Source organism: Gordonia humi, from assembly GCF_014197435.1.
Lineage (GTDB): Bacteria > Actinomycetota > Actinomycetes > Mycobacteriales > Mycobacteriaceae > Gordonia > Gordonia humi.
In genome coordinates, this window is sequence record NZ_JACIFP010000001.1 from 978853 (window position 1) to 1890225 (window position 911373).

The 911373-nt window shown below is 67.7% G+C and carries 864 protein-coding genes, 11 tRNA genes, 3 rRNA genes, 1 other RNA gene, 8 pseudogenes, 2 CRISPR repeat arrays and 2 riboswitches (2 of these 891 cut by a window edge); of the genes and pseudogenes, 535 read left to right on the forward strand and 352 right to left on the reverse strand.

What is annotated here, in order from left to right:
- The 3 genes in view from BKA16_RS04395 to BKA16_RS04405 are tightly spaced (at most 26 nt apart) and all read right to left on the reverse strand, a layout consistent with a single transcriptional unit that may run on beyond the window.
- Positions 1-940, reverse strand: the 5' portion of a protein-coding gene (locus BKA16_RS04395; RefSeq protein WP_183369526.1) for a CaiB/BaiF CoA transferase family protein. 293 nt of this gene lie to the left of the window's left edge; the window shows 940 of its 1233 coding nt (coding positions 1-940); it begins with the start codon at positions 938-940; the stop codon falls past the left edge of the window.
- Positions 937-2025: an acyl-CoA dehydrogenase family protein gene (locus BKA16_RS04400; RefSeq protein ID WP_183369527.1), complete on the reverse strand. Its 1089-nt coding sequence runs from the start codon at positions 2023-2025 to the stop codon at positions 937-939. The genes BKA16_RS04395 and BKA16_RS04400 overlap by 4 nt, the downstream gene beginning before the upstream one ends.
- Before the next feature lie 26 nt (positions 2026-2051).
- Positions 2052-3200 carry an acyl-CoA dehydrogenase family protein gene (locus BKA16_RS04405; RefSeq protein WP_183369528.1) on the reverse strand — a complete coding sequence of 383 codons (1149 nt, stop codon included), beginning with the start codon at positions 3198-3200 and terminating at the stop codon, positions 2052-2054.
- A gap of 170 nt (positions 3201-3370) precedes the next feature.
- Here BKA16_RS04405 and BKA16_RS04410 point away from each other — a divergent pair, with 170 nt between their 5' ends.
- Both BKA16_RS04410 and BKA16_RS04415 read left to right on the forward strand, forming a co-directional pair.
- Positions 3371-4114, forward strand: coding sequence for a helix-turn-helix domain-containing protein (locus BKA16_RS04410; RefSeq protein WP_343067277.1), 744 nt, complete (start codon positions 3371-3373; stop codon positions 4112-4114).
- 43 nt (positions 4115-4157) lie between these two features.
- Positions 4158-4958 (forward strand): crotonase/enoyl-CoA hydratase family protein, encoded by an 801-nt coding sequence (locus BKA16_RS04415; protein ID WP_183369529.1) that lies wholly within the window; start codon positions 4158-4160, stop codon positions 4956-4958.
- A 3-nt stretch (positions 4959-4961) separates the two neighbouring features.
- Here BKA16_RS04415 and BKA16_RS04420 read toward each other — a convergent pair whose 3' ends face one another.
- Positions 4962-6365 carry a DHA2 family efflux MFS transporter permease subunit gene (locus tag BKA16_RS04420; RefSeq protein WP_183369530.1) on the reverse strand — a complete coding sequence of 468 codons (1404 nt, stop codon included), beginning with the start codon at positions 6363-6365 and terminating at the stop codon, positions 4962-4964.
- On the reverse strand, positions 6362-6958 hold the full coding sequence (locus BKA16_RS04425) for an NADPH-dependent FMN reductase (RefSeq protein ID WP_183369531.1): 597 nt from the start codon (positions 6956-6958) through the stop codon (positions 6362-6364). Before BKA16_RS04425 ends, BKA16_RS04420 begins: the two co-directional genes overlap by 4 nt.
- 67 nt (positions 6959-7025) lie before the next feature.
- Between BKA16_RS04425 and BKA16_RS04430 the strand changes: the two genes are divergently transcribed.
- Positions 7026-7610: a TetR/AcrR family transcriptional regulator gene (locus tag BKA16_RS04430; RefSeq protein ID WP_183369532.1), complete on the forward strand. Its 585-nt coding sequence runs from the start codon at positions 7026-7028 to the stop codon at positions 7608-7610.
- Between the two features lie 52 nt (positions 7611-7662).
- Here BKA16_RS04430 and BKA16_RS04435 read toward each other — a convergent pair whose 3' ends face one another.
- Positions 7663-8451 (reverse strand): IclR family transcriptional regulator, encoded by a 789-nt coding sequence (locus BKA16_RS04435; RefSeq protein WP_343067278.1) that lies wholly within the window; start codon positions 8449-8451, stop codon positions 7663-7665.
- 147 nt (positions 8452-8598) lie between these two features.
- On the opposite strand from BKA16_RS04435, the gene BKA16_RS04440 reads away from it, so the two are divergent.
- The 6 genes from BKA16_RS04440 to BKA16_RS04465 all read left to right on the forward strand — a co-directional run bounded on the left by BKA16_RS04440 (position 8599) and on the right by BKA16_RS04465 (position 15251).
- Positions 8599-9465 carry an isocitrate lyase/PEP mutase family protein gene (locus BKA16_RS04440; RefSeq protein WP_183369534.1) on the forward strand — a complete coding sequence of 289 codons (867 nt, stop codon included), beginning with the start codon at positions 8599-8601 and terminating at the stop codon, positions 9463-9465.
- 2 nt (positions 9466-9467) lie between these two features.
- Complete coding sequence (locus BKA16_RS04445) at positions 9468-10724, forward strand: 3-isopropylmalate dehydratase large subunit (protein WP_183369535.1); 1257 nt, start codon at positions 9468-9470, stop codon at positions 10722-10724.
- Positions 10721-11248, forward strand: a complete 528-nt coding sequence (locus BKA16_RS04450) for a LeuD/DmdB family oxidoreductase small subunit (protein WP_183369536.1) — start codon at positions 10721-10723, stop codon at positions 11246-11248. The genes BKA16_RS04445 and BKA16_RS04450 overlap by 4 nt, the downstream gene beginning before the upstream one ends.
- A gap of 42 nt (positions 11249-11290) precedes the next feature.
- Positions 11291-12628, forward strand: coding sequence for an MFS transporter (locus BKA16_RS04455; protein ID WP_183369537.1), 1338 nt, complete (start codon positions 11291-11293; stop codon positions 12626-12628).
- A gap of 99 nt (positions 12629-12727) precedes the next feature.
- Positions 12728-14335 carry a class I adenylate-forming enzyme family protein gene (locus BKA16_RS04460; RefSeq protein WP_183369538.1) on the forward strand — a complete coding sequence of 536 codons (1608 nt, stop codon included), beginning with the start codon at positions 12728-12730 and terminating at the stop codon, positions 14333-14335.
- Positions 14336-14339: 4 nt separating this feature from the next.
- The gene (locus tag BKA16_RS04465; RefSeq protein ID WP_183369539.1) at positions 14340-15251 is read left to right on the forward strand and encodes a D-isomer specific 2-hydroxyacid dehydrogenase family protein; all 912 of its coding nucleotides are present in this window, start codon (positions 14340-14342) and stop codon (positions 15249-15251) included.
- A gap of 79 nt (positions 15252-15330) precedes the next feature.
- On the opposite strand, the gene BKA16_RS04470 is transcribed toward BKA16_RS04465, so the two are convergent.
- Genes BKA16_RS04470 through BKA16_RS04475 form a run of 3 tightly spaced genes read right to left on the reverse strand, consistent with a single transcriptional unit; the run spans position 15331 to position 16924 of the window.
- Positions 15331-16443, reverse strand: a complete 1113-nt coding sequence (locus BKA16_RS04470; protein ID WP_221246747.1) for an MFS transporter — start codon at positions 16441-16443, stop codon at positions 15331-15333.
- The gene (locus BKA16_RS24045; protein ID WP_221246748.1) at positions 16401-16775 is read right to left on the reverse strand and encodes an MFS transporter; all 375 of its coding nucleotides are present in this window, start codon (positions 16773-16775) and stop codon (positions 16401-16403) included. Before BKA16_RS24045 ends, BKA16_RS04470 begins: the two co-directional genes overlap by 43 nt.
- Positions 16772-16924 (reverse strand): hypothetical protein, encoded by a 153-nt coding sequence (locus BKA16_RS04475; RefSeq protein WP_183369540.1) that lies wholly within the window; start codon positions 16922-16924, stop codon positions 16772-16774. Before BKA16_RS04475 ends, BKA16_RS24045 begins: the two co-directional genes overlap by 4 nt.
- Positions 16925-17012: 88 nt before the next feature.
- Here BKA16_RS04475 and BKA16_RS04480 point away from each other — a divergent pair, with 88 nt between their 5' ends.
- Complete coding sequence (locus BKA16_RS04480; RefSeq protein ID WP_183369541.1) at positions 17013-17591, forward strand: helix-turn-helix domain-containing protein; 579 nt, start codon at positions 17013-17015, stop codon at positions 17589-17591.
- Here BKA16_RS04480 and BKA16_RS04485 read toward each other — a convergent pair.
- The gene (locus tag BKA16_RS04485) at positions 17582-18547 is read right to left on the reverse strand and encodes a GlxA family transcriptional regulator (protein WP_183369542.1); all 966 of its coding nucleotides are present in this window, start codon (positions 18545-18547) and stop codon (positions 17582-17584) included. The two genes, BKA16_RS04480 and BKA16_RS04485, sit on opposite strands and share 10 nt — an antisense overlap.
- Before the next feature lie 72 nt (positions 18548-18619).
- On the opposite strand from BKA16_RS04485, the gene BKA16_RS04490 reads away from it, so the two are divergent.
- The gene (locus BKA16_RS04490) at positions 18620-19879 is read left to right on the forward strand and encodes an MFS transporter (protein ID WP_183369543.1); all 1260 of its coding nucleotides are present in this window, start codon (positions 18620-18622) and stop codon (positions 19877-19879) included.
- Between the two features lie 3 nt (positions 19880-19882).
- On the opposite strand, the gene BKA16_RS04495 is transcribed toward BKA16_RS04490, so the two are convergent.
- The 3 genes from BKA16_RS04495 to BKA16_RS04505 all read right to left on the reverse strand — a co-directional run bounded on the left by BKA16_RS04495 (position 19883) and on the right by BKA16_RS04505 (position 22341).
- Entirely contained in the window at positions 19883-20302 is a 420-nt protein-coding gene (locus BKA16_RS04495) for a nuclear transport factor 2 family protein (protein WP_183369544.1), read from the reverse strand.
- A 63-nt stretch (positions 20303-20365) separates the two neighbouring features.
- Positions 20366-21961: an FUSC family protein gene (locus BKA16_RS04500; RefSeq protein WP_183369545.1), complete on the reverse strand. Its 1596-nt coding sequence runs from the start codon at positions 21959-21961 to the stop codon at positions 20366-20368.
- Positions 21958-22341, reverse strand: coding sequence for a DUF5997 family protein (locus BKA16_RS04505; RefSeq protein ID WP_183372892.1), 384 nt, complete (start codon positions 22339-22341; stop codon positions 21958-21960). The genes BKA16_RS04500 and BKA16_RS04505 overlap by 4 nt, the downstream gene beginning before the upstream one ends.
- A gap of 47 nt (positions 22342-22388) precedes the next feature.
- Between BKA16_RS04505 and BKA16_RS04510 the strand changes: the two genes are divergently transcribed.
- From BKA16_RS04510 to BKA16_RS04520, 3 genes are all read left to right on the forward strand, one after another.
- Positions 22389-23144, forward strand: a complete 756-nt coding sequence (locus BKA16_RS04510) for a LysR substrate-binding domain-containing protein (RefSeq protein ID WP_183369546.1) — start codon at positions 22389-22391, stop codon at positions 23142-23144.
- Between the two features lie 151 nt (positions 23145-23295).
- Entirely contained in the window at positions 23296-23784 is a 489-nt protein-coding gene (gene rraA, locus BKA16_RS04515; protein WP_183369547.1) for a ribonuclease E activity regulator RraA, read from the forward strand.
- Positions 23785-23826: 42 nt separating this feature from the next.
- Positions 23827-25374 (forward strand): succinic semialdehyde dehydrogenase, encoded by a 1548-nt coding sequence (locus BKA16_RS04520; protein ID WP_183369548.1) that lies wholly within the window; start codon positions 23827-23829, stop codon positions 25372-25374.
- 24 nt (positions 25375-25398) lie between these two features.
- On the opposite strand, the gene BKA16_RS04525 is transcribed toward BKA16_RS04520, so the two are convergent.
- The 5 genes from BKA16_RS04525 to BKA16_RS04545 form a co-directional block, all read right to left on the reverse strand.
- A complete protein-coding gene (locus BKA16_RS04525) occupies positions 25399-25953 on the reverse strand; it encodes a hypothetical protein (protein ID WP_183369549.1) in 555 nt (184 codons plus the stop codon).
- Between the two features lie 210 nt (positions 25954-26163).
- Positions 26164-27933: an oleate hydratase gene (locus tag BKA16_RS04530; RefSeq protein ID WP_183369550.1), complete on the reverse strand. Its 1770-nt coding sequence runs from the start codon at positions 27931-27933 to the stop codon at positions 26164-26166.
- A gap of 13 nt (positions 27934-27946) precedes the next feature.
- Positions 27947-28807: a 3-hydroxyacyl-CoA dehydrogenase gene (locus tag BKA16_RS04535; protein ID WP_183369551.1), complete on the reverse strand. Its 861-nt coding sequence runs from the start codon at positions 28805-28807 to the stop codon at positions 27947-27949.
- 130 nt (positions 28808-28937) lie between these two features.
- On the reverse strand, positions 28938-29651 hold the full coding sequence (locus BKA16_RS04540; protein ID WP_183369552.1) for a cutinase family protein: 714 nt from the start codon (positions 29649-29651) through the stop codon (positions 28938-28940).
- A gap of 130 nt (positions 29652-29781) precedes the next feature.
- On the reverse strand, positions 29782-30498 hold the full coding sequence (locus tag BKA16_RS04545; protein WP_183369553.1) for a DUF6474 family protein: 717 nt from the start codon (positions 30496-30498) through the stop codon (positions 29782-29784).
- A gap of 136 nt (positions 30499-30634) precedes the next feature.
- On the opposite strand from BKA16_RS04545, the gene BKA16_RS04550 reads away from it, so the two are divergent.
- The 3 genes from BKA16_RS04550 (at position 30635) to BKA16_RS04560 (ending at position 34087) form a co-directional block, all read left to right on the forward strand.
- Entirely contained in the window at positions 30635-32281 is a 1647-nt protein-coding gene (locus tag BKA16_RS04550) for a TM0106 family RecB-like putative nuclease (protein WP_183369554.1), read from the forward strand.
- Positions 32282-32291: 10 nt separating this feature from the next.
- On the forward strand, positions 32292-33548 hold the full coding sequence (locus BKA16_RS04555) for a L,D-transpeptidase (RefSeq protein ID WP_183369555.1): 1257 nt from the start codon (positions 32292-32294) through the stop codon (positions 33546-33548).
- A 95-nt stretch (positions 33549-33643) separates the two neighbouring features.
- Entirely contained in the window at positions 33644-34087 is a 444-nt protein-coding gene (locus BKA16_RS04560) for an XRE family transcriptional regulator (RefSeq protein ID WP_183369556.1), read from the forward strand.
- A 21-nt stretch (positions 34088-34108) separates the two neighbouring features.
- Here BKA16_RS04560 and BKA16_RS04565 read toward each other — a convergent pair whose 3' ends face one another.
- The gene (locus BKA16_RS04565) at positions 34109-34870 is read right to left on the reverse strand and encodes an SDR family NAD(P)-dependent oxidoreductase (RefSeq protein ID WP_183369557.1); all 762 of its coding nucleotides are present in this window, start codon (positions 34868-34870) and stop codon (positions 34109-34111) included.
- A gap of 55 nt (positions 34871-34925) precedes the next feature.
- Positions 34926-35747 carry a TMEM165/GDT1 family protein gene (locus BKA16_RS04570; protein WP_183369558.1) on the reverse strand — a complete coding sequence of 274 codons (822 nt, stop codon included), beginning with the start codon at positions 35745-35747 and terminating at the stop codon, positions 34926-34928.
- Between the two features lie 159 nt (positions 35748-35906).
- On the opposite strand from BKA16_RS04570, the gene BKA16_RS04575 reads away from it, so the two are divergent.
- From BKA16_RS04575 to BKA16_RS04595, 5 genes are all read left to right on the forward strand, one after another.
- Positions 35907-37928 carry an ATP-binding cassette domain-containing protein gene (locus tag BKA16_RS04575; RefSeq protein ID WP_183369559.1) on the forward strand — a complete coding sequence of 674 codons (2022 nt, stop codon included), beginning with the start codon at positions 35907-35909 and terminating at the stop codon, positions 37926-37928.
- Position 37929: 1 nt separating this feature from the next.
- Complete coding sequence (locus BKA16_RS04580) at positions 37930-38679, forward strand: energy-coupling factor transporter transmembrane component T family protein (protein ID WP_183369560.1); 750 nt, start codon at positions 37930-37932, stop codon at positions 38677-38679.
- Positions 38680-38919: 240 nt separating this feature from the next.
- Positions 38920-39363 (forward strand): ABZJ_00895 family protein, encoded by a 444-nt coding sequence (locus BKA16_RS04585; RefSeq protein ID WP_183369561.1) that lies wholly within the window; start codon positions 38920-38922, stop codon positions 39361-39363.
- A gap of 58 nt (positions 39364-39421) precedes the next feature.
- A complete protein-coding gene (locus BKA16_RS04590; RefSeq protein WP_183369562.1) occupies positions 39422-40348 on the forward strand; it encodes a helix-turn-helix domain-containing protein in 927 nt (308 codons plus the stop codon).
- Complete coding sequence (locus tag BKA16_RS04595; protein ID WP_183369563.1) at positions 40345-40890, forward strand: dihydrofolate reductase family protein; 546 nt, start codon at positions 40345-40347, stop codon at positions 40888-40890. Before BKA16_RS04590 ends, BKA16_RS04595 begins: the two co-directional genes overlap by 4 nt.
- Positions 40891-41032: 142 nt before the next feature.
- Here BKA16_RS04595 and BKA16_RS04600 read toward each other — a convergent pair whose 3' ends face one another.
- The gene (locus BKA16_RS04600) at positions 41033-41662 is read right to left on the reverse strand and encodes a Fe-Mn family superoxide dismutase (RefSeq protein ID WP_183369564.1); all 630 of its coding nucleotides are present in this window, start codon (positions 41660-41662) and stop codon (positions 41033-41035) included.
- A gap of 142 nt (positions 41663-41804) precedes the next feature.
- Here BKA16_RS04600 and msrA point away from each other — a divergent pair, with 142 nt between their 5' ends.
- Together msrA and BKA16_RS04610 are read left to right on the forward strand one after the other, a co-directional pair.
- Positions 41805-42518: a peptide-methionine (S)-S-oxide reductase MsrA gene (gene msrA / locus BKA16_RS04605; protein ID WP_183369565.1), complete on the forward strand. Its 714-nt coding sequence runs from the start codon at positions 41805-41807 to the stop codon at positions 42516-42518.
- On the forward strand, positions 42518-43615 hold the full coding sequence (locus tag BKA16_RS04610) for a winged helix DNA-binding domain-containing protein (RefSeq protein ID WP_183369566.1): 1098 nt from the start codon (positions 42518-42520) through the stop codon (positions 43613-43615). The genes msrA and BKA16_RS04610 overlap by 1 nt, the downstream gene beginning before the upstream one ends.
- Here BKA16_RS04610 and BKA16_RS04615 read toward each other — a convergent pair.
- Entirely contained in the window at positions 43581-44315 is a 735-nt protein-coding gene (locus BKA16_RS04615) for a VOC family protein (protein WP_183369567.1), read from the reverse strand. The genes BKA16_RS04610 and BKA16_RS04615 overlap by 35 nt on opposite strands.
- A 466-nt stretch (positions 44316-44781) precedes the next feature.
- On the opposite strand from BKA16_RS04615, the gene BKA16_RS04620 reads away from it, so the two are divergent.
- The 4 genes from BKA16_RS04620 (at position 44782) to BKA16_RS04635 (ending at position 47976) form a co-directional block, all read left to right on the forward strand.
- On the forward strand, positions 44782-45114 hold the full coding sequence (locus BKA16_RS04620) for a rhodanese-like domain-containing protein (protein WP_183369568.1): 333 nt from the start codon (positions 44782-44784) through the stop codon (positions 45112-45114).
- Entirely contained in the window at positions 45111-46085 is a 975-nt protein-coding gene (locus BKA16_RS24050) for a DUF4328 domain-containing protein (RefSeq protein WP_183369569.1), read from the forward strand. The genes BKA16_RS04620 and BKA16_RS24050 overlap by 4 nt, the downstream gene beginning before the upstream one ends.
- Complete coding sequence (locus BKA16_RS04630) at positions 46082-46867, forward strand: glycerophosphodiester phosphodiesterase family protein (protein ID WP_183369570.1); 786 nt, start codon at positions 46082-46084, stop codon at positions 46865-46867. Before BKA16_RS24050 ends, BKA16_RS04630 begins: the two co-directional genes overlap by 4 nt.
- Before the next feature lie 194 nt (positions 46868-47061).
- Positions 47062-47976: a DUF5926 family protein gene (locus tag BKA16_RS04635; RefSeq protein ID WP_183369571.1), complete on the forward strand. Its 915-nt coding sequence runs from the start codon at positions 47062-47064 to the stop codon at positions 47974-47976.
- Between the two features lie 55 nt (positions 47977-48031).
- Here the strand turns inward: BKA16_RS04635 and BKA16_RS04640 are convergent, their stop codons facing one another.
- Genes BKA16_RS04640 through serS form a run of 3 tightly spaced genes read right to left on the reverse strand, consistent with a single transcriptional unit; the run spans position 48032 to position 51229 of the window.
- Positions 48032-48577 (reverse strand): ferritin, encoded by a 546-nt coding sequence (locus BKA16_RS04640; protein ID WP_183369572.1) that lies wholly within the window; start codon positions 48575-48577, stop codon positions 48032-48034.
- 9 nt (positions 48578-48586) lie between these two features.
- Positions 48587-49933: an LCP family protein gene (locus tag BKA16_RS04645; protein WP_246371650.1), complete on the reverse strand. Its 1347-nt coding sequence runs from the start codon at positions 49931-49933 to the stop codon at positions 48587-48589.
- 39 nt (positions 49934-49972) lie between these two features.
- Positions 49973-51229, reverse strand: coding sequence for a serine--tRNA ligase (gene serS / locus BKA16_RS04650; protein WP_183369573.1), 1257 nt, complete (start codon positions 51227-51229; stop codon positions 49973-49975).
- Positions 51230-51304: 75 nt separating this feature from the next.
- On the opposite strand from serS, the gene BKA16_RS04655 reads away from it, so the two are divergent.
- Together BKA16_RS04655 and BKA16_RS04660 are read left to right on the forward strand one after the other, a co-directional pair.
- Positions 51305-52657 (forward strand): septum formation family protein, encoded by a 1353-nt coding sequence (locus BKA16_RS04655; RefSeq protein ID WP_183369574.1) that lies wholly within the window; start codon positions 51305-51307, stop codon positions 52655-52657.
- A gap of 8 nt (positions 52658-52665) precedes the next feature.
- The gene (locus BKA16_RS04660) at positions 52666-53016 is read left to right on the forward strand and encodes a metallopeptidase family protein (RefSeq protein WP_183369575.1); all 351 of its coding nucleotides are present in this window, start codon (positions 52666-52668) and stop codon (positions 53014-53016) included.
- A 105-nt stretch (positions 53017-53121) separates the two neighbouring features.
- Here BKA16_RS04660 and BKA16_RS04665 read toward each other — a convergent pair whose 3' ends face one another.
- A complete protein-coding gene (locus BKA16_RS04665; protein WP_183369576.1) occupies positions 53122-53694 on the reverse strand; it encodes an HD domain-containing protein in 573 nt (190 codons plus the stop codon).
- A 399-nt stretch (positions 53695-54093) separates the two neighbouring features.
- Here BKA16_RS04665 and BKA16_RS04670 point away from each other — a divergent pair, with 399 nt between their 5' ends.
- Positions 54094-55374 (forward strand): chloride channel protein, encoded by a 1281-nt coding sequence (locus BKA16_RS04670; RefSeq protein ID WP_183372894.1) that lies wholly within the window; start codon positions 54094-54096, stop codon positions 55372-55374.
- Positions 55375-55496: 122 nt separating this feature from the next.
- Positions 55497-57647 carry an acyltransferase family protein gene (locus tag BKA16_RS04675; RefSeq protein ID WP_343067280.1) on the forward strand — a complete coding sequence of 717 codons (2151 nt, stop codon included), beginning with the start codon at positions 55497-55499 and terminating at the stop codon, positions 57645-57647.
- Positions 57648-57882: 235 nt separating this feature from the next.
- On the opposite strand, the gene BKA16_RS04680 is transcribed toward BKA16_RS04675, so the two are convergent.
- On the reverse strand, positions 57883-58734 hold the full coding sequence (locus BKA16_RS04680) for a GDSL-type esterase/lipase family protein (protein WP_343067281.1): 852 nt from the start codon (positions 58732-58734) through the stop codon (positions 57883-57885).
- A 197-nt stretch (positions 58735-58931) separates the two neighbouring features.
- Between BKA16_RS04680 and BKA16_RS04685 the strand changes: the two genes are divergently transcribed.
- From BKA16_RS04685 to BKA16_RS04705, 5 genes are all read left to right on the forward strand, one after another.
- Positions 58932-59750, forward strand: a complete 819-nt coding sequence (locus tag BKA16_RS04685) for a hypothetical protein (RefSeq protein WP_183369577.1) — start codon at positions 58932-58934, stop codon at positions 59748-59750.
- Between the two features lie 4 nt (positions 59751-59754).
- Positions 59755-60771 carry an ABC transporter ATP-binding protein gene (locus tag BKA16_RS04690; RefSeq protein ID WP_183369578.1) on the forward strand — a complete coding sequence of 339 codons (1017 nt, stop codon included), beginning with the start codon at positions 59755-59757 and terminating at the stop codon, positions 60769-60771.
- Between the two features lie 70 nt (positions 60772-60841).
- The gene (locus BKA16_RS04695; RefSeq protein WP_183369579.1) at positions 60842-61888 is read left to right on the forward strand and encodes an extracellular solute-binding protein; all 1047 of its coding nucleotides are present in this window, start codon (positions 60842-60844) and stop codon (positions 61886-61888) included.
- The gene (locus tag BKA16_RS04700; protein ID WP_183369580.1) at positions 61885-63600 is read left to right on the forward strand and encodes an ABC transporter permease subunit; all 1716 of its coding nucleotides are present in this window, start codon (positions 61885-61887) and stop codon (positions 63598-63600) included. The genes BKA16_RS04695 and BKA16_RS04700 overlap by 4 nt, the downstream gene beginning before the upstream one ends.
- A complete protein-coding gene (locus tag BKA16_RS04705) occupies positions 63601-64533 on the forward strand; it encodes a metallophosphoesterase family protein (protein ID WP_183369581.1) in 933 nt (310 codons plus the stop codon).
- A gap of 82 nt (positions 64534-64615) precedes the next feature.
- Here the strand turns inward: BKA16_RS04705 and BKA16_RS04710 are convergent, their stop codons facing one another.
- The 4 genes from BKA16_RS04710 to thpD form a co-directional block, all read right to left on the reverse strand.
- Positions 64616-67933 carry an arabinosyltransferase domain-containing protein gene (locus BKA16_RS04710; protein ID WP_183369582.1) on the reverse strand — a complete coding sequence of 1106 codons (3318 nt, stop codon included), beginning with the start codon at positions 67931-67933 and terminating at the stop codon, positions 64616-64618.
- Complete coding sequence (locus BKA16_RS04715) at positions 67926-71291, reverse strand: arabinosyltransferase domain-containing protein (RefSeq protein ID WP_183369583.1); 3366 nt, start codon at positions 71289-71291, stop codon at positions 67926-67928. Before BKA16_RS04715 ends, BKA16_RS04710 begins: the two co-directional genes overlap by 8 nt.
- A 100-nt stretch (positions 71292-71391) precedes the next feature.
- Positions 71392-74697, reverse strand: a complete 3306-nt coding sequence (locus BKA16_RS04720) for an arabinosyltransferase domain-containing protein (protein WP_183369584.1) — start codon at positions 74695-74697, stop codon at positions 71392-71394.
- A 78-nt stretch (positions 74698-74775) separates the two neighbouring features.
- A complete protein-coding gene (thpD, locus tag BKA16_RS04725; protein WP_246371651.1) occupies positions 74776-75696 on the reverse strand; it encodes an ectoine hydroxylase in 921 nt (306 codons plus the stop codon).
- A gap of 86 nt (positions 75697-75782) precedes the next feature.
- Here thpD and BKA16_RS04730 point away from each other — a divergent pair, with 86 nt between their 5' ends.
- The 3 genes from BKA16_RS04730 to BKA16_RS04740 all read left to right on the forward strand — a co-directional run bounded on the left by BKA16_RS04730 (position 75783) and on the right by BKA16_RS04740 (position 78344).
- Positions 75783-76181 (forward strand): acyl-CoA thioesterase, encoded by a 399-nt coding sequence (locus BKA16_RS04730; protein WP_183372898.1) that lies wholly within the window; start codon positions 75783-75785, stop codon positions 76179-76181.
- 9 nt (positions 76182-76190) lie between these two features.
- Positions 76191-76631, forward strand: a complete 441-nt coding sequence (gene aroQ, locus BKA16_RS04735; protein ID WP_183369585.1) for a type II 3-dehydroquinate dehydratase — start codon at positions 76191-76193, stop codon at positions 76629-76631.
- A gap of 246 nt (positions 76632-76877) precedes the next feature.
- Positions 76878-78344, forward strand: a complete 1467-nt coding sequence (locus tag BKA16_RS04740) for a DEAD/DEAH box helicase (protein ID WP_183369586.1) — start codon at positions 76878-76880, stop codon at positions 78342-78344.
- Between the two features lie 111 nt (positions 78345-78455).
- On the opposite strand, the gene BKA16_RS04745 is transcribed toward BKA16_RS04740, so the two are convergent.
- Positions 78456-79661 carry a M20 family metallopeptidase gene (locus BKA16_RS04745; RefSeq protein WP_183369587.1) on the reverse strand — a complete coding sequence of 402 codons (1206 nt, stop codon included), beginning with the start codon at positions 79659-79661 and terminating at the stop codon, positions 78456-78458.
- 68 nt (positions 79662-79729) lie between these two features.
- Between BKA16_RS04745 and BKA16_RS04750 the strand changes: the two genes are divergently transcribed.
- Genes BKA16_RS04750 through BKA16_RS04760 form a run of 3 tightly spaced genes read left to right on the forward strand, consistent with a single transcriptional unit; the run spans position 79730 to position 81954 of the window.
- Positions 79730-80692: a type III secretion system chaperone family protein gene (locus BKA16_RS04750; protein ID WP_183369588.1), complete on the forward strand. Its 963-nt coding sequence runs from the start codon at positions 79730-79732 to the stop codon at positions 80690-80692.
- 40 nt (positions 80693-80732) lie between these two features.
- Positions 80733-81269, forward strand: a complete 537-nt coding sequence (gene pyrE, locus BKA16_RS04755; protein WP_183369589.1) for an orotate phosphoribosyltransferase — start codon at positions 80733-80735, stop codon at positions 81267-81269.
- A complete protein-coding gene (locus tag BKA16_RS04760) occupies positions 81262-81954 on the forward strand; it encodes a TrmH family RNA methyltransferase (RefSeq protein WP_183369590.1) in 693 nt (230 codons plus the stop codon). Before pyrE ends, BKA16_RS04760 begins: the two co-directional genes overlap by 8 nt.
- 6 nt (positions 81955-81960) lie before the next feature.
- On the opposite strand, the gene BKA16_RS04765 is transcribed toward BKA16_RS04760, so the two are convergent.
- Together BKA16_RS04765 and BKA16_RS04770 are read right to left on the reverse strand one after the other, a co-directional pair.
- A complete protein-coding gene (locus tag BKA16_RS04765; protein WP_382427821.1) occupies positions 81961-82368 on the reverse strand; it encodes a nitroreductase family deazaflavin-dependent oxidoreductase in 408 nt (135 codons plus the stop codon).
- A 210-nt stretch (positions 82369-82578) separates the two neighbouring features.
- Positions 82579-83226: a TetR/AcrR family transcriptional regulator gene (locus BKA16_RS04770; protein ID WP_183369591.1), complete on the reverse strand. Its 648-nt coding sequence runs from the start codon at positions 83224-83226 to the stop codon at positions 82579-82581.
- 77 nt (positions 83227-83303) lie between these two features.
- Between BKA16_RS04770 and BKA16_RS04775 the strand changes: the two genes are divergently transcribed.
- Positions 83304-84884: a GMC oxidoreductase gene (locus BKA16_RS04775; RefSeq protein ID WP_183369592.1), complete on the forward strand. Its 1581-nt coding sequence runs from the start codon at positions 83304-83306 to the stop codon at positions 84882-84884.
- Between the two features lie 9 nt (positions 84885-84893).
- Here BKA16_RS04775 and BKA16_RS04780 read toward each other — a convergent pair whose 3' ends face one another.
- Positions 84894-85139 (reverse strand): hypothetical protein, encoded by a 246-nt coding sequence (locus tag BKA16_RS04780; RefSeq protein WP_246371653.1) that lies wholly within the window; start codon positions 85137-85139, stop codon positions 84894-84896.
- Between the two features lie 116 nt (positions 85140-85255).
- A complete protein-coding gene (locus BKA16_RS04785) occupies positions 85256-85960 on the reverse strand; it encodes a VTT domain-containing protein (protein WP_183369593.1) in 705 nt (234 codons plus the stop codon).
- Positions 85961-86106: 146 nt separating this feature from the next.
- Between BKA16_RS04785 and fbaA the strand changes: the two genes are divergently transcribed.
- On the forward strand, positions 86107-87141 hold the full coding sequence (fbaA, locus tag BKA16_RS04790) for a class II fructose-bisphosphate aldolase (protein ID WP_183369594.1): 1035 nt from the start codon (positions 86107-86109) through the stop codon (positions 87139-87141).
- 123 nt (positions 87142-87264) lie between these two features.
- On the opposite strand, the gene BKA16_RS04795 is transcribed toward fbaA, so the two are convergent.
- Entirely contained in the window at positions 87265-88488 is a 1224-nt protein-coding gene (locus BKA16_RS04795; RefSeq protein WP_183369595.1) for an Rv0361 family membrane protein, read from the reverse strand.
- Positions 88489-88606: 118 nt separating this feature from the next.
- On the opposite strand from BKA16_RS04795, the gene BKA16_RS04800 reads away from it, so the two are divergent.
- The 3 genes from BKA16_RS04800 to BKA16_RS04810 all read left to right on the forward strand — a co-directional run bounded on the left by BKA16_RS04800 (position 88607) and on the right by BKA16_RS04810 (position 91232).
- Entirely contained in the window at positions 88607-89035 is a 429-nt protein-coding gene (locus BKA16_RS04800) for a DUF3151 family protein (protein ID WP_183369596.1), read from the forward strand.
- Positions 89036-89100: 65 nt separating this feature from the next.
- Positions 89101-90204: an FUSC family protein gene (locus tag BKA16_RS04805; RefSeq protein ID WP_183372900.1), complete on the forward strand. Its 1104-nt coding sequence runs from the start codon at positions 89101-89103 to the stop codon at positions 90202-90204.
- 98 nt (positions 90205-90302) lie between these two features.
- On the forward strand, positions 90303-91232 hold the full coding sequence (locus tag BKA16_RS04810) for a cation diffusion facilitator family transporter (protein WP_183369597.1): 930 nt from the start codon (positions 90303-90305) through the stop codon (positions 91230-91232).
- 51 nt (positions 91233-91283) lie between these two features.
- Here the strand turns inward: BKA16_RS04810 and BKA16_RS04815 are convergent, their stop codons facing one another.
- Positions 91284-92063: a site-2 protease family protein gene (locus BKA16_RS04815; protein ID WP_183369598.1), complete on the reverse strand. Its 780-nt coding sequence runs from the start codon at positions 92061-92063 to the stop codon at positions 91284-91286.
- Positions 92060-92701: a hypothetical protein gene (locus BKA16_RS04820; protein ID WP_183369599.1), complete on the reverse strand. Its 642-nt coding sequence runs from the start codon at positions 92699-92701 to the stop codon at positions 92060-92062. Before BKA16_RS04820 ends, BKA16_RS04815 begins: the two co-directional genes overlap by 4 nt.
- Before the next feature lie 104 nt (positions 92702-92805).
- On the opposite strand from BKA16_RS04820, the gene BKA16_RS04825 reads away from it, so the two are divergent.
- The 4 genes from BKA16_RS04825 to BKA16_RS04840 all read left to right on the forward strand — a co-directional run bounded on the left by BKA16_RS04825 (position 92806) and on the right by BKA16_RS04840 (position 97946).
- On the forward strand, positions 92806-94092 hold the full coding sequence (locus BKA16_RS04825) for an adenylosuccinate synthase (protein WP_183369600.1): 1287 nt from the start codon (positions 92806-92808) through the stop codon (positions 94090-94092).
- Positions 94093-94109: 17 nt separating this feature from the next.
- Complete coding sequence (locus tag BKA16_RS04830) at positions 94110-95690, forward strand: adenylate/guanylate cyclase domain-containing protein (protein WP_387995922.1); 1581 nt, start codon at positions 94110-94112, stop codon at positions 95688-95690.
- A gap of 10 nt (positions 95691-95700) precedes the next feature.
- Positions 95701-97158 carry a formate-dependent phosphoribosylglycinamide formyltransferase gene (gene purT / locus BKA16_RS04835; RefSeq protein WP_183369601.1) on the forward strand — a complete coding sequence of 486 codons (1458 nt, stop codon included), beginning with the start codon at positions 95701-95703 and terminating at the stop codon, positions 97156-97158.
- Between the two features lie 197 nt (positions 97159-97355).
- Complete coding sequence (locus BKA16_RS04840) at positions 97356-97946, forward strand: hypothetical protein (RefSeq protein WP_183369602.1); 591 nt, start codon at positions 97356-97358, stop codon at positions 97944-97946.
- Between the two features lie 118 nt (positions 97947-98064).
- Here the strand turns inward: BKA16_RS04840 and BKA16_RS04845 are convergent, their stop codons facing one another.
- Entirely contained in the window at positions 98065-99453 is a 1389-nt protein-coding gene (locus tag BKA16_RS04845) for an FAD-dependent oxidoreductase (RefSeq protein WP_183369603.1), read from the reverse strand.
- A gap of 204 nt (positions 99454-99657) precedes the next feature.
- On the opposite strand from BKA16_RS04845, the gene BKA16_RS04850 reads away from it, so the two are divergent.
- The 4 genes from BKA16_RS04850 (at position 99658) to BKA16_RS04865 (ending at position 103576) form a co-directional block, all read left to right on the forward strand.
- Positions 99658-100152, forward strand: a complete 495-nt coding sequence (locus BKA16_RS04850) for an Rv0361 family membrane protein (protein WP_246371654.1) — start codon at positions 99658-99660, stop codon at positions 100150-100152.
- Positions 100149-100559, forward strand: a complete 411-nt coding sequence (locus BKA16_RS04855) for a rhodanese-like domain-containing protein (protein ID WP_183369604.1) — start codon at positions 100149-100151, stop codon at positions 100557-100559. Before BKA16_RS04850 ends, BKA16_RS04855 begins: the two co-directional genes overlap by 4 nt.
- A gap of 17 nt (positions 100560-100576) precedes the next feature.
- Positions 100577-101776: an O-succinylhomoserine sulfhydrylase gene (locus BKA16_RS04860; protein WP_183369605.1), complete on the forward strand. Its 1200-nt coding sequence runs from the start codon at positions 100577-100579 to the stop codon at positions 101774-101776.
- A 153-nt stretch (positions 101777-101929) separates the two neighbouring features.
- Complete coding sequence (locus BKA16_RS04865; protein ID WP_246371657.1) at positions 101930-103576, forward strand: hypothetical protein; 1647 nt, start codon at positions 101930-101932, stop codon at positions 103574-103576.
- On the opposite strand, the gene BKA16_RS04870 is transcribed toward BKA16_RS04865, so the two are convergent.
- The 5 genes from BKA16_RS04870 to BKA16_RS04890 are packed head-to-tail and all read right to left on the reverse strand — an operon-like array spanning position 103533 to position 108428.
- On the reverse strand, positions 103533-104663 hold the full coding sequence (locus BKA16_RS04870; RefSeq protein WP_343067283.1) for an isochorismate synthase: 1131 nt from the start codon (positions 104661-104663) through the stop codon (positions 103533-103535). The two genes, BKA16_RS04865 and BKA16_RS04870, sit on opposite strands and share 44 nt — an antisense overlap.
- Positions 104664-104672: 9 nt before the next feature.
- Entirely contained in the window at positions 104673-105191 is a 519-nt protein-coding gene (locus BKA16_RS04875; protein ID WP_183369606.1) for a hypothetical protein, read from the reverse strand.
- Positions 105188-106471, reverse strand: a complete 1284-nt coding sequence (locus BKA16_RS04880) for a hypothetical protein (protein WP_183369607.1) — start codon at positions 106469-106471, stop codon at positions 105188-105190. The genes BKA16_RS04875 and BKA16_RS04880 overlap by 4 nt, the downstream gene beginning before the upstream one ends.
- A gap of 7 nt (positions 106472-106478) precedes the next feature.
- A complete protein-coding gene (locus BKA16_RS04885; protein ID WP_183369608.1) occupies positions 106479-107636 on the reverse strand; it encodes an SPFH domain-containing protein in 1158 nt (385 codons plus the stop codon).
- 36 nt (positions 107637-107672) lie between these two features.
- Positions 107673-108428 carry a hypothetical protein gene (locus tag BKA16_RS04890; protein ID WP_183369609.1) on the reverse strand — a complete coding sequence of 252 codons (756 nt, stop codon included), beginning with the start codon at positions 108426-108428 and terminating at the stop codon, positions 107673-107675.
- A 136-nt stretch (positions 108429-108564) separates the two neighbouring features.
- A riboswitch (SAM riboswitch) is annotated at positions 108565-108679 on the forward strand.
- A 16-nt stretch (positions 108680-108695) separates the two neighbouring features.
- On the opposite strand from BKA16_RS04890, the gene BKA16_RS04895 reads away from it, so the two are divergent.
- From BKA16_RS04895 to BKA16_RS04905, 3 genes are all read left to right on the forward strand, one after another.
- Positions 108696-109919, forward strand: a complete 1224-nt coding sequence (locus tag BKA16_RS04895) for an aminotransferase class V-fold PLP-dependent enzyme (protein WP_183369610.1) — start codon at positions 108696-108698, stop codon at positions 109917-109919.
- 326 nt (positions 109920-110245) lie between these two features.
- Positions 110246-110713, forward strand: coding sequence for a MarR family winged helix-turn-helix transcriptional regulator (locus BKA16_RS04900; protein WP_183369611.1), 468 nt, complete (start codon positions 110246-110248; stop codon positions 110711-110713).
- Positions 110710-112410 carry an MDR family MFS transporter gene (locus BKA16_RS04905; RefSeq protein ID WP_183369612.1) on the forward strand — a complete coding sequence of 567 codons (1701 nt, stop codon included), beginning with the start codon at positions 110710-110712 and terminating at the stop codon, positions 112408-112410. Before BKA16_RS04900 ends, BKA16_RS04905 begins: the two co-directional genes overlap by 4 nt.
- Positions 112411-112563: 153 nt before the next feature.
- Here the strand turns inward: BKA16_RS04905 and BKA16_RS04910 are convergent, their stop codons facing one another.
- On the reverse strand, positions 112564-113043 hold the full coding sequence (locus BKA16_RS04910) for an inorganic diphosphatase (RefSeq protein ID WP_183369613.1): 480 nt from the start codon (positions 113041-113043) through the stop codon (positions 112564-112566).
- Between the two features lie 188 nt (positions 113044-113231).
- On the opposite strand from BKA16_RS04910, the gene dacB reads away from it, so the two are divergent.
- The 3 genes from dacB to tilS are packed head-to-tail and all read left to right on the forward strand — an operon-like array spanning position 113232 to position 116656.
- The gene (gene dacB / locus BKA16_RS04915) at positions 113232-114584 is read left to right on the forward strand and encodes a D-alanyl-D-alanine carboxypeptidase/D-alanyl-D-alanine endopeptidase (RefSeq protein ID WP_183372905.1); all 1353 of its coding nucleotides are present in this window, start codon (positions 113232-113234) and stop codon (positions 114582-114584) included.
- 22 nt (positions 114585-114606) lie between these two features.
- Complete coding sequence (locus tag BKA16_RS04920; RefSeq protein ID WP_183369614.1) at positions 114607-115671, forward strand: zinc-dependent metalloprotease; 1065 nt, start codon at positions 114607-114609, stop codon at positions 115669-115671.
- A 43-nt stretch (positions 115672-115714) separates the two neighbouring features.
- Positions 115715-116656: a tRNA lysidine(34) synthetase TilS gene (gene tilS / locus BKA16_RS04925; protein WP_183369615.1), complete on the forward strand. Its 942-nt coding sequence runs from the start codon at positions 115715-115717 to the stop codon at positions 116654-116656.
- Positions 116657-116733: 77 nt separating this feature from the next.
- Here tilS and BKA16_RS04930 read toward each other — a convergent pair whose 3' ends face one another.
- Positions 116734-117402, reverse strand: coding sequence for a DUF8020 domain-containing protein (locus BKA16_RS04930; protein ID WP_183369616.1), 669 nt, complete (start codon positions 117400-117402; stop codon positions 116734-116736).
- Positions 117403-117580: 178 nt separating this feature from the next.
- Between BKA16_RS04930 and hpt the strand changes: the two genes are divergently transcribed.
- The 12 genes from hpt (at position 117581) to BKA16_RS04990 (ending at position 127896) form a co-directional block, all read left to right on the forward strand.
- The gene (gene hpt, locus BKA16_RS04935; protein WP_183369617.1) at positions 117581-118165 is read left to right on the forward strand and encodes a hypoxanthine phosphoribosyltransferase; all 585 of its coding nucleotides are present in this window, start codon (positions 117581-117583) and stop codon (positions 118163-118165) included.
- 150 nt (positions 118166-118315) lie between these two features.
- Positions 118316-120655 carry an ATP-dependent zinc metalloprotease FtsH gene (gene ftsH, locus BKA16_RS04940; protein ID WP_183369618.1) on the forward strand — a complete coding sequence of 780 codons (2340 nt, stop codon included), beginning with the start codon at positions 118316-118318 and terminating at the stop codon, positions 120653-120655.
- Positions 120652-121281, forward strand: a complete 630-nt coding sequence (folE, locus tag BKA16_RS04945) for a GTP cyclohydrolase I FolE (protein ID WP_221246751.1) — start codon at positions 120652-120654, stop codon at positions 121279-121281. Before ftsH ends, folE begins: the two co-directional genes overlap by 4 nt.
- Before the next feature lie 32 nt (positions 121282-121313).
- Positions 121314-122156, forward strand: coding sequence for a dihydropteroate synthase (gene folP, locus BKA16_RS04950; protein ID WP_183372907.1), 843 nt, complete (start codon positions 121314-121316; stop codon positions 122154-122156).
- The gene (gene folB, locus BKA16_RS04955; protein ID WP_183369619.1) at positions 122149-122529 is read left to right on the forward strand and encodes a dihydroneopterin aldolase; all 381 of its coding nucleotides are present in this window, start codon (positions 122149-122151) and stop codon (positions 122527-122529) included. Before folP ends, folB begins: the two co-directional genes overlap by 8 nt.
- Complete coding sequence (gene folK / locus BKA16_RS04960; RefSeq protein WP_183369620.1) at positions 122526-123035, forward strand: 2-amino-4-hydroxy-6-hydroxymethyldihydropteridine diphosphokinase; 510 nt, start codon at positions 122526-122528, stop codon at positions 123033-123035. Before folB ends, folK begins: the two co-directional genes overlap by 4 nt.
- Positions 123032-123562: a DUF3180 domain-containing protein gene (locus BKA16_RS04965; RefSeq protein ID WP_183369621.1), complete on the forward strand. Its 531-nt coding sequence runs from the start codon at positions 123032-123034 to the stop codon at positions 123560-123562. The genes folK and BKA16_RS04965 overlap by 4 nt, the downstream gene beginning before the upstream one ends.
- Before the next feature lie 71 nt (positions 123563-123633).
- Positions 123634-124668 (forward strand): DUF6779 domain-containing protein, encoded by a 1035-nt coding sequence (locus tag BKA16_RS04970; RefSeq protein ID WP_183369622.1) that lies wholly within the window; start codon positions 123634-123636, stop codon positions 124666-124668.
- A gap of 188 nt (positions 124669-124856) precedes the next feature.
- Complete coding sequence (locus tag BKA16_RS04975; RefSeq protein WP_382426472.1) at positions 124857-125768, forward strand: Rossmann-like and DUF2520 domain-containing protein; 912 nt, start codon at positions 124857-124859, stop codon at positions 125766-125768.
- On the forward strand, positions 125765-126661 hold the full coding sequence (gene panC, locus BKA16_RS04980) for a pantoate--beta-alanine ligase (RefSeq protein WP_183369623.1): 897 nt from the start codon (positions 125765-125767) through the stop codon (positions 126659-126661). The genes BKA16_RS04975 and panC overlap by 4 nt, the downstream gene beginning before the upstream one ends.
- A 4-nt stretch (positions 126662-126665) precedes the next feature.
- Positions 126666-127091, forward strand: coding sequence for an aspartate 1-decarboxylase (panD, locus tag BKA16_RS04985; protein WP_183369624.1), 426 nt, complete (start codon positions 126666-126668; stop codon positions 127089-127091).
- A gap of 13 nt (positions 127092-127104) precedes the next feature.
- Positions 127105-127896, forward strand: a complete 792-nt coding sequence (locus BKA16_RS04990; protein WP_183369625.1) for a type III pantothenate kinase — start codon at positions 127105-127107, stop codon at positions 127894-127896.
- Positions 127897-127974: 78 nt separating this feature from the next.
- Here the strand turns inward: BKA16_RS04990 and BKA16_RS23770 are convergent.
- Positions 127975-128139 (reverse strand): annotated as a pseudogene (locus BKA16_RS23770) (hypothetical protein); the annotation flags it as partial.
- 12 nt (positions 128140-128151) lie between these two features.
- Here BKA16_RS23770 and BKA16_RS05000 point away from each other — a divergent pair.
- On the forward strand, positions 128152-128592 hold the full coding sequence (locus BKA16_RS05000; RefSeq protein ID WP_183369626.1) for a MaoC/PaaZ C-terminal domain-containing protein: 441 nt from the start codon (positions 128152-128154) through the stop codon (positions 128590-128592).
- 157 nt (positions 128593-128749) lie between these two features.
- On the opposite strand, the gene BKA16_RS05005 is transcribed toward BKA16_RS05000, so the two are convergent.
- Entirely contained in the window at positions 128750-130414 is a 1665-nt protein-coding gene (locus BKA16_RS05005) for a TIGR03767 family metallophosphoesterase (RefSeq protein ID WP_183369627.1), read from the reverse strand.
- Positions 130415-130696: 282 nt separating this feature from the next.
- Between BKA16_RS05005 and BKA16_RS05010 the strand changes: the two genes are divergently transcribed.
- The gene (locus tag BKA16_RS05010; protein ID WP_183369628.1) at positions 130697-131110 is read left to right on the forward strand and encodes a rhodanese-like domain-containing protein; all 414 of its coding nucleotides are present in this window, start codon (positions 130697-130699) and stop codon (positions 131108-131110) included.
- A gap of 43 nt (positions 131111-131153) precedes the next feature.
- Positions 131154-132677, forward strand: a complete 1524-nt coding sequence (lysS, locus tag BKA16_RS05015; protein ID WP_183369629.1) for a lysine--tRNA ligase — start codon at positions 131154-131156, stop codon at positions 132675-132677.
- 34 nt (positions 132678-132711) lie between these two features.
- Here the strand turns inward: lysS and BKA16_RS05020 are convergent, their stop codons facing one another.
- The 3 genes from BKA16_RS05020 to BKA16_RS05030 form a co-directional block, all read right to left on the reverse strand.
- A complete protein-coding gene (locus BKA16_RS05020) occupies positions 132712-133107 on the reverse strand; it encodes a hypothetical protein (protein WP_183369630.1) in 396 nt (131 codons plus the stop codon).
- A gap of 111 nt (positions 133108-133218) precedes the next feature.
- A complete protein-coding gene (locus tag BKA16_RS05025) occupies positions 133219-133608 on the reverse strand; it encodes a hypothetical protein (protein WP_183372909.1) in 390 nt (129 codons plus the stop codon).
- Between the two features lie 112 nt (positions 133609-133720).
- Positions 133721-134581: a helix-turn-helix transcriptional regulator gene (locus tag BKA16_RS05030; RefSeq protein WP_183369631.1), complete on the reverse strand. Its 861-nt coding sequence runs from the start codon at positions 134579-134581 to the stop codon at positions 133721-133723.
- Positions 134582-134628: 47 nt separating this feature from the next.
- Here BKA16_RS05030 and BKA16_RS05035 point away from each other — a divergent pair, with 47 nt between their 5' ends.
- On the forward strand, positions 134629-136206 hold the full coding sequence (locus BKA16_RS05035) for an AMP-binding protein (protein ID WP_183369632.1): 1578 nt from the start codon (positions 134629-134631) through the stop codon (positions 136204-136206).
- On the opposite strand, the gene BKA16_RS05040 is transcribed toward BKA16_RS05035, so the two are convergent.
- A complete protein-coding gene (locus BKA16_RS05040; protein WP_183369633.1) occupies positions 136190-137728 on the reverse strand; it encodes a FadD3 family acyl-CoA ligase in 1539 nt (512 codons plus the stop codon). The genes BKA16_RS05035 and BKA16_RS05040 overlap by 17 nt on opposite strands.
- A gap of 42 nt (positions 137729-137770) precedes the next feature.
- Between BKA16_RS05040 and BKA16_RS05045 the strand changes: the two genes are divergently transcribed.
- The 6 genes from BKA16_RS05045 to BKA16_RS05070 all read left to right on the forward strand — a co-directional run bounded on the left by BKA16_RS05045 (position 137771) and on the right by BKA16_RS05070 (position 144204).
- Complete coding sequence (locus tag BKA16_RS05045; RefSeq protein ID WP_183369634.1) at positions 137771-139033, forward strand: acyl-CoA dehydrogenase family protein; 1263 nt, start codon at positions 137771-137773, stop codon at positions 139031-139033.
- On the forward strand, positions 139030-139866 hold the full coding sequence (locus BKA16_RS05050; protein WP_183369635.1) for an SDR family oxidoreductase: 837 nt from the start codon (positions 139030-139032) through the stop codon (positions 139864-139866). The genes BKA16_RS05045 and BKA16_RS05050 overlap by 4 nt, the downstream gene beginning before the upstream one ends.
- A gap of 12 nt (positions 139867-139878) precedes the next feature.
- Positions 139879-141033, forward strand: a complete 1155-nt coding sequence (locus BKA16_RS05055; protein ID WP_183369636.1) for an acetyl-CoA C-acetyltransferase — start codon at positions 139879-139881, stop codon at positions 141031-141033.
- A gap of 234 nt (positions 141034-141267) precedes the next feature.
- On the forward strand, positions 141268-142776 hold the full coding sequence (locus tag BKA16_RS05060) for an aldehyde dehydrogenase family protein (protein ID WP_183369637.1): 1509 nt from the start codon (positions 141268-141270) through the stop codon (positions 142774-142776).
- Positions 142777-142935: 159 nt separating this feature from the next.
- Positions 142936-143559 carry a TMEM175 family protein gene (locus tag BKA16_RS05065; RefSeq protein ID WP_183369638.1) on the forward strand — a complete coding sequence of 208 codons (624 nt, stop codon included), beginning with the start codon at positions 142936-142938 and terminating at the stop codon, positions 143557-143559.
- A gap of 45 nt (positions 143560-143604) precedes the next feature.
- Entirely contained in the window at positions 143605-144204 is a 600-nt protein-coding gene (locus BKA16_RS05070) for a TetR-type transcription factor C-terminal domain-containing protein (RefSeq protein WP_183369639.1), read from the forward strand.
- A gap of 135 nt (positions 144205-144339) precedes the next feature.
- Here BKA16_RS05070 and BKA16_RS05075 read toward each other — a convergent pair whose 3' ends face one another.
- On the reverse strand, positions 144340-145446 hold the full coding sequence (locus BKA16_RS05075) for a methyltransferase (RefSeq protein ID WP_183369640.1): 1107 nt from the start codon (positions 145444-145446) through the stop codon (positions 144340-144342).
- A 9-nt stretch (positions 145447-145455) separates the two neighbouring features.
- The gene (locus tag BKA16_RS05080; RefSeq protein WP_183369641.1) at positions 145456-146334 is read right to left on the reverse strand and encodes a LysR family transcriptional regulator; all 879 of its coding nucleotides are present in this window, start codon (positions 146332-146334) and stop codon (positions 145456-145458) included.
- 71 nt (positions 146335-146405) lie between these two features.
- Here BKA16_RS05080 and BKA16_RS05085 point away from each other — a divergent pair, with 71 nt between their 5' ends.
- Positions 146406-146768, forward strand: a complete 363-nt coding sequence (locus BKA16_RS05085; protein ID WP_183369642.1) for a nuclear transport factor 2 family protein — start codon at positions 146406-146408, stop codon at positions 146766-146768.
- Positions 146769-146784: 16 nt separating this feature from the next.
- Entirely contained in the window at positions 146785-147324 is a 540-nt protein-coding gene (locus BKA16_RS05090; RefSeq protein ID WP_183369643.1) for an MOSC domain-containing protein, read from the forward strand.
- A 16-nt stretch (positions 147325-147340) separates the two neighbouring features.
- Here the strand turns inward: BKA16_RS05090 and BKA16_RS05095 are convergent, their stop codons facing one another.
- Positions 147341-147658: an XRE family transcriptional regulator gene (locus BKA16_RS05095; RefSeq protein ID WP_246371660.1), complete on the reverse strand. Its 318-nt coding sequence runs from the start codon at positions 147656-147658 to the stop codon at positions 147341-147343.
- Between the two features lie 119 nt (positions 147659-147777).
- On the opposite strand from BKA16_RS05095, the gene BKA16_RS05100 reads away from it, so the two are divergent.
- The 5 genes from BKA16_RS05100 to rrf all read left to right on the forward strand — a co-directional run bounded on the left by BKA16_RS05100 (position 147778) and on the right by rrf (position 155015).
- Entirely contained in the window at positions 147778-148215 is a 438-nt protein-coding gene (locus BKA16_RS05100) for a VOC family protein (RefSeq protein ID WP_183369644.1), read from the forward strand.
- Position 148216: 1 nt separating this feature from the next.
- Positions 148217-149200: an RNA polymerase subunit sigma-70 gene (locus BKA16_RS05105; RefSeq protein WP_281378451.1), complete on the forward strand. Its 984-nt coding sequence runs from the start codon at positions 148217-148219 to the stop codon at positions 149198-149200.
- Positions 149201-149738: 538 nt separating this feature from the next.
- Positions 149739-151260, forward strand: a 16S ribosomal RNA gene (locus tag BKA16_RS05110).
- A gap of 433 nt (positions 151261-151693) precedes the next feature.
- Positions 151694-154814: ribosomal RNA gene (locus tag BKA16_RS05115) — 23S ribosomal RNA — on the forward strand.
- An 84-nt stretch (positions 154815-154898) separates the two neighbouring features.
- Positions 154899-155015: ribosomal RNA gene (gene rrf / locus BKA16_RS05120) — 5S ribosomal RNA — on the forward strand.
- Together the 16S, 23S and 5S rRNA genes form the textbook arrangement of a ribosomal RNA operon.
- A 213-nt stretch (positions 155016-155228) precedes the next feature.
- On the opposite strand, the gene BKA16_RS05125 is transcribed toward rrf, so the two are convergent.
- Genes BKA16_RS05125 through BKA16_RS05140 form a run of 4 tightly spaced genes read right to left on the reverse strand, consistent with a single transcriptional unit; the run spans position 155229 to position 158754 of the window.
- The gene (locus tag BKA16_RS05125) at positions 155229-156311 is read right to left on the reverse strand and encodes a nitronate monooxygenase (RefSeq protein WP_183369646.1); all 1083 of its coding nucleotides are present in this window, start codon (positions 156309-156311) and stop codon (positions 155229-155231) included.
- Positions 156308-157063 (reverse strand): CoA-transferase, encoded by a 756-nt coding sequence (locus BKA16_RS05130; protein WP_183369647.1) that lies wholly within the window; start codon positions 157061-157063, stop codon positions 156308-156310. The genes BKA16_RS05125 and BKA16_RS05130 overlap by 4 nt, the downstream gene beginning before the upstream one ends.
- Positions 157060-157953, reverse strand: a complete 894-nt coding sequence (locus BKA16_RS05135) for a CoA transferase subunit A (protein WP_183369648.1) — start codon at positions 157951-157953, stop codon at positions 157060-157062. The genes BKA16_RS05130 and BKA16_RS05135 overlap by 4 nt, the downstream gene beginning before the upstream one ends.
- Before the next feature lie 3 nt (positions 157954-157956).
- A complete protein-coding gene (locus BKA16_RS05140) occupies positions 157957-158754 on the reverse strand; it encodes an enoyl-CoA hydratase family protein (protein ID WP_183369649.1) in 798 nt (265 codons plus the stop codon).
- 62 nt (positions 158755-158816) lie between these two features.
- Between BKA16_RS05140 and BKA16_RS05145 the strand changes: the two genes are divergently transcribed.
- Together BKA16_RS05145 and BKA16_RS05150 are read left to right on the forward strand one after the other, a co-directional pair.
- Positions 158817-159605: an SDR family oxidoreductase gene (locus BKA16_RS05145; protein ID WP_183369650.1), complete on the forward strand. Its 789-nt coding sequence runs from the start codon at positions 158817-158819 to the stop codon at positions 159603-159605.
- A gap of 48 nt (positions 159606-159653) precedes the next feature.
- On the forward strand, positions 159654-160598 hold the full coding sequence (locus BKA16_RS05150; protein ID WP_183369651.1) for an SDR family oxidoreductase: 945 nt from the start codon (positions 159654-159656) through the stop codon (positions 160596-160598).
- Positions 160599-160654: 56 nt separating this feature from the next.
- Here the strand turns inward: BKA16_RS05150 and BKA16_RS05155 are convergent, their stop codons facing one another.
- On the reverse strand, positions 160655-161317 hold the full coding sequence (locus BKA16_RS05155; RefSeq protein ID WP_183369652.1) for a GNAT family N-acetyltransferase: 663 nt from the start codon (positions 161315-161317) through the stop codon (positions 160655-160657).
- A gap of 137 nt (positions 161318-161454) precedes the next feature.
- Here BKA16_RS05155 and fadD8 point away from each other — a divergent pair, with 137 nt between their 5' ends.
- Entirely contained in the window at positions 161455-163080 is a 1626-nt protein-coding gene (gene fadD8, locus BKA16_RS05160) for a fatty-acid--CoA ligase FadD8 (protein ID WP_183369653.1), read from the forward strand.
- Positions 163081-163171: 91 nt separating this feature from the next.
- Here the strand turns inward: fadD8 and BKA16_RS05165 are convergent, their stop codons facing one another.
- Positions 163172-163651: a nitroreductase family deazaflavin-dependent oxidoreductase gene (locus BKA16_RS05165; RefSeq protein WP_183369654.1), complete on the reverse strand. Its 480-nt coding sequence runs from the start codon at positions 163649-163651 to the stop codon at positions 163172-163174.
- Between the two features lie 5 nt (positions 163652-163656).
- Positions 163657-164820: a steroid 3-ketoacyl-CoA thiolase gene (locus BKA16_RS05170; RefSeq protein ID WP_183369655.1), complete on the reverse strand. Its 1164-nt coding sequence runs from the start codon at positions 164818-164820 to the stop codon at positions 163657-163659.
- A 217-nt stretch (positions 164821-165037) separates the two neighbouring features.
- On the opposite strand from BKA16_RS05170, the gene BKA16_RS05175 reads away from it, so the two are divergent.
- Together BKA16_RS05175 and BKA16_RS05180 are read left to right on the forward strand one after the other, a co-directional pair.
- Positions 165038-166261 carry a cytochrome P450 gene (locus tag BKA16_RS05175; protein ID WP_183372911.1) on the forward strand — a complete coding sequence of 408 codons (1224 nt, stop codon included), beginning with the start codon at positions 165038-165040 and terminating at the stop codon, positions 166259-166261.
- A 2-nt stretch (positions 166262-166263) separates the two neighbouring features.
- The gene (locus BKA16_RS05180) at positions 166264-166707 is read left to right on the forward strand and encodes a nuclear transport factor 2 family protein (RefSeq protein WP_183369656.1); all 444 of its coding nucleotides are present in this window, start codon (positions 166264-166266) and stop codon (positions 166705-166707) included.
- A gap of 100 nt (positions 166708-166807) precedes the next feature.
- Here the strand turns inward: BKA16_RS05180 and BKA16_RS05185 are convergent, their stop codons facing one another.
- Positions 166808-167227, reverse strand: coding sequence for a DoxX family protein (locus BKA16_RS05185; protein ID WP_183369657.1), 420 nt, complete (start codon positions 167225-167227; stop codon positions 166808-166810).
- Between the two features lie 112 nt (positions 167228-167339).
- On the opposite strand from BKA16_RS05185, the gene BKA16_RS05190 reads away from it, so the two are divergent.
- On the forward strand, positions 167340-167687 hold the full coding sequence (locus BKA16_RS05190; protein WP_343067284.1) for a winged helix-turn-helix transcriptional regulator: 348 nt from the start codon (positions 167340-167342) through the stop codon (positions 167685-167687).
- Between the two features lie 24 nt (positions 167688-167711).
- On the opposite strand, the gene BKA16_RS05195 is transcribed toward BKA16_RS05190, so the two are convergent.
- From BKA16_RS05195 to BKA16_RS05205, 3 genes are read right to left on the reverse strand one after another with little or no spacing between them, the layout of a single operon-like run.
- Complete coding sequence (locus BKA16_RS05195) at positions 167712-168881, reverse strand: thiolase domain-containing protein (protein WP_183369658.1); 1170 nt, start codon at positions 168879-168881, stop codon at positions 167712-167714.
- The gene (locus BKA16_RS05200; RefSeq protein WP_183369659.1) at positions 168881-169915 is read right to left on the reverse strand and encodes a thiolase domain-containing protein; all 1035 of its coding nucleotides are present in this window, start codon (positions 169913-169915) and stop codon (positions 168881-168883) included. The genes BKA16_RS05195 and BKA16_RS05200 overlap by 1 nt, the downstream gene beginning before the upstream one ends.
- Positions 169916-169936: 21 nt before the next feature.
- Positions 169937-170917, reverse strand: a complete 981-nt coding sequence (locus BKA16_RS05205; RefSeq protein WP_183369660.1) for an OB-fold domain-containing protein — start codon at positions 170915-170917, stop codon at positions 169937-169939.
- A gap of 91 nt (positions 170918-171008) precedes the next feature.
- On the opposite strand from BKA16_RS05205, the gene BKA16_RS05210 reads away from it, so the two are divergent.
- Positions 171009-172043, forward strand: coding sequence for an LLM class F420-dependent oxidoreductase (locus BKA16_RS05210; RefSeq protein WP_183369661.1), 1035 nt, complete (start codon positions 171009-171011; stop codon positions 172041-172043).
- 7 nt (positions 172044-172050) lie between these two features.
- On the opposite strand, the gene BKA16_RS05215 is transcribed toward BKA16_RS05210, so the two are convergent.
- The 9 genes from BKA16_RS05215 to BKA16_RS05255 form a co-directional block, all read right to left on the reverse strand.
- Entirely contained in the window at positions 172051-172548 is a 498-nt protein-coding gene (locus tag BKA16_RS05215; RefSeq protein ID WP_183369662.1) for a hypothetical protein, read from the reverse strand.
- Positions 172549-173079: 531 nt separating this feature from the next.
- A CRISPR array of direct repeats spans positions 173080-174023; the repeat unit is 29 nt; unit sequence GGGCCAACCCCCGCGTGCGCGGAGGGGAC.
- Positions 174024-174074: 51 nt separating this feature from the next.
- Positions 174075-177653: a type I-G CRISPR-associated helicase/endonuclease Cas3g gene (gene cas3g / locus BKA16_RS05220; protein ID WP_183369663.1), complete on the reverse strand. Its 3579-nt coding sequence runs from the start codon at positions 177651-177653 to the stop codon at positions 174075-174077.
- A complete protein-coding gene (gene csb2, locus BKA16_RS05225; protein WP_183369664.1) occupies positions 177650-178942 on the reverse strand; it encodes a type I-G CRISPR-associated protein Csb2 in 1293 nt (430 codons plus the stop codon). Before csb2 ends, cas3g begins: the two co-directional genes overlap by 4 nt.
- Before the next feature lie 2 nt (positions 178943-178944).
- A complete protein-coding gene (locus BKA16_RS05230) occupies positions 178945-180261 on the reverse strand; it encodes a type I-G CRISPR-associated protein Cas7 (RefSeq protein ID WP_183369665.1) in 1317 nt (438 codons plus the stop codon).
- Positions 180258-180917, reverse strand: a complete 660-nt coding sequence (locus tag BKA16_RS05235; protein WP_183369666.1) for a type I-E CRISPR-associated protein Cas6/Cse3/CasE — start codon at positions 180915-180917, stop codon at positions 180258-180260. Before BKA16_RS05235 ends, BKA16_RS05230 begins: the two co-directional genes overlap by 4 nt.
- Positions 180918-181392: 475 nt before the next feature.
- Positions 181393-181839 carry an ADP-ribosyltransferase family protein gene (locus BKA16_RS05240; protein ID WP_183369667.1) on the reverse strand — a complete coding sequence of 149 codons (447 nt, stop codon included), beginning with the start codon at positions 181837-181839 and terminating at the stop codon, positions 181393-181395.
- A gap of 589 nt (positions 181840-182428) precedes the next feature.
- Positions 182429-182700: direct repeats of the CRISPR family, unit length 28 nt; unit sequence GGACAACCCCCGCGTGCGCGGGGAAGAC.
- Positions 182701-182863: 163 nt separating this feature from the next.
- Positions 182864-183460 carry a TetR family transcriptional regulator gene (locus tag BKA16_RS05245; RefSeq protein WP_183369668.1) on the reverse strand — a complete coding sequence of 199 codons (597 nt, stop codon included), beginning with the start codon at positions 183458-183460 and terminating at the stop codon, positions 182864-182866.
- A gap of 1 nt (position 183461) precedes the next feature.
- Complete coding sequence (locus tag BKA16_RS05250) at positions 183462-183878, reverse strand: PaaI family thioesterase (RefSeq protein ID WP_183369669.1); 417 nt, start codon at positions 183876-183878, stop codon at positions 183462-183464.
- A gap of 68 nt (positions 183879-183946) precedes the next feature.
- Positions 183947-184756 carry a crotonase/enoyl-CoA hydratase family protein gene (locus BKA16_RS05255; RefSeq protein ID WP_183369670.1) on the reverse strand — a complete coding sequence of 270 codons (810 nt, stop codon included), beginning with the start codon at positions 184754-184756 and terminating at the stop codon, positions 183947-183949.
- Positions 184757-184815: 59 nt separating this feature from the next.
- Here BKA16_RS05255 and BKA16_RS05260 point away from each other — a divergent pair, with 59 nt between their 5' ends.
- Positions 184816-185949, forward strand: coding sequence for an NAD(P)H-dependent flavin oxidoreductase (locus BKA16_RS05260; protein WP_183369671.1), 1134 nt, complete (start codon positions 184816-184818; stop codon positions 185947-185949).
- 62 nt (positions 185950-186011) lie between these two features.
- On the opposite strand, the gene BKA16_RS05265 is transcribed toward BKA16_RS05260, so the two are convergent.
- Entirely contained in the window at positions 186012-186257 is a 246-nt protein-coding gene (locus BKA16_RS05265; RefSeq protein ID WP_183369672.1) for a type B 50S ribosomal protein L31, read from the reverse strand.
- Positions 186254-187612 (reverse strand): ribosome hibernation factor-recruiting GTPase MRF, encoded by a 1359-nt coding sequence (gene mrf / locus BKA16_RS05270; RefSeq protein WP_183369673.1) that lies wholly within the window; start codon positions 187610-187612, stop codon positions 186254-186256. The genes BKA16_RS05265 and mrf overlap by 4 nt, the downstream gene beginning before the upstream one ends.
- 114 nt (positions 187613-187726) lie before the next feature.
- On the opposite strand from mrf, the gene rpmB reads away from it, so the two are divergent.
- Genes rpmB through rpsR form a run of 4 tightly spaced genes read left to right on the forward strand, consistent with a single transcriptional unit; the run spans position 187727 to position 188659 of the window.
- The gene (gene rpmB, locus BKA16_RS05275) at positions 187727-187960 is read left to right on the forward strand and encodes a 50S ribosomal protein L28 (RefSeq protein ID WP_183369674.1); all 234 of its coding nucleotides are present in this window, start codon (positions 187727-187729) and stop codon (positions 187958-187960) included.
- Positions 187960-188127, forward strand: coding sequence for a 50S ribosomal protein L33 (gene rpmG / locus BKA16_RS05280; protein WP_183369675.1), 168 nt, complete (start codon positions 187960-187962; stop codon positions 188125-188127). The genes rpmB and rpmG (BKA16_RS05280) overlap by 1 nt, the downstream gene beginning before the upstream one ends.
- Positions 188127-188432 (forward strand): 30S ribosomal protein S14, encoded by a 306-nt coding sequence (gene rpsN, locus BKA16_RS05285; RefSeq protein WP_183369676.1) that lies wholly within the window; start codon positions 188127-188129, stop codon positions 188430-188432. Before rpmG (BKA16_RS05280) ends, rpsN begins: the two co-directional genes overlap by 1 nt.
- Complete coding sequence (gene rpsR, locus BKA16_RS05290) at positions 188432-188659, forward strand: 30S ribosomal protein S18 (RefSeq protein WP_183369677.1); 228 nt, start codon at positions 188432-188434, stop codon at positions 188657-188659. Before rpsN ends, rpsR begins: the two co-directional genes overlap by 1 nt.
- Positions 188660-188669: 10 nt before the next feature.
- Here rpsR and BKA16_RS05295 read toward each other — a convergent pair whose 3' ends face one another.
- The 3 genes from BKA16_RS05295 to BKA16_RS05305 are packed head-to-tail and all read right to left on the reverse strand — an operon-like array spanning position 188670 to position 192489.
- Positions 188670-190196 (reverse strand): AMP-binding protein, encoded by a 1527-nt coding sequence (locus BKA16_RS05295; RefSeq protein ID WP_343067285.1) that lies wholly within the window; start codon positions 190194-190196, stop codon positions 188670-188672.
- On the reverse strand, positions 190193-191281 hold the full coding sequence (locus BKA16_RS05300; RefSeq protein ID WP_183369678.1) for an acyl-CoA dehydrogenase family protein: 1089 nt from the start codon (positions 191279-191281) through the stop codon (positions 190193-190195). Before BKA16_RS05300 ends, BKA16_RS05295 begins: the two co-directional genes overlap by 4 nt.
- A gap of 23 nt (positions 191282-191304) precedes the next feature.
- Positions 191305-192489: an acyl-CoA dehydrogenase family protein gene (locus tag BKA16_RS05305; RefSeq protein ID WP_183369679.1), complete on the reverse strand. Its 1185-nt coding sequence runs from the start codon at positions 192487-192489 to the stop codon at positions 191305-191307.
- Between the two features lie 123 nt (positions 192490-192612).
- On the opposite strand from BKA16_RS05305, the gene BKA16_RS05310 reads away from it, so the two are divergent.
- The 12 genes from BKA16_RS05310 to BKA16_RS05365 all read left to right on the forward strand — a co-directional run bounded on the left by BKA16_RS05310 (position 192613) and on the right by BKA16_RS05365 (position 204468).
- Positions 192613-192801 (forward strand): ferredoxin, encoded by a 189-nt coding sequence (locus tag BKA16_RS05310; protein ID WP_183369680.1) that lies wholly within the window; start codon positions 192613-192615, stop codon positions 192799-192801.
- Between the two features lie 125 nt (positions 192802-192926).
- Entirely contained in the window at positions 192927-193817 is an 891-nt protein-coding gene (locus BKA16_RS05315; RefSeq protein ID WP_183369681.1) for a 3-oxoacyl-ACP reductase, read from the forward strand.
- Positions 193818-193920: 103 nt separating this feature from the next.
- Complete coding sequence (locus BKA16_RS05320; protein WP_183369682.1) at positions 193921-194685, forward strand: MlaE family ABC transporter permease; 765 nt, start codon at positions 193921-193923, stop codon at positions 194683-194685.
- A 2-nt stretch (positions 194686-194687) separates the two neighbouring features.
- Complete coding sequence (locus BKA16_RS05325; protein WP_183369683.1) at positions 194688-195539, forward strand: MlaE family ABC transporter permease; 852 nt, start codon at positions 194688-194690, stop codon at positions 195537-195539.
- A gap of 7 nt (positions 195540-195546) precedes the next feature.
- Complete coding sequence (locus BKA16_RS05330; protein WP_183369684.1) at positions 195547-196722, forward strand: MCE family protein; 1176 nt, start codon at positions 195547-195549, stop codon at positions 196720-196722.
- Entirely contained in the window at positions 196715-197770 is a 1056-nt protein-coding gene (locus BKA16_RS05335) for an MCE family protein (protein ID WP_183369685.1), read from the forward strand. The genes BKA16_RS05330 and BKA16_RS05335 overlap by 8 nt, the downstream gene beginning before the upstream one ends.
- Entirely contained in the window at positions 197758-198969 is a 1212-nt protein-coding gene (locus BKA16_RS05340) for an MCE family protein (RefSeq protein ID WP_183369686.1), read from the forward strand. The genes BKA16_RS05335 and BKA16_RS05340 overlap by 13 nt, the downstream gene beginning before the upstream one ends.
- Before the next feature lies 1 nt (position 198970).
- Entirely contained in the window at positions 198971-200227 is a 1257-nt protein-coding gene (locus BKA16_RS05345) for an MCE family protein (protein WP_183369687.1), read from the forward strand.
- Positions 200224-201495, forward strand: coding sequence for an MlaD family protein (locus BKA16_RS05350; protein ID WP_183369688.1), 1272 nt, complete (start codon positions 200224-200226; stop codon positions 201493-201495). Before BKA16_RS05345 ends, BKA16_RS05350 begins: the two co-directional genes overlap by 4 nt.
- Positions 201495-202916 carry an MCE family protein gene (locus BKA16_RS05355; RefSeq protein ID WP_183369689.1) on the forward strand — a complete coding sequence of 474 codons (1422 nt, stop codon included), beginning with the start codon at positions 201495-201497 and terminating at the stop codon, positions 202914-202916. Before BKA16_RS05350 ends, BKA16_RS05355 begins: the two co-directional genes overlap by 1 nt.
- Positions 202880-203833 (forward strand): hypothetical protein, encoded by a 954-nt coding sequence (locus tag BKA16_RS05360; RefSeq protein ID WP_183369690.1) that lies wholly within the window; start codon positions 202880-202882, stop codon positions 203831-203833. The genes BKA16_RS05355 and BKA16_RS05360 overlap by 37 nt, the downstream gene beginning before the upstream one ends.
- Positions 203833-204468, forward strand: a complete 636-nt coding sequence (locus tag BKA16_RS05365) for a hypothetical protein (protein WP_183369691.1) — start codon at positions 203833-203835, stop codon at positions 204466-204468. Before BKA16_RS05360 ends, BKA16_RS05365 begins: the two co-directional genes overlap by 1 nt.
- A gap of 81 nt (positions 204469-204549) precedes the next feature.
- Here the strand turns inward: BKA16_RS05365 and BKA16_RS05370 are convergent, their stop codons facing one another.
- Both BKA16_RS05370 and BKA16_RS05375 read right to left on the reverse strand, forming a co-directional pair.
- Entirely contained in the window at positions 204550-206007 is a 1458-nt protein-coding gene (locus BKA16_RS05370) for an aldehyde dehydrogenase (protein WP_183369692.1), read from the reverse strand.
- Between the two features lie 86 nt (positions 206008-206093).
- Positions 206094-206399, reverse strand: coding sequence for an antibiotic biosynthesis monooxygenase family protein (locus tag BKA16_RS05375; RefSeq protein WP_183369693.1), 306 nt, complete (start codon positions 206397-206399; stop codon positions 206094-206096).
- Between the two features lie 49 nt (positions 206400-206448).
- On the opposite strand from BKA16_RS05375, the gene BKA16_RS05380 reads away from it, so the two are divergent.
- Positions 206449-207282 (forward strand): alpha/beta fold hydrolase, encoded by an 834-nt coding sequence (locus BKA16_RS05380; RefSeq protein ID WP_343067286.1) that lies wholly within the window; start codon positions 206449-206451, stop codon positions 207280-207282.
- 17 nt (positions 207283-207299) lie between these two features.
- On the opposite strand, the gene BKA16_RS05385 is transcribed toward BKA16_RS05380, so the two are convergent.
- On the reverse strand, positions 207300-208196 hold the full coding sequence (locus BKA16_RS05385; protein ID WP_183369694.1) for an A/G-specific adenine glycosylase: 897 nt from the start codon (positions 208194-208196) through the stop codon (positions 207300-207302).
- On the opposite strand from BKA16_RS05385, the gene BKA16_RS05390 reads away from it, so the two are divergent.
- Together BKA16_RS05390 and BKA16_RS05395 are read left to right on the forward strand one after the other, a co-directional pair.
- Positions 208195-208824 (forward strand): carbonic anhydrase, encoded by a 630-nt coding sequence (locus BKA16_RS05390; RefSeq protein WP_183369695.1) that lies wholly within the window; start codon positions 208195-208197, stop codon positions 208822-208824. The two genes, BKA16_RS05385 and BKA16_RS05390, sit on opposite strands and share 2 nt — an antisense overlap.
- A gap of 109 nt (positions 208825-208933) precedes the next feature.
- Complete coding sequence (locus BKA16_RS05395; protein ID WP_183369696.1) at positions 208934-209686, forward strand: hypothetical protein; 753 nt, start codon at positions 208934-208936, stop codon at positions 209684-209686.
- Positions 209687-209785: 99 nt separating this feature from the next.
- Here BKA16_RS05395 and disA read toward each other — a convergent pair whose 3' ends face one another.
- A complete protein-coding gene (gene disA, locus BKA16_RS05400; protein ID WP_183369697.1) occupies positions 209786-210883 on the reverse strand; it encodes a DNA integrity scanning diadenylate cyclase DisA in 1098 nt (365 codons plus the stop codon).
- Between the two features lie 68 nt (positions 210884-210951).
- Here disA and BKA16_RS05405 point away from each other — a divergent pair, with 68 nt between their 5' ends.
- Entirely contained in the window at positions 210952-211470 is a 519-nt protein-coding gene (locus tag BKA16_RS05405) for a PaaI family thioesterase (RefSeq protein ID WP_343067287.1), read from the forward strand.
- A gap of 25 nt (positions 211471-211495) precedes the next feature.
- Here BKA16_RS05405 and radA read toward each other — a convergent pair whose 3' ends face one another.
- Together radA and BKA16_RS05415 are read right to left on the reverse strand one after the other, a co-directional pair.
- The gene (gene radA / locus BKA16_RS05410; RefSeq protein ID WP_183369699.1) at positions 211496-212878 is read right to left on the reverse strand and encodes a DNA repair protein RadA; all 1383 of its coding nucleotides are present in this window, start codon (positions 212876-212878) and stop codon (positions 211496-211498) included.
- Between the two features lie 137 nt (positions 212879-213015).
- Entirely contained in the window at positions 213016-213708 is a 693-nt protein-coding gene (locus BKA16_RS05415) for a copper-binding protein (protein WP_183369700.1), read from the reverse strand.
- Positions 213709-213918: 210 nt separating this feature from the next.
- On the opposite strand from BKA16_RS05415, the gene BKA16_RS05420 reads away from it, so the two are divergent.
- Genes BKA16_RS05420 through rlmB form a run of 5 tightly spaced genes read left to right on the forward strand, consistent with a single transcriptional unit; the run spans position 213919 to position 217946 of the window.
- A complete protein-coding gene (locus BKA16_RS05420) occupies positions 213919-214407 on the forward strand; it encodes a CarD family transcriptional regulator (protein WP_183369701.1) in 489 nt (162 codons plus the stop codon).
- Positions 214404-215060 carry a 2-C-methyl-D-erythritol 4-phosphate cytidylyltransferase gene (ispD, locus tag BKA16_RS05425; RefSeq protein WP_183372915.1) on the forward strand — a complete coding sequence of 219 codons (657 nt, stop codon included), beginning with the start codon at positions 214404-214406 and terminating at the stop codon, positions 215058-215060. The genes BKA16_RS05420 and ispD overlap by 4 nt, the downstream gene beginning before the upstream one ends.
- Positions 215061-215105: 45 nt before the next feature.
- On the forward strand, positions 215106-215570 hold the full coding sequence (ispF, locus tag BKA16_RS05430; protein WP_183369702.1) for a 2-C-methyl-D-erythritol 2,4-cyclodiphosphate synthase: 465 nt from the start codon (positions 215106-215108) through the stop codon (positions 215568-215570).
- An 11-nt stretch (positions 215571-215581) separates the two neighbouring features.
- The gene (gene cysS, locus BKA16_RS05435) at positions 215582-216976 is read left to right on the forward strand and encodes a cysteine--tRNA ligase (RefSeq protein WP_183369703.1); all 1395 of its coding nucleotides are present in this window, start codon (positions 215582-215584) and stop codon (positions 216974-216976) included.
- A 10-nt stretch (positions 216977-216986) separates the two neighbouring features.
- Positions 216987-217946, forward strand: a complete 960-nt coding sequence (gene rlmB / locus BKA16_RS05440) for a 23S rRNA (guanosine(2251)-2'-O)-methyltransferase RlmB (protein ID WP_183369704.1) — start codon at positions 216987-216989, stop codon at positions 217944-217946.
- Between the two features lie 52 nt (positions 217947-217998).
- On the opposite strand, the gene BKA16_RS05445 is transcribed toward rlmB, so the two are convergent.
- A complete protein-coding gene (locus BKA16_RS05445) occupies positions 217999-219729 on the reverse strand; it encodes an alpha/beta hydrolase (protein ID WP_183372916.1) in 1731 nt (576 codons plus the stop codon).
- Complete coding sequence (locus tag BKA16_RS05450; protein ID WP_183369705.1) at positions 219720-221108, reverse strand: DUF2252 domain-containing protein; 1389 nt, start codon at positions 221106-221108, stop codon at positions 219720-219722. The genes BKA16_RS05445 and BKA16_RS05450 overlap by 10 nt, the downstream gene beginning before the upstream one ends.
- A 58-nt stretch (positions 221109-221166) precedes the next feature.
- Between BKA16_RS05450 and BKA16_RS05455 the strand changes: the two genes are divergently transcribed.
- On the forward strand, positions 221167-222240 hold the full coding sequence (locus tag BKA16_RS05455; RefSeq protein WP_183369706.1) for a hypothetical protein: 1074 nt from the start codon (positions 221167-221169) through the stop codon (positions 222238-222240).
- A 93-nt stretch (positions 222241-222333) separates the two neighbouring features.
- Positions 222334-223689, forward strand: a complete 1356-nt coding sequence (locus tag BKA16_RS05460; protein ID WP_343067288.1) for a DUF5933 domain-containing protein — start codon at positions 222334-222336, stop codon at positions 223687-223689.
- Positions 223690-223697: 8 nt separating this feature from the next.
- On the opposite strand, the gene rarD is transcribed toward BKA16_RS05460, so the two are convergent.
- Together rarD and BKA16_RS05470 are read right to left on the reverse strand one after the other, a co-directional pair.
- Positions 223698-224603, reverse strand: a complete 906-nt coding sequence (rarD, locus tag BKA16_RS05465; protein ID WP_183369707.1) for an EamA family transporter RarD — start codon at positions 224601-224603, stop codon at positions 223698-223700.
- Complete coding sequence (locus tag BKA16_RS05470; RefSeq protein WP_183369708.1) at positions 224600-225343, reverse strand: LamB/YcsF family protein; 744 nt, start codon at positions 225341-225343, stop codon at positions 224600-224602. The genes rarD and BKA16_RS05470 overlap by 4 nt, the downstream gene beginning before the upstream one ends.
- A gap of 49 nt (positions 225344-225392) precedes the next feature.
- Here BKA16_RS05470 and BKA16_RS05475 point away from each other — a divergent pair, with 49 nt between their 5' ends.
- Together BKA16_RS05475 and BKA16_RS05480 are read left to right on the forward strand one after the other, a co-directional pair.
- Entirely contained in the window at positions 225393-226946 is a 1554-nt protein-coding gene (locus BKA16_RS05475; RefSeq protein WP_183369709.1) for a carboxylesterase/lipase family protein, read from the forward strand.
- Positions 226943-227461, forward strand: a complete 519-nt coding sequence (locus tag BKA16_RS05480; protein ID WP_183369710.1) for a DUF2599 domain-containing protein — start codon at positions 226943-226945, stop codon at positions 227459-227461. The genes BKA16_RS05475 and BKA16_RS05480 overlap by 4 nt, the downstream gene beginning before the upstream one ends.
- 36 nt (positions 227462-227497) lie before the next feature.
- Here BKA16_RS05480 and BKA16_RS05485 read toward each other — a convergent pair whose 3' ends face one another.
- The 3 genes from BKA16_RS05485 to BKA16_RS05495 are packed head-to-tail and all read right to left on the reverse strand — an operon-like array spanning position 227498 to position 230054.
- Positions 227498-228352 (reverse strand): metal ABC transporter permease, encoded by an 855-nt coding sequence (locus BKA16_RS05485; RefSeq protein ID WP_183369711.1) that lies wholly within the window; start codon positions 228350-228352, stop codon positions 227498-227500.
- Positions 228349-229143 carry a metal ABC transporter ATP-binding protein gene (locus tag BKA16_RS05490; RefSeq protein ID WP_183369712.1) on the reverse strand — a complete coding sequence of 265 codons (795 nt, stop codon included), beginning with the start codon at positions 229141-229143 and terminating at the stop codon, positions 228349-228351. Before BKA16_RS05490 ends, BKA16_RS05485 begins: the two co-directional genes overlap by 4 nt.
- Positions 229140-230054 (reverse strand): metal ABC transporter solute-binding protein, Zn/Mn family, encoded by a 915-nt coding sequence (locus tag BKA16_RS05495; RefSeq protein ID WP_183369713.1) that lies wholly within the window; start codon positions 230052-230054, stop codon positions 229140-229142. The genes BKA16_RS05490 and BKA16_RS05495 overlap by 4 nt, the downstream gene beginning before the upstream one ends.
- Positions 230055-230208: 154 nt before the next feature.
- Here BKA16_RS05495 and mshA point away from each other — a divergent pair, with 154 nt between their 5' ends.
- The 3 genes from mshA to BKA16_RS05510 all read left to right on the forward strand — a co-directional run bounded on the left by mshA (position 230209) and on the right by BKA16_RS05510 (position 233804).
- Entirely contained in the window at positions 230209-231528 is a 1320-nt protein-coding gene (gene mshA, locus BKA16_RS05500) for a D-inositol-3-phosphate glycosyltransferase (RefSeq protein WP_183369714.1), read from the forward strand.
- A gap of 5 nt (positions 231529-231533) precedes the next feature.
- On the forward strand, positions 231534-232118 hold the full coding sequence (locus BKA16_RS05505; RefSeq protein WP_183372918.1) for a type III secretion system chaperone family protein: 585 nt from the start codon (positions 231534-231536) through the stop codon (positions 232116-232118).
- Between the two features lie 81 nt (positions 232119-232199).
- Entirely contained in the window at positions 232200-233804 is a 1605-nt protein-coding gene (locus tag BKA16_RS05510; RefSeq protein ID WP_183369715.1) for a 4-coumarate--CoA ligase family protein, read from the forward strand.
- Between the two features lie 25 nt (positions 233805-233829).
- Here BKA16_RS05510 and BKA16_RS05515 read toward each other — a convergent pair whose 3' ends face one another.
- The 4 genes from BKA16_RS05515 to BKA16_RS05530 all read right to left on the reverse strand — a co-directional run bounded on the left by BKA16_RS05515 (position 233830) and on the right by BKA16_RS05530 (position 238227).
- Entirely contained in the window at positions 233830-235125 is a 1296-nt protein-coding gene (locus BKA16_RS05515; RefSeq protein ID WP_343067290.1) for an MFS transporter, read from the reverse strand.
- Positions 235126-235261: 136 nt separating this feature from the next.
- Positions 235262-236140 carry a LysR family transcriptional regulator gene (locus BKA16_RS05520; RefSeq protein ID WP_183369716.1) on the reverse strand — a complete coding sequence of 293 codons (879 nt, stop codon included), beginning with the start codon at positions 236138-236140 and terminating at the stop codon, positions 235262-235264.
- Positions 236141-236149: 9 nt separating this feature from the next.
- A complete protein-coding gene (locus tag BKA16_RS05525; RefSeq protein WP_183369717.1) occupies positions 236150-237211 on the reverse strand; it encodes an FAD-dependent oxidoreductase in 1062 nt (353 codons plus the stop codon).
- Positions 237208-238227: an alcohol dehydrogenase catalytic domain-containing protein gene (locus BKA16_RS05530; protein WP_183369718.1), complete on the reverse strand. Its 1020-nt coding sequence runs from the start codon at positions 238225-238227 to the stop codon at positions 237208-237210. The genes BKA16_RS05525 and BKA16_RS05530 overlap by 4 nt, the downstream gene beginning before the upstream one ends.
- A 265-nt stretch (positions 238228-238492) precedes the next feature.
- On the opposite strand from BKA16_RS05530, the gene BKA16_RS05535 reads away from it, so the two are divergent.
- The 4 genes from BKA16_RS05535 to BKA16_RS05550 all read left to right on the forward strand — a co-directional run bounded on the left by BKA16_RS05535 (position 238493) and on the right by BKA16_RS05550 (position 241696).
- Positions 238493-239239, forward strand: coding sequence for a phosphoglyceromutase (locus tag BKA16_RS05535; protein ID WP_183369719.1), 747 nt, complete (start codon positions 238493-238495; stop codon positions 239237-239239).
- A gap of 159 nt (positions 239240-239398) precedes the next feature.
- The gene (locus BKA16_RS05540; protein ID WP_183369720.1) at positions 239399-239704 is read left to right on the forward strand and encodes a GNAT family N-acetyltransferase; all 306 of its coding nucleotides are present in this window, start codon (positions 239399-239401) and stop codon (positions 239702-239704) included.
- A 127-nt stretch (positions 239705-239831) separates the two neighbouring features.
- On the forward strand, positions 239832-241010 hold the full coding sequence (locus BKA16_RS05545) for a sensor histidine kinase (protein WP_387996633.1): 1179 nt from the start codon (positions 239832-239834) through the stop codon (positions 241008-241010).
- Entirely contained in the window at positions 241007-241696 is a 690-nt protein-coding gene (locus BKA16_RS05550; protein WP_183369722.1) for a response regulator transcription factor, read from the forward strand. The genes BKA16_RS05545 and BKA16_RS05550 overlap by 4 nt, the downstream gene beginning before the upstream one ends.
- Before the next feature lie 70 nt (positions 241697-241766).
- Here BKA16_RS05550 and BKA16_RS05555 read toward each other — a convergent pair whose 3' ends face one another.
- Positions 241767-242639 (reverse strand): DUF3109 family protein, encoded by an 873-nt coding sequence (locus BKA16_RS05555; RefSeq protein ID WP_183369723.1) that lies wholly within the window; start codon positions 242637-242639, stop codon positions 241767-241769.
- A 77-nt stretch (positions 242640-242716) separates the two neighbouring features.
- On the opposite strand from BKA16_RS05555, the gene BKA16_RS05560 reads away from it, so the two are divergent.
- The 9 genes from BKA16_RS05560 to BKA16_RS05600 all read left to right on the forward strand — a co-directional run bounded on the left by BKA16_RS05560 (position 242717) and on the right by BKA16_RS05600 (position 250560).
- Positions 242717-243664 carry a Ppx/GppA phosphatase family protein gene (locus BKA16_RS05560; RefSeq protein WP_183369724.1) on the forward strand — a complete coding sequence of 316 codons (948 nt, stop codon included), beginning with the start codon at positions 242717-242719 and terminating at the stop codon, positions 243662-243664.
- A gap of 25 nt (positions 243665-243689) precedes the next feature.
- Entirely contained in the window at positions 243690-244766 is a 1077-nt protein-coding gene (locus BKA16_RS05565) for a GtrA domain-containing protein (RefSeq protein WP_183369725.1), read from the forward strand.
- Between the two features lie 9 nt (positions 244767-244775).
- Positions 244776-245651, forward strand: a complete 876-nt coding sequence (locus BKA16_RS05570; RefSeq protein ID WP_183369726.1) for a sugar phosphate isomerase/epimerase family protein — start codon at positions 244776-244778, stop codon at positions 245649-245651.
- Entirely contained in the window at positions 245648-246511 is an 864-nt protein-coding gene (locus BKA16_RS05575; RefSeq protein WP_183369727.1) for an acyl-CoA thioesterase domain-containing protein, read from the forward strand. Before BKA16_RS05570 ends, BKA16_RS05575 begins: the two co-directional genes overlap by 4 nt.
- A gap of 76 nt (positions 246512-246587) precedes the next feature.
- Entirely contained in the window at positions 246588-247466 is an 879-nt protein-coding gene (gene proC, locus BKA16_RS05580) for a pyrroline-5-carboxylate reductase (RefSeq protein ID WP_183369728.1), read from the forward strand.
- A 183-nt stretch (positions 247467-247649) separates the two neighbouring features.
- Positions 247650-247892 carry a helix-turn-helix domain-containing protein gene (locus BKA16_RS05585; protein WP_183369729.1) on the forward strand — a complete coding sequence of 81 codons (243 nt, stop codon included), beginning with the start codon at positions 247650-247652 and terminating at the stop codon, positions 247890-247892.
- Positions 247893-248138: 246 nt separating this feature from the next.
- Positions 248139-248240, forward strand: coding sequence for a 30S ribosomal protein bS22 (locus BKA16_RS05590; protein WP_003402602.1), 102 nt, complete (start codon positions 248139-248141; stop codon positions 248238-248240).
- Positions 248241-248364: 124 nt separating this feature from the next.
- Positions 248365-249429, forward strand: a complete 1065-nt coding sequence (locus BKA16_RS05595) for an NAD-dependent epimerase/dehydratase family protein (protein WP_183369730.1) — start codon at positions 248365-248367, stop codon at positions 249427-249429.
- Between the two features lie 57 nt (positions 249430-249486).
- On the forward strand, positions 249487-250560 hold the full coding sequence (locus BKA16_RS05600) for a lysophospholipid acyltransferase family protein (RefSeq protein WP_183369731.1): 1074 nt from the start codon (positions 249487-249489) through the stop codon (positions 250558-250560).
- A gap of 1 nt (position 250561) precedes the next feature.
- Here BKA16_RS05600 and BKA16_RS05605 read toward each other — a convergent pair whose 3' ends face one another.
- Complete coding sequence (locus BKA16_RS05605) at positions 250562-251707, reverse strand: HAD family hydrolase (protein WP_183369732.1); 1146 nt, start codon at positions 251705-251707, stop codon at positions 250562-250564.
- Between the two features lie 116 nt (positions 251708-251823).
- Here BKA16_RS05605 and BKA16_RS05610 point away from each other — a divergent pair, with 116 nt between their 5' ends.
- The 15 genes from BKA16_RS05610 (at position 251824) to ccsB (ending at position 266134) form a co-directional block, all read left to right on the forward strand.
- Positions 251824-252084, forward strand: coding sequence for a glutaredoxin family protein (locus BKA16_RS05610; RefSeq protein WP_183369733.1), 261 nt, complete (start codon positions 251824-251826; stop codon positions 252082-252084).
- Between the two features lie 145 nt (positions 252085-252229).
- Positions 252230-253588 carry a glutamyl-tRNA reductase gene (locus BKA16_RS05615; RefSeq protein WP_183369734.1) on the forward strand — a complete coding sequence of 453 codons (1359 nt, stop codon included), beginning with the start codon at positions 252230-252232 and terminating at the stop codon, positions 253586-253588.
- 86 nt (positions 253589-253674) lie between these two features.
- Complete coding sequence (gene hemC, locus BKA16_RS05620; RefSeq protein ID WP_343067291.1) at positions 253675-254628, forward strand: hydroxymethylbilane synthase; 954 nt, start codon at positions 253675-253677, stop codon at positions 254626-254628.
- Between the two features lie 115 nt (positions 254629-254743).
- Positions 254744-256369: a bifunctional uroporphyrinogen-III C-methyltransferase/uroporphyrinogen-III synthase gene (locus BKA16_RS05625; protein ID WP_183369735.1), complete on the forward strand. Its 1626-nt coding sequence runs from the start codon at positions 254744-254746 to the stop codon at positions 256367-256369.
- Between the two features lie 11 nt (positions 256370-256380).
- Complete coding sequence (hemB, locus tag BKA16_RS05630) at positions 256381-257376, forward strand: porphobilinogen synthase (RefSeq protein ID WP_183369736.1); 996 nt, start codon at positions 256381-256383, stop codon at positions 257374-257376.
- Between the two features lie 18 nt (positions 257377-257394).
- Positions 257395-257937, forward strand: a complete 543-nt coding sequence (locus BKA16_RS05635) for a hypothetical protein (protein WP_183369737.1) — start codon at positions 257395-257397, stop codon at positions 257935-257937.
- Positions 257934-258428, forward strand: coding sequence for a hypothetical protein (locus tag BKA16_RS05640; protein ID WP_183369738.1), 495 nt, complete (start codon positions 257934-257936; stop codon positions 258426-258428). Before BKA16_RS05635 ends, BKA16_RS05640 begins: the two co-directional genes overlap by 4 nt.
- Positions 258425-259078 carry a DUF3093 domain-containing protein gene (locus BKA16_RS05645; protein ID WP_183369739.1) on the forward strand — a complete coding sequence of 218 codons (654 nt, stop codon included), beginning with the start codon at positions 258425-258427 and terminating at the stop codon, positions 259076-259078. Before BKA16_RS05640 ends, BKA16_RS05645 begins: the two co-directional genes overlap by 4 nt.
- Positions 259075-259953 carry a GDSL-type esterase/lipase family protein gene (locus tag BKA16_RS05650; protein WP_183369740.1) on the forward strand — a complete coding sequence of 293 codons (879 nt, stop codon included), beginning with the start codon at positions 259075-259077 and terminating at the stop codon, positions 259951-259953. The genes BKA16_RS05645 and BKA16_RS05650 overlap by 4 nt, the downstream gene beginning before the upstream one ends.
- A 91-nt stretch (positions 259954-260044) precedes the next feature.
- A complete protein-coding gene (gene hemL, locus BKA16_RS05655; RefSeq protein ID WP_183369741.1) occupies positions 260045-261388 on the forward strand; it encodes a glutamate-1-semialdehyde 2,1-aminomutase in 1344 nt (447 codons plus the stop codon).
- A complete protein-coding gene (locus BKA16_RS05660; protein WP_183369742.1) occupies positions 261388-262014 on the forward strand; it encodes a histidine phosphatase family protein in 627 nt (208 codons plus the stop codon). The genes hemL and BKA16_RS05660 overlap by 1 nt, the downstream gene beginning before the upstream one ends.
- A gap of 5 nt (positions 262015-262019) precedes the next feature.
- A complete protein-coding gene (locus BKA16_RS05665; protein ID WP_183369743.1) occupies positions 262020-262634 on the forward strand; it encodes a TlpA family protein disulfide reductase in 615 nt (204 codons plus the stop codon).
- Positions 262631-263440 (forward strand): cytochrome c biogenesis CcdA family protein, encoded by an 810-nt coding sequence (locus BKA16_RS05670; protein ID WP_183369744.1) that lies wholly within the window; start codon positions 262631-262633, stop codon positions 263438-263440. Before BKA16_RS05665 ends, BKA16_RS05670 begins: the two co-directional genes overlap by 4 nt.
- A complete protein-coding gene (gene resB, locus BKA16_RS05675) occupies positions 263437-265095 on the forward strand; it encodes a cytochrome c biogenesis protein ResB (protein WP_183369745.1) in 1659 nt (552 codons plus the stop codon). Before BKA16_RS05670 ends, resB begins: the two co-directional genes overlap by 4 nt.
- Positions 265096-265123: 28 nt before the next feature.
- Positions 265124-266134: a c-type cytochrome biogenesis protein CcsB gene (gene ccsB, locus BKA16_RS05680; RefSeq protein WP_183369746.1), complete on the forward strand. Its 1011-nt coding sequence runs from the start codon at positions 265124-265126 to the stop codon at positions 266132-266134.
- Positions 266135-266169: 35 nt separating this feature from the next.
- Here the strand turns inward: ccsB and BKA16_RS05685 are convergent, their stop codons facing one another.
- Together BKA16_RS05685 and BKA16_RS05690 are read right to left on the reverse strand one after the other, a co-directional pair.
- Complete coding sequence (locus BKA16_RS05685; protein WP_183369747.1) at positions 266170-266343, reverse strand: hypothetical protein; 174 nt, start codon at positions 266341-266343, stop codon at positions 266170-266172.
- A 97-nt stretch (positions 266344-266440) separates the two neighbouring features.
- A complete protein-coding gene (locus BKA16_RS05690) occupies positions 266441-266668 on the reverse strand; it encodes a BldC family transcriptional regulator (protein WP_183369748.1) in 228 nt (75 codons plus the stop codon).
- Positions 266669-266938: 270 nt separating this feature from the next.
- On the opposite strand from BKA16_RS05690, the gene BKA16_RS05695 reads away from it, so the two are divergent.
- From BKA16_RS05695 to BKA16_RS05720, 6 genes are all read left to right on the forward strand, one after another.
- Positions 266939-267271 carry a DUF4229 domain-containing protein gene (locus tag BKA16_RS05695; protein WP_183369749.1) on the forward strand — a complete coding sequence of 111 codons (333 nt, stop codon included), beginning with the start codon at positions 266939-266941 and terminating at the stop codon, positions 267269-267271.
- Complete coding sequence (gene cds1, locus BKA16_RS05700) at positions 267268-268377, forward strand: L-cysteine desulfhydrase Cds1 (RefSeq protein ID WP_183369750.1); 1110 nt, start codon at positions 267268-267270, stop codon at positions 268375-268377. Before BKA16_RS05695 ends, cds1 begins: the two co-directional genes overlap by 4 nt.
- A 67-nt stretch (positions 268378-268444) precedes the next feature.
- On the forward strand, positions 268445-269131 hold the full coding sequence (locus BKA16_RS05705) for an ABC transporter ATP-binding protein (RefSeq protein ID WP_183369751.1): 687 nt from the start codon (positions 268445-268447) through the stop codon (positions 269129-269131).
- A 6-nt stretch (positions 269132-269137) separates the two neighbouring features.
- Entirely contained in the window at positions 269138-271642 is a 2505-nt protein-coding gene (locus BKA16_RS05710; protein WP_183369752.1) for an ABC transporter permease, read from the forward strand.
- Between the two features lie 61 nt (positions 271643-271703).
- A complete protein-coding gene (locus tag BKA16_RS05715; RefSeq protein ID WP_183369753.1) occupies positions 271704-271970 on the forward strand; it encodes a helix-turn-helix domain-containing protein in 267 nt (88 codons plus the stop codon).
- Entirely contained in the window at positions 271963-272727 is a 765-nt protein-coding gene (locus BKA16_RS05720) for a Clp protease N-terminal domain-containing protein (protein WP_183369754.1), read from the forward strand. The genes BKA16_RS05715 and BKA16_RS05720 overlap by 8 nt, the downstream gene beginning before the upstream one ends.
- 30 nt (positions 272728-272757) lie before the next feature.
- Here the strand turns inward: BKA16_RS05720 and BKA16_RS05725 are convergent, their stop codons facing one another.
- Positions 272758-273627, reverse strand: coding sequence for a 1,4-dihydroxy-2-naphthoate polyprenyltransferase (locus tag BKA16_RS05725; protein WP_183369755.1), 870 nt, complete (start codon positions 273625-273627; stop codon positions 272758-272760).
- A gap of 135 nt (positions 273628-273762) precedes the next feature.
- On the opposite strand from BKA16_RS05725, the gene BKA16_RS05730 reads away from it, so the two are divergent.
- The gene (locus BKA16_RS05730) at positions 273763-275106 is read left to right on the forward strand and encodes a PE-PPE domain-containing protein (RefSeq protein ID WP_246371666.1); all 1344 of its coding nucleotides are present in this window, start codon (positions 273763-273765) and stop codon (positions 275104-275106) included.
- Here the strand turns inward: BKA16_RS05730 and menE are convergent.
- Genes menE through BKA16_RS05755 form a run of 5 tightly spaced genes read right to left on the reverse strand, consistent with a single transcriptional unit; the run spans position 275093 to position 278479 of the window.
- Positions 275093-276262 carry an o-succinylbenzoate--CoA ligase gene (menE, locus tag BKA16_RS05735; protein WP_221247088.1) on the reverse strand — a complete coding sequence of 390 codons (1170 nt, stop codon included), beginning with the start codon at positions 276260-276262 and terminating at the stop codon, positions 275093-275095. The two genes, BKA16_RS05730 and menE, sit on opposite strands and share 14 nt — an antisense overlap.
- Positions 276259-276582 (reverse strand): DUF3349 domain-containing protein, encoded by a 324-nt coding sequence (locus BKA16_RS05740; protein ID WP_183369757.1) that lies wholly within the window; start codon positions 276580-276582, stop codon positions 276259-276261. The genes menE and BKA16_RS05740 overlap by 4 nt, the downstream gene beginning before the upstream one ends.
- Positions 276583-276593: 11 nt before the next feature.
- Positions 276594-276905 (reverse strand): DUF3349 domain-containing protein, encoded by a 312-nt coding sequence (locus tag BKA16_RS05745; protein WP_183369758.1) that lies wholly within the window; start codon positions 276903-276905, stop codon positions 276594-276596.
- Positions 276906-276956: 51 nt separating this feature from the next.
- The gene (locus BKA16_RS05750) at positions 276957-277226 is read right to left on the reverse strand and encodes a hypothetical protein (protein ID WP_183369759.1); all 270 of its coding nucleotides are present in this window, start codon (positions 277224-277226) and stop codon (positions 276957-276959) included.
- 29 nt (positions 277227-277255) lie between these two features.
- On the reverse strand, positions 277256-278479 hold the full coding sequence (locus tag BKA16_RS05755; protein ID WP_183369760.1) for an inorganic phosphate transporter: 1224 nt from the start codon (positions 278477-278479) through the stop codon (positions 277256-277258).
- 274 nt (positions 278480-278753) lie between these two features.
- Between BKA16_RS05755 and BKA16_RS05760 the strand changes: the two genes are divergently transcribed.
- Complete coding sequence (locus BKA16_RS05760; RefSeq protein WP_382427831.1) at positions 278754-279806, forward strand: LLM class F420-dependent oxidoreductase; 1053 nt, start codon at positions 278754-278756, stop codon at positions 279804-279806.
- A 37-nt stretch (positions 279807-279843) separates the two neighbouring features.
- Here the strand turns inward: BKA16_RS05760 and BKA16_RS05765 are convergent, their stop codons facing one another.
- The 3 genes from BKA16_RS05765 to BKA16_RS05775 are packed head-to-tail and all read right to left on the reverse strand — an operon-like array spanning position 279844 to position 281481.
- On the reverse strand, positions 279844-280335 hold the full coding sequence (locus tag BKA16_RS05765) for an SRPBCC family protein (protein WP_183369762.1): 492 nt from the start codon (positions 280333-280335) through the stop codon (positions 279844-279846).
- Between the two features lie 22 nt (positions 280336-280357).
- The gene (locus tag BKA16_RS05770; protein WP_183369763.1) at positions 280358-281290 is read right to left on the reverse strand and encodes an LLM class F420-dependent oxidoreductase; all 933 of its coding nucleotides are present in this window, start codon (positions 281288-281290) and stop codon (positions 280358-280360) included.
- 44 nt (positions 281291-281334) lie between these two features.
- Complete coding sequence (locus tag BKA16_RS05775) at positions 281335-281481, reverse strand: hypothetical protein (protein WP_183369764.1); 147 nt, start codon at positions 281479-281481, stop codon at positions 281335-281337.
- A 106-nt stretch (positions 281482-281587) separates the two neighbouring features.
- Here BKA16_RS05775 and BKA16_RS05780 point away from each other — a divergent pair, with 106 nt between their 5' ends.
- The gene (locus tag BKA16_RS05780; RefSeq protein WP_183369765.1) at positions 281588-282013 is read left to right on the forward strand and encodes a fluoride efflux transporter FluC; all 426 of its coding nucleotides are present in this window, start codon (positions 281588-281590) and stop codon (positions 282011-282013) included.
- Positions 282010-282363, forward strand: a complete 354-nt coding sequence (locus BKA16_RS05785) for a fluoride efflux transporter FluC (RefSeq protein ID WP_183369766.1) — start codon at positions 282010-282012, stop codon at positions 282361-282363. Before BKA16_RS05780 ends, BKA16_RS05785 begins: the two co-directional genes overlap by 4 nt.
- Here BKA16_RS05785 and BKA16_RS05790 read toward each other — a convergent pair.
- Entirely contained in the window at positions 282360-283586 is a 1227-nt protein-coding gene (locus tag BKA16_RS05790) for a cytochrome P450 (protein ID WP_183369767.1), read from the reverse strand. The two genes, BKA16_RS05785 and BKA16_RS05790, sit on opposite strands and share 4 nt — an antisense overlap.
- Positions 283587-283746: 160 nt before the next feature.
- On the opposite strand from BKA16_RS05790, the gene BKA16_RS05795 reads away from it, so the two are divergent.
- Positions 283747-286866 (forward strand): AMP-binding protein, encoded by a 3120-nt coding sequence (locus tag BKA16_RS05795; RefSeq protein ID WP_183369768.1) that lies wholly within the window; start codon positions 283747-283749, stop codon positions 286864-286866.
- 61 nt (positions 286867-286927) lie between these two features.
- Here BKA16_RS05795 and BKA16_RS05800 read toward each other — a convergent pair whose 3' ends face one another.
- Together BKA16_RS05800 and BKA16_RS05805 are read right to left on the reverse strand one after the other, a co-directional pair.
- Positions 286928-288649: an ABC transporter ATP-binding protein gene (locus BKA16_RS05800; protein WP_183369769.1), complete on the reverse strand. Its 1722-nt coding sequence runs from the start codon at positions 288647-288649 to the stop codon at positions 286928-286930.
- The gene (locus tag BKA16_RS05805; RefSeq protein ID WP_183369770.1) at positions 288646-290457 is read right to left on the reverse strand and encodes an ABC transporter ATP-binding protein; all 1812 of its coding nucleotides are present in this window, start codon (positions 290455-290457) and stop codon (positions 288646-288648) included. Before BKA16_RS05805 ends, BKA16_RS05800 begins: the two co-directional genes overlap by 4 nt.
- Before the next feature lie 80 nt (positions 290458-290537).
- Between BKA16_RS05805 and BKA16_RS05810 the strand changes: the two genes are divergently transcribed.
- The 3 genes from BKA16_RS05810 to BKA16_RS05820 are packed head-to-tail and all read left to right on the forward strand — an operon-like array spanning position 290538 to position 303768.
- Entirely contained in the window at positions 290538-295610 is a 5073-nt protein-coding gene (locus tag BKA16_RS05810) for a condensation domain-containing protein (protein WP_183369771.1), read from the forward strand.
- Complete coding sequence (locus BKA16_RS05815; RefSeq protein WP_183369772.1) at positions 295607-298666, forward strand: non-ribosomal peptide synthetase; 3060 nt, start codon at positions 295607-295609, stop codon at positions 298664-298666. Before BKA16_RS05810 ends, BKA16_RS05815 begins: the two co-directional genes overlap by 4 nt.
- Positions 298663-303768 carry a non-ribosomal peptide synthetase gene (locus BKA16_RS05820; protein ID WP_183369773.1) on the forward strand — a complete coding sequence of 1702 codons (5106 nt, stop codon included), beginning with the start codon at positions 298663-298665 and terminating at the stop codon, positions 303766-303768. The genes BKA16_RS05815 and BKA16_RS05820 overlap by 4 nt, the downstream gene beginning before the upstream one ends.
- A gap of 81 nt (positions 303769-303849) precedes the next feature.
- On the opposite strand, the gene BKA16_RS05825 is transcribed toward BKA16_RS05820, so the two are convergent.
- Complete coding sequence (locus BKA16_RS05825; protein WP_183369774.1) at positions 303850-304860, reverse strand: ABC transporter substrate-binding protein; 1011 nt, start codon at positions 304858-304860, stop codon at positions 303850-303852.
- Positions 304861-305047: 187 nt separating this feature from the next.
- On the opposite strand from BKA16_RS05825, the gene BKA16_RS05830 reads away from it, so the two are divergent.
- Genes BKA16_RS05830 through BKA16_RS05840 form a run of 3 tightly spaced genes read left to right on the forward strand, consistent with a single transcriptional unit; the run spans position 305048 to position 308039 of the window.
- Positions 305048-306052, forward strand: a complete 1005-nt coding sequence (locus BKA16_RS05830) for an iron chelate uptake ABC transporter family permease subunit (protein ID WP_183369775.1) — start codon at positions 305048-305050, stop codon at positions 306050-306052.
- Positions 306049-307137, forward strand: a complete 1089-nt coding sequence (locus BKA16_RS05835) for a FecCD family ABC transporter permease (RefSeq protein WP_343067292.1) — start codon at positions 306049-306051, stop codon at positions 307135-307137. Before BKA16_RS05830 ends, BKA16_RS05835 begins: the two co-directional genes overlap by 4 nt.
- A gap of 44 nt (positions 307138-307181) precedes the next feature.
- Positions 307182-308039, forward strand: a complete 858-nt coding sequence (locus tag BKA16_RS05840; protein ID WP_183369776.1) for an ABC transporter ATP-binding protein — start codon at positions 307182-307184, stop codon at positions 308037-308039.
- A gap of 258 nt (positions 308040-308297) precedes the next feature.
- On the opposite strand, the gene BKA16_RS05845 is transcribed toward BKA16_RS05840, so the two are convergent.
- The 13 genes from BKA16_RS05845 to BKA16_RS05905 form a co-directional block, all read right to left on the reverse strand.
- On the reverse strand, positions 308298-308693 hold the full coding sequence (locus BKA16_RS05845) for a Fic family protein (RefSeq protein ID WP_183369777.1): 396 nt from the start codon (positions 308691-308693) through the stop codon (positions 308298-308300).
- 291 nt (positions 308694-308984) lie between these two features.
- Positions 308985-309380 carry a hypothetical protein gene (locus tag BKA16_RS05850; protein ID WP_183369778.1) on the reverse strand — a complete coding sequence of 132 codons (396 nt, stop codon included), beginning with the start codon at positions 309378-309380 and terminating at the stop codon, positions 308985-308987.
- A 703-nt stretch (positions 309381-310083) separates the two neighbouring features.
- Positions 310084-311249, reverse strand: a protein-coding gene (locus BKA16_RS05855) for an IS3 family transposase (protein ID WP_183369779.1) whose coding sequence is annotated in 2 segments (ribosomal slippage) — positions 310084-310962 and positions 310965-311249 — 1164 coding nt in all. Because the reading frame shifts where the segments join, the coding sequence is not laid out codon by codon here.
- A gap of 69 nt (positions 311250-311318) precedes the next feature.
- The gene (locus BKA16_RS05860) at positions 311319-311717 is read right to left on the reverse strand and encodes a hypothetical protein (protein WP_183369780.1); all 399 of its coding nucleotides are present in this window, start codon (positions 311715-311717) and stop codon (positions 311319-311321) included.
- A 531-nt stretch (positions 311718-312248) separates the two neighbouring features.
- Entirely contained in the window at positions 312249-312503 is a 255-nt protein-coding gene (locus tag BKA16_RS05865; protein WP_183369781.1) for a hypothetical protein, read from the reverse strand.
- A 426-nt stretch (positions 312504-312929) separates the two neighbouring features.
- Positions 312930-313367: a hypothetical protein gene (locus BKA16_RS05870; protein WP_183369782.1), complete on the reverse strand. Its 438-nt coding sequence runs from the start codon at positions 313365-313367 to the stop codon at positions 312930-312932.
- Positions 313364-313552 (reverse strand): helix-turn-helix domain-containing protein, encoded by a 189-nt coding sequence (locus BKA16_RS05875; RefSeq protein ID WP_183369783.1) that lies wholly within the window; start codon positions 313550-313552, stop codon positions 313364-313366. The genes BKA16_RS05870 and BKA16_RS05875 overlap by 4 nt, the downstream gene beginning before the upstream one ends.
- Positions 313553-313673: 121 nt before the next feature.
- On the reverse strand, positions 313674-313841 hold the full coding sequence (locus BKA16_RS05880) for a hypothetical protein (protein WP_183369784.1): 168 nt from the start codon (positions 313839-313841) through the stop codon (positions 313674-313676).
- On the reverse strand, positions 313838-315817 hold the full coding sequence (locus tag BKA16_RS05885) for an AAA family ATPase (protein ID WP_183369785.1): 1980 nt from the start codon (positions 315815-315817) through the stop codon (positions 313838-313840). The genes BKA16_RS05880 and BKA16_RS05885 overlap by 4 nt, the downstream gene beginning before the upstream one ends.
- A 110-nt stretch (positions 315818-315927) precedes the next feature.
- Positions 315928-316095: a helix-turn-helix domain-containing protein gene (locus BKA16_RS05890; protein ID WP_183369786.1), complete on the reverse strand. Its 168-nt coding sequence runs from the start codon at positions 316093-316095 to the stop codon at positions 315928-315930.
- 172 nt (positions 316096-316267) lie between these two features.
- Positions 316268-316795 carry a hypothetical protein gene (locus BKA16_RS05895; protein ID WP_183369787.1) on the reverse strand — a complete coding sequence of 176 codons (528 nt, stop codon included), beginning with the start codon at positions 316793-316795 and terminating at the stop codon, positions 316268-316270.
- On the reverse strand, positions 316792-317451 hold the full coding sequence (locus BKA16_RS05900) for a hypothetical protein (RefSeq protein ID WP_183369788.1): 660 nt from the start codon (positions 317449-317451) through the stop codon (positions 316792-316794). Before BKA16_RS05900 ends, BKA16_RS05895 begins: the two co-directional genes overlap by 4 nt.
- 30 nt (positions 317452-317481) lie before the next feature.
- On the reverse strand, positions 317482-317676 hold the full coding sequence (locus tag BKA16_RS05905; RefSeq protein WP_183369789.1) for a helix-turn-helix transcriptional regulator: 195 nt from the start codon (positions 317674-317676) through the stop codon (positions 317482-317484).
- Between the two features lie 110 nt (positions 317677-317786).
- On the opposite strand from BKA16_RS05905, the gene BKA16_RS05910 reads away from it, so the two are divergent.
- On the forward strand, positions 317787-318539 hold the full coding sequence (locus BKA16_RS05910; protein WP_183369790.1) for a helix-turn-helix domain-containing protein: 753 nt from the start codon (positions 317787-317789) through the stop codon (positions 318537-318539).
- On the forward strand, positions 318532-319680 hold the full coding sequence (locus BKA16_RS05915) for a tyrosine-type recombinase/integrase (RefSeq protein ID WP_183369791.1): 1149 nt from the start codon (positions 318532-318534) through the stop codon (positions 319678-319680). The genes BKA16_RS05910 and BKA16_RS05915 overlap by 8 nt, the downstream gene beginning before the upstream one ends.
- 68 nt (positions 319681-319748) lie before the next feature.
- On the opposite strand, the gene BKA16_RS05920 is transcribed toward BKA16_RS05915, so the two are convergent.
- The 3 genes from BKA16_RS05920 to BKA16_RS05930 form a co-directional block, all read right to left on the reverse strand.
- Positions 319749-319821: transfer RNA gene (locus tag BKA16_RS05920), tRNA-Thr, on the reverse strand.
- Between the two features lie 75 nt (positions 319822-319896).
- A complete protein-coding gene (locus BKA16_RS05925) occupies positions 319897-320751 on the reverse strand; it encodes an arylamine N-acetyltransferase family protein (RefSeq protein WP_183369792.1) in 855 nt (284 codons plus the stop codon).
- Positions 320752-320879: 128 nt separating this feature from the next.
- Entirely contained in the window at positions 320880-322082 is a 1203-nt protein-coding gene (locus BKA16_RS05930) for a malic enzyme-like NAD(P)-binding protein (protein WP_183369793.1), read from the reverse strand.
- 296 nt (positions 322083-322378) lie between these two features.
- Here BKA16_RS05930 and BKA16_RS05935 point away from each other — a divergent pair, with 296 nt between their 5' ends.
- Complete coding sequence (locus BKA16_RS05935; RefSeq protein WP_183369794.1) at positions 322379-322999, forward strand: GntR family transcriptional regulator; 621 nt, start codon at positions 322379-322381, stop codon at positions 322997-322999.
- Between the two features lie 11 nt (positions 323000-323010).
- Positions 323011-324270: an MFS transporter gene (locus BKA16_RS05940; protein ID WP_382426573.1), complete on the forward strand. Its 1260-nt coding sequence runs from the start codon at positions 323011-323013 to the stop codon at positions 324268-324270.
- A gap of 7 nt (positions 324271-324277) precedes the next feature.
- Here BKA16_RS05940 and galE read toward each other — a convergent pair whose 3' ends face one another.
- Both galE and rfbB read right to left on the reverse strand, forming a co-directional pair.
- Positions 324278-325303: a UDP-glucose 4-epimerase GalE gene (gene galE, locus BKA16_RS05945; RefSeq protein WP_183369795.1), complete on the reverse strand. Its 1026-nt coding sequence runs from the start codon at positions 325301-325303 to the stop codon at positions 324278-324280.
- Complete coding sequence (rfbB, locus tag BKA16_RS05950) at positions 325303-326319, reverse strand: dTDP-glucose 4,6-dehydratase (protein ID WP_183369796.1); 1017 nt, start codon at positions 326317-326319, stop codon at positions 325303-325305. Before rfbB ends, galE begins: the two co-directional genes overlap by 1 nt.
- A gap of 58 nt (positions 326320-326377) precedes the next feature.
- Here rfbB and rfbA point away from each other — a divergent pair, with 58 nt between their 5' ends.
- The 4 genes and pseudogenes from rfbA (at position 326378) to BKA16_RS05970 (ending at position 329735) form a co-directional block, all read left to right on the forward strand.
- On the forward strand, positions 326378-327253 hold the full coding sequence (gene rfbA, locus BKA16_RS05955) for a glucose-1-phosphate thymidylyltransferase RfbA (RefSeq protein WP_183369797.1): 876 nt from the start codon (positions 326378-326380) through the stop codon (positions 327251-327253).
- Complete coding sequence (locus BKA16_RS05960; RefSeq protein ID WP_183369798.1) at positions 327254-327835, forward strand: dTDP-4-dehydrorhamnose 3,5-epimerase family protein; 582 nt, start codon at positions 327254-327256, stop codon at positions 327833-327835.
- A gap of 152 nt (positions 327836-327987) precedes the next feature.
- Positions 327988-328371 carry a hypothetical protein gene (locus tag BKA16_RS05965; protein WP_183369799.1) on the forward strand — a complete coding sequence of 128 codons (384 nt, stop codon included), beginning with the start codon at positions 327988-327990 and terminating at the stop codon, positions 328369-328371.
- A gap of 109 nt (positions 328372-328480) precedes the next feature.
- Positions 328481-329735, forward strand: a pseudogene (locus BKA16_RS05970) (IS256 family transposase).
- A 69-nt stretch (positions 329736-329804) separates the two neighbouring features.
- On the opposite strand, the gene BKA16_RS05975 reads toward BKA16_RS05970, so the two are convergent.
- Positions 329805-331133, reverse strand: coding sequence for a M1 family metallopeptidase (locus BKA16_RS05975; RefSeq protein WP_183372924.1), 1329 nt, complete (start codon positions 331131-331133; stop codon positions 329805-329807).
- Between the two features lie 70 nt (positions 331134-331203).
- Positions 331204-335094: a Pls/PosA family non-ribosomal peptide synthetase gene (locus BKA16_RS05980; protein ID WP_183369800.1), complete on the reverse strand. Its 3891-nt coding sequence runs from the start codon at positions 335092-335094 to the stop codon at positions 331204-331206.
- 205 nt (positions 335095-335299) lie between these two features.
- On the opposite strand from BKA16_RS05980, the gene fgd (BKA16_RS05985) reads away from it, so the two are divergent.
- Positions 335300-336307, forward strand: a complete 1008-nt coding sequence (gene fgd, locus BKA16_RS05985; RefSeq protein WP_183369801.1) for a glucose-6-phosphate dehydrogenase (coenzyme-F420) — start codon at positions 335300-335302, stop codon at positions 336305-336307.
- A gap of 35 nt (positions 336308-336342) precedes the next feature.
- On the opposite strand, the gene BKA16_RS05990 is transcribed toward fgd (BKA16_RS05985), so the two are convergent.
- Positions 336343-336786, reverse strand: coding sequence for a hypothetical protein (locus BKA16_RS05990; RefSeq protein ID WP_183369802.1), 444 nt, complete (start codon positions 336784-336786; stop codon positions 336343-336345).
- 314 nt (positions 336787-337100) lie between these two features.
- Between BKA16_RS05990 and BKA16_RS05995 the strand changes: the two genes are divergently transcribed.
- From BKA16_RS05995 to BKA16_RS06005, 3 genes are all read left to right on the forward strand, one after another.
- Positions 337101-338138 carry a helix-turn-helix domain-containing protein gene (locus BKA16_RS05995; protein WP_343067293.1) on the forward strand — a complete coding sequence of 346 codons (1038 nt, stop codon included), beginning with the start codon at positions 337101-337103 and terminating at the stop codon, positions 338136-338138.
- Positions 338139-338208: 70 nt separating this feature from the next.
- A complete protein-coding gene (locus tag BKA16_RS06000; RefSeq protein ID WP_183369804.1) occupies positions 338209-339513 on the forward strand; it encodes a VWA domain-containing protein in 1305 nt (434 codons plus the stop codon).
- 136 nt (positions 339514-339649) lie between these two features.
- Positions 339650-340165, forward strand: a complete 516-nt coding sequence (locus BKA16_RS06005; RefSeq protein WP_183369805.1) for a glycine cleavage system transcriptional repressor — start codon at positions 339650-339652, stop codon at positions 340163-340165.
- A gap of 7 nt (positions 340166-340172) precedes the next feature.
- Here the strand turns inward: BKA16_RS06005 and BKA16_RS06010 are convergent, their stop codons facing one another.
- Positions 340173-341228 (reverse strand): zinc-dependent alcohol dehydrogenase family protein, encoded by a 1056-nt coding sequence (locus tag BKA16_RS06010; protein ID WP_183369806.1) that lies wholly within the window; start codon positions 341226-341228, stop codon positions 340173-340175.
- A 280-nt stretch (positions 341229-341508) separates the two neighbouring features.
- A complete protein-coding gene (locus tag BKA16_RS06015) occupies positions 341509-342741 on the reverse strand; it encodes an MFS transporter (RefSeq protein WP_343067294.1) in 1233 nt (410 codons plus the stop codon).
- Between the two features lie 109 nt (positions 342742-342850).
- Between BKA16_RS06015 and BKA16_RS06020 the strand changes: the two genes are divergently transcribed.
- Together BKA16_RS06020 and BKA16_RS06025 are read left to right on the forward strand one after the other, a co-directional pair.
- A complete protein-coding gene (locus tag BKA16_RS06020; RefSeq protein ID WP_183369807.1) occupies positions 342851-343141 on the forward strand; it encodes an ArsR/SmtB family transcription factor in 291 nt (96 codons plus the stop codon).
- 125 nt (positions 343142-343266) lie between these two features.
- On the forward strand, positions 343267-344421 hold the full coding sequence (locus BKA16_RS06025; protein ID WP_183369808.1) for a phosphatase PAP2 family protein: 1155 nt from the start codon (positions 343267-343269) through the stop codon (positions 344419-344421).
- 36 nt (positions 344422-344457) lie between these two features.
- On the opposite strand, the gene BKA16_RS06030 is transcribed toward BKA16_RS06025, so the two are convergent.
- The 5 genes from BKA16_RS06030 to BKA16_RS06050 all read right to left on the reverse strand — a co-directional run bounded on the left by BKA16_RS06030 (position 344458) and on the right by BKA16_RS06050 (position 349729).
- Positions 344458-345096 carry a CoA transferase subunit B gene (locus BKA16_RS06030; protein ID WP_183369809.1) on the reverse strand — a complete coding sequence of 213 codons (639 nt, stop codon included), beginning with the start codon at positions 345094-345096 and terminating at the stop codon, positions 344458-344460.
- A gap of 2 nt (positions 345097-345098) precedes the next feature.
- A complete protein-coding gene (locus BKA16_RS06035; RefSeq protein WP_183369810.1) occupies positions 345099-345857 on the reverse strand; it encodes a CoA transferase subunit A in 759 nt (252 codons plus the stop codon).
- 208 nt (positions 345858-346065) lie between these two features.
- Positions 346066-347892: an acyl-CoA dehydrogenase gene (locus BKA16_RS06040; protein ID WP_183369811.1), complete on the reverse strand. Its 1827-nt coding sequence runs from the start codon at positions 347890-347892 to the stop codon at positions 346066-346068.
- A 153-nt stretch (positions 347893-348045) separates the two neighbouring features.
- A complete protein-coding gene (locus tag BKA16_RS06045) occupies positions 348046-348813 on the reverse strand; it encodes a deoxyribonuclease IV (RefSeq protein WP_183369812.1) in 768 nt (255 codons plus the stop codon).
- 91 nt (positions 348814-348904) lie between these two features.
- Positions 348905-349729: an acyl-CoA thioesterase domain-containing protein gene (locus BKA16_RS06050; RefSeq protein ID WP_183369813.1), complete on the reverse strand. Its 825-nt coding sequence runs from the start codon at positions 349727-349729 to the stop codon at positions 348905-348907.
- Positions 349730-349753: 24 nt separating this feature from the next.
- On the opposite strand from BKA16_RS06050, the gene BKA16_RS06055 reads away from it, so the two are divergent.
- Positions 349754-350317: an HdeD family acid-resistance protein gene (locus tag BKA16_RS06055; protein WP_183369814.1), complete on the forward strand. Its 564-nt coding sequence runs from the start codon at positions 349754-349756 to the stop codon at positions 350315-350317.
- A 21-nt stretch (positions 350318-350338) separates the two neighbouring features.
- Here BKA16_RS06055 and BKA16_RS06060 read toward each other — a convergent pair whose 3' ends face one another.
- Positions 350339-350914: a hypothetical protein gene (locus tag BKA16_RS06060; protein WP_183369815.1), complete on the reverse strand. Its 576-nt coding sequence runs from the start codon at positions 350912-350914 to the stop codon at positions 350339-350341.
- The gene (locus BKA16_RS06065; protein ID WP_183369816.1) at positions 350899-351429 is read right to left on the reverse strand and encodes a hypothetical protein; all 531 of its coding nucleotides are present in this window, start codon (positions 351427-351429) and stop codon (positions 350899-350901) included. Before BKA16_RS06065 ends, BKA16_RS06060 begins: the two co-directional genes overlap by 16 nt.
- A gap of 95 nt (positions 351430-351524) precedes the next feature.
- Here BKA16_RS06065 and BKA16_RS06070 point away from each other — a divergent pair, with 95 nt between their 5' ends.
- Genes BKA16_RS06070 through BKA16_RS06090 form a run of 5 tightly spaced genes read left to right on the forward strand, consistent with a single transcriptional unit; the run spans position 351525 to position 356726 of the window.
- On the forward strand, positions 351525-352421 hold the full coding sequence (locus BKA16_RS06070) for a cation diffusion facilitator family transporter (RefSeq protein ID WP_183369817.1): 897 nt from the start codon (positions 351525-351527) through the stop codon (positions 352419-352421).
- Positions 352422-352431: 10 nt separating this feature from the next.
- Positions 352432-352797: a DUF5709 domain-containing protein gene (locus tag BKA16_RS06075; protein ID WP_183369818.1), complete on the forward strand. Its 366-nt coding sequence runs from the start codon at positions 352432-352434 to the stop codon at positions 352795-352797.
- 42 nt (positions 352798-352839) lie between these two features.
- Positions 352840-353388 (forward strand): TetR/AcrR family transcriptional regulator, encoded by a 549-nt coding sequence (locus BKA16_RS06080; protein ID WP_183369819.1) that lies wholly within the window; start codon positions 352840-352842, stop codon positions 353386-353388.
- 27 nt (positions 353389-353415) lie between these two features.
- Positions 353416-355530, forward strand: coding sequence for a phosphate acetyltransferase (gene pta, locus BKA16_RS06085; protein ID WP_183369820.1), 2115 nt, complete (start codon positions 353416-353418; stop codon positions 355528-355530).
- Positions 355527-356726, forward strand: a complete 1200-nt coding sequence (locus BKA16_RS06090) for an acetate kinase (protein WP_183369821.1) — start codon at positions 355527-355529, stop codon at positions 356724-356726. Before pta ends, BKA16_RS06090 begins: the two co-directional genes overlap by 4 nt.
- 9 nt (positions 356727-356735) lie before the next feature.
- On the opposite strand, the gene BKA16_RS06095 is transcribed toward BKA16_RS06090, so the two are convergent.
- Together BKA16_RS06095 and BKA16_RS06100 are read right to left on the reverse strand one after the other, a co-directional pair.
- A complete protein-coding gene (locus BKA16_RS06095; protein WP_183369822.1) occupies positions 356736-358328 on the reverse strand; it encodes an ABC transporter permease in 1593 nt (530 codons plus the stop codon).
- The gene (locus BKA16_RS06100; RefSeq protein WP_183369823.1) at positions 358328-359257 is read right to left on the reverse strand and encodes an ABC transporter ATP-binding protein; all 930 of its coding nucleotides are present in this window, start codon (positions 359255-359257) and stop codon (positions 358328-358330) included. Before BKA16_RS06100 ends, BKA16_RS06095 begins: the two co-directional genes overlap by 1 nt.
- A 101-nt stretch (positions 359258-359358) precedes the next feature.
- Between BKA16_RS06100 and BKA16_RS06105 the strand changes: the two genes are divergently transcribed.
- Positions 359359-359970: a TetR/AcrR family transcriptional regulator gene (locus tag BKA16_RS06105; protein ID WP_183369824.1), complete on the forward strand. Its 612-nt coding sequence runs from the start codon at positions 359359-359361 to the stop codon at positions 359968-359970.
- Here BKA16_RS06105 and BKA16_RS06110 read toward each other — a convergent pair whose 3' ends face one another.
- The gene (locus BKA16_RS06110; protein WP_183369825.1) at positions 359971-360528 is read right to left on the reverse strand and encodes a carboxymuconolactone decarboxylase family protein; all 558 of its coding nucleotides are present in this window, start codon (positions 360526-360528) and stop codon (positions 359971-359973) included.
- Between the two features lie 180 nt (positions 360529-360708).
- Here BKA16_RS06110 and BKA16_RS06115 point away from each other — a divergent pair, with 180 nt between their 5' ends.
- Positions 360709-361887: an AI-2E family transporter gene (locus BKA16_RS06115; protein ID WP_343067296.1), complete on the forward strand. Its 1179-nt coding sequence runs from the start codon at positions 360709-360711 to the stop codon at positions 361885-361887.
- Between the two features lie 54 nt (positions 361888-361941).
- Here the strand turns inward: BKA16_RS06115 and BKA16_RS06120 are convergent, their stop codons facing one another.
- Together BKA16_RS06120 and BKA16_RS06125 are read right to left on the reverse strand one after the other, a co-directional pair.
- Positions 361942-362634 (reverse strand): hypothetical protein, encoded by a 693-nt coding sequence (locus tag BKA16_RS06120; protein WP_183369827.1) that lies wholly within the window; start codon positions 362632-362634, stop codon positions 361942-361944.
- A gap of 151 nt (positions 362635-362785) precedes the next feature.
- A tRNA-Ser gene (locus tag BKA16_RS06125) sits at positions 362786-362874 on the reverse strand.
- Between the two features lie 61 nt (positions 362875-362935).
- Here BKA16_RS06125 and ffs point away from each other — a divergent pair.
- The 4 genes from ffs (at position 362936) to BKA16_RS06145 (ending at position 368199) form a co-directional block, all read left to right on the forward strand.
- Positions 362936-363030, forward strand: an RNA gene (ffs, locus tag BKA16_RS06130) — signal recognition particle sRNA small type.
- A 60-nt stretch (positions 363031-363090) separates the two neighbouring features.
- Entirely contained in the window at positions 363091-364362 is a 1272-nt protein-coding gene (locus BKA16_RS06135) for an aspartate aminotransferase type Ic (protein ID WP_183369828.1), read from the forward strand.
- A 9-nt stretch (positions 364363-364371) separates the two neighbouring features.
- On the forward strand, positions 364372-365649 hold the full coding sequence (locus BKA16_RS06140; protein WP_183369829.1) for a glycosyltransferase 87 family protein: 1278 nt from the start codon (positions 364372-364374) through the stop codon (positions 365647-365649).
- 9 nt (positions 365650-365658) lie between these two features.
- Positions 365659-368199 (forward strand): DNA polymerase III subunit gamma and tau, encoded by a 2541-nt coding sequence (locus BKA16_RS06145; RefSeq protein ID WP_183369830.1) that lies wholly within the window; start codon positions 365659-365661, stop codon positions 368197-368199.
- Positions 368200-368305: 106 nt separating this feature from the next.
- Here the strand turns inward: BKA16_RS06145 and BKA16_RS06150 are convergent, their stop codons facing one another.
- The gene (locus BKA16_RS06150) at positions 368306-369574 is read right to left on the reverse strand and encodes a class I SAM-dependent methyltransferase (protein WP_183369831.1); all 1269 of its coding nucleotides are present in this window, start codon (positions 369572-369574) and stop codon (positions 368306-368308) included.
- Positions 369571-370989 carry an FAD-binding protein gene (locus BKA16_RS06155; RefSeq protein ID WP_343067297.1) on the reverse strand — a complete coding sequence of 473 codons (1419 nt, stop codon included), beginning with the start codon at positions 370987-370989 and terminating at the stop codon, positions 369571-369573. Before BKA16_RS06155 ends, BKA16_RS06150 begins: the two co-directional genes overlap by 4 nt.
- Before the next feature lie 148 nt (positions 370990-371137).
- Between BKA16_RS06155 and BKA16_RS06160 the strand changes: the two genes are divergently transcribed.
- A complete protein-coding gene (locus BKA16_RS06160; protein WP_183369832.1) occupies positions 371138-371575 on the forward strand; it encodes an SRPBCC family protein in 438 nt (145 codons plus the stop codon).
- A gap of 67 nt (positions 371576-371642) precedes the next feature.
- The gene (locus BKA16_RS06165; protein ID WP_183369833.1) at positions 371643-372503 is read left to right on the forward strand and encodes a pseudouridine synthase; all 861 of its coding nucleotides are present in this window, start codon (positions 371643-371645) and stop codon (positions 372501-372503) included.
- A 15-nt stretch (positions 372504-372518) separates the two neighbouring features.
- Here BKA16_RS06165 and BKA16_RS06170 read toward each other — a convergent pair whose 3' ends face one another.
- Entirely contained in the window at positions 372519-373190 is a 672-nt protein-coding gene (locus tag BKA16_RS06170) for an alpha-ketoglutarate-dependent dioxygenase AlkB family protein (protein ID WP_183372927.1), read from the reverse strand.
- A 49-nt stretch (positions 373191-373239) separates the two neighbouring features.
- Here BKA16_RS06170 and BKA16_RS06175 point away from each other — a divergent pair, with 49 nt between their 5' ends.
- The 5 genes from BKA16_RS06175 to BKA16_RS06195 all read left to right on the forward strand — a co-directional run bounded on the left by BKA16_RS06175 (position 373240) and on the right by BKA16_RS06195 (position 376833).
- The gene (locus tag BKA16_RS06175; RefSeq protein WP_183369834.1) at positions 373240-373569 is read left to right on the forward strand and encodes a hypothetical protein; all 330 of its coding nucleotides are present in this window, start codon (positions 373240-373242) and stop codon (positions 373567-373569) included.
- Between the two features lie 23 nt (positions 373570-373592).
- Positions 373593-373946, forward strand: a complete 354-nt coding sequence (locus BKA16_RS06180) for a YbaB/EbfC family nucleoid-associated protein (RefSeq protein ID WP_183369835.1) — start codon at positions 373593-373595, stop codon at positions 373944-373946.
- Position 373947: 1 nt separating this feature from the next.
- Positions 373948-374559, forward strand: a complete 612-nt coding sequence (gene recR / locus BKA16_RS06185) for a recombination mediator RecR (protein WP_183369836.1) — start codon at positions 373948-373950, stop codon at positions 374557-374559.
- Positions 374560-374563: 4 nt separating this feature from the next.
- A complete protein-coding gene (locus BKA16_RS06190) occupies positions 374564-375127 on the forward strand; it encodes a uridine kinase family protein (RefSeq protein ID WP_183369837.1) in 564 nt (187 codons plus the stop codon).
- Between the two features lie 212 nt (positions 375128-375339).
- The gene (locus BKA16_RS06195) at positions 375340-376833 is read left to right on the forward strand and encodes an alpha/beta fold hydrolase (protein WP_343067298.1); all 1494 of its coding nucleotides are present in this window, start codon (positions 375340-375342) and stop codon (positions 376831-376833) included.
- Positions 376834-376914: 81 nt separating this feature from the next.
- Here the strand turns inward: BKA16_RS06195 and BKA16_RS06200 are convergent, their stop codons facing one another.
- Together BKA16_RS06200 and BKA16_RS06205 are read right to left on the reverse strand one after the other, a co-directional pair.
- The gene (locus BKA16_RS06200) at positions 376915-377628 is read right to left on the reverse strand and encodes a type 1 glutamine amidotransferase (RefSeq protein WP_183369838.1); all 714 of its coding nucleotides are present in this window, start codon (positions 377626-377628) and stop codon (positions 376915-376917) included.
- Entirely contained in the window at positions 377628-378884 is a 1257-nt protein-coding gene (locus tag BKA16_RS06205) for a Mur ligase family protein (RefSeq protein WP_183369839.1), read from the reverse strand. The genes BKA16_RS06200 and BKA16_RS06205 overlap by 1 nt, the downstream gene beginning before the upstream one ends.
- A 187-nt stretch (positions 378885-379071) precedes the next feature.
- Here BKA16_RS06205 and BKA16_RS06210 point away from each other — a divergent pair, with 187 nt between their 5' ends.
- Together BKA16_RS06210 and BKA16_RS06215 are read left to right on the forward strand one after the other, a co-directional pair.
- Positions 379072-380526 (forward strand): sugar porter family MFS transporter, encoded by a 1455-nt coding sequence (locus tag BKA16_RS06210; protein ID WP_183369840.1) that lies wholly within the window; start codon positions 379072-379074, stop codon positions 380524-380526.
- Positions 380527-380565: 39 nt separating this feature from the next.
- Positions 380566-381624, forward strand: a complete 1059-nt coding sequence (locus BKA16_RS06215) for an alpha/beta hydrolase fold domain-containing protein (RefSeq protein ID WP_183369841.1) — start codon at positions 380566-380568, stop codon at positions 381622-381624.
- Between the two features lie 5 nt (positions 381625-381629).
- Here the strand turns inward: BKA16_RS06215 and BKA16_RS06220 are convergent, their stop codons facing one another.
- Positions 381630-383054, reverse strand: a complete 1425-nt coding sequence (locus BKA16_RS06220) for an MFS transporter (protein ID WP_183369842.1) — start codon at positions 383052-383054, stop codon at positions 381630-381632.
- A gap of 133 nt (positions 383055-383187) precedes the next feature.
- Between BKA16_RS06220 and BKA16_RS06225 the strand changes: the two genes are divergently transcribed.
- Positions 383188-384165, forward strand: coding sequence for a helix-turn-helix transcriptional regulator (locus BKA16_RS06225; protein WP_183369843.1), 978 nt, complete (start codon positions 383188-383190; stop codon positions 384163-384165).
- A gap of 2 nt (positions 384166-384167) precedes the next feature.
- On the opposite strand, the gene BKA16_RS06230 is transcribed toward BKA16_RS06225, so the two are convergent.
- The 3 genes from BKA16_RS06230 to BKA16_RS06240 form a co-directional block, all read right to left on the reverse strand.
- Positions 384168-384752 carry an ASCH domain-containing protein gene (locus BKA16_RS06230; protein ID WP_183369844.1) on the reverse strand — a complete coding sequence of 195 codons (585 nt, stop codon included), beginning with the start codon at positions 384750-384752 and terminating at the stop codon, positions 384168-384170.
- A 159-nt stretch (positions 384753-384911) separates the two neighbouring features.
- Positions 384912-386759 (reverse strand): 2-isopropylmalate synthase, encoded by a 1848-nt coding sequence (gene leuA, locus BKA16_RS06235; RefSeq protein ID WP_183369845.1) that lies wholly within the window; start codon positions 386757-386759, stop codon positions 384912-384914.
- A 314-nt stretch (positions 386760-387073) separates the two neighbouring features.
- Entirely contained in the window at positions 387074-388225 is a 1152-nt protein-coding gene (locus BKA16_RS06240; protein WP_183369846.1) for a hypothetical protein, read from the reverse strand.
- 154 nt (positions 388226-388379) lie between these two features.
- Here BKA16_RS06240 and BKA16_RS06245 point away from each other — a divergent pair, with 154 nt between their 5' ends.
- From BKA16_RS06245 to BKA16_RS06255, 3 genes are all read left to right on the forward strand, one after another.
- Complete coding sequence (locus BKA16_RS06245) at positions 388380-389645, forward strand: aspartate kinase (RefSeq protein ID WP_183369847.1); 1266 nt, start codon at positions 388380-388382, stop codon at positions 389643-389645.
- Positions 389646-389708: 63 nt separating this feature from the next.
- Positions 389709-390734, forward strand: a complete 1026-nt coding sequence (locus BKA16_RS06250) for an aspartate-semialdehyde dehydrogenase (RefSeq protein ID WP_183369848.1) — start codon at positions 389709-389711, stop codon at positions 390732-390734.
- Between the two features lie 173 nt (positions 390735-390907).
- On the forward strand, positions 390908-392167 hold the full coding sequence (locus BKA16_RS06255) for a lipase family protein (protein ID WP_246371668.1): 1260 nt from the start codon (positions 390908-390910) through the stop codon (positions 392165-392167).
- Between the two features lie 299 nt (positions 392168-392466).
- Here the strand turns inward: BKA16_RS06255 and BKA16_RS06260 are convergent, their stop codons facing one another.
- Entirely contained in the window at positions 392467-393849 is a 1383-nt protein-coding gene (locus BKA16_RS06260; protein WP_246371670.1) for a DUF6924 domain-containing protein, read from the reverse strand.
- 333 nt (positions 393850-394182) lie between these two features.
- On the opposite strand from BKA16_RS06260, the gene BKA16_RS06265 reads away from it, so the two are divergent.
- The 6 genes from BKA16_RS06265 to BKA16_RS06290 all read left to right on the forward strand — a co-directional run bounded on the left by BKA16_RS06265 (position 394183) and on the right by BKA16_RS06290 (position 398870).
- Positions 394183-395586 carry a hypothetical protein gene (locus tag BKA16_RS06265; RefSeq protein ID WP_183369851.1) on the forward strand — a complete coding sequence of 468 codons (1404 nt, stop codon included), beginning with the start codon at positions 394183-394185 and terminating at the stop codon, positions 395584-395586.
- A 40-nt stretch (positions 395587-395626) separates the two neighbouring features.
- Positions 395627-396277, forward strand: coding sequence for a hypothetical protein (locus BKA16_RS06270; RefSeq protein WP_183369852.1), 651 nt, complete (start codon positions 395627-395629; stop codon positions 396275-396277).
- A 67-nt stretch (positions 396278-396344) separates the two neighbouring features.
- The gene (locus BKA16_RS06275) at positions 396345-396776 is read left to right on the forward strand and encodes an organic hydroperoxide resistance protein (protein ID WP_183369853.1); all 432 of its coding nucleotides are present in this window, start codon (positions 396345-396347) and stop codon (positions 396774-396776) included.
- Positions 396777-396818: 42 nt separating this feature from the next.
- Complete coding sequence (locus tag BKA16_RS06280) at positions 396819-397277, forward strand: hypothetical protein (RefSeq protein WP_343067299.1); 459 nt, start codon at positions 396819-396821, stop codon at positions 397275-397277.
- Entirely contained in the window at positions 397274-398719 is a 1446-nt protein-coding gene (locus BKA16_RS06285) for a hypothetical protein (protein WP_183369854.1), read from the forward strand. The genes BKA16_RS06280 and BKA16_RS06285 overlap by 4 nt, the downstream gene beginning before the upstream one ends.
- Positions 398720-398796: 77 nt before the next feature.
- Positions 398797-398870 (forward strand) — tRNA-Pro (locus BKA16_RS06290).
- Between the two features lie 118 nt (positions 398871-398988).
- Here the strand turns inward: BKA16_RS06290 and BKA16_RS06295 are convergent.
- Both BKA16_RS06295 and BKA16_RS06300 read right to left on the reverse strand, forming a co-directional pair.
- Complete coding sequence (locus BKA16_RS06295) at positions 398989-400149, reverse strand: tyrosine-type recombinase/integrase (protein WP_183369855.1); 1161 nt, start codon at positions 400147-400149, stop codon at positions 398989-398991.
- Positions 400146-400610, reverse strand: a complete 465-nt coding sequence (locus BKA16_RS06300) for a helix-turn-helix domain-containing protein (RefSeq protein ID WP_183369856.1) — start codon at positions 400608-400610, stop codon at positions 400146-400148. Before BKA16_RS06300 ends, BKA16_RS06295 begins: the two co-directional genes overlap by 4 nt.
- A gap of 88 nt (positions 400611-400698) precedes the next feature.
- On the opposite strand from BKA16_RS06300, the gene BKA16_RS06305 reads away from it, so the two are divergent.
- The 16 genes from BKA16_RS06305 (at position 400699) to BKA16_RS06380 (ending at position 408246) form a co-directional block, all read left to right on the forward strand.
- A complete protein-coding gene (locus BKA16_RS06305) occupies positions 400699-400911 on the forward strand; it encodes a helix-turn-helix transcriptional regulator (protein WP_183369857.1) in 213 nt (70 codons plus the stop codon).
- Positions 400911-401135: a hypothetical protein gene (locus BKA16_RS06310; RefSeq protein WP_183369858.1), complete on the forward strand. Its 225-nt coding sequence runs from the start codon at positions 400911-400913 to the stop codon at positions 401133-401135. Before BKA16_RS06305 ends, BKA16_RS06310 begins: the two co-directional genes overlap by 1 nt.
- Positions 401132-401302, forward strand: a complete 171-nt coding sequence (locus tag BKA16_RS06315; RefSeq protein ID WP_183369859.1) for a hypothetical protein — start codon at positions 401132-401134, stop codon at positions 401300-401302. Before BKA16_RS06310 ends, BKA16_RS06315 begins: the two co-directional genes overlap by 4 nt.
- Positions 401299-401439 (forward strand): hypothetical protein, encoded by a 141-nt coding sequence (locus tag BKA16_RS06320; protein ID WP_183369860.1) that lies wholly within the window; start codon positions 401299-401301, stop codon positions 401437-401439. Before BKA16_RS06315 ends, BKA16_RS06320 begins: the two co-directional genes overlap by 4 nt.
- A gap of 2 nt (positions 401440-401441) precedes the next feature.
- The gene (locus tag BKA16_RS06325) at positions 401442-402005 is read left to right on the forward strand and encodes a hypothetical protein (protein WP_183369861.1); all 564 of its coding nucleotides are present in this window, start codon (positions 401442-401444) and stop codon (positions 402003-402005) included.
- Positions 402006-402121: 116 nt separating this feature from the next.
- Positions 402122-402328, forward strand: a complete 207-nt coding sequence (locus BKA16_RS06330; protein ID WP_183369862.1) for a DUF6011 domain-containing protein — start codon at positions 402122-402124, stop codon at positions 402326-402328.
- Entirely contained in the window at positions 402321-404711 is a 2391-nt protein-coding gene (locus tag BKA16_RS06335; protein ID WP_183369863.1) for a hypothetical protein, read from the forward strand. Before BKA16_RS06330 ends, BKA16_RS06335 begins: the two co-directional genes overlap by 8 nt.
- A complete protein-coding gene (locus tag BKA16_RS06340; RefSeq protein WP_183369864.1) occupies positions 404708-404890 on the forward strand; it encodes a hypothetical protein in 183 nt (60 codons plus the stop codon). The genes BKA16_RS06335 and BKA16_RS06340 overlap by 4 nt, the downstream gene beginning before the upstream one ends.
- Positions 404887-405327 carry a hypothetical protein gene (locus tag BKA16_RS06345; RefSeq protein ID WP_183369865.1) on the forward strand — a complete coding sequence of 147 codons (441 nt, stop codon included), beginning with the start codon at positions 404887-404889 and terminating at the stop codon, positions 405325-405327. Before BKA16_RS06340 ends, BKA16_RS06345 begins: the two co-directional genes overlap by 4 nt.
- The gene (locus BKA16_RS06350; RefSeq protein WP_183369866.1) at positions 405324-405812 is read left to right on the forward strand and encodes a hypothetical protein; all 489 of its coding nucleotides are present in this window, start codon (positions 405324-405326) and stop codon (positions 405810-405812) included. The genes BKA16_RS06345 and BKA16_RS06350 overlap by 4 nt, the downstream gene beginning before the upstream one ends.
- Positions 405809-406126 (forward strand): hypothetical protein, encoded by a 318-nt coding sequence (locus BKA16_RS06355; protein ID WP_183369867.1) that lies wholly within the window; start codon positions 405809-405811, stop codon positions 406124-406126. Before BKA16_RS06350 ends, BKA16_RS06355 begins: the two co-directional genes overlap by 4 nt.
- Positions 406127-406254: 128 nt before the next feature.
- Entirely contained in the window at positions 406255-406485 is a 231-nt protein-coding gene (locus BKA16_RS06360; protein ID WP_183369868.1) for a hypothetical protein, read from the forward strand.
- Complete coding sequence (locus BKA16_RS06365) at positions 406472-406798, forward strand: MerR family transcriptional regulator (protein WP_183369869.1); 327 nt, start codon at positions 406472-406474, stop codon at positions 406796-406798. The genes BKA16_RS06360 and BKA16_RS06365 overlap by 14 nt, the downstream gene beginning before the upstream one ends.
- Entirely contained in the window at positions 406798-406962 is a 165-nt protein-coding gene (locus BKA16_RS06370; RefSeq protein WP_183369870.1) for a hypothetical protein, read from the forward strand. Before BKA16_RS06365 ends, BKA16_RS06370 begins: the two co-directional genes overlap by 1 nt.
- Positions 406963-406964: 2 nt before the next feature.
- The gene (locus BKA16_RS06375) at positions 406965-407864 is read left to right on the forward strand and encodes a hypothetical protein (protein ID WP_183369871.1); all 900 of its coding nucleotides are present in this window, start codon (positions 406965-406967) and stop codon (positions 407862-407864) included.
- Positions 407865-407946: 82 nt separating this feature from the next.
- Positions 407947-408246: an HNH endonuclease gene (locus tag BKA16_RS06380; RefSeq protein ID WP_183369872.1), complete on the forward strand. Its 300-nt coding sequence runs from the start codon at positions 407947-407949 to the stop codon at positions 408244-408246.
- Between the two features lie 199 nt (positions 408247-408445).
- Here BKA16_RS06380 and BKA16_RS24255 read toward each other — a convergent pair whose 3' ends face one another.
- The 3 genes and pseudogenes from BKA16_RS24255 to BKA16_RS06395 all read right to left on the reverse strand — a co-directional run bounded on the left by BKA16_RS24255 (position 408446) and on the right by BKA16_RS06395 (position 412728).
- On the reverse strand, positions 408446-409180 hold the full coding sequence (locus BKA16_RS24255) for an FRG domain-containing protein (protein ID WP_382427841.1): 735 nt from the start codon (positions 409178-409180) through the stop codon (positions 408446-408448).
- Positions 409108-410157 (reverse strand): IS630 family transposase, encoded by a 1050-nt coding sequence (locus BKA16_RS06390; RefSeq protein WP_183369113.1) that lies wholly within the window; start codon positions 410155-410157, stop codon positions 409108-409110. The genes BKA16_RS24255 and BKA16_RS06390 overlap by 73 nt, the downstream gene beginning before the upstream one ends.
- A 1180-nt stretch (positions 410158-411337) precedes the next feature.
- Positions 411338-412728: pseudogene (locus BKA16_RS06395) on the reverse strand (succinic semialdehyde dehydrogenase).
- 238 nt (positions 412729-412966) lie between these two features.
- On the opposite strand from BKA16_RS06395, the gene BKA16_RS06400 reads away from it, so the two are divergent.
- The 4 genes from BKA16_RS06400 (at position 412967) to BKA16_RS06415 (ending at position 417083) form a co-directional block, all read left to right on the forward strand.
- Positions 412967-413611, forward strand: coding sequence for a TetR/AcrR family transcriptional regulator (locus BKA16_RS06400; RefSeq protein WP_183369874.1), 645 nt, complete (start codon positions 412967-412969; stop codon positions 413609-413611).
- Positions 413612-414097: 486 nt separating this feature from the next.
- Positions 414098-415171, forward strand: coding sequence for a FecCD family ABC transporter permease (locus BKA16_RS06405; protein ID WP_183369875.1), 1074 nt, complete (start codon positions 414098-414100; stop codon positions 415169-415171).
- Positions 415168-416274: a FecCD family ABC transporter permease gene (locus BKA16_RS06410; RefSeq protein WP_343067302.1), complete on the forward strand. Its 1107-nt coding sequence runs from the start codon at positions 415168-415170 to the stop codon at positions 416272-416274. Before BKA16_RS06405 ends, BKA16_RS06410 begins: the two co-directional genes overlap by 4 nt.
- Complete coding sequence (locus BKA16_RS06415; RefSeq protein ID WP_343067303.1) at positions 416271-417083, forward strand: ABC transporter ATP-binding protein; 813 nt, start codon at positions 416271-416273, stop codon at positions 417081-417083. The genes BKA16_RS06410 and BKA16_RS06415 overlap by 4 nt, the downstream gene beginning before the upstream one ends.
- A gap of 123 nt (positions 417084-417206) precedes the next feature.
- Here BKA16_RS06415 and BKA16_RS06420 read toward each other — a convergent pair whose 3' ends face one another.
- Positions 417207-418184 (reverse strand): metallophosphoesterase, encoded by a 978-nt coding sequence (locus tag BKA16_RS06420; protein WP_183369876.1) that lies wholly within the window; start codon positions 418182-418184, stop codon positions 417207-417209.
- Between the two features lie 33 nt (positions 418185-418217).
- Complete coding sequence (locus BKA16_RS06425) at positions 418218-420647, reverse strand: penicillin-binding protein (RefSeq protein ID WP_183372932.1); 2430 nt, start codon at positions 420645-420647, stop codon at positions 418218-418220.
- A gap of 280 nt (positions 420648-420927) precedes the next feature.
- Between BKA16_RS06425 and BKA16_RS06430 the strand changes: the two genes are divergently transcribed.
- Positions 420928-421251: a WhiB family transcriptional regulator gene (locus BKA16_RS06430; RefSeq protein ID WP_183369877.1), complete on the forward strand. Its 324-nt coding sequence runs from the start codon at positions 420928-420930 to the stop codon at positions 421249-421251.
- A 144-nt stretch (positions 421252-421395) separates the two neighbouring features.
- On the opposite strand, the gene bagB is transcribed toward BKA16_RS06430, so the two are convergent.
- Together bagB and bagA are read right to left on the reverse strand one after the other, a co-directional pair.
- Complete coding sequence (bagB, locus tag BKA16_RS06435) at positions 421396-422499, reverse strand: ArsA family ATPase (protein ID WP_183369878.1); 1104 nt, start codon at positions 422497-422499, stop codon at positions 421396-421398.
- On the reverse strand, positions 422499-423518 hold the full coding sequence (gene bagA, locus BKA16_RS06440) for an ATPase BagA (RefSeq protein ID WP_343067304.1): 1020 nt from the start codon (positions 423516-423518) through the stop codon (positions 422499-422501). The genes bagB and bagA overlap by 1 nt, the downstream gene beginning before the upstream one ends.
- Before the next feature lie 59 nt (positions 423519-423577).
- Between bagA and sp36 the strand changes: the two genes are divergently transcribed.
- The 3 genes from sp36 to BKA16_RS06455 are packed head-to-tail and all read left to right on the forward strand — an operon-like array spanning position 423578 to position 425042.
- Positions 423578-423742 carry a Sp36 family protein gene (sp36, locus tag BKA16_RS06445; protein ID WP_183369880.1) on the forward strand — a complete coding sequence of 55 codons (165 nt, stop codon included), beginning with the start codon at positions 423578-423580 and terminating at the stop codon, positions 423740-423742.
- A 4-nt stretch (positions 423743-423746) separates the two neighbouring features.
- A complete protein-coding gene (locus BKA16_RS06450; protein ID WP_183369881.1) occupies positions 423747-424220 on the forward strand; it encodes an Atu1372/SO_1960 family protein in 474 nt (157 codons plus the stop codon).
- 6 nt (positions 424221-424226) lie between these two features.
- Complete coding sequence (locus tag BKA16_RS06455) at positions 424227-425042, forward strand: MBL fold metallo-hydrolase (protein WP_183369882.1); 816 nt, start codon at positions 424227-424229, stop codon at positions 425040-425042.
- Positions 425043-425111: 69 nt separating this feature from the next.
- Here the strand turns inward: BKA16_RS06455 and BKA16_RS06460 are convergent, their stop codons facing one another.
- Positions 425112-425786, reverse strand: a complete 675-nt coding sequence (locus BKA16_RS06460; RefSeq protein ID WP_183369883.1) for a Crp/Fnr family transcriptional regulator — start codon at positions 425784-425786, stop codon at positions 425112-425114.
- 129 nt (positions 425787-425915) lie between these two features.
- A complete protein-coding gene (locus BKA16_RS06465; protein ID WP_183369884.1) occupies positions 425916-426185 on the reverse strand; it encodes a hypothetical protein in 270 nt (89 codons plus the stop codon).
- A 211-nt stretch (positions 426186-426396) separates the two neighbouring features.
- Here BKA16_RS06465 and nth point away from each other — a divergent pair, with 211 nt between their 5' ends.
- From nth to BKA16_RS06485, 4 genes are read left to right on the forward strand one after another with little or no spacing between them, the layout of a single operon-like run.
- Positions 426397-427083, forward strand: a complete 687-nt coding sequence (gene nth / locus BKA16_RS06470; RefSeq protein WP_183372933.1) for an endonuclease III — start codon at positions 426397-426399, stop codon at positions 427081-427083.
- Between the two features lie 5 nt (positions 427084-427088).
- Positions 427089-427793 (forward strand): TlpA disulfide reductase family protein, encoded by a 705-nt coding sequence (locus BKA16_RS06475; protein WP_183372934.1) that lies wholly within the window; start codon positions 427089-427091, stop codon positions 427791-427793.
- A complete protein-coding gene (locus BKA16_RS06480) occupies positions 427790-428566 on the forward strand; it encodes an NUDIX hydrolase (protein ID WP_183369885.1) in 777 nt (258 codons plus the stop codon). Before BKA16_RS06475 ends, BKA16_RS06480 begins: the two co-directional genes overlap by 4 nt.
- On the forward strand, positions 428563-429774 hold the full coding sequence (locus BKA16_RS06485) for a MarP family serine protease (RefSeq protein ID WP_183369886.1): 1212 nt from the start codon (positions 428563-428565) through the stop codon (positions 429772-429774). The genes BKA16_RS06480 and BKA16_RS06485 overlap by 4 nt, the downstream gene beginning before the upstream one ends.
- Positions 429775-429824: 50 nt before the next feature.
- Here the strand turns inward: BKA16_RS06485 and BKA16_RS06490 are convergent, their stop codons facing one another.
- The 3 genes from BKA16_RS06490 to acs form a co-directional block, all read right to left on the reverse strand.
- Positions 429825-430760 carry an alpha/beta fold hydrolase gene (locus tag BKA16_RS06490; protein WP_183369887.1) on the reverse strand — a complete coding sequence of 312 codons (936 nt, stop codon included), beginning with the start codon at positions 430758-430760 and terminating at the stop codon, positions 429825-429827.
- A gap of 25 nt (positions 430761-430785) precedes the next feature.
- A complete protein-coding gene (locus BKA16_RS06495) occupies positions 430786-431313 on the reverse strand; it encodes a phage holin family protein (protein ID WP_343067306.1) in 528 nt (175 codons plus the stop codon).
- A 216-nt stretch (positions 431314-431529) separates the two neighbouring features.
- Positions 431530-433470, reverse strand: a complete 1941-nt coding sequence (gene acs, locus BKA16_RS06500) for an acetate--CoA ligase (RefSeq protein WP_183369889.1) — start codon at positions 433468-433470, stop codon at positions 431530-431532.
- 379 nt (positions 433471-433849) lie between these two features.
- Here acs and BKA16_RS06505 point away from each other — a divergent pair, with 379 nt between their 5' ends.
- On the forward strand, positions 433850-434605 hold the full coding sequence (locus BKA16_RS06505) for a Fic family protein (protein WP_183369890.1): 756 nt from the start codon (positions 433850-433852) through the stop codon (positions 434603-434605).
- 354 nt (positions 434606-434959) lie between these two features.
- Here the strand turns inward: BKA16_RS06505 and BKA16_RS06510 are convergent, their stop codons facing one another.
- A complete protein-coding gene (locus BKA16_RS06510; RefSeq protein WP_183369891.1) occupies positions 434960-435805 on the reverse strand; it encodes an HAD-IB family hydrolase in 846 nt (281 codons plus the stop codon).
- Positions 435806-436088: 283 nt separating this feature from the next.
- Between BKA16_RS06510 and ssd the strand changes: the two genes are divergently transcribed.
- The 14 genes from ssd to BKA16_RS06580 all read left to right on the forward strand — a co-directional run bounded on the left by ssd (position 436089) and on the right by BKA16_RS06580 (position 450848).
- Positions 436089-437138 carry a septum site-determining protein Ssd gene (gene ssd, locus BKA16_RS06515; protein WP_183369892.1) on the forward strand — a complete coding sequence of 350 codons (1050 nt, stop codon included), beginning with the start codon at positions 436089-436091 and terminating at the stop codon, positions 437136-437138.
- Entirely contained in the window at positions 437135-438313 is a 1179-nt protein-coding gene (locus BKA16_RS06520; RefSeq protein ID WP_183369893.1) for a TadA family conjugal transfer-associated ATPase, read from the forward strand. Before ssd ends, BKA16_RS06520 begins: the two co-directional genes overlap by 4 nt.
- Complete coding sequence (locus BKA16_RS06525) at positions 438310-439095, forward strand: type II secretion system F family protein (protein WP_343067307.1); 786 nt, start codon at positions 438310-438312, stop codon at positions 439093-439095. Before BKA16_RS06520 ends, BKA16_RS06525 begins: the two co-directional genes overlap by 4 nt.
- Positions 439092-439673, forward strand: coding sequence for a type II secretion system F family protein (locus tag BKA16_RS06530; protein WP_183369894.1), 582 nt, complete (start codon positions 439092-439094; stop codon positions 439671-439673). The genes BKA16_RS06525 and BKA16_RS06530 overlap by 4 nt, the downstream gene beginning before the upstream one ends.
- 118 nt (positions 439674-439791) lie before the next feature.
- Positions 439792-439905, forward strand: a complete 114-nt coding sequence (locus BKA16_RS06535; protein WP_183369895.1) for a DUF4244 domain-containing protein — start codon at positions 439792-439794, stop codon at positions 439903-439905.
- Positions 439906-439926: 21 nt separating this feature from the next.
- On the forward strand, positions 439927-441633 hold the full coding sequence (locus BKA16_RS06540; RefSeq protein WP_183369896.1) for a recombinase family protein: 1707 nt from the start codon (positions 439927-439929) through the stop codon (positions 441631-441633).
- A gap of 232 nt (positions 441634-441865) precedes the next feature.
- A complete protein-coding gene (locus BKA16_RS06545) occupies positions 441866-442354 on the forward strand; it encodes a hypothetical protein (protein WP_183369897.1) in 489 nt (162 codons plus the stop codon).
- Between the two features lie 122 nt (positions 442355-442476).
- The gene (locus BKA16_RS06550) at positions 442477-442944 is read left to right on the forward strand and encodes a hypothetical protein (RefSeq protein ID WP_183369898.1); all 468 of its coding nucleotides are present in this window, start codon (positions 442477-442479) and stop codon (positions 442942-442944) included.
- A gap of 1 nt (position 442945) precedes the next feature.
- On the forward strand, positions 442946-444193 hold the full coding sequence (locus BKA16_RS06555) for a VapE domain-containing protein (protein ID WP_183369899.1): 1248 nt from the start codon (positions 442946-442948) through the stop codon (positions 444191-444193).
- Positions 444190-446109 carry a DNA polymerase gene (locus BKA16_RS06560; protein ID WP_183369900.1) on the forward strand — a complete coding sequence of 640 codons (1920 nt, stop codon included), beginning with the start codon at positions 444190-444192 and terminating at the stop codon, positions 446107-446109. Before BKA16_RS06555 ends, BKA16_RS06560 begins: the two co-directional genes overlap by 4 nt.
- A 115-nt stretch (positions 446110-446224) precedes the next feature.
- Positions 446225-446785 carry a hypothetical protein gene (locus BKA16_RS06565; protein WP_183369901.1) on the forward strand — a complete coding sequence of 187 codons (561 nt, stop codon included), beginning with the start codon at positions 446225-446227 and terminating at the stop codon, positions 446783-446785.
- A 1636-nt stretch (positions 446786-448421) separates the two neighbouring features.
- Positions 448422-450110: a coiled-coil domain-containing protein gene (locus BKA16_RS06570; RefSeq protein WP_183369902.1), complete on the forward strand. Its 1689-nt coding sequence runs from the start codon at positions 448422-448424 to the stop codon at positions 450108-450110.
- An 18-nt stretch (positions 450111-450128) separates the two neighbouring features.
- Positions 450129-450395, forward strand: coding sequence for a hypothetical protein (locus BKA16_RS06575; protein WP_183369903.1), 267 nt, complete (start codon positions 450129-450131; stop codon positions 450393-450395).
- A 6-nt stretch (positions 450396-450401) separates the two neighbouring features.
- A complete protein-coding gene (locus BKA16_RS06580) occupies positions 450402-450848 on the forward strand; it encodes a hypothetical protein (protein ID WP_183369904.1) in 447 nt (148 codons plus the stop codon).
- A 70-nt stretch (positions 450849-450918) separates the two neighbouring features.
- Here BKA16_RS06580 and BKA16_RS06585 read toward each other — a convergent pair whose 3' ends face one another.
- Together BKA16_RS06585 and BKA16_RS06590 are read right to left on the reverse strand one after the other, a co-directional pair.
- On the reverse strand, positions 450919-452268 hold the full coding sequence (locus BKA16_RS06585; RefSeq protein ID WP_183369905.1) for a type IV secretory system conjugative DNA transfer family protein: 1350 nt from the start codon (positions 452266-452268) through the stop codon (positions 450919-450921).
- A 6-nt stretch (positions 452269-452274) separates the two neighbouring features.
- Entirely contained in the window at positions 452275-452517 is a 243-nt protein-coding gene (locus tag BKA16_RS06590) for a hypothetical protein (protein WP_183369906.1), read from the reverse strand.
- Positions 452518-452648: 131 nt separating this feature from the next.
- Here BKA16_RS06590 and BKA16_RS06595 point away from each other — a divergent pair, with 131 nt between their 5' ends.
- From BKA16_RS06595 to BKA16_RS06620, 6 genes are all read left to right on the forward strand, one after another.
- Complete coding sequence (locus tag BKA16_RS06595; protein ID WP_183369907.1) at positions 452649-452855, forward strand: hypothetical protein; 207 nt, start codon at positions 452649-452651, stop codon at positions 452853-452855.
- On the forward strand, positions 452855-453541 hold the full coding sequence (locus BKA16_RS06600; RefSeq protein ID WP_183369908.1) for a hypothetical protein: 687 nt from the start codon (positions 452855-452857) through the stop codon (positions 453539-453541). Before BKA16_RS06595 ends, BKA16_RS06600 begins: the two co-directional genes overlap by 1 nt.
- Positions 453538-453825: a GNAT family N-acetyltransferase gene (locus tag BKA16_RS06605; protein ID WP_183369909.1), complete on the forward strand. Its 288-nt coding sequence runs from the start codon at positions 453538-453540 to the stop codon at positions 453823-453825. The genes BKA16_RS06600 and BKA16_RS06605 overlap by 4 nt, the downstream gene beginning before the upstream one ends.
- A complete protein-coding gene (locus BKA16_RS06610; protein ID WP_221246764.1) occupies positions 453822-454472 on the forward strand; it encodes a hypothetical protein in 651 nt (216 codons plus the stop codon). Before BKA16_RS06605 ends, BKA16_RS06610 begins: the two co-directional genes overlap by 4 nt.
- Positions 454465-455574, forward strand: coding sequence for a hypothetical protein (locus BKA16_RS06615; protein ID WP_183369910.1), 1110 nt, complete (start codon positions 454465-454467; stop codon positions 455572-455574). Before BKA16_RS06610 ends, BKA16_RS06615 begins: the two co-directional genes overlap by 8 nt.
- Positions 455575-455635: 61 nt before the next feature.
- Positions 455636-455956 (forward strand): hypothetical protein, encoded by a 321-nt coding sequence (locus tag BKA16_RS06620; protein ID WP_183369911.1) that lies wholly within the window; start codon positions 455636-455638, stop codon positions 455954-455956.
- Positions 455957-456016: 60 nt separating this feature from the next.
- Here BKA16_RS06620 and BKA16_RS06625 read toward each other — a convergent pair whose 3' ends face one another.
- Entirely contained in the window at positions 456017-456826 is an 810-nt protein-coding gene (locus BKA16_RS06625) for a BglII/BstYI family type II restriction endonuclease (protein ID WP_183369912.1), read from the reverse strand.
- Positions 456827-456871: 45 nt separating this feature from the next.
- Positions 456872-457813, reverse strand: a complete 942-nt coding sequence (locus BKA16_RS06630) for an MT-A70 family methyltransferase (protein WP_183369913.1) — start codon at positions 457811-457813, stop codon at positions 456872-456874.
- A gap of 371 nt (positions 457814-458184) precedes the next feature.
- On the opposite strand from BKA16_RS06630, the gene BKA16_RS06635 reads away from it, so the two are divergent.
- Genes BKA16_RS06635 through BKA16_RS06645 form a run of 3 tightly spaced genes read left to right on the forward strand, consistent with a single transcriptional unit; the run spans position 458185 to position 460862 of the window.
- Positions 458185-458745 carry a recombinase family protein gene (locus BKA16_RS06635; protein WP_183369914.1) on the forward strand — a complete coding sequence of 187 codons (561 nt, stop codon included), beginning with the start codon at positions 458185-458187 and terminating at the stop codon, positions 458743-458745.
- Positions 458742-459710, forward strand: coding sequence for a DNA adenine methylase (locus tag BKA16_RS06640; protein WP_183369915.1), 969 nt, complete (start codon positions 458742-458744; stop codon positions 459708-459710). Before BKA16_RS06635 ends, BKA16_RS06640 begins: the two co-directional genes overlap by 4 nt.
- Positions 459711-459719: 9 nt before the next feature.
- Positions 459720-460862 (forward strand): hypothetical protein, encoded by a 1143-nt coding sequence (locus BKA16_RS06645; RefSeq protein WP_183369916.1) that lies wholly within the window; start codon positions 459720-459722, stop codon positions 460860-460862.
- A gap of 158 nt (positions 460863-461020) precedes the next feature.
- Here the strand turns inward: BKA16_RS06645 and BKA16_RS06650 are convergent, their stop codons facing one another.
- From BKA16_RS06650 to BKA16_RS06705, 12 genes and pseudogenes are all read right to left on the reverse strand, one after another.
- Positions 461021-461395, reverse strand: a complete 375-nt coding sequence (locus tag BKA16_RS06650; protein ID WP_183369917.1) for a hypothetical protein — start codon at positions 461393-461395, stop codon at positions 461021-461023.
- Between the two features lie 41 nt (positions 461396-461436).
- Positions 461437-462459, reverse strand: a complete 1023-nt coding sequence (locus BKA16_RS06655) for a chymotrypsin family serine protease (RefSeq protein WP_183369918.1) — start codon at positions 462457-462459, stop codon at positions 461437-461439.
- A gap of 58 nt (positions 462460-462517) precedes the next feature.
- Positions 462518-463099: a hypothetical protein gene (locus BKA16_RS06660; protein ID WP_183369919.1), complete on the reverse strand. Its 582-nt coding sequence runs from the start codon at positions 463097-463099 to the stop codon at positions 462518-462520.
- Between the two features lie 40 nt (positions 463100-463139).
- Complete coding sequence (locus tag BKA16_RS06665; RefSeq protein ID WP_183369920.1) at positions 463140-463430, reverse strand: helix-turn-helix domain-containing protein; 291 nt, start codon at positions 463428-463430, stop codon at positions 463140-463142.
- 453 nt (positions 463431-463883) lie between these two features.
- Complete coding sequence (locus BKA16_RS06670; protein WP_183369921.1) at positions 463884-464189, reverse strand: hypothetical protein; 306 nt, start codon at positions 464187-464189, stop codon at positions 463884-463886.
- Positions 464189-464746: an antirestriction protein ArdA gene (locus tag BKA16_RS06675; RefSeq protein ID WP_183369922.1), complete on the reverse strand. Its 558-nt coding sequence runs from the start codon at positions 464744-464746 to the stop codon at positions 464189-464191. Before BKA16_RS06675 ends, BKA16_RS06670 begins: the two co-directional genes overlap by 1 nt.
- Before the next feature lie 11 nt (positions 464747-464757).
- Positions 464758-465132: a hypothetical protein gene (locus BKA16_RS06680; protein ID WP_183369923.1), complete on the reverse strand. Its 375-nt coding sequence runs from the start codon at positions 465130-465132 to the stop codon at positions 464758-464760.
- A gap of 67 nt (positions 465133-465199) precedes the next feature.
- The gene (locus BKA16_RS06685) at positions 465200-465463 is read right to left on the reverse strand and encodes a hypothetical protein (RefSeq protein ID WP_183369924.1); all 264 of its coding nucleotides are present in this window, start codon (positions 465461-465463) and stop codon (positions 465200-465202) included.
- A gap of 106 nt (positions 465464-465569) precedes the next feature.
- Positions 465570-465767: a hypothetical protein gene (locus tag BKA16_RS06690; RefSeq protein ID WP_183369925.1), complete on the reverse strand. Its 198-nt coding sequence runs from the start codon at positions 465765-465767 to the stop codon at positions 465570-465572.
- Between the two features lie 217 nt (positions 465768-465984).
- A pseudogene (locus tag BKA16_RS06695) lies at positions 465985-466149 on the reverse strand (YgaP-like transmembrane domain); the annotation flags it as partial.
- A gap of 267 nt (positions 466150-466416) precedes the next feature.
- The gene (locus BKA16_RS06700; RefSeq protein WP_246371672.1) at positions 466417-466803 is read right to left on the reverse strand and encodes a carboxymuconolactone decarboxylase family protein; all 387 of its coding nucleotides are present in this window, start codon (positions 466801-466803) and stop codon (positions 466417-466419) included.
- Between the two features lie 28 nt (positions 466804-466831).
- Positions 466832-468997, reverse strand: a complete 2166-nt coding sequence (locus BKA16_RS06705; RefSeq protein WP_183369927.1) for an MMPL family transporter — start codon at positions 468995-468997, stop codon at positions 466832-466834.
- Positions 468998-469130: 133 nt separating this feature from the next.
- On the opposite strand from BKA16_RS06705, the gene BKA16_RS06710 reads away from it, so the two are divergent.
- The 5 genes from BKA16_RS06710 (at position 469131) to BKA16_RS06730 (ending at position 470868) form a co-directional block, all read left to right on the forward strand.
- Complete coding sequence (locus BKA16_RS06710; RefSeq protein ID WP_183369928.1) at positions 469131-469535, forward strand: DUF302 domain-containing protein; 405 nt, start codon at positions 469131-469133, stop codon at positions 469533-469535.
- The gene (locus BKA16_RS06715) at positions 469532-469792 is read left to right on the forward strand and encodes a metal-sensing transcriptional repressor (protein ID WP_183369929.1); all 261 of its coding nucleotides are present in this window, start codon (positions 469532-469534) and stop codon (positions 469790-469792) included. Before BKA16_RS06710 ends, BKA16_RS06715 begins: the two co-directional genes overlap by 4 nt.
- A 249-nt stretch (positions 469793-470041) precedes the next feature.
- Positions 470042-470161, forward strand: coding sequence for a DUF4244 domain-containing protein (locus tag BKA16_RS23635; RefSeq protein ID WP_183369930.1), 120 nt, complete (start codon positions 470042-470044; stop codon positions 470159-470161).
- Between the two features lie 4 nt (positions 470162-470165).
- Positions 470166-470522 (forward strand): TadE family type IV pilus minor pilin, encoded by a 357-nt coding sequence (locus tag BKA16_RS06725; RefSeq protein ID WP_246371675.1) that lies wholly within the window; start codon positions 470166-470168, stop codon positions 470520-470522.
- Complete coding sequence (locus BKA16_RS06730) at positions 470497-470868, forward strand: Rv3654c family TadE-like protein (protein ID WP_183369931.1); 372 nt, start codon at positions 470497-470499, stop codon at positions 470866-470868. The genes BKA16_RS06725 and BKA16_RS06730 overlap by 26 nt, the downstream gene beginning before the upstream one ends.
- Before the next feature lie 18 nt (positions 470869-470886).
- Here the strand turns inward: BKA16_RS06730 and BKA16_RS06735 are convergent, their stop codons facing one another.
- Complete coding sequence (locus tag BKA16_RS06735; protein WP_183369932.1) at positions 470887-473220, reverse strand: DEAD/DEAH box helicase; 2334 nt, start codon at positions 473218-473220, stop codon at positions 470887-470889.
- Between the two features lie 292 nt (positions 473221-473512).
- Here BKA16_RS06735 and BKA16_RS06740 point away from each other — a divergent pair, with 292 nt between their 5' ends.
- From BKA16_RS06740 to topA, 3 genes are all read left to right on the forward strand, one after another.
- Positions 473513-473716 carry a cold-shock protein gene (locus BKA16_RS06740; RefSeq protein WP_005171662.1) on the forward strand — a complete coding sequence of 68 codons (204 nt, stop codon included), beginning with the start codon at positions 473513-473515 and terminating at the stop codon, positions 473714-473716.
- A 103-nt stretch (positions 473717-473819) separates the two neighbouring features.
- Positions 473820-474395, forward strand: coding sequence for a hypothetical protein (locus BKA16_RS06745; protein WP_183369933.1), 576 nt, complete (start codon positions 473820-473822; stop codon positions 474393-474395).
- A gap of 116 nt (positions 474396-474511) precedes the next feature.
- Positions 474512-477589 (forward strand): type I DNA topoisomerase, encoded by a 3078-nt coding sequence (gene topA / locus BKA16_RS06750; RefSeq protein WP_183369934.1) that lies wholly within the window; start codon positions 474512-474514, stop codon positions 477587-477589.
- A 120-nt stretch (positions 477590-477709) separates the two neighbouring features.
- Here topA and BKA16_RS06755 read toward each other — a convergent pair whose 3' ends face one another.
- Positions 477710-479305, reverse strand: a complete 1596-nt coding sequence (locus BKA16_RS06755) for an adenylate/guanylate cyclase domain-containing protein (RefSeq protein ID WP_183369935.1) — start codon at positions 479303-479305, stop codon at positions 477710-477712.
- An 83-nt stretch (positions 479306-479388) separates the two neighbouring features.
- Here BKA16_RS06755 and BKA16_RS06760 point away from each other — a divergent pair, with 83 nt between their 5' ends.
- Complete coding sequence (locus BKA16_RS06760; protein ID WP_183369936.1) at positions 479389-480657, forward strand: DNA polymerase III subunit delta'; 1269 nt, start codon at positions 479389-479391, stop codon at positions 480655-480657.
- On the opposite strand, the gene BKA16_RS06765 is transcribed toward BKA16_RS06760, so the two are convergent.
- The 3 genes from BKA16_RS06765 to BKA16_RS06775 form a co-directional block, all read right to left on the reverse strand.
- Positions 480658-480816 (reverse strand): hypothetical protein, encoded by a 159-nt coding sequence (locus tag BKA16_RS06765; protein ID WP_183369937.1) that lies wholly within the window; start codon positions 480814-480816, stop codon positions 480658-480660.
- A 38-nt stretch (positions 480817-480854) separates the two neighbouring features.
- Positions 480855-481220, reverse strand: coding sequence for a DUF2834 domain-containing protein (locus BKA16_RS06770; protein ID WP_183369938.1), 366 nt, complete (start codon positions 481218-481220; stop codon positions 480855-480857).
- Positions 481221-481384: 164 nt separating this feature from the next.
- Positions 481385-482341: a 1,4-dihydroxy-2-naphthoyl-CoA synthase gene (locus BKA16_RS06775; protein WP_183369939.1), complete on the reverse strand. Its 957-nt coding sequence runs from the start codon at positions 482339-482341 to the stop codon at positions 481385-481387.
- A 61-nt stretch (positions 482342-482402) separates the two neighbouring features.
- Here BKA16_RS06775 and BKA16_RS06780 point away from each other — a divergent pair, with 61 nt between their 5' ends.
- Positions 482403-483059, forward strand: a complete 657-nt coding sequence (locus tag BKA16_RS06780; protein ID WP_183369940.1) for a PaaI family thioesterase — start codon at positions 482403-482405, stop codon at positions 483057-483059.
- 69 nt (positions 483060-483128) lie between these two features.
- Here BKA16_RS06780 and BKA16_RS06785 read toward each other — a convergent pair whose 3' ends face one another.
- The 3 genes from BKA16_RS06785 to BKA16_RS06795 are packed head-to-tail and all read right to left on the reverse strand — an operon-like array spanning position 483129 to position 485386.
- Entirely contained in the window at positions 483129-483467 is a 339-nt protein-coding gene (locus BKA16_RS06785) for a DapH/DapD/GlmU-related protein (protein WP_281378394.1), read from the reverse strand.
- The gene (locus tag BKA16_RS06790; RefSeq protein WP_183369941.1) at positions 483467-484717 is read right to left on the reverse strand and encodes a saccharopine dehydrogenase family protein; all 1251 of its coding nucleotides are present in this window, start codon (positions 484715-484717) and stop codon (positions 483467-483469) included. Before BKA16_RS06790 ends, BKA16_RS06785 begins: the two co-directional genes overlap by 1 nt.
- A gap of 57 nt (positions 484718-484774) precedes the next feature.
- Positions 484775-485386: a class I SAM-dependent methyltransferase gene (locus BKA16_RS06795; protein ID WP_183369942.1), complete on the reverse strand. Its 612-nt coding sequence runs from the start codon at positions 485384-485386 to the stop codon at positions 484775-484777.
- A 37-nt stretch (positions 485387-485423) separates the two neighbouring features.
- Here BKA16_RS06795 and menD point away from each other — a divergent pair, with 37 nt between their 5' ends.
- From menD to BKA16_RS06810, 3 genes are read left to right on the forward strand one after another with little or no spacing between them, the layout of a single operon-like run.
- Entirely contained in the window at positions 485424-487100 is a 1677-nt protein-coding gene (gene menD, locus BKA16_RS06800; RefSeq protein WP_183369943.1) for a 2-succinyl-5-enolpyruvyl-6-hydroxy-3-cyclohexene-1-carboxylic-acid synthase, read from the forward strand.
- Positions 487101-487111: 11 nt separating this feature from the next.
- Positions 487112-487552, forward strand: coding sequence for a DUF3592 domain-containing protein (locus tag BKA16_RS06805; protein ID WP_183369944.1), 441 nt, complete (start codon positions 487112-487114; stop codon positions 487550-487552).
- Positions 487549-488244: a demethylmenaquinone methyltransferase gene (locus tag BKA16_RS06810; RefSeq protein ID WP_183369945.1), complete on the forward strand. Its 696-nt coding sequence runs from the start codon at positions 487549-487551 to the stop codon at positions 488242-488244. The genes BKA16_RS06805 and BKA16_RS06810 overlap by 4 nt, the downstream gene beginning before the upstream one ends.
- A 26-nt stretch (positions 488245-488270) precedes the next feature.
- Here the strand turns inward: BKA16_RS06810 and BKA16_RS06815 are convergent, their stop codons facing one another.
- Positions 488271-489542: a geranylgeranyl reductase family protein gene (locus BKA16_RS06815; protein ID WP_183369946.1), complete on the reverse strand. Its 1272-nt coding sequence runs from the start codon at positions 489540-489542 to the stop codon at positions 488271-488273.
- Between the two features lie 100 nt (positions 489543-489642).
- On the opposite strand from BKA16_RS06815, the gene BKA16_RS06820 reads away from it, so the two are divergent.
- Together BKA16_RS06820 and htpX are read left to right on the forward strand one after the other, a co-directional pair.
- Positions 489643-490659 carry a polyprenyl synthetase family protein gene (locus BKA16_RS06820; protein ID WP_183369947.1) on the forward strand — a complete coding sequence of 339 codons (1017 nt, stop codon included), beginning with the start codon at positions 489643-489645 and terminating at the stop codon, positions 490657-490659.
- A 102-nt stretch (positions 490660-490761) separates the two neighbouring features.
- Positions 490762-491631, forward strand: a complete 870-nt coding sequence (gene htpX, locus BKA16_RS06825) for a zinc metalloprotease HtpX (protein WP_183369948.1) — start codon at positions 490762-490764, stop codon at positions 491629-491631.
- A gap of 231 nt (positions 491632-491862) precedes the next feature.
- On the opposite strand, the gene BKA16_RS06830 is transcribed toward htpX, so the two are convergent.
- On the reverse strand, positions 491863-492354 hold the full coding sequence (locus BKA16_RS06830; protein WP_183369949.1) for a YajQ family cyclic di-GMP-binding protein: 492 nt from the start codon (positions 492352-492354) through the stop codon (positions 491863-491865).
- Positions 492355-492447: 93 nt separating this feature from the next.
- Between BKA16_RS06830 and BKA16_RS06835 the strand changes: the two genes are divergently transcribed.
- The 16 genes from BKA16_RS06835 (at position 492448) to BKA16_RS06910 (ending at position 504575) form a co-directional block, all read left to right on the forward strand.
- Positions 492448-492528: transfer RNA gene (locus BKA16_RS06835), tRNA-Tyr, on the forward strand.
- Between the two features lie 121 nt (positions 492529-492649).
- A tRNA-Thr gene (locus tag BKA16_RS06840) sits at positions 492650-492722 on the forward strand.
- Positions 492723-492759: 37 nt separating this feature from the next.
- Positions 492760-492833 (forward strand) — tRNA-Met (locus tag BKA16_RS06845).
- An 87-nt stretch (positions 492834-492920) separates the two neighbouring features.
- On the forward strand, positions 492921-493088 hold the full coding sequence (gene rpmG, locus BKA16_RS06850) for a 50S ribosomal protein L33 (RefSeq protein ID WP_183369950.1): 168 nt from the start codon (positions 492921-492923) through the stop codon (positions 493086-493088).
- Between the two features lie 238 nt (positions 493089-493326).
- On the forward strand, positions 493327-494415 hold the full coding sequence (locus BKA16_RS06855) for a fused (3R)-hydroxyacyl-ACP dehydratase subunits HadA/HadB (protein WP_183369951.1): 1089 nt from the start codon (positions 493327-493329) through the stop codon (positions 494413-494415).
- Between the two features lie 148 nt (positions 494416-494563).
- Positions 494564-494636: transfer RNA gene (locus BKA16_RS06860), tRNA-Trp, on the forward strand.
- A gap of 38 nt (positions 494637-494674) precedes the next feature.
- The gene (gene secE / locus BKA16_RS24060; protein WP_183369952.1) at positions 494675-495049 is read left to right on the forward strand and encodes a preprotein translocase subunit SecE; all 375 of its coding nucleotides are present in this window, start codon (positions 494675-494677) and stop codon (positions 495047-495049) included.
- An 87-nt stretch (positions 495050-495136) separates the two neighbouring features.
- Positions 495137-495880, forward strand: a complete 744-nt coding sequence (gene nusG, locus BKA16_RS06870) for a transcription termination/antitermination protein NusG (protein WP_183369953.1) — start codon at positions 495137-495139, stop codon at positions 495878-495880.
- A gap of 80 nt (positions 495881-495960) precedes the next feature.
- Entirely contained in the window at positions 495961-496395 is a 435-nt protein-coding gene (rplK, locus tag BKA16_RS06875; RefSeq protein ID WP_183369954.1) for a 50S ribosomal protein L11, read from the forward strand.
- A 107-nt stretch (positions 496396-496502) separates the two neighbouring features.
- On the forward strand, positions 496503-497216 hold the full coding sequence (rplA, locus tag BKA16_RS06880) for a 50S ribosomal protein L1 (protein ID WP_183369955.1): 714 nt from the start codon (positions 496503-496505) through the stop codon (positions 497214-497216).
- A gap of 98 nt (positions 497217-497314) precedes the next feature.
- Positions 497315-498190, forward strand: coding sequence for an ABC transporter substrate-binding protein (locus tag BKA16_RS06885; protein ID WP_183369956.1), 876 nt, complete (start codon positions 497315-497317; stop codon positions 498188-498190).
- Positions 498187-499212 (forward strand): FecCD family ABC transporter permease, encoded by a 1026-nt coding sequence (locus BKA16_RS06890; protein ID WP_343067310.1) that lies wholly within the window; start codon positions 498187-498189, stop codon positions 499210-499212. The genes BKA16_RS06885 and BKA16_RS06890 overlap by 4 nt, the downstream gene beginning before the upstream one ends.
- Positions 499209-500012 (forward strand): ABC transporter ATP-binding protein, encoded by an 804-nt coding sequence (locus BKA16_RS06895; RefSeq protein ID WP_183369957.1) that lies wholly within the window; start codon positions 499209-499211, stop codon positions 500010-500012. Before BKA16_RS06890 ends, BKA16_RS06895 begins: the two co-directional genes overlap by 4 nt.
- On the forward strand, positions 500012-501349 hold the full coding sequence (locus BKA16_RS06900; RefSeq protein WP_183369958.1) for a bifunctional adenosylcobinamide kinase/adenosylcobinamide-phosphate guanylyltransferase: 1338 nt from the start codon (positions 500012-500014) through the stop codon (positions 501347-501349). The genes BKA16_RS06895 and BKA16_RS06900 overlap by 1 nt, the downstream gene beginning before the upstream one ends.
- 443 nt (positions 501350-501792) lie before the next feature.
- Positions 501793-503205 (forward strand): condensation domain-containing protein, encoded by a 1413-nt coding sequence (locus BKA16_RS06905; protein ID WP_183369959.1) that lies wholly within the window; start codon positions 501793-501795, stop codon positions 503203-503205.
- Positions 503202-504575 carry a condensation domain-containing protein gene (locus BKA16_RS06910; RefSeq protein ID WP_183369960.1) on the forward strand — a complete coding sequence of 458 codons (1374 nt, stop codon included), beginning with the start codon at positions 503202-503204 and terminating at the stop codon, positions 504573-504575. Before BKA16_RS06905 ends, BKA16_RS06910 begins: the two co-directional genes overlap by 4 nt.
- On the opposite strand, the gene BKA16_RS06915 is transcribed toward BKA16_RS06910, so the two are convergent.
- Positions 504479-505189 carry a hypothetical protein gene (locus BKA16_RS06915; protein ID WP_183369961.1) on the reverse strand — a complete coding sequence of 237 codons (711 nt, stop codon included), beginning with the start codon at positions 505187-505189 and terminating at the stop codon, positions 504479-504481. The genes BKA16_RS06910 and BKA16_RS06915 overlap by 97 nt on opposite strands.
- Here BKA16_RS06915 and BKA16_RS06920 point away from each other — a divergent pair.
- Genes BKA16_RS06920 through BKA16_RS06930 form a run of 3 tightly spaced genes read left to right on the forward strand, consistent with a single transcriptional unit; the run spans position 505161 to position 507234 of the window.
- On the forward strand, positions 505161-505862 hold the full coding sequence (locus BKA16_RS06920) for a hypothetical protein (RefSeq protein WP_183369962.1): 702 nt from the start codon (positions 505161-505163) through the stop codon (positions 505860-505862). The two genes, BKA16_RS06915 and BKA16_RS06920, sit on opposite strands and share 29 nt — an antisense overlap.
- A 56-nt stretch (positions 505863-505918) precedes the next feature.
- Positions 505919-506743 carry a DUF2786 domain-containing protein gene (locus tag BKA16_RS06925; protein ID WP_183369963.1) on the forward strand — a complete coding sequence of 275 codons (825 nt, stop codon included), beginning with the start codon at positions 505919-505921 and terminating at the stop codon, positions 506741-506743.
- Entirely contained in the window at positions 506740-507234 is a 495-nt protein-coding gene (locus tag BKA16_RS06930) for a TIGR04338 family metallohydrolase (RefSeq protein ID WP_183369964.1), read from the forward strand. Before BKA16_RS06925 ends, BKA16_RS06930 begins: the two co-directional genes overlap by 4 nt.
- A 31-nt stretch (positions 507235-507265) precedes the next feature.
- Here BKA16_RS06930 and BKA16_RS06935 read toward each other — a convergent pair whose 3' ends face one another.
- The gene (locus BKA16_RS06935; protein ID WP_343067599.1) at positions 507266-509284 is read right to left on the reverse strand and encodes a CocE/NonD family hydrolase; all 2019 of its coding nucleotides are present in this window, start codon (positions 509282-509284) and stop codon (positions 507266-507268) included.
- Between the two features lie 97 nt (positions 509285-509381).
- A complete protein-coding gene (locus BKA16_RS06940; RefSeq protein ID WP_183369966.1) occupies positions 509382-510554 on the reverse strand; it encodes a glycoside hydrolase family 76 protein in 1173 nt (390 codons plus the stop codon).
- A gap of 314 nt (positions 510555-510868) precedes the next feature.
- Between BKA16_RS06940 and rplJ the strand changes: the two genes are divergently transcribed.
- The 15 genes from rplJ (at position 510869) to BKA16_RS07015 (ending at position 532397) form a co-directional block, all read left to right on the forward strand.
- The gene (gene rplJ / locus BKA16_RS06945) at positions 510869-511399 is read left to right on the forward strand and encodes a 50S ribosomal protein L10 (protein ID WP_183369967.1); all 531 of its coding nucleotides are present in this window, start codon (positions 510869-510871) and stop codon (positions 511397-511399) included.
- Between the two features lie 102 nt (positions 511400-511501).
- Positions 511502-511891: a 50S ribosomal protein L7/L12 gene (gene rplL, locus BKA16_RS06950; protein ID WP_183369968.1), complete on the forward strand. Its 390-nt coding sequence runs from the start codon at positions 511502-511504 to the stop codon at positions 511889-511891.
- Between the two features lie 500 nt (positions 511892-512391).
- The gene (locus BKA16_RS06955; RefSeq protein ID WP_183369969.1) at positions 512392-513681 is read left to right on the forward strand and encodes an ATP-binding cassette domain-containing protein; all 1290 of its coding nucleotides are present in this window, start codon (positions 512392-512394) and stop codon (positions 513679-513681) included.
- Positions 513678-514484: an MlaE family ABC transporter permease gene (locus BKA16_RS06960; RefSeq protein WP_183369970.1), complete on the forward strand. Its 807-nt coding sequence runs from the start codon at positions 513678-513680 to the stop codon at positions 514482-514484. Before BKA16_RS06955 ends, BKA16_RS06960 begins: the two co-directional genes overlap by 4 nt.
- 2 nt (positions 514485-514486) lie before the next feature.
- Entirely contained in the window at positions 514487-515359 is an 873-nt protein-coding gene (locus BKA16_RS06965) for an MlaE family ABC transporter permease (protein WP_183369971.1), read from the forward strand.
- 5 nt (positions 515360-515364) lie between these two features.
- Positions 515365-516681, forward strand: a complete 1317-nt coding sequence (locus BKA16_RS06970; protein WP_183369972.1) for an MCE family protein — start codon at positions 515365-515367, stop codon at positions 516679-516681.
- Positions 516678-517766 (forward strand): MCE family protein, encoded by a 1089-nt coding sequence (locus BKA16_RS06975; protein ID WP_183369973.1) that lies wholly within the window; start codon positions 516678-516680, stop codon positions 517764-517766. Before BKA16_RS06970 ends, BKA16_RS06975 begins: the two co-directional genes overlap by 4 nt.
- A 2-nt stretch (positions 517767-517768) precedes the next feature.
- Positions 517769-518848 (forward strand): MCE family protein, encoded by a 1080-nt coding sequence (locus BKA16_RS06980; RefSeq protein WP_183369974.1) that lies wholly within the window; start codon positions 517769-517771, stop codon positions 518846-518848.
- The gene (locus tag BKA16_RS06985; RefSeq protein ID WP_183369975.1) at positions 518848-520092 is read left to right on the forward strand and encodes an MCE family protein; all 1245 of its coding nucleotides are present in this window, start codon (positions 518848-518850) and stop codon (positions 520090-520092) included. Before BKA16_RS06980 ends, BKA16_RS06985 begins: the two co-directional genes overlap by 1 nt.
- Positions 520092-521456: an MCE family protein gene (locus BKA16_RS06990; RefSeq protein WP_183369976.1), complete on the forward strand. Its 1365-nt coding sequence runs from the start codon at positions 520092-520094 to the stop codon at positions 521454-521456. The genes BKA16_RS06985 and BKA16_RS06990 overlap by 1 nt, the downstream gene beginning before the upstream one ends.
- The gene (locus BKA16_RS06995; RefSeq protein ID WP_183369977.1) at positions 521453-522694 is read left to right on the forward strand and encodes an MCE family protein; all 1242 of its coding nucleotides are present in this window, start codon (positions 521453-521455) and stop codon (positions 522692-522694) included. Before BKA16_RS06990 ends, BKA16_RS06995 begins: the two co-directional genes overlap by 4 nt.
- 147 nt (positions 522695-522841) lie before the next feature.
- Complete coding sequence (locus BKA16_RS07000; protein ID WP_183369978.1) at positions 522842-523690, forward strand: hypothetical protein; 849 nt, start codon at positions 522842-522844, stop codon at positions 523688-523690.
- Complete coding sequence (locus BKA16_RS07005; RefSeq protein ID WP_183369979.1) at positions 523690-524478, forward strand: hypothetical protein; 789 nt, start codon at positions 523690-523692, stop codon at positions 524476-524478. Before BKA16_RS07000 ends, BKA16_RS07005 begins: the two co-directional genes overlap by 1 nt.
- Positions 524479-524819: 341 nt before the next feature.
- Entirely contained in the window at positions 524820-528320 is a 3501-nt protein-coding gene (gene rpoB, locus BKA16_RS07010; protein WP_183369980.1) for a DNA-directed RNA polymerase subunit beta, read from the forward strand.
- Between the two features lie 120 nt (positions 528321-528440).
- On the forward strand, positions 528441-532397 hold the full coding sequence (locus BKA16_RS07015) for a DNA-directed RNA polymerase subunit beta' (RefSeq protein WP_183369981.1): 3957 nt from the start codon (positions 528441-528443) through the stop codon (positions 532395-532397).
- Between the two features lie 93 nt (positions 532398-532490).
- On the opposite strand, the gene BKA16_RS07020 is transcribed toward BKA16_RS07015, so the two are convergent.
- A complete protein-coding gene (locus BKA16_RS07020; RefSeq protein ID WP_183369982.1) occupies positions 532491-532937 on the reverse strand; it encodes an SRPBCC domain-containing protein in 447 nt (148 codons plus the stop codon).
- Between the two features lie 129 nt (positions 532938-533066).
- Positions 533067-534059: an alpha/beta hydrolase gene (locus BKA16_RS07025; RefSeq protein ID WP_183369983.1), complete on the reverse strand. Its 993-nt coding sequence runs from the start codon at positions 534057-534059 to the stop codon at positions 533067-533069.
- 294 nt (positions 534060-534353) lie between these two features.
- Here BKA16_RS07025 and BKA16_RS07030 point away from each other — a divergent pair, with 294 nt between their 5' ends.
- Together BKA16_RS07030 and BKA16_RS07035 are read left to right on the forward strand one after the other, a co-directional pair.
- Positions 534354-536738 carry a hypothetical protein gene (locus BKA16_RS07030; protein WP_183369984.1) on the forward strand — a complete coding sequence of 795 codons (2385 nt, stop codon included), beginning with the start codon at positions 534354-534356 and terminating at the stop codon, positions 536736-536738.
- Between the two features lie 55 nt (positions 536739-536793).
- Complete coding sequence (locus BKA16_RS07035; protein WP_343067312.1) at positions 536794-537918, forward strand: DNA polymerase IV; 1125 nt, start codon at positions 536794-536796, stop codon at positions 537916-537918.
- Between the two features lie 16 nt (positions 537919-537934).
- Here BKA16_RS07035 and BKA16_RS07040 read toward each other — a convergent pair whose 3' ends face one another.
- Genes BKA16_RS07040 through BKA16_RS07050 form a run of 3 tightly spaced genes read right to left on the reverse strand, consistent with a single transcriptional unit; the run spans position 537935 to position 539201 of the window.
- Positions 537935-538456: a nucleoside deaminase gene (locus BKA16_RS07040; RefSeq protein WP_246371678.1), complete on the reverse strand. Its 522-nt coding sequence runs from the start codon at positions 538454-538456 to the stop codon at positions 537935-537937.
- On the reverse strand, positions 538453-538935 hold the full coding sequence (locus BKA16_RS07045; RefSeq protein ID WP_183369985.1) for a SixA phosphatase family protein: 483 nt from the start codon (positions 538933-538935) through the stop codon (positions 538453-538455). Before BKA16_RS07045 ends, BKA16_RS07040 begins: the two co-directional genes overlap by 4 nt.
- Positions 538932-539201, reverse strand: a complete 270-nt coding sequence (locus BKA16_RS07050; protein ID WP_246371680.1) for a hypothetical protein — start codon at positions 539199-539201, stop codon at positions 538932-538934. Before BKA16_RS07050 ends, BKA16_RS07045 begins: the two co-directional genes overlap by 4 nt.
- A 156-nt stretch (positions 539202-539357) precedes the next feature.
- Here BKA16_RS07050 and BKA16_RS07055 point away from each other — a divergent pair, with 156 nt between their 5' ends.
- Positions 539358-539876, forward strand: a complete 519-nt coding sequence (locus tag BKA16_RS07055) for an OsmC family protein (protein ID WP_183372943.1) — start codon at positions 539358-539360, stop codon at positions 539874-539876.
- 49 nt (positions 539877-539925) lie between these two features.
- Positions 539926-540774: a DMT family transporter gene (locus tag BKA16_RS07060; RefSeq protein WP_183369986.1), complete on the forward strand. Its 849-nt coding sequence runs from the start codon at positions 539926-539928 to the stop codon at positions 540772-540774.
- Between the two features lie 9 nt (positions 540775-540783).
- On the opposite strand, the gene BKA16_RS07065 is transcribed toward BKA16_RS07060, so the two are convergent.
- Together BKA16_RS07065 and BKA16_RS07070 are read right to left on the reverse strand one after the other, a co-directional pair.
- Positions 540784-541236, reverse strand: a complete 453-nt coding sequence (locus tag BKA16_RS07065; RefSeq protein WP_183369987.1) for a flavodoxin domain-containing protein — start codon at positions 541234-541236, stop codon at positions 540784-540786.
- A gap of 165 nt (positions 541237-541401) precedes the next feature.
- Positions 541402-541908 carry a DUF4333 domain-containing protein gene (locus tag BKA16_RS07070; protein WP_183369988.1) on the reverse strand — a complete coding sequence of 169 codons (507 nt, stop codon included), beginning with the start codon at positions 541906-541908 and terminating at the stop codon, positions 541402-541404.
- 180 nt (positions 541909-542088) lie between these two features.
- Between BKA16_RS07070 and BKA16_RS07075 the strand changes: the two genes are divergently transcribed.
- From BKA16_RS07075 to BKA16_RS07110, 8 genes are all read left to right on the forward strand, one after another.
- Positions 542089-542478: an SHOCT domain-containing protein gene (locus BKA16_RS07075; RefSeq protein ID WP_183369989.1), complete on the forward strand. Its 390-nt coding sequence runs from the start codon at positions 542089-542091 to the stop codon at positions 542476-542478.
- A 170-nt stretch (positions 542479-542648) separates the two neighbouring features.
- Complete coding sequence (locus tag BKA16_RS07080) at positions 542649-543518, forward strand: DUF3558 family protein (protein WP_183369990.1); 870 nt, start codon at positions 542649-542651, stop codon at positions 543516-543518.
- The gene (locus BKA16_RS07085) at positions 543515-544060 is read left to right on the forward strand and encodes a DUF3558 domain-containing protein (RefSeq protein ID WP_183369991.1); all 546 of its coding nucleotides are present in this window, start codon (positions 543515-543517) and stop codon (positions 544058-544060) included. The genes BKA16_RS07080 and BKA16_RS07085 overlap by 4 nt, the downstream gene beginning before the upstream one ends.
- 249 nt (positions 544061-544309) lie before the next feature.
- The gene (locus BKA16_RS07090) at positions 544310-545974 is read left to right on the forward strand and encodes an FAD-dependent oxidoreductase (protein ID WP_183369992.1); all 1665 of its coding nucleotides are present in this window, start codon (positions 544310-544312) and stop codon (positions 545972-545974) included.
- Positions 545971-547254, forward strand: a complete 1284-nt coding sequence (locus tag BKA16_RS07095) for a glycosyltransferase (RefSeq protein WP_183369993.1) — start codon at positions 545971-545973, stop codon at positions 547252-547254. The genes BKA16_RS07090 and BKA16_RS07095 overlap by 4 nt, the downstream gene beginning before the upstream one ends.
- Positions 547248-547961, forward strand: a complete 714-nt coding sequence (locus BKA16_RS07100; RefSeq protein WP_183369994.1) for a class I SAM-dependent methyltransferase — start codon at positions 547248-547250, stop codon at positions 547959-547961. Before BKA16_RS07095 ends, BKA16_RS07100 begins: the two co-directional genes overlap by 7 nt.
- Positions 547962-547963: 2 nt before the next feature.
- Positions 547964-549004 (forward strand): glycoside hydrolase family 15 protein, encoded by a 1041-nt coding sequence (locus BKA16_RS07105; RefSeq protein WP_183369995.1) that lies wholly within the window; start codon positions 547964-547966, stop codon positions 549002-549004.
- Between the two features lie 115 nt (positions 549005-549119).
- Positions 549120-550094, forward strand: coding sequence for an NADPH:quinone oxidoreductase family protein (locus tag BKA16_RS07110; RefSeq protein ID WP_183369996.1), 975 nt, complete (start codon positions 549120-549122; stop codon positions 550092-550094).
- Positions 550095-550229: 135 nt separating this feature from the next.
- Here the strand turns inward: BKA16_RS07110 and BKA16_RS07115 are convergent, their stop codons facing one another.
- The 3 genes from BKA16_RS07115 to BKA16_RS07125 all read right to left on the reverse strand — a co-directional run bounded on the left by BKA16_RS07115 (position 550230) and on the right by BKA16_RS07125 (position 552607).
- Positions 550230-550871: a hypothetical protein gene (locus BKA16_RS07115; RefSeq protein ID WP_183369997.1), complete on the reverse strand. Its 642-nt coding sequence runs from the start codon at positions 550869-550871 to the stop codon at positions 550230-550232.
- 157 nt (positions 550872-551028) lie between these two features.
- Positions 551029-551937 (reverse strand): amidohydrolase family protein, encoded by a 909-nt coding sequence (locus BKA16_RS07120; protein WP_183369998.1) that lies wholly within the window; start codon positions 551935-551937, stop codon positions 551029-551031.
- Positions 551938-551950: 13 nt separating this feature from the next.
- Positions 551951-552607 carry a PaaI family thioesterase gene (locus BKA16_RS07125; protein WP_183369999.1) on the reverse strand — a complete coding sequence of 219 codons (657 nt, stop codon included), beginning with the start codon at positions 552605-552607 and terminating at the stop codon, positions 551951-551953.
- 151 nt (positions 552608-552758) lie between these two features.
- Here BKA16_RS07125 and BKA16_RS07130 point away from each other — a divergent pair, with 151 nt between their 5' ends.
- The 8 genes from BKA16_RS07130 (at position 552759) to BKA16_RS07165 (ending at position 560444) form a co-directional block, all read left to right on the forward strand.
- Positions 552759-553343 carry a TetR/AcrR family transcriptional regulator gene (locus BKA16_RS07130; RefSeq protein WP_183370000.1) on the forward strand — a complete coding sequence of 195 codons (585 nt, stop codon included), beginning with the start codon at positions 552759-552761 and terminating at the stop codon, positions 553341-553343.
- Entirely contained in the window at positions 553340-554590 is a 1251-nt protein-coding gene (locus tag BKA16_RS07135) for a cytochrome P450 (protein WP_183370001.1), read from the forward strand. The genes BKA16_RS07130 and BKA16_RS07135 overlap by 4 nt, the downstream gene beginning before the upstream one ends.
- A 7-nt stretch (positions 554591-554597) precedes the next feature.
- Positions 554598-555386 (forward strand): SDR family oxidoreductase, encoded by a 789-nt coding sequence (locus BKA16_RS07140; protein WP_183370002.1) that lies wholly within the window; start codon positions 554598-554600, stop codon positions 555384-555386.
- Positions 555387-555400: 14 nt separating this feature from the next.
- Positions 555401-556753 carry a cytochrome P450 gene (locus BKA16_RS07145; protein WP_183370003.1) on the forward strand — a complete coding sequence of 451 codons (1353 nt, stop codon included), beginning with the start codon at positions 555401-555403 and terminating at the stop codon, positions 556751-556753.
- Positions 556753-556944, forward strand: a complete 192-nt coding sequence (locus BKA16_RS07150; protein WP_183370004.1) for a ferredoxin — start codon at positions 556753-556755, stop codon at positions 556942-556944. The genes BKA16_RS07145 and BKA16_RS07150 overlap by 1 nt, the downstream gene beginning before the upstream one ends.
- A 5-nt stretch (positions 556945-556949) precedes the next feature.
- Positions 556950-558197 carry a hypothetical protein gene (locus BKA16_RS07155; RefSeq protein ID WP_183370005.1) on the forward strand — a complete coding sequence of 416 codons (1248 nt, stop codon included), beginning with the start codon at positions 556950-556952 and terminating at the stop codon, positions 558195-558197.
- Positions 558198-558437: 240 nt separating this feature from the next.
- Positions 558438-559430 carry a helix-turn-helix domain-containing protein gene (locus tag BKA16_RS07160; RefSeq protein WP_183370006.1) on the forward strand — a complete coding sequence of 331 codons (993 nt, stop codon included), beginning with the start codon at positions 558438-558440 and terminating at the stop codon, positions 559428-559430.
- Positions 559431-559436: 6 nt separating this feature from the next.
- Positions 559437-560444 carry an AraC family transcriptional regulator gene (locus BKA16_RS07165; RefSeq protein ID WP_183370007.1) on the forward strand — a complete coding sequence of 336 codons (1008 nt, stop codon included), beginning with the start codon at positions 559437-559439 and terminating at the stop codon, positions 560442-560444.
- Between the two features lie 8 nt (positions 560445-560452).
- Here BKA16_RS07165 and BKA16_RS07170 read toward each other — a convergent pair whose 3' ends face one another.
- Positions 560453-561331: a PaaI family thioesterase gene (locus tag BKA16_RS07170; protein ID WP_183370008.1), complete on the reverse strand. Its 879-nt coding sequence runs from the start codon at positions 561329-561331 to the stop codon at positions 560453-560455.
- Between the two features lie 143 nt (positions 561332-561474).
- Here BKA16_RS07170 and BKA16_RS07175 point away from each other — a divergent pair, with 143 nt between their 5' ends.
- The 8 genes from BKA16_RS07175 to BKA16_RS07210 all read left to right on the forward strand — a co-directional run bounded on the left by BKA16_RS07175 (position 561475) and on the right by BKA16_RS07210 (position 571585).
- Positions 561475-562260, forward strand: coding sequence for a TIGR03084 family metal-binding protein (locus BKA16_RS07175; RefSeq protein ID WP_183370009.1), 786 nt, complete (start codon positions 561475-561477; stop codon positions 562258-562260).
- A 2-nt stretch (positions 562261-562262) separates the two neighbouring features.
- The gene (locus BKA16_RS07180; protein ID WP_183370010.1) at positions 562263-563972 is read left to right on the forward strand and encodes an acyclic terpene utilization AtuA family protein; all 1710 of its coding nucleotides are present in this window, start codon (positions 562263-562265) and stop codon (positions 563970-563972) included.
- 49 nt (positions 563973-564021) lie between these two features.
- Positions 564022-565182 carry an acyl-CoA dehydrogenase family protein gene (locus BKA16_RS07185; RefSeq protein WP_183370011.1) on the forward strand — a complete coding sequence of 387 codons (1161 nt, stop codon included), beginning with the start codon at positions 564022-564024 and terminating at the stop codon, positions 565180-565182.
- Between the two features lie 28 nt (positions 565183-565210).
- Positions 565211-566809, forward strand: coding sequence for an acyl-CoA carboxylase subunit beta (locus tag BKA16_RS07190; RefSeq protein ID WP_183370012.1), 1599 nt, complete (start codon positions 565211-565213; stop codon positions 566807-566809).
- Between the two features lie 11 nt (positions 566810-566820).
- A complete protein-coding gene (locus BKA16_RS07195) occupies positions 566821-568902 on the forward strand; it encodes an ATP-binding protein (RefSeq protein WP_183370013.1) in 2082 nt (693 codons plus the stop codon).
- A 76-nt stretch (positions 568903-568978) separates the two neighbouring features.
- The gene (locus tag BKA16_RS07200; RefSeq protein WP_183370014.1) at positions 568979-570136 is read left to right on the forward strand and encodes an acyl-CoA dehydrogenase family protein; all 1158 of its coding nucleotides are present in this window, start codon (positions 568979-568981) and stop codon (positions 570134-570136) included.
- 55 nt (positions 570137-570191) lie between these two features.
- Positions 570192-570986 carry an enoyl-CoA hydratase family protein gene (locus tag BKA16_RS07205; RefSeq protein WP_183370015.1) on the forward strand — a complete coding sequence of 265 codons (795 nt, stop codon included), beginning with the start codon at positions 570192-570194 and terminating at the stop codon, positions 570984-570986.
- Positions 570983-571585 (forward strand): TetR/AcrR family transcriptional regulator, encoded by a 603-nt coding sequence (locus BKA16_RS07210; protein WP_183370016.1) that lies wholly within the window; start codon positions 570983-570985, stop codon positions 571583-571585. The genes BKA16_RS07205 and BKA16_RS07210 overlap by 4 nt, the downstream gene beginning before the upstream one ends.
- A gap of 133 nt (positions 571586-571718) precedes the next feature.
- Here BKA16_RS07210 and BKA16_RS07215 read toward each other — a convergent pair whose 3' ends face one another.
- The gene (locus tag BKA16_RS07215) at positions 571719-573059 is read right to left on the reverse strand and encodes an MFS transporter (protein ID WP_183370017.1); all 1341 of its coding nucleotides are present in this window, start codon (positions 573057-573059) and stop codon (positions 571719-571721) included.
- Between the two features lie 110 nt (positions 573060-573169).
- Here BKA16_RS07215 and BKA16_RS07220 point away from each other — a divergent pair, with 110 nt between their 5' ends.
- Positions 573170-573625 carry a MarR family winged helix-turn-helix transcriptional regulator gene (locus BKA16_RS07220; protein WP_183370018.1) on the forward strand — a complete coding sequence of 152 codons (456 nt, stop codon included), beginning with the start codon at positions 573170-573172 and terminating at the stop codon, positions 573623-573625.
- Between the two features lie 44 nt (positions 573626-573669).
- Here the strand turns inward: BKA16_RS07220 and BKA16_RS07225 are convergent, their stop codons facing one another.
- Positions 573670-574425 (reverse strand): DeoR/GlpR family DNA-binding transcription regulator, encoded by a 756-nt coding sequence (locus BKA16_RS07225; protein WP_183370019.1) that lies wholly within the window; start codon positions 574423-574425, stop codon positions 573670-573672.
- A 146-nt stretch (positions 574426-574571) separates the two neighbouring features.
- Between BKA16_RS07225 and gnd the strand changes: the two genes are divergently transcribed.
- From gnd to pgi, 3 genes are read left to right on the forward strand one after another with little or no spacing between them, the layout of a single operon-like run.
- Entirely contained in the window at positions 574572-575462 is an 891-nt protein-coding gene (gene gnd, locus BKA16_RS07230; protein WP_183370020.1) for a phosphogluconate dehydrogenase (NAD(+)-dependent, decarboxylating), read from the forward strand.
- Between the two features lie 4 nt (positions 575463-575466).
- The gene (gene fgd, locus BKA16_RS07235; protein WP_183370021.1) at positions 575467-576474 is read left to right on the forward strand and encodes a glucose-6-phosphate dehydrogenase (coenzyme-F420); all 1008 of its coding nucleotides are present in this window, start codon (positions 575467-575469) and stop codon (positions 576472-576474) included.
- Positions 576471-578102, forward strand: a complete 1632-nt coding sequence (pgi, locus tag BKA16_RS07240; RefSeq protein WP_183370022.1) for a glucose-6-phosphate isomerase — start codon at positions 576471-576473, stop codon at positions 578100-578102. The genes fgd (BKA16_RS07235) and pgi overlap by 4 nt, the downstream gene beginning before the upstream one ends.
- Before the next feature lie 412 nt (positions 578103-578514).
- Here the strand turns inward: pgi and BKA16_RS07245 are convergent, their stop codons facing one another.
- Genes BKA16_RS07245 through BKA16_RS07255 form a run of 3 tightly spaced genes read right to left on the reverse strand, consistent with a single transcriptional unit; the run spans position 578515 to position 581503 of the window.
- A complete protein-coding gene (locus tag BKA16_RS07245; protein WP_382426702.1) occupies positions 578515-579015 on the reverse strand; it encodes a flavin reductase family protein in 501 nt (166 codons plus the stop codon).
- Between the two features lie 30 nt (positions 579016-579045).
- Positions 579046-580305, reverse strand: coding sequence for a thiolase C-terminal domain-containing protein (locus BKA16_RS07250; protein WP_221246767.1), 1260 nt, complete (start codon positions 580303-580305; stop codon positions 579046-579048).
- A 25-nt stretch (positions 580306-580330) separates the two neighbouring features.
- Complete coding sequence (locus tag BKA16_RS07255; protein ID WP_183370025.1) at positions 580331-581503, reverse strand: CaiB/BaiF CoA transferase family protein; 1173 nt, start codon at positions 581501-581503, stop codon at positions 580331-580333.
- A gap of 141 nt (positions 581504-581644) precedes the next feature.
- Between BKA16_RS07255 and BKA16_RS07260 the strand changes: the two genes are divergently transcribed.
- The gene (locus BKA16_RS07260) at positions 581645-582382 is read left to right on the forward strand and encodes an IclR family transcriptional regulator (protein ID WP_183370027.1); all 738 of its coding nucleotides are present in this window, start codon (positions 581645-581647) and stop codon (positions 582380-582382) included.
- Here BKA16_RS07260 and BKA16_RS07265 read toward each other — a convergent pair.
- On the reverse strand, positions 582348-583190 hold the full coding sequence (locus tag BKA16_RS07265; RefSeq protein WP_183370028.1) for a sugar phosphate isomerase/epimerase family protein: 843 nt from the start codon (positions 583188-583190) through the stop codon (positions 582348-582350). The two genes, BKA16_RS07260 and BKA16_RS07265, sit on opposite strands and share 35 nt — an antisense overlap.
- 141 nt (positions 583191-583331) lie before the next feature.
- Between BKA16_RS07265 and BKA16_RS07270 the strand changes: the two genes are divergently transcribed.
- From BKA16_RS07270 to BKA16_RS07285, 4 genes are read left to right on the forward strand one after another with little or no spacing between them, the layout of a single operon-like run.
- Positions 583332-584708 carry an NtaA/DmoA family FMN-dependent monooxygenase gene (locus BKA16_RS07270; RefSeq protein ID WP_183370031.1) on the forward strand — a complete coding sequence of 459 codons (1377 nt, stop codon included), beginning with the start codon at positions 583332-583334 and terminating at the stop codon, positions 584706-584708.
- 13 nt (positions 584709-584721) lie between these two features.
- Positions 584722-585006, forward strand: a complete 285-nt coding sequence (locus BKA16_RS07275) for a YciI family protein (RefSeq protein ID WP_183370033.1) — start codon at positions 584722-584724, stop codon at positions 585004-585006.
- A gap of 4 nt (positions 585007-585010) precedes the next feature.
- A complete protein-coding gene (locus BKA16_RS07280) occupies positions 585011-586090 on the forward strand; it encodes a YncE family protein (RefSeq protein WP_183370034.1) in 1080 nt (359 codons plus the stop codon).
- A complete protein-coding gene (locus tag BKA16_RS07285; protein WP_183370035.1) occupies positions 586083-586655 on the forward strand; it encodes a carboxymuconolactone decarboxylase family protein in 573 nt (190 codons plus the stop codon). The genes BKA16_RS07280 and BKA16_RS07285 overlap by 8 nt, the downstream gene beginning before the upstream one ends.
- Before the next feature lie 202 nt (positions 586656-586857).
- Here the strand turns inward: BKA16_RS07285 and BKA16_RS07290 are convergent, their stop codons facing one another.
- The 3 genes from BKA16_RS07290 to BKA16_RS07300 all read right to left on the reverse strand — a co-directional run bounded on the left by BKA16_RS07290 (position 586858) and on the right by BKA16_RS07300 (position 591215).
- Complete coding sequence (locus tag BKA16_RS07290; RefSeq protein ID WP_183370036.1) at positions 586858-587970, reverse strand: NDMA-dependent alcohol dehydrogenase; 1113 nt, start codon at positions 587968-587970, stop codon at positions 586858-586860.
- A gap of 29 nt (positions 587971-587999) precedes the next feature.
- On the reverse strand, positions 588000-589493 hold the full coding sequence (locus tag BKA16_RS07295) for an aldehyde dehydrogenase family protein (RefSeq protein WP_183370038.1): 1494 nt from the start codon (positions 589491-589493) through the stop codon (positions 588000-588002).
- Between the two features lie 120 nt (positions 589494-589613).
- On the reverse strand, positions 589614-591215 hold the full coding sequence (locus BKA16_RS07300) for a helix-turn-helix domain-containing protein (protein ID WP_183370039.1): 1602 nt from the start codon (positions 591213-591215) through the stop codon (positions 589614-589616).
- A 107-nt stretch (positions 591216-591322) separates the two neighbouring features.
- Here BKA16_RS07300 and BKA16_RS07305 point away from each other — a divergent pair, with 107 nt between their 5' ends.
- Positions 591323-592207, forward strand: coding sequence for an exodeoxyribonuclease III (locus BKA16_RS07305; protein WP_183370040.1), 885 nt, complete (start codon positions 591323-591325; stop codon positions 592205-592207).
- A 7-nt stretch (positions 592208-592214) separates the two neighbouring features.
- On the opposite strand, the gene BKA16_RS07310 is transcribed toward BKA16_RS07305, so the two are convergent.
- Both BKA16_RS07310 and BKA16_RS23785 read right to left on the reverse strand, forming a co-directional pair.
- Positions 592215-593975 (reverse strand): cytochrome c biogenesis protein DipZ, encoded by a 1761-nt coding sequence (locus BKA16_RS07310; RefSeq protein ID WP_183370042.1) that lies wholly within the window; start codon positions 593973-593975, stop codon positions 592215-592217.
- Between the two features lie 128 nt (positions 593976-594103).
- On the reverse strand, positions 594104-594292 hold the full coding sequence (locus BKA16_RS23785) for a hypothetical protein (protein WP_246372563.1): 189 nt from the start codon (positions 594290-594292) through the stop codon (positions 594104-594106).
- On the opposite strand from BKA16_RS23785, the gene BKA16_RS07315 reads away from it, so the two are divergent.
- The 7 genes from BKA16_RS07315 (at position 594201) to BKA16_RS07345 (ending at position 601174) form a co-directional block, all read left to right on the forward strand.
- Complete coding sequence (locus BKA16_RS07315; RefSeq protein ID WP_246372114.1) at positions 594201-594836, forward strand: fasciclin domain-containing protein; 636 nt, start codon at positions 594201-594203, stop codon at positions 594834-594836. The genes BKA16_RS23785 and BKA16_RS07315 overlap by 92 nt on opposite strands.
- Before the next feature lie 114 nt (positions 594837-594950).
- On the forward strand, positions 594951-596288 hold the full coding sequence (locus tag BKA16_RS07320; protein ID WP_183370045.1) for a TIGR01777 family oxidoreductase: 1338 nt from the start codon (positions 594951-594953) through the stop codon (positions 596286-596288).
- Positions 596289-596355: 67 nt separating this feature from the next.
- A complete protein-coding gene (locus BKA16_RS07325; protein ID WP_343067313.1) occupies positions 596356-597678 on the forward strand; it encodes an NAD(P)/FAD-dependent oxidoreductase in 1323 nt (440 codons plus the stop codon).
- Positions 597675-598421, forward strand: a complete 747-nt coding sequence (locus BKA16_RS07330; protein ID WP_183370047.1) for a DUF1365 domain-containing protein — start codon at positions 597675-597677, stop codon at positions 598419-598421. The genes BKA16_RS07325 and BKA16_RS07330 overlap by 4 nt, the downstream gene beginning before the upstream one ends.
- Positions 598418-599692, forward strand: coding sequence for an SAM-dependent methyltransferase (locus tag BKA16_RS07335; protein WP_183370048.1), 1275 nt, complete (start codon positions 598418-598420; stop codon positions 599690-599692). The genes BKA16_RS07330 and BKA16_RS07335 overlap by 4 nt, the downstream gene beginning before the upstream one ends.
- A 173-nt stretch (positions 599693-599865) precedes the next feature.
- Entirely contained in the window at positions 599866-600429 is a 564-nt protein-coding gene (gene sigK, locus BKA16_RS07340) for an ECF RNA polymerase sigma factor SigK (RefSeq protein WP_343067314.1), read from the forward strand.
- Positions 600422-601174, forward strand: coding sequence for an anti-sigma factor (locus BKA16_RS07345; RefSeq protein ID WP_183370050.1), 753 nt, complete (start codon positions 600422-600424; stop codon positions 601172-601174). Before sigK (BKA16_RS07340) ends, BKA16_RS07345 begins: the two co-directional genes overlap by 8 nt.
- 12 nt (positions 601175-601186) lie before the next feature.
- Here BKA16_RS07345 and BKA16_RS07350 read toward each other — a convergent pair whose 3' ends face one another.
- Complete coding sequence (locus BKA16_RS07350) at positions 601187-602443, reverse strand: CynX/NimT family MFS transporter (RefSeq protein WP_183370051.1); 1257 nt, start codon at positions 602441-602443, stop codon at positions 601187-601189.
- A 444-nt stretch (positions 602444-602887) separates the two neighbouring features.
- Here BKA16_RS07350 and rpsL point away from each other — a divergent pair, with 444 nt between their 5' ends.
- From rpsL to BKA16_RS07380, 6 genes are all read left to right on the forward strand, one after another.
- Complete coding sequence (gene rpsL / locus BKA16_RS07355; protein WP_183370052.1) at positions 602888-603259, forward strand: 30S ribosomal protein S12; 372 nt, start codon at positions 602888-602890, stop codon at positions 603257-603259.
- Between the two features lie 5 nt (positions 603260-603264).
- On the forward strand, positions 603265-603735 hold the full coding sequence (gene rpsG, locus BKA16_RS07360; protein WP_183370053.1) for a 30S ribosomal protein S7: 471 nt from the start codon (positions 603265-603267) through the stop codon (positions 603733-603735).
- A gap of 116 nt (positions 603736-603851) precedes the next feature.
- Positions 603852-605957: an elongation factor G gene (gene fusA / locus BKA16_RS07365; RefSeq protein ID WP_183370054.1), complete on the forward strand. Its 2106-nt coding sequence runs from the start codon at positions 603852-603854 to the stop codon at positions 605955-605957.
- A gap of 185 nt (positions 605958-606142) precedes the next feature.
- The gene (tuf, locus tag BKA16_RS07370) at positions 606143-607333 is read left to right on the forward strand and encodes an elongation factor Tu (protein ID WP_183370055.1); all 1191 of its coding nucleotides are present in this window, start codon (positions 606143-606145) and stop codon (positions 607331-607333) included.
- A 226-nt stretch (positions 607334-607559) separates the two neighbouring features.
- Positions 607560-607778 carry a hypothetical protein gene (locus BKA16_RS07375; protein ID WP_183370056.1) on the forward strand — a complete coding sequence of 73 codons (219 nt, stop codon included), beginning with the start codon at positions 607560-607562 and terminating at the stop codon, positions 607776-607778.
- Positions 607779-607891: 113 nt separating this feature from the next.
- Entirely contained in the window at positions 607892-608641 is a 750-nt protein-coding gene (locus BKA16_RS07380) for an alpha/beta fold hydrolase (RefSeq protein ID WP_343067316.1), read from the forward strand.
- 62 nt (positions 608642-608703) lie between these two features.
- Here BKA16_RS07380 and BKA16_RS07385 read toward each other — a convergent pair whose 3' ends face one another.
- Positions 608704-609111, reverse strand: coding sequence for a VOC family protein (locus BKA16_RS07385; RefSeq protein WP_183370057.1), 408 nt, complete (start codon positions 609109-609111; stop codon positions 608704-608706).
- Positions 609112-609572: 461 nt separating this feature from the next.
- Here BKA16_RS07385 and BKA16_RS07390 point away from each other — a divergent pair, with 461 nt between their 5' ends.
- Both BKA16_RS07390 and BKA16_RS07395 read left to right on the forward strand, forming a co-directional pair.
- A complete protein-coding gene (locus tag BKA16_RS07390) occupies positions 609573-609899 on the forward strand; it encodes an ArsR/SmtB family transcription factor (protein ID WP_183370058.1) in 327 nt (108 codons plus the stop codon).
- A gap of 42 nt (positions 609900-609941) precedes the next feature.
- Positions 609942-610634 carry a nitroreductase gene (locus BKA16_RS07395; RefSeq protein WP_183370059.1) on the forward strand — a complete coding sequence of 231 codons (693 nt, stop codon included), beginning with the start codon at positions 609942-609944 and terminating at the stop codon, positions 610632-610634.
- A gap of 48 nt (positions 610635-610682) precedes the next feature.
- Here the strand turns inward: BKA16_RS07395 and BKA16_RS07400 are convergent, their stop codons facing one another.
- A complete protein-coding gene (locus tag BKA16_RS07400; protein ID WP_183370060.1) occupies positions 610683-611603 on the reverse strand; it encodes an oxygenase MpaB family protein in 921 nt (306 codons plus the stop codon).
- Between the two features lie 94 nt (positions 611604-611697).
- Between BKA16_RS07400 and BKA16_RS07405 the strand changes: the two genes are divergently transcribed.
- The 10 genes from BKA16_RS07405 (at position 611698) to BKA16_RS07450 (ending at position 619720) form a co-directional block, all read left to right on the forward strand.
- A complete protein-coding gene (locus BKA16_RS07405; RefSeq protein WP_183370061.1) occupies positions 611698-612756 on the forward strand; it encodes an o-succinylbenzoate synthase in 1059 nt (352 codons plus the stop codon).
- Between the two features lie 86 nt (positions 612757-612842).
- On the forward strand, positions 612843-614174 hold the full coding sequence (locus BKA16_RS07410) for a cytochrome P450 (protein WP_183370062.1): 1332 nt from the start codon (positions 612843-612845) through the stop codon (positions 614172-614174).
- Positions 614174-614776, forward strand: a complete 603-nt coding sequence (locus tag BKA16_RS07415; RefSeq protein ID WP_183370063.1) for a TetR/AcrR family transcriptional regulator — start codon at positions 614174-614176, stop codon at positions 614774-614776. The genes BKA16_RS07410 and BKA16_RS07415 overlap by 1 nt, the downstream gene beginning before the upstream one ends.
- 17 nt (positions 614777-614793) lie before the next feature.
- A complete protein-coding gene (locus BKA16_RS07420; RefSeq protein ID WP_183370064.1) occupies positions 614794-615678 on the forward strand; it encodes an SDR family NAD(P)-dependent oxidoreductase in 885 nt (294 codons plus the stop codon).
- 10 nt (positions 615679-615688) lie between these two features.
- A complete protein-coding gene (locus tag BKA16_RS07425; RefSeq protein ID WP_221246769.1) occupies positions 615689-616192 on the forward strand; it encodes a hypothetical protein in 504 nt (167 codons plus the stop codon).
- Positions 616189-616686, forward strand: a complete 498-nt coding sequence (locus BKA16_RS07430; protein ID WP_183370065.1) for a hypothetical protein — start codon at positions 616189-616191, stop codon at positions 616684-616686. Before BKA16_RS07425 ends, BKA16_RS07430 begins: the two co-directional genes overlap by 4 nt.
- Positions 616683-617234 (forward strand): hypothetical protein, encoded by a 552-nt coding sequence (locus BKA16_RS07435; RefSeq protein ID WP_183370066.1) that lies wholly within the window; start codon positions 616683-616685, stop codon positions 617232-617234. Before BKA16_RS07430 ends, BKA16_RS07435 begins: the two co-directional genes overlap by 4 nt.
- On the forward strand, positions 617231-617716 hold the full coding sequence (locus BKA16_RS07440; RefSeq protein WP_183370067.1) for a hypothetical protein: 486 nt from the start codon (positions 617231-617233) through the stop codon (positions 617714-617716). The genes BKA16_RS07435 and BKA16_RS07440 overlap by 4 nt, the downstream gene beginning before the upstream one ends.
- Positions 617717-617801: 85 nt before the next feature.
- Entirely contained in the window at positions 617802-618998 is a 1197-nt protein-coding gene (locus BKA16_RS07445; protein WP_183370068.1) for an FAD-dependent oxidoreductase, read from the forward strand.
- Positions 618999-619000: 2 nt separating this feature from the next.
- Positions 619001-619720 (forward strand): DNA alkylation repair protein, encoded by a 720-nt coding sequence (locus BKA16_RS07450; RefSeq protein ID WP_183372947.1) that lies wholly within the window; start codon positions 619001-619003, stop codon positions 619718-619720.
- 4 nt (positions 619721-619724) lie between these two features.
- On the opposite strand, the gene BKA16_RS07455 is transcribed toward BKA16_RS07450, so the two are convergent.
- Complete coding sequence (locus tag BKA16_RS07455) at positions 619725-620123, reverse strand: DoxX family protein (protein WP_183370069.1); 399 nt, start codon at positions 620121-620123, stop codon at positions 619725-619727.
- 27 nt (positions 620124-620150) lie between these two features.
- The gene (locus tag BKA16_RS07460; protein WP_183370070.1) at positions 620151-620921 is read right to left on the reverse strand and encodes a helix-turn-helix domain-containing protein; all 771 of its coding nucleotides are present in this window, start codon (positions 620919-620921) and stop codon (positions 620151-620153) included.
- Positions 620922-621049: 128 nt separating this feature from the next.
- Here BKA16_RS07460 and BKA16_RS07465 point away from each other — a divergent pair, with 128 nt between their 5' ends.
- The 7 genes from BKA16_RS07465 to BKA16_RS07495 all read left to right on the forward strand — a co-directional run bounded on the left by BKA16_RS07465 (position 621050) and on the right by BKA16_RS07495 (position 627511).
- Positions 621050-621499 (forward strand): PaaI family thioesterase, encoded by a 450-nt coding sequence (locus BKA16_RS07465; protein ID WP_183370071.1) that lies wholly within the window; start codon positions 621050-621052, stop codon positions 621497-621499.
- A 134-nt stretch (positions 621500-621633) separates the two neighbouring features.
- Positions 621634-623919, forward strand: a complete 2286-nt coding sequence (purL, locus tag BKA16_RS07470; protein WP_183370072.1) for a phosphoribosylformylglycinamidine synthase subunit PurL — start codon at positions 621634-621636, stop codon at positions 623917-623919.
- A 170-nt stretch (positions 623920-624089) separates the two neighbouring features.
- A complete protein-coding gene (locus BKA16_RS07475; protein ID WP_183370073.1) occupies positions 624090-624794 on the forward strand; it encodes a CD225/dispanin family protein in 705 nt (234 codons plus the stop codon).
- A 27-nt stretch (positions 624795-624821) separates the two neighbouring features.
- Complete coding sequence (locus BKA16_RS07480; RefSeq protein ID WP_183370074.1) at positions 624822-625229, forward strand: CD225/dispanin family protein; 408 nt, start codon at positions 624822-624824, stop codon at positions 625227-625229.
- Position 625230: 1 nt separating this feature from the next.
- The gene (locus BKA16_RS07485) at positions 625231-625689 is read left to right on the forward strand and encodes a DUF2752 domain-containing protein (protein ID WP_183370075.1); all 459 of its coding nucleotides are present in this window, start codon (positions 625231-625233) and stop codon (positions 625687-625689) included.
- A gap of 7 nt (positions 625690-625696) precedes the next feature.
- Positions 625697-626284, forward strand: coding sequence for a CD225/dispanin family protein (locus BKA16_RS07490; protein WP_183370076.1), 588 nt, complete (start codon positions 625697-625699; stop codon positions 626282-626284).
- Between the two features lie 150 nt (positions 626285-626434).
- Positions 626435-627511: an NAD(P)H-dependent amine dehydrogenase family protein gene (locus BKA16_RS07495; protein ID WP_183370077.1), complete on the forward strand. Its 1077-nt coding sequence runs from the start codon at positions 626435-626437 to the stop codon at positions 627509-627511.
- A gap of 45 nt (positions 627512-627556) precedes the next feature.
- On the opposite strand, the gene BKA16_RS07500 is transcribed toward BKA16_RS07495, so the two are convergent.
- Positions 627557-629065 carry a glutamate-cysteine ligase family protein gene (locus BKA16_RS07500; RefSeq protein WP_183370078.1) on the reverse strand — a complete coding sequence of 503 codons (1509 nt, stop codon included), beginning with the start codon at positions 629063-629065 and terminating at the stop codon, positions 627557-627559.
- 125 nt (positions 629066-629190) lie between these two features.
- Between BKA16_RS07500 and BKA16_RS07505 the strand changes: the two genes are divergently transcribed.
- The 4 genes from BKA16_RS07505 to purM all read left to right on the forward strand — a co-directional run bounded on the left by BKA16_RS07505 (position 629191) and on the right by purM (position 633356).
- Complete coding sequence (locus BKA16_RS07505) at positions 629191-630048, forward strand: PHP domain-containing protein (RefSeq protein ID WP_183370079.1); 858 nt, start codon at positions 629191-629193, stop codon at positions 630046-630048.
- A 4-nt stretch (positions 630049-630052) separates the two neighbouring features.
- A complete protein-coding gene (locus tag BKA16_RS07510; protein WP_183370080.1) occupies positions 630053-630451 on the forward strand; it encodes a sterol carrier family protein in 399 nt (132 codons plus the stop codon).
- A 130-nt stretch (positions 630452-630581) separates the two neighbouring features.
- On the forward strand, positions 630582-632144 hold the full coding sequence (purF, locus tag BKA16_RS07515; RefSeq protein WP_183370081.1) for an amidophosphoribosyltransferase: 1563 nt from the start codon (positions 630582-630584) through the stop codon (positions 632142-632144).
- 114 nt (positions 632145-632258) lie between these two features.
- The gene (gene purM / locus BKA16_RS07520) at positions 632259-633356 is read left to right on the forward strand and encodes a phosphoribosylformylglycinamidine cyclo-ligase (RefSeq protein ID WP_183370082.1); all 1098 of its coding nucleotides are present in this window, start codon (positions 632259-632261) and stop codon (positions 633354-633356) included.
- Between the two features lie 230 nt (positions 633357-633586).
- Here the strand turns inward: purM and BKA16_RS07525 are convergent, their stop codons facing one another.
- Together BKA16_RS07525 and ygfZ are read right to left on the reverse strand one after the other, a co-directional pair.
- Entirely contained in the window at positions 633587-633769 is a 183-nt protein-coding gene (locus BKA16_RS07525; protein ID WP_183370083.1) for a DUF3073 domain-containing protein, read from the reverse strand.
- A 167-nt stretch (positions 633770-633936) separates the two neighbouring features.
- Positions 633937-635088, reverse strand: a complete 1152-nt coding sequence (gene ygfZ / locus BKA16_RS07530) for a CAF17-like 4Fe-4S cluster assembly/insertion protein YgfZ (RefSeq protein ID WP_183370084.1) — start codon at positions 635086-635088, stop codon at positions 633937-633939.
- 23 nt (positions 635089-635111) lie between these two features.
- On the opposite strand from ygfZ, the gene BKA16_RS07535 reads away from it, so the two are divergent.
- The 6 genes from BKA16_RS07535 (at position 635112) to BKA16_RS07560 (ending at position 642742) form a co-directional block, all read left to right on the forward strand.
- On the forward strand, positions 635112-635954 hold the full coding sequence (locus tag BKA16_RS07535; protein WP_343067318.1) for an aminodeoxychorismate lyase: 843 nt from the start codon (positions 635112-635114) through the stop codon (positions 635952-635954).
- A gap of 136 nt (positions 635955-636090) precedes the next feature.
- Positions 636091-637650 carry a cytochrome ubiquinol oxidase subunit I gene (locus tag BKA16_RS07540; RefSeq protein ID WP_183370086.1) on the forward strand — a complete coding sequence of 520 codons (1560 nt, stop codon included), beginning with the start codon at positions 636091-636093 and terminating at the stop codon, positions 637648-637650.
- A gap of 10 nt (positions 637651-637660) precedes the next feature.
- Positions 637661-638710: a cytochrome d ubiquinol oxidase subunit II gene (gene cydB, locus BKA16_RS07545; RefSeq protein ID WP_183370087.1), complete on the forward strand. Its 1050-nt coding sequence runs from the start codon at positions 637661-637663 to the stop codon at positions 638708-638710.
- Complete coding sequence (cydD, locus tag BKA16_RS07550) at positions 638707-640389, forward strand: thiol reductant ABC exporter subunit CydD (RefSeq protein ID WP_183370088.1); 1683 nt, start codon at positions 638707-638709, stop codon at positions 640387-640389. Before cydB ends, cydD begins: the two co-directional genes overlap by 4 nt.
- The gene (gene cydC, locus BKA16_RS07555) at positions 640376-642064 is read left to right on the forward strand and encodes a thiol reductant ABC exporter subunit CydC (RefSeq protein ID WP_183370089.1); all 1689 of its coding nucleotides are present in this window, start codon (positions 640376-640378) and stop codon (positions 642062-642064) included. Before cydD ends, cydC begins: the two co-directional genes overlap by 14 nt.
- 183 nt (positions 642065-642247) lie before the next feature.
- Complete coding sequence (locus BKA16_RS07560; protein ID WP_183370090.1) at positions 642248-642742, forward strand: ferritin; 495 nt, start codon at positions 642248-642250, stop codon at positions 642740-642742.
- Between the two features lie 74 nt (positions 642743-642816).
- Here the strand turns inward: BKA16_RS07560 and BKA16_RS07565 are convergent, their stop codons facing one another.
- From BKA16_RS07565 to BKA16_RS07580, 4 genes are all read right to left on the reverse strand, one after another.
- Positions 642817-643434 carry a heme-binding beta-barrel domain-containing protein gene (locus BKA16_RS07565; protein WP_183370091.1) on the reverse strand — a complete coding sequence of 206 codons (618 nt, stop codon included), beginning with the start codon at positions 643432-643434 and terminating at the stop codon, positions 642817-642819.
- 298 nt (positions 643435-643732) lie between these two features.
- Positions 643733-644038, reverse strand: coding sequence for a DUF1416 domain-containing protein (locus tag BKA16_RS07570; protein ID WP_183370092.1), 306 nt, complete (start codon positions 644036-644038; stop codon positions 643733-643735).
- Between the two features lie 30 nt (positions 644039-644068).
- Positions 644069-644896, reverse strand: a complete 828-nt coding sequence (locus BKA16_RS07575) for a sulfurtransferase (RefSeq protein WP_183370093.1) — start codon at positions 644894-644896, stop codon at positions 644069-644071.
- A 106-nt stretch (positions 644897-645002) separates the two neighbouring features.
- A complete protein-coding gene (locus BKA16_RS07580) occupies positions 645003-645893 on the reverse strand; it encodes an LmeA family phospholipid-binding protein (protein ID WP_183370094.1) in 891 nt (296 codons plus the stop codon).
- Positions 645894-645973: 80 nt separating this feature from the next.
- Between BKA16_RS07580 and BKA16_RS07585 the strand changes: the two genes are divergently transcribed.
- The 6 genes from BKA16_RS07585 (at position 645974) to pstB (ending at position 651547) form a co-directional block, all read left to right on the forward strand.
- Positions 645974-646675 (forward strand): winged helix-turn-helix domain-containing protein, encoded by a 702-nt coding sequence (locus BKA16_RS07585; RefSeq protein WP_183370095.1) that lies wholly within the window; start codon positions 645974-645976, stop codon positions 646673-646675.
- A 42-nt stretch (positions 646676-646717) separates the two neighbouring features.
- A complete protein-coding gene (mshD, locus tag BKA16_RS07590; RefSeq protein ID WP_183370096.1) occupies positions 646718-647605 on the forward strand; it encodes a mycothiol synthase in 888 nt (295 codons plus the stop codon).
- A 157-nt stretch (positions 647606-647762) separates the two neighbouring features.
- Positions 647763-648836, forward strand: a complete 1074-nt coding sequence (gene pstS / locus BKA16_RS07595) for a phosphate ABC transporter substrate-binding protein PstS (RefSeq protein ID WP_183370097.1) — start codon at positions 647763-647765, stop codon at positions 648834-648836.
- Between the two features lie 29 nt (positions 648837-648865).
- Entirely contained in the window at positions 648866-649882 is a 1017-nt protein-coding gene (gene pstC, locus BKA16_RS07600) for a phosphate ABC transporter permease subunit PstC (protein WP_382426733.1), read from the forward strand.
- Between the two features lie 2 nt (positions 649883-649884).
- Positions 649885-650769 (forward strand): phosphate ABC transporter permease PstA, encoded by an 885-nt coding sequence (gene pstA / locus BKA16_RS07605; RefSeq protein ID WP_183370099.1) that lies wholly within the window; start codon positions 649885-649887, stop codon positions 650767-650769.
- 1 nt (position 650770) lies between these two features.
- Positions 650771-651547, forward strand: coding sequence for a phosphate ABC transporter ATP-binding protein PstB (gene pstB / locus BKA16_RS07610; protein ID WP_183370100.1), 777 nt, complete (start codon positions 650771-650773; stop codon positions 651545-651547).
- Between the two features lie 123 nt (positions 651548-651670).
- On the opposite strand, the gene BKA16_RS07615 is transcribed toward pstB, so the two are convergent.
- The 7 genes from BKA16_RS07615 to BKA16_RS07645 form a co-directional block, all read right to left on the reverse strand.
- A complete protein-coding gene (locus BKA16_RS07615; protein ID WP_183370101.1) occupies positions 651671-653101 on the reverse strand; it encodes an aldehyde dehydrogenase family protein in 1431 nt (476 codons plus the stop codon).
- 52 nt (positions 653102-653153) lie between these two features.
- On the reverse strand, positions 653154-654113 hold the full coding sequence (locus BKA16_RS07620; protein ID WP_183370102.1) for an oxygenase MpaB family protein: 960 nt from the start codon (positions 654111-654113) through the stop codon (positions 653154-653156).
- Positions 654114-654302: 189 nt separating this feature from the next.
- Positions 654303-654965, reverse strand: coding sequence for a phosphate signaling complex protein PhoU (gene phoU / locus BKA16_RS07625; protein WP_183370103.1), 663 nt, complete (start codon positions 654963-654965; stop codon positions 654303-654305).
- A gap of 75 nt (positions 654966-655040) precedes the next feature.
- Positions 655041-657305 carry an LCP family glycopolymer transferase gene (locus BKA16_RS07630; protein WP_183370104.1) on the reverse strand — a complete coding sequence of 755 codons (2265 nt, stop codon included), beginning with the start codon at positions 657303-657305 and terminating at the stop codon, positions 655041-655043.
- 86 nt (positions 657306-657391) lie between these two features.
- Complete coding sequence (gene dusB / locus BKA16_RS07635) at positions 657392-658543, reverse strand: tRNA dihydrouridine synthase DusB (RefSeq protein WP_281378459.1); 1152 nt, start codon at positions 658541-658543, stop codon at positions 657392-657394.
- Between the two features lie 41 nt (positions 658544-658584).
- Complete coding sequence (locus BKA16_RS07640) at positions 658585-659577, reverse strand: acyl-ACP desaturase (protein ID WP_183370105.1); 993 nt, start codon at positions 659575-659577, stop codon at positions 658585-658587.
- A gap of 256 nt (positions 659578-659833) precedes the next feature.
- Positions 659834-660349 carry a nuclear transport factor 2 family protein gene (locus BKA16_RS07645; RefSeq protein ID WP_183370106.1) on the reverse strand — a complete coding sequence of 172 codons (516 nt, stop codon included), beginning with the start codon at positions 660347-660349 and terminating at the stop codon, positions 659834-659836.
- A 153-nt stretch (positions 660350-660502) separates the two neighbouring features.
- Here BKA16_RS07645 and BKA16_RS07650 point away from each other — a divergent pair, with 153 nt between their 5' ends.
- From BKA16_RS07650 to BKA16_RS07675, 6 genes are all read left to right on the forward strand, one after another.
- On the forward strand, positions 660503-662275 hold the full coding sequence (locus BKA16_RS07650) for a serine/threonine-protein kinase (RefSeq protein ID WP_183370107.1): 1773 nt from the start codon (positions 660503-660505) through the stop codon (positions 662273-662275).
- Positions 662275-663096 carry a hypothetical protein gene (locus tag BKA16_RS07655; protein WP_183370108.1) on the forward strand — a complete coding sequence of 274 codons (822 nt, stop codon included), beginning with the start codon at positions 662275-662277 and terminating at the stop codon, positions 663094-663096. The genes BKA16_RS07650 and BKA16_RS07655 overlap by 1 nt, the downstream gene beginning before the upstream one ends.
- Before the next feature lie 132 nt (positions 663097-663228).
- Positions 663229-664782 carry a hypothetical protein gene (locus BKA16_RS07660; RefSeq protein WP_183370109.1) on the forward strand — a complete coding sequence of 518 codons (1554 nt, stop codon included), beginning with the start codon at positions 663229-663231 and terminating at the stop codon, positions 664780-664782.
- Between the two features lie 83 nt (positions 664783-664865).
- Positions 664866-665813, forward strand: coding sequence for an acyl-ACP desaturase (locus tag BKA16_RS07665; protein WP_183370110.1), 948 nt, complete (start codon positions 664866-664868; stop codon positions 665811-665813).
- Between the two features lie 253 nt (positions 665814-666066).
- Positions 666067-667494 (forward strand): WS/DGAT/MGAT family O-acyltransferase, encoded by a 1428-nt coding sequence (locus BKA16_RS07670; RefSeq protein WP_183370111.1) that lies wholly within the window; start codon positions 666067-666069, stop codon positions 667492-667494.
- On the forward strand, positions 667481-667978 hold the full coding sequence (locus BKA16_RS07675) for a DUF1877 family protein (protein ID WP_183370112.1): 498 nt from the start codon (positions 667481-667483) through the stop codon (positions 667976-667978). Before BKA16_RS07670 ends, BKA16_RS07675 begins: the two co-directional genes overlap by 14 nt.
- A gap of 92 nt (positions 667979-668070) precedes the next feature.
- Here BKA16_RS07675 and BKA16_RS07680 read toward each other — a convergent pair whose 3' ends face one another.
- Positions 668071-670089 carry an NAD(+) synthase gene (locus tag BKA16_RS07680; protein WP_183370113.1) on the reverse strand — a complete coding sequence of 673 codons (2019 nt, stop codon included), beginning with the start codon at positions 670087-670089 and terminating at the stop codon, positions 668071-668073.
- Between the two features lie 164 nt (positions 670090-670253).
- Between BKA16_RS07680 and BKA16_RS07685 the strand changes: the two genes are divergently transcribed.
- The gene (locus BKA16_RS07685) at positions 670254-670796 is read left to right on the forward strand and encodes a copper resistance CopC family protein (RefSeq protein ID WP_183370114.1); all 543 of its coding nucleotides are present in this window, start codon (positions 670254-670256) and stop codon (positions 670794-670796) included.
- Positions 670793-671695, forward strand: coding sequence for a CopD family protein (locus tag BKA16_RS07690; protein ID WP_183370115.1), 903 nt, complete (start codon positions 670793-670795; stop codon positions 671693-671695). Before BKA16_RS07685 ends, BKA16_RS07690 begins: the two co-directional genes overlap by 4 nt.
- Before the next feature lie 13 nt (positions 671696-671708).
- Here BKA16_RS07690 and BKA16_RS07695 read toward each other — a convergent pair whose 3' ends face one another.
- Positions 671709-672611 (reverse strand): alpha/beta fold hydrolase, encoded by a 903-nt coding sequence (locus BKA16_RS07695; protein WP_183370116.1) that lies wholly within the window; start codon positions 672609-672611, stop codon positions 671709-671711.
- A gap of 163 nt (positions 672612-672774) precedes the next feature.
- On the opposite strand from BKA16_RS07695, the gene BKA16_RS07700 reads away from it, so the two are divergent.
- Positions 672775-673635 (forward strand): alpha/beta fold hydrolase, encoded by an 861-nt coding sequence (locus BKA16_RS07700; protein WP_183372949.1) that lies wholly within the window; start codon positions 672775-672777, stop codon positions 673633-673635.
- 60 nt (positions 673636-673695) lie between these two features.
- Here BKA16_RS07700 and BKA16_RS07705 read toward each other — a convergent pair whose 3' ends face one another.
- Positions 673696-676743 (reverse strand): MMPL family transporter, encoded by a 3048-nt coding sequence (locus BKA16_RS07705; protein ID WP_183370117.1) that lies wholly within the window; start codon positions 676741-676743, stop codon positions 673696-673698.
- A 158-nt stretch (positions 676744-676901) separates the two neighbouring features.
- Between BKA16_RS07705 and BKA16_RS07710 the strand changes: the two genes are divergently transcribed.
- The 4 genes from BKA16_RS07710 (at position 676902) to BKA16_RS07725 (ending at position 677627) form a co-directional block, all read left to right on the forward strand.
- Positions 676902-676974 (forward strand) — tRNA-Lys (locus BKA16_RS07710).
- 303 nt (positions 676975-677277) lie between these two features.
- Positions 677278-677350 (forward strand) — tRNA-Glu (locus tag BKA16_RS07715).
- A 97-nt stretch (positions 677351-677447) separates the two neighbouring features.
- Positions 677448-677521 (forward strand) — tRNA-Asp (locus tag BKA16_RS07720).
- 32 nt (positions 677522-677553) lie between these two features.
- A tRNA-Phe gene (locus BKA16_RS07725) sits at positions 677554-677627 on the forward strand.
- Between the two features lie 118 nt (positions 677628-677745).
- Here the strand turns inward: BKA16_RS07725 and BKA16_RS07730 are convergent.
- The 3 genes from BKA16_RS07730 to BKA16_RS07740 all read right to left on the reverse strand — a co-directional run bounded on the left by BKA16_RS07730 (position 677746) and on the right by BKA16_RS07740 (position 680307).
- Positions 677746-678822 carry a tyrosine-type recombinase/integrase gene (locus BKA16_RS07730; protein WP_183370118.1) on the reverse strand — a complete coding sequence of 359 codons (1077 nt, stop codon included), beginning with the start codon at positions 678820-678822 and terminating at the stop codon, positions 677746-677748.
- 71 nt (positions 678823-678893) lie between these two features.
- Positions 678894-679112 carry a helix-turn-helix transcriptional regulator gene (locus BKA16_RS07735; protein ID WP_343067319.1) on the reverse strand — a complete coding sequence of 73 codons (219 nt, stop codon included), beginning with the start codon at positions 679110-679112 and terminating at the stop codon, positions 678894-678896.
- 145 nt (positions 679113-679257) lie between these two features.
- Entirely contained in the window at positions 679258-680307 is a 1050-nt protein-coding gene (locus BKA16_RS07740) for an IS630 family transposase (RefSeq protein ID WP_183369113.1), read from the reverse strand.
- A gap of 71 nt (positions 680308-680378) precedes the next feature.
- Between BKA16_RS07740 and BKA16_RS24065 the strand changes: the two genes are divergently transcribed.
- Both BKA16_RS24065 and BKA16_RS07745 read left to right on the forward strand, forming a co-directional pair.
- Entirely contained in the window at positions 680379-680510 is a 132-nt protein-coding gene (locus tag BKA16_RS24065) for a hypothetical protein (RefSeq protein WP_281378395.1), read from the forward strand.
- Positions 680511-683084: 2574 nt separating this feature from the next.
- Positions 683085-685778 (forward strand): ring-infected erythrocyte surface antigen domain-containing protein, encoded by a 2694-nt coding sequence (locus BKA16_RS07745; protein WP_183370119.1) that lies wholly within the window; start codon positions 683085-683087, stop codon positions 685776-685778.
- A gap of 134 nt (positions 685779-685912) precedes the next feature.
- On the opposite strand, the gene BKA16_RS07750 is transcribed toward BKA16_RS07745, so the two are convergent.
- Positions 685913-686515: an NUDIX hydrolase gene (locus BKA16_RS07750; protein ID WP_183370120.1), complete on the reverse strand. Its 603-nt coding sequence runs from the start codon at positions 686513-686515 to the stop codon at positions 685913-685915.
- A 138-nt stretch (positions 686516-686653) separates the two neighbouring features.
- Here BKA16_RS07750 and BKA16_RS07755 point away from each other — a divergent pair, with 138 nt between their 5' ends.
- The 4 genes from BKA16_RS07755 (at position 686654) to BKA16_RS07770 (ending at position 690593) form a co-directional block, all read left to right on the forward strand.
- On the forward strand, positions 686654-687202 hold the full coding sequence (locus BKA16_RS07755) for a YceI family protein (protein WP_183370121.1): 549 nt from the start codon (positions 686654-686656) through the stop codon (positions 687200-687202).
- Between the two features lie 84 nt (positions 687203-687286).
- On the forward strand, positions 687287-689014 hold the full coding sequence (locus BKA16_RS07760; protein WP_183370122.1) for an adenylate/guanylate cyclase domain-containing protein: 1728 nt from the start codon (positions 687287-687289) through the stop codon (positions 689012-689014).
- Positions 689011-689889, forward strand: a complete 879-nt coding sequence (locus BKA16_RS07765; RefSeq protein ID WP_183370123.1) for an oxidoreductase — start codon at positions 689011-689013, stop codon at positions 689887-689889. The genes BKA16_RS07760 and BKA16_RS07765 overlap by 4 nt, the downstream gene beginning before the upstream one ends.
- A 77-nt stretch (positions 689890-689966) precedes the next feature.
- On the forward strand, positions 689967-690593 hold the full coding sequence (locus BKA16_RS07770) for an alpha-ketoglutarate-dependent dioxygenase AlkB (protein WP_183370124.1): 627 nt from the start codon (positions 689967-689969) through the stop codon (positions 690591-690593).
- Here BKA16_RS07770 and BKA16_RS07775 read toward each other — a convergent pair.
- The 4 genes from BKA16_RS07775 to BKA16_RS07790 form a co-directional block, all read right to left on the reverse strand.
- Positions 690590-691762, reverse strand: a complete 1173-nt coding sequence (locus BKA16_RS07775) for a pyridoxal phosphate-dependent aminotransferase (RefSeq protein ID WP_183370125.1) — start codon at positions 691760-691762, stop codon at positions 690590-690592. The two genes, BKA16_RS07770 and BKA16_RS07775, sit on opposite strands and share 4 nt — an antisense overlap.
- A gap of 60 nt (positions 691763-691822) precedes the next feature.
- Complete coding sequence (locus tag BKA16_RS07780) at positions 691823-693460, reverse strand: DNA repair helicase XPB (RefSeq protein WP_183370126.1); 1638 nt, start codon at positions 693458-693460, stop codon at positions 691823-691825.
- A gap of 105 nt (positions 693461-693565) precedes the next feature.
- Positions 693566-694264, reverse strand: coding sequence for a GAP family protein (locus tag BKA16_RS07785; RefSeq protein ID WP_183370127.1), 699 nt, complete (start codon positions 694262-694264; stop codon positions 693566-693568).
- Positions 694265-694418: 154 nt separating this feature from the next.
- Complete coding sequence (locus BKA16_RS07790) at positions 694419-696740, reverse strand: helicase-associated domain-containing protein (RefSeq protein ID WP_183370128.1); 2322 nt, start codon at positions 696738-696740, stop codon at positions 694419-694421.
- A gap of 69 nt (positions 696741-696809) precedes the next feature.
- Here BKA16_RS07790 and BKA16_RS07795 point away from each other — a divergent pair, with 69 nt between their 5' ends.
- Positions 696810-696998 carry a hypothetical protein gene (locus BKA16_RS07795; protein WP_183370129.1) on the forward strand — a complete coding sequence of 63 codons (189 nt, stop codon included), beginning with the start codon at positions 696810-696812 and terminating at the stop codon, positions 696996-696998.
- A gap of 214 nt (positions 696999-697212) precedes the next feature.
- Here the strand turns inward: BKA16_RS07795 and BKA16_RS07800 are convergent, their stop codons facing one another.
- From BKA16_RS07800 to BKA16_RS07810, 3 genes are all read right to left on the reverse strand, one after another.
- Complete coding sequence (locus BKA16_RS07800) at positions 697213-697836, reverse strand: transglycosylase family protein (protein WP_183370130.1); 624 nt, start codon at positions 697834-697836, stop codon at positions 697213-697215.
- A gap of 4 nt (positions 697837-697840) precedes the next feature.
- A riboswitch (cyclic di-AMP (ydaO/yuaA leader) is annotated at positions 697841-698023 on the reverse strand.
- Between the two features lie 281 nt (positions 698024-698304).
- The gene (locus BKA16_RS07805; RefSeq protein ID WP_183370131.1) at positions 698305-698814 is read right to left on the reverse strand and encodes a flavin reductase family protein; all 510 of its coding nucleotides are present in this window, start codon (positions 698812-698814) and stop codon (positions 698305-698307) included.
- Positions 698811-699020: a hypothetical protein gene (locus tag BKA16_RS07810; RefSeq protein ID WP_183370132.1), complete on the reverse strand. Its 210-nt coding sequence runs from the start codon at positions 699018-699020 to the stop codon at positions 698811-698813. Before BKA16_RS07810 ends, BKA16_RS07805 begins: the two co-directional genes overlap by 4 nt.
- A gap of 116 nt (positions 699021-699136) precedes the next feature.
- Between BKA16_RS07810 and BKA16_RS07815 the strand changes: the two genes are divergently transcribed.
- The gene (locus BKA16_RS07815; RefSeq protein WP_183370133.1) at positions 699137-699559 is read left to right on the forward strand and encodes a cold shock domain-containing protein; all 423 of its coding nucleotides are present in this window, start codon (positions 699137-699139) and stop codon (positions 699557-699559) included.
- 88 nt (positions 699560-699647) lie between these two features.
- Here the strand turns inward: BKA16_RS07815 and BKA16_RS07820 are convergent, their stop codons facing one another.
- Both BKA16_RS07820 and BKA16_RS07825 read right to left on the reverse strand, forming a co-directional pair.
- A complete protein-coding gene (locus tag BKA16_RS07820; RefSeq protein WP_183370134.1) occupies positions 699648-700244 on the reverse strand; it encodes a DUF2771 family protein in 597 nt (198 codons plus the stop codon).
- A 34-nt stretch (positions 700245-700278) separates the two neighbouring features.
- Positions 700279-702174, reverse strand: coding sequence for an MFS transporter (locus tag BKA16_RS07825; protein WP_183370135.1), 1896 nt, complete (start codon positions 702172-702174; stop codon positions 700279-700281).
- An 88-nt stretch (positions 702175-702262) separates the two neighbouring features.
- Between BKA16_RS07825 and BKA16_RS07830 the strand changes: the two genes are divergently transcribed.
- The 3 genes from BKA16_RS07830 to BKA16_RS07840 all read left to right on the forward strand — a co-directional run bounded on the left by BKA16_RS07830 (position 702263) and on the right by BKA16_RS07840 (position 706345).
- A complete protein-coding gene (locus tag BKA16_RS07830) occupies positions 702263-703039 on the forward strand; it encodes a DUF3027 domain-containing protein (RefSeq protein WP_183370136.1) in 777 nt (258 codons plus the stop codon).
- Positions 703020-705689 (forward strand): sacsin N-terminal ATP-binding-like domain-containing protein, encoded by a 2670-nt coding sequence (locus BKA16_RS07835; RefSeq protein WP_183370137.1) that lies wholly within the window; start codon positions 703020-703022, stop codon positions 705687-705689. The genes BKA16_RS07830 and BKA16_RS07835 overlap by 20 nt, the downstream gene beginning before the upstream one ends.
- A 62-nt stretch (positions 705690-705751) precedes the next feature.
- Positions 705752-706345: a phosphatase PAP2 family protein gene (locus BKA16_RS07840; protein ID WP_183370138.1), complete on the forward strand. Its 594-nt coding sequence runs from the start codon at positions 705752-705754 to the stop codon at positions 706343-706345.
- A 117-nt stretch (positions 706346-706462) separates the two neighbouring features.
- Here the strand turns inward: BKA16_RS07840 and BKA16_RS07845 are convergent, their stop codons facing one another.
- Positions 706463-706711 carry a DUF2530 domain-containing protein gene (locus tag BKA16_RS07845; protein ID WP_183370139.1) on the reverse strand — a complete coding sequence of 83 codons (249 nt, stop codon included), beginning with the start codon at positions 706709-706711 and terminating at the stop codon, positions 706463-706465.
- A gap of 79 nt (positions 706712-706790) precedes the next feature.
- Between BKA16_RS07845 and BKA16_RS07850 the strand changes: the two genes are divergently transcribed.
- Positions 706791-708251: an NCS2 family permease gene (locus tag BKA16_RS07850; RefSeq protein ID WP_183370140.1), complete on the forward strand. Its 1461-nt coding sequence runs from the start codon at positions 706791-706793 to the stop codon at positions 708249-708251.
- A 15-nt stretch (positions 708252-708266) separates the two neighbouring features.
- On the opposite strand, the gene BKA16_RS07855 is transcribed toward BKA16_RS07850, so the two are convergent.
- Entirely contained in the window at positions 708267-709478 is a 1212-nt protein-coding gene (locus BKA16_RS07855; RefSeq protein WP_183372951.1) for a GNAT family N-acetyltransferase, read from the reverse strand.
- A 61-nt stretch (positions 709479-709539) separates the two neighbouring features.
- Between BKA16_RS07855 and BKA16_RS07860 the strand changes: the two genes are divergently transcribed.
- Positions 709540-710403 (forward strand): TrmH family RNA methyltransferase, encoded by an 864-nt coding sequence (locus tag BKA16_RS07860; RefSeq protein WP_343067320.1) that lies wholly within the window; start codon positions 709540-709542, stop codon positions 710401-710403.
- A gap of 19 nt (positions 710404-710422) precedes the next feature.
- Here BKA16_RS07860 and BKA16_RS07865 read toward each other — a convergent pair whose 3' ends face one another.
- The 5 genes from BKA16_RS07865 to yczE form a co-directional block, all read right to left on the reverse strand.
- The gene (locus BKA16_RS07865; RefSeq protein ID WP_183370142.1) at positions 710423-711265 is read right to left on the reverse strand and encodes a DUF6928 family protein; all 843 of its coding nucleotides are present in this window, start codon (positions 711263-711265) and stop codon (positions 710423-710425) included.
- Positions 711266-712135, reverse strand: coding sequence for a septation protein SepH (gene sepH, locus BKA16_RS07870; RefSeq protein ID WP_183370143.1), 870 nt, complete (start codon positions 712133-712135; stop codon positions 711266-711268).
- A gap of 132 nt (positions 712136-712267) precedes the next feature.
- Positions 712268-713404: a phosphoserine transaminase gene (serC, locus tag BKA16_RS07875; RefSeq protein WP_183370144.1), complete on the reverse strand. Its 1137-nt coding sequence runs from the start codon at positions 713402-713404 to the stop codon at positions 712268-712270.
- 92 nt (positions 713405-713496) lie between these two features.
- Entirely contained in the window at positions 713497-713871 is a 375-nt protein-coding gene (locus tag BKA16_RS07880; protein ID WP_183370145.1) for a DUF6054 family protein, read from the reverse strand.
- Between the two features lie 22 nt (positions 713872-713893).
- Positions 713894-714535 (reverse strand): membrane protein YczE, encoded by a 642-nt coding sequence (gene yczE, locus BKA16_RS07885; protein ID WP_183370146.1) that lies wholly within the window; start codon positions 714533-714535, stop codon positions 713894-713896.
- 62 nt (positions 714536-714597) lie between these two features.
- Here yczE and yczR point away from each other — a divergent pair, with 62 nt between their 5' ends.
- From yczR to BKA16_RS07900, 3 genes are all read left to right on the forward strand, one after another.
- A complete protein-coding gene (gene yczR / locus BKA16_RS07890) occupies positions 714598-716070 on the forward strand; it encodes a MocR-like transcription factor YczR (RefSeq protein WP_183370147.1) in 1473 nt (490 codons plus the stop codon).
- A gap of 96 nt (positions 716071-716166) precedes the next feature.
- A complete protein-coding gene (gene pdxH, locus BKA16_RS07895) occupies positions 716167-716826 on the forward strand; it encodes a pyridoxamine 5'-phosphate oxidase (RefSeq protein ID WP_183372952.1) in 660 nt (219 codons plus the stop codon).
- Positions 716826-718112: an MFS transporter gene (locus BKA16_RS07900; protein WP_183370148.1), complete on the forward strand. Its 1287-nt coding sequence runs from the start codon at positions 716826-716828 to the stop codon at positions 718110-718112. Before pdxH ends, BKA16_RS07900 begins: the two co-directional genes overlap by 1 nt.
- A 13-nt stretch (positions 718113-718125) precedes the next feature.
- Here BKA16_RS07900 and BKA16_RS07905 read toward each other — a convergent pair whose 3' ends face one another.
- From BKA16_RS07905 to BKA16_RS07915, 3 genes are all read right to left on the reverse strand, one after another.
- On the reverse strand, positions 718126-719130 hold the full coding sequence (locus BKA16_RS07905) for an oxygenase MpaB family protein (RefSeq protein WP_183370149.1): 1005 nt from the start codon (positions 719128-719130) through the stop codon (positions 718126-718128).
- 67 nt (positions 719131-719197) lie between these two features.
- Positions 719198-720082 carry a 5-oxoprolinase subunit C family protein gene (locus BKA16_RS07910; RefSeq protein WP_183370150.1) on the reverse strand — a complete coding sequence of 295 codons (885 nt, stop codon included), beginning with the start codon at positions 720080-720082 and terminating at the stop codon, positions 719198-719200.
- Positions 720079-720759, reverse strand: a complete 681-nt coding sequence (locus BKA16_RS07915) for a 5-oxoprolinase subunit B family protein (RefSeq protein WP_183370151.1) — start codon at positions 720757-720759, stop codon at positions 720079-720081. The genes BKA16_RS07910 and BKA16_RS07915 overlap by 4 nt, the downstream gene beginning before the upstream one ends.
- 171 nt (positions 720760-720930) lie before the next feature.
- Between BKA16_RS07915 and BKA16_RS07920 the strand changes: the two genes are divergently transcribed.
- From BKA16_RS07920 to BKA16_RS07930, 3 genes are all read left to right on the forward strand, one after another.
- The gene (locus BKA16_RS07920) at positions 720931-722241 is read left to right on the forward strand and encodes a citrate synthase (RefSeq protein ID WP_183370152.1); all 1311 of its coding nucleotides are present in this window, start codon (positions 720931-720933) and stop codon (positions 722239-722241) included.
- 4 nt (positions 722242-722245) lie between these two features.
- Positions 722246-722611 carry an FKBP-type peptidyl-prolyl cis-trans isomerase gene (locus BKA16_RS07925; RefSeq protein ID WP_183370153.1) on the forward strand — a complete coding sequence of 122 codons (366 nt, stop codon included), beginning with the start codon at positions 722246-722248 and terminating at the stop codon, positions 722609-722611.
- A 159-nt stretch (positions 722612-722770) separates the two neighbouring features.
- Positions 722771-723502 carry an enoyl-CoA hydratase gene (locus BKA16_RS07930; protein WP_183370154.1) on the forward strand — a complete coding sequence of 244 codons (732 nt, stop codon included), beginning with the start codon at positions 722771-722773 and terminating at the stop codon, positions 723500-723502.
- Between the two features lie 6 nt (positions 723503-723508).
- Here the strand turns inward: BKA16_RS07930 and BKA16_RS07935 are convergent, their stop codons facing one another.
- Together BKA16_RS07935 and BKA16_RS07940 are read right to left on the reverse strand one after the other, a co-directional pair.
- Complete coding sequence (locus BKA16_RS07935) at positions 723509-724825, reverse strand: D-arabinono-1,4-lactone oxidase (RefSeq protein WP_343067321.1); 1317 nt, start codon at positions 724823-724825, stop codon at positions 723509-723511.
- A complete protein-coding gene (locus BKA16_RS07940) occupies positions 724813-726045 on the reverse strand; it encodes an alanine racemase (RefSeq protein WP_183372954.1) in 1233 nt (410 codons plus the stop codon). The genes BKA16_RS07935 and BKA16_RS07940 overlap by 13 nt, the downstream gene beginning before the upstream one ends.
- A gap of 206 nt (positions 726046-726251) precedes the next feature.
- On the opposite strand from BKA16_RS07940, the gene BKA16_RS07945 reads away from it, so the two are divergent.
- The 3 genes from BKA16_RS07945 to BKA16_RS07955 are packed head-to-tail and all read left to right on the forward strand — an operon-like array spanning position 726252 to position 730125.
- On the forward strand, positions 726252-727298 hold the full coding sequence (locus BKA16_RS07945; protein ID WP_183372955.1) for an MBL fold metallo-hydrolase: 1047 nt from the start codon (positions 726252-726254) through the stop codon (positions 727296-727298).
- On the forward strand, positions 727295-729853 hold the full coding sequence (locus tag BKA16_RS07950) for an HAD-IC family P-type ATPase (RefSeq protein ID WP_183370155.1): 2559 nt from the start codon (positions 727295-727297) through the stop codon (positions 729851-729853). The genes BKA16_RS07945 and BKA16_RS07950 overlap by 4 nt, the downstream gene beginning before the upstream one ends.
- 14 nt (positions 729854-729867) lie before the next feature.
- Positions 729868-730125 carry an antitoxin gene (locus tag BKA16_RS07955; protein WP_183370156.1) on the forward strand — a complete coding sequence of 86 codons (258 nt, stop codon included), beginning with the start codon at positions 729868-729870 and terminating at the stop codon, positions 730123-730125.
- 29 nt (positions 730126-730154) lie between these two features.
- On the opposite strand, the gene BKA16_RS07960 is transcribed toward BKA16_RS07955, so the two are convergent.
- Positions 730155-730766 (reverse strand): DNA-3-methyladenine glycosylase, encoded by a 612-nt coding sequence (locus BKA16_RS07960; protein ID WP_183370157.1) that lies wholly within the window; start codon positions 730764-730766, stop codon positions 730155-730157.
- Between BKA16_RS07960 and BKA16_RS07965 the strand changes: the two genes are divergently transcribed.
- The 8 genes from BKA16_RS07965 (at position 730744) to BKA16_RS08000 (ending at position 738419) form a co-directional block, all read left to right on the forward strand.
- Positions 730744-731181, forward strand: a complete 438-nt coding sequence (locus BKA16_RS07965; RefSeq protein ID WP_183370158.1) for a type II toxin-antitoxin system Rv0910 family toxin — start codon at positions 730744-730746, stop codon at positions 731179-731181. The genes BKA16_RS07960 and BKA16_RS07965 overlap by 23 nt on opposite strands.
- A gap of 188 nt (positions 731182-731369) precedes the next feature.
- Positions 731370-732323 (forward strand): ATP-binding cassette domain-containing protein, encoded by a 954-nt coding sequence (locus BKA16_RS07970; RefSeq protein ID WP_183370159.1) that lies wholly within the window; start codon positions 731370-731372, stop codon positions 732321-732323.
- Positions 732320-733120 (forward strand): ABC transporter permease, encoded by an 801-nt coding sequence (locus BKA16_RS07975; protein ID WP_183370160.1) that lies wholly within the window; start codon positions 732320-732322, stop codon positions 733118-733120. Before BKA16_RS07970 ends, BKA16_RS07975 begins: the two co-directional genes overlap by 4 nt.
- Positions 733117-733920, forward strand: a complete 804-nt coding sequence (locus BKA16_RS07980; RefSeq protein WP_183370161.1) for an ABC transporter permease — start codon at positions 733117-733119, stop codon at positions 733918-733920. Before BKA16_RS07975 ends, BKA16_RS07980 begins: the two co-directional genes overlap by 4 nt.
- Before the next feature lie 48 nt (positions 733921-733968).
- Entirely contained in the window at positions 733969-734217 is a 249-nt protein-coding gene (locus BKA16_RS07985; protein ID WP_183370162.1) for an acyl carrier protein, read from the forward strand.
- Positions 734214-735443, forward strand: a complete 1230-nt coding sequence (locus BKA16_RS07990) for a wax ester/triacylglycerol synthase domain-containing protein (RefSeq protein WP_183370163.1) — start codon at positions 734214-734216, stop codon at positions 735441-735443. The genes BKA16_RS07985 and BKA16_RS07990 overlap by 4 nt, the downstream gene beginning before the upstream one ends.
- A 233-nt stretch (positions 735444-735676) precedes the next feature.
- A complete protein-coding gene (locus BKA16_RS07995) occupies positions 735677-736615 on the forward strand; it encodes a carbohydrate kinase family protein (RefSeq protein ID WP_183370164.1) in 939 nt (312 codons plus the stop codon).
- Between the two features lie 196 nt (positions 736616-736811).
- Positions 736812-738419 (forward strand): DUF222 domain-containing protein, encoded by a 1608-nt coding sequence (locus tag BKA16_RS08000; protein ID WP_183370165.1) that lies wholly within the window; start codon positions 736812-736814, stop codon positions 738417-738419.
- A 58-nt stretch (positions 738420-738477) separates the two neighbouring features.
- On the opposite strand, the gene BKA16_RS08005 is transcribed toward BKA16_RS08000, so the two are convergent.
- The 8 genes from BKA16_RS08005 to BKA16_RS08040 form a co-directional block, all read right to left on the reverse strand.
- Complete coding sequence (locus tag BKA16_RS08005; protein ID WP_183370166.1) at positions 738478-739884, reverse strand: condensation domain-containing protein; 1407 nt, start codon at positions 739882-739884, stop codon at positions 738478-738480.
- A complete protein-coding gene (locus BKA16_RS08010) occupies positions 739881-742106 on the reverse strand; it encodes a penicillin acylase family protein (RefSeq protein ID WP_183370167.1) in 2226 nt (741 codons plus the stop codon). Before BKA16_RS08010 ends, BKA16_RS08005 begins: the two co-directional genes overlap by 4 nt.
- 88 nt (positions 742107-742194) lie before the next feature.
- Positions 742195-743589 (reverse strand): condensation domain-containing protein, encoded by a 1395-nt coding sequence (locus tag BKA16_RS08015; protein ID WP_246371684.1) that lies wholly within the window; start codon positions 743587-743589, stop codon positions 742195-742197.
- Positions 743586-746993, reverse strand: a complete 3408-nt coding sequence (locus tag BKA16_RS08020) for a non-ribosomal peptide synthetase (protein WP_183370168.1) — start codon at positions 746991-746993, stop codon at positions 743586-743588. The genes BKA16_RS08015 and BKA16_RS08020 overlap by 4 nt, the downstream gene beginning before the upstream one ends.
- 42 nt (positions 746994-747035) lie before the next feature.
- Positions 747036-748427, reverse strand: coding sequence for a lysine N(6)-hydroxylase/L-ornithine N(5)-oxygenase family protein (locus tag BKA16_RS08025; RefSeq protein WP_183370169.1), 1392 nt, complete (start codon positions 748425-748427; stop codon positions 747036-747038).
- Positions 748420-749931 (reverse strand): pyridoxal phosphate-dependent decarboxylase family protein, encoded by a 1512-nt coding sequence (locus BKA16_RS08030; RefSeq protein WP_343067324.1) that lies wholly within the window; start codon positions 749929-749931, stop codon positions 748420-748422. Before BKA16_RS08030 ends, BKA16_RS08025 begins: the two co-directional genes overlap by 8 nt.
- Positions 749921-751714, reverse strand: coding sequence for an IucA/IucC family protein (locus tag BKA16_RS08035; RefSeq protein WP_183370170.1), 1794 nt, complete (start codon positions 751712-751714; stop codon positions 749921-749923). The genes BKA16_RS08030 and BKA16_RS08035 overlap by 11 nt, the downstream gene beginning before the upstream one ends.
- On the reverse strand, positions 751711-752295 hold the full coding sequence (locus tag BKA16_RS08040; RefSeq protein WP_183370171.1) for a GNAT family N-acetyltransferase: 585 nt from the start codon (positions 752293-752295) through the stop codon (positions 751711-751713). The genes BKA16_RS08035 and BKA16_RS08040 overlap by 4 nt, the downstream gene beginning before the upstream one ends.
- 84 nt (positions 752296-752379) lie before the next feature.
- Between BKA16_RS08040 and BKA16_RS08045 the strand changes: the two genes are divergently transcribed.
- Both BKA16_RS08045 and BKA16_RS08050 read left to right on the forward strand, forming a co-directional pair.
- The gene (locus BKA16_RS08045) at positions 752380-754263 is read left to right on the forward strand and encodes an ABC transporter ATP-binding protein (protein ID WP_183370172.1); all 1884 of its coding nucleotides are present in this window, start codon (positions 752380-752382) and stop codon (positions 754261-754263) included.
- Complete coding sequence (locus BKA16_RS08050) at positions 754260-756023, forward strand: ABC transporter ATP-binding protein (RefSeq protein WP_183370173.1); 1764 nt, start codon at positions 754260-754262, stop codon at positions 756021-756023. Before BKA16_RS08045 ends, BKA16_RS08050 begins: the two co-directional genes overlap by 4 nt.
- A gap of 100 nt (positions 756024-756123) precedes the next feature.
- Here the strand turns inward: BKA16_RS08050 and BKA16_RS08055 are convergent, their stop codons facing one another.
- The 6 genes from BKA16_RS08055 to aztB form a co-directional block, all read right to left on the reverse strand.
- Entirely contained in the window at positions 756124-756999 is an 876-nt protein-coding gene (locus BKA16_RS08055; protein ID WP_183372958.1) for a metal ABC transporter permease, read from the reverse strand.
- On the reverse strand, positions 756999-757796 hold the full coding sequence (locus BKA16_RS08060; RefSeq protein ID WP_183370174.1) for a metal ABC transporter ATP-binding protein: 798 nt from the start codon (positions 757794-757796) through the stop codon (positions 756999-757001). Before BKA16_RS08060 ends, BKA16_RS08055 begins: the two co-directional genes overlap by 1 nt.
- Positions 757786-758715: a metal ABC transporter substrate-binding protein gene (locus BKA16_RS08065; protein ID WP_183370175.1), complete on the reverse strand. Its 930-nt coding sequence runs from the start codon at positions 758713-758715 to the stop codon at positions 757786-757788. Before BKA16_RS08065 ends, BKA16_RS08060 begins: the two co-directional genes overlap by 11 nt.
- A gap of 206 nt (positions 758716-758921) precedes the next feature.
- A complete protein-coding gene (locus BKA16_RS08070) occupies positions 758922-759740 on the reverse strand; it encodes a metal ABC transporter solute-binding protein, Zn/Mn family (RefSeq protein WP_343067326.1) in 819 nt (272 codons plus the stop codon).
- A 152-nt stretch (positions 759741-759892) separates the two neighbouring features.
- Complete coding sequence (locus tag BKA16_RS08075; RefSeq protein ID WP_183370177.1) at positions 759893-761173, reverse strand: ABC transporter; 1281 nt, start codon at positions 761171-761173, stop codon at positions 759893-759895.
- An 88-nt stretch (positions 761174-761261) separates the two neighbouring features.
- Positions 761262-762104, reverse strand: a complete 843-nt coding sequence (gene aztB / locus BKA16_RS08080; RefSeq protein ID WP_183370178.1) for a zinc ABC transporter permease AztB — start codon at positions 762102-762104, stop codon at positions 761262-761264.
- A 19-nt stretch (positions 762105-762123) separates the two neighbouring features.
- Between aztB and aztA the strand changes: the two genes are divergently transcribed.
- Positions 762124-762750 carry a zinc ABC transporter ATP-binding protein AztA gene (aztA, locus tag BKA16_RS08085; protein WP_183370179.1) on the forward strand — a complete coding sequence of 209 codons (627 nt, stop codon included), beginning with the start codon at positions 762124-762126 and terminating at the stop codon, positions 762748-762750.
- A gap of 109 nt (positions 762751-762859) precedes the next feature.
- Here aztA and BKA16_RS08090 read toward each other — a convergent pair whose 3' ends face one another.
- Positions 762860-763558, reverse strand: coding sequence for a siderophore-interacting protein (locus BKA16_RS08090; protein WP_183370180.1), 699 nt, complete (start codon positions 763556-763558; stop codon positions 762860-762862).
- Positions 763559-763680: 122 nt separating this feature from the next.
- On the opposite strand from BKA16_RS08090, the gene BKA16_RS08095 reads away from it, so the two are divergent.
- From BKA16_RS08095 to BKA16_RS08150, 12 genes are all read left to right on the forward strand, one after another.
- Positions 763681-765339 (forward strand): (2,3-dihydroxybenzoyl)adenylate synthase, encoded by a 1659-nt coding sequence (locus BKA16_RS08095; RefSeq protein ID WP_183370181.1) that lies wholly within the window; start codon positions 763681-763683, stop codon positions 765337-765339.
- A 5-nt stretch (positions 765340-765344) separates the two neighbouring features.
- Positions 765345-766868: an AMP-binding protein gene (locus BKA16_RS08100; protein WP_183370182.1), complete on the forward strand. Its 1524-nt coding sequence runs from the start codon at positions 765345-765347 to the stop codon at positions 766866-766868.
- Positions 766865-767146 (forward strand): acyl carrier protein, encoded by a 282-nt coding sequence (locus BKA16_RS08105; RefSeq protein ID WP_183370183.1) that lies wholly within the window; start codon positions 766865-766867, stop codon positions 767144-767146. The genes BKA16_RS08100 and BKA16_RS08105 overlap by 4 nt, the downstream gene beginning before the upstream one ends.
- Positions 767143-768303 (forward strand): acyl-CoA dehydrogenase family protein, encoded by a 1161-nt coding sequence (locus BKA16_RS08110; protein WP_183370184.1) that lies wholly within the window; start codon positions 767143-767145, stop codon positions 768301-768303. Before BKA16_RS08105 ends, BKA16_RS08110 begins: the two co-directional genes overlap by 4 nt.
- Position 768304: 1 nt before the next feature.
- Positions 768305-769498 (forward strand): acyl-CoA dehydrogenase family protein, encoded by a 1194-nt coding sequence (locus tag BKA16_RS08115; protein ID WP_183370185.1) that lies wholly within the window; start codon positions 768305-768307, stop codon positions 769496-769498.
- A gap of 9 nt (positions 769499-769507) precedes the next feature.
- On the forward strand, positions 769508-770269 hold the full coding sequence (locus tag BKA16_RS08120) for an alpha/beta fold hydrolase (RefSeq protein WP_183370186.1): 762 nt from the start codon (positions 769508-769510) through the stop codon (positions 770267-770269).
- A 16-nt stretch (positions 770270-770285) separates the two neighbouring features.
- On the forward strand, positions 770286-771914 hold the full coding sequence (gene mbtM, locus BKA16_RS08125) for a long-chain-fatty acid--ACP ligase MbtM (protein WP_183370187.1): 1629 nt from the start codon (positions 770286-770288) through the stop codon (positions 771912-771914).
- Positions 771911-773065, forward strand: coding sequence for an acyl-CoA dehydrogenase family protein (locus BKA16_RS08130; protein ID WP_183370188.1), 1155 nt, complete (start codon positions 771911-771913; stop codon positions 773063-773065). The genes mbtM and BKA16_RS08130 overlap by 4 nt, the downstream gene beginning before the upstream one ends.
- Positions 773066-773185: 120 nt before the next feature.
- Entirely contained in the window at positions 773186-773992 is an 807-nt protein-coding gene (locus BKA16_RS08135) for an MTB12 C-terminal domain-containing protein (RefSeq protein ID WP_183370189.1), read from the forward strand.
- Between the two features lie 35 nt (positions 773993-774027).
- Positions 774028-774999 carry an ABC transporter substrate-binding protein gene (locus tag BKA16_RS08140; RefSeq protein ID WP_183370190.1) on the forward strand — a complete coding sequence of 324 codons (972 nt, stop codon included), beginning with the start codon at positions 774028-774030 and terminating at the stop codon, positions 774997-774999.
- A 3-nt stretch (positions 775000-775002) separates the two neighbouring features.
- Complete coding sequence (locus BKA16_RS08145; RefSeq protein ID WP_183370191.1) at positions 775003-776004, forward strand: iron chelate uptake ABC transporter family permease subunit; 1002 nt, start codon at positions 775003-775005, stop codon at positions 776002-776004.
- Positions 776004-777095: a FecCD family ABC transporter permease gene (locus BKA16_RS08150; RefSeq protein ID WP_183370192.1), complete on the forward strand. Its 1092-nt coding sequence runs from the start codon at positions 776004-776006 to the stop codon at positions 777093-777095. Before BKA16_RS08145 ends, BKA16_RS08150 begins: the two co-directional genes overlap by 1 nt.
- Positions 777096-777174: 79 nt before the next feature.
- Here BKA16_RS08150 and BKA16_RS08155 read toward each other — a convergent pair whose 3' ends face one another.
- The 3 genes from BKA16_RS08155 to BKA16_RS08165 form a co-directional block, all read right to left on the reverse strand.
- A complete protein-coding gene (locus tag BKA16_RS08155; protein WP_183368662.1) occupies positions 777175-778344 on the reverse strand; it encodes an IS30 family transposase in 1170 nt (389 codons plus the stop codon).
- 295 nt (positions 778345-778639) lie between these two features.
- The gene (locus tag BKA16_RS08160) at positions 778640-780157 is read right to left on the reverse strand and encodes a DHA2 family efflux MFS transporter permease subunit (RefSeq protein ID WP_183370193.1); all 1518 of its coding nucleotides are present in this window, start codon (positions 780155-780157) and stop codon (positions 778640-778642) included.
- Positions 780154-780624, reverse strand: coding sequence for a MarR family winged helix-turn-helix transcriptional regulator (locus tag BKA16_RS08165; protein WP_343067327.1), 471 nt, complete (start codon positions 780622-780624; stop codon positions 780154-780156). The genes BKA16_RS08160 and BKA16_RS08165 overlap by 4 nt, the downstream gene beginning before the upstream one ends.
- Before the next feature lie 80 nt (positions 780625-780704).
- Here BKA16_RS08165 and BKA16_RS08170 point away from each other — a divergent pair, with 80 nt between their 5' ends.
- The 4 genes from BKA16_RS08170 to BKA16_RS08185 all read left to right on the forward strand — a co-directional run bounded on the left by BKA16_RS08170 (position 780705) and on the right by BKA16_RS08185 (position 783475).
- Positions 780705-781193 (forward strand): glutathione peroxidase, encoded by a 489-nt coding sequence (locus BKA16_RS08170; protein ID WP_183370194.1) that lies wholly within the window; start codon positions 780705-780707, stop codon positions 781191-781193.
- 64 nt (positions 781194-781257) lie between these two features.
- The gene (gene purS / locus BKA16_RS08175; protein ID WP_183370195.1) at positions 781258-781497 is read left to right on the forward strand and encodes a phosphoribosylformylglycinamidine synthase subunit PurS; all 240 of its coding nucleotides are present in this window, start codon (positions 781258-781260) and stop codon (positions 781495-781497) included.
- A gap of 8 nt (positions 781498-781505) precedes the next feature.
- On the forward strand, positions 781506-782186 hold the full coding sequence (purQ, locus tag BKA16_RS08180; RefSeq protein ID WP_183370196.1) for a phosphoribosylformylglycinamidine synthase subunit PurQ: 681 nt from the start codon (positions 781506-781508) through the stop codon (positions 782184-782186).
- Positions 782187-782197: 11 nt separating this feature from the next.
- On the forward strand, positions 782198-783475 hold the full coding sequence (locus tag BKA16_RS08185) for a M18 family aminopeptidase (protein WP_183370197.1): 1278 nt from the start codon (positions 782198-782200) through the stop codon (positions 783473-783475).
- 33 nt (positions 783476-783508) lie between these two features.
- On the opposite strand, the gene BKA16_RS08190 is transcribed toward BKA16_RS08185, so the two are convergent.
- Positions 783509-783892: a winged helix-turn-helix transcriptional regulator gene (locus BKA16_RS08190; protein ID WP_183370198.1), complete on the reverse strand. Its 384-nt coding sequence runs from the start codon at positions 783890-783892 to the stop codon at positions 783509-783511.
- A 110-nt stretch (positions 783893-784002) separates the two neighbouring features.
- Between BKA16_RS08190 and BKA16_RS08195 the strand changes: the two genes are divergently transcribed.
- Positions 784003-784863 carry an NAD(P)H-binding protein gene (locus BKA16_RS08195; RefSeq protein WP_183370199.1) on the forward strand — a complete coding sequence of 287 codons (861 nt, stop codon included), beginning with the start codon at positions 784003-784005 and terminating at the stop codon, positions 784861-784863.
- A 73-nt stretch (positions 784864-784936) separates the two neighbouring features.
- On the opposite strand, the gene BKA16_RS08200 is transcribed toward BKA16_RS08195, so the two are convergent.
- Genes BKA16_RS08200 through BKA16_RS08210 form a run of 3 tightly spaced genes read right to left on the reverse strand, consistent with a single transcriptional unit; the run spans position 784937 to position 788449 of the window.
- The gene (locus BKA16_RS08200) at positions 784937-786229 is read right to left on the reverse strand and encodes an outer membrane protein assembly factor BamB family protein (protein WP_183370200.1); all 1293 of its coding nucleotides are present in this window, start codon (positions 786227-786229) and stop codon (positions 784937-784939) included.
- Positions 786230-786242: 13 nt separating this feature from the next.
- Positions 786243-786875, reverse strand: a complete 633-nt coding sequence (locus tag BKA16_RS08205; protein ID WP_183370201.1) for a DUF305 domain-containing protein — start codon at positions 786873-786875, stop codon at positions 786243-786245.
- Positions 786872-788449 (reverse strand): LVIVD repeat-containing protein, encoded by a 1578-nt coding sequence (locus tag BKA16_RS08210; RefSeq protein ID WP_221246777.1) that lies wholly within the window; start codon positions 788447-788449, stop codon positions 786872-786874. The genes BKA16_RS08205 and BKA16_RS08210 overlap by 4 nt, the downstream gene beginning before the upstream one ends.
- Positions 788450-788775: 326 nt before the next feature.
- Between BKA16_RS08210 and BKA16_RS08215 the strand changes: the two genes are divergently transcribed.
- The 4 genes from BKA16_RS08215 to BKA16_RS08230 all read left to right on the forward strand — a co-directional run bounded on the left by BKA16_RS08215 (position 788776) and on the right by BKA16_RS08230 (position 794192).
- Positions 788776-791319, forward strand: coding sequence for an ATP-dependent Clp protease ATP-binding subunit (locus BKA16_RS08215; RefSeq protein ID WP_183370203.1), 2544 nt, complete (start codon positions 788776-788778; stop codon positions 791317-791319).
- 141 nt (positions 791320-791460) lie between these two features.
- The gene (locus BKA16_RS08220) at positions 791461-791988 is read left to right on the forward strand and encodes a hypothetical protein (protein ID WP_183370204.1); all 528 of its coding nucleotides are present in this window, start codon (positions 791461-791463) and stop codon (positions 791986-791988) included.
- 180 nt (positions 791989-792168) lie between these two features.
- Positions 792169-793167: a hypothetical protein gene (locus BKA16_RS08225; RefSeq protein WP_246372564.1), complete on the forward strand. Its 999-nt coding sequence runs from the start codon at positions 792169-792171 to the stop codon at positions 793165-793167.
- Positions 793168-793286: 119 nt separating this feature from the next.
- Positions 793287-794192 carry an SGNH/GDSL hydrolase family protein gene (locus BKA16_RS08230; protein ID WP_183370205.1) on the forward strand — a complete coding sequence of 302 codons (906 nt, stop codon included), beginning with the start codon at positions 793287-793289 and terminating at the stop codon, positions 794190-794192.
- A gap of 80 nt (positions 794193-794272) precedes the next feature.
- On the opposite strand, the gene BKA16_RS08235 is transcribed toward BKA16_RS08230, so the two are convergent.
- A complete protein-coding gene (locus BKA16_RS08235; protein ID WP_183370206.1) occupies positions 794273-795811 on the reverse strand; it encodes an acyltransferase in 1539 nt (512 codons plus the stop codon).
- A 208-nt stretch (positions 795812-796019) separates the two neighbouring features.
- Here BKA16_RS08235 and BKA16_RS08240 point away from each other — a divergent pair, with 208 nt between their 5' ends.
- Positions 796020-797054 (forward strand): alpha/beta hydrolase, encoded by a 1035-nt coding sequence (locus BKA16_RS08240; protein ID WP_183370207.1) that lies wholly within the window; start codon positions 796020-796022, stop codon positions 797052-797054.
- Positions 797055-797193: 139 nt separating this feature from the next.
- Here BKA16_RS08240 and BKA16_RS08245 read toward each other — a convergent pair whose 3' ends face one another.
- From BKA16_RS08245 to BKA16_RS08260, 4 genes are all read right to left on the reverse strand, one after another.
- Positions 797194-798552: a TetR/AcrR family transcriptional regulator gene (locus tag BKA16_RS08245; protein ID WP_183372961.1), complete on the reverse strand. Its 1359-nt coding sequence runs from the start codon at positions 798550-798552 to the stop codon at positions 797194-797196.
- Positions 798553-798772: 220 nt separating this feature from the next.
- On the reverse strand, positions 798773-799192 hold the full coding sequence (locus tag BKA16_RS08250; protein ID WP_183370208.1) for a MaoC/PaaZ C-terminal domain-containing protein: 420 nt from the start codon (positions 799190-799192) through the stop codon (positions 798773-798775).
- The gene (locus tag BKA16_RS08255) at positions 799189-799641 is read right to left on the reverse strand and encodes an FAS1-like dehydratase domain-containing protein (RefSeq protein WP_183370209.1); all 453 of its coding nucleotides are present in this window, start codon (positions 799639-799641) and stop codon (positions 799189-799191) included. Before BKA16_RS08255 ends, BKA16_RS08250 begins: the two co-directional genes overlap by 4 nt.
- Positions 799638-800741, reverse strand: a complete 1104-nt coding sequence (locus tag BKA16_RS08260; protein ID WP_183370210.1) for a phosphotransferase family protein — start codon at positions 800739-800741, stop codon at positions 799638-799640. Before BKA16_RS08260 ends, BKA16_RS08255 begins: the two co-directional genes overlap by 4 nt.
- A gap of 113 nt (positions 800742-800854) precedes the next feature.
- Here BKA16_RS08260 and BKA16_RS08265 point away from each other — a divergent pair, with 113 nt between their 5' ends.
- From BKA16_RS08265 to BKA16_RS08275, 3 genes are all read left to right on the forward strand, one after another.
- The gene (locus tag BKA16_RS08265; RefSeq protein ID WP_183370211.1) at positions 800855-801907 is read left to right on the forward strand and encodes a TIGR03857 family LLM class F420-dependent oxidoreductase; all 1053 of its coding nucleotides are present in this window, start codon (positions 800855-800857) and stop codon (positions 801905-801907) included.
- A gap of 109 nt (positions 801908-802016) precedes the next feature.
- Positions 802017-803453 carry an aldehyde dehydrogenase gene (locus BKA16_RS08270; RefSeq protein WP_183370212.1) on the forward strand — a complete coding sequence of 479 codons (1437 nt, stop codon included), beginning with the start codon at positions 802017-802019 and terminating at the stop codon, positions 803451-803453.
- A gap of 38 nt (positions 803454-803491) precedes the next feature.
- Positions 803492-804625, forward strand: coding sequence for an NDMA-dependent alcohol dehydrogenase (locus BKA16_RS08275; RefSeq protein ID WP_183370213.1), 1134 nt, complete (start codon positions 803492-803494; stop codon positions 804623-804625).
- A gap of 38 nt (positions 804626-804663) precedes the next feature.
- Here the strand turns inward: BKA16_RS08275 and BKA16_RS08280 are convergent, their stop codons facing one another.
- On the reverse strand, positions 804664-805266 hold the full coding sequence (locus BKA16_RS08280; RefSeq protein WP_183370214.1) for a cysteine hydrolase family protein: 603 nt from the start codon (positions 805264-805266) through the stop codon (positions 804664-804666).
- A 146-nt stretch (positions 805267-805412) separates the two neighbouring features.
- On the opposite strand from BKA16_RS08280, the gene BKA16_RS08285 reads away from it, so the two are divergent.
- The 8 genes from BKA16_RS08285 to BKA16_RS08320 all read left to right on the forward strand — a co-directional run bounded on the left by BKA16_RS08285 (position 805413) and on the right by BKA16_RS08320 (position 814920).
- Positions 805413-806678 (forward strand): cytochrome P450, encoded by a 1266-nt coding sequence (locus BKA16_RS08285; protein ID WP_183370215.1) that lies wholly within the window; start codon positions 805413-805415, stop codon positions 806676-806678.
- A complete protein-coding gene (locus tag BKA16_RS08290) occupies positions 806675-807499 on the forward strand; it encodes an enoyl-CoA hydratase/isomerase family protein (protein ID WP_183370216.1) in 825 nt (274 codons plus the stop codon). The genes BKA16_RS08285 and BKA16_RS08290 overlap by 4 nt, the downstream gene beginning before the upstream one ends.
- 1 nt (position 807500) lies before the next feature.
- Positions 807501-807932 (forward strand): Zn-ribbon domain-containing OB-fold protein, encoded by a 432-nt coding sequence (locus tag BKA16_RS08295; RefSeq protein ID WP_183370217.1) that lies wholly within the window; start codon positions 807501-807503, stop codon positions 807930-807932.
- Positions 807933-807982: 50 nt separating this feature from the next.
- A complete protein-coding gene (locus BKA16_RS08300; protein ID WP_183370218.1) occupies positions 807983-808906 on the forward strand; it encodes an SDR family NAD(P)-dependent oxidoreductase in 924 nt (307 codons plus the stop codon).
- A gap of 806 nt (positions 808907-809712) precedes the next feature.
- Positions 809713-812478: a branched-chain amino acid ABC transporter permease/ATP-binding protein gene (locus tag BKA16_RS08305; protein WP_183370219.1), complete on the forward strand. Its 2766-nt coding sequence runs from the start codon at positions 809713-809715 to the stop codon at positions 812476-812478.
- Positions 812471-813232 (forward strand): ABC transporter ATP-binding protein, encoded by a 762-nt coding sequence (locus BKA16_RS08310; protein WP_183370220.1) that lies wholly within the window; start codon positions 812471-812473, stop codon positions 813230-813232. Before BKA16_RS08305 ends, BKA16_RS08310 begins: the two co-directional genes overlap by 8 nt.
- A gap of 44 nt (positions 813233-813276) precedes the next feature.
- Complete coding sequence (locus BKA16_RS08315; RefSeq protein ID WP_183370221.1) at positions 813277-814041, forward strand: SDR family NAD(P)-dependent oxidoreductase; 765 nt, start codon at positions 813277-813279, stop codon at positions 814039-814041.
- Positions 814042-814098: 57 nt separating this feature from the next.
- Entirely contained in the window at positions 814099-814920 is an 822-nt protein-coding gene (locus BKA16_RS08320) for an SDR family NAD(P)-dependent oxidoreductase (protein WP_183370222.1), read from the forward strand.
- Between the two features lie 19 nt (positions 814921-814939).
- Here the strand turns inward: BKA16_RS08320 and BKA16_RS08325 are convergent, their stop codons facing one another.
- The 3 genes from BKA16_RS08325 to BKA16_RS08335 are packed head-to-tail and all read right to left on the reverse strand — an operon-like array spanning position 814940 to position 816944.
- The gene (locus tag BKA16_RS08325) at positions 814940-815986 is read right to left on the reverse strand and encodes an alpha/beta hydrolase (RefSeq protein WP_183370223.1); all 1047 of its coding nucleotides are present in this window, start codon (positions 815984-815986) and stop codon (positions 814940-814942) included.
- Positions 815983-816327, reverse strand: coding sequence for a nuclear transport factor 2 family protein (locus BKA16_RS08330; RefSeq protein WP_183370224.1), 345 nt, complete (start codon positions 816325-816327; stop codon positions 815983-815985). Before BKA16_RS08330 ends, BKA16_RS08325 begins: the two co-directional genes overlap by 4 nt.
- A complete protein-coding gene (locus BKA16_RS08335) occupies positions 816324-816944 on the reverse strand; it encodes a TetR/AcrR family transcriptional regulator (RefSeq protein ID WP_183370225.1) in 621 nt (206 codons plus the stop codon). The genes BKA16_RS08330 and BKA16_RS08335 overlap by 4 nt, the downstream gene beginning before the upstream one ends.
- A gap of 86 nt (positions 816945-817030) precedes the next feature.
- Between BKA16_RS08335 and BKA16_RS08340 the strand changes: the two genes are divergently transcribed.
- Entirely contained in the window at positions 817031-818263 is a 1233-nt protein-coding gene (locus BKA16_RS08340; RefSeq protein ID WP_183370226.1) for an FAD-dependent oxidoreductase, read from the forward strand.
- Here BKA16_RS08340 and BKA16_RS08345 read toward each other — a convergent pair.
- The 5 genes from BKA16_RS08345 to BKA16_RS08365 form a co-directional block, all read right to left on the reverse strand.
- Entirely contained in the window at positions 818191-818631 is a 441-nt protein-coding gene (locus BKA16_RS08345; protein ID WP_183370227.1) for an AMP-binding enzyme, read from the reverse strand. The two genes, BKA16_RS08340 and BKA16_RS08345, sit on opposite strands and share 73 nt — an antisense overlap.
- A 75-nt stretch (positions 818632-818706) precedes the next feature.
- Entirely contained in the window at positions 818707-819018 is a 312-nt protein-coding gene (locus BKA16_RS08350) for an AMP-binding protein (protein ID WP_246371688.1), read from the reverse strand.
- Entirely contained in the window at positions 818918-819559 is a 642-nt protein-coding gene (locus BKA16_RS08355) for an AMP-binding protein (RefSeq protein WP_246372139.1), read from the reverse strand. The genes BKA16_RS08350 and BKA16_RS08355 overlap by 101 nt, the downstream gene beginning before the upstream one ends.
- Before the next feature lie 257 nt (positions 819560-819816).
- Entirely contained in the window at positions 819817-820185 is a 369-nt protein-coding gene (locus tag BKA16_RS08360; RefSeq protein ID WP_183370229.1) for a nuclear transport factor 2 family protein, read from the reverse strand.
- Between the two features lie 266 nt (positions 820186-820451).
- Positions 820452-821708, reverse strand: a complete 1257-nt coding sequence (locus BKA16_RS08365; protein ID WP_183370230.1) for an ABC transporter substrate-binding protein — start codon at positions 821706-821708, stop codon at positions 820452-820454.
- A gap of 687 nt (positions 821709-822395) precedes the next feature.
- On the opposite strand from BKA16_RS08365, the gene BKA16_RS08370 reads away from it, so the two are divergent.
- The 5 genes from BKA16_RS08370 to BKA16_RS08390 all read left to right on the forward strand — a co-directional run bounded on the left by BKA16_RS08370 (position 822396) and on the right by BKA16_RS08390 (position 826181).
- Complete coding sequence (locus BKA16_RS08370; RefSeq protein ID WP_343067330.1) at positions 822396-823628, forward strand: amidohydrolase family protein; 1233 nt, start codon at positions 822396-822398, stop codon at positions 823626-823628.
- A gap of 15 nt (positions 823629-823643) precedes the next feature.
- On the forward strand, positions 823644-823850 hold the full coding sequence (locus tag BKA16_RS08375; RefSeq protein WP_183370232.1) for a hypothetical protein: 207 nt from the start codon (positions 823644-823646) through the stop codon (positions 823848-823850).
- A 17-nt stretch (positions 823851-823867) separates the two neighbouring features.
- Positions 823868-824650 carry an SDR family NAD(P)-dependent oxidoreductase gene (locus tag BKA16_RS08380; protein WP_183370233.1) on the forward strand — a complete coding sequence of 261 codons (783 nt, stop codon included), beginning with the start codon at positions 823868-823870 and terminating at the stop codon, positions 824648-824650.
- A gap of 806 nt (positions 824651-825456) precedes the next feature.
- Positions 825457-825762: a thiolase C-terminal domain-containing protein gene (locus BKA16_RS24260; protein WP_382426844.1), complete on the forward strand. Its 306-nt coding sequence runs from the start codon at positions 825457-825459 to the stop codon at positions 825760-825762.
- Positions 825763-825932: 170 nt separating this feature from the next.
- A complete protein-coding gene (locus BKA16_RS08390) occupies positions 825933-826181 on the forward strand; it encodes a Zn-ribbon domain-containing OB-fold protein (RefSeq protein WP_246371693.1) in 249 nt (82 codons plus the stop codon).
- 74 nt (positions 826182-826255) lie between these two features.
- Here the strand turns inward: BKA16_RS08390 and BKA16_RS08395 are convergent, their stop codons facing one another.
- Complete coding sequence (locus tag BKA16_RS08395; RefSeq protein ID WP_183372963.1) at positions 826256-827458, reverse strand: CaiB/BaiF CoA transferase family protein; 1203 nt, start codon at positions 827456-827458, stop codon at positions 826256-826258.
- A 320-nt stretch (positions 827459-827778) separates the two neighbouring features.
- Between BKA16_RS08395 and BKA16_RS08400 the strand changes: the two genes are divergently transcribed.
- Both BKA16_RS08400 and BKA16_RS08405 read left to right on the forward strand, forming a co-directional pair.
- Positions 827779-828192 (forward strand): Zn-ribbon domain-containing OB-fold protein, encoded by a 414-nt coding sequence (locus BKA16_RS08400; RefSeq protein WP_183370234.1) that lies wholly within the window; start codon positions 827779-827781, stop codon positions 828190-828192.
- Entirely contained in the window at positions 828189-829373 is a 1185-nt protein-coding gene (locus BKA16_RS08405) for a thiolase family protein (RefSeq protein WP_183370235.1), read from the forward strand. The genes BKA16_RS08400 and BKA16_RS08405 overlap by 4 nt, the downstream gene beginning before the upstream one ends.
- Here BKA16_RS08405 and BKA16_RS08410 read toward each other — a convergent pair.
- Positions 829370-830447 (reverse strand): annotated as a pseudogene (locus tag BKA16_RS08410) (IS110 family RNA-guided transposase). The gene BKA16_RS08405 and the pseudogene BKA16_RS08410 sit on opposite strands and share 4 nt — an antisense overlap.
- A gap of 56 nt (positions 830448-830503) precedes the next feature.
- Between BKA16_RS08410 and BKA16_RS08415 the strand changes: the two are divergent.
- From BKA16_RS08415 to BKA16_RS24270, 4 genes are all read left to right on the forward strand, one after another.
- On the forward strand, positions 830504-831553 hold the full coding sequence (locus BKA16_RS08415) for an IS630 family transposase (RefSeq protein WP_183369113.1): 1050 nt from the start codon (positions 830504-830506) through the stop codon (positions 831551-831553).
- Between the two features lie 207 nt (positions 831554-831760).
- Positions 831761-831943, forward strand: a complete 183-nt coding sequence (locus BKA16_RS24265) for a transposase (RefSeq protein WP_382427868.1) — start codon at positions 831761-831763, stop codon at positions 831941-831943.
- Between the two features lie 22 nt (positions 831944-831965).
- Positions 831966-832124: a hypothetical protein gene (locus tag BKA16_RS23645; RefSeq protein ID WP_221247653.1), complete on the forward strand. Its 159-nt coding sequence runs from the start codon at positions 831966-831968 to the stop codon at positions 832122-832124.
- A complete protein-coding gene (locus BKA16_RS24270; protein WP_221246781.1) occupies positions 832072-832626 on the forward strand; it encodes an IS5 family transposase in 555 nt (184 codons plus the stop codon). Before BKA16_RS23645 ends, BKA16_RS24270 begins: the two co-directional genes overlap by 53 nt.
- 46 nt (positions 832627-832672) lie before the next feature.
- Here the strand turns inward: BKA16_RS24270 and BKA16_RS08425 are convergent, their stop codons facing one another.
- The 9 genes from BKA16_RS08425 to BKA16_RS08465 all read right to left on the reverse strand — a co-directional run bounded on the left by BKA16_RS08425 (position 832673) and on the right by BKA16_RS08465 (position 841423).
- Entirely contained in the window at positions 832673-833641 is a 969-nt protein-coding gene (locus BKA16_RS08425) for a zinc-binding dehydrogenase (protein ID WP_183370236.1), read from the reverse strand.
- 8 nt (positions 833642-833649) lie between these two features.
- Positions 833650-834261 carry a TetR/AcrR family transcriptional regulator gene (locus BKA16_RS08430; RefSeq protein ID WP_183370237.1) on the reverse strand — a complete coding sequence of 204 codons (612 nt, stop codon included), beginning with the start codon at positions 834259-834261 and terminating at the stop codon, positions 833650-833652.
- A 51-nt stretch (positions 834262-834312) separates the two neighbouring features.
- Positions 834313-835632: an acyl-CoA dehydrogenase family protein gene (locus BKA16_RS08435; RefSeq protein ID WP_183370238.1), complete on the reverse strand. Its 1320-nt coding sequence runs from the start codon at positions 835630-835632 to the stop codon at positions 834313-834315.
- Between the two features lie 19 nt (positions 835633-835651).
- Positions 835652-836413 (reverse strand): SDR family NAD(P)-dependent oxidoreductase, encoded by a 762-nt coding sequence (locus tag BKA16_RS08440; protein WP_183370239.1) that lies wholly within the window; start codon positions 836411-836413, stop codon positions 835652-835654.
- A 1-nt stretch (position 836414) separates the two neighbouring features.
- Positions 836415-837434 carry a phosphotransferase family protein gene (locus tag BKA16_RS08445; RefSeq protein WP_343067331.1) on the reverse strand — a complete coding sequence of 340 codons (1020 nt, stop codon included), beginning with the start codon at positions 837432-837434 and terminating at the stop codon, positions 836415-836417.
- A gap of 179 nt (positions 837435-837613) precedes the next feature.
- Complete coding sequence (locus BKA16_RS08450) at positions 837614-838402, reverse strand: crotonase/enoyl-CoA hydratase family protein (RefSeq protein WP_183370240.1); 789 nt, start codon at positions 838400-838402, stop codon at positions 837614-837616.
- A complete protein-coding gene (locus BKA16_RS08455) occupies positions 838395-839549 on the reverse strand; it encodes a CaiB/BaiF CoA transferase family protein (protein WP_183372965.1) in 1155 nt (384 codons plus the stop codon). The genes BKA16_RS08450 and BKA16_RS08455 overlap by 8 nt, the downstream gene beginning before the upstream one ends.
- 1 nt (position 839550) lies before the next feature.
- Positions 839551-839856 carry a hypothetical protein gene (locus BKA16_RS08460; protein WP_183370241.1) on the reverse strand — a complete coding sequence of 102 codons (306 nt, stop codon included), beginning with the start codon at positions 839854-839856 and terminating at the stop codon, positions 839551-839553.
- A 67-nt stretch (positions 839857-839923) separates the two neighbouring features.
- Positions 839924-841423 (reverse strand): class I adenylate-forming enzyme family protein, encoded by a 1500-nt coding sequence (locus BKA16_RS08465; RefSeq protein WP_183370242.1) that lies wholly within the window; start codon positions 841421-841423, stop codon positions 839924-839926.
- A 339-nt stretch (positions 841424-841762) separates the two neighbouring features.
- Here BKA16_RS08465 and BKA16_RS08470 point away from each other — a divergent pair, with 339 nt between their 5' ends.
- Both BKA16_RS08470 and BKA16_RS08475 read left to right on the forward strand, forming a co-directional pair.
- The gene (locus BKA16_RS08470) at positions 841763-843907 is read left to right on the forward strand and encodes an acyl-CoA dehydrogenase family protein (protein ID WP_183370243.1); all 2145 of its coding nucleotides are present in this window, start codon (positions 841763-841765) and stop codon (positions 843905-843907) included.
- A gap of 54 nt (positions 843908-843961) precedes the next feature.
- Complete coding sequence (locus BKA16_RS08475; protein ID WP_183370244.1) at positions 843962-844741, forward strand: SDR family oxidoreductase; 780 nt, start codon at positions 843962-843964, stop codon at positions 844739-844741.
- A gap of 88 nt (positions 844742-844829) precedes the next feature.
- Here the strand turns inward: BKA16_RS08475 and BKA16_RS24160 are convergent, their stop codons facing one another.
- Positions 844830-845615: an acyl-CoA thioesterase domain-containing protein gene (locus BKA16_RS24160; RefSeq protein WP_183370245.1), complete on the reverse strand. Its 786-nt coding sequence runs from the start codon at positions 845613-845615 to the stop codon at positions 844830-844832.
- 424 nt (positions 845616-846039) lie between these two features.
- On the opposite strand from BKA16_RS24160, the gene BKA16_RS08485 reads away from it, so the two are divergent.
- Complete coding sequence (locus tag BKA16_RS08485) at positions 846040-848277, forward strand: CoA transferase (RefSeq protein WP_183370246.1); 2238 nt, start codon at positions 846040-846042, stop codon at positions 848275-848277.
- A 10-nt stretch (positions 848278-848287) separates the two neighbouring features.
- Here the strand turns inward: BKA16_RS08485 and BKA16_RS08490 are convergent, their stop codons facing one another.
- Genes BKA16_RS08490 through BKA16_RS08505 form a run of 4 tightly spaced genes read right to left on the reverse strand, consistent with a single transcriptional unit; the run spans position 848288 to position 852109 of the window.
- The gene (locus BKA16_RS08490) at positions 848288-849061 is read right to left on the reverse strand and encodes an enoyl-CoA hydratase (RefSeq protein WP_183370247.1); all 774 of its coding nucleotides are present in this window, start codon (positions 849059-849061) and stop codon (positions 848288-848290) included.
- A complete protein-coding gene (locus tag BKA16_RS08495; protein WP_183370248.1) occupies positions 849058-849735 on the reverse strand; it encodes a FadR/GntR family transcriptional regulator in 678 nt (225 codons plus the stop codon). The genes BKA16_RS08490 and BKA16_RS08495 overlap by 4 nt, the downstream gene beginning before the upstream one ends.
- 20 nt (positions 849736-849755) lie before the next feature.
- Entirely contained in the window at positions 849756-850931 is a 1176-nt protein-coding gene (locus BKA16_RS08500) for an acyl-CoA dehydrogenase family protein (protein ID WP_183370249.1), read from the reverse strand.
- The gene (locus BKA16_RS08505; protein ID WP_183370250.1) at positions 850928-852109 is read right to left on the reverse strand and encodes an acyl-CoA dehydrogenase family protein; all 1182 of its coding nucleotides are present in this window, start codon (positions 852107-852109) and stop codon (positions 850928-850930) included. The genes BKA16_RS08500 and BKA16_RS08505 overlap by 4 nt, the downstream gene beginning before the upstream one ends.
- A gap of 116 nt (positions 852110-852225) precedes the next feature.
- Between BKA16_RS08505 and BKA16_RS08510 the strand changes: the two genes are divergently transcribed.
- Entirely contained in the window at positions 852226-853293 is a 1068-nt protein-coding gene (locus BKA16_RS08510; protein ID WP_183370251.1) for a TIGR03617 family F420-dependent LLM class oxidoreductase, read from the forward strand.
- Here the strand turns inward: BKA16_RS08510 and BKA16_RS08515 are convergent.
- From BKA16_RS08515 to BKA16_RS08550, 8 genes are read right to left on the reverse strand one after another with little or no spacing between them, the layout of a single operon-like run.
- Positions 853274-853468: a ferredoxin gene (locus BKA16_RS08515; protein WP_183370252.1), complete on the reverse strand. Its 195-nt coding sequence runs from the start codon at positions 853466-853468 to the stop codon at positions 853274-853276. The genes BKA16_RS08510 and BKA16_RS08515 overlap by 20 nt on opposite strands.
- Before the next feature lie 45 nt (positions 853469-853513).
- Positions 853514-855064, reverse strand: a complete 1551-nt coding sequence (locus tag BKA16_RS08520) for a class I adenylate-forming enzyme family protein (RefSeq protein WP_183370253.1) — start codon at positions 855062-855064, stop codon at positions 853514-853516.
- Positions 855061-856212 (reverse strand): acetyl-CoA acetyltransferase, encoded by a 1152-nt coding sequence (locus tag BKA16_RS08525; RefSeq protein WP_183370254.1) that lies wholly within the window; start codon positions 856210-856212, stop codon positions 855061-855063. The genes BKA16_RS08520 and BKA16_RS08525 overlap by 4 nt, the downstream gene beginning before the upstream one ends.
- Positions 856209-857237, reverse strand: coding sequence for an acyl-CoA dehydrogenase family protein (locus tag BKA16_RS08530; protein WP_183370255.1), 1029 nt, complete (start codon positions 857235-857237; stop codon positions 856209-856211). Before BKA16_RS08530 ends, BKA16_RS08525 begins: the two co-directional genes overlap by 4 nt.
- Before the next feature lie 16 nt (positions 857238-857253).
- On the reverse strand, positions 857254-858426 hold the full coding sequence (locus BKA16_RS08535) for an acyl-CoA dehydrogenase family protein (RefSeq protein WP_183370256.1): 1173 nt from the start codon (positions 858424-858426) through the stop codon (positions 857254-857256).
- 58 nt (positions 858427-858484) lie between these two features.
- Positions 858485-859297: an aldolase/citrate lyase family protein gene (locus BKA16_RS08540; protein WP_183370257.1), complete on the reverse strand. Its 813-nt coding sequence runs from the start codon at positions 859295-859297 to the stop codon at positions 858485-858487.
- The gene (hpaH, locus tag BKA16_RS08545; RefSeq protein ID WP_183370258.1) at positions 859290-860117 is read right to left on the reverse strand and encodes a 2-oxo-hept-4-ene-1,7-dioate hydratase; all 828 of its coding nucleotides are present in this window, start codon (positions 860115-860117) and stop codon (positions 859290-859292) included. The genes BKA16_RS08540 and hpaH overlap by 8 nt, the downstream gene beginning before the upstream one ends.
- Positions 860114-861010, reverse strand: coding sequence for an alpha/beta fold hydrolase (locus BKA16_RS08550; protein ID WP_183370259.1), 897 nt, complete (start codon positions 861008-861010; stop codon positions 860114-860116). Before BKA16_RS08550 ends, hpaH begins: the two co-directional genes overlap by 4 nt.
- Positions 861011-861248: 238 nt before the next feature.
- Between BKA16_RS08550 and BKA16_RS08555 the strand changes: the two genes are divergently transcribed.
- The 18 genes and pseudogenes from BKA16_RS08555 to BKA16_RS24165 all read left to right on the forward strand — a co-directional run bounded on the left by BKA16_RS08555 (position 861249) and on the right by BKA16_RS24165 (position 878695).
- Positions 861249-861563 carry a hypothetical protein gene (locus BKA16_RS08555; protein ID WP_387995800.1) on the forward strand — a complete coding sequence of 105 codons (315 nt, stop codon included), beginning with the start codon at positions 861249-861251 and terminating at the stop codon, positions 861561-861563.
- Positions 861560-862726, forward strand: coding sequence for a thiolase family protein (locus BKA16_RS08560; protein WP_183370260.1), 1167 nt, complete (start codon positions 861560-861562; stop codon positions 862724-862726). The genes BKA16_RS08555 and BKA16_RS08560 overlap by 4 nt, the downstream gene beginning before the upstream one ends.
- Positions 862723-863175, forward strand: coding sequence for a Zn-ribbon domain-containing OB-fold protein (locus BKA16_RS08565; RefSeq protein ID WP_183370261.1), 453 nt, complete (start codon positions 862723-862725; stop codon positions 863173-863175). The genes BKA16_RS08560 and BKA16_RS08565 overlap by 4 nt, the downstream gene beginning before the upstream one ends.
- Positions 863172-864503, forward strand: a complete 1332-nt coding sequence (locus tag BKA16_RS08570; RefSeq protein ID WP_183370262.1) for an aromatic ring-hydroxylating oxygenase subunit alpha — start codon at positions 863172-863174, stop codon at positions 864501-864503. Before BKA16_RS08565 ends, BKA16_RS08570 begins: the two co-directional genes overlap by 4 nt.
- Complete coding sequence (locus BKA16_RS08575) at positions 864500-865015, forward strand: aromatic-ring-hydroxylating dioxygenase subunit beta (protein ID WP_183370263.1); 516 nt, start codon at positions 864500-864502, stop codon at positions 865013-865015. The genes BKA16_RS08570 and BKA16_RS08575 overlap by 4 nt, the downstream gene beginning before the upstream one ends.
- A gap of 55 nt (positions 865016-865070) precedes the next feature.
- Positions 865071-866615 (forward strand): AMP-binding protein, encoded by a 1545-nt coding sequence (locus tag BKA16_RS08580; protein ID WP_183372967.1) that lies wholly within the window; start codon positions 865071-865073, stop codon positions 866613-866615.
- A 74-nt stretch (positions 866616-866689) separates the two neighbouring features.
- Positions 866690-868051 (forward strand): annotated as a pseudogene (locus tag BKA16_RS23800) (AMP-binding protein); the annotation flags it as partial.
- A gap of 90 nt (positions 868052-868141) precedes the next feature.
- Positions 868142-868954, forward strand: coding sequence for an enoyl-CoA hydratase/isomerase family protein (locus tag BKA16_RS23805; protein WP_343067602.1), 813 nt, complete (start codon positions 868142-868144; stop codon positions 868952-868954).
- Between the two features lie 72 nt (positions 868955-869026).
- Positions 869027-870493 carry an aldehyde dehydrogenase family protein gene (locus BKA16_RS08590; RefSeq protein WP_183372969.1) on the forward strand — a complete coding sequence of 489 codons (1467 nt, stop codon included), beginning with the start codon at positions 869027-869029 and terminating at the stop codon, positions 870491-870493.
- Positions 870494-870530: 37 nt separating this feature from the next.
- Positions 870531-871730 (forward strand): thiolase family protein, encoded by a 1200-nt coding sequence (locus BKA16_RS08595; protein WP_183370264.1) that lies wholly within the window; start codon positions 870531-870533, stop codon positions 871728-871730.
- On the forward strand, positions 871730-872911 hold the full coding sequence (locus BKA16_RS08600; RefSeq protein WP_183370265.1) for an acyl-CoA dehydrogenase family protein: 1182 nt from the start codon (positions 871730-871732) through the stop codon (positions 872909-872911). The genes BKA16_RS08595 and BKA16_RS08600 overlap by 1 nt, the downstream gene beginning before the upstream one ends.
- Positions 872912-872924: 13 nt before the next feature.
- Positions 872925-873836: a TIGR03619 family F420-dependent LLM class oxidoreductase gene (locus BKA16_RS08605; RefSeq protein WP_183370266.1), complete on the forward strand. Its 912-nt coding sequence runs from the start codon at positions 872925-872927 to the stop codon at positions 873834-873836.
- A complete protein-coding gene (locus tag BKA16_RS08610) occupies positions 873833-874450 on the forward strand; it encodes a PaaI family thioesterase (protein ID WP_183370267.1) in 618 nt (205 codons plus the stop codon). The genes BKA16_RS08605 and BKA16_RS08610 overlap by 4 nt, the downstream gene beginning before the upstream one ends.
- Before the next feature lie 15 nt (positions 874451-874465).
- Positions 874466-875218: an SDR family NAD(P)-dependent oxidoreductase gene (locus tag BKA16_RS08615; RefSeq protein ID WP_183370268.1), complete on the forward strand. Its 753-nt coding sequence runs from the start codon at positions 874466-874468 to the stop codon at positions 875216-875218.
- A gap of 3 nt (positions 875219-875221) precedes the next feature.
- The gene (locus tag BKA16_RS08620; protein ID WP_183370269.1) at positions 875222-876136 is read left to right on the forward strand and encodes an acyl-CoA thioesterase domain-containing protein; all 915 of its coding nucleotides are present in this window, start codon (positions 875222-875224) and stop codon (positions 876134-876136) included.
- Entirely contained in the window at positions 876120-877091 is a 972-nt protein-coding gene (locus tag BKA16_RS08625; RefSeq protein WP_183370270.1) for an LLM class flavin-dependent oxidoreductase, read from the forward strand. Before BKA16_RS08620 ends, BKA16_RS08625 begins: the two co-directional genes overlap by 17 nt.
- Complete coding sequence (locus BKA16_RS08630; protein ID WP_183370271.1) at positions 877079-877618, forward strand: DoxX family protein; 540 nt, start codon at positions 877079-877081, stop codon at positions 877616-877618. Before BKA16_RS08625 ends, BKA16_RS08630 begins: the two co-directional genes overlap by 13 nt.
- 12 nt (positions 877619-877630) lie before the next feature.
- Positions 877631-878695 carry a DUF2889 domain-containing protein gene (locus BKA16_RS24165; protein ID WP_183370272.1) on the forward strand — a complete coding sequence of 355 codons (1065 nt, stop codon included), beginning with the start codon at positions 877631-877633 and terminating at the stop codon, positions 878693-878695.
- Here the strand turns inward: BKA16_RS24165 and BKA16_RS08640 are convergent.
- Both BKA16_RS08640 and BKA16_RS08645 read right to left on the reverse strand, forming a co-directional pair.
- Positions 878664-879533 carry a mycofactocin-coupled SDR family oxidoreductase gene (locus BKA16_RS08640; RefSeq protein WP_183370273.1) on the reverse strand — a complete coding sequence of 290 codons (870 nt, stop codon included), beginning with the start codon at positions 879531-879533 and terminating at the stop codon, positions 878664-878666. The two genes, BKA16_RS24165 and BKA16_RS08640, sit on opposite strands and share 32 nt — an antisense overlap.
- Positions 879534-879578: 45 nt before the next feature.
- Positions 879579-881090 carry an aldehyde dehydrogenase family protein gene (locus BKA16_RS08645; RefSeq protein WP_183370274.1) on the reverse strand — a complete coding sequence of 504 codons (1512 nt, stop codon included), beginning with the start codon at positions 881088-881090 and terminating at the stop codon, positions 879579-879581.
- A gap of 108 nt (positions 881091-881198) precedes the next feature.
- Here BKA16_RS08645 and BKA16_RS08650 point away from each other — a divergent pair, with 108 nt between their 5' ends.
- Positions 881199-881795 (forward strand): TetR/AcrR family transcriptional regulator, encoded by a 597-nt coding sequence (locus tag BKA16_RS08650; protein WP_183370275.1) that lies wholly within the window; start codon positions 881199-881201, stop codon positions 881793-881795.
- 25 nt (positions 881796-881820) lie between these two features.
- Here BKA16_RS08650 and BKA16_RS08655 read toward each other — a convergent pair whose 3' ends face one another.
- The 4 genes from BKA16_RS08655 to BKA16_RS08670 all read right to left on the reverse strand — a co-directional run bounded on the left by BKA16_RS08655 (position 881821) and on the right by BKA16_RS08670 (position 884532).
- Entirely contained in the window at positions 881821-882552 is a 732-nt protein-coding gene (locus BKA16_RS08655) for an alpha/beta fold hydrolase (RefSeq protein ID WP_183370276.1), read from the reverse strand.
- A gap of 64 nt (positions 882553-882616) precedes the next feature.
- Complete coding sequence (locus tag BKA16_RS08660) at positions 882617-883201, reverse strand: flavin reductase family protein (protein ID WP_183370277.1); 585 nt, start codon at positions 883199-883201, stop codon at positions 882617-882619.
- Between the two features lie 69 nt (positions 883202-883270).
- Positions 883271-883483 carry a hypothetical protein gene (locus tag BKA16_RS23815; protein WP_246371695.1) on the reverse strand — a complete coding sequence of 71 codons (213 nt, stop codon included), beginning with the start codon at positions 883481-883483 and terminating at the stop codon, positions 883271-883273.
- A gap of 185 nt (positions 883484-883668) precedes the next feature.
- Complete coding sequence (locus BKA16_RS08670; RefSeq protein ID WP_183370278.1) at positions 883669-884532, reverse strand: 3-carboxyethylcatechol 2,3-dioxygenase; 864 nt, start codon at positions 884530-884532, stop codon at positions 883669-883671.
- A 232-nt stretch (positions 884533-884764) separates the two neighbouring features.
- Here BKA16_RS08670 and BKA16_RS08675 point away from each other — a divergent pair, with 232 nt between their 5' ends.
- From BKA16_RS08675 to BKA16_RS08690, 5 genes and pseudogenes are all read left to right on the forward strand, one after another.
- A complete protein-coding gene (locus BKA16_RS08675; protein ID WP_183370279.1) occupies positions 884765-886444 on the forward strand; it encodes an FAD-dependent oxidoreductase in 1680 nt (559 codons plus the stop codon).
- Between the two features lie 165 nt (positions 886445-886609).
- Complete coding sequence (locus tag BKA16_RS08680; RefSeq protein WP_183370280.1) at positions 886610-887815, forward strand: CoA transferase; 1206 nt, start codon at positions 886610-886612, stop codon at positions 887813-887815.
- A gap of 592 nt (positions 887816-888407) precedes the next feature.
- Positions 888408-888580 (forward strand): annotated as a pseudogene (locus BKA16_RS24275) (IS1634 family transposase); the annotation flags it as partial.
- Between the two features lie 84 nt (positions 888581-888664).
- Positions 888665-890011, forward strand: coding sequence for an IS256 family transposase (locus BKA16_RS08685; RefSeq protein ID WP_183372970.1), 1347 nt, complete (start codon positions 888665-888667; stop codon positions 890009-890011).
- Positions 890012-890035: 24 nt separating this feature from the next.
- Positions 890036-890590, forward strand: a pseudogene (locus BKA16_RS08690) (IS1634 family transposase); the annotation flags it as partial.
- 275 nt (positions 890591-890865) lie between these two features.
- On the opposite strand, the gene kstR reads toward BKA16_RS08690, so the two are convergent.
- Positions 890866-891522 carry a cholesterol catabolism transcriptional regulator KstR gene (gene kstR, locus BKA16_RS08695; protein WP_183370282.1) on the reverse strand — a complete coding sequence of 219 codons (657 nt, stop codon included), beginning with the start codon at positions 891520-891522 and terminating at the stop codon, positions 890866-890868.
- Between the two features lie 126 nt (positions 891523-891648).
- On the opposite strand from kstR, the gene BKA16_RS08700 reads away from it, so the two are divergent.
- From BKA16_RS08700 to BKA16_RS08730, 7 genes are all read left to right on the forward strand, one after another.
- Positions 891649-893778, forward strand: a complete 2130-nt coding sequence (locus BKA16_RS08700; protein WP_183370283.1) for an acyl-CoA dehydrogenase family protein — start codon at positions 891649-891651, stop codon at positions 893776-893778.
- 223 nt (positions 893779-894001) lie between these two features.
- A complete protein-coding gene (locus BKA16_RS08705) occupies positions 894002-894994 on the forward strand; it encodes an acyl-CoA dehydrogenase family protein (protein ID WP_183370284.1) in 993 nt (330 codons plus the stop codon).
- Positions 894985-896136, forward strand: a complete 1152-nt coding sequence (locus BKA16_RS08710; protein WP_183370285.1) for an acyl-CoA dehydrogenase family protein — start codon at positions 894985-894987, stop codon at positions 896134-896136. Before BKA16_RS08705 ends, BKA16_RS08710 begins: the two co-directional genes overlap by 10 nt.
- 2 nt (positions 896137-896138) lie before the next feature.
- Complete coding sequence (locus tag BKA16_RS08715; RefSeq protein ID WP_183370286.1) at positions 896139-897149, forward strand: bifunctional MaoC family dehydratase N-terminal/OB-fold nucleic acid binding domain-containing protein; 1011 nt, start codon at positions 896139-896141, stop codon at positions 897147-897149.
- The gene (locus BKA16_RS08720) at positions 897146-897553 is read left to right on the forward strand and encodes a MaoC family dehydratase (protein WP_343067333.1); all 408 of its coding nucleotides are present in this window, start codon (positions 897146-897148) and stop codon (positions 897551-897553) included. The genes BKA16_RS08715 and BKA16_RS08720 overlap by 4 nt, the downstream gene beginning before the upstream one ends.
- Entirely contained in the window at positions 897550-898728 is a 1179-nt protein-coding gene (locus BKA16_RS08725) for a lipid-transfer protein (RefSeq protein WP_183370287.1), read from the forward strand. Before BKA16_RS08720 ends, BKA16_RS08725 begins: the two co-directional genes overlap by 4 nt.
- A gap of 53 nt (positions 898729-898781) precedes the next feature.
- Complete coding sequence (locus tag BKA16_RS08730; protein WP_183370288.1) at positions 898782-900386, forward strand: AMP-binding protein; 1605 nt, start codon at positions 898782-898784, stop codon at positions 900384-900386.
- An 18-nt stretch (positions 900387-900404) separates the two neighbouring features.
- On the opposite strand, the gene BKA16_RS08735 is transcribed toward BKA16_RS08730, so the two are convergent.
- Together BKA16_RS08735 and BKA16_RS08740 are read right to left on the reverse strand one after the other, a co-directional pair.
- The gene (locus BKA16_RS08735) at positions 900405-902018 is read right to left on the reverse strand and encodes an ABC-F family ATP-binding cassette domain-containing protein (protein WP_183370289.1); all 1614 of its coding nucleotides are present in this window, start codon (positions 902016-902018) and stop codon (positions 900405-900407) included.
- 243 nt (positions 902019-902261) lie between these two features.
- Complete coding sequence (locus BKA16_RS08740) at positions 902262-903842, reverse strand: MFS transporter (RefSeq protein WP_183370290.1); 1581 nt, start codon at positions 903840-903842, stop codon at positions 902262-902264.
- Between the two features lie 119 nt (positions 903843-903961).
- On the opposite strand from BKA16_RS08740, the gene BKA16_RS24070 reads away from it, so the two are divergent.
- Entirely contained in the window at positions 903962-904096 is a 135-nt protein-coding gene (locus tag BKA16_RS24070) for a hypothetical protein (protein ID WP_281378398.1), read from the forward strand.
- 67 nt (positions 904097-904163) lie between these two features.
- Here the strand turns inward: BKA16_RS24070 and BKA16_RS08745 are convergent, their stop codons facing one another.
- The 9 genes from BKA16_RS08745 to BKA16_RS08785 form a co-directional block, all read right to left on the reverse strand.
- On the reverse strand, positions 904164-904595 hold the full coding sequence (locus BKA16_RS08745; protein WP_183370291.1) for a DUF6918 family protein: 432 nt from the start codon (positions 904593-904595) through the stop codon (positions 904164-904166).
- Positions 904596-904609: 14 nt separating this feature from the next.
- Complete coding sequence (locus BKA16_RS08750; protein ID WP_183370292.1) at positions 904610-905470, reverse strand: MaoC/PaaZ C-terminal domain-containing protein; 861 nt, start codon at positions 905468-905470, stop codon at positions 904610-904612.
- 3 nt (positions 905471-905473) lie between these two features.
- Positions 905474-907171: a 3-oxosteroid 1-dehydrogenase gene (kstD, locus tag BKA16_RS08755; RefSeq protein WP_183370293.1), complete on the reverse strand. Its 1698-nt coding sequence runs from the start codon at positions 907169-907171 to the stop codon at positions 905474-905476.
- Between the two features lie 158 nt (positions 907172-907329).
- On the reverse strand, positions 907330-908088 hold the full coding sequence (locus BKA16_RS08760; protein ID WP_183370294.1) for an anti-sigma factor: 759 nt from the start codon (positions 908086-908088) through the stop codon (positions 907330-907332).
- A complete protein-coding gene (gene sigK / locus BKA16_RS08765) occupies positions 908085-908657 on the reverse strand; it encodes an ECF RNA polymerase sigma factor SigK (protein WP_183370295.1) in 573 nt (190 codons plus the stop codon). The genes BKA16_RS08760 and sigK (BKA16_RS08765) overlap by 4 nt, the downstream gene beginning before the upstream one ends.
- Before the next feature lie 13 nt (positions 908658-908670).
- On the reverse strand, positions 908671-909453 hold the full coding sequence (locus tag BKA16_RS08770; protein WP_183370296.1) for an ABC transporter permease: 783 nt from the start codon (positions 909451-909453) through the stop codon (positions 908671-908673).
- Entirely contained in the window at positions 909443-910561 is a 1119-nt protein-coding gene (locus BKA16_RS08775; protein ID WP_387996305.1) for an ABC transporter ATP-binding protein, read from the reverse strand. The genes BKA16_RS08770 and BKA16_RS08775 overlap by 11 nt, the downstream gene beginning before the upstream one ends.
- A gap of 10 nt (positions 910562-910571) precedes the next feature.
- Positions 910572-910829 (reverse strand): MbtH family protein, encoded by a 258-nt coding sequence (locus tag BKA16_RS08780; RefSeq protein WP_183370297.1) that lies wholly within the window; start codon positions 910827-910829, stop codon positions 910572-910574.
- A 69-nt stretch (positions 910830-910898) separates the two neighbouring features.
- Positions 910899-911373, reverse strand: partial view of a non-ribosomal peptide synthetase gene (locus tag BKA16_RS08785; protein ID WP_343067335.1) — the 3' portion only. The gene runs 13025 nt beyond the window's last position; the window shows 475 of its 13500 coding nt (coding positions 13026-13500); the start codon falls outside the window, past its right edge; it ends in the stop codon at positions 910899-910901.

Here is a 911373-nt window from a genome sequence, read left to right on the forward strand (position 1 = left end):
CGTGCGGGATGTCGGCGGACGCGAACGCCGCCGACCACTCGGCGGTCGTCCGGGTGGCCATCTCCTCGGCGAGCAGCGCGTACAGATCGTCGACGTGCGCGGTCCGTCCGCGGATGTCGGAGAACCGTGGATCGTCATTCAGTTCGGGGCGTCCGATGAGATCGAAGAACGACGTCCAGTGCTTGTCCGCGTACACCATCACTGCGAGGTGCCCGTCTTTCGTCGCGTACGGGCGTCGGTTGGGCGAGTCGGTGCGGACGTAACCGGTCGGCCCGGTCGGCGGGTCGGGGATCCAGCCGCCCTGGCGGTCGAGCAGCATGAACGAGGCCATGCCCTCGAGCATCGGGACCTCGACGGCGCGTCCGACCCCGGACACGTCGCGGGCGTGCAACGCTGCGCAGGCGGCGGCCGCGCCGTAGAGTCCGATCACCTTGTCCGCGGCCGCGGAACGCCAGTACGCGGGCTCGGCCCCGTTCACCGCCTGGGCCGTCGCGACGCCGCTCGACGCCTGGATGACATCGTCGTAGGCCGGCTGGTCGGCGAGCGGTCCGCCCCGCGCGTACCCGCGGAAGCCGCAGTGCACCAGACGCGGATTGATCGCGTGCAGATCCTCGAAGGTGATGCCGAGGCGAGCGGCGGCAGGCGGCCGGATGTTGTGCACGAACAGGTCCGCCTCCGCGACGAGGCGATGCAGGATCGACGTGGCTTCGGGCTGTTTGAGGTCCAGCGCGATCGAGCGTTTGCCCCGGTTGGCGTTGACGAACACCGGTCCGACTCCCGTGCCGGCGTCATCGGCGATACCGCGGACCTGATCGCCCTTCGGCGACTCGACCTTGATGACGTCGGCGCCCCACTCGGCGAGTACCTGGGTAGCGTACGGGCCCATGAAGACGGTGGAGAGGTCCAGGACGCGGACCCCGTCGAGTGGGAGCGTGCTCATCGGCGTGCCGCCCGCTCCGCCTGACCGATCACGACGGGCCACAGCTGCGTCGGAGCGGCCCGGACCAGCGCCCCGAGTGCTCGGTCCCATGCCCGGGTGGTGCCGAACTCGCTGCGCCAGTCGAGGGCGGCCAGCGTGAACAGGTGCAGCGGATGCTCCTGTGTGGTGCCGATCGCGCCGTGCGCCTGATGGGTGTTCCGGACGACGACCGATGCCGCGTGCCCGGCGCACGACCGGGCGACGGCGATCTTCGTCGCGGCCGCGGGATCGCGCAGCCCCTCGGCCGCCGCCTCCGACACCGCGGCGTCGACGGCGGCTCGGGCCAGCGCCGATTCGGCGGCGGCGTCGGCCACCAACTGCTGAACGGCCTGGAACTTGGCGAGCGGCCGGCCGAACTGGATGCGGACACTCGTGTGCTCGACGGCGAGGTCGACGGCCTTCTGTAGCGCACCCGCGCACTGTGCGGCTCGGGCGAGGGCTCCGCGCAACGCCAGCTCGTCGAGCACGGCGTCGGCGTCGGCGAGTTCGGCTCCGGCGGGCAGCTCGCCGGTCAGCGCGAGGTCGGCGCGCGGCTGGCCGGAGTTCGTCGGCACCGATGCGATGTCGGCGACGGCGCCCAGCGCGCTCGCTTCGACGTCGACGACCGTCGTGGAGCCGCCGCCGCGGCGGACGATGACGACCGACCGTGCGCCGCCGAGCCACGGCACCGCGGCGGCATGACCGCTCTCGTCGAGCACGGCGACGGTGCGCGGCGTCGTCGGGTCGCCGACGGGCAGTCCGGCGGTCGCCAGCAGCCAGTTGGCGAGCAGGTCCGTCTCGATCAGCGGAAGATGCCGTGCGTTCGCGGCGGCCTCGCTGTACAGGGCGGCCGCTTCGAGAAGTCCCGCACCGGAGCCACCGTCCTTCTCCGGCGTCGTCAGCGCGACGAGACCGAGTTCGGCGAGCTGGGTCCACAGCGCCTCGTCGAAGACGACACCGCTCCCCGCGGCGGTGAGCCGATCGGTCACATCACCGTCGAGGACGTCGCGCATCATCTGCACCAGATCGGCGTCGGCGGCGGCGGTCTGCAGAGTCTGATCGTTCATGGGAGTGTCTCCTTCGCTGTTCCGGCTCACCGCATGCCCAGCCCGCGGGCGATGACGCCGCGCAGGATCTCGTTGGTTCCGCCGCGCAGGGTGAATCCGGGACGCTGCGTCACCGCGCGTCGGGTGAGGATCGACACCGCACCGGTGCCCCCCGCGGGCAGAGCAAGGTCGGCGACGTCGGCGATGTCTCCTTCGAGTGACGTGCCGAGCACCTTGACCAGGGCCGCGGGTACGTCGGCGGCCTCGCCCTTCTGCAGGGCGGTCGCCACCGAGAGCGACATCTGGTGCAGTCCGCCGAGCCGTCCGACGATACGACCGAGTTCGGCGTCGTCGATGTCGACCTCGTCGTTCCGGGTGATCTCGTCGACGAGTCCGTACGTGGACAGGAATCGTTCGGGCCCGCTGCGTTCGAAGCTGAGTTCCGAGGTGACCTGCTTCCAGCCGTCGCCGAGTTCGCCGATCACGTGGTCGTCGGCGACGAACACACCGTCGAGGTGGATCTCGTTGAAGTGGTGCAGACCGTTGGCCGAGATCACCGGGCGGATCTCGACGCCCGGATCCTTCAATTTCACGAGCAGCTGACTCAGTCCGGCGTGTCGGTTCGGGCGTCCGCCGGGCACCTCCTCGACCGGGGCGGTCCGCACCAGTGCGATGAAGGCGTCCGCCTCGTGCCCGCCCGAGGTCCACAGCTTGGTGCCGTGCACACGCCATCCGCCGTCGACCTTCTCGGCGCGGGTGCGGACGCTCGCCAGGTCCGACCCGGAGTCGGGTTCGCTCATGCCGATGCCGAAGAACATCTGGCCCGCGGTGATGCGCGGCAGGTACGCCTGCTTGATGGCGTCGCTGCCGTAGCGCAGGATGGTCGGCGCCACCTGGCGGTCGGCGATCCAGTGGGCGGCGACAGGTGCTCCCGCGGCGAGGAGCTCCTCGGTGACGACGAACCGCTCGAGAAAGGTGCGGCCGTGTCCGCCGAATTCGGTGGGGATCGTCATGCCGAGCCAGCCCTGCTCGGCGAGCGCCGTGGTGAAGGCGACGTCCCAGCCGCTCAACCAGGTGTCGACGGTGGGGGTGAACTCGCCCGCGTCGCGTCGGGCGGCGATGAACTCGCGCACACGGCGGCGCAGGTCGATCAGTTCCGGAGTCTCCCGCACGGCGGCGGGCATCAGTGTGGGCATCGGGGTCTCGTCTCCTCGTGACGCTGATCGCCTACGTTTATAAGTGATCCTCTACGTAAATACGTAACTCGTGTAGAGTAGTTCACAGCGGCGGGACGGTCAACGCATCGACTGGGACGATGATCGGGCGCCGCATGCTGGTTCGACATCGATCTACGTGAGGGGCGACCGTGGCAGAACGACCGGCGACGGTGCGCCCTCGTCATCGCATGGTCGACCGTGTATCGGGAATCCTCGAGTTCGTGGCCCGCTCGGAGGGCGTCTCGCTGACCGAGATCTCACGCCACGTCGGGGCCCCGGTCTCGTCCGTCCAGGGCCTGGTGAACGGCCTCGTCGCCACCGGGTATCTCGACGAGCGGGCGCGTGTGTACCGGCTGGGCGTCGCACCGTACTTCTTGAATCTGCTCGCCGGACGAGGCGCGGTGAACCGCATCCTGCACGAGGACCTCGTCGCGCTCCATGAGAAGACGGGCAGCACCAGCGCGGTCCTGTCGGTGGCGGTCGGTTCCGACATCGTCTACATCGACCACGTGTCCGACGATCCGCACACGGCCTACCTGGCCGAACGATTCCTTCGACGGTCACTGATCCGGACGTCGACGGGATGGGTGCTGATGGCCGACTGGGAGTCGCGCGACCTCTGGGCCTACTTGGAGACCCTCGGCGACGACGACCGGCCGCGGGTCCAGAAGCTCCTCGACGAACTCGAGTCCATCCGGACCACCGACATGTCGGTGCTGCCGAACATCGCCGAGGACCCCGATCTCGACGGCATCTCGATCGCGGTCCGCGAACGCGGTCGCGTGGTGGCCGCGGTCGGTGTCGTCGGGCGGCATGACGAACTGGCCCGCAACCGCGAGCGGATCGTCGACGCCCTCCGAGCCCAGGCCCGCGCGTGGGACGCGCGCGGGTGACGACCGATTCACCTCCGACAACCCCCTGGAAAGGAAATCCATCATGAGCGAACCCCTTCTCGTCGAACGCGCCGATCACATCGAGACGTGGACGATCAACCTCCCCGAACAGCGCAACCCGATCTCCCGCGATGACATGATCGAGGCGTTCGTGCACAACACGCGTCGCGTGCAGGGCGACCTCGACGTGCGAGCCATCGTGCTCACCGGCGCGGGCTCGGCGTTCTCGGCCGGCGGCAACGTCAACGACATGCAGACCAAGTCGGGCATGTTCGCCGGTTCGCCGTACGAGATGCGCAACGGCTACCGGGGCGGCATCCAGCGGATCCCGCTCGCGATGAACGACCTGGAGGTTCCGGTGGTGGCCGCGGTGAACGGCCCCGCGGTGGGTGCGGGCTGCGACCTCACGATGATGGCCGACATCCGCATCGCATCGACCAAGGCGTGGTTCGCCGAGTCGTTCGTGCAGTTGGGCATCATTCCGGGCGACGGCGGTGCCTGGCTGCTGAGCCACGCCGTCGGACCGCAGCGCGCCGCACAGATGGCTCTGACCGGCGACCGCGTCGACGCCGAGACCGCGTTGAAGTGGGATCTCGTCGCCGACGTCGTCGAGCCCGAGGAACTGATGCCCGCCGCGCTGAAGCTGGCCGGCCGCATCGCGAAGAACCCACCGCACGCGACGCGGATGGCGAAGCGGCTGCTGAAGGAGTCGCGGACCTCCGACCTGCGTGAGGTGCTCGAACTGTCGGCGACGATGCAGGCGCTCTCGCACCACACGGCCGATCACGAGGAGGCGTTGGACGCGTTCCTGAACAAGCGCGAGCCCGACTTCCAGGGCCGCTGAGCTTCAGCGCCGTCCTGAGCTTCGACACTGACGTCTCGTCGCGTGCGCGATCAGGCCGGCCGCCGCGACGGACCCGGCGGCGCCGACCGTCAGCGCGCCGAACGCGAGACGGAAGGCCGTCGACAGATGGTCTGCGTGTGCGGCGATCAGGACCGCGCACACCGCGCCGCCGAGGGAGCCGCCGATGCGTTGCAGGATGTTGACCTGGGTGATCGCGTCGGGAAGATCGGTGGACGTCACCGCCTTGTACGCGGTGACGCCCGCCGGAATGGACACGAGTCCGACGCCGACGCCGTAGGCGACGAGAAGCGCCTGGACGGCGACGGTCGGCAGAGCGAGCGGCGAGATCGCCAGTGGCAGAGTCGATGTCACGGCGACGATGCCGCCGATCGTGGCTGCCGGTGCCGGTCCGTGTCGGTCGACCCAGCGACCGGCGAGCGGCGCGGTGACGGCCGTCGCCGCAGCGACGCCGATCAGGCTGACGCCCGCTTGCAGCGGACTCTGGCCGTGGCCGAGCTGGAAGTAGAGGGCGTGGACCACGCCGCTGCCGAAGACCAACGCACCGGAGAAGAGCGCCGCCGTCGATCCGGCGCGGAACGCGGGGAGTCGGTACAGGCGCAGACGCAGCAGTGGATGCCGAGTGCGTCGGGAGGCGATGACGAACAGGCCCAGGAGTGCCACCGAGCTCGCCGCCATACCCGCGGTCGCGGCGTCCAGCCGGCCGCCGTCGCCCCACCTGCTCGTCGCCACGACCAGCAGAGCGAGACCGGAGCTGACCGCGACCAGGCCGAACCAGTCGAGCCGAACCGAACCCGTCGGCTCGCCGCGCGGAACGATCCGTCGCCCGAGCGCGATCCCGGCCACACCGATAGGCACGTTCACGGCGAACAGCCAGGGCCACGGCAGGGCGTGCAGGATGAGACCGCCGAGCAGCGGGCCGATCGCGGGTGCGGCGCCGACCGCGATGCCGAGCGCGCCCATCACCCGCCCCAGTCGCGGCGGCCCGACGGCGGTGCCGAGGATCGCCTGACCGCTCGGGATGAGAACACCGCCGGCCAGACCCTGCGCGATGCGGGCCGCGATCAGCGACGCGGCGCTCGGCGCGATTGCGCACAGGACCGAGGCGACGGTGAACGCCGCCAACGCGGCCAGCCACACCCGCCCGGTTCCGAAACGTCGTCCGAGCCATCCGGCGAGGGGCAGTGACACGGCCAGGGCCAGCAGATAACCGCTGACGATCCACTGCGTCGTCGACAACGTCGAACCGAGCTCGGACGTGATGGAGTCGAGTCCGACGTTGACGATGGAGGCGTCGAGTCCGCTGGCGAACGCGCCGAGGACCACCACCCAGCACAGCCTCCAGGTGGCTGCGTCGATGCGATCGGACGTCGGCGCCGTGGTGGTCATGACACGGACTCCGTGCGGAGTGACCGCAGGGCCGTCGCCCAGTCGATGAGCTCGTCGAGCATGCGGTCGCAGATCGCCCGGGCGCGAGGCGAGGGTACAACGGCGTCGCCGTCGAAGTCGCCGGACAGGCTGAGCGGGACGCTGCTGCGCACGCAGGCCACCTTCACTTCCGCGAGCGTCAGGCGTAGATGTTCGACGGCGCGGACTCCGCCGTCGAGGCCGTAGCCGACGAGGCCCGCGGCCTTATCGGTCCACTCGGCGAACAGGAAGTCGATCGCATTCTTCAGCGCGGCGGGCATCGAGTGGTTGTACTCCGGGGTGACGAAGACGAAGGCGTCGAACTCGGCCACCGCATCCGCCCACCGGAGGGTGTGGTCACGCGTGTACTCGCCGACGGCGGCCGCGGTCGGCTCATCGAGCAGGGGCAGGTCGAAGTCGGCGATGTCCAGGAGCGCGACGTCGGCGCGGCCGGCGAGGGCCTCGGCGGCCAGACCGACGAACCACTCGGCGACGCGAAGCGAGCGGCGATTGGGTCGGGTGCTGCCGGTGACGACGGCGACGGACAGGGGATGAGGTGATGTTGTCGTGGTCATATCCACAAAGTACAACGAACATTGCACTTAGTACAATGGTCAATGTACTCAGGAGAGGGGTCGGAACATGCGAGCGGACAAACAACGAGACCTGCTCGACGGGGCCCTGCGGGTGTTCGCCCGCGACGGGTTCTCACGTGCCTCGGTCGGGGCGCTGGCGTCGTCGGCGGGCGTCTCCACCCGTACGATCTACAACCAGTACGGCAACAAGGAGGCGTTGTTCCGTGCGGTGATCCTGGACAGTGCGACAGCCGTCGCCGACCGTCAGATCGACCATGCGGCAACGCTTCTCGGTCGCATCACCGATCCGCGCGAGGATCTGATCTCCTTCGGTGAGGCGTGGTCGACACGGGAGCCGGAGACGGCTCTGCATTTCGCGATGGTGAGGCAGGTCGTCGCCGACCGTGAGCACATCGACCCGGATGTGCTCGACGCCTGGCAGGAGGCGGGGCCGCGGAGGGTGCGCGACGCGATCGCCGGACATCTGCGTCGCCACGCCGATGCCGGGGTCTTCCGGATCGACGACGAACGGATCGCGGCCGTCCAACTCGTGCAGCTGACGGCCGGGTCGGTGGACTCGATCCCGGGAGTCGACGTGAACGGAATGGTTCGAGCGGGTGTGGACGTGTTTCTGGCGGCCTACGGGGTGTGACGCCGACCCGTCGAGAAGGCTCCGGCTGCCCGACCGGTGGATCGGACGTTCCTCACCCTGCCGCCTGCAGCACCGTCGAGATCCTCGCCGCGGCCGCGACGACCCGCGCGATCTTCGTCTGGAGTGCCGCGCCGGTGAAGTGCTCCGCGCGCCCGCCGACGCTGATGGACCCGAGAATTCGGCCTGAGGCGTCCAGGATCGGCGCGGCGACGGCGGCGACGTCGTCGAGGAAGTCCGAGTCGCTCACCGAGTAGCCGACCTCGCGGACTTCGTCCAAGTGTGCTGCCAGGGCTTCCGGTGTGTGCAGGGTGCGGCCGGTGTACTCCGGGAGGTCGTCGCGAATCCACTTGTCGCGCAACGACTGCGAATGGGCGAGTATGACGACCGGGCCTGCCGCCGCGTGGTAGGGCAGTACGGTGCCGATGTTGATCCCGGCGACGACGAGGCTCGCCGTGCCGTCGATCTTGTCGATGCACACCGCGCCCTCGGCGGCCGGGACCATGAGGAACGCGGTGTCGCCGAACTCGGCGGCGAGACTCGCCATGTGCGTCTGCGCCGCAGATCGAATGTCCATGTCGGCCAACGCTGATGAACCGATCTCGAACAGGCGCACGGTGACCCGGTACGAGCCGTCGCCGGTGCGGTCCACCCACCCCGCGTGAATGAGGGTGGCCATCAGCCGGTGAACCGTGGTCTTGTTCATCCCGCTCGCCGCGGTCAGGTCGTTGAGCGTCCACGTCGGCTGGTCGGCGCCGAAGTGGTCCAGGAGGGTGCATGCCTTCAGCAGCGCGCCCACCAGGTCCTTCTTCGGCGGCTCTTCGGGGATCGACGGCGGGGTCACAGGCGGTCTCTGCTTCTCTCGTGAACGGGACGTATCGCCATCGTATGCAGGGGCTTCACAGCGCCCTTGACTTGTGATGCGCGACACCTCTATCTTCATATCGTAATTCGAAATGCATTCCGTATTACGAAATGGAGTTTAGATCATATGAGCGCACCCTCGCTTAAAGACCTCACCGCACAGGGACTCGTCTACGCCCCCGGCGTCTGGGACGGACTCACCGCACGCCTGGCCGACCAGGCCGGATTCAGCGCACTCTGTGCATCCGGGTTCGCCATCTCGGCGGCCCTCGGTCTGCCCGACGCCGAGCTGTACACCATGAGCGAGAACCTCGCCGCCGTCCGCACCATCACCTCGGCGTCCGATCTGCCCGTCGTCGCCGACATCGACACCGGATACGGCAACGCCGTCAATGCCGGACGCACCGCCGAGGCCTTCGTGAAGGCCGGGGTGCAGGGCATGTTCATGGAAGACCAGGTCTCGCCCAAGTCGTGCCCGATCTGCGTCGGCGAGCCCGTCGACCTCATCTCGGTGCCGCAGGCCACCGGCAAGATCCGCGCCGTGCGCGACAGCATCCCCGACGACGTCCTGCTCATCGCGCGCACCGACGCGACCGGTGACGACGCGATCCGCCGTGCACAGGACTACGTCGAGGCCGGTGCCGACATGATCATGCCGGTCACCAAGACCTTCACCACCGTCGAGGAGTGGGAACGCTGCCACGACGAGGTCGGTGTGCCGCTGATGGCGACGCTGACCGCCTCCACATGGACCGAGCGGGAGTTCACCCCGGAGATCCTCGAACAGATCGGCGTCCGCCTCGCGCTCCTGCCGACGCAGGTCCTGATGGCGGCGACCGGCGCCGCGCAGACCGCGCTGCGTCGCCTCGCGTCGGGTGAGCCCGCAGCCGACGTCAGCGCCGACGCCCTGGCACACCACGACTTCGTCGACATGATCGGCTTCGCCGACATCGAGGCCCGCCAGCGCAAGTACCTGCCCGAGCGGGGCGAGTGACCATGGGATTCACCATCGCCGAGAAGATCCTCGGCCGCACCACGGGAGAGCCGCCGGTGCGGGCGGGTGAGAATCACGCGGTCCGCCCCGACCGGATGATCGCCTACGACTTCCCCGGCTACACCGACGTCATGTTCCGCCAGATGCGCGAGGACTTCGGGATCACCGAGCTCGAGGACCCGAGTCGCTACGTCGTCTTCATCGACCACATGCTCACCAAGGACGACGAGCGCGAAGCGCAGGTCCACCAGGTGACCCGCGACTGGTGCGAGTTCTACGGCATCGAACTCCACGAGGCGCAGGGCATCGGCCACCAGCTGACAGCCGAGCTCGGTCTGGCGACCCCCGGAGACTTCCTGGTTCACTTCGACGGCCATATCAGCGGTGTCGGCGCGTTCAACGCGCTCGGTTGGGGTATCCGTAAGGACCTCATCGAGGCCTGGGTGTCCGGACAGGTCTACGTCGACATCCCCGCGACGACCCGCTTCGACCTCGTGGGGGAGTTCCCCGAGGGCGTCGACAGTCGGGATCTGGTCCACACGATCATCGAGCTGGTCGGCGCCGACGGATGCGCCCACCAGGTGATGGAGTTCGGCGGCCCAGGCGCGCGGTCGATGGCCGTCGACCACCGTCAGGGACTGTGCGGGATGGCGATGTTCACCGGCGCGGTCTCGGCGATCTTCGAGCCCGACGACGTCTCCACGGCCTACGCCCGCGACGTCGCCCGCCACGCGTTCGACCCGGTGTACCCCGACGACGACGCGGTGTACGCGGCCCGCCACACCATCGACCTGTCGACGCTGGTCCCGCGCGTGGTCCGCCCCGGGTCGGCACGCGTGGCCAACACCTCGACGGTCGCCGAGATGACCGGTACCCCGATCACCCGGGCGTTCATCGGCTCCTGCGCCAGTGGTCGCATCGAGGACCTGCGCGCCGCGGCACTCGTGCTCGACGGCCAGACGGTGTCCCCGTCCGTCGAACTGAACGTCGTCCCGACGTCGAAGAAGGTGTTCGCTCAGGCCGAAGAGGAGGGCATCCTCGACGTGCTGCGGAACGCGGGTGCCACCATTGCGATGTCGAGCTGTGATTTCTGCTTCGGCTACCAGCAGCCGCTGCAACCCGACGAGAACTGCATCTCGACCGGTGTCCTCAACATCACCGGTCGCATGGGCAGCCCCGACGCCAACATCTTCATGGGCTCGCCGTACACGGTCGCCGCCAGCGCGATCACCGGAACCATCTCGGGAGCGACGAAATGAGCGCGTATCCGCCCCCGCCGGACGTCATCGCCGGCCGCGTCGCCTGGATCTTCGGCGACGACTTCGACATCGACCTCGTCGTCGGCGTCGCGAACATCAAGTCCTACGACCCGGAACACCTTCGGTCCGTGTGCATGAGCGCCTACGATCCCGGGTTCGCGGACCGTGTCCGACCGGGCGACGTCATCGTCGGCGGCCGCAACTTCGGGTACGGTCATCCGCACTATCCGCCGATGGTGGCCCTGCGCAACGCCGGTGTCGCGGCGATCGTCGCCGAATCGTTCTCCCCGGGCTTCTGGCGCGGTGAGACGTTCAACGGCATGCCGCTGATCACCATCGAAGGCATCACGGACGCCGTCAGCGTGCACGACGAGATCACCCTCGACTGGCGTTCCGCGACGCTGCGGACCGCAGACGGAACTCAGATCGTCGGGAATCCGCCGAATCCGCGGACCGTCGCCATCATCGAGGCAGGCGGTTCCTACGAACTGCTCCTGGCCGAGCACGCCCCAGCACACGCATGACCTGACACCGATCACCTCCCCTCCCCCGTAAAGGACAGCCCCATGACCAACGTTCAGCAGCCGTCGGCGCCGCCGACAGGCATCGCGTCCTCGGCCGAGCGAACACCGGACCCGAGGCTCGCACGACGCGCCGCGCTCGCCGGCGGTGTCGGAACCCTCGTCGAGTACTACGACTTCGGCGTCTACGGATTCCTCGCCGTCTTCATCGCGCCGCACTTCTTCCCGTCGGACAACTCCGCGGCGTCGATCCTGTCGACCCTCGCGGTGTTCGGTGTGGCGTATGTGGCCCGACCGATCGGCGGCATCTTCTTCGGCAGGCTCGGCGACCGCATCGGCCGTCGTACCGCGCTGGTCGCGAGCGTCGTCGCCATGGGCGTCGCGAGCGGTGTGCTCGGCGTCCTGCCGACGCACACCGCGGTCGGTGTCCTCGCTCCGATCCTGCTGGTGCTGGTCCGTCTCGCCCAGGGCTTCTCCGCCGGCGGCGAGATCGGTGGGGCCGCGACCTACATCGCGGAGACCGTTCCGGCGCGCAGGCGCGGCTTCTTCGGTTCGTTCACGCCGATCGGCTCGACGCTCGGCTTCGCCGTCGCGGCGACCGTAGTCGGTGTGGTCACGCTGATCGTCGGCGACGACGCGATGGAGTCGTGGGGATGGCGCATCCCGTTCCTGCTCGCGCTTCCGTTGGCCTTCGTCTGCCTGCAGATCCGGCTGAAGCTGGAGGACACCCCGGAGTTCGCGGAGATGGCGGAGAAGGACGAGGTGGTCAAGCACCCGATTCTCGAGGTGATCCGCAACAACCCGCTGTCGGTCCTCAAGGTGGTCGGCATCGCCATCGCGATGAACGGATCGGGCTACATCGCGCTGACGTACTTCAGCGTGTACCTGACCAAGGATCTCGGTTTCGACAAGAACTCGATCTACTGGACGTCGGCCATCGCCATCGCCCTGGCCTGCGCGACCTTCCCGATCAGCGGCAGGCTGACCGACCGCTTCGGACGCAAACCGGTGCTGGTCACAGGCTACGTCGCATACATCGTGATCGCGTTCCCGGCGTTCCTGATCCTCGGCGCCACCGGCAGCGTCGTCGTGGTGGGCCTGGTCTATCTCGTCTACATGATCTTCAACGGTGTGGTGCAGGTTCCGGCGTTCCCACTGTTCACCGAGTTGTTCGGACGCAACGTCCGCTACTCGGGCGTGGCGCTGGGCTTCAACATCGGCACCATCGTCGCCGGTGGCACGGCTCCGTACTTCGCCGCGCAACTCGTCGAGTGGACTGGCAGCGACATCGCACCGGCCTACTGGGTGGTGGCCGTGTGCCTGATCGGCCTGGTCACGATCTCGACCATCAAGGAGACTGGAAAGAAAGCACTGCCGGCCTGACCAGCCGCGCTGCGGCTCTGCCCGACCGGCGACCCCGGTCGGGCAGAACTGTGATCACCCCGAGGCTTCCCGGCGTGCGCCGGAGAAGAGAGGACTCATATGACACCGCGCCCCGCGCTCACCGTGCGCGACGCCTGGGACGCCCGCGTCGCCGCGGCGCCCGACGCCACCGCGCTCGTCTACTTCGACGCCCGCCTCTCGGCCCGCGAGACCGACCGGATCGCGTCGTCGCTCGCCGCGGCCCTGGCCGCCCGGGGCGTCGGCAAGGGCGACCGCGTCGGCATCCACCTGCAGAACACGCCCCAGTTCCCGCTGGTGCTGCTCGCGCTGTGGAAGCTCGGCGCGGCCGGCCTGCTGTTGAACCCGATGTACTTCGGACGCGAGTTGCGGCAGATCGTCGACGACGCCGAGCCGATCGGGATCATCGCGACCGACGTCGATGCGGAGAAGGTGCGGACGAGCGTCGACGGCTCCAGCGCGGGATGGGTGGTCAGCGCGTGCGCGGCGGATCTCCAGTCGCGCGACGATCCCCGAGTGTTCTCCGTCGACCGGGTCGAGCCGTCCCCCGACGGCGACCTCGGCGCGCTGATCAGCGAGTACACCGACTCGTCCGTGCCGTCGACGGAGCTGACCGCCACCGACGTCGCGCTGCTGACCTACACCTCGGGGACCACGGGTCCGCCGAAAGGCGCGATGAACTCGCACGGCAACGTCCTGGCCGTGGCGACGAGCTTCGCCGAGTTCGGCGCGATCACCGCCGCGGACACAGTGTTCAGCCTGGCGCCGCTGTTCCACATCACAGGCGTGGTCCTGCTGGGCGCGTTACCGCTGGTCACAGGTGCGGCCCTGGTGTGCACCGGCCGATTCGCGGTCGACGTCGCACTCGACGCGCTGCGTGAGCACCGGGTCACCTACACGATCGGGTCGATCACCGCGTTCATCGCGATGATGAACTCGCCCGTCGTGACACGCGATCATTTCGCGAGCATCCGTGTCCTGTTCAGCGGTGGCGCACCGGTGTCGCCGAGCACCGTGCAGCGGTTCCAAGAGCTGTCCGGCCACTACATCCACAACGCGTACGGGATGACCGAGACCACCTCGGGCGTCATCGCCGTTCCGCCCGGATCGGCGGCTCCGGTCGACGCGCACGGCACCCTCTCGGTCGGTGTGCCCCTGCCCGGCGTCCACGCGGAGGTCGTCGCCCCCGACGACACCCCGGTCGCGCCGGGCGCCGAAGGCGAACTGGTCCTGTCCGGACCGCAGATCGTCAGCGGCTACTGGCGCAATCCGGAGGCCACCGCGGCGACGATGCCGGAGGGGCGGCTGCACACCGGCGACAGCGCCGTCGTCGACGCCGACGGCTGGGTGTACATCGTCGACCGGATCAAAGATCAGATCAACGTGTCCGGCTACAAGGTGTGGCCGCGCGAGGTGGAGGACGTGCTCTACGAGCATCCCGCGGTGCTGGAGGCCGCCGTGGTCGGCGTCGCCGACGACTATCAGGGCGAGGCCGTCGCGGCGTTCGTCTCGGTCCGCGACGGGCACCGAGTGGACGGCGACGAACTGGTCGCCTTCGCCAGAGAGCGGCTCGCGCCGTACAAGCGACCGAAGACGGTGGCCGTCGTCGACCAGCTGCCGAAGACACAGACCGGCAAGATCCAGCGTCGGGTGCTCCGCGAGCAGTCGACCGCGAAGAAGGGAGAATAGACGCATGAGCACCCTGCGTGTAGCCGTCGAACCCGTTCCCGACGAGCACCTCGTCGGCGCCGTCGCCGAGACCGGCGGCAGCGTCGTCCCCCTCGACCAGGCGCGGGTGCTGGTGTGGGTCGGCGGTCCGGACGGCTTCCCGGATCTGCCCGACACCGTCGAGTGGGTCGCGCTGAGCACGGCGGGCATCGAGGGGTTCGTCGACGCCGGGGTTCTCGACGACACGCGGATCTGGACCAACGCGTCGGGGTTCTACGCGGCCGGCGTCGCCGAGCACGCGCTCGCGATGCTGCTGGGCGGCACCCGGCAGATCGTGCGGTCGGCGAAGACCCGGTGGGCCAAGGACCTCGTCGATCCCGCCGTCCGGACTCTGCGCGGCAGCACTGTCGCGATCATCGGGGCCGGCGGCATCGGTCGCGAACTGACCCCGTTGCTCAAGGCTTGTGGGGCAACCGTTCTGGCGGTCAACCGATCGGGCCGACCCGTCGACGGCGCCGACATCACGATGGCCGCCGACCGGACCGACGAGGCCCTCGCCGCATCGGACCACATCGTGCTCGCCGCCCCGGACACTCCGGAGACCCGGCACATGATCGACGACCGGACCCTCGCGATGCTCAAGCCGCACTCGTGGATCGTCAATGTCGCGCGCGGACCGCTGATCGACGAGGCCGCGCTGTACCGTGCGCTGACCTCGGGCGTGATCGGCGGTGCGGCGTTGGACGTGACCGATCCCGAGCCGCCCGCCGTCGACCATCCGCTGTTCGATCTCGACAACGTCGTGATCACCCCGCACGTCGCCAACCCGGCGGGCCGGCTGACCGCCGAGATGGCACCGCATCTCGCCGAGAACCTGCGGCGATTCACCGCCGGTGAGGAACTGTTGGCCCTGGTCCGGGCGGGGCAGGGGTACTGACCCGCTGCCGCGGACCTCGCACGGCGACGACGACCGCCATCACCGCCGTCGCGGCGACACCGGCCCACATCGCGTGCTGTCATCCGGCGACGAACGACTCGTGCGCGGCCGCGACGATCTGCGCCCCGTGTCGACCCGCCGTACCGGCGACCGCGTCGGCGTTCGCGACACCCTCGCGAGCCACGTCCGCGAACTGAGCGGGCACTCCGGCCAGACGTGGGGACATCGCGTGCTGATAGCCGGCCGCGAGCAGACCGCCGAGGAGCGCGATCCCCAACACCGACCCCAGCTCGCGGGTGAGGTCGTTGAGGGCCGACGCGACACCTTGCTCGTCGCGCGGCAGCGCGGAGGTGATCGACTCGGTCGACGGCGTCATCGCCAGCCCGGCACCCAGGCCCATCGCGGCGAGGCCGGGCAGAACTCGGACGTATCCGCCGTCGACGGACACCAGGGCGGCGAGCAGCGCGAGACCCGCCGTCGCGACGGCGAGGCCGGTCACCATGGCGGCGCGTCGACCGATCCGGTCCGCGAGCTTCGGTGCGATGCCCGAGGCGGCCATCATCAGCAGTGCCATCGGCATCAGTGCGACCGTCGACAGCAGACCACTCCATCCCAGGACTACCTGGAAGTACGGGTACAGAACCAACGCCACCCCGCCCTGGACGCCGAACAGCACCAGCAGCAACGCGGATCCGCTGGAGAGGCCGCGCGTCCGGAAGTGTCGGAGGTTCAGCAGTGGAGCCCGGGTGCGCAGCTCCCATGCGATGAAGACGACGGCCGCGACCACCGCGACGACGAGGACGATGACGATGATCGGGTCCGACCATCCCAGTGTCGGCGCCTCGTGCAGGGCATACGTGGCGGCGACGACGGCGACGATCGAGGTCAGCGCGCCGACGACGTCGAATCGACCGATCACCTCTGCTCGGGAGTCGGGAACGGCCCGTGCACCGACGGTGAGGGCGACGATCACCAGCACGATGGGCAGTGCGAACAGCCACCGCCACGATGCGACGTCGACCAGCAGCGCGGACAGGTACATGCCGATCATTCCGCCGCCGCCCGCGACGGCGGTCCACGTCCCGATCGCCGTCGACCGCTGCTCGTCGGGGAACGACGCGGTGATCACCGACAAGGTGACGGGCATGATCATCGCGGCGCCGACTCCGCTGAACACGCGGGCGGCCAGCATCGCCTGAGGTTCGGTGCGACGGCCGCCGCGACGTTCGCGGCCCCGAACACGACCAGCCCGGTGAGGAACACTGGGCGACGTCCCCATCGGTCGCCCGCCGCGCCCAGCGGAAGCAGGAGGGCGGCGAGGGTGAGCGTGTAACCGTTGACGATCCACAGGACTCCGGTCTGCGACGCCCCGAACGAGTCGGCGAGCTGCGGCTGCGCGACGTTCAGACCGGACACCGATGCGACCACCGCCATGAGCGCGATGCAGACGGCCAGGTGTATCGCGCGCCGTCGCCGCGGATCGTCGACCACGGCCGCTCGGGCCTCGTGCTCGGTCGTCGTCATGCGATGCCTCCGGACCGGGCGGCCCCGGCCGCGCGACGCGGCGCCGGGGCGAGGCGCTCCTCGGCGAGGACGAGTGCGGTGTTCAACCCCGCGGGTCCGCCACCGATCGCGGCGACCTCCCACGTCTTCTCGTTCGGTGCTGTGCTCATGTGAGCCTCCTGTCTCGGGTGTGGAGCACAGCTTCACCCGGACCGTGGCGTATGTGCAATCTTCGTTGCCGAATGGCAAAGTGAAGACATGAGCGATGAGACCGAGTCCACGATCACCGCCGTCGGTCCCCGGCTGAAACACCTTCGACTCCGCCGCGAGGTGACCTTGTCGGCGCTGGCCGAGTCGACCGGGATCTCGACCAGTACGCTGTCCCGGTTGGAATCGGGTCTGCGTCGTCCGACGCTGGAGCAGTTGCTGCCGTTGGCGAGGTACTACGGGGTGACCCTCGACTCCCTCGTCGACGCTCCGCGCAGCGCCGATCCCCGGATCGACCTGCGCCCCGTCTCCTGCGGCGACGGTTCGACGATCATCCCGCTCACCCGTCGACCGGGAGGCGTGCAGGCGTACAAGTTCGTGCTGCCTGCCGGTGCCGACGACGAGGTGCCCGACCTGCGGACACACGAGGGCTACGATTGGGCGTACGTCCTCAACGGGACGTTGCGCCTGGTCCTCGGCGATCGGGATCTGCTTCTCACGGCGGGGGAGGCCGTCGAGTTCGACACCCGTACACCGCACTGGTTCGGCGCGACGAGTTCAGGTCCGGTGGAGTATCTGAGCCTTGTCGGACGGCAGGGTGAGCGGGCGCATGTGCGTGTTCACGAATGAGTGGTCTGCCGGAACACCCGCCGATACGTCGCGGGCGGCATACCGGTGTCTCGTCGCAGATGCGTGCGCAGACTCGCCGCCGATCCGAGGCCCGCACGCGCGGCGACGTCGTCGATCGGTAGATCGCTGCTCTCCAGAAGTTCGCGCGCGTGGTCGAGGCGAAGCCGCTGCACCCAACCGCCGGGGGTCTGCCCGGTCTCCTCGCGGAAGCGTCGGTTGAAGGTGCGAACGCTCATCGCCGACCGTCGCGCCAGATTCTCCACCGACAGATTCGCGGTGGGATTCGCCGTCGCCCACTCGCGGGCGGCGACCGTCGAGCCGTCGCCGCGCGTGGGCACCGGTCGGTCGACGAACTGCGACTGCATGCCCTCGCGGGCAGGGGGGATCACGCAGTACCGGGCCACCCGCGACGCGGCCGCGGTGCCGTGATCCTCGCGGATCAGGTGCAGGCACAGGTCCAGACCGGCCGCCATCCCCGCGGAGGTGTGCACGTCGCCGTCGTCGACGTAGAGGACGTGCTCGACCAGGTCGACGGCCGGATGGAGGCGGACGAGATCGCCGCCCGCCCGCCAGTGAGTCGAGACGCGTCGGCCGTCGAGGAGTCCCGCGGCGGCCAGGACGAACGCGCCCGTGCAGATGCTGACCAGCCGAGTGCCGGGACCCGCCTGTGCGAGCGCCTCGCGCAACGCCTCCGGGAGGGTTCCGGTATGTCGGGCGTCCGGTTGGCGAGTGCCCGGAACGACGATCGTGTCGGCCCGCGCGAGGACGGACGCGTCGGACTCTGGGAGGATCGAGTATCCGCTCGTGGTCCGAACCGGCCCGCCGTCGACGCTGCAGGTCACGACCTCGTACAGCGGAGCGTCGGCGTCGTCGGTCGCCATGCCGAAACAGGTCTGCGCCAGACTGGCGTCGAATCCGACCGCGGGCTCGACGAGGAGTACAGCCACCATGTGCATGGCAGTATTCTTTCATATATTGACAGTCGTGCCACTGTGACATCGGATGCCGATCCGGCATCGTAGATCCCCGTGAAACTCCGTATCCACTACGCCTGGGTCGTCGCGGGCGTCGCGTTCCTCGTCATTCTCGGCGCCGCGGGCTTCCGCTCGGTGCCCGGCGTCATGATGGATCCGCTGCACCACGAGTTCGGGTGGTCGCACTCGATGATCGGTGCGGCGATGAGCGTCAACATGGCCCTGTACGGACTCACCGCGCCGTTCGCGGCCGCCCTCATGGACCGGCTCGGCATCCGCCCGGTCGTCACCGCGGCGCTCGGACTCATCGCCGCGGGCACCGGACTGGCCGTGTTCATGACATCGAGCTGGCAGCTGATCCTGTTGTGGGGTGTTCTCGTCGGACTCGGCACCGGTGCGCTCTCGACGGCGTTCGTCGCGACCGTCGCGACTCGATGGTTCGTGCAACGACGCGGCCTGGTGACCGGCGTGCTGACCGCTGCGTCGGCCACCGGACAGCTCATCTTCCTGCCGATCGTCGCCGGTCTGGCCGACAGTCACGGGTGGCGCGCGGCGACGCTGGTGGTGACCGCGGTGGCCGTCGCGGTGATTCCGGTGGCCGGGCTGCTCATGCGGTCGTGGCCCTTCGAGATGGGGTTGCCGCCGCTCGGCTCGACCGAGCTCGCCGTGCCGCCGACCGAGAACCGCGGTATGGCGCGCGCCGCCCTCGCCGGTCTGGCGATGGGTGCCAGGCGCCCCGTCTTCTGGTTGCTCGCCGGGAGTTTCGCGATCTGCGGCGCCACCACCAACGGGCTGCTGCAGACACATTTCATTCCGGCTGCGGGCGATCACGGCATGCCCGCGACGACGGCCGCGTCGCTCCTCGCGCTGGTCGGCGTCTTCGACGTCGTCGGGACCATCGCGTCCGGCTGGTTCACCGACCGAGTGGATCCGCGGGTCCTGCTGGTGATCTACTACCTCGGCCGGGCGGTGGCCCTGGCCGCGCTGCCGTCGCTGCTGGGCGATTCGGCGACGCCCGGAATCTGGGTGTTCATCCTGTTCTACGGCCTCGACTGGGTGGCCACCGTTCCTCCGACGATGGCGCTGGCCCGCGATCAGTTCGGCGATGCGACCCCCGTCGTGTTCGGTTGGATCTTCGCTGCGCACCAACTCGGCGCCGCCGTCGCCGCATTCGGCGCCGGGGCGATCCGGGACGTGTCGGGCGGCTACGATCCGGCGTTCTACGCCGCGGCCGGACTGTGCGTGGTCGCGGGCGGTCTGTGCTGGGCGGTGCCGCGCATCCGATCGCAGAGCCCGGAGCCCGTGGCGGCGTGAGGTTCACACGATCTGGTCGTAGCACTTCTCCTCGACGCGGCGGCTGATCCGCCAGCCGTCGTCGGTGCGCACGAACTCGTCGAGATACCAGATGCCGCAGTACAGGACCTGTTTCGGCTCCTGCGATAGCACCATCGGATTGAAGCACATGGTGCGCCCGGTCGCAGCGTCGCCGTGGATCGACAGATCGAAGTTGCCGAGGAGGTGGGCGTAGGCGGGGAAGCGGGGGAGGATCTCGGCGAGCCATGCCTTGACCTCGGGGAACCGTCCGGTGGTGCCACCGGTGGCGCGGTAGTCGATGTGCGCGTCCGGGGTGAACACCCGGTCCAGATCGTCGAAGCGGCGGGAGTCGATCGCCGTCGAGTAGTCGATCATCAGTTGTTGGATCTCGAAGCGGTCCGAGATCTCCTGCAGGTCCATCATGGGCGTCGATGCCTCCCGGCGAGTCGGTGTGTGGACTCAGCCTGGCAGTTCCGGCGCCCCGGGTCAGCCGATCCGCTCGGTCAGGTGCGCTCGGGTCTGGGCGTCGATCGGCAGGCCGAGCGGCGTCCGCCAGCACGCGCCGAGGACCTCATATCCGAGGTCACGGACCCGCGCGTGCTCGGGCCAGTAGGCGCGTGCCCAGTCGGGATCGTCGCAGGCGCTGTCGGTGGCGGCGAGCTCGGCCTCCAACAGCTGCCACTGGAGATCGCGCCGATCGACGCGCATCTCGGGGGAATCGACGGGGTTCGCGGCGCCGTCGTCGACGAGGTGTCGTCCGGCGGCGAGTGCTGCCGCGTCGGCGTCACGCAGGGTGCGACGGTGTGCGCGAGGCAGCAGCAGCCACGCCGTGATCAGGGCGACGCCGACACCGAGGACGGTCTCCAGGACACGGTCGCGCACCTGCTCGGCCAACGGTGTGGACGGACCGCCGATGAGCAGGGACAACGGAGTGATTAACATGACGGCGATCGCGTAGTTGGTGCTGATCGTGAGCTCGATCAGCACATTGAGAACGGTGAGGACGGCGAGCAATGCGGCGATCGGGAGGTCCAACGCGTAGAGGCCGGCGAACAGTCCGACGCCGACGACGGTGCCGGCCACTCGATGCACACCGCGGACGGTTCCGTGGACGCGGTCGGGGCCCATCTGCAGCACAAGTGCGGCACCCAGGACTGCCCAGTCGGGTCGGCCGAGACCCGAGACGACGGCGATGGTGCCCGCGATCGCCGCGGCCGAGGAGGCGCGCAGTGCGCTGATCGTCGCATGTGAACCGAGTCGACTCGCGGACTGCAATCGTCGGAGGATGCTCGGTCGCGGCAGCGGTACGACGAACGTGGCGACCTCGGCCCCGTGGATCTTCTGGTGACTGGTCCAGAGTCGTTGTGCCAGTTCGGTGTCGGTTGCCGCGGCGTCGTGCAGAACCGACCACGCCCGCAGCGTCGACAGTGCGACGCCGTGCCGCGCGGCCGGTGCGGCATCCGCGTTCTCGGCGAGATACCTCTCCGCGGCGGTCACCGCGGCGATCGTGGCCGCAGTCTCGGGTCCGTGCGGCCGCCACAGCGCCGCTGCCATGCTCATCGCGAGGGCGACGACGACGCCTGTCGCGACGAACAACGCGAGGTGGTCGATCGGCACGCCGTGTTGACCGACGAGTCCGCCGATCCCGGACACCAGGACGAAGAAGTACGGTCCGGGCGGACCGAGTCGGAGAGCGCTCGTGACGAACACGGTCACGGCGGTGAACACCGTGAGCCCGGCCACCACGCCGATCATCTGCGGTATCGAGGCGAGCGGACCGATGGCCGAGCCCCACAGTCCGAACAGTGCGGCGGCCGCGAGCAGCAGGGATCCGGCCGTCAGGACCGCCTTCCACCGGAACCGGTACGGTCGGCCCTCGCCGTACAGGGCCGCGAACACGCCGAGCGCGGCGAGTAGCGAATCGTGTCCGAATCCGCAGGCCAGAAGAATCGACGACGAGATCGCGAGCGCCGCACCGGCTCTGATCGCCGGAGCCCACCGACCGCGAGTCGACGGTCGGCGCAGCAGCAGACCGCGAGCCGCGGGGCGCGGTGGGGGAGCGGGAGCGTCGGAGTCGGTCACTCGTCGGCTTCGGCTTGTTCCCGGGCGCGACGACGATCCGCGTGCAGCGAACGGATGCGTCGCTGCTCGCGCAGAACCTCGACGTGCTGGGCGCGTTCGGCGACGAGCCACTCGGGCATCTCGTCGAGCAGCGCCTTGATCTCGTCCGTGGTCAGTGCACCGGTGATGCCGTTTCGGGTGAGACCCGAGTTGGAGACGCCGAGCCTGCCCGCGACGAGGTTCCTCGGATGCGGCCCGTTGGCGCGCAGTTCGCGCAACCACTCCGGAGGATCGGCTTGGAGCGCCATGAGTTCTGAGCGAGTGATGAAGTTCTCCCGGAACTCCACCGGGGTCGCCGGCAGGTACACGTCCAACTTCTTTGCTGCGGTAGCCGGCTTCATCGACTGAGAACTCATGGGTCAAGGGTATCGGGCGGTAGCCTCGTTCCGTGAGCACGGGCGAGGACCAGCAACGATTCCGGGTGGCATACGTTCCGGGCGTCACCCCGGCGAAATGGGTCCGGATCTGGACCGACCGCAAGGCGGACGTGCCGCTCGACCTGATTCCGCTCGAGGTCGCGGCGACGGCGGGTGCGATCGGCGGCGGATCGGTCGATATGGCGATCACACGACTGCCCGATGCTCTGTCGCATGCCGACCCCGGTCCTCACCACACGATCGCGCTGTACGAGGAGACGACGGTCGTGGTGGTCCCGAAGGATCATGTGCTGACCGCGGGCGACGAGCTGACACTCGCCGACGTCGCCGACGAGCAGTTCCTGTGGCCGCTCGACGAGCCGCTCGTCGTCGCCGCACGTCCCGGCACCGCGATCGATCACCGACCGGTGAGCACCGGCGACGCGATCGAACTCGTCGCGGCCGGAGTCGGCCTCCTGCTGGTGCCGCAGTCGTTGGCGCGTCTGCACCACCGCAGGGATCTGGTCTATCGGACGGTGACCGACGCGCCGACCAGTTCCGTCGGGCTGCTGTGGCGCGATCCGACGTCGGATCTGGCCGACGACTTCATCGGGATCGTCCGCGGGCGGAAGCCGAACTCGTCGCGCGGCGACTCCGCGCCCGCGCCGAAGCGGTCGGCGAAGGAGAAGGCCGCCGCGAAACGGGCCGCGCGCCAGGCCGCGGGGAAGGTCCCCGGTCGATCGCGCGGCGGTGCCGCGCGCGGAACCCGAGGCAGGCGTTCACGCTGACGTGCCGGGCGCTGAGGATCAGGAGACCCGCTCGAGCCGATATCGCCGAACTCGTCGGACTCTCGAGATCCGCGCCGCATGCCTCTCACCTCCGCGTGATACCCGTAACCGGGGGTTACTCTGGAGTAGGTCGAACGCATAGACTGCGCTCATGACCTCGCTGACCTTCACCCCGACCGCAGACCTCGTCGACGAGATCGGCGCCGACGTCCGCAGCTGCGACACCCAGTTCACCCAGTACGGCGGCAACCGCGAGTTCGTCGGCCGCGTGAGCACCGTCCGCTGCTTCCAGGACAACGCGCTGCTCAAGTCGATCCTGTCCGAGCCGAACGAGGGCGGCGTCCTCGTGATCGACGGCGACGCCTCTGTGCACACCGCGCTGGTCGGCGACATCATCGCCGAACTCGGCCGCTCGAACGGGTGGGTCGGCATCATCGCCAACGGTGCGATCCGCGACGCCAAGACCATCGGCGGCATGGCGATCGGCGTCAAGGCTCTCGGCACCAACCCGCGCAAGTCCACCAAGACGGGGGCGGGCGAGCGGGACGTGCCGATCGACCTCGGCGGCGTCACCTTCAACCCGGGCGATTACGCCTACTCCGACGACGACGGTGTCGTCCTCGTCGCCCCGAACACCTGATCTGCACGCCTGACCTGCACGCCTCAACTTTCAGGAGTAGCCATGCCGAAGCCCTCACCCGCGTATTTCACCCGTCTCGCCGCTCTCGCGGCAGTCGAAGACGGTCGTCCCACCAAATCCGTCCTCGAAGCGTTCAGCGGCGCCGAGATGGCGACGATCCCGGTCGGTACCGCCGACGATCTGACCGCGGCCGTCGCCACGGCGCGGACCGCGCAGACCGACTGGGCCGCGCGTACCCCGGCCCAGCGCGCCAAGGTGATCGCCGCCTTCTCCGAGCTCGTCCACGGAGCGGCCGACGAACTCATGGACATCGCGCAGGCCGAGACCGGCAAGGCGCGGATCTACGCGCAAGAAGAGGTCATCGACGTCGCGCTGACCGCGCGCTACTACTCGCAGCAGGGGCCGGGCATGCTCGCCGAGCACAATGTGCAGGGCATGCTGCCGGGTGCCACGCAGGCGCGGGTGCGCTACCAGCCGAAGGGCGTCGTCGGCGTCATCAGCCCGTGGAACTACCCGCTGACCCTGGCCGTGAGCGATGCCGTCGCCGCGCTCATCGCGGGCAACGCGGTGGTCATCAAGCCCGACTCCAACACGCCGTACTGTGCGCTCGCGCTCGCCGAACTGCTCCACAAGGCGGGTCTGCCGCGTGAGCTGTTCGCAGTGGTTCCGGGGCCGGGATCGGTTGTGGGACAGGCGATCGTGGCGTCGACCGATTACGTCATGTTCACCGGATCGTCGGCGACCGGGGCCACGCTCGCCGCGCAGGCGGGACAGCGGCTCATCGGCTTCTCCGCGGAGCTGGGCGGTAAGAACCCGATGATCGTCACCGACGGGGTGAACATCGACGACGCCGTCTCCGGCGCCGCACGCGCGTGCTTCTCGAACTCGGGACAACTGTGCATCTCGATCGAGCGGATCTACGTCGAGCGATCCATCGCCGAGGAGTTCAGCCGACGCTTCGCCGAGCACGTGACGGACATGAAGCTCTCCTCGTCGTACGATTTCGCCGCCGACATGGGGTCACTCGCGTCCGCACAGCAGATCGACACCGTGCAGGCGCACGTCGACGACGCCGTCGCCAAGGGCGCAACGGTCCTCGCGGGCGGCCGCAGGCGCGCCGACCTCGGCCCGTTCTTCTTCGAGCCGACCGTCCTCACCGGCGTCAGCGACGAGATGACCTGCTACGGCGACGAGACCTTCGGTCCCCTCGTGTCGATCTACCCGGTCGACGACGTCGACGAGGCGATCGAACGCGCCAACGACACCGAGTACGGCCTCAACGCCAGCGTGTTCGCCGGCAGCGACTCGCAGGCGCAGAAGATCGCCGAGCGCCTGCACGCGGGCACCGTCAACATCAACGAGGGGTACGCCGCCGCGTGGGGGTCGACCGCGGCGCCGATGGGCGGTATGGGGATCTCCGGCATGGGGCGCCGCCACGGTCAGGAAGGTCTGCTCAAGTACACCGAGCCGCAGACCATCGCGACTCAGCGCGTCATCGGCCTCGACGGTATCAAGGGCGTCCCGCAGAGCCTGTACCTCAAGCTCACTCCGGCGATCATCAAGTCGCTGAAGTACCTCCCGGGCCGGTAGTACTCGCGCGGCCGAGCCGCTCGCCTACTGCGGCACGTCGAGCGCCGTCGCACCGGGGATCACACTGATCACGGTCGACGGCGCCTTCCACTGCGTTCGCATCACCGAGACGGAGGCGACCACGGGGCCGCCCCCGGTCGTGGCGACCGCGGACGTCGACAGCGTGGCCGGATACGTCGGGTCGTCGGCGCGCAGGGTCTTCGGCAGATCCCAATGCCGCAGACGCACGTGGCCGGTCTTCCCGGTGCGCAGATTGCGCCAGTTCACCGACAGGTACCGGTAGTTGTACTGGTAGTGGTACGGGGCGATGTTCCGCACGTCGAACTCGACGGTCGCGGGCGGAGCCGGATGGATCATCGGGCGGATGCCGGGCCGCGCGGTCACGACGGTCCGCTGGAACGAGCCGCCGGGAACGCCGCCCGGACCGATCTCCAGTCCGCCGACGGCCGGAATGTGGAAGGTCACCGTGCTGGTCGCCGGGGGTGGCGCCGCCTGCGCTGCGGGCGCGAGTCCGGTGCCGACCGCGGCCGCGGTCGCACACGCTGCGACGAGGACTCGTGTTCGGATCGATCGTGTCATGTCGGATGGACGCTCCCTCCGGGCGGTCGACGGGTCCGCTGCCGCGGCGCCTACTGGGACTATCGGCCGCCCGACGCCGATCTGTTAGCCCGTTCGGATGACAGAGTCGCGGGGTCGGTACTGGACGAGCGCGGTCGCTGCGCGGATCGAGCGGAGCCGAGAGAGGGTCTCGACTCCGCTCGACCGGCAGAGGACAGCTCGACGGGCCGTCTACGGCTCCTTGATCAGGTCGTACTCGGCGATGAGCTGACCGACCTCATTGCCCTGGAACTTCTCGTAGATCTTCTTGCGCAGCACGTGCGGTCCGGGGAGCTCGACCTCCGCGCCGTCGCGCAGGCGCGAGGTCGCGTTCAGCAGGTACCGGACGTCGTACGTGGAGCCGAACACCTCGGGGACCGCGCGTTCGATGTCGAGCAGCGTGTACACGGCCTCCATCGGGGTGCGGACCGAGTACTCGGTGGTGAAGATGCAGTCGCGGCTCGGGCTCTCGGAGAACTGGCCGATGAACGCGAAGTTCACCGCGCCCTCGGGCACCACGTCGGGGCGGTCGCCCGCCTGCCGCGGCATGAAGAACGAGGTCACGTACGGCATCATCACCGGCACCGACTTGGCGCCGGTCGCGGCGAGCTCGTCGATCTGGTTGGTCGGAACGCCCATGTGGTACAGCCACTCCCGGCAGATCTCCTCACCGGTGCACTCGGCCATCGTCTTACCGACGTAGTCGCCGACCTTGTCCGGGAACAGGCCGTACACCCACACGACGATCTGGTCGTCGGGCTGCTGCTTGAAGTGCGGCTGTCGGTTCACGGTCCAGCTCATCAGCCAGTTCGAGTCCTTCGCGGTGACGATGCCGCCGGTGACGACCTTCCCGCTGAACGGATCGCGCTTGGTGATCTTCTGGATGTACTCGGGGATCCGCTTGTCGAGGGTCGTGACCGTGCACGACTCCCACTTGGTCTCATCGATGTGATCGGCGAACACACCCGGGCGACCGAACGACGGATCCTTCTCGGCGACTGTCCGCCACAGGTCCCACGCGGGGGCCGGACCGCGGTTCAGCTGCGCCGGCGTGTGCTGATCGCCCTCGTCGGAGTTCTCGGTGAGCGAGCCGATCGTCATGAACACCAGATCGTCCGGACCCAGGTCGACGCCGCCCTCTTCGCCGTCGCGCACCCAACTGATCCGGGTGGCCTGCTTGCGGGTGTCGTCGATGTCGAAGTCGACGTCGGTGACCGTCGTCGAGAAGTGCACGTTGACGCCCTGATCGAGCAGCCACCGGTACAGCGGCAGCACCAGCGACTCGTACTGGTTGTACTTGGTGAACTTGAGCGTCGACAGGTCGGGCAGACCCTTGATGTGATGAATGAAGCGGTGCAGGTACAGCTTCATCTCCAGGGCGCTGTGCCACTCCTCGAAGGCGAACATGGTGCGCCAGTACAGCCAGAACTTGCTGTCCAGGAAGTCCTGGCTCATCACCTCGTTGATCCGCTTGTTCTCCATCTCCTCGCGGGTGGCGAAGAACAACTGGACGAGATCCTTCTGGGATCGGTCGGTGAGGTCGAACCGGTTGTCGGTGTGCGCGTCCTGTCCCTGATTCACGGTGGCGCGCTGCAACGAGAAGTTGGGGTCGTCCTTGTTGAGCCAGTAGAACTCGTCGAGGACACTCGCCCCGTCGATCTCCAGCGACGGGATCGAGCGGAACAGATCCCACAGGCACTCGAAATGGTTCTCCATCTCGCGACCGCCGCGGATGACGAAGCCCTTCTCCGGGGCCTTGATGCCGTCGAGGGCGCCGCCGGGCAGGTCGAGCTCCTCGAAGATGGTGATCTTGTCACCGCTCATCTGGCCGTCGCGGATGAGGAACGCCGCACCGGCGAGCGATGCGAGGCCCGCGCCGACGAACCAGGCGGTCTTGTCGTCCACACCCGCGGGCTTGCGGGGACGAGCGAATGCTTCGTAGTTTCCAGCGTCGTAGTGCATGATCGGTCCCCGCTCAGTTCTCGGTGTAGTCGTAGAAGCCGTGGCCGCTGGCCATGCCCAGCCGACCCTTGTCGATGTAGGTCTCCTTGAGCCATCGGCCCAGGGCCTGCTGTTCCTCGTCGCCGGCCATCATGATGTTGTACGGGGTGTTGAGACCGACGATGTCGTAGATCTGGAACGGGCCCATGGGTGCTCCGGTGGCCACCCGCCAGACGTTGTCGACGTCCTTCGGGTCGGCGTAGTCGCCCGCGGCGAGTTGCGCGGCCGCCGACAGGAACGGCACCAGCAGGGAGTTCAGGACGTAGCCCGCCTTCTCCTTGTGCATCGGGATCGGCACCATGCCGATCTCGCTCGCGCATTCGACGACGGCGTCGAAGCTCGCCTTGCTGGTGTTCGGGGTGCCCATGATCTCGGCGGTGTTGAACTGCCACACGCGGTTCGCGAAGTGCATGGCCAGGAATCGGTCCTCGCGACCGCTCGACGGAGCGATGTCGCTGGGCAGCAGTGTGGACGAGTTCGTGGCGAAGATCGTCTTGGCCGGGGCGACGTCGTTCAACTTCGAGAAGGTGTCCTGCTTGATCGACAGGACCTCGGGAACGGCCTCGATCACCAGGTCGGCGTCGGCGGCGGCCACCGAGAGGTCGGAGGTGAAGGTCAGACGGTCGAGGGCGGCGTCCACTGATGCCTGCGTGGCGCCCGCCACCTCGTTCAGATACGTCTTCGCCAGCCCCTGGGCGCGTTCACGGGCGGTGACGAGGACGTCGTCGTTGATGTCGTAGGCGTGGACGGTTTTACCGCTGTACGCCGATTGGAAGGCGATCTGGGAGCCGAGGACTCCAGTGCCGAGGACCGTTATGCGCGTGATTGCAGACATGGGGCCGACGGTATTCGCGAATTACGCGCAGAGCGTCGAATTTGCACCGGTTGGGGTGTATCGCGCACAGAATTGAGTGCGGACCACGCGCGACCTCGTCCCCGGCGGTCACCGGGGCGAACGAAGTCGCCTAGACGCGGCGCGCGACGTACCCCGCCGCCCGCTCGGTGGAACCGTTCACCGGGTACAGGAGGTGGATCGCGTTCGGTCCCGCCAGCGGTGCGCCGTCGCAGATGTTGTCACCGGGGGCACAGATGCGGAGGGTCTTACCGGCGTACGCCTTTCCGACGTGCATCGTCGGGGCGCCCGCATCCCGCAGGAATCGCGCCGAGGGCGGCGCGAACAGGACGACGGCCTTCACCCGGGCGGCGAGTCCGGCGGGCATCGGCGTCGGCGCGTACTGCCGATAGCGGGTGTACGCGGCCGGGAGGTCGTACGAGTCGGCGACCGCGTACGCGGCGAGCGCGGCTCCCTGCGAGTAGCCGCCGAGCACGATGTCGGTGTTCGGGCACGCCGCGGCGATCTGCCGGACCCGGTCCTGGGTGTGTGCGATGCCGGTGACGACCGTCTCGGCGAACTTCAACTTGTTCCCGAAATCGCTGCTGGCCGCGTACTTCACCGGTTCGACGCGGATCGACTCGCCGTGCACGCGGTTGCGCAGTGCGTTCTCGAACGCGATGCCGGTGACCCCGAGCGGGGGAGCGGTCTCGGCGGTGCCGCGTGCGAAGAGCACGTGGACGTCGGCGCAGCCGGGCGCTGCGGCCGCGATCGCCGTATGCGCCCACGACACGCCGCTGAACGCGAGGAGGACACCGGACATCAGGACGAGAAGTCGCTTCCGCATGAACCTACTTAATCACGAACTCCCCTCGCGGCGGGCGTGGCGAGAGAACCGCGCGAGTTCCCCAAAACGATGGCGCACGACGGTGTCTGACCGACACCGTCGTGCGCCATCGTGTGCGCTGAGCCCCGATTCAGGCCGGGTGAACGTTCAATCGGGCCAGGAGATCGTTGTCGATCGCGGTCAGTTCGTTGTCGATGGCCCGGTGTGCGGACTTGCGCTGGGCGGGCGGCATCGCATCGGCGGCGTCGGCGGCGACCTCGAGGTTGCTCAGGCGCGCCGACATGGCGTCGACGAAGGCCTTGCCCTCGGCGCTGTTCTCGGCCGCGCCGACCTTGGTCGCCGACTCGCGAGAAGTGGCGATCCGCGCGCGCAGCGCCGCACTCGGGCCGCCGTAGCGGGTGAGTACGTCGGCCGGAACACCCGCGCGACGCGCGCGGACCTGTGTCAGCTGAGCGCGTGCGGCCACGGCCCCGCGGTACGCGATCGGCACGAGGACGGGCGCCGCCATGCGGCCGACGGTCAGATAACGCCTCATCTTGGCGGGGGTGAACATCGCTTTCGCGGCGTCGGCCTTCGCCTGTTCGGCGATCGACTTCGCTTCGGCGGCGGCCACCTTCTCCTGTGCCTTGGCCGAGGTCTTGACGGTCTTCCGCTCGGCCTTCTGCCCGCGTTTGTGGAACTTGTGCTCGGTACGCAGCTCCTTCTTACGGAGCTTGCGATCGGCCGCGGACTCGGCTTTGGCCTGCGCCTTGGCGCGGAACTTGATCGCCTTCTCCTCGGCCTTGCGGATCTTCTTGCCCGCCTTGCGATCAGTACGCGTCTTGCGCACGGATGAGAGCAGTCCCATGCCCTGGCCTCTCCATCGGAATCTCGACACCTGCAAATGGCTGTCTCTACCTTTGCATAGTCTCGTGGGGTAGTGAATCACTCGGTCCGGTGTGGGACGAGGTTGCGGTGACGATGACGAAGTGGGGTCCGAGCACGTGAGTTCTGCTGTTCTGGGGGCGCGCAACCTCAGTGGATGCGAACATCGGCTCGCCCTCGACGCCACCGAGCGAGGCGACGCCGCGGCGTCCGATGTGACGCCGGAGGCCCGCCGTCGCATCGACGCCGCTCAAAGTCATCGCGACGCGGTCATCGCGACGCTGCACGGATTCCAGAGCGACAAGCCCGAATGCGCCGTGATCACCGTCGACGACGGTCCGCACCGCGATCGGGTGGCGGCCACCCGCGCCGCGGTCTCCTCCGGTGCCGACTGGATCTTCCGCGCCGCGCTGCCCACCGACGTCGAACGCGGCCGTCGCGGTCACGCCGAAGCGCTGGTCCGGGTGGGCGACGGCTATCTGCCGCTCATCGTCGTCAATCACCGTGTCACGACCCCGGCCAACCCCGACCGCGGGCCGGACGCGCCGCCTGCCACTCTGCGGACCAGCCCGCTGTGGGGGTGGCGTCCGGCCGTCGACGCAGGCCGGTCGGCCCGGTCGCAACGCCGCGACGTGCTCCGGTTGGCGCATTTGACCGCCATGCTCGACGACCTCGGCTGGGGCGCCGTCGCCGACGGTCGCTGGGGCGGTCTCATCGGGCTGGACGCGGACTGCATCGTCGCTGTTCCGCTCGACGCCGCGCTCGTCGAGTACGCGGAGGTGTTCGCTCGTCGCCGTGCGGTCGTCGACGGCGAGGTGGACACCGGCCCGCGTCGCGTCGGCGAGTGCCGTAGTTGTCACTGGTGGTCGCGGTGCGAGGACGAGCTGACGCGGCGACGCGATGTGAGCCTGGTGGTCGGCGGTGGTCAGGCCGGTGTCCTCGTCGACGCCGGGATCACCACCGTCGACGCGCTCGCCGACCATCGCGGCGGTCCGCCGGGGGCCTGGCCGCGTGCGGTCTCGTTCGACGACGCGATCGTCTCGGCCCGCTGCTGGGTGGACGGGCTGCCGTTGGCCCGTCGCAGTGACCGACCGAGCGTCCGGCGCGCCGACGTCGAGGTGGACGTCGACATGGAGAGCTACTCGGAGCGGGGCGCCTACATGTGGGGCACCCTGCTCACCGACACCACGGATCCCGATCGCGAAGTCCGCTATCGGGCGTTCGTGACCTGGGATCCGCTGCCGACACGCGACGAGGGGCGTTCGTTCGCCGAGTTCTGGACCTGGCTGACCGCCGAACGCGCCGCCGCACACGCCGCGGACAAGACCTTCGCGGCCTACTGCTATTCGCAGCAGGCCGAGAATCGATGGCTGCGCGGGAGCGCCGACCGGTTCCACGGCGTCGTCGACGGCGTCCCGTCCCGCGCCGAGGTCGACGCGTTCATCGCGTCCGACGAGTGGGTGGACGTCTTCGAGGCCGTCGGCCGCAACTTCGTGTGCCCGCGGGGCAAGGGACTCAAGAGGATCGCGCCGATCGCCGGATTCGGCTGGCGCGACGACGAGGCCAGTGGTGAGGCGTCCATGGAGTGGTACGCGGCGGCCGTCGCGCTCGACGGCGGTCGCCTCGATCTGTCGCAGCGGGAACGTCTGCTGACCTACAACGAGGACGATGTGCAGGCCACAAAGGTCCTGAGAGAATGGATCTCGTCTGAAAATGTGCTGAATTTACCACTGGCCGATGAGCTGATCGGCCGTCGCGACCGGTAATCTGAGTGGAATGACAACGCAGGACAACACCAGTCGGCGTGCCTTCCTCTCCGCAGTCGGAATCGGCGCGCTCGGATTGGTCGCGGCAGCGTGCGGTACCGACTCCACCGCCGATGACGCTCCGAAGGACCCGGCCGCGCGACTGACCTATGCTCCGGCGGTCGGCGCCGACGGGGTGAGCCCGGTCGACAAGATCTCGGTGACCGTCTCAGACGGCACCCTCGGGCGGGACGTCGCCCTGGTCAACGCCGCGGGCAAGAAGGTCAAGGGCGAGCTCTCCACCGACAAGACGACGTTCATCGTCGGCGAGCCTCTCGGCTACGGCGGCACGTACACGTGGAAGGGCACCGCGATCGGCGACGACGGCCGTCGGGTCCCGCTCGCCGGATCGATCACGACGCTGACGCCCGATCAACAGATCAACGTCGTCGTGAACATCGCCGACGGTCAGGAGGTCGGCATCGCCGCGCCGCTCATCCTGCAGTTCGACGGGACGATCGAGGACAAGGCCGCGGTCGAGAAGGTGCTGACGGTCACCACCACCCCGCACACCGAGGGCTCGTGGGCGTGGCTCGGCGAGGACAACGGTTCGCGGGCGCACTGGCGACCCAAGGAGTACTGGGCTCCGGGCACCAAGGTCCACATGGACGCCAAGCTGTACGGCGTCGCCATGGGTGAGGGCGCGTACGGCGCCGACGACGTCACCAGCGACTTCACGATCGGGCGTTCGCAGATCGTCAAGGCCGACGCGTCGTCGCACCAGATCGTGGTGGTGCGCGACGGCGCCACCCTGATGACTCTTCCGTGCAGCTACGGCGAGGGCGACCTCGACCGGAACGTCACCCGGTCGGGCATCCACGTCGTCAGCGAGAAGTACGAGCAGTTCAACATGACGAATCCGGAAGCGGGATACTTCAACATTCCCGAGCGGTGGGCCGTGCGCATCTCCAACAACGGCGAGTTCATCCACGCCAACCCGGAGACCCTCGGCGTGCAGGGCGCGTCGAACGTCACCAACGGCTGCATCAACCTGTCGCTCGAGGGTGCGCAGCAGTACTTCGAGACCGCCGTCTACGGCGACCCGGTCGAAGTGACCGGCACCCGCATCGAGATGTCGGAGGCCGACGGAGACATCTACGACTGGATCTTCGGTTGGGAGCAGTGGACGTCGATGTCGGCGCTCGGCGGCGAGCCGAAGACCAAAGACGTGCCCGCGACTCCCAAGGGCGCTCCGACTCCGGCGAGCAAGTCCAAGTCGGCGCGTTGAGTTGCATCTGCAACCGTCCTCGCGCTTGAATGACTCTCGATCCGGTTCTCGTCAGGGGACCGGAAGCCGGGGGGCTTGGAGAGGGGCTGTTGTACATGTCGGACGGGGAGGCGGGCGATTTCGCCCTGCGACTGGACGAGCTGTTTAGAAACCTTCCGGGACCGGACGGTCGGCCGTACAGTGCGAAGACCATCGCGCAGCGGGCGGCCGATCGCGGATACCGCATCGGTGAGTCGTATCTGAGCCAGTTGCGCTCAGGAAAGGCGAGGTCGCCGTCGTTCCGGACCGTGGAGGGGCTGGCGGCGGCATTCGACGTGGACATCCGACACTTCCTCACCGATGAGGACTCCCGTCGCACCCGGGACGAGATCGAGCAGTTCCGCGCCATGGCCGATCCGGAGGTCCACCGGGTCGCCAAGCGGCTGGCCGGACTGCCGAAGGAGACGATCGCCGTCGTCGACGAACTCGTCGACGTGCTCCACCGACGACGAGGACCCGCCGCCGCGTCCGACCTTCACCTGGTCGACGACGCGGTCTGACGGGCCCCGGGTGCGTGCGGTCTACCGCGGCGCCATGCGCAGAGCGCCGTCCATCCGGATGGTCTCGCCGTTGAGGTAGTCGTGGGCGACGATCATCGCCGCCAGGTCGGCGTATTCGCTCGGCTCGCCGAGACGCTGCGGGAACGGGATGCCCGCCGACAGGGTCTTCTTGAACTCGTCGGTGACGCCGTCGAGCATCGGCGTGTTGATGGTCCCCGGCGCGATCGTGCAGACGCGGACGCCGGCGCGAGCCAGGTCGCGGGCAGCCGAGATGGTCATGGCGTGCACGCCGCCCTTGGACGCGGTGTACGCGATCTGACCGATCTGACCCTCGAACGCCGCGACCGACGCGGTGTTGATGATGACGCCGCGACCGTTGTCGTCGTTCACCGCCGACTCGGCCTGCATGCGGTTGGCGGCCAGGCGCATCACGTTGAACGTGCCGACGAGGTTGATCTCGATGATCTTGCGGAACAGGTCCAGCGGGTGCGGGCCCTCCTTGCCCAGGATGCGCGAGGCCCAGCCGACGCCCGCACAGTTCACGGCGACGCGCAGCGGCAGACCCGCCTCGACGATCTGATCGATGACCGCCTGCACCTCGTCCTCACTGGTGACGTCGGCGGCGACGAGGTTCACGCCCTCGACCTTCTCTGCCTTGTCGATCGAGGGCTGCAGGTCGATGCCGAAGACGGTGGCGCCTTCGGCGGCGAAACGCTTGGCGGTTGCAGCGCCCAGCCCGGAGGCGGCGCCGGTGACGATGACGGCGGAGCCGGTGACGTCCATGCGATGAGTCCTTCTCTTCTGACGGCGGCCGGATGCGGCCCGGTCAGTGGTGACTCTAACCCACCATGCCCGAGCGATCGATCGGTAGCTCCGTCTGCGGCGTCGGCGGCGTAGCCCCCTGGTCGTTCTTCTCGCTGGTCGCGACGCCTCCGGCGGTCGGGCCCGCCATACCGGTCGCGCCCATCGACTCCGCTCGAGAGAGTCGGAGGCGAGACCGCCGCCGGTTCGTCGCCACGATCCACCAGACGCCGACCGCCACGATCAGAACCACCGCGACGAGGGTCGCGGCCGTGACGAGAGCGGAGGCGCCGATCAGTCCGTCGACGATCAGCCAGATGCCGAAGGCGAAGAACAGCACGGCCGCGCCCAGCGCGATGGTCCGCTCCGGAAGGTGTCGTCCGAGGACCCGTCCGACGACGATCGCGAGGGCGTCGGCGGCCACCATGCCGATCGTCGAACCGATCCAGACGCCGAGCCAGTCGTGATCGGCGGCCAGCGTGATCGTCGCCAGCATCGTCTTGTCGCCGAGTTCGGCGAGCAGGAACGCCGACATGACCGCCAGGAACACCGACCCGCCGATGCGACCCGCCTTCGACGATTCGTCGTCGTCGAGTTCATCGCCCCGGACGGTCCACAGCCCGAACACGATCATCGCCAGCCCGCCGACGATCGCGAGCAGGTCGGTGGGGATCGACAGTCCGAGGAAGTGCCCGAAGAACACCGACGCGGCGTGGACCAGTGTCGTCGCGGTCAGGATCGCCGTCAGCACCACCCACCAGCGGTAGCGGAGTGCGAACGTCATCGCCATCAGCTGGGACTTGTCTCCCAACTCGGCGACGAAGATGACGGCGAAGCTCAACGCCAGTGCAGCGATCATGACCACAGGTTAGGGGGACCTGTGTCCCGGACTCAACACTCGGAGAATCCGCGAAATCGCAGGTGGGGAGGCCGCACGAGACTGTTCGGTCCACCTGAATCCACAGTCCGGGTCACCTCGGCGAACGTCGGTATCGCATATGCCAGGCACAATGGTGCAGTGATCTCCCCTGCTGTCGACGTCCGGAGCGCCCCGACCGGGCCCCTCCGGCCGATCGAGATCGCGTCCATCGCGATCTTCAGCGGCCTCACCGTCGTGCCCGCCGTCATAGTCGCGGTGGTTCCGATGGCGGCCGCTCTCGGATTCCTCGCTCCGGTCCCGATCGCGCTGCTGGCCGCCCGCACGCGGCTGCGCGCCGTGGTCGCCTCGTTCGTGACCACGGTCGCGGTGACCTTCGCCGTGGCCGGGCTCGGCACGGCGGTCGCGGTCGCGGCCACCGCCGTCGTCGGCGGTCTGGTCGGCGAAGTGCGACGGCGCGGCGGGGGAGCCGCCGTGCTCACCGTCGTCGCGGTGATCGCGGCGCCGGTGATCGCGGGCCTCACCGTCGGGCTCATGTGGATTCTCGCTCCGCTACGGCGTCTGGGCCTGGAACTGTTCGACAATGTGCTGACCGGTCTGGCCAAGACGGTCCGCGTGATCCGGCTGGGCGGGGTCGCCGACGCCATCGAGAACTTCTCCGGCAACGTCGTCGACAACTGGTGGCTGTGGATCTGGATCCCCGGCGCCATCGGAACATTCGTGACGATCCTGGTGGCCGGTTGGATGCTCGGCAAGATCCTCGATCGGCTCGCCGAGGTCAAGCTCGACGACACGCTCGAGGCCGCGCACACGATCGACGACGTGACGCCCGGACCGCTTCCCATGCGCGCGGTCGGGGTCGGCTACCGGTATCCGGGCACCGCGCGCGACGTGCTGACCGGAGTCGACCTGGAACTGCACCCGGGCGAGTTCGTCGCGATCGTCGGCGCCAACGGCTCGGGCAAGTCGACGCTCGCGAAGATCCTGGCCGGTGTCGATCCGACGATCGGCGTCGTCGACCGGCCCGGGGCGCCGGGTCTGGGACGTGCGGGCGGCACGGCGCTCGTCCTGCAGCGGCCCGAAGCGCAGATGCTCGGCTCCCGTGTCGCCGACGATCTGGTGTGGGGTCTGCCCGACGACGTCTCGGTCGACATCGACGGACTCCTCGCCGAGGTCGGTCTCGCCGGACTCGGCGACCGTGAGACCTCCGATCTGTCCGGCGGGCAGCAGCAGCGTCTGGCGGTCGCGGCGGCGCTCGCGCGCGGACCGCGTCTGGTGATCGCCGACGAGGTCACCTCGATGGTCGATCCGGCCGGTCGGGAGGATCTGATCGCGATCCTGGCCGAACTGCCGCGCAGGCACGGGATCACCGTCGTCCTCATCACGCACCGCGACTCGGAGGCGCGCGCCGCCGACCGGATCGTCCACCTGTCCGAGGGTCGCGTCGTCGCCCACCATCCCGAGTGGATGCGCCCGGAGAACACGGCGCCCGCGCTGGGATCGACGTCGCTCGGCGGCGAGCCGCTGCTCCAGGTGACCGGTGTCGCGCACACCTATCTGCAGGGCTCCCCCTGGGAGGTCACCGCGCTGCACAGGGTGAACCTGCGGGTCGACCGCGGCGACGGTGTGCTCATCGTCGGCGGCAACGGTTCGGGCAAGTCGACGCTCGCGTGGATCCTCGCCGGACTCACCGCTCCGACCTCCGGCGACGTGCTGCTCGCGGGCGAGCCGGTCCGGGAGAACATCGGCAGCGTCGGACTCGGCTTCCAACACGCGCGACTACAACTGCAGAAGGTCAGCGTCGGCGACGAGATCATGGCCGTGGGCGGCGAGAACGTCGGGACCACGGAGGTCGGGCGCGTGCTCGATCTGGTGTCCCTGCCGCGCGAGTTCGCCGCGAAGCGTGTCGACTCGCTGTCGGGCGGGCAGATGCGCCGCGTCGTCCTCGCCTCGCTCATCGCCTCCGAGCCGGATGTTCTCGTGCTCGACGAGCCGCTGGCCGGTCTGGATCCGCAGGCCCGCGAAGAGGTGCTCAACGTGTTGGCGTCGCTGCGTGTGCGGGGTGCGACGATCGTGATCATCTCGCACGATCTCGAATCGTTGGACCGAGTGTGCAACCGCCGTGTGGAACTGGTCGCCGGCGTGCTGGAAGGCGGTGTGTGACATGCAGATTCCCATGCTTCGTCAGATCCCCGGCGACTCGCCCGTCCACCGTCTGTGGGCCGGGACCAAACTGATCATCGTCCTGCTGCTGGGACTGATGACCTGGATCCTGCCGTCGTGGCCCGCACTCGGCTACGTCGCGGTCTGCATGATCGTGTTCGCGCTGGTCGCGGGCATCCCGGTCGGGGCTCTGCCTCGTCCGCCGTGGTGGTTCTGGGCGCTGATAGCGGTGAGTGTCGCCTGGTCGTGGATCGCGCGCGGGTCCGACGGCGGTCTCACCGCGCTGCGCGCTGCGCTGCTCGGACTGATCGTGCTCGCCATGTCGGTGTTGGTCATCTGGACGACGCCGGTCGCCGAGCTGGCGCCCGCGATCGCCGTTCTGATGCGTCCGCTGCGCTGGTTGCGTCTGCCCGTCGACGAATGGGCGGTCACGATCGCGTTGTCGTTGCGCGGCCTGCCGCTCCTCGTCGAGGAGATGCGGCTGCTGTGGGCGGCGCACAAGCTGCGCCCGAAGTCGAATTCGGCCTCCGGTCATCCGTCTGCCGAGTTGGGGGTCGTCGACATCATCGTCGCCGCGATGTCGTCGGCGATGCGACGTGCCGCCGAGATGTCCGAGGCGATCACCGCGCGCGGTGGAACCGGCCGGTTGACGGCGTACCCGTCGCGACCGGGTCGGATGGACGCTGTCGTGCTGACGGTGTTCGTCATCGTCTCGGCGGGGGCGGCGACGGTCGGTGTCCTGTTCCTGTAGGAGCGGTTCGGAGAGACTCGTGCTGGTCGACGGCGATGCCGCCTGAAATACGGGTCGTCTTGTTCAACGAAAACTCCATTACTCGGTGAGGGGCCGACTGTCGGCGCCATCGAGGCTAAGCGGCGGGGAGGTGTGCGCGCGTCGCCCGAAGCAGGTAAAGACGCAGGTAGGCGTAGTCTGAAGCGATGAATCTGCGCCGTCGACACGGCACAGGTCGCATTCGGTAGGGGAGGACCGGAGATGAACTCGTGGAGATACGTGCGGCAGTACCTGGTCGGCGTCGCGGTGTGCGTGCCGGTCATGGCGGTCGCTACCTGGCTTCTCGACGTCGGCTGGTCGGGGCTGCCGCTGGCCGGGGTGATCGCCGTACAACTCCCGATCAGCGCCTTCGTCACCGACTACGGCCGCGAACCGACGTCGCGGGAGCGTCGTCGACTGATGCTGCCGTGCATGGCGGTGTTCGTCGTACTGGAGGTACTCGCGCTGGGCGTCGGTGAACTGGTCGCACCGGCGTGGACCGGCGCGTTGATCGAGGGCGTCGGCGGCCTGTTCCCGGGTGTCGCGCTGATCATGCTCGGCATGCACCTCGTCATGATGTGGCTCTGGTTCCGATTCATGCCGAAGGTCGTCGTCCAGGTGACGGCGAAGAAGAACGCCGAGCGTGCCCGCCGCCTCGGCGGCTGACCGCAGAGAGCAGGATCGGTCAAGCGTCGGACGGCGTCGACGTTCGATACTTGAACACATGACCGATCCACTCCATCGCCTGCTCGACGCGGTCCTCGACGACTCGCACGACGGCCTCGACGAGATGGCGGCGGGCGCGTACTCGTCGCCGTTCCACTTCGCGCGGTCGGTGCGCGCGGGGACGGGGGAGTCGCCCGTGGCCCTGCGACGACGTGTACGGCTCGAACGTGCGGCGTGGCGACTGCAGCGCGGGGCGTCGGTCACCGACACCGCGTTCGCCGCCGGATACTCCTCGGTCGAGGGCTTCTGTCGGGCCTTCGCTCGCGCCTACGGGCATCCGCCGACCGCGATGCCCGCCCTCGGCCGCGCCGGACACTGGCTGCCCGCACCCAACGGCATCCACTTCCACGGCCCGACGGTGCTGTACGTCGACTCCGGGGAGGACTCCGCCGGCGACGTCCTGACGCTGCAGGTACGGCACGACGTGGCCGACATCGGCGCGCTGCTCGACGCCGCCGCGAGCCTCGACCGCGACGCACTCGGCACGATCCGACTGCCCGGCAGCGCACCGCGGCACTGGGACGGCCCGGATGAGAGTCTCGCGCAGGTGCTCTGGCACCTGGTCGCGAGCAAGCGGCCGTGGCTCGCCACGATCGACGGCGAGTCGATGCCCGATATGACACCCGTGCACGATGTCCGGACGCTGACCGAGATGCACACCGAGACCTCTGCACGCTGGCTGGCGATGGTGCGCGACGTCGATCGACGTCGGGGCTGGGCGGACTGGATCGTCGACGCCCTCTGCGATCCGCCGGAGTCGTTCCGGCTGGCGCAGATCGTGGCGAGCGAGCTGACGTTCTCGGCGCACCGCCGACTGCTCGCGCGGTGGATGCTCGCCGACGCCGGTGTCGACGTGACCTCCGACGACCTCGACCCGGACCCGATCATGTGGCAACGCCGCACCGACGAAGGAGAACAGCCGTGACCGGCTACGTCTACTACACCGCATCGACGCTCGACGGATTCCTCGCCGACGAGAACGACTCCCTCGACTGGCTGCTGACCCAGCCGATCGACGACGACGGACCGTTCAGCATCGCCGATCTCATGGCCTCGACGGGAGCGATCGTCATGGGCGCGACCACGTATCGCTGGGTGGCCGACCACATCGCCGCGAGCGGCGAACCGTGGCCGTACACCGACCATCCGACATTCCTGTTCACCCACCGGGAGGTGGTGCCGATCGATCCGTCGATCACCGTCGTCGCCGGGACACCCGCCGAGTATCGCGGCGCGCTGGAGGACGCCGCCGGATCTAAGAACGTGTGGGTCGTCGGCGGCGGAGATCTCGCCGCGCAGTTCGCCGAATCATCGATGCTCGACGAGATGGTCGTGTCCTTCGCCCCCGCGACCGTCGGATCGGGCCGACCGCTGTTCCCACGCGCCTTCGACTTCGAACTCCTCGAGACCGCGCGGAACAAGGCGTTCGTCATCGGGCGGTATCGGGTGGTGGGTCCTCGGGTATGAGGCGCGCGGCCCGACGACGTGCGTAGCACGGTGCTCGGGACTCTGCCGACTCGTGGATCGTCGCGAGACGACGGCAGCGCAGACACCGACGGCGGCCGCCCAGCAAGGGGCGACCGCCGTCGGCGTCAGTACGAAGGGAAGATCAGGCGGGGACGATGAGTCCGGCGCCCTGGGTCTTCGCGCGGGCGAGGCGCTCGGTGGCGTCCTCCCAGTTCACGATGTTCCACCAGGCCTTGACGTAGTCCGGCTTGACGTTCTGGTAGTCGAGGTAGAAGGCGTGCTCCCACATGTCGAGCATGACGACGGGGATCAGCGCGGCCGAGGTCTGGCCGCTCTGGTCGGTCAGCTGCTCGATGACGAGACGCTGGCCGATGGTGTCCCAGCCGAGGATCGCCCAGCCGCTGCCCTGCAGGGTGGTGGCTGCCGCGGTGAAGTGCGCCTTGAACGGCTCGAAGCCGCCGAAGTCGACGCCGATCTGCTCGGCCAGATCACCGGTGGGCTCACCGCCGCCGTTGGGCGACAGGTTCTTCCAGAAGATCGAGTGGTTGGTGTGGCCACCGAGGTGGAACGCGAGGGTCTTCGACAGGTCGAGAGCCTTGCCCGCGATGGAGCCGTCGGCGCGGGCCTCGGCCATCTTCGCGATCGCGGTGTTGGCACCGGCGACGTAGGTGGCGTGGTGCTTGCTGTGGTGCAGCTCCATGATCTTGCCGGAGATGTGCGGCTCGAGGGCGCCGTAGTCGTAATCGAGATCGGGCAGGGTGTAGTCAGCCACGATGGTCCTCTCTAAGTCTTTGGGAAAGATCCGTACTGGGTCCAGTAACCAGATTTCCCCACAAGGGTGGTTATTGCAACAGATCTGCTCACGCGACTGTTCGGAGCACACGGAGCCGTCGTCGCGTCGTAGCCTGGACGGCATGAGCATCTTCGACCGACTCCTCGCCGCATCCGCAGTCAAGACCGCGATGGTTCCCCGCGACAAGGCTCTCCCCGGTCGAGACACGCCGATGCCGTTGCGCGACAAGCACCTTGTCCTCGGCCACCCGATGCGCGGCGCCGCCGACGCCGACGGCGGGTTCGGCCCGGCGGGGATCGGCGACTGGGGAGACGGGCTGGAGGCCGTCGTGCTCGCCGGCGGATGCTTCTGGGGCGTGGAGGAGATCTTCTGGCAGCAGCCGGGCGTCTACACGACGGCCGTCGGCTACGCGGGCGGCTATACGCCCAACCCGACCTACGAGGAGACGTGCACCGCGCAGACCGGGCACACCGAATCGGTGCTCGTCGTCTTCGACCCGACGCAGACCTCCCTCAAGACGCTCATCGAACTGTTCTTCACCTCCCACGACCCGACGCAGGAGATGCGGCAGGGCAACGACATCGGAACCCAGTACCGGTCGGCCGTCTACGGGCTCGACGACGAGGCCACCCGCCTGGCCGTCGCCACCGCCGAGCGATTCCAGCCCACGCTGACCGCCGCCGGCTACGGGTCGATCAGCACCGAGATCGTCCCCCTCGCCGACGCGGGCGACGGACACTTCTACTACGCCGAGGACGTCCACCAGCAGTATCTGTACAAGAATCCGAACGGCTACCGCTGCCATGTCAGCACCGGGCTCGCGTTCGGAGCCTGATGCCGCGCACCCTGACGTTCGAGCAGTGGAACCGCACCCTGCTCGAACGCCAGCATCTCCTCGAACGGATCGACGACGACGTCGTCGAAGTGGTCGACCGGCTCGTCGGACTCCAGTCGCAGGATCCGCAGGCCGCGTTCTACGGGCTCGCCTGCCGCGTGGAGGGGTTCGATCCGGCCGACCTCGACGATCTGCTCGTCGACCGCGAACTGGTCCGCATCACCCTGCAACGCGGCACCGTCTTCTTGATGGACGGTCTCGACGCACGCTGGATCCGCGAACTGGTCCAGCCGTCCATCGACGCCGCCGCCCGCACCAATCACGGCAAGCGACTCACGGGCGTGACACCGGACGAGGTCGTCGCGCACGCTGCGGAACTCCTGTCCGGTGGCGAACCGGTCCCCGGTGCGTCGCTTCGTGACGGACTCGCCCGCCGGTGGCCCGACGAGCCCGCAGCCGATCTCGCCGCGGTGGCCCGGCTGCGGCTTCCGTTGGTGCAGACGCCGCCGCGCGGACTGTGGCAGCGCTCGGGCGCGCCGTCGTACCGGCTGCTCGACGACTGGATCGGTGCCGGAGAACCCGCCGTGAGCGGCGACGACGCGTGCAAAGACCTGATCCGCATGTATCTGCGCGGCTTCGGTCCGGCCACCGTCCGCGCCGTTCAGACGTGGTCCGGGCTCACCGGACTCGGTCCGATCATGGCGGCCATGGAAGCGGATTGGGAGCTCACCGAACTCACCGGACCGCACGGGGAGAAGCTCTACGACCTGGAAGGCCTGCCGATCGCATCGGGCGACGAACCCGCTCCGGTGCGCTGCGTCGCCCCGTACGACAACCTCCTCGTCGCCAACGCCGACCGCGTCCGCGTCGCCGACCCGGCCCTGTACGCGAAGCTCGCCACACCTAACGGCCGGTTCCCGGGGTTCGTGCTGGTGAACGGACTCCTCGCGGCGACGTGGACGCCGACCCCCGATGGAATCGAACTGGTGGAGCTGCGCGATCTCACCGACGGCGAGCGACGCGACGTCGAACGCGAGATCGCGGCCGTGCGCGAACTGCGCCTCAGGCGCCCGTCCGAGGATTCCGCTGCGAGATGAAGTAGTGGCGGCCGGTCGGGTCGGCCATCATGACCCGATCGACGCAGCGAGCGACGACGGCCGCACCCCAGTCCTCGTGACGTTCGATCTCCTCGGCGAGATCGGTCGCGGCGACCTCCAGGTAGGTGGCCGGCTCGGCGACCTCCGACCGCACGAGCAGCACCTGCAGGGCGAGTGCCGGATTGCGGGTCAGCCCGACGCGGTCGGGATCTCCTCGTCCGGGCATAGGATGCCCGGTGAGTGCCTCCCAGAACGCGACCTCGGCGTCGAACAGACGTGACGGTACGTCGAAGCAGATCTGGTCGATGATGCTGATGGTTCCGCCCGGCCATCGGATGGGACGGGCACGCGTGTGCTCTCCGCCGTCCGGGACCAGACAGAACACGCCGCCGCCCGGCGACCGCAGGACGCAGTGCGTCGCATAGTCGGCGATCAGGGAGGCGCCGAGCGCCACCGCCTCGGCGGATGCGGCCACCGGATCGCCGACGTGGATGTCCAGATGTATGCCGCCCGGGCCGTCGTCGACGCGCTGCACGCGGAGGTGCGCGTCGCCGTTGAACGGTTCGAGGGTCGCGAACTCCTGGTTCTCACCGCGCGGCGGCGAGACCGTGCTACCGGAGATGGCACGCCAGAACGTGACCTCCGACCCGAAATCCGGGGCGGGAAAGTCCAGATATGCGGTCAGCCATTCCACATGCACTTCTCAAGTGTAAGCAGCACCGCCCCGCGCAACGGTGTCCGTAGCACAACTCGCGACCCCTCCTTGAGAGTTTCGCTCGGCGTGTTATCCCCACGTTGTCCACACCTGTGAATGTGGATAACTCGGGTCGATTTCGGGTGTCGAACCGGTGTCGCAGATCTCAACACGGGGCGAATCGGGCGAGAAAATGAGATCCACGGCACATCCTGGAGCCCATCTACCTAGGTCTATCCACATTTCCACAGGGTTATGCACAGCCGAGTGGAAGCTGTGAACGAATCCTCGGGCGGTGGTTTGCTGCACTGGATCGGAGCCTTGTGGATAGAACTATGTCGATATGCATAGTTGCGTTTCGGTGGACTCGGCCGGGTGTGGAAACGGCCGATCGCAGATGCCCGGAGAACGGCCCGTGCGTTCGAGGCAGGCACCTGCCGAGCCAGGGTGTGGAAAACTGGGATGTGTGAGTATGGGCGACATCGAGACCGTGGCGGTCACCGACCTCCCCGACGACTTCACCGACGACGGGGATCGAATTCTGCTCGACGTCCGCGAGGACGACGAATGGGAGTCGGGTCACGTCCGCGGCGCACTGCACATCCCGCTCGCCGAGGTGCCCGCGCGCATCGACGAGATCGATCTCGACCGCGAGCTTCTCGTGGTCTGCCGTACCAGCGGCCGTTCGTACCGGATCATGGAGTACCTCCTGATGCGCGGCATCGACGGCGCCGTCGTGACCGGCGGCATGGTGGCGTGGCAGGGTGCGGGAAAACCCGTCGAGACCGGAGCGGGCGAGCAGTGAACCTCGACGTCTGCCCCGCCTGCCGTATCCAGGCACCGCACCGCGAGGGGCGCACCGTCTGTCCTCGGTGCGGTGGCAGGCTGGTCCAGACCGATGCGCGGGGAGCCGTCGCCGCCTCGCGCGGCCATCAGCAGCCGCCGATGCCGCGACCGCAGCAGCAGCGCCGTCCGATGCCCCGTCCGGCGCTGCGTTGGACGGCGCACCGCCCGGCAGAGGCCGTGCCCGCTCCCCGGCCGCCCCGCGGCCGCGCGCCCGGGCCCACACCGTCGTACGCGACGATCCCCGGCTGGGGGCTGATCGATGCGCCTCGCGCGGCCGAAGTCGACGCCGATCCGGTGCCCGAAGCGACGCAGGCGTTCACCGGAGCCCTGCGCATCGCCGGTCTGTCACTCGCCGCGGCTGCGGTGGTCCATGCCGTGCGCTACATCGTGGCCGTGGTGAACCGCACACGGCCGATCCCGGCGTGGATCGACTGGCTCACCGGCGTCGCGGTCTTCGTCTTCGGTCTGATGGCGCTGGTCGCGGTCGTGATGACGCTGATCGCGTTCGGCCGGTGGGTCCGCAGGCTTCGCGTGCGTCAGTACGCGCACGCGGGTTTCGTAGACCCGCGCAAGGCTCTCTGGGTGTACGTCCTCTCGATCGTCCCCCTGGTCAACGTTGTCGGTGCGCCGTGGCTGCTCCACGAGTCGGCCGCGATCGGCGGCCCGGATCCCCGGTCGCTCCGGGTACGCATGCGGCTGGCGGGCGCGTGGGCGATCGTGAACGCGGTGGCCGTCGTCGCCGTCGCGTATCGGATCGCCGCGTGGACCACGGATTCGCTGCAGGTCGACGCCGACGGGTTGGCGCTCGTCGTCCTCACGTTCGCGGTGTCGGCAGTCTTCGCCCGGTGGTCCATCCGCCGTTTCGAGGTCCTCTCCGGCGTCGACGCCGACGAGGAGACCGCACCGGTACGACGATTGGTTGCAGTATGAGTTCCCCTGAAGTCTCGCGGTCCGGAAAGCCGGCCGTCGTCGCGCATCGGGGCGCTTCCGGCGAGGTCGCCGAGCACACCCTCGGCGCCTACGAACTGGCGTTGGAGCAAGGCGCGGACGGACTGGAGTGCGACATTCGGCTGACTGCCGATCACCAACTGGTCTGCATCCACGATCGGACCATCGAGCGGGTGTCCGACGGGGTCGGCGCTGTCAGCGAGATGACCCTCGCGCAGCTCCGCGAACACGACTTCGGCTCCTGGCACAGCGGGACGCCCGCGCAGGTTCTCACCCTCGACGAACTCCTCACGCTGACTCTCGACTGGCACCGACCGGTCCGGTTGTTCATCGAGACCAAGCATCCGGTCCGCTACGGCAGTCTCGTCGAGACGCAGCTGCTCGAGAAGCTCCACGAGTACGGGGTCGCGACGCCGCCGTCCGCGGACCACAGTCGCGCCGTCGTCATCTCGTTCTCCTCGGCCGGGGTGTGGCGCATCCGACGCAGCACCCCGATGCTGCCGACCATCCTGTTGGGCGACAGTGCGCGCATCATCGGCGGCACCGCGGCCACCGCGGTCGGCGCGACCGGGGTCGGTCCGTCGGTGCAGACCCTGCGCACGCACCCGGAACTCGTCGATCGCGCGGCCGCGTCCGGCCGCGTCACCTACTGCTGGACCGTCGACGACCAGGAGGATGTCCAACTGTGCGCCGACCTCGGCGTCCGCTGGGTCGCGACGAACTATCCCGCGCGTGTGCGCGACTGGCTGGTCACCGCCTACTGATCGAGCCTCCTTCTCCTCTGCTGGCCGAGCCTCCTTCTGTCGGTCGAGCCTCCTTCTGTCGGTCGAGCGGAGTCGAGACCTGTCTGCACGCGACCCTGCGTTGATCTCGACTTCGCTCGATCGGCAGGTGGTGGTCGATCGGCGGGTGGGGGTCTCGACTTCGCTCGACCGGCGGGGAATGAGATATTGGACCCATGGGTAAGAAGAGCAAGCGCGGTACTCCGCGCGAGGGCAGCAACCGTGCCGAACGCGTAGCAGCACGGAAGGCGCGGCAGGCGGCGTCGCTCGCTGCGCCGGTCCGTCCGTTCGAGGGGCTGGCCGCCGAGTGCGACCTGGTCGCCATGCAGACGTTCATCGCGTCGGGCACCGCGCACCTCCCGTTCGCGCCGGGATTCGATGCGAAGCACCCCGTCGACCTGGCGACGGTTCTGGCCGGGGCCGTGTTCGCGGACGTCCGCACCGACACCGACGGAGTGCGCGGATACGCCGCGCTGCAGACCGATCCGCAACCCGAGGACGGTCGCGCGTCGCTGACGTCGGCGATAGCCTGGGCCGCGGCGGGTGCTCCCGGTGACCAGTACGACGCCGAGCCCACCGATCTCGCACTGACCGACGTCATCGATCCCGCAGCGTCGATCGAGATCACCGTCCACGAGAACTTCGACTGGTGGTTCGCGGCGGACCAGACGCCGGATCCGCAGATCAAGGCGATGCTGGAACGTGCGAACGACACGATACTGCCGACCGCGCGACTGACACCCGCGAGTGGCATCGGCGCGCCGTGGTGGGTCGACGCGGGCGAGAAGGCGCATCTGCGCTGGGTGCGTCCGGAAGACGAGGACACGCTGCTGAACGCACTGGCCCGCGTTCACGCCGCCGGATCGCTGACGCTCGGCGCCGGCTCGCGTTTCGCCGGCGTGTTCCGCACCCACGGACTGCTGGTGCCGGTGTTCGACCTCGACGTCGAAGCCCACCACGCCGAGTGGAAGGCCGGTCTGGACACCTTCGACGAGGCGCTCATCGAGGCCCTCGCCGACACCTCCGAGCTCACCGGAGCCGAGCGCGGCTCCAAGGCGGGCATCATCGCCCGCCAGGTGACCATCCGGTAGGAGCGCCGCACCGACGGCCGGGTCGAGCGCCGCTCGACCCGGTCCGGAAAGGCCCCTACAGGTTTCCGCCCGCGGCGGCCGGTTCGGCTGGATCGGTGCCGCCGCCCGCCGCGTTGTTGAGCTCGCGCTCGACGAAGTTCTCCAAGTCGAACAGGTTGCCCTTGGCGCGTTCGGCGATGGTCTGCAGCGTGGTCATGCTGGCGACCTCCTCGACCTGCTCCTTGAGGAACCACTGCATGAACTGCTCGCCGAGGTAGTCGCCGCTGTCGCGGGCCGAACTGGCCAGGGCGACGATCTGCTCGGTGACCTGCTTCTCCTGTGCGAGCGCCAGGGCGATCGGCTCCTGGTAGTCGGCAAACTCGGTGATCGGTGCCTCGGCGGACGGGATCCGGACGTCGATGTCGCGGTCCAGGAAGTACTGGACGATCATCATCGCGTGGTTGCGCTCCTCGACGGCCTGCTCGTAGAAGTGGCGGGCCATCTGGGGCATGTCGTGGGCGTCGTACCAGACGCCGAGGGCGATGTACTGCTGAGACGCCGAGAACTCGTTGCTGATCTGGTCGTGGAGCAGCTCTTGAAACTCGCTTCGCGTGTCCGTCATGGTGAAAGATTAGCCGCCGAGCGGGGAACCGTCCGAACCACTGAGCAGTTCGTCGGGGACCTGCACGCCCTTGCTGACGTACTCGAAGAACTTCTTCGTGGTGTCCCCGGGGATCAACGAATCGCCGTCGTCGGTGATCTCGTCGCCGTCGGCGGGCACCGTCGTCGTGATCGGATCGCGCAACTTGTAGGCCAGCCACGCCAGATTCCACAAGTGGTCTCCGTCGGCGACGGTGACCGCGTCCACTGCGCCGTTTGCGAACGGAACCAGCTTGAACGGGTTCAGCAGCACTCCGGGGCTCGTGGCCTTCGCCATCAGCGCCGACATGAACTTCCGCTGGTTCACGACACGTTCGAGATCGGCGTTCGGGAAGGCTCGGGTGCGGACCAGGCCGAGGGCCTGCGCCCCGTTCAGCGTCTGGCAGCCCTTCTTCAGATTCAGCCCGGCCTTCGGGTCGTGCAGCGCGCGGTTCAGACACATGTCGACGCCGCCGACCGCGTCGACCACCTTGTCGAATCCGCCGAAGCCGATCTCGATGTAATGATCGATATGGACGCCGGAGAACTGCTCGATGGTCTGCACCAGCAGTTGCGGGCCGCCGGTGTTGAACGCCGAATTGACCTTGTGGCTGCCTTGACCGGGAATCGGGAGGTACAGATCGCGCGGGACACTGATCAGCATCGGCTTCCCCGATGTCGGCAGGTGCGCCAGCATGATCGTATCGGTGCGTGCACCGTCGCTGTCGCCGGTCGCGAGCTTGTCCTTGTCCTGCTGACTCAGCCCCTCACGAGAGTCGGTGCCCACGACGAGCCACGTGGTGCCCGGTGTGTCGCCGATGCGTCCGGCGTAATCGGCGAGCGCATCGACCCGGTGCAGTTTGGAGTCGAAATAGAACAGCAGTCCGACGGGGGTGAGGACCAGCAGCAGCAGAATCACGAGCAGGATCCGTCCGATCCGCCGCGGACGCCGCCGACGTCCCGCTTTCGACGCGGGCGGGGGCGTCGGACGCTTCGGCGGAACCGGTCCCGGTGCGGGACGCCCGCGCGGTCGATTCGGCGGTGCGGGCGGTGGCCCGGACGGACGCCGCCGATCCTGCGGCGGGACCGGCTGCGGCTCCTGCCGCGGCGCGTAGCCGGGGCGGCCGCCCTGCGGCGACGACTGTCCCGGGGTCTGCGACCACGCCAACGGCGGCCGGTACGACTGATCACCGGGATCGCGGGAAGTCGGTCCGCCCGACTGCCGAGGCGGCTGACGCCGGGGATCGCGTGGCGCCTCGCCGCGGTGTTCACGTGGCGGCTCGCCGCCCGGACGACGCGGCGGGCGCCGCATCATCGGCGGCTCGGGCTGGTCGTTCATCCCGGCCACCTTACTTTCGGTACCTGAAAGGGAGCTGGGTCAGCGCGGAGTCAGGACGTCCACGCCGACGAAACGCGCCAGCTCCTCGGGCAGCTTCACGGTGCCGTCGGCCTGCTGGTGATTCTCCAGGATCGCCACCAGCCACCGCGTGGTCGCGAGCGTGCCGTTGAGTGTGGCGGCCGTCTGCGCCTTGCCGTTCTCATCGCGGTAGCGCACCTGCAGACGCCGAGCCTGGAACGTGGTGCAGTTCGACGTCGACGTCAGCTCGCGGTAGGCGTTCTGCGTCGGAACCCAGGCCTCGCAGTCGAACTTGCGCGCCGCCGAGCTTCCGAGATCGCCGCCTGCGACGTCGATCACCCGGTAGGGCACGTCGATCGCCGCGAGCATGTCCTTCTCCCAACCCAGGATCTTCTGGTGCTCGGCCTCGGCGTCCTCGGGCCTGCAGTAGATGAAGCCCTCCACCTTGTCGAACTGGTGGACGCGGATGATGCCGCGCGTGTCCTTGCCGTACGAGCCCGCCTCCCGTCGGAAGCAGGTCGACCAGCCCGCGTACCGCTTCGGGCCGTCCGACAGGTCCAGGATCTCGTCGGCGTGATATCCGGCCAGCGGAACCTCCGACGTGCCGACGAGATACATGTCGTCTGCCTCGAGGCGATAGACCTCGTCGGCGTGCGCACCGAGGAAACCGGTGCCCTGCATCACCTCCGGGCGCACCAGCACCGGCGGGATCATCAGGGTGAAACCGTTCGCGGTGGCCTTCGCCGCCGCCATGTTGAGCAGCGCGAGCTGCAACTGGGCGCCCAGGCCCGTCAGGAAGTAGAAACGCGAACCGGACACCTTGGCCCCACGCTCCATGTCGATCAAGCCGAGGTGCTCGCCGATCTCCAGGTGGTCCTTCGGATTCTCGATCTCGCGCGGGGTGCCGACGTGCTCGAGAACGACGTAGTCGTCCTCACCGCCCGACGGGGTCTCGGCCGAGACGATGTTCGAGATCGCCCGCTGGCACGAGGCGGCGGTCTCCTCCGCCTCCTTCTGGCGGGCGACGGCGGCCTTGACCTGATCGGCGAGATCCTTGCCGCGGGTCAGAAGAGCGGTCTTCTCGTCGCCGGAAGCCTTCCCGACCTGCTTGCCGAGCGCCTTCTGCTCGGTGCGGAGGCTGTCGGCGTCGGCGATCGCGGCGCGGCGATCGGCGTCCGCCTGCAGCAGCCGGTCGACGAACTCGGGGTCTTCGCCCCGGGTGCGCTGCGAGGCGCGGACGAGGTCGGGATCTTCGCGCAGGAGCTTCAGGTCGATCACACGAAGAACCCTACCTGGGCGTGTCCGCGCGTCGTGCGACGACATCGATCCGACCGACCAGGCATGATGGATGCGATGACTTCCGACAACGACCATCGGGGCGACGGCGACGAGCCGTCGTTCGATGATGATGCCCAGGCGGCGTCATACGCCACCGGCGATGACGTTGCAGCGGACGCCGACCAGTTCACCGACGTCGACCCCGCGGCCGCCACCGCCGCGCTGCCGTACACCGACGCCGAATACGACGACGATGACGCGGACGACTTCTATCCGGACGAGTTCGACCAGGACGAGTTCGACCAGGACGAGTTCGACCAGGACGAGTTCGACCAGGACGAGGACGAGCCGGGGGACGGGGAGCGCGATCGTCACGGGGGCCCGCGTCATCCGCTGCGCCTGGTGCTGCTGACGGTGCTGATCGGCGCCGTCGCCGCGGGCGGTGTGTTGTGGGCACGAGACGGCTTCGTCGACCACAACGGTGTCGCGACGACGGTGATCGGTGAGGGGAACGCACCGGTGGAGAACGACTTCACACGATCGCAGCCCGGCGACTGCCTGCAGTGGAATGTCGCGCAGGCGTCCGAGCCCGCGCTGATCGACTGCGCGGAGCCCCACCGCTTCGAAGTCGCGGGGGCCCTCGACACCGACACGTTCCCGACCTCCGAGTTCGCCTCGAACGCGCCGTGGCCCGGGCCTGAACGTTTCGCCGCCGTGCGCGACGAGAACTGTCCCGCCATCGTCGGACGCTATCTGGCGGGCGGACTCGACCCGCAGGGCCGCTTCTCCACGGGTCTCATGTTCCCGTCCAAGGTCCAATGGGAGCGCGGCGCCCGCGTACTGCAGTGCGGTATCGAGCAACCGGGCGCCGGTGGTGTCCAAGAGGAGTTCACCGGCAAGGTCGCCGACATCGACCAGTCGTTCAGCTGGCCCGCCGGCACCTGTATCGGCATCGACAAGGACACCCGCAAACCCGCGGGCGAGGTGGTCGACTGCAGCGAGCCGCACGCCTTCCAGACCACCGGCGACATCGACCTGTCCCAGCGGTTCGGCGCCCGGAACTCAGGTAAGCCCTGGCCGAGCGCCCGCGAGCAGAACGACTACCTGTCGACGATCTGTCCGACGCAGACCAACAGGTTCTTCGGCAGCGCCGCGAAGTTCGACGAGACCACGCTCAACGTGCAGTGGTCGGTGATCTCCGAGGTCAGCTGGCTCACCGGAAGCCGTCGTGTGGTCTGCTACGTCGCGCTGCCCAGTCGCGGCGGTTTCGCGACGCTCGTCGGCGACGCGCGCGAACAGGTCCTGATCGACGGCCGCGTTCCGGCGCCCGTCGACCAGGGGCCGCCGGGTCGCTCCACCGGAACAGCGGTACCGCTGCCGCCCGGCTACACCCCCGATGACAGGGAGCTGCCCGCCCCTGCGGGATAGTGTCTTCTATGCCCGTATCGATGTCTAAGCGACGTTTCGAGGAACTCGTCGGCGACGCCCTCGACCTGCTGCCGTCCGAATTGACCGACGCCATGTCGAATGTGGTGATCCTGGTGAACGACCGGGACCCGGACAACCCGAATCTGCTCGGGCTCTACACCGGTGTGTCGCTGACGCGGCGCACCAACGAATACTCGGGATACCTGCCGGACACCATCCAGATCTTCCGTGAACCGCTCATGGCGATGTGCTCGACGGAGGAACAACTGCGCCGAGAGGTGGCGGTCACCGTCCTGCACGAGGTGGGCCACCATTTCGGCATCGACGACCAGTGGCTGCACGACAACGGTTGGGGTTGAGGCGGGCACGGCCCGTCAAGCGGCATCGCACACGGGGTCGGGCCCGCGGTGTCGGGTCAGACCCGCGCGGCGGCACCGCTCCGATGGCGACCACGCATACCGACCTCACCCGAGTGCGGCGATCTCCCGTGCGACGTTGTCCCGCGCCGCGGCCTCCCACAGTTCGTGGCCCTGCGGTGACTGGAACAGTCGGTCACGCGTCAGGAACTCGGCGAGCAGGGCTCGGCGCGCCGGACCGAACACCTCCGACGGCACGGCTCGATACTCCTCCCGAACATCGGCGACGTACTCGTCGTAGCGGTCCGGGGACGAGCCGAGCACCGCGAGATCGGCGTCCGACAGGGCGATTCCATTCCGATCGTCGCCCGCCGCGGCATGCGTCTGCGTCAGTTCGACGAGACGAGCGACCTCGTCGCGATCGGTGTCGTCGGCGAGGAGTCGTCGCGCCAGATCGGCCGAGGCGGCCTCATTGTCGGGACTGAGCGGCTTGTACACGGCGTCGTGGAACCAAGCGGCCAACACCACCGGGCGTTCGGCGAATTCCAGTCCGCCGTCGCGCAGTCTCTGCAGGGAGTCGAGCACCTCGGACAGGTGACGCTGACTGTGGTGGCGCCGATGCGGCTCGTTCCACCGCGGCGCCAGATCCGCGGCGACCTCGTTCGGGATCGTCATGTCCATGCGGGGGAGGGTAACGGGTGTGCCCGGGGCGGTCGTTCACTGAGCCGATCCCGAGCGCGAGGCCGTACCGTGCGACGTCGGCGCGGAGGACGCGGAACGTCTCGAGTCCAGTCCAACAGCTGCTCGACGGCAGCACATCGGGCTACCTCGATTCGGTCGGTGCACGCTTTGTGGACACGATCGATGTTGCTCTGTGCCGACGAACTCTCCGGAGCCGGGGTGGTCCGCGTGCGGGACATAGTGTTGCCGCATGGGGAATCTCGACAGTTCTCGCATGTGCGGCGACTCGACGCGTTCGCGTGCCGACCGGAGCATGACGTACGGAACTCTGCCTGCGACGCCGCCGATCGCCGGTGTCGCGCCGTGAGCGGGACTCGGACACGGTCGCAGCCCGACCCCATGCGCGGCATGCTCCGGCTGGGCGTCGCCGCGATCCTCGCCGGAATCGGCATCGGCTTCGTAGGCGGCGGGTTCCGGTGGTGCCTCGACGGGGCGAACGACCTGCGGGGCGACCTCCTCGACTGGGCGAGCCGACTGCCGGGGCCGGGGTGGCTGATTCCCGTCGTCGTGACCGCTGCCGGAGCCGGTGTCGGCACGCTCATCGTGCGGTTCGTCCCGCTGGCGTCGGGCAGCGGTGTGCAACAGGTGGAGGCCGTCGCGCACGGCCTCGACGATCCGCCGCCGCTGCGCGTGGTGCCTGCGAAGTTCGTCGGCGGACTGCTCGCCCTGGGCGCGGGTCTGACCTTGGGCCGCGAAGGACCGACGGTGCACATGGGTGCGGCGATCGGCGCGTGGGTCGGTCGTGTGCTGCGCGTAGACCCCGACGATGTGCGGCTGCTGACCACGTCGCTCGCCGGCGCGGGACTCGGTGTCGCGTTCAACGCGCCCGTCGGCGGCGGTCTGTTCGCACTCGAGGAGGTAGCCAGATCGTTCCGGATCCGGCTGCTGTTGGCGACGATGCTCGGCGTCGGAGTCGCCGTCGGATGCGCTCGGATCATCATCGGCGATTCACCAGACTTCTCGGTGGGGGACGTCGCGGCCCCGTCGGTGGTGATCCTGCCGATCTTCCTCGTGTTCGGTGCGGTGACCGGGCTCATCGGGGTCGTCTACAACCGGCTGATCCTCACTCTGTTCGACGGGGTGAAGCGTTTCGGATCGGTCCCGCCCGAGATCAGAGCCGCGCTGATCGGCGCGGTGGTCGGCGGGCTGCTCGCCGTCGACGCGGACGCGGCCGGCGGGGGCGACACACTGTCGCAGAACCTCCTCGACGGCGCGCACATCGCCCTGCCGACCATCGCGATCCTGCTCGTCGTCCGATTCGTCGTCGGACCGCTGTCGTACGCAACGGGCACGCCGGGTGGTCTGTTCGCTCCGCTCCTGGCCGTCGGAGCGCTGTGGGGCGTGCTGTTCGCGGCGCTGGTGAATCTCGCCGTCCCCGCGGGTTATGACGACTGGACCGTCGCGCTGATCGTCGTCGGCATGGCGGCGTTCTTCGCGGCGGTGGTTCGCGCCCCGATCACCGGGATCGTCCTGGTCATGGAGCTCACCGCCGTCACGACTGTCACGGTTCCGATGTTGATCGCCACGGCTGCAGCGGTAGCGGTGGCGAACGCCGCCGGGTCGCCGCCGATCTACGACTCCCTGCGCCGGAGAATGCTCGCCGGACGGTCGACATCGTGACGAGATCGTCGTTTCGAGTTGCGGCTGTCGTCCGAATCGAGTAACGGTTTTCGGTCGACTATGCTGCTGCGAGTGTTGAGTATGGCCGACGTCGATTCGCGATCCCGACGCACAGGTGTGCGGTGACCGATACTGTTGCCCCGTCGGTGCGCGTACACCGTGTGCGAGTGACCCCGCGCCGACTCGTCGAGAAGCCGGTCGACCTCACCGGTGACGGGATCGGAGCCGAATCGGTCGAACCGTCGGACCGCGTGGTCCTCGTCGAAGAGCCCGTCGATCTGAGCGGCCCGGCGACCCGAACCGTCGAGCAGAGGCCGCTCGTCGAAGAGCCGGTGGATCTGGGGCCGTCGTCCGACGACGCCGCCGCATCGAGCGACGCCGTACCGGCCGCCGAGACCGAACAGTCGGCGCCCTCCGCGGTACGACCCGGCCGCATCCGACGAGCCCGTGCTCTCGACGGTCTGCGGGGCGTCGCGGTCCTGTCGGTGGTGATCTATCACCTGTTCGGGAACGCGATGCGCGGCGGCTATCTCGGCGTCGACATCTTCTTCGTCCTGTCCGGTTTTCTGATCACCTCGCTGTTGGTGCGGGAGTACGGTGCGACGGGCCGGGTGTCGCTCGGCGGATTCTGGACACGGCGAGCCCGCAGGATCCTGCCCGCGGCGGTCACCGTGCTCGTCACGGCCACCGCTGTCGCCGGACTGATCGGCGGCGACGTCGCGGTGAAGCTGAAGGAGCAGTTCGTCGGCTCGCTGTTCTTCGTCAACAACTGGGTCCAGATCGCGCAGTCGCAGAGCTACTTCGCCGACACGACGCCTCGACCGTTCATGCACTACTGGTCGTTGGCGATAGAAGAGCAGTTCTACGTGGTGTGGCCGCTGGTGTTCCTCGGCGTCATGCTGCTGGCTCGACGTCGGCCCGTGCGTGGGCGCATGCTCGTCGCAGCGGTCGTCGCGACCGTGATCGGTGCGGCGTCGGCCGCCGCGATGGTGCTGTTGTATCGGCCGGACGTCGATCCCAGTCGCGTGTACTTCGGCAGTGACACACACGTCTTCGGACTGCTCGCCGGAGTCGTGCTGGCCTTGGTGATCACCACGCCGGCCGCCGACGCAGCCGACTCGTGGCCGCGCCGAATCGGCGCCCGCACGGCAGCCGTCCTGGGGGCGACGGTGGCACCGATCGCCTTCGTCGGGCTGATCGTGATGTTCTTCGTGCTGCCCGACACGTCGCCGCTCACGTATCGCGGCGGGCTGCTCGTCGCCTGCCTGCTGACCGCGATCCTGGTGCACAACGCCGTCCGCGAGGACGGACCGGTCCCGCGGCTGCTCAGCCTCCGCGGGCTGCGCTGGTTCGGCGAGCGCTCGTTCAGCCTGTACCTGTGGCACTGGCCCGCGTTCATCTTCGCCCGGCAGCTCATCGACGGCGGCGGCAACGAGACGACACACAGCGCGGGCTGGGTGATCGGACTCGTGGCGGCCGTCGTCAGCGTCGTACTGTCGGAGTTGTCGTACCGCTGGATCGAGACGCCGTTCCGACGCCTCGGGTTCCGCGGCGTGCTGCGTTCGCTCGGAGGCAACGCTCGCCGCATGGCGCCGTCTGCCGCGGTCGCGGGTGTGCTCGTCGTGGCGATGCTCGCCGGATCTGCGCTGGGCACGAGCCCGGACAAGTCCGAGCTTGAGCAGCAGCTCGACCGCCTCGCGCAGATGCAGCGTGAGGCCAACGCGGCTCCGCCTCCCGCGGCGCCGCCGCGCCGCGGGCTGCCGGCCGGGGCGGAGATCACCGCCGTCGGCGATTCGGTGATGCTCGCATCGTCGGCAGCCTTGAACCGGCGGTTCCCCGGCATCTACATCGACGCCGCCGTGTCCCGGCACTATTCGGGCGCCGAACCCGTGCTCGCCGATCTGGAGGCGACCGGTCAGCTGCGCGAGTTCGTGGTCCTCGGCCTGGGCACCAACGGGCAGGCGTTCCCCGGTCAGCTCACGCGGATGATCCGCGGCCTCGGCCGGGGACACAAGGTGATCCTCGTGGTTCCGTTCGGGCCGGTCGACGGAATACCGCAGGCCGCGCAGCAGCTCATCGCCTACGTCAAACGCCGCCCCAACGTGTATCTGGCGCCGTGGTGCTCCATCGCCGCCGATCACCAGGCCGACCTCGGTGCCGACGGGGTCCACCCCCTCGGTCCCGGCCTGCGTTTCTACGCCGACGCCGTCGAACAGGGGCTGCGTCAGGCGGTGGACGGCCGAGCGGACCCGAGCATCCGGTGCCCGCTGTAGGGGACCGCGGGCGGTCCCGACGACCACTCGGCACTCGCGAATCGCTGGATCGCCGCGCCGATGAGGCCTCCTGGCGAACTCTCCTCGGACCCGATCTGCCGTATGGGACGTCGTTGCTGCTGAGATCCGTCGGTTGATCGGCCGGCGTGGACTAATAGTCCGAACGGTCGCGTCAGCAGACGGATCTCAGTGGCGAAGGCCATCTGAAATGGTAATCGGAGGTGCTCGCTAGGAACTACCGTGCAATCCAGCGCACCGCCGGGGTGGTTCCCGAGCCGGTCGGATACGCGAGAGCGAGTGCATCGGCGAAGCGGCGGTTGCGTTCGGCGTACCCGGCGGCCGTGTAGTGGACGCCGTCGCCTGCGAACATCTCCGGTCGGGCCGCGGCGGCCCAGTCGTAGACGGCCAGGTTCGGGTAGCGGGTGGTGGCCCGGCGCAGGGCGTCGTTGAACGCCGTCGTCGACGTCTGACCGAAGGCGGCGTTGTCCGGGTTCGATGTGGCGATGGTGGGCCACAGGACTCGGCGACCGTTCAGCTGCCGCATGATCCGATCGATCCGCGCGTCGGCGTTCACCGAGTCGCCGTCGGCGACGGCTCCCGCGTCGTTCACCCCCATCGCGATGACCCAGCAGGCGTCGCCCGCGGCACCGAGACGCTGTGTGACCGCTTGTTCGGCATCGGTGCCGGGACCGCCCACGATCGCACGCCCGGACAGCGCGTCGACGGTCACCCGGGGCGCTCCGACCCGACCGTACTGTGCGGTCGCGGTGTTGTCGGCGCCGCCGAGGGCGGATGCCGAGTCGGCGGTGACCGAGGTGGAGTCGCCGATCTGCACCACCGAGCCGCAACTCGTCCGACCGTCCGCCTTCGGTGCGGGCGGAGTGCCGAGCAGGTCCGGAAGCTGCCGGACGATGTCGGGGAGCTGATCGAGGACGCTCAGATCGCTCGACGAGTTCGAGAACGACGACACGTCGGGCACGGTCGGTGCGGCGTCGGCCGTCGCGGGCATCGCGAGTGCGAGGGCGGCGCCGGCGCCGAGTGTGCTCAGCGTGATGGCTCGGGCGTGGGTGCGGAGAAAGTCAGTCACAATAATCCCACTGAACTACATCAATCACTCTGATAACAAGGTTGCGTTGGTCACGGGTTGGGAACGGTACCCGCCTTCACGAACTCCGTGTCCACTGTTCAGCCGACAGACATCTTCCGGTCGCGATGGCGAAACCCTTGCCGCCGAACGTAGCTCGAGTGACTTCTGCACGGATGAGAACTCTGATCGCTATCGTTGTGGCACTCGCCGGCCTCGTCGCCGGGGCCGTGGTCGGTGCGCCCCGGGCGACCGCTGCGGGCAATGCGGTGCCGAACTACGAGGTGAAACTCAACCTCACCTCCACGGCGCTCGACTCGTCCGGCGGACCCAGCTCGGCGGTCCGCTCGGCGCTCGGCCTCGGTTCGTCGAGTACCGGCTCCACCTACGAGTACTTCGACACCGATTCGCTCGCGCTCAATGGAGAGGGCTGGAGCGTTCGGCTCCGCCACGAGCAGGGCGAAGACCTCGACCTCAACTACAAGCGGCGCTTCGCGGTGACCGGCGGCGACATCGACGCCGCGCTGACCGCGGCCAACAAGGCCGGGTTCGACAAGTCCGACGACAACTACGACGCTCAGGTCGACTGGACCTACGACAAGCAGACCCTGAGCTTCGCCAACAAGAAGGACAGCTCGGCCAAGGGACTGTCGGGTACCTCGTTGCCGTCGGCGTCGGACGCCCTCGACCTCGTGGTCGACAAGATCCCCGGCAAACTCGAGGACACCCGAAGCAAGAACTGGGGCAAGGACACGCTGAAGGACGCGCGTGCGCACGGCCCGGTGACCAGTCGGAACTGGAAGGGGACCTGGCACGGCACGAAGGTCGACGTCGAGGTCCTCCCGGTCCGCGCCGCATCCGGCTCGGGTACCGAGACGATCGTCGAGTTCTCGTTCAAGGCCGACACACTCGCCGAGGCGACCACGCTGCGCACCGCAGCCATCGCCGAGCTCGGCGCCAAGGGCTGGCTGCTCAGTTCGGGTGTACTCAAGACCAGTCTGATCCTGGACCGGTACTGAACCGATGGAGAGCACGAGACGTTCCGGAACCGGAGTCGACGTCGCCGGGCTGACCCGCGTGTTCGGCGACGGAACCGGATTGAAGCCGGTCGACCTGACGCTGTCCCCGGGCGAGTTCGTGTCGGTACTCGGGCCGTCCGGCTGCGGTAAGTCGACCTTCCTGCGCTGCCTGGCCGGACTCGAACAGCCCGACGCCGGCCGTATCGCGTTCGGCGACCACGTCGTCTACGACGGTGCGCACAAGATCGACGTCGCCGTCCGCAAGCGCGGTCTCGGCATGGTGTTCCAGGACCTCGCGCTGTGGCCGCACCTGGACGTCGCGGGCAACGTCGCGTTCCCACTCAAGGTGGCGGGCGTCGGCAAGACGCAGATCCTGCAACGGGTCACCGCGATGCTCGACCGCGTCGACCTCGGCCTGTACTCCGACAAGGCGCCGCACCAACTGTCCGGCGGACAGCAGCAGCGCGTGGCGATCGCGCGGGCCCTCGTCGCCCACCCGGACCTGCTCCTGCTCGACGAGCCGTTCTCGGCGCTCGACGTCGCCCTGCGCGGCAGGCTCCGCGTGCAGTTGCGCGAGCTGACCACGCAGCTGCGGGTCACCTCGGTGTTCGTCACCCACGACCAGACCGAGGCCATGTCGATGTCCGACAGGGTGATCGTCATGAACGCCGGGCGCATCGCGCAGATCGACGCCCCCGAGGCCCTGTACCGCCGACCCGCCGATCGGTTCGTCGCCGAATTCCTCGGCGCCGTCAACGACCTGCCCGGCGGCGGAGCCGTCCGGCCGGAGGCAGTGCGCGTGGCCGAGTACGCGGTGGACGCCGACCTGACCGCCGTCGTCGACCACTCGATGTACGTCGGCGGCGTCTTCGAGACCACCTGCCGCGTGACCGGAGCCGTGCGGCCGTGGCTGGTCCGCACCCGCGACGGCTATGCGAACGGCGAGACGATTCCGCTGCACGTCGACGCCCGCGCCCGGATCCTCGACGACGCGGCTCCGGCCGACCTCGTCCCCCGCTGAGGCGAACCTCCCTCCGGCCCATCACCCGCAGCGCGATTCGCGCTGCTCTCGATAGAGAAGGACACCACTCATGAAACTCCGCTACGCGCTCGTCTCGGCGATCGGCGCCGCAGCCCTCGCGCTGTCGGCGTGCGGCAGTGCCGCCGACAGCGACACCGCGTCCGACGTCTCCGCCGATTGGACGGCCCCCGAAGGACTCTCCGGCGAGCTGACCATGTACTCGGCCAACCCGCAGAAGCTCAACGACGAGCTGACCTCGGCGTTCACCGAGGCCACCGGGGTCAAGGTGAACGTCTTCGGCGGCGAGACCGGCAAGCTGACCGCCAAACTCGATGCCGAGTGGGCCAACCCGCGTGCCGACGTCGTCTACCTCGCCTCGTACGCGCCGGCCGCCAAGTACGCCGCCGCGGGCCGCACGATGCCGCTGGAGCTGTCGGATCCGGGCACCCTCCGCGAGGGCTGGACCGGACCGGACGACCAGTTCGTCGGTCGTGACGGCTCGGCGCTGGCGCTGGTCGTGAACACGAAGGTCGCGCCGTCGACGCCGAAGGACTGGTCCGATCTGGCCGCGCCCGAGTTCAAGGGCAAGGTCCTCATGCCCGATCCGCGGGAGTCGGGCACGGCTCGCGATCTGATCGCGGCGATGGTCGCCGCGAACGGCAAGGACAAGACGTGGGAGCTGTTCGACAAGCTCTTCGCCAACGGGCTCGCCGTGCAGGGTGCCAACGGTCCCGCCCTCGATGATGTGACCGCGGGTTCGCACGCGGTGGTCCTCGGCGGTGTGGACTACTCCGCGTACACGGCGATCGACAAGGGCGAACCGCTCCAGGTGGTGCTGCCGTCATCGGGCACGACGATCACGCCCCGCCCGGTCATGATCCTCAAGTCGACGAAGAACTCGGAGGCGGCCAAGGCGCTCGTCGACTTCATGCTCTCCGAGAAGGGCCAGCAGATCTCGGCCGCGAACAAGATGATCCCGGCGCGCAGCACGGTGCCGGTCGCCAAGGGCGCCCAGCCGTTCGACGACATCAAGCAACTCGACTTCACCTGGGACGAAGTGCAGAAGACCGGTTCGGACATTCTTGACGAGTTCACCGCGCGGTACCTGAAGAAGTGACCACCCTCCAACGGCCCGCTCCGGCCCCGACACCGCAGCCTCGGCGCCGTCGTGTCGGCGGCCGGGGTGTGCTCGCTCTCGCGGTGATCCTCGTGATCGCCGTCGCGGCTCCGCTCGCGGCGGTGCTGGTTCGCGCGGTGATCGGCTATGACGGCAGCCCGTCGGCGCTCGGCGCCCTCGCCGACGCGGACAACCTCCGTGTCATCGGCAACACCGTCCTCCTGGGTGTGCTCGTGGTGGTGATCGCCACGGTCATGGCCGCGCCGCTGGCCTACCTCATGTCGTGGACGCCGATGCGTGATAAGCGGTGGGTCGATGTCGCGGTGATGGTGCCGTTCATGACTCCGCCGTATGTCGCGGCGTTGGCTTGGATGGACTTCACCCGGGTCGACGGTCTCGCCGATCGCTGGCTCGGGACGTGGGTCGGTGACGGGGTCCGTGCGGTCCTGAACACTCCGGTCGGGATGGCGGCGATCATGGCGTGTGAGTTGTTCACGTTCTTGTATCTGTTGTTGCGCAACCGGTTCGATGCGATGCCGGCGTCGAGTGACGAGGCCGCTGAGGTGTCGGGGGCGTCGTGGGGTCAGCGTCTGCGGTGGGTCACGTCGCCGTTGATGACGCCGACGTTCGCGTTGGGTGCGTTGGTGGTGTTTCTGCGGGCGTGTGCTGAGTTCGGTACACCGATCACGTTGGGTAATCGCATCGGTTTTCCGGTGCTGGTGTCGGAGATCTACCGCAACGTCACGATCGATCCGCTCGATTTCCCGCGCGCGTCGGCGTTCGCGTCGGTGTTGCTCGGTATGGGTGTCACGGTGTGGGGTCTGCAGCAGTGGGTCGCGCGCAGGGAGGTGCCGCTCGGTGCGCGGACCGGGCGTCGGGTGTTGGTTCGCGGCGGCCGTTGGCGGCTGGTCGGCTATCCGTGGATCAGCGCGGTGCTGGTGCTGTCGGTGCTCGTGCCGTTCACCTCGGTGGTGCTCGGAGCGATGACCGTTCTGCGATCGGGACCGCTGAGTCTGGACAACCTGACCTTCGACTACTTCGGTCGTGTCCTGCACACGGGACACGGTCTGGAAGCGTTGGAGAACAGCGCGGTCCTGTCCGCCGTCGCGGCGACTGTCGCGACGGTGTTCACATTGGTCTACGTCGCGGTGATGTCGACCGGCAGGCGTAGACCGGCGATGCCCGGGTTGCGTCGTGTCGTGGATCTGTTGGGTGTGGCGCCGGATACGGTGCCGACGATCGTGCTGGTCATCGGCTTCATCTTCCTGTGGAATGCGCCCTGGCTTCCGGTGACCCCGTACAACTCTGTGTGGATGATTGTTCTGGCCTACACGGTGATCATGCTGCCGTTGGTTCTGCAGTCGATCAAGTCGTCGCGTACGTCGTTCGGTGACGGTCTGGTGGAGGCGAGTGCCGCGGCCGGGGCGTCGTCGTGGCAGACGATGCGGCACATCGTGGTGCCTTTGATGGCGCCGGGGATCGTCGCCGGTTGGCTTCTCGGTTTCCTGTTCGGGTTGCGTGAGGTGGTGGCGTCGTCGTTGCTGCGTCCGGCGTCGCTGGAGCTGGTGTCGCCGTGGATTCTTTCTGAGTTCGATCAGGGGAACCGGCCGGAGGCGATGGCGATGACGGTGGTCGGTGTCCTCACCTCCACGGTGGTGCTCGTCGTCCTGGAGTGGTGGCGACGACGCATGCAAGCGGCGAGGAGCGCGTAGATGGTGGTCCTCGCGCATGTCGCCGACGTGCACATCGGCGCTCGCCTGCGCGGTATGCCCGACTATCCGGGATCCCCGGACATCGATCCCGTCGAACTCGCCTATGCGGCGTTCGACGCCCTGGTCGCGAGCGTGCTGCGCGGCGGTTACGACGGTGTGCTGGTGGCCGGCGACCTGTTCGACCGCGGCGTCCCCGACTCGCGTGCGCTCGACGCCGCGAACGCCGCCCTCGCCGCCTTCGACGATGCCGGTCTGCCGGTGGCGATGATTCTCGGCAACCACGACGTCGAGTCGGCGCTGACCCGGCACCTGCGACTGCCGCCCGGAACGTGGCTGGCGCCCGGCGACGGCGCGGGCACCGTGCGCTGGCCCGATGCCGGCGTCGCCGTGCACGGTCGGTCGATCGCCGATCCCGCCGAGCCACACGATCTGACCGAGACCTATCCCGCGCGGGAGACGGGGTTCTGGAACGTCGGACTGCTCCACACGAGTCTGACCGGCGGGTGGAGCAAGCGCGCGCTGGCCCCGACCACCGTCGAGAACCTTGAGCGGACCGGCTACGACTACTGGGCGCTGGGACACGTGCACCACCGGATCGCCGACTCGGCGCGCGTGGCCTATGCGGGCAGCGTGCATCCCTCCCGCCGCCCGGAACTCGGACCGCGCGGGCACCTGCGCGTCGAGTTGGGAGCGGATCGAACGCCGCGGCTCACCCCGGTCGACACGTCGCCGGTGGTCCGTGAACGACTGCTCGCTCAGACCGCCGACGATGCCGCGGCGGTCTTCGCGGAGTACCGGCGCCCCGCGCACGACCCGATCGTGGTCTGGACTCTCGACGGCCCGTCGTCGCTGGTCGAACCGGCCCGCGAACTCGCGGCGCAGTACGACGGCTTCGCCGTCGCCTCGGGGAGAACGGGGACGGAGGAGCCGTGACGGCCCCCGGCTAGGCGTCTACGTCTCGTCACGACTTCGAGCCGCCGCGTCGTATCCGTCGCGCGCCACCCGGGGGGCGACGTCAGTAGCCCTTGGCTCGCATCGGCGCCGGATTGTCCAGACCGCTCACCGTCTGGGAGCCCGTCTGGATCTCGGCGGGCTTCGCGTCGGGCACGATCGGGGCGAATCGTTCCAGTCCGCCCCAGTCTCGGCTCCAGTCGTTCCGGAGGTAGGTCGGGACCAGGGTGTACCGCAACAGCGCCTCGGTGATGCCGAGCGGGCCGCCGTTCACGCCGTCCTGCCAGGTCTGGGTGTTCTGGCGGGTAGCCTCGGCGTCGGGCATGATCCGCCACTGCGGCAGCTCCAACAGTCCGTAGCGCACGCCCATCGGCCGCTGGCACGGGAACACCAGGCCGGGCATCCAGTCGATGAACACCGGGTCCGTGCGGCCGACGACGTCGTTCAGGCTCGCGAGCTTCGGCAGTCTCGGCGGGGTGATCGCGACCCATTCCTGAATCGCCATCGCATCGTCGACGATGTGCAGGCGCACCACGGAGGCGCGCGGCGGAGCGTCGGCGAGCGGAAAGCGCAGCGTCCGCCAGTTCGCCGACGTGGAGAACGCGTCCTGCGGCACCTGCGGTGCGCCGACCGGGATCACGCGTCCGTCCGGTCCCATCCGCCCGTACTCGGCGACGACGCGGCGCCCCGAGGTCACCGCACCCAGGTCGTTCACCGCGGCGATCGACCCGGCGGCGGCCACGGACAGCAGCGGACGGTCGTCGCCCGCCTGCCCGGCGGCCACCCCCATGTCGTACCAGCCGGTGGTCAGTTCGGAGACCTGCTTCGATCCATACGATCCGAGCATCGGGACGGTAGCCGGATCGAGACCGTACGGGAGTTCGGCCTGTGCGGCCGTCGGCGCGGGCTCGCCGGCGTCGTCGATCTCGGTGATCTCGTCGGAGCCGGAATCGTCCTCGACGGTCTGTCCGCCCGCGGTGGGCGGTGTGGTGCCCTCGTCCTCGTCGGCGGCGCTGCGGCGTTGGTCGAGCGGATCGATCAGCACGGTGGACGGCACGCCGTCGGCGGTGAATCCGGTGTTCTGCGCGCCGAGAGCCGCGCGGGTCGACGGCGCCGGACGTCCGTCGACGGCGGCGGGTTTCAGGACTGCGGCGTTCGGGTCGGCCTCGACGAGCACGTCGTTGGCGAGTCCGCACTCGTCGCCCGTCAACGCTCGGGCGTTCGACGACGCCCACGACCAGCTGTCGCGCTGCACCCAGGCGGCCTTCACGAACGAGAACAGCATGAACACGACCACCACACCGGCGATCACCGGGATCGGCGAGAACGTGAACCGCAGCAGCCCGGTCCGCCGGTCGCCGGTGCGGACGTCGTCGTCGGTGAAGTCGTCGCGGAAGTGGAACCACAGGCCGACGGCGGCCACCACGAGAGTGGCGATCAGTGCCACCCAGCTGAGCTTGACGCCCGCGATCTCGATCGGACGGTCCCACCAGGGCACACCGTACGAGCCGACGTACCACCACATGTTGGTGCCCGCGGTCGCGACGGCGGTCACCAGCAGCACGGCCGCGGCGAAGAACGTGCGGTTGCGGCGGGAACGGAGGATCTTCGGCGCCATCATCGCCGCGGTGCCCGCGACCAGGACGGCGCCGATCGCGGCGTAGATGCCGAAGTGGTGCGTCCACTTGGTCGGGGTGAACGACGTGAAGAACATCGTGCCGATCATGACGCCGATCAGACGCCAGAAGGGGCCACGCGAGATCCCGGCCGGATGCCGCGACGACACGAGCCGGAAGATCGCGACCACCAGCGCCAGGATCATCATCAGGATGCCGAAGCGGCGGGGGAACGTGCCGTCACCGGTGTTCAACACCAGCCAGTAGTAGCGGGTCGGTTCGCGCCACCACTCCTCGGTCGGACCGACCTCGGTGGCGACCTTGTTGCCTTCGAGCAGCGGGCCGAGCGCCTGCGAGTAGAAGATCATGAACAGCACCGCGGTGCCCGCCGCCAGCAGCGGTGCGACGAGAGCCACCACACCGTCGCGCCGACGCCGCGACACGATGCCCTTCACCAGCGGTCGCAGACCGGCGATGAGGGCGGCCGCGGCCATCAGACCGCCGGGTGCCAGTGCGAGGGTGAACGCCGCGGCGACGGCGGCCACCGCGTAGGGCAGCAGCCGTCTCGTCGCGATGGCGCGTTCGACGCACACCCAGGTCAGCAGGGCGCCGACGGCCTCGGCGGGCTCGGGACGGATGCCGTTGTTGTACGGCATCCAGATCGCCAGGAACACCGTCGCGCCGGCCCAGACGGCGGCCGTCGAGTTCCGCACGGCGCGTCCCAGGCGAGGGATCGCCTCGCGGCTGATCAGCCACCAGCCGAGCAGTCCGAGCAGCAGCGCGGGCAGGCGCAGCCACGGGGTGGCGACGGAGACGTGCGTCATCCACGCCAGCACCTGGAAGTGCCAGCCGAACGGATCCTGCGGCACACCGAAGTAGCGGAAGTAGTTGTCGGCGTATCCGGCGTCACCGGTGATCCGGGCGACGGTGATGTTGTACCCGTCGTCGGAGGTGTTGCCGCCGATCAGCCACCAGGCGGCGAGCGCGATGAACACGAATACGTCGGGACCGCGGACGGTGAACCAGCCCGCGGGCAGGAATCGGCGATGGCCTCGACCGTCACGCGCATCGAGGACGCCGAGGGCGATCAGCGACGCCAGCGTCATCAGGATGCCGACGACGATCACCGTCAGCTTCACCGGCGTCGGCGAGTTGATGAATCGGGTGTCGATCTTGGCGTCCAGCGCCAGACCGTCGCGCGGAGCATCCGCCGGCAGGTCGGAGAACACGCCGACGATCTGCGGGCGCATGTCCGGGTTGGGGGTCCGGTACGACGTGGTGTCGCTCGCCGGGACACCGGTGATCTGCGCTCGCACGCCGTCGCCGTCGCCGGAGAAGGTGAACGCGCAGCCGGGTGTTCGCTCGGCGGTGGCGCGGTCGACCGAGGTCAGCACGACGTCACGGACCACCAGTGAGATGTCCTGGTCGCTCGCGCGGACGAACAACCCGCGTGCGGTGGCCTGACTGCCGTCGGCCGGAATGGTCGACATGAGGTCGCCGCCCGCGGCGGGCAGCCGCTCGGCCAGCGAGCACGGCACCGATGCGGACATGTGGATCGGCACGAACGACACCATCGGCGCCGTCACATTCGTGATCGCGTCGTTCTGCGGCCACGACAGATCGGCCGTCTTCTGGTCGACGGGAAGGATCGGAGTCACGACCGCCATGAGGAAGCCGAGCAGACCGGCGACGGCGGCGACGATCTTCGCCACGCGGTAGTCGCCGCCGCGCACGTCCGTTGCGGGAGCGTCGTTGAGGTCAGTCATTGTTCGGCTCCAGGCGGATCGATCCGGTTCGGCTCCAGCCCCAGCGGGTCACGGGAGCGGTGTCGACGTGGGCGACGGCGGCGTTCGGCGTCAGCGGGCTCAGCCTCTCGAGTGATCCCCAGTCCTCGAACCAGTCGTCACGGAGATAGGTCGGGACGGTGACCTGCGACGTCGTCGACTCGACGATCGACAACGGACCGCCGCCGTCGGCCGCCATCCACGTGCGCGACTGCGAGTTGGCGGTCACGAAATCGGGAAGGATCCGCCACTGCGGGACCTGCGCGACCCCGTGGACATAGGCCATCGGCCGCTGGCAGGGGAACTGCGCGGCCGCCATGAAGTCGACGAGCGTCGGGTCGGTGGAGCCGACGAGGTCCTGCAGGGTGGTCAGCTGCGGTGCTCGTGGCGGGGTGATCGCCATGAACTGCGCGGGCCCGAGGTTGGTGTCGGCCAGTTCCAGGCGCATCACCGTCGCGCGGGCGGGTGCGGTGTCCATCGGAATGCGCAGGTTGCGCCACGGCAGGTTCGGGGTGATCGGTCCCGGATCGATCGGAACGATCTTGGGGCCGACCGGCTCGAACCGACCGTCGGGTCCGGCGGTGCCGAACTGGGCGACGAGGCGCTGACCGAAGTTCGGATGGCCGTCGCGGTCGAGGGTCGACACGGCGCCAGCCGTCGACACCACGATGATCGGCGACGCGTCGCGTGCGGGCAGCGTGTACCAGTCGGTGGTGAGGAACGCGTTGGCCTGGTAGCCGTAGCTGCCCAGGACCGGGGTGGTCGCCGGATCCAGGCCGAACGGCAGCGCGTGCCGCGAGCCGTTGACCGTCGTCGGACCGCGGCCGCCGGTGGTTCCGGCGCCGAGCCCGCCGAGGATGGTGAACGGTTTGGAGACCGAACCGGCGACGTGCATCTGGCCCGCCCGCGCGCTGGACGGCTTGGGCGTCAGATCGTCGGGCAGTCCGTTCGGGGTGAAGCCGACCGGCGTGTCGCCGGTCAGGGCGGCCGTCGCCGACTGTCCGTTCGCGGGTGCCAGCATCCCCTTGTTCGGATCGGGTTCGGCCAGGACCTGATCGGCCATGCCGCAGGTGTGCCCGCCCAGCGAGTCGATGTTGTTGGAGAACACCGTCATCGCCGGACTGCGCTGCACGACGGCCTTGCCGAACACCCCGAGGATCGCGACCACCATCAGACCGGCGATCAGGGCGAGCGGGGTGTGCGCGAGCATGAGGCGACGGCGGTCGGCCGGGCTGTCCGGTGCGCCGGCGTCGTGGTGGGCCAGACCGCGGTTGCGGACGTAGTCGCTGCGCAGGTGCAGCCACAGGGCCGCGGCGACGGCGACCACCGCGAGGGCGAGCAGCACCGTGGAGACCTGGACGCCGCGGACGGCGGGCGCCATGTCGAACCAGGTGACGCCGTACCGGTACGCGTACGGCCAGGCGTTCTTACCGGCGGAGGCCGCCGCGAGCGCGAACAGCAGTCCGACGGTGAGCACCGCGAGATTCCGTGATGATCGAGCACCGGCCTGGGCGATGGCGAGGCAGGCGATCGCGGCCAGCGCCGCGGCGAACCCTGCGAACACACCGAAGTGGATCGTCCACTTGACGGGGGAGAGGAAGAAGAGGAGCAGCGTGACGCCGAAGGCCCCGATCAGACGCCACGTGGGACTCGACGCCACCCCCGACACACTGCGACGACGCAGCAGGACGGCGGCGGTCACGATGGCGGCGACGAACAGGAGCAGCACCGGGATGCGGCGGGCCAGGGAGCCGTCCGCCGTGGTGACGGTGAGGAAGAAGTAGCGCAGGAACTCCTGGTGCCACGGAATGATCGGACCGGTCTGGTACCGGATCTTGACCGCTTCGAACACCGTCGCGAGGGTCTGGTCGCGGAACACGATCACCGAGACGACCGTCCCCGCGGCGACGATCGGCGCGATGAGTGCGACCAGTCCCTCGCGGCGTCGCGCCAGCAGCACGTGCAGCAGCGGGCGAGCGGCGATCAGCAGGATCGCGACGCCGATCACTCCCTGCGGAGCCGAGGCGAGCATCCCGGCGGCCAGAGTCGCGGCGAAGGCGGCGGGCAGAAGCCGACCGCGGGTTATCGCCGACTCCGTCGCCCACCAGGCGAGCAGCGAGCCGAGAACGATGATCCCCTCGGTGCGCAGCCCAGAGCAGTAGGGGAGCCAGAACGCCAGGAACACCGCGGCCGCGGTGCCCACGGCCCAGGTCGTCGAACCGAGCCGGCCGGTCGGGCCGGCGACGGCCGTGCCGGACAGGAGATGGGGGAGCACCACGCGCGAGAGGACGAACCACGAAGCGAGGCCGGCCACCAGGATCGGCAGGTGCATCCACACGATGGACGTCGACACATGCGACCAGAGGCCCAGGAAGCTGTAGTACCAGTCGAACGGAGCCTCGGCGATGCCGTAGAAGCGGTAGTAGTTCGACATGTAGCCGGAGGCGTCGGCCGCGCGGCCCATGGTGAGTATGTAGCCGTCGTCGGGTGCCGCCGCGCCCAGGAACGTCCAGAGGATCAGCACCACGGTGACCACCGCGTCGGACACTTTCGGTCGAAGGTGCGCGAGGACCGACCGCGAGCGGTCGAGCAGGCGACCGGTTCGCCCGGCGAGCCGGTCGAGGCACCACAGCGCGAAGAGGGCCGCGACGGTCGCGAGCACCGCGATCACCATCACGATGATCTTGACGATCGACGGCGCACTCTCGTACCGGTTGTCGACGTCGATCCGCGCGTGCATGCCCGCATCGGCCATGGCGGCGATCTGATCAGTGGTCAGCGACGAGTAGAAGCCGTCGATCTGCGGACGCTTGCTCGGCTCCAGCGCGGTCGCCGGGCCGAGCCCGACGAACTGCGCGCCGGTCGCCGTCGCGGACGAGAACACGTGCAGCTCACGGCACTTCCCCGACCCGATGTCGCCGCGCCCGGCCGTGGCCGCGACGTTCGCGCGCATCGAGACCGTCACCGCGGTACGCGACGCGGTGATCGTGAGTGCGCGCTGCGAGGCGCCCTTGGCCTTGGTCGACATCGTCGTCAGGACGGTTCCGCCTTCGGGCGGCAGCGCGGCCAACGCGGTGCACGGGATCGTCACGTCGACCGACTGCGCGGTCTGCGCGACGAGCGGTGCGACGACGGATGGATCGTCGGCGCCGAGACGCTGTCCCTGCGGCCAGGTGATCGACGCGGACGTCTGCGATACGGGGAGCAGCGGTACGAGCACCGCCGCGATCACCGCGACCAGTCCGGCGACGACGGCGAGCAGCCGGGCGGTCCTCGCCGTGAGCGGGCTCGATGCGGGCTGCGCCTGCGGGTCGGCGATCTGAGATGTCGGCTCTGGCACGACACCTGACGTTAGCGGACCCGGGCCCGAACTGCCGAAACCGCGGGTACCGGGTACGCGGCGGCAGTCCGCGGTGGACGACGTCGCCGATCCCGACCCCTTACCTTCCGATCGGCGCCGGACTCCACAGACCGCTGCGAGTCACCGTCGAATAGTCGATCTGCGCGGGCTGCGCCGGGTCGTACGGGGTGTAGCGCTCGAGGGCTCCCCAGTCACGGCCGATGTCGCCCTTCAGATAGGTGGCGACGGTGTCGGCGCGCTGGGACACCTGCAGCCAGCCGAGCGGGCCGCCGCCGAGTGCGCCCTGCCACGCGCTGACCGCGGCCGACAGGTCGGCGCCCGGCTTGACCCGCCACTTCGGCGTCTCGACCACACCGGCGTGGAAGTTGTACGGCCGCTGACAGGGGAACGCCAGCCCGGACGTCCAGTCGACGTGCACGGGATCGGTGTCGCCGACGGTCTCCTCCAGGGTCGTCAGCTCCGGCAGGCGCGGCGGAGTCACCACGATGAAGTGGTCCTCCGACAGGTTGTCGTCGTCGGCGACGATCCGCACCGCGGTGGCCTCGGCGGGCAGGGACTTCGTGTCCAGGCGGACGTTGCGCCAACTCGGGCGCGGTCCCGGATCGATCATCTGGCGGCTGCCGTCGGCGGTCAACGCACCGTCGCGCGTGGTATCGGCCACCGGATCGGTCGTGTACTCCAGGCGCAGCTCGGACATGCCGAACATGCCCGCGGCCGAGAACGTGATCAGCTCGCGATCCTGGAAGTCGGTGGGCAGCCGGTACCAGCCGGAGGTCAGGTCGGCCGGGCTCTGATCGGTCTCGGAATAGCTGCCCATCACCGGGGTGCGTGCGGGGTCGAGGCCGAACGGCAGGACGACGTGCGAACCGTTGACACCGACCGTCGACGACACGCCCCCGCCGGTGCCGCCGCTGTTGGCGATCAGCAGGTCGGGGTCGACGCCCGCCCCCCACGCGAGGACGCCGAGCGACCCGGCGGGAGCCAGAGTGTCGAGATCGAGGGACACTCCGTTCGCGGAGAAACCGTGGGTCGCCGTGCGTTCGGCGTCCGCCGGGGCCGTCGTCGGACCGGAGAGGGGATCGGTGAGCGACGAGTCGACGGGGCGGAGCATGAACTCGTTCGGGTCCTCTTCGACCCACACCTTGTCGGCCATCCCGCACTGCTTACCCGCGAACGCCTCGAGGTTCGAGCGGGGCACCGAGAACGAGCCGCTCTGGTGGACGCCGGTCACCGCGGCGGTCACCACGAGGAAGGCCGCGACGATCGAGGCCGCCAGCGCCAACGGCGACGCGGTGAGCGCGCGCATCACGCGACGACGCGGCACGGACCGTTCCTCGTGCGACGGATCGACGCCGGTGAACGGTTCCCGGAAGTGGAACCACAGGGCCAGCAGAAGCAGCAGGAGCGAGGCGTACAACAGGATCTGGCCGAGCTCGACACCGCCGATCGTGACCTGCGAGGTGCCCCACGGCATCCCCCAGGCCGAGTAGTAGTAGAACGAGTTCGGCGCGGTGAACGCCAGACCGGTCGCGAACACGACGAGCGCGGCGAAGATCGTGCGGTTGCGGCGCGAATGCGTCGAACCGGAACTCGCCGCGATCGCGGCCAGCGCGGCCAGCGCCGCGGCGAGTCCGGCGAACACGCCGAAATGGTGGGTCCATTTGGTGGGCGTGAACATCAGGAACAGCAGTGAGCCGAAGGTGATGCCGACGATGCGGCGCGACGGCCCGATCGCCGTCCCGGGGATGCGCGATTTACGGATCAGCATGGCGCCGGCCACCGCCAGCGACAGGAACATGATCACCACGGCGAAGCGTCGCGCGATGGAGCCGTCGGCCGAGAACGCGAACAGCGACGAGTAGCGGTCGATCTCGTTGTACCAGCTCAACGACGGACCGAGCGCGGTCTTCATGGCCGACCCCTCGGTGAACGCGCGCAGCGTCAGCCCGGAGAACACGGCGAACACCACCAGCACCCCGGCCGAACCGATCGGGGCCAGGAGACTCAGATAGGCGCCGAGCGCACCGGATCCGGTCTGCTTGCGGATCTCGCGAGCACGACGCACCATCGCCAGGAACATCGGGCGGGCGCCGGCGACGAGAGCGGCGATCGCGAGCACGCCGGTCGGGCCCGCGGCGATGCTGAACGCACCGGCGGTACAGGCGACGGCGGCCGGCAGCAGTCGCCCGGTCGCGATGGCGCGCTCCACCGAACACCATGTGATCAGGGCGCCGAGCGCGATGATCGGTTCCGGGCGGAGACCGTTGTTGAACGGGAACCAGGCGACGAGGAACACCGCCGCAGCCGTCCATCCGACGGCGGGGCGGGCCAGCGCGGCGCGGCCGATGCGCGGCAGGATCTCGTGGCTGACGATCAGCCAGACGATGATTCCGCACACCAGCGCGGGCAGACGCATCCACGCGCTGGCCACCGACACGTGGCTGAGCCAGCCGAACACCTGGTAGTACCAGCCGAACGGCGCCTCCGGGGCGCCGAACCAGCGGAAGTAGTTCGCGGTGTAGTCACTGTCGGACGCCACTCGCGACATGGTGAGAAGATATCCGTCGTCGGAGGTGTTGGGTCCGATGAAGTGCCACACCAGAAGCAGTCCGACCACGACGTAGTCGCGCGGCGTCAAGCGCCACCAGCGGGCCGGGAAGAAGCGGCGGTGGCGTCGCCCGTCCGTCGCGTCCAGGCGCGCGAGCGCGATCAGCGAGATCAGCGCGGCGACGACGCCCACGATGATCGCCGCCCATTTCAGAAGCGTCGGCGCGGTGCTGTACCGGGAGTCGACGACGACGTGCGCGCTCAGCCCGGGGAAGGCGGCGGCGTCGCCGTCGAGCTGGGTGAACAGGCCGGTCATCTGCGGTCGCTGGTCGCCGGTGGCGGTGCCCTTCCGCGGCTTCCCGTCGTCGCCGGTCAGACCGGTGAACTCGGCGGTCACCGAGTCGGCGGTGGCGTGGACGGTGATCTCGGAGCATTCGCCGGAGCGGACGTCGGTCAACGGCGCCGACACCAACGGCATGTTGCGGTTGACGACTTCGACGCTGCGCGCGGAGTCGGGTCCGGTCGACTCACCGGTGACGCGGATGAACAGACCGCGCTGCTGTGCCTTCTCGGCGGACGGCGACGTCGTCGCCAACAGCACGGACTCGCCTGCCGGGAGCCTGTCGACGGCGGTGCACGGGACGTCGGCGGTCAGATCGATCGGCGCGTACGACATGAGCGGCGCGGCGACCGAGTTCACGGTGCCGTCTTGCGGCCAACTGATCTGCGCGACCGTCTGGTTCACCGGAAGGAGGGGGGTGACCAGAGCCAGAACGATGCCGAGCAGACCGGTGACGATCGCAGTTAGCTGGGCCCGGCGGGTCGTTATGGCTGGCACAGAGGGTCATCCTATCCCCCGCCGCGTGCGGGCCCGGACCGCATGGGTCGGGCCCGCGCACGAATCAGGCGAACACGTCTACGCGAACTCTGTGCTGCGCAACGGGGTCAACGGCGTGGTGTCGCGGTCGGCGATATGCGACGGTCGCGGGGTTCGTCCGCCGAACGGTGCGGCCGGGGCGTTCTCCACGCTGTTGAACACGAGGAACACGTTCGCCCGGGAGAACGGCGTGATGTTGTTGCTCGACGCGTGCATGGAGTTCGCGTCGAAGAACAGCGCGTCGCCGGCCGGACCGGTGAACTGTTCGATGCCGAACTCGAGTCCGAGCTCGGTCACGGCTTCATCGGACGGCACACCGATCGTCTGCTCCTGCAGCGACTCCCGGAAGTTGGCGTCCGGTGTCTCGCCGATGCACGGCACGAACACGCGGTGTGCGCCGGGCATCAACATCAGTCCGCCGTTGAACGGGAAGTTGTCGGTCAGCGCGATCGACAGACTCACCGTGCGCGGCGCGGGCAGGCCGTCCTCCGCGTGCCAGGTCTCGAAATCGGAGTGCCAGCCGAAGCCGGTGCCGACCATGCCGGGCATCGCGTTGATCCGGGACTGATGGATGTACACCTCCGATCCCAGGATCTGCCGGGCGCGATCGAGGATGCGCGGTGTCCGCGCGAGGGCGTCGATCACCGGGCTGTGCCGATGGACGGCGAAGATCGATCGGACGGCGTCGCTGTCGCGCTCGCGGACGACGGCGCCGGACGCGGCGACCTCGCGGTCGGCCGCGAGCCGGGTGAACTCGGTCCAGCACGACTGGACCTGGGCGGGCGTGAGGAGCCCGTCCTGGATGTGGAATCCCTTCGCGTCGTACGCGGCGACCTGTTCGGGCGTGAACGGGCCGTCGGCCTCGCCCCACACCGTCGGATCGGGTCTGCGCATCATCGGGGCGGCTTCGGTCAGTCGCGTCGGATAGCGGTCGTGGACAGTCGTCGTCGCAGTGGTCAAGGAATCCTCCCTTCATGACAGGTGAATGGACCGACGGGCGCCAGTCCACCCTCCACCGCTACCAGACCTGCGTCACAATTGCCGGTATGCACGTACATCGCCACCGCGTCAGATACCACGAAACGGACGCTCAGGGCTTCCTGTTCAATGCGCGCTACCTGGAGATCGCCGACGTCGCGATGACGGAGTTCCTCCGTGCCCTCGGGCACCCGTACCAGGACCTCGCCGCCAAGGGGTTCGACCCGTCGCTGGTCAAGGCCGAACTCGGGTTCACCAGGCCCACTCGCTTCGACGACGTGATCGAGATCGACGTGGCCTGCACGCACGTCGGGAACTCCAGTTTCACCCTCGTGTTCACCATGGCGCGCGACGGCGAGACGGTCTGCACGGTGAACGTGGTCTACGTGAACGTCGACGCGGCCGCCGAGACGTCGACGCCGCTCCCCGACGAGATCGCGACCGTGCTCCGCGCACAGAGCGACTAGGATCCCCTCATGTCCTCCTCACTGCCGATCCTGCTGCTCAACGGCCCCAACCTGAACATGCTCGGCACCCGGCAGCCGGAGGTGTACGGGGCCGACACCCTCGACGACGTCGTGCGACTCGTAGAGCGGACGGCCGCAGAGGTCGGTCTCGGCGTCCGGGCCCTCCAGACCAATCACGAGGGCGAGATGATCGACGCGATCCACTCGGCGCGCGGCGAGATCAGCGGCATCGTCATCAACCCGGGCGGCTGGACGCACACCTCGGTCGCCCTCGCCGACGCCCTGGTGATCCCCGAGGTGCCGATCATCGAGGTCCACATCAGCAATGTGCATGCCCGCGAGGAGTTTCGGCACCACTCGTACATCTCCCCGCTGGCCGCGGGCGTCATCGCAGGCTGCGGGATCGCGGGCTACGACTTCGCGGTGCGACGACTCGCGACCCTGGTGTAGTCCAGACTGTGTCCCGCGTCCCACTCTGGCTCACGATGAGTACTGCAGGGCGTCGCTCGCGTACACTTGAGTCATTCGGCGCCCGGCGCCGTGCGTCGTAGAACGCCCCACGCAGACCCCGACCCGATCGCGGGTGCGTGACATTCATACGGCGAACCGACACGCGGACCCACGCGTGTTCGCCACCCGATTGATTGCATCGGCGCTCTTGTGCTGTGCGAAAGATCCTTGCCAGTAAGGCTTTTCATGACTTCCTTCGCCGATCTCGGCGTGCCCGCACCCATCGTCGACGCGCTTGCGGCCGACGGTAAGGCGTCGGCGTTCCCCATCCAGGAGAAGACTCTCCCCGACACGCTCGCCGGTCGCGACGTCCTCGGCCGCGGCAAGACGGGCTCGGGTAAGACCGTCGCCTTCTCCGTGCCGCTCGTCGTCCGTCTGGCCGAAGCAGGCGTCAAACGGCGTCCCGGACGCCCCACCGGTCTGGTGCTCGCGCCGACCCGCGAGCTCGCCACGCAGATCGCGACCCAGATCGAGCCGCTCGCCGCTGCCGTCGGCCTGCGTGTCACCACCGTCTTCGGTGGTGTGAAGCAGGCTCGCCAAGAGCGTGCGCTCGGCGCGGGCGCCGACATCGTCGTCGCCTGCCCGGGACGTCTCGAGGACCTGATGAAGCAGCGGATCGTGTCGCTCGACGACGTGCAGATCACGGTGCTCGACGAGGCCGACCACATGGCCGACCTGGGATTCCTTCCCGTCGTGACCCGCATCCTCTCGGCCACCCCGGCCGGCGGCATGCGCATGCTGTTCTCGGCGACGCTCGACAACGGTGTGGACCGGCTCGTCAAGCGGTTCCTGAACAAGCCGGTCACCCACGCTCTCGAGGACGCGACGTCGCCGGTCACCCAGATGACCCACCACGTGTTCCGTGTCGGCGGCACCGCGGAGAAGACCGAGCTGGTCCGTGAGCTCGCGTCCGGCACCGGTCGCCGCATCCTGTTCATGCGCACCAAGCATCAGGCGAAGAAGCTCGCCAAGAAGCTGACCGCCGAGGGCATCCCGGCCGTCGACCTGCACGGGAACCTCTCGCAGAACCAGCGCGACCGGAACCTGGCGTCGTTCGCCGACCCGGACGGCGCGAAGGTCCTCGTCGCCACCGACGTGGCCGCCCGCGGTGTGCACGTCGACGGCGTCGAACTGGTCGTCCACGTCGATCCGCCGGCCGAGCACAAGGCCTACCTGCATCGTTCGGGGCGTACGGCGCGCGCCGGCTCGTCGGGCGACGTCGTCACCATCTGCCTTCCCGAGCAGTGGGGCGACCTCCGCAAGATGCTGCAGAAGGCGAACATCAAGGTGCCGGGTCAGCAGGTCACCGCGTCCTCGCCCGAGGTGCGCGACCTCGTCGGCGAGCACGCGCCGCTGCGTCAGGCCCCCGCCGCTCCGGCTCCGGCCCAGCAACGGTCGGGTCAGGGTCGCGGCGGTCAGGGACGTGGTGGCCAAAGCCGCTCCGGCCAGGCCCGCGGCTCGCGCGGCACCGGTCGCGGTCGCGGAGGCGCTCGCCAGGAGAACGCTCGCACCGGCGGATCGCAGGGCACCCGTTCCACGCAGCGCACCGAGCGCTCGACCGGCGGCTCCACCCAGCGCGAGCACGCGCCGAACGCGGGGCAGCGTCGTCGTCGCAGCGCCCGCCGTCCCGCCGGAGCGCCCAGCGCCCGCTGATCCGCACCGTCTGTCCCCGAGGTTCCGCGCGGACCTCGGGGACAGACGTGTCGGGGCGGCCGAGTGAGCGACGCGGTATGCGCGGCAGTCGCCCGCATCGATCCCGGCCCTCTAACCGAGCAACTCCACCGCGGCCCGCACGTAGCTCTGCGCGGCGAACACGAGTTCCGACAGCCTCACCGACTCGTCGGGCTGGTGCGCCTGCGTGTTGATGTCGCCGGGGCCCATCACGACGGTCGGAATGTGCAGGGCGGTGCTGACGAAGCCGCCGTCGCACGCCGCCGTCCAGCCGCCGACCGCTGCGCCGTTCGCGGCGGCGGACGCCGCCTCGACCAGCCGGTGGTCGGCGGACGTCGCGAACCCGGGCAGGAACATGGTGGGCGTCACGGTCACGGATATCCCGTCGACGACGATGCCCGCGGCGTGGATGTCGGCCAGGAGTCGCTCGCCGATCTCGGTGACGTCCTCGCCCGGCATCAACCGACGATCCACGCCGAGCGAACACGACGGCGCGACCACCGAGATGCCCTGTCCGCCCTCGATGGTTCCGACGTTCCAGGTGCCGAATCCGAGCAGCGGATCGGGGTCGGCGGCCAGCCGGTCCTGATCGGCGCGGATCACGTCGATGATCCGTGCGGCGGCGTCGATCGCGCTCACCCCGTCGCTGGGACGGCCCGAGTGCGCGGCGCGGCCGGTCACCTCGATGTCGAAGTACGACGCGCCCCGGCACCCGCGCACCACCTCCATGCGGGTCGGTTCGGCGACGATGCAGCCGACGAGGCCCGCGTCCGGACGGGGATAGCGATCGGGGTTCGCGACCAGGTGTCGCACACCGGTCCCGTGCTCCTCCTCGTCGACGGTCACCACGAGTTGGACCGGTCCGGACAGTTCGATCCCGGAGTCGGCGGCGCGCGCCAGGACCGACATGGCGGCGACCGCCGCGGCGATGCCGCCCTTCATGTCCGACGCTCCGCGACCGATGATCTCGTCGCCGTCGCGGCGGGGCACGAACGGGTCGGCCGTCCACCCCGGCCCGGCGGGCACCACATCCGAGTGCCCGAGGAACATCAGACCGGGACCGTCGCCGCCGGTGGAGGCCGTGGCCACCAGGTTCGGGCGGCCGTCGGCGGCCTCGATCACCTCGACGTCGAATTCCGCGGTTCGGCACGCATCGGCGAGAACAGCCACCGCGGACGCCTCCGCACCTCCCGGATTGACGCTCGGCTCGGCGATCAACGCGCAGGTCAGGGCGTCGATTGCGGCGGCGTCGACCTGGTCGACGAGTCGGCCTGCGCGCTCGTCTCCTGGTGCAGTCATTCGGCGTTCCCTTCACGGCGTTCGAGTCCGGCATGGTGTACGGGGCGTGCGATAGTAGGCTATCGGTGATGACCATTGTCTATTTCGTGATTGCGGCGCTCGCACTGGCCGGTGCGGTGGTACTGCTGTGGCTCGACCGTAACCGGTCCGAGAAGGTCCACCACCAGCGTGCAGTGTGGGGCGAGACGCACTCCTTCAAGTTCCGCGACAGCGACAGCAAGCTGCGCACCGTCTTCAAGCGTGCCGCCATGGACGCGCCGGAGCACGTGGAGGTGCGCGACGTGGCCTACGGCGTCTACGACGGCGCCGAAGCGGTCGTGTTCGATCTGGAGGAGACTGCGACGGTCGTCGCCGTCCGACGTCCGGCCGCGTCGTCGGTCACCGTCGACCTCCGGTACGAGGACGTCCTCGCCCCCGCGGAGGACGATGTCGATCTGCTCGGTGCGATGGGGGCGCGCGTGATGTTCGCGAGCAACCTCGACGCCGCGCGTCGGATCTGCGACCGGCGCATGGTGACGCTCGCGACCGAGACCCCGGCGTACCTCGAGATCCTGTGGAACGAGGGCAACTGGGTCCTCGGCTCCATGCCGGTCACGACCGACGACGAACGGCTCGACGTGGCCCTCGACACGGTGCGGCGTTTCGCCGACCTGCTGCGCGTGCTGCCGCCCGCCGTCGATCCGCAGGACTCGCCCGACCCCCGCGACCCGCACGGCCCGATCCGCGAGGAGTTGGCCGACGAGAAGACCGAGTCGCTGCGCGACAAGGAGCGTCGTCGCCGCGCCGAAGCCGCCGCGGCCGAGCGGTCCGCCCCGCCTCGCCGCGAGTCGCTGCTCGACCAGACTCCGCGCCCGCCGGCCCGTCCGGGACCCTCGTCCGACGAGCCGTCGCGCGTGGAGCCGTTCCGTCGGCCCGCACCGCAGCCCGGTCCGGTGGAGGTCGACCCCACACGGCCCGCACCGCAGCCGCGCACGTCGCGGATCGCGCCGCCGCCGGATCTGCCGCCGCGCACCGACCCGCGCGCCCGCTGACCCCGCCGCGTCGCCACAGTCCGGAAAGAGGAGTTCCACGTTGGACGCCGATCGCACACGCCTGGCCGAACTGGTCACCGAACTCGCCGTGGTCCACGGCCGGGTGACCCTGTCGTCCGGTAAAGAGGCCGACTACTACGTCGACCTGCGCCGTGCCACCCTGCACCACGAGGCGTCCCGCCTGATCGGGAAGCTGATGCGCGAGATGACCGCGGACTGGGATTACGCCTCCGTCGGCGGCCTCACTCTCGGCGCCGACCCCGTCGCCACCTCGATCATGCACACCGACGGCCGACCGATCGACACCTTCGTGGTCCGCAAGGCGGCCAAGACGCACGGTATGCAGCGCCGCATCGAAGGACCCGACATCACCGGCCGCAGAGTCCTCGTCGTGGAGGACACCTCGACCACCGGGGCGTCGCCGTCGCAGGCGGTCGAAGCCGCACGCGAGGCGGGCGCTGAAGTGGTCGGCGTCGCGACGGTCGTCGACCGGGCCACCGGTGCCGACGAGGTCATCGGCGCCCTCGGCGTGCCGTACCGGTCGCTCCTGGGACTCGCCGACCTCGGCCTTGCCTGAGTCGATCACCCCCGAACCGGATCCCGCCGCGGGACCCACCGAATGGATCACCGGTGTGGGACCGACCGTCGGCGTGCGACCGTGGGCCGACGAGCACCCCGATCGGACACCCGACGATCCGAGGCTGGATCCGAACCTCGTCGCCGAGGGCGACCGTCGCAACGTGGTCGACGAGTACCGGTACTTCTCGCGCGAGGCGATCATCGCCGATCTGGACACCCGCCGCCACGACTTCCACGTGGCCATCGAGAACTGGGCGCACGACGCCAACATCGGAACCGTCGTGCGGACCGCCAACGCCTTCCTGGCGGCCGAGGTGCACATCGTCGGGCGACGCCGCTGGAACCGGCGCGGGGCGATGGTCACCGATCGCTATCAGCATCTCCGGCATCATGAGAGCATCGACGACCTGATCGTGTGGGCTCACGAGAACGATCTGGTGGTGGTTGCCGTCGACAACACTCCGGGCGCGTCACGGCTGGAGACGGTCGAGCTTCCGCGTCGCTGCGTCCTGCTCTTCGGTCAGGAGGGACCGGGCGTCAGCGACCAGGCGCAGGAGACGGCGGCGATGACCGTCTCGATCGCCCAGTTCGGTTCCACGCGCAGCATCAACGCGGGCGTCGCCGCCGGAATCGTCATGCACCGATGGATCTCCGACCACGCCGACCTCGATCAGGCGTGGTGAGCAGGCTCAGACCCTCGTCAGCTTCAGGACCGGGATCACCCGGACGCCCTTGGTCTTCTCCTCGTAATCGGCGAATCCGGGGTAGCGACTCGCCTGTTCGGCGTAGATCCGGTCGCGATCGGCGCCGGTCACCTCGGTGACGGCGACGTCGAAGGTCTCCGTGCCGACCTCCACCGTCGCGCGGCCCGCGTCGACCAGGTTGTAGTAGTACGCCGGATTGGTCGGGGCTCCGGCCTTCGATGCGAAGATGTACAGCACCGACGGATCATCGCCGGGGAGATACATGAGCGGGGCGACGGTCTGTTTGCCCGACTTCCGGCCGACGTGGTGGACGAGGATCATGGGTGCGCCCTCGAACGGTCCGCCGACCCGCCCCTCGTTCGCGCGGAACTCCTCGATGATCTGCGTGTTCATATCGCTCACCTCCGCCAGGGTAGTGCCCGGGGCCGCGCGTCGTGCGGAAGTGGCGGATCGTTCGCGCATCTTCGCTCGACCGCGCCAAGTTACCGACCGGTAGTGAGATGAATCACAGAATCTGTTTCAATCTTCCCAACTTAAGTCGGGTGACTGATCATAGGTGAGTGCTGCGGGTCACAGTGGTCGTCGAGCGGGAGGAGGTGGACGTCAAACACGGTCGGACGACGCGGGCGCCAGCCAGAGGCCGAGCAGTCCGTCGACCATGGAGTCCGAGAATCCCTGCCACGACGACGAGTCGGAGGCGCCGAGTTCGTTCCGTCTGCGTTCGAAGTCGGCGTAGGTCGCGATCAGGCTGTTCTGGGACATCAGGTTGCGGACCCGGATCGCCTCCTCGGGGAGCGCGGGCAGCGATCCGTACATCCCGTTCAGCGTCGTCACCAGGGGCTGCGACTTCGCGGCCTCCCGATACAGCAGTTCGGCGGCCGACGGTGCAGTCGCCATCGCCAGCCAGAACTGCCCGAAATAGCACAGGCCCGGTCGGGTGCCGATGTACTCCAACTGCGGCCGGACGAGGCACCGCAGCCAATCGCGCAGCTCCGGCTCGTCGCCGATCTCGTCGACCGTGCGTGCTCTGATCACGTCGAGCGGTTCTTGATGGGACTCCAACAGGGCCGTGAGGAGGTCGGTGCGCGAACCGAAGTGGTATCCGACCGCGTAGTTGTTCGCCTGACCGGCGGCCTCGCTGATCTGCCGGTTCGACACGGCGTCCAGACCGCGCTCGGCGAACAGTCGCTCGGCCGCGGACAGCAACGCGACCCGCGTCTCATCCGATCGATCTCGCCTCACCGACACCATTGTTCCCCATCGTCGTCTGTTCCCCATCGTCGTCTGTTCCCCGTCGTCCTCGACTTCTCCACCGAAAGGTCTCACCCATGACTCTGTCCCGTCGCAGCTTCCTCACCGGAACCCTGATCGCCGGCACCTCGGCGGCCGGTCTGGCTGTCAGCGGTCTCGCCGGTGCCGCCCCGGGTCGCATCCGATCGGAGAGGTCCGAGCACCGGGTGATCGTCGTCGGCTCCGGATTCGGCGGCGCGATCACGGCGCTGCGACTCACGCGGGCGGGTGTGCCGGTGCTGCTGCTCGAACGCGGACGGGAGTGGAAGACGGGGCCGAACGCACACACCTTCCCGAATCCCACCCACCCCGACAAGCGGATCCTCTGGCACAAGAGCGCGCCGCAGATCTTCGGCCGACCGTTCTCGCCCGAGCCGTACGCGGGTCTGGTCGACGCCGTGGTCGGCGACGACATGACCGCGGTGACCGCCGCCGGACTCGGCGGGGGAAGCCTGCTGTACCAGGGCATGTCACTCGAACCGGCCGAGCACGTGTTCAACGAGCACCTGCCCGAGCAACTCGACTGGGCGCGCATGCACCGCGTGTACTACCCGCGAGTGTCCAGAATGCTGCGACTCGAGACCGCGCCCGACCGTCTGATCCAGACACCGCAGTACAGGGCCGCCCGTCTGTTCGCCGCGCGGGTCCGCAAGGCCGGGTTGCCCGTGTCGAAGATCCCGATGCCCATCGACTGGCAGTACGCACTCGACGAGATCGCCGGAAAGATGACACCGTCGTACACCGACGGCTCCGGTGCGCTCGGCGTCAACAACGGCGGCAAGCACAGCGTCGACACCAACTACATCGCGCAGGCGCGGGCCACCGGGCTGCTCACCGTCGCGACCCTGCACGAGGTGACCGACGTCGCGCGTGCTGCCGACGGTCGGTGGCGGCTGCAGGTGACCCAGACCGACGTCGGCGGGACCACCGTCGCACATAAGACCATGACCACGCCGACCCTCGTCATGGCCGCGGGCAGCGTCCACACGACGCGACTGCTGCTGCGGGCGCGAGAGGCCAACGGCGTCGACCTGCCTGACGGCGTCGGCCGCGGGTGGGGGACCAACGCCGACCGGATCTACGTGTGGACCGATCCGACTCTCGACTTCGGAGCGGTACAGGGCGGACCGGTCGTCTACGGCAGCCTCAACTGGGACCGGGCAGACACCGCGCACACCGTGATCCAGGCGGCGATCCCGTCGTTCGGGGTCGACGTCCACAGCACCATGATGGTCGGCTACGGAGTCAGTGACGCACGCGGCGCATTCCGCTACGACGCGTCCAGCGGGGACGCGAAGCTGCACTGGCCGGTCGACGGCGACCGGCGGATCCAGTGGGGTCACATCCACCCGACGGCGACGAGGATCGCCGGAAAGGGAGCGGTGCTCACCGACTCGAATCGATTCCTCAACACCACCTGGCATCCGCTCGGCGGCGCCGCGATGGGCTCGGTGTGCGATCTGGAAGGCCGCGTCCGCGGGCAGAAGGGCCTCTACGTGATCGACGGTGCTCTGCTCCCGGGCACAGCCGCCGCCTGCAACCCGTCCATGACGATCGCGGCCGTGGCCGAGCGGGCGCTCGATCGGATCGTCGCGAACGACGTGGGGTCGATCATCTGATCGTGCGGGTCACCGGCCCCAGCCTGGACTCGACGCGGCCGAGGACAACTGGATGGGGTCGTCGACGTCGGCGACCAGCGCCACCGTGTATCCGGATCGTCGGCCCACCATGAACTCGGTGACGCTGCGATGGTCACCGCCGACGACCGCCATCTTCTGTCCGCGCGTGGACAGTTCGCGGGCGAGGGCGGCGACGTCGTCGTCGCCGAGGATGAGGAGGGGGATGTCTGTCGGGGAGATCGTCGAGTTCTTCATGACTCCACGATGATCGGCGAACCTGGGACGACGGTGCGTCTACGGTGTGCATCGTCTGGACACGGATCGAGCGGAGTCGAGACCTCGACTCCGCTCGATCCGCGGCTCGTGTTCTCTCAGTCGAGAGTGACCGACTCCTCTTTGCCGTTGCGACGGCGGCGCAGCCATTCGAAGACCATCGGCAGCACCGAGACCAGGACGATCACGATGAAGATCGGTTCGATGAGCTTCTGGATGATGTCGAACTGGCCGAGCCAGTAGCCCAGGAGCACGATGCCGGCGCCCCAGACGATCGCGCCGACGATGTTGTAGATCGTGAAGACGGCGAACTTCATCCGGGCGGCACCCGCGACGATCGGCGCGAGGGTGCGCACGATCGGGACGAAGCGCGCCAGGAAGATCGTGACCGGACCGCGCTTCTCGAAGAAGGCGTGCGCCTCGTCCAGATACTTCTGCTTGAGGAAGCGGGCGTCCGGTCTGAACATGGACGTGCCCGCGTACCGGCCGATCCAGTAGCCGATCTGGCCACCGATGATCGCGGCGATCGGCACGGAGATGCAGAGGATCCAGACGTTGAAGTTCGCGTCGGCCACCTTCGCCGCGTGTTCGCCGGATGCGCTGCCCGCCGCGATCAGTCCCGCGACGAACAGCAGTGAATCACCGGGGAGGATCGGGAAGAGGACGCCGGATTCGATGAGAATCACGATCAACAGTCCGGCGAGGGCCCACGTTCCGAAGTACCCGATCAGGTTGAACGGGTCCATGAAGCTTGGCATCAGCGCGACGTTCGTCGTGGTCTCGGCGAGAAGAGTGTCGATCACGGGTACCGACCCTACCGTTGATTCCTTCCAGAATCCTTAAAGCGCCCGGTGGGGGACCGGTCCCGAGTCGAAGCTCACCTGGCAAACTGTGGTGGAACCCGTAATAGAAGTGTGGATACGATCCACCGGCTCGACAGGACGTGAGTATGCCCATCGCAACACCGGAAAAGTATGCCGAGATGCTCGCCAAGGCGAAGTCGGAGGGCTACGCCTTCCCCGCCATCAACTGCACCTCGTCGGAGACGATCAACGCCGCCATCAAGGGCTTCGCCGACGCAGGGAGCGACGGCATCATCCAGTTCTCCACCGGCGGCGCCGAATTCGGCTCGGGCCTGGGTGTCAAGGACATGGTGACCGGCGCCGTGGCGCTCGCCGAGTTCGCCCATGTCGTCGCCGACAAGTACGACGTGACGATCGCCCTCCACACCGACCACTGCCCGAAGGACAAGCTCGACGGCTTCGTCCGTCCGCTCATCGAGATCTCCCGCGAGCGCGTCGAGGCCGGCCAGAACCCGCTGTTCCAGTCGCACATGTGGGACGGCTCGGCCGTGCCGATCGACGAGAACCTCGAGATCGCCAAGGAACTGCTCGCCGCGTCGAAGGCCGCGAAGATCATCCTCGAGGTCGAGATCGGCGTCGTCGGCGGAGAAGAGGACGGCGTCGAGAACGAGATCAACGAGAAGCTGTACACCTCGGTCGAAGACTTCGAGAAGACCGTCGACGCCCTCGGCACCGGCGAGAACGGCCAGTACCTGTTGGCCGCCACCTTCGGCAACGTCCACGGGGTCTACAAGCCGGGCGGGGTCAAGTTGCGCCCGTCCGTCCTGAAGGACGGTCAGGACGCCGCGATCGCCAAGCTCGGTCTCGACGCCGACGCCAAGCCGTTCGACTTCGTCTTCCACGGCGGCTCCGGCTCGGCCAGAAGCGAGATCGAAGAGGCCGTCGGCTACGGCGTCATCAAGATGAACGTCGACACCGACACCCAGTACGCGTTCACGCGCCCCGTCGCCGGCCACATGATGAGCAACTACGACGGCGTCCTCAAGGTCGACGGCGAGGTCGGCAACAAGAAGGTCTACGACCCGCGCAGCTACCTCAAGAAGGCGGAGGCCTCGATGACCGAGCGCGTCGTCGAAGCCTGCAACGACCTCGGTTCGTCCGGCAAGACCATCGGTCGCTGACGCCGGCCGATACGAGACAGCCTGCCGACACGAGACAGCGGGCTGACACGAGACAGCGGGCTGACACGAGACAAATGGGGCGCCCGGACCGTGAGGTCCGGGCGCCCCTTTGTCGACGGTCGATCAGTTCAGCGACTTGCAGACCTTCCAGTCGTCGCCGACCTTCTGCAGAGTGATCTGGGCGGGGACCTTCTTCGACGGGTCGCCCGAGTTGTACAGGTCGACGCCGACACGGGCGGTGTCGCCGTCGATGGCCACCGCGTTCACCTCGTCGAACCGCATGAGTTCGTTGCGATCCTTCTGTGTGGCGTAGGCCTTCGCGAACTCCTCGTCGGAGATCTTCGAGTAGTACGCGTTGTCCGCACCGCACGTCACCTCGCGCAGCGTCGACAGGTCGCCGCCGTTCATCGCCTCCTGGTACGACGTCGCCGCATCGGCGACCTTCGACTCGGGCGAATCGTCGCTGAACATGTAGAACGCCCCGATCACGATCGCGACGACCACCACGAGGACGGCGACGGCCGCGGCGATCACCTTGCCGCGACCCTTCTTCGCCGGTTCGGTGGCGGGCGCGATCACCTGCGGACCGGGCTGGGCCGGAGCGGGGGCGGTCGGCCGCGGAGCGGACGGCTTCTGCGTGCTGATCTTCGCAGTGGTAGCCGCGGCCGCGGCAGCCGCGGCCGCAGCGGGAACCGCGATCTGCTCGGTCGGCGTCGCATCGGCGCTCGACTCGGTCTCCGGCTCCTCGGTCTCCGGCTCCTTGGTCTCCGCGGCGGCCGCGTCGTCCTCGGACGCCGATTCGGCGGCGACGAGATCGACCGACTCCTCCACCACCTCGGGCTTCGGCTGGGAATCGTCGGCGCTCGGTCGGGCGTCGGTCTCCGAGACGTCGGTCTCCGGAGCGTCGGCCGACAGTTCCTCGCCGACCACCGTCTCCTCGACCAACCCGTCCGTCTCCTCGACCAACCCGTCCGATGGTGAGCCGTGGTCGTCCGCGTCGGCCGATGCCGAGGCGTCGGCGTCGGATGTCGCCTCATCGGAGGCCGCGTCATCGGATGTCGCGTCATCGGATGTCGCCTCATCGGATGTCTCGGTGTCGTCGGAGGACTCTCCAGCGGCCGCCGTCACCTGGGCAGGCACCTTGAACGCCCGGGTGGGCGACTCCGAATCGCCGCCCTTGGGCTGGAGAGCGGCGGCCGCACCGTCGAGTTTCACGACAGGGGTCGGCTCGTCGGCGGGCGTCGTCGACTCGTCTGCGGGCTCGTCCTTCGCCTGCTCGCGGCGTGCGCGGAAGGCACCGACGACCTTGTCGATGGCGGCAGACTTGTCGTTGTCCGAATCAGGCATCTCGCTCAATCTCGTGTCGCGTGGAGGTCACCGCGCCTATGGCGCGCTGCCATAGAGTATCGAATCCGTGCGACAACAGCCTCCTCGCGCAGCGCGCCGGAAGTGATTGAATGACACGGTGACCTCATTCGGAGACCTCCTCGGACCACCGCCCACCCTCCTCCCCGGCGACGACGAAGCAGAATCAGACCTGCTCAACGGCGCCGACCCGGCAGCCGTCGCAGCCGCGCACCCGACCGCGTCGATCGCCTGGGCCCACCTCGCCGAAGCCTCGCTCGACGGCGAACCCGACACCGCCCGCATCGTCGCCGCATACGCCTATGCCCGCACCGGCTACCATCGCGGTCTCGACCAGCTCCGTCGCAACGGCTGGAAGGGCTTCGGTCCGGTGCCCTGGAGCCACGAGCAGAACCAGGGTTTCCTGCGCTGCGTCGGCGCCCTCGCCCGCGCCGCGAACGCAGTGGGCGAAGAAGACGAGTACCTCCGCTGCCTCGACCTCCTCAACGACAGCGACCCCAACGCCATCGGCGAACTCGGCCTGGACTGACCCGGTTGCGCCCCGCCCGAGCCATTCGCGACGCCGGTCACGCAGGTGATCAGGCGCTCGTCTCCTTGCGCTCGCGGCTGGCGGCGAAGATACCCGGGTTCCTGCTCGTCCGCCTCCGACGACTCTGGCTCGCCGCAGTACCGATCCTGCAGTGCGCCATCGCCGCCGGACTCGCCTGGTGGATCGCCGCCGACGTGCTCCACCACGAACGGCCGTTCTTCGCGCCGATCGCCGCCGTCGTCTCCCTCGGGCTGTCCCTGGCCAAACGATGGCGGCGCTCGGTGGAACTCATCGGCGGCGTGCTCATCGGAATCATCGTCGGCGACGCCGTCATCTCCTTCCTCGGCGAAGGCGGATGGCAGATCACCGTCGTCGTCGCCATCGCCATGAGCGTCGCCGTCTTCCTCGACAAGGGCGTCATGATCCCGCTGCAGGCGTCGTCGTCGGCGGTCCTCATCGCCACGCTCATCCCACCCGGCGTGAGCAGTTTCGGCCGCGCGATCGACGCGCTCATCGGCGGCGGCGTCGGCATCCTCGTCGTCGCCGTGGTTCCGGTGAACCCCGCGCGACGAGCCCGTCGCGACGCCGCGGGAATCCTCGAGAAGCTCCGCGACCTGTCCGGCGATCTCGCGATGGCACTGCGACTCGAGGACGAGGAAGGACTCGACCAGGTCCTCGCCACCGCCCGCGGCACGCAGGGGGAGATCGACTCCCTGCGCGCCGACGTCACCGCCGGTCAGGAGATCGGCCGCATCTCCCCGCTCCACTGGAGTTCCCGCGAGCGCATCAAACGCATCGCCGCCACCGCCGATCCCATCGACAACGCCGTCCGCAACTTCCGCGTCATCTGCCGTCGCGCGGTCGGAGTCACCCGACGCGGGATCGTCGTCGAACCCGAGATCATCGACATCATCGACGGCCTCCAAGTCGGTTTCGAGACGCTTCGCGCCATGATGATGTCGCAACCGGGGGAGACGCCCGACCAGGCCGACGCCGCTCGCGTCATTCGCACCATCGTCCGCACGGCCCGACTGTCCATCGCCGAACGCGTCGACGATCTGTCCGAAGCGGCCATGCTGGCCGAACTGCGGTCGCTGCTCGTCGACATGCTGATGGTGGCGGGGCTCAAGAAGTCGTCGGCGGTGGCGCAGCTGCATCTGACCGAGTGATGCCTTCCTCCGTGTGACCGCGGTGAATCAGCTGTTGGTACATACGATCAGCCTCACCTAACTCTTGACATATTCGCTGATGCGCATATATTGAGGTCATGGGTAGCGAACACGGACATGAGGGGCACAGCCACGGGCCCAGCGCGGCCGATCTCGCGGCAGGGGCCACGGATCGTCGGCTGTGGCCGATGGCCGTGTCGGTGGTCATCATCGGTGGATTCTTCGTCGTCGAACTGGTCAGCGGACTCGTGTTCGGGTCGCTCGCGCTGGTCGCCGACGCCGGACACATGCTGACCGATGTGGTCGCCCTCGTCATGGGGCTGTCGGCGCTGCTGCTGGCCAGGCACGGAAAGATCACCGACGGACGCAGCTTCGGCTGGTACCGCGCCGAAGTGTTCACCGCCGTCGTCAACGCGGTGCTGCTCATCGGAGTCGGCGTGTTCGTGCTCGTCGAGGCCGTCCGCCGCATCGGAACGGACCCGGAGGTGCCGGGCGGACCGATGATCGTCGTCGCCGTCCTCGGACTGCTCGCCAACCTCGTCGTGATGGGACTCCTGCGCGTCGACGCCAAGGGCTCCATCGCGGTCCGCGGCGCGTACCTGGAGGTTCTCGCCGACGCCGTCGGCAGCGTCGGGGTACTCGTCGCCGGAATCGTCGCCCTGACCACCGGATGGGGCTACGCCGACCTCATCGTCGCCGTCCTCATCGCCCTCTGGGTGGTCCCGCGCGCACTCAGACTGGCGGGCGACGCCCTGCGCATCCTCAACCAGCAGGCGCCGTCGCACGTGGACCTCGCGGCGCTGCGCACCGAACTCGAAGCCCTGCCCGGCGTCGACGACGTCCACGACCTCCACGTCTGGTCGGTCACCACCGGCATGGACGTCGTCACCGTCCACCTGACCAGTTCCGGCGACCACTGCCGCGTGCTCGCCGACGCGCGGGAGCTCCTCGACGCCAAGGGACTCGAACACGCGACGGTTCAGATCGAGGCGGTCGAGTCGCCGTGCGCGGACGAACTGACGTGGTGAGCGCCCACCGCAGGTCGATCGTCGCCGCGGAGCGGCTCCCGCCGCGATCGGCTAGAGCCAGAACGCGAACAGATGCCAGCCGTACCAGATGAAGCCCGTCTCCAGGCCGAACAGGTGCATCACGCCCATCACGAGGCTGAAGAACGCGTCGTTGAGCGGCGGCAGCCACAGCAGCACCAGCAGGATCAGGAAGCCGAACGGCGCGATCTTCGCCGCGGCGCGGCGTACGTCCCACGACAGATACGGCTCGATCGCTCCGTAGCCGTCGAAGCCCGGCACCGGAATCAGATTCAAGATCAACGCGGTGAACTGTAGGAACGCGAGCATCGAGAGCGCGGCCCACAGATTCGCGTTGCCGGCGGAGATCGGCATCGCCACCAGGACGAGGCACAGCACCACACCGAGGACCAGATTCGCGGCCGGCCCGGCCAACGACACCCTGGTGCGCTGCGACCGGGTGAACCCGGCCTGATTCACGTAGACGGCGCCGCCCGGGAAACCGATGCCGCCCAACGCGATGATCAACAGCGGCAACGCGATCGACAGACCCGGATGGGTGTACTTCAACGGATTCAACGTCAGGTAGCCGCGCAGTTCGGTGGAACGGTCGCCGTACCGGAACGCCGTGAACGCGTGTCCGAACTCGTGCAGGCACAGCGAGATCACCCAGCCCGAGAGGACCAGCAGGATCGCGCCGAGCGTCGCTGTCGCCGAGTCCTCGTATCCGGACGAGACGAGGATCGCGACGCCTGCGGCGAAAGCGACGCACAGACCCAGGAACACCGGACCCGGGCGCACCGACTTCAGTGCGGCGACGGCGGGGGTGCTCACGTGCCGACGAGCTTCCAGTCGATGTGATGCCGGTAGAACGTCGATCGCTTCACCGTGCGCTCGGTGACGACGCCCTCGCGCTCCACCACGAGATTGCTGCCCCCGGTCTGCACCGCCCGGCCCTGCTTCCAGCCGCCGGGCAGCCACCGCGCGACACGCCCGCGCACTCCCGGCTCGCTGAGGATCGGCTCGATCTCCACGGCGTCCACCTCACCGTCGAACAGACGCTCCGAGTCGACGTACGTCTCACCGTGCAGCTTGGCGCCCTCGGCGCCGAGATGGCGGGCCCGACCGACCAGCACCGTCGCCGCGTCGTCGCGGATCAACGGCAGGCTCTGCGCCACGCCCGACTCGGCGAGCGCCATCGCGTTGGCTCCGTGCTTGAGGTTGTACACCTTGGTCGCCGGCGTCTCATGCGGTGCGACATAAGCGATCTCGACATCCAGTCGGTCCTGCTTCATGATCGCGGCAACGATCTCCGAGAGGAACACGTCCGGCTGCACCCCGGACTCGTCGGCGGTCGGCGGGGCGACGATCACCCGGGTCAGGTCGGGGTCCTCGAGGGCCTGGGCGACCAGAACCGCGGTAGTCGGCCCGTCCGCGGCGCCGATAGTCGGGGCGAGAAGTGTAGATGACACGGCTACCAGGGTAACGGCGGGCGGACCCCGATCGATGGACTCGGGGTCTGCGGGCCGTGTCCGACCCAGTAGGGTGGACCCGAACTAAGAGGAGCGCGAGGACTATGGCTGCGATTGTGCTGATCGGCGCCCAATGGGGCGACGAAGGCAAGGGGAAAGCGACTGATCTGCTCGGTGGGAAGCTGCAGTGGGTGGTCCGCTACCAGGGCGGAAACAACGCCGGACACACAGTGGTCCTGCCGAACGGCGAGACCTTCGCCCTCCACCTCATCCCGTCCGGAATCCTGACCCCCGGCGTCAACAACGTGATCGGCAACGGCGTCGTCGTCGATCCGAGCGTCCTGCTGAGCGAGGTCGAAGGCCTCGAGGCCCGCGACGTCGACACCGAGCGTCTGCTGATCTCGGCCGACGCGCACCTGCTGATGCCGTACCACGTGGCGATCGACAAGGTGACCGAGCGATTCCTCGGCAACAGCAAGATCGGCACTACCGGGCGCGGCATCGGCCCGTGCTACCAGGACAAGATCGCCCGCGTCGGCGTTCGCGTCGCCGATGTGCTCGACGAGAAGATCCTCACCCAGAAGGTCGAGGCGGCCCTCGAGGTGAAGAACCAGATCCTCACCAAGATCTACAACCGCAAGGGGCTGGATCCGCAGGAGGTCGTCGACGGCACCCTCGAACTCGCCGAAGGCTTCAAGCACCGGATCTCCGACACCCGCCTGCTCCTGAACCAGGCACTCGAACGCGGCGAGACGATCCTGCTGGAAGGCTCGCAGGGCACCCTGCTCGACGTCGACCACGGCACGTACCCGTACGTCACCTCGTCGAACCCGACCGCGGGCGGCGCGGCCGTCGGCGCGGGCATCGGTCCCGGCCGCATCGACACCGTCCTCGGCATCCTCAAGGCGTACACCACGCGCGTCGGCGAGGGCCCGTTCCCGACCGAGCTGTTCGACGAGTGGGGCGAGTACCTGGCCAAGACCGGCGGCGAGGTCGGTGTCACCACCGGCCGCGCGCGGCGCACCGGTTGGTTCGACGCCGTGATCGCTCGCTACGCGACTCGCGTCAACGGCATCACCGACTACTTCCTGACCAAGCTCGACGTCCTGTCCAGCCTGGACACCATTCCGATCTGCGTCGCCTACGAGGTCGACGGCGAGCGCGTCGACGACATGCCGATGACGCAGACCGGCTTCCATCACGCGAAGCCGATCTACGAGGAGATGCCCGGCTGGTGGGAGGACATCTCCGGCTGCCGGACCTTCGAGGAACTTCCCACGAACGCGCAGAACTACATCCTCCGGCTCGAAGAGCTCTCCGGCGCGCACATGTCGTGCATCGGCGTCGGACCCGGCCGCGATCAGACCATCGTGCGGCGCGAGATCGTCTGACCCGGAGACGAAGACAGGTGTGGCGACCGAGCTTCAACCGTGACTACGGTTCGATTCTGCTCGGATCCGCCGACCAGTCGATGCGCGTACAGCGGATCCGGATCCAACTCTGGCTGACATTCGCGGTGGTCACGGCCAACCTCATCGGCATCGTCATCGCGATCAGTCTGGTGCTGTTCGGCATACCTGAGCCGACGTTCCTGCGTGGCGATCTGGTGCTGATCAACTTCGTCGCCGCCCCGCTGTACATCGTCGGGGCGTTGATCCTCGGTGTCAGCGTCGGCACGGCGTCGACGGTCCGTGCGGTGCGCTGGTCGATCGACGACCGGGTTCCGTCCCGCAGGGATGCGCGACGAGCCCGCAAGTCCCAGCGTCGCCTCGTCATGCTGCAGGGTGTGCTGTGGTTCGGCGGGGCCGCGGTCCTCGGGCTGCTGTACGGGCTCGTCGATCCCGAGCTGATTCCCAAAGCCGTCCTCATCACGTTGATGTGCGGCCTCGTCGTGGTGTCGATCGCGAGTCTGTTCACCGAGACCCTCCTGCGTCCGGTGTGGGCCAAGATCATGGAGGCGGGGCTCGACACGCGAGGCACGTCGGTCCGCTCGCGTGCGATCACGAGTTGGCTCATCGGCACCGGAGTCCCTCTACTGGGCATCACGCTCGTGGTGCTGTTCGGCGCGCTGCGCGAGGAGACCAGCAAGTCCGTGATGTTCGTGTCGGTGACGGTCCTCGCCGTCGTCGCGGGCGCCGTCGGTCTGCTGACCACCTTCCTGTTCGTCTGGAGCATCACCGGTCCGCTGCAGAGCGTGCGCACCGGGATGGCGAGCGTCCGGCACGGCGACGTCGGCCGGGACGTCGACCTCGTCGTCTACGACGGCTCCGAGCTCGGCGAACTCCAGCACGGCTTCAACACGATGGTCGCCGGACTGCGGGAACAGGAACGCCTCCGCGACCTGTTCGGTCGCCACGTCGGGCGGGACGTCGCGGCGGCCGCACTGCGGCGCGATCCCGAACTAGGCGGCACCGAACAGGTCGTCGCCGTGATCTTCGTGGACGTCATCGGGTCGACGACTCTCGCCGAGAAACGTTCGCCCACCGAGGTCGTCGCCCTACTCAACCGCTTCTTCGCGGTGATCGTCGACGCCACCGAGCGCAACGGGGGACTGGTCAACAAGTTCGAGGGCGACGCCGTGCTGGCGATCTTCGGAGCCCCGGTGGAACTCGACGAGCCCGCCACCGCGGCGCTGACCGCGGCCCGGGAGATCGCCGACGGGCTCGCCGCCGGCGTTCCCGAGATCGCGGCGGGGATCGGCGTCAGCTACGGCACCGTGGTGGCAGGCAACGTCGGTGCGGTCCAGCGCTTCGAGTACACGGTGATCGGCGACCCGGTGAACGAGGGAGCGCGCCTCTCCGAGGTCGCCAAGGACGATCCGCGTCGGCCCGTCGCCTCCCAGCGTGCGATCGACGCGGCGTCGTCGGACGAGAGCGCGCGATGGACCCACTGGCGCGATGAGACCCTGCGCGGGCGGACCGAGCCGACGCCGGTCTACCGGGTGCTCGACCGACCTGTCTCCGGCCCCGATCGAGACCTCGCCCCGTAAACTCGGCCGCATGGCAACCGTGATCGGAACCCCGCTGTCTCCCAGCGCGGTCAGAGTCCTCCTTCTCGGCTCCGGCGAACTCGGCAAAGAGGTGACGATCGCCCTGCAGCGCTTCGGCGTCGAGGTGATCGCCGTCGACCGGTACGCCGACGCACCCGCGCACCAGGTGGCCCACCACGCCGAGGTCATCGACATGACCGACGCGGCGCAGGTCCGCGCCGTGATCGACAAGCACCGGCCGCACTATGTGCTCCCGGAGATCGAGGCGATCGCCACCGAGGCCCTCGAAGACGTCGAGAAGGAGGGCGTCGCCGAGGTCATCCCCAGCGCGAAGGCCGTGTCGGCCACGCTCGACCGCGAGCGGATCCGGCGCCTCGCCGACGAGGAGCTCGGACTCCCGACGTCGCCGTACCTGTTCGCCGGTTCGCTCGAGGAGATGCGCCGCGCCGTCGAGGCGATCGGCTATCCGTGCGTGGTGAAGCCGGTCATGTCGTCCTCGGGCAAGGGCCAGAGCGTCCTGTACGGGCCGGGCGACGTCGACGCCGCCTGGGAGTCGGCGCGCACCGGAGCCCGGGTCAACAACGACCGCGTGATCATCGAGGGCTTCGTCGACTTCGACTACGAGATCACCCTGCTCACGGTTCGCGCCGTCGACCCCGCGACCGGGGCGCTGGCGACCTACTTCTGCGACCCGATCGGGCACCGGCAGGTGGCCGGCGACTACGTCGAGAGCTGGCAGCCGCAGCCGATGAGCGAGATCGCATACGGCACCGCGCGGTCGGTGGCCGCGCGGATCGCGACGGCGATGGGCAACGGAGGAACCAGCGGGCGCGGCGTGTTCGGCGTCGAACTGTTCGTCAAGGGCGACGAGGTGTACTTCTCCGAGGTGAGTCCCCGCCCGCACGACACCGGCCTGGTCACGATGGCGTCGCAGCGACTCTCCGAGTTCGAGCTGCACGCGCGCGCCGTGCTCGGACTCCCCGTCGACACGAGCGCGGTGTCGCCCGGAGCCTCGGCGGTCGTCTACGGGCGGCACGACGCCGAGGGCATCAAGTTCGCCGGCGTGGCGCAGGCGCTGGCCGACCCCGCCGTCGATCTCCGGCTGTTCGGCAAGCCGGAGAGTTTCGCTCGGCGCCGCATGGGCGTCGTCCTCGCGGTCGGTCCCGACACCGAGACCGCCCGGCAGCGGGCCACCCGTGCCGCCGAACTCGTGCAGCCGCTGCTCGCCGACGCCGAGGAGCCGTCGGCTCCGCCGACCATCGGGCAGGAGACGGTCGCCATACCGCGACCGGACGCTCCGCCGCGTCCCGTGCACCCCGGTCCGCCGCCGCGTCGCCCGCATCCGGGTCCGCCGCAGCCGCCGCCGGGGCGGCCCGGCCCGGGGCGTCCGGGGCCCGCGGGACCGGCCGGACCGCGCCCGTCGGCACCGCCTCCGCCGCCCCCTCCCGGGCCTCGTCCGCCGGCCTGATTCCTGTCGTCCGTTCGTGGGCACTTGTCTCAGTAACCTGTGCATTACCTGAACAGATCGGTAACGCACGTATGTGTTCGGGCCGATAGGCAGGTAAGGGTGGAAGACGTAGATCACGACGTGAACCACCCGGTGCGCTGCGGTTCACACGGTGATTGCAGCCCTACTCGCTACAGGTGAAACGAAAGGTGCTCATCATGAGGAAGACCCTGAAACGCGCAGCGGCGAGCATCGCTGCAGTCGGTGCCATCGGCGCGGGAACGATCGTCGCGATGCCCGAGGCGCACGCGGCCACCCCCGGCGACCTGCAGATGGTCGGCGGCGTGAACTGCGAGTTCAAGAAGTGGGGACCCAACTGGAACTCGGGTCCCATCTGGCAGATGCACCGCCACATGGGCGTCAAGAACATCGGCGGCTCCACCATGACCCATGTGAAGGTCACCGAACTCTTCGGCGCCACCAAGCAGGTGCCCGCCATGAAGAAGGCCGACCTGACCAAGGCCGGCGTCAAGAACGCCCGGGACACCAAGGCCGGCGAACTCCTCCCGGGCCAGACCTTCACCGCGTTCACCAGCACCTGGCAGGGCTGCTGGCCGTCGTCGATCTCCGGCTACGCCATCGGCGACCAGGTCGAGAACATCTTCAACAACGCGGGCTTCTGGTGGAATCTGCGCCAGATCGAGCCGAAGGCTCCGAAGCAGACTCAGCCGACCACGTCCGCGAGCGGCGCACTCGTCGCCTCGAAGGCCGAGGTCCTCACGGCGGTCGCCGAGAGCCCCGTGCGCTGATCTGACGGTCGAGACAGCCGAACGGCGCTGCGGTTCCCACGGAACCGCAGCGCCGTTCGGCGTCGCAGGACCGCCGATCACGCAGTGAGATCGACGGCCTGCGCGGGATGGATCGGGCCTACTTCTGGACCTTGTGCGGCTCGGAGGCCGCGAGCATGTCGTCGCGCTCGACGACCTTGATGCGCTCACGGCCTTCGGCGGCGCCCAGGGCGCGCTCGTGCTCGTCGAGGCGGTACCAGCCGTCCCACGTGGTGAACGGAATGCTGCGCGACTCCAGAAGCGCGACGACGTCGTCCTCACCCGGAGCGGCGGGCTCGTTGAGCGAACCGGCCTTCAGATCCTCGAGGATGCACTCGACGGTCTCGTTCGCATCGCCCTTGGTGTGCCCGATCAGACCGACCGGACCGCGCTTGATCCATCCGGTCGTGTACAGCCCCGTCAGATGCCGGCCGTCGTCGAAGACGCGTCCGGCCTCGTTCGGGATCACCCCGGCCTGGTCGTCGAACGGGATCTCCGGGAGATTGTCCGAGAGGTAGCCGACGGCGCGGTAGATCGCGGTCACGTCCCACTCGCGGAAGGTGCCGGTCGGCTTGACGTTGCCGGTGCCGTCGAGTTCGGTGCGCTCGGTCCGCAGGCCCACGACCTTGCCGTCGGCGCCCAGCACCTCGACGGGGTTCTCGAAGAAGTGCAGGAACAGCTTGTGGATCGCACCCTGCTTCGGCTCGCGGATCGCGTAGTTCTCGATGATCGTGGCGACCTGGTCGGTGATCTTGCTCGAACGGCGCGCGACGGCCGAGCCCTCGTCGTACTCGATGTCCTCGGGGTCGACGATCACCTCGATGTTCGGCGAGTGGTCGAGCTCCTTGAGTTCGAGCGGGGTGAACTTGGCCTGCGCCGGGCCGCGACGCCCGAACACGTGGACCTCGACGGCCTTGTTGGTCTTCAACCCCTCGTACACGTTGGCCGGGATCTCGGTCGGCAGCAGCTCGTCGCCGGTCTTGGCGAGCACGCGCGCCACGTCGAGAGCCACGTTGCCGACGCCGATCACGGCGACCTTCTCCTCCTCCAACGGCCAGGTGCGCGAGAAGTCGGGGTGCCCGTCGTACCAGGCGACGAACTCGCCCGCACCGTAGGAGCGGTCGAGATCGATGCCCGGGATGTGCATCCCGCGGTCGTCGGTGGCGCCGGTGGAGAACACGACGGCGTCGTAGTGGTTCTTCAGATCGGCGAGGGTGATGTCGGTGCCGTAGTCGATGTTGCCGAGCAGGCGGACCTGAGGCTTGTCGAGGACCTTGTGCAGTGCGGTGATGATGCCCTTGATGCGCGGATGATCCGGGGCGACGCCGTAGCGGATCAGACCGAACGGTGCGGGCATCCGCTCGTACAGATCGATGCTCACACCTCGCTCACCGGCGGTGTCGGACTTCATCAGGGCGTCGGCACAGTAGATTCCGGCCGGTCCGGCCCCGACGATCGCGACCCGAAGCGGGCGGTTGGTGTCAGTCATGTCCTGGTGCTTCCTCGGCTGGATGGAGTGCTGTCGCCCTCTACGTTAATTCGTCGGCAGACGTGACCAAAATCTGTTAGTGAGGTGAACCTCAGCTGCATCGAGCGTGACCCAAACTCTTGACGCCGACGCACCGATATGCGGTGCGAACTGGGCGGGACGTGCCGCGAGCCGTCTCAGGATGCGTCGTTAGACTTCGAAGTCATGAGCGCGAAGCGGACCGACGAGACGACGCCCGGCGACTTGCCCGACTCCGGGTCCGGCACCCGGTCGTGGCGGGCGGCGCTGCCGTTCATCATCGCGCTGGGAGCGGCCGTCGTCGTTCTCATCGTCATCGGCGTGTCGCACCTGACACGTCCCGCCGAGGAGCGGGTGAGCGACGACGCGAAGGTCCAGTACGTCGTCAACGACGTCTACAGCGCTCGGAACTCGCTCAACTATGAACTGTTCCGAGACTCCCACTGCGAGAAGGACGTTCGCGCTGCGGGCTTCCCGTCGGCTAAGCAGTTCGCCGATGACAACCGTGCGGACCGCGACCGCGACGGCAAGCTCGTCGTGCCGGAGATGAACGTCGAGGTGACCGGCGATCGCGCCGCGGTGACCGTGCACGAGCACCGCGAGAACACCGAAGACCGTAAGACCACGACGGATCTCACCCTGACCAAGCAGGGCGACGACTGGAAGGTGTGCACCTCGTGAGCTATGCCGGAGACATCACCCCGCGCGAGGCGTGGGATCGACTGCAGACCAACCCCAAGGCAGTCCTCGTCGACTGTCGAACGCATGCGGAGTGGAGCTTCGTCGGAGTTCCCGACGTGAGTTCGCTCGGTAAGCACGCCGTCTTCGTCGAGTGGATCGACTATCCGCACGGCGCGCGCAACCAGCGATTCGTCGAGCAACTACGCGAAGCCGGCGTCTCCGACGACGACGAGGTCCTGTTCCTCTGCCGGTCCGGGCAGCGCTCCATCGGTGCGGCCGAGGCCGCCACCGCGGCGGGCGTCGCGCGGGCGTACAACATTCTCGACGGATTCGAAGGCGGTCTGGACGCCGCCGGTCACCGCGGTTCGGCCGGGTGGCGAGCCGACGACCTTCCCTGGCGACAGTAGAGGAGCGTGTGAACGCAGTGAGCAACGAACTTCCCGAGTGGGCGTCGCCGGAGACCGTCGCGGTGCGCGGCGGCCTGATGCGGTCCGGCTTCTTCGAGACCTCCGAGGCGCTCTATCTGAACAGCGGATACGTGTACGAGTCGGCGGAGGCCGCCGAACGTGCGTTCACCGGTGAGGACGAGCGTTTCGTCTACACGCGGTACGGCAACCCGACCGTCGCGATGTTCCAGGAGCGTCTGCGCCGGATCGAGGGCACCGAGGACTGCTTCGCGACGGCCAGCGGCATGTCCGCGGTGTTCGTCGCGCTCGGCGCGCTGCTGAAGAAGGGGTCGCGTCTGGTCGCCGCCCGCAGCCTGTTCGGTTCGTGCTTCGTGATCTGCAACGAGATCCTCCCGTCGTGGGGTGTGGAGACCGTCTTCGTCGACGGCGAGGATCTGTCCCAGTGGGAGGCCGCGCTGGCCGAGCCGACCGATGCGGTGTTCTTCGAGACGCCGTCGAATCCGATGCAGGCCGTCGTCGACATCCGGAAGGTCGCCGAGATGGCGCACGCGGCCGGTGCGCAGGTGGTGCTGGACAACGTCTTCGCCACGCCGCTTCTGCAGCGCGGCCTCGACATGGGCGCCGATGTGATCGTCTATTCGGGCACCAAGCACATCGACGGCCAGGGACGGGTGATGGGCGGCGCGGTGCTGGGCACCGAGGAGTTCGTCCAGGGGCCGGTCCGCGAACTGATGCGCCACACGGGTCCGGCCCTCAGCCCGTTCAACGCGTGGGTGATGCTCAAGGGGCTCGAGACCATGAAGATCCGGATGGATCAGTCGGTCGCGACCGCGCAGCGGATCGCCGAGTTCCTCGATGCCGACTCCCGTGTCGCGAAGGCGATCTACCCGTTCTTGGCGTCGCATCCGCAATACGAGCTCGCACGGTCGCAGATGTCCGGCGGCGGCACCGTGATCACCTTCGAATTGGCGGGTAAGCCGGGCCAGAGCGGTAAAGAGCGTGCGTTCGAAGTCCTCAACGGGTTGCAGATCGTCGACATCTCCAACAACCTGGGCGACGCGAAGAGCCTGATCACGCATCCGGCCACCACCACGCACCGCGCGATGGGGCCCGAGGGGCGGGCGGCGATCGGCCTCACCGACTCGATGGTGCGCCTGTCCGTCGGACTCGAGGGCGGCGATGATCTGATCCGCGATCTGGACATCGCGCTCGGCTGAGAACTCGCCCCGACCGTCCGTGCCGGATCTTGTTCCGAACCGGCGGAGCGGGCGTCTGCGGCGGATTTCGCCGAACCTGTGATGTGCGTCGCATGCCGCGGCTAGCCTGGGTGGAACTGCACTTGATCGATTGATCTACTCCGGGGGCTGTCGATGGCACACCGCGTCACCAGGCGTCAGTTCATCTCGAGTTCGGCGGCCGCGCTCGCGCTCGGTGTCGGCGCGTCCGGCGTCGCACCGCGAGCCTCGGCCGCGGTGGATCCCGTCGATCTCGGAGTGTTGCGCGCGGGCTCGGGCGGAGCGGCCGGCGGACGCATCGTCGGGCTGATCGACGCGCACGCACATCTGGCCGCGAGCAAGGCGTTCGGCGGCACCATGCGGTGCGGCAGTCCGATCGGACCGATCCAGGAGGCACTCGCCGGATGCGAAGCGCACGCGGGACTCGGGACCGGTGCGTTGCTGGAGGCGATCGTCGGCGGCGGCGACCTCGCCGCCGGGCGCGACGGATGGCCGACGTTCCGAACCTGGCCGACGTACAACAGCGAACTCCACGAACAGGCCTACTATCGGTTCGTCGAACGCGCCTGGCGGGGCGGACTCCGCGTGATCAACGCGCTGTTGGTGAGCAACCGGGTGATCGCCGAACTCTACAGCGGGATGTCCAAGCGGATCGACGAGATGGACGAGGTGCGGGTCCAGCACCGATTCGTCCACCGTATGCAGGACTACATCGACCGCGAATGCGGCGGCCCCGGCAAGGGGTGGTTCCGGATCGCCCGCACCCCCGCGGATGTACGGACCGTCGCCGCCGACGGGAAGCTCGCGGTGGTGCTCGGCGTGGAGAACTCGGAGCTGTTCGGCGGGCGCATCGTCGACGGTCGTCCGCAATGCACCGCGGACGACGTGGATCGCGGTCTCGACGAGATGGTCTCCCTCGGCATCAACAACCTGTTCCCGGTGCACAAGTTCGACAACGCGTTCGGCGGCACCCGCTTCGACCCAGGCGTCACCGGCATCGCGATCAACATCGGCAATCGCCTCTCGACCGGACGGTTCTGGCGGGCCGAGCCCGCGGGCGACGGCCCCGCCGACCACAGCGTCGAATTCGCCGCCGACGACTTCGCCCGACTCCTGCGCAGCGTTCCCGCCCTGCGCGGGGTGGGCGTCCCCGTCTACCCGTCGGGTCCGGTCCGCAACGTCCGCGGACTCACCGACCTCGGACGCCGGGTCGTCGCCGGAATGATGGACCGCGGCATGATCGTCAACATCGACCACATGGGCGTCACGACCGCGACGAGCGTGCTCGAGATGCTGGAGACCCGTTCGTACAGCGGCGTGATGTCGGCGCATTCGTGGGCCGACCGGACGATCCTGCACCGGACCGTCGCACTCAGCGGATTCGCCGCGGGCTACTCACACCCCGCCCATCACTCCGACGACGGCGGCATCGGCTTCCTCGACGAATGGAAGGCGAACCGGTCCGGTCCGAGGGTCGGCGGATACGGATACGGCTCGGATGTGAACGGTCTCGCACCGCTTCCCGAACCCACCGCCGAGACGACTCTGCGGTATCCGTTCACCGCGATCAACGGTGCGCGGATGACGCGCATGAGGGCCGGGACGCGCGTGTACGACCTCAACGACGACGGTGTCCCGCACTACGGTCTGTACCCGGACTGGTGTGCCGATCTCCTCGATCAGGCGGGCGCCGAGGGGCCCGCCCTGCGCGGCGACCTGCTCTCCGGTGCGGAGGCGTTCACGTCGATGTGGGAGCGGGCGCGGGCCGGGAGCGGTCTGTGAGATCGGCGGGATCGACGCCCAACGCTCCGAGCACGGTGCGGAACTTGGCCTCGGTCTCGGCCACCTCCGCGGCCGGATCCGAACCGGCGACGATGCCGCCGCCCGCCCATGTCGTGACTCCGGTGCCCGCCGCATCGAGTTCGAGACAGCGGATCGACACCATCCACCGCCCGTCGCCCGCGGCGTCGCACCACCCGACCGCGCCCGCGTAGAAGTCGCGGGATCCCTCGACCTCGTCGATCAGTCGTGCGGCGGCCGCGCGCGGCGTCCCGCAGACGGCCGGGGTGGGGGACGTGAGCGCGGCCAGGTCGAGCGCGGTGATCGACTCGTCGGTCAGCACTCCGCGAATCGGTGTCGCCAGATGCCAGACGGCGGGCGTCGACTCGATCTGCGGACGGTCGGGCACGTCGAGTTCACGGCACAACGGTGCGAGGACGTCGACGATCTGCTCCACGACGAACGCGTGCTCGCGCAGATCCTTGTCGGATGCCCGCAGAGCCGCGACGGCGCGCCGGTCGGACTCGGCGTCGACGCCCCGCGGAGTGGTGCCGGCGAACGGATGACAGGTGACCGTCCGTCCGGTCTTGGCGATCAGCAGCTCCGGGCTGGCGCCGATCAGCCAATGGTCGGCGCGACCGGGTGCCGGATCGAGCGGCACCGCGAACGCCGTCGTGGTCGCGGCGTCGGGTCCGGGGAGGAAACGGGCGAACACGTCGGCGGGGTCGAGTGGACCGTCGAAGGTCATCTCGAGCGTGCGTGCCAGTACGGCCTTGTCGACGACGCCCTCGTCGATCGCGGCGAGCACGCGGCGGATCCGATCGGTGTGCACATCGGACGGGGTCAGAGCCGAGGACACGACGGCGGGCAGCGGTCGTGATGCGCCACTCCGAGTGCCGCGAGCGAAGCGTTCCGGTGCGATCAGCGCCGCCGTCCCCGAAGGATCGAAACCGAACGCACCGGTCACCGCGGTGACGCCGCCGTCGGCCAGCGCCCGTGAGGCGGTCGCGACGGAGTCGAACTCGTCGGTCCGACCGTCACCGCGCCAGGACTCGGTACCGGACGCGAACAGGGAGCTCGGGACGATCACTCCGTCAGGCTACTCGGCGGTTCCCGACGATCGTCGACGCTGATCGGGTGCGGGATCCGTGATATCCCGCACGGGCGGCATCGCAGGCGGTGACACGTATCCGCCGAGCGCGTCGTCCGACGACGAAGCGACCGCGGCGGCCTCGGATTCGAGGGCGGCGACACCGCTCTCCACCTCGGCGAGCGGTGCCTGTCTGGCCTGGCGAGGCAGCGACCAGATCGCGACCAGACGCTCGTCGAGCTGCTGCGCCGAGACCATCAGCCGGGCACGGACGTCGATCTGGTCGACGCCGGTCATCCCGATGGTGGCGTCGAGCGCGGCCACCGCGTCCCGGATACGACGGTGCAGCCGCGCCTCCGGATCGTGCGAACCGCCCCACTCGGCCGGTACGGCGACGGCGACGCCTGGGATCACCGCGTTCTGGACCATCGTCTTCTTCGACGACCGCGCGAGCGCGAACGCGAAGAGGCCGACGCCGGCGACGACCAGGGCCAGCACCAACAGGATCACGAGGACGAGAACGGTCATTGGCTTCTCCAGATGAAGTAGGCGATCACACCGATCACGATGAGTCCGAGGATCGACGCCGCGGCGATCTTGACCGTGCTCCACGGCCGCTCGCCCTGCACCTCACCGGTGAGACCGTTGACCATCACCTGGAAGGGTCTGCCGTCGTAGTTGACGGTCAGCAGCCACATCGGCAGCAGCAGATACATGAACTGCAGAAGATCGTAGGCCGTCGACCTGCTGCTGATCCGTTGGTGGTCGCCGCCGATGTCACGTCGTATCGACGACTCGATCTGGCTGTCGATCCGCGGCTGAGCGGCGTTGGTGAACACGTTCTGCGGGTCCAGGTCGTACGTCCGCGAGAAATGACCCGCGACGAACTCCGGCGTATACGGCACCGCGGCCTGTATCGGCCACGGCTCCAGGTCGCGGATCCGCTTGGCGTCCATCCCGGTGTTCGCGACCTCGGGAAGATCGCGAACCCGGTCGCGCACCACACCGGACCGCGGGCGCCATCGGATGCGGGTCTCGGTGTGCCGGTTGTCCCCGGACCCCACGGTCACCGTGTACGTGTCGCCGCGCTGCCCGTGATAGCTGGTCGTCGTATCCGCGTCGTACGAGTAGTACGACAGATACACGCTGGTGAACGAGCCGAGCGTCCGATACTTCTTGAACTCGCGCGGAGCGAACCAGCGGCTGTTGATCCAGCTCTCGATCGACTCGCGCGCCTTCGCCTCGCCGATGTGCAGCGGGACGATCGCGTCGAGCGGAAAGCGTGCGGATGAATCCTGCACGTCGTCGCGCTGGATCGGCGTCGCGCAGTACGGGCAGCGCGTGGCGGTGAGGCTGCCGTTGAAGACGGTCGTGCCGCCGCACGACTGACAGACCACCTCGTGCTCGTTCCCGCCCACCGAGGCCAGCCCGACGGCGCCCGCCGCGATCGCCGCCATCGCCGTCCGCAGATCGTGTTTGACGATCCGCGCCTGCGCGTCGAGCTCGATCGGGTACGTCCGACCGCACGACCCGCAGGCCAGATTCTGCTGATCGGGCGCGAAGACCAGCGGCGCCCCGCACGACCCGCACGGATAGGTGCGCGTCTGCTCGGTGACGTGATGCTGGGCTCGGTCGGCCGCGGTGGGCGGTGCGGGAGCGGGCTCCGACGGTACCGGCGGCGGTGTCGGGGGCTGCGGTGTCGAGGACTGGGGTGTCGAGGACTGCGGTGTCGAGGACTGCTGCGTCGCGGGCTGCGGTGTCAGAGGTTGCGGGCGGCCCTGCGGCGGCAGCGGAGGAGGCTGCGTCATCGCTGGACTACTGCTGCTCGGGCGGTGCGGGCGGGCCGGGCGGAGTCTGCGGCGGCAGCGGCGGAGGTCCGGCGGGAGCGAACAACGGCGCCAGCGCGGCGACCTGACCGGCCTGCGTCCACTGGGCCATGCCCTGCGCCCACACGAGTGTGGTCGGTGTGATGGCCCCGCGCAGTTGGTCGACGGTGTACGGACCCGCGGCGGTCCCGTTCTGGTCGATGTGGAAGGCCTGCGCGGTCGGCATCGGCGGCGGACCGGCCTGCGCCTGCTGTTGCGGCTGCTGCTGGCCGAACTGGTTGGCGAACTGGTTCGCCATCGCCATGCCCATCCCCATGCCCATCATGTCGCCCGCGGTGCCTCCGCCCGGATTCTGGGCGGCGGCGAGCATCGCGTCGGCCGACTTGGCCTGCTGGTAGCGGCCGAGGTCGTTCACGTTGTTGAGGAAGCCCTGTTCCTCGACGCCTCGGGCCACACCGCGCGTCATCGCGGCGGTGATCTCGTCGGGCAGCGAGATGTTCATCTGGATCGAGTCGACGTGCAGGCCGAACTCGTCGTCGACGCGGCTCTGCACGTAGTCACGCAGCTTCTCGCTGAGCTCGACCTGCTTGCCCTGCAGGTCGATGGCACCGACTCCGGTCTCCAGGATCATGTCCGAGAAGGCTGTCGAGATCACCCGGCGCAGCAGTTCGGTGATCTCGTCGGCGTTCACCTCGCTGTCGGTGCCGATGATCTCGCGGAGGAAGATCGCCGGATCGGCGACGCGGATCACGCACAGCCCGTTGGCGCGGACCTGCACCATGCCGAAGTCGGGGTCGCGCAGCGTGATCGGGTTGGGCGTGCCCCACCGCAGGTCGGTGACCGGCCTGCGGTTGATGAAGTAGACCTCGCTGCGGAACGGGCTGTTGAATCCGTGCTTCCACCCCTGGATCGTGCTCATGATGGGGAGGTTCTCGGTGGTCAGTTCGTAGTGCCCGGGATCGAACTGGTCGGCGAGTTGCCCGCGGTAGACGAACACGGCCTGCTGGCCTTCGCGCACGATCAGCTGCGCGCCGTTCTTGATCTCGTTGTTGTAGCGCGGAAAGCGCCACGCGAGAGTGGAACGCGAGTCGTCGATCCACTCGATGATGTCGACGAGTTCGCCGCGCATCTTGCCGATGATGCCCATGGTGTCTCCGTTCGAGAAGTCGGTCGGTTCAGTCTGTCAGGCCGCGGTCGCCGCGGTGATCGCATCGTCGTCGATGAGCTGTTGCACCAGATCGGCGCCGTCGGAGCCCAACGTCGACGACGCCGCGCCGTAGTCGACGCCGGTCATACCGAAGCAGTAGGTGCCGTCGACCGCCGTGACGGCGCGGTGCGCGACGAAGCGAGCGTCGCCGCTGGTCTCGTTCTCGGTGTCGTGATCCCATTCGCCCGCGTCGAGGGACGCGAACTGCGATCCGCACGCATCGGTGAATCCGATGACCGCATGCACCTCGTCGGCGAGGCCGCCGTCGTCCATCGTGTCAATGTCGGCGAACACCCGCGCCATGCTCCGGTCCTCGTCGTCCGGAAGGATCATCAGCGCCTCGTCGCCGTCGTACGTCCCGGTCTCGACCCGCCAGCCGGCGGGCACGTCGACGTCGACACCGACGCCGTGCGCGAGCATCACGGTCTCATGGGAGGGCGCCGAACTCCGCTCAGGGGACGACCACGGCGCCAGGATCAGCACGACGACGCCGCCCACCGCGAGCGCGGCGACGACGATCAGCGCGACCACGAGCCCGGCCCGCGATCTGCGCGGTGGCAGAGGCGGATACGCGAGCTGCTGCTGCGGATACGGCGGATACGGTTGTCGATACGGTTGCTGCGGAAAGTGCTGGTAGCCGGGCTGCTGCGGCGGATACGCCGGTGGATTCGGGACGCGTGGAGACCCCGGCTGCGGTGGCTGCGGGCCGCCGGGACCCCACGGATTCGTCACATGGGCGATTCTATCGGTCGCCGGAGGTGGACGGGGGGTGCGCGACGGCCGACCGAATGACCCGGCCGGGGGGCATTGCGCTCGCCGTGGGTTTAAGTCTCGGCTGCCGGTCGACGGTGAGGCATAGTCGACGACGGGTCACGAGTTCCAGCCGACAGCCCCGGCTCGCTGGACAGCAACCCTCCATTTCACGGTGGGGTGCTCCGGGTGACGACCCGGTCCGCGTCGACCGTCGCGGACAAGCGTGGAATTCCAAGGAGTCTCGTCATGACCGCTGTTCTCGATGGCCCCGTGTGCCGTCCGATCATCCGTGCCCTCGCTCCGGTAGCGGGCGCCGAGGCCCTCGTGCCGACCACCGGATCGCCCATCGCCTACGCCAATCTCGACTACGCGGCGTCGGCGCCCGCACTGACCTCGGTGGCCGAGCAGGTGAGCGCGGCGCTCACCGAGTACGCGAGCGTGCACCGCGGCGCCGGGCACCTGTCCCAGGTCACCACCGCCCGCTACGAGCAGGCGCGCGAGACGGTGCGCGGTTTCGTCGGAGCCCGCGCCGACGACACCGTCGTCTTCACCCGCAACACCACCGACTCGATCAATCTCGCGGCATCGATCGTGCCCGGTGACGTGGTGGTCCTCGACATCGAGCATCACGCGAACCTGCTGCCGTGGACCCGCACCGGACGAGCCCGTGTCGTGTCGTCGCGGCCGAGTCTGGAGGACACCCTCGGGGCGCTCGAAGCCGAACTGTCGCGCAGACCCGCCGCACTGCTCGCCGTGACGGCCGCGTCGAACGTCACCGGCGAGGTCCTCCCGATCGGGCGACTGGCCGGGATCGCTCACCGACACGGCGCGCGGATCCTGGTCGACGGCGCACAGCTGGTGCCGCACCGGCCGGTGTCGGTCGCGAGCTTCGGCGTCGACTACCTCGTCTTCTCCGGGCACAAGCTGTACGCGCCGTTCGGTGCGGGTGTCCTGGTGGGCCGCGGCGACTGGCTCGACGCCGCGCAGCCGTATCTGGCGGGCGGCGGCGCCGGTGCCGCCGTCTCGATCGACGACGTCGTCTGGCACACCGGCGCCGCACGGCACGAGGCCGGATCGCCGAACGTGCTCGGCGCGGTGTCGATCGCGGCCGCGGCGCAGACCCTGCGCGACATCGGTTTCGAGCAGATCGGCCGGCACGAGGAACTCCTCGTGGAACGTCTCGACGAGGGGCTGGCCGCCCTGCCGCACGTGCACCCGCTGCGCATCTTCGACGATGCGCCGTCGCGCATCGGGATCGCGAGCTTCGTCGTCGACGGACACACTCCGCGGGAGGTCGCCGAGTACCTGAGCAGTCGCCACGGCATCGGGGTGCGCGACGGCAAGTTCTGCGCGCATCCGCTGCTCGCGAAGATCGGGCGCCCGGGCGGTGCGGTGCGGGCCAGCTTCGGTGTCGGCACGAGTTCGGCCGACGTCGACCGCCTGGTGGAGGCGCTCGCCGAACTGGGCTGATTCCGACAACGACGACGCCGGAGCCGGGCATGTGTCGAACGCGACACGGCCCGGCTCACGTCGTGTTCGCCTCACTGCCACCGATGCGGTGGAGACGGCGAGATTCGGTGCTTCGTTGCTGGTAGATGCCGTTTCTTAGGGTCGGCTCGGTGACGCTCCTGTCGAAGCGGTGTGTCGGATTCGCGGATCGGCGTGACGCTCGCGGCGGCGGTGTCGTATCGGCCGTATCTCGGATATGCCGATTTCCGCCCGGTTGCAGAGGGGCGCCGCCGTCGGCATTCTTGACCGGCAATTAGTTGTAGTGCACAAGTAAGCGAGTGATCGACATGCCGACGCCGGAATCCATCGACGACGTGTTCTCAGCGCTCGGGAAGTTCGTGCGGATCCGCAGCCGCAGTGTCCAGGCGTCTGCGAAGTCGGCGGACGGAGGAGCCGAGACCGCTGCCAAACGAGCGCTGTTCGTCCTGCGCCACGGTCCGATCCGGGCGGGTGAGCTGGCGGCCGCGATGTCCGCCGACCCGTCGACCATGAGTCGTCACGTCGCGCAGCTGGTCGACGACGGACTGGTCCGGCGCGAACCCGACCCCGAGGACGGGCGGGCCTGCCGCCTGGTGCTGACCGACGACGGGTTCGAACGGGTGGCCGTACTCGCGGCCCGGCGTCGCGAGGCGATCGGTGAGTTGGTCGCCGATTGGCCGGACGAGGACTTCGCGACGTTCGCGCATCTTCTCACTCGTTTCGTCGACGCCGTCGAGGCACACAGCATGAACAAGGATTTGAGAGGCGACGCATGACCGAATCGACAGTCGGGGACTTCCCCGGCAAAGGCCTGACCCACAGACAGATCCTGACCGTTCTCGCCGGTCTGATGATCGGTATGTTCCTGGCGGCACTCGACCAGACCATCGTGTCGACGGCGATCCGGACCATCGCCGACGACCTCAACGGCTACGACATGCAGGCGTGGGTCACCACCGCCTACCTCGTGACGTCGACGATCGTCACGCCGCTGTACGGCAAGCTGTCGGACATCTACGGGCGCAAACCGTTCTTCCTGGCCGCTATCACGATCTTCGTCCTCGGTTCGCTCGCCTGCTCCATGGCGACGTCGATGTATGAGCTCGCGGCCTTCCGCGCGCTGCAGGGCATCGGTGCGGGCGGTCTGATGACCCTCGCGCTCACGACCATCGCCGACATCGTGCCGCCGCGTGAGCGCGCCAAGTATCAGGGCTACTTCCTCGCCGTCTTCGGCACGTCGAGCGTTCTCGGCCCGGTGCTCGGCGGACTGTTCGCCGGTGCGGACTCGATCATCGGCATCTCCGGCTGGCGCTGGGTGTTCCTGGTGAACGTCCCGGTCGGCGTCATCGCCCTCGGCGTCGTCTACAAGGTGCTCAACTACCCGCAGCAGAAGCTGAAGGGGCATCGCACCGACTACTGGGGTGCGACCGCCGTCGCCGTCACCGTGGCTCCGCTGCTGATCGTCGCCGAGCAGGGCCGCGAGTGGGGGTGGACGTCGACCGAGTCGATCGTCTGCTACCTGATCGGTCTGGTCGGCCTGATCGCGTTCATCGTCGTCGAGAACAAGATGGGCGACGAGGCGATCATCCCGCTGCGCGTCTTCAAGAACCGGATCTTCACGCAGGGCGTGTTCATCGCGATCGTCGTCGGCGCCGTGATGTTCGGCGGCATCTCGATGCTGCCCCAGTACTTCCAGGTGCTTCGCGGTTCGAGCCCGATGATGGCCGGTCTGCAGATGCTGCCGATGGTGGTCGGCATGATGTCGGCGTCGATTCTGTCCGGGCAGGCGATCTCGCGGACCGGTCACTACAAGATCTTCCCGATCGTCGGTTCGATCCTGATCACCGCGATGGCGTTCCTGCTGCACTTCGTCGGTACCGGGACCCCGATGTACCTGGTGATGCTCGCGGCGTTCGGGCTCGGCGTCGGCCTGGGCTGCCTCATGCAGCCGATGATGCTCGCGATGCAGAACATCCTGCCGATGCGCGATGTCGGCATGGCGACCGGTACGGCGACGTTCTTCCGTCAGATCGGTGGAACGTTGGGCGTCGCCGTGTTCTTCTCGCTGCTGTTCTCCACCATGGGCACCAACATCACCAGCGAGATGACAGAGGCCGCGAGTCACCCGGAGTTCAAGACCGCCGTCGTCGAAGCGGCGCAGAGCGACAACCCGAAGGTCGCGGGCTTCGGCAAGGCACTCGCCGCGGCCGGTCAGGGGCAGGGGCCGGCCGACGCGGCGGACACCAGCAGCGTCATGTCGGACACGACGATCATCGAGCAGCTTCCGGACGCGATCTCGCATCCGATCAAGCAGGGTTTCGCCGACTCGATGGACAAGGTGTTCCTGTCCGTGTCGATCCTGTCGCTGCTGTCGATCATCGGCACCGTCACCTGGACCGAGGTGCCGCTGCGCGGTCGCGGTCCGAAGGCCGACGAGTCGGGCGAGAAGCCGGACGTGCCCGCCGAGGTGTGATGCGGACTCCGCTCGAGCGTGCCGTGGGGATCGATGCGCGGCCGTTGCCGCATCCATGAGCGCAGAGATTCAGGGCGCATACGAGCCTCCGAGGGAAGATCGTCCTCGGGGCTGCGTATGAGCCCTGAATCTCGGTGGATGCGCGGGTACGGCTCAGGCGCTGTAGCGCTCGATCGCGGCCTGCACGACCTTGCTCGCCTCGTCCTTGCCGACCCAGCCGCCCGGCGTCACGGACTTGCCCGGCTCGAGGTCCTTGTACCGCTCGAAGAAGTGAGCGATGGCCTTGAGTTCGAACTCGTTGACGTCGCCGACATCCTGGATGTGATCCCAGCGCGGGTCGCCGGCGGGCACCGCGAGCAGCTTGTCGTCGCCGCCGGCCTCGTCGGTCATCGTGTACATGCCGACGATGCGAGCCTTCACGATGACACCCGGGTACACCGACTCGGGGAGCAGGACCATCGCGTCCAGCGGGTCGCCGTCCTCACCGAGAGTGTGGTCGATGTAGCCGTAGTCGGCCGGGTAGCCCATCGAGGTGTACAGGTAGCGGTCCAGGTAGACCTTCCCGTTCTCGTGGTCGATCTCGTACTTGTTCCGCGATCCCTTGGGGATCTCGACGGTGACCTCGAACTCCATGTTTCGTCTCCTTGTCGTCTGGGACTCGCTCTGCCACGGCGGTCGTGCGCACCGCGCAGAACACGTGCAACGGCACACAACGATACTGTGGTGGCTGTTCCATGCAGTCCCAGACCGGAGGTTCCGTGGCCCAGCCGACACCACCGACGGTGATTCCGCCTGCCCCGCAGCCGCCGAAGAAGCGCCGGATGGGCCTGCGAATCGCCCTCATCGTGGTCCTCGTGATCCTTCTCGCCGGTGGCGGCGTCGCGGGCTGGTGGGTGTACACCCACCGGGCCGACCCGATTCCCGACGGGACTCCGGCGCGGCCCGCGGCAGCCGCGGTGACCTCGGTGATCAAACCGGTGCCGCCCACCGCGCCCGCACCCACCGCGTCGGGGGTCGAGGCTCAGCTGGCCGAGCCGGTCCGGGACAAGGCGCTCGGCGAGTTCACCGGGCAGGTGAGCGATCCGCTGACCGGGCAGACCTTGTGGAGCAGCGGCGCCGCGGATCCGCGGACCCCGGCGTCGAACGCGAAGATCCTCACCGCCGCCGCGGTCCTGCTGACGCTGCCGCTGGACAAGACGATCACCACCCATGTGGTCCTCGGCGACGACGGACAGGCGATCCTCGTCGGGGCGGGCGACCCGACCCTGGCGACCGCGGCCGACGGAACCGAGACCTTCTACACCGATCCGGCGCGCATCAGCGACCTCGCCGAGCAGATCGGCAAGTCCGGAGTCCACGTCACGTCCGTGGCCTATGCGACCCCGGGCTTCGAGGGGCCGTCGATGGACCGCACCTGGGACAAGCGTGACATCGAAGGCGGCGACATCGCGCCGTTGTCGTCACTGATGGCCGACGCCGGACGACGCGATCCACTCGACGAGTACTCGCCTCGGACCGACGATCCGGCCGCCGAAGCCGGTCGCGCCCTGGCCGATGCGCTCGGCGTGCACTCGAAGGTCGAGCAGGTCGACGTGCCGACCGGCGCCGAGACGATCGCCTCGGTGACTTCGGCGCCGCTGTCGGTGCGGGTCGGCGACATGATGCGGTTCAGCGACAACGTGCTCGCGCAGATGCTGTCGGTGGAACTCGCCGAGGCCACCGGACACGAGCCGAGCATCTCCGGCGGTGTCGACGCCGTCCTCGACGCCCTTCGCAAAGCAGGATTCGACATCTCCGACGTCACTCTCCGCGACGCCTCCGGACTCTCGTACGGCGACAAGGTGCCCGCAGCGGTCCTCGATCGGGTGATGTCGGCGACGGTGGCCGGCGACAACTCGGCCAAGCTGCGGTCGCTGCTCGACACACTCCCGGTCGCGGCCGGAACGGGCACGCTCGCCGACCGGTTCGACCCCGACGAGAACGCCGGAGCGGGCTGGGTCCGCGCGAAGACAGGAACACTGACGGGCGTCACGTCGTTGACCGGAATAGTGCAGACCGTCGACGGTCGTGTGCTGTCGTTCGCATTGATGTCCGGCGGCACCTCCCCCGAGGACGCGCGCCCGGCCATCGACCAGGTGGCGGGCGCCCTCCGCGAGTGCGGCTGCCGTGGCTGACCCCGACCGAGTAGGAGCATCGATGGACACCGTGGCGACATCCGACGAGGTCGACGCCCGAGGAGCCCTGCCGGTCGACATCGACTGGTCCGTGGCGGCGTCCGTCGCGAAGAAGGTGGCCCGTCCCGGGCCGCGCGTGACCCGCTACACCAGCGAGCAGGCACGCGAGGAGTTGGCCGAGGCCGCGGTCCGAGCCGAGGGGCCGGTGCGTGAGGTGACCGGACTCGCCGACGGCCTGCGGGTGCCGAGCGCCCGCGTCGTCGACCGCGCCGGCTGGATAGACGCCGCGTCGAACTCGATGCCCGCGATGCTCGCCGACGAGTCGGAACCGGCCACCGGCTGGTCGGCCAAACTGTCGGGTGTGCAGGCCGGCGGGATGCTCGCATTCCTGTCGAGCGCGATCCTCGGCCAGTACGATCCGTTCAGCCTCGACCCGGAGACCGGCGAACCCGGTGTCCTGCTCCTCGTGGCGCCCAACATCATCGGGGTGGAACGCCAGTTGCGGGTGGTGCCCGCGGACTTCCGCTACTGGGTGTGCCTGCACGAGGTGACCCATCGCGTGCAGTTCTCGGCGAACCCGTGGATCACCGGCTACATGCGTGACACGATCGCCGACCTCGCCGCCGGCGACGAGGACTCGGTGGCTCAGATCCTGGCGCGCGTCACCGAGTCGGTGCGCAGCGGCAAGCCCAGGGAGAAGGGCGTCATCGGCTTGATGCAGCTGTTGCAGTCGCCCGAACAGTTCGCCGCGTTCGAGCGGATGCTGATGCTCGGAACGCTGTTGGAGGGGCACGCCGACCACGTCATGGACGCGGTGGGTCCGACGCACGTGCCGACTGTCGAGACGATCCGCAAGGCCTTCGACGCTCGCCGCACCGGACCGCAGAACCCGCTCCAGAAGCTGATCCGCACACTGATCGGCATGGACGCGAAGATCGCCCAGTACGTCCGTGGCAAGGCGTTCGTCGACGAGGTGGTCGAGAAGGTCGGCATGGAACGGTTCAACACGATCTGGACCTCGCCCGAGACGCTGCCCCTGCCCGGCGAGATCGACGACCCGAGCGCATGGATCACGCGCGTGCTGTGACACCGGGGTCGGCTCGGATCAGCGGAACGAGTGAGGCCGGCTCATGCCTGAACGCGCGCTGATCGCCGCCGTCCGAACGTTCGCCGCACACCATCTCGACACGGCCGACGTCTGCGTCGCGCTCTCGGGCGGGGCGGACTCCCTCGCGCTCACCGCGGCGTCGCTGCGCGCCGGACTGACCGTGCACGCGATCGTCGTCGACCACCGACTGCAGGACGGCTCGGCGGATGTCGCCGAGACCGCCGCCGGTCAGGCGCGCGGACTGGGCGCCACCGCGGAGGTCGTCGCCGTGACCGTCGACGGCGACGGCGGGATGGAGGCCGCCGCGCGGGACGCTCGCTACGCGGCGCTCGACGCCGCGCGCCGCGGCCGTCCGGTCCTGCTCGGCCACACGCTCGACGATCAGGCCGAGACAGTCCTCCTCGGCCTCGGTCGGGGCTCCGGCGCACGGTCGCTGTGCGGGATGCGACCGTGGGCCCGGCCGTGGGGTCGGCCGCTCCTGAGCGTCCGTCGCGAACAGACTCGCGCGGCGTGCACGGGTTGGGGCCTGCGGCCGTGGGACGACCCGCACAACGACGATCCGCGCTATACCCGTGTTCGGGTCCGCGGCGAGGTGATGCCGCTCCTGGAGGACGTGCTGGCGGGTGGAGTGGCGCACGCGCTGGCCCGCACGGCGTCGCAGTTGACCGACGATGCGGACGCCTTGGACGCGATCGCCGCGCAGGTGCTGGCCACCGCGTCCGACGACGGTCTGGCAGTCGAGCCGCTGCTGGCGGTGCCCGCCGCGATCCGTACGCGCGTGGTCCGAGCCTGGCTCGTATCGCTGGGCGTGCGGGCTCCGAGTCATCGCGTCGTGAGCGCGGTCGACGCGCTCGTCGCCGACTGGCGCGGCCAGGGGCCGATCGCGGTGGGCGGAGACTCGGCGACCCGCTTCGCGGTGGTCCGCCGACAGGACGGTCTCACCGCTGAATCGTCGCCGAGATGAGTGTTCCCACCTCACCCGTGGTCCGGATGAGGTGGGAACGTCGGAACGGCCCGTCTCGTGACGAGCGGACCCGTGGATCAGATGTTGCAGGTCTTCGGCTTGAACTTGCTGTTGATCGTCCCGAAGTACCGGGCGAAGGTGCCGTTGATGGCGGCCCCGGTGATCCCGCCCGCCGCGCCGACCAAGGCGCCGATCGGGGAGGAGATGATGGCGAGCGGTCCGCCGCTGAGAACGATGCCGAGGATCGCGCCGATGATGACGCCCGCGATGCCGCCGATCGTCGCAGCGGTGCCGAGCTCGGAGTTCAGCTGGTCCAGCGCCTGCTTATCGCGCTGCTTGCGGGTCTCCGGGCCGCAGATGACCTTCTTCGCGGGCTTGCGGCCGGCGTCGAGAACGCTCGTCGGGGTGGTCGTCGACCGCTTGACGTCCGTCGACGGGACCAGCGTCGCGGTCCCGCCGGCGACCTTCGCGTCGATCGGGTAGCTGCGGGCGTCCTCGCCGATGTACGTCAACGGGACGGTCTGCACGGTCTTGCCCGCATCGTTTCGGAAGACCAGGGCGCCGTTCTCGGCGGCCAGCGAGCCGTGGTCGACGCGGACGATGACATCGTCGTCGGTCGAGGTGACCTTCGCCTTGACGGGCGCGGGGGCGGGGGCGGCGTGCGCCGGAGGTGCGAGGAGGGGGAGGGCGACGACGAGGGTGAGGACTGCCGCCGCCAGGGCGCGGACGGACTTTCTGCGAGCCATGTGCTTCTTTCTCTTGGAGGGACTCGCCGGATCGGAGGGAGATGCGGCGATCAGACGTGATGATCCCATGAATTCAACCGTTCAGACGACTAAAGCTGGACTATTCGAATGAATGTTGTCAGGGTTGCGGCCGGAGCCGATGTGTTCTCGCCAGGGGCGGCGTGACAAGCTGTAAGGCGTGGCACGCGACGACAACGCCTTGGGTTCGGAAAGCGGTTACGGCGGAGACATCGAATCCGTCCTGATCAGCCGGGAACAGATACACGCGCGGACGGTGGAGATGGCTCGGGCCGTCGGTGAGCGATACGCCGACGCCGAAGAGGATCTGGTCCTGATCGGCGTCCTCAAGGGTGCGATCATGTTCATGACCGACTTCGCCCGGGCACTGCCGATCCCGTCGCAGATGGAGTTCATGGCGGTCTCGAGCTACGGTTCGTCGACGTCGTCGTCCGGTGTGGTCCGGATCCTCAAGGACCTCGACCGGGACATCACCGGTCGCGACGTGCTGATCGTCGAAGACGTCATCGACTCCGGGCTGACGCTGTCGTGGCTGCTCAAGAACCTGGCGACCCGCTCGCCGCGGTCGCTGGAGGTGGTCACGCTGCTCCGCAAGCCGGACGCGATGCGCGCCGTGATCGACGTCGCCGATGTGGGTTTCGACGTCGGGAACGAGTTCGTCGTCGGCTACGGGCTCGACTACGCCGAGCGGTACCGCGACCTGCCGTACATCGGCACTCTGCATCCGGACGTGTACTCGTCCTGAGCGGGCGACGCCCCCGCCGGGAACATCGACGGCGTCCGGGGCGTTGACCTCCTAGCCTCGTATTCGTCGCCTCGACGGGAAGGACCAGGGTGATATGACCGGGAGCGACCCACTGTCGCACTCGTGCAGACCTCCCTCACGCGTATATCCATGAACCGTAAGAAACTGTTCCGCAATCTGGCCATCGTGGCCGTGATTCTGCTCGCCCTGTGGGGTTGGAGCGTGTTGCGGAACTCCGACCGCGAATACGCGGGTATCGACACCTCGGTGGCGATCACCCAGCTCGAGGACAAGAACGTGGAGTCGGCGCAGATCGACGACCGCGAACAACGTCTTCGGCTGGAGCTGAAGAAGCCGATCAAGGTCGACGACGCCGAACAGACCAAGGTCACCGCGCGCTACCCGTCGGGTGTGATGCCGCGGATCTTCACCGCCGTCCAGGACTCGGGCGCCAAGAACTACCAGACGAACATCAGTGAGGACTCCGGGATCTGGCAGTCGATCCTGATCTTCATCCTGCCGATGATCATCCTGTTCGCCTTGTTCTTCTTCCTGATGAACCGCGTGCAGGGCGGTGGTCGAGGCGGTGTGATGGGCTTCGGCAAATCGAAGGCCAAGCAGCTCACCAAGGACATGCCCAAGACGACGTTCGCCGACGTCGCGGGCGCCGATGAGGCCGTCGAAGAGCTCGACGAGATCCGCGACTTCCTGCAGAATCCGGCTCGCTACCAGGCACTGGGCGCCAAGATCCCCAAGGGCGTGCTGCTCTACGGCCCCCCGGGAACCGGTAAGACGCTGCTGGCGCGCGCCGTCGCCGGTGAGGCCGGAGTGCCGTTCTACGCGATCTCCGGTTCGGACTTCGTCGAGATGTTCGTCGGTGTCGGCGCCTCCCGCGTGCGCGACATGTTCGAGCAGGCCAAGGAGAACAGCCCCTGCATCATCTTCGTCGACGAGATCGACGCCGTCGGCCGCCAGCGCGGCGCGGGCATGGGCGGCGGACACGATGAGCGCGAACAGACGCTCAACCAGTTGCTCGTCGAGATGGACGGCTTCGGCGACCGCTCGGGCGTCATTGTGATGGCGGCGACGAACCGTCCCGACATCCTCGATCCCGCGCTGCTGCGTCCGGGTCGTTTCGACCGGCAGATTCCGGTGTCGAACCCGGACATCGCCGGTCGCAAGGCGATCCTGGCCGTGCACGCCAAGGGCAAGCCGATCGCACCGGACGCCGACCTCGACGGACTCGGCAAGCGCACCCCGGGCATGTCGGGCGCCGATCTGGCGAACGTCATCAACGAGGCCGCGCTGCTCACCGCACGTGAGCACAAGAACGTGATCACCGGCGAGATCCTCGAAGAGGCCGTCGACCGCGTCGTCGGCGGTCCCCGCCGGAAGAGCCGGATCATCAGCGAGCACGAGAAGAAGACCGTCGCCTATCACGAGAGCGGTCACACGCTCGCCGCGTGGGCGATGCCCGATCTCGACCCGATCTACAAGGTCACCATCCTGGCCCGCGGTCGCACCGGCGGTCACGCCCTGGCCGTCCCCGAGCAGGACAAGGAGCTGATGACCCGGTCGGAGATGATCGCTCGACTGGTGATGGCGATGGGCGGCCGCGCAGCCGAGGAGCTGGTCTTCCACGAGCCGACCACCGGCGCGAGTTCAGACATCGATCAGGCGACGAAGATCGCGCGCGCGATGGTCACCGAGTACGGCATGAGCGCCAAGCTCGGCGCCGTCCGCTACGGCCAGGAGCAGGGCGATCCGTTCCTGGGCCGCGGTATGTCGGGCAGCGTGGACTACTCGGTGGGCGTCGCCGCCGAGATCGACGCGGAGGTCCGTGAACTGATCGAGGCCGCGCACACCGAGGCGTGGGCGATCCTGGACGAGTACCGAGACGTCCTCGACGTGCTGGCCGGTGCGCTCCTGGAGAAGGAGACGTTGGTCCGTAAGGATCTCGAGGAGATCCTCTCGAGCGTCGAGAAGCGTCCGCGCATCACCAAGTTCGACGTCTTCGGTGATCGCACGCCGAGCTCCAAGCCGCCGATCAAGACGCCGGGCGAGCTGGCCGTCGAACGCGGCGAGCCGTGGCCTCCGAACCCGGAGCCCGCGAAGCCGGAACCGGCATGGCAGGGCACCGCACCGGGCGACGCGATCGGTGTGCCGCCGCAGTACGGTCACCCGCAGCAGACACCGCAACCGCAGTACGGGCAGCCCGGACAGGCCCCCCAGTACGGTGGTCAGCCCCAGTACGGCCAGCCCCCTCAGTACGGACAGGTTCCGCAGTACGGGCAGCCGCCGCAGTACGGAGGTCAGCCCCAGCCGGGCCAGTCGCCGCAGGGACAGTCCCCGAACGGGCAGCCGCAGACCGGACAGCAGCCCGCACCGGGCTACCAGTACCCGGGCACCCGACCCGACTACGGCGCCCCGCGTGACTGGTCCGCACCGGGCTGGCCGCCCGAAGACCAGTCCGGCGAGGAGAAGCGATGACGAGGACCGACGAAGTACAGACGAGGATCGACGGGATCGATCGCGGCCCGGCCGCGATCGGCGAGTTCGATCAGGAACGCGCTGAGGCCGCCGTCCGCGAACTGCTTCTCGCGCTGGGCGAGGACCCCGATCGCGAGGGGCTCAAGCGGACCCCGCACCGGGTCGCCAACGCGTATCGGGAGATGTTCGCCGGGCTGTACACGGAGCCGGACGAAGTCCTCGCGACCGTCTTCGACGAGGGGCACGACGAGCTGGTCCTGGTCAAGGACATCCCGATGTACTCCACGTGCGAGCACCACCTGGTCTCGTTCCGCGGCGTCGCCCACGTCGGGTACATCCCCGGCGAGTCCGGTCAGGTGACCGGCCTGTCGAAGCTGGCGCGCGTGGTGGACCTGTACGCCAAGCGGCCGCAGGTCCAGGAGCGTCTCACCAGCCAGATCGCCGACGCTCTGGTTCGCCGGCTCGATCCGCGCGGGGTGATCGTGGTGATCGAGGCCGAGCACCTGTGCATGGCGATGCGCGGTATCCGCAAGCCGGGCGCCACCACGACCACCTCGGCCGTGCGCGGCCTGTTCAAGACGAGCGCGGTCTCCCGCGGCGAAGCGCTGGACCTGATCACGCGGTGACCACGGTCGGAGACCCGCAACGCACCCTCGTGATGGGGGTGCTCAACGTGACGGCCGACTCGTTCTCCGACGGCGGACGCTATCTGAACGTCGACGACGCGATCCGACACGGTCTGGCGCTCGCGGAGGCGGGGGCCGACATCGTCGACGTCGGCGGCGAATCGACCCGGCCGGGTGCCGTCCGCGTCGATCCGGGTACCGAGGCGCAGCGCGTGACGCCGGTGATCTCGGCGTTGGCCGCACACGGCGTGCAGGTGTCGGTCGATACGATGCGGGCGTCGGTGGCGGCGGCCGCGCTCGACGCGGGGGCGAGCATCGTCAACGACGTGTCCGGTGGCCGCGCGGACGCGGACATGGGGCGGGTCGTCGCACAGTCGCGGGCGCCGTGGATCCTCATGCACTGGCGACCGGCGGGCGACGCGAGCACCGAGGATCGGCATTTCACCCATCGAGTGCAGGACGCGGGCGGCTACCGGGACGTCGTCGCCGAGGTGTCGGGCGAACTGCTCGGTCAGGTGGACGCGGCCGTCGCCGCGGGCGTCGATCCCGATCTCATCGTGCTCGATCCCGGTCTCGGTTTCGCCAAGAGCAGTGAGCAGAACTGGGCTCTGCTGCACGCCCTGCCGACTCTGGTGGGTCTCGGGTTCCCCGTGCTGATCGGCGCCTCGCGGAAACGTTTCTTGGGCGCGCTGCTGGCGGCGGACGGCGTCGATCGTCCACCTGCCGGACGCGAGGTGGCGACCGCCGCGGTGTCGGCGCTGTCGGCGGCGGGCGGTGCGTGGGGCGTACGAGTGCACGACGTCGCGGCCAGCCGTGATGCGATCGAGGTGGCCGCGGCCTGGCGGTCGGGCGGGCAGAGAGGAACCCATGGCTGATCGGATCGAGCTGCGCGGACTGCGTGTGCGCGGCAATCACGGTGTGTTCGAGCACGAGAAGCGCGACGGTCAGGAGTTCATCGTCGACGTGACCCTGTGGATCGACCTGTCGACGGCCGCGAGCAGTGACGACCTCGCCGACACCGTCGACTACGGTGTCCTCGCGCAGTTGGCCCACGATGTGGTGGCCGGCCCCTCGCGCGACCTGATCGAGGCGGTCGGCGGTGACATCGCCGACACGATCATGGCCGACGACCCGCGGGTCTCGGCGTGCGAGGTGACCGTGCACAAGCCGTCGGCGCCGATCCCGCTGACCTTCGACGACGTCGCCGTCGTCACCCGGCGCTCGCGGAAGCCGCGCGGGGCGCGATGAACTCCCGGGCGGTCCTGTCGGCCGGATCGAATATCGGCGACAGTGTCGGTTTCCTCCGGTCGGTGCTCGACGCGGCCGGGGCCGAGCTCGTCGCGGCCTCGAACGTGTACCGCACCGCCCCGTGGGGCGGGGTGGAGCAGGACGACTTCGTGAACGTGACGCTCATTGTCGCGGGCGATCGCGGCCCCCGCGAGTGGCTGGAGTTCTGCCGTGACTGCGAGCGTGCCGCCGATCGCGTCCGCGACGTGCGCTGGGGGCCGCGCACACTCGACGTCGACGTGATCACCGTGGACGTCGACGGGGTCCCGGTGACCTCCGACGATCCCGAGCTGATCCTCCCGCACCCGCGCGCACATCAGCGCGCTTTCGTGCTGGCCCCGTGGCTCGAGATCGATCCCGACGCGACGCTGACCGTCGACGGTCGCCCGCAGCGGGTGGCCGACCTCCTGGCCGAGCTCGACGCCGACGAGGTCGCCGGGGTACGACGCGGGGGGCCCGTGCGATGACCACGCGTCGACCGGGCGCCGACCCGGACCCCGACGACGAGCGTCTCGGGATGACGAAGGTGCGCGACCTCGTGTTGATCGCCGTCGTCGCGGGCCTGGCGCTGTGGATCCTGATCCGCTACAACTACGGGTCGTTCCCTTCGCTGTCGTGGCCGTCGGGCGCGTTCCTCTATCTCTTGGCGGCGATCGAGGTCGTCACCGGATTCATCGTGAAGGCGCGGGTCGCCGGGCGCGACATCGGTCGGGCCCGCGGACAGCTCCATCCGATCGCCGCGGCCCGGGTCATGGTGCTGGGCAAGGCGTCGGCGATCCTCGGCGCGATCGCGTTCGGCGGTTGGGCGGGCGTCCTGGTGTTCCTGCTCAACAACAACATCCTCGACGCCGCACGGGCCGATCGGCCGGCCGCGGTCGTCGGAGCGATCGGCGGGCTGGCATTGGTCGGCGCCGCACTGTGGCTCGAGCACTCGTGCAGGGCGCCGGACGACCCCGACGCGGACGGCGACGGCGCGGACGCGGCGCCCGCCTGAGCGGGTCGTGTCGGCGACTCTCCGAGGTCCGGTGAGCGGCGCAGACGCGACGCCCCGGTAAGTTGGCGTGCATGACCGATGAGGCGGACAGCGGGAAGACTCGAGGCACGAGCAGCTCGGCAGGCCAGTGGGCGATCGCTCTGCTGGTGGTGTTGGCCCTGGTGGCCAGCCTCCTGATGGTGTTCGGCGGCGACCTGCCGTGGACGGCGACCCTGGCCGTCATCGCGGCGCTGTGGGCCGCGGTGATCGGCGCGGTGATGGTCACCAAATACCGTCGCCAGGTCGACACCGCGGAGAATCGGACGCGGGACCAGCGGCTCGTGTACGAGCTGCAGCTCGAGCGTGAGATCGCGGCGCGTCGTCAGTACGAGTCCGACGTGGAGGCGTCGATCCGTCAGGAGGTGGCCGCCGAGTCGAACCACGAGCTGAATGAGCTCAAGGCCCAGGTCCTCGCACTCCGTTCGAGTCTGGAGCAACTGCTCGGCAAGTCGCTTCCGGAGTCGCAGATCGCGATCGGTCTGGAACGACCCCGCGAACTCGGCTCCGGGCTGGCCGGTGCGTCGTACGTCGGCGTCGCCGACGATCATGCGGCCGCCGAGCGCGACTTCGCAACCACCGCACCGCAAACCGGGGACGGACGCCACGTACCGGGCGAGCCCACCGATTCGGGGCGGATCGAGATGACCGAGATCATTCCGGTGGTGACCGATGATCCTGCGGACGAGGAGCCGGTGGTGCGGCCGCAGCCGGCACCGCAGCAGCGATTCCCGCAGCCCCCGCCGATGCCGCAGCGACCGGCGCCGCGGTTCCCCGCGGGGCCGCCGACCGGCCCGCACCAGCGGGCCGCGTTCGGTGCGGGCGCCTACGAGCCGCCGTCGGGTCCGTTCCGCCAGGCGCCGCCGCGGCCCCCGCAGGGCAGGCCCGAACACGTGGAGCCCCGACCGGTCGAACCCCGACCGGTCGAACCCCAGCAGGCGGATCAGGAACCGATCGACGACGGTGCGCACGCGTCGGGCCGTCCGGCCAGTGAACTGCTGTCCCGGCTGCGCGAGGGCGCCCAGAACCAGGGGTCGTCGACCGGCGGCCACCGTCGCCGCCGCGACTGAGACCGCTACCGCCGGTCGGAACCCGCCCGTGCCGGTCGAGTTCCCATGCTCGCGTAGTCCTCGCGTGAACCCGATCACAGCGTTGTGGCACCGGCCGGGTGCTGCGCCTATCGTGGTCTGCGGACGTCTGGTACCCGGAGCGCGCGAACCGCGCGTGTGAGGGACTGGAACGAACGATGGAGGCAGCGGTGGAATCACCGATGGCACCGGCGCGTCTGCGCGTCGGCATCATCAGTGCTGGACGCGTCGGCACTGCGCTCGGTGAAGCGCTCGCCGCCGTCGGACACCGCGTCGAATCCGTTGTCGCCACGTCGCCGGTCTCCATTACTCGTGCCGCCGAGCGGCTTCCGTTCGCTCAGGTCCGCGGGCTCGCGGACGTCGTCGCCTCGTCCCAGTTGATCGTGATCGCCGTTCCCGACACCGAACTGGCGGCCGTCGCCGCGCGGATCGCCGAGCACGTGGTACCGGGAAGCATCGTCGTGCACACCGCGGGCGCCCACGGCATCGGAGTCCTGGAGCCGATCGCCCGTCGCGGCGCGATCGTCGCGGCCACCCACCCGGCGATGACCTTCGTCGACTCGACCGACGACACCGCGCGGCTGGCGTCGTCGTGCTTCGGTGTGACGGCCGCCGACGAAATCGGCGACGCGATCGCGATGGCCCTGGTCATGGAACTCGGCGCCACGCCGATCCGGATCGCCGAGACGAGCCGCGCCCTCTACCACGCCGCGCTCGCGCACGGCGCCAACAATCTCAACGCCCTCATCACCGACGCGGTGACCGCGCTGCAGGCCGCGATCGGCGGCCCGGCGGGCGACGCCGCTGCCGCCGCCACCGTCGACGGCGGAGGCATCGGACTCGCCGAGCAGTTGCTCGCACCGCTGGTCACCGCATCCCTGGAGAACGTCCTCGCTCAGGGACGCTCCGCTCTGACCGGCCCGGTGGCACGCGGCGACGTCGACGCCGTCGCCCGGCACCTCGACGAACTGTCGCAGGTCCACGAAGGCATCGCACGCGGATATCGCGTGCTGGCCGGCCGTGCTGCGGCCCAGCACGACGCCGGTCCCGACATGCGAGCACTGCTGGAGGTCCGGCCTTGACCGACGCACCCCTGTTCACCCCCGGCGAGCTCACGGTGCACCGTGACCCCGCCGAACTGCACCGCGTCAGCAAGGCGTTGCGCGGTGCGGGCAAGCGTGTGGCGCTGGTCCCCACGATGGGCGCCCTGCACGACGGCCACCTGCAACTGGTCCGCACCGCGCAGCGGTCGGGCAACACCGTCGTGATCGTGTCGATCTTCGTCAACCCGCTGCAGTTCGGGGCGGGCGAGGATCTCGACGCCTATCCGCGCACCTTCGACGACGACCTCGCCAAATTGACGGCCGCCGGCGTCGAGCTGGTGTTCGCGCCGACGGTCTCGCACATGTATCCGAACGGGCCGCGCACCACCGTGAACCCGGGACCGGCGGGCGACATCCTCGACGGCGCCGCACGCCCGGGTCACTTCGCCGGAATGCTCACCGTCGTCGGCAAGCTCCTGAACATCGCGGCACCGAACACCGCCTACTTCGGCGAGAAGGACTACCAGCAACTGGTCCTGATCAACCAGATGGTGAACGACTTCGACATGGACGTCGAGATCGTCGGCGTGCCCACCGTGCGCGAAGCGGACGGACTGGCTCTGTCGTCACGCAACCGGTATCTGTCCGACGACGAGCGGGAGATCGCGACGACGCTGTCGGCCGCACTGCTCGCCGGAACGCACGCCGCCGAAGGCGGACGGGAGGCCATCGTGGCCGCCGCCCGCGCCGTCCTGGACACCCAGCCGCAGATCGAGGTCGACTACCTCGAACTCCGCGGCAGAGGACTCGAGGATCCCCCGGAGATCGGCGACGGCCGCCTCCTGGTGGCCGCACGACTCGGGTCGGCGCGACTCATCGACAACGTCGGCGTCGCGATCGGCACCGGATTCATCGGAAGAGAAGAGGGATAGACCCATGCTCCGCACCATGATGACCTCCAAGATCCACCGCGCGACGGTCACCCAGGCCGACCTGCACTACGTCGGCTCGGTGACCATCGATCAGGACCTGCTCGACGCCGCCGATCTGCTCGAGGGCGAGCAGGTCACGATCGTCGACATCGACAACGGCAACCGTCTCGAGACCTACGCGATCGCCGGGGAACGCGGCAGCGGCGTCATCGGAATCAACGGCGCCGCCGCGCATCTCGTTCACCCGGGCGACCTGGTGATCATCATCGCCTACGGCATGATGGACGAGGCCGAACTCCGCGAGTACTCGCCGAACGTGGTGTTCGTCGACGCCGATAACCGTCCCGTCACTGTCGGCGACGACCCGGCCGACGTCCCCGAGGGCTCGGGACTGAAGGACCCCCGCGTCCTGGCGACCAGCGCGGTCTAGGCGCGTCGCACCCATGCTGCTCACCGTCGACATCGGGAACACGAACATTCACCTCGGGGTGTTCGCGGGATTCGGCGATCATGCGGAGCTGATCCGCGACTGGCGGATCCACACGCAGCCGAACTACACGGCGGACGAGCTCGCGCTGCTCCTTCGCGGTCTGCTCGGATCCGACGTCGAACAGGTCACGGCCGTCGCGACGTTGTCGACCGTGCCGTCGCTGCTGCGTGAGATGCGGGTGACGGCGCCCCGCTACTTCGGCAACGGGCCGCATGTGCTGCTCGAGCCCGGTGTGCGGACCGGTGTTCCGCTACTGGTCGACAACCCGAAGGAGGTCGGTACCGACCGCGTCGCGAACGCGTTGGCGGTGCATGAGAACTTCCCGGACCGACCGTGCATCGTCGTCGCGTGCGGCACGGCGACGGTGGTCGACGCGGTGTCGGCGAAAGGCGAACTGCTCGGCGGTGCGATCGCACCCGGCATCAATCTCGGTGTGGCGGCGCTGTCCGAGCACACCGTCACCGTCCGGAAGGTGGAACTGCGTCCGCCGCGCAGCGTGGTCGGGAAGAACACCGTCGAAGCCCTGCAGTCGGGCATCCTCTACGGCTTCGCCGGCCAGATCGACGGCCTGGTGAACCGGGTGCGACGCGACGTCGCCGGCTTCGACGGGAACGATGTCGCCGTCGTCGCCACCGGCTACCTCGCCCCGCTCATGGTCGGCGAGGCCGCGACGATCACCGACCATCACCCGCACCTGACCCTCGACGGCCTGCGACGGGTGTACGAGCGCTCGAAGAAGCGGTAAGCACACCGGCCTCGTCGTACTCGGGCACTCGAAACGACCGCTGAGGTCGTTTCGAGTGCCCGAGTACGAACAGAACCCGCCGCCGTCGAGCGGCCGGCCGACTGTGAACGGCGGAACATGCGACGTCACGTCGTTCATCCGGCCGAGCAGATACGGATCGACGCCCATGGACTCGTTGCGGACCGGGACCTGTCCGTCGACGGGTTCGGTGCCTCGGCGACGGTGAGAATCCGCGCAGCGGATACGGTTTCGTGCATGGAGAAGCTCTACGGCGACGTTGTGAGATCCGGCGACGTCCACCGTCTCGGGGAGTACGCGGTGACGGCGGAGTCGATCATCGATTTCGCGAAGCAGTGGGATCCGCAGTGGTTCCACGTCGACGAGGCCGCGGCCGACGACGGTCCGTTCGGCGGTCTCATCGCGAGCGGGATCCAGACACTGGCGATCTTTCAGCGGCTGGCCGTTCCCGCCGTGTTCGATCGGCTCCACGTCCTGTGCGGCAAGGAGATCGAGGGCGTCCGCTTCCTTCGGCCGGTCCGCCCCGGCACCGTCGTCACCGGCACCATGACCACCACGACGGTGCGGCCCGAGACCGATAAGCGGCGCGTCCTCGTCGCCTACGACGTCGAGCTGATCGACCAGTACGACGAGGCGGTTCTGGTCGCCGTGATGAGCGTGTACGTGCGTCTGCCGTAGGAGTCGGTCGCAACGGACCCGGCCGCGATGCCGACCGCCGCGATCGACGACGACCCTGCGAAGCTCATCGACCACACGCGGGCCGGATCGACCGCGCTGTGGCGCCCGGGTGCCCGGGCGGTGGCCGGCCGCACGACGCCCGCACGAGCGAATCGCCTCAGCGCAGCGGGTTCGCCAGCAGCAGTTCGCAATTGCGGTCCGCTCCGCTTCCCGCTCGGTCCTCGGCGTGGATGTCGTTCAGCGACATCTCTCGGTAGAGGGCGGCCAGCCCCTTCTGCGACAGATCCGACGGATCGGCCGTGTACGGTCCTTCGGCCTCGATCAGCGGGGTGAAGATGCTGATGGTGCCGTCGCGGTTGTCGGCCACTTCGATGATCCGCGCGAGCTGCGGGAAGTCGATGTGGCTGGCGGTGTTGATCTCCCAGAAGCTGTGTCGGGGCGACGAGCCGCGATGGGGTGTCAACTCGTTGTTGTGAGTGTGGCCGTTGACCCATGCGATCACGTTGGCATGGGTCTTCAGCCGTTCGACGAGGTGCTCGCCGTCGAACTGCGCCTCGCCGGGTGTCTCCGGATTCGGCATGACCGCCGTCATCGTCGACGACGTGTGGTGGCTGAAGACGATCACCAGTTGATCCGAGTGGGCGGAGATCTGCTTCTCGACCCAGCTCAACTGCTTCTGGCTGATCGAGCCGTCGGCGATGCCGAGGCTGTTGGTCGTGTTCATCGCGATACCGAGCACGCCCGGCGCGATCTGGAAGCGGTACCAACTCGGTCCGTCCGGATCGGAGAACCCGTGACCCACCGGTCCGGGCCCGGTGATCGACGGATCGAAGTGGCGCCGGATGAACTCGCGCGGAGTGAACGGCCGTCGTCGTGCGTCCGCGGTGGCCGGCAGCACGGGACCGGTCGACCTGAGCTTCGCGAGCAGCTGCACGACGGCGGCCGGATCGGACGTCAGCGCCCGCGCGATCGCGGCGGCGGTCGGATCGGTGCCCGGCAGATCGAACTTCACGTTCCCGAGGTAGAGCCCGTCGATCACCCCGTTGGGGACGGTGCCGACCATCTGGTCGTCGTGGTTGCCGAACACCGAGTACCAGCGCATGTCCAGACCCGGGCTCGTGTGCGAGCGCATCGCCGCGTGCAGGAGTCCGGGTATCGTCGGAAAGTCCTTGTCCTTGTACATGTCCGTCTTATCGAGTTCGGGACGGTAGTACTCGGCCGAGCCGAGCGACTGAACGCCTTCGAAGCGGGTCGGATGCCCGGTGTTCGGCGTGATGGTGCCGCCGGACAGCAGCCGCTGATACCACTCGAGTTCCACGATCTCGTGGTTGTCGGTGTTGTCGCCGGTCGACACCACGCAGTCGATTCCGCGACCGGTGAACGGTCCGCCCGACAGCGAGTTGATGCGCTTGACCAGTGCGACGGCGCCCTGTGTGCCGAGCGCCTCCTGCGGGCGGTACGCGCTGCCCAGCAGTGGATGCACATACTCGAACCGCGCGGGACTCTGCACGTCGGAGATGTGGATGTCGGTGATCTGCACGAACGAGGCGAGTCCGGTCCGTGCCGAATCGCGCGCGGCCTTCGCCTGCGCCAGCTCCTGGCGGACCACCAGCGGCCAACCCCTGCCCTCGACCAACCGGCGGTATCCCTTCGTGGTCGGTCGGCCCGCGACACCGACCTTCTCCAGCGTCGTCCCGACGGGGTTCGCCGACGCCGTCGCGCCGGGTTCGGCTCGCACCAGCCCCGACGCCACCGACGATGCGACCACGGCTCCGGCCGCGGCAGCGCTGCCGCGCAGGAATGTACGACGAGACAAGCTCATGCGATGACCTCCGGATGTCGTGAGTGTGAACACACAATGAATCAGACTGTAACCGCCCGAACAAGTGGCCCGCACGCGTTCCTGATCGTCTGATCAAATCGTTATCCGGTGCGATTCCGCGCATCCGTGCACAAAACTCTTCCCGGTCGCCGCCCGTTGTGGCATCCTCGGTGTCGTGATCAAGAGCTGTCAGGAGTGTTGTCGCCGCTGACGTCCGCCTCGGTGGACGCCGCGGTACTTCGCACTCCCCGCTCACCATCGATCACATCCGAGGATTCCCCAATGACCGTTGCCGTCGCCGCACCCGTCTCTGCTCCGTTCGTCTCCGTTCCGCTGTCCGTGCAGCCGGGCGAGTTCCGCTCCGTGCTGGCCGCAGGCGGCGTCGCCGTCGACCTGCGCGACGTGGCATCGCACCGCCGATCCGGTGCGCTGTTCGGCGCGGTGGCCGTCGACTCCGACCAGGCGCTCGATCTACTCAGTCCCGACTCGCCGTGGGCGCTCCGCGGAGCCACCGTCGACGCGCAGTGGGTTCTCGTCTCCGACGACGGGTACGACGCGGAATGGCTGGCCTGGCACCTGCAGGCGCGCGGGGTGACCGGTGCGCGATTCGTCGTCGGCGGGTATCGCGCGTTGCGCGCACACGGGGTGACCGGTTCGGTCGGCGACGACGGGGTCCAGTTCTACGATCCGCGCTGAGTTCGATTCGCCCCCGACCATCGCCGACACTTAACCTGTACGGGTGAGTGAGCACCAGAGCGCCGAGCAGGCCAGCGAGGAAGATCAGACCCCCGAGCAGCTGCGGATCCGCCGAGAGAAGCGGGAGCGCATCCTCTCCGAGGGACGTGAGGCGTACCCCGTGGAGCTGGCGCGCACGCATACTCTCGCGGAGATCCGCCTGGCCCACTCGGAACTCGAGGCGGGGGAGGAGACCGGAATCGTCGCGGGCGTCGCGGGCCGCGTGATCTTCATCCGGAACAAGGGCAAGCTCTGCTTCGCCACCCTGCAGGAGGGCGACGGAACCCAGTTGCAGGCGATGCTGTCCCAGGCCAAGGTCGGTGAGGAGTCGCTCGCCGCCTGGAAGGCCGACGTCGACCTCGGCGACATCGTGTTCGTCCACGGCGAGATCGTCTCCTCGCGCACCGGCGAACTGTCGGTCATGGCCGATGCGTGGCAGATGGCCTCGAAGTCGTTGCGCCCGTTGCCCGTCGCTCACAAGGAGATGAACGAGGAGTCGCGCGTCCGCCAGCGGTACGTGGACCTCATCGTCCGTCCGGAGGCCCGCGAGACCGCGCGCACCCGCGTCAAGGCGATGGCCGAACTGCGCAAGTTCCTCACCGAGCGCGACTTCCTCGAGATCGAGACGCCGATGCTGCAGACATTGCACGGTGGCGCCGCGGCCCGCCCGTTCGTGACGCACTCGAACGCCTTCGACATGGACCTGTACCTGCGCATCGCGCCGGAGCTGTTCCTCAAGCGCGCCGTCGTCGGCGGCATCGAACGGGTCTTCGAGGTGAACCGCAACTTCCGCAACGAGGGCGCCGACTCCACCCACTCGCCCGAGTTCGCGATGCTCGAGACCTACCAGGCCTACGGCACCTACGACGATGCCGCGGTCATGACCCGCGAACTGGTACAGGCCGTGGCCCTCGGCGCCGTCGGCACCCTCACGCCGACGATGCCGGACGGTTCCACCTACGATCTGTCGGGCGAGTGGACGTCCGTCTCGATGTACCCGTCGTTGTCGGAGGCGCTCGGTCGCGAGATCGTGCCGCTCGAGACGACTGTCGACGAGCTGCTCGCGATCTGCGACGAGGTGGGCCTGGAGATCCCGAAGGGCAAGGGGTACGGCCACGGCAAGCTCGTCGAAGAGCTGTGGGAGCACACGGTCGGTTCCAAGCTCGACGAGCCGGTGTTCGTCCGCGACTTCCCTGTCGAGACGTCGCCGCTGGTCCGCGCGCACCGCTCTGTTCCGGGCGTCGTCGAGAAGTGGGATCTCTACGTCCGCGGCTTCGAGCTGGCCACCGGCTACTCCGAACTCGTCGATCCGATCATCCAGCGCGAGCGCTTCGTCGACCAGGCTCGTCTGGCCGCGGCGGGCGACGACGAGGCCATGGTCCTCGATGAGGAGTTCCTCGCCGCGATGGAGCACGCCATGCCGCCCACCGCGGGCACCGGCATGGGCATCGATCGCCTGCTGATGGCGATCACCGGTCTCGGCATCCGCGAGACGGTCCTCTTCCCGCTGGTGAAGCCGATCCAGTAGAACCTGGTTCTCTCGATACGGCAGTGGGAGGCCTCTACTCGTACGTGTCGTACGACGTCCACGGCTCATACGAGACGACGCTGCCGTCGGGGGCGTCGATCTCGAGAGCGTCGGGGCGGACGTGGTACTGGTAACCGTTGTTGGCGGCGTGATATCCGCTGCTCGCGTAGCGGGCGGTCGGGATCACGAGCGTCTGCCCGGTGGTCTTGGCCTCACCCATGTACGTGTAGTCGATCGACCCCGGCTCGTTCTGGCAGATCAGGACCTTCGACTTCGCTGACTCCGCCTTCACGAACGCTTTGCGTTCGCAGGAGGGGCCGCCGGGGAAGTCGTCGCCGTAGGCGGACGCCTGGCCGACGCCCATCACCGAGCCTGCGGCGATCAGGGCGGTGGCGGCGGCCAGTCCGGCGGTGCGGATTCGGTTCGTCATATGTCTCTCCTCGTCTCGCGATGTGTCGTGCTTCGTGTGATTCCATCGTGCAGGCGACCGACTCGCGGTGTCATTCGTTCGAACCACACCGCGAGTCCCGCCGGATGGACGTCACCGCTGGTAGTAGTACGTCCACGGCTCATACGACACCGTCGACCCGTCGGGCGCCAGAATCAGGAGATTGTCGCGCAGCACGTGGTAGCTGTATCCGTTGTTGTCGGCGTGGAAGCCCGCGTTGTCGCGGTAGGCGCCGCGGATGTCGATCCAGTTCCCGGTGGTCTTGGCCTTACCGCTGTACTCCCATCCGGTCGGGCCCTGAACCGGGCAGATGACGACCTGGGAGATCGCGGACTCGGCCATCACCTCGGCCGGGCCGTTGCAGTACGGCCCGTTCGGGAATCCGTCGGCGGCCGCGGCGCCGGTACCGGCGAGCGTTGCGCCGACCAGTCCGGCGGCGGCGACGCCGACGGCGGCGATTCGGGTGGCGTGGTGCTTGTGCATGTCGAACACGTCCTCTCGTTCCTCGGGCGGCCGTCTTCCTCGGCCGCTACTCGATACGTCGGAGAGTGGTGGTCGTCACGTTAGGTACGTGTCGTTCAAACGGACGACGGTGCTAGGGGATCAGGCGCACTCGACGCGCGTTGACGACGGCCTCGAACCGGCTGGTCGCATCGAGTTTCGTCAACAGCGATTTCACGTGATCCTTCACCGTGTACAGGCCGATGCCGAGACTCTCGGCGATCGCTCTGTTCGTCATTCCGGCGCCGAGGAGGCCGAGGACGTCCTGTTCGCGTGCGGTCAGCATGACCGACAGATCGTCATCGGGGGCTTCGACGGCCAGGTCGGCGGCGATCTCCAGCATCCGCGCGCGGACCGACACGTCGTCGACGGAGTCGGCGAGTGCCCGCAGCTGTGTGTACGAGTCGGCCACGCGGGTCCGCCAGGCCGCCAGATCGCGCTCCTCGTCGTCGGTGCGCAGCGTGGTCAGGACATCGGCGACGGCGAGCTGCTGCTCCACGCTCCGCGCTTCGTCCACCACCGCGTCGAGGGAGGCGTCGAGTTGTCCCTGAGCGGTGCGACGGGCCGCATATAGAACGCCGATCTGCTTGCGGCCCACGATGATCGGCGCGGCGACGATCGCGCGGAGCGACTCGGCGCGGATGATCTCGTCGTAGGTGTGGGTGATCAGCGGCGAACTGACGTAGTCGCCGATCGCTTCGGGGCGGGCCCGACCGACGACGCGTCCGCCGAGACCGTGGCCGGGGTTGAGGTTCGCGCCACGCAGCGGGCCGCGCACGTCGCCGTCGAAGGAGAACAGTTCGATCCGCGGGGCGTCGCCGGGCAGCACGCGGCCGGCGAACGCCAGACTCGCGCCGGTCCGTTGCCGCAGCCTCGCCAACGGTCCGCGCAGGCGGCGCGCGAGCTCGTCGGCGGGCGCACCCCTCTTCGGAGGGTTGTCGGTGTTCGCGGTCACATCCATGATTGTGTCATCACGTATGCCGAGAGTGGAACAGGACCGATATGAACGACGCAGCGCGCAGTGACGCCGAACGCCAGGTGGCCGACTGGTTGGAGGTGTACGGGGCATCCGACGCCGGCGTGGCGAACCTGCTGTGCGACCGCCACGACGCCGACGCGGTGGCCTTCACGCTGGTGGAGCCCGACCTGTCGTCGACGGGCCTCACCTACGGCGAACTGGCCGACGAGTCGCGGCGTATGGCGACCGTCCTCGCCGCGAAGGGAGTCCGGCGCGGCGATCGTGTTCCGGTGCTGCTCGGCAAGCGGCGCGCACTGGTCGTCACCCTGGTCGCGCTGTGGCGGCTCGGCGCGGTGCACGTCCCGTTGTTCACGGCGTTCGCGACCGGCGCGATCGCGCTCCGGGTGGAGGGCTCGGGGGCGTCGATCGTCGTCACCGACGCGTCACAGCGCGACAAGGTCGATCCGATCGAAGTCGTGACCGTGCTCGACGTCGACGACCTTGTCGCCGAATCCGCCGACGCGCGGCCGCTGGCCGTCGACGTCGCGGTCGGTGGCGACGCGACGTTCGTACAGCTCTATACGAGCGGGACCACGGGCAAGCCGAAAGGCGTCCCGGTTCCGGTGCGTGCGCTCGCATCATTCCAGGCCTATCAGCACTATTCGCTCGACGTCACCGCCGACGACGTGTTCTGGAACGCTGCAGATCCGGGCTGGGCGTACGGCCTCTACTACGCGATCATCGCTCCCCTGGTCGGCGGACGGACCAGCCTGCTGCTGAACTCCGGTTTCACCCCGGACTCGACGGTCGCGGTGCTCACGCAGTTCGGAGTGACCAATTTCGCGGGTGCACCGACCATCTATCGCGCGTTGCGTGCCGGCGCGGACATGTCGGGTGTGAGTCTGCGCCGCGCGTCGTCGGCGGGGGAGCCGCTGACCCCGGACATCGTCGATTTCGGTCGCGAGCACCTGGGCTGCGAGGTCCGCGACCACTACGGACAGACCGAGCTGGGCATGGTGATCGGCAACCACTGGAACGCCGACGTCGCCATGCCGCTGCGAGCCGGATCGATGGGGCAGGCGATGCCCGGATACGTCGCCGGAATCGTCGACGGTCAGATCGCGATCAGCGTCGCCGACAGTCCGGCGCTCTGGTTCACCGGTTACGACGGTGCGCCCGAGAAGACCGCCGAACGGTTCACCGACGACGGCGCCTGGTACCTGACCGCCGACACCGGCAGGGTCGACGACGACGGCTACTTCTCGTTCACCGCGCGCGACGACGACGTGATCCTCGCCGCGGGATACCGCATCGGCCCGTTCGACGTGGAGAGCGTCCTGGTGACGCATGCGTCCGTGGCCGAGGTCGCTGTCGTCGGCCGGCCCGATCCCGAGGGCATCCGCGGTGAAGTCGTGGAGGCGTTCGTGGTGTTGAACGCCGACTTCACGGGCTCGGCGGAACTCGAGAAGGAACTGCAGACTCTGGTGCGTGACGAGTACTCCAAGCACGCGTACCCGCGGACCGTTCACTTCGTCGAGGCGCTGCCGAAGACGCCCAGCGGCAAAGTGCAGCGGTTCATCCTGCGACGAGAGGGCCGCGCCGCTCCTACAACTCCCGCTTGAGCACCTTCCCCGCCGCGTTGCGCGGCAGCGACTCCACGAACTCGACCGATCGCGGCACCTTGAAGTTCGCGAGGTGCTCGCGGGCATGGGCGAGCACCTCGTCGACGGTGACCGTCGTACCGGGTGCGACGGTGACGAAGGCCTTGCCGACCTCGCCCATCCGCTCGTCGGGCACGCCGATCACGGCGACCTCGGTGACGCCGTCGATCCGGGCGAGCACCTGCTCCACCTCGGCCGGGTAGACGTTGAATCCGCCGCAGATGTACATGTCCTTGAGGCGGTCGGTGATCGTCAGATTCCCGCGGTCGTCGAGGACTCCGACATCGCCGGTGTGCAGCCATCCGCCGGCGTCGATCGTCTCGGCGGTGGCCTCCGGATCGTCGAGATAGCCGCGCATCACCATCGCGCCGCGGGCGAGGACCTCGCCCTGTTCGGACAGACGGACCTCCATGCCCTCGTACGCGCGCCCGCACGTGGTCGCGACGGTGACATCGTCGTCGCCCGCGCGGCAGGTGGTGATGAAACCGCTGGTCTCGGTCTGCCCGTAGGCGGTCAGCACGGTGTCGACGCCCAGGTCCGACTGGATGCGTTCGATCAGCACGACGGGCACGATGGTCGCGCCGGTCACCACCAGGCGCAGGCTCGACAGGTCGTGCGCGCCGCGGTCCGGGGCGTCGAGCACGGTCTGGAAGATCGTCGGCGCACCGGGGAACACGGTGACCCGATGCCGCTCGATCAGCCGCATGGCCGCCGACGGCGAGTAGACGGCCAGCGGAATCATGGTGGCCCCGGACAACAGTGCGGGCAGGATCCCGGCCTTGTAGCCGAACGTGTGGAAGTACGGGTTCACCATCAAGTAGGTGTCGTCGTCGGACAGCTGGCCGTTCGACGCCCACGCGTGCGCGCCGGCCAGGGTGTGGCGGTGTTCGGCGAGGACGCCTTTCGGAGCGCCGGTGGTCCCCGAGGTGAACAGGATGTCCGACAGGTCGTCCTCGGCGACGGCGTCCGCGCGCGTCCGCGCGTCCTCGACCGCGGCGTCCGGCACGTCGACGAACGCGTCCCAGGCGACGGCGCCCGGTGCGTCGACGGGTTCGTCCAATCCGATCCCCACCACGGTTCGTCCCTGCGCGATCGGCGACGCCGTCACCTCGGCCAGCCGATCGATCCCGGCGAACGACCCCGACGCCACCACGACCTTCGCGTCCGACCGCGCGATGATGTCCGAGGCCTCACTCACCGTGTACCGGGTGTTGAGCGGAACCAAGACCGCTCCGGCGCAGTGCGTGCCGAGTACGGCGACCGGCCAGTGATGACTGTTCGGCGCCCACACCGCGACGCGGTCGCCGTGCTCCACACCCGCCTCGATCAGTCCCGCGGCGAACCGTCCGGCGCGATCGGCCAACTCTCGCCAGGTGAGTCGGACCGGTTCGCCCCACTGCTCATCGATCACCGCGACGCGATCGGGCCAGAGGATCGCGGCGCGATGCAGTGCGGCCGGCGTGGTCGTCGGTGTCGGAGGCATGATCAAAACCTAGCAAATGCTTGCTAGGTTAAGCTAGACCGCATGACGACGATCAATCTCGCCGATCGGGGCGTCGACCTCGGTGAATGGGCGGCCCGCACACCGAATGCCGATGCGGTCTTCGAACAGGCCGTACGGGATTGGCTCACCGCCAACCTCATCGGCGACTTCGCGAATCTGCGCGGTCGCGGAGGCCCGGGAAGCGAGCACGAGTTCTTCGCCGAGCGTCTCGAATGGGATCGGCACCTGGCCGCGGCCGGATGGACGTGCCTCGGCTGGCCCGTCGAACACGGTGGTCGCGGCGCCACGATCGCGCAGCGCATCATCTTCCATCGCGAGTATGCCCGGGCAGGCGCGCCCGCACGGGTGAATCACCTCGGCGAGGAACTCCTCGGGCCGACGCTCATCGAGTACGGGACCCCCGAGCAGCAGAAACGGTTCCTCCCACACATCGTCGACGTCACCGAACTCTGGGCGCAGGGCTATTCCGAACCCGGCGCGGGCAGCGATCTCGCCGGTGTGGCGACCTCGGCCGCACTCGACGGCGACCACTGGGTGATCAACGGCCAGAAGATCTGGACCTCGCTCGCCCACCTGTCGCAATGGTGCTTCGTCATCGCTCGGACTGAGAAGCAGTCCGCGCGGCATCAGGGCCTCAGCTTCCTCCTCGTTCCACTCGACGCCGACGGCGTCACCATCCGACCCATCCAGCAGATCACCGGGACCAGCGAGTTCAACGAGGTCTTCTTCGACGATGCGAGGACCGACGCCGACCTGATCGTCGGTGCGCCCGGCGACGGATGGAAGGTCGCGATGGGTCTCCTCCAATTCGAGCGGGGAGTCTCCACACTCGGCCAACAGGTCGGCTTCCGGCGTGAGCTCGACGACCTGATCGCACTCGCCACGACCAACGGCACCGTCGACGATCCGGAGATCGCATCGCGGCTGCGGCGCGCCAAGGTCGGCCTCTCCGTCATGGAGGCGAACGCGCGCCGCACACTCGCGGGCGACATCGTCTCCGAAGCGGGCGCCGCCTCGGTGACGAAACTCCTGTGGGCCAACTGGCATCGCGATCTCGGTGAACTGGCCGCCGCCGTCGCGGGTGCGCCGATGCTGATCGGCCCGGCGGCCACCACGGAGGGTCGCGCCAACGACATCGCCGACCCCGAACACGTCGAACTCGACGAATGGCAGCGACTGCTCCTGTTCACCCGCGCCGACACGATCTACGGCGGCTCCAACGAAGTCCAACGCAACATCATCGCCGAGCGCGTGCTCGGCCTTCCCCGAGAGGCACGGCAGTGACATCTCCCCTCGACTCCTCGCCCGGCACGACCCGCCCCGTATCCCCCCTCGCCACTCCACCCGACGAAGTGCCCGGTCACGACCTGCTCGCGGGCAAGAAGGTCGTGGTCACCGCTGCCGCCGGCACCGGCATCGGCTTCGCCGCCGCGCGCCGCGCCCTCCTCGAGGGCGGCGACGTCCTCGTCTCCGACTTCCACGAGCGGCGCCTCGATGAGACCGTCGAGAGGCTCGGCGCCGAGTTCGGCGCCGAGCGAGTCGTCTCCCACGTGTGCGACGTGTCGAGCACCGAGCAGGTCGACGCCTTGATCACCGGTGCCGCGGACAAGCTCGGCCGGATCGACGTCCTGGTCAACAACGCCGGACTCGGCGGGGAGGTCCCCGTCGCCGATATGACCGACGAACAATGGGACCGCGTCGTCGACATCACGCTGACCAGCACATTCCGCTCGACGCGCGCCGCTCTGCGCTACTTTCGCGATGTCGAGCAGGGCGGCGTCATCGTCAACAACGCCTCCGTCCTCGGTTGGCGCGCACAGCGTGGGCAGGCGCACTACGCCGCGGCCAAGGCGGGCGTCATGGCGCTGACCCGATGCTCCGCGGTCGAGGCCGCCGACTACGGCGTACGCATCAACGCCGTCGCACCGTCGATCGCCAAGCATCCGTTCCTGGCGAAAGTCACCACCGACGAACTCCTCGACGAACTCGCCTCCCGGGAAGCCTACGGTCGAGCCGCCGAGGTCTGGGAGATCGCCGCGACCATCGCGATGCTCGCCAGCGACTACACCACCTACCTGACCGGCGAGATCGTGTCGATCTCCAGCCGGCGAGCCTAAGGAGACCCACCCGTGAACGCACCCCAGGCCTACATCGTCGACGCGATCCGCACGCCGGTCGGCAAACGCGGCGGTTCACTCGCCGGCGTCCACCCCGCCGACCTCGGCGCCCACGTCATCAGCGCGATCCTCGACCGCACCGGCATCGACCCCGAGACGGTCGACGATGTGATCTTCGGCTGCGTCGACACGATCGGACCGCAGGCGGGCAACATCGCGCGCACCGCATGGCTCACCGCGGGCATGCCGCTCGGCGTCCCCGGCACCACCGTCGACCGCCAGTGCGGATCCAGCCAGCAGGCCGTTCACTTCGCCGCCCAAGCGGTGATGAGCGGAACGCAGGACGTCGTGCTGGCAGGCGGGCTGCAGAACATGAGCGCCGTTCCGATCAGCCAGGCCATGATCGCCGGGCGCGAACTCGGGTTCACCACGCCGACCGCCGAGTCGCCCGGCTGGCAGAAACGGTTCGGCGACGCCGAGGTGAGCCAGTTCGTCGGCGCCGACATGATGGCCAAGCACTGGGACATCAGCCGGACCGATATGGAGGCGTGGGCGCTGCAGAGCCACGAACGCGCTCGTGCCGCGATCGCCGCGGGGCGTTTCGCTGCCGAGACCGTCCCGCTGGGCGACTGCGTCGTCGACGAGTGCCCGCGCGAGACGTCGCTGGAGAAGATGGCCGCACTGCCGGTCCTCGCCGAGGGCTCCGACCTCACGGCGGCGGTCGCCTCGCAGATCTGTGACGGATCGTCGGCCGCGCTCGTCGTGTCCGAGAAGGCGCTCAAACAGTACGGGCTCACCCCGCGCGCCCGCATCCATCACATGTCGGTGCGCGGCGACGACCCGGTGATGATGTTGTCCGCGCCCATCCCGGCGACGAAGCACGCCCTCGAGAAGGCGGGCATGAGCATCGACGACATCGACGTCGTCGAGATCAACGAGGCGTTCGCACCGGTGGTTCTCGCCTGGCTCAAGGAGACCGGAGCCGATCCGGCGCGGGTCAACCCGAACGGCGGCGGGATCGCACTCGGACATCCGCTCGGTGCGACCGGCGCCAAACTGTTCGCGACTCTGCTGAACGAACTCGAACGCACCGGCGGCCGCTACGGTCTGCAGACCATGTGCGAGGGCGGCGGCACGGCGAACGTGACGATCATCGAGCGCCTGTAGAGGCCGGCACGAATCCCCGTATGTGACACGAGTGATGCTCGTCAGACTCGAGTGCGTTCGCGCTGTCGCACGATGAGGACTCGATGAGGACTCAGGGCGACGGCGATATCTGCGAACAACCGTTCTCACCATGTGTTCACCCCTGTGATTCGTCCCACGAGAACGCTACGATGGGATGAGATCAAGAATTTGTCTCAACCCATGGGCAGATCGTCATGAAGTTGGAGGGTCCGAATGACCAAGCCTGCAGAAGCCGCGGTACGTGCCGGCGACAAGGTGTCGTCCGAGTCGCACAGTCTCACTGAACTGCTCGAGATCCAGAAGGCCGCGTTCCTGCGGGACGGCATCCCCGACGCCTCGACTCGCATTGACCGGATCAACCGTCTCGGTCAGATGCTGCTGGACAACGCCGACGAGATCACCGCCGCTCTCGACGAGGACTTCGGCACTCGCCCCAAGGAGCTCTCGATCGCGGCCGACGTCGCAGGCTGCATGATCGATCTGACTCACCAGCGTCGGTCGGTCGAGAAGTGGATGGCCGAGGACAACGTCTCCAAGCTCCAGGGGCTGATGGGATACAAGCAGCGTCTGCGTCACGACCCGCTCGGCGTCGTCGGCATCATGGGGCCTTGGAACTTCCCGCTCCAGCTGACGATCGTGCCCGCCGGTTCGGCGTTCGCAGCCGGCAACCGCGTTCTGATGCGCCCTTCGTCGATCACCGCGAAGACGACCGACGTGATCGCGCGCGTCGCACCCGACTACTTCTCCATCGAAGAGTTCGCGGTCGTCACCAGCAAGCACGGCGGCGGGTCCGACTTCGCCAAGCTCGACGTCGACCACATGTTCTTCACCGGCTCGCCCGAGGTCGGCAAGTCGGTCGCGCAGGAGGCCGCCAAGAACCTGACGCCGGTCACCCTCGAACTCGGCGGCAAGAACCCCGCGATCGTCGACCCGGTCCAGGACATCACTGAGGCCGCGAACTTCCTCGCCGATGCCCGCATGGTCAACGGCGGCCAGGTCTGCCTGTGCCCGGATTACGTGTTCGTGCCGGAGAGCAAGGTCGGCGAGTTCACCGAGAAGGTCGTCGCCCGGTGGCGGAAGAACTACCCGACCATCCTGAAGAACGGCGAGTACACCTCGACGATCAACGAGAAGAACTACAACCGGATCGTCGGCCTGATCGACGACGCCGTCGGCCTCGGCGCCACCAAGACACAGGTGATCCCGGCAGGCGAGCAGTTGCCCGACGCCGACGCGCGGAAGATCCCGCCGACGGTCCTGACCGGTGTCAAGGCCGGGATGAAGATCGAAGAGGACGAGGTGTTCGGCCCGGTCCTGACCGTCTACCCGTACCGCAACCTGTCGGAGGCGATCGACAAGATCAACTCGGCCGGCCATCCGCTCACCCTGTACTGGGTCGGCGACGACAACGAGAACCTGCAGCGCGTCGCCGACAACACCCGCAGCGGCTCCATCAGCGGCAACGACTTCGCGTTGCACCTGCTCTCGCACGGCCTGCCGTTCGGCGGCGTCGGCCGGTCGGGCATGGGCAACTACCACGGCAAGTTCGGCTTCGACACGTTCAGCCATGCCCGCGCGGTGACCGTCTCGACCATGCCGATCAGCTTTGCGCAGATCATGTCGGCGCCGTTCACCAAGAGTGACAAGCGCCTGACGAACGCGCAGATGAAGATGTGGAACTTCCTGCAGAGCCGCGCCTCACGCAAGTCGGCCAAGGGCTGACGTTCTCCTGTCGGGCGAGAGTCCTTCGACTCCGCTCAGAGAATCGAGTCGAGACCCCGCCGATTCGCCGTTGCGGATCGGCGGGGTCTTCTCGTCGGCGTTACAGTGAGGCTCTCCGCGCGCGCCGCGGGTCGTCGACAATCAGGGGAGTGGGGAGCGATGACCGACAGCAGGGCCCGGGAAGCCGCGTTCAGCACAGAGCGGACGAAGGCGTTCGTCGACGCCGTCGTCGCGATCGCGATGACGTTGTTGATTCTGCCGTTGATGGAGAGCGTCGGAGAGGCGGGCGACGCCACCACGTCGTCGTGGCTGGCCGACCACGACGAGCAGCTTCTCTCATTCGTCATCAGCTTCCTGGTGATCGCGGTCTTCTGGCTCAATCACCATAGGCTGTTCGCCCGCGTCACCTCGATCACCACCGGTCTCATGTGGATGACGGTCGCGTGGATGCTCACCATCGTGTGGCTGCCGGTCGCGACCGCCATCACCGGTCAGATGTCCGACACCGGTGCCGAGGCGATGTACATCGGCACCATGGTCCTCACGCCGACGATCGCGCTCATCTCCCGCCTGTATCTGCGACGCCGGCCCGAGTTGCATGATCTCTCCGACGCGGAGCAGCAGTCGGGGATCATCGAGAACGTGGCGGCGGTCGCGTTGTTCGCCGTTGCGCTGGTCGTCGCCGTGACGCTGCCCGGTGTCGGCTACTACGCGCTGTTCGTCCTGTTCCTCGCCGCGCCAGTCCAACGGATGCTGCGGGCGGCGGTACGACACCGAGGGTGACCAAGCACTTGCTAGGGTGAACCGTACGCAAGCGAAGGAGGCACGGTGGCGGCGAAGTCGACCGCGTCGGGCTCGGCCCGACGAGACGAACTGCTCGGTATCGCGGGAGAACTGTTCGCCGAACGCGGGCTGCGCTCGACCACCGTCCGCGACATCGCCGATACCGCGGGCATCCTGTCGGGGAGCCTCTATCACCACTTCGACTCGAAGGAGTCGATGGTCGACGAGCTTCTGCGGGGGTTCCTCGACGCGCTGTTCGATCGCTACCGCGAGATCGACGCGGCCGGGCTCGACGCCGCGGATACGTTGCGGCAGTTCGTGATCGCCTCCTTCGAATCGATCGACTCGCGACACACCGCCGTGGCGATCTACCAGAACGAAGCCCGTCGTCTGAGCACGCAGGAGCGGTTCGCCTACATCAACGAACGGAACGTCGAGTTCCGCGATCTGTGGGCGTCGGTACTGCAGCGCGGCGTCGACGACGGCGACTTCCGCCCGGACCTCGACGTCGACCTCCTGTACCGATTCCTCCGCGACACCGTATGGGTGGCCGTCCGCTGGTACCGCCCGGGCGGCACCAAGTCGATCGACGAGATCGCCGACCAGTACCTCACCGTGGTCCTCGACGGCGTGCTGCCGCGGTAGCGCATAGACCTTCGTCGACAGACCTCCCGAACGCGGGCCGGGACGTGAGCGGATCCTAACCGCAGGGGCTGCCCGTCGCGCGGGTGGTTTCGACACATCGCCGGTGCTCGCAGCGTCCGATCAGACCTTCGCCGATCAGACCCTCCGGGACGCGGTCACCGTGAACTTGGCGTTCCGCGCGATCTGTCTCGTCGGTCCGACGATGCGCTCCAACGATCCGCGGTAGCGCAGGTGGGAGTTCCAGACGCACCACAGTTCGCCGCCGGAGGCGAGCGCGCGTGCGGCGTCGGTGAACAGGTGGTGGGCGATCCCGGTCGAGAGGGCCGCGTCACTGTGGAACGGCGGATTCAGTGCGATGAGGTCCTGTGATCGGTCCGGGAACGATTCCAGACCGTCGGATCGGTGCACGACGACCCGGTCGGCGACGCCGTTCGCGTCGGCCGTCGCCCGCGCCGACGCGACGGCGGCGGCCGAACGGTCGGTGGCCGTCACTCTGAGGTCCGGGCGGGCCGACGCGAGCACGGCCGCGACCACACCCGTGCCGCACGCGAGGTCGACGGCCGTGGCCGCTGCGGGCACGGCGTCGTAGAGCACGCTCACCAGGAGGCGGGTGCCGACGTCGATCCGCGTCCCGGCGAACACCCCGCCGTGTGCGGCGACCGTGAGACCATCGTGCTGCTCGGTCCTCGGCCACCCGGCCAGGGCGACGGCGGCGGCCTCCCGACGCGGAGCCCGCGCGAACAGGACACGCGACTTCTGGCGTGCGTGACTGACATCGACACGGTCGAACACCTCGCGTAGGACGCGGTTCATCTGCGGGGTCATGTGCTTGATCCGGCCGCCGGCGACCACGACCACGTCAGGATCGGCGTGAGCGGCGATCTGCGCGGCGACCTCGGCGAGACGATCGAGCGATCGCGGCAGCCGCATCAGTACGATGCGGGAACCGTCGACCACGGCCGGTGACAGAGGAAGATGAGTGATGCCGTCGGCGCCCAGACGCTCGGCGTTCGCGGTGAGCGCCCGCTCACCGGTCAACAGATCCTGATGGACGCGGACGTCTTTCGCGCCGGATCCGAGAGTGAGCGCGCCGTACGCGTCGTCGATGACGGAGACGGTCCCCGCAGCGCCCGTCGCGAGCAGCGGTCCCGCCTCGTCGAGGATCAAGCGGTCCGCGGCATCCGATGCCGACAGCCCCGGCCCGTCGACGTCGGGGAAACGCTTCAACTCGTCCAGATCCACCACCGCAGCCTACCGAGGCGCGGTCAGACGCTCGGTGAGCATCGTGACCATCGCTCGAGCAGCCGCCGACGGGGTCGGGCCCACGGCGAGTGACAGCGATGTCTGCACCGATTCTGAGATCGGGATCGAGACGAGGTCACCGTGTCCGGCGGCCATCGTCGCGGTCAATACCCCGACTCCGCTTCCGAGCTCGACCAGTGCGAGAACGGATTCCGGCGAATGCGCAGACACCGCGGGCGTCACCTCGACGCGGGCGGCCGCGCACGTCGCGGTCAACGCGGTCCGGACGCCGGTCCCCGCGGGAAGTGTCAGCACCGTCGCATCGGCGAGGTCGGCACACGCGATGGCGGTCCGTGACGCCCACCCACGGTCGCGTCGGACCACCGCTGCGAGAGGTTCGCGGACGATGGTGTGCCCGGTGACTCCGGCGGGAAGCGGATCGGCGTGCGCAGCGAGAACGACGTCGAGCCGCCCGGCGACGAGGTCGGCGAGCAGTCGATCGGAGTTGTCCTCGACGACCGACACCGAGACGCCGGGGTGAACGCTGCGGAAGTGGGCGAACCCGGCGAGGTAGCCGGGAATCGTGCAGCCGATGACCGTGCCGAGTCGAAGCGAACCGCGCACGAGTCCGGACAACTCGTCGCTCACCGTCGTGATGTTCGCGACCGAGTCGAGGGCGGCGCGCGCGTACGGCAGCACGGCCCTGCCCGCGTCGGTCGGGGCGATCGTCCTGCCCCGCCGATCGAGCAGCCGATGGCCGACCTCGTGCTCGAGCTTCGCGACTTGAGCCGAGACGCCGGACTGACTCACGTGCAGATCGGCGGCGGCCGCGGTGAACGAACCGAGCTCGGCCACCCTGACGAGATAGCGCAGCTGGTGCAGTTCCATAAGCACTGATGCTAGCTGTCAGAAGAATCATCTGTTGGACTGATGGATCGGCGGCGACGAGGCTGATACGCATGACATCGAACAACCGCACCCCGTCACAGATCGCCGAACTCTACTTCTCCTGCTGGTCGCGGAAGGACTTCTCCGACCTCGCCGCCTTCCTCGCACCGGACTGCACGTTCACCGGTGTCTTTGGCACCGCGACCGGACCCGACGAGTTCCTCCGCGGACTCGGCGGAATGGCCGCCGGAACGGACTCGCTCGTCGTCCGCAGACGAGTGGCCGACGACGCCGACGTCATCACCTGGTTCGACCTCGGGATGGGCGGAGCACCGGCGACCGCCGTCGCGAACTGGATGCACGTCGAGGACGGGCTGATCACCGCGGTGGAGGTCACGTTCGACCCGCGCGGGATACTCGCCGCGGCCGGGTAGACCGTACGATCGACGCATGGCCTCCGTCCTCGCCGTCTGCGTCGTCCGCACCCTGCACCCGGACTCCGGGCGATCGGGTGTGACCGCGATCGACAAGGGGCCGGTCGACGGACCGGTACGAGCGAACGACTACGGGCTGTACGCCGACGTCCAGGCCGATCGGAAACACCACGGGGGTCTCGACAAGGCGATCTACGCCTACGCGCAGGAGGACGTCGACTTCTGGGCGTCCGAACTCGGACGAGACATTCCGTACGGGTTCTTCGGAGAGAATCTGCGTACCGAGGGAATCGACGTCAACGGTGCCCGGGTCGGTGAGCGGTGGCGGATCGGCGACGAGGTGATCGTCGAGGTCACCTCGCCGCGTGTCCCGTGTCAGACCTTCGCGCGCTGGATGGGCGACGACTCCGACGGCTGGGTCAAGAGATTCGCCGAGCAGCGACGCCCCGGTCCGTATCTGAGAGTGGTCAAGCGCGGGTCGCTCGCCGCGGGCGATGCGATCACCGTGCTCGACGTGCCCGCCGAGGCGCCGACCATCCGATCACTGGCACGGTGACCGGTTCTCCGGCTTCTTAGACGTCGTCGTCGCCGACCGGCCCGCCTTCGCCCTCCCACGTCTCGATCATCCGCACGCCGGTCCGGCTGAACTTGCGGCGGACGCCGACGCCGCCGAACTCGTCCTCGGGTACGAACCGCGCACCGTAGGCGACCAATGCGTCGGTCAGCCGCTGGATCTGGGCGTCGTCGAAGATGTCCGCACCCTTCTCGTACCGGCGGAGTTCGGCGGGATCGATGTCGGCGGCGCGGCCGATGGTCCGCGCCGAGACCTGGCACAGGTGCCGAGCGGCGCGGGCGAGGGATCCGTCCATGAGGAAACTGATGGTCGTCATGCCTCCATGGTGCCTGGGCCGAGACGATCTTTCCGTCAGACCGATCAGTTTCCGGGTCGACGAGGGTCTATCCGTATGACGGCATCGACCAGCGATGCCGCACACCTGGAGGCTCTGCCATGCACAAGATGATCTTCGTGAATCTGCCCGTCGCCGATCTGACGCGGTCGCGCGCATTCTTCGAATCGATGGGGTACTCGTTCAACGACAAGTTCTGCGACGGCGACGCACTCGCCCTGGAACTCGGCGACACGATCGTCGCGATGCTCCTCGAACGAGGCTTCTACAAGACCTTCATCCATGATCGCGAGGTCGCCGATCCCCGCGCGGTCAGTGGCGCGATCATCTGCCTGAGCGCGGAGAGCAGGGAGGGCGTGGACGAGATCGTCGACAAAGCGATGGCGGCAGGCGCCACCGCGGGAGACACTGAGGAGCACGGGTTCATGTACGGACGGTCGTACTACGACCTCGACGGCCACGCCTGGGAGATCACCTGGATGGATCCGGCCGCAGTCGAGGTCGGGCCCGCCGAGTACGCGTCGCAGAACCAGAACTGACCTGGCGCGACCGGGAAGAGAAGCGATGACCGACGAGCGTTCCTTCGAATCGGAGACGGCCGCTTACCGCGCCGAGCTGCTGGTGCACTGCTACCGCATGCTCGGCTCGGCCACCGACGCCGAAGACGTGCTGCAGGAGGTGTACCTGCGGGCATGGAAGGCGTTTCACCGATTCGAAGGGCGATCGTCGGTGCGCACCTGGTTGTACCGGATCGCGACCAACACCTGCCTGACCGCACTCGACGGCCGAGCCCGGCGGCCGATGCCGACGGGATTGGGCGCGGAGTCGTCGGACCCGCGGATTCCGGTCCTCGCCGAAGAGCGACTCTGGCTGCAGCCCCTACCGGATGCGGCACTGGGCGACCCGTCCGCCGCGGTCGCCGAGCGCGAAGACCTCGATCTCGCGGTGATCGCCGCTCTACAAGATCTTCCCGCGAGTCAACGCGCGGTGCTCATCCTGCGCGACGTCCTCGCGTTCAGCGCGGCCGAGACGGCAGGACTGCTCGAGATGACCGTCGCCGCGGCGAACAGCGCACTGGCTCGAGCACGCAAGACGATGGGGGAGGGCACCCGCCGGGACGGTCGACGTGCCGCGGAACTCACCGAACGCGAACGCCGAGTCTTCGACGACTTCTGCCGAGCCTTCGAGGATCACGACGTAGACGGGGTCGTCGGGGTGCTCGCCGCCGACGCGATCTGGGAGATGCCGCCGTTCCCGGGGTGGTACCGGGGAGCGGCCGAGATCGGCGTGCTCACTTCGACGCAGTGCCCCGCGGCCGTCGCCGGCGATCTCAGGATGGTCCGAACCGTCTGCAACGGAATGCCCGCGGCCGGCATGTACCTGCGCGACGGCGACGTGTGGCGCCCGTTCCAGCTCGACGTCCTCACCATCGTCGACGAGCGGGTCTCGCACGTCCGTGCCTTCTTCGACGACGACCTGTTTCCTCTGGCAGGCCTCCCCGACATCCTCCATGGGCGACGATGAGCATCGGTGTTCCCCCCGTTGACCTGCCGATTTGACCCTTCGTTGGGAAGTGCGTAACTTATGTCGAGTCAGCGCGGCTCCGGCCGCGCCGGCATCGACTACCCCCCATGTCCGCGATTATGACTTCGCGGTCGGGTCGAGTACAGTCGAGAAGCGCCCAAAGCGAACATGAACGTTCTCCCCTGGAAACAGTGAATGAACCTCAGGTTTGCCGAGGGTATTCCAGTCTGGTAGGTTGGAAGAGTTGGCCTGAAACGGCCGATACACAATGAAATATGTTCACTGGAGGTCGACCCGACCATGTCGGGGTGGTGCTGGTGGGTGTGTGTTCTTTGAGAACTCGATAGTGTGTGACAGAAATTTTCTTGTGCCACATAAAGATTATTTTTTGTGGCAGGAAAACTATTTTGTGAACAAACATGACACGGCCGTGTGGTTGTGTCGTGTTGTTTGATGATTGTTATTCTTGTCAGTTTTTTGGATTTGGTCAGGCTTTATGCTTTCTGGCTTGTGTTGAAAACTGTGTTTTCAATATTTTTTGTTGGAGAGTTTGATCCTGGCTCAGGACGAACGCTGGCGGCGTGCTTAACACATGCAAGTCGAACGGAAAGGCCCCTTCGGGGGTACTCGAGTGGCGAACGGGTGAGTAACACGTGGGTGATCTGCCCTGCACTCTGGGATAAGCCTGGGAAACTGGGTCTAATACCGGATATGACCTGATGCTGCATGGTATCGGGTGGAAAGCTTTTGCGGTGTGGGATGGGCCCGCGGCCTATCAGCTTGTTGGTGGGGTAATGGCCTACCAAGGCGACGACGGGTAGCCGACCTGAGAGGGTGATCGGCCACACTGGGACTGAGACACGGCCCAGACTCCTACGGGAGGCAGCAGTGGGGAATATTGCACAATGGGCGCAAGCCTGATGCAGCGACGCCGCGTGAGGGATGACGGCCTTCGGGTTGTAAACCTCTTTCGCTAGGGACGAAGCGCAAGTGACGGTACCTGGAGAAGAAGCACCGGCCAACTACGTGCCAGCAGCCGCGGTAATACGTAGGGTGCGAGCGTTGTCCGGAATTACTGGGCGTAAAGAGCTCGTAGGCGGTTTGTCGCGTCGTCTGTGAAATTCTGCAACTCAATTGCAGGCGTGCAGGCGATACGGGCAGACTTGAGTACTACAGGGGAGACTGGAATTCCTGGTGTAGCGGTGAAATGCGCAGATATCAGGAGGAACACCGGTGGCGAAGGCGGGTCTCTGGGTAGTAACTGACGCTGAGGAGCGAAAGCGTGGGGAGCGAACAGGATTAGATACCCTGGTAGTCCACGCCGTAAACGGTGGGTACTAGGTGTGGGGTCCATTTCACGGATTCCGTGCCGTAGCTAACGCATTAAGTACCCCGCCTGGGGAGTACGGCCGCAAGGCTAAAACTCAAAGGAATTGACGGGGGCCCGCACAAGCGGCGGAGCATGTGGATTAATTCGATGCAACGCGAAGAACCTTACCTGGGTTTGACATACACCAGACGCGCATAGAGATATGTGTTCCCTTGTGGTTGGTGTACAGGTGGTGCATGGCTGTCGTCAGCTCGTGTCGTGAGATGTTGGGTTAAGTCCCGCAACGAGCGCAACCCTTGTCCTGTATTGCCAGCGGGTTATGCCGGGGACTTGCAGGAGACTGCCGGGGTCAACTCGGAGGAAGGTGGGGATGACGTCAAGTCATCATGCCCCTTATGTCCAGGGCTTCACACATGCTACAATGGCGCGTACAGAGGGCTGCGAGACCGTGAGGTGGAGCGAATCCCTTAAAGCGCGTCTCAGTTCGGATTGGGGTCTGCAACTCGACCCCATGAAGTCGGAGTCGCTAGTAATCGCAGATCAGCAACGCTGCGGTGAATACGTTCCCGGGCCTTGTACACACCGCCCGTCACGTCATGAAAGTCGGTAACACCCGAAGCCGGTGGCCTAACCCCTTTGTGGGAGGGAGCTGTCGAAGGTGGGATCGGCGATTGGGACGAAGTCGTAACAAGGTAGCCGTACCGGAAGGTGCGGCTGGATCACCTCCTTTCTAAGGAGCACACAACACTCTCGTGCTGTCCTCGAACGCAGGATGGGCGAGTGTGTGTTCATGGGTGAAACACAAGAAATCCACGCCTGCGGCGGGCACCCTGGTGGTGCCGGTCGTGCTGGTGAGCATCGATGTGGTGCTTGCTGGTGGTGGGGGTGTGTCGGGTGACCGGCATGCTGGGATGTCACACGCTATCGGGGTTCTGAGGGAATACACTGGGTGTGTTTCTTCGTGCTTGCTGGATGTCCGCGCACGTGTTGTGTGGTGGGTCGGGTGGGTGTGTGTTGTTTGAGAAGTAGATAGTGGATGCGAGCATCTTACATGTAAGGTGTGTATTGCAATTTCAATGAAAATGTGATGTCCACATTCGTGTCACAGTCGACTGTTTCCCGCACTTGTGGGGGTGGTGGTTGTGGTGTGTTTGTGGGTGTTGTTGTAAGTGTTTTAGGGCGTTCGGTGGATGCCTTGGTACCAGGAGCCGATGAAGGACGTGGTAGGCCGCGATAGTCCTCGGGGAGTTGTCAAACGAGCTGTGATCCGAGGGTGTCCGAATGGGGAAACCCAGCACGAGTTATGTCGTGTTACCCACTCGTGAATGTATAGCGGGTGTGGAGGGAACGTGGGGAAGTGAAACATCTCAGTACCCATAGGAAGAGAAAACAAGAGTGATTCCGTGAGTAGTGGCGAGCGAAAGCGGATGAGGCTAAACCATGCGTATGTGATACTCGGCAGGGGTTGTGCGTGTGGGGTTGTGAGGGCATTATGTCATCGTCTGCCGGCGGTGGGGTCAGTAAAAAATTGTTGTGTTAGGTGAAGTGGCTTGGAATGGTCTGCCGTAGTGGGTGAGAGTCCCGTAACCGAAAACGCGATGACTGGCTTTAGTGTTTCTCAAGTAGCAGCGGGCTCGTGGAATCTGCTGTGAATCTGCCGGGACCACCCGGTAAGCCTAAATACTTTCTGGTGACCGATAGCGGACTAGTACCGTGAGGGAAAGGTGAAAAGTACCCCGGGAGGGGAGTGAAATAGTACCTGAAACCGGACGCTTACAATCCGTCAGAGCCCTCTATTGTTGTGGGGTGATGGCGTGCCTTTTGAAGAATGAGCCTGCGAGTTAGTGCTCAGTGGCGAGGTTAACCCGTGTGGGGTAGCCGTAGCGAAAGCGAGTCTGAATAGGGCGTGTAGTCGCTGGGTCTAGACCCGAAGCGGAGTGATCTACCCATGGCCAGTGTGAAGCAGCTGTAAGAGGTTGTGGAGGCGCGAACCCACTTCAGTTGAAAATGGAGGGGATGAGTTGTGGGTAGGGGTGAAAGGCCAATCAAACTCCGTGATAGCTGGTTCTCCCCGAAATGCATTTAGGTGCAGCGTCACGTGTTTCTTACTGGAGGTAGAGCTACTGGATGGCCGATGGGCCCTACTAGGTTACTGACGTCAGCCAAACTCCGAATGCCGGTAAGTGAGAGCGTGGCAGTGAGACTGCGGGGGATAAGCTTCGTAGTCGAGAGGGAAACAGCCCAGATCGCCGGCTAAGGCCCCTAAGCGTGTACTAAGTGGAAAAGGATGTGGGGTCGCTTAGACAACCAGGAGGTTGGCTTAGAAGCAGCCATCCTTGAAAGAGTGCGTAATAGCTCACTGGTCAAGTGATCCTGCGCCGACAATGTAGCGGGGCTCAAGTACACCGCCGAAGCCGCGGCACTCACACGAGAACATCGGCAGGTTTTCCTGTCTAGTGGTGTGGGTGGGTAGGGGAGCGTCCTGCATCCGTGGAAGCGCCGGAGTGATCTAGGTGTGGAGGGTGTGGGAGTGAGAATGCAGGCATGAGTAGCGAAAGACAAGTGAGAAACTTGTCCGCCGAATGACCAAGGGTTCCTGGGCCAGGTTAATCCGCCCAGGGTGAGTCGGGACCTAAGGCGAGGCCGACAGGCGTAGTCGATGGACAACGGGTTGATATTCCCGTACCCGTGCACTCGCGACAAGTGGTGAATCATCTGTACTAACCATCCAAAAGCTGCTGTGGCTTTCTTCGGATTGTTGTGGTGGTGGCTGCATGGGACCTTGGGTGTAGTAGTCAAGCGATGGGGTGACGCAGGAAGGTAGCTGGGCCAGTCGTTGGTTGTGCTGGTGTAAGCCTGTAGGACGGGACATAGGTAAATCCGTGTTCTGTGTGTCTGAGAGGTGATGCGTAGCCGTTGTGGTGAATTCAGTGATCCTATGCTGCCGAGAAAAGCCTCTAGTGAGTTGGTGCATGGCCCGTACCCCAAACCGACACAGGTGGTCAGGTAGAGAATACTAAGGCGATCGAGTGAACTGTGGTTAAGGAACTCGGCAAATTGCCCCCGTAACTTCGGGAGAAGGGGGACCATTGCTGGTGAAGGACTTCGCGTCTGGAGTTGGTGGTGGTCGCAGAGACCAGAGAGAAGCGACTGTTTACTAAAAACACAGGTCCGTGCGAAGTCGTAAGACGATGTATACGGACTGACGCCTGCCCGGTGCTGGAAGGTTAAGAGGACCGGTTAACCACTTTGGTGGTGAAGCTGAGAATTTAAGCCCCAGTAAACGGCGGTGGTAACTATAACCATCCTAAGGTAGCGAAATTCCTTGTCGGGTAAGTTCCGACCTGCACGAATGGCGTAACGACTTCTCTGCTGTCTCAACCACAGGCTCGGCGAAATTGCAGTACGAGTAAAGATGCTCGTTTCGCGCGGCAGGACGAAAAGACCCCGGGACCTTCACTATAGCTTGGTATTGGTGTTCGGTACGGTTTGTGTAGGATAGGTGGGAGACTGTGAAGCGTGCACGCTAGTGTGTGTGGAGTCGTTGTTGAAATACCACTCTGATCGTATTGGGCTTCTAACTTCGGACCCTGATCGGGTTCAGGGACAGTGCCTGGTGGGTAGTTTAACTGGGGCGGTTGCCTCCTAAAGTGTAACGGAGGCGCCCAAAGGTTCCCTCAGCCTGGTTGGCAATCAGGTGTTGAGTGTAAGTGCACAAGGGAGCTTGACTGTGAGACGTACGTGTCGAGCAGGGACGAAAGTCGGGACTAGTGATCCGGCACCGGCGTGTGGAAGCGGTGTCGCTCAACGGATAAAAGGTACCCCGGGGATAACAGGCTGATCTTCCCCAAGAGTCCATATCGACGGGATGGTTTGGCACCTCGATGTCGGCTCGTCGCATCCTGGGGCTGGAGTAGGTCCCAAGGGTTGGGCTGTTCGCCCATTAAAGCGGCACGCGAGCTGGGTTTAGAACGTCGTGAGACAGTTCGGTCTCTATCCGCCGCGCGCGTGTAGAAACTTGAGGAATCCTGTCCCTAGTACGAGAGGACCGGGACGGACGGACCTCTGGTGTGCCAGTTGTTCTGCCAAGGGCACGGCTGGTTGGCTACGTTCGGAAGGGATAACCGCTGAAAGCATCTAAGCGGGAAGCCTGTTCCAAGATGAGGTTTCTTACCAACTTTGGTTGGGTAAGGCCCCCTAGAGATGATGGGGTTGATAGGCCAGAATTGTGAGCGCAGTAATGTGTTGAGGTGACTGGTACTAATAGGCCGAGGGCTTACATACAATGCTCACACGTTTTTGTTTGGTTGTTTGCATCCACTATTTGCTTCTGAGGCAACACACGTGTTTGTGTGTGTCTTGTGTTTTTACGGTGGTTTTAGCGGTGGGGGAACGCCCGGTCCCTTTCCGAACCCGGAAGCTAAGCCTGCCAGCGCCGATGGTACTGCACTGTAATGGGTGTGGGAGAGTAGGACACTGCCGTAATTTACTTGGTGGGGCCCCTGATCTGTGACAGGTCAGGGGCCCCACTGCTGTCTGCACCCCGATACGAGATCGGTCGGAACAGCGATCTGATCACTCGACCATCCGTGAGACGACACGGCTGTGAAAGTACGAACATCGGTCGAATCAGTAGAGGCCGCAGGCGGATCGCCTGCGGCCTCTACTGTTTTCGCGACCGAATTCAATGCGCTCGAATCAATGCGACCCGGCTAGCGCGGCAAGACGGTCGTGCGCCTGCACCATGATCGACTGGATCAACTCCTCACACGACGGAAGATCGTCGATCATCCCGACCACCTGGCCCGACGCCAGAACACCCGCTTGGGTGTCTCCCCCGACCAGACCGGCCTTCAACAGCATCGGCGTGTTCCCGGCCATGATGATCTGCTGCCAAGTACGGTCCCCGGACTTGCGCATCGACAGGCCGTCACGGAACATCGTCGCCCACTTCATGCCCGTCATCTGTTTGAACTCATTGGCGTTGCGCGCGGCCGCCGTCAGAGCCCTCGCCCCGGAGCCGCTCTCGAGTGCTTCCACCAACCGGGTGCGCAACACCCGGTGCGGCATCCCGTCGACCTTCGTCGACACGACCGTATCGGTCAACGAACGCTGCAGATACTCCTGCTTCACACTGTCGGGCACCGCGGAATCGGCGGTCAACAGGAATCGGGTTCCCATGGCCACCCCCTCGGCGCCGTACGCCAGAGCCGCGACCAGGCCGCGACCGTCGAAGAATCCGCCGGCGGCCACCACCGGGATCGATGTCCGACCGGCTCCGCCCAGAGCATCGATCACCGACGGCAGCAGCAGGGTGGTCGCGACCGGACCGGTGTGTCCGCCCCCCTCACCACCTTGCACGATCACCGCATCGGCACCCCACGAGGCGACTTTCACCGCGTGCTTCGCCGCACCGATCGACGGGACGACGGCCAGACCGTTGTCTTTGAGCTTCGCGATCAGCTCCTTCTTGGGAGCCAGCGCGAACGACGCGACCTTCACTCCTTCGCGGATCAACAGGTCGACACGCTCGGCCGCATCGGTGGCATCCGCACGGAGGTTCACGCCGAAGGGCTTGTCGGTCAACGACTTCGTCTTCGCGATCGCCGCCTCGAGTTCGGCATAGGTCATCGTCGCCGACGCGAGGATGCCCAGACCACCCGCATTCGCGGTGGCGGCCGTCAACGACGGCCCCGACACCCATCCCATACCGGTCTGCACGATCGGATAGCGGACGCCGACCAGATCGGTGAACCGCGTGCTCAGCGACGGAGCAGTCACGACTTGACCTCGCGATCGCGGGTGCTGCGCGGGTCGACCACCTCGCGGATCAGACGGAGCTGTTCCTCCGACGGAGGAGCGGTGACCGGTGCGGACTCGAGACCCGCTATCTGAAAGCCGGTGTTCTCGGCGACCTCCCCGGCCGCCACACCGGGATGCAGCGAGCGGGCGCGCATGGTGCGGCCCGGTCCGTCGAAGTCGAAGACACCGAGATTGGTGACGACCCGATGGATGTTCAGGTCGTCGAAGGCCGGGTTGGCGGCGTCGACCTTGTCGAATCCCACGCCGCACACGATGTCGACAGCGTCGACGAACACTCGAGTGGAGTGTCGTGCCACCCAATAGCTGGTCGCGTGACCGAGCGTGTTGCCGGGTGCTCCGCGCAGACCGAACATCTGCCGGGTCGGCTGTCGGTGGGAGCCGAACGCGGACAGGTTCTGGTTGCCGTACCGGTCGATCTGATTGGCGCCCATCACGACGTGACGACGGCCGCTGCCGATCACGTCGAACACCTTGCTGAACGGCATCCATCCCTCGGCGGCGCCGGCGGCTCCCACCGCCGGAGTGTCCGACAGGAGGAACGCCTCACCGTCGGTGATCAGCAGATCGGGCTCGGTCGAAAGACGGGCGACGCGGGCGCCGATCAACGCCATCGGCGCCATCGGCGACGCCATGATCTCGCCGGCCCCGGAGAAGATGTCTGCGCACGCGCCGGCGCAGTACTCGGCGCGGGTGATCTCTGCGGTGCTCACTTCTGGTCCTCCTGCTCCGCGTGCCAACGGGTCACTTCTTCCTGATAGACGGCCTCATCGACGTCGAGGAAACGGGCGCGGAACGCGGCCCAGTCCTCATCGTCGGCGGCGGACGAGGCATAGAACCGCTGGAACGCCTCATCGCGGCCGTAGCCTCCGGCGAACGTGAAGTGCGCGCCGTTCGGGGCGTGCACGACGCGGTCGACGTTCATCCGATTCAGCACGAGCCGCTGCGGTCCGAACTCGGCGAACAGTTCGTCGGTCGGCAGAATGCGATCTGCCTCGAGGTACCGGTTCGCGGCCGATCCCATGTACAGGTCGTCGAAGTACGGGTCGACGCCGCTGTAGCCGGCGTTGCCGTGGACGTCGGCGGCATCGAGGTGGACGAACGCCGCGTCGAGGGTGAGGGCGGGCATCGCGACCAGCGTCTGGGTCCGGCCGTCGGTGTCCGGATACGGAGACTCGACGGTCGTGAGCTCGCCTTCCCAGAAGTCGAAGACAGCGGAACCGAGGCCGGCGCGGACAGGCAGGAACGGCAGGCGGGTGGACGCGGCCTGCAGACCGGCCTTGAGCATGCCCTCGTCCATCTCGCGGGATTCGATCGCACCGGACGTCCGTGCCTTCGCGAACCACGGATCGTAGAACGGCGCGGAGTCGAGGGAGACGAAACCGTAGTAGGCCCGCTTCACCTTGCCCGCGGCACACAGCAGACCCAGGTCCGGACCCCCGTAGGTGACGATCGTCAGATCCTTCACATCGCTGCGCGCGAGCGCACGGACCAGCGCCATCGGTTTGCGACGCGAACCCCACCCGCCGATCCCGATCGTCATCCCGTCCCGCAACTCGCCGACGGCCTCGGCAAGGGTGCTTGTCTTGTCTCGGAACGCCATCTCCTACTCTCCTTTCGATTCGCCGGTCTCGGCGGCGGTTGATCCGTCCCGTTCGCTCGCGGCTCCGGCGACGAAGGCATCGCGGTGCTCGTCGGCCACCCCGGCCAGATTCAGCTCGTACGTGTACCGCTGCTCCAACAGATAGCTGCGCTTGACGTCGACGGGATCGATGCCGTTGATTGCGGCTTTCGCCGCACGGATCACCCTCGTGTCCTTGGTGTCGATCATGCGGGCCACCTCGAGTGCGGCATCGAGCAGTTCGTCGCGGGGCACGGCGCGATACACCGATCCGAAGCGCACCAACTGCTCGGCGGTCACATTCTGCGCGGTGTAGTAGAGGGTGCGCATCATGTGCTGAGGAACGAGCCGGGCCAGATGCGTCGCAGCGCCGAGCGCTCCACGATCCACCTCGGGCAGGCCGAACACCGCGTCGTCGGAGGCCACGATCACGTCGGCGTTGCCCACCAGACCGATGCCGCCGCCGACACAGAATCCGTTCACGGCGACGATCACCGGGACGGCGCAGTCGTACACCGCGGAGAACGCCGCCGCGCATCCCTTGTTGGCGCCGATGAGCGCGTCGAACCCGGACGTCGACTGCATCTCCTTGATGTCGACACCCGCGTTGAAGCCCCGTCCCTCGGCACGAAGGATGACGACCGAGGTCTCCGGATCGGCGCCGGCCGTCAGGATCTCATCCGCCAACTGGAACCAGGCGGCGCTCGGCAGGGCGTTGACCGGTGGAAAGTCGACCGTGACGGTGACGATTCCCGATTCGACACGGGAGGTGGTTATCGGCACATCTGCTCCTTCATCTCGCAGTGACCCAAGCAAATGCTTGCTTGTCCGGTAGGGTAGCACCCATGAGTGAAACAGCGCACACGCGTGCCGATCTAGGACTCGCAGGTCGGACGGTCCTGGTGACGGGCGGAGCCCGAGGCGTCGGTGCGGGTGTCTCCGACGTCCTGCAGGCGCACGGCGCGCACGTCGTGGTCTGTGCTCGGCGAGAGCCGGAGTCGTCGGTCGCCGGTCGTGACTTCGTCTCGTGCGATGTCCGCGACTCCGCCGCGGTGGAGTCGATGATCGGCGGCATTGTCGAACGTCACGGGCGGCTCGACGGCGTCGTCAACAACGCGGGCGGGTCGCCGTTCGCGCTGGCCGCCGACGCGTCGGATCGGTTCACGCAGAAGATCCTCGAGTTGAACCTGCTCTCGCCGCTGATCGTCTCGCGTGCTGCCTTCGCCGCGATGCGTGAACAGGACGGTGGGGGAGCCATCGTCAACGTCTCGAGTGTCAGCGGACACCGTCCGTCCCCGGGCACCTCCGCCTACGGCGCGGCCAAGGCCGGACTCGACAACGCGACCACCTCGCTCGCGGTGGAATGGGCGCCCGCGGTGCGTCTCAACTCCGTCGTCTGCGGGCCCGTTCAGACCGAGCTGTCGCAGCTGCACTACGGCGACGAGGACGGGATCGCCGCGGTCGGTCGGACGATTCCCATGGGCAGGCTCGCCCTGCCGTCCGACGTGGGGCAGGCCGTCGCGTTTCTGCTGTCCCCGCTCGCCTCCTACATCACCGGCTCCACGCTGACCGTCCACGGTGGTGGCGAGAAGCCGGCATTTCTCGATGCCGCGAACTCCGGCAACGCGGTGTGAGCAGCGGTGTGCCCGCAGCGCCGAACGACCTGAGAGAAAGAAGTGAACATGACAGGGAACAGTGATCTCGACTCCGCTCGATCGGCGGGAGAGGACGCACGGTCGGGGGAAGGAGGCGCGCGCGTCGTGATAGTGACGGGGGCTGGACAGGGCATCGGCAGGCAGCACGCTCTGGCGTTCGCCGCCGACGGCGCGAAGGTCGTGGTGAACGACTACGCCGCCGACTCGGCCGCGGCGGTCGTCGCCGAGATCGAAGCGGCGGGCGGAGAGGCGGTGGTCGCGGCGGGCGACGTCGCGGACTGGGACACCGGAGCCGCGATCGTGGCGACCGCGGTCAGCGAGTTCGGACACCTCGACGCGCTGGTCAACAATGCCGGATTCCTTCGCGATCGGATGCTGGTCTCGCTCAGCGAGGACGAGTGGGACGCGGTGGTCCGCGTGCACCTCAAAGGGCATTTCGTGATGCTTCGGCATGCGGCCGCTTACTGGCGGGGCGAGGCGAAGGCCGGTCGCACCCGCGCGGCGCGCATCGTCAACACGTCGTCGGGGGCGGGCATCTTCGGCTCGGTCGGACAGGGCAACTATGCGGCGGCGAAGGCCGCGATCGCGGAGCTGACGATTCAGGCCGCAGCCGAGCTCGGCGGTTACGGAATCGCCGTCAACGGCATCGCACCGTCGGCCCGCACGCAGATGACGATGGGTGCGGGCGAGGCGATGGCGGCGCAGATGGCGGCGCCGACCGATGGATCGTTCGACGCGATGGATCCGGCGAACATCTCGCCGCTCGTCGTCTGGCTGGCGTCCGCCGACGCCGACGACGTGACCGGTCGGCTGTTCGAAGTGGAAGGCGGCACGGTGACCGTGCTCGACGGGTGGCAGCGTGCGGCGTCTCAGGACAAGGGCGCGCGCTGGGTGCCGAGCGAACTCGGCGACGTCGTCCGCGGGCTGATCGCGCGTTCGCCGGAGCAGGTTCGAGCGTACGGCGCACGCTGACATTCACCGACGACGACGGCAGGACCGCGAGGCGGTCCTGCCGTCGTCGTCGGTTCTCAGGCGCTTCGGCCCGGCGCGCGCACCACCATCGGAACGCCGGGGAAGTACGCGGCCATCTCGGCGCGTGAACGGCGCAGTGCGGCCACGCCGTAGCCCTGCTTGCGACGCTCGGGACGGATCCAGATGCGAACGTCCACCTCCCCGTCGGAGAGTTCGCCGAACACGATCCCGACCTTCTCCTGGTCTTCGACGGCGACGAGCCAGACCGCGTCCTCGTTGTCGACGCGACCGACTCCGCTGGCGATCTCCTCGCCGATCTCGCCTGCCGGCGCGCCGGACCCGTCGCCCGCGACGCCCTGTTCCGCGGTGCGTTCGGCGAAGAGATCAGCGTCGTCGTTCGCCGAAAACGGCCGCAGATCGATCGTGTCGCCGCTGCTCGCGGGCCGTTCGGCGGAGGTGAAGGTGATCGCGTGGTTCAGGTCGTCGAGCTCGCTCTGGTTCTTGCGGCGTGCGGCCTTGGTGAGCTGGTGGAACGACATGTTCAGAACGGCTTCGGCGCCGACCTTCGATTTGCCGAGGAGGTCGGCGATCGCGGTAGCTGCGGAGTCGCGGTCGTCGGCTTCGACGATCGTGTCCAGAACCTCGTGTCGACGCTCGAGGGCGGTGAGCAGTGCTTCGGTGATGTCACGACGGGTGGTGGTCTGGTCCAAATCTGTCATAGACCGATCGTTGCACGATTTCTCTGTTACCGGCAGGTCTACCCAGAGGTAAGTTCTGCGGGTCGTCTTGCCCCCTGCTGCAACGTGTTTCGGCGAGTCATTTACAGAAATCTAGAACACGTTCTAGTGTGGTTCACATGACTGGAGAACAGGCGACCATCCCCGACGACCGACTGCTGCACACTCCGGTGCATCTGGGCGATCTGATGGTCGCAGCGCTCAAACGCCACGCGAACAGTCCGGTTCTGCAACTCGGCGACACCGAACTGACCGGGCGGGAGATGGCCGACGCCATCAGCCGCTACGTACAGGCATGCGAGGGGCTCGGGGCGGGGACCGGTACGGCGGTCGGGCTCCTCGCATTGAACCGTCCGGAGGTGCTTTTCGTCGTCGGCGCCGGTCAGACGCAAGGGTGGCGACGAACCGCCCTGCACCCACTGGGTTCGGCCGACGACCACGCGTACGTCCTGTCGGACGCCGGAGTCAGCACCCTGATCATCGACCCGGTGCCGATGTTCGTCGACCGTGCCGTCGCGCTGCTGGAGAAGGTCGACTGCCTCACCCAGATCCTGACGCTCGGTCCGGTGCCGCCGGAACTCGCCGACGTCGGCGTCGACCTGATCGCGGCCGCCGACGGCTTCGCCGCCGGCCCGCTGACCGCGAAGGTCCTCGACCCCGAACACGTCGTCTCGATCACCTACACCGGTGGTACCACCGGCAAGCCGAAGGGTGTCATCGGCACGGCCCGCGCGATGTCGACGATGACCCAGATCCAGCTCGCCGAGTGGGAGTGGCCGGAGCGGCCGCGCTTCCTCATGTGCACACCGCTCTCCCACGCGGGTGCGGCGTTCTTCGTGCCGACGCTGATCAAGGGCGGCACCATGCTGGTGCTCGGCAAGTTCGATCCGGCGGAGGTCCTCGAGACGATCGAGCGCGAGCGCATCACGGCGACGATGCTCGTCCCGTCGATGATCTATGCGCTCATGGACCATCCGGACTCGCGCACCCGCGACCTCTCGTCCCTCGAAACGGTCTACTACGGCGCCTCGGCGATCAACCCGGTACGGCTGGCCGAGGCGATCGAGCGGTTCGGGCCGATCTTCGCCCAGTACTACGGCCAGTCCGAATCGCCGATGGTCATCAGCTACCTGCGCAAGGACGAGCACGATCGGGCGCGACTCGGCAGCTGCGGACGCCCGTCGGCATTCCTTCGGACCAAGCTCGCGGGCCCGGACGGCGAGCCCGTCGCACCGGGTGAGCCCGGCGAGATCTGCGTGTCCGGACCGTTGCTCGCCGGCGGCTACCTCGGCCTGCCGGAGCAGACGGCCGAGACCTTCGCCGACGGCTGGCTGCACACCGGCGACGTCGCCCGCGAGGACGAGGACGGCTTCTGGTTCATCGTCGACCGCACCAAGGACATGATCGTGACCGGAGGTTTCAACGTCTTCCCGCGTGAGGTCGAGGACGTCGTCGCCGAGCACCCGGCGGTCGCCCAGGTCGGGGTGATCGGGGTGCCCGACGAGAAGTGGGGAGAGGCGGTCACCGCTGTCGTCGTACTGCGTCCGGGCGCCGACGAGACCGGCGATGACAGAATCAGAATCACCGAGGAGATCCAAGCGGCGGTCAAAGGCCGCAAGGGTGGCGTACAGTCGCCCAAGCGGGTGGTGTTCACCGACGCGCTGCCGTTGACAGCGCTCGGTAAGCCCGACAAGAAGGCTCTGCGCGCTCAGTTCTGGGAGGGTCTCGAGCGCTCAGTGGGATGATCGACGTCGCCGCGCCCACGTTGTGGCCGGCGCGGCGACGGCGATCGCACGAAGGTGTCGGACGGCACTCGCCGTCCGACACCTCTCGCGGTCATCGGGGTTCGCAGACCACCACCGGAATCGTCCGCTCCGTCCACGCCGCGTACGTGTCGAAGTCGGCGTACAGCTCCACCAGCGTCGGCCAGAGTTCGGCGCGCTCGGTCGGATCGGCGATCCGCGCCGTGTACTCGCCGGTGTCCGCTCCGAACTGGATCGTCACCGCCGGATCGGCTTTCAGATTGTGATACCACGCGGGATTGGCGGGCAGTCCGCCCTGGGACGCCACGAGCACGATCTGCTCGCCACGGCTCAGATACAGCAGTGGAACGGTCCGCGTCCGGCCGGACTTGCGGCCGGTCGTCGTCAGCAGACAGACAGGAACGGGCTTGCGCAGGGCCGCACCGACCCGCCACCGTTTTCCGAGACGACCTCCGGTGAGCCGGTACAGACTCGTGTTCAGACGGGACCCGTACTTGACGGCTCGCGCGACGATCGGTGAATCCAACTGCGTCGGACGGTTGTTCGCGTCCATCGGGGTCAGATTCGTTCGAGGATCGTCGCCGTCGAGAGCGCCCCGCCCGCGCACATGGTGACCAGTGCGTGTTGACCGTCGGTGCGTTCCAGTTCGTGCAGGGCAGTGGTGATCAGACGTGAGCCGGTACTGCCGACGGGGTGGCCGAGCGCGATGGCGCCGCCGTTGACGTTGACCTTGTCCATATCGGCGCCGTGTACCTGCGCCCAGCTGAGCACGACCGATGCGAACGCCTCGTTGATCTCGACGACGTCGATGTCGTTCAGGCTCATACCGGTCCGATCGAGCACACGCTGCGTCGACTGCACCGGGCCGTCGAGGTGATAGTACGGTTCGGCGCCGACCAGAGCCTGGCTCTTGATACGCGCGCGGGGAGTCAGACCGAGTTCACGAGCCCTGTCCTCGTCCATGATCAGAACGGCTGCCGCACCGTCGGAGATCTGGGACGACGTCCCCGCGGTGTGGATGCCGCCCTCCATGACCGGCTTCAGCGAGGCGAGCGACTCGCGAGTGGTCTCGCGCAGTCCCTGGTCCTTGACGACCTCGAGGATCTGCCCGGTGAGTTCGCCGTCGCGGGTGCGCTCGGGCGCCTTGACGGCGAGCACCTCGCGATCGAATCGGCCCTCGTCCCAGGCCCGCTTGGCGTTCGCCTGCGATCGAACGCCGAGTTCGTCGACGTCGTCGCGGGTGATGCCGCGTCGTTGTGCGATGCGTTCGGCGGCCTCGAACTGATTCGGCATGTCGATGCTCCACGACTCCGGGCGACGAGGTCCCGCGTCCGTGCCGACGTTCGCACCGAGCGGCACATGCGACATCGATTCGATGCCGCACGCGATGCCGATGTCGATCGCACCGGACGCGATGAGGCCCGCGACGAGATGATTGGCCTGCTGAGCCGATCCGCACTGGCAGTCGATGGTGGTGGCACCGGTCTGCCACGGCAGTCCGGCGTGCAGCCACGCCGTCCGTGTGACGTTGTTGCCCTGCTCGCCGACCTGCATCACCGCGCCGCCGACGACCTGCTCCACCAACGCCGGATCGATGCCTGCACGTGCGATCAATCCGGTCTGCGCGGCGCCGAGCAACTCGGCCGCGTGCAGACCCGACAGCCACCCGTTTCGCTTTCCGATCGGTGTTCGCGCCGCATCGACGATTACCGGTACACCCATGTCACACGTCCTTCCAGAAGATCGATTCCACTAAAACTAGAACAAGTTCTTGTTCGCGTCTATCCAGTGTGGCAGAGTGTGAGCTACAGCAAATTGTAACGGGTTCTCGTTTGAGCGCGAAGCCCGCGACCCTTTGAAATGAGGTGATGACGTGACCCAGGCGCAGAGCATCGAAGCTGCGGGCCCGTCACAGGAGTCCGCAGGTGGGTGCCCGTTCATGCATCAGGAGGGCTGGGATTTCACGAACCCGGACCTGCTGCAGCAGGGGATCCCTGTCAAGGAGTTCGCCGAACTCCGCAAGACCGCCCCCGTCTGGTGGAACGCGCAACTCCCCGGGAAGGGCGGAGGCTTCCATGACGGTGGCTACTGGGTGGTGTCCAAGCTCGACGACATCCGGGAGATCTCCAAGAACGCCGACGACTGGTCCACGAACGCGAACGGCGTCATCATGCGGTTCGAGGACGACATGCCCGCCGATCAGCTCGAAGTCACCAAGGCGCTGCTGATCAACCACGATCCGCCCGAGCACACCCGACTCCGCAAGATCATCTCGCGGGCCTTCACTCCCAAAGCCGTTCACGCTCTGGAGGACAAGCTCGACGAGGCAGCCCGCCGGATCGTCGCCAAGGCCGCGGAGGAGGGCAAGGGCGACTTCGTCGAACAGGTCGCCGTCGACCTGCCGCTCCTGGCCATCGCGGATCTGCTCGGTGTGCCCGAAGTCGATCGCGCCAAGCTGTTCCAGTGGTCCAACGCGATGATGAACGCCGACGATCCCGACTTCGAGCCCGATCCGATGACCGCCAACATGGAGATCCTCGGCTACGGCTACAACATGGCCGAGGAGCGTCGCAAGTGCCCGGCCGACGACATCGTCACCACGCTCATCGAGGCCGACATCGACGGTCATGCTCTCGACGACGCCGAGTTCGGGTTCTTCTTCATCCTGCTCACCGTCGCGGGCAATGAGACCACTCGAAACGCGATCTCGCACGGTATGAACGCGTTCTTGGACAACCCCGACCAGTGGGAACTGTTCAAGAAGGAGCGGCCGGCGACCGCCGTCGACGAGATCGTCCGCTGGGCGACCCCCGTCAACTGCTTCCAACGCACCGCCAAGCGCGACACGACCGTCGGTGGCACCGAGATCAAGCAGGGGCAGCGCGTCGGGCTCTTCTACGGATCGGCCAACTACGACGAGGACGTCTTCGACGATCCGTACACGTTCAACATCATGCGCGACCCCAACCCGCATGTCGGATTCGGCGGCAACGGCACTCACTTCTGCATCGGCGCCAACCTGGCTCGCATGGAGATCAACCTGATGTTCAACGCCATCGCCGACCTCGTACCCGACATCACCAAGCTCGGCGAGCCCAACCGGCTCCGCCACGGCTGGATCAACGGCATCAAGGAACTCCAGGTCGACTACGGAACCGAGTGACCATGGCAGACGAACTCCCGTCCTACCTGAACATCGACCGCGAGAACCATCCGGCAGTACTCGCCGGACGGCGTTCACGGGAAGCCGTGCAAGCGCGCGACAAGGACGCCTGGCTCGCCAACTTCGCCGCCGACGCCGTCGTGGAGGACCCGGTCGGGCCCTCCATGTTCGACGAGAGAGGCGTCGGACACACCGGGGCCGAAGGGCTCGCCAACTTCTGGGACATCACCATCGGCACCACGGAGAAGATCGACTTCGTCTTCGACAAGGAGATCATCTGCGGCAACGAGGTCGCCTACATCGGGAAGATCGTGACCCGGATCGGCGGCCACGTCTCCGAATCGCACGGAGTCTTCACCTACAAGGCGGACGACAACGGCGACCTGGTGGCGTTGCGGGCGTTCTGGGAGGTGGCGGAGACGATGGCCACCCTGCGGCCCGCTTAGCCGAGCTCTACGCGACGAGCCCGACGACCGTCATTCGGTCGTCGGGCTCGCTCTGCTGTTCGTTCCCGCCCGGCTCGCCGGCCGAGCGGAGTCGAGATCCCTACTTCTTCAAACGCTTCAACACGTGGGAGTCGACGGAGGCGAGGCCCTGGTCGGCGATGGCGACGGCGATGAGGCCGGCGATCAAGGCGAGCGGGAGCTCGTAGCCGCCGTCGGAGGACCAGAAACCGTTGTCGATGTGCGTGATGAAGATCGCGCCGATCATGTCGAGGATCAGCAGCAGGGACACCAGCGGGACGGCGATGCCGACGATCAGCAAGATGCCGCCGCCGAACTCGAGAATCGCGGCCACCCATGCCGACAACGTCGGCAGCGGGGCTCCCATCGCGTCGAATCCCGAAGCGGTGGCGTCCATCCCGTTGACGAAGAACTTCTGGCAGCCGTGGGCCAGGAAGATGATGCCGAGAATGACCCGGGCGACGGTGGTCGACAGGCCCTGCGCGTGCTTGAGCGGATTCATGTGTAGCTCCCTGGAAAGGTCGGAGCACTCTCTCCAAGTGCTTCCTGCGAACGGACCACACGATGAAACCACTTACCTTTAGTAAGTTCAAGTGAGGGCGTACATTGACCCTGTGCCCGATGATGAAATGCCACCGTATGACGTGTTCGCGAAGATGTGCCCGTCGCGGGCCGTCTTCGAGCATGTGACCGGAAAATGGGGCGCGCTGGTCCTGGGCAGCCTGAACGAAGGGCCGCACCGATTCGGCGAGATCCGCGATCAGGTGCAGGGCATCAGCGATCGGATGCTGACCCAGACGCTCAAGACATTGTGCGACGACGGGATCGCGGTGCGGACGATGTCGTCCCATTCGCATCCGACGTACGAACTGACCGAGGCCGGAGTCGGGGTGGCGGCCGCGGTGCGGACGCTGATCACGGTGGTGGAGGATGCGATGAGCCGCGGAATCGGCGGGCGATAGCCGCGCCGATCCGTGCGGCGCTCGCTACGGTTTGTCCGCGCCCACGACCCACATCGAGAAGTACTGCGAGCCGCCACCGTAGGCGTGGCCGAGAGCCTTGCGCGCGTCGGGCACCTGGTGGGCACCGCCCTTGCCCATCACCTGGATGGCCGCCTCGGCGCAGCGGATCATGCCGGACGCGCCGATCGGGTTCGATGAGAGCACGCCGCCCGACGCGTTGACCGGCAGTCTGCCGCCGATCGCGGTCTCGCCTGCCTCGGTGAGCTTCCACCCCTCGTATTCGGGCATGAAGCCGAGGTTCTCCAGCCACATCGGCTCGAACCAGGAGAACGGCACGTAGATCTCCGCGGTGTCGATCTCGTCGAGCGGATTCGTGATGCCGGCGGCCTTCCACAGCGCGGCCGATGCGTCGCGGCCGGCCCGCGGGCTCACCACGTTGCGATGCGAGTACGACAGCGGCTCGGTGCGCATCGCCGTCGCATGGATCCACGCGACGGGTCTGCCTTCGGCGATCGCGTCGTCGGCGGCCGCCTCGTCGCCGATCACCACGGCGCAGGCGCCGTCGGAGGACGGGCAGGTCTCGTCGAAGCGGATCGGATCCCACAGCATCTGCGAGGCCAGGACCTTCTCGACGGTGATGTCACCCTGCTGCAGGTGGGCGAGCGGATTGAGCGACCCGTTCTGGCGGTCCTTGGCCGCGACGATCGCGCCGATGTGCGATGGCGCCTTCGCATTGTTGATGTAGGCGCGCACGTGGGGGGCGAAGAATCCGCCGGCGCCCGCACCCACCGGCATGGTGAACGGAACAGGAATCGACAGCGCCCACATGGCGTTCGATTCCGACTGCTTCTCCCACGACAGCGCCAGCACACGGCGGTGCACGCCACTGCTGACCAGTGACGATCCGACGACCGCGGTCGACGCGCCGACCGATCCGGCGGTGTGCACGCGGATCAGGCGCTTGCCGACGGCGCCGATGGCCTCGGCCATCGCGAGTTCGGGCATCATCGATCCCTCGAACAGGTCGGGCGCCTTGCCGATGACGATCGCGTCGATGTCGTCCAGACTCACCTGCGCGTCGTCGAGGGCTCGATCGATGGCCTCCCGGCACAGTCCGGCCATTGTGACGTCATGGCGTTTGGCGACGTACTTGGTCTGCCCCGTGCCCAGCACGGCGGCGCGGTTGCGGGCCATCAGTTCTCGCCTTCCAACGTGAGCACCATGTTCTGTTGCAGCAGTGGACCGCTCGTCGCGTGCGCCACCGCGGTGCGCGCATCGCCCCCGAGGATCGCGTGTGCGGCGTACCCGATGCGCTGCAGACCCGCGGAGAACAGGGCGTTTCCGCCCATCACCCCGCCGGACGGGTTGATCCGGGTGTTCGACCCGAGACCCAGCTCACGACGCACGATCAGCTCCTGATGCGTGTACGGCGCGTGGATCTCGGCGACGTCGACGTCGCGACTGCGATCGCCGAACGCGGTGTCGCCCGCCAGCTTCGTCGACGGCGACCTGGTCAGATCGCGGGCTCCGAAGTTGGGCGTGTCGATCCGGTGATCCCAGCCGGTGACCCACGCCGGATTCTCGACGAGTTCGCGAGCGCGTTCCTCACCGGCCAGCACGACGGCCGCGGCGGCGTCGGCGTACGGAGCGATGTCGTGTGCGCGCAGGGGCTCCCGGACATAGTCGGTCGAGAGCAGATCGTCGACGGTGGGGCCGTCGGTGCGGGCGGCGACCTGCGCCATGTCGGTCTCGGTCCACGCACCGGAGTCGATGCCCGCCCGAGCCTGCAGTCCGGCGAGCGACGGCGCGTCCGGCCACAGCGGCGCAACCGTGTAGGGGTCGGTCTGCAATGCGAGCGTGCGGTCCATGTCGCCGGCCGACGACTTGCCGAAACCGTAGGCCAAGGCCAGATCGACCTCGCCGGTCGCGATCTTCACCCACGCCTCGTAGAGCGCCCAGGCGGCGTCCATCTCGACGTGCGACTCGTTGATCGGGGGAACGGCGCCGACCGCGTCGATCGCCGAGATGAACGAGAACGCGCGTCCGGCGAGGTAATCCGACGATCCGCTGCACCAGAAGTCGATGTCGGTGCGGCTGATCCGCAGGTCGTCGTACAACCTGTTGAAGCAGGGGATGAGCATCTCGACACCGTTGGTGGTGCCGTGGGTGGAGGGAACGTTCGGGCTGTGGGCGAATCCGACCACCGCGATCCGCGGGAAGTCCGTCATGTCAGTCTCCTTTCGCGGAATCTAGAGGTGGTTTCGGTAGGTCTCGAAGTCGGCATCCGGCTCGCCGGTCGGGGCGAAGTGGCTCACGTTCCGCAGCGTGTGATCCCACTCGGCCTGCGGTCGCCAGACCGCTTTGACGCGCATGCCCATGCGGACCTCGTCGGCGGGAACGTCCAGGATCAGGTGCAGGAACGGGATGTCGGCGCCGTCGAGCAGCACATAGGCGGCGACGTACGGCGGTTTGATCTGTTGCCCGAGGAACGGCACGTTGACGATGCAGAACGTCGTGATGGTGCCGGAGTCGGGGAGCGTCACGCGCTCGACGGTCGGGGACCCGTCGGCCGGACTCACCTGGCGCGGTGGGAAGTACACCTCACCGGTCGAGACTCGTCCGCCGATGAACTGTCCGGCCTTGAGTCCTTCGAGGTACCACGACTCCTGCTCGGTGGCGGAGTGCTCGATCGACATGGCGATCGGCGTGGTGATCACGACGTCGCCCGCCTCGTCGGCGATGGGTTCGCCGTCGGAGGGGGCGGCCGCCTCGGCGGAGTCGCCGAGTGCGAAGTGGGCGATGTCGTCGATGCGTCCGGTCCGGGCGCCCCGCCAGACGGCGTGGACCCGCGCCCCGGTGCTCACCTGGTCGGGAGAGTCCGCCGCCACGGCGTGCAGCAGCGACGTGTCGGCGCCGTCGAGGTCGATCAACGCCCAGGCGAACGGTCGGTCGAGAGGCTGACCCTCCGTCGGCGACGGCTGCCACGTCCACGACTGCACGGTGCCGACGGACGCGACTTCGACGATGTCGGCGGTCGCGGACCCGGTCGCCGGATCGAATTCGGCGGGGGGCACCGTGACGCGGCCGTCGGCTCCGCGACTGCCGACGATCCGACCGTCGCGCAGCGCGAGGGCGAACTGTGACAGCACCGGTCCGAGGGATCGCGTGTAGTCGAAGGAATTGGTCAGTTCCGCGGACAGGATGGTCGACTCCGGTGCGGGCACGGACACTTCGGGACTCGAGCGTTCAGCACTAATGGTCACCCTTCAAATAGAACACGTTCTAGTATTGTCGGCAAGGGTTCCGACGAAAGGCGTGCGAGTGAAACTCGGTTTGCAGCTCGGTTATTGGGGAGCGGGTCCCATCCCGAACGCGGCGGAACTCGTTGTCGCGGCGGAAGACGCGGGCTTCGACTCGGTGTTCACGGCCGAGTCGTGGGGCTCGGACTGTTACACGCCGCTCGCCTGGTGGGGATCGCAGACCTCGCGGGTTCGACTGGGCACCGCCGTCGCCCAGCTGTCGGCGCGACCGCCGACCTCACTGGCGATGGCCGCGCTCACGCTCGATCACCTGTCCGGCGGTCGCCACGTGATCGGCCTCGGCGTCTCGGGGCCGCAGGTGGTGGAGGGCTGGTACGGGCAGCCGTTCGGTAAGCCGTTGGCGCGGACCCGGGAGTACGTGCAGGTGGTGAGGAATGTTCTCGCTCGTGAAGCACCCGTGACCAACGACGGCCCGCACTACCGGCTGCCATTGGCGGACGGCGACGGAGTGACCGGGCTCGGGAAGGCGCTGAAGCCGATCACTCATCCGCTGCGTGCCGACATCCCGATCTGGCTCGGTGCCGAAGGGCCGCGCAACGTCGCGCAGACCGCCGAGATCGCCGACGGCTGGCTCGCGGTCTTCTACACCCCGCGATTGGCCGGCATGTTCGACAATTGGCTCGACGAGGGATTCGCGCGTCCGCATGCTCGTCGCACTCGCGCCGACTTCGAGATCGCGGCCAATGCGCAGTGCGTCGTCACCGACGACGTCGGCGCTGCTCTCGAGCGGTACCGCCCGTCCACGGCGCTCTATGTCGGCGGGATGGGCGCCAAGGAGAAGAACTTCCACGCCGATCTGTATCGGCGCATGGGATACGGCGACGTCGTCGACGAGGTGAGCCGCCTGTTCCTGTCCGACCGGAAAGCGGAGGCGGTCGCCGCCGTACCCGATGAGATGGTCCGCGAGACCATGCTCGTCGGCACACGTGACGAGGTGCGCGCGCAGATCGGTCAGTGGGAGGCCGCGGGCGTCACGACATTGATGGTCACCGCCCGCGACGTCGGAACGATCCGGGAACTGGCCGCGCTGGTGTGACCGGCGGCTACGGAGCGACGACGGTTCCGCTGCAGCTGCGCGCCGGAATCGACCACAGCGCGTTCGAGTTCGTCGTGGTCAGCGTGAGCTTCACCTTTCCCGGGCCGAACGTCGTGCGCGGGAGACTGTAGTTGTGCACGCCGGTGTTCGGTGGTCGGACCCTGCTGTGGTCGACCATCGTGCCCGATCTGCCCGTGTTCAGGTTCCGCCAGTCCAGGCGGGCCGTCGAGTCGTATCCGACACCGACCCACAGACTTCCGTAGTCGATCTGGATGTACGTCGTGCCCGCGTACTCGGACACGATCGCCCGGTGCGGCAGATACGGCAGATCGACGATGTTCGGGCTGATGTTGATGCAGTCGCGGAGCGGGTACTCCTTCGCATCGGCCGCATGCGCCTGGCCGCCGCCTACCGCTCCGGCGGTGACCGCCGCCAGTGCACAGGCGGCTGCTGCTCCGGCAGCGCGAAGTCGGATCGGGTGTCGAGCTGTTGATCGGATCGGCATGGCCTGCTCCTCGCGGATCGAGTCTCGTCGAGCTTCTTCCTGGTGGGTATGTCGTCGGATGTTCGGGGGACGTTAGCGAGGGCGACCATCCGTCGGCTCGTGTCGGGCGATTGAACGACCGATCGCGGGAGGCGTGTGTCAGGGGGTAGAGGCGTGGCTGAAGACCGACACCGGATGAGTGGAGCGGACCAGGCACGGTTGTCTAAGCCCTTCTCCGCGACCACGATGGGCCAACCCCCGCGTGCGCGGAGGGAACGGATTCTCGACCGGTGTCGAGACCGCCGTGAACGGCCAACCCCCGCGTGCGCGGAGGGGACGCGACGGACTCCGATCCGATACCGAGCATGATGGGCCAACCCTCGCGTGCGCGGAGGGGACTAGCCGTCGCCGACGTCCTTGCCGTCCTTGATGGGTCAACCCCCGCGTCCGCGGAGGGGACAGCACCGCGAGACGACGCAGTCTGTCCTGCTGAGGTCAACCCCCGCGTGGCGGAGGGGACGGGGGATTTCATCTGGGCGCGTGCTGACGATGGGGCCAACCCCCGCGTGCGCGGAGGGGACCATGCCCGCCGTGCCGCTTCTACTGCTGGATCGGGCCAACCCCCGCGTGCGCGGAGGGGACGTCGCTGCAGACAAGGTCGCCGGAGCGAGTCTGGGCCAACCCCCGCGTGCGCGGAGGGGACGTGCGCGTCATGCCGTCGAAAATGGTGCCGCCGGGCCAACCCCCGCGTGCGCGGAGGGGACGGCGACATCGAGAATCGCCGGGAGAAGGAAGACGGCCAACCCCTGCGTGCGCGGAGGGGACCGCCGCCCGCCGAGCGCCGGCCGCTGGTCGTCCGGCCAACCCCCGCGTGCGCGGAGGGGACCACGCCGACGCGCCCTGCAACGGCAACGTCGACGGCCAACCCCCGCGTGCGCGGAGGGGACTCCATCTGTCTCGTCTCGGCGACGCAGTCGTTGGGCCAACCCCCGCGTGCGCGGAGGGGACTGGGATGTGGCAGTCGGGTTATATGGGCGTCGGGGCCAACCCCCGCGTGCGCGGAGGGGACCCAAACTGAGATTGAAGAGTTGATCTTTGATCGGGCCAACCCCCGCGTGCGCGGAGGGGACGTGCTCACTTTGACCGGCCCGGACGAGGCTCCGGGCCAACCCCCGCGTGCGCGGAGGGGACGTCGCCGTCGACGGTCAACCCGGGTCGATCACGGGCCAACCCCCGCGTGCGCGGAGGGGACGACGAAGCTGTCCGCCGACACCTCTCCGAACTCGGCCAACCCCCGCGTGCGCGGAGGGGACTTCTGTGCGATAGACATTCTCTATCGCGTCATAGGCCAACCCCCGCGTGCGCGGAGGGGACCACGACATCACTGGGGGCAGTCGTCACGTCGAGGGCCAACCCCCGCGTGCGCGGAGGGGACCGTCGAAGTCTCCCGAACCCCACCGTTTCAGGGGGCCAACCCCCGCGTGCGCGGAGGGGACACTTCTTGACCTGCACGTTTCCGTCGGCGCAACCCGATCTACGTTCACTTTCTACGATGAACGCTGCGCGAACGTCGCGTCCCAATGTGCGTCGTACTTGTTCAGCATGGTTTTGGTCGCGACGAGCCGCCAATCGCAGCTGATCGACTTCCAACTCCAGCTGCGGGGAATCCGAATCCCAGCGCTCACCAGGAGGAGTGCGCGGAGTTCGGGTAGGTCGGTGAACCGCGTCGGAAGTGGAAGCGTCAACTGGCGGTCATGGACACCGTGGCCCCCGCGCGGAGGTGCGCCGAGCACAGCGAATCCCTCCATGACAAGCGGTGCCAGCACTCCTCGAGTGCTCCGGCGGCCGTGTTCGCCGATACCGTTGACAAGGGGATTGGAAACTGTGGAGCGGTCGAACCCGCCGTCGCAGTTCGTGTATGTGTAACCGACATCGGGGTCGAGAAGAGCTTTCACGGCCTCTTCTGCCGGCGCCTGCAGCGCTTCCACAGCGACCTTGCCGAACGATGAGTTATTGCTGATCGCAGTCATCGCCAGCTCCATCTTCGGATTCGCCGGGACCGCGTCGTTGATCACCCCTGCGACAAGTGCCGTCGTGTTCTCGTCGCTCTTGAGCAGCAGACTTCGGATCGCGTCGGTCGCCGCGGTCTTCTGGTATTTCGGTACCAATGGGTGCCCGAGGAGACCGGAGGCGAGCTTGTCCGACTGCGTGAAGTCGGTGCCGGTCCACACCTCCTCGACGAGCGCGCTGAGGTCTCCACCGATCCTCAGCACCGGGACCATGGGGCGTGGATCGCTTTCCGACGGGGGCTGCCATCGAACTTTGGCCGTCATACCCAGTTTCTCCGCCGCGCCGAGGAGCCCAGAGACGGCGAACCATCCGGCGGTCGGCGTACTGGTCAAGCCGGTCAGCATTATTTCCGTCGGATGTCCTTCGAACTTCGAATTCGATTCTGACGCAGCAAAATTCGGCATTGTTTCGGGAGCAGAAACATTCGTCGGATGCTCGGACGCCCGCCAGTCCGCCAGCCGGACGACAGCTTCCAAGAATGCAAGCCCCCAAGGCCCATACCGACGGTTCAACGTCTCGAAGTCTCGGGCGTGGCTCGCACCGAATCGTTGCGAATCGACCTCCGTCGCAGTGAGATCGAACCCGTCAGTGTTCACCGGCGGTGCGAACGGCCTGAACCATCCGTGATGCGAAGCGATGAGATGAGCGACGAGTATCGGATCACTGCGTCCGATGCTCATGTGGAAGCTGTGCGCGTCATGGCGCCATCCTGACGGGCAGCTCAGGCTTCGCAGATACGAATCAACGCGACCCGGTGGCAGTTGTCGAACGTATTTCGCAATCGGTTCGTCGACGGACTTGCCTCCGGTCGCTCTACGCTGCCACGTCGGCGCAGCCTTACCATCGTCGTGGTGCAGGGCAGCGGCCGTTATCGCGTCGATGAGCGGGTCGACGAGTCCGACGGACCCGGCGTCAGCGCACGCCCATGTGCCGACTTGTTCGAGGTGAGCGGCGAGGCTCTGCCGGGCCGTCGAGGAACGGCGGTCGACGGTGCTGCGGATCTGCGCGATGAGGCCGCCGGTGGTTCCTTCGACGACTGCGTCGATCGGCGCGGCGACGCCGTCGAGCGACTTGTTCATCGCTGCCAGAACCTCTGCTCGTTGCTCTGGATCGGCGGGATCGGCGTCCGCGATCAGCGCGAGGACGTGTTGCAGATCGTCGGCGGTGAGAACCTGTCGCAACGATGACTCATGGAGAGGGAATGATCTGGCACCCCCGCGCCCACCACGGAGAGAGACCGCCGCGGACATGTCGGCGACCCGCGCTGAACTCTGCGGGTCCCACCCATAGGTGGAGTAGCCGCCGTCTCCGGCATCGATGACGACAACGTCGCCGGGGTAGAGCGGGCCCTTCGGAGCGGCCCACGCGTCGTGCTCGCCTCGTACTAGCGCCTTCGGGCGCGGGCCGGTCGACTGCCCCGGTGAGTCGGCGGGGGCCGATCCGCCAGCGTCCGACATGCCCACAGGGGTGGTCCGTCGACCGTTGAGGAAGTCGCGGAGTGAGGAGATCGGAATGCTGACCAGTTCGTCGGCGAGAGGCGGGCAGTCGATGAGCGACGCGAGGTCTGCCCGCCACGCGATCTGTACGTCGGACACGGGCTCGGCATCCGGGCCTTGAATGTATGCGTCGACGTCCAGGTCTTCGGAGAGTCTCGGGTTCGTCATCGTGAGCTTTGGAATGTTTGCATGGGTCAGCGTCGCGTGGCGTTGCTCAGGAGGCCACAGGGCCGGATCGGAGGTCCGCCAGTCACGTTGAGCCGCAAGGGAAGCGTCGACGTTTCCGTCGACTGACAGATCGTAAAGCAGCTTCATCGTTGCGACGATCGGCTCCGCCCCGTACACAGCGGCCGATCCCGCCCGGGCGATCGGTCCGCTACTCGACTCCGCCGATACGAGGTAGCCGTTGCCGGCTCGCTCGCCGTCTCGGTTGAGACGTCCGATCCGTTGAACCAGTGATGGCATCGGGCAGGCCTCGGTGACCAGGGTGTCGAAGGCGATGTCGACGCCGACTTCTATGCACTGGGTTGCGACGACGATGCTGCCAGGTCGCATCTGAACATCGGCTCGGTCGACGGGGCGAACGCGCGATGTCATGAAGACGACGTCGTCGACCGTCTTGGCTATCGTCTTGGCGACGTCGCGAGCTACGGCAACAGTGTTCACAATGATGCCGACCGAGCCGTGAGGATTCGCCGCGTGAGCGTCCACCGCGTGGCGAACCAGCTGACGGACGAACGTCGCATCGCTCTTGCCCGCGACGACGGAGAGAGTGATGTCGCGACTAGCTTCGACCCGGCGAGCGACTTTGGTGTCGTCGGCCAGGAGGTGCTGTCGGTGTGGCCCCGGGAACACGGTCCGTAGATCGGTTGTGGGCCGTGTCGTCGCACCCAGGGTGACTACGCGAAGACGGGGAACACCCAGGTCAGATGAGCCGCTCTGGAGACGTACGACGTCGGACAGAGTTGTCAGCGACGGCTGGCTGAGATGTGGTTCGTCGAACAGGATCAAGCTGTCGACGCCGATGAGGCCGGCATGGATGGGGCGACTCCCCGCACTGACTCCGAATCCGCGGAACAGGAGTTGGGAGACCATCTGATGTGCGGTCATCGACGTGATCGTGCATCCGAAAGCGCGTAGTCGGGGACCGGAGCGACGTGTACCGCGATATACGGCGTGGGCGACGGCCAGGCCTGGCTCGAACTCGGGAAGGGTCGACCGCAGCGTCTCGCCGACGGTGTACAGCGGTCCTGTGGTCGCTGTGTTCACCGCGTTCGCAACGCGTTCGACGTCGCAGGCGGACTGCTCGACGATGCTGTTCCGATCGATCACGTGAAATATGCGTAGTGGCGCCGATCGTCGACCGCCCACGTGGAGTTGCCGTGCGAGTTCGTAGACAGCCATGGTGACGGTCGACGTCTTACCCAATCCGGTCTGGACGTCGATCGTGTCCGGCCACCCCGATCGCTCAATGTGCTCTGCACACGCGACCTGCCAGTCGTACGGTTCGGTATCGGTGACAGCGGCGAAGAACTCACTGAATGTGGGGAATTCGGTCATTGCGCAGTGTTCGCCTTTCCCGGAATCGGAACGCACAGACCGAAACCCCGCGTCAGCTCCGCCCCGACACGCAGGGGAGCCTCAACGTCGTCGGCCGTCGTGAACTTCACGAACCACTGGCTGAGTCCGTCGGTGAGGTCGAGGTCCGGGAACTTCTGTTGCCAGGCGTCGAGAGGGCGGGTATCGGCCGCGAGTACCTCGACCGGTGCGCCGACTGCGGAAGCGAGGATGTCGGCCAGCGCGAATCGATGTCCGAAGGCCCGGATCGGTGTCGCCGTGACCCACAGCCGGGATGGTCTCATCCGGCTGTACTGTTCGAACAACCGATTGCTCGGTTCCTCGGACGTCAACGAGCCGAGTTCCTCGTGGATACGGTCGGCCGCGGCCAGGCGATCGGTGACGTGTCCGCGGACGGCTACGCCGTAGCACTTGGGGTACCGGACATTGAAGCTGACCAGCGGAAACATCTCAGTGGTGTCGTCGGCCGAGAGACGGCGCAGTATTCGATGGACGTCTGAGGGGCGGATGGTGCGGCTGAACAGGACAGGTGTGAGCTCTGCTTCTGCCGGGGCCGCGGATGCCGGTGATCCGGGTCCGTGAGGTCGATAGCTCAGCGAACGGAACGCACCTGCGTCGCTGGGGAGAGGTCGTCCGGGATTGAGCATGATCGCATCGTGTCGGCGGTCGAACCAGTCGACTGTGCCGGGCGTCCACCCGCGTGTTCGGCCATCGGCGCTGAACTCGGGAATGTAGCGCTCATAGATGCCTCCCTCGATCACAGGAGAATCGACTTCGATGCTGACGACCGCGTGGTCCTGCGATCGACCGAAGTAGCCGACTGATGTCGCCGCCAGGCGCAACCCGGTGATGGTTTCGGTCGGTAGATCTCCGATGTCATAGACGATCATCGGCGCCGAAAGCAGTCGTCCGGTCGTCGGCTTCTGTGTGCGGGACGACGTCGACAATCCGCTGAGCGCGGTGAGGTCTAGGAACGCCTTGAGTTCGTTGGCTGTGATCTTCGATGTCGGCGGCGCAGACTTCTCCGTGTATGTCGAGGGATGATCAAGGGAAACGGAATTCGGTGCACGGATGACCGGTGGTGGTGTCTCGCTGAGGTCCTGGATCGCGGCGACGGCTCGCGTCCGCTCATCGCCGGACTGGAGTTGATGAGCGCCCGACAGTAGGGCGCCGATCAGCCGAACCGGCGACGGCGGCCATTCGGGTGTTCTGTCGGCTCGCAGACCATGGAACATCGAATCGTTCACGAAGTCGATTCTGATGTGCGCCATCGTTAATCGTCGTTCTCGGTCGTCGACTTCGAGACCTCGCGTGCGACGCGTTCGGCGACGATGACGGCCTGAACTCGCGACATCGGGACATGGATAGGGTCGGCGAAGGCGAGACCGACATCGGCGGCGGAGGCGACGGCATCGCGGAGCGCTTCTGCCGCTGTATCGGCGTCGGTCACCTCAAGCGTTTCGATGCTCTCGGGGCCGTTTCCGCTCGACCTCCATCCCCAGCGAGAGGCGCCTCGGACCAGACTGCATTCGGAGCGAAGGAAGGCGTCCTCGGCTGCCAGTTCGTGTGCGGTGATCGCGAGCAGTGTGTATACGGTTGCTGCTGCGCGCGCCTTGCGTTTGTCGTCGTCGTCCGCGTATTGGAAGGAGCGGAAGACCGGCAGCGAGATCGACGATTGTTGGAGGATGAACCCGCACTGGAACAGAGTTTCGCGCGGGGAGGTGGGGATCTGACCGAACCCGAGATCCGACGGTTTGTGCCCCTTGGCATTGATGAGCTCTCCGTCTTTGATGGTGAGTGCAGTGTCTCTGGAAGCGCCGCCAGTGACGTCGAGTTTTGTTGCGGCCCTGCTGATTCCGGTCGCTTCATAGCCGACGATCTCGGAGCTGTATGCGCGTGGAATGCGGTGGCGACGAGACACTCCGGACGACAGCCACATCCCGGCGTAGCCAGAGTTCGGAAAGTGGCGGTACAGCGCATCGCCGTCGTACACACTTGCCGACGTTATGAGGTCACGGAGCACGCCGCCTTGCCAGATCTGCGAGCCGTCGTCGGGGTTCGCCGCGTACTTGATCCATGCGTCGGCCTGACGATGGGCCGCGGTCCAGGTAGATACTTCGAAGTCTTTGAAGGCGGATCGCGCTTCGGCCTCGGCTTGATTGAGTTGTGCTGCCGACGCGCTCTTGGTGCTCTTGCGTGTCTGGGCGATCGCGGCGTCGGCATCGGCTTCGGCCGGCGGGCCGACGATGATGCCCGGGAGCGTGACACCGATTCGCTTCTGCGAGTGCCACAGAGCTTCCTCACCCCGACCTGACTCTGCCGGCACCGAACTGACACAGACTCGGCCGGCACGGACGGGATCTCCGTTGGAATCTCGGCGCAGAGTCGTGTGCCACCCGGTTGTATCAGGTGTCGGAACGTATGCGTCGCCAGTGAACGCGAAGGCAGGCGTTCCCTTCTCTCCCGCATATGTGGGAGGTGCGATCGGGCGGCCGGGGCCGTTCGTGGGCGACTGGTCGGACTCGTGGATCACTGCGACGTACCCGCGATCGGCGACGTGGTCTCGTACGTTCTCGAACAGGGTGGTCACGGCTGTGCTCCTTGGGATGTGAGTGCGGTGGAGGTGCGGATGAGGCCGAGGCCGAAGTTCTTTCCTTTGCCAATGCCGCCTGCGAGCGCTTCACCGAATGCTTCAGCGTCGACCACGGTGCCGGTCGCGGTGACGTCGACGGCCGGTATGCGGCCGCGGCGCCGTGGTCCGAGCTGGGCCGAGTACAGCTTGGAGATCGTCAGACTCTCCTGTTCGATCTCGAACCCGATACGAGACAGACGTCTTGCGATCCAATCGGGGCGATCCGATTTGGGGACGATCACCATCCTCGACCGGTAAGCCTTGCCTTCGGCTTTGATCGCGTCGTGCAGATGCTGGGGGAGCCGAGCCGGCGGCGTCTTCTGACAGTTGATCGAGAGGGCGATCCTCATGCGCTCGGCGATGTCGACGGAGGCGAGCGAGGTCACGACTCCAAGATTCGTCACACCTGCGGGAACGCTGGGATATCTGACCGTGAGGTGTTGCGTTCGCGGATCGATGTGCCATAAGACTCCCGCGGCACTGCGCGGACTCGTTCCCAGACCGGGCGGGAGCGAGGCCATCACGTGGGAGTGTCCGAGTTGGCGGTCGTTGTGCATGGCCGCAGCGATCGGCCCGCTGATCGATACGTGGACGTCTGTGAGCGACTGTGGCATCGGTCCTCCTCGGAGTCGTGACGCCAGGGTAGGTGCTTGAGACAGCGCTATTTGACTTTTTGACCGATTTACTCTGATCAGATGAATGGGTTTTCCATCAGAAACAACTTTAGATACATTCGATTTGGTCGGCGATTCAAGCTGAGTAGTCCTGTATCGACCGTTGTGTCAGATGGACGAGCGGATACTGCGCGCACGCGCGGGATGGAGCTTGACGGACAGCGCGGTCAGGCGGCGTTTATTTTCAACAGGTCTCCGTAGCCGCGACGTCGGATGCTACGTGCCAGCTTCTGAGATGGAGTATGGAGCGAGAGCCACCGCGAGACACCTGCTCGGACGGCGGGCTCAGGCGATGTTGTCAGCTCGAGTTCAGCCAGTAGTTGTCCGAGGCTGTTCGGCAGTCCACGTGTCTCACCGAACGGGACGAAGGTGGAGTCATCGAAGAGTCGCTCATTCGGACTTGCCATGTGATCCCTCACCTCACTTCAGCGGATATGACGGGGAAATCTTCGCCGATCACATCAACGATAACGAGATGTTTGGGGTGGATCAACACTTCACGCTGGTAGGCGAGGTCGGGGTCGCCGAGTTCTGCCACCCATAGATGTCCGAATGCGTATGGAACGCGCACGCGCAGCAATGCCGGGGGCCTACCTGGTGAAGTGAAGTCGATTGCAGCGGTGCGTGACGTGCTCGTGGCCATCAAGCCTTGCGTATCGACGATCCGTCCTTGCAGCGAGGTGATATCCAGGTTCGTGCCAAACACTGTCTCGACGTTGCGAAGGCCACGCCAGACCGTGATGGGACGAGAAAGGGGGCTCCGAGCGATCAACGCATCGAGGACGTCGAGGACCTCTTCCGCTTCCGCGTCGTCGGAGTCCGTACGTTCGACGTTCTGTACGCGTTGGTAGAAGCGATCCATCGCCTGCCACCGACGTATTGCGTGGATCTCAGTCGGTGATGCGGCGAGTGATCGGGCGACAGCGCTGAGATATGAAGTCAGTGCGTCGGAGTCGCGGTCCGCGGGACCATCCTGCGAAATGTCGTTATCGATCGTTTCACTCTAATTGCTGCTGGTGGAGTGCCCGGGTCGATCGGAAGTTTCTTGTGGGCTTGTCTCTGACGCCAACCTGTGGGGGAGCACGGTTGGCGGAGGCCTCCGGGTGGACCCCGGCATGCGCGGGGAAGCGTGGCCTCGAGTATCTCGGCCATCGGCGGGTTGGACCTATCTCGCATGCACGGGGTCGCGGCCAAGCGCACGGTGATCGCTGGTCGCGCGGGCCAGCCCTGGCGTGCGTGGGGAAGACGAGGCTTGAAGCCATCCCGCGCCAGACCCCCGTGTGCGCGGGAAGACGCGACCGGTGCCCGCGGCGGGAAGCTCGTCGCGAGCCAACCCCCGCATGCACGGGGAAGACACGACCCGCAGCACACGCCGTTGCTGCCGGAGAGGCCAACCCCCCCGCGTGCGCGGGGAAGGCGCATCCGAGCCGAACGGGGCCGAGGTCGCCTGGGGACAACCCACGCGTGCGCGGGGAAGACAGGCTCTGAGGTAGGTGCGTTCCCAGCCGAGTGGGACAACCCCCGCGTGCGCGGGGAAGACCCGATCCGACCGGGGAACTCTTCGATCGCTCGGGGACAACCCCCGCGTGCGCGGGGAAGACTTAACCGATTGGTGGACGTGTGTGTGGGTGAGCGGACAACCCCCGCGTGCGCGGGGAAGACCACACGTGGATTCTGACACCGGGCAAGTGGGTGGGACAACCCCCGCGTGCGCGGGGAAGACACTTCTTGACCTGGGGTGATTCGCGCCGAAATGTAGGTTCACATTCACTTTCTCGAGGAATCGGCGAGCCGATAGGCATTGCGGTGTGACGAATTGCCGACATACGGCACGTTACCCACTGACTCGCGCCGGGGTGATCCCACGTTTGATCGCCGACGGCGAATCAGCGGGTAGAGCGCGGCTGCCCGATCGCACGGTGCGCCGACTCGACTACGGCCTCGCGCAGCCAGGCGCGAGGCCGCCCGTCGGGCAGATGTCGACGCACGGCGCCGTAGGGCAGGTCGACGAGGGCCCACACCGCGCGGTCGAAGTGCTCCGTGTCAGTGGAGCCGAAGTGGCGGAGAGTCCAGTCGGCGACGGAGCGGCGGGCCGCGTCGTTGTGATCGCGGAGCTCCTGAGTGACGGCCTCCGGCGCGCGACGGCCGATCTCGCGCTCGTCGAAGGTTAGCAGGAGCCTCGCCTTGCCAGGGTTGGCGTCGCACCAGGAGAAGACGTAGGCGATCGTCGCGTCGGCTGCGGCGAGAGTGTCGTCGCGGGAGAGGGCTTCGACGAAGCCGCTCTGGAACTCGACGATAGTGCGAAGCCAGAGTCGGGCGAGAATCTCGTCGCTGCCGGCGAAGCGGTGATAGACCGACCCCGACGGTGCGCCGCTCGCTTGTGCCACGGCGGAGGCGGTGACGGCGGACGGACCGTCGTCGAGGGCGATCCGCAGGGCGGCGTCGAGCAGGTCGTCGGCGGTGAACTTCGCACGACGCCCCACGTCAGGCGGCTCGGTCGGTCGCCAGCACGGTGCCTTGGGCGACGGCGCAGAGCTTCGCGGCCCCGGCGTCGTCGACCACCTCGATCCGGCAGTGCGCGGTGGCCTTCCGGCGGCTCGAATGGACGAGCTCGGCGGTCGCGCGAAGGGTCGCGCCTTCGCGGACACCGGACACGTAATCGATGGTGAATCCACTGGTCAGAACGCTCGGGCCGAGACCGAGTGCGGCCGCGTACGTGAGGCTGTTGTCGGCGAGGTAGGCGAGCACTCCGCCGTGGATCAGGCCGTACTGCTGACGGAAGCGGTCGTCCACCGGCACCTCCAGAACGGCCTCGCCGTCGCCGAATGCTGCGAGGCGGGCGCCGAGGAGCTCGCTGAACGGCTGGGCGGCCAGTACCTGACGTGCTGTCTCGAAGTCCATATATTAGAGAGTGGTCGCTAATAAATGGCTTGTCAAGCACTATCGGAGCACCGCCGCCCCACGGCGGATCACTCGCCGGTGAAGACCGGCGTCTCCTTGTTCGCGAACGCGCGGGGGCCGATCTTCGCATCCGCCGACTGGAAGACGGCCTTGCCGAGTTCGGCGTCGATCTTGAACGCCTCCTCCTCATGCAGTCCCTCGGAGTCGCGGATGGTCTTGAGGATCGCCTGGACGGCGAGGGGGCCGTTCCCGGCGATCTGATCGGCGATCTCCAGTGCCTTGTCGAGGGCGGTTCCGTCGGGCACGACGTAGCCGACCAGACCGTACCGCTCGGCCTCCGTGGCGGTGATGTGGCGGCCGGTCAGGAGGATGTCGGCGGCGACGGTGTACGGGATCTGGCGCACGAGGCGAACGGCGCTGCCGCCCAATGGGAACAGTCCCCATCTGGCCTCGGAGACACCGAACTTCGCACTCTCGGCGGCGACGCGGATGTCGGTGCCCTGCAGGATCTCGGTGCCGCCGGCGATCGCCGGGCCCTCGACCGCGGCGATCAGTGGTTTCGTCAGACGTCGGTCCTTCAGCAGTGCGGGCAGCCTCGTGAGGTCCCAGCCGCCCTCGGAGAACTTGTCGCCGGGGGCGGTCTTGTTCATCGACTTGAGGTCCGCGCCCGCGCAGAAGTAGCCGCCGGCGCCGGTGAGGATCGCGACGCGGATGTCCGGGTCGGCGTCGACCCGGTCCCACGCCTGCTCCATGATCGTCATCATCTCCGTCGACAGGGCGTTACGTGCCTGCGGGCGGTTCATCGTGACGATCAGAATGTGCCCGCGCTTCTCGACGAGGCACTCCGACGCGACGTCGACTGCGGTCTGTTCGGTCATGGTTCCTCCGGTCTCGCGAATGCCTTGCGAGGAACAGTAACACGTTCTAGTTTTGAGCCATGAAGACTGATCTCAGTGAGAAGTTCGGCGTCGAGTACCCGATCTTCGGGTTCACACCGAGCCAGCACGTGGCGGCCGCGATCAGCCGCGCGGGTGGGATGGGCGTGCTCGGCTGCGTCCGCTTCAACGAGGCCGAAGAACTCGACGAGGTCCTCGAATGGATGCACGAGAACACCGACGGCAAGCCCTTCGGCGTCGACGTCGTGATGCCTGCGAAGATCCCCACCGAGGGGTCGAAGCTCGATCTCGACTCGATGATCCCACCGGAGCATCGGGCCTTCGTGGAACGGACGCTCGACGACCTCGGCGTACCGCCGCTGCCGGACGGCGGCGATCGCGTCAACACCGGTGTTCTCGGTTGGCTGCACTCGGTGGCCCGCTCGCACGTCGACGTCGCGATGGAGCACACACGCAGGTACGGGCAGATCAAGCTGATCGCCAATGCGCTCGGATCACCGCCGGAGGACGTCATTCAGACGGCGCATCAGAACGGCGTGCAGGTCGCGGCGCTCGCCGGAGCAAAGGAGCACGCCCTCAGCCATGTGAACGCGGGCGTCGACATCGTGATCGCGCAGGGATATGAGGGAGGCGGACACACGGGCGAGGTGACCTCGATGATCCTGTGGCCCGAACTCGTCGACGCCCTCGGCGATCGCGCGCCGGTCCTCGCCGCGGGCGGTGTCGGCAGCGGACGGCAGATGGCCGCCGCGATCGCACTCGGGGCTCAAGGCGTGTGGATGGGGACGTACTGGTTGACGGCGGCCGAGTACGACCTCGGGGCCACCGGCGACGGACCGTCGACCGTTCAACAGGCGCTGCTCGCGGCGACCTCGCGAGACACCGTGCGCCGCCGGATCTACTCCGGCAAACCCGCTCGGCTGCTCAAGACCAAGTGGACCGACGCGTGGGACGCCGCCGGAGCTCCCGAACCGTTGCCGATGCCCCTGCAGAACCTGCTGGTCGGCGAGGCGCACGCGCGTATCTCGCTGGCCGACGATCCGGGTGTGGTGGCGATGCCCGCCGGGCAGATCGTCGGTCGATGCAACGAGATCGTCCCCGTCGAGGAGATGATCTCCGGACTGGTGAGCGAGTACAGCCGAGCTGCGGCGCGGATCGCCGCGACGCTGGACTGATGCGGAGACGGGCCGTGCGCGAGAGAGTCCGACAGAGCCCTCTCGCGCACGTTCTCGCTCCGTTACGTCATTCCGTAGCGGCGCTTGAACCTCTCCACGCGGCCCTCCGAGTCCATGACGCGCTGTGCACCGGTCCAGAACGGGTGCGAATCGCTCGTCACGTCGACGGTGATCAGCGGGTAGGTGTTGCCGTCCGACCACTCGACGGTGTTCTCCGAGGTCGCTGTCGACCGCGTGAGGAACTGACTGCCGGTGGCCGCGTCACGGAAGACGACGGGATGGTAGTCGGGGTGGATTCCGGATTTCATCGTTGTTCTCCTTCTGGTCTCGACTCCGCTCGACCGGCGGAGGGGTATTCTGCTCGACCGGCGGAGGGGTACTCCGTCAGGTCGGCGGCGAGGGGCTCCGCCGGGTCGGCGGAGACGTCCATGTCCTCGCACGGATCGCGGTGCGCGTGGCCGAACGGCGACGGCAAGCCGGTCAGGTAGGGCCGACCGCGGGCGAGTTCGTCGTCGGTGACGAGCGCCTCGACAAGGGCTTGCCGGACCTCGTGCGGATCGGCGCGATGGCACAGCACGGTCAGTGCGATGTGTCGGTCGCCGTGCTCGGGATCCCAGCGCAGCGCCGCCATGGCGCGGTGCTCGGCGTCGACGCCCGAGTGGTCGTCGACGCAGGCCAACCACGTTCCGACGTGCAGGATCGACAGGGCGCCCCCGGCGGAGTCGAGCCACATCACGTCGTCCGGGTCGGATGCGAACCACATGCGTCCGCGGGCGGCGACGACGCCCTCGAGCAGCACGTCGAGCCGATCGTGCAGCCGTTCGGGGTGGAACGGTCGGTCGGCCTCGAACGACACCAACTGGACGCCGCAGTCCTCCTCGAGGTCCGGACCGCCGATGAGCAGCGGATCGAACGGCTGGGTGGGGCGGCCATGCGGTGTCCCCGGCGTCATCGACCCGAGTGAGCCTTCGACGATCTCGCGCGTGAGCGCCTGCTGGGAGTTGAGCGTCCGCATCCCGGCGGCGGGCGCGAGCCTGGTCAGGACCGCGTGCAACCGGGCGAGATCGTAGCCGCTCTCCACCCCGTCGGCGCCCTCGATGACGATCGCGTCGGCGAACCGGACCTGGGCGACGGCCAGCTGGGCGAGCGTCCGCTCGTCCTCGAGCGTGGTGACCTCGGCTTCGGTGAGCGTGACGTCGCCGGTCGCATCCTGGAGCCACGATCGCGCGTCCACACCGCACAGTGTCGACGTGATCACCACGTCGACACCCGCGGGTGCGTCCGGTACGTCCGGCGCCTCGACGATGGTTCCGGCCACCTCGACGGCCAGCTGCTCCGGTTCGACGGCCGGATCCAGCAGCACGACGATCCGCTCCACATCGGCGTCGCGATGCAGGACACGGAGCATCGGAAGCAGATCGAGGCGCAGTGTGCACGAGACGCATCCGTGCTCGAGCTCGACGTCGTCGATGGTCAGCGTGTCGACACCGTCGAGCGACATGCGGTGCTCCACTCGCGTCACGCGACCGGACGCGACGTCGCGCAGGTCGTGTGAGACCACGGTGGTACCGGGCTCCAGCAGTGTGTACGCGATACGTGCGCTGATCGTCCGGTTCAGTCCCGCGACCAGCGTCACCGGCGTGCGGCGGGGCGTGTCGGTCATTCGAGGCTCCTTCATCGCTGACGTTCTAATGAACACGATTTCCATTTCATTTGTTCCGACTGTAGCGTGGCGTGAGCACTTAATGCGAATCGTTACCGATAAGAAGGAGCGCATGTGTCCGCCGAATGCCAAGTCACCGGGCGAGTCCCCGGATTCGGGAAGAAGGTCTCGCACTCCCATCGCCGCACATCGCGACAGTGGCGCCCGAACATCCAACGCAAGACGTACTGGGTTCCGTCGCTGGGGCGGAGCGTCACCCTGCGGGTGTCCGCGGCCGGGATCAAGACCATCGATCGCGACGGGATCGATGCCGTGATCGCGCGGGTCAAGGCTGCGGGGCGTCTGTAATGGCGAAGAGCACCGACATCAGGCCCGTTGTGAAACTCAAGTCGACGGCCGGCACCGGATACACGTACGTCACCCGCAAGAACCGTCGCAACGATCCGGACCGCCTGGTGTTGCGCAAGTACGACCCGGTGGTCCGACGCCACGTCGAATTCAAAGAGGAGCGCTGATGGCCAAGAAGAGCAAGATCGTGAAGGAGCAGAGACGACGTGAGACCGTCGCGCGCTATGCGGAGCGTCGCAGCGAGCTGAAGGCGGTCATCGCATCACCGTCGAGCAGCGCGGAGCAGATCGCGGCGGCTCGCGCCGAGCTGGCGCGGCAGCCGCGGGACGCCAGTGCGACGAGGCTGCGCAACCGCGACGCCGTCGACGGTCGTCCGCGCGGGTACATCGGCAAGGTCGGACTCTCCCGAGTCCGCTTCCGTGAGATGGCGCATCGTGGCGAACTGCCCGGGATCACGAAGTCGAGCTGGTGATGGCGAACAAGAAGCGTGCGCCCCGCACGCAGCAGGCGCGCCGCAAGGCCGACCCGAACCTGACCTTCGACTACAAGGACACCGAGGTCCTGCGTCGATTCCTCACCGAGCGGGGGCGGATCCGCGCACGTGCGGTGACCGGACTGTCCCCGCAGCAGCAGCGGCAACTCGCGACCGCGGTCCGGAACGCCCGCGAGATGGCGCTGCTGCCGTTCGGGAGCCGGTAGAGCGCGAGGCTCAGCCGTCGACGGACCAACTCGGCTCGCCCAACGACGCCACCAACGCGGCGCGCGCCGTCTTGAACGTCGCGGTCTCGGGAATCGTGTCCACCACCCACACCAGGGTCGGGCGCTGTTTGCGACCGAGATCGGGCTGTGCGTCGAGGAACTCGTCGAACGCGGTCCGATCCAGCCCGGGTGCGACGAGCACCGCGCCGACGGCGTCGCCGATGTCGGTCGGCACCCCCACGACGATCGCGTCGACGACGGACCGGTGACGCTTCAGCACGGTCTCGATGGGGCGGGTGCCGAGGTTCTCGCCGTCGACGCGCAGCCAGTCGCCGATGCGGCCGGCGAAGTGGATGTATCCGGCGTCGTCGACCCAGCCGAGGTCGCCGGTCCGGTACATGCCGCCGCGCGTGCGTTCGGCGGTCGCGGCCTCGTCGCCGTAGTACCCGTCGAACAGCCCGGAGCCGGACGAGTTCACGATCTCGCCGACCGTCCCGGGCGGCACCGGCTCGGACGTGTCCGGATCGACGACGGCGTTCGGCGCCACGAGCGGGCCGAGCGCGTCGTCGGGCGTGTCCGGGGTGCGCGAGATCGAGACGCCCGACTCGGTGGAGCCGAATCCGTCGACGACCCGTGCGCCGAATCGCCGCGCGAACTCGGCGCGGTCGGTGGCGGACGCCTCGTTTCCGTACATGATGCGCAGTGGCAGGTCGTGATCGTCCGGTCGCTCCGGTGTCGCCAGAATGTAGTGCAGCGGTTTGCCGACGTAGTTCGCATAGGTGACGCCGTAGCGCCGCACGTCGTCGCCGAATCCGCGCGCCGAGAACGTCGGGGCGATCGCGATCGACGCACCGCCCGCGGTCGCCACCGACCACCCCGCGATCATCGCGTTGGAGTGGAACATCGGCATCGACAGGTAGGCGACGTCGTCGGGCCCGATGCCGAACCGGTCGGCCAGCATGGCGCCCGCTGCGGCGAACTTCCGCTGACTGCACCGCACCGCTTTCGGATTCCCGGTGGTGCCCGAGGTGAAGATCAGCATCACCAGGCCGTCGGGGTCAGCGGACACCGGAGCGAAGTCGTCCGGGCTGTTCGCGGCAACCGCCGCCGTCCACCGATCCGAGCCGAGATCCACGATCCGAGCGCCGGGAACGCGCGGAAGCGCTTCGGCGTACTCCGGGGAGACGAGGATCGTCTGGCAGTCGGCGAGGGCGGCGTCCGCCGCCAACGCCTCGCCTCGGCGAGTCGAGTTCAGGCCGACCAGGACGAAGCCGCCGAGCGCGGCGGCCGCGAAGAGTGCGGAGAACTCTCGTGAGTTGGCCGCCAGGATCCCGACGTGCGGCGGCCGGGCCGGATCGAGCATCGTCCGGACGGCGGCTGCGAGCCCGCGTGCGTCGCGCAGGTGGTCGCGCCACGACGTGAAGCCTCCGTCGAACCAGACGCCCCGATCGTCGACGTCGACCAACGGCTCGAGGAGTTGACCGAGCGTGATCGGATCGGTGACCGCGACACTCGGCGGTCCGGGGGACGTCGTCACCGAGCGGCCAGCGCCGCGCCGAGCTCGCCCAGCACCACCGGCGCCGACCCGTAGGTGAACTCGTTCTGCTTGGCGCGCAAGAAGAACCGGTGGACGGGATGCGAGGTGTCCAGGCCGACGCCGCCGTGCACGTGCACGGTCGTGTGGGCGACCCGGTGCCCGGCCTCGGCCGTCCAGAACGCGGCGGTGTCGACGGCGGCCCGCACCTGCGCGTCGTCGGAGCCCTCGGCCAGCAGCCACGCCGCCTGCGCGACCGTCAACGCGAGTCCCTGCCCGTCGATGTATCCGTCGGCCAAGCGCTGCGCGACGGCCTGGAACGAGCCGATCTTGCGGCCGAACTGTTCGCGGTCGCGGGCGTACTCCGCGGTCGCGGCGAGCGCCCCGGCCACCACTCCGGACTGGTCGGCGGCCACCCCGAGCCGCAACAGGTCGCGGGCTCGCGCGGCGGTCCGTGCGCCGCCCTCGAGAACGGTGGCCGGTGCGTCGGCGAAGGTCACCTCGTGGATCGGCGTCAGGCCGGTCGAGGGGGTCTCGACCACCGAAACGTCCGGCCCGGCCTCGACCACCGCGACGACGGGCGCGCCGTCGGATTCGGCGATCACCAGAAACGCGTGCGCGGCGGCGCCGTACGGGACGTTCACCTTGGTTCCGGTGACCCGTCCGCCGGTCAGTGCGGTCGACGGTGCGAGCAGATCGAAGCCCAGATCCTCTTCGACGGCCGCGGTCACGACGGCGTCGCCGCCGACGGCCTTCGCCAGAAGGTCCGCGGCGCCGTCGCCGCCGAACTCGGCGAGCAGGGGGACGGCTGCCACCGCATGCTGCGGATACGGGACACGCGCGAGCGCGCGCCCGAGCGCCGTCGCCACCGCCGTCGTCTCCATCGCGGTGAGATCCGCGCCGTCGACCGACGACGGCGCACCGAGGCCGAGCAGTCCGGCGCCCGCGATCTCGCGCCACAGATCGGCGTCGATCGGTGCGTTCTCGGATTCGAGCCGCGCGACGACCTCGGGGGTCGCCAGCCGCGCGGTGATGTCGGTGGTGAGGCCGGTCAGGTCCGCTGCCGCCTCGGTGGGAGTGAAGTCCATGAGAGTTCTCCTGAGCAGTCGGGTCAGCGTCGGGCGGGAGGCAGGCCGAGCGCGGCCATGCCGATGATGTCGCGTTGGATCTCGTTGGTGCCGCCGCCGAAGGTCAGGATCAGCGACGTCCGGGCGTAGCGCTCCAGTCGACCGCTGAGATGGGCGCCGGGGGAGTTCTGCCGCAGCGTCGCGGTGGGGCCGACGACCTCCATCAACAGGCGGTACGCTTCGGTGGCGAACTCGGTGCCGAACACTTTGGTGGCCGATGCGTCCGCGGGCGACGGCGAACCGCCCTGCGCCGCGATCGACGCGATCTTCCAGTTCACCAGCTTGAGGAACTCCACCTTCGCGTGCACTCGCGCAAGATTGGCCCGCACCCACAGAAGGTCGATCAATCGTTCGCCGCCCCGACTCTGCTCCCGCGCGAACGCGATCGTCTCGTTCAACGCGGTCTGGATCGGGGCCGCGCTGCACAGCGCGACGCGTTCGTGATTGAGCTGGTTGGTGATCAGCGACCAGCCGCCGCCCTCCTGTCCGACGATCGCACTCGTCGGCACCCGCACGTCCTGGTAGTAGGTCGCACTCGTGTCGACGCCGGACATCGTGTGGACCGTCGTATACGAGAATCCCTCGGCCGACGTCGGCATCACCAACATCGAGATCCCCTTGTGCTTCGACTGGTCCGGATCGGTCCGGCACGCCAGCCACACGTAGTCGGCGTACGGGATCAGGCTGGTCCACATCTTCTGCCCGTTGATCACGTACTCGTCGCCGTCGCGGACCGCAGTGGTGCGCAGCGACGCCAGGTCGGTGCCCGCACCCGGCTCGGAGTAGCCGATCGAGAAGTGCAGTTCGCCCGCCGCGATCTTCGGCAGGAAGAACTCCTTCTGCTCGTCGGTTCCGTAGTGCATGATCGTCGGCGCCACCGAGTTGATGGTCAGGAACGGCACCGGAGCACCCGCGATCGCGGCCTCGTCCGTGAAGATCAGCTGGTCCATCATCGATCGGTTCGCGCCGCCGAACTCGGTCGGCCAGCCCAGTGCCAGCCAACCGTCGGATCCCATCTGCCGCACCACGTCCCGATAGGCGTCGCCCTCCCCGAGTTCGCCGTCGCCCCCGGTCAGCGCCGCGCGGCGCTCGGTGGTCATGAGGCCGTCGAAGTAGGCGCGCAACTCGCGTCGCAGCTCCTCCTGCTCGGCTGTGTACGCGATCCGCATGGGTGCTCTCCTGCGATCCTCGGGACGCTGACGCGTCTGCGGGCTTGGCTACTTCTGAAACACGTTCTAACGTGAAGGACGCCGTTCCGTCAACCAGCGGGCGGGGATCTTCAGGAGGATGCTGTGCGAGTGAAATGCGATTTCGATCTGTGCGAGTCGAACGCGGTGTGCGTGGGCATGGCGCCCGACGTCTTCGATCTGGACGACGACGACTACCTGGTGATTCTCGACGAGGATCTGCCTGACTCCCGTGCGGAGGAGATGCGCCAGGTGGTCGCCTCGTGCCCGCGGTCGGCGCTGTCGATCGAATGATTCGACGAGGGTCTCCCAGAACGTCTTTCGCGGAGATGCTCGCGCAACCGACTAGAACATGTTCTAGTGTTAGTCGATCGAACCACCGGGCGCGCAAGCGTGCGCCCCGATGAGAAGGACGACAAGTGGGTGCAACGTTGGACGGCAAGGTGGCCGTCGTCACCGGCGCGAGCAGCGGACTCGGCCGGGCCGAGGCGATCGGACTCGCGGCCGACGGGGCGACGGTGATCGTCAACGATCTCGCGTCGGCGCTGGACGCCGGCGACGTGATCGACGTGATCGCCGCGGCGGGCGGCCGGGCCGTCCCCGTCGCCGGGGACATCTCCGAGGCCGCCACCGCACGGGCCATCATGGCGACCGCCGTCGACGATCTCGGCGGCCTGGACATCGTGATGAGCAATGCCGGGATCACGCGCGACACGATGCTGTTCAACATGTCCGACGACGAGTGGGATCTCGTGGTGAACGTGCACCTGCGCGGGCACTTCCTGTTGAACAGGAACGCGGCCGCGCACTGGCGGGCCGCGTCGAAGGCGGCGGGTGCGCCGGTCTTCGGACGGCTGATCAACACCTCGTCGGAGGCCGGGCTGCTCGGTCCGGCCGGTCAGGCGAACTACGCGGCGGCCAAGGCCGGCATCACCGCGCTGACCCTGTCGGCCTCGCGGGCGTTGGCCCGGTACGGGGTGACCGCCAACGCGATCTGTCCGCGCGCTCGCACCGCCATGACCGCGAACGTCTTCGGAGACGCACCGGACGGTGCCGTCGACCCGCTCGCACCGGAGCACGTCGTCCGACTCGTCCGCTACTTGGCGAGCCCCGCGGCCGCTAAGGTGTCCGGTCAGGTGTTCGTCGTCTACGGCCCGAAAGTGATGCTCATGGCGGCGCCGACCGTCCGCGAGGTGTTCGTCGCCGACGGTGAGGAATGGGACCAGGGCGCAATGTCTGGCACGATCTCAGACTATTTCGCGTCACAGGGTTCGAACGCGACATTTTCCGCGTCCGATTTGATGGACTAATGGGATAGACAGGCCATACCGCAGTGAATCGTCGATGTCGAATTGTGCCGCTGCGGGATCGGGGGACCATGATAGGTTTCGTGCACCGCTGGGAGGAGAAGACTTGCTGACCAAGCTGGCTGCTCCTATGAACGGCGTCGGTGATTTCGTCGCTCTCGGTGTGGAATCGGCCCGAGAGCTGTTCCGCAGACCGTTCCAGTTCCGGGAGACCGTCGAACAGTCGTGGGCCATCGCCCGCGTCTCTCTCGTCCCGACCCTCCTCGTCGCCATCCCCTTCACCGTCCTCGTCAGTTTCACGCTGAACATCCTGCTTCGGGAGATCGGCGCCCAGGACCTGTCCGGAGCGGGTGCGGCGCTGGGCACGATCACGCAAATCGGCCCCATCGTCACCGTGCTCATCGTGGCCGGCGCCGGTGCGACGGCGATCTGCGCCGACCTGGGCGCACGCACGATCCGCGAGGAGATCGACGCGATGCGGGTCCTCGGCATCAATCCGATCCATCGCCTCGTGGTTCCACGCGTCGTCGCATCCACCGGCGTCGCACTGCTGTTGAACTCCTTGGTCTGCACCATCGGCATAGCCGGCGGATTCGTGTTCTCCGTGTACCTGCAGGACGTGAACCCCGGTGCGTTCATCGCGAATCTGACCCTGCTCACCGGCCTCGGCGAGCTGATCATCTCGATGATCAAGGCCGCCCTGTTCGGACTCTTCGCGGGCCTGGTCGGTTGCTATCGCGGACTCAATGTGAAAGGTGGCGCCAAGGGAGTCGGCGACGCGGTGAACGAGACCGTCGTGTACTCGTTCATGGCGCTGTTCGTGGTGAACGTGGTGGTCACCGCGGTCGGACTCAAGGCGACGATGGGCTGATCATGGTACTTCCCGGCACAGTACGACTCCTCACCGCGCGCGTCGCCGTCAAACGGGCGGGCGAGGACTGGAACAAGATCGGCGACCAGGCTCTGTTCTACTGGGACTCGATCGTCGCGATCCCGCGCGCGCTCCGCCTGTACAAGAAGGAGACGCTCCGTCTGATCGCCGAGATCTCGATGGGCACCGGCGCGCTGGCCATGATCGGCGGCACCGTCGTCGTGGTCGGCTTCCTGACCCTGTTCACCGGCGGCACCATCGCCGTCCAGGGATACAGCTCGCTGGCCAACATCGGCGTCGAGGCGCTGACCGGCTTCTTCTCGGCGTTCATCAACGTCCGCATCGCGGTCCCGGTGATCGCGGGCATCGCGCTCGCGGCCACGATCGGTGCGGGTGCCACGGCGCAGCTGGGCGCCATGCGCGTCAGCGAGGAGATCGACGCTCTGGAAGTGATGGCGATCTCGTCCATCCCGTTCCTCGTCAGCACCCGCATCGTCGCGGGTCTGGTCGCGATCATCCCGCTGTACTCACTGGCGGCCCTCGCCTCGTTCATCGCCAGTCGATTCGCGACCGTGATCCTGTACGGGCAGTCGGGCGGCGTCTACGACCACTACTTCTCGACCTTCCTGATCCCGTCCGACATCCTGTGGTCGTTCGTACAGGCCATCTGCATGGCCGTGGCCGTCATGCTCATCCACACCTACTACGGCTTCAACGCGTCGGGCGGACCCGTCGGCGTCGGGGTCGCCGTGGGCAACGCCGTACGCGCGTCGCTGGTCGTGGTCGTCGTCATCACCCTGCTCACGTCGCTGGCCATCTACGGCGCCGACGGCAACTTCAATCTGGCCGGGTGATCGGGACATGGCATACAGGGCACGCGGGAACGGTGTGCGCAAGACCGCGGCGACGATCATGGTCGGCGCGATCGTCGCGGTGATCGTGCTCGCCGCAGGCCAGTTCCTCGGCTGGTTCAAGGACACCACGACGGTGATCCTGCATGCTTCGCGCGCCGGTCTGGTGATGAATCCGGACGCCAAGGTGCAGCTGCGCGGAGTCACCGTCGGTCGCGTCGCCGAGGTCAAGACCGACGGCGACCGGGCCGAACTCGTTCTGCACATCGACTCGGGCCAGATGTCTCGGATTCCCGCGAACATCGGCGCCGACATCAAGTCGAACACCGTGTTCGGAGCCAAGGCCGTGAACCTGGTGGTTCCGGCCGACGGCGGGCACGGCAGCCTCGCCGCGGGCGACGAGATCTCCGCCGACCACGTCGTCGTGGAACTCAACACCGTCTACCAGCAACTCGTGGGACTCCTCGCACAGACCGAACCCGACAAGCTCAACGTGGTTCTCGGCGCCGTCGACGACGCGCTGTCGGGCAAGGGCAAGCAGATCGGCGACGCGGTGGTCCAACTGACCGAGATCCTCGGCAAGACCAACAAGCATCTGCCCGAACTGAACCGTTTGTTCGACGAGGCGGCCGACGCCACGAACGTGTACGCCGACGTGATGCCCGACCTGATGCGCACCGTCGACAACGCGACCGTCGTCGGCAACACGCTCGTGGAGAACTCCGCGAACCTCGACCGGCTGCTCATCAACGTCAGCGGTATGGCGCGCAGCGGCAACGGAGTGCTCAGCACGAGCAAGAAGGACTTGATGAGCACCCTGTCCGATCTCAACCCCGTCATGGACCTTCTCGGTTATCAGTCGCCGGGCCTGCGCTGCTTCATCACCGGTGCCAGCGACGCCGCCGACATCGCCGGACCGCTCCTGGGCGGCCGCAACGGAATGCTGCTCCTCGACGCCGGACTGATCCCCGGCCAGGACCCGTACCGGTACCCGCAGGACCTCCCCGAGGTCGGCGGCGACGGCCCCCCGACCTGCCAGGGCGGACTGTCGGACATCCACTCCACGGAGAAGATCCCGTTCTACGTGATCGACAACGCCGAGCAGCCGTATCAGCCGCGGACCACACCGAAGGTGCAGAGCAACAAGCTCTTCAACCTGCTGTTCGGGGGGACGCCACGTGGATAAGCGCGCTCGCGCGTTCCGCGCGACAGTCATCAAACTCGGTACGTTCGTCGTCGTCATGGTGCTGGTCCTGGTCGGCCTCGTCGTGGTGTTCAGCAAGTACCAGAGCGGCGGCTCCAACACCTACCGCGCGCTGTTCACCAGCGCGTCGTCGATGAAGTCCGGCAGTTCGGTGCAGATCGCGGGCGTCGAGGTCGGCACGGTCAAGAGCATCGACCTGACTAGAGACAACACCGCACGCATCGAGTTCACCGTCAACGAGAACTACCGCCTGCCGAAGTCGGCGCGGGCGCTGGTCCGGTACCAGAACCTGACGGGCGATCGATACCTGGAGCTGCAGCCCGGGGCGGGCGACCTGAACGACACCCTGGCGCCCGGCGACGAGATCGGCATCGATCACACCGAACCGGCCCTCGACCTGGACAAGCTGCTCGGCGGGTTCAAACCGCTGTTCCGCACCATGGACGCCGATGAGGTCAATCAGCTGTCGTCGGCGCTCATCGCGGTGTTCCAGGGACAGGGGCGATCGCTGAACGCGCTGTTGGAGAGCACGTCGTCGTTCACCAACAGCCTCGCCGACCGCGACCAGCTGATCGGCAGCGTGATCGACAATCTGAACACCACGCTGGGTACTCTCGAAGCCGATCACAAGGGCCTCGACCAGAGCGTCGACCGGCTCCAACAACTGATCAGCGGCCTGGCGGAGGACAAGGACGTGATCGGCCGGTCGATCACGCAGAGCGCGTCGGCCACCACCGGGCTCGCCGATCTGATGGGCGTGATCCGCCCCGACACCAAGAAGGCGTTGACCGACCTCGGCACCACGTCGGCCAACGCGCTCAAGTCCGAGGACTTCATCCGCGACCTGCTCGGCCGTCTCCCCGGCGACTTCAAACGACTCTCGAACCTGGGCAGTTACGGCTCGTGGCTGCAGATCTACTTCTGCCGTATCCGTCTGCTGCTGCCGGGCCCCGGTAAGACGCAGTACTACTTCACCGCGATCGACGCGATGGGCGACAAGACGCAGGCCGGCGGGAGGTGCGCACAGTGAGCGACGAACAGACCCCGGACCGGCGTACCGCGCGGTCGAAGGCATCGGTCGGCGTCATCGGCGTGCTGGTCACCGCGATGCTCGTCATCAGCGCCCTGCAGATGGATCGGCTTCCGTTCCTGTCGCAGGTCAGCACCTACGACGTGTACTTCGAAGATGCGGGTGGTCTGGTCCCGGGCGACGTCGTCATCATCGCGGGCATCGAGGTCGGCAAGGTGGAGAAGATCTCGTTGGCGCAGACCGACGACGGAATGCAGGCGCGGATCGGCTTCCGCCTCAACGACACCGTCGAACTCGGCGACCGGACCCGAGCGTCGATCAAGACCGAGACGGTCCTCGGCCGCCGCAACCTGACCTTGACGCCGATCGGCGACGCCCGGATGAAACCGGGCGGCTCGATCCCCGTCGACGCCACCGAGTCGCCGTACTCGCTCTCGGACGCCCTCGACGACGCGACGTCGACCCTGGAGCGGACCGACACCGATCAGCTCAACAAGGCGTTGTCGACGATGACCGACGCATTCGAGAAGACCCCGGACAACGTCCGCGGTGCGGTCGAGGGCGTCGGCAGGGTGTCGAAGGCGATCGCCGATCGCGACAACGCGCTCAACGACCTTCTCAAGCAGGCTCGCGGAGTGAGCGACGTCGTCGCCGAGCGCAGTCAACAGATCCGTCAGATGCTGATCGACGCCAACGCGCTCCTCGGCGAGCTGCAGATGCGGCGCGAGGCGATCCGCCAGTTGATCAGCGGCACCCGTGACGTGGCCGCCGAGATCACCGGCTTCATCCAGGACAACCAGGAGCAACTCCGGCCGGTGCTGGAGAAGTTCAACGGTGTGCTCGACATCCTCAACGACAACGAGGACAACTTCAGCAAGGCCATCGACAACCTCGGTCCGTACGCCAACACGCTCGGTGAGGCCGTCAGCTCCGGCCCCTACTTCTCCTCGCTCGTCGGCCTGCCGACGTTCGGCGACTACATGGGCACCTTCCTGAAGGTGCTGCAGCGCAAGTACCCGGAGGCCGCGAAGTACTTCTACGACTTCTCCGGCTTCCCGCTGCTGCCGAAGAACTGGAATCAGGGGCCCGACTCGGACGCGCCCGATCTGCCCGACGAGCAGCCCAAACGCGCCTACCCGACGCCGATCCCGCAGAAGACGCAGACGCCCGCACCCACGACCTCGAAGGGAGGCCGCTGACATGAGCATCACACGTAAGACGTGGGCGATCGTCGCGGGCCTGGTCGTGCTCGTCCTCATCGCCTGCGGCGTCTTCTTCGGTGTGCAGCGGGCGACGCACCGGACCATCACCGCGTACTTCAAGACCGTCGCGAGCCTGTACGAGGGCGACTCGGTGCGCGTCATCGGCGTCCCGATCGGCACGATCACCTCGATCGAGCCGCGCGAAGGCGACGTCAAGGTCGTCATGCGCATCGACAAGGACACGCCGATCCCCGCCGACGTGCGCGCGGTGATCGTCGCCCAGTCGCTGGTGTCCGGGCGTTTCATCCAGCTGACGCCGGGCTACAGCTCCGGCCCCGAGCTGTCCGACGACGCCGACATCCCGATGGAGCGCACCGCGGTCCCGATGGAGTGGGACGACGTCAAGAAGGAACTGTCCAAGCTCACCGAGGCGATCGGTCCCGACGGCCCCGACAAGGGAGTGGCCGCCCGTGCCGTCGACGTCTTCGATGAGAACCTCGACGGGAACGGCGCGGCGATCGCCGAGTCGATCCGGCAGATGTCGACGGTCATGGGCACACTCGCCGACAACCGCGACGACGTGTTCGCCACGGTCAAGAGTCTGCAGAAGCTGACCGATGAGCTCTCGACCAGCCACGAACAGCTCGTCCAGTTCAACGGGCGCATGGCCTCGGTCTCCAGTGTGATCGCCGACAGCAGTCAGCAGCTCGGCGACGCGATGACCAACCTCAACGAGGCGATCGGCGAACTCGACGGCTTCCTCGGCGAGAACAGCTCCACGGTCACCTCGACCGTCGATAAACTCGCGCAGCTCACCGGAACCCTCCGTAAGAAGGACGAGCAGTTGCGGGGTCTGCTGCACTCGGCGCCCACGCAGCTCGCGAACTTCTTCAACATCTACAACCCGCTGACGGGCTCCCTCGACGGCGTGTTCGGTCTCGGCATGGGAAACAACCTCATCACCATGCTCTGCGGCTCCATGGCCTCGACCAAACGCCCCGGCGACACCGACGCCGACATCGAGCAGTGCGTCGACCTGATCGCGCCGATCATGAAGGACATCGTCGTGAACTACCCGCCGTTCATGGCCAATCCGGTGATCGGCCGCACCGCGATGCCCGACCAGATCACCTATCAGGACGCCAGCGTCCGGGCGCGCGCCCGCCGCGGTGTCATCGAACGCGATCAGGTCAGCCGTGACGCGGCGCCCGATCCGCTCGCCAAGCTCCTCGTGCCGTTCGGAGGTGACCGATGACCGGCCGACGCTTCCGCCTCGCGGCGCTCGCCGTGAGCGCCCTCCTGCTGGTGCCCGTCGCGGCGTGCAGCAACGAGCCGGTGTCGGCGCTGTCGTCGATAGGAGCGCGCGGCACGGGCGACGGCGCCTACACGATCACCGCGCGGGTCCCGTCCGCGGCCGGGCTGGTCCGCAACGCGCCGGTGATGCTCCACGACACGACCGTCGGCAGCGTCGGCGACATCACGATCAAGGACTGGAGCGCCGAACTGACCCTGCGTCTGGAGAAAGGCGTGAAGGTCCCGACCGGGTCGCACGCGATGATCGGCATGACCAGTGTGCTCGGCTCGTCGCACATCGAGATCGTGCCGCCGGAGCACCCGACCGGCTCCTACCTCGCGGCGGGCGGCGGCCTCGCGCTGCCGAACTGCCCCGACCAGCAGAACATCGCCGCACCGGCGGCCAAGCCGGTTCCCGACATCAATGCGGCGCAGCAGGTGGATCCCTGCATGTATCCGACCACGGAACAGGTGCTCAGCTCGCTGTCGGTGGTCCTCAACGGCGGAGGACTCTCCCAGGTCGGCGACGTGGTGCACGAGCTGAGCCAGGTGTTCGGAGGACACGACGACGAACTGCGCACACTGGTACCGAGACTGAACACCCTGGTGTCCGACCTGGACGCGCAGACCGGGAACATCATCTCTGCGATGTCGGGCCTGGACCGACTGACCGCGGCGATCAACGCGCAGACGCCCACCGTCGAACGGGCCCTGCAGTCGGGCCCGGAGATCCTGCAGCTGCTGGTGGACCAGCGCAAGAACCTCACCACCGCGCTCGGCAACGTCGGCGACCTGTCGTCGACGGTCAACGCGGTGCTCGACAAGAACAGCGACGACATCAAGTCGATCGTCCCAGACCTGCGTAAACTCCTCGAACAGCTCTCGCAGACCGGACCCGCGCTGGCGAACTCGCTGCGGATCCTGTTGACGTTCCCGTTCCTCGAAGAGAACATCCCCACCGTCGTCAAGGGCGACTACGTGAACTCCGACCTGGTGCTCGATCTGACCTGGAGTCGACTCAACAAGACGATGGTCGCCTCGGTGACCACGGGACCGGAGGCGGTGTTCGGCAAGCCCGCGGCCGGCGCCAAGCGGGGGACCGATCCGTTCCGGACTCCGCTCGTGCCCGGTCCGACGACGACCGAGAAGAAGGATCCGGCCAACCCCAAGCCGAGCACCAGCGCGCCGGTGCGGCCCGCCACGCCCAGCACGAAGAACGGAGCCAACTGATGAAGATCACCGGCTTCGTCCGCATGCAGCTGATCGTGTTCAGCATCGTCTCGGTGATCTCGCTGATCGCCGTCGCCGTCTTCTACATCCGCGTACCGCAGATGTTCGGGCTCGGTTCGTACACCGTGAACGTCACGATGCCGGTGACCGGCGGCCTGTACAAGAACGCCAACGTCAGCTTCCGCGGTGTGAACGTCGGCAAGGTGTCCGGAGTCCGACTCACCGGCGACGGCGTCGAGGCGCAGCTGAGAATCGACACGGGCACCGACATCCCGGCGAACTCGGCGGCCGCGGTCCGCAGCGTGTCGGCGATCGGTGAGCAGTTCGTCGAGTTCACCCCGCCCGCCGACCCGTCCTCTCAGCTGTTGTCGAACGGTGCCACGGTGTCCACCGACGACGTACCGGTGGAGATCTCGACGATGCTCGATCAGGCGGACGCTCTCCTCGCCGATGTCGGTGACACGAAGCTGCGCGCGGTGATGGACGAGGCGTTCACCGCGTTCAACGGCACCGCCGACGACCTGTCGCGGCTGATGGACTCGATGGTGTTGTTCGTGGGCGCCTTCCACAAGAACGTCGACGCCGCGATCGACCTGGTGACCGAGGCCGGCCCGATCCTCGAGACCCAGAATCGCACGGCCTCGCAGATCCGCAGCTGGACCAAGGACATGACGACCGTGACCGATCAGCTCCGCGCGAGCCGCCCGGACATCACCGACATCCTCGTGAACGGACCAGGCGTGGCGAATCAGGCCAAGGACCTGTTCGACGACATGGGGCCCGGGTTCATCACGGGGATGTCGAACCTGAAGGTGGCGGCGCAGACCCAGCGGATCTATCTGCCGAATCTGCGGCAGACCATCGTGTTGTATCCGCGCGTGCTGTCCGCGCTGATCACCGCGATCAACACCGGTTCCAACCGGCACGGGCCGAACGTGAACTTCACCCTCGGATTCCAGGATCCGCCGACCTGCTCGGTGGGCTTCCTCCCGCCCGACAAGTGGCGGTTCCCGTCGGAGACGGCGCCGCAGGATCTGCCGCCGGGCATGCTGTGTCGTCTCCCGCAGGATGCGCAGACCTCGGTGCGCGGCGCCCGGAACTTCCCGTGCGTGGAGTTCCCCGGCCGTCGCGCGCCGACTCCAGAGGAGTGCCGCACCGGTTTCACACCGTCCCCGCGCGACAACGTCGCGCTGCCGAACGGGTTTCCCGGCACCGACCTGCCCAAACAGCCCGCCGGGTACGTCGTACCCGGTACACCGAGCGACTATGACCCGTCGCCGGCCACCTATGCGACCACGTACGATCCGGAGTCGGGGAAGTTCATCGGCCCGGACGGCAAGATGTACTCGACCGACGCCGGGAAGGACCGCGAGCAGAAGACGAAATGGTACGAGCTGATCACGAAGGCGGCGGACTCCTGAACCCGGAGCCCGACGGCCCACGCAAGAAGTTGGTCGAGAAGTCCAGTCCGCTCTCGCGTCGTCGCAAGACGTCGGCGCGCCGCGGCCGCGAGTCGCCGGACCCGTTCGAGTCCGGTGAGTCGAACGATGCCAGCGCGTCGAGCGATGCCCTCGACTCAAGCGATTCCAGTGAGCTGAGCGATCCCATCGGGTCGAGTGATCCCAGCGAGTTGAGCGACCCCGGCGAGGCGAGCGATGCCAGTGAGTTGAGCGAGTCCGGTGAGGCGAGCGATGCCAGCGGGTCGACCGGAGTCGAGACCCCGGAGACCGACGCGGCAGACGCGGCCGACGACACCGTCGCGGTGTCCGCGGACGACCGGGACCGGGGCGTCTCCTATCGGGCGCGTCGCACCTCGGTGAAGGCGCCGATCGGGACGGGCTCCTCGCGCGGGACGACGCTGGTGGTCGTCTCGTCGGTCCTCGGAGCCCTGCTGCTGGTGGCGGCGATCGCCGCGACGATCGTCTTCAGCGTGCTGTCGGCACGGATCGACGACGATCAGGCGCTGCGTACCGAGTACGACCAGTTCGCGCAGCAGGCGGTGGTCAATCTGACCACGCTCAACCCGGACAACGCCGACGCGATGCTCGAGTTCATGAACAAGCACACGAGCGGTCGGGTGCTGCAGGACATGCGGGAGTCGATGAAGCAGGCCACCGACCTGATCCGCGAAGACGATGTGAAGACCAAGACGACGATCGCGGCGTCGGCGGTCGAGAAGTTCGACGGCGACTCGGCGTCGGTCCTGGTGGTGTTCGCCTGGCACGCGACGTTCCCGGAAGCGCCGGACAAGCCGACCGACACCTCGTTCCGGGCTCGGATCGGCGTCACCCGGATCAATGACGAGCTGAAGATGACCAGCATCGATTGGGTGGACTGATGCGAACGAAGACACGGTGGGTGATCGCAGGCGTCGGAGTGCTCCTGGTGGTCGCGATCGCGGCCGCGGTGGTGACCGGCATCCGATTCTGGGGCAAGCAGGCGGAGGAGGACGCGCGTACGAGCGCTCTCGCCGCGGCCCGGGCCTACACGATCACCCTGTTCGAACGGGATCCGAAGACGGTGTCGGACACCATCAACAAGTCGATGGCCATCCTGACCGGCACCGCCAAGGACGAGTTCCAGAAGAACGTCGTCGACTACGAGATGGCCGAGCTGGTCCGCAAGGACAAGATCGTCGCCACGCCGACGATTCAAGGCGCCGGCGTCATGGAGAACACTCGCGACACCGCCAAGGTCTTGGTGTTCCTGAACCTGTCGGCGTCACGGAACACCGACACGGACAATGTGCAGATCGATCAGAGCCGGATCGTCTACGACATGGTCCGACGCGACGGCCGCTGGTTGATCAGCGTGATGGACATCCTCACCGACGACTCGTTGTCGTCCCGCGTGCAGCAGTCCGACGGTGCGCCGCCGTCGAACGCCGTGCCGATCCCGTCACCGAGCACGCCCGCACCGAGTACACCCGCGCCGAGCACACCCGCGCCGAGCACGCCCGCACCTGCTCCTTGATCGGCGTACAAACGCGTACTCCGCCGGTCGGAATCGAGTACTCGGTTCCAACCGGCGGAGTAAACGCTGTTCGGGCGTGTTCTACGCCGACGTGTAACCCATCGGCATCACGACGGCCTTGTTCTCCAGGTAGCTCTCCAGACCCTCCTTGCCGTTCTCACGGCCGATTCCGGACTTCTTGTATCCGCCGAACGGCGACGCCGGGTCGATCGAGTACCAGTTGATGCCCATGGTTCCGGTGCGGATCTGCTTCGCGACCTCGTAGCCGGCCTCCACGTCCTGTGTCCACACCGAGCCGGCGAGGCCGTAGTCGGAGTCGTTGGCGATGGCGATCGCTTCGTCGACAGTGTCGTAGGCGATGACGCCGATCACCGGGCCGAAGATCTCCTCGCGGGCGATCGTCATGTCGTTGGTGACGCCGGTGAAGATGGTCGGGCCGACGAAATTGCCGGTGCCGACCTTCGGCGCCTCCACCTCGAGGACCGCGGTGGCCCCCTCCTCCTTGCCCTTCGCGATGTAGCCCGTGACCTTCTCGTACTGCTTGTCGTTGATGATCGGACCCACTCTGGTCTCCGGATCGTCGGGGAGTCCGGGGGTGAACGTGGAGGCGACCGCGACCATCGCGTCGACGATCTCGTCATGGCGCGACCGGGGAACCAGGACCCGGGTCTGAGCCACGCACGCCTGCCCGGCGTTGAGGAGACCGGAGAACAGCAGCATCGGAGCACTGGCCTCGATGTCCGCGTCCTCGAGGACGATGGCCGCGGACTTGCCGCCGAGTTCGAGCGAGTAGCGCTTGAGCTGTTCGCCGCAGCGCGAGGCGATCTGCTGGCCCGCGCGTGTCGAGCCGGTGAAGGTGATCTTGTCGACGTCCGGATGCTCGACGAGGGCCCGCCCGGTCTCGACTCCGCCCGGCACGATCGAGATGACGCCCTCGGGAACGCCCGCCTCGGTGAAGATCTCGGCGAGCACGTTCGCGTTCAACGGCGTCTCGGGTGCGGGCTTGAGAACGATCGAACAGCCCGCCGCGAGTGCGGGGCCGAACTTGTTGCAGAAGAGGAACAGCGGAACGTTCCACGCGATGATCGCGCCCACGACTCCCACGGCCTCCTTGAGGACCCTGGTCTCACCGAAGATGCCGGTGCGCGTCTCCTCCCATTCGTACGCGTCGGCGGCGTCCGCGTATGCGCTCAGGCATGCGGTACCCGCGAACTGCTGAATGGTGGCCACATCGCCGGGAGTGGCGCCCATCTCCGCGGACAAGAGCTGTGCGAGCTGCTCGCCGCGCTCATTGATCAACTCCACCGCGCGGCGGATCACCGCAGTTCGCTCGGCTACCGGGGTGTTGCGCCAGACGCCGGAGTCGAACGACTCCCGCGCGGCCTTCACCGCGGCGTCGACGTCGGTCGCATCCGCGTCGGGGACCGACCCGACCTTCGCCCCGGTCGCGGGCGAGAACACGTCGAGGACTTCGCTCGAGTGCGGGGCGACCCACTGTCCGCCGATGTACAGCTTGGTGGTCTCGATCGGGTCGGTCATGCGTGCTCCTGAAGTATCGAGGGGTTTCCCCCGATACTAGAGCACTATGTAGAACACGTTCTAGAAATTGATCGACCGGGTCGCCGTCAGGCGGACGGCGCGACGTCGAGCACGACCTCGAACTCGAGGAGATCGGCGCCGCTCGCCACCGGCTTGCGGTCGCTCTTGTGGGCAGCTCGCGCATCGCCGTTCGCCCACGCGTCGAAGCTCTCCTGGTCCTCCCACTGGGTGACGACGAAGTAGCGGTCGTCGCCGGCCACCGGGCGCAGGAGTTGGAAGCCGAGGAAGCCCTTCGAATCCTCGACGGTGCCCGCACGGGCGGCGAAGCGCTTCTCCAGTTCGGGGCCCGCGCCTTCGGGGACCTTGATCGCGTTGATCTTCACAATTGCCATGGTGCCGAGGCTACGCGGTGCCGGTGACGAGCCGATAGGGTCGTTCGTTGTGAACTCCGACGAGACCGATGCCGTGGCGACCTCCGATGCCGTGGCGACCGCCGACGTCGGGCTGCTCGATCATGGGGGTCGGGACATCGACGAGGGCGGTTTCGGGGCGATCGTTCTCGTCCACGGACTGATGGGGCGCGGTCGCACATGGCGGCGGCAGGTTCCGTGGCTGAGGCGTTACGGCCGCGTGTTCACCTTCGACGCGGCCAACCATCAGGGCGCCGGAGCCGTCGACCGTTCGGACATATCGACCGAACGCTTCGTGACCGATCTGGCGGAGATCATCACCTGGATCGATCGCGGACCGGCCGTCCTCATCGGACACTCGATGGGCGGCCTGCACTCGTGGTGCACGGCGGCCGCCTATCCCGAACTCGTATCGGCCGTCGTCGTCGAAGACATGGCGCCGGACTTCCGCGGGCGGACCACCGGCACCTGGACGCCCTGGTTCGAGTCCTGGCCGGACCGCTTCCCGGACCTGGAGTCGGCCGTGGAGATGTTCGGCGCCGTCGCCGGCCGGTACTTCTACGAGGCCTTCGACGACGGACGTCTCCACGGCTCGATCCCGGTGTGGGCGGACATCGCCGAGGAATGGGGCTCCCGCGCGTTCTGGGGTCAATGGGATGCGGTCGCGGTGCCGACGCTCCTGCTCGAGGCGGGCTACTCGGTGACGCCGGTCGGGCAGATGGCCGAGATGGCCCGCCGTAAGCCGGGCAGTCCGTATCTGCGCGTCGACGGCGCCGGGCATCTGCTGCACGACGACGCCCCCGGTGTGTTCCGCGGTGCGGTCGAGGCGTTCCTCAGCGAGTTCGTCGGCCGCCCCGTCCACTGATTCGGTGCGGGCCCGCCTCAGCCCTCGCCGGCCAGCGCGAACAGGCCGTCGTCGGTCACTTCGATCAGGCCGTCCACCAGCAGGGAGTCCAGGGCCCGCGCCCGCTGGCCGGGATCGCGTTCCCATGCCAGATCGAGCGCGGTGCGTTCGACGGGACCCGAGGTGTTGCGCAGCACGTCGAGGAGCCGCCCGCGGGCCTGTCGGTCGGTGCCTTCGAACTTCTGAACCTTTCGTGCCGGACCCTCGTGGGCGGGTCGGCCGAGCCGCACCCATTCGCATGTCGGCTCCAGTGGGCAGATCTCGCAGCGGGCCTCGCGGGCCGTGCACACCAATGCGCCGAGTTCCATGAGGGCGGCGCTGAACACCGGCGTCTCCGGGGCGGGAGAGCCGTCCGCCGACCGGGGGAACAGGGCCTCGGTCTCGGCGAGGTCGCGCCGCGCCGGATTCCCGGGGTGCTGGCGTCCGTGCACGGCCCGGGCGACGACGCGGCGCACGTTCACGTCCACCACGGGCACCGACTGCCCGTAGGCGAAGCACGCCACGGCCCGCGCCGTGTAGTCGCCGATCCCGGGCAGCGTGAGCATGGTCTCGACGTCGGGCGGGACCACGTCGTCGTACTGCTCCGCGAGGACCTTGGAGCACTCGTGCAGGCGCATCGCGCGCCGTGGATAGCCGAGTTTTCCCCACGCGCGAACCACTTCGCCGACCGATTCGACGGCCATCGCGGAGGGCACCGGCCATCGCTGCACCCACCGGGTCCACGGCTCGACGACCCGCACCACGGGGGTCTGCTGGAGCATGATCTCGCTGATCAGGACATGCCACGCGGAGACGTTCGGCGAACGCCACGGAAGGTCCCTCTTATGGGGCCCGAACCAATCGACGACTGTGGCTGGTGGCACACTGACAGTCATGAAAGATCTCACCCCGGCTCAAGCATGGACAGTTCTCAAGGAAGGCAACCAGCGCTTCGTCGAGAACCGTCCGATTCACCCGAGCCAGGGTATCGCCGACCGCGAGGCGCTCGTCGGCGGGCAGTCGCCGCACGTGGTGCTGTTCGGTTGCGGCGACTCGCGGCTGGCCGCCGAGATCATCTTCGATCAGGGTCTCGGCGACATGTTCGTCGTTCGCACGGCGGGTCACGTCCTCGACGAAGCCGTTCTCGGCACCATCGAATACGGTGCGGACATCCTCAGCGTCCCGCTGATCATCGTCCTCGGACACGACCAGTGCGGCGCGGTGGGCGCCACTCTCGACGCGCTCGACAACCTGAACCTGCCCGGCGGATACGTCCGCAACATCGTCGAGAAGGTCGCGCCCAGCGTCCTGGCCGGCCGCAGTGAAGGACTCACGGAGTACTTCGAGTTCGTCACCCGGCACGTGCAGGAGACCGGTCATCTGCTCATGCAGCGCAGTCGGAAGATCGCCGAGCGCGTCGAGGCCGGCGAGCTGGCGATCGTCGGTCTGTCGTACCGACTCGATGAGGGGCGGGTCCACCTCGTCGAGGTGATCGGCGACATCGGGGAGCAGCCCGCGAGCTGACCCCCGGGGGTCGGGACGACCACAATAGTCGGAAATCGGCGGAAACAAACTTCCGACACGCCGACGGTGGTCGAGGCTATCGGCTGCTCGTCGGCGATACCGTTGCATCGTGATCGAACCACAGGGACCCCTGCCTTCCGAGGTGTATTGGCGACGACGCCTCGTCGCGATCGTCGGCGCCGTCGTGGCTGTGGTCGTGGTGATCGCCCTCATCGTGTGGGCGGGCAGTTCGTCCGACGGCGACTCGAAGCCCGCGAACGCCGCGGCGTCCGATTCGACGTCGAGCACCGCGAAGCCGGCCGCACCCGCGCCGTCGACGCCGTCGACCGACTCACCCGCGCCGAGTAGCAGCGAGGCGCCGAGCGGGGGAGGCGAGCACGGGGAAGGCGGCGACCCGAGCGCGCCCGCGCAGACTCCGGCGAGCAGCGAGGTTCCGGCGGCGCCCGCGATCGAGAACCTGTGTTCGGATCAGAGCCTCTCGGTGGTGCTGTACACCGATAAGCCCACCTACACGCAGGGCGATCAGCCGGTTTTCACGATCGTCACGACGAACGGCGGGCTGTCGGCCTGCAATCGTGACGTCGGCAAGGTCGCACAGAATGTGATCGTCCGTTCGCTCGACGGTGCTCGTACTCTCTGGTCGGCGCAGGACTGCGCTCCCGACAAGGCCGTCAACGTCCAGCTCCTCCAGCCCGGCCAGCAGGTCAGCGACGACATCACCTGGTCGGGCACCACCAGCAGCCCCGGCTGCAAGAAGCCCCGCCAGCAGATTCCGGCGGGCGCCTACCAGGCCATCGGCAAACTCGGCGAGAAGGAGTCGGCGCCGATCACCTTCAACGTGGTGAAGCCGGCCGAGCAGTAGAGCAGCGCCCCGGCCGGGGCACTGCTCGCCCGTGCGGCGGCTGTCGCGAGCTGCCGGCTCGATCCGACAGTGGAGTGGCCTCTCGTCGAGCGACAGGGCCTAGTCGAAGCGTTCGAGGCTGCTCTCGGCGAGTCGCGACAGACCCTCGCGGATGTGTCGGGCCCAGATGCCGCCGATGCCCTCGACGGCCTCCAGATCCGCCGCGCTGGACGCGAGCAGCGACTGCAGAGTGCCGAAGTGGCGCACCAGGCGATCGACGTGCCCGAACTGGAGCCGAGAGATGCGAGACAGCAGACGGTAGCCGCGCGGGCTCATCGACGTGTCCTGCGCCTCCAATGTGGTCGGATAACCGAACGCGCCCGCGAGCATGGTCAGGTCGAGGAGATCGGCGTCCGAGAGTCCTTCGACGGCCTCCAGGATCTGGCGGACCTGTTCCGGTCCGGCGGGTTCCGGGCTCGCGTGGTAGTCGCGCACCAGCAGTTCGCGCATCGTGTCGTTGTCGCTGATGAGTTCTTCGAGCTGCAGCGCCACCTGGCGACCGTTGACGCCCAGCTCGAGCACGTACTCCTCGATCTCCACCGACACGCGGCGGACCATCTCCATGCGCTGGGCGGCACTCATCGCGTCGCGCAGAAGCACGTAGTCTTCGATCTCGGCGCGGGACAGTTGGGCGCTGACCTCGTCGAGTCGTGACTTGTACCGCTCCAGCGTCGACAGGGCGACGTTGGCGCGCGAGAGGATCGCATCCGGGTTCTCCACGATGCGGCGCTGACCGTCGACGTACACCGACACGATCGACATCGACGCGCTCACCGCGATCACCGGGACGCCCATCTGGATCGCGGTGCGCTCCCCCGCGCGGTGCCGGGTACCGGACTCCTCGGTGGGGATCGACGGGTCGGGCACCAGTTGCACGTTGGCGCGGACGATGCGCCGTCCGTCCGCGGACAGGACGACGGCGCCGTCCATCTTCGCCAGTTCGCGCAGGCGAGTGGGGGCGAACTCGACGTCGAGATTGAATCCGCCGTCGCAGATCCGCTCCACGTCGTCGTCGTAGCCGAGAACCACCAGCGCGCCCGTCCCGCCGCGCAGAATACGTTCGAGGCCGTCGCGCAGACTGGTGCCGGGCGCTACGCGCCGCAGCGTCTCGCGGGTCATGTCGGCGCCTCCGGCCGCACTGACCGATGTGTCGTTCATCGCACCTCGTCTGTAGGAAGGACTCGACCGTACCGACTCCCGCCGGATCCCGACTAGCGTATCTGGACGTGAAGCATGCTTTCGTTCCGCCTGCAGACCTGGAGCCGTTGCAGAGGCACCCCAAGGCCGCGGCACCCGGACATCACATCGATCTGCACCACAGCACGTGCTTCGGCTGCGGCGACGACGTTCCGCTCGGCCTGCACTTGAAAGTGATCGCAGGTGACGGCCTGACCGTGAGCGCCGACATGCCGGTCGCGAGCTGGATGCAGGGCGGCCCCGGCGTCATCCACGGCGGTGTCTTGTCCGCGGCGTTCGACGAGGTGATGGGCACCTCGCCGTTGCTGATCGGGTCGGCGGTGGTGACCGCCCACCTCGAGATCGACTTCGCCGAGCCGATTCCGCTCGGTTCCACCCTGCACTTCGACGCGCGGATCCTCGGGCGGCAACGGCGGAAGGTCTACATCGCCTCGGTGGCCCACATCGGCGACCCGGAGCGTCCGGTGGCGAGCGCGCACTCGATCTTCGTCACGATCGATGTGAAGGAGCACTTCGCCGAGCACTACGACAAGCGGGTGATCCTCTAGCGTCTCGTCGGCCGTCGAGCCGAGATCAGAACGGCGCGTCGACGGCCTGGAGGCGGCGCGGTCTCACCGCGTCCAAAGCGTCGGCGAGGTGCGCGACCTTGGTGATCCGAATACCCTTCGGCATCTCCTCGTCGGTGCCCGCGGGGACGATCGCGTGCCGGAATCCGAGACGTTTGGCCTCGGCGACGCGCCGCGCCGTCGACGAGACCCGACGGATCTCGCCCGCGAGTCCGACCTCGCCGATCGCCACGGTCGTCGACGAGATCGGCTGATCGCCCGCGGACGATCCGATGGCCAGGAAGATGGCGAGGTCCGCGGCGGGTTCGGTCACCTTCATCCCGCCGACGGTCGACGCGTACACCTCCTGTCTGCCCGCGGATATCCCGGCGTGCTTCTCGGCGACGGCGAGCATCATCGCGACGCGTGCGGCGTCCAGTCCGGACACCGCGCGACGAGGTGAGGCCATCTCGGTCTTGTTGAGCAACGCCTGGATCTGCCCGACCATCGCCCGGCGGCCGTCCATGGCGACGAGCGCGACGCTGCCCGCCACATCGGTGGGGTGCTCGTGGACGAAGATCCCCGACGGATCGGAGACCTCGTGTATGCCGTCGGACCGCTGTTCGAAGCAGCCGACCTCGTCGGACGGCCCGAATCGGTTCTTGACGCCGCGGACCATGCGCAGCGAGGAGTGGCGGTCGCCCTCGAACGCCAGCACGACGTCCACCAGGTGCTCGAGTGATCGCGGTCCGGCGACGTTGCCGTCCTTGGTGACGTGGCCGACGAGGATCACCGCGACGCCGCTGGTCTTGGCCAGCGACACCAAGGCCGTGGTGACGGCGCGGATCTGGGTGACGCCGCCGGTCACCCCGTCGACGCCGGTCGCCACGAGAGTCTGCACGGAGTCGACGATCAACAGGCTCGGGCGTACCTCGTCGACGTGGCCGAGGACGGTCGCCAGATCGGTCTCGGCGGCCAAGAAGACGTTCTCGTGGACGGCGCCGGTCCGTTCGGCGCGGAGCCGGACCTGGCCCGCGGACTCCTCACCGGTCACGTAGAGCGCGGTGCGGCCCTGCGCGGCCCACTGTTTGACCGTCTCGAGCAGCAGCGTCGACTTGCCGACGCCCGGTTCGCCCGCCAGCAGCACGACCGATCCGGGCACGATGCCGCGGCCGAGGACGCGGTCGAACTCGGCGATGCCGATGGGCGTGGCCGAGGACGTGCCCGCGTCGACGTCGGTGATGCGTCGGGCCGGACTGCGCGGCGCGACCGAGGCCGCGCCCGCGGCGGCCGCTGCCGGAGCCCCTTCCTCGATCGATCCCCACTCGCCGCAGTCGGGGCATCGGCCGACCCATTTGGACACCTGATGCCCGCATGCCGTGCATCGGAAGACTGCCTTCGGTTTCGCCACGAAGCCACCCTATCGGCGACCTGCGACAGTCGAGAGCCGGCGGGCGCCGAGCCGGTGGACGAACTCGGTGCGGACCGATGCGAAGCGCCCCCGACCGGAAGGTCGGGGGCGCTCGTCGTGCAGTGGTCGGGTCGGGCTCAGTGGCCTTCGCCCTGGAGGTCGCGGACGACGTCCACCCGGTCCTTGAGGGTGCCGCCGTCGACCGGGGTCTCGATGGTGACCTGCTTGAGGCCGAGGTCCTTGCCCGCGAGGTCGTACACCTCGAACCGGAAGGTCAGCGGCGCGGTCAGACCGGCACGGACCTTCGTGGCCTGAGTCAGTGTGACGGAGAAGCGCTCGATGTTCGCGGCTTCGGCGGCCGAGGTGTTCACGTCGGCGGGCACGCCCGCGAGCATGTTCTCGCCGGGGCCGAGGAGACGCGGGTCCGACTTGGTTCCGCTGGACTTCGACGGGTTCTCGATCGAGACGGACGAGCCGTCCGGTCCGACGATCTCGACCAGCTTGACCTTGCGGGTCACGCTGTCGTTGGAGGCGAGGAACGCGATGTCGAACGGTCCGCCGTCGGTGAAGGTCTGGTCGGCGTTCGACCGCGGGTACACGATCTGGACGTTGCGGATGGCGATCTCACCGTTGCGCAGCTCGTCGCCGTCGACGATGTCGGGGTCCAAGGTGATGGTTCCCGTCGAGCCGTTGATCGCGGGCTGCTGATCGGCGGACTGGGAGATCTTGCCCGCGCCGCAGGCCGCTGTGCCGATGGCGATCGCGGCGCCGAGCGCGCCGACGGCTACAGCCTTGGCCAGACGGCCGGTGGTCCGATTGAGCACTGACACCTTTTCCTCCGGGTGGTCGTCGCACTGTCCGCCGGATGCGAACGCTCACTACGCAGCGTAGTGGGCGCGGTCGGGAAAAGTTCCCTCGGGTCGGCGGAAAATCGTTGCAATTGTAGCGCGACCGCCGTGAACAGGTGTTGACCTGCGCCGTTGGAAAGGCTGTCGGTGGGTGGGTGTTACACTGGTAACACTCGAAAGGGGCAGGGAACATTGAATTTCAAAGTTGGCGACACCGTTGTGTACCCCCATCACGGTGCTGCTCGGATCGACGACATCGTCGTTCGGACCATCAAGGGTGAAGAAGTCGAATACCTGGTCCTGAAAGTTGCAGACGGCGACATGACGGTCCAGATCCCTTCGAGCAAACTCGATTACGTCGGTGTTCGTGACGTGGTCGGCGAAGAGGGACTCGATGAGGTCTTCCAGGTGCTCCGCGCACCGAACGTGGAAGAGCCCACGAACTGGGCGCGCCGCTTCAAGGCGAACCAGGAGAAGCTGAACTCGGGCGACATCATCAAGGTCGCCGAGATCGTTCGCGACCTGTGGCGTCGCGAACAGGACCGCGGGTTGTCCGCAGGTGAGAAGCGGATGCTGACCCGTGCGCGCCGCGTACTGGTCGACGAGCTCTCGCTCGCTCGGAACACCGACGACGAGAAGGCCGACAGCATCCTCGACGAGATCCTGGCTGCGGCGTCCTGACCTCGCGGCGCGGCCGTGTGGCCGCATTGATTCCAGCCGCAGGCATGGGAACTCGCCTCGGTGAGGACAAGCCGAAGGCCTTCGTGGACGTGGGCGGGGCGACTCTGCTGCAACGCAGTGTCGCCGCCGCCCGCGGCTCCGGGGTGATCGACGAGATCGTCGTCGCCGTCCCGGAGGAACTCATAGACAGCGCGCAACGGCTCGTGCCGGATGCGCGCATCGTCGTGGGCGGGGCACAGCGCAGCGACTCGGTGCGGGCGGCACTCGCCGCGACCGACGCCGACCTGGTGCTGGTGCACGATGCGGCCCGAGCACTGACTCCGCCGTCGCTGTTCGCCGCCGTGGTCGACGCGGTTCGCGCCGGCGCGGAAGCGGTGGTCCCCGGACTCCCGGTGGCCGACACCCTCAAACGTGTCGACGCGTCGGACGTCGTCGTCGAGACGCCCGACCGCAGCGTGCTCCGCGCGGTCCAGACGCCGCAGGGATTCGACGCGGACGTACTCCGTGCCGCGCACGCCGGTGCGGGCGACGCCACCGACGACGCGGGTCTCGTAGAAGCCTCCGGCGTTCCGGTCCGGGTGATCCCCGGCGATGCGATGGCATTCAAGATCACCACCCCGTTCGACCTCGCTCTGGCGCGACTGCTCGCCTGACCCGATCCGACCCGATCCGACCTGACCCGACAAGGAGACGCCACCATGCGCGTGGGCATCGGCACCGACGTCCATCCCATCGAACCCGGCCGCGACTGTTGGATGGTGGGTCTGCGCTTCGATGACGCGGACGGTTGCCGCGGTCACTCCGACGGCGACGTCGGAGTCCACGCGTTGTGTGACGCCTTGCTCTCGGCGGCCGGTCTCGGCGACCTCGGCCTCGTGTTCGGCGTCGACCGCCCCGAGTGGGCGAACGTGACCGGTGCCGCGATGTTGACGCACGTCGTCGCACTCCTCGACGAGGAGGGGCTGACTCCGCTCAACGCGGCGGTGCAGGTCATCGGGAACCGGCCTCGGATCGGACCGAGACGCGAAGAGGCGCAGAATGTGCTGTCCGACCTGCTCGGCGCGCCTGTGTCGGTGTCGGCGACCACCACCGACGGTCTCGGTCTGACGGGTCGAGGCGAAGGAGTCGCGGCGGTGGCGACCGCGCTGCTTCAGGTCAAGTAGAATCGCAGGCCGTGACGCTGAAACTGTACGACACCGCCTCGCGCGAGATCCGCGAATTCGTTCCGCTCACCCCGGGAACGGTCGGCGTGTACCTGTGCGGCGCCACCGTGCAGGGCGTCCCGCACATCGGTCACGTCCGCAGCGGAATCGCCTTCGACGTGTTGCGCCGGTGGCTCGCGCACCGTGGATACGACGTGCGCTTCATCCGCAACGTCACCGACATCGACGACAAGATCCTGCGCAAGGCGGCCGACGCCGGGCGCCCGTGGTGGGAGTGGGCAGCCACCCACGAGCGCGAGTTCACCAAGGCGTACGACGCCCTCGGCGTGCTGCCGCCGTCGGCGGAGCCGCGCGCCACTGGTTTCGTCACACAGATGGTGGAGTACATGCGGCGGCTGATCGACCGCGGGCACGCCTACGTCGCCGACGGCAACGTCTACTTCGATGTGCGGAGCCTGCCCGAGTACGGCAGCCTGTCCGGGCACAAGCTCGACGACGTCCACCAGGGCGAGAGTGCGGGCACCGGCAAACGGGATCCGCGCGACTTCACTCTGTGGAAGGCCGTCAAACCGGGTGAGCCGTCGTGGCCGACGCCGTGGGGCGACGGTCGTCCCGGCTGGCATCTGGAGTGCTCGGCGATGGCTACCTCGCTGCTCGGCGGCGAGTTCGACATCCATTGCGGCGGTATGGATCTGGTGTTTCCGCACCACGAGAACGAGATCGCGCAGTCGCACGGCGCGGGCGACGGGTTCGCCAACTACTGGCTGCACAACGGCTGGGTCACCATGAGCGGTGAGAAGATGAGCAAGTCGCTCGGCAACGTCGTCTCCATCCCGGCGATGCTCGAGAAGGTCCGTCCCGTCGAACTGCGGTACTACCTGGGCAGCGCCCACTACCGGTCGATGCTCGAATACTCCGATGCGGCGCTGCACGAGGCCGCCACCGGGTACCGACGCATCGAGTCGTTCCTGCACCGTGTGGTCGACCGCGTCGGGTCGGTCGAGGTCGGCGACGTGACGGCCGAGTTCGCGGCCGCCCTCGACGACGACCTCGGTGTTCCGGCCGCACTCGCCGCCGTGCACAACGCGGTCCGCGAGGGCAACACCGCGCTCGAGGCGGGCGACGGCGACAAGGCGGTGGCGATCGCCGCGAGCGTCCGCGCGATGACCGCGATCCTCGGCACCGACCCGCTCGACGAGCACTGGGCCGATGCGGGCGCCGACGATGCGGCCACCGCCGCGCTCGACGTGCTCATCCGAGCGGAACTCGACCGTCGCGCCGCGGCCCGCGCCACCAAGGACTGGGCCGTCGCCGACGAGGTCCGGGACCGGCTCGCCGCGGCGGGCATCGACGTGACCGACACCCCCGACGGCGCCCAGTGGGCGCTGAAGACCGCACAACACTAAGGACTTCGACATGGCCGGCAATTCCAACCGCAAGGGCGCTGTCCGGAAGTCGGGCTCCAAGAAGGGGCAGACCGTCGGATCCGGCGGTCAGCGTCGTCGAGGGCTCGAAGCCCGCGGCGCGACCCCGAAGGCCGAGGACCGCGTCTACCACGCCAAGCACAAGAAGGCGAACGCCGCCGCGAAGTCGGCGACCGGACGCCCGCGCAACACCCGCAAGTCCGACGACGGCGGCCCCGAGTACGTGCTCGGCCGCAACCCCGTCGTCGAGTGCCTGCGCGCGGACGTCCCGGCGACCGCCCTCTACGTGCAGACGGGCATCGACGCCGACGACCGCGTCCGCGAGGCCGTGCACACCGCGGGCGACCGCGCGATCACCGTTCTAGAGGTCGGCAAGCCCGAACTCGATCGGATGTCGCCGAACGGCATGCACCAGGGACTGGCTCTGCAGGTCCCGGAGTACAAGTACGCGCACCCCGACGACCTGATGGCCGATGCGCGCGCCTCGGCGCGCCAGCCGCTGCTCGTGGCCCTGGACAACATCACCGATCCGCGCAACCTAGGCGCGGTGATCCGGTCGGTGGCCGCGTTCGGCGGGCACGGAGTCCTGATCCCGCAGCGTCGCAGTGCCGGAGTGACGGCCGTCGCATGGCGGACCAGCGCGGGCGCCGCCGCCCGACTGCCCGTCGCGCAGGCGCCGAACCTGAACCGGACGCTGGTCGAGTGGGCCAAGACGGGGGCACAGATCGTCGGTCTCGATGCGGGCGGCGACGTCACCCTCGACGATTACGACGGCACCGGTCCGGTCGTGGTGGTCGTCGGCTCCGAAGGCAAGGGACTCTCGCGGCTGGTCCGCGAGAACTGCGACTCGATCCTCTCGGTTCCGATGGCCGGCGACGTCGAGAGCCTCAACGCCTCCGTCGCCGCCGGTGTGGTGCTCGCCGAATTCGCCCGACAGCGCCGCCTGGCGTAGGAGCGCAGTCGGCTCCGCCTCTCGAGCGGTGGGAAGGGCGGCGGGGACCGGCTCAGTCCCGCGTCAGCAGCGGTTCCAGCCGCCGCGTCTTCTCCTCGGTCCAGCCGGGCGGCTGCAGGATCTGCGCCCACGCGTAGGGGACGGCGCTGAGGTAGTGGTGCCCGTGGCCGTCGGGGACGTTCACCGCGACCGCCATATCGGCCGAGAGCTGCAGGAACGAGACGATCGGGATCCACCGGGTGGACGGGAGCACGTCGGCTCCTCTCGGCTCGTCGAGCCAGTCGGGTTCGCGCAGCAACAGGTCCGGGTTCCACCAGGTGATCGGATCCGACGCGTGCTGCAGATAGACGATCCGGCCGTTCGACCAGGGCGCGTCCGGACGCTTCAGATCGTCCTCGTCGGCGATGAACCGGACGTACTTGCCGTCGCCGAAGATCGGTTTCACCTCGGGGCTGCCGTCGTCGCGGCCGTCGGTGGTGTCCACCCACAGCTGGTTGTTGAACGTCGGACCGGAGAACAGCGCGCCGTCGGTGCGCGCGGCGATCGTCGGTATCGACCCGAACGCCGCCTCGCCGGAGAACGAGCCGAGGCTCTCCCCGAACACGACCAGTCTGGGCCGCTGCGCCTCCGGGATCTCGCGGACCCGCTCGCTGACGGCCTCGAAGATCGCGATGCCCGCCTGCCGCGCCCGCTCCTTGTCGACGATGAACGAGAGCCAGCTCGGCAGATACGAGTACTGGATCGACACGGTGGCGACGTCGCCGTTGTACATGTACTCGAGAGAGTCGACCATCGCCTTGTTGACCCAGCCGCTGCCGGTGGTTCCACCGACAGCGATCAGCTTCCGCTCGAATGCTCCGGTGCGTTCGAGCTCACGAACCGCGAGTTCGGCGGCGTCATGAACGTTGTCGGCGGAGTCGAGGCCGGCGTATGCGCGGATCGGTTCCACGGCGGGCGCCCCGTTGAACTCGGAGAGCTGTGCGACGGTCGGTCCCTTCGACACGAATACGCGACCCTCTCGACCGAGTGACTCCCACGAGACGAGCGAGTCGGGGCCACCGGACCGCAGCGTGGACGTCGGCGGCTCGCTGTCGGGTTTGGTCTCGTCGTTCGCCGCGGCGAACGTGCTGTTCAGTGCGCGCATTCCGTAGTCGGCGACCACACCGTTGACCACGAGGATCGTCACCAGGACGACGACGAAGCCGCCGACCACCGCAGACACACGAGGCGGCGCGACCCTGTTCAGCTGGCGCACCAGCCATTTCAGGCAGGCCGCCCACGCCTGCCCGAGGCTCATCAGGACGATCAGGACCACGACGGCGACGACCACCACGAGCGGGTACGCCGTCCAGGCGAGGCGCTCGACGCCCATCAGGTCGCGCAACTCGTTCTGCCAGCGGGCGAACCAGTACATCATGAACCCGGTGCCGATGAGAGCGATCACCCCGAGCCCGGTCCACCACCAGCGCGACGGCACCGGCCAGGGGTCCTTCCGGGAGACCATGTACCGCGCCAGCCAGGTGAAGAACGCTCCGACCGCGTAACCGATGGCCGCGGCGCCGCCGCTCACGGCGCCCTGGAAGAACCAGCCGCGGGGGAGAAGCGACGGCGTCGCCGACGCCCACAGGAACAGGACGGCGACCACGAGACCGCCGTACGAGTAGGTGCGGACATGCCCGGACCACCACGTCGCCAGGCGCCGCGCGGTGGATGTGTTCGCGTCAGCGGTCCGGGTGGTCTCGGTCGGCTCCGAGTCGGGACTCGCGGTATCGGTCACGGCCAGCCCTCGGTCGCCGCGACGGTTCCGTCTTCGACGGCCCGCGCGAGTTGTGCATGGTCGGCGTCGTTCTGATCGGCGTAGGCGAAGGCGAACTCCGCCAACGACTCTCCAGCCTTCGCCGACTTGCCGAGGTAGTCGTCGATGGCTTCGGCGTCGCCGCTGCGGGCGTGCGCGCGGGCCAGGACGTGCCCGCACGCGGTGGCGAACTGCGACAGGCGCGGAGCGATCATCTCGCCCTTGGGGATCACCTTTCCGTCGCGGAACTGGCGGACGTAGAAGTCCAGGCGCTGTCCGGTCTCGTCGTCGGCGGCGATCGACGTCCATCCGACGAACATGTCCGTGGCACTCTGAATCATGCGCTGTCCGTGGATGACTCGCGAACCGTGGTTGTCGTACGGGCTGGGGCCGAGGAACTGCTCGTACACCGACGGTCCGGCCTGCTTCATCTGCAGGAAGATCGGATCGCCGGTGCGCCGCTCCTCGCTCAGGGTGAGGAACACGCGCATGCCGACGCTGCCGACGCCGACCACCTGCTGTACCGCGTCCACCAGGTCGAAACGCGACCACAACGACGAGATGTGGTCGGGGATCGACTCCTGGTACTGGCTGATGATCGACTCGAGCTCGTCGTAGTGGTCGGCGAGCGCGTGGGTTCGGTACGGAGGGTCCTCCACGATTCGGCGACTGCCGTCGACGACGTCGGTGAGCTTCTTGAACACACCCCGGTTGGAACGCTTGGCGGCCTGCTTCTCGATGATGGCGTCGAGGCGGTGGTCGTCGTCCGCGGTGGTGTAGTCCACGAGTTGCTCGGTGCTCACCGCGTCGTACCAGATGTCGAGTTCGGGCCATGCCGCGTACTTCGCCATCCACTGCCGGTATCCGGCGTATCCGGCCGCGACCGCGGCCGCCGCGCTGTCGGCGACGCCGTTGTTCCGAGCGAGGATCACCAGGCTCGCGAGGAAGCGTTTGACGTCCCACTCGAACGGGCCCTGCAGGGTCTCGTCGAAGTCGCGCAGATCGAACGCGAGATTGCGTTCGGGAGTGTTCCACAGCCCGAAGTTCAGGACGTGAGCGTCGCCGCAGAGCTGCACCGTGATCCCGGTGTGGGGCGCGGACGCCAGGTCGGCGGCCATGACCGCGGCGGCGCCGCGGTAGTACGTCCACGGTGTCGCCGCCATCCGGCCGTGACGCAGGGGCAGCAGTGCCTGGTCGCGAATCGCGTTCTGCGCCAGGATCGTCGCCAGGGCGTCGTGTCCACGACCGGCGGGGTCCCACCGTCCGAGCGCCCGCCGACCGACCACCTTGCGCTGCGCCGCACCGTCGATCGAGACGACCTTTCCCGGCCGTGCCGGGAACGCAGGCTCACCCTGCCATAGATTCATGGGAACATCATTCCCTGTCGCGGTCCCGATCGCGAGACCCGACTGGAGGATATGGCGAATGAACCGATCCCGGCAGCACGGTCCCGTCGACGAACTGCGGGCGCTCGCCTCGCTGATACGTCGCTTCGACGCCGAGGAACGAGCGGCCTCGGCGCCGACCGCCCTGGTGGACGAGGCTCGTCGCGTGGCGGCCCTGCCGCGGACCGGCGACGACACGGCGTTCGGCGCCGCGCGGTGTGCGCGGATCGCGACCGCGCGTGCGATAGTGCTGGCCGCGGGAGAGGAGACGGACGGCGCCGACCCCGCGTCCGAGACCGTGGGCGCCGGTCACGAGTGGCGGGTCCTGATCGGACTGGTCCTGGCGGGTCTGCGTTCGGCTCCGCGTCGGATCGGCGGGGAGATCAGGCATGTGCTGATCGACCGCCCCCACTCGATCCTCCTCCGTCTGGTGATCACGCTCGGCATCAGCCTCGCGTTCGTCGCGTTCTACGAGTTCAGCGGCTGGTCGAATTACACGGCGGCGCAACTGATGCTCTATCTGTACTCGGGGCTGGTCGGCAGTGTGGTGTGCACCAACGCGTTGTGCTTCGAAGCGGATCGGACGCGGGCGCTGATGGTCGACGGCGAGCCGGCCTGGCGGATCCTGATCACCAAGAACATCGCGATGGCGTCGATGATGCTGGTGACCGGGATTCCGGCGATCGCGATCCTGGTCGCCGGGCCCAGCCAGTTCAGCGTCGTCGCCGTCGTCGATCAGTTCCTGGTGATGATCTTCGTCTGGCTGGGCATCGCGAACGTGCTCTCGGTGGCGTCGCCGCTGCGGCACGAACCGCTGTCGGCTCGACTCCACGACGGCACCTGGCTGCCGTACGTCGTGTCCTTCGCCGTCTCGTACGGTGTCGGACTGACCGTCAACTTGATGATCTTCTGGCAGCTGTGGGCGCGCAACGCGGCCAGCGACAAGGTCGCCGGGGGCGCGCTCACCGCGTTCGTCCTGGTGCTCGTCTCGTCGATCCTGCTGTGGCTTCTGCTCACGGTGCTCGCGGCGACGGCGGCGGAGAACAGGGAACTCCGCCGCGCCTTGGATCGCGAGATGATCGCCTACCGACCGGACCGCCCGCCCCGCTCGTAGACGGGGACCGAAAGCGTCGGTCGGGCGTCGGTCGGGTGAAGTCCGCGTCACAGATTTCAAAGAATTCAGCAGTTGTTCATTAATCTTTAGCCTGTGTTACACCGACCCCCACTGAGCCTGTTCGACCGTGTGCGCATCGCGACGTCGCGACGTGTGGAACTCGGCGTGCGCGGATGGACCGCGGCGGTCGCGCTCCTGGTGGCGTTCACCCTGGTCATAGAGGTCGTCTCGCGTGCGTATCGGATCAAGGGGCCGGTCACCCTGCTCGCGCACGACTTCGTCGGGCGGCCGGGCATCGGTGAGATCAAGATCGCCGGTCTGGTTCTCGCGCTGGTGTGCCTGCCCGCCCGGCTCCGCTGGTGGGTCCTCGGCGGCGTCGGAGTCCTCGAGGGCGTCTGGAATCTGCAGCGCGTGGTCGTCGGCAACCCGGGAACGGTCGGCAACGGCATCCTGTTCGGTCTGGTCGCCACCGGACTGTACGCGCTCTGGCGGTTGAAAGGAGACGAGCGGGCTGCGACGCTCAAGGCCGTCGGCCTCGGCTTGATGATGCCGATCATGGGACGGGTGGGCGACGCCTGGCTCGTGCTGTCGAGCAAGGCGAACCCGAATGTCCTCGACGAGTACGTGGAGGTGGCCGACCGCGCGCTCGGCTCGCCGTCGTGGGTGATCGGCCGGGTGGTGACCGACAGCGCCGTGCTCACCGACGTGCTGCGCACCGTATACGTCTACCTGCCGGTCGGCGCCGCGATCATCGCCTACTTCCAACTCCGCAACGTCGCGCGTGACGGCTTTCCCCGCCACCACATCGTTCGGACGTTCCTGCTGATCGGCATGGTGGGGCCGGTCGTGTACTTCATCTTCCCGGTGGTCGGACCGGCCTTCGCCTTCGGGCACGAGCAGGCGGGCGCCGGATGGACGGACGTGTGGCCGTGGGTCACCCCGGACATCACGCGTCCGGTCGCGGAGTTCTTCGACCAGAGCGTCGCCCGCAACTGCATGCCGAGCCTGCACACCGCGTGGGCGACGTGCATACTGCTGCACGGTCTGCGCGGTTCGACGGCGTCGAAGACGTTCGGCTCGCTGTGGTTCGCCGCCACGATCGGCGCGACCCTCGGCTTCGGCTTCCACTACGCGATCGACGTCCTCGCCGGATTCGTCTTCACCCTCGCCGTCGAGGCGGCGTTGACCCGACCGGAGACGGGATGGACGAGAGTCCGGATGACGGTGGTCGCCTCGGGCGCCCTGGTCTTCACCGGACTGCTGCTGATCACACGGTTCGCGGCGGTGCCGTTGGCGATGAACGGTGCCGGCGGCGCGATCCTCCTGCTGGTGCCGGTGGTGCTGATGATCGCGGGCTTCGTCGCCGTAGAGAAGCCCGAGCTGTTGTCGGTCGGGGAGCCCGGCGGACCGTCGGTGCCGCCGATGCTGGGGGAACGTTCGCGAGTCTGATCGGTGTCTCAGCGGCCGCGCCTGCTCCTGGCCTGCAGCAGACTGTCCGCGGTCAGCAGGATCAGCGCGATCCAGACGATGCCGAAGCCGATCCAGCGTGCGGACGGCAGGTGCTCACCGAGGACGAGGACCGCGCACAGGAGCTGGACGATCGGGGTGATGAACTGGATCAGCCCGACGGTGACCAGCGGAATACGTCGTGCGGCCGCCGCGAACAGCAGTAGTGGGATCGCGGTCGCCACACCCGACAGGCTCAGCAGCACGGCGTGCCACGCACCGTGATCGTCGTAGTCCAGGCCGGCCGACGACGTGGCTCCGACCACGGCGAACATGATCAACGCGGGCGGGGTGAGGATCGCGGTCTCGAGGGTGAGGCTGTGCAGCGCGGGCAGCCGGGCGCCGACCTTGTTCTTCGCGAGTCCGTACCCGGCGAACGAACACGCCAGCGCCAGGGCGGTGAACGGAATCCGGCCGCCGGCGATCGCCAGGTAGAGCCCGGCGATCACGCCGACCGCCACCGCCGTCCACTGCAGTGGACGCAGGCGCTCACCGAGGACGACGACGCCCAGAGCGACGGTGACGAGCGGATTGAGGAAGTACCCGAGCGCGGCGTCGCTGGTGTGCCCGGATGTCACCGCGGCGACGTAGACGACCCAGTTGATCGCGATCAGGAAGGCGGCGACGGTGACACCGGCCAGCAGCTTGCGCTGGCCGCGGAGTTCGGCGATCCAGCGCCAGTCGCGCATGACGAGCAGGACCACGGCGCACAGCAGGAGTGTCCAGACGATGCGGTGCGCCAGGATCTCCCACGGTCCGGTCGGACGCAGGGCGTCGAAGAACAAGGGGAACAGACCCCACGTGCCGTAGGCGGCCAGGCCGAACAGGACTCCGCGCGAGGATTCGGACGAGGTCATCGGGCGCGTACGTCGATTCCGGCCGAGGCCAGGGCGCGGCGCACCGTCCGAGCGTGCGCGAGCGCGCCGGGGGTGTCCCCGTGCAGGCACACCGACACCGCGTCGGAGCGTACGACGCTGCCGTCGACGGCGGTGATCTCGCCGGTCGACGCCAGGGTCACCACGCGCGCGGCGATCTCGTCGGAGTCGTGCAGCAGGGCGCCGGGCTCCGACCGGGGCACGAGCGTCCCCGCGGGCGTGTACCCGCGGTCGGCGAAGGCCTCGGCGATCACCGAGACACCGGCGTCGTCGGCCAGCCGCCGGGCCGCCGATCCGGGCAGGCACATCAGCGGCAGTCCGACAGACCGTGCCGCGTCGACCACCGCCCGGGCCTGGACCTCGTGGTGCACGATCGTGTTGTACAGCGCTCCGTGCGGCTTCACGTATTCGACGGTGCCGCCGACGGATTCGGCCAGCGCGCGCAGGGCGCCGACCTGATACACGACGTCGGCGATCACCTCGTCGCGCGTGGCGTCCATGAACCGTCGACCGAACCCGGAGCGGTCCGGGTAGGACACCTGTGCGCCGATCCGCACACCCGCGTCGACGGCCTCCGCGCACACCTGCCGCAACATGCTCGGATCGCCCGCGTGGAAGCCGCACGCGATGTTCGCGCTGCTGATCAGCGGCATCAGCGCCGCGTCGTCGCCGACCCCCTCCCCGAGATCGGCATTCAGATCGAGGACGGGGTTCGAGCACATCCCTCAAGCGTAGTCCCGCCCGATTCGCGAGCGCTTGTAGTGTGGGCCCATGGCAGTGATGGACACGAAGGTGACGATCGCCGACGGTGTCGTCGACGGTCGGCGTGGGCGGGGCGGACGGCGCGGCTCCGTGGCGTGGAAGGGGATTCCCTTCGCGGCCCCGCCGATCGGCGAGCGACGGTGGCAGGCGCCCGAACCCGTCGCGGCGTGGCCCGGGGTGATGGGCTGCTACGACTACGGCTACGCACCCGTCCAGGAGAAGCTGTTCACCGCGCGCGGTGCGGGCAGGTTCCAGCCGCGCAGCGAGGACTGTCTCACGCTCAACGTGTTCGCCCCCGACTCGGTGTCGACGACGCCGCGTCCGGTGATGGTGTTCAACTACGGCGGAGCCTTCATCCTCGGCAGCACGTCCACCCCGATCTACGACGGCGCGTATCTCGCACGCGACCGCGACGTGATCGTGGTGACCGTCAACTACCGGGTGGGACCGCTCGGCTTCCTCGACCTCAGCGATTACTCGACGCCGGAACGACGGTTCGACACCAACGCGGGCCTGCGCGACATGGTCGCGGGCCTGGAATGGGTGCACCGCAACATCGCGGCGTTCGGCGGCGACCCGGACCGGGTCACCGTGTTCGGGGAGAGCGCAGGCGGCACCGCGTCGCTCACCCTGCTGTCGACGCCCGCGGCCGGGGGACTGTTCGCCGGTGCGATCGCGCAGAGTCCGGCGCCCGATCTCGTGGTGAACAAGGAGAATGCGCAGGTCTACGCCGACGAGTTCGTCCGACTCCTCATCGACCCGACCCGCCGGAGCGGAGGCGAACGCACCGAACAGCCGCTCGACCCGGAGACGGTGGCGCGCGTGGTCGACGGTGCGTCCGCGATGGACCTGGTCGCGACCGGCAACAAGCTGCTCGGCTTCGCGCGGGCGGCGGGCCTCTCGGACCCGATGCCGTTCGCGCCCACCGTCGACGGCGATTATCTGCCGCAGCGCCCCAGCGACGCGGCCCGGGACGGCAACACCCATCCGGTTCCGCTGATGATCGGGCACAACCACGACGAGGGCGAGCTCTTCGCGCGGTTCTGGAACATCCTGCCCGACGGCTCGCGGGCCTTCGTCGGCGTCGACGATCCGGAGATACGCACCGAAGTGGAGATGCTGTACCCGGGCAAGCGCGACGACGTCCGGCTCGCGGCCGATGCGACGTTCTGGATCCCGACGCAGATGTTCGCGGGCAGGCACAGCGCCCACGCGCCGACGTACGTCTACCGCTACGACTACGCGCCGACGGTCTTGAAGGCCAGCGGAATCGGTGCGACGCACGCGACCGAGCTGTTCGCCGTGTTCGGCATCTACCGTGATCCGATCGGCGCCGGGCTGGCCGCTGCCGGCAGTTGGGGATCGACCAAGAAGATCACCGCGACGATGCAGTCGCACTGGGCGTGGTTCGCACGCAAGGGCGCACCGTCGCCGAGCTGGCCGCGCTACGACGTCGACGACCGGAAGGTGATGATCCTCGATGTTCCGTCGCGGGTCGTCGCCGATCCGCAGGGGCGACGTCGCGCCGCGTGGGAACGGGTCCACCTGGCGGTCAGCGGGTGATCGCCAGGCGACCCGCGGTCGTCGCCGCACTCGTGTGCGCGGCGGGGCTGCTGCTGGGAGCATGCGGGTCGGACGACGCCGTGTCGGGCCCGCCGTCGACGGACACGTCGAGCCCCGTCTCGTCGAACACTGACTCGTCGAACACGCCGGAGAGCTCGACCTACATGTCGACATCCCAGCCGCCGACATCCCAGCCGCCGACGCTGCCACCGCCCTACATCGCCGGGGCCGACTGGGTCGACACGCAGGTCGGTCCGAGTCTGCAGATCCGTCCGACGCGCAACGGTCGAGACGTGTCGGGCGACGGCACGGCCGACGAGGCATGGAGTGAGGTCCTCGCCATGGAGTCGGACGCCGACAGTCCCGGCATGCGCGCCCAGTTCGACTGCCACTGGACTTTCGCCCGCCTCGTCGACCCGGACAAGCCCAGCTGGAACCTCGAACCGGACCGCCCCGTCGTCAGCGAGCAGGAGATGATCGCCGCGCGCTGCAACCCCGGTTTCGCCGAGGAATGAGCCGCGCGCCGATCAGTGCGCGCCGACCGTGCGGTCTCAGTCCCGTCGCTTCATGCCGACGACGCGGCAGATCACATAGATGGCGAACGAGATCGTGGTGACGAGCACCGAGACGGGGAGCTCCGGGGCCAGCGAGAGGATCAGACCGCCGACGGCGGCGAGTTCGGCGAACACGATCGAGAGCACGAGCACGACGGTCGGGTTCGCCGACAGCCGGGCCGCGGCGGCCGCGGGCGTGATGAGCAGACTCATCACCAGCAGTGCACCGATGATCTGCACGCCCTGGGCGGCGGCGAGACCGACGAGGACCGCGAAGATCACCGACAGCAGTCGCGTGGGGACGCCCGCGGTCTCGGCGACGCGCGGATCCAGGCTCGCGAACAGCAGCGGCCGGTAGATGATCGCGTAGACCACGACGACCACCGCGGCCGTGACACCGACTGCGATCAGTCCGCCGCTGCCGACACTCACCACCTGGCCGGTCAACAGCGCGAAACCGGTCCCGACGCGGCCCTGCAGGCTCAGGAACAGCACGCCGAGGCCGAGACCGAACGCCATGACCACGCCGATCACCGAATCGCGTTCGCGCGCTCGACGCCCCAGCAGACCGAAGATCGCGGCGGCGACCACTGCGCCGATCACGCCGCCGATGTTCACTCCGACGCCGGCCCAGAGGGCGGCGGCGGCACCGGTGAACGACAGCTCGGACGCGCCGTGCACGGCGAAGCTCATCTGCCGGGCGACGACCATCGGGCCGAGGAGCCCGCCGATCAGCCCGAGCAACCCGATCGCCAGGGTCGCCTGCCAGACGAAACTGTACGAGAGGAGGTGGCCGGTGGTCGAGAAGTTCCAGAACTGGCCGATCTCGGCGGCGAGGACCGTCGTCGTCACGAGGCGGCCTCGTCGGCGTACCCCTGCTCGACGCAGTGGTGCGCGTCCTCGCCGCCGGCCACGATGAGCCTGCTGCCGATGCGGATCACCTCGATCGGGCTGCCGTACAGTTCGGACAGCGTCTCCGAGTTCATCACCTCGTCGACGGTGCCGATGCGGAACCGACCGTCGGTCAGGTACACGACTCGGTCGACGAACGGCAGCACCGGATTCAACTCGTGCGTCACGAACAGGACGGCGGTGTTCGCGGTGCGCCGGCGCGCGTCGAGCAGTTCGACGACGGTGCGCTGGCTGGTGAGGTCGAGGCTGGCGAGCGGTTCGTCGCACAGCAGGATCGCGGGGTCGCGCGTCAAGGCCTGCGCGATCCGGAGACGTTGCTGCTCGCCTCCGGAGAGGAGACCGACCGCGGTCCCGGCGTATCGGGTGGCGTCCACCTCGGCGAGTGCGGCGTCGACCCGGGCGCGGCGAGCGCGGAGTCCGCGCAGCCCGGTGCCCCAGGACGCGCCGTCGGCGCCGAAGCCGACGAGATCGCGTCCCCGCAGCATCATCGTGTCCGAATCGTCGGCGTGCTGCTGCGGGATGTAACCGATACGGCCGTTCACGGTCAGCGTGCCGGCGGTCAACGGCACCTGGCCGAGCACGGTGCGGAGCAGGGTGGTCTTCCCCGAGCCGTTCGGGCCGAGGACGGCGATGAACTCACCCGGGGCGATGTCCAGGTCCAGATCACGCCACAGAGCCCGGGCGTCGAATGACAACCCGGACTCCGTGAAGCTGACGACAGCGTCGGTCATCCGTTGAGCGCCTTCTCCAACTGATCGATCTGACCCGACTGCCAGGTGACGAAGTCGGTGACGCCCTCGGGCAGCGTCTCGGTGTATTTCACCACGGGAACGTTCGCGGTGGTGGCGGTCTTCAGCACGGCCTCCGTCGCCGGATCGACAGCCTGCACGTTGTAGATCAACGCCGACACCTGATGGCTGGACAGCAGATCGTCGAACTTGGCGCGATCGGCGGCGGACGGCGACTGCCCCTCCTCGACGGCCTCGGTGAAGCTCTCCGGTGCGGCGTCGACGATACCGCCGATGGCGAGCATGTTGGTGGCCAGCGGTTCGGTCGCGGCGACCTTCGTGCCGGGGTGCGCCTTGCCGAGCGCCTCCATCCGGCCGACGAGTCCGTCGACCTTCGCCCGGAAGTCCTTCGCGTTCGAGTGGTAGGCGTCGGCGTGCTCGGGTGCGATCTTCGCCAGGGCGTCCGCGATGCCGTCCGCGGTGTCGGAGACGGTGCCGAGTGCGTAGAAGGCGTGCTCGTTGCTGAGTTCGGCGCCGCCGGTCGCGTGTGTCTCATCCGACATCGCCGACACCTTCTCGCCCTTGAACTCGGACGCGATGCGCTCCATGTACTCGTCGTAGCCACCGCCGTTCATGACAAGGACGTCGGCGTCGAGGACCTTCGCGGCATCGGCGTTGGTCGGCTCGAACTCGTGCGGGTCGCCGCCGGGCGTGTCGAACAGTGCGGACACGTCCGCGTCGTCACCCGCCACGGCGCTCGCGACCGACGCCCACACGTCGGTCGAGGCGACGACCACGGGGTGATCGGTGGCGGCGTTCGAGTCGGAATCGTTCGAGCAGGCCGCCAGGCCTGCGGTCAGGGCGACGGTCGCCGCGAGGGATGCGACGAGGCGGAATCGGCGTCGAGAAGACATGCGGTCGGGAACTCCAAGAATCGAGGCTGAGGGTAATGAAAACCGTTACCGAAAGATCGTAGGACGCCGCGTCCTCGTTTGTCGAAGCCATGCGTGAACGTGCATCGGTCACCGTCGCCGATCCGCGTCGACGCCCACTGATTAGGCTGGTGTCATGACGGGACGACCACATCCGCGACGTCTGGCGCTCATCTCGGTGCACACGTCGCCGCTCGCGCAGCCGGGTACCGGGGACGCAGGCGGTCTCAACGTCTATGTGTGGCAGACCGCGACTCGCCTCGCCAGACGCGGTGTGGAAGTCGAGATCTTCACGCGCGCAACCTCATCGGCAGACGAGCCGAGTGTTCAGGCGGCACCTGGGGTCACCGTGAAGCACGTTCCGGCGGGGCCGTTCGACGGCCTGGACAAGCGCGATCTGCCCGCCCAGCTGTGCGCCTTCTCGGCGAACGTGCTGCGTGCCGAGGCGGCGCACGAACCCGGATACTACGACTTGATCCACTCCCACTACTGGCTGTCCGGTCAGGTCGGTTGGCTCGCGCGCGATCGCTGGGGCGTGCCGCTGGTGCACACCGCGCACACGCTCGCCGCGGTCAAGAACGCCTCACTGGCCGTCGGCGACACCGCCGAACCGATGCTCCGGGTGATCGGCGAACAGCAGGTGGTCGACGAGGCCGACCGGCTGATCGTCAACACCCCGACCGAGGCCTCCGAACTGGTCGACCTGTACGGGGCCGACGCATCGCGCGTGGACGTCGTCGTACCCGGTGCGGACCTGGACCGCTATTCGCCGGGGTCCAAGCTCGCCGCCCGCGGGGCCCTCGGGCTCGACGCCGACGACGTGCTCGTCACCTTCGTCGGCCGCATCCAGCCGTTGAAGGCGCCCGACGTCCTGCTGCGCGCGATCGCCCCGCTCATCCACGCGGACACCACCGGACGGCTGCGGCTGCTCGTGGTCGGCGGTCCGTCGGGCAACGGTCTCGGGCTGCCGGACACGCTGATCGGGCTCGCGGCCGAACTCGGTGTCGCCGACCGGGTCACGTTCCTCCCGCCACAGCCCGCGGATCGACTGGCGCAGGTGTACCGTGCCTCCGACCTCGTGTCGGTGCCGAGCTATTCGGAGAGTTTCGGACTGGTGGCCGTCGAAGCGCAGGCCTGCGGCACCCCGGTGCTGGCCGCCGACGTCGGCGGACTCGGTGTCGCGGTCGCCGACGGGGTCACCGGTCGCCTCGTTGCCGGACACGACATCGAGACCTGGACCGGTCACCTCGCGGACCTGCTCGCCGACCCGGACCGGTTGCGTGCCATGGGGACCGCGGCCGGGATCCACGCTCAGAAGTTCTCGTGGGACCACACGACGGACGCATTGCTCGAGAGTTACGACCGGGCCGTCGCGGCGCATCGGCGGGCCGCCGGCAGGTCGACGGGGATCTTCGGACTGCGTCGCCTGCGGCCGCGAACCAGAATCACCGTGTGAGCCGAATGGAGACTCCTGTGACCACCGATTACTCCGCGCGACTTCGCGCGGCCCTCGACGAAGCCGGCATCGACTATGCGCGCAAGTCCTCCGGCGGCGCCAAATCCGAGCACCTGGTGGTGGAACTGCCGGGCGAACGCAAACTGAAGACGACGGTCCTGCTCACCGCGGGCACCCACGGAGTCCGCGTCGAAGCGTTCGTGTGCCGACGCCCGGACGAGGCGTTCGAGGCGGTCTACCGGTACCTGCTCAAACGGAACCGGCGTCTGTACGGCGTCGCGTACACGCTCGACAACGCAGGCGACATCTACCTCGTCGGACGTCTCGCCGCCGAAGCGGTGACCCGTGACGAGGTGGACCGTGTCCTGGGGCAGGTTCTGGAGGCCGCCGACGGCGATTTCAACCAGATCCTCGAGATCGGCTTCCTCACCTCGATCAAACGGGAATGGGCCTGGCGCACCGCCCGCGGCGAGCCGATGAAGAACCTCGAGGCGTTCGCGCACCTCATCGATCCCGACGATCTGCCGGAGATCGCTCCGCTGGCCGAAGGCACCGGTCTGAGCGACGTGGGCGAGCCGCCGACTCCGTAGGCGCGCGTACGCGGATCGGCGAGCGCGGCGACGCCGATTCCAGTAGTTTCGCCGATGAGCATCCACGTCCAAGGAGTCCGCATGAGCTTCGCATCGCCGTTCCCCGACGTCGACATCCCCGACCTGTCCGTGCACGAGTTCCTGTTCGGCGGCCTCGACGACGGTGACCGCGACCGGATCGCGCTCGTCGACGCGATGACGGATGCGACGACGTCGTACGGGCAGCTCGCCGATCAGATCGAGGCGACCGCGGGTGCGCTGGCCGCGCGGGGCATCGGCGTCGGCGACGTGGTGGCGGTCCTCTCGCCCAACACCCCGGTATTCGCGACCGTGTTCCACGGCATCCTGCGCGCGGGTGCGACGGCGACGACCCTCAACGCGTTGTTCACCGCGAACGAGATCGCCAAGCAGCTGCGGGCGGCCGAGGCGCGGATGATCGTCACCGTCTCGATGATGGCGCCGCAGGCACTCGAGGCCGCGCACTCGGTGGGCATCGCCGACGCCGATGTCGTGATCCTCGACGGGGAGGGCTCGGCGGCCTCCGGGCACCCGAGCGGGGCCGAGCTCCTCGGGGCCGGGCATCCCGCTCCGCACGTGTCCTTCGACCCGGCGTCGCACATCGCCGCGCTGCCGTACAGCTCGGGCACCACCGGAAATCCCAAGGGCGTCATGCTCAGCCACCGCAATCTGGTGGCCAACGTGTCGCAGGTCAAGCCGATCCAGGGCTTCGCCGACGACGACGTGGTTCTCGCCGTGCTGCCGTTCTTCCACATCTACGGGATGACCGTGCTGCTCAACGCCGCCCTCGAAGCCCGAGCGAAGCTCGTCGTCATGCCGAGGTTCGACCTCGTCGCATTCCTGGAGAACATCCAGAAGCACAAGGTCACCTACACGTTCATCGCGCCGCCGATCGCCGTCGCCCTGGCCAAGCATCCGATCGTCGACGAGTACGACGTGTCGTCGCTGCACACGATCGTCTCCGGTGCCGCGCCGCTCGACGAGGAACTCGGCAACGCCGTCGCCACGCGTATGAGCCTGCGCATGCTGCAGGGCTTCGGGATGACCGAGCTGTCGCCGGTGAGTCATGTGATCCCGTTCGACGGCGGCGAGAAGACCATGGGGCGCGTCGCGTCGCTCCAATCGTGCGGCTGGCCGATCCCGAACACCGAGAACCGCATCGTCGATCCGGCCACGGGCGAGGACGTCGATCCGCCGAGCGAGGGCGCGTCGGCCCCCGGTGAACTGTGGGTCAGCGGTCCCAACGTGATGCTCGGTTACCTCAACGACCCGGAGGCGACGGCCGCGACCATCGTCGACGGTCACTGGCTGCGCACCGGCGACATGGCGACCGTCGACTACGACGGCTGCGTCACGATCGTCGACCGGCTCAAAGAACTCATCAAGTACAAGGGCTATCAGGTGCCGCCCGCCGAACTCGAGGCACTGCTGCTGACCCATCCGCAGATCGCCGACGCCGCGGTGATCGGAGTGAACGACGCCGACGGTGAGGAGATTCCGAAGGCGTTCGTCGTACTTCAGCCCGGCGCGGAGCTCACGGAGGACGAGGTCATGGCGTTCACCGCGGATCGGGTGGCCCCGTACAAGAAGATCCGCGCCGTCGAGTTCATCACCGAGGTGCCCAAGTCGGCGTCGGGCAAGATCCTGCGGAAGGATCTGAAGAAGTAGCGGCGCAGTCGACGTCCGGTGAGGGCTACGGCGTGCCTCCCATGCGGCGGGCCCGACCGACCGTGAACGCTCCGAGCGGTACCAGCACGACGATCGCGCACAGCGACAGCGTGCCGAAGCTCGACACCGCGAGGAGGGGGCCGGCGGCGAACGCCGCGGCCGCTCCGCACAGGTTCGCCATGGCGTCGATGCCGCCCTGAGCCGTGGCGCGGTCGGTCGCGGTCACCGACAGACTGAACAGCGCCGACCCCGCGACGTTCACCAACGACCATCCGACGCCGAGCAGAATCAACGCGACGATGATCCCCGTCGTGCTACCGGGATCGAGCGCACCGACGACGAGCGAGACGACGAAGACGCCGATTCCCGCGGCGATGGTCGCGCGATGGCCCCATCGGTCTGCCAACCAGCCGACCACCGGTGACAATGCGTACATGCCGAGGATGTGAAGGCTGATGGTGACGCCGACCAGCGTGATCGAATCGCCGTGATGAGTCATGTGGACCGGGGTCATCGTCATGACCGCGACCATGACGATCTGGGCGGTGACGATCGCCAGTGCGGCGTACCGTGCCGTGGGGTTGGTCCGGATCTCGTTCCACGCGCGGCTCAAACGCCCCTTACGACTCGGCGCCGGACCGGGTGCGCCCGCACTCCGCGTCGCCACCAGGTAGGGATCCGGTCGTAGCCAGACGAAGACGACGACACCGGCGAGCGCCAGACAGACCGCGGCGATGAGGAAGGCCCCCGCGTAGACGTTGACACCGAGGAGGTCGCCCACGGCTTCGCCGGGAACACCCAGATTGGGACCGAGGACCGACCCGACCGTCCCGACCCAGACGATGAGGGCGAGTGCGCGGGCCTTGTGGTGCGGATGCGCGAGGTCGGTGGCGGCGAAACGTGCCTGCAGGCTGACCGCTGAACCGGAACCGATCAGGAGGAGTCCGCAGAACAGCAGTGTCACCTGGTTGAACTGTGCGGCGACGACGAGCAGCGCACTGCCCGCGGCGGCAGTCCACCACCCGGAGGCGAGCGCGTGGCGGCGACCGAACCGGGCGGCCAACGCGCCCAGTGGAAGACCGAACAGGGCCGCACCCAACGTGCTCGTGGTGCGGGCCAGACCCGCCCACGTCTCACTGTCGGTGACGACTTCGGCAAGGAGGATGCCGATCGACGGAGCGATGCCGACGCCGACGGTGCCGACGATCTGCATGACGACGAGAACGCGGATGGTGCGGCGCTGTAGGCGACTGGCATCGACGGCGTGGTCGCCGCCGATCCTCTCGGTGTGGTCGGCTGACCGGTTCGGCGGCGTTCTCACACGCACTCCTTCACTGACTGCGGCGGCGAGTGTCACCGACCCGAGCGAACGATAGGGCCCCTGTGCGTGCGGTGGTAGCCGGCCCCGATGTATCGGCATATAGCAAGGCGTTATATTGCCTGATCCGAGGGTGTTCTCACTCCGTGAGCAGGTCGACCACCGAGCGCAACTCCGCGGACTTCGCCGTGCTCGGATCCCAGATCGCCGCGTAGAAGATCTCGACTTCGCCGTTGTCGTCGTGGACGCGCCGTCGCCGCGTGGTCGACGAGGCGAGCTTGGATTCGGGGATCATCGCGCTGCCCAAGCCCAGATTGGCCCATTCCTCCAGGACGCGATACGACGACGCCTCGCCCCGGTACCGGTTCACCGGGAATCCGTGCGAGGTGAACAGGTCCTGGGTGAACGTCGTCAGTCCGCACGTGTCCGGCAACAGGATCAGGCTCTGATCCGTCAGATCGCGGAGGTCGACCGGTCCGTCGTCGGGCGGCGACGATTCGACGACGACCACGGGCTCGGAACCGACGATCCGATGCTCGTAGCCCGGCAACGGGCCGACCGACGGCACGATGAGCAGGTCGAGGTCGCCCGCTCGCAGCGCGACGAGCAGGTCGGCGACATTCGCCTCGTGCAGGACGAGATGCTGGGCGGCATCGCCGACCGTGGACACCGCACCGTGGGTTCGGCCGATCAGATCCGAGCCGATCAGCGGTGACACGCCCAGGCGGATGTCGGCGTCCGTCGGCGCGGCCCAGCGGCGCGTCTCCGCCGTGATGTCGTCGAGCGCGACCAGCGCGGCGTCGACGCGTGGAAGGAGTCGAGCACCGAAGGCGGTGAGTCGTACGCCCCGGGTCGAGCGGTCGAACAGTCGATGCCCGAGGTGATCTTCGAGGCGGGCGACGCCGTTCGACAACGCGGGCTGCGACACTCCGCAGGAGCGAGCGGCCGCACTGAACGAGCCGGTGCGCGCGACCGCCTGGACGTAGCGCAGCGCGTCGCCGCGAAGAGGATCGACCATAACCGGAGGTTATATCATGGAGATCGCTCTCTCGATCCGGTCGACCGCCGCGGCAGCGGCGAGGATCGCGCCCTCGACGTGTCCGGCGAACGCGGTCGCCGTCTCCGTGGCCGCCCAATGCAGTCGACCGTGAACGGGTGCCTGGAACACAGAGTGGCCGTACGACGCGGTTCCCGCTCGCGGCGCCGCGGCCGCCGGCGAGGTGAACCGCTCCCGCCGCCAGTCGGCGGCCACCACGTCGAGTGGTCTGGCCGCGTACTCACCGAAGACTCGCGTCAGCTGGTGGATGAACGCGGAGGGAATGTCGGCGCCGTCACGGAAGGCGGTCGACGGCGCGAAGCCGAACAGGGCGCCGGGGCCGCTCCCGGGCCCGCTGTGGTCGTGGATCTCGCGAAACGGTCCACGATGACTGAACACGGACCCCGCGAGCCCCGCCTGCCGCCAGAACGGTTCGTCGTAGACGGCGACGGCCTTGACCGTCTGTCCCATCCACACGGCGGTGGACGCCGCGACACTCGCCACCGAACGGTCGAGATCGGGAGTGATGGTGATCGTCTCGACAGCGAGCGGGGGCGGCACCGCCACGACCACGTGCTGTGCACCGAACCGTCCCCGGGCCGCGTGCACGGCGACCCGGTCCCCGTCGATCTCGACCCGGTGGACCGGGTTCGCCAGTGACACGACGTCGTCGCCGAGCCGATCGGCCAGGGCGACGGGCACGCTCTGCGCGCCGTCGCCGAATCGGAACGACGGGACGTCGATCGGATTGCCGGACAGTCGCCGCGGCGGAGAATCAGGGGTGTCGAACACGGCGTCTCCGGCGATCGCCTGGTCGAACGCGGTCAACTCGAGCGAGTCGAGCAGAGCGACGACCTGCGGCTCGTTGTGCCAGAACCAGGTGGCACCGAGGTCTATGTGCAGCCCCGACCGGTCGACGCTCCGCATCCGACCACCGACCGCGTTCCGCGCTTCGAGGACGCGCACCGACCTCCCCGCCCGCACGAGAGAGTGCGCGGCCGTCAGGCCCGCGACACCCGCGCCGACGACGACTACGTCATAGTCGCGGCTCACGGGGCGCCCGCCGGTTCGAGGACGATTCGGAACCGCGCCCGGCCCGCGGTGATCCGCTCGACCGCCTGCTCGGCCCGATCGAGCGGCATACGTTCGATCATCGGTGTCACGCCGTTTCGGTGCGCGAACGTCAGGGCGTCTTCGATGTCGCGCGGTCCACCGGGGAGGTTGCCGGTGAGGATCTGCGAGTTCGCGACCAAGCGTGCGGCCGCGACGTCCACGGTTCCGCCGTCGACACCGAGCATGGTCAGCCGTCCGCGCACGGCGAGCCCGCGCAGCAGTTCGGTGACCGGCCCGGTGGTCGGCGCCGATGCGACGATCAGGTCGGCGCCGCCTCGATCACGCAACGCCGCACCGGCTTCGTTCTCATTCACGTCGAGGTAGTCGTCGGCTCCGAGCTCGCGAGCGAGGTCGGCGCGTTCGGGTCCGCGCGCGAGCGCGATCACGCGATGCCCCATCGCCGCCGCGAACCGCACCGCGAGGTGACCGACCCCGCCGATGCCGAGCACTGCCACCGTGCTGCCCGGGCGGAGCCCAGCGTCCCGGACCGCGAGAAATGTCGTGACGCCGGCACAGCCCATCGGCGCAGCATGTGCCAGATCCATGCCGTCGGGGACGGCGGCCACCGAATCCGCGGGAACGGTGACCGTCTCCGCCCAGCCGCCGGCGTGATCCACCCCGGTGAGCCGACGGTGCGCACAATGCGCGACGTCGCCGCGCCGGCACGTATCGCAGCGGCCGCAGCTGCCGCCGAACCAGCCGACCGCCACCCGATCGCCGATCTGTCTGTCGAGCACGCCGCCGCCGACCGCGGTGACGACTCCGGCGATCTCGTGACCGGGGGTGATGGGATGGCCGCCGGTGCCGCGCATCGTCGAGACGTCGGCGAGGCAGACGCCGCATGCGCGGACCTCGACGCGAACCCATCCGGTAGGCGGGTCGTCTACCCGCACCGTCTGACGGGTGAGCGGGCCACCTCGCGCGGTGACCTGCATGGCAGTCGATGCGACGGGCATTCCGAAGCCTTTCGAGACGAAGCCGACGTGGACCGTCGGCGGCGTCGACCTTAAGGCCGATCGAAACCGGCCGGTAGTGGTCGCCGCTGAATCCCCCTATAGCCGACCGTTATCGCCGCTCGTCACCGATCGGCGGCTGCCGCGTCCGGTTCGGCCCTCTGCCGTCGACACGGCGCCGCGGCAGCGAGCGGACGTCGCGGTCACGCGCCCCGGGCGCATCGGAGTCCGAGCACCGCCATCGGGTCGATATGGGAAACTAGCCACCATGAGCAACGGCACCCTGATTCTGATGCGTCACGGCGAGAGCGAATGGAACGCGTCCAACCAGTTCACCGGCTGGGTGGACGTCGCGCTGACCGACAAGGGCCGCGCCGAAGCGGTCCGCGCGGGCGAACTCCTGGTGGAGCACGACCTGCTTCCCGATGTCCTCTACACCTCGCTGCTGCGTCGCGCGATCGTCACCGCGCAGATCGCGCTCGACACCGCGGACCGCCACTGGATCCCGGTGGTCCGCGACTGGCGCCTCAATGAGCGCCACTACGGCGCGCTCCAGGGTCTGAACAAGGCGGAAACCAAGGCCAAGTACGGCGACGAGCAGTTCATGCTCTGGCGTCGCAGCTACGACACCCCGCCGCCGGCCATCGCGGCCGACGCCGAATACAGCCAGGTCGGCGACCCGCGGTACGACGGCATCGACGTGCCGCTCACCGAATGCCTGCTCGACGTGGTCAGGCGGTTCATCCCGTACTACACGGAGACGATCGAGGCCGACCTGCGCGCAGGCAGGACCGTCCTCGTCGCCGCGCACGGCAACTCGCTGCGCGCGCTGGTCAAGCACCTCGACGGCATCTCCGACGAGGACATCGCCGGGCTGAACATCCCGACCGGCAACCCGTTGCGCTACGACCTCGACGAGAACCTGCGCCCGATCACCCCGGGCGGGGTCTATCTCGACCCGGAGGCCGCCGCGGCGGGCGCCGCCGCCGTCGCCGCACAGGGCGAGAAGAAGTAGCGACCGACCGATCCGACGATCGCCCGCAGACCGGGGCCGCCGCAGCAGCCGCCGGACTCGCGGGCGATCGTCGTCTCGTGTCCAGACTGTGATGTATGCGCGGTCGATGTCGCGGATGCAATCGGTGCGTCGATCTGTGACCTCGGCTACATTGGAAGCATGGCTGACGGGACGATTTCGGTGACACATCTGGCCGAGCAGGAGCGCTACCGCGCTGACCTCGCAGATGACGACATGGGTGCGGTCGAGGTCGGGTACATCGACTACACGACCGACGGCGACAACCTCGCCTTGACTCATACGGTCGTGTTCGATCGTTGGGGCGGTAGGGGATTCGCTGCCGAGTTGGTACGACAGGTGCTCGACGACGTGCGCGCGAACGACCGCCGCGTGGTGCCGGTCTGCTCGTACGTCGTGAGCTATCTGGACAAGCATCCGGAGTACTCCGACCTCGTCGCCTCGTGATGTGCGACGCGCCGCCGGTCAACCGGGAGTTCATGTCCGGGTAACCGACATTGACCGGACGTGAATGACGGACGAAGACTGGCTGCCCAAGCTGCGAACTCCAGGCGGTGACCGTAAGATTTCGGCTGTGTCCGAGACCAGCGGTGACCGCTTGATAGATGGTGCCGCGACGAATGGGCGGTTCGGCCCCGCACGCGTCGACGGCGGCTCCCTCGACTCGATGGACGCGTCCGATGTGACGCGCGACCATCTCCTCACGCTGATGGTCGCGAAGGCCGAGACCGGCATCGTCGTCGTCGACGAGTTCCACGCCGTCGTCATGTTCAACGATCGAGCGGTCGAACTCGGCATGGTCCGCGGCGTCCTCGCCGATGCGATCGCCGAGGGCGTCGCGGAGGTGCTGTCGACCGGCGGAGACCGGCGATTCGACTTCGCGCCGCCGCATTCGTCGCTCGGCTTCGTCTCCGCGGGCCGCGCGGTGCCGCGCCCGGTCGACATGGTCAGCTGTGTGGCGAGTCTGGCCGTCCTGCACGGTGAGCGCTACGTACTGGTCTACGGCGACGACGACTCGGCCAATCAGCGGGTGGAGGCGACCCGGCGCGACTTCGCCGCCAACGTCTCCCACGAGCTGAAGACGCCTCTGGGGGCGATCAGTCTGATGGCCGAGGCGATGCTCGAATCGCGCGACGATCCGCGCGCCGTCGAGCACTTCGGTCGCCGAGTGCTCAAAGAGGCCACCCGGATGGGATCGCTCGTCAACGAACTCATCGGGCTGTCGAAGCTGCAGGACGGCAGCGTCGCCGATCTGGTGCCGGTCGACGTCGACGCGCTGATCGACGACGCCGTGGGCGGTGCCGGGGTGTCGGCGGAGGTCTCCGAGATCGACCTGGTCGTCGACGAGCCGAGCGGGCTCGTCGTGCCCGGCGACCGGACCCTGCTGCTGACCGCGCTCAGCAATCTCCTCGTGAACGCGATCAACCATTCGCCCGCGGGCGACGTCGTGTCGGTGAGCCGGAAGAAGGTCGTGATCGACGACCGCCCCATGGTGTGCATCGCGATCACCGATCGCGGCATCGGCATCGCACCGGCCGATCAGCAACGAGTCTTCGAGCGGTTCTACCGTGTCGATAAGGCCAGATCGCGTGCCACCGGTGGCACCGGTCTCGGTCTGGCGATCGTCAAACACGTGGCAGCCAGCCACGGCGGACACATCGGGCTGTGGAGCAAGCCGGGGACCGGCTCCACGTTCAGCCTCTACGTACCTGTCGAACAGGCCCCGGACCAAGCAGAGGAACAGTCGCGTTGACGCATGTATTGATCGTCGAAGACGAAGAATCGCTGGCCGACCCGTTGGCCTTCCTGCTTCGCAAGGAGGGTTTCGAGGCGAGCATCGTCAATGACGGAGCGCAGGCGCTGCCCGCATTCGAGCGCATCAATCCGGACATCGTCCTGCTCGACCTGATGCTGCCCGGAGTCTCCGGCACCGACATCTGCAAGTCGATCCGCGCCAAGTCGGCGACGCCCGTCATCATGGTGACCGCTCGCGACAGTGAGATCGACAAGGTGGTCGGCCTCGAACTGGGCGCCGACGACTACGTGACCAAGCCGTACTCGGCCCGTGAGCTGATCGCGCGCATCCGGGCGGTCCTGCGCCGCGGCGGCGTCGTCGCCGACGACGAGGACGCCGCCATCGGCGTCATCGAGGTCGGACCGGTCCGCATGGACGTCCAGCGCCACACGGTCAGCGTCGGCGGTGACGAGCTGACGTTGCCGCTCAAGGAGTTCGACCTCCTCGAATACCTGCTCCGCAACTCGGGCCGCGTGTTGACCCGCAGCCAGCTCATCGACCGCGTCTGGGGTGCGGACTACGTCGGCGACACCAAGACGCTCGACGTCCACGTGAAGCGTCTGCGCTCCAAGGTGGAGCCCGACTCGTCGTCGCCGCGGCATCTGATCACCGTGCGCGGACTGGGGTACAAGTTCGAGCCGTGATCGGCGGGGACGGCGCTGAACGACGCCGCCGCCGGCAGGGAGGTCCCGACCCGCGGCGCAGTGGCCTCCTTCAGTGGCCTCCCAATGCTCCGGCACCCTGCATCTGTTCGTATTTCAGATCCTTCTCCGCCCGAGACGTCGCCGCCTCGGTCGCCGGGTGCACGGCGATCAGTCCGAGCTCGCTCCGGCGACGGCAGGCGGCGGCCAGGACCTCGTAGGCCGCCTCGCCGATGAGTTCGACCAGTTCGGGGCGGTAGGACTCGAAGACCCGAGTGGCGCCGATGTGGGCGTCGGGGGAGCCCGAGCAGTACCAGTCGAGATCATGGCCGCCCTCGCCCCAACCGCGTCGGTCGAACTCGGTGAGCGTCGTCTTGAGGATCTGGGTGCCGTCCGGGCGGTCGACCCAGTCCTGCTCGCGGCGCATCGGCAGCTGCCAGCACACCTCCGGCTTCACCGTCAGCGGCTCCAATCCCCTGCGCAGGGCCGTCGAATGCAGTGAGCAGCCCTGACCGGCCGGAAACCGCGGACGGTTCAAGAAGATGCACGCGCCGTCGTGCAGCCTGGTCTTCAACGCGGGCTCGCCGTCGAGGTCCTCGTTCTCCTCCAGGTAGCCGCCCGGGCCGAGCGGATCGTCGGCCGAGCCCTCCGGATGGAACTGCCAGTCGTCCGGGGTGAGCATCGCGACACCCGCGGCCAGCCGGTCGCGGTCCTCCTCATCGGTCAGATACGCGCCGTGCGTGCAGCAGCCGTCCGATTCTCGACCCGCGACGATGCCGTGACACGCCGGAGTGCCGAACACACATGTCCAACGCGACAGAAGCCAGGTCAAGTCGGCACTGATCACATGTTCCGGGTCGGTGGGATCGACGAACTCGTACCACTCCCGGGGAAAGTCGAGACCGACCTCTGGGGCGGGGGAGGGCTGCTGGGGCTGTGACGACACGGGGATTCCTCTCGGCGATGCGCGTCCACCGTAGTCGTTGACTCGCGCCGACGTGCACACCCGAGTAGTTTGAACCGGTGCGACTTGGAGTGCTCGACGTGGGCAGTAATACCGTGCACCTGTTGGTTGTCGACGCGCATCGGGGCGGTCACCCCAATCCGATGAGCTCGACCAAGGCGGTGCTGCGCTTGGCGGAGGAGATCGACGACACGGGCCGCATGCTCGACTCCGGCGCGAAGGCGCTCGTCGCCACGACCGAGGAGTTCACTCGGATCGCCAACTCGTCCGGGTGCGAACAGATCATGGCGTTCGCGACCTCCGCCGTCCGCGATGCGACCAACTGCGATGATGTGCTCCGCAAGGTGAAGAACGCATCGGGCCTGGACATCGAGGTGCTGCACGGTATCGACGAGGCGCGACTCACCTCGCTCGCCGTGCGCCGCTGGTACGGCTGGAGCGCGGGCCGCATCCTCGCCCTGGACATCGGCGGCGGCAGCCTGGAGATGTCCAACGGCGTCGACGAGGAGCCCGATGTCGCGCTGTCGCTGCCGCTCGGCGCCGGACGCCTGACCCGCGAGTGGCTCCAGGGCGATCCGCCGAGCCGCCGACGTGTGTCCGTGCTGCGCGACTGGCTCGACGCCGAGCTCAAGGAGCCCGCGAAGCAGTTGCGGGCCGCGGGCAAGGCCGATCTGGCGGTCGGCTCGTCGAAGACCTTCCGGTCGCTTGCGCGGCTGACCGGCGCGGCGCCGTCCGGTGCGGGACCGCGAGTCAAGCGCACGCTCACCGTGAGCGGTCTGCGCCAGCTCACCGCGTTCATCTCGCGGATGACGACCGCCGACCGTGCCGAGCTCGAAGGGGTCAGCGCCGACCGTGCACCGCAGATCGTGGCGGGCGCGCTGATCGCCGAGGCTGCGATGCGCGCGCTCGGTGTGGATACACTCGATATCTGTCCGTGGGCACTGCGGGAGGGGGTCATTCTGCGCCGCCTCGACAACGAGCCCGCAGGCGCGATGACAACCAACTGACGAGACGCACGAACGGAGCCACCCCATGGCGGACGAGTCCGAGCCCGAGTCGAAGCCGATCACCGTGTCCGAGCTGATCGCACGATCCGAAGACGACACGGCGTTTCCGCGATCGGCGTCGATGTCGGTGCGTCGATCCGGCGGCGACGCCCATTCCGCCTCCGGCGCCACCGCCTCCGGAATGCCGGATTACGCCGCGCCGAAGGCGCCGCCCGAGCCGCCGCGTGTGATCGGTGCGAGCGGGATGCCCGGGTACACCCCGCCCGCGGGGCCGGAGGCCAACGTCGTCACCGGGATCATCCCGGTCGTATCCGACGACCCGGATGCCGATACCGGAAGTCTGCGCGCCGTCGACGCCGACGACCTCATCGCCTACGACCTGCCGCCCACCGAATACCGCACGGTGGCCGCCGAGGAGACCACCACCGTCGTCCGATCGGCGACGGCGCCCGAGCCGTCGCCGTTCACCGACACCGCGTCGATACCCGTCGTCGACGAAGCGGCGCCCGCCGCCGAGCCGGACGATGCGGACGCGGAGACATCGACCGCCGCTCTCGCGGGGACCGCGGCGTTCGCCGGTGTCGGCGGCGCGGCGGCCGTCGCGACCGCCGACGACGCCGATGAGGACGAGCCGGAGCTGACCGGTCGGGCCGCGCGCAAAGCGGCCAGGGCCGAGCGCAAAGCGGCGAAGAGAGCCGAGAAGCAGCAGGCCGAAGCCGCTGACGAACAGGCCGAATCGTCGGCCGACGTCGTCGAGGACCGTGCCGAGTCGGCCGAGCAGGCGGACGTATTCGCCGCCGACACCGAGGACGCGGACCACTCCGAGACGGAGTCCGAGCCGTCGGCGGCACTCGGCTGGTTGGCGTTCGTCGGCGAGCTGGTCCTCGGTCTGGCCGTCGGCGCCGGTCTGTTCTGGGGATTCACCGAACTCTGGAAGCGCTATGTGTATCTGGCGCTGATCCTGGCCATCGTGGTGATCTTCGCGATCGTGACGTTCGCGCACCTGCTCCGCAAGCGGGACCTCGCGACCACGCTGCTCGCCCTGGCCGTCGGCATGCTGGTGACCATCGGACCACTGGTCCTCCTCGCGGCGCAACCGTAGAAGCGCGCCTTGTCCCGATTGCGGTTCCCCATCCCGATAGGCCTGTCTACGGCCTCCGTGTACCCGCAGAACACCGAGGCGGCGTTCGGCTACGCGGCGGACCTCGGCTTCGACGGGGTCGAACTCATGGTGTGGGGCGACTCCGTGAGCCAGGACATCGCACATGTGGCGTATCTGTCGCAGCAGTATCAGGTGCCCGTCCTGTCGATCCACGCGCCGTGCCTGCTCATCTCTCAGCGCGTGTGGGGCCGGGACCCGAAGGCCAAACTCGTGCGTTCGGTACAGGCCGCCGAGGATCTCGGCGCGTCGACCGTCGTCGTGCATCCGCCGTTTCGCTGGCAACGTGACTACGTCGCCGCCTTCGACGACCTCGTCGCCGAACTGGAGGCCGGTTCGGATGTCTCGGTGGCCGTGGAGAACATGTTCCCGATGCGCGCGGACCGCCTGTTCGGCGGCGGAGAGACCGCTGCGCAACGCATGCGACGACGCGGCGGCGGGCCGGGCACCAGTGCGTCGGCGTTCGGCAAACCGATCGATCCGACGGTCACGGGTTACGACAACTACACCCTCGACCTGTCGCACGTGGCCACTGCGGGCCACGATGCGCTCGCGATGGCCGCGCGCATGGGAGCGGGCCTTCGACACCTGCACCTGACCGACGGCACCGGCGCGGCCCACGACGAGCACCTCATCCCCGGCGACGGTACGCAGCCCTGCATCGAGGTGTGCAACCGACTCGCCGCGAGCGATTTCGACGGCACGGTGGTGCTCGAGGTGCATACCACATCGGCGCGGACCAAGAACGAGCGGGCGGCGATGCTCGCCCGCTCGCTCGAGTTCGCACGCACCCATCTGCACCGCGACCTTTTGGAGGACCGCTCGTGACCGCCCTCGCCGATCTGCTCGACCTGACGCGCATCGACGCGCCCGACTCGGCGGCGCGATACCGTGCGCACATCGATCCGATCTTCACCATCGGTCCCAAGGTGCACGGCGGCAGCGTGCAGATGATCGCCGCGCACGCGGCCCGCATCGGACTGCGCGATCTGTCCGGGCCCGACACCGACCCGGCGTCGTTGGACGGAGTCACCACGATCGCGATCGCCAGCGACTACCTCGCCGCACCCGATCCGGCCGACGTCGAGGTCGAGGTGTCGATCGTCAAGCGAGGCCGCACAGTGAATCTGGCGCGAGTCGACGTGAGTCAGAACGGTCGTACCGTGGTGGCGTCGACGGCGACGCTCGGCCGGATGGACTCCGGCGAGGTCCGATACCGCCGCCCGGGGCTCCTCGACGACCTGCCCGTGGAACCAGACGAGAACGGAATCGGCGTCGCCGACTCGCCGATCGGCGAGGTCATGCATCTGAGCCCCGCACTCGACGCCGTGCTCGACGGCACGACTTTCGCGGTGGCTCGCGGAGAGAAGGGCGATCCGGTGCTCCGCGGCTGGGTTCGAGCCAAGGATCCGGCCGATCAGCCCGCGACCATGGGGCTGGACTTCCCGGTGCTGGTCTGCGACATCTCGCCCCCGGTGGTGATGAACCTCGGGATGTTCGGCTGGGCGCCCACCGTCCAGCTGACGTCGTACCTGCGGCGCGTGCCGGCACCCGGGTGGCTGCGCTACCAGGCGTCGACGCACGAGGTGGGCGAAGGCATGTTCAACGAGGACCACCTGGTCGTCGATTCGACGGGCGCCGTCGTCGCGCAGTCGCGTCAGCTGGCGCTGATTCCGGCTCGTCGCTGACGGCGACGCGGTCTCCCACACCTGACGTACCCGGGTGATCCGAGTACGAGAGAACGAACGAAAGGCAGTGATCCACATGAGCGAGCGGGTAGCGATCGTCGGCGGCGGAAAGATCGGCGAGGCGCTCCTCGCCGGTCTCATCAACTCCGGTAAGCCGGTGCGCGATCTGGTGGTGGTCGAGCGGGTCGAGAAGCGACAGTCCGAACTGACCTCCGACTACGGCGTGCGCGTGACCGACGACGTCGTCGACGCGGCCGACGGCGCCAGGGTGCTGTTCATCGCGGTGAAGCCGGACGCTGTGGACTCGGTGCTGCAGGCGTTGGGCAAAGCCGACGACCACAGTGACGAGGAGCGGATCACCGTCACACTCGTCGCGGGCATCCCGACGGCGCGCTACGAAGCAGCGCTGCCCGCCGGATCGCCGGTCATCCGCGTGATGCCGAACACCCCGATGCTCGTGAACGAGGCGATGTCGGCGGTCAGCCCGGGACGCTACGCGAACGACGACCAGGTGGCCGTCGCGGTCCGTCTGCTCGAGTCGGTCGGCAAGGTGATGGTGGTGCCGGAGAAGCAACTGGACGCCGTCACCGCGATCTCGGGTTCGGGTCCGGCGTACTTCTTCCTGATGGTCGAGTCGATGATCGACGCGGGCGTCGCACTCGGGCTCACCAGGGCGCAGTCGGCCGAGTTGGCCGTGCAGACGGTCAAGGGTGCGGGCGTCCTGCTGTCCGAATCGGGGCTGACCTCCGTCGACCTGCGCGCCGCGGTCACCTCGCCCGGCGGGACCACCGCCGCGGCGCTGCGCGAGTTCGAGCGGCACGGCCTGCGGCATGCGGTCAACGAGGCGACCGCGGCCTGCGCGGAGGCCAGCGCACGCATGGCACGTCGACCTGACCTTGAGGGTTCGCGACCGGCGTCGCCGTTCACTCCCGATCCGGCGGCCGGCGGTCAGTAAGGGCACTGCCAGCGCAGATGCTGCCCGAACCGGTGGATCGGCGGAGAGTTCGACCAAATGCCGGACCACTTTCGTCGCACTAATCACACGTGTCACGCTAAGCTGCTCGCAGCACGTACGTGTCTGATGTCCGCCGGAGGGGAAGCCGGTGGCCGCGATGCGTGCACCGGAGGTTATATGTTCATGGCTGCAGAAAAGCCTGGAGAACGGAATGATTTCGCAGACCGTGGAGTTGCGGGTGCCTCATCGGCATCGCAGTTCTTCACCGTCGCCGAGGTCGCATCGCAGATGCGCGTCTCCAAGATGACTGTGTACCGACTCATCCACAACGGTGAACTGCCTGCCGTTCAGGTCGGTCGCTCGTACCGCGTGCACGCGAAGGCCGTGCAGGAGTACCTGGAGGCCGCGTACTTCGACGCCGGATAGGCGTTCCGCGGAGACCAGACGCATCGCCGCCCGCCGCACACCTCGTGTGTGCCGGGCGGCTGCGTCGTATCTCGACCGGGTGGTCGGGGAGGCGATTTCGTCTCGTGTTCGTCGGCCGGTAGGATCGGCTGACAGGTCGCTGTCGCCCCGGTATCCGCGAGGATGTCCTGAGTCGGCGACGGCCCCGACAAGCATTGCCGGTCGGCTTCGGCGGCAAGCATCCGTAACGATCGTGAGGAGAGCCCCATGGGTTCGGTTATCAAGAAGCGCCGCAAGCGCATGTCGAAGAAGAAGCACCGCAAGCTGCTCCGCCGCACTCGCGTGCAGCGTCGTAAACTCGGCAAGTGATCGACTGAAGAGACCCGCCCGCTCGTCGGGCGGGTCTCTTTTTGCGCCGAGACCCCTCCCGGTGGCCGAGTGGAGTCGATCTCCCCCGGTGGTCGAGTGGAGTCGAGACCCTTACTCTTGGATCATGGCTCCAGAGAACGACGGCATCGCCCCGACCGCCCTGCGATCGGTTCTGGTGACGGGGGCGTCGACGTTCCTGGGCGGGTACCTCGTCGCACGGTTGGCGGCGAACCCCGACATCGAGCGCGTCGTCGCCGTCGACTCGCGTGTGCCCAGCAAGGATCTGATGCGACGGATGGGTCGCGCGGAGTTCCTCCGCCTCGACATCCGGCGTCCGGCGGTGGCGCGGGCGATCGCCCGGTACGAGGTCGACACGGTGGTTCACAACGCGCCGTCGATCATGGACAGCGTGGAGCACTCGGCCGCCATCAAAGAACTCAACGTGGTCGGGTCGATGCAGATGTGCGCGGCGTGCCAGCGCAGTCCTTCCGTCAAGCGGCTCATCCTGCGGTCGACGTCGATGGTCTACGGAGCCAGCGGCGCGGATCCGGCGTTGTTCGCCGAGGGGACACCGGCGCGGCGGGAGCCGAAGCGGGGTTACGGCCGCGATCTGATCGACGTCGAAGGCTATGTGCGCGGTCTGTCGAGGCGGCGGCAGGACATCGACGTGACGATCCTGCGGTACCAGTCGATGCTCGGTCCGCGGATCAAGACGCGGGTCGGCTCGTATCTCTCGATGCCGTTGGTGCCGACCGCTCTCGGCTATTCGCCGCGCCTGCAGTTCCTGCACGAGGAGGACGCGCTGGCCGCGCTCGAGCACGCGACGCTCGTTCGCCGACCGGGAACCTTCAACATCGCGGCGGACGGTGTCGTGAGTCTTGCTCAGGCCGTCAATCGGGCCGGTCACATCAGGCTGCCGGTCGCGGCGAGTCTGGTGCAGCCGATCATCGGCGTGCTGCGCGACGGTTCGTTGCCGGCGATGCGCGCCGGTCACGAAGGCTATCTGACGTACGGGCGGGTGCTCGACAACACCCGGATGCGCACCGAGTTCGAGTTCGAGCCCAAGTACACCTCGCTCGAGACGCTCGACGACTTCATCGCGCGCGGCCGGACCTCGCCGGTGATCTCCGCGGCGGCCTGGCGCGGTTTCGAGACGCGAGCCGCCATCGCTGCGACGGCCCTGCAGTGACCGCCCGGTCCGTCCGTACTATGTCAGTGAACGACGACGCGGTGAGAGGGGGAGTGCATGGTTGCGGCAGACAAGCCCGCTGATTCGCGAACGGCCAAGGTGATCGCGCTCTACACCGATCCACCGGCGCCCGCCCGGGCACCGCGGGGGCATCCGAACACCGATGGGTTCGCCTCGCCCGCGGCGCCGGTGACACCGCTCCACGACGGTATCGACCTCGACGAGCCGACACCGGTCCCGACCGGTCCCGTCGACAGTTCTCCGTTCTTGAGTCTGGCGGGTCTGCGGGGCGCCGTGGCCGACTCCCTGATCGCGACATCGGGGTTCATTCGCGAACGGATGACCGGTGACTACCGCGTCGACGACTTCGGTTTCGATCCGCACTTCGCCGAGTCGGTGTGGTTTCCGGCGCTGCGGCCGATCTACCAGAGCTGGTTCCGCGTCGAGGTGACCGGTGTGGAGAACCTCCCGACGACGGGCGGTGCGCTGCTCGTCGCCAATCATGCCGGGTCGATCCCGGTCGATGCGGTGATCACCTCGCTCGCCGTCCGCGACAACCACCCGAATGAACGCTATCTGCGAATCCTGGCGGCCGACATGGCGTTCGAGACTCCGGTCGTCTCCGATCTGGCCCGCAAGGTGGGGGCGACCCTCGCCTGCAACAGCGACGCCGAGGCGCTGCTGCGACGAGGCGAGCTGACCGCGGTGTGGCCGGAGGGCTACAAGGGCATAGGCAAGCTCTACAAGGACCGGTACAAGCTGCAGCGGTTCGGTCGCGGCGGCTTCGTGACGACGGCGATCCGCACCGGTGCGCCGATCGTGCCGGTGTCGATCGTCGGCTCCGAAGAGATCTATCCGATGCTGGCCGACCTGAAGCCGCTTGCGCGGACCCTCGGCCTCCCGTACTTCCCGGTGACCCCGTTGTTCCCGTGGTTGGGTCCCCTGGGCGCGATTCCGCTGCCGTCCAAGTGGCACATCCACTTCGGCAAGCCGATCCCCACCGACGGGTACGACGACCAGGCCGCCGACGATCCGATGACCGTCTTCGACGTCACCGACCACGTCCGGGAAGAGATCCAGCAGACCCTGTTCCGCATGCTCTCGCGACGAGGCAGCGTCTACTTCGGCTGACCTACCTCCGTTTGCGGAGTACGCGGGTCGCCGCGGCGGCGGCACCGCCCGCGGCGCCGAGGACCATCGCCGAGCGGGCACCGTACTTGGCGGCCTTGCGGGCGGTGCGGAAGTCGTACTGCTCCCAGCCGCGGATGCGGGCGATCTCGCGGAGGTCGGTGTCCGGGTTGATCGCGACGGCGTTGCCGACCAGCGACAGCATCGGGACGTCGTTGTGCGAGTCGGAGTACGCGGTGCATCGCTTGAGGTCCAGACCTTCGCGGACGGCGATCGAGCGGACCGCATGCGCCTTACCGGTCCCGTGCAGGATGTCGCCGACCAGGCGCCCGGTGAATCGACCGTCGACGCTCTCGGCGACGGTGCCCAGCGCCCCGGTGAGGCCGAGTCGTTTGGCGATCGTCTGCGCCAGTTCCACCGGGGTCGCCGTCACCAGCCAGACCTGCTGGCCGGCGTCCAGGTGTCGCTGCGCGAGAGCCGCGGTGGCGGGCCAGATCTTGTCGGCGATGAACTCGTCGTAGATCTCCTCGCCGAGCGCGACGAGTTCGGAGGTCTCCCGACCAGCGATGAACGAGAGCGCCCGCTCCTTGCCCTGTGTGACGTCGTCCATGTTCTCCTTGCCGGTCACCCGGAACTTGACCTGCTGCCAGGCGACGTTGGCGATGTCGCCGTAGGAGAAGTACTTGCGCTGCGCCAGCCCGCGCGCGAACAGGACGATGGAGGCGCCGTGCACCAGGGTGTTGTCGACGTCGAAGAAGGCGGCTGCCGTCAGGTCGTGGCCCGGACCGTCCACCGGGATCCGACTGCCGAGGGACTCGATCGCGGCCCGCGCGGACGCCTCGCCCGCCAACGTCTGGCGGAGCTCCTCGGCGGTCTGCCGGAACTTGCCCGCCCGCTTGTTGAGCCACGCCGTCATCCGGTGGAACTCGTCGTCGGACGTCGGTCCGTCCCATTCGGCGTCGTCGGCGGGGGCCGGGTCGACCAGCAGGGCGCCGTCGCGGTCGCGGCGCACCTCGTCGCCGTCCGGATCGACGGCGTGGTCGACGTCGAACTGCTCGGCCTCGAGCTCCTGGGCCTCGTGCAGGTCCGCTTCGGCCTCGTCGTGGTCCGGTGTGGTCTCCGGATCGGGGTCGATCGAATCGCGGCTCATGGCCACCTCCCGTTCGGGGCTGGAGCATCGGCTCCACCGTGCACTGGCGTCCAGCCTATCGCGCGCGGCCGACGCGTCGCGGCGGGCCGTGCGCGGCCGGTGGCAGAATCGCCGGTATGAACGCCACCGTCGAACTGATGACACGAGAGGGTTGCCACGCGTGTGCCGCAGCGCAGGAGCAGCTGCGCGGCATCCTCGCCGACTACGGCCTGACGCCGACGATCGTCGACGTCGACGCGGCCGCCGAAGCCGGCGACACGCTGCCGCGCGCCGAGTACGGCGACCGGGTCCCGGTGGTGGTCCTCAACGGTGAGGAGCACGGCTACTGGGAGGTCGACGAACCCCGACTCCGGGCCGATCTCGACAGGCTGAGTTAACCTTCGCGACATCGGATGTCTGCATTGTCACCGATCCTCGGGTGTAATCCGGGCATCAAGTGATCTAGCCTGGAACCACATGTGCCTATCCCGATGGCGCCGCAGGGGTGCCGTCGAGCCGGTGGGTGCGGAAACGGGCGATGCAGTGAGTGTCTTGTTGTTCGGAGTGTCCCATCGGAGCGCTCCGGTGTCGGTCCTCGAGCGACTCACCGTCTCCGAGACCGATAGACCCAAACTCGTCGAGGCATTGGTGCAGTCGCCCGCGGTGTCGGAGGCCATGTTGGTCTCCACCTGCAACCGCGTCGAGGTGTACGCGGTGGTCGAAGCCTTCCACCCGGCGCTCGAAGCCGTCGGCGACGTCTTCGGCGACCACACCGGCATGACCGTGTCCGAACTCACCGGACACGCCTACGTCCGATACTCCGAGGCGGCCGTCGAGCACCTGTTCACCGTCGCCGCCGGTCTGGACTCGATGGTCGTCGGCGAACAGCAGATCCTGGGCCAGATCCGTACCGCGTACACCGAGGCCGACGAGAACAAGTCGGCCGGTCGGACACTGCACGAACTCGCCCAGCAGGCGCTGCGCGTCGGCAAGCGCGTCCACCACGAGACCGGCATCGACCGGGCCGGTGCGTCCGTCGTCTCGGTGGCGCTGCACCGCGCCTCGACCCTGCGGAACCAGACGATCGACCACGGACCGATACGGCGCGCCGTCGTCTTCGGCGCGGGCGCCATGGGATCACTGGCCACCAGCCAGCTCGCCGGCGACGGCGTCGACCACATCACGGTGGTGAACCGCACCACCGATCGCGCTGTCGAAGTGGCGCAGACCATGTCCGAGAAGTACGGGATCACGGCGATCGGCGCTGATCCGGAGACCGTCGCCGAGGCGATGTCGGACGCCGACGTCGTCGTCACCTGCACCGGTTCGGTCAGTTCCGTCATCGGCGTCGCCGAGGTCCACTCCGCCCTCAAACAGCGCACCAACCCGGCGCCGCTGATCATCTGCGACCTCGGCATCCCGCGTGATGTGGAGCCCGCCGTCGTACAGCTGCCCGGCGTGTACGTCGTCGACATCGAAGGCCTCCGCGACGACTCCGCGACCAAGGCCGCGCAGGACGACACCGTCGCGGCCCGGTCGATCGTGGCGAGCGAGCTGTCGGACTATCTGGCCGCGCAGCGGCAGGCCGAAGTGACCCCGACCGTCGCCGCGCTGCGCCACCGCGCGGCGGAGGTGGTGGACGCGGAGATCCTGCGACTGCAGTCGCGTCTGCCCGACCTGGACGCGGCCCAGCGCGACGAGGTCGCCAAGACCGTGCGGCGGGTCGCCGACAAGCTGCTCCACGCGCCGACCGTGCGAGTCAAGCAGTTCGCCTCTTCCGGGCGCGGCGACCACTACGCCGAAGCACTCCGCGAACTCTTCGAACTCAAGCCCGGCGCCGCCGAATCGGTCGCGGCGTCCGAGGCGGGAGCCGCCGCGGCGGGCGAACCCGACGCGCGCTGACCCAGACACCTCCACGACGGCCGGGAGCGCCGTGTCGGCGCATCCGGGCCACGATCTCACGCACCACACGAACAGGACGGCTACACGTGCCCAACGCTGCATCCACCGATCGACCCGTCATCCGCATCGGCACCCGCGGTTCACAGCTCGCGACGACGCAGGCTCAGGGGATCGCCGACCGCCTGACCGCGAACGGTCATCCCGCCGAACTCGTCATCATCACCACCGCGGGTGACACGTCGACCGCGCCAGTGGCCCAGATCGGCGTCGGAGTCTTCACCACCGCCATCCGCACGGCGCTGCGCAACGGCGAGTGCGACGTCGCGATCCACTCGTACAAGGATCTCCCGACCGCACCCGAGGCCGATCTGGCGATGGGCGCCGTCCCGACCCGCGTGGATCCGCGAGATGCGCTGGTCAGCAGGGGTGGCCTGGTCCTCGGTGAGCTTCCCGCTGGATCGACGATCGGCACCTCGTCGCCGCGTCGGGCCGCACAGCTTAAAGCACAGGGTCTCGGTTTGGAAATCCGCCCCCTACGAGGCAACCTTGATTCTCGGTTGGGCAGAGTCGCGAACGGGGAACTGGACGCGGTTGTGGTCGCCCGAGCCGGACTGGTACGCATCGGCCGCGCCGATGAGGTCTCTGAAGCTCTTGACCCCACGGTCATGCTTCCCGCGCCGGCACAGGGGGCCCTCGCCGTCGAGTGTCTCGCCGACGATGCCGAACTGGTGAGAATACTCGCTGAGTTGGACGACCCGTCGACGCGTGCAGCGGTCGACGCCGAACGCGCTGTGCTGGCGACCCTCGAGGCCGGATGCACAGCACCGGTCGGCGCGATCGCCGAAGTGGTCGACTCGATCGACTCCGACGGGCGCATCTTCGCCGAACTCTCGCTCCGCGCGGGAGTGGCGGCCGAGGACGGATCCGATGTGATTCGCGCTTCGGTGGTGGGCCCGGTGGAGAAGGCCGTGCAGCTCGGCAAGGACCTCGCCGCCGAACTGTTGGAGCTCGGCGCAGCCGAATACGTGCCCAAGGCGTAGGACACGGTTCGTCACGCGTCGCACTCCGACAAGAGGACAAGTCGGTGCTCACGACGATGAGCGGGGCACCGAACGGACTGCAGCCCCCTGGGCGGGGGCAGGAGAGTGCGAACGCATGAGCCGTACGAAGAATGCTAAACCCGGCCGGATCCTGTTCGTGGGGTCGGGTCCCGGAAACCCGGACCTGCTCACCGTGCGAGCGCAGAACATACTGGTCAACGCCACGTCCGCGTTCGTCGATCCGGACGTCCCGTCCGGTGTCGTCGCCTTGATCGGATCGGCGCACGCGAAGGCCGAGCCGGTTCCCACACGGGCCGGACGCAAGGCCGCGGAGGCGGCAGCGGCCGAAGCGTCGAAGGACGTCGACGAGCCCGAGGTGATCCGCCCCGCGCTCGGCGAACCGGCCCAGGTCGCCAAGACCCTGGTCGCCGAGGCCAAGACCGGCGTCAACGTGGTGCGCGTCGTCGCGGGAGACCCGATGAGCGCCGACGCGGTGCTCGCCGAGATGAGCGCCGTCGCCCGCACGTCGATCTCGTTCGAGGTGCTGCCCGGAATCCCGCCGGACGCCGTCGTCCCGAGCTTCGCAGGCATGCCGATCGGCTCCGGCCACACAGTGGCCGACGTCCGCGGTGACGTCGACTGGGCGGGACTGGCCGCCGCGCCCGGTCCGCTGGTCCTCAACGCCACCGCCGGGCATCTCGCCGAACTGGCGAGCGCACTCACCGAACACGGCCTCGCGCCGCAGACGCCGGTCGCCATCACCGTCAACGGCACCACCTGTGCTCAGCGCACCATCGAGGCCACCCTCGCGACTGTCAACGATCTCGGCAGCGCCCTCACCGGCCCGCTGGTCCTGACCGTCGGCAAGGTCGTGGCCCAGCGCGGCAAGTTCTCGTGGTGGGAGTCGCGAGCACTGTACGGCTGGACCGTTCTGGTGCCGCGTACCAAGGACCAGGCCGCCGACATGAGCGAACGTCTCACCTCGCACGGCGCCATCCCGCGTGAGGTGCCGACGATCGCCGTCGAGCCGCCGCGCAGCCCGGCCCAGATGGAGCGCGCCGTCAAGGGTCTGGTGGACGGGCGCTACCAGTGGGTCGTGTTCACCTCGACCAACGCCGTCCGCGCCGTGTGGGAGAAGTTCGAAGAGTTCGGCCTCGACGCCCGCGCGTTCTCCGGTGTGAAGATCGCCTGCGTCGGCGAGGCCACCGCGGCCAAGGTCCGCTCGTTCGGCGTCAACCCGGAACTGCTGCCGAGCGGCGAGCAGAGTTCGCTCGGCCTGCTCGAGGACTTCCCGCCGTACGACGAGGTGTTCGATCCGGTGGACCGCATCCTCCTGCCTCGTGCCGACATCGCCACCGAGACCCTGTCGGAGGGGTTGCGCGACCGCGGCTGGGAGATCGACGATGTGACGGCCTACCGCACCGTTCGCGCCGCGCCGCCGCCCGTGGAGACCCGCGAGATGATCAAGACCGGCGGGTTCGACGCGGTCTGCTTCACCTCCAGCTCCACCGTTCGCAACCTCGTCGGCATCGCGGGCAAACCGCATGCGCGCACCATCGTCGCGTGCATCGGCCCGAAGACCGCGGAGACGGCCGTCGAGTTCGGTCTGCGCGTGGACGTGCAGCCGGAGAACGCGTCGATGACCGAACTGGTCGACGCGCTCGCCGCACACGCCGCCGCGCTGCGCGCCGAGGGCGCACTGCCTCCGCCGCGCAAGAAGTCCCGTCGTTCCCGTTCGTGAGAGGTCGGCCCATGACTGCACCGTTCACCCGTCTCCGCCGTCTGCGGACCACCCCGGCGCTGCGCAGGCTGGTCGCCGAGACCCGGCTGCATCCGGCTCAGCTGGTGCTGCCGATGTTCGTCGCCGACGGCATCGACGAACCGCGGCCGATCTCCTCGATGCCGGGCGTCGTCCAGCACACGCTCGAATCGCTGCTCGTCGCCGCACGTGAAGCGGTCGCGGCGGGCGTCGGCGGACTGATGTTGTTCGGCGTCCCCGTGCCGGGCGACAAGGACGGCGTCGGCTCGGGTGCGGACGATCCGGACGGGATCCTCAACCGCGCGCTGGCACTGCTGCGCGAGGAGTTGGGCGATTCCACGGTGATCATGGCCGACACCTGCTTGGACGAGTTCACCGATCACGGACACTGCGGCGTGCTCGACGAGCAGGGGCGCGTCGACAACGATGCGACGCTGCCGCGGTACGAGTCGATGGCGGTGGCCCAGGCGCGCGCCGGTGCGCACGTCGTGGCGCCGAGCGGAATGATGGACGGGCAGGTCGCCGCGATCCGCGCCGCACTCGACGAGGCGGGTTTCGCCGACGTCTCGATTCTGGCCTACACCGCCAAGTACGCCTCGGCGTTCTACGGACCGTTCCGCGAGGCCGTCGGATCGTCGCTGCGGGGGGACCGTCGCACCTACCAGCAGGACACCGCCAACCGGCTCGAGTCCGCGCGCGAACTGCTCGCCGACCTCGACGAGGGCGCGGACATGGTGATGGTCAAACCCGCCATGAGCTATCTGGACATCGTGCGCGATGTGGCCGACCGCACCGACGCGCCCGTCGTCGCCTATCAGATCAGCGGCGAGTACGCGATGATCGCGGGTGCGGGCGCCAACGGGTGGATCGACGCCGACGCGGCCTTCGACGAGGCCGTCCTGTCGATCGCCCGGGCCGGCGCGTCGATCGTCCTGACATACGCGGCGGTCGACGTGGCGCGTCGGCTGTCTGAGCGTCTTCTTGGGTAGACCCTCTACCCTGGAGTCATGACTGCCCCCGTTCCCGGCACAACGGACGCGCCGACTCGACCGGACAGTGTGAAGCTGGCCGTCGAACTGTGGTGCGCCGTGGTCGTCGCCGAATTCATCGCGCTCGTCGCGCGCTATTCGATGGTCCACGACGAGGCACAGAAGATGCTGGACACGATGGCGAAGGACGGGAACGCAGAGGGGCTCCCGAGCGCGCAGGTGTTGGCGATCATCTCGCTGGCCATCGGTGCGGTCGTGCTGACCGCCCTGTCGGTGACCTTCATGAAGTTCACCTGGGACGGACGCAACTGGGCACGGCAGGGACTCGGCGTGCTGAGCGCGTTCATCGCCGTCCAACTGGTGTTCACCGTGATCGTCATGTTCTCCGGCGCCGAGCCGACGGGCGCCTCGGTGCCCGCATGGGCGACGATCTTCGAGATCCTCGGCGGCGTGGCCGCGATCGGTGCTTTGATCGCCTTGATGAACCGGGACACCACGATCTTCTGTCGCGATGCGGGATTGTGGCGCACGAGGAACCGACAGAACGGTGGGATGCGGTGAAACTCGAATTCACGTCCAAGCTGCGTGCACAGAAACCGGATCCGAGCGATCGGCCGTCGCTCGTCGTGTGGGCTCTGCGTCTGTGGATGATCTCGGGAGCGGTCCTCGCCGCACTCGGCATCCTCTGGATCGTGGACCATTCGGTGAACGTCGGCCTCGAGTTCGGGCCGCTGGCGATCGGTGTGCTCATCATCATCGTCGGCGTCGCCTACTTCCTGCTGGGCGCCAAGACCTACCGCGGCGAACTGCAGTGGCGGTCATCGCTGTCGGCGTTGACCTGCGTGGTGGCCGTGATGCTGCTGGCGTTGGCGATCGGCTTCCAGAGCCCCGGACTGGCCGTGGTCCTGGCCGGTGCGGTGATCGGCTTCGCCGGGTCGGTGCTGGCCTACCGGCCGACCTCGGACGCCTGGTTCAACTGCAAGTTGAGCGGTGGAGTCGACTGCGCCCCCGAGGCCACGAGCCCGAAGCCACGTGACGGCGGTGTCGAGTGAGCGAGTCGGCCGACCGGTCCGACGATCCGCCGGGCAGTGATGTCGAGGCCGTCGGCCCCGAACTCGACGACGAGTCCGGTCCGGACGAGCCGGTGAGCGACGGACTCGACGACGACGAGCCGGTGCCCGCGGTTCCACCGGTGCCGCAGGCCGTCGAACGCGGCGAGACGCTCTTCTACGAGGAGGGCGGCAGCAGATGGATCATCCTGATCGGCCCCGTGATGCTCGCGCTGACGTTCGGGTTGGAGATCGCGGGCGGCGGCCGCATCCACTGGGAGGTGCTGCTGATCTTCGGGGTCATCCTCATCGGCTTCTCGATCATGCAGGTGGTGGCCGCGCGTCGACACGTCTCGATGAGACTGACCGATCAGACGCTCCGGCAGGGCACCAAGATCATCGACCTCGACGACATCGTCGTGGTGTATCCCGAGAACAACAGCAGTGAGCACCGGGAGTGGGAGAGCGCGCCGGCGCTCGGCGAACTCCACGCGGTGCCGCGTCGCCGCAAGGGCGTCGGTGTCAAGCTGTCGAACGGACGGCTCGCGCAGGCGTGGGCACGCGACGTCGACCGGTTCCGCACGGAGCTGACCGAGGCGCATCTGGCCGTCAAGATGGGGCTGGGCCCGATGGGCTCCTCGAAGGACGAGTGAGCGGTCGCGGCAAGTGGTTCGGCGTCGCCGCGATCCTCGCGGCGGCGGCCGTGATCGTCGGAGTGATCGTCTGGCCGACCTCCGACGACCCGGAGCCGCCCCCGGCGGCGGCTCCGCACCAGGTACACCTCGGTGACAGTTTCGCCGCCGGTGCGGGCACGTCGCCCCTGGTGGAGGACTCGCCGTTCACCTGCCAGCGGTCATCGGCGAACTTCGGGCAGCTCGTCGCCCACGACAACGGGTATCGGTTGACCGACGTGTCGTGCGCGGGGGCCTGGACCAAGAGTTTCTACGAGAGCCAGTACGAGGGGGTCGGGCCACAACTGGACGCGGTCACCGCCGACACGGATCTGGTGACCCTGATGATCGGCGGGAACGACGCCGCGCTGTACTCGACGCTGGTCGGCGACTGCGCACGCGTGGCCGAGTCCGATCCGCGCGGTGCACCCTGCCGCGCCGAGCTGGGACCCGACCCGCAGCGAGCGGTCGACGACGAGATCGGGCCCGCGGTGACGAAGGCGCTGCGCGACATCGCCGCGCGAGCTCCGCACGCGAAGATCGTGATCGTCGGCTACCCGTGGCTCGTGCCCCGGTCGTCGGCGTGCCGTCCCGCCGTCCGCATCGCCGACGGCGACATCGCCTACGTCCGTCGCGTCCAGACCGGACTCAACGCGGCGATCGCCGACGCCGCCGCGGCGGCGGGCGCCGAGTTCGTCGACCTGTCCGGCGTCTCCGACGGACACGACGCATGCGCCGCCGAGAGCGTCCGCTGGATCGAGCCGATGGTCGGCGGGCGTTCGCCCATCACCATGCACCCCAACGAGGCGGGACAACGGGCCATGGCCGACGCGGTGGAGAAGGCGCTCATGCGCTGACGACGCACGTACTCGGGCCGTGCCGGCGAGAAACCTGAGACGAACCTTTGGCGATTGGGCCCTGCGCGCAGGTTTTGGGACACTGGAAGCCATGGCCGATGCACCGCAGATTCCCTCCGAGAACACCGCGCGCAGCCAGGAGCTGTTCGCGCGCGCCGCACAGGCCGTTCCCGGTGGCGTCAACTCCCCGGTCCGGGCGTTCTCCGCAGTCGGCGGCACCCCCCGATTCATCCGCGAGGCGTCGGGGTACACGCTCACCGACGTCGACGACAACACCTACGTTGACCTGGTGTGTTCGTGGGGGCCGATGATCCTCGGGCACGCGCATCCGGCGATCGTCGATGCGGTCCGCGAAGCTGCCACGGGCGGCGTCTCGTTCGGTGCGCCGACGCTCGGCGAGATCGAACTGGCGGAGGAGATCATCGACCGCGTCGACCCCGTCTCCCGTGTCCGACTCGTCAACTCGGGCACCGAGGCGACGATGTCCGCGGTCCGCCTCGCGCGCGGATTCACCGGCCGCAGCAAGATCGTGAAGTTCTCCGGCTGTTATCACGGTCACGTCGACGCGCTGCTCGCGGACGCCGGATCGGGTGTCGCGACCCTCGGCCTCCCGACGTCGCCCGGCGTGACCGGCGCGTCCGCGCACGACACCCTCGTGCTCCCGTACAACGATCTGTCCGCCGTCGAAGCGGCCTTCGCCGAACACGGCGACGACATCGCCGCGGTGATCACCGAGGCCGCCGCGGGCAACATGGGAGTCGTCGCTCCGCAGCCCGGATTCAACGAGGGTCTGCGTTCGATCACCGCGCGCCACGGCGCGCTCCTGATCATGGACGAGGTGATGACCGGATTCCGCGTCGGCCCGGCCGGTTTCCACGGGCTCGACGGCGTCTCGGGCGACCTGTACACCTTCGGCAAGGTGATGAGCGGCGGTCTGCCCGCGGCGGCGTTCGGCGGTCGCGCCGACATCATGGGACACCTCGCACCGACCGGCCCCGTCTACCAGGCAGGCACCCTGTCCGGGAACCCGGTCGCCGTCGCCGCGGGACTGGCGACTCTGCGGAACGCCACCGCCGAGGTCTACGAACGTCTCGACGCCAACGCGGAACGACTGGCCGGGCTCGTCAGCGACGCCCTCACCGCGGCATCCGTGGCGCACCGGGTGCAGAAGGCGGGCAACCTCGTCAGCTTCGCGTTCACCGACACCGCCGAACCGATCATCGACTACGCGGGCGTCAAGGCCACCGAGACCTGGCGGTTCGCCCCGTTCTTCCACGCTCTCCTCGACGGTGGGGTCTACGCCCCGCCGAGCGCATTCGAGGCGTGGTTCGTGTCCGCGGCGCTCGACGACGACGCGTTCTCGCGTATCGCCGACGCCCTGCCCGCGGCCGCGGCAGCCGCTGCCGCCGCCGTCGCACCCGGAGAGGTGAACTGATGAAGACCATCGTCCACATGATGCGTCACGGCGAGGTCCACAACCCGGAGGGAATCCTCTACGGTCGTCTGCCCGGCTTCCGGCTCGCCGAGAACGGCCGCGATCAGGCCCAGCGGGTGTCCGACGCCCTCGCCGACCACGACATCACCCACGTGTTCGCCTCACCCCTGCAGCGCGCGCAGGAGACCGCGACGCCGATCGCCTCGTCGCACGGTCTGCGGATCGAGACCATCGACAACCTGATCGAGGCGGGCAATCAGTTCGAGGGACTGCGGGTGGCCGTCGGCGACGGCGCCCTCCGTCAGCCCCGGCACTGGCCCAAACTCCGCAACCCCTTCACCCCGTCGTGGGGCGAACCGTACATCAACATCGCGCACCGCATGCTCGGCGCCGCTAACGAGGCGCGCGACGCCGCCCGCGGCCACGAGGCCGTGTGCGTCAGCCACCAACTGCCGGTCTACACGCTGCGCCGATTCCTCGAGGGCCGTCGCCTGTGGCACGATCCGCGGATCCGGCAGTGCTCGCTGGCGTCGCTGACGAGCCTCGTCTACGACGACGACGAGCTCGTCGACATCGTGTACTCCGAGCCCGCGGGCGCATCCGACCCGCGCATCACCGGAGCGTGAGCGCGATGCGCCGCACCCACCGCGCGGCGGCCGCCGCCCTCGCGGCCATCGCCTCGGTCGGACTCGTCACGGCGTGCAGCACCGGCGACGACGCCGTCGCACAGAACCAGTCCAACCAGTTCGTCTCGCCCGGCGGCAAGCTCGACATCGACTACCCCGTCGGCGAGCGCAAAGCCGCGGGCCGGGTGAGCGCCCCCGATCTGCTCACCGGCGAGACGATCGACCTCGACCAGTTCGCGGGCGACGTCGTGGTGATCAACGTGTGGGCGTCCTGGTGCGCGCCGTGCCGCAAGGAGTTCACCGAACTCGAGGCCACGTACCAGGCGACCAAGGACAAGGGCGTGGCGTTCCTCGGCCTCGACTTCCGCGACAGCAAGTCGAACGCGCAGGACTTCTTCGCCGACAACAAGGTCAGTTACCGGTCGATGTTCGACTACGGCGGCGCGACGATCGCCGCGCTCGGTGTGCCGGTCGGCGCGGTCCCGACCACGATCATCCTGGACCGGCAGCACCGTCCGGCCAAGGTCTTCCTCAAGGCGATCACCGAGCAGAGCCTGACCGAGGCGGTGCTCGACGTGGCCGCTGAGGAGCCCGCACCCACCGCGAAGCGGCCCGAATGAACGAGGTCGTCCTGGCCGACGTCGGCCAGTCGTTCGCCACGACCGTCGTCTCGGGGCCGTTGCTGTTGGCCGTCGGCGCCTGTGTGATCACCGGATTCGTCTCGTTCGCGTCGCCGTGCGTGGTACCGCTGGTGCCCGGCTATCTGTCGTATCTGGCGGGGCTCGTCGGCGCCGAGGCGCCCGCCGTCGCGGTCGGCGAGGAACGCAAGAACGGGCGGTGGCGGGTGGTCGGCGCCGCCGGGCTGTTCGTACTCGGCTTCACCGCCGTCTACGTGCTGGCGACCGCGGCGATCTTCGGGGCGACGTCGCTGTTCCTGGACACCGACCGCCTCGAGCTGGTGCAGCGGATCGGCGGTGTGATCACCATCGTGATGGGCCTGGTGTTCCTCGGCATGATCCCGTTTCTGCAGCGAGATCGGAAGATGGCGCCGCGCCGCTACTCGAATGTGATCGGCGCACCGATCCTCGGGGCCGTGTTCGCCGTCGGCTGGATCCCGTGCAGCAGTGCGACGCTCAGCGCCGTACTGTCCATCTCGCTCTCGACAGAGGGGTCGTCGGCGTGGCGGGGCGCACTCATGGTCACGGCGTACTGTCTGGGGCTGGGCATCCCGTTCGTGATCCTGGCCGCGTCGTCGGCCTGGGCCGTCCGGAGCCTCGGATTCATTCGGCGGCACGCGCGCGCCATCCAGGTCATCGGCGGCGTAGCGCTCATCGCGGTCGGTGTCCTGCTGGTCACCGGCGCGTGGAACGACGTCGTCGACTGGTTCCGGATCAGTCTGATGAGCGATGTGGAGTTGCCTGTATGAGTTCGGCGCAGAGTCCGGTGCAACGATTCGTCGTAGTACCGCTTCGTAAGACGTGGCGCGGCCTCACCTCGATGCGGACGGCGCTCGCGCTGCTGTTCCTGCTCGCACTGGCCGCGATCCCGGGGGCCCTGCTTCCGCAACGCGAACTCAACGAGCAGAAGACCCTCGACTACATCAAGGACAAGGGCGCGCTCGGGGAGTGGATGGACCGAGTCCAGTTGTTCGACGTGTTCTCGTCGACGTGGTTCACCGCGATCTACCTCCTGCTGTTCCTGTCCCTGATCGGATGCCTCACCCCGCGCATCTGGGAGCACTACAAGGCCTACCGCACCCCGCCGGTCGCCGCTCCCCGCAACCTGAAGCGCCTGCCTCGCCACATCACCGAGACCGTCGACGGTTCGCCCGAAGAGGTCGCGGAGACCATCTCCGGCAATCTCCGCGGCTGGCGTAAACGCACGCGCGTCGTCGAGCCGTCCGATAGGTTCCCGCACGGCGCCGTGGAGGTGTCCGCCGAGAAGGGCTACCTCCGCGAGCTGGGCAACCTCGTCTTCCACTTCGCCCTGCTGGCCCTGCTCGTGGCGCTCGCCGTCGGCAAGATGCTCGGCTACGAGGGCTCGCGCACGCTCGTCGCGGGCGACGACCAGGTGCTCTGCAACACCTCGACCGCCGTCTACGACACCTTCCGTTCGGGCGCCCTCGTCGACGGCACCGGCCTGGCCCCGTTCTGCATCCGCGTCGACGACTTCTCGGCGACGTTCCTGCCGAACGGCCAACCCGACATGTACGACGCGAAGATGGCCTACACCGACGATGTGGCGAAGGCCCCCGACCAGTGGAGCACCGCATCGGTACGGGTCAACAAGCCGTTGCGCATCGCGGGCGACCGCGTGTACGTCCTCGGCAACGGCTTCGCGCCGACCTTCACGGTGACCTTCCCCAACGGGGACACCAGGACTCAGACCGCGCCGTTCCTCCCTCAGTCGACGCAGACCATGCTGTCCGAGGGGGCGGTGCGCTTCGAGACGCCCGCGGGCATGTACCCCGACCCGGACGTGCGCCGCAAGAATCAGGTCGCCATCCAGGGACTCTTCGCTCCGGATCCGGTGTTCGGTCACGGCGGCCTGCTCAATTCGCAGTCGCCGATCGTGAACAATCCGACGGTGGCGATCCGGGTGTTCCAGGGCGACTCGGGCATCGACTCCGGCAAACCGCAGAACGTCTACTCGCTCGATCAACAGCTCATCGACCAGGGCCGACTGAATCAGAAGGCGTCGGTGAACCTCGAACAGGGGCAGGACACCGTCCTCGAAGACGGCACCCGAGTGTCGTTCGACGGTTACAAGCGCTGGGTGTCGATCCAGGTCTCGCACGATCCGGCCCAGTTGTGGGTGCTGGTGTCGGCCGTCGCGATGGTGCTCGGACTCGTGGTGTCGCTGATGATCCGTCGACGTCGGATCTGGGCGCGTCTGGTGCCCGCACCGTCGGCTGCCGAGGGAAGTGACGGGCCAGACCTTGAAAACGACGAAGTCCGACGTACTGTAGTAGAAGTGGCCGGGCTGGCCCGCACCGATCAGGCGGGCTGGGGCGACGGCTTCGAAGACCAGGCGCGCGGTCTGCTGACCGACGCCGAGAGCCGCAGGCGCCGCACGCTGTGATGCGCGAGTTCGAAGAGAAGGAACACTGATGGAAGAGTCGGGTTACGTCAACGAGACGCTCGGCCAGTACTCCGACTGGTTCTACGCGACGGCGATCACGGTGTACGCGATCGCCATGGTCCTGTTCCTCGCGTCGCTCGCCTCGGCGAGATTCGCCAAGATCGAGAAGCAGCAGCAGGAGCGTGAGCTGGTCGGCGCGGGTGTCGCGGTCTCCGCCGACGACCGTGTACCCGGCCGCGTGGCCGGCCCGGGGCCGAGGCGCCGCGAGGCGGGCGAACGACTGGCGTCCATGGCGTACCCGGTGGTGTGGGTGGGTCTTGCCGCGCATCTGACGTCCATCGTGCTGCGCGGTGTCGCGACCGACCGCGCCCCGTGGGGCAACATGTACGAGTTCATCTCGCTGACGACCATCGCGTGCGTCGTCGCAGGCGTCGTCGTGCTGCGGAGGCGGGAGCAGCGGCCGCTGCTGAGCTTCGTGCTCATCCCGGTGATCCTGCTCATGTTCATCGCGGGCAAGTTCCTCTACACCCAGCCCGCGCCGGTCGTGCCCGCCCTGAAGTCGTACTGGCTCGCGATCCACGTCTCGATCATCTCGATCTCGTCGGGCATTCTGCTGGTCTCGGGCGTGGCCAGCATCCTGTACCTGGTGAAACAGCAGTGGGACGTCGAGGCGGACGAGACCGCGAGTGGAGTCGGCGGCGGCCTCCGGCGGCTGCTCGGGCACCTGCCGTCGACCGAGTCTCTCGACCGACTCGCCTACAAGTGCGTGGTGATCGGCTTCCCGCTGTTCGGTCTGGGTGTCATCTGCGGCGCGATCTGGGCCGAGTCGGCTTGGGGGCGCTTCTGGGGCTGGGACCCCAAGGAGACGGTCTCGTTCATCGCGTGGATCGTCTACGCGGCCTACCTGCACGCCCGTGCGACGGCCGGTTGGCGCAACGCCGCCGCGTGGATCAACGTCGCAGGTTTCGTCTCGCTTCTCTTCAATCTCTTCGCGATCAACCTGGTGGTGTCCGGCCTGCACTCGTACGCGGGCCTGTAAGGGGTTCGACTCCGGATCTCGTGACCGGAGTCGAGTCACTTCAGTGTGCGCAGGAAGTCCGGATCGTCGTCGGGTCCCTTGGGTGCTTCGCGGCGCGGGCGCCGGTCGGGCACCCGCTGCCCGTTCGACGCGGAGTCCTGCAGGCCGGCGAGACGCCAACCGACGAATGCCACCGAGCAGACGAGTACTGCAACGAATATGTAGATCATGACAACGGCCACCTCCTACAGTTCACCGTACCCGGGAACCATGAGGGGTGGCCGTTTTGTCTCACTCGGAGGCCGGCGGCGTCGTCGACGCCGTAGGTCAGGAGCGATTGAGCAGCGCGACGACGTCGGCTTCGCGGAACCGGCGGTGGCCGCCCGGGGTGCGGATCGACTTCAGCACGCCGGACGAGGCCCAGCGGGCGACGGTCTTCGGGTTCACATTGAACATCGCGGCGACCTGGCCGGGGGTCAGGTTGTGCTGCGTGGCGAGTGCGGGGGTGATGATTCCGCCGGTGGTCTGCTCGTCGGTGTCGGCGACTGCGGTCATGGTTCGACCTCCTGATGATTGGTGGGCTTCGTATTCCTTTGTCGCCCGGACGGCTGATTGAGCCGATCGCCCGGTACCTCTCCATCTGTACACGCTCTTGGGGTGGTTGCTCGAACAGTCAGGTGTAAGTAAAGAGACCGTAATGTCCGTTAGGTGGGGGCCGAAGGTCCCGATCGAGCGATGGAATCGGGACATTTCCGCACGTGAACGTGCCATGGACGGACCTCATGCGGTCGGTTCCGAGTAGGGCGGAACAAGTAGTCTGTAGGCATGAGTCAAGACCGTTCCGATTCCGCCACTTCGAGCGATGCCGCTCCCGCCACGATGGGCAGCCTGATCGGAGCCGTCGCCCTCTACACGGCGGCGCGGCTGGTCCTCGTCGTGGTCCTCGCCGCGATCATCTTCTTCGCGGGCAAACTGTTCGGTGTCGACGTCCCGATCCTCGTGGCCGCCGTGTTCGGCGTCCTCATCGCCCTGCCGCTCGGCATGGTCGCGTTCAAGTCGATGCGCCTGCGCGTCAACGACCAGATCGCCCGCATCGACGCCGACCGCGCCGCGCGCCACGCGGACCTCCAGTCCCGCCTGCGGGGCGAGGAGAAGTGAGCCTCGCGCGGGTCGTCGAACATGCGACGGATCGGTCGTGGACGGCCGACGCCGTCCGTCGTATCGAAGCCGACGGTCTACGCAGTGCGGACACGCACCTGCTCAAAGTCGATCTGCCGGCCTGGGCGGAGGCGCCGCGCGGGGTGGAGCTGTATCTGAAGGACGAGTCGACTCATCCGACGGGCTCGTTGAAGCATCGGCTGGCGCGGTCACTGTTCCTGTACGCGCTCTGCAACGGCTGGATCCGGCCAGACACCACGGTGATCGAGGCGTCGTCCGGGTCGACCGCGGTGTCGGAGGCGTATTTCGCGAAGCTGATCGGCGTCCCGTTCGTCGCGGTCATGGTCAAGGGCACCTCGCCGCGTAAGACCGAGCTGATCGAGGCCCAGGGCGGCATGTGCCACTTCGTCGACTCGCCGTCGGAGATCTACAGCGTCGCAGGACAGTTGGAGGTAGAACTCGGCGGCCACTTCATCGATCAGTTCACGATGGCCGAGCGCGCCACCGACTGGCGGGGCAACAACAACATCGCCGAATCGGTGTTCGCGCAGATGGCGCGGGAACCTCACCCGGTGCCGGAATGGATCGTGGTGGGAGCGGGCACCGGCGGTACGTCGGCGACATTCGGTCGCTATCTGCGGTACCAGCAGCACGACACGCGGCTGGCCGTCGTCGACGTGGAGAACTCGGTGTTCCTGCCCGCTTACGAGTCCGGCGACGGCTCGATCGTCTCCGACGGTGCGTCGCGCATCGAGGGCATCGGCCGACCGCGCGTGGAGCCTTCGTTCGTCTCTCAGGTCATCGACGCCATGATCGGCGTGCCCGACGCCGCATCGGTGGCGGCCGCGCGGTTCCTGTCTCACCGGCTGGGACGCCGGGTCGGCGGATCCACCGGCACCAACTTCTGGGGTGCGTGCACCCTGCTGGCCGAGATGGTGGCGGCGGGCCGGTCGGGCAGCGTCGTGACGCTGCTCTGCGACAGCGGCGACCGGTACGACCACACCTACTTCAACGACGACTGGGTGAACGCCCAGGGACTCGACCTGGCACCCGCCACCGAGGTTCTGACGGAGTTCTTCGCCACGGGGGAGTGGCCGAACTCGTAGTGTTGGCAGACGCGAGGGTCCGTCCGAACCCCTCGTGCACATTCTCTGTCACTGCGAGGGAGCACGCATGCCGGTGGTCGAAGCCAGGGATCTGGTTCGGGAGTATCGGATGGGCGCCGAACGCGTCCGCGCGCTCGACGGGGCGTCGTTGACCCTCGACGGAGGACAGTTCGTGTCCGTCGTCGGCCCGTCCGGAGCAGGCAAGTCGACTCTCCTGCACGTGATCGGGGCGCTCGACGCCCCGGACTCGGGAACCATCCGGGTGGACGGCACCGACCTGTCCTCGCTCGACGACGACGCGGCCTCGGAGTTCCGTCGCCACCGCGTCGGCTTCATCTTCCAGTTCTTCAACCTGGTGCCGACGCTGTCGGCGTGGGAGAACGTCGCGCTGCCGAAGCTGCTCGACTCCGCGTCGTTGGCCAAGGCGAAGCCGCGGGCCGTCGAGCTGATGGAACGCGTCGGTCTGGGGGATCGCATCGACCACCGGCCGTCGCAGATGTCCGGCGGTCAGATGCAGCGGGTCGCGATCGCCCGTTCGCTCATCATGGATCCGACGATCATCCTGGCCGACGAGCCGACCGGCAACCTCGACTCGCAGACCGGCGCCGACGTCCTGTCGCTGCTCGCGGACGTCGCGCATGAGAGCGCGGAGCGACTCGTGCTGATGGTGACCCACGACCGCGGTGCCGCGCAGGTCTGCGACCGGGTGGTGACCGTTCGCGACGGGCGGGTCGTCGACCCGGACGCGGACTAGGCAGCGATGCGCGCGTTCCTCACCCGGCTCCGGGTCCTCGGCCTGCGGGACCTCACCGCGCACAAGCTGCGAGTGATCACCTCCCTGGTGGTGGTGCTGGTGTCGTCGGCCCTGTTGGTCGCGGTCCTGTCGGTCTACGGTTCGATCACCGCGTCGGTGCGCGACTTCGCCACGGCGGTGTCGGGCGAGGCGACCCTCGAGGTCGCGGCGATCGCCGACACGGGCGTCGACGGCGAGATCGCGGGCGAACTCCGCCGCGGGGTCCCGCAGGCGAAGGCCGTCGTGCCCGTGGTGCGAGGCACCGTCACCGTCGACGGCGAGCCGACGGTGCTTCTCGGCTCGGACTATCGGGCGTCGTCGTTGTCGCCGCAGTTGGGCGATGCCGTCGCGACCGACGGCGGGCTCACCCTCGACGACCTGCGCGACGGGATCGTCGTCGGCGATGCGACGGGTCTGCACGAGGGACAGCCGGTCCGCATCGGAGACCGCACGGTGCGAGTGATCCGAGTGCTCGACGAGCGCGCCGATCGCCTCAACGGGGGCCGGTTCGTCTTCGCCTATCTGCCGCTCGCGCAGGAGTTGGCCGGACTCGGTGACGCGGTCGACTCGCTGCTCCTGGTGCCGAGACCGGGAGCGGACGAGGCCGATATGCGCGCCGCCGCCGAGAAGGTGGTCGGCAATCGGGCGACGGTCGTCGACCCCGACTTCCGGGTGCGGCAGGCGCAGGTCGCCGGATCGGTGGTCCGCGACTCGACGCTCCTCGTGTCGATGGTCTCGCTGGTGATCGCCGCCTTCCTCGTCTTCAACACCATGAACATGGCGGTCGCCTCGAGGCGACGGAGTCTGGCGATGATTCGGGCGCTGGGAGGGCGCCGCCGCCATCTCGCGACGGATCTGCTCGGCGAGGCCGCGGTGTTCGGGATCGTCGGCGGCGTGCTCGGCGTTCCGGTCGGAATCCTCGCGGGCCGGTGGGCGCTGGGACGCGTGCCGTCCGGCGACGCCGGGATGCAGGTGAGCTTCTCGCTGCCCGCCTACGTCCCGCTGGTGGCGATCGCCGCTGCCGTCGTCGCCTGCGTGGCCGCGACGTCGTTGGCCGCCAAGGCGGTGTTCTCGGTGACGCCCGTCGAGGCGATGGCGCCCGGTCAGATCGCCGACGCCGCCCCGCTGCCCCGGCGTCTGCTCTCCGTGTGCGGTGTGCTGGGCGTCGGCGGCCTCCTCGCATCGTGGCTGATCGTGTGGGCCGTCGACGGTCGACCGGCGATTCTGGCGGGCGCGGTGTACGCGGTCGGCGGGCTGGTGCTCTGCTTCGCGCTGAGTCCGCTGCTGGTGGCCGGGGTGCGGGTGGCGGCCGGGTGGTTCGGCGGTCCGGGCAGGCTGGCGGCGGTGAACGCCGAGCGAGCGCCGCGTCGCGCCTGGGCGACGGTCATGACCGTCGCCGTCGCGGTGGCCGTGGGGATCGGGATCTCCGGAGCGTTGAACAACCTCGTCGGCTCCATCTCGGGCTCGCTCGACGGCCTCGCCGACCCCGACCTGTACGTGTCCTCCCAGAACGCCGAGTCGATTCCGTCCGGGCCGGTGCTGTCGCCCGAGATCGAACGGGAGGTGCGGCGGGTGCCGGGTGTGCGGCGGGTGGTCGGCGGCCAGTGGGCGCGTGTGAATCTGGGTGACGCCCGCGCATTGATCCAGGGTCTGGAACCAGGGTCTGCGGCGCCGTTCCTGCGCAAGACGTCGCCGGAGACCGCGCGTGCGACGCTGGCCGGTGACGGCGTCCTGCTGTCGCACACGCTGGCCCGGGTTCTCGACGTCCACACCGGCGACAGTCTTCGGTTGGCGACGCCGACCGGCCCGCACGAGGTACGGGTGCTCGACACGGTGAACTACGTGTCGATGGATTCGGGGGTCGCGGCGATGTCGGTCGACCTGCTCCGCGAGTGGTTCGAGCGTCCCGGCGACACCTATCTGCAGGTGGATCTGGATCCGGGAGCGGATCCGGGCGCGGTGGCTCGCGCGGTGACCGCCGTCGCCGATGCGCATCCCGGGGCGGGCGGGGCCCCGGTGCACGTCTACACCGGTGCACAGGCGCTCGCCGCCACCCAGAAGGCCGCCGAGCAGTCGGGCGGGTTCACCGTGGCCATCCAGTGGATCGTGTCGGCCGCGGCCGCGATCGCCCTGCTCAACACGCTGCTGCTGTCGGTGCTGGAACGACGCCGCGAGATCGGCGTGCTGCGTTCGATGGGTGCGTCTCGTCGGTTCGTCACCCGCATGGTGCTCGCCGAGGCGGCGGCGATAGCGGGCGTCGGCGCGGTGGTCGGCATCGTGATGGGCACCGGACTGCATCTGCTCGCCGATGCGATTCTCGCCGAGACCACCGCGATCGAGATCGTGTACTCGCCGCTGTGGTCGTCGGCCTGGTACGTGGCGGTGTCCGCCGGGTTGTGCCTGGTCGGAGCGGTCGCGCCGGCGATGCGCGCGGCGCGGCTGAACATCAGCGAATCGGTGTCGTCCGAGTGACGCGGAATATTGACTGTCAATAAATATTGACAACGGGTCGGTGTCAACATAACCTGACAACATGCACGACGATGAGATGACGACGGATACGACCTCGATGGCAGGCGTCGCCGCCAGCGACGACCCGGGCGTGGGCCTGGGGACGGTTCGGGCTCTGCGAACCCTCGCGGATCGATTGGAGGACGTTCACGTCGCCTCGGCTCGCGCCAACGGGTGGAGCTGGCAGGCGATCGCGGATGTTCTCCAGGTCAGTCGTCAGGCCGTGCACCAGAAGCATTCACAACGAGAAGCCGCTTCGGCGGCGAGAAAGGACGGCGACGATGTTTGACCGTTTCTCGCGGGAAGACCGCACACTGTTCATGTTCGCCACGCAGGAGGCCCACGATCTCGGGCACTCCAGCATCGGCAACGACCATTTGATCCTCGGCATGCTGTGCAATGCGCGCAGCCCGATATTCGGTGTCCTCGGCGACCTCGGATTCACCCTCGACGGTGCTCGCAAGGCCGTGTCGGAGTATCACGAAGGTCACGATGAGGACCCGGCGCCGGACGCCGACGGACGCTATGAAGAAGATCGGGAGGCGCTGCGCAGCATCGGGATCGATCTGGATCGCGTGCGTGAGGCGGTCCGATCGAAGTTCGGCGACGATCTCGCCGACGGCTGGGGTGAGCGTTCGGGGCGTGGCCGCGGACGCGGCGGGCGAGGCGGCCGCGGCGAACACCGCGGTCGCGGTCCGCACGGCCACGGCCGCGGCCGTGGCCCGGGATTCGGCCCGGGGTTCGGCCCGGGGCCGGACTTCGGCCGACCCGGCTGGGACGCCGAGGGGCCGTGGGAAGGCGGCCGCGGGCGCCGCGGTCCGCGTGGGCGAGGGCGCGGCCGGATGAACGAGTCGGTGCGTGACGCCCTCCGTTCGGCCGTCACGCTGGCCCGCAGCCGCGGTGACGAGCACATCGGTGTCGCGCACCTCCTGCTCGGCATCCTCGACGCGAACGACGACGCCTCGCGCGCCCTCGTCGAGTCCGTCACCGACGTCTCGTCGGTGCGCGCGGCGGCCGAGCGGCTGCTCGAGCCCGCAGCCGTCTAGCCGCACCCGGGAGGAGCCGGGTGACGCGACTCAGGTCAGTCCGAGTGCCACACCCGTGGCGACCGCCCAGACCAGCATCGCCATGCCGGTGGTGGCCAGCGTCGGGATGAGATCGCGGCCATGAGCGTTCGAGACCACGGGACGGACGGCGATCACCGCGAGCGGTGCGGCGAGGAATCCGGCGAAGGCGGCCGTCGTCGCCGGGACGAGGCCGATCGTGATCGCGAACGGGACGGCGATGAGGATCGCGAACAGTGCGCGGGTGCCCTTGTCGCCGAGTCGGACGGCGAGAGTGATCTTGCCGGACTCCTTGTCGGTCGGGATGTCGCGGAGGTTGTTGGCCACCAGCACCGCGCTGGAGAACGATCCGACGGCCACCGCGCACAGCGCGCCGATCCAGTCGATGCGCCCGACGGTCACGTACTGGGTGCCGAGCACGGCCACCAGGCCGAAGAAGACGAAGACGGCGACCTCGCCGAAGCCCAGGTACCCGTACGGCTTCTTGCCGCCGGTGTAGAACCAGGCGCCGGCGATGCACACCACACCGACGACGATCAGCCAGTACGCGGTGGTGATCGCGATGGCCAGCCCGCAGGCCGCGGCGATGCCGAAGCAGCTGAACGCGGCGGCCTTGACCGCTCCCGGCGTCGCCGCGCGGGAGCCGACCAGCCGCATCGGGCCCACCCGCTCGTCGTCGGTGCCGCGGATGCCGTCGGAGTAGTCGTTGGCGAAGTTCACGCCGATGATCAGGGAGAGTGCGACCACCAGGGCGAGCACGGCATTCCACCAGACGACGTCGCCGATGTGTGCCGCCGCACCGACACCGGCGACGACGGGGGCGATCGCGTTCGGCAGCGTCCGAGGTCGGGCGCCCTGAATCCATTCGTTGACGGTGGCCACGAATAGAGCATGTCACGCGCGAACCGCGCCGTCGGCGCTGGCCGGTGTGGAAAGTGACCGAGATCGTATGCGGGCGCATGACGTTCGTCCGTTTGGGTCACGCCCTTTGTCGGATACGCATGATCTGATCGGTACATGAAGATGAGGACGAAGGTCGCGGCGACCACGGTGGCCGGCGTGATGGCGGCGGGACTGGCCGCACCGGCATGGGCGGCGTCGCCGTTCGAGGCCGTGTTGGACGAGTACTCCGAGCCGGCCGCGGATCCGGGAGAGTTCCGCGACGTCCTCGACCGGTGGGTGAGCGCGGACCAGCTCGACGACGTCCTCGTCGTGGTGACGCCGGGAACCGACGATACGGGTCTCGGTCCCCGGACGGCCGGACTCGTCGCCGATCACGACGCGCGGATCGTGAAGTATCCGGGTTCGTTCTGGCCGGTCTCGTCGGGGAGCACCGGTGCGCTGCTGCCGTTCTTCGCACCGACCTACGACGCGTCGAAGAACGTGGCGGTCGACGCCAACCTCGCGATCATGGCGGCCATGCGGGGGACGGGCCGGGTGGTCGTCTACACCGGGTACTCGCAGGGGTCGGATGCGCTCGGCGACGCCGCCGAGCGCGCCGCCGCGGACGGGCTCCTCGACGGCGACACGTTGGTGCTGCTCGTCTCCGATCCGCGCGGGCCGTGGGGCCTCAAATCAGGTCTGGAGAAGATCCCGTTCCACACGCCGATCATGGCGTTGATCGGAGCGCAGAGCAACGGTGCGCGCGATCCCGGGAAGACGGGTGACGCCGAAGTGGTCCAGGTGATCGTCAAGGGCGATCCGGTGGCGAACTGGCAGTGGAATCCGCTGAGGCCGGTGTCGTCGCTCCTGGTCGACCTCGCGGGATTCATCACCATCCACGGCAGTACGGGCCCGTACACGTACGCGCACTTGGAGAACCTCGAACTGGAGAAGACGCTCTACAGCGCCGAGGGCAACACGCGGTACGAGGTGTACGACACCTACCATCCGTTGGCGCTGCTCAACGCGATGATCGCCGCCGCGTTGGGCATCGAGGTCGACGAGGCGCAACTCGCCGAATGGGACCGGCAGGCCGAGTTCTTCTATCCGATGCAGGACGTCGCTCCCGAGACCGCGGACCCAGGCGTCGGGGTGGTGACCGAGAAGCCCGAAGGCCGTCACACGCTGCACGACGCCGCCGGCAGGGCCGTCGAGAGCGAGCCGTCCGCCGCGGGCGAGTACGAGGGCCGCCACCGTGCCGAGGAGGTCGAGACCGTCGTCGACGTGCCGACACCGTCGACCCCGAATGCGGTCGCACCCGCTGTGCGGCAGGGGGACCCGGTCGGGGGCGCGCCGCGGTCAGAGTCTGCCGCCGACGCGGCGCCCGCCGACGATGCGGGCCCGACCGACGGCGATCCGATCCAGGTCGGCGCGCCGACCGATCAGACCGCTCCCACCGGAGTGGTCACCCCGTCGTAGCCAGAAGGTCGCGCAGCGCGGTGCGATCGATCTTGCCGGGGCCGCGGCGGGGAAGTGTGTCGAGAACGAACACCTCGCGGGGTGCGGCGTACCGGTCCAGACGGTCGACGACGATCTCACGGACCTCGTCGACGCTCGGTGCGGTCGCGTTCGGGGCGAGAACGATCGCGACCACCACGCGTTGTCCGAGGCGGTCGTCGGGGAGCCCGACCACGGCGCAGTCGGCCACCGTCGGGAGTGCGCCGATCGCGGCCTCGACCACCTGCGGAATCACGGTGAGACCACCGGAGGAGATCGCTTCGTCGGCGCGCCCGACGATCGTGAGCACACCGTCGCGCACGGCTCCCAGATCGTCCGTGCGGAACCATCCGGGTTCCGCGAAGGCCGGATGCTCGGGCAGGTTCCGGTAGCCGAGGGCCACCGTCGCACCGCCGAGGATCACTCGGCCGACGCCGTCGTCGTCCGGGTTCTCGATACGGATCTCGGTGCCCCGCAGAGGTATTCCGTCGTAGACGCAACCACCCGCCGTCTCGCTCATCCCGTAGGTCCGCACGATCGTCAATCCCTCGTCGACGGCCCGCCGCGCCAGCGACGCCGGGGTCGCGGCGCCGCCGACGAGGATCGCATCCAGTCCGGCGAGCGCGGCGGTCGCAGCGGGGTCCTCGAGCGCCTTGCGAAGCTGCATCGGCACCAGCGACGTGTAGCGGCGCGGCCCGTCGAGTGCGTCGATCGCCGGGATCAGGGATGCGGGATCGAAGCCTCCGGAGACGTCGACGACGACGGGGTCGTACCCGGCGGCCAGCGACCGCAGCAGCACCTGCAGGCCCGCGATGTGATGCGGCGGCATGGTCAGCAGCCATGCGCCGGGACCGCCGAGGGTCTCGGCGGTGGCGTCCGCGGATGCGCCGAGGGTGTCGCGCGTGTGCACGGCGCCCTTCGGCGACCCCGTGGTGCCGGAGGTGGACACGACCAGCGCGGCGCGCTCGTCGATCGGTTCGCCGACGCCGAGATGCTCGACGAGCCGTCGGGCCTCATTCGACTCCAGATCCGGCAGGGGCAGGTAGGCGGCGTCACCGGCCAGCAGAGCCGACAGATCCCGCCGCGCTGACAGCACGGCGGGATCTGCGGGAAGTACTAGCGACTGAAGTGTTCTCAGGGCTCGTCCTCGGTATCGGTCGGAGGCGGGAACGGGTCGTCGTCGAACGGCCAACAGTTCTCCGCCAGTCTGTCGCGGACGCGTTCGACGTCCTCCTCCCGAGGGAGCTCGTCGGTGACCTTCGTGATCTCGACGCCGATGTCGACCTCGTCGACGGGAGTCTCGGGGATCAGATCGGCGGCGACCTGACGCACTTCGTCATCACTGAGCTGGCGGCGCAGCAACGACAGGAGGGGGACGTAATCGCTCTGCGGGACACCCTGCGGGTATCCCGCGCGCAGCCACGATCGAATCGTGGTGAGCAGCGATGGGCGGTCCACGTCGTGTGTTTCTAATCCGCTGCTGGGACTTCGAGTGCCAGCGGCCATCCGGCGGCCGCCAGGCGTGCCGCGACCTGCCGCTGTTCCTCGACGGACGGCGCTTCAGCGGTGATCGCGTGGATCGCCGCACCGATCTGCTCCGGCGTCGCGGGGTTCTCGGCGCCGTGCTCCACCGCGAGCTTGAGCACGATGTCGGTGATCTCCGACTCCGACAGCACCGGTGTCAGCAGCGCCAGGAGCGGCGGGTAGTCGGAGGCGGGGATCCCCTCCGGGTATCCGGTGCGAATCCAGTTGATGATGTTCTCGAAGATCGAGGGAGCCATGTCTGCTCGGGACCTTTCAGATCAGGAGTAGGCGGGACGCGTCAGCGCGCGTCAGTACGCGAAGTCGGGGAAGATCTTCCAGTCGAAGTAGTAGTTCAGCGTCTGCCGCATGACCCACAGGATGCCGACCACGATGATGACGGCGGTGAGGCCGATCAGCACGAAGCCGAGGTACTTCAGGAACGGGTTGGCGGGCTTGCCCACGATCTCGCCCGCGCCGGTCGCCTCGGCGCGCATGCCGACGGCGAACAGGGCGGGGAGGCCTGCGCCGAGGATGAGCCCGACCGCGAGGACCTTCATGATGTTCTCGAGGATGTCCATGGTGTCGAATGCCTTTCGTGGACCGGGGTTCAGGACTGCGGAGCAGTGGTGGACGGCTCGCCGTCGGCGAGGACGGGTGCGTTCTCGTCCCACTCGGCGTTGACGTTGTTCGCGTCGACCTTCTGCTGCTGGGCGCGCCAGTACATGTAGCCCGACAGCGCGGCGAGGATCGCGAAGATCACGATACCGCCCGCGGCGCCGCCGATCGCGTTCGCCAGCCAGAAGCAGAGTGCGCCGACGATGCCCGCGGCGGGGAGGGTCGTGACCCAGGCGACGACCATGCGGCCGGCGACGCCCCAGCGGACTTCCGCGCCCTTCTTGCCGAGGCCGGTGCCGAGAATCGAACCGGTGGCGACGTGGGTGGTCGACAGGGCCATGCCCGCGGCGGACGAGGTCAGAATGATCGCGGCCGACGAGGCTTCGGCTGCCATGCCCTGCGGTGCGGCGATCTCGACGAGACCCTTGCCGAGGGTGCGGATGATGCGCCAGCCGCCGAGCCAGGTGCCGAGAGCGATCGCGCTCGCACAGGTGACGACGATCCAGATCGGGAGTCCGTGCTTGACCGAGCCGGCGTCGAGGTGACCGGTGGCGATGAGGGCCAGTGCGATGACGCCCATCGTCTTCTGCGCGTCACCGGTGCCGTGTGCCAGCGAGACCAGTGAAGCCGAGGCGATCTGACCGCGACGGAAGCCGTCCTCCTTCTTCTTGGCCGACATGCCGTTGGTGATCGCGTAGATCAGGAGCGTGCCGATCGCGGCGACGATGCAGGCGATGAGCGGTGCGAACAGTGCGGGGAGGATGACCTTGCCGAGGACGCCGTGCCAGTTGATGCCGGAACTGCCGATCGCGGCGAGACCCGCACCGATCAGACCGCCGAACAGTGCGTGCGAGGAACTCGACGGAAGGCCGAACAGCCAGGTGAAGAGGTTCCAGAGGATGGCGCCGATGAGTCCGGCGAAGATGATGATCAACGCCTTGTTGGCGTCGAGTCCGGAGACGAGCGTTCCCGCGTCGTCGCCGTCGGTGTTCTGGATCTTCAGAACGTCCTTGGTGATGGTTGCGGCGACCTCGACGGAGAGGAATGCGCCGACGAGATTGAGGATCGCCGAGAGGCCGACGGCCACCTTCGGCTTGAGTGCGCCGGTCGCGATGGACGTCGCCATGGCGTTGCCGGTGTCGTGAAAGCCGTTGGTGAAGTCGAAGCCCAGGGCTGTGACGATCAACAGCACAAGAATGATCATCTCTGCGGTCATGCGGATAACTATGGGGTCTGAACCATACACCTCGTCAACTCGTGTGGGATAGAAAACATCGCCGTGACCTGCATGTTTCCCATGAAGAGGGGCGTATTCACGAAATGTTCACCACTTCGTCGCGCGGGCGTCACCACGGTGCGGCGTTCAGGGTTTCCCGGGGGCGACGCCCAGGTGTCTCTCAGGTGAACGAGAGTGCCGTATTTCGGACATGACCAGCGACGGAGGCCACAGCCGAGGTGTGTCCTCGGTATGCAACAATCGGCCAATGACGATGAAGCTGGGCATGCCTATCAACTATGCGGGCGATTTTCGCGAGACCATCGACAATCTCAGGGACTTCGAGTCCGCCGGTGTGCGACGAGTCACCGTCGCCGAGGCCTACAGCATCGACGCGGTCAGCCAGCTCGGTTACATCGCCGCACGCACCGAGACCATGGAGCTGCAGACCGGGATCCTGCCCATGTACTCGCGCACGCCGACCAATCTCGCGATGACCGCGGCCGGTATGGACTACATCAGCGGCGGTCGATTCGTGCTCGGCATCGGTGCGTCCGGCCCGCAGGTGATCGAGGGCTTCCACGGCGTCAAGTACGACTTCCCGCTCGGGCGAGCCCGCGAACACGTCGACATCTGCCGTCAGGTGTGGCGTCGCGAGAGGGTCGAGCACCGCGGCCGCTCATACCAGATCCCGCTGACCCAGGACGACGGCGGATCGGGGCTCGGCAAGTCGCTCAAGATCATCAACCACCCGGTCCGTGATCGGATCCCGATGCTGCTCGCCGCGATCGGCCCGAAGAACGTCGAGCTGGCCGCGGAGCTGTTCGAGGAGTTCCAGCCGTTCCTGTTCCACCCCGAATACGTCGACGCGGCGTTCGGCGAGGCGTTGGCGGCGGGCCGAGCCAAGCGTGACCCGTCGCTCGGCGACCTGTCGATCGTGGTGCAGGCCGCGGCCCGGATCACCGAGGACGCCGACGAGATCGAGAACGCGCTCAACGCGGTCCGCCACCACAGCGCGCTCTACATCGGCGGCATGGGCGCCCGCGGCAAGAACTTCTACAACTCGCTGGTGCAGCGGTACGGCTATGTCGAGGAGGCGGCGCTCATCCAGGATCTGTATCTGGACGGTCGCAAGGAGGAGGCGGCCGCAGCCGTACCCGACGAACTGGTGCGCGCGATGAGCCTCATCGGTCCGCGATCGTACGTCGCCGAGCGCGTCGAGGCGTTCCGCGGCGCCGATGTCGGGGTGATCCTCGCCTCGCCGTCGGCGCCGACGCACGCCCAGCGCGTCGAGGACATGCGGATACTCGCCGAGATCATCGGCTGACCCGGGCGGATCGGACCCGCGACGTCCGCGAGTCGGATCAGCCGACCGCGGCCTCGATCGCGTCGAGGTTCGACTCCATGCCCGCGCGCCACACGGCCAGGCGTCCGTCGATGATCCGGGCCTCCTTGTCCGGTGCGGCGGCGATGAAGCCCGCGAAAGGGGACTCGCCGTCGCCGATCCGGGCCCACTGGCGGATGATCGATTCGTTCCGCGCGGGGTCGACCTCGAATCCCCAGAGAGCCCACGGCTCGGCGTCGGCCGGACCCACCGACCACACCCAGCGCCGACCGTCCTCGACTTCGGTGATCGTCGCATCGGTCTGCCACTGCCCGAGCTCGGTGTTCTCGTTGTATCCGCGGAATCGTGCGCCCGATGCGACGGCGTCCGCCCCGTCGAGCCACTCGACGCGCTGCAGTTCGCCGTCGGCGCGAGTCGGGAGTGCGATGTCGGTGACGAGCTCCCACGCCCGCTCGGGAGAGCAGGCGACCCTGCGGGTCACCTCGATGATCGGGTTGTCGCGTAGACGCATCGAATAGACCTTTCGTGTCCGGTCAGCCCAGCTGCGGGGCGACCTTGTCGGCGACCAGGGCGAGGTGGTCCAGGTCGTGCAGGTCGAGTACCTGCAGGTACAGGCGGGTGACGCCGATCTCGCGGTAGGCGGAGATCTTCGCGACGACCTCGTCGACGGTTCCGGCGGCACCGTTGGATCGCAGCTCCGCCGGTTCGCGGCCGATGGCTTCGGCCCGGCGGTTCACCTCGGCGTCGGACTCGCCGCAGCACAGCACCAACGACGCGGAATAGACGAGGTCGTCGCCGTCGCGGCCGATGTCGGCGCATGCGGTACGGACGCGCTCGTACATGGTCGTGACGGTCTCGCGGGGTGAGAACGGAACGTTGAACTCGTCGGCGAAGCGGGCCGCCAGTGCCGGCGTACGACGCGGCCCGTGCCCGCCGATGACGATCGGAGGATGCGGCGCCTGCGCGGGTTTGGCGAGTGCGGGCGAATCGGCGACGGTGAGTTGCTTACCGGAGTAGGAGAACGATTCGCCGACGGGCGTCCCCCACATGCCGGTGACGATCTCGAGGGTGTCCTCCAGACGGTCGAAGCGGTCGCCGAGGCTCGGGAACGGAATGCCGTAGGCGGTGTGCTCCTGGGCGAACCAGCCCGCGCCGACTCCGAAGTCGATGCGGCCGCCGCTCATCTGGTCGACCTGTGCGACCGAGACGGCCAGCGGACCGGGGTACCGGAACGTGGCCGAGGTGACCAACGTGCCGAGCCGGATGCGTGAGGTCTGGACCGCCAGACCGGCGAGAGTGACCCAGGCGTCGGTCGGTCCCGGGCCGCCGTCGCCGTCGCCCATCGCGAGATAGTGATCGGAGCGGAAGAAGGCGTCATAGTCCAGGTCTTCGGCGGCGCGGGCGACGGCGAGCAGGTCGTCGTAGGTCGCGCCCTGCTGGGGTTCGGTGAAGATACGCAGTTCCATGACAACTCATGGTTCCAGAGTCGTCAGGGGACCGCTCGTGAGCGTCAGTCCTCGGCGTCGTCGTCGCCGTCGGTGTCGTGCTCGGCCAGGACGTCGTCCCCGCCCGCGCCTTCCAGGACGGTGAGCTCGTTGTCGATGGCAGCCGAGACTGCTTCTGCCTTGTGCTTGATCTTGTCGATGAACTCGGACATGGCGGGCTCCCGGAGTAGGAACGGACGGTTGCGATTCGATTGTATGTGCGGGGCGCGCGTAATCTGACGCTGCGGTGGAGGAGAGACGAGGTGAGGAGTGCCGACGATGAGCGGTCGTTCGTGGCAGGTGTCCGACCTGGCGCTCGTGTTCGTCGGCGGCGCGGCCGGAACCGCGCTGCGCTGGGCCGCGGAGGAGGCCTGGCCCGCGCATGACGGGCAGTGGCCGATCGGGACCTTCGTCGTCAACATCGTCGGCGCGTTCGTGCTCGGCACGCTTCTGGAGACTCTGGTCCGCCTGGGGGCGGATCAGGGCGGGCGCCGCCGCATCCGGTTGACGGTCGGCACCGGGTTCTGCGGCGCGTTCACCACCTACAGCGCGTTCGCGTTGGAGTTGAGTCTGCTCGGCAAGGGCGGATTCGTGGGCCTGGCCGTCGCGTATGCGCTGGTCAGCGTGGTCGCCGGTGTGCTCGTGGCATGGCTCGGTGTGCTGGTCGCGCGACGCGCGGGTCCCCTGCGGGGCGGTACCGCATGATTCCCGCACTGCTCGTCCTGGCCGGTGCGCTCGGCTCGGTGGCCCGTTTCGTCGTCGACGAGGAGTCCAAGCGGCGCTGGCCCGGTGCGTTCCCCGGCCCGGTCGTCACGATCAACGTGACCGGTTCGCTGCTGATCGGCCTCGTCGCCGGGATCGTCATGTTCCACGGCGCCTCCGCCGACTGGCAGACGGTGATCGGCACCGGATTCTGCGGTGGTTACACGACGTTCTCCACGTCGGTCCTGGAGACGGTCCGCACCGGCGGTCGCCGCGGAGTCCTGTACGCGGCGCTGACCCTTGTCGGGTCGGTCGCCGCGTGCGCGCTCGGCCTGGCTCTGGGCGCGATCTAGAGCATGCACGGAATCGAGGTGGGCCGGCGCACGTAATTGCCTTCGGCCCATTCGATTCCGTCGACGTCGACCTCGAAGTTCGGGCAGCGGGCGAGCAGCTCCTCCAGCGCGACGCGCGCCTGCAGTCGGGCTGCGGCGGCTCCGAGGCAGTGGTGTGCGCCGTGGCTGAACGTGAGGATGTTGCGCGGACGGCGTCGGACGTCGAGCGTGCCCGCCGCGGGACCGTACTCGCGTTCGTCGCGGTTGGCCGACCCGTAGCAGAGCAGCACCTTGCGGTCGGCGGGAATCGTGACGCCGTCGACCTCTACGTCGCGGGTCGTGGTCCGCGCCAGCCCCTGAACGGGCGAGGTGAGCCGGAGGAGTTCTTCGACGGCGTCGGACATGACTGCGGGGTCGTCGAGCAGAATCCGCCGTTGGTCGCGGTGAACGGTGAGGAGTTCGGCGGAGCCTCCGAGCATGCCGGTCGTCGTGTCGTTGCCGCCCGCCACCATGGTGAAGGCGAACGCCAGAATCGACAGCAGTCCGGCCGGGTCGGTCCGCGGATCGTCCGCGACGCCCGCGGCGACCAGGTGCGAGACGGTGTCGTCGCCGGGCTCGGCGCGTCGCCGTTCGATGAGCTCGGCGAAGTAGGCGGTCAGTTCGAGAACCGCATCGGAGGCGGTGGCCATCGCGGCCCCGAGGTCGGCTCCCGGATTCGCGCCGACGATCGCCTCGGTCCAGGCGTCGAACCGTCGACGGTCGTCCTCCGGCACACCGAGATAGTGCGCGACCACCATGCTCGGCAGCGGTTTGAACAGTTCGACCGCGACGTCCCCGCCACCGCGAGCACGGAGGTCCTCGATGCGGTCGACGACGAACGCGCGGACGAGCGGTTCGAGCGTCGTGACCTGTCGCGGGGTGAATCCGCGCGCGACGAGTCTGCGGAAGTCGGTGTGCTGCGGTGGATCCTGCATCACGATCGGAGGATTGTCGGCCAGGCCGATCGCCTTCAGTTCGCCGTAGGTGACGGTGAGCCCCCGTGCCGAGGAGAACGTCTCCCAGTCGGTGGCCGCAGCCATGACGTCGGCGTGTCTGGTCAGCACCCAGTAGTCGTCCGCTGGCGCGTCCGGCGGGACCACGTGATGGACCGGGTGGTGGTCGCGCAGGTTCGCGTACATGTCGAACGGGTCGCGCCAGGATGCGCCCGAGCGCATCGTGAAGGCTTCAGACGTGTCCTGATCCATGTATGGATGGTGCGGCAGAGACCTCCGATCGGTCAACGACTCCTACACGGCGACGATGCGGTCGGCCAGATCCGGTGCGCCATCGTCGGGGGCGTCATCGCGGAGAGGTAGCTTAGGTTAGGCTCACGTACATGTCTGAGTCGACGAGGGTGTGCATTCGATGACCGGTCGGAACGAGCGGGTCGCGCTGACCGCTCTGCAACGCGCATACCTCGCGGGGCGGTCGGCCGAACTGCCGCTCGGCGGGCGGGCCATGCGCGAGTTCCGGGCGTACGACGGCCTGTCCGATGCGTCGCGAGTCCGCGGGGTCGTCGATGCGGTGGTGGCGCGCCACGAGGCGCTGCGTCTGCACATCGATCCCGACCGTGCACAACAATGGGTGGGCGACGCTCCCGCCGTCGCACTCCGGGAGATCGACCTCACGCTGGTCTCGCCGGTGGAGCAGGCACGGCGGCTGCACTCAGTACGGCAGGCGATGCTCGGTCCCGAGACCTCGGATCGCGCCCCGGTCGAGGTCGCGATCGTCGATCGCGGCGACGGCGTCTCCGTCCTTCTCAGTGTCGACTCGTTGATCATCGACGGTGCTGGAGTCAACCGGGTGCTCGCCGACGCGGCCGCGTTGTACGCGGCCGCACCCGGTGCGGAGCCGGACCTCCCGCCGATCGAGTCGGACCTGATCGGTGAACTGCGGAACGTGCCGTCGGAGACGAGCACCGACCGCGAGTACTGGAGTGCGCGGGCCGAGACGCTGGGACCGGTGCCGTCCCTGCCGTGGTCGGCACCGCTCGCGTCCATCGACCGGTCCCCCTACAGCCGGGTCGGGATCACGATCGACGGCTCGACCAGGAATGCGGCCCGCGCGGCCGGATCACAGCGCAAGCTCTTCGAGAACACCGTCGTCTTCGCGGCGGTCACCGAGAGCCTGCGTCGATGGTCCGGGGGCACCGGATTCCGCATCGGTGTCCCCATCGGCAGCACCGGTGCGGCGGGGCGCCCGGTAGGGCCGTTCTCCGACTTCGTCATAGTCGACGTCCCGGACGGTCCGACGTTCGGTGAACGCAGCCGGGGTCTGCAGCGATCGGTGCTCGCGGCGCTCTCGCATCGAACGGTCTCCGGCACGACCGTCGCTCGTCAGGTCCTCGCCGCGGACCGCACGGCCGCCGTGGTGTGTCCGGTGACCTTCACGAACGGCCTCTCCTGGCCGGCGTCGCCGGACCTGCCCGGCGAACGCATCAGGTTGTCGGAGCATCTGACGGCGACCCCCCAGGTGGCCTTGGACCTCAGAGTGTCCGTCGCCGACTCGGGCGGGCTGTACCTGCACGCTGATTTCGCGACCGATGCGATCAGCGAGACCGTGGTGCGCGGAGTGCTGCGGACCGCCGCTGACCTGCTCGAGGCGATGGCGGATGAGGCGACCTGGAGTCGTGGCGAACCCGTCGACATCGATCAGAGCGTGCTGACGAGCCCGGACACTGCGCCGCCTTACCGTGATGAGATTCGGACGATGCTGTGGCGCAACCTTTTCCAGGATCCGCCTGCGGGCGTTGCTATTGTCTGCGGCGGTCGACGCATCGACTACCCGACGCTGGCGCACATGGTGACCGACGCGATGTCGGTGCTGCGGGCGGACGGTGTCCGAGCCGGCGACCGAGTCACCGTGGAAATGGGCAAGGGTGTCGAGCAGATCGTCACCGTGCTCGCGTGCCTGTTGATGCGGGCCGTCTACATACCGCTCGACCCGACGGCGCCGGAGCGGCGGCGGGAGGCGATCGTCGCGGCGGTGCGCCCTCGTCGTCGGGTGACCGAGGGGCTGACCGGCGGCCGCGAAGGCGCACCGACGATCCGATTCGAGCCGAGCGCGGCCGACGACGCACAGTACATCCTGTTCACGTCCGGGTCGACTGGTGCGCCGAAGGGCGTCGTGGTGCGTCGGGACTCGGTGGAGGCGATGATGCGCAGCTCCCTCGATCGCTGGCGAATCGGCGCCGACGACGTCCTGTTCGGGGTCTCGGCGCTGCACCACGACATGTCGGTGGTCGACAGCCTGGCGCCGTTCCAGGTCGGCGCGACGCTGGTGCTTCCCACTCACGAGCAGCGCCGCGATGCGGTGGCGTGGGCGGAGGCCGTCGCTGCCGAACGAGTGACGGTCTGGATCTCGGTTCCAGCGATGATGGACATGCTGCTGCACTGCGCGGCCGCCGGACAGCTCGGCACCCTGCGTCGCGCGGTGCTCGGCGGAGACTGGGTGACCGGAGAACTCGTCGATCGTCTGCGGACGGCCGCGCCCGACTGCGGGATCACGTCGGTCGGCGGACCCACCGAGACCACCGTCTGGAACATCTGGCACGACGTGGTTCCTCAGGGACCGGGACCGGTGCCGTACGGCAGCCCGCTGCCGGGCAACGCATACCAGGTGGTGGACGATCACGGCAGACCGGTGCCGCCCGGCGTCGTCGGCCGCATGCGGTGCACGGGAATCGCGGTGGCGGACGGCTATCTGGTCGCGGGCGACGCGGTCCCACCGGGATTCGGGACGACCGTCGGCGCGGACGGGCTCGCGCAGCGTTCCTTCCTCACCAGCGACATCGGTCGGTACCGACCCGACGGTGTGATCGAGTTCCTCGGGCGCGCCGACGGTTTCGTCAAAGTCCGCGGGGTTCGGATAGAACCGGGCGAGGTCGAGAAGGAACTGCTGTCGCACTCCGCGGTGGCTCGGGCCGTGGTCAGTGCGGTCCGTGCCGACCCGGCCGACTCCTTCGGTGAGACGGCGCTCGGCTGCCTCTACGTGGCGGCGAACGGAAGCGATCCGGCCGAACTCCGCGCACATCTCGAACGTCGGCTGCCGAGCAGTCATGTACCGACCGTCTGGCGCCGAGTCGACGACGTGCCGCTGACACCGAACGGCAAGCCCGATCGCGACTCGGTGGAACATATCCTGCGGACCTCGGTCGAAGGTGCGGACACCGATCCGCTTGTATGGCTGACCGCGGCAGCGCTCAATCGAGTCCGGCCGGACGACGAGGTTCCCGTCGACGCCGCGACCGAGATTCCGATGCACTGGCTCGCGCGCGGTGGGCTCGCCGCGGTGGTGCGGCAGATGTCGGAGCTGACCGGCGGCGTACCGGTGGACCCGGCCGCGCTCGCGGGTGCGGACACGGTGGGTGGGGTGGTCGCCGCGCTGCGCTCCGGCCCGTCGGCATCGGAGTTGGTCGCGGCAGCCGAACTCGCCCGAGAGATCGAGCAGCTGACCGACGACGAGGTGGATGCACGTCTGGGCTGACACCGGAATCCAGGATCACCGGATGCGGGGAACGGGTGACCTCGCGACGCGGTCGAAAGCGTCAGACGATGGACCAGTGCAGTGCACGGCTTCGCTGGTCGTGGAAATCCGCATAGCGAGCGCCGGCCGCGAGAAGTTGATCCGGCGCCCCCTGCTCCACGACCTCACCGTCTTCCAGGAAGATCACGTGGTCGGCTCCCGCGATCGTCTCCAGACGGTGAGCGATTACGACCAACGTGCGGTCGGTGCGCAGACCATCGATCACCTCGTCGACCGCTGACTGATTGTGATTGTCGAGCGCTGAGGTGATCTCGTCCAGAAGCAGGATCGGAGCGTCTTTCACGATGGCCCGAGCTATCGAGACGCGCTGACGCTCGCCGCCGGACAGAAGACGTCCGCCTTCTCCGACGCGGCCGTCCCACCCGTCGGGGAATCGAGCGGCGATCTCGTCCACTCGGGCCGCACCGGCGGCCGCGCGCAACCGAGCCTCGTCGACCGCGGGAGCTCCCAGCCGGATGTTGCGCTCGATCGAGTCGTCGAACAGATAGACGTCCTGGGGTACCACGGCGATCAGCGAGCTCAGCGCCGACCGGGTCAGCTCGCGCACGTCGACGCCGTTGACCGCGACCGACCCGGCACCGGGATCGACGTGCCGCGCGATCAGCTTGAACAGCGTGGACTTGCCCGATCCGGAGGGGCCGACGACAGCGGTCAGACCGCCGACCGGGATCGACAACGAGAGACCGTCGAACACGGGCGCAGTCTCGTCGCCGTAGGTGAAGCGGACACCGCTCATCTCGATCGCCGGACGCGCGCGATCGGTCGGGGCGGCCGTCTGGATCCCGTCCGGAGGGGTCGGTGTGGACAGCATCGCCGCGACCGCGTCGAGCTCGGTGACCGTGTGGCCGCACAGCAGAACCGTGCCGGGTACGGCGGCCGCGATACGGAGGGCGTTGGCGCCGATCACCACGGCGGCGATCGTGGTCGCAACGTCGTCGAGCGGGTGAGCGACCAGGACGAGCATCACGGCGAGGGCGGCTCCGAGCACCAGCGCACCCGCGTTGACGCCGACCAGGGCGTGCCGCAGCGATGCGCGGGAGCGCGCGTGCTGCCGCGCGAACGCGGTCTCCAGCCGACCGACGCCCGCGTCGGGCAGGCCGGACGAGCGGATGGTCCGCTGCTTGGTCGCGAACTCGATGACACGGTCGTCGACGTCGCGGTCGGCCTCGGCTTCGGCGGTCCGCACCCGTGCGCTGCGCGCGGTCATGAATCGGCTGAGACCGATCGACAGCGGAATCCCGATCAGCACGGTCAGTGCCGCGCGCCAGTCGAACCAGAGCAGGGCGACGCCCACCAATACGGGTGGGACAGCGGCCGACACGGCCGTCGCGAACGCGTGACCGGCCACGCTGGCCGCGTCGCCCGCCCGTTTCGCGAGAGCTACCGATGCGGCCGTCGGCTGGGAATCGAACCAGCTCATCGGCAGATCGGGCAGCTTGTCGGCGATCATCCGATGAGTCTGATCGAGCCGATCGCGTGCCGCGACGACCACGCTGTGCGCCGTCCACGCGGACACCGCGACGTACACGATCGCGGCGACGACGGCGCTCACCAGCCACCCGGCCGGACGGCCGGCGGAGAGAACGCTGGACATCAGTCCGGCGACCGTCACCGCAAGAGCGGCTTCACCGACGGCGGTGGTGAGCGAGCCGACGGCGATCAGCGCGGTGCCCCTCCGCTCGGTGGGATACATCGCCCACATGCGACGCAGCAGTGTGATCATCGTCCGGCCTCCCAGAGTCGTGCGTACGCACCGCGCGCGTCGAGCAGGTCTCGATGCGTCCCGTGCTCGGCGATTACGCCGTCATCGAGGACCACGATCTGGTCGGCGTCGACGACCGTGTGCAGTCGGTGCGCCACGACCAGTACGGTGCGATCGCGCGCGAGCTCCGAGAGCGCCTGCTGGACAGCGGCTTCGGACTCAGGATCGGCTGCGGACGTGGCCTCGTCGATGACGACGACGCGCGGATCGGTCAGCAGGATGCGGGCGATCGCGAGCCGCTGTCGCTGACCGGTCGACAATGACGTGGAGGTGAGCGGGGTGTCGTAGCCGTCCGGCAGCGTCGCGATCACCTCGTCGATCCTGACTCGCCGAGCGACGTCGACGATCTCGGCGTGCGAGGCGTCGGGGCGTCCGAGCGCGATGTTCTCGGCGACGGTGGCGTCGAGCAGGTCGATGTCTTGGAACACGAACGCGATTCGACGGTAGAGATCGGTCGGCGACAGTGTCCGGAGGTCGTCGCCCTCGAGCAGGATCCGGCCGTCCTGGGGGTCGTGGAAGCGTGCGATCAGCTCGGCGATCGTCGATTTGCCGCTGCCCGACGGGCCGACGAGCGCGGTCACCGTTCCGGTCGGAAGCGTGAGGCTGAACTCATCGAGCACGCGGTCGCGCCCGTCGTAAGCGAAGCCGACGCGGTCGAGGACGACGGCGGGCGAGTCCGGCTGCGCCGATTCGGTGGCACGGACCACGGACAGCTCCTCCTCGCGGAGAACCGCGTCGATGGCCAGAGCGTGCGCCTGAGCTTCGGTGGTAGCCCGGCCGCGGGTGCGCAGCGAGGTGGTGATGCGCGTGAGCAGGGGTGTGGCCGCCTGTGAGAACGAGCCGGCCAGGAGCCCGAAGCCGATCAACGGAGCCGGACCGATGAGTCCCTGCCAGTACAGCAGCGCACCGACCCCGGCGGCTCCCGCGGTGAGTACCGCCGACGATGAGAGGGTGCGGACCAGCGCGCGCTGCAGTCCGCCGGGGATCGTCGCACCCTCCACGGCGGCGGTCATCGATGCCGCTGCTCGGCGGTATCCCGCGACCGGGCCGACGTCCGATTCTCGGGAAGCGAACGACTTGGCCACGTCGATGCCCCGGACGAGTTCGGTGAGTGCGGCCGCCATCTGCCCCTGTGCGTCGACGAACACCGCGTACTGCGGGGTCATCGCGGTGGTCAGGGCCTGCTGCCACCAGAACAAGGCGGCCACCACGATCACCAGGCCGAGCGCGAACCAGACGTTGAGGTAGGCGAGGTAGCCCGCGGTGGCGATCGTCGCCGCGACCGCACCGACGAGTTCGGGGGTCTTGTGAGCGACTTCGGTGTGCAGCCCCTTGACGGACCCGTCGACCAGCGATGCGACGCGACCGCTCGACGTGCCGTCGAACCATCCGAGAGGCAGCCGTGCGATCGTCGCGGTGAGCGCCGACCGGAGCGAGCGCGCCAGGGACAGGTCCGCCGAGTGGCCTACGGACGCCGAGGCGGCGCGCGAGACGGTCGCCACGACGATCCCGACGACGGCGGCCACCGTCCACATCTGCCAGTGCGTCGGGTCATCCCCGCTCAGTCGGGCGGCGACGGCGACGATGGCGACGATCGGGAGCAGTTCGCCGAGAGCGGCGAGTGCTTCGAGGGCTGCGGCGAGCCGGAGCTGAAATCGCACCGGCGCGATCAAGCGGGCGAGGACGGCGCCGGGTTCGCCGGCTGAGCGGGAGTGCGAGACCGGCGTCGCCGAAGCGTCGCTGCGCGGCGAAACGGAGGTGTCCGACATCGGCCCACCGTATCAACCGAACAGCCTACCCCTTAGGCTAGGGTGACCTAACTGCTGTCGATCGGAAGGCTCGTGTCGAGGTGTCGGAAACTCTAGAGGCGCGCAAGCGGCGATTGCTGGTCAAGCTGATGGCCGAGCGTGGGATCGCCGCGGGGGGAGGGGCGGACGGCGCTGAACCCGCTGGTCAGGCCGTTGGCGGTGACGCCGAGCGGAGACCGGACGAGCCGAGCGCCGAGAGCGGATCGGCACCGCTGTCGCCGTCCGAAGAGCGGATGTGGATGCTCCACCATCGCCACGAATCCGGGAACACAGGTGCGGGTGTGCTTGTCGCCGCATTGACGTTGCGCGGGTCGCTCGATGTGGAGCGTCTACGGTCGGCGCTCGCGCAGACCATCGACGAGTTCCCGTCGCTTCGCACCACATACGCGTTCGCCGCGGACGGCACACTGACCCCGGTGGAGCGCGAGGTCGACGGCCGCCCGCGTGTGGAGACCGTGTCCTCGCGTGATCACGCGGCGCGGCGGGCGATGGAACTGGCCGCCGCCCCATTCGACTTGGCGGTCGACACGGCGCTGCGCGTCACGATCGAGACGGTGGCCCCGGACGATCACGTGATGATCGTGGTCGGCCATCACATCGGTCTGGACGACGCATCGTGGGGGCCGGTGATGTCCCGGGTCTCCGAGCTGTACCGGGAGCCGTCCGCGGCGCCTCCGGCGATCGCCGACTATCGCGAGTACGCGCGACGATGCGATCAGCGCGGTGCGCACGAGGACGACCTCGAGTACTGGGCGTCGGTGTTCGATGCCCCGTTCGTCCCGGTGCCGCTGCCGACGCGGTGGCGGCCCGGTCCGGTGGTCGCGGAACCCGTCGGTCTGGCGAGCGTCGACACGACCGACTCGGTGTACGGTCGCGCGCCCGGCGCCGGTCGATACCGTGTGGAACTCCCGATCGCCGCGGACTACGCCGAATGCGCCAGAAGCCTCGGCGCCAGCGTCTTCCACATGCACGTCGCGCTGACCTCGGCGCTGTTGGCCGCCGTCACCGGGCACCACGACCTGACCGTGGCGACTCCGGTGGTCGACGTGGACCCGACCCAGCCAGGTGCCCTGGTGGGCGCCACCGGCAACCTGATGCCGATCCGGGTCCGCGTGGATCCCGAGGGTGATTTCGCCGACCACGTCGATACGGTGCGGGACTCGATCATGGACGGGCTGGCGCATTCTCAGGTGCCGATCGAGCAGGTGATCTCCCGGATCGGCGGCTCGGGCACCAAGCCGTTCAACGTCATGGTGGTGCAGGCGGGTGACCCCGCAGAGCATCTGCGCCTCGACGATGTCGAGGTGACGTCGATCCCGCTGCCCGCACTCGGTGCCGACGCCGACCTGATCGTCGTCCTCCTCCCGTCCGCGGAGCGGCTCGCGTTGGAGGTGACCCACGGACCCGCCGTGTCCGGGGGCGCCGCTCATCTGCTGTTGGAGCAGCTGGCCGCCGCCACGCAGACGCTGCTCGGGGAGCCGGACGCCTCACTGACGGAACTCGTCGGCAGCTTCCACACTGACGATCCGACGACGGCCGAGCCGGTCACCGAGAGCCGGGGCCGACCGTCGGGGACCGCAGACGAAGCGCTCATCGAGTCGATCCTGGCAGAGTTCAGGACGGCACTCGATGCGGATCGGCTGACCGCGGACGACGACTTCTTCGAGGCGGGCGGACACTCGCTGATGGCCACGCGCATCGTCGGGCGGCTGCGTACGTCCGGTCACACCGTGCGACTGCAGGACGTCTTCGAGGCGCCGACAGCTCGCAGACTGGCCGCAGTCCTGGGGCACTCCGACGATGCGGAGGCGACCGTCGGGGCGAGCGCACCGGCGCCGGAGTCGGATTCTGCTGCCACCGATTCGCTCGACGCCGATTCGTCCGCCGCTGTCTCCGCCGGTCCTCTGTCGTCGGCGCAGCAGCGCCTGTGGTTTCTGGACCGGTTGGCCGGACCGTCGAGCACGTACAACGTGCCCTACACCTTCGACCTGGAGGGGCCGCTCGACGTCGGTGCCGTGGAGACGGCGTTGCTCGATCTCGTGAAGCGGCACGATGTGCTCCGGAGCGTGGTCGAGGAGACGGACGGCGTACCCAGCCGGCGGGTGCTCTCGATGGACGAGGTGCGCGCGGGCGTCGGCGGACCGCTGTTCACGGGTCCGATCGAGGCGACCGGGCAGGAGGTGTCGCGGCGATGCGATGCGGCAGGCGCCCGCCCCTTCGATCTCGCGGCAGACCTCCCGTTGCGGGCCACGCTGCTACGGACGGCGCCCGACCGCCATGTGCTGTCGCTGGTGGTCCACCACCTCGCGTCCGACGAGTGGTCGACCGGCATCCTGGTGCACGACCTCGAGCAGGCGTACTCGGCGCGCCGAAACGGCGAGGCTCCGCGATGGGAACCTGTCGCGTCGTACGCGGAGTACGCCGAACAGGAGCGTTCCGGCGCGGTCACGCACGACGGTTCGGCATGGTGGGCGCAGCGTCTGGCCGGTCTCGACGACACCGGTCCGATGCTGGTGGATCCGCAGACTGATCTCGACCCGGTCGATGCCGCAGACGGCGGCTGGTACGAGTTCGACATCGCACCGGAGCTCACGGAAGGGTTGCGTGATCTGGCACGGGTCGCAGGGGCGAGCGATTTCATGACGGTGACCGCAGCGGTCGCGGTGCTGGCTCACCGGCTCGGCGAGGGCACCGACATCTGTCTGGGCACGCCGGTGGCGGGCCGGGACGATCCTCGTTTCGCGGACACGATGGGCATGTTCGCCAACACTGTGCCGCTCCGCATGGACCTGTCGGGCGATCCTGCCGTCGTCGACGTCGTCCGGCAGGCGCGAACGGTGGTACTGGAGGCCACGGAGCACGCCGACGTCCCGTTCGAGCGAATCGTGGACGCGGCGTCCACCGACCGAGGCGGATCCGCGAGCCCGTTGTTCTCGACCCTGGTCCAGTTGCACAGCACGGACGATATGACGGCGCACTGGGGAACCGGCGAGCACACGGTGACGCTGACCCCGCGGCCGATTCCGCGCGACACCGCGAAGTTCGATTTGACGTTCGAGTTCTTCGACGAGGGCCGCGCCACGGGCGAACCGATGCGATGCGGCATCAGCTTTCGCACCGCCTTGTACCGGCGCACCGACGTGGTTCGCATCGCGGAGTGGCTGCAGACCGTACTCACTGCGTTCGCCGCCGCGGCCGAGCTGAGCCAGGAGCGTGTCGGTCAGATCCGGCTCGCTGAGAATCCAGTGCCGCACGAGACCGACGCCGACCGTTCCGGCCGACCGGAGACAGTGCCCGAGTTCCTCGCCGCCGCCCGCGAGGGCACGATGGCTGCTCCGGCCGTCATCGGCGATCGATTCCTGACGCACGCGGACCTGTGGGCGGAGGCCGGAGCCATCGTCGAACGGCTTGCCGGGGCAGGGGTCGGTCCGGGCGACGTCGTCGGCGTCGCGCTGCCGCGCGGAGCGGACGCCGTGGTCGCCATCGTGGCCGTCGCGGCGACCGGTGCGGCGATCGCGCCGATCGACCCGGGGCCGTCCGGTTCGCTCATCGCTCGCGCGATCGGTCGTCTGAGCGCGCTGATCGTCGACGACCGACCGCCGGAGGTCGTCGACGCACCGACGGCGATCGCGATGACCGACGTGCGGGGTGCGGCGCCGAACGAGTGGCCCGCTCTCGCGACAGTGCGACCGGAGGACGCCGCCTATCGGATCCAGACCTCCGGATCCAGCGGCGAACCGAAATCGGTGATCGGCACCCAACGCGGGCTCGCACACCGCCTCAGCTGGCGGCGCGATGAGATCGAATCGTCCACAGCCGAATCCGGGGCCTGGCTGCTGCTCTCGGCGCCGACCTTCATCGACGGGATCACCACGGTGCTCGGCGCCGTCGGCTCGGGGCGCCCGCTGGCAGTGGCCACCGACGACGAACTCGCCGATCTCGACCGTCTCGTCGAACTCGTCAGGCGCGCACGGCCGAGTAGCGCGACCACCGTGCCGTCGATGCTCACCGCCATCGTCGCCGAACGTCCCGATCTGGTCGGCTCGATAGGGGAGTGGGTGTGCAGCGGCGAGAAGCTGCCGCCCGCCCTCGCGCGATCTGTCGCCGACGCCGGCGGTTCGACGCTCGTCGACTCGTACGGCTGCACCGAATGCGCGGGAGACGATGTGCGCGGCGTCGTCAGCGGCGACGGTGCCGGAGTGGGCGGCTCGGTCCCGGGTATGACGGCACGACTGCTCGACGAGTACCTGCACCCGGTACCCGACGGCTGCGTGGGAGACCTGTACACCGCCGGACCGCAGATGGCACGCGGTTACCACGCGGCGCCCGGCGCCACCGCGGTCCGCTTCGTCGCCGATCCGTCCGATCCCGACGGCGGACTGATGTATCGCACCGGCGACCGCGCCCGGCGCGTCGACCACGGTCGGATCGAGATCGTGGGCCGGGCCGACCGTCAGATCAAGATCCGCGGAATCCGGGTGGATCCGGCGACGGCCGAATGGGCGCTGGAGTCCGTGCCCGGTGTGAACGAGGCCGCCGTGGTCGCCGCGATCGACGACGGCAGAGGCCGATTGGACGGATACCTCGTAGTCGACGCCGACGCGGAAGCCGCAGTCGACGGTGAGACGCTCGACGATCGGATCCGTCGCCTCGTGCCCGCTCACCTGGTGCCGTCGACGCTGACGCGGATCGATGAGGTGCCCAGGACCCATTCGGGCAAGACGGACTACCGGTCGCTGCCCGCGCCGGCCGTCCAGGAGCGCTCCGAGGAGCCGCCGGCCACCGAGACCGAGCAGGCTGTCGCGAGAGCGTATGCGGATCTACTCGGCGTGGACCGGGTGTTCCGGGACGACGGCTTCTTTCATCTCGGCGGCGACAGCATCTCATCGATCGCGCTGGGCAGCAGGCTGTCCCGACAGGGCTTCGTCACGTCGCCGCGGACGGTGTTCGATCATCCCACCGTGCGCGCGCTGGCGGCCGAGCTCGACCGAATGACTGCCGATGCACCGGCATCGGCGGAACCCGTCGACGACGGATCGGCCATGTCGGCCGCCGGGCTGGACGACGCCGCCTTGGCGGCACTCCTCGGCCGATTCGACGGAGAACTCGGGTGAGCGGGGGTCGGGTTCTCGACGTCCTCGCGGCCACCCCGCTCCAACAGGGACTGCTCGCGCTCGCCTCCGCCGACCACGACGGGTACTCGGTGCAGTTGACCTGCGAACTGGTCGGAGGTCTGGACATGGAGCGGCTTCGCCGGGCGGTGCGCGAACTGCTCGGCAGGCACCCCAATCTGGGCGGCCGCTTCGTCGATTCGAACGTGCCGACACCGGTCCACGTGCTGCTCTCCGACGACGACCTGCCCGTCGAGCTGATGCCCGCGGTGAGCGACGCCGCCGCTGCGGACGCGGTCCGGGAAGCACAGCGTCGACGCAGCTTCGACGTCCGGCGCGGCCCACTGCTGCGCTTCGCGGTGGTTCCGATCGCCGCCAGCGATCGTCAGTTGCTGGTGTGCACGGCGCATCACATCGTGCTGGACGGCTGGTCGTTCGTGCAGGCACTGACCGAGTTGTTCGACCTCTATCGGGGTCGAGGTCTGCCGCCGCCCCCGAGCGTGCGCCGCTATCTGCACTGGATCGCGGAACAGGACGACGTGCGGGCGCGCGAGCATTGGGCCGCGCGGTTCGCCGGCATCGACGAACCGACGCTGGTGGCGAGCAGTGCACCAGAGGTGGCGGTCGCCACCGACGGTACGGAGCCGACCGTCGTGCGCCGATCCTTCGGTGCGGCGGCCACCGCTCGACTGACTGAACGGGCCCGTTCGGTCGGAGTCACCGTCAACACCCTGCTGCAGTTCGCGGTCGCATCCGTGATCGCCACGGTCACCGGCCGCTCCGACGTGGTGGTGGGTGCCACCGTGTCGGGCCGCGCGGTACCGGTCCCCGAGGTGGAGCGGCTGGTGGGTCTGTTCATCCAGACCTTCCCGGTGCGCTTCGCCTTCACACCGGCCGAATCCGTCGAGGACTGCTGTCGCCGACTGCAGCGCGAGTTCGCAGCCGACGTGGAGCACGGTCACGTCGGTATGCGCTCGATCCTGGAGGCGGCGGGACGCGGTGCACGATTCGACACGCTGGTGGTGTTCCAGAACGCCGTCAGTCCGATCGAGCCGGAGCCGCTCGCCGACGGACTGTCCGTCGGCGACGTGTCGGCGACGAGCCTGACCCACTACCCGCTGGTGGTCATGCCCTTCGTCGCCGCGGACGACCTGACGGTCGACGTGGAGGCGCGGACCGCCGAACTCGGATCGCTCACCCCGGAGTGGATCTTGGATCAGCTCTTCGGGACGCTGACCGCGATCATCGACACTGATCCGTCCGAGCCGGTCCGATCCATCGCTCCGCCGGATGCGGCCGTCGCCGCGCGTGCCGCCGACGTCGACACTTCGTCGCCCCCGGGCGCGACGACGGTGAGCGCGCGGTTCCGCGAGCACGTCCGCAGTCACCCCGAGCGGATCGCGGTGCGTCACGGGGCGGAGTCGATCACGTACGGCGAGCTGGACCGGCGCGCGCAGGCTCTGGCGTCCGTGCTGCTCCGGCGCGGCGTGGGAGTCGAAGACGCGGTCGCGGTGCAGGTGCCCCGTTCGCCGTTCGTGTTCGTCGCGCAGCTCGCGGCGGCGATGATCGGGGCCATGTCGGTGTACGTCGATCCCGATCTGCCGTCGGCCCGAATCGATGAATTGTCGCGGCAATGTGATTTCGCGGCGGTCGTCGTGCCGTCGGACGAGGCTTCGTCCACATGCTCGTCGGACCGGCTCGACGCTGCGAGCACGGCGCGGGTCTGGCCGGACACGGCGCTCTACGCCGTCTTCACCTCCGGATCGACGGGTACGCCGAAGGGAGTCATCGGCACACATCGCGGGATTCTGGCGTTGCGGGACGACCACGAGAACCGGGTCTACCGGCGGATCACGGATGCCGCCGATCCTCGGCCGCTGCGGATCGGCCACGGGTGGTCGTTCAGCTTCGACGCCGGCTGGCAGCCGACGCTCGCGCTGTTGTCCGGCCACACCGTGGTCCTGCTCGACGCTGAGACGACCCGGGACCCGGAAGCGTTGTCCAAGGCGATCGGCGACCACGAGATCAACATGATCGAGATGTCGCCGTCGATGTTCCAGCACCTGACCGCGGCCGACCACCGCGGAATGGAACGCCTCGCCGTGGTCGGTCTGGGCGGTGAGGCGATCAGCCCGGAGACCTGGGAGCGGCTCCGGTCGCTGACGACTCATCCGATGAACTTCTACGGTCCGACGGAGACCACCGTCGACGCTGTCTCCGCGTCCATCCCGGACAGCGACTCGGTGGTGATCGGGACGCCCGTCGGGCGCATGCGGGCCCATCTCCTGGACCCGTGGCTTCGCCCGGTCCCCGATGGCGCGGTCGGTGAGCTCTATCTGGGCGGTCCGCAGGTCACGCGGGGTTATCTCGGCGACCCGGCCCGCACTGCCGGGCGCTTCGTCGCCGACCCGACGTCGCCGGGGGAACGCGTGTACCGCACCGGGGATCTGGCACGTCGCACGGTCCACGGGTCGATGGAGTACCTCGGACGCAGCGACGACCAGGTGAAGATCCGCGGACATCGGATCGAGCTCGGCGAGGTCACCGCGGCCGTTCAGCAACTGTCGGTGGTGGTCGACGCCGCAGTGCTGCCCTGGCGTCGAGCGGGTGGTGCGGCGCTCCGCGCATTCGTCGTCGCGCACCCGGACGCCGAGGCGCTCGACAGTGAGACGGTCCGCGCCGCACTCGCCTCCGCGTTGCCGACGTACATGGTGCCCGGCCATTACACCTTCGTGGAACGACTGCCGCTGACCGGTAACGGCAAGCTCGACACAGCGGCGTTGATGCGGATCCCGGCGGAGACCTCCCGAGCGCGGTCGCCGCGAGGGCCGGCGGAGCAAGCGCTCGCGGCTGCGGTGGAACAGGTCGTCGGCCTCGCCGTCGATCCCGAGGCAGAACTGCTCGACCACGGACTCGACAGCGTGGCACTGGTCGGGTTCGTCTCGGTGGCCCGTGACGCGGGCATCGATCTGACCATTCGCGACGTGCTTGAAGCGGGCACCGTCGCCGAACTCGCCCGCCGTACGGCGGCCCGGACCCCACAAGAGGCTCTTTCATGACTCGATCGGCTTTGCCGACTGGACATCTCGACCTCGCCGATCGACGCGCCGTCGACGCGGTGAACGCGGCGAGCGCCGACGAGCCGCCGGTTCGCGAGGTGTGGTCCGCGGTGGAGGAGGCGATCGCGCGTCACGCCGATAGAACCGCTGTGGTCACCGCCGCCGAGACCGTGACCTACTCCGAACTCGACACCCGAGTCGCGGCCTTCGCCGCGCGTCTCGCAGAAGCCGGGATCGAACGCGACCTGGTCGCCGTGGCGTTGCCGAAGAGCGTCGATCAGGTGGCCGCGGTGCTGGCGGTGCTCGCTCGGGGCGGCGCCTTTCTCCCCGTCCCGAAGCGCTGGCCCGCAGCTCGCCGCGATGCGGTGTTGCAGAGCGCACAGCCCACGGCGATCGTCGACGAAGACGGACTGCACCGGCTCGCTACGGACACCGAGACCGCAGCCGCACCTGCGCGGCTCCCGGCGGGCACCGCCTACGTGATCTACACATCGGGGTCCACCGGAACGCCGAAGGGCGTGACCGTCTCGTCCACCGGGGCGATGTGCACGGTGGACGCGTCGGTCGCCGAGTACCGGATCGGACCGGACGACCGCATCCTCGGGCTGTCGAGCCTCGCATTCGACTTGTCGGTATGGGATCTGTTCGCCGCGCTGACATCGGGTGCGACGCTGGTCCTGCCCGACGACTCCCGGGAGGGTGCGGAGGACCCGGACGAGCTGCTCGGCATGATGCGACGGCACTCGATCACCGTCACGATGGGTGCGCCCGCGCTCATCGATCTGATCGTCCTGGCGGCGGAGGCCGACAACACCTCGAACCTGCCGGACTGGCGGCTGGTGTTGACCGGCGGTGATTGGATTCCGCTGCAGCTGCCCGGTCGCGCCGCCGCGATCGGTGCGACGGGGATGGAGTTCGTCAGCATCGGCGGCGCCACCGAGTGTTCGCTGTTCTCGGTGGTCCATCGAGTGGACGAGGTGAGCGCGGACTGGTCGTCGATCCCGTACGGCCGCGCGGTCGCCGGGCACACCGCATACGTCCTCGACGACGACGGCGGTGTCTGTCGAATCGGTGAGACCGGCGACATCTGGTACGGGGGCCGCGGGGTGGGGCTCGGCTATTGGCGCGACGCAGATCGCACCGCCGAGGTGTTTCGCGCCCATCCGGTGACAGGCGAGCGGATGTACCGCAGCGGTGACCGGGGCCGCTATGCGAGTGCGGGCCATATCGAGCTGCTGGGCCGCGCCGATCGACAGATCCAGCTGCGCGGTTACCGGATCGAACTCGGCGAAGTGGAGACAGCGCTCCTGAGCGTGCCAGGAGTACAGGCCGCGGTCGTCACGACCCGGGTGCGCCGGACCGGACCGCCGGCCGTGACCGGTGTCGTCGCGCACGCGGTGGCTCCCGATCTCGATCCGCCGCAGATCATGGAGCGGTTGGTCGCGGTGCTGCCGGACTACGCCGTGCCCGCCGCCGTCCTGGTGCACGAGGCCTTTCCACTGACGTCGAACGGCAAATGGGATCGCGACACGCTGGCGGCGATGGCGGAGAACAGCGGTCCCGCTCGTGACGAACTCGGTGATCTCGACGGGGGCGTCGGCGTCGTCGAGGGCGACGCGGACCTGGCGGACGCCGTCGCGGCGATCTGGGAGGCGGAGCTCGGCGGGACTCGCGTCACCGGCTCCGCCGACTTCTTCGCGCTTGGCGGAGACTCCCTGTCCGCTGTCCGAGTGATCTACCGCTTGCGATCCGAACTCGGTCTGCAGGTGCGGATGTCTGCACTGCAGGAGACCCCGATGCTGCGCGATTTCGTCGCAGGCCTGTCGCAGGATGCGGGCGGGCCGCCGGCGGCCGGAGCGGAGCACGTCGCGATCGTCTCGGAGCCGGACCGTCGACATGAGCCGTTCCCGTTGACCGATCAGCAGCAGGCGTACGTGCTCGGTCGCGGTGACGACTTCGCGTCCGGGCGGGTGGCGTGTCACGTGTACGTCGAGTATCGGGCCGTGCCCGGCCGGACCGTCGAGCTCGATCGTCTGAACCGCGCCTGGCAGCAGGTGATCGACCGCCACGATGCGCTCCGGATCGTCATCGATCCGGAGACCATGACCCAGCGGGTGCTCACCGATGTGCCGGAGCTGCAGGTGGAGACCGTGACCGGTGAGCATGCGGCGGCGCAGGTCCGCGAGCGTCTGTCCCACGAGGTCCGCGATCCGGCGGTCTGGCCTCTCTTCGCGGTTGTAGCGGAACTCGACGACGACCGCCGGGTGCGGCGCCTGATGCTCAGCGTCGACGCGCTGATCAGCGATTTCCGTGGTCTGCGGGTGATGCTCGACGATCTTGAGACCTTCTACCGGGGAACGCCCCTCGAACCGCTCGACGTCACCTTCCGCGACTACGTCCTGGCCGCGCGCGCGCTCGACGACGGACCGGCCGGTGTCGCGGGCGCGGCCTACTGGGCCGAGCGTGTGCACGATCTGCCGGACGGACCCCGGTTGCCGATGATCGCCGCAGCCGACGACCTCGCAAAGCCGCGGTTCGTCGCCCGGCACCACAGGTTGTCGGCGGAGCGGTGGGCGGCGGTGCGCGACCGTGCGGCGGCGTGGGGAGTCACATCGACCGCGGTGCTGGTCGGGTGTTACGCCGCGACGTTGGCACGCTGGTCGGAGACCGGTCACTTCACCCTCAACATCCCCAATTTCAACAGGCTCCCGCTGCACGGTCAGGTAGACCATCTGATCGGCGAGTTCGCGACTTTCGTGCTGCTCGAGGTGACTGTGGACCCGGACGAGCCGTTCGCCGACTTCTGTCGCCGGATACAACGGCGGCTCTGGGACGACATGGACGCCGGCCGCCGCAGCGGAGTGTCCGTCCTACGCGACGTCGCGGCCGTTCGCGGCGGACTCGATTCGCCGTTCGCGCCGGTGGTGCTGACGAGCGAGGTGGCGATCGACGGTGGCGAGCACGACGCGGTGCTCGACGGTGCGCTGATCGAGGACTATGCGGTGACGCAGACACCGCAGGTCTGGATGGACATGCGCATCGAGGAACGCGCGGGCGTGCTCCGCGTCAACTGGGACGTGATGGACGAGTTGTTCCCGAGCGGGCTGCCCGACGAGCTGTTCGCGCATTTCACCGGGACACTGGACGCCGTGGCTTCGGGCGCGACACCAGCCGACGTTACCGGCGACGGAGTCGTCGACGCCGAGCTTCACGGTCCGTCGGCACCCGCCGCGGCGCTCGCTCATTCGCGAATCCTCGACGCGATGCGGGCCGATCCGCGGGCGCCGCTGGTGGACGACGGCGATCGGGTCTGGTCGCGCGGCGAGATCGGGATGGCCGCGTGCCGGGTGACGGGTCGGCTGCGGGCCGCCGGAGTGGGTCGGTCGGATCTGGTCGCGGTGATCCTCGATCGCGGTGCGGCGCAGTTCGCCGCGGTCTACGGCGTCCTCGGCGCCGGAGCGACATATGTTCCGGTGGACCCCGACCTCCCGGCGGACCGTATTCGGAGCATCCTCGACGCCGCGGGTCCGGCGGCCGTGCTGCACGATCGGCGCAGTGGGCCGCAGCCCGGCGTCGACTCGATCGCGATCGAGGAGCTGGTCGAGGGTCAGCGTCCGGAGCCCGGCACCCTCGAATCGTGGCTCGACTCGGCGGCCTCGGCGGCGTCGCCGACCGACCGCGCATATGTCCTGTTCACCTCGGGCTCCACCGGGAAACCCAAGGGGGTGATGGTCCGCCACGACGCACTGAGCGCGTGCGTCGACGCGACCATCGGCAGGTTCGGTCTGAACGCAGACACGCGCAGCCTGGCCGTCTCCGCGCTGCACCACGACATGTCGGTGTTCGACTTCTTCGTCGTCCCGGCCGCGGGCGGAGCGGCGGTGACCGTCGATCACGGCCTGCGCCGCGATCCGATTCACTGGGCGGAACGAAGTGCGGAGGGCGGTGCCGGAGCGCTGTGCGCGGTGCCCGCGATGGTCACCATGCTGTGCGACGGGCTCGTCCACGAACCGGTCGCCGCCGCGGGACTGCGCCTGGTCCTGACCGGCGGCGACCGAGTGTCACCCCAACTGGTGACGCGTCTGCGCGCCTCGAGCCCGGAGATCGTCGTCGCATCGATCGGCGGACCGACCGAGACCACCGCTTGGAACATCTGGCATGTGGTGCAGGCCGACGCAGCGGTGCCGGAGCCGGTACCGTACGGCACGCCGATCGCTGGAACCTCGTACCGCATCGTCGACGACCACGGCCGGACACGACCCCGCTGGGTGACCGGTGAGATGGAGGTGTCCGGCGTCAGCGTGGCGGACGGCTACCTGGGGGCCGACGTCCTGACGCGGGCGGTGTTCGCGGAGCGCGACGGTGTCCGGACGTTCCGTACCGGTGACCGGGGGTTCGTGAACGGCGACGGGGAGATCGTCTTCGTCGGTCGCGCCGACGACCAGGTGAAGATCCGCGGCAATCGGATCGAACCGGGCGAGGTCGAGGCTCACCTTCGCGCCGTGCCGGGGGTGGTCGAAGCCGCGGTCGTGGTGTTCGCCGATCCCGACGGACAACCGGGCGGTTTGATCGGCTACGTGACCGGGGAAGTCACCGAACACGCCGTCGCCGACCAGGTGCGGCGGACGCTGCCGGAGACGATGGTGCCGTCACGAGTAGTGGTGCTCGACGCGATACCGCTGTCGCCGAACGGCAAGATCGACCGTCGGGCACTGCCGGAGCCCCGAGCGTTGGGCGGGCGGGGCGAGCCGTCCGCCCGCGACGTCGAGCACAGCGACGCCGAACCCGCCACCGCGCTGGAGGAGATGCTCTGCTTGGTGTGGGGCCGCGAGCTCGGTGCCGACCGGGTGCGACCACACGACAACTTCTTCTCGCTGGGCGGAAACTCGTTGCTCGCCTCGCGGATCATCATGCGACTGCGAGAAGCATTCGCCGACACCGGCATCAGCCTGCGGGTGGTGGTGAACACGAAGGATGTGAGTGCCATGGCCGAGGCGCTGCGCGGTGCCGAACCCCACCCGGGAACTCTGGAGCAGATCGCGCAGATCTATCTGGAGGTCGAGCAGATGGCAGAGGCCGAGGTGGACCAGATCCTCAGCTGATCCACCGTGCCGCCGAGACACAGCAGGTCCCCGCGAGCGATCTCGCGGGGACCTGCTGCACGGTTCGAGGGTCGGAAGAGACTACTGGCCGTCGTTGAGCTTGGTCAGCGCCGGCTTCAGGGAATCGAGGCCGAACGGGATCGAGGTCACCGTCGGGAACGCCAGAGCGGTGTAGGTGAGGCTGTCGGTGCCGAAGTAGGCGCCCGACTTCACCGCGGCGAGCTGCTGGAAGAGCGGCGATCCGGTGATCGACTGCTCGGTGCCCTCGGCGAACCCGAGCGTGAGGAACTGGGCGGCGCCGATCGTGTCGACGAGCTTCTCCATCGACACCTCGGTGGTGCCCGCTCCGACCTTCGAGGAGTCGGACGAGTCGTCGAGCTCGGTCTTGTCGAGCTTGCCGTCGAGCTTCAGCCCGAGCTGGGTGAACAGTCGCCCCATCGGGGTCTGCGAGGTGGACTCGGCCGAGACGACTCCCGGCGCGTAGACGGCACCGGTCGCGTATGTCTTGCCCTTGATGTTCGGGAACTGCTCGGCGGTGTCGGTGATCGCCTTCTCGGTCTCACCGACCAGCTTGTCCGCTTCGGATGCGAGGCCGAGCGCCTGGCCGATCTCCTTGGTGGTGTCGCGCCAGTCCGTGGTCAGAACACCGTCGATGTCGCTCACCACCGGAGCGATCTTCTTGAGCTCGTCGTACTGTGCGTCCACACCGCCGAGGCCGGTCGCCAGAATCACGTCGGGACGCAGCGCGAGGACCTGCTCCACGTTCACCCCCTGAGGGCTGTAGTCGATCTTCTCGACGGATCCGAGCGGCTTCTCCCACGGCCACGATGAGACCTGGACGGCGCCGACGGGCGTCACGCCCAACGCACGAGAGACGTCGAGGTCGGGCACGCCGAGGGTGACGACCCGAGTGGGCTTCTTCTCGATCTGAACCTCGCCCAGTCGGGTTTGGAGCGAGACGGGGAACGCGGAGTCGTCGCCCGATGAGGACGCCGCGTCGTCGCTGGATTCCGAAGAGCAGCCGACGAGCCCGGCGACGACGAGGGCGGCGGAGACGGCGATGACGCCGAGTCGTGTTCGTTGAAATTTCATAAGCGGAGCGTACAGCGTCACACTTAGGCTTGCCTAGCCTGGTTTGTCGGGGATGCGTCGGGCCCCGCTCTGAGGAACGTTACCCCGGCGCAGGCTAGGCTGTCCTGAATCCTGGTGAATCAGGTGACGACCGACCAGAAGGAGAGGCGATCGTGATTCTCGGCAGTAGGGAGTGCGGGCCGTCACGATGGTGAGCCGGAACTCGGCTCGCGCGGCTCTGTGGCTCCTCGGCTGCGGCGTCCTGGCCGTCCTCTCGCTGGTCAGTCTGACCGTAGGTGCCGAGTGGGTGCCGTTGCCCACCGCCTGGGACGCCCTCACCCACTACGACAGCTCGGTCGTCGGACAGGCGATCGTCGTCGACCAGCGGATCCCGCGGACGGTGCTGGCCCTCCTGGTCGGAGTCGCGCTCGCGGTCGCCGGCGCGCTGATGCAGGCGCTGACGCGCAATCCCCTCGCCGATCCGGGCATCCTCGGGGTCAACAACGGTGCCGCGTTAGCGGTGACCATTGCGATCGGCGGTCTCGGGCTGAGCGACGTCAGCGCCTACATCTGGTTCGCGTTCCTCGGCGCCGTTCTCGCCGCCGTGGGTGTCTACCTGCTCGGATCGGTGGGGCGGGGCGGTGGCACGCCGGTGCGGCTCACCCTGGCCGGAGTCGCGCTCAGCGCCGTGCTGATGGGAGTGACCACCGGACTCATGCTGCTCGACCCGGTCGCCTTCAACGGGCTGCGCGCGTGGAACACCGGATCGCTGCTCGGCCGTCCGATCGGAGTCGCGGCGACGGTGGCGCCGTTCATCCTCGCCGGGCTCCTGCTGAGCGCCGTCGTGGCGCGCGCGCTGAACTCGGTGTCGTTGGGCGACGACCTCGCTCGGTCCCTGGGCACCGACGTCGGCCGGACCCGAGCGGTCAGCGTCGTCGCCATCACTCTGCTCTGCGGCGCGGCGGTGGCCGCGGCGGGTCCCATCGCATTCGTCGGGTTGATGGTCCCGCATATCGCGCGATGGATCGTCGGACCGCAGCAGCCGTGGATCATCGCGTTCGCACTGATCGGCGGGCCGCTCCTGGTGCTCTCCGCGGACATGGTCGGGCGGGTCATCATGCCGGGTGAGATGGCGGTCGGGTTGGTCACGGCGTTCGTCGGTGCGCCGGTGCTGATCGCTCTGGTCCGCCGTCGAAAGGTGAGTGGTCTGTGAGCCGGATCGAATCGCTGATCGAGCGTCTGGGGTTCGCGGACAGTCGCATCGACTTCGGACGTCGGGTACTCATCCGACGCGGTCGGGCGGTCTCCGGGCGAGTCGGCATCCGCTCGGTCCTGGTGTGTTCGATGCTGCTGGTGGTCGCGCTCGTGGTGGCGGTGATATCCCTGGGCACGGGCGACTTCGACGTGCCTCCCCTGAAAGTCGTGGAGACGATTCTCGGCGGCGGCACTCCCGCGGACCACCTGGCGATCGTGGAGTGGCGAATGCCCCGAGTCCTGGCGGCGCTCGGGGTGGGCGCGGCGCTCGGTGCGTCCGGTGCTCTCTTCCAGTCGCTCACCCGCAATCCGCTCGGCAGCCCCGACATCATCGGATTCAACGTCGGCGCGTACACCGGTGCGCTCGTGGTGATGGTGGTGAGCGGCGCAGGCTACGCGTGGGCCGCCGCGGGTTCGGTGGTCGGCGGACTGCTCACCGCGCTCGCGGTGTACCTCCTCGCCTACCGACGCGGCGTCCAGGGCTTTCGACTGATCATCGTCGGCATCGCGCTCACCGCGATGCTGCAGTCGGTGAACACCTGGCTCATCTACCGCACCGACCTCGGCGACTCGATGCTCGCCGCCGCGTGGGGAGCGGGAACGTTGAACGGCGTGAAATGGCCGCTCGCCGTGCCGCTGTTGGTCGCATTGGCGGTTCTGGCGGTGCCGACGATCGTGGTGGCTCGTCGAATGCACATCCTGGATCTCGGCGACGATGCGGCGCAGGCGCTGGGGTTGCGGACCGAACGCGTGCGCCTGGCCATGATCGTGGTCGGCGTGGCGCTCAGCGCGGTCGCGGTCGCGCTCGCGGGGCCGATCGCGTTCGTCGCGCTCGCCGCGCCGCAGCTGGCGTCCCGACTGGCTCGAACCGCGGGCGTCAGCGTCGTGCCTGCGGCGGCGATGGGGGCACTCCTGCTGGTGCTCAGCGACTTCATCGCGCAGAACGCGTTCGCGCCGACACAACTGCCGGTCGGCGTCGTGACGGTGTCGATCGGCGGCGTCTATCTCGTCTGGCTGCTCGCCGTGCAGGCCCGACGACAGTGACATCAGCCCAGCGGAAGCAGGCTCGTACGGAAGGAAGCGATGTGATGAGACGACCAGGTCGGACGACCGAGGTCGGAGCCGGTGGACACGCGACCGGTCCGCGGCTTCGGGCCGTCGACGCGACCATCGGGTACGACGGTGCGACCGTCAGTGAGAGCCTGTCGGTCGACATCCCGGACGGACGGTTCACCGTGATCGTCGGCCCGAACGCCTGCGGGAAGTCGACGCTGCTTCGTGCGCTCTCGCGGCTGCTGAAGCCGGAGGCGGGCCAGGTGCTGCTCGACGGGAAGGCGATCGACTCCTACCCCGCCAAACAGGTCGCGCGGACCCTCGGTCTGCTGCCGCAGACGTCGATCGCCCCGGACGGCATCCGCGTGGCGGACCTGGTGGCCCGGGGCCGATATCCGCACCAGCGGCTCATTCAGCAGTGGACGGCCGACGACGAGGAGGCCGTCGCGTCGGCCATGCGCGACACCGGCATCACCGATCTGTCGGCGAAGCTCGTCGATGAGCTGTCCGGCGGACAACGACAACGCGTGTGGGTCGCGATGGTACTGGCGCAGCAGACGCAGATCGTCCTGCTCGACGAGCCGACCACGTTCCTGGACATCGCGCATCAGATCGAACTCCTGGACCTGTGCGCGCGGTTGAATCGCGAGCAGGGGCAGACGATGGTCGCGGTGCTGCACGATCTCAACCATGCGTGCCGGTACGCCGATCACCTCATCGCGATGCGGGCGGGGCGAGTGATCGCCGAAGGTCCGCCGGCCGAGGTGATCACCGCGGAGCTGGTCGGTGAGGTATTCGGACTCTCGTGCCGGATCATCGACGATCCGGAGACGCACACTCCGCTGGTGATCCCGCGGGCGGGCGACTGGGCCGCGCTGCCGGCTCGGAGGTGACCGCGCCCGCGATCCTCCGCACCGGCCGTGGGGACGGAGAAGGGCACTGAGCCGAACGTGCCGTTCGGAGCCGCTTAGGAGAATCGAACTCCTGACCTGTTCACAGGGGGTGGCACATACATGAAATCCTCCGGATGTCAAATATTGTCTATCGTTACTGGTGGAAGCGATATCAGAGTTACTGACAGTTCCATCAGATGCGAATGAGGTCGACTAGTTCTAGCCCACTAAACGCCCATCTCGATCTGGCGAAGGTGGTCACCAGATCGCGTTGACGCGGAACCACTCCGCTGCACGCCGCAGTGTCCGCCCCGGATCATCGGTGGTGTCGAACAGGCTGCGCGACACGGCGAGGACGAACGCCTCCGCTTCAACTGTCATCACGGGTCGCAGTCCAACCCCATTCAGCTCAAGGAACGTCACCGCTGAAATCCACGCCGTCCGCTTGTTCCCGTCGGAGAAGCACTGAGTCGAACTCAACGAGTGAATATAGACACCCGCCTTATCCCAAACGGTCGGGAATGCTTCCTGGCCGAAGGCGGACGTCATTGGGCGTCCTACTGCGCCAGCCAGCATCTCATGATCCCGTAGACCACCGCCGATGCGGGCGTTAATCCCCTCGATGATCGTGCCCGAGAGGTGTTCGATACTCACTCGTCAGCGAGTCGATCCAATAGCGGCTGCCACCGCTTGATCTGAGCGTCGGCCACAGCCAAGGCGCGGTCAGCGTCCGCAAACCTCGCCACGTAGGTAGTGGTGGTCCACTCCTGGCAATCTGCGCTCATCTCGCACCTCCGTTCACGTTCCTGTTGACGTCAATAGTAGCACAGTGTATCGCATGATACATCGGCATCTTGCCTGGTAGAAAGCCTGCTGTGGCTCCTTCGTCCTCAAGCCCCTCCGAGCTTCTAGGTTTCGGAGAGTTGGTCTCCGAGCCTGCGGCCGCTACCGAGACCGGAAGTAGAACGGCCTCGACTCCGCATCAACCACCCCGAACACCGCCCGATGAACAGCGACCTGACCATCCGAGCAATACCAATCCACCACCACATCAGGATCAGCATCCCGATCCATCACCACAATCGGCGGATCAATCTCCGGCACATGCTCCGCATAAAACGCGTCCACCCGTTCTTGAACCGACACCACCGGCCGCCGACGATTCCGCCGCCCCTCAAACTCCATTCGATCCTCATGAAGCAACTTCTCCTTCACGTGCGCTGGGGTTTTGGGGTCTCTCAGCATGTCACTGCGGATCGCCGCCCGTTCGTCCTTACTTAAAGCCAATGATCGGCCCTCATCCCGTTTTGAAAATCGTTTCCATTTATAGATGTCGGCCAATGCCAGCGGTGGCCGCCGAGACCGAAAGGGGCCACCCCCCATCCGTAATCTGTTGTCGCACAGCGTTATTCGCGCCCAGTTGGTCTGTAGTCGAGTGCCTGGCGGAACAGTTCAGTCCACCGTTCACCGAGCGGCCCTGCTTCGACGGTGTTGGTGCTGGCTCCTGAATGGAGTTCCTGTCGCGGGTTGTCGTGTCCTTCGAGGGCGCGGTGTTCGGCCATTGCCTGATCTACGGTGGAGGCTTGCGTGGCGAGTGCCCGCACTGCTGCTGCTACGCCGTGGGCTGTCACTCGTCGTCTTCCGTTTCCGTGGGTGTGTCGGTGGCCGTGGTGGCGTTCGTGTAGACGTGCTCCCACGCCCGCAGGCGGGCGTCGATGTCAGCGACGGTGAACACCGGGTTGACGGTGATGGATGGGTGTCGACCGCCAGCTACTTCAATGACGTCGTGGGCATCGGGCGCTCGGAGCAGCGAGTAGAGAAGGTCGACGTTGTGTTGGACAGTGCGAGCGTGCGCGAGTCGAACGTCTTCAGTGTTAGTGGCGAAGAGTGTGGCCGCGATTGCTCGTTGGCGATCTGCTTTATCTGCGACTGCGATCGGCTTAGCGATTCTGCTTGCGTACTCGATCAACGTGGTTGCGAGGTCGAGACTGTCGGCGAGTGCGTTGCCGTAGGGGGCTGATGCACGGTTAGGTGACACGGTTAGTCACGCGGCCTGAGGGGCCTCGTGGTTGATGATTGTCTCGAATTCGATGGGGGTCAATCTGCCGAGGCGGTCTTGTCGTCTGCGGCGGTGGTAGGTGCGTTCGATCCAGTGCACGATGGCGGCCCGGAGCTCGTCTCTGGTGGCCCAGGATCGGCGGTCGAGGACGTTGTTCTGTAGCAGTGAAAAGAAGCTCTCCATGGCCGCGTTGTCCCCGGCAGCGCCGACCCTTCCCATCGACCCGAGCATGCCGTGCCGGGTGATAGCCTTCTGCATCTTCTTCGAGCGAAATTGAGATCCTCTATCGCTGTGTAGGACGCAGCCTGTGACGTCGCCCCGCCTGGCGACGGCGCTGTTCAGTGCGGCCACGGCCAGGCAGGACTTCATCCTGGAGTCGATCGAATACCCGACGATGCGGCCCGAATAGACGTCCTTGATCGCGCACAGGTACAGCTTTCCCGCCGCCGTCCAGTGCTCGGTGATGTCGGTGAGCCACAGCTCGTTCGGGCCCACGGCGGCGAAGTCTCGCTCGACGAGATCGTCGTGCACGGGTGGGCCGGCCTTGCGATGCTTGCCGCGGCCCTTCTTGCTGATGGCACTGGTCCAGCCACCGGTTGAGCAGATTCGCCAGGCGGTGCGCCGGCACATCTTCTCGCCCGCGGTCTCAGCTTCATCGGCCAGGTAGCGGTAGCCGAATTCCGGATCCTCTCGGTGCGCGTCGAACAGGGCGTTGGCCCGGTACGCCTCGGCGAGTTCGGCATCGGTGACCGGGTTCTTGAGCCATCGGTAGTAGGGCTGACGAGCGATCTTGAGTACCCGGCACGCCACCGTGACGGGGATGCCGTCAGCGGCGAGCTCGCTCACGAGCGGGTACCACCTTTTCCCGGCAGATTCGCCTGGGACAGGTAGGCAGCAGCGCGGCGCAGGACCTCGTTCTCCTGCTCCAGCAGTCGCACACGCCGCTTGGCCTCCCGGAGCTCCTGGGATGCCGCGGCGGTCGTGCCGGGCTTGATCCCGGCCTCCACGTCGGCCTTGCGAATCCACTTCTGCAACGTCATGGGATGGATACCGAAGTCGGCGGCGATCTGCTCGAGCGTCACACCGTCTTCACGATTCTGAGCGACGCGAACAACGTCGTCGCGGAACTCCTGGGGATAGGGCTTGGGCACAACAACATCCTTCCAGGCCGCCCCGGCAGGGCAAGCCAGATCAGATGTCACCAACTCGTGCACCAGCCCCTAGCGTCCGCGTACTGCTCGGTCGAGGTCGGACCATCCTGGTTCGTGGACGGGTAGCTGGGCTGCTACCTCGGCGAGGCGGGTAGCTACTGCCGTGATGGGCTTGGCGCACTGCTTGAGGTAGTGGTCGCCGTTGGTGAGGATTGCGGCGTCTGTGTACTTGTTGACCAGGTCGCGCGATCCGTTGTACATCAGCGCCTCGTGGTGCTGCTTGCGGTTGAGGGCTGCGATAGCCTCGTCGATGCGGCCGGTGGCTGCGAGTTCGGCAGGGTTACCGACAGGCTCCGCCAGCCAGGCGTGGAGGGTGCGGTGGTTGTCGATCGCTGTCTGGACTTCCTTGGGATGCTTGACGTCGATGCCGAGGGCGGCGAGGTTTTCTTCGAGGGGTTTGAGGATCATTAGGTTTCCTGTTCGTTGATGAGGTTGAGGAGTTGTTCCGCGATGTCGCGGGCCTCGTAGCGGTTGATAGTGATGTAGTGGCGGTGGTCGTCTGAGTAGATTCGATACCGGCCTGTCCGCGTCCTATTGACGGTCGGCATGCTCTGTCCAGTCGACGAGCCGGTCTGCGAGCGCGAGTGCGTCGCCTTCGTTGAATAGTTCCGGGCGTGCCATGAGTGCCTCTGCTAGAGCGTTGAGGGCGTCTACGGCACAGTGCTTGTCGAACCGAATCCACGACTCGACGTCAGTGGTGATCTTGAGCCGCCACAGGTGGCCTTCTCCCCTGACTGTGGCGTGGCCGCATGCCGAGAGCGCTTTAGTTCCCACGAGCGTTATCGATCGCGTCGGCGAGAGCGGTCGCTACGTCGAAAGCGTACTGGCGCGGCATCCACAAGTACCTCCTGGTCGGCAGTACGACTTTCCATACGTCGTCTGGCGCTTCTCGGATTTCGACGCCGTTGTGGTTGCAGATCAGGCGGTGTGTCGGGTCGTTCACTGGTGGCCTCCGCTCGCGAACAGTTCCCCGAGTGCTGGGGCGTCGTCGGGGGCATCGGCCAGGATGTCGGGTCGGAGTTCGGCGAGCGCGTTCACAAACTGGATGAGTTCTCCGTCCGTCCACGTGATCCACGAACTCGCCTGGGTCGCTTTGGTATTGCCGTTGGGTAGGTTGCGGAGCGTGATCGTTGGCCGGGATGGATCGTCGCTGTAAATGGTGTGAACGGTCGAGATTTCTCGTTCGATGGTCATAGACTTCTTCTTTCGGGGTGGGTGTTCCAGACCTCGGCGTGCTCATCGGCGGCGTCGGTCAATAGGTCGGAGAGTCGGTAGGCGTCTGCGATGTCGAGCACGCAGATTCCGTATCGGGTTCGGATTCGTACCTGCCCGATCGTGACCGGGGTGACGGCGAGGTACCTCGTCATTCGCTACCCCGCTGGGTGAGCGGCCCGGCTGGTTTACCGCAGTGCCCTCGGCCGGGACCGGCCTTGTAAGGGCGATTGTGGTAGAGGGCTTTTCTGGCCTCCATGACATCGAGGAGCTGGGTGAGGTCGATCTGCCAGCCTCCGGCGTGGAGCGGACCCGTGCGGACGGCGGGGAGTTGTCCAGATAGCACGTAGTCGCGGATCGTCCAAATGGATCGTCCGACCGCCTTAGCCGCGTCCTGAACAGTCATTCTCATGCGGGTTTGCTCCAATCGTTGAGTGCTGCGATGCGTGCGGCGTTGGCGTCGAGTTCGGCGGCTTCGGCTGCCTCTGCGACGTGGCTGAACGCGTGTGGACTGGTGATCGCCGCGTAGCGGAGGTGCCGGCGGATCTGGACGTGGGTGTCGTCGATGGCGGTGAGGTCGTCGATGATCCGGCGGGCGTGTGTCCCTCGTAGGCGTCGCCCGGCGCCGATGATTCGGCCGTCTGGCGCGTGTCTGATGGGTAGGTTCTCGACGGAGATTCCGTGGTCCATTGCGATCAACGCGAGGTTCCTGATGAGCATGTCGACGGCGGTGATCTTTGCGACCGCGTTATCGGGGCGAACTGTGTTCTCTATCTCGGTCTGGAGTTGGCTTACGACGATGGACGCGAGTTGCCCGAGCCGCCATGCCGGGATGTTGTCGATCACGGATGCGCCTGGACGGTTCGTGCCTCGGATACGGCGTAGAGCGGGATGGTGCGTCCGCCGCGTGGAGTCCAGTCCCCGGCGGGGATGAGTCGTCCTCGGTTGATCCAGTTTCGGACGGTTCGTTCGGTGACATCGAGGATCTGCGCGAGTTCGCCGCGTGTGGCGAGGGTCGGGTGGTTCGTCATGGTGGGCCTATCTGAAATTGGAAAATGGGTACCTGAATGTGCAGCTCAGGGGCTTGGCTGAAATGCAGATTGGCCCGTAGACGAGTTAGAAACGTCTACGGGCCTACCGGCCAGAGAAGGGTTATTCGGTCGTCAGATTCGCGATGAGGTCGACGAACTCCTCAACCGGGACGATGGAGAAGTTCGTACCTACCCGGACACGAACACCACGCTCGATCCGCTCACCCTTGTGATTGCGCCACCCCTCGACGAGTTCGAGTCCGACACCACGCGGTTTCGGGTTGCTCATGATGCGATCCCGTTCGTCGGCGCGAGAGACTTGGCTGCCTCGACGCAGTGTCGGTCTGCGGTATGGAAGCCGTCCGCGATGTCGTCGGCGAAGATCAAGTCCTCACTGCACGCAAGGCACTTGTGATCCCAGTCGTGTCCTGACTGTCCTGACTGTCCTGACTGGGCGTGACCTGGGGGAATGCTGTGTCCTGACCGTGCCGCAGTGGGGACACCCAGTCCTGACTGGGATCCAGTGGGGACATCGTGTTTATGCAGGTCATCGCCAGTTGGGACAGTGGGGACAGTTGGGACACGCATGGAGTTGCTGTCCCCACTGTCTGGCAGATTCCAGACCGTGCGCCGGGGGAAGTCGTTCGTGTCCGTGGCCGTCACCCCGAGCTTCTTCGCGGCCCGTTGGATAGCCTTCTGCGAGCAACCCAGTTCCTTTGCTCCCTCACGCTTCACATCTAGCGAGAGGGAGTCAGGATTCAAGCCGAGGTAGTCGTGGACCCACCTCATTGCCTCGGTCCGTTCTTCACGCTCCCCAGAGTCACCGAGTAGATCGGTTGCTGTCGTGTCAGTCTCGCCTCGCCACTCCGCAACGCCGACATCGATACCGTCACCCAAGTCCCTCGTCACCACTTCGACGCTTTCCGACCGCTTCCGCTTCGCCAGATTCGACTTCGTGTTCGTCACCACGAGACGCCCACTGTCCTCGTCGGCCGCGACCGACAGAACCGAACGCGCGACCTGCGACCAAGCAATCGACCCCATCATCAACTTGCCGGAATCCGCAGAGTCCTTCTTCCCGAAGTGGCAGAGGCCCAACATGACGATGTTCTGGCGCGACGCGAGCTGAGCCATAGGTTCGAGAACGGCGCGTATCTTCCGGTCGTTGTTGCCGTCACCGGCCACCGATTGAGACACGACCGACGTTGCCGCGTCGAGGACAACGAGCCGAACTTGATAGTCGACGATCAAGTCCTCCACCGCGTCAAGATCGGCGGGGAACTCGACGACACCGTTGTCAGAGAACTCCGACTTGACCGATAGGAACATCACCCGAGACATGTCAGCCCCTGCAGCTTTGAGCCTCGGGGCGACGACATGCTCGATGGAGTCCTCGGTCGCCAGATAGATCACGCGCTCACCGTGCAGGGTTCGTTCTGCAGCGATCTTGCACGCGATCGTCGACTTGCCGAGACCTTCCCGGCCAGCGAGGAGGGTGAGGAAGCCCCACGGGAGCCAATCGTCCATCATCCACTCGATTGGCTTCATGTCGATCTGGTTTCCGAACGTGACGACCAGCGAACGTCGCTGCGTCGGGCCACACATCTCGACTAGTTCGTCGATGCCGTGGCCGTGCTGGAAGTGGTCCGTGAGATCTTTGCCTTCTGCCGCTCGGACTACGCGAACCGACTTGGCGACGTTTTGTAGCAAGTCGCCGACCTTCGCCGCGAACTTGCGTCCCGCATCGTCATTGTCCGCGACGATCGTGACATCGCGGCCTTTGAGCTTATCCACCTGGTAGCGCGCGGGATCTACGGAGGCGCCCTGCCGAAACGAGACGCCCACATAGTCGGGGAAGTGGTACAGAACGGTATTTGCGTCCTTCTCACCTTCGACCAGCAGGACCGGCTTGTCGCGGTGTCGTTCCAGTTCGTCCTGCCGGAACATTCGCGTCGACTTCGTGTTGCCGGTCTGCGGAAACGACTTGTCGGCCTTGCGATGCACTTGGACGTCCCGGTAGTCGTACGTGGCCTCTCGGTCGAACAGGTCGACGATGGTGAGTCCCACCGCGTCCATGATCGACTTGGGTGTGCAGCCCGCGTGACACGTGATGAGCGCGCGGTCATCGGCGCGGCGGATGGACAGGGAAGGGGTCTTGTCGTCGTGCGCGGGACATTGGGCCTTGCAGCTGTCTCCGTCGCCGTCGACTCGTCGCCCACTGCGGGTTAGGGCATCGACTAATGTGTCGAATGCTGTACTCTGCATGTAGCAGCTCTCTATGAGTGCGACCCCAACCGTTGCAGCGGTCGGGGTTCGCGGGGGAGATTGTGGATTGGTAGAGATTTCGACGGCCCCACCTGTCAGGTGGGGTTTCGTCATTCTGCGACTGGTGTCGGGTGGAGTACGGCGTCGAGTTCGTCGGCGTGGACGTAGACGCGGTGCCCGTGTCGGTACCGGGTGATCTTCCCGCTAGCGATCCAGTTGCGGATCGTCGCCTGGGTGCGGTCTGCTCGGTCGGCGGCTTCGCCTAGTGTCAGGTACATTCTTCTCCTTCCTCTATTAGCTTCTAACGGCTACTTGCAACTATTCTAACAATCTGCTAGAGGGTGACCTTTTGTGTCTGCTGGCAAATCGGACCACGGTCCTTTACGCCTTTAAGGGTTCTTGTGGCAGAATGTTTGCTGAAATGATTGCTGAAGGATTGCTTTGCTTCCCCTAAGGGATGAGGTCGGCGAGCTGGATTCGTAGCGTCTGCGCGGCACTCAGGGCCGAGATGAGGGTGGTGACGTCGTCGTAGTCGTCCGAAAACTCACCATCCAGATCGATCACAGTGTCGGGTGTCGGGTCGTCGCTGGACCAATGGGTCAGTACGCGCACACCACGTCGGGTGTCGATGTCGATGCGCGACCAGGTGACCCGCGTGTAGGAGCCGTCCGTCTCATGCTCCACGGCAGGGCTGATGTTGAGGGCGAGGGCCGCGTCGAGGACCTTCCGGGCTGTACCTGCCGCATGATCGAGGCGGTCGTGAAGTTCGGCCACGGGGGACTTCAGAATCGGGTTGAGTTTCTGGTGGCAGTACACGATGCGCCAGTAGTGGTCGCTGTCGATGCGTGTGGGATCCCAGTTACCTGCGGCCGCATAGATGTCGTCGGCGATGGTGTCGATGTCGTAGTCCTCTTCGAGGCGTCCGAGTGTGTCGCGGATGAACTGGTGGAGCGTTGCTCGGGTTGCGTCAGTTTTCATCGGTCGTCTCCATCCATGAGGTTGATCCGCGCCGGACCCACGAGATTGGCGTTGCAGTCGTTGCAGCACCTGCCGACCTCCTGCGATTCGAGCGGTGCCGGATTATGTCCGCTCCCTGGCAGATAGGATTCGCCGCACAGTACGCATGTCGAGTCTTCGAGAATTGGGCGGATCGTCCGGTTGAACCAGTGGCGCGTGATCGACTGGTGGAGCAGTGTCTCGGGCATCAACGCCCGAATGATTTCGAGATCGAAGAACTCAAGCTTGCCGTCGAAGTCGATGCCCCCTTGCCGGTCGAGCTTGCCGTCTCGGAGGATTGCGCAACCCTTGTCGAGTGCGTCAAGGACTTCGTCGTCGCACCACATGCGGTTGTCGATCAAGTCGCGGAGTTCGGTCGCGTTCTGCGGGTATCCGTCCTGCGGGTGGTTCGGGTAGTCGGGGTTGCCAGGGTAGATGCGCGGTCCACTGCGGGCGAGTTCGTTTTGTGCGACCTGTAGTGCGTAGTCGACTGCTGACCTATCTCGTATGCCAGTTCCGTAGACGTGGACTTCGGTGGTTCGGTCACCGTAGTAGAGCTTCCACTCTCTGTCGTGAATGAGTTGGGGCCACGCATCGCTGTCGAGTGCTTCGGCCTCGTTGGTGAATGTGGTGATCATCTGGGGGTTCTCCTCCATTTTCGTGCGGTGTTAGGCGGTGGCGGTGATGTCGAGCAGTTCGCGAAGTCCAGCGGTCGGGACGATGTACCGGCCTCCGACTTTGAGGATTCGGCAAGGGAAGTTGCCGGACTGGGCGAGGTTGTAGGCCCCTGACTTGCTGATGCCGATGATCTGGGCGGCCTCCTGAAGGCTGACTGCCGCCCGGTCGGTGAGTAGCGCGGTCATGTATGTTCTCCTGTCGAACAAAATACGAACCGTTTGGTTCTGTAACGAACTATAAGCATCGTGATGAACCATTGCAACCCTTGGGGTCAATGTCATGTAGATTTGTCCTCATGGAGAACATGCCTGATCCGAAAGAGTGGGCGGCGGCACGCGCACGCGTAGTAGGCGAAGCGGTAGCGGAGCGGCGTAAGGAACTCGGGATTTCAGCCGCTGAGCTAGCCAGTCGAACGGAGCAACTCGGTTATCCGATGGCGCGAGGCGCGATTGCGAAGATCGAGACCGGGCGGAGGCAGGGGATCGAGGTTGCGGAGTTGACGGTCCTTGCCACCGCCCTCTATATGCCGCCAGTCGCGCTCCTTTACCCGCGACCAGACGGCGCGACCAGGTACCTGCCGTTATCTCGCCCAGTGGGTGAAGATCGGGCGATCCGTTGGTTCACAGGCCAGCAGGACATTGGGTCCGTACGCCCCTGGGATCAGGCTCGGTTCGTTGAGGCTTTGGAAGCGGGGATCGATCCGGAGGAGGCCGGTGAGCCGATCGTGCGAGGCGCGCGACTATTCAATACCGCTGCGGAGCGAATGACGACGTTGGTGTCTTGGGGCGAGGCGATCGACGAGGCAAACAGGCTTACTCGACAAATCGACATCGCGGCCGGGCGGGGCGACGAGACCAAGGGGATGACGGCACAGCTTCGCGATGTCGAGTCCGAACGAACTCGATTGGAATCAGTCTTGTCCGCGCTAGGTGTCCAGCTCCCGAAGGTGACCGTTGTGGATGAGCGACTGGACTGGACCGTTGAACGAAGCCAGTTCTCAATCTCGTCGTGGAGTCCAGCGGACGAGGTAGGCGACGAAGATGCCTAGGCCGCCCCTCGACATCGGCACCTACGGGAAGATCACCCGCACCCAACTCGACGAGACCACGTGGCAAGCCGAAACCCGCTACCGCGACCACGACGGCACCACCCGCAAAGTACGAGCACGCGGCACCACCGGAGCCAAAGCCGAAGCAGCGTTGAAGAAGAAGCTCGTCGACCGCAACCACCAAGCAGGCGGCGACACCCTCACCCTCGACTCCACCATCGGAGACCTCTGCGCCCTCTGGCTACAAGACGTCGACGCCAGCGGCCGAGCGCAAGCCACCAAAGACTATTACAGGCGCATCGTCGACCGAACGATCCTCCCCGGCCTCAATGAGGTGCGACTCCGAGAAGCCACCACCGGCCGCATCGACAGATTCCTCCGCGCGATCCCGAAACCATCCACCGCCCGCGATGCACGCGTTGCACTCAAGCAAGCGTTCGCGCTCGCCGCACGATACGACGCGCCCCCGTCCAACCCTGTCACCGACGCATACCGGCCACCAGCAAGCCGGAAGAAGCCGAAAGCGCTCACCCTCGACGACATTCAGACGCTCCGGCTCCGCACCTTGCAATGGCAGAACGAGCAGCACGCCGGACCCAAACGCGCCTACGACCTCGCAGAGTTTATCGACGTCATGATCGGAACCGGCGCCCGCATCGGCGAAGTCCTCGCACTGAGGTGGGAGGACATCGACTTTGAGAACCGGACGGTCACTATCGCCGGGACGATCACCGCGCAAGGCGACCGACAACCGCACACAAAAACCGACGCCGGACATCGCACCGTAACGGTCCCTGCCTTCACCGTGGACGCGCTAGAACGACAGAAGGCTAGAGGCATCCCCTACGATCTGGTGTTCCCGACACGCAACGGCACACCCCGATGGCCCGCGAACGTACGCACCAACTGGAGAAAGATTCGAGGCGACAACTACGAGTGGGTTACGCCACACACGCTCCGCCGCACCGTCGCAACACTGATCGAACGCGAAGCCGACGCAGACACCGCAGCCAAACAGCTCGGACATACCAGCGCCGACATCACCCGCCGCCACTACATCGAACGCGCCCACCAAGCACCTGACTCCAGTGCGATCCTCGAACGGTTAGCGCCCATCCGCCCTGGTGAAAACGCCCAGTAAACGCCCACCAACGCAAAAATAAGGGCAGGCCGTCTAGTGAAAAACACTAGCTGACCTGCCCTTACCGGAGCCGCCTAGGAGAATCGAACTCCTGACCTATTCATTACGAGTGAATCGCTCTACCGACTGAGCTAAGGCGGCGTGCTGCCTCGCGGCAGCCTCGATGATGTTACCGAGTCGACGTCGGTCAGAGCAAAACGGGGGCCGAAACGATGGTCAACCGGCGGCGATACCTCGTCGTCGCACCTCCGACTCGGCGAGAGCGGCGGCATCGGCGGGCGGCAGCTCGATCGTGAACACCTCCCGCAGCACGGCGTCGAGTTCGTCGACCGGGACCTCCCGCGCGGTCTGTGAGCCGTCGGGCGTGACGCTGGTGAGGGTCGCACCGTCGAGCGTGTGGTGAACGTCGACGAGGAACCGTTGGACGAACGGTCTCGCGGTGAACGGCGAACTCGGTGACGTCGAGACGAAGTGGCTGCCGACGCGGTAGTCGATCGGGAACTGCGGTGCGAGGACGAACGTGTGTCGATCGATCCAGCCGCCGTCGTGCTGCCACAGGATCCAGCGGTCGGTGCCGAACACGTCGCTCGTCGGCTCCGCGGTCAGGCGCAGTCGCCAGCCGCCCTGGTCGATCTCGGCGCCGTCGACCAGTTCGATCGGCTCCAGCGGACCACGGCCGAAACCGACGTCGCACAGGAAGTGTCCCTCGGGCAGTTCGACGACGATCAGCGCGTGCGTGGCGGGTCTCGTCGACCAGTCGCCGCCGAGGGTGACTCGCCCGCACAGTGCGGTGAACCGGAAGCCGATCCGTTCCAAGACGGCGGCGAACAGGGCGGCGTGCTCGAAGCAGTAGCCGCCTCTGGCGGACCGGATCAGCTTGGCCTGCAACGTCTCCAGATCGAGTCGAACGTTCCGCCCGAGCATGATGTCGAGGTTCTCGAACGGAATCGACGTGGTGTGGGAGCGGTGCAGGGCCCGCAGGGTTGTCAGATCGGCGGCCGGCTCGCCGGTGAAGCCGATCTTCGACAGATAGGAGGGGAGATCGAGGTCGGATACGCACCACGTGGACATGACGTCATTGTGGCGGGCGGAGACGAGATCGTCGACCCGATATCCGAGTGGATGTCAGGTCGACGACGGGGGTCTCGACTCGGTTCGACCGGCGGGAAGCGGCTCGGCGGGCGGGAGAGCGGGCCCTCCTACCTGGTGACGCCCTCGGCGCGGGCGGCGTCGGCGACGGCCTCGGCGACGGCTGGAGCAACGCGCGGGTCGAGCGCGCTGGGCACGATGTGGTCGGCGGCCAGATCGTCGCCGACGACACCGAAGATCGCGTCCGCGGCGGCCAGCTTCATTCCCTCGGTGATCCGGCGCGCGTCGGCGTCGAGCGCACCGGCGAACACACCGGGGAAGGCCAGGACGTTGTTGATCTGGTTCGGGAAGTCGCTGCGCCCGGTCGCGACGACGGCGGCGTGGCGCGCGGCGACCTCCGGATGGATCTCCGGATCCGGGTTCGACAGTGCGAAGACGATCGCGTCGTCGTTCATGGAGGCGATCGCCTCCTCCGGAACCGTTCCGGCCGAGACGCCGAGGAACACGTCGGCTCCGGCGAGGGCCTGCGCCGCGCCGCCGGAGAGGCCGCGGGGATTCGACCAGGAGGCGAGGTCGGCCTTGAACTCGTTGAGGTCGTCCAAGTGCTCGCCGATGATGCCCTTCGAATCGAGGATGATGATGTCCGGCACCCCCGCGGCCTGCAGGATCTTGGAACACGCGACGCCCGCGGCTCCCGCACCGGAGACGACCACCTTGAGGCCGGCGATGTCCTTGTCGAGGTGGGTGAGTGCGCCCTTGAGCGCGGCGAGGACGACGATGGCGGTGCCGTGCTGGTCGTCATGCATCACCGGGCAGTCGAGGGCTTCGATGACGCGGCGCTCGATCTCGAAGCAGCGCGGCGCGGAGATGTCCTCCAGATTCACCGCACCGAAGCTCGGACGCAGCCGGATCAGGGTCTCGACGATCTCGTCCGGATCAGTGGTGTCGAGTACCAGCGGAATCGAGTTGAGGCCGGCGAAGGTGCGGAACAACGCCGACTTGCCCTCCATGACCGGCAGCGATGCGCGCGGGCCGATGTCGCCGAGACCGAGGACGGCGGTGCCGTCGGAGACGACGGCCACCAGACGGTCGGTCCAGGTGTACTTGTCGACGAGATCGCACTCTTTCGCGATGGCGCGCGACACCTGCGCGACGCCGGGCGTGTACGCGATCGACAGATCGCGCTGCGTATCGATCGGTGCGCCCAGCTCGACGGACAGCTTGCCGCCCTCGTGGGCGCGGAAGATCTCGTCCTCGGTGATCGGGGCTTCGGCGATCGTCGGCTGATCGGTCTGCGGCGTCGTGTTGGTCACGCTTACTCCTGGATCTCCGGCCACGCCGGGAGTGCTCGGTACGAATATCGATCGGGTTCACGATATGCGGGTTGCGCAGCAGAGTCGGGTCCCAAAGTCGACGTTGTGAGTGACGCGACACGCTACCGGTGAGTACATGTGTCATCGATCACTCTATGCCGTCGGGTGGATCGTGTCCGAAACGCCGAGTGTCCCGATTGTGTCATCGAGAAGCGGTCGTGGTCGTCCCGGGGGTGGGGGCGGTTCGTGCGACTTTCAGGATTCCGGGTCGTGCGACTAGTATGCATCTTGTGTCTATGACGTATTCAGCGGCCGATCGGGTGTTCGACGAGGTCAAGGAACTGATCCTCACCTGCGAGCTTCCCGGTGGCGAGCTGATCAGTGAAGGGGAGATCGCACAGCGCTGCGAGGTCAGTCGGACTCCGGTGCGCGAGGCGTTCCTGCGGCTGTCCGCAGAGGGCTGGATGAAGCTGTATCCCAAGCGTGGAGCGCTCATCGTGCCGATCGGCGAGCAGGAGGCGCGTGACGTCGTCGACGCCCGCGTGGTCGTCGAATCGCACGCGGCGACGTCGGTCGTCGGCAGCTCGGCCGCGCTGGCGGACCTCGTCGACCGGCTCGAGCAGAACCTGGCGGCCCACCGCGCGACCGATCCGGCCGACGCCGCCCAGTTCGCGCGGCTCGACGCGCAGTTCCACCAGCTGATCGTCGGCGCGGGCGACAACGCTCTGCTCGGGGACTTCTACGTCTCGCTCGGCGAGCGGCAGCGTCGGATGACCGCGGCCCGGCTCGGACGCGGCCACAGCGTCGTGGACGTCATCTTCGACGATCACGAGGCGCTCGCGAAGGTGCTCGCCGACGGCGACGCCGACGGGTTCGCGCGGCTGCTCGTCGCGCATCTGCATCGGGTTCACGGATAAGGGGGAGATCGATGAACCACATGATCCGACGCGCGGGATGGCCCGCGGTCTGCCTCGCGGTCTTCGCGGCGGCGTGGGGCGGCAACGAGTTCACGCCGCTCCTGGTCATGTACCGGACCACGACGGACATCTCGCCGGTGATCGTCGACGCACTGCTGTTCACCTACGTCCTCGGCATCGTCCCGGCGCTGCTGATCGGCGGTCCGTTGTCGGACCGATACGGGCGCAGGCCGCTGATGCTGCCGTCACCGATCATCGCGGCGATCGGATCGGCGCTGCTGGCCGCCGGTGCGCACTCGGTGGCGCTGCTGGTGATCGGCCGCGTCTGCAGCGGAGTCGCGTTGGGCCTGGCGATGGCCGTCGGCGGCAGTTGGATCAAGGAGCTCTCCGACGCCGACGGCGCCGGTACCACGGCGGGCGCGCGCCGCGCCGCGCTGAGTCTCACCTCGGGGTTCGGTGTCGGCGCGGGCGTTGCGGCGGTTTTGGCCCAGTGGGCGTTCTGGCCCAGTCAACTGTCGTATCTCATCAACATCGTGCTGGCCGCGGTGTCGTTCGCGGCGGTCCTGCGCGTGCCCGAGTCCCATCGCCCTCGTGACACCGGGCGCACGCTGGGCCAGTCGCTGCGCATCCGATCGGCCAAGCATCCCCGGTTCTGGCTCATGGTGGCGCCGGTCGCACCGTGGGTGTTCGGTGCGTGCGCCGTCGCCTACGCGATCGTCCCGACGTTCATGACGGAGAAGACTTCCAGCTGGTCCATCGCCTTCGCCGGTCTGTGCTGCGTCGTGGGACTCATGGCCGGATTCCTCATCCAGACGTTGGGCAAGCGCCTGGACAAGCCCGGCTCGCCGCGCGCCGGGGTCGTCGCGCTGATCCTGGTCATGGTCGGTCTCGGCCTGGCGATCGTCGCCGCCTCGTCGACGGCGATACCGATGGCGCTGATCGCCGCGACCGTCCTCGGCTGCGGTTACGGGATGGCCCTGATCTCCGGACTTCTCGAAGTGCAGCGGATCGCGCGGCCGGACGAACTCGCCGGCCTGACCGCGGTGTTCTACGGGATCACCTACCTCGGCTTCGCCTCACCCGCGATCATCGTCGCCGTGATGGAGAACTTCCCGAGCGTCGGCTATCCGGAGGCATTCGGTTTCGGCATCGCGATGGCGCTGCTGGCGATCGTCGTGATGGTGGTCGGGAACCGGACGTCGATCGCCGGACCGCACACCATGCGCAGCGCCGTCACCGACGTCCGGCTGCGCGAAGACGAGTCGGTGTAGGGCGGGCCTAGGACTGCTCGTCGGAGAACCCGTTCGGGTTCTTCGACTGCCACCGCCAGGTGTCGACGCACATGTCGTCGATGGTGCGGGTGGCCTTCCAACCGAGCTCGGCATTGGCCTTGGACGGATCGGCCCAGTAGGCGGGGAGGTCGCCGGCACGACGTGGCACCACCTCGTACGGGATCGGCCTGCCGCTGGCGCGCTCGAATGCGGCGATCACCTCGAGGACCGAGATCGCCTGTCCGCTCCCGAGATTCCACACCGACAGGGGCTCGTCGTCGTGCGCGATCTTCTCGAGCGCGGCGAGGTGCCCGGCCGCGAGGTCTTCGACGTGGATGTAGTCGCGGACACCGGTGCCGTCCGGGGTGTCGTAGTCGTCGCCGAACACCGACAGCTTCTCGCGACGTCCCACGGCGACCTGCGACACGAACGGCATCAGGTTGTTCGGCGTACCGTTCGGATCCTCGCCGATCTCTCCGCTGGCATGCGCACCGACCGGATTGAAGTAGCGCAGCAGTGCGATGCGCATCGACGGATCGGCGACGGCCTGGTCGCGCAGCACCTGCTCGATCATCACCTTGGTCCAGCCGTACGGATTGGTGGCCGAGGTCGGCATGTCCTCGGTGCGCTCGCGGACCGTGTTCTCGCCGTACACCGTCGCCGACGACGAGAACACGAAAGTCTTGACCCCGTGCGCCTGCATCGCCGTGAGCACGGAGAACGCGGTGTCGAGGTTGTTGCGGTAGTACGAGAGCGGCTTCGCGACCGACTCGCCGACCGCCTTGAAGCCCGCGAAGTGGATCACCGCGTCGATCTGCTCGTCGGCGAACACTCGATCGGTGGCGACCTCGTCGGTCAGGTCCACGGTGTACACGGTCACGGGTTCGCCGGACAGCGCGACGAGCCGTCCGACGATGCTCGGCTTGGCGTTGCTGAAGTCGTCGGCGATCACCACGTCGTGTCCGGCCGCCTGAAGCTGCAGGACGGTGTGCGAGCCGATGTACCCCGCTCCTCCGGTGACGAGTACACGCATCAGATTCCTTCTCGGTCGAGGACGGTCTGGGTCTTCGCGTACGAGGCTTCCACACCGTCCTTGGCGGGTGCCCACCAGTCGCTGTGAGTCCGGTACCAGTCGATCGTCGCGGCCAGACCCGATGCGAAGTCGGTGTAGTGCGGCGTCCAACCCAGTTCGGTGCGCAGGCGCGTGGAGTCGATCGCGTACCGGCGGTCGTGGCCCGCGCGGTCGGTGACGAAGTCGAACTCGTCGCGCGGACGGCCGAACGCCTCCAGGATCGATTCGACGACGGTCCGATTGTCCACTTCGCCGTCGGCGCCGATCAGATAGGTCTCGCCGGGTTCGCCGCGGTCGACGACGGCCCATACCGCGTCGTTGTGGTCGTCGACGTGGATCCAGTCGCGGACGTTGCGACCGTCGCCGTACAGTTTGGGGCGGATGCCGCTGAGGACGTTGGTGATCTGGCGCGGGATGAACTTCTCCACGTGTTGATACGGACCGTAGTTGTTGCTGCAGTTGGAGATCGTCGCGGTGATCCCGAACGACCGGCCCCACGCGCGGACCAGGAGGTCGCTGCCGGCCTTGGTGGAGCTGTAGGGGCTCGACGGGTTGTAGGCGGTCCGCTCGGTGAAACGGGTGGGATCGTCGAGGTCCAGGTCGCCGTACACCTCGTCGGTGCTCACGTGATGCAGGCGGGCGCCGTATCGTCGGACGGACTCGAGCAGGGTGTAGGTGCCGACCAGGTTGGTCTGCACGAACGACGACGGATCTCTCAGGGAGTTGTCGTTGTGCGATTCGGCCGCGAAGTTCACCACCAGGTCCGACTCGGCGACGAGCGGGTCGACCACCGCGGCGTCGGCGATGTCTCCGCGCACCACGCGCACCCGGTCGGCGACGGGTTCGAGGGTCGCGGGATTGGCGGCGTAGGTGAACTTGTCGAGCACGGTGACCTGTACGCCGGGCCGGGTGTCGAGAGTGCGGAGCACGAAGTTCGCTCCGATGAATCCGGCGCCTCCGGTCACCAGGACTCGCATGCACGGCTCCAGTCTGTCGCTGTCAATACACTGGCGAGCCTACCGATAGGGTTGCCTCATGCGCGGAATCATCCTCGCGGGCGGCACCGGCTCGCGACTGCACCCGATCACCCAGGGGGTGAGCAAGCAACTGCTGCCGGTGTACGACAAGCCGATGATCTACTACCCGCTGTCGACGTTGATGCTGGCGGGCGTGACCGAGATCCTGCTCGTCACCACCCCGCACGACGCCGCGTCGTTCGAGTGTCTCCTCGGTGACGGCTCGCAGTTCGGTGTGTCGATCACCTATGCGGTTCAGGAGCGGCCGGAAGGCCTCGCGCAGGCATTCGTGGTGGGGGCCGACCACATCGGCGACGATTCGGTCGCGCTCGTATTGGGCGACAACATCTTCTACGGTCCCGGGCTCGGCAACCAGCTCCGCGGATTCGCCGACGTCGACGGCGGGGCGATCTTCGCCTACCGGGTCGCCGATCCGACCGCGTACGGCGTCGTCGAGTTCGACGAGGACGGGCAGGCGATCTCCCTGGAGGAGAAGCCCGCCGCGCCGAAGTCGCGCTATGCGGTGCCCGGGCTGTACTTCTACGACAACGACGTCGTCGACATCGCCGCGAATCTGGAGCCGTCGGCGCGCGGGGAGTACGAGATCACCGACGTCAACGCCGAGTACCTGCATCGCGGCCGACTCAAGGTGACCGTGCTGCAGCGCGGCACCGCCTGGCTCGACACCGGAACCTTCGACTCTCTCCTCGACGCGGGCAACTTCGTTCGCACCGTGGAAGAGCGCCAAGGCCTCAAGATCGCCGCGCCGGAGGAGATCGCCTGGCGTCTGGGCTACATCGACGACGCCCGGCTGCGCGACCTGGCGCAGCCCCTCCTGAAATCCGGGTACGGCGCGTACCTGTTCGACCTCCTCGATCGCGGACGGGAGCTGTAGATGCGAGTACGACCGCTGACCATCGACGGAGCGTGGGAGTTCACCCCCGTCCAGCACGGCGACGACCGCGGGGTGTTCCTCGAAGCCTTCAAAGCCGACCTGCTGGCCGAGACCATCGGCCATCGTTTCGACCTCGCGCAGGTCAACACCTCGGTGTCGGCCGCGGGGGTGCTGCGCGGCATCCACTTCGCCGATGTTCCGCCCGGCCAGGCCAAGTACGTGACCTGCACCGTCGGCGCGATCCTCGACGTGATCGTCGACATCCGCGTCGGGTCGCCGACCTTCGGGCAGTGGGACGCCGTCCTCCTCGACGACGGCGACCGCAAGGCGGTGTACCTGTCCGAAGGGCTCGGGCACGGCTTCTGCTCGCTGCAGGACGGCTCGACCGTCACCTACCTGTGCAGCACCGGGTACGACCCGACGGCCGAGCACGGAGTGAATCCGCTCGACGCCGACCTCGCGATCGACTGGCCGCGCGTCGGTCGCGACGGTGGTCCGCTCGAGTACGAGTTGTCGGCCAAGGACACGGCGGCGCCGTCGTTGGCGCAGGCGCGGGCGGACGGGCTGCTGCCGGGCGTCTGACGCTCCGCCGCAGGCGCCGCTCAACGCATTCGGCCCCGCACCGGGTGCCGCTCTCGCTGCCGATAGCCGATTCCGGGCGTCGGGTATCGGGATCGTCGCGTGATCGACGGAGTGGTTCGAACGTCGAGGAACTCCGTCGTTGACTCGGACTCGTGAACAGTGAATCGACGATTCAGGCAAGGTCCGGTACCTACATCGACGGTCGGTGGCTCGACGTCGGCGACGACACGTTCGTCGTCGACGATCCGGCCACCGGCGAGGCGATCGCCGTCGTCGCGCAGTCGAGACCGGCCGACGCGGACGCCGCGCTCGCCGCTGCGGATTCGGCGCGGACTGGGTTGACTCCGTTCGGTGGACATCCTGATCGCCAGTTTTGTGCTGGCAGGAGAGTATGGACCGATGGGTTCGCAACGCAAGAGCTATACGCCGGCGTACAAGAAGGAAGCCGCGCATCTGGTGATCGATACCGGCGCATGATCGCTGAAGTCGCTCGGGAGATCGGCGTCGGTGAAGTAGTGCCCCATAAGGTGGTGTAACTCGGTGGCCGAGTTCGCCTGCGACGCCGCGTCGCTCACGGACGCAGTGCGGCCACCGTGTGATCCTTCGAGTGAACCTCTCACAGCACCCTCGAACGGAGTCATCACGATAACCGCACCCCACATTGTCAACCCTGCCGGCCTGCTTGGCCAAGCCCTGTCCAACGCATCACCGGACCTGATGCGTGAGCTGCTGCAGACCATGATCAACGCGCTGCTCTCCGCCGACGCCGACGCCGTATGCGGCACCGAGTAGAACGCCCGCACCGCCGAACGCACCAACCGGCGCAACGGCTACCGGCACCGCCCGCTCGACACCCGCGTCGGCACCATCGACGTCGCCGTGCCCAAACTCCGGTCGGGCAGCTACTTCCCCGAATGGCTTCTCGAGCGCCGCAAGCGTGGCGAATCAGCGACTGATCACCGTCGTCGCCGATTGCTATCTGGCCGGCGTGTCGACCCGCCGGATGGACAAGCTGGTGAAGACGCTCGGTATCGACTCGCTGTCGAAATCGCAGGTCTCACGCATGGCCGAGGACCTCGACGAGCAGGTCGCCGCATTCCGGCACCGGCGCCTCGACGAGGCCGGCCCGTTCACCTTCGTCACCGCCGATGCCCTGACGATCAAGGTCCGCGAGAACAAGCAGGTCGTCAAGGCCGTCGTCCTGCTCGCCACCGGCGTGAACGGCGACGGGCACCGTGAGGTCCTCGGCATGCAGGTCGCCACCAGCGAGACCAAAGCCTCCTGGAACACCTTCTTCGCCGACCTCGTAGCACGCGGGCTCGGCGGGGTACGGCTGGTGACCTCCGACGCCCACGCCGGGCTCGTCGAGGCGATCGCGGCGAACCTGCCCGGCGCCGTCTGGCAACGCTGCCGCACCCACTACGCGGCGAACCTCATGGCAGTGTGCCCGAAATCGATGTGGCCGGCCGTCAAAGCGATGCTCCACAGCGTCTACGACCAGCCCACCGCCGCCGCGGTGCATGACCAGTTCGATCGGCTCCTCGAGTACACCGAGGACCGCCTGCCCAAGGTCGCCGAGCATCTCGGCGACGCCCGCGAGGACCTGCTCGCGTTCGCCGGTTTCCCGGACGACGTGTGGCGGCAGATCTGGTCGAACAATCCCACCGAACGGCTCGACCGGGAGACCCGCCGCCGCACCGACGTCGTCGGGATCTTCCCGAACCGGGACGCCATCGTGCGCCTCATCGGCGCTGTGCTCGCCGAGCAGACCGACGAGTGGGCCGAAGGTCGCCGCTACCTCGGACTCGAGGCCCTCAGCCGATGCCGCCTGACCGTCGCTACTGACACCGACACGACCACGGAAGTAGGCACAGACCCGTACCTGCAACTACCCGCCTGACCAGCAACGAAGGATCACAAACCAGTTACACCACTGCCCGGGGCTTGACCCCGAACAGTGCGGACCCGCCTAAAGCTCCGGGTATGCGGGCAGCTCCGGTGTGAACAGCCAGCCGCGCCACAGGTCGGCCAACGACTCCGAGGTGAACGTCGACGCCAGCGCGATGAAATCCTCGGTGGTCGCGCTCTGATACCGGTACTTCGCGGTCCAACGCCGCAGCAGGGCGAAGAACTCGCCGTCGCCGAGGCGGAGGCGAAGTGCGTGCAGGGTCAGCGCCCCGCGCTTGTACACCCAGTCGTCGAACATGGTGCGGGTGCCGGGATCGGCCAGCGGTGTGGCGAAGCGCGTCCCGGCGAGCTTCTCGTAGTAGTGGCGGCCCCACTCGTCGGCCGACTTGCCGCCCGAGTGCTGGCTCCACAGCCACTCGGCGTAGCAGGCGAAGCCCTCGTGCAGCCAGATGTCACGCCAGCGCGCGCCGGTCACCGAGTTGCCGAACCACTGGTGCGCCAGCTCGTGGGCGATGAGTCGCTCGTGGTCGAGCGTGCCGTCGCAGTGGTTGGCGCCGAAGGTCGAGAAGCTCTGGGCCTCCAGCGGGATGTCGAGATCGTCCTCGGTGACGACGGCCGTGTACTGCGGGAACGGGTACGGACCGAACATCTCGGTGAACGCGGTGACCATCTGGACCTGCCGCGCGAAGCTCACGTCGAACTCGGCGGACAACGCGGGCGGTACCAGTGCGTACACCGGCACCGGGCGGGAGGCGAGCGTCCGGTGCTGGTACTGGCCGATCTGGATCGATGCGAGATACGTCGACATCGGCTCCACCTGGTCGTAGGTCCAGGTGGTCTGGCCCGCGCGACGCTGTCTGGACGTGAGCCGGCCGTTGGCCAGCGCGTAGTACGGGCTGTCGGTGGTGATCTCGAAGTGGAACGACGCCTTGGCCTCGGGATGGTCGTCGCACGGGAACCACGACGGTGCGCCGTTGGGCTGGTTGGCGCACAGCGCGCCGTTGTCGAGCTCCTCCCATCCCACGTCGCCGAACGGACTGCGTACCGGTCGCGGTGTTCCGCCATACTTGACGACGGCGGTCATCACACCGCCCGGCGGGACCGGCGACGGCGGGGTGATCGACAGCTTCCCCGACCGATGCGAATAGCGGGCGCGGGCGCCGTTGACCGTGACCCGCTCCACGCGCATCGACCCGGCCAGGTCGAGTGCGAAACGCGTCAGCTGCTGGTACGACGTGGCCGTGATGGTCGCCGTGCCCGACAAACGGTTGCTGGAGACGCGATATCCCAGTTCCAGGTCATAGCGCGAGATCCGATACCCGAGGTTGCCGCTGTGCGGCGTGTACGGGTCGAGCTCGTGATGGCCTCCGGGCAACGTCGGCTCCTGCATGTTCGATTTGCTGGGCACTACCTCTCCGTCTGTCGTCTTCTGTACGGGCCAACCCTACCGGCGGGCGTTCTCACGGGTTCCACGGCGCGATCGGGTTGCCCTGCCAGGTGGTGTGGGCCGGGACCACGTCGCCACGCATTACGAGGGACGCGGGGCCCACCGTGGCGGACTCGCCGATCCCGGCGGCCGGCAGCGCCACACAGTGCGGACCCATCGTCGCACCCGCGCCGATGCGCACATGATCGATGGCCATCACACGATCGTGGAACAGGTGCGTCTGCACCACGCAGCCGCGCTGCACGTTGGCGCCGTCGCCGAGTTCGACGAGGTCGGCCTCGGGCAGCCAGTACGACTCGCACCAGACGCCCTTGCCGATCGTGGCGCCCAGCGAACGCAGCCACAGTGTCAGAGCGGGGGTGCCGGTGGCGGCGTTGGCGAACCACGGCGCCGCGACGGTCTCGACGAACGCGTCCGACAGCTCGTTGCGCCACACGAACGAACTCCACAGCGGGTGCTCGGACACCCGGATCGGGCCGACCACCAGCCACTTGGCCACGCAGGCGACGGCGCCCGCGGCCACGCCCGCGGCGAGCAGGATCAGCCCGCTCACCAGAACGGCCACGATCACGCCCCACTTGTCAGCGGCGATCTGCATCGCGAACAGGACGCACACGCCGATGCCGAACGACACCATCACCGCGATCAGACGCAGCGTCTCGACGATCGAGCGGGCGATCTTGACTCCCGCTCCGGGAGCGAAGGTGCGGGACGTGTCGGTCTCGGAAGCGGTGCGACGCAGCCGGACGGGCGGGCTGCCCAGCCAGCTCGACCCGCTCTTGGCCTTCGCTGGTGCCGCGGAGAGCACGGCGACCAGTGCGTTCTTGGGGACCTTGCGGTCGGGGGCGATCATGCCGGAGTTGCCGAGGAAGGCCCGCTTGCCGACCTTCGCCTCGCCGATCCGCATCCAGCCGCCGCCCAGTTCGTAGGAGGCGACCATCGTGTCGTCGGCCAGGAACGAGTCGTCGCCGACCGTGGTGAACTTCGGGATCACCAGGGCCGTCGAGATCTCGGTGCCCTTGCCGATCGTCGCGCCGAGCGCCCGGAACCACCACGGGGTCAGCAGGCTGGCGTACAGCGGGAACAGATAGGTGCGGGCGGCGTCCATCATGCGCTCGGTGGCCCACACCTGCCATCCGGTCCGCGACCGCACCGGGTACGTGCCGGGCCGCAGCACGACGGAGGCCAGGCGCACTCCGATCAGAGTCAGGAGCGCGAAGACCACCATCGCGGCCAGTGCGCCGACCGGAGCCAACGCGAGCATTCGCCACGTCGCCGTCCGCAGCCGATCCGCCGAGATCGCCCAGGAGCCCGCCACACCGAGCCCCACGGCCAACGAGATCAACGGAATCGCCGAGATCACCAGGGCGGTCGCGCCGTACACGCCGACCCACCAGCGGTGTGTCGCCGGCCGCTGCGCCGGCCAGCTCGGCTTGGCCTTGCCCAGTTTGACGGCGGGCGAGCCGCCCCACCGCTGCCTCGCCTTCACCTTGCCGATGACACCCGTACCGGGGTCGACGATCGCGTCCTTTCCGACGACGGCCCCGGGGAACAGCGTCGAGCGGCTGCCGATCGTGGCGCCGGGCTTCACGGTGATCTCGCCGATGATGAGGACGTCGCCGTCGAGCCACCAGCCCGCCAGATCCACTTCGGGTTCGATCGCGGCGCCGTCGCCGATCTTCAGCAGGCCGGTCACCGGCGGCAGGGAGTGGAGGTCGACGCCGTCGCCGATGGTCGCGCCGAGGGCGCGCGCCAACGTCGGCATCCACGGTGCGCCCGACAGGTTGTGTGCGCCGCTGGCGGCCATCAGCCGCTCGGCCAGCCAGAGTCGGATGTGCACGCCGCCACCGCGCGGATACCGTCCCGCGGAGACTCCGGCGAGCAGCAGGCGGGCGCCGACGGCGGCGATCACGAGACGACCCACCGGGGTCACGAACACGAGGAAGGCCACCAGGAGAGCCCACCAGTTCACGTCGATCAGCCAGGGCGCGTCGTACCCCAGCCGGCCCGCGAACCAGTCCGCGACGTTGTTCGTCACGCCGAGCCACGTGATCCACTGCACGCCCGTCAGCGTGGCGAGCGGGATCGACGCGATGGTCTGGGCGAGACCCGTGGTGACCGGCACCGGTTTCACGACGCGAGGCTCCACCGCGGCCGACGGGTCGCGAGCGTCGAGCATCTCGGCCAGCGACCCGAGACGGGGATGGTCGTACAGATCGGCGACGGTGATCTCCGGATACCGGGCGCGCAGCGCCGTGACGAGCTGGGCCGCCGAGAGTGAACCGCCGCCCTCGGCGAAGAAGTCGGCCGTGGCACTGGTGACGGACACTCCGAGCACCTCGGACCACTGCTCGGCGAGCCACGCCTGCGTGCCGGTCAGATCGGAGGCGTCGTCGTCGCCGGTGTCGGTGCCCGGGATCGGCCAGGGGAGTGCGTCGCGGTCGACCTTGCCGGAGGTGCGCGTCGGCAGTTCCTCCATCAGCACCAGTCGCGGCACGAGCGCCGCGGGCAGCTCGTCGCGCAGCGCCGCCTGTGCGGCGACGACATCGAACGACGGATCGGTGGAGGCCAGATAGCCCACCAGGAAGGCGTTGCCCGAAGCCGTCTTGCGGACGGCGACGGCCGCGCCGGACACACCGGGCAGGTTCTGCAGAGCGTTGTCGATCTCGCCGAGCTCGATGCGGCGGCCGCCGATCTTGACCTGGTCGTCGGCGCGGCCGACGAACAGCAGGCCCGCGGTGTCGAGTTTGACGATGTCGCCGCTGCGATAAGCGCGCTCCCAGCCCAGGATCGGTGCGGGCGCGTACTTCTCGGCGTCCTTCTCCGGATCGAGGTAGCGGGCCAGGCCCACGCCGCCGATCACGAGCTCGCCGGACTCGCCCTCGGCCACGGGGTTGCCGTCGGCGTCGACGACGGCCAGATCCCAGCCGATCAGCGGCAGGCCGATGCGGACGGGCTCACCGCGGCGCAACGGTGCGGCACAGGCGACGACGGTGGCCTCGGTGGGGCCGTAGGTGTTCCACACCTCGCGGTCGTCGGTGGCCAGCCGGTCGGCGAGCTCGGGCGGGCAGGCCTCGCCGCCGAAGATCAGCAGACGCACCATCTCCAGCGCCTCCGCGGGCCACATCGAGGCGAGCGTCGGAACCGTCGAGACCACGTTGATGTCCCGCTTGACCAGCCACGGACCCAGATCCATGCCGGAGCGGACCAGAGCGCGCGGGGCCGGCACCAGACAGGCGCCGCTGCGCCAGGCCAGCCACATCTCCTCGCACGAGGCGTCGAAGGCCACCGACAGTCCGGCCAGCACCCGGTCGCCGGGGCCCAGGGGCGCGTCCTGCAGAAACAGCGCGGCTTCGGCGTCGACGAAGGCGGCGGCGTTGCGGTGCGTCACCGCGACGCCCTTGGGCTTACCCGTCGACCCGGAGGTGAAGATGATCCACGCGTCGTCGGCGAGCGTCGCGGGCGACGTCCCGACCGGAGCGGCGGGGCCGTCGAGCTGCTCGGTGGCCGCGCGCGCGGTCTGCGGATGGATGCCGTCGGCGTCGATGATCGCGTCGACGTCCGCCTCGCCGAACACCAGGCGGGCTCGTTCGTCGGGGTCGTCGGCATCCACCGGGACATAGGCGGCACCGACCCACATCGTCGCCAGAATCGCGATGTAGAGGTCGCGGTTGCCCGACGGCATGCGGATGCCGATGCGGTGACCCCGGCCGATGCCGATCGCCGACAGTCGGCCGCCGACCCGGCGCACGAGGGCGATCAGCTCCGAGTAGGTGACCAGCCGGTCGCCGTCGTCGAGCGCGGGGGCATCGGGATGCGTGCGTGCGGTGTCCGCCAGGACATCGCACAGGGTGCGAGCGGTCGGCGCCTGGTCGCCGAGTAGAAACGCCGCGGGTATCGGCACGTGGGGTCGTCCTCCGAGATCAATGCTCTCTAGGAGTCCGCTGCGGAGAGGGGCCTTCTTCAGCAGAGTCCTAGTCCCGCCGTGCGGCGCGACAGAGTAATGATGCCCCAGGTGAGCCGACCTCGCAGCGCAGACGGGGCCTCGATCGCCGTAAGGTGAGATTCGATACTCGTGCAACGGTGATCGAAGACGACGAAGGAGACGCATGACCTCGCTCAAACTCGGATTGAAGGCGTCGGCCGAGCAGTTCGGACCCCGTGAACTCGTCGAGCTCGGCGTGGCGGCCGAAGAGTTCGGCCTGGACTCGGTGACCGTCTCCGACCACTTCCAACCCTGGCGCCACAACGGCGGACACGCGCCGTTCTCCCTCGCGTGGATGGCCGCGGTCGGTGAACGCACCGACCACATCCAGATGGGCACCTCGGTCCTGACCCCGACCTTCCGCTACAACCCCGCCGTCATCGCCCAGGCCTTCGCCACCATGGGCTGCCTCTACCCGGGTCGCGTGATGCTCGGCGTCGGCACCGGCGAAGCGCTCAACGAGTACGCCACCGGCTTCCAGGGCGAATGGCCCGAGTTCAAAGAACGCTTCGCCCGCCTGCGGGAATCGGTGCGGTTGATGCGCGAGTTGTGGACCGGGAACAAAGTCGACTTCGACGGCGACTACTACCACACCCAGGACGCCTACATGTACGACGTCCCCGAACAGCCGATCCCGGTGTACATCGCCGCGGGCGGGCCGGTCGTGGCGCGGTATGCGGGCCGGGCCGGGGACGGTTTCATCTGCACGTCCGGCAAGGGCATGGAGCTGTACACCGAGAAACTCATTCCGGCGGTGAAGGAGGGAGCGGCCAAGGCCGACCGCGACGTCGACGGGATCGATCGGATGATCGAGATCAAGATCTCCTACGATCGAGATCCCGAGCGGGCGCTGGAGCAGACTCGGTTCTGGGCGCCGCTGTCGTTGACGCCGGAGCAGAAGCATTCGGTGAACTCGTCGGTCGAGATGGAGCGGTTGGCCGATGAGCTACCGATCGATCAGGTCGCCAAGCGGTGGATCGTCGCTTCGAACCCGGAGGACGCGCTCGCGCAGATCACGCCGTACCTCGATGCGGGTCTGAACCATCTGGTGTTCCACAATCCGGGTGCGGATCAGCGTCGATTCCTGCAGGCGTTCACCGAGGACGTCGTACCGGTGTTGCGCGGACTGTAGGTCTCAGCGGACACCGAACCGCGACTGCCTCGACGTCATTCGCCGTCGACGGCGCCGCTCGCGGGCTCGCCCTCTCCCGTGTTGGCGGGCGGGTCCGCGGGCTCGGTCGTCGTCCGCCACTGGGTGGTCGTCTCGGTCTCGGTCTCGGTGACCGTTCGCGTCGCAGTCCGGCGTTCGGTCTCGGTCTGCTCGCGTCTCTCGCGGGCCGTCTCGGTCCGGGTGTGCGTGACGGTCGAAGCGTCGCCCGGCTCGGTCGTCGTCTCGGTGACGACGTTGGTGACCGTGCCCGCGGGGGTCGTGGCATCGCTCTTGTTGCCGACGATGAAGAACGCGATGATCACCAGGGCGGCGGCGACGCAGGCGACGGTCGCGATGATCTGCATGCGTCGAGCCGCCGCCGATGCTCCCGCAGCCGCGGTCGCGGCGGCCGGGCCGGAGTAGAGATCGGACGGTATCGCCCCGTAGGGGGTCTGAGTCACGTCACTCTGCGGGGGCGGTCGTCCTCCCGAAGTGTCGGATCCGCCGCTGTCGGGCTCCTCAGGGTAGGGCGGGGACGGCGGTTGAGTCAACGACTGGCTCCTCGTCGGGCTGATTCTCAGGTCTTCGTCAGGGTATGCGCGGGTCACTTTACCGTGTCGACAACTGATCGAATGATCGAGTTTTCCCAAAGGCTATCGAATCACTTGCCGACGCAAGTAATGTTCCACTCGGCACTCGTGCCTCGGCTCCCTCCCCAAGCCGACTTCAGATCGTGACGATTGATCGAGGTCAGATGACGACAATTAACCCGGTTGTGCCCCAGACCGTGCGAGCGTTCGCTCCGCACCGGGAGGCCGCGCCGCTCAGCACACAACTGACACCGCGCGCGGTGGCGGCCTGGGAGGCGCGTCTCGGCGTCGATCGGCAGCGAATGGCGCGACCGACGCATTTCGTCGGTCCGCTGGGGGTGCAGGAGTGGCGGGGCGGCACCGTGATGGTGCCGCGCGACGTCGAGAACTTCCGCGCGGTCCGTTATGACCGCGAATTGTCGCTGACGGGCTCCTTCTGCGCACTGCACTCGCCCGCCCGGATCGAGCGTACGGCGACCCTCGTCGAACACGAACCGCGCGAGACGCTGCTGGTGACCGTCACCTCGCTGCGTGGTCGAACTGTGCTCCGACAGAACGGGCAGGAGTACGACTACTCCGCCGGCGACCTGGTGTTCGTCGCGACGACGAGTCCGTTCGCGCAGGCCACCGCGGCGATCAGCGATCCCGCGGGTCTGGTGATCCCGCTCACCATGCTGGGGAAGCATCGGGCGCTCGCCGAACGCCAGCGCCGTCCGATCAACAAGCGCAGTGCGCTGTCGCGAGCGGCGGCGGGCTTCATACGTCGATTCGCCGCGGACACCGCGGCGGCGGATATGCCGTTGCCGTCCTCGGACACCGAGCTCGCCGCCGTCGACCTGGTGACGGCGGCTCTGGCCGAGCTCACCGTCGACGACGGCTACCGCCTGCAGGACGACGCCCTGTTCAACCATCAGTCGGCGCTGGATCTGATATCCCGGCACCACCGCGACCCCGAGTTCACCCCGGACAGCATCGCCGCGGAGCTGCATTTGTCGCGTCGCCAGCTGTACAGGCTGTTCGAGAACACCGACCAGTCGCTGGCCACCCGGATCGCGGACGCCCGGGTGGAGACCGCACGAGAGATGCTGCTCGCCAACCCCTGGCTGCCGATCGGCAACATCTCCGCGGCGGCGGGATTCCGTTCGGTGGCGACCTTCCGTAACCGATTCAAGGCGAGCCACGGTGTGGGCCCCGTAGAATACCGTCAGCGCGTGATGGGCTGACCGCGAGCGGGCGCCGTCGACACGCGGTGCCGGTACGGTTCGGCGGGCGATCATCCTGGAACGGGGAACGATGACATCACAGCCTCTGGCGCGTGGGCAGAACACGGTGCTGCCGGTCGTCGACGCCGTGACGATCGACGTCGCAGGCGACGGACTCGACATCCTCGCATTCGCGCTGACCGCGTCCGGGAGCGTCCGGTCGGACGACTATTTCGTCTTCTTCAACCAGCCGCGGTCTCCGGAAGGCGCGATCACGTTGACCGGACCAACCAGACTGAGCATCGGTCTGGGTGCCGTCCCCGTCGAGATCGAGCGGATCGCCGTCGCCGTGGCATCGGAGGCCCCGCTCGGCGACCGACCGATGTCGGCCCGGATCGTCGCAGGCGGCGAGGCGATCGACGCTCCCGCGCAAGGACTCTCGACCGAACGCGCCGCGGTCCTGGTCGAGGTCTATCGGCGCGGTGGCCAGTGGAAGGTACGGTGCGAATCAGCAGGGTGGGATGCGGGATTCTCCGCACTCGTCCGGGCGATGGGCGTGACCGTCGACGAGGAGCCCGACGCGCCCGCCCAGCCTGTTCCCGCCCAGCCTGTTCCCGCCCAGCCTGCGATCCGGATGGTCAAGGGCGAGGAGAAGCTGTCGCTGGAGAAGCGCCAGAAGCTCGATCTCCGCAAAGAGGCCGTGCACCGGGTCCTTCTCACGAAGGGAGCCGCGGGGTGCGACGCCCGAGTCATCCTGGTGGTCGACAAGACCCTGTCGATGTCGGCGCTCTACCGCAGCGGCGCCATGGCGCGCGTCGTCGAACGGATGATCCCGGTCGCCACCCAGCTGTACTCCGACGGGAATCTGGAGGCGTATCTGTACGGCAAGAGCTTTGCGAAGCTGCCGGACGTCACCGTCGAGAACTCCGACCGGTGGGTGAGCACGTACATCCACCTCCGCGGTGAGCACGGTGCGCCGATGGGGCCGGTCATCGACTACGACAAGCAGATCGGCGGGGTGAACGCCGAACTCCCGATCATGTCCGCGATTCTCGACGATGTCGCGGGCGGTCAGCCGGTCCTGGTCCTGTTCTTCACCGACGGCGGGTTCCACTCGAAGATCCCCAAGATCGTGCAACTCATCACCGAAGCCGCGCGGAGGCCGGTGTTCTGGCAGTTCATCGGGCTGGGGGACAACAACTTCGGCGTCCTGCGACGCTTGGACGACCTCGGTGGTCGAGTCGTCGACAATGCGGGGTTCTTCGAGGTGCCGGACATCGACAGGCGCACGGACGCCGACCTGTACGCCGATCTGCTCGGCGAGTTCCCCGACTGGCTGCGGGCGGCGACGGCGGCGGGCATCGTCGATCCGCGGTTCACTGCGCCGCCGCGCTGATACCTGCGCATCGTCGCGCAAGTGGTACCTGTGCGCGGTGCGGATGTCAGGAGGAGGTCGGAGCCGCCCAGACGTACCACTTGCGCGAGTCTGGCGTTCGCCGGTTACATCGGTGCCCGGCCGATAGCCTGACGTCATGCGCAATCTCGTACTGTCCGTCATCGGCGACGACCGCCCGGGCCTGGTGTCGGCGTTGGCCGATGCGGTCGCGGCGAACGGCGGCAATTGGGAGCGCGGTCAGCTCGCCCAGTTGGCGGGCAAGTTCGCCGGGATCGTCGTCGTCGCCGTACCCGCGGACCGGGAGGACGCCCTGGTCGCGGCCGTGACCGGACTCGACGGTCTCCTCGAAGTGGCCGTCCACTCGGCGGGCGACCCGGTGCTGCGCGACGAGTCGTGGGCGCCTTTGACGATCAATGTGTTGGGCACCGACCGCGAGGGCATCGTCCACGAGCTGTCGTCGGCGTTGAGCGGCGGCGTGACGATCGAATCCATGACGACCCGTACCCGTGAGGCCCCGATGGCCGGCGGAATGCTGTTCGAGGCGGAACTGCAGGTGCTGGTGCCGCCGACCGTCGAACCGAGCGAGATCCGCGCCGACCTGGAGCGGATCGCCGCCGAACTCCTGGTGGATCTGGAGTTCGACGGCGAGTGATCTGACGCTACGCGGTCAGGACTACTTTCAATGCTTTGGTCTCGGCTGCGTTGCCGAACACCTCGTAGGCGTCCATGATCTCGTCGAGTTTGAACCGGTGGCTGATGAACGGATCCGGATCGAGTTGACGCGAGGCGACCATCTTGACCAGGGTGCCGACGGTGTTCGCGTTCACCAGGCCCATGGAGATGTCGATGTTGCTGATCCACAGGTCCTGCAGCGGGAGCTCCACCGACTTCCCGTGCACGCCCATGTTCGCGATGGTGCCCGCCGGACGGACGATGTCCACGCACATCTGCCAGGTCTGCGGCACGCCGACCGCTTCGATCGCCACGTCGACGCCGAGTCCGTCGGTCATCGCCATGACCTTCTCCTTCCACTCCGGGTCGGAGGCGACGATTCCGTCGGTGGCGCCGAACTTGGACGCTTCGGCGACACGGTTCTCGTCGAGGTCGATCGCGATCACGCGGCTCGGACCGTACAGGTGCGAGGTGATCATCGCACCGAGTCCGACCGGTCCGGCGCCGATGACGGCGACCACGTCGCCCGCCTTCACATGGCCGTACTGCACGCCGATCTCGTGTCCGGTCGGCAGCACGTCCGAGCAGATGACGCCCTGTTCCGGAGTCATGGACTCGGGCAGCTTGTAGACGGAGTTCTCGGCGAACGGGACGCGGACGTACTCCGCCTGCGTCCCGTCGATCAGGTGCCCGAAGATCCAGCCGATCCCGGACTGCCCCTCGTCGGCCTGACAGTGCGAGCTGACACCCTGTTTGCAGTACGCGCACTTGCCGCACGCGCTGACGCACGCCAGAATCACCTGGTCGCCGACGGCGAGCGTGGTCACGGCGTCGCCGATCTCGGTGATGGTGCCGACGCCCTCGTGGCCGAGGATGCGGCCGGGCGTCACCGCGGGGACGTCGCCCTTCAAGATGTGCAGGTCGGTTCCGCAGATGGTGGTGGCGTCCATCTTCACGATGACGTCGGTGGGTTGCCGGATCGTCGGGTCGGGGACCTCGTCCCACGACTTCTGACCCGGACCGTGGTACACGAGTGCTTTCATGATCAGTCTCCGTCCATCGGGGTGCTTGCACCCCAAGCTACGAGTGCGCGATCACGCATGCGTCCTGATGGCACAGACTGAGACGAACGGCGGCACGACAGGTCCCGACGACCCGGGTCGTTCGGCACGTCAGCGCCAGGGCGCATCCGGAGTCATGGAACGGGCACAACCGATGCGGGCGCGAAAGAACTCGCCGACCTGGGCGACGCCGTCCCCGCCCTTGTCGACCGGGTGCACGTGGTGCCGGGACCTCGGTGGCTCGCCGAACTCATCGAACTCGTCAGAGATCGACCGGCGTCTCGGTGACACGCCGACGGGAGCCGGTGAGTCCGAGGACCGCCGCGCCGAGACAGCCGAGTGCGGCGGCGCCGGCGAAGTACGGGAACACCGTCGAGGTGCCGAACGCGGAGGAGAGCGCACCGGCGATCACCGTCGGAATCCCCATCGCGAGATAACCGAACAGGTAATACGCGCTCATCACGCGGCCGCGGGCGTCGGCGGGGGTGACTCGGTTGAGGTGACGGAGCGATCCGCCGAACGCCAGCCCGAACGTCGCACCGAGTGCGATCGCATCGATGATGACGCACACCGTCGACCCGGAGTGCAGCGCCAGCACCGCGCCGATGAGCGAGACGATCAGCCCGATGTGCCCCGCGATGGCCGACGACCGGGGATCGAAGCGTCCGCCCACCCATTGGAAGGCGGCCGACGACGCCGTCATCACCGCGACGACGATGCCGACGAAGATGATCGACTCGTGGCCGGTCGCGTGCTGGGTGAGCGCCGGATACAGGCTCAGGAACACGCCGAGCACCGCCCACGCGCTCATCACGCCGATGCCGGAGAACCAGAAGTCGGCGGTGATGTCCGACGGCACCGACGGACGCTGGATGCGGATGCGGGCACCGGTCCTGGCGGCGTGAGGTTCGGCCAGCGCGAGGACGGCCACCAGCATGATCGCCACGGCCACGGCGACCACGATGTACGGGATCCGCAGCGGATTCGACGCCCACTGCGCCGCAGCGGCCGCGCCGAGGACGGTGACGGCCACGCCGAGGTTCAGCGCGATGCCGCTGAGCATGCCGTTGCGCGCCCCGCCGGCGGGGCGCACATCCAGAAGTGCGGCGCCCGCGGCGACCACGATGGCGCCGATGGCCGCGCCGTGCAGGAGGCGCGCCAGGATCAGTTCCCATTCGGCCGTCGCGATCAGGAACAGGCCGAGCCCCACGAGGATCGCGATCAGCGCGGCCACCAGGACCGGTTTGCGGCCCACCGCGTCGGAGATCGGGCCGACGGTGAGTGCCGATGCGAGTGCGCCGACGGCGTAGACCGCGAAGACCACCGTGATCGAGACCGCCGACAGATGCCATTCCTGCTGGTAGATCGGGTACAGCGGCGACGGGAGTCCGGACACGCCGAACGCGAGCCCCATCAGGACGAGCAGGAGACCGAACGCCCACCGCTGAGGACGCGCGGTCGCGGACTGGTGGTCTTCGACGGCGGCGGTGGCCACGCTGCTCCTGACTCTCGGGCGGATCGAGTATGTTCGACGTCTATCGAACCTTCTGAACGTATCTCACTGGTTTGATGAACATCAAACGACCGTCCGTGGAGGGAAAGTCATGACGCACGTCGCCGATCTGCACACGGTGCTGGCCGCGCTCGCCGAGCCGGTCCGACTCGAGATGACTCGACGGCTCTTCGTCACGGGTGAGGCCGTCGGCTGTGCGGCCCTCTACGACACGGTCACCAAGGCGACGGCGAGCCATCATTTCAAGATCCTGCGCGAGGCGGGGATCGTCGAACGCCACGCTCTCGGGCAGGGCGCGGCCTACACCCTCCGGTTCGAGGAGGTCGAGGCCGCTTACCCGGGTCTGCTTGCCGCGGTGTTGAATGCGGCGCCGACCCGCTGAACCGCCCGCCGTCATCCGATGACCCGACGCTGGTGGCGCGCCTATTGGCGAATGATCGATAAACTCCGATAGCGTGCTAGGTGAATCGCAGGTGAAATGCCGACGATGAGGCAGGGGCCTGTTGGATGAGTACGGATGTGACGCGCGCGACCGGATCGGGTCTCGGCGATCCGTCGGATCCAGACGAGACGGCGGAGATCTCCGTCGACGGGATCGGCGAACCGGTCGTCGTCGAAGAAGAGCGCCTTCGGGACTATACGAAGCTGCGCCGCATCCTACTGGCGGTCTGGGCCGCGTCCGTCGTGATCTTCTTCTGGCAGACCGGCATCGCGGCCGACCGGACCAGTCTGATCTTCATCCTCGCGCTCGGCATGGCCGCGGCGACGGTGGGCCGGCGTCGGGTGATCACCGTGTTGATCGACTGGCTCCCGTTCGTGCTCATCCTGATGCTGTACGACTCGACGCGCAACGTCGCCGTGTGGCTGGGCATGCCGACGCACTGGCACCTCGCGCCGGACGTCGACCACTGGATGTTCGGAGTCAATCCGACGGTGTGGCTGCAGTCGCACATCAAGCACGGTGAGCCGCCCTGGTGGGAGGTGATCGTCAGCGCCGTCTACATGTCGTACTTCGTCGTCCCGTACGCGACCGCCGCGATCCTGTGGGTGCGTGATCGATTCGCCTGGCGACGGTTCGCCGCCTGCTTCATCGCCGTCAGCTTCATCGGCCTGATCGGGTACACGCTGGTCCCGGCCGCGCCGCCGTGGGCGGCCGCCAAATGCACCGCCCAGGAAGTCGCCGACTCTCCGCACGATCCGCCGTGTATGTATCAGGCGGCCGGTGTGGTCGACGGCAATCTGCTCGGGGAGGTGCAACCGGTCAACGACGACGCGAGCCCGTACGTGGAGCGGATCTCCGACCGCGGGTGGGGCGTGCTCGGCCTGGACATGGTGGTCCGGGTGGTGCAGATCGGGAAGTCCCAGTCGAATCTCGTAGCGGCGATACCGTCCTTGCACGCGGGCCTGACGATGATGCTCGCGCTGTTCATGTGGCCGCGATCGAAATGGCTCGGTAAGACGCTCTTCATGGGGTACGCCTTCGCGATGGCGTTCGCCCTGGTCTACACGGGCGAGCACTACGTCTTCGACATCATCCTGGGTTGGCTGCTCGCAGGCGCCGTCTTCACGGTGTACCGCGTCGTGGACGCGAAGTACCTGCTGCCGCGGCGCAGAGCGAAAGAAGCCGAGACGGGAGTGCCGGAGGCTCTGGCGGGGAGCTGAGGTCGCGGTCGTCCCACCGGAGGATCGTTCGCGATGTCAGCCGATCGACACTCGCAACGGTGCGCCGGTGTTCGCGACGATCTCGTCGACGCCGACACCCGGTGCGGTCTCGACCAGGTCGAGTCCGTCGTCGGTGACGTCGATGACGGCGAGGTCGGTGATGATGCGGGAGACGCACCGCTTGCCGGTCAACGGCAGGACGCATTCGGTGAGGATCTTCGGCTCGCCCTTGCGGGTGGTGTGCTCCATCATGACGATCACCCGGCGTGCGCCGTGGACGAGGTCCATGGCGCCGCCCATGCCTTTGACCATGTGGCCGGGCACCATCCAGTTCGCGAGGTCGCCGGTGGCGCTGACCTGCATGGCGCCGAGGACGGCGACGTCGACCTGTCCGCCGCGGATCATGCCGAACGACGTCGCGGAATCGAAGTAGGAGGCGCCGGGCAGGACGGTGATCGTCTCTTTGCCCGCATTGATCACTTCGGGGTCGAGTTCGGCTTCGGTGGGGTACGGCCCCACGCCGAGGACACCGTTCTCCGAGTGCAGGACCACCGCGATGTCGTCGGGGATGTGGTTGGGGACGAGGGTGGGCATGCCGATGCCGAGGTTGACGTACTGGCCGTCGGACAGTTCTCGGGCGACGCGGGCCGCCATCTGGTCGCGGGTCGATGCCATGATCAGTTCTCCTCGTCGGCGCGGACGGTGCGCTGCTCGATGCCGACCGTGACCGGTCCGACTTCGACGATGCGTTGGACTCCGATGCCGGGTGTGTGTATGTGTTCGGGGTCGAGGTCGCCCGGTTCGACGAGGTGTTCGACCTGAGCGATGGTGATACGGCCGGATGCGGCGGCGTTGGGGTTGAAGTTGCGGGCGCTGGCTCGGTACTGGAGGTTGCCGTGTCGGTCGCCCTTCCAGGCGTGGACGAGGGCGTAGTCGGCGACGATGCCGCGTTCGAGGACGTAGGTCACGCCGTCGAACTCCTGCGTCTGCTTGGGCGGGCTGGCGACGGCGATGCCGCCGTTGCCGTCGTAGCGGCGGGGGAGGCCGCCGTCGGCGACCTGGGTGCCGACACCCGCGGGGGTATAGAAGGCGGGGATGCCCGCGCCGCCCGCGCGGAGGCGTTCGGCGAGAGTGCCCTGCGGGGTGAGTTCGACTTCGAGCTCACCGGACAGGTATTGGCGGGCGAACTCCTTGTTCGAGCCGACGTAGCTGGAGATGGTGCGGCGGATGCGGTGGTGTTCCAGGAGCCTGCCGAGGCCGAATCCGTCGGTGCCGCAGTTGTTGCTGATGATCTCCAACTCGGTAGCGCCCTGTTCGAGGAGGGCGTCGATGAGGATCTCGGGGATGCCGACCAGTCCGAAGCCGCCGACGGCGATGCTCGCGCCGTCGGGGATGTCGGCGACGGCGTCGGAGGGAGAAATCGCTGTCTTGTCCATGGGAAGGATCGTACGCTGTTGTTCGTTGAACGTACAGAAGTTCATTATACGAACAGATTCGGTGAGCCGACTCCTGATCGGGGGTCACCACGGAGTCGTTGCCGCGTGGTCCGACACGTTCAAGGGCGTCCATCCGACGAAGAGAGCCCCCGCCGATTGAAACGGCGGGGGCTCTCCTTCAGCTTCTTTCTCGGCTGGTGAGGACCGATCAGAAGGCGGCTTCGTCGAGCTCCATGATGTCGTTGTCGACGTTGTTCTCGACGATGTGGCGGGTCGCGGTCAGCTGCGGCAGCATGTTCTTCGCGAAGAACGTGGCCGTCGCGACCTTGCCCTGGTAGAAGGCGACGTCGTCGCCCGATGCGCCGTTGTCGAGAGCGGCCTGCGCCACGACGGCCTGGCGCAGCAGCAGCCAGCCGATGAGGAGGTCGCCGACGGCGAGCAGGAAGCGGACCGAGGCGGTGCCGATCAAGTACAGCTGCTTCGGGTCTTCCTGAGCGCCCATCAGCCAGCCGGTGAGCTTGGCGGCCATGGCCTGGACGTCTTCGAGCGCGGTCTTGAGCAGAGCGCGCTCGGCGTCGAAGCCCTCGCCGCCGTCGACGAACGACTGGATCTGGCCCGCGACGTGCGCCAGTGCCTGGCCCTTGTCGCGGATGATCTTGCGGAAGAAGAAGTCCTGCGCCTGGATGGCGGTGGTGCCCTCGTACAGCGAGTCGATCTTGGAGTCGCGGATGTACTGCTCGATCGGGTAGTCCTGCAGGAAGCCCGAACCGCCCAGGGTCTGCAGGGACTCGGTGAGCTTCTCGTAGGCGCGCTCGGAGCCGACGCCCTTGACGATCGGCAGCAGCAGATCGTTCACCTTGTGTGCGAGTTCGGCGTCGGCGCCCGACACGATCTGCGCGGCGGCGGCGTCCTGGTGCGACGCGGTGTACAGGTACACCGCGCGCAGGCCCTCGGCGTAGGCCTTCTGGGTCAGAAGTGCGCGGCGCACGTCCGGGTGGTGGGTGATCGTGACGCGCGGGGCGGCCTTGTCGGTCATCTGCGTCAGGTCGGCGCCCTGCACGCGCTCCTTGGCGTACTCGAGCGCGTTCAGGTAGCCGGTCGACAGCGTCGAGATGGCCTTGGTGCCGACCATCATGCGAGCGTGCTCGATGACGTCGAACATCTGAGCGATGCCCGAGTGGACCTCGCCGACGAGCCAGCCCTTGGCCGGGGTTCCGTGCAGGCCGAAGCTGACCTCACAGGTAGCCGAGGCCTTGATGCCCATCTTGTGCTCGACGTTCGTGACGAACGCGCCGTTGCGGTCCTGCAGTTCGCCGGTCTCGTGGTCGAAGTGGAACTTCGGGACGAAGAACAGCGACAGACCCTTGGTGCCCGGACCGGCGCCCTCGGGGCGGGCGAGCACGAGGTGGAAGATGTTCTCGGTCATGTCCTGGTCGGCGGAGGTGATGAAGCGCTTCACGCCCTCGATGTGCCAGGTGCCGTCCTCTTGACGGATCGCCTTCGTGGTGCCGGCGCCCACATCCGAGCCCGCGTCCGGCTCGGTGAGGACCATGGTGGCGCCCCAGCCTCGCTCGGAGCAGATGGCAGCCCACTTCTTCTGCTCATCGGTGCCGTTGTCGAAGAAGATGTTCGCGAAGCCCGAACCGGCCGCGTACATGAACACCGGCGGGTTGGCTCCGAGGATCATCTCACCCATCGCCCAGTACAGCGAACGCGGAGCGGGCATGCCGCCGAGCCCCTCGTCGACACCGACCTTGTCCCAACCGCCTTCGACGACGGCGTTGTAGCTCTTCTTGAAGCTCTCGGGGATGGTGACGCTGTGCTCATTCGGGTCGAAGACCGGCGGGTTCCGGTCGGCGTCGGCGAACGAATCGGCGATCACGCCTTCCGAGAGCGAGCGGACCTCGCGGAGGATGTCGACCGCGGTGTCGTGATCGAGGTCGCCGAACTCTCCGGTCGCGAGAACCTTGTCGAGCTCGTACATCTCGAAGAGGTTGAAGTGCAGATCGCGGAGGTTGGACTTGTAATGGCCCATGACGAAGATTCCTAACCGGTAAGTGAGAGGCTGACCGGCTATGTTACTTGCCGGTAACTACTGAACAGGTTATCGCTCGGTGCTTGCTCTAGCAACTGCAGCGGGGTGTGGTTCCGCTAACAATTGCAAGCGGATGTTGTCGGTGTCCGCCGGTCAGCGGCTGCGGAGGTAGGCGAGGTCGTCGGCCACTCCGTCCGACGGGGTCTCGAGGACGCCCGGTGCGTCCGCTGTCTTCATCAATTCCACCAGCACATCCGGTGCGATGTGTCCGCTTTCGATGTTCGCGTGCCGGTCGCGGCCCGAATCGAATTCGTCGCGCGAGTTGTTGAGGTGGATCAGGTCGATGCGTCCGGTGATCGCTTTGACGCGTTCGACCAGGCCGACGAGGTCCTCGCCGCCGGCCCAGGCATGACAGGTGTCGAGGCAGAATCCCGCCTCGTCGAAATCGCCGACCGCGTCCCACAGTCGTTCGATGGACTCCAGGGTGCGCGCCATTGCATGCGATCCGCCCGCGGTGTTCTCGATGAGGATCGGCACCCCGAAGCCGCCCTTGTCGGCCTGCCGCTCGAACAGCTTGCGCCAGTTGGCGAAGCCCTCGGCGGCCTCCTCGCCGTCGCGCAGATGCCCGCCGTGCACGACGAGGCCGATGGCTCCGAGGTCCTTCGCCGCGGCCGCCTGCTCCTGGACGGCCTTGCGCGAGGGCATCCGCAGTCGATTGTTCAGACTGGCGACATTGATCTGGTAGCTCGAGTGCACGACGACGTCGATCGGTGCGTCGCGGATCTGGGCGGCGTGCGGATGAGCTTCCGGCTTCTTCCACTTCTGCGGGTCGGTCACGAACATCTGGAAGATGTCGATGCCCAGCTCGTTCGCGGTGGCGACGGGGTTCTCGTCCTGACGAAGGTGTGCTCCGATGCGCATGGGTCCAGGGTATGGGCCTGGGCCCGGCTCGACCAGCCGATGGCGACGTCCAGCGGGCAGGGCGCTCGCCGGGGCGTCGTGTCGGCCGGCGTCACGCCTCGGCGGACGGGCGGGTCACCTTGGTGAAGTCGATCATGGCGCGAGTGTTGTCGACGGCCGTCACCATGCCGATGCCGTACTGGCCTTCGACGTCGAAGAGGTTCGCCGTGCCCGCCGAGACGCCGTCGTTCTCGAGATGGTTGTCGGCCTCGACGCCCACCCGCTCGCCGACGGGCAGCCGAGTCAGGACCATCGTCAGGTCGCAGTTGATGAAGCCGATGCCGCCCTCGCCCCAATTCGTGACGAGACTGGTGCTCTCGGCCGAGATCGCGGCGCGAGTGAACGCGGTGAGCTCCTCGTCGGGCAGCACGCGGATGGGCCGACTCCAGATGCGACGGCGATTGCCGTTCTGGAACTCGGCCATCTCGTGGCTCCAGTCGTGCTCGTCGTCCTGCATCCACGGCAGGGCATCGTCGGGATCGTCCGCGGGCAGATCGATCCCGCTGTCCGGACGAGCCCACCGAGCACCCGGCGGATTCGAGCCCTGCCGCAGAAAGACGACGTTGCCCTGGGCCACCAGGTTCTCCTCGTCGCCGTCGAATTGGACGATGTCGACCTGAATCACCGCGATCCGTCGACCGTCGCGCAGCACCCGGGTGCGCGTGTCGGTCGGCAGCCGGCGCGCCGACTTGAACAGTTCGAGAGTGAACCGGGACGCGAGCCAGCCGTCACGGCCGTGCTCGCATTCGGCGGCCCGCGCGGCGAGTGCGCAGAGGGACGGGCCGTTCAGGGAGTCCGGACCCCAGAGACTGTAGGCGTACGGCGTCGGGACGACGCGACCGGAATCACCCGGGGTGAAGAATGACTTCTGCGGCATGTGCTCCGACGTTACGCTTGCGGTATGACCGTGAACTCAGTCCCGTCCGCTCTGCCCGACGCGGCCGTCAACGCCGTCCGCTCGTTCCTGATCGCGACGTCGATCGTCGGCATCGCGATCGGCGTCGTGGCGCTGGTGTGGCCGGGTGCGACACTGTTGGTGTTGGCCGTCCTGTTCGGGATCTCCCTGGTCGTCATGGGTCTGGTCCGACTCTTCGTCGCCTTCGCGTCGACGGCGGCGTCGTTCGGCTCCCGCATGCTGATCGCGATCTTCGGGATCATCGTTCTGGCCGCCGGCGTCATCTCGATTCTCAACCCCGCCCAGTCGCTGACGCTGCTGGCGATCTTCATCGGTGTCGGCTGGATCTTCGCAGGCTTCCAGGACCTGCTCGGCTCGCGGATGAGCACCTACCTGATGCCGCGCTGGCTGGTGATCGTCTCCGGCGTGATCTCGGTGCTCGCCGGTATCGCGATGATCGTCCTCCCGGCGTTCGCGACCCTGGGCACCGTCATCTGGATCTCCGCGATCATGCTGATCGCGGTCAGCGTCGTGACCCTGCTGACGCTTCCGAAGAAGCGCGTCGGTTGAGAAGCCGTCGACTCGCCTCGCTCACGCGGCCACGCGACGCGGCGCGAGCGAATCGGCGGTCACCGAGGTACGTGCGCCGTCGTCATCGGTCAAGACCCGGTTCCATCGGTTGATCGCCGTCACCAGATCGGCCGCGTGACGCAGCACGACGCCGTCGACCGCCCCCGTCTCGGCGACCTCCGCGGACCGCGACGACTGCGCCGCCGCGGCGCCGAGAAGCAGATTCGCGCCCGCCGGATCGGTCTCCCACATGGCGTCGGCCGTCGTGATGCACAGGAACGCCGCCTGGCCGGCCTGATCCAGGTGGACCATCGCCCAACTCCAGTGCCGCGCGACGTCGACGGTGTCGTCGCCGCCCCGGCCATGCGTGCGGACGTACTTCGCATGCAGCTCGCTGCACAGCAAGTTCGAATCCGACCAGAGATTCAGCTCCGACATGCACCGGACGCAGTCGTGCAGGGCCGCAAGATATTTCACCGAGTACGGCCCTTCGCGGCGGGAACGGATCTCGCGGAGCACCGAGTAGTCGGCGAGTGCGTGAGAGAACTCGCCTGCGTCGTACAGGTCGTGGGCCTGGGAATTCAACTCGTCGAGCATGACTCCATGGTGCCCCGTCGTCGCGACATTCGTGTGGGATTGGTCACTAATTCGGAGGCGCGTGCCGCGGTGACGGCCCGTCGGCGGCACACCAGCGCGCCGACAGCGGTGGCGGCGGCACCGCTCGCGGCGAACGCCAGACCATGGGTCGGACGCATGCCGTCCGGGGCCGCCAACACGTCGAAGACCACGCCGCCCGCGGCCACCGCGGCGATCACCGTCGCCGGGCGACGGCACGCCGGTCTGATCCGTCCGGACAGCCGGTAGGCCCCGAGCACGAGCCCGCCGATCGCGGCCGCGGCGATCATCCAGTTGAGTCGGCCCGAGTGCACCGCGTGCCCCGGATCGCTGACCTGACCGAGCCCGGTGACCGACAGGGTCGGACGGTCGACGTCCACGTACCAGGGCAGGACGTACGATCCGACGGCGGCGATCGCGCCGACGAGCAGTAGGACGGCGTCGACCGGGCACACCGGTGATCCGAACGTCGGTCGTCTCGTCTGCATCGCGATCATGTCCGCCTCCCCGGATGTCGTCGCCGAGCCGACGGTAACGCGTCCGAACTCGCGGGTACCGCGCGTGAACGACGGCGCGATGCCAGGATGAACGCATGTCCGAGCGCACTGATCTGAGCAAGTGGGCGCTGCTGAGCATCGGTGCGGCGGTGCTGACGATCGCGCTCAAGACACTCGCCTGGTGGCTTACCGGATCGGTCGGTCTGCTCTCGGACGCCGCCGAATCGGTGGTCAACCTGGTGGCCGCGATCGGCGCGTTCATCGCGCTGCGGATCGCCGCGAAGCCGTCCGATGACGACCACAACTTCGGGCACGCCAAGAGCGAGTACTTCTCGGCCGTCGTCGAAGGCGCGATGATCGTCGTCGCCGCGGGATTCATCCTGTTCAGTTCGATCGAGCGACTCCTCCATCCACGGGAGATCGAGTCGGTCGGCATCGGTCTGGGCATCTCGGTGCTCGCCAGCATCGTCAACGGACTCGTCGCGTGGAAGCTGATGTCCGTCGGAAGGCGGTTTCGGTCCGCTGCGCTCGAAGCCGACGGCAAACACCTGCTGACCGACGTCTGGACGACCGCCGGCGTCATCGTCGGTGTCGCGCTCGTCGCACTTACCGGGTGGGGGCCGCTCGACTCGATCGTCGCCATCGCCGTGGCGATCAACATCGTCGTCGTCGGCTGGCATCTGGTGCGCGACTCCACGATGGGTCTCATGGACACCGTGATCCCCGACGCCGAGCGTGCCGCCGTCGACCGGGTACTCGACCGGTTCCGCGCCGACGGGGTCGACTTCCATGACGTGCGCACCCGCGAGTCCGGACACGTCCGTTTCGTTCAGTTTCACATGCTGGTGCCCGGCGACTGGACGGTGCGCCGCGGCCACGATCTCGCCGAAGACGTCGAGGCCGCGCTTCGTGCCGATGTCGAGGACCTGCACTGTGCCGTTCACCTGGAGCCGATCGACGATCCGCGCAGTTACGAGCCGTGGCGGCGCTAATGTTCATTCCATGAGCTCATGGGACGACGGCGAATACGACACCGACGACACTGATCAGTTGCAGCCCGAGGACACGCTGATCGACACCGAGGCCGGGGACGTCCTCGACCGCGGCTACTCGCCGCCCGACTACGCGCCCGCCACCCATGAGCACGAGACGCTCGACGCGCGGCTCGCCGAGGAGGAGCCCGACGTCGACGCGTCGCCGGACGATCGCGACCCCGACTTCCCCGAGCGCGCGACGTCGGGCGGCGCCCGCGCCGGGCGACTCGTCGCATCCCAGAACGAGTCCGACTCGGACGTGTTCGCCTCCGACGCGGGCATCGACGGCGCCGGTGCGAGCGCCGAAGAGGCCGCGATCCACGTCATCGAGTAATCCGCTCACGGCGGGACTCGGCCGGTCGGTTACCTTCTTCTCATGGATCGTGACCGGATGCTCGAAGTCGGAGTGGGCCTGGTGTCGCGTTTCGGCGCCCGGGCGCTCAGCCTGACGTCCGTCGCCCGCCACGCCGGAGTCGCACGCGCGACGGCCTACCGCATGTTCGGCGGACGGGACGCGCTCGTCGAGGCGATCGTCGCCAACGAACTCGATCAGCTGCGCGTCCGCCTGGCGGAGTGGGTCGACGGCGAGGACGATCCGGCCCAGCGACTGCGGATCCGGATCACCCGTTCCCTCGAGTACATCCGCGGACACGAGGCGCTGCAGTACGTTCTGCGCCGCGAACCCGAGGAGATCGTCCACGCGATCATCAGCACCGGCGACGACGACGGGCTCAGCCTCGTCGAACGCGTCGTGGACGTCACGATGCAGGATGTGACCGAGGCCGAATCGGTGGTCCTGCAGCCGAATCCGCGTGCTGCGACGGAGTTTCTGGTGCGCGTCGTCTACTCCTGCATGCTGGTGCCCCACAGTGCGATGACCGACGACGAGGTGGCCGACCTCGTGGTGCGCGCCGTCGTACGCTGACCGGCGCCGACCGATAGTCTGGAAGCCATGACCGGCTCTGGCGCCCGCAGCATATACATCGCCTCCGCGGAGGGGGACACCGGAAAGTCGACCGTCGCGCTCGGAGTGCTCGCGCTCCTCGCCGCGACCGGCGGGCGGGTCGGAGTGTTCCGTCCGATCTCCCGCGCGGGGGCGGGGGAACGCGACTACATCCTCGATCTGCTGCTGCAGTTCACCTCCGTCGAGATCGCCTATGAGGACTGCATCGGCGTCACCTACGACGACGTGCACACCGACCCGGACGGCGCCATCGCCGACATCGTGGCCCGCTTCCACACCGTCGCCGACCAGTGCGACAACGTCCTGGTGATCGGTTCGGACTACACCGACATCGCGTCGCCGTCGGAGTTGAGCTACAACGCCCGCATCGCCGCGAATCTGTCCGCGCCGATCATCCTGGTGGTCAAGGCTCTCGACCGCGAGCCCGCCGAGGTGCGCGCGGTGGCCGAGATGCTGATGAACGACATCAAGGGCTCGCACGCGTCGACGGTCGGGATCGTCGCCAATCGATGCGCGCCGAGTGCTCTCACCGGCGTCGTGAACGCCTTGCGCGACACCGGCGTCCGCGCGTGGGCGCTGCCCGAGGAACCGCTGTTGACGGCGCCGACGATGGCCGAACTGCAGCGAGCTCTCGGGGCCACGCTCTACAGCGGCGACAAGGACCTGCTCGACCGGGAGGCGCTCGACGTGATGGTCGGCGGCATGACCGTCGAGCACATTCTGGAGCGGTTGAGCGAGTCGATGGTCGTGATCGCACCCGCCGACCGGTCGGACGTCCTGCTGTCGCTGGTGAACGCGAATGCGGCCGAAGGCTTCCCGCGCCTCTCCGGGATCATCATGAACGGCGGACTGCATCCGCATCCGATGATCGACGCGCTCGTCAAGGGATTGCGACCCACGTTGCCGATCCTGACCAGCGAGCATGGAACGTATGAGACGGCGCGGACCGCGGCCAACACGCGCGGCCGCATGAGCGCGGGCTCGGCACGCAAGATCGACGCCGCGCTGGCGTTGATGGAGCGCCACGTGTCGGCCACCGAACTGGTCGACGAGCTGAATCTGCACGTCCCCGAGGTGGTGACGCCACAGATGTTCGAGTACCAGCTGATGGCGCAGGCGCAGTCGGATGTGAAGCACATCGTTCTGCCCGAGGGCGGCGACGACCGCATCCTGCGGGCGACGGATCGTCTGCTGCGACGCCGTGTCGCGAAGCTGACGCTGCTCGGCCATCCCGAGTCGGTGCGTCGTCGCGCCAACGAGCTCGGCATCGACCTGTCCGAGGTGGACGTGATCGATCCGGCGACGTCGGAACTGGTCGACGAGTTCGCCGACGTGTACACGGAGCTTCGCAGACACAAGGGGATGACCCGCGACGAGGCGCTCGAGCGGGTGCGCGACGAGTCGTACTTCGGAACGTTGATGCTGCACACCGGACGCGTGGACGGCATGGTCTCGGGTGCGGTGCACACCACCGCGCAGACCATCCGACCGGCCTTCGAGATCATCAAGACCGTGCCCGGCGTGTCGACGGTGTCGAGCGTGTTCTTCATGTGCCTGGCCGACAAGGTCCTCACCTACGGCGACTGCGCCGTCGTCCCGGATCCCACCGCCGAGGAACTCGCCGACATCGCGATCTCGTCGGCGAGTACCGCGTCGGCGTTCGGAATCGATGCGCGCGTGGCGATGCTCTCGTATTCGACGGGCGGTTCCGGATCGGGTAAGGACGTCGAGAAGGTGGCGGCCGCGACTGAACTCGTCCGTGATCGCGCACCGGAGCTGCTCGTGGAGGGGCCGATCCAGTACGACGCGGCGATCGAGCCGAGCGTCGCGGTGACGAAGATGCCCGACTCGCCGGTCGCCGGTCGGGCGACGGTCCTGATCTTCCCGGACCTCAACACCGGCAACAACACGTACAAGGCCGTGCAGCGCAGTGCGGGCGCCATCGCGATCGGTCCCGTTCTGCAGGGCTTGAACAAGCCCATGAACGACCTCTCGCGCGGGGCGCTCGTCTCCGACATCGTGAACACGGTGGCGATCACCGCGATCCAGGCCCAGCAGAATATGCTTGTCGAGCGAAGTCGAGACGACGGGGGACAGGCATGACGATCGAAGGCTCCGTGCTGGTGGTGAACGCCGGCTCGTCGTCGCTCAAGTACCAGGTGCTCGATCCGGCCACCGACGAGGTGATCGCCGACGGTCTCGCCGAGCGGATCGGCGAGGCGACGTCGTCGATCAAGCACTGGTACCGGGGCTCCGAGGTGCGTCGCGAGGTGTCGCTGCCCGATCATCGCGCGGCGATCGCACTGGTCGTCGACCTGTTCGCCGCCGACGGAGTGGACGTCGCCGACTCGGGCCTATCGGCGGTCGGGCACCGCGTGGTGCACGGCGGGCGCAGCTTCTTCGCGCCGACCCTCATCACCGACGAGGTGCACTCGGAGATCGAGCGCATCTCCTCGCTCGCACCGCTGCACAATCCGGCGAATCTCATCGGTATCGACGCCGTCACCGCGCTGCTGCCGGACGTGCCCGCGGTGGCCGTGTTCGACACCGCGTTCTTCAGCGATCTGCCCGACGAGGCCGCGCTGTACGCCCTCGACTCCGCGGTGGCCGACGAGTACGCGATCCGCCGCTACGGGTTTCACGGAACCAGTCACGAGTACGTGTCGGCCCGGGCCGCCGAGTTCCTGGGGCGCGACCTCGCCGAGGTCAACCAGATCGTCCTGCACCTGGGCAACGGCGCATCGGCGTCGGCCGTGCGCGGTGGTGTGCCGGTCGACACGACGATGGGGATGACTCCGCTCGAAGGCCTGGTGATGGGCACGCGCACCGGCGACATCGACGCGGGCATCGTCTTCCAGCTGGCGCGGGTCGCCGACATGTCGATCCAGGACATCGACACTCTGTTCAACAAGCGTTCCGGGCTCAAGGGGCTGTGCGGGGAGAACGACTTCCGGGCGATCCTCGAACGCGTCGACGCCGGGGACGAGGCCGCCGACCGTGCGTATCGCGTGTACCTGCATCGTCTGCGTCGCTACATCGGCGCCTACATGATCGAGCTGGGACGCGTCGACGCGATCGTGTTCACCGCGGGCGTCGGTGAGAACGCCGTGCCGGTGCGCGCCGATTCGCTTGCCGGACTGGAGAACTACGGAATCCGCATCGACGCCGAACGGAACGCCGTCCGCTCCGACGAACCCCGGGTGATCTCCACGGACGACTCGGCGGTCACAGTGCTCGTGGTGCCGACCAACGAGGAACTGGCGATCGCGCGGGCGGCAGTGGCGGTCGCGGGGATGTGACCCCACACCCTACGGGGTGTCGCGGCGGCGGAAACCGACCACGCCGACGGCGAGGAAGCCGACGGTGAACAGACTGACCCACAGGAGCCCGAGACCACTCGCCGACGAGACGGCGACGTTCGGGACATGCCAGAAGGGGCTGAACCCGAGCGCCCAGTCGGGAAGTTTGAAGCTCGGGCCGAGCAGCGTCAGGACGAAGGACAGCAGGACACCGGCCCAGCTCGCGATGCGGACCGCGGGGCGCGCGCCGATGACGGCCACGGACAGGCCGATGACCGTCCACGCTGCGGGAACCGTCGCTGATGCCTGCCGGACGCCGTCGCCGAAGGTCAGCCCGAGATCGTTGAACGACAAGAAGATCCCCATGACCACGCCGGCGACGAGGATGCATACGGCCGGGACGGCGAAGGCGATCAACGCGTTGCTCCGCAGGTACTGAATGCGGCCGACTGCGGTGGCGAGCACGGGCTCGGCGCGATCCTCGAGTTCCTCGGTACGCAGCCGGTTCATAGTCTGCACGCCGCAGATCGATGCGATGATGCCGGCCAGGCTGAGGATCGTCACAACGAATGAGCTCGACAGCTCGTCGGGCGACGTCGCACCTGCGGCGAAGACTTCGGTGAGAGCCGGGTTGGACGCGAAGATGTCCTTCACCGATCCGGTGAAGTAGCCGAAGACCACGCCGAGCCCGATGAACGCGATCGACCAGGAGAGCGCCGGCGACCGGTTCAACCGCATGGCGAGTGCGAGCGGACTGCGCATGGATCCGCGTGACGGACCGGGGCGAGCCGCGATGAGACCCTGACCGAAGTCACGCGAGGTCTGCAACGCGAACGCGACCGCGACGAGGACGACGGTGAGGACGACCGGATAGATCAGCGGCAGCCAATGGTCGCCGCTGGCCGGCCGCGTCTCGGTGACCCAGCCGAGCGGATTGATCCACGTCGTCCACGACGGGGCCTCGATCGAGTACAGGAAGCCGCGGAGGACGAACAGGATGCCGAGCACGGCGACGGCGATGGAACTGGCGGTGCGGGCGTCGGCGCCGACCTGCGAGGTCACGGCGGCGACCCCGGCGAACATCGCGCCCATCGCGGTGAACCCGATGCCGAGGATCATCGAGGCGCCCCAGCCGCCGCCGCACAACGCGGTGATCACCCCGGTGATCACCACGGAGACGGTCGACATGAGGATGCCCATCACCACCGCGGTGACCAGGCGAGACTGGCGTCCGAGCACGCCCGAGGCGAGAAGCTCCGCTTGTCCGGAGTCCTCCTGGCCGCGGCTGGCACCGGTCACGATGAAGATCGCGCCCAGGGCGACGGCGAATCCGCCGAGCGCCAAGGACCGCCACGCGTTGAAGCCGTCGGTGGTCGTCAGATCGAACGCGGGCCCGAAGATCAGGCCGAGCGCGGGATTGGAACCGATCGTCGCGCCGAAGGACTGACGTTCGGCCAGATCGGGGAACAGCAGCGGGTAGACGATCACCGAGGACACCGACAGTGCGATCGGAATGAGGATCCACGGCGCGAACGAGCGCACGTTGTGGCGAACCGACGCTCGCAGGAGCGGTCCGGCACCGGCGATCTCGGCGGAGGCCATCACCGGGTTCCCCGCGCTCGCGTGTCGGCAGTGGCGTCGTCGGCCTCGTCGTAGAGCCGCAGGAACAGGCTCTCGAGTGACGGCGGGGCGACGTCGAGAGCGGTGAAGCCGTACGGCGACAGCGAAGCCATGGCCTCGTCGATCCGGTCGGTGTCGACGGTTGCGGTGAGTCGGTTGCCGTCGATTCTCGCCTCGTGGAGGACGGCGAGGCGCTCCGGATCGGGTGCGGTGCGCAGGGTGGCGTGGATAGTCGTGCGGGCGTGCCCGCGCAGTTCGTCGAGCGTTCCGGTCTCGACGATCTCGCCGGCCCGGATGATGCTGAGCTTGTCGGCGAGCGTCTCGACTTCGCTCATGATGTGACTGGAGAGCAGGACACTGGCTCCACGGGCGACGGCTTCGCCGACTGCCTCCTGAAAGACGTTCTCCATCAACGGATCCAGACCGCTGGTCGGCTCGTCGAGGATCAGCAGCTCGACGTCGGAGGCGAGGGCGGCGACGATGGCGACCTTCTGTCGGTTGCCCTTCGAGTACTGTCGGCCGCGCTTGGTCGGGTCGAGTTCGAAGCGCTCGACGAGGTCCGTGCGGCGGTTCTCGTCGAGTCCGCCGCGCAGCGATCCGAGGAGGTCGATCGCCTCCCCGCCGGACATGCTCGGCCAGAGTGCGACGTCGCCGGGCACGTAGGCGAGCCGGGAGTGCAGGGCGACGACGTCGGTCCAGGGGTCTCCGCCGAGTAGGCGTATCTCGCCGGCGTTCGCCTTGAGGAGTCCGAGGAGCACGCGGATCGTCGTCGACTTTCCCGCGCCGTTGGGCCCGAGGAAGCCGTGGACTTCGCCACGGGGGATCGAGAGGTCGACACCTCGCAGCGCCTCGAACCTCCCGAACGACTTGCGGAGTCCCTTGATGTCGATGACCAGGTCGTTGTCGGTCATTTCGCATCCAGAGTAGGGGTCACCCTCGAGACTATTCCACGACCGTTGAAATAAATCAACAGATGAAGAATTATTCGTCGAGTATCGGTATGGTCGAGAGCATGTCCGAATCCTCATCGAATCCCCGTAAGCGTGCGCCCGGTCGTCCGAGCGGTGACGGGGGCACACGTGAGGCGATTCTCGACGCTGCTCGGTCGCTGTTCGGCGAGCGAGGTTTCGAAGGTGCGAGTCTACGAGCGATCGCCGGTGAGGCCGGAGTGGATCCGGCGATGATCCGACACTTCTTCGACGACAAGGAAGGCCTGTTCGCGGCGACGATCGCCGACCGCACCGCTATTCCGGAGCGGATGTTCGCGGCGTTCCTCGGTCCTCGTGACGATGTCGGGCGCCGCCTCGCGAACGCGTACCTCGACGTGTGGGAGGACGACGAGACCGGACCGATGGTGAAGGCCATGGTCCGCACGGCGCTCACCTCGCCGAAGTCGGCCGACCTCGTCCGCGAGTTGATACAGGGCAAGGTGGCCGAATCGGTGGGCGAAGACACCGATCCGGAACTGCCGCTGCGGATCGCGCTCGTGGGGACGCATCTGCTCGGGCTTGCCACGGCTCGCTATCTGATCGGCATCGAGCCGGTGACGCGCATCGAGCGCGATGACCTCGTGGAGGTCATCGCGCCCGTGTTGAAGCGGTACCTGACGGAGCCGCTGGGGTGATCAGGTCTCCGGCCACCCCGGCAGGTGCTCCTCCGGCGTCACCCGTGCCGCGTTGAGGAACCCGGCCAGCATCCGATAGAGGCCGACGAGCATGGTGAGTTCGATGATCTCGTCCCGGTCGAGGAACTCGGCGACGGCGTTCCACGTCGTCTCGGAGACGTCGACGTCGGCGAGAAGCTCGTCGGTGAACGTCAACAGTCGGGCGTCCCGGTTCGACCAGCCGTTCACGGGGGCTGTGGCCAGCCGTGCGATCTCGTCGTCGGTGACGCCCGCTTCCCGGCCGATCAGCACGTGCTGACCCCACTCGTACACCGAGTCGGTGCGCCATGCGGTCCGCAGGATGACGATCTCGCGGTCGCGTTCCGGCAGCAGCCCGTGAGCGAGGAACATTCCGCCGAGCACGTTGAAACGCTTGAGCAGTCTCGGGTGGTTCGCCAATGTGCGGAAGACGGCGAACGCCTGTCCGTCGGGACCGACGAGCGTCTTCGCAAGGGTCTCGGCGACCTCGGGGGACGGATCGGTGACCGCCGGAATTCGTTGTGATGCGGTGTCGGACATCGGTTCTCCAGTCGAATAGGTCGAAGACGGGTGCCACCGCAGGGTACGGGCAGTGTGCGCACCACGGTGTCGTTCGGCGGCGGCGTCGATCTCCCGATTGATGCCGTATCCGGCACAATATCGCGCTTGGCTGTCGGTCGCGGCGGCTGATCTCGGCGGTTCACCGATATGCTCAGCGTCGTGCCTGGAGAATCCGAACATTCCGACGAGCCGCGTCGACTGACCCTGCGCGAAGAAGACGATGCGAAAGTCTCGCCGGGCGTTCGCGCAACCGCCGCGTGGACCTGGCGTCTGCTCGTCATCGGATTCGGCGTGGTGGTGCTGGGACGGCTGTTCCTGCACTTCGAGGACGTGCTGTTCCCGGTCATGTTGTCTCTCCTGTTCACCGCGATGCTGCGCCCGCCGACGGAGTGGGCCATCGCCCGCGGCGTACCGCGCGTCGTCGCCGTTCTGACCTCGGTCCTCGCCGTGATCGTGGTGGTCGTCGGCCTCCTCGCATTCGCCGTGCAGCAGGGAGTCGCATCCGGCCCCGAACTCGTATCCGAGTTCACCGACACGGTCAACGACGCTCGGCAGTGGCTGACCGACAGCGGACTGCCGATCAGCGAGGACACCATCAGTACGGTGTCCACCGACTTGATCAACTGGGCCAAGAGCAATGAGGCCGCGCTCGCGAACAGGGCGCTCGGCACCGCCGAGTTCGGTGCGAAGCTCGGCACCGGCGTCCTGCTGACCCTGTTCCTGCTGATCTTCTTCCTGTACGACGGCCACCGCCTGTGGCGGTACGTGACCAGACTCGTCCCGGAGGGAAGTCGCGATCGCGTTCGCGGAGCCTCCGCGGCGGGATTCAGGACCCTCGAGGCCTATGTCCGGGCGACGGTCATCGTCGCCGCCATCGACGCCGCGGTGATCGGAGTGGGGCTCTGGATCCTCGGCGTTCCACTCGCGTTGCCGCTGGTCCTGGTGATCTTCTTCGGATCGTTCATTCCGATCGTGGGCTCGTTCGTGTCCGGGACCCTCGCTGTCGTCGTCACCCTGACGACGCAGGGCCTGCTCCACGCCGTCATCGTGCTGGCGATCCTGGTGTTCGTGATGGCCTTCGAAGGACACGTGCTGCAGCCGTTCGTCCTCGGGCATTCGGTGAAACTTCATCCCGTCGCGGTGATCGTGGCGATCGCGCTGGGCATCTCCGTGGCGGGCATCGTCGGCGGTCTGCTCGCCGTCCCGGTCGTCGCCTTCCTCGACACGGCGTTCACCTGGTACCCGGGCAAGGCCGCGCCGCCGGCCAAGGAGAGTCGATTCACGAAGTGGATGCGCGGGTGGCTGGGGCTGCGTCACCGGGTCCCGTCGTCGGAGTGATGTGGCACTCGCGGCATCGTGCTCGGTTCTGACGGGCTGCGCGCGAGCGCACCGTCATGGTGCCCGATTGGGCGGAATGTGCGGCGGTGCCGACGTCGCGCGGGAACGCAACGCGATCCCGCGCGCGACGGCCAGTGCCGCCGATACCACGATCAGCACGACGATGATCGTCGCCGTCCACGTGGACTCCGTCGTCGTGAAGCCGAGACACCAGGCGGTGCCCGTCCCGGCGGCGGTCGCCAGCGCACCCCCGACGACCAGCATCCATGCCGACGCGAGGACGGTCGGGCGGATCAGATCGTCGTCGGAGGCGCGCAGCACGGCGGCGACCATCGCCAACGACAGGAGATAGGCGAGGAGTCCGCATCCGGCGTACATGGCCAGTACCACCGTAGTGCCCGGAACGTCGTCGAACACGCCGCCGAATGCGACGCCGACGCCCAGGCCGACGCCGACCGCCGCGCCGACCAGACCGGCGGCGACGACCCTCGTGATCCGGTTCTGAGGCGGTCCGGCGGTCACCACGCCTGCGAGTCGCAGGGCCGCACCGACCATGCCGCCGACCACGACCCCGATCAGCGCGGTGTTCAGCACCGGCCGCTCGAGGCCGAGGCCGGCCGAGTCCACCACCCGCGAGGTCATCGGGGTGTACGCCGTCCAGCCCAGCGAAGATCCGCCGTCTACGACGGCTGTCGCCAGGACCGCCAGTAGTCCGCCGAACAGGGCGAAACCGAGAGTCTGCTTCATGCAGGACATCCTGGCATTCCGCCGAACGGAGTATCGGGGAATGGGCATGTGGCGGGTGGACCAACCCCGTGCTTCGCTCCCCCGGAGAATCCGCTGTGCTCGATACTGACTGAGCCCCATCCCTCGTTCATCGGGATGGGGCTCAGTCAGGTGGCGGAGGATAGGGGATTCGAACCCCTGAGGGCTGTTAACCCAACCCGCGTTCCAGGCGAGCGCCATAGGCCACTAGGCGAATCCTCCAACACGAAGAATGCTAACCGGTCCCGGCTACCGATCACAAAACGGGACCGCTACACTGGTCTACGGATCCCGCGCGGCGTGCATCCTGTGAACTCCCCCAGGGCCGGAAGGCAGCAAGGGTCAACGGGCTCTCTCGGGTGCGCGGGATCCTCTTTTCTTGCCAGGCGTATACAAGCTGCAGCCGGCACGCGCCGGAGCTGCGCGAGAGGTTCCACGTTGAACTTTCACTCGATGAGTGTCGAAGAACTCCGCACCATCCGTACCGATCTGCAGAAGCGTTACGACGCGCTGTGTGCAGCAGGCCTGAAGCTCGACCTCACCCGCGGCAAGCCCGGCGCAGACCAGCTCGACCTGTCCGCGCCCATGCTGTCCCTCCCCGGCGACGATTACATCAGCCCGAGCGGCACGGACTGCCGCAACTACGGCGGAGTCACCGGTCTGCCCGAACTCCGCGCGATCTTCGGTGAGATGTTCGCCACCGGAGCCGAGCGCACCATCGCCCTCGGCAACGCCAGCCTCCAGGTGATGCACGACATCATCGTGTTCTCTCTCCTGCACGGCAACGTCGACTCCGAGAAGCCTTGGGGCGCACAGCCGATCAAGTTCCTGTGCCCGGTCCCCGGATACGACCGGCACTTCGGGATCACCGAGAAGTACGGCATCGAGATGATCAACATCGCGATGAACCCCAACGGCCCCGATGTCGACGCCTGCGCGCAGCTGCTGGCCGACGATCCGAGCATCAAGGGCATGTGGCTGGTCCCCACCTACTCCAACCCGACCGGGTACACCGTCACCGACGACGTCGCGCGCCGCCTGCTCGCGCTCGACGCCGCTGCCGACTTCCGCGTCTTCTGGGACAACGCCTACGCCGTTCACACCCTCGTCGACGCCGCGCCGGCACCGCTGCCGATCCTCGACATGGCCGAGGAGGCCGGTCACCAGAACCGCGTGTACGTGTTCGGATCCACCAGCAAGATCACCTTCGCCGGAGCAGGCGTCGCAGCGCTGGCCTCGTCGCAGGCCAACCTCGACTGGTTCACTCGCAACATCTCCGCCGCCACCATCGGCCCCGACAAGATCAATCAGTTGCGCCACGTGCAGTTCCTGCGCGACGCCGACGGCGTCCGTGCCCACATGGCGCGTCACCGCGAGATCATCGCCCCCAAATTCCAGCTCGTCCTCGACATCCTCGAAGACCGCATGGGCGACGCGAAGATCGCGTCGTGGACGAGCCCCGAAGGCGGCTACTTCATCAGCCTCGACGTGGTCGACGGAACCGCGGCGCGCACCATCGCACTCGCCAAGGACGCTGGAATCGCGCTCACCGCGGCCGGTTCGGCGTTCCCGTACAAGACCGACCCGCACGACCGGAACATCCGTATCGCACCGACCTTCCCCACGACCGATGAACTGCGCACCGCGATGGACGGTGTCGCGACCTGTGCGCTGCTGAGCGCGACCGAGGTCCTGCTCGACGCGCAGTAGGCAGGCTATGTGAAGCTCGAGCGCTCCACCCCGGCGGTCGTCGGGTTCCTCATCGCTGCCGCGTTGTCGCTGTGGCTGCAGAACATCGTCATTCCGTACTCGACGCCGTACTGGGGACTGTTCGACAATTTCCTCGACCTCGACGTGTACCGGGCCGGGGCGCGAGTGGTGCTCGACGGCGGCAGCCTGTACGACGCGAAGCTTCTCGGCCAGATGGACTTCACCTACGCGCCGTTCTCGATGGTGCTGTTCATCCCGTTCGCGCTCATGTCCGCGCCGATCGCGCACATCGTGTGGACGGCCGGGATCTTCGTCGCCCTCTACTTCGTGATAGTCCTCGCTTTCCGCAGCCTCGGTCACGAGACGACGTGGCGGCTCCGGGTCGTCGCGGCGTCGCTCGTGGCCGCGTCGACGCTGCTCGAACCGGTCCGGTCGACGATCTGGTTCGGGCAGATCAACGTGTTCCTGATGCTGCTGATCATCGCCGACCTCCTGCGTCCGGAAGGCAGTCGCCTGCGCGGTGTCGGTGCGGGCATCGCCGCGGGCATCAAGCTGACGCCGATGCTGTTCGCCGTCTACTACGCGGCCGTCCGCCAGTGGAAGACCGCCGTCGGCGTCGTCGCGGGCTTCGTCGCGTCCATCGTTCTGTTCTTCGTCCTCATGCCGGGATCGTCGTGGACGTTCTGGACCGACACGCTCTTCCAGTCCGACCGGGTGTCGTCGCCCAGGACCGTCGGAAACCAGTCGATCCGTGGCGCCATCGCCAACATCGCCGGGACCGAGAATCCCAGTTCGCTCCTGTGGCTCGTGCTCGCGGCAGCCGTCCTGATCCTGACCCTCGCCGCCGCCGTCGTCGCGCATCGACGAGACCAGGAACTCCTCGCGCTCTCCCTCGTGGGCATGGCCTCCTGCGCGGTGTCGCCGGTCGCGTGGGGACATCACTGGGTGTGGGTCGTTCCGCTGTTCGTCGTGGCCGTCCACCACGTGATCGAGGGGGCGTCGGTGTGGCGGCGCGGCCTGATCGGAGTGCTCGCCGTGATCGGGTTCCTGGCGACGGCGGCGTGGACGACGCACCTGGCCTATCCGCTCTGGTACGCCAACCGCACCGTCGAAGAGGGATACTTCACCGGTCTGTTCTTCAAGGCCGGACCGTCGGTCCTCGGATGGTTCGCGGTGCAGCCGTACAACCTGCTCCTCGTGGTCGCGGCGGTCGTCACACTCGTACTCTGTCGCCGCCGCCCCGAGACCACCGGTCCGCCCTCCGCGGCTGTCGGTGACCGCCGGTAGTGTGCACGTGTGGCCCTCTATCGCACGTACCGACCGGCGACCTTCGCCGAAGTCGTCGGCCAGGAACATGTCACCGATCCGCTGAGCCGTGCCCTCGACTCCGGGCGCATCAACCACGCCTACCTGTTCTCCGGTCCGCGCGGCTGCGGTAAGACGTCGTCGGCACGCATCCTGGCCCGGTCGCTCAACTGCGAGCACGGGCCGACGTCCACCCCGTGCGGGACGTGCGCGTCGTGCGTCGCGCTCGCGCCCGGCGGACCGGGCAACCTCGACGTCGTCGAACTCGACGCCGCCAGCCACGGCGGCGTCGACGACACCCGCGACCTGCGCGACCGCGCGTTCTACGCACCGGCCGAATCGCGCTACCGCGTGTTCATCATCGACGAGGCGCACATGGTGTCCTCGGCCGGCTTCAACGCGCTCCTGAAGATCGTCGAAGAGCCGCCCGAGCACCTGATCTTCATCTTCGCGACCACCGAGCCGGAGAAGGTGCTCACCACCATCCGCTCGCGTACCCACCACTACCCGTTCCGGCTGCTCGCGCCGCCGGTGATGCGCGGACTCCTGGAAGGGATCTGCGCGCGCGAGGGCGTCGCCGTCGCACCCGAGGTGTACCCGCTGGTGATCCGCGCGGGCGGTGGTTCGCCGCGCGACTCGCTGAGCATCCTCGACCAGCTCCTCGCTGGAGCGGGCGACGACGGCGTGACGTACGATCGCGCGCTCAGCCTCCTCGGCGTCACCGATTCGGCGCTCATCGACGCCGCGGTGGACGCACTCGCCGCCGGCGACGGCTCCGCGCTGTTCGGAGTCGTCGAGAGGGTCGTCGACGCCGGCCACGATCCGCGCCGGTTCGCCATCGACCTGCTTGACCGGTTCCGCGACCTGATCCTCCTGCAGGCGGTTCCCGACGCTGCCGAACGCGGCCTCGTCGAAGCCCCCGACGACCAGCTCACCCGTATGAAGGCCGTCGTCGAGTATCTCGGCGCAGGCACGCTGACCAGGTACGCGGAGGTCGCGCACGCCTCACTCGGCGAGATGCGCGGCACCACGTCGCCGCGGCTGCTTCTGGAAGTGATGTGCTCGCGGATGCTGCTTCCCGGGGTGTCGGCCGACGAGGCCGCGCTCCTGCAGCGCATCGAGACCCTCGAACGACGCCCAGCGGGCGCCGCACCCGCACCGTCCGCGTCGGCCGCGGCTCCGGCGACGGGTCCGTCCGGTCCGGCGGCCGCGCCTGCCGCCGAGCCCGAGGGACGGTTCGTCCGACCCTCGCAGCGTCGAGCCGCTGAGCAGGCCAAGGAAGTCCTCGCACAAGCGCAAGGCAAGGCGGAGCCGACACCCGAACCGGTGTCCGCCGCGGAACCGGACCAGGCGCGGACGCCCACTCCGGAGCCGACGTCCACTCCTGAACCGAGGCCCGAAGCCGAACCCGCACCTGTAGCGCTGTCGGCGGAGCCCGTCCCGGCAGACGAGCCGGAGCCCGCCGCGGCCCCGGAACCGGACTCCACGCAGATCCCTGACGAGGCGCCTGAGTCGGCTCCGTCCTCGGAGGCCGAACCCGCGTCGATCGCCGAGGCGGAGCCGACGCTGATTCCGGAACCTGAACCGGAACAGGAATCCGCGCCGTCGCCGGAGCCGCTCGCTGAGTCGGAGTCCGCGCCGAGCGCCGAATCGGCTCCCGCGCCGACACCCGAGCCCGCTCCGACCATGCGTCCGCCGGAGCCGACGGCGCCCGAGCCTCCGCGGCAGGCCCCGGCACCGCGGGAGGCGTCGCCGCAGGGCCGGGACGAGCCGCAGCGTCAGCCCGAGCTGCAGCGTCAGCCTGAGCCGCAGCGTCAGCCCGAGCTGCAGCGTCGGCCTGAGGCGTCGAAAGATCCGTACGACGACATCCCGTTGCCCGACGAGCCTCCGATGGACGATGTGCCGCCGGAGCCGTACGACGCGCCGCGTCGTGCGCCGCAGCCGACGCCGGAACCCGAACCGGAGCCGGAGCCGGTCGCGGCAGGGCTGACCGCCGATGCGGTGACCACCCGCTGGCCCGACCTGCGTGCCGCCGTCCGCGCGCAGAGCACGGTGCTCGAGGCGATGCTGTCCGCGGCGGCGGTGTACGACGTTGCGGGCACGGAGATCATCCTCGGCCATCCGCACCAGGCTCTGGTCGGACGCCTCTCCGATGATCGTGGCATCCGGGCACTCACGGCGGCCGTCGTGGATGTCTTCGGTCCGGGGCACACCGTCCGCGTGGTGCACGCGTCACCGGACACCCCGCCGCCCGCGGCGAAGAAGGCCCCCGCGCCGGCCGCGGCCGCGGAGCCGGCGAAGCGGCAGACGTTCACTCGCCCGAGTCGGCCGCAGGCCGAGCGCGCCCCCGAACCGGAGCCCGAGCCGGAACCGGAACCTGAGCCGCTCACCGCTGACGAGGACCTGACCGACGCGGAACGCGACGAGATGGTCGCGCAGGCCCACGACGCGACGCCCGATCCTCGCCTGGACCCGCACCAGGTGGCCGTCGAGCTGATGAAGTCCGAGCTGGGTGCGCGCCCGCTGGAGTAGGCGGGGTCGGCCAGGACTGAGACGACGAGACGCCTGAGGCGTCTGCTCCCGCACCACGTCAGACGTGGAGCGCGAACAGACGCCTCAGGCGTCTCGCGTCAGTGTCCTACGGCTGCCACCACGGGCGCAGAGGAAGCAGGTCCTCCTGGCCGTCGGGCAGCTTGGTCGCCAGGACGTGGTGCAGCTGCACGATGTTGCGATCGAAGCCGATGCGGCAGCCCGCCATGTACAGACCCCACAGGCGCGCGGTGCCCTCGCCGACCTCGGCGACGGCCTCGTCCCAGTTCGCCACGAGGTTCTTGTTCCAGTCGCGCAGCGTCATCGCGTAGTGGCTGCGGAAGTTCTCTTCGTGCAGGACCTCGAGGTTCTTGACGTTCTGCATCTTGGAGATGATCGTGCCGCTGCCGGTGAGCTCGCCGTCGGGGAACACGTAGCGGTCGATGAACGGTCCGGCCTTGCTGCGGGTGCTGTTCTCCGGGCGGGTGATCGAGTGGTTGAGGATCATGCCGCCGTCGCGCACCTTGTCGCGCATGAACGTGAAGTAGTCCGGGTAGTTGGCGACGCCGATGTGCTCGGTGAGGCCGATCGACGACACCGCGTCGAATCCCGACTCCTTCACGTCCCGGTAGTCGCTGTGCCGGACCTCGCCGAACTCGGTGAGTCCCTGATCGACGACGGCTTGCTGGGCCCACTCGGCCTGCTCCTTCGACAAGGTGACGCCGAGTGCGTGCACGCCGCGCTTGGCGGCGTAGCGGACCATGCCGCCCCAGCCGCAGCCGATGTCGAGGAGACGGTCGCCCGGCTTCAGCCGCAGCTTGTCGAAGATCAGCCGGTACTTGTTCTCCTGCGCCTCCTCGAGGGTGGCCTCCAGGTTCGGGTAGACGGCGCACGTGTACGTCATCGACTCGCCCAGCACCAGCTCGTAGAACCGGTTCGAGACGTCGTAGTGGTAGCTGATGACCTCGGCGTCGCGGTCCTTGCTGTGCCGGAAGCCCTCGGCGAACCGACGCCACCGGGGGAGGGACTCCTGCGGGGGCGGCGCGATCGGCTTGAAGTGTTCGACGCCGACGTCGCGGACGAGCTGAGCCATCTCCAGGGGGCTCGGCCTGGTGAATTTCAGATCGCCCGCCAGAGCCTGCAGTGTCTCGTAGGGGTCGCCGGGATGGTTTCCGATGAGCTCCAGATCGCCGGCCACGTAGGCACGTGCCAGACCGAGGTCGCCGGGCGCGGTCACCAGGTAGGTGGTGCCGCGCGGGGTCTTCAGATTGAGGCCGTACCTGGCGTCCTCGGGGCCCGCGGAGCTCCCGTCGTACGCGGTGATCCGGATCTGGAGATCACCGCCGACCAGCTTCTCGAATACGTTAGCCAACTTCATTTCTGTTTCACCGTCTTCTCGTACAAACCGAGGAGCCGTCCCTTCGGGTCGTATCGCGACTTCAACTCGCGGTACGCGGCGCCTCCGTACATTTCATAGAATTCGTCTTCGGGATAGAACGACTCGGAGTAGAGGGACTTGTGTCCCCCCAGCTCGGCGACCTTCTTCTCGATCCGCCGATTGGTGTGTCCCGGGCTGCCGGGAGTGACTGGCACGGCGGACCAGAACCCGAAGTTGACGTAGGTGCGGCCGCGTTCGAGCGGATACAGCGGCCACGGCTGCTTGCTGCCGGTCGTGTCCGGCGACGGCTCGGCGAGCCGCAGCGGGCACATCCAGATCGGTTCGATCGGGACCTCGTCGAGGAACCACTCGGCGAAGTCCGCGGTCCGGTCCAGGGGGACCTCGATGTCCTGCACGACGCGCTCGTTGGCAGGCAGACCCTTGCGGGCGTTGATCTTGTCGCCGATGTTCCAGCGGTGGTCGTAGCCGATGAGTTTCCAGTAGAAGCTGCTGCGCAGATACTTCTTGGGCCAGAACCGGCGAATCCGGGGATCCTGTGCGCCGAACGCCCGCGAGCACCAGAACCAGTCGGTGTCCCAGCGCCACAGGTAGTCGCGGATGGTCAATCGGTCGCGCTTGGGGGTCTCGGTGTCGTCGTGCTGGATGGAGCGGTAGAAGATGTTCTCGTCGGTGTAGTCGCTGACCTGTCCGCGCTCATCGGTCTGTCGACCCAGGACGAGGTAGCTCTCGTCGGCGCCGAATACGACGCCGTCCAGATAATCGACGGGCTCGCCCTGATACTCGCGGGATTCGGAGATCGCGGTCATCGTGTCCTGCATGGCACGCAGATCGGTGAATCGGACGTGGCGCAGTTCCACGAACGGCTTGACTTCTTCCAGGGTGATCTTCAGTCGCACCGAGTAGCCGAGCGTGCCGTACGAGTTCGGGAATCCGTAGTACAGGTCGCGGTACTCGTTGTCGGGGCGTGCGACGACGAGTTCGCCCGCCCCGGTGAGGATCTCGATCTCCTGCACGGCCTCGTGGGGGAGGCCGCTGCGGAACGAGGTGCTCTCGATGCCCATTCCGGTCACCGCGCCGCCCAGAGTGATGGTCTTGAGCTGCGGGACGACGGTCGGCGCCAGGCCGTACCGCAGCGTCGCGTCGACGAGGGTCTCGTAGGTGCACATGCCCGCGACCTGAGCGGTGCGGGTGACCGGGTCCACCGAGATCACCTTGTCCAGACCCGACACGTCCAGTCCGGGCACGTCGACGTCGGCGCGCTTGCGGAACAGGTTCGAGGTCTTCTTCGCCAGGCGGACCGTCGCACCCTCGGGAATCGCGGCATAGCTTGCGACGAGTCGCTTCACTCCTTCGGTGAAATCGGATCCGACGTATTCCAGGCGATTGGCAACCACAGGAACAGGCTAGCCGCCGAGTCCGGGCGGCGAAATCCACCCGTGGTTTTGCCGGGTCACGCGGCGGGCCAAGTACCGTGGACGGGGTACGCAGCTCGCCGTCGCAGACGTGCCGGAGAGCCACACTGTCATGAAGGAGTCACCCACCGTGGCACAGGTCACCGCAACCACCACCGCCTCGATCGCCGCACCCGCGAACGAGGTCTTCGCTGCTCTCGCCGATTACGAGAAGGTCCGTCCGGAGATCCTGCCGGCCAATTTCCGCGATTACCGCGTCGACGCGGGAGGCCAGGGTGCGGGCACCGTCGTGCACTGGGTCCTGCAGGCCACCGAGAAGCGGTCGCGCGACGTTCTGGCCGACATCACCGTCGCGGGCGACCGGATCACCGAGACGGACAAGAACTCGACGATGGTCACCACCTACACCGTCACCTCGGTCGGCGACAGTGCGCAGGTGGAGGTCGTCACCACCTGGAAGGGTGCGGGCGGCATCGGCGGCTTCTTCGAGAAGACGTTCGCGCCGAAGGGCCTGGACCGGATCTACACCGAGGTGCTGAACAACCTGCGCGCCCGTCTCGAGAAGTGATCTGAGCAGACGAGGACGCAGACGCGTCAAACCTCTGGCCACCCGGGACGGCGTCGACGCCACCCGGGTGGTTCTGCGTGTCGGCGACGAACCGCTCACCGTCGCGCAGACGTTGCTTCGGGCGCCGGTCCTCGACGGCTGGACCCTCGACGATCTGCGCCGTCGCGACGCCGCCGGTGAGATCGTCGACGCCGACGGCGACCCGGTGGACCTCGCCGCGCCCGTCGTCCGACCCGTGCCGGTGTACCTGCACCGTGATCTGCCCGACGAGGTCCCGGTGCCGTTCGGCATGCCGGTCCTGCACGTCGACGACCGGTTGATCGTCGTCGACAAACCTCATTTCCTGGCCACCATGCCGCGCGGCGCGCACGTGACACAGACTGCCCTGGTCCGTCTGCGCCGCGAGTTCGGCGACGACGTCGCGCCGGTGCATCGCCTGGATCGACTCACGGCCGGGGTGCTGATCTTCACGCGACGGCCGGACGTGCGTGCGGCGTACCAGGACCTGTTCGCCCAGCGTCGTGTCGTCAAGGAGTACCGGGCGCTGGCCCCCGCCGATCCGTCGCTGCGCCGGGGCGTCCGCGTGGAGAACCGCATCGAGAAGGACGCGGGTGACCTGCGTGCGCGACTCGTCGACGGTGCGGTCAATGCGGTCAGCGAGATCTCTCTGGAATCGGTGCGCGACGACGGGCTCGGCGTCTACCGACTGCGACCGTCCACCGGCCGTACGCACCAGCTCCGCCTGCACATGGCCGGTCTCGGCGTGCCGATCGTCGACGATCCGCTGTATCCGGACGTGGATCGGGCACGAGTCGCCGCGACCGTCGACGACTTCGCCCGACCGCTGAAGCTTCTGGCGTACTCCGCCGAGTTCGACGATCCGTTCGCCGGGGAGCGGCGCCGGTTCGTCAGCCGACTGGAGTTGTGAGGAGTCCGGCCGCGTTCAGTCCTCCCGCGCGTTGAACCCGGTGGTGCGCATGGTGATGTTGATCCGGCCGCTGTCGAGTCCGCACTCGGGCGGGGCGGTGTGCGGGTGTACGCGGGTGACACCGTGGAACGCGAGCCGGGCGGGCCCGCCGAAGACGAAGAGGTCGCCCGAGTGCAGCGGGATGTCGGTGTACGGCCGAGACCGGTTCTCGGTGTTGCCGAACCGGAAGGTGCAGGCGTCACCGATCGACAGGGAGACGACGGGCGCGAGTGATCGTTCGTCCTTGTCCTGGTGCATGCCCATACGGGCCGCGGCGTCGTAGAGGTTCACCAGTGCGACGTCGGGCGTGTAGGCCTCGACCTGAGCGGGTCGGTACCCGGCATCGGTGAGGGCGCGGCGACCCAGGCGCACCATCCAGTCGGGAAACGGCAGCACCGGGGCGTTGTTCACATCGGTCGCCCGGCGTGTGTAACGGTACGGCCGCCAGTGCCAGCCGAGGCACACCGTCCGCACCGACATCGCGTGCCCACGCACCGTCGCCGCGCGGATCGGCACCGGTCCGCGCGTCCACGCGGTGAACTGTTCGACGATCCACCGCTGCTGGTCCGACGTGAGCCAGTTCGGCACGTGCGTCGCTCCGGGACCGAGGTCGGCGGGCTCGCCGCCGAGGTCGAACAGCGTCATCATCGCGCCCCTTTCGTCTGCGTCGTCGACGGTCATTCTCTACCCTGCCCTCATGGCGATCTTCGGCTCCTATGAACGGCACGTCGACCTCGGTTGCGAGGCCGTGGTCTTCCTCGACTCCGAGTCGGACGCCTGTGTGCAGATCCAACGCGATCTGCCGGGCGGACCGCGCGCGGACGAGTACTGTCTGACGACCGGGGCGAGCGCGCCCGTCTACGACGCGGTGACCCAGTGGCGTCGGGTCGGCGACCGGTTCGAGTTCGCGCTGATCGGCAGGGCCGCACGGCTGTTCGGCGACGAGGTCATCTCCTTCGAGGTCGTCACCGACGGCGAGGTGAGTGTGGACGAACTCGCCGAGCATGTCGAGCGGCTGCTCCGCTGAGCGGCGACGGTATCCTGGAGCACGTGACTGACGCATTCGATCCCAGCGCCCTCCTCGGTGGCGGCGACGGCGACAACCCGATGGCCGGGCTCCTCTCGCAGGTGCAGGAGATGCAGGCCAAGGTGATCGCCGCACAAGACGAGATCGCGAACACCGAGGTGACCGGGCAGGCGGGCAATGGTCTGGTGACGGTGACCGGCAACGGCATCGGCGAGGTGACCGGCATCGAGATCGCGCGCGACGTCGTCGACCCCGAGGACGTCGAGACCTTGCAGGACCTGATCGTCGGGGCCCTCGCCGATCTCGCGCGCAACCGCGATGCGGTGACCCAGGACAAGATGGGACCGCTCGCAGGCGGACTGCCCGGACTCGGCTGACATGTACGAAGGACCGATCCAGGACCTCATCGACCAGCTCGCGAAGCTCCCCGGGCTGGGGCCGAAAGGCGCCCAGCGCATCGCCTTCCACCTGCTGGCCGGTGAGAACACCGAGATCGACAGGTTGACGGCAGCGCTGATCAAGGTGCGCGACGACGTCACCTTCTGCGAGGAGTGCGGCAACATCGCCGCCGAACGGCTGTGCCGTCTCTGCGCCGATCCGCGCCGTGACGCCACCAAGATCTGCGTCGTCGAAGAGCCCAAGGACATCTACGCGATCGAGAAGACACGCGAGTTCGACGGCCGCTATCACGTTCTCGGCGGTGCACTCGACCCGCTGTCGGGCATCGGTCCCGACCAGCTGCGCATCCGGGAACTGCTCAAACGCCTCGCCGAACAGACCGACGGAACGGTGGTCAGCGAGATCATCGTCGCCACCGACCCGAACACCGAGGGCGAGGCGACGGCGACCTACCTGCTGCGCATGCTCCGTGACTTCCCCGGTCTCTCCGTGACCCGGCTGGCGTCCGGACTGCCGATGGGCGGCGACCTCGAGTTCGCCGACGAACTGACCCTGGGACGCGCGTTCTCCGGTCGACGCGCCCTGGTCTGAGTCGATGCCCGACAGCTGGCAGTTGGGCTGGTCCCGTCTGGCCGACGAGATCGCGGTCCGCGACGGACTCACCGAGGGGATCGTCGCCATCGACGGCCACTCCGGTTCGGGTAAGAGCACGTTCGCGACCGAACTCGTTCGGGCACTGGGCGACCGCGGCCGCCGATGCGTGCTGATCGGGACCGACGAGTTCGCGACGTGGGACGACCCGGCGTCCTGGTGGCCCGAGTTGGAGGAGGACGTGATCGGGGCGTTCGAGCGACGCCACGATTTCGTGTACCGCCCGCGCATCTGGGTCAACGGCGTGCCCGAGGTCGGTCCGCCCGCGTGGATCCGCTGGCAGCCGTTGCTGATCGTCGAGGGCGTCACGTCGGCGCGCCGCACCGTCGCCGACCGCTTGACCGCGGCCTACTGGATCGACGGGCCGTCGGCCCCGGAGCGGTTGGAACGGGCCGTCGCGCGTGACGGCGAGGCCTCCCGGCGACACCTCGCCGCCTGGCAGGACTTCGAGACCGGCTGGTTCGCCGTCGACGGCACCCGTGACCGGTGCCGGGTGCTGGCGGTGTAGGGGGCCGTCTCGTCACCACCGTCGCGAGCGTTGCGGAGACCGTCCGTGGCCCGCGTCGCTTTTCCTCGGCGATGACATGTGCCGCGTCACCGTGTGCGGTATATGTAGTCCGAACAGATTAATACGCCGCCTCGCGAGGAGTGATTCCCGTCTTACGTTCCATTCGCCGTGCACCCCTCGTCGTCGGCGCCGTCGCGATCGGCTCCTCGTTGGTGGCAGCGCCTCCCGCGGACGCCGCGCCGCAGGCTCTGAACTGGGGCGCCTGCGATCGGATCCACCACGCGTCGCCGGACACGCAGTGCGCGACGGTGCAGGTGCCGCGCGACTACGCGAAGCCGAACGGCCCGACCATCTCGGTCACGGTCAGCAAGCTCCCGGCCACCGGAGCCAGACGCGGCACGCTGTTCGGCAATCCGGGCGGTCCCGGCGGTGACGGGATCGGCATGTTCACCGCGCTCGAACCCGCCGACCAGATCCGACAGGAGTGGGATCTCGTCGCCGTGCAGCCGCGCGGGCTGATCGGTGCGACGCCGGTGAGATGCGATCCGCTGTCCAAGGCGTCCGGGGGCGAGAACGGCGCCGGTGCACTCAACCGCGAACGGTGCGAGAAGAACACGCCCGGCTACACCAAGACGCTCACCACCGAGACCACCGCGCGCGACATCGAACAGGTGCGACGCGCCATGGGTCTGGACAAGATCAGCCTGTACGGGATCTCGTACGGAACATGGCTGATGGGCACGTACGCCACGCTCTTCCCGTCGCACACCGATCGACTGGTCCTCGACTCAGCGATGGACCCGCGACGCGCGTGGGGACAGATGCTCGACGACCAGACCGCCGGATACCGGGCGCGGGCCCACGCGATGATGGCCTGGATCGCCTCGCACGACGACGTCTACCATCTCGGGACCACCCCGTTGGCCGTCTATCAGCGGTGGAGTCGGGCGGTCGAGAAGGAGGCGGGCGTGCCGCCGTCGTTGTCGGCTCCGCCCGCGCGGGTCGGCGACGTGCCGCCCGGTCTGAAGGCGGTGGCCCAGCAGTACCTCGCGGGTGTGAACATGACCGCGGATGCGCGGGCCCGCATCGAGAACCTGGTCGCGACGCTCGCCACGGGCGGGTCGCAGGCGAGTTCGTCGCTGTTCGTGCTGACTCGGGCGTACGCGCCGAGCCGTGACCTGTGGCCCGCGATCGCGCTGCAGACGGCGGGCCGGTCGACGCCGCCCAAGCCGTCGGCGGAGGAACTCAAGGCCGCGACCAACGCGCAGGACATGCAGTCGGTCATCATCTGCAACGAGGACAGGTCGCCGCGTGATCCGACGCTGACGCCGGCCGCCGTGCTCGCAAACCTCGTGACCGGTGACGTCTTCGACTCCCCGGGGCTGACGTACCGGTCGGGTCTGGGCTGCGCGGGTGCCGCGCCGGTCACCACGCCGATTCCACTGCGCAACAAGCTGGCCGTCCAGCCGCTGCAGATCCAGAGCGTCGGCGACCCGCAGACGCCCTACCGGCAGTCGTTGGCGACGCACAAGAGCATGAATACGCATCTCATCACCGTCGGCGGCGGCGACCACGGACAGTTCGGTCGGTCGAACAAGCCGCTCGACGCGGCGGTCGTGGAGTACCTGCGCACCGGTCACACCGATGTGACCAGGACACCGCAGGCTCCGGTCACCGCGTCGCTGACGAAGGCCCCGGGGGCGTAGGGGAAAGATGTAGGGGATTCTCTCGCACAGCGACAGGATCCCCTACATCTTCGTTGCGGCTACCGCACATCTTCGTTGCGGCTACCGCCCGACGGCGAGTCGTTCGCGACGCAGACGGTCCACCTGCGGAAGATCGAGGGGAGCGAGGTCGGCGCCGGTCGCCTGGGCGAGCAGATAGTCGGCGAACTCGGGATTGCGGGCCAGCAGCGGCCCGTGCATGTAGGTGCCCAGGACACTGCCCTGCACGACACCCTCCACGGCCTCCGAGCCTCCGTTGCCGACGCCGTGGCGGACCCGCCCGAGAGGGGTCGCGGCGGAGCCGAGGATCGTCGCTCCACGATGGTTCTCGAAGCCCGACAGCGGCTGGGTCAGCCCGGCGAGGAGCGGATCGGTGATCAACTCGCCGATGGCGCGCGTCTGTCGCGGAGACGTGGTCACGTCGAACATGCTGATGCCCGACACGCGTTCGCCCGCCGACGTCTCGTACCAGTGGCCGAGCACTTGGATGGCGGCGCAGATCGCCAGGACGGGGGTGCCCTTCTCGGCCGCGCGTTGCAGACCCGGATGATCGGTCAGATGCCGGGTCGCCAGACGCTGCGCCGCGTCCTCGGCACCGCCGAGCGTGTACACGTCGAGGGAGTCCGGGACGTCGCCGTCCAATGTCAGTTCGACGATCTCTGCGTCCATACCGCGCATACGGGCACGCTGTCGCAGGATCAGTGCGTTGCCGCCGTCGCCGTACGTGCCCATCACATCGGGCAGGACCAGGCCGATCCGCAGAGTCGACTCGCTCATCACCGATCTCCCTTCGCGCGGTCCATGGCGATCGCGAGGTCGCGGAACGCCGTGTAGTTGGCCAGGACCTCGACGCGCCCCGCCGGACACGATCTGATCGCGGTCAGGGGATCGTCGACGACCGTGTGCTCGGCCCCCGCGTACAGCAGACGCACGGACAGGTCGGCGGCGCGCTCGCCGGCGGCGATCACCTCGGTGTTCTCGAACTCCTCGAAACGCACGTCCCACAGCCAGGACAGGTCCTCACCGTCGGGCACCTGTCCGTTCACCGCGATCACCAGGCTGTCGGCGGCGGGGTCGATCATCGACAGCGCCTCCTGCCAACCGGCCGGATTCTTCGCCAGCAGCGTGCGGACGCGGTGGTCGCCGAGCTGTTGCACTCCGTATCGGCCCGCGACCTCGCCGACCGTGCCGACCGCCCGCGCGGCCGCCGCGGGATCCGCACCCATCGCGACGGCGGTGGCGATCGCCTGCGTCGCGTTGCCACGGTTGGCCCGTCCCGGAACGTTCAATGTCAGGGGAGCGACGAATCCGTCCGGACCGTAGACGTTCTCGTCGTCGAACCACCACGCGGGCGCGGGGCGACGGAACGAGGCGTCGCCGCTGGAGTACCAGTCGTCGCCGGTGCGGACGATGGCCTCTCCGGACCGGGGGTCGCCCACCGAGTCGCCGACCCAGGCCGCACCCGCGGCGACCCAGACGACGTTGCGCGAGTCGAACGCGGCCGAGGTGACCAGCACGTCGTCGCAGTTGGCGACGATCACGCTGTCGCGGTGCGCGGCGACGGCGGCGCGGAGTCGACGCTCGATCACATTGATCTCGCCGACTCGGTCGAGCTGATCGCGCGAGAGATTCAACATCGTGATGACCCGCGGCGACGTGTTGTCGGCGACGTGCGGCACGTGGAGCTCGTCGACCTCGAGAGCGCACAGCGCGGCGTTCTGGTGGAGGCTGAGCGTCGCGATGATCCCCGCGTCCATGTTCGCGCCGTCGTCCTGGGTCGCGACCTCACCGATCGTGGCGAGGGCGGCCGCGGTCATCCGCGTCGTGGTCGACTTGCCGTTGGTCCCGGTGATCAGCGCCGTCGTCTTGCCCGCGGCCAGACGCGTCATGATCTTCGGATCGATCTTCTCGGCGACGAGTCCGCCGATCATCGAGCCCTTGCCGCGGCCCGCCGTGCGCGAGGCCCAGCGGGCCGACGCCGCGGCGGCGAGCGCGGCACGAGTGCGGAGCGGTAGACGCGATCCTGAAGGCATTCCACGAGTTTCCCATATGCGGGCGTGCGGATCGTCGATCAGCGGGTGTGACCCGTGCCAGAACCGGCGACATGGACAGAACGCTACGCCCGATCGGCAGCGGCCCGCGCGCTGGCGTTTCTCCCGCGGCGGCTGGTCCGAACGATTTACGCTGATTCGACAGTCCATCGACGAATCGGGGAAGAGCATGGCTGAGGGCGGATCCGGCGACGTCGAGTCGATCTACGGCGACGACGACGGCGCGGGCAGGGGAGTCGTGCGGATCGCGTCCGTCGCGGCCCTCGGCGGTCTGCTGTTCGGATACGACAGCGCCGTGATCAACGGAGCGGTCAGCTCCATCAAGGACCACTTCGGCGTCGGCGACCTGTACCTCGGATTCGCCGTCGCCTCGGCGCTGCTCGGCGCCGCTGCGGGCGCGATGCTGGCCGGGCGCATCGCCGACCGGATCGGACGGCTGCGCGTCATGAAGATCGCTGCCGTGTTCTTCTTCGTCAGCGCGTTCGGCGCAGGCCTCGGCGACCTCGTCGTCGACAATCTGTGGACGCTCGTCTTCTTCCGCGTGATCGGCGGAATCGGCGTGGGCATCGCTTCGGTGATCGCGCCCGCCTACATCGCCGAGACGTCGCCGGCGCGGGTCCGTGGCCGACTCGGATCGCTGCAGCAGCTCGCGATCGTCCTCGGCATCTTCGCCTCGCTGCTGGTCGACTGGCTGCTCGCGCGCATCGCGGGCGGCGCGAGTGAAGAGCTCTGGCTGGGTTGGGAGGCATGGCGGTGGATGTTCCTCACCATGGCGATCCCCGCCGTCGTGTACGGCGTACTGGCCAACACGATCCCCGAGTCGCCCCGCTATCTCATCGCCAAGCACAAGATTCCCGAGGCCCGGAAGGTGCTGGGCGCGCTCCTGGGCGAACGGAACCTGGAGATCACGATCGAGCGGATCCAGACCAGCATGGCGAGCGAGAAGCAGTCGTCGTGGCGTGATCTGATCCGTCCCACCGGCGGCGTCTATCCGATCGTGTGGATCGGACTGGTGCTGTCGATGCTCCAGCAGGCGGTCGGCATCAACGTGATCTTCTACTACTCGAACATCCTGTGGGAGGCGGTCGGCTTCAAGGAGAGCCAGTCGTTCGTCATCAGCGTCGTCACCTCGGTGGTGAACGTGCTGGTGACCATCGTGGCGATCGCGCTGGTCGACAGGATCGGCCGCAAGCCGCTGCTCCTGATCGGCTCGTCGGGGATGGTGGTCTCGCTCGGCGCGATGGCGATCTGCTTCGCGACGGCCGACATCGTCGACGGCGCCCCGGTTCTCGGCGACGTCGCCGGTCCGATCGCGCTGGTCGCCGCGAACCTCTTCGTGATCTTCTTCGGCGTCAGCTGGGGCCCGGTGGTCTGGGTGCTGCTCGGCGAGATGTTCCCGAACCGCATCAGGGCCGCGGCGCTGAGTCTGGCGGCCGCCGGTCAGTGGGCCGCGAACTGGGCGGTCACCGTCTCGTTCCCCGGACTCAAATCGTTCAACCTCGGGTTCGCGTACGGGCTCTACACGCTGTTCGCGTTCGTGTCGTTGCTGTTCGTCGCCCGGTTCGTTCGCGAGACGAAGGGCAAGACCCTCGAAGACATGGACGAGATGGCCGGAATCGACTGACCGGAAACCATGCCATCGATCGGTGGTATGTTCGGCGATGTGAGTCGTGCGACATCGATCAAGCTGTCCCTGCAGTCCCGCGTCCAGCGGCCGGCGATGAAGGGTCTGGCCGCGCTGCCCCTCGGCGTCTTCAAACGCGGCACCCGAATCAACGCCGACGGCGAACGTCTGGCCCCCGAGATGGCGGTGATCGCATTCGCCTCGCGGCATCTGCCCGGAGCGTCGTTGATGAACGGCGACGTTCGGCAGTCGCGTGAACTTCTGGACCAGACCTCCGCGGCGATGGCGCAGACCTTCCCGCCGTTCGCCGTCGAAGAGGATCTGACCATCCCGTCCGACGGCGGACCGATCCCGGCCACGCGTTACCGCGTCGACGAGAAGGGCGCCCGCGGCCTGATCGTCTTCCTGCACGGTGGCGGATTCGTCGTCGGAAGCCGGGCCAGCCACGACTCCCTCGCCCGGGAGCTGGCCGTCGCATCGGGAGCGGACGTGCTGTCGGTCGACTACCGAATGGCGCCCGAACACGTCTTCCCGGCCGCCGTGGACGACTCCGTCGCCGCGTTCCGCTATGCCGTGGAGAAGGCGTCGGACTGGGGTCTGGATCCGCGCCGGATCGTCGTCGCGGGCGACTCCGCCGGCGGCAACCTCAGCGCCGTGGTCGCGCAACAGGTGCGCGACGACGCCGTCGTCCCGTGTTTTCAGCTGCTGATCTATCCGGTGGTCGACGTGTCGGTCACGCGCGGGTCGGTCCGCGAGTTCGCCGAGGGTCTGTTCCTGACCGCTGCCGACATGGACTTCTTCATGGACACCTATCTGCCGTCGCCGGACCTCGTCGAGGATCCCCGGGTGTCTCCGCTCAAGGGCGAGCTCGCCGGGCTGCCGCCCGCGCACGTCGTGGTCGCGGGTTTCGATCCGCTGCGGGACGAGGGGATCGAATACGCCAAGGCCCTGGAGAAGGCAGGCGTCGAGGTGACCCTCGAACGGGCGAGCGGCATGATCCACGGTTTCGCCAACATGGGTCTGATCAGCCCGACCGCCCGCGCGGTGGTCGGCCGGATGGCCGAGGCCGCCGCGCGGGCGATGGACGCGGTCGGCTGACCTGGCTACTCCTTCACCCGCGGCATGCCCTGCGCGATCGCCGCGCCGAGTGCCAGCAGGCCGATCATGACCAGCATCGAGGCCCGGTAGGCGTCGTCGAAGCCCGACGACGCCGACACCGAGGAGTACACGGTTCCGATGACCGCGGCGCCGATCGCGACGGCCAGCGCCTGCACCGTGTTGAACACGCCGGACGCCGCGCCGGCTTGAGCGACGGGGACGTCGTTGAGGACCAGAAGGCCCGCACCGCCGACGATCAACCCGAATCCGAGCCCGGCGATCGTGAGCGCGACGGCGAACCAGATGCCGGGGTGCGCCGATCCGTCCGCGGTGATCATCGACGTGATGCCGATGATCAGCACCGCCGCTCCCGCCTGTAGGACGTGCTTGCCGAATCGTCGGGCCAGAACGGTGGCCGACAATCCGGCGGCGATCGGGACCGCGATCGAGAACGGGATCCACATCAGCCCGGTGTGCAATACCGACCACCCGTGCGCGAGCTGCATGTGCAGTGACTGGACCAGGAAATAGCCGCCGGTCGGGACGAACAACGCCGCGAAGGCGAGGACGCCGACCCGGAACGATCGGGTCGCGAACACCGAAGGCGGAACCATGGGGACCGAGCCGCTGCGCTCGACGATCAGCTGTCGGCGAGCGAACACACCCAATCCGGCGAGGCCCGCGGCGATCAGGACGAAGCCCCAGACCGGCCAGTCGTTCTCGGGGCCGAGCGTGATCGGCGCCATGACCGCGGCCAGTGATCCGCCGAGGAGGACGACCGAGCCGAGCGTGATCGGTGCGGGGCGGTCGGCGGTGGTCTCCGGGATGAACACACGTGCTGCGATCACGGCGACGACGGCGATCGGGACGTTGATCAGGAACACCGGCCGCCACGACAGACCGAACCAGTCGCCGTCGGAGATCACCGCGCCGAGCACGGGGCCGACCACGGCGGCGATGCCGATGATCGAGGTGAACAGACCCATCGCGCGGCCGCGCTCGGCCGGCGGATACAGCACCTGGATGTTGGTGAGCACCTGCGGCACCATCAATGCGGCGGCAGCTCCCTGGATCAACCGGAACACGACGAGCTGGTCCGTCGTCGCCGCCAGTCCACAGGCGAGGGATGCGGCACCGAACGCGATGAGCCCGAGGACGAAGAGGCGGCGTCGGCCGAAGCGGTCGCCGAGCCGGGCGCCGAGGACTAGACCGATGGCATAGGCGAGCGGGTAGCCTGCGACGATCCACTGCAGGGCAGTGCTCGACGCACCGAGGTCGTCGGCGATGGTGTGCAGGGCGACGTTGACCACGGTCGCGTCCATGAGTTCCATGAACGACGCCGCGAGCAGGCAGATCAGGGCGATGGTGCGGGCGCGCCCGCCGATCGGGGCGGCGTGCGGTGGTGATTCGAGGTCGGCGGTGATGGTCATCTTCGGGCTCCTGACGCTGAGGCGATCGGTGATTCGTCGATGACGCTACGAACACATGTGGTCAGGAACCGTCCGCAATCAGTGTTTGAGAATCAGGTCAGTATCTGTCCGCTGTATGCGGCATGATCGGCTCATGGCCGATACGACGACGAGGACGCTCAAGCTGCTGGCGCTGCTGCAGGCGCACCGTCTGTGGGCGGCAGCCGATCTCGCCGCACGGTTGGACACGACCGAGCGGACGGTGCGCCGGGACGTCGAACGGCTCCGGGACCTGGGGTATCCCGTGGAGTCGGTGCGCGGGGCGGGCGGCGGTTACCAACTCGCACCGGGTGGGTCGATGCCACCGTTGGTGGTCGACGAGGAGGAGGCCGTCGCGATCGTGACCGCGCTGCGAAGTGCGGCGTCGGGACCGGCGGCCGGGCTTGCCGAGGCTTCCGTGCGCGCATTGGCCAAGGTGACACAGGTACTGCCGCCCAAGCTGCGCCGTCGCGCGGACGCGCTGCGGGCGATGAGCGTGACCGTCGGCGACGGGGACGAGGCGCCCGCCGTGGATGCGGAGGCGTTGACGACCGCGGCCCTCGCGTGTCGCGATGCGACCGAGCTGACCTTCCACTACGCGCCGGCGGCGCGGGCGCAGAGCGCGCCCGGGCGGCGCCGCGTCGAACCGCTTCGGCTGGTCCCGGTCGGTCGCCGCTGGTATCTGCTCGCCTACGATCTCGATCGCCACGACTGGCGTACCTTCCGCCTGGACCGCCTCCGCGACGCCCGCCCGGAGAAGCGACGTTTCAATCCGCGAACCGTGCCCGGCGGCGATGCGGCGGCATACGTTCGGAACAGTCTTCGTGCCGGTCGTGAACAGCACGCCGTCGTCGTTCTGATACACGCCGACGCGGAGCTGGTCCGACAGCGGATCGGGCGGCATGCGGAGGTGGCCGACCATCCGGACGGCGCACTCGTCACCATGCAGATCGACGACGCCCGGTGGATCGGAGTCGCGGTGGGCAGCCTCGACGCCGACTACGAGTTCGTCGACGTTCCGTCGGAGGTGCTGCACGAACTGCGTGGGCGGAACGCGCGCGAGGCGCGGGCGCTGTACCTGGCCGGATCGTAGGGTCAGCGTCCTGACCACTGCAGATACGCCGCGCCGCGCGGGGACAGTTCGTACCCTACGTCGTGGCTGATGGTCAGCCCGAGTGCCTTGAGCTTGCGGATGTCGGTCTTCATCGGCTGGAGTTCGACGCCGCGCAGGGCAGCGAGCTCCTTCGAGACCACGCGAGGGTTGTCGCGGATCCATTCGAGGATGTCGAGGGTCCACGGACCGGTGTCGCGTCGGTCGAGCCGTTCCAGACGTGCGGCGATCGCGATGAGGTCGTCGGCGTCCGGGACGGTCTCTCGAAGTGCGATCCGCGGATCCTCACCCGCCCATTCGACGGTGATCCGGTACACGCCCGCGTCGCGTCGCGGACTGGACGCCAACGCTTTTCGAAGCGCGGCGGCGTCTTTCACACCCGCGGCGCGGGCCGAGCGGTCGGAGATCCGGTCGACGTCGGACACGCGCGCGACCCGTGTGAAGCGGATCAGTCCGGAGGGGGTCAGCTGGGTGCCGCCGACCTTGACGCGCGGTACGTCCCATCGGCGGAACTGACAGGTGATCCTGCCTTCTCGGATGCCTTGAGCGACGGCCTTGGAGATCAGCACGGATCCAGTGTGCCCCGGATACGGATCGTGTGGTCGCCGTACGCGGATCGGGCCCTGTACGTCGATCGAGCCCTGTACGCGGATCGAGCCCTGTACGCAGGTCGAGCGGAGCCGAGATCTCGACTCCGCTCGATCAGCGTGGGATTCGACCAGGTGCGATTACGGCGCGTACGTACGCGCGCCCTCGGCCGCGGCCTCGTCGGCGGCGACCACGCGGTTGGCGCGGTTCACGGCCGAGATCACCGCACGCAGGCTGGCGTTGGTGATCGACGGTGCGATGCCGACGCCCCACACGGTCTCGCCGTTGATCTCGGTCTCCACATACGACGCGGCGCTCGCGTCGTCGCCCGCCGTCATCGCGTGCTCGTGGTAGTCCAGGACACGGATGTCGTAGCCGATGGTGCCGAGAGCGGTGACGAAGGCGGCCAACGGGCCGTTGCCGGTGCCGGTGATCTCCTTCTCCACACCGTCGACCTTCACGACGGCGTCGATCCGGTCGTCGCCGGTGTCGCCCTCGGCAGTCTGCAGGTTCTTGCGGACGCCCTCGAGCGGAGTCGTCGGCTGCAGGTACTCCTGGGCAAAGACGTCCCACATCTCCTTCGGGTTCACCTCGCCGCCCTCGCCGTCGGTGATCTTCTGAATCTCCCGGCTGAACTCGATCTGCAGGCGACGCGGCAGGTCCAGCCCGTGGTCGGCCTTCATGATGTAGGTGACCCCGCCCTTGCCGGACTGGCTGTTCACCCGGATGACGGCCTCGTAGTTGCGGCCGACGTCCTTCGGGTCGATCGGCAGGTAGGGAACCTGCCACAGCAGATCGTCGACGTCGGAGTCGGCGGCGTCCGCGTCGACCTTCATCTGGTCCAGGCCCTTGTTGATGGCGTCCTGATGGCTGCCGGAGAACGCGGTGTAGACCAGGTCGCCGCCGTACGGGTGGCGTTCGGCGACGTTCAGCTGGTTGCAGTACTCCACGGTGCGGCGGATCTCGTCGATGTCGGCGAAGTTGATCTGCGGGTCGACGCCGCGGCTGAACATGTTCATGCCCAGGGTCACCAGGCATACGTTGCCGGTCCGCTCGCCGTTGCCGAACAAACAGCCCTCGATGCGGTCCGCACCTGCCATGTAGCCCAACTCGGCGGCCGCGACACCTTCGCCGCGGTCGTTGTGCGGGTGCAGGCTCAGGATGATCGAGTCGCGACGCGCCAGATTGCGATGCATCCATTCGATCGAGTCGGCGTACACGTTCGGTGTGGCCATCTCGACGGTCGCGGGCAGGTTGATGATCATCGGCTTGTCCGGAGTCGGCGCGATGATCTCGGTGACCGCGTCGCAGACCTCCTTGGCGTAACTCAGCTCGGTGCCGGTGTAGCTCTCGGGCGAGTACTCGTAGCGCCAGTTGGTGTCCGGGTACTGCTTCTCGGTCTCCAGGCACAGCTTCGCGGCATCGGTGGCGATCTTGGTGATCGCCTCTTTGTCGGCGCGGAACACGACGCGACGCTGCAGCACCGACGTCGAGTTGTAGAAGTGCACGATCACGTTCGACGCGCCCTCGCACGCCTCGTAGGTGCGCTTGATCAGCTCGGGACGCGACTGGGTCAGCACCTGGATGGTGACGTCCTCGGGAATCGCGCCGTCCTCGATGATCTCGCGGACGAAGTCGAAGTCGGTCTGGCTTGCCGACGGGAATCCGACCTCGATCTCCTTGTAGCCCATGCGGACCAGCAGATCGAACATGCGGCGTTTGCGGGCCGGGCTCATCGGATCGATCAGCGCCTGGTTGCCGTCGCGCAGGTCGACGGCGCACCACGCGGGCGCCCGGTCGATGACCTTCTCGGGCCAGGTGCGGTCGGGCAGCGAGATCGTCTCGACCTCGTCGGCGAACGAACGGTAGCGGTGGACGGGCATCGCCGAATTGCGCTGGGTGTTCCAGGCCGGCTGGCCGCCGGGGATGGGGCCGGAGGGCTCGGTGATACGGCTCGGTCCGGATGCGAATGCGTCAGATGGTGCCATGGTGGTCAATCTCCTGATCAGAAAGATGATGGGGTTGACCGGCGCGTACTTCAAGCCCCGCGACGGAGGGCCGGTCGGATCAGACCCCGCCGCGGCAGCCGAGAAGAAGGAGCGCGCGCATACATAGAACTGTAGCACCGCCGACGCGGTGGGGAGCGGCGGCATCGGTCGCTCCCGGTCGGCAGGAGATCGCCCGGGTGCACAGAAGCGCGGCGCTCCGGACGACGATCACGCCTCGAACCCGGAGGCCACGCGTCCCCGTCCCTTACCGGGGCGTCCGCCTGCGTCTTTACGTGAGCCGTCCGGTGCGCAGGTCAGATCGCGAAGTCGAACACCGTCAACATGAATGCGCCGAACCAGGCCGACGCGAGCGCGACGGCGACCGCCGCCGAGATCGCCGCGGGACGCGAACTGCGCGCCAGCCGGATCGCGACGGGCAGCAGCACGACGAAGGCGGGCAGCAGCAGGCGCGGGCGTGACGGCATCAGCCCGCTGGAGAGCAGGACGGACGCGTACACCAGGGCGGCGTAGGCCAGCACGGGCCACGGGACCCGGTCGATCGCCGACCACACGAGCAGCACCACCGCGGCGATGATCACCAGGGAGGCCAACACGGACACCGCGTCGGAGGAGTCGGTCAGCGACGTGAAGACGAACTCGCCGACGGCCTTCCCGCCGTCGAACGAGGTGTCCCACCCCTGTGTCTGGATGTGGAACCAGCCGGACGGGCTGCCCGTCCGCGCCCACACCACGCACATGTACGCCACATAGCCGAGCGGCGCGAGGACGCCGCCGATCCAGGCCCGCGAGCCGTTGTGGCGCGTGAGCGCGGCGGCGAGCATCACGACGACGATCACCGCGATTCCGGTCGGTCGGACTAGACCGACGGCGCACGCGGACAGCCCGGCCAGGATCCACCGGTGTTCGAGGACACCCACCAGAGCCCAGGCGGCGAGTGCGCAGAACATGGCCTCGGTGTACGTCATCGACAGCACGACGCTCATCGGGGTCGCGGCGAACAGCACCACGAGCATCAACCCGGTGTTGCGTGCGGTGGCCTCCGAGGCGTCCGGCCGCATCTGCCGCGCGCACAGCGAGCCGAGTCGGGCGACACCGACCGCGCCGACCGCGCCGAACACCACGTTCAACACGATTCCCGCGCCGAACGGGCTGATCAACGGGAGCGCCGCCAACGCGCCGACGAGGAGAGGGTAGCCGGGGAAGAAGGCGTACGCCGTCGTATCCGTATGCACGCCTTGGGCATCGGTGCCGGAGGTGGGCACGCCGTCGTATCCGTAGCGGGCGATGTCGAGCATCCACTTGCCGTCCCACCGAGTCAGGAGTGCGTCGAGCGGGACGTGGTGAACGATGGCGAACACCGCGAGAACACAGACGCCGACGAGTCGTACGGCCAGGTACGCGGCGACGGCGGTGGCAGCAGGATTCCATCGGAGTGGGGGAGTCATCTCGGGAGATCCTACGTGCCACCCGCGGAGTAGCCGAGGTCACACGTGGTCTGCTGTGCATGCGACTGTGTCTATGCGCCCGGTAGGATCAGCCCCTGACCGAATGTACGTAGTACCGAGTAAGTCTGAGAACAAATAAGGAAGGGTGCACGACGTGGCACTGGTGGTCCAGAAGTACGGCGGCTCCTCTGTTGCGGATGCCGAGCGCATTCGTCGCGTCGCCGAACGGATCGTGGAGACCAAGCGTGCGGGCAACGACGTCGTCGTCGTCGCGTCGGCGATGGGTGACACCACCGACGAACTCCTCGACCTCGCCGAACAGGTCAACTCGAATCCGCCGCAGCGCGAGATGGACATGCTGTTGACCTCCGGTGAGCGCATCTCGAACGCACTGCTGGCCATGGCCATCGAGGGACTCGGCGAGACGGCGCAGTCGTTCACCGGCTCGCAGGCCGGCGTCATCACGACCTCGAGCCACGGCAAGGCCAAGATCATCGACGTCACGCCGGGCCGTGTCCGCAGCGCGCTCGACGAGGGCAAGATAGTCATGGTCGCCGGATTCCAAGGCGTCTCCCAGGACACGAAGGACGTGACGACCCTCGGCCGAGGCGGTTCGGACACGACCGCCGTCGCCCTGGCCGCGGCACTGGGGGCCGACGTCTGCGAGATCTACACCGATGTCGACGGCATCTACACCTCGGATCCGCGCATCGTCCCCGACGCGCGTCGCCTGGACAACATCTCCTTCGAGGAGATGCTCGAGATGGCCGCGTGCGGTGCGAAGGTCCTGATGCTCCGGTGCGTGGAATACGCACGCGCCTACAACGTTCCCGTTCATGTGCGCTCGTCGTACTCGACCAAGCCGGGCACGCTCGTGTCCGGATCGATGGAGGACATTCCCGTGGAAGAAGCGATTCTCACCGGCGTTGCACACGACCGCAGCGAAGCCCAGGTGACCGTGGTCGGCATCGAGGACAAGCCGGGATTCGCCGCCAAGGTGTTCCGGGCCGTCGCCGACGCCGAGATCAACATCGACATGGTGCTGCAGGGCGTGTCGAAGATCGACACCGGCAAGACCGACATCACCTTCACACTGCCGACCGAGACCGGCGAACTCGCCGTCACCGAGCTCGGCAAGCTCAAGGACGAGTTGGGATTCGCCGAGATCCTGCTCGACGAGAAGATCGGCAAGGTGTCGCTGGTCGGCGCGGGTATGAAGAGCAACCCGGGCGTCACCGCGACCTTCTGCGAGGCGCTCAGCGACGCGGGGATCAACATCGAGCTGATCTCGACCTCGGAGATCCGCATCTCGGTCCTCGTCTCCGACGGAGATCTCGACCGCGCCGTGCAGGTGCTGCACAAGGCGTTCGACCTCGGCGGCGACGAAGAGGCCGTCGTCTACGCGGGAACGGGGCGGTAGACGCATGGGCGAGCGAAGCGACGGGGTGGTCGATACAGGCGAGCGAAGCGACGGAGGTCTGTGATGGGTGTGAAACTCGGAGTGGTGGGCGCCACCGGTCAGGTCGGCGGCGTCATGCGGCAGATCCTGGCCGATCGGAGCTTCCCGGTCGACGAGATCCGGTTCTTCGCGTCGTCGCGGTCGGCGGGCAAGAAGCTGCAGTGGGGCGATCAGGAGATCGTCATCGAGGATGCGACGACGGCCGATCCGACGGGTCTGGACATCGCGCTGTTCTCGGCGGGTGGCACCATGTCGAAGGTGCAGGCCCCGCGTTTCGCGGCGGCCGGTGTCACCGTCATCGACAACTCGTCGGCGTGGCGCAAGGACCCGGACGTGCCGTTGATCGTCGCCGAGGTGAACGGGGAGCTCGCGAAGAACCCGCCCAAGGGCATCATCGCGAATCCGAACTGCACGACGATGGCCGCGATGCCGGTCCTCAAGCCGTTGCACGACGCGAAGGGTCTGCGGCGTCTGGTCGTCTCCAGCTATCAGGCGGTTTCGGGTAGCGGACTGGCCGGTGTCGCCGAACTCGCCGGACAGGTCCGCAAGGGTGCGGACGAAGCCGAGAAGCTGGTCCATGACGGACACTCGGTCGACCTGGGCGAGCCGGTCAAGTACGTCGCGCCGATCGCGTTCAACGTCGTCGCCCTCGCGGGCGACTATGTCGACGACGGCTCGGGGGAGACCGACGAGGACCAGAAGCTGCGCAACGAATCACGCAAGATCCTCGGCCTGCCCGAGCTCCTGGTCAGCGGGACCTGCGTGCGCGTTCCGGTGTTCACCGGGCATTCGCTGTCGATCAACGCCGAATTCGACGAGGCCGTCACCCCCGACGAGGCGCGCGCGATTCTGGCCGAGGCCGCGGGTGTGCGGGTCGTCGACGTGCCGACCCCGCTCGATGCCGCGGGCGGAGACCTGTCGCTGGTCGGCCGCATCCGTCAGGACCCGGGTGCGCCGGACGGCACGGGCCTGGCGCTGTTCATCTCCAACGACAACCTGCGCAAGGGCGCCGCGCTCAACACGATCCAGATCGCGGAGTTGCTGGTGTAGAACCGCTTCGCGCAGAACGGCCCGTTCGGACGTCGAGTCCGGGCGGGCCGTTGTGCGTTTCTAGGGCGCGAAACGGTGTTTATCGCCGTACGAGTGTCTGGTGTTACAGGCTTTGGGTAATCGTGCGCTACATTGCAGCAATGAGAAATTACTCGGGAGTAGTCTCACGGTCGATGAAGGCGTCGCGCCGTGTCGTCACAGCGTCTCTGGTGGCCGTCGTCGCCGCGGCGGGTCTCGTCTCGGTCGGTTCGGCGGGGACCGCCGGCGCCGCGCGAAACTTCTACACGCCGCCGTCGACGTACGACACGACACCGGGCTCGGTGATTCGCACCGAGCACAGCGACCTGCTTCTGCAGATCCCCGGGGTGAAGGGCCAGTGGCCCGGCACCGCGACGCGTCTGATGTACACCTCGACGCTGCAGAACGGGAAGCCGACCGCGGTGACCGGCACCGTCGTCGAGCCGACGGCGAAATGGACCGGCAAGGGCGAACGCCCGACCGTCGTGATCGGACCGGGCACGGTCGGCCAGGGTGATCAGTGCGCCGGGTCGAAGATGATGAGCTTCCCGATGACGATCGATCTCGCCAAGCCCAGCATCGGCGTCAACTACACCGCGCTCGACATGTACCTGATGCTGCTCAACGGCGTCCGCGTCGTCATCACCGACTACGTCGGACTCGGCACCCCGGGCATCCACACGTACGTGAACCGTCTCGAGTCCGGGCGGGCCATGCTCGACGCCGCACGAGCCGGGCTCGCGGTCGCGAAGGCGTCGCCGGACGCGCCGGTGGCGTTCAGCGGCTACTCGCAGGGCGGCGGCGCGGCGGCGTCGGCGGCCGAACTCGCGCAGACGTACTCGCCGGATCTGAACGTGAAGGCCACCTACGCCGGTGCACCGCCCGCCGACCTGTCGAAGGTGATCTCCAAGATCGACGGCACGCTCATCGCCGGCGCGATCGGATTCGCGATCAACGGACTCGACGCCCGGTACCCCGAACTCGGACCGATCCTGCAGAAGGAGACGAACGCCGCGGGCAAGCGCGTCCTGAAGAACGTCGCCACCGAGTGCATCGGTGACATCATCCTCGAGGCGGGCATGCAGCGGACCAACCAGTGGACTCGCACCGGCGAGTCTCTCGGCTCGGTCGTCAAGCGCTACCCGCAGCTGCAGAAGATGATCGATGACCAGCGCATCGGCACGCTCAAGCCGAACGCGCCCGTCCTGATCTCCACCGGCATCAACGACGACGTGATCCCGACCGGACAGGTCGTCACCCTGTACAACGACTGGCGTAAGCAGGGCGCCGACGTGAAGCTCACGCGCGACTACACGCCGCCGATCTTCCCCGGCCTCGTCGTCAATCACGCGGTCCCGATGCTGTTCAAACTGCTTCCGGCCACGAACTTCATCCTGACCGAGCTCAACCGCTAGCGGTGATCTCGTGAATCGCGAGTGATCTGCTCCTGGGCGAAGTCCTCCTGTGGCAAGAAGTGGAGCTGTCTAGAAACCGCCCACGCAGCACAGGAGGTCTTCGCGTCCAACGCTAACGCCGCTTTGCCCCTCGCGCTCGACTGCAGCTGGCGAAACCGGCCATTCTGATCCTCGGCGTCACCTTCGCGGCTGTCCGCGTGATCGGATTGCGTCAGCACCAAGCCGGGTGACAAGACCACGCCTCGACTCGAAACACGTTGTCGCGGCACATGACTGCGTTGTGCGGCGGGGGACGGTGGCTAGCCGCGGAAGACCCCGTCCGGGTCTACGGCGTTGGCGAAGTCACGAAAGTCCACATTGGCGATCGACAGGTTGTTCTCGACGGACCACATCTGTTCGGGGACGACGCGGAACGTTTGGCCGGGCTCGTGGCCGAAATCAGAGCGGCCGCAGTCGATCACCAGGATCGCCGCCTCGGGGTGACTCATGGTGGTCGAGTCGGCGATGAACGCGTAGTCGGGAGGATTCTCCTCGCCGATACGGGCGACCAGATCATCGGCGGTCAAGCCATCGTTGTCTCGCTGGTCGATGCAGGTGAGGTCCGCTTGGAAAGTCGAATCGTCGCCCATGCCGCTGGGTACGGGTTCCATCGCCGCCAGCGCGACCTCGCGCCAACGTACATCGTCGCTGAAGTCTGTGCGTACGAGCAGCGACGCGCCGCTGTGGGAATGGAGATAGTCGTCGAGTTTGCGGCCTGTGCCCAGGGCGTCGAGGGTCTCGGCTTCGTCGACAGCCTCCTGACGGGCTGTCGTCGCAGCTCGAATGTCGCTGACGTCTCCGGGCGGGTCGGGCAGCATCAACTGTGCGAGGACTCGTTCGGCGTCGCCGGTGGATACCTCATTATAGGAACGCAGTTCGACCGTCCACGGCCCGATTGTGGCGCGTCCTCGAGGTACGTAGCTTTCCATCGGGAACCTCGCTCTGGGTTCGCCTAGCTCGGTCAACCAACGGCGAATACCGAACTGAGTCGGCGTCGTAGCGGACACCGTCACATCCAGGGCCCCCGACAACGGGTCGCCATCGGTAGGTGAGGCGCTGACGTCCATGGGCAGCCAGCCGACCTGGGTCGGTGGCATGTCACCGATCTCCCGCATCTTCTGATCATGGTCGAGCTGCTCACGTGATTCGAGGTGCTCCTCGAACTCGATGGTTGCACCGTCCCAGGAGAACAGCGCGGGGTCGAAGTCTTCGTCGAGCACCGGCGATTCCATCTGTACCCACTGCTCGCCTTGAGTCCACGACAGAACTACGCCGAGTTCGGCGTCGATCACCACGCGAATCCGCGGTCCGCCGGAGAGGGCATCGAATTCCATCTCCCAGCCCGGCCGTCCCCGGACCAGGGTCTCGGCGATGCCCCTCGGTTCACTGACCTGCGACCGCCCCGTGATCTCTGTCGGAGCCCACATCCGGTAGGCGGTGAACAACACCGTCGGAGACACACCCATCGCCGCCACAATTCGGTTCGGGGACTTCGCGGTGTGTACAGCGACGCCATCCTCGCCGAAAACGTACTCGTCGGTGGCATTCTCGATGTAGGCAGGAGAACCATCCGAGTTCTCAATCCTCCATGACGTGGGCGGAGCGAACCATACGAAACTGGCGGTTTCGCTACTGGAATACACGCTGGCTCGGACTGATCGACCCATGGTGCTGAAGGACAAACCCCGAATCTGCGGCCAAGACGTCATACCCACCAACCTAACCGCCGATCACTCGTCGGCGGGCGCTTGCGACACTTCTCCTGCCGTAGAGTGCTGGCGTTCCGCATCGAGATGCGCAGGGACCACTCCGCGGTCGACGGCGCTCGGTCGGTGGACTCGACAACCTATCTGAACCGCTAGCGGCCTCTTCGCCGGTCGAGTGGCCCATCGATGTTCCGCCGGTTAGGACCTGCATCTGGCCCTAACCGGCGGAACAGGTGTTTTCGCCCGCCGTCTCGTGGTGGACTCGACTGCGTGAGACGTCTCCTCTCGATCTTCGCCGTCCTCCTGACCGTCGCGGTGTGCCTGGCGGCTCCGGCACATGCCGCGCCGCCGGTCGGTTCACCGCCCGGCGTCGCGACCGCATGGACCTCGCTCATGCACGGCGACGCGGCGTCGACCGACAGCACCGATCTGCCCGGTCCGGGCCGAACGGCGCGTGTGGCCGCGTCGAGCGTCCCGGGCGGGGTGTGTGCTGCGACCTTCGTCGGGACCGACGGATACCCGGTCTCGCTGTGCACGGCGTACGTCGACGGTGCTCCGCCGCAGGTGGCGACGCCGGTCGTGACGCTCTTCGATCCGGCGACGGCGCAGGTGTTGGCGAAGCTGCCGCTGACCAAGGGCGGGCTGCTCGGCGGCGTCTACGGCTACCTCGATGAGCGGAACCGCGTGGTCGTCGCCGACGGCAGCGGTGCGATACTCCACGTCGGGCACCGTCGGACGGCTCACGGCTGGACGCTCACCGTGGACCGGCGCGACGACATCTCGAAGCAGATCGGTGGCGACTCGGTGACCGGTCTGGCGCCCGACTTCGACGGCCGCACGTGGTTCGTGACGACGAGGGGAGTGGTCGGCACGGTCGACGCTGCGGGCCGCGTCGCCGCGATGCACCTGCCGAAGGGCGAGCGACTCGGCAACGGGCTCACCGTGCGGCCGACCGGCGTCTCGGTCCTGACCACGCACGCACTCTATGAGATGCGGGCGGGCGACGACGGCGTCCCTCGCACCGTGTGGCGCCATGCCTACGACCGCGGTCCGGCGCGCAAGCCCGGCCAACTGACCTGGGGTTCGGGGACCACGCCGACCTACTTCGGTCCGGGCGGCGACGCATGGGTCGCGATCGTCGACAGCGCGCGCATCCCGCGTCTCCACGTTCTCGACGCCGACACCGGTGCGCCGATCTGCTCGATCCGGGCGTTCACGAGTGCTCGGCAGGGCACCGAGAACTCGCCGATGGCATGGGGGAACAGTCTCGTCATTCCGAGTACCTACGGATTCCAGTATCCGCCGATGGCGGTCACCGGACCCAGCCGCCCCGCGACGGCACCGTTCACCGGCGGCATGACGCGCATCGACGTCGTCGACGGGACGTGCACGCGCGTCTGGGAGAACCACCGCGACCGAATGGCGACGTTGCCGCGGCTGTCGCGGGCCGACGGACTGATCCACGGTCTGGCGTACGGACCATACCGTCCCGGGCCGCAGCAAGTCGGGCCGGTGAACTATGTGGGCGTCGACTTCGCGACGGGAGAGCGCATCGTCACGAAGAAGGTCGGCGACGCGCCGTTCGACGAGCCGATGCAGCTGACCGGGATGATCGGCCCCGGTGGCGTGCTCTGGCAGGGGACCGTGACCCGGATGCTCAAGATCGCGGGGTGAGCCGCGGTTCGCGACGCGGGGGATGTGCAAGTATCGACCCATGACGTTCCCCGACGACGACCCGGATCGCATCCCGACCCAGGCCGAACTCGACGCCGAAGACATGGCCGAGATCGCGCGCCGGTCCGCCGACGCGGAGCACCGTGATCGCTACCCGGCGCGCCCGGTCGATCCGGGTCCGCCGCCGACCGTCCTCACACGCGGCGCTCGCATCGCGTGGCTGGCGTCCGCCGTCGCGGGTCTGATCTGGGTCGTGTACGGATTCGTGAACCTGTCGGCGACGACGACGCGCCTGGCGGACCGTCTCGAACCGGGCCTGGAGGAACTGTCGGACGTGGATTCGGCGGCCAAGGCGCAGTCGCTCGCCGAGTTCTGGCCGCTGGCATTCCTGATCGGCATCCCGGTCGTGGTGGCACTGAGCTGGCCGATGCTGGTCGGCGTCGCGCGCACGCACAGCCGAAACCTGAGGAACGTGTATCTGTCGACGGTGGTCGTGATCTGCCTGTTCGTGCCGGTCTGCGCCGACCTCCTGTTCAACTATCCGGACGCGCCGAGATGGGTGTGGGCGATGGCGTGGGTGCAGTTCGGGTTGCTCATCGTGTCGGCGATTCTGACCTTGAGTCGCGCCGTCGGACAGTGGCTGCCGCCGTCGATGCGGGTCAAACCGTTCCGTGTGATGCGTGGGCAATAGGGCGAGTAGGTTGGAAATCGCGCGCCGCGACCCTGCCGGCGACGACACGCGAACTTAGGAGAAACTCATGGCTGTGACCCCCGTGTACCGAGTCTCGTCGACCTCCCGCGGCGGCGGCCGTGACGGTGAAGTGGTGTCCGAGACCGGACGCATCGACCTGACGCTCGCGCCGCCGGTCGAGATGGGCGGCAACGGAGAAGGCAGCAACCCCGAAGAGTTGTTCTCGGCCGGTTGGGCCGCCTGCTTCATGGGCGCGCTCCGCATGGTGTCGAAGAACGCGGGCGTCACCGTTCCCGAGGGCACCGAGGTGACGGTGAACGTCGGCATCGGCAAGGACGACGCCGACGGCGGCTTCGGTCTGGTCGCCGACATCTCGGTCTACCTGCCGGGTCTGGAGACTGCTCAGGCCAACGAACTTGCGGTCGGCGCCCACGGGTTCTGCCCGTACTCGAAGGCGACCCGCGGCAACATCGCCAGCAGCGTCACCTCGCGCGTCTGACACACGTTTCAATTGTGAGCTCCGGCCGGTAGGTTGTCCCTCGTGAACAGTTGGGGTTTCGCAACAGGCATCGGCCTTCTGGCCGCCACTCTCGCGACGATCGCTTTCGTCGCGTACCGCCGGTGGGAGTCGGCGTCGCTGCAACGCGACGCCGACCTCGCGCGGACTCTTCGCGACCTCGCCGACGGCGACGCGGTGCGTCTCGCCGCGGTCGACGAATTCGAGTCGACCGTCTACCGGCGGTTGTTCTACTCATCGGTGATCGGACCTCGCCTGCGCAGCGTCGCCTGGGCCCTGCTGGGGGCCGTTCTGGCCGGTGCGGGCGCTCTCGCTCTCGACCAGCTCGACGGCGTCGTCGCGATGGTGCTGTGGGGCGTACTGCTCGCCGCCACCGTCGTCTTCGCTCTCGCCGCACTCGGCTTCGCCGCTGCAGCGGCGTTCCAGGCCGCGACCACCCCGCGGGTCGATCTCTCCGATGCCGACACCGACGACGAGGAATGACGGACACTCGCACTCGTCCGGTCCTCGTCGTCGCCGTCCTCGTCGTCGTCGGCGCGCTGACCGCGTCGTCGATGGCGGTCGGCGACTCGGCGAGTTCTCATCGCACCGCCGTCGCGTTGTCGCCGGTGACGGTCGTCAACGACGCCGGTGTCCCTGACTCGGTACTGGTGAGTCGCACTCTGTTCGAGTCCGCATCCTCCGCCGTGGTGGTCTCCGCGGACGCCGCACCGCAGCAGCGGAGTCGAGCCGCCGAGGTCGCGACCGAGCACCACGTCCCCGTCTTCGAGGTTGGCGACGATGTCGGCGCCGTCCGCGACGAACTCGATCGGCTGCATGCGCGAAGCGTTCTTACGGTCGGCGATGCTCCAGACGTCGGTGTGCCGACGTCCGATGACGATCCCGAACCCGCCGTCGTGTCGTCGACCGCAGAGCAGGACGCTCTCGTGCTGGTGGCCGGCGGTGCCGACGCGATGGCAACAGCGGAGTCGGCGGGGGTGGACGCGATCGCGCTGCCCGCCGCGGACCCCAGATCGACCGGACGCTCGGTCGCCGCGCTGAAGCACGACGTCGACCGTCCGGTGCTCGCGATCGGCCGCTTCGGCGACGAGGCAGCCGTGAGTTCGCAGATCGATGCGGCACGGACCGTTCCCGAACTGCCCGGCGGCGGACAACTGGTGTTCCCGGGACGGCGCATGGTGTCGCTCTACGGGTCGCCGGGCACCGCCGACCTGGGACCGCTCGGCGCACAGGGGATCGATGCGTCTATCCGCCGCGTGCGGCGCATGGCGAGGCAGTACGAGAAGATCTCGGACGCGCCGGTCGTGCCCGCCTTCGAGATCATCGCGACCGTCGCGTCGGCCGCGCCGGGCTACCGGGGCGCGTACACCGACCCGATCGATCCGGCGGTGCTGAAGCCGTGGATCGACGCGGCGGAGAAGGCGGGTGTCTACGTCACGCTCGACCTGCAGCCGGGGCGCATGGACTTTCTGACCCAGGCCAAGATGTATCGCGACCTGCTGCGTCGTCCAAACGTCGGTCTGGCACTCGACCCGGAGTGGCGACTCAAACCCGATCAGAAGCATCTGACGCAGATCGGCGCCGTCGATCCCGCCGAGGTGAACCGCACCGCCGACTGGCTGGCGGGGATCGTCCGCGAGGGGAGCCTGCCGCAGAAGGCGTTCGTGCTGCATCAGTTCGACAAGGACATGCTCGGCGACCGCAGCCGTCTGGACACGTCGCATCCCGAACTGGCGACGGTCATCCACGCCGACGGTCACGGGATCCCGTCGGTCAAGATGCTCACGTGGCGGCGCATCGTCGCGGGCCTGCCCCCGAACACGTGGCTGGGATGGAAGAACTTTTACACGGAGGACAAGCCGATGTTCTCCCCGCGCCGCACGCTGCGCGTGACTCCGGAACCGTGGTTCATCTCGTATCAGTGACACTCGTGGAATATCGCTCTGACCATACGATTTAATAGTTTCACCTTCCGCGTTGTAGGCTGTATCAGGTCGCAACACGGGGTATGGCGCAGCTTGGTAGCGCGCTTCGTTCGGGACGAAGAGGTCGTGGGTTCGAATCCCGCTACCCCGACGCTAGGTTGAGATAGCAGAAGAGGCCCTGGCCTGCGGAGACGCAAGCCAGGGCCTCCTCGTATGTCGGGGACTGCCGAGCATTCCAGAGTGATAGTCCGCAGTGAGTCCGCAGTGGTTCAAGCGAGGGCCGCTGCTGCGGCCTTGTCGAGAGCGTTGGCGACCGCTTCCAGATCATCGGGGAACAGGTCTGCGTACGTATCCAACGTGAGTGCAGCGGACTTGTGCCCCAGCATTGTCTGCACGGCCTTCACGTTCGCGCCGGCACTGATCGCCAGCGACGCAGCGGTGTGCCGTAGATCGTGCAGTGTCGGCCGTGGCCAGTCCGTCGTCGGCTCAGGATGATCAGCGTCGATGCCACGCAGCCGCTCGATCGTCGGGTTGAACACCCGCGTGCGGAACGTTGCGATCCGCAGGACACCGCCGTTTGGTGCCTGGAAGACAAGATCCTCTCGCCCCTTATCCTCCATCAGGGAGGCGAGCCCCGTGGACAGCAGCTTGGGGAACGGCACGGATCGGCGTTCGTGGCCCTTCGGCGTCGACCACGTCAGCTTCCCCTTTACCTCAGTCACCGAGCGGCGGACATTCACCCGACGACGCAGCATGTCGACATCCTGCACCTGTAGGGCCGCCATCTCCCCGTAGCGCAGCCCGGTATAGGCGAGGAACAGGACGGCGAGACCATCGCGCGGCATCGCTTCGGCGAGCTCGTGCACCTGCTGGTGGGTGAGGTACGCGCGTGCCTGGTGTTCGCGCCGCGGGGCCTTCACGCCATCACACGGGTTTCGGGGAATACGACGGTCCTCGACCCCGACCTGGCAGACCATCCGCAGTACTCCGAGAGCGTTCTCAATCGTGGCGGGAGACGACTCTTCGCTCATTTCTGCGACCCATGACCGGACGGCTGACGTCTGTACATCGGCGAGTTGCACTCGCGCCCACCGATCTCGTACATGTGCCGACCATCCCGACTCGCGGGCTGCTTTGGTCGATGCCTTCACGTGGCCCTGCATCGTGAGCCACTGCTCGTGCATTTGTTCAACAGTGACCGTCCCAGCACCTGGGGCGATGTAGGTTCCGGTGACGATGGTCGACGTAATGTCGTCGAGCCAGCGTTGCGCGTCGACCTTCCGGCTGAACGCTTTCGAGTGTTCCCGGCTGTCGCTGTCGACGTATCGTGCGCGCCACCGCATCCCCTTGCCGTCATTAGCTGAGGGAGTCCCGTCGGCCTTGCGCCAGCGGTCCTCGACGCCGGCGCGACGGTTACGGCGCTGAGTCATGGTTCCGGAGTCTCGCTGCGTTGCATGTCGAAATAGATCTCGCGTTCGCGATTCGTGAGGCCCGACAGAAGGCTAGGATGGTTCGCCACCAGGTCGGAGGCCTGAGTCGGTACACCGGTCATCCGTATTTCTGCGGCAGCGATTCTTGCCCTGTTGACCGACCAATCCTCGATCAGCCGCTTGAGCGCCAGGAGGTCGTCCGAGTTCTCGTCCAGCAATTGCTCGACGTCAACAGAGAAGATTCTCGCCAAGGCTTCTAAGTCCGCCACCGTGATCGGACGTCTGCCTGATTCCATTCGCGTGATCGTTGTCGGATCAATCTTCGGCCTGCCTAGTTCGACTGCAAGACGATCAGCAAGTTCCGCCTGCGAAATCCCTAGTGCCTGCTTGCGAAGCACGAACACGTTCCGGCCGACCCTCGCGTTCAACTCGCTTTCCGTTTCCTGCATAAGGGTCAGCATGTCACTGGTTGACGATCAGGACAAGTTGTGATTGTGTTGTCTGCGTCAGGTTCAGGTTGTTCCTGATCTAGAGTCAGATTGAGGAGTCATGGACAAGCAGAAGTTCGCCGACGTGATGAACACGAAGCAGGTGTGCGCCTACTGGCCGTTCCTGAACCAGAACACGATGCGGTACATGCGGCATGCAGGAACCGGGCCCGCATCGTTCGTGATCAACGGCAAGGTCTTCTACCGGCGCGCTGAGGTCGAGCGCTGGTTGGCCGAGCAGGAGGCCGCGACGACTCGGGGCGGTGTCGCCTGATGGCCGCGAAGGCTGTGCGTTGCACACGGTGCGGCCGCCGCGCTCGCAAGCAGATCGAGGCGTGGAACGTCGAAACCCGTAGCGGGCGCATCGTCGCGGTGATCTGCCCAACGTGCCAGACGCCGGAAGACAACGCCGAAGCCGAGATCAACGAGGCAACCATCGAGTACATCGGCGTCACCCCAGACGGCCGAATCTACGGGCGACCGAAAGCAGTCCTATGAGCCGCCCACAGGAGCAGGCCGAGTTCGACAAGATCGAGAGGGCCGCCCTCTGCTCCGAGGTCGTGAGCCTTCTCAACGCTCGTCAGGTCGCGGACGGAAGCACCGCTCAACTGCGGCTGCTGGCACTCGTCCTCGACACGTTCCCCGAGCACGGAGCCGCCTCGTGAGCCGCCCGCAAGAAGATCACGCCGACCTCGGCCTGATCGAAGACGACAACACCCCGGATATGCGAAAGACCCCGGTGCATCCCGCCAAGAACGTCACCGAGGTCTCCGAATCCAACAACCACCAGGAAGTGAACTAGCCATGACTGTATCCACCTTCGACCTTGACCGCCAGACCGAGCCGCTCGTCCTCACATGTGAGAAGTGCGATACCTCGGTCCAGCTGCTCGGTGATCAGACCGCGGTCGACACCGACATGATTAAGGCCGATTGGGAGGCCGAGCATCGGCACTGCGGTGACAGCCCTGAACTCAAGCACTGGGATGCGATGAGTCAGGCGATCCCCCATACCCAGTTCGGACTCGAGCAACAGATCGGGCCGCGACCATCGTGGTCGGATCCGAGCAACGACAAGGTGGGGGGACTGATCCCGTCCTACGGATCTTCCACCGCTCGCACCCACTTGAGCCTGCACAACGGACTGCCGACCGGCGACACGTACACCCCGGCCTACGTGAGCGTGTGCGCTCGACTGCGGAGCACGGTAAACGGCGGCCCCGTCGTCGGAATGACCACGCACAAGTACTACGACGGCGAATGGCTTCGTCGCGGCACCGCACTCACACCGGACGAAGCGCGCCACCACGCGGCACTTCTCGTTGCTGCAGCCGACCTCGCCGAATCAGAGATCGGAGGTTCCTGCTAGCAGTTCTTCCCCCGGGTGCGCCGCCCCGCGGCGTCAGGCTCCTGACCACTCCGCCCTGAAACCCAGCGTCCCGCCCCTCGCATCCGAGGGGCGGGACAGGAAGAGAACACCCAGACATGTTCAACACGCAGTCTATCCGACCACGGTCGGAAGCGGAGCAACCCGACGACCGGGTCATCCGCGAGCACATCGAAGCGCTCGCCGAGCACGGCTACGTCGTCGGCGTCCGCTGCCGCAACTGTGGGGCGATCCTGACCGCCCGCCGCTCCGTCGACCTGCACGTCGGTCCCGTCTGCCGGGGGCGGGTGGACACCAGTGCCTAGTCCCGCATACGACCGCATCATCGATGCTTTGCACGCCGCTGGCTGCCGCGTCTTCGAGAAGTCGAACGGCACCGCGACAGCACAAGCACCCGGACACTCGTCTGCCGATCGCTCGATCACCCTCGCCCCGGCCGACACGTACGCCGGCATCGTCATCGCCTCACACGCTGATCCGATCGAGAACGTCCTCAACGCGCTCGGCTTGACGTTCGCCGACCTACACGACGAACCGCGCGGCCACGGTCGACGACCCGAACCGACACCTCCGACGCCCGACCAGATCGAACGCATCCGCAAACGAGACGAGATGAAGCAAGTGCACGAGCAGGAGCGCCGCCGCGAACTCGACGAGGCAACACGGATCGCGGCCGCAGCTCAGCTCGGTGACGACGCGACACCGGAGCAGGTCGGTGCTCTCGCCTCCGTGATCGCGACAGCATCCGATCCGGTCGCAGACACACCGCCGATCGCAGACGAGCCGCCAGCAGACCCCGAACCTCCCGCCGACGACCAGCGGCAGAAGTCTGTGGCAACGCGCCTGGTCGAACTCGCCCTCGACGACTACCAGCTCGGCCTGTCCGACGACGAGGAACCGTTCGGCACCTCGAAGACCACACCCCATATTGCGATGATGCTGCGCGGCGGGCGCACCGGGCTGCGCGCTGAACTGGCCCGCAAGTTCTTCGCGCTCAACGGATCAGCAGCGCCCGCACAGGCCCTGGCCGACTCCCTCACCGTCCTGGAAGGAATGGCCGCCCTGGAGGACCCGACCCGCCTGTACCTGCGTGTGGCCGAAACCGACGACGCGGTCTACATTGACTGCGGCGACGTCGACGGCACCGTGATCCGTATCGCCGACGGTGCATGGGAACTGATCGACCACGCCCCGGTCACGTTCACCCGCACGAAGCTGACCGCCATGTACCCGCGGCCCGAGCGTGGTGGCGACCTCGCCGAACTGTGGGACTTCATCCCGATCGCCGAACAGGATCGTCCGGTACTGCTCGCGGTTCTGGTGCAAGCGCTCACTCAGGTCGACGTCGCACACCCTGTGTTGGCGTACCTCGCCGAGCAGGGATCAGCGAAGTCCTCGACCACGCGCATCACCGTCGACCTCCTCGATCCATCGCCGGTCCCATTGCGCCAAGCCCCGCGCGACGCCGACTCCTGGGTGACCGCCGCGGCCGGATCGTGGGTCGTGGCCCTGGACAATCTGTCCGGTCTCCCCGCGTGGCTCTCCGACAGCTTGTGCCGCGCATCGACCGGCGACGGCAACGTCAAACGTGCGCTCTACTCCGACTCCGGTCTGTCCGTGGTCAAGTTCCGGCGCTGCGTCATCATCAACGGCATCGACCTCGGTGCCCTGCGCGGTGACCTCGGCGAACGCCTCGCGCTCGTCGACCTACCGCGTATCCCGAAGAACAAGCGCCGCAACGAGAAAGAACTCAATCTCGCGTGGTCTGATGCACGCCCCAGGATCCACGGTGCACTGCTCGACCTTGCCGCCCGCGTCCATCAGACCCTTCCCACGATCGACCTCGACGAGGCCCCGCGCATGGCCGACTTCGCTCGCGTCCTCGCCGCGGTAGACCAGGTCCTCTGCACCGAGGGCCTGACCCGGTACAGCGACCGCGCCGAACGCATCGCCGAAGACTCCCTGTCTGCCGACGATTTCATCGGCCGCATCCGGTCGAGCCACTACGAGGCCGACGGCCGCACCAGCGCTGAAGTCCTCGCCGACATTCGCGGCACGTTCGGTGACGAGAAGCCGCCGCGTGACTGGCCGAAGAACTCGCGGGCGGTCACCACCCTGTTGCGTCGGCACGCGCCAGCACTGCGCGCGATCGGCTGGATCATCGACGACGACGGCGGCCGCAACCACCGCAAGATCACCGAGTGGACCATCACTCCCCCGCCACCAGAGAGTAGAGGGAAATCAGACCCGCGTGCCCCGCAAGACCCGCAAACCGCATCTGACCTGCGAGGACATGGCGAAAACCCTGCGGGGCAGACGCGGGTCAGCGACAACGCGGTAACCCGCACTGACCCGCACCGCGGGTTACGCGGGTCACGCGGAAATCCTTCCCCCGCGCCTGACCCGCACCAAAAAATCAGCGAACCAGCAGGTCAGGCCCGGTTTGCGGGTCACGCGGGTCACGCGGGTCACGAATACGCCTCTGCTCCAACTACGACCCCCGGCGGTCTGACACCCGATTCGCCCGGGCAGACCGACCGCGTCGCACGCGCGCTCGCCAACGCCCGCCAGAGCGTCGACTGCCGACACTGCGGCGAACCGATCCCCGAATACGCACCGACCGACCGCGCCGCCGGATATCACTCCGACCGCGCCGCCTGCATCCAAGCCGAAAAGAGAACAGCATGATCCCCGCATTCGTCCCCTTGTGGGACCGCAAAGGGCGTCTCGTCGTCGCCTACGACACCACCGACTACCGCGCCCTGGTCATCAACGAAGACACCGCCAAGGTCGAGGACGCCGCACCACCGCTCTACCGCCACAGCCCGCCGCCTGCACCGTCTACACCCATGGAGGCCACCCGATGATCTCTCCCAACCCCGCCACCGACCATCTGATCCGCGCCGCCCGCGTAGCCCTCGGAGCCGCCGAATGGCTACTCGAGTCAGCCTCCGACCACGGCCATGCGGACGGGTGCTGCGACGCCCAGAGCGAGAACTTGTCCACAGCGCTGCTCGACATGCCAAGGCTGCTCGCCCAGTTCGACTACTACAGCGACGGCCGACCGATCCTGTCGTTCGTGTCGATCGACGGCGACTCGATTATCGCCTCCCAGCTGTGGCCGGCCGACCCGGCCGACCACCCGACCTCACCGTTCGACTCGCCCAAGTATTCGCTGCCGCCAGACCGCGAACCCGGCGACCGAGGCTACGCGGTCGTCACCTGGGACCCGAGCGACTTCACCGGGACCGTCCGATACATCGAACCGCTGACTGTCGTTCGGTCGCTGGAGGTCGTCCGGTGAGCTACGCCGACCAGGTAGCCGAACTGGCGGAGGCATTCCACCATGACCCCGGATTCTGGCGATTCTGGTACTTCGATGGAGACCTTCTGCGCTCGCCGTTCGTAGGGCGCGTCCTTGACCAGAATGGACGCGAGCTCCGATTGTGGACAAGCCGGTTCAATACCGCCCAGGGCGACACCGGCTACCACTACGTCGAGGGCACTGACCGCTTCATCAACGCCATCCGGCCTGCAATGGGCCGGTTCCTCAGCGGCGCAGAGTCTCGCGACAATGCGGCTCTCGTGATCGGCAAAGTAGAGCCCGAGAACATCCTCGGGCCCGACGAAGACGTCGCCCCGATGACCGGCGCCATGCGTGCACAGAGCCTCACGATCACAGAACTGTTCGTGATCCACCAGGGACGCCACGACGACGCTGCCGAGCGGCTCCACCGCAGATATCGGGTGCCCGTCTCAGTGCGAAGCGTTTGGGAGACGTGGCCATGAGGGGACGAAATCTCGACCCGGCAGCGTGCGAACGACTGATGCACCGCATGCTGTGGCTCGCACCGAAACTCACCGACGCCGCATGCACACGCAACCCGCAACTGTTCGACAGCAAAGCTCTCGACGAGTCCGTCGACGCCGCCGCAGACCGTCACGAGCAGGCCGCTGCGATCTGCTGGCGGTGCCCCGCACTCAGGGCGTGCCGTGACTACATGGACAGCGTCGGCCGGGACCGGAGAGTCGACGGAGTGATCGCAGCCCGCATCCCAGCACCATCTGCCGGTGTCGGCAGGCCACGCAAGGCGGCGTCGTGACGCCGTTCGTCTGCCGCAGTTGTTCCGGTCCATGCCCACGGTTCGCAGGCCCATTCGGTTGGCTCTGCGACACCTGCATTGCGTTCACCGCCGTCATCGACGACACCACAATTCCAGGAGACCTTGATATGTCCAAGAGCCGACCCATGGCCTACTGCACTGCCGACGGCTGCGGCCGCCGCACACGCGCCGCCTCGAAACAGTGCAGCCAACACCGGACCAGCGCTGTCCCCGTCATCACCGTCAACGATGCCGGTTTCCTCGACATCCACGGCATCATGCACAGCCCGACAGAGGCCCTCGAACTCGCCAACAAGATCGCCGACGTCCTCGCCGGAGGCCGCCGTGGACGTCACTGACGACCAAGCACGACTGATCACCTACGTCACCGCCGAGTTCGTCCGCCGTCGACAACTCACCGGCCAACCGATCCCCAACCAAGTGCGGCGACTACTGAGTGAGGTGTCCGCGCACGGAACCTCCGAGCGTGAGCCGGAACCAGACTCAGAACCAGATCTGATCGACACCACCGAAGCCGCGGCAATCCTGCACTGCACGACTCGCAACATCCGCAGGATTGCCGCAGACCTCGACGGTGAGCAGATCGCAGGCAGGTGGATCTTCCACCGCGCCGATGTCATCGAATACGCACACCTCAAGGAGGCCTCGTAATGGCTAACACAGATCCGCTCGTCGCCGGAGCCAAGCAGTACCTCGCTGAACTCTCGGACGACGAGTTCGACACGCTCGTCGCCGAAGTCCGCGAACCCGACAGCGAACCGAAGGCCAGCACCGTCGCCGACGGCCGCGAACGCTTCCAGAACGGACGCCGCTAATCATGCCCAAGAACGCCACCAAGACCCTGCCGATCCGCGCACGGATCGAAGCAGCCAACACCGATCTACAGGCCGCCAAGAGTCTGAAAGACCAGCTAAATCAGTACTCTCAGGCAACCGAACGGCACGACGTCGACGAAGAGTTCCGGCAACGCATCCGCGACGGTGCCACCCCCGCAGACCTCGTCGACGAGTACGTCGCCGCCAAGAATCGCGAAACAGCCCTCCACCTGTTCGGCACCAACGTCATCAGGACCACCCTAGAATCGGTGACCCTGCCGACCCGACTCGAGACAGCATTCGTCGACACCGCCCTCGACATGTGCCGCGATGAACTCGAGACAATCATGGGCCGCGTCGACGAGCACCGTGACCTCATCGCGCGGCATCCCGACAGCGCGGAGGCTGCGCTCGCAACCGGCGAACTCGAGGCATGGGAGACCGTCGAGCAGATCCTCGGCGACTACGACCAGCTGCTCGCCGAATACCGACGTCAGATACGCCTCGCCAACGACGGTCTCGGCGGACCGCTCATCGGCAGTGTGCAGTGCCGAGACTTCCTCGACGTGAGCAGCTACTGGCAGCACCAACGGCGCACCACGTCGATCCTCGAGGGCTATCCCGACCAGACGATCCGCGCGTGGTTCCGGCCCGCCGACACCCGCGGACGCAGCCGAGCCGAGCATCTCCTCGCCGTCGCAGACAGCGGACCATGGATGCCCGACGCCCGCGACCTCGCCGCCGCCACCGGTATCGCCGAGCAACTCTGCCGACACCGCTGGAACACCGGCACTCTCGGCGCAGACAGGCAGTTCTTCGCCCGCCAGATCGCCAACCTACGGCGCATCACACACGACGAACCACTACCCGAGCAGAAGCCCGCAGCTCGGCGACTCGCATAACCCCACAGCACCACGATGACCCCGACCAGACACCCACGCGGTGTTCGGTCGGGGTCATCACCATCTACCCCAGGAGACATCGATGGCATGGACCAACGGCGACAGCAGAACATCCTCGACCGCATGGCGTGCGATCCGCAAGCAGGCCATCGCACGCGACGGCAACCGATGCACCGACTGCGGCGTTCACGGCGATGACATGCGCCTCGAGTGCGACCACATCGTGCCCGTCGCCGAAGGAGGCACCGACACCCTCGAGAACGCGCGCATGCTGTGCATCACCTGCCACGCCGTCAAGACCCGAGCCGAAAGCAACCGAGGACGCGCACGGCGAGCAGCACGAGGACACCGGCCACCTGAGAAACACCCCGGACTGCTCTGAACCTACCCAGGGGGCACCCCCGCCAGACCCAACCAGCCGACCACGTAGGGCATAGGCGTTCTGTTTGCGTACGGGTCTGGGGATTCTGGCGTTCGACGTGCGCATGACCACCCCAGGGGGAGGGGCCCTCCACCCATGCCGCCCCGCACCTCAGGGCACCCCCGGGGCACTGAAGGCGATGCCGGTCTGCGAGACGCGGTTAGGAACGTCTGGCCTCCTTGTTCGAATAGTGGAGGCCGAGACCCGCGAAGTCAGGAAATATCGTCGTCGCGTTGAAGCCGAAACTCTTCTCTAGTTCATCGAGGAGGCGATCCTTAGCGAGCGACGGGACGACGACTCCAAGCGCTGCAGGAAACCGAATCTGAGTTCGACCTCGTTCGTTTACGCGCCCGCTTGGGCCGCAAATCTTCTCGAGCTGTTGCCGAGAGTTCCTGCGCCATCGCTCAGACGGAGGCACGAGTCTGAACAGTTCCGATTCTGGCGATTCGACCTGGCTTAGTGGATTGGTATGGAGCAGGAACAGGCCGCGCTGTGCTGCTATCCGCGGATCGATCGGTGGGATCTTGTAGCGCAGCGCGGCTGGGCTCTTACCAGTATTGAGCATCTTCGCGTACGAATCTGGCTTCCAAGGGCTACGAATCTCCTTAAACTCATCTCGGCGGATAGCAAGCAGTACTCCGTCGCGATCCCTGCTCTCGTCATTTGAGCACAGGAACCACAGTGCGATGAACGGATCGGTGGTGCAGTCAACAAGTCTGGTCAACGCACCGTGATGCCGCAAACGCGCCAGGATCTCGTAGTCGCCGAGGTGCTGTGCACCATCGATCCCAAGTCTCCTAGTGTCGCGTGTCGTTAGATAGTTTATGGTTGTGCTTTCTTCAGGATTTCGTCGGCGGTCGTGGTCCAGACGAAGGGGTGTTTGCGGTCGTTCCAGCCGTTGATAAAGGCGCGGATTTTGGCGTTGAGGTCTTTGACTGAGGTGAAGACGCCGCGGCGGATGGCTTGGCGGTCGATGATGCCGAACCAGACTTCGACGAGGTTGAGCCAGGAGCCGGAGGTCGGGGTGAAGTGGATGTGAATGTTCGGGTGCTGCTCGAGCCAGTCGCGGACTTCAGCCTTTTTATGGGTGGCGTAGTTGTCCATCACCAGGTGTAGTTCCCGGTTGCCGTAGGCGCGGTCGATCTGCCGCAGGAACGCCAGGAACTCCTGGTGGCGATGTCGTGGCTTGACGGCTGCGGTGACTTGTCCGGTCGCGATCTCCAACGCGGCGAACAGTGTGGTGGTGCCGTGTCGTTTGTAGTCGTGGGTGCGGCGTTCGATCTGTCCCGGCTGCATCGGGAGCATCGGTGCGGTCCGATCCAGGGCCTGGATCTGGGATTTCTCGTCCACGCACAGTACGATCGCGTTCTCCGGTGGCTCCAGGTACAGGCCGACGACGTCGGTGACCTTGGCGACCAGTTCGGGATCGGTGGAGAACTTGAAGGTTCCCGACCGCCACGGCTGAACCCCGTATTCGCGCCAGGCACGGGCAACGGTGGCGTTCCCGATCCCCAAATGGCCGGCCAACAGGCGTGAGGACCAGTGCGTGACGCCGTACTTCTTCGGCGGTGGCATCAACGTAGCCGAAACGACCTCGGCATGATCGAGATGCCGCGGACGGCCCGGTCGGTCAGCATCGAGGAGGCCGTCCAGGCCGCCATGAAGATAGCGGTCACGCCATTTGAGGACCGTCGGCACCGACGTCCCGACCACCTCGCTGATCCGCGTGTTCGCCACACCCGCAGCCGCCAGCGACACGATCCGCGCACGCCGCACCAGGCCCGCCGACGTCGAGGTCGACCGCAACAGCCGGTCCAGTTCAGCAGCATCGCCCTCACGCAATTGCAGCGCCGGGGCCGGAGAATTCGCCATATCCCATTATCGCAAGCCGCAAACCATCAACTCATTAACGACACGCGACACTAGCGTGAGCGATCGCGGCCGCTTCATGGTCTGCGATGTCGTCAGGAGACATCCCGGCCCTAGTCGCCGTCGAATCTAGTCTCCAGGAGATATCGCCCTGGCCGCGCCAGTAGACCCCCTCTGGCGGGCCAGCCACTGAGATTCCCATCGCGGCACGGAGCACCTGCCCGACTACGTCCTGCACTGCATTCCTACGACCCGCCTTAAACTGAGATTCTTCAGTCCCGGGCGGTCGGTACAGCATCCACTCTGGCCAGTTCACAGCGACCATTCTCGCTTGGGGTTTCGAGTCCGCGCACGGTAGGGCAGTGAAGTGGCTATCATCAGGGACGATTCTTCTTGATCTGGAATGCTGGATCAGGCCAACAAGCGAGATCAGGACGATCGACCGGGGGATGCCCCTGGGTCCTCAGCCCTGCCGAACGAGTTCACCAGTCCGCAGTCAGTCCGCAGTAGCTCCAACACGGTGCATCTCCAACAAACGCAAGCAACGCTTTGACCTGGTAAGAGTCGGTTCAGCCATCCATGTCAACAATTATAAACGCCCAGGACGTCGAGTTCGGGACGAAGAGGTCGTGGGTTCGAATCCCGCTACCCCGACGCTAGGTTGAGATAGCAGAAGAGGCCCTCGGCCCGCAGAGATGCGGACCGGGGGCCTCCTCGTCTCTCCCTACTCGATCACCGCGCCGAAGCCGGGTTAGCCAGTCAGCTTCCGTTGATCAGCGACATCAACGCGAACGGTGCGGCGGCGATGGTCGTGACGACGACCGCGACGACGATGCCGATGGCCAACAACGGATCTGCGTCTCCACCCATGACGGACCTCCTCTGTAGTGCGAATGGACTACAAGGTAGATCGGTGCGGTCCGGCTCTCTGTTACCTCGATCACGGCGCCGTTCGGGCCCGTGCAGGTCTCCACTCCGATGCTCGACCCCGCGCTGCCGCACCACGGTGCGCAACTCGCAGGTGATCGGAAGAGAAGGGCTGGGCGTCGACGGTCCTCGATGATTCGGCCGGGCAGCGTCGAAGACGACGTCGATCGGCGAGCCCGGTGTGGTGAATCCGTCCGAACCCCGCACACCGCTCGTCCGGCGGTCCCCCGTCGGGAGCGCTCGTCCAGGCGAATGCTCATCGCAATCCGAGAGTCTTGAAGGCGTTGAGCGATCGGATGAGGATCGCGGCCCAGCGTTCTGCCGAGGTGTCGGCCGGCGGTTGCAGAGAACGGAGCCGCTGTTGGGCGACGTTCTGGGCGTCGGTGTATTTCAGGAGGCCTCCGGCGCCGTGTCGCCTCCCGAGGCCGGAGTCGCCCATGCCTCCCATCGGGGCGTCGACGCTGCCCCAGGCGGCGGCGAAGGCTTCGTTGACGTTGACCGTGCCCGCGCGCAGCCGAGTCGCCAGGGCTCGAGCGTCGGCTCCGTCGCGACTCCACACGCTGGCGTTGAGGCCATAGGGTGTGGCGTTGGCTAGAGCGACGGCGTCGTCGATGTCGGTGTAGCGATAGAGTGCCACCACGGGCCCGAAGGTCTCCTGGGCGAACAGTGTCATCTCGGGGTGACGTCGGTCAGGATCGTCGGCTCGAAGAACAGAGGTCCGAGATCGGGTCGGGCCCGTCCGCCGGCCAGGATCGTCGCGCCCTTGCCGACGGCATCGGTGACGTGGGCACTGACACTGTCGAGTTGCGCACTGTTGGTCAGGCTGCCGACGTCCATACTGTAGTCGTACGCGGGCCCGAGTCGAAGCGCTCTCGTTCGTTCAGTGAACTCCGAGACGAACAGGTCGAAGATCTCGTCGGCGAGGTAGATCCGCTCGATGGACACGCAGAGTTGCCCACTCGAAGGGAAGCAGCCCGAGACGGCGCCCGCGACGGCCCTGTCGACGTCTGCATCGGGCAGCACGATCATCGGGTTCTTCCCGCCGAGTTCGAGCGATGCACCGACTAGGCGTTGGCCTGCTCTCATCGCGATCCTGCGGCCGCCCGCGGTCGAGCCGGTGAACATGACGTAGTCACCGTTGTCGAGAAGAGGATCTCCGACGGTGTCGACGTCGCCGACGACCAGCTGCCACACGTCCTCGGGCAGGCCCGCTTCGCGGAGCAGATCGAGGGCCCACAGGGCGGTGAGAGCGGTCTGGGTGTCGGGTTTCTGGACCACGGCGTTGCCTGCGAGCAGCGCTGGGATGGTGTCGCCTGCGGCGAGTGCGAGGGGGTAGTTCCAGGGAGAGATGACCGTGACAAGGTGGTGGTGTTCGGTGGTGTGAGTGAGCATCGGGATCGCGCCCCTGCGCCGCTTCGGACGGAGCCGTCGCTCGACGCTGCGAGCGTAGTAGCGGGCGGTGTTCGCGATGTCGATGATCTCCATGACCGCGTCGCGTCGGGTCTTGCCGTTGTCGGCCTGGATGAGGTCGAGCCCCTCGTCATGGCGTTCGAGTAGGAGGTCATGGAAACGGAGGATGATCTGCTTGCGATCTCGGGCGGGAGTCTTCGACCAACTGGTCTGGGCAGTGCGCGCACGCGAGAACACGTCGTCCCCTCCTCGGTCACCCGTTCCCGTATGTGTCGAGGCGGGTGCGTATGCTCCTTCTGCCGTTCACTGCGCACGCGGTCGGCGACGGCTTGATCGCTGCCCGGATACGGGGAGCTGATGTATCGGACTATGTACAGCGTGCTCAGTGCGTGTCTCAGGCTCGGCAAGGCTGTTCTCCATTCCGGGTGTGTCCACGTGCGGCTCGGACGTGGATACAGCATGTAGTTTGTTGTCCATGTCGCGACCCACCGCTCCGGACTCGTCGCCTCGGCGACGGTTGACAGCGCAGCAGCGTCAGTCGCAGTTGCTCGACATCGCGGAACGTCTGTTCACCGAGCACGGCTACGAGGGTGTGACGATGGAGGACATCGCTCGGGAGGCCGGCATCACCAGACCGATCGTGTACCGCCATCTCGAGAGCAGAGAAGACGCCTTCCTCTCGTGCGTGCGTCGAGCACGTCGGCAGTTCGAGCAGTCGATCTTGGACTCGGCGACCCTCCCGCTGGACGATCTGACGGCCAGAATCACTGCGGCGGGCAGGTCCTACCTCGACATGATCGAGGTCGATCCCCAACGATGGCGCTTGTTGTTCGCCACGTCGTCGGGCATCGACGGCTACCTCGTCGATCAGCTGGCCGCGATGCGGGCGCAGACTGTCGAGGTCATCGCGACCGCCATCCGGCCGTATGCATCCGGTGCGGCCGAGGAGTCCGTCGAGGCCTTCGCGTACATGGTGTCGGGTATCGGGGAACAACTCGGCCGGTGGTGGCTGGTCCGCCCAGAGGTCTCGCGGGACAGAGTGCTGGCGTACTACGTCGCCGCGATCGGTGGCGCCGCACAGGCGACGCTGGAGTTGCCGCCTCCGCCGAGTACATCCTGATCGCAGCTCTCCTCCGCTCACGCAGATGCCTTGAAAGCGTCGGCGATGAGCGACGCGGTGTACTGCCTGCCCGCGAGGGTGGGGTGCACGGGGATCCCGTAGTCGACGATTGCGACGGGCATGTCTTTGACGGTCTTGGACGGATTCCCACATGACCCACATGTAGAGCGCGGCGAAAGCCAGCGGTACGACGACCAGCACGGCCAACAGTCGCGCGATCCGCGACCGTTGAACTCGGGTGGACCTGTCGGTGTCGTCGGATGTCATCGAACCCCCTTGTGTTCTCGCGCCGACCACTGCGTCGGTGCGACCTGAATCACATGGAGCATAAAGTTACATTGCGTAAGTTACAAGTCGTAGCAGTGGTCTCGGTGGTGCGGGTGTGTCCGGACGGCGGTGCGGGACACGGTCCGGTTCGTGGCTGCCCGGACGGCCTGCCAGTACATGCTCGCCTCGAGAAAAGAGCTAAGGCTAGCATTACTACCAATGTCTACGACTATGGCCGTCGCGCCGGAACGGGCCTCGGGTTTCAGTGTGCGACGTAAACGGCTCATCGGCCTCGCGGTGCTGTGCGCCGCGATCGTCGTGGCTGTCGTCGCGTCGCTGCTGATCGGCGCGAACACCCTCTCGCCGTCGCTGGTCTGGCACGGGCTGTGGCATCGGTACATCGGCGAGGGGACCGCACCCGATCCGCAGTTGAACGAGGCCGCGATCGTGGTGCAGACCCAGCGGGTGCCGCGCACGATTCTCGCGTTGATCGTCGGTTCGGCGCTCGGTGTCGGCGGTGCGCTGATGCAAGGGCACACGCGCAATCCGATCGCCGATCCCGGCCTGCTCGGCATCACCCAGGGTGCCGCACTCGCAGTGGTCATCGCGATCTTCCTCGGCGGCGTCACCGCGCCGATCCAGTTCATCTGGTTCGCGTTCATCGGCGCGGCGATCGCCTCGGTCGTCGTGTTCGGACTGTCGAGTCTCGGCGGCACGGCGGCGTCGCCGCTCACGCTGATCCTGGCGGGCACCGGTGTCACGTTCTTCCTCAGTGCCATGACGTCCGCGGTCGCACTCGCCGACAGCCAGTCGCTCGACGCGCTGCGCTTCTGGAACGCGGGTGCGGTCAAGGGCGACAGCTACGACATCATTCTGACGACGACACCGTTCATCCTCGTCGGACTCGTCCTGGCGTTCGCCAACGCACCCGCTCTCAACCTGTTGAACCTCGGCGACGACGTCGCGCGGGGCCTCGGTCAGAACGTCACGGCGGCGCGCGTTCTGGGGCTGCTCGCCGTGACGCTTCTGGCCGGAGCGGGTACGGCGGCCTGCGGCAGCATCGCCTTCCTCGGACTGGTGGTGCCGCATGTGGCCCGCTACCTCACCGGACCCGATCACCGGTGGCTGCTCCCGTACTCGGCACTGGCCGGTGGGCTCCTCCTCCTGGTCGCCGACATCGTCGGCCGCATGGTGGCCAGGCCGGGCGAGCTGGAGGCGGGCATCGTCGTCGCGCTGGTCGGCGCACCGTGCTTCGTGTTCCTGGTCTGGTGGCGACGGGCGGTCAGGCTGTGATCGACACGACCCAGGCGACATCGGGCGCCGACGATCGAGCGCGGCCCACACCGCTTCCACCGCTGCGCCCCGGACTGCGTCTTGGCGGAGTCGTCAGCTTCGTCTGGCGGCCGCGCCCGGTGATCGTGACCCTCGTCGCGGCGCTCGGAGCATTCCTCTTCTTCTGCCTGAGCATCCGGCTCGGCGACTATCCGCTCTCGTTCACCCAGGTGCTCGAGACCCTCGTCGGCAGGGGCGATCCGCTGGCCCGGTTCCTGGTGACGGACGGTCGCCTGCCGCGTGCGTTGATGGCGGTGATCGTCGGCGCGGCGCTGGCGATGTCGGGCGCCATCGTGCAGTCCATCTCGCACAACCCGCTGGCCAGCCCCGACATCCTCGGCATCAGTTCGGGTGCAGGCGTGCTGGCGGTCTTCATCCTCACCACCGGCGGGGTCGCCTCGAACATCACGCGGTACGGCACGCCTGCCATGGCGCTGATCGGCGGCCTGGTCACCGGGGCCATCGTCTACGCCCTCGCGGCGCGCGGCGGCATGGACGGTTTCCGACTCATCCTCATCGGTGTGGCCGTGAACGCGCTCATGCACGCGCTGATCACCTGGATGATGGTCCGCTCGGACATCACCCAGGCGGGCCAGGCGCAGACCTGGCTGGTCGGCTCGCTGGCCGACCGCACGTGGGACCAGGTGACCGGGACGGGGGTGCTGGCGGCGATCGCGGCGATCGTCGCCCTCGGCGCCGCGTTCTCTCTGCGAGCCGTACAGCTCGGCGACGACGTGGCCCAGGGCCTCGGTGTCGGCCTCGGTCGCACGCGGGCGGTCCTCCTCATCGCCGCGGTGGTGCTGGCCGCGGCCTCGGTGGCCGGCGCCGGACCGATCGCGTTCGTGGCCTTCGTGTCCCCGCAGGTGACGATGCGGCTGGCGGGCGTCTCGGCTCCGCCGTTGATCACCTCGGCGTGCGTCGGCGCATTCCTGCTCTCCGGCGCCGATCTCATCGCGCGAACCCTGCTGCCGGTCTCGCTGCCGGTCGGCATCGTGACCGCGGCGGTCGGCGGACCGTTCCTCGTCTATCTACTCGTCCGACAGAACCTCAGGAGTTCCCGGTGACCGATCTGTATATCGATGAACCACGTCTGCAAGCCCAGTCGATCGCGGCCGGTTACGGCGGCAAGCCGATCATCGGCGATCTCGACCTCGACATCCCCACCGGAGCCGTCACGACGATCATCGGTCCCAACGGCTGCGGCAAGTCGACACTGCTGCGTACCCTGGCGCGACTGATCAAGCCGACCGCCGGCTCGGTGGTGCTCGACGGCAAGGACATCGGCGAGTACCGCACCAAGGAGGTCGCGACCAAACTCGGTCTGTTGCCGCAGTCGCCGATCGCGCCGGAGGGACTGACCGTCGCCGACCTCGTCGCACGCGGACGGCACCCGCATCAGAGCTGGATCCGACAGTGGTCGTCGACCGACGAGGACATCGTCGACGCGGTGCTCACGCAGACCGGCATCCGCGACCTCGCCGACCGGACCGTCGACTCGCTCTCGGGCGGTCAGCGTCAGCGCGTGTGGATCTCCATGACGCTCGCGCAGGGGACGGACCTCCTCCTGCTCGACGAGCCGACCACCTTCCTGGACCTCTCGCACGCCCTCGACGTCCTCGACCTCGTGAACGATCTGCACGAGGAGGGCCGCACCGTGCTCATGGTGCTGCACGATCTGAACCTCGCGGTCCGCTACAGCGACAACCTCGTCGCCATGAAGGAGGGCGCCGTGATCGCCCAGGGCCCGCCGTCGAAGGTCATCACCGAAGAGCTGCTCCTCGAGGTGTTCGGACTGCGTTCCAAGGTGGTGGCGGATCCGGTCAGCGACCGCCCGATGATCGTGCCGATCGGCCGGAGCAACACGACCATGTGAGCGGGTTGCCGCCGTCGACGGTTCGTCTCGCTCCGCTCCGCACTGGTTCGTCAGTTCGCCTCGCTGCGCTCGCTCACATGCTCGTCGTTCCGCCCTCGCTCACGCTGCGTAAGGGAAGGCCGGCTACACCGGCACGCTCTGCAGGCTGGGGAGACGGAGGTCTACGTCGGCGTCGTCTCCACCGCCGGCAACGGGGGTCAGAGTCAGCAGCGTCGCCTCGGGGCGGCAGCTGAAGCGTGCGGGGGCGTACGGCGACGTGCCCAGACCCGCGCTCACGTGCAGCGCCATGTCGGCGCCCCACTGCGACAGTCCCTTCACTCGGGAGCGATCGATGTGGCAATTGGTCACGATCGCACCGTAGCCGGGCACGCAGAGTTGCCCGCCGTGCGTGTGACCGGCCATCACCAGGTCGTAGCCGTCGTCGGCGAACGCGTCGAGAACGCGCGGTTCGGGGGAGTGCGTCAGACCGAGACGCAGCTGAGCGAGCGGGTTGGGGCGACCGGCGACGCTCTCGTAGCGATCGCGTTCGATGTGCGGATCGTCGACACCCGCGGCCGCGATCCGGACACCGGCCACCTCGATCTCGCGGATCGCGTGCGTGGCGTCGAGCCAGCCCCGTTCGGTGAACGCCGCGCGCAGATCCTGCCAGGGCAGCGGCTCGCCGTGGGTGCGCTTGTGGTCCTTCTTGAAGTACTTGAACGGGTTCTTCGGCTTGGGGCCGAAGTAGTCGTTCGAACCGAACACGAACAGGCCGGGCCGGGACAGCAGGCCGCCGAGCGCCTGGACGACGGCGGGCACCGCGCTCGGATGCGCCAGGTTGTCGCCGGTGTTCACCACCAGATCGGGTTCGAGGGAGTCCAACTCGGAGATCCACGCCTGCTTGAGGTGTTGGTGCGGCGTCATGTGGATGTCGCTGATGTGCAGCACCCGCAGGGGCGACGACCCCGCCTCGAGCAACGGTGCCACCACATGGCGGAGCGCGAACGCATTCCGCTCGATCACTGTCGAATAGATCAGGCCCGCCGCCGCGGCACCGGCCGCTCCCGCGGACAGACGCGCCAACTGTGACGCCGAGACACTCGTGCCGGAACCAGAATCCATGCGTTCCACGATAGCCCGAGGATCAGCCCGGCATCACTCGTCTGGGACTTCGATCACCACCGGACCGACGCCGGGCACCTCGACGGTCTTCTCGGTGGAGCCGCCGCCTCCGTCGCCCCCGTCGTCGCCGTTCTTGGGGCCGCGACCGTTGCTGACGTAGATCGCCACCACGCTGCCGGGCATCGCGCTGTCGGACGGTGCGGTGAACACGACCGTGCCCTTCGGGCGGCCGCTGTCGACCTCGAGCTCGTTGACCTTGAAACCGCGCTCCTGCAGACGCGAGGTGGCCTGGCTGGCGGGCAGCCCGGCGACGTTGGGGATGCGTCCCCGGTCGCTGCCCGCCACGTACGACGGATCGGTCGGCGGCATCGCCACCGGACCGAACTTGGTCGCGACCGGCTTCACCGCGTTGAACCAGGTGCGGGCGGGCTCGAAGCCGCCGTACACGTCGCCGTCGTAGCACTGGCGCAGCGGCGCCGTGCAGATGCCCGACGGGGTGGGGCCGTCGTTGTAGATGTACGACGCGGCGGCCAACTGGTTGGTGAACCCGAGGAACGCCGCCGAGCGGTGGGCCTCGGTGGTGCCGGTCTTACCCGAGAGCGGCAGCGTCCACCCGGTGGCGCCGGCCGCGGCCGCCGACGTGCCGCCGCCCTTGTCGTCCTCGCTCATCGCGTTGGCGAGTGTGTTGGCCAGCCCCTCGTCGACGACCTTCTCGCAGGCGGGCGGGGTGAACGGGACCGGAACCATGACGGGTTTGCCGTCGGCGCCCATCACCTGGTTGCCGTACTGGTCCCGTTTGAACTGCTGGATCGACTGGATCGGGTTGGGCGGGCACCAGACGCCGCCGGAGGCCAGTGTCGCCGCGACGTTGGAGAGTTCGAGTGCGTTCACCGCGAACGGGCCGAGCGTGAACGAGCCGAAGTTGCCCTTCTTGACGTACTCGGCCAGGCTCTGGTCACCGTGCCCGGACGTGCCCGGCGAGTTGTACGAGCGCAGTCCCAGTCGGACCGCCATGTCGACGGCGGGCTTGACTCCGACCTGCTGCAGCAGTTGGACGAAAGTCGTGTTCGGCGAGGTCGCGAGCGCCTGGGTCACCGACGCCGCGGGCGGGTACACACCGGCGTTCTTCACGCAGTAGGCGTTCGGCGGGCAGCCGAAGCTGCCGTTGCTGTCGCCCATGCCGTACACGGCGACGTTCGCCGGGATCGGCAGAACCGTGTTCGTGCCCATGCCCTTCTCCATCGCGGCGGCGGTGGTGAAGAGCTTGAAGATCGAACCGGCGCCGTCGCCGACCATGGAGAACGGCTGCGGCTGGACCGTCTGGTCCTTCTTCGCGTCGAGTCCGTAGTCGCGGCTGGACACCATCGACACCACGTCGTGCGACTGCTTGCCCGGTCGGACGAGGCTCATCACGTTCGCGATGCCGTCGATGTGCGGATTCGCCTGCGCCTTGGCCGAGCGCAGCGCCGAGTCCTGGACCTGCGGGTCCAGCGTGGTGCGGATGACGTAGCCGCCGCGCATCGCGGTCTGACGCGAGATGCCGTTGTCGGCGAGGTACTGGAGCACGTAGTCGCAGAAGAAGCCGTCGTTGTCGGCGCCGATGCAGCCCTGGACCGGGGTGCGGGGTTCGGGCAGCACGCCCAGCGGCTTGGTCTTGGCGTCCTCCAACTCGGCTCTGCGCTCCGGGAAGTTCGAGATCATCGTGTCCAGGACGCGGTTGCGGCTGTCGGTGGTCGCCTCGGGGTCGGTGTACGGGTTCAGCGCCGAACTCGACTCGACGATGCCCGCGAGCATCGCCGACTCCTCCAGGTTGAGCTCCTTCGCGGAGTGCCCGAAGTAGGTCTGGGCCGCGGCCTCGATGCCGTACGCGTTGTTGCCGAACGGCACGATGTTCAGATAGCGGGTGACGATCTGCTTCTTCGCATCCTGTTTGGCCGCCGCGTCGTCGAGCCCGCGTTCACGTTTGGCCTGGTCGGTCAACGACTGCTCGAGTGTCAACGCCATTCGGATCTCGCGGAGCTTGCGCGCGTTCGTCGTCTCGACGGCCGCCTGTCGCTCGGCCTCGGTCCGGGCCAGGACCAGCAATTGGTAGTTCTTGATGTACTGCTGGTCGAGCGTCGACGCGCCCTGCTGAACCTCGCCCGACGACGAGTTCTTCACGGCCGCGCGGATCGTGCCGCGCCAGTCCACACCGTCGTGCTCGAGGAAGCGCCGGTCCTCTTTGGAGATGATCGCGCGGATCATGTCCTGCGAGATGTCGTTGTAGCCCACCTGATAGCGGTACTGGTCGAACAGCTTGGCGATGGGCTTCCCGTCGGCGTCGGTGACGGTCGTGACCTCGGGAACGACGCCGCCGAGGAGTTCGGACGAACTGTCCTCCATCGTGGCCGCCGCGCGGTTGGTGAGCACGCCGAGACCACCGGCGATGGGGAAGAGCAGTCCTGCCACCAGGACGCCCGCCATCACGCAGGCCAGGGCCAGACCGGCAATGTTCGTTGTCTTCCGCACGGTCGCCAGGATACGTGTGATGGAGCGGTCGCAGTGGTAGCGACCTGGCCGATCGGCGGATCGACGGCGGGGGTGTGACCGGCTCGACTTGATTTGCGATTGGTGTCTCAATAGTGTGAAGGACGTGAGGTGGCCCACAAAGTTGTGAATTGTAGGGTGGTTTCACGAAAGAGATCTTATGCGCGTGCCGAACTCCGGTTCGTGTCGATGGGTTTGTGAAAGGTGGGATCGCGCAATGACTCTCGCACCGTTGTCGTCCGGGGAAACGGACACACGCCTGACCTGGGTCTCGCAAGCGCGCTGTCGCGGCGGGAATCCGGATGATCTTTTCGTTAGAGGGGCCGCGCAGCGGAAGGCCGCGACGATCTGCAGGCATTGCCCGGTGCAGATGGAGTGCGGGGCGGACGCGCTCGACAACCGAGTGGAGTTCGGCGTGTGGGGCGGAATGACCGAGCGTCAACGTCGCGCACTACTGCGACAGCACCCGGAAGTCACCTCGTGGGCCGCCTTCTTCGAGGCGCAGCGACGCCGCCAGCGGATCGGCGCCGTCCCCGACTAGAACCTCAGAGCCCGGCGCCGACGCGCCGGGCTCTTCTGTTCGAATCCGTTCGTGCCGTGTCCGATGGTGCGGTCGGTCCGGCTTCGCCGAGTGCGGCGCGAGTTCGGGCCGTCCGGCGGTGCGCCGACTCGAAGCGTTCCGGGGTCAGCCCCGTCCGACGATCTCCTCGGCCACGGCGCGGAGGGCGTCGGAGTCGGCGACCTCGAACGGCAGGGCGGGAACGCCCACCATCGGAACGCTCGGGTGCGACGAGGTGAAGCGCTGCAGCAGATGGAGTTCGCGCTTGGCCGTGGCTGCCCGGTCCACGTGCACCTTCAGGACGCCGCGCGTCAGCTCGTCATCGACGGATTCGATCGCCGCCTCGGCGACCGGCGTCGAGATCGACGTGAGATCGGGGTGCGTCCGGTTCACGACGAGACCCGCCAGCGGCATGGTGTCCTTCGAGAGACGGTCGACGAAGAACGACGCCTCGCGCAGTGCGTCTGCCTCCGGAGCGGCCACCACCACGAACTGGGTGCCCGGACGTTTGAGCAACTGGTAGGTCCGTTCCGCGCGCTCGGAGAATCCACCGAACATCGAGTCCAACGACTGCACGAAGGTCGCCACGTCGCGCAGGATCTCGCCGCCGACGATCGTGGAGACGCCGCGCATCGCCAGGCCCATCGCGCCGGTCACGACTCGGCCGACACCGCGGCCGCCGCCGACGAGCATCTTCATCAGGCGCCCGGACAGAAACGACCCGAGCCGTTGCGGCGCGTCGAGGAAGTCCAGTGCGTTCCGCGACGGGGGAGTGTCCACGACGATCAGATCCCACCGGTTCTCGTCGAGCAGACGCCCCAGCTTCTCCATCGCCATGTACTCCTGCGTCCCGGAGAACGACGACGCCACCGTCTGATAGAACGCATTGCTCATGATCGCCTCGGCGCGTTCGGGAGTGGAGTGCTCCACGACCATGTCGTCGAAGGTCCGCCGCATGTCGAGCATCATCGCGTCCAGTGAGCCGCCGCCGGCGGAGGCGCTCGAGATCGGCACCGGCTGCGGTTCGTTGGTCAGTTCGGACACTCCGAGCGACTGCGCGAGTCGCCGTGCGGGATCGATCGTCAGCACGGCCACCGTGCGGCCGTTCTCGGCCGCGTGCAGGGCCATCGCCGCGGCCGTCGTCGTCTTTCCGACGCCGCCGGAGCCGCAGCAGATCACCACGCGGGTGTTCGGATCGGCGAGCACGGCGCCCATCTTCAGGTCGGGCATCAGACTCCAGCCTCTTTCAGCACGTCGACGAGTTGGTACAGCCCGCCGAGATCCATACCCTGGTCGACGGTCGGCAACTCCAGTTGCGGAGCGTCGACGTCGTCCAGTTCGGCCCGCGCGATCTGCTGGGCCTGCAGCCGTGCGGCGTAGTCGACGGCCTCGGTCAGCAGACCCGCGAAGTCCTTGTCGGACAGGTCGATCCCGCTCGCGGTGAGCGAGGAGCGGATGCGGTCGGCGTCGACGGAGCCCTCGGCGATGTCGTCGAGCTGATCCTCCGGCAGATACGTGGGATCGACACGGTTCACGAAGATCGACCCGACGGACAGCCCCTTGCCGCGCAGTTCGTCGACGGCTTCGATCGTCTCCTGAATCGGCATGGCCTCCAGAAGCGTGCACAGATGCACTGCGGTGTCCGGCGAGTGCAGCAGCGTCACCACGCCTTCGCTCTGCTTCCGGATCGGGCCGGTCTTGGCGAGATCACGCATCGCCGAGGTCACGTCCAGGAAGTTGCCGATGCGGCCGGTCGGCGGCGCGTCGACGACGATCGCGTCGTAGAGGCGATGCCCCTTGTCGTCGAGGGCGATGACGCGTTCCTTGATCTTGCCGGTGATCACCACGTCGCGCAGTCCGGGGGCGACGGTGGTCACGAAGTCGATGGCGCCGACCCGTTTGATGGCGCGGCCGGCGAAACCGAGGTTGTAGAACATGTCGAGGTACTCGAGCAGCGCGTGCTCGATCTGCAGGGCGAGTGCCCACACCGACCCGCCGCCCTCGAAGGACGCGACCTGCGTGTCGGTGGGCGGAAGCGGATGCGTGTCGAAGAGCTGGGCGATGCCCTGCCGTTCCTCGCATTCGACGAGCAGCACGCGCCGACCGTGCGAGGCCAGCGTCAACGCGAGCGTCGCGGCGACCGTCGTCTTACCGGTGCCGCCCTTGCCTGATACGAAATGCAGGCGTGCGCCCGCAGCCTCGGAGGGCCATCGCCCGGTGGGACCGCCCGTCACATCTTTCTCGACCACGCCGTTCACCTTAACGGCCGCAGCGACGGCACCGGTCGTTAACCGATAAGGTGAGCGGTATGAGCGCACTCACTTCTTGGGAATACGCGACCGTTCCGCTGCTCACGCATGCGACCAAACAGATTCTGGACCAGTGGGGTTCGGACGGCTGGGAGCTCGTCACCGTGCTGCCCGGACCGACCGGCGAACAGCACGTGGCCTACCTGAAGCGGCCGAAGGGCTGATGTCGTGAGTGGTCAGTGGAGTGCGCGTCTGACGGAACTGGGCATCACGCTGCCCGAGGTGGTCGCGCCGGTCGGGAGTTACACCCCGGCCCTGCGAGTCGGCGACCTGGTCTACACCTCCGGTCAGCTGCCGGTGGTCGACGGAGTGCTCGGTGTCGTCGGCAAGGTCTCCGAAGGCGCCGAGGGCGTAGTCCGCCCCGAACAGGCGAACGCGGCGGCCCGCCAGTGCGCGCTGAACGCGTTGGCCGCCGTGCACGCGGAGGTCGGCATCGACTCGGTGGTCCGCGTGGTCAAGGTGGTCGGCTTCGTCGCGTCGGCGAACGGATTCACCGGGCAGCCGGGTGTGATCAACGGGGCGTCGGATGTGATCGGTGAGATCTTCGGCGACGCCGGGGTGCACGCCCGGTCGGCGGTGGGTGTGGCCGAGCTGCCGCTCGGCGCGCCCGTCGAGGTCGAGATCGTCGTCGAGGTCAAGTGATTCGACATGGCCGACGCTGAACTCGCCCATCCCGCCTACGGTGTCGCACGGCGGGTGACGCCGTTCGCGTCGGTCGTTCTCTGCGACAACCCGGGGATGATGACCCTCGACGGCACCAACACGTGGATCCTCCGGGCACCGGGACATCCGAGCGCCGTGGTCGTCGATCCGGGGCCGAAGAAGGAGCGCAAGCATCTTCGGGCCGTTCTCGACGAGGCGGGCGAGGTGGAGCTGACGCTGTTCACCCACCGCCACGACGATCACGTCGGATCACTGAAGCGATTCCGGAAGATGACCGGCGCGCCCACGCGGGCGTATTCGACGGAGTTCTCCACGGGTGCGTCGCGGTTGCAGGACCGCGAGGTGATCGAGGCCGCGGGCCTGACGATCACCGTGGTCCACACGCCGGGGCACACGTACGATTCGACGAGCCTGCTCGTGGAGTGGGACGGGCAGCGGGCGATCCTCACCGGCGACACGGTCCTCGGATCGGGGACCACCGTCCTGGACCCGCAGGACGGTTCGCTCGGCGACTACTTCCATTCGTTGAACCGTCTGATCGTCGACGCCTCCGACGTCCCGATGCTGCCGGGGCACGGTCCCGATCATCCCGAACTGGGCCCGATCGCACGGTTCTACAAGCAGCATCGCGAGGTGCGGCTGCAACAGATCCGCGACGCGCTGGTCGAACTCGGTAAGACTCCGCACGAGGCCAAGCCGATGAAGGTGGTCAGGAGCGTCTACTCCGACGTCGACGAGAAGCTGTGGCCCGCGGCCAAGATGAGCGTCAAGACGCAGTTGGAGTACCTGCGCACGCTGTGAGAAGCAGCCGGTCCGCCCGATCTCGACCGGATGGTCGAGATCGGGCGGACCGACTGTACGAGCGGGTGCTCAGCGAGCCCGGCGCGCGAGACGCTCGGAGTCAGCGATGAGGACGCTCTTACCCTCCAGACGCAGCCAACCGCGCTGAGCGAAGTCGGCGAGCGCTTTGTTGACGGTCTCGCGAGACGCACCGACGAGCTGTGCGATCTCCTCTTGCGTGAGGTCGTGAGTGACGCGCAGTGCGCCGCCCTCCTGCGTGCCGAAGCGCTGCGCCAGCTGGAGCAGCTGCTTGGCCACACGACCCGGGACGTCGGTGAAGATGAGGTCCGCGAGGTTGTTGTTGGTCCGACGGAGACGACGCGCGAGAACACGGAGCAGCTGCTCGGCGATCTCGGGACGGTCCTTGATCCACTTCTTGAGGGCGTCGCGGTCCATGGTGACGGCACGGACCTCGGTCACCGTGGTGGCCGACGACGTGCGCGGCCCCGGATCGAAGATCGACAGTTCACCGAACATGTCGGACGGACCCATGATCGTCAACAGGTTCTCCCGACCGTCCGGCGAGCGTCGTCCCAGCTTGACCTTGCCCGAGAGGATGATGAACAGGCGATCGCCCGGCTCCCCCTCGTGAAAGATCACATGGCCGCGAGGAAACTCGACCGGCTGCAACTCCTTTGCGAGTGCAGCGACAGCCGTGGGCTCAACCCCCTGGAAAATGCCTGCCCTGGCGAGTACTTCTTCCACCTAAAGAACCTCTCTTGTTCCGAACGCGCGTTCAGTGATCAACACTACTTGGAAAAATCATAGTTGTTGAATAGATCACTTGTGTGGCAGGCATGGCCAACCGTGTGCAATGTCCGAATTCCGGCGCCGTCAACTGGCACGATTCCGGGCATCCGGGTCGGCCGGGATCACCGGCTCGCCCGACTCGTCGTTGCTTCGTCGTTGTCGGAGCTCGTCCAGCGCGGCCGGAAGACCGTCCTTGGCGAGATTGCCGACGTCGGTCTCGTCGGCGGTGTCCAGGAACTCCTCGACGTGCGCACGCCCGACGGACAGGCGGTCCAACCCGGTCTGCACCTTCTCCATGGCGAGCGCGAACAGCATCAGCACCGGGGGGAACAGAAGTACGGCCAGTCCTTGCATGGTTTCCCAGTCAACACGATTGTGCGGCAGGGGTGAAACGAGAACGCCGGTCGTCACCGAGTTGTGACCACATCGCCGCCTGCGGAGGGGGCTGTGACGCGTGCGGGACACCGCCGGTGAGGCCGGGCGGCCGCGATGACCGCTAACCTGGTCAGTTGTGAGCAGTAGGAAACCGGAGACCCGACTGGGCCTGGTCCGACGAGCGCGGCGGATGAACAGGACCCTCCAGGAGGCGTTTCCGCACGTGTACTGCGAACTCGACTTCACCACGCCGCTGGAACTGTCGGTGGCGACGATCCTGTCGGCCCAGTGCACCGATGTCCGCGTGAACCAGGTGACGCCCGCATTGTTCGCCCGATACCCCGATGCCTTCTCCTACGCCAGCGCCGACCGCACCGAACTCGAGGAGATGATCCGGTCGACCGGCTTCTACCGGAACAAGGCCAACTCGATCATCGGGCTGGGGCAGGCGCTCGTCGAACGCTTCGACGGCGAGGTGCCCGGCACGCTGCGCGAACTCGTCACACTGCCCGGATTCGGTCGGAAGACGGCGAACGTGGTTCTCGGCAACGCGTTCGGCGTCCCCGGCCTCACGGTCGACACGCACTTCAGTCGTCTCGTGCGACGGTGGGGCTGGACCGTCGAGACCGATCCCGTGAAGGTGGAGAAGGAGATCGGCGAACTGTTTCCCCGCAAGGAGTGGACCGACCTGTCACACCGGATCATCTTTCACGGACGACGCGTCTGTCATGCGCGCACCCCCGCGTGCGGCGTGTGCCTGCTCGCGAAGGACTGTCCGTCACGCGGTGAAGGCCAGATCGATCCGATGAAGGCGGCCGCACTGGTCAAGGGGCCGGAGACCGAGCATCTGCTGGAGCTGGCGGGGGTGACGCCGTGAGCGGCATGGACACCGCGAAGAAGGCGTTCGCCCAACCCGGCATGCGGGCGATGATCGCCTTCGTCGTCGTCGTGATCGCGCTGGTCGCCGCCCTGTGGCCGCGGGGTGGCGACGACGGGCACGACGCCGCGCCGACGGCACCGCCCGCGGCGTCTGCGGACACCTCCGGGGTCACCGACGCCGATGCGTCGCCGGATGAGATCGCGCAGGCGCGTGCCGCCGCGGCTCTGACGCCCTGTCCGATCGGCTCCGGGCCGGCCGAGGGCGTGCTGGCGGGCGTGAGCGCACCGTGCATGGCCGACGGTGCCACGATCGATCTCGGCGCCGTCACGGCGGGCCGACCTCTGGTCATCAACATGTGGGCGGTCTGGTGCCTGCCGTGTCGCCGCGAGCTGCCGGAGTTCGATCGCCTCGCCCGGGAGGCGGGCGACCGACTGAACGTGCTCGCCGTCCACGCCAAGGAGGGGGCGGAGAAGGAGTTCTTCGTCCTCAAGTACATGCAGGAGGTCGGCGCGCATCTGCCCGTCGTCACCGATCCCCGGGGCGACATCGCCAAGGCGGTGAACGCGCCGCGGATCTTTCCGTCGACGGTGATGATCCGCGCCGACGGGACCGTCGCGGCCGTGCTGCCCCGAGTGTTCGACACGTACGAGGAGTTGACCGCCGCCGTTCGCGAGAACCTCGGTGTCGACGTGGGAGGAACCGCATGATCCGCCGGGAGTCGGGACTGCTCGTGCCCCGGGACGAGGTCCCGGAGTGGCTTCGTCCGGTGACCGACGACGTCGAGGTCGTCAACGAGAAGGTCTTGAACCGAGGGGGCGACCGCGTTCGGATGGCGAGAGACTTCGTCGCGACCCGCACCGCCGCCGTGCTGGTCCTGTTCGGCGGATCGTTCGACGCCGCGCCCGACCATCCCGGCGGAGTGCCCGCCGACGCCGACGTCCTCCTCACCGAGCGGGCGACCACCCTGCGCACGCACGGCGGGCAGATCGCCTTTCCCGGCGGCGCCCGCGATCCGGGCGACGAGTACCCGGTGGGCACCGCGATGCGGGAGGCGTGGGAGGAGACCGGGCTCGCGGCCGACGGGGTCGACGTCCTCGCCAGCCTCCCGGAGTTCCCCGTCCCGTCGGGTTTCGCGGTGGCCCCGGTGCTCGCGCACTGGTCGCGTCCGTCCCAGGTCCGCGTCGTCGACAAGGGGGAGACGGCGCGCGTGGCGCGCGTGAACCTGCGCGAGTTGCTCAGCGCCGAGCATCGGTTCCAGGTGAGTCGGGAGATTCCCGGACGCGGCGAGTTCCGCGGTCCGGCGTTCATGTACGACGGCATGCTCGTCTGGGGGTTCACCGGCGGTCTGATCGCCGCGATCTCCGAGGCCGCGGGCTGGGACGTGCCGTGGGACACCGACGACGTCCGCCCGTTGGAGGAGATGATCGAACTGGCCGGCGGTCGACAGGTGTCCGGATTCGCCGCGGAGCCGCCTCGGTGAACGGGTCGGTCTGGGTCGACCTCGTCATCGTCGCCGTTGCGCTGCTGGCCGCCTTCAGCGGCTATCGACAGGGTGCGGCGGCGTCCGCGCTGGCCTTCGTCGGCGTCGTGATCGGCGCCGTCGCCGGAGTCCTCGTCGCACCGCTCGTGATCGAGCAGTTCGACGACCAGCGTCTTCGTCTGGTGGTCGGCGTGATGATCATCGTCGTGCTGATCGTGATCGGTGAGCTGGCGGGCATGGTCCTGGGCCGCGCGGCCCGCAGCAGCATCCACTCTCCGTCGCTGCGCCGTGTCGACAGCACCGTGGGCTCCGTTCTGCAGGTGGTCGCGATCCTGGCCGCGGCGTGGCTGCTGTCGTTCCCGCTCCGCAGCTCCGAGCAGGTCCGCATCTCCGACGCCGTCGCCGATTCGAAGGTGGTCGGGGCCGTCGACGCGGTGGCGCCGCAGTGGATGCGGAACCTGCCGAACGAGCTGACCGACCTCATCGACTCGTCGGGCATCAAGGAGGTCATCGGACCGTTCGGGCAGACGCGGGTCGCCAACGTGGACGAGCCGGACGGCTCGCTGGCCGGTCTGCCGGTGGTGAATCAGGTACGACGCAGCGTGCTGAAGATCACCGGCCTCGCGCACAGCTGCGGACAGTCGTTGGAGGGTTCCGGATTCGTGGTCTCGCCCGAACGGGTCATGACCAATGCGCACGTCGTCGCGGGCACCGACGAGGTCAGTGTGGAGACCATCGACGGCCGTCATCTCGACGCGACCGTCGTCTGGTTCAACTCGCGCAACGACGTCGCCGTGCTCGACGTGCCGGGCCTGAAGGCTCCCGCACTCGACTTCGCGTCCCAGTCCGGTGACACGGGGACCGATGCCATCGTGCTCGGCTACCCGGAGAACGGCCCGTACACGGTGACTCCCGTCCGTATCCGGAACGTGGTGCAGCTCAACGGTCCCGACATCTACCAGCGGGCCGGGCAGGTGTCGCGCGAGGTGTACACGGTGCGCGGCACGATCCGTTCGGGCAACTCGGGCGGACCGATGATCGATCGCGACGGCAGCGTGTTCGGGATGGTGTTCGGCGCCTCGGAGAATCCGGCCGACGACACGGGATTCGTCCTCACCGCGGACCAGATCCAGCGCGACCTCGCCCAGTCGGAGAAGCGTTCGGGGTCGGCTGCCGTCGACACCGAGAAGTGCGTGCCGGTCGGATAGACGCGTCGGCTCGCATAGCCGCCCGCGAACCGCTCATCCGATCGGTCGCGTCAGCGCCCCAGGTGCCCCAGGATGGCCTCGTTGACCGCGTCCGGCTCCTCCTCGTGCAGGAAGTGCCCGGCGTCGGGAATCGTGCGGTAGGTGAAGTCGCGGCCCCAGTGTGCGCTGTCGGCCATCAGAGAGTCGAGGATGTACTCGTCGTCGTGACCGCGCAGGCCGAGGAACGGGTGGTCCAGGCGCTTGTCCATCAGTTCCATGAACCGCCAGCCGTCCGGCCGGAACTGGGAACGGAACGCCCAGCGGCGATACTCCAGGCTGCAGTGGGCGACGCCGGGAATCTGAATCGCCATCCGGTTGCGTTCGAGCGCCTCGGCGAAGTCGTCCGTCCGCTGCCAGGCCGGACCCGACCGGGTGCGGAAGTACTCCTCGACGAAGGCCCCGTCGTGGCGGGTGAGACGACGTTCGCCGATCCGCGGGAGCTGGTTGTGAATGAACGGGCCGAGGAACGACGAACGCTCCTCCGCGTTGAACAGCACGGCCTGCCGCAGCGCGCGCGGATGGGGCGACGAGAGGACGACGACCCGGTCCACCGCGCGCGGGTGCAGGGTGGCCGTCGCCCAGCAGACGAGGCCGCCGTCGGCGTGCCCGACGAGCGAGGCCGACGAATGCCCGAGCGCCCTGATGAGCGCATGCGTGTCACCGGCCAGCGTCCAGCCGTCGTAGCCGCGCGGCGGCTTATCGGAGTCGCCGTATCCGCGCAGGTCCACCGCGACGGCGCGGTAGCCCGCGGCGTTCAGGGCGGGCAGTTGATTGCGCCAGGTCCACCAGAACTCGCCGAACCCGTGCAAGAGGAGCACGAGCGGCCGGTCGGCGATCGACCGGCAGCTCTCGACGGCATGGAAACGGAGGCCGCCGGCGCGCACGTCGAAGTGCTGCCAGGGGCCGTCGAACCGGACCTGGGTGGGATCCGGCGGTGTCGTGTTCAACCTCGTCGTTCCCGGAGTGCGGCGGTCAGCGGCTCATGGGATCCCGCGCGGGCGGGATCTGCGGGTGTGCGACGCCGCCGGTGGGCGACTTGTCGCGTCCCGGAACCACCGAGCTGATCTCCTGCAGGGACTCGATCGTCTTCTCCGGCTTGCGCAGCTTCCGGAACAGCAGGTAGCCGACGAGGATCAAGACGATCGACACGAACAGCAGGATGAGGAAGACGATGCCGAACGCGGCCCACGCGGGCAGCCACAGGTCGAGCAGCACGCCGAGGAAGACGAAGAAGAACAGGCTCGCGTACAGGAGCAGGACGGCCGCACCGATGATCAGGCCGGTGCCGGCTCCGGCCTTCTTGGCCTCGGCGATGAGTTCGGACTTGGCGAGTGCGACTTCGGCGCGGACCAGCGTCGACACATTGGCCGTGGCGTCCTTGACGAGATTGCCGATCGTGGGTTCGCCGTCTTTGCCGAGGTTGGCGTCCGACATCGGAATCGACGGGACGCGCGGAGCGTCGGCGGGCTGCGGAGGCCAGGTGTCCTGATTGCCGCTCACGAATTCTCCCTTGAAATAGCGATGGTCGGACTTCATGTTGCCATGCCGTCGGTTCTCCGATCGCCCCCACACGCGGATCGTCGCGGATCGGGCGTTCACCGGCCCGCTGGTCGAGCGGCGTACACGTGGATCGCGCGGGTCCTCATGCGGATCGAGCGGAGTCGAGATCCCTCGGCGGGGTCTCGACTCCGCTCGGCCGGCGGGACGGTGCGTCCGTCAGTTCTTCTTGGCCCGGATGGCTTCGAAGACGGTCGGGTCCACCAGGGTCGAGGTGTCACCGAGTTCGCGTCCTTCGGCGATGTCCTTCAGGAGGCGACGCATGATCTTGCCCGAGCGGGTCTTCGGGAGCTCCGGCACGATGTTGATCTCCCGCGGCTTGGCGATCGGCGAGATGTCGACCGACACCTGCTGGCGCAGTTCGGCGACGAGTTCGTCGCCCGGCGTCGCGTGCTCCATCAGGATCACGAACGCGACGATGCCCTGTCCGGTGGTCTCGTCGGCGGCACCCACCACGGCGGCCTCGGCCACCGCGGCGTGTGCGACGAGTGCGGACTCGACTTCGGAGGTGGAGATGCGGTGGCCCGAGACGTTCATGACGTCGTCGACGCGGCCGAGGACCCACAGGGCTCCGTCCTCGTCATAGCGGGCTCCGTCGCCGGCGAAGTACCAGCCCTGTTCGGCGAACCGTGACCAGTAGGTCTCCTTGAAGCGTTCCGGGTCGCCCCAGATGCCGCGGAGCATGCCCGGCCAGGGCCGGTCCAGGACCAGGTAGCCCTGTTCGCCGTCGGGCACCGAGTTGCCCTTGTCGTCGACGATGGAGGCGCTGATGCCCGGCAGCGGTCGCATGGCCGAGCCGGGTTTGGTGGCGATCGCGCCGGGCAGCGGGGCGATCATGTGGCCGCCGGTCTCGGTCTGCCACCAGGTGTCCACGATCGGGCATCGGTTCGCGCCGATCACGTCGTAGTACCAGCGCCAGGCCTCGGGGTTGATCGGCTCACCGACCGAGCCGAGCAGACGCAGCGAGCTCAGGTCGTGGGCGTCGGGGATCTCCCGGCCCCACTTCATGAACGTGCGGATCATCGTCGGCGCGGTGTAGTAGGTGGTGACACCGTACTTCTCGATGATCTGGAAGTGGCGGTGCTCGTCGGGTGAGTTCGGGGTGCCCTCGTAGATCACCTGCGTCGCGCCGTTGGCGAGCGGAGCGTAGGTGATGTAGGTGTGCCCGGTGACCCAGCCGATGTCGGCGGTGCACCAGAAGACGTCGCGGCCCTCCTTGTGGTCGAACACATTGTGGAAGGTGTAGGCGGCTTGGGTGAGGTAGCCGCCCGAGGAGTGCACGATGCCCTTGGGCTTACCGGTGGTGCCGGAGGTGTACAGCAGGAACAGCGGGTGCTCGGCGTCGAAGGCTTCGGGGGTGTGCTCGGGCGACTGCTCGGCGACGGTGTCCTCCCACCACACGTCGCGACCGTGGACCCAGTTCAGGTTCGCGTCGTGGTTGGTGCGGCGCACGACGATGACCTTCTCGACCGACGGCGCGGCGTCGTCGCCGGTGCCCAACGCTTCGTCGACGGCCTCCTTGAGGGGCGCGGGCTTGCCGCGGCGGAACTGGCCGTCGGTGGTGATGACGACCTTGGCCTCGGCGTCGTCGACGCGCGAGCGCAGTGCGGCCGCGGAGAAGCCGGCGAAGACCACGGAGTGGGTCAGACCCAGGCGGGCACAGGCCAGCATCGCGATGACCGCTTCGGGGACCATCGGCATGTAGATCGCGACGCGGTCGCCCGCGACCAGGCCGATCGAGGCCAGATAGTTCGCGGCGCGCGAGACCTCGTCCTTGAGTTGGCTGTAGGTGATGTCGCGGGTGTCGTCGATCGGTTCGCCGATCCAGTGGATGGCGACGCGGTCGCCCTTGCCCGCGGCGACGTGGCGGTCGACGCAGTTGACCGCCACGTTCAGCTCGCCGCCGACGAACCATTTCGCGAACGGGGCGTTCGACCAGTCCAGGACCTGCTCGAACGGCTTCGCCCAGTCGAGACGACGCGCCTGCTCCGCCCAGAACTCGTCCGGATCCGCCTCGGCCCGCTGGTACATCTCGATGGTCGCGTTGGCGTTGTCGGCGAACTCCTTCGAGGGCGGGTACACCTTACTGGCTTCGGTCATTCGTGGTCTGCCTTTCTGTCTCGAACTGCCGCGCTGGGTCGGTCGTGGACGTGCGCCGTCGTCGCCACCGCTCGATCGGAGGGTGTCGTCCGGAGCGCGTTCCACTCACCTTGTGAGCGTAGTCACCGCACGTTGCATCCGCGTAGCGGGGAGCGTTCGCGCGGGGTGCCGATGCGGTGAGCGGTCGCCGACATACGACGGGTGGATCGTCCGCCGACGCGTGACGGGTGGGACCGGCGACTCGGCGGACGAGCCGCCGCGAGAGGTCGCGAGGCCAGGCGCGCACGCCCCGGGCCCGGGATCTGGCAGGCGAGTCGTGGGCGTCGTCGTCGACCGGTCGCCGCGGTGTGACGGGCGACGCGCGACTATCGTGACCGGGGTGAGTGCTGATCCGCTGGCCCCGTTGCTCGACCTCCCCGACGTCCGTGCCGCCGCCGAGGCCGCGCGGGACGCACTCGGGGTGGTGCACCGCCATCGCACCAACCTGCGCGGGTGGGACAAGACGTCGCGCGAGGCGTCCTGGCGCGCCGGTCGGTCGTCGGCCGCGATCGAGGGCGGCAGCGTGGAACTGCAGCGCGACGCGCAGTTCGACGATCCGATCACCGAAGGCGCGATACGTGTGGCACAGGCCCTCGACACGGACGGGGTCGACCAGCTCGTCGCGGTGTTCCGGCGCGCGCCGGCGCAGGCGCTCGCCCGACTGCACACCCTCGCGGCCGCGGGTCTGGTGGACGATCCGGAACTGCTGGGCAGACCGAGGTCGGAACCGCACATCGCGCAGCGTCTGGACTTCCTCGGCCAGATCATCACCGGCGGCACCCGGGTCCCGGCACCGGTGCTCGCGGCGATCGTGCACGGTGAGCTGTCGTCGTTGGCGCCGTTCACCGAGGGCAACGGTGTCGTCGCGCGCGGTGCGTCGCGGCTGGTGTCGGCGGCCACCGGACTCGACCCGCACCTGCTCGGCGTCCCGGAGGTGACCTGGCTCAAGCGGATCGGGGAGTACCGCGAACTCTCGGCGACGTTCGGCACCGGCGATCCGTCGGCGATCGGAGCCTGGATCGTGCTGTGCTGTGAGGCGATGGAGGCAGGTGCCGTCGAGGCGAAGTCGATCGCCGACGCGGCGGCGGGGCAGTGACTCCACACACGATTGCGGGCGGCACCGGAGGCCGATTGTCATCTCGACCGCGGTACCGCCCGCGAGCACGAACGAAAGTTACCAGGCGTGCTGGGTGGGTTGTGGGGATCGCCTCGGCGTCGCCTCGTTCACCTGGACGTGTACTCGAAAGACAGTGACCTTTCCCTGTGTGAGTTCACGTATAGTGCCCGGGGTTTCGCAGGCGCACAACACTTTTGCCAATGCGGCGTGCTCCGCGTGGGTGCTTGCCGTCCGTGCTGGGAATCTCGGTGTCCGGGGGTTCAGGCCTTCTCTGCCGGTCTGAACTTGGCCGCCCCTTGATTCCGTGATCCCATTTCTACCCTGTGACGACGGTCACTGCAAGGGTTTGATGGAATTCGTCGAAACCAAGCGTTCGTGCAGGTGGTGGACATGATTTCGGCGGTACAGCACGGCGGCCGCGGCGAGTGCGCCGATACCTGTGGCGCACAGAGCTGTTCGCCCGACGGTCGCCGGGCTCGGACGATGCGACGCCGCGGCGGGGGCGTCGAAGTCGAGCACGTCCCAGCCCGCGTCGACGGCGTGTCGCCGCAGAGCCTTGTCCGGGTTGACCACGGCCGGGTTGCCGACCGCCTCGAGCATCGGCAGATCGGTCACCGAGTCGGAGTAGGCGAAACAGCGTTCCAGATCGTAGCCGCGCTCGGCGGCGAGCTGCTCGACGACGGAGGCCTTCTCCTCGCCGTAACAGTAGAAGTCGAGGTCGCCGGAGTACCGCCCGTCGACGATGCGCATGACGCTGGCGCGCACGGTGTCGATGCCGAGCAGGTCGCCGATCGGCTCGACCATCTCGATGCCCGACGCCGAGATCAGTACGAGGTCGTGGTCGGCGTCTCGGTGCCGGCGGATCAGGTCGAGTGCTTCGGGGAAGACGACCGGAGACACCACCTCGTCGAGTGTCTCGGCGACGATGCTGCGCACTTGTTCCGCGTCCCAGCCGGTGGACATGTCGGTCACATGCTTGCGGAGCCTGTCGACGTGATTCGCCTCGGCCGACGTCAGCAGGAACTGAAGTTGCGCGATCGCCGAACGGAGCATGGTGCGGCGCGACAGCAGTCCTCCCTCGTAGAACGGTCGTGTGAACGCCAGGACGCTCGATCTGGCGATCACCGTCTTGTCCAGATCGAAGAAGGCGGCGACCCGCGTGGGCTTTGCCGTGGTCACGTTGGCATAGTACGACGATCGAATGATCGAGAAGTGTGATCTAGGGAACAGGGATTCGTGGATAGTTGGACTTGCAATCTTCGATCGGCCGCGTGTAGTTTTAATTTTGTCCGGCAATGCCGGAAGCTTTCAGCCCGACCCCCCGGGGCTGAAACGCTGATGACCCCGGCCTCCTCCCCCCTGGCCGGGGTCATCTTCTGTCTCCGGGCCTTCTACCTGCGCGGATGCCGACCTGTGGATAACCTGCTTCCCAGAATACGGCAACGGTTCCATGATCGGGGACATGACCGATGTGCTGCTCGTCCTCGCCGCCGAACCGATTCACGCCGACCTCGCCCGATGCGCGGCGGCGGCCGGATACGCGATGGTGGTCGGCGACGCCGCGTCGTGCCGACACGACTGGCTGCGGGCGACGGCGGTCGCCGTGGACGCCGGTGCCGTCGACGTCCTCGCCGCGCTGCATCCGCCGCGCCGCGGCGCCGTGGTGGTGGTCGGTGCGCGCGAGGACGATCCGCGCGCCTGGCAGACCGCGTTGTCGCTCGGCGCGCAGGGCGGTTTCGTGCTGCCCGACGAGGAGTCCGGACTCGTCGGTGCGCTCTCGGAGTTCCGGCGGCCGGTCCGCAGCCCGGCCGGCGTCGTCGCCGTGGTCGGCGGGCACGGTGGGGCGGGCGCGTCGTCGATGACGGCGGCCGTGGCACTCGTGGCCTCCGGGGCGGGGCAACGGGTCCTGCTCGTCGATGCGGATCGTTCCGGTGCGGGTGCCGACCTGATATTGGGCGTGGAGGATGAACCGGGCCTGCGATGGCCGGACGTGACGGGCGAGACCGGTGCGATCGCGGGACCGGCACTGCGCGCCGCGTTGCCCGGCACCGGACGCATCAGTGTCATCACCTCCGGCCGTGACGACGCCGAACCCCTGCGTCCGGACACCGTGCTCGCCGTCGTGGACGCCGGGCGCTCGGCGGGCGACGTCGTGGTAGCCGATGTGGGCCGGGAGCCCGGACCGGTGGCGGCCGGACTCCTCGACAGTGCCGATGTCGCGGTCCTGGTGACGACGGCGTCGGTGCACGGTGTGGCGGCGAGCCGTCGGACGGCGGCTCGGCTGGTCGGCGACCGTGAGGCGCTGCTGGTGGTGCGTGGCCCGTCGCCGGGCGGGCTGCGGGCGCGGGACGTCGCCGACGCCGTCGGTCTTCCGCTCCTCGGCGGCTATCGTCCGGAGCGGGGGCTGGACCGGCGGTGCGAGGCCACCGGGCTGCGGCTGCGGCGGCGAGGACCGCTCACCAGGGCCGCGCAGGACGTGTACCGGCGGCTGCGTGCAGGAGCTCCGCGATGACCGCCACTGGGCGTGCCGACCTGCTCGAACGGGTTCGAGACCGCCTCGCGACGACGACAGCGGATCCCGAGCCGGGCGTGATCGCCGATGCGATCCGGGCCGAATCGGGCGGACTGCTCGGCGACACCGACCTGCTCGACGTCCTGCGCTATCTGCAGACCGAGATGGTGGGTGCCGGGCGCCTGGAAGGGCTCCTGGCCGACCCCGACGTGAGCGACGTCCTCGTGGTCGGCCCGGACAAGGTGTGGGCCGACCGCGGCGACGGACTGGAGCTGACCGGGGTGCGGTTCGACGACGAGGCCGCGGTGCGCCGCCTCGCCGGCCGCCTGGCTCTGGGCGCGGGCCGACGACTCGACGATGCGCAGCCGTGGGTGGACGGGCAGCTGTCGGGCGTCGGACGGCGGGACGCGGTGGTCCGCCTGCACGCGGTGATCCCGCCGCTCGCCGTCGACGGCACCTGCATCTCGCTGCGGGTGCTGCACAACGCGGCCCAGACGTTCGACACCCTCGTCCGATCGGGCGCGGTGCCCGGGGAAGCGGCCGAACTGCTGCGCGAGGCGGTCCGCGCACGCTTGGCGTTCCTGATCATCGGCGGGACCGGGACCGGGAAGACCACCCTCTTGAACGCCCTTCTCGGCCAGGTGGACCCGACCGAACGCGTGGTGACAGTGGAGGACGCGTCCGAGCTGGCGCCCCGGCATCCGCATGTGGTCCGGTTGGTCGCGCGCAACGCGAACGTCGAAGGCATCGGCGATGTGCCGGTCCGCGACCTGGTCCGGCAGGCTCTGCGGATGCGGCCGGACCGGATCGTCGTCGGCGAGGTCCGCGGCGCCGAGGTGATCGACCTGTTGATCGCGCTGAACACCGGGCACGACGGCTGCGCGGGCACGCTCCATGCGAACTCGACGTCGGAGGTGCCGGCTCGGATGGAGGCGCTCGCCGCACTCGGTGGAATGGATCGTGCGGCGCTGCACAGTCAGCTGGCCGCCGCGATCCAACTGGTGCTGGGGCTGGGGCGTGATCGCGACGGCCATCGCGGCCTCACCGAGATCGGGGTGCTGACACGGTCGGACGACGGGTTGATTCGGATCGAGACCGCGTGGTCTCGACGCAGCGGTTTCACCGACGTCCGCGCCCGGATCGATGCGCTCGTCGCCGACCGGACGCCGGCGTGACCGTGGCGCCGCTGCTGGCGGCAGCGGGTGGAGTGATCCTGCTGTGGCCGCGCCCCGCCGTGTGGCGGAGGTTGCCGGCCCGGGCCGTCGACCGGGATCGACGCGTGGTCGACACGATGTGGGCCGCGGCGGCGGCCCCGCTCGTCGTCGCCCTGCTCGTCGGGGCGGCCGCCGGTGTCGCGATCGCGATTGCGACCGCCACCGTGATGGGGCTGCGTCGTCGTGCGGCGCGGCGCGCGGACCGGGAGCGACGGCGCGACGAGCTGAGGAGGGGTGTCTCGGTGATGATCGCTGAGATGTCCGTCGGCGCGCCGTTGAGCGCGGCGTGTGCGAGCGCGGCGGAGGAACTGTCGCGGGACGGACCGTCGGAGGTTGCCGCCGAGCTCGCGCAGATGGCGGCGCGAGTCGAACTCGGCGGCGACCCGGCGGACGTCGTCGTGCGTGGCGATCGCGGCGTGGACCGACTGGCGGCGGCGTGGGCGGCGTCGGCGAGGTGGGGACTGCCGATGATCGATCTCCTTCAGATGCTGCGGTCGGATCTGTCGGCCCGCGCCGAGCACGTCGCGCGCACGCGAGCCGGGCTCGCGGGGCCCCGTGCGACGGCGATGGTTCTCGCGGGGTTGCCGATGCTGGGGATCGGTCTCGGACAGCTGGTGGGCGCTCACCCGCTCACCGTGCTTCTCGGTCCGGGGATCGGGGGGATCGTTCTGATCGTCGGCACCTCGCTCGCCTCGGCCGGGGTGTGGTGGACCGATGCGATCACGGCGAAGGTCGTGCGGTGATCGCCGTCGCCGCGTTCGCTGCCGCGCTCGCCCTCTGGATCTGGCCGGGGCCGGAATGGTCGCTGTTCCGGATCGTTCCGCGACCGCGGCCCGACCGTGCACCCCGCTGGCTGGGCGCGGGCGAGGCTGCGCCGGATCCGTTCGACGTCGCCGCCGCCTACGACCTGTTCGCGGTCTGCCTGCGGGCCGGGCTGCCGGTGTCCGCGGCCGCAGAGGTCACCGCGGCGCGGGCCCCGGACACGATCGCGGGGCCGCTCGAGCGTGCCGCCGATCTATTGGCTCTCGGCGCGGACGCGGAGATCGCATGGGCTGGGGGTGCGACGGTCGACCCGCTGTTCGCCGAACTCGCGACACTGGCCCGCCGTGCTTCGCGGGCGGGTGCGTCGCTGGCCGACGGCGTCGCCGATCTGGCCGTCGCCACGCGGCGGCGGGCCGCCGATCGCGCGGTGGAGGCCGCGGAGAAGGCAGGTGTCAAGGTGAGCGGTCCGCTCGGGCTGTGCTTTCTGCCGGCATTCGTGTGCCTGGGGATCGTGCCGGTCGTGATCGGTCTGGCGTCGGGCATGCTCGGCGGGCTCTGACCGATACCGGTCCGCGTCGCCGGGGCCTGTGGAATTCGACGGAACCGGATCGGCGGTCGGTGCGTCTGACCTTGTGACGGGATCGCATCGGGCGGACCGCGGATCGAGGAGGGCCGAGATGGGGATCGACGAATGGATGCGCTGGTGGGTGGAGACCAGGACGCTGACCGGGCGACTGATGGCCGATGAGGACGGCATGTCCACGGTCGAATACTCCATTAATCTCAATTAATACCTATGTATGATCCCTGACATGGGAAAACGCGCTCTGATCGTCATCCGGCTGTCCCGGGTCACCGATGCGACCACCTCGCCGGAACGGCAGTTGGCGGCGTGTCGGGAACTGTGCGAGCAGCGCGATTATGACGTAGTCGACGTAGTCGAGGATCTCGACGTGAGCGCCGGTGCGACAACGCCTTTCACCCGGCCAAAGCTCGGCCCGTGGCTGAACAGCCGGCACCAGGAGTTCGATGTGCTGGTCTTCTACCGTGTCGACCGGATCGCACGTCGACTCTTCGACCTCTCGGAGCTGATCCAGTGGTCGCAGCGCCACGACGTAACCCTCGTGTCGGCCACGGAGTCACACTTCGATCTGTCGAACGACTTCGGCGACATCATCGCGCTACTCATCGCGAAAGTGGCCGAGATGGAGTTGGCCGCAATCAGCGCCCGCAATGCGTCGGCGTCGCACCACAACATCCGCAGCGGAAAGTGGAGGGGTGGGATCGCGCCCTGGGGTTATGTGCCGGAGAGGGGTGACGACAAGGTCTGGCGACTCGTCCAGGACCCGGTGCAGGTTGAGGTGATCCACGAAGTCGTCGAGCGGGTGTTGGCTGGGGAACCGCTGCGGCCGATCGCAGCCGACCTCACGGCCCGCGGGGTACTGACGCCGAAGGACCGCATCAACCAGCTCAAAGGGCGGGAGATCAAGCACTACGCCTGGGCCAGTGGTCGGATGAAAGAGCAGCTGACCAGCCGAACGCTGTTGGGTCAGATCGTCACTCGTGACCCGGTGGTCGATGCCAAGGGTCAAGTTCAGCGAGACGCCAGGGGCCACAGGATCTTAGGGCCAGAGTTCGTCGTCACCGGAGATGATGGCCGGCCGGTGGTACGGGCGGAGCCGATCTTGACGCGGGAGATCTTCGACCGGGTCGGCGCGGCGCTGCGAGCCCGCGGGGTCGATCGCACGGCGACGACGACGTCGGGGTTACTGCTCAAGGTGCTGTTCTGCGGCCAGTGCGGGCGCCCGGCATACAGGCTCAAGGGCGGCCCGGGCCGCAAGCCGCGGTACCGGTGCGCCTATGCCCAGGACAAGAAGGGTGCGGCCGGCATCAAGGGGCCGTGCGACAACCGGAGCGTGCCGCTGGAGTGGGCTGACGCCGAGGTCGAGCGATACGTGCTCGACCGGGTCGGGCCGATGGAACGGATGGTGCGGACCTGGTTCAGCGGGAGCGATAGTCGCGGAGAGCTGGCCGAGATCGACGAGCTGCTCGGCGACCTAGTCGACCAGCTGGGCACGGGGGCATTCAAGCGCGGAACGCCGCAGCGAAAGCGGTTGGACGCCCGCATAGCGGCGCTGACTGAGCGACAGGACGAACTACGTGGCCAGCCGATCGAGCAGCCGTCATGGCGTTACGAGGGCACCGGCGAGTCGGTGTCGGAGTGGTGGAGCCGGGCCGACTCGGCGACCCGAACGGCGTGGTTACGGGAGTCGGGTGTGCGGGTTACGTGGCGTTCGCACACCGAGAGCGGCCGCACGAAGCTCGACAAGTTCGAGATCACGATGGGCCACGGTCCGGGCCTGGATGGTGGCGCGCTGCCGGGGCCGATGGCGGGCGCGGCTGAGGCCGTAAGTGCGTTCCGGTCACACGAACCGGCCGTGGCCGAGGTGATGGCCGGGATGGCGTCGACGTGGTGGCGCGAGGGCGATCTTCTGCAGGAAGTGGCAGACGAGGAGTAGAACCACGCCCCGACGGGGGCCGGCACCGGCTTGTGTGTAGCCGTGTAGCCAAAAAAGTGGCTCGCCGTAACTTCCCCCCATAGAGACCCCCTTTCCGGGAAAAGGTTATAGGGGGAGTTGGCTACATTGGCTACACACGGTATGACCTGCGGTTTCATGGATCATCCATGTAGCTTTTTGTAGCTTTTTTGAGCGAAAAAGCTACAACTGGCGGAGATGTCATGGATTATCCATGTCTGATGTAGCCAAAACGAGAAAAAAGCTACAACTGGCTACACCGGTAGCTACAACCACCCGGAAATGTGATCCTCATAACATTGATCTCCGCTGTCTGGTCTGGGCTCTATTTCTGAGAGTAAAACTCGCCGATAGCTGTGACCAGTCGCGTTGCCACTTCGCTAGCAGTTTTTCCATTACTCCACTTCCATTGTCGCCTCCGAATAGGCCTGTCTATCAGCGCTTTTCATCCTCGATCACCTTCGTCATGATGGGTGCAGGCCCAGCGGAAACGCCGCTCGGCGAACGGGAAGGAGGGGTGACGATGACGGCACCTGTGCTGACCGGCCCGGCCGTCATATGGATGGCGCCGGCTGAGTACGCCGAATATCGCCGGCTCGGTATTGCCACTGTGTACCGACGGCTCAAGGCGGGGCGGATTCCCGGCGCAGAGCAGGCCGCAGAGCGCCATACATGGCGCATCCCGGTGCATACCGGGGTCTGACGGCGAACCAGCTGTAGAAACAAAGAACACCGGCCACGAGGGCCGGTGTTCTCTCAAGATTCTGTTATTCCCTACTCACGCGACGTGGCTGCAACCGTGTCGCGCTACAAGGAGATTTTATCATGTCTACCCCTGACATCGCACGTGCTGCGGGATCAATTGACGGTTTGAGCGACGCATACCTCGTCGCTGTCCATGTCCAGCGCGAGACTCAAGTCCTGACATTCATGGCCGCTGCGCGAGCGCGCATCGAGGCCAAGCTCGGAGCTGGCCGCCAGCTCACCGCGTGGGAAGAGACGAACCGGGCCCGCGCATTGGGTACGCCCCTGGATGAAACACAGCCTGCGGTGGCCTTGTCGGCACTGGTGGCTGCCACCCAGGTGGATTTCAATCAATCAATCATCACCGCATACGCCGAGCTGGTGTTCCCTGGAAAAGGCATCGTGGCCGCGCTGACAGGTGATCACGACGCATATCGCGTCGGCCGGTTCGCCCGGGCGCACAACGGCCAATTTGCACCGTGGAGCTTCATCGACTCCCGGGGTCAGGACGCTGCGGATCTGCTGGCGTATGCGCGGGAGGTGCTGTGAAATGGCTTTCAACCCCGCGAAGATCACGATCAAGCGCGCCCGCGCTGAGGCTGTGTACAACCCGGACGCGGTCACGGCCGCGGGGCTCCGGGTCTCCGGTGCCGAGATCAAGCCGACCATCCATGCGGTCGCAAAGCTGCTCGATGCGCTGTACCCCCGTGACGATCTCTTCTACGACATCGACCTGGAGCATATCCAGTTCGGCGACATGGTCGGCCTGGAAGCGACCACCGCGCTGACCAGTGAACTGGAGGTGATCACCGGCAAGGCCGGGTGGTACGAGAAGAGGGCGCTGGTCTACGACGTGATCGAGTCCACTCGTCGTCGGTCGCCGCACGCGGCGATGCTGCTGGCGGTCCCGAAAGATCTTCCGGTGGCTGACCTCGCGCCGTGGACGAGCCGATTCGTCGATCCGGAGTTCGCCGACGAGGCGATCCGTCTGATGGTGCACGGCTACGTGCTGCGAGGGTTGGAGCCGGGGTCGAAGTTCGACTATGCCGGAATCCTCGTCGGCCCCCAGGGCACGGGCAAGACCACGTTGTGGGAGCGCCTGGTCCGTGGCCGGGAGATCGCGTACGACGCCGACGACCGCCGACCGATGGAGACCTCCGCGACGTGCGAGCGGATCGTGCTGGAGGAAGCCAGCTCGGAGCTGTTCAAGCATGAGCGCTTCAACGCCTTTAAGGACCGGGTCACCATGACCTCGCGTGGTGAGGATGTGAAATACATTCGCGGAAAAGGCCAGCTCAAGGCTCGCGCCGTGCTGGTGGGGACTAGTAACGACATCTTCCTCCTGCACCCGAATCTGGAAGGAACGCGACGGTTTCTGATGTTGGTGATGGACCGGTCGGACGCATCCCTCATGCCGTATCTCACCGATGAGGTGTGGGAGCGTTTGGTGTCTGAGGCCCTGCGCAGGATCGATGACGAGGCAGTGCCAGTGCTCTCGCCCTCGTGCGAGGAGCGTCAGCGGGCCGCGCTGGCCATGGTGACACGGCCGGACGACGATCTCGACATCCTGAAGTTCGTTCTGGACGAGCGCATCCGTGCCGTCGGCTATTTCCAGAAGGGTGATCTGCGTGAGGAAGTCGCCGACATTGATCCGGATCTCGCCCGCGGGCCCGCATTTGGTCGGGCGTGGCGCAAGGTGCAGCACGAGTACACCCAGGTATCAATGCGTGTGGGCAGCCGCGTGACGAAAGTATTTGTCCCCGCATCGGCGCCTACCGTGACGGTGGTTGCGCCATGAGCATCGATTCGATTTATCTCGACTACGAGACCCGCCTCCGCGGGGGCGACGACCGGTATCTCCAGGACCATGGTCCGTATCTCTACACCGAGCGTCCCGACTTCGAGGTCACGCTGCTGGCCTGCAGGGTCGGGGCTGGTGCCACGCACGTGGTGGAGGGCGCTGACGCCATCCGTCGCGTGACGTGGTTCCTGATCGACTACGCCGCCCGCACAGGCCGAAAACTGGTCGCGCACAACGCGAGCTTCGACCGGTTGGTGGCATCGCGGGTACTGGGCATGCCAACGGGTGAGTACCTCGACCCAGCTGGCTGGGACGACACGCTGCCACGGGCCAGGCTGGCCAGCCTTCCGGGCAGCCTGGCCGGTCTGGCTGAAGCGTTCGGCGCGCCGGCCAAGCTAGATGAGGGTAAGGATCTGATTCGGATGTTCGGCTCGGCCGACACTCCGCTAGAGGAGATCATCGCTGCGCATCCGGTGGAGTGGGCGCGGTTCATCGAATATGCCCGCCGCGACGTCGACGCGCTGGCGCACATCGACGCGCAGTTGTTCTGGCCACGGCCGGAAGAACGTCGTATGTGGGTGCTCGACCAGCAGATCAACGACCGGGGTATCGAGGTGGATCGCGACTACTGCCGCGCAGCAGATACCACCGCTCGGTCAGCGCAGCAGCGCGATCGTGATCGGCTGATCGAGATCACCGGTGTGGACAATCCGAACTCGGTCCCGCAAGTGAAGGTGTGGTTTGAGTCGCGGGGTTTCCGCCCACCAAATCTCCAGCGGGAGACGCTGGCCAGACATCTGCCTGCGGACCTGGAGCAGGCCGAATGGCTCAAGGGGCACAAGGACCGCAAAGACCTTCCTGACGACGTGCTGGAGGTGATCCGTATCAAGACCGCTGGCGGAGTCGTCGGTCGGTGGAAGAAGCTGCTCGACTGGACGTGTTCGGACGGCCGGATTCGGGGCGCATACGTGTTCGCCACGGCGCACACCGGTCGGTGGTCGAGCCGTGGTGCGCAGCTGCACAACATGTCCCGGGATTCCGTCGGCGACACCGACGCTGAGGTCGAGGCATTTGTGCAGCGGATCGTCGACGATCCGGACGGCGTCGAGTTGTCGCTGCGGGATATGCGGGGTGGGCTGCGGCCTGCCCTGGTCGGACCATTCACCGTCGTGGATTTCAGCGCGATCGAGGCTCGCGTACTCGCCTGGTTGACCGGCGAGGATGACATTTGTGAGCTATTCGAAGCAGGTGAGGACGTCTACGTGGACGCCGCCCGCAAGATCGGGCTCGATGTGCCGGACAAGGCCGGGGACCCGGCTGGCTACAAGGCTGTCCGCGGGCAGGGCAAAGTGATGACGCTGGCCGCCGGGTACGGCGGCGGGCCGGCAACGCTGCGGGCTCAGGGTGCCGTCGGCACCGATGCGGAGATCAAGGCTCTGGCCAAGGCCTGGAAGCAGGCGCGTCGTCCCGTAACCCGGCTATGGCGGGATCTCGAACGAGGGCTGAGCTGCCGGGTCCGGCGGCTGCGTGGGGTGGCGATGGTGCGCGGGGATGCCCGCTCCCGGGAGTTGGTGCTACCAAGCGGTCGCACACTGCGCTATGCCCGGGTCCGGGAGACGGGCACGGGCGACTACATCTACGACAAGCCACACGGCGGGATCGGGAAACTGTGGGGCGGAACGCTCACCAACAACCTGTGTCAGGCGGTCGCCCGCGATCTCCTGGTCGAAGCGCTGCTGCGGCTCGATGATGCGGGTTACACGGTCGTTGGCCATGTGCACGACGAGGTCATTCTCGAAGGCCACCACGACGTCGACCTCATCGTCAAGACCATGTGCCAACTACCCCGGTGGGCAGCCGGACTGCCGCTCGCGGCCGAGGGATACCACTGCAACCGCTACCGAAAGGACTGAAGTCATGAATGCCGTATTTGACGATGTGGACGAACCTGCGCGGGCTGCCCTGATAGCAGCCGTGCGACGGGCTTCCGACGATCTCCCCTGGGAAGTGGCCCGCCGACAATGGGACGTGGTCGACACCGACTACGACGAAGATTGCGCTGGCGTGTGCGTGTGCGGCCAGACCGGCTTGGGGTGGTTGTACACGATCACGAACCGAGAGACCGAGCGGACGCTGTACCCCATTGGTTCAGATTGCATCGCGCATTTCGAGGTGGACGTGATGGTGGAGGCGGCGCGAGATCTCGCCGAACTTGAGCGGGTTCGGATGTGGGTCGCCGACGGCGCCCACCTCGATCTCAAAGCGCACCTCTCACGGCGCCGGCTGCGGGTCATGTTGGAGCGTGGGCTTATCAGCCGCGAGGGCTACGAGGTGCTACGAGCGCTCTACAACCGCCGTCGGCCACTCACCGTCGATGAACACGTGAGCGCGGAGCGGCTCCTGCGCGAGATCGTCGCCCCCGCGCTGGGTGGTGATTCCGAGGCCGAGATCGTCGACGACCCGGCGTACGTGAACGGACACCGCGACGCATACGTGCGCGGTGTGATGACGGCGCCTAGCGGGTCGACGTCGGCGTATGTGATCGGCCACTACGACGGGGTCCGCTTGGCGGACGATGCCGTGGCATAAGACCCTGTACACCAGCACACAACACCCCCGCACACGCTGTGCGGGGGTGTTTTCTGCTGTCCGACAGACGATTTAGCGTCCCTACCTAGAGGCATCAACGCCTCCGGGTAGAGGCCCTGACTGCTCGTGGGGCGCAACGTGGTGGCTTTCCAGAGGCGATGCGTGGCTCTTCGGCGGGCGTCATAGCCGCCTGCGTGCGTCCCTGTGCAATCTATGGCGCCAGTCGCGTCTTTCGTTGCGGCGCAATCGCCTTCGTGGAGCCCCCACTTTGCGTCGTAGACGCCTCATGGCTCTGTATCACGCGGCCTACGACGCAAGCCGGAGGCGTTGTGAAGGCGTTGTCGGGGCACTGTGGCCGCTGATCTGGGGCGTCATGGGCGCAAGCTGGTGACACAGCCTCCAGCGGGAGGCGTGTAAGACGCTTCGTAGCGCCGATACTTGGCTCTCGTAGACGCTAGTAGACGGCCTCAGCGACGCACGGTTGCGTCGCTGGGACCACGAGTTTTGGTGTGGAGTAGTGATTTTCACTCCCGACTTCTCTTCTGGCGTCGTCTCGCCCTCGATCAGAACCCCGTCCAGACGGTCCGCCGAGGACCGCAGGGGCCCACGCTCTGGACCGGTATCGGACCACGGTCCGCTACCGGGTCTATCCTCTCTCCGCGGCTGGCCGGCTCCCGCGCCAGCGTGGGCCTGCCGGTCCGCGGATCTCGTGCAGGCGCACCGGGTGGATCGACTGTGATCGGCTCTCCGGAACACCGCCGCGCTGGCCCGCCTAGCCTCCGCCGCCAGGCGGCGGTGCAGCCGAGGGGCAGGTTCGCCCGCTTGCGGGCGGGCACGCCCGGGCTAGCGATGATCCCGAACCACCGGCGATCGACCTCCTGGCTACCGCCGGGACCGCTCCCGGGCGGGCGGCCGACCGTCGGCAGTGCCCCGAGTGGGTATCAGCGGGGGTATCGAGGGCGGGTAGGGAGTACACGCAGCGACCTGGGCTTTTGTCGGGGGTGTACGCCTGGGGGTGGACACTTCCGGTCGTCGCAGGTCACAGCGTTGCGGCGAGTGTACTCACTCGCGCTGACCTGGGCGTTCACGACCGGCCCTCGACCGGTCGAGGAGTTTGTGGCGTGTATATGGGTAAACGCCGCGCACCCGACGGCGGTCCAGCACTGCCGCAGGTCCGACGCGAGCGAGCGAGTGTTGGGCCGTAGGCGGGATCAGGTCCACGGCGCGCCGTTGACCTGGGGTGTTTGTATTTCTTGGCTTGCCTCCGGCAGGACGACAGGGACACCCGAGCGCAGCGAGCAGGGAGGGAGGGCGAAGCCCGACCGACCGGGTGTCCAATGGCGCCTTGGACACCCGGACCGAGGCTTGATACCCATAGGGGGTAGGGGTATGATCGGTGGGGACAGGGGCCCCGACGATCATGGACCTGCCTGGGTATCGACCTCGGGCCGGGTGGCCCGTCCCGCTTCACGGCGGTGTGGGCAGGCCGGTGAGCGCAAGCGAGCCCGGCCAGGGCCCCACGGCGACGGGGAGCGGGTCCCGCCGCAGGCGGGGATCTTCATTCCAATCGGCCGACGGAGGAGGGCGAGTCGTGAGCGAAGCGAGCACCGGTGCGACGCGCAAGGGTCGTGCGTCGATGGACATCGACGGTCACCGGTCGGCGGACGGCACCCGTCGGGGGCACTCGCGCTCGCGCAAGAACATCAGCACCGAGGCTCAGCGCAAGACCGCTGGGCCGGAAGCGGTGGCGTGGTACGCCGCGCAGAACCCGGCGGTGAATATCGAGAAGACGTATTTGAACGTCGACCGCGTGAACGATGGTGATGGCGGGTTCCGCGAGACCGGGTCGATCGCCGAGGTGGTCGCCTACGGTGACGCCCGCGAGGAGCGGGTGCGCAAGGGCATCAAGACCGGGGAGCGGTTCGCGGTCACGCAGGTGCACCACCTGCCGTGGTCCTATGTCGAGGAAGACGGCACGTTCTATCAGCCTCGGCACCGCGACGGGACGCCCCGTGTGGACGCGGCCGGGCTGCCCGTGATGCTGCCGCGATACCGGGTCATCCCGGGCATGGAGGAAGAAGCGCAGAAGTACTTCGAGGACTGCCTGGAGTTCGACGCCGCGCTCCTGCCCGATGGGCAGAAGGGCATCCACGGGTACAGCATCCAGTTCGACGAGCACCGCCCGCATCTGCAGGTTCTCATGGACGCGTACTACGAGGCTCCGACGAAGAAGGACGCCGAGAAGATGGAGAACGGCTACAGCCGGGCGTTCGGGAGCCACCGCACCGATCGGCTGGTGCCGGCGGCCACGGACGAGGGCAAGGCCATCTTCAATGCGGACGGCACCCAGAAGATGGTCCGTGAGGGCAACAAGCGGAAATTTTCCCGCTATCACCGAGAGTTCAAGAGCTTCATGGTCGAGCGCGGTCACCAGGTGGAGTTGGAGCGGGACGAGCTGCGGCACGACCGCAAGCTCGAACACGAGGATTTCAAGGACTGGGCGAACGAGATGTTGATCTTGACGCAGGAGACGGTCGAGGTCGAGGTCGACCGCGATCAGGTCGCCCAGCACAGACTGGTCGTCGATGACGTCGCGATCGCGGCCATCGCCACGGCCGAGCGCACGGAGCTTGAGGCCGAGCTGGTGGCCACCGCGACCGTGCAGCAGGCCGAGGAGGTCGCGGCCAGCGCCGAGGATCGGGGCTACCGGCGAGGTTTGTCGAAGGGACGTTCCGAAGGTCGGGCCACTGGTCGCCGTGAGGGTGAGGAGATTACCGCCCGGGCGGAGAAGTCCGCTGAGCACATCCGGAAGGAGGCTGACCGCGTTCGTCGGTTGGCCATCCTTGAGACCCAGCGCCAGGATGCCGAGCACGCCGAGCGCATGGAGGCACTCGACGAAAAGCTTGCGGCGGCGCGTCGGTGGGAGGAGCGGGCGTTCGAGGAGGAGCAGCGCCAGGTCGATCTCAGCGAGGCGGCGCGTCGGACGCTGGGCGAAGCGCAGGTGGCCAAGGACGCGTACGAGGGTGCCGTCGAGCAGATCGAGATCAACAAGTCTGACCTTCCTCATCTGCGCGAGGAGGTCCTGGAGGAGACAAGGATCAAGACGAAGGACGGCGGGCAGAAGAGCCTCGCTGAGATCGCCGACCGAGGCGCGAAGAACAAACTGCTGCGCAAGTACGGTCCGTCGGCTGACGCCTCCATCCTGCTCACCACTCGTGGCCAGGCCGAGCGGAACCGGGCCCGGGCCGCGGAGAAGGTCAAGGGCGTCATGCCCGCTCAGGGCCAGCAGCGCGATCAGCGGTCCTCTCAGGGACAGAAACAGTGACAGGGAGGTGATGGACGCATGGGTATGGGATCTCTGATGACCGGCGGTGGCATAGGCCCGTCGCCGAGCGAGCGGGCGATGGCCGAGCGCTTCGATCGGATCGACGAGCTGCGTGCCGAGGCGCTCGACCTAGAACGGCAAGCCGTCGCCGACCGGCACCCGCCCCTGCGGACGGCTGGTTCGTACTTGCAGATGCTGACCGAGGCCGAAGCAGATGATCTTGAGCGGCGAGCGCTCAGGCTGCGGCGACGCGCCGCAGAGTTGGAATGGGAACTAGGAAAGTGAGATCTGATGAGTGAAGAGGAACAGCGGCACCTCGACCAGCGCCGTACGCGGCGTCTGGAAGCTGCGATGGCCGCCGGTGACGAGCAGGCGATCCAACGTGCCGGTGGCGCGGGCACTGCGGAAGCCAAGGAAGCGCGCCGCAGAGTGCAGGTGCGCCGTGCGGCCCGTGAGGGGCGCCAGAAGCGCGCCGAGCAGATCAAGGCCGAGCAGGCCCAGCGCGAGCAGAAGAAGGCCCAGACGGGCGCTCAGGCGCAGTCGGGCTCTACTGCTCAGGCTGGCCACCGTCCGGCCACCGGTGCCGACCGGCGCCAGCAGGTCGCAGCTCGGGCCGATCAGGCTCGGTCGGCACCGGTGGAGCGCCGGGTGCAGGAGGTCAAGGACATGAACCGTAGGGCCGCTCAGTCGGCCCGTGAGCGCGCCGAGCGGTCGCAGAAAGCGGGTCAGCGAATGTGAGTATCCGTCATCTGGTCGAGACAGAAAACACCCCGTAGAGATGATCTACGGGGTGTTCTTGTATCTGCACTCAGTCGAGCAGGTTGGTCGCCGCGATGTCGACGAGCCGAGCCAGGTGCCCGGCACGGTGTCGCACGAGTAGTCGTCCGTGTCCCTCGGGCGGGACCAGGTCGGCCCGTTCGATTGTGGCCGTCTTGTCCCGGGCGTGTGAGACGTTCCCCGCCGCATCGAGGGACGCGGTCACCCGCTCGGTGGTGGGCGTCATCCAGAGCGCGGCGTCGTACAACTCCGGCTCGGGGGTGTCCGGCAGGATCAACGCGGCGGGGAAAAGGTCGCGCAAGACCTTCAGGCCGACCGCGCCCCACCGCTCCTCGAACTGCGATGTCGCCTGTACGGCCGCGACGATGCGGATGCCCAGACCGCGAGCCTCGCCCACCCAGTTGGACAGTCGCGGCAGGTACGCCGTGGAGGGCAGCTCGTCGATGACCATGAGCAAGGTGTCGATCCGCCCGACGCGCCTGCGCCAGTGATTGACCAGGCTCGTCAGGGTCGCGGTGGCGGCGGGCATGGCGTCGCCGGACAGCGGGGACACAACGTACAAGGTGGCGCCGGGCTGTTCGAGCATCGACGGATGGAAGGGCACCGGACGCTGGCCGGCCACTGGCTCGCGAACCTCGTCGCGGGCCCATGTGCCCAGTGCCACGCCGATGTTGATGCGGATCGAGTCGCGCTGGGCGGCGTCCATCTCCAGTGCGGCGGTCAGCGCTCGGCCGTGCTTGGAGCCGCTGACGGTGCACCGGCGGGCAGCGGTCATCCACGAGGGGGTGTCGTAGTCGGGCTCGGCCCCGCCGTCGGTGGACTCACCGAGGCTGTCTGCGGCTTCGAGGGCCCAAGCGATGCCGCCACCAGGTCGGTCGTGCTCGGTGTCGGGGTCGGAGTAACTGGCCGCAGCGCGCAGGATCGCGGCCAGCGGGCGACGGGCGAGCGACTTCCAGAACGCATCGTTACCGCCGGACCCGCCGGACCCACCGCCGATCGAGCCCACTTCCAGCAACAGGTTCGCCAGGTCGAGGGCGCTGTCGTCGCTGTGCACGAGCCCGGTCGGGTCGCTGGCCACGCGGGTGATCTGCGCGCCGATCTCCTCGTCGCGGACCTCGCCGGACAGGTCCATGAGGTAGCAGGGGCCGCGGGATGCGCGCTTGGCGGCAGTGAGCTCGGCCAAGTCGGCCTTGCTCGACACGGCAACGACCGGGCGCGTGCCCCACATGATGATGTTCGGCCCCAGGCAGGTGCGGCTTTTGCCCGTGCCGGTCGACCCGCTCACCAGAAGGTGCGGTTGCTTGTGGTCGATCGGCCGGTTGCGACTGTCTAGTCCCGCGTATGGGGCGTCCATCACTGGGCGGGTGGTCTTCTTGGCCATGACTCCTCACTTCCCCCAGCGATGTGCGACGGCCTCACGGGCACCGGCACTGAGCCGGTCGGCAGCTTCGTCCTTGGCGACCGCAACAATATCGGCAATCTCGGCACCGGTGAGATTCTCCATTGCGTGCAGTAATAGGGCTCGACCGAGCAGTCCGGCCGTAATTTCTTGGGTATTGGAAATGGTCTGAAGCCTTTTCAATTCATCGCTGGTCAGCGGCACTGTTTGGCGGGTGTTGAGTTTTTGCATTTGGTATCCATCCTTACATCGTTGCAGGTCAAGCCTGGTGTACTCGTTGACTACGATACCCCCCAGGGGTATTGTCGAGTCAATCGAAGCGATGCCCCGGTGGGGCACGGAATGGACCAGGAGGCCGGGATATGGCACGAGAAGGAAAACGTGGATTCGTCAGCGCACGGACGATAGGAATGGTTCTGATTGCGATTGTTTTCATCGGGATCGGTGTATTTGTTGGGATCGAGATCGGTGGATCTCAGGCGTCCGATCAGCGTGACCAGATCGAGAGTTGCTTGCCTATCTCGTCGAGCGCTCAGCTCGCCTACTGCCTGGACGGTGGCGGGAACTGATGACATCTCGATGGGAGCGCGAGCGCAGCGCGTGGGTGCTGGCGCACAGTCGTGCGGGCACCAGCGCCCGCCGCCGAGCCGAGCTTCTGGCTCGTGCGGATCGCAGGGGCCAGCGCGACCAGCACGGCCTGGCTGCCGCCGTCGCACAGGATGAGACGACCGCGCCGCTATGGCGGCGCGTGGCCCTCGGTGAAGGTCGGAGCCCGATCAAGGCGATCACCTACGCGGGAGCCTGCCTCGTCGGCGGGATCGTCGGCGGTGTGGGCGCGGGTATCGGATACGGCGCCTACCGGGGCCTGTGGCAGACCTCGCCGAAGATCGGCCGGCTATGGACCTGGCCGTGGGCTGCGGCGGCGGGCATCGGTGCAGTGAGCCTGCTGGCGCTGGACGTGCCGCTGGGAGTGAGCGTCCAGTTCACCAGGCGCTTCCCGCTCGACCTGGTGCAGATCGGCCCGTGGTGGAGCTGGGCGGGGTGGCAACTAGTGATCGCGCTGGCCACGGTGGCCTGGCTGATCCGGGCATGGGGCTGGGCCGGGGTGCCGAAGAACGCGGCGGTTCGAGATCCGCGCAAGAAGGACGGGAGCTTCAAGGCGACCCCGGACCACGCGAAGGTGGCGCTCGACCCCGAGGACGACATGGACGTGTGGGACCGCATCAAGAAGTGGGCGACAGAGGAGGGGAAATGACCAGCGATCGACCAATCATCACCCGCCTGCACGGTGAGCCGGTATTGCCGACCACGGCTTCCGATTCGGTCGAGCCGGTCTCGGCTCGACACGGAGCGCTCCTCGGCCTGGCCATCGCGGCCGGAGTGCTCGCGGGTATCGCGCTCATCGTCCTGGGCGTCGTTTACGGCGGTCCGTGGCGGTGGGCGGCAGGGGCGGCAACGCTCGCCCTCATCGCGCTGATCGTGGCGCCGGGATTCGTAAAAGACAAGCAGGACAACAACGTTGAAGGAGAGAAGAAATGAGTGAACAGAAGATCGACATCCATGTGCAATCGGGCACGGGCGAGATCTTGCGCATCGTGAGCACGTTGCTGCTTTTCGGCGGTGCTGGCGGTCTCGCGTGGACAGTGGCACAGGGCCCGAATGCGGAAATGGCCGCGTCGGGCTTCTCGATGATGATCGTGATGATGATTCGGTTGGCGTACGGGGCCGGTCGGATCAGCGTGCCCGCTCGGGGACAGAGCACCGACGACTTCGCGGTCACCAAGGGCGTAGTGGCCCAGATGATCGCCGAGTACCAGCGGGCCTTGGCCAAGGCCAACCTGCCGGTCATGACGCTGATTGCTGCGGCGTACGCGATCGCCTTCCTGGTGTTGCGAGCTGGCGTGAGCGCCGCGTTGGGGATATTCAGCAACCTCTACATTGCGGGATTCTCGGCGGCGATGGTCGGTGCGGTCGTCGTGTTCCCGTCGCTGTTGCCGTCGATTCTCGCCTCGCTTAAGCGCAAGGGGGTGGTGACCGATGTGCCGCAGGCACCCGTCGCCTCGGCGACGCCTGCACCCGTGCAGCAGGCCCCGGTCTCTGCGCCGGTTGCGCCCGCGCCGGAGCCCGTCCAACCCACCAAGCGCGTCGTCCGTCGCGTCGTGAAGAAGGAGACTCCCAATGTCTGAGTACGAATTTGTCGATGAAGACGGCAATCCGATCGATCCGAGTGAACTGGGTGACGGGTACGAGATCGTCGACGACGTCGAGCCCGAGCAGGTCGAAGCGGTCGACTACCTCGACGAGATCCTCCTCGACCACGATGCCGATGATGAGGTCCCAGAGCTGGGACTCGACGGTGGCGAGCAGTCGGTCACGGTCGTCGCTGACGATGAACCGGAGACGGTCGAGATCGTCGAAGAGGTCGACGACGAGCCTGCACCGGCCGCTCCATCGCTGGACAAGGCTGTCGAACCGCAGGAGGACTCTCCCATCACGCTGAACCGGCGCGCCAAACTGATGCTGGTCGGTGGCGCTGCTGCGGCAGTCCTGCTGGTCGGCGGCGGCATCGCCTTCGCGCTCAACGGTGTCGGCAACCAGAACACAGCGGCAGACGTCAAGGCAGGAGCGTCGAGCAAGTACGCGCAGGCGAGTGAGAAGGTCGTCTCGAAGTCGTCCGAGGTGCGTGGCGAGGCGGCGTCCGTGGCCATTGATACTTGCCGGGTCGGAAAGCTCGGCGGCGGTGGCGGTCTCGGCGACGCGATGGCCGACGGCGGTGCAGAAGCGCCGAAGCTACGTCTCGACGTCATCAGCGCCTCCCCGCTACCCGGCTCGTTCATCGCCGCACGGACCAACGCAGACGGCAAGGCAGGCACACCGTCGCTGCTCCAGCTCACGAAGTCGGGTTGGGCGGCGTACACGACCGTCCCGCTGACCAAGGCCGAGACAAAGGCCGAGGTCTCGCGCCCCGGTTTCCACAAGGTCGACGTCACCGTCACCGATGACAAGATCGCCGTGACCAGCGACAAGGTCTGGGCCGGTGGGGACACCGGAGGCGCGGGGTCCTGCGAGCCGGGCGAACCCGGAGTCTACGCAGCGTCGGGCAAGGTTCCGGCCGATGCAGCGGGCCTGGTCGATGGACAGGCCAGCGTCGATGCGATCCAAGGCATCGCCGGTGAGCCGGATCGTGCGGTAGCGATCATGGGCAACTCGGTTGCCCTGGTTCGCCTGGTCGAGAACGTCGACGGAGGGGGTGATGCGGCGTCGAGTAGCAGCAAGCCGTCGAAGTAGTTCACCATCCGCCCCGTCTTCTGGTCGAGACACCAACCCAACATCGAAAGAAGGAAATATCATGAAGCGCAACATCATTCGCACCACCATCGTTGGCTCGATCGCAGGGGCGGGCCTGCTCCTCGGAGCCGGCCTCGCCTCGGCCGATACCGCCGAGCCGACGCTGGCCGATGGGACCTACACGCTCGACATCGCGGCACCGGTCAGCTTGGGCCTGCCCTCGACTGTCGGCTCGGTCCCGGCCACGGTCGAGGACGGCAAGCTCCTCGTCAACGGTGTGGCTGTACCGGCGACGCTCGACGCCATCGACAAGGACGGCGACGGCGCGGCGGACGGCGCGATCGTCATCGTGAACGGCTCCACTTGGGGTCAGCTCCGGTAGGGCCGCACAGTAGAACAAGACCCCCAACACCGTGTGGTGTTGGGGGTCTTGTGCGTTGCTCTATTCGTCGCCAAGTTCGGTGGCGGAGATCCCGTCTTGTAGAGCCACGGCCAGACGAAACACTTCTTCGGCGACCGTGCGCGGAGGAGGGACATAGCATCGCTCGGTAATGGCCACGGCCAGGATCGGGCAGCCACGACCATCTCCCCGCTCAAGTCGGGGGACGAGCTTGCCGAAGTTCGATGTGGTCGACGTTCCGAGTGGGTCGTCCGCCAGCTTTCTCATGCGTTCGTGCCACACGGTGTACTCGGTCGGTACGTTGACGGCCTTGACTTCGGCAATCAGGTCACGGACGAAGTGTCGCAAGGTGTCGCCGCTGCGCGTGAGGATGACGCCCATGTCGATGACGCCGCCCTCGTGCAGTGAGACATAGTTCCCGAAGTCGCGGTCGAGATTGCCGTCCTTCGGGTTCCATTCAACGTCGAGAACAGCACGGTCGAGCACGTTGTCGATCTTGTGCCCGCCGTATTCATTGCGGGTCTGAACAACCCTCTGACTCTCGTGGCTGGGCGCGGAGGTCCATGGGAAGATCGTCAGCTTGGTGATGAGATCCTGGTCGAATCGTGCCTCGCGCCATCCGCGAACGCGGAAACTTTCGTCGAGTTCCCTGGCGACGACGGTTTTGCTGCCGCCCGGTGTGGTGAGCTTGTCCACGGTGAGGTGAAATCCGTCGAGCACCTCGATCATGTCCGCGAATGCCTGCGGAGTGGTGATTTGCATGACCGCACTGGCATTGCGCGTCTCGCGTACGTCGTATCGGTCGAGCACGTCAGAGGGGAACGTCGTTGCCCATGAGTCGGTGAGCTGCATGGGTCTATCCTGCCGCACCCGCGTGTACGGGTGCGGCAGGATAGGTCAATTACTGCGCTTGGTGGTCGCCTTGCGTGGTGCTGCCTTCTTGGCCGGTTGCTTCTTCACCGCGACCTTCTTCACGGGTGCTGACTCGGCGGTGGCCTTCTTGGGCCGTCCCCGTCCACGCAGTGTGACTCCGCCTGCTTCGAGGAGGCTGCGCACGCGCTGGATCGAGTAGCCGGATTCATTGGCGAGCTGGTCGATTGATGCTCCGGCCTCGTACTCCTCGACGAGGATCCGGGCGAGGCGGTCCGAGAGCCAGGGGCTGAGCCGTTCGTTGGGCTCCAGACTTGGGAAGGTCTCGATGGCACCGCCAGCGTAGCCGCGGTGCGAACGGCCCTTGGGCTCAACCTCGGCGTCGGACTCGTTGCCCCAGGCTGTCCAGCCGGGACGGGCGTAGCGGGCGAACATCTCCAGATACGGTCCGGGCGAGCAGCTCTCGATGAGGTCGTATTGCTCGTCGGGCTTGCGGGAGTGCTCGCGCTTGCGGGTCTCGATCATGTTGACCGTCGAGCGCGCCGGGGCCAGCGTGCGCATCGATCCCTTGACGCCGAACAGGATCGGCTCGGTGACGTTGCGGAAGTAGAAGCCCACGCCGCGGCCGTCGGGCCCGCCGTCCTTGCGGCGTTTGGCCCAGATCACGTTGGACACGTAGCGGAATCCCCACGCCTGCAAGACATCTATTCCCTCTAGAAGCAGTGCGTTGGGCACCCAGAGGTAGAGGTGGGCGTTCTTGGCAGTGACGTCCCCAACGGGCAGTGCCTTGATCTCCTCGAGGTCCATCGTGCCGTAGCGGTCCAGGCGCCGATGCTCGGGTGCGACCTTGCCAGTGCGGTTGGCGAAGCGCCAGGGTGGATCTGCAAGAACCGTCTGGAACCCGCCGTCAATGGTTGGTAGCGGCGCGATGTCGGCGGTCTGTGGCAGTGTGTCGATGGTCGGCGTCATGGAAAAGATCCTATCAGCAAAAGATCTATTACCGGTATTGGATCTTTGTTCGTGTCGCCGGGAATCAGGCCGAGATGGAGTTCTTCCTGCGTGTGGGTTTGACGCACCGGGACCTGGACTCAGTTCCGTCGCCTACGAGCTGCTTGGCAGCCTTGCGGCTGAACGTCGTCGGGACCGGATCGCCCTGCTGGGCGCGATACTGCCGGTAGGTCCCACACGCGGACGAAGGATGAACTCCCGGACGGTGGACGCGTCGTCCGCTGCCACCGCGATTGCTGCGAGGTGTAACGGAACCTTTGGATTCCATTACAGGGCGAAATCGGTGTCGTTTCCCCACGTCGACATGTAACGAAACCGTGTAATATTAAGGCATGTCCAAGAACGTCGGCTACGCCCGCGTGAGCACGAAGAAGCAGACGACCGAGCAGCAGATCGCCGCGTTGGAGAAGTCGGGGTGCGCGCCGATCTTCGCCGAGAAGATGAGCGGCAAGCGCAACGACCGTCCGGAGCTGACCAAGGCATTGGCCGAGCTGGAGGCAGGTGACGTGCTGACGGTGTGGAAGATCGACCGGCTGGGCCGCGACGCCCTGCAGATGCTCTCGACGATCAAGGAGCTGAAGGAGCGGGGCATCGTGGTGCGGTCGCTGACCGAAGGGCTGGACTCGGGCACTGACACCGGGCAGATGGTGATCGGCATCCTGTCGCTGGTGGCCGAGTACGAGGTGTCGCTCAAGGCCGAGCGCGCCGAGGCCAAGCGAGCGCTGATCCGTAAGCGGGGCGGGAATCTGGGCGGTGCGCCCAAGAAGTTCGACGCCGAGCAGACTGCGGCGATCCGCCGGGCGCACGCCAGCGGCGAGACGGTGGCGGGGTTGGCCAGAGTGCACGGGGTATCGCGACCGACGATCTACCGGATGCTGGAGGGGCAGAAATGACGGCACTGGCGGCGCCCATCCACTACTACGGGTCGAAGGCGCGGATCGCTGAGCAGATAGTTGCTGCGATGCCTGAGCATCGCCGGTACGTCGAGCCGTTCGCGGGCGGACTGTCGGTCCTGCTGGCTAAGCCACGGTCGCGGCACGAAGTCGTCAACGACCTCGACGGCAACTTAATGGTGTTCTGGCGGGTGCTGCGGGACCAGCCCGAGGAATTGGCACGGGCGTGCGCGCTGACGCCGCACAGTCGCGAGGAAAGGGCGCTGGCACTCGACTTCGATGGTGAACTGCCTGACCTCGAACGGGCCCGTCGCGTGTGGTCAGCGCTGGTGCAGGGCAGGCACGGCACGTTGAAAGGTACTGGTTGGCGTTGGGACAAGAAGTCGGATGCGCATCCGATGCCGCGCCGTATGTCCGCGATGGTCGACCGGATGGATGCGGTGGCCACGCGGCTGCGAGGTGTGAGCCTGGAGAATCGCGACGCGCTGGAGGTTATCGCCGATTATGGGAATGACCCGGCGACCCTGCTGTACGTCGATCCGCCGTACCTGGCTCGCACACGTGTGAGCAATTACAAGAACGAGATGGGTTCGGTGTCCGCGCATCGTGAGCTGGCCACCGCGCTGGTCGGGTGCAGATCGACCGTCGTCATGTCGGGCTACGCGGACGACCTTTACGACGAGGTCTTCAGCGGGTGGCATCGGCTCGAAGTCGACGCTGTGACGACGCAAGGCGTGGGCAACTCCGACCGAGTCGAGGTGCTGTGGAGCAACCGCGAATTTCGTAACATTGAAGGTGATCTGGACTACAGAAGTAACGAAATAGACCGTTGTGGTCGGTGCAATCGGGTCCTGCCGGCGGCCACCGGTCGGGGTCGCCGCGCAGTCTATTGCAGCGCAGCGTGCCGGGTTGCCGCGCATCGCCAGCGTGCGAAATCGAGGGTGGAAGCAGTCACGGTCATCTAGGTTTATTCGATGACTGGTGTTCGACACGACTGGATGCCTGATCGGCACCTGGGCGCTGCAGCTGCCCTCGCTCACGCCGACGAGATCATCGGACAGATCAGCGACGTACTCTTCGACTACCAGACGGTGCCCGACGGGCTCATCGGACTCAAGTCCGTGGTCGACGGCGACGTCGTGCGAGCGGTGGTCGAGAGCGTCAAGCCCATCCCACGGAAGCTCCCGCTGCTCGTTGCTGATGCGCTCGTCGTCTTGCGCAACGCCGTCGAGCACACGCTGTTCACCGAGGTCGAGTTCCGGGACGGGCGATTGAGTAACGCGCTGGCCAGACAGGTCGAGATGCCGGCAGCGAAGAGTCGTGAGGACTTCGACAACTGGGTGGCGGCAAAGGGCAGAAAGCGGCCTGATTCATTGCACGCGGGCAGCGACCTTGTTGACCGAATCGATCGATTGCAGCCGTTCCACATGGGCGAAGATCACCCGCTGCATCCTCTGGCAAGACTGGTGCTGCACACCAACCATGCCAAGCACCGGGAGCCCGCCGTCACGGCGGTCAGGATCGCTGCGTCGTACGCCGATGACAGCAGACCGCAGTCGATCGACGACGTGGAGAAGGGTCCAGAAGTACCGCTGCTCGTCGGCGACGTCATAGGAGACCCGACCCCGGTCGGGGAGCTGGCCCCTATCACGATGTTCCCGAACATCGGGATCAACCGGCCGCTGACCGACGACTGGCCAGAACTGCTAACAGAACTGAGGGAGATCTTCGACTGGGTTCGGTGCGAGGCGTTACCGGTCCTCATCACTGGCGGTGACGCCGCGGAGCCGGACTTGCCGTGCCGCTACGAGATCTCATTGGGACACACCGATGAGCGGGCCGCGATCATCGAGGGGTCGGACGTCTCCGCGGTGACTCGGCACTCACGACGGCTAGTCGCGGCAAACCTGAGAATCGATTTGGCCGAGCTGATCACTCAGATCGACAGGATCATCGGGCCTGAGCAGGTTACCAGGTGGTTCGATCACCTGTCAGATGATGCAGTGATCGAGTGGTCTGACCTGTTGGCGGCACGAGCCCACCTCGACCCAGCAACCAGAGAACGGTACATCCGGCGGACGCTGCTCAAGATGCGAGACGCGGCGCTCGAGTTCTAGGGGTACCTCGCCGACACAACTTGGCGTGCGGGGCATACGAACACCTATCGGTGCAGGCGACTGCGATGGTGGTCGGGCGTCCGGTCAACGACCGGCTTGCGGACAGGCAAAGAGAAGATCCCCGGCACCGTAGTGCCGGGGATCTTGTGGTGGGCGGGTCAGTGGCGCTTGCGCAGTTCGATTGTGCCTGTCTGGATGGGCCCGACCATGATCTTGCCGCTGTAGAGCCGACCGTTGCGCTTGGTGAAGGTATAGCGCGTGATGCCCTGGTCGGCGTAGGCGCCGCGGGGCGTCGGGTGCAGGCGCAGCCGCGTCGTTCCGGCCCCGCTGTAGGTCGTCAGGACGTTGCCGCGTACGACGGCCTTGCCAGGCAGTGACGTGATCCCGACGTTAGTCGAGCGGATCGTGTAGATGCCCGAGTCGATCTTCGCCTGGGCCGGTGCTGCGGTCAGGGCTCCGACGCCGACGGTGCCGGCGAGGCCTGCGGCGGCGATCGCTGCGGTGGACACGGTTCGCTTGAGTGCGGTCTTCATGGGTTTTCCTTTGTGGGTAGTTGGTGTTAGCGCGGGTGAGTTCAGTCGCGGAGGAGTTGCAGGCCTAGTGCTTCGATGACGGTGTCGATGGTCTTGCCGTTCGTGCTGGCTGCGTCTTCGCTGAACTCGACCCAGCTGACGATGCCTGAGGCCGCGATTTGTGTGGGGTCGTCGGCCTCGAACGACCAGATCACGCCGCCGCTGTCGCCGTGATCGGTGATGCCGTTGAAGACGAGGTTCGTCTCGGTTGTCATTTTCTGGAAAGGTCCGCAGCTCAGGCCGCTGCGGAAGCCGAGGTGGCAGGTGTAGGGCTTCCACTTTGCAAGGTCCGCGCCGGTGGCCACGCCGACAACTTGGAGCTTCTGTCCTGACAGCGTCGAGATGTCAGGGGTTGCACTGATGTACTCGTTGACGGCGGGGTCGAACGCGATCAGTGCGTAGTCGTTGCCAGTCTTGATCGTCTCCTCGCCGGCGTAGTCCTGGGCGATGAACGTGCCGATCTGGACGAATCCGCTCGGGTCCTCCTTGCCGCTGGGGTCGAGGTACACGACGTCCCCGGGCTTGCCGCAATGGCCTGCGGTGAGGTTGTAGATCTGATTCGGTTCGGTGGGTTCGCGCACCATCCAGCCGAAGGAGCAGAAGGACAGACTGTCGCCGCTGGACACGACGTATTTGGCGCCGGGCATGATGCGCTGGGGCGTGGAGAGGTGCTTGAAGTTGGTGGAGTCGCGCATGACTTCACCGCTGCCGACCTTGTCGGTGTCGATCTCGACCTGACTGGGTTCGGCGCCGAGACTCGGCGTCGCTCCTGTGCCTGTGTCTTCGGTCTCGTCGCTGTCGGCGCCGAGGATGAAGGCGGCGATGACCAGGACCAGCAGGAGCACGCCGACGATGGCGAGGGCGATCTTGAGCCACAGGTACTTCTTCTTCGGCGTCGGTGGCTGCATGTAGGAGTTCTGCGGCTGTCCGCCGTAGGGATTCTGCGGCTGATGAGGTGCCGGATAGTGCTGTTGCGGACGTGGTGGCTGCTGGTCGGGAGGCGGAAACTGCGGATAGTTGGTCATGGTGATGTCCTGTGTTCATGCCGCAAGAAGCGGCCGGTTGAGCGGGTGGAATGTGGAGTCAGGAACCGAACGCTCCGCCGATCAGTCCGCCGGTGAACCAGCCTTCGTTGCTGGACTCACCGGCCTTGTGGCGTTTGCGTGCTGAGCGGCCGTTGCCGTGAGCGGTGAGCATGAGCGTGGCTCCGTTGTCCTGGACTTCGACGGTCCACTGGTCGGCCCACATTTCTTGCTTCGGCATGATCCCGGCGGGAACAACGACGATCCTCGTCACGACGGGCTGCTGGGCCGGGTGTGGCTGCGAGACGGGCTGGGCCCGGGGCGTGGTCGGGTACTGCTGCGGAACAGGTGCCCAGTGCTGCTGCTGACTGACCGGGGGCAGTGTAGGCGCGCTTGAGGTACCGCTGGCGATCGAGGCGAGTACCTGCTCGTCGATGTGGGCTGCGGGGTCGGCGAGCAGGCTGTTGTACACCGCTCGACGCTGTTGGTCGCCGAGTATGCGTCGCGCCGTCTCCACGCGGCCGCGATTCACCGTGTCGTACTGATCGATGGCTTCGAGCTGGGCGGCGAGAAGTTGTGCGAGTTCATCGCAGCTCGCGGCGGCGTCGAGGCTGTGTGCTGCGTATAGGTCTATGTGTGGCATGGTGTCCCCTCTGTGGTGTGAGGAGACATGCAGGTAGGCGCTAGTCGAGCGTTTGAGCTGCGGCTTCGTCGGCCTCAGCTGCGGCGTAGATCTGACTTGGACGCATACCAAGCGCCTTTGCGAGATCCCATAAGCGGTCGCTACTGATGGATGCGTCGCCCCGTTCGAGCCTGACGATCGCCGACCTCGACAGGCCGCTGGCCGCAGCCAGTTGGCTTTGGTTCAGTCCGGCCTGCTGGCGTGCCTCGACGAGCGCCCGCGCCAGCGCGGTTCTACGCACGACGCGTTCCCGCAGTTGCCGCGGCGTGAAGCGCTGGTCGGGTGCTGGCACCCGACCATCGTCCCACGGACCGTGTCGTGCTTCCCTGCATGTCTTCCTCGGTGGTGGTGATAGTGACGTGGTGTGTCCCTAGAGACACAATCATGGATTATCCAGTACCGCACAAGTGGGTCGGCCAAATAGACGACATGGCGGCGGCGTGGATGAGAATCGGATACCTCCTGCGAAAGTCCGAGCGGCCCATGACGTGCACGAATGGGCCGAAACCTGTGGTGTCGGACTGTTTCTAACAGGGATATGCGACGGCGGAGAAGCGCTGCGAGAGAGGGGAATCGGCGGTGCTCGGCCGATGCGGCACCTCGTGCAGATATGATTCGCCGCATACCCTATCACACGATGGCAATATGTGTGATGCAATTCACTGGTGGGTCGGTTGACTGAATGAGGTGACCCCGCCAGCCATCGGCCGGCGGGGTCTTGGGGGTGCACTGGCCAGCGCACCGGTCAGGGGGTTCGGACGAGGTAGACCGGCGTGATTCCCAGCTCATCGAGCAGGTCTGGCCAGCCGACGCCGTTGTACTCGGGGAACACCTCATCGAGCTGCTGGCCCTGCGACAGCTCCTGCCAGTCCATGTCGTCCTCGCGGGCCGCGAAGTGCCGTCGGACTCGCTCGATGGTGACGGTTCGCAGGTCACTGCGTGCGATCGCGTAGGACACATCGCAGCCCTGACCGGCTGCGTCGTCGGCGATATCACCTGCCCATGCTTCGGGCAGTAGGTCGAGGGCGTCACTCAGGCTCGGGTGGGTCATCACAGGCTCCTGAACACGTAGACGCCGCCGGTCTCGCAGGTCTCGACGCTGTAGTCAAAGGCGAGGTCCCTCGCCCACGCGCCGCGCAGGTCGAAGTACCCGCGCAGTTCCTCCGGTACTGCCTCCAGCAGGCCGCAGCCCTCAGCCAGGTCTTCGGCGTAGTCGGCGAAGCTGTCCCAGGTGCCGCAGTACGCCTCCTCGAAGTCGGAGACGGACGGGTAGTCGGTGTCGCCCTCCGCGATGTACGAGCCGGAGCGCACCCAGGCGCACAGGGCCGGCCACTGCTCGTCGCCGACCTCTTCGTAGATCTCGCCCCAGCGGGCAGCTTCTTCCAGCGACGGCTCGCCGGTCGTGGGCAGGCCGTCAGTGTCCATGCAGACGAACTCCTCGCAGCCCTCGGCGGCGGGGTCCACACCGGAGCCGGCGTGGATCTGTTCGGCGGTGAGATCCGCGGCGTACACGGCGTCGACCCACACGCCGACGAGGCGGCCGTTCGAGTAGCAGCTTTCACATCCGGCCCAGATACGAGGGGTGTTGGTGGTGACGGTGGTGGTCATGGTCAGTCCTCTCAGTCCCACGGCAGGGCGTTCAGTAGGGCGTCGGCGCTGATGGCCTCGCCGGTGGCCAGTCGGTGCTCCTCGACCGCGGCCTCGATCTGGCCGAGGTTGGCCCGGTAGGCGTTGCCGCACTGGCCAGCCACGCGGTCGGTCAGGACGATGCGGGTGCCCGACGGCAGGTCGAAGCCGACCATCGACAGCGCTGCGAGCGCGGCTCGCTGGGCCTGGCCAGGGCTGTACAGGTAGTCGTGGTCGGTGGGGGTGAGCGCGTTGGCGGCGTTGTGCTGGTCAGCGGCCTCGGTGCGGCTCATGCCGCGGGCGCCGGGAGCCAGTCGACCGGCGGTGATCTGGCGCTCGATCCAGGGGTCGGTGAGCGTAGCGGTCATGAGCGGTCCCTCCCTTGAAAGCTGATGTTCAAGGGTTGATTCGTGGGCGGCTCTGCCGCCTGGTTGGCTATCCCATCGCGGAGACGGCCAGACCTAGGATGTGGTCGAATTCGACTGGGGCGTCGATGATCTGGACCGAATAGATGGCGTCCATGTCGGCATAGTCAGACCCCTCGCCCGTGTAGGGGAAGAGGACGGACATCATCCAACCGGTGATGTCCTCGCCGACGGCGGGGACGGGCACGTCGACGTGGAGCAGGTGGCAGAAACTCGGGCCGTGGGCGTAGTCGTTGTCGACGCGGATGGTCAGCGGGACGGTGGTGGTAGGCATGGGTCCTCCTCGGTGATGGGTGTTCACGAGGGGTAGACCTGTCGGCGGCTGCGCCGACCGTGCCCTCATATATAAGAACGCCAAAAGGTTGCGTATGCGCAACTATTTACCCGTCGAGGACGTCGCGCAGGATCTGATCCAATCTCGCTTTGACGTTGGGCGGCAGCTCGTCCACCGCGGCCACCGCGTCCTCGGCCTGGGCGAGGACATTGATCGCATGCCCGATGTGCGAGGTGCGCTCGAACTCGGCGTCAACCTCGGAGTCGGTGAGGTCGTTGTCATCGTCCATAGGGTCAGTAGACATCGGCTTTCCATTACTCGCAGGGAAAGTGAAGATCCGGCCGAGTAGAACGAACGTGCTGGTCAGCAAGCTGTGGGAGCGGTATTAATTATAGTTAGTGGAGTACGCACGGCTGCTACTGCCTGGCCTCGAAGGCCGTCTGATTAACGGTGGATAATCCTCCCCCCTTTGGGGCTACCAGTCATGTTCCTTCATATCGCTTGCCATTTTGAGGCTTGCTCTAGAACGCTGGCCGCGACTGTATTCCGAGTCGTTTGAAGAGCTCGGCTGCGGGACGGAATCCTGTGATGCTTGATTGGATCAGATTCACGGAGACAAAAGCCGATAGTAAGGCCCACCACCCAGAGACGGTAACGCTGAGGGTGACTCCGACGAGGTTCATTGCTCCGGCGAGGAGTAGGACGGCTTTGCCGGATGGTGAGCGCTTTCATGTGAGCGTTATCTCGTGTGTTGTCTGTGAAGGTTTCTTGAGAGTCAGAACCAGCGCCGTTTGTGGCGAACACCAGCGTCGTCGGGGTGTCCTGGGCACCAGTTTTCGGGTGCGACGGTACGTTGGACTGCTTCTACGTGGCGGCCGCATCCTGACCAGGTGGTTTTTCCGCAGGTGAGGCATCGGGTGGCGTGACACATTGCTTGACGCGCTCCTTGGCTGTTATTGATCGGTGTTGGTGAATCCGCGGAAGACTTCGTAGGCGCGGGCGCCGTGGATAGTTGCGGGCCCGCCATGCATGAGGAATGTCACGCCGATTGCTTCGGCTGCTTCCTGGTTCGTTGCGCCAGCGTGTGCTGCGGCTTGGCCGTGGGAGGCGATGCAGCCGTCGCATCCTTCGACGACTCCAATAGCGAAGGCGATGAGTTCTTTTGTTTTGCGGTCTAGCGCACCGTCAGTAAAGGCTGCTGTACCTAGTGCTCCGAAGCCTGCGTAGACCTCCGGGATCGCTTTGCGGAGGTCACGGTGTTGTGGCTGCAACTGTCGAAGGGTTGCGGCTCCAGATTCTGTGGGGCGGTTGCGCAGCGTGGTCTCGGGCTTATCGGTCATCTTGATGCTCCTTCGTGTGGGTTGTTGTCTAGTCGTGGGCGAAGCTAATGTTCGGCAGTATCTTGCTGAGCCACGCAGGACAGGCCCAGGCAGCGCGTCCTGCAAGGCGTAGTGCGACGGGGAGCAGGACTAGTCGGACGAGGAAGGTGTCGAGGAGGACCGCGACACCGAGGATGACGCCCATCTCTTTCGGAGGAAGCGGTCCGGACAAGGCGAAGGTAAAGAACACTGCGACCATCACACCCCCGGCGGCGAAGATGACGCGGCCCGAATGCGCGACAGCTCCGATCATCGCTTCTTTCGGATCCCCAGAACGTTCCCAGTGTTCCTTGGCTGATGAGAGTAGGAAAACGGTGTAATCCATGGCGATGGCAAAGATCATGGCGAAGAAGAAGACTGGCGCCCACGCGTCGAGGAATCCCTGCGACTCGAACCCGAATAGGTTTGCGCCGATACCGTCCTGGAAAACCAGGCGGGCGACGCCGAACGCAGCCGCAGTGGACAGCAGGCTCACCACTGTGCCGATCAGAGCGATTAGGGGTGCGCGAAGAGCGACCAGTAATAGCGCGAATCCTAGGAGTAGCACGACCGTGATCACGATCGGTGTGGATGTGTCCAACTGCGTCTTAAGGTCAAGGTTCTCCACTGCTGCGCCGCCGACCAACGTGCCGTCGGGCAACTGGGTGCGGAGCCGGTCGATGGTGCTCGCCAGGCTCGGATCGGAGGGATCAACTGTCGGTACCGACGAGATGAGTGACAGCCCGCTCTCGTCGGTTGCTGCGATGGGCGGCATCGCCCCGGCAATCCCGGGATCCGCGTCAAGTACCTGGTGTGTCTGTGCTGCGGACGAGGAAGGGGTGATGACTTGTAGCGTTCCGGGTGCGCCGGGACCGAAGGCATCCTTGACCTGGTCGTAGCCGACCCGAGCGTGAGCGTCGGAGGGCAGCACAGTGATTGACGGCATCGCCGTCTTCAGTCCCGCCAGCGGGACTGACAGTGCAATCAGGATCGCCAGCGCGACAGCGCCCCACGCATACGGACGCTTCCACAGTCGCTGGCCCCAACGTTCGAAGGCCGGCGAGTGGTGTTGTCCGGTCCGGGCCCACGGTAACGCGATCGCATTGATCCGCTTGTCAAGCTTGACCAACACTAGCGGCAGCAAAGTTAGCGTTGCCGCGAGGACGAATACCACCGACAGCATGATTCCGCCGGCCATCGAACGAAACGACGGCGAGGGAACCAACATTACTGCAGATAACGAGATCAATACGGTCGCTGCAGATAGCAACACCGCTTTACCGGCAGTGTTCATAGTCTGCGTGATCGCTTCTTTTGGCGATGCCCCTTGTCCGAACCGTGCGGCTCGATACCGGACCACCAGGAACAGCGCGTAGTCGATGCCCAAGGCCAGCGAGAACATCATCGCGAAATTCATTGCCCATATCGAGACCGGCACGACCTCATTGATGAGCACGAGCGCTCCGGCTGAGGCTATTAGCCCCGCTAGCGTCAGCAGCAAGGGTAGGCCGGCGGCGACCAGGGTTCCGAATGCGATCACCAGGATCGCCAGCGTGATAGGCCACGACAGCATCTCCGAGGTGAGCATTGCCTTGAGGTTGGCCGCGTTGAAGTCCGACCACAGAACCGAAGAGCCGGTCGGGTTCACCGACACGCTGTCGGTGGACAACGCGCTCAATGGGCCCTTGAGGTCGTTTGCGGCACGGACCATCTCATTAGTGTCTGCGCCTGCGCCAGCAAGGATGATCGCGGTCTTGCCGTCTGAGCTCAGTGTCGCCCCCGGCTGCGCAGCGATGACCTCAGCGATCCTCGGGTCATCCTCCAGGGTGGAAGTCACCCGGGCAAGGACCTGCGGACCCTGGCCTTCGGTCAATGGCCCCGTATCGTCGTGTACGACCACCTGAATCGCATGACTAGCGTTGCCGCCAAAGTGCTTCTGCGCCAACTCCCGCACCTGTACCGATTGCGAACCGTCGGCCTGCCACCCCGCACCGGAGAGATTCTTCTCTACGAACGGCGCGAAAGAACCGAGGCCGATAACCAACAGCACCCACACAGCGATGACGACCCGGCCATGTCCACTGACCCAGACGCCCAGGCGCCCCAGCAGGCCCGTCAGCGGCGCCCGTGTCCTCCCGTCCCTCAGTTCCGATGTACCCCTTGCCGTCTCTGGCATGTCGTCACTCGCTCCTTGAACTAACCCTCAAACGAACCCCCCATGGGGATGCTTCCGCCCTGAAGCTAACATCCCCCTATGGGGTTATGCAATACTGGTTCCATCGAGTTCCGACAATGTGAGGAAGTAGGCTATGAACGATTTCACGATGGTTCGCACGCTGCGGACGCCCTATGCGCAAGCTGTGGCCGATGTGCGGGCAGGATTGACACGAGCAGGTTTTGGGGTCCTGACCGAGATCGATATCGCGGCAACGCTCAAATCGAAACTCGGTGTAGACACCGAGCCGAAATTGATCCTCGGAGCGTGCCGACCACAACTGGCGTATCAAGCACTGCAGGCAGATCCGCGAGTGGCCGCGCTGCTGCCGTGCAATGTCGTCATTACCGCCCACGACGCTGGTTCGCTTGTCGAGATCATGAACCCCGACGTGATGCCCGAATTCACCGGCACCGCGGCACTAGCAGCCACCGCTACCGAGGCTCGGCAACTGCTCACAGCGATGCTTGACGAACTCCCCGACGGCGGTGCCCTGTGAAGATTCCAGAGCAGGCCGCCAAACCGATCGTCACCAGGCTCAAACGTGCACACGGGCACCTAGCCACCGTCATCAAGATGCTCGAAGACGGTCAAGAATGTGAAGACGTCCTTACCCAGCTTGCTGCCGTCAACAAAGCTCTCGCACGCAGCGGCTACGCCCTCGTCGCCACCGGACTGCAATACTGCATCGCCACAGAAGGCCCCGAAAACGTCGACCAACAGAAGCTAGAGAAGCTCTTCCTGGCTCTCGCGTAACCACACGGGACTGTCTGAACAACAGCTGTTTGGGCCTGCCAGGTTGGCAGTGGACCCTGTCCGCCGAGACCTGCGAATGCCGGGCGCACTCTCCGTAGGCCAAGATCGACGGCAGTGTCGCGAGGGCATGCAGGCCGCGAACGCACTTGATGTGCGGTCAATGGCGGACCAGAGGTCCGTAATCACCAGCTTGATCATGTGTTGGGGGCGCAGTGAGCATGGTATGAATACGAATTCGTCGAGTACGCGGTGGGGACGGTCGCCGCCGCGGCGTTCGGCGCGCTGCTCTACACGATCATCAGCGGAGACAACATCCTGTCGGCGCTGACCGGGATCATCACCCGGGCGCTCAACACCGTCACCCGGTGACGTGATGAGCCGGCTGCTGCGGGACGAGCGGGGAATGGTGACCGTCGAGGCGGCGTTCGCGCTCGCCGCGATCACTATGTTCCTCGTCGTCGGCATCGGTGCGGTGACGGGGGTGATCACTCAGATCCGGTGCACGGACGCGGCACGCGAGGTGGCCCGTCTCGCAGCGGCGGGCGACTCGTCGGCCTCGGAGATCGGCCGGTCGGTGGCGCCGGGTGGAGCGCGGATCACGGTGACGACAGGAGGGGAGTCGATCACCGTGACCGTGTCCGCGGAGGTACCCATGGTGCCGATGCTGACCGTGTCGGCGAGGGCCGTCGCCGCTGCCGAACCGAATGGTGTGTCCGGTGAGACTCCGTGATGATCGCGGTTTCGCGACGGTCGCCGGTGCGGCTGTCATCGCGGCGCTGGCGACCGTCCTCGTCGCCGTTCTGTATGTCGGGGCGGCCGTCGTCGCCCGCCATCGAGCGCAGAGCGCGGCCGATCTCGCGGCCCTGGCCGCCGCCTCCGTGCACGTGTCGGTGGCCGGAGACGCGTGCGCCGCGGCACGCGAGCGCGTCGCCTCGCAGGACGGAGCACCGTCGATCGTCGACTGCCGGATCGACGGGCAGGACGTCGTCGTGCAGGTGGCGGTGCGTGTTCGGTTGGGCGGGCTCGGTGTCCGTGATGCGACGGGTGTTGCGCGGGCCGGGCCGATCGGACCGTGAACACCGGGACGTGCCCCGTCATGCGTCGTAGTGTCGCCCGATCAGCCGGAGCAGGGTGATCGCGTGCTCCTTGTCGAGCGGCTCGTTGCCGTTGCCGCACTTGGGCGACTGCACGCACGACGGGCAGCCGCTGCTGCAGGCGCACGACGAGACGGCCTCGTCGGTGGCGGCGATCCAGTCGGCGAACGCCTCGTGGCCGCGTTCGGCGAAGCCCGCACCGCCGGGGAATCCGTCGTAGACGAACACGGTCGGCAGCGACGTCTGCGGATGCATGTCGGTGGACAGCCCGCCGATGTCCCACCGATCGCAGGTGGCGACCAACCCGAGCATGCCGATCGCGGCGTGTTCCGCGGCGTGCAGGGCGCCCGGGAACTTGTCGGGGGCGATCCCGGCGTCCACCATCGCGTCGGGGTCCACCGTGTACATCACAGCGCGCGTGGACAACTGCTCTTCGGGGAGGTCGAGGGGGACCTGGTCGAGGATCTCGCCGGAGAGGGCCTTGCGGAGGAATCCGACCACCTGACTGGTGACGGTCACCTCGGCGAACCCGACGGTCAGCGGGCCGAACGTGCGCTGGGCGACGACCCGGTCGATGACCACTTCGCTGACCTCGCGCGGTGACGTGGTCCAGTCCGGCTCCTCCGGGTGCGCGAGGGCCAGTCCCTGGTCCAGGTCGAGTTCGTCGACCACGTAGCTCACACCCTGGTGCAGATGGACGGCGCCCGGGAACACCGACGTCATCGCGCGAGAGGTGTCCACGGTGCCCAACAACTGCGACGTCGTGGTGTCCACGATCAGGACCTGTCCGCCGATGCCGCCGCGGATGTCGATGTCGCCGTGGGGGTCCAGGCCCGGCGCCGGGTACCAGCCGGCCCGGCGTCGTTTGAGATGCCCGTCGGCCACCAGCTCGCCGATCACGTCGACGGCCCGCCAGGCGTGTGCCTCGTCGTCGGAGATCGGGAACTCGGTGGCCGCGCACAGCAGATGCGGTCCGAGGACGTACGGGTTCGCCGGATCGGTGACGGTCGCCTCGACGGGGCGTTCCAGCAGCGACGCGGGATGATGCACCAGATAGGTGTCGAGCGGATCGTCGCGGGCCACCATCACCACCAGCGAGCCCTCGCCGCGTCGGCCGGCCCGGCCCGCCTGCTGCCAGAACGAGGCGACGGTCCCCGGATATCCGGCCACGACGACGGCGTCCAGGCCGCTGATGTCGACGCCGAGTTCGAGGGCGTTGGTGGTCGCGACACCGAGCAGTTCGCCGTCGGAGAGGGCGCGTTCGAGCTTGCGACGATCGTCGGCCAGATAACCGGCGCGGTAGGCGGCGACGCGGTCGACCAGTTCGGGCGCCGACTCGGCCAGCAGTTGCTTTGCCTTGACCGCGGTCACTTCGACGCCGCGCCGCGACCGCACGAAGCACAGGGTGCGGGCGCCCTCGATCACGAAGTCGGCGAGCAGTCGTGCGGCCTCGGCTCCCGCGGCGCGTCGGACGGGTGCGCCGTTCTCACCGTGTTCGCCCTCGTCGGCGCCGCCGTCGACGAAGCCGGGCTCCCACATGGCGACGGTGCGCTCGCCGTGCGGCGACGTGTCGTCGGTGACGGCGACGACGTCGTCGCCGATCAATCGTGACAGCGCCTGCGCGGGATTGGACACGGTCGCGCTCGCGCCGATGACGACCGGGTCGGCGCCGTAGCGTCGTGCGATCCGCAGCGTCCGTTGCAGGACGAGCGCGGTGTGCGAGCCGAACACGCCGCGATAGTGGTGGCACTCGTCGACGACGATGTACTTCAGCCTGGCGAAGAACTGGCGCCATTTGGCGTGCGACGAGCAGATCCCGACGTGCAGCATGTCCGGGTTGGTGAAGATCCATCGCGAATGCATCCGGGCCCACCGACGGAGCTCGGTGTCGGTGTCGCCGTCGTACGCGCTCGGCTGCAGATGTCGCAGTGACGGGATGTCGGCGACGATCTGCGCGGCGGCGCGGAGCTGATCGGCGCCGAGCGCCTTGGTGGGGGACAGGTACAGGGCGGTCGCATTCGGATCCTGGGCGAACGTGGTGAGGATCGGGAGTTGGTACGCGAGTGACTTTCCCGACGCGGTGCCCGTGCATACGCACACGTGGCGTCCGGCGTACGCGTGATCGGCTGCCTCCACCTGGTGCCGCCACGGCGCGGCGAGCCCGCGCTCCCGAAAGGCGTCGCGCACCCGCGGATCGACCCACGCCGGCCAATCGGCGAACTCGGCTGTGCGCGTGGGGATCACAGCCATATGGGTGAGTGGGGAAGTCTCGTCGGCGTCGGTTCCGGCGAGGGTTCTGCCGAGCAGTTCGCTGCCGTAGGTGGCATGCTGCATCGGCGTCGCTCCAGGGTGTTCGGGATGAGTAAGTCAGCTTACCCTCGTTGCGATCGGGTGGCCGATTGCAACGAATTGGATTCGTGAGTGCCTAAAAGTATCGCCACGGCCGGAAACATGGTTAGCTGAACACGGTCGCACACTCCGTTTCAAGGACGGAGTTCGTTGCGAGCGTGGTACTGCAGTCGGTTCCACCGCCATCCGGCGGGGTCTAGTTGAGGTATAGCGGTCGGAACAGACCCCCGTCGAGGACGCTCCACGGCGGGAGAATGAAAAGTTAGGAATGCAGTAAATGGCACAGGGCACTGTGAAGTGGTTCAACGCGGAGAAGGGCTTCGGCTTCATCGCGCCTGACGAGGGTAACGACGACGTGTTCGTCCACTACTCGGAGATTCAGGGCAACGGCTTCCGCACCCTCGAAGAGAACCAGCGCGTGGAGTTCGAGGTCGGCCAGGGCACCAAGGGCCCGCAGGCCACCGGCGTCCGCGCAGTCTGATTTCGCACGTCCTGCACAGGACGTCACAGACTTCTAGAGAACACTCCCGGTCCCGCTTCGGCGGGGCCGGGAGTGTCGCGTTGTGGCACAGTAAGATCGACGTGTGAGCCAGATGTCGTTGTTCTCCGCGGACACCGAAGACCCCGTGATCGATGATCTCGCGGGTCTCCTCGCCGCGCAGGGCCAGTCGGTTCACACGAGCCTGGGCGCACGGGTGTCCGTCGTGGTGAGCGCGCAGTGGCGCGCCGACGAGATCGCCGCCGACATCCGGACCACCGGACTCGACGCGGAGACCCTCGCATCAGACGAGGGGTCGCCCATCGCCCGAACCGAAGCGAATCCGCGGATCACCGCGCTGCACCGTCGGTGGTCGACCGGTGCGGTGAAATCGGTCCCCGACGGCTGGACCCCGAGTGCCCGTGCGTTGCGGCTCTGGGTGCTCGCCGCCGGTCACTGCGACGGTCCGCACTATCTGCTCAGACTGGACCCGAGCGCCCCCGAGACCCATGCGCCACTGGCGACCGCGTTGATGCGCGTCGGTGTCGCCCCCACTCTGATCGGCGCGCGCGGCAGTCATCCGGCGCTGCGCGTGTCCGGCCGCAAACGTCTGACTCGACTGGCCGAGACCATCGGTGCGGCGCCGGACGCGGCCCCCGACCGGGTGTGGCCCGGTCCCTGACTCGCTCGGGAACAACCGGAGCGTTCGGTCCGTTAGCCGGGGTGGAGTGCAAACGACACCGTATATAAGGTACAACGGCATCCAACACCAGAACACCGGACCGAAGGGCTCGCTACGTGGCCGCCACTGACAGTGCTAACCCCGCTATCCGTCGACTCGTCATCGTCGAGTCGCCGACTAAAGCGCGCAAGATCGCGGGGTACCTCGGCGCGAACTACGTCGTCGAATCGTCACGTGGACACATTCGGGACCTTCCGCGCGGAGCCGCTGACGTGCCCGCCAAGTACAAGGGGCAGCCGTGGGCCCGCCTCGGTGTGAACGTCGACGACGGCTTCGAACCGCTGTACGTGGTGTCCGCGGACAAGAAGTCGACGGTCTCGGAACTGCGCGCGCTGATGCGCGACGTGGACGAGCTCTACCTCGCGACGGACGGTGACCGCGAGGGTGAGGCCATCGCCTGGCATCTCCTGGAGACCTTGAAGCCGAAGATCCCGGTCAAGCGCATGGTGTTCCACGAGATCACCGAACCCGCGATCATCGCCGCCGCCGAGAACCCGCGCGACCTCGACATCGACCTGGTGGACGCCCAGGAGACCCGACGCATCCTCGACCGCCTGTACGGCTACGAGGTGTCGCCGGTCCTGTGGAAGAAGGTCATGCCGAAGCTGTCGGCGGGCCGTGTCCAGTCGGTCGCCACGCGCGTCATCGTCGAGCGTGAACGTGAGCGGATGGCGTTCGTGTCCGCCGACTACTGGGACATCGCCGCGACGATGGACGCGGGCGCCGACGCCAGACCGCGCACCTTCTCATCGCGTCTGGTGAGTGTGAACGACGACCGAGTCGCCACCGGCCGCGACTTCGGTTCCGACGGCAGGCTCAAGAAGGGCGCGGGTGTCACCGTCCTCGACAGCGCCCGTGCCACCGCGCTCGCGGCGGGGCTCGAAGGCGCCGCACTCACCGTCACCTCGGTCGAGGAGAAGCCGTACACGCGTCGCCCGTATGCGCCGTTCATGACCTCGACGCTGCAGCAGGAGGCCGGTCGCAAACTGCGTTTCACCTCCGATCGCACCATGCGGATCGCGCAGCGCCTGTACGAGAACGGCTACATCACCTATATGCGAACCGACTCGACGACGCTGTCGGAGTCGGCCATCAACGCCGCTCGCGCACAGGCTCGAGACCTGTACGGCGACAAGTTCGTTCACGCGACGCCGCGTCAGTACAACCGCAAGGTGAAGAACGCGCAGGAGGCCCACGAGGCGATCCGCCCCGCGGGCGAGACCTTCCGCACCCCCGGTCAGGTCGCCTCCGCGCTCGACACCGACGAGTTCCGCCTGTACGAGCTGATCTGGCAGCGCACGGTCGCCTCGCAGATGGCCGACGCCCGCGGCACCACGATGAGCTTGAAGATCGGCGGCCGGGCGGCGACCGGCGAAGAGGTCACGTTCTCCTCGTCCGGCCGCACCATCACCTTTCCCGGCTTCCTGTCGGCGTACGTCGAGACCGTCGACGACCTCGCCGGAGGTCAGGCCGACGACGCCGAGAGTCGTCTGCCGAACCTGGTCGAGGGCCAGTCGCTGACCGCCGAGTCCCTCGTCGCCGACGGGCATTCGACCAATCCGCCGGCCCGGTACACCGAGGCGTCGCTGGTCAAGGTCCTCGAAGAGCTCGGCATCGGCCGGCCGTCGACGTACGCGTCGATCATCGGCACCATCCAGGACCGCGGATACGTCATCAAGAAGGGCAATGCGCTGGTCCCGTCGTGGATCGCGTTCGCCGTCGTCGGTCTGTTGGAGGGCTACTTCAACAGCCTCGTCGACTACGACTTCACCGCATCCCTGGAAGACGACCTCGACCAGATCGCCAACGGCAACCAGAATCGGGTCAGTTGGCTCACCGAGTTCTACTTCGGCGACGACGCCGAGACCGCCCCTGAGACGACCGACAAGGACGCGGCGGGCGCCATCGCGCGGGCTGGCGGACTCAAGAAGCTCGTCGGCGTCAATCTGGAGGGCATCGACGCCCGCGAGGTGAACTCGATCAAGCTGTTCGACGACTCGCAGGGGCGACCCATCGTCGTGCGTGTCGGACGGTACGGCCCGTATCTCGAGCGCAACGTCGCCGGACCCGATGCCGAACCCGACCTCAAGCGCGCGAATCTGCCGTCGGACATGACCCCCGACGAGCTGACCCTCGAAGTGGCCGAGAAGCTCTTCGAGACCCCGCAGGAGGGCCGCGAGCTCGGTGTGGATCCGGTGACCGGTCACCGCATCGTCGCCAAAGAAGGACGATTCGGTCCGTACGTCACCGAGATCCTTCCGGAGGAACCCGACGACGACGGCGACGGCGCACCCGTGCCGACGATTCCGGCGGGGCCCACCCCGCGCGACGGCGGGGAGCTTCCCACCGGTGGTGTCGTCTCGCTCGACGACGTGCCGTCCGGCGGTGTCGCCACGGCGACCTCGACCGAGACCGCCAAGAAGACCGTGAAGAAGACGGCCAAGAAGGCTGCGAAGAAGGCGGGCCCGAAGCCGCGCACCGGTTCGCTGTTCAAGTCGATGGACATCTCGACCGTCACCCTCGACGATGCGCTCAAGCTCCTGTCGCTGCCGCGCGTGGTGGGGGTGGACCCGGCGTCGAACGAGGAGATCACCGCTCAGAACGGCCGATACGGGCCGTACCTGAAGAAGGGGACCGATTCGCGCTCGCTGACCTCCGAGGACCAGTTGTTCTCGGTGACGCTCGACGAGGCGCTCAAGATCTACTCCGAGCCGAAGCGTCGCGGTCGTGCGGCCGCCGCGCCGCCGCTGCGCGAGCTCGGGAAGAACGATGACGTCAGCGGCGGCGCCATGGTCATCAAGGACGGCCGTTTCGGCCCGTATGTGACCGACGGCGAGACCAACGCCAGCCTGCGCAAGGGCGACGAGGTCGCGTCGATCACGCCGGAGCGTGCGATGGAGCTGCTCGCCGACCGTCGTGCTCGCGGGCCGGCCAAGAAGGCTGCGAAGAAGACCGCCAAGAAGACCACGGCGAAGAAGACGGCAGCCACGACCACGGCGGCGAAGAAGACCACGGCAGCCAAGAAGACCACCGCGAAGAAGACCACCGCGGCGAAGAAGAGTACGGCGGCCAAGAAGACCACCGCGGCCAAGAAGACCACCGCGAAGAAGGCCGCGCCGAAGAAGACCGACTGACCTGGCGACCGACGCGCTGTCGAGCGTGATCTGCTCCCGCCTCGCGTTACACGCGGAGCGGGAGCAGATCTGCGTCGTGGAACAGCGACATCGATCCGCGCGACGATGCGAGGGCCGAGCTCAGTCCTCGGACTCGGGGCGCACGATCACCGGGAGCGGCGACGTCGACGTCGGCGAGTTCACGTCGATGTCGGGGCGAGCCAGGAGGGTCTCGATGCCCCGGCCGCGGAGTTCGACGCCTTCGCCGATCGCCCAGTGCGCGGCCTCGGCGTCGCTCGCGAGGAAGGTCGCCCGTGCCGACCCGAGGACGCGAGTGGCCTCGTCCTTCGCGAGTTCGGTGAGGCGGGCGGCCTCGTTCACCGGGTCGCCGATCACCGTGTACTCCAGCCGCTGCTGCGCACCGATGTGCCCGGCGACGGCCTTGCCCGCGGACACTCCGATGCCCATGTCCACATCGCCGAGGCGTCGATCGAGTTCCACGCGCAGTTCGCGTGCGGCGGCGAGGGCGGCCCCGGCGAAGTCCTCCTGGTCGAGCGGAGCGCCGAAGATCGCCAGCGCCGCGTCGCCCTGGAACTTGTTGACGAAGCCGCCGTGCCGTCCCACCACCTCGACGACGATCTGGAAGAACTCGTTGAGCAGCCCCACCACTTCGCGCGGCGGTCGGTTCACGGCCAGCCGGGTGGACCCGACGATGTCCACGAACAGCACGCCGACATAGCGTTCCTCGCCGCCGAGTTCGGTGCCGGTCTCGATGGCACGGCGAGCCACGTCCTCGCCGACGTAACGGCCGAACAGGTTCCGCAGTTCCTGCCGTTCTCGGACATCGGAGACCATGTCGTTGAACCCGGCCTGCAGTGCGCCGAGATCGTTGCCGTCGTACACCTTCACGGCCACATTCAAGTTGCCCGCCCGAACCTGGGCCAGGGCCAGCCGGAGCTGCTTGATCGGGTCGGTGATCGAACCGACCAGCCTCGTGATCGCCAACAACCCGAATACGAGCGACGCCGACGCCATCCACAAGATGGGACGCTGCAGCCCCTCGGCGTCGGTGTCGATGAACTCCAGCCGCTGCAGGGTGATCAGGGCGATGATCACCAGCATGGGAACGGCCACCGTCACACCCCAGAACGAGCTGATCCGGGTCGTGATGCCCGGCGCGTGGACGCTGTCGGGATCGTTCGCCATGGCTGCGACGGTGATCGGGCGCAGCACGCGTTCGGACTGCATGAACGAGAGCACACCGGTGACCAGTGCGCCGACCAGGCTGGCGAGAGCGACGAGGATGGCGTCCTTGCCGGAGGTCGTCACCCAGTTGATCAACGACAGGAGGACGCCGCCGACCGTCCACAACGCGAGATTGACGATGCTCAGGAGCGTAGGCAGCTGGAGGGCGCGGCGTCGTGCGGCGGCGTCGTCGGCCCGGGATCTGCGTCGGTGCCAGATCAGGACCGGAAGGCTGAGCCGGGTCACGACGTACATTCCGACGAGTACGGCGATCACGAGGTACACGCCGAAGGCGAGCTGGTTGTAGGCGTCCGCGTCGCTGATGGAGAACGAGTCGGCCGGAGGCATACCCCACCGGAGGAATGCGAACGTGAACAACGCGCCGATCAAGTTGGCGCGCAACAGGTCGAGGGCAAGGATCGGCCACGGAGTGTGCGACAGCCAGCGCAGGGTATGCGCCAGTCTGGCGAGCCCGAACCGTCTTGCTACCACGAGTCCACGGTAGCCGCCTGCTTGCAATTGTTAAACGGGTTGCCGATGGGCGATCGTCTGAACAGGGGCTTAGGCTGGCGGATGTGACTAATGTCTTCGACCGGATGATCGGGCAGGAGCTGCTGGCCGGTGAGTTGCGCGACGCTGCGCGTTCGGCGCGGGCCGTTGCGGCGCGGATCGACGAGGCGGACGACGGCGCCGTCTCGATGTTCGCCGACGACCCGGTGGACGAGCTGCCGGTCGGCGTGCGCGAGTCGATGACCCATGCCTGGTTGTTCACCGGCCCGCCGGGCAGCGGCCGATCGGTCGCGGCGACGGCGTTCGCGGCCGCGCTGGAATGCACCTCGCCCGAGGAGGTCGGGTGCGGGGAGTGCCGCGCCTGCACGACGGTGATGGGCGGTACGCACGGCGACGTCCGACACATCCAGCCGGAGGGACTGTCGATCTCGGTGCGTCAGATCCGCGACATCGTCTCGCTCGCGGCACGGAGGCCGACCACCGGCCGGTGGCAGATCGTCATCGTCGAGGACGCCGACCGGCTCACGGAGAACGGTGCCAACGCCCTCCTGAAATCGGTCGAGGAACCGCCGGAGCGGACCCTGTTCCTACTGTGCGCACCGTCGGTGGCACCGGAGGACATCGCGATCACCCTGAGGTCCCGCTGCCGCCATGTGGCGTTGACCGCGCCGTCGAGCGAGCAGATCGCGCAGGTGCTGATCGAGCGGGACGGCATCGACCCCGAACCGGCGCGGTGGGCGGCATCGGTGTCAGGCGGTCACGTCGGACGCGCCAAGCGTCTGGCGACCGATCCGCAGTCGCGGCAGCAGCGGGAGCAGGCGCTGAGTCTGGCGCGGGCGGCGACCCGCGAGTCGACCGCGTTCGCGGCCGCGGACACGCTCGTGAAGACCGCGACCGAGACCGCCACCGCGATCAGTGCCGAGATCGACGCGGCCGAGACCGAGGAGCTGATGACGGCTCTGGGCGCGGGCGGCACCGGCAAGGGCACCGCCCGCCCGCCGCGCGGTACGGCCGGCGCGGTGAAAGAACTCGAGAAACAGCAGAAGTCGCGCCGTACGCGCATGATGCGCGATGTCCTCGACCGCGCTCTCGTCGATCTCGCCGCCCTGTTCCGGGACGCGCTGTCGCGTTCGCTGGGAGCTCGCGTGACGCTCATGCACCCGGACAAGGAGGACGATCTCATCGACGGCATGGCGCGCTACGCCTCGCCGGAGAAGCTCCTCGCGTGCATCGAGGCGGTCCTCGAGTGCCGGGAGTCGCTCGACATGAACGTCAAACCGAAATTCGCGGTCGGCGCGATGGTCGTCTCGCTCGGTGACCAGCTCCGCCAGTAGTCACAGCAGTAGCAGTAACAGCAGTAGCAGTGCGGGAACGACGACCCGGGCGTTCACGGTCGCTGCTCGCGTGTGACGGGTCGAGTCCAGCCAGGTCACAACGTCGCAGGCGTCGGCGGGCGACGGCGGGTCGTGGAGCTGCCGCGGACTGACTGCCACGTCCCACATCTTCCGTCGCGTGCGTGCGTGCGACGGCACTACGCGGTGACGGCGGCCTCGGTGCTCTGCCGTTCGACCGCTGCCTCGCGGGCCAGCAGGAAGAACGGGGTGGCTGTAGCGATCCCGACCGCGAACGTCAGGACGACACTTGCGAGCCACCAGCGGACCATGCCCAGCCGCCGAGCCTCGCCCAGCGCCCACACATGGAATCCGATCACGACGAACGTCAGGTCGACCATCGCGAACTTGCCCGGGACCGTCTTCCACACGTCGCCGACGAAGAAGTCGGCCGTCGAACGCCAGCCGTTCCGCGCCACATAGGGCAGGCCGATCGCGTTCTGTGTGAATAACGATGCCAAGAACACGTAGAACAGTGGCTTGCGGGCGATCTGTGTCGGAGTCATGGGGTCCTGCCTTAGTCGAGGAAGCGAGGTGTTCCTCGACCCTACTCAGCGGTAGCCGTCGAGTGTGAGCGGACGGACCGATGGAGGCCGTCGCCGAGCCGCAGCGGACTCGCCGCGGACCGACGAGGCCGACAACGCCGGAAAACACAGGTGGGAGCGGTATATCAGTAGTAGTACGGGTAGTCGTCCCAGTTCGGGTCGCGTTTGCCCAGGAACGCGTCGCGACCCTCGACGGCCTCATCGGTCATGTACGCCAGGCGCGTCGCCTCGCCCGCGAACACCTGCTGCCCCATCAGACCGTCGTCGGTCAGGTTGAATGCGAACTTCAACATGCGCTGGGCGGTCGGCGACTTCGAGTTGATCTTGCGGCCCCACTCGATCGCCGTGTTCTCCAGCTCGGAGTGATCGACCACTCGATTCACCGCACCCATCCGGTGCATGGTCTCGGCGTCGTACGCCTCGCCGAGGAAGAAGATCTCCCGCGCGAACTTCTGCCCGACCTGCTTGGCCAGGTAGGCGCTGCCGTAACCGGCGTCGAAGCTGCCCACGTCGGCGTCGGTCTGCTTGAATCGCGCGTGTTCGCGTGAGGCGAGGGTCAGGTCGGCGACGGCGTGCAGCGAATGCCCGCCGCCCGCGGCCCAGCCGTTGACGACGGCGATGACGACCTTCGGCATGGTGCGGATCAGACGCTGCACCTCCAGGATGTGCAGGCGACCGCCCTCGGCCTTGACACGCGCGGTGTCGACGCTGTCGACCGTGGCCGCCTCGACGTCGGAGTCGTGGCTGGTCGCGTACTGGTACCCGCTGCGGCCGCGGATGCGCTGGTCGCCGCCGCTGCAGAACGCCCAACCGCCGTCCTTGGGCGACGGTCCGTTGCCGGTCAGCAGGACGGTTCCGACATCGGGGGAGCGACGCGCGTGGTCGAGGGTGCGGTACAGCTCGTCGACGGTGTGCGGCCGGAACGCGTTGCGCACCTCGGGGCGGTCGAAGGCGATCCGGACGATCCCGTCGGCGCGGCTCTGCCCGACGTGCCGGTGATAGGTGATGTCGGTGAGATCGTCGAAGCCGGGCACCGACTTCCACTGCGTCGGATCGAACGGGGCGGTATTCGGATCTGTCATGTCCACGAGCCTATCGCCGGGTCACCGGTCTGCGGATTCGCGCTGCGGATACGGTGGGACGATGACGGAGACCTCCAAGCACGAGTGGGACATCCCGGCGACCGATGACTCGCCGCACGAGGGAGGCTTCCGCGCAGACCTGGCGATCACCACCGAGCGGGGCGGACCGAGCTACGGCGCGATGATCGAACAGGTTCGGGCGTTCATGGGCAAGGTGCGGTACGCGTCGCCGACTCCGGAGCTGGCCGACGAGGTCATCGAGGATCTGCGCAAACTCAACGCCAAGCTCGACACGATGCTCGTCGACGAGTGGACCAGCCCGTCGGGAACGCGTATCGATCTGCCGTCGCGCGGGAACATCACCCTGCCGCCGTATGTGATCACCACGGGCGGTCCGGACGGCGTCGAAGCCGAGGTGACCTTCGGCGACTTCCATCTGGGCGGCAACGGCGTGACCCACGGCGGTCACGTCGCGGTCGCGTTCGACGACCTGGGCGGCATGGCGTCCGCGCTCAAGACGGGCGGCGTCGCGCGCACCGCGTACCTGACGGTGAACTACCGGTCGCTGACCCCGCTCAACAAGCCGCTGACGATCCGGACCTGGGTCGACGTGCAGGACGACCGCAAACTGTACGTCAAAGGCACCCTGCACGACGGCGACCGGCTGTGCGCCGACCTCGACTCGCTGTTCATCAAGCTGAAGCCCGGTCAGCCGTAGAAGCCCGGTCAGCCGCGGAAGAGTGTGGCGCACGCCGAGGACGATGCTCGCCCGGTCCGCGGCGCCGCTTCAGCTCTCGACCGGGAGCTCCCGGATCGGCGTCGCAGGCACTCCCACCGCCACCACATGATCGGGCAGATCGCGCACCACGACGCTGCCCGCGCCGACGACGGTGTTCCGCCCGATCGTGACGCCGGCACCGACTGTGACGTTCGAGCCCAGCCAGCAGTTGTCGCCGATGACTATCGGGGCGGTGCGCTCGGCGCCTTCCCGGCGGAGTCGATGGTCGTCGATCGGGTGCAGTGCCGTCGCGAGATTCGCCGACGGACCGATGCGGACGTGATCGCCGAGGACGATGGGGCCGTCGACGTACCAGTCGCCGGAGAGCAGTGCCTCGACGTCGGTCATCAGTCGACGAGTTCGTGCGCTTCGACGACGAAGCCCGCGGCGCGGAGACGGTCGACGAGGACGTCGCCCATCGCAACGGACGGGGTCAGGACGCCGGACCGCTCGGGGAGCCGGTCGCGGTCGAGGGCCAACGCCAGCGCGCTCTCGCCGAGCATCACCGCCGTCGCCTTGTATCCGGGGTCGCCGTGCGCACGCATCTGCGACCGATAGCGTCGGCCGGTCGTGGTGCGGGTGAACGTCTGCGTGACGAAATGCCCTGCTTCCCGTGACTTCTCGGTGGGTCCCTGACCGGGCTTGGGAAGAATCAGATCGAGCGCCTTGCGCGTCGGACGCATGCTCATGGCACCGAGGAAGAGTCCGGTACCGACCGATACGGCGCCGGCCAGCACCGCCGACAGCCCGGGCACGCCGCCGACGGCCATGGTCTCCTGATACCGGAAGGCATCGCCATAGGCGCCGTCGCGCAGCGCGTTGGAGCGACGGACGATCCGCGTGTTGTACGACGCCATGAAGAACGGCGCCAGTGTGCCGCGCAGCGACGGATCCACTTTGCGCGCGTCGACGGGAGAGATGTCGCTCGGTTCGGAGTTGATGCCCGCGCGAGGCGTCTCGCCCGCGCCGCCCGACAGGGCCTGCGGGTTCAGCAACAGGCGGCGGGTCTGCGCGTCCTTGGCCTGGTCGGCGATCACTCGCACCGAGTCGACGGTGCCGCCCGAGGCTCCGCCGCGCATCGACGTCAGCACCATGGTGGTGTCGGTCATCTCGCCCGCGCCGTCGTCGCTGATCTGCTTGTGCAGCAGGTAGGCGCCGAGGTCGGAGGGCACCGAGTCGAACCCGCACGAGTGGACGATGCGAGCGCCGGTTCCGCGGGCGGTGTCGTCTGCCTTGTCGATGGAGTACCGCACGAACGGGACCTCGCCGGTCAGGTCGACGTAGTCGGTGCCCGCCGTCGCCGCCGCGACCACGAGGTTCTCGCCGTAGCGCAGATACGGTCCGACGGTCGTGCACACCACCCGCGTCCGTGCGCACATCGCGTCGAGGGACGCCGGAGAGTCCGAGTCGGCGACGATCAACGGCCATCCGGCGGCGTTCTCGCCGAGGCGGCGCCGCACCGCGGCCAGCTTGGTCTCCGACCGCCCCGCCAGCGCGATCCGGGTGCCTTCCGGCGCGTGCCGAGCGAGATAGTCGGCGGTCAGTTCACCGACGAAACCCGTTGCTCCGTAAACGACGACGTCGAATTCGCGACTCATGACCCCGAGCCTAGTCGGGATGGCCGCCCGCGCGGGAGAGGTGAACGGCCTCGTATGTCAGACGGCTCGGCCGATCACGAACGCTCCCATCGTCTTGGGCGCCTGGTCGGCGTAGAAGGCGTCGACCTCGACCAGACGCCATCCGGCGGCTGTGATCTCGGCCGGGACGGCGCGTGTCAGGTGACATCCGCCGCCGAGGCGTTTCTGGAGGGGTTCGAGGCGCCGCTGCCACCGGCGCACGTCGGCGTCGGGCGCACTCCCGTGTTCGAGGAACGCGAACACCCCGCCGGGCCGCACCACGCGCCGCAACTCGGCGAGGGCCGCGGGCAGATCGGGGATCGTGCACAGCGTGAACGTCGACAGCGCGGAGTCGAAGGAGTCGTCGTCGAACGGGAGCCGCCGGCCGTCGAGTCCGGACCGCTCGATGGGCACCGCGGATCCGGCGACTCGTCCGGCACCCAGCCTCCACCCCGCATCGCTCGGTTCCACCGCCGCGACTTCCGTCACCGCGTCCGGGTACTGACCGACGTTGAAACCCGATCCGAAGCCGATCTCCACGACCCGTCCCGTCAACGGCCCGCAGGCCCGGCGCCGCAGCGGGTTCATCGCGGGCATCCCGCAGGTCTTGGCGATGATCCTCGGCAGCACCTTCTCGGAGTACAAGCTCATGAACCGACGGTATAGCGCGCGGCATAGTGTGTCAGCCATGAATCCGTCCACCCTGCAGGCCCGCGTGATCGTCGACGAGATGATCCGCTGCGGTGTCCGCGACGCCGTCCTGTGCCCGGGATCCCGCAACGCTCCGCTCGCCTTCGCGCTGCACGCCGCCCATCAGCAGGGTCGACTCCGCCTGCACGTCCGCATCGACGAGCGTTCGGCTGGATTCCTCGCACTCGGCCTCGCCGTGGCCTCGGCCACGCCCGTCCCCATCGTGATGACCAGCGGAACCGCCGTCGCGAACATGAGCCCGGCCGTCTTCGAAGCCAACTACGCGCGAGTCCCCCTCGTCGTCGTCAGCGCCAACCGACCGTACGAGCTGCTCGGGTCAGGCGCGAACCAGACCGTCGAACAGTTCGGCATCTTCGGCACCCAGGTCCGTGCCACCATCAGCCTCGGCCTCGCCGAACGCGATCTCGACACCAACTCGCAGTGGCGCTCGGCGGTCGGCCGCGTGCTCGCCTCCGCGCGCGGGGCCCGCACCGGCAACGCCGGTCCCGTCCAGTTCGACATCCCGCTCCGCGAACCCCTCGTCCCTGATGCGAACGACGATCCGTACACCGACCTCGCGGACGTCGCCGACGGCCGGTTCGCGGGACGGCCCGACGGCGCGCCGTGGACGTACGCGCCCGTCGGCCGCCTCGACATCGGCCTGGACATCGATCTGTCCCGCGACACCGTCGTGGTCTCCGGACACGGTGCGGGCGTCCACCCGGCGCTCGCCGACCTGCCGACCGTCGCCGAGCCCACGGCTCCGCATCCGAAGACCCCGCTGCACCCGCTGGCGCTGCGAGATCTGAAGCCGCAGCAGGCGATCATCTGTGGTCGGCCGACGCTGCACCGCTCGGTCTCGCGGCTTCTCGCCGACCCGACCGTCGACGTGTACGCCCTCACCACTGGGCCGCGCTGGCCGGACGTGTCCGGCAACGTGCGTGCCACCGGCACCCGCGCGGAGCCGACCGCACCGCCGCGACCGGAGTGGCTCGCCGAGGCCGCCGCCGCCGACGCGCGGGTCGTCGCCGCGGTCGACGCCGAACTCGACGCCACCGACGTCACCACCGGACTCCACGTCGCGCGCACCGTCGCCTCCGCCACGGCACTGGGCGACCGGCTCGTGGTCGGAGCCTCCAATCCGGTCCGTGACGTGGCCCTGGCCGGACGCCTCGTCGACGGTGTCCACGTCATGTCCAACCGGGGGGTCGCGGGCATCGACGGCACCAACGCCACCGCGATCGGGGCCGCCCTGGACGCCGCGCCCGACCAGCGGACCATCGCGTTCATGGGCGACCTCACCTTCGTCCACGACGCCACCGGCCTCCTCATCGGTCCGGCCGAACCCCGCCCGCACAATCTGCGGATCGTCGTGGCGAACGACGACGGAGGCGGTATCTTCAGCCTCCTCGAACAGGGCGATCCCCGCTTCGACACCGGCGACTACACCGGCGTGTACGAGCGCGTCTTCGGCACACCGCACCGCACCGACCTCGCGGCGCTCTGCGCGGGCTTCCACATCGGACACCGTCGCGCGAGCCTCGACGAACTGCCCGCCGTCCTCGCCGAGCCGGCACCGGACGGTGGCATCGAGGTCGTTGAGGTGGCGACCAGCCGCGACGGACTCCGCCCCATTCACGACCGGATCTCCGCTCGCCTCGCTACGGACCGGTAACCTCACATCTCATGACGACCACCGTGCAACGCCGAGTGCAGCTCACCATCGCCGCACTCGGCGTCGTCGTCACCCTCATCGGGGCGGTCATCATCGCGGGCGCCTACCGCAACGACGCCAAGATCGACGCCAACAGGGCCACGGCCGTCGCCGAGGTCATCGCCGCCGACCGACTCCATGCCGCCGTCAACTTCGTCACGCCCGACGGCGTGCTCCGCAATCCGAAACTCGGACTGCTCTATCCGACGCAGCTGTCCACCGGACAGCGCATTCTCGTCGACTACGACGCCTCCGACCCCGACACCCTCGCGCGCCCCGCGGGTCGCGGCGCGTCCCTGTCGGTCGCGCCGGCGCTCTCGGTGATCGGCGCCGGCTGGATCATCGTGATCGTGCTCATGGTCGGCGTAGCCGAAATCGGCAGGCGTTCTCGCCGGTCTAAGCTCGACGCATGAGCAGGGGAGACCGCGCCGGTCTGGACAAGCAGCCGTCCGAAGTCGCCGAGATGTTCGACGGCGTCGCCAAACGCTACGACATCACCAACACGGTTCTGTCGTTCGGCCAGGACCGCCGATGGCGCCGCAACACCCGCAGGGCCCTCGCGCTCCGCCCCCGCGACGTCGTGCTCGATCTCGCGGCGGGCACGGCCGTGTCCACCGAGGAGCTCCGCGCGTCCGGAGCCACCTGCATAGCGGCCGACTTCTCCCTCGGCATGCTGCGGGCGGGCGCTGCGCGCGAGGTCCCCAAGGTGGCCGCGGACGCCCTGCACCTGCCGTTCGCCGACGAGTCGTTCGACGCCGCGACCATCTCCTTCGGACTCCGCAACGTCAACGACGTCGATCATGCGCTCGGTGAGCTCCGCCGCGTCCTCAAGCCGGGTGGACGCCTGGTGATCTGCGAGTTCTCCACCCCGACGTGGCGACCGTTCCGCACCGTCTACATGGAGTACCTGATGAAGGCGCTTCCCGCGGTGGCCACCAAGGTGTCGTCGAACCCGGCCGCCTACGTCTACCTCGCCGAGTCGATTCGCGAATGGCCGCACCAGGAGGGGCTCGCCGGGAGGATCTCGGCGGCCGGCTTCACCGATGTCGGGTGGGTGAATCAGACCGGCGGGATCGCGGCGATCCATCACGGGGTTCGCGCATAGTCCGCGCCCCGTTCGACGGTGCGCGCTCAGGTGAAGGGCGGACGCGACTCGACGGTCGATGCGACGCGACCGGCCGTGCGCCAGGCGCGCGCGATGAGGTCCGTGTCGTCCGGGGTCATCAGATTGCCCATCACACGGACGACGGTGTTCATCAGCGTCGCCGACGTGATGCCGGGTCGGCCGAGCAACGGCACGGTCCGGGGGAGCGTCAGCAGACCCGCCGCCCGGCGGGCCGCGGCGAACACCGCACCGTACTCGCGGCGCAGATGCGCGGGCCACGCCGCGGAGAAGTCGTTCTCGGCGTCGAGCATCGCGATCGCGGCCTCCGCGGTCTCCAACGCGTAGTCGATGCCCTCGCCGTTCAGCGGGTTCACACAGGCCGCCGCGTCGCCGATCAACATCCAGTTCGCACCGGCGACCCCGGTCACCGCACCGCCCATCGGCAGCAGCGCGGACGTGATGCGCTCCGGGGCGCCGGCGAGCCGCCACTCGTCGCCGACCATGCGCGCATAGTGTTCGAGTACCGGGCGCAAGGCCATCGACGCCGGTCGCTTCGCGGTCGCTAGCGCGCCGACTCCGACGTTCACCAGACCGTCGCCGAGTGGAAACACCCAGCCGTAGCCGGGCAGCAGTTCGCCGTCCGGACCCCGCAGCTCCAGATGCGAGCCCATCCACTCGGCGTCCGAGCGGTCCGACGCGGCATACGAGCGGGCCGCCACTCCGTACGCGGTGTCCCGATGCCACTGACGCCCGAGCGACTTGCCCAGACCCGATCGCACACCGTCCGCGACGATCACGTCGCGCACCGCGATCCGCGCGCGGATCCCGTCGCGCACGACGGTCACCGACTCGATGCGCCCGCCGGTCACCTGGACGCCGATCGCCTTGGCGCCGGAGACCATGCGTGCCCCCTGGGCGACGGCGAACCGTCGTATCGCATCGTCGAGCTCGGTCCGGGACACCGCGCTGCCGACCGACCCGAACGGCGACGTCGGCCACGGAACCCGTTGGCGGGAGCCCCAGCCGTTGAGCTCGAGACCGCGGATACGGGGGCGGTCGGCCAGGAACTCGCCCATCCCGAGTGACACCATCGCCGATCGAGCGCGCGGTGTCAGACCGTCACCGCACGTCTTGTCCCGGGGAAACACCGCGGCATCCAGAAGGACGACGTCGCGACCGTCTCGCGCGGCGTGCGCGGCCGCGGCGGCACCCGCCGGACCCGCTCCGACCACGAGGAGATCGGCGTCGTCGGGGACAGGGGGATGCGGATTGCCGTCGGCAGGCGTTACGGTCGTCACCCGACCAGTATGTCGCCCGCACTCAGCGGTTAGGCTGCTGGTGTGCAGTGCTGCCGGACCTGCGGCAGCCGATCGGAGACGAGATGGGGCTCGAACACCAGTGAAGTCAACATTCGCCGGACTGGACCTCGGGGCAGACGCATTCGCCGAACAGGTCAGGACTTCGCTGGGCGCCGTCGAAGAACTCCTCTTGAGCGAACTCTCATCGGGCGACGAGATCCTCACCGAGGCCGCGACGCATCTGGCCAAGGCGGGCGGAAAGCGCTTCCGGCCGATGTTCGCGATCCTGTCGTCGCACTTCGGGCCGCAGCCGGAGAACCGCGACGTCATCACATCGGCGACGGTTCTCGAGATGACGCACCTCGCCACGCTCTACCACGACGACGTGATGGACGAGGCCCCGCTGCGACGCGGAGCCCAGTCGGCCAACGCGCGCTGGTCCAACTCGGTGGCGATCCTCGCGGGCGACTTCCTGTTCGCCCGCGCCTCGCATCTCGTGTCGACGCTCGGACCCGACGCGGTCCGCATCATCGCCGACACCTTCGCCGAACTCGTGACCGGGCAGATGCGCGAGACCGTCGGCGCGCGCGGCGCCGACCCCGTCGAGCACTACTTGAAGGTCGTCTGGGAGAAGACCGGCTCACTGATCGCCGCGGCCGGACGTTTCGGCGCGATGTCGGCGGGTGCGGACGAGACCACCACGCAGACTCTCACTCGGCTCGGCGACATCATCGGAACCGCCTTCCAGGTGTCGGACGACATCATCGACATCGCCTCGGTCGCCGGCGACTCCGGCAAGACCCCGGGCACCGACCTCCGTGAGGGCGTCCACACCCTGCCGGTCATCTACGCCCTCGACGGCGACGGTGCCGACTCCGTCCGACTCCGCGAACTCCTCGTCGATCCGACGACCGGGGCGGCGCGTGCCGTGACCGACGACGCCGAGGTCGACGAGGCGTTGCATCTGCTCGTCGACTCCGCGGGTATGACCGCGGCCCGCGCGAAGCTGCAGGAGATGGCCGACGAGGCCGCCCGACTCCTGGCGACCCTTCCCGCGGGCGACGCGAACGACGCGTTCACCTCACTCGTGCGCTACACGGTGGACCGCATCGGCTGATTCGGAGTGTGAGATGCGATCGATCCTCTCCGTGAGGAACTGATCGAGCCCTCCGTGCGTTGAGAAGACAGACACGTTCCGAACGCTCTTTCAGGAGGCACGGTGCATTTCAACGGGCTCAAGACGGCTGCGTTGATGGGCGCCATGTCGGCGATCATCGTCGGCATCGGCGCCGCATTCGGCAATCGCACGATCCTCGTCGTCTCGATCCTGCTCGCGGTGGGAACCAACGCGTACGCCTACTTCAACAGCGCGAAGCTGTCGTTGAAGGCGATGCACGCGCAGCCCGTGACCGAGGTCCAGGCGCCCGCGCTGTACCGCATCGTGCGGGAGCTCGCGACCGATGCCCACCAGCCGATGCCTGCGCTCTACATCAGCCCGACGGAGTCGCCGAACGCATTCGCCACCGGCCGCAACCCGAAGAACGCGGCCGTCTGTTGCACCTCGGGGATCATGGATCTGCTCACCGAGCGGGAACTCCGCGCCGTCCTCGGACACGAACTGTCGCACGTCTACAACCGCGACATCCTGATCAGTTCGATCGCCGGTGCGATGGCCGCGGTGATCACCGGTCTGGCGAACATGGCGATGTGGATGGGCATGTTCGGCGGCGGCAACCGGGAGAACGGTCCGGGTCCGCTCGCGATGATCCTGGTCTCGTTGCTCGGTCCGATCGCCGCGACCGTCATCCAGATGTCGGTGTCGCGGTCTCGTGAGTTCCAGGCGGATCAGTCGGGCGCCGAACTCACCAACGATCCCCTCGCTCTCGCCTCGGCCCTGAACAAGATCTCCGGCGGCATCCAAGCCGCCCCGTTGCCGCCGACCCCCGATCTGACGACGCAGTCGCACATGATGATCGAAAGCCCCTTCCGCGCGGGCGAGAAGATGTCCAAGCTCTTCTCGACGCACCCCCCGACCCCCGAACGGATCGAGCGTCTGAACGAGATGGCCCGCAAGATGGGGCAGCTGTAACTCCTGACGTGAACCGCTCCGCCACGGCGCGGCGTGGACGCCTCTCGCTGTAGGCGTTCGGCTCGCGCCGTCGCCGCACGGGGACCGGCGCAACGCGGGCGACCACGAGACCGCATGGCCAGCGCCCGTCGAAGCCCCCGAACAAGGCGCACGCAGCCGTGAACGCGCGGACGACGAAGGTGTGGCGGGCGCGATGTCCACCCGCCCGCCACACCGGGCAGAAGAATAACCTCAGCGATAGTTCACGAACTGCAGAGCGATGCCGAAGTCCTCACCTTTGAGGAGTGCGATCACCGCCTGCAGATCGTCGCGCTTCTTCGACGAGACGCGCAGTTCGTCGCCCTGGATCTGCGCCTTGACGCCCTTGGGGCCTTCGTCACGGATCTTCTTGGAGATCTTCTTGGCGTGGTCGGAGTCGATGCCCTGGACGAGGTCCCCGGAGATCTTGTAGGTCTTGCCCGAGCCGACGGGGTCGCCCGCGTCGAACGCCTTGAGCGAGATGTCGCGGCGGATCAGCTTCTCCTTGAACACCTCGAGGCCGGCGAGGGCGCGCTCCTCGGAGTCGGAGGTGAGGACGATCTTCTCCTCGCCCGACCAGTCGATGGTGGTGTTGGTGCCGCGGAAGTCGTAGCGCTGTGACAGCTCTTTCCCGGCCTGGTTGAGTGCGTTGTCGACTTCTTGACGGTCGACCTTGCTCACGATGTCGAATGAGGAATCAGCCATGCATCGCACACTACACCGTGTCTGAGCAGCAGATTTGCATGGATGTACGGGGTTCGTTGTATTCTAATCCGCGTTGCCTTCACGGGCGACGACGGCAGATTGCCCGAGCGGCCAAAGGGAGCGGATTGTAAATCCGTCGCGCAAGCTACATAGGTTCGAATCCTATATCTGCCACTGACGGGAGAACCCCCGCGAATACCGAGTGACCAGCCGTTTTGGTTTCTGGGTGTCCGTGTGTGTAACCTCGTTGAGGCTCTTGAAGAACGACGGTGCGCACCGTCGTGGTTCGAGGCACGCCCCCTTAGCTCAGTCGGCAGAGCGTTTCCATGGTAAGGAAAAGGTCGACGGTTCGATTCCGTCAGGGGGCTCGCTGGTTTCGAGGCTGAGAGGCACCGAGGCCGACAGGGCGGTGTAGCTCAGCTGGTTAGAGCGCACGACTCATAATCGTGAGGTCGGGGGATCGAGTCCCCCCACCGCTACACATCGATCACCCGGTTCACGCCCCGGCTCCTCGCGGGGTCGCGAAACGGGCCCGATAACTGCAAGAGCGGAAAGTAGGCAACAAAGTGGCTTCCTCAACCGATGTGCGGCCGAAGATCACCTTGGCGTGCGAGGTGTGCAAGCACCGCAACTACATCACCAAGAAGAACCGTCGTAACAACCCGGATCGTCTGGAACTGAAGAAGTTCTGCCCGAACTGCGGTACGCACCAGGCGCATAAGGAATCGCGCTGATCAGCGTCACGCTTTGAGTGTGCGGTAGACACAGAAGACTTTCGACAGCGGGCCACCTCACGCGAGGTGGCCCGCTTCGTGTCGTGCGATCGGATGTTCTGACGATGATGTGTAACGATCGGGTATCGATCAGTTATATGTGACAGCAAGCAACAGGGAACAAGTCGACCAGACGGGGCAGCCCACCGTCCGGTGTGGAGAGCGGCCTGCAGTCGGCCGTGTGAGGAGCGTGCCGCCGATGACCGAGCAGATCGACGATCCGGAGATCCAGGCGCGGATCGCGAAACTCAAGTCCGGGGAGAAGCTGACCCCCGAGCAGATCGCCGAGCACACGAAGGCCATGGTCGGCTACAACTACACGGTCGACGACTACTACGAGGTGGGTCGTGAGGAACTGCGCAAACATGCGCGGGCCGTCCAGTCCGACCACCCGGCCCACTGGAATGAGGCCGTCGCCGCGGAGCTCGGACACGACACGCTGATCGCGGCGCCGACGTTCATCTCTGTTCTCGGAATCATCGCCCAGCGTCGCCTGTTCGAGGACGTCGTCACCGGCTACGACGTGTGGCAGGTGATGCAGAGCGATCAGCGCTTGATCTTCCATCAGCCGGTCAAGCTCGGCGACCGACTCATCTGCGACGTCTCCCTCGAATCGTTCCGCCAGTCGATGGGCACCGACATGATGGTGACCAAGAACATCGTGTGGAATCAGCACGACGAGCCGGTGATGACGACGTTCACCTCGCTGGTCGCGCGGCCGGCGGTGGAGGTCGATCCGGATGTGCTCGACAAGCTCGAGCACGTGATGATGACGATCGACCGTGAGCCGCAGAGCGCGCAGACGGTGTTCGGTCCGTTCGACCGGTACGGCGACCCGGACCCCGTCGTGTCGCCGCGCCCGTACGGGGCCGTCGACTTCGACACGCTGGAGGTGGGGCAGGAGTTGCCCGCGGTCACCAAGAGGCTGACGCTGGGCAACCTCGTCAACTTCGCCGGAGTCGTCGGCGATCCGAATCCGATCCACTTCTCGCCGGAGGTGGCGCGATCGGCGGGTCTGGACGGCATGGTCGCGCACGGGATGCAGACGATGGGCCTCGGCGCGAGTGTGATCAGCGACTTCGTCGGCGATCCCGCCGCGATCTACGAGTACAACGTGCGTTTCACCAGCCCCGTGTACGTTCCGCCGGTCGGTCACGCGTCCGTCGACTTCACCGGCAAGATCAAGTCTCTCGATTCGCAGACTCGACGAGGTGTGGTCGCACTCGTCGCGAAACAGGGAGACCGCAAGATCTTCGGACGGGCTCAGGCGCACGTGCAGTTCGCCTGACGTGCGGCAGGAGGGGCTGAGTTGGGCGTGGACCGGCTTTGCTCTACACTGGTTCGAGTCTGATGCTCTACGACTTGCGCGCTGCCCTGAGGGTGGCGCGTTGGTTCTGTTGAGCGATGGACGGGTATCGGATGAGAATCCGGTACAAAGGGGCGTAGCTCAACTGGCAGAGCAGCGGTCTCCAAAACCGCAGGTTGCAGGTTCAAGTCCTGTCGCCCCTGCCCTCGGGCAGAATGCATACGAAGGGATCGGTGAGAAGGTGGCCAAGCGGGATCGCAAGGCCGACGACGTCGACGAATCGATCGAGATCGACGACGTCCGGGCCGACGACGAACTGCGGCCGAGCGGCAAACGTTCGGCGCGTGGCCGCCGGACCGAAGGCGCCGCCGGCACCGCTGTCGCGACCAAGTCGCGCACCGCGGAAGCAGGCGCGTCGACCGCCCGTAATCCGTTCGTCCGCATCTGGACGTTCCTCAAGCAGGTCGTCAGCGAGATGCGCAAGGTCGTCTGGCCGACGCGCAGCGAGATGGTCAACTACTCGATCGCCGTCCTCGCCTTCCTGGTTCTGGTCACCGCGATCATCGCCGGGCTGGACATCGGCTTCGCGAAGCTGATGCTGGTGGTGTTCGGCTAGCGACGTCGAGCCACACGCTGCGGGGTGGATCTCCCGGAGAACTAGCGGACCGTACGGTCCGGTTGAGCAATGAAGGAGTTGGGCGCAGTGAGCACCCCGGAGAACGAAATCGAATCGCCGGAGGCCGGTGACGCGACGCCCGACGATTCAGTGCAGGCAGTCGACGAGCAGGAGACCGCAGAGGTCCCCGAAGCCGAGGTCGACCCGGTCGCCGAGTTGAAGGCGGAGCTGCGTCGTGCACCCGGCGAGTGGTACGTCATCCACTCGTACGCGGGCTATGAGAACAAGGTGAAGACCAACCTCGAGACTCGCGTTCAGAACCTCGACGTCGGCGACTACATCTTCCAGGTCGAGGTTCCGACCGAAGAGGTCACCGAGATCAAGAACGGCCAGCAGAAGAAGGTCAACCGCAAGGTGCTGCCGGGCTACATCCTGGTGCGCATGGAACTCAACGACGAGTCGTGGAGCGCGGTGCGCAACACGCCCGGCGTCACCGGGTTCGTCGGTATGACCTCCCGCCCGTCGCCCCTCTCGCTCAAGGAGGTCCTCCAGTTCCTGATGCCGCGCGCGGAGGCGCGCAAGGCTCAGGCCGCGAGGGCCGCCGCCGAAGCGGGCGAGAGCGTCGAGGCGGCCGCACAGGCGGCGTCGAACCTCGTCGAGGTCGACTTCGAGGTCGGCGAGTCGGTGACCGTCATGGACGGACCGTTCGCGACCCTCCCGGCCTCCATCAGCGAGGTCAACACCGAACAGCGCAAGGTGAAGGTCCTGGTGTCGATCTTCGGCCGCGAGACACCGGTCGAGCTCGGCTTCAACCAGGTCGAGAAGATCTAGCAGGTCTTCGCACCGACTGCGATGAAGAGACTTCCGCGTATCCAGCGTGCGCGGATCTGTAGGAAAAAGGACTAGAGGATATGCCTCCCAAGAAGAAGAAGATCTCCGGGATCATCAAGCTCCAGATCCAGGCGGGCCAGGCCAACCCGGCTCCGCCCGTGGGTCCGGCGCTCGGCCAGCACGGCGTCAACATCATGGAGTTCTGCAAGGCGTACAACGCCGCGACCGAGAACCAGCGCGGAAACGTCGTTCCGGTCGAGATCTTCGTGTACGAAGACCGCTCGTTCGACTTCAAGCTGAAGACGCCGCCCGCGGCGAAGCTGCTTCTGAAGGCCGCAGGTCTGCAGAAGGGTTCGGGTGTTCCGCACACGAACAAGGTCGGCAAGGTCACCATGGACCAGGTCAAGGAGATCGCCAAGACCAAGGCCGAGGATCTGAACGCCAACGACATCGACGCAGCAGCGAAGATCATCGCGGGCACCGCGCGTTCGATGGGCATCACCGTCGAAGGCTGATCGCCCCTCCGCTTGATCGAGCGGCGTCGAAATCACCCCGTGGGAGGGCCGCGCTCGGCCCAACTAACCACTAACTCCCGCCTGGCGGCGGGGAGAAGGAACAGAGCATGAGCAAGAAGAGCAAGGCCTACCAGGCCGCCGCTGAGAAGGTCGACCGCGACAAGCTGTACAGCCCGCTGGAGGCTGTGGAGCTCGCGAAGGAGACCTCCTCGAAGAACACCGACTCGACCGTCGAGGTCGCTGTGCGCCTGGGCGTCGACCCGCGCAAGGCCGACCAGATGGTGCGCGGCACCGTCAACCTGCCGAACGGCACCGGTAAGACCGCTCGCGTCATCGTCTTCGCCGCGGGCGACAAGGCCAACGAGGCCGCTGCCGCCGGTGCGGACGAGGTCGGCGCCGAGGACCTGATCGAGAAGATCCAGGGCGGCTGGCTCGACTTCGACGCCGCGATCGCGACGCCGGATCAGATGGCCAAGGTCGGCCGCATCGCACGTGTCCTCGGACCGCGCGGCCTGATGCCGAACCCGAAGACCGGTACCGTCACCACCGACGTGACCAAGGCCGTCAACGACATCAAGGGCGGCAAGATCAGCTTCCGCGTCGACAAGGCCGCGAACCTGCACTTCGTCATCGGCAAGGCCTCGTTCGACGCCGCCAAGCTGGCCGAGAACTACGGCGCCGCATACGACGAGATCATGCGTGCGAAGCCGTCGGCGGCCAAGGGCCGCTACGTCAAGAAGGTCACCGTCTCGACCAACGCGGGCCCGGGCATCCCGGTCGACCCGGCCGTCACCCGCAACTTCGCGGGCGAAGAGGCCTGATCGAATCGCGACAGCGAACATGTGCGAGGGGCCCGACATCGACTGTCGGGCCCCTCGTGCATTCCTGCCCTGATCCCTGAATCGGAGAGGTCGGTCCCATGGACAAGAATCGCGTGCGCGCGGTCGTATCGATCGTCGTCGCGCTGCTGACCGCGCTCGTCGCCTGCGGCAGTCCCGAACCGGCCGCCGACACGGGCACCGGCGGCGGACGGTCGATAGTCTCGTTGAGCCCGACGGCCACGGAGATGTTGTACGCGGTCGGTGCGGGCCCGCAGGTCGTCGCCGTCGACGACCAGTCGGACTATCCGGCCGACGCCCCGCGGACCGACCTGTCGGGATACACTCCGAATCTGGAGGCGATCCTCGCTCACGATCCCGATCTCGTCGTGCTCTCGGACGACGACAACAACGTCGTCGCGGGCCTGAAACGCGTCGGTGTCGAGGTGCTGCAGGTGCCCGCCGCGAAGAACCTCGACGAGACTTATGCGGAGATCCAGAAGGTCGGAGACGCGACCGGGCACGCCGATCAGGCACGCAGACTGACCGCGTCGATGCGTACCGACATCGATGCGATCGTGGCGGACACCGGTCCGGCGACGCCCGGCCTGAGCTACTACCTCGAACTCGACAACACCTTCTACAGCGTCACCGACGCCACCTACGTCGGACAGATCCTGGCGATGTTCGGTCTGCGATCGATCGCGACCGGTGCGAACGACTATCCGCAGCTATCCGCCGAGTACATCATCGAACAGGACCCCGATCTGATCCTGCTCACGGATGCGAAGTGCTGCTCCGTCACGAAGGAGTCCGTCGCGCGGCGCGCGGGGTGGGGCGACCTCCGCGCGGTGACACAGGAGCGGGTGTTCGCCCTCGACGACGACGTCGCCAGCCGGTGGGGCCCACGCGTCGTCGACCTCGTGCGTCGTGTCGCCGAGATCGTGACCGGAGTGCGCGACCAGCGGGCACCGTGACCCTCCGCCGCTCCCTCTGGGTGCTCGGCGTCGCGGTCGTCGTTCTGCTGGGCGCGTGTCTGACCGCCGTGCTGGTGGGACCGGCGGGGCTCACCGTGCACGGCGTCGTCGCCGATCTCGTGAACCGGCTGCCCGGTGTGCACGTCGATTCCGGACTGACCACCCGTCAGCACGCGATCCTGTGGGAGGTCCGCATGCCGCGGATGGTCCTCGGGGCGGTCGTCGGCGCGACCCTCGCGATCGCCGGCGCCGCGTATCAGGGGGTGTTCCGCAATCCGCTCGCCGACCCGTACCTGCTGGGAGTGTCGAGCGGCGCAGGCCTCGGGGCGACGGTCGTGATCGTCGTCGGCGGCACGATCGGTTCGTTCGGTCTGCCCGCAGCGGCGTTCGCGGGCGGTCTGATCGCGGTGGCCGCGACGTATGCGCTCGGTCGGTCGGTCGGCGGCGGGCGGTCCGAGGTCGTCATCATCCTCGCCGGCGTCGCCGTCGCCGCATTCGGCAACGCGATCCAGACGTTCCTCATGCAGCGTCGCGATGACACGCTCCGCCAGGTGTACGGCTGGATGCTCGGTCGACTCGCCACCGACGGCTGGTCGGACGTCGTCACGGTCGTGCCGTACGCGGTGGTCTGCATCGCCGTCATCATCGTGTTCGGCCGCACGCTCGACGTGATGGCGGTCGGCGACGCGGAGGCGTCCAGCCTGGGGATCCGACCCGAGCGGGTCCGGCTGATCCTGGTGTGCGTCGCGACCCTCGGCACCGCGGCCGTCGTGTCGGTGAGCGGGCTCATCGGCTTCGTCGGCATCGTCATCCCGCATGCGGTGCGTCTGCTGATCGGGCCGGGGCATCGACTGCTTCTGCCGGTCTCGGTGGTCGTCGGCGCCGCGTTCCTGGTACTGGCGGACGTGGTGGCCCGCACCGTGATGGCGCCCGCGGAGCTGCCGATCGGCGTGGTGACGGCGGCGATCGGCGCTCCGTTCTTCCTGGTGGTGTTGCGACGGAGTCGGGGAGCGACGGTATGACGGAGTCGGAAGGTCCCGCGGCCGTCGTCTGCCGCGGTCTCGGGGCCTCGCGCGGGGGGATACCCGTGCTGTACGACGTCGACCTGGTGGTGCCCGCCGGATCGTGGGTGTCGCTGGTCGGGCCGAACGGGTCCGGCAAGACGACGTTGCTGTACGCGCTCGCCGGACTGGTCGAGGCGAGCGGGCGCCTCGACGTGATGGGCGTGCGGCCGCGGAGCTCACGTCGTCGGGAGATCGCGCGGACCGTGGCCCTGATGCCGCAGCGACCGGTGGTGCCCGAGGGGACCACCGTGCGCGCCCTCGTCGAGCTCGGCCGCACCCCGCATCTCTCCCGGTTCGGAACTCCGACCGCGCGCGACCGCACCGTGGTCGACGAGGTGATCGTGCGCCTGGACCTCGAAGATCTGGCGTATCGGGCGGCATCGGCGCTCTCCGGCGGCGAACTGCAGCGCGTCGTACTCGCCCGCGCACTCGCGCAGGAGCCTCGGGTGCTCCTCCTCGACGAGCCGACGAGTGCTCTCGACATCGGACATCAACAGCAGGTGCTCGACCTCGTCGACGATCTGCGCGGTGACCGGGAGCTCACGGTGATCGCGGCGATGCACGATCTGACGTCGGCCGCGCAGTACGGGCAGCGACTGGTTCTGCTCGATCGCGGCCGCATCGTCGCCGACGGGGCGCCGGCCGAGGTGCTGACCGTCGATCGTCTGCGCGAGGTGTACGGTGCGCGCGTGGAGATACTCGAACGGTCAGACGGTCCGGCGGTTCTGCCGTTGCGATCGACCGGAGAGAAGGCCTGATGGAGGTCGTGCTCCTCGGCTCCGGCGCGGCGGACGGTTGGCCGAACCCGTTCTGCGACTGCGGTTCGTGCGGCGACGCACGAACGTCGGGGACCTCGCGCGGACAGACGGCCGCACTCGTCGACGACCGGCTGCTCCTGGACTGCGGCCCCGAAGTCGCCGGGGCGGCCGGACGCGCGGGTCGTTCGCTGGCCGGGCTCCGATACGTCCTCATCACGCACGCCCATCCCGACCATCTCGGCCCGCAACTGCTGCTCTGGCGGTCGTGGATCGACGATCTCGACGAACTGTGCGTCGTCGGCCCCGCGACCGCGCTCGAGGCATGTCGAGACTGGACTGGCCCCGACGACGCCGTCCGCTTCATTCCGGTCGCCGCCGGGGAGCGGATCCGACTCGGCCCCTACGATGTGCGGGTCCTGCCCGCGCAGCACCGGGTCCTCGTCGACGGTGACGCGGTCCTCTACGACGTGACCGACGCGCACGGCGAGAGGCTGCTGTGGGCCACCGACACCGGACCGTGGCCGCGGGACCGGTTCGCCGCTGTCGCCCACGCACGGTACGACGCGGTGTTCCTCGAAGAGACCTTCGGCGACCGGGACGGACTGTCCGCGGGACACCTCGGGTTCGCCGGTTTCGGTGACATGATCGCGACCATGCGTGAGGTCGAAGCAGTCACGGATCGAACCGACGTGGTGGCCGTGCACCTCGGTCATCACAATCCGCCGAACGCCGAACTGTCCCGTCGACTCGAGATGGTCGGTGCGCGGCCCGGCCGTGACGGCGAAGTCGTCGTACTCGGCGGGGCGGCGACGCGGCCGCACCGTGTGTTCGTCACCGGCGGGGCGCGATCGGGGAAGTCGTGTCACGCCGAGGCGATGCTCGCCGACGTCGTGGACGTCGTGTACATCGCCGCGGGCGGACCGCGAGACGACGATCCCGACTGGGCGCGGCGAGTGGCCGCGCACCGGGCCCGTCGCCCGTCGACGTGGACGACCCTGGAGACCACCGACCTCGCCGCGACACTGCGGGCGACGACGGCGCCGGTGCTGATCGACTGCCTCGGCACCTGGCTCGCCGCGCGCTGCGACCATCACGGTGTGTGGACCGGCGGCGACCTCGCCGGGGTGCGTGCAGAGGCGGCCGATCTCGTCGCCGCCTGGCGGACGCGGGCGGCGGCGACCGTCGCGGTGAGCAACGAGGTGGGCAGCGGCGTCGTGCCGGGCACTCCTGCCGGACGCCTGTTCCGTGATGAGCTCGGGCGCCTCAACGCGGCGGTCGCGGCAGCGTCCGACCGCGTGGTGCTGATGGTCGCGGGCTGTCCGCTCTCCGTCCGCTGACATCGGACGGTACGGCGATCGACCGCTCGCGCACGCGACGTCCGGAAGAAGACTTGGTTACCGAGAGGTGACGGCACGGGCCGCCCACCGGTGCGCGGCCGCGGCACGCCGTCGACGAAGAAGCCGTGCCGCGCGGAATCGTCGGCCGCGTCGACAGATCCCGGATCCGCCTCGCGTGGGCCCTGACATGCGGGTTCGGGTTGTGCTCAAGCTGCGAGAAACCTACGAGAAGCTGTGCGCTGCAAGGGTTCCCGATAGATCACAGTGATCGGTCGCGGGTGTCCCGAGAGGCTGTCGGCGGTGCTGAATGATGCGCGACACAGGCATTGATCGGGCCGTACGCGAGGAGCTATTGATGGGGTGCGGGCCGCCGCCGTCGACATGTCGTCGACGGCATCGGTTCGGATCAGGAATCGCGGCCGACCGCCCGAGGGGGAGATCTGATGGAGTACACCGAACTCGCCGACTATCCGATGCACGAGGGACACGTTCTGGGCTGGGTGCCGAACGCCGGTCCCGGTTCGTGGCGCGATGACGAGCGACGCCTGTCGACCGACCACGAGTCGCATGTCGGCCGCGCGCACGCCGATCCGGACCGACATCGCGGTTCGTGGATCGGAGGGGCCTTCCGGATCGCCGGTCCGCTCCTGCGGGACGTCTTCGCCGCTGCGCTGGCGGACTGGCTCGGTCGCCACGAGGCGTATCGGACGACGGCTGTGGCGACCGACACCGGGTGGCGTCGGCGCACGGTCGCACCCGAATCCGTCGAGGTCGCGGTGCGACCGGTGCCCGAACCGTGCGGCGGCTCGGACGCCTGCGCACGTCTCGAAGAGTTCTTCGCCGAGGTCGTGTCGTCGGTGCGCTGGCCGCACCTGGCCGTGGTGACTGTGGAGCCGGACTCCGCGTGCCGCGACGAGGCGGCGTTCTTCACAGTCGTGTTCGCCGCCGACCACACGGTGATGGACGCCTACACGCAGGCTTTCACGATCGGTGAGTTCACCGAGCTGTACCGGGCGCGTCTCGCCGCGGCCGGGTCCGAGCTGCCGCCGTGCGGCTCGTATGTGGACTTCAGCGCCGCCGAGAGAGCCGTCGACGACGCCCTCGACGCGACGCATCCGGCGGTGCGGAGGTGGGGTGCACTGATCGACACCGGCTTCCCCGGGTTCCCACTGCCGCTGGGACCGGGCGGCGTCGACGGCGGCGGTCAGCAGGCGAGCCTGTCCCGGTGGCTGCTCGACGCGCCGGCCACCGAATCGTTCGTCGCGGCCGCGAAGCGGTTCGGCGGCTCGCAGACCAGTGGTTTCGTCGCGGCGGTGAAGTCCGCGCTGGGCAGGTTGGGCGCCGACGGTCTGCGGTTCGTCATGCCGATGCACACCAGGTACACACCGGAACTGGCGACGGCCGCCGGGTGGTTCGTCGGTGTGATGCCGGTCGACGACCGGATGGACGGAGCCGGCTCGTTCGGCGAGGCCGTCCCGGGCACCGCCGTAGCACTTCGGGCGAACCGCGACGTGGTGCCGTTCTCATTGAGCCGGATCACCGACCTGCTCGGTGTCGGGGAGGCCCCGCAGTTCGTGGTGTCCTACATCGACGGTCGAGCGGTGCCCGGTGCGAATCGCTGGTCCGCGCACGATCGCGTGCTGCGCAGTCGAGTGCGCAGCGACTCGGAAGTGTACCTGTGGATCAATCGGGCGGCCGGCGGACTCAACCTGTCGATGCGGTATCCGAACAACGACGTCGCGACGGCGTCGGTGCATGCCTTCGTCGCCGAGTTCGCCGCCGTGCTGACCGAGGTCGCGTCGCACGGCGACGCCTCGATCGGACAGAGCGCCGCGGTCGACGGGAGCACGCGATGAGGATAGCGGCGGCCCGCGACTGGCGCCCGGGTCCCGGCACCGTCGTCGACTGGTCGGCGACCGCGGCGACGACGGCCGCGGCCCGTCGGGCGCCGGCGCATCCCGTGGGGCCGTCGTTCCTGCAGCGCGATCACATTCTGGCGGTGCGCGCGCAGCGGGACGCGGGCGTCGAGCACCGGGCGTTCACGTGTGCGTGCGTGTCGGTGCCGGGCGTCCTCGACGTCGACCGGATGACCGCGGTGCTCGCCGACTTCCTGCGCGATCACGACGGCTGGCGGTCGACGTTCCGCGCCGACGGCGACGACGTGGTCCGCGGCTTGGTCGACGCCTCCGACATCGAACTCGACGCGCACACCTGCCCGGCGGGCACCGATCCCGTCGAGCACGTGGCCGAGCGACTGCCCGCGACCGCGGTGTTCGACGTGTTTCCGGCGGCGGCGTTCGGGGCGGTGGCGCACACCGAGTCGTTCGACTTCTACTTCGCGATCGACCACGCGTACGGCGACGCGGCGTCGCAGGCGATCGGACTCGCCGAGATCCTCGGCCGTTACCGGGACGAACCGGGCCGTCCTCGCGCGGTCGCAGGCTCGAGCCACATCGAGTACACAGCGGCCGAAGCCGGCCGCGCGGCGTCGCTGACGTCGTCGTCGCCGTCGGTGCGCCGCTGGCGAGAGCTTCTGGTGGACGGGCCCTCGCCCAGGCGTCCGGACTTTCCACTCGACCTCGGGATCGTCGACGGACGACCGCAGCGGGTGCGGATCGATCAGGTCCCGATCGCGGACGCGGCTCGCACCGATCGGCTGGGGGAGTGGGCCCGCACCGCGAACGTCGGGCTGTCGACACTGGTCTTCGCGGCGCTCGGGGTCACCGAACGGCGGCTGGCGGGTCGGGACCGCTACGTCACGACCACCGTGTTGAGCACTCGGCGGGGTGATCACCTCGCCTCGCAGGGCTGGTACATCAACTTCGTGCCGGTCGCGTTCGCGGTGCGCGGCGACGCGGTCGCCGACGTGGTGCGCGATGCGGCGGACGCCCTCGCCGTCGCCCGCGAGATGGCGGCGGACCCGGTGCACGGAGCACTCGGCGTGCTGATCGGAGAGGGCGTCCTCGACCCCTCGGTCATCACGAACCCGCAGATGGTGTCGTATATCGACTTCCGATGGTTTCCAGCGGCGGAGGCCCTGCGCGACGCGGTGATATTCACCGGTGAAGGCGTGACCGATCACGCGTCCATCTGGGTGAGCCGCACCGACGACGGATTGTTCGCCGCCGCTCAGCGCCCGGACAATCCGATCGCGGAGGCGTCGGTGGCGCGATACTTCGACACGGTGGCGCAGGTCCTCGCCGACCTGGACGGAGCCGACCGGTGAGAATCGGGTCGGCCGCGGACGACAGGCTCACCGCGGACGACAATCTGTTCGTCGTCATGGAACGGGTGCTGAACCTTCCCGTCGTCAATCAGGTGGTGTGGCGAGTCGGCGACGACGTCGACGAGGCGGCGGTCCGACGCCTGGGCGACGGACTGCGCGCGGGACGCCTGTCGCGACTGGTGGTCCGGACCCGCGGGCTCGGCCGCGACCGATGGCTGTTCACCCCGGCCGCCGGCGCGGTGACCGGCACCGCGGAACCGGTGCCGGTCGGCGGCGACGGGGCATGGGCGCGTGAGCGTCTGGCGGACGGCGTCGACAGCGTCGCCGGACCGTCGTGGCGTCTGACGACCGCGCCGACCGCGGACGGCGGACGGCTGGTCTCCCTGGTGTTCTCCCACGTGATCGCCGACGGCGGCGCGGTGATCGCCGCCGTCGACGAGGCCGTCCGAGGAGATCCCCACCGACCCGATCCGGTTCGCGGGCCGCGCGCGGTTCGCGCTCTCGTGGACGCGGCGTCGTTGGGAGGGGCGGCCGCCCGTGCCGCGGTCACGGCGGCCCGCGGCGTCCGTCCACCGGTCCGGTCCGGTGACGGCGGTCGAGGACGCACCGTTCACCGGCCCGAGCATCGCGGTCACCGTGGACGTCGACAATTTCGACCGGGTCGCCGTGCGGGCTGGCGGCACTCCGAACTCGCTGTTCGTCGCGTTGGTCGTCGGCGTGCTCGCGGCGAGCGGCCGCGTCGTCGACGGCGAGGACGTGCCGGTGGAACTGCCGGTGTCGCTGCGAGGCACGGACGACCTCCGGGCCAATGCGACCGCTGCCGCGAGTGCCGTGACGCCCGCGGGACGCTACGACGATCTGTCCGAACTGCGCCGGGCATGTCGGGAGGCGTATGTCCGCCGCGAGCGCACCACGAGTCCGATGGCGGCGACCGTCGTGGTCGCCCAGGCGCTCCCCGACCGTCTCATCGCACGGATCGCCGACGGCGTCGGCGCGCCCCTGTGCCTGGCCTCCGGACTCGGCGCGCTGCCGGACACGGTCGCCTCGCTCGGCGGGGCCGCGGCGGGACCGGTCATGATGCGAGCGGCGACGGTCGGGGCGTCCGCGGCTCGGATCGCCGGGCTGGGCGGCGGAGTCAGCGGATGGTGCACACGCGGCCCGGCGGTGGTGACGATCTGCCTCGGTTCCCTGGACCCGGTCGCGGTCCCCGACCGCTCGAGGCTCGCCGAACTGTTCGGCGACGAGTTGGCGAAGTGGGACCTGTCGGCATCGGTCTGGCTGGAGTGACGAGCCTGTGGACAACCGGATCGACGGATTCTCGTTGCGCCGATAACCTGACCGGCATGCGCGACGACAAGCTCCTCACCCGCATCGCGGGGCTGCTGCGGCAGGCCGAAGGCACCGACAACGAGCACGAGGCCGAGGCGTTCATGGCGGCCGCCCAACGACTCGCGACGGCGTCGTCGATCGACCTCGCGCTGGCCCGCGCCCACGACCGCGGTGTCCGCGACACCGCGACACCGGTCACCCGACAGGTGACCATCGGCGAGAAGGGCAAGCGCGGTCTGAAGACCTATGTGCAGCTCTTCGTGCAGATCGGTCGGGCCAACGATCTGACGGTCGACGTCGCGTCGAACTCGACATTCGTCATCGCCTACGGATTCGAGTCGGATCTGGACACGACGGAGGCGCTGTACACCTCGCTCGTGATCCAGATGGTCGCCGCCAGTGACGCGTACCTGAAGTCGGGCGCCTACAAGGGACAGACGGCCCGGCAGGTCGTCACCGTCGGCGACGGGTACTTTCGCCGTCGCGCCGTCACGGAGAAGCCGTTGTCGCCGATCACCGCGCGCTTGAACTTCCAGTCGGCGTTCGCCGAGCGAATCGGCAGGCGTCTGCAGGAGGCGCGCGACGAGCAGCGTGCCGAAGCCGTGGCGGCCGAGGCCCCGCAGTCGGGCGGATCCACCGCGATCGCACTGCGTGACAAGGAGATCGAGGTGCGCGACTTCTATCGGCGGGCGTCGTCGGCCCGCGGTACGTGGCGGCCGTCGTCGGCGCGTTCGGGGTATTCGACGGCGGCGCGCCGAGCGGGAGACCGGGCCGGGAGTCGGGCGCGTATCGGTGGAGACCGAGAACTGCCGGGCGCTCGCGGAGCCATCGAGGAGTGACGCGCGATGAGCGCCGCTCCCGCGTCTACGACGCCGAGCGGCTCGTGCACCGGATGTTCGAGCGCGCCGGGAGCGCCCGCACCGTGCAGATCGCGGCCGCAGAGCTCACGTTGCCGCCCGAGGGCAGGTTCTCATCGGTCGAGTCGGTGCAGCGGTACGTCGACCGGGTGCTCGGCCTGCCTTCGGTGCGGGAGGGCTTTCCGCGTGCGGCGCGGTCGGTCACCGTGCGGCATCGCCGCGGCGATCGGGCCGCACACTACGAACGCGAGAACGCGGTGATCGCCGTCCCCGATGCGACCGACGGCTCCTGGGCCCTGCGCGAGCTGGTCGTCCTCCACGAGATCGCGCATCACCTCGACGAGCGACCGCCCGGATCCGCGCCGCACGGGTCGTCGTTCGTCGACACACTCATCGACCTCGTCGGCCTGGTCCTCGGACCGGAGACCGCGCTGATCTACCGTGTGGTGTTCGGCGACAGCGGAGTGCGGTGACCCGTGCGCGGGCCGTGGACGGGCGGCCCGGTCAATCGACCGGCGCCACGCTCACCACCGGCACCGGATCGACGCCGAGGTCGCCGTCGGCCTGGAAGGTCAGATAGCTCGGCTTGTTCGGATCGAGCACCAGCTGCTGACGACGCCGACGCGCCTTGATCAGGTCGGGGACGATCGTCAGATACCGCGGCAGGCTCGCGGCGTACACGTCGACCCGGAGACGATGTCCGACGGCCAGGACCGCGTCGGTCGGGACCAGGTCGACGTCGATGCGCACGGGTTCGTCGGCGGGCACCGGCAGTCGGCGCTCCCGCGACAGATAGTGGACGGCGTCGAGCAGCACACCGTCGTCGGTGTAGGTCGACCGCGACGGATCCAGCGCGCGATTCGACGAGGTCAACGCGCCGTTGGTGAGAACCGTCGAGGTGCCGTCGGGTGCGACGTCGTTGACGGTCACCGCCCAGATGCCCTCGTGCGCGGTGGTCGAGACGTTCAGCCGAAGGTTCATCTGTCCGGAGATCTGGGTGGGGACGCCGACCGGTTCACTGGTGAACGTCAGTCCGCCGACCTCCTGGAACCGGGCGTCGGTCGAGAAGTCCTTCCCGAGCACGATCGCGGCACCCGCCGTGACCTGAGCGGCGTCGCGCGAGACGAAGCCGCGAAGATCCGGAGTGATTCGCAGCGACCGTCGACGGGCCGCCGGACCGTCGCGCAGACTCCCGTCGTGCCGGGTGTGGCCCGCGGTCCCGGACGGAGCCTCTGCGAGGAACAGCCGCCGCGGCCGGACGTCCGCCCGCGGATACTCCGAGCTGCACGACCACTGCCCGCCCTGCTGTTGCATCACGATCGGTCCGTATTCGTCGACGCCGTTGTCCAGCCCCTTGAGCCACTTGTCGAACCAGGCGCGTTCGAGCACGTCGAGCCGCGGCGGCCGACCCGGGGATCCGTGATCGCATCCGGGATCGAAGTGGTATCCGTCGGCCACCAGCATCTGCTTGCGGCCGGGCGCCATGCGCAGTGTCGAGTAGACGCGCGTGGCGCTCCGCCCGAACAGGTCGTGCCAGCCGCCGACGGTGAACGTCGGACACTCGATGTCCTCGATCCGCGGATTGCGCTCGTCGAAGTACGGGTCGTCGAAGATCCGGTCGTCGCGCGCCGTGAGGAAACCCCACAGCAGCGACGGCATCTCGGAGGCCGGTGAAGAGAGTCGGTCGCGCAGCCACCGGTAGGCGTCGCCGCGGAGGACGTCCGCGACGGCCGTCGCCGGGTTCGGCAGCCATTTGAGCCCGTTCACCAGTGTCAGCCACAGTGGAATGAACGCCGAGGGCATGCCGCCGGTCAGATAGACGTCGCGGACCATGTCGGCGCCGCCCTCGACCGCGAACACCGCCTTGAGCGCGGCCGGTCGGTGCCCGGCGGCCTGTAGCGAGTTGATCGCCGAATACGACCACCCCGCCATGCCGACGTTCCCGTCGCACCAGGGCTGCTCGCTGATCCACTCGATGACCTCGACCGAGTCCCGTTGCTCGCGGGGCGACAGGATCTCCCAGCGGCCCTGGGAGGCGCCGGTGCCGCGCACGTCGACGATCACCTGCGTGTACCCCGACCGCACCAGGTTCCGATTGACGCCGAACACGTCCCACAGTCCGGTGCCGAACGTGCGGCCGATGCGTGAGGCGCCGTCGCCGAGGGGGATCGCGGCACTCGCCGAACGGACCGCCGAACCGATGACCGGAGCGTGCAGCGCATGGTCGATGCCGTCGATCACCGCACGGTTGTACGGATTCACGTTGAGGACGGTCGGCAGTGCGGTCTTGACGGGTTGACCGAGAACATTCGCCGGGCGCACGAGGGTCGCTCGCAGCCGGGTCCCGTCGTCCATCGTGATCGTGATGCTGCGGTCGATGTGCACGCGCGGGTACGGCTGCCGACCGTCCACGGCCTCGGCCCATCCGCGAGCCGGCGTCCCGCCGTCGGCGCCGGACTGCGACGGCCGGACGGCCCCGCGCGGCCGATCGGCGAACTCTCCATAGTCGAGTTGCAGTGTCACGATTCGCACACCGCCCTTCCGTTCAACATCGACGCCGTGTGTCATGGGTCACGGTCGTGCTGTGTGAACCAATGTAAAACGGCACCGTTCCAGATCCCTAATCGATAGAGGAAACGATGTGCTCCGGTGACCCGATCGTGACCGCGACCGCGGCCTCGGCGAGCATCGTCGCACCGATCTGAACGGACAGATCGCGTTCGGGAACGGCCGACGATCTCACCGCGCCACCGGAGAAGTGCGCGGCGTCGCCGCCGTCGTCCGGTACGACGGCCGGACGGGTCCAGTCCGCCGAGAACACCGGCAGCCCGTCGTGTTCGGCGCGCCCCGCCCACGCGGCGTCGGCGCTCGCGGTGACGATCCGCCCCGCCCGGTCGCGGATGGACGCGGTGCGGGCGTCGTCGCCGGGCAGATCGGTCGCGACCAGCGCGAGGTACCGGGCCAGGACGCCGCCGAACAGCCCACCGTCGCCGCCGCCCGCCCCGACGATCACGCCGGCGGGGGCCAGGCGTTCCGCGGTCGCCGACAGGAGCGCGTCGATCCGATCGAGTCGATGTGCTTCCCGAGTCCGTCGATACACCTCGAGCTCGGCGCCGAGCGCCACACCCTGGCAGTAGGTATACACCGAGTCGACGCGGTCGATCCGTCCGTCGGCGCGCAGCCAGAAGCCGTCGGCTATCAGCCCGGACGGCAGAAGCAGCCGCTCGTGCAGCCAGTCGGTCATCGCCGCCGCCCGAGCCGCGTCGCCGGTGCGTGCCAGGAGGATCGCGGCGGGGCCGTTCGCCGGAGTGTTGAAGAAGGTGTCCGTGGTGCGCCACGGGATTCCGCCGCCGAGCTCCGGTGACCACGCCCGATGCATGCGTGCGGCCAGCAGTCGGGCGACCGGTGAGCGGTCGGGTCGAGTGCGGGTGCGCCGGGCCGTCCGCTCGGCCGCCAGGCCCAGCCACGCCATGTCGTCGTAGTACGCGTTGGTCCACCGACCGAGATTGCGTATCCGTATCCCGCGGAACAACTGCCCGAGACGGTCTGCCGCGACCCGGTCGTCGCGATGAATCACGGCGTCGACGAGCGCGTCCGCCAGATGCGCCTGCCACCAGTAGTTCCACGACATGGTCAATCGTTCTCGGGACAGCGGACGTCCCGGCATCGGCCAGGCGGGTCGGCCGATCCGCGTGCACGGCACCCGTCCGCCGAGCGGTGTCAGGTGGCGCGCGTGCAGCGCCGACTGGGCGGCCGCCGCCCGTCGCTGCGCCGATTCGACTTCTGCGGTCATGACGGTTACTGTATTCGTCGGTGCATCGGGCTGGTCTCGATGCTCTAGTTCAACCAGAGACCGTTGGTCGTCGGGAACGAAGGTTTCCGGTCGAAGGTCCGGCGAGAGTCGGCGGCCCACGCAGGATGAACGTGGATCACCCCTCGGCAGTGCCGAGTTCTCGTGCGCCCCGTGCCTCCTGCGCCGGGGCGTCATCTCTTTCTCCGCCGGAACCGCATTCGATCGGTTCCGACCTCCTCGCGATACGACGGCCTGGGTCCGATCCGATCCGCTCGCGCGGATCGGGAGTGAAGTGACACGAGAGGAGGCGAAGTATGGCTAACGCCGAAAAGGTTTCTGCAGTCGCAGAGATCGCTGAGCAGTTCAAGGGCTCGGACGCGGCAGTCATCACGGAATACCGTGGTCTGTCCGTTCCCCAGCTGGGAGAGCTCCGTCGCGCGCTCGGTGAAGGTGCAACCTACTCCGTCGCCAAGAACACCCTCGTCAAGCGTGCCGCCGCAGAGGCGGGCGTCGAGGGCCTCGACGAGCTGTTCACCGGTCCGACCGCGATCGCATTCGTCACCGGCGAGCTTCCCGAAGCCGCCAAGGCGATGAAGACGTTCGCCAAGGACAACAAGAACCTTGTCATCAAGGGCGGATACATGGACGGCCGTGCGCTGTCCGTGTCCGAGGTCGAGCGGATCGCCGACCTGGAGTCCCGCGAGGTTCTGCTGGCAAAGCTCGCCGGTGCCATGAAGGGCAACTTGGCAAAGGCTGCAGGGCTGTTCAACCAGCCTGCGTCGCAGGTCGCGCGTCTCGCCGCGGCTCTGCAGGAGAAGCAGGAGGCCTCGGGCGAAGCCGCCTGAGCATCTGCGGATCCACCCGATCGGTTCGCCGATCACACCCCATGATCGAGCCTGCACTGCAGGCGCCCCCGCACCGGCGGGGAACTACGGAAGGACGCCACCATGGCGAAGCTCACCGCTGACGAGCTCATCGAGCAGTTCAAGGAACTGACCCTGCTGGAGCTCAGCGATTTCGTGAAGAAGTTCGAAGAGGTCTTCGAGGTCACCGCTGCTGCGCCGGTCGCCGTCGCCGCTGCGGGCGCCCCGGCCGCCGGTGGCGCCGAGGCCGCTGCCGAGCAGGACGAGTTCGACGTCGTCCTCGAGGGCGCCGGCGACAAGAAGATCCAGGTCATCAAGGTAGTCCGCGAGGTCGTCTCGGGTCTGGGTCTGAAGGAGGCCAAGGACCTCGTCGAGGGTGCGCCGAAGGCTCTCCTGGAGAAGGTCAGCAAGGAAGACGCCGAGGCTGCCAAGGCCAAGCTCGAAGAGGCCGGCGCCGCCGTCTCGCTCAAGTGAGCCGACGCGCCCTTGCGGCGCACGAGCGTCACGCGCGAGTGGCGTGAGATCCACGACGAGACCCGCAGGGCATGCCCTGCGGGTCTCGTCGTGTCTGGTCCCGTAGAGGGTGAGTGCTGCGGTGTCGCGGACGTCGCCGGCGAGCGGCCGAGCGATCGGTCGGGACGCAGGCAGGAGGGGTGAACTGCGGTGAAAGTCCAGGTTCACATGCGATTTGCGGATTCGCCGTGGCGTCGGTCTCAGCTCCCGGGGTCCAGGAGGCGCCGATCACTTGGTGAACCGGAGTTCTTCGCGTATTCTCAGACCACCGAGAAGTTACCGCTCAGTAAGTGCTTGGCGCGGCGGCCGAAACCCGATGGTCCGCAGGTGTCGGCAGCTACGGGGGTGGGTTAGAGTGACCGCAGCCACAAACGGCACGCCGGGCGAGCGGGGACGCTTGAAAACCGCGACACAGATGGTTGCGGTGACTGATCCGGTGGAGACATGTCTGGAGGGACGCAGTGGGAGTAGAGGTCACGGTCGAGGGGCTCACGAAGTCGTTCGGTTCGCAGAACATCTGGAGGGACGTCAGTCTCACTCTCCCCGCAGGTGAGGTCAACGCCCTGCTGGGTCCGTCCGGTACCGGTAAATCGGTGTTCTTGAAGACCCTGATCGGCCTTCTCCACCCCGAGCAGGGCTCGGTGGTCATCGACGGCACCGACATCACCCAGTGCTCGGCCAAGGAGCTCTACGAGATCCGCAAGCTGTTCGGCGTCCTGTTCCAGGACGGCGCCCTGTTCGGCTCGATGAGCCTGTACGACAACATCGCCTTCCCGCTTCGTGAGCACACGAAGAAGAAGGAGGACGAGATCCGCAAGATCGTCCTGGACAAGGTCGAGCTGGTCGGTCTGGCCGGTGCCGAGGACAAGCTTCCCGGCGAGATCTCCGGCGGTATGCGCAAGCGCGCCGGTCTGGCGCGTGCGCTGGTCCTCGATCCGCAGATCATCCTGTGCGACGAGCCGGACTCGGGTCTGGACCCGGTGCGCACCGCGTACATCTCGCAGTTGTTGATCGACATCAACGCGGAGATCGACGCGACGATCCTGATCGTCACGCACAACATCAACATCGCCCGGACGATCCCGGACAACATCGGCATGCTGTTCCGTAAGGAACTGGTGATGTTCGGTCCGCGTGAGCAGTTGTTGACCTCGGAGCAGCCGGTGGTCAAGCAGTTCCTCTCGGGTGATCGTTTCGGTCCGATCGGCATGTCGGAGGAGAAGGACGAGTCGGTCGCCGCGGCCGAGGCCGCGATGCAGGCCGCGGGTATCGCCGGTGGCGGTACCCAGGACGACTTCTCCGAGATCATCCCGCAGGTGCAGCCCAACCCGGGCATGCCGGTCCGCAAGGCCGCGATCCGCCACCGGGCGAACGTCTTGAACATGATGCACGACCTGCCTCCCAACGCTCAGGAGGCGATCCGCAACTCGATGGCCGAAGAGGACCGTCGCGCGGCGCAGTCGCCGGAGACCTCGACCACCCTGGTCGCGCTCGCCGCCACCGATTTCAGTGATCCCAACGCGGTCAACACCGGGCTGCCCGGTGGACCGGAGGGCGTCTACGTCGAGCCGACACACGTGCACGACGTCGTCGCCAATGCCGAGACCGATGTCGTCACCCGACCCGATCTGGCCAAGACCGCCGCTGCGCAACCGGCAGGCGACGACGCGTTCACCCAGCCGATCGACACCTCGGCGATCGAGACCGCCATCAATGACCAGTCCAACGGACAGGGGAGTACCCAGGCATGACGAGTGCCACCACGCGTGGCGTCGACAGAGTCGCGAAAGCCGGTGAGGGCGCACTCGCCCAGACCGGCAACATCGTCCAACTGTTCGTCGACGTCGCACGCCAGCTCTTCGTGCGACCGTTTCAGTTGCGCGAGTTCATTCAGCAGGCCTGGTTCATCGCCAGCGTCACGATTCTGCCGACGGCTCTCATCGCGATCCCGTTCGGCGCCATCGTCTCGCTGCAGACCGGCTCGCTGATCAAGCAGCTCGGCGCGGAGTCGTACACCGGCGCGGCCAGCGTTCTGGTGGTCGTCCAGCAGGGCTCACCGCTGGTCACCTCGCTGCTGGTGGCGGGGGCCGCCGGTTCGGCCGTCGCGGCGGACCTCGGCTCGCGCACGATCCGCGAAGAGATCGACGCGATGGAGGTGCTGGGCATCAATCCGGTCCAGCGTCTCGTCGTGCCACGCGTGTTGGCAATGGTGCTCGTCGCCGTCCTCCTCAACGGCCTCGTCGCCGTCGTCGGCATCGCCGGCGGCTACTTCTTCAACGTCGTCGTCCAGGGCGGAACCCCCGGTGCGTACCTGGCGTCGTTCGGCGCCCTCGCTCAACTGCCGGACCTCTACATCTCGACGCTCAAGGCAGCGATCTTCGGTGTGCTCGCCGGTGTCGTCGCCGCCTACAAGGGACTCAATCCGAAGGGCGGCCCGAAGGGCGTCGGCGACGCGGTGAACCAGAGCGTCGTGGTGACGTTCCTGCTCCTGTTCTTCGCGAACCTGATCATCACCGCCGTGTTCCTGCAGATCGTTCCGCCGAAGGTAGGTTAGTGATGACACGTGGTGTGACGATCGCCAAGAGCCGCCCGGAGTACTACCTCTACGAGGCGCGCAAGCAACTCGGCCGGCCGCTCAAGTTCCTCGACGGCGCGGGCGAGCAGATGTCCTTCTACGGACGCACCCTGGCCTGGATCCCCAAGACCCTCGTGCACTACACGCGCGAAGTGATGCGGTTGCTGGCCGAGGTCGCCTTCGGCTCGGGCGGTCTCGCCGTCATCGGCGGAACCGTCGGCGTCATGATCCTGATGTCCGGCTTCACCGGTGTCGTCGTCGGCCTGCAGGGCTACGCTGCCCTCGACCAGATCGGCTCGCAGGCGCTGACCGGCTTCCTCTCCGCCTACGTCAACACCCGTGAGGTGGCACCGCTGGTCGCCGGTCTCGCGCTGTCGGCGACGGTGGGCTGCGGATTCACCGCACAGCTCGGCGCCATGCGCATCTCGGAGGAGATCGACGCACTCGAGGTCATGGCCGTCCCGTCGATCCCGTTCCTCGTCTCCACGCGCGTGATCGCGGGCTTCATCGCCGTCATCCCGCTGTACGTCCTCGGACTGATGGCCGCGTATCTCGCGTCCCGTGTGGTCAACACCGTGTTCAACGGGCAGTCGACCGGATCGTACGACCACTACTTCAACCTGTTCCTGCCACCAGCAGACGTCTTATGGTCGTTCGGCAAGGTGCTGGTGTTCGCATTCGTGATCATCCTGGTGCACTGCTACTACGGCTACTACGCCAGTGGCGGCCCCGCCGGAGTCGGCGTGGCGGTCGGACACGCGGTGCGCGCCGCACTCGTCCTGATCGCCGTGATGGACTTCTTCCTGGGCCTGGCGATCTGGGGAACCACCACGTCGATCCGAGTCGGAGGTTAGGAAACGTGGCGACTGCAAAACGCAGGTTGCTCGGCCTGCTCTTCTTCGTCGTGGTCATCGGGCTGCTCGCGACTTCGATTCTGAAGTTCCGCGGCGCGTTCGACGACTACACGACGGTCACCCTCGACACCACCGACGCGGGTAACGCGTTGGCGGTCAACGCCGACGTCAAGTCGCGCGGTGTCATCATCGGCACCGTTCGACACGTCGACGTGCAGCCGGGGGGCAAAGTCGAAGTGGAGCTCGGACTGCAGCCCGACAAGGCCAAGCAATTGCCGATCGGCACCACCGGGCGAGTGCTCCCGAAGACGCTCTTCGGGGAGCGGTTCGTGTCCCTGACGATCCCCGAGAACGGACACGGTTCGCTCGCGAACGGCGACGTCATCAACACCGATCCGCGCGGCAGCTCCGCCGAGGTGGAGGATCTCTTCGACGCGTTGATGCCGGTCTTGAAGGCCATCCCGCCGCAGGACCTCAACGTGACGCTGACCTCGATCTCGCAGGCGATCGGCGGCAAGGGCAAGGACCTGGCCAAGACCATCGACCGCCTCGACACGATCTTCACCCGGGTCAACGCCAACATGGACGACCTGCAGGGCACCCTGCGCGGGCTGGCCACCTTCTCCGACACCTATTCGGAGGCGTTGCCCGATGTGATCGACGCTCTCGACTCGCTGCGGATCACCGGCAACACCGTCGTCGAGCACCAGGGCGATCTGCGCTCGCTGATCTCGACGCTCGGCGACGCGGCGACCGATACTACGGCTTTCCTGAAGACCAACAAGCGGGATCTGCTCGATCTGACGATCGACTCCGAGCCGTTCCTCAAGTCGATCGCTCGACAGTCCCCGACGTTCGGCTGCATGTTCAAGAACTTCGCCGACCTGATTCCGAAGATCGGGCCGATCGTCGGCAATGGCACCGACAATCCCGGCGTCCGCGTCAACGTGCAGTTCGTGAACCCGCGCGGTCGCTACCTGCCGAACCAGGACGAGCCCCGCATGCTGTGGCGCGATCCGCCGGCCCGTTGCTACTCGAAGCCGAACCCGAACCGCCCGTTCCCGCAGTACCCGGGTGGCGGGGTTCCGGACGGCTCCTACCAGCCGCCGTCGCGCAACGCCGGTCCCAGTGACTGGCCGGAGCTGCCGCAGCCGCAGTTCAGCGGTGCGCCCGCCGGAAAGATCTACGACGATGAGGACTACGCGGACCAGATGAGGATCGTGTACGGCGCCTCGACCGGCGTCGACCCGACGAATGTCCCGACCTGGATCACCTACATCGGTGGCGGCGCAGTGCAAGGAGCGGAGGTGACGATCAAGTGAGGGGACTTCTGGCTCCGCTGATCAAGCTGATCGTCTTCGCGGTGGTCACCGCGATCGCGACGGCGATGCTCGGTTTGACGATCGCCAACGCGGGCGGTGGCGGCCGGACCGGCTTCAAAGCCGTGTTCTCCGATGCCGCCATGCTCAACCCCGGTGACGACGTCCGCATCGCGGGTGTGCGAGTCGGCCAGGTCGAGAGCGTCGAGATCACCGATCGGAACAAGGCACTCGTCACCTTCAACGTCGATCGGGACGGTCTGCCGCGCAGCACCAACGTCTACATCCGTTATCGGAACCTCACGGGTCTGCGCTATGTGGCCCTGGAGAAGGGGCCGGGCGACGCGCGCGACTCGGTCGGGCAGGACTACACGTTCGGCGCCGACCCGAAGGTGCAGAACACGCACCCGGCGGTCAACCTCACCGAGCTGTTCAACGGCTTCAAGCCGTTGTTCAAGCAGATCGAACCGCAGGACATCGACAAGCTCGCCGAGACGATCATCAAGGTCTTCCAGGGCGATATGGACACGACGATCAGCCAGCTGATCTCCCAGACGTCCGAGCTGACGAATGCGCTCGCCGACAAGGACCAGGTGATCGGTGACATGATCACCAACCTGACCAAGGTCCTCGACACGGTGAACCGCAACGACGACGAGTTCTCGAGTCTCCTCGTCAACACGTCGAAGCTGGTCTCCGGTCTGGCCGCACAGCGCGGGTCGATCGGCTCGGCGGTCAGCTCGGTGTCGAACCTGACGACCGTCACCGGCTCGATCCTGAGCAAGACGCGACCGGCGATCCAGGGCGACATCGCGGGCATCAAATCCTTGTCGGATCAGCTGAACTCGCGCACCGACGACATCTCGAAGGCGTTGACCAACCTGCCGGTCAAACTGCAGAAGATCGGCCGTGCCGCGACCTTCGGCTCGTGGTTCCAGTTCTATCTCTGCGGCATCGACGTGGTCGCGGGCAACGGCAAGTCGTCGTTGCTGACGCAGCCCGCCGTCGGTCTGCCCGACATCAACCACGTTCTGTACACCAGCGCCGCCACCCGGTGCTGGAAAGACAACAAGCGACCGGGGGAGTGACGATGGCGCAAGAACCCAACACCCCCGCGGCCGACGGGCAGAAGCCGCCCGCACCGAAGAAGAGCAGGCGGTTCGCCGGTCGCCGGAGCGCGATCAGCATCGGATCGATCGGTCTGCTCGTGCTGATCATGGTGTCGGTCTCGTCCTTCTACCTGAAGGACCTGCCGCTGCTGGGCGCCGGACCCAAGTACACCGCGGTGTTCAGCGAGGCCGCCGGGCTCAAATCCGGCAACGAGGTCCGCATCGCGGGCGTCAAAGTCGGAGAGGTCACGAAGGTCTCCCTCAACGGCGACAGAGTGGACGTCGACTTCCGCGCCGACAACGCGTGGATCGGCGACCAGACTCAGGCGTCCATCCAGATCAAGACCGTTCTGGGACAGAAGTACCTCGCCCTGAATCCTCGGGGGAGCGAGCTCGCCGATCCGGACGAGCCGATCACCGACACGGTGTCGCCGTACGACGTGATCGAGGCCTTCGGCGACGCCGCCGACCAGATCCAGAACATCGACACCGACAACGTCGCCAAGTCGCTGCGCGCCCTGTCGAACGCGTTCTCGGGGACGGCGGGCGACATCGGACCGTCGCTCGACGGCATCTCGCGGCTGTCGAACACGATCGCCAGTCGCGACCAGGAGGTTCAGCGGCTGCTGAAGGCGACCAAGGACTCGTCGAAGATCCTCGCCGACCGCAATGAGGAGTTCACTCGGCTGATCGCCGGCGCGGGCACCCTCCTGCAGGAGCTCAACAAGCGACAGGACGACATCTCGGCGCTCCTGGCGAGCACGACGACCCTGAGCAAGGCGCTCACCGGGATCGTCCGCGACAACGAGCAGCAGCTGGCTCCGGCCCTGCAGTCGCTCAAGGGAGTCACCGACCTGTTGACCGACCAGAACAAGAACATCCGAGACACGATCACCTATATGGCGCCGTTCTACCGCCTGTACGCGAACGTGCTCGGCAACGGCCGCTGGTTCGAGGCGAACGTCACGAACCTGCTTCCGCCCGCACTTCCGCAGCAGAACACGACGAGACCGCCCAACATGCAGAAGCAGCTGAACATCGGCGGAACGGAGGCCGGCTGATGTCCGAGGCTGACCAGAACACCGGCTTGTTCAACAAGCGGAACATCGTGTACGGGGCGCTCGGCCTCGTCCTGGTGCTGATCGTCGCCGCCGCCGGATGGTGGGGCTCCACGCTCATCGGCACCACCAAGGTCAAGGCCACGTTCACCAGCGCCGTCGGCATCTACAAGGGAAGCAACGTGACCGTGCTCGGCGTCGACGTCGGCAAGGTCACCAAAGTGACTCCCCGCGGCGAGGTCGTCGACGTCGAGATGCGCGTCAACCGCGGCGTCGACCTGCCACAGGACGTCAAGGCCACGCAGATCATCCCGTCGATCGTCGCCGACCGATACGTCCAGCTGGCGCCCGCCTACTCGGGCGGACCGAAGGCGGGCAGCGAGGTCACGCTCAGCACCGACGACACGTACGTTCCGGTCGAGATCGACTCGATCTACAAGAACCTGCAGAAACTGTCGAAATCGCTCGGTCCGGAAGGCGCCAACAAGCGCGGCGCCGTGACCGATCTGGTCGAGACCGCGGCGGACAACCTCGACGGCAACGGAGCCAGACTCGGCAAGGCGATCACGAATCTGTCGAAGGCCGCCACCACGCTGTCGGACGGACGCGGCGACCTCGCGTCGACCATCAAGAACCTGGACGTGTTCGTCGGAGCCCTCCGAGAGAACGACTCCCAGGTGCGCCAGTTCAACAAGCAGATGGCCTCGTTCAACACGTTCCTCGCCGGTGAGCGCGACCAGCTCGGGAAGGCTCTCGACTCGCTGTCGTACGCGCTGGGCGACGTCGCGACGTTCGTCGCCGACAACAACGACCGCATCGGCGATGCGATCCGCGACCTGCAGCCGACCGGGCAGGCGTTGCTGGACAACAAGGATCACCTGCTGGAGATCTTCACCGTTCTGCCGGTCACGGTCTCGAACCTGATCAACGCTTACGACGCCGAGTCGGGAACCCTCGCGATGCGGGTGAACCTGCCCGATCTGCAGGACCCGTTGGCCGCCGGTTGCCGGTTCCTCGATCTGAAGAACCTGATGCCGGGCAACCCGCTCGCCATCGACTTCAGCAAGAAGATGGCACCGCTGATCGACAACTGCCGCAAGGTCGGCAAGCAGGTCACCGACGGTGTCCTCGAGCCGATGCTGCCGATCCTGCCGTTCGCCATCATGAGCGGCAAGAAGCTGCAGAAGGACCCGACCCCGGGCTCCAGCCCGGGCAACCCGGATCCGCGACTTCCCGGAGGCAAGTGATGAAGGTGACGCTCAGCAAGCGTGCCCGCGCAGCCGCGGTCGGCGCGGTGATGACGGCCGTCGTCGCTCTCTCGTCGGCGTGTTCGGGAATCCAGTCGATACCGCTTCCGGGCGGCGTCGACGTGGGCGATCACCCTCGCGAGTACAAGATCGAGTTCGCCGACATCCTCGACCTGGTGCCCCAGTCCATGGTCAAGATGGACGGCATCCCGGTCGGGCAGATCACCAAGGTGGAGGTGCCCGAGGACTCGTGGAACGCGCTGGTCACGGTCAAGGTCCGCGACAGCGTCGACCTGTCCGATCAGGTGCACGCCTCGATTCAGCAGACCAACCTCCTCGGTGAGAAGTTCGTGTCGCTCAGTGAGCCGGACGATGTGACCGCGTCCACTCCGCGTCAGCCGGAGAGCCAGGTCATCAAGACCTCTCGGACGTCGACGACGACCGACATCGAGCAACTCCTCGGTGCGCTGTCGATGCTGCTCAACGGCGGGGGCATCAATCAGCTCGAACCGATCATCACGGCGATCAACGAGTCGATCGGCAGCGATCCCAGCCGGTTCCGCTCGCTGTTGACGCAGACCGAGAAGCTGATCTCCGGGCTCAACGCACAGCGCGACGACATCATCCGTGCCATCGACGGCGTCGACCGGTTGTCCCAGCGCGCCAATGCGCAGACCGATCAGATCGAGCGGATCCTCGACGAACTGCCCGCCGGGGTCCAGGTCTTGGAGGAGCAGCGTCCGCAGTTCGTCGACCTGCTCACCAAACTCGACGACCTCGGCGACGTCGGCACCGACATCCTGGGCAAGGCCCACGACGAGATCATCACCGATCTGAAGGCGCTGCGCCCGATCCTGACCGAGCTGTCGAAGTCGGCTCAGGACGCGGTCACCGCGCTGCCGTTGATGCTCACGCATCCGTTCCCGGACGATCTGCTTCCCGCCGTGCAGGGCGACTCGACCAACCTGTTCCTCACCCTGGACCTGCGGCTGCTCAACCAGCTGGAGGCCCTCGGCGTCGGACAGGGCACACCGAAGTACAGCCCGCCGAAGGTGAGCCCGCCGAAGGTGGATCCGGGCAACCCGTACATCAACGGGAACGGACCGCGGTGGGGTTGGCCGACGATCTCTCTGCTGCCTCCGCCGCTGAACTCCAAGCGTGGACCGAACACGCCGCCGTCCGGTGGCACCTATCCGATGAACCCGACGTCGTCGTCGGCCGAGAAGAAGAAGTCGGACTCGTCGAAGACGAAGAAGCCTGCGAGCACCACGAGCCGTAACCAGTACGCACCGCTGCCGTCCCAAGGCGACGGTTCGGGCTTCATGGACGGCACTCTCGCAATGCTGAAGGGCGGCCTGAAATGACGACGCGTCTGGTGAAGGTCCAGCTGATCGTCTTCGCAGTCATCGGTATCGCCGCGATCGTGATCGCCGGTGCGAAGTACGCGCGGTTGGACAAGCTGACCGGACTGACCACCTACCGCGTCACCGTCGAAGCCGACGACGCGGGCGGCGTCTTCCCGAACGCCGAGGTCACCTATCGCGGTGTCCCGGTGGGGCTGGTCGGCGACATGGAGCTCACGACCGACGGCATGTTGATCCATCTCGACATGAACAAGGGCGCACCGAAGGTACCGGCCTCGGCGAAGGCCGTCGTCGCGAACCGCTCGGCGATCGGCGAGCAGTTCATCGATCTGCAGCCGCCGAACGACGACGGTCCGTACCTCCACGACGGCTCGGTGATCACGAACTACTCGCTGCCGCCGAAGCTGCAGGACGTCATCTCCGATGCGATCGACCTGACCAAGACGGTCCCCGTCGACGATCTGCACACCGTCGTCAGCGAACTCGGCAAGGCGTTCAACGGCCAGGGCGAGAACCTCACCAGGCTGATCGACTCGCTCGACAAACTGTCGAAGACCGGCGTGGACAATCTCGACGAGACGATCTCGCTGATCAAGAACGCCGACGTCGTCCTGACGACTCAGGCCGAGCAGTCGGACGACATCCTGGCGTGGTCGGAGAACATCGACAAGGTCGCAGCGACCCTCGCCGGCCATGACCCGGCACTGGTCCGGATCCTCAAGGACGGCCCGCGGGCGTCGTCGGCACTGGAGCACTTCCTCGACACGAACGGCGACGACACGACCAAACTGGTCCACCAGCTCGGGCAGACCGTCCACGCGGTGGAACCCGCTTCCTTCGCGACGGGCGCCCTGTTCGCCATGCTGTCGGCGCTCGGCGCGGGCAGCCACTCTCCGGCGCCGGGCGACGGCCAGATCCACTTCGGCATCGTCCTCGAGACCGAGAACCCGCCCGGCTGCACCGTCGGCTACGAGAGCACGCAGAAGATCATCGACGAGATGAAGAAGCGCAACCCCGACTTCGACATCAACTACGACGACTTCCCGTTCAACACCGAAGCCAATTGCGACGTGGCGGTCGGCAACCCGACCTCGGTGCGCGGCGCCAACCGTGCCGCGCTGGCGAGCCCCGACTTCGTCCAGCCGTGGGACAACACCCCGAAGAAGGACCCCGACAAGCTGAACCTCAACCCGATCGCCACACAGATGGCCGGGCTGATGGGGGTCCGCGCCAAGTGACTCGGCGACGGCCGGGCAGGTGCGTCAGGTGCGTGTGTGCCCGGTCTGCGGTCAGTGGAACGTGCGAGGTGAGTCGCCGTCCGGTGAACCACGCCGCACTTCATACACACAGCTCACCGTTATATTCGATAGGTACAGTGGCGCTCGATGAATTCTGATGACACCCGCGACCCGGACTCGTTCGACGAACCGGTGAGCGACGAGCCCGACGCGTTCGTGGAGGTCGAGAAGACCTCCGACGTCGAGAAGACCGCAGCGGAGGCGGACTCTGTCGAGGACGCCGACTCCGCGCCCTCGGACGAGGCGCCCGAAGGCGAGTCCGCCGACGAGAGCTCCGCATCGCAGACGGACGAGTCCGGAGACGCAGGCGAGCCGGGGGAGACCGAGAAGGCCGGGTCCGAGGCGATCGGCGACGGAGAGCACCGCCACTGGAGGGCGTCGATGGTTCTGGCCGTCGCGGTCGCCGCCCTGGTGGGCGCCGTGGTGTGCCTGGGCTACTTCGGTTACACGGGAATCCGCGCGTACACCGTCGATGCGGACCGGGAGCAGGCCCGTGCGGCGTCTGTCGACGCCGCCGAGCAGGCCGTCATCAACACGTTCACCGTCGACGGCAAGAGCGTCGAGGAATGGCAGCGTCGGATGCGCTCGTCACTGACGGGCGATGCCCTCAAGCAGGCGATCGACGAGACGAGTTCGGGTACGGTGCAGCAGATCCAGGCCGCCAAGGCCCAGGGACTGACGATCACCACGAAGGTGGTCCGGAGCGCGGCGACCGAACTCGACGGTGATCACGCGACGGTCCTCGTGATGACTCTGGCGACGAGCTCGGCGGCGCCCGACAAACCCCAGCCGCAGTCGAACCTTCTGTCGATGGACAAGGTCGACGGCTCATGGAAGGCGTCGAAGATCGTGCCGCTCACTCCGATCGAGTACTACGAGGACTCGACCGGCGCTCAACAGGAACAGTCCGGCGACCAGCAGGGAGGCGGCAACTGATGGCCGAACGTCCGAACAAGCGGCGTACCCCGAAGGTCGCCGGACGATCGACCTCGCGCGTCGAGATCTCCCGTCAGGCTCAGGACCGCAGAGAGTCGACGGCCGACGCCGCGGTCGACACGACGGTCGTCCCGGAGTCGACCGACACGCCGGAGACGCCGCGGCGCGGCGTCGGGCTGCGGAAGCCGACCGGCGAGTCCGGCGTGGAGCGCAAGCGTCGCGCCGCCGAACAGGAGCGCAGTGACGCGGCCGCCGAGCGCGAGCGGGCCGACGTCGAACCGGGTGCGCACGATACCGGGGGCACTTACCGGATGGCCGCGATCGTCGGCGCCGTCGCCGTGCTGCTCGGCGTGGTCGCCACGGTCCTCGCCGTCCATCCCGGTGCGTCCACGTCGGCGAACAAGGCGTTCGTCGACAAGGGGGAGAGCGAGAAGGTGCTTGCGCAGGCGCGCGACTCGCTCTGCGCACCGTTCCAGTTCAAGTACGGTGAGCTCGACAAATGGCTCGGCAACGTGGAGAGCAAGCTGACCGGGCAGGCGCGCCGCGAGTTCCTCGCCAACGTCGACTCGTCGCGGTCGCTCGTCGAACAGACGAAGGCGTCGCAGGACTGCCGCGTGGACGCCGTCGGCCTGCTCGACCTGTCCCACGACCGGGCCGAGGTCCTGACCAACCTGGTGGTCTCGACGACGCGGGAGGGGTCGATCGCGGCCTCCGACATGCCCCAACTGCGGGTCGTGATGACGCGCGAGGACGGTGTCTGGCGGCCGAGCGAGATCCTCGAGCCCTGACCGTCGGAGCGGCGGGTGGGACCGGTCTCGTAGCGAAATTCTCTGCTCGATCCGCGCGTTCTCTTGACGAACAGGCGTCTCGGGGGCCACTCTTGTCAGCAACCGATTCGCTCAGGTGGCAGCCCGACGAACTTCGGTTCTACTCGGGGTTGACATAACCCCGCTGTCTTCTGATACAGTTGGACGTTGCGCTGGCTGCCTCCTGTTCGCTGTTAGATTTCCTTCCGGTCACCTCGGTGTCCGCCGTGGAATCGCCGCCTCAGGTGACACGCCTCGCAGCGGCCCCACGGCCAACGGCTATATGCCATGCACCGAGAAACTTCGTGTTGGAAGGACGCATCTTGGCTCTCGACCGCCAGTCCACCTCAACCACTGCGGGTATCATCCCGGGAGCGCCGCACCGCGCTTCATTCGCCAAGATCGATGAGCCCTTGGAGGTTCCGGGTCTGCTGGACGTCCAGCTCGACTCGTTCGACTGGCTCGTCGGCACGCCGGAGTGGCGCGCCAAGGCGATCGCCCGTGGTGAAGAGAACCCGGTCGGCGGACTCGAGGAAGTCCTCCGCGAGCTGTCACCGATCGAGGACTTCTCGTCCTCGATGTCCCTCTCCTTCTCCGAACCGCACTTCGACGAGGTCAAGGCCTCGGTCGACGAGTGCAAGGACAAGGACATGACGTACGCGGCTCCGCTGTTCGTCACCGCCGAGTTCATCAACAACAACACCGGCGAGATCAAGTCGCAGACCGTCTTCATGGGCGACTTCCCGATCATGACCGACAAGGGCAGCTTCATCATCAACGGCACCGAGCGTGTCGTGGTGAGCCAGCTCGTCCGCAGCCCCGGCGTGTACTTCGACGCGAGCATCGACAAGGGCACCGAGAAGACCCTCCACTCGGTCAAGGTGATCCCGGGCCGCGGCGCCTGGCTCGAGTTCGACGTCGACAAGCGCGACACCGTCGGTGTCCGCATCGACCGCAAGCGCCGCCAGCCGGTCACCGTGCTGCTGCAGGCGCTCGGCCTCACGCGCGAGGAGATCACCGAGCGTTTCGGCTTCTCCGAGATTCTGATGTCGACCCTCGAGAAGGATTCGACCAGCAACCAGGACGAGGCGCTCCTCGAGGTCTACCGCAAGCTTCGTCCGGGCGAGCCCCCGACGAAGGAGTCGGCCGAGAGTCTTCTGGAGAACCTGTTCTTCAAGGAGAAGCGTTACGACCTGGCCCGCGTCGGTCGCTACAAGATCAACAAGAAGCTCGGCCTCACCGCGAACCCGATGTTCGGCGAGTCGGTGCTGACCCGCGAGGACATCGTCGCGACCGTCGAGTACCTGGTGCGCCTGCACGAGGCCGATCCGAACGTCACCACCAAGATGACCGTTCCGAACGGCGTCGAGGTTCCCGTCGAGGTCGACGACATCGACCACTTCGGCAACCGTCGTCTGCGCACCGTCGGTGAGCTGATCCAGAACCAGATCCGCGTCGGCCTCTCGCGCATGGAGCGCGTCGTCCGCGAGCGCATGACCACGCAGGACGCCGAGGCGATCACCCCGCAGACCCTGATCAACATCCGTCCCGTCGTGGCGGCGATCAAGGAGTTCTTCGGAACCAGCCAGCTGTCGCAGTTCATGGACCAGAACAACCCGCTCTCGGGCCTGACCCACAAGCGTCGTCTCTCGGCGCTGGGCCCCGGCGGTCTGTCGCGTGAGCGCGCCGGCCTGGAGGTCCGCGACGTCCACCCGTCGCACTACGGCCGCATGTGCCCGATCGAGACGCCGGAAGGCCCGAACATCGGCCTCATCGGTTCGCTGTCGGTGTACGCCCGCGTCAACCCGTTCGGCTTCATCGAGACGCCGTACCGCAAGGTGATCGACGGCCGGGTCTCCGACGTCGTCGAGTACATGACCGCCGACGAGGAGGACCGCTACCTCATCGGTCAGGCGAACACGAACTACGACGCCGACGGTCACATCACCGATGAGCGCGTCCTGGTCCGCATCAAGGGCGCCGAGGTCGAGTTCGTCCAGGCCTCCCAGGTCGAGTACCTCGACGTCTCGCCGCGCCAGATGGTGTCGGTCGCGACGGCGATGATTCCGTTCCTCGAGCACGACGACGCCAACCGCGCCCTGATGGGTGCGAACATGCAGCGTCAGGCCGTGCCGCTGGTGCAGAGCGAGTCGCCGCTGGTGGGCACCGGTATGGAGCTGCGTGCCGCCGTCGACGCCGGCGACGTGATCGTCACCGGCAAGACCGGTGTGGTGGAGGAGGTCTCGGCCGACTTCATCACCGTGATGGCCGACGACGGCACCCGCGACAGCTACCGCCTGCGCAAGTTCGAGCGTTCCAACCACGGCACCTGCGCCAACCAGGTCCCGATCGTGGACGAGGGGCAGCGCGTCGAGGCCGGTCAGGTCCTCGCCGACGGCCCCTGCACCGATCAGGGTGAGATGGCGCTGGGCAAGAACCTGCTCGTGGCGATCATGCCGTGGGAGGGTCACAACTACGAGGACGCGATCATCCTGAGCCAGCGCCTCGTCGAAGAGGACACGCTCACCTCGATCCACATCGAGGAGCACGAGATCGACGCCCGCGACACCAAGCTCGGTGCCGAGGAGATCACCCGGGACATCCCGAACGTCTCCGACGAGGTCCTCGCCGACCTCGACGAGCGCGGCATCGTTCGCATCGGCGCCGAGGTCCGCGACGGCGACGTCCTGGTCGGCAAGGTGACCCCGAAGGGCGAGACCGAGCTGACCCCGGAGGAGCGTCTGCTCCGCGCGATCTTCGGTGAGAAGGCGCGCGAGGTGCGCGACACGTCGCTGAAGGTGCCCCACGGCGAGACCGGCAAGGTGATCGGCGTCCGCGTGTTCTCGCGCGAGGACGACGACGATCTGGCCCCGGGCGTCAACGAGCTGGTCCGCGTCTACGTCGCCCAGAAGCGCAAGATTCAGGACGGCGACAAGCTCGCTGGCCGCCACGGCAACAAGGGCGTCATCGGCAAGATCCTCCCGCAGGAGGACATGCCGTTCCTGCCCGACGGCACCCCGGTCGACATCATCCTGAACACCCACGGTGTGCCGCGTCGTATGAACATCGGTCAGATCCTGGAGACCCACCTCGGTTGGGTCGCCAAGGCCGGATGGAACGTCGACACCGCCAAGCTGGAGGAGGAGTGGGCCAAGCGCCTGCCCGAGCACATGCATTCGGCGGAGCCGAACACGAACACCGCCACCCCGGTGTTCGACGGCGCCAAGGACGACGAGCTCGCCGGTCTGCTCGGCTCCACCCTGCCCAACCGTGACGGCGACGTGATGGTCGGCGCGGACGGCAAGGCGACACTGCTCGACGGCCGTTCCGGCGAGCCGTTCCCGTACCCGGTGTCGGTCGGCTACATGTACATCATCAAGCTGCATCACCTCGTCGACGACAAGATCCACGCGCGGTCGACCGGTCCGTACTCGATGATCACCCAGCAGCCGCTCGGCGGTAAGGCGCAGTTCGGTGGTCAGCGCTTCGGTGAGATGGAGTGCTGGGCCATGCAGGCGTACGGCGCCGCCTACACCCTGCAGGAGCTCTTGACCATCAAGTCCGACGACGTCGTCGGTCGAGTCAAGGTGTACGAGGCGATCGTCAAGGGCGAGAACATCCCGGAACCGGGCATCCCCGAGTCGTTCAAGGTCCTCCTCAAGGAGCTTCAGTCGCTCTGCCTCAACGTGGAGGTGCTGTCGAGCGACGGTGCGGCCATCGAGATGGCCGACACCGACGACGAAGACCTCGAGCGCGCGGCGGCGAACCTGGGCATCAACCTGTCCCGGAACGAGAACGCCACCGTCGACGACCTGGCCAACTGATGGCATGGGGAGCTCCGTCGGAGCGGACCTGCGGTTCGCTCCGACGGAGTCGCCCCCGACGACACGACTTAGACTTCGACGCCTTTAGAGCTGCTCAGCTTTTCCAGGAAGGGCAATAGATTGCTCGACGTAAACTTTTTCGACGAACTGAAGATCGGCCTGGCCACCTCCGACGACATCCACACGTGGTCGTACGGTGAGGTCAAGAAGCCGGAGACCATCAACTACCGCACCCTGAAGCCGGAGAAGGACGGGCTCTTCTGCGAGAAGATCTTCGGACCGACCCGCGACTGGGAGTGCTACTGCGGCAAGTACAAGCGCGTGCGCTTCAAGGGCATCATCTGCGAACGCTGCGGCGTCGAGGTGACCAAGGCCAAGGTGCGCCGTGAGCGCATGGGCCACATCGAGCTGGCCGCACCGGTCACGCACATCTGGTACTTCAAGGGTGTCCCGAGCCGTCTGGGTTACCTGCTCGACCTGGCTCCGAAGGATCTCGAGAAGATCATCTACTTCGCCGCCTATGTGATCACGTCGGTCGACGACGAACTGCGCCACGCCGAGCTCTCGACCCGCGAGGCCGAGATCGGTGTCGAGCGCAAGGCGATCATGGACGACCTCGAGGCCGCCCTGGCCGAGCGCCAGACCAAGCTCGAGGCCGACCTGGCCGAGCTGGAGGCAGAGGGCGCCAAGGCCGACGCACGCCGCAAGGTGCGCGACGCCGGTGAGCGCGAACTCAAGCGCATGCGCGATCACGCGAACCGCGAGGTCGAGGCTCTCGACGAGATCTGGGACAAGTTCACCAAGCTCGCTCCGGGCGAGCTCATCGTCGACGAGCGCCTGTACCGCGAGCTCGAGGACCGCTTCGGCGAGTACTTCCAGGGTTCGATGGGTGCCGAGGCCATCAAGAAGCTCCTCGAGACCTTCGACATCGACGCCGAGGCCGAGTCGCTGCGCGAGACGATCCGCTCGGGCAAGGGCCAGAAGAAGCTGCGTGCGCTCAAGCGACTGAAGGTCGTCGCAGCCTTCCAGCGCTCGGGCAACGAGCCCAAGGGCATGGTTCTGGAGGCCGTTCCGGTGATCCCGCCGGAGCTGCGCCCGATGGTTCAGCTCGACGGCGGCCGCTTCGCCACGAGCGACCTGAACGATCTGTACCGTCGCGTGATCAACCGCAACAACCGTCTCAAGAGGCTGATCGATCTGGGCGCACCCGAGATCATCGTCAACAACGAGAAGCGGATGCTGCAGGAGTCGGTCGACGCCCTGTTCGACAACGGCCGTCGCGGCCGTCCGGTCACCGGACCGGGCAACCGCCCGCTCAAGTCGCTGTCCGATCTGCTCAAGGGCAAGCAGGGACGTTTCCGTCAGAACCTCCTCGGCAAGCGCGTCGACTACTCGGGCCGCTCGGTCATCGTCGTCGGTCCTCAGCTCAAGCTGCACCAGTGCGGTCTGCCGAAGCTGATGGCTCTCGAGCTGTTCAAGCCGTTCGTGATGAAGCGCCTGGTGGATCTGAACCAGGCGCAGAACATCAAGTCGGCCAAGCGCATGGTGGAGCGTCAGCGCCCCGCCGTGTGGGACGTCCTCGAAGAGGTCATCGCCGAGCACCCGGTGCTGCTGAACCGTGCACCGACGCTGCACCGTCTGGGCATCCAGGCGTTCGAGCCGCAGCTCGTCGAGGGCAAGGCCATCCAGCTGCACCCGCTCGTCTGTGAAGCGTTCAACGCCGACTTCGACGGTGACCAGATGGCCGTGCACCTCCCGCTGTCCTCGGAGGCGCAGGCCGAGGCCCGCATCCTGATGCTGTCCTCGAACAACATCCTGTCGCCCGCGTCGGGTCGCCCGCTGGCCATGCCCCGTCTGGACATGGTGACCGGTCTGTACTACCTGACCACCCAGAAGCCGGGTGAGAAGGGCGAGTACACCCCCGCGTCCGCCGACGACGTCGAGCGCGGCGTCTACTCGACCCCGGCCGAGGCGCAGATGGCCGTCGACCTGGGCGAGTTGACCATCCAGGCGTCGATCAAGGTGCGTCTGACCGATCAGCGTCCGCCGGCGGACGTCGAGGCCGAGCAGTTCCCCGACGGCTGGCGCCGCGGTATGGCATGGGAGACCATGACCACGCTGGGGCGTGTGCTGTTCAACGAACTGCTGCCGCGGGACTACCCGTTCATCGACGAGCAGATGCCGAAGAAGCGTCAGGCCGTGATCATCAACGATCTCGCCGAGCGCTACCCGATGATCGTCGTCGCGCAGACCGTCGACAAGATGAAGGACGTCGGCTTCTACTGGGCCACCCGTTCGGGTGTCACCGTGTCGATGTCGGACGTTCTGGTGCCGCCGGCCAAGGTCGAGATCCTCGAGCGTTACGAGGAGCGTGCCGACGGCCTGGAGCGCAAGTACCAGCGCGGTGGTCTGACCCCGGACGAGCGTCGCGACGCTCTGGTGGAGATTTGGAAGCAGGCCACCGAAGAGGTCGGTCAGGCTCTGGAGGACTACTACCCGGACGACAACCCGATCACGATGATCCCGAAGTCGGGCGCCACCGGCAACATGACGCAGGTTCGCAACCTGTCGGGTATGAAGGGCCTGGTGACGAACCCGAAGGGCGAGTTCATCCCGCGTCCGATCAAGTCCTCGTTCCGCGAGGGCCTGACCGTCGCCGAGTACTTCATCAACACGCACGGTGCTCGTAAGGGTCTGGCCGACACGGCTCTGCGCACCGCCGACTCGGGGTACCTGACCCGTCGTCTGGTGGACGTGAGCCAGGACGTCATCGTCCGCGAGGACGACTGCGGCACCGAGCGCGGCATCCTCGTTCCGCTCGCCGAGAAGGCCGCCGACGGCTCGCTGATCCGCGATCCGCACGTGGAGACCGCGGCGTACGCTCGTACGCTCGCCGTCGACGCGCTCGACGCGGCGGGCAACGTCGTCGTCGAGAAGGGCCACGACCTGGGCGACCCGGCGATCGAGGCGCTCCTCGCCGCGGGTGTCACCGAGGTCAAGGTCCGGTCGGTCCTGACCTGCGCCACCGGAACCGGTGTCTGCGCCCACTGCTACGGCCGATCGATGGCCACCGGCAAGCTCGTCGACATCGGTGAGGCCGTCGGCATCATCGCCGCTCAGTCGATCGGTGAGCCCGGTACCCAGCTGACGATGCGTACGTTCCACCAGGGCGGTGTCGGTGACGACATCACCGGCGGTCTGCCGCGTGTCACCGAGCTGTTCGAGGCCCGTGTCCCGAAGGGCAAGGCGCCGATCGCCGAGGTGTCCGGTCGGGTCAGCATCGAGGACGACGATCGTTTCTACAAGATCACCATCGTCCCGGACGACGGCAGCGACGAGGTCGTGTACGACAAGATCTCGAAGCGTCAGCGCATGCGTGTGTTCAAGCACGACGACGGCACCGAGCGTCTGCTCGCCGACGGCGACCACGTCGAGGTCGGCCAGCAGCTCATGGAGGGCGCAGCCGATCCGCACGAGGTCCTCCGCGTGATGGGTCCCCGTCAGGTGCAGATCCACCTGGTCAACGAGGTCCAGGAGGTGTACCGGAGCCAGGGTGTGTCGATCCACGACAAGCACGTCGAGACCATCGTCCGCCAGATGCTGCGTCGCGTGACGATCATCGACTCCGGCGCGACCGAGTTCCTGCCGGGCTCGCTGACCGAGCGTGCCGAGTTCGAGGCGGCCAACCGCGCGGTGGTCGCCGAGGGCGGGGAACCGGCTTCCGGTCGCCCGGTCCTGATGGGCATCACCAAGGCGTCGCTGGCCACCGACTCGTGGCTGTCGGCGGCGTCGTTCCAGGAGACCACCCGAGTCCTGACCGATGCGGCGATCAACAGCCGCAGCGACAAGCTCGTGGGCCTCAAGGAGAACGTGATCATCGGTAAGCTGATCCCGGCCGGTACCGGTATCGACCGTTACCGCAACATCCAGGTTCAGCCGACCGAGGAGGCGCGTGCCGCCGCGTACGCGCTCCCGACGTACGACGACACGTACTACAGCCCGGACAGCCCGTTCGGCGCACCGTCCGGTGCGGCCGTCCCGCTGGACGACTACGGTTTCGGCAGCGACTTCCGCTGATCGGAGTCTGACGAAGGCCCTCGCCTCGCGGCGGGGGCCTTCGTGCATCCGGCTCCCCGTGGCCTTCCCGTCGGTCGAGCGGAGTCGAGACCCCTATCGGCCGTCTGCTTCGGCCCGCACCTTCACCGCCGCCGCGACCGCCGCGAACTTCGCGGTGAGCCGCCTGCCGAGAAGCGCATCGACGAGCGGCGACAGCGGTCCGTTGATCTCGAAGTGCGACTCGTAGCGCGACCGGCCGTCGCCCAGGTCGACCACACTCTGCCGTCGCACGCTGTGGAGCAGCCGCATCGGCGCGGGCCGCATCCGATACGTGAACCATCGTCCGGCGACGTCGACCTCGTCGATGTACTCGGTCTGGCGCATCGGCCCGCCCGGACCGAGGGCGACGAGCATCCGAATCGGCGCCCCGGGCGTCAGCTCCGCTGAGCACTCCCGTTGGAACGGATTCCACTCGTGGTAAGCCGCGAAGTCGGTGATCACATTCCACACCCGGTCGGCCGGGGCCGTTACGACGACGCTGTCGTCCACTCGCACTCCCATGCCGCCACGGTAGCCGTGCTTGCCGCGGCCGTGGGAGACGTTCGACGATCCCGAATCCGCGGAGTCACGAGGAGGTCGAATCCGGCGTGACGAAGTCAGACGCCGGAAGACCGTACTACCCTGTGAGTCTCACGCGCCGATGGCGCGGGCGATCATCGGCCAGGAGTTGCCGAGGTCGGCGCGGAAGAGGCCCCAGGTGTGGACGCCGTCGGGACGATGGACGAAGCGGTGGGGGATGCGCAGCGAGTTCAGCCGGTTCGACATATTCGTCGTGCAGCTCAGGGCGACACGCTCCATGACGTTGCCGCCGATGAAGCCGCTGCCGTTCCGCAGGACGCTGCCGTCGACGGGACCCGCCACCCCCGAACCGGCGGACAGGTAGATCGCCTTGCCGCGCAGCTTGTCCGCATTGAGGACCGCATCGTGTCGCCGCCACTGCGGGCCGCCCGGTGCACCCCACATGTTGGCGACATTGCCGCCGCCGCGGGTCACGATGGCGGTGTTCGCGACCAGACCGAGCGGGTCGGACGCGCCCGGACACCCCGAGTAGGCGGCGACGGCCCGCCACTGCGACGGCGACTGTTCGACGAGATCGAGCGCGGGTCCCGCCGTCATCGAGACGCCGGAGAGCGCTTTGGCGCCGCTCGTGGAGTACGCGGCGTCGATCACCGGTGGAAGTTCCCGGTTGATGTAGGTCTGCCATCTGTTGCGTCCGAGGACCGGATCGGGCACGTTCCAGTCGGTCCACATCGAGAACTTGCCGCCGATCGGCAGCACGACGTTGACGCGTTTGCCCGCGAAGAACTGGCGGGCGCCACCGTTGTTGAACCAGGAGATGCCGTCCTCGGCACCGCCGGCCCCGGGCAGCATGTAGAACGATCCGAGCCCGGACGGCGCGCCCGCCGGGTGCAGAACGTGATTGCGCACGACGCGACGCATCGACGGCGAGTACACCGACACCAGATCGACCTGCGCACTGATTCGCTTGACGCCGACGATTCGTGCCGCCGCGTCGGCGGGGGAGAGGCCGGGAGCGAGAGTCGCGATCAGCGCGACGACAATGGTGACAAGGGTTGTCCGCCAATAGATTCGACGACGATGTCGGTGCGGGTCGGAGTGCATCACTCCACGATAGGGTGCCGCGGTCGCGGTACGACGACGTCGTTACGGGTCTGTTGTTCGTTTGATGCGCCGTCGAGCCGTGTCGTCCGTAGGGGTGAATCTGGCACAGATACGATTCTCGGCCGTCAATTGTGTGACGCAGTGACTGCGCGGTGCGGGACCTCCGGCGAAGATTCGTCGAGAGTCGGTACAACCACGCATAAGGAGACAATGTTGTCTGCTTCACCTATCAGACAAGAGCGACGACGACGCGACAGGGCGGGTCGCCGAGCTCGAAAAGGCCTGAAGAAGTCCGTGATCGGTGTACTCGCCGCGGCGACCCTGGGTGCCGGACTGCTGGTCAGTCCGAGCCCCGCCAATGCGGGACCGTTGGACGGGTTCGGCGGTCAGGGCGGCCTCGACCTCGGAGCGCTCACCGAAATGCTCGACGATCCGATGATCAGCCAGTTCATCGAGTCGTGCAGAACCGGCGGGCTGGCGGGTCCGATCGACCCGGACGCAGACCCGATCGGTGAGGTCGCACTCGACCCGGGCGCTCCCGCGCCAGTGGCGATCGCCGACTGCACGCGGTCGGACGGCACCGGTATCGCGCTCGTTCTGCCGGAGTCGATCGAGGTCGGCCGGGCCGCCGAGAACATGGTCATGGACCTCGGCCCCGACATCAACATCGTCCTCACCAGATTCACCATGGGTGAACGGAACCTCATCGAGATCCTGGGCGGAGTGGTGCTCGGCAGCGACCTGATCAAGGGGCTGGCCGACGCCGTCATGGGCGCTCCGGTCGATCCGAACGGCTTCAACGAGTACAAGACCTACGCGGGGATTCAGAACGACGCGGCGCTGCCGGTCGTGATGGAGCGATACTGCGATGGGGTGACGATACTCGGCAGGTGCCTCGGAACGATGAGGGACCGTGACAAGAATCTCGAGAAGCGCACCAAGGCGTTGAAGATGGCCGAGTACCTCACCGGCCACAAGTACGACTACAGCAAGCCCGTCATGCTCCCCGACGCACCGGGCCCGCGCGGCTCGGCCACGATCATCGGCTCCGGCATCAACATCGCCCTCGCCATGCGCGGAGGCACCGCGATCGCGGAGACCGGCAACGACCTCGCGCTCGCCCTCGCCGGAGCCGACCACGGCAACACCTCGAGTGCGTTCGCGAATCTCGGCATCGGCGTCGCCGTCGACATGGACACCGACGATGTGAGGATCACCTGGTTCGGCGAGGAGCTCGACATGACGAAGCTCCTCGCGTCGGGTCTTCTCGACGCCGACATGGTCAAGGACGCCATGGGCGAGGACGCGAGCATGCTCGACATGCTCGACCTGGTCCAGGGCATCAACGGCCAGATCCCGGGTCTGCACGAGGTCGCCTGCATGGGTTTGCAGGTCAACGCCTATGCGCAGGGGCTGGGTGAATGCGCCAACTATCTCGGCACCTTCGACTACTACAAGGATCTGCGTCCGATCGCCGATGGTGAGCATCGGCAGACGCAGTACGGTCTGACCGACGTCACATCGCTGTTCATGGGCAACGACGCCCTCCTGAAGCAGCTCGGACCCGTCCTCGGCGGCGACACGTCCGGACTCATGGACTCGCCGTTCATGACCGATCTGCTGATCGCGCTCGTCTCGGCCGAAGACCGCCTCAAGCTGACCAAGGACTTCGTCCGCTACACCAAGGACATCCGCACCGACCTCGTCAAGGTCCAGGCGACGGACCCGGAGACCGGCGAGCTCCTCTTCGACGAGGAGACCGGTCAGCCGATCATGGTCGCCAAGACGGAACCGCGGATGGTGCCGGTCATGGTCCAGAAGACGGAGCAGAAGCTCGATGCGGACGGCGAACCGGTCTTCGAGGACGGCGAACCCGTCATGGAACCGGTCGTCGACGCGAATGACGAGCCGGTGATGGTCCAGGCCACCGACTCCGACGGCAATCCGCTCTTCGAGCAGGCGAAGGACGCCGACGGTGAACCGATCTTCGATCCGGTGTACACGTCGGTCACCGCGCACTGGCTGACCTCCGACTACGGCCTGCGCGAGCCGCTGACCATCGACTGGCTGGGACACCAGATCGTGTTCTTCCCACCGGTCGAGGTGAACGGCACCACGCGCCCGAACCTGATCGGTCTGCCGCAGATCACGAAGATCACCGGTGACGCGAAGGCGGGGCTGCTGCCGAAGATCGGTCTGATCCGGTGGGACAACCCGTTCGGCCTCGGCACACTCGACCTGTCGAATCCGTTCGACCCGATCGGCACCCTGCGCAACTTCTTCGACTCGATGACCATCGTCGACGATCTGAAGGGTGTCGGGGAGCTGGTCGGTCCGATGCTCGGCGGCGGAAGCGACGAGCACGCTCTGGTCGACGGCGACGATGACGCCTCTGCTCCGGAGGACGGGGACGCCGACACCGCCGACGCCGCACCGCGGACGGTCGCGACGACCGCCGGTCAGACCACGAAGGCTCCGGCCGAGGAGATCGAGTTCGCCGAACAGACCGAGGCTCCCGCAGTCGAGACGACGGTCGAACAGGCTCCCGGGTCGAAGGAGGCCACGGAGTCCGCCGATCCGATCGAGACGGTCGAATCGGAGGCTCCGACATCCCCGACCGACGACGGGGCGGACGACACCGAGGTCGCCGATGCGCCCGAAGCGGTCGCCGTAGAATAGCGTCGCCCACTCGGATCGCTGAACGCGTCGGCCACGACCTCCTACAGTGGAGGTCGTGGCCGATCGCATTGCCGGGACACCAGAGCCGACGCGGTTCCGCCTGCTGCTGCACATCGATCTCGATCAGTTCCAGGTCGCCGCCGAGCGTCTCCGCCGCCCCGATCTCGCGGAGCAGGCGGTGATCGTCGGCGGCGACGGCGATCCGTCACACGGCAGACAAGTGGTCACCTGTGCGTCCTACGAGGCTCGTGCCGGCGGCGCCCGCGCGGGACTGCCGTTGCCCGCGGCCAAGAAGAAGTGCCCGGACGCGGTGTTCCTGCCCCTCGACATGGCGTACTACACGCAGGTGTCGAACCAGGTCATGGACCTCCTGCGCGGACTCGGTCACCCCGTCGAGGTGTGGGGGTTCGACGAGGCGTACCTCGGCGTGGACCCGCGGGACGAACCGGCCACGATGAGCCGCCAGGACGGCGTCGACCTCGCCCACCGGATCAGGCGGTCGGTGTTCGACGAGACCGGCCTCGAATGCTGCCTCGGCGTCTCCGACAACAAGCAGCGGGCCAAGATGGCCGCGGGATTCGCCAAAGCGGCCGTCCGGGCGCCGCAGACGTCCCCGTCCGATCGGGTCTTCGTGCTCGACGACGAGAACTGGAACGAACTCATGGGCCCCAGGCCGTGTCGCGACCTGTGGAGCGTCGGACCGAAGACGGCGAACAAGCTCGCCGATCGGGGCGTCGACACTGTCGATGCGCTCTGTGAAGTCCCGCGCGACGATCTCGTCGCCGTGTTCGGTCCCAGCCAGGGCAACTGGCTGTACGTACTCTGCCGCGGAGGGGGAGACGACTTGATCGCGACGACGCCGACGATCGCCAAATCACATTCGCGATCGCGGACCTACCCCGCGGACCTCACCGGCCGCGAACAGATCCGGGACGCCGCGACCGTGTTGGCGCGTGATGTGCGGGAGCAGGCGATCGCCGAAGGACGCGTCCCGTTCCGCGTGGGTCTGACGGTACGGACTTCGACGTTCTACACGCGCACCAAGATGCGCAAGATGGTCGAACCGAGCACCGACCTCGCCGACATCCTGCCGGTGTTGAACACGCTGGTCGACGCCTTCGAGCTCGATCGGCCGGTACGACTGCTCGCGGTGCGGTTGGAACTGCTGGACCCCGAATGAGACGTCGGCGGGCCGACTACGGAGCCACACCCGCCGACCGCGCGTGCAGAGCGCGAAGCTCCTCGGTGAACTCCGGAGCCGGACCGGACACCGGGACGTCCGGCGCCACCTCGTTGATCGGCAACGGGCTCACCGGCGGCGGCGCGGCGCCCCATTCGGTGCGCCACCGCGCCAACTGCGCACTGCTGCACGCGTAGACGATGCGGCCGAGGCCGACCCACGCGTGGGCGGCCGAGCACATCGCACAATGCTCGCCGGAGGTGTACGTGACCGAATCGGCGCGCTGCTGCGCCGACAGATTCCGGACCGCCCACATCACGATCGCGAGCTCGGGGTGTCGGGTGTCGTCGCCGTCGGACACCCGGTTCCGATCGGCGAAGAGCACTTCGCCGGTGTGGTCGACCAGCAGCGAACCGAACGGCTCGTCGCCTGCGTCGACGGCCTCGCGGGCGAGATCGACGCAGCGGCGGAGGTGAGCGAGATCCTCGGGGGACAGATCGGAGTCGTCGGGCTCCGAGCGCATGGTCGGTGGCGTCATCGGGGAATCCTCAGTGCGACCAGTCGTGCGTCGGGGTCGACGTCGAGCCCGATCCGGTCCCAGGCGACGCCGACCCGGACCACCGCGTACGCCGACGTCGGGAACCGGTCGATCGAGCCGTCCGGGTCGAGTGTCAGCGCGGTCTCCGGCATACCGGGGAAATGCCCGACCATCAGGATCGTGGCCGCATCGGCGGGAGCGTGGATCCGCAACACTTCGAGGAGTTCGTCCGGTGTGCCGCCGTAGACGTCGTCGACGAACTCGACGGGCGCGTCGATCCCGGTCCGCTCGAGAGTCTGCCGGGTCCGGGTCGCCGTCGAGCACAGGACGGCGTCCACGTCGAGCCCGTCGTCACGGATCCAGTCGCCCGCCAGTGCTGCCTGGCGTCGCCCGCGGTCGTTGAGCGGCCGATCGTGATCGGGCACGCCGAGCGGATAAGCGCTCTTGCCGTGACGGAGCAGGACGAGGGTGCGGGTCATGCGGCGCCCTGTTCGCCTGCCCGCGTCCGATCGCGCGTCATGGTGCGTAGGACCTGCGCCGTCGCGCGCCACGCCGCGGCCTCCTGCGCGTAGAAGCTGTGACGGTCGACGTCGCACTGTGCGGCGGCGTCGTCCGCCAACTCCGACAACTCGAGGTTCTCGTCGGCGCATCGAGTGATCAGAGACGACAGGCGATCGCCGCGGCACGCGGCCTCGATCTCGTCGGAGGCCAGGGTCATCAGGCGTTCCAGTTCGCTGCGGTACATGAGTCAACGGTAGATCCGGCCACCGACAATTCCGATCAGGCGCGCCCCGCCCCGACAGTCAAGGGTTTACCGGGCCGCCGCGCAGAATCCTTTCCCCGGGAGATCGGCGGACCTACCGTCGACGCCATGACCACAGCACAGACTCTCGCCCACCAGATTCCGGACTCCGGCACCGCCCTCAACACGATCGCCGCGCAGACCGCCCGGGCCGTCGAGGCGAAGCCGGCCAACGCCGCCGTCGTGTTCACGGCATCGGCCACCGGGGGAGAGGGCGTGTCGAGTGCGATCGATCTGCGTTCGTTCAGCGTGAACGTCGATGAGCCGCCGACACTCGGCGGCGGCGACAGCGCGCCGAACCCGGTCGAGTACTACCTCGCGGCGCTGCTCTCGTGCCAGGTCGTCACGTACCGGTTCTGGGCCGAGCGTCTCGGCCTCGAGATCACCAAGCTCTCACTGACCGGCGAGGGAGACCTCGACGTACGCGGCTTCTTCGGGCTCGACGACGGTGTGCGCGCCGGATTCACCGAGGTCCGGGTGACCGTCGACATCGAGGGACCCGAGTCGCCCGAGCGTTACCGCGAACTCCAGGAGGTAGTCGACGCGCACTGCCCCGTCCATGATCTGACGACCAACCCGACACCTGTTGTGACGAGTCTGCAGGTCGCCGGGGCCTGACTGGCCGGTTCATCGCGGAAGGCGATGCGCGCCCGATATTCTGAACGGGATGCACACCTGGGTTCCCACGCTGATCGCCATTGCCGCAGCGCTGCTGATCGCGGTCGGCACGGTCCTGCGCCAGCGATCGTCGGCCGCCAACGGCGCCATCACGGCCGGGTGGTGGTTCGGAGCGGTCGTCGCGATCGCGGGCTTCGGCCTGCAGGCGACCGCGCTGGGACTCGGTTCGATCCTGTTGGTGCAGCCCCTCGTCGTGCTCGCGGTCCTGTTCGTGCTGCCCATGGAGGCCTGGGCCGACCACCGGCGCCCGAAACGCTCGGAATGGGTGTGGGGTGCGATCCTGGTGGTCTGCGTCGTCGGGTTCCTGCTCGTCGCCCGGCCGGTGACCACCGACCGCAGGCCCGACATGCTCCTGATGGGCACGACTGTCGGCGCCGTCGTCATCGGTCTGGTCTTACTCGTCGTCTTCGCCGAGAAGTGCGACCGCGGACATCACAAGTCACTCCTGTACGGACTGACGTCCGGCGCGCTGTTCGGCGTGTCGTCCCTGCTCATCAAGGCCGTGGCGATCCGGATCGTCGACGAGCCGCTGTCGCTGTTCGTGCACTTCGAGGTGTACCTGCTGGTCCCGGTGGCCATCCTCGCGGTGATCGCCCAGCAGCGGGCGTTCGGCGCCGGCGACCTGCAGACCTCGTTCCCGGCGATGAACGTCATGGAGCCCGTGGTCGCGATGGCACTGGGCGTGGCTCTGCTGGGGGAGAGCATCTCGGCGGGCGTCCGAGCCACCGGACTGCTGGCCGTCATCGCCGCATTGTCGGTGATCTCGGTCGCGAAACTGGCCAAACATGCAGTGATCCGCGAGAACCAGGTGGCGGTTCCCGCGGATCGACAGATGTGAGAAGGCGGCTCAGGCCTCGTCGATGACGGGCTTGAGGCGCTCGGCCCACGCCTCGGCGGCCTTCGCGGGCTTCTCCGCGCTCGACGCATCGTGACGGTAGTGCTCGCCGACCTCGACGGCGCCGAGTGCGGTCAGCTTCTCGGCCATGATCTCGCCGCCACGGTTGAACGTATCGTCGTAGACGGTGTCGCCCATGCCGAACACCGAGAAGCGCATGCCGGTCAGGTCCGGCTTCTCCTCGTCCAGTTCGTCGGCGAAGGGCAGCGCGCTCGACGGCAGTTCGCCTTCGCCGTACGTGGAGCAGACGACGACGAGGAAGTCGTCGGTGTCGAGGTCCTCGGCCGCGTACTCGGCCATGTCGTAGATCGACGGGTCGTAGTCGGCGGCCAGCACGTCGGCGATGGCGTCTGCAACGAGTTCACCGGTACCGGTCTCGGTACCGTAGAGGATGACGGCTGCCATGGTTGGCGTCTCCTGGAGTGATTCGGGGTCAACGACGACGATTACGGTATCGTAACCACCCCGCTGCGTCGAACTCCGACCAGGGACTTTCGGGTATGTCACGCAACCCGCGCTGCGGCGGCGTCGAGGTGGGCGACACCCGGGCGGAAATCGTGAACGGTGGAGTCAGTCGAGTTCCCAGCGGTCCTGGTCGCCGTCGACGACCGTGAAGGTGAGACCTCGGCTGGCACCCTGTCCGTCGGACACCGTGCACGCGAAGGTCTCGCCTCGTTTCAACGCCTTGACCCCGTCGCCGCAGTCGACGGTGACCGCGACTCCGGTCTGCTGCGACACGGACGGTTCGAGCTTGCTCGCGGCGAACGCCATGTCGTACAACATGTCGACGGTCTCATAGGTGACGTCCAAGTCGTCGCTCGTGGTGGTGACGTCGATGTGCACCTTGGCTCCGTCGACGTCCGCGATGCATTCGAAGGTGGTGCCGACCGCCGGGTCCTTTCCCGGATCGTCGCACGCTATCGAGGACACCTGTCTGTCGAACTTCGAGTACTCGCTGTTCAGCTTGTCGGTGATCTCCTTGCCGAGCTTGTCCTGATCGATGGTCGTGCCGCACGCGGCGAGGAGTGGAAGGGCGGCGAGAGCGGCGCCCGCGGAAAGGATTCGTGAGAGTCTCATAGCAGATGACGATATGACGAACTCATCCGGGGTGGCAGCGGTATACCGCATCTGTCATTCGGGCGAATTACGACGTCACGCCGAATTGGTGGCATTCGTCGCATCGGCCCGCAAACGCGGCGGCGACGGTCGGGTAGCGCTACGCTTGCCTTCCCTGAAGTCCTTGGAAAGGCGAATGAAGTGGACTGGAGTTCGTTCTGGGGTGTGCTGTGGTACACCATCTTGATCTTTGCGTTCATCGCGTACCTGATCGTGCTGTTCATGGTCCTCACCGACCTGTTCCGCGATCACAAGTTGAATGCGGGCTGGAAGGTCGTGTGGATCATCGCATTGGTGATCTTCCCGTATCTGACGGCATTCGTGTACATCGTCGCCCGCGGTCCGGGCATGAGCGAGCGGAGCCGTGCGGCGGCCGCCGCCGCGCAGCGTTCGCAGGAGGAGTACATCCAACAGGCCGCGGGGCAGACTTCCCCCGCCCATCAGATCCAGACCGCCAAGGCGCTGCTCGACGCCGGGGTCGTCTCCCCCGAGGAGTTCGAGAACCTGAAGGCCAAGGCCCTCGCGAACTGATTCGGACGTTCGGCACGACGACGGGCGCGGCAGTGTTCACTGCCGCGCCCGTCGCCGTATCCGGAGGCGGGAAACCCGTCTCGTAGACCGAGTGAACGTCGTGAGCGGTGGTGACCGGTCCGGCCCGATACTGTGGACAGCGGAATGCGACGGGACGAGAGGGGCGGCACATGGCGACGCGCATCGACAGCTGGATCTGGGCGATCCGACTGACGAAGACCCGCTCCGCCGCCGGTGCGGCCTGTCGCGCCGGGCATGTTCAGCTCAACGGTGTCACGGTCAAACCGTCCGCGCAGGTCGCGATCGGCGACCGCGTCACCGTGCGTCAGGGTTCGCGGGACCGCATCGTCGAGGTGACCGGGCTGATCGGCAAGAGGGTCTCCGCTCCGGTCGCCGCCGAGAACTACATCGATCACAGTCCGCCCCCGCCTCCGCGCGAGGTCCTCGCGTCGATTCCGCGGCGCGATCGCGGCGCCGGCCGTCCGACGAAACGCGAACGACGTGAACTCGACCGATTCCGGTCCGGCGCGCTGCTCGTCCTGGCGGCCGTCGCAGTCCTCGGTCTGTCCGCCTGCGGCGGCGACGGCACCGCGGACTCGGTGAACGAGACCTACGAGCCGCGCACCGGTACCGGACCGGACTTCGAGCGCTGCGGCGGGCTCACCGCCGACGAGGTCGTCAAGGCGACGGGCGTCCCCGGGTTCGAACTCGCCGTCGACAATCCGTCGACGTGCGAGTGGCGACTGAACGCCGACCGCAACCCGTCGGTGTCCTTCAACTGGTATCGCGGATCGCCGATCGGACGCGAACGGGGCACCGAGCAACTCTCCCGGGACATGACCGAGGACTATGAGATCGACGGCCAACCCGGGTTCATCGCCCACACCGGTCCGATCTGCGAGATCGGCGTCGCGTGGGACGCCGACTTCATCGAGATCTCGGTGCATCTGGCGACGAGCACCGAGCAACTCAAGAGCACCGACGAGATCTGTCAGTCCGCGAAACGGCTCACCGAGACAGTTGTGAAGGGGGCGTCATGACGAGGCGCTGGAGTGCGGCGGCGGCGGTGACGGCGGCCGTGGCAGTTCTCGGGCTCGGCGCGTGCACCGTCGACGGCACGCCGGTGCGCCAGGGGCGATCGGTGGGCACCGACACCGGGGCGGTCGACACCGACAAGTTCGAGCGGCTCCTCGCCGAGTGCGAGGTCCTCCCCGCGTCCAAGATCGGCGAGGCCGTGGGCGGTCGTACCGCGGCGCCGGGCTTCTTCGGCGCCAACTGTCGGTGGATCGTCCAGACTCCCGCCACGGTGGACGTGATGTTCAACTGGTTCGAGTGGGGCTCGTACAACCACGAGAAGGACACCGCCAAACGCTTGGGCTTCACCACGGAGAACGTCCAGGTCGGCAGCCAGGCCGGCTTCACCGCGCGGGACCCGAAGCGTCCCGCCGTGTGCGGTGTCACGGCCAAGGCTCCCGGCGGGGGTGTCTACACCTGGTGGGTCGAGCCGTCGGAGGCGCCGAACGGTGACGCCTGCGCAGCTCCGATCAAACTGATGGAGATGATCCTGACCGGGGCCTTCTGACCGGTGACCGCACCGGTGCCTGAGATCGCGGCTCGTCGCCTCTGACGCCGGGCGTGGGCAGGCGTCCGTCGAGCGGTGTGTGCTCATCGGAACCGGTCACGGTGTGACTCGTCGCGCAATGAGCGCCGAATGTGTCGTGTCACCGGGTCCAGTCGGCTGTGCCGCAACGTCTTTTGCTATCCTCATGGGCAAAACTAGAACACGTTCACCTTGTGGATAGCCGGAGCCCCGGCGCGGAGGAATGACCAGATGGCGCACGTTATCACCCGCCCCTGCTGTAACGATGGATCCTGTGTGGCCGTGTGTCCGGTGAACTGCATTCACCCCACGCCGGACGAGCCGGACTTCTTCACCGCGGAGATGCTCTACATCGACCCGGAGACGTGCATCGACTGCGGCGCCTGCATCGACGAGTGCCCGGTCGAGGCGATCGTGCCCGACGACCAACTGGAGGAACGGGACGAGCCGTACCTGCAGATCAATGCTGACTACTTCCGGGACCACGACGCCGACGGCGGGTTGGTCAAGCACCCGAAGCCGCCGCAGCTGCCCGAGGGACAGGAGTTGCGGGTGGCGATCGTCGGTGCGGGTCCGGCCGCCTTCTACGCTGCCGAAGAGCTGGTGAAGAAGCGTCAGGTCCAGGTGCACATGTTCGACCGGCTGCCCACACCGTACGGACTGGTCCGCGCGGGTGTCGCACCCGACCACGCCGAGACGAAAGGGGTGGAGAAGACCTTCGCCGGAGTGGAGCGCAGGGCCAATTTCACCTATCACCTGAACGTCGAGGTCGGCACGCACATCACCGGCGACGAACTGCGCGAACGGTTCGGCGCCGTACTGTACGCCGTCGGCGCCGCACACGACCGTCGCCTCGGAATCGACGGTGAGGACCTGCCGGGTTCGATCGCCGCCACCGACTTCGTCGCCTGGTACAACGGGCATCCCGATCACGCCGACCGGACCTTCGACCTGTCGGCCGAGCGCGTGGTGATCGTCGGCAACGGCAATGTGGCGCTCGACGTGGCGCGCATCCTGGTGTCCGACCCGGACGATCTGGCTCGCACCGACATCGCCGACCACGCACTCGAAGCGCTGCGCGCCTCCGCCGTCCGCGAGGTGGTCGTGATGGGTCGCCGCGGCATCGAGCACGGCGCGTTCACCAACAGCGAGTTCCTGTCGCTCAGCGAGCTGCACGGTGTCGACATCGTGATGCCCGACGACCTGGTGCGCTCGGCGGAGACCGCCGCCGCCGAGGCGGACGGCTCCATCGATTCGGTCGTGGCGACCAAGCTCCGACTCGCCCGCGAGTTCGCCGCGAAGCCGGTCGGCGACGCGGACCGCCGGATCGTCTTCGAGTTCCTCACCTCGCCCACCGCGATCATCGGAGCCGACGGCGTCGAGAAGGTGCGGTACGTTCGCAACAGGTACGTCGCGGGCGGCCGGATCGAACCGACCGACGAGACCGGGGAGATCGAGGCGGGCGCCGTCGTCAGATCGGTCGGTTATCGCGGCCAGGCCGTCGACGGGTTGCCGTTCGACGAACTGCGGGCCGTGGTTCCCAGCGAGGACGCGCGTGTACTCGACGGTCCCGGCGGTGCGGTGATTCCGGGGCTCTTCGTCGCCGGGTGGATCCGACGCGGTCCCACCGGGGGCATCGGGCGGAACCGGTACTGCGGTGAGGAGGCGGCGAAGGCCGTACTCGCCGATTTCGCCGCGGGTACGCTGCCCGAGACGACAGTCGATGCCGCGGACGTCGCCGATCTGGTGGCCTCTCGCGGAGCCAACCGCGTCGACCTGGCCGGGTGGAAGGCCATCGACGCCGTCGAGAGAGCGGCAGGCAAGGGATCGGGGAGACGACGAGTGAAACTGGTGTCGGTGACCGCGCTGGAGCAGGCCGCCCGGGAGGGTCAGTGAGCGCCGCTGAGGATCGGCTTCGTATCGCGCTCCTGTCGTATCGGAGCAAGCCGCACTGCGGCGGTCAAGGAGTGTACGTCCGTCATCTGGCGCGTGAGATCGCTCTTCTCGGACACGATGTGGAGATCTTCTCCGGTCAGCCGTATCCCGACCTCGACGACTCCGCTCTCGAGGCCGGTGTCACGCTCACCAAGGTCCCGAGCCTGGACCTGTTCGGCGAGCCGGACCCGTTCCGCACGCCCAAGCTGCGGGAGTTCCGCGATTGGATCGACGTCGTCGAGGTGGTCCAGATGTGGACCGCCGCGTTCGGTGAGCCGCTGACCTTCAGCCTGCGCGTGTCCCGATTGCTCAATGGACGGCGCGAGGACTTCGACGTCGTGCACGACAACCAGTGCCTGGGATACGGTCTGCTGTCGGTCAAGCGCGCCGGCTTCCCGCTCGTCGCGACCATCCACCACCCGATCACCCGAGACCGCTCGCTCGCGGTGCGGGCGGCCAAGGGGCTGAAGAAGATCAGCGCGTGGCGATGGCATTCGTTTCTGGCGATGCAGGGTCGCGTCGCCCGGCGCATCCCGTCCCTGCTGACCGTCTCGCGCAGCAGCGAGGAGGACATCCGCAGTGCGTTCAAGGTGAGCGAGGACTCGCTGGCCACCATTCCACTCGGTGTCGACACCGAGGTGTTCGCACCGCGCGGCGAACGGGTGCCCGGGCGGATCGTCTGTGTGGCGAGCGCCGATGCGCCGCTCAAGGGCGTCTCGTACCTTTTGGAGGCGGTCGCCAAAGTCGCGGCCGAACAACACGTCGAACTGACGTTGGTGTCCAGACTCGACCCCGGGGGGCCGTCGGCCGCGCTGATCGACGAACTGTCGATCGCCGACAGGGTGTCGGTGGTGTCCGGAATCGACGACGACGAACTCGCAGCGCTTCTCGCCGGCGCGGAGATCGCGTGCGTCCCCTCGCTCTACGAGGGCTTCTCATTGCCCGCCGTGGAGGCGATGAGCTGTGGGACGCCGCTGGTCGCCACCCGTGCGGGAGCGATCCCCGAGGTGGTCGGCGAGAACGAGGAGGCGGCCGTGCTCGTCGACGCGGGCGATGCGGGGCAACTCGCGCAGGCGTTCCTCCGGCTGTTCGACGATGCGGACCTGCGTGCGCGGCTCGGTGCCGGAGGACGCGAGCGCGTACTCGAGAAGTACAGCTGGTCCGCAGTCGCGGCAGCCACCGTCGAGCGGTATCGCGCGGCGATCGAATCAACCCCTGGACGAAAGAGAGCAGCATGCTGACCGTCGACTTCGATCGACTGGGTGTCGGACCGGGCGTTCGCGCCATCGACATCGGGGCCGGACAGGGGCGCCACTCGTACGAGATGCTGCGGCGCGGCGCCGAGGTCACCGCATTCGACATGAGCGCCGCCGACATGGCCGACGTCTCCGAGATGTTCGGCGCACTCGTCGCCGCCGGCGAGGTCCCCGAGTCCGGAAACGCGGACGCCCGCGTCGGCGACGCACTGGGACTGCCGTACGAGGACGACTCGTTCGACGTCGTGCTGATGTCGGAGATCCTCGAGCACATCCCCGACGACGAATCGGCGATCGCCGAGATGGCCCGCATCCTGAAGCCGGGCGGTCTCGCCGCGGTGACGGTGCCGCGGTACTGGCCGGAGAAGATCTGCTGGGCGTTGTCGGACGAGTACCACGAGGTTGAGGGTGGACACGTCCGGATCTACCGGGCGTCCGAACTCGCGGACAAGTTGAGGGCGGCCGGGCTGGAGGTGACCGGCACCGACCACGCGCACGCTCTGCACGCTCCGTACTGGTGGCTCAAGTGCGCCGTCGGGGTGGAGAACAACGACAATGCGCTGGTCAAGGGTTATCACAAGATGCTCGTCTGGGACATGATGAGCAAGCCGTGGCTCACTCGGGTCGGCGAGCAGGTCCTCAATCCCGTTGTCGGCAAGTCGGTGGCCATCTACCTGCGTAAACCCGAATAGACATGGCTGTCCCGCACATCGACGGCGTGCTGACTCCGGCGCAGATCCGGGCGACGGGGCAGGCGATCTCGGCGATGCAGGAGCCCTCCGGCGCGCTCCCGTGGTTCCCCGGCGGCAAGACGGATCCGTGGGATCACGTCGAGTCCGCGATGGCGTTGGCCGCCTGCGGACTCCGCCGTCAGGCCGACGCGGCCTACGAGTGGTCGCGACGCACCCAGCGTCCGGACGGGTCGTGGCCGTTGGAACTGCGCGAGGGCGTCGTCGTCGATCACGGCGTCGACAGCAATTTCTGCGCGTACATCGCGGTCGGCGTGTGGCACCACTTCCTGGTGTTCGACGACGCCGGTTTCCTGCGACGCATGTGGCCGACGGTGAAGGCCGCGATCGGCCGGACCCTGAGCTTCGCACGCGCCGACGGCGCGTTCCGTTGGGCCGCGGACTACCGCACCGGCGACATGTTCCCGAACGTGTTGATCACCGGGAACGCGAGCATCTACTCGGCGCTGTACTGCGCCGCGTCGATCGCCGAGATCCTCGACGAGCCCGCCGACGAGTGGTCTGCCGCGGCGCGTCGTCTCGGCGCGGTGTTCGACGTCTGGACCGGCGATCGCACGGTGATGGACCCGGCGTCGAACCATTCGATGGACTGGTACTACCCGGTGCTCGGCGGTGCGGTCCGCGGTGACGCGGGACGTGAACTGATCGATGCGCGATGGGACGACTTCGTCGTCTCCGGTCTCGGAGCGCGCTGCGTCGACGATCACCCGTGGGTCACCGGCGCCGAGACGTGCGAGCTGGCGATGGCCGTCGACGCGATCGGCGACGCCGACCGGGCCGTGACCCTCGTCGAGTCGATCCAGCACCTGCGCGATCCGGACGGTTCGTACTGGACCGGTCTGGTGTTCTCCGACGGCAAACGCTGGCCGGTGGAGCAGAGCTGTTGGACATCGGCGACCGTCGTGCTCGCCGCCGACGCGATCAGCGGTGCGACGCCGGGCGGCGGCGTCTTCCGGGACATCGCAAGCAGTCGGATCGCGAGCTGACGGGCCCCGCCGGTCGAGACCCTTCCGTCGGCCGAGTCCCGCCGGTTCGGCTCAGTGGACGTCCAGCCCCCGTGAACCCGAGACCTGCCCTACGCCAACGCGTTACGGTGAGACGATGAAGGCTCAAGTGCTCGTCAGCGAGACCGGTCCGGCCGGTCTCGAACTCCAGGACGTCCCCGCTCCCACCGCAGGCGACGGCCAGTACCTCGTCGACGTCCGCTCCTGCGGGGTCTGCTTCCCCGACGTGTTGATGTCGAAGGGGGAGTACCAGCTGCGTCCGCCGCTGCCGTTCACCCCGGGCACCGAGGTGGCGGGCGTCGTCGCGCAGGCCCCGGACGGCGGCGCGTACCGGATCGGCGACCGCGTACTGGTGACGTCGATGACCGGTGGATTCTCCGAGCGGATCGCCTCGACCGAGCAGCAGATTCTGCCGATGCCGCCCGAGCTGACCTTCGACGAGGGCGCCGCGATGGGCATCAACTTTCAGACCGCGCTGTTCGCGTTGAAGCATCGGGCGCAGACGGCGCCCGGCGAGGTCGTCGGCGTCCTCGGTTCGGCGGGCGGGGTGGGGGTCGCCTCGATCCTGGTCGCGAAGGCCATGGGGTGCAAGGTGATCGCCGTGGTTCATCGCACCGGGCAGGAGGAGATGCTCCGCGCCCTGGGCGCCGACGAGGTGGTGCAGCTGACCGACGGCTGGAAGGATCGCGTTCTCGAACTGTCCGACGGCGGCGTCGACGTGCTGCTCGATCCGATCGGCGGCGACGCGTTCGACGAGGCGCTGCGCACCGTCGCGCCGGACGGTCGGTACGTGGTGATCGGATTCGCGGCGGGCGGCATCCCGTCGGCCAAGCTCAACCGCGTTCTGTTCCGCAACATCTCGATCGTCGGCGCCGCGTGGGGTGAGTACATCCGCTCGGCGGACCAGAACCTCCCGGCGCTGCTGCACGACGACCTCACCGAGATGATCGCCGCCGGCCTGCGCCCGCCGGTGAGCACGGCCTACGAACTCGCCGACCTGCCTCAGGCCCTGGCCGATCTCGCGGAGGGGAAGGTCATGGGCAAAGCCGTGGTGCACGTGAGCGCCGGCTGACCGGGCCGGTGTCTCCGGCCGCACCCGGCCGTTCCGACTGCTCGGCCTGACTGATCACCGGAGCCGCGGCGGCGAGCCGTACGGCGCCGCCGATGCCGATGGGGCCCTGCAGTGGATCCGGGTGGAATCCGGTGATCAGAACTCGATCCGCTCCCAGTGATGGCCGCGGTACGACGAGTCGTCGCCGGTCAGCCATCCGCGGACGGCGGCGGCCACCTGCTCGGCCGTCGACACCGTGGTCCCGAAGTGCCGGTCCGGCGAGCCGTCCCGGTACTCGAGGAGGTACTCGTCGTCGGCCACTCTCTTGGTCTGGATGTAGACGTTCTCGCCGGTCTCGGCGATGACGAAGTCCTCCACTCGCATCGCTGGCACACACAGATCGATGAGCGACGGCGTGATCGTCGGGAACGGGTCGTCGCTCGAATAGACGAATGTGCCCGCGACGGCGTCGCGCGGGTCCAGCAGGACGCCGTGCTGCGGGTCGTAGACGGCGAAGCCCGCCCCGAACGCGAGGGGGATCACCGTCGCTCGTGCGAGTTCGACGGCGGGGAACCGCGACGGGACGAAGACGCAGTCGCCGGTCGCCTCGAGCGGGAAGACGGACAGGAAACCGGAGGCGTCCTCGATCGGGCCGTGCGCTCGGGTGATCGCGTCCGCGAGCGCGGCCGCCTCGGGGGCGGCCGGTGCGTCGGACTCGTCCTGCTCCACGGCGTGGCGCGACGCGGTCTCGGGATCGTCCGCGAACCGGACGGGAATCAGCCATTGGTCGTAGCTCACGCCGTCGACAGTAACGGTCGGTGGACGATCCGTAGGTCGTTCGGCCGACCGCTCGCGGGGAACGGGCACGTCGGCGGGCAGTTCCGGATCCGCCGGGCCGGTGTGTCTAGTCCGGCGCGATCGGTGGGCGGTCGTGGGCCCGTAGCGGCGGAGGAGGTCAGTCGATCGCGAACAGTTGTGCGGCGTTGTGGTGCAGCACGCGTCGCAGCCACTCGTCGCCGAGGTCGAGCCGGACCAGCGCGTCGAGGGCGTGCGGATAACCGTAGGGGATGTTCGGGAAGTCGGTGCCGAGAAGGATCTTGTGCCCGAGGTCGGCGACACGGCCCATCAGTTCGCGCGGATAGGGGGCGTCCTCCTCGGAGAAGTCGGTGAACGACATCGTCGTGTCGAGGCGGACGTTCTCGAAACGCTCGGCGAGGGAGAGGAACTCGGCGTACTCCGGGGTGCCCATGTGCGCGATGATCAACGGCAGCCTCGGGTACCGACGCATCAGGGCCTCGATCGGTTCGGGACCGGTGAACGTGCCCGGAGCCGGACCGGAGCCGCAGTGGATCACCACCGGGACCTGCGCGTCGTCGATCACGCCCCAGACGTCGTCGAGCAGCGGATCGAGCGGGGAGTACTCGCCGACCTGGATGTGTGATTTGAACACGCGGGTGCCCGCCTCGATCGCGGCGCGCGTGTACTCGCCCGCACCCGGCTCGGGGTAGAACGTCGACGTGTGCAGGCAGTCGGGGTGGGCGGCGGCGAAATCGGCCGCCCAGGAGTTGAGCCACTGCGCCATCTCCGCCTTGTGCGGGTACAGCATCGACGAGTACGCCAGCACACCGAACGACCGGAGGGCTTCGACGCGTCGCTCCTCCTCGGCCTTGTAGGCGATCGGCCACTCGCGGCCGATCAGCGGGCCCGCCGAGTCGAAGTACGCCCACACCTTGTCGAGCACGCGGGACGGCATGAAATGTGTGTGGACGTCGATGATCCCGGTGAGACCGAGGCGTTGCCAGACGCCGCGGACGGCCTCGGCCTCTTCGAGTGAGAACGGCTGCGGGGAGTGGTCGTCGCACATGAGGCCCACATTACTAGGGCGTCCTAGCGATGGCGGCCAACACCTCGTCGCGGCCCGGGAAATCCTTGGGGCGGATCATGATCGCCTCGCCGTCGGCGGTCACGCCCTCGCGGTCGCGGACTTCGACGTGAACGAACGTCTTGCGATCCTGTGTGCCGGTCACCTCGGCGCGCAGGTCGACGCGGCCGAGCTTCGTGGGCCGCAGGTAGCGAACCGTGAGGGTTCCGGTGAAGTGCGGCATGTTGACGATCGTGCTCGCGCATTCGCCGACCAACTGGTCCATCAGGAGCGCCAGGACGCCGCCGTGCACCAGTCCGCCGGGGCCCTCGTAGGCCGCGCCGAGGTGCACCGAACCCGTCGACACCCCGGCGCCGTGCTCGGGTCGCAGCGGCGGTGCGATCGGATTGCGCAGGCCGGTGGCCGCATTGCCCCACGGCATGCCCCGCAGATCACGGGTGAACGGCGTGCCGTATCCGCCGGGCTTCTGGTGCACGCGGAGCTCGGCGGTGATCTCGTCGATGCGCGCGCGGGCCCGATCGAGCACGGCGTCGTCGACCTCGGAACGGATCACCGCGTCGATGAGGCCGCGCACCGAGTCGGTCAGCGGTTCGACGACCGCGAGGCGTCGCTCGATCTCGTCGGGGTCGATGTCTTCGAGTCGGAATTCCATGTCGCACCTCGTCGCTGCCGATGATGGGATCAGGCACTGGTGCCTCTCCAACGTCATACCAGAGAAGTGGAACACGTTTCAGTCGGCCCTCCGGAACTTGTTCTGGACAGGTGTCTGGACTTAGGTTCGGCCGTGGAGTAGCGTCACTCCCATGACCACTCCCCTGGAAACCGAGTCCACCCGTCGCCGCCTCACTCCGCAGCAGGCGGAGAAGATCGCGAAGATGACCGACGCCGCGGTGGAGATCGTGCTCGCCGACGGATTCGACAAGCTGTCGGTCCGCGACGTAGCCAAGCGCGCCGGTGTCGCGCCGGCGACCGCGTACACCTACTTCAGCTCCAAGGGGCATCTGGTCGCCGAGGTCTTCTGGCGGCGCCTCGCGGTCGGTGTGCCCGAGCCGGATTCGTCCCTGCCGGTGTTCGAGCGGGTCGCGCAGGTCCTGCGCGGGGTGTCGATGGTCGTCGCAGGCGAGGGTCAGCTCGGTGGGGCGGTGACCGTCGCACTGCTGTCCGACGATCCCGAGTCGCAGCACCTGCGTCTGCGCATCGGCGGATTCATCCACGACCGGCTCGCGGGCGCCGTCGGCGACGACGTCGACGATCCGCAGGGGCTGATCGACGCGCTCCAGATGCTCTATGCCGGCGGACTGGTGACCGCGGGCATGGGGCACCTCACCTATGAGGCCACCTCTGAGCGGCTCGTCGCCGCTGCCAAGCTACTGATGGGACAGCCATGACCGTCACCGACTCCGATATGCAGCAGAGCATTCCGTTCGATCCCTACGACTACGGCTTCCACGAGGATCCGTATCCGACGTACGCGAGACTGCGGGCGCAGGAGCCGGTCCACCACAACGTCGACGGCGACTTCTGGGCGTTGTCGCGGCACCAGGACGTCGCCGACGCCTTCCGCGACAACGTACGCCTGTCCAACAGCTGGGGCGTCTCCCTCGACCCGGCGGCCTACAACGAGAACGCCGAGTTCTCGATGAGCTTCCTGGCGATGGACGATCCACGCCACCTGCGCCTGCGGAAGCTGGTGTCGAAGGGCTTCACACCCCGCCGCGTCGGCGAGTTGGCGCCGCGCATCGCCGAACTGACCGCGCGGCATTGGGATCGATGCCTTCAGCTGGGCGACTTCGACTTCGTTCACGACTTCGCCGGACTCCTTCCGATGGATGTGGTCTCCGAACTGCTCGGAGTCGGCGAATCCGACCGCGCGCACCTGCGCACCCAGTCGGATCTGCTGATCCACCGCGAAGAGGGCGTCACGGACGTCCCCGAGGCGGCGATCCACGCCTACCTCGATCTCCACGGCTTCTACTCGTCGCTGCTGGCCGAACGACGCGCGAGTCCCGGCGACGACCTGATCTCGGCACTGACCACGGCTGAACTCGTCGACGGCGGGGAGCGCACCGCGCTCAGTGACGACGAGATCATCGGTTTCATGATGCTGATGGTGGTCGCGGGGAACGAGACGACCACCAAACTACTGGCGAACTCGGTGTACTGGGGGGCCCGGAGCGCCGACCAGATCGCGCCGATCATCGCCGCGTCGACCGACGCCGACACCGCGGTCGAGGCGGTGACGCCGTGGGTGCAGGAGACCCTGCGCTACGACACGTCGACGCAGATGCTGGTCCGCAGGGTCGTCGACGACGTCGAGTACGGCGGATTCACCATTCCGGCGGGAGATCGTGTGCTTCTGCTGATCGGCTCGGCCAACCGCGACGAGGAGGTGTTCGGCCATGACGCCGATCGGTATCGGATCGGCCGCGACAGCGACCGCACCATCATGAGCTTCGGGCTGGGCACTCACTTCTGCCTCGGCGCGCACCTGGCCAGACTGGAGACCGAGATCGGCCTCGCCCAGATCGCCCGCACGGTGCGTTCCTTCGACGTGGACGTGGCCGGCAGCAATCGCGTCCACTCGGTGAACGTCCGAGGCTTCGCCGATCTGCCGATGACCGTGAAGGCGCGGTGAGGAGGGCATGCCTCGATTCCAACCGCACCCCGAGCGACGACCGGTCCTGGTGGCGGGTGCGTCGTCGGGTATCGGAGAAGCCACGGCTCGCCGTCTGGCCGCGCTCGGCCACCCGGTGGCGCTCGGCGCGCGTCGCGTCGAGAAGCTGACGGTACTCGCCGACGAGATCGTCGCCGCGGGCGGCGAAGCCGTTCCGGTGGAACTGGACGTCACCTCCGACGAGTCGGTGATCTCGGCGGTCGCCGCCGCGCAGGCCGAACTCGGCCCGTTGGAAGTCGTCGTCTCCGGTGCGGGCGACCTGCAGATCGGTCGTGCACACGAGATGCCGGTGAGCGAGTGGGCAGCCCAGATCGACGTGCACCTGGTCGGCGCGTATCGGCTCTACCGCGCGGTGGTCCCCGACATGATCGAGCGGCGACGCGGCGATGTCGTCTTCATCGGCTCGGACGTCGTCTCTCATCCGCGGCCCTGGTCGTCGGCGTACGTCGCCGCGAAGTACGGGGTCGAAGGGCTCGTGGCGACCGTCCACATGGAGCTCGAGGGCACGGGTGTGCGCGCGGGCGTCGTCCGCCCCGGTCAGACGCTCACCGGCATGGGCATGAACCTCGACCAGCAGGCCACCGAGGGAATGCTCAACGATTGGATCGCATTCGGCCTCGCTCGCCACGGACACTTTCTCAAGCCCGACGACCTGGCACACGCGGTGGAGGCCATGATCAGTCTTCCCCCGGGCGCTCACATGAAAGCCGTCGACGTCGAAGCCGAAGGCAGACTGACCTCTCAGACACAGTCCTGAATCAGGAGAATCCCATGACTGCTGTGACCTCGAAACGAGTCTCCGGCGGGACCGGAGAACACGGCCATCTCGACGAGATGGCGACCGATCCCATCGGCCTGTTCCAACGCGTCCGCGACGAGTGCGGCGACGTCGGCGCTTTCCAGCTCGCTGATCGGGAAGTGGTCCTGGTCAGCGGTGCCGCGGCGAACGAAGAGTTCTTCCGTGCCCCCGACGAGGTGCTCGACCAGGCCGCGGCCTACCCGTTCATGACGCCGGTGTTCGGTGAGGGCGTCGTGTTCGACACCAGCCCGGAGCGTCGCAGCGAGATGCTGCACAACCAGGCGCTCAAAGGCGCGCACATGAAGCAGCACGCGATCACCATTCCGAACGAGGTGGAGCGCATCATCGCCGACTGGGGCGACGAGGGCGAGATCGATCTGTTGGAGTTCTTCGCCGAGTTGACGATGTACACGTCGTCGTCGTGCCTGATCGGCGGGAAGTTCCGCGAGGAGCTCGACGGTCATGTGGCGCACCTGTTCCACGATCTGGAGAAGGGCACCGATCCGATCGCCTACGTCGACATGCACGCCGACATCGAGAGCTTCCGGCGACGTGATGCCGCGCGGGCGGAGTTGGTGGAGTTCATCGGGAAGATCATGGACGGGCGGGTGGCGAATCCGCCGGAGAGCAAGGATGATCGCGATCTCGTCGACGTCCTGGTCTCGTTGATGAACGACGACGGTTCGCCGATGTTCGACGCGAACACTGTCACGGGCATCTTCATCTCGATGATGTTCGCCGGGCACCACACGACGTCGGGCACGGCCGCATGGACGCTGATCGAGTTGCTGAAGAATCCGGACTGTCTTGCCCAGGTCACCGACGAACTCGACGGCATCTACGCCGACGGCATCGAGTACTCGTTCGCCGCGATGCGGCAGATCCCGAAACTCGAGGGCGCGCTCAAGGAGGCGTTGCGGCTGCATCCGCCGTTGATCATTCTGATGCGTGTGGTGCAGGAGTCGTTCGAGGTCGGCGGCGTCACCGTCGAGGAGGGGCAGTCGATCGCGGTGTCGCCGGCTGTCTCCAATCGTCTGCCGGAGGACTTTCCCGATCCGGACTCGTTCGATCCGGGACGGTATGCCGAGGGGCGTCAGGAAGACCTGGTGAATCGGTGGACGTGGATTCCGTTCGGGGCGGGACGGCACCGGTGTGTCGGCGCCCAGTTCGCGATGATGCAGCTCAAGGCCATCTTCTCGGTGCTGTTGCGCAACTACGAGTTCGAGTTGACGCAGGATCCGGACAGCTATCGCAACGACCACTCGAAGATGGTCGTGCAGTTGCAGCAGCCGTGTCGAGTGGCGTACCGGCGTCGGAGCGTGTGATGCGTGTCGTCGTCGATCTGGATCTGTGTCAGGGGCACGGAATGTGCGAGATGGAGGCGCCGGAGGTGTTCGAGGCTGGCCGCGACAGTGTCGCGGTTCTCGACCAGGCGCCGGGCGAGGCTCGGCGTGGTGAGGTCGAGGCCGCCGTGCGGTACTGCCCGACGCAGGCTCTGAAGATCGTGGAGGACTGACCGACGTGAGCATCGATGATCTGACCACGCCGCAGCTCGCGGCGTTGGTTCCCGAGCTCCTGCTGACCGGACAGCTGATCGACCGCAGCGGGATGGCACACCTGATCTCGGCGTTCGGCCGCGACGGAATGGCGCAGGTGGCGATCGAGGAGTGGATGGCGGCCAGCCCGGTCTACACCGGTCGAATGCGGGCCGCACTGGGCATCGACGGCGAGGGCGTCGTCGACATGTTCAAGTGTCTGCAGCTCGACATCGGGGCGCCGCCGCAGTTCATGGACTTCCGGTATCGGGTCGACGACGAGAACCACGGGGCGTTCGTTCTGGACCACTGCGGCGCCCTTCTCGATGTGGAGCCGATGGGCGAGGACTATGTGACGGCCATGTGCCACACCATCGAGGACCCGACCTTCGATGCGACGGCCATCGCGACGAACCGCCGTGCGCGGATCCGCCCGGTGCACCGTCCTCCGCGAGTGCCGGCCGATCGCACACCGCACTGCGAGTGGACGGTCACGATCGAGCCAGACCGGGACGAGCTGCCGCTGCCGGAGGTCACCGAGCCGATGCTGCTCCGTCGCGCGGCGACGGTCGAACTCAGTCCGATCGATCCGGCCGCGCCGGACGGCCTCGTCGACTATCGCGGACCGCTGGTCGAGGACGTGAACTACACCGAGTGGTCCGGGTCCGCGCTGCGCCGGATCGTCGAAGAGGTGATGCTGCAGCACCAGTTGCTGTCCCTCGGCTTCCTCGACGCGGTGCGTCGTCGGACCGACGACGCCACGGCCGACGACATCTTCGACAAGCAACTCGTCGGCATCGCAGGCATCGCATCGGAGCGGATCGCGGCCGCGGTGCTCGACGGGCGGTCGGACGCCGCGGCGCTCGCCGCGGTGCTGAATCTCAATCCGGTGTTCGGACCGCGCCAGTACACGGGCTTTCACGCCGTCGCCGTCGACGACGAGCGGGTCGAGGTCCACATCGCCCGCGACAGCGACGTGCTCGTCGACGGCGGTTGGCTGCGTCTGCTCGACGGCGGCCGACTCGGCGCGTTGGCATCCGCGGCGTTCGGCGTGGACCCGACGTGGGTGGTCGGCGAGGCGTCTCATCGGTCGGACGAGACGGTGATCGGCATCGTGCGCGGGGAGCCGCAGAGGGAGTCGGGCGAGGTCGCGATCGTCCGGTTCTCGGCGGGACCGGAGTTCGAGTTCGTCGATCGAGGTCCGTCGCGTGCCATTCCCCTGACCGTCGTGTGACCAGAGGCGAAAGATCGTGTCAGATGGGCTTCTTAAAGTGACTCATCGCGGCGAGCGACGACTCATTTCTCGACGCCACGCAAGCAACGGACTGCGTATTGCGGTCGCACGCTCTATCTTGGGTCAGAGAGCGGCGATTTCCGCCGAAAGTCCTGTTCAAGATGAGTGAGGTTTGCGATGCCGCGGTCTCTTCGTTCAGTTGGTCCGACGTTGGAGCGGCGCTCTGCCGACGACGTCAGGTTGACGCCGGCGATCGTCACGGCATGGGAAGCGCGTCTAGGCGTCGAGCGCGAGCGCATGGTGGAGCCGTGCACCGCGTGGCCGTCGACCAAGCCGTACGAGATATACGACGGGATCGTGCTCAGTTCGTCGACCGATGAACCGCTTCGATCCGTGCAGTACAGCCGGCGGCTGTCGATGATGTCGTCGTTCTGCGTCCTGGTGTCGCCGGTCCGGATCGAACGCGCGAACGTCGCCGGTGACGCCGATGAGCGAGATCGGCTGATCGTGAGCGTCTCCGGTTTTCGCGGCGACTCGGTGGTCGCGCAGAACGGGCGTGAGAACAGGTACGGATCGGGCGATCTCGCGGTCGTGTCGACGCAGGCGCCGTTCGTGCACACCACGTCGGCGATCCGGGACGCCGCGGGCCTCGTCATACCGTTCACCGCGCTGGGCCGGTTCCGCTACCTCGCCGAGCGACCACGCCGTGAGATGGGCGGCCGGACGCCGCTGGCGCGCGCCGCCGCCGGGTTCGTTCGACGATTCGCCATCGACTCCGCGGTCGCGGGCGCCCGTGTGTCCTCGGACGCCGAGCTCGCGGTGATCGACCTGCTCGCTGCGGCGCTCGCCGAGCTGACTCTCGACGGACGCTACAGTCTGCAGGACGACCGGCTGTTCAACCGGCAGGCGGCGTCGGACCTGATCGCACGCCGGTACCGGGATCCGTCGTTCACCACAGACATGATCGCCGAGGAGTTGCACATGTCGCGGCGGCACGTGTACCGGCTCTTCGAGGACTTCGGGTCCTCGCCCGCGGAGCTGATCGCCGAGGCGCGGGTCGAGGCCGGACGCAAGATGCTCGACGAGAATCCGTGGATGCAGATCGGGGACATCGCGACGGCGTCCGGTTTCCGGTCCCTCGCGACGTTCCGGAACCAGTTCAAGACCAGGTACGGGGTCAGTCCGCTGGAGTACCGCGAACGGATCGCGGGCCCAGTGCGCGAGCGATGCTGACCGGGGATGAGTGGCAAGAACGTGCCGTTCGTCCCCACGGAACGGTTCGCGTCGACCCTGACTCCGGCGATCATCGCGGCGTGGCAGAAGCGTCTCGGTGTCGACGCCGCGACGATCGTCGACCCGATGCGGTTGGGCGACACGGTGGCGCGCGTGTCGTTCTCCTCGAACCGGACCGAAGGGCTGGGCACACTGCGGTACGGGCACATGCTCTCCCAGTCGGCCGTCTACTGCTCGCTGCAGACGCCTGTGCGCATCGAGTGCACGGCCGAATCGATCCGTGAGGACCCTCGTGAAGTGCTCATCGCCAGCGTGTCGCCGATCCGGGGAGAGTCGACCCTCTGGCAGCGAGGGCAGGAGTATCGGTATGCGCCGCGCGACCTGATCCTGGTCCCGACGCTGTATCCGTTCGTCCGCGCGACGACGACGATCCACGAGTCGGCGGGCCTGTTCATCCGTCTCTCCGCCCTCGGCGCCCACCGGTATCTCGCCGAACGCTCGCGCCGGGCGTCGGGGACGGACACGCCCCTGGCCAGGGCCACGGCCACCTTCCTCCGTCGGTTCGCCGTCGACACGGCGGTGACCGGCGCCCAGGTGCCCGCTGACACGGAACTGGCCGTCATCGACCTGGTCACCGCGGCTCTGGCCGAACTGACCCTGGACGACCGCTACCGCCTGCAGGACGATCGACTGTATGTCCGGCAGACGGTGATCGACCTGGTCGCCCGCCGCTACCGGGATCCGTCCTTCGGGACGGATGCGATCGCCGACGAACTGCACATCTCGCGGCGACACCTGTATCGGCTGTTCTCCGAACTCGACACATCGCCCGCGGAGCTCATCGCCGACAAGCGGGTCGAGGCCGGGCGCGAGATGCTCGAGGAGAGGCCGTGGACGCGGATCGGCGACATCGCGACGGCCGTCGGCTTCCGCTCACTGGCGACGTTCCGCAACCAGTTCAAGGCGCGGCACGGGATCAGCCCGTTGGAGTTCCGCGAGCGGATCCGCGGTTGAACACGAACTCACACGTCGAAGCGCACATCGGCGGTGGCGTGTGCGAGCAGGGTCCCGTCGTCGTCGCGTAGGTCGGCGTCGAACACCGACAGCCGACGGCCCAGCTTCACCGGGGTCACTCGGACGTGGACGCCGCGTCCGTCGACGGCGGGGGAGCGGAGGAAGGCGACGGTGAAGTCGACCATCTGATACCTCTGACCCGGGCCGGTGAACGACTGCGCGCCCAGCGAGCAGCCCTGGGCGACGATCGCGCCGATGACGCCGCCGTGCATGGTGCCCATCACGTTGCCCATCCACGGTGCGGTCTCGGCGGTGAAGGTGAGGGCGGTGTCGTCGACAGCGGTGATCGAGCCGCCGAGCAGGCGGGCGAGTGGGCCGATCGGAGCGCCGTCACGGATGGCCGAGACGATCTCGCGGCCGGTCAGATCGACGGGCGGTGCGGTGACGGCGGGATGTGCGTTCGGTGATTCGGGAACCGAGAGGTGCAGGCCGGGTCTGGCGTCGGTGACCCGCCCCACCCGCACGTTGCGCGCGAGCCCGGTGCACAGGAGACGGTCGCCGTCGCCGACGATGTCGACCGACGTGGTGCCATAGGTGTGCGACGACATGCGCAGATCGGCGGTCGCGGTCAGATACTCGTCGACGGCGGGCCGTTCGAGCATCGACATGGTCAGCCGGGCCTGCAGTGACGACACGGACGGCTCGGCGAGGTAGAAGCGGAGTCCGCCGAGGTCGTCGAAGAGCACGGTGAGCGCGGGCATCTCGATGAGTCCGCGGTGATCGGTCAGCGAGGTGCCGAGCGCCTGGTTCATCGTCCATTCGTCGCCGTCGGAGGTGCGGCCGATGGCGAAGGCGTCGATGGGATCGGTGGGCGCGGTGACGAGCATGGCTCATGTGTATCAGCAACACCGGTGTGAGCTGCGGCTCGTCGAGGCGACCTCGGTGAGAACGACGTGCTCGCACGGCTCGAGCCGACATGAAACAATCATTCATGCTTGATTAATTCTCGAACCTGTGTGACCCTCGACGCATGGCGATCGCGGACGACCTCCGGGCCGAGTACGAGTCCCTCGATGCACTGGTGGCGGATCTGTCCGACACGCAGTGGGCGACGGCCACACCCGCCGACGGGTGGGACGTCGCACATCAGGTCGGACACATCCTGTGGACCGACCGAGTGTCGTTGGTGGCGGTGACCGATCCGGAGCGGTTCGCGTCGGAACTCCTGGCCGAAGCGGGTGAAGACCCTCTCGGCTTCGTCGACGCGGCGGCCGACGAGGAGGCGCTGCGCCCGCCCGCCGAACTGCTCGCCGACTGGCGCGAGACGCGCGGCAGGCTCGTCGACGCTCTCGAGGCCGTACCGGACGGAACGAGACTGCCGTGGTTCGGTCCACCGATGTCGGCGACGTCGATGATGACCGCCCGCATCATGGAGACCTGGGCGCACGGACTCGACGTCGCCGACGCGTTCGGCGTGCGGGTCGAGCCGACCGACCGGATCCGCAACGTCGCCCACATCGGCGTCCGCACCCGAGACTTCGCGTACCTGGTGAACGAGAAGACCCCGCCCGCCGAACCGTTCCGCGTGGAACTGACCGGCCCGAACGGGGACGTCTGGACGTGGGGTCCGGACGACGCGTCGAACATCGTCCGCGGACCGGCGATCGACTTCGCCGAACTCGTCACACAGCGGCGGGCACTGGCCGATCTGGACCTCGAGATCATCGGCGACGACGCCGCCGAATGGGCATCGATCGCTCAATGCTTCGCCGGCCCGCCCGGATCGGGCCGCACTCCCAGCACGGAAGGACACTGAACATGGCTCCCGCATCGGTCCGTATCGGCAATGCGTCCGGTTTCTACGGCGACCGGATCACCGCCGTCCACGAGATGCTCGAGGGTGGACGACTCGACTACCTGACCGGCGACTACCTCGCCGAACTGACCATGCTCATCCTCGGCAAGGACCGGATGAAGGATCAGTCGCTGGGCTACGCCAAGACGTTCCTGCGGCAGATGGAGACGGGCCTCGGTCTCGCCGTCGACAAGGGGGTGAAGGTAGTCGTCAACGCGGGTGGTCTCAATCCGCACGGACTGGCCGTCGCGTTGCGTCAGCTCGCCGCGAAGGTGAGCGTCGACGCGCAGATCGCCTTCGTCAACGGCGACGACATCGCTCCGCGCGCAGCGGAACTCGGCCTCGGCACCCCGATCACCGCCAACGCCTACCTCGGCGGATTCGGTATCAAGGCCGCACTCGACCGTGGGGCCGACGTCGTCGTCACCGGGCGTGTGACCGACGCTTCGTTGACCGTCGGCGCGGCGGCGTCGGCGTTCGGCTGGGGCTACGACGACCTCGACGCCGTCGCGGGTGCGATCGTCGCCGGACACGTCATCGAGTGCGGCACCCAGGCCACCGGCGGCAACTACTCGTTCTTCCGCGAGGTGCCGATGGATCGCCCGCTCGGCTTCCCCGTCGCCGAGGTGGCCGCCGACGGGACGTCGGTCATCACCAAGCACGACGGCACCGGGGGAGCGGTCACCGTCGGCACCGTGACCGCGCAGTTGTTGTACGAGATCCAGGGGCCGCGCTACTACAACCCGGACGCCACGGCGCTCTTGGACACCGTCGAACTGGCCCAGGTCGGCGACGATCGCGTCGCGATCACCGGGGTTCGCGGGGAGGCTCCGCCGAAGGATCTGAAGGTCTCGCTCAACCACTTGGCGGGCGTCCGCAACGAGGTCGACGTGGTGATCACCGGCCTCGACGTCGACGCCAAAGCTGAACTGTTCCGCGCACAGTTCGAGGCGGCCCTGCCGAGTGCGCCCGCCGAGTTGACCTGGGAACTGTCCCGCATCGATCGCGCCGACGCCGACACACAGGAGAAGGCGAGCGCGGTGCTGCGCTGCGTCGCCCGCGACCCCGATCCGAAGGTCGTCGGCCGACCGTTCAGCGCCACCGCCGTCGAACTCGCGCTCGCGAGCTTCCCCGGTTTCACCTTGACCTCGCCTCCCGGCAACGGATCGCCGTACGGGGTGTTCGAACCCGGATACGTCGACGCCGGACTCGTCGAGCATCTAGTGAATCAGCCCGACGGAGTGTCGGTGGTGATCGAGCCGTCGCCGTTGCGCACCGAACCGATCCGCGACGTGTCCGTTCCCGATTCGGGGCCCGTCGCCGACCGCGGTGCGACGCGCCGCGCACCGATCGGCGAGGTCGTCGGCGCGCGCAGCGGTGACAAGGGAGGCAGCGCGAACATCGGCGTCTGGGCGCGCGGCGACGACGAGTACGCCTGGCTCGACGAGACGCTCAGCGTCGCCAAGCTCAAAGAACTGCTTCCCGAGACGGCCGATCTGACTGTCCACCGCTATCGCCTGCCGAAGATGAAAGCGCTCAACTTCGTCATCGAAGGCGTTCTCGGGCGCGGTGTGGCCGAGAACGTCCGCTTCGACCCCCAGGCCAAGGGGCTGGGGGAATGGTTGCGGTCGCGGGTCGTGGACGTGCCCGTGAGATTCGGCTCGCCCGACTAGCCCGGGTGGGCCGGCGGGGTATCTCGACAATCGCGAAGAAGGAGAACACATGCCCATCCCCAGCTCGATCTGGGACAGTCCGGAACGACTCGCGCTGCGTGAGACCGTAGCCGGATTCCTGGCGCGCCATGTCGTCGGCGCACAGGACGAATGGGAGCGCACCGGGCTGATCCCGCGTGATCTCCATCTGGCGGCGGCCGAGCTCGGGCTCTTCGGCCTCGGCGTGCCCGAGGAGGTCGGCGGATCCGGCGGCGACCTGGTCGATTCGACGATCCTCGGTGAGGAGTTCCACTACCGCGGCGGTGCGGGCGGCGTGTTCGCATCGTTGTTCACACACGGCATCGCGCTGCCGCATCTCATCGCGGCGGGCGATCCCGCTCAGATCGAGAAGTGGGTGCGACCGACGCTCGAAGGGCGGATGATCGGCTCGCTGGCGATCACCGAGCCGAGCGGCGGCAGCGACGTCGGACATCTGCGGACCTCCGCGGTGCGCGAGGGTGACCACTATGTGGTCAACGGCGCCAAGACCTTCATCACGTCCGCGGTCCGCGCCGACTTCGTGGTGACCGCGGTCCGCACGGGCGGCCCGGGCGCCGCGGGCGTCTCCCTGCTCGTCATCGAGAAGGGCACGCCGGGATTCGAGGTGGCGCGCAAGCTCGACAAGATGGGCTGGCTCGCGTCCGATACGGCGGAGCTGTCGTTCGTCGACGCCCGGGTGCCGGTGGAGAACCTGGTGGGAGCGGAGAATTCGGGATTCGCGCAGATCGCGCAGGCCTTCGTCACCGAGCGCGCCGGTCTGGCCGTCCAGGCGTACGCGAGTGCGCAGCGCTGCCTGGACTTGACCCTCGACTGGGTCCGCGACCGCGAGACGTTCGGCCGTCCGCTGATATCGCGCCAGTCCGTGCAGGACACCGTCACCGAGATGGCTCGTCGTATCGACATCGCGCGCACGTACACGCGTGCCGTCGTCGAACGGAAGGTGGACTCCGACGACGATCTGATCGCCGAGATCTGCTTCGCCAAGAACACGGCCGTCGAGACCGGCGAGTGGGTGGCGAACAAGGCCGTCCAACTGTTCGGCGGCATGGGCTACATGCGCGAGTCGGAAGTGGAACGCCAGTACCGGGACATGCGCATTCTGGGCATCGGCGGCGGCACCAACGAGATCCTCACCGGTCTGGCCGCGAAACGATTGGGGTACCAGGCATGACGGAACGAGCGAAGCGAGAGGGAATCTGATGACCGTGTTGAAGTCACGGATCGACACGAACTCCGATGAGTTCGTCGCGAACGTCGAGGAGATGAACGCCAAACTCGCCGACCTCGACCTCGAGTTCCGCAAGGTGCTCGCCGGGGGCGGCGAGAAGTACGTCGAGCGGCACCGCAGACGCGGCAAGATGACCGCCCGCGAACGCATCGAACTGCTTGTCGACGAGGACTCGCCGTTCCTCGAGCTGTGCCCGCTGGCGGCGCACGGATCGCAGTTCACCGTCGGGGCGTCCGTAGTGACCGGCATCGGCGTCGTCGAAGGCGTCGAATGCCTCATCACGGCCAACGACCCGACCGTCAAGGGCGGCACGTCGAACCCGTGGACGTTGCGGAAGATCCTGCGTGCCAACGATATCGCTCTGGCGAACCGGCTCCCGGTGATCTCGATGGTCGAGTCCGGCGGCGCCGATCTGCCGACGCAGAAGGAAGTCTTCATTCCGGGCGGACGCATGTTCCGCGATCTGACGAGACTGTCCGCCGCCGGGATCCCGACCATCGCCCTCGTATTCGGCAACTCGACCGCGGGCGGCGCGTACGTGCCGGGAATGAGCGACCACGTCGTGATGATCGACGGCGCGTCGAAGGTCTTCCTCGGCGGGCCGCCGCTGGTCAAGATGGCCACCGGCGAGGTCGCCGACGACGAGGAACTCGGCGGGGCCGCGATGCACGCCCGGGTCTCCGGGCTGGGCGACTACCTGGCCGTCGACGAACAGGACGCCGTCCGCCTCGGGCGACGGATCGTCGCACGACTCAACTGGCGCAAGGACGGTCCCGACCCCGTCGCCGACGTCGTCGAGCCGCTCTACGACGCGGAGGACCTCCTCGGCATCGTGCCGAGCGACCTCAAGGTGCCGTTCGATCCGCGCGAGGTGATCGCGCGCGTCGTCGACGGCAGCGACTTCGACGAGTTCAAACCCGAGTACGGGTCGTCGCTGGTCTGCGGATGGGCCCAGGTCCACGGCTACCCGGTCGGGATCCTGGCGAATGCCCAGGGCGTGCTGTTCTCCGCGGAGTCGCAGAAGGCCACGCAGTTCGTCCAGCTCGCCAACCGTGCCGACACCCCGCTGATCTTCTTGCACAACACCACCGGATACATGGTGGGCACCGAGTACGAGCGCGGCGGCATGATCAAGCACGGCTCGATGATGATCAACGCCGTCTCGAACTCGACGGTCCCGCACATCTCGATCCTGATGGGCGCCAGCTACGGCGCCGGGCACTACGGCATGTGCGGGCGCGCCTACGATCCGCGGTTCCTGTTCGCGTGGCCGAGTGCCAAGAGCGCGGTGATGGGGGCGGCGCAGCTCGCGGGCGTCATCTCGATCGTGTCCCGCGCGGCCACCGAGGCCCGCGGCGGCGTCGTCGACGAGGAGGCCGACGCGGGCATGCGCGCCATGATCGAAGCGCAGATCGAAGCCGAGTCGGTCCCGACGTTCCTGTCGGGAATGCTCTACGACGACGGCGTGATCGACCCGCGCGACACGCGCACGATCCTCGGGCAGACGCTCTCGGCGATCGCATCGGCGCCGATCGAGGGCACCAGCAACTTCGGCGTCTTCCGGATGTGAGGAGAGAACACATGAGCAACGCCATCACGTCCGTCCTCGTCGCGAACCGCGGCGAGATCGCCTGCCGCGTGTTCACCACGTGCAAGAAGATGGGACTGCGCACCGTCGCCGTCTACTCCGATCCCGACGCCGACGCTCCGCACGTGCGGATGGCCGATTCGGCTGTGGCACTTCCGGGTTCGACGTCGGCCGAGACTTATCTGCGGCCGGAGAAGATCATCGCCGCCGCGCGTTCCGCCGGGGCCGACGCCATCCATCCCGGCTACGGATTCCTGTCGGAGAACGCCGAGTTCGCCGAGGCCGTCGCGGCCGCGGGGCTGGTGTGGATCGGTCCGCCCGCCGCCGCGATCACCGCGATGGGCTCGAAGGTCAACGCCAAGGAGCTGATGGCGTCCGCCGGTGTCCCGGTGCTGACCGACATCGATCCCGACTCCGTGACCGAAGCAGATCTGCCGCTGCTCATCAAGGCCTCCGCCGGTGGCGGCGGCCGCGGTATGCGGATCGTGCGTGAACTCGGTGAGCTGGCCGACGCCGTCGCCGCGGCGCGGAGGGAAGCCGAGTCGGCGTTCGGCGATCCGACGGTGTTCTGCGAGCCGTACATCGAGCGCGGTCATCACATCGAGGTGCAGGTGATGGCGGACGAGCACGGCACCGTGTGGGCGGTCGGCGAGCGCGAATGCTCGATTCAGCGTCGACACCAGAAGGTGATCGAGGAGGCTCCCGCCCCGCTCGTGGAGCGGGTCGGCGGCGACATGCGCGAGCGGCTGTTCGCGGCCGCGCGAGCGGCCGTCGAGTCGATCGGCTACCGCGGCGCGGGAACGGTTGAGTTCTTGGCGGACGCCGGGAGCGGAGCGAGCGGGTCCGATGATGTGGCGGACGCTGGGAGCGCAGCGAGCGGGTCCGATGATGACCGTCGGGACGGCAAGTTCTTCTTCCTGGAGACGAACACCCGTCTGCAGGTGGAGCATCCGGTCACCGAGCTGACCACCGGGATCGATCTCGTCGAATGGCAGATCCGCGTCGCCGAGGGCGAGGCGCTGCCCGCCGAGGAGCCGGCCACGAACGGCCACGCGATCGAGGTCCGACTGTACGCGGAGGATCCGGCTCACGACTGGCAGCCGCAGTCGGGCACGGTCACCACGATCGATCTTCCCGCGTCGGCACGTTTCGAACAGCTCGATCGGCCGGGGGTGCGCGTCGACTCGGGCATCGCCGACGGCAGTGAGATCTCCACGTACTACGACCCGATGCTCGCCAAGGTGATCTCGTGGGCGCCGACCCGGGCGCGTGCGGCCGCGATGCTCGCCCGGTCGCTCGCGGATGCGAAGATCCACGGCCTGGTGACCAACCGGGACATGCTGGTCAACACGTTGCGCGACGAGACGTTCGCCTCCGGTGACACCGACACCGCCTACCTCGACACCGTCGGTCTCGACGTCCTGTCGGCACCGCTGGCGTCCGACGACGACGTTCGCGTGGCCGCCGTCGCCGCGGCGCTGGCGCAGTCGGCGGCCAACCGGGGAGGTGCTCGTGTCCTCGGTTCGCTGCCGTCGGGGTGGCGCAACATCGCCTCCGACTACCAGTCGAAGAGATATGTGACGGCGTCCGGCGAGGAGGTCGACGCCCGATACCGGATCGGTCGCCGCGGTGTCGATCTGCCGGATCTGGCCGACAGCGTCGTCGAATCGATCGCCGCCGATGTCGTCACGATCTCGACGGCGGGTGTCACCCGACGGTACGAGGTGTCGGTGGTCGGTGCCGCCGGGGCGAGCGGAGCGATGGGTGATGCGAGTGTGAACGTCGACTGGCCGGGCGCGTCGGTCGCGCTGACCCGAGTGCCGCGGTACACCGATCCGTCGGCGCAGGAACGTCCCGGTTCCCTGCTCGCACCGATGCCCGGATCGGTGATCCGCGTCGCCGTCGCCGAGGGCGACACGGTCACGGCCGGCCAGCCGCTCCTGTGGCTCGAGGCGATGAAGATGGAGCACACGATCGCCGCGCCGTCGGATGGTGTGGTGTCGGTGCTCGCCGTCGAAGAGGGTCGGCAGCTCTCCGTGGGAGACGTACTGGCCGTGATCACGGAAGCCGAGTGACTCCTCCCGCTGGTCGAGCGAAGCGAGTCGAGACCAATGACATACGAAGAACACACCAACCCCTGAAGGAACCCATATGAGCTTCATCGAATCCGACGAGCGCAAGGCACTCCGCGAAGCCGTCCGCGGTCTGGCCACCAAGTACGGTCAGCAGTACTTCCTCGACTGCGCGAACACCGATCGCAAGACCGACGAGATGTGGGAAGAGGCGGGCGAACTCGGCTTCATCGGCGTCAATCTGCCGGAGGAGTACGGCGGCGGCGGTGCCGGAATGTATGAGCTGGCGATCGTCATGGAGGAGATCGCCGCGGCCGGAACCGGTCTGCTGATGCTCGTCGTGTCGCCGGCGATCTGCGGCAACATCATCGCCAAGTTCGGCACCGACGAGCAGAAGCAGCGGTGGATCCCCGGTCTGGCCGACGGATCGATCACGATGGCGTTCGGTATCACCGAGCCCGACGCGGGATCGAACTCGCACAACATCACCACCACTGCTCGCCGTGACGGCGACGAGTGGATCCTGTCGGGTCAGAAGGTGTTCATCTCCGGTGTCGATCAGGCGCAGGCGGTGCTGATCGTCTCCCGCACCGAGGACGCCAAGACCGGCAAGCTCAAACCCGCACTGTTCATCGTGCCGACGGATGCTCCCGGGTTCAGCTCCACCATGATCGACATGGATCTGAAGAATCCGGAGAAGCAGTTCACCCTGTTCCTCGACGACGTTCGACTCCCGGCAGACGCCCTGATCGGTTCCGAGGACGCGGCGCTGAGCCAGCTGTTCGCGGGGCTGAACCCGGAGCGCATCATGGCGTCCGCGTCGGCCGTCGGCATGGGACGCTTCGCGTTGGAGAAGGCCGTCTCCTACGCCAACGATCGCACCGTGTGGAAGGCGCCGATCGGTTCGCACCAGGCCATCGCGCATCCGTTGGCGCAGTGCAAGATCGAGCTCGAGGCCGCCAAGCTGCTCATGCAGAAGGCAGCCACCCTGTACGACGCGGGCGACGACTGGGGTGCCGCCGAACCGGCCAACATGGCGAAGTACCTCGCCGGTGAGGCGTGCGTGAAGACCGTCGACCAGGCCGTGCAGACTCTCGGCGGTAACGGGCTCACCGTCGAATACGGTGTGGCCGCGATGGTTCCGCTCTCGCGTCTGACCCGTATCGCTCCGGTCAGCCGCGAGATGATCCTCAACTTCGTCGCCTCGGCCAGCCTGGGTCTGCCGAAGTCGTACTGAGGCCGATCCCCCGCCCCGCTGGTTGAGCCCCCATCACTCCACCCAAGGAACTCCCATGACCGACACGCTCGTCCGCGCCGAGACCACCGCGGCGATCACCACGATCACGCTCGACTCGCCTGCCAACCGGAACGCCTTGAGCTCGAGTCTGGTGTCGCAGTTGCGGGCCGCGCTCGCCGCGGCCGCCGACGCCGACGCCGTGCGCGGCGTGGTGCTGACCCACACCGGCGGAACCTTCTGTGCGGGAGGCGATCTGAAGGAGGCGTTGGGTCGGGGGCTGTCACCGGAGGAGGCGACGGCCGAGGGGACTCGGGCGATGATCGACCTGATGCGGGCGATGCTGGAGATGCCGAAGCCGGTGATCGTCGTCGCTGACGGGCATGTACGGGCGGGCGGTTTCGGTCTGTTGGGGGCGGCGGACATCGCGATCGCCGGACCGAACGCGACGTTCGCGTTGACCGAGTCGCGTCTGGGCCTCGCACCGTCGATGATCTCCATCGTGTTGCTGCCCAAGATGTCGGCGCGAGCGGCCGGACGCTACTTCCTCACGGGGGAGACGTTCACGCCGGCGACGGCCGCCGAGATCGGTCTCCTCACCCAGGCGTGCGCGTCGTCCGACGAGATCGAGGCGACGTTGACCTCGATCAGCGAGGGCATTCGCAAGGCGTCTCCGCAGGGGCTCGCGGCATCGAAGAAGTTGACGACCGCCGCGCTGATCACCGAGTTCGAGGCGAACGCCGAGATACGAGCGCAGGAATCGGCCGCGTTGTTCGCCTCCGACGACGCCCGCGAGGGCATGACGGCCTTCCTGTCCAAGCGCGCGCCCGCGTGGGACGCGAGTTCGTCATGACCGGTTCGCCGCGTGAACCGCAGCAGGATCGGTCGCGTCTGACGCGCGAGAGGCTGTTGACGTCGACGATCGACATCCTTTCCGGCCAGGGATGGGCGGCCGCGACGGTGGCGCGTGTCGCGGAGGAGGCCGGCGTCTCGCGTGGGGCCGCACAGCACCACTTCCCTACGCGGGAGGTGTTGATCACGGCGGCGCTCGAGCAGATGTTCACCGATCTGACCGCATCGGCCGCGCAGGACGTGGCCGATCTGCCTGCCGGTCCGGAGCGCATCGGCATCGTCGTCGCACGTGCGGTGGAGATCTATGTGGGACGCAACTTCCGCGCGGCGCTGCAGGTCTGGGCCGCCGCCGCCTCCGACGAGGTCCTTCGCGAGCAGATCCTGCCGCTGGAGGCGAAGTTCGCGCGGGCCGCCCACGAGATGACGCTCGCCGGGCTCGACCCGGACGGTCGGAATCCGAATGCGTACCGGCTAGCGCAGGCGACGCTCGACCTGGCTCGTGGACTCGGGCTGGCCGCCACGTTGTCGGACGATTCGCGCCGTCGTGCGCAGGTGGTGGCGACGTGGGTGGAGCAGGTGGAGCTGGGATTGGGCGGGTGAGGCCGCAGACCTGCCCGCTCCTCGCTGTCGGGACGAGTCGCGGTTGCAGAGATCAGTGCTGTGGTCGGGAGTAGCGCAGACGCATCGCCCTGAGTGGACGTCACAGCACTGATCTCCAACGGCATGCGCGGGATCAGCGGTGCCCGTCGTGCTCCGCGGCGATCACGCGATCCTCGTGGTACGCCGACTCGGCGAGGATCGCCTCCTCTTCGACGGCGGGGAACTCGCGGGCCGCGTCTTCGGCGTCACGTCGTTCGGTCGACACCTGCTGCGACGACTCGGCGTCCGCGGCGTCGAGGTCCTTGCGGAGAGTCGTGAGGAGGAGTCCGCCGAGGAGTACGGCGACGGCGCCGATGATGAAGGGGAGCCGGTAGTCGGCGGGCGCCGGATGGGAACTGTCGGTGAACTGTTCGGCGATCTTCGTGGCGGCGAACGGTGCGAGGCCGCCGCCGATGAATCGGACGAATCCGTAGGTGGCCGACGCGGTGGGGCGCGGGACCGGCGCGATGCTCATGACGGCCGAGGTGACCAGCGTGTTGTTGAGGCCGACGAAGATCCCGGAGGCGACCACCGCGATGATCACGGCGATCTTGGTCTCCGCCCAGATTCCGATCACCAGAGACACGACCACCATGCCGCCGAGAGCGACGTAGAGGGCCCGGCCGGTGCCGATGCGCGCCTTCATCCACGGTGCGCCGAAGACGGCGAACAGGGCGACGAGGATGCCCCACCCGAAGAACACCCCGCCCATCGGAATCGGCTTGAACTCGATGAGGAACGGTGACACCGCGAGGATCGTGAAGAAGCCCCAGTTGTAGAGCAGACCGACGACGCTCGTCGTCGCCAGGGTCCGGTGCCTGAGCGCCTTCAACGGTTCCAGGACCGACTGCTTCTCGGGCGGTTTCGGCATCGGCTCCACCAGGACGACGGTCGCGACCAGGGCGATCAGCATGAGGACCGAGACGCCGAAGAACGGTCCGCGCCAGCTCACTTCGCCGAGGAGTCCGCCGATCAGCGGTCCGGTCGCGATGCCGACCCCGAGTGCCGTCTCGTACAGGACGATGGCGCCCTCGAAGCCGCCGCTCGCCGCGCCGACGATCACCGCCAGCGAGGTGGCGATGAACAGTGCGTTGCCGACGCCCCAGCCCGCGCGGAAACCGATGATCTCGCCGATCGATCCACTCGCTCCGGCGGCCGCGGCGAAGACGACGATCAACACGAGGCCCACGATGAGTGTGTTCTTCGCGCCGATGCGGGAGGACACCCACCCGGTGATGAGCATCGCGACCGCGGTCACGACGAGGTAGCTGGTGAACAACATCGTCGTCTGCGAATCGGATGCCCCGAGATCGCCCTTGAGCGAGTTGAGGATCGGATCGACCAGTCCGATGCCCATGAACGAGACGACGCAGGCGAACGCTACCGCCCATACCGCCTTCGGCTGTTTGAAGGGGCTCGCTGAAGCTTGTGTCATATTTACATAGATAGTCTATATAGATTATCTATGCAATAGTTGGGTGAAAGTTCCCCGATAGACTTGTGAACTGTCCGAGACGCACCACGGTGCCGATATGGAGGAAGCCGATGGTGGAGTCGACGATCCCGGTAGGCGGCGGACCGAATGCCGAGCCGCACGACTTGGTGGAGGCCTTGTATGCGCTGTACGCGCAGGTTCACCGGCAGACTCCGCGGGAGATGAGCCTGACGGCGTCGGCCACGCTGACGAGGCTGAACGACTTCGGTCCCGCGCGCGTCACGGCGCTGGCCGAGTTGCAGGGGGTCACACAGCCCTCGATGACGTCGCTGGTGTCGAGTCTGGAGGGGTCGGGTCTGGTGACTCGTCGTCGGGATCCGGCGGACGGGCGGGCGGCGCTGGTGGAACTGACCGAGGCGGGGCGGATCGCGGTCTCTCGCCGGCGGCACGCGCAAGCCGAGCGGTTCGCGGCGGGTATCGCTCGACTTCCGGACGAGGAACGGGAACGACTGGCGGCCGCGGTGCCCGCGTTGCGATTGCTGGACGAGATTCTACGAGGAGAGTAGCGGGCGGAGCTGATTCGCCGGTCCGCCGCCCGGTGGATCGGCTGTCACTCCGCGAATGACAGCCGATCCCCGTACGCCTCCACGTCCTCGATCTCGCTGACCCGATCGGTGATGATCTTGCTGACCTCGTCGATCGCCGCGACCTTCGCCAACGCCCGGTTGCCGAACTTGGAACTGTCGGCGACGACGACCGCCCGCTCGGCCGATCGGATCATCGCTCGCTTGATCGGTATCTCCAACGTGTTCGTGTTGGTGATGCCGGCGATCGGGTCGAGGGCGTCGGCGCCCATGAACGCCCAGTCGGCGGAGTAGTCGCCCATGAAGTCGACGGCGCGTTCGCCCACGAGCGTGTACACCGATCCGAGGAGTTCGCCACCGGTCACGAGCAGGCGCGCGCTGGGCAGTGTGGCCGCGTACTTCCCGATTCGCAGATCGTTCGTGATGATCGTCAGTCCCTGCTTGTGCCGGAGTTCGAGAGCGATCTGGTACGTCGTGGATCCGCTGTCGAGGACGACGGTCTGTCCGTCCCGTACGTCGGCGGTCGCGGTCCGGGCGATCGCGACCTTCTCGCGTCGTCGTTCGCCCTCCTTGACCGCGTACGGGATGTCTGTCGGGGCTCCGGCCGGCGGCCGCGCGCCGCCGTGGGTGCGCTCGGCCCGCCCCGATCGGTCGAGCGCATCGAGGTCGCGGCGGATCGTCGATGCGTCCACTCCGAGGTCCTTCGACAGCGCGGTCGCCTCGACGTACCCGTCGATCTGCAGCCTGCGGAGGATCTCCTGCCGCCGGTCGTCAGCAGACATCGAGCATCTCGCGGTGGGGTGTTACAGAAACGGCCATGCGTGAATCTTGACACATCACTTCACTGTATGCATGATTACGTGCATTACATGCTTGATTTCGAGCAAACGAGCACGCGGTCCGTGCGCGATCTTGGAGGAGTCGCTTGATGGAGATCGGCTTGATCGGCCTCGGCCGGATGGGTGCGAACATGCGTGATCGGCTGCGGGCCGACGGTCATACCGTCGTCGGGTACGACGCGGCGCCGGGAATCGGTGACGTCGACTCGCTGGCCGAGATGGTCGCCCGGCTGCCCGGCCCGCGCACCGTGTGGACCATGGTCCCGGCCGGTGAGATCACCCGCGGAGTCATCGACGAACTCGCCGGGCTCCTCGAAGAGGGCGACCTGCTGATCGAGGGCGGCAACTCGCGCTTCGACGACGACGACCGCCACGCCGAGGTGCTCGCTGCTCGCGGCGTCGCGTATCTCGACTGCGGGGTGTCGGGCGGAGTCTGGGGACGCACGGAGGGCTATGGACTCATGGTCGGCGGCGCGGAGAGCGACGTCGCACGTGCGATGCCGATCTTCGATTCGCTGCGGCCCGCGGGGCCGCGCGAGAACGGTTTCGTCCACGCCGGCCCGACCGGCGCCGGCCACTACGCCAAGATGGTGCACAACGGCATCGAGTACGGACTCATGCAGGCGTACGCCGAAGGATACGAACTGCTCGCCGCAGAATCGCGAATCGCGGCGCCCGACAAGGTGATGACGGCCTGGCAGTCGGGTACGGTCGTTCGCTCCTGGCTGTTGGAACTGCTCGTCGCGGCGCTGGGCGAGGATCCCGCGTTCGCGGCGATCACCGACTATGTCGAGGACTCGGGCGAGGGGCGGTGGACGATCGAGGAGGCGATCGACCACGCGGTTCCCACCCCCGTCATCGCGGCCGCGCTCTTCGCGCGGTTCTCGTCACGGCAGGACCAGTCGCCGGCCATGAAGGCCGTGGCGGCGCTACGACAGCAATTCGGGGGACATCACGTACACGCGAGCTCGGAGGACTGACGACATGATCAAACTCGGATACAAGGCGTCGGCGGAGCAGTTCGCGCCGCGTGAACTCGTCGAACTCGCCGTCCTGGCCGAACAACACGGCATGGACTCGGCGAGTGTCTCGGACCATTTCCAGCCGTGGCGGCACAACGGCGGCCACGCGCCGTTCTCGATCTCCTGGATGACTGCGGTCGGCGAACGCACGAGCCGCATCCAGCTCGGCACCTCGGTGATGACGCCGACGTTCCGCTACAACCCGGCCGTCGTCGCACAGGCCTTCGCCACCATGGGCTGCCTGTACCCGGACCGCATCATGCTCGGCGTCGGCACCGGTGAGGCGTTGAACGAGATCGCCACCGGATTCGACGGCGAGTGGCCCGCCTTCAAGGAACGATTCGCACGGCTGCGCGAATCCGTGCGGCTGATGCGCGAACTCTGGCGGGGCGGTCGCGTGGACTTCGAGGGCGAGTACTACAAGACCAAGGGCGCCTCGATCTACGACGTGCCCGAGTCGGGAACGATCCCGGTCTACATCGCGGCGGGCGGCCCCGTCGTCGCACGCTACGCCGGTCGCGCGGGCGACGGCTTCATCTGCACTTCGGGCAAGGGCATGGACCTGTACACCGAGAAGCTGATCCCGGCCGTCAAGGAGGGCGTCGAGAAGGCGGACCGTTCGTTCGAGGATGTCGATCGGATGATCGAGATCAAGCTGTCCTACGACACCGATCCCGAAGCCGCGCTGAACAACACGCGATTCTGGGCGCCGCTCTCGCTGACGCCCGAACAGAAGCACAGCATCGAGGATCCGATCGAGATGGAAGCCGCCGCCGACGCGCTGCCGATCGAGCAGATCGCCAAACGCTGGATCGTCGCGTCCGACCCGGCCGACGCCGTCGCACAGATCAAGCCGTATGTCGACGCCGGTCTCAATCACCTGGTGTTCCATGCTCCGGGCCATGATCAACGACGGTTTCTCGACCTGTTCGAGCGTGATCTCGCGCCGCGCCTCCGGGAACTGTCATGAGCGTCGCGGACACCTCCGCGTGGGGTGCGCTGACCGAGCACGCCGACTCCATCGCGACCCGCAGCATCCGGGAGCTCTTCGCCGCCGACTCGGGCCGGGGCGCCGCGATGTCGGTGCGCGCGGGCGATCTGTACATCGACTACAGCAAGCACCGGATCAACGGTGAGACGCTGCGCCTGCTCCATCTGCTGGCTCGCGAGACACACCTGTTCGAGCAACGTGACGCCATGCTGCGAGGAGACCGGATCAACGTCTCGGAGAACCGGTCGGTGCTGCACACGGCGCTGCGCAGACGCCGCGACGAGAAGCTGTTCCTGGACGGTCACGACGTGGTGCAGGACGTGCACGCGGTTCTCGATGCGATGGGCGATTTCACCGACCGCGTGCGTGACGGTTCGTGGACCGGCGCCGACGGCGGCGCGATCACCACGGTGGTCAACATAGGCATCGGCGGATCCGATCTCGGGCCGGTGATGGTGCACCGTGCGTTGCGCGAGTACTGCGACGGCCCCGACGTGCGATTCGTCTCGAACGTCGACCCCTCCGACCTGCTGTCCACACTGGCCGATCTGGATCCTGCGACGACGCTGTTCGTCGTCGTGTCCAAGACGTTCTCCACGTTCGAGACGATGGCCAACGCGCATGCGGCGCGCCGGTGGCTGGTGGACGAGCTCGGCGAGGACGCGGTCGGCAAACACTTCGTCGCGGTGTCGACCAATGCCGATCTCGTCGCCGAGTTCGGCATCGAACCGTCGAACGTGTTCGGATTCTGGGACTGGGTGGGCGGCCGGTACTCCGTCGGATCGGCTGTCGGACTGTCGGTGATGGCCGCGATCGGTCGTGAGCGCTTCGCCGAGTTCCTCGAGGGATTCCGGATCGTCGACGAGCATTTCGCCACCGCGCCTATCCAGTCGAACGCGCCGGTCATCCTGGGTCTGCTGAGCGTCTGGTATGCGAGCGTGCTCGACGCGGATGCGCGTGCGGTACTGCCGTACGCCAACGATCTCGCGCGTCTTCCCGCGTATCTGCAGCAGCTCGCGATGGAGTCGAACGGCAAGTCGGTGCGCGGCGACGGGAAACCGGTCGGTGTGCCGACGGGCGAGGTGATCTGGGGTGAGGCCGGAACCAACGGCCAGCACGCGTTTCATCAGCTTCTGCACCAGGGCACGCGGCTGGTGCCCGCGGACTTCATCGGATTCGCGCGTGCCGGACAGGACGTCGCCTCGTCGGACGGTGGGACCGCGATGCACGAGGTCCTGACGGCGAACATGTTCGCGCAGTCGCGGGTGTTGGCATTCGGTAAGACCAGAGTCGAGGTGATCGCCGACGGTGTGGATCCCAACCTGGCCCCGCACAAGGTGATGCCGGGTGATCGGCCCTCGACGACGATCCTCGCGCCGGAGTTGTCGCCGTCGACGTTGGGGCAGATCATCGCGCTCTACGAACACCAGGTGTTCGTGCAGGGGGCCGTGTGGGGCATCGACTCGTTCGACCAGTGGGGTGTGGAACTCGGCAAGGCGTCTGCCGTGGAGCTGGCACCCGCGCTCGCGAGCGGCGGTGGGCCGTCGGATGCGATGGACAGTTCGACCCGAGAGCTCGTGGCCGCGTTCTGGAAGGAACGGGCGTAGCCGCGTAGGAGAAGCGCCTAGGGCGTTCACCGGTAGTGCACAATCCGTCCGTGTGCTGCAGGTGAGCGCCCTAGGCGTCTGGCGATGCATCGGCGTCGCGGTCGCCTTGCCTGTCTGGACAGGCAGAGTCACAGATAGAAGACCCCGGCCCACGAGGGGCCGGGGCGTTGACGTCGGGCCCCTTACCCTCGTGGGCCCACACGGACACTATGAATTGGGCATCGCGCACGTCTGCACCGGCCGCGTCCACGGGTAATACAGGGTGTAGCCGTCGATGTACGCGCCGACTCGTAGTGTCGGCGGTACAGCGGAGGACATTCCATTCCTTCTGTCGATCGCACTTGGTAGTGAGTGGTCAGCCGAATCGGGAGGTGACGCCGGTGTGCGGACGGTCAGGCGAACAACGCCTGTCTCACGGCGCGATATCTGCCGCCACGTGCGTTCCGAACGCCCGAGCGTGATAGGTGAGCGGCTCGGCGGTCGCGTGATCGGCGTCGACGATGTCGCCGAAAACGACGACGTGGTCGCCGCCGTCGACGAATGACGCCGCGCGGCAGGCGACCCACCCTGAGGATTCGGTGAGCCGTGGGACGCCCGACGTCGTGGTCCACTCGATGCCTTCGAACTCGTCGTCGCCTTTGCGTGCGAACCGCAGGGCCTCGGCGTCCTGGTGGTGCGCGAGCACATTCACGCCGAATCCGCCCGTCCGGCGGATGATGGCCAGTAGGTCGGAAGCGCGGTCGAGTGACACCATCATCATGGGCGGGTTCATCGACAGGGACGAGAAGGCGCTCACCGTCGTGCCATGCGCGCGGTCGCCGTCGATCGCGGTGATGACGGCGACTGGCGTGCACACGTGAGCCATGACTTCCCGAAACGCCTGCACCATCGAACTGTCAGCTGAATTGTTCACGGTCTCTCCCAGTGAGTTCGTGGCTCGGTATCAGTTTTCGGCGTGCAGAATCGTGACTGCGCATGCGGCCTCCTCGAGTCCCATGATTCCGCCGCCGTTCTCGATGAGGCCGACTCTCGCGCCGGGGACCTGGCGAGGGCCCGCTTCGCCCCGGAGCTGCTCGGTGACCTCCGTGATCATCGACAGACCGCTGGCACCGACCGGATGGCCTTTGGACAGCAGCCCGCCGGACGTGTTGATCGGAATCGTGCCGCCGGGGCCGGTCTCGCCGGACTCGACGAACTGACCTCCCTCGCCGCGGGCGCAGAATCCCATCATCTCGGTCTGAAAGATCTCGCTGTACGCGGTCGCGTCGTGGACCTCGGCGACATCGATGTCGCCGGGGCCGAAGCCGGAGCGACGGTAAGCGTCGCGAGCTGCGTAATGACTCAACCCCGGTTCGTCGGCTCGTCGGTGTGTCCCACTCGTCAGTGTGGATGCCGCGATGCGTACCGCGCGTCGCCGCACGGCGGCGGGGAGCCGCCGGAGCAGGTCCCCGGATGCGACGAGGACCGCAGCGGCGCCGTCACCGACCGGCGCGCACATCGACCGTGTGAGGGGGTCGGTGACGAGGCGGTCGGCCAGGACTTCGTCGACGGTCATCGGGAACCGGTACTGGGCTCGCGCATTGTTCACCGCATAGTTGTGATTCTTGGCGGCCACCGCGGCGAACTGCTTGCGTGTGGTCCCGTATCGCGCCATGTGATCGAGTGCCTGTGCGGCGTAGGTGTCCATGAACATGGTGCGGTCGGGCCCGGTCTCGAATCGGCGGCCGAGCCCGGCCATCAGGGCGTCGTAGTCGGCGAGCGTTCGACTCGGATCCATCGAGTTATCGGCTCCCCGGTACATGTCGAAGACCGCAGACGGAGGTGCGTCAGGTCGAACGATCTTCTCGACGCCGATCGCCAGTGACAGCGCGTGTTCGCCGCTGCGGACGTCTTTGACCGCGCCTTGGAGTGCCATCGAGCCGGTCGCGCACGCGCCCTCGACGTTGGTGATGCCGACGCCCCCGGGGAGCGCTCCCGCATCCATCAGCGGTAGCAATGTGAAGTGTCCGCGCGAACTCCGCTGACCCCAGTGGTCCATCATCATGTTGCCGAACCAGACACTGCCCGGTCCGTCGGTCGTATTCGGTCGGTCGGCGTCGCGCAGAGCACCGCGCACGGCCTGATCGGCCAAGTCGGTGAACGACTGGTCGGGATGCTTGCCGAACGGCGTCGAGTACGCGCCGATCACATAGGCGTCGATCACAGTGAGCTCCTTTCTCGTCGAGTGCTCACGACACGATCCGTCGCCGGCGAAGGTCGGCGATCTCATCGGCGGACAGGCCTGCGGCGTCGCGCAGGACCTCGTCGGTCTGGTGACCGAGCGGTGCGCCCGCCCACCGGACCTCGCCCGGTGTGTCGGCCAGTCTTGGAATCACGTTCGGCATCGGGATCTGCGTACCCGTCGCATCGGCGACGGTGACGAGGTTCTCGCGCGCGGCGATATGCGGGTCGGCGACGATGTCGGTGGACGTGTGGACCGGCCCGACCACGACGTCGAACTCGCGGAGACGTTCCATGGCCTCGGTCTGGCTCCGCGCGGCGACCCAGTCCCGCAGGGCAGGAGCCATCTCCTGAGGCGATGCCCCAGGGTCGGTGATCACGCCGTCGGTCAGCAGGAGGCTGCGGACCGCGTCGAGCGACTTCGAGGTCGCGGCGGAGATCACGATGTTGTGGCCGTCGCGCGTGCGGCAGATGTCGGTGAGGAACGCGTCCTCGAACGGGAACTGGTTGCCGGTGCGACTGACCTCCCAGCCCTGCAACTCACGCAGGGGCACTTGCCATTCGATCATCCGCATCAGGGACTCGTACAACGCCAGGTCGATGTGCTGCCCCTGACCGGTGGTCTCCCGAGCATGCACCGCGACCATCACGCCGTACGCGCCCATCAATCCGGTGGTCGCGTCGCCGAGCGAGTACCCGGGATGGACCGGAGTCGCGTCGGCCGCACCGGTGAGATGAGTGGCGCCACTGAACGCCTCGGCGATCTTGCCGAATCCCGGACGGCTGCTGTTGGGGCCCTGGTGTCCGTATCCCGAGATGCTGAGGTAGATCAGACCGGGGTTCAAGGCGTGCAATTCCTCCCAACCGAGCCCGGATCGGTCGAGGACTCCGGGACGAAAGTTCTCGACGAGGATGTCGGCCTCGGCGATCAGTCGATGCACGACGGCGAGTCCGTCCGGATCTTTGAAGTCGATGCAGATCGACCGCTTGTTGCGGCCGGTGACCGACCACCACACACTCGAATGCTCCAGGTGCGGGCCCATTCGGCGGAGGCTGTCGCCGACCTCGGGCTGTTCGATCTTGATGATGTCGGCACCGAAGTCGCCGAGAAGCGATCCAGCGAACGGTGCGGCGAGGGCATGCCCCAGTTCGACGACGCGGAGGTCTGACAGCGGACTCATTCGAGCTCCAAATCGATAGGTGAGAGTTGAGAATTGTTAGGTGAGGGTTGCCGGCCGATCGGAGTCCGTATGTCAGACTGGCTCGCACACGCGACTGTCGGGGATGCGACGTGCAGCAGTCGTGTCGCGGAGGAGGGTGTGATGCAAGCGCTGAAGCGGTTGTTGGCGATTCTGGACATTGTGGCGGCTACCGGGGCTGCGAGCCCGGCGGAGATCGCCGCACAGATGGACCTGCCGTTCTCAACGGTCGCCCGGCTGACACGCCAGTTGGCCGAAGAAGGCCTCCTGGTTCGCGGCGGCGAGTCCAGTCGGTACGAGATCGGTTGGCGGATCTTCGATCTCGCAGCTGCGGGGCAGGGCTCATTCGATCTCGGCGCCGCAGCGGTGCCGGTGATGACCGGCCTCCGGGATCGCTGTGCCGAGACCGTGTCGCTCCACGTTCGCAGTGGAGACCAGCGGGTCTGCGTCGCCGCCGTCCAGAGCGAGGCCGAACTGCGACGGGTCGTCGATCCGGGGTCCGTCCAGGGGCTGGTCGACACAACGGGAGGTGAGGTCCTTCTGGCGGGCGAGGTCGATGGTGAGGCGTCGGCGGCCGTCGGTCGTCTCGACCTCTCGCCCGACGACGTCGACGCGCTGGCTGTGCGGCTGGCCTCGATCCGTGCCCGCGGGTATTCGGTCGGTGTCAACGAGAAGTTGGGGATCACCGCGATCTCGGTGCCGGTGGAGCACGCGGGGCGGACCGCGGCGGTACTCAGCGTGTCGGGGCCGATGTTTCGCTTCTCGTCGAACGCGGCCGAGGGGCTCGCCGCCGACATGATCGACGTCGCCGCACACATCGCGCGACTCATTCCGGGCGGACCTGGGCACGCGGCGCCGTAGCGCCGGCGTCGGTCGTGAGGTCGCCGAGGGACTTCCACAGCTCCGATGCGGCCGTGGCAGGCGTCGGTCGACCCGCACCGTAGGACAGCACTTCGGCACTCAACGGACCGGTGAAGCCGATTGCGGCGATCGCGCGTGTCATGTCCGACAATGGGTGGTCTCCATCGCCGGGGCATCGGCGGCCGAGTCGGCTGCGATCGGCGAAATCGACTGTGCTTCGGGCGAATCCGACGCCGTCGGCGACCTGAACGAGCCCGATCTGCGCAGGGGTCAGACTGTGTACGAGTGCGATGAGCGACGCGTGGTCGTCGGTGCTGTGCAGCAGGTGCCAGCTGTCCAGAAGCAGTCGACACCGCTCCCAGCCGACCCGGTCGACGATGTCCATCGCGGCGTCGAGTCTGGGCAGCGGCCCGTACGCCATGAATTCCAAGCACAGGTACGAACCCGCATCGGCGATCAGATCAGCGCACGCCTTCAGCTCGTCGACGACGCTGTCGTCGACCGGATCTTCGATCACCGCATTGCAGACCGGGGCGTCGTCGAACCGGCCGATGAGGTCGGCCAGTGTCTCCGCGTCCTGACGGCCACGACCGGAACCGACTCGTAGAACGCCGATGTCGGTGCAGGTCATGCCCAGATTCTCGGATGATTCGACGAGCCGTGCGCGGCCTGCCACGGAGGTGATGTCGGACGCGATCGTCAGGGTGTCCCACCCGATGTGTGTGCATCCGACTGCCGTCGCTGCCTCCAGGAAACCGCTGGAGTCGATTGCGCTGTACGGAGGGCTCGTCGGGGAATCGAAGGTCATCCAGTTGATGGATGAAAGCGATGGTTGCACGCGTCTCTCCTCAGCGTTGACATGTCCCGCATGGCATGGTGTGATCTGTACGACAACCATACAATGATAGATGGCTATCACTCAACGATCGTCTCAGTGGGAGAGAGTGTTATGACCGACAGCACGCCGGGGCAGGCGAAAGAGATCCGGCTGAACATGCTGGAGCAGTGCAATCCGAGTTTCCAGGCATTCGGTCTGTGGACGCACCCGCGGGACGTCTCGACCGGTTACACCTCCATCGACTATTGGGTCGAGTACGCGAAGATGCTTGAACGCGGTCTGTTCGACAACTTCTTCCTGGCCGACGTGTACGGCATCCCGGACGTATTCGAGGGGCGCGCCGACGGGGCGCTGAAGAACGGCTGCCAGGGTCCGAGTCTGGATCCGACGGTGCTGCTGCCCGCCATGGCCTACGCGACGACGAACCTCTGCTTCACCGTCACCGGCAGCGTCACTTACGAGCAGCCGTATCAGTTCGCGCGTCGGTTCTCCACCCTCGATCACATGCTCGACGGTCGACTAGGCTGGAACATCGTCACCAGTTATCTGACCAGCGGTGCCATCGCGATGGGCCGCGACGGACTCGAGACGCACGATACGCGCTACGACATCGCCGACGAGTTCCTCGACGGCGTCTACTCGTTATGGGAGGGGTCGTGGGACGCGGGCGCCGTCGTCCGGGACAAGAGTGCACCCCTGTACGTGGATCCGGCCAAGGTGCGACCGGTCTCATTGGACGGCGAACACTACCGGTTCACCGCGATCGCTGCCACCGAGACGTCGCCGCAGCGCACGCCGGTCCTCTTCCAGGCCGGGACATCGAGTCGGGGCAAGGCCTTCGCGGCCGCCCATGCGGAAGGCGTGTACATCAACGGCACGTCGAAGGAGGTCGTGGCCGGGCATATCGCCGACTTCCGCAAGGTCGCAGCCGATTCCGGGCGTGACCCGCGAGCGCTCAAATTCTTCATGGGCATCTCAGTGTTCGTCGATGACACCGAACAGGCGGCGAAGGATCGACACGCCGAATATCTGCAGTACTCCAGCACCGAGGGATTGATGGCGATGCTGTCGGGTGCGATGGGGATCGACCTGTCGCAGTACCCGCTCGACGAGCGCATCGAGTTCCAGGAGAACGACAGCAATCGGTCGGTCATGGAGGCGATGACGCGAAACAACGAACTCACTCTGCGTCAAGCACTCGAAGCGCGAGCCTTGAACGGCACGAACCTGGCGCTCGTCGGATCGGCCGAGCAGGTCGCCGACGAACTCATCAGCTGGATGGACGAGACCGACATCGACGGATTCAACATCGCGCGCATCGTCAACCATGAGACGACGCAGAACTTCATCGACAAGGTGATCCCGATTCTGCAGGAGCGTGGCCGGTACAAGGCGGCGTACGGCGAGGGCACGTTCCGCGAGCGGCTGTTCGGTGACGGGCCGCATCTGCCCGAGGACCATCCGGCGGCACAGAAGCGGCAGTACTGAGAGGTCGGGCGACGTGATTCTCGTACTGGGGAAGTACCACACGGACATCGACAAGTCGGGCGAGCTCTTCGCGGCGCACAAGGCCTATTTGGGATCGCTCGTCGATCGTCGCGCCGTACTCGCGTCGGGACCGCGCGACGGCGGCTCGGTCATCCTGGTCTACGGCGAGGATCAGCAGCAGGCTCGGGGGTTGATGGAGGCGGACCCGTTCCATGCGGCGGGGGTGGTGTCGTTCGAGTACACCTCGTTCCACGTCGGGCTCGTCGACCCGGCCAGCGGTCTCGCGGAAGGATGTTGAGCAAATGACGACCGAACGCTGTGAACTCGTGGTCTCGAACACAATGTGGCAGCACCTGGAGTTCTACGACACGGAGACGTTCGAGGAGGTCGCGCGTATCGATGACCTGATCGCGCAGCCGCATGAGATGGCCTTCGACCACAAGCGCCGTCTGCTCTACCTGACGCACACGTACCGTGCCGGCGGATACGGGGAGAAGGGGCAGGAGCACGCCCACGAACTGTCGGTGATCGATGTCGACGCCAGGAAGGTCGTCGACGTCATCGACCTGCGTCCGTACTACGGGCCGCACGACGTCGAGTTCGACGTCGAACGAGATCTGATCTACACCGGCGTCGAACGCGTCGATGGACGGAACGGCGTCGTCGTGGTGGATCCAGAGACGCGCACCGTGGTCGACTCGATTCCGTTGGAGCCGAACAACTCCCATTGGCTCGGACTGACACCGGACGCGTCGAGGCTGTTCGTGGCTCATAAGGAGGGCGTTCAGGTCTCCGTGGTCGATCTGGCCGCGCGGGAGGTGGTCGGCGCGATCCCGGTACCGCACGGCACCGAGGAGGTCGACTGCTCGCCCGACGGCCGGTTCGCCTACGTGGCCACGCCGATCATGAAGGTCCTCAACAACGTCAGCCAGGGCGCGATGAACCGGCTCCCCGCAGCGGAGGGCGATCCGCCGACCCAACTCCTCAAGATCGATGCGGCCACCCACGAGATCGTCGGCTCGATCGACTTCGAGGGCATCGTCTGCGCGGTACGCGTGGCGCCGGACGGTTCGGTGATGGTCAGCGAGATGCTGTTCCCGGAGCCCGACGAGGAGGATCCCGGTGAGGTTCCCGGTCAGGTGCACCTGATCGACGCCGACACGATGACGCGGCGTTTCCAGGTCCAGGCGGGCGAACTCCCGTTCACCATCCGCTTCTCACCGGATGGTGCGACGGCGTACGTCGCCAACCTCAAGAGCGGTACCGTCACCGTCGTCGACGTCCCGGCCCGCGCCGTCGTCCACACCATCGAGCAGCACGTCGGAGCCAAGATGGGGGGCTCCCACGGGATGGCCGTCGTCCCGGTGTCACCGCATGGGTGAGCCACTGATTCGCCCGGTCGGCGAACCCACCACTGAGCAGGCCGCATTGCTTGCGAAGGCGCCGACGCTGCCGGACGGAACGATCCGCAATCTGTTCCTGACACTCGCGTGGCATCCGACGCTGTTGAAGCGCTTCAACGCCATGATGGGCGTGTTCATGCGCTTCAACGAGGTCCCTGATCACGACCGCGAGGTCTGCATCCTCCGCGTCGCGGCCCGCGTCGGATCGCGATACGAACTGGCGCAGCACATTCCGATCGCGCAGACCTGCGGTGTCGACGACGACCTGATCGAGGCGGTCGTCGCACTCGGCGATCCCTCAGCGCTTCCCGAACGCGCGGCGTTGCTGTGCGCGGTCGCCGACCAGATCCTCGAGTCGGGTCGGATCTCCGACGACCTCTGGACACGGGTCCGAGAGGTCTTCGCCGACGAGTCGGCGGCGCTGGAACTGGTGATGCTCATCTGCCTGTACCGGGCGGCCGGCGACTTCATGAACATCGTCGGCGTGGCGCCGGAGCCGGACATGGAAGAGCTGCTGCGTTCGAGGGCGGTCGACGGCGCGTAATCGAGATCGCCGGCACGACAGGCTGGAGGCACAACGGCGGTGCGGATCTTTACCCGTATCCGGTAAAGATCCGCACCGCTGTTGAGTTTGACCGTCGATGACGATTCGCACAGCGAGCTCGTGGCCTCGTTCTGCGGAAGTGGAATCCGCGGCCCCGTCGGGCGGAGAGCGCCGGACGGGGCCGCGGAGTCTTTGGGCGGTCCTACACCGCGTGGTCGATCACACCACGGACGTTCAACCCGTTCCGCAGGTCCTCATACCCCTGGTTCACGTCCTCCAGCGAGTATCGCTTGGTGATCAGTTCGTCGAGCTTGAGTTCGCCCGCGTCGTACATGCGGAGCAGCTTGACGATGTCGTACTGCGGGTTCATCGAACCGAACAGCGTGCCCATGATCGTCTTCTGATTGAGCGTCAGGTCGGTGCCGGACACCTGGACGGTGAGCTTGGTCGGGTCGGCCAGTCCGGTGATGACCACCTTGCCGCCCTTGCCGATCACGGCGGTGGCGGCCTGCACCACGGGCACGTCGACGGTGCCGACCAGAATGAGCGCGGCGTCGGCGCCCTGGCCCCAGGTCAGTTCGGTGACCTTCTCCTGCGCCTCCTCCGCGGTGGCGAAGGCGTGGGTGGCGCCGAACTTGAGGGCCTCGTTGCGCTTCATCTCGATCGGGTCCACGACGACGACGTACTTGCAGCCCGCGGAGACCGCGCCCTGTACGGCGTTGATGCCGAGGCCGCCGATGCCGTAGATGACGGCGGTGTCGCCCGCGCGGAGGTTGCCCGCGTTGACGGCGGTGCCCCAACCCGAGGGCACGCCGCAGCCCACGAGGACCGCGGTCTCCAACGGCAGCCAGTCGTCGACCTTGACCACCGAGTGCTGCGAGATGGTCGCGTACTCGGAGAACGTGCCGAGCATGCACATCGCGCCGAAGTCCTGCCCGTCGCCGTGGAAGCGGAACGAGCCGTCGGGCATGGAGCCCTCGAGGATCGTCGCACCCATGTCACACAGGTTCTGACGGCCGGTGGAGCAGTAGCGACAGGTGCCGCAGTTCGGGATGAAGCTGCACACCACGTGGTCGCCCGGCTTCACCTTGGTGACGCCCGGCCCGACCTCCTGGATGATGCCGGAGCCCTCGTGACCGCCGACGATGGGGTAGCGGGGCGGCAGGTCGCCGTCGGTCAGGTGCAGGTCCGAGTGGCACAGGCCGGCGGCCGTGTACTTGATGAGCACCTCGCCCGCACCGGGGCCGTCGAGCTCGAGTTCCATGATCTCGAACGGCCTGCCTGCTTCGAGGAGGACTGCTGCTTTGGTCTTCATAGAATGTCTCCTTGTGTCGTACGGGTGGGTCAGAGCGCGATGTTGACGGACTTGGTCTGGGTGTAGTGGTCGATGGCGGAGTCGCCGAGTTCGCGGCCCCAGCCGGACTGCTTGAACCCACCGAACGGCAGGGCGGTGTCGAACCCGTTGTACTGGTTGACCCACACCGATCCGGCTTGGACGGCGGCCGCGGTGCGGTGCGCCTTGGAGAGGTCCTTGGTCCAGATGCCCGCGGCCAGACCGTAGATGGAGTTGTTCGCGGCGCGCGCGACGTCGTCCTCGTCGTCGAACGGCAGCGCGGCGACGACGGGGCCGAAGATCTCCTCCTCGACGATCGAGAACTCGGGCTTGACGTCGACGAACACCGTCGGCTCGATGAAGTAGCCCTCGTCGCCCCACCTCTTGCCGCCGGTCAGTGCGCGGGCGCCGTCGGCCAGACCCTGCTGGATGTAGCCGTTGACGCGATCGAACTGCTCCTGCGAGACGAGGGGTCCGAGCTCGGTGGTCGGGTCGAGTCCCGGCCCGATCTTCGACGCGGCGGCGGCGTCGGCGACGGCCTGGGTGAACTCGTCGAAGATGTCGCGCTGGACGAACATCCGGGTACCGGCCACACAGCACTGGCCGTGGTTGAACATCCACGCGGCCACCGAACCGGCGACCGCGGCTTCGATGTCGGCGTCGTTGTAGACGATGTTGGGGCTCTTGCCGCCGAGTTCGAGGGTGACCTTCTTCAAGTTGCCGGTCGATGCCTGCACGATCTTCTTGCCGACCTCGGTGGACCCGGTGAACGCGACCTTGTCGACGTCCATGTGCGCCGACAGAGCGGCACCCGCGTCACCGAAGCCCGGAACGATGTTCACCACACCGGGCGGGAAGCCGGCTTCTTCGAAGACCTCGCCGAGCATCAGGGCGCTCAACGGAGTCTGCTCGGCCGGCTTGAGGACGACCGTGTTGCCCGCGGCCAACGCCGGTGCGAGCTTCCACGTGGCCATCAGGATCGGGAAGTTCCACGGAACGATCTGGCCGCACACGCCGATCGACTCGCGGCGGGTGTACGCGTGGAACTGCGCGTCCGGTGCGAACGGCATCGACGGGGTGATCGACGAGCCCTTGATCTTGGTCGCCAGCCCCGCGTTGTACCGCCACACGTCCGCGGACCAGCCGACGTCGACGGCGGTCGCGATGGCCACGGACTTGCCGTTGTCGAGAGCTTCGAGCTGTCCGAAGATCTCGGCGCGCTCGCTCAGGATGTCGCCGACTCGCCAGATGAGGCGTTCGCGCTCATTCGGCTTCATCCGGGACCACGGGCCCTCGTATGCGGCGCGGGCCGCGGCGACGGCGCGATCGATGTCGGCGGCCTCGCCGTGGGCGACGTTGGTGATCACCTGACCGGTCGCCGGGTCCTGGGTGGCGAACGTGCGGCCCGATGCGGCGTCGACCCACTGTCCGCCGATCAGCATCTTGCGGTCCGTCGAGACGAAGTCGGCGACTGCGGGGAGCAGAGCCGGAGCAATGGTGGTCATCTACAGCTTCCTAACGCGAGAGAGTTGTGAGGTGCGCCACGTCTGGCGTATGTCATTTCTCCCACAGCGCGCAGAGCGCCGCGTGTACGGAAACTGAACAGTGCGGTTGTACAGGCCTGCTCAGATGCCGAGCGCCCGGATCCGCGCGTACAGCGTCGTGCGGCTGATGCCGAGCGACTTCGCCGCGTGCGACTTGTTGCCGTCGGCGTGTTCGAGCGCCTCCAGGATCGCCTGCCGTTCGGCCTGCTCCATGCCCATCAGCTTCGATGCGCGCGTCGAGCCTCGATACTCCTCGGGCAGATCGACGACGCCGACCGCCCGGGACCCGCGGTGCATGGCCGACTCGGCCGCCCGGCCGAGCACGATCGTGAGTTCGGTGAGGTTGCCCGGCCATTCCTGACACACCAGCGCATCGGCGGCGTCGGAATGCAGCTCGAGACGAGAGTCGATGCGCTGCAGCACTTCCTGGCCGATCGACGCGAGCTCGGTGGTGCGCTGCCGCAGTGGTTGCAGGGTGATCCGACGTCGACAGCAGGCGGCGAGCGCGGCGACGGGGCTCGACAACGAGTCGGCCGGGCCGGTCACCACGACGATCGGCGGATCGGTGGCGCCGCGTACGGCGACGGCGGCGTGCAGCAGGCGGAGCGCGCGTTCGTCGAGGAGGTCGGCGCCGTCGATCACCACGCCGCGTCCGGACAGCCGGGATCCGCGCAGGACCGCGGCGACGTCGACGGGTGAACCGTCCAGGATCGTGGCGGCGACGTCGATGACGACCGCGTCGTCGGGTCCCGTGATCGTCGCGGCGTGTGCGGTGCGTCCGGTCCCGGACTCGCCGCAGATCGCGACGGTCGTCGCGGTGGAGGTCGGGGACGTCAGCGAGGTGCTCGGCGGGGCGTCCTGCCGCGGCCTCAGTCGGAACACCGCGGCGTGCCGGACGCCCGGCACGTGATCGACCAGGATGTCGGCGGTCACCCCGGACACGAGAGTGATCGTCGACGGTGCCCGCCGCTCCTCGACCAGCAGCCGCAGCGTCCCGAAGTCGCCGGGGGCCAGCACCTGCGCGGCGAGGGCGTTGGTGAGCTGCAGATCGTCGCCCACCGCGGCGACGGCGACGTCCCGGCGCGCCGACGCGTGCTCGAAGGCGGCGACCACCGCGCGGTGTTCGGCGTGCGAGCGGCTCAGCAGACGGTCGGCGATGTCGTCGACGAGTCCGCGGATCAACGGGACCGACAGCGGGTTGATCCGTTCGGCGACCTCGGTCATGCAGATGATGCCAGCGAGGCGGCGAGTCGCCGGGTGGACGATCGGCCGGCCGAAGCAGCTCAGCGAGCGGAACTGCTCCAGATAGTGCTCGGCGCTGTTGATCACGACGTCGCCGCGTACCTCGGCGGTGGTCCCGAGTGCGGTGGTGCCCATCGAGTTCTCACCGAATGCGGCGCCGTCGACGGCGCCCGCCTCCTCGAGCCGGCGTTCGAGTGTCGCGTCCGCCGACACCCGCGCCACCATCCGGCTGTCGCTGTCCACCAGGAGCAGTGCGGTCTCGGTGCCGTTCAACGTCTCGGCGGCTCGCGCCAGCACCGGACGCGCCGCATCCAGGAGGGGATCGGACGATGCGATGTCGGAGAGCACGGGCGTCGGGCGGTCGTCGTGCTGCAGCCCCGACGACGCCACGCGCCGCCACGATGCGGCGATCACGTCGCGGTGAGGCAGTCGGGTGGTCACGCTCCCACTGTGGCATGGATTACACGAGCCGGGTAGGGGTTGCCGTCCGTTGCGCGAGTGTCCGCCCTCTTCGTGAGACCCGCCCGCCCCCCGATACCGTTGATCTCATGCGTGTAGCGACCTGGAACGTCAACTCGGTGAGACAGCGTGTGCCCCGCCTCCTGCCGTGGCTCGACGAGCGTGAGCCCGACGTGGTGTGCCTGCAGGAGACCAAGGTGTCCGACGAGGTGTTCGCGGCCGAACTCGGCGACGAACTCGCGTCGCGCGGATACGAGTTCGCGCACGCGGGACAGGGACAGTGGAACGGCGTCGCGCTGCTCAGTCGAGTGGGGCTCGACGACGTCCGCATCGCATTCCCCGGTGCTCCCGGGTTCCCGGACGCCGACGGCGTCCCCGAGGGGCGCGCGATCTCCGCGGTCTGCGACGGCGTGCGTGTCCACTCGCTGTACGTGCCGAACGGCCGCGAGGTCGGGGCCGATCACTACCACTACAAGCTCGCCTGGCTCGAGGCGCTGCGCACATCGGTCGTCGACGAGGCCGATGCGACGATGCTCTGCGGCGACTTCAACATCATCCCGACCGATCAGGACTGCTTCGATCCGGCCGCGTTCGTCGGACACACGCACGTCACCGAGCCCGAGCGGAACGCGCTCGCCGCGCTCGAAGCTCTCGGCCTGCGGGACACCATGCGGGCGCAGTGGCCGAACGAACGCGTCTTCTCGTACTGGGACTACCGTGCGGGGATGTTCCACAAGGACCTCGGCATGCGAATCGATCTGATCCTCGCCGGCGGACCGGTGGCCGACCGCGTATGTGCGTCGTGGGTGGACCGCAAGGCGCGCAAGGGAACCAAGCCGAGCGATCACGCGCCGGTCTTCGTCGATCTCGACACCGCACCCGACGGGAACGTCGGCCCGGTGGTCCCGCCGCCGTCGCGGCCGGCCGAGGTCGCGGCCGGATCGGTGAAGCTGCCGCACACCGTCGCCGACTGAGGTCTTCTCACCCGTAGGTGAAGGAGAACACCTGCAGTCCCGGAGTCGGCGACACCTCGACACGTCCTCGGCCGCCGTCGTCCTTGTCGACGATCCTGTGCAGCGTGGGCGGCCCGCTGATCGGCACCGTCGTCGTCGTACCGTCGCGTTCGACGGTGAGGCTGCCGGTGCCGCCGACGACGATGTACACGTCCTTCGCGTGGAAGTCGAGGCCGATGGACGCGCCGTCCCGCGCCGTCGCCCCCTGATAGTCGAGGTCCCAGCGCCCGTCGAGCGCGAACGTGTCGGGCCGTTGATCGGCGGGGTAGCTGAAGTCGCCGGTCCCTGACACGTACGGGGTGGGGCCGTCGTAGTTGATCACCTTCCCGACTCCGAGGTACGTCTCGGGTGTCGTCGATTCGGTCGGCGTCGTATCGTTCCGTTCGGTGGGCGCGGGCAGTGTGGCGCCGGGCCGGGCCTGGGTGAGCAACTCGCGGATCAGTCGTTCGGAGTTCGCGTACCCGCCCTCGCCGAACTCGATGTGTCGGACCGTTCCCGACGCGTCGATGAGGTACTGCGCGGGCCAGTAGCTGTTGCGGTACGCGGTCCAGGTCGAGAACGCCGGATCGAGGGCGACGGGGTATGTGATGCGCAGGTCTTCGGCGGCCTTCTGCACGTTCGACGGCACCTTCTCGAAGGCGTACTCGGGAGTGTGCACGCCGATCACCTCGAGCCCACTGGCACGGTACCGGTCATACCAGTCGACGACGTGCGGAATGCTGCGTTGACAGTTGATGCACGAGTACGCCCAGAAATCGATGAGCACCACCCTGCCGTGCAGCTGAGACAGTTCCAGCGGGGCTCGGCCCGGGGTGTTGAACCATTCGCTGATGCCGCTCAGGCGGGGAGCCGTGCCGCAACTCTGCAACCGGTCGGCGCCGTCGGTGCACTTGGACAGCTCTCGATTCTCATCGGTGACGATACCGCCGAGGTCGAGTTCGGAGGTCAAGTCGTCCGTGCCACCGACCGAGTTCTGCAGGGCCCCGGTGTAGTCCGGGATCGCCCGCTGCAGTGCCGCGGGCACGTTGAACACCAGACCCACGGCGAGTGCGATCATCACCACGCCCCCCGCGATACGGATCGTGCGCTGATGCCTGCGGAACCCCGCGACCCGCTCGGCGACCCGTCGCCCGGCGAGTGCGAAGACCAACAGGGGCAGGGCGGCGCCGACGGCGAACGACAACGTAAGCGCCACGGTGTCGATCCCGATCGAACCGGTGGCGCCCGCCACCACGATCGCCGCGAGTACGGGGCCGGCGCACGGCACGTAGAGGACGCCGAGTGCCAGACCGAGGGTGAAACCGGACTTGCCGGTACCGACTGAGCGGGTGGGCAGCCGCGAGAACGGCTTCTCCAGCAGATGCTCCACCGCGGGAAAGATGAGTCCGACACCGATGACGGTGAGAACGATCAGGCCGGCCCACCGAAATGTGTCCTGCGGCAGCTTCAGCAGTGACAGCAGGCTCGAACCGACCAGCGTCACGGTGGCGAAACTGACGACGAGGCCGCCGATCACCCGGTACGGACGGCTCCCTTCCACCAGACGTCGCCGTCGCCGCTGCCTGTCGGATTCTTCGACGGGGGACTCCGTGTCGCCGGGATCGGTGGAGGCCCCGTCCCGGGTGTTCTGTGCGCCGGAGAAGAACACGACGGGGAGCACCGGGAGGATGCACGGAGAGATACCGGTTATCAGACCGCCGACGAAGCCGATGAGCACGATGGTGTACATGCCGGGCATTCGGCGCGGACGCTGCCGCGGATGGGTCCGGTCGGCCGGGGAGCGCCAGGTCGACGGCCCGTGAAGAAATTTTCGAAACCGCACCCATCCGATTCGAGACCGGTTCCGAATGGCTCATGTCACAGCAGAAGATCCCCTGGCGCCCGCCCGGAGATCCACGACGAGGGAGACCGACCGATGAGAATCACGAAGACCACCGGGATGAAGATGACGGCGATGACCTTCGCCATCGCGGCGGCGGCGACCATGACCGCCTGCTCGAGCGACGACTCGTCAGACGGCTCGGCCAGCGCGTCGAACACCGCCATGACGAGCACCAGCGCGATGTCGTCGACGGGTGCCGCCGATCCGGCAGCGGACCTGGTCGGACCGGGGTGTGCCGACTACGCGAAGCAGGTGCCGACCGGACCGGGTTCGGTCACCGGGATGTCCACCGAGCCGGTGGCGGTCGCCGCGTCGAACAACCCACTCCTGACCACGCTCACTTCGGCGCTGTCGGGCAAGCTCAACCCGGACGTCAACCTCGTCGACACGCTCAACGGCGGCGAGTTCACCGTGTTCGCTCCGGTCGACGATGCCTTCGCGAAGGTTCCGGCCGCGACGCTCGACATGCTCAAGACCGACGCACCGGCTCTGAAGTCGCTGCTCACCTACCACGTGGTGCCCGGCCAGATCGCCCCCGACAAGATCGCGGGCGAGCACAAGACCGTGCAGGGCGACACGGTGAAGGTGACCGGCAGCGGAAACGACCTCCAGGTGAACGATGCAAGCGTGATCTGCGGCGGCGTCCGGACCGCGAACGCGACGGTCTACTTGATCGACGAGGTGTTGATGCCTCCGGCCGCCGAGTAGTCGCCGAAGAAGACAACCGACGAGCAGGACGCTGTGTCCAGGCGGCCGACTCCCAGCACGGGAGCGGCCGCCTCGACGGTGGCGCGGAACCCGGAAGGACGGCAGGCTTGCGATATGGGCATTGAATTCACGAGTATCGTCGACGCTCCGATCGACGAGGTCTTCGGCTGGTTCGCCCGGCCGGGAGCACTGCGTCGACTGTTGCCGCCCTGGCAGCCGATGCGTGCGATCACCGAGGCCGACTCCCTGGCACAGGGCCGCGCCGTGCTCGGCCTCCCCGGTGGCCTCCGTTGGCAGGCCCGACACGTGGCGGCCGACTATTCGCCGCCGTACCGATTCGTCGACGAGCGCGTCGTCGCCGGCCCGGCAAGCGTCCCCACGGCGCTCGCGGGTCCGTGGCGACACGTGCACGAGTTCCGCGAGATGCCCGGCGAGCGCACCGAGGTGATCGACCGCGTGCACACCGCGGTGCCCGCGAGCCTGCTGCGGTCCACCTTCGAGTTCCGGCATCGGCAGACGGCCGACGATCTGGCCGCCCACCGCACCGCGCGTGCCGGTGGGCTCGAGTCCTCGGTGATCGCCGTGTCCGGCGCGTCCGGGATGGTCGGCTCCGCCTTGTGCGCGCTGCTCACCACCGGCGGACACCGGGTGATCCGTCTCGTGCGTCACAGCGCAGACCGCGACGACGAGCGGACGTGGGATCCGGCGTCGCCGGCCGAGGACCTGTTCGACGGCGTCGACGCCGTCGTGCATCTGGCGGGTGCGCCGATCGCGGGCCGCTTCACCGACGATCACTGCGCGGCGATCCGCGACTCCCGCGTCGAGCCGACCCGGCGGCTGGCCGAACTGGCGGCGTCCACCCCGGACGTCCGCGTCTTCATCAGCGCGTCGGCGATCGGGTTCTACGGCTACGACCGGTCGCACGAGACGCTCACCGAATCGTCGTCGAAGGGGCGCGGCTTCCTCGCCGGTGTCGTCGACGACTGGGAACGGGCTGCGCAGGTGTCCGGTGTGCGGACCGTTCAGGTTCGAACCGGCATCGTGCAGAGTCCGCTCGGGGGCACGCTGCGCCTGCAACGGCCGATCTACACGGCGGGTCTCGGCGGCCGGCTGGGCAGCGGCCGACAGTGGTTGTCGTGGATCGACCTCGACGATCTGCTCGACGTCTACCTGCGCGCGCTGTTCGACGACCGCCTCGACGGTCCGGTCAACGCCGTCGCACCCGAACCGGCCACCGCCGCGGACTACGCGACGACGCTCGGGCGGGTGCTCCACCGTCCCGCCGTTCTGCCGGTGCCGGAGTTCGGGCCCGCGCTGCTGCTGGGCCGGCAGGGCGCGCGGGAACTCGCGACCGCCGACCAACGGGTCGACTGCCGCGTCCTGAGCGACCTCGGCCACACCTTCCGGCACCCGACGTTGAACGCGTCGCTGCGGCACCAGCTCGGCCGCTGACGCCAGTGACCGCGGCCGGGGGCGCATGGCGACCCATCCGATTCACGTGCGGCTCCGAACGCCTTATGTGAGTACCCCGAAAGCACTGTCACCAGGTTCTTCCATCGCCGTCGTCGGCAGCGGTGTGGCCGGTCTGACCGCCGCGCACCTGCTGTCGCATGAGCACGACGTCACCGTCCTCGAGGCCGATGCCCGCCTCGGCGGCCACGCGCACACCCAGCTGCTGCCGACGTCGGACGGACGCGTACTCAAGGTCGACACCGGCTTCATCGTCCACAACGACCGAACGTATCCGACGCTGCTGCGACTCTTCGCCGAACTGGGCGTGCCGACGCAGGAGACCGACATGTCGATGTCGGTCTCGTCGATGGTCACCGGACTGGAGTACGCGGGGGCGCTCGGTGTGCGCGGGCTGTTCCCCAGCCCGCGCAACGTGGTCAGCGTCCGCCACCTCCGACTGCTCGCGCAGGTGCGTCGGTTCCACCGACTGGCCCGGAGAGTCCTCGACGAACCCGCCGACGATGTGCCGCTGAGCCGGTTCGTCGCGACAGCCGGACTGTCGTCGTATTTCGTGGACAACTTCCTGTTGCCGCTCGTCGCCGCGGTGTGGTCGTGCGACGCCGCGACCGCGGCCGACTATCCGGCGCGCTACCTGTTCGCCTTCCTCGACCACCACGGGATGCTCACCGTGTTCGGGTCGCCCGCCTGGCGGACCGTCACCGGTGGCTCGGACACGTACGTGCAGGCGATCGCGCGCGGAGTCGTCGCCTCCGGCGGAGCGGTACGGACCTCGTCCGAGGTGCTCGATCTGCGGGAGACCGCCGACGGCGTCGTCGTCCGCAGCTCGGCCGCTACGGAGGTCTACGACGCGGTGGTCGTCGCGACGCACCCCCACCAGGCGCTCGCGATGCTCGACCGGCCCACCGTCGCCCAGCGGACCGTGCTGGGGGCCATCGGCTACTCGCCGAAACACGCAGTCCTGCACACCGACGAGTCGCTGCTCCCGCGTGCGCGGCGGGCCCGCGCATCGTGGAACTACCAGATCCGGACCGACGGTGACGGTGTCGCGGTGACCTACGACCTCACCCGACTGATGCGGTTGCCCGACTCCGGTGAGCGGGCCCTGGTCACCATGGGCCGGACCGATCTGGTGGACCCGCGGACGATCGTCGCCGAGATGAGTTACGAGCATCCCGTGTACGACGTGGAGTCCGTGGCCGCGCAGCGTCGACTCGCCGAGATCGATACGGCGCGGATGTCGTTCGCCGGCGCGTACCACGGGTGGGGGTTCCACGAGGACGGTGCGGCCGCGGGCGCCGCCGCGGCACGTCGGTTCGGCGGACGGTGGGGGCGGACCGATGACGACCTGCTCGCCGAGGCGTTCTCATGAACACCTCCGCTCGGATCGTCCCGGTCCGGATCTCGCATGTCCGACGCGCCCCCGTCGACCATCGGTTCGCCTATCGCGGACTGATGTGGCTCGTCGACGTCGACGACCTGCCGCTCCTGCCGACCGGACTGCGCGGCCTGGCCCGATTCGTTCCCGCCGACCATTTCACCGCAGCCGCTCGCACCGGGCAGTCGATCCGCGAACGCCTGCACGACGCCGTCCGCGCTCAGGGCGTCGACGCGCCGACCGGGCGGATCCTCGCGCTGACCTCGCCGCGAGTGTGCGGCTACACGTTCAACCCGTTGACGGTGTTCTGGTGCCATGACCGGTCCGGGGCGCTCGACTACGTCGTCGCCGAAGTCCACAACACCTACGGCGGCCGGCACTGCTACGTGGTGCACACCGACCAGGACGGTCGAGCGACGGCGGACAAGGCGTTCTACGTGTCCCCGTTCAACGACGTCAACGGCGAGTACCGACTCCGACTGCCCGCGCCGTCACCCGACGGCGCGGTGTCGCTCGCGGTGGTCCTCGAGCGCGACGGCCACCCGCCTTTCACCGCGACGCTGTCGGGTGTCGCGCGCCCGGCGACCGTTCCCTCGGTGCTGCGCGCTCAACTGTCCGCTCCGCTCGCCCCCTGGCTGGTGGCGCTTCGCATCCGTATCCAGGGAATCCGACTGTGGGCACGAGGCCTGCCGATCGTTCCCCGACACCGAGACTCCGACCGAGAGGCCGCCCGATGACCGTAGACCGAGACGACCGACCGTCCACCGCCCCGTCCGACCGCACCCGACGTCCCGGCGTCGCGCCCGCGCCGACGTCGACGGTGGCAGCCGTCCGAGGAGCCGCCGCGCGCGCACTGTTCCGCCGTGCCGTCCGCGGCCTCCCCGTCCACGTCGAGGGCGCCGGCGTGTCGTCCACGCGCCCCGACCGGCCCCGAATGACCATCGTCCACGCGGACGCGTTCTTTCGCCGCATCGGGACGTCCGGCCTGATCGGCCTGGGGGAGTCGTTCATGGCGGGCGAGTGGACCTCCGACGACCCCGTCGGCGTGCTGGTCCCGTTCGCAGAACGGATCGGAACGCTCATCCCATCCGTGCTGCAGCGACTCCGTCCGCTGGTCCTGCCTGCGCATCCGATCGACGAGGCCAACTCCGTCGACAACACGAGGTCGAACATCTCACGGCACTACGACCTGTCCAACGAGTTGTTCGCGTCGTTCCTCGATGAAACGCTCACCTACTCGAGTGCGCACTTCGGATCGACCGCCGATCTCGCCCGCGCCGACCTGAACGGTCTCGCCGACGCACAACGAGCCAAGATCGACCGGCTGCTCGACCACGCCGATGTCGGACCGGGCACGCGGCTGCTGGAGATCGGCACCGGCTGGGGCGAACTGGCCCTGCGAGCCGCCCGACGCGGTGCGACGGTGCGATCCATCACCCTCTCACAGGAACAGCGGTCCCACGCGCGGCGTCGAGCCCGGGAAGCCGGACTCGACGACCGGATCCGGGTGGACCTGCTCGACTACCGGGCCGTGGACGGCGAGTACGACGCGGTGGTGTCGGTGGAGATGATCGAAGCGGTCGGCATGGAGTACTGGCCGGTGTACTTCGCGACGGTCGAACGACTGCTGGCGCCCGGCGGACGGGCCGCGATCCAAGCGATCACGATGCCGCACAAGCGAATGCTGGCGTCCGCGCGAACCTACACCTGGGTGCACAAGTACATCTTCCCCGGCGGCCAGATCCCGTCGTACGAGGCGATGCGCGACGCCGCGGCGGACGCCGGGCTCCGCGTCGACGAGACCGATGCGTTCGGAGCGCACTATGCGCGAACCCTCCGGCTCTGGCGGGAACGCTTCGAGACCAACTGGGACGCGATCGCCGAGTTGGGCTTCGACGAGACGTTCCGGCGGATGTGGACGTTCTACCTCGCGTACTCCGAAGCGGGCTTCGCGTCCGGTTACCTCGACGTGGTGCAGCTCCGATTCGTGAAGGCCGCGCGCCCATGATCGGGGCGGGCGGCGGCCTCCGCCCCGCGGATCGGAGCCGCACGTTCTCCGGACCGCGGCCGCTGCGTCGGACCCGGTGCCGGAACAGGTGATCGAGCATGTGTGCGCCGGGGATCGAGAAACCGTACCCGCCCGAGGCTATTCTGTTCGTTGATGACATCTGGAGAGTCCCCGTGACGCGGGCCGAGACCGACACCGAGATCCTCGCGGATCTGTTGGCTCGATCCGCCGCGGGCGACACCGCGGCGTTCGCCGAGTTCTACGACCGGACCAGCGCCCGGGTACACGGCATGGTGCTGCGGGTGTTACGAGACCCCGGGTACTCCGAGGAGACCACCCAGGAGGTGTACCTGCAGGTGTGGCGCGGAGCCGTCTCCTACCGCTCCGCCGAGGGCACGCCGATCGCCTGGTTGCTCTCCATCGCTCATCGTCGGGCGGTGGACCGGGTCCGCTCGGAGTCGTCGGCATCGCGCCGAGACTCCGACTACGGCGCACGGGAACTGGTCGACATCGGTGACGCGGTGGGTGACGAGGTCCAGGCGCGTGATGCGGGCCGCCGAGTGCGCAAATGTCTCGGCACGCTCAGCGCGTTACAGGCCGAAGCCGTCGGCCTCGCGTACTACGGCGGCCTCTCCTACAGCGAGGTGGCCGACCGGTTGACCGTGGGTCTGCCGGCGATCAAGAGTCGGATCAGAGACGGATTGAAGCGCCTGAGGGGGTGTCTGGAGAATGGCTGAAACACCCGAGTCGAACGACATCGACGACCTGCTCGACATGGCCGCTCCGATGGCACTCGACGCGCTCACCGACATCGAGCGCGCCCGGGTACGCGCCCGGCTCAAAACCGCTGACCGGTCCGTCCGAGACGCGTTCGAGGCCGAGGTGGCCGGGCTCCGCGGGGTGCTGGCAGACCTGAGCGAGACGACGTCGCAGGCTCCGCCCGCCGAGCTCCGCGCCGAACTGCTCGACCAGATCCGTGCTCAGCCGCCCGGTGCCGACGCACCCGGGGCGGACGGCCCGCGCGGGTCGGAGCCCGCGCATCGTCTCCGGTGGATAGCGGCTGCGGCCGCGGTATTGGTGATCGGCGTCGGCGGCGGAGCGGTAGGTTATGCGATGTCGCGCACCGACGAACCGACTCGGACGACGGCCGAGCGGGTCTTCGACTCGACGGATGTGCGCACGGTGACCGGTCCGCTCGCGACGGGTCGGGCCTCGGTGACGTACTCGCCCTCGACGGGTGCGGGCGTCCTGGTCATGAACGACGTCCCGCCGCCGGACCCGGGCAAGGTCTACCAACTCTGGCTCGTCGGGCCCGGCGGTGCTCGTCTGGGCGGGGTCATGACACCGGAGGACGTCGCTCCCTCGACCACCGCCGTGCTAGATGATCTGGGCGACGCGACATCGATGGCGTTCACCGTCGGCGACGCCGCGAGCCCCGACCGTCGGATCGCCGACCCGGTCGCCGAGATCTCGCTCGGCTGACCGGGTGGGCGGTCAGCCGATCTGGTCCTCCAGGTACCGGGGCTTGCAGATGACCCATGCGCCGCACAGCATGGCGAGCGTCATCCCCACGGTCAACAGGAACGGCGCACCCCAGCCGCCGGTCACGTCGTGGAGCACACCGAACAGCATCGGTCCGGCGCAGGCGAGCAGGTAGCCGACGCCCTGCGCGAATCCGGAGAGGGCGGCGGACGCCTCGCTCGTTCGCGTCCGGACGTTGATCAGCGTCAACGCCATCGGGAACGTGGTCGGGCCGAGGCCGCACAGGAGCGCCCACAGCCAGGGCGCCGACAACGGCGCCCACATCAGCCCGGCGAAGCCGGCGAACCAGCTGGCCGCGAACACGATGGTGAACGCGAACGGGTTCGCGAACCGAGTCGACAACGACGGTGCGACGAACGTCGCGGCGAGACCGACGCCGGAGAAGATCGCGACCGAGGTGCCGCCGAGCGACTCGCTGCCTCCCGCGTCGGTGAAGATCTTCGGCATCCAGGTGAACATCGCATACGTGCCCGCCGACGTCATGCCGAACATGAGGGTCATGCCCCACGCCATCGGGCTACGCCACATCGCGATGCGTGCGGTCGCCGGTGTCGGCGACTGCTCGACCGGGACGGGTGTCTCCGCGCGGGCGGCGATCCGACGTTCCCGCACCACCCACAGCCACGGTCCGAGCGCGGCCAACGGCACCAGCGCCCACACCCCGAGCGAGATCCGCCAGTTCGTGGCGTCGGCCAGGGGAATCGCGACGGCGGCGGGGATCACGGTGCCGGCCTGGACGAACACGATGTAGGCCGTGCTGATCGGCGCGATCCGGTCCGCGAAGTAGCGCTTCACCAACGGCGGGATGAGGATGTTGCCGACACCCATGCCGAACAGGGCCACACACGACAGGACGATCAGCACACCGACGTTCTGGCTGAACGAACGCGCGGCGATGCCAACGCCGGTGATCACGACCGCGGCCAGTGTCACCTGCTCGATTCCGAATCGGCGACCCAGACGTGGGGACACCAGCCCGGCCACGCCGAACGCCAGCGTCGGCAGCATGCCGAGGAGTCCTTTGATCGTGTCGCCGAAACCGATGTCGACGGACACCCGCTCGAGCAGCGGGGTGAAGGAGGTGACCGCGGTCCGCAGTGAGAAGGCGAAGACCACGATGGCCACCAGGACGATGACTCGACCGCGGAGGCCGCCCGATCCGTAGCGTTCGAACCTTCGTTGCGGCGTCGTGGTGGTCACTGGAACCATGGTGTCAGCAGGCGTCGTGGCGAAGCCAGTTCGACTGCGGTGTGAACGGTCACACGGCCGACTCGACAGGCGCGATCCGGCCGGTGGGTTCATGCACCGTTCGAACCGTGTTCAACCTCGCATGTCAATGATTTTGACCCCGGTAAATCCGGGCGGTAAAGTATTGCGTCGGCACCTGCCCTCGGTAGATGCTGCCCACTCGCCGAGTCGGAGACGGTTCGAGCGGGACGGGCTTCGCTGCTCGGAGACGGCGTGCATGACACGCCCGACCTCGGGGTGACGATATCACAGTTGACCGGCGTGAATGCGTCGGTGGGGCGAGTTGCGGACATCGCTTCGACCTGCTTCGGGCTAGCCCGTTTCGAGTCGAGGGACGTGCCCGGAGCACCAACCGTGACCACAGACGGACCGACGGGAGTCGGCCCACAAGGAGAAAAGAACTCAGTGCCAACTATCAATCAGCTGGTCCGCAAGGGCCGCAAGGACAAGGCGTCGATCAAGAAGACCGCCGCCCTGAAGGGGAGCCCGCAGCGTCGTGGCGTGTGCACCCGCGTGTACACCACCACCCCGAAGAAGCCGAACTCCGCTCTCCGGAAGGTCGCCCGCGTGCGCCTGACGAGTGGCGTCGAGGTCACCGCCTACATCCCGGGTGAGGGCCACAACCTGCAGGAGCACTCGATGGTGCTCGTCCGCGGCGGTCGTGTGAAGGACCTCCCGGGTGTTCGCTACCGCATCATCCGCGGCTCGCTCGACACCCAGGGTGTCAAGGACCGCAAGCAGGCTCGCAGCCGTTACGGCGCCAAGAAGGGGAACTGATCTAAATGCCACGTAAAGGACCCGCTCCCAAGCGCCCGCTGATCAACGACCCCGTCTACGGTTCGCCGCTGGTCACGCAGCTCGTCAACAAGATCCTGCTGGACGGCAAGAAGTCGACCGCCGAGCGGATCGTCTACCAGGCCCTCGAGCAGGCTCGCGAGAAGACCGGCACCGACCCCGTCGTCACGCTCAAGCGCGCGCTCGACAACGTCAAGCCGACCCTCGAGGTCAAGAGCCGCCGCGTCGGTGGCGCCACCTACCAGGTTCCGATCGAGGTCAAGCCGAATCGCGCCAACACCCTCGCGCTGCGTTGGCTGGTCACCTTCAGCCGCCAGCGTCGTGAGAAGACGATGGTCGAGCGTCTGGCCAATGAGCTGCTGGACGCCTCGAACGGTCTGGGCGCCTCGGTGAAGCGTCGCGAGGACACCCACAAGATGGCTGAAGCCAACCGGGCGTTCGCGCACTACCGCTGGTGACAACCGCCGGACGCGGATCGGGTCGTCCCCGATCCGCGTCCATCGGCCTTTTGCCCTCGGGCGGATGGTCGTCGAAGTTTTCATTCCAACCTCTAGCGAAAATGCGAGGCGAATAAGTGGCACAGGAAGTGCTGAACGACCTGACCAAGGTCCGCAACATCGGCATCATGGCGCACATCGATGCCGGCAAGACCACCACCACCGAGCGCATCCTCTTCTACACCGGTGTGAACTACAAGATCGGTGAGACCCACGACGGTGCATCGACCACCGACTGGATGGAGCAGGAGAAGGAGCGTGGTATCACCATCACCTCCGCTGCTGTCACCTGCTTCTGGAACGACAACCAGATCAACGTCATCGACACCCCCGGCCACGTCGACTTCACGGTCGAGGTCGAGCGCGCCCTCCGCGTGCTCGACGGCGCCGTCGCCGTCTTCGACGGCAAGGAGGGCGTCGAGCCCCAGTCCGAGCAGGTCTGGCGTCAGGCCACCAAGTACGACGTTCCCCGCATCTGCTTCGTCAACAAGATGGACAAGCTGGGCGCGGACTTCTACTTCACCGTGCAGACGATCATCGACCGCCTCGGCGCCAAGCCGCTGGTCATGCAGATCCCGATCGGTGCCGAGGACGAGTTCGACGGCGTCGTCGACCTCCTCGAGATGAAGGCCATCACCTGGCGCGGAACCGTCGAGATCGGCGCCGAGCCGACCTTCGAGGAGATCCCCGCCGACCTGGTGGAGAAGGCCAACGAGTGGCGCGAGAAGCTGCTCGAGACGGTCGCGGAGTCCGATGAGGCGCTTCTGGAGAAGTACTTCGGCGGCGAAGAGCTGACGATCGACGAGATCAAGGCCGCCATTCGCAAGATGACGATCAACTCCGAGATCTACCCGGTCCTGTGCGGCTCGGCGTTCAAGAACAAGGGTGTTCAGCCCATGCTCGACGCCGTCATCGACTACCTGCCGAACCCGATGGACATCGGTGAGATCGAAGGCCACGCCGTCGGCAACGAGGAGGAAGTCCTCACTCGTAAGCCGTCGCGCGACGAGCCGTTCTCGGCACTCGCGTTCAAGATCGCCGCTCACCCGTTCTTCGGCAAGCTGACGTTCGTTCGCGTGTACTCGGGCAAGGTCGAGCCGGGCACCCAGGTCCTGAATGCCACCAAGGGCAAGAAGGAGCGCATCGGCAAGCTCTTCCAGATGCACGCCAACAAGGAGAACCCGGTCGACGACGCCGTGGCGGGCCACATCTACGCGATGATCGGCCTCAAGGACACGACGACCGGCGACACCCTGTGCGCGCAGGACGCTCCGATCGTCCTCGAGTCGATGAGCTTCCCGGACCCGGTCATCGAGGTCTCGATCGAGCCGAAGACCAAGTCCGACCAGGAGAAGCTGGGCACCGCGATCCAGAAGCTCGCCGAAGAGGACCCGACCTTCACGGTGAAGCTCGACGACGAGACCGGCCAGACCGTCATCGGCGGTATGGGCGAGCTCCACCTCGACATCCTCGTGGACCGCATGAAGCGCGAGTTCAAGGTCGAGGCGAACGTCGGCAAGCCGCAGGTGGCCTACCGCGAGACGATCCGCAAGACCGTCGAGAAGCACGAGTTCACCCACAAGAAGCAGACCGGTGGCTCGGGTCAGTTCGCGAAGGTCATCATCAAGCTCGAACCGCTGGTCGACGCCGAGGACGGCGCCACCTACGAGTTCGCGAACGCCGTCACCGGCGGTCGCGTCCCGCGTGAGTACATCCCTTCGGTGGATGCCGGTGCGCAGGATGCGATGCAGTACGGTGTGCTGGCCGGCTACCCGCTGGTCAACCTGAAGGTCACCCTCCTCGACGGTCAGTACCACGACGTCGACTCGTCGGAGATGGCCTTCAAGATCGCCGGTTCGCAGGCCCTCAAGGAGTCCGCGAAGATGGCTCAGCCGGTCATCCTGGAGCCGCTCATGGCCGTCGAGGTCACGACTCCGGAAGAGTACATGGGCGACGTCATCGGCGACCTGAACTCCCGCCGTGGTCAGATCCAGGCCATGGAGGAGCGCAGCGGTGCTCGAGTCGTGAAGGCTCAGGTCCCGCTGTCGGAGATGTTCGGCTACATCGGCGACCTTCGGTCGAAGACTCAGGGCCGTGCGAACTACTCCATGGTCTTCGACTCGTACGCCGAAGTTCCGGCGAACGTGTCGAAGGAGATCATCGCGAAGGCGACGGGCGAGTAGTACTCTCGTCTGCCAGTCTTGGCGGAACCATTGGCGGACCACCCCAGCGTGGACAAGCCAATACCCCGGTCGGCGGCTCCCGCCGCCGATCGGGGACCATGTAAAAGCCTCTCCGCATAACGTGGAGAACCCAATCGTCGACCGGGAACCACCCGGTGGCGCAGAGAAGTCCAGGAGGACATCAAGTGGCGAAGGCGAAGTTCGAGCGGACCAAGCCGCACGTGAACATCGGCACCATCGGTCACGTCGACCACGGCAAGACCACCACGACGGCTGCCATCACCAAGGTGCTGGCCGACCAGTACCCGGACCTGAACGAGAGCTTCGCTTTCGATCAGATCGACAAGGCGCCTGAGGAGAAGGCTCGTGGTATCACGATCAACATCTCCCACGTCGAGTACCAGACGGAGAAGCGTCACTACGCTCACGTCGACGCTCCGGGCCACGCCGACTACATCAAGAACATGATCACCGGCGCCGCTCAGATGGACGGTGCGATCCTGGTCGTGGCCGCCACCGACGGCCCGATGCCGCAGACCCGCGAGCACGTCCTCCTGGCCCGCCAGGTCGGCGTCCCCTACATCCTCGTCGCACTGAACAAGGCCGACATGGTCGACGACGAGGAGATCATGGAGCTCGTCGAGATGGAGGTCCGCGAACTGCTGGCCTCGCAGGAGTTCGACGAAGACGCTCCGGTCGTCCCGATCTCGGCGCTGAAGGCGCTCGAGGGCGACGAGAAGTGGGTCAAGTCGGTTCAGGACCTGATGGCCGCTGTCGACGAGTCGATCCCGGATCCCGTCCGCGAGACCGACAAGCCGTTCCTGATGCCCGTCGAGGACGTCTTCACGATCACCGGTCGTGGCACCGTCGTCACCGGTCGCGTCGAGCGCGGTGAGGTCAACGTCAACGCCGAGGTCGAGATCGTCGGTATCCGCGAGAAGTCGCAGAAGACCACCGTCACCGGCATCGAGATGTTCCACAAGCTCCTCGACTCGGCACAGGCGGGCGACAACGCCGGTCTGCTGCTCCGTGGTCTGAAGCGCGAGGACGTCGAGCGCGGCCAGGTCATCGTCGCCCCGGGCACGACGACCCCGCACACCGACTTCGAGGGCCAGGCGTACATCCTGTCGAAGGACGAGGGCGGCCGTCACACCCCGTTCTTCAACAACTACCGTCCGCAGTTCTACTTCCGTACCACGGACGTGACCGGCGTCGTGACCCTCCCCGAGGGCACCGAGATGGTCATGCCGGGCGACAACACCGAGATGACTGTCAAGCTCATCCAGCCGGTCGCCATGGACGAGGGCCTGCGCTTCGCGATCCGCGAGGGTGGCCGCACCGTCGGTGCCGGCCGCGTCACCAAGATCATCGCCTGATCTTCGTTGAACGGCTGACCGTCTAGGTCGATGAGAGCCCCGCTCCGATTCGTCGGAGCGGGGCTCTTGCGCTGTCGCGACCATCCGGCAGTGCCCTGCGACCGTCCTCTCCGGCGACCTCGCCCCGACGGGCCGATCGGCGCAGGTCGGCGTCGGTCCCGGTCGGATCGCTGATCGTCGTCGTATCCGAGTGGACCGCATCCGGCTCGCTGAATAGTCTGAACGGGTGAACGCCGCAGACGTCATGAAGACCTTCGGGCGGACACTGGGCTTCATGCTCGTCGCGGGCGCGGTCGGGCCGATCTTCCTGATCCTGTATTTCGTGGCGGGTGAGGGCGTGTCGTGGCTGCTGTGGACCGGACTGGCTGTGATCGTTCTCGACGTCGTCGGCGCCGTCGGTCTCACTGTGACGTCGGTCCGGGGGCGTCCGCGTCGAACCGGCTGACGGCCGCGCGAGTGCGAGCGGGTCAGCGGCGACGAGTATTCGTCCCTCGGCGCCCGGCCCGCAGTGTGCACCGCGTCGTCACCGGACGAGGCGATACGCCCTACTCTGGACAAGTGGCTGTGGAACGTCGAAGCGTGTCTCGCGCGGGTCTGTCTCTGTCGATAGCGGTCTCCGGCGCCGGTCGGTCCCAGGTCCCGGTGGTCCTCGTGCACGGGATGGGCGGGGATCACACCACGTGGGGGCCGCTCGCTCGTCGACTCCGGCGCGGTGGGCGGACAGTGATCAGCGTCGATCTGCGCGGCCACGGCAGGACCGGGCCCGCGGAGTCGTACCTTCTCGACGACTTCCGCGACGACCTCGCAGCCGTCGTCGCCGATCTGGATGTCGATTCGATCGATCTCGTCGGCCACTCACTCGGTGCGCACACCGCGCTGCGATACGCGATCGCCGCCCCGGACCGCATCAGACGCCTCGTCCTGGAGGAGATTCCGCCGATGCCGCGCGATCACGCCGATCTCGCCGAGGACATCGCCCCGTCGTCGACGTTGGGCGAGCGCATCCGCGGCATCGGTGCGGTGGTGCTCAATCCGATCCCTTTCCTGCGTTTCGACCGTGCACTCGCCGACCCGGTCCTGACCGCGTTCACCGTCGCCGATCCGGAGTGGTGGCGCAGCCTGCGGAGAGTGAGTGCCCCGACGCTGGTGGTCTCCGGCGGTTCACGCAGCTTTCTGCCGCCGAAGCACCTGCGGGATCTGGCGTCGGCGCTCCCCGCGGGCGACTTCGTCACGATCGACGCCGGGCACAGCGTTCATCGGGATCGCCCCGTCGAATTCGCCGATGCCGTGTGCACGCACCTGCGTTGACACACTGAACGTGCACGAACGACCCCGGTGACCGTCGTTCGTACACGTTCGGTGTCAGAGCCTCACACCTCGCTCGCGACCATCCACGCGATGCCGAAGCGATCGGTGAACATGCCGAACCAGGCACCCCACGGGGCCTGTGCGAACGGCACGGCGACGGTGCCGCCGTCGGAGAGTCCGTCCCAGATGCGGCGCAGTTCGTCGACGTCGGAACCGCTGTAGGACACCGAGATGCCGGTGGGCGGCGCGTAGGGCATCGTGCTCGGCGTGTCCGACCCCATCAGGACCAGTCCGTCGTCGGTGGTGAGCTGCGAGTGCATCACCAGCTCGCGCTCCGCCGGGTCGGGCACCATGTCGGGAAAGTCGGCGAACGTCGTGATAATGAGGTCGCCGCCCAGCACGGTGCGGTAGAACTCCATCGCGTCGCGGGCGTTGTTCTTGAACGATATGTACGGGTTGAGATTGGCCATCGTCAGCTCCCTGCCGAGAAGGATCATGGCCGCACGTCACAGCCACGAGAGGAACGATAGACCTCATGGCGCTGTCGAACAGGTCGTCCGTGACTGCGGAACGGGTGAAACGGTCGCACGGACGATCAGTTCGATTCGCGGGCGTGATTCGAATCGATTGATCGGTGGTGATCGAGGCGGTCGTGTACTCGATCGCCGATCGCTGGTCATGGTGTTAACGACGGAATTGCTGACCGATGGACGAATCCCCCGCGGGGGTTGTCCGTATGATCCGCGCCACAGGTCGATTCGACAGCCGAAACCGTGTGTCGAGTTGGATGTACATGCAGGTTGATGCCTACGTAACGGGGCATGTCCACCGTATCGACGGGAGGGGGGATGCAGGTGTATCGCGAACTTCACGACTCGCGTGATCGACCGAGGAAGCGGATGCACGCGTTTGCTCGACTATGGTGGGGATCATGTCCGACATCTATCGCGCCATAGCCGACCCGACGAGGAGGCGGATACTGGACGATCTTCTGGCGCGAGATGACGTGACCCTGTCGGAGATATGCAACGGGCTGGTTGCGAATGGGATCGTGGTGTCCCGACAGGCGGTCTCCCAGCATCTCGCGGTGTTGGAGAGCGCCGGTCTCGTCCAGTCGAGGAGGGTCGGGCGGACGAAACGTCACACCGTTCACACCGAGCCGCTCGCTCGGATCGCATGGCGATGGCCGCCGACGGGCGCTGTCGACGCTCCCGGCGGTCGCTCCGCCGACGAGCGCTTCGGCGGAGATCGGTCGTGACCCGCGCGGTACGGCGCGGCGGTGCGATGTAAGAGTGTCGATATGACGAATGCCGACCACGAAGTCATCGCGCGAGTGCTGTCCGATCGGTACAGCTGCCGCGCATTCCTGCCGGACCGCGTGCCCGCGGAGACACTGCGCACATTGTTCTCCGGCGCGCAGCGCACGGCGTCGTGGTGCAATTCTCAGGCGTGGCAGGTCACGCTCGTCAGCGGCGATGAGGCGGTGTCCTTCGGAGAGGATCTCACCGCGTGGGTCGCCGCGGGCAACCCCGTGGTCCTCGACATCGATGCTCCGTATCGATACGAGGGCGTCTATGCGCAGCGTCGCCGAGGAGCGGGATTCGGTCTGTACGAGGCCGTGGGGATCGCACGGGACGATGTGGAGGGACGAGCCCGGCAGATGCTGAAGAACTTCTCGTTCTTCGGAGCGCCGCATGTCGCGGTCATCACCTCGCCGAAGTCCTTGGGGCCCTACGGTGCCGTCGACTGCGGCGCCTACGTGTCGACTCTGCTGACCGTCGCGCAGAGCCTCGGACTGGCGACCGTGGCGCAGGCGTCGATCGCGATGCATTCGGATTTCGTGCGCCGACGCCTCGACGTCGCCGCCGACCGCGACGTCATCTGCGCGGTCTCCCTCGGATATCCGGACACGGCCGATCCGGTGAACGGGTTCCGGACCGACCGGGCCGACATCGACGACGTCGTGGACGGCCTCCCGCCTCTCGACCGGTGACGCACTCGGCTCTGCCGGGGTGTGACGGCTCGGGCGTGACGGCTGGGGTCAGCCGTTGTGCAGCGGGCGGGGATCGATGCCTTCGCGCGCCCAGGCCTGCGCCGCCCACGGCACATAGAGTGCGGTGATCGGAAGCCTGTTGATCAGCGGGTTGATCCGGCGCATGAACCCCGCGAAGCGGTCGAACCTGCGCTGATCTCGAGCGGACCAGTCCAGGTCGCACACCTCGCGCATCTGTGGCGGGAGCGTGCCGACGATGACGATGTGCAACGCGGCGTTCAGTGGCGTCGACGCGATGCGCCACAGCGGCTTCGGCATCCACGCCGGGCCCGGCACGCCCTTGCGGAGATAGCCGGTGGCGTAGGTGATCGTCCGGGTCGGAGCGAATCGTTCGAGCATCGAGTCCCAGTACTCGCGGAACTCCTCGTACGTCTGGGGCTGGCTGCGCGCCGAGACGCCGTACAACTGGTACCAGATCTTGCTCTCTTCGAAGATCTGCACCTTCTCCTCGTAGGAGAGGCGGCGGATGAACGTGTCGGTGATGAACAGAACCTGATCGACGAAGGTCGCGTGCGCCCAGTAGAACAGCTCCGGGTTCAGCGCGTGGTAGCGCGATCCGTCGCTGATGGTGCCCTTGATGTCGCGATGGAAGTCGCGGACCCGATGGCCCCAGGTGTGCGGACTGTCCGAGTACACGGTCCGCATGATCGGCGGGCCGGACCGCCGGGCGCGCCCGAGGAAGTCGCTGAAGATCACGGAGTGGTCTTCGACGCCCTGTGCGAGCTGTTCGATGCAGTTCTCGGTTCCGGCGAGGCGCTGAAAGCCGAGGAGGCCTCGGCTGTCGCCGTAGAACTTCCAGATCAACGAGTCCGCGCCGAGTCGCAGGTCCAACGAGTCGATGTCGGCGTCGTCGACGACGGCGGCCTCCGCCTCGCGGATGTTGGTGTCGAAGTCGGTGGTTGAGGTCATGGCATCAGCGTAACCCCACTTTGGAACAGAATAAAGAGTTTGTTCCAAAGTTTGCGGCGAACGCGTCCGGCGCGCGGCGAACTAGTCTGGCGGCATGGTGTTCTCGCAGCCGACAGGGAAGAACAAGCAATCGCCGTTCGGCACGTCCGACGATCGACGCGATCCGAAGACGACGTTCCGGCTCAGGCCGAAGGACGCTCCGCCTCCGTCGATGCCGACGGCCGACGACCTGATCGCGTCCTCGCGCGTGGTGTCGTTGCCGATGCGCACCGCGTTCCGCGGAATCACCGTCCGCGAGGCGATGATCTTCGCCGGCCCGGCCGGATGGGGTGAGTTCGCGCCGTTCACCGAGTACGACGACGCCGAGTCGCGCATCTGGCTCGCCGCGGGCATCGAGGCGGCGTTCCTCGGTGCGCCCGAGCCGCTGCGGGACGAGGTCGATGTGAACGCGACCGTGCCCGCGGTGGCGGCCGCCGACGTGGCCGAGATCATCGCTCGTTATCCGGGGGCGACGACCGCGAAGGTGAAGGTGGCCGAGTCCGGTCAGACTCTGGCCGACGACGTCGCTCGCGTGGAGGCGGTGCGTGATCTCGTGCCGACGGTCCGGGTGGATGCGAACGGCAACTGGTCCGTCGCCGAGGCGATCGAGGCCATCGCGGCGTTGGGCGACCTCGAATACGTCGAGCAGCCGTGCCGGACCGTCGATGAGCTCGCCGAGGTTCGGCGTGCGGTGTCCACCCCGATCGCCGCCGACGAGTCGATTCGGCGATCCACCGATCCGATGCGGGTCGCCAAGGCCGGCGCCGCCGACGTCGCGGTGCTCAAAGTCGCGCCGCTCGGCGGTATGCGCGCCCTGCTCGCGACGGCTGCCAAGCTGCCGATGGACGTCGTGGTCTCCAGTGCGCTCGACACCGCAGTCGGCATGTCCGCCGGAGTCGCCGCCGCGGCGGCGCTCCCGAATCTGCATCGTGCGTGCGGACTGGGCACGGGGGCCATGTTCGTCCGTGACGTGGCGGAGCCGTTCGCGATGGTCGACGGCGCGGTGACCGTCCGCGACGTGGCGCCCACCGCCGACCTTCCGTTGGCCTCCGCCGAGCGGACGCAGTGGTGGCACGACCGACTTCGCCGGTGTCATGCGCTTCTGGTGGGCTGACGTCGCGCACTAGAAACAAAATAGAAAATCTGTTCCAATATCCCTGTGGCGTCATCGCGGACGCCACCGAGAGATGGGATGCAGCGATGACGGAGACGCTCGACAGGGCCGAGGGCGACCTGCGGCCGGTGCCGATGAGTGAGCGCAACGGGGTGCTCGAGGTGATGAGCATGCGCCGGGATCCATTCGCTTTCGCCGACGAGAAGCTGACCCGCTACGGCAAGGTGATGGGGCTCAACGCGCTCGGCATCCGGATGGTGACGGCGGCGGGTCCTGAGGCGGCTCACGAGATACTGATGAACAAAGAGAAGGCGTTCGCCAACGCGCCCGCCTGGAGCTACTTCATCGGCCCGTTCTTCAACCGCGGTGTCATGCTCCTCGACTTCGAGGAGCATCGTCACCACCGCCACATCCTGCAGGCCGCATTCACTCCCAAGGCGCTCAAGGGCTACATGGACGAGATGGAGCCCATGATCGCCGCGCGGATGCGGCAGTTCCCGACCGGTGACGTCCGGATGTTCACCGAACTCAAGCAGCTGACGCTCGACGTCGCGCTGGAGGTGTTCCTCGGTCTGGAACTGCCGAAGGCGGAGGCCGACCGCATCAACCGGGCGTTCATCGACACGGTCCGGGCGGGTGTCGCCTACGTGCGCAAGCCGGTACCGGGCGGGCGCTGGTGGAAGGGACTCCGCGGCCGCAAGGTGCTCGAAGAGTTCTTCTACAAGCATATTCCGGCCAAACGCGCCGCGGTCACACCCGACCTGTTCTCGGTCCTGTGCCACGCCGAGAGCGATGACGGCCACACGTTCACCGACGACGACGTCGTCAACCACATGATCTTCGTGCTGATGGCCGCGCACGACACGTCGACCATCACCATGACGCAGATGGCCTACCACTTCGCCAAGAATCCCCGGTGGCAGGACCGCGCGCGGCAGGAGTCGCTGGCGGTCGAGCAGCCGCTCGCCTATGACGACCTCGCCGGCCTCGAGGCGATCGATCTCGTGATGCGCGAATCGCTCCGGCTGTGCCCGCCGGTGCCGGCACAGCCGCGCATGGCGATCAAGGACACACAGGTGCAGGGGTTCTTCATCCCCGAGGGCACGATGGTCGTCGTTCCGCAGATGTCGAACCACCGGGATGCGGAGATCTATACGCACCCGGATATGTTCGATCCGGAACGATTCCTGCCCGACCGCGCCGAAGACAAGGCCCATCGCATGGCGTGGATGCCGTTCGGAGGCGGCGTCCACAAGTGCATCGGTCTGTACTTCGGGCAGATGGAGATCAAGACGATCATGCATCACCTGCTCCGTGACTACGAGTGGTCGGTGCCCGCCGACTACGAGATGCCGATGGACTACAGCTCGCTGCCCGTGCCCAAGGACAAGCTCCCCGTCCAGATCCGGCGACGCTGATGGTCGGCCGGACCACCGAGCGCAAGGCGCGGGTCACCTCGTCGCCGTCCGACCAGGAGGCCGCCATCCTGGCGGCCGCGGCCGCCGAGTTCGCCGCCGTCGGTGCGCGTCGCGCCAACATCGACGAGGTCGCCAAGGCCGCGGGCGTCAGCCGGTCGACTCTCTACCGTCGTTTCCCGAACAAGGAGGTGCTGCTGCTCGCCGTCGCCAACGAGGCCTACGAGAACGGCCTGCGTCGACTGGTGGCCGCCGTCGACGGGCTCGGTCCCGCCGACGCGGTGGTCGAAGCGTTCGCGACCGGTGCCGAGCTCGTGCACACCGACCCGTTGCTGCGTCGGATGGTCCTCGAGGACGTCGAACTGCGCAACCTCACCGCATCCACGATGAGCGGCCTGTTCATCGAGATGGTCACCGAGCGCGTCGCCGAGACCCTGCGCCACGCGGGGGCGACGATGCCGCACGACGATCTGCTGCAAGCAGTGGAACTGCATGTGCGGCTGGTCATCTCGTTCCTCGAAGTACCCAGCCCCGAACCGGGGCGCCAGACCGTCGAGTTCGCCCGCCACCTCGCCGCGACCTATCTCGCGCCGATGATCTATTGAGACCGTCAAGGAGCATCGTGTCCGCACTCAAACGATTCGCAACCGACCGCGCCGACCGCCGCCTGGCACAGGTTCGCGCCGGCGTGGCGGGAAAGGTCGTCGCGATCACCGGCGGCGCCCGAGGCATCGGCTTCGAGATCGCCGAACAGATCCTCGCCGTGGGCGGGCGCGTTGCGATCGGCGACATCGACGGCGACGCCGTCGGCAAGTCCGCCGCCGACCTCGGGATCGAGGGCGTCGAGCTCGACGTCACCGACTCCGCGTCGTTCGAGGACTTCCTCGACGCCGTGGAGGAACGGGTCGGCCCCGTCGACGTGCTGATCAACAACGCGGGCATCATGCCCGTCGGTTCGTTCCTCGACTACGACGAGGCGCTGATCCGCCGCACCGTGGAGATCGATCTCGTCGGAGTCGTCCTCGGCACGCGCGCCGCGGCTCGTCGGATGGTCGGGCGCGGCGGCGGTCAGATCATCAACATCGCCTCGGTCGCCGGGCGTCTCGCGGCCCCCGGCCTCTCGGTGTACAACGGCGCGAAGGCCGGTGTCATCGAGTTCTCCGAGACGCTCGACTTCGAGCTGGAACGTCAGGGAGTGCGGGTGTCGGCGGTCCTGCCGTCGTTCACGAACACGGCGTTGGTGACCGGCATCAACACCAATTCGATCGTCAAGACCGTCGACACCGACGTCGTCGGACGACAGGTCCTGTCGACGATCGCGACCGGTCGCACCCGCACGACGGCACCGGCGTCGATGCGCTGGGTCGACGCGATGCCGGTGACACCTCTGCGCCTCAAACGACGCCTGGCCAGGATCGCCGGAACCGATCGGATGTTCCTGGACACCGACGCGTCCGCGCGGGCCGCCTACAGCAAGCGCATCGGTCAGGGGCCGGACGCCGGATAGGGTGGCGGGCGTGCCCGAAGACCGAGCCGACGCGCCCGCGCCGCAGACGGACCGACCGGCGACGAGGATCGTCACGGTCGCCGTGATCGCGGTGATTCTCGCGTGCGTCGCGGTCTGGCAGTTCGCCGTGCGCCCGCATCACTACTCCGACGCCGAGTTCGTCGCCGCGACCACCGAACGGGTCGGACTGCTCGTCGAGGCCGACAGCGACGACCACCACCGCGCCGACCGGATCCTGGCGGGGTCGACGGGCGACTTCCACGACGCGTTCGCGCAGTCGGCGGATGCGTACACCAGGTTCGTGACGTCGGCGCACACCCGCGGGGACGGCGGCGTCGACGGCGTCGCCCTCGCCAGACGGGACGGCGACGCCGCGCTCATGCTGGTCGCCGCGAGCGTCCGCGTGACCACGGCCGACGGCGCGGACGCATCGCTGACGCCGTTCCGCCTGCGAGTGCTGATGGCGCCGGACGACGGCGAGCTGAAGATCTCCGCCGTCGAGGTGCTGCAATGATCTCCCGGCTCGAGCGTCCGCTGACCGGACGGACGTGGATCGCCCTCGGGATCGCCGGGGTCCTGCTGATCGCCGCGCTCGCGGTGTGCGTCGTCGGACTCGATCATCGAGCGGTGCAGCGTCGTGCCGCCGCCGATCGGACCGCGGTGTCGCAGCAGGCGGGGGAGGCCGTCGCCGCGGTGTTCTCGGTATCGGCCCGCACGTGGCGGGAGGATCGCCGGGCGGCCCGCGAACACCTCGCTCCGCCGCTGTCGACGACCCTGCGCGAGGCGCTGAACAGCGGACCGCCGACCGGAGTCGACTCCGTCGCATGGGAGCCGCTGCGGCGAGCGACGGTCGACGTCGACGGCGACGCGGCGACCGCGCTCGTGGTGGCCCGAGTCAGCGTGACTCCGTCCGGGGCGCCGGAACAGGTGGTCGAACGGACCGTGCAGGCGAGCCTCGTCCGGGTCGACGGTCGGTGGCTGCTGGCCGGATTGGACGAACTGCGATGACTGACGCGGAGACGGTCGACACGGGGATGATCGACCGGACGACGACCGACCGGGCGACGACCGCCCGGGGAGGGTGCCGCCGCGCCGCCGCGGTGCGACTGGCCGTCGTCGCGATGGCGGCGGTCGCCGTGATCACGGCGTGCATCGGCGCGTGGGGACTGGCGTCCGGCGGCGACGACGCCGACGGCGCGGTCGCCGACGTGTCGGCCGCTCTCACGGTGATGCTCACCCCCGATCCGGCCGATGCGCGCGGCTACGTCGAGCAGGTGCTCGACGCCAGCGCGGGCGCACAGCGCAGACGCATCGAGAGCGGGCGCGCCGCACTCACCGAGTACGTCGCCGCGTTGTCGGTCCGACCGGCCGGACGCATCGTGTCCGCCGGCCTCGAAGACGCCGACGGCGATTCGGCCACCGTGCTGGCGGTGGCGCAGGCCACCGATCCGACGTTGATCGGCGGCACCTCGGACGACGATCGAGTGACGGTCCGCATCACCGCCGTCCGTGAGGCCGATCGCTGGCTGATCACCGACACGGAGGCGTCGGCGTGAGCAGACGATCGGCCGCGTCGGCCGTCGCCGCGTGCGCGGTGATCGTGGCCGTGGTGTTCGGGGCGCTCGCGGGCCTGGCCCACCGTTCTCCAGACGAGCCGCGCCGCGAGCCCGCGCAGGCGGCGGCCGCCGCGGTGACGGCGTTGATGACGTTCGCCCCGGGCGACTCGGACGAGAGCCGCCGCGGAGTCGAAGGACATCTGACCGGAGTGCTCGCCGCCGACTACGCCCGCCGGGGACCCGACGTCGTCTTCCCGTCGGCGGTGGCGTCGAAGGTGACGATGACCGTCGACGTCACCGACGCGGGCGTCGTCGACGAACAGGAGCGGTCTGCGCGTGTGCTGGTGTTCGCCGATCAGACCGTCGTCGTCGGCGAACACCGGGATGTGCCGTCGCACACAGGTATTGCGCGCTGGGCGTGGATGACTAGAGTCGAAGGTCACTGGTTGATGGCACGGCTCACTCCCGTGTCGCCCCAGTGACGTCGACCATTCTCCTCTCCGCTCCGCGCGGAGTCGAGTGAGGCTTCGCCGGTCGAGCGGAGTCGAGACCCGATAAGGACTGCATGTGAACGAACCGATTGTGATCGTCGGCGCCGGCTTGGGCGGCGTGCGGATCGCCGACAACTTGCGCAGCGGCGGCTATGAAGGCGAGATCGTGCTGCTCGGGCAGGAGTCGCATCCGCCGTACGACAGGCCGCCGTTGTCGAAGGCGGTGGTGACCGGTGACGCCGACCGTCCCGATCTCAAGCCCGCCGAGTTCTATGTCGACAACCGCATTGATCTGCGGACCTCCAGTCGCGTCGTCGCCGTGGACCCGCTCGCGCACACGGTGACCGTCGAATCGGGCGGTGCGACCTCCGAGGTCGCGTACGGGACCCTCGTCCTGGCGACGGGTCTGGTGGCTCGCCGATTCCCGGGCGTCGACGACGATGTGACAGGCGTCCATGTGATCCGCACGATCGACGATGCACTCGCAGTGCGTAAGGCGGCGTCGCGGGCGACGAGTGCGGCCGTCGTCGGTGCGGGCTTCATCGGCAGCGAGGTCGCGGCGAGCCTGCACGCCCTCGGTGTTCCGGTCACCTTGATCGAACCCGCACCGACTCCGCTCGCGGTGGCGATCGGGGAGCGGATGGGCCAGATGGTGACCCGACTGCATCGCGAGGCCGTCGACCTGCGGACCGGTGTCGGCGTCGACGAGATCGTCGCGCGCGACGGCGCGGTGTCGTCGGTGCGTCTGTCCGACGGATCCACGGTCGAGGCCGACCTCGTCGTCGTGGGGATCGGTGGATACCCGGATCTGGATTATCTGGAGGGCTCCGGCATCGAACTCGCGCCCCGCGAATCCGGCGGCGGCATCGCGTGCAACGGGGTCGGACTCACCAGCGCCCCGGATGTGTACGCGCTCGGCGACGCGGCGAACTGGACCGACGCCCACGGTGATCACCACCGCGTCGAACACTGGAACCACGTCGTCGATCAGGCGGCTCTGTTGGCCGCGGAACTGTTGGGGCACACCATCACCCATCAGGCGGTCCCGTACTTCTGGAGTGACCAGTACGGACTCAAGATCCAGATGCTCGGCGCTCCGCACCCGGACGACGAGGTCCACGTGGCACAGGACGACGGGCGGAAGTTCCTCGCCTACTACAGTCGTGACGGGCTGCTGACCGGGGTGATCGGTGCCGGGCTGGTGGGCAAGCTGATGAAGACGAGGCCGTACCTGCAGACCCCGACGCCGGTGTCGGCGCTGCTCGGACAGTGACGATCGGTCCGGACTCGTCCGCGGCGGAGATCGTCGACGCCCTGGTGGCACTGGGCGATCCGGACCGGGCGGCGGGATCGCGCCGCTTCTTCAAGACCGCACCGGGCGAGTACGGCGAGGGCGACGAGTTCGTCGGGATCCGGGTGCCGGTGCTGCGCGCGCTGGCCAAGCGGCTGCGGGGTCTGTCGGCGCCGACGATCGTCGAGGTGCTCGAGAGCCCGATCCACGAGGCGCGGCAGCTGGCACTGTTCGTGCTGACCGCGAACATCGGTGCGCGCGACTCCGATCGGGCCGCATGGGTGCAGGTGTACCGCGATGCGGTCCGCGCAGGCCGGGTGAACAACTGGGACCTCGTCGACTGCTCGGCCGACCCGGTGCTCGGCGCCTGGCTGCTGGCCGCCGACGACTACGCGGAGCTGATCGAATGGGCGTCCTCGGAAGACCTCTGGGAACGCCGGGTGGGGATCATCGGCACCTTCGCGTTCATCCGTGCGGGGCGAGCCGACGCCGTCCTCGCGGTGGCGCCGATCGTCGTCGCCGATCGGCGCGACCTGATCCAGAAGGCGTTCGGATGGATGCTTCGCGAGGTCGGCAAACGAATCGATCGGGCGCTGCTGATCGACTATCTGGACGCTCACGCGGCCGAGATGGGGCGGACGGCGCTCTCGTACGCGGTGGAGCACCTGCCCGCCGAGGAGCGAGCCCGCTATCGGGCGATGTGACGTGTTACGCGGCCGGGGCCTGCTCCACCTCGGGCTTCGGCGCGCCGCGGCGGACGAGTAGAGCCAACGCGACCATCGGGATCTGCATGGGGAGACGAGCCCACGCGATCGCCTTGAGGAGCGGGCTCTTGTCCACCCAGAGGCGGATCATGTTCACGTTGGCCGGGAACACCGCGATGAACAGGGCGGCGGCCAGCCCGGCCGCCGTGCGGCGGGTGCTCGGCACGAGGACCGCGGCGCCCACGCCGATCTCGGCGGCGCCCGACGCGTAGGTCCAGAATCGCTTCGAGCCGGGGACCTCGTCGGGGACGATCGAGTCGAACGGCTTCGGGGCCACGAAGTGCAGCACTCCGGGGACCAGGAGGATGCCGGACAGGATGCGCGTGAGGCGGTCGTGAAGCATGGGGTCCACCCTACCTGTGACGTCGCGTCACGTGAGGATGCCGCGAGTGGTCTCGTCGGCAGGGAGGAAGGTCTCCAGGTGCAGACCTTCGAGGGTCGTGTCGGTCGCGGTGTCCAGGCGCGCGGACACGCTGAAGAATCTGGCGGGCGTCCCGTCGACGTCGATCTCGAGGGTGAGGACCGGTCCCGCGGCCGGTGGTTCGCCGAGGCCGTCGAGGTATCCCGACATCTCGACGGCGAGGGCCTCGTGACGGGCGTCGTGCGTGTGCTCGGCGCGCGAGCGCAGTCTGCGCAGCAGATGAGCGCCCCACTGCTCGAGGTCGCCGATGCGGGGAGCGAGACCGTCGGGGTGCAGGCAGAGTTGGAGGACGTTCACCGGCGGCTCCAGCAGCCGCGCGGCGCACCCGGCGATGAGGACGTCGACGGCCGCATTGCGATCGACGATGTCCCAATGATCGTCGAGCAGAAGAGCCGGATAGGGCAGATGCGCGTCGAGAAGTGCTCGCAGACCGTCCATCACGACGGCCACGCCCGCGTCGTCGAGTGCGTGCTCGGCGAACCGGGGAGCGAATCCCGCCGCGAGGAGCAGCCGATTCCGATCGGCGAGCGGAACATCGAGGTGGTCGGCCAGGTGCAGGACCATCTCCGAGGTCGGGTGCGCCCGCCCGGTCTCGACCCTGCTCAGGTGGCGGGTCGACACCGTCGACAGATCCGACAACTCCTGCTGACTGAATCGCCGCCGTCGTCGCCAGAGGCGCAGCAGCGTGCCGACGTCGGGATCGGATGCGGTGACCGGCATCCTCCGACCCTATGTCCGAACGGCGTGATGTCCATGACCTCGGAGGTCATGGACACCATGTCGCGGCGGACCGACGATGTGTCGTATCCGATCGGGAGACGACTCCGATCGGCAGACGACAAGGAGTCATGATGGTCACCGATGTCCGCGGACGTGAGACGCCGACCGCGCTCGCTCGGCGTCTGATCGACGAGGTGGTGCTCGGATCGCCCGTCGCGACCGCGCTGGCACTGGCCCTGGATCGAGTGGACGTCGACGACGTCGCGCTGACCATGGCGATGTCCGACGAGCTGACGACTGTGCCCGGCGTGATCCACGGCGGGGCGGTGGCCACGCTGATCGACACCGCGGGCGCGGCGGCGTGCGCGTCCGGCGTCGACGGCGACGACGTGACCGGCGGCGCCACCACGCACCTGCAGATCGCCTATCTCGGTCGGGCGTGCACCGATCTGCGTGCGGCGGCGACGGTCGTGCACCGCACCCGCGCGACGACCCACACCGACGTCGTCGTCAGTGGGACCGACGGACGTGTCGTCGCGCGAGGTCAGGTGACGAGTCGGATCTTCTACCGGCGATGACGAGTCGGGAAACCGACACGTGTGCGCCCGATCCGCAGTCCGGACAGGGGCGATCGGGGCGAACGCGCGGTGCGGACCCGGGAGCCACCGGGGGAGGCGTCTCGCGGCGCGTCGTCTCGCATAGACTGGCATGCGTGAGCGCCCAGGTAGATACCGTTTCCCACGCCGTCGATACGCCCGATACGCCGCAGCCGTATGCAGAGCTGGGTCTGAAGGACGACGAGTACGCCCGGATCCGCGAGATCCTGGGTCGTCGTCCGACCGACGCCGAACTCGCGATGTACTCGGTGATGTGGTCCGAGCACTGCAGCTACAAATCGTCGAAGAAGCATCTGCGCTACTTCGGGGAGACCACCACCGACGAGATGCGCGCGGGCATGCTCGCGGGCATCGGTGAGAACGCGGGCGTGGTGGATGTGGGTGACGGTTGGGCGGTGACCTTCAAGGTCGAGTCGCACAATCACCCGAGCTACGTCGAGCCCTACCAGGGGGCGGCGACCGGTGTCGGCGGCATCGTCCGGGACATCATGGCGATGGGCGCCCGTCCGATCGCGGTGATGGATCAGCTACGCTTCGGCGCGGCCGACCACCCCGATACGCGCCGCGTGGTGGACGGCGTGGTCCGCGGTGTCGGCGGCTACGGTAATTCGCTCGGCCTGCCGAACATCGGTGGTGAGACCGTGTTCGACCCCAGCTACCAGGGCAATCCGCTGGTCAACGCGCTGTGCGCCGGTGTGCTCCGCGCCGAGGACCTGCACCTGGCATTCGCTTCGGGCGCGGGCAACAAGATCATCCTGTTCGGCGCCCGCACCGGTCTGGACGGCATCGGCGGCGTGTCGGTGCTCGCTTCGGAGACCTTCGACGACACCGCCGAAGACGGGCCCAACCGCAAGAAGCTGCCGAGCGTTCAGGTCGGCGACCCGTTCACCGAGAAGGTTCTCATCGAGTGCTGCCTCGACCTGTACCGCGAGGGTCTGGTCGTCGGGATCCAGGACCTCGGCGGAGCCGGACTGTCGTGTGCGACGAGTGAACTCGCCGCGGCGGGCGACGGCGGCATGCGCATCGACCTCGAGCAGGTCCCGACGCGCGCTGACGGCATGACCCCGGCCGAGGTGCTCTCCAGCGAGTCGCAGGAGCGGATGTGCGCCGTCGTCGCTCCGGAGAACGTCGACCGCTTCATGGAGGTGTGCCGCAAGTGGGATGCGTTGGCCACCGTGATCGGCGAGGTCACCGACGGTGAGCGCCTCGAGATCATGTGGAACGGCGAATGCGTCGTCGACGTGCCGCCGCGGACCGTCGCCCTCGAGGGCCCCGTCTACGACCGCCCTCTGGCCCGTCCGGACTGGCAGGACGACGTCGTCGCCTCCACGACCGCGGGTCTGACGCGTCCGGAGACCGGCGACGAGCTCCGCGCGACGTTCCTGAAGATGCTGGCCAGCCCCGCGCTGTGCAGCCGCAAGTTCATCACCGAGCAGTACGACCGGTACGTCCGCGGCAACACCGTCCTGGCCGAGCACGCGGACTCCGGCATGATCCGCATCGACGAGCACACCGGTCGCGGCATCGCGATCTCGACCGACGCCTCCGGCCGGTACACCTACCTCGATCCGTACAACGGTGCGCGGCTCGCACTCGCCGAGGCGTTCCGCAACGTCGCCGTGTCGGGTGCCAGACCCGGCGCGGTGAGCAACTGCCTGAACTTCGGCTCACCCGAGGACCCGGCGGTCATGTGGCAGTTCAGCGAGGCCGTCCGCGGTCTCGCCGACGGCTGCGCAGAACTCGGAATCCCGGTGACCGGCGGCAACGTCAGCTTCTACAACCAGACCGGATCCACCGCGATCCTGCCGACCCCGGTGGTCGCGGTGCTCGGCGTCATCGACGACGTCCGCCGCCGCATCCCCAACGGAATCGGCACCGAGCCGGGCGAGACCCTGATCCTGATGGGCGAGACCCTCGACGAGTTCGACGGCTCCATCTGGTCGCAGGTCGAACACGACCACCTCGGCGGCGTGCCGCCGAAGGTCGACCTTCAGCGCGAGCGGCTGCTCAGCGACATCCTCATCGCAGCCTCGCGCGACGGACTCGTCTCGGCCGCGCACGACCTCTCCGAGGGAGGCCTGATCCAGGCCGTCGCCGAAGCCGCGCTCGCCGGTGAGACCGGCTGCCGCATCCTCCTCCCCGAGGGCGCGGACCCGTTCGTCACTCTGTTCTCCGAGTCGACCGGCCGCGTCCTCGTCGCCGTTCCGCGGACCGAGGAGTCGCGATTCACCGGCATGCTCACCGCACGCCAGATGCCGTGGACCCGGATCGGCGTCGTGGACCAGGGCAGCGACAGCCTCGAAGTCCAGGACCAGTTCTCGGTGACGCTCGACGAACTGCGCAAGACCCACGAGGGCACCCTGCCGAAGCTGTTCGGCTGATCGAGCGTTCCGACGAGGGCCGTGCCGGTGCATCCCGGCGCGGCCCTCGTCGGTTGTTCGGCGTCGACATGTCGCCCGATTGAACGCTCCGTTCTGGATGGATCGGGGCTATGCCGGTTACGATCAGTCGACTCGCCTGCACACCAGGGCAACTTCTACGAGGGGAAGACATGACGAATCCGCCCGGAAACAACGGCGACTCCGCCGATCAGCCGGACCCGTTCGCCGAGACTCAGTTCGGGCAGCCACGTCCCGACGCTCCGCAGCCGCCGCAGGGCGGTGACAACCCGGCTCCGACGCCCAACCCGTTCGGCGAGAACCCGTTCGCCAAAGACGCGCCGCAGTTCGGTGAGCAGCCTCCCCAGTACGGCCAGCCGCAGAGCGGGTCCGATTACGGCCAGCCGCAGGGCCAGCCCGACTACGGCCAGCCGCAGGGCGGGGCGCCGCAGTACGGCCAGCAGCCGCCCACATACGGCCAGCCCCAGCCGGACCAGCCCCAGTACGGTCAGCAGCCGTTCGGCGCCGTGCCCCAGTACCCGGCCAACCCGTACGCCGGTGCCGCGGCCGGACCGGCGCCGTCGAACAGCATGGCCTCGGCGATCATCGTCACCGTGCTCGGTTTCATCGGCGCCTGGTTCACCTGCCTGACCCTGGTGGCGGGCATCATCGGCATCGTCGCGATCGTGAAGGCCAACGGCGTCAACGGGCTGTGGACCGCGGGCGACGCGGCCGGATCTCAGCGTGCGGCCGCGGATGCGAAGAAGTGGTCGAACATCGCCTGGATCGCCTTCGGTGTCGCCATCGCCCTCTGGATCATCCTGATCGTCATCCTCTTCGCGGTGGGCGGCTCGGCCGGCTACTACCACTTCGACTGACGTCGTCGACGACGCCGAGGAATCGAGATGACGTCTCCGCACGAGCCCGGCGGTTTCGGGCAGGATCCGTACCACCGGGACCCGTATGCCGGCCCGAACCAGTACGGCCAGCCCCAGTACGGTCAGAATCCGTACGGGCGACCGCCGGTCGGCCCGAACCCGTACGGGCGCCTGGAACCGGAGAACAACCTGGTCTGGGGAATTCTGGCAACGATCTTCTGCTGCCTGCCGCTGGGTGTCGTGTCGATAGTGAAGGCGGCGTCGGTGAGCCGCTTATGGGCCGTCGGCGACTTCGCCGGAGCGCAGCAGGCCGCCGATGACGCCAAGAAGTTCGCGATCTGGAGCGCGGTGGCCGCTGTCGCGGTGTGGGTCGTCCTGGTGATCGTCTACGTGCTGTTCTTCGTGGTGCTCGTGGCCAGCACCTCCCACACCTGACATGAGTGTCTCCGTCGGCACCACCGACCGGATGCTGGGCGTCGTGACAGCCGTCGCCCGGCACCGCGTCGCGGGCCCCGCAGTGATCCTCGCAGGCGCGGCGGCCGCCGGGGCGCTCGTGTGGTTCGCCGATCCGATGACCCCCGGCGGGATCATTCCGCCGTGTCCGACGAACGCGCTGCTGCACATCGACTGTCCCGGCTGCGGCGTCTCGCGAGCCGTGTACTGCCTGTTGCACGGCGATGTCGCGGGCGCACTGCGATTCAACGCCGTCGCCGTCGTCGGACTCGTCCTGATGGCGGTGGCGTTCGTGACCTACACGGTGGGACTCTGGCGCGGCCGCCGGGTACGCAGCTGGCAGCATTGGCGGTACACGCCGACCGCGGTGATGGTCGTGATCGGCGTCTGGACCGTGATCCGCAACATTCCGATCGCCCCTTTCGACAGCCTGAAGGTCTGACAACTCCGTGAGCAATCCGTTCGACCCGCACACCCCCGGCGCCGACTCCGGCGACGAGCAGTGGACCGCCTATGAGCCGACGCAGTTCGCGCAGCGTCCCGATCTGCGCAAACACGACGATGTTCCTCCGCCCGTGCCTGGTCCGCCGACGGCCCAGCCCGAGTTCGGCATGCCGCTCCCGCAGGCGGCACCGCCGATGTACGGTTCGCCCTACCCGTACACCGGTCAGCCGTTCGCGCCCGGAGCCGCCGGACCCGCGCCACAGACCGGACAGGTCTCGTCGATCGTGGCCCTGTGTCTCGGCGGCCTGCTGACCGTCAGTTGCTACGGAACTCTCATCGGCATCGCACCCCTGGTGCTCGGCATCGTCGGGCTCACCAAGTCGAACTCGGTGAGTCGCCTGTGGTTCGCCGGACAGTACGACGCGGCGACGGCCGCGGCCGCGTCGTCGAAGAGGCTCGCGATGTGGGCGTGGATCTCGCTCGGCATCGGAGTGGCGCTGGCGATCATCGCCGTGATCGTGTTCGTGGTGTGGGCGGTCAACGTCGATCCGTCACCGCCGACTTATACGCCGTACCGGCCGTACGACACGTAGACCGCGCGCTGGTTCCATTCGCGACGGTGACGGCCGCGTCCTGCGGTAGCGACGTCTCCGCCGGAGCCGCACACGCATCTGTGCCGGTGTTCGGACACCTGTCCAGCAATTCGGCTACGAATGACGGCGAACACCTTTAGCGTGTGAGGAATGACTCTGCGCGTAGTTGAATGGTCCACCGGAACCGTCGGACGGCATGCGATCGCCGGAATCGACGCCCACCCAGATCTCGAACTCGTCGGAGTGTGGGTGTCCGACCCCGCCAAGGTCGGCAAGGACGCGGGGCGTCTGGCCGGGCTCGACCGCGACCTCGGTGTCCTCGCCACCGACGACCGCGAGGCGTTGTTCGCGCTGAAACCGGATGCGATCGTGCACACGGCGATGACCGACGATCGCATCATGGAGGCGATCGCCGACCTCACCGAGTTCGTCTCGCGCGGGATCGACGTGGTCTCCTCCGGGCCCGTCCTGCTCCAGTACCCGTACGGGCTGGTGCCCGACGACATGATCACGCCGATCGTGGACGCAGCCCGCTCCGGCGGCGCCAGCCTGCACGTGAACGGCATCGACCCGGGGTTCGCCAACGACGTGCTGCCGCTGTCGATGACGAGCCTGTCGCAGCAGATCGACAAGGTCGTCTGCATGGAGATCGCCGACTACTCGACGTACTATCAGCCCGTCGTGATGGGCGAGCTGTTCGGTTTCGGCAAGCCGATGGATCACCAGTCGATGATCTTCACCCCCGGTGTGCTGTCGATGGCGTGGGGCAGCGTCGTCCGACAGATCGCCAAGGGCCTGGACGTCGCTCTCGACGAGCCGCTCGTCGAACGCGTCGAGAAGGTCCCGGCCGATCGGGACGTCGACACGGTGTCCGTGGCGATCGCCGAGGGCACGCTCGCCGCCGCGCACTTCGAAGTGGTCGGCCAGGTGAACGGCGAGGACCGGATCGTCCTGGCGCACTACACGCGGACCAGTCCCGAGCAGTGCCCCGAGTGGCCCACACCCGACTCCGGCGACGGCTCGTATCGCATCGAGATCCACGGTGAGCCGTTCCTGCGGGTGGAGATGAGTCACCACGCCCGCACCGGCGACCACAACGTGTCCGGGATGATCGTCACCGCGCAGCGACTGGTGAACGCGGTGCCCGCCGTCGTCGCCGCCGAACCGGGCCTGGTGACCGCTCTCGACCTGCCGCTGGTCACCGGTCGGGGGCTCGTGGCGACGTAGACGGCCCTTCGCATCGGGACGGGCGCGCATGATCCAGGCGGCGCGCTACAGCGACCAGTTGTGCACGGGCTCGCCCTCGTGCATCAGTGTGCGGTAGTCGCCGACCATGCCGCGCAGCGCCCGCTCCCTGGTCTCACCCGCGTCTTCGCGAGCCTTGACCGCGCGTCGTTGCCACACCGACCCCGTCTGCCGGGTGACGCACCGGCCCTCGATCACGCCGAGGTAGCGGCGCTTGGCCTTCTCGGAGACGCCGAACGAGTCGAGACCCTTCTCGGCCAACGGCAGCAGGCGACGCAGCGTCAGCTCGCCGGGGCTCACCCAACCGATGTCCGGCCAGTACATCTGCGAGTCGAGCCCCCACCGGGCCCCGGCGGCGAGGTTCTCGTGCGCCGCGTCGAACGACATCTGCGACCACAGCGGACGGTCGGCCTCGACGAGGCCCCGGACCACCCCGTAATAGAACGCGGCGTTGGCCATGATGTCGACGACCGTCGGGCCCGCCGGAAGCACACGGTTCTCCACGCGAAGATGCGCGTGGCCGTCGACGACGTCGTACACCGGTCGGTTCCACCGGTAGACGGTGCCGTTGTGCAGGCGCAGTTCCTCCAGCTCGGGAATGCGTCCGGCGTCCAGCTCGGCCACCGGGTCGGCATCGGACGAGACCGGCAGCAGGGCGGGGAAGTAGCGGGTGTTCTCCTCGAACAGATCGAAGATCGTGGTGATCCACCGTTCGCCGAACCACACGCGCGGTCGGACGCCCTGATTGCGCAGCTCCAACGGTCGGGTGTCGGTGGCTTGTTCGAACACGGGGATACGGGTCTCGTGCCAGAGAGCCTTGCCCGCGAGGAACGGGGAGTTGCCGGCCAACGCCACCTGGACACCCGCGACGGCTTGCGCCGCATTCCAGTGCGCGGCGAAGTCCTCCGGCGCCACTCGCAGATGCAGTTGCAGGGACGTGCACGCCGCTTCGGGCAGGATCGAGTCCGTCGTCGTGTGCAGCCGGTCGGGCGACGTCCGCCCGGACAGCGGGACCCCGGCGATGTCGATCTCCATGTCCTCCCCGCGCGCGGCGAAGATCTGCTCGTTGAGCAGTGCGTAACGCGGGTTGGTCGATATCCACTGCCGCGCGAAGTGCTCGTGTCGCAGGGTCGGCAGCATGCCGACCATCAGCAGGTGGTTGCCTGTCGACGCCGCCCGCGACTCGGCGCGGTTCAGGGAGGTGCGCAGCATCTGTTCGAGGCTGACGGTGTCGCCACCGACGAACGGTCGCGGCGACACGTTGATCTCGATGTTGAACTGGCCGAGTTCGGTCTGGAAGTCCGGATCGGCGACGGCCTCGAGAACCTCGGCGTTGGCCATCGACGGTTCGCCGGCCTCGTCGACCAGGTTGAGCTCGACCTCCATGCCCAGCAACGGTTCCGGCGTCCGGCCTTGATCGGTGAAGAGCCCCTCCGACAGCATCCGGGCGATCGCCTCGGTGCCCCGTGAGACCTGCGATCGAAATCGAACTCGGTCTGCTCCGCTGAACTTCTGCTGGCTCACTTCGGCGCCCATCACCCCATCGTGCCGTACGAGGCGGACGGCGGCCGAGGATCGGGATGAACACGCGGGGGACTCGCCGGGTCGAGATCGGCGGTTCGGGCGGGGAGCCGGCGGTCACGCCTGCCTATGATCGAGGAATGCTCACCGCCGATCTGCACACCCATACCCGGTATTCGGACGGGACCGACACTCCACAGGAGTTGTTGGCCGCGGCGCGGGCGGCGGGGCTGACCACGGTCGGGCTCACCGACCACGACACGGCCGACGGTTGGGCCGAGACCGCCGAACACGTGCCGGCCGGCATGCGGGTGATACCCGGAGCCGAGTTCTCCACGAAGCATCCGCGCGAGGACGGCTCGCTCGTCTCCGTGCACCTGCTCGGCTATCTGTTCCGCCCGGACGATGCGGCGATCGTCGCCGAATGGCACCGCATCGTCGACGAACGGACTCGGCGCGGAGAACGGATCGTCGAGAGCCTCGTCGCGGCCGGTTATCCGGTGACCGTCGAGCGGGTCCAGGAGATCGCCGGACGCAGCAACATCGGCCGCCCGCACATCGCACGAGCACTCATCGACGCGGGCGTGATCGGCAGCGTCGCGGCGGCGTTCGACGGAATCCTCGAAGACGGCGGACCGCACCATGTGACTCTGCGGTCCACGACGCTCGTCGACGGCATCGCGATGATCGCCGCGGCCGGGGGAGTGCCGGTCATCGCGCATCCGCGCGCCCGAACGGCGGCCGATCTGCTCACAGCCGACGTCCTCGCCTCTCTCGTCCCGCTCGGCCTGGTCGGGCTGGAGGTGCGCCACCCCGACCACGACGACGCCTCGCGTGCCGAACTCGCGGGCATCGCAACCGATCTCGGACTGCTGCAGACCGGGTCGAGCGACTATCACGGCGCCAACAAGACTCTCCGCATCGGCCAGGAACGCACCGACGACGCCGTCGTCGAGGAGATCGTCGAGCGCGGCGCCGTCGCACCGTTCGTCGGTTAGTCCCGTGGCCCCGAAAGACAGGATCGACCCCGCCCAGACGCGTGCGGCGGTGCTCGCCGTGCAGGACTGGCTGCGCGACGAGACCCTCCCGAACCCGCCGCGACCGGCGTTGGCCGCGGCGGTCCGCGCCACCGCCCGCAGCATCGGACAGGACGCGCCCGGCAACTCGGTGGAACTGCGCGTGCCGCCCTTCGTCGCGGTCCAGTGCATCGAGGGCGTCCGACACACCCGCGGCACCCCGCCCAACGTGGTCGAGACCACCCCGCGCCAATGGCTGCTGCTGGCCACCGGACTCGAGTCCTTCGACGACGCGGTCGCCGACCACCGCGTCAGCGTCTCTGGGCATCGGGCGGGCGATGTGGCCGCTTTTCTCCCCGTGGTGCCGCTGCAGACCTCACCGTGACGAGGATGCCGTCGATCACACGCTGAGCGTTAGTCTCCACACTCGGGGCGCCCGGAGTTTCCCCTCGGCCGGGCCCGGACAGTACCCTTGGGGTACGCCCGCCCAGCCCACGACATCGGAGCGTCGCCTCGTGACTGATCTGTCGATCAACTCCCGCAATCTGCTCACCTCCCAGGAGCCCGACGAAGTAGAGAACGAGCCGCGCGAGGAGTGCGGTGTCTTCGGAGTGTGGGCGCCCGGCGAGGACGTCGCCAAGCTCACGTACTACGGGCTCTACGCGCTGCAGCACCGCGGCCAGGAGGCCGCGGGCATCGCCGTCGGCGACGGAGCCCAGGTCCTGGTGTTCAAGGATCTCGGTCTGGTCAGCCAGGTGTTCGACGAGCAGACGCTCGCGTCGATGATCGGTCATGTCGCCGTCGGACACTGCCGTTATTCGACCACGGGGTCGACGACGTGGGAGAACTCCCAGCCGATCTTCCGGCACACCGATGCGGGCAGCGGAGTGGCGCTCGGTCACAACGGCAACCTCGTCAACACCTCCGAACTCGCCACCCGCGCTCGTGAACTCGGGCTGTACGGTCCGCACGCCACGGCGACCTCCGACTCCGACGTCGTCGGTGCACTCCTGGCGCACGGCGCCGCGGACAAGACGCTCGAACAGGCCGCCATCGAGCTCCTCCCGACCCTCAAAGGCGCGTTCTGCCTCACCTTCCAGGACGAGGACACCCTGTACGCCGCGCGTGACCCGCACGGCATCCGCCCGCTCTCGCTCGGCCGCCTCGACCGCGGCTGGGTCGTCGCCTCGGAGACCGCGGCCTTCGACATCGTCGGCGCGTCGTTCGTCCGCGACATCGAGCCCGGTGAGCTGCTCGCCATCGACAGCAACGGCGTCCGCAGCAGCCGGTTCGCGGAGCCGACGCCCAGGCTGTGCATCTTCGAGCACGTCTATCTCGCTCGCCCGGACAGCGTCATCCACGGTCGTTCGGTCCACTCTGCGCGCGTCGACATCGGCCGCCGCCTGGCCCGCGAGCAGCCCGCCGAGGGTGATCTGGTGATCCCGGTCCCCGAGTCGGGCACCCCGGCCGCCGTCGGCTACGCGCAGGAGTCGGGCATCGCCTACGGGCAGGGCCTGATGAAGAACGCCTACGTCGGCCGCACCTTCATCCAGCCGTCGCAGACCATCCGTCAACTCGGCATCCGACTCAAGCTGAATCCGCTGCGCGAGGTGATCCGCGGCCGCAGACTGATCGTGGTCGACGACTCGATCGTCCGCGGCAACACCCAGCGTGCCCTGATCCGCATGCTCCGCGAGGCCGGGGCCGCCGAGGTCCACGTGCGCATCGCATCGTCGCCGGTCCGGTGGCCGTGCTTCTACGGGATCGACTTCGCCTCGCCCGCCGAACTCATCGCCAACGGCATGGAGTCCGAAGAGCACATGGTCGACGGCGTGCGCCAGGCCATCGGCGCGGACTCCCTCGGCTACGTCAGCGTGGACGCCATGGTCGAGGCCACCGGTGAGGAGCGGTCGCGGCTGTGCGCCGCGTGCTTCGACGGAAACTACCCGATCGAGCTGCCCACCGAGACCGCGATGGGCAAGGCCGTGTTGGAGACCATGATGTCGACTTCGACGGGGTCGGCGCCGGACCCGCTGATGGCGCAGAACGACAACGTCAGCGCCGTGATGCGCCCCTGAGTCGTCCGCGACGAGGAGATTTCACCCCCGCACTCAGGTAGCGTGAGTGCGTTGACCACGGCGACGGTCGGTGCTCGACCACGCCTTGAACGAGTGTGTAGGAGAAGCACCATAATGACCGACGGGGCTGCCGACCAGGCATCCGACAATGCAACGGGCGGCGCGTCGTACGCGGCCGCCGGCGTGGACATCGATGCGGGTGAGCGCGCAGTCGAGCTGTTCGCGCCGCACGCCAAGCGGGCGACGCGCCCCGAGGTCATGGGCGGTCTCGGCGGTTTCGCCGGACTGTTCGCGCTGAAGGGCGACTACCGCGAGCCGGTGCTCGCCGCGTCGAGTGACGGCGTCGGCACCAAGCTCGCCGTCGCGCAGGCGATGGGCGTCCACGACACCGTCGGTCGCGACCTGGTCGCCATGGTCGTCGACGACCTCGTGGTCTGCGGTGCGCAGCCGCTGTTCCTGCAGGACTACATCGCCGTCGGCAAGGTGATCCCCGAGATGGTGGCCGACATTGTCAAGGGCATCGCGGACGGCTGTGTCGATGCGGGCTGCGCCCTTCTCGGCGGCGAGACAGCGGAGCATCCGGGCGTCATGGAGGACACCCATTACGACCTCTCGGCGACGGGCGTCGGCGTCGTCGAAGCCGATGAGATCCTCGGCCCGGACCGCGTCCGCCCGGGTGACGTCGTGATCGCGATGGGTTCGTCGGGTCTGCACTCGAACGGCTACTCGCTCGCCCGCAAGGTCCTCCTCGAGTGGGGTCACCTCGACCTCGGCGGCCATGTCGAGGAGTTCGGCCGCACCCTCGGCGAGGAACTGCTGGAGCCGACCCGGATCTACGCCAAGGACTGTCTGGCGCTCGCCGCCGAAGCCGAAGTCCGCACCTTCGCGCACGTCACCGGCGGGGGACTCGCCGACAACCTCGGCCGCGTCCTCCCGCCCGGCCTCGAGGCGGTCCTGGAGCGCAACTCGTGGACGCCCGCGCCGGTTTTCTCACTGATCGCGCAGCGCGGCCGCGTCGAGCGTGCCGAGATGGAACGCACCTTCAACATGGGCGTCGGCATGGTCGCCATCGTCGCACCGGAGGACACCGACCGCGCCCAGGCGGTGCTGACCGCACGTCACGTCGACAACTGGGTCCTCGGCTCGATCAGACGTGGTGCCGGTGGCGCCGCGGGTTCGGCCGCACTCGTCGGAGACCACGCCCGCTTCTGAGCCACGGCTGAAACGCCTGATCCGCCGGGTGGAACCAGTTCTCTGGTTCCACCCGGCGGATCAGTGATGTCGCGAGGTCTCCGATGTGCGCCACTCGATCGGGATGCCTACGCGGATCGAAATGCGCTCAGCCCGCCGAACCGTGCCACGGGTCGCCGGACTGAGAGACTCTGAGCACACTCGATCAGCGGAGTGTCGCTGGTCGAGAGTGGAAGTCGGGTGGCGACGCGTCAGCGTCGCCAGTCGTCTTCGGAGTTCCGGCTGTCGTCCTCCGACCATGGGTCGGCGTACGGCGGTTCGCCGCCACCGCCCGACAACTCGCGCTGCAAGCTGTCGAAGTCGGTGTTCTGGGTGGAGTACTTCAGCTGACGTGCAACCTTCGTCTGCTTTGCCTTAGCCCGGCCGCGGCCCATATGGGACCCCCTCGCACAATGACGGGGCGGCCATCGGTGTGGCGGCCCCGTTCTATTCGTTAGTAGTTCTCGTGCTGACCAGTCTAGCGCGCGGACGCAATTAAGTCTCATCGCCTGGTCATCCGTGTGGCGCGAGAGTAGTCACATGACGGAGATCACATGGTCGGTCACCGGCCGCGCAGGCGCTCCTGGGCGGCTCGGCCTGCGGGAACGGTGTCGTCGGGCGTGTAGAGGTCGGAGTCGATTCGTGCCGCGGCGCCTGTCTCGGAATCGCCCGTCACGAGCTCGGCGTCGACCGGCACCGACCGTTTCACCAAGGCGAGTGCGATCGGGCCGAGCTCGAAGTGATCGACGACGCTGCCGACCCGTCCGACGCTGCGACCGCCCGCCGACACCGGGTCGCCGGTCGCCGGTCGCGCATCCGAGCTGCCGTCGAGGTGCAGCAGCACCAGGCGACGCGGCGGCCGACCGATGTTCGCGACCCGAGACACCGTCTCCTGTCCGCGGTAGCAGCCCTTGTCCAGATGAACGGCGCCGTGCTCGGTGGGCCCGCCGATCCAGTCGGCCTCGTGCGGAATGGTGCGCTCGTCGGTGTCCACGTGCAGACGGGCCCGTCCGGCGGCCACCCGCAGGGCGTCGAACGCCCACATGCCCGCGGGCGCGGCGCCGGCGCCGGTCAGTGCGGACCACCACCGGGTCAGCTCGTCGCGCGCGATCACCACATCGACGACGGGCAGCGTGCGGCCCTCGCCGATCGGCGGCATCACCCGCCAGAAACCGTGCGCGTCGGGGATCGAACCCGCGGCGTACACGTCCGCGTCGGACGGGACGCCCAGCAGTTCGGCGATCGCTCCGGTCCGGGCCCGGGGGCCGACGAGAGTCAGCACCGCGGTGTCCGCGCGCGGGGCGGGTGTCACCTGTGCCCAGAACACCATCTTGGTGAGGAACTGGGCGAGTGGAGCGCCGCGGTCCGCCTCGGTGTCGAGCCAGGTGACCTCGTCGATGTCGGTGAGGACGAAGTGGTCCTCCACGCGGCCGTTGAGGTCGAGTGAGAGGTTCTCGGCGCTGTGACGGTCGGCCAGGCCCGCGACATGCTGCGAGGAGATCGTGTGCAGCCAGGTGAGGCGCTCGGGTCCGACGAGCTCGATCACCGCGCGGTCGCTGCGGTCCACCACGGCGACGCCGCGCGCGGCGGCTCGCTGTTCGCCGAGCGGGTCCCCGTAGTGCCAGGCGACGCCGGGACTCGGATCGCCGTCGGGCGTGGCGACAGCACCTGCGGTCGCGGAGAGGATGGGCGAACGAACGGTATCCGCAGACATGCCGCCAGTCTACGGTGGACACCGTGATCGTTGTCGACGGTGATGGCCTGCGCAGTGACCCCGGTCGCCCCCTCCTGCACGCGGACGATCTCGGCGTGCTGCACGGCGACGGCGTCTTCGAGACGATGCTGGTTCGCGACGGGCGGGCCCGGCTCGTGCGGCGGCATCTGGCTCGGCTGGTCGACGGCGCCGCCCGCCTCGACCTCCCGGAACCCGATGTCGAACGCATCGCGCGGGCGGTCGAGACCGCGCAGGACGCCTGGAGCGGCACCGGCGACGGCGCCCTCCGGATCGTCTACACCCGCGGTCGCGAATCGGACCCGGGATCGCCGACGTGGTTCGTCACGGTGTCGCCGGTGCCGGAGCGGGCGGCGATCGCCCGCCGGGACGGCGTCACGGTACTGCTGCTGACGCGCGCGCAGGATCCCGACGCCGTCGCGCCGTGGGAACTCGCGGGCGCCAAGGCGCTCAGCTACGCCCGCAACACCGCGGCCCTGCGGCATGCCCGCGCGCAGGGGTTCGACGACGCGATCTACCTGTCGTCGACCGGAACTGTGCTCGAGTCGCCGCGGGCCAACGTCGTCGCCCTGTTCGACGGGGTGCTGACCGCGACGCCGGCGGCCGACGGGATCCTCGCCGGAACCACGCAGGAGGCGCTCTACGCGGCCGCCGATCGGGCCGGGGTTCCGACCCGTGAGGCCCGCATGACTCCCGAGGATCTGCGAGGTGCCGACGGCGTGTGGCTCCTGTCGTCGCTCACGCTCGCCGCCCGTGTGCGTCGGATGGGCGATTTCGTTCTCGCCGAGACGCCGAATCGCGCCGGACTCGTCCCAAAACTCGTAACCGAAGCGATTACCCGACCATGATGTGACTGCGGACACGAGGACGGCGGCCCGATGTGAGCGGGTCTTTGGTCTTCTGTGTCACGAAGGGCTTGTATTCCCGCCCATCGCTACTACGCTGCGTAGTACGCGCTGAGGAACCGACGAATGTGAGGCGAGCGTGGATGTCGTTGACATATCCCGGTGGCAATTCGGAATAACCACTGTCTACCACTTCATTCTGGTGCCGTTGACCATCGGTCTGGCACCCCTGATCGCGGTCATGCAGACCGTCTGGCACGTGACTGGAAAAGAGCAGTGGCTGCGCGCCACCAAGTTCTTCTCCAAGCTCTTCCTGATCAACTTCGCGCTCGGTGTGGCCACCGGAATCGTCCAGGAGTTCCAGTTCGGTATGAACTGGAGCGAGTACAGCCGGTACGTCGCCGACGTCTTCGGCGCGCCGCTCGCCATGGAGGGCCTGGTGGCCTTCTTCATGGAGTCGACCTTCATCGGACTCTGGATCTTCGGCTGGGGCAGACTTCCCAGACGCGTGCATCTGGCGTGCATCTGGATCGTCGCGATCGGCGTCAACGCCTCCGCGTACTTCATCATCGCCGCCAACTCGTTCATGCAGCACCCGGTGGGCGTCGTCTGGGACGAGGCGCGCGAGCGGCCCCGCATGAACAACTTCCTGGCCGTCATCACCAACAACACCACCCTGGTCGCGTTCCCGCATGTCATCGCGGGCGCCTTCCTCACCGCATCGACGTTCGTGGCCGTGATCGGCCTGTGGTGGATGGCGCGCAACACCGTCCGCGCGAACAAGCTCGAAGCCGCACTGGTCTCCGGCGACGATTCGCAGATCCCCGAGACCAGTTCGCCCAGCCAGATCGGTGCGAGTCCGACCAAGCTGCGCGAGGACAACGCGAAGATGTGGAGACCGGTCACCCTGCTGGGCCTCTGGGTGATCATCGCGAGCGGCATCGCACTGTTCATCACCGGTGACCAACAGGCGCGACTCATGTTCGAGCAGCAGCCGATGAAGATGGCCGCAGCCGAATCGCTGTGCGAGACCGAGACCGGGGCATCGTTCTCCGTGCTGAGCATCGGCACGCAGAACAACTGCGACAACATCACCCACGTCATACAGATTCCCAACATGCTGTCGTTCCTGTCCGATCACAGCTTCGACAGCACCGTGCAGGGCGTCAACGAACTCCAGGAGCAGTACCAGGAGGCGCTGAACATGCCGGGCCAGAACTTCGCGCCCAACCTGTTCGTCACCTACTGGGGCTTCCGGGCGATGATCACCTGGGCGCTCGGCTCGGTCGTCGTGGCCGTCGGCGGTCTGTGGTTCCTCCGACGAGGCCGCAGTGAGATACCGAGGAAGGTCGGCACCCTCATGCTGTGGATGGCACCGACTCCGTTCCTGGCCAACGCATCCGGGTGGATCTTCACCGAGATGGGACGTCAGCCGTGGGTCGTCGCTCCCAACTGGGCCGACGCCGACGGTGATCCGCTGCAGATCCACATGCTGGTGCAGGACGGTGTCTCCAACCACACATCGCCCATCGTCTGGACCACCCTGATCGGGTTCACGCTCCTCTACGGCGCGCTCGGCCTGGTCTGGTTCTTCCTGCAACGTCGCTATGTGATCGACGGTCCCCACGACACTGACGGCGTCGCCCCGGACGTGGGCGCCGACGACGACGTCGACAAACCACTCTCGTTCTCGTATTAGGAGCCTGTCGATGAGTCTGGAAACTTTCTGGTTCGCGCTCGTCGCGGTCCTGTTCGTCATGTACTTCGTGCTGGAGGGCTTCGACTTCGGCGTTGGAATGCTGCTGCCGTTCCTCGGCCGTCGCTCCGAGCCAGACGGCGACAAGCGCCGTCGACTGCTCCTGACCACGATCGGCCCGGTGTGGGACGGCAACGAGGTGTGGCTGATCACCGGCGGCGGTGCGCTGTTCGCCGCGTTCGGCGGCTGGTACGCCACCATGTTCTCGGCCTTCTATCTGCCGCTGTTCCTCATCCTGATCGGCCTGATCGTGCGCGTGGTCGCCATCGAATGGCGCGGAAAGATCAACGATCCGCGGTGGCGGGCGTGGTGCGACGTCGGTATCGGCCTCGGCTCGTGGCTGCCCGCGATCCTGTGGGGAGTGGCGTTCGCGAACGTCGTGCGCGGCATCCCGATCGACGCCGAACACCAGTACACCGGCGGCTTCTTCAACCTGCTGAACCCGTACGCGCTGCTCGGCGGACTGACCACCGTCCTGTGCTTCATCACGCACGGTGCCGTGTTCATCGCGCTCAAGAGCCACGGCGCCGTCCGCGACGATGCGCAGACCGTGGCCTGGCGCCTGGCGATCCCCACGGCGGCGGTCGCGGCGGGCTTCCTGCTGTGGACCCAGTTCGCCTACGGCAAGGGCTGGACGTGGACGCTGGTGGCGATCGCCGCCGTCGCCGCCGTCGTCATGGTGATCGGCGCCTACCTGCGTCGGGAGGGCATCGCCTTCGCCGCCACGTGCATCGCGATCGCGGCCACCGTGGGACTGCTGTTCGCCGTGTTGTTCCCGAACGTGCTGCCCTCGCTGACCGACTCGGCGTACGACCTGACGGTGGCGAACACCTCGTCGAGCCATTACACCCTGGTCGTCATGACCTGGGCCGCGGGCATCATGACCCCGGTCGTCCTGCTCTACCAGGGCTGGACCTACTGGGTGTTCCGGCAGCGGCTCACCATCGATCGGATCCCCGAGGCGGGCGGACTGCCGCTGCGCGAGGAGGTGCCCGTCAAGTGAGCGCCGCCCCGCCGCTCGACCCGCGTCTGCTGAAGTATTCGCGGTCGGCGCGGCGGTACGCGGTCGCCGTCGCGGGGTTCTCCGTCGCCTCGGTGGTCGCCGTGATCGCGGGCGCCGTCGCGATCGCCGGACTGCTCGGCGAACTCGTCACCGATCCGGCCGCACGCACTTTCGGAGCGCAATCGGTGCATCTGACGGTGATCGCGGTGGCCTTCGCGGCCCGCGCGGTGAGTTCGTACCTGCAGGACCGGTACGCGCACCGCGCGGCGCTGGCGACCATCGGCGAACTGCGGGCGCGTGCCGTCGACGCGCTCACCGATTCGACGCGCACGTCGCCGCACCGGCTGGCCGCCGAACGAGACCGCTCGTCGACGGTGCTGCTGCGCGGACTCGACGCACTGGTCGACTACTTCGCCGACTACCTGCCCGCGCTGCTGTCGACGGCGATCATCACCCCGCTGGTCGTCGTCGTGATCGCCTGGGCCGACTGGCCGTCGGCGATCATCATCCTGGTCACCATTCCGCTGATCCCGCTGTTCATGGTGCTGATAGGTCTGCTCACCCGCGATCGCACCCGGCGCAAACTCGACGCGATGAGCCGTCAGAGCAGTCGACTCCTGGATCTGCTCACCGGACTGCCGACCCTGCGCGGCATCGGCCGCGCCGTCGGACCGGTACGACGCGTCGACGATCTCGGTCGAGAGTTCCACCGCACGACGATGTCGTCGCTGCGGATCGCGTTCCTGTCCGGTGCCGCACTGGAGATGCTCGCGACGCTCAGCGTGGCGCTCGTGGCCGTCGGCATCGGCCTGCGCCTGGTGTTCGGCGACATGAGCCTCTACGCCGGGGTGCTCGCGCTGGTCCTCGCGCCCGAGGCGTACCTCCCGCTACGTCGGATCGGTGCGGCGTTCCACGCGTCCCAGGACGGCCTCGAGGCCTCCCGCGAGGTCCTCGACGTGTGCGATCGCGCCGCCCGGAGCACCGGATCCAGGCGGATCGGCGTCGACGGCGAGGCCGTGGTCGTCGACGGTCTGGGCGTGCGCACCCGCGACGGGTGGACCCCGCGCGGTCTGAACCTGCGCTGCGAACCGGGGACGGTGACCGTCGTCTCCGGTCGAAACGGAGTCGGGAAGTCGACGCTGCTCGCGGCGATCCTCGGCCTCGAGAGGCCCGACGAGGGCTCGGTGCGGATCGGCGGCGTCGACGTCACCGATCTGGAGCCGACGGCATTCCACGAGCAGGTCGCCTGGCTGCCGCAGCATCCGATGACGACGCCGGGCACCGTCGCCGAGAACCTCGCCCTGCTCGACGAGCTCGACCCGGCGCGGGTCGCCGACCTCTCCCGCGTGTTCGGCCTCGCCGAGATCGACGCCGCCACGATGATCGGCGCCGACGGATCCGGACTGTCGGCCGGACAACGCCAACGGCTCGCCCTGGTGCGGACCCTCGCCTCCGACGCCCCGCTGATCCTCCTCGACGAGCCCACGGCCCATCTCGACGCCGAGACCGCGGCGCGGGTACTCGACGTCGTCGCCGCGCGCGCCGCGGACGGGGCCACCGTCGTGCTGGTCTCGCATCGCCCGGAGTCGCGGTCCGTGGCCGACGTCGTCGTCGAGGTGGAGAGCGACGTGCAGAGTGCGACGGCGACGATCGACGGGAGCGTCGATGCGCGCCTCTGACCCCTTGATCCGAGCGCTCGAGTTCGCCGGCCTGCGCCGCACCACACCGCTCGTGGCGATCCTGCTCGGTGCGGGCGGTGCGCTCTCGGCGCTCGGACTGGCCGCGCTGTCGGCTTGGCTGATCACCCGGGCCTGGCAGATGCCGCCGGTGTTGTACCTGTCGGTCGCGGTGACCGCGGTCCGCGCGCTCGGCATCTCCCGCGCGTTGTTCCGGTACCTGGAGCGTCTGGCCACCCACGACGTCGCTCTGCGGGCGATGGGCACGGCCCGCGCCCGCATCTACCGGGTGCTCGCGACCGGTGCTCCGGAGGCCGCGGTCCGTGCCGACCGCGGGGCACTCCTGGCACGCACCGCCGACGACGTCGACGAGATCGGCGACGCCGTGGTCCGCGGTCTGGTGCCGATGGCCGTCGGCGGGGTCACCGGGATCGCGGCCGTGGCGATCATGGCCGTCGTCTCACCGCTGTCGGCGATCGTCCTCGCGGTGGCGTTGCTGATCAGCGGGGTGCTCGCGCCGCGCCTGGGGGCTCGCGCATCCGTGCGGGCCGTCGTCGACGGAGCACGGGCGCGCGAATCGGTCGGCACCTCGGTCACCGGACTGCTGTGGCACGGCGCCGAGTTGGCGGTGGCTGGCCGCCGCCGGAGCGCGCTGGCCGCCCTGCGCTCGGCCGATGTCGATCACGCGCGCGCGGTCGACGACGCGGCCGCACGGCAGGCCGGAGCCGCGTCGCTGACGCCGTTCGCCCTGCTGGTGAGCGTCGTGGCCGCGGCCGTGATCGCCGTCGATCTCGCGTCGGGGGCGCCCGGTTCGCTGATGGAGGCGACCTCGTCCGACGGCGTGCTGACGCCGATGCTGCTCGGCGTCCTGATCCTGTTGCCGCTCTCGTCGTTTGAAGAGACCGGTGCGCTGACCGATGCCGCGATCGCGTGGGAGCGCGGACGTCGGAGTGCGGCTCGTGTGATGGCCCTGGTCGATGCGGCCGGCCCCGAGCGGACCGTCGCCGATCCCGTGTTCGATCCGCGACCGGCGACCCTGACCGTCGCTGCGCTGCAGTGGGGACACGAGCGGCCGCTCGGTCCCGCCGACGGCCTCGATCTGCGGCTGCGGCCGGGCGATCGGCTCGCGGTGACCGGTCCGAGCGGGGCGGGCAAGTCGACGCTCGGGCTCACCCTCGCCGGGCTTCTCGAACCGCTGTCCGGCAGTGTCGTCACCGAACCGGGGGAGCTGTCGACGTGCGCCGCGTACTTTCCCGAGGAGGGGCACCTGTTCTCCACGACGCTCCGCGAGAACCTGCGCGTGGCGCGCGGCGACGTGACCGACGACGAGATCGTCGACGCCCTGCGCGAGGTGGGTCTCGGCCGCTGGATCGACGCGCTGCCCGATGGACTCGACACCGAGCTCGCCGGAGCGGCCGCGGTGAGCGGCGGTCAGCGGCGCCGAATCCTGTTGGCACGAGCCCTGGTCCATGACGCGCGCATCGTCGTCCTCGACGAACCCACCGAACACCTCGATGCCGACGACGCAACCGAGCTGCTGGGGCGGATCTGCGCACGAGAGGGCATGTTCGGTTCGGATCGCGTAGTGGTGGTCATCACGCACCAGGCGATCGACGAATTGAATGTCCCGTCGCTGTTCGTCCCGCTATCCAGGCAAGACAGTATTTCTCTGAACTGAGCCTTGCCTCATTATATGAAGGAGAGGCTTGTTTTAAATGCGGCGGAAATGCCTCTGAACTGCAGTTAAGGTATGCCGTACCTGGCTAGACGATTGAGAAATTCCGATTACTCTTGACTGTGTTCGAAACAATTCCCGCGTCTTTCCGATACGAATTCGCGGTCGAGAGTCAGGTGTATTCCTATGAAGATGAGTGAAGGCCTCGAAGTCGCTTTCGTCAAGCAGATCACCCGTGAGTACGAGTCGTCGTTCCTCTACCGTCAGCTCGCCATCGAGGTGGAGCTGCGCGATCTGCCGGGTATGGCGTCGTGGCTGCGCGCCCAGGCCGCCGAAGAGCTCACCCACGCCGAGAAGCTGATCACCCACCTCACCGACCGGGACAACCACCCGGTGATCGGTGACATCTCGATCCCGTCGATCAAGGTCGAGGAGATCGCCGACGTCTTCGAGACCGCGCTCGAGGCCGAGCGGGCGGTGTCCGCGGGCATCCGTGAGCTGTACCGCCAGGCGGAGGAGGAGCACGATCTCGACTCGCGTCCCACCATCGACTGGTTCATCTCCGAGCAGGTCGAGGAGGAGGCCACGGTCTCGGAGATCCTCGGCCGACTCCGCATGGTCGCGGGCGACGGTTCGGGCCTGCTGCGCATCGACGCCGAGCTGGCCTCCAGCGGCGTCTGAGCCATTCCCACGCCAAGCGAATCGCCCCGTCCTTCTCACGAAGGGCGGGGCGATTCGCTCAGTGCGTTGCGATGTCAGCCGATGACGCGTTTGAGTTTCGCGGACAGCCTCGGCGTGAGTTCGCCGTCGGCGTCGACGCGTTCTTCGACGTACGCGAGGTCGCCGTCGGGGACCAGGCCGTAGAGCCGCTTGGCGCCACCGGTGTGGACGCCGGTCTCGGTGCGGATCGTGACATCGGTCGTCAGATTCCAGGACGTCTGATTCAGCGGGCGCCCGTAGAACAGTTCGACGACGCCTTCGGCGTGCGTCAGGAGCAACTCGATGTCGTCGCTCTCGCTGATCCGCCAGAAACCGGATTCGCGGAGATCGGGCCGCACGTAGGCGCCCTCCTCGTCGAGGACCCATGAGCGCGACTGCCAGACGAGGTAGTCGCCGCCGTCATGGGAGACGACGATCTGCTGGCCGAACTGGTAGTCGTCGCCGGTGATCGGGTTGTGGCCTTCGCCTTCGCCTTCCCAGACACCGACCAGTGGCAGCAGCGCGAGAAGCGCGGAACTCAGGTCCGGGCCCTCGCGGAGGTTGGCCGTGTCGATCGGCAGCGGAAGATCACCGATCGCCGGCACGTTCTTGCCGGCGGTCTCCTGAGCTCGGAGCTCAGCGTCGGAGATCGCCTCGTTGCCGGAACGAGTCATGACTCGTCGTTCACCAGGCGGTAGACGGTGTACAGGGCGAACCACACGATGAGCACGGTCGCCAGGCCAAGGAGGATTTCGAAGAAGAGGACCACGGAAGCGATTCTACCGCCCGACGGTGTCATCGCATGACCCCGGTCCGCGACTGCCGGATATGTCACATCCCGTCGACACCTGCGCGGTATCGGATCGGTTCGATCGGGGAGTCGGTGGCGAATGCGTGTCGGAAGGATTCCGGGAAGGCCGATGCCCCGGTCCGCTCGAGCGGACCGGGGCATCGGCTATGTCTGCGATGGACCTACTTCGCGACGGTGACGTCCTGGTTGTGGACGCCGGGGCCCTCGGGCGAGACGGTGACGTCGCCGTTGCCCTGCGAGCTGAGTGCGCGGAGCGTCCAGGTGCCGGGAGCGGCGAAGAAGCGGAAGTCGCCGGTCGCCGACGCGACGACTTCGGCGGTGAACTCGCCGGTGCCGTCGAGCAGACGGACGAAGGCGCCCGCGACGGGGTTTCCCGAACCGTCGACGACTTGACCGGTCAGGACGGTCTCCTTCTCCACGTCGACGCCGGACGGGAGGTTCTGACCCTGCTTGGGTGCTGCACACATGTGTCCATTCCTCTCAGATGAAGTCGACGACTAGATCTCGACCGGGGCGCCGACCAGCGAGCCGTACTCGACCCAGCTGCCGTCGTAGTTCTTCACGTTCTTCTTGCCCAGCAGTTCCTGCAGAACGAACCACGTGTGGCTCGAACGCTCGCCGATGCGGCAGTAGGCGATGGTCTCCTTGGCGTCGTCGAAGCCCTTGTCCGCGTACAGTGCGGTGAGGTCGTCGTCGGACTTGAAGGTGCCGTCCTCGTTGGCGGTCGACGACCACGGGATGTTGATCGCGCCCGGAACGTGACCGCGCTGCTGAGCCTGCTCCTGCGGGAGGTGCGCCGGCGCGGCGATCTTGCCGGAGAACTCGTCGGGGCTGCGGACGTCCACCAGGTTCTTGGAGCCGATCGAGTCGATGACCTCGTCGCGGAAGGCGCGGATCGAGGTGTCGGCGGCCTGCGCGACGTAGTCGGTGGCCTCGCGGGTCACGGCGTCGCTGCTGAGCTCGCGGCCGTCGAGCTCCCACTTCTTGCGGCCGCCGTCGAGCAGACGGACATCCTGGTGACCGTAGATCTTGAAGTACCAGTAGGCGTACGCGGCGAACCAGTTGTTGTTGCCGCCGTACAGGACCACGGTGTCGTCGTTGGCGACGCCGCGCTCGGACAGCAGCTTCGAGAAGCCCTCGGCGTCCAGGAAGTCGCGGCGGACGCCGTCCTGCAGGTCCTTGCGCCAGTCCAGGCGGATGGCGCCCGGGATGTGGTTCAGGTCGTAGATGGAGGTGTCTTCGTCGACCTCGACGAACACGACCTTGTCGGTGTTCAGATTCTGCTCAGCCCAATCGGCGCTGACCAGGACGTCGGAGCGTGCCATGTGTGTTCCTTTCGCTGCAGGTGTGCGTGCTCGCCCGCCGGGCGGTCGCAGGACCGGGTTGGATTCGGGGACGAATCTACAACAGCGAATGCCGAGCGGACGGGCGTCAGCGGCCGTGAAAATCTCGGGGCTTGACAATCCGCGACTTCGTGTTCCCGGCGACGATGAGATCGCTTCCCCTGCTCAGGGCCTTGTCGGCGGCGACGTTCCAGGCCATCGGGAGCACCGGAAGGACGGCGGAGAAGCGGTCGAGAACATGTGCGTAAAACTCCGCCGGGACATCGTCGGAGTAGTGCATCTCGGGGCCGTCGTACAGCTTGGTCGCCTCGATGTGAACACGACCGTCGTCGCCGACGAATACTTTTGCGCTCACGCTGACCTTGGCCTTGGCCGCGGTGTACTCGACTGCCGACGGCGGATACTGCCCTTGCCGCTCGGGAGATCCGGGGAACGGAACGGTGCCGCTGAGCATGATGCCGTCGGTGCGCTCCACCAGACCGTCGCCCGGGCCGCCCGCTCCGGCCTTGTCCTCCGGGCCCGGAGTGTTGATGTAGAGGTCGGTGATCCCCATGAGTCGGCCGAGATTCACCGAGTCGATGCGGGTCTCCGCATCGACGGAGCCCGCGGCGATCTCCGTGTCGGCGTCGACCTCCCAGATGCTGCCGGTCGCGGCGTCACCGAGCCTGGCGTCCATCGTCACCGTGCATTCTCCGCGGTCGCCGCAGCCGCCGACGCGGACTCCGCGGGCGCTGACCAGGATCGATGGGAACGGCCCGGACGTGTCGGTCAGGAACGGAAACCCGCCGATCGTGACCTCCGGCTCGAACCGCACGCCCGCCGACTGCTCCACGGCCGCCGCCAGTCGATGTTCGGCGCGCGAGGCCGCGACGTTGTCGGCGAGGAAACCGATGACCACGACGATCACCACGACGACCACGGTCGCCGCGGCGACCTGTGCCGCGCGTCGCGCGGGTCGGATTCGGGGCGTGGCGGTCATCGGGTCTATTCTGTCATCACATCTTCTAGGAGCTGCGACCAGCGTCGATCGCACTCAGGCCACGACGAGTGGAGTGGTGAGTGGACCTGTTGCTGTTGACTGCGGAGTCGTCGCCCGACGCCGTACTCGAATCTCTGACATTGCTGCCGCATGAGGTGAGCACCGCGGCGGCGGACACGTCGTCGCTGGTGAACGCGGCCGACGCCGACCTCGTACTGGTGGACGCCCGTACCGATCTGACCACGGCTCGCGGTCTGTGTCGCCTGCTCGAGGCGACCGGTTCCCGCGTGGTCGCGGTGGTCGGGGAGGGCTCCCTGGTGGCGGTGAGCGCCGATTGGGGCATCGACGACTTCCTCCTGCCCGGCACCGGACCGGCGGAACTCGACGCACGGCTTCGTCTGGCGTTGGCGCGAGGAACGTCGCCGGAGCCCGAGCAGTCCGACAAGGTGACCCTCGGTGAGCTCGTCATCGACGAGAGCACCTACACCGCTCGGCTGCGTGGGCGTCCGATCGACCTCACCTACAAGGAGTTCGAACTCCTCAAGTATCTCGCGCAGAACGCCGGCCGCGTGTTCACGCGCGCGCAGCTCCTGCACGAGGTGTGGGGGTACGACTTCTTCGGCGGCACCCGCACCGTCGACGTGCACGTCCGTCGTCTGCGCGCGAAACTCGGCTCCGACCACGAGTCGCTGATCGGCACCGTCCGCAACGTGGGGTACAAGGCGGTGAAGCCCGCCTCGAGCAGATCGTCGGACGAGTCGAACTCGGGCGAGCCCGACTGACCCGGCCGGTCGAGCCCACCCGGTCGCACTACCCTCGAACCCATGAGCAACTCCTTCCCGACCAGAATCGTGCGCGGTGCGTTGACCGCGGCAGACGTCGACACCGCACTGGCGATGATCGCCACGGCCGAGGCGGTGGACGGGGTCGAACCGCTGAGCGAACAGCATCGGCTGGCGATCCGCGACGGGGGAGCGCTGCACGTGCTCACCGAGCACGGCTACGGCAACGTCCTCGCGCCGCGCGAGGGAGAAGCTCCGATGGCCGAAGCCGTGGTTCATCCCGATCACCGGGACGGCGGCCGGGGCCGCGCACTGATCGCGGCGGTCCTCGACGCGGCGACCGAATTCGGCGAGCGACCCCAGGTGTGGGCCCACGGGGACCTGCCCGCCGCCAAGAGGGTCGCGGCCGTGCTCGGTCTGGAACGTCACCGTGAACTCCTGCAGCTGCGCCGTCGCGTGGCCGAGCCGCTGCCGGAGCCGTCCGCGCGCGAGGATCTCGTCGTCCGCACGTACCGTCCGGGCGACGACGCCGAGATCATCCGGGTGAACAACGCGGCCTTCGACTGGCACCCCGAACAAGGGGGCTGGACTCGGCGCGACGTCGATGAGCGGACCGGTTCGGAGTGGTTCGATCCGGCGGGCGTCTTCCTCGCCTTCGACGCCGCCGACCCCGATCGGCTCCTCGGATTCCACTGGACGAAGGTCGACAAGCCCGGGTTGGGCGAGGTGTACATCGTCGGCGTCGACCCGGCGGCACAGGGTCGCGGACTCGGGCGGCTGCTCACCCTCGCTGGGTTGAACTATCTGGCCGATCGCGACCTCGACGAAGTGGAACTGTACGTCGAAGGCGACAACACGGCCGCTCTTCACACCTACCGCAAACTGGGTTTCACCACGTACCGCGGCGACATCACCTATCGAAAGCCGTGACGGCCATCAGGTGATTCGCTCGCGCGTCATCTTCTGTTCGCCTAGTCGACCGCATTGTTATGCGGTCGGACATCTATGCGTCGCCTCCGGCTAACCGGGCGTGGATAGGTTCGCTTCGAACATGCCCCGAAGCAGACCCGAAAGGCCAACGACTCCCATGAGCGTCAACCCCAAGCTCGTTCGCAGCGCCGGAGCCGCCGCCGCCACCGCCGTGGCGGCAACCCTCGTCCTGTCCGCCTGCAGTGGCGGCGACTCCTCCGACGGTGGATCGGTCACCGGCGAGGGCTCGACGGCCCAGCAGAAGGCGATGGAGCACTTCGCCGACGTCCTGACGCAGGAGGGTGGCGTCAACCTCGACTACACCGGCTCCGGTTCCGGTGACGGCATCAAGAAGTTCATCGCGGGCGACGTCGACTTCGCCGGTTCCGACTCGGCCCTGAAGGACGACGAGGCGGCCAAGGCCAAGACCCGCTGCGGAGGCAACGACGCCTGGCACATCCCGCTGGTCGCGGGCCCGGTCGCGGTCGCCTTCAACCTCGACGGCGTGGAGAAGCTGACGCTGAACCCGGCGACCCTCGCGAAGATCTTCGACTCGAAGATCACCAAGTGGAACGATCCGGCCATCGCCGCCCTGAACCCGGGCGTCAAGCTGCCGAGCACCGACATCATCCCGGTGCACCGCAGCGACAGCTCCGGCACCACGGAGAACTTCACCAAGTTCCTCAACGCGAACGCCGCGTCCGACTGGCCGTACGAGCCGAGCAAGGAATGGGCGGGCCACGGCGGCAGCGCCGCCGCGAAGTCGACCGGTGTCGGCGACACCGTGAAGAAGACCCCGGGCTCGATCGCCTACGTCGAGTGGGGATTCGCGACCGAGAACGACGTCCCGGTCTCGCAGATCGACTTCGGTGCCGGTCCCGTCGCGCTGACCTCGGAGACCGCGGGCAAGGCGCTCGACGCCGCGAAGTTCAAGACCCCCGGCAGCAAGGACCTGGCCGTCGACAGCGATGCGCTGTTCACGATGAAGGAGCCGGGCGCGTACCCGCTGATCCTGACGACCTACGAGATCGTCTGCTCCACCGGCTACGACGACTCGTCGGTCTCGGACAACCTGAAGTCGGCGTTCACCACCATTCTCGACAAGGGGCAGGACGGTCTCTCTGACCTCGGATACGTTCCCCTCCCCGACGCGTTCAAGCAGACTCTCCGTGGCACGATCGACGCGCTGTGAGCAGTCCAGACATCACTGTCGGGGCCTCCGTGAGTAGCGGAGCGTCGGCAGAACCCGAGGCGGAGCAGGCTTTCGAGCCTGCTCCGCCTTCGGGCCGTGGAACCCCCTCGCGCTCGACGGGTTCGACCGTCTCCCGGGCCGGGGACCGCGTGATGCGGACCCTGTCGACCGGGTCCGGTCTGCTCGTCTCCGTCGTCATCGGACTGATCGCGATCTTCCTGCTGATCCAGGCGGTGCCGGCCCTCGCTCAGAACACCGAGAACTTCTTCACCTATCAGGGCGCGTGGTCGACGTCGGGCGATCTGAAGTTCGGCATCCCGCGCCAGTTCTACGCGACCGTCCTCGTATCGGTGATCGCGTTGATCATCGCGATGCCGGTCGCATTGGGCATCGCCCTGTTCGTCACCGAGTACGCGCCCAAGAGACTCGCCGGCCCGATCGCCTACACGGTGGATCTGTTGGCGGCCATCCCGTCGATCGTCTACGGCCTGTGGGGCATCCTCGTCCTCGGCCCGGCGATGGTCGGCATCAACGGCTGGCTGGTCGACAACCTCGGCTGGCTGCCGTTCTTCGCCGCGCCGGAGAACGCGGCCAACATGTCGACCGGCGGCACGATGCTCACCGCGGGCATCGTGCTCGCGGTGATGATCCTGCCGGTCATCACGGCCGTCACTCGCGAAGTGTTCTCGCAGACGCCGCACGGGCACCGCGAAGCTGCCCTCGCCCTCGGCGCCAGCCAGTGGGAGGTGGTCCGGTACGCCGTGCTGCCGTTCGGCTTCTCCGGCTACATCTCCGGTTCGATGCTCGGTCTCGGCCGCGCGCTCGGTGAGACGATGGCGCTGATGCTGATCATCTCGACCGCCGGACCGATCAACTTCAACCTGATGGAGAGCGGAGAGACGTTCGCGACGATCATCGCCAACAACGCCGCCGAGTTCGACAATCCGCTGAAGACCGGCGCCTACATCTCGGCCGGTCTGGTGCTGTTCGCCCTCACCTTCATCGTCAACGCGGCCGCTCGTGCCGTGATCTCCAGGAAGGCGTGAGCATGACGACCGCTGATCTGAAACCACGCACCGGTCTCACGTCGATGTCGGGTCGCCGCAGGCTGACCGACAACACCGCGCGTGTGGCCGTCACCCTCGCCGTGCTCCTGGCGGTGCTGCCGCTCGGCTGGCTGGTGTGGACGCTGGTGGCTCGCGGCATCGGCCCGATCCTCGACGTCGACTGGTGGACGTCGTCGGAACGCTACGGGGGCGCGGCGAACGCGATCGTCGGCACCCTGATCCAGACGGCGATCGCCGCCGTCGTCGCAGTGCCTCTCGGCGTGCTCGTCGCGATCTACCTCGTCGAGTACGGGTCCCGTAAGAGCATGCTGACGCGCGTCACGACGTTCATGGTGGACGTCCTCTCGGGTGTTCCGTCGATCGTCGCGGCCCTGTTCGTGTACGCCGTGTGGCGCACGACGCTCGGCCTGCCCCGATCGGGACTGGTCGTGGCTCTGGCGCTGGTGCTGCTGATGGTGCCGCTGGTGGTTCGAGCCACCGAGGAGATGCTCAAGATCGTCTCGCAGGATCTGCGCGAGGCCGCATACGCGTTGGGCGTCCCGAAGTGGAAGACCATTCTGCGGGTGGTGTTGCCGACCGCGATGTCGGGCATCATCACGGGCATCATGCTCGCCGTCGCACGTGTGATGGGCGAGTCCGCGCCGGTGCTGATCCTGGTGGGTGCGACCCGCGCGATGAACCTCAACCCCTTCGAGGGGAACCAACAGTCCCTGCCGCTGATGATGCTGCAGGAGTACAACAAGGGCCCGAGTGGTTTCGACACGGTGTGGGGCGCCGCGCTGACCCTGGTGATCGCGGTCGCGATCGTCTACGTCATCGCCCGTCTGCTCTCCCGGTTCACCGGCCCGATGAAGCAAGGACGCTGACATGGCCAAGAGCCTGACCATTGAAGACCTGAACGTCTACTACGGCGACTTCCACGCCGTCCAGGACGTCTCGTTGAAGATTCGCCCGAAGTCGGTGACCGCGTTCATCGGCCCGTCGGGCTGCGGAAAGTCGACGGTGCTCCGAACGCTGAACCGCATGCACGAGGTGACGCCGGGTGCGTACACCACCGGGTCGGTGAAGCTCGACGACCTCGACCTGTACGGGAAGAACGTCGATCCGGTCGGTGTCCGTACCACGGTCGGCATGGTGTTCCAGCGGGCGAACCCGTTCCCGACCATGTCGATCCGCGACAACGTCGTCGCCGGACTGAAGCTCGGCGGGGTCCGCGACAAGGCCAAGCTCGACGAGGTGGCCGAGGCGAGCCTGCGCGGCGCCAACCTGTGGAACGAGGTCAAGGACCGTCTCGACAAGCCGGGCGGCGGACTGTCCGGCGGTCAGCAGCAGCGTCTGTGCATCGCCCGTGCGATCGCCGTGTCGCCGCAGGTGCTGCTGATGGACGAGCCGTGCTCGGCGCTCGATCCGATCTCGACGCTGGCCATCGAGGACCTGATCGCGGAGCTGAAGAACGAGTACACGATCGTCATCGTCACCCACAACATGCAGCAGGCCGCGCGCGTGAGCGACCAGACCGCGTTCTTCAACCTCGAGGCCACCGGTCGCCCGGGCCGTCTCGTCGAGGTGGACGAGACCGAGACGATGTTCACCAATCCCGGCCGCAAGGAGACCGAGGACTACATCTCGGGTCGCTTCGGATAACCGCGAGACCCGCCACGTACGACGAGCCCTGGTGATCATCACCGGGGCTCGTCGCATCCGTTCGACCGGCCCCCGTCTGGCCGTGCCCGGTCGTCTTCTTCTCGCCGGTCGGGCGTCGAGGCCCTACGCGGACGCGAAGCCGAGCATCGACTTCACTTCGAGGAACTCGTCGAAGGCGTAGTCGCTCCATTCGCGGCCGTTGCCGCTGCGCTTGTAGCCGCCGAACGGCGCCGTCGGGTCGAGCGCGGCGGAGTTCAGCGTGATCGAGCCGGCGCGCAGACGGGAGCCGATGCGGCGGACCTCGTCCAGATCCTCGCCCGACACATAGCCGGCCAGACCGTACTCGGTGTCGTTGCCGATGGCGATCGCCTCGTCGACGTCGTCGTAGGCGATGACCACCAGGACCGGGCCGAACACCTCGGTGCGGGCGATCTCCATGTCGTTGGTGACGCCGGTGAACACGGTCGGCCGCACGTAGTAGCCGGTGTCCAGGCCGTCGGGGCGGCCGGGACCGCCGACGACGGGGGTCGCGCCGTCGGCGACGGCCCGTTCGATCAGCCCCTGGATCTTGTCGAACTGCGGTTCCGAGACTACCGGGCCGAGCTGGACGCCGCTGTTCGGATCGCCGACGGTGATCGCGGAGGCGGTGGCTTTGATGGTCTCGGTGACCTCGTCGAGGCGGCCCGCGGGAACCAGCATCCGACTCGGCGCGTTGCACGACTGTCCCGAGTTCATCATCATCGTGCCGATGCCCGCGGCGACGTTCGCGGCGAGCGATGCGTCGTCGAGGAGGATGTTCGGGCTCTTGCCGCCGAGTTCTTGGGCGACGCGCTTGACACTCGGCGCGGCGTTCCTGGCCACCTCGATCCCGGCGCGTGTGGAGCCGGTGAACGAGATCATGTCGATGTCCGGGTGGGCGGCGAGCGCGGTGCCGACGCCGGGGCCGTCGCCGTTGACGAGATTGAACACCCCGGCGGGGACTCCGGCGGCGTCGAAGACCTCGGCGACGATCGCCGCGGAGAACGGGGCCACCTCGCTCGGCTTGAGGACCATGGTGCAGCCGGTCGCGAGAGCGGGTGCGACCTTGCAGAACACCTGGTTGAGCGGCCAGTTCCACGGGGTGATGAACCCGCAGACGCCGATCGGCTCCTTGACGATGCGCGAGGATCCGCGGTCCTCGGCGAACGAGAACGTCTTGAGCGATTCGGCGGCGGTCGCCAGATGCGCCAGACCCATCGGGACGTGCGCGGCCGCGGCGAGCCCGGCCGGTGCGCCCATCTCCACGGTGACGGCCGCCGCGAGGTCGTCGGCCCGCTTCTGATACTCGGTGATCACCGCGCCGATGACGGCGAGTCGTTCGTCGACGCTGGTCTGCGACCACGTCTCGAAGGCTCGTCGTGCGGCGGCGACGGCCGCGTCGACGTCGGCCGGACCGCCGAGCGCGACGGTGCCGGCGACCTGTTCGGTGGCCGGATCGACGACGTCGAGAGTGCCCGCTCCGTCGACCGGAGCCACCCACCGGCCGTCGATGTAGAACTGGTTGAGATCGGTCATGTGTCCGCCGTTCTGTGCTGGAGAGTGATGCCTGTGTCGATTACAGCTGGTTTCAGGTCGTTTCGGGCCGGACTCGGTAAGCCCACGACGACTCCTCCCGTTTCTTCATCGCTTCGATCGCCTCGTGGTGTCTGCGGGCGTGATACGCGAGCGGGAAGTAGGTGAGTCGTTCGGGCAGCACCCGGTACGCGGTGCGGATCAGCGCGTAGACGCGTTCGAGTCGGCGTTGTTCCTTCATGGTCCATTCGACGCCGATCATGGCGCGCAGGCGTGGATCGAGGAGCCCGACGATCGACAGATAGACGAAGTTCAGCGGCCCGCGGGCCGCGGCCCTGCACAGCGGTACCGCGAACTTCGGGATCCTCGAATCGATGTCGGCCGGGCCGTTCCGCATCGTCTCGATGATCTCGAACGAGCGGTCGCTGGGGGTCAGGACGTCGGAGATCATGCGGTCGAAGTAGTCGTGGAACTCGGCGTCCGAGGCCGGGTATCCCTTCATCGGCACGTGCAGCAGACGTGCCAGACGACGGTTGTCGCGGAGGAGCTCGACGCGCTCGTCGTAGGTGAAGTCGCGTCCGACGAGCAGCGGTCCGGCTTTGACCGTCGTGATGTACGCGGTCGCGATGACCCACTGATACGGCTCGGGGTTCAGTGCGCTGATGTGCTTGCCGCTGCTCGGGCTGCGCATGGTGAGCGGCTCGTGCAGGGAGCGCACGCGGTCGCCCTCCGGGGCCGCTTCGAGCCCGCCGTAGGTCCAGCGCAGCACCGAGTCGACCGAGCGGATCGCCCGACCGCCCGGATCGGTGTACGCCGCCGAATGGCGTTCGACGATCTCGGCGATGCTCGGGTGCATGCCCTGCATGAAGAACGCGGCGCCCTCGAGAACGAGATACGTCCAGTGCCCGACCATCTCCGCGGTGAGCGAGTCGGGCGGCACGATCACCTCGGTGTCGTCCGCGATCTCCGGCTCGACGTGGTACTCGATCGTCTCGTCCGTGTGTGCAATCGGCATGCCGCCACCCTCCATATCTGAGAACGAACGTTATCAGACATGGGTGAGGTGAGACACGTTTTGCGATGGTCGGTCCCGCCGTCGAGCCGATCGGCACATCCGCGGCGCTCGACGACAGTCGCGGCAGTCCCGAATGCCGCTGATGTCGCCGGCGGCCGCGGATATCGCAGAGCGCCGAACGCGGAGGCTTTACGAGGCGTCGAGCAACTGCTCGGGAGTCTTACCCGTGGCCTGGAAGACGACGCGGCGCGCGATGAGGACGGCGTGGTCGGCGTAGCGCTCGTAGTAGCGGCCGAGGAGGGTGACGTCGACGGCGGCGGAGACGCCGTGCTCCCACTCGCGGTCCATCATCACGGTGAACAGGTGGCGATGAAGATCGTCCATCGCGTCGTCGTCGTCCATGAGGGTGAGGGCGTCCTGGTAGTCCTGCGTCTCGAGGATGCGTCGCGCATTGCCTGCGAGCTCGACGGCGAGACGGCCCATCTCCTCGAAGTAGCCCGCTACTTCGTCGGGGAGGACCTTGGCGGGATGGCGCCGTCGCGCGACCTTGGCGACATGGAGGGCCAGTGCCCCCATGCGATCGATCTCGGAGACGAGCTGGAAACCGGAGACGATCGATCGGAGATCGCCCGCGACCGGCGCCTGGAGCGCCATGAGTTGGAAGGCGAGGTCCTCGGCTTCGACCGATCGTTCGGTGACCGTGTCGTGGTCGGAGATGACTTTTTCGGCGAGTTCGAGGTCGGCTTCGAGGAGGGCGCGGGTGGCGAGTTCCATCTCGCGCCCGACCTCGGCGACCATCTCGCCGAGTACGGAGTTCAGGGCAGTCATCTGCTCCTGGTAGGCGTCACGCATATGCCGAGTGTACTGATCGTCGGGGAACGTGCAGCGCAGGCCGGAGTGAATCGCGAGTGAACTCTGTGAGGCGGGTCAGCTGCACGTGGTGTCGCCGGCGTTGGTGACGGCGAGGTCGTTGGGGAGGTCGCCGTGGTCGGTGTTCTCGGGGAGCTGCCCCACGGTGAGCGTCGATCCGGCTGCCGGGACGGCGCCGATGGTGCCGACTCCGCCGAAGCTGGAGCCGATGATCACCTGGACTCCGGTCTTGACCGTCTTGTCGAGTTGGATCTTGGCGCCGGGGAACATGGCGGCGATGGTGGCCGCCGAATCCTGCTCGCCGGAACCGTAGCGGACGACGGTGTCGGTCTGCTCGACGGAGGCGTCGCCGATGCCTGACGACACGTCGATGTCCTGCCGGAGGAGCTCGTTCATGACGTCGTTGGCCGCACCCGGCACACCGGATCCGTTGAGGACTCGCACCGTCAGGTTGCCCGTGTGCTGCGCGGTCATCTCGCCGCGGTCCGCGGGGGCGGGTGTCGCCGTGGTGGCGGGCGCGTCCTTCTTCTCCTCCTCCTTCTTCGCCTTCTTCTCGCCGGGCAGCGGCTGATCGTCGATGATCGCGTTGAAGATGGCGTCGATGTCCTCGGTGCGCGGGATCTCGTTGTTCTGTCCGTCGGTGGAGGTGCCCGATGTGGGAATCGTCAGGAAGGTGACCCGACCGGCGTCCATGCCCTGCATCGACTGGGCGAGATCGATCAGCGAGTTGGTGTCGACCTGGTCCACGAAGCTGTACTTGGTGAACGTGTCGACGATGTCGTTGAGCTTGCGCGGATTGGTGATCACATCGCTGGAGAGGGTGGAACGCAGCAGCGACGACAGGAACAGCTGCTGGCGTTTGATGCGGCCGTAGTCGCCGTTGCCCTCGACGGCGATGTGCCGCGCCCGCACGTAGTTCAGGGCCTGCTTCGGGGTCAGCGTGATGTTCTTGCCGGTGGTCTTGACGATGTAGCCGATCTGATCGTCGAACAGCGGCACCGTGGAGCACACCTGCACCCCGCCGATGGCGCGGACGACGTGCTCGAAACCGGCGAAGTCCATCGCGATGAAATGGTTGATGTTCAGGCCACTCATCTGGGTGATGGTCTGGACCAGGCACTTCGGCCCGCCGTCGGCGAACACACCGTTGATCTTGACGTCGTTCTCCGCGGGGAGGACACCGCTGTACGTCTTGGTGCCGTAATCCCAGTTCTGGCATTCGGGACGGTCGACGGCGAGGTCGCGCGGCCACGACACGGCGACCACGCGGCTGCGGTCGGCCGGGATGTTCACCAGCAGGATGGTGTCGGCGCGCGCGCCTTCGACGGTGTCCGCCTCGCCCGCGCCGACGTCGCCGTTCTGGCCGCTGCGGGTGTCGGTGCCGACGATCAGATACGTCTCGTCGCCGTACTGGCCCTCGATGTTGCGGATGTTCTTGTCACTCGGGTCGAGTGCGTTGACGACGTTCCACGCTCCGTCGATGGTGCGCGTCATGTTCCAGACGTATCCGGTGCCGACGAGCGCGAGGATGCACGCGAGTGCGACGAGGACACGGCCGGTGTTGGTCGCGGTCTTGCGGGCACGGTCGCGGCCGGTCGCCTCCGGTCTGGCGGGTCGGACGCGGGCGATGACATCGGTGAGGTCGGGCGTCGGCTGCAGCGGCCGACGACGCGGTCGTTCGATCGGCTCGTCCATCGGCTCGGCGTCGTCGGTCGACGCTGCCGCGGCCGGTTCGGCGCGGGGCGGCACCTGAGCGCGGGACTCGTCGGTGGCCCGAGCCGCCGTCGCCTCGTCCGACAGGTCGACGGCTTCCCACTCGTAGCCGGCGATCGGCGGAATCGACTGTGTCGGCTCGGGTTCGGGCTCGACAGGCGTCGGCGGCTGCTCGGCGTGAGGCGGCGTCGCCGGCGGCGCGGGCTGCTGCGGCGGTCGAGGACGTCGGGACTCCGGAGCCGGACGCTGCGCGGTGGGACGCTGCCGCGGTGGAGGCGGGGGCTGCGGGGTGTGCCGCCGCGGCCGCTGATCGGCGGGTCGGTCGGCCGCGGCGTCCTCGACGCCCATCTGCTCCATGAGCTGACGGACGGTCAGTCGTCCCTGCGGTCGCGAATACTGCTGACGGGACGGTTCGCGGAGACGGCCGCCCTCGCTCCGCTCACCCGAACCGCTCGGCTCGGCCGTCGGATCGACGCGCGGGATGGACCCGGTGTCGCCGAAACGGTCGCGGAACTCGTACGAGTCAGACGACCGACCGGCGCGACGGGACCGCCTGGGCGGCGTCGACTGGGCGTCCGGCTGGTCGTCGCCGGGGCGGTCTGAACTCACAGGTGAACCTCACTGGTCAAGGGCTTCGGACATTCTAAAGGCCCGACCTGAAAGTTTGATGATGGACGAGCTCGCGACGAGGTCCGTCAGCCGCCCGAATGCATGATCTCGGCGCCTTCGGGCACGATGTCCTCTTCCGGGTCGTCGAGCCATCCGTCGGGCAGAGCCACCGACGACGGCGATCCCTGGCGTCCGCGCGGGCCGTGCCCGTCGGCCGGGAACGGGACGTCGGCGTCGAGTCCGTCGATCAATCCGCGCAGGTCGTCGAGGGTTTTCACGAGCGAGAGCTGCGAACGCAGATCCGAGCCCGCGGGGAATCCGCGTAGATACCAGGCGATGTGCTTGCGGATCTCGCGCATGCCCTTGTCCTCGCCGTGGTGTGCGGCCAGCAGGCTGCCGTGTCGGAGCATGATCTGTCCCACTTCGCCGAGGTTCGGGGGCGTTGGCGCCTCGACGCCGCGCAGCCGGGCGGACAGTTCGGCGAACAGCCAGGGACGACCGAGGCAGCCGCGACCGATCACGACGCCGTCGCACCCGGTCTGCTCCATCATGGCGACGGCGTCGTCGGCCTCGAAGATGTCGCCGTTGCCCAGGACGGGCACGGAGGTCACATGCTCTTTGAGGCGGGCGATCTCGTCCCACACGGCGGTGCCCGAGTACCGCTGCGATGCGGTGCGCGCATGCAGTGCGACGGCCTGCGCGCCCTCGTCGGCGGCGATGCGTCCAGCGTCGAGGTGCGTGTGATGCTCGTCGTCGATACCGATGCGGAACTTGACGGTCACCGGGACGTCGGTGCCCTCGGTGGCCTTGACCGCGGCCGCGACGATGTTGCGGAACAGTCGGCGCTTATAGGGGATGGCCGAGCCGCCGCCGCGTCGTGTCACCTTGGGGACGGGACAGCCGAAGTTCATGTCGATGTGGTCGGCGAGGTTCTCGTCGACGATCATCTTCGCGGCCTTGTACGTGTACTCGGGATCCACCGTGTACAGCTGCATGGACCGCGGTGTCTCCGACGGGTCGAAGGTCGTCATGTGCATGGTGACGGGATGGCGTTCGACCAGGGCGCGGGCGGTCACCATCTCGCATACGTACAGACCGGACACGGTGCCGGTCCGCTCGGCTTCGAGTTCGCGGCACAGGACGCGGAACGCGACGTTGGTGACGCCGGCCATCGGTGCGAGGACGACCGGGCTGGACAGTTCGAACGGGCCGATACGCAACGGATCCCGACCGGTCAACACATCCGGTCGGGATTCGGCGGCGGCGAGGGTCGCGGTGCTCAGGACGCCTTCTTCTCGCGCTTGGCGGCCTCGCGTGCCAGGGCTCGGTCGCGCATCTCCTCGAAGCGCGTCGCGTCCTTCTCGAGCTGTTCGAGGAAGGCGGCCAGATCGTCGCGGGTCTTCTCGCCGTCCGGGGTGAAGTCGGTGCGGTCGAAGATGTTCCACTTGCGCAGGACGGGTGCGATCACCTCGTCGAGGTGCTGGCGCAGATCGTAGATGCCGTGCTTGGCCATGAGGACGCCGTGGCGGCGGAAGTTCGGCATGCCGGCACCGGGCATCTGGAAGTTGGTCACGATGTCGGTGACGGCCCGCAGGGTCTGGTCGGGGGCGATGTCCATACCCGCGCCGCAGATGTTGCGGTAGAAGATCATGTGCAGGTTCTCGTCGGCGGCGATGCGCTGGAGCATCTTGTCGGCGATCGGGTCGTTGCAGGCCTTACCGGTGTTGCGGTGGCTGACACGGGTCGCGAGCTCCTGGAAGGTCACGTACGCGACCGAGTGCAGCAGCCCGACCTCCTCGCCGTTCGCCTTCATCTCGTCGGCGCGGTCGGCGGCGGCGAGCATCGGGTCGTAGCCGTTGGTCATGTGGATCATGCGCGCCTGCTCGAGCGCGTTCGGGTCGACGCCGCGGGTCACCACGAGGTAGTCGCGCATCGCGATGCCGTGGCGGTTCTCCTCGGCGGTCCAGCGGCCGACCCAGTGGCCCCACGCGGAGTCCATCGAGAAGTTCTCGGCGATCACCCGGTGGTACGACGGGAGGTTGTCCTCGGTGAGGAGATTGGTGATCATCGCGGCCTTGGCGACCTCGTCGAGCTTGGACTGCTCGGGGTCGTAGTCGACCCCGCCGAGCGCGGCGAAGTTCTGGCCCTCGTCCCACGGCACGTAGTCGTGGGGGTTCCAGTCGCGGGCGGTCTTGAGGTGGCGGTTGACGTTGTTCTCGGCGACCGATTCGAGTTCCCGGAGGAGCTCGAGCTGTGTCAGTTCGCGTGCCATCGGTGGAATCCTCCGGTCGGTTCGGCGGTCGTGGTCGGGCGTGCGTCGGCCCGGGTCGCGGTCGACGTGCACTTATCCCTCCAGGCTACGTCAGTCGCCGACGCGCCCCAAGTTCATCGCCCACTGGTTTGTCTCACGTCACGGCGTCGATGTTACGGAACAGTAGGGTGGATCACGTCGGCGATGAGCGACGACTCGCCCGCGGCGTCGGCATCCACCGCGCGATCGCAGGTGCGGTGCTCACCCGATCACCGCGTCACCTCGTCCGCCCGAACATGGCCCCGGTGGTCTCCATCCATCGGCGGGCGGCGTCGTCGAGGGTGCCGAGTTCGGCAGCGCGGTCGCACCACTGCCGCGCCATGAGCCCGAACTTCATGGGGTTGTAGACGTCCTCTTCGCAGCTCCAGAGGCCGTCGCCGCCATAGGTGAGGATCGTGATGTTGGTGGCGGTGAACTGTGACCCGTCTCCGGGGTCGCGCATGGGATTGTCGACCTCGCAGATCACCCGGCCGGTCGACGGGTCGGTCACGTGCCACAGCGAGGGGTAGCCGGTCATGTGGCTGCCGGGGAAGGCGGTCATCGTCTTGTTGATCCAGGTGCGGATCTCGTCGCGGCCGTGCATCGTGCCGTAGGCGTGCTCGATGTAGTCGGCGTTCTCGGTGAACTGGTCTGCCCACACGTCCCAGTCGCGGTGGTCGGCGACCTCGGCGACGGTCTTCTGGAACTGGGCGAACGCGGCGTCGAGCTCCGCGGCGGTGAACGAGTCGGTCATACGGGCCGATCGTAGGGGACCGGCCGCGTGGGCGTCACGAGATCGGGCAGACGGGCCGGACTCGTCCGAGTCGTCGAACGGCGCGCGCCGAGTCATTCATCCGACCTGCACCGAATCGCCTGGTCGTCGTCTTCTACCGGTAGCATGCGGCGCATGTTCGAAGTGGGTGACGAGATCGCGGGGTACCGCGTCGAAGCCGTGCTCGGGGCGGGCGGAATGGGCGAGGTGTACCGCGCGGTGCATCCGCGTCTGCCGCGCAGCGACGCGCTCAAGGTCCTGCGGTCGGCGCACACCGGCGATCCGGTGGTGCGGGCGCGCTTCGAACGGGAGGCGGATCTCGTGGCTCCGCTCGTCCATCCCAACCTGGTGCGCGTGTACGACCGCGGCGTCCTCGACGACGTCCTGTGGATCGCCATGGAGTTGGTGCCCGGCACGGACGCGTCCAAGATCATCAAGCAGTCTCCCGGGGGACTCGACGCGCGTCTCGTCGCCAACATCGTCGACGGCGTGGCGGCGGCCCTCGACGTCGCGCATCGGCACGGTGTCCTCCACCGCGACATCAAGCCGGCGAACATCCTGATCACCCCCGGACAGGACCCGATCCGACCGGACGCGGTCAAGGTGACCGACTTCGGCATCGCCCAGGCTCTGGGGGATGCGGCGAGCGCACTGACCAGCACCGGTACGGCCGTCGGCACCATGCGCTACTGCTCGCCCGAGCAGATCGACGGGCGCGCGGTCGACGGTCGAGCCGATCTCTACTCCCTCGCGGCGACGGCGTTCGAACTGCTGACCGGCAGCTCCCCGTACGACGCGACGAGCCTGCAGGGCCTGATGACCGCGCACATGTTCGCCGAGCCGCCGCGCGCCAGCGAACGCAATCGCGGACTGTCGCCCGCGGTGGACGCGGTGATCGCGGCCGGGCTGGCGAAGGATCCCGCGCATCGGCCGCCCTCCTGTCTGGCCTTCGCGCAGGCGCTGCGGTCCGCGTTGTTCACCGGACGCGCACCGGCGGTGCCGCCGTCGTTCGCGAACACGCCGGGCGCGCCGGTGCACAACCCGACGCCGGGCGGATACGCGCCGCCCACCGGTGCCATGCGGCAGCCTCCCGAGCAGCCTGCCGCGACGACCCCCTGGTATCGCCGCGTGCCGGTGATCGCGGCCGCGGCCGTCGTCGTCGCCGCGGGCGTCGGGATCGGTGGCGGGTTCGCGTGGGCCGCGGGCGGTGGGCTGTCGACCCCGTCGCATCTCGAATCGACGGCGACGCCGAAGGGCGTCGAACTGTCCTGGGACGCCGTGCCCGACGCCGCCGAATACGTCGTGAAAGAGGACGACCAGGTGATCCGCACGACCAGCGACACCTCGTTCGTCGTCACCGACCCGTTCCCCGGGAGGCACACCTACGCGGTGGCGGCGCGGAGCACGACGAAGAAGGGCTCCGACTTCGCGTCGTCGGACCCGATCGATGTGAGTCTCACGTGGGGTGTGCTGTCGGACGTCGCGGCGCTGTACCCGGAACTGCTGCCCGCGACCCCGGTGAGCACCGGCGGATTCGACGGAATGAAGTGCGCCGGGGAGGCGACGATGGCGTCGGACAGCTATCCGGGGAAGATCATCACCTGCCAGAAGACGGACGGCGACACCACGGAGTTCTCGGTTCGGATCGGTGTGTTCGGCGATATGAGCACGGCGCAGAAGGCGGCCAACCGGCGAGTGCCGTTCACCAGCGACGGCGAGTACAACGAACTGTCGGCGCAGCACCGGAAGGGCATGATCTTCACCGGAGTGCAGGACGGCCAGTCGCGAGCGGTCTTCGAGTACACCGCCGAGGGCGAACCCCGCAGTCGCACATACGTCGAAGTCGCCTATCCCGGTACGACGAGTAAGAGACAGGCGCGCGAGACGCTCGGAAGGCTGCCGTTCTGATGACCGCACACTTCGCCGGGAACTCCCCGACACCCCGGACCGGCACGAATCGTCGCACGCTCGCGATCATCGCCGTCGCCGCGGTGGCGGTGCTGCTCGCCTGCCTGTTCGGCGTCCGTTTCGGCGTCGGAGGCGGCGGCTCGGTGGACGCTCCCACCGGTCTGACCACCTCGGCGTCGGACGACGGCGTCGCCGCCGCCTGGACGGGTGTCGGCGGAGCCGACGGCTATCAGCTCGTGCGCGACGACTCCGTCGTCGTCTACCAGGGCGCTGCGACGACGTATACGGACACCGAGGCGACGCCCGGCAAGCACCGGTACGCGGTGCGTGCGGTCGCCGACGACGTGCTGTCCGCGCCGAGCCCGACGAACGAGGCGACGGTCGGATCGAGCTGGGGCCGCTACACGCCGTTCGTCGCGCAGTTCCCGGACCTGCTTCCTCGGACGCTCGCGACCACGGGCTGGCGTGACATCGAGTGCGCATGGGTCCTGAACGGATTCGAGGAGGAGACGGGCGAGGCCGCGGACGGCAGCGGGAAGATCCTGGGCAAGGCGAGGATCGGCTGCAACGGCCCGGAGGTGGCCGTCGCGGTCGGATGGCTCCAGTCGAAGGCGGCCACCGACGCGGTGTTCGCCTCCGCATCGCGCAAGCCGGGTGCCGAAGCGATCAAATGGCGCTACGGGACCGGCTACTACGACGGCGCCAATCATGTGATGCATCTGCGGCCCGACACCCGTGACGACATCTGGATGGTCATCAACGCGAACGACGCGTCGAAGGACGAGTTGCTGACCTTCGCCAACGACATGCCGTTGGAATGAGGATCTCCGCGTGGGAGTCGCGCAGCGGGCACGTCGGCTCTCCGAATGAGGAGAACGGGCCGACCGTCGCCTCGTCGTGGGAGGATCGTCGCCGAAGCCGACCGCATCGCCGACGAGGTGGGGAGATCTGACGTGCGTAAGAACCTTCTGGCCGTGGGCGGCGGTGTCGCCGCGATCGCCGTCGTCCTGGGCGTCACCCTGTCCGGGGTGCTGACCCCGTCAGTCGACGGAACGGCTGTCCCGGATGAGCCGACTCGCGTGCTCAGCGACGTCGGCGCAGCGGGCCGCTCGCTGGCGAAAGCACCGTCCGCCGTCTTCAACGGCACCGTGACCATCGGCGATCGGGACACGTTGAGACTCGAGAACCTGACCGTCACGGCGACCGGCGAGACGACCGGAACCGTGATCCCGAAGCAGGGGCGCGCCGAACTCCTGCAGGTCGGCGACTCGACGTTCGTCAAGGCCGACGACGAGTTCTGGAAGGCGCAGCCGACGGTCCTGCCCGGCAGCGTGACCGACGTGACCGAAACGGCGGGCAAGTGGACGGCGGTTCCCCGAGACGTGTTCGGCATCGATCTGGGCGCCGTGCTTCTCCCGACCAGGCTCGGCCTCTCCGTCGATCAACAGGACGTCCGATACGGCGACGCGTACATCGGGGAGGAGTCGTCCGACGATCCGAATCAGCGGAACTCGCCGTCGCAGGACCCGGTCGGCGTCATGCGGCTCGACGTGGGTGAGGACGATGGCGGAGTGACCGGTGACCGTCGGTATCAGGCGGGCGAGATGACGATCGGCGTCGACTCCGACGGAGATCTGGTCAGCGTGCGCGGCCCCCTCGCCGCGAGCACTCGGGCAGTGGCGGCGGCGTCCGGCGACCTCACCGTCGCCATCAAGAACGCCGACGACACCCGCTCGACGTACGACGCCATGACGAGCACCGTCGGCGATCTGCGGGACGTTCCGCTCGGATTCATCGCGGTCACCGACCCGAAGGGCGACCTGAACTGCGCGTTCGGCGGCGACTGCGTGCTCGACTACACGATGGCCAACACGGTGCGCGGCGCCCTCTCCGGCGAGATCGCGGTGACGATCACATCCGAGTTCAAGGTCGACGGAGCGCCCCTGGGCACCTGCCGCGGAACCGGTCGGATGCCCGCAGGCGGTCGCGGCACGGTCACCTGCCGGATCGCCACCCGCGGGCGAGAGGGCAGCGTCGACTCGACGGCGAGGTTCACCGTCAGCGGCCGCGCCGACGTCGACACCGGCGCCCTCTCGACCGCGGTGCGCGCTCGCGCAGCCGCTGTGCGGGACTCGCTCGGCTGGGAGTCGACGACGCCGAAGGCCTCCGCTGCCGCGCGCCGCTACGACGCCCAGATCACCCGTGCCCCGTCCGGCTACGTCCTCCGGGTCGGCGACGTCGCATTCGACGGCCGGGAGTCCGACGGCACCCTGCTGTTGGTGTACGGCCCGGGATACGGGGAGCGCGTGCTCCCCGACGGCGGGTTCGCCGCATCGTGGTCCGGGACCGGGAAGCTGCTGGCCCAGGCGCGCGATGCGCGGGCGGCCGCCGCCGACGAGCCGGTCCGCATGGTGTTCGCCGAGCAGCCGGCCGCCGACGCCGCGCGGCGGCTCCTCGCCGAGAACGGCGTCGAGGGCGTCGACGTGGTCGACGTTCCCGCCGTCTGACGACGTGCGGGGGCGCTCGTCATTGCATCGAGCACTCAACTGTCCTAGTGTGCGGACCACCACACCATAGGAGGCGTCAGCCCGTGTCCGACCTCACACAAGTCCAACTCCTGACCGAACTCGAGCCCGCCGCAGAGAAAGAGCTCAACCGCCACCTGTCGCTCGCGCGCGACTGGCATCCTCACGACTACGTCCCCTGGGACGAGGGTCGCAACTTCGCGGCGATGGGCGGCGACGACTGGGATCCCGAGCAGTCGCGGCTCGATCCCGTCGCGAAGGCGGCGATGACGTTGAATCTCCTGACCGAGGACAACCTGCCGTCGTATCACCGTGAGATCACCGAGTACTTCTCACCCGACGGCGCGTGGGGCACCTGGGTCGGCCGGTGGACCGCGGAGGAGAACCGCCACGCCATCGTCATGCGCGACTACCTGGTCGTGACTCGCGGCGTCGACCCCGTGGCCCTTGAGAACGACCGCATGACCAATATGACCAAGGGGGCCCACTCCGACGATCTGAGCGGGCTGCTCCGCGGCGTCGCCTATGTCGCGGTGCAGGAGCTCGGCACCCGGGTGAGCCACAAGAACACCGGCAAGGCGTGCAACGATCCGGTCGCCGACAAGATGCTCCAGCGCATCGCCGCCGACGAGAACCTGCACATGATCTTCTACCGCAACATCTGCGCGGCAGCTCTCGATCTGGCGCCCGATCAGGCGGTCGAGGCGATCACCGGCGTCGTCACCAACTTCGACATGCCCGGCATCGGCATGCCGAACTTCCGCAAGATGAGTCTGATGATGGCCAAACACGGCATCTACGACGCCCGGCAGCATCTCGACGACGTCGTCTGGCCGGTGCTGCGCAAGTGGAGGATCTTCGAGCGCGACGATTTCACCGGCCGTGGTGAGAAGGCGCGCGACGAGCTCGCCGCATGGCTCGAGCAGGCCGAACTCGATGCTCGCCGGTTCGAAGAGCAGCGCGACCGATTCCTGGCGCGCGAGGCCGCGAAACGGGAGAAGGCGAGCGCCTGACGCGCAGTCGCACAGGCCTGGACCGAGCGGAGCCGCACGCGGATCGAGCGTGGGGCTCCGCTCGGTTCGTATCGACACCCGGTTCCGTGCCGAGCCGCGTGACCGCCCGCCGCGTCGTGGGCCGACAGGACTACTCTGAGAAAGTGTGTCGCGGGTCTCGGCTCCGGTTCTCCTGAGCCGAGTCGACGTGCTCGACCAGAGCGGTTCCGGTCGCGGCGCACCACGTGGTCGGTGTGAGTACGAAGGGGTCGGTATGGAGAGGTTGAGCGGGCTCGACGCGTCGTTCCTGTACTTGGAGACGCCGTCGCAGATGATGAACGTCGCCGCCATTCTGCAGTTGGATCCGTCGACCGTCCCCGGGGGATACACCTTCGACACGATGCGCGCGGAGATGGCGCGACGTGTATCGGCCATCCCCTCGCTGCGCCGTAAACTCACCGACTCGCTCACCAACTTCGATCACCCCGTCTGGATCGAGGACGAGGACTTCCGGATCGAACGCCACGTGCACCGGATCGCCGTGCCGTCGCCCGGCGGGGTGCACGAGATGGCCCAGATGTGCAGCCATCTGATCGGTCAGATGCTCGACCGCAAGAAGCCGCTGTGGGACATGTGGATTCTCGAGGGCATGCAGGACGGTCGCATCGCGGTCATGTTCCGCATGCACCACGCGTGCGTCGACGGCGCGACCGTGGCCGACATACTCGGTGAACTGGCGACCGACTCGCCCGAGTCGCCCGAGCTGGATCCGGAGAAGGTCACCGCGTCGGCGGGGGAGGCCAAGCGGGTCGATCTCGCGGTGGGCGGTGTCGTGAACGTGTTCCTGCAGCGTCCGTTGGCCGCACTGAAGCTGATCCCGAAGACGGTGCCGGTCCCGTTCGAATGGTTCAAACGCGTGCGCAGCGGCCAGGGCATGCCCGCGCCGTTCCTGGCGCCGCAGACCCGGTTCAACGCTCCGCTCACCGCGCGGCGCTCCATCGCGTTGACACAGCTGCCGCTCGCGGACGTCAAACGCGTCAAGGAACATTTCGGCGTCAAGGTGAACGACGTCGTCCTCGCCATGGCGGGCGGTGCGCTGCGCGAGTATCTCGAGTCGCACGACGAACTGCCCGACGATCCGACGGTCGGCCTCGTACCGGTCTCGGTGCGCGGCGCCGAGGAGAAGGACCTGGTCAAATCGGGGACCAACAAGGTGACCGGCATGTTCACCCGGCTGCCGTCGAACGTCGCCGACCCGGTGGACCGGCTGCGGGTGGCCCGCGAGTACGCCAACCTGTCGAAGGCGCACCTGCACGAGATCGACGACAACATGCTCCGGGCGTTCGCCGAGTTCGCCCCCGGCAACTCGCTGGCGCTTCTCATGCGTCTGTACGGCGATCGTCGTGTGGCGGCCCTGCATCCGCCGATCTTCAACGCGGTGGTCTCGAACGTCGCCGGTCCGGCCGGCGACATGTACCTGCTCGGCGGCCGCGTGGAATCGGTGTACCCGTTGGCTCCGATCTTCCACGGGCTGGGACTGAACATGACGGTGTTCTCGGCCGCGGGCGAACTCAATGTGGGCCTGTTGACCTGCAACGACCTCGCCAACGACATCTGGAGTCTGGCGGACGCCTTCCACGACCAGCTCGATCTGCTCGTGGCCGCGGTCGAGCGTGGCGAGACGCTCGATGCGGGCGCCTGACGTGGGCGTGATCGCCGTCTACGCGGCCGTCCCCGCGGGTGTCGCGGGTCGGCTCGGCGATGTCGATCCCGACGAGGTCGGTGACTACATCGACCGGGTCCTGGGGGAGGGCGCGCCGTCGGTCGACATAGACGAGACGTGGGACGGACTGCACTTCCTGCTCGCCGGTCGACCGGCGACGGACCCCGTCGAGGACGACGCGCTCAGCGAGGCCGTCGTCGGCGTGTACGAGTTCGACAGCGACGTCATCGTCGGCGTGACTCCGGTCGCGGAGCTGGCACGGATCGTCGACGCGCTCGAGGCGGTGGACCTCGACGGACTGCTCGGCGACGTCGACTGGTCCGCGTTCGCGGCCGCCGACGTCTATCCGGGCGGGTGGAACCCCGACGCGGTCGGCACGCTGCGCGACGTCTTCGCCGACGTGCTGAACATCCATCGGCTCTGCCTGGCCGACGGACTGGACCTCATGGTCGCGATCAGCTGAGACGACGCGCCGCGGGAGTGCCGAGCGCACCGCGGGCTCACGTGTCCGGTTCTCACCGGCGGGCGGCGTCTCGGCCGTGTCGGAGCAGCGGCCTACTCGCCGTGGAGTTCGCGCAGCCAGGCGGTCGACGGCGCGTCAGAGGGCGAACGCCAGTCGCCCCGCGGCGAGAGGGAGCCGCCGGAGCCGATCTTCGGGCCGTTGGGCATCGCGGTCCGTTTGAACTGGTTGGACATGAATCGCTTGAGGAACACCTCGAGCCAGCGGGTGATGGTCTCGTCGTCGTACTGATTGCGCTGCTCCTGCGTCATCATGTCCGACCACTCACCGCGTGTCCTGTCGCCCCACGCCTGCCGGGCGAGGTAGGCGACCTTCGACGGCCGGTATCCGAATCGCGTCAGGTAGTAGAGGAAGAAGTCGTGCAGCTCGTACGGGCCGACGGTGTCCTCGGTGCTCTGGACGTTGCCGTCGGCGTCCGCGGGCACCAGTTCCGGAGAGATGACGTCGTCGACGATCTCGGCCAAGGCGTCGATCGTCTCGGTCGGGTAGCCGCCGGTGGCGATCTTCCAGCGGATCAGATGCTGGATCAGGGTCTTGGGCACCGAACCGTTGACGTTGTAATGCGACATCTGGTCGCCGACGCCGTATGTGCACCAGCCGAGTGCGAGTTCGGACAGGTCGCCGGTGCCGAGGACGATGCCGCCCAGGTGGTTCGCGAGGCGGAACAGGTGCGAGGTGCGTTCGCCGGCCTGCACGTTCTCGAACGTCACGTCGTAGACGGGCTCGCCGTCGGAGAAGGGGTGCCCGAGATCCTTCAGCATCTGGATGCACGACGGCCGGATGTCGAGTTCGTTCCCGGTCACCCCGAGCGAGTCCATCAGGACGTGGCTGCGGGCGAGCGTCGCGTCGCCGGTGGCGAACCCGGGCATCGTGTACGCGTGGATGTCGCTGCGGGGCAGGCCGAGGAGGTCGAAGGCCGCTACCGCGACGAGGAGGGCGAGCGTCGAGTCGAGCCCGCCGGACACACCGATGACGATCTTGCGGATGCCGGTCGCGTTGAGGCGTCCGACGAGACCCTGCACCTGGATGTCGAGGACCTCGCGGCAGCGTTGATCGCGGTCGGCGACACCGGTCGGAACGAACGGGAAGCGCGCCACGGTGCGCCGCAGATCGTCGACGTCGTCCGGCTCCGCCTCGAACGGGATGCGCCGCAGTTCGCGCGCGCGGTCGGCGAAGTCGCCGACCTGATCGCGCATGGAGATCATCCTCGATCGTTCCTGGCGGATGCGGTCGAGGTCGATGTCGGCGACGATCAGCTGCGGGCCCATCGCGAACGTCTCAGATCGCGCGAGGATCGTGCCGTTCTCGGCGATCAGCGCGTCGCCGTCCCAGGCGAGGTCGGTGGTCGACTCGCCGAATCCGGACGCCACGTACAGGTGAGCCGCGACATTGCGTGCGGAATGGCTCGCGGCGAGCGTCCGGCGGTACTCCTCCTTGCCGATCGTGACGGGGCTGCCCGACAGATTGATCAGCAGCGACGCGCCGGCCAGCGCGGCCCACGTCGACGGCGGGATCGGCACCCAGCCGTCCTCGCACACCTCGGCGTGAAAACGCAGTCCGGGGACGTCGACGGCCTCGAAGATCAGATCGGCGCCGAACGGGACCTCGTGGTCGCCGAGCGTGACGGTGTCGACGACGGCGTCGCGAGCCGCCGCGAAGTACCGCTGCTCGTAGAACTCTCGGTAGTTCGGCAGATACGACTTCGGTGCGACGCCCAGCACCTGTCCGTCGTGGATCACGACCGCGCAGTTGTAGAGGGCGTCGTCGATGCGCAGCGGTGCACCGACCAGCACGACGGGGCTGTGCCGCCGCGTTGCCTCGACGACCTGCATGAGCGCGTCCATCACGTCGTCGAGCAGGGCGTCCTGCTGGACGAGGTCGTCGACGCTGTACCCGCAGAGACCGAGTTCGGGGAACGCGACGAGCGCGGCGCCCTGCTCGTGCGCACGGGCGATCAGTTCGACGGTGCGCGAGGCGTTCTCGATCGGATCGGCGAGAGCGACGGGAGGGACGGCGGCCGCGATGCGGGCGAAACCATGTGAGTAGACCGACACAGGTACAGGGTAGTGGGAGGCCGCGCTGTCCGGGGATGCGCGCCGCCGGGTCCGGCGGCGGGTTCGTGGCCGTGGTCCGATTCGTGGTCGCTGTGACGGGGCTCGCTCCCGATCGCGTGCGACGATGGAGAGGATTCCGCATTCGCCTCGAGCAGGGAGTTCTGATGTCCGGTTTGTTCAAGCGGTCGGTCCTCGTGGCCGTGATGGTCGCCGTCGTGGCGCTGATCGGCGGCCTCGTCGCCGGTCCGGCGTCGGCGCATTCGGCGCGCGTGGGGGAGTCGCCGAAGAACGGTGCGTCGATCTCGACGGCGCCCGACCGGGTCACCCTCACCTTCAACGAGGATCTGCAGGAGGCGTACGCCACGCTCAAGGTGGTCGGCCCGGACGGCAACTTCTGGCAGAAGGGCGAGCCGGTCATCGACGGCCGCGACATCTGGGTCGGGATCGACGGACTCGGACCGACAGGCGAGTACAAGGTGAACTACCGGGTCACCTCGGCCGACGGTCACCCGGTTCAAGGACAGACGACGTTCACTCTGACCACGGCGGGCCAGGGCACGCCCGGCGCGGCCGTGCCGGCCGACTATCAGGCGCCCGAGGAGTCGAGCGGAGGCTTCCCGGTGTGGGCGATCGTGCTGATCGTCGTGGTGGTCCTGCTCGTTCTCGGCGGCGTCGTCGCATTCACGGTGACCAGACGCCGCAAGTGATCCGCGCCCGCGTCGCCGTCGGCAGCGCGGCCGTCGTCGCGGTGATCGCCGGTGTGACGCTCACCTGGCTCCTCGCCCGCCCCGACGGACCGCAGATGTCGGCGTGGGCCGACGGCCTCGCGCTCGCGGCGGTCAGCCTGCTGTTCGGCCTGGGCATGTCGACGGTGGTCGATGTGGAGCCGTCGCCCGGCGTCATCGCGGTGGTCGCCGCTCTGTGGGGAGCGTTGTCGCTGATCGCGGCGTGGCTGCAGGTGGCCCAGCGCGCGGGCATCGGCGCGTTCGACGTCGGACTCGGGGACTTCACCACCGGCGTCGACTCCGGGCTGCCCGTCCTGGTCTGCGTGCTCGGCGCGCTGATCGTTCTCGGCTGGGCGTGGTGGACGACGCGTAGCTCCGCGTCGGACAACACCTACGTCGTCGCCGCGATCGCCGCCGTCGGCATCCTCATCGTGTCCATCACGGGGCATGCCGGACAGTCGGCGTGGGTGCCGCTCGTCGTCGCCGTACACGCTCTCGCCGCGGCGTGGTGGGTCGGCACCATCGGCGCCCTGATCGCGACGGTCCGGGGCCGTGGAGGTTGGGCGCGTTCGCTGCCGGAGTTCTCCCGGCGCGCGCTGCCCGTCGTCGCGGTGCTCACCGTGACCGGCGTCGTCGCGGCTCTCGCCGAGATCGGTGTCGGCGCGCAGTGGTGGGACACCGGTTACGGGCGGATTCTGGTCGCCAAACTCGTCGCGTTGGCCGTGGCCGTCGCGCTGGCGAGGTGGCATCGGAGCAGGTGGCTGGCCAAGGCCGCCCGACACGGTGTGGACGAGACGACGTCGATCCGCAACGCAGGCGTGGAGCTCGCGCTGCTGACCGTCGTGATCGGTCTGGCCGCGGGGCTGGCCACCACGGGGTAGGGACGGCGTTCGATCAGTCCCAGGCCGTCAACAGTGTGTCGATGATCTCGACGGCGTAGTTGAGGCCGCTCAGATGACTCTGGGCGGGCAGCGTGTGCAGCGTCGCGTTCGGCAGGAGGGCCGCCATGTGGGCGCCGTGCTCGTACGGAACGATGTTGTCGGCGTCGCCGTGCCACCAGTCGATCGGCGCCTCGACGTCGCCGATGCGGAAGCCCCAGTCCCGGACGAACAACCGCAGGTCGGCGAACGGCGCGTCCATGCGGCGGCTGCCACCGTGCAGGAGATCGTCGAGGAACATGGCGCGGAACTCGGGGCGTCCCAGCAGTTCTCGGTCGGCCTCGGGCGACAGTCGGGCGTACAGGCTGATCGCCGGATCGGCGATCGGGCGGGCGACCGACAGGATGCTGCTCAGCGCCTTGCCGATCGGATGACCGGCCACGTCGATCAGCGGCACCGCGTGCCGGGCGATGCCCATCGCCCCGCCCTCGATCGCGTCGGGACCGGTGACCGGGGCGACGCCGCCCACGATCCCGGTCGAGACCACCCGGTCGGCGAGCACATGCGACACCGCCAGCGAGTACGGTCCGCCGCCGGACAGACCGATCACCGAGAACCGGTCGACGCCGAGTGTGTCGAGGACGAGTTGGAAGTCGTGGGCGAAGTCGGCGATGCACGAGTACGAATGAACGGTCGACGAACCGACGCCGGGGCGGTCGAGGCCGATCAGGCGGAAGCCGCGTCGTTCGGCGTATTCGCGCGCCTCCGTGGGGATCTGCCGACGAGCGCCGGGCGTTCCGTGCAGCCAGACGATGGTCGGTCCGCCGGGTGCGCCGAACTCGGAGAAGCCCATGCGGCGTCGTCGTTTGTCGCCGACGGCGATGGAGCCCTCGAGTTTCGGCCGATCGATGGGGATCACGACGGCTGAGTATGTCAGAAGAACGAGCCGATTGATACGGATTCACAGAATCGTCCAAGGTGTTCGGGGTAGTTTCGGTCGCATGATCGAATCCAGGATTTCGGGGGACGGCGATTCGCGCACAGGCGGCGTTCGGGCGGCGGCCGCCGGTCACTTCGGCACGATGAAACGTGCGGTTCGTCATGCGGTGAAGCCGTATCCGATCCGCGACCTGCCGGACGGGCGTCGTCTCGAGCTCCCCGGGCGCGGCACCACCTACATCACCGAGTCCGGGCCGGCCGACGCGCCGACGGTGTTCCTGCTCCACGGAGTGAGCACCTCGGGGATCCTCGGCTGGTACCCGGCGATTCCCGCTCTGAACAGTGATTTCCACGTCGTCACCATCGACCAGCGCTGGCACGGGCGCGGCATCCGCTCGTCGGAGTTCACGCTCGTCGACTGCGCGGACGACGTGGCCGCCGTCGCCGATCGACTCGGGGTGGACCAGTTCACCGCGGCGGGGTTCTCGATGGGCGGCGGCATCGCTCAGTTGGCCTGGCAACGTCATCGCGACCGGGTGGCCGGCCTGGTGCTGTGCTCCACCGGCCCGTACTTCTCCAGCATCGACCCCGACCGGCTGGCGTCCGAACAACGGATCAGCAAGGCGCTCAAGGTGATCGACAAGATGATGCCGACTCCGTCGGACGCTACGCTGGACGACTGGCAGGGCAACCACCTCAAGTGGGGGATCGCGCAGATGACGTCCACCCGGCTCGGTGATCAGGGAACGTTCGCGACCGCGATGTCGCACTTCGACTCGCGGCCGTGGCTGGCGGAGATCGACGTGCCGACCGCCGTCGTCGTGTCCACCCGCGACAAGGTGGTTCAACCCGAACGGCAGCAGTTGCTCGTCGACGGCATCCCGGGAGCGCAGCGGTTCGACGTCGACGGCGGTCATGCCTGCTGCGTGCTCGGTGCGGAGGCCTTCGTTCCCGAGTTGTCCAAGGCGGTGCACGCAGTGGCGTCGTTGAAATCGGTGAGTTGACGCCCCTGCCGACGGCGATCCGTCATCGGCGCGCGAGCACAGCACTGATCCCGGTGCTGCTCACGCCTTGCGACGCGGCCACCACATGGTGTCGCCGAGCAGCACCATCGTCGCCGGAACCAGATACGACCGGACCACGAGGATGTCGAGCAACAGTCCGAGCCCGATGGTGAAACCGATCTGCACCAGATTGAGGGTGGTCCCGCTCATCAGGGCGAACATGGTCAGCGCGAACACGATTCCGGCCGTGGTGATGACGCTGCCGGTGCTGCCGAAGCCGCGGATCATCCCGGAGGTCATACCGCGCCCGGCGGCCTCCTCGGCGATTCGGGATGCGAACAGCATGCTGTAGTCGGCGCCGACCGCGATCAACGCCATGAACGAGACCGGGGCGACCGACCAGTCGAGGGGGATCCCGATGATGTGCTGCCAGACCAGGGTGCTCAGGCCCAGGACCGCCGCGAACGAGACGATCACCGTCCCGACCAGCACCAGCGGTGCGACGACACTGCGCAACAACACCGCGAGCACCACGGTCACAGCGATGACCGCGACGAGACCGAACACCAGGAGGTCGCGGTCGAGCTGGTCGTTCATGTCCGCGGACAGCGACGCCAGACCGGTGTTGGACACCTCGGCGTCTTTCAGACCGGTCTCGGCCAGTGCCTTGCGTGCGGCGGGCGCGAGATCTCTGCTGCGAGCGAGCGCCTCGGAACCGTACGGGTTGACGTCCCAGGTCACGAGCATGCGTGCGGAGCGGCCGTCGGGTGAGATGAGCAGTCGAGCGCCTTCGACGAATCGTGCGTCCTTCATCGCCTCGGGCGGCAGATAGAACCCGCGGCCCGCCCCGGACGAGGTCGCCGCGCTCATCGTCGACAGGTAGTCGGTGGCCAGATCCAGACCCTCGTGCAGTCGATCGGTCAGAGCGGTGATCTGATCGGTGCCGTCCTGGACCTGGTGCAGACCGTCGGACAGCTGTGTCATCCCGGCCGACAGTTCGCCGACGCCCGCGGTGAGCCGGGCGAGATCGGCGCGGATCTGGTCGGGGGTGCGGCCGTCGAGTCGCCCGAGAAGCGACTGGAGTCGGCCGAGCAGGTCTTTCAACGGGGCGATCGACTGCTGGACGCGACGCGACGTCTCGGCGGGTACCGACGCCGCGCCGCGGAGCTGTGTCAGCGTGCGACGGGCCTGGCCGCCCGTGGCCTCGTCGAACCGGTCGAATGCCGCTCGGGCCGCGGCGCAGGCTGGATCGGCCGAGCACGACGCCGGGCTGCGGGATTCGATCAGCGGCCCGAACAGGTCGTCGAAGCCGTCGAGGGCGGGCTGTGCCGCCGCTGCGGCTCGTCGCAGTTGAGCGACGGCGGGTGCGATCCGGTCGAGGCCGGTCCGCAGCTCGTCGGCGGCGGCGGTCAGATCCTGGCGTCCGTCGGTCGCGGCGTCGACCACGCGCTGCGCGGACTCCATCGCGTCCAGGACGCCGCCGGCCATGGTCACCACCTGGTCTGTGCCGTCGACGAGTTCGGGCATGCGGGCCTTCGCCTCGTCGGCCCCGGCTGTGAGCTGTCGGACGCCGGACGCCAGTCGCAGCAGATCGGGCCGGGCCTCACCGAGTTGCTTCGATGCGTCGTCGAGTCGGTCACCGACCTGGCCGGGCACGTAGCCCGCCGCCGACTCGGCGAGCGGCTTCCCGTCGGGTCGGGTGATGGAACGGACCGTTGCGACGCCGTCCACGCGTGAGACGGCGTCGGCGGCCAGCTCCATGGCGGCGAGGTCGGCGGTGTTGCGGAGATCGTGATCGGATCGTATGAGCACGTACTCGGGTGCGATCGCGTTGACGCCGAAGTGCTTGTACACCGCGTCGTAGCCGCGGGTCGATTCGTTCGCGTGGACGAACATCGACGACTCGTCCCAGTTGCGTTGCTGGGTCAGCAGGATCGCCGCGCACGATACGAGCAGGACGAGGGAGGCCAGCGCGTAGACGCCCGCGTGCCGGATGATCCGGGCGCCGCGGCGGCGCCACCGCTTCTCCGACGACGGGCCGGGCTCGGCCAGACCTCGTCGCCCGGCCAGCGACAGGAGCGCCGGTGGCAGGGTGAGCGCGATGAGAAGAGCGATGACGACGGCGATCGCCGTGGGCGGTCCGGCGGTGCGGAACATGCCGATGCTGGTGAACGCCATCGACGTGCACGCGGCCGCGATCGTCAGGGCGGAGGCGATGAGGATCGGAGCCGTGCGCCCGCTCGCCGCGGCCACCGCGTCGCCGACGGGCAGGCAGCGGCGTCGTGCCTCGTGGTACGACGACAGGGTGAAGATCGCGTAGTCGGTCACCGCGCCGAGGACGAGCGCCGTCATGATCGCGATGGTGAAGTTCGACATCGGGAGCCAGCCGTGGCCGCCGAGGAACGAGACGATCGGACGGGTCACCGCCAGTCCGACGCCGAGTGTGATCAACGGGATCGCGGCCGTCGCGAACCGGCGGTAGACGAGGAACAGGATCAGCGTGATCAGCGCGACGGACACTCCGGTGATGATCAGCAGCGACACATCGATCGCCGAGAACAGGTCGGCGAGCGTCGCGGTGGGGCCGGTGTAGTACGTCTGCAGTCCCGCGGGTTTGTCGGCGGCCGCCATCTCGGCCCGAATCCCTTGCGCCGCATGGTGAGCGCGCGTGGACCCGACGGACCCCTCGGCTGCGACGAACAGGGTGAGCGCTTTGCCGTCGGGGCTGGCGGCGGCCTCGCGCGTCACCGGATGCCCGGCGAAGTCGACGAGATAGGCGACGTCGGAGCTGTCGGTCAGACGGGTCACCAGACGTCGGTAGTAGGCCTCGTCGTCGGGGCCGAGGCCGTCGTCGTTCACCAGGACGATGCTGCTGACGGCGTTCGAGGGCGGTGCGTCGAAGTCGCGCGACATCTGTTCCAGATTCTTGTTCGCGGGCAGCGACCGGGGCAGGAAGTCGGCGGAGGTCTGCGAGACCGTGGTCTCCAACTGCGGGACCGTCACGTTCAATGCTGCGGCGAGCAGCACCCAGAAGGCGAGCACGATCCATGCGTGACGGTGGACGAACGCGCCGACGCGGGTGAACGTACGGCTGGAACCGTGGGCCATGCGGACTCCTGAGGTCAGGACTGATGAGTTAAATGAAACCGTAAGTTACAGAGACTGAATGTTCTACTGTGTCGGTCGTCACGGAGTGGTTTTCGGGTCGGGGTGTGCGGGTCGAGTCGGCCGGGTATGTAAAGTGAAACCGCTGCATCACGCGGCATGCCCCTATAGCTCAGTTGGTAGAGCTACGGACTTTTAATCCGCAGGTCGTAGGTTCGAGCCCTACTGGGGGCACGGTGCGATGCCGGGTCGGAGATGGTTTCTCCGACCCGGCATTGCATGTTTCGGGGTGCGGACGCCCTCCCGTCGTCCTATTGCTCGCGTCTTGTCCCAGCTGCTCGTGTCGAGGGCGCCGCCGGGGTCGACGCCTCTGGTTTCGAGTGCCGCCGTGTCTCGAACTGCTTGCGGCGCTTGCCGAATCCGGTGCGGCCCGAGCTGTCCGAATCGGGCCGGAAACAATCCCCGACCTCGCGATTTGTGTTTTTTGAAGTGCGTGCCATAAAGTTGTCATCGCTCCCAGCGGGAACAGCAACACCGGCCCCCTTCGTCTAGCGGCCTAGGACGCCGCCCTTTCAAGGCGGTAGCGCGGGTTCGAATCCCGTAGGGGGTACGCAGATCGATCTCGGATCGAGAAGCTCCACCGAATACCGATTCGGTGAAACGGAGTGGATCGGCTAAGCTCGAAAAGCAACAAAAGAAGTGAATATGGCCCTGTGGCGCAGTTGGTTAGCGCGCCGCCCTGTCACGGCGGAGGTCGCGGGTTCGAGTCCCGTCAGGGTCGCTTGAGGTTCGGTTTTCAGCCGACCCTCCACTGGCCAGGTAGCTCAGTTGGTACGAGCGTCCGCCTGAAAAGCGGAAGGTCGTCGGTTCGATCCCGACTCTGGCCACTTAGGGTCCCCTAACTTGCGTTTATGCAGGTTAGGGGATCTTTTGTATCTTCTGCTCAGCCTGTCCCGGCTAGTGTTCTTCATACTCTGATGGGGCCATTATGGGGCCACCACCAGATTACTCCTCCGCTGTAGGATCGATCAGCTTGTCGAGAGCCGTACCGATCCTGTCGAGCTCATCGTCGTAAAGGTCCGCATACGTATGCGCAGTCACCGTGATCGATGCATGGCCCATCGCGACCTGGAGTAGTCGTAAATCCGCGCCCGCTGATCGGGCCAGGGAGGCGTATGTGTGACGGAGATCATGAATTCTCAGATTTGGATAGCCGATCTCGGCCGTTCGCTCCCGCCAGCCTACCGCCCTCACCCAGTTCTCGCGGCTCAGACGCGCTCCACGCGGCGACATCACCACAGGCGCACTCCGAGGCCGCCCCGCCGTCAAATCGCGCAGCAGAGGCACCAGGGCACCCGGAATCGGCACCGTGCGCCTCCCTGCCCTCGACTTCGTCGCTCCCGCCGTCAGCTTCCCCCCGACCTGAGTCATCGACCGCCGAACCGCAATCCTTCTACGCGCCAGATTTACGTCACCGACGTTCAGGCCCGTCAGCTCACCCCATCGCAAGCCGGTGTAGGCGAGGATCGTCACCACATAGCCTTGGTCACCGCACACCGCAGCGAGGCCCTCCACCTCGTCAGCGGTCAGGTAGACGTGATCGGCTTCCACCAGTTTGGGAAGCACAGCGAGCCGTGCAACGTTCCGGACAGCGAGACCTTCCGCGATCGCATGGTCGAGGACCTGTGCGAGAACCGAATGCCTCCACCGGATTGTCCGTGGAGCCGCGTCCATACCGTTGATCCACTCCTGCACGGCCCGTCGATCCACTCGGGATACCGGCCACGACCCAAAAGCCGGTTCGACGTGGAGCCGCCAATTGTCTTCGAAACCCCTCTTGACCTTAGCCGTTACATCCTGGCGCGTCGCAATCCAGTCGTCGTACACCGACCGGAGCTCCACATCATCGCCCCTACGGGGATCGATAAATCGTCCCTGGTGCTTGGCCGTCGTCAGTTCCGCCTCGAACGCTCGCGCCGCACGCTCAGATGTGAAACTTCGCCGCCGTTTCCGACGATCCGGCAGCCGCCACTCGACCCGCCACCTCGGGCCCTGCTTCGTCTCATACTTTTCGATCGTCACCGAGATTCCCGTCTCTAGATAGAAAATTCGGGGGGCCAAAGCTGGCCCCCCGAACCGTTCATTCGCCGATCTCAGCCATGCCGCCCCGGCACTTCGACCCGCCGCGACTCCAGCCACTTCTCGACGTCGGAGCGTCGCCAGTAGCGACGGCGACCGAGGTTGTAGTGCACGGGACCTTTCGCAGCAGCACCGTGTTCAGCCGCCTGCGCCCACTCGTGCAAAATCGATCTCGATTGCCGCGTCAGCGACGCCACCTCTTCCACAGTCAAAAAGTCGTCATCATTCGTCACTGCGCATCACCTCCTTTCGCTCTCCATGTCCACGACCTCGGCAAACTTTTTGACGAGTCGACTTTCTAGGGCTGCCGCGCGACCGCTTCGCGCTCGCTTGCCATCGATCATCTCGACCCCCTAGTGTCGCGTGTCGTTAGATAGTTTATGGTTGTGCTTTCTTCAGGATTTCGTCGGCGGTCGTGGTCCAGACGAAGGGGTGTTTGCGGTCGTTCCAGCCGTTGATAAAGGCGCGGATTTTGGCGTTGAGGTCTTTGACTGAGGTGAAGACGCCGCGGCGGATGGCTTGGCGGTCGATGATGCCGAACCAGACTTCGACGAGGTTGAGCCAGGAGCCGGAGGTCGGGGTGAAGTGGATGTGAATGTTCGGGTGCTGCTCGAGCCAGTCGCGGACTTCAGCCTTTTTATGGGTGGCGTAGTTGTCCATCACCAGGTGTAGTTCCCGGTTGCCGTAGGCGCGGTCGATCTGCCGCAGGAACGCCAGGAACTCCTGGTGGCGATGTCGTGGCTTGACGGCTGCGGTGACTTGTCCGGTCGCGATCTCCAACGCGGCGAACAGTGTGGTGGTGCCGTGTCGTTTGTAGTCGTGGGTGCGGCGTTCGATCTGTCCCGGCTGCATCGGGAGCATCGGTGCGGTCCGATCCAGGGCCTGGATCTGGGATTTCTCGTCCACGCACAGTACGATCGCGTTCTCCGGTGGCTCCAGGTACAGGCCGACGACGTCGGTGACCTTGGCGACCAGTTCGGGATCGGTGGAGAACTTGAAGGTTCCCGACCGCCACGGCTGAACCCCGTATTCGCGCCAGGCACGGGCAACGGTGGCGTTCCCGATCCCCAAATGGCCGGCCAACAGGCGTGAGGACCAGTGCGTGACGCCGTACTTCTTCGGCGGTGGCATCAACGTAGCCGAAACGACCTCGGCATGATCGAGATGCCGCGGACGGCCCGGTCGGTCAGCATCGAGGAGGCCGTCCAGGCCGCCATGAAGATAGCGGTCACGCCATTTGAGGACCGTCGGCACCGACGTCCCGACCACCTCGCTGATCCGCGTGTTCGCCACACCCGCAGCCGCCAGCGACACGATCCGCGCACGCCGCACCAGGCCCGCCGACGTCGAGGTCGACCGCAACAGCCGGTCCAGTTCAGCAGCATCGCCCTCACGCAATTGCAGCGCCGGGGCCGGAGAATTCGCCATATCCCATTATCGCAAGCCGCAAACCATCAACTCATTAACGACACGCGACACTAGACGGGCTCGAACGAGCGATGAACGAGGCAGGGGAGAAGGCGGACGAGCTGCATGAACTCTCGCCGCTGCCAATGCTGCTGGACGAGAACGAGCGACGACAAGCGACCCGTGACGCGATCGCACAAGAGCAGCGCGACCGCCGTCGGTGACCCGCCTAGCCTCGCCATATAGCGACCGCCCGGTAGGCAGATGTCATGTATAACGAAGAGTGCTGGTGGGGAGATGGTCAAAGCCTTGTAAAAATCTCCCCGCCAGCGCATGACGTCAGCACGACACGAGTCGATAGCACGCAGCGGTCACCACAGGGCGACCGCCCGCGCGACCGATACGCCGAAATCGGGACCCGAATTCACGCACGCGAAGCCGCCGACCATGCCGCCGCCCCCGAGTAGTGTTCGACGGGAACGACATCGGCGGGTGCGCCGTGAACCGTCCGCCCGAGGTCGCCCCCGTTCGCGCCGTCGCACAACGACATTCGGGTGAACCGCAGCCGGGTATACCGCGCCCGGCGGGTAGACGGCCCGCGACCGCGACCACCGCCTCATCACCCGCTTAGCGCGAATGAAATCGACCGTCGAAAGGGTCACCGAGGACGCGACCCGCGACAAACCCCAATAACCCCAAAACCTACCTGGGCCGTCGCCGCGTCCTCGCCACGCCTCCGGCACAAAGTGCTGATACTCCTTGCCGGATGATTCCGAATCGCCCTGCGCCGCACCATGCTTCGCGAAGTACACTGCTAGCCGCTTCGGGTCCGACGCACGAAGGCCTTCCACAACACTCACCGACCGACGCAAGACCTCACGATGACGGCGACGATGCTCGCGGTCGGGGTGGCCGACAACCTCCGACCACGCCGCCGCCAACCACTCCGAAAAGCCACCCGGCGTCTCCGCCACGACCTCATCAACCCACACAGGGGCTCGATGGGTCGCGAAAAATTCGTCCGCCGCTGCCTCTGTCGTAAACGACCGCTGACGGGCGACCGTCCCCTGATCTCGATCGGTCGTAGACGTCGCTTGACGCCATGACACGCGGAACAGCCCGGAAGCGGAGCGCGCCAACCTGGTCGACGACGCACTCGCGATCGGGCGCTCCACGCACGCCCAACCGTTCCGCTCAGTCGGCATCGCCAACCACACATGAAAATGCGGTGCTCGGCCGTCATCCCGTCCCCGATACGGCACCGGGTCGCAGCCCTCACACCCACAACGGGCCGAACGCCGACCCTGGAACTCGAGCTTCCACACAGCCGAAATCGCGCCGTATCGGCGCTCGAAACGATGCCGGAACGCATCCAAATGCTTCTTAACAGTCGGACCATCCGGCGCAACCCGCAACCAGCACCCCGGGTACGTCAGCGTCACCATGCACGGGATGCCGCTCGCCCCGATGATCGGCGAATAGTCGAGCTCTGCAAGCGCTTTCACCATGCTCGCGCGCGACTTTCGGCTCCACTCGGTGATTTCGCGGGTGGATTCACCGCGCTCTGACAGGTGTACTGCGCCCGCCGCCGACGCTGCCGCCCGCATCAACCCGCGCTGCGTCTCCGCCGTGAGCACGTCCCACCACAACGACACCGAACGACCGCCTAACGCCGGGAACTCCGACCTCCGCACGCCTCCGATCACACCTGACGGCCCGCCCTCTATCCAAGCTCGCAGCACCGACGCCACTTGGTCCGAAGACCGCGAATCCGCAATCGACACCTGAGCGGCACGCTCCGCAGCCGCCGCAGCCCGAACCGGACTCACTGCCGCAAGCGATACCGCACCCGTACTAATGCGCAGCGAGAACGAAAGCGACTCAACCTCGGTGGTCCGACGCGCCGACTCCGCGACGACCACACCCTTGAACCGACCCCCCAACGAACGAGGAGCCTGATCCGATACCGCGAACGCCGCCGCAACGGAACCCGGATCAACACCCGGCCGACCCGATCCGCGCTGAGCAGCCCGCTCCAATGCCGGAGTACCGCCGAGCATCGAGGATGCAGCTAGTCCGGCGTCCGCGACGTCCCGACCGTCAGGGAACTGAAACCCGAGGTCAAACGCGGTTTCCGGGGTATCGGGGACCGCCACAGTCGGAGAGCTTGCGTTTTCGCGACGAGTTTTGGGATATATAACAAGCGGGTCGCGCTCGACGTCGACGTCTGCCTCCGCGCTGCGCGCGGCCTCCGCTGCGCTACGGCCGTGCTCACGCGGGGCGCCGTCGACGTCTGTAGCGCGCGGCTTGCGCTCATCCAAGCCGAGTGAGATTGATCTCCCCGCTAGAGCTGTAGCGCCGTCCCCGGTCTCCCCGCTACGCTCGGTAGCGGAGACCTCATTGACCAGCATCCGTGTGCCTCCCACGCCCCGACCGGCTGCAACCGGGTCGGGGCATTTCTCATGGGAAGGACAAGCAGAAAATCAAGGGGCCAGAATGGGGCCAACGCACCGAACGCCCCGCGTCCACGTGGTCCGCACCCGTCCACTCAGAACGCTTTCAACCAGCACCGCCATGCGGTCCACCTGCTGCGTCCAACTGAAAAGCGGAAGGTCGTCGGTTCGATCCCGACTCTGGCCACGTCGAAACCCCCTGCATATGCAGGGGGTTTTTGCGTTGCCGAGGGGGTCGCAACATATCCTGATAAGTACGACAGCCGCGCCGCGTGGCGTGCTGTGGGAAGCTGGCCGCTGTGGAACCGTGGACCGCAGAGGCGAAACCCGTGTCGAGGAGAGAAGATGGCTGAAGGCGACGACAAGGACATGACGGATCCGCAGGTGGATGTCGTCGACAATGTCGTCGAGCGGGGGTACACCGTCGAGCGGCTCGTCGAGCAGCCGGTCGAGACCGTCGTCGACAAGCCCATCACCCTGGAGCGCATCGTCGAACGACTCGTCGTCGACACCGTCGACGTGGTCATCGACAAACCGGCGACCGTCTCGCGTCTGGTCGAGAAGCCCGTCGTCACCGTCGTCGACGAGGTCACGGACAAGCCCGTCGACGTGACCCGGATCGTCGAACGGCCGGTCGTCACCGTCGAAGACGACGTGACCGACAAGCCCGTCACCGTCTCGCGTCTGGTGGAGAAGCCTGTCGTCAGCATCGTCGACGATGTGGTCGAGCGCCCCGTCGACGTGGAACGCGTGGTCGAGCATCCCATCGTCACCATCGTCGACAACGCGGTCGACAAGGCCGTCGCCGTCCCGCGCATGGTGGAGTATCCACAGGTGACCATCACCGACGAGATCGTCGACAAGCCCGTCGAACTCATGCGTCGCGTCGAGAAGCTCATCGTCGACGTGGCCGACGAGATCGTCGATAAGCCGGTCGAACTCTCGCGCACCGTGGAGAAGCCGATCGTGACCGTGGTCGACGAGATCGTCGAGGTCCCGGTCGAGCTTCCGCGACGGGTGGAGAAACCGGCCGTCACCGTGGTCGACGAGATCGTCGGCAAGCCGGTCGAGGTCCCCCGCCTGGTGGAGAAGCCCGCCGTCACCATCGTCGACGACATCCGCGAGACGCAGATCGAGATCGAGCGTCTGGTCGAGAAGCCCATCGTCTCGATCCTCGACCAGATCGCCGACAAGCCCGTCGAGATCCGGCGCGCGGTGGAACGACTCATCGTGACCGTCGTCGACGAGGTCATCGAGCGTCCCGCGGAAGTCGAACGCGTCATCGAGAAGCTGATCGTCGACATCACCGACAAGGTCGTCGACAAGCCGGTCACCGTCGAGCGCATGGTCGAGAAGCCGATCGTGACCCTCGTCGACAAGATCGTCGAGGTCCCGGTGGAGTCCATCGTCGAGAAGGTCATCGAGGTCCCGGTCGAGAAGGTCATCGAGGTGACTGTCGAGAAGCCGGTCGAGAAGATCATCGAGCACGTCATCGAGGTCCCGGTCGAGAAGAACGTCTATACGACCGTCGAGAAGGAGATCGAGGTCCCCGTCGAAGAGGTGATCTACAAGACCGTCGAGAAGCCGGTCGAGAAGGTCATCGAGGTCGTCGTCGAGAAGCCGGTTGTGAAGGTCGTCGAGGTACCGCGCGACGTCGTCGTCGAGCGGCTCGTCGACAAGCCGATCGAGAAGTCCGTCGACCACGTGATCGAGCGGATCGTCGAGAAGCCCAACGTGATCGAGAAGGTCATCGAACAGCCGGTCGACAAGGTCGTCGAGCGCATCGTCGAGACCCCCAACGTCGTGGAGAAGGTCGTCGAGAAGCCCGTCGACCACGTCCTCGAGCGGATCGTTGAGGCCCCCAATGTCATCGAGGAAGTGGTGGAGAGGCCGGTCGACCGCGTGGTCGAGCGGATCGTCGAGGTCCCGAACGTCATCGAGAAGGTCGTCCAGACCCCGGTCGACCGCGAGGTGGAGCGGATCGTCGAGGTCCCGAACGTGATCGAGAAGATCGTCGAGACCCCGGTCGACCACGTCGTCGAGCGGATCGTCGAGAAGCCCGAAGTGATCGAGAAGGTCACCGAACAGCCCGTCGACCATGTCGTCGAGCGCATCGTCGAGAAGCCCAATGTGATCGAGAAGGTCATCGAGACCGACGTCGACCACGAGGTGGAGCGGATCGTCGAGGTCCCGAACGTGGTCGAGAAGGTCGTGGAGAAGCCCGTCGATCACGTGGTCGAGAAGGTCGTCGAGGTGCCGAACGTCGTCGAACAGGTCGTCGACAAACCGGTGGAACACATCGTCGACAAGGTCGTCGAGGTTCCCGAGGTGATCGAGCAGGTCATCGAGAAGCCCGTCGAGCGGATCGTCGAGAAGATCGTCGAGAAGCCGAACGTGGTCGAGAAGGTCGTGGAGAAGCCGGTCGACCACGTGATCGAGCGGATCGTCGAGAAGCCCAACGTGATCGAGAAGGTCGTCGACAAAGAGGTCGAGCACGTCGTCGAGAAGATCGTCGAACGGCCCGAGATCGTCGAGAAGGTCATCGACAAGCCCGTCCACCGCGAATTCGAGAAGCACGTGCAGACGCCCGTACTGGTCGAGAAGGTCATCGAGAAGCAGATCAACGTCGTCACCGAGCGGATCGTCGAGAAGCCTGTCGAGCACATCGTGGAGAAGGTCGTGGAGAAGCCGGTCTACCGCGAGGTGGAGAAGATCATCGAGAAGCCGATCGAGAAGGTCGTCGAAGTGGTCGTCGAGAAACCGGTCATCGTCCGCAAGGTGGTGGAGCGGGAAGTGGAACGTGTGCTCGAAGAGGGCACCGAGACACGGACCGTGACGCACGACGTGACCGAGGTGCCCGCGATCGAGGCGCAGTACCTCGACCCGACGACGACCGGCGACGCGAACTGGATCGAGGCAGGCACCGGGCAGCATCCCGAGAACCACGCCCCGGGCTTCGTGACGCCCGAGACCACTCCGCGGGACCGCATCGAGCCGCTGTATCAGACACGACGGGCCAAGCACCGGTCCGAGGACTGATCCTCGCGAACGGAGACGGTGCGCGAACGGAGACGGTGCGCGACCGGGCGATGTACAGTCCGGTTCGCGCGCCGTTTCTGTCTCGACTCCGCTCGGCAGGCGGGCAGGCGGGCAGGCGGGTAGGCGGGTAGCCGTCACCGCCAGGCGAACAGGGGCTGTTCGTAGTCGGCGACGCGGACGGGGTCGTCACGCAGGGCCACCCGCGCGAACTGGTACAGGACCGCGGCGGTCGGCGCGTGGATGCGCCTGCCGATCAGCGGTAGCGACATGACCGGGCGGTCGGACTGGGGGATCGTCTCGAAAACGGGCTCGGCAGCGGCCAGTTCGTCCAGATCGATCAGATAGACGTGCTCCACCTCGTCGGGGTTCGGTGCGGGCGTGATCTCGTCGTCGATCCAGGCGACGGTCGGCGACATGACATACCCGGAACGAGTCGTGAAGTCGTCCAGATCGCCGAGTACGGCGTCGTCGCCCAAGACGATGCCCATCTCCTCGTGCAGTTCGCGCAGGCCCGCCTGGTGGCGGGTCTCGCCGTCGTCCAGACGCCCACCGGGAAGCGCGAACTGGGCGGCATGACGGTTCATCCGTGCGGGCCGCCGGGTGAGCCATACACCGCGTCGTGCTCCCTGTCGAGCGACGACGATCATCACCGACGCCGCGCGCAGCCCCTCGACGACGGGAGTGCGGTGAACCTCGAATGTGTCGAGGCGGGCGTGGATGTCGTCGCGAGTAACCATGCGTATCATGTTATCCCGATCACACCGGGAGTAAATCGGACCGCGGTCCGGTTATTCTCAGTGCAGGCGGTCGAACACGACGGCCGCACCACAGGACAGATTGACGGCGACAGTGCCGCCACACGAACGGAGACTCGCATGAGCATCACCCCCGCAGAGCTGACCGCAGGCACCTGGACCATCGACCCGGTCCACTCCCAGGTCGGTTTCACCGTCCGCCACCTAATGGTCTCGAAGGTGCGCGGCACCTTCGGCGGCTTCGCCGGCACGATCGAGATCGCCGAGGACGGCGCACCCTCGGTGAACGCCGAGATCGACGTCACGTCGATCGACACCGGTAACGACCAGCGTGACCAGCACATCCGCTCGGCAGACTTCTTCGATGCCGACAACCACCCGACCGCGACGTTCGCGTCGACCTCTGTCGAGGCCGACGGCGACGACTACCTCGTCCACGGCGATCTCACCCTTCGCGGCGTCACTAAGCCGGTCACCCTGACCATGGAGTTCAACGGTGTGAATCCGGGTATGGGACACGGGCCGGTCGCCGGGTTCGACGCCAAGACCGTCATCAACCGCAAGGACTTCGACATCGACATCGAGATGCCGCTCGAGACCGGCGGCACCGTCGTCGGCGACAAGATCACGATCACCCTCGAGATCGAGGCCGGCAAGCCCGCCGCCTGATCGTCCAGGCACGGACGTTCCGTCCGATCACCTCCCGGTTCCCGGTACTCTCAGTGAGATTCATCGGACCGGGAGGTGACCTGCATGATCAGACGGCAACGTGCCGCTGCTCATCGCATCGCCGACTGGATCGACGAGAACGCCACGGCCTCCGCCGTCATGGGACTGAGCGCCGAAGGGCGCCGCGGCGACGCCGAGATCCTCGAGCTCGACGCCGCGACTCGCCGCATGTTCGCTCGCCGCGGCGTCGTCATCGGCGGGCTGATCGTCGCAGGCGCCAAGATACTCATCGGCATCGAGACCTTCGTCGCCGTTCTGCTGGCCTTCAACGGCGGGCGGTTGGATCTGAGCACCGACGCCGACTATCCGCCGCTCATGGGCGAGGTCCTCGTCGCACTGGTCCTCGGCACCCTGGTCAGTGTCATCGCGTCGTTCATCCTGCTCATTCCGCAGTTCCGCTGGTTCATCAGCGTCGAGTCCGCCGAACCGGCCGACGAGGCGCGTCGCGACCAGGTCCGGGCGATCCCGCGGCGTCTCGTACTGGCCGATCTGCTCGGCTGGGTGGTCGCGTCGGGCGTGTACGCGATCCTGGCCGACATCGCCGTCGTCTTCCTTCTCGCGGTGGCCGGCGCGTTCGGCCTGGCCGCGGTGACCTCGGGCTGCCTCACCTATCTGTTCGCCGAGAGTGCGGCTCGGCCCCTGTCCACTCTCGCGCTGCGCGGCAGCTCGATCGACGGCGTGATGCACGGCGTCCGCGAACGCATGGTCGTGGTGTGGGTCGTCTCGTCGGCGGTGCCGATGGTCGGTCTGATCCTGATGAACGTCGGTCGCGGGCTCGGCTGGGTTCCGCCGGTCGCTGACCGCGTCGACTGGGCGACCGTGCTGCTCGCCGTCGTCGCGCTCACATCCGGCGCCCGGGTGGTCGGCTTGGTGAACCGCGCCATCGCCGATCCGCTCAACGATATGCGCGAGGTGGTCGAGGCCGCCCGCAGCGGCGACCTGACCCGTCGCGTGGCCGTGTACGACGCGTCCGAGCTGGGTGTTCTGCAGGCCGGTCTCAACTCGATGCTCGACGGGCTGTCCGAGCGAGAACGCATGCGCGACATCTTCTCCCGCCACGTGGGGCACGGGGTGGCCCAGCTCGCGCTGGAGCACGACGGCGAGCTCGTCGGCGCCAACACCGACGTCGCGGTGATCTTCGTCGACATCACCGGCTCGACGGCGTTCGCCGCCGACCGTGATCCGCGGGAGACGGCCGCCGTCCTCAACGCGTTCTTCTCGATCGTCGCCGATGCCGTGCACCGCAGCGGCGGCTTCATCAACAAGTTCGAGGGCGACGCCGCGCTGGCGGTCTTCGGCGCGCCCGCTCCGCTCGACGACCCGGCGCGTGCCGCGTTGACGGCCGCCCGCGAACTCGGCGTGGAATTGAGTGAGAAACTGCCGCTCGAATGGGGGATGGGCGTCTCGTTCGGTCGGGTGTTCGCCGGGAACATCGGCGCGCGCACCCGCTACGAGTACACGGTGATCGGCGATCCGGTGAACGAGTCGGCACGGTTGTCCGACCTCGCCAAGCTCGGCTTCTCGCCGGTGTACGCCAGCCGCGGCGCGGTCGAGGCCGCGCACGAGGACGAGGCGGCGAGCTGGAAACGCGTGGACCGGCAGGTGCTGCGCGGCCGGACACACGTCACAGAGATCCACGCGCCCGTCGACCTGTTGAGTCGTCCGGAGCCGCCGTCGCTCGGCAGTGTGCTGGCCGACCTCGTGAAATTCGCGATGCCGCACGACCACATCCATGGCAAGGAGAAGAAGTGAGCAAGTGGACGCGGGCCGACATCCCCGCGCAGGAGGGACGTCGGTTCATCGTCACCGGCGCCAACAGCGGACTCGGCGAGGCCACTGCGGTCGCATTGGCCGCCGCGGGCGCCCGCGTCACCCTGGCCTGCCGGAATCAGTCGACGGCCCGCATCGTCGCCGAGCGCATCGGACCGGCGGCCACCGTCGCATCCCTCGATCTCGCCGACCTCGCCTCGGTCCGAGCCTTCGCCGACACCGTCGACGAGGCGGACGTCCTGGTCAACAACGCCGGACTGATGGCGACGCCGCTGCGCCGGACCGTCGACGGTTTCGAGATGCAGATGGGCACCAACCACCTCGGGCACTTCGCCCTGACGGCGCTGCTGCTACCGAAGATCACCGAACGCGTGGTGACCGTGTCGTCGTTGATGCAGTACGGCTCGCGTAAGCGTTTCGACGATCTGAACTGGGAGGATCGGACCTACAACCGATGGGTGGCGTACGGCGACTCCAAGCTGGCCGACATGACCTTCGCGCTCGAGCTGGCGCGACGGTTCGAGGTGAGCGGCTCGTCGACGATGTCGGTGGCCGCGCATCCCGGATATGCGGCCACCGGTCTGACCGGTAAGTCGCAGACGCCCGTCGACCTCATCATGAATCTCGGGAGCGCACTGCATCTGGGGCAGCCGGCGTCGCAGGGCGCGTTGCCGACGCTGTACGCGGCGACCTCCGCCGATGCGGTCAACGGCGGATACTACGGACCCGATCGGCTGGGCGGTCTCCGTGGGCATCCGACGACGGCACGCCCGCGTCGCGCCGCGACGGATCAGGCGCTGCGGGATCTGCTGTGGGCCGAGTCGGAGCGGCTGACCGGGATCGCGTTCGAGGTGTAGGGGGTCGCTCGGCGACCGGCGGGACGAGGCATCGCTCGACTGACGGCCGGAAATCGAACAGGTGTACGATCGACGTCATGGCCGCAGGACTCCAAGCGTCGCTCTTCGACACCGACACCGGGCCGGTGCTGACGTCGATGCAGGCGGGTGTGCGGCGCATCGAACTGTCCGACGGCGCCTGGGTCGACCTGCGTCCGGGCTGGCTGCAGGGGTCGGTCGAGGTGTTCGACGCCCTGCACGGGAGCGTCCCGTGGCGGGCCGAGGAGCGTCGGATGTACGACTCCACCGTCGCCGTGCCGCGACTGCTCGCCATGTATCCGCGTGAGGAGCGCTGGCCGCACCCGATCCTCGAGGCGGCACGCGACGAGCTGACCGCGCACTATCGAGCGACGCTGCCCGCCGGCTTCGCGACCGCCGGACTGTGCCTGTACCGCGACGGAGCCGACAGCGTCGCCTGGCACGGCGACCGGGTCGGACGCGGACGCACGCACGACACGCTCGTGGCGATCCTGTCGCTCGGCGCGCCGCGTCCGCTGCTCCTGCGACCGCGCGGCGGCGGAGCCTCGCGCCGAGCGGTCCTCGGCTCCGGCGATCTCCTCGTGATGGGCGGCAGCTGTCAGAGGACGTGGGAGCACGCGATTCCCAAGATCTCCGGCGTCGGCCCACGGATCAGTGTCCAGTTCCGTCCGCAGGGGGTGTTCTAGGAGCGCCGGTCGATCGAGAGCCGTGTCAAGCGCCGAGCGGCCTCGTCGATGACGTCGTCGTCCTTGGCGAAGGCGAAACGGATCAGGTGGCGCCAGGGGTCGGCGTCGTCGACGAAGGCGCTGACCGGGACCGCGGCGACACCGATCCGCCCGGGCAGATCGCGGCAGAAGGCATCACCGTCGGTCACGCCGAGCGGACGCGGATCGGCACACACGAAATACGTGCCCTCGCTGCGGTGGACCTCGAATCCCGCATCGGCGAGGGATTCGGACAGTCGGGTCCGCTTGCGGCCGAGCGCCTCTGCGTCGTCGCGCACCCAGTCCATCTCGGTGCGCAGAGCGTGCGCGACGGCGGGCTGGAACGGCCCGCTGCCGACGAATGTCAGGAACTGTTTCGCCGCCCGTGCGCCCCGCACCAGGTCGGCGGGACCGCTGAGCCAACCGACCTTCCATCCGGTGACGTGAAAGGTCTTGGCGGCGCCCGAGATCCGGACGGTCCGCTCGGCCATGCCGGGAAACGATGCGAGCGGCCGGTGCACTGCGCCGTCGAAGACGAGGTGCTCGTACACCTCGTCGGCGATCGCGATGACGTCGTGTTCGACGCAGAGGCGGGCGATCTCGGCGAGGTCGGCGTCGGTCAGGACGGTACCCGTCGGATTGTGCGGAGTGTTCACGATGACGGCGGCCGTGTTCGGGCCGAAGGCCGCGGCCAGTGCATCGCGGTCGAGCGCGAACCCGTCGCCGTCGGGCACCAGCGACACGGTTCGTCGCACGGCGCCCGCGAGTGCGACGGACGCCGCATACGCGTCGTAGAAGGGCTCGATCAGCACCACTTCCCGCCCGGGCTCCACCAGGCCGAGGACGGCGCCGGCGATCGCCTCGGTGGCGCCGACCGTCACCAGCACCTGGGTGTCCGGATCGTAGACGAGGCCGTAGTCGTCGAGCTGTTGCGCGGCGATCGCCTCGCGCAGCTCGGGGATGCCGGGGCCGGGCGGGTACTGGTTCGCTCCGCGAGCGATCGCGTCCTGTGCGGCGCGGAGCATGGACTCGGGACCGTCGGCGTCCGGGAATCCCTGACCGAGGTTCACCGCGTCGTGCTCGACGGCGAGTGCCGACATCTCCGCGAAGATCGTCGACGTGAACGGGCGCATCCGCTTGACCAAAGCCATGCGTCCCACGCTGCCACACTCCGACGACGGGGGTGGTATCGCCCGAGGTCTGGTGCGGCGCTACAGCAGATCGGCCGCGTCGACGATCCGGTACGCGTATCCCTGCTCGGCGAGGAACCGCTGTCGGTGGGCGGCGTAGTCGGCGTCGAGGGAGTCGCGCGAGACCACCGAGTAGAAGTGGGCCTGACCGCCGTCGGCCTTGGGGCGGAGCAGTCGGCCGAGACGCTGGGCCTCCTCCTGCCGCGATCCGAACGTGCCGGACACCTGGACGGCCACCGATGCCTCCGGCAGGTCGATGGAGAAGTTCGCGACCTTCGACACGACGAGGGTCGAGAGCTCACCGCGGCGGAACGCGTCGAACAGCTTCTCGCGCTCGGCGTTGCGGGTGGCTCCCTGGATCACCGGGCAGTCGAGTTCGCGGCCGAGTTCCTCGAGCTGATCGATGTACGCGCCGATGACCAGAGTCTGCGAACCCCGATGCCTGGACAGGATGTTCTTCACGACGTTGATCTTCGAGTGGGCGGTGGAGCAGAGCTTGTACTTCTCCTCCTGCTCGGCGACGGCGTACTGCAGCCGCTCCTCGTCGGTCATGGTGACCCGGACCTCGACGCAGTCGGCGGGGGCGATCCAGCCCTGCGCCTCGATGTCCTTCCACGGGGCGTCGTACCGCTTGGGGCCGATGAGGCTGAACACGTCGCCCTCGCGCCCGTCCTCGCGCACCAGCGTCGCGGTGAGGCCGAGGCGACGGCGCGACTGCAGATCGGCGGTCATCCGGAACACCGGTGCGGGCAGCAGATGCACCTCGTCGTAGACGATCAGGCCCCAGTCGCGCGAATCGAACAGGTCGAGATTCTTGTACTCGCCCTTCGATTTACGCGTGATGACCTGGTATGTGGCGATGGTGACCGGGCGGATCTCCTTGCGCTCGCCCGAGTACTCGCCGATCTCGTCCTCGGTCAGCGACGTGCGCGCGATCAGCTCCCGCTTCCACTGCCGACCGGCGACCGTGTTGGTCACCAGGATCAGTGTGGTCGCGGCGGCCTTGGCCATCGCCGCCGCGCCGACCATCGTCTTACCCGCGCCGCAGGGCAGGACCACGACGCCGGAGCCGCCCGCCCAGAACGAGTCGGCGGCCAACTCCTGGTAGTCGCGCAGCGACCAGTCGTCCTCCACCAGGTCGATCGGATGCGCCTCGCCGTCGACGTAGCCCGCGAGGTCCTCGGCCGGCCAGCCGACCTTGAGCAGCACCTGCTTGAGACGGCCCCGTTCGGACGGGTGGACGATCACCGTGTCGTCGTCGATGCGGGCGCCGAGCATCGGCGCGACCTTCTTGTTGCGCAGGATCTCCTCGAGCACGGCTCTGTCGAAGGAGACCAGCGTGAGACCGTGCGCGGGATTCTTGACCAGCTGCAGACGGCCGAACCTGCCCATCGTGTCGACGATGTCGACCAGCAACGGCTGGGGTACGGGGAAGCGGGAGAAGTTGACCAGGGCGTCGACGACCTGCTCGGCGTCGTGTCCGGCGGCCCGTGCGTTCCACAACGCCAACGGCGTGACCCGATAGGTGTGGATGTGCTCGGGGGCGCGCTCGAGTTCGGCGAACGGGGCGATCGCCGCCCGCGCTTCGGCGGCGTCGGGGTGATCGACCTCCAAGAGCAGGGTCTTGTCCGATTGCACGATGAGCGGTCCGTCAGTCACCCGTCCATTGTCCAGACAACGCGGGTGGGCGGCCACCGTAGGGTCGTTTCGGCGACCCGCCCGGTCGGATCAGTCGGCCCGGTCGGATCAGTCGGCCCCGTCGGATCAGTCGGCGAGGTCGAGACCCTCGCCGAGGAAGATGAAGCCGACGACGACGAGCACGACCAGGGTGATGGCGGTCATGTGCTTCTCGATCCAGGCCCGCGCGTCGTACAGCGGGCGCTCGACTCGGTCACCGCCGACGATGCTCGCGACCAGCGGAATGACGACCGTCGTGGACGAGAGGGCCGCGAACAGCACCACCGTGACGACCAGGTGTGTGCTCGACAGTCCGGCGGAGCCGAGTCGGGTGCCCGCGCTGATCGCCAACGGGAGGTTCTTGATGATCACCACGCCTTCGCCGAAACCGATTGCGAGACAGGTCCAGACGCCGAAGTCGTCCAGTCGGGACAAGACGCCGCGCTTCGGCTCCGCCCCGTCGGTGCGGTCGTCCGCGGGGCGGTCGGAGGCGGGACGCTTGGTCCAGGTGACCACGGCCAACACCAGGAACAGCGCGCCGAAGGCGAGGTGGAGGATGTCGATGCCTTCGTCGGTTCCGACCGGATCGCTCTCGTCCACGTCGTCGGTGATCCATGCGGGGATCACCGTGATCACGAACATCGCGGCGAACCAGCCGACGGCGAACATCGTGGCGCGGAGTCGGCCGCGCGGGGCGAGCAGAAGAATCAGCGCGGTCGTGATCGCGATCGGGCTGAGCGCCAAGCCCATCGCGACGGCGAACGTGTCACCCAGCGCACCCCACATGTCTCACGCCTTCCGTCTCACCCGGCGGCGCCCGGTCCGGGCGCGTTTCACCGACCAGTCAGATTAGGACGGCTCGTCGGCTTCGGCGCATGTGCGCCGCGCTGATCGGCCGCTTTCTGGCGTGGACATGCGTGTCGATGGCACGGAAAGCGCGTCAGAGGAGCTCGACTCGCGTGACGCGGTGCAGAGCGAACCGCAGATCGTCCTCGCCGCCCTCCTCATCGGCGACGAGTTGCCCGGCCGCCAGCGATCGGGCCTTGACGACGTGCCGACTGGCCCCGCCCTGCGCGTCCACGTAGCCGATCCGCAGGCGACGTCCGGTCTGCAGCGCGAGGTGGATCAACGCGGACGTGCTCTCACCGGACCCGCTCGACGACGAGGTCGCCGAGACCGGGCCGTCGGCGCGGTCGGCGGTCCGCATCCGGGTGACGACGGTGGCGGCCTGTCCGGGACCGATCCGGGCGCGGTGCGCGCGGCGGTGCGTGTTCTTCGACCGAGTCGGGACCCGCACGCCGCGGCTGCGGAGGTCGATGAGGCCGCCGGAGGAGTCCTCGCCGGCGGGTGCGAAGCCTGCCGCGCGCAATCGTTCGATCACATCGCGCAGCGGTGCGCCCGACACCGCGACGGTCGGCGCCAGACCGCGCAGCGACAACTCGGCCGCGGCATCGCTGCGCAACACGGCGGTGAGCGTGGCGGCGTCGTCGCACCGGATGAACGACGACGCGATCCCCACCCGCAGCTGTCCGTGTTTGCGTGCGACGTCGTCGATCAGGTAGGTCAGCGACTGCGGTACCGGTGTCTTGGAGTGCTCGGTGAACAGCGCCGCGATCTCGGCGGAGGTGAGACCGGTGTCGAGGGCGCGGCGGATGCCGTCCTCGGTGATCCGGTACACCGATGCCGCGCCGCCGGACTCGAGGTCGGCGACGACGGCGAGCCGCTGAGCCAGCGCGAGATCGAGGGGGCCGGGCACGGTGACGGTGAAGTCGGCCTGCACCAGGAAGTAGTCGATCGGCTCGGGCAGGGCCCGCGTCATCGCGGCGAGGAGGTCGGGATGGTCGTCGGCGTCGGGGTCGCGAGCCAGGAGAGCGCGTCCGACCGAGGTCAGCGAACCGTGTGCGACGAGTCCGAGTTCGGTGGCCTCCCGGACGGTCTCGCCGACGACCCGGGTGGTGAGGCGGCGCAGCTGTCGCGGGTGCCGCCAGCCGAGGAGGCCGGTGAGCGCGCCGACGGTCACCGGCACCGCGGGGGCCGCCTCGGTGAGCGGCGCGAGGATCGTCCGGCGCACGACGGGGGCGTTCGCGTCGAACGACTCGGCCGCCAGCGCTCCGATGATCGATCCCTCGCGGTCGGTCTCGCCGACCTGCCAGGGGCGGCGCGGCAGGTCGAGCCACGCCAGCGTGAGATCGGCCCAACGCCGCGGCGCGTCGTAGTGGGTCCAGGCGTCCGACGACGAGGTCGGCGCGAACACCTCGTCGCCGCCGAGGAGATCCACCGAGTCGGGGATTCCGGCGTCGATGAGGCGGACCGCCGCGGTCAACTCCACCAGGAGTCCGACCCGTGGCACCGACAGACCGGTGGTCTTGGCCAGGCGCCGCAGCTCCCGCACCCCCATCCCTCCGGCGCGCAGGACGGCGGCGGGCGCCTCGCCGAGCGCATCGAGCAGATCACCGGTGTGCCGCAGGAGTTCGAGCGCCTCGCCCGCTCCGGCCGCATCGACGGCTGCCGCGTCGAACCGGGAGGGTTCGCCGTCGAGCGACGGCGCGCGCAGGTTCGCGGTGAGCAGCGGGGGTTCGGCACGTAGGATCTGGCCGACCTGCGGTGGGAGTTCGACGGTCTGCTCGTCCACCCGGGCCAGCAGATCGGCGGCGAGCAACCGCGGCACCGGGGCGGCGGGGTCGGCGTCGGGCGCCGCGTCGCGAGAACGGCCGAGGGCCGGACCCCGCGAGAGAGTGGTGATCAGTTCGCGGGGCCGTTCGTCGAGTGCTTCGATGCGCGCGGAGACGTCCTCGGGCTGGAGCAGTGCGATCGGTGCGACGAGGTGTGCCGCCCGCCAGGGGAGTGCGGCCGGAAGGTGGATGCCCGCGACCCAGGCGGCGGCCTTCTTCTCGGTGGAGGCGGGCCAGATCAGTGCGCGATCGGACAGCAGAGCCAGTCGGGCGTCGACGTCGCCACGCAGCGCCCGGCGGCCGAGCCGCGCGACGATGTCGTCTCGGCTCACCGGGCCGAGCAGATCGTGATGCACCGAATCGGCGGCCGCGTCGAGGAACGCCTCGACGACCGCGACGGCGAGCAGATCCAGGTGCTCGCCGGCCAGAGCGATCGACGCCGCCGACATCGAGCGCTGAGCGAGGACGCCGGTGCCGCGCGGCGGCGGCGACGCGAGATCGGGGCGTCGAACCAGGAGTTCGACGAGTCGCTCGTCGCTGCGGCTCGCCAATTCGTCGGCACAACTGCGCAGCGGATGGTCCGGACTCATTCGATCCATGCTACCGACCGGTGTCGGAAGTGCCGGGTGCGTAGGTGTTCCGTCCGTGGTCATGGCAGAATGAGCCACGTGGCTAAGAAGAATGGATACGTGGACAACGGCTGGCCCGCAGAGACCGGTGACGACCACGCAGTGACCGAGTTCCTCGCGCACCTGTCGGGTGCCCTCTCGCCGTTCGGCGACACGCAGTTCCCGCTGCCGACAGACGAGCTTCCGTACGTGCACGCGAAGACCGCCGTCAACCGCTGATCCGCTTCTAGCGAATACCTACGAAGACCCCCGCTCGCGGAGCGGGGGTCTTCGTCATGCGGGTACACGCCGCAGGCGTCGGTTCACGCTCTTCGTCGGACGCGGGGCGCGAGCAGACGCCTCGGGCGTGCCCGTCCTGCCCGTGACGCGCCCGGTGTCGAGATGCGTATGAGGCCCCCGCTCGCGAGCGGGGGCCTCATACGTGACGGTCAGATCAGAACGGGAGCAGGTGCTTGTTCTGGTTGTACAGCTTCACCTGGTCCGGGGTGAGCTCGTAGCCGCTGTCCTTGGCGGCCTTCCATGCCTGGCGGACCTCGGGGCTGATGTTCGAGTCCTCGAGACGCTCGTCGACGTCCTTCTTGACGTCGGCGGTGTTCTTGGCGTCGCCGACCGACTGGTCCTGCTTCTGCTGCGGGGCAGCGGGAGCGGCCTTCGGCGGGGTGGCCGGAGCGGTGCGCTGCGTCGGGCCCGAGAGGACGCCGCCGCACACCGGCCATGCGCCGGCGCCCTGCGAGGCGAGGACGCGCTCGCCGATGGCGATCTGCTGCTCACGGGTGGCCTGGTCGGCGCTCGGAGCGTACTGGGTGCCGCCGTTCGCGGCCCAGGTGCTCGGGCTGAACTGCAGGCCGCCCTGGTAGCCGTTGCCGGTGTTGATGGCCCAGTTGCCGCCCGACTCGCACTGAGCGACCTGGTTCCACTCGGCGTCGGTGGCTGCGGAGGCCTGGCCCGCGCCGAGGAGCGCGGCGCCGCCGCCGATGCCGCCGAGGACGACGGAGGTCGCGGCGATCTTGGCGAAAGTCTTGGTGCTGGTCGTCTGCTTGGCGTGACGTCCGGACATGTATCGTTCCTCTCTCCACGCGCCTACGAGGTGAGCTGTCGGGTTCGGGCGAGAGGTGCCCGGTCTCCGGTCCGGCTGGTGGCCGACTTCCGGGGACTTAACCCCAAGGCGATCGAGTCTCCTCGTCCGCCGGGTCTCACGGGGAGATGGTGGGTCCCCCGTCCTCGCTCCTGAACTTTCTCTTCATGCGGTCCCATGCGGCGGAGCGAGGCTTGGCGCGGCCGATAGGGGCTATTCGTTTCGGGTGTCGATCACCTGGTGGATGACCGCCCTGAACAATACGGTGCGGTCGGGGGAGAATTCACGGCCTTGTCGATGCGGGTTTCGAGGGGGCGAACAAGGCGTATCGGACACGGTCCGGTGTTGCCGCAGTTCACACGGCTGACACCCGGTCTGTAGCCGGTTCGTTATACGACTGTTATGTGATAAGGATCACGGTCAGATTGAGGCGGTGGCCACCCGAATCCGTCACGATCGCGCGCGTCGAGCCTCCAGGGCTCGGAAAGTCGACGCGTGGAAGACGAGCGGTTCGACGTTCGGGTCGCTGCTGAGCGCGTGGATGCGCAGCAGTACCACCCGATGGTCGCCGGCGGGGACCTCCTGCAGCACCGAGCACTCGAGGTGGGCCGCGGCTCCGGCCAGGAAGAGCGCGCCGGAGGGGGTCGCCGAACGGTGCACGTCCTCGAACCGAGACTTGGTCGGGCCGGCGAGCCGACGGCACTCGTCGCCCTGATGCGCGGCGAACACGCTGACGCCGAGACGGTCCGCGGACCGCAGCAGCGGCCAGGTCGACGATTCGTCACGTACGCACACCGATACCAGGGCAGGTTCGAGTGAGACCGTCGCGAACGAGCTGGCCGACATGCCGACGTCCCCCTCGCCCGTGCGACGGCAGACGGCGACCACGCCGGTCGGGAAGCAGCTGTACGCGCGCTTGAGGGCGGCTTCGTCGGACACCGGCGTCAGGTCGGGCGTCATCGGCTGCGTCGCCCCGACAGCAACGCGAACACGAGCCCGAGGACGAAACCGAGCGGAGCGCACAACGCCAGCAGGTACAGCGTGGTGACGATCGCCGTATTGCTGTCGCGGACCACCGGCAGCAGAAGTGCGAGCGCGGCGACCATTCCGATACCGAACAGGATCACCGCAGCGGCCAGTAGGCGGGGGGACTTCTGGGTCTGCATGCAGTCCACGGTAATCCAGGCGGTAGAATCGGACACGATGCGCCTGCCTCGCACTGCCAGCGACGGCGAGGCGCTTACGTGTTATTCAGGCAGAGAAACCAATGAGGGTGAGTGCTGTGCCAAGCGGCCGAGTGAAGTGGTACGACGCCGACAAGGGCTTCGGATTCCTGTCGCAGGACGACGGTGAGGACGTGTACGTCCGAGCGTCGGCGATCAGCGACGACGCGTCCGAGCTGAAGGCCGGACAACGAGTCGAGTTCGACATGGCGGCCGGTCGACGCGGTCCGCAGGCGCTGCGAGTCACCGTCCTCGAACCCGCACCGAGCGTGGTCAAGAACAACCGCGAAGCGCGACGCGAGAAGCGTCCGGAGACCAAGCGGATGAGCCCGGACGAGCTTCACGGCCTCGTCGCCGACCTCATCACGCTGCTCGAGGGCACCGTGCAGCCGGGACTGCGCAACGGCCGATACCCGGACCGCAAGACGGCACAGCGGATCTCCGAGGTGGTGCGCGGCGTGACCCGCGAACTCGACCGCTGACGCGCGATCGCGTGGACGGAGACGGAGCGCGAACGGCCGATGTGTCGCCGCCGGTGCGCCGGTCTCCGTCCCGACTCCGCCGGATACTCTACCGGCGCACGTCGGGCAGTTCGGTGGTGTTTCCCACGGTGAATCCGTCCGGGACGGTGTCGATGGTGAACGTGCCGCGCATCAGGATCTCGCCGTCGACCGACTCCACGCCCTGCGGAGCGTCCTGGAACACCGTGGACGGCGACCAGATCTCGATGCCCAGGAGCACCGCGTCGGGCTCGCTGAGGAACTTCTTGGTGTACAGGGTGTCACTCGGGGAGAACTCGACCACGCGTTGTACGCCGCGCGGCGTCGCGTACTGGGCCACCGACCACCACGGGCCGTCGGCCACCTCAGGAGGCACGGTCACCCGGACCGGGTCACCGATCGGCGCCGCGATGTGGACGATGTTCTGCGGCAACTGCTGGACCGAGCGCGGATCGACCGGATCGCAGTCGGTCAGATCCACCGAACACCAGTAGCCGGGGGCGACGCGTTCGAGGCTGTCGCCCGCCTGCACCGACACGGTCGGCATCGCGTCGCCGTCGTCGTCGGTGAGAACGAGGACGGTGGTGAGCGCGGCGATCGCCACGACCACCACCGCGACGGCCGCGGCCAGGATCGTCAACGGCTTCTTGTCTCCGGGGTGCAACACGAGGATTCCTTAGCGGGCGAGGGGACGGGGCTGGTCAGTGTTCGGTGCGGCGAGTGGGTGCGCCGCTGGGCGGGGGCTGTGCGGCGAACGGGACGGTCGGTTCGGCCTGGTCGGGGCGACGTCCGCCGAATCCTGGGACCATCGTGGACCCGCGGCTCGACAGGAACGTCTGGACGAAGCCGATGCCGACGAGGACGGCGACCACGGTGAACCCGATCCAGATGTCGGTCGGCAGCACCACGCCGAGCGACGCCCCGAGCACCCAGCAGAGCTGCAGGACGGTCTCCGAGCGGCCGAACGCCGAGGCGCGCGACTCGTCGGGCAGATCGTCTTGGATCGACGAGTCCATGCAGACCTTGGCGATCGCCGACGTCGCCGAACCGGTGAAACCGGCGACCACCACCAGCAGCAGCAAACCGAAGATCGCCGCCAGCACACAGGCGACGAAGGTCGCGGCGGTCGCCAACACCACGATGCGCGTGGGGTTCTTGAGCTCGAGTCGGGTGCCGAGCCCGTTGCCGATGAAGTTGCCGACGCCGGCGGCCGCACCGACCGCGCCCAGCATCAACATCTGCTGCCATCCCGACGTGTCGGGCTGAGCCTTCGCATAGAACGCGATGTACAGCGTGAGGAACCCGGTGAGGATGCGGATGGTGCCGTTGCCCCAGAGACCGACGATCACCGTGCGGCCCAGCGGCTGGCGCATCTTGGCGGCGAGCTCCTTGGAGAAACTCGGCGACTTGCCCGCCGCGGTGTCGGAGGACGGTTCGCCGTGATAGGTCAGGGTGGTCGGGACCTCGCCCTCGGTCACTTCGACCCACGCCGGGATCTTCATGCAGAAGTACGCGCCGGCCGCGGCCACCAGGCACAGCCAGATCATCGCACCCGGCAGATGGAACGGCAGCGCCTTCGCCACGAACTCGAGAGCACCGGCGATCGCGCCGCCGACCATGGTGCCCGCCACCAGACCGAACACGGTGAGGCGCGAGTTGACGCGCACCAGGTCGATCGACGGTGGAAGCACACGGGGGGCGACGGCCGACTTGAGCACGCCGAACGACTTCGACAGCACCATCAGCCCGAGCGCGCACGGATAGAGCACCCAGGGTTTGTACTCGAGCTGCTGTTTCACCGGATCCCATGACGAGTTCACGATGATCAGCAGGCCGAGCACGACGCGGAGTCCGAACGTGGTCGCCATCGCGATCCGTCTACCGTGCTGGAGCCGGTCCAGGATGGGGCCGATGAGCGGGGCGATGAACGCGAACGGAGCGATCGTGATCGCCAGGTACAGACCGACACTGACCTTCGAGTCGCCGGTCGCGGCGGCGAAGAACAGCGTGTTCGCCAGGGCGATGGCCATCGCCGCGTCGACTGCCGTGTTCGCGATCACCGGCAGAGTCAGTGCGGTGAGACCGGATCGGTCGGCGCCGTCCGCGGTCGCCGCGCGGTGCACCATCTTGGCGCCGAGCTCGGTGAAGTACTTGGACCGGCGCGCCATCACACGCATCACGGTGACCTTCTCCGGCGGGACGTACTCGGCGTCTCCGGACAGCCGTCCACGCCCGCGTCGACGGCCCGAGTCGTCGATCGCCTCGGTACGGGCGTCGTCCTCATGCGGGGACAGCGGCGGAAGGTGGGGGTTGTGCGTGCGCGGCGGGAGATAGGCCCCGCTGGCGGGGCGGGTCTCGTCGTTCGGATGCTGGTCGTTCGGACGGTGGCCGGGATTCGCCTGCTGCGGCGCGTCGAATCGCCGCGTGGGCGTGCGCGGCTGACGACGAGGACCGTCGGCGGGGTAGTTCGCCTGACCGGGGTGCGGGGCAGGGCGACGCGGACGTCGGGCCTGCTGGTCTGCTCCAGGGGGCGTCCCCTGTGGGGGACGCGGGCGACCGCCGGGCCCGCGGTCGCCACGAGATCCACGGGTGTTCACCCCTACGATTGTTCCTTATCGGCCCGACATCGCCGCGCATGCCGTGCCTGACGTGCGTCGAGGGGCCCGACTATTGCACACTGGACAGGTGAGTGTTGCTATCTCTTCCTCCCGACTCGTCGACGCCGTCGACGTCGCCCGTGCCGCCCTCCTCGCCGAGGGCGAGACTCCGGGTGCTCACATCGGAGTCTCCGCCGAGGGCGACTACGCGGCCACGCACTACTTCGATGCGCAGCTGCCCGGTTACCGAGGCTGGCAGTGGTGCGTCGTCGTGGCCGGTGCGCCGGATTCGTCGGAGATCACGGTCAGCGAGGTCGCACTGCTGCCCGCCGCCGACGCGCTGCTCGCTCCCGACTGGGTGCCGTGGGTGCAGCGGGTGGCCCCGGGAGATCTCGGCCCCGGCGATCTGCTGGCCGCTCCGGCCGACGATCCGCGGCTCGTGCCGAACCAGATCGACACCCAGGACGTCAGCCTGATCGACCAGGACGAGATCGGTCAGGTCGACACCGAGATCGGTCTCGGCCGCAAGCGGCTGCTGTCGATCGACGGGCGTGCCGAGGCCGCCCAGCGCTGGTACGACGGCGACTACGGCCCGGCGTCGCCGATGGCCCGCAACGCTCGCCACTCGTGCGGCACCTGTGGCTTCTTTCTGCCGATCGCCGGTGCGCTGCATTCGGGATTCGGCGTGTGCGCCAACGAGTTCGCCGCCGACGGTCGCGCCGTGTCCGCCGAGTACGGCTGCGGTGCGCACTCGGACGTTCCGGCCCCCGCGGGCAACGGCAGCCCCGCCTACGACGCCTACGACGACGGCGCCGTGGAAGTCGTGGCGCTGCCCGCCGGATCCGATGGCTCCGGCGACGCCTGATCCGTTCGGCACCGCTGAGCTGCGGGCGGCCACGCTCGCCGGTTGGCGTGCCTCGCCCACTCGGATGGCCGAGGACGCGGCCGCCGAACGCGAGCTCTCCGACATCGGTTACCGCGGCCGGATCCTGACCGAGCTCGCCGCCAACGCCGCGGACGCCGCCGTCGACGACGGACATCTGGCGATCCGCCTCGACGGTGACGCGATCGGCTTCGCCAACACCGGCGTCCCGCTGACCCGCGACGGTGTGGAATCCCTCACCGCGTTGCGGGTGTCGCCGAAATCGCACGCCGGAGCACAGACCGTCGGGCGGTTCGGGGTGGGCTTCCGCTCCACCGCGTTCGCCGACCGGGTCGTGATCGCATCCGTGGACGGATCCATCGAGTTCGACCGCGCGCGCAGCGTCGCCGAGGTCGGATCGGCCGATGTCCCCGCGCAGCGCCTGGCGTGGCCGTCGGACGTGCGGCCGCCCGCCGGGTTCGCGACCGAGGTGATCGTGCACGCCGGACACGGGGCCGCCGAACTCTTCGCGACCTTCGCCGATCAGGTTCCGGATCTGCTGCTGGAGCTGCCGGCGCTCGGCCGCATCGATGTCGGTGCGAGCACGTTCGTCCGCACCGACGACGGCGACGAGATCGTGATCACCCGCGACGACGAGCCGGCCGCGCGGTGGCTCGTCGCGCGCGGGGAGCAGACGATGTGGATGGCTCGGCTCGAGGTCGCACCCGAGTCCCGGTCCGTCGTTCCCCTCACCGACGACGTCCTGCGCAGCCCGACCGCGACCGGCGTGCATCTCGGGCTGCCCGCCCGCGTCGTCGCACGTCTTCCGCTCACCCCGGATCGGCGGGCGATTCACCCCGACGCCGACATCGCGGCCGCGGCGGCCGGATACGCCGACCTCGTCGCGCTGGCCCCAGACGCGCAGAAGCACCTGCTGATCCCACGGCCGACGCTGGCGGCCGAGCCGGCCGCGGCGCGACTGCACGAGGCGATCCTCGCCGACCTCGCCGCGGCCCGCTGGGTGCCGACGTGCGGCGGCGACGTCGTCGCTCCCGATCGGGCGTGGGTGCTGCCCGGGCTGCCCGACGAACTCGGCGAGGTCCTCGCCGACGTCCTCGACCCGCTCGCACATCCGGACGTCTCCGATCGGGTGTCGGCGTCCGCGCTGGTCCGACTCGGCGGCCGCGAACTCGGTCTCGCCGACCTCGCCGACGAGTTGGGGGCGGTGTCGCGCCCGCCGCCGTGGTGGGGCCGGCTGTACACGGCCCTCGCCGCACTGGTCCACACCGGCGACGACGCCGCTGAACTCGGTGCGCTGCCGATCCCACGCACGGATGGACGCACCCATGTGGGAGCCCGCGGGCTGTTCGTGCTCGACGGCTTCGACGGTTCGGACGCCGCGCCCGACTGGCTGCCGCTCGTCGACCCGGACGCCTACGACCCGCTTCTGGACCGACTCGGGCTGGAGCACCGCGACATCGCCGAAGCGCTCGCCGATCCCGCGCTCCAGGCGGCCGTCGACGCCGCGGACTCGCACGCCGATCTCGCGGCCACCGTCCTGGGGCTGGCGGTCCTCGGCGACCTCGAGACGGTCCCCGGACTCGGCCGACTGGAGTTGCGCGCCGACGACGGCGACGATTGGCCCGCCGACGAGCTCCTGCTTCCGGACGCACCGCTGCTCCCGGTCCTGGACGATTCGCCGTTCGGCACCGTCGACGCCGCTCTCGTCCGCCGGTACGGCGGAAAGGCGCTGCGCGCGATCGGCGTCGGCTGGGGGTTCGCCGTCGTGCACGACGACCTGCCCACCGGACCGGACCACGACCTGCCCGACGAAGCGCAGTGGTGGGACGGTTTCGACGTGCCGCCGGAGACGCTCGACGCGGTGCGCGACCTCGACCTCGTCGACCCGGAACGGTGGCGCGACGCCCTCGCACTGCTCGTCGAGGAGCCCCGCACCGCGGGACTGGTCGAATCGGGATACACACGGTGGTGGCTGCGGCGGTACGCCGAGATCGACGCGGTGTCGTTGCGACACCTGCGCTCGCCCGACGACGAACGGTTCACCGGCCTCTTCGACGCGCTGCCCGGCGTCCCCGCCGCGCTGCTCGTCGGCGACGGGCCCGACGACGCCGACGACGCACAGGTCTGGCTCGACCGGCTCGGTTCGGATCGTGCCGTGCCTGCGGGCGTCGCCGCCCGCGCGCACGCAGCGCTCGTCGCGGCGGTCCGAGACGGTCGCGTGCGAGTCGACGACCTGGCGTCGGTCGACGGTGTGCGCACCCTCGCGGGCACGGTCACGGACGCGCCGATCGTCGTCGACCGTCCGTGGTGGACCACCGTCGTCCCGGCCGACCGAGCGGTGCTGCCGGGCCCCGTCGTGGACGCCGCCGACGCCGCGATCCTCGCCGACGTCCTCGACGCCGACCTCGCCTCGCAGGTGTGTCGCGCGGTGGTCGTCGGCGACGGGGAGACGGTCGACGCCGACTGTCCGGAAGCGGTCGCGCTCACCGCACGGTGGGGCAGACAGGTCGTCGGCCGCGTCGTCGTGCACGCCGATCTGACTGTCGCGGTGGACGTCGACGGCGTCGAACGCGAGGTCGGTGTCCCCTATTGGGAGGACAGCGGCGGCACGGTGCACCTCCGATCGGATTGACGCTACCGTGGGTACGGACAATCCCGAGTACGAAAGAGTGAAGCCATGCCGGTGGACCGCCGATGAAGCCGTTCGGCATAGACCACAGGGTCACCGACGCGGTGGTCTCCGGGCGGTCGGAGCCGTGGACCTCACTCCTGCAGTTCATCACCGTGTGGGGAGACACCCTGACGTTGTCGCTGGTGGTGATCGGCGTCGTGGTGCTCGCGTGGATGGCCGGCCGCATCGACTTCGCGGTGCTCATCGTCGTCGGATCCCTGTCGGGGTGGGCGATGATGGTGTTGCTGAAGGCGATCTTCGTGCGGGACCGGCCGCCGGTCGGCGACCGGCTCATCGATATCGGCGGACACTCGTTCCCGTCCGGGCACGCGATGCTCAGTGTGATCGTCTACGGGCTCACCGTGCTGATTCTGCACCGGCTGTATCCGGCGGTGCGAGCACATCCGTGGTGGCTCCTGATCGGTCCGATCCTCGTGGCGCTCATCGGATTCAGCCGCATCTATCTGGGCGTTCACTGGCTCAGCGACGTCCTGTTCGGCTGGCTGTTCGGCGTCGTCTGGGTGTCGTTGTGCGTCGCCGCGCACATTCAGGGCTCCCGGCGCCGACAGGCTGCCCGGGCGGCCCGCCGTGCGGCGATGTCGAGCGGTCAGACCTGATCCTTCGCGCAGGCGGTACCTGTGCGCGGGGCCGACCCGCTATAGACGTCGGCGTCGCGCACACGTACGGTCTGCGCGACGGCGCCTACTCGAGCCCCTGCCTACTCGAGCCCCTGCCTACTCGAGGCCCTCCTGGGCGCCGCGTGAGCCGCGTCGTACCGCCGCCTTCTGAATGAACACGATCGACGTGCCGAGGGCGCCGACGGCCAGACCCACCCAGCAGATCGGGAGAGCGCGGTCGCCGCCGAGGTCGGCGGCCCAGACGACGATCGTGGCGATCAGCCAGGCGAGCATTCCGGCGACGATGACCGGTTCCGGTGCGCGCAGCGAAGCGGGAAGCTCCGGGATCGGTGTCTCATCGGTCATGACTTCAGGGTAGCTTTTTCCCAGTGGTGCGCAGAACCGTGCACCGAACAGTCCCGCATCGCATGTGAAGGGTTGCCCGATGACCGAACCCGCTGGGAAGCCGACCGGTGGCGTGATCGACCGCTATTTCAAGATCTCCGAACGCGGTTCGACGATCACTCGCGAGCTACGAGGCGGCCTCGTCACGTTCTTCGCGATGGCCTACATCATCGTCTTGAACCCGATCATCATCGGCGGCAACGCCGAGACCAAGACCAACATCGACGCGTTCGGACACGCGCTCGATCCGAACCAGGTGACCGCGGTGACCGCGCTGGTCGCGGGCGTCATGTCGGTCCTGTTCGGCGTGGTGGCCAACTTCCCGTTCGCCTTCGCCGCCGGACTGGGCATCAACAGCCTGCTCGCGGTGACGATCGCCCCGCAGATGAGCTGGCCGGCGGCGATGGGACTGGTGGTGATCGACGGCATCATCATCGTGCTGCTCGGTCTGACCGGTGTGCGCACGGCGGTGTTCAACGCGGTGCCCAACGAGCTCAAGGCGGCGATCGCGGCGGGCATCGGTGCGTTCATCGCCCTCGTGGGCCTGGCCAACGCGGGCTTCGTCACACACGGTCCGGAACACGGTCCGCCCGTCCAGCTGGGTGTCGACGGCTCCATCGCCACGGTTCCCACCTTGATCTTCTGCATCGGCGTGCTCGTGATGGGCGTCCTCGTGGTCCGCAGGGTTCCCGGCGGACTTCTCCTGGGCATCGTGCTGATGACCGTCGTGTCGATCATCGCCCAGGCGTTCCTCGATCTGAAGCCCGGTGAGAAGGGCGGATGGGCCATGAACGTGCCGGGTCTGCCCGACGGCGTCGGCGGGCTGCCCAATCTGTCGCTGGTCGGCGACGTTGACCTCTTCGGCGCGTTCACCGGAGCTTTCGAACACGTCAGCATCCTGATCGCATGCGTGTTCGTGTTCACCCTCGTGCTGTCGAACTTCTTCGACGCGATGGGCACCATGACCGGTCTGGGCAAAGAGGCGGGACTCACCGACAAGGAGGGCAATCTGCCCGGCATCGGCAAGGCGCTGGCCGTCGAAGGTGTCGGCGCGGTGGTCGGCGGTGCGGCGTCGGCGTCGTCGAACACGGTCTTCGTCGAATCGTCCTCCGGCATCGCCGAAGGCGCCCGCACAGGTTTGGCCAACGTCGTGACCGGTGTGCTGTTCCTGGCCGCCATGTTCTTCACGCCGCTGTACAAGATCGTGCCGATGGAGGCCGTCGCACCGGCGCTGATCGTCGTCGGAGCGTTGATGATGGCGCAGATCCGCGAGATCGACTTCAGCCGCTTCGACTATGCGCTCCCGGCGTTCCTGACCATCGTCGTCATGCCGTTCACGTACTCGATCGCCAACGGTCTCGGCGTCGGCTTCATCGCGTGGGTCGTGGCCCAGACCGCACGCGGTGACATCAAGAAGGTGCATCCGCTGCTGTGGATCGTCGCAGCCCTGTTCATCGTCTACTTCGCTCGCGGGCCGATCGAGAACCTGATCAACTCGTAGAGCGGCGACACCGGATCAGAAGAACGTTCCCGCGAACGGGGCGTGCTCTACGTCGAACAGCCGGGCCAGCCGGGTGAGCGAGGCGGGGGAGTCGACGTCGATGCGGCGGGCCTCGGCGAACTCGCGGGCGGCGATCCCGCCGAGGTACAGGCTCGACAGCACGGCGATGTCCATGCTCGCATTCGGGGCGTCGTCGGTGGGGGTGACGCTCGCGCGGCCGTCGACGACCTGCAGGCGATAGCGGCCGGCCCGGTCGGAGTAGTCGTCGCCGACCTCCAGCACCAGCGTGCCGTCGTCGGAGTAGGTGCGCAGTTCCAGTGCGGCGGCGACGTCCAGGATCGACACCCACAGGGTGTCCGGTCGGTCGACGACGCCGACTGCGCGCGCGTCGGTCAACAGGTGCGGGAGGGCGTCGTCGACCGGGATCGATGCGTGGACCGACGAGATCAGGTCCAGGCTCGTCAGCACACGCCACAGATCGTCGTGCGCCTGCGGGGTGACGGCGACGAAGTCCTCGATCAACGCGGTCCGGTCGCGCGCGTCGATCCGGTACGCGGCGTATCCGTCCGGGTGCAGCAGGTAGTGCAGTCCCGAGGTCTGCGAGTTGCGGCGGAAGCTGCGGTCGGCCAGCAGCGACGGCCACCAGGGGGCGGGTCGTCCGATCGCGCCGTTGCGAGCGGCCGCCCAGCGCGCGTGGACGACCGGCACATGCGCGGCCACCTCGTCGGGGGTGCCGTAGCGGACGTGCGAGTCGGGCGGAGCAGGGGAGCGGAACGTCGATGCGGCCGGCGCGATGTGCACTCGATGCGCGAATGCCGCCGGACCGAATCCGAACCGTTCGTAGATGGTGCCCTCGGAGGCGGTGAGGATCGCGAGCGGGTGTCCGCGCGCTCGCCAGTCGGCGTACTGGGCGTCGATCATGCGCCGCAGCATGCCGCGGCGACGATGTGTCGCCGACACCGAGACCCACGACAGGGCGGCCGCGTCGACGACGGCGCCGCCGGGCACCGTCAACGGCAGGTCGTAGTAGAGCGAGAAGGCGACGATCGTCGACGACCCGGGGACGGTTCCGACATCGCGGATCAGATAGGTGGCCTCGTCGGGGACCTTGGCGCGGAACTCGGTGATCTCGTCGCGGGGCAGCGGGCTCGGCAGGGCGAACGCGCGGGCGTCGAGTTCGATGATCTCCGGCCAGTCGGCGTCGCTCGCGTGCTTGATCGTCAACATGTCCACGCGTTCCACTCTGCCATTTTGGGGATCGCGGTCGGCGTGTGCCACCGTATTCCGAGTGAGCGAACGTCTAACCGTCGAGGTCATCGACATCACCGACCCGTCCGATCCGAGGGTCGACGACTTCCGCGACCTCAACTCGGTCGACCGTCGACCGGATCTGCCCGCGTTGCCGGGCGGCGCCGTCGGCAAGGCGCTGGTGATCGCGGAGGGGGTTCTCGTGGTGCAGCGGATGATCGCGTCGCGATTCGCCCCGCATGCCCTGTTCGGCGTCGACCGTCGCCTCGAGGAGTTGTCGGGCGACTTCGTCGAGGGCGCCGACGGCGTCCCGTTCTACCGGGCGTCGAAAGAGGTGATGGCACAGGTCATCGGCTTTCACCTGAATCGAGGCGTCCTCGCCGCGGCGCGTCGACCGACGATGCTCGGTGTCGCCGATGTGATCGCCGGTGCGCGGACCGTCGCGGTGCTCGAAGGCGTCAACGACCACGAGAACATCGGCAGCGTCTTCCGTAACGCCGCAGGTCTGGACGTCGACGCGGTGATCTTCGGGACCGGCTGCGCCGATCCGCTGTACCGGCGTTGTGTCCGTGTCTCGATGGGCCACGCGCTGCTCGTTCCGTTCGCCAAGTCGGAGAACTGGCCGGGCGATCTGGAGCTGTTGCGGGAGAACGGATTCCGGACCGTCGCGATGACTCCGGGGGAGGGCAGCGTCCCGTTGCGGGAGGCGATCGCGCCGACCCGCGGGGGCGATGCGACGGGGACCAAGCTGGCCTTCCTCGTCGGTGCGGAGGGACCCGGGCTCGTCGAGCACACGATGCGACAGTGCGATGTGCGCGCTCACATCCCGATGAGCCGCGGTACCGATTCGCTCAATGTCGCGACCGCCGCCGCCGTCGCGTTCTACGAGGCCTTGAGTCGGTAGGACGGGCCTCGGGCGTGTCCTACAGCCGCCCGCGGAAACCGAAGTAGCGGGAGATCGGCCCGGGAGCGCGCGGTGTCGGCTCCGGGGCCGATTCGCTCGCTCGTGCCAGCGGCGTCGTCACTTCCGCGTCGTCGAGATCGTCGGCCGGTCGGGACGGTCCGGCCGCCGCGGCCTCGGCAGGAGGCGGCGCGACGGGTTCCGCGTCGGCGGCGGGCACCGACTCCGAGCCCGCGGAGAGAATCCGATACGAGTACACCGGAATGCTCGTGAGAGCGGTGTCGTCGTCGCCGGGCGGCGGGGTGAAGCGGAATCCGAGCCACTGCCGGTTCGACTCCTCGGCGAGTTCGGCGGGATGGAACGGCAGATCGAGCGGATTCGGTTCCACACCGGGCAGATACTGCAGGGGCCGCTCGCCCGCCCAGAAGCCGTTCTCGAAGGGGAACGGGACGCCGTGATCGGCGCGGATCGTATCCGGCGACGCCGCGAACGCCCGCTGCAGGCGGCCGTTTTCCCAGCGTGCGAACACGCCGGTGGAGGCGACCGGGTCCAACGACAGGAGCAGGACCGTCTGTCCGAAGCCGAGACCGGTCACGAACTCGGTCAGTTCATCGGGGGCGACGGTCGACAACGACTTGCCGGCGAGCACGGCGAGATCGCCGAAGTGAGCGGCGAACACCACGTCGTCGGCGGCGTCCGACAGTGCGGACAGGTCGGTCAGCGCACTCGCGGACGGGACGTCGTCGGCGTAGGCGGTCGCGATGAACGCGTCGGTGCGGTCGGGGTCGGCGACCGGCCCGCGCCGAAGCTGTTCGGCGGGATCGGGGCAGTCGACGAACCACAAGGCGGTGGTGTGGGCGAACACTTACTCTCCGGGGTGACTCCGGACGCCCAACAGGACGTCCTCCCAGGCGGGGACGGTCGGCGTCGCACGCTTGCCGCTGCGATGCCTCGGACCCTGCCCTTGCTGCGGTGACTCCTGACCGCGTTGCCCCCCGCCGTCGGAATCGTCGTCGAACTCGAGCTCGAGCGCTCCGGACTGGCGCTGTGTGATGGAGTCGGCGTCGACGGTCACCTGCTCGTGTCCGTCGGGCAACACCTCACGCTGCGGCGGCTCGGGCGGATGCGGGACCACTGAGAACGTCGACCGCCGCGATGCGCGGGCCAGTTCGGGTTCGGTCAGTTCGACCGCGAAATCGTCCAGGGGCTCGGTGGTGCCGCCGTGTGAGCCCGGGGTGAACCGCCAGTGCGCGTAGTCGCGCTGGTCCTGAGGGCCCCAGCCGATCTGAACCACCCAGCGGCCGTCCTCCGGGCGCCATGCGTCCCATATCGTTTCGGCTGTCGAATTACCGCGAAGGGCAAGGCATTCGGCGACGAGCTCGCCGAGTGTGTTGTCGCTGGGGCCGTCGATGCCTGCCGGATGCGAGGCCCGCGCGAGTTCGGCGGCGCGGGTTCGCTCCAACAGGACCGGGTGGGCGAATCGGTAGATCTTCTCGCTGCGTTCCCCGGTGACCTCGGCGAGTTCGTCCACGGTGGCGCCCGCACGGACTCTGGCCTGGATCTCGCGGGGACTCAGCATGATTCCCGGTTCTACGGGGGCGGGTGGAGACGGGGTCGGCGAGATCGCTTCGCGCAGGGTGTCGTCGACGGTGAGGGAGAACTCCTCGCCGGACTCGACGTCGACGCAGATCACCCCGCCGTCAGGATCGGCGTGTTGCGCCTTCAGCTTCCGCACTCGACCCCTCCTCTGCGTCCCCTCGTTCGCGATATCACTCTCCAGCGTAAGACACCGAGCCGGTGAGACAAGTGATGGACACGCAGCGAACGGGGAGTCCGCGGCGTGTCCATCTACTCGAATGGGGTGAAGTCAGAGCTTTCCGACGACGTAGTCGATGCACTCGGTGAGCTTCTGGACGTCGGCCGGGTCGATCGCCGGGAACATGCCGATCCGCAGCTGGTTGCGGCCCAGCTTGCGGTACGGCTCGGTGTCGACGACGCCGTTGGCGCGCAGCGTCTTGGCGACGGCGGCCGCGTCGACCGAGTCGGCGAAGTCGATGGTGCCGACCACCTGGCTGCGGTGCGCCTCATCGGCGAACGGCGACGCGAAATCGCTCTTCTCGGCCCACGAGTACAGGATGCCGCTCGACTCGGCGGTGCGTCCGGTGCAGAAGTCCAGACCGCCGTTGGCGTTCATCCACTCGATCTGGTTCTTCAGCAGCAGCAGCGACCCGACGGCCGGCGTGTTGTACGTCTGATCCTTCGGGCTGTTCTCCACGGCGGTCGGCAGCGACAGGAAGTCCGGGCACCAGCGACCCGACTCCTTGATCTCCGCGACCCGCGCGAGCGCGGCCGGACTCATGATCGCGATCCACAGACCGCCGTCCGAGGCGAACGACTTCTGCGGTGCGAAGTAGTACACGTCGGTCTGCGAGACGTCGACGGGCAGACCGCCGGCGGCCGACGTGGCGTCGATCGCGACGAGCGCGTCGCCCGCCGCTTCGGGACGCAGGACGGGCACGGCGACACCGGTCGACGTCTCGTTCTGCGCCCAGCCGATCAGGTCGACGCCCTCGACGTCGGCGGCGGTGATCGCCGCCGGGTCCGGCGCGGTGCCCGGGTCGGTCGAGATGACCTTCGGGTCGGCCAGGAACGGCGCCTTCTTGGTGACGGTCGCGAACTTCGACGAGAACTCGCCGTAGGTCAGATTGAGTGCGCGCTCGCGGACCAGGCCGAACGCCGCGGCGTCCCAGAACGCGGTGGTGCCGCCGTTGGAGAGGACGACCTCGTAGCCGTCGGGCAGCGAGAACAGATCGGCCAGACCGCTGCGGATGGCGCCGACGACGTTCTTGACCGGTGCCTGGCGGTGGCTGGTGCCGAACACCGACGCGCCGGTGTCGACCAGCGACTGCAACTGCTCGGGGCGGACCTTCGACGGTCCGCAGCCGAAGCGGCCGTCGGCGGGCAGGAGATCGGCGGGGATGGTGATCGCGGCGTTGTCGGTCATGCTGTGCATGGTAGAACGCGGACGAGACGTAGAGCGATTCGGTGCGATGAGCATCCGGTCGGCGAACTATGAACAGAACAGATGGACTCCGATCACGGGGCGGGGACGTCATCGTCCGGTGCGGCCTTCGCCATGGGTTCGACGATGTCGGTCAGCGTCCGCAGGAAGTCCTCCTCACCCAGGGTGTTGACCTTCCACACCACGGCCCGACTGCCGCCCGCGGTGATCGCGGAGACGAAGACGCGGTCGCCGACTCCCACGATCGTCACGTTCATCGCGACCCGGTTGCCGCCGAACGCGCTGTACCGCTCGAACACGCGGACCGCGCAGCGGACGTCGACGCCGCGCGGTTCGATGTTCGACCCGTCCTCGTAGGACGCCGACATGCTCGCGGACAGGACGCCGTCGTGTACGCGGCCGACGACGGCGTCGAAGTCTCCCCGGAAGATCCTCTCGTACTTCGCCATGGCGTCAGTATCGCAGCGCGTTTCAGACCGGGTCGGTCACCCGATCGGGTGCGGTGTCGTCGCCGGACACGGCCGCCGTCACGTGCAGGACGCGAGCGAACCACTGGATCAACGGACCGACGCCGACCGCGTACAGCACGGTGCCGATCCCGAAGGTGCCGCCGAGTGCGACGCCGATCACCACGACGGTCACCTCCAGCACGGTGCGGATCAGGCGGACCGACCATCCGGTGCGTGCGACGAGGCCGGTCATCAGACCGTCCCGCGGCCCGGGGCCGAGGCGCGCGCCGATGTAGAGGACGGTCGCGAACGCGTTGAGCACGATGCCACCGAGCATCATCGGGACGGCGAGTCGCCATCCGGGCGCCGCCGGGAGGTGCGGGGCCACCGCGTCGAAGGCGAGACCGACGACGATCACATTGGAGACGGTGCCCAGCCCGGGCATCTGCCTCAGCGGAATCCAGGCGAGCAGGGCGACGGCGCCGAGGACGATCGACACCACGCCGATCGACAGGTGCACGTGTTCGGCGACGCCCTCGTGCAGCACGTCCCACGGGATGTTGCCCAGCCCGGCGCGCAGCACCACAGCCATCGACGCGCCGTAGAGGAACAGCCCGATGTACAGGCTCGACAGGCGTCCGGTCCACGACAGCGCAGTGCTCATGACACCTATGGTTCCTCCGTACTGGCCTTGGAATCCATAGCCAGTTGCGCAACACTGGACCCATGGTCACTCCGACTGGTGCGATCGGCGCACACGCCCTGGCGCGACGTCTCGGCGCCTGGCGGCCGACCGGGCCGCGACCGTTGTACCTCGCACTGGCCGACGGGCTGCGTGTGCTGCTGCTCGACGGCCGGGTCCCGGTCGGAACGGCGGTGCCAAGCGAGCGGGCGCTCGCCGACGCCCTCGAGGTCAGTCGGACCACGGTCGCCGGTGCGTACGCCGTTCTGCGGGACGGGGGCCACCTTCAGTCGCGTCAGGGCGCGCGGAGTGTGCTGGTGCTGCCCGTCGACGTCCCGGCCGAGCCGTTCGACAACGGCAGTGAGGCGGATCGACACCGACTCAACATCGCCGCGCCGTCCGCACCCGATCAGGTGGTGCACGAGGCCTACCGGTACGCGCTCGACGCCGCCCCCGCCTACCTGACCGGTCCGGGTGTGTATCCGCAAGGGCTGCGCGGACTCGCCGAGACCGTCGCCCGGCGATACGTCGACCGGGGTCTGCCGACGCGACCCGAACAGATCCTGGTGACCGCGGGCGCCCAACACGGGCTGCGCGTGGTCCTCGACACCCTGGTCGCGGCGGGGGAGCGGGTTGTCGTCGAGTCGCCGACGTATTCGGGGACGCTGCAAGCGATCTCGCGTGCGCGGGCACGCGCGGTGGCATTGCCGCTCGACGCCGAGCACGGGTGGGACCTGGACCATCTCGAATCCATCCTCCGGCTGCAGCGGCCCCGGCTGGTGTGCCTGATCGTCGACTTCCACAATCCCACCGGGCTGCTGCTCGACATCGCCGGTCGGATCCGGCTCGGCGAACTGTCGGCACGCTACGGTGTGCCGATCGTGATCGACGAGACGCTCGTCGAACTCGGTCTCGACCGCGACGCGCCGCCGCCGGTCGCCTCGTTCGCGCCGCCGGGCGCCCAGATCATCACTCTCGGCTCGACCAGCAAGACCGTCTGGAGCGGGCTGCGCGTCGGCTGGATCCGCACGGCGACGCCGCCCGACGCGTTCGCCGTCGCCCGGTACGACCTCGGCGTGTCCGGCGCGGTGATGGATCAGTTGGCGGCGGCGTACGCGCTGGAGCGCCTCGGTGAGTTCCTGCCCGACCGGCTGGCCTCGTTGCGCACCTCGCGCGCCGTCGCCCGGGAGGCGATCGACGACGCGCTGCCGGGTGCGACGACGATCCCCGGGGTGGGCGGACTGTGTCTGTGGGTGCGGCTGCCGCGACCCGCGGCGACGGCGACCGCGGCCGCCGCGGCCGACCTCGGTGTGCGGTTGACGCCCGGCAGCGGTTTCACCGTCGTCGGAGGCCTCGATCGCTTCATCCGGATCCCGTACACGCTGCCCGTCGTCGAGCTGCGCGCGGCTGTCGACCTCGTCGGGCAGGCGTATCGTCGTGTGGTCGGCGACGCCGGGACATCGAGCCGTGCGGGGTCCGAGGTCCCGGACGGGCTCGCGACCCGCCTCGTCGTCTGACCCGAGTGCCGGGTCGTACGGCGGCGCTGACCGGCGACGGCGGCCGTAGGCGGCATACCATCTACTCTCGTGAACGGGCAGGTCGAATTGCACAGCATGCGGGTCGGATACGGCGCCTCCGATGGGACGGGGCGCGACGGCGTCGCGGCGAATCTCGATGTCGATTGGCTCACCGGTGATCCGCCGTGGCGCGCGCTGTTCGGCGACTGGTTGGCCGCCGCGATCGGCGCGGGAGTGGCCGAGCCCAACGCCATGATCGTCGGCACCGTCGACGCCGACGGCCGACCGGCCACCCGCACGGTCCTGTGCAAGGGCGTCAGCGACGAGGGCATCGTCTTCTTCACCGGATACGACTCCGACAAGGGGCGGGCGCTGGCCGCGAATCCGTACGCGTCGGCGACGTTCCCGTGGATCGCGATGGAGAGGCAGATCCATGTGCGCGGTCGCGTGGTCAAGGTGTCGGGCGACGAGACGCAGGCGTACTGGAACTCGCGGCCGCGCGGGTCGCAGGTGTCGGCCAGCGCCTCCGACCAGTCGCGGCCGATAGCCTCACGGGAGGCGTTGGAGGCCAAGGCCGCCGACGTGGCCCGTCGACTGGGCGAGGACGCTCCGGTCCCGGTGCCGGAGAACTGGGGCGGTTACCGGATCGAGCCGGACGTCGTCGAGTTCTGGCAGGGTCGTGCCGATCGGTTGCACAACCGGGTGCGCGCCGTGCGCGACGGCGACGCCTGGCGTGTGGAACGGCTGCAGCCCTAGTGCCCAAGATCCTCGCCGACACCACACCGCTGAAGAACAGGAACTTCTCCCGGCTGTGGTGGGCCAACATCGTCACGGTCATCGGCGCGCAGCTGACCGTCGTCGCCGTACCCGCGCAGATCTACGCGATCACCGGCAGTTCGGCATACGTCGGCCTGACCGGAGTGTTCGGCCTGGTTCCGCTCATCGTGTTCGGGTTGTGGGGCGGGGCGCTGGCCGACACGTTCGACCGGCGGCGGATCCTGTCGGTCACGACTCTGGGCCTGATCGGGACGGCGGTGCTGTTCTGGGCGCAGGCCGCATTCGGCTGGAACAACGTGTGGATCCTCCTCGCGGTGTTCTCGCTCCAGCAGGCGTTCTTCGCGGTGAATCAGCCGACGCGCACGGCGATACTGCCGCGCATCCTCGACGAGCGTGAACTGCCCGCGGCGAATTCGTTGAACTTCACCGTCACACAGGCCGGAGCGATCGCCGGTCCGCTCGTCGGCGGCGCGCTGATCCCGATCCTCGGCTTCTCGCTCCTCTATCTGGTGGACGCGGTCTGTCTGTTCGCGACGCTGTGGGCCGTCGTCCGACTGCCCGCGCTGCCGCCGCTGCTGCCCGAGGGCGTCAAGCCGACGACGCCGGGCGTGCGATCGGTGATCGACGGACTGCTGTATCTGAAGACGCAGCCGGTGCTGTTGATGTCCTTCGTCGTGGATCTGATCGCGATGATCTTCGGTATGCCGCGCGCACTGTTCCCCCAGATGGCGCACGAGGACTTCGGCGGTCCGACCGACGGCGGCATCGCATTCGCCCTGCTGTTCATCGCCATTCCGGCGGGCGCCGTCGTCGGCGGCGTGCTGTCGGGCTGGGTGTCGCGGGTGACGCGACAGGGGCGTGCCGTGGTGATCTGCATCCTGATCTGGGGCGGCTCGGTCGCCGTCGCGGGCGTGCTGCTGCTGTTCGCGAACGGGTCCCCGCTGCCGGTCCTGCCGCTCGTGGTCCTGGTGCTCATGGTGGGCGGAGCCGCGGACATGATCTCCGGTGCGTTCCGGCAGACGATGCTGCTGTCGGCCGCCAACGACGAGGTCCGAGGCCGCATTCAGGGGGTGTTCATGGTCGTGGTCGCGGGTGGTCCGCGTATCGCCGACGTCCTGCACGGCGGCGCCGCGGCGGTGGCGGGCACCGCGATCACCGTGGCGGGCGGCGGCGTCCTCACCGTGGTCGGCACCGTGCTCGCGGTGCTCGCAGTCCCGGTGTTCTGGCGCTACCGGGTCGCGATGCGGGAGAAGACGGTGGATTAGGCGGAACGGCGACTCAGTCGTTCACCTCGTCGCGCTGCCACGGAAGGTTCGCGCGACGACTCGTGTGAACCGGGCAGTAGTGGATCGGGTTGTCGCGTTCGGCGCCCGACGGCAGATTCCGAGTCGGCGTCTCGAGAAGGGGAGCGTCGACGGCGACGCGACCGGTGAGACGGTCGTCGGCGTCGCGGGCCCGCGGGTGACGACGGTACCGCGGAGGAAGCAGTCCGATCGCGGCGTTCACCGCCCGCCCGAACAGGCGGAACCGTCGCTGGTCCTTCGCGGTCCAGGTCAGGCCCATCATCTCCCGGACCGGCTCGTCGTACAGACCGGTGGTGATCCACTGGAACACCCGTTGGATCACCACGACCTGTCGACGCCACAACCAGTTCGGCAGCCAGGCCCGCGCCCACGGCGGGGCGGGCAGAGAGGTGATGTCCAGGACGGTGCGGACGGCGTCGTGGTCGCGCAGCACCCGAGTGCACATGTGCTCCCAGTACTCGAGAAACTCCTCGTAGGTGTCCGGGCAGGGTCGCATCGAGATGCCGTAGGCGGCGTACCAGTTCTTCGACTCGTCGAAGAGGGCCCGCTTGTCGGCCTCGGAGATCGGTGGCCCGAACGCCTCCGCGCAGCGGATGTTGCCGTACCAGAAGGTGGCGTGCGCCCAGTAGAAGACGTCCGGGTCGAGCGCGTGGTAGCGGCCGCCGTCGTCCATCGTGCCCTTGATCGTCAGGTGATAGTCGCGCACCTGCCTCCCCGTTTCGGGCGTCTGATCGAAGACGACGCCCGAGATCGGATACAGCGACCGCATCAACCGCTCCCACCGCTCGCCGAAGAAGTCGGAGTGGTCCCACACGCCTGCCGCGAGCTTCGGGTGCATGTTCTGCATCGATCCCGACCACAGGCCCATCAGCATGCCGCGCCAGTCACCGAAGAAGCGCCAGGTGACCGAGTCCGGGCCGAGCGGCGGCAACGCGGGCGACTCGGTGTCGGGTGCGTGATCGGGCAACAGCTCTGTCATGAGACGAAATTCTAGATACGTCTCATTGGGAATGCAACGGATCCGATGTCCGGCCGGCGGGCGGGTGTCAGCCGGTGACGAAGCGGACGCGGTCGCCGGCGACGAGCTGTGCCGCTCGCGGGAGAGACGTCGGCGTCACGACGGCGACCACCGGATAGCCGCCGGTCACCGGATGGTCGGCGAGGAAGACGACGGGCTGCCCGCTCGGCGGAATCTGGACGCCGCCCAGCGGTACGCCCTCGGACGCCGATTCGGCTTGACCGAGATGCACGGGCCGACGGTCGTCGTGGCCCTCGGGTCGGTCCAGTCGGACGCCGATCCGATTGCTCGCCGGGTTCACCACCCAGACTCCCTCGGCGAGGACGCCCGGATCGACGAGCCGATAGGCCCGCGGGCCGTATCGGACGGTCAGCGCGATCGACGGCGCCGTCGGACACGGCGCCGGCGGTGCGAGCATCACGGCAGGCCAGCCCGACGACAGGCGTCCGACGGGCAGTTCGTCTCCCACGGCGAGCGGAGCGGGTCCGAGTCCGGACAGCGTGTCGGTCGACCGGGAGTCGAGCTCGGGGACGACGTCGAAGCCGCCTCGGACGGCCACGTAGTTACGGCACCCGTGGCGCGGCGCCGTCACCGACAGGCGTCGGCCGTTCTCCAGGGGAATCGCCGCATGGCTGCCGACCTCTCGGCCGTCCACTCGGACGACGGTCGACGGACCCGTGACGGCGACGAGTGCGGTGCCGTGCACCGTCGCCGAGAACCCGCCGAGCGTCACCTCGACGCAGGCGGCCTCCTCCCGGTTGCCGACGAGCCGGTTGGCGAGCCCGAACGACTCGAGGTCCGCGGCACCCGAGCGGGGCACGCCCAGGTGGGCCAGTCCGGGGCGGCCCAGATCTTGAATCGTCGACAGCGGACCGGTCGAGGCGACGACGAACTCGGCGTGCGGGCCCGTCATGACGCCTCGCCGTCGACGAAGCGGACGGCGGTCCCGGCGGCGAGCAGGGCGGGCGGGTTGGCCGCGGAGTTCCACATCTGCAGTGCGGTGCGCCCCAGCAACTGCCATCCGCCCGGGCTCTCGCGGGGATAGACGGCGCTGTATCCCGCCGCCACGGCCACCGATCCGGCCGGAACCGCGGGGCGAGACTGGTCGTGTCGACCGATCGCGGCCAGCGTCCGGATGTCGATTATGTCACTTGTGACATCGGGTACCAGATAACCGAATCCGGGCGCGAAACCCATGAACTGCACGCGCCAGAGGACCGCGGTGTGGGCGCGCACCAGCTCGTCGGTCGAGCACCCCGCGGCGGTCGCGGCGTCGGTCAGGTCGGGTCCGTCGTAGACCGTGGAGACGACGATCGGCGCTGTCGACGAGGCGTCGTCGGATGCTCCTCGATCATCGGAGGCCAGCACGTCATGGACTGCTCGACGTACTCCGAGTTCGTTGATACCCGTGCCGGGAAGCGCCTCCACCAGCACGGTTTCCGCGGCCGCGATCACATCTGCCACCGAGAGTGACCCGGCAGCCGCGGCGGCTCGCAGGGCGTCCGCCACACGGGCGGCGGTGCGGGGCGGATCGTCGCGCCCGCTGAAGTCGAGGAGGAGGCCGTCGTCGCCCGCCGGGTACTCTCGCATGCAGTCACCGTACCGAGGTGTGCGTAAGCTGAGCGTGCGACGAGAAAAGTCGTCGGCTGCACATGTGAGGATCCCGTCGTCAACCCGGGGACCCTCGTTGGGCAGTCGAGTCGAAAGCCGACTAAGTTGTTACCGAACAACTTGCTCACCCGCGATTGCTAAGGGGTTTGTGTGTCCGTGGAGAATGGCGCCGCCGATCAGCAGACCGGTACTTTCACCTACCCCGGTGGAAAGATCGATCTTCCTATTCTGAAGGCTTCGGAGGGCAGCGACTCGGTCGCACTGGGCTCGTTCCTGTCGCAGACCGGCCTCACGACGTTCGACGGTGGTTTCGTCAACACCGCGTCGACCAAGTCGTCGATCACCTACATCGACGGTGACGCGGGCATCCTGCGCTACCGCGGAATCCCGATCGACCAGCTCGCCGAGAAGTCGACCTTCATCGAGGTCAGCTATCTGCTGATCTACGGGGAGCTCCCGACGCAGGCGCAGCTCGACGACTTCACCACGCGCATCCAGCGCCACACGCTGCTGCACGAGGACCTCAAGCGGTTCTTCGACGGCTTCCCGCGCAACGCGCACCCGATGCCGGTCGTCTCCAGCGCGGTCAACGCGCTGAGCGCCTACTACCAGGACTCGCTGGATCCGAAGGATCCCGAGCAGGTCGAGCTCGCGACCATCCGTCTGCTCGCCAAGCTGCCGACCATCGCGGCCTACGCGTACAAGAAGTCGCAGGGCCAGCCGTTCCTGTACCCGGACAACTCGCTGAGCCTGGTCGAGAACTTCCTGCGCATGACGTTCGGCTTCCCGGCCGAGCCCTACGAGGTGAACCCCGAGGTGGCCAAGGCCCTCGACATGCTGTTCATCCTGCACGCCGACCACGAGCAGAACTGTTCCACGTCGACCGTCCGCCTCGTCGGTTCGTCGCAGGCCAACCTGTTCACGTCCATCTCGGGCGGTATCAACGCGCTCTGGGGCCCGCTGCACGGCGGCGCCAACCAGGCCGTGTTGGAGATGCTCGACGAGATCCGCGAATCCGGCGGCGACACCAAGGCCTTCATGACCAAGGTGAAGAACAAGGAAGACGGTGTGAAGCTGATGGGCTTCGGTCACCGCGTCTACAAGAACTACGATCCGCGCGCCGCGATCGTGAAGAAGACCGCCGACCAGATCCTGACCTCGCTGGGCGTGGAGGACGAACTCCTCGACATCGCGAAGGGCCTGGAGGAGGTCGCGCTGCACGACGACTACTTCGTCGAGCGCAAGCTGTACCCGAACGTCGACTTCTACACCGGCGTCATCTACCGCGCGATGGGATTCCCGACGCGTATGTTCACCGTGCTCTTCGCGCTGGGACGTCTTCCCGGCTGGATCGCGCACTGGCGCGAGATGCACGCCGACCCGACCACCAAGATCGGCCGTCCGCGTCAGCTGTACACCGGCTACACCGAGCGCGACTTCGTCGGAATGGGAGACCGGTAGAACCATGGCTGAGAACACCAAGCCCGAAGTCGAGTTCCCGGAGGGCCCTGCCCCCACCGAACTCGAAGTCACCGACATCATCATCGGCGACGGCGCGCAGGCACAGCCCGGCGGCATGGTCGACGTGCACTACGTGGGCGTCGAATTCGAGACCGGCGAGCAGTTCGACTCGTCGTGGGACCGCGGTCAGAGCGCCAACTTCCCGCTCGAAGCCCTCATCCCCGGCTGGCAGAAGGGCATCCCCGGTATGAAGGTCGGCGGCCGCCGTCGCCTCGTCGTGCCGCCCGAGCTGGCCTACGGTCCCGAAGGCGCGGGTCACCGGCTCTCCGGTAAGACGCTGATCTTCGTGATCGACCTGCTCGGCGCCTGAGATCCTCTCGACCAGACCGCCCTGCCCGTCCGGCAGGGCGGTCTGTTCGTGTTTCCACCACGTGCTGGGCACGGCATCGCCCAGCGGACCCGCCGTCGGTTCGTACGCGGCATCGACCCGACACGAGCGCCCGCGGACGACGATGGGTACTCTCCCTCCATGATCGTGAGTACGACTGACGGCCCCGTGACCACCATCGAGCTGGCCCGCGAGGCCAAGCGCAACGCACTCGACTACGACATGCTGCGGGATCTGTCGCAGGCGTTCACCGACGCGGTGGACGCCGGAGCGCGCGTCATCGTACTGACCGGCCGCGGCACCGTGTTCAGCGCCGGCGCCGACCTGTCCGGGCCGGTGTACGATCCGGAGTTCCCCGAGCGACTCGTCGCCGTGATCGAGCAGATCGAGAAGACGCCGGTCCCGGTGATCGCCGCGGTCAACGGTCCGGCGCTCGGCGGCGGTCTGCAACTCGCGATGGCCGCCGATCTCCGAGTCATGGCTCCCGAGGCGATCGCCGGGATCCCGGCGGCCAAGATCGGCGTGGCACTGGATGAATGGACCATCCGCCGTCTCGTCTCACTGGTCGGCGGCGGTCCGGCGCGCGGCATCCTGATCGGCTGCGAGCCGATCTCGGCCGACCGCGCCTACGATCTCGGGTTCGCCAACAAGATCGGCGACCTCGCCGACGCCGCGCACTGGGCGTCGACCATCGCAGGGTTCGCCCCGCTCACGCTGCGCCACTACAAGATGGTCCTCACCGGCGACGGCGCGCGCGACGAGGCGCCCGCGGACCGCCACGACGCGATGATCGCGGCGTGGACGAGCGACGACGCCAAGGAGGCGCGGCGGGCCCGCGAGGAGAAGCGGTTCCCGGTGTTCACCGGCAAGTAGCGGGCGTCAGCTCCCCAGCACCGTGTCCAGATACGGATTCGCGAACACGCGCTGCGGGTCGAAACGGTCGCGGACCGCGCGGAACTCGTCGAAGCGCGGGTAGAGCGCGCGGAGGCTCTCGGCGTCGCGGGTGTGCATCTTGCCCCAGTGGGGTCGGCCGCCGCGGCCCACCATGATCTCCTCGACGTCGCGGAAATACGCCCGCGACGCCGCGGGATCGTCGCGGTGGAAGCGGTGCACGGCGATGTAGCCCGAAGCTCGTCCGCTCGCGGTGGACAGCATGAGGTCGTCGGCTGCGGCCGTGCGCACCTCGATCGGGAAACTGACGTTGTGACGTCGGCGCTCGATCATCGCCCGCACTTCGCGCAGCGCGTCGGGAACATCCGCCAACGGCAGCGCGTACTCCATCTCGCGGAACCGGACGTCGCGGTCGGAGATGAAGATCTTGTCCGACCGGTCGGTGTACGTGCGCGCCGACAGAGCGCGCCCGACCACCTGGTTGATCGACCGGACCGTGCGGGGAGCGCGCGCGCCCGCCTCGCACAAGAGGCCGAGGAGTCGGTTGGCGAGCAGTTCGTCGTCGATGTATCGGCGCAGGGAGCTCGGCCCGCGGCGCGGCGTGTCGGCGGGCAGCCGGGTGTTGGCCTTCGTGATCGTCGCGGTCGTGTGCGGGAACCAGTAGAACTCGTAGTGGTCGTACCGGGCGGCGTTGTCGGCGAATCCGTCGATCACGTCGTCGACGTGGCCGGTGCCCTCGTCGGCACGGACGGCGAACGCGTCGACGCACTGCAGGGTGATCTCGGTGAGCACGCCGAGGGCTCCGAGCCCCAGCGCTGCGGCCTTCAGATCGGGATCGTCCTCGCCGACTCGGATCACCTCGCCCGAGCCGTCGACCAGCTGCACCTCCCGGATCTGGGTGGATATGCCGCCGAAGCGCGCGCCGGTGCCGTGGGTGCCGGTCGACGTGGCGCCGGCGAGCGTCTGCCGGTCGATGTCGCCGAGGTTCTCCATCGCCAGCCCCAACGGCTCCAGGATCGCAGGCACCTCGTGCAGGTGGGTGCCCGCGGCGAGAGTGACGCGCTTGCGGTCGAGGTCCACCGAGCGCACACCGCGCAGCCGGGACAGGTTCACCTGGATCCCGGGTGCGACCGCGATCTCGGTGAAGCTGTGGCCCGCGCCGACCGGCTTGACCGGTGTGCCGTTCTCGGCGGCCTTGCGCACGTGAGCCGCGAGTTCGTCGACGCTGTTCGGCGTGACGACCTCGGCCGGGGTGCAGGAGGCGGTTCCGCCCCAGTTGGTCCAGACGCCGGTCACAGGAAGCACTTCCCTTCGCCTCGATAGGTGGGGACCACGTCGACCACGTTCTTCGCCCCGGACGCGTCGTGCGCGATCAGGGCGACGCGGTCGGCACGTTCACAGACCTCGCCGGACTTGGTGTGGCGGAACCACACGCGGTCGCCGATCGACAGATCGCGGGCGGCGTCGCCCGACAGCGGGGTCTGCACCTCGCCCGCCGACTCGGTGCCGACGTACTCCAGACCCTCGGGCCATACCGGTCTCGGGAGTCGGTCCGGTCCGGGCGGACCGGACGCGATCCATCCGCCGCCGCCGCAGGTGACGAAGCCGTCGGCGGGACGACGCAGCACGTCGAGCCCGAATCCCATCGCGGGCGCCGGCCGGAAGCGGCGGTAGTTGTCGAACAAGTGGCCGCCGAACAGGCCGGAGCCCGCCGCGATGTCGGTGACCGACGCGTCCTTGGCCGTCTCCTCGAGGGAGCCGGTGCCGCCCGCGTTGACCAACTCCAGATCGGTGATGTGACGCAGGGCGGCGATCACCCGGCCGCGTCGGCGACGGATCTCGCGCATCGACAGTGACTGCATGGCGGTGACCGCCGCGTTCATCGCGTGCTTGCCGATCACCGCGTTGCCGACACCCGCGACCTGCGCTTCGTACGACATCACGCCGACGAGATCGAAGCCGGGCCGGGCGACGATGACGCGCGCGAGCGCCGTCGCCTGGGCGACGGTGTGGATCGGGGAGCGGCGCACCCCCACGTGCACGCGGCCGCCCGCGACGCGCAGGGAGGCGTCGAGGTCGATGGCGACGCGGACGGTCGGGCGCCTGTCCGGGGTGACGACCGAGTCGATCAGGTCGAGCTGGGCCTCGTCGTCGACGAGCAGTGTGACGCGCCGGCAGGCGAGATCGTCGGCGAGCAGAGCGGTGAGCGCCTCGCGTCGGCAGGTCGGATATCCGAGGAGGACGTCGGCCACGCCCGACTGCGTCGCGAGCCAGTGCGCTTCGGCGACGTCGTAGGCCAGCACGCCCGCGTAGCCGTCTTCGGCGAGCACCTTCTCGATCATCGATCGCACCCGCAACGACTTCGAGGCGACGCGGATCGGTCGACCCGCCGCGCGGCGTCGCAGGTCGGCGATATTGTGGTCGAGCGCGTCGAGATCGAGGGCTAGAACGGGCGAGTCCAGGCCCGCACGCCGCACCGCGTCGTCGATGCCGGCCCAGTCGGGCCGATACTCGCCGCCTGTCATCAGTTCGTACCTCTCGTCGGCTTGAATGGATCGATCGATCAACTTCAGATAGATCATGACACAGGCCCCCGTTCGCTGTCGCCCGTTTGGACCTCACGCCCCCGCATCGATCGTGCCCGTCGGCGTCTGCGCCCGGTGCGGGCGAGCGTCCGGGCGCCTCGGCTAGCCTGGCAGTCGTGACCTTGATCCCTGGACCGTTGCGCGCCATGGGTGCGTCGTCGGATGCGATCGCCGCCGCCACCGCGGACTCGCCTAATCTCTCCGGCGGCGTGTTCGCCAATCGGGAGGCCGCGGCCGTCGTCGACGGCGGGCCGGGTCCCGGCGCGCTCATCGACATGATCCGGCGTCCGGGCAGCCCGTCCGGGGTGATTCCGGTGCTGCGTCCCGTCGCTCCCGCGGCGCCCGCGGAACTGTCGATCACCTGGCTCGGGCACGCCAGCGAGATCGTCGACGTCGACGGAGTGCGCGTGCTGTGCGATCCCGTGCTGAGTGCGCGGTGCTCGCCGTCGCAGATCGTCGGACCCAAGCGGATGCACGGCGCGCCGGTGCGCGCGCGTGAGTTGCCGCCCGTCGACGTCGTGCTGATCAGCCACGACCACTACGACCACCTCGACACCGGTACCGTCACCGCGATCGCGAAGACGCAGCCGAATGCGGTGTTCGTCGCCCCGCTCGGAGTGGATGCGCACCTGGTGTCGTGGGGTGTGGACGCGGCGCGGATCCGCACGGCCGACTGGCACGGCGACGTCGCGCTCGAGGTTCGGGGCACGACGATCACCTTCGGCGCCGTTCCGGCGCGACACTTCTCAGGGCGCGGTTTCACGAGAAACCAGACATTGTGGGTGAGCTGGACGATCACCGGACCGTCGCACTCGGTGTTCTTCTCCGGCGACACCGGATTCACCGAGTCGTACCGCGAGGTGGGGGAGAGTCACGGGCCGTTCGACGTCACGCTCATCGCGATCGGCGCCTACGACGACCTGTGGCCGGACATCCATCTGAACCCCGAAGAGGCTGTGACCGTGCACGATCTCGTGAACGGGGGCGGCCGCGGATCGCTCATGATCCCGATCCATTGGGGTACTTTCAACCTTGCGCGGCATTCGTGGGGCGACCCCGTCCAGCGTCTGCTGCCGGCGGCCGAATCGGCTGGGATCGACGTGTGCGTCCCCCGCCCCGGTTCCACCCTCGACGTGATCGACCGCGCCGGGACCGCCTTCGACGATCCGACCTGGTGGGAGCGACACGTATGAGCACGACGACCGACCGGCTGCCCGGTCTCACTTCGGCCGAGGTCGCCGAGCGCAAGGCCGCCGGGCAGGCCAACGTCACCCCCGACAAGTCGGGTCGCAGCGTCGCCGACATCGTCAAGGCGAACGTCTTCACCCGCATCAACGCGATCCTCGGTGTGCTGTTCGCGATCGTCGCATTCACCGGTTCGTTCATCAACGGTCTGTTCGGTCTGCTGATCATCGCGAACAGCGGCATCGGCATCATCCAGGAGGTCCGCGCCAAGAAGACGCTCGACCGCCTGGCGATCGTCGGCCAGGCGCGTCCGATGGTGCGGCGCGACGGCGTCGCGCAGGAGGTGCCGTCCGCCGAGGTGGTGCTCGGCGACATCATCGAGCTCGGGCCCGGCGACCAGATCGTCGTCGACGGCGAGACCGTCGAGTCCGAGGCCCTCGACATCGACGAGTCGCTGCTGACCGGCGAGGCCGACGCCGTCGACAAGGACCTGGGCGACGAGATCATGTCCGGCAGCTTCGTGGTGTCCGGATCGGGTGCGTACCGGGCCACCAAGGTCGGCGCCGACGCCTATGCGGCCAAGCTCGCCGCCGAGGCCAGCAAGTTCACGATGGTCTCGTCCGAACTCCGGTCGGGCATCGACAAGATCCTCAAGGTCATCACGTGGCTGCTGATCCCGGCCGGTGTACTGACCATCGTCAATCAGCTCTTCATCAGTGAGAACGGCCTCAAGACCGCGTTGCTCGGCATGGTGGCGGCGCTTGTGCCGATGGTGCCCGAGGGTCTGGTCCTGATGACCTCGATCGCCTTCGCGGTCGGCGTCATCCGGCTCGGCCAACGCCAGTGTCTGGTCAACGAGCTGCCCGCGATCGAGGGGCTGGCCCGCGTCGACGTGGTGTGCACCGACAAGACCGGAACGCTCACCGAGAACGGTATGCGTCTCTCGGAGATCCGCGTGGTCGACGACTCCGTCGACCCCGCCCTCGTACAGACGGCGATGGCCGCGGTGGCCGCCGCCGACCCGCGCCCGAACGCCAGCATCCAGGCCGTCGCCGAGGCGTACCCGGACGCGCCGGGATGGTCGACGTCCGCGGTGCTGCCGTTCAGCTCGGCCAACAAGTTCTCCGGCATCTCGTTCGTCGACGCCGACGGCGCCGACCGGGGCAACTGGCTGATCGGCGCACCCGACGTCCTCCTCGACCCCGAGTCGCGGATCGCCGAGCTCGCACAGGAACTCGGCTCGACCGGCCTGCGCATCCTGCTCGTGGCCACCTGTGACGTCCTCGTCGACACGGAACCGTCCCGTACCGATGGCGCCGGTCGACCCGGCTCAGGGGCGTCGGAGTCGAGATCCAACCTGCCGGGCGAGATCACCCCCGTCGGGCTGATCGTCTTGGAACAGCGGGTGCGTCCGGACGCCCGCGACACCATCGAATACTTCGAATCGCAGAACGTCGAGGTCAAGGTGATCTCCGGCGACAACGCGCTCTCGGTGGGGGCGGTCGCGTCGTCGCTCGGCCTCGGCGATCCGGAGCACGCCGTCGACGCCCGCAAACTGCCGACCGAGCAGGAGGAGCTCGCCCGGGTGGTGGAGGGAGCCGAGGCGTTCGGGCGAGTCCGTCCGGACCAGAAGCGCGCCATGGTCACCGCGCTGCAGGGGGAGGGCCACACCGTCGCGATGACCGGCGACGGTGTGAACGACGTCCTCGCGCTCAAAGACGCCGACATCGGTGTCGCGATGGGGTCCGGATCGTCGGCAGCCCGTTCGGTGGCCCAGATCGTCTTGCTGGACAACAAGTTCGCCACCCTGCCGTACGTGGTGGGCGAGGGACGACGCGTCATCGGAAACATCGAGCGCGTCTCCAATCTGTTCCTGACCAAGACCGTGTACGCGGTGCTGCTCGCCCTGCTCGTCGGCGTCGGCGGCCTCGTCGTGAAGGCACTCGACCTCGCGCCGATCAGCTACCCGTTCCAGCCGATCCACGTCACGATCTCCGCGTGGTTCACGATCGGCGTGCCCGCGTTCATCCTGTCGCTGGCACCGAACAACGAACGCGCGAAGGAAGGTTTCGTCCGCCGCGTCCTGACCCAGGCGATACCGAACGGGCTGATCATCGGTCTGGCCACCTTCATCTGCTTCATGTTCGTCAACCGGGACTACTCGGCGGCCGTCGCGAGCTACACCGGCGACGTCCTGCTCGCGCCGTCGGACACCTCCGCCGCGATCATCGGCGCGTCGCAGGCGATCGGCGCGCAGCAGACGCAGGCGGCCACGGCGACCCTCGCGGTGATGATCGCGTGCGCGGTGTACGTGCTGGCCGTGGTCGCCCGTCCGTACACATGGTGGAAGTACCTGCTGATCGCCGTCTCGGTGCTCGCCTACGTGCTGATCTTCACGGTTCCGTTCAGCCAGCGCATGTTCCACCTCGACTCGTCGAACGGTGGGATGATGCTCGTCGCGCTCGTCTGCGCGGCGGTCGGCTGTGCTGCCATCGAGATCTCGAGCCGGGTGCTCGGCCGGGTGCTCGAGCGTCGTCGGGCGGCGGACCTGCAGGACGCGTGACTATACTTCGCCGCATGGACCTCAAAGGAATCGTTGACAAGGCCAAGAACGCGCTGAAATCGAACCCGGACCTGATCGAGAAGGGCGGCGACGCCGTCGACAAGGCCACCGGCGGAAAGTTCGCTTCGCAGGTCGACAAGGCGCAGGACGCCGCTCGCAAGGCGGTCGGCGCCGAGAACAAGGACGCCGCGAAGGGCGGCGACCCGAAGGTCGGCGACCCCAAGGGCGAGGCCCCCAAGAACGACGGCGTGAACAAGAACGACCAGAACTGAGCGACCGACCCCGGACCGGGCCCGTCGACTCAGTCGGCGGGCCCGGTCCGCGTCGTTCCGGCCTTCGGATGCCGTCGATACACCGACACCGACGGCTCGCCGTCGATCCAGAAGCGCCACGGTTCGTCGGCGAACAGTCGGACGCCCACGCGCGGGCCCGAGCAGATCGTCGTCGGGTGTTCCAGATGCGGGCCGAGGTGCACGCCGTCGTCGACGGTGAGATCGGTGCCCAGATCGGCCTTGGTGATGCCCAGCGCCTTGGCGAGGTTGCCGGGGCCGCGACCGAGCAGATCGTCGTCCACCATCGCCTGACGCCGTTGATGCGCGAGGTCGACTCCGTCGACGATCCGGCCGGCGCGGATCAGCACCGCCGATCCCTCGCCTTCGGGACTGGTGACCACGTTCGCGCAGTGATGACCGTGGATCTGGTAGACGTACAACCGCATCTCGGGTCCGTAGATCGTCGCCGACCTGGGCGTTCTGGTGTAGGCGTGCGACGCCGGGTCTCGCGGCCCGTCGTACGCCTCCACTTCGGTGATCATCGCCGACACGCCGTGTGAACGTAGGACGCGACCGAGTAGCAGGCGCGCGTCGCCGCAGACGCTAGGCTCTGTTCCCATGGCCAAGACGAGTGACTCCATTCATGTCGATCTGTCGCCCGAGGATACCTTCGCGGCGGCCGCCGACCTGTCCCGCTACGAGGAGTGGCTGGTGCTGCACGACGGTTGGCGCAGCCCCCTCCCGGCCGCCGATCAGATCGGCAGAGGACTCACGGTGTCGTCGGTGGTCAAGGCGAAGGGCACCCGGGTGCGGTTCGCGTGGGAGATCGAGAAGTTCGACCGTCCGCGCGAAGTGGTGCTGAAGGGCGCGGGCAAGGGCGGGGTGAAGGCCAAGATCGATCTGACGATCAAGCCCGACGGTGACGGCTCGCAGATCGGATTCCTCATCGACCTCGGTGGACTGCCCCTCATGGGGCCGGTCGGAAAGGCCGCGGCGATGGCGGTGAAGGGCGACATCCACACCTCGCTGGAGAAGTTCGCCGCACTCTTCGCCTGAGCGCAGACCTCGCCTCACGCACAGACGGGGTCTGTGCGGCGCCCGATCGAAATCGCGACGACGACCGCGTCGAGACACCGTGTGTCTCAGCGGATCCGCCTCTAGCCAACCCTGACACTATTGGTTAGGCTCACCTATATTAGTGTTACCTGCTGTTGGTGAATGTCGTCTATTGAAGGGACTGCGGGATGCCTGCGCCCATCGCGATCTCTGTCGAGAATCTGACCAAGACGTACGGCAGCGTCACCGCGCTGGACGGGGTCTCGTTCGAGGTCCCGCAGGGAGAGATCCTCGGACTGCTCGGGCCGAACGGCAGCGGGAAGACGACGACGGTCACGCTTCTGTCGACACTGCAGCGTCCGAGCGCGGGCAGCGCACGGATCTCCGGGCACGACGTGGTCGCCGAGGCGGCGAAGGTCCGCGAGCTGATCTCCCTGACCGGACAGTACGCATCGATGGACGAGAGTCTCACCGCGGCGGAGAACCTGTCGGTGTTCGGACGTCTCACCGGACTGCGCGGCGGCGCCCTGCGGAGCCGCATCGACGATCTCGTCGACCAATTCGATCTCGCCGATGTGCGCTCCCGCCGTGTCGGAGCGCTCTCGGGCGGCATGCGACGCCGTGTCGACATCGCGAGCGCCCTCATCACGCGTCCGGAGGTCCTGTTCCTCGACGAACCGACCACCGGGCTCGACCCCCGCAGCCGCGCCGCGGTGTGGGACACCGTCGCGGGACTGCGCGCCGACGGCATCACCGTGCTGCTCACCACCCAGTACCTGGAGGAGGCCGACCGTCTCGCCGACACCATCGTCATGCTCAACTCGGGCGCGATCGTCGCATCGGGGACTCCCGGCGAATTGAAGCGCCAGGCCGGGGCGGCGGTGTGCGAGATGAGCCTGGTTCGACGTGACGATCTCCCGCGCACGCTCGACGCACTGAGCCGAGTGGACGTCATCGAGTCCGACGATCCGTCGACCGTCACACATCCCCGGGTCGTCGTGCGCGCACCCGACGGCAAGTCGACGGTGCTCGACGTGATCGCCGCACTCGACGCCGCGCAGATCGACGTCGTCGACATCGGTCTGCGCCAACCGTCGCTCGACGAAGTGTTCCTGCAACTCACCGGGGTCGGTGCGCCGTGACGGCGACTCTCGTCGCGGCGCAGACTCAGACGCCGCGACGCTCGGTCGGACTGGTCTCGGCGACGGCGACTCTGGCCGGACAGAAGATCTCGGCGGCGGTCCGCGGCGGCGACGCGGTGTTCGCGATGTTGAGTCCCATCGTGTTCTTCCTCTGCTTCTACGTCCCGCTGCACCGGCGATTCGAGGTGGCGGGCGGTGACTACGCGCAATTCCTCATGCCGATCATCTTTCTGCAGACCGGGATCTTCACGGCGATCACCGCGACAGAAGTGGCCGGGGCCGATGCGCGCGCCGGCGTCAGAGAACGCTTGATGAGTCTGCCGATTCCGCGGATCGCACCGATCCTCGGCCGGATGGTGTGGATCGTCGCGCGCATGTGCCTGGCGATCTGCGGCGGGCTGATCGTCGGGTTCTCCCTCGGTTTCCGCTTCCACGGCTCGGCGGGGGAGACGATCGGATTCCTGCTGTTGGTCGTCGTGTTCGGACTGGCCCTCAGTCTGCTCACCGATGCCGCGGGCACGGTCGCCGCGAGTTCGCTCGCCGTCGCGAGCCTACTGATGATCCCGCAGCTCATCCTCATCATGGCCTCCACCGGCCTGGTGCCGGCCGCGAGCTTCCCCGGCTGGATCCAGCCGTTCGTCCGGAACCAGCCGCTGTCGGTGTTCGCCGACGCGTTGCGCGCCCTGTCGACCGGAGCCGACCTCGATCCGACCGCGGTGATCTGCTGGGCGGTCGGACTCCTCGTGGCGGGCGGGATCGCCGCCATCGCCGTCGCACGGAAGCAGGCCACCCGATGACCGCAGTGGACCAGACCTGGCAGGCGCGACGGACCGTCGGACCTCTCGTCCAGACCGTCGTGCACACCGCGACGCTTCTACGATCGTGGAGCCGTGACCCGGGCATCGTCGTGCAGTCCGTGGCCTTCCCGGCGTTCATGCTGTTGATGTTCCAGCTGGTGTTCGGAAAGTCGGTCACCGCACTGGGCTCCGGCGAGAGCGTCTACGGCAACACCGGGCTGGTCGCGTTGGTCGGGGCGCTGTACGGCACCATCGCCACGGCCATGACCCTCATCGCCGAACGCGACAGCGGACTGTTGTCGCGGATGTGGACGCTCCCGGTGTCCCGCTGGGGCTTCATCGCGGGCCGGCTCACCGCGGAGGCCGTCCGCACCGGGCTGGCGACGATCATCTTGTTCGCCGTCGCGGCGACCATGGGCTTCCGCTTCGAACAGGGCGTCGCCTCGGCGTTCGGCGCGTGGATCGTCCCGATGATCTTCGCTGTCGGCGTCGCCGCACCCGTGATCGCGCTGGCGACCGTGGCATCGGGCATCCAGTCGGTGCAGTTGCTCGGCGGCGTCTTCCTGTTCCTACTGTTCTTCAACAGCGGCTTCGCGCCGGTGTCGGAGTACCCGGGCTGGTTGCAGCCCGTGGTCCGCAACCAGCCGATGAGTCCGGCGATCGATGCGATCCGAGGCCTCACCGAGGGCGGGGCCGTCGCCGGTCCGCTGGTGGCGACGATCGTGTGGACCATCGGTCTGCTCGCCGTTTTCGGGCCCTTGGCCGTGCGCGGATACCGTCGCGCGTCGCAGGGCTCCTGATCCTCTGCCGCTGACCCCTCAGCGCTGACCCTCAACAAGGAGTAATCGATGTCCGACACCGTGCGCGAGTCCCTACAGCAGATCCTCGACGAGGACCTCGACCTACCCGTCGACGGGATCACCGAGGAGTCTCGCCTCGTCGACGACCTCGGCATGGACTCGGTGGCGTTCGCCATCGGTGTCGTCGCCATCGAGGAGAAGCTCGGTGTGAAGCTCGCCGAGCGCGAGATCTTCGACGCGAAGACCGTCGGTGACCTCGAAGAGGTCGTCCGCGCGAAACTGGCTCTCACGCCGTGACCGCTCCCGGAGTCGCCGAGTTCGGGCCGACGGACTTCACCTTCCTGCACACCGACGGGCCGGGCGCGCCGAGTCACTGGGGCATGCTGCTGGAACTGGGCGACGGAGATCCGCTGACGCTCGACGCCGTGCGTGCCCGGGCGGCCGAACGCATCGCCGGGTACGAGCTGTTCCGGATCGGAGTGCGCGGTGGACGCGACGACGCGCCGGAGATCGTCGTCGCCGACGATGTGGACGTGGCGGCACACGTCACCGAAGAGCGGTTCGACGACGTTCACGCGAGCGTCGCGGCGATCCTCGAACAGCCGTTGCCGCAGCCGAATCCGTACTGGCGGTTGACTCTGCTGACGTCGACCGATTCCCAATACTTGCTGCTCACCGTGCATCACAGTCTGTCGGACGGGATCGCCGGCGCCGCGTTCGCGGCTCTCCTCGCCGATTCCGACGACCTGTCGAGTTTCGATCGCTTCGCCACCTCGCCCCGCTTCCGCGTCGGCGCCCCCGACGAGGACAGGCTGGCCGCCGCGCGCGCGGCGTTCGAGCAGCAGTGGGCCGACGGCGTCGAGGGGCGCGGCTGGCCGACGCTCACCGACGGCGGCCGACGCGAGACAGCCGTGTTCTCGGCGTCGACCCGCGATCTGCGGCGAGCCGCCCGCGCCCACGAAGCGTCGGTCCACGAGTTCCTCGTCGCGGCCATCGGCAGTGCATTGAGCATCGCTCCGCCGACGGGTACGACGGCACGGAACATCCGCGTGAACCTGCCGGTGACCCTCGACCCGTCGTTCCGGCACACCGGCAACGCCGTCGCCGTCGCACTGCTCAACCTGCCCGGTGAGGTGTCGGATCTGGACGCGCAGATCGCGCGGGCCCGGGACGAGCTGAAGCTCATCGAGGAGCGCGATCTGGGACTGGCCCTGGCCGCGACCGACGACGGACCCGACATCGCATGGGCCGATATGCGGCAGATCGTCGCCTCGTCGATGGAGCGGATGAGTCCGGACGTGCACATCGGCATCAACCCGGGGTTCACACAGGTCCGTTCGGTCCTGGGCCGACCGATCACACGATTGACCGCGTTCTCGCCGCTCATCGGCTACTCGCTGTCGGTGACCGGTCTGATCCTCGGCGCACGCACGACGCTCGGCGTGATCGCCGACCCGGATGCTCTGCCGGGATACGCTGCGCGTCTGGTCGAGGTGCTCGGCGAGGTGATCGGGCAGGCGTAGGAGCTGTGCCGCGAGGGTTTCGACTCCGGCTCCCCTGCGGCGTCGAACGGCTCGACCAGCCGTGGTCTTGCTCGCGTGGATGGAACCTCTGCTCGGAGCCGACCTCGTATAGTGACCGGCTCCGAGCACACGTCCCGTCTGCGCGCGGTGATCGCGGTACCGGTCGAGTCCGATGTCGATAGCATCGAACCGTTGTCGGGGCACCGGGCCTCGACTCGGAGGTGTTGTGACACATGATCATCGTGGGTGGTGAAGCACTCGTCGACCTGGTGCCGACCGTGGCCGGCGACGGATCGGCGGCGCTGCGACCGGCATTGGGCGGCGGTCCGTTCAATGCGGCGATCGCCATGGCCCGACTCGGCGCCGATACCGGGTTCCTGTCGCGGATCTCGACCGACGGCTTCGGGAACTCCCTGGCCGCGCGTCTGCGCGATGAGGGAGTGGACCTCGACCTCGTGCAGCGCGGGGACGAGCTGACGACGCTCGCCGTGACCGACACCTCCGATCCCGGCGCGGTCCGCTACGGCTTCTACGTGAACGGCACCGCGGACCGGCTCGTCGCCGATCCCGGGCCGCTGCCCGACGACGTCCGCGCGGTGGTGCTCGGCACGTTGTCGATGGTCTTGGAACCGGGAGCGTCGGTGTACGACGCCGTGCTTGCGCGCGAATCCGCGGCTGGGCGGGTGACCGTCGTCGACCCGAACATCCGCGCCGCAGTCATCGATGACCCGGCCGCGTACCGTGCCCGCTTCGTTGAGCGGCTGGCCCACACCACGATCGTGAAGGCCTCGATCGACGACATCGCCTGGCTGGCCGACGTCGCGGAGGAGTCGACGCTCGACGACGTGCTTCCCGTGGTGCGGTCCTGGATCGAGGCGGGCGCGGAGGCCGTCGTCGTGACGCTGGGCGCGGACGGGATCGCGGCGGTCACCTCGTCCGGCGTCGTCCGATCTCCAGGTGTGAAAGCCGAGGTCGTCGACACCATCGGCGCCGGTGACACCGTTCTCGGCGCGCTGCTCGCTCGACTCCACCTGGAACACGAGCTGACGGTCGGCGGTGTGCGGGCGATGTCGTCGGACGCGTGGGCCGACGTGCTCGGCTTCGCCGTCAGAGCCGCGGCCGTCACCGTCTCGCGGCCGGGTGCCGATCCGCCGCGGATCACGGATCTCTGAGAGGGCTTCGGCACCGTCGGCCGTCCACTCGCGGACGCGGCATCGCGGACGAACGGGCGAGAATCGATGTGACAGGGGACGGGGTCTGGTCTTCCTATTGCAGGCCGCTTCGCCGTGCTTCCTGTCTGAAACACCCCTTGACTAAGGGTGACACATCTCACTATAATCGAATGTACGTTCGATCATGGGGGTTGGGATGCACACCACGTTGGGGGACCAGAAAGCCTCGACGATCGCGGTCGAGGATGGTGCGATCATCGTTCGGATCGCGATGCCGGAGACGGCGCAGGGTGCTGATGTCGATCAGGCGGCGTTGTTGCAGTTCGCGGCGCGGTCGGATTCGTTTCAGGGTTTCATCCTGTGGCAGCGGTACGTCGCGGTCTACCGGGTGTGGGAGGGCAAGGTCGCTGCCGCCGTCGATGCGGCGTCGGAGGTCGGTGTGGACTCGTTCTCGCGGGTCTACGATCCGCTGTGCCAGACCGCGGCCTCGTATGCGGTGTTGACCGGTAGTAGGCAGTTCACTGCGGAGCGGTTCGTTGATCGGGCGATCTCGATGGTGGAGCGTGTCCCCGAACTGGGCACGCTGATGCGTGATGGGGTGGTGACGCCGGGCTGGTTTCACGCCGCGTTGGCGCAGACCGAGGGTGTGCTCGATGAGGATGTTCTCGCGGTGATCGATCACGAGGCCGCGGCGCGGTTGCGGGAGATGGGTGCTCTGTCGGCGAGCCGCGTGGTGATGACGGTCAACGGTGTCGTCGCAGAGTACGACGTTGATGCGGCGCTGGCTGCTCGGGAGGCGGCCAAGGTCGGGAAGAAGGTCGTCACGGCTCCGGTCGATGCGGAACTGTCGGAGTTATCGGTCACTGCTGCCGCCGAGGATGTCGAACTCGCGTCGAAGTCACTCGACGCTGTTGTCGACGGGGTGTGCGAGGACGATCCGCGGAGTAAGCAGGTGCGTCGCTCGGATGCGGCGATCGCTCGTCTGCGTGGTGTGCCGTTCACCTGTCGGTGTGGTGAGGATGACTGTCCGGCTCGGTTGTCGGAGGAGGAGATCGCCGGGCGTGCGAGCAAGATCGTGCTGCATGTGATCGCCCGCCGCGAAACCCTGGAGGGTGATTCGGAGACGCCGGCGTTCCTCGACGGGTTCGGTCCGATCTCGGCCGAGCATGCTCGCGAGGTCGCGCAGCGGGGTGACACCACCGCCCGCACCTTGGATGTGGGTGAGCTGATGAACGGGACCGCGCAGGCCGCCGACGGGTACCGGCCGACGGCGGCGTGCGATACCGCGGTGCGTGCACTGCACGGTGAGTGCTCGGTGATCGGATGTGTCGAGGCCGCGTGGAACTGCGACTTGGACCATGTCCAGGAATACGATCATGCGGATCCGGCGGCTGGTGGTCCGACGTGTCCGTGCAATCTCGTCCCGCGCTGTCGGTTCCATCATGGGCTGAAGACTCATGTTCGCGGGTGGGTCGATGATCTGATCGTTGATGCGACTGGTGTGGTGTGGACGGAGATCACGACGCCGGAGGGGATCACGGTGCGGGCTCGGGCGTTGAATTCGTGGTTGGTGCCGGAGTTGGGGTTGTTGCCGTGTTCGCATCCGGGTCGGGTGGTTGATGTCGATGCGGTTGATGTCGATGCGGTTGATGTGGGTTCGGGGCCGGTGCGTTCGTTGACGCGGACGCGGGCCAAGCATCGGTATCGGATGAGGATCCGGGCGGCGAACCGCCGCGCCCGTGCGGGTGTGCCGATGCCGATGCCGAACGCGGAATTCGCGGACTGGGGCGAACCGCCCTTCTGACCCGGCGGCGGGCGGCCACAGCGTCGCGGACGAGTGCGAGTTCTGCGGTCGCCCAGTCCTATGCGTCTACGGCCCGTAGCGACGTCAGCGGCGTATCCGCCGTATCCGGCAGTCCCGCGGTCAGTCTTTCGGCCGCATCGGCCACCCGCTCCGCGTACCGCTCGTCGAGCACGTCGGTTCGATACTCCAGCTCGAGGTGGACGGCGTCGTGCTCGTCGAACTCGAAGGAGATGCTCAACGGGTAATGGACGACGTCTTTGAACACGGTCTCGCACGTGACATGCGCGCCTGCGGGGATCGGTACGCCGCGCAGGGGCGCGTTCTTGACGAGCGTCATGATCTCGGCGACGGGGAATCGTCCGCCCGCGCCGCGCAGCGCGGTGAGGACGGTGCCGTAGTCGACCGATGAGTGCTCCATCGCCTCGAAGACCGTCGCGACCGCGGAACGGAGGGCGTCGCCGACGGTTCCGGCGAGCCCGAAGCGGAAGCGCATCGGGACGATGTTGCCCGAGTAGCCGACCTCGTCGACGGTCTCAGCGGGTCCTCTGTTGTCGGCGGGCACCAGGATCACGAAGTCGTCGGCGCCGGTCACGGCGTACACGGTGAGCGCCGAGACGGCGACGAACAGCGAATTCGGCGTCGCGTCCACCTCCCGCGCGAAGGCGATCAGCCGAGCGACGACGTCGTCGGACAGACGACGATGCAGCAGTGCTCCGCGGCCCTCGCCCATCACCGACACCCAGCTCTCCTCCGGTGTGGTCGACGGCAGTTCGCCCGACAGCGGATAGCGGATGCCCTCGGCAGCCCATGTGGCCCACGCGTGCCGCACGGCGGCGTCGGCGTGCGCGCCCGTGCGCGCGGACGGATCGACCGCGGTGCCGCCGCCCGACCAGGACGCCGCCTCGCCCGAGACCAGGGCGGTCAGGACGGGAGGCAGGATGGTCTCGTCCCCGCCGATGTGGTGGATCACCAGGAGCATCGACACCGTTCCGTCGTCGAGTCGACGGATGCGGACCCGCCACGGCTGCTCGCGTGTCAACTCGAACGGGGCCTGCGCGACGAGCTGTGGCGACGCGGCGACGTCGGCGGCGATGTCACCGAACTCCCACACCCGGCCGGGCACCGTCCAGCGGCCCTCGCGAGGTGCGGGCACCCGGCGCGGAGCGTCGCCGGACACCTCGATCACGGAGCCCACCACCCGCGACGACGCGATCGTCCGCTCCGTCGACGTCACGATCTGCTCGATCGTGTACGGCGCCCCGAACGTCAGCGCGACGGCGAAATTGTGCGAGTCGGACTCCGGATCGATCTCGTAGATCTTCCACATCCGGCGCTCGGCGATCCCGAGCGAACCGTCGGCGGCGACGGACTCGGGGGCGGCATCGGGCTCGGCGGGTGCTTCGATGCCCGCGGCAGCCAATCGCTGCCGCATCAGGTCGCGTTGGGCGTCGGACAGGATGCTCATGAGATCTCCTCCGAAGCGCACGTCGCTGCCAGCGCGTCCCAATCGGTGACGACGTCGATCAGCTCGCCGCGCGCCCACGTCGACAACTGGTCTTGGAAATGGTCGGACGACGGGTCGCCGCTCGCACCGAGTGGAACGATCCAACGACTGGCGTCCCGATCGGCGACGTCCCACACGTAGCGGGCCACCGAACCGAGACGGCACACGTGGGCGAAGCCGACGGCGCTCGCGTTGGCGAACACGCACTCGGCGTCGCCGCCGAGAGGCGCGGGTTCGGGGCGCACCAGCTTCGACAGCTCCGGGAACGACGCGGTGACACCGGCGAAGTCCATACCGTGAAACGGTGCCAGCCGGTGGACGTCGCCCCAGGCGGTCGTCGTGCCGGTGAACTCCGCCGCCACCTGCTCCAGTGCGCGCGCGGCGACGGCGGGCACGTCCAGTCCGATGCGCGGAGCCCCGGCGACCACGGCGTCGAGCCCGGCCGCGATCCGTGTGCCCGCGACGAAGTACGGGGCCGTCCACGACGGGAAGCCGTTCGGTTCGGCGAGTGGCGCGAGCGCATCGTCAGCGGTGATCGCGACGACGAGGCGGCTGCGGAACTCGGCGAACAGGAACGCGTCGACGCTGTCGGCGTTCATCGCGCCGTCCCACGCGCGCAGGCGCCGGCGTAGCGCGACTGCGTCGTCGCTCAGGCCCGCGAGTCCGTCGAGGAGAGCGATCACCGACGCCGCCGGGCCGTTCGCCACGTCGCGGTGGATGGCGGCGCACTGATCCGCCGACACGGAGTCGGTCGCCGCGAGCAGTTCGCCGATCCGTGCGGCTCGAGCGACGGGGGAGCATTCGGTGGTGATCGGCTGCATCGGAGGGCAGTCCGGAATCCTCTGGTTGGCTATCACCGCGAAGCCCGACACCTCGGCGTCGTAGCCGGTCAGCGACGTATCGGCGTAGCCCTGCCAGGCGTAGCGTTCGTCCCATCCCGGTACCGGAAGCCAGTAGTTCTCATCGGCGCGCTGGGGGAGACGACCGACCGTATGCGCCACGACGCGCCCCGACGAGTCGCCGACGACGATCCGATTCGCCGGCTCGCCCCATCCGGTGAGCGCGCGCTCCACCTCGGCGATCGAGGATGCGAACAGCAGATCGAGAACGGCGTCGAAGGTCGACGCCGCATCGGTGAGCATCGGCGTCCGCAGGCTCATCGACCACGCGTCGTCCGGGCCGCCGAACACGATGGAACCGTTCGGGGTCTCGATGATCTCCACCTCCGCCGCATCGCCGCCGCGGACTCGGATCCGCTCGATCCAGGCGTCACAGGTCTGCTCGCCGTCAGGGGTGCGCACCACGACGACTCCGCCGTCGCGCCGCATCTGTTCGACGTACACGTCCTGCTGGTCGGCCATCGCGTTCGTGATGCCCCACGCGACCGACCCGGCGTGTGCGAAGTGCGGCAGCCCCGGAACGCCCGCGAACGCGAAACCGACGACGTCGAACTCGTCGCACGCCAGATGGCACTGCTGGTAGACGCCGGGGATCTCGATGAACCGGTGCGGGTCACCGGCGATCAGGGGGCCGCCGATCGACGACGCGACGCCCCACGCGTTGCTGCCGGAGATCGCGTCGCCGAGCGGCGGAACGTCGAGTTCGACGTCGTCGGCTCCGCCGACCGGCACCAGGCGCAGCAGCTCGTCGATGAACTCCGTCGTGGGCATCGCGGGTGCGCGGCTCGGTGCGGGTTCGCTCGCCTCGGTGTTGAGCAGCGACAACGCCTCCGGCCCCAGCCTCCGGCACGCGTGCAGACGCCACAGTTTGGTCGCGAATCGCCCGAACATCAGGTGCTGCACGAGAAAGACGGCGATCGGCGTCCACGGACTCCACGCGCTCGGCCGGTGATCGAACTCGTCGAACTCGACGGCGGTCGCCTGCTCGTGCGACCGGTTCACACCGTCGGCGTAGGCGCGCAGCAGGCTCCGGGTGCGCGACGACGACGCGTCGTGAATCCGCCGGGCGGCACGGTCGAGCTGGGCTCGTCGGACGAACTGATCCCATTCGACGGCCGCGGGACCGAACACCTCCGCGGTGCGGCCCTCGGCGCGCAGACGCAGGAATTCGATCTGCCAGGCGCGGTCGACGCCGGTTGCGCAGCCCTGCGCGTAGATCGTCTCGGCGGCCGAAGCCGCCCTGATGTGCGGGATGCCGTGGGAGTCGCGGAGGATGGATGTCATGGGAGGGTCTTTCGTGGTGAGCTACCCGTCGGTCGAGTAGCCAGTGGGACTGAGCGCGTCCGCGCCTACCGGCTCGGACTACTCGATATCAGCGGGGAGAACGGGAAGCGGGCGCAGCGGTCCTCAGCGCCGCGTCGATCAGATCGTGCAGTCGTTCCACGGTGCCCGCGTCGAACAGCTCGACGCGGTAGCCGATCTGCACTTCGGTGCGATCCGGGTGCATGAACGCTTCGACGGTCACAGGCAGCGCGAGGCGGCCCTTGTCGGCGAGTTCCCACGTCATCGACGCTCCGGGGAGCGCGATGCCGTCGATCTTCTGGTCGAGGAACAGGACCAGCGAGTCGAACGGGTGGGCGGCCGGATCACCGGTCACTCGGCGTGCGATCTCGACGATCTCGTCGAACGGGAACTCGCGGTGTGCGAACGCCTCGTCGGTGACGGCGCGGACGTGCCGCACCAGATCGTCGAAGCCGACGCCGTCGTCCGGGCGGATGCGCAGCGCGATCGGGTTGCTGAAGTTCCCGATCAACGCCTGCGCACCGTCCTCCTCGCGGTTGGCGACGGTGGTGCCGATCAGCACATCGTCGCGGCCGGACAGCTCGCGCACCGCGAGGTAGTAGGCGGTCAGGAACACCGAGAACGGCGGCGTCCGCAGCTCGGCGGCCCACGAGCGCAGACCGGCCTCCGCCGCTGGACTCAGGGTCCGGTCCACGCGTGCGCTGACCTCCGACCCGCGTTCCGGAGCATGGTCGTACGGCAGTGCCGCAAGCGCGACGTCGCCGCGGAACCGTTCCTCCCAGAATGCGATGTCACCGCTGTGGTCGGCGGCGTCGAACCGGTCGCGTTCGGCTTCGGCGAAGTCGGCGACCTGCGGCGACAACGCGTCCACCGTGATCTCGCCCGCGCGGGCCTGCTCGTAGAAGCGCCCGACGTCGCGTGCCATCGCGGGCAACGTCATGCCGTCCCACACGATGTGCTGCATCGCGATCACCACCGCGAGCCGTGGTGCCCCGTCGACCGTCGGCATCGTCACGAACGTGAACCGGATCGACGACTCGGTCTCCAGGTCGAAGACCTCCGTCGCGGCGTCGGCGACGATACTCCGCAGCCGGGCGTCCGGATCGGTGGCGTCGGTCAGATCGACGGTCACCACGGTGGGCCCGAGCTCGGCGTGGATCCGCTGAAACGGTTCGTCGTCGCCCGCGTGGTAGGTGGTCCGCAGGATCTCGTGCCGTTCCACCACCGCCAGCAGCGCCCGCTGCAGGGCGTCCGCGTCGACGTCGCCGGTATAGGTGAACGTGAGGCAGATGTTGTTCGCCGTGCTGTCGGGGACGCGCTGCTGATGCGACCACACCAGCCGTTGCGCGAACGACATCCGAGCGCGCTCCCGATCGCGGCGCGGTCGGACGCCGCCGTCGACGGCGATCCCCGCATCGGACAGACGCGAGGCCATCGCCGCGCGAAGGTCGTCCAGGGTGGTCATCGGTCGTCGGCTCCCACCAGTGCACCGGCGGGAGCCGCCACACCCGCCACCTCCAGGAAGATCTCGGCGACCTGAGCCAACTGCCCGGGCACCTGCTCGCGCTCTTCGAGCAGTGTCGCGAAGCCGCGCACGGTCCGGGCCTTGAACACCGCGGTGATCCCCACCCCCTCCACCGCGAGCAGGCTGCGGATGTTCGCGACGAACGTCGTCGCCAGAATCGAGTTGGCGCCGGCGTCGAAGAAGTCGGTGGTCACGCCGAGGCGCTCCACACCGAGGACCTGCTCGGCGATATAGGCGACGGCCGCCTCCACACCGGTCTCGGGGGCGACGTACTCGCCGACCGCACTGCCCGCGACGGCGCGCCGGAGCCCGGCCCGGATCGCGGCGCGGTCGATCTTGCCGTTCGCCGTCAACGGGACCTCGTCCACCACATGCACCACCTCGGGAACCATGTAGTCGGGCAGTGCATCGTCCAGTGCCGCGGTGACCGCATCGGCTGAGCCGCCTGCGACCGCCAGCGCGAGTCGACCGTCGATGAGGGCCGCAACCGCTTCATCGACACCGTCGACCGCGCGAGCCGCCGATTCGACCTCACCGAGCTCCACGCGATAGCCGCGGATCTTGATCTGATGGTCGGCGCGACCGAGGAATTCGATGGTCCCGTCCGGCAGATAGCGCGCCAGGTCGCCGGTCCGATACCAGCGGACGCCGCCGACGGTGACGAACCGGTCGGTGGTGGCATCCGGGGCGCCGCGGTAGCCGTCGGCCACCCCCGCGCCGCCGATCCACAGCTCGCCGGTCACCCAGTCGGGTGCGTCCTCGCCGCGTTCGTTCACCACGCGGCACGACGTGCCCGCCATCGGACGGCCGTACGGCACGGTGTCCCAGGCGGTGGGGAAGGCGTCGGTCACCTCGTAGACGGTCGAATGGATCGCCGTCTCGGTGGTGCCGCCGAGTCCGGCGAAACGCAGTCCGGGAACGGTGGCGCGGGCGCGGCGGCCGAGATCGGCGTCGACGCGGTCGCCGCCGGTGATCACCGTGCGCAGGCTCGCGAGTTGATCGGCCGACGCCGTGTCCAGCAGCATGCCGATGAGGCCGGGTGCGGCGTTGAGGACGCTCACGCGGTGCGCGGCGATCCGCGCCGCCCACGTCTGCGCGTCCCGGGCGGCGTCGCCGTCGACGCACACGATCGCGCCGCCGAGGGCGAGCGGGGCGAACACGTCGAACACCGACAGGTCGAATTCGAGCGCCGACAGTCCGATCGTGCGATCGTCGGCGGTGAGCGAGAACTCGTCGACGATCGCGTCGATCGTGTTCGCGGCCGCGGCGTGGCTCACCTCGACGCCCTTCGGCTCGCCGGTGGAACCGGAGGTGAACAGTACGTAGGCGAGGTCGGACGGAGTGCGGGCCGGGAGAGCGTCCAGCGGCTGCGCCGACGTCGCGGCGGCGAAACCGTCCTGGTCGAGCACCGCCTTCACGTCGCCGCGTTCCAGGATCTTCTCGCGCCGGGCAGCGGGCTGGTCGACGCCGACGGGCAGGTAGACCGCACCCGCGGCGAGGGCGCCGAGAACGGCGATCACCTGGGTGTGCCCCTTGGGCAGCACCACGGCGACGGTGTCGCCGGGCGTGACACCGTCGGCGACGAGCGCACCGGCGACGGCTCGTGCTTGCGCGGCGACGTCGCCGTACGAGAGTTCGATGCCGTCGGCGGTCACCACGCAGACCCGGTCGGGATCGTTCGCGGCGACGGCGAAGAACCGCTCGTGCAGCGTCCGCGGCTCGCTCACGGCGGGAGTGGACGTCACGGCGTCGCGCACCGCGCGCTGGGCGGGCGGCAGGGCGATCGACAGATCGGCGTTCCAGTCGGCGCCGTCGGCCACCAGCCCGGTCAGCAGGGTCTGGAACTCGGCGAACATCGCGTCCATCACGCCCTCGGGCAGTGCGTCGCGACGGACGTCCCAGTTGACCAGCAGACCGCCGTCGAGCTCGACGACCTGCGCGTCGAGGTCCACCTGCGGTCCCTGCGACAGGATCCACACGGGTTCGCCGAACAGGGTGCGGACGCGGTCGGAGAACAGTTCGCCGAAGCCCAGCCCCGAGGTGAACACCACCGACGGGGTGACCGGAGCGCCGCGCAGCTGCCCCAGGTCGCGCAGTACGTCGAGCCCCTCGTAGGCGGCGTGGCCGGCGCAGTCGTGCAGCTCGCGTTGGAGGCGACGACTGCGTTCGATCATGGACTCGGGGGTGCGCGCGTCCGCGTCGATCAGCACCGAGTTGGTGAAGTCGCCGACCACCTGGTCGATGTTGGGATGGGTGGGTTCGCGGTTGAACAGCGGCACGTTCAGCAGGAACCGCTGCTGCGTCGACCAGCGGGCGATGACCTCGGAGAAGATCGTCGCGAACGTGACGGCGGGGGTGATGCCGTTGTCGTAGGCGATCGAGTACAGGCGGTCCTTCTCGGCGGCGTTCAGCTGGTGGTGGTAGCGGACGCTGCGGTCGGGTTCGGCGCGGCGGTCCTCCGGAACGGTCGGCAGGGTCGGGGTGTCCGGGAGCGTCGGCTCCTTGGCCTGCCACCAGGTGCGGGCGCCGTCGTACTCGTCGGCGGACACGTGCCCGCCGCGCTCGGCGAGGTACGCGCGGAAGGTGTACTCGGTGGAGGGCAGCGGGGCGTCGGTCTCGTACGCGGTGGCCAGATCGTCGAGGACGCGGCGGTAGCTCATCGCGTCGGCGGCCAGCATGTCGACGTCCAGGTGCAGGCGGTGCCGTCCGTCCGGAAGGAGGGTCAGGACGAACTCGACGACGCTGCCCGCAGCGGTGTCGAGCAGCTGATGGCTCATCCGGTCGCGGGTGCGCTCGGTCTCGGCGTCGACGTCTCCGCCTCGGCGCAGGTCGACGACGCTGAAGACCGGTGTCGGCGGGGCGTCGAGGATTCGCTGGCGGCCGGTGTCGCCGAACGCCGCTCGCAGCATCTCGTGCCGGTCGACGACGTGGCCGACGGCCCGCTCCAGACGCGCGGCGTCGATGCCCGCGCCGTCGAACTCGGCGAACAGGTGCGCGGCGACGCCGCCGAGCGCCTGCCCGTCCTGGCGTCCCACCCAGTAGGCGTGCTGCATGGTGGCCAGACCGAACTCGGGGTCGTCGTCGGCGGCCGCGGCGGGTGCGGGCGCCGGTTCGGGCTCGGCGGTCTCGGCACCGAGCAGGTGCGCCCACGCCTCGATCGTCGGGGTCTCCGCCAACTGCGAACTGCGCACGCGGTGGCCGGCGCGTCGCCACCGGCTGGTCAGCTTGATGACCAGCAGCGAGTGCATGCCGTGGCGCACCAGATCGTCGGTGTCGTCGATGGTGTCGGGATCGACGTCGAGCAACTCTGTGACGTCGGCGCGGATCTGTTCGAGGGAAATCACGTCAACTCCTAGTCGGGGCTTGTTGTGTCGGTCGCGGGTTCCTCACCGCTGCTCCGCCGGATCGAGTCGGTCGGAGTCGGGGGCGGCGTGCGGATCGGCGTGCGAAGGAATCGGCGGCGCGACACCGAATGTCGTGAAGGCCGTGTGCTTCGGCAGCCGGTACACCTCGCGTCCGGCGACGGTGTTGAGGATGCGGGCGTTGCGGACCGCGCCGATGTCGAGATTCGGCGCGGACACGCCGTGGGTGTGGGTCTCGGCGTTGACCATGAACAATCGGTCGGCGAGCGCGCCGTCGGCGGCCACGGAGTGATTCGCGGCGATCACCCGGCGACCGCGGGAGTCGCGGTGCAGCAGCGATTCGATCGGTGCGAGGAACGGTTGCGCGCGTTCGCGGTATCCGGTCGCGGTGATCACCAGATCGGTGTCGTGCGTCAATGCGGCCCCGGTGTCCAGGTGGCGTCCGCGGACGGTGACCCGGTCGGTGTCGTCGATGCCGTCGACGGCCACGCCGTTGCGCAGTTCGACAGGTGCGAGGTGATCGAGCAGTTGCCGTCGGTAGAGCAGGTCGTGGATGCGGTCGAGGGTGTCCGTGGAGATCCCCTTGTGGAACTGCCAGTGTCCCGGACGGACTCGATCGCGGGTGGCCTCGGGCAGCGAATGGAAGTAGTCCATGTACGCCGGTGTCGTCATCTCCAACGAGAGCTTGGTGAAGTCGAGCGGTGCGAACCACGGCGTCCGCGTCCACCACGTCACGGCGGGGCCGCCGTCGATGTTGGCCTCGAGCAGGTCGACGACGATCTCCGCGCCCGACTGTCCGGACCCGATGACGGTCACCGCATCGGCGGCTTGCGCGTCGTCGCGACGGTACAGATAGTCGCTGCTGTGCACCACCGCGGGCGAGTCCGGGGACATGACCGACGGGGTGAACGGTTCGGTGCCGACGCCGACCACCACGGTGCGCGCATGCACCACCGACCGGGTTCCGTGCGAGGAGACGAGGACGTCGAAACGTTCGGCGGCATCGTCCCAGTGGATCTCGTCGACGGTCGTGGAGAACCGGAGCGAGTCCAGTCGCGACACCGCCCACTTCAGGTAGGCCTCGTATTCGCGTCGCGTGGGGAAGAACTGCTCGCGCACCAGGAACGGGTACAGCCGATCGGTGTCGGCGAGGTAGGCCAGGAACGACATCGGATGTCTCGGGTCGACCAGCGTCACCAGGTCGGACAGGAAGCTGACCTGGAGGGTCGCCTCCTCGAACAGCAGCCCCGGGTGCCACGCGAACTCGTCCACCGAATCGACCACGACGACGTCCACGTCGTCGACGGTCGAGGCCATCGCGGCGAGCCCGAGATTGAACGGACCGCAGCCGACCGCCAGCACATCCAGTGTGCGGCCGCCGACAGCGAGAGCGTCGAGGGAGTCGGCGTCAGTCATGTACTCGCACCTTGTCCGCGATCTCGTAGTCGGCGTTCTCGGACTCCACCTCGAGTGCGTGGCGCAGGAGTTCGTTGAACAACTCGTCGATGTCGGTCCGGGTGGAGGTCGGATTGAGCAGCGTCAGCTTGAGGCACGTCGACGGCTCGGCCTCGCCCGAGATCCGGACACGGGTGCGGCCGATCAGAGCGGTGCCGGAACTGATCAGGCGGCGTCGGACTTCCGCGTTCACCGGGTCCAGGTCCTGGCATCGGTAGCGGAAGACGACGGTGGTCAAGGTGACCGGCGCGACCAGTTCGAGCTGCGGCTCGGCGATGATGCGGTCCTGGGCGTGCTGGGCGAGCGCGTGGCACGCCTCGAGCATCTCGCCGAGCCCCGACCGCCCGTAGGCCAGGAACGTGGTCAGGACCTTGAGCACGTCCGGGCGGCGGGTGGTCTGCAGGGTGAGACCGAGACGACCGCCGAACCCGGCCTCCTCGTCGTCCTCGGGGTTGAGATAGTCGACGTTCCTGTCGAACGAGGAGAACCGTTCCTCGTCACGCAGCAGCAGCAGGCTCGCCGCGGCGGGCTGCCAGCCGATCTTGTGCAGGTCGAGGGTCACCGAGTCGGCGCGATCGAGGCCGTGCACGAGGTGGGCGAGGCGGTCGGAGAACAGTGCGCCGAAACCGTAGGCGGCGTCGATGTGCAGCCAGACGCCGTGGCGGGCGGCGATGTCGGCGATCTCCGGCAGCGGGTCGACGGTGCCGAAGTCGGTGGTGCCCGCGGTCGCGACGATCGCGACCGGCGTCCCGTCGGTGTCCGTGATCGCCGCGTCGAGCGCGGCCGGGATCATCCGGTGATGTTCGTCGACGTCCACGGCGACGACCGCGGCCTCGCCGAGTCCGAGCGTCGCACAGGCCCGGTTGATCGAGAAGTGCGCGACGCGCGAGCACAGGACGACGGGTCGGGGGAGTGCGGCCACGCCGTGGTGGCGGGTGTCGATCTGCAGTCGCGCGGCGGCGTGGTCACGGGCGATCAGCATGGCGAGCAGGTTCGAGAACGAGCCCCCGGGGCCGAAGACGCCGCCGGCCGACGGGCCGAAGCCCGCGAGGTCGGCGAGCGCGGCGATCGTCCACTTCTCGATCGCGAGGGTCGCCGGCCCCGAATCGTAGGTGTCGAGGGACGCGTTGGTCGCGCTGGCCAGCGCGTCGGCGGTCACCGAGACCGTCAACGGAGGCGGCTGCAGGTGCGCTGCGGTCAGTCGATGGGTCAGATCGAGCCCGTAGGCGGCGACGATCCCGGCGACCCGCGCGAGGGCGTCGTCGGCGCCCATCCCGTCGGCGGGCATCCTTTCGGGACCGAGTTCGGCGGCGACGGCGGCCAGCATCTCCTGCGGGGCGCCGTAGGGCAGGGGCGATCCGTGATGTCGGTCGGTGACGGCGGCCGCGACGCGGGCCATCTGGTCGCCGATCTGCGACCAACCGATACCGGGGGTCGCGAATCGGCTGAGGTCGTCATGAGACACGGTGGGCCCCTTGTGAGTCGGCGATGGGATTGATCAGTCGGTGGTCGGCGGCGAGGATGGCGCCGTAGGAGTCGCCCACGTTCACCATCCGGCGGTTGTCGCCGAGTTGCAGTGCGTTCATGTGCACGGCGGGGAACGTCGGGGCGAACAGGTCCCAGCGAGCGAAGCGGTCGGCCAGGTCCGGGTGCGCCGCGACGAACTCGTGGACGCTGGCGGCGACGATCGCCCAGAAGTCGGCGTCGTCGAGCAGCCCGCTGCGGTGGGTGAGTGCGGCGAGCGGCCGGAAGAAGTCGTCGAAAACGTCCGAGAGGACGCCGAGATTCCGGATCTCGTCGGGTTCGGTGGTCAATGCGCGACTGCACGACGGCGGGAGATCGTCGGGTCGGTCGAAGACGCAGACCTCCTCGCCGACGTCCTTGAGGATCGCGCGGACCGGCACGCTGTCGCGCAGCACCAGGATGAGGTTCTCACCGTGCGGGGAGAACTTCAGTCGGTGCCGGTAGAGCAGGTAGGCGATCGGATGGAGATAGGTGCGCAGATAGCGGGCGAGCCACTCGCCGGCGGGCAGGCCCGACCGCGCGATGAACTCGCCGATCAACGGGGCGCCCTCGTGGTCGACGTGCAGCAGTGAGGCCATCGTCGCGAGCTGCTCGTCGTCGTCGATGCGCGGCACCGGACTCTGTCGCCAGAGTGCGGAGAGGAGTTTGCGGTACTCGGAGCCGGGTCGGGTGATCGCGGTGAACGTCGGGTTGCGGTACCCGACGGCGGCCACTTCGTAGAGGAGTTCGAAGCCGGTCTCGCGCAGGTAGGCGTCGTCGCCGATCCGTGAACGGACCCAGTCGTTGATGAGCGGGGTGGTGCGCATGTAGTCGGCCGACATTCCGCGGGTGAATCCCATGTTCACGATCGACAGCGCCGTCTTGACGTAGTGACGGGTCGGCGTGGTCGCGTTGAACTGGGTGCGGATCGACTGCTGCGGCTGGTACTCGTCCGGCGATGCGCCGAGGATCACCAGTCGCCGTTCGGCGATGTCCGCGGCGTACAGGCGGGCGGCCTTCTCGGTCCACTGCCACGGATGCACGGGCAGAAACGTGTACGCGCCGGGATCGAGTCCCTGGAACAGCAGGACGTCCGAGAACTTCTCGACGACGTCGTCGCCGAGTTCGTCACGGACGAGGTCGGCGTAATCGACATCGCCCATCGTGGCGACGTCGCAGTCCTCGGCGCGGGCGGCCACCCAGATCAGCCGGAACCGGCCGCCGGACTCGGGTGCGTAGGCGGCCACGTCGTGTGCGCTGAATCCGAGGCGTCCGGCGTTGGCGACGAAGCACGGATGCCCCTCGGTCATCGTCTTCTCGATGGTCTGGAAGTCGGCGACGGCGAGATCGGCGGCGCGGATCCGCTTGGCGTCGGTGCGGTCGGCGCCGATCGCGACGGTGTGGATCAGTTCCTCCAGATACTCCGGCAGCGCGTCGACGGCGATGCCCAGCTGCGCGCGGACGTCGACGACGAGGTCGACCGCCCGTACCGGCAGCTCGTGTCCGCCGCGAGTCCGGCGCAGAGACTCCTCGTCGACCGCCCAGCTGTCCAGGGACAACAGGTCGGCGGTGAACCCGTACTCGGTGCGCTGGTCGTCGGAGAGCAGACTGAAATGTCCGGGAGAGGTCTCCAGCGGGGTAAGCGCGCGTTCGTGACAGAACTCCGCGATCACCTTGGCCGCGATCCGGCGGTCGTACACGTCCCGCAGCGATCCGGCGGCGACGTCGGTCTCCGCGGTGCTCATCGGTCGCTCACGCGTCGGCCGCCGTCGGTCACGCGGACGAAGTCGTCGAGGGTGCAGTGGCTCAGCCGGGCGATCTTGTCGGCCACCGGATGATCGCCCGCCACCACGAATCCGACGGCGGCGTTTAGCGCCTGGACGTCGGCGTTGTCCACATCGGGTTCGACGACGACGCGTCGCGCTCCGGCCTCACCGAACGCGGTACGCATGATGTGGAGCATCACCTCACCGGTGAATCCGGAGATCGGGGCCTCGGCGGGAGCGACGAGCAGGTGCATGCCGATGTCGCCCTCGGCGTGGACGTATCCGGTGCCGGGCTCCGCGAGGTCGCTGGTGAGCGGGTCGTACAGCTCGAACATGAACTCGGCGCGATCGTCGACGCGGCCGATGCGCAGACCGTGCGGTCGGACCGCCGAGGCCTGGGTGTCGGCGATGAACGCGTGCACCTCGTCGAGGGTGGCCGACAGCATGTCCCAGTACCGCGACTTGGGATGCGTCAGCCAGCGGTGCACGGTCGCGGCATCGCGATCGGCGTCCATGGTGACAGACACCAGGGGCGACGTCGATACGGAATCAGAAGTCATTCGACCACTCGCTTCGGAGATCGGAACGGATACACCGCGGGGATTCTTAGGTTAGGCTACCTCACTTAGGTTAGGCTAACGCACATGGATTCGACGATGGTGTCTGAGGCCCACGAGCCGGGCGAGTGGAGCCTGGCGAGCACCTCGCAGACACGCGCTCCCGACCAGGTGGCGTTGCGTGCACAGGCCAGGCGAGACAAGGCCGCGGCCAAGGAGCTCTTGGCGCCGGTGAGCTCGGCGATCTCGGCGGCGAGTGTGCTCGTCGCGATCTCCGCGATCGCCTCGGTGGTGCCGTTCATCCTCGTCGTCGAGATCTGCCGCGAACTGCTGAAGGCCGACACCGACACCGGAACCGTCACGGCGCTGGTGATCGCGGCGTTCGCCGTCGCGGTGTTCCGCGGGCTGCTGCAGATCATCGGACTGGTCGCCACGCACCGGATCGACGCGGGCTTCCAACTCACGCTGCGTCGTCGCCTGGCGGCCAAGGCGAGCAGGCTGCCGCTCGGCTGGTTCACCGAGCGCACGTCCGGAGACGTCAAGCGTCTGCTGTCCGATGACGTCGAGGCGTTGCACTATCTCGTCGCGCACGTTCGGCTCGAGTACGTGAACGCGACGGTGTCGCCGCTGGTGATCCTCGTGTACCTGTTCGTCGCCGATTGGCGCCTGGCCTTGGTGACGCTGATCCCGGTGATCGGATACGCGGTCGCGCTCAAGGCCATGACGAGTCCCGAGTTCACCCGCCTGCTCGGCGGTTTCACCCGCGGCCAACGCGAGGTGGACAGCACCGCCGTGGAATTCGTCGACGGCATCGCGGTGATCCGCGCGTTCGGTCAGACGAGGAAGGCGTCGGCGGCGTTCTCGCGCGCCGTCGACCGGTACGCCGACGCGCTCGACGCGTGGAAGACGCCGATGACCAGGCTGCAGGCCATGGCCGACATGCTCCTCGCGCCGGTCTTCTCGATGCTCGTGGTGACCGCCGCCGCAGTCGGAATGGTGGCGCTGAACTGGATGGATCCGCTCGACCTCGTCCCGTTCCTGCTCGTCGGAGTCGGGCTCGGCGCGAGCTTCCTCGGCTTCGCCTACGCGGGTCAGGCGCTGCGCGAGGGGTCGGCCGCCGCTCGACGGATCGGCGAACTCGAAGCGCTGCCCGAACTGGTCGAGCCGATCGGTGGAGATCCGATGGGCGATGTCGCGGGGGCGGTCCGTTTCTCCGGTGTCACCTTCGGCTACACGCCGGAGACGCCGGTGCTCAGCGGCGTCGACCTCGAGCTGGCGCCGGGCACGGTGACCGCGCTGGTCGGTCCGAGCGGTTCGGGGAAGACCACCCTGGCCCGACTGCTCGCCCGATTCCACGACGTCGACGCGGGCACGGTCTCGATCGACGGACGCGACATCGCCTCGATGAGTCTGGCCGACTTGTACTCGACCGTCGGCTTCGTCTTCCAGGACGTGCATCTGATCCGTGGCACCGTCGCCGACAATCTGCGTCTGGCGCGCCCGGATGCGAGCGCGGCCGATCTCGAGGACGCGGCACGCTTGGCGCAGATCCACGATCGGATCACCGAACTCCCGCGCGGCTACGACTCCGAGATCGGGGTCGACGCGATCTTCTCCGGAGGCCAGGCGCAGCGGCTGTCGATCGCGCGCACACTGCTCTCCGGGAGCCGCGTGCTGGTGCTCGACGAGGCGACCGCCTTCGCCGATCCGGAGTCGGAGGCGGCCGTGCAGGACGCGCTGGCCTCGGTGATCGCCGACCGTACGGTGCTGGTCATCGCGCACCGGCTGCATACGATCACCGACGTCGACCAGATCTTGGTGCTCGACGCGGGCAGGGTCGTACAGCGCGGCACGCACGACGAACTCGTCGAGACCGACGGACTGTATCGACGCCTGTGGGCGTCGAACGAGAACGCGATGGCCGCGCTGGCCGAGAGCACGACGACCGACCGCGTGGAGGCGATCCGATGATCCGCAAGGCATTCACACTGGTACCCGCCGACAGACAGCGGCTGATTCCCCTCCACCTGGCGGCGACCGCCGTCTACGGCGTCGCGCAGGCCGCCGCCTTCGTCCTGCTGGTCCCTCTGCTGACCGCACTGTTCGACCGCCGGACCGGCGATGCCGGGATCTGGTTGGCGATCATGGCGGGCGTCGTCGCGGTGGCCGCCGTCGCCGGCTATCTGCAGTCGCTGCTCGGCCTGAGACTGGGCGTGGGCATGCTGCGCGGGGTGTCCCATCGGCTCGGCGACCACCTGAGCGCGCTGCCGTTGGGCTGGTTCACCGGCCGTACCACCGCGTCGATCACCCGCACCGTGGTGGCCGACGTCCGGGAGATCGTCGAGTTCCTCTCGCATCTGCTCGCGGTGATGGTCAGCGGCGTCGTGGTCCCGATCGGCGTCGGCGTCGGCGTGATGTTCATCGACTGGCGTCTCGGCGTCATCATGCTGGTGTCGCTGCCGGTGATGTCGATCGTCGACCGTCTGGCCGGGCGTTCGTACCGCAGCGCCGACGATCGACTGCACGCCAGCGCGGCCGAGGTCGACGCTCGGGTCCTCGAGTTCACCACCGCGCAGCCGGTGCTGCGCGCGTTCGGGGCGGTCGGGGAGCGCAACCGCGCGCTCGAGTCGGCGCTGCAGCAGCATCGACGGGCGTCGAGCGGATTGATCGCGGCGAGCGTGCCCGGGCTGGCCGCATTCGCGATCGTCGTCCAGGTCGTGTTCCTGGTGCTCGTGTACGCGGTCACGGTGTGGGCGACCGACGGCGACCTCGCCGCCGCGACGGCAGTCGGGCTGATCGTCGTCGTGTCCCGGTTCATCGATCCCGTGTCCCAGCTCGCGCAGGTGTCGACGTCGACTCGGCGTGCCGCTGCGGCGATCGACCGTGTTCACGAGCTGCTCGACGTGCCGGAACTGGTCGATTCGGAGCAGGGTGTCGCGGCGACCCCGATCGACAACGGCATCTGTTTCGACGGTGTCGCGTTCGGTTATCACGATGGCGTGCAGGTGGTACGCGAGGTGACGCTCGAGGTTCCCGCCGGCACGACGACGGCGATCGTCGGGCCGAGCGGTTCGGGTAAGACGACGCTGCTGCGGCTGGCCGCGCGGTTCCACCCGGTGGATGCGGGCGCCGTGCGGATCGGCGGTGTCGACGTCGCCGACATGGCGTTGGACGATCTGATGGCGCAGGTCTCGCCGGTGTTCCAAGACGTGTACCTGTTCAACCAGACCATCGAGGAGAACATCCGGATCGGCCGACCCGATGCGACCGCCGACGAACTCCGCGAGGCCGCTCGGATCGCCGCGGTGGACGAGATCGTGGAGCGGCTGCCGGACGGCTGGGACACGGTCGTCGGCGAGCGTGGCGCGAACCTGTCCGGGGGCGAGCGCCAACGCGTCTCGATCGCCCGCGCGCTCCTCAAGGATGCGCCGATCGTTCTGCTCGACGAGGCGACGAGTGCCCTGGATCCGCACAACGAGGCCGTCGTCGTGCGGGGTCTGCGCGAACTGACCCGCGGCAAGACCGTCGTCGTGGTGGCGCACAAGCTCTCGACCGTCGCGCACGCCGACCAGATCGCGGTGCTCGACGACGGTGTGATCGTCGACCGAGGGACCCACGACGAACTCTCGGCGCGTCCCGGTCGCTACGCCGACTTCGTGGCCCAACGCGACCGCGCCGCCGGCTGGCGCCTCACGTCCTCCTCCGCCGGTCGAGCGGAGTCGAGACCCTGACCCGTCCCGCCGGCGCCATAGACACCCGCCGAACGTCATTCCCCCGCGGCTCTTCTCGGCCGTGACGGTGCGGGGTCGGAGTAGGACGTGATCGACGTCGTCATGAGACCCGTCGAGTTCGACCTCGTTCACTGGCGGAGCGGAGGGCGGTGGTGACGATGCCGTGGCCGGGACCGAACAGGTAGACGAGTCCGAAGGCGATTCCCTGCGTGAGGACGACCATTCCGCCGGGTGAGGTGTCTTGGTAGTAGGCGAGGTAGAGGCCGATGACGCTGCTGCCTGCTGCGATGGAGGGCGCGATGAGCAGCATCGTGTTGAATCTGTCGGTGAGAAGCCTCGCGGTGGCTCCCGGGATGATGAGCATGGCGACGACCAAGACGATACCCACGACCTGCAATGCCGTGACGGCGGTGAGTGCGAGGAGTCCGAGCAGGATCATGCCGAGGCGTCGCGGGTTGAGTCCGATCGCATGGGTGTGGACCGGGTCGAACGCGTACAGGGTGAAATCGCGTCGCTTCACGATGAGGACGATCGCGACGGTGGCTCCGAGAATCGCTATCTGAACGATGTCGGTCGTAGACGCGCCCAGGATGTTTCCGAAGACGATGTGGTTGAGGTCCGTCTGGCTGGGTGTGATGGAGATGAGGACTAGGCCGAGGGCGAACAGGGTGGTGAACACGATGCCGATGGCGGCGTCTTCTTTCACCCGTCCAGTGCTGCGAACAGCACCGATGAGTCCGACGGCGAGGATCCCGAAGACGACCGCGCCGATTGCGAACGGGATGCCGAGGATGTAGGCGAGGACGACTCCCGGAAGTACGGCATGGGAGACTGCGTCGCCCATGAGCGACCATCCTACGAGTACGAGCCAGCAGGAGAGGAGGGCGCACACGATCGACGCGATGAGGGTCGCGATCAGTGCACGCGTCATGAACTGGTAGTCGAACGGGGCCAGAAGCAGGTCGACGAGCGCGATCATGGGTGTGGGTTCCTCGGATCGGGTCTGTTCAGGGGGTTGAGCGGGTCGAGTCCGAACGCCCTGGTGAGATTGTCGGGAGTGATCACGCGGTCCGGTCTGTCGTGCGCGAGGACTCGGTGCATGAGCAGTATTGCCTGGTCGGCGAGGTCGGGGAGGGCGTGCAGGTCGTGAGTGGAGACGAATATCGCGGCCCCGGCGTCGGCGAGTTCGCGTAGGAGAGTGCTGATGGTTGCTTCGGTGCGCTTGTCCACACCTGCGAACGGTTCGTCGAGGAGCATGACCGAGGCCTGCTGAGCGATGCCGCGTGCTACGAAGGCTCGTTTCCTCTGCCCGCCGGACAGTTGGCCGATCTGCCGGTTCTGGTAGGCGCCGAGTTCGACGCGGTCGATCGCCTCGTCGACGGCCTCGTTGTCGCTGCGACGTGGCCTGCGCATGACGCCGAGACGGCCGTATCGGCCGGTCATGACCACGTCGCGGACTGAGAGCGGGAACGTCCAGTCGATGTCCTCGGACTGTGGAACGTAACCGACCGAGCCATCGCGCCGCGCATACGACGGTGGCCCGCCATGGATCCGGACGGTGCCCGAGTCGGGGGTGATCAGCCCCATGATCGTTTTGAACAGGGTGGACTTTCCGGAACCGTTCATGCCTATCAGACCGCACACGGTGCCTCGGTGCAGGCGAAGCGTGGCGTCGTCGAGCGCCACGATGTCGCCGTATCGCACGGTGACCGATCGGATGTCGATCGCGGGCTCGTCGACACGCTCGGAGGCGATCACAGCATCACCGGTCATGGGTCGGCGATCCGGTCAACCCGGTCACGATCGTCCGTACGTCATGGCGGATCAGATCCAGGTAGGTCGGGACCGGGCCGTCGTCGGTGGACAACGAGTCGACGTAGAGGGTGCCGCCGAACCGCGCTCCGGTGGCGGAGACCACTTGGCGCATGGCCTTGTCGGAGACGGTGGATTCACAGAACACGGCTGGCGTGTTGCTTCTACGGACGAAGTCGATCGTCGCTCCGACCTGTTGGGGAGTCGCCTGCTGCTCGGCGTTGACGGGCCAGATGTAGCGCTCGGTCAAACCGGTGTCCCTGGCGAGGTACGAGAACGCGCCCTCGCAGCTCACCAGAGCCCGTTCGTTGGTGGGCAACCCGGCGACTGCTGCCACCAGGTCGTCGTGCACGTCTTGCAGCTTCGTCTTGTACTCGTCGGCGTTGGCGCGGTAGGCGGCCGCGCCGTCGGGGTCGAGGTCGGAGAAGGCTCCGACGATGTTGTCGACGTAGATCTGCGCGTTGAGCGGACTCATCCACGCATGCGGGTTGGGCTTGCCCGCATAGGCGTCGGAGGCGATGTCGATCGGCTCGACGCCGCCGCTGACGACGACATGTGGAACATCCAGGTCATCGACGAACTGCTCGAACCAGCGCTCCAGTCCCAGCCCGTTGTCGATGATCAGCGAGGCATCGGACGCGTGACGGATGTCCGACGGGGTCGGCTCGTACCCATGAACCTCGGCACCGGGTTTGGTGATCGACTCCACGTGCAGTCGATCGCCTGCGATCTCTGAGGCCATGTCCGCGAGCACCGTGAACGTGGTCAACACCACGGTTTTGCCGGAATCGCGGTCGGCCGACGGGGAGCATGCGATGACCGACGCCGCCAGTGCCGCAACCGCCAGAAGACCGGCTGGTCGAAATCGATAGTTCGTCATAGCATGACTATAACTTCGGTGAGCCGAAAAATAAACGGACGAGCGCTCCGACTCCCGTTGAGCTGGTCTTCTCATGCGGTTTTTGAGGAGCGCACATCCGACTCCGATGGTCGAAGGCCTGCTGCACCCGATCTCGGTCATGTTCACGCTCCCGGGCGCTGATCCGCACAAGTTCACGGAGTGCTGTTGCCGCCGGTGCCCGGCCTCTATGAACGTAAGCCGTCGACTATTTCGTCTGTGTTCGATTTCATCATTCCGAGGTAGGTTCCGGCCTCTGTTCCCTCCTCGTCCAATGATTCAGTGTGTAGGGACTTCACCTTGATCGGCAGTCGTGCCTCCGATGCGAGAACTTGGGCCAGTCGGTCTGGTTGGGATGAGTCGACGAAGATCGCAGCGACTCTCGCGTCCCGAATCTTGTGCGCGAGTTGATCGAGGTCGGATGCGCTCGGCGAGGCGAGCGTTGTGCCACTCGGCACGACTGCGCCGACGATCGTGAAATCAAAGCGCTCGGCGAGGTAGCCGAACACATGGTGGTTGGTCACCAATTGTCTGCGTTCGACTGGAATGGTGTTGAACTTCTCGCTCATGTACTTGCTGATGCCCTGGACTCGCTTCCGGTACAGGGCGGTGTTCTGTCTGACCGCAGTCGTGTCTGCGTCACGCACATCCTCGATCACGGCCGAACCGATCAGTTCGGCTGCTCGGTCGATCCGGTCTGGGTCTGTCCAGAAGTGTGGATCGAAGCTTCCCGGTGATGCGCCGTCTCCGTATCTCAGCGGGTCGACGTGTTCGCCGACCTCCAGGAGGTCTATGCCTTCACTCCTGGCGGAGTCGGCGGTTCTGGTGATGCCTTCCTCGAGGCCGAGCCCGTTTGAGATGAAGAGATCGGCCTGGCTGATCTCGGCAGCGTCGGCGGCTGAGATCTCGAATGAATGGGGGTCGGCGTTGCGCGGCATGAGCACTTTGACGTCCGCCTCGGTACCGACGATGTTGGACACCACATCCCCGAGGATGTTGGTCGTCACGACGACGAGCGGTTTGTCTCGGTCGCCCTCGATGTTCGACGAGCAGCCGGCCAAGGCCGCTGCGACCGCGGTGAGAGCGACCAGGATGAGGGCGACGGGGATGAGGGCGACGGGGATGAGGGCGGCGGGGATGACGACGGCGGGGGCCCGCCTCATAGACCGGCGATTCCCAGCGACGAGGCCGAGACCCCGACCTCGATCGTCCGTGCGACGCGTGCATTGTCGGCGTAGTCGATCTCCTGCACCACGCGCGCGTCGGGATCGCTGACGTACGCACGGTTGCCGCCGACGACGATCACGGGTGGGGTCGCCGTCTTGTCGCTCCAGTTGTACGGCTCGGCCAGAGCTTTCGAGGCACCGGTCTCTGCGCCTGTCGAGGCGTCGTACACGTGAAACGTGCCGTCGGCGAGGATCGCGAACACGGATCTGCCGTCTCCGGAGATGTTGACGTTGATCGCCTTGTCCGGCGTTGTGATGTGCTTCCACTGGCCCGTCGCGGAATCGAGCACGAGCACACCGTCGTTCGTGGCCGCCGGACCCGCGGTCGCCACGACTCGTCCGACGCCCTGTTGTTCACGGAATGTCGTCGGACGAGTCGTGTCGTCGATACCGTCCGAGTACGGGATCTTCTCCGAACTCCACTTCCCGTCCTTCACCGATGCCTTGAAGACTCCGTCGTCGCAGGCTCCGAGCATGTAGTCCTCGAAGCCGGCTTCACCGTGCATCCGCGGGCATGGCGTCTGGAAGTCTTGCACTTTGTCGCCGTCGCTGTCGCGCAACTCGAAGCTTCCTGGACGAGCGTCCTCGGGGTCGGCCACGGAATGCGAGGTGATGTAGTGTCCGGCCAACGGTACGACCACGCCATGGTGCGGTTTGTCCGCCTTGATCGTGGCGGTGATGTCGACGTTTCCCTCGCCTAGGGAATCGATGTCGAGAACCTGTGCCGCTCCATCGTCGTCGAAGAACGAAGCGACTCTGTCATCGCCCGGGACGATGTGCGCGGGTTTCTGGCCGCTGAGTTCGCCGATCTCTTTCGGGTCGCTCACGTACGAGTGCGTGTGGTCCCCGTGGTCGACGATCCAGGACCCGGCGTCGATGACAGTCACTCGTCCGCCCTCGCCGTCGACCGCGAATGCGTAGCGCTTGTCGATCATCGTGACCTTCGACGTATCGCCCAGATCGATGCGCTTGAGGACTTCGGTCGAGGTGAGGTCCACGACATCGACTGTGCCGGACTTCGAGTCGGTGACGACGAGTCGAGGCTGTGCCGTCTCGACCTCGGTCGCCCCGGTCGGCGCCTCGAGGTCGCTGCCCGCGTGCGAGTGTCCCACCGATTCTGACGGACTCGAATCCGACTCGGCATCGTTGCCACACCCTGCGATTGTCAGCCCGACCACCGCGACGGTGGCGCCGACCCATGTACGTCTGTTCATCATACCCACCTAATGATAATGGATGTCATTACTATCAGGGCTGGACTGTACATGGGCACCGGAGGCGCGTCTCCGTCGGGTCTGTCCCTCAGGCGCGAGCCTGTACACGGCTAGACAGTGTGGCGACGAGTTCACGCAGTATCAGCAGAGCGAAGAACTGCAGTACCGCGAAACCCGCGATCGTGGCGCCGGCCGCGGTGTTCGCATGCCAGGAGACGAGGAGGCCGCCGACTGTGGCGGACCATCCGAGCGCCGATGCGATGGCCATCGTGGCCACGATGGAGCGTTTGAGGAGGAGTGCGGTGGCGGACGGTGCGATCAGCAGGCCGATCACCAGTAGGGTCCCGACGATCCGGAACGATGCCACGACGGCGAGCACGACTAGTCCGAGGAGTGCGACATGCGCGAGTCTCGGGCGAAGATTCATCGTGTGTGCGGTTCTGCGATCAAGGATGAGCGCTACGAACGGGCGGTACATCGCGATCGACACGATCATCGCGGTCACCGTGGCGGCGAGGAGCCACACCAGGTCTGCCCACGATGCGGACAGGACGTCGCCGAACAGGAATGACGTGAGGTCGACCGCGAACGATCGGGTGCGAGAGACGATCACCACCCCCAAGGCGAGCATGCCGACGAACAGCAGCCCGATACTCGCATCCTCGGCGAGCGAAGACCGTCGCGAGACCCATGAGACGCCCACGACCATCACGAGTGCACTGACCGCCGCGCCGGCGAAGAGATTGATCCCGCTGAGGTAGGCGATCGCGACGCCCGGAAGCATGCCGTGCGAGACCGCCTCGCTCATGAACGCCATGCCGCGTAACACCACCCAGGTGCCGACCAGCGCGCACAAGACCGAGACGATCAGTCCTGCAATCAACGCTCGGCGTACGAACGGCACCATGAACGGATCCAACAGTGTATGCACCCTGTTAGAGTAAATGAACATGATTGTCGTCAACCGGCTGGACGTCACCTACGGCAGCGTGCATGCGTTGGAGCGGATCGACGCAGCGTTCTCGCCGGGAACTGTGAGCGCGCTCGTCGGTCACAACGGGTCCGGTAAGTCGACACTGCTTCACGTTCTGGCCGGGCTGGTCTCGTGCACGCACGGTTCCGTCACCGGTGTTCCTCGCTCGATCGCCTTCGTGCCCCAGCAGGTCGCTGTCGACGAACTGGTTCCGCTCAGCGTCGCGGCGACGGTGAACATGGGCCTATGGGCGAAGCTCGGTGCATGGCGCAGACCCTCGAGAGCTGACCGACGATTCTGCATGTCCACGATGCGTCGCATGGGTGTTCTCGAACTGGCCGAGCGGCGGTTGGGCGACCTCTCGGGTGGGCAGCGGCAACGAACGCTGCTGGCACAAGCTCTCGTGCAACAAGCCGACCTTCTCCTGCTCGACGAACCCACAACCGGTCTGGACCCCGATGCCTGCGACATCATCAACACGGCGATACGCGAAGAAGCCGCCCGTGGCGCCACCGTGATCATGGCAACGCACGACCGCCGACAAGCAGAAGCCGCGGACACGATCCACAGGCTCGTCAATGGGCTGTTGCACGATCAGGGGTGAAGCGCGCCGGGTTTGCTGGAGCGAGCGGACCTCTCCCGGACATTGCGCCACGACCCCGAGATCGCCGGCGAAGCCGTGTGCCCCAGGGGGCGACGGCCAGTGGGGGTGACTACTTCCAGTAAGCCTGGGACTTCATCGCGGTCTTCGGATGGCCGTTGCCGCGGAGGGTCTTCGCGATGGTGCGGGTGGTGAGGCCGTCGCAGCCGATCCAGGCGAAGGCCGTGGGGGCGACGGTGATCTGCTCGGCGGCCTCTCGGAGCAGTTGGCCGTCGTTGACGCGTTCCAGCCAGGTGACCTGGTGGGATGGGTCGGCGTGCACGGGCAGGGTCTTATCGGACGGGTACTGCCATTCGAGCCAGACCCGGGCGGGCGCATCACCGATCGCGTCGAGCAACGAGTTGATCGCCGGCAGTGATGCGGTGTCGCCGAAGGCCACGTACTCGCTCGGGGCGGGTTCGGGGATCGCGAACTTCGATCCCATCACCGTCGCGCCGATCTCGTCGCCCGGCTGAGCCGCCAGCGCCCATCGCGCGGCCGGGCCGCTGTGGATGGCGAACTCGATGTCGAAGGTGTCGGTCTCGGCGTTCGGATCGCAGAGCGTGTAGCCGCGCTGGTGGACGTCGTCCTCCTCGGGGATCCACAGTCGGACCCATTGGGTGGGGTGGATCGGATTGTCGTTCAACAGCCCGCCGCCGGTGAATCCGATGCGCACGTACTTGTCGGTGATCTCGCGCCGCGACGTCACGGTGAACATGTAGTCGCTGGCCCCCAGAGCCTTGAGGACGAATCCGCTGAAGCCTTTACCCATGAGACAAGCGTAGCCTGTCCTCAGATCAGATGCTAAGTTTAGGCTAGCCTCAGTTACATACTCGGGTGTCTGTAGATCCGACGCCCGACGCCCGACGTCCTAACCGCGCAGAAAGGCGACTCATGGCCATTGTCGACGAAACCGTGCAGACCGCGACCATTCGCAACCTGATCCCCGACTGGCCGACCGAGTTCGCCGACCGCTATCGCGAACTCGGACTGTGGGAGGGGAAGACGTTCAGCACTCGCTTGGACGAGTGGGCGCACCTGTACGCGGCTCGGACGGCCGTCGTCGACGGCGACCGGCGCCTGACCTACCGCGAACTCGCGGCGCGGACCGTCGAACTGGCTCACGGTCTGCGCGGCCTCGGCATCGGCGCGGGCGACGCCGTGCTCCTGCAGCTGCCGAACTCGGCGGAGTTCATCGTCTCCTGGTTCGCCCTGCAGCGGCTGGGGGCGGTGCCCGTGCACACCCAGCCCGGCCACCGCCACCTCGAGGTGAGCTATCTCGCCGGTGCGACGCGCGCCGCGGCGTACATCACCACCGACGAGTTCGCCCGTTTCGACCATCGCCTCTTGGCGGCCCAGGTCGCCGACGAGGTGCCCTCGATGACGTCGGTGATCATCGCGGGCGATCTCGGCGATCACGCCGCCGACGATCGGTTCCACGTCCTCGGCGACCTGTACGTCTCCGGCGACAACGACTTCGGCGCCACGGCCGCGCCGTCGGACATCGCACTCCTGCTGCTCTCGGGCGGCACCACCGGCATGCCGAAGCTGATCGGCCGCACCCACGACGACTACGCGTACAACTCGCGGGTGGCGGGCGACCGCAGTCGGCTCGACGCCGACAGCGTCTACCTCGCGATCCTGCCGATCGCCTTCAACTACACCTGGAACTGCCCGGGCGTCCTGTCGACGTTCCGCGTCGGCGGCAAGGTGGTGCTGGCCCCGAATCAGGATCCGGCGACCTGTTTCGAGCTGATCGAGGCGGAGGGAGTCACCATGACGGCGATCAATCCGCAACTCGCACCGATGTGGCTCGACGAGCGCGAGTTCACCGACAGCGACCTCGGCTCGCTGAAGATCATCGAGATCGGCTCGGCACGGCTGGCCGACTACGAGGCCCGCCGCATCATCGACGAGTTCGACGCGACGCTCCAGCAGATCCTCGGCATGTCCGAGGGGCTGTTCTGCGCGACGCACCTCGACGACGATCCGGAGCTGCTCGCCACGACTCAGGGCGTCCCGGTGTCCGAGTACGACGAGATCCGCGTCGTCGACGCCGATGGGAACGTCGTGCCCGACGGAGAGGTGGGAGAGTTGACCGTCCGCGGTCCGTACACGCTCCGCGGCTACTTCGACGCTCCCGAGCAGACCGCCAAGGCCGTCACCGAAGACGGCTTCTACTGCACCGGAGACCTCGTCCGACGCCTGGAGAGCGGTCACCTCATCGTCTCCGGGCGTATCAAGGACCAGATCAATCGCGGCGGGGAGAAGATCGCCGCGACCGAGGTCGAGGGCGCCCTCACCGAACATCCCGACATCCGGTCGATCGCGATCCTCGGCGAACCCGACGACACGCTCGGCGAACGGTCCGTGGCCTTCGTGGTCCTGGAAGACGGCGTCGACGAGTTGACTCGCCGCGATCTGGCGACCTTCACCGAATCGGTCGGACTGTCCGCCTATAAGGCCCCCGACGTGGTCCGGGTGGTCGGCGAGATGCCGCTGACCCCGCTGGGCAAGATGGACAAGAACGCGCTCCGCAAGCTCCTGGGCTGACCGGCATGGGCATCACATCCTCATCGTCGGTGCTCGACGGGTCAGCGGTCTCCGTGTCGAATCCGCTCGCGGCGATCCTCGCCGCCGCGGCGGTGGAACACGGTGAGCGCCTCGCGATCGTCTCCGAGGCCGACGAGATCACGTACGCCGCCCTCGCCGAACGGGCGGCATCGACGGCCGAGGCCCTCCGCGAGACCGGAATCGGACCGGGCAGCGTGGTCGGCGTGCACGTGCCTCGGTCGCCCGCCGCGGTCATCGCGATCCACGCGGTGGTCGCGACCGGTGCCGTCGTCGCGCCGCTCGACGTCAACGATCCGCGCGACCGCATCGCGGCCCTGATCGACCAGGCGGGCCTCTCCCACCTGGTGGTGGACGGCGGCGGACCGGACGCCGTCGCGGTCGGCGAGGGACTGGCGGTGCGCGACCTCGACGTCGCCCCCAGCGCGCGTGACGCGGGCTACCTGCTGTTCACCTCGGGCAGCACCGGGCTGCCGAAGGGGGTTCTCCTGTCCGGGGCCGCCGTCGAGCACTTCGTGCGGTGGGCGGCGGACTCGATCGGTCTGACCGCCGCCGACCGGGTGGCCGCGCAGGCCGCGCTCACCTTCGACCTGAGCACCTTCGACGTCTTCGCGACGGCGGTCGCGGGCGCCGCCGCGGTGATCCTGCCCGACTGGCTCAAACCCTTCCCCGCGGACACCGTCGAGTGGCTCGCGGACAACGAGATCACCACGATCTACGCCGTCCCCACCCTCCTGCGGGGCGTCGTCACGGCCGCTCGCGGGCGGCCGCTGCCCGCGCTGCGCACCGTCGTCTTCGCCGGAGAGCCGTATCCGGCCGCGGCTCTGGAGCAACTGCTCACCGCATTCGGCGACGTCGCCGTCCGCAACTGGTACGGCCCCACCGAGACCAACGTCTGTACCGCTCAGGACGTCCGCGACGTCGTCCCGGGCACTCCGGTGCCGATAGGACGCGGCATCGACGGCGTGCACATCGCGATCGTCGACGACGACCTCGCCCTCGCCGACCGCGGAGAGATCGTCGTCGCGGGCCCCACACTCCTGACCGGATACGTGGTGGACGGTCGCGTCTTCGACCCGGCCGTCGACGTCGTCTTCGACGACGGCGTCACCCGCCGCGCCTACCGGACGGGCGACCACGCCTACCGCGACGACGCCGGGCGCCTCGTCCTCGTCGGTCGAATCGACGGCCAGATCAAACGACGCGGCTACCGCATCGACCTCGCGGGGCTGGAGGCCGTCGCGGCCGACGTCGACCACGTGCGTGCCGCGGCCGCCGTCGCCACCGGCGCCGACCGCCGCATCACGCTGTTCGTCGACGCCGCCCCCGGATCGTCGGACGTGCTCGCGGCGGTCGACCGCGGACTGCGGCGGGCGCTGCCGAGTCACTCGCAGCCCGACCGGATCGTCGCGCACACCCCGCTGCCCATCAACCGTCGCGGCAAGACCGATCGTCCTCGTCTCGAGGAGATCGCCGCCGCATCTTCCAGTGATCAGGAGCCTTCGTCATGACTCACGACCATCCCGCACCGCTGACCGTCGATGACGTCTGCGCGGTCGTCACCGACGCTATCGCCGCGCGTCACGGACGCACCGAGACGATCGACGCCGACACCCAGATGCTGCTGACCGGCATGCTCGATTCGTTGACCCTGGTCGCGATCGTCGCCGAGTTGGAGAAGCGACTGGACGCCAAGCTGCCCGAGGACATGGTGGTGGCGCGGAACTTCCGCACGCCGACCGCCCTGCACACCGCGGTGTCCGCGGTCCTGGTGGAGAACGTGCGATGACCGTGTCCACTCGAGCGCCACTCACCCGGCCGGCGGACGCGGCGAGCACAGCGGGCGCCGAGGCCGCCGAGATCGCCCCGAAGCTCGCCGGCGCCGACTTCCGCAGCGCCTGGCGTACCCTGTTGGCCCTGCCATCGGTCTCGGCGGTCATGGCCGACTCACTGCGCGGGGAGGTCGGCGACGGCGCCGTCGTCAACGCCGTCGGCGTCATCGAGGGACTCGGTCGAGCAGGTGTTCCGAACGGGCTCGTCTACGCGCTCACCTCGCAGATCTTCGGCGTCCAGTGGCCGCTGTCGGCATCTGCGCGCAGCCCGCTGGAACCGTACCGCGACGGTCTTCTGGACGGCTCGATCGTCCTGTGTCACGCGTTGACCGAGGAGACCGGCGGCTCCGATCCGCTGTCGATGCGGACCGCGGCGACGCCGACCGACGACGGCTACCGGATCGACGGACGCAAGGCGTATGTGACCGCCGCGCCCGAAGCGGACCTGATCCTGACATTCGCGCGGACCGACGCCGCCCGTCACCCCTTCGCGCTGAGCTCGTTCCTGCTGCCCGCCGACCGTCCCGGGATCGCCCGAAGCGAGCCGTTCGCCAAGGTGGCGCTGCCCGAGGTGCCGATGGGCGCCATCGACTTCACCGACGTCGCGGCCTCGGACGCCGACCTCGTCGCCGCGGAGGGGTCGGGCCTCGCCTTCCTGACCAGTACGACGACCTGGGAGCGTGCCCTGCTGATGGGATACGCGGTCGGCGGCATGGGCGCGACCATCGACCGAGCCGTCGACTGGCTCCGCGACCGTGAGCAGTTCGGGCGCAGCCTCGGCGCCAACCCGCTCGTCGCCTCCCACGTCGCCGACCTCGCGACGATCCGCCACCGGGTCCGGACCCTGGTGTACGACATGGCTCGACGCATCGACGCGGGCACCGCGATCAGCGCGCTTGCGACCGACGCAGCCCAGGTCAAGATCTCCTGTGCGCAGGATCTGCTGGCCTTCGAGTCCGCGGCGGCGCCACTGTTCGGTGCACGATCGGTGATCGCCGACTCCCCGCACGCGGGCCAACTGACGACCGCCGTCGCCGCGTCGATCTACGCGGGCTCCAACGACCTGTTGCGGGTGTCCATCGCCCGTGACCTCGGACTACCGGTGGAGAACTGAGATGACCACAGCGACTGCCACGAGCCCGCTCGACGCGGCTCTCGACCGCGCCGCCCGGATCACGCCGCGCCTGGCCGAACTCGCCGATCCGATCGACCGCGGCGAGGCCGATCCGGCGCGGGCCTACGACCTCGTGCGCGCATCGGGTCTGCTCGCCGCGATGATCCCCGCCGACCGCGGCGGCCTCGGCCTCGACTTCGCCGACTACACCCGACTGCTGGCCGAACTCGCGCGTGCCAACGGCGCCGTCGCACTCGGGTACAACATGCACAACGTCGCGATCGGTTCGCTGTTCGAAGCGGACGCCGACGCGCTCGGCGCGGCGGGTTCGACCTTCCGCGACCGGGTGATCGACCGGGTGATCGACCATGGAGCCATGTTCGCCTCGGCGGCGTCCGAACCGGCCACCGGTGCACGTCTGCGGGGAATCGCCACCGTCTACCGGCGCGACGACGACGACCGGTTCGTCCTCGACGGGCACAAGTCGTTCGTCTCGCTGTCCGGAGTGGCCGACCACTACGTCGTGACCGCGCGCCCGCACGACGACGACTCCGGCGTCGAGGTGTCGCACTTCGTGGTCGACGCCGACGACCCCGGCGTCACGTTCTCCACCGAGTGGGCGGGAACCGCGCTGCGGGGCACCTCCACCGCGCAGATGTTCCTGTCCGACACCGTGATCGACGCCGACCGATTGTTCCTCGGGGTGGAGGGCATGAGCCTGTTCAAGGCGGTCCGCGAACCGCACTGGATGGCGGCGGGCTACCTGGGCGCCTACCTCGGGCTGGCCGAGGCGATCGTGGAGTTCGCCGCCGCCCGCATCGGCGCGGACGAGCGACGCCGTTCGTCCGACGCCGACATCGCGCGACTCGGCGCGATGGGCGTCGACCTGCAGGCGGCACGCGCGTTGACCCTGGTCGCCGCGCGCGGCGTCGCCCGCAACCGGTCCCATCAGGACACCAACGCCACCGTCTACGCGGCCAAACATCACCTCGGGGAGACCACGCAGAAGTTGGCGGCACAGGCCGTGTCGCTCGTCGGCTCGGCAGCGATGGCCGCCGACGGTCCCATGCAGCGGCTGCTCCGGGAAGTCCAGTTCTGCTCGATCATGCCGGCCAAACCCGCCGACTGCCTCTCGTACGTCGGACGGGGACTTCTCGGCGTCAACATGTTCGACGTGTCGAACCACAGTTGGTGAGGTGCCGCGATGCCGATCCTGGATCACCCCGCCGGACCCGTCGAATACGTGCGCCACGACGGTGACCCGGACCTGCCGACGATGGTGTTCCTCCACGAGGGACTCGGGTCGGCGGGGCAATGGGGTGCGTTACCGCTGCTGCTCGCCCGCGCGACCGGCGCACCGGCCCTGGTGTACTCCCGGCACGGGTACGGCGGCTCGGCGGGATCGGGTCCGGACGGCCCCGACTATCTGCACCGGGAAGCGTTCGACACCTTGCCGCAGATCCTCGACGCGTTGAGCATCGCGCGCCCGATCCTCATCGGCCACAGCGACGGCGCGTCGATCGCCGCGATCCACGCGAGTGCCCATCCGGTGACCTCGGCCGTGCTGATCGCACCGCACATCGTCGTCGAACAGACCACCCTCGACGGCATCGCGCACACGGCGTCGGTGTTCGCCGAGACCGTGCGCCCGTCGCTGGGCATGTTCCACGACGACCCCGACGAGCTGTTCCGCCGGTGGTCGGGTGTCTGGTGCTCGCCCGAGTTCGCCTCGTTCGACGTGACCGGCCTCCTGCCGCACATCACCGCTCCGGTACTGGTCGTCCAGGGCGAGGCCGACCAGTACGGCACCGACGTGCAGATCAGCGCGGTGACCGATCACGTCGTCGGGGATGTGACCGCCCACCTGCTGCCCGGAACCGGGCATCATCCGCACCTCGACGACGCCGAAGCGATCGCCGCGCTGGTCGGCGAGTTCCTGCAGCCGTTCCTCTCCCTTTCCGTCTGAGAGAAAGAAGACCCTTATGACGCAGCAGACTGCGGTCGTGAAGACCGGAGCCGCGCCGTTCCTCGACGCGATGCTCGGCACCGACACGTCCCTGTCGGTGCTGAATCCGGAGACCGGCGAGTGGGACTCGAAGACCTGGCGCGACGTCCATGCGCGGTCCGTCGAGATCGCCACGGCCCTGCTCGACGACCGGGACCGGGCGGCGGGCGCCGCCGTGGGCCTCATCGGCGATCCGACCCTGGACCTGATCGCCGCGATTCCGGCCGCCTGGCTCGCCGGGGTACCCGTGTCGATGCTGCCGGGCCCGATCCGCGGAGCCGATCGGCGACGGTGGGCGCAGACCACCGTCGACCGGTTCGCGAGCATCGGGGTCGGCACGGTGCTCGGCGGGGGCGATCAGCTCGATCTGCTCGGCGAGACCACGACCAGCCTCCGGCTCGCATCGGCCGCCGAGTACGGGGTCGGCGTCGACACCTCGGCATTCGTCGCGGCGGTCACCGGTCCGGGCGATCCCGCCGTCCTCCAGGGCACGGCCGGATCGACGGGCGACCCCAAGACCGCGGTGCTGTCGATGGCCGCCGTCTGGACCAACACGGCGGAGCTGATCGATCGGCTCGACATGCGCCGCGACCGCGACGCGGCCTTCTCCTGGCTGCCGCTCTACCACGACATGGGTCTGACGTTCCTGCTCGCGGGGCTCGCCGCGGGCGGTCGGATGTACGTGGTGCCCAACACCGCGTTCGCGGCCGCTCCGTTCAAATGGCTCGACTGGCTCACCGAGACGGGGGCCACGATCACCGGCGCCCCCAACTTCGCGTACGACATCCTCGGCAAGTACGGTCGGCTGCTCCAGTCGGCGGATCTGAGTCGACTGCGGGTGGCGATCAGCGGTGGCGAACCGATCGATCCCGATGCGTTCGATCGCTTCCTGGCGGAGACCGCGCGTTTCGGCTTCGATCCGGCGGCGGCGGCGCCGGCCTACGGCATGGCGGAGTCGACCTGCGCCATCACGATGCCGGAGGCGGGCGAGGGCGCGGTCTACGACGAGGTGCGGGTCACCGGCCCCGAAGGCGAGTCCCGACTCAAGCGGTATGCCACGCTCGGTCGCCCGCTCGGCGGCATGGAGATCCGGATCGTCGCATCCTCGGTCGAGGTCCCGGACATATCGGGGCGCGAGGTGGGCCAGGTCCAGGTGCGCGGCACGTCGATGATGACCGGCTACCTCGGCCATGAACCGCTCGCCGACGACGCCTGGTTCGACACCGGCGATCTCGGCTACCTCGTCGACGGTCGCCTGGTGATCTGCGGACGCGCCAAGGAGATCGTGATCGTCGCCGGGCGCAACCTGTTCCCGGTGGAGCTCGAACGCGCGGCGGCCACGGTCTCGGGAGTGCGCCGCGGCGGCGTGGTCGCGATGGCGCGCGGCGACGATTCGCCTCGGCCGGGCCTGGTCCTGGTGGCCGAGTTCCGCGGCGACGACCTCGATGCGGCGCGCTCGGCGGTGATCTCGGCCGTCGCCTCCGAGTGCGGGGTGGTGCCCAGCGAGGTGATCCTGGTGGCGCCCGACTCGGTGCCGCGCACCACGTCGGGCAAGCTGCGACGATTGGAGACCCGGCAGATGGTGGAGCGGGGAGAGCTGTCATGACCACCACCCTCGACGAGTACCGAGAGCTGCTCGACGCGACGTTCGACGACGAACTCCAGGCGTGGACGGATGCGGCCGAGATCACCGAACGATTTCCGCGCAAGCTGATCGAACGACTCGGCGAGCAGGGCGTCCTGGCCGAGAAGTGGGGTCAGGACACCCGGCCGGACCTGGCGAAACTGTTCGAACTGGCTTACGCTCTCGGTCGCCTGGGATCGGCCGGGATCAGCGTCGGCGTCAGCCTCCACGATTCGGCGATCGCCGTGCTGCGCCGGTTCGGCGGCCGTTCGGCGACGCTCTCGGCCGTCGCCGAACGCGCGATCCGCGGCGACGCGGTGTTGTGTCTGGCCGCCTCCGAGTCGTCGGGCGGCTCGGATCTGCAGATCGTCGAGACGACGGTGTCGACCGAGGACGACGGCCTCCGGGTCCGGGGACGCAAGAAGTTCGTGTCGCTCTCACCGATCGCCGACTACATCCTCGTCGTCGCACGCAGCATCGACGACGATGCGGGCAGCACACACGGCAACGTCGCACTGGTTCTCGTGCCGACGACGCAGGTGGTGGTGGAAGCGCCGTATCGCAAGGCCAGCGCGGGACCACTCGACACCGCCGCGGTGACGATCGACGCGGTGGTGCCCGCCGACCATCTGATCGCGCGAGCCGGGACCGGGCTGGCGGCGGTGAGTTGGGGCCTGGCGCACGAGCGGCTGTCCATCGCGGGCCAGGTCGCGGCGTCGTGCGAGAAGATCCTCGGCGTGACCGTCGCCCGCATGCACGACCGCACGCAGTTCGGCCGAACGCTCTTCGAGCATCAAGCCCTGCGCATGCGGATGGCCGACCTCCAGTCGAGGGTCGACATGCTGCGTCACGCACTCACCGGGGTCGCGGCGGGCGGCCGACTCGACCTCCGTACGGCCGCGGCGATGAAGGTGTCCGCGGCCAGGCTCGGCGAGGAGGTGGCCTCCGAGTGCATGCACGTCTTCGGCGGTTCCGGATTCCTGACCGACGAGACACCGCTCGCGCGGTGGTGGCGGGACATGAAGCTGGCGCGGGTCGGCGGCGGCACCGACGAGGTGCTCTGGGAACTGGTGGCAGCGGCGATGCGCCCCGACACCGACGCCTACCAGCGGTTCGCGGAGTCGATCACGTGATCAACGACTCAGTGCAAAGGTGAGAAAGCGGTATTGAATCCTACCGGACATTCAGGTTAGGCTGACCTATATTAGGCGAGGCGGGGCTCAACTCTGCCTCGACAATGAAGGAGAACCGATATGTCGCAGGGAGACTCGTACTCGGACGAGCAGCCTTATGCCGACGAACCGCAGCCGCAGCCGCAGCAGGCCGCCGCGTCGTCCGGATCGAAGGTGAGTGTCCCGACGATCCTGGCGTCGGCCGGTGTCGCCGCCGTCGTCTCGGCGCTCATCGTCACCATCGGAGTGGTGGGACTGGCGACCTCGGACCGATTCGGCAGCAACAACGCCGCGGCACAGCCGACCGTGGTGAATCTGGGCAGTGAGAACCAGGCGGCGCCCGGCGGCACCGGCACCGGACAGCAGCAGGCGCCGGGCGAGACCGTCGTCGACGACTCGACCGCGTCCGCCCCGACCGAAGCCGTCGCCGAGAGCAACGGCGATGCGGGCACCGGATCGGGTGGCGCGACGACGCAGCAGCAGCAGGGCACCGCCGGACAACAGCAGCAGACACAGCAGTCCGGCGGACAGACGCCTGCGCCGCTGACCGCCGGACAGCTCAACACCAAGGTCAAGACGATCATGAACACGAACGCCTCGGACTCGGTGCGCGCATCGGAGCTGGAGGGGGGACAGAAGGCACTCGGTTCGGTCAGCGCCGTCGCCGAGATGCTGCGTGTGAGCGGTGCGGGATTCAGCTACAAGGTGGTCGGCCCGGTGACCCAGAACGGTGAGACGCTGAACGCGCGTCTGCAGATGTCCCTGGTGGGCAACGGATCCCGCTACCTCGATCTGAGCTGGGTGTGGTCCGACGGCAAGTGGAAGCTGTCGAACACCGCAGTGTGCGCCGTCGCGGGCTACGCGATGCTCCCGTGCGCGGTCGGCTGACCGTGCCCGAAGACAAGACCAGGAGAACCCCTACCATGACCAGGCTCAAATCCGTCGTCGTCCTGACGATGCTCGTCGTCGTCGCACTCGTCGTCGGCGCGTGCTCGTCCGATGACGACTCGTCGTCCGCGCCCGTGCAGATCAACCTCCCGGACGGCCGGACGGTGACCGTCCCCGAGACGCCGCAGCGGATCGTGACCCTGGGCGGTCAGTGGACCGACGTGGCGCTCTCATTCGGTGTGACGCCGGTCGGCTACTACGACGCGCAGGAGCTCCAGACCAAGACGAAGTCGCCGTGGTTCGGGAACAAGCTCGACGACTCCGTGCTGATCGATCCCAACGCCGACGTCGTCGGCGCCGTCGCCAAGCTCAAGCCGGACCTGATCCTGGCGCCCGGATTCGCAGCGATGGCCGAGGGTTTCGACAAGTTGCAGAAGATGGCGCCGACGATCGACAAGATCAGCGGCCAGGACGTGGACCCGTGGCAGGACATGGTCACCCTGATGGGCACCATCCTGCACCAGCCGGACAAGGCGAAGGAGATCATCGCGGGCGTCGACGGCAAGATCGGCGCGCTCGCCGCCGAGTTCCCCGGGCTGAAGGGCAAGACCTACTCGTTCGCGTACCTCTACGGATCGGATCAGATCTCGGTGCTCGGCGATCAGAACGACGGTGCCGCGAAGCTGTTCAGTCAGCTCGGACTGACCATGTCGCCGACGGCCGCGAAGAAGTCGAAGGAGACCGGGCAGCCGCGCTTCCAGGTCAGCACGGAGAACATCGATCTGCTCGACGGCGATCTCCTCGTCGCCGCGAGCCAGACACCGAAGCTCCAGGAGCGCGTCGAGGGCCTGCCAGGCTACAAGGGGCTTCCGTCCGTGAAGTCCGGTGCGGTCGCGATGCTGTCGACGCTGGCGATCACCGGTCTCAACGAGCCGTCGCCCAACTCGATCCCGTACGCGCTCGACAAGATGAAGCCGGCCCTGAAGGCAGCCGCCGAGGAGAAGTAGCGCGTGGTCGCAACACGGGCTCGCCGCCTCACCGGCCTGGTGCTGCTGGTCGTTGCCCTCGCCGCGTTGTGCGCTGCGTCGATCGCGTTCGGGTCGCGATCGATTCCCCTCGGGGACGTGTGGACGGTTCTGTGGAACTCCGATGACACCGACGTGTCCGGGATCGTGCACGGGCTGCGCCTGCCGCGAACCGTCCTGGGACTCGTCGCCGGGGCGGCGATCGGTGCGGCAGGCGCCCTCACGCAGGGACACACCCGCAATCCGATGGCCGATCCCGGCCTGCTCGGGGTCAACGCCGGCGCGGCGTGCGCCGTCGTCACCGGCGTGTACGTCATCGGCATCACCACCCCGATCCAGTATATGGGCTTCGGTCTGGTCGGCGCGCTCGTCGCGTCGAGTCTGATGTTCCTGATCGCCTCGGCGGGCAAGGGCGCCAATCCGCTGACGTTGATCCTGGCGGGCACCGGCATGTCGGTGCTGCTGATGGCGATCACGTCGGCGATCGTCCTGATCGACGCCGCATCGCTGGACGCCTGGCGGTTCTGGCAGGTGGGCTCCACGCAGGGCCGCGGTTGGAACGTGATCGCCGCGACACTGCCGTTCATCGTGCCCGGAGTGGTCCTGGCCGTCGCGAGCGGGTTCTTTCTCAACGCGTTGTCACTCGGCGACGACATCGCGCACGGCCTGGGCATCAGGGTGCGACGGGTGCGGATCGTCGGGGTCCTGGCGATCACCCTCCTGGTCGGTGCGGCGACCGCGGCCTGCGGTCCGATCGTCTTCCTCGGCCTCGTCGCACCCCACGTCGCCCGTTTCGTGACCGGTCCCGACTATCGGTGGGTGGTGCCGTACTCGGCGGTGATCGGCGGCGTGATGCTGGTCGGCAGCGACGTGATCGGTCGGGTGATCGCGCGTCCGGGCGAGGTGCAGGCCGGCATCGTGCTCGCCGCGATCGGTGCGCCCTTCTTCATCGGCCTGGTGACGGCCAAGAAGCTGGTGGCGGTCTGATGGATCCGATCGAGAACATCGAGGCCCACCCGTCGGACGCCCCGCGGGCCCGGCGCACCGTGGTGAGTCTGGGCGGGGCGGCGTTCGTCTTCAATCCGTGGGCGGCGGGTGTCGGCGCAGTGCTGACCGCCGCCGCGCTGGTGCTGTTCGCGGTCGGCATCGGAGCCAGCGAACTGCCGATGAGCCCGATCGACGTCGTCCGGATCCTCTGCGGTGGCGGGAACTCGTTCGAGAACGTCGTGGTCTTCGACTCCCAGCTGCCGATCGGGCTGGTGAGTCTGCTGGTCGGGTTCGCCCTCGGCATGTCCGGGGCGTTGACCCAGACCGTCACGCGGAACCCGCTCGCCACCGCCGACATGCTCGGCATCACCTCGGGGGCCAGTGCCGCGGCGGTCGTCGTCATCACGTTCGGATCCACCTGGGCGTCCTGGCTCGCCGACATCGGTCTCACCAGTGCCGCGCTGATCGGTGGTCTGGGCACCGCGCTGATGATGTACGTGCTGACCTGGCGGCGCGGCATCGACCCGATCCGGCTCGTGCTGGTGGGCGTCGCGATGACCGCGGGCATGCAGGCGCTCATCGCCTTCCTGCTCACGCGTGCCGAGGTCACCCAGGTGGCGGCCGCGCAGCGGTGGATCGTCGGCTCGGTCGACGGCGCGTCCTGGAGCGATGCGGTGACGATGTTCGTGGTGCTCGTCGTGGCGATCGCGGTGGTGGCGTCGCAGAGTCGGAACACCGCGGTGCTGAGTCTGGGCGACGACGTCGCCCGTGGTCTCGGTGTCCGCGCGAACGCGGTGACCGGTGTCGTGCTGGTCGTCGCCGTCGTCATCGCGGCCGTCGCCGTGTCCGCCGCCGGGCCGCTCGCCTTCGTCGCGCTGTTGGCGCCGCAGGTCGCCATGCGTCTGGCGCGCGCCGAGATCCCGGGGCCGATCACCTCCGGCCTGATGGGCGCCGTCCTGGTGACGGGCGGCGAGGTGCTGTGTCGGACCGTGCTGCCCGCCGGTCTTCCGGTCGGCGTCGTCACCGCCGCGATCGGCGGCGTCGCTCTCATCTACCTGATGATCCAGATCAACCGGAAGGCGTCGGTGTAGCGTCCGCGGCGCTGCCCGAACGCGGATGTGGCCCCGCTGCATCGGGGCAGTTTCTAGGGGTCCTCGCAACACCTGATGGTTAAGGCATCATCAGTAGATCACGCAGACGCTCGGCTGGGGTATCCCAGCCGAGCGTTTTGCGTGGACGACCATTGAGCTCTTGAGCGACGTGCTCAAGGTCTTCAGACCCGTACGGCCGCAGGTCCGTGCTCTTCGGGAAGTACTGGCGCAGAAGCCCGTTTGTGTTCTCGTTGCTGCCCCGCTGCCAGGGTGAGTGCGGATCACAGAAATAGACCGGAACCCCAGTCGCGATGCTGAACTGCCTATGCGCTGCCATCTCGGCGCCCTGGTCCCAGGTCAGTGACCCCCGCAGATGCTCAGGCAGCGTACCGATCAACCCGATGAGCACGTCACGGACTTCCCCGGCGGTGTGCCCGCCGGGCAGATGCCCCAGGAGCACGTATCGAGTCGTTCGCTCCACCAGCGTCACGATCGCCGAAGCACTGCCTGGCCCGACGATCAGATCACCTTCCCAATGGCCAGGCACCGCGCGGTCCTCGATCTCGGGCGGCCGCTTCGAAATCATCACCATCTCGTCGATGAACCTGGACATGCGCTGGCCGGGATGCTTGCGCGGCTTCCGGCGTGTCCTCCCGGTCCGCAGTGTCTCCGCGACCTCACGCTTGAGCCCACCGCGTGCCTGGACGTACAACGCCTGATAGATCGTCTCCGGGCTCACTCTCATACTCTCGTCGTCGGGAAACTCCTTCCTCAGAGTGTGGCTGATCTGCTCCGGCGACCACCGCACCGACAGCTTCTCCTGCACGTACTCCCGCAACGACACGTGGGTGACGAGCTTCGAGGACTTCGGCCTGGACCTCGACGCTGCCCAGGCGCGATGGGCGAGGTAGGGCTGATAGCGGCCGTCCTCAGAACGAGCATCGAGCTCACGCTTGATCGTCGAGGCAGGTCTTCCCAGCACGCGACCGATCGCTCGCAGGCTCATGCCACTGCGATACAGGTCAGCGATCGTCTCCCGCTCCTCGAGCGAGAGATACCGGGGATGGAGCACGGCCTCCACCGCTGGCAGGGCGGGAACTTCTACCTGCATAGTCATACCGGTGTTGTAATCGATCACGGTGCCATCGGGATAGATACGGGAGTTACTCACATGCCGGACACCCTGGTCCCAGTCCCTCGCTGAGCGCACGTTGACGCCCACTCTGGCCGCTGCTTCTGACTGTGACATGCCATCGGCGCGTAGTTGCACGTACTCAGACTTACGAGGGTGAGGGCCGTTCCCCCTGACCCCACGTCCACGGATCCCGGCCCGTCGCGCCCACCCGTACGCGGTGTTCCGGTTGACACCGACCTCGCGAGCGGCGGCTGAGATCCCGATGTCCGAACACCTCAGCGTCTCAAGAAACATCTCTTTCAACTCATTGAACGACACGATCCCCGCAACTCCTTGAAGTTCAAGGTGTTGCGGGGATCGCTATAACCCGCCTCGGCAGCGGGGCCACATCGGTGGTGGAGCGTTCGGGTCAGTGCACCATGACCGGAGCGGCGTCCGAGCCCTCGGCCAGCGCGATCTTCTTCCGCGGCAGGAAGAAGGCCGGGATGATCGTCAGGGCCACGAGCACCAGACTGACGATGAACGTCTTCGCGAACGCCGAGGCGGCGTCGTCGAAACCGGCGTCGAGAACGGTCTGCGGGATGCCCGGGGGAATCTTGTCCGGTGCGACGTTCGATGCGATCGCCAGGCCGGCGCCCGCACTGAGCAGTCCCGTGTAGACGACGGTGATGACGGCCGAGCCGATCGACGACGCGGTCTGCTGGACCACGTTCACGAGGGTCGAACCGTCGTTGACCTGCTCCGGCTTCAACGTGGCGAGTGCGGCCGACATGATCGGCATCATCGTCATGCCCATGCCCAGACCCTGAACGAACAGGGCGCCGCACAGGTAGAGGTACGAGGTGTCCGGGCCGAGGAAGACGAATGCGCCGACACCGATGACCAGCAGAACCAGGCCGCCGAGGACGAACTTGCCCGGCCCCATCTTGTCGGTCATCCGGCCCGCGATGGGCATGGTGAGCATCGCGCCCAAGCCCTGCGGGGCCAGCAGCAGACCGGCGATCAGCGTGGTCTCGCCGCGGACGCCGATGAAGTACTGCGGGTACAGCAGCGACGAACCGAAGAAGGCGATCATGAAGGTGACCATGGTGATCACCGAGACCATCAGCGTCCTGTTCTTGAACAGGCGCAGGTCCAGAAGCGGGGTCTTCGTGCGCAGCGCGTGGTAGACGAAGCCGATGATGAGCAGGGCGCCGATGATCATCGGAATGTAGACCTTCGGGGCGCCGAACGTGCCCTCATCGGCGCTCGAGGAGACACCGAACAGGAACAGCGCGAGACCGGGCGACAGCAGGAGCAGGCCGATGCCGTCGATGGCCGGAGCCTTCTCCGCCTTGTCGGTCGGCAGTGCGAACCACGCGTAGACGATCGCCACGACGCCGATCGGGATGTTGATCAGGAACACCCAGTGCCACGAGGCGATCTCGATCAGCCAGCCGCCGAGGATCGGACCGGCGATCGGACCGAGCAGCATCGGAATGCCGAGGACCGCCATGACCGAGCCGACCCGAGCCGGGCCGGCCGCGCGGGTCATGATCATCATGCCGATCGGCATGAGCAGACCACCGCCGAGGCCCTGGATGACGCGGAATGCGACGAGCGAGCCGATGCTCCAGGCCATGGCGCACAGTGCCGAACCGATGAGGAACAGCACCAGGGAGGCCAGATAGACGTTGCGGGTGCCGAATCGCGACGCCGCCCAACTGGCGACGGGGATCACGGCGGCCAGGGCGAGGGTGTAGCCGGTCATCGACCAGGCGACCGACGCCGGTGACGAGTTGAACTCCTGCGCGAACGTGTTCTGTGCGACGCCGACGACGGTCACGTCGAGGATCGACATGATCGCGCCGAGGACGACGACGCCGGCGACGATGAACACATCGCGACCGAGTTTGTCCGACGCGGGCGTCGAGACAGATGAAGTCATGAGGTCACTTTCTCTGGTGAGAGGTGGGAGAGGACGTCGGACAGAGTGCAGCGGAAGGTGTCCCGCAGATCCTCCGGAAGTTCGGCGACCACACCGGTGAGATCGTCCGAATGCTGTGTGAACTGTTGGTCCAGAAGTGCCCGCCCCTCATCGGTGAGGGAGAGACGTTTCACCCGCCGATCGTCCGGATCTTCCCGCCGGTCGACGAATTCGAGCCCCACCAACCGATCGACGCCCCGTCCGGCGGCCGCGAGCGAGAGCCCGACGGCGTCGGCGAGCGTGTTCACCGGCACCGACTCGTTCTCGCGGTGCAGGACGAAGAGCATTCGCAGCTGCGACAGAGTGAGATCGGTCGCAGCGAGCGAGTCCGCGGTGCGGGCGCTCTGCTGACACGCCAGGGTGTCGAGGAAACGAAACAGGACGTCGCTGGTGGCGCGTACTGATTCGTCGATATCGGTGGAAGGCACGCCGAATAACTTACGGGTACGCAACTATTGCTGCAATGCAATCATCGGTGAGGTTGCTCACCGGGATTAAGGTGTGGGACATGAGTCACTCGAACATCAAGTCCGTAGCCGTCAACGCCCTGGACGGAAGTCCCTTCGACCTCGCGGCCCTGACCGGCCCGCTGCTGATCGTGAACGTCGCCTCCAAGTGCGGCCTCACTCCGCAGTACACCGCACTCGAGCAGTTGCAGAAGACCTACGGGCCCAAGGGGCTGACCGTCGTCGGCATGCCGTGCAACCAGTTCATGGGTCAGGAGCCGGGCACGGCCGAGGAGATCGCCACCTTCTGCTCCACCAGCTACGGCGTCACCTTCCCGCTCCTGGAGAAGGCCGATGTGAACGGCGCCGACCGCCACCCGCTGTACGCCGCACTCACCGAGAAGGCCGACGCCGACGGCGAGGCGGGCGACATCGCGTGGAACTTCGAGAAGTTCCTCGTCTCCGCCGACGGTGAGACGATCGCCCGATTCCGGCCGCGCACCGAGCCCGATGCTCCCGAGGTGGTCGCGGCGATCGAGGCGGCACTGTAGACGCTGCTCGCGCCGGGTACGATACCCGCGTAGGACTTTCTGGAGGATAAGGAGCGGTTGCCTGATGGCACGAGTAGTGGTCGATGTGATGCCCAAGGCCGAGATTCTGGACCCGCAGGGGCAGGCCATCGTGGGCGCGCTGGGACGTCTCGGATTCGCCGGCGTCGCCGACGTCCGTCAGGGCAAGCGGTTCGAGGTGGAGATCGACGACTCGGTCAGCGACGCCGACCTCGAGCGCATCGCCGAAGAAGTGCTGACCAACACGGTCATCGAGAACTTCTCCGTCTCCCGCGTGGCGGAGTGACCGGGGTCATGTCTGCACGCATCGGAGTCATCACCTTTCCGGGCACGCTCGACGACGTCGACGCCGCGCGCGCCGTTCGCATGGCGGGCGGCGAAGCCGTCGACCTGTGGCACGGCGACGCCGATCTCAAGGGCGTCGACGCCGTCGTCGTCCCGGGGGGATTCTCGTACGGCGACTACCTGCGGACCGGTGCGATCGCGAAGTTCGCGCCGGTCATGGGTGAGGTGGTCGAGGCGGCGGGCAAGGGCATGCCGGTCCTGGGCATCTGCAACGGCTTCCAGATCCTCTGCGAGTCCGGTCTCCTCCCGGGAGCGCTGACCCGCAACGAGGGGCTGCACTTCGTGTGCCGTGACCAGTGGCTGCGCGTCGAGTCGAACGTCACCGCGTGGACCAGCCGGTACGAGGCCGGCGCGGAGATCCTCATCCCGCTCAAGTCCGGAGAGGGCCGTTACGTGGCCTCCGACGAGACGCTCGAAGAACTCAAGGGCGAAGGTCGCATCGCCTTCACGTACGCCGGCGACAATCCGAACGGTTCACAGTTCGACATCGCGGGCATCACCAGCGCGAACGGCCGCGTCGTCGGTCTGATGCCGCATCCGGAGCACGCGATCGAGGCGCTCACCGGACCGTCCGACGACGGCCTCGGTCTGTTCTACTCGGCGCTCGACGCGGTCACGGCCGCGGTCTGAAGCGTCCGTTGATGGAGACGACGGCGACGGCGGTGGGCCTCGGCGAGTTCATCGACGCCTCGCCGTCGCCGTTCCACGTGTGTGCGACGGTGGCGGCGCGGCTCGACACGGCGGGCTACCTGCGGGTGTTCGAGGACCGGCCGTGGCCCGGCGACGTACGACGCGGCTACGTGATCCGCGGTGGATCGATCATCGCGTGGAACGCGTCGGTCCTGGACACGCTGCTCGCGACCGGGACCACGCCGTTCCGGATCGTCGGCGGTCACACCGACAGTCCGAACCTTCGTCTCAAACAGCATCCGGACCGTCGTGCGGCGGGACTGTCGACCGTCGCGCTGGAGCCGTACGGCGGCGCCTGGCTCAACTCGTGGCTCGACCGCGACCTGGGGCTCTCCGGTCGCATCGCCTACGCCGACGGTTCGTCGGTGGCCCACGCGCTGGTGACGATCGACGACCCGATCCTGCGGGTTCCGCAACTGGCGATCCACCTGTCCGAAGACCGCAAGGGCGTCCACCTCGATCCGCAGCGGCACGTCGACGCGCTGTGGGGCGTCGACGAACAGGGTTCGATCATCGACGTCGTCGCCCAGCACGTCGACGTCGACCCGGCGGACGTCCTCGGCTGGGAACTGATGGCCCACGATGTGACGCCGTCGCGGATCGTCGGCGGCAGCGGCGACTTCCTCAGCGCTCCGCGCCTGGACAACCAGGGCACCTGCTACTCCGGATTGTGCGCGCTGATGGATGCCACGCCGAGCGAAGGCATCGCCGTCCTGGCCCTGTTCGATCACGAGGAGGTCGGATCCGGCTCCGAGCGCGGCGCGTCCAGTGACTTCCTGGTGACCGTGCTCGAGCGTCTCGTCACCGCGAACGGTGGCGGCCGAGACGAGTTCCTCCAGGTGATGGCGGCCAGTGTGTGCGCCTCCGGCGACATGGCGCACGCCACCCACCCGAACTACCCGGACCGCCACGAGCACGGGCATCAGATCGCCGTGAACGGCGGCCCCGTGCTCAAAGTGAATCAGAACCTCCGGTACGCCTCCGATGCGACCGGCGAAGCCGAGTTCGCGATGGCCTGCCGCGACGCGGACGTCCCGCTGCAACGGTACGTGCACCGCGCCGATCTGCCGTGCGGATCGACGATCGGCCCGCTCACCGCGACCCGCACCGGACTGCTCACCGTGGACGTCGGCGCCCCGCAGCTCGCGATGCACAGCTGCCGCGAGATGATGGGCGCGCGCGACGTCCCCATGTACTCGAAGGCCCTGCGCGCGTTCCTGGAGCGGTAGGCGCGTCCGCGCCGCGACGGTCCGTCCTCGTCGTCACCGCGCGTCGTAGTCCTGGCGCGATTTCTCCACCTCGGGGAGTCGGCCTTCGACGAGGTCGATCAGACCGGCCAGGCGATCGGCGACCTCGGCTCCCAGGTCGGTCAGCGAGTATTCGACCTTCGGTGGAATCGCTTGCAGTACTTCGCGGTCGATGAAACCGTCGCGTTCGAGCGATTGGAGCGTCGATGACAGCATCCGCTCGCTGACGCCATCGACGCGGCGTCGCAGCGCGCTGAAGCGGAGTTCGCCGTCGCGCAGGGCGACCAGGGCGAGGAGTCCCCATCTGCTCGTCGCGTCCTGCAGGACGCCGCGCGATGCGCAGTCGCGGGAGAAGACATCGGGTTCGAGCGTCGGGTCGATGTCGGCGTCGTCGGTCATGGTGTCCAGATTATCCCTACCGTTTAACGTGTGCTGACTCTTACTATTGCACTATACAAAAAGTAAGTGCATGATCGTGGGGTAGCTGAACGACGACCGAAGGAGAACTCATGACCACCTACGCAGTCACCGGAGCGACCGGCGGACTCGGCGGAGCCGCCGTCGCCGCACTCATCGCACGCGGGATCACGCCCGGCGACATCGTCGCCGTCGTGCGCGACGAGGCGAAGGCGGCGCACCTCGCAGAGGCGGGCGTCGCCGTCCGCGTGGCGGCCTATGAGGACCGCGACGCGCTGGAGGCGGCACTCGCGGGTGTCGACCGACTTCTCCTCGTGTCGAGCCCCACGGTCGGCAGCCGAACCGGTCAGCACCGCACCGTGATCGACGCCGCCAAGGCCGCCGGTGTCGGACTGCTCGGGTACACGAGTCTGCTGGGGGCCGACGCGTCTCCGTTGCTCCTCGCGGGCGAACACCGTGAGACCGAGGCGTACCTCGCGGACAGCGGTGTCGACCACGTGGTGCTGCGCAACGGCTGGTACTCGGAGAACTACGCGGCGTCACTGCCCGCGGCCGTCGAGACCGGCGTCTTCTACGGCTCCGCCGGGACCGCGACCGTCGCGCCCGCGGCGCGTGCCGACTACGCCGATGCCGCCGCTGCCGCACTCATCGACCCGGAGCCGGGACGCGTCTACGAACTCGCGGGCGACGAGCACCTGACGTACGCCGAGATCGCCGCGGCGTTCGGCGAGATCGCAGGTAAGACCATCGGATACCAGGACCTGCCCGTCGCCGACTATCGGGCGGCGCTGGTCGAAGCGGGCGTGCCCGCGCCGGCCGCCGAGGTCTTCGCCGACTCGGACGGGGGAGCCGCACTCGGCGCCCTCGACTCCACCTCGACGGATCTGCGAGATCTGCGGGGAGCACCGAGCACGCGGTTCGCCGACGCCGTGCGCGCGGCGGTCGAGCAGTAGAGCGGGGCCCGCGGGCAGGACTCGACGATCCCCGTTGATCGGGCGGCCGGTGGGGACTCGACCGCCGGCGGGGTCAGTTCGGCTTCAAGACGCTCAGCTGCGAACCCTGGAGCAGGACGATGCGACCGTCGACGGCCGAGGCCGTGCCGTTGATCGGCAGGGTCCAGGCCTGCTCGCCGGTGTCGGTGCGGTAGGCGGTCAGTGCCGCGGTGTCGCCGAACACGGCGACCTCGTCGGAGGCGCCGACGCAGTGCAGGTAGTCCAGGTTCGTGTCCGGCTGCCCGAGCCGCGGTGACGCCATGTCGCCGAGACGTGAGCCGTCGGCGAGTGTGAAGAAGACGCGCGAACGGTCTTTGCGCGCGAAGGTGACGACCGGGCCGCAACCGAAGGCGTGGACCTTCGACAGTTCCGGATCGGCGACCTGCCAGAGCGCGTGTCCGGTCGCCGGGTCGATCACCTGGTAGTGGCCGCTGGCTTCGAGGGTCTGATCGCTCGCGGTCACCACGGGCAGCGTCGACGGCCCGGCCGACAGCACGAGCCCGTCGGCCGTCGCCGCCGGGCGCGGCGCCACGGCGCGGTCGACCACCGGGTGGAAGGCGACACCGAGGTCGGACGGTCGTCGGTGCTCCACCGCGACCCCCGTCGGGTACGTCGTCACCTCGCACGACTCGCAGGCGAGCCGGTCGTCGCCGGTGTCCGGGTCCAGTACGAAGCGGCCGCCGTCGACGGTCGAGACGACGAGCAGGCCGTCGGACAGTCGCGGCGTCGCGGCCGCGGCGAACGTCCGACTCCACTTCACCGCGCCGTACACCGTCTGTCGGGTCACCCGGTAGCCGCTGTCGCTGACGTGCACGAAGTCGTCGCCGAGGCCGATGAGTCGCGCTGTGTCCGAGCCGTCGGCGGTCTTCTCCGCTCGACCGTCCCGACCGATGACGTAGAAGCCGTTGTCGTCGCCGCCCGCGCGCGGGCGGATCGCGCAGCCGACCGCATCGTCGTCGTCGAACGCGCACGCGCCGAAACCGGTGTTCACCGGTTCATCCCACGCGAGCTCGCCGGTGGCGGCGTCGACGAGCACATACGACGTGCGGATGCCCGTCGTATAGGAGACGAGCCAGTCGTCGCCGCGGGTGTCGGCGACGGTGATGTCGCCGTCGCCGGTCAGGCCCGGCAGCGAGCTGTCGTCGAGAGTCCAGGCGGTCTCCGGCGTCGACGTGTAGTCGAGGAGTTCCCCGTGACCCGAGCCGACCGACGGCGCGGGCGATCCGGACAGGATCACACCCGCGGTGACGACGAGCGCCGCGGCACCGAGCGCCGCGACGGTCGGCATGCCGAAGAGGCGGCGTCGAGAACTGCTGCGGGTCGGCATGCGGACCAGTCAATCACGGTGTGGCGTCGCGGACGCGAAGCAGCAGAGTCATCTGTCCGATCTCGTCGCCCTGTTCGGTGATCATCGCCAGTGCGAGGCGCTTGGTGGCGGGCGACGCGGTGTCGGCGTTCTGTGCCGCGGTCGCCATCTCGATGCCGCCGCGGTGGTGACGGATCATCAGCTGCAGGAACAGGATCTCCGCCGCCGTACCGCGGGCGTCGTCGAGCCGCGCGAGCTCATCGGTACTCGCCAGTCCGGGCATCGGAGGCTCGTCGTCGTTCGGCGGCGCCTCGTGGTCGTGTCCGCCGGGATGCATCCACGCCATCGGATGGTCGGAGGTCAGCGGCAGCCCGAACCAGTCCAGCCACCCGCGCATGGTCGCGGCCTCCGCGGTCTGCGTCGCGGTGATCCGATCGGCGAAGCCGCGGACGTCCGGGGCGACGCCGCCGTCGAGCGTGTTGCCCATCAGGATCGCCTGATCGTGGTGCACGGCCATGTCCTGTGCGAAACCGATGTCGACCGGCGTCGGCTCGTGCGAGCGGGCCTCGGCGCGATTGTTCTCCCAGGCGATGCCGGTGAAGAGCCCGGCCGCGGCCATCACGAGTGCCAACACGACGGCGCCGACGACGACGGGCACACGTCTCATCCGGAGACCGACTCCTGGTCGGCGGGCGGGGAGTACACGTCCGGGCTCAGCGACAACGCGTAGAAGCCGCCGTCCGAGCAGGTCGTCCACAGTTGGCGGCCGTGGAACTCCGGTGGTGAGAAGCACCAGTCGGTCGACATGTCGCCGCCGACGACCATTCCCGACCGCGGTCCGATCGCCTGGTCGAGGCGCACCTTGCCGTTCACGATCGACATGCCCAGACTCAAGAACTCGATGGCGGGCACCCCGATGATCGAGCCGAGCACGTGCGGGGAGTTCGGCAGTTCGGCGATCGTCGAGTTCTTCTGTGCGGGCGGGTTGAAATAGGCGATCTCCCGGATCTTCGACAGGTCGCGGATGTCGAAGACGCGGATGCCCGAGGACTCCCAGGAGCAGGCCAGCGTCGTCGGATCGTTCGGACGATCGGCAGCGCAGTAGTGCGGATTGCTGCTGAACACGCTGTTGCCCATCGAATCCCGCAGATTGGTGTCGAGGTTCTCCGGGAGATTGATCTCGAGCTTGATCTGCGCGGCGTACTTCGGCGAGTTCACCTTCGACACGTCGAACACCTTGACCCCGCCGGAGCCGCCCTCATCGGCGGTGATGATGTGGGGGCGGCCCTTGATCGTCACCGGAATCGAGTGTTGATTGAGCTGACCGTCGGGCCACAGGTACGCGGCGACGTGCCGGACCCGCGGGTAGGCGGCTCGACGTTGGATCGAGCTGATGTCGAGCACCGTCACGCCGGCCATGTTCGAGATGTACATGCGGTTCCCGTCGGGCGTGATCCCGAAGCCGTGTCCGAGGAAGCTGTGCAGCCCCTGCCAGATCACGCGCGGCTCAGCCGGGTTCGAGATGTCGATCGCCGACAGGTGGCCCGGGAACACTCCGGACGCCCAGTAGGTGCGACCGTCGGGGGAGAAGCCGCCCTCGTGCGAGGTGAACGGCAGCGGCGTCGCCGTTCCGGCACCGTGGTTGAGCAGGCGCGGATGCTCGCAGTCGGAGATGTCGTAGACCGAGAAGAAGCCGCCGCCCCACAGCAGGGGCACCGACGTCGCAGCCAGGAGCTTGCGCTTGCGATTGACCTTCAGCGTCTCCCAGGTGCCGCCCCGCATCGCCGGGGAGGTCAGCGAGCCGACGACCTTCGGCCTGCTCGGGTCGGCGACGTCGACCACCTGCACGCCGGGCTGCCGCACCAGGTTGTTTCCCGGGAACAGGCTGCCGGTGTAGCTGCAGTGCTCGAAGGTCACCGATGTGATGCCGCCGCCCGAGCCGCGAACGTTGCCGAGCTCGGTGAGATTGCAGTCGTAGCCGCGCCGCGACCGACCCGACGCGCGATCGCGAACGGTCACCTCGCCCTGCAGCGCGGTCTCCGGATGCGACTGGGCGTCGCACTCGGCCCGCGGCACGGCGACGTCGGAGATGTCGCCGAAGAAGTGGTTCGCGGCATCGGCGCGCGGTGCGACGATCGACCCCGCGACGAGAGCCACGACCACGGTGAGCACAACCGCACTCCATCGATTCGTCCGCACCGCTCGAGATCGATTCCGCCGTACCGTTCGATCGCTTCTCATACCCGATGCCCCCGCCGTCGACCGTAATGTGATGTGCCGCACGGTAACATGCACATGTCGTCGAATCGGTGCGGTTCGGCTGAATCGATCGGCTCGGACTCGGCGCATTGAGCCCCGTTCGCTCACGGCGTAGTCGGCCGGGAACATCACCCCTGCGTGCGGCGTTGTCAACCACAGACCCGGATTGTGGTCCCCGGCATCCGCCGGAGACCGGAGTAATGCAGGTTCGACGTCCGCCGACTATTAGAGTGTGACGTAGGGCTGGTCGTTACCTTCTGTCGCGGAGGCGCGACAACGACCGGGGCGCAAGCAATCGAGGGAGAACAATGTTCGAACGGTTCACCGACCGCGCACGCCGGGTTGTCGTCCTGGCACAAGAAGAAGCGCGGATGCTCAACCACAACTACATCGGCACCGAGCACATCCTGCTGGGCCTCATCCACGAGGGTGAAGGCGTGGCGGCGAAGGCGCTCGAGTCGCTCGGCATCTCGCTCGAGGCCGTGCGCAGTCAGGTGGAGGAGATCATCGGCCAGGGCCAGCAGGCCCCGTCCGGCCACATCCCGTTCACCCCGCGTGCCAAGAAGGTCCTCGAGCTCAGCCTCCGCGAGGCGTTGCAGCTGGGCCACAACTACATCGGCACCGAGCACATCCTGCTCGGCCTGATCCGCGAGGGAGAGGGCGTCGCCGCACAGGTGCTCGTCAAGCTCGGTGCGGACCTCAATCGCGTTCGTCAGCAGGTCATCCAGCTGCTCTCGGGCTACCAGGGCAAGGAGCCGGAGACCGCGGGCACCGGCGGACGCTCGTCCGACTCGGGCACGCCGTCGACCTCTCTGGTCCTGGACCAGTTCGGCCGCAACCTGACGACCGCCGCGTCTGAGGGCAAGCTCGACCCGGTCATCGGACGTGAGAAGGAAGTCGAGAGGATCATGCAGGTCCTCTCGCGCCGCACCAAGAACAACCCGGTCCTCATCGGCGAGCCCGGCGTCGGCAAGACCGCCGTCGTCGAGGGCCTCGCGCAGGCGATCGTCGCGGGCAACGTGCCCGAGACGCTGAAGGACAAGCAGCTGTACACCCTGGACCTGGGCTCTCTGGTCGCGGGCAGCCGCTACCGCGGTGACTTCGAAGAGCGACTGAAGAAGGTCCTCAAGGAGATCAACACCCGCGGCGACATCATCCTGTTCATCGACGAGCTGCACCAGCTCGTCGGCGCGGGCGCCGCCGAGGGCGCGATCGACGCCGCCAGCATCCTCAAGCCGAAGCTGGCCCGCGGCGAGCTGCAGACGATCGGCGCCACCACGCTCGACGAGTACCGCAAGTACATCGAGAAGGACGCGGCGCTGGAGCGCCGCTTCCAGCCGGTCCAGGTCGGCGAGCCGTCGGTGGAACACACCATCGAGATCCTGAAGGGTCTGCGCGATCGTTACGAGCAGCACCACAAGGTGTCCATCACCGACGGTGCTCTGGCCGCGGCCGCGTCGTTGGCCGACCGGTACATCAACGACCGCTTCCTCCCGGACAAGGCGATCGACCTCATCGACGAGGCTGGTGCGCGCATGCGCATCCGCCGGATGACCGCTCCGCCGGACCTGCGCGAATTCGACGATCGCATCGCCGACGCGCGCAAGGAGAAGGAGTCGGCGATCGACGCGCAGGACTTCGAGAAGGCCGCGAGCCTGCGCGATAAGGAGAAGAAGCTCGTCGCCGAACGGGCCGAGCGCGAGAAGGCGTGGCGTGCGGGAGATCTGGACATCGTCGCCGAGGTCGACGACGAGCAGATCGCGGAGGTCCTGGGCAACTGGACCGGCATCCCCGTCTTCAAGCTCACCGAAGAGGAGACCAAGCGTCTGCTCCGTATGGAGGACGAGCTGCACAAGCGGATCATCGGCCAGGAGGACGCCGTCAAGGCGGTCTCGAAGGCGATCCGTCGTACGCGAGCAGGTCTGAAGGATCCGAAGCGTCCGTCGGGCTCGTTCATCTTCGCCGGTCCGTCCGGTGTCGGTAAGACCGAGCTGTCCAAGGCGCTGGCCAACTTCCTGTTCGGCGAGGACGACGCGCTCATCCAGATCGACATGGGCGAGTTCCACGACCGCTTCACCGCGTCGCGGCTGTTCGGTGCGCCTCCCGGATACGTCGGCTACGACGAGGGCGGCCAGCTGACCGAGAAGGTCCGCCGCAAGCCGTTCTCCGTGGTCTTGTTCGACGAGATCGAGAAGGCTCACCCGGAGATCTACAACACACTGTTGCAGGTCCTCGAGGACGGCCGACTCACCGACGGTCAGGGTCGGACGGTCGACTTCAAGAACACCGTTCTGATCTTCACGTCCAACCTGGGCACCGGCGACATCTCGAAGGCCGTCGGGATGGGCTTCTCCAAGGACGACGGTCGCGGCTCCAACTACGAGCGGATGAAGCAGAAGGTCAACGACGAGCTGAAGAAGCACTTCCGCCCCGAGTTCCTCAACCGCATCGACGACGTCATCGTGTTCCACCAGCTCAAGCAGGACGAGATCCTGGAGATGGTCGACCTGATGATCGGTCGTGTCGAGACGCAGCTGAAGAACAAGGACATGGCGATCGAGCTGACCGAGCGGGCCAAGAACCTGCTCGCCAAGCGCGGCTTCGACCCGGTGCTGGGAGCGCGTCCGTTGCGTCGCACCATCCAGCGCGAGATCGAGGACCAGCTCTCGGAGAAGATCCTCTTCGAGGAGATCAAGGGCGGTCAGATCGTCCTGGTCGACGTCGAGGGCTGGGACGGCGAAGGCGACGGCGAGGACGCCCACTTCACCTTCACCGGCTCGGAGAAGCCCCGCGACATCCCCGATGACGCGGTGGAGCTGACCAAGACGGTCGGCGGCGAGGCGGACGCCTGAGTCGTACGACCGACTCCGATCATCTGAACGGCCGACGGGACTCCCGTCGGCCGTTCTTTTCGTGCCCAGACAGGTGTGGTATTTGAGACGATGCCGCGGTCTGCGGAGATTCTGGCCTACTGTGCATGACAACCTGTGCCTATGACTCAGAGCCAACCGGTGTCCACCGGCCGACCCGCCACGCCGCCCCTGCCCGTCGTCGCCGGTGTCGGCGTCGTCGTCGCGGGTATCCTCCTGATCGTCTTCAGCTTCATGGGCTGGGCGACCAATGACGAGTCGACGATCAGCGTGTCCGGCCTCGGCAGCGTGTCTGCGGACGGGATCGACGAGCACATGGAATCGATGCTCGAGACGAGTACGCATGCCACCGGCGTGTGGACGATCGTGTTCGGCGTGCTGCTGGTGCTCGCGGGTCTGGCACTCGTCTTCCGCCTGTTCCCCCAGATGTCCGGCGTCTTCGCCGGTCTGATCGGCATCGCTGCCTTCATCACGACCGTCGTGTTCTTCGCCGATCCCGCAGGAGTCCTCCCCGACGAGGTCACGTCGGCCGATCATGTGAACCGGGGCACCGGCCTCTGGCTCGTCTTCATCGGCGGCATCATCGGACTGGTGGCCGGTGTCCTCGCGTTCGTGGCGACCAATCTGGGTGACAAGCTCGGCAAGCGCTGAGCTCCGTCCGCCGTCGAGCCGGTCGATCCGACGTCACCTGGTGACACGGATCCGCCGGCTCGATCTCATTCGGACGGCAGACCCGCTGTGGCGCACTGAACCTGAGAGTTGTTTAGGATTCACGTGACGATGTGACGCCGACATGGCGGCACGTGCAGACCGACGGGGAGATGCCTTCACATGACATACGGACCACCGCCCAATCAGCCGCCGTTCCCGCAGAATCCGGGGCAGCCGCTTCCGCCGACGAGTGGAATCCAGGGGAAGCCGTCCGTCCGACAGGCGCTGCTGGCGCCGACCGGTCCGAAGAATCAGAAGAGTCTGATCGTCGGAGTCGTCGCGGCCGTCCTCGGCGTCCTGCTCATCGTGTTCAGCTTCTTGACGTGGCTGAACGTCGACGTCAACACCTCGGATTCGATCGCGGGCGTGGGAGACATGTCGGTCGACATCCACATGACGGTGACCGGCATGGGCAGCGATTCCGTGGACTTCGACCTCGATCTCCCCGCGGGCATGCCGAGTGATTTCAACGATCAGTTCCAGAAGGGCTTCGACCAGGGGCGTTCCGAGGGAGGCGATCCCGGCATGCCCGGGATCTGGATGATCGTCTTCGGCGTCCTGGCCGTCGCGGGCGGTGTGCTGATCGCCGTCCGGCGCTTTCCGGGAATCGGGGCGGTCCTCGCCGCCGTGGCGGGCTTCGCCGCCACCATCGCGGCGATCGTCTTCGTCGCCGACCCGCTCGGTGCTTTCGGCGACGGCGATGTGGCCGACGTCGATTCGGGCACCTCGGCGGATGTGAGCGCCGGTTACGGCCTGTGGTTGACGCTCGTCGTCTCGTTGGTCTGCCTGCTCGCCGGTGCCGCGGCCGTCGCCCTCACTCTCTTCCCGGAGAAGTTCGGGAAGCCCTCCGGCCCGGCCGCGCCGGGGTTCGGTGCGCCCGGGCCGATGCCGCAGCAGTTCGGCGGGCAGCCCCAGTACGGACAGCAGGCTTCGGAATGGCCGCAGGGCGGGTACCCGCCGGCGACGCCGCAGCAGCCGCAGTACGGACAGCCCCAGCAGCCCCCGCAGTACGGCCAGCAGCCCCCGCAGTACGGCCAGCCCCAGCAGTATGGCCAGCAGCAGCCGCAGTACGGACAGCAGCCGCCGCAGAATCCGTACGGCCCGCCGCCGCAGGGTTGAGCCGACCTCCGTACGCGTGACGCGTATCGAGGGGATGCCTGGACTCGAGGTCTAAGATCACACGCGAGTCGTACTGCGCATTCGTGGTCTTCACAGAATTCTGTGTGAAACTACAAGTCATGCTCTCGTCTCGAATCCCGCTGTCGCGCGTTCTGATCGTCGTCGTCACGATGGCGGTCGTCGCCGTCGTCGGCGCCGTGATCGCCACGGCGCGCGACGGTTCGGGTCCGGCGGTGGCCGAACCGCACATGGCCGCGAAGAACACACCGGCCGTCAAGCCCCGCTATGTGTCGATGGGCAGTTCGTTCGCCTCCGGCCCGGAGTCGAACAAGCGCGGCCCCACCAACTGTGGACGAAGCCATGACAACTACCCGAACCGGGTCGCGGAGGCGCTCGGGATGCGCCTGGTCGACGTCACCTGCGCGGGATCGACGACGTCGGAGATCCTCTCGCCGTCGAAGCGGCACCACAAGCCCGCTCAGATCGACGCGGTGACCGCCGACACCCGGCTCGTCACGATCACCACGGGTGGCAACGACGTCGGCTACATCGGGCGGCTCGGTGTGCAGAGCTGTGTGAATCTGGCGATGACGGGCACGCGGCCGTTGCGCTGCAACGCGAATCGGGTGCCGTCCCCGACACCCGTCCCCGAGGCGTTCGTGGACGTCGAGCAGCACATGGAGCGGATCGTGCGCGAGATCAAGATCCGTGCCCCCAAGGCGAGGATCGTCTTCGTCGACTATCCGCCGGTCGTCGCCATGACGGACATCGTCTGCCCCAAGCTTCCGCTGGCGCCCTGGGAGGTCGCCGAAGCCGCCGCCGTCGCCGACTCACTGGCCGCGGTGACCGCCCAGGCCGCACACGCGACCGGCTCCGTCCTGGTCCAGCCGTCACAGGCGGGCAAGGCGCACACGGTGTGCTCGGCCGACCCGTGGCTCCAGGGGTTCCCGGGCAGCCCGCCGTACCACCCGACGCTCGCCGGAAAGCAGGGTGTGGCAGACCTGGTCGTCGCCGCGCTGCGCTGACGCCCGGACGCCCACGACGAGTTCGGCCCCGAGGGAGACGATCCCTCGGGGCCGAAGCGGTCGCGGTCACATCTGACGCGCTATTTGAGCAGGTCCGGGCGATCCTGGTGATGATGCGCGGGCTCGGCCTCGGCGTCGGTGTCGACGGGGGCGTCCGTCACCGGATCGTCCATCTCGTCGACCTGCGACGGCGTCGGCGCGTCAAGACCCGCCTGGATGTCGGCGGCCCGCTGTGCGCGCGTCTCCGACAGCTGGTGGTACGCGACGACGAGCGCCGAGACCAGCAGCAGCGCACCGATCGCCGCGATCGCCGAGCCGATCGAGGTGTTGCCCCACACACGCAGCGCGACGCCGAACACGACGCCGCCGGCGCCGACGAGGCCGGATTCGATGGGGCGCTGTCGGCGCCAGTCCTCCCGCTCGCGGCCGGTGGTGATCAGGCTGACCGGACTGCGACGCAGCGTCTCGACCAGAGCGACGGTCAGAATGATCGTGATCACGTACGTGTAGAAGATCTTCCAGCCGGAGCTGACCGTCCAGTCGCGGCTGGAGCTCATCACCTCCGACAGCACGAACACGTGCGCCAGGTAGATGCCGTACGAGCGATCCGATCCCTTGCGCAGAATCGTGTCCGGGATGGATCCGGGGGTGCGCCTCTGCTGCCAGATGGTGCCCAGCACGTACAGGATGAAGATGATCGACAGCAGCGCGAAGACGTTGTGGAACATGAACACGTTGGTGGCGCGGAAGATCTCCTCGTTGCCCGCGGCCGGGTCGGGGATGTTGCGGGCGATGTTGGCCTTGCCCGCGTAGTAGACGAGCGTCGTGATGATGGTCGCCAGGCCCGCGCCGACGATGAACCAGCGCCACCTCTTCATGAACGTGGTGAACGCCTCGAAGTGATACGCCGCGAGGCAGCCGCCGAAGATGAAGAACTGGTACGGCAGGATCGTCACCGGGAGGTACCGCCAGATGACGCCGAAGAAGCCGGACTCGAACAGTGCGGTCGGAGCGCCGCGCACCATCTGGTACATGAACCACGCCTGGATCGCGCCGCTGAGCACCAACAGGTATCGGTGATAGCCCCACGTCCGTTTGATCACCCACAGCACGGCCGGGAACACCAGGTAGATCTGCATGCTCACCGACATGAAGTACAGGTGGTACGCGGCGTGCCCGGTGATCAGGTCGTAGGCGAAACTCTTGACGGCGAGTTCGATGTCGTGAGCGCTGCCGAAGATGCCGGTGACGCCGCCGTTGTCGTAGTGCCGCTTGAGCCAGTAGAACAGCGACCACACGAGGAACGGTAGACCGATCAGTTTGTATCGCTTGCGCCAGAACGTCGGCGCATGCAGATCACGGTTCCGGTACTGGTACGTGAGCACGAATCCGGTGAGCGCGAAGAAGCAGTAGCGCGTGTACCGGAGGAGGAGGCCGACGCCCTGGGCGACGAACGCCGTGTACGGGACCAGCCCCAAGATGACGTGATCGAGGATCACTCCGGCGAACGTGACCAGTCGAACGAAGTCGATCTGGTACAGGTGCCGGTCCTTCTTGGCGGGCTTGGTCGGCGCCTGCGGCGCGCTCTTCTCGGCGACGTCGCCTGCTTTTTCTGACATGTGTAATGCGGTCCGCTCGTCTATCTGATGCGCGCGTCGGCGCTTTTGCTGACTGTAGGCAGGCTACTCGGTGCGGCATGGACTTCCCGCATTTGGACGGCATGCGCGGGGTGTCTTGTCGCGAAGCTCCGATTGATCCAGGTTCCCGAAAACCTCCGATAGCGCTAAACTACTGTGACAGTTGTTTCTAGAGAGACTAATGGGGTTGATGATGCGAGTGTCTGTCGTGCGAGGGGTCGCCGCACTCTCTGTCGCCGTGGCGACGTGCGCTGGTGCGGGAACCGCCTTCGCCGAGCCGTCCACGCCGCCGGTGCCCGCGACCGCGCAGCTGCCGTCGCGCATCGTCTCCAATACGAAGGTCACCCCGCGTGAGTCGCTCTTGGAGGTCTACTCGGCCTCGATGGGGCGCACCGTCTCGCTGACCGTGCTGCGCCCCCAGGACGTGTCGAAGCCCGCGCCGGTGCTGTACCTGCTCAACGGTGCGGGCGGCGGCGAGGACTCGGCGACGTGGAAGGCCAAGACCGACTACAAGGACTTCTTCGCCGACAAGCGCGTCAACGTCGTCACCCCGAACAGCGGAGCGTTCTCGTACTACACCGACTGGCAGAAGGACGATCCGGTACTCGGGCGCAACAAGTGGCAGACCTTCCTCACCGAGGAACTGCCTCCGCTGGTCGACGAGGCGTTCTCGACGACCGGCGCCAACGCGATCGCCGGCATCTCGATGGCGGGCACCTCGGTGTTCAACCTCGCCATCGCCAAACCCGAGCTGTACCGTTCCGTCGCGGCATTCAGCGGCTGTGCCCGGACCAGTGATCCGCTCGGTCAGGCGTACATCCGCACCGTCGTCGGCGACCGCGGCCGCGGGGACGTCACCAACATGTGGGGACCGCTCAACGGCCCCGGATGGAAGGACAACGACCCGTACCTGCACGCGGACAAGCTCAAGGGCGTCAAGGTCTACATGACGACCGGCACCGGACTGCCCGGCCGCTACGACGTCCCCGGCGCACGACTGATCAACGGCGATCCGGCGGTTCTGATCGACCAGGTGCTGATGGGCGGTGCCATCGAGGCGATCGTCAACAGCTGCACCCAGCAGGTGAAACAGGCCTTCGACAAGGCGGGCGTGGACACGACCGTCACCACCCGTCCGGTCGGCACCCACTCGTGGGAGTACTGGCAGCAGGATCTGCACGAGACCTGGCCGTCGATCGCGCGGGACCTCACCGCGAAGGACTGACCGCATGCCCGGCTTACTCGGCGAGGAGCCGCACGACGGTCGGCATTCATTGGGTTGCTGTCGTCGGGGGGGGGGTCGGTCGGAGTAGGTGGTGTCCATATTGGAGCCGATATCGAGGCCCGATGAACGGTGACTGTGTTCACTGCGTGTGGTCGTCGGAGGCGAGAAGGAACGTCTTGTTGAAGAATCCGCGTTCGATGGTCTCGGCGAGCAGATCGATGATCTCAGATTCGGACAGCGGCGGATCGAGCTCCCGGGCAGTCTCCGGAAGCCTGGAGACGAGGCAGCGCAGCACGACCGCCGAGATGACCGGGTCGATAGGGTATTTGAGGTCGCGCGCCACGAGGGTGTCGACGATGGCGATGTCGAAGACGGCAAGCCAGTGGGCGCCCAACCGGGTGACCAGATCGTCGTCTGCGGTCCGTTCGATCCACGCATTGATGCTGCCGGAGTACTTGTCGATGAATGAGACGGTGGCTCGTATCCAGGCCCGCAGAGCTTCTGCGTCGAGATCTACGGTATCGACCGTTCGGAGCTGTTCGACGATCTGCTCGGACTCGCGTACCGCTTCGATGCTCACTGCGACCAGCAGGTCCTGTTTTTCTTTGAAGTACTTGTAGAACGTTCCGCGGGCGAGCCCGGCCGCCTCCACGATGTCGTCGACGTTGGCACGATAGTAACCCTTCTGGCGGAACTGATCGGCCCCGGCCTCGATCAATGCGTACACTGTCCGAGTTGCTCGTTTGCTGAGATCGGCAGTGCGTTCGTCGGCGGACAAGCCTTCGATTGAGGGCAGCGTCGGGACTGCGATGGGCGACGAATCGCCCTTGCTTCCGAGAACATCGTCGAACACAGAGGCCGGTGTCTGGGGAAACAGCATGAGTTGGAGCACGACCGACATGCCATCGACCACTTCGTCGACGCCTCGTCCGAAAGTGCGATCGGTTGCGAGGAATAAATTCACACGGTGAACCACTGCGACCAGGATCGCGGCGGCCGACCGGGCGTCCAGGCCTTGGAGTTCGGCTTCGTCGAGTCGTCTCGTCAGCATGTGCACGTAACCGTCGACGAAGCTCTCGACCTGCGAACGGACGGTTGCCTCTGTGTTCGCCACCGTCGCCCACTGCACGAACATCGTCGAGTACTTGTCGAATACCCAACTCCATTCGCCCAGCCACCAGTTGAGGTTGTCGAAGCCGATTCGGGTCGGGCCCAGCGGACCGATGCGTCGCGCAACTCGGTACATGGCTCTACCGCAGACATCGAGGAGTTCGAGGAAGATCTCGTCCTTGCCGGGAAAATACTGGTACAAAGTGGCACGAGAGATGTCCGCTTCCTTGGCGATCGCGTCGACGGAAGTGTTGAAGTAGCCGTGACGGTCAAACAAATCCAGCGAGACGTCCACGATCCTCATCCTGGTGTGCGCGCCACGTTTCCCGACAGTTGCGCTCGTCGGGCCGTAACTGGATCGACGTGTAATAGGTGTTGAGTTCGACATTGTACTGAGTCTATCCTGACCAGGTTGTTTTGTGGGCGCACGACGTGGCGCGCACGTCAGAATGGGTTCAGAGGTAGCCGCGGTTGCCACAGCCTAGCGTATCTTCTAGACTCTGCGAGCGCGTAGAAACAACCACCGGTCGTTCCTGCCGTGCGGTGCATTACGGACACCAGTTCTCCAGTGCAGGGATACACGCCGATCGGGCTATACGCCGCTGGTGCTACGGTGCGCTGACTGCGAAGTCCGCAGATCCAGAGATCGCAACGTCGCCGGTCTGGCGAGTGCAGGTGAGATCAACGGTGACGACCGCGCCTTCTTTGGATTCGTTGACACCGACGACCGTTCCGCTGCAGGTGAGGATGTCCCCGGGCCATACCTGATTCTGGAAGCGGACCTGAAAGCGTCTGATGTTCACTGCGCCGAGCCAGTCGGTGGCGAACGTGGCAAGCAGAGCGGTTTGATGCATGCCCTGCGAGAATACCGACGGGTTTCCGGCGCCGCGCGCCAGGTCGTCGTCGTAGTGCATCGGATTGAAGTCGCCGGACGCGCCGGCATACTTCACGAACATCTGCCGCGTCATCGGACCGAACTTTCGCGGCAGCGCGGAGTCACCGACGGCGAGTGTGGCGGGGTTCGTCATTCTGTGACCTTTCGGGCTGCGCGTTCGATGAAGGTCCCGGTCGCTCGGGCGACGAGACGCCCTTCCGAGTCGCGGTAGTCAGTGACGACGACGGCGAACCGCATCTGGCCGCCGCGTTTCCCCGGCTTTTCATACCGCTCGACGACGGCCTCCTGTGCTGTCAGCACATCGCCGACGTGAGGCGGCCTGCCGACGAACTCGTACTGCTGCTCGCCGTGGAGGAGTCGCTTGCGTTCGAAGCCGACGTTCACGCGGACTCCGGCCGGAGCCCATTGGGCGGCGGTGACCAGGAAGGTGGGCGGAATGATTGCGTCGGGGCCCTGATACGCCGGATTGTCCGATTGCATCGCGGCGGCGAACTCGCGGATCTTGCCTTGCTCGATGCGGAATTCCCAGGGCAGGCCGCTGGTGCCGACAGGCGAGGCGGTGTCGTCTGGATCATGCGTCATGAGAGTTCTCCAAGGGATAGTTCTGCGAGGTACTTGCTCGTCAGTTCGACCGAGGTCACCGGGTAGCTGTGCGCGATCTCAGGATCGAGCCCGTCGCGGGTCAGCAGGGCGGCCAGCCTGTTGTTGATCAGCGACAGGACGAACGCCGCGACGAGCTTGTAGTAGGTGATGTCGTCGTCCACGCAGCCGCCGAGCTCACGGTATCGCGCAACGGTCCCTTGGCTGTCGGGAATCCCCGATGGTCTGCTGAAGCTGAGCCCTTCGCACAGGAACTCCTCGAACATCAGCCACCAGCCGAGGTCGATCTCGGCTGGGCCGGTGGTTGCGGTCTCCCAGTCGTACAGGGCCGTCACCGACATGTCGTCGGCGAACGCCATGTTGCCCACGCGGGCATCGCCCCAGACGACGCCCTCGTGGTCGGTCTCCGGCGCCGTGGACATGATGACGCGGTAGGCGGTCGCCAACGTGTCGGTCCCGACGATGATGTCGTCGCGTGCCCACTCGTACCATTCGCGCAGGTCGGCGAGGTATCGCGTAAGGGCCGACGTGCTCGGGTCGGCGCCCTTCCGAAGGAATTCGATCGTCTCCGGTGCGTCGACGGCGTGTACCGCGACGAGCGATCGAAGTGCGTTGTCGAACATCGTGGTGCGCTGCTGCGCGGTCAGCTCGGTGGTCCACCCGCGCTTGTGCCAGCTCGGCACGTCGGAGGGAGTCCGGCCGATGGTGCGGCGCATGAGATAGAACGGAGCGCCGAGCACGGCCGAACTGCGTTCGATGAGCACGATCTCCGGGACCTCGACTCCGGGAGCGTCCTTCAGGAGCTCCATGATCTCCGCCTGCCTGGGCGCGTCGGGCTCGGTGAAGAGCTGATGCTCCGACGCCTGGAGGCGGAGCACGAGGTCCTCGTGCGCCCGACCGCCTTCGGCGTTGGTCCAGTCGGCGGTGAAGAACACCGTCTTACCCGAGTAGCCGGCGTCCGGGCTGGAGAAGTCCGAGATCGCGAACCCGCTGCCGCCGGGAGCGATGCGCTCCGGCAGCCAGGCGAGCAGAAGGTCCCTGGCGTTCCCACCGAGGTCTCCCCGTGTGGGGGTGTAGCTCATCGATAGCCTCCTTCGTTCGACGGCGAGAGGGCGCGTTGCTGTCGATTCCTCTTCCGAAAAGTGATCATTACTGTCAGAATAAGCGAATGGGTGACAAAGAATCTAGTGTTTTCATGACTCCGGGTGCCGACACCCGTCCCCGGTCGCAGCAGGTGGCCGCCTTCGGCGGGTACACGCTGCCCGGCCGAGTGAGTGATCCGCGGGTGGCGATCGGTCAGGCGGAGGCGGCCGAGCGTCTCGGATTGGGCACGCTGTGGCTCAGTGAGCGCTGGGGGACCAAGGACTTCGGCGTCCTCTCCGGCGCGATCGGGCAGGCCACCGACTCGATCAAGATCGCATCGGGTATCACGCACTTCCAGTCGCGGCATCCCGCGATGCTGGCGTCCATGGCCATGACTGCGCAGGCGATGACGAACGGCCGGATCATGATCGGGATCGGCCGCAGTGTCGACGCCATGTGGAAGGCGGTCGGGTTGCCGCCGCCGACCAACGCGTCGATCATCGATTCGGTCGAGTTGTTCCGCAAACTGTGCGCAGGTGAGAAGGTCCGATACGACGGTCCGGCGGGCACGTATCCGTCGCTGCGTCTGGCTGATGTTCCTGACCAGCCGGTTCCTCCTCTGGTGTTTGCCGCGATCGGGCCGAAGGGGCTGGGTATCGCGGGCCGGCACTTCGACGGTGTGCTCCTGCATCCGTTTCTCACTCCCGCTGCAGTGTCCGAATCAGTGAAGACCGTGCGTGCGGCCGAGCGAGAGGCCGGGCGGCCGACGGGCAGCGTGAAGGTGTACGCGACCGTGGTGGTGGCGCCCGACCTGCCTCCGGAGAAGGAGATCGCGGTGGTCGGCGCACGTGCGGTGACGTACTACCAGATCCCGACCTTCGGTGAGCAGCTCGCGAAGGTCAACGGCTGGTCGGTGGACGATCTGGAACGTCTGCGGTCCCATCCGCATCTCAAAGACGTTCGAGGCGCCGCGGACTCGGTGCGCACGCGCGATGAGTTGATCGACGTCGCATCGGCACTGACGACAGAGTGGATCACGAGCGCGTCGGCCGTCGGGTCGCCTGCGGACTGCCAGGCGATGTTCGACCGTTACTTCGACGCGGGAGCCGACGAGATCGTGCTGCACGGCAGCACACCGGATCTGCTGGGGGCGCTGTTCGCCTGAAACTCCTAGGCAATTTTAATGACATCACCGCCAGAAATCTGACTGCAGTTTGTGTGTTGGAGTGCATCGACGTCGACACGGGCGGTGGTCCGAAGAGAAGGGTCGTACGTTGTACGAGTACCAAGGAATGTATGTAGCGGGGGAGTGGACCGCGGTGTCCGGTCCCGTGATCGAGGTCGTCTCGCCTGCCGACAACCGCGTGATCGGTCAGGTGAGCGAGGCGAGGGCGGACGACGTCGACGTCGCCGTGCACGCTGCGCGGGCGGCGTTGGAGTCGGGCGCGTGGGCGAACTCCACGGCCGAGGACCGGGCCGCGGTCCTGGACGCGATCGCCGCGGGCATCAAGGCGCGGTCGGGTGAGTTCGCCGATCTGTCGTCGGCGGAAGTCGGCTCGCCGCGCGCCTGGGCCTCGTTCGGACAGGTGAGCACGGCGGTCGGGGTGTACGCGGCATCGGCGAAGGCGTTACGGACCTATGAGTTCGAGTCCACCCGGCCGTCGGTGATCGGCGGCGAGGTCCTCGTCCGACGAGTCCCGGTCGGAGTGGTCGGTGCGATCGTGCCGTGGAACGCGCCGTTGTTCACCGCGGCGTTGAAGCTCGCTCCGGCGTTGGCGGCGGGATGCACGGTGGTCCTCAAACCGTCGCCGGACGCTCCGTTGGCGCTCGCTCTGTTCAGCGAGGTGCTCGAACAGGCGGGACTGCCGGCCGGTGTCGTCAACATCGTCTCCGGGGGCGTCGAGACCGGACGGGCGCTCGTGTCGAACCCCGGTGTCGACAAGATCAGTTTCACCGGATCGACCGCGGCAGGCGCCAGAATCGGCGAGGCGTGCTCGCGCGACGTCCGTCGAGTGACTCTCGAACTCGGTGGCAAGTCGGCGGCGATCGTGCTCGACGACGTCGAAGTCGACAAGAAGCTCATCGACGGCCTGGTCACCGGCGTCATGGCCAACAACGGGCAGATCTGCGTCGCGCAGACGCGCATCCTGGTGCCGCGCGGTCGGTACGACGAAGTGGTCGAGCCGCTGGCCGAGGCGGTGTCGGCCATGCGGGTCGGTGATCCGGCGGATCGTGCCACCGAGGTGGGCCCGGTGATCAACGCCGCCGCGCGTGATCGAATCGAGGCCGCGGTCTCGGGCGCTGTGGCCGAGGGCGCCCGCGTCGTGGCGGGCGGCACGCGGCCGGAAGGTCTCGACGCCGGCTCGTACGTCGCGCCGACGGTGCTCGCCGACGTCGACAACCAGATGGCGGTCGCGCGCGACGAGCTCTTCGGTCCCGTCGCGGTGGTGGTTCCGTACGACGACGAGGACGACGCGGTGCGCATCGCGAACGACTCGGAATACGGATTGGCAGGTGCCGTCTGGTCGGCCGACACCTCGCGCGCGACCCGGGTCGCCGGCCGACTCCGGGTCGGATCGGTATCGGTCAACTCGCCGGCGCCCGTCGATTTCGGCAGCCCGTTCGGCGGATTCAAGAAGTCGGGATTCGGTCGCGAGGGCGGCCCCGAGGGTATCGACGCGTACGTCGAGGCGCAGTCGATCATTCTCTGACCCTGCACAACACGAACTCAAACGAAAGAAGCAACGACATGCAGACGCAAGCAGCGGTCCTGTGGGAGCGCAACTCCGCCTGGCAGATCGAGACGATCGAACTGGACGAACCCAAGGAGCAGGAGGTGCTCGTCGAACTGCACGCCTCGGGCATGTGCCACTCGGACGAGCACATAGTCACCGGTGACATGCCGTTCCGGCTGCCGTGCATCGGCGGCCACGAGGGCGCAGGCGTGGTGAAGAAGGTCGGATCGCACGTGTCCTGGCTCGAGCCCGGCGATCACGTCGTGTTCGGCTTCATCCCGTCGTGCGGCCGATGCCCGTCGTGCTCGACCGGTCACCAGAACCTCTGCGACCTCGGCGCGAAGATCTATTCGGGGAACCAGATCCAGGACGACACGGCGCGCCACCACGTCAAGGGCGAAGACCTCGCCCTGGCCTGCGGCATCGGATCGTTCGCGCACCACACCGTCGTGAACGAGGCGAGCTGCATCAAGATCGAGTCCCATCACCCGCTCGACCGGGCCTGCCTGCTCGGTTGCGGGTTTATCACCGGATGGGGTTCGGCGGTCTACACCGCGGGGATCCGGCCGGGCGAGAACGTGGTGGTCGCGGGTGTCGGCGGCATCGGGGCGTCGGCGATCCAGGGTGCACGGCTCTCCGGCGCGCGCACGATCGTGGCGATCGATCCCTCCGAGTACAAGCGGGAGGTGGCGTTGCGGATGGGCGCGACCCACGTCGCGAGCTCGTGGGATGAGGCGCCCGGCGTGGTCGCCGAGGCCACCTGGCACCGCGGCACAGACAAGTTCATCTGTGCGATGGGTGTCGGCGACGGCAAGCTGGTCGCGAAGGCCCTGTCCATGATCGCCAAGCGCGGCGAACTGGTCGTGACCAACATTCACCCGATGGCCGAGCGCGACGTCGCGGTGAACCTGATGGATCTGACCCTGCAGGAGAAGAAGATCACCGGAAGCCTGTACGGGTCGGGCAATCCCCGCGCGGACATTCCGAAGATGCTGGAGCTGTGGAGCACGGGAGCGGTCGACCTAGACGCGATGGTCACTCGCACCTACCCGCTGGACGGCGTCAACGACGGGTACGACGACATGCGCGCCGGCCGCAACATCCGCGGCATCCTCCGGTACCCGGCAGCCGAGGCGGCGTCGGCGTGACGCGCGGCCCGCAGGTAGCGGAGGACGCCGCACCGGAATCACTCGGGCAGTCGGTCGACGACGTCGGCTGCCCGAGTGATCCGCGCCAGCGGAGCCAGGACGTTCTGCACCATGTACGCGTGGTGGTCGGTTGTGGTTCCCGCGGTGCAGTCCTCCGCCAGCAGGACGTCGTATCCCCGGTTGACGGCGTCCATCGCCAGTCCTGGCAGAGCCACGTTGGTCGATAGTCCGCAGAGTATGAGTGTCTGCACGCGCTGCAGCCGCAGCATGGCGTCGAGGTCGGTGCCGTAGAACGCGGTGAGGCCGGTCGCCCGGGCACTCACCAGGTCGGTGGGTTCTGGGCCGAGTTCGGCGGGGATCTCGACGTCGGGCGTGCCTTCGATCATCGTTTGGTCGCGCAGCGCCATCTTGCCGAGGTAGGAGTTCGGCAGCAGTCCCTTCTGGTCTGCTCGGTGGACGATGGTGCAGTGCACGACCGGGAGCGACCGAGCGCGGAACTCGCGGGCGAGCTCGGCGATGCCCGCGATGATCGCCCGCTCACGGGCCTGGTCGGCGAGCGATGCGAGGGCGCCCGCGGGCGGCTCGAGCATGCCGCGCTGGCATTCGCTGATGATGAGGGCAGGTGCGATAAGGGTAGTCATGCAAGCTCCGCGTAGTAGTGACATGAAAGCCAGTTAGTGCTGCCTGTGTCGACATATGTTATCAATAAAACAACTGGTGAAAGCGCTTGTAAACAGATGACAGTAGTGCCAGAATAATCGTGAAATCCTTACGGAAGGCGGTGCCCATGACCGAAACAGACACGACACCGATACCCCTGCACGATCTGACCTGGTGGAAACGGCCGGCGGCTGAGCGCGACGCAGACTTCGCGGCGATTCGCCGTGAGCGTCCACGCATGTTCGTGCCCATCGGTCCCGCGTCGGACTCGGGCAAGGCCAAGGGGTTCTATGCGATCACGACATACGAAGATGTTCTCGAGGTGAGTCGACGGCCGGAGGACTTCTCGTCGGGAATCGGCGGGACGCAGATCTTCGAGCAGCCCGCCGAACTGCGTGCGTACCGTGGATCGATCATCGACATGGACAACCCGGAACATGCTCGACTGCGGAAGATCGTCTCGCGTGGGTTCACGGCGCGTAACCTTGCGAGCCTCCGGGACGAGATCGAGGACGTCGTGAGCGAGATCCTCGATGAGATGCCGCAGTCCGGCGAATGCGACTTCGTCAGCAGTTTCGCCGCACTTCTTCCCCTGCGCATCATCAACAGCCTGCTCGGCATCCCGCGGGAGCACGAGCAGTTCATCCTCGACGCGACGAACATCATCCTCGGTGCCAGCGATGCTGAGTACATCGCCGATCAGTCGGCAGCGGGTATCAACGCCGCCGTCACCGAGGCCAGTAAGGGTCTGATCGACCTGCTCGACTCGCTGTCGACCGAGCGTATCGCCGATCCGCAGGACGATCTGATCTCACAGCTGGTCGCAGCCAAGGGTGAGGAGAACCTGACGCCGGCCGAGATGGCCAGGTTCTTCATCCTGCTGGTAGGTGCAGGCAACGAGACCACCCGGAACGTCATCTCGCACGGTCTGTACGTCCTCACTCAGCATTCGGAGCAGCGGGATCGATGGCTGGCCGACTACGAGGAGTACGCGTCGAGGGCGATCGAGGAGATGCTGCGCTGGGCGACTCCGGTGATCCACTTCCGCCGCACCGTGGCGCGTGACGGGGTGATGCTCGGCGACCTGGAGTTCTCCGCGGGCGACAAGGTCGTCATGTGGTACACGTCGGCGAACCGCGACGAGACGGTCTTCGACAACCCGTACGAGTTCGACATCACGCGCGAGGAGAATCCGCACGTCGCATTCGGCGGAGCGGGCGCGCACTTCTGTCTCGGCGCACACCTGGCTCGCCTCGAGCTCGACGTCGCCTTCCGGATGCTGTTCGAGCGGTTCCCGGACATCCACTCGGTCGGTGAGCCGGATCGCCTGAACTCGAATTTCTTGAACGGGATCAAGCACCTGCGTGCGGAATACACCTCGGTGACGAAATGACATACAGCGATCTCGTGGCCGAGACGGAGTCGGCTGTCCTGGCCGAGCTGTCCGGCGGTGTCCTCACCATCAGCATCAACCGCCCGGCGAACGGCAACGCCGTCCGGCCCGTCGACCGAGACGCTCTCATCACACTGTTCCGGGAGGCCGATGTCGACCATGAGGTCCGGGTCGTCGTACTGCGGGCGAACGGCCGTCAATTCTGCGGCGGCGCCGACGTGGTGAAGCTGGCGGACGGTCATGCGAAGAACGTCAAGCGGACCACCGACGGGATGAAGAAGATCATGGGCGGCGCTCAGGCACTCGTCGCGTCGGTGCTCGACTGCAGCAAGCCCGTGGTGGCAGCCGTGCAGGGAGCGGCGGCCGGCGTCGGCGCACATCTGGCGTACGCAGCCGATCTCGTCGTCGCGACGGAGAACGCATTCTTCGCCGAGTCGTTCGTCAAGCGCGGCCTCGTCGTCGATGGAGGCGGCGCCTACCTGCTTCCCCGCCGGATCGGGATGCAGAAGGCCAAGGAGATGGCGTTCTTCGGCGAGCGGCTGTCGGCCGCTGAAGCACTCGATCTCGGTCTGGTCAACAAGGTCGTCCCGGCGGACGAGCTCGACGACGAGGTGGCGGACTACGTCGGGCGGCTGTCCGGTGCACCGACCAGTGCGATCGGTTTGACGAAGCGTCTGTTCAACGAATCCCTCGACGGCGACCGAGCGAGTGCGTTCACCACGGAGGCGATGGCTCAAGAGATCCAATCGTACGCGGCCGACTCGCGCGAAGGCGTGCGCGCGTTCGTCGAGAAGCGGCCGGCCGAATTCGTGGGATGGTGACATGTCCGAGAACGATGTGAAAAAGCCGGCTAAGCCGCGCGCCGATCTTCCGACCGTCGAGCCGGGGACCGCACCGTACTGGGAAGCTGCCGCCCGCGGCGTCCTGCTGGTCGCCGAGTGCGGCGACTGCGGTGCGATCCACCATTACCCTCGACCGTTCTGTCCGTCGTGCTGGAGCGAGAACGTGTCCGCGATCGAGTGCTCGGGCCACGGAACGCTCTACACCTACTCCACCGTCTACATGAACGACCTGCACCCGTTCAAGGATCGGCTGCCCTACGTGGCGGCGATCATCGAGTTGGCGGAGGGGCCGCGTCTGATGACGAACATCGAAGGGTGCGAGCCGGCTGATCTCGAGGTCGGCATGGCCGTGAAGGCCGACTTCCGGCCGATCTCGGACGACTACACGGCCACGGTCTTCCGTCCCGCGTGAGGCGATTCGGCGGGGGCCGAGGCCCACACACAAACTAAGGAGAACTGCACATGAGCAAGCTGCTCGAGGGCAAGGTCGCCCTCGTCACCGGTTCCGGACACGGTATCGGGCGTGGACACGCACTGGAGTTGGCCAAGCACGGCGCCACCGTCATCGTGAACGACCTCGGCACGTCGGTCGAGGGAGAGGGGACCGGCAAGGTGGCCGACGACGTCGTCAAGATCATCACCGATCGTGGTGGCAAGGCGATCTCCGACTTCAGCGACATCAGCGACGAGCAGGCGGTGGAGCGGCTCGTCGAGCGCGCCTACTCCGAACTCAGTCGCCTCGACATCGTCGTCAACAATGCGGGCATCGTCCGGGATCGCGCGATCTGGAACATGAGCGTCGACGACTTCGACCTCGTCATGCGTGTGCATGTCCGCGGCAGCTGGCTGACCAGTCGTGCGGTCGCGCGGAAGTGGCGTGAGGAGTCGAAGGCGTCCGGCGGCAAGGTGTACGGGCGCATCATCAACACGACGTCCGGCGCAGGTCTGCACGGCCACTTCGGGCAGACCAACTACGGCGCGGCGAAGGCCGCGATCGCCGGACTCACGCAGGCGCTGAGCTTGGAACTCGCGTCGACTGGCGCCACCGTGAACGCCATCAGCCCGGGTGGTCGTACTCGGATGTCCGCGACGATGGCCGGCGCGGCGGCGCCGATCGAACCCGGCGAGCGCGACGACGACGACTTCGATCCGAAGGACCCGTCGCTGGGTTCCCCGGTGGTCGCATGGCTGGCGAGCCCGGAGGCGGGACATGTCAGCGGTCAGGTCATCAAGGCCCTGGGCGAGAACATTCAGTGGCTGAAAGCATGGTCGCCGGTCAGCACCGTCTCGAGCGGCGGTAAGCGGTGGGACGCGGAGAAGCTCGGTGCGGTGATGGGGACCGACGTGTTCGGCACCCGTGCTCCGGGTCTGCGTCTGGGCAGCTGAGGACCGCCCGACGGGCGAACTGCATCGGTGGGGCCCTCTCGACGTACGAATCGTCGAGAGGGCCCCACCGTCGTCAGGTCGGGGCGATTCATGGGGTGCTCCCTCCTCTTGTTCCTGCACGGCCTCATCTGACGAGTTTGTTCATATGCGGAAATGGCGTTCGGCGTCATTGTCGGCTGCGGCGAGACAAGGGTCTTCAGCGGCGCCGCGGAGTGGTGGCACCACCTCGGAGGAGTGTGCGGCCCGCACGGGGCGCCGCACCGGGGGCTGTCGGTCTCGGACGGGGCGGGACGATCGGTAATTTTAATGACGATAACGTCAGAACAGTGTTTGGGGTCCGCCTTGGAGGGTGGGCCGAAAAAACTGCTATGAACTGTTAATACGCGATTCCTATTGACACTTGTGACTGCTATCACTACAGTGAATGACTGTCAGATAACTCTCGTGCTTGGGTGTAGTTCGCCAGGGTGATGGGTATGAGAATCGCCTCGAGGAGGTTCCGTTGCCTGCGGGTGCGAGGTCCCTCGTCGGGTCGGCGGGTCCGTGCTCGGGTGCCCTGGACGCGAGGCGGACGACTGTCCGGAGCGCGTCAGGCGGGCAGGTCGCAACCGATCTCGTGGTCGACTTGATCGTGAGGGTCTATCTGACGGTGACGAACGATTCGGGTGTCGTCATGGGATCAGGTGTCGACCGGTCTCGCGACGATACCGGCGGATTCGTCTCCACTCACTGACATCCAAGAAGACCGTCGGGTCGGACGGCCCGTCGTCGCAGCAGTTCCCTTCATCAAGAAATGGCAGCTCTCAATGCAGCACTTGGTATTCCTCCTGTTAGGGCTGGGTAACGGCGCCGTGTTCGGCGCGCTCGCTCTGGCAGTCGTCCTGACTTATCGCAGCTCCGGGGTGGTGAACTTCGCCACCGGCGCCATCGCGCTGTACACGGCGTACACCTATGCCTACCTGCGGCAAGGAGAGTTCCTGATCCTCATTCCGGGACTTCCGAAGACCGTCGGCGTGGGTGGCCCGATGGGCATGTGGCCCGCGATGATCGCGTCGGTCGCGATCGCGGCGGTGCTCGGCCTGGTCCTCTACCTGCTGGTGTTCCGGCCTCTACGCCGCTCGCCGCTCGTCGCTCGCGCAGTCGCCGCGCTCGGCATCTCGCTGCTCGTCACCGCACTCGCCGCGCAGAAGTTGGGCACCGGCCAGATCGTCGTGGATCCGATCTTCCCGACCAAGGTATGGCAGGCGGGCGACTTCCAGCTGTCCTCTGACCGGTTCTACTTCGCGCTGACGATCCTCGTGGTCGCCATCGCTCTCGCCCTGGTCTTCCGATACACCAAGTTCGGAGTGGTCACACGTGCGGTGGCCGAGACCGAGCGCGGCGCCTACATCAGCGGCATCTCGCCTGATCGCGTGGCCGCATACAACTGGATGCTGAGCTCGGCGGTGGCCGGGCTCGCCGGCGTGCTGATCGCGCCGATCGTGCCGCTGGTCCCCGTCGCGTACACCCTCTTCATCGTCCCGGCGATGGCCGCGGCGATCGCCGCGCGTTTCAACCTCGTCGTCGTGGCCGTAATCGCGGGCATCGCGGTCGGCATGCTGCAGTCCGAGGCGCAGTACCTCGCATCGCTGTTCGACTGGCTGCCGGCCTCGGGTCTTCCCGAACTCGTTCCGCTGGTGCTGATTCTGGCGGTGCTGCTGATCCGTGCTCGACCGTTGCCCACTCGCGGTGCAGTGATCCTGCAGAACCTCGGTCGTGCGCCGCGTCCACTGCGGGTGATTCCGACGGCCGCGGTGATGACGATCGTCGGTGTCGTCGCACTGGTCGTCCTGGACGACCGGTTCCGCACCGGCCTGATCGTCAGTTTCATCATGGCGATCATCGCTCTCTCGTGTGTCGTCGTGACCGGGTACGCAGGCCAGGTGTCGCTCGCGCAGTTGACCATCGCAGGTGTCGCGGGCTTCCTGCTGGGGCCGATCGCGAACACTCTTCATCTGCCGTTCCCCATCGCGCCGCTCGTGGCCGCCGTGTGTGCGGCCGTCCTCGGAGTCCTCATCGGACTGCCTGCACTGCGCATCCGCGGACTCACACTGGCCGTCGTCACCCTAGCCATGGCGTTCGCCGTCGAAGCCATCTGGTTCCGCAACGGTGACATCGTGGGGTCCGAAGGCGTGGCCGCCCCCGAACTCAAGCTGTTCGGATGGGATCTGAGTATCGGCAGCGGCCTGGACTATCCGCGCGTGACGTTCGGCATCCTGGTGCTCGTCGTCCTCGTCGCCGTCGCGATCTTCGTGGCCTATCTGAGGCGTGGGCGGCTCGGCGCCGAGATGCTCGCAGTGCGGGCGAACGAGAAGTCCGCTGCGGCAGCCGGTGTCAGCGTGGTCCGGGTGAAGATCCTCGCGTTCGGCATCGGAGCGTTCATCGCAGGTATCGGCGGGTCGCTGCTCGCGTACCAACTGCAGACGGTGTCGTTCGAGTCCTTCTCGGCGATGACCGGAGTGGCACTCTTCGGCACCGTGTACCTGACCGGCATCACATCGATCTCCGGCGGAATCGTCGCGGGGATCTCGGCAGCGAACGCTCTGGTCTTCGTCATCGTCGACGACCTGTGGTCGGTCAGCGGCTGGTACCCGGTGATCACCAGCGTCCTGCTGATCTTCACAGTCATCCTCAACCCGGAGGGCATCGTCGGTCCGACCCACACCCTGCTGGCGTCGCGTCGATCGCGGGCCCTCACCGCTCGCCTCGAGGCGAAGGCCGCCGAGTCGCTCGACGCCGAAACGGCGCCGGAGTCGCCGAGCGTCTCCCCGCGGGTCATCGACCGTTCGGCGCCGCCCGAACTCGAACTCTCCGGAGTCACGGTCAAGTACAATAATGCGGTCGCGCTCCTCGACGTCACACTGTCGGTGCCGCGGGGCAGCATCGTCGGCTTGATCGGTCCCAACGGTGCCGGCAAGACCACACTGATGGACGCGATCACCGGGTTCGTCGACTACACCGGCGGCGTCTCGATCAGCGGTCAGTCGATGGCGGGCCTGGTTCCGCACAAGCGCATCCAGGCGGGGCTCGGGCGCACCTTCCAGGCTATCGAGCTGTATGACGACTTGAGCGTGGCCGAGAACGTCAAGGTGGGTCGGACTGCGGCGCTTCGTCGTCCGGCGTCGGAGGCCGAACACCGCGACTTCGGTGACTTGGACGAGGTGTTCGCACTCCTGGGCATCGCCGATCTCGCCGAGCGGGCGGCTGGCGAATTGTCCCAGGGACAACGGCAGCTCGTGTCGATCGCCCGAGCGCTGTCGGGCTCGCCCAACCTTCTGCTGCTCGACGAGCCGGCAGGCGGCCTCGACAGCAGCGAGAGCCTGTGGCTCGGTGAACGGTTGAAGAAGATCTGCGACTCAGGAGTCACAATCATCATGGTCGACCACGACATGGACCTGGTCATGAGCGCCTGCGACGAAGTACACGTCTTGAACTTCGGCGAACTGATCGCGTCGGGTACGCCCGCCGAGATCCGGGCCAACCGTGCCGTCGCCACCGCATACCTGGGAAGTGAGGCTCACGCTCATGGCTGATCTGGACTTGACCGACCCCGCCGTCGACACGGCTGCTCCGACGGGCGGCGAGGTACCCATCTTCGAGTGTCGGAACCTCTCGTGCGGTTATGGGCCGGTGACCGTGGTGCGCGACATCGACTTCTCGGCGAGCGCCGGCACTGTGCTCGCGGTTCTCGGCCCCAACGGAGCAGGCAAGTCGACGTTGCTCAACACGCTCGCCGGCCTGTTGCAACGCGTCGACGGGGAGGTCGTGATCGACGGCAGGAAGCTCCGAAGCGGCCGGGCAGGCGAGGCGAACCGTCACGGTGTCGTGCTGGTGCCCGACGACCGTGCTCTGTTCACCACATTGACCGTGCGCGAGAACCTGTCGATCGCACACCGGTCCGGCGGGCTGACGGTCGACGAAGCCGTGGACATGTTTCCGGCGTTGGGCAAGCGGATCAAGGTGAGTGCGGGTGCGCTCTCCGGTGGTGAACAACAGATGCTCGCGGTCGCACGTGCGCTCACTCAGAAGCCGCGCGCCCTCCTGATCGACGAGATGAGCATGGGTCTCGCGCCGGTGATCGTCGAAGAGCTGCTGCCCGTCGTCCGACGGATCGCAGACGAGACGAACGCGGTGGTCGTGCTGGTGGAACAGCACGTGAGACTCGCGCTCGAAGTCGCCGACGAGGCGATGGTGGTGGTGCACGGCGGCGTGCGGCACCGAGGCCCCGCGCAAGACCTCATCGGCAATCCGGGATTGCTGGAAGAGGCCTACCTGGGCGAGGGATAGTGCGGTCGGTGCAGGAATCGAACAGTCGTGAAGAGGGGACAGGGATGAGCGTGCACGACCTCACCGGTCGGCGAATCATCGTGACCGGCGGCGCGAGCGGCATGGGGGCGGGTCTGGTGCGCACGCTCCCCGGCCTCGGAGCACGCGTCGTCTCGCTGGATCGCGACGATGTCGCAGGACCGCGTATCGCCGAGGACGCCGATGCGTCGTTCGAGCACGTCGACGTCGCAGACCAGCAGTCCGTCGACCGGGCGGTCGACTCTGCGGTCGACACCCTGGGCGGTCTGGACGTGTTGATCCATGCGGCCGGAATCGCACCGTTCGCGCCCTCCGAGTCGACTCCGGCCGACCTGTGGAACACTGTGATGGCGGTCAATGCGACCGGCACGATGCTCACCAACCAGGCGGCGTTCCGGCACCTGAAGGCGGGCGGCGGGGCGGTGCTGAACTTCGCGTCCGCCGCGGGGCTGGACGGACTGCCTGGTAAGGCGGCGTATGCGGCGAGTAAGGGGGCGGTGCTCGCCTGGACGCGTACGGCGGCTGCGGAGTGGGGCAGGTACGAGATCACCGTCAACGCGGTGGCGCCCGCGATCTGGACGCCGATGTACGACAAGACGCGGTCGGAGATGTCGGATGCCGAGCTCGCCGCCCACGACGCGTTCATGGCTCAGCGCATTCCGATCGGCGGACGCCTCGGGGACATCGATCGAGACTTCGTCCCGGTGATCGCCTTTTACGCCTCCGCGGGGGCTCGATTCGTCACCGGACAGACCATCTCGATCGACGGCGGCACGTTGAAGGTCCGCTGACCTGCCGTCTGCGGAAACCGGCGACCGGAGTCGCCGAATCACAGGAGCGAGACAGTTGTGAAGATCGAACAGGGACAGGTGGCGGTGGTCACCGGCGGCGCGAGCGGAATCGGTTTCGCGCTCGCCGAGGAACTCGGCCGCCGCGGGTGCCGTCTGGTCATAGCCGACATCCGGTCCGACGCGCTCGCCCATGCAGGCGAGCAGCTGCGGGCGGCAGGCCACGATGTCGTCGATGTCATCACCGACGTGTCGGATCCGGCCTCGGTGCAAGCCCTCGCCGATACGACGATCGACCGTTACGGACGAGTCGACGTGGTCTGCAACAACGCAGGTGTCGTGGGGCCGATCGCGCCGATGTGGGAACAGAGTCTGCGGAGCTGGGAACGCCTCGTCGACATCAAACTGATGGGCGTCGTCCACGGTGTCCGTTCGTTTGCTCCGCTGCTCGTCGCCGCCGGTCGCGGACACATCCTCAACACTGCGTCGGCGGGCGGGCTGATCGTCCTGCCGGGAATGACTCCCTACAACGCGACGATGCACGCAGTCGTCGGTCTCACCGAGACACTTGACGTCGAACTTCGTAAGGCGGCTCCGGGGCTCGGCTCCACCGTTCTCTGCCCCGGCCGCGTGGCGACCGACCTGGAGAAGAACTCCATCGAACTGGACGACACGGATGCGCTGGCGTCGACCGCGAAGAGTAACGCGGCGGAGGGATTGTCGACCGACCCCGGCCTGGTGGTGTCTGCAGCCGACACCGCCTGCTGCGCTCTCGACGCGGTCGAGGCGGGCCGGGTTCACGCGATCCTCGGAAGACGACGCAGTGCGGGGATCCTCGACCGCGTGAACACGGTCGTCGCCGATCTCGTCGCGGGCGACTGACCCCCGCTGCCGCGGCGAGTCAGATTGCGGAAGCCCACCGTTGTGCGCGTTCGAAGAACTCCTGATTGTTGAGTGCGAGATTCATCGAGTGGCCGGCGGCGGGAAGCACGTAGGTGCTCAGGTCCGCCTCCGGGAAGAAGGGGCGCTCGGACCGATATAGTGTGCGAGCGTCGGTGCAGTCGGTCAGTGAGCCGCCGCCGCCCTGCGCGCAGAACACGTTGTCGGCCCTGCCGTTCGCGACGAGCACCGGAACGTCGATCTCGAACGTCGTAGGGATGAACACGGGAATGGTCGCGAGCACGCCGATGGTTCCGGCCACCCGGCTCGCCTCGTCGGCCGCTACGACGGCGGGGTCGGAATCGCGAGGGGCGTAGAACGCCCTCGCTCTCGCGCCGGGGACGCTGAGGTAGGTGTAGTCGCCGGCGGGCACCGATCTCGCAGTGCGCGGGTCGTGGAGCGCGGGGCGGACGGACGTCTGAATCTGCAGGATTCCACCCGGTCCGGGGGCATGCGATGCACCGCTGACCAGGAGCCCGTCGACGTCGTGATACGTACCGACCTCCTGCATCGCCGTCAGCGATCCGAAGGAGTGTCCGACCAGGACGATTTTGTCCCATCGATGGCCGAGCCGCCCGTTGCGCGCCGCGGTGATCACTTGGTGGAGGGTGCTCGCAGCGGTCGTCGCCGACACCTGCCAGCCCGGGGGCTTGGAGCTCTCGCCGACTCCGATCGGATCGATCGCCAAGGTGGCCGTTCCGGCGCGAGACGCATGTCGCACATAGGAGTACCGATCGCCGAAGCCGGGGAAGTCCCAATAGGAATGGTCGTAGGTGGCGCCCGGAACGAGGACCTGTAGGGCGGTGCCGGGGTCTGCGGTCGGTACGCAGTACCGGCCTGCGATGTGGGACGTGCGTGGACCGCCGTCCAGCGACACCGGGACTGAGATGTCGGTGCAGTTGTTCAGCGTCGCCGGTGCAGCGTCGGCGACCGGAGCGCCGAGGGTGATCGCCGCTGTGACGGCGGCGACAACGCAGGTCAGCGTGCGTGAGATACGAACGAGACTCATCGGACGGACGCCGCATTCCAGTAGTCGCGATTGCTCGTTATCCTGCCGTCGCGGATGGTGCCGACCGACGAACCGCGTAGACCCGCCGGCCGCATGATCCACTCGGTGGCGAATGCGTCATCGGTGACGGCGCTGTGCACGATCTCGTACGTGGTACCCGGTGTCATCGCGATCGCATGCTCGACGAACGCGCGCGCCTGCGCGACTCCGGTCGCGATGTGGCCGGTCGGTACGTCTTCCAAGACGATGTCGTCGGTGAACCACTGCATGATCTGGTCGGCGTCGGCCCGATCCCAGGCCGCGTAGTACTCGGTGACCCAACCGGTGCTGCTGGTGCTCATTCTGTGTCGTCTCCTCGTGTGTGGCGGGGGATGTGTCCGGTGAAGATGCAGCGCAGTCCGCTGATGAGCGGTTTCGCGTCGTCGTGCCCGGTCGCCGACATTCCGGCGGCCCGAAGCGAAGGATGGATGATGTTGTTCTCGGCCTGGCGACGGGTGGACAACCAGCCCACGTACAGGAGATAGGTGGCCGCGAAGATCTCGCCGGACTCGCGGTCGTCGAACCCTGCCGACCGCAGGATGTCCAGGGCCGTGTCCGTGAGCTCGGTCGCGGCGGGGGACTGTCCGCCGGAGGTGAGCGCCCTTGAACCGGTGCCGGGATAGCGGAGAAAGGCCCGGTCCATGGCCAGGACCAGGGCGATGTACCGGTCCTGCCACGATGCGGCGGAGTCGAAGCGCACAGTGATCTGTTGTGCCACCGCCTCGACCACGCGAGTGGCCAGGTCGACGTCTCCCCGCAGGTGGTAGTGGATCGCGGGCGGGGTGACGCCGCACTCGTCGGCGACGGCCTTGACGGTCAGCTCGTCCAGAGACGAACGCTCCACCACTCGCAGCGCGGCGTCCAGGATGTCCTGTGACGACAGCGGAGCCGACTGAGTTCCTCCACGTGGTCGCGGCATCGGCGGACCCCTTTCATTTATTCTGACTAAATGGTACTCATTTAGCCGTACTAAATCAACGGGTATCGGCTTCGGAAGGATCAGACATGGACACTGACATCGTCGTCATCGGTGGAGGCGTCGCGGGCAGCGCCTTCGCGGCTCGGATGGGCGCAGCGGGATTCGGTGTGATCGTCTTGGAACGAGAGGCGGCGTACCGCGACATGGTTCGCGGGGAGGCGATGGTGCCGTGGGGATTCCTAGAGGCGGTCGAGCTCGGTGTCGCGGACGCGATCATGGGAGCCGACGGCCGGTCGGTGATCACGCGCATGGTCCCGTACGGCGACTCTCTCACCGTCGACGCGGCGCAGCGGCGGGCGTCGGATCTGACCGAGGTGGTGCCCGGCGCCCCCGGCGTGATCGCCGTCGGCCATCCCGAGTTGCGGTCGGCGTTGGCCGACGCTGCGGAGTCGGCCGGCGCCACGGTGTTGCGCGGTGTCCGCAGATCGAGCGTCCAGGCCGGGTCGCACCCGACGGTGAGGTACCAGCGCGACGGACGGATCGGGGAACTGTCCTGCCGGCTCGTCGTCGCGGCGGACGGAAAGTTCTCCACGACGCGAGCCGCGCTCGGCGTCGACATGCATTCCACCGTCCCGCGGGTCAAACTCACCGGAATGCTCGTCGACGACGGGGGAGTGTGGGATCGACGGGTCACGTCGATCGCGGTCGACGGCAGGAATCAGTACATCGTGATTCCGCGCGCGGGTAACCGGCTGAGGCTGTATGTCGGTCGGCGCGTGGACGATCCTGAACCGCTGACCGGACCGCAGTCGATTCCCGACTTCCTGGATGCGTATCGGACGCCGATCTTTCCGGACTCGGATCGGCTCGCGGAGTCGACGCCTGCTGGACCGTGTGCGGCCTTCTCGATGTGTGACTCGTGGACCGACACGCCGGTCGTGGACGGGGCGGCGCTCATCGGCGACGCCGCCGGATGGAGCAATCCGCTGACGGCGCAGGGGCTGAGCATCGGTCTGCGTGACGCCCGGATGCTGGCTGAGGCGTTGTTGAACGACACGACCTGGAATCCGGAGACGCTGTCCAGTTATGCCCGCGAGCGGGCCGAGCGCATGCGACGCCTTCGGTTCAGCACCGCATTGACCGATCTGGTCAGTGGCTTCGGCATGGTCGACCGAACTGCGCGCCGCAGTCGGATCCTCGCCGCCCTGGCTGAGCGCCCGGAGCTCGGGAGCGCGTTGGCGGCGGTTCATTCCGGCCCGTGGAGCATTCCTGAGGACGCATTCGCATCCGACATCCTCATGACGTTGGCGCTGGCCTGAGTCGAGGCCGAAACCTCCAGGGGTCGTGCCCAGTGCGCGTCCGGTCGCCCGAAGCGGGTGCGCAGCTCGTTTCGAGCGATCTTCGCGAGACCGGTTCGAGGCAGTGACTCCACCACCTCGAGTCGTTCGGGGAGCTTCTGTTTCATCAGGTGTGCCCGAGTCAGGAAGTCGACGACCGCGGCGAGATCGGGCGCTTCGACAACGGACTCGGGCACCACGACCGCGCATACCATTTCGCCGCGTTCGTCGTCCGGGACGCTGATCATTGCGACTTCGGCGATCGCCGGGTGCGCACTGAGCAGCTCCTCGATCTCCAGCGGAGCGATGTTCTCTCCCTTGCGAATGACAACGTCCTTGATCCGCCCCACCACTTCGATCTGACCGCCTGGATGGATTCGCGCGAGGTCGCCGGTGCGGAACCGCCCGTCCGCGGTGAACGCCTTTTAGGTCTCGACCGGGTCGGTGCAGCCGTGGCAGATGCCGCGCCCCGATATCTGGACCTCTCCGATCTCTCCCCGGGCCACCGGCCGGTGGTCAGCGGCTATCAGACGGGTGGTGTTGCCCGGGATCGACCTGCCGTCGGTCGCGGCCAGAATCGACGGATCATCGAGCGGGTCGGCCACGGCGGCCATTGGCACCTCGGTCATGCCGTAGTCATGAGCGACTGTCGCACCCATGACGTTGCGGATCTGGTGGAACTGCTCCGGTGGACACGGGGCGCCGCCGCCCTTGAACAAACGCAGGCTCGGTACCAATGGGGCGGGAGCACACCGCGGTGAGCAGGAATTCGATGGCGCCGACATGCGCGACCGGGAATGCCGTCGCCACCACGTCGTCACCGTTCTCGCCGACCCGACCGTTTCCGGCGAATGCCCGGTCGGTGGTCAACAGGGGGACGTCGGTGTGCCGTGCGCCCTTCGGGAACCCGGTGCAACCGGAATTGAAGTACACCCAGGTGACCTCTTCGGCGTTCTGGGGCGCGCGCAGGGCCGGATCGGGATCGGCCTCCGGTGCCGTCGGACCGATCTCGACGACCGTCGGCGCAGCTTGGTCGCCGAGATCCAGGTCGCCGGCCAACGCGACGTAGTCGATGTTGTTCCATATTCCCGGCACCAGGACGAACTCGGCGTCGACAGCGGTCACCGCAGTGGAGACCTCGCGCTTCCCGCAGATAGGGGTGATCGGCGCTTGAAGCGCGCCCAGCCGCCGGAGCGCGAACATGACCAGCACCGTGCTGATCCGCGCCGGCAGTTGCCAGCAGACCCGCGAACCTCGCTCGATTCCGAGCGCCGCCAGTCCGGCGGCGACCCTGTCGACCGCCCCGTCGAACTACGCCCACGTCAAGGAGCGACCGAACTCGTCGGCCAATCCCGCGTCGTCTGGGCCCGCGCTGAGAGGTTGGCCGACTTGGTCGGCCTGTCCAGTACCCACAGCCAAGATGTGGTCGATTCAGGCCTTTCGGATCGTTGCGTGCGCCGCAGAACGATTCGATCGGTCGTGTCTCGAGCGACGCGTGAGGGCGAAGGCCGACATGAGGTGAGGTCGGCCCGCGGCTACTGCGCCTGTTTGGGAAGCCGGAAGGTGGCGCCGTCCCAGTAGTCGCGATTCGACGAGATCTTCCCGTCTACCAACGTGCCCACCGACGAGCCGCGCAGGCCCTGCGGCTGCATGATCCACTCGGCTGCGTACGCCGTCGGAGTACTGTGGCCGCTCACGACGTCGTAGGTCACGTTCGGGACGACCCGATTGGAGATCCGAACGAAATTGGCAACCTGGTGACGACCCCGGGAGATGTGTGCTGCGGTCACGTCCTCGTAGACGCAGTCCTCAGTGACGAAACTGGCCACCTTGTCCGGGTCCTCGGCGCTCCAGGCGTCGAAGTAGTCGAGAATCCATTGGTCGGTCATGTCCGTATCCTCCATCGTCTCAAGGTTACTAAGTGTCAGGTATATGGCTACATCGTCGATGTAGCGCTTGTCGTGGGGCATCTCGCATCATTTCAGAAAGTGCAGGTTAACATCCATAGGTTTCCTAAACTTCCTTGATCCTGCATGCGTAAAATTAAGTCCACGAGTGTCAGAAGAAGAACGATTTCGGCCTCGGGGAGTGTCGCACGCGACAGCACGCCGGCGGGCGGCCCGGAAGGGCCGCCCGCCGGCGTGCTGTGGTCGGTGCAGCCGCTGCGTCGTCAGTGTGCTGCGTAGAGCGACGGGTCGATGGTCACCTGGTGGAAGTCGGTGAGTGATCCGTCGTCGTTCGCCTTCGCGACGATGCCGTCCGCGCTGCAGATGTTCTTGGAGATGGGGATCTGCTTCCCGTTGCACTGGAACATGATCCCGTCGGTCAGCGGGTACTCGACCGGGGGTGCGGTCTGAATGCCCTTGGTTACTGTCTGCGGGGTCGGATCGGTGACCTTCGCGGCGTTGAGCGCCTTGATCAAGCCGAGCATCGGCGCGTAGCCGACCGACGAGATCTGACCGAACTCCGCTCCGTCTCCGTACTTGGCGAGCGCCGCCGAGTAGACCTTCGAATCCGGCGCCTCCGGGTCGAGGTTCAGCTGCGCCGCGACGTTGATGTCCCGGTAGCCGTTGGGGATGGCGCTGCCGCCGCCCGGTGTGATGCACCGGTCGATGGCGAAGATTGGAGCATCCGGCTTGACCGTCTTGATCGCCTTGAACGCGCTCGAGCAGAAGCTGTCGTTACCGATCACGAAGAAGTTGTCCGCGTCGGCTCCGCCCGCAGTGATCTGCGGAGTCATGTCGGCGGTCCCCGGCGGCATGCCGACGACGTTGAAGCCGAGGCCGGCGTTCTTCCAGATGATGCTGCCGAGCTGTCGGGTCGGCCCCTCTGCGCCGGGCACGCCGATTGAGACGCCGGTGGTGTGCTTGAGGCCCTGCTTCGCGGCTTCAGTCGCGGAGAGGCCGAAGTACGCGGTGCCGTTCGACAGGGAGAAGACGCCCGGCGTGGAGAGTGCCTTCGGCGTGGTCGCACTGTGGAAGGCGAACGGAATGCCGGCCGGGCTCAACACGTTGATGATGTTGTCGACTTCGCCAGGCGTCGGTCCGACGACCGCGACGGCGCCTGCCTGCACCATCTGGTTGGCGCAGTCCGTCGCAGCGGCGGGCTGCGTCAGCGTCTCGCAGCCCTTGACTTCGACGGGATGTCCACCGATGCCGCCGAGGTACTCGTTCGCGTAGGCCGCGGCGGCCTTCGCTCCACGGATTTCGTCGGAGACGTCGATGTCCTGGCCCTTGCCCTCGCTGATGAACCCGATGGTGACCGGGGAACCGGTCGCCTTGTTCGGAGTGCCGAGGGCTGCTTCGTTGGCCGCCGGGTCGCCCGTCGAGCTGCTGTCGTCGGAACCGCACGCGACCATCGCGCCGGTGAGAGTGATGGACAGCATGGTCGCTGCGAGCAACCGTCTGCCTGTCGTGAGTTTCTTCATGAATGCTCCTGGTGTCAGGGCGACCACACGGGCCTAGCGATGTCGGGATTCCAGATGGGGTCTCGTCGCCTATCTGATTTCGGCGACGTAGTGTCAGAAGACGACACTCGTCAAATGTGGGGTATGGCGGGAGTCACGTTCACAGTTTGCGCACAACGATATGTAATCGTTATCAACTATCTGAAAATCTGGATATTTGCGCTGCATATGGCCGATCCCGGTGGGGATTTAGGGCTTGTGTAGGCGACTGGAGTGGATGAAGTGGACCCTGAACAGCTTTCTTACAGGACTGCTCGTCACTGTCAGAACTGTTCGCCGACACGATTATTCCGGCCAGGGTTCGGGCCGCCGGCCGGGCGATGTGAGGCGTACCGGGGCCAATCCGCGCCTGCGGTACCGGCGACCCTCGGCATTCTGTCCCCGCGGCGGTGGGCGAACAGATGTGGTAGATCAGGCTCTTCTCGGCGATTGTATGACGTGCATGTCAGAACTATGTATCTGATCGGCCCCTCGGCGTCTCTGTACACAGCTTCGATGGTGGTGCCAGACCCGCTGCTCCTGTCGAAACGCTTGACCGACGTGATCTCCGACACTACAGTGACAGACTGTCAGATGATCGGGCCTAGTTGTCGGGTGAACCTCGGCGAATCGGTTCGCGTCAGGGCGCGATACGCAATAGGAGGCGCAGTGCCACTTCAGGATTACATGCAATTGATTTCAGTCGACGATCACTTGATCGAACCGCCGAGTGTGTGGACGGACCGTCTGCCCCGGAAGTTCCTCGAGGCCGGACCGCGCATCGTCGAGATGGACATGAGCGAGCAGCACGGCGACGAAGCGTTGTCGGCGATTCTCCTCGACGCCGCGCGCGGCGAGGGCGGACACGCCGCGAAGAAGAAGATGGCCGAGGTGTGGGTGTACGAGGGACGCGTGTACCCGAACATCGGTCTCAATGCCGTCGCCGGCAAGAAGCCGCAGGAGTACGGCATGGACCCGAGCCGGTACTCGGACATGCTGCCGGGCTGCTACGACTCGAAGGCGCGCGTGGCCGATATGGATATCGACGGTGTCCAGGCCGCGCTGTGCTTCCCGTCGTTCCCGCGGTTCGCCGGCACCGTCTTCCTCGAGGGCCAGGACAAGGAGCTCGCGCTGCTCTCTGTCAAGGCGTGGAACGACTTCCATCTCGACGAGTGGGCGGCCGTCGCGCCGGACCGGTTCATCCCGTTGATTATTCTCCCCCTGTGGGATCCGGAGGCCGCGGCAGCGGAGATCTACCGCTGCCACGCCAAGGGTGCGAAGGCGATCACCTTCCCGGAGAACACCGTCTCTCTGGGGCTACCGTCCTTCTACACCGACCACTGGGATCCGGTGTTCCGGGCGGCCGAGGAGACCAAGATGCCGTTGTGCATGCACTTCGGATCGTCCGGGCGCGCGCCGATGACGTCGCCCGAGGCGCCGATGGCCGTCATGATCTCGCTGTTCGGAACCAACTCGATGTACGCGACCGCCGACCTCCTGTTCTCGCCGGTCTTCTACAAGTTCCCGAACCTCAAGGTCGCGCTCTCCGAGGGCGGCATCGGCTGGATCCCCTACCTCCTCGAGCGCATCGATCTGACCTGGGAGAAGCATCGCTGGTACCAGAACGTCAACAAGGAGGTCCGGCCGTCGGACCTGTTCCACAAGAACATGTACGGCTGCTTCATCGACGACTTCGAGGGCGTCTCGCGTCGCCATCAGGTCGGCATCGAGAACATCACCTGGGAGTGCGACTACCCCCACTCGGACTCCAACTGGCCGAACAGCCGTCGCTTCGCGGAGAAGCTCCTCGCCGAGGTGCCGGACAAGGAGGCGCACCAGATCGTCGAGCTGAATTCGCGGGAGCTCTACAACTTCCCGCGCACCGACGCCGCCGCGATCTGAGGCGATGGAGTCGGTATGAGCGAGCCGAAGGACATCGACGCGGCCGACTGGGTCGATGAGGATCTCCTCACACGTAGTGAGGCAGGCGAACGCCTGGTCGAGGAGATCGAGAGTGAACGCAAGAAGCTGGCCGACCTCCAGAAGTCGGAGTCGTCGCCAGAAGTGATCGCTCGCGTGCGGCGGAGGCTGGACGCGATGGAGAGATTGGTGAAAGCACTGTGAGTTCGCAGAGCTCGAGGATGAGCGGCAAGATCGCGTTGGTCTCCGGGTCGACCAGGGGGATCGGCAGGTCGATCGCGCAGCAGTTCGCTGCGGAGGGGGCGAAGGTCGCCATCAGCGGTCGCACGGTAGAACGCGGCCAGAAGGTGGTGCAGTTCATCCGCGACGCGGGCGGCGAGGCTGAGTTCTTCCCGCTCGACGTGACGTCGGAAGACAGCGTGCAGGCCACCGTCGCTGCCGTCGCCGACCGGTTCGGCGGGTTGACCACGCTGGTCAACAACGCAGCTCCGACCGACGTCGTCGCATCGACGATCAAGCCGCTGCACGAGTACTCGACCGACGAGTGGGAGGCGGTGATGACCGGTGCGCTGAAGGGCAATGTGTTCTGGGCGTCGAAGTACGCGTGGCCTCACCTCGCGGAGGCCGAGGGCGCCTCGATCCTGAACATCTCGTCCGGGCAGGCGATCGCAGGCTTCAAGGGATTCGCGGCCTACGGTGCGGCCAAGTCGGCGATCAACAGCCTGACCAGGTCGCTTGCCGTCGAGGGCGCCGCCGACGGCATCCGCGCCAACTGCATCATGGTCGGACGCGTGGTGTCCGGTCGCGGCGACGCGGGGCACCACACCGGAGGCGGTCGGCTCACTCGGATCGGCAACCCGATGGACATCGCCTACGCGGCGACGTACCTGTCGTCCGACGAGGCCGAATTCGCGACGGGATCGATGCTAACCGTCGACGGAGGGTTCTCGATCAACGGTGATGCGGTCTCCGACGCGGAGGCGGCTGCGGGTGCGGCCGGCTGAGTCCGATCGCGATGAGCCCGCAGTGACAGACGGGGAGGCACGCCGTACGGCGTGCCTCCCCGTCGCTCTTCTTCACGCGGGCGCCGTCCGACTCGCTTCGACGTCGGGCACCCCCGAGCCCGACGCGGAGGTGGTGGTTGACCCCGATGACATGCGCAGTCGTCGGTATCGGACGTATAGTCTACTCGCGGAATTCAGGCCGCACGACACGCGCCATGGTCGTCGAGGCGTGTCGTGCAGCGATCGCCGACGCCGGCTTCTCGGTCGGCGACATCGACGGCATGTGCACCTACATGGCGAACGACTCCGAGCTGCCGACATCGGTGGGGCGGGCCCTCGGAATCGATGAGCTGTCGTGGGCCGATGCGATGCTCGGCGGCGGCAACCTGGTCGCCGATCAGGTCGTCACAGCCGCTGCGGTGATCGGGGCGGGGATCGCGAGCGCGGTGCTGGTGTACCGGTCGCTCCGGATATCGCTTCGGCCACATCGACGGACCGATGCAGGTCGCCGGGGACGCGCAGTTCGACGTCGCCGGCGGGTACCTGGTGCCGCCGCAGTGGTTCGCGATGTGGGCTCGCCGTCATCAGTACGAGTACGGCTCCACCACCGAGGATCTCGGCCGCATCACCATCACCGAGCGTGCGGTCGACGCCCGGCACGACCCGGTGTGGCTGGTCGGTTCGTCGAATTCGCAGAGTGGAGCCGAAATGACCGAGTGGGTCGACCCGACGGCCATGTATTCGCTGACCGCCGGACCTCGACTGTGGGACAGAGTCGGAATGACGGCGTCGGACATGGACCTCGCATGCATGTACGACGTGCTTCACGTACACCGTCATGGCCACCGTGGAGCGGATTCTGTGAGAAGGGAGCGGTGGGCGAGTACTTCGAGTCGGGCAGAGCGACCTACGGCGGGGACGTCGTCATAAACCTGCACGGCGGCCTCCTGTCCGAGGGATACATCCATGGTTTGAACCATCACTACGAAGCGGTGCTTCAGCTTCGCCGCGAGGCGGGCGTACGCCAGATGCTCGACGCAGAGCTCGCGCTCGTGACGGCAGCTGCGGGGCCGTTCGGTGGTACGAACGTCTACTCGAGGGAGAAGACGTGAGCGCCGAGCCGCAGGTCTGCGTCCCGGCGCCCGATCCGGACACCAGACCGTTTTGGGACGGGCTGACAGAGGAACGACTGTTGATCTGTCGATGTACCGACACGGCCAGATGGATCCATCAGCCGTTGGGAGGGAGCCGCTACACCGGCGGGCCCGTTCGATTCGACGAAATGAGCGGTGCCGGCACGGTCCTCAGTTTCATCGTCGTCCGACAGGCGTTGACTCAGGGCCGGACGCTGCCGTACGTGACGGCGCTGATCGAGCTGGACGAACAGCCCTGCCTGCGAAACAACGCGATCGTCGACGCCGACCCGGACACGGTCCGGATCGGACAGCGCGTGACCGTGCCGGTCGTCGAGCCCGTCGCGAGCGGGTTCCCGATCGCCGAGTTCGTCGTCGACGAGCCTGCGGCGAACTGAGACTGCACGGCCCGGAACGCGAGAAGGGCGACGACCCGACGGGTCGTCGCCCTTCTCGTCGGCAGTGCCTCGCTCTACAGGACGGCGCCGTTGATCTTGTACTCGATGATCTCGTCCATCGTCAGACCGATCTCCTCCAGCACCGCGTCCGTGTGCTCGCCGTGCATGGGAGCTCGGCTCAGCTCGCTCGGCGTCTCGTTGAACTGGACCGGTGCCGATACGAGTTTGAAGTCGACGCTGTTGGCGTCGGTCAGGTCGGCGATGTAGCCGTTGGCCACGACCTGCGGATCGCTGACGACCTCGCGCGGGGTCTGAACGACGCACCACGAGCCGTCGACGTCCGCGAACGCCTCCTTGATCTCGGCGAGCGTCCGGTTGCCGAACGCGTCGTCGAGGACCTTGATCACATCGAGACGGTGCTCGGATCGGGTCGCATGGCTGACGAACCGAGGATCGTTGACGGCCTCGGGAATGCCGAGGGCGGTGACCAGTCCCGGCCAGTAGCGATCGGATTCGAGCATCACGAGCGAGATGAAGCGGTCGTCGGCGGTCTTGTAGATGTTCACCAGCGGGTTTGCCGCGTTGCTCTGGACCGTCTTGGGGTATCGATCCATCGCGAAGGCGTGCGCACCGGCGATGGTGGCGCCCATCGACCAGGCTCCCATGGCCAGCAACGAGCTGTCGACGGTCAGGGCCTCGCCGGTGCGTTCGCGGTGCAGCAGGGCGGTGGAGATCGCTCCGGCGATCGTCAAGCCGCCGATCGAGTCCCCGAATGCCGGGCCCGGCATCGTGAGCGGGTGCGACGAGCTGTCCGGCGTCACGTTGTCCGCAGCACCGCTGCGGCTCCAGAACGAGGTCATGTCGTAGCCGCCGCGGTTGGCCTCGTCGCCGCGCTGACCGACCGACGAACCCCGGACGTAGATGATCTTGTCGTTGACGGCGCGGAGGTCGTCGACGTCGAGTCCCAGCTTCTTGCGGGCCTCCGGCCGGAAATTGGTGAGGAACACATCGGCCGTCGCGATGAGCTTCATCAGAAGGTCATGGCCGTCCTTCGACTTCAAGTCCAGCGCCACACTGCGCTTGCCGCGGTTCGGAAGCTCGAACATGTGATTGACGGCGCCTTCGGGGATCAGGCCGGACGTCACGAGACCGCGCTGCGGGTCGCCCGACTCGGGGTGCTCGATCTTCAGGACGTCGGCACCCCACTCCGCGAGAATCGCTCCCGCTACCGGTACATACGTCCATGCGGCTACTTCGACGACACGGATGCCATCCATCACATTGACCACAGCAGGTTCCTTTCGATCTGAGTTTCGCTTGGGAGTCCAGGCGACCGATGACTCCGCCCGTCGCGCAATCTGACTCCGTGTATACACCAAGGGATCCCCAAAGGGGAGGAAAATCTGACAGAAAGATACAGAAATTTTCCTTACTCGCATCTATAGTACTGGGCATTTCACGGTTACTTATTTGAGTCGACTACTTTATCTGACACCAGAGTCATATGGTGGTAGTGTCCCTCGATGTCATGGAAGTGTGTCGCTGGACACAACGATCGCATCGTTGGAATGTTCGACGATGTATGGAAGGGGAAGCTATGTCAGCAGATTCGGGCCGAGTGCTCCCGGAGGTGACAGCAGAGTCGCAGGCGTTCTGGACCGGCGGATTCGACGGCGAGCTCCGCATCACTCGATGCCAGGACTGTCGCGGATGGATTCATCCGCCGGTCGGCGCGTGCTGGCGCTGCCGCAGTCGGGACGTCGAGCCGGAAGTCGCCTCGGGTCGCGCGACGGTCGCGTCGTTCACCGTGAACCATCATCAGTGGCTCCCTGCGTTCCCTGCGCCGTACGTCATCGCGGTGGTCGAGCTCGACGAGCAGCCCGACGTCCGCCTGACCACCTACCTCACGGGCGTGGAGGTCGACGAGGTGACCGTCGGGATGTCGGTCGAGGTCGTGTTCGAAGAGCACGACGATGTGGCGCTGCCCTTCTTCAGGCCGGTGGCGGCATGACATTCGCAGACGGCAAAGCAGTCATCACCGGTGTCGGTCAGTCGCAGATCGGTCGGCGGATCGGCCGGTCGGGAATCGATCTCGCGTTGGAGGCGGCCGAGCGTGCCGTCCACCATGCCGGGCTGACCTTCGACGACATCGACGGTGTCGCCAGCTACCCCGGTCCGGTCGCGGCCGAGGCCGGATTCGTCGGAGCGACGACCCATGACGTGCGCGACGCTTTCGGCATGAAGACGCGGTGGCACGTCAGCGGCGTGGAGACCTCCGGACAGCTCGGCACTCTGATGGATGCCGCTGCGGCCGTCGCGACCGGGCGGGCGACGCATGTGCTCTGCTTCCGGTCGGTGTGGGAGGCCACCGCTCAGGCCTCGGGACGCGCAGCGGCGTTGACGGAGAAGGCGACTCGCGCATCGGGCCACACCGAGTTTCGGGTACCGTTCGGGGCCGTGTCCCCGGCCAACTGGATCGGAATGTACGCGCAGCGGTACATGCACGAGTTCGGCCTGACCCGCGAGCAGATCGGCAAACTCGTGGTCAACGCCCGTCGGAATGCGGGCCTCAACCCGAATGCGATCTACACCGCTGCGATGACGCTCGACGACTACCTGTCCGCTCGGATGATCTCCACGCCGCTGGGCTTGTACGACTGCGACGTGCCCTGCGACGGTGCGACGGCGATCATCGTCTCCAGGCGGGAGGAGGCTGCCGGTCTGGCCCACGATCCGATCGCGATCGAGTCGGTGGGCGCTGCGCTGTACGAGCGCCACTCCTGGGACCAGCGTGGGGACCTGACGACGATGGCGGCTCACGACGCGGCCGCGTCGATGTGGGACGGCACGGACCTCACTCCGGCGGACGTCGACTTCGCGACGCTGTACGACGGATTCAGCTACCTCTGCACGCAGTGGATCGAGGCGCTGGGGTTCACCGAGCACGGCCGTGTCGGCGAGTTCCTCGACAACGAGGAGAATTACGCGCTCGACGGCAAGCTGCCGATCAACCCGCACGGCGGTCAGCTCTCGGCCGGCCGTCTACACGGCTACGGGTTCCTCCACGAGGCGTGCACTCAGCTCTGGCGCGAGGCCGGAGACCGGCAGATCAAGAAGGACCTGTCGGTCGCCGCGATCGGCGTCGGCGGCGGCCCCGAGGCTGGATCGATGCTGCTGCGCCTCGGCGCTTAGGGATCTTTCTGTGTTTGTCGAGCGAGGGTGGCTGACGTCGCGGTGGTGTTGAGCATCCGGTAGATCTGGCGTGCAAGATAGAGCTTCAAACAGCGACGGATCTCCTTGGTCGTCCGACCTTCACCTCGTCGTTTCTCGACGTGGGCTCGGGTTTCTGCGTGGTGTGTCATCCGGGTGAGGACAGCGATACGCGGCGCCCGGTTCAGACGGCGATCGCCACCACGGTTGAGCCTGTGATGGACAGCGTTGCCCGAGGACGCTGGGATGGGGTCGACGCCGGCCAGAGCAACGAATGCCGCTTCCGAACGCACGCGACCGTGATGGGACCACGCGGTCAAGCAGATGGCCGCGGTCACCGTTCCGATGCCAGTCTTCTCTGGTAGTGCTGCCTGGCCGGATGGACGAGCTCGTCCATCCGCACGCTGTTGGACGCGATCTGCTCGTCGAGTTCGACGACCCGTTTGGCCAGCTGGATGGCCTCGGTCCTGGCGGTGCGGTGCCGAGGTCTTCGTTGCGAGATCGCCACCGGGCAACGGTCGCGATCTGAGCCCGGGTCAAGGGTCGGCGGGCATCGACGCCCAGGTCGAGAACGCGCACGGGCGCGATGAGCGCGTTCACGGTGGCGGTCCGCTCGGCAGCCATATGATCACGAGCCGCGATGAGGACCCGCAGAGCCGAGCGCGCTCCCTGCGCTGTACGTGGTTGACGCAGCTGGTCCGTGTCCAGCGGGAGGGCTGCGGCAGCTATGCGGTGAGCGTCCAGAAGATCCGATTTCCCCCCGTCCACGGTTGGCTCTCGCGTTCATCCGAGGAGCCTCGACGACGTCGTATCCGGCCCGGTCGACAGCAGCTGCGAGGCCGGCGCCGCAGGAGGCCACGCCTTCGATGACCCAGAGCGCGGCTAGATCGCCAGCGGTGCGACGACCGGCCCAGAAGATCGCCCGGACCATCCCAGCCGGCGTGGTGGGAATTGAGCAGTGTCGATAGCTTCGCCGTCGGCAGTCAGGACTGTGAGAACGTGATTGCGGGCGTGGGTGTCGACCCCGATGACGAAGGGGCGGACATGAGAGACGATCCCTAGTGTCGCGTGTCGTTAATGAGTTGATGGTTTGCGGCTTGCGATAATGGGATATGGCGAATTCTCCGGCCCCGGCGCTGCAATTGCGTGAGGGCGATGCTGCTGAACTGGACCGGCTGTTGCGGTCGACCTCGACGTCGGCGGGCCTGGTGCGGCGTGCGCGGATCGTGTCGCTGGCGGCTGCGGGTGTGGCGAACACGCGGATCAGCGAGGTGGTCGGGACGTCGGTGCCGACGGTCCTCAAATGGCGTGACCGCTATCTTCATGGCGGCCTGGACGGCCTCCTCGATGCTGACCGACCGGGCCGTCCGCGGCATCTCGATCATGCCGAGGTCGTTTCGGCTACGTTGATGCCACCGCCGAAGAAGTACGGCGTCACGCACTGGTCCTCACGCCTGTTGGCCGGCCATTTGGGGATCGGGAACGCCACCGTTGCCCGTGCCTGGCGCGAATACGGGGTTCAGCCGTGGCGGTCGGGAACCTTCAAGTTCTCCACCGATCCCGAACTGGTCGCCAAGGTCACCGACGTCGTCGGCCTGTACCTGGAGCCACCGGAGAACGCGATCGTACTGTGCGTGGACGAGAAATCCCAGATCCAGGCCCTGGATCGGACCGCACCGATGCTCCCGATGCAGCCGGGACAGATCGAACGCCGCACCCACGACTACAAACGACACGGCACCACCACACTGTTCGCCGCGTTGGAGATCGCGACCGGACAAGTCACCGCAGCCGTCAAGCCACGACATCGCCACCAGGAGTTCCTGGCGTTCCTGCGGCAGATCGACCGCGCCTACGGCAACCGGGAACTACACCTGGTGATGGACAACTACGCCACCCATAAAAAGGCTGAAGTCCGCGACTGGCTCGAGCAGCACCCGAACATTCACATCCACTTCACCCCGACCTCCGGCTCCTGGCTCAACCTCGTCGAAGTCTGGTTCGGCATCATCGACCGCCAAGCCATCCGCCGCGGCGTCTTCACCTCAGTCAAAGACCTCAACGCCAAAATCCGCGCCTTTATCAACGGCTGGAACGACCGCAAACACCCCTTCGTCTGGACCACGACCGCCGACGAAATCCTGAAGAAAGCACAACCATAAACTATCTAACGACACGCGACACTAGCGGGCCACTCGAAAGAGGGGCTGAGCGTGTATCGAGTCACGACCGGAGTGAAGCGGCCAACTCCTATCCTCGTCAGCCGGCACAGACCAGCCACCCCAAGACTCACAGCGTGTCTCTTAACTTTGCCTCGCTGGCGCGGGCAGGATTGACGAGTGTCATGAACCGAGATGCTCGATGATCAGATGTGGGAACGGATCGCTCTGTTGATACCGGTCGCGTGGACGAAGAGCGGTCGTCCCTACCGAGACCATCGACAAGTCCTCGAAGGCATCATCTGGCGGTATCGGGCGGGCTCGCCGTGGCGAAATCTGCCGACCGAGTTCGGTTCGTGGCGCACGGCGCGGACGCCAGGACCGGCTCAGTAAGGACGGCACGTGGGAGGCGATCGTGGCGACGCTTCTGGCTGATGCCGACGCGGCCGGGTTGATTGACTGGGATGTCAGTGTCGACTCGACGATCAACCGCGCCCATCAATACGGCACGAACCTTCCGCGTGACACAGGGGGATCTGGCGAATTGCAAGAATCTCGCGACGGAGCCTCCTGACCACGGGATCGGCAGGTCACGAGGTGCATTGTCGACGAAGACTCATCTCCTGAGTGATGGTCACGGACTGCCGTTGGTCGTGATCTGCGGTCCCGGACAAGCCGGTGACTCGCCGATGTCGTCCGAACTTCTCGACGCGGTGCGGGTCATGCGGGCCGGGTCCGGGCGTGCGCGGACGCGCCCCGATCGTGTGTTGACGGACAAGGCGTACTCGTCAGCAGCGATCCGTCGGTTGCTTCGAGGTCAGGGTATCGGTGCGGTGATTCCCGAGCGTGCCGACCAGATCCAGAACAGGAAGAACCGTGGCCGCTCTGGAGGACGACCGCCCGTGTTCGACGCGGTCAAGTATCGCGATCGTAATGTCGTTGAGCGCGGTTTCAACGCGTTCAAACAGTGGCGGGGTGTCGCGACGCGGTACGACAAACACAACGCGAACTACTGTGGCGGGGTGCTCGTGAGGGCGATCGTCCTCTGGCTCAAGAGGTTAAGAGACACACCCTAGAGGTGTCCAGCGCGCGGGTGAGGTGCGCCGCAGGCCGACCGTGGAGTCAGACGTCGATGACGACCTTGCCGATGGCACGTCGATCGGCGACCTGACGGAGCGCCTCCGCCGCGGCCGTCAACGGATACGTCTGCTGAACATGCGGCTGCACGGCGCCGCTCGCGAGCAGGTCCGCGAGCGCAGCCCTGCCGCGGGACTCGGCCGCCGGATCGTGCACCGGAAGCGTGCCGACATCGACACTGGTGATCGTGACGCCTTTGAGGAGTACGAGATTCAGCGGTATCGACGGAATCTCGCCGGAAGCGTAGCCGACCGTCACGAACACCCCTCTCCGGCGCAGAGCGCGGAGAGCCTGCTCGGACTGCTGCCCGCCGACCGGATCGATGATCGTGTGCGCACCGTCGCCGGTGATCTCGCGGATGCGCTGCTTCAGGTCTTCGGTGCGGGAGTCGATCACCCCGACGGCGCCCCGACTGCTGCACAGCGAGGTCTTCTCGGTGCCCGCTGCGACGGCGATCACGCGTGCACCCATCGACGTCGCGAGGTCGACGGTGGCGAGGCCGACACCGCCCGCGGCGCCCAGGACCACGATCCAGGTGTCGGCGACCGGCGCAGACGCCTGCGCCACCGCGTGGTAGGCGGTCGTATAGGCGACGCCGAAGCCTGCGGCGGTCTTGAAGTCGACGGCGGCCGGTATCCGCTGTACCCGTGTCGCGGGGAGACAGACGTACTCGGCGAACGCCCCGACTGGGACCGTGCCGTACACGCGGTCGCCCGGAACCAGCCCGACGTCCTCGCCGCCGCGGACGACGACGCCGGCGAACTCGCTGCCCGGGACGTACGGCAGCGCCGTGGACCGTTGGTACTCGTTCGCCATCACCAGGACATCGGGGAAGTTGACGGCGGCCGCGCGCACGGCGACGACGACGTCGTCGGGGCCGGGCTCGGGGTCCGGGTACTCGCCGATCACCAGGGTCTCGGGAGGTCCGTACGATCGGCAGACGGCTGCACGCACAGGAGGTCCTATCCCACGTTCAGGCCTCGCAGGCAGAACGAGATGAAGTAGTCGATGTCGTCGGAGGATGCGGGCTCGCCGAGCGACATCTGGCGCCGCATCATGGCCAGGGTCGTGGTCAGGACGACGTCGGCCGCGCGCTCGGGGGCGGCCATTCCCAGATCGGCGAGCGGGGCGAGGAGGAGATCGCGCAGCGGGTCGGTGAACTGGGAGTCGGCATTGCCCGGATGCTGGACGAGAGCGACCTGATGGGTCACTGCGCGGCTGGTGCTGGCCAACTCGGTGTCGCTGACCTGTGCGAGCATGCCCCGGATCCACCGGTCGACCCGGGCAGCCGGCATCGTCTCCTTGGCGAGTTGGTGCTCCAGATACGAGGCGACCAGGCCGACGCCTCGTTCCATCACGGCGAGGATCAGGTCGTCCTTGCCGGTGAAGTATCGATAGAACGTCTTGTTCGACGTCCCGGCCTCGGCAACGATGTCGGCCACTCGAGGTTCGAGCGGTGCGGTCCTCGACATCACCGCTGCGGCGGCGGCGAGGATCCGTTCGACGTCGGCCGTCGCCCGGCGCTGGCGCTCGTCCAGCGCCCGGTCGACGGCCGCCGCTGCACGCGAGTTCATTGCGCTTTGGACTCCTACCTCAGGCCTACGGCCCAACGTTATCGCAAGCACTCAACTGCGGATCGGCGGTCCGTCCGGAACGGACGGGACGGAGGCGACCTGATCTGCGTACTTGGCCCGGGCGGCGTCGAGCCGCCGGCCGAGGAACTGCGTGGGCCATTCGGGATCGTCGGGCTCGTAGTCCTTGAGGAGCCGGCGAGCCAGGTTCATCTTGTGGACGTCGGTGGGACCGTCCGCGAGGCCGAGCGCCAGACCCGTCATGAGCATGTCGACGAGGGGGAGCTGTTCGGTCGTTCCGAGGCCGCCGTGGATTTGGATCGCGCGGAGCGCGATCGACTGCAGAACCTTCGGTGTCAGAACCTTCAGCGCGGCGATGTCCGTCCGCGCCGCGTGTTCACCGTATTCGTCGATGAGCCAGGCGGCGTGGAGCACCGCGAGACGGAACGGCATGAGCTCGGTGTACGAGTCGGCGATCGCCGCCTGCACGAGCTGCTTGTCGGCGAGCGCCGATCCCTTCGTCTCGCGGCTGAGCGCCCGCTCGGCCATCATGTCGACCGCTTTCTGCGCGACGCCGATCGACCGCATGGCGTGGTGCAGACGTCCGCCGGCGAGACGGGACTGGGCGACCTCGAATCCACCGCCCTCCACACCGAGCAGTGCGTCGGCGCCGACGCGGACCGACTCGTAGCGGACGAGCGAGTGCCCGGGTTCGTGACGGTGCGCGCCGAACAGGTGATGACTCGCTTCGATGACGAGTCCCTCGGTCTCCGCGGGAACCAGGAATGTGCTCGCCCCGCGGTGGATCGGGACGTCCGGATCGGTCACCGCGACGACGATGAAGAACGATGCGACTGCGGCGTTCGACGACCAGTACTTGCGTCCGGTGATGATCCAGTCATCACCGTCACGCACGGCACGCGTGGTGAACACGCCGGGATCGGCGCCGCCCTGCGGTTCAGTCATCGAGAAGCATGAGAACACCTCGCCGGCGAGCAGCGGGGCGAGGTAGCGCTCGCGCTGCGCATCGGTTCCGAACCGGGCGAGGATCTCCGCGTTTCCGGTGTCCGGCGCCTGGGTCCCGAAGACGATCGGCCCCCAGTCCGTCCGGCCGAGGATCTCGTTGATGAGGGTCAGCTTGACTGCGCCGAATCCCTGCCCGCCGAGTTCGGGGCCGAGATGAGCGGCCCACAGTCCCTGATCTCGGACCCGCTGCTTGAGCGGGTCGACGATTGCTCGGCGCTCGTCGTCGAGTGGGAGGTACTCACATCCCGGGAACAGGACGTCGAGCGGCTCGACCTCCTCCTCGACGAACGTCTTGATCCAGTCGAGTTTCGCCTGGAACTCGGGATCGGTGGAGAAGTCCCACGTCATGATTCGGCCTCCTGGTAGGTCATGGGATTCCGCCGTCGACCCGAACAGTCGAGGCGCTGGTGTAGCTGGACGCGTCGGACATCAGATAGAGCGCGGCTCCGACGATCTCCTCGGGCTGGCCGGTCTTCTGTAGCGCGTGGGCGCGGCTCGCCTCGGCCGTCTTCTCCAGATCCCAGTGTTTGCTGACGTCGGTGAAGAACGGCCCGGGCATGAGCGTGTTGACCCGGACCTGCGGACCGAACGCTGCTGCCAGGGCCTCCGTCATCGCGTTGAGACCGGCCTTCGCTGCGGAATAGGGGAGAATCCAGGGCGACGGCCGGATCGATCCCGTCGAGCTGACGTTGATGATCGAGCCGCTGCCTGCCGCACGCATCCGCTCGCCGAACAGAACGGACAGCCGGAACGGGCCCTTGAGGTTCAGGTTGAGGACGGAGTCGAAGAGCTTCTCGCTGATGTCGCTCAGTGAGTCGAACACCGGTGACATCCCGGCGTTGTTGACCAGGACGTCGGCGCGTCCGAAGCGTTCGTAGACGGCGTCGGTGAATCCGTCGAGCTGGGCCCACCGGCCGATGTGCACGCCGTACGGCATCGCAGTGCGGCCGGTGAGTTCAGTGATCTCCGCGGCCGTGGCCTCGCACGACGCGAGGTCGCGGCTGGCGATGACCACGTCGGCGCCGCAGTGGGCGGCGGCGAGCGCCATCTGCCTGCCGAGGCCGCGGCTTCCACCGGTCACCACGACCACCTTGTCGGTGAGGTCGAAGATCTTGTCTGCATATCCCATGTCAGACCACGCTCTCCTGCGTCGTGAGGTCGGCGGCAGTGGCGAGCAGGTCGAGGATGAGCGGACCGAAGGTCTCGATCTTGTCGTCGTCGAGGTCGCCATTGTGCAGTGCCGCGTAGCTCTTCTCGAGAACGATGCCGAGCTTCCAGTTGGCGAGCACCAGGTAGTAGTGGATGTCCTCGGTCGAACGCCCGCTGACCTTCTCGTAGTGGGTGATCAGCTCCGATCGTGTCGGCATGCCTGCGAGGTCGACGTAGAAGTCAGTCTTCGGCGACTCGCCGTCCCAGCCCAGGAGCGCCCAGGCCAGATCGAGCAGCGGGTCGCCGATGGTCGTCATCTCCCAGTCGATGATCGCTGCGAGCTTCGCCGGCGCACCATGTTCGAACATGACATTGGCGAACTGGTAGTCGCCGTGCATGATACCGGGTGACCACGAGGTCGGACGATGCTCCCGGAGCCAGTCGGCGGCCGTGTCCACGCCCGGCAACTCCCGGAACCGGTAATTGTCCAGAAACGCGAGCCAGCGGTCCACCTGTCGATCGTGAAAGTTCTCCGGCCGACCGAAACCGGTGAGTCCTCGTGTCTGCCAGTCGACTTTGGCGAGTGTCGCGATGCCCTCGACGAGTTCGAATGCGAGTCTCCCGCGGGCTTCGAGGTCGGTGTCGAACGGCGCCTCCCACGATCCGGTCGGGCTCCAGCCGTCGACGGACTGCATGAGATAGAAGGGCGACCCCAGTACGTCGCCGGTGGGCTCGCCTGCGATGAGCTCGGCGTGCGGGACGTCGGTGCCCTTGAGTGCCTCGAGCAGGCGGAGCTCGCGGCGCAGTCCGTCCTGGCGTGCCGCGTCGGCCGACGCCGGCGGCATGCGGAGGACTCCGTCGAGTCCGTCGCGGCTGACCCGGAACAGTTCGTTCTGCGATCCGCCGGTCAATCGTTCGATACTCGGCGTCTCACCGTCACCCGGTGCGCCGACTGTGTCGAGCCACGTCGCCAAGGTGGCGTGGTCGGTGGCTGTGTCCACTTCAAACCTCCAGATCTATGTGTGTCACTAAATGGAGAATAGCAATTCTCAGAAAGGTATCACACGTATTTCTATAATTGAGATCACTTGTAACTGGAACGGCTCGTCGGAAGACGAACAGTGCCCGCGACGCCCGTACGAGCGTCGCGGGCACTGTTTCGTGCGGTTCTGTGCGCGAGTCAGCGGCCGGTCCACACCGGGACGCGCTTCTCGGCGAACGCCAACGCACCCTCCTTGGCGTCGTCGGAGGCGGCGATGGCACGCAGCTCCTCGGTGGTGCTCTGCCAACCGATCGCATCGATCGCGGTGCTCTGCTGCTGCGCGATCCGCTTGGAGGCCGTCACCGCGAGCGGTGCGTTCGCCGCGATCTTCTCGGCGAGCTCCAGAGCAGTCGTCAGGACGTCCGCGGCCGGGACGGCTCGGTTGACGAGGTGCAACTCGACCGCCTGCTGCGCGCTGATCGGCTCACCGGTCAGCAGCAGCTCCATCGCGACGACCGCCGGGAGACGGGACCCGATGCGGAATGCGCCGCCGGCGCCCGCGACCAGACCTCGAGTGACTTCGGGCAGTCCGAACACTGCGGTGTCGGCGGTGATCGCCAGGTCGCTGGCCAGGACAAGCTCGGTGCCTCCACCGAGCGCAGGTCCGTTCACGGCGGCGATGGTCGGCTTGCTGATCGGGTGACCGACGCAACCCGCCAGGCCCCAGTCCTCTCGTCCCTCGGGAATCACGGACTCGCCGCGGGCGAGTGCCTTGAGGTCGGCGCCTGCGCAGAACGCCTTGTCGCCCGCGCCGGTCAAGACGACGGCCCGGACCTCCGGGTCGGTTTCGGCCTCGCTCAGCGCGTCGCCGACGATGATGCACATCTCGGCGTTCACGGCGTTGCGGGCCTCCGGACGATTGAGCGTGATCACCATGACGTGGCCCAGTCGTTCGACGAGGGCTGCGGGATTGGCTGCATCACTCATGTGAGTTACTCCTTGATCGGTCGGGACGGGCGACGGCATCCGTGCGGTCGGCCCATGCGCTGGCGGGATTCGTCGGCTCGGTCGCCGGCGGTGCGGGGTTCGGTGCGGGCGTACGAGAGAACATCGGCGCAGGTGCGGGCTGGACGATTCCGTCCACTGTGGTGAACACGCCGCGCGCGATCATCTGCGGATCGGCCTCGGCTTCCGCGAGGGTCAGCACCGGTGTCACGCATGCGTCGCGGTCCCGGAAGACGTCGGTCCACTCTTGTCGCGTCCGGGACCCGATGCGGCGGGTGAAGAGTTCCCGCATGTGCGGGAAGTTCGACTCGTCGCGCTGAGGGCCGACCTCCTCGGGAGTCAGGCCGAGTCCGTCGAGGAGTTCGGCGAAGAACTGGGGCTCGAGTGCCGCCACCGCGATGAAGCCGCCGTCCGAGCAGGTGTACACGTCGTAGTATGGCGTCGACCCGTCGAACCTGTTTCTGCCGCGGTCGTCGGACCAGTTTCCGGCTGAGCGCATCGCCCAGACGAGGTGCCCGAGCGTCGCGGTGCCGTTGACGATCGCTGCGTCGACCACTTGGCCGGTTCCCGAACCGGCCCGCTCCACCAGGGCGGAGAGGACGCCGACCAGGAGGAACATCGATCCGCCGCCGAAGTCGCCGAAGAGGTTCAACGGGGGAACCGGGCGCTCGTCGGGACGACCGACCGCGTGAAGCAGACCGGTCGAGGCGATGTAGTTGAGGTCGTGCCCGGCCCGCAGCGCCTGCGGTCCGGTCTGGCCCCATCCGGTCATCCGACCGTAGACGATTCCGGGATTGATCCGGGCCGCCGCCTCTGGGCCGATACCGAGCCGTTCGGCGACACCGGGTCGGAATCCCTCGATCAGCACATCGGCCTCGGCGATGAGGTCGAGGACCGCGGCCAGGTCGTCCGCCGCCTTCAGATCGAGTTCGACGACCGTCCGGTTGCGATGGACGGGCGAGGGATCGGAGGTCCGGGCCAGCAGACCGGGCCGCTGCACGCGCACGACGTCGGCTCCGAGATCGCCGAGGATCATGGCGGCGTGCGGGCCGGGCCCGATGCCCGCCAGCTCGAGCACCCGGATTCCGGCGAGCGGCCCGCGCGCCTGGGCGTGCCCGGCGTCGAGCATGTCAGTCACTGGACGGCAGCGGCTTCGCGGACTTGATCTCGAGGAGGTCGTCGCTGACGGACAGGCTTCCGGCGCCGTTCTTGGTGACGAGGACTTCGAGGGTGTCCGCGGCGTCGACGTACCGCTTGCCCATGACGGTTCCGCCGTCGAAACCGGCCGCAGCGGCGAGGCCGTCCTGCCCGGTGGCGGTGACGTCGATCATCGGGTGTCCGCCGCAGCGGACCTCCACGTCGCCGTCACCGGCCTTGACGACGATGATCTGAGTAGTGCACGCCTGGCTCTTCAGGCGGGATCCGGCTGTCAACACAGTGGTCGCTCCTTTGTGATGTGACTGTTAACTGACGTGGGGAGGGGAGGGAGGAGGAGAGGGGCTCTCACACCGGCTGGCGCGGCTCGGCGAGGTCGGAGACGATCTGCCGCCGCAGGATCTTGCCGGTGGCGGTGGTGGGGAGATCGGGGACGAAGGCGATGCGGTCCGGGGTGCGTGACCCGCGCAGACGCGACCGGACGTACTCGCGGAGCTCGTCGGCGTCGGGTGCGGTGCCGGGTTCCGGGACGATCACCGCCACGATGGCCTGGCCCCAATGGTCGTCGGGCACCCCGACGACCACGGTGGACGCTACCTCCGGGTGGTGGATCAGGACGTCCTCGATCTCCGCAGGCGCGATGTTCTCGCCGCCGCGGATGATCGTGTCGTCGTTGCGTCCGACGATGAAGATGTACCCGTCGCCGTCGGTGAACGCGAGGTCCTTGGTCGGGAACCATCCGTCGGCGTCGAGGTGACTGCCGATCCCCATGTACTCGCCTGACACCTGCGCGCCGCGGACCCACAACTCGCCCTGTTCGCCCGGTCGGACCTCGTCTCCGTCGGGTCCTCGCAGGCTGACCTCGATGCCAGGCACCGGACGGCCGATCGATCCGAGCCGGCCACGCACGGCGGGGTCGTCGCTGCTCATCGACTCCCGGTGGTCATCCGGGGTGAGGAGCGCGATCGTGGAGCTGGTCTCGGTCAGGCCGTAGGCGTTGACGAAGCCGGTGTCGGGGAATGCTGCCAGCGCGGCTTCGAGGGTGGGCAGCGGCATCCGCGCGCCGCCGTACGACAGCGACGCCAACGACGGGACGTCGGCCGCCTTGCCGTCGAGTTTCCGGACGATGCGTTCGAGCATCGTCGGCACGACCATCGCCGATGTCGCCTTCTCGGAGCGTGCGACTGTCAGCCATGCTTCGGCGTCGAACTGGCGGAGATAGATCAGGCGCCGGCCCGCATAGATGTTCGTGAGAATGGTGCCCATACCGGCGATATGGTACGGCGGCACACTGATCAGTGCGCCGTCCGTCGCCGCGGCCGAGTCGAACTCGACCGTGCCCATCACGTAGCTCAGCAGATGGCTGTGGCGGAGGATGACGCCCTTCGGCTCGGAGGTGGTTCCGCTGGTGAACAGGACGATCGCGGGATCGTCGGGGAAGACGTCCGCAGCGGGCGCCGGATCGGCCGCCGCCGCGCGGGCCGCGAACGCCTCGGTCGTCATGAGCCGCAGGTCCGAGGGGAGGTCGGTGGTGTACCTCGGGTCGGCGATCACCAGGGGGTCGTCGGTGCGCGCCACGAGTCGTTCGAGCTGAGCGGGCGCGAGGCGGTAGTTGACCGGGACGAACGGAACGCCGGCGTGCGCACTGCCGAACAGTGCCGTGGCCAGCTCTATGCCGGAGTTGCCGATGAACACCACGCTCGCGGCGCCGCTCGCTGAGATCACCGAGCCAGCACCCGCGCAGAGCGAACTGAACTCGGAATAGGTCCACGATTCACCGTCCACGGTGATCGCGGTCTGGTCCGGGTGGCTGGACGCCGCCATGTCGAGAATCAGCGAGATAGTCATATGCCTGTTTCAAATCCCTCGTTCGCCCATATCGTGTTCCGAGTGGTCCCGGCCGGTGTGTCGGCACGCTCAGTGCTCGAATCGAATGGCCTAGATCACTTCTGTGGCAGATCATAGACTATGATCTGACGGAATGTCTATATTTCTCGGCGAAGTGGCAGATGAACTCGATGAGGGCCAATAATCTCCAGGTCAATGCCTGTTGGGTCGTGAGGTTTGCGCAAGTATCGTGCTCCTTCTAAGGGTTGCTGAAGTGACCATCTATCCTGTAAATCTGACATTAAAGGTCACACTGCTCGGTGGGTGTGGACCACCGGTCTTCAATTGAAAGGCAGCCTGATGGCACTGGCCATATCCCCTGAACACCTGTCGCTGGCCGAGGTGGCGAGCGGTCACCTCGCCCGGTACGACGTCCTGAAGGCGTCGCGCGAGTCGCTCGACGACGAGCCGGACATCGCGCGTTTCTGGGCGAGCACCGCTGAGCTGGGCTGGCTCGGTCTGCACCTGCCCGAGGAGTTCGGCGGATCGGGCTTCTCGCTGGAGGAGTCCATCGTGGTGCTCGAAGCACTCGGCCACGACGTCGCTCCCGGGCCGTTCCTGTCGACGATCGCGGCGTCGGCCGTCATCGCCGAATACGCGGACGCCGAGGTGAAGACGCGGCTGCTGCCGGCGCTCGCGGACGGATCGCAGTCGGCGGGCGTCGGCTACGGACCGGGGCTGACGGCGAACGCCGACGGGACGGTCTCCGGGCAGGTCCGGGCCGTGCTCGACGCGCCGTCGGCCGACGTGCTCGTCCTCGCGGTCGGCGCTGACGTGATCGTCGTCGACCCGACGGCCGAGGGTGTCGAGGTTGCGCGAGTGTCGTCGATGGACACCACACGCCCGCTCGGTTCGGTCACGCTCACCCGGCATCGGCCGGCCGACGGACTGGTGCTGCCCGGCGCCGAGCGCACCGGTCGGAGCCTGTTCCGCATCCTGGCGTCGGCGGAGGCCGTCGGCGGGTCGTTCGCCGCGCTCGAGATGGCCACGGAGTACGCCGCGACGCGTGAACAGTTCGGTCGGACGATCGCGACGTTCCAGGCGGTCAAGCACCACTGCGCCGACATGCTGGTCGCAACCGAGGCCACCGTCGCTGCAACATGGGATGCGGCGCGCAGCGAGAACGTCCGTGACGCGTGGTTCGGCGCGGCGGTGGCCGCGTCGTACGCGGGGCCGACCCAGCTCGCTAACGCGCGGAAGAACATCCAGCTGCACGGCGGCATCGGGTTCACCTGGGAGCACAACGCCCACCTCTACCTGCGGCGCGCGACGGCCATGGCCGCGCTGCTCAAGGACGGCGCGGATCCGGCGGTCGACGTCGTGACGGCCTATCGCGCAGGCGAGGGTCACGGAGCTCGATTCGAGCTCCCCGACTCGGCCGAGGAGTACCGCGCGAACGCGCGCGCCGAGGCGGACACGGTCCGGTCGCTGTCGGAAGCCGATCGTCGCAGCCGCCTGGTGTCGAGCGGTTACCTCGTTCCGCACTGGCCGCGGCCGTGGGGCCGAGCCGCTGACGCCGTCGAGCAGTTGGTGATTGAGGAGGAGTTCGACGGAATCGACCTGCCCGAACTCGGCATCACCGGCTGGGTGATGCTGACGATCACCCAGGTCGGTTCTGACGCGCAGCGCAGTCGCTGGGTGGAGCCGATGCTGCGCGGCGAGGAGCAGTGGTGCCAGCTGTTCAGCGAGCCGGGCGCCGGGTCGGATGCGGCAGCCGTTCGAACATCGGGCAAGAAGGTCGACGGCGGGTGGCTCGTCAGCGGGCAGAAGGTGTGGACCAGTGTCGCGCTCGAATGCCAGTGGGGACTCGCCACGGTGCGCACCGACGCTGAAGCGTCCAAGCACGCCGGTGTGACGATGATGGCGATCGACCTGTCGGCCGACGGAGTCGAGATCCGGCCGCTTCGCGAGATCACCGGCGACTCCCTGTTCAACGAGGTGTTCTTCGACGACGTCTTCGTACCGGACTCCGACGTCGTCGGCGGTGTCGGAGAGGGCTGGAAGGTCGCACGTGCGACCCTCGGCAACGAACGCGTGTCCATCGGTGGCGGCAGCGGGGCGATCGCGTTCGGCGTACCCGATCTCGTCGAGATCCTCGACCGGTCGGACGCGAACGGCGGCGTCGTCCGTGTCGGTGAGATCGTCGCCGAAGCGCACGCGCTCCGACTCCTCAACCTGCGCCAAGCGGTGCGGGCAGTCATCGGCGCAGGTCCCGGTCCCGAAGCGAACGTCACCAAGCTGATCCGGGCGGAACATTCGCAGCGGATCACCGAACTCGGCGTCGATCTCGCCGGTGTCGACGTGGTGACGGGCGCCGCTGAGAAACTCGCCCACGACTACCTGTTCGCGCGCTGTCTGACCATCGCAGGGGGGACGTCGGAGATCATGCGCAACACGATCGCCGAGCGCATCCTGCGGATGCCGCGTGATCCGCTGGTCGGCTGAGCCGTCCTCGCAACAGAGCGTTCCAGAATTTCAGACGAATCGAAGGAGAATGACATGGCAGTGAATGGGTTCGACGGCGCGTCCGTCATCGTTAGCGGCGGTGCCGGCGGCCTCGGGGAAGCTGCGGTCCGACGGCTGCACAGCGAGGGGCTGTCCGTCGTGATCGCCGATCTTGCCCAGGAGAAGGGACAGCGACTCGCCGAAGAGCTCGGTGATCGCGTCGCGTTCGTATCGACGGACGTCACTGACGAGGACAGCGTGAAGGCGGCGATCGCCCGGGCGAACGAGCTCGGCCGCTTGCGTTACGGCGTCGTCGCGCACGGGGGTTTCGGAATCGCCGAGCGCATGGTCGGTCGCGACGGGTCGCCCGCCAGCCTTGCCGGGTTCCAGAAGATGATCGGTCTTTACCTCACCGGCACGTTCAATGTGGCTCGACTCATCGCTGCCGATGTGGCCGGTGCCGACCTCCTCGAGTCCGGTGAGCGCGGTGCGCTCGTCTTGACTGCATCGATCGCAGGTTATGAAGGCCAGATCGGACAGGGTGCGTACGCGGCGGCGAAGGCGGGCGTCATCGGCCTGACCCTTGCCTCCGCGCGTGACCTGAGCGCCGTCGGCGTCCGGGTCAACACGATCGCGCCGGGCACGATGCGCACCGCGATCATGGAGGCCGTCGGCGAGGAGGCGATCTCGAAGTTCACCGCAAATGTGCCGTTCCCGAAACGACTCGGCGAGCCCGCCGAGTACGCCGACACCGCGACGTTCCTGCTCAGCAACGGGTATATGAACGGCGAGGTCGTGCGACTCGACGGCGCGCAGCGGTTCGGTCCGCGCTAGAGCAGTCTGGAGGCATGTGCCTCGTCGAACGGCCGACGGACCCGGAAGGGGCCGCCGGCCGTTCGGGGCTGCCCGCCCGGTACCGCGATCAGGAGTACACGGTGACGCGCGCGGTGGCCGCGACCTGATCGGATGCCAGGACTGCTGCCGCGTCGATCGTGGCGGTGCTTTGTCCGGCGCGGATGATGGACGCCGTGTAGTGCGCACCCGGCTCGGTGGCGAACGGGCGGAGGAAGCTGATCCGGATCGATCCGGTCGACAGCTCCGGCCGTCCGGCGTCGCGCAGCGCGCAGTGCGCGGCGACCTCCAGACACGCGGCGACCACCCCGCCGTTCGTCGCGCCGGAGTCGTTGATGAGTAGCTCGTCGCGTTCGGGAATGAGGACGCCGACCTGATCGGGACGTGTCGGGCGGCCGATCGCAAGCATGTCGCCGATCGTCGTGGCCGCCGGGCGGGCGTGGACGTCGAGGTAGACCAGTTCCGGTAGAGCACCTCGAACGAAGAACGACCGGACGGTGCCCATACCCACGAGAGAACCGTCGACGACGAGATCGGTTCGGGCTAGGGCGCCGGTGTCGTCGTAGCCGATGAGCGTCGGGGTGACGTCTACGACGTCCCCGGGGCGGACGCGGTGCCGCACCAGATCGAGGGAGACCTCGGTCGTCACCGTCCACGAGCCGTCGACGCGCAGGTCGTGGTTGATCGCGCCGCCTGCGGCGTCGACGGTGGCCGCGAGCAGACCGAGGCAGGGACCGACACAGAGGTCGTCGTCGAAGCCGATCATCCGGGTCCGCATAACATGGGGAGTCGAGCCGTCGACACGCTCGGTGCCGAGTCGGATCTCGGTGCGTGCGTCGTATCTGCGTTCTTCCACGTTTTGTTCCCCAGTGGCATGGGATTGTTTCGTCACGGTTCGAGCCTGCCTGCTTCTCGGATGTGGATCGCCGGAACTCGGGACGCCCGGGGCTTCGGCCGATCGTGGGTGAGTGCCGTCGACGGCGGGAGTCGCGCGTGCACGTCTGAATGTTGGCGCGGAAGTGGATGGGGCGACGATCGGTCGAGCCCAGGTCGAGTTTACCCAAACGGTCGGGGCCGACCGCCGAAACCGAGGAAAATCGGTGCGAACCGCAGCAGCTGACCGTATGGTGAAAGAGCTTATCGCGGCTCTCGGGCCGGACGACGCCCGTTTCGTCGTCATTATCGTCACGGGGCAATGTCCCCGCTCATCTAGCACCTCACGCGCGCACCCGTCTTCGTTGGGTGCGCCGTACCTATCCCGCACGACAGGAGCGGCACCCATGAAACAACTGTCTTCGGATCCGGCTCCGACCCCCCTCGACGGGGTGCGTGTCCTCGAGTCGTCGTCGTCACAGGCGTGCCGCCTCGCCGGCATGCTGTTGGCCGACCTCGGCGCCGACGTCGTCCGCACGGTCGGATCGTCCGAGCGCGACCTCGCTGACCCGCAGACGCTCGGCTGGGACCGCGGCAAGCGGTTCGCCGGTGTCGGTTCGTCCGCCGAGGCGGCTCGACTCGCCGAGTCCGCGCATGTGGTGCTCGACGACGGGACCGGTCTGTATTCGGCGGCGGCGGGAACGGCGAATCCGCGTCTCGTGCGAGTTCAGCTTCCCCCGTACGGGGTGGTCGGTCGGGAGAGCGACCTTCCCGCAGATCCTCTGCTGCTGTCGGCGCTGAGCGGATTCGCCTCGGTTCACCCATCGTACGATCCCGGTACCCCAATCGCATCGGTGGTCTCGGTGCTGGCCGGCATCCACGGCGCGTTCGGCGCCGTCGCGGCGGTGGCGGGGCTGATCGAGGCGACCGAGACCGGACGGGGACGGACCCTGGTCACGACCGGACTGGATGCCGGTGCCGCGGCGCTCAGCACCCTGGTAATGACCGGGATCGACGTGGATGTGGTCCTCTCCCCGGGTGGACGACCCGACAGCCGCCCCAGCTTCCGCGTCTACCGGTGCGCCGACGGCGAGTACCTCCATCTCGCGGCCTTGACCGCCGAGTTCTTCCTTCCTGCGCTGGACGTGCTCGGGCGGGTCGACGTGATGGTCATGCCCGGGGTGGACGGGGAGTTCATGAACGTCAATCGACCGGAGATCGCTGCGACGGTTTCCCCGGAGCTTGAGCGGACCTTCGCGACGCGGCCCCGCGACGAGTGGGTCGCCGCGCTGACCGCGGCGGGCGTGCCGTGCGCGCCCGTGCAGTCGCGCGTCGAGTGGACGATGAGCGACTTCGTCGCGTCCGCAGCGCCGCCGGTGACCCGCGAGCATCCCGACCTGGGTGAGGTGGTGCAGCCGGGAACACCGTTCTGGTTCACCGATGCGACGGTGCGCCCGGGAGCCCTGCCGACTCGTAGCCGGTTCCTGCGCGCGACAGATGTGTGGCGCGACCCGGCGCCGGTGCCGGCATCCGAGCGCGGTACCTCCGAGCCTCGGCGACTCCCGCTCGACGGACTGCGTGTGCTCGACGCGAGCACGTTCCTCGCCGGGCCGACGGTCGGCGCGCTCATGTCCGATCTCGGTGCGTCGGTGGCCAAGGTCGAGTCGCCGTCTGGCGACCCGTACGCCGTCTACGCGCCGTCGTACGCGTCGGTCAACTACGGGAAGACGATCGGTGCGCTCGATCAGCGCACACCCGCTGGTCGGGCGTCGATGGTGGAGCTCCTGACCGACGCAGACGTCCTGATCGACAATCTCCGCCCGTCGGTCGCCCGCCGTCTCGGGCTGGACCGGGAGAGCGTTGCAGCGGTGAACGACCGGCTGATCAAGGTCTCCGTGTCCGGATACGGTCCGGACGGCCCGCATGCCGAGACCCCCGCGTTCGATCCCGTCCTGCAGAGCCTGTCGGGTATGGCACGGGCACAAGGCGGATCCGGTGAGCCGGTCACCGCGGTGGCCCCGATCCTGGACGTCTGCACGGGTGCGCTGGCCGCGGCCGCGGCATTGGCCGCCGTCTTCTCCACGACGACTCGGCGGCGCGGTGAGCACACCGGCTCGTCGCTCGCCGCAGCGGCGTCGTATGTTCAGCTGGCCGAACTGACCGTCTTCCCCGGCTGTCCGGCCCCGGAGGACGGCGACCGCGACTACCGCGGACCCCAGCCGTGGCGCCGCTATCATCGCGCATCGGACGGATGGATAGCCGTCGCAGCGCAGACCCCGGATCAGGTGTCGGCGTTGGCGTCGGCGACCGCGGCGGTGAGCCTCACTCACGACGGCGTGGCGGTGGCGGTCGCGCAGCAGCCGGTCGAGCAGTGGATCGGGGAATTGTCGCGGGCAGGCGTTCCGGTGTGCCGGGTGACGCCTGCCGGCGGACTCCTGGAGGATCCGCTGCTGATCGCGAACGGTTTCTCGCACGTCGTCCGCATACCCGACCTGGGCCGCTTCCGGCTGGCTCGCGGATACTTCACCGACCTCGGCGTCGACTCCGCAGACCGGACTGCGCGCGTGTGGCGGCTGGCCGCCGAGGCGTTCGACGCCGCGGGTACGCGGCATCCCGGATACGGCGTGATCGCCGAAGCCGAGTAGCGCTGGGGCGCTACCGTTCGCGATTCTGCGCGCGACCGTGCTCGATCACCGCTGCGCCGGCCTCGGCGACGGCCTCCATCGCGGCCGACCACTGTGCATTCGTCGCACGCTCGCGGGCCACGCCGTCGGCGATCGCGTCGGCGGACATGCCGTCGTAGAGCGACCAGACCGCGCGGAGCGTACGCGACTCGGCGGCGGCGAACGTCGTCGCGATCTGGATGCCTCTGGTCAGGAGTTCAGCGGACTCGACGACCTCGTTGACCAGTCCCCAGGCCAGCGCGGTCGGCGCGTCGATGTACTGACCGGTGGCACTGAGCTGACGGGCTCGGCGGATGCCGACGGTGTCGGCGAGGCGCGCCGTCAGCCCGCCGCCGGGAACGATACCGACGCGCGAGTGCGTGTCGGCGAACCGCGCTGTCGGCGAGGCGATCAGGAAGTCGCAGGCGAGGGCGAGTTCGAATCCGCCGGTGACCGCCGGACCGTCGACGAGTCCGATGACCGGCGTCGTGCAGGCGGCCACCCGATCGATGCAGTTCTCGGTCCGGTCGTCGCCGGTGAACCCGGTGGCGGCGAGCTCCTTCAGATCGACCCCGGCACAGAACGCTCCTCCGGCACCGGCGAGCAGGATGACGGAGATCTCGGGATCGTCGTCTGCCTCGATGATCCGGTCCCTGAGCTGTCGGTCGAGCTCTCGGGACAGCGCGTTGCGCGCGTCCGGGCGGTTGAGGGTGATCGTGGCGGTCGCGTCGGTGCGGTCGACGAGAACGAGGTCGGTGGGGGTCATTGCACTCCTGTCGAGTCGTGGCGTGTGCTGGTCACCGACTGGCGTCGGCGAAGTCCTCGGATCCGTCGCCGTACCGTCCGAACAGCGGCGAGCGCGTCACCGGCAGCCAGCGCGTCCACCAGGTCGACGCTGTGCTGATGAATCCAGCGCTGTTCGCTCTGCGACGGCCGTATCCCATGGGTCCGGCTGAGGTTGTTGCCGATGTCGACGAACAGTGCGAGCACGGGATTGTCGGTGAGACGGGCGAGTTCGGTGTACACCGTCGACGGTGCGAATCGCAGATCATCGACCTCGGCCTCGGCGGTGAGAGTGTCGCGAAGACCGTCGAGATCGGCCCGACTGATCGTCGCAGCCACCTGTTCGACCGCGGCGATCTCGAGCAGCTCCATCGTCTGAAACAGGTCGTCTGCGGTGAATCCGCTGTACTCGAGGTACAACGACGCCTGGTCGAGGACGGTGGACAGGTCCGGTGCGGTGACCACCAGCCCGCCTCCCGGACCGCGGCGCGGCGTCGCCACGTGGCGGCTCTCCAAGATCCGGAAGGCCTCCCGGACGACTGATCGGCTCGCGCCGAAGCGGTCCATGATCGCCGACTCGGAGCCTACCGAAGTGCCGACGCGCCAGCCGTCGGCGACCACTTCGTTTTCGATCTGCCGCGCTATGTCGGCGGCCATGGTCCGAGCGGAGCCCGCGGTCACCGGGACGACTCCGCGTGGGGTGCCGCGATGTCGATGAAACCGGCCAGCGCCCGACGATGGGTCTGCGAGTCACCGAGCAGGACGGAGTCGGCGAACGCGCGTTTGAGGTACAGGTGCAGCGGATGCTCCCAGGCGAAACCGACGCCGCCGTGGATCTGGATCGCGGATTCGACGAGGTGCAATGCGGTCTCGCTGCAGTGCGCCTGGGCGAGGGCGGTCGCGGCGTCGTCGCTGCCGGACGCCCGCGTCGACGCAGCGTACACGGCGGCCGCCCGCGCGTGATTCACGTCGATCCAGAGTTGGGCGGTCCGGTGCCGCAACGCCTGGTTCGACCCGATCGGCTGACCGAACTGGTACCGGGCCTTCAGGTAGTCGACGCTGGTGTCCAGCGCCCACTCGCATAGGCCGACTTGTTCGGCGGCCAACAGTGCCGCCGCCGTCTCCAGGGACGACCGGAGGATGCGTGACGCGTCGTCGCCGTGCGCGAGGATCTCGCCGTACACGGCGTCGAACCGCATGTCCGAGGTCGGGCGCGTCAGGTCGATGGAGGTCCGTCGACGGACCGTGACCCCGTCGGTGTCGGCGGCGACGAGGATCAGTGCGGTCCGGCCGTCGTGATCCGCCGGAACGAGGATCGTCCCGGCGTCGGCGGCGCCGAGGACGTGGGTCACGGTTCCGGATACGCGCACCCGGCCATCGGACGTCGAGGTCGTGGCGGCCGTGGGGGTGCACGGGTCGCGCGGCGCCTGCGTCGCCGGGACGGCGAGGACGCCGATTCCGCCGTCGAGGAGGGTGTCGAGTGCTGCGCGCGCGGCCGGTACGCCCGCGGACGGGAGAACTGCGGCCTCGATGAGCGCGGTGGTGGCAAGGACTGCGCTGGACAGGTACGGCACTGGTGCCGCCGCACGACCGAGCTCGGTGAGAACCGCGGCGGCCTCGCGGGTCGACGCGCCCGCGCCGCCCCACTCCTCCGGGACGAGGAGTGCGGTCAGCCCGAGGTCGCGGCCGAGTCGGCGCCACAGGGCGTCGTTGTAGTCGCGGTCGCCCGCGACGAACGTGAGGAGGTCCTGCGACGAGCACTCGGCCGTGAGAAGTCGACGGACGGTCGACCGGACATCCGTCGTCACCGGGTCGTCGATCATCGGCACCGTCGCCGGGGCGGTCGTCGTCATCGGGGGATCTCCTGCCACGGGGTGTTCGGGTCGAGTCGGTGTTCGCGGGGGAGGCCGAGGACTCGATCGGCGATCTGGCCGAGGAGGATCTCGGAGGTTCCGCCTTCGATGGTATTGGCTCGCGCTCGGAGGTAGTGGAACGTCTCCGGTCGGACGTCGGTGTCGATCTCGGTCGACCAGTCGTCGTAGTCGAGAGCTGCAGACGGATCCATCCGCGCGAGCAGGCGGGTGACGAGTTGGTTGTTGACGGCCGCCGTCACCTTGGCGCCTGCGCTCTCGGCTCCCGGCTGACCGTACTGCTCCGACTGGCGGACTCGTTCGCTGCTCAGCCGGGCGACCTCCACTCGCATCCACGCGTCCACCAACTGGACGAACCCGTCCTGGGTGCGAAGGTCGGGTCGCTGACGCCACAGACTCGTCAGGCGACCCATGTGTCCGGTCTCGCGCTTCGGTGCGGCGTCCCCCATCGCCGAACGCTCGTTCATCAGCGTGGTGCGCGCGGTCGCCCACCCCTCGCCGGGGGCGCTGATGCGATAGGAGTCGGGGATTCGGACGTCGTCGAGGAACACCTCGTTGAAGTCGGCCCGGCCGGTGGCTTGGCGCAACGGCCTCGGATCCACTCCGGGTGTCGTCATGTCGAGGAGGAAGTAGGTCATTCCGCTGTGCTTCGGCGCCGTCGGGTCGGTGCGCGCGAGGAGCAGGGCCCATCGTGACAGGTGAGCGAGGCTGCTCCAGATCTTCTGCCCGTTCAGCACCCAGTCGTCGCCGTCGCGCACGGCGCGGGTCGCCAGGCCGGCGAGGTCCGATCCGGCGCCGGGCTCGGAGAACAACTGGCACCACACCTCCTCGCCGGTCCACAGCGGTCGGAGCAGCCGGTGCTGAACGTCGGTGGATGCGTGGGCCAGGATCGTCGGGGCCGCCATGCCGAGCCCGATCGGGTTACGAGAATTGTCGCCCTGTGCCGCTCCCGCGGCGACGAGCGCGGCCTCGAGGGGCGCCTGATCTCGGTGGTCCGCGTCGAGGCCGCCCAGCCCGACCGGGGCGTGCACCCAGGCCAGCCCGGCATCGAAGCGGCGCCCCAGGAACTCGGTGGTCGTCATGGTCGCCGGATCGTTGTCGGCGAGAAATCGGTCCAGCGACTCGCTCAGGAGCGGGGATCCGACGCTGGTCGTCGTCATGTTTTCACCTCTGCAGTCAATTACGTATGCGATTTATGCTAAAAGTTAGCGTATTACAGTGAGGTGCAGGTGTTCAACTGCCTAAATACGCCTTCTTAATTGGAGTGGAGGTCGATGTGAATTCAAGACGGAGCGACACGCTCGACGTGACGGTGGATCCCGGGATCGGTCCGATCGGGGAACTGTCGGCCGCGATCGAGGAGCACGGATTCGGGGGCCTCTTCCTCGGCGAGACCTGTCACGACCCCCTGATGATGCTGGCGGCCGCCAGTTCGTCGGCGCCGACGATCGACCTGGGGACCAGTGTCTTCGTCGCGTTCGGACGCAGTCCGATGGTGACGGCGATCGCCGCGAACGATCTGCAGACGTTGACCGGTGGACGAGTCGTTCTGGGGGTCGGCAGCCAGGTGAAACCGCACATCACACGACGGTTCTCGATGCCGTGGTCGAGCCCGGCCGACCGGATGCGCGAGTACGTATCGGCGATGCGGGCGATCTGGCGGAGTTGGGCCACGTCGGAGCCGTTGGACTTCGCCGGGGAGTTCTACACCCATACGCTGATGACCCCGATGTTCGATCCGGGACCCAACGCGTTTGGCAATCCGCCGGTGATTGTCGCCGGGGTGGGGCCGCGGATGGCGCGGGTGGCCGGGGAGATCGCCGACGGTCTGCTCGTGCACTCGTTCGTCACGCAGGAGTATCTGCGTACCGTGCTCGTGCCTGCAGTGGACGAGGGCCTCGCGGCAGCGGGACGGTCGCGAGCCGACTTCACCGTGATGACGACGCCGATGATCGCGACCGGCACGTCCGACGCGCAGATCGCCGAGGCGAGAGAGTTCGTGCGGGGACAGATCGCGTTCTACGGTTCGACGCCCGCGTACCGCGGCGCCCTGGACATCCACGGATGGTCCGGGCTCCACGAGCGACTGCACGCCCTGTCCAGACAGGGCGCGTGGGAACAGATGCGGGCGAATGTGCCGGACGAGGTCGTCGACGAGTTCGCACTGACGGTTCCGGTGGACCAGGCGGCTGCCGCCCTCGACGAGCGGTGGAGCTGGGTCGCCGACCGGATCTCGGTCACAGCGACGACGTCCCAGGCCCTGGCGGCCTGGGAGTCGGCGCCGAAACGACTTCCGTCCCGTCAGACGTCCTCGGGGAGCGGATCTACTCGTCGACGATCTTGATCGCGCTCATCGGGCACCGGAGCGCGCCGTCGCGTGCGGCGCTCTCCAGGCCCCGTGGGACGACGAAGTCGGCGGGTGCCGCGAACCCGTCGTCGTCGAGTTCGTAGACGTCAGTGGCGTGGAGGGCGCACAGACCGTGGCCCTCGCAGTTGTCGGGACTGATGGTGACGCGCATCGGGCGACTCTCCTCGGGTAGAACGGATTTCTCGGTGCCGCATCGTCATCGCGAGCGGCGCGGCGGGGGCGGGTCAGCCTCGACCATGCTGCGCAATCGATTCCGATCGGTCTTCGACATCGCAGTCTGCGGGATCTCGTCCACGAGGACGAGATGGTCGGGGGCCTTGTAGTCCGCGAGTCGGGCGCTCGTCCACTCGCGGATCTCGGCGAGCGTCGGCGACGCATCGGGTTCGGGTACGACGAAGGCGACGCCGATTTCACCGATCACCGGCGCAGCATGGCCGACCACGGCGGCGTCGCGCACCCCGGGATGTCGGGCGATGGTCTGCTCCACCTCGATCGGATGGATGTTGAATCCGCCGCGGATGTACATGTCGCCCGCGCGGCCGGCGAGAACGAGGTCGCCTGCATCGGTGAGCGATCCCAGATCGCCGGTGATGAGGCACCCGTCCGCGTCGAAGGCCTGTGCGGTCAGTTCCGGATCGTTCCAGTAGCCCCGCATCACCGTCCCGCCGCGCACGCGGACCGTGCCGATCGTTCCGGGGGCGACCGGTCGTCCCTCGTCGTCGACGATCTTCACCTCCATGCCCGACTGCGGCCTACCCACCGTGCGGAACTGGACCTCCGGCGGGTCGTCAGGGTCGGTACCGCACACCGACGGAGCCTCGGTCATCGCGTAGCGGACCACGAGCGGGACACCGATCGTCGATGCGGCGGCGCGGACCAGGTCGGGCGAGGCCGGGGCGGTGGCCACGACGCCGACCCGCAGATCCGGGAACGAGGTGAGGTCGAGGTCGGGGAGCTCGAGCAGTTTGGCCCACTGCGTCGGGACCGCGCCGCCCACCGTGATGTGTTCGTCGCGCAGGGTCCGCGCCATGCCGTCGACGGTCCAGGGCGTCGGCGGGATGACGAGAGTCGTCCCCCACAGCAGCTGATCCCACAGCTTGGACATGTATCCGGCGTGGGAGAACGGAGTCGACGTCATCCGGCGGTCGAACGGGGCGCTCATCGCGCCTGCGGCAGCGGCGGACGCCGCGAGGTTGTCTGCGTCGAACCACGCGCCTTTGGGCAGGCCGGTGGTGCCGCTGCTGTAGACGATCGCGACCGGATCGGTGCGTTCGATCCGCGGTCGGGCCGGGTCGCCCGGCGTCTGGTACACGTCGTGCAGTTCAGCGAGATCGACCACACGCACGGCGGGCGGGACGGTGGTGCGTACGTGCTCGGTGTCGGCGACGACCACCGTCGGTGACGAGGAGTGCAGGATCGCGGCCGTCTCCACCGGGCCGAGTCGGCCGTTCACTCCAGTCGTGACCGCGCCGATGAACGCCGCTGCCGCGTAGCAGACCGCGTAATCCACCCCCGACGGCAGCATGAGGGTGACGACGTCTCCCTTGCCGACACCGAGGCGGGCGAAGAGGGCCGCTGTGCTCTTCGCTCGGGCCACCCACTCCCGGAAGGACATCGCAGCGGTCGGGGTCACATAGGCGAGACGGTCGCCGTATGCGCGCGCGGCCGCCTCCAACGCGTCGCCGGTGTCGGTGAACGTGTCGTCGAGCGGCGGACCGTCCGCCGACAGTGTGTGCTCGGACGTCATGGCCGGTCCACCCCCAGCAACACCGTCCCGCTCGAACAGAACCATCCGCCGGTACCGCTCACACAGGCGATCTCGGCGTCGGGAACCTGCCGGGGCCCGCACTCGCCGCGGAGCTGACGGGCCGCCTCGACCAGGAGGAACAGTCCACGCTGGCCGGGGTGGCAGGCCGACAGCCCGCCGCCGTCGGTGTTCGTCGGCAGTGAACCGCCCAGACGCAGATTCTTCTCGGCGATGAACGGTCCGCCCTCGCCCTTCGCGCAGAATCCGAGATCCTCGACGGTCGTCATGAGCATGTAGGTGAACGCGTCGTACAGTTCGGCGACGTCGACGTCGGCGGGCGTCAGGCCCGCGCGCTCGAAGGCGAGAGGACCGGTCACCGACGCGGGTCCGACGGTCATGTCGTCCCACTGGCTGGTGAGCATGTGCGACGTGGCGTCTGCCGATCCCAGCACCCAGACGGGGGTCGACGCGAGATCGGGCACCCGGTCCTCGGCGACGAGCACGACGGCGGCGCCGCCGTCCGACCGGATGCAGCAGTGCAGCTTCGTGAACGGGTCGGCGATCATCGGACCGGACAGAACGTCGTCGACGGTGATCGGGTCCCGGTACATCGCTTCGGGGTTGTCGGCCGCGTTGAACCGGGCGGACACCGCGACCTCGGCGAGCTGCTCGATCGTCGTGCCGTACTCATGCATGTGACGGCGTGCCGCCATCGCATACTTGGAGATGAGGGTGTGGCCGTACGGGGCATCCCACTGCAGCGGGCCGCGTGTGCCCCAGTTGAGGTTTGCGCCGCGCAGGCCCTTGCGGATGTCGGCGCGGGCGGTGGATCCGTAGGTGAGCAGTACGACGTCTGCGTGGCCGGACGCGATCGCGTCGGTCGCGTGCGAGACCATCACCTCCCACGATGCGCCGCCGACGGATGTCGAGTCGATCCAGCGGGGCTTGATGCCGAGATACTCGCCGACGTCGGTCGGCGGCAGTGTGCCCTGACTCGTCGAGGCCAGGCCGTCGATGTCGGCGGGCTTGAGGCCGGCCTCGGCCAGCGCACGCCGACTCGCCTGCGCCATCAGTTCGTACGGGTTCTTTGTATCGACGCGTCCGACGTCCGACAACGCGACGCCTGCGATCGCCACCCTGCGGTTCATTGTGCGGCCTCCATGCTCAGTAGATCGGCGAGGACCTCCGACGAGTCGGCGAACAGATGCGTATGCACGATCGCGCGCTTGAGGAAGTAGTGGGCGTTGTGTTCGTAGGTGTATCCCATTCCGCCGTGGACCTGGATGCTTGCGCTTCCGTTGGACATGGCGGCCTGACCTGCGACGGCGCGCGCCGCGAGGATCTGGAACTCGACGTCGGAGCGATGGGAGGCGAATGCAGTGGCGGCGAACAACGTCTGCGCTGACGCGGACTCGGCGTGCACCGCCATGTCGACGACCGCGTGCTTGATCGCCTGGTGGACGCCGATCGGGCGACCGAACTGGATGCGTGTCTTCGCGTGCTCGGTGCACAGATCGGCGATCGCCTCCGCGAGTCCGAAGAGGAACGCGGAGTTGAGGATCTGAGCGCGCGCCCAGATCCAGTCGACGTCCGAGGACACCCAGACCGCGACCGGTGCTGCGTCGACCCGGGCTCGGCCGAGTCGGGTGGCCGGATCGACGGACTCGACCGGCGTGACGTCGCCGAAGTCCGCGATCCGCACGAGACCGGCGCCGGTGCGCGTCACGACGAGAGCGTGACTGCACTCGACGCAGTCGATGAGATCGAACGAACCGGTGACGGAGTCCGCGGTGACGGTGCCTTCGCCGCGCAGCTCGGCGACGCCTACCAGTGCGGATCCGGAACTGATCTGGCCGGCGAGGGCCTGATCGCCCGCCTCGGCGGCGACTCGTGCGCCCAGGATCGACGACAGGAGTGGACCGACAGCCAGGTGGCGGGCGAGTTCGGCGACGAGTAGGACCTCGTCGTCGATCGGCTGGCCGGACCCGCCGAATCGCTCGTCGAGCCCCAGACTCAGCAGGCCCATCTCGGCGCCCTCGCACCACACGTCGAGGTCGACGGCCGTCGCCTCGTTGCGACGTTTGCGGGCCTGTGCGATCGGGTCGCGAGCGCTCACGAAGTCGCCTGCCGCGGCGACCAGTTCGAGCTGGTCTTGGGAGGGGAGGAGGTTCATGGTGTGGTTCCTTCCGTCACCGGGGGAGTCCGAGGACTCGATCGCCGACGATGTTGCGTTGGATCTCGGAGGTGCCGCCGCCGATGGACTGCGAGAATGCGTAGAGGTAGTTGCCGACCCATCCGTTGCGGTCCCACCGGGAGGTGCTGCGCAGCGCATCGGCGCCGATGACGTCGAGGGCGAGTGCCGCGACCTCCTTGGCGAGGTCGGCGTAGAAGAGCTTCAGAATTGATCCCTGCGGTCCGGGGGTGTCGGTGGTCATGTTTCGGCAGATCCCGACGTAGGTCATCGCCCGCAGCGACGCGACGGAAGCCCGTGCACGTGCCAGGCGGCGAGCGATCTCGTCGTCGGCGATGGCCGTGCGGCGCCCGTCCGGGCCGACGTGGTCGCGCGCGAACTCGATGAGATCTTCGACCACCTTCGAGAGGCGGACCTGGTTCGCGGTGAACGCGGTGCCGCGTTCGAAGGAGAGCGTGGACATCGCCACACTCCATCCGTCGTCGACGTCGCCGACGACGTTCGCGAGGGGGATGCGGACGTCGTCGTAGAACACCTCGCAGAACTCGGCGCCGCCCTCGATGGTCTCGATCGGCCGCACCTCGATCCCCGGACTCGTCATATCGCAGATCACCCAGGTGATGCCCTGGTGCTTGGAGCCGCTCGCATCGGTGCGCACCAGCAGCTCCTGGTAGTCGGCGATGGTCGCGAAGCTCGTCCAGATCTTCTGTCCGCTGATGACGAGTTCGTCTCCGTCGACGACGGCGCGGGTCCGCAGCGCTGCGAGGTCGGATCCGGCGTCCGGTTCCGAGAAGCCCTGGCACCAGACCGCGTCGCCTCGGAGGATCCGGGGCAGATGGAAGTTCTTCTGCTCCTCGGTCGCTCGGGTGATCAACGTCGGCCCCGCATGCGAGGTGCCGACGAAGTTGGCGTCTATGCCCGGGAATCCCTGTGCTGCGTACTCCTCGTACCAGATGAGTTGCTGGAGGAGGGTCAACCCGCGGCCGCCGTACTCGGTCGGCCACGCGATCCCCGCCCAGCCGCCCTCCCATTGGGTGCGCTGCCATGCGGTGTCGTACTCGCGGATGCCATCGGCATCGCGGGGGCGCTCCTCGCGGGGCTTGTTCTCCTCGAGCCAGGTCCTTACCTCGTCGCGGAACTCCACCTGCCCGGCACTGAAGTCCAAGTCCATCTAGACACCTTCCGTCTTCGTGCTCGATACCTCGAGCGTTAGTGACACTATTGTCAGATTAGTGAGCGCCTGAGTCAAGTGTCGGGTGGGTGGAATCGGTGATGTAGCGGGTGGCGAGGGCTTCGCTGCCGCGGGCCAGGATCGCCACGTCGGCGCCCACGAGGACGAAGTCCGCGCCCGCGGCGGTGTACGTCTCCACGAGGTCGGGGTTGAATGCGTTGACCCCCGCAAACGCGCCCGCATCCTTGATGATTCCGATGGATCTCGCGATCGTGGCGACGACGTCGGGGTGCTCGGGGCGTCCCAGATGGCCCATGGACGCCGCGAGATCGGCCGGGCCGATGAACACGGCGTCGACTCCGTCGGTCCTCGTGATCGCGGGGAGTTCGGCCAGGCCCGCCGTCGACTCGACCTGGACCGTGAGTGAGACGGTTGTATCTGCAACTGTCAGATATCCCGGTGTGCGATTCCACCGTGAAGCCCGGGAGAGCGCGCTGCCCACGCCGCGGATCCCGGCTGGCGGATACCTCGTCGCCGCCACCAGCGCGGCCGCCTCCTCCGCGGTGTCCACCATCGGCACCATGAGATCGGTGACGCCGATGTCGAGTAGTCGTTTGATCATCACCGGGTCGCCGTCCGGTGCCCGAACAACCACGTGGACCGGATACGCAGCGGTCGCCTGCAGCTGGGCGAGCGTGGACCGGATGTCGTTCGGCGCGTGTTCGAGGTCGAGCAGCAGCCAGTCCAGCCCGGCACCCGCGCAGATCTCGGCCGTGTACGTGTCGCCGGAGGCGATCCACATCCCGAATCGCGGGCGGTCCTGGCGCAGCGCCTCGGTCCAGGCGGTGTGGGTGACGGGGGCGTCAGTCATCGGTCGGCCTTTCGAAGTACACGGAGACCGTCCCGAGCGGCCCGTAGTCGGCGACGAAGGTGTCGCCCGGTTCGGCGAAGACAGGGGCGGTGAACGATCCGGAGAGGATCACCTCGCCCGCCTCGAGGGAGACCCCGTGCGGCGCCAGACGGTCGGCCAGCCAGGCGACGCCGTTGGCCGGGTGGTTGAGGACGGACGCCGCCACCCCGGAGTCCTCGATCGACCCGTTGCGCAGCAGCAGTGCCGAGACCCAGCGCAGATCGGTCTCCATCGGACGGACGGGCCGCCCGCCCAGCACGATTCCGGCGTCTGCGGCGTTGTCGCAGATGGTGTCGACGATGGTGCGCAGGTGTCCGGTCTCCGGATCGGCCATCTGGACGCGTGCGTCGAGGATCTCCAGCGCGGGAGTCACGTAGTCGGCGGCGTCGAGGACGTCGTACAGGGTGACGCCGGGGCCGGCGAGCGGTCGGCCCAGTACGAAGGCGAGCTCCACCTCGATCCGGGGTCGGATGAATCGTCCGGCCGGGACGGTGCCGCCGTCGTCGAAGAACATGTCGTCGAGCAGGGCGCCGTAATCGGGTTCGGTGATCGACACCGCGCGCTGCATCACCTTGGACGTGAGGCCGATCTTGCGGCCGCGGACCACGCCGCCAGCCGCCACCTTCAAGCCGACCAGCGCGCGTTGGACTGCGTATGCGTCCTCGATGGTCATGTCGGGGTGGCGCAACGAGATCTGGCGGATCGGCACTCCGGTCCGCTCCGCCTCGTAGAGCTCGCGGGCCAGTACGTCCGGGTCTGGTCGAGAGGCTCCGTCGCTCATTTCGCGAGGAACTCCAGTGCGGCCGGGTTGAACGAGTCCGGGTCCTCGAAATGCGGCCAGTGCCGGACCTCGGGCATCGCGAACACCTCCGAGTTCGGGATGAGACCCGCTACGATGTGCGCCGTGCTCTGGTACTCGCCGTGATCCTTGCCGGACGCGACGACCATCGTCGGCGCGGTGATCGTGGTCCAGTCCGCCTCGGGGATCAGGTTGCGGTCGCGTGCCTGCGCATCCTGCAGGATCAGCAGGTGGTCGATCGTCTCGCGGGTGTCGGTGCGCTGGTAGATCGCCTGGCGCAGCGCGATGATGTCGGGGATCCGGTTCGACTCGTCGGCGATGAGGTGTTCGAAGACTTTGTGGATCGACTCCCATGTCGGGTTGTTCACCGCTTCGGTGCGCTCGGCGCGGATGCGTGCCATGTTCGAGGCGGTCGCGATGAGTCCCGCGGGGGACATGAGGATGACCTTGTCGACGCGCTCGGGATGCTCGACAGCGATCGCGGCGCAGACCCAGGCGCCCAGCGACATGCCGATGAAGTGGGCGCTGTCCATGTCGAAGTGGGCCATCACGCCCAGGATCTGTCGTACGTAGACGGCGATCTCGTAGTCGTAGTCGGGCTTGTCGGAGAATCCGTTGCCGACCATGTCGACGGCCACGCAGTGGTAGTGCTCGGCCAGTGCGGCGAGGTTGGGGGCGAAGGTCTCCCAATGGCCGCCGGTGCCGTGCAGCATGATCACGTCCGGCTTGTCTGACGAGCCGGCCTCGACGAAGCGGGTCCGGACCCCGTCGATGTCGGCGTAGCCCTGCCGGAACTCGAGCTCCCGCAGATGCGTCCAGACGCTCCGGTAGGCGTCCGTGTCGGCCTGCGGGGTCGCGGTTGATGTCTCAGTCATGCTGATTCCTTCCTGTCGAGCTGGCTTAGTGTTCATTGTGTACATGTATAAACAAACCACGATTATCGCCTGTGAACTGCATGTTATGGCATATGGTCCTGTAATCGGTTCGATATGTAGACAATATTTCTGACACTCGTATACGCTAAGAGTATGCGGCGGAAGCGGCTCGGTAGGCAAGCGGTCGGACCGGGTCGGACGCCGAAGACTTCTTCCTACGAGCGAACGGTTGATGCCCATGACGAACGGGGACCCTTCAGACGCCGAGAACGCAGTCGATCCGTCGGTGCACTGGCACGTCCGGCGCCGTGAGCTCGCAACGCTGATGAACGAGTTCGCGGCGGTGCGGGTGTCGGTGGACTCCTCGGGCAACGGCGACCGCCTGCTCGTCGAGGACCTCGAGAGCGACGACCATGTCTTCCTGACCCCGCTGGAACTGGTCAGCTTCTGTCTGGCGTCGCCGGACGACCGGGACGACTGGCTGCGCGTCGGCAGCTACCGCGGTGCGCGGGTCGACCGTTCGTTCGGCCGATCGGATCGGGACCGTCGATGAGCGCAGGTTCCGTCCGCGACGCCGCCATCGTCGGATTCGGCATGACGGAGATGAGCCTCGTCGCCGGGCAGAGTGCGCTCGAACTGGCGGTCATCGCCGCGGAGAGAGCAGTGGCCGACGCAGGCGTCACACTTGCCGACGTCGACGGCCTGCTCGTCGGATCGTCTCAGGGCGTGCGCCCGGACCGTCTCGGCGTGGGATTCGCCGCCCAGGGCGGATTCGACGACCTCCGACTCCTTGAACACGTCGAGATCAAAGGCGCCACCACCGTCGCGATGATCCAGCGAGCCCGGTACGCGGTCGCGTCGGGCGAGGCGCGCACGGTGATGTGCGTATTCGCCGACGCGCCGCTCATCGCCGGGAAGGGATCTGGTTCGCTGTACGCGCAGAGCGGCGGCTCGTCGGGCTCGCGAGGACTCGAACGTGCCAGCGGAGTGCTCGGATCGGTGCCCACGTACGCGCTGCTCGCACAGCGCTGGTTGCATGTGACCGGCGGTGATCCAGCGGACCTGTGCGCCGTGGCGACGACCGCGCGCAGCTGGTCCGTGCACAATCCGGCGGCAGTGATCAGGACCCCGCTCGACGCGGAAGGCTACTACGCGAGTCCGATGATCGCGGATCCGCTGCGGCGCCTGGACTCCGCACGTCCGGTGAACGGCGCGGTCGCGGTGATCGTCACCGCCGACCCGGGAGTCGGTGACGGCGTGCGCGTCACCGTTCGCGGAACCGGTCGCGACCACCCGGTGCGGCATCGCCGCGCCGGCGGCGAATCGTGGTTCGGCGGCGGCCGGCTCTGCGTCGACGCCGCCCTCGCCCAGGCGGGTATGAGTCGAGCCGACCTCGACGTGGTGGAGCTGTACGACCCGTTCTCGATCGTGTCGTTGATCCTGTTGGACGAATACGACCTCACCGGCGGTGCGCCGGTCGGCGCGTTCGTCCGCGACGGACACACGGGCCCGGGTGGATCGTTGCCGGTCAACACCGGTGGCGGTCAACTCTCCGGGTTCTACCTGCAGGGGATGACGCCCCTGGCCGAGGCCGTCGTGCAGCTGCGCGGCGCAGGAGAAGGACGACAGGTGGCCGGTGCGACCACCGCGCTCGTCGGCGGCATCGGCGGGCGGATCGATCACCACGCCGCGATGATTCTGGAGCGTGCAGCATGACCGACCACAGCGACTGGCTGCTCGCCGAGTCACTCGCCCCGGCGATCGACGGTGATCGACTGGAGCCGTTGTACGAGGGAGCAGGCCGCGGCGACCTGGTCCTCCCGTTCTGCGGACGCTGCTCCCTCGCTCTCGACCTGGAGCAGCACGTGTGCGACGGCTGCGGTGCGGCGCAGGTGCAGTGGCGACCGGTGGACCGGCGCGGAGTCGTGCACTCGGCGACCACCATGCACCGTCTTGAACGCGGACTCGTGATCGGCACCGAACCCTATCCGATCGTCGACGTCGAACTGTCGAGCGGTCACCGGCTGATCGTCACGGCCATCGCATCCGGGATCCCGACGCCGCCGATCGGCGCCGAGGTCTCCGTCGGATTCCGACACCTCGCCGGGACTGCCGTCCCGGCCCTAGCACTCCCCTCTTCGACCGATACGGAGGACGACAAATGACAACTACGGAGCCGAAGCACGAGGTGCGTGCAGAATTCGACGTGCGGGACGTCGTGCAGGAGGACCGTGTTCACGGTTCGGTGTACACCTCGCCGGAGATCTTCCAGCGAGAGATGGACACCATCTTCAGCACCGGATGGGTGTACGTCGCTCACGACAGTGAGGTGAGCGAGCCGGGCGACTACCTGACCCGGCAGATCGGCTCCAACCCGGTCGTCGTCGCCCACGGCAAGGATGGTGAGGTCCGCGTCCTGCTCAACCGCTGCTCGCACCGCGCAAACAAGCTGTGCAACGCGGAGATGGGCAACGCCAGCTCGTTCCGGTGCCCTTATCACGGTTGGACGTTCAGCAACACCGGTTCGCTCACCGCAGTGCCGATGCGCGAAGGCTACGGCGACGCGTTCCAGGGGGTGCGCTCCGAGCTCGGCCTGGCCGAGGCAGCGCGCGTCGACAGCTACGGCGGCTTCATCTTCGCCTCGCTCGCCGCTGAGGGACCGTCGCTGACCGAGCATCTGGGCGGCGCCGTCCGCGCCATCGATCGTCTGCTGGACCTCTCGCCGACCGGCACCATCGACCTCCGTGCCAACTGGATGAAGCACCGTCACTTGGCGAACTGGAAGATGGTCGTCGAGAACAACGTGGACGGCTACCACGCGCTGTTCACCCATGCGTCGGTGTACGACGCGGTCCGGCCGGCAAAGGTGTCGCACGTTCCGTCGAAGACGGCGGTCGTCGTCCGTGACATCGGTGACGGACACTCGGAGATCGACTACGCGGCCGAGTACCGCCGAATCGACGAGGAGTTTGTCTGGTACGGCCGGACGACACGCGAGAAGCTGCCGAAGTACTCGGCCGCGCTGGAGAAGCGGCACGGTCCGGAGAAGACTCACGACGCCCTCGTCGTCGGTCCGCCGCACACGCTGATCTGGCCGAACCTGTTCCTCGCCGAGATGAACGTCATGTACGTCGAGCCGCTCTCGGTCAACGAGACGATCGCCTACACCACCGCTGCGATGTTCCCGGGCCAGGACGAGATCAACCAGAAGTCGCTGCGGCGCGCCGAAGGCGCGATGGGGCCCGCCGGATTCCTGATCGCCGACGACGGTGAGATCGGGATGCGCAACCAGGCCGGTCTCGCGGCGCGGGACCCGGAGTGGCTGCGCCTGTCCCGCGGTGTCGAGACCGACGTCGCCGATGAGACCGGCATCGTCAACAGCGACAAGAGCGCCGAGACGCCGCAGCGCGGCTTTTACCGCCAGTGGGCCAAGGTCGTCGGCGGCGCCGACGCGCCCGCCGCCACCACAATCGAACAGGAGAACGACCAGTGACGACCATCGACGACACCGACGCCCTCGCATCCGTGCTGACGCCGCTTCCTGCGCCCGACGCCGACGTGGTGGCATTCTTGAACCTTGAGGCGCGTCTCGCGGACGAGGCACGCTACTCCGAGTGGGAACTGCTGTGGGACGACGATGCCCTCTACTGGGTTCCGATGCATGCCGACGACGACCCCGCGACAGACCTGTCGTACATCTACGACAACCGCAGGCGCATCAAGAGCCGCGTCGCACAGCTCAACACAGGCAACCGCCACTCGCAGACGCCACCGTCGGTGATGCGTCGGATGCTCTCCAACCAGGAGGTGCTTGCATCCGAAGACGACACGGTCACCGTGGCGTCCAACTTCGCACTGTTCGAGTACCGCCAGGGCCAGCGGGTGTGGGCTGGTCGGGTGATCCACAAGGTCCGCCGGAGTCCGGACGGACTCCGCCTGGCCGCGAAGACCGTTCACCTCATCAGCGCCGGCGGACCCGTCGACACGCTGGCATTCCTGATCTGATCCAGAGTCCGAACACGAGAAGCCATCTCTCGTGACTACGCCCAGTGAGGTCAATGTGCTCGTAGGAGACATCTCAAAGAACAACGCCCGCCGGTACCCCGACAAGCCGGCTGTCATCGAAAGCGGTCGGACACACACCTGGTCGCAGGTCGACGAACGCGCTCGCCGACTGGCGAACTACCTGCATGCGGCCGGCATGCGGAAGGGCGATCGCATCCTGGTGATCGCCCGGAACTGTATCGAGTGGCCGGAGATCACGTTCGCCTGCGCGAAGGCGGGGGTCGTCTCCGTGCCGGTGAACATCCGCCTCGCCGCAGACGAGTTGGCGCACATCCGGGACGACTCCGGCGCTGTGGCAGCCATCGCGCACACCGATCAGGTCGAGCGGTTCGGCTCCGAGTTGAACGACCTGAACGTGGTCCTGGAGATCGGCGGGTCGACCAGCGGCACCGACTACGACCGGGCGTTGCGCACAGCGTCGGCCGACGAGCCCGCCGTGTTGCTGCGGCCCGACGACATCCAGTTCATCCTGTACACCTCGGGCACTACGGGCCGCTCCAAGGGTGTCATTCACACCCATCGAGGGATGCTTGCGCAGGCGGTCGACACGACCCTGGTCACCGAGAGCAACCGCTCGGACGTCTTCCTCGCGACAACGCCGTTCTTCACCGCAGGCGGCATGGTTCGCACCCTGTCCTGGACCTATCTCGGGCAGACGATGGTCATCCACAAGCGGTTCGACCCGGAGGCGGTGCTCGACGAGATCGAGCGGAGCGGGGTCACGTTCACCACCTTCATCCCGACGATGCTCCAGCGCACGCTCAAGATCCTCGAGGAGGGCCCGGCGCGGGACGTATCGAGTCTTCGCCGGATCAGTTACGGGTCGGCGCCGGTTCCCCCGGGGCTCGCCAAGCGGGCGATGGACCTGCTCGGCTGCGACCTGCAGCAGCGCTACGGACTCACCGAGTGCGGCGGACAGGCCACGATCCTCACCCCGCAGGATCACCGGGATATGGTCGACGGCCGGACCAGCATCCGCACCTCGTGCGGGCAGGAGACGCCGATGTGCTCGATCCGGATCGTCGACGACAACGGCGACGATCTGCCGGCCGGTGAGATCGGCGAAGTCGTCATCGTCAGCGAAGCGAACGCCGTGGGTTACTGGAATCGCAGCGACCAGACGGCGAAGACGTTCCGCAGCACCGGACTTTGGTCAGGTGACCTGGGCTTCCTTGACGAGGACCGGTACCTGCACATCACCGGTCGACGGACCGAGATGATCATCTCCGGCGGATTCAACGTGTATCCGGCAGAGATCGAGCGCGTCATCGGGCATCACGCGTCCGTGGAGATGGTCGCCGTGGTCGGAGTCCCGGATCCGGAATGGGGCGAGACGCCCGTCGCCGTGATCGTGCCGAAGGGTGCCGTCGACGAGACGACGCTGGCGGGCGAACTGGCCGCGCTGTGCCGCGCCGAGCTCGCCGGGTACAAGCAGCCGCGCCGGTTCGAGTTCCGCACCGAGTTCCCGCTGGGCCCGGCGGGCAAGATTCTCAAGCGGGAGATCGCCGAGGAACTCACCGCAGCGCAGGCCGCATCGTGACCGCTGCCGAGTCCGCCGACTCCATCTGGGCTCTGCTTGTCGACCGCGTCGAGGCGTCACCCGCCGCCGAGTTCGTGGTCGACGAGCACGGCAGACGATTCACTTTCGCCGAATTCCATGATCTCGCGTCGCGCACGGCGGACTGGTTGTCCGACCGCGGCGTCGGCGTCGGCGACGTCGTCTCCTGGCAGCTGCCGACCAGCGTCGAGGCGATGGCGGTGGCGCTCGGATTGGCGCGGGTCGGCGCAGTCCAGAACCCGATCGTGCCGATGCTCCGCGAGAGCGAAGTCGCGTTCATCACCGGCCAGGTCGAGTCGTCTCTTCTCATCGTCCCGGATCAGTATCGGGGATTCGATCACGCCGCGATGGCGCGATCGATCGCCGCCGATCGATCCGGCATGGCCGTCGAGGTGATCGGCACGGGGTGGGCGCCGCCCGCAGCCGACGCCCCGCCCGCACAGGCATCCGCCGCAGGCGATCTGGTGCGGTGGATCTTCTACACGTCGGGTACCACGTCCGACCCCAAAGGCGTCAAGCACACCGACGCGGGCCTGATCCGGTCCGCGCAGACATTCACCTCGAACGTCGCGGTGACGGCCGACGACCGGTGCGCCTATTATCTGCCGATCACGCATATCGGCGGGATCGATCACATCCTGAGCAGCCTCATCGTCGGGCACACGCTGATCGCTTCGGCGATGTTCGCACCCGAGCAGAATGCCGACCAGCTGATCAGCGAGAACGCCACCCTGATCGGGTCCGGACTCCCGTTCACCACTGCGTATCTGCGGATAGCCCAGGATCGGGGCGTCGCTCCGCTGTTCCCGTGTGCTCGTGCGGTGCTCGGCGGCGGGTCGGGCAGGCCCGCCGAACTCAGCGAGCAGGTGGCCGCCCAGCTCGGCGGGGTCGGGATCATCTCCGGCTACGGCATGACGGAGTTCCCGTATGCGACATGGGGAAGCCCCGACGACACCGCCGAGGAGCACGCGGTGTTCGAGGGTCGGCCCGGGGCGGGCGTGGAGATCCGCATCGTCGACGCTGAGGGTGCCGACGTCGAGGCGGGCGGGATCGGGGAGATCCGGCTCCGCGGGCCGCAGTTGTTCCGCGGCTACGTCGACCCGGCGGCGGCCCCCGACGCCCTCGACGACCAGGGGTACTTCAAGACCGGCGACCTGGGGCGTCTCAACGCCGCAGGCCGACTGTCCGTTACTGGCCGGATCAAGGACGTCATCGTCCGGAAGATGGAGAACATCTCGGCGGTCGAAGTCGAACGGACGCTGGTCGACCATCCGGCGATCGCCGATGTGACGGTGGTCGGCATGCCCGATGAGAACTCCGGCGAGCGCGTGTGCGCGGTCGTCGTGCCGGTCGACCCCGCGGCGCCTCTTGACGTCGAATCGGTGGCCGCGTACCTGCGGACCACCCCCTTGAACATTCGTAAATACCCGGAACAGGTGGAGAACGTAGAGACGATACCCCGCAACTCCCTTGGCAAGATCGCCAAGTCGAAACTGCGCGAGTATCTGATCGCGGCGGGCGAGTCGTCCGCCGACGGTGCAGGCGATCGGGCGTACGAGACGATTCGGTTCGAGGTCGTCGATCACGTCGCTACCATCACGTTGAGCCGGCCGGACCGGCTCAACGCGTTCAACGAGAAGATGGCCGCCGAGATCGCCGACGTCTGGGGACGGGTCCGCGACGACGACGACGTCCGAGTCGCGGTGCTGCAGGCCGACGGCGAGCGGGCCTTCTGCACCGGCGTCGATGTCGGTGAAGGCGCATGGTGGACGCACATCAGTCGGTTCAACCAGGAGGATCCGGGCGTCGCGCTCGGACCGAAGCAGCACCGCGTGTGGAAGCCGGTGGTCTGTGCGTTGCATGGCATGGTCGCCGGTGGGGCGATGTACTTCGTCAACGAGTCGGACATCGTGATCTGCAGCGACGACGCGACGTTCTTCGATCCCCACGCGAACTCCGGGATGGTGTCCGCGCTCGAACCGATGGGCATGCTCGCACGCGGGGTGCCGCTCGGTGAGGTGCTTCGCTGGGCGTTGATCGGCAGCGAGGAGCGGATGAACGCTCAGACGGCGCTGCGGACGGGCATCGTCACTGAGGTGACGACGCCTGCGGACCTACGTGCGCGCGCGCAGCAGTTGGCCGCCGAGATCGCCGACCGACGGCCGGAGGCGATCCAGGGCACGGTGCGGGCCATCTGGGAGTCCCTCGACATGACGCCGACCACGGCTCTCCGGAACGGACTGTCGTACACGCAGATCGGCAACCCGGGCGCGGGGCGTTCGGACTCCCGAACGAACAAGCGTCGCCCTCGCGTCCGCTGACAGGTCGCGTGCGAGCAGTCGACCACTACGAACTAAGGAGTAGCTGTGAGTACCGAGTCTCACGCTGATCAGATCGTCGCCCTCCCGCTCCTCATCAACGGTGAGGAGGTCACGGCGAGGTCGGGTCGGACGTACGAGAGCATCGATCCGTACACCGGCGCCCCGTGGGTGCGGGTGCCCGACGGGGACGCCGACGACATCGATCGTGCTGTCGCCGCCGCCCGAGCCGCACTCTCCGGACCATGGGGACAGATGACGCCGACGGCCCGCGGACGCCTGCTGTGGCGGTTGGGCGAACTGATCGCGCGCGACGCCGACCAGCTCGCCGAGCTGGAGGTGCGCGACGGGGGCAAGCTCGTGCGGGAGATGGCCGGTCAGATGAGAAGCCTGCCCGAGTATTTCTTCTACTACGCGGGAATGGCCGACAAGCTGGAGGGGAGCGTAATCCCGACAGACAAGTCGAACTTCTTCGTCTACACCCGGCACGAGCCGGTCGGCGTGGTCGGCGCCATCACCCCGTGGAATTCGCCGCTGCTGCTGCTGACCTGGAAACTCGCCGCCGGTCTCGCCGCCGGATGCACGTTCGTGATCAAACCCAGTGATCACACTCCCGCGTCGACCCTCGCCTTCGGCAGACTGTTCGCCGAGGCGGGATTTCCGCCGGGCGTGGTGAACGTCGTCAGCGGTTGGGGACCGGGTACCGGTGCGGCCCTCGCATCCCATCCCGGAGTCGACAAGATCGCGTTCACCGGATCCACCGGCACCGGTATCCACGTCGGCCAGGCCGCGGTGGCCAACCTCGCTCGGTTCACCCTGGAACTCGGTGGCAAGTCGGCCCAGGTGGTGTTCCCGGACGCCGATCTCGACGCCGCGGCGAACGGCGTGATCTCCGGGATCTTCGCGGCCACCGGGCAGACCTGCCTGGCCGGTTCACGGCTGCTGGTCCATGAGAGCGTCGCGGACACACTGATCGAGAAGGTCGTCGCCCGTGCAGCGTCCATCGTCTTGGGCGATCCGAAGGACCCGGCCACCGAGATGGGGCCGGTGTCCAACCGTCCCCAGTACGAGAAGGTGCTCTCCCACTTCGAGTCGGCCCGCGCGGACGGAGCCACCGTGGCGTACGGCGGCGAGCCCGCCATCGAGCTCGGCGGCCTGTTCGTCAAGCCGACCGTGCTCACCGGTGTCACCGCCGACATGCGGGTCGCACGTGAGGAGGTCTTCGGACCCGTGTTGGCTGTGCAGACCTTCGCCGACGAAGCGGAGGCGGTGACGATGGCCAACTCGACCGAGTTCGGCCTGGCGGGGTCGGTGTGGACGAAGGACGTGCATTGCGCGCATCGGGTGGCCGCGGCGCTCCGCGCGGGCACGGTGTGGGTCAACGCCTATCGGACGGTGGCACCCCACGTCCCGTTCGGCGGCGTCGGCGCCAGCGGCATCGGGCGCGAGAACGGACTCGACGCAGTGAAGGACTTCACCGAGACCAAATCCGTGTGGGTGGAGTTGTCCGGCGCCACCCGCGATCCGTTCACTCTCGGCTGACCACCGGCCGCTCATCTTTACGAAAGGACTTACCACCATGTCTCCTATTGATGCAGTCATCGTCGCGGGCGCTCGGACGCCCGTCGGAACCGCGTTCAAGGGCACACTGCGCGATACGACCGCGATGGAGCTCGCCGAGATCGTCGTGTCGGAGGTGTACAAGCGCAGCGGCCTCGACGTCGACGACGTCGACGACGTGATCCTCGCCGAATCGAACTACGGCGGCGGCGACATGGCGCGGCATGCGGCCGTTGTCGCCGGAATGCTGCGTGTACCGGGACAGGCCGTGAACCGGCACTGTGCAGGCAGCCTCACCTCGATCGGCGACGCCGCCGCGCAGGTCATCTCGGGCGCCGAGCGAGCGATCATCGCAGGCGGCGTGCAGTCGACGTCGACGTCGCCGCTGCAGGCGTTCCGCGTGCCCGGAACCATCGACCAGTTCACCGAGAAGTGGATGCCACCGACTCACCCGGACAGCGCGCAGGCGCCGAACATGGACATGTCGATCACCGTGGGATGGAACACCGCGCAGGCGACCGGACTGACCCGCGAGGAACTGGACGCGTGGGCGCTGCGGTCGCATGAGCGCGCGATCGCCGCCATCGACTCCGGTGCGTTCGCGGACGAGATCGTGCCCGTGCAGATCCGCACCGCCGACGGCGAGACCATGGAGTTCGCGGTGGACGAGCATCCGCGGCGGGACACCACGACGCAGCGCCTGGCGGGCCTGAAGGTGCTGCACCCGGAGATCGCGGGCTTCTCGATCACCGCGGGCAACTCGAGCGGCGTGAACGACGCGGCGGCCGCCGTCATGGTCGTCGGATCCGACTTGGCGGAGGAGAAGGGGCTTGACGTCCTCGCGACGGTCAACGCGTGGGCGTCGACGGCCATCGATCCGAAGGACACCGGGCTGGCAGTCCTCGACGTCATACCCAAGGTTCTCGGACGTGCCGGCGTCGCCGTCGAAGATGTCGCCTTGTGGGAGATCAACGAGGCGTTCGCATCGGTGCCGGTCGCGGCCTGCAAGAAGCTGGGCATCGACGAGGAACTTGTCAACGTCCTCGGTTCGGGATGCTCGATCGGGCACCCGGTGTCCGCGTCCGGTGCGCGCATGGTGCTGTCGCTGATCGGTGAGCTCCGGCGCCGTGGCGGGGGCGTCGGCGTCGCCGCCATGTGTGCGGGCGGAGGTCAGGCGGGCGCCGTGGTGATCGAAGTGCCGACTCCGCGGGCGGCCTGATGACGTCCCCGACCACCGAGGCCGACTCGAGTCTGGGCGCCTGGGAGCTCCCAGAGGAACTGCGGATGCTGCGTGACACCGTGCAGCGATTCATGGCGCGTGAGGTTCATCCGTTGGAGGCGACGCTGCCGCACGACGCCGCGGGGCTGCCCCGCGAGACGCTGCTGCCGTTGCAGGAGAAGGCGCGGGCCCTCGGGCTCTGGGCGCTGCAGACGCCGGAGCGCCACGGCGGCGCGGGACTCGGGGTCCTTGGCCAGGTCGTGGTTGCTGAGGAGGCGGCGAAGTGCCGGATGGGCGCGTTCTTCCCGGCGCTCGGTGCGTTCGGGGGCAATCCGCCCAACGTCATGTTCAAGGCGTCGGCGGAACAGTTCGAGAAGTTCGCGAAGCCGATCATCGACGGCCGCATGGCGAAGGCGTTCACTGCGATCAGCGAGCCCTCCGGCGGATCGGATCCGGCGCGGGCGATCACGCTCAAGGCGGTCGCCGACGGCGACCACTACGTCCTCGACGGCTCCAAGACGTGGATCTCGCATGTCGACGCCGCCGACTGGGGTGTCGTGTACGCGCGCACCGGGGAGGGTCGGTCGGGGATCTCATGCTTCATCGTGGAGACCGACAGCCCCGGCCTGACGGTGAGTCCGATCGGCGTGATGGCGTCTTTCACCCCGAACGAACTGCACTTCGACGGCGTCCGGGTCCCGAAGGCGAACTTGATCGGCGCCGAGGGCGGCGGGTTCGCACTGGCCAGCGACTTCTTGGTGCACGGGCGCATCACGTACGCGGCCGGTCCCATCGGGATCGCGCAGGAGGCGCTGGACGCGGCCTGCCGCTGGGCCAAGGACCGGGAGGTCTTCGGTGGTCGGCTCGCGGACAAGCAAGGGATCGCATGGATGCTGGTCGACGCGGAGGTCGAGCTTCGGGCGGCGCGACTGCTCATGTACCAGGCGGCCTGGAATGCCGATCTCGGTCGCGACGTGCGCGTGGACGCGTCGATCGCAAAGATGTACGCGACCGAGGTCGCCTACAAGGTGCTCGATCGGTGCATCCAGGTCCACGGAGCGCTCGGACTGTCGGAGGAACTTCCCCTCGAACGCTGGTTCCGAGATCTCCGCGTGAAGCGACTGGGCGAAGGCGCCACCGAAGTGCAGCGGGTCGTCGTTGCACGTGACCTGTTCAAGTAGGAGATCGACGACGATGAAGTTCAATCTGATGTTCCCGATGCGCGCGGTGAAGCACTACGCTGAATGGATCGAGGAAGGCAGCCTGGGGGAGGTCGCCAGGCGCGCGGAGGAGGCCGGATTCGAGGGGTTCTCGATGAGCGAGCACCCGTACCCCGATCGTGAGTGGCTCGCCGACGGCGGTCACCACGCGTTCGACCCGTTTGTCTCCCTGGCGATCGCCGCCGAAGCCACCGAGAGGATCCGGTTGATCACCTATCTCATGGTGGTCGGCTACCGGAACCCGTATCTCGGCGGTAAAGCCGTAGCCAGCCTGGATACCCTGTCGAACGGTCGGCTGACCGTCGGCGTCGGCGCAGGCTATCTGAAGTCCGAGTTCGATGCGCTCGGAGCGGACTTCGCGAACCGTGGACGCAAACTCGACGAGGGCATCGCCGCGATGAGGGCGATGTGGCGTGGCGAGGAGCACGACGGTCCGGAGTTCGGCCGGTCGGGACACGCGTCGTTGCCCTTGCCGACGACGCCCGGCGGCCCGCCGATCTGGGTCGGCGGCAACAGCAAGGCGGCACGACGGCGAGCAGTCGAGATCGGCGACGGATGGATGCCGATCGCGCAGAGCGCCGAGATGGCGGCGATCACCCGGACTCCGGCGCTCGACGGCATCGATCCACTGGCGGCCCAGATCGCGGACCTGAACACGCGACGCGCCGACCGCGGCGCGCCGCCCTGCGACGTGGTGTTCGCACCGTTCGAAGCACGGATTCTGCGCCGGGACGGCATTGAGGCGTTCGTGGAGGCGCTGGCGCCGGCGATCGGCGAGTACGAGGCGGCCGGGGTGACCTGGCTGACCATCGAGCCCACAAGTCGCAGTCTCAGCCGGTTCCGGGAGGACCTGTCGGTGCTCCGGGACGGGCTGGTACGACGATGACGGCCGCCGAGCGCGTCGACGACCAGCACGTCGACGACCGGTACCTCGATTATGCGGGGTCGTTCAACAGGCTGGAGGACGAGGTGTGCCTCGCCGCGCCGCCGGAGTCGGCGATGTCCGAGTTGACCGCGGACTTCTCGGCGCTGGCGGCGCGGGTCGCGGAACACCGGGTGGACTACGACCGGCGGCCGACCCGGTACGCGGGCATGTCCGGCCTGCCTCATCCGATCCTGGTGCCCTACGAGGTGCACGAGGACGGACCGACCAGCACGTCCGGCACGGTGGAGTTCGGCCTGCGGCACATGGGCAACGAGAACGTGGTGCACGGCGGGATCATCTCGATGATGTTCGACGACTTCATCGGGATGTTCGTCAGCAGGTCGCTCGGTTCCGGTTCGAGCGCCAGAACGGCGTACCTCAATGTTGACTACCGGAGCATGACCCCGGTCGGTCGGCCGCTGTCCGTGTCCGCAGAGATCGCGTCGGTGCAGGGACGGAAGGCATTCGTCGAAGCACGGATCTGCGACGGCGAGACCCTATGCGCCGAAGCGCACGCACTGTTCGTGTGCCCGGCGGACCAGATGTGGCCAGGTGTCGCCGGGCTCGGCGACTGACCGAAGGAGAATCAGATGAATACGAGGAGTGCATATCGCGCGGCCCTGGTGACCGGTGCGGGTTCGGGTCTCGGGCGAGCGATCGCGCGGCGTCTGGCGGCGGACGGAGCCCGCGTCGTGGTGTCCGACGTCGACGCGGCGGGCGCTGCCGAGACGGTCGAGTCGATCACCGCGGCCGGTGGGTCCGCGGAGTTCATCTCAGCGGACGTCTCCGACCCCACCGACGTCGAGGCGCTGGTCGCTGGGACCGTCGAACGGTTCGGCGGACTCGACGTGGCGGTCAACAACGCGGGCATCGCGCATCCCCCGGTTGACCTCCACGAACTCGCGATCGAGACCTGGGATGCGGTGATGGCGGTGGACCTGCGCGGTACGTTCCTCTGCATGCGCGCCGAACTCGCGCACATGGTGTCCGTCGGACACGGCAAGATCGTCAACATCGCGTCCGAGTGCGGGGTGGGCAACGCGCCGTCGATGGCGGCCTACACCGCGGCCAAGCACGGGGTGGTCGGCCTGACGAAGAATGTGGCGCTCCAGTACGCCCGACGCGACATTCAGGTGAACGCAGTGGCGCCCGGAACGATCGCGACCGAGGGCATCGCCGCCTACGGGGAGGAGCAGCAGCGTGAGTGGGCGGCCGGTGTCCCGGCGGGACGCATGGGACGACCGGACGAGGTCGCGGCGGCAGTCGCCTACCTGGTGTCCGACGGCGCCGGATACGTCACCGGCCACACCCTGCTCGTCGACGGCGGTCTGACGTGGAGCTGACGGGTGACTGACGTGACGATCCTCGGTTCGCCGACCGATGACGGGCAGGCCGACCAGCGGTCGCTGGCCGACGTCCTGTCGCTCGCCGCCGTCGGCGCCGGAGTCTTTCGAGCTGATCCGTTGCCCGGTGGACCGCCCGCGGTATTCGGCGGTCAGCTACTAGGGCAGTCGGTGGTCGCCGCGGGTCGGACCGTGCACGACGGCATGACGCCCACCTCGATGCACGCGTACTTCGAACGGCCCGGCGACCCGGCGACCCCGATCGACTACGCGGTCGACGAGATCCGCGACAGCAGATCCAGTGCTCGACGCCTCGTGCGCGGCACCCAGTACGGACGCCTGGTGTCGACGGCGGAGCTGAGTTTCTCGCGGGACTCGGCGGGCAGAGCGGATCCGGTGCGCCCCGCCGTCGACCCGGAGGCCGCGACGTGGTCGATCGACGACGCTCCGGTCCAGCACCGGGAGGGCCTGTCGACGTGGTTGCATGGGTTGTGCACCATGTTGCGGCTCGACGTCCGTTTCCTCCACGAACCGGTGCGGTTGCAGGTGATGCGGCGTGGGCGGGCACCGGCGGGTGAACGGTTCCTGGTGCGACCCGCCGACCCGATCCCCGAGGATCCCCTCGTACAGGCGGCGGCTGTCGCGTACCTCTCCGACATGTTCCTGCTGGCCGGTTCGCTGGGGCCGCGCGGCGTGCTGATGGGGGCCGGAACCCACCGCGTGGTGAGTGTGGACCACTCGATCTGGTTCGCCGACGGCGTCCACGCCGGCGGCTGGCTGCTTCACGAGACGGCGCCGGTCAGATCGTCGCCGGAGCACGAATTGTGTCGCGGGGCGATCTGCGGGCTCGACGGAGTTCCGGTGGCGGACACGATGCAGGAAGGTCTGGTGCGAGCGCTCGATGGCAACCGACAGTAGTTTCGGACTCTTCGTTCCCCAGCTCGGAATGGAACCCGACGAGGTCCTGACAGCGGCGCAGCAGGCCGAATCCGCGGGATTCGGTTCGTTCTGGCTGATGGATCACCTCTACACGCCCGGAGCCCCCGCAGTGCCTGCCCTCGAGAGCTGGACGATGCTGACGGCTGTGGCGACTGCGACGTCGACACTACGGATCGGGCATCTGGTGGGATGCAATCCGATACGTCACCCGGCGGTGCTCGCGAAGATGGCGGCCACCCTCGACCGGATCTCGGCGGGACGGCTCGACCTGGGCCTGGGGTGGGGGTCGGTGGAAGACGAGTTCGCGACCTTCGGGTTCGACGTCGGCACACGTCGGGAACGGTCGGCTCGGCTGGCGGAGACGATCGAGATCGTGCGACTCATGTTCGGCGGTCAGCCGTTCGACTACGCCGGCGACCACTTCACGCTCCGCGGCGCGCAGGGCAGTCCGACGCCGGTCCAACCCCGGGTGCCGATCCACATCGGAGGGGGCGGCCGTCGGCTGACGATGCCCCTCGTCGCGCGCCACGCCGATTGGTGGAACTGTGTCGGCGGCGCCCGTCCGCGGTTCGACGAACTCGCCCCGCTGCGCGGCGATGCGCGGATATCGGCGCAGTACGCGGTCGGATTGGTCACCGACGAACGCATGCGGGCGAAAGTCGTCGAGCGAACCGGTAGGCGGATGCCCGCGACGAGTTGGGGACCGCCGCTGGTCGGCAGTCCCGAGGAGCTGCGCGCGATGTTCCTGGCCGAGGCCGAGCGCGGCGTCGACCTGATGATCGTGCGGTTCCACGACCGAGCCGAGCCTGACACGATCGACGTGTTCGGCCGTGAGGTGATCGCCCCGGTCCAGGAGGTCATCGGCTCGGCGCGAACCGATCGACGACGCGACGACGACACGAATGCAGAGAAGGAGACGCAATGCGATCACTGAAGCGGTCCGCCGAGAATTCGACGCCTCCGTCCTGGCGAGGACTGGACGCGGTGCGGCTGCTGCTGCGTACCTCGGTCGGCGGAACGATGGTCGCGCACGGACTCAAACACGCGACGAGTCTCAGCGGCACCGCAGGATGGTTCGAGTCGATCGGCTTCCGCAGACCGAAGATGCAGGCGGCCGCCAGTGCCGTCGTGGAGACCGGGGCGGGTGTCGCGCTCATCGCGGGTGCGGGGACGCCGTTGGCGGCAGCGGCGGTGGTCGGCACGATGGCAGTCGCGGGCCGATCCGTGCACGTGAGGAACGGCTTCTTCATCACCGCCGAGGGGTGGGAGTACGTCGCCAACCTGGCGGTCGCAGCCGTGGCGTTGGCGGGCGTCGGCCCGGGCCGGTGGAGCGTGGACCGACGACTCGGCATCGACTCCGCCCTGACCGGCGATGCGGCAGCCGCGTTCGCCGCAGGAGCGGGCGCCGCGGGTGCGCTCGGACAGCTGGCGGCGTTTCATCGACCGGGCACCCGGCCCTGAGGAGATGACGCCGTGACCGACAACGACTCCTCGTCGCCGCTGCATCCGCGCCACGGCATCCACGAGCCGATGGAATCGACTCCGAAACTGGCGCGAGGCGTTCGTCGGCGGGCGACCGCTGTCGACATCGACTACGTGCCCGACGACGGACATCTGATTCTCACGGGTTCGGCGCGGGACAGTCGGATGGACTCGACCGGGTCGATCTTCGTGAGCCCGACCGACCGGATGCGCGTCGAGATGGACTTCCTGAACGGGCGCACCGTCACCGATGTCACCGCCGACCCCTGGGACCCGCGTCTGGGCGGGCTGGTCGGATCGAGTGCATCGTCCGGCTTTCGGACCAGACTCGTCGAACTCGTCCCGGACCACGTCGCACGGCGCAGTCGCCTCCACCTGATGCTCGACGACGTGCCGGTGGCGGCGTTGATCGGCGGCAACACCGTGTCGTACCAGGTGGCGGGCATGCGTTCGGCGGCGAGTGTGGCCCAGCATGCGGGCGGCGCCGGATACTGTGCCGGATACGCCGACGACGCGACGATGGTGACGACCCTGCGCGCCGAGGGCGTCCTCCCGTTGCCGACCGGACCGGAGACGCCGGACGTGCTCGCGGGCGCGATGCCCGACCAGTGGCAGCCCCTCGGACCGACGGCGGTGCTGGGCATGCGTCGGCTGCGGCGGCTGGACGTCGCGCTCGGATCCGGCGGCGATTCGATCCACGTCGACGGCTGGTTCCGGGACACATTCCGGCGCGCCGACGGCGTCGACACGGTGATCCACGAGTACCAGGTGGTCGCCGACATCGACCCGGTGACAAGCACCATCACGTCGATCAGCGCGACGCCGCGAGTGCTGCCCTGGGTCGAGTGCCCGGTCGCCGCCGCGAGCGCGGAGCGGCTGGTCGGGCTGCGCCTGTCCGACCTGAACTCCATCGTGCGGCGGGACCTGCGCGGCACGTCGACGTGCACTCACCTCAACGATCTGTTCCGCTGCCTGGGCGACGTCGCGGAGATGGCGTCGACCGACTCGGGCTGGGAGGCGTCCGTCACCCGCCCACCGGGCCGCCCGGTGCCTTGAGCAGGGCGCCGGCGTCGACGCGCAACTGCTGGCCGGTGACGTAGCGGGACTCGTCCGACGCGAAGAACAGCACCGCGTTGGAGATGTCGACGGGATCGACGTAGGGGATCGGCATCGCATGGAACTGGATGAACGCCGGTTCGACGTCGTCGCGGGCTGGGGCCGCGAGGTCCGGACGGAACATCGAATACAGGCCGTCGTTGTGCAGGAGATGGGTGTCGACGTTGGTCGGGTGGATCACGTTGACGCGGATGAATCGACCGGCCAGGTGCTGCGCGAGTTGCTCAGAGTACCCGATCAACGTCTTCTTGGCCCACCCGTATCCCGCCGACCCGGGTCCCAGTGCTGGGTTGTCCGTGGTGTTCGGCAGCATCGCCGCCGTGGAACCGGTGATGACGATGGACGAGTGGTCGCCCAGATGCGGGATCGCCACGGCGATCGTGTTCATCACCCCGACCAGGTCGACGTCGACGGCGTCGACGAAGTCGGATGGTTGCGGATCACCCATGGCCATGGGCAGAATGCCGGCGTTCGCGACCACGACGTCGAGGCGCCCGAGCGCCGCGACCCCGTCGGAGAGTGCCGCCTCGAGTCGAGCACGGTCTCGGACGTCGGCCTTGACCGAAACGACTCGCCGTCCCAGTCGCTCGATCGATGCGGCGGTCGCCGCCAGATCCTTCTCGGTGGCGAGCGGATACGGATTGGATTCGATCTGTTCACAGATGTCGACCGCGATGATGTCCGCGCCCTCTTCGGCGAGACGCACCGCGTGCGCTCGACCCTGTCCGCGCGCAGCCCCGGTGATGAACGCGACCTTGCCCTCGACTCTTCCTGCCATGATGTGTGGTCCCTTCTGGTGATCGATCGTGGTGACTTCGCGAATTCATTCGATGTCGAGCGGCAGCGTCGTGGCGACCGCTTTCGTCTCTAGATACGTCTCGAGTCCTTCGAATCCGCCCTGACGGCCGACTCCGCTGTGCTTGTATCCGCCGTACGGGGAATCCGCTCCGTAGAACATGCCGCCGTTGATCATGAACGACCCGGTGCGCACGCTTCGAGCGATCCTCAATGCGCGGTCGGCGGACGCGGTGAAGACGTTCCCGGACAGCCCGTAGACGCTGTCGTCGGCGATCCGGATAGCGTCGTCGTCGTCGTCGAACGGGGTCACCGACAACACGGGGCCGAAGATCTCGGTCTGGGAGATCGTCGCCGAGTTGTCGACGTCGACGAAGAGCGTCGGCTCCACGAAGAACCCGTCCGGCCGATCCTGCGGAATCCCGCCGCCGACGACCAGCCGTCCGCCCTCGGACACGCCGCGCGCGACGAGGTCGAGGATCCGGGTCCGTTGCCGCTCGCTGATCACCGGCCCGCAGAGAGTACCGGAGTCGGTCGGGTCGCCGTAGGGGAACGCCGCGAACGCTGCTTCGAGTCGGGCGACGGCGTCCTCGTACTTCGAGCGGTGCACCAGCAGTCGGGTCGGAAGTGCGCAGCCCTGGCCCGCGTGCATGCACGCCGACATCGCCGACGGAAGAGCCAGGTCGAGGTCGGCGTCATCGAGGAGGATGCCTGCGCTCTTGCCGCCCAACTCCAGCAGGAGTCGCTTGAAGGTCGGGGCTGACAGCTCGGTGATCAACCGGCCAGTGCGGGTGGACCCGGTGAACGAGATCATGTCGACCCGAGGATCGGTCAGCAGGGTCTGCGCGACCGCCGTGTCGCGGGTGGTCACGATGTTGACGACGCCTGCGGGGATGTCGGTCTTCTCGGCGATAAGGCGGCCGATCCGCGTCGCGTTGAACGGGGTCTCGGCGGCGGGCTTGATCACCACGGAGTTCCCGGTCGCGAGAATCGGTCCGAGTTTGCCGATGAGGATCTCGAACGGGAAGTTCCACGGCAGGATGCCCGCCACTACTCCGACCGGCTCCTTGAACACGTATCGGGCGTTGTCGGGTCCGAAGACCGGGCTGTCGGCGATGCGGCGGACCCACGGCAGATCGCCTGCGGCCTCGGCGGGCCAGAGGAGTCCGTCCGACAGCGGCCAGTCGAGTTGTGCCATGTAGGTCGTCATGAGCGGTGCGCCCGCTTCGGCGATCAGCTCCGCGCGCAACTCCTCCGACTCGGCGACGATCGCTTCGTGCAGTTGACGCAGACAGCGTTGCCGCAGAGCGAGGTCGGTGGCCCATGTGCTCTGGTCGAAAGCTCGGCGCGCGGCTGCGATCGCCGCGTCCATGTCGGCGTGGGTCGCGTCGGCAACGACGCCGATCGTCGAACCCGTCGCCGGATCGACGACGTCGAAGGCCGTCCCGTCTGCGGACCTCGCCAACGATCCGTCGATCAGGAAGCGGGATTCGGGGGTGAAGGAATCCGTTCTCGTCGAAGCCAATGCGGTATCTCCCATGAACGTGGTGTCCGCCGTCACAGTGGTCGGCGCCTGTTCCGTACGATACCTTTTGGGTCTCAGGTCCACAACGTATCGGGTAGTACCATCCGCGGCGAAGGAGGGTCGATGATGTCGCAAGCGGTGAATCGTGGCGGACGACCCCGTGCCGCCGACCGGGCGGCGGTCGCGCGCACCGGTCTGCGGATGTTCGCCGAGCGAGGATACGACGCGGTGACGATGACCGACATCGCCGAGCAATGCGGGATCGGGCGATCGACACTCCTGCGTTACTTCGCCTCGAAGGCCGACGTCCTGTGGGACCGGACCGAGGACGAGGTGGCCGCTCTCGCCGAGACGCTCCGCGCCGCGCCGCGGGATGCGGACCCCATCGCGGTCCTCTGCACCCAGATGCCGAAGATGTTGACCTACCTCGACTCGGAGATGGACCTGCTGCGCACTCAGGTCTCCGTCATCGCCGAGTCGTCCAGCGGGTGGCCCCTGGGATCGGCTCGGTTCGAGCCGTGGGAGTCCGTGGTCGTTGAGTTCATCGCCGGTCGCACAGAACACGGAGCCGACGACCTGTTCACGAAGCTGCTGGTGCAGAGCCTGTTCTGTGCAGGATGGATCGCGCTGTCGGTCTGGGTCGAGTCCGCCGAACACCGGCCGGACCGCTTTCTCGACGAGGCGTTCGCGCTGGTCCGGGACGGGTTCGCTGCGGGGTGACCACGCGCAGCACCGCTGCGTCGCCTCACGCCAGCTGTCGGAGGACCTCCGCGAGCAGGTCGGGGCGGGAGACGAACGGCTCGTGCGGGGTGTCGATCTCGAGGACCCGGTCGCATCCCGCGCGCTCGGCGAAGCGTCGCTGCCACGTGGGCGGCAGAATCCGGTCGCGTTGCGTGAGGATGTAGGTGGCCGGAACGAGTCCGTCGTATCCCCGGCGGGTCGCCGGCCCGGTCATCACCGACGCCGGCGTGGAGTCGAGAGCCACCTCGCCGAGCAACCACGCCGCGGTCGCCTCGTCGAGATCCTGGCAGAACATCGCCCGGTTCAGCTCCTGGGGCGTCGACGTCGCCGGGTCGACCGGCCAACCGACCGTCTCGGGGTCCTCGTCATGCAGCGCCGTACCCATCATCTCCACGATGGTCTGGCCCTCCTCCGGAAGGGACGCGGCGAGGTACACCAGCTGCGAGTACAGTTCCGGCTCCTGTATCGGCAGGAGCGGCATCACGATGCCCGCGACCGAGTGGCCCACCAGGACGCCGCCCTCGAAGCCTGCCGCACGGACGTCCTCATTGAGTTCCCGCGCGACCTCGGCGATCGAGAGACCCGAGGTGTCGCGCCCGCGCTTGCGCCCGCATCCGGGCATGTCGAGTGTCAGGATCCGTGCGAAACCGCCGGGCTGCGCGGTCAGTCGGTCGAGTGCACGGTCCCAACACCACGAGCCGTGCTCGCCGCCGTGCAGGAGAATGAGATCGGTCATCGTGAGCTCCGTGGTCGAAGGGTCGGCGGCCTGCGGGGCCGCACTCGTCGGGAGTAGTGTCCGGTCAGTTCTGACGACCGAAGCGATGGTCCTTCGCGCTCTGCAGCTGCGGGATGTGGTTCGCGTCGTACTGCTCGATCCACTCCGCGGGCAGCTTGCTCCACGCCTCGCCGATCTTGATGCGCGAGGCGGCGCTGAACACTTCCGACGCGACGACGTCGCCGACGAAGATCGTGCTCTCCTGAACATCGAGCGAGGAGACCACTTCGCATTCGACGTAACTGTGCGCGTCGAGCAGGATCGGGGCTCCGGTGACACCGGTCTTGGTGCGCAGGCCGCCGATCTTGTCGCCGTCGCGGCCGGAGCGACCGCCGAGCGTCATCAGGATGTTCAAGGACGCGTCGACTTCGTCCTCGCCCGCGCTCAACATGTGCATGACGAAGACTCCCGAGTTGAGGACCATGTCGTGCGTCTTGTTGTACTTCGTCAGGCCGCACATCGCGCGCGGAGCCTCGGGAATGATGCTCGCCGTTCCTGCGGACAACGACATCAGGCCGTTCGCGACACCGCCGTCGACAGTCGTGATCGCGACGGGGAACGGGCGAAGCCCCGCGAGTGTCCGATTTGCTGCATCCGTGTCCAACGTCATGTCAATTCCTTTGTGAGAGGTCGCCCGCCCCGGGTGGGACGGGCCGATTGTCGATGGTGAGGTGGTCGATCAGTGCGAGCGGACGCCGACGTCGATGCTCGTGAATACCGCGGCCGGGTCATTGCCGAGCCAGGACGGCTTGGACGTGTGGCCGGTCTCGGGCCGAGCCCAGTCGACCCGCGGTCCCCAGTCCCGGCGGCTGCGTCGTCCCTCGAGGGTCTGGGGTCGCTTCGCCGCTGCTTGCGCATACTCTCTGGCGAACGCCTTTATCTCGGCCGCCACCCAGACGTCCTCCTCCGAACACCACTTTGCCCTCTCCCGCGTATTCGACGATCTGCTGGGAGGGGAAGTCGATCGGAGGAGCGCCGGGTTCCGGGTTCTCGGCGCGATTGAGGACCTTGTAGACCACGCGGTGGCCGTCTCGGGTGAACGTCGTCATCGAGTTCCTTCCAGTCCGAGGCCGCGCCTCAGCCGGCGACGGACACCGCCAGCCCCATGCCGGTGATCCACTCCTCGACGGGTTGGTAGGAGACGGCGCGGAGGGCGCGGCCGCCGGCGGCGCCCGCCGCGAGCCAGGTGCGGAGTTCGTTCGCTCCGACGCCGCCGCCCGCGCGTGCGTTGTCGGTCATCGTCACGAGCGTGTCGACGTCCCAGTCCTCGATCGCCTGGAGGAACCGCCTGTCCCAGGCCGGTCTGATCTTGGTCCGTGCCGTCGCGGCGCCTTCGCGGATGACTCGGGCGCGCTCCTCGTCGCTGATGTCGAACGCGTCGAGTTCGAGGCTGGGCGGGGAGTGCGAGAGCCCGCCCGTTCCGATGACGAGGACGCGCGCGTCGAGGCCATCGAGGAACCGTCCGACGGCTTCGCCGAGGGCCAGCACTCGGGCCGCGGCGGGCAGGGGAGCGGTCGCGCAGTTGATCGGTATAGGAATCACCGCGTTGGCGGTGGTGCCTCCGCCGACGTCGCGCAACGGCTGAGCGAAGGCGTGGTCGAGGGCGACGGCTCGGCAGGCCGCGATGTCGAAGCCGTCGGCCAGGAGGAATTCGGTGAGCTCGAGGGCGACGTCGCCTGCGACGTCGATGTCCTCTGCCGGATGTCCGCCCTCCGGCAGGATCGACGCCGACATCGCGATGGCGAACGCCGGGACGACCTGCCGGAAGGCGCGGCGATGATCTCCACCGAACACGATCGTCAGGTCGGGCGCGAACTCGGCGACCTGCGTGCGTACGCGGGCGAGTTCGGCACGGAACTCGGCGCCGAACCTGCGCTCGACGTCGCGAGCCATGCCCGGACTGTGACTGGCGCAGACGACCAAGCGTTCACGTGCTGTCATAGTTCTCCTCTCCGAATGCGCAAAGATGCGCTCCCGCTTCGGAATGTCTGTGACGATGATGTTAGATTATATTCCGGGCTGCGTCGAGAGAATTGGCCCGATCCGCGTATCTCCTCGGCGTTCGGCGCTGGGTCGTAGGTCACCGGTCGTGAGTGATGTCGAGCATGCGCTTGACACGGGGGCGCGTCCGACACAGAGTGTACGTAAGTGTCAGAATTGAAAGGCCCTCTCCATGTCGTTCGTGATTCTGCAGCCGTGCTGCAATGAGGCTTCGTGTGTTGACGTCTGCCCGGTGGACTGCATTCACCCGACGCCCGACGAGCCAGAGTTCATGCGGACCGAGATGCTGCACATCGACCCGCAGTCGTGCATCGATTGCGGTGCATGCGTCGAAGCGTGCCCGGTGGACGCGATCAAGTCCGAGGACGATCTGGATGAGCAGGAGGAGCCGTACCTCGACCTCAACAAGGACTACTTCGACCAGCATCCGATGGAGTCGAGCGGCCTCGATGCGCCCAAGCCGCTCTGGCGCAAGGCGGACTACTCCGGCATGCGTGTCGCGATCGTCGGCTCCGGCCCGGCCGCCTACTATGCGGCCTCGGAGCTGATCGGTCTCAAGGGCGTGCAGGTGAACATGTTCGAGCGACTGCTGACGCCGTACGGACTGGTCCGATTCGGCGTCGCGCCGGACCACCCCAGCACCAAGGGCGTCACGGACGTCTTCCGCACCGTGGAGAGGCGTCGGAACTTCGAGCTCCATCTGGGCGTGGAGGTCGGCGTCGACATCACGCACGACGAGCTCGCCGCCAGCCACCACGCGGTGATCTACGCCGTGGGTGCATCGTCGGCACGTCGCCTCGGCGTCCCGGGCGAGGACCTCCCGGGCAGTCATGCGGCCACCGAGTTCGTCGGGTGGTACAACGGCCATCCGGACCACGCCGCCCGCGAGTTCGACTTGAGCGGTCGACGTGCGGTGGTCGTCGGCAACGGCAACGTCGCCCTGGATGTGGCGCGGATCCTGCTGGCGGATCCGGACGAACTCGACCGCACCGACATCGCCGACCACGCCCTGGACGCGCTGCGGACGAGCGATATCGAGGAGGTCGTCGTCCTCGGCAGGCGCGGCGTGGCTCAGGCCGGCTACACCAACCCGGAGATGATGGCGCTGCGTCACCTCCCCGGTGTCGATTTCCTCATCGATCTCGACGAGGTGGCGATCGATCCCGTCACCGCGGAACTGCTCGATTCGCCGACCGTCGACTCGTCGCTCACGACGAAGGTACGCGTGGCCCGCGACGTCGCGGACCAGGCGCCGAACGGTGCGCGCAAGCGACTCGTCCTGCGGTACCTGACGTCGCCGACCGAGATCGTCGGAACCGACCGCGTCGAGGCCGTGAAGGTCGTTCGGAACCGGCTCGAGCCAGGCCCGGACGGTTCGGTGATCGCGACGCCGACCGACGAGACCGAGACGATCGACGCGTCCCTGGTACTGCGCGCCGTCGGATATCGGGGCGTCGAGGTCCCGGGCGTGCCCTTCGACGAGAGCCGGGGCACGGTCCCCAACATCGGCGGACGGGTGACCGAGGCGGGCGGCACCGAACCGATCGCCGGACTGTACACGACGGGGTGGGCCAAGCGTGGACCCTCGGGTGTGATCGGCACCAACAAGAAGTGCGCCATCGACACCGTCGACTGCCTCCTGCAGGACTACTCCGGCGGCGGCCTCGGCGAGCCGGCCATGAGAGAGGACGAGTTCGCTGCACTGCTCGACGAGAAGGCCCCGGACCACGTCGACGGCACCGGGTGGTCGGCGATCGACGCGGCCGAGAAGGCCGCGGGCAAGGCGCGTAAGCGTCCTCGGGTGAAATTCGTCTCGCTGGAGGACATGCGCGTCGTAGTCCGCGGCGACTGACACCTCCGAATCCCGGCCACTGTTCGCCCACCTCCCCCGATCCTCACGAAGGAGACATAGTGAGGGAACCCACGAGATCCAGCAGAACGTGATCGCCAAGCAGCTCGTCAAACGGGGCGGGCTCGCGATCTGACATCCGTTCTCGACAACTCCTGGAGGAAACCCGTGCTTCCGCTCTCCGGCATTACCGTGCTCTCCCTCGAGCACGCTGTCGCGGCCCCGTTCGCCACCCGCCAGCTCGCCGATCTCGGCGCCCGGGTGATCAAGGTGGAACGGACCGGGGCGGGCGACTTCGCTCGCGCATACGACGAATCGGTGAACGGACTGGCGAGCTACTTCGTCTGGCTCAACCGATCGAAGGAGTCCGTGTCGATCGACGTCAAGTCCGACGCCGGTCACGACCTCCTGCAGCGGCTCGCCGACCGCGCCGACGTCGTCGTGCAGAACCTTGGCCCCGGCGCGGCCGAACGTCTCGGTCTCGGTGCCGACGACCTGCGGTCCCGTGATCCCCGGAAGATCGTCCTGTCGATCACCGGATGGGGCAGGACCGGTCCGTGGGCCGACCGGAAGGCCTACGACCTGCTGGTGCAGTGCGAGACCGGACTGGTCTCGCTGACCGGTACCCCCGACGACGTGGCGAAGGTCGGAGTGTCGGTCGCCGACATCGCGGCCGGAATGTACGGCTTCTCCGGGGTGCTCGCCGCGCTGTATCAACGTCAGGTCACCGGAGACGGCGCCGCGATCGAAGTGTCGCTGTTCGAGGCGCTCGCCGAATGGCTCGGGCAGCCCGCGCACTTCACCGCCGGTGCGGGACGTCAACCGGGGCGTTTCGGAGCGCAGCATGCGACGATCGCCCCCTACGGTCCGTTCACCGCAGGCGACGGCCACGTGTTCCTCCTGGCGATCCAGAACGAACCCGAGTGGCAGCGGCTCTGTGTGGACGTCTTCGACGACCCGGTCCTGGCAGCCGATCCGCGGTTCGCGACCAACACGCTTCGGGTGGCACATCGCGACGAGCTGAACACTCTGGTCGCCGAACGGTTCGACGCACGATCCACCGACGATCTCACCGACCTGCTCGGGCGTGCCCGCATCGCGTTCGCCGGAGTGAACACGGTGGCCGAGTTCCTCGATCATCCGGTCCTGCGCGGGCGTGATCGATGGCGTTCGGTGCAGACCTCTGCGGGCCCGGTAGACGCCCTCCTCCCGCCCCTGGCGATCGGTGACAGCGAAGCCCGCATGGACGCGGTGCCCGCACTCGGTCAGCACAGCGTCGACATCGCCGCGGAGTTCGGCGTCGACACGCAACAGATCGCCGAGATGCTCGCCGCAGGGACGCTGCAGGTCGACGGCGAAATGCCGACGGCATGATCGCTGCCCCGACCCCGACGGCGCATCGAGTGTCAATCTCGACCGGTGGAATCCCGGCCCGCTTGTCGAGGAGTACGTCCGCCACTTGCTCGTACGGTCGGCCTCGCACCAGCATCCCCGCTGACCAGCAGGAGATCGCGAGCGTGAGGTCGTGATTCTATGGCACTGGCTCCAATTCTGGAATCGCCTCCGAGTTGGCCTCGGACCGAACGGCGATCCGGAGAACGAACACTTCGGTCTGAGACGGTACCTGACGTGCCGTAGGGCGTGCCTCTTAACCTCTTGAGCCAGAGGACGATCGCCCGCTCTCACGAGCACCCCGCGCAATGGTTTCTCGTTGTGCGCGTCGTACCGAGTCACGGTACGGGGCCTGAACCCGGTTCTTGGACACGCTGGATCCAGCACCCGCTGTGATCGACGTCGACATCGGCCGGTCTGGTGTGGCGGGCGCGGATCGTGGCATCGGCCGCCGAAGTGTGGTGAACGCGCATATCAGTGAGGTCGTCGGGGTGTCGATCCCAACGGCGCGCAAGCGGCGGTGCCGGTACCTGTGCGACGGGACGGCGGGCCTGCTCGATGGTGATCGGCCGGGGCCCTCGACGATGCCAGGCTGAAGTTCATCGTCGGCTCACGCACGTCGAAGGCGCCGAGGGAACTCGAAGCGCATTTCGGTGAACGCGGTAACCGTATCGCCGACAACGGCATTGTCGAGCTGACACGCCCGATGGGCCCGGGAAGGATCGCCGTGATCGGCGCGTGGTGTGGCAGGGCGTGTCAGATGGTGTGTGTAAGCGGTGATGTTCAGTCCTGAAAGGAACTCACCTCGTGACCATCGAAGAGAATGTAGTTGTGGATCAACCTGTTTCGCGTGAAGAACGCCGACGACGCCAGGCAGCGACCGTCGATCAACTCGTCGCTTCCGGGGCGTTGGACGGCGTGTTCGCCCAGATCGACGCCGGCCAGCCGATCGCCGGCGAAGACGGCCTCCTCAACGCCTTGTTGAAGGCCACCCTCGAGCGAGGGCTCAACGTCGAGCTGACCGAGCACCTCGGCTACGAGACTGGTGACGCCGACGCCTCGTCGTTTCCGAACTCGCGCAACGGCTACAGCGCGAAGACGCTGGCGACCGAGGTCGGCGATGTGGAGATCAGCGTCCCGCGTGATCGGGACGGCACCTTCACGCCGATGCTCGTGCGTAAGGGGCAGCGCCGCCTCGACGGGCTCGACGGGATGATCGTGTCCCTGTATGCGGGTGGGATGACGATCCGAGACATTCAGCATCACCTGATCTCGACGATCGGCACCGACTTGTCGCACGAGACGATTTCGAAGATCACCGACGAGGTCTCCGACGAAGTGACCCGGTGGCAGACCCGCGACCTCGACGCCCTGTACCCGGTCATCTACCTGGACGCGATCGTGGTCAAGATCCGTGACGGCGGGCACGTGATCAACAAGGCCGCGCACATTGCCGTCGGCGTCGACATGGACGGGGTCAAACACGTCCTGGGCATCTGGATCCAGGAGCATGAGGGTGCCAAGTTCTGGGCTGGGGTCTGCGCCGAGCTCCGCAACCGCGGAGTCGCGGACGTGCTCATCGTGTGCTGTGACGGGCTGACCGGGTTCGCTGAGGCCGTTGAGGCCACGTGGCCGCAAGCGACGGTCCAAACATGTGTGGTGCACCTGATCCGGGCGTCGATGCGGTTCGTCTCCTACACCGACCGCAAAGCCGTCGTGCGCCTGTTGAAGCCGATCTATCAGGCCTCGACCGAGCAGGCCGCCGCCGACGCATTAGACGCGTTCGAAGACTCCGACATGGGGCGGAAGTATGCATCGGCAGTGAAGTCGTTCCGGGCAGCGTGGGACCGGTTCATCCCGTTCCTGACGTTCCCTCCCGAGTTACGGAAGGTCATCTACACGACCAACGCGATCGAGTCGTTGAACTTCCAGCTGCGCAAGGTCACGAAGAACCGCGGGCAGTTCCCCAACGACGCCGCGGCAGTGAAGCTGTTGTGGCTGGCCATCTGCAACATCGAGGACAAACGCGCCCGCGAACGCGCCAAGGAGCGCGGGAAGAACGCCGCTGATCGACGAGCCTCCGGACGCCTCGTCGAGGGTGCGGTCACCACGAACTGGAAACGCGCTCTCGAACAGTTATCGATGGTCTATCCCGAACGAATCGACCGTCACCTCTAACTCGAACACTAGACCGACTTACACAGAAAACTTGACAGGCTCGTGTGGCACTACCTATGGAAACGAGATCAGCGCGACAACCGCACTCTCAACGCGCAGATAGAACGAGCCCAACGCGTCGCCGACAAGAACGAACCGATCCGCAAGCGGCGGTTCGTCAGAATCACCGGCCAGACCGTCGGACTCGACGAACAATCGATCGAGCGAGCTCGGGCCGCGACCGGCTACAAGGGATGCGTCACGGACATCGCACCGATGGTGTTGGACGGGCTCGCCGTCGTCGCAGCGAACCGGGATCTCTGGAGAGTTGAGCAGTCCTTTCGAATCGCCAAGTCCGATGTACGCGCCCGCCCGATCTTCCACCACGCCCGCGACTCGATCGAAGCCCACCTGACCATCGTGTCCGCCGCTCTGGCAGTAGCTCGCGACCTCCAACACACGACCGGGACCTCAATCAAAAGGATCGTGCAGAGCCTCCGCACGATCCACACCGCGGTCATCGACATCGACGGACACAAGCTGACCGCACGCACCCCACTCGACGACGACGCGGCGGCGATCATCGACGCGCTAAAATCAGGCACTAAGGAGGTCCAGCTCAGGCCGAAGTCCGCGACCGGCTGGCCGAGCATCCGAACGTGCACGTGCACTTCACGCTGACGTCGGGATCGTGGCTCAACCTCGTCGAGAGCGGTTCGGCATCATCGACCGCTGACGAGAACCTGAAGAAGAATCGACCGAGAACTAATTAACGAAAAGCGACGCTAATGAGTAGCACTACCCCGAATGTACTACCGTCCGGCGTTGCGAAGAGCCGAGCAGCCGATAGGCCATGCTGGATCTGCAGCGTGCCCCTATTTGTCGAGCAGCAGCTTGACGGTCAGCTCCATGCGGTTGGTGACGTCGGTGGCCGACACGCGGCGCGTGAGCCACTGGACGAGATTCGACATCCACACGTCGGAGATCACGCGGGCGATCGACAACTCCAGTTCGGACGGCTCGTTCGGATCGGACGGGTCGAGCATCGCGCCCGCCAGCAGCCGGTCGATCGTGCTGGCCACGCGGTCGACCTCGGCGGTCGCCGACGCGTCGGCGAACATGAAGGCGCGGGTCATCGCTTCGGTGAGCAGCGGGTCGCGTTGCATCGCGAAGGTGATCATGTCCAACACGTGACGCAGACGGCCGATGGCGTCGTCGCCCGGCAGTTGAGTGCGGTCGACGCGTCCCTCGACCCGCTCGAACTCGCGTGCCAGCGCGGTCACCAGCAGGTGCACCTTCGACGGGAAGTAGCGGTACAGGGTGCCGACGGCGACGTCGGCCTTGTCGGCGACGGTTCGCATCTGGACCGCGTCGTATCCGCCCTTGGAAGCGAGGGCGAGAGTCGCGTCGAGAATGCGACGGCGTCGTTCACGCTGTGCCGCCGACCCGACTTCGGCGCCTGACGTCGGTGCCGGAGTAGGCGGCGGCGCCGGTGCGTCGCTGGCGCTCGTGGTGCTGGCCGGGCCTGCCATGTGCGGAGTCCTCCTGTGCGGGTCGGGCTGTCGCTGGTTGGCAGCGGCACTTCGATGGTGTACACCCTAGGTGTTATTAGAACAGGTTCTAATTGGCCGCACCAACAGAAACGCAGAGGAAACCCCGTGACAATCGCCACGTCATCCGACCAACAGGCTGTGTACTCCAGTGTAACCGAGTGGGCGAACGCGAAATCGGTGGTCGATGCGGTGCGGACGGACATCGACGGCGCCGGTCCGTCGTGGCGTCCGTTCCTGGCCGAACTCGGCGGACTCGGACTGTTCGCCGCGGCCGTCGACGACGAGCGCGGCGGAGCCGGCGGCACGGTTCTCGACGTCGCGGTGATGCTTCAGGCCTGCGGTGCTGCCCTGGTCCCCGGGCCGTTGGCCTCGACTGTCGCCGTCGCATACGCGGCCGCGGAGGCCGGCCTCGACGCGGCGGCGTCGTTGGTGACCGGGGACCGTCCCGCGGTGGTCCCGGCGTCGGCGATCGCCGGGGCCGGGCCGCTGGCGGTCGTCGACGGGGCGCTCGACCTCGGCCCGACGCCCGGCTGGAGCGACGATGCCTGGGTCGCGGTTCCGCTGGCCTCCGGCTGGCGGCTGATCGACCCGCTGACGGCCGCCGTCGAGGCGACGCCGATGGACGGGCCGCTCGACGGCACGGCCGTGCCGTACCGGGTCCGACTCACCGGACTCGGCGACGAACCCGGCGTCGCACTGGCCGACGGGGACCTGCCGGCCGCGATGCTCGTCCTGGGGATCGCCGCGTATCAGGCGGGCGTGGCCCGGAACGTCCTCGACGTCGCCGTCGACTATGCGAAGGTGCGGACGCAGTTCGGTGCGCCGATCGGTTCGTTCCAGGCGGTCAAGCAGATCTGTGCCGACATGCTGTGTCGCTCCGAACAACTCGCCGCCGCGGCGTGGGACCTCGCGTCGGCGATCGACTCGGGCGGCGCCGATCAGATCCGCCTCAGCGAGTTGGCCGCGCGGATACTCGTCGCCGACCTCGCGCCCGCGACCGCGAAGGACGCGATCCAAGTGCTCGGCGGCATCGGCTTCACCTTCGAGCACGACGCGCACCTCTACCTGCGATCGGCACTGGCGGCGCGCATGGTGCTCGGTCACGGATCGGTGGCGCGGACCGAACTCGCGGCCCTCGGGCGCGCCGGGGCGCGCCGCGAGTTCTCCCTCGACCTCGAGTCGGTGCGGGACCGTCGTCCGGAGATCGCGGCCGCGGCGGCCGAGGTCGCGTCCGCGCCGGAGTCCGGGCGCCGCGCCGCGCTGGCGCGCACCGGTCTGCTCGCTCCGCACTGGCCCGAGCCGTACGGTCTCGGTGCCGGACCCGCCCTGCAACTGCTGATCGACGCCGAACTCGACCGGGTGGGAGTCGTCCGGCCCGATCTGGTGATCGCGGGTTGGGCGCTGCCTACCATCCTCGAGCACGGCACCGACCGTCAGCGCGAGACGTTCGTCGCGCCGACCCTCGCAGGCGACATCCGCTGGTGCCAACTGTTCAGCGAACCGGAGGCCGGCTCCGATCTCGCATCGCTGCGCACCAGGGCGGTCCGCACCGACGGCGGCTGGCTCCTCACCGGGCAGAAGATCTGGACGTCGGAGGCGCACCTGTCGCAGTGGGCGGTGTGTCTGGCGCGGACGAATCCCGATGTGCCCAAGCACAAGGGCATCACGTACTTCCTGGTCGACATGTCTGATCCCGGTATCGACATCCGTCCGCTGCGTGAGCTGACCGGTCGCGCCATGTTCAACGAGGTGTTCCTCGACGGGGTGGTCGTGCCCGACGAGATGGTGGTCGGCGAGATCGACGACGGCTGGCGGCTGGCCCGGACCACCCTCGCCAATGAGCGCGTCGCGATGGGGGGATCGGGACTCGGCAAGGAGGTGGACGCACTCCTCCAGCAGATCGAGGGCGTCGAGCTCGACGACGAGCAGACTCGCGAACTCGGTCGAATCATCGCCGACGCGCACATCGGTCGTGTCCTCGACGCCCGCGCGGTGGCCGCGCGGCTCTCGGGCACCGATCCCGGGGCCACGTCGAGTGTCCGGAAACTGATCGGCGTCGTGCATCGGCAGGCCGTACCGGAGTTCGCGACCGATCTCCTCGGCGTCGACGGGCTCGGTGCGACGACGGCCACCGAGCTTCTGCTGCTGAACCGCTGTCTGTCGATCGCGGGCGGTACGACGCAGATCCTGAAGAACGCCGCGGCGGAACGGATACTGGGTCTGCCGAGGCGATGAGGAGAGGGTGGGGAGCCGACGACACGAGTCGCCACTACCGCGGAGGAGACTGCGCGCTCGCGGCGATTCGGGCTCTCCTCGACTGGGCGAGACCTGATCGATGTGGCCGAACCGGAGAGTTGAACCGATTCCAAGTCTTCCGCGCGGCTGATCTTGTGACCAGCGGCACCGTCCATCTGATACAAATAGAACAAGTTCTAATTCTTGAGATGGGAGGAACCGGGTGGACTTCGCCCTGGACCCCGAGGCCGCCGCCGTCGCCGAGGCCGCTGACGAGCTCATGCGTCGCCTGGAAGCCGATTGGGAGAGCACTTTCGCGGGCAGTGGATTCGACGACGCCGCCTGGAAGGCGTTCGTCGACGCAGGCTTTCCCGCGATGCCGTTGCCCGCGGATGCGGGCGGCGACGATCTCGACATCGACGCGCTGCGGCCGCTCATCGTCCGTGCCGGACGCGACGCGGTCGTCACCCCGCTGCTGGGCGCCCTCACCGCGGGGCTCGTCCTGCGCGAGGACCTCGGCGCCGTCGCCGTCGCGATCGCCGAACCCGGATCGGCACTCGGCGCCCCGCAGACGGTGACGCTGGCCGACGGCGCGGTGACCGGTACCAAGATCGGGGTGCTGCACGCCGACGTCGCGGACGTCCTGCTGGTCGCCGCCGATCAGGGAGTCGCCGTCGTCGACGCTGCCGCCACCGGTGTCGAGATCGTCCGCACCACGTCGTCGTCCGGCTGGGGCGAGTGCACGGTCCGCTTCGACGCCGCGCCCGCGCGGGTCGTCGCCGACGACGCCGGGCGGCTCGTCGACGTGCACCGCGCGGTGCTCGCCGCCTATGCGAGCGGACTCGTCGCCGGCGCCGTCGCCCGCACCGCAGAGCACGTGAGCACCCGCCACCAGTTCGGCAAGCCGATCGCGGCGTTCCAGGCCGTCGGTCAGCAGCTCGCCGACGTCTACGTGATCGCCGCGACCCTCGATCTGGTCGCGACCGCCGCCGCATGGGAACTCGCACAGGGGCGCGACGCCGCACACGATCTGGCGACCGCGTCGTATCAGATCGCCGCCGAACTCCCGGCGACCATGCGCACCATGACGCACCTGCACGGCGGTATCGGCGTGGACGTCACCTATCCGCTGCACCGCTACTTCTCGCTGACCAAAGACCTTGCCCGACTGGTCGGCGGCGCCGATCGGACCCTGGAGGTGCTGACGTGTTCATAGCATTGACCGAGGCACAGCTCGCGCTCCGCGACGAACTGCGCGCGTACTTCTCCACCCTCGTCTCCGACGACGACGCCGCCGTCATGCGCACCGAGCGGCACGGTGAGACCTACCGCAAGGTGATCAAGCAGATGGGCGCCGACGGTTGGCTCGGTGTCGGATGGCCGACCGAGTTCGGCGGACGCGGGTTCGGCGAGATCGAACAGCAGATCTTCACCAACGAGGCCGTTCGCGCCGACGTCCCGTTGCCGTCGGTCACCCTGCAGACGGTCGGACCCACTCTGCAGAGGTACGGGACCGCCGAGCAGAAGGACCTGTTCCTGCCGAAGATCCTCGCGGGCGACGTGCACTTCGCCATCGGCTATACCGAACCCGACGCGGGCACCGACCTGGCGTCGCTCACCACCAAGGCCGTGCTCGACGAGACCGGCGAGAACTACGTCGTCAACGGGCAGAAGATCTTCACCACCGGCGGCCACGACGCCGACTACATCTGGCTCGCCTGCCGGACCGACCCGGACCTGCCCAAACACAAGGGGATCTCGATCCTCATCCTCGACACCCGCGACCCGGGGTTCTCCTGGACCCCGATCATCACCGCCGACGGTGCGCACCACGTCAACGCCACGTACTACACCGATGTCCGGGTGCCCGTGTCGATGCGCGTCGGCGACGAGGGCGACGGCTGGAGACTGATCACCACCCAGCTCAACCACGAGCGCGTGATGCTCGGGCCGTCGGGTCGGATCGGCGGAATCGCCGACAAGGTCCGCGGGTGGGCACGGGCCACGGGTGTCGACACCGAGGCGCCGGTGCGCCGCACTCTCGCGCAGATCGACGCGTGGGAGCGGCTCAACGAACTCCTCAACTGGCAGGTCGCCTCCAGCGGAGAGATCTCGATGGCGGCGGCGGCATCCACCAAGGTGTTCTCCACCGAGCGAGTGCAGACCGTGCACCGGATGGTCGACGAGATCGTCGGACGCTACGGCGACTACTCCGATCCGACGACCGCCGACCTCGCGGACTGGCTCGACATGACGGCCAAGCGAAACGCCGTCATCACCTTCGGCGGCGGCGTCAACGAGGTGATGCGCGACATGATCGGCACCGCCGGACTCGGTCTCCCGCGAGTGAAGAGGTGAGCATGCAGCCAGCGCAGATCCGCGCCGCGGCCGATGAGATCAAGGCCGCGGGCGCCAGTGCGCCGCGGGCGGGCCGCGACCCGATCAACCGGCCGATGATCCACAACTGGATCGAGGCGATGGGCGACGCGAACCCGATCTACGTCGACGCCGACGCCGCTCGTGCCGCCGGTCACGACGGGATCGTCGCCCCGCCCGCGATGGCTCAGGTCTGGACCATGCGTGGCCTGCACGGTGTCCGCACGGACGACGATCCGTTGGGTCTGATGACCGAACTCCTCGACGCGGCCGGTTACACATCGGTGGTCGCGACCAACTGCGACACCGTCTACCACCGGTACGTCTCGCCCGGCGAGGAGGTGACGATCAGCTCCGAGCTCGTCGACCTCGTCGGCCCGAAGCACACCGCGCTGGGAGAGGGCTGGTTCTTCACCACGCGCAACACGTGGCGCGTCGATGACGAGATCGTCGCGGAGATGGACTTTCGGATACTGAAGTTCGCGCCCGGAGCGAAGCCCAGGCCCGCGGATCCGACGCCCGACCTCGATCCCGCCCGACTCATCCGACCCACCGCCTCGCGCGACACGGCGTTCTTCTGGGACGGCGTCGCCGCACACGAGCTGCGGATTCAACGGCTCGACGACGGATCGCTGCGGCATCCACCGATCCCCGCCACGTGGAAGCCGCGCGGAGACGACGGCGAGTTCGGCACCACGGACTACATCGTCGCCTCCGGCCGCGGCACCGTCTACAGCCACGTCGTGCATCATGCGCCGAAGGTGCCCGGACGGTCGTTGCCGTTCGTCGTCGCCCTCGTCGAGTTGGAGGAGGGCGTGCGCATGCTCGGTGAGCTGCGCGGCGTGGATCCGACCGACGTGCGGATCGGGATGCGCGTCGAGGCGACGTTTCTCGACTTTCCGGCAGTCGATCGGAGCGGCGGGGGATCGAGTCCGGACGGTGACCGCCCCGCCTGGACCCTGTACGCGTTCACACCGGAAGGAGGTCCGCAGTGACCGCCCCCACCATCGCCGTCGGCACCGCGCTGCCGCCGCTGACGATCGACGCGACTCCGACCTTCGTCGTCGCCAGCGCCCTGGCCACCCGCGACTTCCAGGACGTCCACCACGACCGAGATCTTGCGCAGCAGAAGGGATCCAAGGACGTCTTCGTCAATATTCTGACCGACACGGGGCTGGTGGAGCGGTTCGTCACCGACTGGGCGGGGCCGTCGGCCCGCATCCGTTCCATCGCGCTCAAGCTCGGTGTGCCCTGGTACGCGTACGATTCGTTGACGTTCACCGGTGAGGTGACCGCGACCGACGGCGCCCGGGTGACCATCGCGGTGACCGGAACCAACTCGTTGGGCGAGCACGTGATCTCCACCGTCGTCTGCACCGTGAACGGCGGTGGAGCATGAGCGATCGGACTCTGTCGGGCAAGGCCGCCATCGCAGGCATCGGCGCCACCGACTTCTCGAAGAACTCCGGCCGCAGCGAACTGCGGCTGGCCGCCGAATGCATCAACGCGGCGCTCGCCGACGCGGGCCTCGGTCCGTCGGACGTCGACGGTCTGGTCACGTTCACCATGGACACCAACATGGAGATCGCGGTGGCGCGCGCCGTCGGCATCCCGAAGCTCACCTACTTCTCGCGTATCCACTACGGCGGCGGGGCCGCGTGCTCGACGGTGCAGCAGGCCGCGATGGCCGTCGCGACCGGCGTCTGCGACGTGGCCGTCGCCTATCGTGCGTTCAACGAGCGGTCGGGCAACCGGTTCGGCCAGGTGAACGCGGCCGTCGCGAATCAGGAGAACTCGTCGGGTACCGACAACGCGTTCTCCTATCCGCACGGCCTGTCGACACCCGCGGCGTTCGTCGCGATGACCGCCCAGCGGTACATGCACTCGTACGGTGCGACGAGTGAGGACTTCGGCCGGGTGGCCGTCGTCGATCGTAAGCACGCCGCGGTGAACCCGAACGCCTTCTTCTACGGCAAACCGATCACGTTGGCGGACCATCAGGCGTCGCGGTACATCGCCGAGCCGCTGCACTTGCTGGACTGCTGCCAGGAGTCCGACGGCGGGGTCGCGATCGTCGTCGTATCGCCGGAGCGAGCCAAGGACCTCCGGACGACGCCCGTCTCGATCGCCGGTGCCGCGTCCGGCAGCGGCAGCGACCAGTTCATCATGACCAGTTACTACCGCGACGACCTGCCCGCGTTGGAGGAGATGGGCCTGGTCGGCAGGCAGCTGTGGAACCAGTCGGGGTTGCGACCCGACGATGTGGACGTGGCCGTCCTCTACGACCACTTCACCCCGTACACGCTGATCCAACTCGAGGAACTCGGCTTCTGCGGTCGCGGTGAGGCCAAGGACTTCGTCCGCGAGCCGGGCGCACTCGAAGTCGGCGGACGCCTCCCGTTGAACACGCACGGCGGCCAGCTCGGCGAGGCGTACATCCACGGGATGAACGGGATCGCCGAAGCGGTCCGCCAACTGCGCGGCGACTCGGTGAACCAGGTCGCCGGCGCGTCCAGAGCACTCGTCACCGCGGGCACCGGCGTACCCACGTCGGGCCTGATCCTCACCCTCTGACCCACGTCACCCGGACCCACCGCTTCCAGCCAGGCATCAAGGAGAAGACCGAGATGAAGTTCAACCTCGCAGACGTGTTCGAGACCGTCGTCGATGCAGTGCCCGAGCGGGTCCTGCTCAGCTACGAGGGCACGTCGTACACCTACCAGCGGATGGACGAGCTGACCACGCAGGTGGCGCACATGTTCGCCGCGCACGGCTACGGGCTCGACGATCACGTCGCACTGTTCTTGAAGAACAGCGTGGAGCACGTCACCAGCCTGATCGGGTTGATCAAGGTGCGGGCGGTTCCGATCAATGTGAACTATCGGTACACCGACGCCGAGCTCGAATACATCTTCGACAACTCCGATTCGAAGGCGATCGTCGTCGAACTGCCCGAACACCAGCAGGCGGTGGCGCGGCTGCTGCCGAAGCTGCCTCTGGTGCGCTCAGTGTTCGTCATCGGCGACGTCGATCCCGCCCTGACCCAGGCCGTGGAGCAGGCCGACGTCGAGATCGTCGACTTCGCCGAGCACACGCAGAACTCCACCGAGCGCGACTTCGAGCCGCGGACCGGTGAGGAGCACTACGTGCTGTACACCGGCGGCACCACCGGGTACCCGAAGGGCGTCGTGTGGCGCCACGACGACTTCTTCCGCAAACCGATCTCCGGCGGCAACCCGTACGGCGACGCCCGGGCCGACCTCGACGAGATCGCCCGCGAGGTGAAGAACTTCCCCTCGATAGCCCCGCTGGTCGCCGCGCCGCTGATGCACGGTGCGGCGTCGTACCTGCTGTTCACCTTCATCGCGCTCGGCGGCCGTCTGATCCTGGAGCGAGACTTCGACGCGAAGAAGATCATCGAGAACATCCCGCGCGATCAGACGCAGATCATTCTGATCGTCGGCGATGCGATGGGCATCCCGCTGGTCGAGGAGATGGAGCGGCAGAAGGACACCACGGACATGTCGTCGCTGTTCTCGGTCACCTCCGGTGGCGCGATCTGGAGCAAGCACGTGCGGGACCGCATGCTCGCGGTGAAGCCGGACATGATGCTGCGCGACAACTTCGGCGCCTCCGAGTCGGGGAACGACGGTGAGATCATGATGGACTCCGACGGCAATCTGTCGGTGCCGCCGACGGAGAAGATGATGGTCGTCGACGAGCGATTCAACCAGATCACCGAGCCCAACGAACCCGGCTACATCGCGCGAGTGGGCAACGTGCCGTTGGGCTACTACAAGGACGAGGAGAAGTCGGCCCGCACGTTCCCGACGCTGCCCGACGGTCGTCGGATCTCCGTCCTGGGCGACATGGGCTACCTGACCGAGGACAAGCACATCGTCTTCCAGGGACGCGGCAGCCAGTGCATCAACTCCGGTGGGGAGAAGGTGTACGCCGAGGAGGTCGAGGCCGCGCTCCACTCGCATCCGGCGATCTCGGACGCTCTCGTCGTCCCGGTGCCCGACGAACGATACGGACAGCGGGTCGGCGCGGTCGCGTCGCTGCGGGAGGGGGCTCCGGAGCCGTCGCTGGACGAAGTGCAGGAGCACTGCCGCGAGACTCTCGCCGGCTACAAGGTGCCACGCAGCATCGTCTTCGTCGACGAGGTCAAGCGCACTCCGGCCGGTAAGGCCGACTACAAGTGGGCCAAGTCGGCGGCCGCCCCGGTGTGAGTCCGGGGTGCGCGGCGTCTACGAGGGGAGTTCGCCGCGCCGGTGCATGACTCCGTCGGCGTCGAGTTCCAGGACGACGTCGATGCCGAGTCGCCGGAGGAACGGGAGGTCGTGACTGACGACGAGCAGCGCGCCGCGGTAGGCGTCGAGCGCCTGTCCGAGTTGTTCGACGCTGGTCACGTCCAGATTGTTCGTCGGCTCGTCGAGGATCAGCAGTTGCGACGGTGGGTCGGCGAACAGCAGGGTCGCCATGCTGACGCGGAACCGTTCGCCGCCGGACAGTGTCGAGACTGGGCGGTCGACGGCGTCGCCGCGGACGAGGAGTCGGGCCAGGCCGTTCCGGATGTCCCCGGGCGCCGTGTGCGGGGCGACGGACTGCACGTTCTCGAGCGCGGTGGCGCCGTCGTCGAGCCCGTCGAGCCGCTGCGGCAGATAGCCGAACGACTCGGTGAGCAGCCGGCCCGCCGTCCGTCCCGGTGTCGGATCGGAGCGGTTCACCAGCTGCGCGAGCAGGGTCGACTTGCCCGAGCCGTTGGGACCGACGAGGGCCACCCGCTCCGGCCCCTGCACCACGATCTCGGCGTCGCCCGCGGTGAAGGCGATGAGCTGTCTGCTGCGCGGCAGATCGGGGACGGGCAGGTCGAGACTGATGTGGTCGTCGTCGCGGACCCTGGCGTCGGCGGCGTCGACGGCCGACTGAGCGGCGTCGATCCTGTTGTCGAGCGTCGTCCTCAGGTCGCCCGCCGATTCCTGGGCACGCCGTTTGCGGGCGCCGGCGAGGATCTTGGGGAGGCCGCCGTCGGCTTGTGCCTTCTTCCCGGCCTTGGCTCGGTGCGCGAGCCTCGTCTCCGCGTCGACTCGTTGCCGTTTCTCGGCTTTGAGTGTCTGCTGTGCGGTGCGCGCCGCCGCCGCCGCGGCCTCCTGCTCGGCCTCGAGATGCGCTCGCCATGCGCTGTACGGTCCGCCGAACACGGTGATCGCGCCACCGTACAGTTCGGCGGTCGCATCGGTGTGCTCGAGGAGTTCGAGGTCGTGACTGACGACGATGAGCGTCCCCGGCCACTCGTCGACCAACCCGGCGAGCCGGGCCCGGGTCGGCCGATCCAGGTTGTTCGTCGGCTCGTCGAGCAGAGTGACGGGCGTCCGCCGCAGTGACAGTCCGGTGACGGCGAGCAGCATCGCCTCGCCGCCGGAGACCTCGGACACGCGGCGGTCGAGGTAGTCGGGGCCGAGGCCGATCCGATCGAGCGCTTCGACGGCTCGAGCCTGGATGTCCCAGTCGTCGCCGATCGTCTCGAAACGACTCTCGTCGACGTCGCCGGACTCGATGGCGCGCAACGCCGCGAGCTTCGGTGCGATGCCGAGCAGTTCTGCGACGGACGTGTCGTCGTCGAGGGTGAGCGTCTGCGGCAGGTATCCGACGTCGCCACTCGTGTCGACGCGTCCGCGGGTGGGCGCCAGTTCGCCGGCGATGAGGCGGAGGAGAGTGGACTTGCCCGACCCGTTGCGGCCGACCAGTCCGGTTCTGCCGTCGCCGAACGCGCCGTCGACGCCGTCGAGCGCGACGCCGCCGTCTGGCCAGGTGAAGGAGACGTCGCGAAGCACGACGGAGGACTGCGGGGGAGTGGACATGGATGACTCGATTCGCCAGAGAGGTCGGGTGTGCGGTGCCGTGTATGACGGCGGCGATGAGTTACTCCACGGGCGAGACCTTACGCGGCCGATCAGGGGCGCGCATCTGATTTCTCCGGCCGTGACCACCGGGCGCCGGATCGGCCGAAGCCGTCCGGTGGACCGTCGAGCGCGTCAGTCGTGCGGTCCGCTCACCTGGTGTTCCGGGGTCTCGACCTGGCTACCAGAGGGAGGCCGCCGACCTCACGCGAGCGGCTCGGACTCTCGCTCGGTGGTGGCGGCAGCGGACTCGTCGTCGGCGATCACCTTGCTCGGCGCGAACCATCCCAGGAACACCGCACCGACGGCCAGTACGCTGCCGAGCACCAGGAACGAGGTCTGCAACGGCGGTTCGAACGCGGCCCGCGCCCCCGCCGCGATGTGGTCGGCGAGCTCCGATGCGGCAGGCGGCAACTGCTCGCTGACCTTCACCGCACCGGCCATGGAACCGCGGATCGCCTCATCGGCCACGGTCGCCGCATGCGGGTCGACGGCGCCGAGCTGAGCCTTCGCCGCCTCGGCGGTCGGACCGATCCGGTCGGAGTAGCCCGCAGCCATGATGCTGCCGGCCAGGGCGATGCCGATCGCCGCGCCGAGTTCGCGGGCGGTGTCGTTGACGGCCGATCCGACGCCCTGGTTCTCCAGCGGTGTGTTCGACATGATCGCCGTCGTCGACGGCGCCGTGGCCAGGCCGATGCCGACCGCGCACACGCTCAGCATGACGCCGACCTTCCAGTACACGTCGATGTCGAACACGCCGAGGGCGATCACGCCGATCGCGGCGATGCCGATGCCGATCGCCAGCACGAACCGGAGCGAATGGAAGCGGACCGCGACGTAGTTGCCGACGAGGGCGAACACCCCGACGCCGACGACCATCGGGAACAGGGCGATCGCCGATTTGAGCGGCGAATAGCCGAACACCAGCTGCAGCTGCTGCAGGATCAGGAAGAACATTCCGAACGATGCGAGGAACTGCAGCGACACCGACAGCGACCCGGACGCGAAGGCCCGGTTGCGGAACAGGTCGACGTCGAGCAGCGGCTCGTCGCGCCGGTGTTCGACGACGATGAACACGCCGATCAGGACGACGCCGCCGATCAGGCACACCAGGATCCACGGATCGCTCCAGCCTCGATGCGGAGCCTCCATGAGCCCGAACACGACGCCGGCCACCGCCGCCATCGACGTCAGCGACCCGATCACGTCGAACCGTCCGGGGGCGTCGTCCTTCGACGTGCCGATCGTCAGTACGAGGACGAGCACCGCCAGCGTCGACGCGGCGAACGTGATGAACACCGAATGCCAGTGGAAATAGTTCATGAGGACGCCGGTGACGAAGAAGCCGGCGATCGCACCCGCGCCGGCGACCGCGGCCCAGACGCTGATCGCGATCGCGCGCCTCTCACGCGGCACCCCCGCGGTGATCAACGACAGCGTGGTCGGCATGATCAGCGCGGCGCCCGCACCGGCGACGAGCCTGGTGATGATCAGCTGGTTCGGCGTGTCGACCCAGATCGCGGCCAGCGATCCCACGCCGAACACGATCAGACCGATCAACAGGACGCCGCGGCGACCGAGGCGGTCGCCGATCGCGCCCGCGGGGAGCAGCAGCGCGGCCAGAATCAGCGTGTAGCTGTCCAGAATCCACGTCATCTGCGAGTTGGTCGCACCGGTCTCGGCGGCGATGTCCGGCAGCGCCGTGTTCAGCGCGGCCATCGCCGCGACCACGAGACTGACCGCCGCACAGGAGATCAGGATCAGCCACGCCGCGCGAAAAGTCATGGAGCCGTCATCCGGTCGATTCCCGACACGCATCGTTAGTTCACCTGTTTCTCTAGTAACTTGTGTAACTGTAGTCACGCGGATAAACAACCGACCCACACGAGTGAAAGTGGAACATCATGGCTGCAGATCCAATCGCGCGGTCTTCTGAACTCCGTGACGTCCGGCTCCACGTCGGCCGTCTCCTCATCCTCCTGGCGGGCGTGATCGCCGTCGTCGCGGTCCTGGTCCTCATCCTGACCAGCGCCGCCTGAGCGCCACAGACGACAGACGCCGCCCGACGCGGGATGCGTCGGGCGGCGTCTGGGGCGGTCATCGGGATCAGCCGGCGTACTTCTCGATCACGGTTCCGACCGGGACCAGGGCGTCGGTGACATAGCCCTTGGCCTTGCCGCGCAGGCTCTTGTACGCCTTGGTGAGACCGGCGGGCGCCGACTCGGCGCGACCGTCGGTCACCGCGAGCAGAGCCTCGGCGGCGGTGTCGCTGTTGGCCGCCAGGTGATCGCCGAACGCGGTGCCGGCGGGCTTGGAGTCCCACAGCGGCGACAGCGCGGTCAGGAAGTCGGGCAGCATCTTTTTGGTGGCACTGGCGACGACGCCCGGCTTCACCTTCTGCGCGGCGCCGTACGCGGCCTTGACCGCGGTGCCCGACAGACCGGACTGCTTCTTCACCTCCGCGTCGATGACGTCGACGAAATCGGTGGTGAGGGCCTCCCGGTTGTTGTCGAGAACAGGCAGCAGAGACGTGGACATGCAGGTCCTTTCGGCTAGGAAGTGCTGAAAACGACGTTGCCCAGTGCAGCGGCGTCGTCACGATCGACGACGTTCACCGCGCCAAGCAGTCGCCCGCCATCATCCCAGGCGTCGATGCGCAGTGTCTCGCCGGGGAACACGATCCCGGCGAAACTCGCCGAATAGTCCACCACGGCGGTCGCGTCACCGTCGTACACCGCGTCGATCACCGCGCGACACACGCTGCCGTACGTGCACAGTCCGTGCAGGATCGGCCGATCGAATCCGGCGGCCGCGGCGAATGCCGGGTCGCTGTGCAACGGATTGCGATCGCCGCAGAGTCGGTACAGAAGGGCCTGCTGGGGCAGGGTCGGCACCATGATCCGGTGGTCCGGTTCCCGGTCGGGGATCACGATGCGAGTCGACGTTCCCCGCTCGCCGCCGAAACCGCCCTCGCCCTTGGCGAAGATCGACGAACGGGCCGTCCACAGCGGTGCGCCCTGCTCGTCGACGGTCTCCGACTCCTGAACGATCACCGCCGCCGAACCCTTGTCCTGTACTTCGGCGATCCGGGTGCGTGTCGTAGCCGTCCCGGTCGCGGGCAGCGGCCGGTGCACGCGCACCTGCTGGCTGCCGTGCACCACTTTCGCCAGGTCGATGTCCACACCGGGGAACTCGACCTTCGGCGCCTGGGTGGCCATGAAGTTCGCGGCCACCGTCGCGAACGACGGCAGAGTCTTGGGGGCGACGTCGTCGACGTACTGCAGTCCGACGGCGTCCATCGGGTCGGCGGCCCCGCCGACGGCCAGGTTGTAGAGAGCTATCTCGCGGGGAGTCCACGAGAACGTCTGCTCGCCGAGGTCGGCACCGACGGCCACGTCGGGGTCGATGGGCATCGTTCACGCCTCCGCGGGTTGCTGCGTCGGGGCTCCGGTCTTCGCGACGGCGTCGAGAGCCGCCAGGTAGCCGAACACCAGGGCCGGCCCGATCGTGGCCCCCGGACCGGCGTAGGTGTGACCCATGACCGGTGCGCTCGTATTGCCCGCCGCGTACAGGCCGTCGATCACCGTGCCGTCCTCTCGGAGCGCTCGACCGACGGCGTCGGTGGTGACACCGCCCTTGGTGCCGAGGTCGCCCGGCACCATCTTGACCGCGTAGAACGGGGCCTGGTCGACGGCGCCGAGACTCGGGTTCGGTTTGTTGGTGATGTCGCCGTAGTAGTGGTCGTAAGCGCTGTCTCCGCGGTGAAAGTCCTCGTCGGCGCCGACCCGTGCGAATTCGTTGAACCGCGCGGTGGTCTCGGCGAGCTTGTCCGCGGGCAGACCGGTCTTCTCGGCCAGTTCGGCGATGCTTCCGGCCTTGACGACCACGCCGGACTCGAGCCAGCTCTTGGGCAGCGGCTGCCGGGCGGTGATCCCCGCGAACAGGTATCGGTTGCGGCAACGCTGGTCGAAGATCAGCCAGGACGGAACGTTTTCGCCCGGACCGTCGCCCTGCCCGAAATCGCCCCCGTACATCTGATGTACCGCTTCGACGTACGGCAGCGACTCGTTCATGAACCGCTCGCCGCGGAGATTGACGATGAAGGTCCCCGGCACCGAACGCTCGGACAACGCGAACCACGGTCCCTTCGGCAACGGGATCGTCGGACCCCACCACGCATCGTCCATGATCGAGACGCCCGCACCGGCCTTGAGTGCCGCGCTGATTCCGTCGCCCGTGTTCGACGCGGCGCCCGTGGTCCATTCCGTGCCGATCGGCGCACGCTGGTACTTCGCCCGCATCTCGGCATTGTGCTCGAATCCGCCGGAGGTGAGGATCACGCCGCGTCGTGCGCGCAGCTCGGTCGCGACTCCGTCGACTTCCGCGATCACGCCGACCACTTCGCCGTCCTCGGTGATGAGATCGACGAGCGGCGTGCTCAGCCGGATGTCGACTCCCGCCTGCCTGCACCCCAGCAGCAACTCCGCGGCCAGGGCCGCGCCCATCGCGATCAGCTTCTTGCCGCGTGTGCGCGCCCAGAAGAATCGCAGGGCGACCTTCGCCATGCGCGTGACCCCGCGCCAGTGGCGCAGACCGGTGTTGAGCCATCGGTAGTCCGACTGCAGCACCACCATGTTCAAGGGCGCCTTGGTGTACTGCGGGTGCAGGGTGGCCAGGTCGTCGCCGAGGCGTGCCGCATCGAACGGCTTGGGTTCCACGGAACGTCCGCCCGCGCGCCCGCCGGGCGCTTCGGGGTAGTAGTCCGAGTACCCCTTCACCCACTCGAGGTCGAGCGGGGCGTTCGCCATCAAAAAGTCGAGCGCTTCGGGGCCGCGATCGAGGTAGGCGTCGATGCGGTCGGCGGGCGCGTGGTCGCCGATGATGGCGTGGAGGTAGCGTCGGGCGTCGTCGACGGTGTCGGTGACGCCGTCGCGCCGCAGCACGCTGTTGTTCGGAATCCAGACTCCGCCGCCGGAGCGGGAGGTGGAACCGCCCCAGTACGGTGACTTCTCGATCAGCACGGTGTCCAGGCCCTTGGTCTTCGCGGTCAGTGCCGCGGACAATCCTGCTCCGCCCGCTCCCACGACTATGACGTCGAACTCTTCGTTGGCCATGTACTTCCCTTCGTCCTCCAGTGCGCGGACCGGTCCACAAAACTAGAACAAGTTATAGAACGTGTTATAGAACAGGGTAGACCAGTCGTGCGTGTCCGGGAAGGTCGGCGTCGCCGCGTACGGCCGCGAGGTCCGTGGGTCGAGCGGGGTCTCGCTCGTCACACCTCGACTCGAGTGAGGAGGGGAGTCGTCGGCGCCGCGGAGCCGCCGCGCGGTTCGACGGTGACCGCCAGGGCCTTGGTCGAGTCCAGGGCGTCCACCACGATCGGGTCGGCGGCGGACTCGAACAGTCCGGCGGACACGGGATGGGTGCGCTTGCCGACCATCCACAACTGCAGAACGCGGTCGGCGGGCACCGGATTGCGGACTTGGCGCACGGCGGCGACCGCCCGGTTGCGTTCCCGTGAACTCACCACGGTCAGCACCCCGCGCGAGTCGTCCAGATCGCCGACCGAGACCGCGGCGTCCGGCGCGCTGAACACCGCGGCTGCGGCGTCTGCCTGAACGTCGGTCGAGGTCTCGGGAGCTGTCGTCCGTCCCACGAGGACTCCGGCGCCGAAGAGCACGGCGACGGATGCGGCCGCGGCGCCCACCGCGACGGCGACTCGGTGGCGGCGTCGCTCCCGGTGGCGGCCGCCGGGCCCGTCGGTGGAGCGCAGATGGCCGGGGTGCCCGCCGTTGCGGGCGTCGAAGTCGGCGAGCACTCGGACACGGAGTTCCTCGGGGGCGTCTCGCGTGTACTGCTGGGCGTACTCGTGCATCAGGTCACGGATGTCGACGATCAAGGCCTCGTACTCGGCGCGGGTCGTGTCGGGCAGAAGGCTCAACTGGGTCAGGACCTCGCGTGCCTCGTCGTCGGGGAGGCCGTCGATGGCGTACAGCTCGACATGGTCGTCGAGCCACTCGGGGTTGGTCATTGTTCTCCAGTCTTCACACAGTTCCGCAGGTTGCGCAGTCCATCGCGAATGCGAGACTTGACGGTCGGCAGCGGCGTGGAGGTGTGCTCGGCGACTTCGGGATAGGTCATTCCGCTGAAATAGGACAGCTCGATGCTGTCGCGTTGAAGGTTCGTGAGCCGACCGAGGCATCGACGAAGAGTGCGGGTCTCGTCGTGTCGCTCGACGATCTCGACGATCGGCGTGGATGGGACGGCGGCATTGGCGCTGGCGTACTCCGCACCCCGCCGCCGGTACAGCTCCTCGGACCGGATGCGATCCACGCAGCGGCGGTGCGCGATCGTCAGCATCCAGTTCACGACGCTGCCGCGTGCAGCGCTGTACTTGTCGGCCTGCTGCCAGAAGTGCAGGTACGCCTCCTGCACCACCTCCTCGGCGTGGCTTCGATCGTTGAGCACGCGCAGCGCCAGGCCGTACACGCGCGCGTTGGTGAGGTCGTAGAGCCGCGCGAACGCGGTCTTGTCGCCGCCGGCGGATTCGGCGAGCAGGCGCGACAGATCGTCGCCGCCGGCAGTCGGACTCCCGTGCATGGTCACCTCTTAGTCATCTGCTCGCCGACCGTCGATACAGCCAGAGCGAGAGTGGGACGCAAACGACCAACAGGGTTCCGCTCCACGCCAGGGCGTAAACAAGTGCGTGGTCGGCGGGCCAGCCGGCCGGAACCGGGAAGTCGGGAGGCGACGCGTTGCCGAACAGGTCGCGGCACGCGGTGGCCACCGCGGTGACGGGATTCCACTCGGCGATCGCGCGGAGCGGACCGGGCAGGCTGGCCGCCGAGATGAACGCACTCGACAGGAAGGTGACGGGGAACATCCACAGGAAGCCGACGCTCTGCGCGACTTCCACGTTTCGTGCGAGCAGTCCGGTCACCGCGCCGACCCACGCCATGGCGAGTGCGAACAACAACAGCAGCGCGAACGCGGTCACCGCGTCGACGGTGCTGCCACGGATACGCCACCCGATGGCGAAGCCGCACGCCACCATCACTGCCAGACCGACGGTACCCAGCACCATGTCGGACGTGACGCGCCCGGCGATCACGGCGAGTCTGGACATCGGCAGCGAGCGGAGGCGGTCGACGAGGCCCGCGGACAGATCGTTGGCCAGCCCGACCGTGGTGAACGCCGAATTGAACAGAACGGTCTGCGCGAAGATGCCTGCCATCAGGAACTCGCGGTACTGGCCGCCGCCCAGGGTCGCGCCGAAGACATAAGCGAACAGGAACACGAACATCAACGGCTGGACGGTCGCGCTCAGCAACAGGGTCGGGATACGGCGGACGGTGATCAGGTTCCGCTCGACCAGGACGGCGGTGTCAGCGAACATCGTCTGTTCCTTCCGTGTCGGGTCCGGTGGCGACGGGTTCGGTCAAAGTGAGGAACACGCTCTCGAGAGTCGGTTCGGTGACCGAGGCGTCGACCACGTCGACGTCGATCTCCCGGAGAGACCGCACCGCGGAGACGACGCTGCGGGTGCCGCCGCCGACCCGGACGCGGAACCGGAGGTCGTCGAGCTGCTCCGGGTGTCCGGTGCCGATGTCCGCGAGGGTCGTCATCACGTCCGGCGCGTGCCGCACGGCCGCGGACCGGGTGACCTCGACCGTCAGTGCGGCGTCGCCGAAATCGCGTTTGAGCGACTCGGGAGTGCCGCGAGCGTGTACGGCGCCGTCGTAGACGACGGTGACGTCGTCGGCCAGCTCGTCGGCCTCCTCGAGGTACTGGGTGGTGAGCAGGATCGTGGTCCCCGCCAGGGTCAGCTCTTTGATCGCCTGCCAGATCTGGCGGCGTCCCCGCGGGTCGAGGCCGGTGGTCGGCTCGTCGAGGATCACTAGGCGGGGACGATTGATGATGGCGCCCGCGAGGTCGAGGCGACGACGCATCCCGCCCGAATAGGTCCGCATCGGACGGTCGGCTGCCGCGGTGAGAGAGAGTTCGTCGATCATCTCCTGGGCTCTGGTCGACGCCTCCCGGCGCGACAGCCCGTACAGCTGGGCGACCATGCGCAGGTTCTCGAACCCGCTGAGGTTCCCGTCGACGGCGGCGTACTGACCGGACATTCCGATGAGTCCGCGGACCGCGGACGGGTCGGCGACGGCGTCGACGCCGTCGATCAGGATCTCGCCCGCGTCGGGTCGCAGCAGGGTGGCCACCATCGACACGGTGGTCGTCTTGCCCGCCCCGTTCGGTCCGAGGATCGCGTGGATCGAGCCCGTCGGCACCGAGAGGTCGAGTCGATCGACCGCGGTGTGTGTCCGTCCGCGCCCGAACGGACCGCTGCGGAAGGTCTTCGTCAGCCCGCGCAGCACGAGAGCGTCGGTGACGGTGCTGATCGCCGCGTCGCCCGCGGCTCCGGTGCCGGCAGGCACCGTCGTCGCCTCGACCGCGTGCTGTGGAGGGGCGTCCCGGTCCAGGATGTCTGCGCTGTGTCGTCCCACGGCCGTCCTCTCAATTGTCGTTTCGCTGGGTCGGCCCGGCCGGATGTCCGGCCGCGGCTCGGTCCATGGACGCGACGAGGCTCGCCGGTCTCATGTCCGTCCAGTTCTCTTCCACGTAGTCGAGGCACTCGGTGTGACCGCTCGGGCCGAACACTCTCGTCCAGCCGTGCGGCACGGGTGCGAACTCGGGCCAGAGCGAATGCTGACGTTCGTGGTTGATCAGCACCAGGAAGGTGCCGTCGGTGTCGTCGAACGGATTGGGGGTCATCGCTTCTCCTATCGCGGGACGTGGTGTTTCTCACCGGTGGGCGGCGGGTGCCGTCGTAGTGGGGTTCGGTCACTGGTTCTCGACGATGTGCCCGTACTGTGTGACGTTCTCGGGCAACAGCATTCGCGCGTGCGTGCAATCGACCTGAACGTCGGCGACCGTTCCGGTGATCCGGTCGATCCAATCCCCGCGGGCGTCGACGTCGGCGCCTCCGCGCGTGGCGGACACGAACACGGCGTCGCCGTCGAACACCCGCGGTCGCCACGACCGCGCGAGGGAACCGGCGGATTCGAAAGTCGATCGGACGGCGTCGAGGTCGCCGTCGGTCAACTCCGCCAGCGGTCCGCCCGCTGTGCGTACGGCCGCGGCGAGCGTTGCGGGCTCGGGGTCGGCGGGCGTGTCCGCCGCGTCGATGCCGAACTCCCCGAGGAGGTCGCGCATCGACTCGCGGGGCAGATCGGTGTGATCGGCCAGCACATACGAGTCCAGGAGCACCAGCTGCTCCACCTGCTCACCGGCGCGCTGCAGGGCCACTCCGACCTCG

Excerpts from the sequence above, each read along its gene's own strand:
- BKA16_RS07855 (WP_183372951.1), bottom strand. The coding sequence starts at position 709,478 with ATGTTGACGATCAAGCACGCGAGCGACGCCGACTGGCCGGAGATCATC.
- BKA16_RS07675 (WP_183370112.1), top strand. The coding sequence starts at position 667,481 with ATGCGGGCGCCTGACGTGGGCGTGATCGCCGTCTACGCGGCCGTCCCC.
- BKA16_RS08435 (WP_183370238.1), bottom strand. The coding sequence starts at position 835,632 with ATGACGTGGGACTTCTCCACCGATCCCGAGTTCCAGGCGAAACTCGAC.
- BKA16_RS05755 (WP_183369760.1), bottom strand. The coding sequence starts at position 278,479 with ATGACCGCAGAGATGATCATTCTTGTGCTGTTGATCGTCACAGCCCTG.
- BKA16_RS06360 (WP_183369868.1), top strand. The coding sequence starts at position 406,255 with ATGTCCAAGAGCCGACCCATGGCCTACTGCACTGCCGACGGCTGCGGC.
- BKA16_RS04630 (WP_183369570.1), top strand. The coding sequence starts at position 46,082 with ATGAGTTCCCCTGAAGTCTCGCGGTCCGGAAAGCCGGCCGTCGTCGCG.
- BKA16_RS05790 (WP_183369767.1), bottom strand. The coding sequence starts at position 283,586 with ATGGATCAGGACACGTCTGAAGCCTTCACGATGCGCTCGGGCGCATCC.
- BKA16_RS08645 (WP_183370274.1), bottom strand. The coding sequence starts at position 881,090 with ATGGGAGATACCGCATTGGCTTCGACGAGAACGGATTCCTTCACCCCC.
- pta (WP_183369820.1), top strand. The coding sequence starts at position 353,416 with ATGACCGGCTCTGGCGCCCGCAGCATATACATCGCCTCCGCGGAGGGG.
- BKA16_RS07100 (WP_183369994.1), top strand. The coding sequence starts at position 547,248 with ATGCTGACCGTCGACTTCGATCGACTGGGTGTCGGACCGGGCGTTCGC.
- BKA16_RS06735 (WP_183369932.1), bottom strand. The coding sequence starts at position 473,220 with ATGCAGCATGCCACCTACGGCAGCGAACTGCTCGGCAGAACCCTCGCC.
- BKA16_RS06000 (WP_183369804.1), top strand. The coding sequence starts at position 338,209 with ATGACATCACAGCCTCTGGCGCGTGGGCAGAACACGGTGCTGCCGGTC.
- BKA16_RS04910 (WP_183369613.1), bottom strand. The coding sequence starts at position 113,043 with ATGGAGTTCGAGGTCACCGTCGAGATCCCCAAGGGATCGCGGAACAAG.
- BKA16_RS04425 (WP_183369531.1), bottom strand. The coding sequence starts at position 6,958 with ATGACCACGACAACATCACCTCATCCCCTGTCCGTCGCCGTCGTCACC.
- BKA16_RS04545 (WP_183369553.1), bottom strand. The coding sequence starts at position 30,498 with ATGGGACTGCTCTCATCCGTGCGCAAGACGCGTACTGATCGCAAGGCG.
- BKA16_RS06285 (WP_183369854.1), top strand. The coding sequence starts at position 397,274 with ATGACGGACACTCGCACTCGTCCGGTCCTCGTCGTCGCCGTCCTCGTC.
- BKA16_RS07165 (WP_183370007.1), top strand. The coding sequence starts at position 559,437 with ATGAGTGGCAAGAACGTGCCGTTCGTCCCCACGGAACGGTTCGCGTCG.
- BKA16_RS05170 (WP_183369655.1), bottom strand. The coding sequence starts at position 164,820 with ATGGGTGTACCGGTAATCGTCGATGCGGCGCGAACACCGATCGGAAAG.
- BKA16_RS06030 (WP_183369809.1), bottom strand. The coding sequence starts at position 345,096 with ATGGCATCGACCCGCGACCAGATGGCGGCCCGCGTCGCCCGAGAACTG.
- BKA16_RS08770 (WP_183370296.1), bottom strand. The coding sequence starts at position 909,453 with ATGTTCGCTGACACCGCCGTCCTGGTCGAGCGGAACCTGATCACCGTC.
- BKA16_RS05180 (WP_183369656.1), top strand. The coding sequence starts at position 166,264 with ATGGCAGACGAACTCCCGTCCTACCTGAACATCGACCGCGAGAACCAT.
- BKA16_RS08440 (WP_183370239.1), bottom strand. The coding sequence starts at position 836,413 with ATGGGATATGCAGACAAGATCTTCGACCTCACCGACAAGGTGGTCGTG.
- BKA16_RS04430 (WP_183369532.1), top strand. The coding sequence starts at position 7,026 with ATGCGAGCGGACAAACAACGAGACCTGCTCGACGGGGCCCTGCGGGTG.
- BKA16_RS08655 (WP_183370276.1), bottom strand. The coding sequence starts at position 882,552 with ATGACCGATCTCATTCTCCTGCACGGCGGCGAGCACGGCTCGTGGTGT.
- purQ (WP_183370196.1), top strand. The coding sequence starts at position 781,506 with ATGTCTGCACGCATCGGAGTCATCACCTTTCCGGGCACGCTCGACGAC.
- BKA16_RS05000 (WP_183369626.1), top strand. The coding sequence starts at position 128,152 with ATGGAGAAGCTCTACGGCGACGTTGTGAGATCCGGCGACGTCCACCGT.
- BKA16_RS06065 (WP_183369816.1), bottom strand. The coding sequence starts at position 351,429 with ATGATCGCGATGCAGACGAGACGACCGACGTTCGGATCACCGGTGTGC.
- BKA16_RS06605 (WP_183369909.1), top strand. The coding sequence starts at position 453,538 with ATGACCAGCGATCGACCAATCATCACCCGCCTGCACGGTGAGCCGGTA.
- BKA16_RS06855 (WP_183369951.1), top strand. The coding sequence starts at position 493,327 with ATGACCGAGCAGATCGACGATCCGGAGATCCAGGCGCGGATCGCGAAA.
- BKA16_RS08065 (WP_183370175.1), bottom strand. The coding sequence starts at position 758,715 with ATGACGAACTATCGATTTCGACCAGCCGGTCTTCTGGCGGTTGCGGCA.
- BKA16_RS05880 (WP_183369784.1), bottom strand. The coding sequence starts at position 313,841 with ATGAGCAACCCGAAACCGCGTGGTGTCGGACTCGAACTCGTCGAGGGG.
- BKA16_RS05060 (WP_183369637.1), top strand. The coding sequence starts at position 141,268 with ATGACCAAGCCTGCAGAAGCCGCGGTACGTGCCGGCGACAAGGTGTCG.
- BKA16_RS08135 (WP_183370189.1), top strand. The coding sequence starts at position 773,186 with ATGTCGCAGGGAGACTCGTACTCGGACGAGCAGCCTTATGCCGACGAA.
- BKA16_RS05600 (WP_183369731.1), top strand. The coding sequence starts at position 249,487 with ATGGTTGCGGCAGACAAGCCCGCTGATTCGCGAACGGCCAAGGTGATC.
- BKA16_RS07495 (WP_183370077.1), top strand. The coding sequence starts at position 626,435 with ATGACTCTGCGCGTAGTTGAATGGTCCACCGGAACCGTCGGACGGCAT.
- BKA16_RS05935 (WP_183369794.1), top strand. The coding sequence starts at position 322,379 with ATGACGTATTCAGCGGCCGATCGGGTGTTCGACGAGGTCAAGGAACTG.
- BKA16_RS07970 (WP_183370159.1), top strand. The coding sequence starts at position 731,370 with ATGCCTGCGCCCATCGCGATCTCTGTCGAGAATCTGACCAAGACGTAC.
- BKA16_RS06995 (WP_183369977.1), top strand. The coding sequence starts at position 521,453 with ATGACGACGCGTCTGGTGAAGGTCCAGCTGATCGTCTTCGCAGTCATC.
- BKA16_RS07800 (WP_183370130.1), bottom strand. The coding sequence starts at position 697,836 with ATGTCCGGACGTCACGCCAAGCAGACGACCAGCACCAAGACTTTCGCC.
- BKA16_RS06900 (WP_183369958.1), top strand. The coding sequence starts at position 500,012 with ATGGAGGTCGTGCTCCTCGGCTCCGGCGCGGCGGACGGTTGGCCGAAC.
- BKA16_RS06730 (WP_183369931.1), top strand. The coding sequence starts at position 470,497 with ATGGTGTGTCCGGTGAGACTCCGTGATGATCGCGGTTTCGCGACGGTC.
- rarD (WP_183369707.1), bottom strand. The coding sequence starts at position 224,603 with ATGACCTCGTCCGAATCCTCGCGCGGAGTCCTGTTCGGCCTGGCCGCC.
- BKA16_RS06095 (WP_183369822.1), bottom strand. The coding sequence starts at position 358,328 with ATGGCCTCCGCCGAGATCGCCGGTGCCGGACCGCTCCTGCGAGCGTCG.
- BKA16_RS07580 (WP_183370094.1), bottom strand. The coding sequence starts at position 645,893 with ATGACCGCCACGCCCCGAATCCGACCCGCGCGACGCGCGGCACAGGTC.
- BKA16_RS05625 (WP_183369735.1), top strand. The coding sequence starts at position 254,744 with ATGAGCCGTACGAAGAATGCTAAACCCGGCCGGATCCTGTTCGTGGGG.
- BKA16_RS08605 (WP_183370266.1), top strand. The coding sequence starts at position 872,925 with ATGAAGTTCAATCTGATGTTCCCGATGCGCGCGGTGAAGCACTACGCT.
- BKA16_RS08735 (WP_183370289.1), bottom strand. The coding sequence starts at position 902,018 with ATGTCCACTCCCCCGCAGTCCTCCGTCGTGCTTCGCGACGTCTCCTTC.
- BKA16_RS07000 (WP_183369978.1), top strand. The coding sequence starts at position 522,842 with ATGAATTCTGATGACACCCGCGACCCGGACTCGTTCGACGAACCGGTG.
- BKA16_RS08490 (WP_183370247.1), bottom strand. The coding sequence starts at position 849,061 with ATGACCCCCACCGACCTCGTTCTCGTCGACCGCACCGACGCGACCGCC.
- BKA16_RS07065 (WP_183369987.1), bottom strand. The coding sequence starts at position 541,236 with ATGGCAGCCGTCATCCTCTACGGTACCGAGACCGGTACCGGTGAACTC.
- BKA16_RS07980 (WP_183370161.1), top strand. The coding sequence starts at position 733,117 with ATGACCGCAGTGGACCAGACCTGGCAGGCGCGACGGACCGTCGGACCT.
- BKA16_RS06050 (WP_183369813.1), bottom strand. The coding sequence starts at position 349,729 with ATGCCGCAGAAGTCATTCTTCACCCCGGGTGATTCCGGTCGCGTCGTC.
- BKA16_RS08455 (WP_183372965.1), bottom strand. The coding sequence starts at position 839,549 with ATGCTCGACGCCGGGCACGCCCAGGCGCGCGGGCCGCTCGCCGGAATC.
- BKA16_RS05530 (WP_183369718.1), bottom strand. The coding sequence starts at position 238,227 with ATGCCCGTCGCATCGACTGCCATGCAGGTCACCGCGCGAGGTGGCCCG.
- BKA16_RS08760 (WP_183370294.1), bottom strand. The coding sequence starts at position 908,088 with ATGACCAACCCCGAGTGGCTCGACGACCATGTCGAGCTGTACGCCATC.
- BKA16_RS04445 (WP_183369535.1), top strand. The coding sequence starts at position 9,468 with ATGGGATTCACCATCGCCGAGAAGATCCTCGGCCGCACCACGGGAGAG.
- BKA16_RS06105 (WP_183369824.1), top strand. The coding sequence starts at position 359,359 with ATGTCCGAATCCTCATCGAATCCCCGTAAGCGTGCGCCCGGTCGTCCG.
- BKA16_RS04405 (WP_183369528.1), bottom strand. The coding sequence starts at position 3,200 with ATGCCCACACTGATGCCCGCCGCCGTGCGGGAGACTCCGGAACTGATC.
- BKA16_RS05495 (WP_183369713.1), bottom strand. The coding sequence starts at position 230,054 with ATGTCTTCTCGACGCCGATTCCGCCTCGTCGCATCCCTCGCGGCGACC.
- leuA (WP_183369845.1), bottom strand. The coding sequence starts at position 386,759 with ATGGCACCATCTGACGCATTCGCATCCGGACCGAGCCGTATCACCGAG.
- BKA16_RS06895 (WP_183369957.1), top strand. The coding sequence starts at position 499,209 with ATGACGGAGTCGGAAGGTCCCGCGGCCGTCGTCTGCCGCGGTCTCGGG.
- BKA16_RS07285 (WP_183370035.1), top strand. The coding sequence starts at position 586,083 with ATGGGTGAGCCACTGATTCGCCCGGTCGGCGAACCCACCACTGAGCAG.
- BKA16_RS04520 (WP_183369548.1), top strand. The coding sequence starts at position 23,827 with ATGCCGAAGCCCTCACCCGCGTATTTCACCCGTCTCGCCGCTCTCGCG.
- BKA16_RS04775 (WP_183369592.1), top strand. The coding sequence starts at position 83,304 with ATGACTCTGTCCCGTCGCAGCTTCCTCACCGGAACCCTGATCGCCGGC.
- BKA16_RS08185 (WP_183370197.1), top strand. The coding sequence starts at position 782,198 with ATGGAGACGACGGCGACGGCGGTGGGCCTCGGCGAGTTCATCGACGCC.
- BKA16_RS06905 (WP_183369959.1), top strand. The coding sequence starts at position 501,793 with ATGGAGTACACCGAACTCGCCGACTATCCGATGCACGAGGGACACGTT.
- BKA16_RS04645 (WP_246371650.1), bottom strand. The coding sequence starts at position 49,933 with ATGAACGACCAGCCCGAGCCGCCGATGATGCGGCGCCCGCCGCGTCGT.
- BKA16_RS05750 (WP_183369759.1), bottom strand. The coding sequence starts at position 277,226 with ATGGACATCCTCGAGAACATCATGAAGGTCCTCGCGGTCGGGCTCATC.
- BKA16_RS06275 (WP_183369853.1), top strand. The coding sequence starts at position 396,345 with ATGGCTGTGACCCCCGTGTACCGAGTCTCGTCGACCTCCCGCGGCGGC.
- BKA16_RS07910 (WP_183370150.1), bottom strand. The coding sequence starts at position 720,082 with ATGACGGGCCCGCACGCCGAGTTCGTCGTCGCCTCGACCGGTCCGCTG.
- rfbB (WP_183369796.1), bottom strand. The coding sequence starts at position 326,319 with ATGCGAGTCCTGGTGACCGGAGGCGCCGGATTCATCGGAGCGAACTTC.
- BKA16_RS05470 (WP_183369708.1), bottom strand. The coding sequence starts at position 225,343 with ATGTGCTCGAACCCCGTCCTCGATCTGAATGCCGATCTCGGGGAGGGG.
- mshA (WP_183369714.1), top strand. The coding sequence starts at position 230,209 with ATGACGGGACGACCACATCCGCGACGTCTGGCGCTCATCTCGGTGCAC.
- BKA16_RS05905 (WP_183369789.1), bottom strand. The coding sequence starts at position 317,676 with ATGACCGCGCTACTCACCGACCGGGCGGCAGTCAGCCTTCAGGAGGCC.
- BKA16_RS07430 (WP_183370065.1), top strand. The coding sequence starts at position 616,189 with ATGATCTCCCGGCTCGAGCGTCCGCTGACCGGACGGACGTGGATCGCC.
- BKA16_RS05670 (WP_183369744.1), top strand. The coding sequence starts at position 262,631 with ATGAACGAGGTCGTCCTGGCCGACGTCGGCCAGTCGTTCGCCACGACC.
- BKA16_RS07350 (WP_183370051.1), bottom strand. The coding sequence starts at position 602,443 with ATGGTTCCAGTGACCACCACGACGCCGCAACGAAGGTTCGAACGCTAC.
- BKA16_RS05900 (WP_183369788.1), bottom strand. The coding sequence starts at position 317,451 with ATGATCACCACATTCACCAACGAGGCCGAAGCACTCGACAGCGATGCG.
- BKA16_RS08450 (WP_183370240.1), bottom strand. The coding sequence starts at position 838,402 with ATGAGTGATGCAGCCAATCCCGCAGCCCTCGTCGAACGACTGGGCCAC.
- BKA16_RS07645 (WP_183370106.1), bottom strand. The coding sequence starts at position 660,349 with ATGACCGACTCGTTCACCGCCGCGGAGCTCGACGCCGCGTTCGCCCAG.
- BKA16_RS04690 (WP_183369578.1), top strand. The coding sequence starts at position 59,755 with ATGGAGAGCACGAGACGTTCCGGAACCGGAGTCGACGTCGCCGGGCTG.
- BKA16_RS08050 (WP_183370173.1), top strand. The coding sequence starts at position 754,260 with ATGATCCGCAAGGCATTCACACTGGTACCCGCCGACAGACAGCGGCTG.
- BKA16_RS08035 (WP_183370170.1), bottom strand. The coding sequence starts at position 751,714 with ATGAGCACCGCGGAGACCGACGTCGCCGCCGGATCGCTGCGGGACGTG.
- BKA16_RS05610 (WP_183369733.1), top strand. The coding sequence starts at position 251,824 with ATGAACGCCACCGTCGAACTGATGACACGAGAGGGTTGCCACGCGTGT.
- BKA16_RS04415 (WP_183369529.1), top strand. The coding sequence starts at position 4,158 with ATGAGCGAACCCCTTCTCGTCGAACGCGCCGATCACATCGAGACGTGG.
- BKA16_RS06295 (WP_183369855.1), bottom strand. The coding sequence starts at position 400,149 with ATGACTCAGCGCCGTAACCGTCGCGCCGGCGTCGAGGACCGCTGGCGC.
- BKA16_RS08505 (WP_183370250.1), bottom strand. The coding sequence starts at position 852,109 with ATGACGACGACCAGCGTCGGATCCCCGCTCCTGAGCGAGTCGCTGGAC.
- BKA16_RS04750 (WP_183369588.1), top strand. The coding sequence starts at position 79,730 with ATGACCATTGTCTATTTCGTGATTGCGGCGCTCGCACTGGCCGGTGCG.
- BKA16_RS07500 (WP_183370078.1), bottom strand. The coding sequence starts at position 629,065 with ATGGGCGCCGAAGTGAGCCAGCAGAAGTTCAGCGGAGCAGACCGAGTT.
- BKA16_RS04580 (WP_183369560.1), top strand. The coding sequence starts at position 37,930 with ATGCAGATTCCCATGCTTCGTCAGATCCCCGGCGACTCGCCCGTCCAC.
- BKA16_RS08495 (WP_183370248.1), bottom strand. The coding sequence starts at position 849,735 with ATGGCCGCCGACATAGCGCGGCAGATCGAAAACGAAGTGGTCGCCGAC.
- BKA16_RS08360 (WP_183370229.1), bottom strand. The coding sequence starts at position 820,185 with ATGGAGGATACGGACATGACCGACCAATGGATTCTCGACTACTTCGAC.
- BKA16_RS05665 (WP_183369743.1), top strand. The coding sequence starts at position 262,020 with ATGCGCCGCACCCACCGCGCGGCGGCCGCCGCCCTCGCGGCCATCGCC.
- BKA16_RS08660 (WP_183370277.1), bottom strand. The coding sequence starts at position 883,201 with ATGACGTTGGACACGGATGCAGCAAATCGGACACTCGCGGGGCTTCGC.
- BKA16_RS05255 (WP_183369670.1), bottom strand. The coding sequence starts at position 184,756 with ATGACCGAACAGACCGCAGTCGACGTCGCGTCGGAGTGCCTCGTCGAG.
- BKA16_RS05475 (WP_183369709.1), top strand. The coding sequence starts at position 225,393 with ATGGCAGTGATGGACACGAAGGTGACGATCGCCGACGGTGTCGTCGAC.
- BKA16_RS08555 (WP_387995800.1), top strand. The coding sequence starts at position 861,249 with ATGACGAACGGGGACCCTTCAGACGCCGAGAACGCAGTCGATCCGTCG.
- BKA16_RS07955 (WP_183370156.1), top strand. The coding sequence starts at position 729,868 with ATGGACCTCAAAGGAATCGTTGACAAGGCCAAGAACGCGCTGAAATCG.
- msrA (WP_183369565.1), top strand. The coding sequence starts at position 41,805 with ATGAGCATCTTCGACCGACTCCTCGCCGCATCCGCAGTCAAGACCGCG.
- BKA16_RS07170 (WP_183370008.1), bottom strand. The coding sequence starts at position 561,331 with ATGCTCGTCACCGCGCCCACCGATCCCATCGACGCCTTCGCCATCGGC.
- yczR (WP_183370147.1), top strand. The coding sequence starts at position 714,598 with ATGGTCACTCCGACTGGTGCGATCGGCGCACACGCCCTGGCGCGACGT.
- BKA16_RS08090 (WP_183370180.1), bottom strand. The coding sequence starts at position 763,558 with ATGGGTAAAGGCTTCAGCGGATTCGTCCTCAAGGCTCTGGGGGCCAGC.
- BKA16_RS05885 (WP_183369785.1), bottom strand. The coding sequence starts at position 315,817 with ATGCAGAGTACAGCATTCGACACATTAGTCGATGCCCTAACCCGCAGT.
- BKA16_RS06220 (WP_183369842.1), bottom strand. The coding sequence starts at position 383,054 with ATGACCATCACCGCCGACCTCGAATCACCACCGCACGCCGCCCCGATC.
- BKA16_RS06170 (WP_183372927.1), bottom strand. The coding sequence starts at position 373,190 with ATGATGACGCTGTTCGACCTCGGCGGCGAGCCCGCCGACCTCGGTCCC.
- BKA16_RS07395 (WP_183370059.1), top strand. The coding sequence starts at position 609,942 with ATGACGAATGCCGACCACGAAGTCATCGCGCGAGTGCTGTCCGATCGG.
- BKA16_RS08005 (WP_183370166.1), bottom strand. The coding sequence starts at position 739,884 with ATGAGCATCCTGTCCGACGCCCAACGCGACCTGATGCGGCAGCGATTG.
- BKA16_RS05195 (WP_183369658.1), bottom strand. The coding sequence starts at position 168,881 with ATGGCCCGCAACCGCGCCGCCGTGCTGGGCACGGGGCAGACCAAGTAC.
- BKA16_RS04905 (WP_183369612.1), top strand. The coding sequence starts at position 110,710 with ATGACCGAATCGACAGTCGGGGACTTCCCCGGCAAAGGCCTGACCCAC.
- BKA16_RS06595 (WP_183369907.1), top strand. The coding sequence starts at position 452,649 with ATGGCACGAGAAGGAAAACGTGGATTCGTCAGCGCACGGACGATAGGA.
- folK (WP_183369620.1), top strand. The coding sequence starts at position 122,526 with ATGAACTCCCGGGCGGTCCTGTCGGCCGGATCGAATATCGGCGACAGT.
- BKA16_RS08375 (WP_183370232.1), top strand. The coding sequence starts at position 823,644 with ATGAGCGAGCCGAAGGACATCGACGCGGCCGACTGGGTCGATGAGGAT.
- BKA16_RS07905 (WP_183370149.1), bottom strand. The coding sequence starts at position 719,130 with ATGACAGAGCTGTTGCCCGATCACGCACCCGACACCGAGTCGCCCGCG.
- BKA16_RS24265 (WP_382427868.1), top strand. The coding sequence starts at position 831,761 with ATGTGGGAACGGATCGCTCTGTTGATACCGGTCGCGTGGACGAAGAGC.
- BKA16_RS05860 (WP_183369780.1), bottom strand. The coding sequence starts at position 311,717 with ATGATCCTCAAACCCCTCGAAGAAAACCTCGCCGCCCTCGGCATCGAC.
- BKA16_RS08560 (WP_183370260.1), top strand. The coding sequence starts at position 861,560 with ATGAGCGCAGGTTCCGTCCGCGACGCCGCCATCGTCGGATTCGGCATG.
- BKA16_RS04465 (WP_183369539.1), top strand. The coding sequence starts at position 14,340 with ATGAGCACCCTGCGTGTAGCCGTCGAACCCGTTCCCGACGAGCACCTC.
- BKA16_RS05235 (WP_183369666.1), bottom strand. The coding sequence starts at position 180,917 with ATGCCACAGTCGCTCACAGACGTCCACGTATCGATCAGCGGGCCGATC.
- BKA16_RS07315 (WP_246372114.1), top strand. The coding sequence starts at position 594,201 with ATGACCTTCGCCATCGCGGCGGCGGCGACCATGACCGCCTGCTCGAGC.
- BKA16_RS24045 (WP_221246748.1), bottom strand. The coding sequence starts at position 16,775 with ATGACGACGACCGAGCACGAGGCCCGAGCGGCCGTGGTCGACGATCCG.
- BKA16_RS05005 (WP_183369627.1), bottom strand. The coding sequence starts at position 130,414 with ATGAGCTTGTCTCGTCGTACATTCCTGCGCGGCAGCGCTGCCGCGGCC.
- BKA16_RS08095 (WP_183370181.1), top strand. The coding sequence starts at position 763,681 with ATGGCCATTGTCGACGAAACCGTGCAGACCGCGACCATTCGCAACCTG.
- pgi (WP_183370022.1), top strand. The coding sequence starts at position 576,471 with ATGAGCGTCGCGGACACCTCCGCGTGGGGTGCGCTGACCGAGCACGCC.
- BKA16_RS06710 (WP_183369928.1), top strand. The coding sequence starts at position 469,131 with ATGAACGATTTCACGATGGTTCGCACGCTGCGGACGCCCTATGCGCAA.
- BKA16_RS06940 (WP_183369966.1), bottom strand. The coding sequence starts at position 510,554 with ATGACCGCAGAAGTCGAATCGGCGCAGCGACGGGCGGCGGCCGCCCAG.
- BKA16_RS08075 (WP_183370177.1), bottom strand. The coding sequence starts at position 761,173 with ATGAACAGACGTACATGGGTCGGCGCCACCGTCGCGGTGGTCGGGCTG.
- BKA16_RS04730 (WP_183372898.1), top strand. The coding sequence starts at position 75,783 with ATGCACGTACATCGCCACCGCGTCAGATACCACGAAACGGACGCTCAG.
- BKA16_RS06075 (WP_183369818.1), top strand. The coding sequence starts at position 352,432 with ATGAGCTCATGGGACGACGGCGAATACGACACCGACGACACTGATCAG.
- BKA16_RS08195 (WP_183370199.1), top strand. The coding sequence starts at position 784,003 with ATGACCACCTACGCAGTCACCGGAGCGACCGGCGGACTCGGCGGAGCC.
- BKA16_RS04895 (WP_183369610.1), top strand. The coding sequence starts at position 108,696 with ATGACCGCTGTTCTCGATGGCCCCGTGTGCCGTCCGATCATCCGTGCC.
- BKA16_RS04660 (WP_183369575.1), top strand. The coding sequence starts at position 52,666 with ATGCCCGTATCGATGTCTAAGCGACGTTTCGAGGAACTCGTCGGCGAC.
- BKA16_RS04900 (WP_183369611.1), top strand. The coding sequence starts at position 110,246 with ATGCCGACGCCGGAATCCATCGACGACGTGTTCTCAGCGCTCGGGAAG.
- BKA16_RS04670 (WP_183372894.1), top strand. The coding sequence starts at position 54,094 with ATGCGCGGCATGCTCCGGCTGGGCGTCGCCGCGATCCTCGCCGGAATC.
- BKA16_RS07085 (WP_183369991.1), top strand. The coding sequence starts at position 543,515 with ATGACGAGGCGCTGGAGTGCGGCGGCGGCGGTGACGGCGGCCGTGGCA.
- BKA16_RS05660 (WP_183369742.1), top strand. The coding sequence starts at position 261,388 with ATGAAGACCATCGTCCACATGATGCGTCACGGCGAGGTCCACAACCCG.
- galE (WP_183369795.1), bottom strand. The coding sequence starts at position 325,303 with ATGCGTGTACTCGTCACCGGAGGAGCGGGGTACATCGGCTCGCACACC.
- BKA16_RS06205 (WP_183369839.1), bottom strand. The coding sequence starts at position 378,884 with ATGCCTTCAGGATCGCGTCTACCGCTCCGCACTCGTGCCGCGCTCGCC.
- BKA16_RS04635 (WP_183369571.1), top strand. The coding sequence starts at position 47,062 with ATGGGTAAGAAGAGCAAGCGCGGTACTCCGCGCGAGGGCAGCAACCGT.
- BKA16_RS05820 (WP_183369773.1), top strand. The coding sequence starts at position 298,663 with ATGACTCGATCGGCTTTGCCGACTGGACATCTCGACCTCGCCGATCGA.
- BKA16_RS07265 (WP_183370028.1), bottom strand. The coding sequence starts at position 583,190 with ATGACCTTCGATTCCCCGACGAGCCCTCCGTACAGCGCAATCGACTCC.
- BKA16_RS06645 (WP_183369916.1), top strand. The coding sequence starts at position 459,720 with ATGACTGGTGTTCGACACGACTGGATGCCTGATCGGCACCTGGGCGCT.
- BKA16_RS04770 (WP_183369591.1), bottom strand. The coding sequence starts at position 83,226 with ATGGTGTCGGTGAGGCGAGATCGATCGGATGAGACGCGGGTCGCGTTG.
- BKA16_RS06255 (WP_246371668.1), top strand. The coding sequence starts at position 390,908 with ATGAAGGCGTCGCGCCGTGTCGTCACAGCGTCTCTGGTGGCCGTCGTC.
- BKA16_RS06625 (WP_183369912.1), bottom strand. The coding sequence starts at position 456,826 with ATGCAGCTCACCGACTCATGGGCAACGACGTTCCCCTCTGACGTGCTC.
- BKA16_RS07290 (WP_183370036.1), bottom strand. The coding sequence starts at position 587,970 with ATGAAGACCAAAGCAGCAGTCCTCCTCGAAGCAGGCAGGCCGTTCGAG.
- BKA16_RS05975 (WP_183372924.1), bottom strand. The coding sequence starts at position 331,133 with ATGCAGGAGCCGACGTTGCCCGGAGGCCATCACGAGCTCGACCCGTAC.
- purM (WP_183370082.1), top strand. The coding sequence starts at position 632,259 with ATGACCGACGGGGCTGCCGACCAGGCATCCGACAATGCAACGGGCGGC.
- BKA16_RS06390 (WP_183369113.1), bottom strand. The coding sequence starts at position 410,157 with ATGGCGAATTCTCCGGCCCCGGCGCTGCAATTGCGTGAGGGCGATGCT.
- BKA16_RS04840 (WP_183369602.1), top strand. The coding sequence starts at position 97,356 with ATGAGGAAGACCCTGAAACGCGCAGCGGCGAGCATCGCTGCAGTCGGT.
- BKA16_RS07210 (WP_183370016.1), top strand. The coding sequence starts at position 570,983 with ATGACCGGTTCGCCGCGTGAACCGCAGCAGGATCGGTCGCGTCTGACG.
- BKA16_RS06270 (WP_183369852.1), top strand. The coding sequence starts at position 395,627 with ATGACGTTCCCCGACGACGACCCGGATCGCATCCCGACCCAGGCCGAA.
- BKA16_RS08615 (WP_183370268.1), top strand. The coding sequence starts at position 874,466 with ATGAATACGAGGAGTGCATATCGCGCGGCCCTGGTGACCGGTGCGGGT.
- BKA16_RS08110 (WP_183370184.1), top strand. The coding sequence starts at position 767,143 with ATGACCGTGTCCACTCGAGCGCCACTCACCCGGCCGGCGGACGCGGCG.
- nth (WP_183372933.1), top strand. The coding sequence starts at position 426,397 with ATGAACAGGACCCTCCAGGAGGCGTTTCCGCACGTGTACTGCGAACTC.
- BKA16_RS08170 (WP_183370194.1), top strand. The coding sequence starts at position 780,705 with ATGAGTCACTCGAACATCAAGTCCGTAGCCGTCAACGCCCTGGACGGA.
- folB (WP_183369619.1), top strand. The coding sequence starts at position 122,149 with ATGGCTGATCGGATCGAGCTGCGCGGACTGCGTGTGCGCGGCAATCAC.
- BKA16_RS05360 (WP_183369690.1), top strand. The coding sequence starts at position 202,880 with ATGGTACGAGCTGATCACGAAGGCGGCGGACTCCTGAACCCGGAGCCC.
- BKA16_RS06175 (WP_183369834.1), top strand. The coding sequence starts at position 373,240 with ATGGCGATCTTCGGCTCCTATGAACGGCACGTCGACCTCGGTTGCGAG.
- BKA16_RS04495 (WP_183369544.1), bottom strand. The coding sequence starts at position 20,302 with ATGATGGACCTGCAGGAGATCTCGGACCGCTTCGAGATCCAACAACTG.
- BKA16_RS07705 (WP_183370117.1), bottom strand. The coding sequence starts at position 676,743 with ATGGCCCACGGTTCCAGCCGTACGTTCACCCGCGTCGGCGCGTTCGTC.
- BKA16_RS04420 (WP_183369530.1), bottom strand. The coding sequence starts at position 6,365 with ATGACCACCACGGCGCCGACGTCCGATCGCATCGACGCAGCCACCTGG.
- BKA16_RS06480 (WP_183369885.1), top strand. The coding sequence starts at position 427,790 with ATGATCCGCCGGGAGTCGGGACTGCTCGTGCCCCGGGACGAGGTCCCG.
- BKA16_RS05345 (WP_183369687.1), top strand. The coding sequence starts at position 198,971 with ATGAGCATCACACGTAAGACGTGGGCGATCGTCGCGGGCCTGGTCGTG.
- BKA16_RS05915 (WP_183369791.1), top strand. The coding sequence starts at position 318,532 with ATGCCTAGGCCGCCCCTCGACATCGGCACCTACGGGAAGATCACCCGC.
- BKA16_RS23785 (WP_246372563.1), bottom strand. The coding sequence starts at position 594,292 with ATGGCGGTGTTCGACGCGCTGGCCGAGCCGTCTGACGAGTCGTCGCTC.
- BKA16_RS06225 (WP_183369843.1), top strand. The coding sequence starts at position 383,188 with ATGGCCGATACGACGACGAGGACGCTCAAGCTGCTGGCGCTGCTGCAG.
- BKA16_RS06545 (WP_183369897.1), top strand. The coding sequence starts at position 441,866 with ATGTCTGATGTAGCCAAAACGAGAAAAAAGCTACAACTGGCTACACCG.
- BKA16_RS07260 (WP_183370027.1), top strand. The coding sequence starts at position 581,645 with ATGCAAGCGCTGAAGCGGTTGTTGGCGATTCTGGACATTGTGGCGGCT.
- BKA16_RS07930 (WP_183370154.1), top strand. The coding sequence starts at position 722,771 with ATGATCGTGAGTACGACTGACGGCCCCGTGACCACCATCGAGCTGGCC.
- BKA16_RS08500 (WP_183370249.1), bottom strand. The coding sequence starts at position 850,931 with ATGACGACGACCGCCCCGGCGACGGTGCCGATGATCGACGACCCGGTG.
- BKA16_RS08520 (WP_183370253.1), bottom strand. The coding sequence starts at position 855,064 with ATGACGTCCGAGCACACACTGTCGGCGGACGGTCCGCCGCTCGACGAC.
- BKA16_RS08715 (WP_183370286.1), top strand. The coding sequence starts at position 896,139 with ATGCAGCCAGCGCAGATCCGCGCCGCGGCCGATGAGATCAAGGCCGCG.
- BKA16_RS07310 (WP_183370042.1), bottom strand. The coding sequence starts at position 593,975 with ATGTACACCATCGTGCTCATCGGCTTCGTCGGCGGTCTGATAACCGGT.
- BKA16_RS06590 (WP_183369906.1), bottom strand. The coding sequence starts at position 452,517 with ATGCAAAAACTCAACACCCGCCAAACAGTGCCGCTGACCAGCGATGAA.
- BKA16_RS07960 (WP_183370157.1), bottom strand. The coding sequence starts at position 730,766 with ATGGAGTCACTCGTCTTGGCCATGGGAACAGAGCCTAGCGTCTGCGGC.
- BKA16_RS06925 (WP_183369963.1), top strand. The coding sequence starts at position 505,919 with ATGCGCGACGACAAGCTCCTCACCCGCATCGCGGGGCTGCTGCGGCAG.
- BKA16_RS04765 (WP_382427821.1), bottom strand. The coding sequence starts at position 82,368 with ATGAACACGCAGATCATCGAGGAGTTCCGCGCGAACGAGGGGCGGGTC.
- BKA16_RS07965 (WP_183370158.1), top strand. The coding sequence starts at position 730,744 with ATGGCCAAGACGAGTGACTCCATTCATGTCGATCTGTCGCCCGAGGAT.
- BKA16_RS06985 (WP_183369975.1), top strand. The coding sequence starts at position 518,848 with ATGTCCGAGGCTGACCAGAACACCGGCTTGTTCAACAAGCGGAACATC.
- rplJ (WP_183369967.1), top strand. The coding sequence starts at position 510,869 with ATGGCTAACGCCGAAAAGGTTTCTGCAGTCGCAGAGATCGCTGAGCAG.
- BKA16_RS05910 (WP_183369790.1), top strand. The coding sequence starts at position 317,787 with ATGGAGAACATGCCTGATCCGAAAGAGTGGGCGGCGGCACGCGCACGC.
- BKA16_RS06210 (WP_183369840.1), top strand. The coding sequence starts at position 379,072 with ATGGCTGAGGGCGGATCCGGCGACGTCGAGTCGATCTACGGCGACGAC.
- BKA16_RS07295 (WP_183370038.1), bottom strand. The coding sequence starts at position 589,493 with ATGACCACCATTGCTCCGGCTCTGCTCCCCGCAGTCGCCGACTTCGTC.
- BKA16_RS06150 (WP_183369831.1), bottom strand. The coding sequence starts at position 369,574 with ATGAAGTTGGCTAACGTATTCGAGAAGCTGGTCGGCGGTGATCTCCAG.
- BKA16_RS05370 (WP_183369692.1), bottom strand. The coding sequence starts at position 206,007 with ATGACCGACCCGATCGAGACCACCAAGCTGTACATCGGCGGACAGTGG.
- BKA16_RS07005 (WP_183369979.1), top strand. The coding sequence starts at position 523,690 with ATGGCCGAACGTCCGAACAAGCGGCGTACCCCGAAGGTCGCCGGACGA.
- BKA16_RS06375 (WP_183369871.1), top strand. The coding sequence starts at position 406,965 with ATGCCCAAGAACGCCACCAAGACCCTGCCGATCCGCGCACGGATCGAA.
- BKA16_RS07205 (WP_183370015.1), top strand. The coding sequence starts at position 570,192 with ATGACCGACACGCTCGTCCGCGCCGAGACCACCGCGGCGATCACCACG.
- BKA16_RS24260 (WP_382426844.1), top strand. The coding sequence starts at position 825,457 with ATGCATGTACGACGTGCTTCACGTACACCGTCATGGCCACCGTGGAGC.
- BKA16_RS05095 (WP_246371660.1), bottom strand. The coding sequence starts at position 147,658 with ATGACGACCATCAGTTTCCTCATGGACGGATCCCTCGCCCGCGCCGCT.
- BKA16_RS08275 (WP_183370213.1), top strand. The coding sequence starts at position 803,492 with ATGCAGACGCAAGCAGCGGTCCTGTGGGAGCGCAACTCCGCCTGGCAG.
- resB (WP_183369745.1), top strand. The coding sequence starts at position 263,437 with ATGAGTTCGGCGCAGAGTCCGGTGCAACGATTCGTCGTAGTACCGCTT.
- BKA16_RS06475 (WP_183372934.1), top strand. The coding sequence starts at position 427,089 with ATGGACACCGCGAAGAAGGCGTTCGCCCAACCCGGCATGCGGGCGATG.
- BKA16_RS08330 (WP_183370224.1), bottom strand. The coding sequence starts at position 816,327 with ATGAGCACCAGCAGCACCGGTTGGGTCACCGAGTACTACGCGGCCTGG.
- BKA16_RS05715 (WP_183369753.1), top strand. The coding sequence starts at position 271,704 with ATGCACGACGATGAGATGACGACGGATACGACCTCGATGGCAGGCGTC.
- BKA16_RS08295 (WP_183370217.1), top strand. The coding sequence starts at position 807,501 with ATGTCCGAGAACGATGTGAAAAAGCCGGCTAAGCCGCGCGCCGATCTT.
- BKA16_RS04965 (WP_183369621.1), top strand. The coding sequence starts at position 123,032 with ATGACCACGCGTCGACCGGGCGCCGACCCGGACCCCGACGACGAGCGT.
- BKA16_RS05695 (WP_183369749.1), top strand. The coding sequence starts at position 266,939 with ATGAGTCAAGACCGTTCCGATTCCGCCACTTCGAGCGATGCCGCTCCC.
- BKA16_RS08675 (WP_183370279.1), top strand. The coding sequence starts at position 884,765 with ATGTCGTTCGTGATTCTGCAGCCGTGCTGCAATGAGGCTTCGTGTGTT.
- BKA16_RS06655 (WP_183369918.1), bottom strand. The coding sequence starts at position 462,459 with ATGACCAACTATCCGCAGTTTCCGCCTCCCGACCAGCAGCCACCACGT.
- BKA16_RS05565 (WP_183369725.1), top strand. The coding sequence starts at position 243,690 with ATGGCGGACGAGTCCGAGCCCGAGTCGAAGCCGATCACCGTGTCCGAG.
- BKA16_RS08470 (WP_183370243.1), top strand. The coding sequence starts at position 841,763 with ATGGCACTGGCCATATCCCCTGAACACCTGTCGCTGGCCGAGGTGGCG.
- BKA16_RS06885 (WP_183369956.1), top strand. The coding sequence starts at position 497,315 with ATGGACAAGAATCGCGTGCGCGCGGTCGTATCGATCGTCGTCGCGCTG.
- BKA16_RS07770 (WP_183370124.1), top strand. The coding sequence starts at position 689,967 with ATGGCCGCAGGACTCCAAGCGTCGCTCTTCGACACCGACACCGGGCCG.
- BKA16_RS07105 (WP_183369995.1), top strand. The coding sequence starts at position 547,964 with ATGGCTGTCCCGCACATCGACGGCGTGCTGACTCCGGCGCAGATCCGG.
- rraA (WP_183369547.1), top strand. The coding sequence starts at position 23,296 with ATGACCTCGCTGACCTTCACCCCGACCGCAGACCTCGTCGACGAGATC.
- BKA16_RS05585 (WP_183369729.1), top strand. The coding sequence starts at position 247,650 with ATGGCTGCAGAAAAGCCTGGAGAACGGAATGATTTCGCAGACCGTGGA.
- BKA16_RS05385 (WP_183369694.1), bottom strand. The coding sequence starts at position 208,196 with ATGACTGTCAGTGTGCCACCAGCCACAGTCGTCGATTGGTTCGGGCCC.
- ygfZ (WP_183370084.1), bottom strand. The coding sequence starts at position 635,088 with ATGTCTGCGGATACCGTTCGTTCGCCCATCCTCTCCGCGACCGCAGGT.
- rpsG (WP_183370053.1), top strand. The coding sequence starts at position 603,265 with ATGCCACGTAAAGGACCCGCTCCCAAGCGCCCGCTGATCAACGACCCC.
- BKA16_RS07810 (WP_183370132.1), bottom strand. The coding sequence starts at position 699,020 with ATGCAGACCCAGAAGTCCCCCCGCCTACTGGCCGCTGCGGTGATCCTG.
- BKA16_RS06040 (WP_183369811.1), bottom strand. The coding sequence starts at position 347,892 with ATGGGCCATTACAAGTCCAACCTCCGCGATCTGCACTTCAACCTCTTC.
- BKA16_RS04525 (WP_183369549.1), bottom strand. The coding sequence starts at position 25,953 with ATGACACGATCGATCCGAACACGAGTCCTCGTCGCAGCGTGTGCGACC.
- BKA16_RS08045 (WP_183370172.1), top strand. The coding sequence starts at position 752,380 with ATGGATTCGACGATGGTGTCTGAGGCCCACGAGCCGGGCGAGTGGAGC.
- panD (WP_183369624.1), top strand. The coding sequence starts at position 126,666 with ATGCTCCGCACCATGATGACCTCCAAGATCCACCGCGCGACGGTCACC.
- BKA16_RS06965 (WP_183369971.1), top strand. The coding sequence starts at position 514,487 with ATGACACGTGGTGTGACGATCGCCAAGAGCCGCCCGGAGTACTACCTC.
- BKA16_RS05325 (WP_183369683.1), top strand. The coding sequence starts at position 194,688 with ATGGTACTTCCCGGCACAGTACGACTCCTCACCGCGCGCGTCGCCGTC.
- BKA16_RS05300 (WP_183369678.1), bottom strand. The coding sequence starts at position 191,281 with ATGGACTTCACTCCCACCGAGGCGGCAGCGGACCTGACCGGCCTCACC.
- BKA16_RS07140 (WP_183370002.1), top strand. The coding sequence starts at position 554,598 with ATGCCTCGATTCCAACCGCACCCCGAGCGACGACCGGTCCTGGTGGCG.
- BKA16_RS06725 (WP_246371675.1), top strand. The coding sequence starts at position 470,166 with ATGAGCCGGCTGCTGCGGGACGAGCGGGGAATGGTGACCGTCGAGGCG.
- BKA16_RS07040 (WP_246371678.1), bottom strand. The coding sequence starts at position 538,456 with ATGACGCCACCGACCATGCGCTCGGAGCCCGACGACTCCGATCTGTCC.
- BKA16_RS05490 (WP_183369712.1), bottom strand. The coding sequence starts at position 229,143 with ATGACCGACGCTGTCGTCAGCTTCACGGAGTCCGGGTTGTCATTCGAC.
- BKA16_RS05800 (WP_183369769.1), bottom strand. The coding sequence starts at position 288,649 with ATGATCACACTGCTGCGTCGCATGTGGGCGATGTATCCCACCGAGCGG.
- BKA16_RS07125 (WP_183369999.1), bottom strand. The coding sequence starts at position 552,607 with ATGGAATTCCGACTCGAAGACATCGACCCCGACGAGATCGAGCGACGC.
- pstB (WP_183370100.1), top strand. The coding sequence starts at position 650,771 with ATGGCCAAGAGCCTGACCATTGAAGACCTGAACGTCTACTACGGCGAC.
- yczE (WP_183370146.1), bottom strand. The coding sequence starts at position 714,535 with ATGAGCACTGCGCTGTCGTGGACCGGACGCCTGTCGAGCCTGTACATC.
- BKA16_RS05265 (WP_183369672.1), bottom strand. The coding sequence starts at position 186,257 with ATGAAATCCGGAATCCACCCCGACTACCATCCCGTCGTCTTCCGTGAC.
- BKA16_RS06980 (WP_183369974.1), top strand. The coding sequence starts at position 517,769 with ATGGCGCAAGAACCCAACACCCCCGCGGCCGACGGGCAGAAGCCGCCC.
- BKA16_RS06380 (WP_183369872.1), top strand. The coding sequence starts at position 407,947 with ATGGCATGGACCAACGGCGACAGCAGAACATCCTCGACCGCATGGCGT.
- BKA16_RS05510 (WP_183369715.1), top strand. The coding sequence starts at position 232,200 with ATGAGCTTCGCATCGCCGTTCCCCGACGTCGACATCCCCGACCTGTCC.
- BKA16_RS08325 (WP_183370223.1), bottom strand. The coding sequence starts at position 815,986 with ATGAGTCTCGTTCGTATCTCACGCACGCTGACCTGCGTTGTCGCCGCC.
- BKA16_RS06370 (WP_183369870.1), top strand. The coding sequence starts at position 406,798 with ATGGCTAACACAGATCCGCTCGTCGCCGGAGCCAAGCAGTACCTCGCT.
- BKA16_RS06580 (WP_183369904.1), top strand. The coding sequence starts at position 450,402 with ATGAGTGAAGAGGAACAGCGGCACCTCGACCAGCGCCGTACGCGGCGT.
- fgd (WP_183370021.1), top strand. The coding sequence starts at position 575,467 with ATGATCAAACTCGGATACAAGGCGTCGGCGGAGCAGTTCGCGCCGCGT.
- BKA16_RS06045 (WP_183369812.1), bottom strand. The coding sequence starts at position 348,813 with ATGCGCATCGGAGCACACCTTCGTCAGGACGAGAACCCCGTCGCCACC.
- BKA16_RS04470 (WP_221246747.1), bottom strand. The coding sequence starts at position 16,443 with ATGCTGGCCGCCCGCGTGTTCAGCGGAGTCGGCGCCGCGATGATCATG.
- BKA16_RS05150 (WP_183369651.1), top strand. The coding sequence starts at position 159,654 with ATGACAGGGAACAGTGATCTCGACTCCGCTCGATCGGCGGGAGAGGAC.
- BKA16_RS07670 (WP_183370111.1), top strand. The coding sequence starts at position 666,067 with ATGGAGAGGTTGAGCGGGCTCGACGCGTCGTTCCTGTACTTGGAGACG.
- BKA16_RS08245 (WP_183372961.1), bottom strand. The coding sequence starts at position 798,552 with ATGTCGAACTCAACACCTATTACACGTCGATCCAGTTACGGCCCGACG.
- BKA16_RS08200 (WP_183370200.1), bottom strand. The coding sequence starts at position 786,229 with ATGCCGACCCGCAGCAGTTCTCGACGCCGCCTCTTCGGCATGCCGACC.
- phoU (WP_183370103.1), bottom strand. The coding sequence starts at position 654,965 with ATGCGTGACGCCTACCAGGAGCAGATGACTGCCCTGAACTCCGTACTC.
- BKA16_RS07025 (WP_183369983.1), bottom strand. The coding sequence starts at position 534,059 with ATGCACTCCGACCCGCACCGACATCGTCGTCGAATCTATTGGCGGACA.
- BKA16_RS04920 (WP_183369614.1), top strand. The coding sequence starts at position 114,607 with ATGGACACCGTGGCGACATCCGACGAGGTCGACGCCCGAGGAGCCCTG.
- BKA16_RS04555 (WP_183369555.1), top strand. The coding sequence starts at position 32,292 with ATGACAACGCAGGACAACACCAGTCGGCGTGCCTTCCTCTCCGCAGTC.
- BKA16_RS06535 (WP_183369895.1), top strand. The coding sequence starts at position 439,792 with ATGGGGATCGACGAATGGATGCGCTGGTGGGTGGAGACCAGGACGCTG.
- BKA16_RS05730 (WP_246371666.1), top strand. The coding sequence starts at position 273,763 with ATGAAGATGAGGACGAAGGTCGCGGCGACCACGGTGGCCGGCGTGATG.
- BKA16_RS06025 (WP_183369808.1), top strand. The coding sequence starts at position 343,267 with ATGAGTACGGATGTGACGCGCGCGACCGGATCGGGTCTCGGCGATCCG.
- BKA16_RS06660 (WP_183369919.1), bottom strand. The coding sequence starts at position 463,099 with ATGCCACACATAGACCTATACGCAGCACACAGCCTCGACGCCGCCGCG.
- BKA16_RS06325 (WP_183369861.1), top strand. The coding sequence starts at position 401,442 with ATGACTGTATCCACCTTCGACCTTGACCGCCAGACCGAGCCGCTCGTC.
- BKA16_RS06190 (WP_183369837.1), top strand. The coding sequence starts at position 374,564 with ATGCCCGACAGCTGGCAGTTGGGCTGGTCCCGTCTGGCCGACGAGATC.
- BKA16_RS08160 (WP_183370193.1), bottom strand. The coding sequence starts at position 780,157 with ATGACTTCATCTGTCTCGACGCCCGCGTCGGACAAACTCGGTCGCGAT.
- BKA16_RS08650 (WP_183370275.1), top strand. The coding sequence starts at position 881,199 with ATGATGTCGCAAGCGGTGAATCGTGGCGGACGACCCCGTGCCGCCGAC.
- BKA16_RS05035 (WP_183369632.1), top strand. The coding sequence starts at position 134,629 with ATGAACGACGCAGCGCGCAGTGACGCCGAACGCCAGGTGGCCGACTGG.
- BKA16_RS08235 (WP_183370206.1), bottom strand. The coding sequence starts at position 795,811 with ATGTCAGAAAAAGCAGGCGACGTCGCCGAGAAGAGCGCGCCGCAGGCG.
- BKA16_RS04825 (WP_183369600.1), top strand. The coding sequence starts at position 92,806 with ATGGCTGCGATTGTGCTGATCGGCGCCCAATGGGGCGACGAAGGCAAG.
- BKA16_RS06345 (WP_183369865.1), top strand. The coding sequence starts at position 404,887 with ATGATCTCTCCCAACCCCGCCACCGACCATCTGATCCGCGCCGCCCGC.
- BKA16_RS06650 (WP_183369917.1), bottom strand. The coding sequence starts at position 461,395 with ATGAAGACCGCACTCAAGCGAACCGTGTCCACCGCAGCGATCGCCGCC.
- BKA16_RS05780 (WP_183369765.1), top strand. The coding sequence starts at position 281,588 with ATGAGCGGTCGTTCGTGGCAGGTGTCCGACCTGGCGCTCGTGTTCGTC.
- BKA16_RS04970 (WP_183369622.1), top strand. The coding sequence starts at position 123,634 with ATGACCGATGAGGCGGACAGCGGGAAGACTCGAGGCACGAGCAGCTCG.
- cydB (WP_183370087.1), top strand. The coding sequence starts at position 637,661 with ATGAGTCTGGAAACTTTCTGGTTCGCGCTCGTCGCGGTCCTGTTCGTC.
- BKA16_RS06455 (WP_183369882.1), top strand. The coding sequence starts at position 424,227 with ATGGCCGACGCTGAACTCGCCCATCCCGCCTACGGTGTCGCACGGCGG.
- BKA16_RS08285 (WP_183370215.1), top strand. The coding sequence starts at position 805,413 with ATGACCGAAACAGACACGACACCGATACCCCTGCACGATCTGACCTGG.
- folP (WP_183372907.1), top strand. The coding sequence starts at position 121,314 with ATGGGGGTGCTCAACGTGACGGCCGACTCGTTCTCCGACGGCGGACGC.
- BKA16_RS08220 (WP_183370204.1), top strand. The coding sequence starts at position 791,461 with ATGACTCAGAGCCAACCGGTGTCCACCGGCCGACCCGCCACGCCGCCC.
- BKA16_RS08290 (WP_183370216.1), top strand. The coding sequence starts at position 806,675 with ATGACATACAGCGATCTCGTGGCCGAGACGGAGTCGGCTGTCCTGGCC.
- BKA16_RS05685 (WP_183369747.1), bottom strand. The coding sequence starts at position 266,343 with ATGATCTACATATTCGTTGCAGTACTCGTCTGCTCGGTGGCATTCGTC.
- BKA16_RS07560 (WP_183370090.1), top strand. The coding sequence starts at position 642,248 with ATGAAGATGAGTGAAGGCCTCGAAGTCGCTTTCGTCAAGCAGATCACC.
- BKA16_RS07880 (WP_183370145.1), bottom strand. The coding sequence starts at position 713,871 with ATGGCGAAGTACGAGAGGATCTTCCGGGGAGACTTCGACGCCGTCGTC.
- ispF (WP_183369702.1), top strand. The coding sequence starts at position 215,106 with ATGCGCGTGGGCATCGGCACCGACGTCCATCCCATCGAACCCGGCCGC.
- BKA16_RS06110 (WP_183369825.1), bottom strand. The coding sequence starts at position 360,528 with ATGTCCGACACCGCATCACAACGAATTCCGGCGGTCACCGATCCGTCC.
- BKA16_RS07415 (WP_183370063.1), top strand. The coding sequence starts at position 614,174 with ATGGTCGGCCGGACCACCGAGCGCAAGGCGCGGGTCACCTCGTCGCCG.
- BKA16_RS05775 (WP_183369764.1), bottom strand. The coding sequence starts at position 281,481 with ATGTCCGAGTTCATCGACAAGATCAAGCACAAGGCAGAAGCAGTCTCG.
- BKA16_RS07485 (WP_183370075.1), top strand. The coding sequence starts at position 625,231 with ATGAGTGTCTCCGTCGGCACCACCGACCGGATGCTGGGCGTCGTGACA.
- BKA16_RS07400 (WP_183370060.1), bottom strand. The coding sequence starts at position 611,603 with ATGACCTCAACCACCGACTTCGACACCAACATCCGCGAGGCGGAGGCC.
- BKA16_RS06780 (WP_183369940.1), top strand. The coding sequence starts at position 482,403 with ATGACGGAGACCTCCAAGCACGAGTGGGACATCCCGGCGACCGATGAC.
- BKA16_RS05010 (WP_183369628.1), top strand. The coding sequence starts at position 130,697 with ATGACCGTTGCCGTCGCCGCACCCGTCTCTGCTCCGTTCGTCTCCGTT.
- BKA16_RS04865 (WP_246371657.1), top strand. The coding sequence starts at position 101,930 with ATGGCACACCGCGTCACCAGGCGTCAGTTCATCTCGAGTTCGGCGGCC.
- purT (WP_183369601.1), top strand. The coding sequence starts at position 95,701 with ATGGCAACCGTGATCGGAACCCCGCTGTCTCCCAGCGCGGTCAGAGTC.
- BKA16_RS06785 (WP_281378394.1), bottom strand. The coding sequence starts at position 483,467 with ATGACCGACGTCGAGGCACTGCTCTCCGGCGACTGGTACGTCGACGGC.
- BKA16_RS07435 (WP_183370066.1), top strand. The coding sequence starts at position 616,683 with ATGACTGACGCGGAGACGGTCGACACGGGGATGATCGACCGGACGACG.
- BKA16_RS08600 (WP_183370265.1), top strand. The coding sequence starts at position 871,730 with ATGACGTCCCCGACCACCGAGGCCGACTCGAGTCTGGGCGCCTGGGAG.
- BKA16_RS07795 (WP_183370129.1), top strand. The coding sequence starts at position 696,810 with ATGAGCCACGTGGCTAAGAAGAATGGATACGTGGACAACGGCTGGCCC.
- BKA16_RS06010 (WP_183369806.1), bottom strand. The coding sequence starts at position 341,228 with ATGAAAGCACTCGTGTACCACGGTCCGGGTCAGAAGTCGTGGGACGAG.
- BKA16_RS05635 (WP_183369737.1), top strand. The coding sequence starts at position 257,395 with ATGACTGCCCCCGTTCCCGGCACAACGGACGCGCCGACTCGACCGGAC.
- BKA16_RS06555 (WP_183369899.1), top strand. The coding sequence starts at position 442,946 with ATGGCTTTCAACCCCGCGAAGATCACGATCAAGCGCGCCCGCGCTGAG.
- BKA16_RS07175 (WP_183370009.1), top strand. The coding sequence starts at position 561,475 with ATGGCGATCGCGGACGACCTCCGGGCCGAGTACGAGTCCCTCGATGCA.
- BKA16_RS07110 (WP_183369996.1), top strand. The coding sequence starts at position 549,120 with ATGAAGGCTCAAGTGCTCGTCAGCGAGACCGGTCCGGCCGGTCTCGAA.
- BKA16_RS06425 (WP_183372932.1), bottom strand. The coding sequence starts at position 420,647 with ATGGCGGGCGTCCTGGTGGCAGGACTGCTCTTCCCCATCGCCGGTGGT.
- BKA16_RS05705 (WP_183369751.1), top strand. The coding sequence starts at position 268,445 with ATGCCGGTGGTCGAAGCCAGGGATCTGGTTCGGGAGTATCGGATGGGC.
- BKA16_RS07745 (WP_183370119.1), top strand. The coding sequence starts at position 683,085 with ATGGCTGAAGGCGACGACAAGGACATGACGGATCCGCAGGTGGATGTC.
- mrf (WP_183369673.1), bottom strand. The coding sequence starts at position 187,612 with ATGACCGACACGCCCCGCCGCACGCCGGTGACGCTGGTCGCGGGACTG.
- BKA16_RS07120 (WP_183369998.1), bottom strand. The coding sequence starts at position 551,937 with ATGTGCGACGACCACTCCCCGCAGCCGTTCTCACTCGAAGAGGCCGAG.
- BKA16_RS04705 (WP_183369581.1), top strand. The coding sequence starts at position 63,601 with ATGGTGGTCCTCGCGCATGTCGCCGACGTGCACATCGGCGCTCGCCTG.
- BKA16_RS07925 (WP_183370153.1), top strand. The coding sequence starts at position 722,246 with ATGGCTGAGAACACCAAGCCCGAAGTCGAGTTCCCGGAGGGCCCTGCC.
- BKA16_RS05250 (WP_183369669.1), bottom strand. The coding sequence starts at position 183,878 with ATGGACTTCGAGACAGCACGTCAGGTACTGGCCGCCCAGCCGTTCAGC.
- BKA16_RS06570 (WP_183369902.1), top strand. The coding sequence starts at position 448,422 with ATGGACATCGACGGTCACCGGTCGGCGGACGGCACCCGTCGGGGGCAC.
- BKA16_RS04480 (WP_183369541.1), top strand. The coding sequence starts at position 17,013 with ATGAGCGATGAGACCGAGTCCACGATCACCGCCGTCGGTCCCCGGCTG.
- BKA16_RS06830 (WP_183369949.1), bottom strand. The coding sequence starts at position 492,354 with ATGGCTGATTCCTCATTCGACATCGTGAGCAAGGTCGACCGTCAAGAA.
- BKA16_RS06585 (WP_183369905.1), bottom strand. The coding sequence starts at position 452,268 with ATGGCCAAGAAGACCACCCGCCCAGTGATGGACGCCCCATACGCGGGA.
- BKA16_RS07200 (WP_183370014.1), top strand. The coding sequence starts at position 568,979 with ATGAGCTTCATCGAATCCGACGAGCGCAAGGCACTCCGCGAAGCCGTC.
- BKA16_RS07790 (WP_183370128.1), bottom strand. The coding sequence starts at position 696,740 with ATGAGTCCGGACCATCCGCTGCGCAGTTGTGCCGACGAATTGGCGAGC.
- BKA16_RS07410 (WP_183370062.1), top strand. The coding sequence starts at position 612,843 with ATGACGGAGACGCTCGACAGGGCCGAGGGCGACCTGCGGCCGGTGCCG.
- BKA16_RS05960 (WP_183369798.1), top strand. The coding sequence starts at position 327,254 with ATGCGAGTACGACCGCTGACCATCGACGGAGCGTGGGAGTTCACCCCC.
- BKA16_RS07565 (WP_183370091.1), bottom strand. The coding sequence starts at position 643,434 with ATGACTCGTTCCGGCAACGAGGCGATCTCCGACGCTGAGCTCCGAGCT.
- csb2 (WP_183369664.1), bottom strand. The coding sequence starts at position 178,942 with ATGGCGCACATCAGAATCGACTTCGTGAACGATTCGATGTTCCATGGT.
- BKA16_RS06795 (WP_183369942.1), bottom strand. The coding sequence starts at position 485,386 with ATGAGCTTGTACTCCGAGAAGGTGCTGCCGAGGATCATCGCCAAGACC.
- BKA16_RS04460 (WP_183369538.1), top strand. The coding sequence starts at position 12,728 with ATGACACCGCGCCCCGCGCTCACCGTGCGCGACGCCTGGGACGCCCGC.
- BKA16_RS05020 (WP_183369630.1), bottom strand. The coding sequence starts at position 133,107 with ATGACGAACCGAATCCGCACCGCCGGACTGGCCGCCGCCACCGCCCTG.
- BKA16_RS05450 (WP_183369705.1), bottom strand. The coding sequence starts at position 221,108 with ATGAATCTATGGCAGGGTGAGCCTGCGTTCCCGGCACGGCCGGGAAAG.
- BKA16_RS06560 (WP_183369900.1), top strand. The coding sequence starts at position 444,190 with ATGAGCATCGATTCGATTTATCTCGACTACGAGACCCGCCTCCGCGGG.
- BKA16_RS05330 (WP_183369684.1), top strand. The coding sequence starts at position 195,547 with ATGGCATACAGGGCACGCGGGAACGGTGTGCGCAAGACCGCGGCGACG.
- recR (WP_183369836.1), top strand. The coding sequence starts at position 373,948 with ATGTACGAAGGACCGATCCAGGACCTCATCGACCAGCTCGCGAAGCTC.
- BKA16_RS05765 (WP_183369762.1), bottom strand. The coding sequence starts at position 280,335 with ATGCGTCTACGCGACAACCCGATCATCGAGGTGACCCGCAGGGTCGCC.
- tilS (WP_183369615.1), top strand. The coding sequence starts at position 115,715 with ATGCCTGAACGCGCGCTGATCGCCGCCGTCCGAACGTTCGCCGCACAC.
- BKA16_RS06090 (WP_183369821.1), top strand. The coding sequence starts at position 355,527 with ATGACGATCGAAGGCTCCGTGCTGGTGGTGAACGCCGGCTCGTCGTCG.
- BKA16_RS05155 (WP_183369652.1), bottom strand. The coding sequence starts at position 161,317 with ATGACAGATTTGGACCAGACCACCACCCGTCGTGACATCACCGAAGCA.
- BKA16_RS06405 (WP_183369875.1), top strand. The coding sequence starts at position 414,098 with ATGTCTACGACTATGGCCGTCGCGCCGGAACGGGCCTCGGGTTTCAGT.
- BKA16_RS04710 (WP_183369582.1), bottom strand. The coding sequence starts at position 67,933 with ATGACTGACCTCAACGACGCTCCCGCAACGGACGTGCGCGGCGGCGAC.
- pdxH (WP_183372952.1), top strand. The coding sequence starts at position 716,167 with ATGCGGGTCGGATACGGCGCCTCCGATGGGACGGGGCGCGACGGCGTC.
- pstA (WP_183370099.1), top strand. The coding sequence starts at position 649,885 with ATGACGACCGCTGATCTGAAACCACGCACCGGTCTCACGTCGATGTCG.
- BKA16_RS06740 (WP_005171662.1), top strand. The coding sequence starts at position 473,513 with ATGGCACAGGGCACTGTGAAGTGGTTCAACGCGGAGAAGGGCTTCGGC.
- BKA16_RS05895 (WP_183369787.1), bottom strand. The coding sequence starts at position 316,795 with ATGAAAACTGACGCAACCCGAGCAACGCTCCACCAGTTCATCCGCGAC.
- dacB (WP_183372905.1), top strand. The coding sequence starts at position 113,232 with ATGGGCCTGCGAATCGCCCTCATCGTGGTCCTCGTGATCCTTCTCGCC.
- BKA16_RS07180 (WP_183370010.1), top strand. The coding sequence starts at position 562,263 with ATGGCTCCCGCATCGGTCCGTATCGGCAATGCGTCCGGTTTCTACGGC.
- BKA16_RS05040 (WP_183369633.1), bottom strand. The coding sequence starts at position 137,728 with ATGCCTCCGACACCGACGACCACGCCGGCCGCACTGCATCGCGCCGCG.
- BKA16_RS07505 (WP_183370079.1), top strand. The coding sequence starts at position 629,191 with ATGCTCACCGCCGATCTGCACACCCATACCCGGTATTCGGACGGGACC.
- hemL (WP_183369741.1), top strand. The coding sequence starts at position 260,045 with ATGGCCGATGCACCGCAGATTCCCTCCGAGAACACCGCGCGCAGCCAG.
- BKA16_RS07945 (WP_183372955.1), top strand. The coding sequence starts at position 726,252 with ATGGGTGCGTCGTCGGATGCGATCGCCGCCGCCACCGCGGACTCGCCT.
- BKA16_RS06775 (WP_183369939.1), bottom strand. The coding sequence starts at position 482,341 with ATGACAGATCCGAATACCGCCCCGTTCGATCCGACGCAGTGGAAGTCG.
- BKA16_RS07080 (WP_183369990.1), top strand. The coding sequence starts at position 542,649 with ATGGCGACGCGCATCGACAGCTGGATCTGGGCGATCCGACTGACGAAG.
- BKA16_RS07835 (WP_183370137.1), top strand. The coding sequence starts at position 703,020 with ATGGCTCCGGCGACGCCTGATCCGTTCGGCACCGCTGAGCTGCGGGCG.
- BKA16_RS08610 (WP_183370267.1), top strand. The coding sequence starts at position 873,833 with ATGACGGCCGCCGAGCGCGTCGACGACCAGCACGTCGACGACCGGTAC.
- BKA16_RS06430 (WP_183369877.1), top strand. The coding sequence starts at position 420,928 with ATGACTCTCGCACCGTTGTCGTCCGGGGAAACGGACACACGCCTGACC.
- BKA16_RS08100 (WP_183370182.1), top strand. The coding sequence starts at position 765,345 with ATGGGCATCACATCCTCATCGTCGGTGCTCGACGGGTCAGCGGTCTCC.
- BKA16_RS05185 (WP_183369657.1), bottom strand. The coding sequence starts at position 167,227 with ATGAATCCGCTCAAGCACGCGCAGGGCCTGTCGACCACCGTCGCCCGG.
- BKA16_RS04560 (WP_183369556.1), top strand. The coding sequence starts at position 33,644 with ATGTCGGACGGGGAGGCGGGCGATTTCGCCCTGCGACTGGACGAGCTG.
- BKA16_RS08625 (WP_183370270.1), top strand. The coding sequence starts at position 876,120 with ATGGCAACCGACAGTAGTTTCGGACTCTTCGTTCCCCAGCTCGGAATG.
- BKA16_RS04565 (WP_183369557.1), bottom strand. The coding sequence starts at position 34,870 with ATGGACGTCACCGGCTCCGCCGTCATCGTCACCGGCGCCGCCTCCGGG.
- BKA16_RS08115 (WP_183370185.1), top strand. The coding sequence starts at position 768,305 with ATGACCACAGCGACTGCCACGAGCCCGCTCGACGCGGCTCTCGACCGC.
- rpsN (WP_183369676.1), top strand. The coding sequence starts at position 188,127 with ATGGCCAAGAAGAGCAAGATCGTGAAGGAGCAGAGACGACGTGAGACC.
- BKA16_RS04450 (WP_183369536.1), top strand. The coding sequence starts at position 10,721 with ATGAGCGCGTATCCGCCCCCGCCGGACGTCATCGCCGGCCGCGTCGCC.
- BKA16_RS05520 (WP_183369716.1), bottom strand. The coding sequence starts at position 236,140 with ATGGTCGATCCTCTTCGCGGCGACGCGCTGCGCTACGTCCAGGCGGTC.
- BKA16_RS07655 (WP_183370108.1), top strand. The coding sequence starts at position 662,275 with ATGACCGCACACTTCGCCGGGAACTCCCCGACACCCCGGACCGGCACG.
- BKA16_RS08570 (WP_183370262.1), top strand. The coding sequence starts at position 863,172 with ATGACAACTACGGAGCCGAAGCACGAGGTGCGTGCAGAATTCGACGTG.
- BKA16_RS08105 (WP_183370183.1), top strand. The coding sequence starts at position 766,865 with ATGACTCACGACCATCCCGCACCGCTGACCGTCGATGACGTCTGCGCG.
- BKA16_RS06100 (WP_183369823.1), bottom strand. The coding sequence starts at position 359,257 with ATGACCGACAACGACCTGGTCATCGACATCAAGGGACTCCGCAAGTCG.
- rlmB (WP_183369704.1), top strand. The coding sequence starts at position 216,987 with ATGGCCGGCAATTCCAACCGCAAGGGCGCTGTCCGGAAGTCGGGCTCC.
- BKA16_RS04585 (WP_183369561.1), top strand. The coding sequence starts at position 38,920 with ATGAACTCGTGGAGATACGTGCGGCAGTACCTGGTCGGCGTCGCGGTG.
- BKA16_RS07940 (WP_183372954.1), bottom strand. The coding sequence starts at position 726,045 with ATGACAGGCGGCGAGTATCGGCCCGACTGGGCCGGCATCGACGACGCG.
- BKA16_RS07755 (WP_183370121.1), top strand. The coding sequence starts at position 686,654 with ATGAGCATCACCCCCGCAGAGCTGACCGCAGGCACCTGGACCATCGAC.
- BKA16_RS05785 (WP_183369766.1), top strand. The coding sequence starts at position 282,010 with ATGATTCCCGCACTGCTCGTCCTGGCCGGTGCGCTCGGCTCGGTGGCC.
- BKA16_RS05795 (WP_183369768.1), top strand. The coding sequence starts at position 283,747 with ATGACCGGTCGGAACGAGCGGGTCGCGCTGACCGCTCTGCAACGCGCA.
- BKA16_RS05200 (WP_183369659.1), bottom strand. The coding sequence starts at position 169,915 with ATGACGGACTTCCCGCGGATCGCGGTGGTCGGATTCGCCCACAGCCCG.
- BKA16_RS04590 (WP_183369562.1), top strand. The coding sequence starts at position 39,422 with ATGACCGATCCACTCCATCGCCTGCTCGACGCGGTCCTCGACGACTCG.
- BKA16_RS07640 (WP_183370105.1), bottom strand. The coding sequence starts at position 659,577 with ATGGCACGCGAACTGACACAGCTCGAGCTCCTCCGGGAACTCGAATCG.
- purS (WP_183370195.1), top strand. The coding sequence starts at position 781,258 with ATGGCACGAGTAGTGGTCGATGTGATGCCCAAGGCCGAGATTCTGGAC.
- disA (WP_183369697.1), bottom strand. The coding sequence starts at position 210,883 with ATGAACGACACATCGGTCAGTGCGGCCGGAGGCGCCGACATGACCCGC.
- BKA16_RS05605 (WP_183369732.1), bottom strand. The coding sequence starts at position 251,707 with ATGAGCCGCGATTCGATCGACCCCGATCCGGAGACCACACCGGACCAC.
- BKA16_RS08305 (WP_183370219.1), top strand. The coding sequence starts at position 809,713 with ATGCAGCACTTGGTATTCCTCCTGTTAGGGCTGGGTAACGGCGCCGTG.
- BKA16_RS08335 (WP_183370225.1), bottom strand. The coding sequence starts at position 816,944 with ATGCCGCGACCACGTGGAGGAACTCAGTCGGCTCCGCTGTCGTCACAG.
- BKA16_RS07070 (WP_183369988.1), bottom strand. The coding sequence starts at position 541,908 with ATGAGACTCTCACGAATCCTTTCCGCGGGCGCCGCTCTCGCCGCCCTT.
- BKA16_RS08725 (WP_183370287.1), top strand. The coding sequence starts at position 897,550 with ATGAGCGATCGGACTCTGTCGGGCAAGGCCGCCATCGCAGGCATCGGC.
- BKA16_RS07405 (WP_183370061.1), top strand. The coding sequence starts at position 611,698 with ATGGTGTTCTCGCAGCCGACAGGGAAGAACAAGCAATCGCCGTTCGGC.
- BKA16_RS07335 (WP_183370048.1), top strand. The coding sequence starts at position 598,418 with ATGACCGTAGACCGAGACGACCGACCGTCCACCGCCCCGTCCGACCGC.
- BKA16_RS06685 (WP_183369924.1), bottom strand. The coding sequence starts at position 465,463 with ATGCCTACCACCACCGTCCCGCTGACCATCCGCGTCGACAACGACTAC.
- cas3g (WP_183369663.1), bottom strand. The coding sequence starts at position 177,653 with ATGACCGAATTCCCCACATTCAGTGAGTTCTTCGCCGCTGTCACCGAT.
- BKA16_RS05890 (WP_183369786.1), bottom strand. The coding sequence starts at position 316,095 with ATGTACCTGACACTAGGCGAAGCCGCCGACCGAGCAGACCGCACCCAG.
- fbaA (WP_183369594.1), top strand. The coding sequence starts at position 86,107 with ATGCCCATCGCAACACCGGAAAAGTATGCCGAGATGCTCGCCAAGGCG.
- BKA16_RS07915 (WP_183370151.1), bottom strand. The coding sequence starts at position 720,759 with ATGCGAGAGTACCCGGCGGGCGACGACGGCCTCCTCCTCGACTTCAGC.
- BKA16_RS08230 (WP_183370205.1), top strand. The coding sequence starts at position 793,287 with ATGCTCTCGTCTCGAATCCCGCTGTCGCGCGTTCTGATCGTCGTCGTC.
- BKA16_RS05760 (WP_382427831.1), top strand. The coding sequence starts at position 278,754 with ATGAAGCTGGGCATGCCTATCAACTATGCGGGCGATTTTCGCGAGACC.
- BKA16_RS05925 (WP_183369792.1), bottom strand. The coding sequence starts at position 320,751 with ATGTCCACGTGGTGCGTATCCGACCTCGATCTCCCCTCCTATCTGTCG.
- cydC (WP_183370089.1), top strand. The coding sequence starts at position 640,376 with ATGCGCGCCTCTGACCCCTTGATCCGAGCGCTCGAGTTCGCCGGCCTG.
- BKA16_RS05365 (WP_183369691.1), top strand. The coding sequence starts at position 203,833 with ATGCGAACGAAGACACGGTGGGTGATCGCAGGCGTCGGAGTGCTCCTG.
- BKA16_RS08390 (WP_246371693.1), top strand. The coding sequence starts at position 825,933 with ATGAGCGGTGCCGGCACGGTCCTCAGTTTCATCGTCGTCCGACAGGCG.
- BKA16_RS08240 (WP_183370207.1), top strand. The coding sequence starts at position 796,020 with ATGATGCGAGTGTCTGTCGTGCGAGGGGTCGCCGCACTCTCTGTCGCC.
- BKA16_RS06810 (WP_183369945.1), top strand. The coding sequence starts at position 487,549 with ATGAGCAGGGGAGACCGCGCCGGTCTGGACAAGCAGCCGTCCGAAGTC.
- BKA16_RS08670 (WP_183370278.1), bottom strand. The coding sequence starts at position 884,532 with ATGACAGCACGTGAACGCTTGGTCGTCTGCGCCAGTCACAGTCCGGGC.
- BKA16_RS06035 (WP_183369810.1), bottom strand. The coding sequence starts at position 345,857 with ATGGACAAGACAGCGATTTCTCCCTCCGACGCCGTCGCCGACATCCCC.
- BKA16_RS08365 (WP_183370230.1), bottom strand. The coding sequence starts at position 821,708 with ATGAAGAAACTCACGACAGGCAGACGGTTGCTCGCAGCGACCATGCTG.
- BKA16_RS08565 (WP_183370261.1), top strand. The coding sequence starts at position 862,723 with ATGACCGACCACAGCGACTGGCTGCTCGCCGAGTCACTCGCCCCGGCG.
- BKA16_RS08155 (WP_183368662.1), bottom strand. The coding sequence starts at position 778,344 with ATGTCACAGTCAGAAGCAGCGGCCAGAGTGGGCGTCAACGTGCGCTCA.
- BKA16_RS04400 (WP_183369527.1), bottom strand. The coding sequence starts at position 2,025 with ATGAACGATCAGACTCTGCAGACCGCCGCCGCCGACGCCGATCTGGTG.
- BKA16_RS08550 (WP_183370259.1), bottom strand. The coding sequence starts at position 861,010 with ATGACTGAGACATCAACCGCGACCCCGCAGGCCGACACGGACGCCTAC.
- ccsB (WP_183369746.1), top strand. The coding sequence starts at position 265,124 with ATGGAAGAGTCGGGTTACGTCAACGAGACGCTCGGCCAGTACTCCGAC.
- kstD (WP_183370293.1), bottom strand. The coding sequence starts at position 907,171 with ATGGCCAACGAAGAGTTCGACGTCATAGTCGTGGGAGCGGGCGGAGCA.
- BKA16_RS06305 (WP_183369857.1), top strand. The coding sequence starts at position 400,699 with ATGGACAAGCAGAAGTTCGCCGACGTGATGAACACGAAGCAGGTGTGC.
- acs (WP_183369889.1), bottom strand. The coding sequence starts at position 433,470 with ATGACCGAAGCCAGTAAGGTGTACCCGCCCTCGAAGGAGTTCGCCGAC.
- BKA16_RS07090 (WP_183369992.1), top strand. The coding sequence starts at position 544,310 with ATGGCGCACGTTATCACCCGCCCCTGCTGTAACGATGGATCCTGTGTG.
- BKA16_RS07390 (WP_183370058.1), top strand. The coding sequence starts at position 609,573 with ATGTCCGACATCTATCGCGCCATAGCCGACCCGACGAGGAGGCGGATA.
- BKA16_RS08265 (WP_183370211.1), top strand. The coding sequence starts at position 800,855 with ATGACTCCGGGTGCCGACACCCGTCCCCGGTCGCAGCAGGTGGCCGCC.
- BKA16_RS06680 (WP_183369923.1), bottom strand. The coding sequence starts at position 465,132 with ATGACCGCTACGCTCACCGACCCCTGGATCGAGCGCCAGATCACCGCC.
- BKA16_RS04485 (WP_183369542.1), bottom strand. The coding sequence starts at position 18,547 with ATGCACATGGTGGCTGTACTCCTCGTCGAGCCCGCGGTCGGATTCGAC.
- BKA16_RS08750 (WP_183370292.1), bottom strand. The coding sequence starts at position 905,470 with ATGCCCATCGACCCCGACGTGGCCGTCGGTGCCGACCTCGGCGAGCAG.
- BKA16_RS05175 (WP_183372911.1), top strand. The coding sequence starts at position 165,038 with ATGCATCAGGAGGGCTGGGATTTCACGAACCCGGACCTGCTGCAGCAG.
- sp36 (WP_183369880.1), top strand. The coding sequence starts at position 423,578 with ATGAGCGCACTCACTTCTTGGGAATACGCGACCGTTCCGCTGCTCACG.
- BKA16_RS07280 (WP_183370034.1), top strand. The coding sequence starts at position 585,011 with ATGACGACCGAACGCTGTGAACTCGTGGTCTCGAACACAATGTGGCAG.
- BKA16_RS07460 (WP_183370070.1), bottom strand. The coding sequence starts at position 620,921 with ATGCCGGTCACCGCATCCGATCCCGACGTCGGCACGCTGCTGCGCCTC.
- BKA16_RS06700 (WP_246371672.1), bottom strand. The coding sequence starts at position 466,803 with ATGACCGATAAGCCCGAGACCACGCTGCGCAACCGCCCCACAGAATCT.
- BKA16_RS05595 (WP_183369730.1), top strand. The coding sequence starts at position 248,365 with ATGGCTCCAGAGAACGACGGCATCGCCCCGACCGCCCTGCGATCGGTT.
- BKA16_RS07465 (WP_183370071.1), top strand. The coding sequence starts at position 621,050 with ATGATGGTCACCGATGTCCGCGGACGTGAGACGCCGACCGCGCTCGCT.
- BKA16_RS06705 (WP_183369927.1), bottom strand. The coding sequence starts at position 468,997 with ATGCCAGAGACGGCAAGGGGTACATCGGAACTGAGGGACGGGAGGACA.
- BKA16_RS07270 (WP_183370031.1), top strand. The coding sequence starts at position 583,332 with ATGACCGACAGCACGCCGGGGCAGGCGAAAGAGATCCGGCTGAACATG.
- BKA16_RS04655 (WP_183369574.1), top strand. The coding sequence starts at position 51,305 with ATGACTTCCGACAACGACCATCGGGGCGACGGCGACGAGCCGTCGTTC.
- BKA16_RS04740 (WP_183369586.1), top strand. The coding sequence starts at position 76,878 with ATGACTTCCTTCGCCGATCTCGGCGTGCCCGCACCCATCGTCGACGCG.
- BKA16_RS08215 (WP_183370203.1), top strand. The coding sequence starts at position 788,776 with ATGTTCGAACGGTTCACCGACCGCGCACGCCGGGTTGTCGTCCTGGCA.
- BKA16_RS05165 (WP_183369654.1), bottom strand. The coding sequence starts at position 163,651 with ATGGACGCGAACAACCGTCCGACGCAGTTGGATTCACCGATCGTCGCG.
- BKA16_RS05535 (WP_183369719.1), top strand. The coding sequence starts at position 238,493 with ATGAGCAACGGCACCCTGATTCTGATGCGTCACGGCGAGAGCGAATGG.
- BKA16_RS24065 (WP_281378395.1), top strand. The coding sequence starts at position 680,379 with ATGAACGAGGCAGGGGAGAAGGCGGACGAGCTGCATGAACTCTCGCCG.
- BKA16_RS08525 (WP_183370254.1), bottom strand. The coding sequence starts at position 856,212 with ATGAACCGCAGGGTGGCGATCGCAGGCGTCGCGTTGTCGGACGTCGGA.
- BKA16_RS06420 (WP_183369876.1), bottom strand. The coding sequence starts at position 418,184 with ATGGATTCTGGTTCCGGCACGAGTGTCTCGGCGTCACAGTTGGCGCGT.
- BKA16_RS06600 (WP_183369908.1), top strand. The coding sequence starts at position 452,855 with ATGACATCTCGATGGGAGCGCGAGCGCAGCGCGTGGGTGCTGGCGCAC.
- BKA16_RS05590 (WP_003402602.1), top strand. The coding sequence starts at position 248,139 with ATGGGTTCGGTTATCAAGAAGCGCCGCAAGCGCATGTCGAAGAAGAAG.
- BKA16_RS05355 (WP_183369689.1), top strand. The coding sequence starts at position 201,495 with ATGAAGATCACCGGCTTCGTCCGCATGCAGCTGATCGTGTTCAGCATC.
- BKA16_RS07620 (WP_183370102.1), bottom strand. The coding sequence starts at position 654,113 with ATGCCGATTGCACACACGGACGAGACGATCGAGTACCACGTCGAGCCG.
- BKA16_RS07650 (WP_183370107.1), top strand. The coding sequence starts at position 660,503 with ATGTTCGAAGTGGGTGACGAGATCGCGGGGTACCGCGTCGAAGCCGTG.
- BKA16_RS08250 (WP_183370208.1), bottom strand. The coding sequence starts at position 799,192 with ATGACGAACCCCGCCACACTCGCCGTCGGTGACTCCGCGCTGCCGCGA.
- BKA16_RS04640 (WP_183369572.1), bottom strand. The coding sequence starts at position 48,577 with ATGACGGACACGCGAAGCGAGTTTCAAGAGCTGCTCCACGACCAGATC.
- BKA16_RS04610 (WP_183369566.1), top strand. The coding sequence starts at position 42,518 with ATGCCGCGCACCCTGACGTTCGAGCAGTGGAACCGCACCCTGCTCGAA.
- BKA16_RS07305 (WP_183370040.1), top strand. The coding sequence starts at position 591,323 with ATGCGTGTAGCGACCTGGAACGTCAACTCGGTGAGACAGCGTGTGCCC.
- BKA16_RS08000 (WP_183370165.1), top strand. The coding sequence starts at position 736,812 with ATGCACACCACGTTGGGGGACCAGAAAGCCTCGACGATCGCGGTCGAG.
- BKA16_RS06330 (WP_183369862.1), top strand. The coding sequence starts at position 402,122 with ATGTTCAACACGCAGTCTATCCGACCACGGTCGGAAGCGGAGCAACCC.
- BKA16_RS07255 (WP_183370025.1), bottom strand. The coding sequence starts at position 581,503 with ATGAGTCCGCTGTCAGACCTCCGCGTCGTCGAACTGGGGCATGCCCTC.
- BKA16_RS04620 (WP_183369568.1), top strand. The coding sequence starts at position 44,782 with ATGGGCGACATCGAGACCGTGGCGGTCACCGACCTCCCCGACGACTTC.
- BKA16_RS06615 (WP_183369910.1), top strand. The coding sequence starts at position 454,465 with ATGTCTGAGTACGAATTTGTCGATGAAGACGGCAATCCGATCGATCCG.
- BKA16_RS04745 (WP_183369587.1), bottom strand. The coding sequence starts at position 79,661 with ATGACTGCACCAGGAGACGAGCGCGCAGGCCGACTCGTCGACCAGGTC.
- BKA16_RS08120 (WP_183370186.1), top strand. The coding sequence starts at position 769,508 with ATGCCGATCCTGGATCACCCCGCCGGACCCGTCGAATACGTGCGCCAC.
- BKA16_RS07700 (WP_183372949.1), top strand. The coding sequence starts at position 672,775 with ATGAAACGTGCGGTTCGTCATGCGGTGAAGCCGTATCCGATCCGCGAC.
- BKA16_RS04850 (WP_246371654.1), top strand. The coding sequence starts at position 99,658 with ATGAGCGCGAAGCGGACCGACGAGACGACGCCCGGCGACTTGCCCGAC.
- BKA16_RS05085 (WP_183369642.1), top strand. The coding sequence starts at position 146,406 with ATGACATCGAACAACCGCACCCCGTCACAGATCGCCGAACTCTACTTC.
- BKA16_RS08060 (WP_183370174.1), bottom strand. The coding sequence starts at position 757,796 with ATGACCGGTGATGCTGTGATCGCCTCCGAGCGTGTCGACGAGCCCGCG.
- BKA16_RS06635 (WP_183369914.1), top strand. The coding sequence starts at position 458,185 with ATGTCCAAGAACGTCGGCTACGCCCGCGTGAGCACGAAGAAGCAGACG.
- menD (WP_183369943.1), top strand. The coding sequence starts at position 485,424 with ATGAATCCGTCCACCCTGCAGGCCCGCGTGATCGTCGACGAGATGATC.
- BKA16_RS05720 (WP_183369754.1), top strand. The coding sequence starts at position 271,963 with ATGTTTGACCGTTTCTCGCGGGAAGACCGCACACTGTTCATGTTCGCC.
- BKA16_RS08300 (WP_183370218.1), top strand. The coding sequence starts at position 807,983 with ATGAGCAAGCTGCTCGAGGGCAAGGTCGCCCTCGTCACCGGTTCCGGA.
- folE (WP_221246751.1), top strand. The coding sequence starts at position 120,652 with ATGACGAGGACCGACGAAGTACAGACGAGGATCGACGGGATCGATCGC.
- BKA16_RS05305 (WP_183369679.1), bottom strand. The coding sequence starts at position 192,489 with ATGCGGATCGCGTACACAGCCGAGCAGGAGGAGCTGCGACGCGAGTTG.
- BKA16_RS05390 (WP_183369695.1), top strand. The coding sequence starts at position 208,195 with ATGAAAGATCTCACCCCGGCTCAAGCATGGACAGTTCTCAAGGAAGGC.
- BKA16_RS07190 (WP_183370012.1), top strand. The coding sequence starts at position 565,211 with ATGACCGTGTTGAAGTCACGGATCGACACGAACTCCGATGAGTTCGTC.
- BKA16_RS07475 (WP_183370073.1), top strand. The coding sequence starts at position 624,090 with ATGACGAATCCGCCCGGAAACAACGGCGACTCCGCCGATCAGCCGGAC.
- BKA16_RS06250 (WP_183369848.1), top strand. The coding sequence starts at position 389,709 with ATGGGTGTGAAACTCGGAGTGGTGGGCGCCACCGGTCAGGTCGGCGGC.
- BKA16_RS07045 (WP_183369985.1), bottom strand. The coding sequence starts at position 538,935 with ATGACCCGCACCCTCGTCCTGCTCCGTCACGGCAAGAGCGCTTATCCG.
- BKA16_RS07220 (WP_183370018.1), top strand. The coding sequence starts at position 573,170 with ATGGTGGAGTCGACGATCCCGGTAGGCGGCGGACCGAATGCCGAGCCG.
- BKA16_RS07130 (WP_183370000.1), top strand. The coding sequence starts at position 552,759 with ATGACCACTCCCCTGGAAACCGAGTCCACCCGTCGCCGCCTCACTCCG.
- BKA16_RS05260 (WP_183369671.1), top strand. The coding sequence starts at position 184,816 with ATGAAGACTGATCTCAGTGAGAAGTTCGGCGTCGAGTACCCGATCTTC.
- BKA16_RS05135 (WP_183369648.1), bottom strand. The coding sequence starts at position 157,953 with ATGGCGTTCCGAGACAAGACAAGCACCCTTGCCGAGGCCGTCGGCGAG.
- BKA16_RS05805 (WP_183369770.1), bottom strand. The coding sequence starts at position 290,457 with ATGTCGGACACCTCCGTTTCGCCGCGCAGCGACGCTTCGGCGACGCCG.
- fadD8 (WP_183369653.1), top strand. The coding sequence starts at position 161,455 with ATGACTGGAGAACAGGCGACCATCCCCGACGACCGACTGCTGCACACT.
- BKA16_RS08535 (WP_183370256.1), bottom strand. The coding sequence starts at position 858,426 with ATGGACTTGGACTTCAGTGCCGGGCAGGTGGAGTTCCGCGACGAGGTA.
- BKA16_RS07985 (WP_183370162.1), top strand. The coding sequence starts at position 733,969 with ATGTCCGACACCGTGCGCGAGTCCCTACAGCAGATCCTCGACGAGGAC.
- BKA16_RS06300 (WP_183369856.1), bottom strand. The coding sequence starts at position 400,610 with ATGCTGACCCTTATGCAGGAAACGGAAAGCGAGTTGAACGCGAGGGTC.
- BKA16_RS07225 (WP_183370019.1), bottom strand. The coding sequence starts at position 574,425 with ATGTCTGCTGACGACCGGCGGCAGGAGATCCTCCGCAGGCTGCAGATC.
- BKA16_RS08740 (WP_183370290.1), bottom strand. The coding sequence starts at position 903,842 with ATGACTTTTCGCGCGGCGTGGCTGATCCTGATCTCCTGTGCGGCGGTC.
- BKA16_RS06790 (WP_183369941.1), bottom strand. The coding sequence starts at position 484,717 with ATGAGTCGCGAATTCGACGTCGTCGTTTACGGAGCAACGGGTTTCGTC.
- BKA16_RS06640 (WP_183369915.1), top strand. The coding sequence starts at position 458,742 with ATGACGGCACTGGCGGCGCCCATCCACTACTACGGGTCGAAGGCGCGG.
- BKA16_RS07185 (WP_183370011.1), top strand. The coding sequence starts at position 564,022 with ATGCCCATCCCCAGCTCGATCTGGGACAGTCCGGAACGACTCGCGCTG.
- BKA16_RS08025 (WP_183370169.1), bottom strand. The coding sequence starts at position 748,427 with ATGACTGACGCCGACTCCCTCGACGCTCTCGCTGTCGGCGGCCGCACA.
- BKA16_RS07020 (WP_183369982.1), bottom strand. The coding sequence starts at position 532,937 with ATGGGAGTGCGAGTGGACGACAGCGTCGTCGTAACGGCCCCGGCCGAC.
- BKA16_RS06520 (WP_183369893.1), top strand. The coding sequence starts at position 437,135 with ATGACCGCCACTGGGCGTGCCGACCTGCTCGAACGGGTTCGAGACCGC.
- BKA16_RS08730 (WP_183370288.1), top strand. The coding sequence starts at position 898,782 with ATGAAGTTCAACCTCGCAGACGTGTTCGAGACCGTCGTCGATGCAGTG.
- mshD (WP_183370096.1), top strand. The coding sequence starts at position 646,718 with ATGAGCAACTCCTTCCCGACCAGAATCGTGCGCGGTGCGTTGACCGCG.
- BKA16_RS05100 (WP_183369644.1), top strand. The coding sequence starts at position 147,778 with ATGCACAAGATGATCTTCGTGAATCTGCCCGTCGCCGATCTGACGCGG.
- bagB (WP_183369878.1), bottom strand. The coding sequence starts at position 422,499 with ATGCCCGACCTGAAGATGGGCGCCGTGCTCGCCGATCCGAACACCCGC.
- BKA16_RS06400 (WP_183369874.1), top strand. The coding sequence starts at position 412,967 with ATGTCGCGACCCACCGCTCCGGACTCGTCGCCTCGGCGACGGTTGACA.
- BKA16_RS05215 (WP_183369662.1), bottom strand. The coding sequence starts at position 172,548 with ATGCCGATCCGATCAACAGCTCGACACCCGATCCGACTTCGCGCTGCC.
- BKA16_RS04530 (WP_183369550.1), bottom strand. The coding sequence starts at position 27,933 with ATGCACTACGACGCTGGAAACTACGAAGCATTCGCTCGTCCCCGCAAG.
- BKA16_RS05940 (WP_382426573.1), top strand. The coding sequence starts at position 323,011 with ATGAACCACATGATCCGACGCGCGGGATGGCCCGCGGTCTGCCTCGCG.
- BKA16_RS04885 (WP_183369608.1), bottom strand. The coding sequence starts at position 107,636 with ATGGGCATCATCGGCAAGATGCGCGGCGAACTCGTCGACATCATCGAG.
- BKA16_RS05875 (WP_183369783.1), bottom strand. The coding sequence starts at position 313,552 with ATGACGAACCACCCGACCCTCGCCACACGCGGCGAACTCGCGCAGATC.
- BKA16_RS07685 (WP_183370114.1), top strand. The coding sequence starts at position 670,254 with ATGTCCGGTTTGTTCAAGCGGTCGGTCCTCGTGGCCGTGATGGTCGCC.
- BKA16_RS07575 (WP_183370093.1), bottom strand. The coding sequence starts at position 644,896 with ATGGCACGCTCCGACGTCCTGGTCAGCGCCGATTGGGCTGAGCAGAAT.
- BKA16_RS05025 (WP_183372909.1), bottom strand. The coding sequence starts at position 133,608 with ATGCACAAGCACCACGCCACCCGAATCGCCGCCGTCGGCGTCGCCGCC.
- BKA16_RS04845 (WP_183369603.1), bottom strand. The coding sequence starts at position 99,453 with ATGACTGACACCAACCGCCCGCTTCGGGTCGCGATCGTCGGGGCCGGA.
- BKA16_RS05350 (WP_183369688.1), top strand. The coding sequence starts at position 200,224 with ATGACCGGCCGACGCTTCCGCCTCGCGGCGCTCGCCGTGAGCGCCCTC.
- BKA16_RS04875 (WP_183369606.1), bottom strand. The coding sequence starts at position 105,191 with ATGACCGTTCTCGTCCTCGTGATCCTGTTGGTGCTGGCCCTGGTCGTC.
- BKA16_RS07740 (WP_183369113.1), bottom strand. The coding sequence starts at position 680,307 with ATGGCGAATTCTCCGGCCCCGGCGCTGCAATTGCGTGAGGGCGATGCT.
- BKA16_RS07840 (WP_183370138.1), top strand. The coding sequence starts at position 705,752 with ATGAAGCCGTTCGGCATAGACCACAGGGTCACCGACGCGGTGGTCTCC.
- BKA16_RS04780 (WP_246371653.1), bottom strand. The coding sequence starts at position 85,139 with ATGAAGAACTCGACGATCTCCCCGACAGACATCCCCCTCCTCATCCTC.
- BKA16_RS08315 (WP_183370221.1), top strand. The coding sequence starts at position 813,277 with ATGAGCGTGCACGACCTCACCGGTCGGCGAATCATCGTGACCGGCGGC.
- gnd (WP_183370020.1), top strand. The coding sequence starts at position 574,572 with ATGGAGATCGGCTTGATCGGCCTCGGCCGGATGGGTGCGAACATGCGT.
- BKA16_RS07525 (WP_183370083.1), bottom strand. The coding sequence starts at position 633,769 with ATGGGCCGCGGCCGGGCTAAGGCAAAGCAGACGAAGGTTGCACGTCAG.
- BKA16_RS05540 (WP_183369720.1), top strand. The coding sequence starts at position 239,399 with ATGGCTGACGGGACGATTTCGGTGACACATCTGGCCGAGCAGGAGCGC.
- BKA16_RS05240 (WP_183369667.1), bottom strand. The coding sequence starts at position 181,839 with ATGGATCGCTTCTACCAACGCGTACAGAACGTCGAACGTACGGACTCC.
- BKA16_RS04535 (WP_183369551.1), bottom strand. The coding sequence starts at position 28,807 with ATGTCTGCAATCACGCGCATAACGGTCCTCGGCACTGGAGTCCTCGGC.
- BKA16_RS08465 (WP_183370242.1), bottom strand. The coding sequence starts at position 841,423 with ATGACTATCTCGCTGATTCTCGACATGGCGGCGTCCAGCCACCCGGAC.
- BKA16_RS05690 (WP_183369748.1), bottom strand. The coding sequence starts at position 266,668 with ATGACCGCAGTCGCCGACACCGACGAGCAGACCACCGGCGGAATCATC.
- BKA16_RS08340 (WP_183370226.1), top strand. The coding sequence starts at position 817,031 with ATGGACACTGACATCGTCGTCATCGGTGGAGGCGTCGCGGGCAGCGCC.
- BKA16_RS04695 (WP_183369579.1), top strand. The coding sequence starts at position 60,842 with ATGAAACTCCGCTACGCGCTCGTCTCGGCGATCGGCGCCGCAGCCCTC.
- proC (WP_183369728.1), top strand. The coding sequence starts at position 246,588 with ATGAGCGAGCGGGTAGCGATCGTCGGCGGCGGAAAGATCGGCGAGGCG.
- hemB (WP_183369736.1), top strand. The coding sequence starts at position 256,381 with ATGACTGCACCGTTCACCCGTCTCCGCCGTCTGCGGACCACCCCGGCG.
- BKA16_RS05770 (WP_183369763.1), bottom strand. The coding sequence starts at position 281,290 with ATGGAACTGCGTATCTTCACCGAACCCCAGCAGGGCGCGACCTACGAC.
- BKA16_RS06070 (WP_183369817.1), top strand. The coding sequence starts at position 351,525 with ATGTCCGAGCGCACTGATCTGAGCAAGTGGGCGCTGCTGAGCATCGGT.
- BKA16_RS05505 (WP_183372918.1), top strand. The coding sequence starts at position 231,534 with ATGGAGACTCCTGTGACCACCGATTACTCCGCGCGACTTCGCGCGGCC.
- BKA16_RS06675 (WP_183369922.1), bottom strand. The coding sequence starts at position 464,746 with ATGACCACCACCGTCACCACCAACACCCCTCGTATCTGGGCCGGATGT.
- BKA16_RS08150 (WP_183370192.1), top strand. The coding sequence starts at position 776,004 with ATGGATCCGATCGAGAACATCGAGGCCCACCCGTCGGACGCCCCGCGG.
- BKA16_RS05745 (WP_183369758.1), bottom strand. The coding sequence starts at position 276,905 with ATGGCTCCCTCGATCTTCGAGAACATCATCAACTGGATTCGCACCGGA.
- BKA16_RS06200 (WP_183369838.1), bottom strand. The coding sequence starts at position 377,628 with ATGAGCGAGTCGACTCTGCGGATCGGCCTGGTCCTGCCCGATGTGATG.
- BKA16_RS04540 (WP_183369552.1), bottom strand. The coding sequence starts at position 29,651 with ATGCGGAAGCGACTTCTCGTCCTGATGTCCGGTGTCCTCCTCGCGTTC.
- BKA16_RS08140 (WP_183370190.1), top strand. The coding sequence starts at position 774,028 with ATGACCAGGCTCAAATCCGTCGTCGTCCTGACGATGCTCGTCGTCGTC.
- BKA16_RS08640 (WP_183370273.1), bottom strand. The coding sequence starts at position 879,533 with ATGGCAGGAAGAGTCGAGGGCAAGGTCGCGTTCATCACCGGGGCTGCG.
- rplL (WP_183369968.1), top strand. The coding sequence starts at position 511,502 with ATGGCGAAGCTCACCGCTGACGAGCTCATCGAGCAGTTCAAGGAACTG.
- BKA16_RS07060 (WP_183369986.1), top strand. The coding sequence starts at position 539,926 with ATGCACACCTGGGTTCCCACGCTGATCGCCATTGCCGCAGCGCTGCTG.
- BKA16_RS07385 (WP_183370057.1), bottom strand. The coding sequence starts at position 609,111 with ATGGCCAATCTCAACCCGTACATATCGTTCAAGAACAACGCCCGCGAC.
- BKA16_RS08040 (WP_183370171.1), bottom strand. The coding sequence starts at position 752,295 with ATGACTTCTGATTCCGTATCGACGTCGCCCCTGGTGTCTGTCACCATG.
- BKA16_RS06770 (WP_183369938.1), bottom strand. The coding sequence starts at position 481,220 with ATGACTCCGACACAGATCGCCCGCAAGCCACTGTTCTACGTGTTCTTG.
- serC (WP_183370144.1), bottom strand. The coding sequence starts at position 713,404 with ATGACCGACAACGCCGCGATCACCATCCCCGCCGATCTCCTGCCCGCC.
- BKA16_RS06805 (WP_183369944.1), top strand. The coding sequence starts at position 487,112 with ATGACGACCACCGTGCAACGCCGAGTGCAGCTCACCATCGCCGCACTC.
- rpsR (WP_183369677.1), top strand. The coding sequence starts at position 188,432 with ATGGCGAACAAGAAGCGTGCGCCCCGCACGCAGCAGGCGCGCCGCAAG.
- BKA16_RS07950 (WP_183370155.1), top strand. The coding sequence starts at position 727,295 with ATGAGCACGACGACCGACCGGCTGCCCGGTCTCACTTCGGCCGAGGTC.
- BKA16_RS08225 (WP_246372564.1), top strand. The coding sequence starts at position 792,169 with ATGACATACGGACCACCGCCCAATCAGCCGCCGTTCCCGCAGAATCCG.
- BKA16_RS06020 (WP_183369807.1), top strand. The coding sequence starts at position 342,851 with ATGACGCACGTCGCCGATCTGCACACGGTGCTGGCCGCGCTCGCCGAG.
- BKA16_RS08475 (WP_183370244.1), top strand. The coding sequence starts at position 843,962 with ATGGCAGTGAATGGGTTCGACGGCGCGTCCGTCATCGTTAGCGGCGGT.
- ssd (WP_183369892.1), top strand. The coding sequence starts at position 436,089 with ATGACCGATGTGCTGCTCGTCCTCGCCGCCGAACCGATTCACGCCGAC.
- BKA16_RS08210 (WP_221246777.1), bottom strand. The coding sequence starts at position 788,449 with ATGAGAAGCGATCGAACGGTACGGCGGAATCGATCTCGAGCGGTGCGG.
- sigK (WP_183370295.1), bottom strand. The coding sequence starts at position 908,657 with ATGCACGGGAGTCCGACTGCCGGCGGCGACGATCTGTCGCGCCTGCTC.
- rplK (WP_183369954.1), top strand. The coding sequence starts at position 495,961 with ATGCCTCCCAAGAAGAAGAAGATCTCCGGGATCATCAAGCTCCAGATC.
- BKA16_RS06465 (WP_183369884.1), bottom strand. The coding sequence starts at position 426,185 with ATGCAAGGACTGGCCGTACTTCTGTTCCCCCCGGTGCTGATGCTGTTC.
- BKA16_RS07805 (WP_183370131.1), bottom strand. The coding sequence starts at position 698,814 with ATGACGCCCGACCTGACGCCGGTGTCCGACGAAGCCGCCCTCAAGCGC.
- BKA16_RS07050 (WP_246371680.1), bottom strand. The coding sequence starts at position 539,201 with ATGTACCGCAGCGAACTGGAACGCCTGATGACCCTGGCCTCCGACGAG.
- BKA16_RS08400 (WP_183370234.1), top strand. The coding sequence starts at position 827,779 with ATGTCAGCAGATTCGGGCCGAGTGCTCCCGGAGGTGACAGCAGAGTCG.
- BKA16_RS07480 (WP_183370074.1), top strand. The coding sequence starts at position 624,822 with ATGACGTCTCCGCACGAGCCCGGCGGTTTCGGGCAGGATCCGTACCAC.
- BKA16_RS04570 (WP_183369558.1), bottom strand. The coding sequence starts at position 35,747 with ATGATCGCTGCACTGGCGTTGAGCTTCGCCGTCATCTTCGTCGCCGAG.
- BKA16_RS06005 (WP_183369805.1), top strand. The coding sequence starts at position 339,650 with ATGCGCAATCTCGTACTGTCCGTCATCGGCGACGACCGCCCGGGCCTG.
- BKA16_RS07785 (WP_183370127.1), bottom strand. The coding sequence starts at position 694,264 with ATGTGGGGTGCGCTGGGTGACACGTTCGCCGTCGCGATGGGCTTGGCG.
- BKA16_RS08190 (WP_183370198.1), bottom strand. The coding sequence starts at position 783,892 with ATGACCGACGACGCCGACATCGACCCGACGCTCGAACCCGATGTCTTC.
- BKA16_RS06240 (WP_183369846.1), bottom strand. The coding sequence starts at position 388,225 with ATGACTCCCCCACTCCGATGGAATCCTGCTGCCACCGCCGTCGCCGCG.
- BKA16_RS05865 (WP_183369781.1), bottom strand. The coding sequence starts at position 312,503 with ATGACCATCGAACGAGAAATCTCGACCGTTCACACCATTTACAGCGAC.
- BKA16_RS06310 (WP_183369858.1), top strand. The coding sequence starts at position 400,911 with ATGGCCGCGAAGGCTGTGCGTTGCACACGGTGCGGCCGCCGCGCTCGC.
- pstS (WP_183370097.1), top strand. The coding sequence starts at position 647,763 with ATGAGCGTCAACCCCAAGCTCGTTCGCAGCGCCGGAGCCGCCGCCGCC.
- BKA16_RS05045 (WP_183369634.1), top strand. The coding sequence starts at position 137,771 with ATGACGACGATCAATCTCGCCGATCGGGGCGTCGACCTCGGTGAATGG.
- BKA16_RS07615 (WP_183370101.1), bottom strand. The coding sequence starts at position 653,101 with ATGACCGATCTCAACCAGTTCTACATCGACGGCCGGTGGGTGGCTCCG.
- BKA16_RS05710 (WP_183369752.1), top strand. The coding sequence starts at position 269,138 with ATGCGCGCGTTCCTCACCCGGCTCCGGGTCCTCGGCCTGCGGGACCTC.
- BKA16_RS06120 (WP_183369827.1), bottom strand. The coding sequence starts at position 362,634 with ATGAAGCAGACTCTCGGTTTCGCCCTGTTCGGCGGACTACTGGCGGTC.
- BKA16_RS08780 (WP_183370297.1), bottom strand. The coding sequence starts at position 910,829 with ATGACCCCCAATCCGTTCGACGACACCGACGGCACCTTCCTGGTGCTG.
- BKA16_RS04455 (WP_183369537.1), top strand. The coding sequence starts at position 11,291 with ATGACCAACGTTCAGCAGCCGTCGGCGCCGCCGACAGGCATCGCGTCC.
- BKA16_RS07135 (WP_183370001.1), top strand. The coding sequence starts at position 553,340 with ATGACCGTCACCGACTCCGATATGCAGCAGAGCATTCCGTTCGATCCC.
- BKA16_RS06630 (WP_183369913.1), bottom strand. The coding sequence starts at position 457,813 with ATGACGCCGACCATCGACACACTGCCACAGACCGCCGACATCGCGCCG.
- BKA16_RS07145 (WP_183370003.1), top strand. The coding sequence starts at position 555,401 with ATGACTGCTGTGACCTCGAAACGAGTCTCCGGCGGGACCGGAGAACAC.
- kstR (WP_183370282.1), bottom strand. The coding sequence starts at position 891,522 with ATGGCAGGCCCGGCCAGCACCACGAGCGCCAGCGACGCACCGGCGCCG.
- BKA16_RS06690 (WP_183369925.1), bottom strand. The coding sequence starts at position 465,767 with ATGTCTACTGACCCTATGGACGATGACAACGACCTCACCGACTCCGAG.
- BKA16_RS07570 (WP_183370092.1), bottom strand. The coding sequence starts at position 644,038 with ATGTGTGCAGCACCCAAGCAGGGTCAGAACCTCCCGTCCGGCGTCGAC.
- BKA16_RS06610 (WP_221246764.1), top strand. The coding sequence starts at position 453,822 with ATGAGTGAACAGAAGATCGACATCCATGTGCAATCGGGCACGGGCGAG.
- BKA16_RS04440 (WP_183369534.1), top strand. The coding sequence starts at position 8,599 with ATGAGCGCACCCTCGCTTAAAGACCTCACCGCACAGGGACTCGTCTAC.
- BKA16_RS08485 (WP_183370246.1), top strand. The coding sequence starts at position 846,040 with ATGAAACAACTGTCTTCGGATCCGGCTCCGACCCCCCTCGACGGGGTG.
- BKA16_RS08010 (WP_183370167.1), bottom strand. The coding sequence starts at position 742,106 with ATGACATCCATCCTCCGCGACTCCCACGGCATCCCGCACATCAGGGCG.
- BKA16_RS08255 (WP_183370209.1), bottom strand. The coding sequence starts at position 799,641 with ATGACGCATGATCCAGACGACACCGCCTCGCCTGTCGGCACCAGCGGC.
- BKA16_RS07760 (WP_183370122.1), top strand. The coding sequence starts at position 687,287 with ATGATCAGACGGCAACGTGCCGCTGCTCATCGCATCGCCGACTGGATC.
- BKA16_RS08015 (WP_246371684.1), bottom strand. The coding sequence starts at position 743,589 with ATGACCACCCTGGACGACCTTCGCGCGGCGATGGCCTCGCGTCTGTCC.
- BKA16_RS08405 (WP_183370235.1), top strand. The coding sequence starts at position 828,189 with ATGACATTCGCAGACGGCAAAGCAGTCATCACCGGTGTCGGTCAGTCG.
- BKA16_RS08130 (WP_183370188.1), top strand. The coding sequence starts at position 771,911 with ATGACCACCACCCTCGACGAGTACCGAGAGCTGCTCGACGCGACGTTC.
- BKA16_RS06055 (WP_183369814.1), top strand. The coding sequence starts at position 349,754 with ATGACCGTGAACTCAGTCCCGTCCGCTCTGCCCGACGCGGCCGTCAAC.
- BKA16_RS08280 (WP_183370214.1), bottom strand. The coding sequence starts at position 805,266 with ATGACTACCCTTATCGCACCTGCCCTCATCATCAGCGAATGCCAGCGC.
- BKA16_RS04475 (WP_183369540.1), bottom strand. The coding sequence starts at position 16,924 with ATGAGCACAGCACCGAACGAGAAGACGTGGGAGGTCGCCGCGATCGGT.
- BKA16_RS05455 (WP_183369706.1), top strand. The coding sequence starts at position 221,167 with ATGAACCGATCCCGGCAGCACGGTCCCGTCGACGAACTGCGGGCGCTC.
- BKA16_RS05375 (WP_183369693.1), bottom strand. The coding sequence starts at position 206,399 with ATGGCAATTGTGAAGATCAACGCGATCAAGGTCCCCGAAGGCGCGGGC.
- BKA16_RS06990 (WP_183369976.1), top strand. The coding sequence starts at position 520,092 with ATGAAGGTGACGCTCAGCAAGCGTGCCCGCGCAGCCGCGGTCGGCGCG.
- BKA16_RS08260 (WP_183370210.1), bottom strand. The coding sequence starts at position 800,741 with ATGAGCTACACCCCCACACGGGGAGACCTCGGTGGGAACGCCAGGGAC.
- BKA16_RS06355 (WP_183369867.1), top strand. The coding sequence starts at position 405,809 with ATGAGGGGACGAAATCTCGACCCGGCAGCGTGCGAACGACTGATGCAC.
- BKA16_RS06540 (WP_183369896.1), top strand. The coding sequence starts at position 439,927 with ATGGGAAAACGCGCTCTGATCGTCATCCGGCTGTCCCGGGTCACCGAT.
- BKA16_RS04505 (WP_183372892.1), bottom strand. The coding sequence starts at position 22,341 with ATGAAGCCGGCTACCGCAGCAAAGAAGTTGGACGTGTACCTGCCGGCG.
- BKA16_RS08540 (WP_183370257.1), bottom strand. The coding sequence starts at position 859,297 with ATGACTGACGCCCCCGTCACCCACACCGCCTGGACCGAGGCGCTGCGC.
- BKA16_RS04810 (WP_183369597.1), top strand. The coding sequence starts at position 90,303 with ATGGGTAGCGAACACGGACATGAGGGGCACAGCCACGGGCCCAGCGCG.
- BKA16_RS07150 (WP_183370004.1), top strand. The coding sequence starts at position 556,753 with ATGCGTGTCGTCGTCGATCTGGATCTGTGTCAGGGGCACGGAATGTGC.
- BKA16_RS08430 (WP_183370237.1), bottom strand. The coding sequence starts at position 834,261 with ATGAACTCGCGTGCAGCGGCGGCCGTCGACCGGGCGCTGGACGAGCGC.
- BKA16_RS07750 (WP_183370120.1), bottom strand. The coding sequence starts at position 686,515 with ATGGTTACTCGCGACGACATCCACGCCCGCCTCGACACATTCGAGGTT.
- BKA16_RS07775 (WP_183370125.1), bottom strand. The coding sequence starts at position 691,762 with ATGGCTTTGGTCAAGCGGATGCGCCCGTTCACGTCGACGATCTTCGCG.
- BKA16_RS06575 (WP_183369903.1), top strand. The coding sequence starts at position 450,129 with ATGGGTATGGGATCTCTGATGACCGGCGGTGGCATAGGCCCGTCGCCG.
- BKA16_RS24070 (WP_281378398.1), top strand. The coding sequence starts at position 903,962 with ATGGCTGCAGATCCAATCGCGCGGTCTTCTGAACTCCGTGACGTCCGG.
- BKA16_RS04665 (WP_183369576.1), bottom strand. The coding sequence starts at position 53,694 with ATGGACATGACGATCCCGAACGAGGTCGCCGCGGATCTGGCGCCGCGG.
- BKA16_RS08595 (WP_183370264.1), top strand. The coding sequence starts at position 870,531 with ATGTCTCCTATTGATGCAGTCATCGTCGCGGGCGCTCGGACGCCCGTC.
- BKA16_RS06080 (WP_183369819.1), top strand. The coding sequence starts at position 352,840 with ATGGATCGTGACCGGATGCTCGAAGTCGGAGTGGGCCTGGTGTCGCGT.
- rplA (WP_183369955.1), top strand. The coding sequence starts at position 496,503 with ATGAGCAAGAAGAGCAAGGCCTACCAGGCCGCCGCTGAGAAGGTCGAC.
- BKA16_RS07345 (WP_183370050.1), top strand. The coding sequence starts at position 600,422 with ATGGCTGAAACACCCGAGTCGAACGACATCGACGACCTGCTCGACATG.
- fgd (WP_183369801.1), top strand. The coding sequence starts at position 335,300 with ATGACCTCGCTCAAACTCGGATTGAAGGCGTCGGCCGAGCAGTTCGGA.
- BKA16_RS07845 (WP_183370139.1), bottom strand. The coding sequence starts at position 706,711 with ATGACCGATGAGACACCGATCCCGGAGCTTCCCGCTTCGCTGCGCGCA.
- BKA16_RS06340 (WP_183369864.1), top strand. The coding sequence starts at position 404,708 with ATGATCCCCGCATTCGTCCCCTTGTGGGACCGCAAAGGGCGTCTCGTC.
- aroQ (WP_183369585.1), top strand. The coding sequence starts at position 76,191 with ATGTCCTCCTCACTGCCGATCCTGCTGCTCAACGGCCCCAACCTGAAC.
- BKA16_RS08205 (WP_183370201.1), bottom strand. The coding sequence starts at position 786,875 with ATGAGACGTGTGCCCGTCGTCGTCGGCGCCGTCGTGTTGGCACTCGTG.
- BKA16_RS07455 (WP_183370069.1), bottom strand. The coding sequence starts at position 620,123 with ATGCTTCACGACCGCCTCACGCGCATCCTGTCCGGCATCCTCCTGGTC.
- BKA16_RS06960 (WP_183369970.1), top strand. The coding sequence starts at position 513,678 with ATGACGAGTGCCACCACGCGTGGCGTCGACAGAGTCGCGAAAGCCGGT.
- BKA16_RS05145 (WP_183369650.1), top strand. The coding sequence starts at position 158,817 with ATGAGTGAAACAGCGCACACGCGTGCCGATCTAGGACTCGCAGGTCGG.
- BKA16_RS05830 (WP_183369775.1), top strand. The coding sequence starts at position 305,048 with ATGGTGAGCCGGAACTCGGCTCGCGCGGCTCTGTGGCTCCTCGGCTGC.
- BKA16_RS04990 (WP_183369625.1), top strand. The coding sequence starts at position 127,105 with ATGCTGCTCACCGTCGACATCGGGAACACGAACATTCACCTCGGGGTG.
- BKA16_RS07330 (WP_183370047.1), top strand. The coding sequence starts at position 597,675 with ATGAACACCTCCGCTCGGATCGTCCCGGTCCGGATCTCGCATGTCCGA.
- BKA16_RS05840 (WP_183369776.1), top strand. The coding sequence starts at position 307,182 with ATGAGACGACCAGGTCGGACGACCGAGGTCGGAGCCGGTGGACACGCG.
- mbtM (WP_183370187.1), top strand. The coding sequence starts at position 770,286 with ATGACGCAGCAGACTGCGGTCGTGAAGACCGGAGCCGCGCCGTTCCTC.
- BKA16_RS07215 (WP_183370017.1), bottom strand. The coding sequence starts at position 573,059 with ATGACACAAGCTTCAGCGAGCCCCTTCAAACAGCCGAAGGCGGTATGG.
- BKA16_RS06670 (WP_183369921.1), bottom strand. The coding sequence starts at position 464,189 with ATGACCCACCCGAGCCTGAGTGACGCCCTCGACCTACTGCCCGAAGCA.
- rpmG (WP_183369675.1), top strand. The coding sequence starts at position 187,960 with ATGGCGAAGAGCACCGACATCAGGCCCGTTGTGAAACTCAAGTCGACG.
- BKA16_RS08380 (WP_183370233.1), top strand. The coding sequence starts at position 823,868 with ATGAGCGGCAAGATCGCGTTGGTCTCCGGGTCGACCAGGGGGATCGGC.
- BKA16_RS06315 (WP_183369859.1), top strand. The coding sequence starts at position 401,132 with ATGAGCCGCCCACAGGAGCAGGCCGAGTTCGACAAGATCGAGAGGGCC.
- BKA16_RS06060 (WP_183369815.1), bottom strand. The coding sequence starts at position 350,914 with ATGCTCGACGAGTTGAATTCCCAGGCCCACGACCTGTACGACGCAGGC.
- rfbA (WP_183369797.1), top strand. The coding sequence starts at position 326,378 with ATGCGCGGAATCATCCTCGCGGGCGGCACCGGCTCGCGACTGCACCCG.
- BKA16_RS04795 (WP_183369595.1), bottom strand. The coding sequence starts at position 88,488 with ATGCCTGATTCGGACAACGACAAGTCTGCCGCCATCGACAAGGTCGTC.
- BKA16_RS06550 (WP_183369898.1), top strand. The coding sequence starts at position 442,477 with ATGTCTACCCCTGACATCGCACGTGCTGCGGGATCAATTGACGGTTTG.
- hpaH (WP_183370258.1), bottom strand. The coding sequence starts at position 860,117 with ATGAGCGACGGAGCCTCTCGACCAGACCCGGACGTACTGGCCCGCGAG.
- BKA16_RS05825 (WP_183369774.1), bottom strand. The coding sequence starts at position 304,860 with ATGAAATTTCAACGAACACGACTCGGCGTCATCGCCGTCTCCGCCGCC.
- BKA16_RS07850 (WP_183370140.1), top strand. The coding sequence starts at position 706,791 with ATGACCGAACCCGCTGGGAAGCCGACCGGTGGCGTGATCGACCGCTAT.
- BKA16_RS05065 (WP_183369638.1), top strand. The coding sequence starts at position 142,936 with ATGACCGACAGCAGGGCCCGGGAAGCCGCGTTCAGCACAGAGCGGACG.
- BKA16_RS04880 (WP_183369607.1), bottom strand. The coding sequence starts at position 106,471 with ATGACGCAGCCTCCTCCGCTGCCGCCGCAGGGCCGCCCGCAACCTCTG.
- BKA16_RS08395 (WP_183372963.1), bottom strand. The coding sequence starts at position 827,458 with ATGGATGGCATCCGTGTCGTCGAAGTAGCCGCATGGACGTATGTACCG.
- BKA16_RS06620 (WP_183369911.1), top strand. The coding sequence starts at position 455,636 with ATGAAGCGCAACATCATTCGCACCACCATCGTTGGCTCGATCGCAGGG.
- BKA16_RS07320 (WP_183370045.1), top strand. The coding sequence starts at position 594,951 with ATGGGCATTGAATTCACGAGTATCGTCGACGCTCCGATCGACGAGGTC.
- BKA16_RS07995 (WP_183370164.1), top strand. The coding sequence starts at position 735,677 with ATGATCATCGTGGGTGGTGAAGCACTCGTCGACCTGGTGCCGACCGTG.
- BKA16_RS04930 (WP_183369616.1), bottom strand. The coding sequence starts at position 117,402 with ATGGCTCGCAGAAAGTCCGTCCGCGCCCTGGCGGCGGCAGTCCTCACC.
- BKA16_RS06910 (WP_183369960.1), top strand. The coding sequence starts at position 503,202 with ATGAGGATAGCGGCGGCCCGCGACTGGCGCCCGGGTCCCGGCACCGTC.
- BKA16_RS08630 (WP_183370271.1), top strand. The coding sequence starts at position 877,079 with ATGCGATCACTGAAGCGGTCCGCCGAGAATTCGACGCCTCCGTCCTGG.
- BKA16_RS08745 (WP_183370291.1), bottom strand. The coding sequence starts at position 904,595 with ATGTCCACGTCTCTGCTGCCTGTTCTCGACAACAACCGGGAGGCCCTC.
- BKA16_RS08415 (WP_183369113.1), top strand. The coding sequence starts at position 830,504 with ATGGCGAATTCTCCGGCCCCGGCGCTGCAATTGCGTGAGGGCGATGCT.
- BKA16_RS07195 (WP_183370013.1), top strand. The coding sequence starts at position 566,821 with ATGAGCAACGCCATCACGTCCGTCCTCGTCGCGAACCGCGGCGAGATC.
- BKA16_RS05090 (WP_183369643.1), top strand. The coding sequence starts at position 146,785 with ATGGCCTCCGTCCTCGCCGTCTGCGTCGTCCGCACCCTGCACCCGGAC.
- BKA16_RS08530 (WP_183370255.1), bottom strand. The coding sequence starts at position 857,237 with ATGAACCTCCTCCCCTCCCAAGACCAGCTCGAACTGGTCGCCGCGGCA.
- BKA16_RS08515 (WP_183370252.1), bottom strand. The coding sequence starts at position 853,468 with ATGCGCGTCACCATCAGTCCCGACAACTGCGAGGGCCACGGTCTGTGC.
- ftsH (WP_183369618.1), top strand. The coding sequence starts at position 118,316 with ATGAACCGTAAGAAACTGTTCCGCAATCTGGCCATCGTGGCCGTGATT.
- BKA16_RS08310 (WP_183370220.1), top strand. The coding sequence starts at position 812,471 with ATGGCTGATCTGGACTTGACCGACCCCGCCGTCGACACGGCTGCTCCG.
- BKA16_RS05080 (WP_183369641.1), bottom strand. The coding sequence starts at position 146,334 with ATGGAACTGCACCAGCTGCGCTATCTCGTCAGGGTGGCCGAGCTCGGT.
- aztA (WP_183370179.1), top strand. The coding sequence starts at position 762,124 with ATGATTGTCGTCAACCGGCTGGACGTCACCTACGGCAGCGTGCATGCG.